Annotated in this window: 808 protein-coding genes, 9 tRNA genes, 3 rRNA genes, 4 pseudogenes and 3 riboswitches (2 of these 827 running past the window's edge); of the genes and pseudogenes, 319 read left to right on the top strand and 505 right to left on the bottom strand. The window is 70.1% G+C overall.

Translation table 11 applies throughout. The annotated features are described in order from the left end of the window. Positions 1 to 904, top strand: the 3' portion of a protein-coding gene (locus OG303_RS14895; RefSeq protein WP_405868716.1) for an ATP-binding protein. The gene continues 761 nt to the left of window position 1, outside the view; 904 of the gene's 1,665 nt are visible here — the last part of the coding sequence; the start codon falls outside the window, past its left edge; its stop codon occupies positions 902 to 904. Next, complete coding sequence (locus OG303_RS14900; protein ID WP_405868718.1) at positions 901 to 1,581, top strand: response regulator; 681 nt, start codon at positions 901 to 903, stop codon at positions 1,579 to 1,581. Before OG303_RS14895 ends, OG303_RS14900 begins: the two co-directional genes overlap by 4 nt. Positions 1,582 to 1,635: 54 nt before the next feature. Here OG303_RS14900 and OG303_RS14905 read toward each other — a convergent pair whose 3' ends face one another. Genes OG303_RS14905 through OG303_RS14915 form a run of 3 tightly spaced genes read right to left on the bottom strand, consistent with a single transcriptional unit; the run spans position 1,636 to position 4,440 of the window. After that, complete coding sequence (locus tag OG303_RS14905) at positions 1,636 to 2,697, bottom strand: ABC transporter substrate-binding protein (protein WP_405868720.1); 1,062 nt, start codon at positions 2,695 to 2,697, stop codon at positions 1,636 to 1,638. 59 nt (positions 2,698 to 2,756) lie between these two features. Beyond that, the gene (locus tag OG303_RS14910; RefSeq protein ID WP_405868722.1) at positions 2,757 to 3,635 is read right to left on the bottom strand and encodes an ABC transporter permease; all 879 of its coding nucleotides are present in this window, start codon (positions 3,633 to 3,635) and stop codon (positions 2,757 to 2,759) included. Beyond that, positions 3,625 to 4,440 carry an ABC transporter ATP-binding protein gene (locus OG303_RS14915; RefSeq protein WP_405868724.1) on the bottom strand — a complete coding sequence of 272 codons (816 nt, stop codon included), beginning with the start codon at positions 4,438 to 4,440 and terminating at the stop codon, positions 3,625 to 3,627. Before OG303_RS14915 ends, OG303_RS14910 begins: the two co-directional genes overlap by 11 nt. A gap of 161 nt (positions 4,441 to 4,601) precedes the next feature. On the opposite strand from OG303_RS14915, the gene OG303_RS14920 reads away from it, so the two are divergent. Next, complete coding sequence (locus tag OG303_RS14920; RefSeq protein ID WP_405868726.1) at positions 4,602 to 5,294, top strand: response regulator; 693 nt, start codon at positions 4,602 to 4,604, stop codon at positions 5,292 to 5,294. Positions 5,295 to 5,340: 46 nt separating this feature from the next. Here OG303_RS14920 and OG303_RS14925 read toward each other — a convergent pair whose 3' ends face one another. The 6 genes from OG303_RS14925 to OG303_RS14950 form a co-directional block, all read right to left on the bottom strand. Then, positions 5,341 to 6,933 (bottom strand): cation acetate symporter, encoded by a 1,593-nt coding sequence (locus OG303_RS14925; protein ID WP_405868728.1) that lies wholly within the window; start codon positions 6,931 to 6,933, stop codon positions 5,341 to 5,343. After that, positions 6,930 to 7,496 carry a DUF485 domain-containing protein gene (locus OG303_RS14930; protein ID WP_405868730.1) on the bottom strand — a complete coding sequence of 189 codons (567 nt, stop codon included), beginning with the start codon at positions 7,494 to 7,496 and terminating at the stop codon, positions 6,930 to 6,932. The genes OG303_RS14925 and OG303_RS14930 overlap by 4 nt, the downstream gene beginning before the upstream one ends. Before the next feature lie 67 nt (positions 7,497 to 7,563). Next, positions 7,564 to 8,247 carry a response regulator gene (locus tag OG303_RS14935; protein WP_405868732.1) on the bottom strand — a complete coding sequence of 228 codons (684 nt, stop codon included), beginning with the start codon at positions 8,245 to 8,247 and terminating at the stop codon, positions 7,564 to 7,566. Continuing rightward, the gene (locus tag OG303_RS14940; RefSeq protein WP_405868734.1) at positions 8,244 to 9,395 is read right to left on the bottom strand and encodes a sensor histidine kinase; all 1,152 of its coding nucleotides are present in this window, start codon (positions 9,393 to 9,395) and stop codon (positions 8,244 to 8,246) included. The genes OG303_RS14935 and OG303_RS14940 overlap by 4 nt, the downstream gene beginning before the upstream one ends. Continuing rightward, a complete protein-coding gene (locus tag OG303_RS14945) occupies positions 9,392 to 9,916 on the bottom strand; it encodes a DUF1453 domain-containing protein (protein ID WP_405868736.1) in 525 nt (174 codons plus the stop codon). The genes OG303_RS14940 and OG303_RS14945 overlap by 4 nt, the downstream gene beginning before the upstream one ends. 677 nt (positions 9,917 to 10,593) lie before the next feature. After that, positions 10,594 to 12,717 carry a type IIA DNA topoisomerase subunit B gene (locus OG303_RS14950; protein ID WP_405868738.1) on the bottom strand — a complete coding sequence of 708 codons (2,124 nt, stop codon included), beginning with the start codon at positions 12,715 to 12,717 and terminating at the stop codon, positions 10,594 to 10,596. Positions 12,718 to 13,159: 442 nt separating this feature from the next. Here OG303_RS14950 and OG303_RS14955 point away from each other — a divergent pair, with 442 nt between their 5' ends. After that, complete coding sequence (locus OG303_RS14955) at positions 13,160 to 13,390, top strand: hypothetical protein (protein ID WP_405868740.1); 231 nt, start codon at positions 13,160 to 13,162, stop codon at positions 13,388 to 13,390. Positions 13,391 to 13,493: 103 nt separating this feature from the next. On the opposite strand, the gene OG303_RS14960 is transcribed toward OG303_RS14955, so the two are convergent. The 7 genes from OG303_RS14960 to OG303_RS14990 all read right to left on the bottom strand — a co-directional run bounded on the left by OG303_RS14960 (position 13,494) and on the right by OG303_RS14990 (position 25,150). After that, on the bottom strand, positions 13,494 to 14,360 hold the full coding sequence (locus OG303_RS14960; protein ID WP_405868742.1) for a serine protease: 867 nt from the start codon (positions 14,358 to 14,360) through the stop codon (positions 13,494 to 13,496). Positions 14,361 to 14,497: 137 nt separating this feature from the next. Beyond that, a complete protein-coding gene (locus OG303_RS14965) occupies positions 14,498 to 16,027 on the bottom strand; it encodes an RNA polymerase sigma factor (RefSeq protein ID WP_405868744.1) in 1,530 nt (509 codons plus the stop codon). Positions 16,028 to 16,454: 427 nt separating this feature from the next. Next, positions 16,455 to 17,342 (bottom strand): FadR/GntR family transcriptional regulator, encoded by an 888-nt coding sequence (locus OG303_RS14970; RefSeq protein ID WP_405868746.1) that lies wholly within the window; start codon positions 17,340 to 17,342, stop codon positions 16,455 to 16,457. A 161-nt stretch (positions 17,343 to 17,503) separates the two neighbouring features. Beyond that, on the bottom strand, positions 17,504 to 19,525 hold the full coding sequence (locus OG303_RS14975; RefSeq protein ID WP_405868748.1) for an ATP-binding cassette domain-containing protein: 2,022 nt from the start codon (positions 19,523 to 19,525) through the stop codon (positions 17,504 to 17,506). 131 nt (positions 19,526 to 19,656) lie between these two features. Next, a complete protein-coding gene (locus tag OG303_RS14980) occupies positions 19,657 to 20,415 on the bottom strand; it encodes an NUDIX domain-containing protein (RefSeq protein ID WP_405868750.1) in 759 nt (252 codons plus the stop codon). Between the two features lie 131 nt (positions 20,416 to 20,546). Continuing rightward, positions 20,547 to 22,415: a glycogen debranching N-terminal domain-containing protein gene (locus OG303_RS14985; RefSeq protein ID WP_405868752.1), complete on the bottom strand. Its 1,869-nt coding sequence runs from the start codon at positions 22,413 to 22,415 to the stop codon at positions 20,547 to 20,549. Positions 22,416 to 23,362: 947 nt separating this feature from the next. Then, positions 23,363 to 25,150, bottom strand: a complete 1,788-nt coding sequence (locus tag OG303_RS14990) for a DUF4192 domain-containing protein (protein WP_405868753.1) — start codon at positions 25,148 to 25,150, stop codon at positions 23,363 to 23,365. A 184-nt stretch (positions 25,151 to 25,334) separates the two neighbouring features. On the opposite strand from OG303_RS14990, the gene OG303_RS14995 reads away from it, so the two are divergent. Continuing rightward, positions 25,335 to 27,500 carry a RecQ family ATP-dependent DNA helicase gene (locus OG303_RS14995; protein WP_405868755.1) on the top strand — a complete coding sequence of 722 codons (2,166 nt, stop codon included), beginning with the start codon at positions 25,335 to 25,337 and terminating at the stop codon, positions 27,498 to 27,500. 311 nt (positions 27,501 to 27,811) lie between these two features. Further along, the gene (locus tag OG303_RS15000; RefSeq protein ID WP_405868757.1) at positions 27,812 to 28,447 is read left to right on the top strand and encodes a hypothetical protein; all 636 of its coding nucleotides are present in this window, start codon (positions 27,812 to 27,814) and stop codon (positions 28,445 to 28,447) included. 339 nt (positions 28,448 to 28,786) lie between these two features. Here OG303_RS15000 and OG303_RS15005 read toward each other — a convergent pair whose 3' ends face one another. The 3 genes from OG303_RS15005 to OG303_RS15015 all read right to left on the bottom strand — a co-directional run bounded on the left by OG303_RS15005 (position 28,787) and on the right by OG303_RS15015 (position 30,900). Next, entirely contained in the window at positions 28,787 to 29,425 is a 639-nt protein-coding gene (locus OG303_RS15005) for a hypothetical protein (RefSeq protein WP_405868759.1), read from the bottom strand. Positions 29,426 to 29,493: 68 nt separating this feature from the next. After that, on the bottom strand, positions 29,494 to 30,195 hold the full coding sequence (locus OG303_RS15010; protein WP_405868761.1) for a ribonuclease HII: 702 nt from the start codon (positions 30,193 to 30,195) through the stop codon (positions 29,494 to 29,496). Positions 30,196 to 30,276: 81 nt separating this feature from the next. Next, on the bottom strand, positions 30,277 to 30,900 hold the full coding sequence (locus tag OG303_RS15015; RefSeq protein WP_405877269.1) for a TetR/AcrR family transcriptional regulator: 624 nt from the start codon (positions 30,898 to 30,900) through the stop codon (positions 30,277 to 30,279). Between the two features lie 187 nt (positions 30,901 to 31,087). On the opposite strand from OG303_RS15015, the gene OG303_RS15020 reads away from it, so the two are divergent. Next, positions 31,088 to 32,635, top strand: coding sequence for an MFS transporter (locus OG303_RS15020; protein WP_405868763.1), 1,548 nt, complete (start codon positions 31,088 to 31,090; stop codon positions 32,633 to 32,635). Between the two features lie 316 nt (positions 32,636 to 32,951). Here OG303_RS15020 and OG303_RS15025 read toward each other — a convergent pair whose 3' ends face one another. The 3 genes from OG303_RS15025 to OG303_RS15035 all read right to left on the bottom strand — a co-directional run bounded on the left by OG303_RS15025 (position 32,952) and on the right by OG303_RS15035 (position 35,272). After that, complete coding sequence (locus OG303_RS15025) at positions 32,952 to 33,857, bottom strand: ADP-ribosylglycohydrolase family protein (protein ID WP_405868765.1); 906 nt, start codon at positions 33,855 to 33,857, stop codon at positions 32,952 to 32,954. A 12-nt stretch (positions 33,858 to 33,869) separates the two neighbouring features. Further along, positions 33,870 to 34,529 (bottom strand): histidine phosphatase family protein, encoded by a 660-nt coding sequence (locus tag OG303_RS15030; RefSeq protein WP_405868767.1) that lies wholly within the window; start codon positions 34,527 to 34,529, stop codon positions 33,870 to 33,872. A 137-nt stretch (positions 34,530 to 34,666) separates the two neighbouring features. Further along, entirely contained in the window at positions 34,667 to 35,272 is a 606-nt protein-coding gene (locus OG303_RS15035; protein ID WP_405868769.1) for a YdbC family protein, read from the bottom strand. Positions 35,273 to 35,431: 159 nt separating this feature from the next. Between OG303_RS15035 and OG303_RS15040 the strand changes: the two genes are divergently transcribed. After that, positions 35,432 to 35,965, top strand: a complete 534-nt coding sequence (locus tag OG303_RS15040; RefSeq protein WP_405868771.1) for a TerD family protein — start codon at positions 35,432 to 35,434, stop codon at positions 35,963 to 35,965. A 95-nt stretch (positions 35,966 to 36,060) separates the two neighbouring features. On the opposite strand, the gene OG303_RS15045 is transcribed toward OG303_RS15040, so the two are convergent. Continuing rightward, the gene (locus OG303_RS15045; protein WP_405868773.1) at positions 36,061 to 38,964 is read right to left on the bottom strand and encodes a vitamin B12-dependent ribonucleotide reductase; all 2,904 of its coding nucleotides are present in this window, start codon (positions 38,962 to 38,964) and stop codon (positions 36,061 to 36,063) included. 163 nt (positions 38,965 to 39,127) lie between these two features. Beyond that, positions 39,128 to 39,688 carry a transcriptional regulator NrdR gene (nrdR, locus tag OG303_RS15050; protein ID WP_405868774.1) on the bottom strand — a complete coding sequence of 187 codons (561 nt, stop codon included), beginning with the start codon at positions 39,686 to 39,688 and terminating at the stop codon, positions 39,128 to 39,130. Positions 39,689 to 40,253: 565 nt separating this feature from the next. Between nrdR and lexA the strand changes: the two genes are divergently transcribed. After that, entirely contained in the window at positions 40,254 to 41,033 is a 780-nt protein-coding gene (gene lexA / locus OG303_RS15055) for a transcriptional repressor LexA (RefSeq protein WP_030947215.1), read from the top strand. 167 nt (positions 41,034 to 41,200) lie between these two features. On the opposite strand, the gene OG303_RS15060 is transcribed toward lexA, so the two are convergent. The 4 genes from OG303_RS15060 to OG303_RS15075 all read right to left on the bottom strand — a co-directional run bounded on the left by OG303_RS15060 (position 41,201) and on the right by OG303_RS15075 (position 49,430). Continuing rightward, a complete protein-coding gene (locus OG303_RS15060; RefSeq protein WP_405868777.1) occupies positions 41,201 to 43,267 on the bottom strand; it encodes an ATP-dependent DNA helicase in 2,067 nt (688 codons plus the stop codon). A gap of 283 nt (positions 43,268 to 43,550) precedes the next feature. After that, positions 43,551 to 44,360 carry a GNAT family N-acetyltransferase gene (locus tag OG303_RS15065; RefSeq protein ID WP_405868779.1) on the bottom strand — a complete coding sequence of 270 codons (810 nt, stop codon included), beginning with the start codon at positions 44,358 to 44,360 and terminating at the stop codon, positions 43,551 to 43,553. A gap of 88 nt (positions 44,361 to 44,448) precedes the next feature. After that, positions 44,449 to 46,929 carry an IucA/IucC family protein gene (locus OG303_RS15070; RefSeq protein ID WP_405868781.1) on the bottom strand — a complete coding sequence of 827 codons (2,481 nt, stop codon included), beginning with the start codon at positions 46,927 to 46,929 and terminating at the stop codon, positions 44,449 to 44,451. A 926-nt stretch (positions 46,930 to 47,855) separates the two neighbouring features. Continuing rightward, complete coding sequence (locus OG303_RS15075; RefSeq protein ID WP_405868783.1) at positions 47,856 to 49,430, bottom strand: diaminobutyrate--2-oxoglutarate transaminase family protein; 1,575 nt, start codon at positions 49,428 to 49,430, stop codon at positions 47,856 to 47,858. A gap of 342 nt (positions 49,431 to 49,772) precedes the next feature. Between OG303_RS15075 and OG303_RS15080 the strand changes: the two genes are divergently transcribed. Together OG303_RS15080 and OG303_RS15085 are read left to right on the top strand one after the other, a co-directional pair. Next, complete coding sequence (locus tag OG303_RS15080; protein WP_405868785.1) at positions 49,773 to 50,999, top strand: trypsin-like serine peptidase; 1,227 nt, start codon at positions 49,773 to 49,775, stop codon at positions 50,997 to 50,999. Positions 51,000 to 51,182: 183 nt separating this feature from the next. After that, on the top strand, positions 51,183 to 52,388 hold the full coding sequence (locus tag OG303_RS15085) for a trypsin-like serine peptidase (RefSeq protein ID WP_405868787.1): 1,206 nt from the start codon (positions 51,183 to 51,185) through the stop codon (positions 52,386 to 52,388). A gap of 104 nt (positions 52,389 to 52,492) precedes the next feature. Here the strand turns inward: OG303_RS15085 and hflX are convergent, their stop codons facing one another. From hflX to miaA, 6 genes are all read right to left on the bottom strand, one after another. After that, a complete protein-coding gene (gene hflX, locus OG303_RS15090; RefSeq protein WP_405868789.1) occupies positions 52,493 to 53,986 on the bottom strand; it encodes a GTPase HflX in 1,494 nt (497 codons plus the stop codon). Positions 53,987 to 54,109: 123 nt separating this feature from the next. Further along, the gene (locus OG303_RS15095; RefSeq protein ID WP_405868791.1) at positions 54,110 to 55,711 is read right to left on the bottom strand and encodes a M1 family metallopeptidase; all 1,602 of its coding nucleotides are present in this window, start codon (positions 55,709 to 55,711) and stop codon (positions 54,110 to 54,112) included. A 137-nt stretch (positions 55,712 to 55,848) separates the two neighbouring features. Then, positions 55,849 to 58,002: a RelA/SpoT family protein gene (locus OG303_RS15100; protein WP_405868793.1), complete on the bottom strand. Its 2,154-nt coding sequence runs from the start codon at positions 58,000 to 58,002 to the stop codon at positions 55,849 to 55,851. A gap of 298 nt (positions 58,003 to 58,300) precedes the next feature. Beyond that, entirely contained in the window at positions 58,301 to 59,194 is an 894-nt protein-coding gene (dapF, locus tag OG303_RS15105; RefSeq protein ID WP_405868795.1) for a diaminopimelate epimerase, read from the bottom strand. 75 nt (positions 59,195 to 59,269) lie between these two features. Further along, the gene (locus tag OG303_RS15110; protein WP_405877271.1) at positions 59,270 to 59,773 is read right to left on the bottom strand and encodes a hypothetical protein; all 504 of its coding nucleotides are present in this window, start codon (positions 59,771 to 59,773) and stop codon (positions 59,270 to 59,272) included. A 108-nt stretch (positions 59,774 to 59,881) separates the two neighbouring features. Then, the gene (gene miaA, locus OG303_RS15115; protein WP_405868797.1) at positions 59,882 to 60,820 is read right to left on the bottom strand and encodes a tRNA (adenosine(37)-N6)-dimethylallyltransferase MiaA; all 939 of its coding nucleotides are present in this window, start codon (positions 60,818 to 60,820) and stop codon (positions 59,882 to 59,884) included. Between the two features lie 183 nt (positions 60,821 to 61,003). Between miaA and OG303_RS15120 the strand changes: the two genes are divergently transcribed. Next, a complete protein-coding gene (locus tag OG303_RS15120; protein ID WP_405868798.1) occupies positions 61,004 to 61,276 on the top strand; it encodes a hypothetical protein in 273 nt (90 codons plus the stop codon). A 148-nt stretch (positions 61,277 to 61,424) separates the two neighbouring features. Continuing rightward, on the top strand, positions 61,425 to 61,694 hold the full coding sequence (locus OG303_RS15125) for an antitoxin (protein WP_405868800.1): 270 nt from the start codon (positions 61,425 to 61,427) through the stop codon (positions 61,692 to 61,694). A gap of 160 nt (positions 61,695 to 61,854) precedes the next feature. Here OG303_RS15125 and OG303_RS15130 read toward each other — a convergent pair whose 3' ends face one another. The 4 genes from OG303_RS15130 to OG303_RS15145 all read right to left on the bottom strand — a co-directional run bounded on the left by OG303_RS15130 (position 61,855) and on the right by OG303_RS15145 (position 66,170). Continuing rightward, positions 61,855 to 62,592 (bottom strand): class III extradiol dioxygenase subunit B-like domain-containing protein, encoded by a 738-nt coding sequence (locus OG303_RS15130; protein WP_405868802.1) that lies wholly within the window; start codon positions 62,590 to 62,592, stop codon positions 61,855 to 61,857. Positions 62,593 to 62,646: 54 nt separating this feature from the next. Beyond that, entirely contained in the window at positions 62,647 to 64,167 is a 1,521-nt protein-coding gene (gene miaB / locus OG303_RS15135; RefSeq protein WP_405868804.1) for a tRNA (N6-isopentenyl adenosine(37)-C2)-methylthiotransferase MiaB, read from the bottom strand. Positions 64,168 to 64,569: 402 nt separating this feature from the next. Further along, positions 64,570 to 65,223 (bottom strand): response regulator, encoded by a 654-nt coding sequence (locus tag OG303_RS15140; RefSeq protein WP_405868806.1) that lies wholly within the window; start codon positions 65,221 to 65,223, stop codon positions 64,570 to 64,572. Then, positions 65,223 to 66,170, bottom strand: a complete 948-nt coding sequence (locus tag OG303_RS15145; protein WP_405868808.1) for a sensor histidine kinase — start codon at positions 66,168 to 66,170, stop codon at positions 65,223 to 65,225. The genes OG303_RS15140 and OG303_RS15145 overlap by 1 nt, the downstream gene beginning before the upstream one ends. Positions 66,171 to 66,357: 187 nt before the next feature. On the opposite strand from OG303_RS15145, the gene OG303_RS15150 reads away from it, so the two are divergent. After that, positions 66,358 to 66,843, top strand: coding sequence for a cation:proton antiporter regulatory subunit (locus tag OG303_RS15150; protein WP_405868810.1), 486 nt, complete (start codon positions 66,358 to 66,360; stop codon positions 66,841 to 66,843). Positions 66,844 to 66,847: 4 nt separating this feature from the next. Beyond that, positions 66,848 to 68,071 (top strand): cation:proton antiporter, encoded by a 1,224-nt coding sequence (locus tag OG303_RS15155; RefSeq protein WP_405868812.1) that lies wholly within the window; start codon positions 66,848 to 66,850, stop codon positions 68,069 to 68,071. 30 nt (positions 68,072 to 68,101) lie between these two features. Here OG303_RS15155 and OG303_RS15160 read toward each other — a convergent pair whose 3' ends face one another. Continuing rightward, positions 68,102 to 68,506, bottom strand: coding sequence for a MazG nucleotide pyrophosphohydrolase domain-containing protein (locus OG303_RS15160; protein ID WP_405868814.1), 405 nt, complete (start codon positions 68,504 to 68,506; stop codon positions 68,102 to 68,104). A gap of 99 nt (positions 68,507 to 68,605) precedes the next feature. Here OG303_RS15160 and OG303_RS15165 point away from each other — a divergent pair, with 99 nt between their 5' ends. Beyond that, complete coding sequence (locus OG303_RS15165; RefSeq protein ID WP_405868816.1) at positions 68,606 to 69,604, top strand: TAXI family TRAP transporter solute-binding subunit; 999 nt, start codon at positions 68,606 to 68,608, stop codon at positions 69,602 to 69,604. A 47-nt stretch (positions 69,605 to 69,651) separates the two neighbouring features. On the opposite strand, the gene OG303_RS15170 is transcribed toward OG303_RS15165, so the two are convergent. Together OG303_RS15170 and OG303_RS15175 are read right to left on the bottom strand one after the other, a co-directional pair. Continuing rightward, the gene (locus OG303_RS15170) at positions 69,652 to 71,055 is read right to left on the bottom strand and encodes a sensor histidine kinase (RefSeq protein WP_405868817.1); all 1,404 of its coding nucleotides are present in this window, start codon (positions 71,053 to 71,055) and stop codon (positions 69,652 to 69,654) included. Between the two features lie 9 nt (positions 71,056 to 71,064). After that, complete coding sequence (locus tag OG303_RS15175) at positions 71,065 to 71,751, bottom strand: response regulator transcription factor (protein ID WP_405868819.1); 687 nt, start codon at positions 71,749 to 71,751, stop codon at positions 71,065 to 71,067. Between the two features lie 286 nt (positions 71,752 to 72,037). On the opposite strand from OG303_RS15175, the gene OG303_RS15180 reads away from it, so the two are divergent. The 8 genes from OG303_RS15180 to OG303_RS15215 all read left to right on the top strand — a co-directional run bounded on the left by OG303_RS15180 (position 72,038) and on the right by OG303_RS15215 (position 78,400). Beyond that, complete coding sequence (locus tag OG303_RS15180; protein WP_405868821.1) at positions 72,038 to 72,814, top strand: amino acid ABC transporter ATP-binding protein; 777 nt, start codon at positions 72,038 to 72,040, stop codon at positions 72,812 to 72,814. A 78-nt stretch (positions 72,815 to 72,892) separates the two neighbouring features. Then, the gene (locus OG303_RS15185; RefSeq protein ID WP_405868823.1) at positions 72,893 to 73,738 is read left to right on the top strand and encodes a glutamate ABC transporter substrate-binding protein; all 846 of its coding nucleotides are present in this window, start codon (positions 72,893 to 72,895) and stop codon (positions 73,736 to 73,738) included. A gap of 109 nt (positions 73,739 to 73,847) precedes the next feature. Then, positions 73,848 to 74,516, top strand: coding sequence for an amino acid ABC transporter permease (locus OG303_RS15190; protein ID WP_405868825.1), 669 nt, complete (start codon positions 73,848 to 73,850; stop codon positions 74,514 to 74,516). Continuing rightward, positions 74,513 to 75,445 carry an amino acid ABC transporter permease gene (locus tag OG303_RS15195; protein ID WP_405868827.1) on the top strand — a complete coding sequence of 311 codons (933 nt, stop codon included), beginning with the start codon at positions 74,513 to 74,515 and terminating at the stop codon, positions 75,443 to 75,445. The genes OG303_RS15190 and OG303_RS15195 overlap by 4 nt, the downstream gene beginning before the upstream one ends. A gap of 183 nt (positions 75,446 to 75,628) precedes the next feature. Continuing rightward, entirely contained in the window at positions 75,629 to 77,230 is a 1,602-nt protein-coding gene (locus tag OG303_RS15200; protein WP_405868829.1) for an FAD-dependent monooxygenase, read from the top strand. Between the two features lie 93 nt (positions 77,231 to 77,323). Further along, positions 77,324 to 77,395: a putative leader peptide gene (locus OG303_RS15205; RefSeq protein ID WP_309544753.1), complete on the top strand. Its 72-nt coding sequence runs from the start codon at positions 77,324 to 77,326 to the stop codon at positions 77,393 to 77,395. A 79-nt stretch (positions 77,396 to 77,474) separates the two neighbouring features. Then, positions 77,475 to 78,002, top strand: coding sequence for a cysteine dioxygenase (locus OG303_RS15210; protein WP_405868831.1), 528 nt, complete (start codon positions 77,475 to 77,477; stop codon positions 78,000 to 78,002). Next, positions 77,999 to 78,400, top strand: a complete 402-nt coding sequence (locus OG303_RS15215) for a rhodanese-like domain-containing protein (RefSeq protein WP_405868833.1) — start codon at positions 77,999 to 78,001, stop codon at positions 78,398 to 78,400. The genes OG303_RS15210 and OG303_RS15215 overlap by 4 nt, the downstream gene beginning before the upstream one ends. Before the next feature lie 175 nt (positions 78,401 to 78,575). Here the strand turns inward: OG303_RS15215 and recX are convergent, their stop codons facing one another. Together recX and recA are read right to left on the bottom strand one after the other, a co-directional pair. Next, positions 78,576 to 79,502, bottom strand: coding sequence for a recombination regulator RecX (gene recX / locus OG303_RS15220; RefSeq protein WP_405868835.1), 927 nt, complete (start codon positions 79,500 to 79,502; stop codon positions 78,576 to 78,578). Position 79,503: 1 nt separating this feature from the next. Beyond that, positions 79,504 to 80,628 carry a recombinase RecA gene (gene recA / locus OG303_RS15225; protein WP_405868837.1) on the bottom strand — a complete coding sequence of 375 codons (1,125 nt, stop codon included), beginning with the start codon at positions 80,626 to 80,628 and terminating at the stop codon, positions 79,504 to 79,506. A gap of 391 nt (positions 80,629 to 81,019) precedes the next feature. On the opposite strand from recA, the gene OG303_RS15230 reads away from it, so the two are divergent. Together OG303_RS15230 and OG303_RS15235 are read left to right on the top strand one after the other, a co-directional pair. Further along, positions 81,020 to 81,409: a hypothetical protein gene (locus tag OG303_RS15230; RefSeq protein ID WP_405868839.1), complete on the top strand. Its 390-nt coding sequence runs from the start codon at positions 81,020 to 81,022 to the stop codon at positions 81,407 to 81,409. Further along, on the top strand, positions 81,409 to 82,200 hold the full coding sequence (locus tag OG303_RS15235; RefSeq protein ID WP_405868841.1) for a hypothetical protein: 792 nt from the start codon (positions 81,409 to 81,411) through the stop codon (positions 82,198 to 82,200). Before OG303_RS15230 ends, OG303_RS15235 begins: the two co-directional genes overlap by 1 nt. A gap of 31 nt (positions 82,201 to 82,231) precedes the next feature. Here OG303_RS15235 and OG303_RS15240 read toward each other — a convergent pair whose 3' ends face one another. Together OG303_RS15240 and OG303_RS15245 are read right to left on the bottom strand one after the other, a co-directional pair. Continuing rightward, the gene (locus tag OG303_RS15240; RefSeq protein WP_405868843.1) at positions 82,232 to 83,503 is read right to left on the bottom strand and encodes an AI-2E family transporter; all 1,272 of its coding nucleotides are present in this window, start codon (positions 83,501 to 83,503) and stop codon (positions 82,232 to 82,234) included. A gap of 60 nt (positions 83,504 to 83,563) precedes the next feature. Next, positions 83,564 to 83,758, bottom strand: a complete 195-nt coding sequence (locus tag OG303_RS15245) for a DUF3046 domain-containing protein (RefSeq protein ID WP_405868844.1) — start codon at positions 83,756 to 83,758, stop codon at positions 83,564 to 83,566. Positions 83,759 to 83,839: 81 nt separating this feature from the next. On the opposite strand from OG303_RS15245, the gene OG303_RS15250 reads away from it, so the two are divergent. Beyond that, on the top strand, positions 83,840 to 84,784 hold the full coding sequence (locus OG303_RS15250) for a hypothetical protein (RefSeq protein WP_405868846.1): 945 nt from the start codon (positions 83,840 to 83,842) through the stop codon (positions 84,782 to 84,784). 12 nt (positions 84,785 to 84,796) lie between these two features. Here OG303_RS15250 and OG303_RS15255 read toward each other — a convergent pair whose 3' ends face one another. Genes OG303_RS15255 through OG303_RS15265 form a run of 3 tightly spaced genes read right to left on the bottom strand, consistent with a single transcriptional unit; the run spans position 84,797 to position 86,729 of the window. Then, positions 84,797 to 85,105 carry an AzlD domain-containing protein gene (locus OG303_RS15255; RefSeq protein ID WP_405868848.1) on the bottom strand — a complete coding sequence of 103 codons (309 nt, stop codon included), beginning with the start codon at positions 85,103 to 85,105 and terminating at the stop codon, positions 84,797 to 84,799. Further along, the gene (locus tag OG303_RS15260) at positions 85,102 to 85,863 is read right to left on the bottom strand and encodes an AzlC family ABC transporter permease (protein WP_405868850.1); all 762 of its coding nucleotides are present in this window, start codon (positions 85,861 to 85,863) and stop codon (positions 85,102 to 85,104) included. Before OG303_RS15260 ends, OG303_RS15255 begins: the two co-directional genes overlap by 4 nt. Next, on the bottom strand, positions 85,764 to 86,729 hold the full coding sequence (locus tag OG303_RS15265; protein ID WP_405877273.1) for an AraC family transcriptional regulator: 966 nt from the start codon (positions 86,727 to 86,729) through the stop codon (positions 85,764 to 85,766). Before OG303_RS15265 ends, OG303_RS15260 begins: the two co-directional genes overlap by 100 nt. Positions 86,730 to 87,096: 367 nt before the next feature. Between OG303_RS15265 and OG303_RS15270 the strand changes: the two genes are divergently transcribed. The 3 genes from OG303_RS15270 to OG303_RS15280 all read left to right on the top strand — a co-directional run bounded on the left by OG303_RS15270 (position 87,097) and on the right by OG303_RS15280 (position 93,941). Next, a complete protein-coding gene (locus OG303_RS15270) occupies positions 87,097 to 92,166 on the top strand; it encodes an ATP-dependent helicase (protein WP_405868852.1) in 5,070 nt (1,689 codons plus the stop codon). Between the two features lie 141 nt (positions 92,167 to 92,307). Beyond that, on the top strand, positions 92,308 to 93,144 hold the full coding sequence (locus OG303_RS15275; protein WP_405868854.1) for an Fpg/Nei family DNA glycosylase: 837 nt from the start codon (positions 92,308 to 92,310) through the stop codon (positions 93,142 to 93,144). Positions 93,145 to 93,176: 32 nt separating this feature from the next. Continuing rightward, positions 93,177 to 93,941: an SDR family NAD(P)-dependent oxidoreductase gene (locus OG303_RS15280; protein ID WP_405868856.1), complete on the top strand. Its 765-nt coding sequence runs from the start codon at positions 93,177 to 93,179 to the stop codon at positions 93,939 to 93,941. Here OG303_RS15280 and OG303_RS15285 read toward each other — a convergent pair. The 9 genes from OG303_RS15285 to OG303_RS15325 all read right to left on the bottom strand — a co-directional run bounded on the left by OG303_RS15285 (position 93,889) and on the right by OG303_RS15325 (position 108,146). Beyond that, positions 93,889 to 94,167 carry a hypothetical protein gene (locus OG303_RS15285; protein ID WP_405868858.1) on the bottom strand — a complete coding sequence of 93 codons (279 nt, stop codon included), beginning with the start codon at positions 94,165 to 94,167 and terminating at the stop codon, positions 93,889 to 93,891. The genes OG303_RS15280 and OG303_RS15285 overlap by 53 nt on opposite strands. Positions 94,168 to 94,426: 259 nt before the next feature. Continuing rightward, the gene (locus tag OG303_RS15290) at positions 94,427 to 94,801 is read right to left on the bottom strand and encodes a helix-turn-helix transcriptional regulator (protein WP_351359580.1); all 375 of its coding nucleotides are present in this window, start codon (positions 94,799 to 94,801) and stop codon (positions 94,427 to 94,429) included. Between the two features lie 109 nt (positions 94,802 to 94,910). Continuing rightward, complete coding sequence (locus OG303_RS15295; protein WP_405868860.1) at positions 94,911 to 95,456, bottom strand: CinA family protein; 546 nt, start codon at positions 95,454 to 95,456, stop codon at positions 94,911 to 94,913. Continuing rightward, a complete protein-coding gene (gene pgsA, locus OG303_RS15300) occupies positions 95,453 to 96,259 on the bottom strand; it encodes a CDP-diacylglycerol--glycerol-3-phosphate 3-phosphatidyltransferase (RefSeq protein WP_405868862.1) in 807 nt (268 codons plus the stop codon). The genes OG303_RS15295 and pgsA overlap by 4 nt, the downstream gene beginning before the upstream one ends. After that, the gene (gene rimO, locus OG303_RS15305) at positions 96,256 to 97,740 is read right to left on the bottom strand and encodes a 30S ribosomal protein S12 methylthiotransferase RimO (protein WP_405868864.1); all 1,485 of its coding nucleotides are present in this window, start codon (positions 97,738 to 97,740) and stop codon (positions 96,256 to 96,258) included. The genes pgsA and rimO overlap by 4 nt, the downstream gene beginning before the upstream one ends. A gap of 91 nt (positions 97,741 to 97,831) precedes the next feature. Then, positions 97,832 to 98,671: a helix-turn-helix domain-containing protein gene (locus OG303_RS15310; protein ID WP_405868866.1), complete on the bottom strand. Its 840-nt coding sequence runs from the start codon at positions 98,669 to 98,671 to the stop codon at positions 97,832 to 97,834. A gap of 245 nt (positions 98,672 to 98,916) precedes the next feature. After that, entirely contained in the window at positions 98,917 to 101,625 is a 2,709-nt protein-coding gene (locus OG303_RS15315; protein WP_405868868.1) for a DNA translocase FtsK, read from the bottom strand. Positions 101,626 to 101,749: 124 nt separating this feature from the next. Next, complete coding sequence (locus tag OG303_RS15320) at positions 101,750 to 102,430, bottom strand: two-component system response regulator (RefSeq protein ID WP_405868870.1); 681 nt, start codon at positions 102,428 to 102,430, stop codon at positions 101,750 to 101,752. A gap of 244 nt (positions 102,431 to 102,674) precedes the next feature. After that, the gene (locus OG303_RS15325) at positions 102,675 to 108,146 is read right to left on the bottom strand and encodes a HAMP domain-containing protein (protein ID WP_405868872.1); all 5,472 of its coding nucleotides are present in this window, start codon (positions 108,144 to 108,146) and stop codon (positions 102,675 to 102,677) included. A gap of 376 nt (positions 108,147 to 108,522) precedes the next feature. Here OG303_RS15325 and OG303_RS15330 point away from each other — a divergent pair, with 376 nt between their 5' ends. Next, complete coding sequence (locus OG303_RS15330) at positions 108,523 to 111,276, top strand: SpoIIE family protein phosphatase (protein WP_405868874.1); 2,754 nt, start codon at positions 108,523 to 108,525, stop codon at positions 111,274 to 111,276. A gap of 52 nt (positions 111,277 to 111,328) precedes the next feature. Here OG303_RS15330 and OG303_RS15335 read toward each other — a convergent pair. From OG303_RS15335 to thyX, 8 genes are all read right to left on the bottom strand, one after another. Beyond that, positions 111,329 to 111,404, bottom strand: a tRNA-Thr gene (locus tag OG303_RS15335). 96 nt (positions 111,405 to 111,500) lie between these two features. After that, positions 111,501 to 112,163, bottom strand: a complete 663-nt coding sequence (locus OG303_RS15340; RefSeq protein ID WP_405877275.1) for a DegT/DnrJ/EryC1/StrS family aminotransferase — start codon at positions 112,161 to 112,163, stop codon at positions 111,501 to 111,503. A gap of 114 nt (positions 112,164 to 112,277) precedes the next feature. Beyond that, positions 112,278 to 112,394, bottom strand: a 5S ribosomal RNA gene (gene rrf, locus OG303_RS15345). An 88-nt stretch (positions 112,395 to 112,482) separates the two neighbouring features. Then, positions 112,483 to 115,602, bottom strand: a 23S ribosomal RNA gene (locus OG303_RS15350). Positions 115,603 to 115,920: 318 nt separating this feature from the next. Next, positions 115,921 to 117,448 (bottom strand): 16S ribosomal RNA (locus tag OG303_RS15355). Together the 16S, 23S and 5S rRNA genes form the textbook arrangement of a ribosomal RNA operon. A 507-nt stretch (positions 117,449 to 117,955) precedes the next feature. After that, positions 117,956 to 119,641 carry a ribonuclease J gene (locus OG303_RS15360; RefSeq protein ID WP_405868876.1) on the bottom strand — a complete coding sequence of 562 codons (1,686 nt, stop codon included), beginning with the start codon at positions 119,639 to 119,641 and terminating at the stop codon, positions 117,956 to 117,958. 127 nt (positions 119,642 to 119,768) lie between these two features. After that, the gene (dapA, locus tag OG303_RS15365) at positions 119,769 to 120,668 is read right to left on the bottom strand and encodes a 4-hydroxy-tetrahydrodipicolinate synthase (protein WP_405868878.1); all 900 of its coding nucleotides are present in this window, start codon (positions 120,666 to 120,668) and stop codon (positions 119,769 to 119,771) included. Between the two features lie 211 nt (positions 120,669 to 120,879). Then, positions 120,880 to 121,620 carry an FAD-dependent thymidylate synthase gene (gene thyX / locus OG303_RS15370; protein WP_405868880.1) on the bottom strand — a complete coding sequence of 247 codons (741 nt, stop codon included), beginning with the start codon at positions 121,618 to 121,620 and terminating at the stop codon, positions 120,880 to 120,882. Between the two features lie 175 nt (positions 121,621 to 121,795). Here thyX and OG303_RS15375 point away from each other — a divergent pair, with 175 nt between their 5' ends. Further along, positions 121,796 to 122,032, top strand: a complete 237-nt coding sequence (locus OG303_RS15375; protein ID WP_405868882.1) for a hypothetical protein — start codon at positions 121,796 to 121,798, stop codon at positions 122,030 to 122,032. A 91-nt stretch (positions 122,033 to 122,123) separates the two neighbouring features. Beyond that, positions 122,124 to 122,678, top strand: a complete 555-nt coding sequence (locus tag OG303_RS15380; protein ID WP_405868883.1) for a hypothetical protein — start codon at positions 122,124 to 122,126, stop codon at positions 122,676 to 122,678. Between the two features lie 82 nt (positions 122,679 to 122,760). Here OG303_RS15380 and OG303_RS15385 read toward each other — a convergent pair whose 3' ends face one another. The 5 genes from OG303_RS15385 to rpsO form a co-directional block, all read right to left on the bottom strand. After that, the gene (locus OG303_RS15385) at positions 122,761 to 123,213 is read right to left on the bottom strand and encodes a hypothetical protein (RefSeq protein ID WP_405868885.1); all 453 of its coding nucleotides are present in this window, start codon (positions 123,211 to 123,213) and stop codon (positions 122,761 to 122,763) included. An 8-nt stretch (positions 123,214 to 123,221) separates the two neighbouring features. Then, on the bottom strand, positions 123,222 to 123,974 hold the full coding sequence (gene dapB / locus OG303_RS15390; protein WP_405868887.1) for a 4-hydroxy-tetrahydrodipicolinate reductase: 753 nt from the start codon (positions 123,972 to 123,974) through the stop codon (positions 123,222 to 123,224). 48 nt (positions 123,975 to 124,022) lie between these two features. Continuing rightward, on the bottom strand, positions 124,023 to 125,402 hold the full coding sequence (locus tag OG303_RS15395; protein ID WP_405868889.1) for a M16 family metallopeptidase: 1,380 nt from the start codon (positions 125,400 to 125,402) through the stop codon (positions 124,023 to 124,025). Beyond that, positions 125,399 to 127,615, bottom strand: a complete 2,217-nt coding sequence (locus OG303_RS15400; protein WP_405868891.1) for a polyribonucleotide nucleotidyltransferase — start codon at positions 127,613 to 127,615, stop codon at positions 125,399 to 125,401. Before OG303_RS15400 ends, OG303_RS15395 begins: the two co-directional genes overlap by 4 nt. Before the next feature lie 280 nt (positions 127,616 to 127,895). Next, positions 127,896 to 128,183 (bottom strand): 30S ribosomal protein S15, encoded by a 288-nt coding sequence (rpsO, locus tag OG303_RS15405; protein ID WP_037741887.1) that lies wholly within the window; start codon positions 128,181 to 128,183, stop codon positions 127,896 to 127,898. 266 nt (positions 128,184 to 128,449) lie between these two features. Here rpsO and OG303_RS15410 point away from each other — a divergent pair, with 266 nt between their 5' ends. Beyond that, positions 128,450 to 128,746, top strand: a complete 297-nt coding sequence (locus tag OG303_RS15410; RefSeq protein WP_405868893.1) for a DUF397 domain-containing protein — start codon at positions 128,450 to 128,452, stop codon at positions 128,744 to 128,746. Between the two features lie 76 nt (positions 128,747 to 128,822). On the opposite strand, the gene OG303_RS15415 is transcribed toward OG303_RS15410, so the two are convergent. Beyond that, positions 128,823 to 130,373, bottom strand: a complete 1,551-nt coding sequence (locus OG303_RS15415; RefSeq protein ID WP_405868895.1) for a PQQ-binding-like beta-propeller repeat protein — start codon at positions 130,371 to 130,373, stop codon at positions 128,823 to 128,825. Between the two features lie 416 nt (positions 130,374 to 130,789). On the opposite strand from OG303_RS15415, the pseudogene OG303_RS15420 reads away from it, so the two are divergent. Both OG303_RS15420 and OG303_RS15425 read left to right on the top strand, forming a co-directional pair. Then, positions 130,790 to 130,918, top strand: a pseudogene (locus tag OG303_RS15420) (SCO5717 family growth-regulating ATPase); the annotation flags it as partial. Positions 130,919 to 131,386: 468 nt separating this feature from the next. Then, entirely contained in the window at positions 131,387 to 134,608 is a 3,222-nt protein-coding gene (locus OG303_RS15425; protein ID WP_405877277.1) for an AAA family ATPase, read from the top strand. Positions 134,609 to 134,711: 103 nt separating this feature from the next. Here OG303_RS15425 and OG303_RS15430 read toward each other — a convergent pair whose 3' ends face one another. From OG303_RS15430 to rimP, 9 genes are all read right to left on the bottom strand, one after another. After that, the gene (locus OG303_RS15430) at positions 134,712 to 135,659 is read right to left on the bottom strand and encodes a bifunctional riboflavin kinase/FAD synthetase (protein ID WP_405868897.1); all 948 of its coding nucleotides are present in this window, start codon (positions 135,657 to 135,659) and stop codon (positions 134,712 to 134,714) included. Between the two features lie 126 nt (positions 135,660 to 135,785). After that, positions 135,786 to 139,469, bottom strand: coding sequence for a trypsin-like peptidase domain-containing protein (locus OG303_RS15435; protein ID WP_405868899.1), 3,684 nt, complete (start codon positions 139,467 to 139,469; stop codon positions 135,786 to 135,788). A 282-nt stretch (positions 139,470 to 139,751) separates the two neighbouring features. Then, a complete protein-coding gene (gene truB, locus OG303_RS15440; RefSeq protein ID WP_405868901.1) occupies positions 139,752 to 140,657 on the bottom strand; it encodes a tRNA pseudouridine(55) synthase TruB in 906 nt (301 codons plus the stop codon). Beyond that, positions 140,654 to 141,100 carry a 30S ribosome-binding factor RbfA gene (gene rbfA, locus OG303_RS15445; RefSeq protein ID WP_037741849.1) on the bottom strand — a complete coding sequence of 149 codons (447 nt, stop codon included), beginning with the start codon at positions 141,098 to 141,100 and terminating at the stop codon, positions 140,654 to 140,656. Before rbfA ends, truB begins: the two co-directional genes overlap by 4 nt. A gap of 32 nt (positions 141,101 to 141,132) precedes the next feature. Beyond that, a complete protein-coding gene (locus OG303_RS15450; RefSeq protein ID WP_405868903.1) occupies positions 141,133 to 141,426 on the bottom strand; it encodes a DUF503 domain-containing protein in 294 nt (97 codons plus the stop codon). Between the two features lie 134 nt (positions 141,427 to 141,560). Continuing rightward, the gene (gene infB, locus OG303_RS15455) at positions 141,561 to 144,707 is read right to left on the bottom strand and encodes a translation initiation factor IF-2 (protein WP_405868905.1); all 3,147 of its coding nucleotides are present in this window, start codon (positions 144,705 to 144,707) and stop codon (positions 141,561 to 141,563) included. A 147-nt stretch (positions 144,708 to 144,854) separates the two neighbouring features. Next, on the bottom strand, positions 144,855 to 145,133 hold the full coding sequence (locus tag OG303_RS15460; RefSeq protein WP_405868907.1) for a YlxR family protein: 279 nt from the start codon (positions 145,131 to 145,133) through the stop codon (positions 144,855 to 144,857). 101 nt (positions 145,134 to 145,234) lie between these two features. Then, the gene (gene nusA / locus OG303_RS15465; RefSeq protein WP_405868909.1) at positions 145,235 to 146,233 is read right to left on the bottom strand and encodes a transcription termination factor NusA; all 999 of its coding nucleotides are present in this window, start codon (positions 146,231 to 146,233) and stop codon (positions 145,235 to 145,237) included. Positions 146,234 to 146,235: 2 nt separating this feature from the next. Further along, complete coding sequence (gene rimP, locus OG303_RS15470; RefSeq protein ID WP_405868911.1) at positions 146,236 to 146,748, bottom strand: ribosome maturation factor RimP; 513 nt, start codon at positions 146,746 to 146,748, stop codon at positions 146,236 to 146,238. 221 nt (positions 146,749 to 146,969) lie between these two features. On the opposite strand from rimP, the gene OG303_RS15475 reads away from it, so the two are divergent. From OG303_RS15475 to OG303_RS15485, 3 genes are read left to right on the top strand one after another with little or no spacing between them, the layout of a single operon-like run. Further along, positions 146,970 to 147,491 carry a hypothetical protein gene (locus OG303_RS15475; RefSeq protein WP_405868913.1) on the top strand — a complete coding sequence of 174 codons (522 nt, stop codon included), beginning with the start codon at positions 146,970 to 146,972 and terminating at the stop codon, positions 147,489 to 147,491. Further along, positions 147,488 to 147,946 carry a ferritin-like domain-containing protein gene (locus tag OG303_RS15480; protein WP_405868915.1) on the top strand — a complete coding sequence of 153 codons (459 nt, stop codon included), beginning with the start codon at positions 147,488 to 147,490 and terminating at the stop codon, positions 147,944 to 147,946. Before OG303_RS15475 ends, OG303_RS15480 begins: the two co-directional genes overlap by 4 nt. 27 nt (positions 147,947 to 147,973) lie before the next feature. Continuing rightward, positions 147,974 to 148,873, top strand: a complete 900-nt coding sequence (locus tag OG303_RS15485; RefSeq protein ID WP_405868917.1) for an aminoglycoside phosphotransferase family protein — start codon at positions 147,974 to 147,976, stop codon at positions 148,871 to 148,873. Positions 148,874 to 148,974: 101 nt separating this feature from the next. Here OG303_RS15485 and OG303_RS15490 read toward each other — a convergent pair whose 3' ends face one another. The 4 genes from OG303_RS15490 to OG303_RS15505 are packed head-to-tail and all read right to left on the bottom strand — an operon-like array spanning position 148,975 to position 153,066. Next, positions 148,975 to 150,204, bottom strand: a complete 1,230-nt coding sequence (locus OG303_RS15490; protein WP_405868919.1) for an amidohydrolase family protein — start codon at positions 150,202 to 150,204, stop codon at positions 148,975 to 148,977. Beyond that, positions 150,201 to 151,655 (bottom strand): sodium:solute symporter, encoded by a 1,455-nt coding sequence (locus OG303_RS15495; RefSeq protein WP_405868921.1) that lies wholly within the window; start codon positions 151,653 to 151,655, stop codon positions 150,201 to 150,203. Before OG303_RS15495 ends, OG303_RS15490 begins: the two co-directional genes overlap by 4 nt. After that, on the bottom strand, positions 151,652 to 151,858 hold the full coding sequence (locus OG303_RS15500; RefSeq protein WP_405868923.1) for a hypothetical protein: 207 nt from the start codon (positions 151,856 to 151,858) through the stop codon (positions 151,652 to 151,654). Before OG303_RS15500 ends, OG303_RS15495 begins: the two co-directional genes overlap by 4 nt. Then, a complete protein-coding gene (locus OG303_RS15505; RefSeq protein WP_405868925.1) occupies positions 151,840 to 153,066 on the bottom strand; it encodes a M20 family metallopeptidase in 1,227 nt (408 codons plus the stop codon). Before OG303_RS15505 ends, OG303_RS15500 begins: the two co-directional genes overlap by 19 nt. A gap of 180 nt (positions 153,067 to 153,246) precedes the next feature. Between OG303_RS15505 and OG303_RS15510 the strand changes: the two genes are divergently transcribed. Then, positions 153,247 to 154,248: an Lrp/AsnC family transcriptional regulator gene (locus OG303_RS15510; protein WP_405868927.1), complete on the top strand. Its 1,002-nt coding sequence runs from the start codon at positions 153,247 to 153,249 to the stop codon at positions 154,246 to 154,248. Positions 154,249 to 154,351: 103 nt separating this feature from the next. On the opposite strand, the gene OG303_RS15515 is transcribed toward OG303_RS15510, so the two are convergent. The 4 genes from OG303_RS15515 to OG303_RS15530 are packed head-to-tail and all read right to left on the bottom strand — an operon-like array spanning position 154,352 to position 157,335. Further along, positions 154,352 to 154,570, bottom strand: coding sequence for a ferredoxin (locus OG303_RS15515; protein WP_405868929.1), 219 nt, complete (start codon positions 154,568 to 154,570; stop codon positions 154,352 to 154,354). Between the two features lies 1 nt (position 154,571). Then, a complete protein-coding gene (locus tag OG303_RS15520; RefSeq protein ID WP_405868931.1) occupies positions 154,572 to 155,789 on the bottom strand; it encodes an NADH-ubiquinone oxidoreductase-F iron-sulfur binding region domain-containing protein in 1,218 nt (405 codons plus the stop codon). Next, the gene (locus OG303_RS15525; protein ID WP_405868933.1) at positions 155,786 to 156,367 is read right to left on the bottom strand and encodes a ferric reductase-like transmembrane domain-containing protein; all 582 of its coding nucleotides are present in this window, start codon (positions 156,365 to 156,367) and stop codon (positions 155,786 to 155,788) included. The genes OG303_RS15520 and OG303_RS15525 overlap by 4 nt, the downstream gene beginning before the upstream one ends. After that, positions 156,364 to 157,335 (bottom strand): FAD:protein FMN transferase, encoded by a 972-nt coding sequence (locus OG303_RS15530; protein WP_405868935.1) that lies wholly within the window; start codon positions 157,333 to 157,335, stop codon positions 156,364 to 156,366. Before OG303_RS15530 ends, OG303_RS15525 begins: the two co-directional genes overlap by 4 nt. Before the next feature lie 24 nt (positions 157,336 to 157,359). On the opposite strand from OG303_RS15530, the gene OG303_RS15535 reads away from it, so the two are divergent. Beyond that, positions 157,360 to 157,767, top strand: coding sequence for a hypothetical protein (locus OG303_RS15535; protein ID WP_405868937.1), 408 nt, complete (start codon positions 157,360 to 157,362; stop codon positions 157,765 to 157,767). Between the two features lie 109 nt (positions 157,768 to 157,876). Here OG303_RS15535 and OG303_RS15540 read toward each other — a convergent pair whose 3' ends face one another. The 9 genes from OG303_RS15540 to OG303_RS15580 all read right to left on the bottom strand — a co-directional run bounded on the left by OG303_RS15540 (position 157,877) and on the right by OG303_RS15580 (position 170,228). Then, complete coding sequence (locus tag OG303_RS15540; protein ID WP_405868939.1) at positions 157,877 to 159,580, bottom strand: proline--tRNA ligase; 1,704 nt, start codon at positions 159,578 to 159,580, stop codon at positions 157,877 to 157,879. Between the two features lie 72 nt (positions 159,581 to 159,652). After that, a complete protein-coding gene (locus tag OG303_RS15545; RefSeq protein WP_405868941.1) occupies positions 159,653 to 160,219 on the bottom strand; it encodes a GNAT family N-acetyltransferase in 567 nt (188 codons plus the stop codon). A gap of 54 nt (positions 160,220 to 160,273) precedes the next feature. Next, a complete protein-coding gene (locus tag OG303_RS15550) occupies positions 160,274 to 161,122 on the bottom strand; it encodes a GNAT family N-acetyltransferase (protein WP_405868943.1) in 849 nt (282 codons plus the stop codon). A gap of 98 nt (positions 161,123 to 161,220) precedes the next feature. Beyond that, positions 161,221 to 162,990, bottom strand: coding sequence for an alpha-L-fucosidase (locus tag OG303_RS15555; protein ID WP_405868945.1), 1,770 nt, complete (start codon positions 162,988 to 162,990; stop codon positions 161,221 to 161,223). 171 nt (positions 162,991 to 163,161) lie between these two features. Beyond that, positions 163,162 to 164,319 carry a flavodoxin-dependent (E)-4-hydroxy-3-methylbut-2-enyl-diphosphate synthase gene (gene ispG, locus OG303_RS15560; protein WP_405868947.1) on the bottom strand — a complete coding sequence of 386 codons (1,158 nt, stop codon included), beginning with the start codon at positions 164,317 to 164,319 and terminating at the stop codon, positions 163,162 to 163,164. 200 nt (positions 164,320 to 164,519) lie between these two features. Next, positions 164,520 to 165,812: a M50 family metallopeptidase gene (locus OG303_RS15565; RefSeq protein ID WP_405877279.1), complete on the bottom strand. Its 1,293-nt coding sequence runs from the start codon at positions 165,810 to 165,812 to the stop codon at positions 164,520 to 164,522. Between the two features lie 8 nt (positions 165,813 to 165,820). Beyond that, positions 165,821 to 167,266 (bottom strand): 1-deoxy-D-xylulose-5-phosphate reductoisomerase, encoded by a 1,446-nt coding sequence (gene dxr, locus OG303_RS15570; RefSeq protein WP_405868949.1) that lies wholly within the window; start codon positions 167,264 to 167,266, stop codon positions 165,821 to 165,823. Between the two features lie 96 nt (positions 167,267 to 167,362). Further along, a complete protein-coding gene (locus OG303_RS15575) occupies positions 167,363 to 169,306 on the bottom strand; it encodes an acyl-CoA dehydrogenase family protein (RefSeq protein ID WP_405868951.1) in 1,944 nt (647 codons plus the stop codon). A gap of 112 nt (positions 169,307 to 169,418) precedes the next feature. Continuing rightward, positions 169,419 to 170,228 (bottom strand): GH12 family glycosyl hydrolase domain-containing protein, encoded by an 810-nt coding sequence (locus OG303_RS15580; RefSeq protein ID WP_405868953.1) that lies wholly within the window; start codon positions 170,226 to 170,228, stop codon positions 169,419 to 169,421. A 223-nt stretch (positions 170,229 to 170,451) separates the two neighbouring features. Between OG303_RS15580 and OG303_RS15585 the strand changes: the two genes are divergently transcribed. Then, positions 170,452 to 171,468 (top strand): LacI family DNA-binding transcriptional regulator, encoded by a 1,017-nt coding sequence (locus tag OG303_RS15585; protein WP_405868955.1) that lies wholly within the window; start codon positions 170,452 to 170,454, stop codon positions 171,466 to 171,468. 57 nt (positions 171,469 to 171,525) lie between these two features. On the opposite strand, the gene OG303_RS15590 is transcribed toward OG303_RS15585, so the two are convergent. Then, a complete protein-coding gene (locus tag OG303_RS15590) occupies positions 171,526 to 172,764 on the bottom strand; it encodes an IS110 family transposase (RefSeq protein ID WP_405868957.1) in 1,239 nt (412 codons plus the stop codon). A gap of 293 nt (positions 172,765 to 173,057) precedes the next feature. Here OG303_RS15590 and OG303_RS15595 point away from each other — a divergent pair, with 293 nt between their 5' ends. Beyond that, positions 173,058 to 175,106, top strand: coding sequence for a TIM-barrel domain-containing protein (locus OG303_RS15595; protein ID WP_405868959.1), 2,049 nt, complete (start codon positions 173,058 to 173,060; stop codon positions 175,104 to 175,106). A gap of 70 nt (positions 175,107 to 175,176) precedes the next feature. Here OG303_RS15595 and OG303_RS15600 read toward each other — a convergent pair whose 3' ends face one another. The 8 genes from OG303_RS15600 to OG303_RS15635 all read right to left on the bottom strand — a co-directional run bounded on the left by OG303_RS15600 (position 175,177) and on the right by OG303_RS15635 (position 186,804). Further along, positions 175,177 to 175,767: a chorismate mutase gene (locus tag OG303_RS15600; protein WP_405877281.1), complete on the bottom strand. Its 591-nt coding sequence runs from the start codon at positions 175,765 to 175,767 to the stop codon at positions 175,177 to 175,179. 33 nt (positions 175,768 to 175,800) lie between these two features. Then, positions 175,801 to 176,514 carry a glycoside hydrolase family 12 protein gene (locus OG303_RS15605; protein ID WP_405868961.1) on the bottom strand — a complete coding sequence of 238 codons (714 nt, stop codon included), beginning with the start codon at positions 176,512 to 176,514 and terminating at the stop codon, positions 175,801 to 175,803. Positions 176,515 to 176,552: 38 nt separating this feature from the next. Further along, complete coding sequence (locus OG303_RS15610; RefSeq protein WP_405868963.1) at positions 176,553 to 178,757, bottom strand: glycosyl hydrolase family 95 catalytic domain-containing protein; 2,205 nt, start codon at positions 178,755 to 178,757, stop codon at positions 176,553 to 176,555. Then, entirely contained in the window at positions 178,754 to 180,739 is a 1,986-nt protein-coding gene (locus tag OG303_RS15615; protein ID WP_405868965.1) for a beta-galactosidase, read from the bottom strand. The genes OG303_RS15610 and OG303_RS15615 overlap by 4 nt, the downstream gene beginning before the upstream one ends. Beyond that, the gene (locus tag OG303_RS15620) at positions 180,739 to 182,958 is read right to left on the bottom strand and encodes a 1,4-beta-glucanase (protein ID WP_405868967.1); all 2,220 of its coding nucleotides are present in this window, start codon (positions 182,956 to 182,958) and stop codon (positions 180,739 to 180,741) included. Before OG303_RS15620 ends, OG303_RS15615 begins: the two co-directional genes overlap by 1 nt. Positions 182,959 to 183,093: 135 nt before the next feature. Next, positions 183,094 to 184,038 carry a carbohydrate ABC transporter permease gene (locus tag OG303_RS15625; protein ID WP_405868969.1) on the bottom strand — a complete coding sequence of 315 codons (945 nt, stop codon included), beginning with the start codon at positions 184,036 to 184,038 and terminating at the stop codon, positions 183,094 to 183,096. Next, on the bottom strand, positions 184,035 to 185,084 hold the full coding sequence (locus OG303_RS15630) for an ABC transporter permease (protein ID WP_405868971.1): 1,050 nt from the start codon (positions 185,082 to 185,084) through the stop codon (positions 184,035 to 184,037). Before OG303_RS15630 ends, OG303_RS15625 begins: the two co-directional genes overlap by 4 nt. Before the next feature lie 37 nt (positions 185,085 to 185,121). Further along, positions 185,122 to 186,804 (bottom strand): Tat pathway signal sequence domain protein, encoded by a 1,683-nt coding sequence (locus OG303_RS15635; RefSeq protein WP_405868973.1) that lies wholly within the window; start codon positions 186,802 to 186,804, stop codon positions 185,122 to 185,124. Between the two features lie 385 nt (positions 186,805 to 187,189). On the opposite strand from OG303_RS15635, the gene OG303_RS15640 reads away from it, so the two are divergent. Further along, positions 187,190 to 190,039, top strand: a complete 2,850-nt coding sequence (locus OG303_RS15640; protein ID WP_405868975.1) for a glycoside hydrolase family 3 C-terminal domain-containing protein — start codon at positions 187,190 to 187,192, stop codon at positions 190,037 to 190,039. A 123-nt stretch (positions 190,040 to 190,162) separates the two neighbouring features. Here the strand turns inward: OG303_RS15640 and OG303_RS15645 are convergent, their stop codons facing one another. The 3 genes from OG303_RS15645 to OG303_RS15655 form a co-directional block, all read right to left on the bottom strand. Next, positions 190,163 to 191,608: an aldehyde dehydrogenase family protein gene (locus tag OG303_RS15645; RefSeq protein WP_405868977.1), complete on the bottom strand. Its 1,446-nt coding sequence runs from the start codon at positions 191,606 to 191,608 to the stop codon at positions 190,163 to 190,165. Between the two features lie 263 nt (positions 191,609 to 191,871). Beyond that, on the bottom strand, positions 191,872 to 193,491 hold the full coding sequence (locus tag OG303_RS15650; protein ID WP_405868979.1) for a PucR family transcriptional regulator: 1,620 nt from the start codon (positions 193,489 to 193,491) through the stop codon (positions 191,872 to 191,874). A gap of 282 nt (positions 193,492 to 193,773) precedes the next feature. After that, a complete protein-coding gene (locus tag OG303_RS15655) occupies positions 193,774 to 195,897 on the bottom strand; it encodes an ATP-binding protein (RefSeq protein ID WP_405868981.1) in 2,124 nt (707 codons plus the stop codon). A 178-nt stretch (positions 195,898 to 196,075) separates the two neighbouring features. Between OG303_RS15655 and OG303_RS15660 the strand changes: the two genes are divergently transcribed. The 3 genes from OG303_RS15660 (at position 196,076) to OG303_RS15670 (ending at position 199,684) form a co-directional block, all read left to right on the top strand. Next, positions 196,076 to 197,197 carry a hypothetical protein gene (locus OG303_RS15660; RefSeq protein WP_405868983.1) on the top strand — a complete coding sequence of 374 codons (1,122 nt, stop codon included), beginning with the start codon at positions 196,076 to 196,078 and terminating at the stop codon, positions 197,195 to 197,197. Positions 197,198 to 197,288: 91 nt separating this feature from the next. Beyond that, the gene (gene gabT, locus OG303_RS15665) at positions 197,289 to 198,638 is read left to right on the top strand and encodes a 4-aminobutyrate--2-oxoglutarate transaminase (protein ID WP_405868985.1); all 1,350 of its coding nucleotides are present in this window, start codon (positions 197,289 to 197,291) and stop codon (positions 198,636 to 198,638) included. A gap of 221 nt (positions 198,639 to 198,859) precedes the next feature. Further along, positions 198,860 to 199,684 carry a phosphatase PAP2 family protein gene (locus tag OG303_RS15670; RefSeq protein WP_405868987.1) on the top strand — a complete coding sequence of 275 codons (825 nt, stop codon included), beginning with the start codon at positions 198,860 to 198,862 and terminating at the stop codon, positions 199,682 to 199,684. 22 nt (positions 199,685 to 199,706) lie between these two features. Here OG303_RS15670 and OG303_RS15675 read toward each other — a convergent pair whose 3' ends face one another. The 7 genes from OG303_RS15675 to OG303_RS15705 all read right to left on the bottom strand — a co-directional run bounded on the left by OG303_RS15675 (position 199,707) and on the right by OG303_RS15705 (position 207,476). Next, positions 199,707 to 200,159 carry a hypothetical protein gene (locus OG303_RS15675; protein ID WP_405868989.1) on the bottom strand — a complete coding sequence of 151 codons (453 nt, stop codon included), beginning with the start codon at positions 200,157 to 200,159 and terminating at the stop codon, positions 199,707 to 199,709. Between the two features lie 147 nt (positions 200,160 to 200,306). Next, the gene (locus OG303_RS15680; RefSeq protein WP_405868991.1) at positions 200,307 to 201,725 is read right to left on the bottom strand and encodes an NAD(P)/FAD-dependent oxidoreductase; all 1,419 of its coding nucleotides are present in this window, start codon (positions 201,723 to 201,725) and stop codon (positions 200,307 to 200,309) included. Between the two features lie 29 nt (positions 201,726 to 201,754). Then, a complete protein-coding gene (locus OG303_RS15685; protein WP_405868993.1) occupies positions 201,755 to 202,555 on the bottom strand; it encodes an ABC transporter permease in 801 nt (266 codons plus the stop codon). After that, the gene (locus OG303_RS15690) at positions 202,556 to 203,479 is read right to left on the bottom strand and encodes an ABC transporter permease (RefSeq protein ID WP_405868995.1); all 924 of its coding nucleotides are present in this window, start codon (positions 203,477 to 203,479) and stop codon (positions 202,556 to 202,558) included. Continuing rightward, the gene (locus OG303_RS15695; protein ID WP_405868997.1) at positions 203,479 to 204,630 is read right to left on the bottom strand and encodes an ABC transporter ATP-binding protein; all 1,152 of its coding nucleotides are present in this window, start codon (positions 204,628 to 204,630) and stop codon (positions 203,479 to 203,481) included. The genes OG303_RS15690 and OG303_RS15695 overlap by 1 nt, the downstream gene beginning before the upstream one ends. A 5-nt stretch (positions 204,631 to 204,635) precedes the next feature. Next, positions 204,636 to 205,883 carry a PotD/PotF family extracellular solute-binding protein gene (locus tag OG303_RS15700; protein WP_405868999.1) on the bottom strand — a complete coding sequence of 416 codons (1,248 nt, stop codon included), beginning with the start codon at positions 205,881 to 205,883 and terminating at the stop codon, positions 204,636 to 204,638. 57 nt (positions 205,884 to 205,940) lie between these two features. Further along, positions 205,941 to 207,476: a gamma-aminobutyraldehyde dehydrogenase gene (locus OG303_RS15705; RefSeq protein ID WP_405869001.1), complete on the bottom strand. Its 1,536-nt coding sequence runs from the start codon at positions 207,474 to 207,476 to the stop codon at positions 205,941 to 205,943. 210 nt (positions 207,477 to 207,686) lie between these two features. On the opposite strand from OG303_RS15705, the gene OG303_RS15710 reads away from it, so the two are divergent. Then, on the top strand, positions 207,687 to 208,268 hold the full coding sequence (locus OG303_RS15710) for an NADAR family protein (protein WP_405869003.1): 582 nt from the start codon (positions 207,687 to 207,689) through the stop codon (positions 208,266 to 208,268). A 21-nt stretch (positions 208,269 to 208,289) separates the two neighbouring features. Here the strand turns inward: OG303_RS15710 and OG303_RS15715 are convergent, their stop codons facing one another. Then, positions 208,290 to 209,036, bottom strand: a complete 747-nt coding sequence (locus tag OG303_RS15715; RefSeq protein WP_405877283.1) for a DUF4190 domain-containing protein — start codon at positions 209,034 to 209,036, stop codon at positions 208,290 to 208,292. Between the two features lie 131 nt (positions 209,037 to 209,167). On the opposite strand from OG303_RS15715, the gene OG303_RS15720 reads away from it, so the two are divergent. Further along, the gene (locus tag OG303_RS15720) at positions 209,168 to 210,301 is read left to right on the top strand and encodes an adenosine deaminase (RefSeq protein ID WP_405877285.1); all 1,134 of its coding nucleotides are present in this window, start codon (positions 209,168 to 209,170) and stop codon (positions 210,299 to 210,301) included. Between the two features lie 20 nt (positions 210,302 to 210,321). Continuing rightward, on the top strand, positions 210,322 to 211,023 hold the full coding sequence (locus OG303_RS15725; protein WP_405869005.1) for a glycerophosphodiester phosphodiesterase: 702 nt from the start codon (positions 210,322 to 210,324) through the stop codon (positions 211,021 to 211,023). Here the strand turns inward: OG303_RS15725 and OG303_RS15730 are convergent. The 7 genes from OG303_RS15730 to OG303_RS15760 all read right to left on the bottom strand — a co-directional run bounded on the left by OG303_RS15730 (position 211,005) and on the right by OG303_RS15760 (position 218,695). Beyond that, positions 211,005 to 212,639 carry an RNA polymerase sigma factor gene (locus tag OG303_RS15730; protein ID WP_405877287.1) on the bottom strand — a complete coding sequence of 545 codons (1,635 nt, stop codon included), beginning with the start codon at positions 212,637 to 212,639 and terminating at the stop codon, positions 211,005 to 211,007. The two genes, OG303_RS15725 and OG303_RS15730, sit on opposite strands and share 19 nt — an antisense overlap. Before the next feature lie 232 nt (positions 212,640 to 212,871). Beyond that, positions 212,872 to 213,393 carry a hypothetical protein gene (locus OG303_RS15735; protein ID WP_405869007.1) on the bottom strand — a complete coding sequence of 174 codons (522 nt, stop codon included), beginning with the start codon at positions 213,391 to 213,393 and terminating at the stop codon, positions 212,872 to 212,874. A gap of 47 nt (positions 213,394 to 213,440) precedes the next feature. Continuing rightward, positions 213,441 to 213,944 carry a hypothetical protein gene (locus OG303_RS15740; RefSeq protein ID WP_405869009.1) on the bottom strand — a complete coding sequence of 168 codons (504 nt, stop codon included), beginning with the start codon at positions 213,942 to 213,944 and terminating at the stop codon, positions 213,441 to 213,443. Beyond that, positions 213,928 to 214,419, bottom strand: coding sequence for an RNA polymerase sigma factor (locus OG303_RS15745; protein WP_405869011.1), 492 nt, complete (start codon positions 214,417 to 214,419; stop codon positions 213,928 to 213,930). Before OG303_RS15745 ends, OG303_RS15740 begins: the two co-directional genes overlap by 17 nt. Before the next feature lie 141 nt (positions 214,420 to 214,560). After that, positions 214,561 to 215,181, bottom strand: a complete 621-nt coding sequence (locus OG303_RS15750; protein ID WP_405869013.1) for a class F sortase — start codon at positions 215,179 to 215,181, stop codon at positions 214,561 to 214,563. Beyond that, positions 215,178 to 215,552, bottom strand: a complete 375-nt coding sequence (locus OG303_RS15755) for a sortase-dependent protein (protein WP_405869015.1) — start codon at positions 215,550 to 215,552, stop codon at positions 215,178 to 215,180. Before OG303_RS15755 ends, OG303_RS15750 begins: the two co-directional genes overlap by 4 nt. A gap of 362 nt (positions 215,553 to 215,914) precedes the next feature. Continuing rightward, complete coding sequence (locus tag OG303_RS15760) at positions 215,915 to 218,695, bottom strand: LuxR C-terminal-related transcriptional regulator (protein ID WP_405869017.1); 2,781 nt, start codon at positions 218,693 to 218,695, stop codon at positions 215,915 to 215,917. A 269-nt stretch (positions 218,696 to 218,964) separates the two neighbouring features. Between OG303_RS15760 and OG303_RS15765 the strand changes: the two genes are divergently transcribed. The 3 genes from OG303_RS15765 (at position 218,965) to OG303_RS15775 (ending at position 222,488) form a co-directional block, all read left to right on the top strand. Continuing rightward, positions 218,965 to 219,633, top strand: coding sequence for a LuxR C-terminal-related transcriptional regulator (locus OG303_RS15765; protein WP_405869018.1), 669 nt, complete (start codon positions 218,965 to 218,967; stop codon positions 219,631 to 219,633). 153 nt (positions 219,634 to 219,786) lie between these two features. Further along, positions 219,787 to 220,470 carry a DUF4255 domain-containing protein gene (locus tag OG303_RS15770; RefSeq protein WP_405869019.1) on the top strand — a complete coding sequence of 228 codons (684 nt, stop codon included), beginning with the start codon at positions 219,787 to 219,789 and terminating at the stop codon, positions 220,468 to 220,470. Further along, a complete protein-coding gene (locus OG303_RS15775; protein WP_405869020.1) occupies positions 220,467 to 222,488 on the top strand; it encodes an AAA family ATPase in 2,022 nt (673 codons plus the stop codon). The genes OG303_RS15770 and OG303_RS15775 overlap by 4 nt, the downstream gene beginning before the upstream one ends. A gap of 27 nt (positions 222,489 to 222,515) precedes the next feature. Here OG303_RS15775 and OG303_RS15780 read toward each other — a convergent pair whose 3' ends face one another. The 3 genes from OG303_RS15780 to OG303_RS15790 all read right to left on the bottom strand — a co-directional run bounded on the left by OG303_RS15780 (position 222,516) and on the right by OG303_RS15790 (position 226,852). Next, on the bottom strand, positions 222,516 to 223,871 hold the full coding sequence (locus OG303_RS15780) for a ricin-type beta-trefoil lectin domain protein (protein ID WP_405869021.1): 1,356 nt from the start codon (positions 223,869 to 223,871) through the stop codon (positions 222,516 to 222,518). Positions 223,872 to 223,886: 15 nt separating this feature from the next. Beyond that, positions 223,887 to 225,302, bottom strand: a complete 1,416-nt coding sequence (locus OG303_RS15785) for a hydrolase (RefSeq protein WP_405869022.1) — start codon at positions 225,300 to 225,302, stop codon at positions 223,887 to 223,889. Positions 225,303 to 225,385: 83 nt separating this feature from the next. After that, on the bottom strand, positions 225,386 to 226,852 hold the full coding sequence (locus tag OG303_RS15790) for a DUF4157 domain-containing protein (RefSeq protein WP_405869023.1): 1,467 nt from the start codon (positions 226,850 to 226,852) through the stop codon (positions 225,386 to 225,388). A gap of 229 nt (positions 226,853 to 227,081) precedes the next feature. Between OG303_RS15790 and OG303_RS15795 the strand changes: the two genes are divergently transcribed. From OG303_RS15795 to OG303_RS15810, 4 genes are all read left to right on the top strand, one after another. Further along, positions 227,082 to 228,668 carry a phage tail sheath family protein gene (locus tag OG303_RS15795; RefSeq protein WP_405869024.1) on the top strand — a complete coding sequence of 529 codons (1,587 nt, stop codon included), beginning with the start codon at positions 227,082 to 227,084 and terminating at the stop codon, positions 228,666 to 228,668. 69 nt (positions 228,669 to 228,737) lie between these two features. Further along, positions 228,738 to 229,181: a phage tail protein gene (locus OG303_RS15800; RefSeq protein WP_133047373.1), complete on the top strand. Its 444-nt coding sequence runs from the start codon at positions 228,738 to 228,740 to the stop codon at positions 229,179 to 229,181. Further along, positions 229,181 to 229,687 (top strand): hypothetical protein, encoded by a 507-nt coding sequence (locus tag OG303_RS15805; protein ID WP_405869025.1) that lies wholly within the window; start codon positions 229,181 to 229,183, stop codon positions 229,685 to 229,687. Before OG303_RS15800 ends, OG303_RS15805 begins: the two co-directional genes overlap by 1 nt. After that, positions 229,684 to 229,842 carry a DUF6760 family protein gene (locus OG303_RS15810; RefSeq protein WP_405869026.1) on the top strand — a complete coding sequence of 53 codons (159 nt, stop codon included), beginning with the start codon at positions 229,684 to 229,686 and terminating at the stop codon, positions 229,840 to 229,842. The genes OG303_RS15805 and OG303_RS15810 overlap by 4 nt, the downstream gene beginning before the upstream one ends. A gap of 1,934 nt (positions 229,843 to 231,776) precedes the next feature. Here OG303_RS15810 and OG303_RS15815 read toward each other — a convergent pair. Beyond that, positions 231,777 to 232,205: a hypothetical protein gene (locus tag OG303_RS15815; RefSeq protein WP_405869027.1), complete on the bottom strand. Its 429-nt coding sequence runs from the start codon at positions 232,203 to 232,205 to the stop codon at positions 231,777 to 231,779. A 313-nt stretch (positions 232,206 to 232,518) separates the two neighbouring features. Here OG303_RS15815 and OG303_RS15820 point away from each other — a divergent pair, with 313 nt between their 5' ends. The 17 genes from OG303_RS15820 (at position 232,519) to OG303_RS15900 (ending at position 251,349) form a co-directional block, all read left to right on the top strand. Then, positions 232,519 to 233,358 carry a hypothetical protein gene (locus OG303_RS15820; RefSeq protein WP_405869028.1) on the top strand — a complete coding sequence of 280 codons (840 nt, stop codon included), beginning with the start codon at positions 232,519 to 232,521 and terminating at the stop codon, positions 233,356 to 233,358. Between the two features lie 36 nt (positions 233,359 to 233,394). Beyond that, positions 233,395 to 233,817, top strand: a complete 423-nt coding sequence (locus OG303_RS15825) for a phage tail protein (RefSeq protein WP_405869029.1) — start codon at positions 233,395 to 233,397, stop codon at positions 233,815 to 233,817. A 16-nt stretch (positions 233,818 to 233,833) separates the two neighbouring features. Next, a complete protein-coding gene (locus tag OG303_RS15830; protein ID WP_405869030.1) occupies positions 233,834 to 234,556 on the top strand; it encodes a peptidase M23 in 723 nt (240 codons plus the stop codon). Beyond that, complete coding sequence (locus OG303_RS15835) at positions 234,556 to 236,463, top strand: VgrG-related protein (RefSeq protein ID WP_405869031.1); 1,908 nt, start codon at positions 234,556 to 234,558, stop codon at positions 236,461 to 236,463. Before OG303_RS15830 ends, OG303_RS15835 begins: the two co-directional genes overlap by 1 nt. Positions 236,464 to 236,494: 31 nt before the next feature. After that, positions 236,495 to 236,938 (top strand): GPW/gp25 family protein, encoded by a 444-nt coding sequence (locus OG303_RS15840; RefSeq protein ID WP_405869032.1) that lies wholly within the window; start codon positions 236,495 to 236,497, stop codon positions 236,936 to 236,938. After that, a complete protein-coding gene (locus OG303_RS15845; protein ID WP_405869033.1) occupies positions 236,938 to 238,899 on the top strand; it encodes a putative baseplate assembly protein in 1,962 nt (653 codons plus the stop codon). The genes OG303_RS15840 and OG303_RS15845 overlap by 1 nt, the downstream gene beginning before the upstream one ends. A 31-nt stretch (positions 238,900 to 238,930) precedes the next feature. Continuing rightward, positions 238,931 to 239,497: a phage tail protein gene (locus tag OG303_RS15850; RefSeq protein ID WP_405869034.1), complete on the top strand. Its 567-nt coding sequence runs from the start codon at positions 238,931 to 238,933 to the stop codon at positions 239,495 to 239,497. Beyond that, complete coding sequence (locus tag OG303_RS15855; RefSeq protein ID WP_405869035.1) at positions 239,494 to 241,515, top strand: NADase-type glycan-binding domain-containing protein; 2,022 nt, start codon at positions 239,494 to 239,496, stop codon at positions 241,513 to 241,515. Before OG303_RS15850 ends, OG303_RS15855 begins: the two co-directional genes overlap by 4 nt. A 297-nt stretch (positions 241,516 to 241,812) precedes the next feature. Further along, complete coding sequence (locus OG303_RS15860) at positions 241,813 to 242,883, top strand: ABC transporter substrate-binding protein (protein WP_405869036.1); 1,071 nt, start codon at positions 241,813 to 241,815, stop codon at positions 242,881 to 242,883. A gap of 21 nt (positions 242,884 to 242,904) precedes the next feature. Then, positions 242,905 to 244,662 carry a sugar ABC transporter ATP-binding protein gene (locus OG303_RS15865; RefSeq protein ID WP_405877289.1) on the top strand — a complete coding sequence of 586 codons (1,758 nt, stop codon included), beginning with the start codon at positions 242,905 to 242,907 and terminating at the stop codon, positions 244,660 to 244,662. Then, positions 244,655 to 245,608 (top strand): ABC transporter permease, encoded by a 954-nt coding sequence (locus OG303_RS15870; protein ID WP_405869037.1) that lies wholly within the window; start codon positions 244,655 to 244,657, stop codon positions 245,606 to 245,608. Before OG303_RS15865 ends, OG303_RS15870 begins: the two co-directional genes overlap by 8 nt. Beyond that, complete coding sequence (locus tag OG303_RS15875) at positions 245,605 to 246,555, top strand: ABC transporter permease (RefSeq protein ID WP_405869038.1); 951 nt, start codon at positions 245,605 to 245,607, stop codon at positions 246,553 to 246,555. The genes OG303_RS15870 and OG303_RS15875 overlap by 4 nt, the downstream gene beginning before the upstream one ends. Then, a complete protein-coding gene (locus OG303_RS15880; RefSeq protein WP_405869039.1) occupies positions 246,552 to 247,799 on the top strand; it encodes a M20 family metallopeptidase in 1,248 nt (415 codons plus the stop codon). Before OG303_RS15875 ends, OG303_RS15880 begins: the two co-directional genes overlap by 4 nt. After that, entirely contained in the window at positions 247,790 to 248,506 is a 717-nt protein-coding gene (locus tag OG303_RS15885; protein WP_405869040.1) for an MBL fold metallo-hydrolase, read from the top strand. Before OG303_RS15880 ends, OG303_RS15885 begins: the two co-directional genes overlap by 10 nt. Then, on the top strand, positions 248,503 to 249,315 hold the full coding sequence (locus tag OG303_RS15890) for an IclR family transcriptional regulator (RefSeq protein WP_405869041.1): 813 nt from the start codon (positions 248,503 to 248,505) through the stop codon (positions 249,313 to 249,315). Before OG303_RS15885 ends, OG303_RS15890 begins: the two co-directional genes overlap by 4 nt. Before the next feature lie 28 nt (positions 249,316 to 249,343). Beyond that, positions 249,344 to 250,639 carry a hypothetical protein gene (locus tag OG303_RS15895; protein WP_405869042.1) on the top strand — a complete coding sequence of 432 codons (1,296 nt, stop codon included), beginning with the start codon at positions 249,344 to 249,346 and terminating at the stop codon, positions 250,637 to 250,639. Between the two features lie 44 nt (positions 250,640 to 250,683). After that, positions 250,684 to 251,349, top strand: coding sequence for a YceI family protein (locus tag OG303_RS15900; protein ID WP_405869043.1), 666 nt, complete (start codon positions 250,684 to 250,686; stop codon positions 251,347 to 251,349). Positions 251,350 to 251,483: 134 nt separating this feature from the next. Here the strand turns inward: OG303_RS15900 and OG303_RS15905 are convergent, their stop codons facing one another. From OG303_RS15905 to OG303_RS15915, 3 genes are all read right to left on the bottom strand, one after another. Beyond that, the gene (locus OG303_RS15905) at positions 251,484 to 252,674 is read right to left on the bottom strand and encodes a spermidine/putrescine ABC transporter substrate-binding protein (protein ID WP_405869044.1); all 1,191 of its coding nucleotides are present in this window, start codon (positions 252,672 to 252,674) and stop codon (positions 251,484 to 251,486) included. Between the two features lie 82 nt (positions 252,675 to 252,756). After that, positions 252,757 to 254,037, bottom strand: coding sequence for a sensor histidine kinase (locus tag OG303_RS15910; protein ID WP_405869045.1), 1,281 nt, complete (start codon positions 254,035 to 254,037; stop codon positions 252,757 to 252,759). Continuing rightward, positions 254,034 to 254,690: a response regulator transcription factor gene (locus tag OG303_RS15915; protein WP_405869046.1), complete on the bottom strand. Its 657-nt coding sequence runs from the start codon at positions 254,688 to 254,690 to the stop codon at positions 254,034 to 254,036. Before OG303_RS15915 ends, OG303_RS15910 begins: the two co-directional genes overlap by 4 nt. 119 nt (positions 254,691 to 254,809) lie before the next feature. Between OG303_RS15915 and OG303_RS15920 the strand changes: the two genes are divergently transcribed. After that, on the top strand, positions 254,810 to 255,400 hold the full coding sequence (locus OG303_RS15920; RefSeq protein ID WP_405869047.1) for a hypothetical protein: 591 nt from the start codon (positions 254,810 to 254,812) through the stop codon (positions 255,398 to 255,400). An 84-nt stretch (positions 255,401 to 255,484) separates the two neighbouring features. Here the strand turns inward: OG303_RS15920 and OG303_RS15925 are convergent, their stop codons facing one another. Next, positions 255,485 to 256,924 (bottom strand): gamma-aminobutyraldehyde dehydrogenase, encoded by a 1,440-nt coding sequence (locus OG303_RS15925; RefSeq protein ID WP_405869048.1) that lies wholly within the window; start codon positions 256,922 to 256,924, stop codon positions 255,485 to 255,487. 179 nt (positions 256,925 to 257,103) lie between these two features. Here OG303_RS15925 and OG303_RS15930 point away from each other — a divergent pair, with 179 nt between their 5' ends. From OG303_RS15930 to OG303_RS15960, 7 genes are all read left to right on the top strand, one after another. Then, the gene (locus OG303_RS15930; protein WP_405877291.1) at positions 257,104 to 257,619 is read left to right on the top strand and encodes an Lrp/AsnC family transcriptional regulator; all 516 of its coding nucleotides are present in this window, start codon (positions 257,104 to 257,106) and stop codon (positions 257,617 to 257,619) included. 19 nt (positions 257,620 to 257,638) lie between these two features. Then, positions 257,639 to 259,003, top strand: a complete 1,365-nt coding sequence (locus OG303_RS15935) for an aspartate aminotransferase family protein (protein ID WP_405869049.1) — start codon at positions 257,639 to 257,641, stop codon at positions 259,001 to 259,003. A 243-nt stretch (positions 259,004 to 259,246) separates the two neighbouring features. Next, on the top strand, positions 259,247 to 259,987 hold the full coding sequence (locus OG303_RS15940) for an ABC transporter ATP-binding protein (RefSeq protein WP_405869050.1): 741 nt from the start codon (positions 259,247 to 259,249) through the stop codon (positions 259,985 to 259,987). Continuing rightward, positions 259,969 to 261,327 (top strand): hypothetical protein, encoded by a 1,359-nt coding sequence (locus OG303_RS15945; RefSeq protein WP_405869051.1) that lies wholly within the window; start codon positions 259,969 to 259,971, stop codon positions 261,325 to 261,327. The genes OG303_RS15940 and OG303_RS15945 overlap by 19 nt, the downstream gene beginning before the upstream one ends. A 95-nt stretch (positions 261,328 to 261,422) precedes the next feature. Then, the gene (locus tag OG303_RS15950; protein WP_405869052.1) at positions 261,423 to 261,830 is read left to right on the top strand and encodes a VOC family protein; all 408 of its coding nucleotides are present in this window, start codon (positions 261,423 to 261,425) and stop codon (positions 261,828 to 261,830) included. 26 nt (positions 261,831 to 261,856) lie between these two features. Beyond that, positions 261,857 to 262,978, top strand: coding sequence for an LOG family protein (locus OG303_RS15955; RefSeq protein WP_405869053.1), 1,122 nt, complete (start codon positions 261,857 to 261,859; stop codon positions 262,976 to 262,978). A 162-nt stretch (positions 262,979 to 263,140) separates the two neighbouring features. Continuing rightward, the gene (locus tag OG303_RS15960) at positions 263,141 to 263,827 is read left to right on the top strand and encodes an LAETG motif-containing sortase-dependent surface protein (protein WP_405869054.1); all 687 of its coding nucleotides are present in this window, start codon (positions 263,141 to 263,143) and stop codon (positions 263,825 to 263,827) included. 60 nt (positions 263,828 to 263,887) lie between these two features. Here the strand turns inward: OG303_RS15960 and OG303_RS15965 are convergent, their stop codons facing one another. The 6 genes from OG303_RS15965 to OG303_RS15990 all read right to left on the bottom strand — a co-directional run bounded on the left by OG303_RS15965 (position 263,888) and on the right by OG303_RS15990 (position 270,482). After that, complete coding sequence (locus OG303_RS15965; RefSeq protein WP_405869055.1) at positions 263,888 to 264,685, bottom strand: maleylpyruvate isomerase family mycothiol-dependent enzyme; 798 nt, start codon at positions 264,683 to 264,685, stop codon at positions 263,888 to 263,890. Positions 264,686 to 264,709: 24 nt separating this feature from the next. Beyond that, positions 264,710 to 265,738, bottom strand: a complete 1,029-nt coding sequence (locus OG303_RS15970; RefSeq protein ID WP_405869056.1) for an ABC transporter ATP-binding protein — start codon at positions 265,736 to 265,738, stop codon at positions 264,710 to 264,712. Then, on the bottom strand, positions 265,738 to 267,339 hold the full coding sequence (locus OG303_RS15975; RefSeq protein ID WP_405877293.1) for an ABC transporter permease: 1,602 nt from the start codon (positions 267,337 to 267,339) through the stop codon (positions 265,738 to 265,740). Before OG303_RS15975 ends, OG303_RS15970 begins: the two co-directional genes overlap by 1 nt. A gap of 53 nt (positions 267,340 to 267,392) precedes the next feature. After that, positions 267,393 to 268,469 (bottom strand): thiamine ABC transporter substrate binding subunit, encoded by a 1,077-nt coding sequence (locus OG303_RS15980; RefSeq protein ID WP_405877295.1) that lies wholly within the window; start codon positions 268,467 to 268,469, stop codon positions 267,393 to 267,395. Between the two features lie 100 nt (positions 268,470 to 268,569). Then, positions 268,570 to 268,677: riboswitch (TPP riboswitch) on the bottom strand. A gap of 23 nt (positions 268,678 to 268,700) precedes the next feature. Further along, positions 268,701 to 269,807, bottom strand: coding sequence for a 23S rRNA (adenine(2503)-C(2))-methyltransferase RlmN (gene rlmN, locus OG303_RS15985; RefSeq protein ID WP_405869057.1), 1,107 nt, complete (start codon positions 269,805 to 269,807; stop codon positions 268,701 to 268,703). A gap of 159 nt (positions 269,808 to 269,966) precedes the next feature. Then, complete coding sequence (locus tag OG303_RS15990) at positions 269,967 to 270,482, bottom strand: GNAT family N-acetyltransferase (RefSeq protein ID WP_405869058.1); 516 nt, start codon at positions 270,480 to 270,482, stop codon at positions 269,967 to 269,969. A 316-nt stretch (positions 270,483 to 270,798) separates the two neighbouring features. Here OG303_RS15990 and OG303_RS15995 point away from each other — a divergent pair, with 316 nt between their 5' ends. The 3 genes from OG303_RS15995 to OG303_RS16005 all read left to right on the top strand — a co-directional run bounded on the left by OG303_RS15995 (position 270,799) and on the right by OG303_RS16005 (position 274,457). After that, positions 270,799 to 272,463 (top strand): DUF6119 family protein, encoded by a 1,665-nt coding sequence (locus tag OG303_RS15995; protein ID WP_405869059.1) that lies wholly within the window; start codon positions 270,799 to 270,801, stop codon positions 272,461 to 272,463. Positions 272,464 to 272,661: 198 nt separating this feature from the next. Continuing rightward, positions 272,662 to 273,897 carry a helix-turn-helix domain-containing protein gene (locus OG303_RS16000; protein WP_405869060.1) on the top strand — a complete coding sequence of 412 codons (1,236 nt, stop codon included), beginning with the start codon at positions 272,662 to 272,664 and terminating at the stop codon, positions 273,895 to 273,897. Positions 273,898 to 273,914: 17 nt separating this feature from the next. Then, positions 273,915 to 274,457, top strand: a complete 543-nt coding sequence (locus OG303_RS16005; protein ID WP_405869061.1) for a flavoprotein — start codon at positions 273,915 to 273,917, stop codon at positions 274,455 to 274,457. 216 nt (positions 274,458 to 274,673) lie between these two features. Here OG303_RS16005 and OG303_RS16010 read toward each other — a convergent pair whose 3' ends face one another. Continuing rightward, complete coding sequence (locus tag OG303_RS16010; protein WP_405869062.1) at positions 274,674 to 275,069, bottom strand: GntR family transcriptional regulator; 396 nt, start codon at positions 275,067 to 275,069, stop codon at positions 274,674 to 274,676. Positions 275,070 to 275,670: 601 nt separating this feature from the next. On the opposite strand from OG303_RS16010, the gene OG303_RS16015 reads away from it, so the two are divergent. From OG303_RS16015 to OG303_RS16040, 6 genes are read left to right on the top strand one after another with little or no spacing between them, the layout of a single operon-like run. Continuing rightward, the gene (locus OG303_RS16015; RefSeq protein ID WP_405869063.1) at positions 275,671 to 275,958 is read left to right on the top strand and encodes a hypothetical protein; all 288 of its coding nucleotides are present in this window, start codon (positions 275,671 to 275,673) and stop codon (positions 275,956 to 275,958) included. After that, positions 275,955 to 276,944: a DUF2637 domain-containing protein gene (locus tag OG303_RS16020; RefSeq protein ID WP_405869064.1), complete on the top strand. Its 990-nt coding sequence runs from the start codon at positions 275,955 to 275,957 to the stop codon at positions 276,942 to 276,944. The genes OG303_RS16015 and OG303_RS16020 overlap by 4 nt, the downstream gene beginning before the upstream one ends. Further along, a complete protein-coding gene (locus tag OG303_RS16025) occupies positions 276,941 to 277,363 on the top strand; it encodes an RRQRL motif-containing zinc-binding protein (RefSeq protein WP_405877297.1) in 423 nt (140 codons plus the stop codon). The genes OG303_RS16020 and OG303_RS16025 overlap by 4 nt, the downstream gene beginning before the upstream one ends. A 2-nt stretch (positions 277,364 to 277,365) precedes the next feature. Then, complete coding sequence (locus tag OG303_RS16030) at positions 277,366 to 277,683, top strand: hypothetical protein (RefSeq protein ID WP_405869065.1); 318 nt, start codon at positions 277,366 to 277,368, stop codon at positions 277,681 to 277,683. A 2-nt stretch (positions 277,684 to 277,685) separates the two neighbouring features. Next, on the top strand, positions 277,686 to 277,856 hold the full coding sequence (locus tag OG303_RS16035) for a pRL2-8 (protein ID WP_405869066.1): 171 nt from the start codon (positions 277,686 to 277,688) through the stop codon (positions 277,854 to 277,856). Further along, a complete protein-coding gene (locus OG303_RS16040; protein WP_405869067.1) occupies positions 277,850 to 278,179 on the top strand; it encodes a hypothetical protein in 330 nt (109 codons plus the stop codon). Before OG303_RS16035 ends, OG303_RS16040 begins: the two co-directional genes overlap by 7 nt. A 52-nt stretch (positions 278,180 to 278,231) precedes the next feature. On the opposite strand, the gene OG303_RS16045 is transcribed toward OG303_RS16040, so the two are convergent. Further along, a complete protein-coding gene (locus tag OG303_RS16045) occupies positions 278,232 to 278,390 on the bottom strand; it encodes a hypothetical protein (RefSeq protein ID WP_405869068.1) in 159 nt (52 codons plus the stop codon). Positions 278,391 to 278,485: 95 nt separating this feature from the next. Between OG303_RS16045 and OG303_RS16050 the strand changes: the two genes are divergently transcribed. From OG303_RS16050 to OG303_RS16105, 12 genes are all read left to right on the top strand, one after another. Next, positions 278,486 to 280,750 (top strand): cell division protein FtsK, encoded by a 2,265-nt coding sequence (locus OG303_RS16050; RefSeq protein WP_405869069.1) that lies wholly within the window; start codon positions 278,486 to 278,488, stop codon positions 280,748 to 280,750. Positions 280,751 to 280,945: 195 nt separating this feature from the next. After that, on the top strand, positions 280,946 to 281,173 hold the full coding sequence (locus tag OG303_RS16055; protein WP_405869070.1) for a hypothetical protein: 228 nt from the start codon (positions 280,946 to 280,948) through the stop codon (positions 281,171 to 281,173). 4 nt (positions 281,174 to 281,177) lie between these two features. Next, positions 281,178 to 281,366, top strand: coding sequence for a hypothetical protein (locus tag OG303_RS16060; RefSeq protein WP_266436046.1), 189 nt, complete (start codon positions 281,178 to 281,180; stop codon positions 281,364 to 281,366). A 10-nt stretch (positions 281,367 to 281,376) separates the two neighbouring features. Then, positions 281,377 to 281,979 carry a hypothetical protein gene (locus tag OG303_RS16065; RefSeq protein ID WP_405869071.1) on the top strand — a complete coding sequence of 201 codons (603 nt, stop codon included), beginning with the start codon at positions 281,377 to 281,379 and terminating at the stop codon, positions 281,977 to 281,979. Continuing rightward, positions 281,976 to 282,458, top strand: a complete 483-nt coding sequence (locus OG303_RS16070; protein ID WP_405869072.1) for a hypothetical protein — start codon at positions 281,976 to 281,978, stop codon at positions 282,456 to 282,458. The genes OG303_RS16065 and OG303_RS16070 overlap by 4 nt, the downstream gene beginning before the upstream one ends. A gap of 83 nt (positions 282,459 to 282,541) precedes the next feature. Beyond that, entirely contained in the window at positions 282,542 to 283,459 is a 918-nt protein-coding gene (locus OG303_RS16075; protein WP_405869073.1) for a bifunctional DNA primase/polymerase, read from the top strand. 157 nt (positions 283,460 to 283,616) lie between these two features. After that, positions 283,617 to 285,161 carry a YfjI family protein gene (locus OG303_RS16080; RefSeq protein ID WP_405869074.1) on the top strand — a complete coding sequence of 515 codons (1,545 nt, stop codon included), beginning with the start codon at positions 283,617 to 283,619 and terminating at the stop codon, positions 285,159 to 285,161. A 282-nt stretch (positions 285,162 to 285,443) separates the two neighbouring features. Further along, the gene (locus OG303_RS16085) at positions 285,444 to 285,674 is read left to right on the top strand and encodes a helix-turn-helix transcriptional regulator (protein ID WP_405869075.1); all 231 of its coding nucleotides are present in this window, start codon (positions 285,444 to 285,446) and stop codon (positions 285,672 to 285,674) included. Positions 285,675 to 285,757: 83 nt separating this feature from the next. Further along, positions 285,758 to 287,023, top strand: a complete 1,266-nt coding sequence (locus OG303_RS16090; RefSeq protein ID WP_405869076.1) for a tyrosine-type recombinase/integrase — start codon at positions 285,758 to 285,760, stop codon at positions 287,021 to 287,023. Between the two features lie 258 nt (positions 287,024 to 287,281). After that, positions 287,282 to 287,761: a DUF4145 domain-containing protein gene (locus OG303_RS16095; protein WP_405869077.1), complete on the top strand. Its 480-nt coding sequence runs from the start codon at positions 287,282 to 287,284 to the stop codon at positions 287,759 to 287,761. A 209-nt stretch (positions 287,762 to 287,970) separates the two neighbouring features. After that, positions 287,971 to 288,228 carry a hypothetical protein gene (locus tag OG303_RS16100; protein WP_405869078.1) on the top strand — a complete coding sequence of 86 codons (258 nt, stop codon included), beginning with the start codon at positions 287,971 to 287,973 and terminating at the stop codon, positions 288,226 to 288,228. A 40-nt stretch (positions 288,229 to 288,268) separates the two neighbouring features. Beyond that, positions 288,269 to 288,766 (top strand): Clp protease N-terminal domain-containing protein, encoded by a 498-nt coding sequence (locus tag OG303_RS16105; protein ID WP_405869079.1) that lies wholly within the window; start codon positions 288,269 to 288,271, stop codon positions 288,764 to 288,766. Between the two features lie 89 nt (positions 288,767 to 288,855). Here OG303_RS16105 and OG303_RS16110 read toward each other — a convergent pair whose 3' ends face one another. From OG303_RS16110 to rpsB, 6 genes are all read right to left on the bottom strand, one after another. Next, positions 288,856 to 289,305, bottom strand: coding sequence for an SRPBCC family protein (locus OG303_RS16110; RefSeq protein ID WP_405869080.1), 450 nt, complete (start codon positions 289,303 to 289,305; stop codon positions 288,856 to 288,858). 113 nt (positions 289,306 to 289,418) lie between these two features. Then, positions 289,419 to 290,555 (bottom strand): phosphatidate cytidylyltransferase, encoded by a 1,137-nt coding sequence (locus tag OG303_RS16115; RefSeq protein ID WP_405869081.1) that lies wholly within the window; start codon positions 290,553 to 290,555, stop codon positions 289,419 to 289,421. Then, on the bottom strand, positions 290,555 to 291,112 hold the full coding sequence (frr, locus tag OG303_RS16120) for a ribosome recycling factor (RefSeq protein ID WP_405869082.1): 558 nt from the start codon (positions 291,110 to 291,112) through the stop codon (positions 290,555 to 290,557). The genes OG303_RS16115 and frr overlap by 1 nt, the downstream gene beginning before the upstream one ends. Before the next feature lie 144 nt (positions 291,113 to 291,256). Further along, positions 291,257 to 292,015, bottom strand: coding sequence for a UMP kinase (pyrH, locus tag OG303_RS16125; protein WP_405869083.1), 759 nt, complete (start codon positions 292,013 to 292,015; stop codon positions 291,257 to 291,259). Between the two features lie 189 nt (positions 292,016 to 292,204). Continuing rightward, positions 292,205 to 293,041: a translation elongation factor Ts gene (gene tsf, locus OG303_RS16130; protein ID WP_405869084.1), complete on the bottom strand. Its 837-nt coding sequence runs from the start codon at positions 293,039 to 293,041 to the stop codon at positions 292,205 to 292,207. 184 nt (positions 293,042 to 293,225) lie between these two features. Continuing rightward, positions 293,226 to 294,185 (bottom strand): 30S ribosomal protein S2, encoded by a 960-nt coding sequence (rpsB, locus tag OG303_RS16135; RefSeq protein WP_405869085.1) that lies wholly within the window; start codon positions 294,183 to 294,185, stop codon positions 293,226 to 293,228. A gap of 272 nt (positions 294,186 to 294,457) precedes the next feature. Between rpsB and OG303_RS16140 the strand changes: the two genes are divergently transcribed. Further along, positions 294,458 to 295,033: a murein hydrolase activator EnvC family protein gene (locus tag OG303_RS16140; protein ID WP_405869086.1), complete on the top strand. Its 576-nt coding sequence runs from the start codon at positions 294,458 to 294,460 to the stop codon at positions 295,031 to 295,033. Between the two features lie 139 nt (positions 295,034 to 295,172). On the opposite strand, the gene OG303_RS16145 is transcribed toward OG303_RS16140, so the two are convergent. The 18 genes from OG303_RS16145 to proS form a co-directional block, all read right to left on the bottom strand. Further along, the gene (locus tag OG303_RS16145; RefSeq protein ID WP_405877299.1) at positions 295,173 to 295,730 is read right to left on the bottom strand and encodes a helix-turn-helix domain-containing protein; all 558 of its coding nucleotides are present in this window, start codon (positions 295,728 to 295,730) and stop codon (positions 295,173 to 295,175) included. A 118-nt stretch (positions 295,731 to 295,848) separates the two neighbouring features. Next, on the bottom strand, positions 295,849 to 296,691 hold the full coding sequence (gene whiG / locus OG303_RS16150; RefSeq protein ID WP_405869087.1) for an RNA polymerase sigma factor WhiG: 843 nt from the start codon (positions 296,689 to 296,691) through the stop codon (positions 295,849 to 295,851). 271 nt (positions 296,692 to 296,962) lie between these two features. Then, positions 296,963 to 298,123, bottom strand: a complete 1,161-nt coding sequence (gene dprA / locus OG303_RS16155; RefSeq protein ID WP_405869088.1) for a DNA-processing protein DprA — start codon at positions 298,121 to 298,123, stop codon at positions 296,963 to 296,965. Further along, positions 298,120 to 299,745, bottom strand: a complete 1,626-nt coding sequence (locus OG303_RS16160) for a YifB family Mg chelatase-like AAA ATPase (RefSeq protein ID WP_405869089.1) — start codon at positions 299,743 to 299,745, stop codon at positions 298,120 to 298,122. The genes dprA and OG303_RS16160 overlap by 4 nt, the downstream gene beginning before the upstream one ends. Then, positions 299,745 to 300,119: a YraN family protein gene (locus tag OG303_RS16165; RefSeq protein ID WP_405869090.1), complete on the bottom strand. Its 375-nt coding sequence runs from the start codon at positions 300,117 to 300,119 to the stop codon at positions 299,745 to 299,747. Before OG303_RS16165 ends, OG303_RS16160 begins: the two co-directional genes overlap by 1 nt. Positions 300,120 to 300,226: 107 nt before the next feature. Further along, entirely contained in the window at positions 300,227 to 300,535 is a 309-nt protein-coding gene (locus tag OG303_RS16170; protein ID WP_003965949.1) for a DUF2469 domain-containing protein, read from the bottom strand. A gap of 56 nt (positions 300,536 to 300,591) precedes the next feature. Then, the gene (locus OG303_RS16175; protein WP_405869091.1) at positions 300,592 to 301,116 is read right to left on the bottom strand and encodes an NUDIX hydrolase; all 525 of its coding nucleotides are present in this window, start codon (positions 301,114 to 301,116) and stop codon (positions 300,592 to 300,594) included. Next, positions 301,106 to 301,882, bottom strand: a complete 777-nt coding sequence (gene lepB, locus OG303_RS16180; RefSeq protein ID WP_405869092.1) for a signal peptidase I — start codon at positions 301,880 to 301,882, stop codon at positions 301,106 to 301,108. The genes OG303_RS16175 and lepB (OG303_RS16180) overlap by 11 nt, the downstream gene beginning before the upstream one ends. Positions 301,883 to 302,007: 125 nt before the next feature. Further along, a complete protein-coding gene (gene lepB, locus OG303_RS16185) occupies positions 302,008 to 302,994 on the bottom strand; it encodes a signal peptidase I (protein WP_405869093.1) in 987 nt (328 codons plus the stop codon). Continuing rightward, on the bottom strand, positions 302,879 to 303,982 hold the full coding sequence (gene lepB, locus OG303_RS16190; protein ID WP_405869094.1) for a signal peptidase I: 1,104 nt from the start codon (positions 303,980 to 303,982) through the stop codon (positions 302,879 to 302,881). The genes lepB (OG303_RS16185) and lepB (OG303_RS16190) overlap by 116 nt, the downstream gene beginning before the upstream one ends. Continuing rightward, positions 303,975 to 304,691 carry a signal peptidase I gene (lepB, locus tag OG303_RS16195; RefSeq protein WP_405869095.1) on the bottom strand — a complete coding sequence of 239 codons (717 nt, stop codon included), beginning with the start codon at positions 304,689 to 304,691 and terminating at the stop codon, positions 303,975 to 303,977. The genes lepB (OG303_RS16190) and lepB (OG303_RS16195) overlap by 8 nt, the downstream gene beginning before the upstream one ends. A 45-nt stretch (positions 304,692 to 304,736) precedes the next feature. After that, positions 304,737 to 305,087 carry a 50S ribosomal protein L19 gene (gene rplS, locus OG303_RS16200; RefSeq protein WP_010353847.1) on the bottom strand — a complete coding sequence of 117 codons (351 nt, stop codon included), beginning with the start codon at positions 305,085 to 305,087 and terminating at the stop codon, positions 304,737 to 304,739. Positions 305,088 to 305,221: 134 nt separating this feature from the next. Beyond that, a complete protein-coding gene (gene trmD / locus OG303_RS16205) occupies positions 305,222 to 306,055 on the bottom strand; it encodes a tRNA (guanosine(37)-N1)-methyltransferase TrmD (protein ID WP_405869096.1) in 834 nt (277 codons plus the stop codon). Further along, positions 306,055 to 306,609 (bottom strand): ribosome maturation factor RimM, encoded by a 555-nt coding sequence (gene rimM, locus OG303_RS16210; protein ID WP_405869097.1) that lies wholly within the window; start codon positions 306,607 to 306,609, stop codon positions 306,055 to 306,057. The genes trmD and rimM overlap by 1 nt, the downstream gene beginning before the upstream one ends. A 93-nt stretch (positions 306,610 to 306,702) precedes the next feature. Then, on the bottom strand, positions 306,703 to 306,942 hold the full coding sequence (locus OG303_RS16215) for an RNA-binding protein (RefSeq protein ID WP_003973401.1): 240 nt from the start codon (positions 306,940 to 306,942) through the stop codon (positions 306,703 to 306,705). A gap of 2 nt (positions 306,943 to 306,944) precedes the next feature. After that, positions 306,945 to 307,373 (bottom strand): 30S ribosomal protein S16, encoded by a 429-nt coding sequence (gene rpsP / locus OG303_RS16220; RefSeq protein WP_405869098.1) that lies wholly within the window; start codon positions 307,371 to 307,373, stop codon positions 306,945 to 306,947. A gap of 275 nt (positions 307,374 to 307,648) precedes the next feature. Then, positions 307,649 to 308,251 carry a hypothetical protein gene (locus OG303_RS16225; protein ID WP_405869099.1) on the bottom strand — a complete coding sequence of 201 codons (603 nt, stop codon included), beginning with the start codon at positions 308,249 to 308,251 and terminating at the stop codon, positions 307,649 to 307,651. Positions 308,252 to 308,511: 260 nt separating this feature from the next. Continuing rightward, positions 308,512 to 309,927, bottom strand: a complete 1,416-nt coding sequence (proS, locus tag OG303_RS16230; RefSeq protein WP_405869100.1) for a proline--tRNA ligase — start codon at positions 309,925 to 309,927, stop codon at positions 308,512 to 308,514. 197 nt (positions 309,928 to 310,124) lie between these two features. On the opposite strand from proS, the gene OG303_RS16235 reads away from it, so the two are divergent. Then, the gene (locus tag OG303_RS16235; RefSeq protein ID WP_405869101.1) at positions 310,125 to 310,982 is read left to right on the top strand and encodes an SAM-dependent methyltransferase; all 858 of its coding nucleotides are present in this window, start codon (positions 310,125 to 310,127) and stop codon (positions 310,980 to 310,982) included. A gap of 169 nt (positions 310,983 to 311,151) precedes the next feature. Continuing rightward, positions 311,152 to 311,757 (top strand): hypothetical protein, encoded by a 606-nt coding sequence (locus OG303_RS16240; protein ID WP_405869102.1) that lies wholly within the window; start codon positions 311,152 to 311,154, stop codon positions 311,755 to 311,757. Between the two features lie 26 nt (positions 311,758 to 311,783). Here the strand turns inward: OG303_RS16240 and ftsH are convergent, their stop codons facing one another. The 6 genes from ftsH to OG303_RS16270 all read right to left on the bottom strand — a co-directional run bounded on the left by ftsH (position 311,784) and on the right by OG303_RS16270 (position 321,468). Further along, the gene (ftsH, locus tag OG303_RS16245) at positions 311,784 to 313,721 is read right to left on the bottom strand and encodes an ATP-dependent zinc metalloprotease FtsH (RefSeq protein ID WP_405869103.1); all 1,938 of its coding nucleotides are present in this window, start codon (positions 313,719 to 313,721) and stop codon (positions 311,784 to 311,786) included. Between the two features lie 100 nt (positions 313,722 to 313,821). Next, positions 313,822 to 315,375, bottom strand: coding sequence for a signal recognition particle protein (ffh, locus tag OG303_RS16250; protein WP_405869104.1), 1,554 nt, complete (start codon positions 315,373 to 315,375; stop codon positions 313,822 to 313,824). Between the two features lie 138 nt (positions 315,376 to 315,513). Further along, the gene (locus tag OG303_RS16255; protein WP_405869105.1) at positions 315,514 to 317,961 is read right to left on the bottom strand and encodes a [protein-PII] uridylyltransferase; all 2,448 of its coding nucleotides are present in this window, start codon (positions 317,959 to 317,961) and stop codon (positions 315,514 to 315,516) included. 27 nt (positions 317,962 to 317,988) lie between these two features. Next, positions 317,989 to 318,327 carry a P-II family nitrogen regulator gene (locus tag OG303_RS16260; protein ID WP_043680493.1) on the bottom strand — a complete coding sequence of 113 codons (339 nt, stop codon included), beginning with the start codon at positions 318,325 to 318,327 and terminating at the stop codon, positions 317,989 to 317,991. Beyond that, a complete protein-coding gene (locus tag OG303_RS16265; RefSeq protein WP_405869106.1) occupies positions 318,324 to 319,655 on the bottom strand; it encodes an ammonium transporter in 1,332 nt (443 codons plus the stop codon). The genes OG303_RS16260 and OG303_RS16265 overlap by 4 nt, the downstream gene beginning before the upstream one ends. 328 nt (positions 319,656 to 319,983) lie before the next feature. Then, entirely contained in the window at positions 319,984 to 321,468 is a 1,485-nt protein-coding gene (locus tag OG303_RS16270; protein ID WP_405869107.1) for a hypothetical protein, read from the bottom strand. Between the two features lie 444 nt (positions 321,469 to 321,912). On the opposite strand from OG303_RS16270, the gene OG303_RS16275 reads away from it, so the two are divergent. Beyond that, positions 321,913 to 322,569 (top strand): bifunctional DNA primase/polymerase, encoded by a 657-nt coding sequence (locus OG303_RS16275; RefSeq protein ID WP_405869108.1) that lies wholly within the window; start codon positions 321,913 to 321,915, stop codon positions 322,567 to 322,569. A 163-nt stretch (positions 322,570 to 322,732) separates the two neighbouring features. On the opposite strand, the gene ftsY is transcribed toward OG303_RS16275, so the two are convergent. Continuing rightward, positions 322,733 to 323,935: a signal recognition particle-docking protein FtsY gene (gene ftsY / locus OG303_RS16280; protein WP_405869109.1), complete on the bottom strand. Its 1,203-nt coding sequence runs from the start codon at positions 323,933 to 323,935 to the stop codon at positions 322,733 to 322,735. A 162-nt stretch (positions 323,936 to 324,097) separates the two neighbouring features. On the opposite strand from ftsY, the gene OG303_RS16285 reads away from it, so the two are divergent. Next, entirely contained in the window at positions 324,098 to 325,069 is a 972-nt protein-coding gene (locus OG303_RS16285; protein WP_405869110.1) for an LLM class flavin-dependent oxidoreductase, read from the top strand. Between the two features lie 88 nt (positions 325,070 to 325,157). On the opposite strand, the gene OG303_RS16290 is transcribed toward OG303_RS16285, so the two are convergent. The 4 genes from OG303_RS16290 to OG303_RS16305 form a co-directional block, all read right to left on the bottom strand. Continuing rightward, positions 325,158 to 326,576, bottom strand: a complete 1,419-nt coding sequence (locus OG303_RS16290; protein WP_405869111.1) for a sugar porter family MFS transporter — start codon at positions 326,574 to 326,576, stop codon at positions 325,158 to 325,160. A gap of 208 nt (positions 326,577 to 326,784) precedes the next feature. After that, positions 326,785 to 330,390 (bottom strand): chromosome segregation protein SMC, encoded by a 3,606-nt coding sequence (gene smc, locus OG303_RS16295; protein WP_405869112.1) that lies wholly within the window; start codon positions 330,388 to 330,390, stop codon positions 326,785 to 326,787. A gap of 214 nt (positions 330,391 to 330,604) precedes the next feature. Next, positions 330,605 to 330,808 (bottom strand): hypothetical protein, encoded by a 204-nt coding sequence (locus tag OG303_RS16300; protein WP_030667279.1) that lies wholly within the window; start codon positions 330,806 to 330,808, stop codon positions 330,605 to 330,607. A 384-nt stretch (positions 330,809 to 331,192) separates the two neighbouring features. Then, positions 331,193 to 331,474: an acylphosphatase gene (locus tag OG303_RS16305; RefSeq protein WP_405869113.1), complete on the bottom strand. Its 282-nt coding sequence runs from the start codon at positions 331,472 to 331,474 to the stop codon at positions 331,193 to 331,195. Between the two features lie 168 nt (positions 331,475 to 331,642). On the opposite strand from OG303_RS16305, the gene OG303_RS16310 reads away from it, so the two are divergent. Then, a complete protein-coding gene (locus OG303_RS16310) occupies positions 331,643 to 332,749 on the top strand; it encodes a CAP domain-containing protein (RefSeq protein WP_405869114.1) in 1,107 nt (368 codons plus the stop codon). 72 nt (positions 332,750 to 332,821) lie between these two features. Continuing rightward, the gene (locus tag OG303_RS16315) at positions 332,822 to 333,223 is read left to right on the top strand and encodes a winged helix-turn-helix transcriptional regulator (protein WP_405869115.1); all 402 of its coding nucleotides are present in this window, start codon (positions 332,822 to 332,824) and stop codon (positions 333,221 to 333,223) included. On the opposite strand, the gene mutM is transcribed toward OG303_RS16315, so the two are convergent. From mutM to recG, 8 genes are all read right to left on the bottom strand, one after another. Beyond that, positions 333,196 to 334,056 carry a bifunctional DNA-formamidopyrimidine glycosylase/DNA-(apurinic or apyrimidinic site) lyase gene (gene mutM / locus OG303_RS16320; RefSeq protein WP_405869116.1) on the bottom strand — a complete coding sequence of 287 codons (861 nt, stop codon included), beginning with the start codon at positions 334,054 to 334,056 and terminating at the stop codon, positions 333,196 to 333,198. The two genes, OG303_RS16315 and mutM, sit on opposite strands and share 28 nt — an antisense overlap. An 88-nt stretch (positions 334,057 to 334,144) precedes the next feature. Beyond that, on the bottom strand, positions 334,145 to 334,978 hold the full coding sequence (gene rnc, locus OG303_RS16325; RefSeq protein WP_405869117.1) for a ribonuclease III: 834 nt from the start codon (positions 334,976 to 334,978) through the stop codon (positions 334,145 to 334,147). 7 nt (positions 334,979 to 334,985) lie between these two features. After that, complete coding sequence (gene rpmF, locus OG303_RS16330) at positions 334,986 to 335,159, bottom strand: 50S ribosomal protein L32 (RefSeq protein WP_006139588.1); 174 nt, start codon at positions 335,157 to 335,159, stop codon at positions 334,986 to 334,988. Between the two features lie 2 nt (positions 335,160 to 335,161). After that, positions 335,162 to 335,815, bottom strand: a complete 654-nt coding sequence (locus OG303_RS16335; protein ID WP_405869118.1) for a YceD family protein — start codon at positions 335,813 to 335,815, stop codon at positions 335,162 to 335,164. 132 nt (positions 335,816 to 335,947) lie between these two features. After that, on the bottom strand, positions 335,948 to 336,985 hold the full coding sequence (locus tag OG303_RS16340; protein WP_405869119.1) for a DivIVA domain-containing protein: 1,038 nt from the start codon (positions 336,983 to 336,985) through the stop codon (positions 335,948 to 335,950). 99 nt (positions 336,986 to 337,084) lie between these two features. After that, entirely contained in the window at positions 337,085 to 337,564 is a 480-nt protein-coding gene (coaD, locus tag OG303_RS16345; protein ID WP_405877301.1) for a pantetheine-phosphate adenylyltransferase, read from the bottom strand. 26 nt (positions 337,565 to 337,590) lie between these two features. Next, a complete protein-coding gene (gene rsmD, locus OG303_RS16350) occupies positions 337,591 to 338,178 on the bottom strand; it encodes a 16S rRNA (guanine(966)-N(2))-methyltransferase RsmD (RefSeq protein ID WP_405869120.1) in 588 nt (195 codons plus the stop codon). Between the two features lie 143 nt (positions 338,179 to 338,321). Further along, positions 338,322 to 340,544, bottom strand: a complete 2,223-nt coding sequence (recG, locus tag OG303_RS16355; RefSeq protein ID WP_405869121.1) for an ATP-dependent DNA helicase RecG — start codon at positions 340,542 to 340,544, stop codon at positions 338,322 to 338,324. A 167-nt stretch (positions 340,545 to 340,711) separates the two neighbouring features. Here recG and OG303_RS16360 point away from each other — a divergent pair, with 167 nt between their 5' ends. Both OG303_RS16360 and OG303_RS16365 read left to right on the top strand, forming a co-directional pair. Next, positions 340,712 to 342,583 carry an HSP90 family protein gene (locus OG303_RS16360; RefSeq protein ID WP_405869122.1) on the top strand — a complete coding sequence of 624 codons (1,872 nt, stop codon included), beginning with the start codon at positions 340,712 to 340,714 and terminating at the stop codon, positions 342,581 to 342,583. Beyond that, positions 342,583 to 345,519 carry a tetratricopeptide repeat protein gene (locus OG303_RS16365; protein WP_405869123.1) on the top strand — a complete coding sequence of 979 codons (2,937 nt, stop codon included), beginning with the start codon at positions 342,583 to 342,585 and terminating at the stop codon, positions 345,517 to 345,519. Before OG303_RS16360 ends, OG303_RS16365 begins: the two co-directional genes overlap by 1 nt. A 56-nt stretch (positions 345,520 to 345,575) precedes the next feature. Here OG303_RS16365 and OG303_RS16370 read toward each other — a convergent pair whose 3' ends face one another. Further along, entirely contained in the window at positions 345,576 to 347,315 is a 1,740-nt protein-coding gene (locus tag OG303_RS16370) for a DAK2 domain-containing protein (protein WP_405877303.1), read from the bottom strand. A gap of 255 nt (positions 347,316 to 347,570) precedes the next feature. Between OG303_RS16370 and rpmB the strand changes: the two genes are divergently transcribed. The 3 genes from rpmB (at position 347,571) to OG303_RS16385 (ending at position 352,117) form a co-directional block, all read left to right on the top strand. After that, positions 347,571 to 347,756, top strand: a complete 186-nt coding sequence (gene rpmB / locus OG303_RS16375) for a 50S ribosomal protein L28 (RefSeq protein WP_003993230.1) — start codon at positions 347,571 to 347,573, stop codon at positions 347,754 to 347,756. Positions 347,757 to 347,867: 111 nt separating this feature from the next. Further along, entirely contained in the window at positions 347,868 to 350,870 is a 3,003-nt protein-coding gene (locus tag OG303_RS16380) for a BTAD domain-containing putative transcriptional regulator (RefSeq protein ID WP_405869124.1), read from the top strand. Between the two features lie 35 nt (positions 350,871 to 350,905). Beyond that, on the top strand, positions 350,906 to 352,117 hold the full coding sequence (locus OG303_RS16385; protein ID WP_405869125.1) for an FAD-dependent monooxygenase: 1,212 nt from the start codon (positions 350,906 to 350,908) through the stop codon (positions 352,115 to 352,117). Here OG303_RS16385 and thiD read toward each other — a convergent pair. Next, positions 352,092 to 352,892: a bifunctional hydroxymethylpyrimidine kinase/phosphomethylpyrimidine kinase gene (gene thiD, locus OG303_RS16390; protein ID WP_405869126.1), complete on the bottom strand. Its 801-nt coding sequence runs from the start codon at positions 352,890 to 352,892 to the stop codon at positions 352,092 to 352,094. The genes OG303_RS16385 and thiD overlap by 26 nt on opposite strands. After that, the gene (locus tag OG303_RS16395; RefSeq protein ID WP_405869127.1) at positions 352,889 to 353,854 is read right to left on the bottom strand and encodes a thiamine-phosphate kinase; all 966 of its coding nucleotides are present in this window, start codon (positions 353,852 to 353,854) and stop codon (positions 352,889 to 352,891) included. The genes thiD and OG303_RS16395 overlap by 4 nt, the downstream gene beginning before the upstream one ends. 206 nt (positions 353,855 to 354,060) lie before the next feature. On the opposite strand from OG303_RS16395, the gene OG303_RS16400 reads away from it, so the two are divergent. Further along, positions 354,061 to 354,294 (top strand): Lrp/AsnC family transcriptional regulator, encoded by a 234-nt coding sequence (locus OG303_RS16400; RefSeq protein ID WP_003997603.1) that lies wholly within the window; start codon positions 354,061 to 354,063, stop codon positions 354,292 to 354,294. A gap of 20 nt (positions 354,295 to 354,314) precedes the next feature. Beyond that, complete coding sequence (locus OG303_RS16405; RefSeq protein ID WP_405869128.1) at positions 354,315 to 354,809, top strand: DUF3515 domain-containing protein; 495 nt, start codon at positions 354,315 to 354,317, stop codon at positions 354,807 to 354,809. 1 nt (position 354,810) lies between these two features. Here the strand turns inward: OG303_RS16405 and OG303_RS16410 are convergent, their stop codons facing one another. From OG303_RS16410 to OG303_RS16420, 3 genes are read right to left on the bottom strand one after another with little or no spacing between them, the layout of a single operon-like run. Further along, a complete protein-coding gene (locus tag OG303_RS16410; protein WP_405869129.1) occupies positions 354,811 to 355,968 on the bottom strand; it encodes a D-alanine--D-alanine ligase family protein in 1,158 nt (385 codons plus the stop codon). 59 nt (positions 355,969 to 356,027) lie between these two features. Then, positions 356,028 to 357,038: an NAD(P)H-dependent glycerol-3-phosphate dehydrogenase gene (locus OG303_RS16415; protein WP_405869130.1), complete on the bottom strand. Its 1,011-nt coding sequence runs from the start codon at positions 357,036 to 357,038 to the stop codon at positions 356,028 to 356,030. Further along, on the bottom strand, positions 357,035 to 357,817 hold the full coding sequence (locus tag OG303_RS16420; protein WP_405869131.1) for a lysophospholipid acyltransferase family protein: 783 nt from the start codon (positions 357,815 to 357,817) through the stop codon (positions 357,035 to 357,037). The genes OG303_RS16415 and OG303_RS16420 overlap by 4 nt, the downstream gene beginning before the upstream one ends. 156 nt (positions 357,818 to 357,973) lie before the next feature. On the opposite strand from OG303_RS16420, the gene cofC reads away from it, so the two are divergent. Together cofC and OG303_RS16430 are read left to right on the top strand one after the other, a co-directional pair. Continuing rightward, a complete protein-coding gene (gene cofC / locus OG303_RS16425; protein ID WP_405869132.1) occupies positions 357,974 to 358,612 on the top strand; it encodes a 2-phospho-L-lactate guanylyltransferase in 639 nt (212 codons plus the stop codon). A 133-nt stretch (positions 358,613 to 358,745) separates the two neighbouring features. Then, positions 358,746 to 358,949, top strand: a complete 204-nt coding sequence (locus tag OG303_RS16430; RefSeq protein WP_405869133.1) for a hypothetical protein — start codon at positions 358,746 to 358,748, stop codon at positions 358,947 to 358,949. Between the two features lie 84 nt (positions 358,950 to 359,033). On the opposite strand, the gene OG303_RS16435 is transcribed toward OG303_RS16430, so the two are convergent. The 4 genes from OG303_RS16435 to leuC form a co-directional block, all read right to left on the bottom strand. Beyond that, a complete protein-coding gene (locus OG303_RS16435; RefSeq protein WP_405869134.1) occupies positions 359,034 to 359,675 on the bottom strand; it encodes an HU family DNA-binding protein in 642 nt (213 codons plus the stop codon). A 137-nt stretch (positions 359,676 to 359,812) separates the two neighbouring features. Further along, positions 359,813 to 360,043, bottom strand: coding sequence for a hypothetical protein (locus OG303_RS16440; protein WP_405869135.1), 231 nt, complete (start codon positions 360,041 to 360,043; stop codon positions 359,813 to 359,815). Between the two features lie 275 nt (positions 360,044 to 360,318). Further along, on the bottom strand, positions 360,319 to 360,912 hold the full coding sequence (gene leuD, locus OG303_RS16445) for a 3-isopropylmalate dehydratase small subunit (protein ID WP_405869136.1): 594 nt from the start codon (positions 360,910 to 360,912) through the stop codon (positions 360,319 to 360,321). 5 nt (positions 360,913 to 360,917) lie between these two features. After that, the gene (leuC, locus tag OG303_RS16450; protein ID WP_405869137.1) at positions 360,918 to 362,348 is read right to left on the bottom strand and encodes a 3-isopropylmalate dehydratase large subunit; all 1,431 of its coding nucleotides are present in this window, start codon (positions 362,346 to 362,348) and stop codon (positions 360,918 to 360,920) included. Between the two features lie 189 nt (positions 362,349 to 362,537). Between leuC and ndgR the strand changes: the two genes are divergently transcribed. After that, positions 362,538 to 363,254 (top strand): IclR family transcriptional regulator NdgR, encoded by a 717-nt coding sequence (gene ndgR / locus OG303_RS16455; RefSeq protein ID WP_007384919.1) that lies wholly within the window; start codon positions 362,538 to 362,540, stop codon positions 363,252 to 363,254. 83 nt (positions 363,255 to 363,337) lie between these two features. Here ndgR and OG303_RS16460 read toward each other — a convergent pair whose 3' ends face one another. Continuing rightward, complete coding sequence (locus OG303_RS16460; protein WP_405869138.1) at positions 363,338 to 363,868, bottom strand: DUF4188 domain-containing protein; 531 nt, start codon at positions 363,866 to 363,868, stop codon at positions 363,338 to 363,340. 88 nt (positions 363,869 to 363,956) lie between these two features. Here OG303_RS16460 and OG303_RS16465 point away from each other — a divergent pair, with 88 nt between their 5' ends. After that, entirely contained in the window at positions 363,957 to 364,601 is a 645-nt protein-coding gene (locus OG303_RS16465) for a MerR family transcriptional regulator (protein WP_405869139.1), read from the top strand. 55 nt (positions 364,602 to 364,656) lie between these two features. Here OG303_RS16465 and OG303_RS16470 read toward each other — a convergent pair. The 9 genes from OG303_RS16470 to OG303_RS16510 form a co-directional block, all read right to left on the bottom strand. Next, a tRNA-Glu gene (locus tag OG303_RS16470) sits at positions 364,657 to 364,729 on the bottom strand. A gap of 28 nt (positions 364,730 to 364,757) precedes the next feature. Beyond that, positions 364,758 to 364,829: transfer RNA gene (locus OG303_RS16475), tRNA-Gln, on the bottom strand. Between the two features lie 19 nt (positions 364,830 to 364,848). Further along, a tRNA-Glu gene (locus OG303_RS16480) sits at positions 364,849 to 364,921 on the bottom strand. A gap of 62 nt (positions 364,922 to 364,983) precedes the next feature. Further along, positions 364,984 to 365,056 (bottom strand) — tRNA-Glu (locus tag OG303_RS16485). 42 nt (positions 365,057 to 365,098) lie between these two features. Next, positions 365,099 to 365,170, bottom strand: a tRNA-Gln gene (locus tag OG303_RS16490). A gap of 91 nt (positions 365,171 to 365,261) precedes the next feature. Continuing rightward, entirely contained in the window at positions 365,262 to 365,990 is a 729-nt protein-coding gene (locus tag OG303_RS16495) for an HAD family hydrolase (RefSeq protein ID WP_405869140.1), read from the bottom strand. Positions 365,991 to 366,006: 16 nt separating this feature from the next. After that, positions 366,007 to 367,491 carry a glutamate--tRNA ligase gene (gene gltX / locus OG303_RS16500; RefSeq protein WP_405869141.1) on the bottom strand — a complete coding sequence of 495 codons (1,485 nt, stop codon included), beginning with the start codon at positions 367,489 to 367,491 and terminating at the stop codon, positions 366,007 to 366,009. Beyond that, complete coding sequence (locus OG303_RS16505) at positions 367,484 to 368,269, bottom strand: fumarylacetoacetate hydrolase family protein (RefSeq protein ID WP_405869142.1); 786 nt, start codon at positions 368,267 to 368,269, stop codon at positions 367,484 to 367,486. The genes gltX and OG303_RS16505 overlap by 8 nt, the downstream gene beginning before the upstream one ends. A gap of 139 nt (positions 368,270 to 368,408) precedes the next feature. Further along, on the bottom strand, positions 368,409 to 368,597 hold the full coding sequence (locus OG303_RS16510; RefSeq protein ID WP_405869143.1) for a hypothetical protein: 189 nt from the start codon (positions 368,595 to 368,597) through the stop codon (positions 368,409 to 368,411). A gap of 601 nt (positions 368,598 to 369,198) precedes the next feature. Between OG303_RS16510 and OG303_RS16515 the strand changes: the two genes are divergently transcribed. The 8 genes from OG303_RS16515 (at position 369,199) to OG303_RS16550 (ending at position 379,903) form a co-directional block, all read left to right on the top strand. Then, positions 369,199 to 373,056, top strand: coding sequence for a nitrate- and nitrite sensing domain-containing protein (locus OG303_RS16515; protein WP_405869144.1), 3,858 nt, complete (start codon positions 369,199 to 369,201; stop codon positions 373,054 to 373,056). Positions 373,057 to 373,065: 9 nt separating this feature from the next. Continuing rightward, a complete protein-coding gene (locus OG303_RS16520) occupies positions 373,066 to 373,479 on the top strand; it encodes a roadblock/LC7 domain-containing protein (RefSeq protein WP_023546525.1) in 414 nt (137 codons plus the stop codon). 111 nt (positions 373,480 to 373,590) lie between these two features. Further along, positions 373,591 to 373,986, top strand: coding sequence for a DUF742 domain-containing protein (locus tag OG303_RS16525; RefSeq protein WP_016432454.1), 396 nt, complete (start codon positions 373,591 to 373,593; stop codon positions 373,984 to 373,986). Beyond that, positions 373,967 to 374,542, top strand: coding sequence for a GTP-binding protein (locus OG303_RS16530; protein WP_405869145.1), 576 nt, complete (start codon positions 373,967 to 373,969; stop codon positions 374,540 to 374,542). The genes OG303_RS16525 and OG303_RS16530 overlap by 20 nt, the downstream gene beginning before the upstream one ends. 386 nt (positions 374,543 to 374,928) lie before the next feature. Further along, positions 374,929 to 378,237, top strand: coding sequence for a nitrate- and nitrite sensing domain-containing protein (locus OG303_RS16535; protein ID WP_405869146.1), 3,309 nt, complete (start codon positions 374,929 to 374,931; stop codon positions 378,235 to 378,237). A 10-nt stretch (positions 378,238 to 378,247) separates the two neighbouring features. After that, complete coding sequence (locus OG303_RS16540) at positions 378,248 to 378,661, top strand: roadblock/LC7 domain-containing protein (protein ID WP_037781109.1); 414 nt, start codon at positions 378,248 to 378,250, stop codon at positions 378,659 to 378,661. A gap of 95 nt (positions 378,662 to 378,756) precedes the next feature. Beyond that, on the top strand, positions 378,757 to 379,341 hold the full coding sequence (locus tag OG303_RS16545; protein ID WP_405869147.1) for a DUF742 domain-containing protein: 585 nt from the start codon (positions 378,757 to 378,759) through the stop codon (positions 379,339 to 379,341). Next, positions 379,322 to 379,903 (top strand): ATP/GTP-binding protein, encoded by a 582-nt coding sequence (locus OG303_RS16550; RefSeq protein ID WP_026248371.1) that lies wholly within the window; start codon positions 379,322 to 379,324, stop codon positions 379,901 to 379,903. Before OG303_RS16545 ends, OG303_RS16550 begins: the two co-directional genes overlap by 20 nt. A gap of 126 nt (positions 379,904 to 380,029) precedes the next feature. On the opposite strand, the gene OG303_RS16555 is transcribed toward OG303_RS16550, so the two are convergent. From OG303_RS16555 to OG303_RS16565, 3 genes are all read right to left on the bottom strand, one after another. After that, positions 380,030 to 380,233 carry an acyl-CoA carboxylase subunit epsilon gene (locus OG303_RS16555; protein WP_405869148.1) on the bottom strand — a complete coding sequence of 68 codons (204 nt, stop codon included), beginning with the start codon at positions 380,231 to 380,233 and terminating at the stop codon, positions 380,030 to 380,032. 57 nt (positions 380,234 to 380,290) lie between these two features. Then, on the bottom strand, positions 380,291 to 381,886 hold the full coding sequence (locus OG303_RS16560) for an acyl-CoA carboxylase subunit beta (RefSeq protein WP_405869149.1): 1,596 nt from the start codon (positions 381,884 to 381,886) through the stop codon (positions 380,291 to 380,293). A gap of 154 nt (positions 381,887 to 382,040) precedes the next feature. Beyond that, positions 382,041 to 384,368, bottom strand: coding sequence for a polysaccharide lyase 8 family protein (locus tag OG303_RS16565; RefSeq protein WP_405869150.1), 2,328 nt, complete (start codon positions 384,366 to 384,368; stop codon positions 382,041 to 382,043). Positions 384,369 to 384,509: 141 nt separating this feature from the next. Here OG303_RS16565 and OG303_RS16570 point away from each other — a divergent pair, with 141 nt between their 5' ends. Then, entirely contained in the window at positions 384,510 to 385,064 is a 555-nt protein-coding gene (locus OG303_RS16570) for a YceI family protein (RefSeq protein WP_405877306.1), read from the top strand. A 57-nt stretch (positions 385,065 to 385,121) separates the two neighbouring features. On the opposite strand, the gene OG303_RS16575 is transcribed toward OG303_RS16570, so the two are convergent. The 6 genes from OG303_RS16575 to OG303_RS16600 all read right to left on the bottom strand — a co-directional run bounded on the left by OG303_RS16575 (position 385,122) and on the right by OG303_RS16600 (position 391,189). Then, positions 385,122 to 385,685 carry a YdeI family protein gene (locus OG303_RS16575; RefSeq protein ID WP_405869151.1) on the bottom strand — a complete coding sequence of 188 codons (564 nt, stop codon included), beginning with the start codon at positions 385,683 to 385,685 and terminating at the stop codon, positions 385,122 to 385,124. Positions 385,686 to 385,748: 63 nt separating this feature from the next. Continuing rightward, entirely contained in the window at positions 385,749 to 386,432 is a 684-nt protein-coding gene (locus OG303_RS16580) for a DUF899 family protein (RefSeq protein WP_405869152.1), read from the bottom strand. A gap of 44 nt (positions 386,433 to 386,476) precedes the next feature. Beyond that, positions 386,477 to 387,829, bottom strand: coding sequence for an MFS transporter (locus OG303_RS16585; protein ID WP_405869153.1), 1,353 nt, complete (start codon positions 387,827 to 387,829; stop codon positions 386,477 to 386,479). A 131-nt stretch (positions 387,830 to 387,960) separates the two neighbouring features. Next, a complete protein-coding gene (locus OG303_RS16590; protein WP_405869154.1) occupies positions 387,961 to 388,728 on the bottom strand; it encodes an ABC transporter permease in 768 nt (255 codons plus the stop codon). After that, entirely contained in the window at positions 388,725 to 390,257 is a 1,533-nt protein-coding gene (locus OG303_RS16595) for a DUF1349 domain-containing protein (RefSeq protein WP_405869155.1), read from the bottom strand. The genes OG303_RS16590 and OG303_RS16595 overlap by 4 nt, the downstream gene beginning before the upstream one ends. Further along, entirely contained in the window at positions 390,254 to 391,189 is a 936-nt protein-coding gene (locus OG303_RS16600; protein WP_405869156.1) for an ABC transporter ATP-binding protein, read from the bottom strand. Before OG303_RS16600 ends, OG303_RS16595 begins: the two co-directional genes overlap by 4 nt. A gap of 135 nt (positions 391,190 to 391,324) precedes the next feature. On the opposite strand from OG303_RS16600, the gene OG303_RS16605 reads away from it, so the two are divergent. Next, the gene (locus OG303_RS16605; protein ID WP_405869157.1) at positions 391,325 to 392,470 is read left to right on the top strand and encodes a sensor histidine kinase; all 1,146 of its coding nucleotides are present in this window, start codon (positions 391,325 to 391,327) and stop codon (positions 392,468 to 392,470) included. Beyond that, positions 392,467 to 393,135, top strand: coding sequence for a response regulator (locus OG303_RS16610; protein ID WP_405869158.1), 669 nt, complete (start codon positions 392,467 to 392,469; stop codon positions 393,133 to 393,135). The genes OG303_RS16605 and OG303_RS16610 overlap by 4 nt, the downstream gene beginning before the upstream one ends. A gap of 159 nt (positions 393,136 to 393,294) precedes the next feature. Here the strand turns inward: OG303_RS16610 and OG303_RS16615 are convergent, their stop codons facing one another. Beyond that, positions 393,295 to 394,359 (bottom strand): FUSC family protein, encoded by a 1,065-nt coding sequence (locus OG303_RS16615; protein WP_405869159.1) that lies wholly within the window; start codon positions 394,357 to 394,359, stop codon positions 393,295 to 393,297. Between the two features lie 62 nt (positions 394,360 to 394,421). Between OG303_RS16615 and OG303_RS16620 the strand changes: the two genes are divergently transcribed. Next, positions 394,422 to 394,862 (top strand): MarR family winged helix-turn-helix transcriptional regulator, encoded by a 441-nt coding sequence (locus OG303_RS16620; RefSeq protein ID WP_405869160.1) that lies wholly within the window; start codon positions 394,422 to 394,424, stop codon positions 394,860 to 394,862. A gap of 22 nt (positions 394,863 to 394,884) precedes the next feature. Here OG303_RS16620 and OG303_RS16625 read toward each other — a convergent pair whose 3' ends face one another. Together OG303_RS16625 and OG303_RS16630 are read right to left on the bottom strand one after the other, a co-directional pair. Continuing rightward, positions 394,885 to 396,240, bottom strand: a complete 1,356-nt coding sequence (locus OG303_RS16625) for a hypothetical protein (RefSeq protein ID WP_405869161.1) — start codon at positions 396,238 to 396,240, stop codon at positions 394,885 to 394,887. Positions 396,241 to 396,298: 58 nt separating this feature from the next. After that, positions 396,299 to 399,310 (bottom strand): glycoside hydrolase family 3 protein, encoded by a 3,012-nt coding sequence (locus tag OG303_RS16630; RefSeq protein ID WP_405869162.1) that lies wholly within the window; start codon positions 399,308 to 399,310, stop codon positions 396,299 to 396,301. A gap of 125 nt (positions 399,311 to 399,435) precedes the next feature. Here OG303_RS16630 and OG303_RS16635 point away from each other — a divergent pair, with 125 nt between their 5' ends. Beyond that, on the top strand, positions 399,436 to 401,301 hold the full coding sequence (locus tag OG303_RS16635; RefSeq protein ID WP_405869163.1) for a lectin: 1,866 nt from the start codon (positions 399,436 to 399,438) through the stop codon (positions 401,299 to 401,301). A gap of 35 nt (positions 401,302 to 401,336) precedes the next feature. Then, positions 401,337 to 401,834 carry a hypothetical protein gene (locus OG303_RS16640; protein WP_405869164.1) on the top strand — a complete coding sequence of 166 codons (498 nt, stop codon included), beginning with the start codon at positions 401,337 to 401,339 and terminating at the stop codon, positions 401,832 to 401,834. Positions 401,835 to 401,844: 10 nt separating this feature from the next. On the opposite strand, the gene cimA is transcribed toward OG303_RS16640, so the two are convergent. The 8 genes from cimA to ureA all read right to left on the bottom strand — a co-directional run bounded on the left by cimA (position 401,845) and on the right by ureA (position 411,082). Then, positions 401,845 to 403,449 carry a citramalate synthase gene (gene cimA / locus OG303_RS16645; protein WP_405869165.1) on the bottom strand — a complete coding sequence of 535 codons (1,605 nt, stop codon included), beginning with the start codon at positions 403,447 to 403,449 and terminating at the stop codon, positions 401,845 to 401,847. A gap of 307 nt (positions 403,450 to 403,756) precedes the next feature. Beyond that, on the bottom strand, positions 403,757 to 405,043 hold the full coding sequence (locus tag OG303_RS16650) for a TolB family protein (protein ID WP_405869166.1): 1,287 nt from the start codon (positions 405,041 to 405,043) through the stop codon (positions 403,757 to 403,759). Between the two features lie 131 nt (positions 405,044 to 405,174). After that, complete coding sequence (locus OG303_RS16655) at positions 405,175 to 406,470, bottom strand: hypothetical protein (RefSeq protein WP_405869167.1); 1,296 nt, start codon at positions 406,468 to 406,470, stop codon at positions 405,175 to 405,177. A gap of 100 nt (positions 406,471 to 406,570) precedes the next feature. Then, positions 406,571 to 406,888 (bottom strand): hypothetical protein, encoded by a 318-nt coding sequence (locus tag OG303_RS16660; RefSeq protein WP_405869168.1) that lies wholly within the window; start codon positions 406,886 to 406,888, stop codon positions 406,571 to 406,573. A 123-nt stretch (positions 406,889 to 407,011) separates the two neighbouring features. Further along, complete coding sequence (locus tag OG303_RS16665) at positions 407,012 to 407,620, bottom strand: TetR/AcrR family transcriptional regulator (protein ID WP_405869169.1); 609 nt, start codon at positions 407,618 to 407,620, stop codon at positions 407,012 to 407,014. 47 nt (positions 407,621 to 407,667) lie between these two features. After that, positions 407,668 to 408,705, bottom strand: coding sequence for an agmatine/peptidylarginine deiminase (locus OG303_RS16670; protein WP_405869170.1), 1,038 nt, complete (start codon positions 408,703 to 408,705; stop codon positions 407,668 to 407,670). Positions 408,706 to 408,728: 23 nt separating this feature from the next. Further along, a complete protein-coding gene (locus tag OG303_RS16675) occupies positions 408,729 to 410,405 on the bottom strand; it encodes an urease subunit alpha (RefSeq protein ID WP_405869171.1) in 1,677 nt (558 codons plus the stop codon). Beyond that, the gene (gene ureA, locus OG303_RS16680; protein ID WP_405869172.1) at positions 410,402 to 411,082 is read right to left on the bottom strand and encodes an urease subunit gamma; all 681 of its coding nucleotides are present in this window, start codon (positions 411,080 to 411,082) and stop codon (positions 410,402 to 410,404) included. The genes OG303_RS16675 and ureA overlap by 4 nt, the downstream gene beginning before the upstream one ends. Positions 411,083 to 411,198: 116 nt before the next feature. On the opposite strand from ureA, the gene OG303_RS16685 reads away from it, so the two are divergent. Further along, the gene (locus tag OG303_RS16685) at positions 411,199 to 412,650 is read left to right on the top strand and encodes a cytosine permease (protein WP_405869173.1); all 1,452 of its coding nucleotides are present in this window, start codon (positions 411,199 to 411,201) and stop codon (positions 412,648 to 412,650) included. 69 nt (positions 412,651 to 412,719) lie between these two features. Here OG303_RS16685 and OG303_RS16690 read toward each other — a convergent pair whose 3' ends face one another. Together OG303_RS16690 and OG303_RS16695 are read right to left on the bottom strand one after the other, a co-directional pair. After that, on the bottom strand, positions 412,720 to 413,808 hold the full coding sequence (locus OG303_RS16690; protein ID WP_405869174.1) for a branched-chain amino acid aminotransferase: 1,089 nt from the start codon (positions 413,806 to 413,808) through the stop codon (positions 412,720 to 412,722). Between the two features lie 285 nt (positions 413,809 to 414,093). Then, positions 414,094 to 415,137 (bottom strand): 3-isopropylmalate dehydrogenase, encoded by a 1,044-nt coding sequence (locus OG303_RS16695; protein ID WP_405869175.1) that lies wholly within the window; start codon positions 415,135 to 415,137, stop codon positions 414,094 to 414,096. Positions 415,138 to 415,289: 152 nt separating this feature from the next. On the opposite strand from OG303_RS16695, the gene OG303_RS16700 reads away from it, so the two are divergent. After that, the gene (locus OG303_RS16700; protein WP_405869176.1) at positions 415,290 to 416,846 is read left to right on the top strand and encodes a purple acid phosphatase family protein; all 1,557 of its coding nucleotides are present in this window, start codon (positions 415,290 to 415,292) and stop codon (positions 416,844 to 416,846) included. A 55-nt stretch (positions 416,847 to 416,901) separates the two neighbouring features. Here the strand turns inward: OG303_RS16700 and OG303_RS16705 are convergent, their stop codons facing one another. Continuing rightward, the gene (locus OG303_RS16705) at positions 416,902 to 417,033 is read right to left on the bottom strand and encodes a hypothetical protein (protein ID WP_107056436.1); all 132 of its coding nucleotides are present in this window, start codon (positions 417,031 to 417,033) and stop codon (positions 416,902 to 416,904) included. Between the two features lie 553 nt (positions 417,034 to 417,586). Between OG303_RS16705 and OG303_RS16710 the strand changes: the two genes are divergently transcribed. Together OG303_RS16710 and OG303_RS16715 are read left to right on the top strand one after the other, a co-directional pair. Then, entirely contained in the window at positions 417,587 to 418,534 is a 948-nt protein-coding gene (locus OG303_RS16710; protein ID WP_405869177.1) for an NADP-dependent oxidoreductase, read from the top strand. 90 nt (positions 418,535 to 418,624) lie between these two features. Further along, positions 418,625 to 418,831, top strand: a complete 207-nt coding sequence (locus OG303_RS16715; RefSeq protein WP_405869178.1) for a DUF5988 family protein — start codon at positions 418,625 to 418,627, stop codon at positions 418,829 to 418,831. A 57-nt stretch (positions 418,832 to 418,888) separates the two neighbouring features. Here OG303_RS16715 and OG303_RS16720 read toward each other — a convergent pair whose 3' ends face one another. The 3 genes from OG303_RS16720 to OG303_RS16730 all read right to left on the bottom strand — a co-directional run bounded on the left by OG303_RS16720 (position 418,889) and on the right by OG303_RS16730 (position 422,480). Next, positions 418,889 to 419,734 (bottom strand): alpha/beta fold hydrolase, encoded by an 846-nt coding sequence (locus OG303_RS16720; protein ID WP_405869179.1) that lies wholly within the window; start codon positions 419,732 to 419,734, stop codon positions 418,889 to 418,891. 82 nt (positions 419,735 to 419,816) lie between these two features. Beyond that, positions 419,817 to 421,448: an L-glutamate gamma-semialdehyde dehydrogenase gene (pruA, locus tag OG303_RS16725; RefSeq protein WP_405869180.1), complete on the bottom strand. Its 1,632-nt coding sequence runs from the start codon at positions 421,446 to 421,448 to the stop codon at positions 419,817 to 419,819. Positions 421,449 to 421,499: 51 nt separating this feature from the next. Further along, complete coding sequence (locus tag OG303_RS16730) at positions 421,500 to 422,480, bottom strand: proline dehydrogenase family protein (protein WP_405869181.1); 981 nt, start codon at positions 422,478 to 422,480, stop codon at positions 421,500 to 421,502. Between the two features lie 128 nt (positions 422,481 to 422,608). Here OG303_RS16730 and OG303_RS16735 point away from each other — a divergent pair, with 128 nt between their 5' ends. Beyond that, positions 422,609 to 423,811 (top strand): PucR family transcriptional regulator, encoded by a 1,203-nt coding sequence (locus OG303_RS16735; RefSeq protein ID WP_405869182.1) that lies wholly within the window; start codon positions 422,609 to 422,611, stop codon positions 423,809 to 423,811. Positions 423,812 to 423,830: 19 nt separating this feature from the next. Continuing rightward, on the top strand, positions 423,831 to 424,070 hold the full coding sequence (locus tag OG303_RS16740) for an HAD hydrolase-like protein (protein WP_405869183.1): 240 nt from the start codon (positions 423,831 to 423,833) through the stop codon (positions 424,068 to 424,070). Here OG303_RS16740 and OG303_RS16745 read toward each other — a convergent pair. Then, positions 424,060 to 425,475 carry a PLP-dependent aminotransferase family protein gene (locus tag OG303_RS16745; protein WP_405869184.1) on the bottom strand — a complete coding sequence of 472 codons (1,416 nt, stop codon included), beginning with the start codon at positions 425,473 to 425,475 and terminating at the stop codon, positions 424,060 to 424,062. The genes OG303_RS16740 and OG303_RS16745 overlap by 11 nt on opposite strands. 47 nt (positions 425,476 to 425,522) lie before the next feature. Here OG303_RS16745 and OG303_RS16750 point away from each other — a divergent pair, with 47 nt between their 5' ends. The 5 genes from OG303_RS16750 (at position 425,523) to OG303_RS16770 (ending at position 431,713) form a co-directional block, all read left to right on the top strand. Further along, positions 425,523 to 426,737 carry an MFS transporter gene (locus OG303_RS16750; RefSeq protein ID WP_405869185.1) on the top strand — a complete coding sequence of 405 codons (1,215 nt, stop codon included), beginning with the start codon at positions 425,523 to 425,525 and terminating at the stop codon, positions 426,735 to 426,737. 66 nt (positions 426,738 to 426,803) lie between these two features. Further along, the gene (locus OG303_RS16755) at positions 426,804 to 428,291 is read left to right on the top strand and encodes an ABC transporter substrate-binding protein (RefSeq protein WP_405869186.1); all 1,488 of its coding nucleotides are present in this window, start codon (positions 426,804 to 426,806) and stop codon (positions 428,289 to 428,291) included. Next, on the top strand, positions 428,288 to 430,027 hold the full coding sequence (locus tag OG303_RS16760) for an ABC transporter permease subunit (protein WP_405869187.1): 1,740 nt from the start codon (positions 428,288 to 428,290) through the stop codon (positions 430,025 to 430,027). The genes OG303_RS16755 and OG303_RS16760 overlap by 4 nt, the downstream gene beginning before the upstream one ends. Further along, positions 430,017 to 430,952: an ABC transporter ATP-binding protein gene (locus OG303_RS16765; protein ID WP_405869188.1), complete on the top strand. Its 936-nt coding sequence runs from the start codon at positions 430,017 to 430,019 to the stop codon at positions 430,950 to 430,952. The genes OG303_RS16760 and OG303_RS16765 overlap by 11 nt, the downstream gene beginning before the upstream one ends. Continuing rightward, positions 430,949 to 431,713: an ATP-binding cassette domain-containing protein gene (locus tag OG303_RS16770; protein WP_405869189.1), complete on the top strand. Its 765-nt coding sequence runs from the start codon at positions 430,949 to 430,951 to the stop codon at positions 431,711 to 431,713. The genes OG303_RS16765 and OG303_RS16770 overlap by 4 nt, the downstream gene beginning before the upstream one ends. Here the strand turns inward: OG303_RS16770 and OG303_RS16775 are convergent. Beyond that, positions 431,616 to 432,206 carry a TetR/AcrR family transcriptional regulator gene (locus tag OG303_RS16775; RefSeq protein ID WP_405869190.1) on the bottom strand — a complete coding sequence of 197 codons (591 nt, stop codon included), beginning with the start codon at positions 432,204 to 432,206 and terminating at the stop codon, positions 431,616 to 431,618. The two genes, OG303_RS16770 and OG303_RS16775, sit on opposite strands and share 98 nt — an antisense overlap. Before the next feature lie 96 nt (positions 432,207 to 432,302). Here OG303_RS16775 and OG303_RS16780 point away from each other — a divergent pair, with 96 nt between their 5' ends. Further along, positions 432,303 to 433,823, top strand: coding sequence for an MFS transporter (locus OG303_RS16780; RefSeq protein WP_405869191.1), 1,521 nt, complete (start codon positions 432,303 to 432,305; stop codon positions 433,821 to 433,823). A gap of 114 nt (positions 433,824 to 433,937) precedes the next feature. Here OG303_RS16780 and serA read toward each other — a convergent pair whose 3' ends face one another. The 6 genes and pseudogenes from serA to OG303_RS16810 all read right to left on the bottom strand — a co-directional run bounded on the left by serA (position 433,938) and on the right by OG303_RS16810 (position 444,041). Further along, the gene (gene serA, locus OG303_RS16785) at positions 433,938 to 435,527 is read right to left on the bottom strand and encodes a phosphoglycerate dehydrogenase (protein WP_405869192.1); all 1,590 of its coding nucleotides are present in this window, start codon (positions 435,525 to 435,527) and stop codon (positions 433,938 to 433,940) included. Positions 435,528 to 435,813: 286 nt separating this feature from the next. Further along, the gene (gene ilvC, locus OG303_RS16790) at positions 435,814 to 436,812 is read right to left on the bottom strand and encodes a ketol-acid reductoisomerase (RefSeq protein ID WP_405869193.1); all 999 of its coding nucleotides are present in this window, start codon (positions 436,810 to 436,812) and stop codon (positions 435,814 to 435,816) included. Positions 436,813 to 436,953: 141 nt separating this feature from the next. Next, complete coding sequence (ilvN, locus tag OG303_RS16795; RefSeq protein ID WP_037744095.1) at positions 436,954 to 437,478, bottom strand: acetolactate synthase small subunit; 525 nt, start codon at positions 437,476 to 437,478, stop codon at positions 436,954 to 436,956. Positions 437,479 to 437,498: 20 nt separating this feature from the next. Next, positions 437,499 to 439,352 carry an acetolactate synthase large subunit gene (locus tag OG303_RS16800; protein WP_405869194.1) on the bottom strand — a complete coding sequence of 618 codons (1,854 nt, stop codon included), beginning with the start codon at positions 439,350 to 439,352 and terminating at the stop codon, positions 437,499 to 437,501. 236 nt (positions 439,353 to 439,588) lie between these two features. Then, positions 439,589 to 442,647: pseudogene (locus OG303_RS16805) on the bottom strand (putative bifunctional diguanylate cyclase/phosphodiesterase). Positions 442,648 to 443,090: 443 nt separating this feature from the next. Then, positions 443,091 to 444,041 (bottom strand): 2-hydroxyacid dehydrogenase, encoded by a 951-nt coding sequence (locus OG303_RS16810; RefSeq protein WP_405869195.1) that lies wholly within the window; start codon positions 444,039 to 444,041, stop codon positions 443,091 to 443,093. 75 nt (positions 444,042 to 444,116) lie between these two features. Between OG303_RS16810 and OG303_RS16815 the strand changes: the two genes are divergently transcribed. Both OG303_RS16815 and OG303_RS16820 read left to right on the top strand, forming a co-directional pair. Continuing rightward, complete coding sequence (locus OG303_RS16815; RefSeq protein ID WP_405869196.1) at positions 444,117 to 445,115, top strand: aldo/keto reductase; 999 nt, start codon at positions 444,117 to 444,119, stop codon at positions 445,113 to 445,115. Positions 445,116 to 445,274: 159 nt separating this feature from the next. Continuing rightward, positions 445,275 to 446,432 (top strand): PQQ-dependent sugar dehydrogenase, encoded by a 1,158-nt coding sequence (locus OG303_RS16820; RefSeq protein WP_405877308.1) that lies wholly within the window; start codon positions 445,275 to 445,277, stop codon positions 446,430 to 446,432. 10 nt (positions 446,433 to 446,442) lie between these two features. Here the strand turns inward: OG303_RS16820 and OG303_RS16825 are convergent, their stop codons facing one another. The 7 genes from OG303_RS16825 to OG303_RS16855 all read right to left on the bottom strand — a co-directional run bounded on the left by OG303_RS16825 (position 446,443) and on the right by OG303_RS16855 (position 454,321). Beyond that, positions 446,443 to 446,730 carry a DUF6191 domain-containing protein gene (locus OG303_RS16825; protein WP_405869197.1) on the bottom strand — a complete coding sequence of 96 codons (288 nt, stop codon included), beginning with the start codon at positions 446,728 to 446,730 and terminating at the stop codon, positions 446,443 to 446,445. A gap of 13 nt (positions 446,731 to 446,743) precedes the next feature. Beyond that, the gene (locus OG303_RS16830) at positions 446,744 to 449,782 is read right to left on the bottom strand and encodes an AAA family ATPase (protein ID WP_405877310.1); all 3,039 of its coding nucleotides are present in this window, start codon (positions 449,780 to 449,782) and stop codon (positions 446,744 to 446,746) included. Positions 449,783 to 450,012: 230 nt separating this feature from the next. Further along, positions 450,013 to 450,198, bottom strand: a complete 186-nt coding sequence (locus OG303_RS16835; protein ID WP_405869198.1) for a hypothetical protein — start codon at positions 450,196 to 450,198, stop codon at positions 450,013 to 450,015. A gap of 198 nt (positions 450,199 to 450,396) precedes the next feature. Next, on the bottom strand, positions 450,397 to 450,975 hold the full coding sequence (locus OG303_RS16840; protein WP_405869199.1) for a hypothetical protein: 579 nt from the start codon (positions 450,973 to 450,975) through the stop codon (positions 450,397 to 450,399). A 58-nt stretch (positions 450,976 to 451,033) separates the two neighbouring features. Further along, entirely contained in the window at positions 451,034 to 451,606 is a 573-nt protein-coding gene (locus OG303_RS16845; RefSeq protein ID WP_405869200.1) for a GNAT family N-acetyltransferase, read from the bottom strand. Beyond that, positions 451,584 to 453,827 carry an MMPL family transporter gene (locus OG303_RS16850; protein ID WP_405869201.1) on the bottom strand — a complete coding sequence of 748 codons (2,244 nt, stop codon included), beginning with the start codon at positions 453,825 to 453,827 and terminating at the stop codon, positions 451,584 to 451,586. Before OG303_RS16850 ends, OG303_RS16845 begins: the two co-directional genes overlap by 23 nt. Before the next feature lie 191 nt (positions 453,828 to 454,018). After that, entirely contained in the window at positions 454,019 to 454,321 is a 303-nt protein-coding gene (locus OG303_RS16855; RefSeq protein ID WP_405869202.1) for a hypothetical protein, read from the bottom strand. Positions 454,322 to 454,507: 186 nt separating this feature from the next. Here OG303_RS16855 and OG303_RS16860 point away from each other — a divergent pair, with 186 nt between their 5' ends. Continuing rightward, complete coding sequence (locus OG303_RS16860) at positions 454,508 to 455,308, top strand: SAM-dependent methyltransferase (RefSeq protein WP_405869203.1); 801 nt, start codon at positions 454,508 to 454,510, stop codon at positions 455,306 to 455,308. Between the two features lie 79 nt (positions 455,309 to 455,387). Here the strand turns inward: OG303_RS16860 and gatB are convergent, their stop codons facing one another. The 9 genes from gatB to OG303_RS16905 form a co-directional block, all read right to left on the bottom strand. Further along, positions 455,388 to 456,902, bottom strand: coding sequence for an Asp-tRNA(Asn)/Glu-tRNA(Gln) amidotransferase subunit GatB (gene gatB, locus OG303_RS16865; RefSeq protein ID WP_405869204.1), 1,515 nt, complete (start codon positions 456,900 to 456,902; stop codon positions 455,388 to 455,390). Between the two features lie 15 nt (positions 456,903 to 456,917). Then, positions 456,918 to 457,160, bottom strand: a complete 243-nt coding sequence (locus OG303_RS16870) for a hypothetical protein (protein WP_405869205.1) — start codon at positions 457,158 to 457,160, stop codon at positions 456,918 to 456,920. Further along, positions 457,157 to 458,659 (bottom strand): Asp-tRNA(Asn)/Glu-tRNA(Gln) amidotransferase subunit GatA, encoded by a 1,503-nt coding sequence (gene gatA / locus OG303_RS16875; RefSeq protein WP_405869206.1) that lies wholly within the window; start codon positions 458,657 to 458,659, stop codon positions 457,157 to 457,159. The genes OG303_RS16870 and gatA overlap by 4 nt, the downstream gene beginning before the upstream one ends. Positions 458,660 to 458,664: 5 nt before the next feature. After that, positions 458,665 to 458,961 (bottom strand): Asp-tRNA(Asn)/Glu-tRNA(Gln) amidotransferase subunit GatC, encoded by a 297-nt coding sequence (gatC, locus tag OG303_RS16880; RefSeq protein WP_007384860.1) that lies wholly within the window; start codon positions 458,959 to 458,961, stop codon positions 458,665 to 458,667. 238 nt (positions 458,962 to 459,199) lie between these two features. Further along, a complete protein-coding gene (locus tag OG303_RS16885) occupies positions 459,200 to 461,440 on the bottom strand; it encodes a putative bifunctional diguanylate cyclase/phosphodiesterase (RefSeq protein WP_405869207.1) in 2,241 nt (746 codons plus the stop codon). 259 nt (positions 461,441 to 461,699) lie between these two features. After that, complete coding sequence (gene ligA / locus OG303_RS16890; RefSeq protein ID WP_405869208.1) at positions 461,700 to 463,892, bottom strand: NAD-dependent DNA ligase LigA; 2,193 nt, start codon at positions 463,890 to 463,892, stop codon at positions 461,700 to 461,702. A gap of 15 nt (positions 463,893 to 463,907) precedes the next feature. Then, positions 463,908 to 464,915, bottom strand: a complete 1,008-nt coding sequence (locus tag OG303_RS16895; protein ID WP_405869209.1) for a methionine synthase — start codon at positions 464,913 to 464,915, stop codon at positions 463,908 to 463,910. Positions 464,916 to 465,053: 138 nt separating this feature from the next. After that, on the bottom strand, positions 465,054 to 465,752 hold the full coding sequence (locus OG303_RS16900; RefSeq protein WP_405869210.1) for an SDR family oxidoreductase: 699 nt from the start codon (positions 465,750 to 465,752) through the stop codon (positions 465,054 to 465,056). Between the two features lie 18 nt (positions 465,753 to 465,770). Beyond that, positions 465,771 to 466,334 (bottom strand): TIGR00730 family Rossman fold protein, encoded by a 564-nt coding sequence (locus OG303_RS16905; RefSeq protein WP_405869211.1) that lies wholly within the window; start codon positions 466,332 to 466,334, stop codon positions 465,771 to 465,773. Between the two features lie 50 nt (positions 466,335 to 466,384). On the opposite strand from OG303_RS16905, the gene OG303_RS16910 reads away from it, so the two are divergent. Together OG303_RS16910 and OG303_RS16915 are read left to right on the top strand one after the other, a co-directional pair. Further along, complete coding sequence (locus tag OG303_RS16910; protein ID WP_405869212.1) at positions 466,385 to 466,708, top strand: DUF427 domain-containing protein; 324 nt, start codon at positions 466,385 to 466,387, stop codon at positions 466,706 to 466,708. 47 nt (positions 466,709 to 466,755) lie between these two features. Continuing rightward, positions 466,756 to 467,535, top strand: coding sequence for an alpha/beta fold hydrolase (locus tag OG303_RS16915; protein ID WP_405869213.1), 780 nt, complete (start codon positions 466,756 to 466,758; stop codon positions 467,533 to 467,535). A 38-nt stretch (positions 467,536 to 467,573) separates the two neighbouring features. Here the strand turns inward: OG303_RS16915 and mnmA are convergent, their stop codons facing one another. Beyond that, positions 467,574 to 468,704, bottom strand: coding sequence for a tRNA 2-thiouridine(34) synthase MnmA (gene mnmA, locus OG303_RS16920; protein ID WP_405869214.1), 1,131 nt, complete (start codon positions 468,702 to 468,704; stop codon positions 467,574 to 467,576). A 59-nt stretch (positions 468,705 to 468,763) separates the two neighbouring features. Between mnmA and OG303_RS16925 the strand changes: the two genes are divergently transcribed. Next, the gene (locus OG303_RS16925; protein WP_405869215.1) at positions 468,764 to 469,468 is read left to right on the top strand and encodes an N-acetylmuramoyl-L-alanine amidase; all 705 of its coding nucleotides are present in this window, start codon (positions 468,764 to 468,766) and stop codon (positions 469,466 to 469,468) included. Positions 469,469 to 469,666: 198 nt separating this feature from the next. Next, on the top strand, positions 469,667 to 471,259 hold the full coding sequence (locus tag OG303_RS16930) for a multicopper oxidase family protein (protein WP_405869216.1): 1,593 nt from the start codon (positions 469,667 to 469,669) through the stop codon (positions 471,257 to 471,259). Positions 471,260 to 471,318: 59 nt separating this feature from the next. Here the strand turns inward: OG303_RS16930 and OG303_RS16935 are convergent, their stop codons facing one another. The 3 genes from OG303_RS16935 to OG303_RS16945 form a co-directional block, all read right to left on the bottom strand. Further along, positions 471,319 to 472,482, bottom strand: coding sequence for a cysteine desulfurase family protein (locus OG303_RS16935; RefSeq protein ID WP_405869217.1), 1,164 nt, complete (start codon positions 472,480 to 472,482; stop codon positions 471,319 to 471,321). Positions 472,483 to 472,608: 126 nt separating this feature from the next. Further along, positions 472,609 to 472,881, bottom strand: a complete 273-nt coding sequence (locus OG303_RS16940; protein ID WP_405869218.1) for a DUF4190 domain-containing protein — start codon at positions 472,879 to 472,881, stop codon at positions 472,609 to 472,611. A gap of 40 nt (positions 472,882 to 472,921) precedes the next feature. Then, entirely contained in the window at positions 472,922 to 473,089 is a 168-nt protein-coding gene (locus OG303_RS16945) for a hypothetical protein (RefSeq protein ID WP_405869219.1), read from the bottom strand. A gap of 142 nt (positions 473,090 to 473,231) precedes the next feature. Here OG303_RS16945 and OG303_RS16950 point away from each other — a divergent pair, with 142 nt between their 5' ends. Continuing rightward, positions 473,232 to 473,858 carry a TetR family transcriptional regulator gene (locus OG303_RS16950; RefSeq protein ID WP_405869220.1) on the top strand — a complete coding sequence of 209 codons (627 nt, stop codon included), beginning with the start codon at positions 473,232 to 473,234 and terminating at the stop codon, positions 473,856 to 473,858. 101 nt (positions 473,859 to 473,959) lie between these two features. Here OG303_RS16950 and OG303_RS16955 read toward each other — a convergent pair whose 3' ends face one another. Both OG303_RS16955 and OG303_RS16960 read right to left on the bottom strand, forming a co-directional pair. After that, positions 473,960 to 474,376, bottom strand: coding sequence for a hypothetical protein (locus OG303_RS16955; RefSeq protein ID WP_405869221.1), 417 nt, complete (start codon positions 474,374 to 474,376; stop codon positions 473,960 to 473,962). 141 nt (positions 474,377 to 474,517) lie between these two features. Then, a complete protein-coding gene (locus OG303_RS16960; RefSeq protein ID WP_405869222.1) occupies positions 474,518 to 475,495 on the bottom strand; it encodes a helix-turn-helix transcriptional regulator in 978 nt (325 codons plus the stop codon). A gap of 105 nt (positions 475,496 to 475,600) precedes the next feature. Between OG303_RS16960 and OG303_RS16965 the strand changes: the two genes are divergently transcribed. Further along, positions 475,601 to 476,191 carry a TIGR03086 family metal-binding protein gene (locus OG303_RS16965; RefSeq protein ID WP_405869223.1) on the top strand — a complete coding sequence of 197 codons (591 nt, stop codon included), beginning with the start codon at positions 475,601 to 475,603 and terminating at the stop codon, positions 476,189 to 476,191. On the opposite strand, the gene OG303_RS16970 is transcribed toward OG303_RS16965, so the two are convergent. Beyond that, a complete protein-coding gene (locus tag OG303_RS16970) occupies positions 476,178 to 477,038 on the bottom strand; it encodes a thioesterase family protein (protein ID WP_405869224.1) in 861 nt (286 codons plus the stop codon). The two genes, OG303_RS16965 and OG303_RS16970, sit on opposite strands and share 14 nt — an antisense overlap. Before the next feature lie 165 nt (positions 477,039 to 477,203). On the opposite strand from OG303_RS16970, the gene OG303_RS16975 reads away from it, so the two are divergent. Next, the gene (locus OG303_RS16975; protein WP_405869225.1) at positions 477,204 to 478,427 is read left to right on the top strand and encodes an alpha/beta hydrolase; all 1,224 of its coding nucleotides are present in this window, start codon (positions 477,204 to 477,206) and stop codon (positions 478,425 to 478,427) included. On the opposite strand, the pseudogene OG303_RS16980 reads toward OG303_RS16975, so the two are convergent. The 12 genes and pseudogenes from OG303_RS16980 to OG303_RS17035 form a co-directional block, all read right to left on the bottom strand. Then, a pseudogene (locus OG303_RS16980) lies at positions 478,336 to 478,780 on the bottom strand (trimeric intracellular cation channel family protein); the annotation flags it as partial. The gene OG303_RS16975 and the pseudogene OG303_RS16980 sit on opposite strands and share 92 nt — an antisense overlap. 36 nt (positions 478,781 to 478,816) lie before the next feature. Then, on the bottom strand, positions 478,817 to 480,028 hold the full coding sequence (locus OG303_RS16985) for an RNA-guided endonuclease InsQ/TnpB family protein (protein ID WP_405869226.1): 1,212 nt from the start codon (positions 480,026 to 480,028) through the stop codon (positions 478,817 to 478,819). A 277-nt stretch (positions 480,029 to 480,305) separates the two neighbouring features. Continuing rightward, positions 480,306 to 480,485: pseudogene (locus OG303_RS16990) on the bottom strand (trimeric intracellular cation channel family protein); the annotation flags it as partial. Between the two features lie 18 nt (positions 480,486 to 480,503). Next, positions 480,504 to 481,949, bottom strand: a complete 1,446-nt coding sequence (locus OG303_RS16995) for a M1 family metallopeptidase (protein WP_405869227.1) — start codon at positions 481,947 to 481,949, stop codon at positions 480,504 to 480,506. A gap of 97 nt (positions 481,950 to 482,046) precedes the next feature. Further along, on the bottom strand, positions 482,047 to 483,330 hold the full coding sequence (locus OG303_RS17000) for an ABC transporter ATP-binding protein (RefSeq protein WP_405869228.1): 1,284 nt from the start codon (positions 483,328 to 483,330) through the stop codon (positions 482,047 to 482,049). A gap of 14 nt (positions 483,331 to 483,344) precedes the next feature. Next, entirely contained in the window at positions 483,345 to 484,427 is a 1,083-nt protein-coding gene (locus OG303_RS17005; protein ID WP_405869229.1) for an ABC transporter ATP-binding protein, read from the bottom strand. Then, positions 484,424 to 485,434 (bottom strand): ABC transporter permease, encoded by a 1,011-nt coding sequence (locus OG303_RS17010; RefSeq protein WP_405869230.1) that lies wholly within the window; start codon positions 485,432 to 485,434, stop codon positions 484,424 to 484,426. The genes OG303_RS17005 and OG303_RS17010 overlap by 4 nt, the downstream gene beginning before the upstream one ends. Positions 485,435 to 485,522: 88 nt before the next feature. After that, a complete protein-coding gene (locus OG303_RS17015) occupies positions 485,523 to 487,274 on the bottom strand; it encodes an ABC transporter substrate-binding protein (RefSeq protein ID WP_405869231.1) in 1,752 nt (583 codons plus the stop codon). 27 nt (positions 487,275 to 487,301) lie between these two features. Continuing rightward, on the bottom strand, positions 487,302 to 488,300 hold the full coding sequence (locus tag OG303_RS17020; protein ID WP_405869232.1) for an ABC transporter permease: 999 nt from the start codon (positions 488,298 to 488,300) through the stop codon (positions 487,302 to 487,304). A 414-nt stretch (positions 488,301 to 488,714) separates the two neighbouring features. Continuing rightward, on the bottom strand, positions 488,715 to 489,512 hold the full coding sequence (locus OG303_RS17025) for an enhanced serine sensitivity protein SseB C-terminal domain-containing protein (protein WP_405869233.1): 798 nt from the start codon (positions 489,510 to 489,512) through the stop codon (positions 488,715 to 488,717). Between the two features lie 180 nt (positions 489,513 to 489,692). After that, the gene (locus OG303_RS17030; protein WP_405869234.1) at positions 489,693 to 490,484 is read right to left on the bottom strand and encodes an enhanced serine sensitivity protein SseB; all 792 of its coding nucleotides are present in this window, start codon (positions 490,482 to 490,484) and stop codon (positions 489,693 to 489,695) included. Positions 490,485 to 490,624: 140 nt separating this feature from the next. Further along, complete coding sequence (locus OG303_RS17035; protein WP_405877312.1) at positions 490,625 to 491,299, bottom strand: AAA family ATPase; 675 nt, start codon at positions 491,297 to 491,299, stop codon at positions 490,625 to 490,627. 172 nt (positions 491,300 to 491,471) lie between these two features. Then, a riboswitch (glycine riboswitch) is annotated at positions 491,472 to 491,577 on the top strand. Positions 491,578 to 491,744: 167 nt separating this feature from the next. Here OG303_RS17035 and gcvT point away from each other — a divergent pair. From gcvT to OG303_RS17070, 7 genes are all read left to right on the top strand, one after another. Continuing rightward, positions 491,745 to 492,878: a glycine cleavage system aminomethyltransferase GcvT gene (gcvT, locus tag OG303_RS17040; RefSeq protein WP_405869235.1), complete on the top strand. Its 1,134-nt coding sequence runs from the start codon at positions 491,745 to 491,747 to the stop codon at positions 492,876 to 492,878. Between the two features lie 120 nt (positions 492,879 to 492,998). After that, on the top strand, positions 492,999 to 493,376 hold the full coding sequence (gene gcvH, locus OG303_RS17045) for a glycine cleavage system protein GcvH (RefSeq protein ID WP_405869236.1): 378 nt from the start codon (positions 492,999 to 493,001) through the stop codon (positions 493,374 to 493,376). Positions 493,377 to 493,390: 14 nt separating this feature from the next. After that, complete coding sequence (gene glyA, locus OG303_RS17050; RefSeq protein WP_405869237.1) at positions 493,391 to 494,671, top strand: serine hydroxymethyltransferase; 1,281 nt, start codon at positions 493,391 to 493,393, stop codon at positions 494,669 to 494,671. Between the two features lie 109 nt (positions 494,672 to 494,780). Further along, positions 494,781 to 496,148 carry an L-serine ammonia-lyase gene (locus OG303_RS17055; protein WP_405869238.1) on the top strand — a complete coding sequence of 456 codons (1,368 nt, stop codon included), beginning with the start codon at positions 494,781 to 494,783 and terminating at the stop codon, positions 496,146 to 496,148. A gap of 154 nt (positions 496,149 to 496,302) precedes the next feature. Continuing rightward, positions 496,303 to 497,337: a phosphatidylinositol-specific phospholipase C domain-containing protein gene (locus OG303_RS17060; RefSeq protein WP_405869239.1), complete on the top strand. Its 1,035-nt coding sequence runs from the start codon at positions 496,303 to 496,305 to the stop codon at positions 497,335 to 497,337. 108 nt (positions 497,338 to 497,445) lie between these two features. Continuing rightward, complete coding sequence (locus OG303_RS17065) at positions 497,446 to 498,003, top strand: GH25 family lysozyme (protein ID WP_405869240.1); 558 nt, start codon at positions 497,446 to 497,448, stop codon at positions 498,001 to 498,003. A gap of 111 nt (positions 498,004 to 498,114) precedes the next feature. Then, entirely contained in the window at positions 498,115 to 498,657 is a 543-nt protein-coding gene (locus OG303_RS17070) for an MOSC domain-containing protein (RefSeq protein WP_405869241.1), read from the top strand. A gap of 47 nt (positions 498,658 to 498,704) precedes the next feature. Here OG303_RS17070 and OG303_RS17075 read toward each other — a convergent pair whose 3' ends face one another. From OG303_RS17075 to OG303_RS17090, 4 genes are all read right to left on the bottom strand, one after another. Beyond that, positions 498,705 to 499,442, bottom strand: a complete 738-nt coding sequence (locus tag OG303_RS17075) for an NADPH-dependent F420 reductase (protein ID WP_405877314.1) — start codon at positions 499,440 to 499,442, stop codon at positions 498,705 to 498,707. 37 nt (positions 499,443 to 499,479) lie between these two features. Continuing rightward, entirely contained in the window at positions 499,480 to 500,016 is a 537-nt protein-coding gene (locus OG303_RS17080) for an FCD domain-containing protein (protein WP_405869242.1), read from the bottom strand. A 91-nt stretch (positions 500,017 to 500,107) separates the two neighbouring features. After that, the gene (locus OG303_RS17085; protein WP_405869243.1) at positions 500,108 to 500,320 is read right to left on the bottom strand and encodes an EF-hand domain-containing protein; all 213 of its coding nucleotides are present in this window, start codon (positions 500,318 to 500,320) and stop codon (positions 500,108 to 500,110) included. Between the two features lie 58 nt (positions 500,321 to 500,378). Then, positions 500,379 to 501,323 (bottom strand): MerR family transcriptional regulator, encoded by a 945-nt coding sequence (locus tag OG303_RS17090; protein ID WP_405869244.1) that lies wholly within the window; start codon positions 501,321 to 501,323, stop codon positions 500,379 to 500,381. Positions 501,324 to 501,372: 49 nt separating this feature from the next. On the opposite strand from OG303_RS17090, the gene OG303_RS17095 reads away from it, so the two are divergent. After that, the gene (locus OG303_RS17095; protein ID WP_405869245.1) at positions 501,373 to 502,065 is read left to right on the top strand and encodes a GNAT family N-acetyltransferase; all 693 of its coding nucleotides are present in this window, start codon (positions 501,373 to 501,375) and stop codon (positions 502,063 to 502,065) included. On the opposite strand, the gene OG303_RS17100 is transcribed toward OG303_RS17095, so the two are convergent. The 7 genes from OG303_RS17100 to OG303_RS17130 all read right to left on the bottom strand — a co-directional run bounded on the left by OG303_RS17100 (position 502,019) and on the right by OG303_RS17130 (position 509,283). Further along, entirely contained in the window at positions 502,019 to 502,618 is a 600-nt protein-coding gene (locus OG303_RS17100; RefSeq protein WP_405869246.1) for an ADP-ribosyltransferase, read from the bottom strand. The genes OG303_RS17095 and OG303_RS17100 overlap by 47 nt on opposite strands. Before the next feature lie 99 nt (positions 502,619 to 502,717). Then, a complete protein-coding gene (locus OG303_RS17105) occupies positions 502,718 to 503,902 on the bottom strand; it encodes a YncE family protein (protein ID WP_405869247.1) in 1,185 nt (394 codons plus the stop codon). Then, positions 503,902 to 504,687: a polysaccharide deacetylase family protein gene (locus tag OG303_RS17110; RefSeq protein ID WP_405869248.1), complete on the bottom strand. Its 786-nt coding sequence runs from the start codon at positions 504,685 to 504,687 to the stop codon at positions 503,902 to 503,904. Before OG303_RS17110 ends, OG303_RS17105 begins: the two co-directional genes overlap by 1 nt. A 187-nt stretch (positions 504,688 to 504,874) precedes the next feature. Next, positions 504,875 to 505,378: an ATP-binding protein gene (locus tag OG303_RS17115; protein WP_405869249.1), complete on the bottom strand. Its 504-nt coding sequence runs from the start codon at positions 505,376 to 505,378 to the stop codon at positions 504,875 to 504,877. A gap of 262 nt (positions 505,379 to 505,640) precedes the next feature. Then, a complete protein-coding gene (locus OG303_RS17120) occupies positions 505,641 to 506,408 on the bottom strand; it encodes an enoyl-CoA hydratase/isomerase family protein (RefSeq protein ID WP_405869250.1) in 768 nt (255 codons plus the stop codon). A gap of 220 nt (positions 506,409 to 506,628) precedes the next feature. Beyond that, positions 506,629 to 507,873, bottom strand: coding sequence for an Ig-like domain-containing protein (locus OG303_RS17125; protein ID WP_405869251.1), 1,245 nt, complete (start codon positions 507,871 to 507,873; stop codon positions 506,629 to 506,631). A gap of 162 nt (positions 507,874 to 508,035) precedes the next feature. After that, positions 508,036 to 509,283, bottom strand: coding sequence for an Ig-like domain-containing protein (locus tag OG303_RS17130; RefSeq protein WP_405869252.1), 1,248 nt, complete (start codon positions 509,281 to 509,283; stop codon positions 508,036 to 508,038). A gap of 151 nt (positions 509,284 to 509,434) precedes the next feature. Here OG303_RS17130 and glgX point away from each other — a divergent pair, with 151 nt between their 5' ends. Beyond that, complete coding sequence (glgX, locus tag OG303_RS17135; RefSeq protein ID WP_405869253.1) at positions 509,435 to 511,681, top strand: glycogen debranching protein GlgX; 2,247 nt, start codon at positions 509,435 to 509,437, stop codon at positions 511,679 to 511,681. 132 nt (positions 511,682 to 511,813) lie between these two features. Then, positions 511,814 to 513,229, top strand: coding sequence for a sulfatase (locus OG303_RS17140; protein ID WP_405869254.1), 1,416 nt, complete (start codon positions 511,814 to 511,816; stop codon positions 513,227 to 513,229). 30 nt (positions 513,230 to 513,259) lie between these two features. On the opposite strand, the gene OG303_RS17145 is transcribed toward OG303_RS17140, so the two are convergent. The 4 genes from OG303_RS17145 to OG303_RS17160 are packed head-to-tail and all read right to left on the bottom strand — an operon-like array spanning position 513,260 to position 516,884. Further along, positions 513,260 to 513,916 (bottom strand): response regulator, encoded by a 657-nt coding sequence (locus OG303_RS17145; protein WP_405869255.1) that lies wholly within the window; start codon positions 513,914 to 513,916, stop codon positions 513,260 to 513,262. Further along, positions 513,906 to 515,168: a sensor histidine kinase gene (locus OG303_RS17150; RefSeq protein WP_405869256.1), complete on the bottom strand. Its 1,263-nt coding sequence runs from the start codon at positions 515,166 to 515,168 to the stop codon at positions 513,906 to 513,908. The genes OG303_RS17145 and OG303_RS17150 overlap by 11 nt, the downstream gene beginning before the upstream one ends. 25 nt (positions 515,169 to 515,193) lie before the next feature. Further along, positions 515,194 to 515,982 carry an ABC transporter permease gene (locus OG303_RS17155; protein WP_405869257.1) on the bottom strand — a complete coding sequence of 263 codons (789 nt, stop codon included), beginning with the start codon at positions 515,980 to 515,982 and terminating at the stop codon, positions 515,194 to 515,196. Next, on the bottom strand, positions 515,979 to 516,884 hold the full coding sequence (locus tag OG303_RS17160) for an ATP-binding cassette domain-containing protein (protein WP_405869258.1): 906 nt from the start codon (positions 516,882 to 516,884) through the stop codon (positions 515,979 to 515,981). Before OG303_RS17160 ends, OG303_RS17155 begins: the two co-directional genes overlap by 4 nt. Positions 516,885 to 517,089: 205 nt before the next feature. Here OG303_RS17160 and OG303_RS17165 point away from each other — a divergent pair, with 205 nt between their 5' ends. The 7 genes from OG303_RS17165 to OG303_RS17195 all read left to right on the top strand — a co-directional run bounded on the left by OG303_RS17165 (position 517,090) and on the right by OG303_RS17195 (position 529,218). Beyond that, complete coding sequence (locus tag OG303_RS17165) at positions 517,090 to 518,901, top strand: ABC transporter ATP-binding protein (RefSeq protein ID WP_405869259.1); 1,812 nt, start codon at positions 517,090 to 517,092, stop codon at positions 518,899 to 518,901. After that, complete coding sequence (locus OG303_RS17170; protein WP_405869260.1) at positions 518,898 to 520,757, top strand: ABC transporter ATP-binding protein; 1,860 nt, start codon at positions 518,898 to 518,900, stop codon at positions 520,755 to 520,757. Before OG303_RS17165 ends, OG303_RS17170 begins: the two co-directional genes overlap by 4 nt. 25 nt (positions 520,758 to 520,782) lie before the next feature. Then, positions 520,783 to 522,600 (top strand): ABC transporter transmembrane domain-containing protein, encoded by a 1,818-nt coding sequence (locus OG303_RS17175; protein WP_405869261.1) that lies wholly within the window; start codon positions 520,783 to 520,785, stop codon positions 522,598 to 522,600. A gap of 50 nt (positions 522,601 to 522,650) precedes the next feature. Continuing rightward, positions 522,651 to 524,345, top strand: a complete 1,695-nt coding sequence (locus OG303_RS17180; protein ID WP_405877316.1) for an ABC transporter ATP-binding protein — start codon at positions 522,651 to 522,653, stop codon at positions 524,343 to 524,345. A gap of 290 nt (positions 524,346 to 524,635) precedes the next feature. Next, positions 524,636 to 526,669 carry a M4 family metallopeptidase gene (locus tag OG303_RS17185; RefSeq protein WP_405869262.1) on the top strand — a complete coding sequence of 678 codons (2,034 nt, stop codon included), beginning with the start codon at positions 524,636 to 524,638 and terminating at the stop codon, positions 526,667 to 526,669. A 293-nt stretch (positions 526,670 to 526,962) separates the two neighbouring features. Beyond that, positions 526,963 to 528,630, top strand: a complete 1,668-nt coding sequence (locus tag OG303_RS17190) for a M4 family metallopeptidase (protein WP_405869263.1) — start codon at positions 526,963 to 526,965, stop codon at positions 528,628 to 528,630. A gap of 69 nt (positions 528,631 to 528,699) precedes the next feature. Continuing rightward, the gene (locus tag OG303_RS17195) at positions 528,700 to 529,218 is read left to right on the top strand and encodes a DUF1990 domain-containing protein (protein WP_405869264.1); all 519 of its coding nucleotides are present in this window, start codon (positions 528,700 to 528,702) and stop codon (positions 529,216 to 529,218) included. A 109-nt stretch (positions 529,219 to 529,327) separates the two neighbouring features. Here OG303_RS17195 and OG303_RS17200 read toward each other — a convergent pair whose 3' ends face one another. Beyond that, the gene (locus OG303_RS17200) at positions 529,328 to 531,946 is read right to left on the bottom strand and encodes a glycosyltransferase family 1 protein (protein ID WP_405869265.1); all 2,619 of its coding nucleotides are present in this window, start codon (positions 531,944 to 531,946) and stop codon (positions 529,328 to 529,330) included. A 262-nt stretch (positions 531,947 to 532,208) separates the two neighbouring features. Here OG303_RS17200 and OG303_RS17205 point away from each other — a divergent pair, with 262 nt between their 5' ends. The 5 genes from OG303_RS17205 (at position 532,209) to glgB (ending at position 541,517) form a co-directional block, all read left to right on the top strand. Continuing rightward, positions 532,209 to 533,411 carry a S8 family peptidase gene (locus tag OG303_RS17205; RefSeq protein WP_405869266.1) on the top strand — a complete coding sequence of 401 codons (1,203 nt, stop codon included), beginning with the start codon at positions 532,209 to 532,211 and terminating at the stop codon, positions 533,409 to 533,411. Positions 533,412 to 533,627: 216 nt separating this feature from the next. After that, on the top strand, positions 533,628 to 535,760 hold the full coding sequence (locus OG303_RS17210) for an alpha-1,4-glucan--maltose-1-phosphate maltosyltransferase (protein WP_405869267.1): 2,133 nt from the start codon (positions 533,628 to 533,630) through the stop codon (positions 535,758 to 535,760). Then, the gene (gene treS, locus OG303_RS17215; protein WP_405869268.1) at positions 535,757 to 537,457 is read left to right on the top strand and encodes a maltose alpha-D-glucosyltransferase; all 1,701 of its coding nucleotides are present in this window, start codon (positions 535,757 to 535,759) and stop codon (positions 537,455 to 537,457) included. The genes OG303_RS17210 and treS overlap by 4 nt, the downstream gene beginning before the upstream one ends. Positions 537,458 to 537,552: 95 nt before the next feature. Beyond that, on the top strand, positions 537,553 to 538,941 hold the full coding sequence (locus OG303_RS17220) for a maltokinase N-terminal cap-like domain-containing protein (protein ID WP_405869269.1): 1,389 nt from the start codon (positions 537,553 to 537,555) through the stop codon (positions 538,939 to 538,941). A gap of 23 nt (positions 538,942 to 538,964) precedes the next feature. Next, positions 538,965 to 541,517 carry a 1,4-alpha-glucan branching enzyme gene (gene glgB / locus OG303_RS17225; protein ID WP_405869270.1) on the top strand — a complete coding sequence of 851 codons (2,553 nt, stop codon included), beginning with the start codon at positions 538,965 to 538,967 and terminating at the stop codon, positions 541,515 to 541,517. 118 nt (positions 541,518 to 541,635) lie between these two features. Here the strand turns inward: glgB and OG303_RS17230 are convergent, their stop codons facing one another. The 6 genes from OG303_RS17230 to OG303_RS17255 form a co-directional block, all read right to left on the bottom strand. Further along, positions 541,636 to 543,858 carry a HelD family protein gene (locus OG303_RS17230; RefSeq protein ID WP_405869271.1) on the bottom strand — a complete coding sequence of 741 codons (2,223 nt, stop codon included), beginning with the start codon at positions 543,856 to 543,858 and terminating at the stop codon, positions 541,636 to 541,638. A gap of 176 nt (positions 543,859 to 544,034) precedes the next feature. Beyond that, positions 544,035 to 544,367 (bottom strand): thioredoxin family protein, encoded by a 333-nt coding sequence (locus OG303_RS17235; RefSeq protein ID WP_405869272.1) that lies wholly within the window; start codon positions 544,365 to 544,367, stop codon positions 544,035 to 544,037. Further along, the gene (locus OG303_RS17240; protein WP_405869273.1) at positions 544,364 to 544,792 is read right to left on the bottom strand and encodes a MerR family transcriptional regulator; all 429 of its coding nucleotides are present in this window, start codon (positions 544,790 to 544,792) and stop codon (positions 544,364 to 544,366) included. Before OG303_RS17240 ends, OG303_RS17235 begins: the two co-directional genes overlap by 4 nt. A 49-nt stretch (positions 544,793 to 544,841) precedes the next feature. Next, the gene (locus tag OG303_RS17245) at positions 544,842 to 546,455 is read right to left on the bottom strand and encodes an AAA family ATPase (protein ID WP_405869274.1); all 1,614 of its coding nucleotides are present in this window, start codon (positions 546,453 to 546,455) and stop codon (positions 544,842 to 544,844) included. 72 nt (positions 546,456 to 546,527) lie between these two features. Continuing rightward, positions 546,528 to 547,316: a DUF2127 domain-containing protein gene (locus tag OG303_RS17250; protein WP_405869275.1), complete on the bottom strand. Its 789-nt coding sequence runs from the start codon at positions 547,314 to 547,316 to the stop codon at positions 546,528 to 546,530. A 218-nt stretch (positions 547,317 to 547,534) separates the two neighbouring features. After that, a complete protein-coding gene (locus OG303_RS17255) occupies positions 547,535 to 548,896 on the bottom strand; it encodes a cation:dicarboxylate symporter family transporter (RefSeq protein WP_405877318.1) in 1,362 nt (453 codons plus the stop codon). Positions 548,897 to 549,086: 190 nt separating this feature from the next. Between OG303_RS17255 and OG303_RS17260 the strand changes: the two genes are divergently transcribed. The 5 genes from OG303_RS17260 to OG303_RS17280 all read left to right on the top strand — a co-directional run bounded on the left by OG303_RS17260 (position 549,087) and on the right by OG303_RS17280 (position 554,776). Next, on the top strand, positions 549,087 to 550,736 hold the full coding sequence (locus tag OG303_RS17260; protein WP_405869276.1) for an ATP-binding protein: 1,650 nt from the start codon (positions 549,087 to 549,089) through the stop codon (positions 550,734 to 550,736). Continuing rightward, positions 550,733 to 551,425 (top strand): response regulator, encoded by a 693-nt coding sequence (locus OG303_RS17265; RefSeq protein WP_405869277.1) that lies wholly within the window; start codon positions 550,733 to 550,735, stop codon positions 551,423 to 551,425. Before OG303_RS17260 ends, OG303_RS17265 begins: the two co-directional genes overlap by 4 nt. Before the next feature lie 136 nt (positions 551,426 to 551,561). Next, positions 551,562 to 552,956, top strand: a complete 1,395-nt coding sequence (locus OG303_RS17270; protein WP_405869278.1) for an extracellular solute-binding protein — start codon at positions 551,562 to 551,564, stop codon at positions 552,954 to 552,956. A gap of 16 nt (positions 552,957 to 552,972) precedes the next feature. Continuing rightward, the gene (locus OG303_RS17275; RefSeq protein WP_405869279.1) at positions 552,973 to 553,929 is read left to right on the top strand and encodes a carbohydrate ABC transporter permease; all 957 of its coding nucleotides are present in this window, start codon (positions 552,973 to 552,975) and stop codon (positions 553,927 to 553,929) included. Positions 553,930 to 553,936: 7 nt separating this feature from the next. Beyond that, positions 553,937 to 554,776, top strand: a complete 840-nt coding sequence (locus OG303_RS17280) for a carbohydrate ABC transporter permease (RefSeq protein ID WP_405869280.1) — start codon at positions 553,937 to 553,939, stop codon at positions 554,774 to 554,776. Positions 554,777 to 554,880: 104 nt separating this feature from the next. Here the strand turns inward: OG303_RS17280 and OG303_RS17285 are convergent, their stop codons facing one another. Further along, positions 554,881 to 555,339, bottom strand: a complete 459-nt coding sequence (locus OG303_RS17285; RefSeq protein WP_405869281.1) for a PPOX class F420-dependent oxidoreductase — start codon at positions 555,337 to 555,339, stop codon at positions 554,881 to 554,883. A 177-nt stretch (positions 555,340 to 555,516) separates the two neighbouring features. Between OG303_RS17285 and OG303_RS17290 the strand changes: the two genes are divergently transcribed. Next, positions 555,517 to 556,257, top strand: coding sequence for an XRE family transcriptional regulator (locus OG303_RS17290; RefSeq protein ID WP_405869282.1), 741 nt, complete (start codon positions 555,517 to 555,519; stop codon positions 556,255 to 556,257). A 43-nt stretch (positions 556,258 to 556,300) separates the two neighbouring features. On the opposite strand, the gene OG303_RS17295 is transcribed toward OG303_RS17290, so the two are convergent. Further along, positions 556,301 to 557,326 (bottom strand): ATP-dependent 6-phosphofructokinase, encoded by a 1,026-nt coding sequence (locus OG303_RS17295; protein ID WP_405869283.1) that lies wholly within the window; start codon positions 557,324 to 557,326, stop codon positions 556,301 to 556,303. Between the two features lie 227 nt (positions 557,327 to 557,553). Between OG303_RS17295 and pta the strand changes: the two genes are divergently transcribed. From pta to pyk, 3 genes are all read left to right on the top strand, one after another. Beyond that, positions 557,554 to 559,644: a phosphate acetyltransferase gene (gene pta, locus OG303_RS17300; RefSeq protein ID WP_405869284.1), complete on the top strand. Its 2,091-nt coding sequence runs from the start codon at positions 557,554 to 557,556 to the stop codon at positions 559,642 to 559,644. After that, positions 559,641 to 560,843: an acetate kinase gene (locus tag OG303_RS17305; protein WP_405869285.1), complete on the top strand. Its 1,203-nt coding sequence runs from the start codon at positions 559,641 to 559,643 to the stop codon at positions 560,841 to 560,843. Before pta ends, OG303_RS17305 begins: the two co-directional genes overlap by 4 nt. A 130-nt stretch (positions 560,844 to 560,973) precedes the next feature. Further along, positions 560,974 to 562,404: a pyruvate kinase gene (pyk, locus tag OG303_RS17310; protein ID WP_405869286.1), complete on the top strand. Its 1,431-nt coding sequence runs from the start codon at positions 560,974 to 560,976 to the stop codon at positions 562,402 to 562,404. A gap of 98 nt (positions 562,405 to 562,502) precedes the next feature. Here the strand turns inward: pyk and OG303_RS17315 are convergent, their stop codons facing one another. The 4 genes from OG303_RS17315 to OG303_RS17330 all read right to left on the bottom strand — a co-directional run bounded on the left by OG303_RS17315 (position 562,503) and on the right by OG303_RS17330 (position 566,765). Next, complete coding sequence (locus OG303_RS17315) at positions 562,503 to 563,822, bottom strand: hypothetical protein (RefSeq protein ID WP_405869287.1); 1,320 nt, start codon at positions 563,820 to 563,822, stop codon at positions 562,503 to 562,505. Next, positions 563,812 to 564,372 carry a DUF6114 domain-containing protein gene (locus OG303_RS17320; protein ID WP_405869288.1) on the bottom strand — a complete coding sequence of 187 codons (561 nt, stop codon included), beginning with the start codon at positions 564,370 to 564,372 and terminating at the stop codon, positions 563,812 to 563,814. The genes OG303_RS17315 and OG303_RS17320 overlap by 11 nt, the downstream gene beginning before the upstream one ends. Before the next feature lie 130 nt (positions 564,373 to 564,502). Next, positions 564,503 to 565,135 (bottom strand): DUF6230 family protein, encoded by a 633-nt coding sequence (locus tag OG303_RS17325; RefSeq protein ID WP_405869289.1) that lies wholly within the window; start codon positions 565,133 to 565,135, stop codon positions 564,503 to 564,505. A 649-nt stretch (positions 565,136 to 565,784) separates the two neighbouring features. Then, entirely contained in the window at positions 565,785 to 566,765 is a 981-nt protein-coding gene (locus tag OG303_RS17330; RefSeq protein ID WP_405869290.1) for a tetratricopeptide repeat protein, read from the bottom strand. Between the two features lie 231 nt (positions 566,766 to 566,996). On the opposite strand from OG303_RS17330, the gene OG303_RS17335 reads away from it, so the two are divergent. Next, positions 566,997 to 567,626: a TetR/AcrR family transcriptional regulator gene (locus OG303_RS17335; protein ID WP_405869291.1), complete on the top strand. Its 630-nt coding sequence runs from the start codon at positions 566,997 to 566,999 to the stop codon at positions 567,624 to 567,626. A gap of 14 nt (positions 567,627 to 567,640) precedes the next feature. Here the strand turns inward: OG303_RS17335 and OG303_RS17340 are convergent, their stop codons facing one another. From OG303_RS17340 to OG303_RS17355, 4 genes are all read right to left on the bottom strand, one after another. Continuing rightward, the gene (locus tag OG303_RS17340) at positions 567,641 to 569,341 is read right to left on the bottom strand and encodes a methylmalonyl-CoA mutase (protein WP_405869292.1); all 1,701 of its coding nucleotides are present in this window, start codon (positions 569,339 to 569,341) and stop codon (positions 567,641 to 567,643) included. A gap of 107 nt (positions 569,342 to 569,448) precedes the next feature. After that, complete coding sequence (locus OG303_RS17345) at positions 569,449 to 569,787, bottom strand: DUF3817 domain-containing protein (protein WP_405869293.1); 339 nt, start codon at positions 569,785 to 569,787, stop codon at positions 569,449 to 569,451. A 43-nt stretch (positions 569,788 to 569,830) separates the two neighbouring features. Beyond that, entirely contained in the window at positions 569,831 to 570,340 is a 510-nt protein-coding gene (locus tag OG303_RS17350; RefSeq protein ID WP_405869294.1) for a MarR family winged helix-turn-helix transcriptional regulator, read from the bottom strand. Positions 570,341 to 570,350: 10 nt separating this feature from the next. Then, on the bottom strand, positions 570,351 to 571,628 hold the full coding sequence (locus OG303_RS17355) for an MFS transporter (RefSeq protein ID WP_405869295.1): 1,278 nt from the start codon (positions 571,626 to 571,628) through the stop codon (positions 570,351 to 570,353). Positions 571,629 to 571,735: 107 nt separating this feature from the next. On the opposite strand from OG303_RS17355, the gene OG303_RS17360 reads away from it, so the two are divergent. Beyond that, complete coding sequence (locus tag OG303_RS17360; protein WP_405877320.1) at positions 571,736 to 572,728, top strand: DUF5937 family protein; 993 nt, start codon at positions 571,736 to 571,738, stop codon at positions 572,726 to 572,728. Between the two features lie 106 nt (positions 572,729 to 572,834). On the opposite strand, the gene OG303_RS17365 is transcribed toward OG303_RS17360, so the two are convergent. The 5 genes from OG303_RS17365 to OG303_RS17385 form a co-directional block, all read right to left on the bottom strand. Further along, the gene (locus OG303_RS17365) at positions 572,835 to 573,485 is read right to left on the bottom strand and encodes a TetR/AcrR family transcriptional regulator (protein ID WP_405869296.1); all 651 of its coding nucleotides are present in this window, start codon (positions 573,483 to 573,485) and stop codon (positions 572,835 to 572,837) included. Further along, positions 573,482 to 574,165, bottom strand: a complete 684-nt coding sequence (locus OG303_RS17370) for a DUF4166 domain-containing protein (protein ID WP_405869297.1) — start codon at positions 574,163 to 574,165, stop codon at positions 573,482 to 573,484. Before OG303_RS17370 ends, OG303_RS17365 begins: the two co-directional genes overlap by 4 nt. Next, entirely contained in the window at positions 574,162 to 574,914 is a 753-nt protein-coding gene (locus OG303_RS17375; protein ID WP_405877322.1) for a hypothetical protein, read from the bottom strand. Before OG303_RS17375 ends, OG303_RS17370 begins: the two co-directional genes overlap by 4 nt. Positions 574,915 to 575,073: 159 nt before the next feature. Further along, positions 575,074 to 575,367 (bottom strand): MTH1187 family thiamine-binding protein, encoded by a 294-nt coding sequence (locus OG303_RS17380; protein WP_405869298.1) that lies wholly within the window; start codon positions 575,365 to 575,367, stop codon positions 575,074 to 575,076. Next, a complete protein-coding gene (locus OG303_RS17385) occupies positions 575,364 to 575,708 on the bottom strand; it encodes a DUF3817 domain-containing protein (protein ID WP_405869299.1) in 345 nt (114 codons plus the stop codon). The genes OG303_RS17380 and OG303_RS17385 overlap by 4 nt, the downstream gene beginning before the upstream one ends. Before the next feature lie 210 nt (positions 575,709 to 575,918). On the opposite strand from OG303_RS17385, the gene OG303_RS17390 reads away from it, so the two are divergent. The 4 genes from OG303_RS17390 to OG303_RS17405 all read left to right on the top strand — a co-directional run bounded on the left by OG303_RS17390 (position 575,919) and on the right by OG303_RS17405 (position 578,569). Next, positions 575,919 to 576,551, top strand: coding sequence for an AIM24 family protein (locus OG303_RS17390; RefSeq protein ID WP_405877324.1), 633 nt, complete (start codon positions 575,919 to 575,921; stop codon positions 576,549 to 576,551). 1 nt (position 576,552) lies between these two features. After that, on the top strand, positions 576,553 to 577,203 hold the full coding sequence (locus tag OG303_RS17395; protein WP_405869300.1) for an AIM24 family protein: 651 nt from the start codon (positions 576,553 to 576,555) through the stop codon (positions 577,201 to 577,203). Next, positions 577,200 to 578,000: an AIM24 family protein gene (locus OG303_RS17400; protein WP_405869301.1), complete on the top strand. Its 801-nt coding sequence runs from the start codon at positions 577,200 to 577,202 to the stop codon at positions 577,998 to 578,000. The genes OG303_RS17395 and OG303_RS17400 overlap by 4 nt, the downstream gene beginning before the upstream one ends. Positions 578,001 to 578,092: 92 nt before the next feature. Then, positions 578,093 to 578,569, top strand: a complete 477-nt coding sequence (locus OG303_RS17405; protein ID WP_405869302.1) for a MarR family winged helix-turn-helix transcriptional regulator — start codon at positions 578,093 to 578,095, stop codon at positions 578,567 to 578,569. A gap of 15 nt (positions 578,570 to 578,584) precedes the next feature. Here OG303_RS17405 and OG303_RS17410 read toward each other — a convergent pair whose 3' ends face one another. Then, positions 578,585 to 580,036, bottom strand: a complete 1,452-nt coding sequence (locus OG303_RS17410; RefSeq protein WP_405869303.1) for an ATP-binding protein — start codon at positions 580,034 to 580,036, stop codon at positions 578,585 to 578,587. Beyond that, positions 580,033 to 580,755 (bottom strand): response regulator transcription factor, encoded by a 723-nt coding sequence (locus OG303_RS17415; RefSeq protein ID WP_405869304.1) that lies wholly within the window; start codon positions 580,753 to 580,755, stop codon positions 580,033 to 580,035. Before OG303_RS17415 ends, OG303_RS17410 begins: the two co-directional genes overlap by 4 nt. A 129-nt stretch (positions 580,756 to 580,884) precedes the next feature. On the opposite strand from OG303_RS17415, the gene OG303_RS17420 reads away from it, so the two are divergent. After that, a complete protein-coding gene (locus OG303_RS17420; RefSeq protein WP_405869305.1) occupies positions 580,885 to 581,469 on the top strand; it encodes a PepSY domain-containing protein in 585 nt (194 codons plus the stop codon). 58 nt (positions 581,470 to 581,527) lie between these two features. On the opposite strand, the gene OG303_RS17425 is transcribed toward OG303_RS17420, so the two are convergent. From OG303_RS17425 to OG303_RS17435, 3 genes are all read right to left on the bottom strand, one after another. Then, positions 581,528 to 582,763 (bottom strand): MFS transporter, encoded by a 1,236-nt coding sequence (locus OG303_RS17425; RefSeq protein ID WP_405869306.1) that lies wholly within the window; start codon positions 582,761 to 582,763, stop codon positions 581,528 to 581,530. Positions 582,764 to 582,933: 170 nt separating this feature from the next. Continuing rightward, positions 582,934 to 583,890: a methylmalonyl Co-A mutase-associated GTPase MeaB gene (gene meaB / locus OG303_RS17430; RefSeq protein ID WP_405869307.1), complete on the bottom strand. Its 957-nt coding sequence runs from the start codon at positions 583,888 to 583,890 to the stop codon at positions 582,934 to 582,936. A 38-nt stretch (positions 583,891 to 583,928) separates the two neighbouring features. Then, positions 583,929 to 585,131 (bottom strand): acetyl-CoA C-acetyltransferase, encoded by a 1,203-nt coding sequence (locus OG303_RS17435; RefSeq protein WP_405869308.1) that lies wholly within the window; start codon positions 585,129 to 585,131, stop codon positions 583,929 to 583,931. Positions 585,132 to 585,279: 148 nt separating this feature from the next. Between OG303_RS17435 and mce the strand changes: the two genes are divergently transcribed. From mce to OG303_RS17450, 3 genes are all read left to right on the top strand, one after another. Further along, the gene (gene mce, locus OG303_RS17440; protein ID WP_405869309.1) at positions 585,280 to 585,720 is read left to right on the top strand and encodes a methylmalonyl-CoA epimerase; all 441 of its coding nucleotides are present in this window, start codon (positions 585,280 to 585,282) and stop codon (positions 585,718 to 585,720) included. 210 nt (positions 585,721 to 585,930) lie between these two features. Next, complete coding sequence (gene scy, locus OG303_RS17445) at positions 585,931 to 589,776, top strand: polarized growth protein Scy (protein WP_405869310.1); 3,846 nt, start codon at positions 585,931 to 585,933, stop codon at positions 589,774 to 589,776. A gap of 183 nt (positions 589,777 to 589,959) precedes the next feature. Beyond that, positions 589,960 to 590,895: a cellulose-binding protein gene (locus tag OG303_RS17450; protein ID WP_405869311.1), complete on the top strand. Its 936-nt coding sequence runs from the start codon at positions 589,960 to 589,962 to the stop codon at positions 590,893 to 590,895. A gap of 98 nt (positions 590,896 to 590,993) precedes the next feature. Here the strand turns inward: OG303_RS17450 and OG303_RS17455 are convergent, their stop codons facing one another. Continuing rightward, positions 590,994 to 591,560: a TetR/AcrR family transcriptional regulator gene (locus tag OG303_RS17455; protein ID WP_405869312.1), complete on the bottom strand. Its 567-nt coding sequence runs from the start codon at positions 591,558 to 591,560 to the stop codon at positions 590,994 to 590,996. A 100-nt stretch (positions 591,561 to 591,660) separates the two neighbouring features. On the opposite strand from OG303_RS17455, the gene OG303_RS17460 reads away from it, so the two are divergent. From OG303_RS17460 to OG303_RS17480, 5 genes are all read left to right on the top strand, one after another. After that, positions 591,661 to 593,073, top strand: a complete 1,413-nt coding sequence (locus OG303_RS17460; RefSeq protein ID WP_405869313.1) for a DHA2 family efflux MFS transporter permease subunit — start codon at positions 591,661 to 591,663, stop codon at positions 593,071 to 593,073. Positions 593,074 to 593,082: 9 nt separating this feature from the next. Next, entirely contained in the window at positions 593,083 to 594,060 is a 978-nt protein-coding gene (locus OG303_RS17465) for an ABC transporter ATP-binding protein (protein ID WP_405869314.1), read from the top strand. A gap of 2 nt (positions 594,061 to 594,062) precedes the next feature. Further along, positions 594,063 to 594,833 carry an ABC transporter permease gene (locus OG303_RS17470; RefSeq protein WP_405869315.1) on the top strand — a complete coding sequence of 257 codons (771 nt, stop codon included), beginning with the start codon at positions 594,063 to 594,065 and terminating at the stop codon, positions 594,831 to 594,833. 126 nt (positions 594,834 to 594,959) lie between these two features. Beyond that, complete coding sequence (locus OG303_RS17475; protein WP_405869316.1) at positions 594,960 to 596,207, top strand: ABC transporter ATP-binding protein; 1,248 nt, start codon at positions 594,960 to 594,962, stop codon at positions 596,205 to 596,207. After that, the gene (locus OG303_RS17480; RefSeq protein ID WP_405869317.1) at positions 596,204 to 597,079 is read left to right on the top strand and encodes an ABC transporter permease; all 876 of its coding nucleotides are present in this window, start codon (positions 596,204 to 596,206) and stop codon (positions 597,077 to 597,079) included. Before OG303_RS17475 ends, OG303_RS17480 begins: the two co-directional genes overlap by 4 nt. A gap of 8 nt (positions 597,080 to 597,087) precedes the next feature. Here the strand turns inward: OG303_RS17480 and OG303_RS17485 are convergent, their stop codons facing one another. Further along, positions 597,088 to 597,429 carry an ATP/GTP-binding protein gene (locus OG303_RS17485; protein ID WP_405869318.1) on the bottom strand — a complete coding sequence of 114 codons (342 nt, stop codon included), beginning with the start codon at positions 597,427 to 597,429 and terminating at the stop codon, positions 597,088 to 597,090. A gap of 221 nt (positions 597,430 to 597,650) precedes the next feature. On the opposite strand from OG303_RS17485, the gene OG303_RS17490 reads away from it, so the two are divergent. Further along, a complete protein-coding gene (locus OG303_RS17490; RefSeq protein WP_405869319.1) occupies positions 597,651 to 598,682 on the top strand; it encodes an LLM class flavin-dependent oxidoreductase in 1,032 nt (343 codons plus the stop codon). A gap of 125 nt (positions 598,683 to 598,807) precedes the next feature. Here OG303_RS17490 and OG303_RS17495 read toward each other — a convergent pair whose 3' ends face one another. Beyond that, positions 598,808 to 599,200, bottom strand: a complete 393-nt coding sequence (locus tag OG303_RS17495; RefSeq protein WP_123991676.1) for an SCO5389 family protein — start codon at positions 599,198 to 599,200, stop codon at positions 598,808 to 598,810. Between the two features lie 311 nt (positions 599,201 to 599,511). On the opposite strand from OG303_RS17495, the gene nucS reads away from it, so the two are divergent. Beyond that, on the top strand, positions 599,512 to 600,183 hold the full coding sequence (gene nucS / locus OG303_RS17500; RefSeq protein WP_405869320.1) for an endonuclease NucS: 672 nt from the start codon (positions 599,512 to 599,514) through the stop codon (positions 600,181 to 600,183). 67 nt (positions 600,184 to 600,250) lie between these two features. Here nucS and OG303_RS17505 read toward each other — a convergent pair whose 3' ends face one another. The 4 genes from OG303_RS17505 to OG303_RS17520 form a co-directional block, all read right to left on the bottom strand. Beyond that, positions 600,251 to 602,803 (bottom strand): ATP-binding protein, encoded by a 2,553-nt coding sequence (locus tag OG303_RS17505; protein WP_405869321.1) that lies wholly within the window; start codon positions 602,801 to 602,803, stop codon positions 600,251 to 600,253. Between the two features lie 266 nt (positions 602,804 to 603,069). Further along, the gene (locus tag OG303_RS17510; RefSeq protein WP_030928603.1) at positions 603,070 to 603,393 is read right to left on the bottom strand and encodes an STAS domain-containing protein; all 324 of its coding nucleotides are present in this window, start codon (positions 603,391 to 603,393) and stop codon (positions 603,070 to 603,072) included. Positions 603,394 to 603,562: 169 nt separating this feature from the next. After that, the gene (locus tag OG303_RS17515) at positions 603,563 to 604,411 is read right to left on the bottom strand and encodes a 3-hydroxyacyl-CoA dehydrogenase family protein (protein ID WP_405869322.1); all 849 of its coding nucleotides are present in this window, start codon (positions 604,409 to 604,411) and stop codon (positions 603,563 to 603,565) included. A gap of 137 nt (positions 604,412 to 604,548) precedes the next feature. Further along, on the bottom strand, positions 604,549 to 605,190 hold the full coding sequence (locus OG303_RS17520) for a TetR/AcrR family transcriptional regulator (RefSeq protein ID WP_405869323.1): 642 nt from the start codon (positions 605,188 to 605,190) through the stop codon (positions 604,549 to 604,551). Between the two features lie 81 nt (positions 605,191 to 605,271). On the opposite strand from OG303_RS17520, the gene OG303_RS17525 reads away from it, so the two are divergent. Genes OG303_RS17525 through OG303_RS17535 form a run of 3 tightly spaced genes read left to right on the top strand, consistent with a single transcriptional unit; the run spans position 605,272 to position 607,412 of the window. After that, on the top strand, positions 605,272 to 606,069 hold the full coding sequence (locus OG303_RS17525; RefSeq protein ID WP_405869324.1) for an ATP-binding cassette domain-containing protein: 798 nt from the start codon (positions 605,272 to 605,274) through the stop codon (positions 606,067 to 606,069). 7 nt (positions 606,070 to 606,076) lie between these two features. Beyond that, a complete protein-coding gene (locus tag OG303_RS17530) occupies positions 606,077 to 606,826 on the top strand; it encodes an ABC transporter permease (RefSeq protein ID WP_405869325.1) in 750 nt (249 codons plus the stop codon). 13 nt (positions 606,827 to 606,839) lie between these two features. Continuing rightward, on the top strand, positions 606,840 to 607,412 hold the full coding sequence (locus OG303_RS17535; protein WP_405869326.1) for a cob(I)yrinic acid a,c-diamide adenosyltransferase: 573 nt from the start codon (positions 606,840 to 606,842) through the stop codon (positions 607,410 to 607,412). 76 nt (positions 607,413 to 607,488) lie between these two features. Here the strand turns inward: OG303_RS17535 and OG303_RS17540 are convergent, their stop codons facing one another. Genes OG303_RS17540 through OG303_RS17555 form a run of 4 tightly spaced genes read right to left on the bottom strand, consistent with a single transcriptional unit; the run spans position 607,489 to position 610,322 of the window. Further along, a complete protein-coding gene (locus tag OG303_RS17540) occupies positions 607,489 to 607,695 on the bottom strand; it encodes a hypothetical protein (protein WP_405869327.1) in 207 nt (68 codons plus the stop codon). Further along, the gene (locus tag OG303_RS17545; protein ID WP_405869328.1) at positions 607,695 to 608,096 is read right to left on the bottom strand and encodes a hypothetical protein; all 402 of its coding nucleotides are present in this window, start codon (positions 608,094 to 608,096) and stop codon (positions 607,695 to 607,697) included. The genes OG303_RS17540 and OG303_RS17545 overlap by 1 nt, the downstream gene beginning before the upstream one ends. A gap of 53 nt (positions 608,097 to 608,149) precedes the next feature. Further along, positions 608,150 to 609,613 carry a sensor histidine kinase gene (locus tag OG303_RS17550; protein WP_405869329.1) on the bottom strand — a complete coding sequence of 488 codons (1,464 nt, stop codon included), beginning with the start codon at positions 609,611 to 609,613 and terminating at the stop codon, positions 608,150 to 608,152. Between the two features lie 16 nt (positions 609,614 to 609,629). Then, positions 609,630 to 610,322: a response regulator transcription factor gene (locus OG303_RS17555; RefSeq protein WP_405869330.1), complete on the bottom strand. Its 693-nt coding sequence runs from the start codon at positions 610,320 to 610,322 to the stop codon at positions 609,630 to 609,632. Between the two features lie 213 nt (positions 610,323 to 610,535). Here OG303_RS17555 and OG303_RS17560 point away from each other — a divergent pair, with 213 nt between their 5' ends. From OG303_RS17560 to OG303_RS17570, 3 genes are all read left to right on the top strand, one after another. After that, the gene (locus OG303_RS17560; protein WP_405869331.1) at positions 610,536 to 611,708 is read left to right on the top strand and encodes a sensor histidine kinase; all 1,173 of its coding nucleotides are present in this window, start codon (positions 610,536 to 610,538) and stop codon (positions 611,706 to 611,708) included. Beyond that, on the top strand, positions 611,705 to 612,355 hold the full coding sequence (locus OG303_RS17565) for a response regulator (protein WP_405869332.1): 651 nt from the start codon (positions 611,705 to 611,707) through the stop codon (positions 612,353 to 612,355). Before OG303_RS17560 ends, OG303_RS17565 begins: the two co-directional genes overlap by 4 nt. 131 nt (positions 612,356 to 612,486) lie before the next feature. Beyond that, on the top strand, positions 612,487 to 614,307 hold the full coding sequence (locus tag OG303_RS17570; protein WP_405869333.1) for a glycosyl hydrolase family 18 protein: 1,821 nt from the start codon (positions 612,487 to 612,489) through the stop codon (positions 614,305 to 614,307). 68 nt (positions 614,308 to 614,375) lie between these two features. Here the strand turns inward: OG303_RS17570 and OG303_RS17575 are convergent, their stop codons facing one another. From OG303_RS17575 to OG303_RS17700, 26 genes are all read right to left on the bottom strand, one after another. Further along, entirely contained in the window at positions 614,376 to 614,822 is a 447-nt protein-coding gene (locus tag OG303_RS17575; protein WP_405869334.1) for a DUF2550 domain-containing protein, read from the bottom strand. Positions 614,823 to 614,962: 140 nt separating this feature from the next. After that, positions 614,963 to 615,340: a F0F1 ATP synthase subunit epsilon gene (locus tag OG303_RS17580; protein ID WP_123967497.1), complete on the bottom strand. Its 378-nt coding sequence runs from the start codon at positions 615,338 to 615,340 to the stop codon at positions 614,963 to 614,965. 111 nt (positions 615,341 to 615,451) lie between these two features. Next, positions 615,452 to 616,888, bottom strand: a complete 1,437-nt coding sequence (atpD, locus tag OG303_RS17585; RefSeq protein ID WP_405869335.1) for a F0F1 ATP synthase subunit beta — start codon at positions 616,886 to 616,888, stop codon at positions 615,452 to 615,454. Continuing rightward, complete coding sequence (locus OG303_RS17590; protein ID WP_405869336.1) at positions 616,888 to 617,805, bottom strand: F0F1 ATP synthase subunit gamma; 918 nt, start codon at positions 617,803 to 617,805, stop codon at positions 616,888 to 616,890. Before OG303_RS17590 ends, atpD begins: the two co-directional genes overlap by 1 nt. A gap of 21 nt (positions 617,806 to 617,826) precedes the next feature. Continuing rightward, a complete protein-coding gene (gene atpA, locus OG303_RS17595; RefSeq protein ID WP_405869337.1) occupies positions 617,827 to 619,416 on the bottom strand; it encodes a F0F1 ATP synthase subunit alpha in 1,590 nt (529 codons plus the stop codon). A gap of 136 nt (positions 619,417 to 619,552) precedes the next feature. Further along, a complete protein-coding gene (locus OG303_RS17600; protein WP_405869338.1) occupies positions 619,553 to 620,368 on the bottom strand; it encodes a F0F1 ATP synthase subunit delta in 816 nt (271 codons plus the stop codon). Beyond that, the gene (locus OG303_RS17605; protein ID WP_405869339.1) at positions 620,365 to 620,913 is read right to left on the bottom strand and encodes a F0F1 ATP synthase subunit B; all 549 of its coding nucleotides are present in this window, start codon (positions 620,911 to 620,913) and stop codon (positions 620,365 to 620,367) included. Before OG303_RS17605 ends, OG303_RS17600 begins: the two co-directional genes overlap by 4 nt. 40 nt (positions 620,914 to 620,953) lie before the next feature. Beyond that, on the bottom strand, positions 620,954 to 621,196 hold the full coding sequence (locus OG303_RS17610) for a F0F1 ATP synthase subunit C (protein WP_405869340.1): 243 nt from the start codon (positions 621,194 to 621,196) through the stop codon (positions 620,954 to 620,956). Positions 621,197 to 621,276: 80 nt separating this feature from the next. Then, positions 621,277 to 622,047, bottom strand: coding sequence for a F0F1 ATP synthase subunit A (gene atpB / locus OG303_RS17615; protein ID WP_405877326.1), 771 nt, complete (start codon positions 622,045 to 622,047; stop codon positions 621,277 to 621,279). Between the two features lie 273 nt (positions 622,048 to 622,320). Continuing rightward, entirely contained in the window at positions 622,321 to 622,758 is a 438-nt protein-coding gene (locus OG303_RS17620; protein WP_405869341.1) for a hypothetical protein, read from the bottom strand. A gap of 303 nt (positions 622,759 to 623,061) precedes the next feature. Continuing rightward, positions 623,062 to 624,387: an MraY family glycosyltransferase gene (locus tag OG303_RS17625; RefSeq protein WP_405869342.1), complete on the bottom strand. Its 1,326-nt coding sequence runs from the start codon at positions 624,385 to 624,387 to the stop codon at positions 623,062 to 623,064. A 150-nt stretch (positions 624,388 to 624,537) separates the two neighbouring features. Beyond that, on the bottom strand, positions 624,538 to 625,776 hold the full coding sequence (gene glyA / locus OG303_RS17630; RefSeq protein WP_405869343.1) for a serine hydroxymethyltransferase: 1,239 nt from the start codon (positions 625,774 to 625,776) through the stop codon (positions 624,538 to 624,540). 119 nt (positions 625,777 to 625,895) lie between these two features. Beyond that, entirely contained in the window at positions 625,896 to 626,564 is a 669-nt protein-coding gene (locus OG303_RS17635) for a protein-tyrosine-phosphatase (RefSeq protein ID WP_405869344.1), read from the bottom strand. Beyond that, complete coding sequence (locus OG303_RS17640; protein ID WP_405869345.1) at positions 626,561 to 627,208, bottom strand: L-threonylcarbamoyladenylate synthase; 648 nt, start codon at positions 627,206 to 627,208, stop codon at positions 626,561 to 626,563. Before OG303_RS17640 ends, OG303_RS17635 begins: the two co-directional genes overlap by 4 nt. Before the next feature lie 49 nt (positions 627,209 to 627,257). Then, positions 627,258 to 628,103, bottom strand: a complete 846-nt coding sequence (prmC, locus tag OG303_RS17645; protein ID WP_405869346.1) for a peptide chain release factor N(5)-glutamine methyltransferase — start codon at positions 628,101 to 628,103, stop codon at positions 627,258 to 627,260. A gap of 41 nt (positions 628,104 to 628,144) precedes the next feature. Further along, positions 628,145 to 629,221 (bottom strand): peptide chain release factor 1, encoded by a 1,077-nt coding sequence (prfA, locus tag OG303_RS17650; protein WP_405869347.1) that lies wholly within the window; start codon positions 629,219 to 629,221, stop codon positions 628,145 to 628,147. Positions 629,222 to 629,327: 106 nt separating this feature from the next. Then, positions 629,328 to 629,552: a 50S ribosomal protein L31 gene (gene rpmE / locus OG303_RS17655; RefSeq protein WP_055625166.1), complete on the bottom strand. Its 225-nt coding sequence runs from the start codon at positions 629,550 to 629,552 to the stop codon at positions 629,328 to 629,330. Between the two features lie 195 nt (positions 629,553 to 629,747). Beyond that, the gene (locus OG303_RS17660) at positions 629,748 to 630,887 is read right to left on the bottom strand and encodes an LCP family protein (RefSeq protein WP_405869348.1); all 1,140 of its coding nucleotides are present in this window, start codon (positions 630,885 to 630,887) and stop codon (positions 629,748 to 629,750) included. A 204-nt stretch (positions 630,888 to 631,091) separates the two neighbouring features. Further along, complete coding sequence (locus tag OG303_RS17665; protein ID WP_405869349.1) at positions 631,092 to 632,939, bottom strand: trypsin-like serine protease; 1,848 nt, start codon at positions 632,937 to 632,939, stop codon at positions 631,092 to 631,094. A gap of 140 nt (positions 632,940 to 633,079) precedes the next feature. Further along, complete coding sequence (gene rho, locus OG303_RS17670; RefSeq protein WP_405869350.1) at positions 633,080 to 635,101, bottom strand: transcription termination factor Rho; 2,022 nt, start codon at positions 635,099 to 635,101, stop codon at positions 633,080 to 633,082. Positions 635,102 to 635,518: 417 nt separating this feature from the next. Beyond that, positions 635,519 to 636,448 carry a homoserine kinase gene (thrB, locus tag OG303_RS17675; protein ID WP_405869351.1) on the bottom strand — a complete coding sequence of 310 codons (930 nt, stop codon included), beginning with the start codon at positions 636,446 to 636,448 and terminating at the stop codon, positions 635,519 to 635,521. Positions 636,449 to 636,697: 249 nt separating this feature from the next. Continuing rightward, on the bottom strand, positions 636,698 to 637,756 hold the full coding sequence (gene thrC / locus OG303_RS17680) for a threonine synthase (protein WP_405869352.1): 1,059 nt from the start codon (positions 637,754 to 637,756) through the stop codon (positions 636,698 to 636,700). 6 nt (positions 637,757 to 637,762) lie between these two features. Continuing rightward, positions 637,763 to 639,055, bottom strand: a complete 1,293-nt coding sequence (locus OG303_RS17685; RefSeq protein WP_405869353.1) for a homoserine dehydrogenase — start codon at positions 639,053 to 639,055, stop codon at positions 637,763 to 637,765. 146 nt (positions 639,056 to 639,201) lie between these two features. Then, positions 639,202 to 640,593, bottom strand: a complete 1,392-nt coding sequence (lysA, locus tag OG303_RS17690) for a diaminopimelate decarboxylase (protein ID WP_405869354.1) — start codon at positions 640,591 to 640,593, stop codon at positions 639,202 to 639,204. 28 nt (positions 640,594 to 640,621) lie between these two features. After that, positions 640,622 to 641,629 (bottom strand): ArgS-related anticodon-binding protein NrtL, encoded by a 1,008-nt coding sequence (nrtL, locus tag OG303_RS17695; protein ID WP_405869355.1) that lies wholly within the window; start codon positions 641,627 to 641,629, stop codon positions 640,622 to 640,624. Between the two features lie 108 nt (positions 641,630 to 641,737). Beyond that, a complete protein-coding gene (locus OG303_RS17700; protein WP_405869356.1) occupies positions 641,738 to 642,268 on the bottom strand; it encodes a response regulator in 531 nt (176 codons plus the stop codon). Between the two features lie 347 nt (positions 642,269 to 642,615). Here OG303_RS17700 and OG303_RS17705 point away from each other — a divergent pair. Then, a tRNA-Arg gene (locus OG303_RS17705) sits at positions 642,616 to 642,687 on the top strand. Positions 642,688 to 642,912: 225 nt separating this feature from the next. After that, positions 642,913 to 644,070 (top strand): DUF4365 domain-containing protein, encoded by a 1,158-nt coding sequence (locus OG303_RS17710; protein ID WP_405869357.1) that lies wholly within the window; start codon positions 642,913 to 642,915, stop codon positions 644,068 to 644,070. 51 nt (positions 644,071 to 644,121) lie between these two features. Here OG303_RS17710 and OG303_RS17715 read toward each other — a convergent pair whose 3' ends face one another. The 14 genes from OG303_RS17715 to OG303_RS17780 all read right to left on the bottom strand — a co-directional run bounded on the left by OG303_RS17715 (position 644,122) and on the right by OG303_RS17780 (position 654,295). Further along, entirely contained in the window at positions 644,122 to 645,573 is a 1,452-nt protein-coding gene (locus tag OG303_RS17715; RefSeq protein WP_405869358.1) for a tyrosine-type recombinase/integrase, read from the bottom strand. Beyond that, a complete protein-coding gene (locus OG303_RS17720) occupies positions 645,570 to 645,764 on the bottom strand; it encodes an AlpA family transcriptional regulator (protein ID WP_120050969.1) in 195 nt (64 codons plus the stop codon). Before OG303_RS17720 ends, OG303_RS17715 begins: the two co-directional genes overlap by 4 nt. Continuing rightward, positions 645,761 to 646,918 (bottom strand): AAA family ATPase, encoded by a 1,158-nt coding sequence (locus tag OG303_RS17725; RefSeq protein WP_405869359.1) that lies wholly within the window; start codon positions 646,916 to 646,918, stop codon positions 645,761 to 645,763. The genes OG303_RS17720 and OG303_RS17725 overlap by 4 nt, the downstream gene beginning before the upstream one ends. Then, positions 646,915 to 647,844 (bottom strand): bifunctional DNA primase/polymerase, encoded by a 930-nt coding sequence (locus tag OG303_RS17730; protein WP_405869360.1) that lies wholly within the window; start codon positions 647,842 to 647,844, stop codon positions 646,915 to 646,917. Before OG303_RS17730 ends, OG303_RS17725 begins: the two co-directional genes overlap by 4 nt. 89 nt (positions 647,845 to 647,933) lie before the next feature. Then, positions 647,934 to 648,398, bottom strand: coding sequence for a hypothetical protein (locus OG303_RS17735; protein WP_405869361.1), 465 nt, complete (start codon positions 648,396 to 648,398; stop codon positions 647,934 to 647,936). A 23-nt stretch (positions 648,399 to 648,421) separates the two neighbouring features. Continuing rightward, the gene (locus OG303_RS17740) at positions 648,422 to 648,754 is read right to left on the bottom strand and encodes a MazG-like family protein (RefSeq protein WP_405869362.1); all 333 of its coding nucleotides are present in this window, start codon (positions 648,752 to 648,754) and stop codon (positions 648,422 to 648,424) included. Continuing rightward, positions 648,751 to 649,065, bottom strand: a complete 315-nt coding sequence (locus OG303_RS17745; RefSeq protein WP_405869363.1) for a hypothetical protein — start codon at positions 649,063 to 649,065, stop codon at positions 648,751 to 648,753. Before OG303_RS17745 ends, OG303_RS17740 begins: the two co-directional genes overlap by 4 nt. A 12-nt stretch (positions 649,066 to 649,077) precedes the next feature. Further along, the gene (locus OG303_RS17750; RefSeq protein WP_405869364.1) at positions 649,078 to 649,680 is read right to left on the bottom strand and encodes a hypothetical protein; all 603 of its coding nucleotides are present in this window, start codon (positions 649,678 to 649,680) and stop codon (positions 649,078 to 649,080) included. Between the two features lie 11 nt (positions 649,681 to 649,691). Beyond that, positions 649,692 to 649,880: a hypothetical protein gene (locus OG303_RS17755; RefSeq protein WP_391278978.1), complete on the bottom strand. Its 189-nt coding sequence runs from the start codon at positions 649,878 to 649,880 to the stop codon at positions 649,692 to 649,694. Between the two features lie 35 nt (positions 649,881 to 649,915). Next, positions 649,916 to 650,167, bottom strand: a complete 252-nt coding sequence (locus tag OG303_RS17760; protein ID WP_391278976.1) for a hypothetical protein — start codon at positions 650,165 to 650,167, stop codon at positions 649,916 to 649,918. A 139-nt stretch (positions 650,168 to 650,306) separates the two neighbouring features. Then, positions 650,307 to 652,562: an FtsK/SpoIIIE domain-containing protein gene (locus OG303_RS17765; RefSeq protein WP_405869365.1), complete on the bottom strand. Its 2,256-nt coding sequence runs from the start codon at positions 652,560 to 652,562 to the stop codon at positions 650,307 to 650,309. A 76-nt stretch (positions 652,563 to 652,638) separates the two neighbouring features. Then, the gene (locus tag OG303_RS17770; protein ID WP_405869366.1) at positions 652,639 to 653,025 is read right to left on the bottom strand and encodes an RRQRL motif-containing zinc-binding protein; all 387 of its coding nucleotides are present in this window, start codon (positions 653,023 to 653,025) and stop codon (positions 652,639 to 652,641) included. After that, positions 653,025 to 653,999, bottom strand: a complete 975-nt coding sequence (locus OG303_RS17775) for a DUF2637 domain-containing protein (protein WP_405869367.1) — start codon at positions 653,997 to 653,999, stop codon at positions 653,025 to 653,027. The genes OG303_RS17770 and OG303_RS17775 overlap by 1 nt, the downstream gene beginning before the upstream one ends. Beyond that, positions 653,996 to 654,295 (bottom strand): hypothetical protein, encoded by a 300-nt coding sequence (locus OG303_RS17780; protein WP_405869368.1) that lies wholly within the window; start codon positions 654,293 to 654,295, stop codon positions 653,996 to 653,998. Before OG303_RS17780 ends, OG303_RS17775 begins: the two co-directional genes overlap by 4 nt. A 377-nt stretch (positions 654,296 to 654,672) precedes the next feature. Here OG303_RS17780 and OG303_RS17785 point away from each other — a divergent pair, with 377 nt between their 5' ends. Next, positions 654,673 to 656,022, top strand: coding sequence for a hypothetical protein (locus OG303_RS17785; protein WP_405869369.1), 1,350 nt, complete (start codon positions 654,673 to 654,675; stop codon positions 656,020 to 656,022). Between the two features lie 253 nt (positions 656,023 to 656,275). Next, positions 656,276 to 657,514 (top strand): hypothetical protein, encoded by a 1,239-nt coding sequence (locus tag OG303_RS17790; RefSeq protein WP_405869370.1) that lies wholly within the window; start codon positions 656,276 to 656,278, stop codon positions 657,512 to 657,514. A 47-nt stretch (positions 657,515 to 657,561) separates the two neighbouring features. Here the strand turns inward: OG303_RS17790 and OG303_RS17795 are convergent, their stop codons facing one another. The 4 genes from OG303_RS17795 to OG303_RS17810 form a co-directional block, all read right to left on the bottom strand. Next, the gene (locus OG303_RS17795; protein WP_405869371.1) at positions 657,562 to 658,464 is read right to left on the bottom strand and encodes a phosphotransferase enzyme family protein; all 903 of its coding nucleotides are present in this window, start codon (positions 658,462 to 658,464) and stop codon (positions 657,562 to 657,564) included. Next, the gene (locus OG303_RS17800; protein WP_405869372.1) at positions 658,461 to 658,913 is read right to left on the bottom strand and encodes a GntR family transcriptional regulator; all 453 of its coding nucleotides are present in this window, start codon (positions 658,911 to 658,913) and stop codon (positions 658,461 to 658,463) included. The genes OG303_RS17795 and OG303_RS17800 overlap by 4 nt, the downstream gene beginning before the upstream one ends. An 867-nt stretch (positions 658,914 to 659,780) precedes the next feature. Further along, positions 659,781 to 661,016: a DNA methyltransferase gene (locus tag OG303_RS17805; protein ID WP_405869373.1), complete on the bottom strand. Its 1,236-nt coding sequence runs from the start codon at positions 661,014 to 661,016 to the stop codon at positions 659,781 to 659,783. 10 nt (positions 661,017 to 661,026) lie between these two features. Next, on the bottom strand, positions 661,027 to 662,037 hold the full coding sequence (locus OG303_RS17810) for a Bpu10I family restriction endonuclease (protein WP_405869374.1): 1,011 nt from the start codon (positions 662,035 to 662,037) through the stop codon (positions 661,027 to 661,029). Between the two features lie 329 nt (positions 662,038 to 662,366). Here OG303_RS17810 and OG303_RS17815 point away from each other — a divergent pair, with 329 nt between their 5' ends. The 3 genes from OG303_RS17815 (at position 662,367) to OG303_RS17825 (ending at position 665,043) form a co-directional block, all read left to right on the top strand. Next, entirely contained in the window at positions 662,367 to 662,963 is a 597-nt protein-coding gene (locus OG303_RS17815; RefSeq protein ID WP_405869375.1) for a class I SAM-dependent methyltransferase, read from the top strand. 955 nt (positions 662,964 to 663,918) lie between these two features. Further along, positions 663,919 to 664,359, top strand: a complete 441-nt coding sequence (locus OG303_RS17820; protein ID WP_405869376.1) for a hypothetical protein — start codon at positions 663,919 to 663,921, stop codon at positions 664,357 to 664,359. Positions 664,360 to 664,584: 225 nt separating this feature from the next. Next, positions 664,585 to 665,043 carry a hypothetical protein gene (locus OG303_RS17825; RefSeq protein WP_405869377.1) on the top strand — a complete coding sequence of 153 codons (459 nt, stop codon included), beginning with the start codon at positions 664,585 to 664,587 and terminating at the stop codon, positions 665,041 to 665,043. Positions 665,044 to 665,371: 328 nt separating this feature from the next. Here OG303_RS17825 and OG303_RS17830 read toward each other — a convergent pair whose 3' ends face one another. Beyond that, positions 665,372 to 666,436 (bottom strand): Ku protein, encoded by a 1,065-nt coding sequence (locus tag OG303_RS17830; RefSeq protein ID WP_405869378.1) that lies wholly within the window; start codon positions 666,434 to 666,436, stop codon positions 665,372 to 665,374. Positions 666,437 to 666,489: 53 nt separating this feature from the next. Here OG303_RS17830 and ligD point away from each other — a divergent pair, with 53 nt between their 5' ends. Together ligD and OG303_RS17840 are read left to right on the top strand one after the other, a co-directional pair. Further along, complete coding sequence (gene ligD, locus OG303_RS17835; RefSeq protein WP_405869379.1) at positions 666,490 to 667,371, top strand: non-homologous end-joining DNA ligase; 882 nt, start codon at positions 666,490 to 666,492, stop codon at positions 667,369 to 667,371. Between the two features lie 348 nt (positions 667,372 to 667,719). Continuing rightward, a complete protein-coding gene (locus OG303_RS17840; RefSeq protein WP_405869380.1) occupies positions 667,720 to 668,877 on the top strand; it encodes a vanadium-dependent haloperoxidase in 1,158 nt (385 codons plus the stop codon). Between the two features lie 28 nt (positions 668,878 to 668,905). Here the strand turns inward: OG303_RS17840 and OG303_RS17845 are convergent, their stop codons facing one another. After that, positions 668,906 to 669,709, bottom strand: a complete 804-nt coding sequence (locus tag OG303_RS17845; RefSeq protein WP_405869381.1) for a nuclease-related domain-containing protein — start codon at positions 669,707 to 669,709, stop codon at positions 668,906 to 668,908. A gap of 101 nt (positions 669,710 to 669,810) precedes the next feature. Between OG303_RS17845 and OG303_RS17850 the strand changes: the two genes are divergently transcribed. The 7 genes from OG303_RS17850 (at position 669,811) to OG303_RS17880 (ending at position 676,558) form a co-directional block, all read left to right on the top strand. Further along, complete coding sequence (locus OG303_RS17850; protein WP_405869382.1) at positions 669,811 to 670,317, top strand: dual specificity protein phosphatase family protein; 507 nt, start codon at positions 669,811 to 669,813, stop codon at positions 670,315 to 670,317. A gap of 89 nt (positions 670,318 to 670,406) precedes the next feature. Further along, positions 670,407 to 671,144 carry a hypothetical protein gene (locus OG303_RS17855; protein ID WP_405869383.1) on the top strand — a complete coding sequence of 246 codons (738 nt, stop codon included), beginning with the start codon at positions 670,407 to 670,409 and terminating at the stop codon, positions 671,142 to 671,144. After that, positions 671,144 to 672,388 (top strand): ATP-binding protein, encoded by a 1,245-nt coding sequence (locus OG303_RS17860; RefSeq protein WP_405869384.1) that lies wholly within the window; start codon positions 671,144 to 671,146, stop codon positions 672,386 to 672,388. Before OG303_RS17855 ends, OG303_RS17860 begins: the two co-directional genes overlap by 1 nt. A gap of 206 nt (positions 672,389 to 672,594) precedes the next feature. Further along, positions 672,595 to 673,092: an SH3 domain-containing protein gene (locus OG303_RS17865; protein ID WP_405869385.1), complete on the top strand. Its 498-nt coding sequence runs from the start codon at positions 672,595 to 672,597 to the stop codon at positions 673,090 to 673,092. Positions 673,093 to 673,135: 43 nt separating this feature from the next. Next, positions 673,136 to 674,506 (top strand): FtsW/RodA/SpoVE family cell cycle protein, encoded by a 1,371-nt coding sequence (locus OG303_RS17870; RefSeq protein WP_405869386.1) that lies wholly within the window; start codon positions 673,136 to 673,138, stop codon positions 674,504 to 674,506. Further along, positions 674,506 to 675,981, top strand: a complete 1,476-nt coding sequence (locus OG303_RS17875; protein ID WP_405869387.1) for a peptidoglycan D,D-transpeptidase FtsI family protein — start codon at positions 674,506 to 674,508, stop codon at positions 675,979 to 675,981. Before OG303_RS17870 ends, OG303_RS17875 begins: the two co-directional genes overlap by 1 nt. Before the next feature lie 67 nt (positions 675,982 to 676,048). Continuing rightward, positions 676,049 to 676,558: a DUF3291 domain-containing protein gene (locus OG303_RS17880; RefSeq protein WP_405869388.1), complete on the top strand. Its 510-nt coding sequence runs from the start codon at positions 676,049 to 676,051 to the stop codon at positions 676,556 to 676,558. Between the two features lie 16 nt (positions 676,559 to 676,574). Here the strand turns inward: OG303_RS17880 and OG303_RS17885 are convergent, their stop codons facing one another. Beyond that, entirely contained in the window at positions 676,575 to 677,441 is an 867-nt protein-coding gene (locus OG303_RS17885; protein WP_405869389.1) for a hypothetical protein, read from the bottom strand. A gap of 30 nt (positions 677,442 to 677,471) precedes the next feature. After that, entirely contained in the window at positions 677,472 to 678,581 is a 1,110-nt protein-coding gene (locus tag OG303_RS17890) for a ferritin-like domain-containing protein (protein WP_405869390.1), read from the bottom strand. Between the two features lie 127 nt (positions 678,582 to 678,708). On the opposite strand from OG303_RS17890, the gene OG303_RS17895 reads away from it, so the two are divergent. The 4 genes from OG303_RS17895 to OG303_RS17910 all read left to right on the top strand — a co-directional run bounded on the left by OG303_RS17895 (position 678,709) and on the right by OG303_RS17910 (position 681,895). Then, positions 678,709 to 679,647 carry a diiron oxygenase gene (locus tag OG303_RS17895; RefSeq protein ID WP_405869391.1) on the top strand — a complete coding sequence of 313 codons (939 nt, stop codon included), beginning with the start codon at positions 678,709 to 678,711 and terminating at the stop codon, positions 679,645 to 679,647. Positions 679,648 to 679,770: 123 nt separating this feature from the next. Then, entirely contained in the window at positions 679,771 to 680,418 is a 648-nt protein-coding gene (locus tag OG303_RS17900; RefSeq protein WP_405869392.1) for a TetR/AcrR family transcriptional regulator, read from the top strand. A 10-nt stretch (positions 680,419 to 680,428) separates the two neighbouring features. Continuing rightward, a complete protein-coding gene (locus OG303_RS17905) occupies positions 680,429 to 680,728 on the top strand; it encodes a hypothetical protein (protein WP_405869393.1) in 300 nt (99 codons plus the stop codon). 102 nt (positions 680,729 to 680,830) lie between these two features. Continuing rightward, the gene (locus tag OG303_RS17910; RefSeq protein WP_405869394.1) at positions 680,831 to 681,895 is read left to right on the top strand and encodes an NlpC/P60 family protein; all 1,065 of its coding nucleotides are present in this window, start codon (positions 680,831 to 680,833) and stop codon (positions 681,893 to 681,895) included. Here the strand turns inward: OG303_RS17910 and OG303_RS17915 are convergent. From OG303_RS17915 to OG303_RS17935, 5 genes are read right to left on the bottom strand one after another with little or no spacing between them, the layout of a single operon-like run. After that, positions 681,868 to 683,121 (bottom strand): styrene monooxygenase/indole monooxygenase family protein, encoded by a 1,254-nt coding sequence (locus OG303_RS17915; RefSeq protein WP_405869395.1) that lies wholly within the window; start codon positions 683,119 to 683,121, stop codon positions 681,868 to 681,870. The genes OG303_RS17910 and OG303_RS17915 overlap by 28 nt on opposite strands. Before the next feature lie 35 nt (positions 683,122 to 683,156). Then, the gene (locus OG303_RS17920) at positions 683,157 to 683,795 is read right to left on the bottom strand and encodes a GTP-binding protein (protein WP_405869396.1); all 639 of its coding nucleotides are present in this window, start codon (positions 683,793 to 683,795) and stop codon (positions 683,157 to 683,159) included. Further along, positions 683,776 to 684,186 (bottom strand): DUF742 domain-containing protein, encoded by a 411-nt coding sequence (locus OG303_RS17925; protein WP_405869397.1) that lies wholly within the window; start codon positions 684,184 to 684,186, stop codon positions 683,776 to 683,778. Before OG303_RS17925 ends, OG303_RS17920 begins: the two co-directional genes overlap by 20 nt. Further along, the gene (locus OG303_RS17930; RefSeq protein WP_405869398.1) at positions 684,183 to 684,686 is read right to left on the bottom strand and encodes a roadblock/LC7 domain-containing protein; all 504 of its coding nucleotides are present in this window, start codon (positions 684,684 to 684,686) and stop codon (positions 684,183 to 684,185) included. Before OG303_RS17930 ends, OG303_RS17925 begins: the two co-directional genes overlap by 4 nt. Beyond that, entirely contained in the window at positions 684,683 to 688,063 is a 3,381-nt protein-coding gene (locus OG303_RS17935; protein ID WP_405869399.1) for a nitrate- and nitrite sensing domain-containing protein, read from the bottom strand. Before OG303_RS17935 ends, OG303_RS17930 begins: the two co-directional genes overlap by 4 nt. 378 nt (positions 688,064 to 688,441) lie before the next feature. Between OG303_RS17935 and OG303_RS17940 the strand changes: the two genes are divergently transcribed. Further along, positions 688,442 to 689,227, top strand: a complete 786-nt coding sequence (locus tag OG303_RS17940) for a protein phosphatase 2C domain-containing protein (protein WP_405869400.1) — start codon at positions 688,442 to 688,444, stop codon at positions 689,225 to 689,227. Between the two features lie 43 nt (positions 689,228 to 689,270). Here the strand turns inward: OG303_RS17940 and OG303_RS17945 are convergent, their stop codons facing one another. Then, the gene (locus OG303_RS17945) at positions 689,271 to 689,762 is read right to left on the bottom strand and encodes a MarR family winged helix-turn-helix transcriptional regulator (RefSeq protein ID WP_405869401.1); all 492 of its coding nucleotides are present in this window, start codon (positions 689,760 to 689,762) and stop codon (positions 689,271 to 689,273) included. Between the two features lie 244 nt (positions 689,763 to 690,006). On the opposite strand from OG303_RS17945, the gene OG303_RS17950 reads away from it, so the two are divergent. Beyond that, complete coding sequence (locus tag OG303_RS17950) at positions 690,007 to 690,825, top strand: lysozyme (RefSeq protein ID WP_405869402.1); 819 nt, start codon at positions 690,007 to 690,009, stop codon at positions 690,823 to 690,825. A 102-nt stretch (positions 690,826 to 690,927) separates the two neighbouring features. On the opposite strand, the gene lon is transcribed toward OG303_RS17950, so the two are convergent. Further along, positions 690,928 to 693,342 (bottom strand): endopeptidase La, encoded by a 2,415-nt coding sequence (lon, locus tag OG303_RS17955; protein WP_405869403.1) that lies wholly within the window; start codon positions 693,340 to 693,342, stop codon positions 690,928 to 690,930. A gap of 242 nt (positions 693,343 to 693,584) precedes the next feature. Here lon and OG303_RS17960 point away from each other — a divergent pair, with 242 nt between their 5' ends. Then, positions 693,585 to 695,114 carry a sulfatase gene (locus OG303_RS17960; protein ID WP_405869404.1) on the top strand — a complete coding sequence of 510 codons (1,530 nt, stop codon included), beginning with the start codon at positions 693,585 to 693,587 and terminating at the stop codon, positions 695,112 to 695,114. On the opposite strand, the gene OG303_RS17965 is transcribed toward OG303_RS17960, so the two are convergent. After that, on the bottom strand, positions 695,111 to 695,905 hold the full coding sequence (locus tag OG303_RS17965) for a rhomboid-like protein (RefSeq protein ID WP_405869405.1): 795 nt from the start codon (positions 695,903 to 695,905) through the stop codon (positions 695,111 to 695,113). The genes OG303_RS17960 and OG303_RS17965 overlap by 4 nt on opposite strands. Before the next feature lie 204 nt (positions 695,906 to 696,109). Then, positions 696,110 to 696,769: a TetR/AcrR family transcriptional regulator gene (locus OG303_RS17970; RefSeq protein WP_405869406.1), complete on the bottom strand. Its 660-nt coding sequence runs from the start codon at positions 696,767 to 696,769 to the stop codon at positions 696,110 to 696,112. Positions 696,770 to 696,981: 212 nt separating this feature from the next. Here OG303_RS17970 and OG303_RS17975 point away from each other — a divergent pair, with 212 nt between their 5' ends. The 6 genes from OG303_RS17975 to OG303_RS18000 all read left to right on the top strand — a co-directional run bounded on the left by OG303_RS17975 (position 696,982) and on the right by OG303_RS18000 (position 706,905). Continuing rightward, a complete protein-coding gene (locus OG303_RS17975) occupies positions 696,982 to 698,301 on the top strand; it encodes an MFS transporter (protein ID WP_405869407.1) in 1,320 nt (439 codons plus the stop codon). Positions 698,302 to 698,328: 27 nt separating this feature from the next. Next, complete coding sequence (locus OG303_RS17980; RefSeq protein ID WP_405869408.1) at positions 698,329 to 700,074, top strand: glycoside hydrolase family 3 protein; 1,746 nt, start codon at positions 698,329 to 698,331, stop codon at positions 700,072 to 700,074. Between the two features lie 102 nt (positions 700,075 to 700,176). After that, positions 700,177 to 700,854 (top strand): spermidine synthase, encoded by a 678-nt coding sequence (locus OG303_RS17985; protein WP_405869409.1) that lies wholly within the window; start codon positions 700,177 to 700,179, stop codon positions 700,852 to 700,854. 132 nt (positions 700,855 to 700,986) lie between these two features. After that, positions 700,987 to 701,724, top strand: coding sequence for a response regulator transcription factor (locus OG303_RS17990; RefSeq protein WP_405869410.1), 738 nt, complete (start codon positions 700,987 to 700,989; stop codon positions 701,722 to 701,724). Further along, positions 701,721 to 702,827, top strand: coding sequence for an ATP-binding protein (locus tag OG303_RS17995; protein WP_405869411.1), 1,107 nt, complete (start codon positions 701,721 to 701,723; stop codon positions 702,825 to 702,827). The genes OG303_RS17990 and OG303_RS17995 overlap by 4 nt, the downstream gene beginning before the upstream one ends. Before the next feature lie 292 nt (positions 702,828 to 703,119). Next, positions 703,120 to 706,905, top strand: a complete 3,786-nt coding sequence (locus OG303_RS18000) for a multifunctional oxoglutarate decarboxylase/oxoglutarate dehydrogenase thiamine pyrophosphate-binding subunit/dihydrolipoyllysine-residue succinyltransferase subunit (protein ID WP_405869412.1) — start codon at positions 703,120 to 703,122, stop codon at positions 706,903 to 706,905. A 90-nt stretch (positions 706,906 to 706,995) separates the two neighbouring features. Here OG303_RS18000 and fxsT read toward each other — a convergent pair whose 3' ends face one another. From fxsT to OG303_RS18035, 7 genes are all read right to left on the bottom strand, one after another. Further along, positions 706,996 to 709,974 carry an FxSxx-COOH system tetratricopeptide repeat protein gene (gene fxsT / locus OG303_RS18005; RefSeq protein ID WP_405869413.1) on the bottom strand — a complete coding sequence of 993 codons (2,979 nt, stop codon included), beginning with the start codon at positions 709,972 to 709,974 and terminating at the stop codon, positions 706,996 to 706,998. Positions 709,975 to 710,031: 57 nt separating this feature from the next. Beyond that, on the bottom strand, positions 710,032 to 711,183 hold the full coding sequence (locus tag OG303_RS18010) for an FxsB family cyclophane-forming radical SAM/SPASM peptide maturase (RefSeq protein WP_405869414.1): 1,152 nt from the start codon (positions 711,181 to 711,183) through the stop codon (positions 710,032 to 710,034). After that, the gene (locus OG303_RS18015) at positions 711,180 to 711,368 is read right to left on the bottom strand and encodes a hypothetical protein (protein WP_405869415.1); all 189 of its coding nucleotides are present in this window, start codon (positions 711,366 to 711,368) and stop codon (positions 711,180 to 711,182) included. Before OG303_RS18015 ends, OG303_RS18010 begins: the two co-directional genes overlap by 4 nt. Then, positions 711,365 to 714,625, bottom strand: a complete 3,261-nt coding sequence (locus OG303_RS18020; RefSeq protein WP_405869416.1) for an SAV_2336 N-terminal domain-related protein — start codon at positions 714,623 to 714,625, stop codon at positions 711,365 to 711,367. The genes OG303_RS18015 and OG303_RS18020 overlap by 4 nt, the downstream gene beginning before the upstream one ends. A 6-nt stretch (positions 714,626 to 714,631) precedes the next feature. Further along, the gene (locus OG303_RS18025) at positions 714,632 to 715,669 is read right to left on the bottom strand and encodes an AAA family ATPase (protein WP_405869417.1); all 1,038 of its coding nucleotides are present in this window, start codon (positions 715,667 to 715,669) and stop codon (positions 714,632 to 714,634) included. Positions 715,670 to 715,831: 162 nt separating this feature from the next. Beyond that, positions 715,832 to 717,823, bottom strand: a complete 1,992-nt coding sequence (locus OG303_RS18030; RefSeq protein ID WP_405869418.1) for a trypsin-like peptidase domain-containing protein — start codon at positions 717,821 to 717,823, stop codon at positions 715,832 to 715,834. Beyond that, positions 717,816 to 718,196: a CU044_2847 family protein gene (locus OG303_RS18035; RefSeq protein WP_405869419.1), complete on the bottom strand. Its 381-nt coding sequence runs from the start codon at positions 718,194 to 718,196 to the stop codon at positions 717,816 to 717,818. Before OG303_RS18035 ends, OG303_RS18030 begins: the two co-directional genes overlap by 8 nt. A 144-nt stretch (positions 718,197 to 718,340) precedes the next feature. Here OG303_RS18035 and OG303_RS18040 point away from each other — a divergent pair, with 144 nt between their 5' ends. After that, positions 718,341 to 718,520: a DUF6104 family protein gene (locus OG303_RS18040; RefSeq protein ID WP_405869420.1), complete on the top strand. Its 180-nt coding sequence runs from the start codon at positions 718,341 to 718,343 to the stop codon at positions 718,518 to 718,520. 36 nt (positions 718,521 to 718,556) lie between these two features. Here the strand turns inward: OG303_RS18040 and OG303_RS18045 are convergent, their stop codons facing one another. Beyond that, positions 718,557 to 719,399: a hypothetical protein gene (locus OG303_RS18045; RefSeq protein ID WP_405869421.1), complete on the bottom strand. Its 843-nt coding sequence runs from the start codon at positions 719,397 to 719,399 to the stop codon at positions 718,557 to 718,559. Between the two features lie 146 nt (positions 719,400 to 719,545). On the opposite strand from OG303_RS18045, the gene OG303_RS18050 reads away from it, so the two are divergent. Further along, the gene (locus tag OG303_RS18050) at positions 719,546 to 720,571 is read left to right on the top strand and encodes a DUF4097 family beta strand repeat-containing protein (RefSeq protein WP_405869422.1); all 1,026 of its coding nucleotides are present in this window, start codon (positions 719,546 to 719,548) and stop codon (positions 720,569 to 720,571) included. Between the two features lies 1 nt (position 720,572). Next, positions 720,573 to 721,631 (top strand): helix-turn-helix transcriptional regulator, encoded by a 1,059-nt coding sequence (locus OG303_RS18055; protein ID WP_405869423.1) that lies wholly within the window; start codon positions 720,573 to 720,575, stop codon positions 721,629 to 721,631. Positions 721,632 to 722,174: 543 nt separating this feature from the next. Here OG303_RS18055 and OG303_RS18060 read toward each other — a convergent pair. The 4 genes from OG303_RS18060 to OG303_RS18075 form a co-directional block, all read right to left on the bottom strand. Further along, entirely contained in the window at positions 722,175 to 722,741 is a 567-nt protein-coding gene (locus tag OG303_RS18060) for a Clp protease N-terminal domain-containing protein (RefSeq protein ID WP_405869424.1), read from the bottom strand. Beyond that, complete coding sequence (locus OG303_RS18065; RefSeq protein WP_405869425.1) at positions 722,741 to 722,950, bottom strand: helix-turn-helix domain-containing protein; 210 nt, start codon at positions 722,948 to 722,950, stop codon at positions 722,741 to 722,743. The genes OG303_RS18060 and OG303_RS18065 overlap by 1 nt, the downstream gene beginning before the upstream one ends. Before the next feature lie 100 nt (positions 722,951 to 723,050). Then, positions 723,051 to 724,016, bottom strand: a complete 966-nt coding sequence (locus OG303_RS18070; RefSeq protein ID WP_405869426.1) for a zinc-binding dehydrogenase — start codon at positions 724,014 to 724,016, stop codon at positions 723,051 to 723,053. Positions 724,017 to 724,367: 351 nt separating this feature from the next. Continuing rightward, the gene (locus tag OG303_RS18075) at positions 724,368 to 725,591 is read right to left on the bottom strand and encodes an NADP-dependent malic enzyme (protein ID WP_405869427.1); all 1,224 of its coding nucleotides are present in this window, start codon (positions 725,589 to 725,591) and stop codon (positions 724,368 to 724,370) included. 573 nt (positions 725,592 to 726,164) lie between these two features. Here OG303_RS18075 and OG303_RS18080 point away from each other — a divergent pair. The 3 genes from OG303_RS18080 to OG303_RS18090 are packed head-to-tail and all read left to right on the top strand — an operon-like array spanning position 726,165 to position 728,857. Continuing rightward, positions 726,165 to 727,124 (top strand): ABC transporter substrate-binding protein, encoded by a 960-nt coding sequence (locus OG303_RS18080; protein WP_405869428.1) that lies wholly within the window; start codon positions 726,165 to 726,167, stop codon positions 727,122 to 727,124. 30 nt (positions 727,125 to 727,154) lie between these two features. Next, on the top strand, positions 727,155 to 728,099 hold the full coding sequence (locus tag OG303_RS18085; protein ID WP_405869429.1) for an amino acid ABC transporter permease: 945 nt from the start codon (positions 727,155 to 727,157) through the stop codon (positions 728,097 to 728,099). Continuing rightward, positions 728,096 to 728,857, top strand: a complete 762-nt coding sequence (locus OG303_RS18090; RefSeq protein ID WP_405869430.1) for an amino acid ABC transporter ATP-binding protein — start codon at positions 728,096 to 728,098, stop codon at positions 728,855 to 728,857. Before OG303_RS18085 ends, OG303_RS18090 begins: the two co-directional genes overlap by 4 nt. A 132-nt stretch (positions 728,858 to 728,989) precedes the next feature. On the opposite strand, the gene OG303_RS18095 is transcribed toward OG303_RS18090, so the two are convergent. Beyond that, positions 728,990 to 729,748 (bottom strand): class I SAM-dependent methyltransferase, encoded by a 759-nt coding sequence (locus OG303_RS18095; RefSeq protein ID WP_405869431.1) that lies wholly within the window; start codon positions 729,746 to 729,748, stop codon positions 728,990 to 728,992. A gap of 100 nt (positions 729,749 to 729,848) precedes the next feature. On the opposite strand from OG303_RS18095, the gene OG303_RS18100 reads away from it, so the two are divergent. After that, on the top strand, positions 729,849 to 730,478 hold the full coding sequence (locus OG303_RS18100) for a CGNR zinc finger domain-containing protein (RefSeq protein ID WP_405869432.1): 630 nt from the start codon (positions 729,849 to 729,851) through the stop codon (positions 730,476 to 730,478). Here OG303_RS18100 and sodX read toward each other — a convergent pair. Beyond that, positions 730,382 to 730,816, bottom strand: coding sequence for a nickel-type superoxide dismutase maturation protease (gene sodX, locus OG303_RS18105; RefSeq protein ID WP_405877328.1), 435 nt, complete (start codon positions 730,814 to 730,816; stop codon positions 730,382 to 730,384). The two genes, OG303_RS18100 and sodX, sit on opposite strands and share 97 nt — an antisense overlap. Before the next feature lie 145 nt (positions 730,817 to 730,961). Between sodX and sodN the strand changes: the two genes are divergently transcribed. Further along, positions 730,962 to 731,357: a superoxide dismutase, Ni gene (gene sodN, locus OG303_RS18110; RefSeq protein WP_005480378.1), complete on the top strand. Its 396-nt coding sequence runs from the start codon at positions 730,962 to 730,964 to the stop codon at positions 731,355 to 731,357. A gap of 146 nt (positions 731,358 to 731,503) precedes the next feature. Here the strand turns inward: sodN and OG303_RS18115 are convergent, their stop codons facing one another. The 5 genes from OG303_RS18115 to OG303_RS18135 form a co-directional block, all read right to left on the bottom strand. Continuing rightward, positions 731,504 to 733,135, bottom strand: coding sequence for a glycoside hydrolase family 13 protein (locus OG303_RS18115; protein WP_405869433.1), 1,632 nt, complete (start codon positions 733,133 to 733,135; stop codon positions 731,504 to 731,506). 62 nt (positions 733,136 to 733,197) lie between these two features. Beyond that, positions 733,198 to 734,109 carry a carbohydrate ABC transporter permease gene (locus tag OG303_RS18120; RefSeq protein ID WP_405869434.1) on the bottom strand — a complete coding sequence of 304 codons (912 nt, stop codon included), beginning with the start codon at positions 734,107 to 734,109 and terminating at the stop codon, positions 733,198 to 733,200. Next, a complete protein-coding gene (locus OG303_RS18125; protein WP_405869435.1) occupies positions 734,106 to 735,083 on the bottom strand; it encodes a carbohydrate ABC transporter permease in 978 nt (325 codons plus the stop codon). The genes OG303_RS18120 and OG303_RS18125 overlap by 4 nt, the downstream gene beginning before the upstream one ends. An 84-nt stretch (positions 735,084 to 735,167) precedes the next feature. Beyond that, positions 735,168 to 736,463 (bottom strand): ABC transporter substrate-binding protein, encoded by a 1,296-nt coding sequence (locus tag OG303_RS18130; protein ID WP_405869436.1) that lies wholly within the window; start codon positions 736,461 to 736,463, stop codon positions 735,168 to 735,170. Between the two features lie 219 nt (positions 736,464 to 736,682). Next, complete coding sequence (locus tag OG303_RS18135) at positions 736,683 to 737,744, bottom strand: LacI family DNA-binding transcriptional regulator (RefSeq protein WP_405869437.1); 1,062 nt, start codon at positions 737,742 to 737,744, stop codon at positions 736,683 to 736,685. A gap of 104 nt (positions 737,745 to 737,848) precedes the next feature. On the opposite strand from OG303_RS18135, the gene OG303_RS18140 reads away from it, so the two are divergent. After that, a complete protein-coding gene (locus OG303_RS18140; protein ID WP_405869438.1) occupies positions 737,849 to 739,180 on the top strand; it encodes a glycoside hydrolase family 32 protein in 1,332 nt (443 codons plus the stop codon). 217 nt (positions 739,181 to 739,397) lie between these two features. On the opposite strand, the gene ppk2 is transcribed toward OG303_RS18140, so the two are convergent. From ppk2 to OG303_RS18155, 3 genes are read right to left on the bottom strand one after another with little or no spacing between them, the layout of a single operon-like run. Further along, positions 739,398 to 740,321, bottom strand: a complete 924-nt coding sequence (ppk2, locus tag OG303_RS18145; protein WP_405877330.1) for a polyphosphate kinase 2 — start codon at positions 740,319 to 740,321, stop codon at positions 739,398 to 739,400. Between the two features lie 20 nt (positions 740,322 to 740,341). Continuing rightward, positions 740,342 to 740,575, bottom strand: a complete 234-nt coding sequence (locus OG303_RS18150; RefSeq protein WP_405869439.1) for a hypothetical protein — start codon at positions 740,573 to 740,575, stop codon at positions 740,342 to 740,344. 19 nt (positions 740,576 to 740,594) lie between these two features. Next, positions 740,595 to 741,749 carry an anion permease gene (locus OG303_RS18155; protein WP_405869440.1) on the bottom strand — a complete coding sequence of 385 codons (1,155 nt, stop codon included), beginning with the start codon at positions 741,747 to 741,749 and terminating at the stop codon, positions 740,595 to 740,597. A 102-nt stretch (positions 741,750 to 741,851) separates the two neighbouring features. Between OG303_RS18155 and OG303_RS18160 the strand changes: the two genes are divergently transcribed. The 3 genes from OG303_RS18160 to OG303_RS18170 are packed head-to-tail and all read left to right on the top strand — an operon-like array spanning position 741,852 to position 743,434. Continuing rightward, positions 741,852 to 742,253: a helix-turn-helix transcriptional regulator gene (locus OG303_RS18160; protein WP_405869441.1), complete on the top strand. Its 402-nt coding sequence runs from the start codon at positions 741,852 to 741,854 to the stop codon at positions 742,251 to 742,253. An 18-nt stretch (positions 742,254 to 742,271) separates the two neighbouring features. Then, a complete protein-coding gene (locus OG303_RS18165; protein ID WP_405869442.1) occupies positions 742,272 to 742,685 on the top strand; it encodes a VOC family protein in 414 nt (137 codons plus the stop codon). Further along, positions 742,682 to 743,434 carry a VOC family protein gene (locus tag OG303_RS18170; RefSeq protein ID WP_405869443.1) on the top strand — a complete coding sequence of 251 codons (753 nt, stop codon included), beginning with the start codon at positions 742,682 to 742,684 and terminating at the stop codon, positions 743,432 to 743,434. The genes OG303_RS18165 and OG303_RS18170 overlap by 4 nt, the downstream gene beginning before the upstream one ends. A gap of 46 nt (positions 743,435 to 743,480) precedes the next feature. Here the strand turns inward: OG303_RS18170 and OG303_RS18175 are convergent, their stop codons facing one another. From OG303_RS18175 to OG303_RS18190, 4 genes are all read right to left on the bottom strand, one after another. Beyond that, the gene (locus OG303_RS18175; protein ID WP_405869444.1) at positions 743,481 to 744,701 is read right to left on the bottom strand and encodes an RNA polymerase sigma factor; all 1,221 of its coding nucleotides are present in this window, start codon (positions 744,699 to 744,701) and stop codon (positions 743,481 to 743,483) included. A 6-nt stretch (positions 744,702 to 744,707) separates the two neighbouring features. Beyond that, entirely contained in the window at positions 744,708 to 745,121 is a 414-nt protein-coding gene (locus OG303_RS18180; protein ID WP_405869445.1) for a YciI family protein, read from the bottom strand. A gap of 108 nt (positions 745,122 to 745,229) precedes the next feature. Next, positions 745,230 to 745,424: a hypothetical protein gene (locus OG303_RS18185; protein ID WP_405869446.1), complete on the bottom strand. Its 195-nt coding sequence runs from the start codon at positions 745,422 to 745,424 to the stop codon at positions 745,230 to 745,232. An 18-nt stretch (positions 745,425 to 745,442) separates the two neighbouring features. Then, positions 745,443 to 746,027, bottom strand: coding sequence for a dihydrofolate reductase family protein (locus OG303_RS18190; RefSeq protein ID WP_405869447.1), 585 nt, complete (start codon positions 746,025 to 746,027; stop codon positions 745,443 to 745,445). Positions 746,028 to 746,168: 141 nt separating this feature from the next. Here OG303_RS18190 and OG303_RS18195 point away from each other — a divergent pair, with 141 nt between their 5' ends. Then, positions 746,169 to 746,831, top strand: a complete 663-nt coding sequence (locus tag OG303_RS18195; RefSeq protein ID WP_405869448.1) for a TetR/AcrR family transcriptional regulator — start codon at positions 746,169 to 746,171, stop codon at positions 746,829 to 746,831. On the opposite strand, the gene OG303_RS18200 is transcribed toward OG303_RS18195, so the two are convergent. From OG303_RS18200 to OG303_RS18210, 3 genes are all read right to left on the bottom strand, one after another. Continuing rightward, positions 746,761 to 747,369, bottom strand: a complete 609-nt coding sequence (locus OG303_RS18200; protein ID WP_405869449.1) for a GNAT family N-acetyltransferase — start codon at positions 747,367 to 747,369, stop codon at positions 746,761 to 746,763. The genes OG303_RS18195 and OG303_RS18200 overlap by 71 nt on opposite strands. Positions 747,370 to 747,730: 361 nt before the next feature. After that, a complete protein-coding gene (locus OG303_RS18205; protein ID WP_405869450.1) occupies positions 747,731 to 748,813 on the bottom strand; it encodes a family 2 encapsulin nanocompartment cargo protein polyprenyl transferase in 1,083 nt (360 codons plus the stop codon). Positions 748,814 to 748,926: 113 nt separating this feature from the next. Further along, positions 748,927 to 750,333 (bottom strand): family 2B encapsulin nanocompartment shell protein, encoded by a 1,407-nt coding sequence (locus OG303_RS18210; RefSeq protein WP_405869451.1) that lies wholly within the window; start codon positions 750,331 to 750,333, stop codon positions 748,927 to 748,929. Positions 750,334 to 750,628: 295 nt separating this feature from the next. Here OG303_RS18210 and OG303_RS18215 point away from each other — a divergent pair, with 295 nt between their 5' ends. Both OG303_RS18215 and OG303_RS18220 read left to right on the top strand, forming a co-directional pair. Beyond that, entirely contained in the window at positions 750,629 to 751,219 is a 591-nt protein-coding gene (locus OG303_RS18215; RefSeq protein ID WP_405869452.1) for an N-acetylmuramoyl-L-alanine amidase, read from the top strand. A gap of 136 nt (positions 751,220 to 751,355) precedes the next feature. Further along, positions 751,356 to 752,282 carry a 1-aminocyclopropane-1-carboxylate deaminase/D-cysteine desulfhydrase gene (locus OG303_RS18220; protein WP_405869453.1) on the top strand — a complete coding sequence of 309 codons (927 nt, stop codon included), beginning with the start codon at positions 751,356 to 751,358 and terminating at the stop codon, positions 752,280 to 752,282. 17 nt (positions 752,283 to 752,299) lie between these two features. Here the strand turns inward: OG303_RS18220 and OG303_RS18225 are convergent, their stop codons facing one another. Next, complete coding sequence (locus OG303_RS18225) at positions 752,300 to 753,895, bottom strand: Na+/H+ antiporter (protein WP_405869454.1); 1,596 nt, start codon at positions 753,893 to 753,895, stop codon at positions 752,300 to 752,302. A gap of 62 nt (positions 753,896 to 753,957) precedes the next feature. Between OG303_RS18225 and OG303_RS18230 the strand changes: the two genes are divergently transcribed. The 3 genes from OG303_RS18230 to OG303_RS18240 all read left to right on the top strand — a co-directional run bounded on the left by OG303_RS18230 (position 753,958) and on the right by OG303_RS18240 (position 756,026). Then, positions 753,958 to 754,218 carry a UBP-type zinc finger domain-containing protein gene (locus OG303_RS18230; RefSeq protein ID WP_405869455.1) on the top strand — a complete coding sequence of 87 codons (261 nt, stop codon included), beginning with the start codon at positions 753,958 to 753,960 and terminating at the stop codon, positions 754,216 to 754,218. A 270-nt stretch (positions 754,219 to 754,488) separates the two neighbouring features. Then, positions 754,489 to 754,902, top strand: a complete 414-nt coding sequence (locus OG303_RS18235; protein ID WP_404737121.1) for an anti-sigma regulatory factor — start codon at positions 754,489 to 754,491, stop codon at positions 754,900 to 754,902. A gap of 17 nt (positions 754,903 to 754,919) precedes the next feature. Then, positions 754,920 to 756,026: an RNA polymerase sigma factor SigF gene (locus tag OG303_RS18240; RefSeq protein WP_405869456.1), complete on the top strand. Its 1,107-nt coding sequence runs from the start codon at positions 754,920 to 754,922 to the stop codon at positions 756,024 to 756,026. A gap of 16 nt (positions 756,027 to 756,042) precedes the next feature. On the opposite strand, the gene OG303_RS18245 is transcribed toward OG303_RS18240, so the two are convergent. Further along, positions 756,043 to 756,495, bottom strand: a complete 453-nt coding sequence (locus tag OG303_RS18245) for a hypothetical protein (RefSeq protein ID WP_405869457.1) — start codon at positions 756,493 to 756,495, stop codon at positions 756,043 to 756,045. Positions 756,496 to 756,635: 140 nt separating this feature from the next. Between OG303_RS18245 and OG303_RS18250 the strand changes: the two genes are divergently transcribed. Together OG303_RS18250 and OG303_RS18255 are read left to right on the top strand one after the other, a co-directional pair. After that, entirely contained in the window at positions 756,636 to 757,604 is a 969-nt protein-coding gene (locus tag OG303_RS18250) for a diacylglycerol/lipid kinase family protein (RefSeq protein ID WP_405869458.1), read from the top strand. A gap of 321 nt (positions 757,605 to 757,925) precedes the next feature. After that, positions 757,926 to 758,183: a WhiB family transcriptional regulator gene (locus tag OG303_RS18255; RefSeq protein WP_006142322.1), complete on the top strand. Its 258-nt coding sequence runs from the start codon at positions 757,926 to 757,928 to the stop codon at positions 758,181 to 758,183. 201 nt (positions 758,184 to 758,384) lie between these two features. On the opposite strand, the gene OG303_RS18260 is transcribed toward OG303_RS18255, so the two are convergent. Beyond that, positions 758,385 to 759,851, bottom strand: coding sequence for a sensor histidine kinase (locus tag OG303_RS18260; RefSeq protein WP_405877332.1), 1,467 nt, complete (start codon positions 759,849 to 759,851; stop codon positions 758,385 to 758,387). A 399-nt stretch (positions 759,852 to 760,250) separates the two neighbouring features. Then, positions 760,251 to 760,883, bottom strand: a complete 633-nt coding sequence (locus OG303_RS18265; RefSeq protein WP_405869459.1) for a TetR/AcrR family transcriptional regulator — start codon at positions 760,881 to 760,883, stop codon at positions 760,251 to 760,253. A 97-nt stretch (positions 760,884 to 760,980) separates the two neighbouring features. Here OG303_RS18265 and OG303_RS18270 point away from each other — a divergent pair, with 97 nt between their 5' ends. Further along, entirely contained in the window at positions 760,981 to 761,733 is a 753-nt protein-coding gene (locus OG303_RS18270; protein WP_405869460.1) for an SDR family oxidoreductase, read from the top strand. Positions 761,734 to 761,831: 98 nt separating this feature from the next. Here the strand turns inward: OG303_RS18270 and OG303_RS18275 are convergent, their stop codons facing one another. After that, positions 761,832 to 762,908, bottom strand: a complete 1,077-nt coding sequence (locus OG303_RS18275) for an SIS domain-containing protein (RefSeq protein ID WP_405877334.1) — start codon at positions 762,906 to 762,908, stop codon at positions 761,832 to 761,834. Between the two features lie 498 nt (positions 762,909 to 763,406). Here OG303_RS18275 and nagB point away from each other — a divergent pair, with 498 nt between their 5' ends. Then, positions 763,407 to 764,192: a glucosamine-6-phosphate deaminase gene (gene nagB / locus OG303_RS18280; protein ID WP_405869461.1), complete on the top strand. Its 786-nt coding sequence runs from the start codon at positions 763,407 to 763,409 to the stop codon at positions 764,190 to 764,192. A gap of 69 nt (positions 764,193 to 764,261) precedes the next feature. On the opposite strand, the gene OG303_RS18285 is transcribed toward nagB, so the two are convergent. The 4 genes from OG303_RS18285 to OG303_RS18300 all read right to left on the bottom strand — a co-directional run bounded on the left by OG303_RS18285 (position 764,262) and on the right by OG303_RS18300 (position 768,976). Further along, positions 764,262 to 765,752 (bottom strand): glycoside hydrolase family 3 protein, encoded by a 1,491-nt coding sequence (locus OG303_RS18285; protein WP_405869462.1) that lies wholly within the window; start codon positions 765,750 to 765,752, stop codon positions 764,262 to 764,264. Positions 765,753 to 765,761: 9 nt separating this feature from the next. Continuing rightward, positions 765,762 to 766,604 (bottom strand): carbohydrate ABC transporter permease, encoded by an 843-nt coding sequence (locus OG303_RS18290; RefSeq protein WP_405869463.1) that lies wholly within the window; start codon positions 766,602 to 766,604, stop codon positions 765,762 to 765,764. Continuing rightward, positions 766,601 to 767,590: a carbohydrate ABC transporter permease gene (locus OG303_RS18295; RefSeq protein WP_405869464.1), complete on the bottom strand. Its 990-nt coding sequence runs from the start codon at positions 767,588 to 767,590 to the stop codon at positions 766,601 to 766,603. The genes OG303_RS18290 and OG303_RS18295 overlap by 4 nt, the downstream gene beginning before the upstream one ends. 102 nt (positions 767,591 to 767,692) lie before the next feature. Beyond that, entirely contained in the window at positions 767,693 to 768,976 is a 1,284-nt protein-coding gene (locus tag OG303_RS18300) for an extracellular solute-binding protein (RefSeq protein WP_405869465.1), read from the bottom strand. A 407-nt stretch (positions 768,977 to 769,383) separates the two neighbouring features. Here OG303_RS18300 and OG303_RS18305 point away from each other — a divergent pair, with 407 nt between their 5' ends. From OG303_RS18305 to OG303_RS18345, 9 genes are all read left to right on the top strand, one after another. After that, a complete protein-coding gene (locus OG303_RS18305) occupies positions 769,384 to 770,148 on the top strand; it encodes a GntR family transcriptional regulator (protein ID WP_405869466.1) in 765 nt (254 codons plus the stop codon). 201 nt (positions 770,149 to 770,349) lie between these two features. Further along, a complete protein-coding gene (locus OG303_RS18310; protein WP_405869467.1) occupies positions 770,350 to 772,494 on the top strand; it encodes a carbon starvation CstA family protein in 2,145 nt (714 codons plus the stop codon). Next, positions 772,460 to 772,666, top strand: a complete 207-nt coding sequence (locus tag OG303_RS18315; RefSeq protein ID WP_405869468.1) for a YbdD/YjiX family protein — start codon at positions 772,460 to 772,462, stop codon at positions 772,664 to 772,666. The genes OG303_RS18310 and OG303_RS18315 overlap by 35 nt, the downstream gene beginning before the upstream one ends. Before the next feature lie 150 nt (positions 772,667 to 772,816). Next, a complete protein-coding gene (locus OG303_RS18320) occupies positions 772,817 to 773,080 on the top strand; it encodes a DUF3311 domain-containing protein (protein ID WP_405869469.1) in 264 nt (87 codons plus the stop codon). Further along, a complete protein-coding gene (mctP, locus tag OG303_RS18325) occupies positions 773,077 to 774,705 on the top strand; it encodes a monocarboxylate uptake permease MctP (protein ID WP_405869470.1) in 1,629 nt (542 codons plus the stop codon). The genes OG303_RS18320 and mctP overlap by 4 nt, the downstream gene beginning before the upstream one ends. A gap of 335 nt (positions 774,706 to 775,040) precedes the next feature. After that, positions 775,041 to 775,211, top strand: a riboswitch (cobalamin riboswitch). A 123-nt stretch (positions 775,212 to 775,334) separates the two neighbouring features. Beyond that, positions 775,335 to 777,713, top strand: a complete 2,379-nt coding sequence (locus OG303_RS18330) for a ribonucleoside-diphosphate reductase subunit alpha (protein ID WP_405869471.1) — start codon at positions 775,335 to 775,337, stop codon at positions 777,711 to 777,713. Continuing rightward, positions 777,713 to 778,726, top strand: coding sequence for a ribonucleotide-diphosphate reductase subunit beta (locus tag OG303_RS18335; protein ID WP_405869472.1), 1,014 nt, complete (start codon positions 777,713 to 777,715; stop codon positions 778,724 to 778,726). The genes OG303_RS18330 and OG303_RS18335 overlap by 1 nt, the downstream gene beginning before the upstream one ends. A 404-nt stretch (positions 778,727 to 779,130) precedes the next feature. Further along, entirely contained in the window at positions 779,131 to 781,182 is a 2,052-nt protein-coding gene (locus OG303_RS18340) for a putative Ig domain-containing protein (protein WP_405869473.1), read from the top strand. Between the two features lie 121 nt (positions 781,183 to 781,303). Then, entirely contained in the window at positions 781,304 to 781,783 is a 480-nt protein-coding gene (locus OG303_RS18345; RefSeq protein ID WP_405869474.1) for a hypothetical protein, read from the top strand. On the opposite strand, the gene OG303_RS18350 is transcribed toward OG303_RS18345, so the two are convergent. Then, complete coding sequence (locus OG303_RS18350; protein WP_405869475.1) at positions 781,750 to 781,977, bottom strand: hypothetical protein; 228 nt, start codon at positions 781,975 to 781,977, stop codon at positions 781,750 to 781,752. The genes OG303_RS18345 and OG303_RS18350 overlap by 34 nt on opposite strands. A 93-nt stretch (positions 781,978 to 782,070) precedes the next feature. Between OG303_RS18350 and OG303_RS18355 the strand changes: the two genes are divergently transcribed. After that, positions 782,071 to 783,045: a GlxA family transcriptional regulator gene (locus tag OG303_RS18355; RefSeq protein ID WP_405869476.1), complete on the top strand. Its 975-nt coding sequence runs from the start codon at positions 782,071 to 782,073 to the stop codon at positions 783,043 to 783,045. A gap of 4 nt (positions 783,046 to 783,049) precedes the next feature. Here the strand turns inward: OG303_RS18355 and OG303_RS18360 are convergent, their stop codons facing one another. The 10 genes from OG303_RS18360 to OG303_RS18405 form a co-directional block, all read right to left on the bottom strand. Then, positions 783,050 to 784,426 carry a cytochrome P450 gene (locus OG303_RS18360; RefSeq protein ID WP_405869477.1) on the bottom strand — a complete coding sequence of 459 codons (1,377 nt, stop codon included), beginning with the start codon at positions 784,424 to 784,426 and terminating at the stop codon, positions 783,050 to 783,052. After that, complete coding sequence (gene cyc1 / locus OG303_RS18365; protein WP_405869478.1) at positions 784,423 to 785,502, bottom strand: epi-isozizaene synthase; 1,080 nt, start codon at positions 785,500 to 785,502, stop codon at positions 784,423 to 784,425. The genes OG303_RS18360 and cyc1 overlap by 4 nt, the downstream gene beginning before the upstream one ends. A gap of 299 nt (positions 785,503 to 785,801) precedes the next feature. Continuing rightward, entirely contained in the window at positions 785,802 to 786,452 is a 651-nt protein-coding gene (gene def / locus OG303_RS18370; protein ID WP_405869479.1) for a peptide deformylase, read from the bottom strand. Positions 786,453 to 786,605: 153 nt separating this feature from the next. Next, on the bottom strand, positions 786,606 to 787,586 hold the full coding sequence (locus OG303_RS18375) for a tetratricopeptide repeat protein (RefSeq protein WP_405869480.1): 981 nt from the start codon (positions 787,584 to 787,586) through the stop codon (positions 786,606 to 786,608). Between the two features lie 107 nt (positions 787,587 to 787,693). Further along, positions 787,694 to 788,935 (bottom strand): HD-GYP domain-containing protein, encoded by a 1,242-nt coding sequence (locus OG303_RS18380; RefSeq protein ID WP_405869481.1) that lies wholly within the window; start codon positions 788,933 to 788,935, stop codon positions 787,694 to 787,696. Then, positions 788,932 to 790,275 (bottom strand): HD-GYP domain-containing protein, encoded by a 1,344-nt coding sequence (locus OG303_RS18385; RefSeq protein ID WP_405869482.1) that lies wholly within the window; start codon positions 790,273 to 790,275, stop codon positions 788,932 to 788,934. Before OG303_RS18385 ends, OG303_RS18380 begins: the two co-directional genes overlap by 4 nt. A 121-nt stretch (positions 790,276 to 790,396) precedes the next feature. Beyond that, positions 790,397 to 790,699, bottom strand: a complete 303-nt coding sequence (rsrA, locus tag OG303_RS18390) for a mycothiol system anti-sigma-R factor (RefSeq protein ID WP_405869483.1) — start codon at positions 790,697 to 790,699, stop codon at positions 790,397 to 790,399. After that, on the bottom strand, positions 790,696 to 791,379 hold the full coding sequence (sigR, locus tag OG303_RS18395) for an RNA polymerase sigma factor SigR (RefSeq protein WP_405869484.1): 684 nt from the start codon (positions 791,377 to 791,379) through the stop codon (positions 790,696 to 790,698). The genes rsrA and sigR overlap by 4 nt, the downstream gene beginning before the upstream one ends. Positions 791,380 to 791,635: 256 nt before the next feature. Then, positions 791,636 to 792,265, bottom strand: a complete 630-nt coding sequence (locus tag OG303_RS18400; protein WP_405869485.1) for an alpha/beta family hydrolase — start codon at positions 792,263 to 792,265, stop codon at positions 791,636 to 791,638. 1 nt (position 792,266) lies between these two features. Further along, complete coding sequence (locus OG303_RS18405; protein WP_405869486.1) at positions 792,267 to 793,082, bottom strand: SOS response-associated peptidase; 816 nt, start codon at positions 793,080 to 793,082, stop codon at positions 792,267 to 792,269. A 105-nt stretch (positions 793,083 to 793,187) separates the two neighbouring features. Between OG303_RS18405 and OG303_RS18410 the strand changes: the two genes are divergently transcribed. The 4 genes from OG303_RS18410 to OG303_RS18425 all read left to right on the top strand — a co-directional run bounded on the left by OG303_RS18410 (position 793,188) and on the right by OG303_RS18425 (position 796,808). Further along, entirely contained in the window at positions 793,188 to 793,910 is a 723-nt protein-coding gene (locus OG303_RS18410) for a M50 family metallopeptidase (protein ID WP_405869487.1), read from the top strand. A 130-nt stretch (positions 793,911 to 794,040) separates the two neighbouring features. Beyond that, complete coding sequence (gene aroA / locus OG303_RS18415; protein ID WP_405869488.1) at positions 794,041 to 795,366, top strand: 3-phosphoshikimate 1-carboxyvinyltransferase; 1,326 nt, start codon at positions 794,041 to 794,043, stop codon at positions 795,364 to 795,366. Between the two features lie 12 nt (positions 795,367 to 795,378). Beyond that, positions 795,379 to 796,389 (top strand): ribosome small subunit-dependent GTPase A, encoded by a 1,011-nt coding sequence (gene rsgA, locus OG303_RS18420; RefSeq protein ID WP_405869489.1) that lies wholly within the window; start codon positions 795,379 to 795,381, stop codon positions 796,387 to 796,389. A 95-nt stretch (positions 796,390 to 796,484) separates the two neighbouring features. After that, complete coding sequence (locus OG303_RS18425; protein ID WP_405869490.1) at positions 796,485 to 796,808, top strand: DMT family transporter; 324 nt, start codon at positions 796,485 to 796,487, stop codon at positions 796,806 to 796,808. A 52-nt stretch (positions 796,809 to 796,860) separates the two neighbouring features. Here the strand turns inward: OG303_RS18425 and OG303_RS18430 are convergent, their stop codons facing one another. Further along, on the bottom strand, positions 796,861 to 797,466 hold the full coding sequence (locus OG303_RS18430) for a TetR/AcrR family transcriptional regulator (RefSeq protein ID WP_405869491.1): 606 nt from the start codon (positions 797,464 to 797,466) through the stop codon (positions 796,861 to 796,863). 190 nt (positions 797,467 to 797,656) lie between these two features. Between OG303_RS18430 and hisN the strand changes: the two genes are divergently transcribed. The 6 genes from hisN (at position 797,657) to OG303_RS18460 (ending at position 802,479) form a co-directional block, all read left to right on the top strand. Then, the gene (gene hisN, locus OG303_RS18435) at positions 797,657 to 798,457 is read left to right on the top strand and encodes a histidinol-phosphatase (protein WP_405869492.1); all 801 of its coding nucleotides are present in this window, start codon (positions 797,657 to 797,659) and stop codon (positions 798,455 to 798,457) included. 170 nt (positions 798,458 to 798,627) lie between these two features. Beyond that, complete coding sequence (locus OG303_RS18440) at positions 798,628 to 799,020, top strand: cyclic nucleotide-binding/CBS domain-containing protein (RefSeq protein WP_405869493.1); 393 nt, start codon at positions 798,628 to 798,630, stop codon at positions 799,018 to 799,020. Positions 799,021 to 799,153: 133 nt separating this feature from the next. Continuing rightward, positions 799,154 to 799,570 (top strand): Fur family transcriptional regulator, encoded by a 417-nt coding sequence (locus tag OG303_RS18445; protein WP_405869494.1) that lies wholly within the window; start codon positions 799,154 to 799,156, stop codon positions 799,568 to 799,570. A 142-nt stretch (positions 799,571 to 799,712) separates the two neighbouring features. Then, complete coding sequence (locus OG303_RS18450) at positions 799,713 to 800,480, top strand: ABC transporter ATP-binding protein (RefSeq protein WP_405869495.1); 768 nt, start codon at positions 799,713 to 799,715, stop codon at positions 800,478 to 800,480. After that, a complete protein-coding gene (locus OG303_RS18455; protein ID WP_405869496.1) occupies positions 800,477 to 801,337 on the top strand; it encodes an ABC transporter permease in 861 nt (286 codons plus the stop codon). The genes OG303_RS18450 and OG303_RS18455 overlap by 4 nt, the downstream gene beginning before the upstream one ends. Next, complete coding sequence (locus tag OG303_RS18460) at positions 801,334 to 802,479, top strand: ABC transporter substrate-binding protein (RefSeq protein ID WP_405869497.1); 1,146 nt, start codon at positions 801,334 to 801,336, stop codon at positions 802,477 to 802,479. The genes OG303_RS18455 and OG303_RS18460 overlap by 4 nt, the downstream gene beginning before the upstream one ends. 64 nt (positions 802,480 to 802,543) lie before the next feature. On the opposite strand, the gene OG303_RS18465 is transcribed toward OG303_RS18460, so the two are convergent. The 4 genes from OG303_RS18465 to OG303_RS18480 form a co-directional block, all read right to left on the bottom strand. Then, positions 802,544 to 802,617 (bottom strand) — tRNA-Met (locus OG303_RS18465). Between the two features lie 228 nt (positions 802,618 to 802,845). After that, complete coding sequence (locus OG303_RS18470; protein WP_405869498.1) at positions 802,846 to 804,657, bottom strand: tetratricopeptide repeat protein; 1,812 nt, start codon at positions 804,655 to 804,657, stop codon at positions 802,846 to 802,848. A 204-nt stretch (positions 804,658 to 804,861) separates the two neighbouring features. Then, positions 804,862 to 804,935, bottom strand: a tRNA-Met gene (locus tag OG303_RS18475). 55 nt (positions 804,936 to 804,990) lie between these two features. Continuing rightward, positions 804,991 to 807,921 (bottom strand): UPF0182 family protein, encoded by a 2,931-nt coding sequence (locus OG303_RS18480; protein ID WP_405877336.1) that lies wholly within the window; start codon positions 807,919 to 807,921, stop codon positions 804,991 to 804,993. A gap of 164 nt (positions 807,922 to 808,085) precedes the next feature. Between OG303_RS18480 and OG303_RS18485 the strand changes: the two genes are divergently transcribed. Continuing rightward, positions 808,086 to 808,628: a PPA1309 family protein gene (locus tag OG303_RS18485; RefSeq protein WP_405869499.1), complete on the top strand. Its 543-nt coding sequence runs from the start codon at positions 808,086 to 808,088 to the stop codon at positions 808,626 to 808,628. Between the two features lie 19 nt (positions 808,629 to 808,647). On the opposite strand, the gene OG303_RS18490 is transcribed toward OG303_RS18485, so the two are convergent. The 4 genes from OG303_RS18490 to OG303_RS18505 all read right to left on the bottom strand — a co-directional run bounded on the left by OG303_RS18490 (position 808,648) and on the right by OG303_RS18505 (position 811,807). Continuing rightward, on the bottom strand, positions 808,648 to 809,742 hold the full coding sequence (locus OG303_RS18490; protein WP_405869500.1) for a PDZ domain-containing protein: 1,095 nt from the start codon (positions 809,740 to 809,742) through the stop codon (positions 808,648 to 808,650). A gap of 56 nt (positions 809,743 to 809,798) precedes the next feature. Further along, positions 809,799 to 809,963: a hypothetical protein gene (locus OG303_RS18495; RefSeq protein WP_405869501.1), complete on the bottom strand. Its 165-nt coding sequence runs from the start codon at positions 809,961 to 809,963 to the stop codon at positions 809,799 to 809,801. Positions 809,964 to 810,083: 120 nt separating this feature from the next. Next, positions 810,084 to 810,545 carry a molybdenum cofactor biosynthesis protein MoaE gene (locus OG303_RS18500; protein WP_405869502.1) on the bottom strand — a complete coding sequence of 154 codons (462 nt, stop codon included), beginning with the start codon at positions 810,543 to 810,545 and terminating at the stop codon, positions 810,084 to 810,086. Between the two features lie 149 nt (positions 810,546 to 810,694). Beyond that, positions 810,695 to 811,807, bottom strand: coding sequence for an SDR family oxidoreductase (locus OG303_RS18505; RefSeq protein ID WP_405869503.1), 1,113 nt, complete (start codon positions 811,805 to 811,807; stop codon positions 810,695 to 810,697). A 192-nt stretch (positions 811,808 to 811,999) separates the two neighbouring features. On the opposite strand from OG303_RS18505, the gene OG303_RS18510 reads away from it, so the two are divergent. Continuing rightward, on the top strand, positions 812,000 to 813,457 hold the full coding sequence (locus OG303_RS18510) for a zinc-dependent metalloprotease (protein ID WP_405869504.1): 1,458 nt from the start codon (positions 812,000 to 812,002) through the stop codon (positions 813,455 to 813,457). Continuing rightward, positions 813,454 to 813,975 (top strand): NUDIX hydrolase, encoded by a 522-nt coding sequence (locus OG303_RS18515; RefSeq protein ID WP_405869505.1) that lies wholly within the window; start codon positions 813,454 to 813,456, stop codon positions 813,973 to 813,975. Before OG303_RS18510 ends, OG303_RS18515 begins: the two co-directional genes overlap by 4 nt. Before the next feature lie 81 nt (positions 813,976 to 814,056). On the opposite strand, the gene OG303_RS18520 is transcribed toward OG303_RS18515, so the two are convergent. The 4 genes from OG303_RS18520 to OG303_RS18535 form a co-directional block, all read right to left on the bottom strand. Continuing rightward, positions 814,057 to 814,812, bottom strand: a complete 756-nt coding sequence (locus OG303_RS18520; RefSeq protein WP_405869506.1) for an AIM24 family protein — start codon at positions 814,810 to 814,812, stop codon at positions 814,057 to 814,059. Between the two features lie 18 nt (positions 814,813 to 814,830). Continuing rightward, positions 814,831 to 815,511 carry an AIM24 family protein gene (locus tag OG303_RS18525; RefSeq protein WP_405869507.1) on the bottom strand — a complete coding sequence of 227 codons (681 nt, stop codon included), beginning with the start codon at positions 815,509 to 815,511 and terminating at the stop codon, positions 814,831 to 814,833. An 11-nt stretch (positions 815,512 to 815,522) separates the two neighbouring features. Then, positions 815,523 to 817,238, bottom strand: coding sequence for a TerD family protein (locus OG303_RS18530; protein WP_405869508.1), 1,716 nt, complete (start codon positions 817,236 to 817,238; stop codon positions 815,523 to 815,525). A gap of 117 nt (positions 817,239 to 817,355) precedes the next feature. Beyond that, the gene (locus OG303_RS18535; protein WP_405869509.1) at positions 817,356 to 817,952 is read right to left on the bottom strand and encodes a M48 family metallopeptidase; all 597 of its coding nucleotides are present in this window, start codon (positions 817,950 to 817,952) and stop codon (positions 817,356 to 817,358) included. A 273-nt stretch (positions 817,953 to 818,225) separates the two neighbouring features. On the opposite strand from OG303_RS18535, the gene OG303_RS18540 reads away from it, so the two are divergent. Beyond that, the gene (locus OG303_RS18540; RefSeq protein WP_405877338.1) at positions 818,226 to 819,440 is read left to right on the top strand and encodes a ThiF family adenylyltransferase; all 1,215 of its coding nucleotides are present in this window, start codon (positions 818,226 to 818,228) and stop codon (positions 819,438 to 819,440) included. Continuing rightward, complete coding sequence (locus tag OG303_RS18545) at positions 819,433 to 820,800, top strand: ABC1 kinase family protein (RefSeq protein WP_405869510.1); 1,368 nt, start codon at positions 819,433 to 819,435, stop codon at positions 820,798 to 820,800. The genes OG303_RS18540 and OG303_RS18545 overlap by 8 nt, the downstream gene beginning before the upstream one ends. Before the next feature lie 73 nt (positions 820,801 to 820,873). Here the strand turns inward: OG303_RS18545 and OG303_RS18550 are convergent, their stop codons facing one another. The 5 genes from OG303_RS18550 to OG303_RS18570 all read right to left on the bottom strand — a co-directional run bounded on the left by OG303_RS18550 (position 820,874) and on the right by OG303_RS18570 (position 824,764). Beyond that, complete coding sequence (locus tag OG303_RS18550) at positions 820,874 to 821,083, bottom strand: hypothetical protein (RefSeq protein WP_405869511.1); 210 nt, start codon at positions 821,081 to 821,083, stop codon at positions 820,874 to 820,876. Positions 821,084 to 821,218: 135 nt separating this feature from the next. Next, on the bottom strand, positions 821,219 to 821,542 hold the full coding sequence (locus tag OG303_RS18555; protein WP_405869512.1) for a hypothetical protein: 324 nt from the start codon (positions 821,540 to 821,542) through the stop codon (positions 821,219 to 821,221). Beyond that, entirely contained in the window at positions 821,539 to 821,907 is a 369-nt protein-coding gene (locus OG303_RS18560; protein WP_405869513.1) for a WhiB family transcriptional regulator, read from the bottom strand. The genes OG303_RS18555 and OG303_RS18560 overlap by 4 nt, the downstream gene beginning before the upstream one ends. A gap of 175 nt (positions 821,908 to 822,082) precedes the next feature. Next, positions 822,083 to 822,403, bottom strand: a complete 321-nt coding sequence (locus tag OG303_RS18565; protein WP_405869514.1) for a hypothetical protein — start codon at positions 822,401 to 822,403, stop codon at positions 822,083 to 822,085. A gap of 165 nt (positions 822,404 to 822,568) precedes the next feature. Then, entirely contained in the window at positions 822,569 to 824,764 is a 2,196-nt protein-coding gene (locus tag OG303_RS18570; protein WP_405869515.1) for an ATP-dependent DNA helicase UvrD2, read from the bottom strand. Positions 824,765 to 824,949: 185 nt separating this feature from the next. Between OG303_RS18570 and OG303_RS18575 the strand changes: the two genes are divergently transcribed. Further along, the gene (locus OG303_RS18575; protein ID WP_003992805.1) at positions 824,950 to 825,192 is read left to right on the top strand and encodes a mycoredoxin; all 243 of its coding nucleotides are present in this window, start codon (positions 824,950 to 824,952) and stop codon (positions 825,190 to 825,192) included. Between the two features lie 40 nt (positions 825,193 to 825,232). Here OG303_RS18575 and OG303_RS18580 read toward each other — a convergent pair whose 3' ends face one another. The 6 genes from OG303_RS18580 to OG303_RS18605 form a co-directional block, all read right to left on the bottom strand. Continuing rightward, positions 825,233 to 825,847, bottom strand: coding sequence for a class I SAM-dependent methyltransferase (locus OG303_RS18580; protein ID WP_405869516.1), 615 nt, complete (start codon positions 825,845 to 825,847; stop codon positions 825,233 to 825,235). 16 nt (positions 825,848 to 825,863) lie between these two features. Then, the gene (nudC, locus tag OG303_RS18585; protein WP_405869517.1) at positions 825,864 to 826,808 is read right to left on the bottom strand and encodes an NAD(+) diphosphatase; all 945 of its coding nucleotides are present in this window, start codon (positions 826,806 to 826,808) and stop codon (positions 825,864 to 825,866) included. A gap of 146 nt (positions 826,809 to 826,954) precedes the next feature. Further along, positions 826,955 to 828,367: a dipeptidase gene (locus tag OG303_RS18590; RefSeq protein ID WP_405869518.1), complete on the bottom strand. Its 1,413-nt coding sequence runs from the start codon at positions 828,365 to 828,367 to the stop codon at positions 826,955 to 826,957. Between the two features lie 10 nt (positions 828,368 to 828,377). Next, positions 828,378 to 831,902 (bottom strand): UvrD-helicase domain-containing protein, encoded by a 3,525-nt coding sequence (locus tag OG303_RS18595; protein WP_405869519.1) that lies wholly within the window; start codon positions 831,900 to 831,902, stop codon positions 828,378 to 828,380. A 100-nt stretch (positions 831,903 to 832,002) separates the two neighbouring features. After that, a complete protein-coding gene (locus OG303_RS18600; protein WP_405869520.1) occupies positions 832,003 to 835,482 on the bottom strand; it encodes an ATP-dependent helicase in 3,480 nt (1,159 codons plus the stop codon). Between the two features lie 218 nt (positions 835,483 to 835,700). Next, complete coding sequence (locus tag OG303_RS18605; RefSeq protein WP_405869521.1) at positions 835,701 to 836,147, bottom strand: MGMT family protein; 447 nt, start codon at positions 836,145 to 836,147, stop codon at positions 835,701 to 835,703. A 186-nt stretch (positions 836,148 to 836,333) separates the two neighbouring features. Between OG303_RS18605 and OG303_RS18610 the strand changes: the two genes are divergently transcribed. The 3 genes from OG303_RS18610 (at position 836,334) to OG303_RS18620 (ending at position 842,396) form a co-directional block, all read left to right on the top strand. After that, positions 836,334 to 839,081 carry a lysylphosphatidylglycerol synthase domain-containing protein gene (locus OG303_RS18610; protein ID WP_405869522.1) on the top strand — a complete coding sequence of 916 codons (2,748 nt, stop codon included), beginning with the start codon at positions 836,334 to 836,336 and terminating at the stop codon, positions 839,079 to 839,081. 77 nt (positions 839,082 to 839,158) lie between these two features. Further along, on the top strand, positions 839,159 to 840,703 hold the full coding sequence (locus OG303_RS18615) for an alpha/beta hydrolase (protein WP_405869523.1): 1,545 nt from the start codon (positions 839,159 to 839,161) through the stop codon (positions 840,701 to 840,703). Positions 840,704 to 840,839: 136 nt separating this feature from the next. Next, positions 840,840 to 842,396 (top strand): alpha/beta hydrolase, encoded by a 1,557-nt coding sequence (locus OG303_RS18620; protein WP_405869524.1) that lies wholly within the window; start codon positions 840,840 to 840,842, stop codon positions 842,394 to 842,396. 98 nt (positions 842,397 to 842,494) lie between these two features. Here OG303_RS18620 and moeZ read toward each other — a convergent pair whose 3' ends face one another. The 12 genes from moeZ to OG303_RS18680 all read right to left on the bottom strand — a co-directional run bounded on the left by moeZ (position 842,495) and on the right by OG303_RS18680 (position 858,182). Then, complete coding sequence (gene moeZ / locus OG303_RS18625; RefSeq protein ID WP_405869525.1) at positions 842,495 to 843,673, bottom strand: adenylyltransferase/sulfurtransferase MoeZ; 1,179 nt, start codon at positions 843,671 to 843,673, stop codon at positions 842,495 to 842,497. Positions 843,674 to 843,736: 63 nt separating this feature from the next. After that, the gene (locus OG303_RS18630) at positions 843,737 to 844,486 is read right to left on the bottom strand and encodes a spherulation-specific family 4 protein (RefSeq protein ID WP_405869526.1); all 750 of its coding nucleotides are present in this window, start codon (positions 844,484 to 844,486) and stop codon (positions 843,737 to 843,739) included. Next, positions 844,474 to 845,427, bottom strand: a complete 954-nt coding sequence (locus OG303_RS18635; RefSeq protein WP_405869527.1) for an NAD-dependent epimerase/dehydratase family protein — start codon at positions 845,425 to 845,427, stop codon at positions 844,474 to 844,476. Before OG303_RS18635 ends, OG303_RS18630 begins: the two co-directional genes overlap by 13 nt. A gap of 427 nt (positions 845,428 to 845,854) precedes the next feature. Further along, positions 845,855 to 847,045 (bottom strand): hypothetical protein, encoded by a 1,191-nt coding sequence (locus OG303_RS18640; RefSeq protein WP_405869528.1) that lies wholly within the window; start codon positions 847,043 to 847,045, stop codon positions 845,855 to 845,857. 788 nt (positions 847,046 to 847,833) lie between these two features. Further along, positions 847,834 to 849,564: a DUF3492 domain-containing protein gene (locus OG303_RS18645; RefSeq protein ID WP_405869529.1), complete on the bottom strand. Its 1,731-nt coding sequence runs from the start codon at positions 849,562 to 849,564 to the stop codon at positions 847,834 to 847,836. A gap of 190 nt (positions 849,565 to 849,754) precedes the next feature. After that, positions 849,755 to 851,539, bottom strand: a complete 1,785-nt coding sequence (locus OG303_RS18650) for a dipeptide ABC transporter ATP-binding protein (protein WP_405869530.1) — start codon at positions 851,537 to 851,539, stop codon at positions 849,755 to 849,757. Further along, positions 851,536 to 852,534 (bottom strand): ABC transporter permease, encoded by a 999-nt coding sequence (locus tag OG303_RS18655; RefSeq protein WP_405869531.1) that lies wholly within the window; start codon positions 852,532 to 852,534, stop codon positions 851,536 to 851,538. The genes OG303_RS18650 and OG303_RS18655 overlap by 4 nt, the downstream gene beginning before the upstream one ends. Continuing rightward, entirely contained in the window at positions 852,531 to 853,604 is a 1,074-nt protein-coding gene (locus OG303_RS18660; protein WP_405869532.1) for an ABC transporter permease, read from the bottom strand. The genes OG303_RS18655 and OG303_RS18660 overlap by 4 nt, the downstream gene beginning before the upstream one ends. Positions 853,605 to 853,608: 4 nt before the next feature. Beyond that, the gene (locus tag OG303_RS18665) at positions 853,609 to 855,336 is read right to left on the bottom strand and encodes an ABC transporter substrate-binding protein (protein WP_405869533.1); all 1,728 of its coding nucleotides are present in this window, start codon (positions 855,334 to 855,336) and stop codon (positions 853,609 to 853,611) included. Between the two features lie 172 nt (positions 855,337 to 855,508). After that, positions 855,509 to 855,601 (bottom strand): Ms4533A family Cys-rich leader peptide, encoded by a 93-nt coding sequence (locus OG303_RS18670; RefSeq protein WP_405869534.1) that lies wholly within the window; start codon positions 855,599 to 855,601, stop codon positions 855,509 to 855,511. Positions 855,602 to 855,657: 56 nt separating this feature from the next. Continuing rightward, positions 855,658 to 857,106 (bottom strand): DUF3152 domain-containing protein, encoded by a 1,449-nt coding sequence (locus OG303_RS18675; protein WP_405869535.1) that lies wholly within the window; start codon positions 857,104 to 857,106, stop codon positions 855,658 to 855,660. An 8-nt stretch (positions 857,107 to 857,114) separates the two neighbouring features. After that, entirely contained in the window at positions 857,115 to 858,182 is a 1,068-nt protein-coding gene (locus OG303_RS18680; protein ID WP_405869536.1) for an alpha/beta fold hydrolase, read from the bottom strand. 164 nt (positions 858,183 to 858,346) lie between these two features. Here OG303_RS18680 and OG303_RS18685 point away from each other — a divergent pair, with 164 nt between their 5' ends. The 4 genes from OG303_RS18685 (at position 858,347) to OG303_RS18700 (ending at position 860,235) form a co-directional block, all read left to right on the top strand. Further along, a complete protein-coding gene (locus tag OG303_RS18685; RefSeq protein WP_405869537.1) occupies positions 858,347 to 858,571 on the top strand; it encodes a hypothetical protein in 225 nt (74 codons plus the stop codon). Between the two features lie 203 nt (positions 858,572 to 858,774). Continuing rightward, positions 858,775 to 859,419 carry a TetR/AcrR family transcriptional regulator gene (locus OG303_RS18690; RefSeq protein WP_405869538.1) on the top strand — a complete coding sequence of 215 codons (645 nt, stop codon included), beginning with the start codon at positions 858,775 to 858,777 and terminating at the stop codon, positions 859,417 to 859,419. A gap of 135 nt (positions 859,420 to 859,554) precedes the next feature. After that, entirely contained in the window at positions 859,555 to 859,782 is a 228-nt protein-coding gene (locus tag OG303_RS18695; protein WP_405869539.1) for a DUF3107 domain-containing protein, read from the top strand. A gap of 183 nt (positions 859,783 to 859,965) precedes the next feature. Further along, entirely contained in the window at positions 859,966 to 860,235 is a 270-nt protein-coding gene (locus OG303_RS18700) for a hypothetical protein (RefSeq protein WP_405877340.1), read from the top strand. Between the two features lie 25 nt (positions 860,236 to 860,260). On the opposite strand, the gene OG303_RS18705 is transcribed toward OG303_RS18700, so the two are convergent. Next, positions 860,261 to 860,998, bottom strand: coding sequence for a ferritin-like domain-containing protein (locus tag OG303_RS18705; RefSeq protein ID WP_405869540.1), 738 nt, complete (start codon positions 860,996 to 860,998; stop codon positions 860,261 to 860,263). A 472-nt stretch (positions 860,999 to 861,470) separates the two neighbouring features. Here OG303_RS18705 and OG303_RS18710 point away from each other — a divergent pair, with 472 nt between their 5' ends. Both OG303_RS18710 and OG303_RS18715 read left to right on the top strand, forming a co-directional pair. Further along, positions 861,471 to 864,065, top strand: a complete 2,595-nt coding sequence (locus OG303_RS18710; RefSeq protein ID WP_405869541.1) for a DEAD/DEAH box helicase — start codon at positions 861,471 to 861,473, stop codon at positions 864,063 to 864,065. Positions 864,066 to 864,201: 136 nt separating this feature from the next. After that, positions 864,202 to 865,080 carry an alpha/beta fold hydrolase gene (locus tag OG303_RS18715; RefSeq protein ID WP_405869542.1) on the top strand — a complete coding sequence of 293 codons (879 nt, stop codon included), beginning with the start codon at positions 864,202 to 864,204 and terminating at the stop codon, positions 865,078 to 865,080. 45 nt (positions 865,081 to 865,125) lie between these two features. Here OG303_RS18715 and OG303_RS18720 read toward each other — a convergent pair whose 3' ends face one another. Then, the gene (locus tag OG303_RS18720) at positions 865,126 to 866,019 is read right to left on the bottom strand and encodes an NYN domain-containing protein (RefSeq protein ID WP_405869543.1); all 894 of its coding nucleotides are present in this window, start codon (positions 866,017 to 866,019) and stop codon (positions 865,126 to 865,128) included. 184 nt (positions 866,020 to 866,203) lie between these two features. Between OG303_RS18720 and OG303_RS18725 the strand changes: the two genes are divergently transcribed. Next, entirely contained in the window at positions 866,204 to 866,356 is a 153-nt protein-coding gene (locus tag OG303_RS18725; RefSeq protein ID WP_390665759.1) for a hypothetical protein, read from the top strand. Between the two features lie 162 nt (positions 866,357 to 866,518). Here the strand turns inward: OG303_RS18725 and OG303_RS18730 are convergent, their stop codons facing one another. The 3 genes from OG303_RS18730 to OG303_RS18740 form a co-directional block, all read right to left on the bottom strand. After that, positions 866,519 to 867,124 carry a MarC family protein gene (locus OG303_RS18730; RefSeq protein ID WP_405869544.1) on the bottom strand — a complete coding sequence of 202 codons (606 nt, stop codon included), beginning with the start codon at positions 867,122 to 867,124 and terminating at the stop codon, positions 866,519 to 866,521. A 79-nt stretch (positions 867,125 to 867,203) separates the two neighbouring features. Further along, complete coding sequence (locus OG303_RS18735; RefSeq protein ID WP_405869545.1) at positions 867,204 to 868,061, bottom strand: PHP domain-containing protein; 858 nt, start codon at positions 868,059 to 868,061, stop codon at positions 867,204 to 867,206. Between the two features lie 215 nt (positions 868,062 to 868,276). Next, complete coding sequence (locus tag OG303_RS18740; protein WP_405869546.1) at positions 868,277 to 868,918, bottom strand: DUF6758 family protein; 642 nt, start codon at positions 868,916 to 868,918, stop codon at positions 868,277 to 868,279. Positions 868,919 to 869,089: 171 nt separating this feature from the next. On the opposite strand from OG303_RS18740, the gene OG303_RS18745 reads away from it, so the two are divergent. Further along, positions 869,090 to 870,370, top strand: coding sequence for an MFS transporter (locus OG303_RS18745; RefSeq protein ID WP_405869547.1), 1,281 nt, complete (start codon positions 869,090 to 869,092; stop codon positions 870,368 to 870,370). Positions 870,371 to 870,435: 65 nt separating this feature from the next. On the opposite strand, the gene OG303_RS18750 is transcribed toward OG303_RS18745, so the two are convergent. Further along, on the bottom strand, positions 870,436 to 871,020 hold the full coding sequence (locus OG303_RS18750) for a suppressor of fused domain protein (RefSeq protein ID WP_405869548.1): 585 nt from the start codon (positions 871,018 to 871,020) through the stop codon (positions 870,436 to 870,438). 447 nt (positions 871,021 to 871,467) lie between these two features. Between OG303_RS18750 and OG303_RS18755 the strand changes: the two genes are divergently transcribed. Next, positions 871,468 to 872,586 (top strand): magnesium and cobalt transport protein CorA, encoded by a 1,119-nt coding sequence (locus OG303_RS18755; protein WP_405869549.1) that lies wholly within the window; start codon positions 871,468 to 871,470, stop codon positions 872,584 to 872,586. A gap of 23 nt (positions 872,587 to 872,609) precedes the next feature. After that, a complete protein-coding gene (locus OG303_RS18760) occupies positions 872,610 to 873,122 on the top strand; it encodes a hypothetical protein (RefSeq protein WP_405869550.1) in 513 nt (170 codons plus the stop codon). A 4-nt stretch (positions 873,123 to 873,126) separates the two neighbouring features. Here the strand turns inward: OG303_RS18760 and OG303_RS18765 are convergent, their stop codons facing one another. Then, on the bottom strand, positions 873,127 to 873,870 hold the full coding sequence (locus OG303_RS18765; RefSeq protein ID WP_405869551.1) for a hypothetical protein: 744 nt from the start codon (positions 873,868 to 873,870) through the stop codon (positions 873,127 to 873,129). A gap of 212 nt (positions 873,871 to 874,082) precedes the next feature. On the opposite strand from OG303_RS18765, the gene OG303_RS18770 reads away from it, so the two are divergent. The 3 genes from OG303_RS18770 to OG303_RS18780 are packed head-to-tail and all read left to right on the top strand — an operon-like array spanning position 874,083 to position 877,141. After that, a complete protein-coding gene (locus OG303_RS18770) occupies positions 874,083 to 875,381 on the top strand; it encodes a magnesium transporter MgtE N-terminal domain-containing protein (protein ID WP_405869552.1) in 1,299 nt (432 codons plus the stop codon). Continuing rightward, on the top strand, positions 875,371 to 875,964 hold the full coding sequence (locus OG303_RS18775) for a DUF1003 domain-containing protein (protein WP_405869553.1): 594 nt from the start codon (positions 875,371 to 875,373) through the stop codon (positions 875,962 to 875,964). The genes OG303_RS18770 and OG303_RS18775 overlap by 11 nt, the downstream gene beginning before the upstream one ends. Before the next feature lie 43 nt (positions 875,965 to 876,007). Next, a complete protein-coding gene (locus OG303_RS18780) occupies positions 876,008 to 877,141 on the top strand; it encodes an Mrp/NBP35 family ATP-binding protein (protein WP_405869554.1) in 1,134 nt (377 codons plus the stop codon). 76 nt (positions 877,142 to 877,217) lie between these two features. Here the strand turns inward: OG303_RS18780 and OG303_RS18785 are convergent, their stop codons facing one another. The 5 genes from OG303_RS18785 to sigE form a co-directional block, all read right to left on the bottom strand. Beyond that, positions 877,218 to 877,889 (bottom strand): hypothetical protein, encoded by a 672-nt coding sequence (locus OG303_RS18785; RefSeq protein ID WP_405869555.1) that lies wholly within the window; start codon positions 877,887 to 877,889, stop codon positions 877,218 to 877,220. Positions 877,890 to 878,157: 268 nt separating this feature from the next. Further along, positions 878,158 to 878,607 (bottom strand): sec-independent translocase, encoded by a 450-nt coding sequence (locus tag OG303_RS18790; protein ID WP_405869556.1) that lies wholly within the window; start codon positions 878,605 to 878,607, stop codon positions 878,158 to 878,160. Between the two features lie 231 nt (positions 878,608 to 878,838). Next, positions 878,839 to 881,004, bottom strand: coding sequence for a trypsin-like peptidase domain-containing protein (locus tag OG303_RS18795; protein WP_405869557.1), 2,166 nt, complete (start codon positions 881,002 to 881,004; stop codon positions 878,839 to 878,841). Positions 881,005 to 881,328: 324 nt separating this feature from the next. After that, a complete protein-coding gene (locus tag OG303_RS18800; protein ID WP_405869558.1) occupies positions 881,329 to 882,321 on the bottom strand; it encodes an anti-sigma factor family protein in 993 nt (330 codons plus the stop codon). A 5-nt stretch (positions 882,322 to 882,326) separates the two neighbouring features. Further along, the gene (gene sigE, locus OG303_RS18805) at positions 882,327 to 883,031 is read right to left on the bottom strand and encodes an RNA polymerase sigma factor SigE (RefSeq protein WP_405877342.1); all 705 of its coding nucleotides are present in this window, start codon (positions 883,029 to 883,031) and stop codon (positions 882,327 to 882,329) included. Between the two features lie 301 nt (positions 883,032 to 883,332). Between sigE and OG303_RS18810 the strand changes: the two genes are divergently transcribed. Beyond that, positions 883,333 to 883,965 carry an O-methyltransferase gene (locus OG303_RS18810; protein ID WP_405877344.1) on the top strand — a complete coding sequence of 211 codons (633 nt, stop codon included), beginning with the start codon at positions 883,333 to 883,335 and terminating at the stop codon, positions 883,963 to 883,965. A 107-nt stretch (positions 883,966 to 884,072) separates the two neighbouring features. Here the strand turns inward: OG303_RS18810 and OG303_RS18815 are convergent, their stop codons facing one another. Further along, the gene (locus OG303_RS18815; RefSeq protein WP_003966491.1) at positions 884,073 to 884,240 is read right to left on the bottom strand and encodes a DUF3117 domain-containing protein; all 168 of its coding nucleotides are present in this window, start codon (positions 884,238 to 884,240) and stop codon (positions 884,073 to 884,075) included. A gap of 376 nt (positions 884,241 to 884,616) precedes the next feature. Here OG303_RS18815 and OG303_RS18820 point away from each other — a divergent pair, with 376 nt between their 5' ends. Next, positions 884,617 to 885,420 carry an enoyl-CoA hydratase/isomerase family protein gene (locus OG303_RS18820; protein WP_405869559.1) on the top strand — a complete coding sequence of 268 codons (804 nt, stop codon included), beginning with the start codon at positions 884,617 to 884,619 and terminating at the stop codon, positions 885,418 to 885,420. 80 nt (positions 885,421 to 885,500) lie between these two features. Here OG303_RS18820 and OG303_RS18825 read toward each other — a convergent pair whose 3' ends face one another. Together OG303_RS18825 and OG303_RS18830 are read right to left on the bottom strand one after the other, a co-directional pair. Next, on the bottom strand, positions 885,501 to 886,082 hold the full coding sequence (locus OG303_RS18825) for a DNA-3-methyladenine glycosylase I (RefSeq protein WP_405869560.1): 582 nt from the start codon (positions 886,080 to 886,082) through the stop codon (positions 885,501 to 885,503). Beyond that, positions 886,079 to 886,435: a DivIVA domain-containing protein gene (locus OG303_RS18830; RefSeq protein WP_405877346.1), complete on the bottom strand. Its 357-nt coding sequence runs from the start codon at positions 886,433 to 886,435 to the stop codon at positions 886,079 to 886,081. Before OG303_RS18830 ends, OG303_RS18825 begins: the two co-directional genes overlap by 4 nt. 141 nt (positions 886,436 to 886,576) lie before the next feature. Between OG303_RS18830 and folP the strand changes: the two genes are divergently transcribed. Continuing rightward, on the top strand, positions 886,577 to 887,437 hold the full coding sequence (gene folP / locus OG303_RS18835; protein ID WP_405869561.1) for a dihydropteroate synthase: 861 nt from the start codon (positions 886,577 to 886,579) through the stop codon (positions 887,435 to 887,437). A 6-nt stretch (positions 887,438 to 887,443) separates the two neighbouring features. Here the strand turns inward: folP and OG303_RS18840 are convergent, their stop codons facing one another. After that, positions 887,444 to 888,202 (bottom strand): TIGR00730 family Rossman fold protein, encoded by a 759-nt coding sequence (locus OG303_RS18840; RefSeq protein ID WP_405869562.1) that lies wholly within the window; start codon positions 888,200 to 888,202, stop codon positions 887,444 to 887,446. A gap of 114 nt (positions 888,203 to 888,316) precedes the next feature. Next, the gene (gene dapE / locus OG303_RS18845) at positions 888,317 to 889,396 is read right to left on the bottom strand and encodes a succinyl-diaminopimelate desuccinylase (protein WP_405869563.1); all 1,080 of its coding nucleotides are present in this window, start codon (positions 889,394 to 889,396) and stop codon (positions 888,317 to 888,319) included. 85 nt (positions 889,397 to 889,481) lie between these two features. Between dapE and OG303_RS18850 the strand changes: the two genes are divergently transcribed. Next, positions 889,482 to 890,459 carry a heavy metal transporter gene (locus OG303_RS18850; RefSeq protein WP_405869564.1) on the top strand — a complete coding sequence of 326 codons (978 nt, stop codon included), beginning with the start codon at positions 889,482 to 889,484 and terminating at the stop codon, positions 890,457 to 890,459. A 279-nt stretch (positions 890,460 to 890,738) separates the two neighbouring features. Continuing rightward, complete coding sequence (locus tag OG303_RS18855; protein WP_405869565.1) at positions 890,739 to 891,197, top strand: ATP-binding protein; 459 nt, start codon at positions 890,739 to 890,741, stop codon at positions 891,195 to 891,197. 65 nt (positions 891,198 to 891,262) lie between these two features. On the opposite strand, the gene OG303_RS18860 is transcribed toward OG303_RS18855, so the two are convergent. Both OG303_RS18860 and fdxA read right to left on the bottom strand, forming a co-directional pair. Continuing rightward, entirely contained in the window at positions 891,263 to 892,354 is a 1,092-nt protein-coding gene (locus OG303_RS18860) for a bifunctional succinyldiaminopimelate transaminase/glutamate-prephenate aminotransferase (RefSeq protein ID WP_405869566.1), read from the bottom strand. A gap of 150 nt (positions 892,355 to 892,504) precedes the next feature. Next, the gene (gene fdxA / locus OG303_RS18865; RefSeq protein WP_210585670.1) at positions 892,505 to 892,828 is read right to left on the bottom strand and encodes a ferredoxin; all 324 of its coding nucleotides are present in this window, start codon (positions 892,826 to 892,828) and stop codon (positions 892,505 to 892,507) included. 140 nt (positions 892,829 to 892,968) lie between these two features. Between fdxA and OG303_RS18870 the strand changes: the two genes are divergently transcribed. Together OG303_RS18870 and OG303_RS18875 are read left to right on the top strand one after the other, a co-directional pair. Then, a complete protein-coding gene (locus OG303_RS18870) occupies positions 892,969 to 893,985 on the top strand; it encodes a GNAT family N-acetyltransferase (RefSeq protein ID WP_405877348.1) in 1,017 nt (338 codons plus the stop codon). A gap of 32 nt (positions 893,986 to 894,017) precedes the next feature. Beyond that, positions 894,018 to 894,869 (top strand): transglutaminase-like domain-containing protein, encoded by an 852-nt coding sequence (locus OG303_RS18875; RefSeq protein WP_405869567.1) that lies wholly within the window; start codon positions 894,018 to 894,020, stop codon positions 894,867 to 894,869. 57 nt (positions 894,870 to 894,926) lie between these two features. Here the strand turns inward: OG303_RS18875 and OG303_RS18880 are convergent, their stop codons facing one another. The 8 genes from OG303_RS18880 to OG303_RS18915 form a co-directional block, all read right to left on the bottom strand. Further along, complete coding sequence (locus OG303_RS18880; RefSeq protein WP_405869568.1) at positions 894,927 to 895,541, bottom strand: response regulator; 615 nt, start codon at positions 895,539 to 895,541, stop codon at positions 894,927 to 894,929. Then, positions 895,538 to 896,731 (bottom strand): sensor histidine kinase, encoded by a 1,194-nt coding sequence (locus OG303_RS18885; protein ID WP_405877350.1) that lies wholly within the window; start codon positions 896,729 to 896,731, stop codon positions 895,538 to 895,540. The genes OG303_RS18880 and OG303_RS18885 overlap by 4 nt, the downstream gene beginning before the upstream one ends. A 5-nt stretch (positions 896,732 to 896,736) precedes the next feature. Next, the gene (locus tag OG303_RS18890; protein WP_405869569.1) at positions 896,737 to 897,477 is read right to left on the bottom strand and encodes an ABC transporter permease; all 741 of its coding nucleotides are present in this window, start codon (positions 897,475 to 897,477) and stop codon (positions 896,737 to 896,739) included. Next, entirely contained in the window at positions 897,474 to 898,400 is a 927-nt protein-coding gene (locus OG303_RS18895; protein ID WP_405869570.1) for an ABC transporter ATP-binding protein, read from the bottom strand. The genes OG303_RS18890 and OG303_RS18895 overlap by 4 nt, the downstream gene beginning before the upstream one ends. A 162-nt stretch (positions 898,401 to 898,562) precedes the next feature. Next, the gene (locus OG303_RS18900) at positions 898,563 to 900,818 is read right to left on the bottom strand and encodes a hypothetical protein (protein WP_405869571.1); all 2,256 of its coding nucleotides are present in this window, start codon (positions 900,816 to 900,818) and stop codon (positions 898,563 to 898,565) included. A 154-nt stretch (positions 900,819 to 900,972) separates the two neighbouring features. Further along, on the bottom strand, positions 900,973 to 901,383 hold the full coding sequence (locus tag OG303_RS18905; protein ID WP_405869572.1) for a DUF6113 family protein: 411 nt from the start codon (positions 901,381 to 901,383) through the stop codon (positions 900,973 to 900,975). Further along, positions 901,380 to 902,240 carry an N-acetyl-1-D-myo-inositol-2-amino-2-deoxy-alpha-D-glucopyranoside deacetylase gene (gene mshB, locus OG303_RS18910; RefSeq protein ID WP_405869573.1) on the bottom strand — a complete coding sequence of 287 codons (861 nt, stop codon included), beginning with the start codon at positions 902,238 to 902,240 and terminating at the stop codon, positions 901,380 to 901,382. Before mshB ends, OG303_RS18905 begins: the two co-directional genes overlap by 4 nt. Before the next feature lie 48 nt (positions 902,241 to 902,288). After that, complete coding sequence (locus OG303_RS18915) at positions 902,289 to 902,483, bottom strand: hypothetical protein (RefSeq protein ID WP_402612419.1); 195 nt, start codon at positions 902,481 to 902,483, stop codon at positions 902,289 to 902,291. A gap of 176 nt (positions 902,484 to 902,659) precedes the next feature. Between OG303_RS18915 and OG303_RS18920 the strand changes: the two genes are divergently transcribed. Continuing rightward, positions 902,660 to 904,780 carry a prolyl oligopeptidase family serine peptidase gene (locus tag OG303_RS18920; RefSeq protein WP_405869574.1) on the top strand — a complete coding sequence of 707 codons (2,121 nt, stop codon included), beginning with the start codon at positions 902,660 to 902,662 and terminating at the stop codon, positions 904,778 to 904,780. 217 nt (positions 904,781 to 904,997) lie between these two features. On the opposite strand, the gene OG303_RS18925 is transcribed toward OG303_RS18920, so the two are convergent. The 5 genes from OG303_RS18925 to OG303_RS18945 are packed head-to-tail and all read right to left on the bottom strand — an operon-like array spanning position 904,998 to position 910,552. Then, positions 904,998 to 906,029: an ABC transporter ATP-binding protein gene (locus OG303_RS18925; RefSeq protein WP_405869575.1), complete on the bottom strand. Its 1,032-nt coding sequence runs from the start codon at positions 906,027 to 906,029 to the stop codon at positions 904,998 to 905,000. Beyond that, positions 906,022 to 906,996, bottom strand: coding sequence for an ABC transporter ATP-binding protein (locus tag OG303_RS18930; protein WP_405869576.1), 975 nt, complete (start codon positions 906,994 to 906,996; stop codon positions 906,022 to 906,024). Before OG303_RS18930 ends, OG303_RS18925 begins: the two co-directional genes overlap by 8 nt. Positions 906,997 to 907,005: 9 nt before the next feature. Then, positions 907,006 to 907,989 (bottom strand): ABC transporter permease, encoded by a 984-nt coding sequence (locus OG303_RS18935; RefSeq protein ID WP_405869577.1) that lies wholly within the window; start codon positions 907,987 to 907,989, stop codon positions 907,006 to 907,008. Further along, positions 907,982 to 908,905, bottom strand: coding sequence for an ABC transporter permease (locus tag OG303_RS18940; protein WP_405869578.1), 924 nt, complete (start codon positions 908,903 to 908,905; stop codon positions 907,982 to 907,984). The genes OG303_RS18935 and OG303_RS18940 overlap by 8 nt, the downstream gene beginning before the upstream one ends. A 6-nt stretch (positions 908,906 to 908,911) precedes the next feature. After that, complete coding sequence (locus tag OG303_RS18945; RefSeq protein WP_405869579.1) at positions 908,912 to 910,552, bottom strand: ABC transporter substrate-binding protein; 1,641 nt, start codon at positions 910,550 to 910,552, stop codon at positions 908,912 to 908,914. A gap of 490 nt (positions 910,553 to 911,042) precedes the next feature. On the opposite strand from OG303_RS18945, the gene OG303_RS18950 reads away from it, so the two are divergent. The 5 genes from OG303_RS18950 to OG303_RS18970 all read left to right on the top strand — a co-directional run bounded on the left by OG303_RS18950 (position 911,043) and on the right by OG303_RS18970 (position 917,110). Beyond that, positions 911,043 to 912,071, top strand: coding sequence for an ABC transporter permease (locus OG303_RS18950; protein ID WP_405869580.1), 1,029 nt, complete (start codon positions 911,043 to 911,045; stop codon positions 912,069 to 912,071). Between the two features lie 81 nt (positions 912,072 to 912,152). After that, the gene (locus OG303_RS18955) at positions 912,153 to 913,937 is read left to right on the top strand and encodes an ABC transporter substrate-binding protein (RefSeq protein WP_405869581.1); all 1,785 of its coding nucleotides are present in this window, start codon (positions 912,153 to 912,155) and stop codon (positions 913,935 to 913,937) included. Positions 913,938 to 914,018: 81 nt separating this feature from the next. After that, positions 914,019 to 914,999 carry an ABC transporter permease gene (locus OG303_RS18960; protein WP_405869582.1) on the top strand — a complete coding sequence of 327 codons (981 nt, stop codon included), beginning with the start codon at positions 914,019 to 914,021 and terminating at the stop codon, positions 914,997 to 914,999. A gap of 12 nt (positions 915,000 to 915,011) precedes the next feature. Then, the gene (locus OG303_RS18965; protein WP_405869583.1) at positions 915,012 to 916,037 is read left to right on the top strand and encodes an ABC transporter ATP-binding protein; all 1,026 of its coding nucleotides are present in this window, start codon (positions 915,012 to 915,014) and stop codon (positions 916,035 to 916,037) included. A gap of 26 nt (positions 916,038 to 916,063) precedes the next feature. Then, a complete protein-coding gene (locus OG303_RS18970) occupies positions 916,064 to 917,110 on the top strand; it encodes an ABC transporter ATP-binding protein (protein WP_405869584.1) in 1,047 nt (348 codons plus the stop codon). A 141-nt stretch (positions 917,111 to 917,251) separates the two neighbouring features. Here OG303_RS18970 and OG303_RS18975 read toward each other — a convergent pair whose 3' ends face one another. From OG303_RS18975 to OG303_RS18985, 3 genes are all read right to left on the bottom strand, one after another. Then, positions 917,252 to 917,593: a hypothetical protein gene (locus OG303_RS18975; RefSeq protein ID WP_405869585.1), complete on the bottom strand. Its 342-nt coding sequence runs from the start codon at positions 917,591 to 917,593 to the stop codon at positions 917,252 to 917,254. Positions 917,594 to 917,638: 45 nt separating this feature from the next. Further along, entirely contained in the window at positions 917,639 to 918,121 is a 483-nt protein-coding gene (locus OG303_RS18980) for a hypothetical protein (protein WP_405869586.1), read from the bottom strand. A gap of 135 nt (positions 918,122 to 918,256) precedes the next feature. Further along, positions 918,257 to 918,670, bottom strand: coding sequence for an ATP-binding protein (locus OG303_RS18985; protein WP_405869587.1), 414 nt, complete (start codon positions 918,668 to 918,670; stop codon positions 918,257 to 918,259). A 235-nt stretch (positions 918,671 to 918,905) separates the two neighbouring features. Between OG303_RS18985 and OG303_RS18990 the strand changes: the two genes are divergently transcribed. After that, on the top strand, positions 918,906 to 919,760 hold the full coding sequence (locus OG303_RS18990) for a helix-turn-helix domain-containing protein (RefSeq protein ID WP_405869588.1): 855 nt from the start codon (positions 918,906 to 918,908) through the stop codon (positions 919,758 to 919,760). 8 nt (positions 919,761 to 919,768) lie between these two features. After that, the gene (locus OG303_RS18995; RefSeq protein ID WP_405869589.1) at positions 919,769 to 919,969 is read left to right on the top strand and encodes a DUF397 domain-containing protein; all 201 of its coding nucleotides are present in this window, start codon (positions 919,769 to 919,771) and stop codon (positions 919,967 to 919,969) included. On the opposite strand, the gene OG303_RS19000 is transcribed toward OG303_RS18995, so the two are convergent. The 3 genes in view from OG303_RS19000 to OG303_RS19010 are tightly spaced (at most 21 nt apart) and all read right to left on the bottom strand, a layout consistent with a single transcriptional unit that may run on beyond the window. After that, positions 919,966 to 921,093 (bottom strand): ABC transporter ATP-binding protein, encoded by a 1,128-nt coding sequence (locus OG303_RS19000; protein WP_405869590.1) that lies wholly within the window; start codon positions 921,091 to 921,093, stop codon positions 919,966 to 919,968. The two genes, OG303_RS18995 and OG303_RS19000, sit on opposite strands and share 4 nt — an antisense overlap. An 11-nt stretch (positions 921,094 to 921,104) precedes the next feature. Continuing rightward, the gene (locus tag OG303_RS19005) at positions 921,105 to 922,166 is read right to left on the bottom strand and encodes an ABC transporter ATP-binding protein (protein ID WP_405869591.1); all 1,062 of its coding nucleotides are present in this window, start codon (positions 922,164 to 922,166) and stop codon (positions 921,105 to 921,107) included. Positions 922,167 to 922,187: 21 nt separating this feature from the next. Continuing rightward, a protein-coding gene (locus OG303_RS19010; RefSeq protein WP_405869592.1) for an ABC transporter permease crosses the window boundary here: on the bottom strand, positions 922,188 to 922,746 show its 3' portion. 422 nt of this gene lie beyond the right edge of the window; 559 of the gene's 981 nt are visible here — the last part of the coding sequence; the start codon falls outside the window, past its right edge — the gene reads right to left on this strand; the stop codon is at positions 922,188 to 922,190.

Consider the following 922,746-nt stretch of genomic DNA (forward strand, 5'->3'; position numbering starts at 1 on the left):
TCGCCTGCTGGACATCGACGAGGAGGCCGTCGGCCGGTCTCCCGACGAGGCGCTCGGTGAAGGACGTACGGCCGACATCCTGGGCGGGCGGGTGACGGGCACCGACCTGCTCACCGTCCGCGGCCAGCGCGTCCTGGTCGCCAACCGCATGCCGACCGACGACGGCGGCGCCGTGGCCACCCTGCGCGACCGCACCGAGCTGGAGCAGCTCGGCCGGGAACTCGACTCGACGCGGGGCCTGATCGACGCCCTGCGCGCCCAGGACCACGAGCACGCCAACCGCATGCACACGCTTCTGGGGCTGCTCGAACTGGAGATGTACGACGACGCCGTGGACTTCGTCGGCGAGGTGGTCGGCGACCACAGGACCACCGCGGAACAGGTCACCGAGAAGATCCAGGATCCGCTGCTCGCCGCCCTGCTGGTGGGCAAGGCGACGGTCGCGGCCGAGCGCGGCGTCGCCCTGTGGGTGTCGGACCGGACGCGGCTCCCGGACCGGCTGATCGATCCCAGGGGGCTCGTCACGATCGTCGGGAACCTGGTGGACAACGCGCTCGACGCGGTCGCGGGCACGCTCCACGCGCGCGTGGAGATCGAGTTGCGCGCCGAGGGACGTACCGCTGTCCTCAGAGTGCGCGACACAGGGCCCGGAATCCCTGTCGAGCAACGCGAGTTGGTCTTCACCGACGGATGGTCCACGAAGGAGCCGCCGGCGCACCGGAAGCGTGGCATCGGGCTCTCCCTGGTGCGCAGGCTCGCCGAGCGGCAGGGGGGCAGCGCCTCGGTCGGTGAGGCGCACGGCGGCGGCGCGGAGTTCACCGTCGTCCTGCCGGAAGCGCTGACCGAGTCGGCGCCTGCCCTCACCGCGTCCGCGGACACGCCCGTCAAGGAGGAGTCGCAATGATCGAGGTCCTGGTCGTGGACGACGACACCAGGGTCGCGCGCGTCAACGCCGCCTACGTGGAGAAGGTGCCGGGCTTCCACGTCGCCGGCGAGGCGCACAGCGCGGCCGAGGCGCTGCGTCAGCTGGAGCTTCTGCCCCGTCTGGACCTGGTCCTCATGGACCACTACCTGCCCGACGGGACGGGTCTGGCGGTCGTCCAGGAGATGCGCCGCCGCGGCCACCAGACCGATGTGATCATGGTGACGGCGGCCCGTGACGTGTCGACCGTGCAGGCCGCGATGCGGCACGGCGCGCTGCAGTACCTGGTCAAGCCGTTCGCCTTCGCGGGCCTGCGCGCCAAGCTGGAGGCGTACGCGGATCTGCGCCGCACGCTCGACGGCGGCGGCGAGGCGGAGCAGGCCGAGGTCGACCGCATCTTCGGCGTCCTGTCCGCTTCTTCGGAGCCGGGGCTGCCCAAGGGGCACTCCCCCACCACCGCGGAGCTGGTGCGTCAGTCCCTGATGAACGCCGAAGGCCCGCTGTCCGCCCAGGAGATCGCCGACCGGACCGGCGTGAGCCGCCAGACCGCCCAGCGCTACCTGAAGCTCCTGGAGCGCACGGGACGGGCCCGGCTCACCCTGAAATACGGCGACGCGGGCCGCCCTGAACACCGTTACGTGTGGGCGACCCGCGCCTGACGGGCACGGCCGGTGGGAGCGGGGGAAGGGGCCGTACCCCCTATGGATACGGACTCAGCCCGCGGCTTTCTCCACGAACTCGGTGGTGAACGTCTTGCTCAGATCCACCTTGGCGTTCTTGATGTTGGGGTTGAACGCCTTGAGCACCTTCTCGACGGTCTCGGGACCGTCCTTGGGCATGACGCCGTCGTCGGTGAACATCGGCAGTGTGCTCTCGATGGCCGCGGCGTAGAGGAGCTTGTTGCCCTGCGAGTAGTCGGCGGGCATCTTGTCGGCGATCTGCGAAGAGCTGTGGGTGGACATCCACTTGAGCGTCTTGACGAATGCATTGGCCAACTTCTGGACGGTGTCCTTGTGACTGTTGACCCAGTCCGTCTGCATGTACAGGCTCGACGACGGGTACGGGCCGCCGAGTGCCTCCTGTGATCCCTCCGGGGTCCGCATGTCGAGAAGGACCTTGCCCGCCTTCTTGTCCAGGATCGTGGCGACGGTCGGATCAGTCGTCATGCCGGCGTCGATGGAGCCCTGCTGCAGCGCCGAGATGAAGGTCGGTCCGGCGCCGACGGCGACCGGCGTGAACTCGCTGACCTTCACGCCGTTCTTGACGGCGAGGTACTTGGTGAGGAAGTCGGTCGACGAGCCCAGACCGGTGATGCCGAGCTTCTTCCCCTTGAAGTCCTTGGGCGAAGTGATGTCTCCCGCCGCCTTCTTGGAGACGATCTCCACCTCTCCGGGCGCGTGCGAGAACTGCACCACGGACTCGATCGCCTTGCCCTTGGTCTGGAGGTCGAGGGTGTGGTCGTAGAAGCCGACGGCCCCCTGGACCTGACCGGAGACGAGCGCGGTCTCGGCCTGGACGCCGGCGGGCTCGCTCAGGAGCTCCACGTCGAGGCCTTCGGCGTCGAAGTAGCCGAGCCGCTGGGTGAGCATCGCGGGCATGTAGATGACCTTGTCCAGGCCACCGACCATGATCTTGACCTTCGTGCCCTTGCCGTCACCCTTGCTGCCGGAGCCGGTGGAGGCGGTGCTCGACGCGTCGTTGGCACAGGCGGTGAGGGAGGAGAGGGCGAGCAGGCCGGCGGCGGCCAGGGTGGTGTATCTGCCGGACTTGCGCATGGCGGTTCACGTCCTTGTGAGAGGGCTGTGCGGGGAGAGGAGAGGTGGTGCGGTGGGATTCAGCTGTCGGAACCCGCCGGCTTCCACCGGAAGATGCGGCGCTCGGCGAAGGTCAGCAGCCCCTCGGCGGCGAGTGCGACGACGGCGAGGATGACCATGGCCGCGTACACACCGGCCGTGTTGAAGGTCCCCTGCGACTGCGCGATCAGCAGGCCGACGCCCTTGGTCGCGCCGATGTACTCGCCGACGATGGCGCCGATGAGGGCGAAGCCGAAGCTGACATGGAGACTGGTGAAGATCCATGAAGTAGCGGAGGGAACGACCACCTGAAGCGTCACCCTGCGGTCGCTCGCGCCGAGGATCCGGGCGTTGGCGACGAGATTGCGGTCGACCTCGCGGGCGCCCTGGAAGGCGTTGAAGAAGACCGGGAAGAAGACCAGGACGACCGCCGAGGCAACCTTGGAGGCGGGGCCGAGGCCGAACCAGATCATGAAGACCGGGGCAAGGACGATCCTGGGAATCGAGTTGAGCACCTTGATGTACGGACCGATGACATCGGCGAGGAAGGCGATCCGCCCCAGGGTGATGCCGAACACGACACCGGCGGCCACACCGATGACCCAGCCGAGCAGCGCCTCGTACAGCGTGTACCAGATCTGCTCGCCCAGGGACCCGATGGCGGTTCCGTGGTTCACCCAGGTCCAGATCTGATCCCAGATCTTCGAGGGCATCGAGAAGTTGAACGGGTCGATGACCTTGGTGCGGGCGAGCAGCTCCCACAGGCCGAGGACGGCGACCAGGAGCAGCACCCGCGCGACCGCGATGACGATCTTGCGTCTACGGGCGGCACGCGCGCGTGAGTGCGTGCGGTTCGTCTTGCTGCCGGGTTCTGTCATGGTCAGTGCGACCTGGGCCTCGGGTATGACGTCAGGCGACATCGGCGGCACCCCTCTCGCGGGTGATGCGGACCTCTTCGCCCAGGGACTCCCAGATCTCGCGGTAGATCTCGATGAACCGTGGCTCCAGGCGCACGGACTCGACCTTGCGCGGCCGCGGCAGGTCGATGTCGAAGACCTGCTTGACGGTGGCGGGACCGGCCGTCATCACGACGACCTTGTCGGCCAGCGCGATCGACTCCTCCAGGTCGTGCGTGACGAACACGACGGAGGCGCCCGTGCCCTCCCACAGCTCCAGCAGCTCGTCCGACATCAGCGCCCTGGTCTGCACGTCGAGCGCCGAGAAGGGCTCGTCCATGAGCAGGATCTCGGGGTCGTTGACGAAGGTCGCGGCGAGCGCGACGCGCTTGCGCTGGCCACCGGAGAGCTGGTGCGGGTAGCGGTCCTCGAAGGCGGCGAGGCCGACCCGGGCGAGCCATTCACGGGCCTTCTGCTTCGCCTCCGCCTTGGGCACGCCGCGGAAGCGCGGGCCCGCCATGACGTTGGACAGGACCGTGCGCCACGGGAAGGTGGCGTCCTGCTGGAAGACGAAACCGACCTTGTCGCCCACGCCCTGGACCGGATCCCCGGCGACCAGAACCTCGCCCTCGGTGGGCTCCTCCAACCCGCTGACCAGGGTCAGCGTGGTCGACTTGCCGCAGCCCGTGGGGCCGACGACCGCCACGAACTCACCGCGCCCGACCGTGAGATCCAGCTCCCTGACGGCCGTGTGCAGACCCCCCGACGGGGTCTTGAAGATCTTGCTCGCGCCCCGTAGCTGGATGGCGGGGCTGGTGTCTGCGCTCATGGCCGGGGACGGTAGATGTGGCCCGGGCCACAGCAGCAGCCTTGTGAGCGCATGCCGTTCTTTTGCTTACAGCAGCCTGTTGTGCTCGTTTTGCGCGCGCTACAACTGCGGAGCCGAAACATGGGTTTAACGCCCACCTGGCCTTGACAGAAAGAGGCCCGATGATTGACGTCCTGGTCGTGGACGACGACTTCCGCGTCGCCGAGATAAACGCCAAGTACGTGGGAAAGGTTCCCGGCTTCCGGGTCGCCGCCCGTGCGCACAGCGCTGCCCAGGCGCTGGCCAGCGTGCAGCGCGGGGCCATCGACCTGGTCCTGCTCGACCACTATCTGCCCGACCAGACGGGCCTCGAACTCGTCCACCGCATGCGAGACCAGGGCCACGGCGCCGACGTCATCATGATCACAGCGGCAAGCGATGTGACGACCGTGCAGGCCGCGATGCGCCTCGGCGCGCTGCACTATCTGGTCAAGCCGTTCACCTTCGCCGCCCTGCGCACCCGCCTCGACTCGTACGCCGCCCTGCGCCGCACCGTCGACCGGGTCGGTGGCCGCGGCATCGCCGGCCAGGACCAGGTGGACCGGATCTTCGGCGCGCTGCGCACCACGCCGGCACCCTCGTCACCGGGCCTACCCAGCGGTCACTCGGAGCCGACGAGCGACCTCATCTGCCGCGTTCTGCACCACGCCGACCACCCGCTCTCGGCCCACGAGGTGGCCGCGGAGACGGGCCTGAGCCGCTCCACGGCCCAGCGCTACCTCCGCCACCTCGAACAGGCCGGCCGCCTCCGCCTCTCCCTCAAGTACGGCGACACGGGGCGCCCGGAGCACCTGTACGCATGGGTGGCGCCGTAGCCCGAGGACTGCGCCTCATGCCGTACGACGGTGAGCAGCGCGGCGCCTACGCGGCTCCCGCCCCCGTCAGCGCCCGCACCTCGGTCTCCGCGTGCTTGGCCTCGTCCGGGACCTCGGCGGAGGTGACCGTGCCGAGCCAGCCCGCGAGGAAGCCCAACGGGATCGACACGAGGCCGGGGTTCTGGAGCGGGAAGTACTGGAAGTCGACGGCGGGGAACAGCGAATCCGGACTGCCCGAGACCACCGGCGACAGCACGACTAGGGCCAGTGCGGGGACGAGCCCGCCGTATACGGCCCATACGGCACCGCGGGTGGTGAAGCCGCGCCAGAACAGCGAGTACAGCAGCACCGGGAGGTTCGCGGACGCGGCGACCGCGAAGGCGAGACCCACCAGGAAGGCGACGTTCAGGTCACGGGCCAGGAGTCCGAGGGCGATCGCGACCACGCCGATGCCGACCGAGGCGACGCGCGCCACGGCCACCTCGCTGCGCGGCTTGGCACGGCGGCGCCGCAGGGACGCGTACAGGTCGTGGGCCACGGACGCCGAGGAGGCGAGCGTGATTCCGGCGACCACCGCGAGGATGGTGGCGAAGGCGACGGCGGCGACGATCGCGAAGAGAACCGTTCCTCCTGTGGAGTTCGCGCCGCCGCCCAGGTTGAGCGCGAGGAGCGGAACCGCCGTGTTCCCGGCCGCGTTCGACCCGCGTACCGCCTCCGGCCCCACGATCGCGGCCGCACCGAAGCCGAGAATGATCGTCATCAGGTAGAAGCCGCCGATGAGCCCGATCGACCAGAGCACCGACCGCCGTGCGGCCCGGGCGGTGGGCACCGTGTAGAAGCGGGACAGGATGTGCGGCAGCCCGGCCGTGCCCAGCACCAGGGCGAGGCCGAGACTGATGAAGTCGAAACGGGCGGTCCAGTCCCCGCCGTACTTCAGCCCCGGCGCCAGGAACGCGTCGCCGTGACCACTGCGCTCGGCCGCCGTCAGCAGCAGCCGGTCGAGGTCGCCGTGGAACCGCAGCAGGACGAGCACGGTCAACGCGACCGTACCGCTGAGCAGCAGAACCGCCTTGACGATCTGGATCCAGGTGGTGGCCCGCATCCCTCCCAACGACACATAGATCACCATGAGCGCGCCGACGCCGATGACGGTCCAGGCCCGCGCCGCCGCGCTCGTACCCCCGAGCAGCAGCGCGACCAGGCTGCCCGCACCCACCATCTGCGCCACTAGATACAGAACGGACACGGTGACCGAGGAAGTTCCCGCCGCGATCCGGACGGGCCGCTCCCGCATCCGCGCCGCGACCACGTCGGCCAGCGTGAACCGCCCGCAGTTGCGCACCAGTTCGGCGACCAGGAAGAGCACCAGCAGCCAGGCGACGAGGAAGCCGACCACATACAGCAGCCCGTCGTATCCGAACAGGGCGATGAGCCCGGTGACGCCCAGGAAGGACGCGGCCGACATGTAGTCGCCCGCGATGGCAAAACCATTCTCCATGGGCGAGAAGAGGCGCCCGCCCGCATAGAACTCCTCCGCCGAACCATGCCGGTTGCGGCTCACCCACGTCGTGATCGCCAGCGTGACGGCGACGAACGCGCTGAACAGAAACAACGCCAGCGTCTGGTGATCACCCGTCATGAGGCACCGCCTTGGGCGCCGCGCGTCAGTTCCTGGGTGTCCCAACGCAGTTCGAGCGCCGCCCGGTCCCTGCGCAGCCGCGCATGCCGGGCGTAGGCCCAGGCGAACAGGAAGGTGGTGAGGAACTGCCCGAGCCCCGCGAGCATCGCCACGTTCACCGCGCCCGCCACGGGACGCGCCATCAACCCGGGTGCGGTCGTAGCGGTCACGACGTACCCCACGTACCAGACGAAGAAGACGGCGACTCCCGGCACCACGAACCTCCGGTACCGGCTGCGCACTTCCTGGAACGCCGCACTGCGCTGCACCTCGAGGTAGACGTCTGCCGCAGCCGCAGCCTCGTCCTCGCTCGCCCTGCGCGCAGCACGGGCTTCGGGTACGGGCACGGACCCGCCGACACCGTCCAACTCGCCCCATCCGGAGGCGAGTGCGTCGTACCACGGGTCTTCGTACCGCACACCCCCGGACGCCTCTGCGAGGGACGGCTCGTGACCCTCACGGTGCTCGGCCGGACCGTCGGCGCCACCCCCGCCTTCACGGGGACGACCGTTGCTTGACTGCATGCCCAAGGATGGACAGAACGGGAAGATCCCCGACTCTTCTTCCCCGCTCTTCACCCCATCAGGTGACTCAACCCGCTGGTGGCCGTACGAGCCCCTTCGCATACGCGTAACGCACCGCCTGGGCACGGTCCTTGAGCCCTGTCTTGGCGAAGAGGTTGTTGATGTGTGTCTTCACGGTCGCGGTGGAGACATGCAGCTTGCGGGCGATCTCCTGGTTGCTGAGACCGTCGGCGATCAGCAACAGCACCTCCGTCTCCCGCGCGGTGAGCCCGTCCGGCGCCTCGGTCACGGTCGCCGGCTGCGGCTCCGGATCGGACAGCCGCTCCAGCAGCCTTCGTTGGATGCTCGGCGACAGCCCCGCGTCCCCGGACAGCACGCTCTGCACGGCCCGTACGATCTCGTCCCCGCCCGCGTCCTTGGTGAGATAGCCCCGCGCTCCCGCCCGCAACGCCGGGAACAAAGACGCGTCGTCCGCGTACGTCGTGAGCACCACGACCTGCGTCCCGGGGTGCTCCGCGCGAATACGCCGGGTCGCCTCCACACCGTCGCAGCGGGGCATGCGCAGGTCCATCAGCACCACGTCCGGGGCGAGTTCGGCGACGAGCTTCACCGCCTCGTCCCCGTCCCCCGCGGCGCCGACGACCTCGATCCCGGGCAGCAGGCCCAGCAGCATCACGATGCCCTCACGCACGACGGTCTGATCGTCCGCGACCACCACGCGCGCGGGCTGCTCCTCCGTCCCTCCCGTCATACAGGCACCTTCAGCGTCACCATGAACCCCTCCTCGTCCGGCCCGGCCTCCAGCGAACCGCCCAGCAGCTCGGCGCGCTCGCGCATGCCCAGCAGACCGTATCCGGCACCCGCCCCGGTGAGCTCACCCGGCGAGCCGCCCGAGTCCCGTACGTCCAGCGTCACTTGCTGATCGCTGTAGTCCAGCCGCACCCGCACCTTGGCCCCCGGCGCATGCTTACGGACGTTGGTCAGGGCCTCCTGGGCGACCCTGCGCACGGCCTGCGACGCCTCGGCGGGCAACCGCCTGCGCTCACCCGTAATGGTGACCTCGGCACCGGCCGTCGTACCGACGAGCTGCGAGAGGAAGTCCTCCAGCGGTGTCAGCTCGCCGCGCAGTGCGGAGAGCGCCTGCCGTGTCTCGTCGAGACCGTCGCGCGCCATGCCCCGAGCGGCCACCACCCGCTCCAGGATCTGCTCCCGGTCGGCACCCCGCTCGATCAGCAGCCGGGCTGCCTCCAGGTGCACGAGCTGCGCGGAGAGGCTGTGCGCCAGCACGTCGTGGATCTCCCGCGCGATCCGGGCCCGCTCCCCGAGCGCCGCCGACTCGGCCTCCGCGGCCCGGGCGGCCCGCTCATGGGCGAGCAGCCGCTGGGCGTTGCCCCGGGCCTCGGCGTCGAGGCGCAGTGTGTAGCCCGCGAGGGCGAGACCGATGACGGTGACCGCAGTCGTCAGCGGGTTGTCGTTGTTGAAAGCCCCGTACAGGCCGAGTGCCATCCCGGCGACAGGCACACCGACTGCAAAGGGCAGCCGCTCCAGCGAAGCGACCCCGCACCCGCACCACATGACGAGGGCAGGAACCCGGAACTCCGAGGCCTGGGCCAGGATCGCGATGCCTTGCAACAGTGCGAGCGTTCCCAGCGAGGGCCACAACCGGTGCTGCAGAGTGAAGCGGAAGAAGGCCCAGGCAAGCACTGCCGCCAGGAGCACCACCCCGGCCGCCGCGCCCCTCTTCCAGCCGTGCACATGGCTGCCGCTGAAGGCTCCCCACAGCAGCATGCCGAGGACGAGCAGCCGCACGACCCAGGCGAGCAGGCGCCGGGGCTGGGAGACTCCCTCGCGCCCGAGCGCCTCCCGCGAGGGCCAGCGCGTCCACGCGTGCCGCGTCACACACGCTCCTTCCGCGCGGGTCGAGCCATGTGGTCACGGTACGCCGTGGTCACACCCGCCACCGGGGCGAGCGACTGGGCCCGCCAGACGAGGATCCCGGAGCGGACCAGGAGGGTGGCCGCCAGGGCGATGAGCAGGGCGGAGCTGTCCTGATGCACGCCGATCGCCGAGCCGAGTGCGAAGAGACCGACGCGCAGGGCGATGCCGACAATCCAGACGGTCACGCTCGCCTTGGTGCTCTTGCTCCATACAGTGCCGTCCGGCTCCGCCCATATTCGGGTCGTCCAGGCCCAACCAGCCCCAGTGGCAAGGCCGATGAGCAGCTCGGTGCCGAGCAGGGCGATCGATTCTGTGCGGTGGTGTGCGTCGACGATTCCGGGCTCGCGCAGCGCCACGACGGCGAGAATCACAGGCAGAAGCCACCAGCGCCTGTCGGTGCTGATCTGCCGTGCACGGAACTGTCGCACGAGTACAACGGCGACCACCGCCGCAATCACCAGCGCATTGACCAGCCCGGACATCAGTGCCTCCGTGAGCGAAGAAGGGCGATGCCGGCAGCGAGTGCTGTCGACGCCTTCGACGCTACGGAAATTCACAGGTCAGCAGATCGGAGCGGGGGTGGATCGTGGGTGGATCCGCTGAGCACTACGGGCTCCACCCACGGGTGGAGCCGCCCCGCGGCTCCGGCTCCGGCCCCGGCCCCGGCCCCGGCCCCGGGCCGATCATCGCGACGTGAACCGACCGCCCTGGACCTGGATCGTCGGTCCGACCTGGGCGGGCAGCGGTCACGCGCCCTCGTTGCTGAGCCAGAGCTAGAAGCCAAAGCCAAAGCCGAGGCTGAGGCTGAGGCTGAGGCCGAGCCGGACAGATCTACTGCCCAGCCGACCAGTTGGGTCCGGCACCCAGCACCCAGCACCCAGCACCCAGCACCCAGCACCCAGCACGAGCCAACCCGTCCGCCACGTACGGCATTCAGCCCCGGCCGGTCACCTCGCCCCATGCCGGAGCACGGCCAAGGCCAAGGCCCAGGCCAAGCAGGCCGGCTAGAGGCAAGCGGGCCGGCCAAGCCCCTACGCGGCCGAATCCCCGCTCGCCCAAGGCCGCCCGCCCAGGCCAGTTCCCGTGAGGGCGAGCCGATCACCTCACCCCAGGCCCAGCCCGGACGAACCCCACGCCCGGCCCAAGCCGAGCGCAGCGTCTACGCGTCGATGCGCGACCGGTCCAGCGTCGCCGCCGAGCTGGAGATGAACTCCTTGCGCGGTGCCACGTCGTTGCCCATCAGCAGATCGAAGACCTGCTCGGCGGAGTCCAGGTCGGAGAGGTTGATCCGGCGCAGGGTGCGATGGCGCGGGTCCATCGTCGTCTCGGCCAGCTGGTCGGCGTCCATCTCACCGAGACCCTTGTAGCGCTGGATCGAGTCCTTGTACCGGACGCCCTTGCTCTGGAACTCCAGCAACTTGTCGCGCAGCTCACGGTCCGAGTACGTGTAGACGTACTTGTCCTGGCCCTTCTTCGGCTGGATGAGCTCGACGCGGTGCAGCGGCGGCACCGCCGCGAACACCCGGCCCGCCTCGACCATGGGCCGCATGTACCGGTGGAACAGCGTCAGCAGCAGGGTCCGGATGTGCGAGCCGTCCACGTCGGCGTCGGTCATCATGATGATCTTGCCGTAGCGGGCCGCGTCGATGTCGAACGTCCGGCCCGAGCCGGCTCCTATGACCTGGATGATCGCGCCGCACTCGGCGTTCTTGAGCATGTCGGTCACGGACGACTTCTGGACGTTGAGGATCTTGCCGCGGATCGGCAGCAGCGCCTGGAACTCGGAGTTCCGCGCAAGCTTGGCCGTGCCGAGCGCGGAGTCTCCCTCGACGATGAACAGCTCGCTGCGGTCCACGTCGTCACTGCGGCAGTCCGCCAGCTTCGCCGGCAGCGACGAGGACTCCAGAGCCGTCTTCCGGCGCTGCGCGTCCTTGTGCTGCCGGGCCGCGATACGCGTACGGGCGGCGGCGACCGCCTTCTCCATGACCACACGGGCCTGCGCGGCGGCATCCCGCTTCGTGGAGGTCAGGAACGCCTTGAGTTCCTTGGTGATCACCGTGTTCACGATGCGCCGGGCCGCCGAGGTACCGAGGACCTCCTTGGTCTGGCCCTCGAACTGCGGCTCGGCGAGGCGGACGGTGACGACCGCGGTCAGGCCCTCCAGAGCGTCGTCCTTGACGATGTCGTCCTCGGCGACGCGCAGCAGCTTCTTCGCGCGCAGCACCTCGTTCATCGTCTTGGCGACCGCCTGCTCGAAGCCGGCGACGTGGGTGCCTCCCTTGGGGGTGGCGATGATGTTGACGAATGACTTCAGGGTCGTGTCGTAGCCGGTCCCCCAGCGCATCGCGACGTCCACGGCAAGCTCGCGCGTGACCTCCGTGGGCGTCATCTGACCGTGGTCGTCCAGGACCGGGACAGTCTCCTTGAAGGTTCCCTGGCCGGAGAAGCGGAGGACGTCGCAGACCGGCTTGTCGCTCGCCAGGTACTCGCAGAACTCGCTGATGCCGCCGTCGAAGCGGAAGGACTCCTCGCCCTTGCTGCCGCCCTCGCCGAGGCCGAACTCGTCGCGCACGACGATGGTCAGGCCGGGCACCAGGAACGCGGTCTGGCGGGCACGCTGGTGAAGGTTCTCCAGGGAGAGCTTGGCGTCCTTGAGGAAGATCTGGCGGTCGGCCCAGTAACGCACGCGCGTGCCGGTGCGGGTCTTGGGGATCCGCTTGACCTTGCGCAAGCCACTCTCGGCCTCGAACTTGGCGTCCGGGCCGTTCGTGGCGAAGGCTCCCGGCACACCGCGCCGGAAACTGATGGCATGGGTGTTGCCGCTGCGGTCCACCTCGATGTCCAGTCGCGCGGACAGGGCGTTCACCACGGAGGCGCCCACACCGTGCAGACCGCCGGAGGCGGCGTACGAGCCGCCGCCGAACTTGCCGCCGGCGTGCAGCTTGGTCATGACGACCTCGACGCCGGACAGGCCCGTCTTGGGCTCGACGTCGACCGGGATGCCGCGGCCGTTGTCACGGACCTCGACCGAGGCGTCGTCGTGCAGGATCACCTCGATGTGGTCGCAGTAGCCCCCCAGGGCCTCGTCGACGGAGTTGTCGATGATCTCCCACAGGCAGTGCATCAGACCACGGCTGTCGGTCGACCCGATGTACATACCTGGGCGCTTGCGCACGGCCTCGAGCCCCTCGAGGACGAGCAGGTGCCGCGCGGTGTAGTTGGAACCGTCCCGGTCTGCTCCTGCCAGCAGCGCTGTGGACGGCACGGACGTCTCGGCGGTCACGCGGTTCGCTCCTCGCTGAATTTCAGGTGGGGCCCTTGTGGGTAAGGGCACGGCTTCGGTTGCCGTCAAGAGGGTACCGAGGCCTGGTAGAGCCGTTGTAACGCCACCCTCGTCTGAAGTGAAGACTAGTCCAGAGTCGCATGCCTGTTCGATCCCTCGATGGAGTGAAGTACATATCACGTTCCCTTCCAGGCATGAACCATTTAGGCTCCGGGCACGTCCTCATGAACAACCGGCAACCCAGCCGGGAGGACCCGACCTTGACAGACCGCGCGAACCCGTAAGACACATAGACACGCAATACGGCACATTCGCCGCCAACCGGCAGCAGACAGCCGGCCTCGAAAGATTTTTTCGAGGAAAGGCCCCGGGCGGGAACGTTTTAGGGCTGGTTGGATGTTGACCCTGGTACGACAGCTCGTCGAGCTAGAGAAGAGGCGACGTGACTACTGTTCTGACCCCCGCGAGCCCGCTGACGGCCGCCGATCGCTGCGACCGCTGCGGCGCACAGGCATACGTGCGCGTTGTACTGCTCAGCGGCGGCGAACTGCTCTTCTGCGCCCACCATGGCCGCAAGTTCGAGCCGGAACTCAAGAAGATCGCCGCTGAGATACAGGACGAGACGGAGCGGCTGACCACCATTCCGGCATCCGCCTCCGAAGAAGAGCGCTGACACCTCGCGTCCACGACGAGCCAGCTCCGGCACAGGCCGGTGTACGGGCGGCGCGGCCCCTGCTTCAGGGACCGCGCCGCCCGCGCTCGTACCGGAAGGCCGCTCAGGCCCCGTCAGCGGCCCTGTGGGGCCCGCTCACCCCGCTGGCCCGGCCCAGCGCCCGTAGAACCTCGGACACGCGCGTATAGACGCCGGGACTGCCCGCGCGACCGCAGCCGCTCCCCCAGGACACGAGACCGATCAGCTTCCCCTGGGCGACGAGGGGCCCGCCGCTGTCCCCCTGGCAGGCGTCGTGGCCACCTTCCGTCTCCCCGGCGCACAGCATGCTCTTGGCGAGGTACGTGCCGTCGCCACCGCCCGGATACGCCTCCTCACACTGCGCATCGGGCAGCACATGCAGGCGCGTCGCCCGCAGACTGTGCGGGTAGTCGCCGCCACCTGTGAGGTCCCCCCATCCGGAGACCGTGGCGCTCGCACCCGGCTTGTACGCAGGATCGCCGGAGGCCGCCATCTCGATGACCGAACTCTGCGGAAGGTCTTCGGCGAGGGTGAGCACGGCGAAGTCCTCGGCGTTGGTGCCGCTGTCGTAGTTCGGATTCACCTTGATGTCGCGTACGGGGATCTCCTGGCCGCGGTCCGAGAGCAGGTCCGTACGGCTCGCGATGACCTTGAGGTCGAGGACGCGCTTCGACGGCACCCCCAGGACGTCCTCACCCATGCAGTGGGCCGCCGTGAGCACGGTCGTACGACTGATGGCCACACCGCCGCAGAACTGCCCCGCCCGCGTACCCCCGAACCGGTCACGGCTGGACAGCGCCACCGTCCACGGACTCTCGGAGACGTCGATCGGAAAACTCCCTATGACAACGCTGTCGGCAGCCACAGGGGCGGTGGAAAGCAACGGTATTGCGGTCACTGCGGCCGCAAGGACCAGCGGCCGGGCCAATGCCCGGACAAAGGGACGACGCATGCAGGCTCCTCACTCTGGGTCGGTCGTGGGAGACCCAGAGTCATCCAGCCCGCCGCACCCCGCACCCGCGCGACAGCACGAGAAGGCCCGGTTCCCCACGAGGGAGAACCGGGCCTTCTTTGTCGTACGACGGCGACCTAGTCGAGGTAGTCGCGCAGCACCTGGGAACGCGACGGGTGGCGCAGCTTCGACATGGTCTTGGACTCGATCTGGCGGATGCGCTCGCGCGTGACGCCGTACACCTTGCCGATCTCGTCGAGGGTCTTCGGCTGACCGTCGGTGAGACCGAAGCGCATGGACACGACGCCCGCCTCACGCTCGGAGAGCGTGTCCAGGACGGAGTGCAGCTGCTCCTGGAGGAGCGTGAAGCTGACCGCGTCGGCCGGGACGACCGCCTCGGAGTCCTCGATGAGGTCACCGAACTCGCTGTCGCCGTCCTCGCCCAGGGGGGTGTGGAGGGAGATGGGCTCACGGCCGTACTTCTGGACCTCGATGACCTTCTCGGGGGTCATGTCGAGTTCCTTGGCCAGCTCCTCCGGGGTGGGCTCACGGCCCAGGTCCTGGAGCATCTGGCGCTGCACACGCGCGAGCTTGTTGATGACCTCGACCATGTGCACCGGGATACGGATGGTGCGGGCCTGGTCGGCCATGGCGCGGGTGATCGCCTGACGGATCCACCAGGTGGCGTACGTGGAGAACTTGTAGCCCTTGGTGTAGTCGAACTTCTCGACCGCGCGGATCAGACCGAGGTTGCCCTCCTGGATGAGATCCAGGAAGAGCATGCCACGGCCGGTGTAGCGCTTGGCCAGGGAGACCACCAGACGGAGGTTGGCCTCCAGGAGGTGGTTCTTGGCGCGGCGGCCGTCCTCGGCGATGATCTCGAGCTCGCGCTTGAGCTTCGGGGCGAGCTTGTCGGCGTTGGCCAGCTTGTCCTCGGCGAACAGACCGGCCTCGATGCGCTTGGCGAGCTCGACCTCCTGCTCGGCGTTGAGCAGCGGGACCTTGCCGATCTGCTTGAGGTAGTCCTTGACCGGGTCGGCGGTGGCACCCGCCGCGGCGACCTGCTGGGCCGGCGCGTCGTCCTCGTCCTCGTCGGAGAGCACGAAGCCCGCGCTCTCGGCGCCCTCGGGCTCGTCGGCGCCCTTGGGGGTGTCCTCGGCCGCTTCCTCTTCGACGACTTCGGCGTCGTCCTTCTTGGCACCGGTCTTCTTCGCCGCCGTCTTCTTGGCGACGGTCTTCTTCGCGGTCGCCGCCTTCTTGGCGACCGTCTTCTTCGCGGCGACCTTCGCGGCGTCGTCCTCGACGGACCCTTCGGCTGCGGGCGCCTCCGGGGTGGCGGTGGCGGTGGCCTTCTTGGCGGTCACCGTCTTCGCCGCAACCGTCTTGGTGGCGGTGCGCTTGGCCGGACTCTTCGCTGCGACGCTCTTTCGGGTGCGCTTGGGCTCTGCGGCACTGACCATCAGCGTCACACCCTCTTCCTCGAGGATCTGGTTGAGGCTGCGCAGTACGTTCTTCCACTGAGTGGCCGGAATCTGGTCAGCTTCGAAGGCCCGACGCACATCGTCGCCGGCGATCTGCCCCTCAGCCTTTCCCCGCTCAATCAGAGCCATGACAGAGACGGACTCGGCGATCTCCGGCGGGAGCGTACGGGATGTGCTGGCCGACACGAACAACCTCTCGGAACGTTGGAAAACGGCTTCCGGCCCCGTCCACGGCGGACAGGAGCCGACCGCCGACTTGGGGATTGGGCCGACGGTGCGGGCGGGGGCCGGGAAGATACACAGCGCCGTAAACGGCGTCCGTATTCCCTCCTCGGCTGTCACCTCTTAGGTCATCGCGCTGCTCCCGCGAGTGTTACGCCCAATCTGCGTGGCCCGAGTCACACCCCGTAAGCGCTCAAAATCGGTCAGACATGGACAGATAAGGCCATCCCAGGGTCAGATCGTGGCTTTCCCGAGGGCCTCGCGGCCCGTCGCACCGTCGGACCCCGCAGGATCTCCGGGATCCTGCGGGGTCCGACGGAGGCGGTTCGGCGGCAGGGCGATGTCACAGGAGGGGGAGACATCTCCCGACCGCGCCGCCCGCGGTGTGCGGTCAGTGTTCGCGCGGTGCGGGCACCACGCGCTCCACCTCGGGGTGGACGGTGAGCAGTTGACGCATGGCCGACTCGGCCGCCGTGCCGTCACCGGTGGCGAGGGCGTCGACGATCCTGCCGTGATGCCCCAGCGACGCCTCGTTCGGCCGGTCACAGCCCGTCACCGGGCCGCCGGAGACCTGGAGGGCGGACGAGACGATCCCGGAAAGGTGCTCCAGCATCCGGTTGCCCGCGACCTGGATGAGCAGGGAGTGGAACTCGGCATCGGCACGCGCGAAGGTGATGGCGTCACCCTGCCCCATGGCGTGGCCCATGATCTCGACCATGTCGGCGAGCCGCTGCTGGACGTCCTCGCGCCCGTGCCCTGCGGCAAGACGAGCGGCGAGCGGTTCGATCGTCCAGCGCAGCTCGCTCAGCTCGCGGCGCTGGTCGTCACGCTGCGGCCCGAAGGCGCGCCATTCGATGATGTCCGGGTCGAGGAGGTTCCAGTCGCTGACGGGACGCACGCGCGTGCCGACGTTCGGGCGGGCACTGACCAGGCCCTTGGCCTCCAGAACGCGGAGCGACTCACGGACGACGGTGCGGGAGACCTCGAAACGTTGGCCGATCTCCTCGGGCACCAGCGGACGGTCTGCGCCCAGGTCGCCGGAAACGATCATCTGGCCCAGCTGCTGGACGAGTTGGCCGTGCAGCCCGCGTCCGCGGCTGCCGGCGGCACGCCGGCCCACGCGGCCCAGCTCCGGGTCCGCGCTCTCCCAGGCGGGGGCTCCGACGCGGTCGACCACGGGGGTCTCGGCATAGGGGTAGCGGTCGAGTTCGCCCGGGCCGGCGAGGCCGGAGTCTGCGGAGCGGGCGGCGGTCATCATGGTGTGCGCAAGGGTACTCACGGATCCTTTGTCGGCGCCGTTCTCAACTCCCTTGAGGTCTTTGGTGAAAAGCACACGAAAGGGTGATCGCTCACCCCGTCGCAATTGACGCCTTATCGGAAAGAAATGGGCTTTCCTCTGGGAGTTGCGCGCAGGGAGGGACGAAAGCGCACGGACGGTCGTCATCGGACCCTGCTGCGCAGGGTGGTGAGCAGATACGCGCAGAGCAGAGCGGTGAGCGACAACGTCAGTGCGCCGCCCACGGGTTGGGAGACCACCCGCGCCACGGCGGTCAGATAGCGCTCTCCCCCGACGGGCCACTGCACCAGGAGCACCTCGCGCAGCCGCAGGGGAAATCCTGCCGCCGTGCGCACGGACGATCCCGCCAAGGCCTTTTGTACGAGGGGAACGACGAGGACGGGTACGGCGATCACGGCCGCGAGTCCTGCCGTGGTGGACCGGAAGACGCCGGCCGCCAGCACTCCGGCCCAGGCGCATCCGACGACCAGCCCGAGCCAACTCGCGCTCAGCGAAAGCCAGTCCGTGGGAACTTGCGCGAGTTCCCGTCCGTAGACGAGGTAGAGAACTTCGGCGTCGCAGCCGACCGTGAGGAAGGCCAGCATCAGCGCGGTGGCCGCGGCGACGAGGAGTTTCGCGGCGAGCAGCCCCAGCCGACGGGGCACGGTGCCGCGATCCGCCGCCAGCGCGGGGTGGCGGAACTCGTCGCCGAAGGCCAGCGCACCGAGCAGCCCCGCACCGAGCGCGGCAGGCGGCAGCGGCAGCTCCCGCGGCCACGCGGCCAGCAGGCGCGCCTGCGGGGTGTGCCCGATCCGGGCCAGGAGGACCGCGGCGACGGCGGACACGACGAGTACTGCGGCCCCGGTGAGAAACCCGGTGCTGATGCCTGCGGCACGGCGGAGTTCGTAGCGCAGGGGGCGGAGGGGGGTGCGGGCGGGGCGGACGGAGATGGGGGGCGGAAGGGGAGACAGGCCATCCAGGTCGTCTCCGGCCGGGCGTGCGGCCGGCATCGGGGCCCGCCCGGACGCGACGCGTGGATTGGGTTCGGTGACGGGCGACTTCAGCTCGTCGGCGTCACGGGGCCCGTCGACCTGAGCCAGGGAATGCGATTCAAGGCGCATTTCGTGGAACGCACCAGCAGGTGTCGAGGATTTCGGTTCTGCGCCTGATGGTTGGGGTGCATCGGCAGAGGCCGAACAGCGCGGTGCCGCAACGCGATGCCGGACCTCATCCCTTGCACGCGACCTGTCCTGCGACACCTGCCGCTCGTCGGCGGTTTCCGGCTCCCTGACGGGCGCCTCCATCGCTCCGGACCCCATGTCGCCGGTCTCGTCGGCGAGTTGATGTACGAGGATGCCGTGGCGGAACGCTGTCTCGCCGACGTCGGCGCAGCTACTGCCGTACACGGAAAGGCGGTTGCCGCCCTCGCGTACGACCTCGACGGAGCGCTGCGCGCTGCGGGCCTCCTTGGTGAGCAGGGCGGCGAGGCGCGCGACGTGCGGGCTGCGGACGGCGACGCGGGGGCGCAGCCGGGTGCGGGCGAAGTCGTCGGCCTCCTGGTCGGCGACGAGCCTGCCCTGCTCCAGCGTGACGACCCGGTCGGCGCTGCGCGCGGCCTCCTTGGGGTCGGCCGTGGTGACCAGGACGGTGCCACCCTGGGCTGCGTGCGCACGCAGCATGTCGTACAGCCAGCGGGTCTCGCGGGTGGAGAGCCCCTCGGCGGGCTCGTCGAGGACGAGTGTGTGCGGATCGGACAGCAGGGCGCAGGCCAGGCCGAGGCGGCGGTCCATGCCGCGCGAGAGGGTGCCGAGGCGCTCGTCGCGCAGGCTGACGAGGCCGACCACCTCGAGCACCTCGTCGGCACGGCGGACGGTGACCCCCGCGGCGGCGCACAGCATGCGGAGATGACCGCGGACCGTGCGGGCGGGGTGTCCCGGTACATCGCCCAGGAGCACGCCGACTTCACGCGACGGATGGGCGATGCGGTGCAGGGGGCGGCCCCTGAAGTAGGTGATGCCACGGCCCTGTTGGAGCTCGAGCATGAGTTTGAGCGCGGTCGTCTTGCCTGCCCCCGGCAAGCCGAGCAGCGCCGTGACGCGGCCTGCGCGTGCGTCGAAGGAGACATCGTCGACGGCAGGCGGAAGCTCGTTGCGGGGAATGCTGGTCAATCCGAAAGCCTGGATCACTCGCAGCAAGATAGCGCGCTATGTCCGTTTTTTCGGGTATCGCGCGCCCGCTGCACAGGCCGTCACCGGTCCGCTCGAAACCCTGTCGCCATCCGCTACTGGGCCCCTCGCGCCAAGTCCGGGCTCCGCCCTCACACTTCGGGGCGCAGCATCGGAGGGTTGAGCAGCGTGGCCCCGCCGGCCCGGAACAACTGCGCCGGGCGGCCGCCCTGGCGTGTGGTGGTCCCGCCCGTGGGGACGAGGAAGCCCGGCGTGCCCGTCACCTTGCGGTGGAAGTTGCGCGGGTCGAGGGCCACGCCCCACACCGCCTCGTAGACCCGGCGCAACTCGCCGACGGTGAACTCGGTGGGGCAGAACGCCGTAGCGAGGGACGAGTACTCGATCTTGGAGCGGGCGCGCTCCACGCCGTCGGACAGGATCTGGGCGTGGTCGAAGGCGAGCGGTGCCACCGGTTCGCCGTCACGGCCGTAACCGCCCTGCTGCAGCAGTTCCTCGACCGGCGCCCAGCGCGCGTTGCTGGCATCGCCGCCGGCTCGGGGTGCGGGCAGGTCGGGGGCGAGCGCCAGGTGGGCGACGCTGACGACGCGCATGCGGGGGTCCCGCTTGGGGTCGCCGTAGGTCGCGAGCTGTTCCAGGTGAGCGCCGTTGTCCTGAGCGGGAACGGGCGGTTCGTGGGCGCGCAGCCCGGTCTCCTCGGCGAGTTCGCGTGCGGCGGCCTGCGCCAGATCCTCGTCTGCCCGTACGAAGCCGCCGGGCAGCGCCCAGCGCCCCTGGAACGGTGGTTCGCCCCTGCGTACCGCCAGCGCGCACAGGGCATGGCGGCGCACGGTCAGCACGACCAGGTCCACGGTGACGGCGAAGGGCGGAAATGCTGACGGGTCGTAGGGCATGCGGCGATCATAGTCGTCTGCTTGACGATAAACACTCCCTTCGTCGGCCGCTTCGATGGCTGATCCACTTCGGTCCGGTATGGGTCTCACCCTCTGGTCCGGGCCGTTGTGCGGTGGTGCGTCATCCGAGGTCACACTCCCAATTGCAGCCCGTCGGCCGCCTCCTCCACCATGGCGAGACCGAGTCGGCTGACCCGTACGGAGAAGGGGGCGCCGGCGACCCGAAGCCCCGTCAGAACGGTCTCGCCCAGGGGGGCGCTGTGCACAGGGCGCAGCGTGACCGTCCGGGCGGGGGCGTCGGGGCGGATTCCCGCGAGTGCGACCGGCAGCAGCACGCCTGCGGCGGCCGCGGTGGCGGCGGGGCGACAGGCCGCGGGGTGCGGGAGGGGAGCGCTCCCGTCGGTGCGCTGCTCCCCCGCGTACATCTCGGGGAGCCGGTATCCGAAGGTCTCGGCCGCCGCCAGTGTCCCTTTCAGCAGCGAAGTCGCGTCCTTCTCGTAGCCGGCGGCGGCCAGGCCCGCGACGGCGATGGCCGTCTCGTGCACCCGTACGGCACCGCTGCGGTGGCCGAACGGGTTGTATCCGGCCTCCTTCGCGCCCAGTCCGCGCAGGCCCCAGCCCGAGTCCATGGCCGGACCGCCGAGCAGCCGTGCGAGCTGTTCGGTCTGCACCTTGTCGAGCAGTCCGGGAGCCAGTTCGCCCCCGCCGAGCAGACCGGTGTCGAGGAGGTGGGCGGCGGCAGCACCCAGGTGCGGCACCGGGGCACCGTCGGGGGCCCGCGCGGCCGCCGGTCGTCCCCCGCCCAGGTCGTCGATCCAGAAGTCCTCCCGGAACGCCGTCCGCAGCGCCTGGGCCCACTGCCGCAACTCGGCGCCGCCCGGCCTCCCGCACGCATCGAGCAGATCGGCGCCGAGCAGGGCCGCACGGTGGGCATGGGCCTGCGTCTCGCAGCGGACGGGACCGCCGGGGTGCGGGTCGCACAGGTAGGTGCCGTCACCGACGGTTGTCCGCAGCCAGGTCAGACAGAGCTCGGCCGCCGGCAGCAGTTCCTCTGTCTCGGCCTCGGGAAGTCCCCAGCGGCGGGCCTCCGCGAGAAGTACCGGGAAGAGGAGGGTGGCTTCGGTGCCGGTGCAACCCGGCGGCAGATGGGTTCCGGCGTCCCGTCGCGGCCCGGGGATCAGGCCGGACTGCGGTCCCGTGCCCGGGAGTTGGGTGTGGGCGAGGGTGCGCAGCGTGCCTGCGGCGAGGCGGGTACCGAGAGGCAGCGTCATCCGCGCCGCTCCGAGTGCGTCGGCCGGGGCGAGACCACAACGCCAAGGGGCTCCTGCCGCGAGATGCATGTCGGACGGGTGCGCGGGGTCGCGCAGCAGCAGAGCGTGGAGGTCCTCGACGCTTGTCCGCAGTAGCGACTGGACCCTGGGGTCGTCGCCGGACGCCTGAGCGGCGACGAACGGACTCGTGGCCGCGCGGCCCACGGCCCGGACGGGTCCCGCTCCGTCCTGCCGTACCCGCAGCTCCACGCTTCTGCTGCCGCCTGGGGGCAGCTCGAACTCCCAGCGCAGCAGCCCCGCGGAGGCCAGCGCGTCCGCGGGCGGCGGATCCGCCGTGACCAACGAGTTCCCCGTGGCGCAGGACCAGCGCAGGCCCGAGTCGTAGACGCTGGCGGGCAGTTCGGGCAGCGCGGCGCCGGACGCGATGACACCCAGCTCGGCCAGGTCCGTGCCGAGGGCGACCTCGATCGGCACGCGCAGGGGGCGCAGGGCCGCACTGTGCAACGTGATGCGCTCCGTGCCGTCCGCATGGCGAATGCGCTCGATGACGAGGTCAGGGTCGGGGCCGGAGTGCGGTGAGGCACGCAGCGTGCCCACGAAACGGGCCCGGTCGGCCGCGGTCATCCGGGCCTGCACCGCCTGCGGTTCACGCCCGGCCACGCGGACCTGACAACGGGAGAGCAGGCGTCGGCCCGCGCGATAGAACCCCTCCAGCCCTTGGCCGGTCATCTGCCCCTGTTCCGTCGAGATGGCGAGCCCTGGGAGCGCGACGCACATCATGGCGGTGTGGGTGGACGGCAGCTCGGCGGACCGACGGGGTGCCGGGAGCGGGGCCGGTGACGGAGCGGCTCGGGGCGGTGGGGCGGCTCTTGATGGCGGGAAGGCGGACGAGCGGGGAGTCGGGCTTGCGGGCGGGGACAGGGTCCGGCCCGGGCTTGGGGGTGGGGGCAGGGTCCGGCCCGGGCCTGTGGTGGACGACAGTGAGCGTGGCCGGCCCGTGGGTGGATCGGAGCGTTGGGTCGGGCTCGCCAACCGGACCGGAGGCTGGTCCGGGCGCGCCGGCCGGAGCCCGGAGTGGCCCGGCTGGGGTGGATCGAGTGCACAGCGCCCCAGGTCGGACGGTCGAGCCGTGGTCTGACCCTGGTCGGTAGGCCTGCCAGGGGATCGGTCCTGATCGGCAGGCCCCGCTGCGGACCGGGGTCGGTCCACCGGTGAAGGCGGACGCCGGTCCTCGCCGATATGTGAAGATGCGCGCGGGGCGTCGGTGGCACAGGGCGGCTCGTGTCGGCCGACACGGTCCGAGCCTGTCGGCAGATCGGCGCCTGTCCCTGGAGACAGCGCTGACCGGCCGACGCCGACACGGTCGTAGTTGGCGGCGGCGGGCGGAGTCGGCTGATGCATGGGGTGGCTTCCTCTGCGCTCGGTGCGCCTCGGGCTTGTGCGGCGCCGGGTGGGAGGATCCGGAGGGGCGTGGGCTGTGAGGCGGCCCGGCCATCCGGGCGTTCCGCCACACAGGTGAACGGAAGGGGGGTCCTCCGGGTCACGCCCGTATCGGGCCGACCCGACCGAGTGGCTCCGATCCGAATCGCACGCGGAGACTTCTTGCTGCCGCACGCGGATCGCCCCGCGACTCCCATCGGTCCGGCCGCACCGACGGGCGCTCTCCCGGCAATTGCTCACGCCTCCCCCTCTGCGCCGTCGCTTCCGGGACGCAGGCTTCCGGGGCGGCTGTCGCGGCGGCGCCCAGTGCCCTTCCCGGAGGTACGCGGGCGCGTGCGGCCCGTTCGTGCGGAGCCGGGATGGGCGTCACCTGCCGCAGGCGTGCGGGGACGAGCGGCGGCCGCACCGCTTCCCCGGCCTTCCGCCCTCGCCGAGCGCGGGCGGCCGCCGACCGTGCTGCCGGGGCGGACACGGCGTCGCGGGCGGGAAGCCCCCTCCGAGACGGGCTCCGACAGCGGCCCCGACGCCGGCTTCGCCTCCGACTCATACGCGATGGCCTCGGCCGGCACCGGCCCTGCGGCCTCCTCTTTGCCGACCAGCTGCTCCTCCTCGCTGACCGGTTGCTGATCCTTACTGACCAGCTCCTGTTCCTTGCCCTGCAACGGCTGGACGGTCACCCGCCCGCGGTCCTGCCGCTCCGCACGCAGGCAGCGGCGGATCGACTCCGGGTCCAGGCCCTCGTTGCAGGCCTGGTGCAGCAGACGGGCGAAGAGGTAACCGGGGTCCGCGCCGAGTGCCATGGCGAGGGCTTCCCTGGCCTCCAGATCGTCGCCCGTGGACCAGGCGACCCAACCGGCCAGCGTCAGTGGTGCCGCCGCGTGTTCGCCGTAGGGTCCGACGCACCGGCGGGCCAGGGCCCGCCAGAGCCGGAGTGCGGAAGCGGCCTTCTCACCCTCCATCCACTCGGCCGCGCGGTCTCGGGTCGCGCGGTCCTGCAGGCCGAGAATCAATGTCGCGGCTTCGTCGTGTCCGAGCAGTTCGTCATCGCGGAGATCCGCCACGAGCGCGCCGGACAGGGGCGGGGCGTCCGCCAGCCGGTGCATGATCCGCGCGGCCAGCTCCAGGGTCTCCTCGGCCACGCCCGCGCGGCTGGCGTCGTCGAGAATCCTGGGGACCATCGCCATGCTCGCGGCATCCAGGGCACTCTCCTGTTCCAGGGCGGCAGCGGTCTCCCAGGGCAGCAGCCTGGCCCGCAGTTCTCGCAGAGTGCCGCGCACCTGCAGGCCGGCGTAGGTGGCGGCGGCGGCCAACACGGACGTGCCGGGCAGCCCCATGGGCAGGCCTTCAGGCGGGCAGCACGCCTCGTTCCCGCAGCAGTACGACCAGAAGCGCCCGTCCGAGATGCACAGCGCCTCGATCACCGGCACGTCGAGGTGACCGCACTCGACACGCAGTTTCTGGGCCAGCGGGCGCAACCGCTCCATGACCTGCCGCCCCGACTCTCCCTTCGCGGGCTCCTGGCAGAGGTAGGCGACCATCTGCTCCGGCCGTGCTCCCCTGCGCTCGCTGCCCGTCACCAGCCCGTGAGCCAACTGCTGGGACACGGACGCCCAGTCGTCCAGGCTCGCCGGAATGCCGAGCCGGGCGCGGCCGCCGAACCGGCCGCGGCCGTCCCTGTCGTGCAGGGCGACCAGGACGATGCTGTCCTCCGGGCGGTACCCGAGCAGATACGGCAGCGCGTCCGCCAGTTCGGCCGGGGTGCGCAGCGTGACCTGGTGGTCGGCGCCGTGGCTCTCGTAGGCGGTGCAGTCGAGTCGGCCCGGGCGGCCCGAGCGCTCGTCGAACGCGTCCTGTGCGCCGTGCGTGCCCTGGGTGTCGCGTCCGTCGTGGTCGTCGGAGGCGGTCGGACCTGCGTACGTTTCCCGCCTCGCGGGTTCGCCGTGTCCGTCGTTGGATTCGTGACCGTCACGTCCGGCGGCCTTGCCGTTTTCGGGTGATCCTGTGGTTTCGCCGTGATTCGTCATGCGAAGACGATCTCGCGGATCGTAGGACTCCGTTTTGCCCTGTGGATAAGTCGGATCAGGGACACGTCAAGTCGATGCCCGACGGGATCAACTCGCCCGAACCTCAAGGCGTCCCGGCATCTCCCTCCCCCCTCCTCCACAGGCCCGGTCCGGATTGTCACTGCCGTCCTGTTTGATGGGACGCATGGAGCACACGAGCAACACGGAACTCCGGGCGGCCGCCGACGCTGTCCTCGCCCGCCTCGTCGGGGACGCCACGGGCGCGGCCCGACTGCGCGAGGACCAGTGGCGGGCGATCGAGGCGCTGGTCGCCGACGGACGCCGTGCGCTCGTCGTGCAGCGCACGGGGTGGGGCAAGTCCGCGGTCTACTTCGTGGCGACATCGCTCCTGCGGGCCCGGGGCAGCGGCCCCACTGTGATCGTCTCCCCGCTTCTCGCGCTGATGCGCAACCAGGTCGAGGCTGCGGCCCGAGCCGGCATCCACGCGCGAACCATCAACTCCTCCAACTCCGAGCAGTGGGACACGGTTCAGGACGAGATCGCCGCGGGTGAGGTCGACGTCCTGCTGGTCAGCCCGGAGCGGCTCAACAACCCGGACTTCCGGGACCAGGTACTGCCCAAGCTCGCCGCCACCACCGGACTCCTCGTGGTGGACGAGGCGCACTGCATCTCCGACTGGGGGCACGACTTCCGCCCGGACTACCGGCGACTTCGCACCATGCTCGGCGATCTGCCGCCGGGCGTGCCCGTGCTCGCGACCACCGCCACCGCCAACGCGCGCGTGACCGCCGACGTCGCGGAACAGCTCGGCACCGGAGGCACGTCGGACGCTCTGGTGCTGCGCGGACCACTGGACCGGGAGAGCCTGAGCCTGAGCGTGCTGCGGCTGCCGGACGCCGCGCACCGGATGGCCTGGCTCGCCGACCACCTGGGCGACCTCCCGGGCTCCGGCATCATCTACACGCTCACCGTGGCGGCCGCCGAGGAGGTCTCCGCCTTCCTGAGACACCGCGGGCACACTGTCGCCTCCTACACGGGCAAGACGGAGAATGCCGACCGGCAGCAGGCCGAGGACGATCTCCTCGCCAACAGGGTCAAGGCCCTGGTCGCCACCTCCGCGCTGGGCATGGGCTTCGACAAGCCGGACCTCGGGTTCGTGGTGCACCTCGGCTCACCGTCCTCCCCGATCGCCTACTACCAGCAGGTGGGCCGCGCCGGACGCGGCGTCGAGCACGCCGAGGTGCTCCTGCTCCCTGGCAAGGAGGACGAAGCGATCTGGGAGTACTTCGCGTCGCTCGCCTTCCCGCCGGAAGACCTGGTGCGCCGCACTCTCGACGTCATGGCACACGCGGACAGGCCCTTGTCTCTGCCCGCCCTGGAGCCCTTGGTGGAGCTGCGCCGCTCCCGTCTCGAGACGATGCTCAAGGTTCTCGACGTGGACGGGGCGGTCAAGCGGGTCAAGGGCGGCTGGATCGCGACCGGGCAGCCGTGGACGTACGAGGCGGAGCGGTACGACTGGGTCGCACGGCAGCGCAGGAGCGAGCAGCAGGCGATGCGCGAGTACGCGTCGACGACGGACTGCCGGATGGAGTTCCTGCAGCGCCAGCTGGACGACGAGGGCGCCAAGCCCTGCGGCCGCTGCGACAACTGCGCAGGAGCGCGGTTCACCGCGGACATGTCCGCGACGGCGCTGGACGCGGCACGCGTCGATCTCGGTCGGGCGGGCATCGAGGTGGAGCCGCGCCGCATGTGGCCGACCGGCCTTCCGGCGATCGGCGTCGAGCTCAAGGGGCGCATTCCGGCCGGTGAACAGGCCGCTTCGGGGCGGGCGTTGGGCCGTCTGTCGGACATCGGCTGGGGCAACCGGCTGCGGCCCATGTTCACGCCCCAGGCCCCGGACGGCCCCGTGCCGGACGACGTGGCGAAGGCGGTCGTGGGCGTGCTCGCCGACTGGGCCAAGGGGCCCGGTGGCTGGGCCTCGGGTGCCACGGACGCCCAACCACGCCCGGTCGGTGTGGTCACCGTCGCCTCGCGCACCCGCCCCCAGCTGATCAACTCCCTGGGTGCACGCATCGCGGAGGTCGGCAGGCTGCCGCTGCTGGGCTCCGTGGATTACGCGAGCGACGCGCCCCGCGTCTCACGCAGTAACAGCGCGCAGCGCCTGAAGGCACTCGACGGCACGCTGACCGTGCCGCCCACCCTCGCTTCCGCGCTCGCGGAGGCAGGGGGCCCGGTCCTCCTCGTGGACGACTTCACCGAGACCGGCTGGACACTGGCGGTGGCGGCCCGCATGCTCCAACGTGCCGGTGCGCAGGCGGTGTTGCCACTGGTTCTGGCCATCCAGGGCTGATCGCCACGCAACACCTCGCGCCTGCTCGACGGCGTCACTCTGGACCACCTCGGGCCCAACGGCGTACGAACGTGGGGTGAACGGTCGCCTCATGCGTCGTGGCGCAGCACACCGGGTAGGGATATAACCTGCATACCCGCAGATTCCGGTCAGTGGCCCCAATTGCACGTTGCCGCATCCAAGTTCGACAGGAAGAATTGAAGTCCGCTCCCCGCACGGTTCGCCCGTGGTCCGGTAGGGCTCTGCTGCGGTGCGCGCTCCCCCGAACATGACCCCGCCCGCAGTGTGGGCGCGTAGCCGAAGGGAGGACCGTGACCTTCGGATTCGCTCCGTCCTCGGCGGCATCCACGTCGACGTCTGCCGACCTGTCCGCCGCATCCACCAACCCTCTCACCCGCATGCTCGAACCCTCGGAGTGGGCCGCCGCAGGAATCCCCCTGCTGTGCAACCCCCGTGAGGTCGTCAGCGGACTCCATTCCCGGCACCGCCCCAGGCCGGCGACCGCGGTCGTGGCCGTACTGGACCCGGACGAACGCGTGTGTGCGAGCGCCTCGTTCACCCGTCGCCCGACTCCGGCCGACGGATGGATGTTCCGCAATTCGCTGCTCGCCCAGCTGCGCCGGGTCATCCCGCACGACCTGCGCCGCCGCACACCGGTGCGTACCGCCGTGCTGCTCTACTGCCGTGAGGGCGACGGGCATTGGACCGAGGAGGACGGCGCATGGATGTGGGGCCTGCGTGACGCGTGCACACTGCACGGACTGCGCTGCGGGGCGTACATCACTCTGACCCGGGACGGCTGGCAGGTCCTCGGCGAGGGCCGCGGCGGGCGCCGCCCCAACGCCGACTCGTCACCGGAGCCTTTCGGCCTGTCCGAGGCGCCGCCTCCGCTGCCACGCACCGGCGGTGCCGCCTCGGAGGTCCTGCGCCGCGCGGCGGCCCGCTGAGATCACCGCCGGGCCATGCCCGCCGACGCTCTTCCCTCGTACGCGCTCCTTCACGGCGCACCGGGCGAGGGAAGTTGCGTACGCCGGTCTGGGCCGCCGGCATCCCGAGCAACCCCTGCCCGGGATGGGGCACCTCGCTCCACGACCGCGAGCGGCGGACACCAGGCCCGCGCGCCGGCTCTCCCCACGACCTCGTCAGACACCACGAGGCAAGGCGAACGCACGCGCAGAACGGGCATCCCCGGTGTCATCTGCGCACGCCGCAACGCCCACCGTGCCAATTGCCGCGGCGGCGGCGCCCAAGTCGCTCCGGCATCCCTGCGGACGGACCGGAAGGACTCAGACGCCCGCGCCCAGCACCGAGTTGATCTGCTGCGGGTCTCCGCAGACGATCAGCAGGGCTCCGGCCCGGGTGAGGGCCAGCGGCAGGGCGGCGGCGACCGCGTCGGAACCACCATTGACGGCAACCACGACCACGGGGCGCGAGGCCGCGCGACCGGCGACAGAGGCGTCCATGTAGAAGACGTCGTCGCCCGCGTCGTGCTGCGCCCAGTAGGAGGCTTCACCGAAGGACAGCTCGTGGGCGGCCCACGGGTGATGTTCGCCGGTGGTGACCACCAGTACGTCACCGGGGGCACGCCCTGAGTCCAGAAGCAGGTCCACGGCTTCCTCGGCGGCGTCGAGCGCACCGTCCGGCGAAGCCGGGATCAGCTGGATCTGCGGGGTGGCCGAAGCAGTGACGGGGGCGGCAGGGGCAGCCGGGACCGAAGGTCCGGGCTTCGCTGTGGCCACGTCACGCGACGTGCGTTGCACCGGCGGCGTGGGCCGGAGCGGACCAGGACGGCCGGGCCGCGGCGGAGCCGCGGGACGGGGGCCGGGTACGGGACGGGGGGTCGGCGCGGAGCGGCCACTGGCCGGAGTAGCGCGGGGACCCTGGGCACTCTCGTGAATCTGAGGCTCCTCGGGAATGAGAGGCATGAGCTGATGTTTATCAAACGTTGGTGCGGCTCGCGTCAGCGGGTGGCACATGAGTGCGAGCGGAATCGTCAGAAGTCGAAGCCGAGCTGCCCCTCGATCTCCGGAACGTTTCCGTCCGCCCAACTGCGGACCTTCTTGAGGTGCCGCCACTGGGGCAGCGCATCAAGATACGCCCACGACAACCGGTGGTACGGGGTGGGGCCCCGCTCCGCCAGTGCGGCCTTGTGCACGGGCGACGGATACCCGGCGTTGTCCGCAAAACGGAAGTCTGCATGGTCGACACCCAGTTCGGCCATCATTTTGTCGCGCTGAACCTTGGCGATCACCGAGGCCGCGGCGACCGCCACGCACGACTGATCGCCCTTGATCACCGTACGGACCCGCCAGGGAGTGCCGAGATAGTCGTGCTTCCCGTCAAGGATCACCGCGTCCGGACGGACCGGCAGAGCCTCCAGGGCGCGCACCGCCGCCAGGCGCAGGGCGGCGGTCATGCCCAGTTCGTCGATCTCCTCCGGGGAGGCGTGACCCAGGGCGTACGAAATCACCCACTTCTCCAACTCCACGGCAAGAACGGTGCGCCGCTTGACGGTGAGCAGCTTGGAGTCGGTGAGACCCTCGGGGGGCCGGCGCAGTCCGGTGATCGCCGCACAGACGGTGACCGGGCCGGCCCACGCACCACGCCCCACCTCGTCGACGCCGGCAATGATCTTTGCTCCGGTCGTGGCGCGGAGGGAGCGCTCGACGGTGTGAGTAGGCGGTTCGTACGGCATGGCGGTCTTAGCCTACGCCCCGCCGATCACCCGGCGACACCCCGGTTCCCGGAGTCGGGTCACGACCATCACGACCGGCGCTCAGCCACCACTCGGCCGCAGCAGCGGAAGCATCAACTGGTCGACCATCTCCTCGAGATCACGATCACCCCATTCGCTGCCGCTCATCTTGGATCGGTACATCATGATGGCCGGGATGGCATCGAAGACGTAGCCGTTCGCCGCATCGTGACGGACCTCGTTCCGCTCTATTCCACGGGTGATGACCTCGCGGAGCAGCTTGACGGTGGGCTCCACGATCCCGTCGAAGATCACGGCATGGAAGCGCTCCGCCTGGATCGGATCGCATTCGTGAATCACTGCGCGAACCGCGAAACCAGGACGGGAGAACATCGCGTCGCGGGCGTCCCGGCACAGCGCGAGCAGGTCCTCACGGACACTGCCCAGATCGGGCGCCTGCTCGAAGCGCGGCAGTCCGGCCTGCAGCGCGTCCGCGACGAGATCCTCCTTGGACGGCCAGCGGCGGTAGACCGCGGCCTTGCCGGTCTGGGCGCCGGCGGCGACGCCCTCCATGGTGAGGCCGTTCCAGCCGACCGTACTGAGTTGTTCCAGCGCGGCTTCGAGGATCGCGCGTTCGAGCACGGCGCCGCGCCGACGGAGGGAGGCCGCCTGAGCGGGGGCGGCCGTCCAGCGCGAGGTAACCATCTGAGTGTCTCCAGCGAGCGTGGGGAGCAGGGGATTTCGGGGCGGGAGTGCACCACGCGGCAGCATCGGGGGATTCGCCACGCGACATCAACATTAAGTGAACGCTTGCGTTCACTATTGGGGACTCACTACCGTGGGCGCGGCAGTGAACGCGAGCGTTCACTAAGGCACTTGTGGGGGACCCATTGTGACAACCTCTCAGTTGATCAAGGACCAGAAGCCAGGTGCGGCTCGTCGGAGCGGACATCCCGGCATCGCGCTTGCAGTCATCGCGGCCTGCCAACTCATGGTGGTACTCGACGCGACGATTGTGAACATCGCGCTCCCGCACATTCAAGACGCGCTGAAGTTCAGCACCACCGACCTCACCTGGGTCGTCAGCGCCTACACACTCACCTTCGGCGGCCTGCTGCTTCTCGGCGGCCGGGCCGGGGACATCCTCGGCCGCCGCCGGGTCTTCATGACCGGCATCCTCCTGTTCACCTTCGCCTCGCTGCTCGGCGGACTCGCCCAGGAACCCTGGCAGTTGCTGGCCGCACGCGTCCTGCAGGGCATGGGTGGCGCGATCGCATCGCCCACCTCGCTGGCGCTCATCACCACGACGTTCCCCGAAGGCCCGGAGCGGAACCGGGCGTTCGGCGTCTTCGCCGCTGTCTCCGCGGGCGGTGGCGCGATCGGTCTGCTCGCGGGCGGCATGCTCACCGAGTGGCTCGACTGGCGCTGGGTGCTCTTCGTGAACGTACCGATCGGCGTACTGATCGCCGTCCTCGCACCGATGTACATCAACGAGTCCGAACGGCACTCCGGCCGCTTCGACATCGCGGGAGCCGTGACCTCGACAGCGGGCATGGCTTCCCTCGTCTACGGCTTCATCCGCGCGGCGGACGAAGGCTGGCGGGACAGCCTGGCCATCGGGTCCTTCGGCGCCGCCGTGGTCCTGCTGGTGGCCTTCGCGCTGATCGAGTCCCGGGCCAAGGAGCCCATCACCCCGTTGCGGATGTTCGCCGACCGCAACCGCTCGGGCACGTACGTGATCATGCTGAGCCTGGCCGCGGCGATGTTCGGCATGTTCTTCTACATCGTGCTCTTCGTGCAGAACGTGCTGGGGTACAGCCCGATCCAGGCCGGCCTCGCCTTCCTGCCCGTGACGGTCGTGATCGCGCTCGGCGCGGGGCTGTCGCAGCGGTTCCTGCCGGTGCTCGGGCCCAAGCCCTTCATGCTCACCGGCTCGGCTCTCGCGGTGATCGGACTGGCCTGGCAGACCCTCATCAGCTCCGACAGTTCGTACGCCGGCGGGGTGCTCGGCCCGATGCTGGTGTTCGGCTTCGGCATGGGCCTGAACTTCGTGACGCTGACGGTCACGGCGGTCTCCGGTGTCGCCCAGCACGAGGCGGGCGCGGCCTCCGGACTGCTCAACGCCACACAGCAGGTGGGAGGTTCGCTGGGCCTCTCCATCCTGACGACGGTGTTCGGGTCGGCCAGCAAGGACGAGGCGAAGAAGCAGCTGCCGAAGTTCCTCACCAACGGTTCGGCAGAGCAGAAGGCAGAGTTCGCGAAGACGCACCAGTTGCCCGGCACGTGGGGGCACGAGGTGCTCGCCCAGGGCATTTCCATGGGCTTCGTCGCGGCTGCGGCCATGGCCGTGCTCGCCCTTGGCGCAGCCTGGTTCGTGATCCGGGTCCGCAAGAGCGACCTGGAAGCACTCGCCGGCACAGCGGGGGCGCCGGTGGGCTGACCCGCCCGCGCCCGCATCGGGCCGTGGATGGCCGGACCGGGTCCAGGGGACCGACGGCGAGGACCTCGGTCCGGCCATCCGCATACGCCCGGCAGGGCGCAGCGACATCAGAACCGAGAGCACCGCCCACACCATCACGAACTGCATGACCACCCCCAGGACCTCTCGCGCGTCACCTGCACGTACCGACTCATGCGCTGCACAGCTGATGCCACGACAACGGACGGGTAGTTACGCAGAGTTCCCAAGAAGCACAGAGAGTTTCCATCGGCCCTCGTCGCACGCTCCCCGAAGCGGGAGAGGGCTCAGACCGGCATCACCCGGACGTTCGGACCCAGTCGGGCAATGCCTCCGTCAGTGCCACCCATTCGGCGGGCGGCAACCCCGCCTTCCCGGCGGCGATCACGCCACCCACGATGGCGCAGGTCGTGTCCACGTCTCCGCCGACCTGCGCGGTCGTCCAGAAGGCCTGCTCGTAGTCGCCGAGGGCCCGCGCGGCCGACCAGAGCGCGAAGGGCACGGTGTCATGGGCCGACGTACGCCGTCCGCAGCCCAGTACGGCCGCGACGGTGCCGGCGTCGCCGTAGTCGAGCATGTCCCGTACGCGCCGCAGGCCGGCGCCGACGGCGCTCTTCGGGACCAGGGCGACGACGCCGTCGAGGAGTGCCCCGGGGCTCGGCGGGCCGCCGGGAGCGGCCACCAGCGCGGCGGCGGCCGCAACCGCCATGGAGCCGACGACGGCCTCGCGGTGCTGGTGCGTGGGATAGGCAGAGATCTCCGCCTGGTGGGTCGCCTGCTCCGGATCGTCCGCGTACCAGGCGCCCAGAGGGGCGATCCGCATCGCCGCGCCGTTGCCCCAGGACCCCTGTCCGTTGAAGAGCTCTGCGGCGAGCTCCCGCCAGTCGGCGCCCTCCCGGACCAGTCGCAGCAGGCGGTTGACGGCGGGGCCGTATCCCCGGTCGAAGTCGTGATGCTCGGCGAAGGAGTGCGCCAGGGCGTCCTGGTCGATGCGCCGATGGGCGGCCAGGACGGCGACCACTGAACAGGCCATCTCCGTGTCGTCGGTCCACTGCCAGGGGCCGGGCGGCAGCTCGCGACGCTTCAGCAGCGGGTAGTTCGCCGGCACGAAGAACTGTGAGCCGAGGGCATCCCCCACCGCCAGTCCACGCAGGCTGGCCAGGGCACGGTCCAGGCGCCCGTCGGGAATGGAATCAGGGGTCATCGCTCTGCCACTCTATCCAGTGATCCCGTACGGTTCCGGATCTCGCCAGCGTTCGAACGGCCGGTCAAGCGCGTACTTGCCGTCGTCCCCGAGAACGAGCATCCGCATCTCCGCGTTCCCCGGATTCGACAGTGACTCGAATTCCGCGACCGTCCAGTGGAACCACCGCATGCAGAACAGCCGCATGGCCAGACCGTGGGTCACCAGCAACACGTTGGACGGGTGGTCGGGGGCCTCGAAGCTGCGGTACAGGCTCTCCAGGAAGTTGCCGACCCGGTCGTACACGTCGGCACCGGACTCCCCCTGGGCGAAGCGGTAGAAGAAGTGGCCGTACGCGTCCCGGTAGGCCTTCTGGAGGCGCACATCGTCGCGGTCCTGCCAGTTTCCCCAGTCCTGTTCGCGCAGCCTGGGCTCCTCGCGCACCCGGATGAGCTCGGGGTCGAGATGGAAGGCGCGCAGGGTCTCGTGCGTACGGCGGTACGGGGACACGTACACGCTGACGCGCTCGCGGCCGAATATCTCGCGCAGCCGCTTGCCGGTCTCCTCTGCTTGCTGCCAACCGCGCTCGGTCAGCGCCAGCGCGTGGTCGGGCTCGCGCTCGTAAACGGTGTCATCAACATTGCCCGTTGACTCTCCGTGCCGGACAAGGACGATGCGCCGTGGTCGTGCCATGCCAAAACCCTAGATCGGGTGACGGCTGATCGAGCACTCGTACGCGCTCTATACGGCGTAGGTCACACACTTCCTGCACCATGAGTCACCCCAGGGAGCTCAATTAACGCGTCCGGTTTTCAAACTTGGGGGAAGGATCAGACGGTCCAGGTCGGCTCCAGCTCGACGATGTCGCCCGTGAGGGCCGCGACGTCTGCCTCCGTCTGAGCCCGCAGAGCCAGTCGCTCCACGCGCTCCGTGCGGTACTTGCCGTGTTCGGCGGCCTGCCGCCACATCGACAGCACCAGGAACTCATGTCCCGGTGCTTCGCCGAACAGGCCCCGGATCATGCCGGGAGAGCCGGCCATGGCGGGGTTCCAGACCTTCTCCTGCATCAGCGTGAAGTGCTCGGCGCGCTCCTCGTGCACTCGGCAGAGGGCGACCCGCAGCAGGTCGGCGTCCGTGAAACGCGGCTCGAAGCCGGTCTTCACGTCGAAGCGGTAGTCGAAGAGCTTGACCTGGGCATCCTTGAAGGTGCCCGACTGGGCTGCCGCCAGCCGATCGTGGGATCGGGCCATGAAGGAGTCGTAGAAGGCACGGCTCTCCCAGAAAGCGAAAATGTGCGCCACTCCTGTCCGTCCCCGGCTCCAGCCACCACCTTGTCCCCGAAACCCCGGCTCCCCCAGAAGCCCCGCCCACTTTCGCTGCCCCCGCTCGAAGCCGCGGCGGTCCACCACGGTGCAGCGAATCCACTTGACCAGCACCGCGCCATCGTAAGGCCACGGAGCGTGGCGCCGGTCACTCTCCGGCGGACAGCTCTGCGGCACCCGTACGCGCGCGCGTGGCAGGATGGACAACCGGCCTTGTCCGTCCGGCAGTTCGGGGCGGCGGCAGCGTACGGGGAACGGGGAAGGGGAAGTCTGGTGAACGGCCTCAACAAGGGGATCCGCAAGGCCGAAGTCGCACTGAAGTGGGATCCGAGTCCGACGGGAGAGCCGCCCACCGATCTGGACATCGTCGCCGCCACCTACCTGGCGGGCGATCCGTACGGCGCCCCCGACTACGTGGTGCACTTCGACAGCCGCTCTCCCGACGGCACCATCTACCTCAACCGGGACAGCAAGGACGGCAAGGGCTTCGGCTGGGACGAGGTCATGACGCTGGAGCTCGACCGGCTGAACGGCCGGTACGCGCGCGTGGTGGTCGGTGTCGTCATCCAGCAGCGTTCGGCACACCGGACCTTCGTCGGCGTGCTCAACCCGGGCCTGCGCATCCGCGAGGGTTACAACGTCCTGGCCGAGGGCGATTTCGGCGACGTCCTCGGGGCGACGGCGGCCACGGTCGGGGAGTTTGTACGCGACGAGACCGGCGGCTGGAACTTCGACCCCGGTGTCCACGGCTTCGAGGACGACCCGGCGACGTTCACCAGCATCATGGGCCAGGCGCACCAGCCCTGACTGACGCCGTACGGCACGGAGGGGCACCGACGCGTGGTCGGCGCCCCTCCGCTTCAGGGACTACCTGTCAGGCGGGGACGTGCCCCGGCCCGGTGTCAGCTGCAGCCGCTGGTCGAGCCGCAGCCCTCGCAGATGTAGCAGGAGCCGGCCCGCTGCATCTTCGTACCGCAGGAGAAGCACAGCGGGGCGTCGGCCTGGATGCCCAGCTGCATCTCCACCAGCTCGGCGCTGGTGTGGGCCTGCTGCGGGGCGGGCTTGGCCGCCTCGACCTGAGCCTTCGGCGTGGCGACCGCCTTCAACTCCTGTGCGCGCGGCGCCGACTGGGCCAGGCCCTCTACGTCCATCTCGTCGTCGGAGGGCTCGTACGAGCCGGTCTCCAGGTGACGCTGGCGCTCATCGGCGGAGTGGATGCCGAGGGCGGAACGCGTCTCGAAGGGCAGGAAGTCGAGCGCCAGGCGGCGGAAGATGTAGTCGACGATCGACTGCGCCATCCGCACGTCCGGGTCGTCCGTCATGCCGGCCGGCTCGAAGCGCATGTTGGTGAACTTCGAGACGTACGTCTCCAGCGGCACGCCGTACTGGAGACCGACGGAGACCGCGATGGAGAAGGCGTCCATCATGCCCGCGAGGGTGGAGCCCTGCTTGGACATCTTCAGGAAGACCTCGCCGAGACCGTCGTCCGGGTAGGAGTTGGCGGTCATGTAGCCCTCGGCGCCGCCGACCGTGAAGGACGTCGTGATGCCGGGACGGCCCTTGGGCAGGCGCTTGCGGACCGGGCGGTACTCGATGACCTTCTCGACCGTCTCGCGGATGGTCGCCTCGGCCTTCTCCGTGACAGCGTCGGCCGCGGACTTTCCCTTCTCCTTGGTCTTCGCGGAGAGGGGCTGGCCGACCTTGCAGTTGTCGCGGTAGATCGCGAGCGCCTTGACGCCCATCTTCCACGCCTCGAAGTAGACCTCTTCGACGTCCTCGACGGTCGCCGTCTCCGGCAGGTTGACCGTCTTGGAGAGCGCGCCGGAGATCCACGGCTGGATCGCGGCCATCATGCGGACGTGGCCCATCGCGGAGATGGAGCGCTCGCCCATGGCGCAGTCGAACACCTCGTAGTGCCCGTGCTTGAGGCCCGGGGCGTCGACGACATTGCCGTGGTCGGCGATGTGGGCGACGATCGCCTCGATCTGCTCCTCCTGGTAGCCCAGGCGGCGCAGGGCCTGCGGAACCGTGCCGTTGACGATCTGCATCGAGCCGCCGCCGACCAGCTTCTTGAACTTGACCAGGGCGAGGTCGGGCTCGAGGCCGGTGGTGTCGCAGGACATCGCAAGGCCGATGGTGCCGGTCGGGGCGATGACCGACGCCTGAGCGTTACGGAAACCGTTCTTCTCGCCGAGACGCAGCACGTCCTGCCAGGCCTCCGTGGCGGCGGCCCAGATCGGCGAGTCCAGGTCGTCCATGCGGACGGCCACGGTGTTGGCGTCGGCGTGCTGCTTCATGACGCGGTTGTGGGCACTCGCGTTGCGCGCGTAGCCGTCGTACGGGCCGACAACGGCGGCGAGTTCGGCGGAGCGCTTGTAAGACCTGCCGGTCATCAGGGAGGTGATGGCACCGGCGAGCGCGCGGCCGCCGTCGGAGTCGTACGCGTGACCGGTCGCCATCAGCAGGGCGCCGAGGTTGGCGTAGCCGATGCCGAGCTGGCGGAACGCGCGCGTGTTCTCGCCGATCTTCTGGGTCGGGAAGTCCGCGAAGCAGATGGAGATGTCCATCGCGGTGATGACGAGCTCGACCACCGTGGCGAACCGCTCGGCGTCGAAGGACTGGTGGCCCTTGCCGTCGTCCTTCAGGAACTTCATCAGGTTCAGCGAGGCGAGGTTGCAGGACGTGTTGTCCAGGTGCATGTACTCGCTGCAGGGGTTCGAGCCGTTGATACGGCCGGACTCCGGGCAGGTGTGCCACTGGTTGATGGTGTCGTCGTACTGGATGCCCGGGTCGGCGCAGGCCCAGGCGGCCTCGGCCATCTTGCGGAACAGGCCCTTGGCGTCGACCTCTTCGATGACCTCGCCGGTCATCCGCGCGCGCAGGCCGAACTTGCCGCCCTGCTCGACCGCCTTCATGAACTCGTCGTTCACCCGGACCGAGTTGTTGGCGTTCTGGTACTGCACGGAGGTGATGTCATCGCCGCCGAGGTCCATGTCGAAGCCCGCGTCGCGCAGGGCGCGGATCTTCTCCTCTTCCTTCACCTTGGTCTCGATGAAGCCCTCGATGTCAGGGTGGTCGACGTCGAGGATGACCATCTTGGCGGCACGGCGGGTGGCGCCACCGGACTTGATGGTGCCCGCGGAGGCGTCGGCGCCGCGCATGAAGGAGACCGGGCCGGAGGCGTTGCCACCGGAGGACAGCAGCTCCTTGGAGGAACGGATGCGGGAGAGGTTCAGGCCGGCACCGGAGCCGCCCTTGAAGATCATGCCCTCTTCCTTGTACCAGTCGAGGATCGACTCCATGGAGTCGTCGACGGACAGGATGAAGCAGGCCGAGACCTGCTGGGGCTGCGGGGTGCCGACGTTGAACCAGACGGGACTGTTGAAGCTGAAGATCTGGTGCAGGAGGGCGTAAGCCAGCTCGTGCTCGAAGATCTCGGCGTCCGCGGGCGAGGCGAAGTACTTGTAGTCCTCGCCTGCCTTCCGGTACGTCTTCACGATGCGGTCGATCAGCTGCCTGAGGCCGGTCTCGCGCTGCGGGGTGCCGACAGCACCGCGGAAGTACTTGCTGGTGACGATGTTGACCGCGTTCACCGACCAGAAGTCGGGGAACTCGACGCCTCGCTGCTCGAAATTGACCGAGCCGTCGCGCCAGTTGGTCATGACGACGTCACGGCGCTCCCAGGCCACCTCGTCGTACGGGTGCACGCCGGGAGTGGTGTGGATGCGCTCGATACGCAGCCCCTTGGTCGCCTTGGTGCCCTTGGCGCGGGAACTCCGTGCCGGACCGCTCGCCGTCTCTGTCATGCCGCCTCCCTGTACGGGCTAAAACGCCCTGAAGTGCCGCGATGTTCCCGTGGCACGGTGTTGTGTCTGGTGCTGCGGGCAGGTCTCAACGCCCCCCGCAACAGGTCTTCGGTCGCCGCCTCGTGGTCGGGTCCGGGATCCTGGCCCGGTTCCGGCCCGCCGGTCAGTCGGCGGCGTGAGCGGGCTCGGGAACCTGAGTGGTCCCTCCGCGCCCGCGGTCGTCTTCCTGGCTCCCTGCGACAACGCCCTCGCGGTCGTCGTTGTCCGCGGCGGCGGGTCGCGTCTCCTCCCTGAGCTCCGCGATGGCCGCCTCGAAGTCGTCGAGCGAGTTGAACGCCCGGTAGACGGAGGCGAATCGCAGATACGCGACGAGGTCGAGCTCCTGCAACGGGCCGAGAATGGCCAGCCCCACGTCGTGGGTGGTCAGTTCGGCGCTTCCCGTGGCCCGCACCGCCTCCTCGACCCGCTGGCCGAGCTGGGCGAGTGCGTCCTCGGTGACAGGCCGTCCCTGGCATGCCTTGCGCACGCCGTTGATGACCTTGGTACGACTGAAAGGCTCGGTGACTCCGGATCGCTTGACCACCATGAGCGAGCACGTCTCCACAGTCGTGAAACGACGGGAGCAGTCAGGGCACTGGCGGCGCCGGCGGATCGACGTACCGTCGTCGGTCGTACGGCTGTCGACGACACGGCTGTCGGGGTGCCTGCAGAAGGGGCAGTGCATGATCTCCCAACCCTCCTCACAGCAGACTCAATAGCCTCGCTGGGCCTCATGGGCCCCTCGAAGCAGCCCCAAGCATAGGCGATCGCCAGGGGCCTGAAGACCCGGGGGACCACAACTTCTGGGCTGCTGCTGCAATCCAACCACTAGATGTGGGGATTGGCCCATACATACACGCCACGCGCGCGTGTCGCGCAGGTATTGGCATGTGCCACGCGACCGGGGCGTCGCACCGGATACGGCGGTGCACAGCCGTACCGTTGCGGCACATGCGGAGATACCGTGGGCGCCACAGGGAGAGGACGTGGGGCTCCCGCAGAGATGGTGGCTGGCTCCCGGTTGACGGAATGCCGGGTGGCAGACTGGGGCAGTAACCCACGAGGTCAGCACCTCGGCGGTGAAGCGTACAACAATGGGCTCTTTTGTCCGCCGGATATCGCGTTAGCCATACACCCAGACACATGATCAAGTCAGGCGATCCACGTTTTTTCACTCGAACGTGTGTTTGGCGCAACCTTTCGAAAGCAACTACCGTTGTCCAGCAGGGAGACCATCGAGAGGGGCCGACGTGACCACCACCGCAGACAGTGCCACCATCACTGCCCAGGACCGCTCCCAGGGCCGACTCGAGCCGGTGCATGCGATGAACGAAGCCGTGAATCCCGAGGGGCACAAGCGCTCCCTACCGGGCCGACCTCCAGGCATCCGTGCGGACAGCTCGGGGCTCACCGACCGGCAGCGCCGGGTGATCGAGGTCATCAGGGACTCCGTGCAGCGGCGCGGCTACCCGCCGTCGATGCGGGAGATCGGCCAGGCGGTCGGCCTGTCCAGCACCTCCTCGGTCGCACACCAGCTGATGGCACTGGAACGCAAGGGCTTCCTGCGCCGAGACCCGCACCGTCCGCGCGCGTACGAGGTCCGCGGCTCCGACCAGGGCGCCTCCGTGCAGCCCACCGACACCGCCGGCAAGCCCGCGGCATCCTACGTCCCGCTGGTCGGCCGCATCGCCGCCGGTGGCCCGATCCTCGCCGAGGAGTCGGTCGAGGACGTCTTCCCTCTCCCCCGCCAACTGGTCGGTGACGGCGAACTGTTCGTACTGAAGGTCGTCGGCGACTCCATGATCGAGGCCGCGATCTGCGACGGCGACTGGGTCACGGTGCGCCGCCAACCCGTCGCCGAGAACGGCGACATCGTCGCGGCGATGCTCGAAGGCGAGGCCACCGTCAAGCGCTTCAAGCGCGAGGACGGCCATGTCTGGCTCCTCCCGCACAACGCGGCGTACGAGCCGATCCCGGGCGACGACGCGACCATCCTCGGCAAGGTGGTGGCAGTGCTGCGGCGCGTTTGACGGCTGCGGCGGGCGGTTCGCAAGGAACCGCCCTCTGACCGGGCCCCGGGACCCCTGCGCCGGTTCCGGGGCCCTGTGCTGTCCGGCCCCGGCGGCCGGTGGCTTTGGATTGGGGGTTGGTCTGTCGCGGCGCCGCGACAGACCAACCCCCAATCATTCGACCTCGATCACTCGACCTCTGCTTCGGCCTCTCCTTCAGCCGCTGTTTCGGCCTCTGCTTCGGCCTCTCCTTCAGCCGCTGTTTCGGCCTCTGCTTCGGCCTCTGCTTCGGCCTTCTTTGCCGTCGCGTCGATCGCCGCCAGCGACTTCCGGACCTGGTTGCGGTCCGTCGTCGACCAGAAGTCCGGCAGCGACGCCTTCAGATAACTCCCGTACCTGGCCGTGGCCAGACGCTGGTCCAGTACGGCGACCACGCCGCGATCCCCCGATGCCCGTACGAGGCGGCCGGCACCCTGGGCCATGAGCAGCGCGGCGTGCGTGGCGGCAACTGCCATGAAGCCGTTGCCTCCCCCGTCCTCCACCGCCTTCTGGCGGGCGCTCATCAGCGGGTCGTCAGGACGCGGGAACGGAATCTTGTCCATGACGACCAGCTGGCAGCTGGGGCCGGGAACGTCGACGCCCTGCCAGAGCGACAGGGTGCCGAAGAGGCAGGTCTTCGGATCGGCGGAGAAGTTCTTGATCAGCTCGCCGAGCGTCTCCTCGCCCTGGAGGAGGATCGGGAACTCCGGGATCCGGGAGCGCAGTTCCTCGGCGGCGAGCTGCGCGGCCCGCATGGAGGAGAAGAGGCCGAGGGTGCGGCCACCCGCCGCCTGGATCAGCTCCGTCAGCTCGTCCAGCATGTCCGCACGGTCTCCGTCACGTGCGGGGCGCGACAGATGCTTGGCGACGTAGAGGATGCCCTGCCTGGGGTAGTCGAAGGGGGAGCCGACGTCGACGCCCTTCCACTGCGGGAGTTCCTCGCCCTGTGTGCCCTCCGGGGCCAGCCCGAGGGAGGCGCCGACACCGTTGAAGTCGCCGCCCAGCTTGAGCGTCGCGGAGGTCAGGACGACGGAGCGGTCCGCGAAGAGCTTCTCCCTCAGCAGGCCCGACACGGACATGGGGGCAACGCGCAGGGAAGCGCCGAAGCGGTCATGGCGCTCGTACCAGACGACGTCCCACTCAGAGCCGTTCGTGATCCGCTCCGCCACGTCGTGCACCGTCTCCACCGAGGCCAGCGCCTGCTTGCGGACCGCATCCTCGTCCTGGACGGACTTGTCGCGGGTCGCTCCGATCGCGGAGATCACCGTACGGCAGGCGTCGCGCAACGCCATGAGCGCATACCCGAGGTCCTCCGGGATCTCCTCCAGGCGGCCCGGCAGGGCCAGCTCCATCAGCCGCTCGAAGCCCTCGGCGGCGGTCTGGAGCTGGTCGGCTGCCTTCTCGTTGGCGAGCTTCGCGGCGCGGCGCACCGCGCGGTTGACCTGGCCCGGCGTGAGTTCACCCGTGGCCACTCCGGTGACCCGGGAGACCAGCTCGTGTCCTTCGTCGACGATCAGCACCTCGTGCTGCGGGAGGACCGGGGCGCCTTCAATGGCGTCGATCGCGAGCAGCGCATGGTTGGTGACGACGACTTCGGCGAGCTTGGCGCGCTCCCGGGCCATCTCGGCGAAACACTCGGCGCCGTACGCGCACTTCGTGGCACCCAGACACTCCCGCGAGGAGACCGACACCTGCGCCCAGGCGCGGTCGGAGACTCCGGGCGTGAGGTTGTCGCGGTCACCGGTCTCGGTCTCGTCCGACCACTCGCGCAGCCGCAGCAGGTCCTGGCCCAGTTTGCTGGTGGGCGCGGCTGCCTCGAACTGGTCGAAGAGGCCCTCCTCCTCGTCCTGCGGGACGCCCTCGTGGAGGCGGTGCAGGCAGAGGTAGTTCGACCTGCCCTTCAGCATCGCGAACTCCGGGCGGCGACGCAGCAAGGGGTGCAGCGCGTCGACGGTGCGGGGCAGGTCCCGCTCGACGAGCTGGCGCTGCAGAGCGAGCGTGGCCGTCGCCACGACGACACGCTCCCCGTGCGCGAGCGCGGGCACGAGGTAGCCGAGCGACTTTCCGGTGCCGGTGCCGGCCTGGATCAGCAGATGGGATCCGTCGTCGATCGCCTCCGCGACGGCTTCGGCCATGGTCACCTGGCCGGGGCGCTCCGTACCGCCGACGGCAGTGACGGCAGCATGCAGGAGTTCGGGGAGTGAGGGCTTCGTCATAGCGCGACCACCCTACGGCCCGGCACTGACAAACGGGTGATCAAGGCGGTGGCGAGGGGCGGGATCAAGACCGGGTGCTCCTCGGGTGAGGGTCGGGGCGGATCGCTTGGGCAGGTCGGCTCGACGGCGTGTGAGATCGGATCGGGCGCATGCGATATCGGCTCGGGTGGGTGTGGGGTCGGCTCGGATGCGTGTGGGATCAGCGTGGAAAACCGGCTCGGCGGAGATGGGAACCGGATCGGCGCGAGCGGTGTACCAAAAGTGACGACGTTGCGACGCAGCGTCACAGCAGATCGCGTAGGGACCGGTCTCGGACCATGAAGGCGGCTCGCTTGGCGGGCAGGTCGACCTCGGCGGAGAACCGGAAGCCGGCGCTCAGAAAGGCAGCGACGGAAGGGGTGTTGCGAAGGTCGGGTTCCGCGATGACGCGTGCGCAGGCAGGCCGCTTGTCGAGGGCGAGGTCGGCCACGGCTCTGAGCAGGGTGCTGCCGAGCTTGCGGCCACGGTCGGCGACCCCGCCGATGAGGAGGTGGATTCCGGTGTCATGAGGTCGAGCGGGGAAGTAGCGGGCCAATGGGTCGAGATCAGCCCGGTAGATCTCCCAGTAACTCATCGGCGTGCCCTCCAGCACTCCGAGGCACGGAACGCTGCGTCCGTCGCCGGAGAGCTGGGCCCGCAGGTGGCTCTCGGTGACGGTCTCGAGGCCTGCCAGCTCCCAGAACTCCGCGACGGCAGGGTCGTTCATCCAGCGGCTGATCAGCGGTAGGTCCCGCTCGACGTGCACGGGGACGAGGTGGAAGACGCCCACGGGTGTGACGACCGGCCCCCAGTCGGCGACGCGGTCGAGAAGGTCCTCGTCGCCCGCGGTGACGGAAATGGGCGAGGTCATGTCTTCACGCCGGCTTTGTGCCTCGCCGGAGTCGGTTTCCGCCGCGAAGAGCGCAAGCAGCTCGTCGGGCAGACGCAGGTCCAGCGTGTCCTCGCTGTCCGTGCCCACGCGGGTACTGCTCTCAGCCGTGAAGGGGCTCGTGTCGGCACCGGTGTCGGTGCCGAGGGCGGTGGCTGCGTGTGCGGTGGCGTCGGTGGGAGGCACTGCGACGCTCCTCTCAGAAGACGGGGTGGGGCATGTTCCTCAGAGCGAAAGGGAGTTGGTGGTGATGGGCAGTGGTCGGCAGTAGCTGTCAGGAATGGAGGGGATTGGCGATGGTGACGTAGACGGACTGGGTGTCGACCGGGCCGACGAGTTCGTCGAGGCCGTGCAGCCGGGTCAGGAGATTGGCCTTGCAGCGCAGGACGGGTGAGTCCAGCAGGTGGGCGGGTAGTGAGGTGCGCAGTCGCGCGGGACCGGAGGCGACGTCGCCGAGAAAGCGGCGGAAGGCGGCGAGCAGCAGCCGTTCGTCGGCGAGGCGCTGGGATCCGAAGGCGCCGATGAGGCCGAGCACGTTGTTGATCGCAAGGTAGTAGGCGAATCGCTCGTCTGTGACCTCGTCGGAGACGAAGGTGTCGCTGTACTCGCCGATACCGGGCAGCCGGGCGTCGAGCTCCGTGCGCCGGGACTCGCGGAAGTAGTAGCCCTGGTTGTCGCGGTAGCGGCCGCCTGCGGGCCAGCCGTCGGCGTCCAGCAGGAGCAGCGTGTTCTGCTGGTGGGCCTCCAGGGCGATCCCCGCCTCCGCGTCCAGCCACAACACGGGACGGACGACCTGCTCGAGGTAGCGCAGGAACCACTCAGCGGCAACCGCCTTGCAGGGGCGACCCGTTCGGCCCGCGATGCGCGTGACGACCGTCGCCAGTCGGGACCGCAGGATCGACGGATCCGTCTCCAGGGGGCGGCGCGGCGAGCCCGCTGGGGTCCTGCCTGCTTGGACCTGCGGCCGGGGCGACACGAGTCCGGCGACGCAGGAGACGTCGTCCGACGGGCTGAACGGGTTGTGCCGGATCATCACGTCGAGTCCGGGCACGGGGCTGCCGTCCGGCGCGTCGACCGCCAGCCAGGCCGGGTCGCGGACGATGTCGAACCCGGGGTGGGCGGCCCGCCACTGCTCGGACAGGCCGCTGCGCAGCAGGCGGTGGACCTCGACGCCTCGATGCAGTTCCTTACGGAGGTTCTCGCGACAGGAGTTGGTGATCCGCAGGCCCAGCGACAGCTTGAGCATGGCCGGGGAGTTGGACCGATAGATGGTGCGTACGGAGGAGGTGGGGTGCCATGGGGGGCCATGCGTGCCGAGGTCGCGGAGGAGTCCGGCGTCGAACAGGGCCGCGGTCTCGGAGCGTTGCCGGACCTCGCGCAGCTGCCAGGGGTGCAGAGGCAGGGCTGCGTAGCCGTCGGGCAGCGACAGATCGGCTTCGGCGAGGCGTGCCATGAGCTGCGGCGCGGGGACGAGGCGGCCGCGCTCGGTCCAGGCGGAGTCCGTGGCCAGCGCGGAAGGGGCGACAGCCAGCCAGTGAAGGGGAAAGGAACCGTGCAACTCCGGTGAGTACAGGCCGGCCTCGGCTTCGGAGAGGCCTTCGCGGCTCTTCGGAGTGGGGTGCAGCGGATGCCCGAGCACGAGTGCCTGCTCGGCCGCGAGAAAGAGCTCGGGTCCATCGCCAGGGTGTTCCCGGCGCTCACGGATGAACGTGACGGTACGACGGAGGGAGTCGGCGACGCGGGCGACCAGGTCGGGGGTGGATGTGCAGGGGGTCGCGGGGGTGGTGCGGGCGGCGTTGGCACTTTGTTCGGGGGTGGCACCGGCCAACGAGCGGACGGCTGCGCCGCTGGTGAGGTCGGGAGCGGTGCCGCTTTCGGGGGTGAGGGTGGTGCCGCGCTCGGGGGCAGGGACAGCACTGTTCGCGACGGCGGGGGTGACTGGCAGTGGGTTACAGATGGTCGGCTGCGCGTCGGGGGAGGCGGTCGTCGGAGAGCAAGGCCTCGTTGCGGAAACGGAGGTAGGTGCGGGTGGGGTGGTGGTCGTCGCCACGGGTCCCTGGGTGGGAACCGATGGGGTGCCTGCGGTGGGCGCGGGACCGGGAGCAGGAACCGATGGGCTGCCTGCGCTCGGCGCGGGAGTTGGGGCAGGAACCGTCCGGGCAGGGCTGGGGGCAGGAGGTGTCGGGATCGCGGTGGTCACGGAATCCGAGGAAGAAGCCGTTGGAATGGCGGTCGTCACGGGATCCGAGGAAGAAGCCCTCGGAAGGGCGGTCGTCACAAGCCCAGAGGAAGGAGCAGTCGAGATGCCGGTTGTCGTTGCAGAGCCGGCAGTAGCGGGCAAGTCGGCCGTGTGGTCACCCGTGTTGGACGTCTCCCGAGCGAGTAGCACGGCGACTGTGACCGCGTCGGCCGACGGGGATCCTTCGGGGGCAGTGGCGAGGACCGGGAGACCGAATCGGTGCCATCCGGTCGGGGACCAGTAGTGGACCGGGGTGAGGAGGGCCGTGCCACTGGCAGGCAAGGGGATGCTGAGCGTGCCGTCCTCGGGGGCCCGGAGGCCGGCTTCACGTACCCAGCAGCGAAGCAGGTTCTCGACGGCCGCGGCATTGGCTGCGGTGCGCGGGTCGGGGTGCTCCAGGAGGTCGGCGTGATGGGGCCGCCCGCCGGGGGCGCGGAGCGGGCTCTCGGTGACGGAGGCTTTGCGCTGCTCCGGGACCCTCTCTTGGTCCCGTGTCGTCCCGGGCTCCCAAGGCATCCGGGGCTCCGATGACGACCCTTGCTCCGGCACCCCTTGTGGCTGCCGGTCCGCTCCGCACTCCGGACCCCGGCCCGCTCCCAGGCCTTCTTCGTGCTCCGGAATCCCGCCTACCCCTGTGCCTTGCTCCGGCACCCTCTGTGGCTGCCCGTCCGCTCCGCACTCCGGACCCCGGCACACTCCCGGGCCTTCTTCGTGCTCCGGAATCCGGCCTACCCCTCTGCCTACTTCCTGCCCCGGAACCCCGCTCGCCCCTGGGCCCCGGTCCTGCTCCAGAACCCGGCTCACCCCTGAGCCTCCGTCCTGCTCCAGGACTCGGACCGCCCCTGAGCCACTGTCCTGCTCCAGGACGCGGCCCGTCCCTGAGCCACCGTCCTCCCCCGCGCCCCCAGCTGCTTCTGCGTCCACCCACTGGTCAACGTCCCAGCACTCCCCCGAGGCTCCTCCCCCACCCGAAGCCCACTGCACCCTCTGTTCCGGCTCCACCCTCTCTTCCGGCTCAAGCCCCTGATCCCGCTCCAGCACCAGCCCCGCATCCTCCTTCCGCCCTCGCTCCACGTCCCGCTCCTGCTGACAAGGCACTGATGGAGTCGTCGGCGTCGATTCGGCGTCGTGGGAGGGCGATGCGTCGCAGGAGTTTCGCTCCGGGGTGTGGGCGCGGGCGTCGGATGTGGGGGTGGGATTCAAGGTGGTCCTCGTGGGTGGTTCTGGCTCGTGCGGTGACGAACCTCGGTCGTACGGCGCTACGGGCGAAGTGGAGGTATGAGCGATGTCCTGGTTTCGAGGGGAGGCAAGTCGAGATGTTGTCGGTTGTGCGGGGCATCCACGGCGAGCATCGATACCCCGACGCGGCCGCAAGAGGGAGCGCGGGCAGGGGCGTTGATGCCGACGGAACGCACACGTGCGCGCCCGCAGCAGTTGCCGTACTAGCCCGCCCGCTCGGCGCGATCGCCCTGACGGCGGTGCCTGGGATCGGGGCCGTGCAGTCGTCGTGTGCCAGGTGGCCGGCCGGTGCGGTCGTGGTCGCGGGACGCCGTCTGCACCGCTTCGGCCAGTCGGTCGAGTACCGCGGCCGCCTGTTCGTCGCTGATCGTCAGGGGTGGGAGCAGTCGCACGACGCTTGCATGGCGGCCCCCCAGTTCGACGATCAGGCCACGTCGCAGGCACTCCCGTTGGACTGCGGCCGCGAGTTCGGGAGCGGCCGGTCGCGGGCTGACGGCGCCGGAGTCCCGTACCGCCGCCGGAGTCACCCCGCCGTTGAGAGGCCCCCGATCGACATCGACCCCGCCGAACTTCCCCTCCAAGCCCTCCGAATCCGAGCCCCCACTGACATCACGGGAACCCCCACCGCCCTGACCGCCCCCGCCGCCGAAGCCCTCGCGATCTCCCTCCGCATCCACCAACTCCATCCCGATCATCAGCCCCCGCCCCCGTACGTCCCCGATGCAGGGAAACTCCCTTGCCAGGGAACGAAGTTGGTCGAGCATGCGGGAGCCGAGGGTGGCCGCTCGCTCGGCGAGGCGGTTTTCGCGGACGTAGGTCAGGGTGGCCGTGCCCGCGGCCATGGCGAGTTGGTTGCCGCGGAACGTGCCTGCGTGGGCGCCGGGTTCCCAGACGTCGAGCTCGTCGCGGTAGACCACCACGGCGAGGGGGAGGCTGCCGCCGATGGCCTTGGAGAGCACCATCACGTCGGGGGTGACGCCGCTGTGTTCCACCGCCCAGAAGGCACCGGTCCGTCCGACCCCCGTCTGGACCTCGTCGGCGATCAACGGGATGGAGCGGGTCGCCGTGATCTGCCGCATACGCCGCATCCACGCGTCCGGCGCGGGAATCACCCCGCCCTCGCCCTGCACGGGTTCGAGGATCATCCCGGCGGGATGCGGCACCCCCGACTTGGGGTCGCCGAGGACGGACTCGGTCCAGCGAGCGGCGAGTTCAGCGCCGCGGGGGCCGCCGACACCGAAGGGGCAGCGGTAGTCCTGCGGATAGGGCAGGCGTGCGACCCGTACGTCCGAGGCGTCCCCGGAGGCTTCGAGCGCACCGGCGGTCATGCCGTGGTAGGCGCCGGTGAAGGCCAGGATTCCGGTGCGGCCGGTCGCGGCGCGGACCAGCTTGAGCGCGGCCTCCACCGCGTCGGTTCCCGCCGGCCCGCAGAACTGCACGCGCGCGTGGTCTGCGAGACCGGGCGGCAGGGTGTGGAACAACTCGGTGATGAAGGCGTCCTTGACGGGTGTCGCCAGGTCGAGGACGTGCAGCGGGGCACCCGAGTCGAGGACTTTGCGGATGGCCTCCAGTACGACGGGGTGGTTGTGGCCGAGGGCGAGCGTTCCGGCGCCGGAGAGGCAGTCGAGGTAGCGGCGGCCGTCGGCGCCCTCGATGGTCAGCCCCCGGGCCCGCACGGGCACGATCGGCAGGGCACGCGCATAGGTGCGCGCCGCCGACTCGCGCGCCGACTGGCGTCGCAGGATCCCCTCGTGCGCGGCCCGCACCGTCGCGGACACCTCACCGACAGCACGCCGTCCAAGAGTTCCCTCGGACGTACTCCCGCCGCATGCAGACTCGGCCACGACTCCCTGTCCTCCCGCCGGGGACCGCACACGGACAGCAGACCCCCCATCACTACCAACCCCCGATTGCTCACCGGGTTACGGGTTGCCTCAAGATCCTTGCCGTGACGGAACCGTTGCCGTTCCGTCGGAAGTCCCCCACAGCGAGCGCATAGTGTGTGATGCCGTTCCAAGGAGCCGTGAGCTCAAGCGAGATCACCTGCGCCGAGCGCAGGATCGCGGCCGCAGCGCCCAGTTTGTTCAGTTCGTCCAGTGCTTCTCAGGGGGAGTCAGACCATGCGATCCATAAGGCCGTCGTTCACCGTTCGCCGGGAAAGGGGCGCCCGCCGTAGAACTTCCCCCGTTCTTGCCGCCGTTGCCCTCGCATCGGCGCTGGCGCTCACCGCCACCGCCTGCAACTCGGGCGACACCAAGGCGGACGGCCAGGCCTCCGCTTCCGCGACCGACACCAGCGGCGACGGCAAGATCAAGATCCCGGACGACATCAGGAACAGGCTCAAAGAGCACGGGATCGACATCGACAAGTGGAAGAACGGCGCCTGGAAGAACTGGGACAAGGACGACTGGCTGCGCGAAGCCGACGACTTCATCAACCCGATCATCAAGGGCCTGTGGAACCCGGACCGGATGCGGGACGCCAACGACCCGGACAAGGGCGTCGACGACAACGACCTCTCCGGTGACCAGGGCGTGACCGACCCGACGCCGGCGCCGGTGGACGCGAAGGCCGTGGCGCCTACGTACCACGCCAACGCGGCGACGGCAGGCAAGGTGTTCTTCGACTCCCCCGAAGGCACGATGGTCTGCTCGGCGACGGTCGTGGAGGACCCGGCCCACCCCGGCAAGTCGAACATGGTGTGGACGGCGGGCCACTGCGTGCACGCCGGCAAGAACGGCGGCTGGTACCGCAACATCGCGTTCGTGCCGTCGTACAACAACGCGGGCAAGACGGCCGACCAGCTGCAGAACGCCACCAAGGAGGAAGTCGCTCCGTACGGCGTCTGGTGGGGCAAGTGGGCCCAGACCTCGGACCAGTGGATCGAGCAGGGCGGTGAGACGGGCGGTAACGGTGCCTCGTACGACTACGCCGTCATCCAGGTGACGCCGGAGAAGGGCGGCAACGGCAAGTCACTGGAGGAGACGGTCGGTTCGGCCCTGCCCGTCGACTTCAACGCCCCGGCCGTGCCGAAGGTCTCCGCCATCACCGCGACCGGTTACCCGGCCGCACCGCCGTACGACGGCCAGAAGCTGTACCAGTGCCAGGACAAGCCGGGACGCCTGTCGATCAACGCCTCGGACCCGACGATGTACCGCATCGGCTGCTCCATGACCGGTGGCTCGTCCGGCGGCGGCTGGGTCGCGACAGGCTCGGACGGCAAGCCGGCGCTGGTCTCCAACACCTCGATCGGACCGGTGAGTTCGGGCTGGCTGGCCGGACCGCGCCTCGGTTCCGTGGCCAAGGGTGTGTACGACTCGGTCAGCAAGAAGTTCGCGAGTCAGTGACCCGGACCTGGCCGCAGACGGGGATGGGCGCCTCACAGAAATCTTCACGGCCCCATCCCCGTTCGCCCTCAACTCCACGGGCATAGTGGGGTGTCGCTTCAGGGCGGGTTCCGCACCGAAGCACCTCAGAGCTGACAAGCCCATGACACACGACATTCATGCTTCAACGGGGGTTACCGCACCATGCGTTCCACACGTACGCCCACAGCGTCCCGGCGCGGGCGGCGCACCGCACTCGTCGCCACCTGCCTCGTCGCCGCCCTGGCGCTGACGGCCACCGCCTGCAACACGGGTGACGACAAGGCGAGCGACAAGCCCGACACCACCACGTCCCAGGCGGCCGACACCGGGGACGGCAAGGTCAAGATCCCGGCCGACATCGCCGGCAAGCTCAAGGAGCACGGCATCGATGTCGACCAGTGGGCCAAGGGCGGCTGGAAGAACTGGGACAAGGACAAGTGGCTCAGTGAGGCGAAGGACTTCGTCAACCCGGTGATCAAGGGCCTCTGGAAGCCGGAGCGGATGAAGTCCGCGAAGGAGGCCAACAAGACGGTCTCGACGAAGGACGCGGCCGCCGACCAGGGCGTCAGCGACCCGGCGCCGGCCGCCGTCGAGGCGTCCGCCGAGAAGACGCCGTACCACCAGTACGCGGCCCCGGTCGGCAAGGTCTTCTTCGACTCCCCCGAGGGCTCGATGGTCTGCTCGGGCACGGTCATCAAGGACGTGAACCACCCGGGTAAGTCGAACCTGGTATGGACGGCCGGCCACTGCGTGCACGCGGGCAAGGGCGGCGGCTGGTACCGCAACATCGCCTTCGTGCCGGCCTACAACGACCTCGGCAAGTCGGAGTCCGAACTGAGCAACGCCAGTTCCTCCCAGATCGCCCCGTACGGCCAGTGGTGGGCGAACTGGGCCTCGACCTCCAGCCAGTGGATCCAGGGCGGCTCGGAGACGGGCGGCGCGGGTGCCGCGTACGACTACGCGGTGCTGCACGTCAAGCCCGAGCAGGGCTCCAAGTCCCTTGAGGAGACGGTCGGTGCGGCGCTCGACGTCGACTTCTCCGCCCCGTCCGCGACCGAGGTCACCAAGATGGGCGCCTGGGGGTACCCGGCGGCTCCGCCGTACAACGGTCTGAAGATGTTCAAGTGCGTCGACCAGCCGGGCCGGTTCTCGCTGAGCGCGTCCCTGCCGACGATGTACCGCATCGGCTGCACCATGACCGGCGGCTCGTCCGGCGGCGGCTGGTTCCGCGTGGTGAACGGCAAGACCGAGCTCGTGTCGAACACCTCGATCGGCCCGTCCGACAACACCTGGCTCGCGGGCCCGCAGCTCGGCAAGAACGCCGAAGCGCTCTACGAGAACATGAGCAAGACGTACGGCGGTCAGTGACCCGTCACACCCGTACAAGTGCCGAAGGCCCGCTCCCTGCGACAGGGGCGGGCCTTCGGGCTGTTCTACGACGGCGGCGTGAGCAGCCGCTGTTCCATGACCGCTCAGGCGGCCGGCGCCGGGACGTACGGCGCGAGATCCGCCGCCAGTTCCTCGTGCACCCGCACCTTGAGCAGCGTGCCCTCCGGGGTGTGCTCCTCGGAGATCACCTCGCCCTCGTCGTGGGCGCGGGCGACCAGCTTGCCGTGGGTGTACGGCACGAGGGCCTCGATCTCGACGGACGGCCTGGGCAGCTCGTTGTCGATGAGCGCGAGCAGTTCCGCAATGCCCTGGCCGGTGCGGGCCGAGACGGCGATGGAACGCTTCTCGATCCGCATCAGCCGCTGGAGCGTCAGCGGGTCCGCCGCGTCCGCCTTGTTGATCACGACGATCTCGGGCACGTCGGTGGCGCCGACGTCCCTGATCACCTCGCGCACGGCGGCCAGCTGCTCCTCCGGGGCGGGGTGCGAGCCGTCCACCACGTGCAGGATCAGGTCGGACTCGCCGACCTCCTCCATGGTGGAACGGAACGCCTCGACCAGGTGGTGCGGCAGGTGCCGTACGAAGCCGACGGTGTCCGCCAGCGTGTACAGACGGCCGCTCGGGGTCTCCGCCCGGCGGACGGTCGGGTCCAGGGTCGCGAACAGGGCGTTCTCGACCAGGACGCCCGCGCCCGTGAGGCGGTTGAGCAGGGAGGACTTGCCTGCGTTGGTGTAGCCCGCGATGGCGACGGACGGCACCTTGTTGCGCTTGCGCTCCTGGCGCTTGATCTCGCGGCCGGTCTTCATGGCCGCGATCTCCCGGCGCATCTTCGCCATCTTCTCGCGGATCCGGCGCCGGTCCGTCTCGATCTTGGTCTCACCGGGACCACGGGTGGCCAGGCCGCCGCCCTTGCCGCCGCCCATCTGACGGGACAGCGACTGACCCCAGCCTCGCAGCCTCGGCAGCATGTACTGCATCTGCGCGAGCGCGACCTGTGCCTTGCCCTCTCGGGACTTGGCGTGCTGGGCGAAGATGTCGAGGATCAGGGCCGTACGGTCGATGACCTTGACCTTGACGACGTCTTCGAGGTGGATGAGCTGGCCCGGGCTGAGTTCACCGTCGCAGATGACGGTGTCCGCGCCCGTTTCGATCACGATGTCCCGCAGCTCGGTGGCCTTGCCGGAACCGATGTATGTGGCGGCGTCCGGCTTGTCGCGGCGCTGGATCACGCCGTCGAGCACCAGCGCGCCCGCGGTCTCCGCGAGGGCGGCGAGCTCCGCGAGGGAGTTCTCGGAGTCCTGTGCGGTCCCCGTGGTCCAGACGCCGACGAGCACGACCCGCTCCAGGCGGAGCTGGCGGTACTCGACCTCGGTGACGTCCTCGAGTTCGGTGGAGAGGCCCGCCACGCGGCGCAGGGCCGCGCGCTCGGAGCGGTCGAACTGGTCGCCGTCCCGCTCTCCGTCGATCTCGTGGCTCCAGGCGACGTCCTCTTCCATCAGGGCATCGGCCCGAAGACCTTCGGGGTGGGTGTGCGCAAAGCGCTCAGTGTCCTGGGAAGGGGAAGAAGAGGAGGTCATTGGGTCCTTACGTCGATGGGGATTCCGTCACTGGTCACAACGTACGAATACCCCGGGAGATTCCCGGGACCCGTGCCGCGGACCTGAAGATGGTCGCACGGCACGGCCCGTCTCGTCATCGCCTTATTTCGCGGCCTTCGCGGGCTTGGAAGCGTTCGCGGCCTTCGCGGGCTTGGCGGCCTTCGCAGCAAGTGGGGCCGACTTCCAGTCCGGGTGACCGGGCATCGGCGGGGTCTTCTCGCCGTACAGCCAGGCCTTGAAGAAGCCGCTCAGGTCGCGCCCGGAGATCCGGGAGGCGAGCCGTTCGTAGTCGGCGGTCGTGGCCGTACCGTCACGGTGCAGGCTCACCCAGTCCCGTTCCACGCGCTCGAAGACGGGACGGCCGATCTCCTGGCGCAGGGCGTAGAGCGCGAGCGCGGCGCCGTCGTAGACGTTGGGCCGGAAGATGCTGATCTTCTGGCCCGGATCGGCCGCCTTGGGCTCGGCCGGCGGGCCACCGGCGGCGCGCCAGCCGTCGGAGGCGCCGTACGCGGCCTTCATGCGCTTCTCCATGGGCTTGCCGGCCTTCTCCTCCGCGTACAGGGCCTCGTACCACGTGGCGTGCCCTTCGTTGAGCCACAGGTCGGACCACGTGTGCGGGCTGACGCTGTCACCGAACCACTGGTGGGACAGCTCGTGCACCATGATCGACTCGACGTACCACTTGGGGTAGACGCTCCCGGTGAAGAGCTCCTTCTCGAAGAGAGAGAGCGTCTGCGTCTCGAGTTCGAAGCCGGTGGAGGCGTCCGCCATGAGCAGGCCGTACGTCTCGAAGGGGTAGCGGCCGACCTTGCTCTCCATCCAGGCGATCTGGTCGGGGGTCTTGGCGAGCCAGGGCTCGAGTGCCTCGCGGTCCTCGGTGGGCACGACGTCGCGTACGGGCAGGCCGTGCGGCCCGGTGCGGTGCAGCACGCTGGAGCGACCAATGGACACCTGGGCGAGCTCGGTGGCCATGGGGTGCCGGGTTCGGTACTTCCAGGTGGTCGTCTTTCCCGTCCGGTCCACGTCGACCGGCAGACCGTTGGCCACGGCCGTGTAGCCGTTGGGCGCGGTGATCCGGATGGTGAACATCGCCTTGTCGGAGGGGTGGTCGTTGCACGGGAACACCAGGTGCGCCGCGTCGGCCTGGTTGGCCATGGCGAGCCCGTCCGCGGTGCGCACCCAGCCGCCGTCCTGGCCCTTTGCGGGCACGGGATCGCTGGTGTGCCGCACGACGATCCGCGTCCAGCTGCCCGCGGGCAGCGCCCGACGGGGCGTGACGACGAGGTCTTCACCCGCGCCGGCGAACGTGGCCGGCTCGCCGTCGACCTTGACCGACTCGACCTTGCCGTGAGCGAAGTCGAGGTTGAGGTGGTCCAGGTCCGTGGTCGTCCGCGCGTTGATCGCGGTGACCGCCTGGAGGGGCTTGCTGTTGGTGCCGGGATAGGTGAACGAGAGGTCGTACGACTCCACGTCGTATCCGGGGTTGCCGAGGTTCGGGAAGAGGCGGTCACCGACGCCCACGGGGCCAACGGGCGCGCTCGCGGCGAGAAGGCACACGGAGACGGCGGAGGCGAGCAGCGCGGTCGCCTTCAGACGTCGGGAACTGCGGGAACTCCGGGGATCACGGCGGAACCGGGCCGGGTTGCCCCGACGGGGGCCATCGGTGTCGGTTCCTGGGGTCTGGGCGCGGGGGGTGAGCAGCATGGATCACGGCTATCAGCGCGCGCGTGCCGGACGGCGACGACTCGCGTTCGACGCACCCGAACGGGTAGGTCACGTGCGGGTGTGCGGCTCTGGGGCCCTCCGTCCCGGGAGCAGTGGATCAGTCCCCGCGCGCCCGCTCAGACCCCCGGCGTCTGCGCCCGGCTCACGTCGTAGACCCCCGGCACGTTCCGCATCGCCCGCATCAGCGCGGGCAGGTGGGCCGCGTCCGGGAGTTGGAGTGTGTAGGTGTGACGGACGCGCTGCTGGGTCGGGGGTTCGACCGTGGCGGAGACGATCTCGGCGCCCTCGAGGGCCATGGCCTCCGTCAGGTCCGCCAGCAGATGGGGGCGGACGAACGATTCGGCGAGCAGCGTGACCCGGCACTCGGTGGTGTCCCCCCAGCGCACGTCGACCTCCGCGCGCCCCGCACTCTTCATGCGCTCCACGCCGGCGCACCGGACGCGGTGGACGGTGACCACACCGCCGCGTACGGCGAAGCCGGTCACCTCGTCGGGCGGTACGGGCGTGCAGCAGCCGGCGAGGCGTACGGTCGCGCCGGGCTGGTCGACGGTGATGTCGGCGGTGGTGGGCCGGGTGGTCGCCCACTCGACGGTGGGTCGGGGAGCGGCCGAGGGCTCCTCCTCGGTCTCCTGCGAACTCTCGGTCTCCTGCGGCCTCTCCTGCCGCGCCTCCTGACCGTCGTCGTGCGTCGGGTGGGCCGCGAGCCACCGTTGGATGGCGATACGGGCAGCGGGCGTGTGAGCGTGCTCCAGCCACTCCCTGGAGGGCTCGGAAGCCGGGTCCTGGCCCATGAGGAGCTGGACCGTGTCGCCGTCCCGCAGGACCGTACTCAGCGTCGCCAGGCGGCCGTTGACACGGGCGCCGATGCACGCGTGCGCGTCCTCGCCGTACTGGGCGTAGGCGGCGTCGACGCACGTCGCGCCCTCGGGCAGGCCGAGCGTGCCGCCGTCGGGACGGTAGACGGTGATCTCCCGGTCCTGGGCGAGGTCCTCGCGCAGGGTGGACCAGAAGGTGTCGGGGTCGGGGGCCGCCTCCTGCCAGTCGAGGAGGCGGGAGAGCCAGCCGGGGCGGGTGGGGTCGACGCGCTCGCCGTCGGCCGGGGACTGCTCCTCCGAAGGAGGAGCGTAGGGATTGCCCAGCGCGATGACGCCGGCCTCGGCGACCTTGTGCATCTGGTGGGTGCGGATGAGGACTTCGACGACCTGGCCGTCCGCGCGCGCGACCGCCGTGTGGAGGGACTGGTACAGGTTGAACTTGGGGACGGCGATGAAGTCCTTGAACTCCGAGACCACGGGCGTCATACAGGTGTGCAGTTCGCCGAGGACGCCGTAGCAGTCCGCGTCCTCGTTCACCAGCACCAGCAGGCGGCCGAAGTCGGAGCCGCGCAGCTGGCCGCGCTTGCGGGCGACGCGGTGGACGGAGACGAAGTGCCGTGGCCGGATGAGGACTTCGGCCGGGATGCCGGCGTCGCGCAGGACACCCCGTACCTCGTCGGCGATCTCGGCGAGCGGGTCGTCGGCGCGCGAGGCGTTGTCGACGATCAACTCCCGCGTGTGCTCGTACTCCTCGGGGTGCAGGATCGCGAAGACGAGGTCTTCCAGTTCGGTCTTGAGCGCCTGGACGCCGAGCCGTTCGGCGAGCGGGATGAGGACGTCGCGGGTGACCTTGGCGATGCGCGCCTGCTTCTCGGGGCGCATGACGCCCAGGGTGCGCATGTTGTGCAGCCGGTCGGCGAGTTTGATCGACATCACGCGGACGTCGCTGCCGGTGGCGACGAGCATCTTGCGGAAGGTCTCGGGCTCGGCGGCGGCGCCGTAGTCGACCTTCTCCAACTTCGTGACGCCGTCGACGAGATAGCGGACCTCGGCGCCGAACTCCTCACCGACCTGATCGAGCGTCACGTCCGTGTCCTCGACGGTGTCGTGGAGCAGAGAGGCCGTCAAGGTCGTGGTCTCCGCGCCGAGTTCGGCGAGGATCAGGGTCACCGCGAGCGGATGCGTGATGTACGGCTCACCGCTCTTGCGCATCTGGCCGCGGTGCGAGGACTCCGCCAGCACGTAGGCGCGGCGCAGGGCATCGATGTCACCGCTGGGGTAGTGGGCCCGGTGGGCGTCGACGACATGACTGATGGCGCTGGGCAGCCGGTCACGGGTGGCGGGACCGAGCAGGGCGGCACGGCCGAGGCGGCGCAGGTCGATCCGCGCCCGCCAGCGCGCCGCCGAGCCTGCTACCGGACCTGGGGTCGCGGGGTTCGTGGCCTCCGCACTCATGGGCACCTCCGGCTGCGTGGACCGGCGGACGGGGTGCCCCAGGGCGGACACGGCTCAGGGGATGGCAACGGTCCCCCGTCCGGGCCGGTGCTTGATGCTACCGAGCCCATCACGTGCGACTGACCGCCTCTCGCCGAGCGTGAAACGGATCACCCATTCGAGCGAAGGTCTGAACGTTTACGATTTTGCGCCACATGACGCGCGGCCGACCGTGGTTTCGAACGCCCCGTCGCCGCCTCGGTAGTTGACGCGTGCATCACCCGACACACACTCCTGTGATCCCCAGCCGCCGCGTTGGTCAATGGCCGAACGATTCCAGCCACTGGGCGTCGATCTCGCCTTCGGCGACGATCACCGCGGGACCGGTCATCTCGATCTCGCCGTCGGGGCGCTCGGTGATCACCAGCCTCCCGCCGGGCACGTCGACGGTGTACGTCGCCGGGCTCCCGGTGACGGCCGGGTCGGCACCGTCCCTGCGGGCGGTGGCCACGGCGACGGCGCACGCGCCCGTGCCGCACGAGCGGGTCTCGCCGGAGCCGCGCTCGTGCACGCGCAGGGCGACATGACCGGGGCCGCGGTCGACCACGAACTCGACGTTCACCCCGTCCGGGTACGCGGAGGCCGGGCTGAAGGGCGGCGGCGAGAACAGGTTGCCGGCGTGCGCGAGGTCGTCGACGAACGCGACCGCGTGCGGATTGCCCATGTTCACGTTCCGTGCCGGCCAGCTGCGCTCGCCGACACTCACCGTGACGTCCCCTTCGGGGAGGCGCGCCTTGCCCATGCCGACGGTGATGTCACCCGCGGCGGAGCCGCTGACGGATGCAGTCTTGGCGATGTGCACGCTCTTCACGCCCCCGCGCGTGGCCACCGCGAGGTCGCCCTCGCCGACGTACCCGGCGCGCTGGAGGTAGTGCGCGAAGACGCGCACGCCGTTGCCGCACATCTCCGCGATCGAGCCGTCGCCGTTGCGGTAGTCCATGAACCACTCGGCCTCGGCCGCCATGTCCTGCGCCTCGGGGTGCGCGGCGGACCGCACCACGTGCAGCAGGCCGTCGCCACCGATGCCCGCGCGGCGGTCGCACAGGGCGGCGACGGCGGTCGGGGGCAGGTCGATGGCGTTCTCGGGGTCCGGGACGATCACGAAGTCGTTCTCCGTGCCGTGCCCCTTGAGGAAGGCGATCCGCGTGCTCATTCCTCGATCGTACGGGGTGGGTACGACACCGGGTCGCACGCAGGGAGCACGGCTGCGCACGCGCGCGTAGTGAGGTCAGCGCAGCCGGGCCACGCGCCACACGGCCAGTACGACCACGGCCGCCACGACCACGACGTAGGCGAGCACGACCCGCCAGTCCGGACGGCGTCCGGAGCCACGCTGCGGAAGTCCGGGCCCCGTGTAACCCACCCGGCGGGCGGCCATCATGCCCCAGCCCGCCGCGCAGGAGCAGATCAGCAGCCCCAGCATGGCGATCACGGCCCCGCTGTCGCCGAAGTCGAAGGCGAGCGGGAAGGCGAACATCAGGGAGCCGACCGCGGCCAGGGCGACGATGGGGGCGAGCTGCCAGATGCGCAGCCTGCGCTGCGGGCGCAGCTCGACCTCGACCTCGGGGCCGCCGACGAACATCTCCTCGGGCTCGGGGCCGTCGGCGGTCACACCGCCCTGTGTGTCGTCGGGCCCGTCGGGGCTCAGACGGTCCTCGTCCTGCTCCGGCTCACCGTTCTCGACGGTGAGGGGCTCGGTGCCTTGTGCGGTGTCGCGAGGGCCGGCCTCCATCGCCACGCGCCCTCCCAACTAGGACTCCACTTGGTCGATCGAAGCTCGATGATGGCACGGCGCCGGAGGCCGGGACGGCGGCCGGAGCGTCCCGATGCCATGACGTGATCAGGCTGTAACCGGTCGTTCGACCAACGCCAGTGCGAGGTGCGGAAGTTCTGTGAGATCCGCCGCAGCCCCACTGAGCCAGTGCACCCGCGGGTCGCGCCTGAACCAGGAATCCTGGCGGCGCGCGAAGCGCTTGGTGGCGCGCACGGTCTCGGCCCGCGCCTCCTGATCGGTGCACTCCCCGGCGAGCGCCGCGAGCACCTGCTGGTAGCCGAGTGCGCGGGCTGCCGTACGCCCCTCGCGAAGTCCCCGCGCCTCCAGCGCACGCACCTCGTCCACGAGCCCCGCGTCCCACATCCGGTCGACCCGGCGGGCGATGCGCTCGTCGAGCTCGGGACGGGCCACGTCGACGCCGATCTGGAGGGTGTCGTAGACCGAGTCGTGGCCGGGGAGGTTGGCGGTGAAGGGCTGGCCGGTGATCTCGATCACTTCGAGGGCCCGGACGATACGGCGTCCGTTGCTGGGCAGGATCGCCTGCGCCGCCTCGGGGTCGGCGGCGGCCAGCCGGGCGTGCAGTGCCCCGGAGCCGCGCAGCGTGAGTTCCTCCTCCAGGCGGGCCCTGACCTCGGGGTCGGTGCCGGGGAACTCCAGGTTGTCGACGGCCCCGCGGACGTACAGGCCGGAGCCGCCGACCAGGATCGGCCAGCGGCCTTCGGCGAGCAGTCCGTCGATCCTGGCGCGGGCCAGCTTCTGGTACTCGGCGACGGACGCCGTGACCGTCACGTCCCAGATGTCCAGCAGGTGGTGCGGAACGCCGTCCCGCTCCTCGGGCGTCAGCTTGGCGGTTCCGATGTCCATCCCCCGGTAGAGCTGCATGGAGTCGGCGTTGACGACCTCACCGCCCAACTGCCGGGCGAGGAAAACGCCCAGATCGGACTTTCCAGCCGCGGTCGGTCCGACGACGGCGATGACTCGGGGGGCGGAGGGTGCGGTGCTCACTGCACCAGTCTCGCAAACCCCGGGGGCGCTCCTCGAACGAGTTACGTGACGGCGCATGGGCGGGGTCGTTGCCCGTTGCGAGGTTCTCGCCGTCGGTTTTCGGGAGGCGGCGACCCGGGCGACGCAAACGGACGCACCGGACGACGCGGGATTTCGCCCGCATGAGTAACGTATGGAGTGGATATGGGCGTTTTCGCACGACTTCTCCGGAGGTCGAAGCCTACGGAGGAGGCGTCAACCGCCGAGGCGCAGGCCGACACACCGACGGCCGAGCCCGCGGTCGAGGAGGCGGCAGCAGAGGCGAAGGGGTCGGCCGAGGCCGAGGAGCGGACCGAGGTCGAGCCGGTGGAGCCGGAGGCCGTCGAGGCCGCCTCCGGTGATGGCGTCGAGATCCCCAAGCAGCAGTCCGCCGAGGAGGCGGCCGACAGCGAGGCCGGCGAGGACGCCCGCACGTAATCGCCCCGCGCGCGAGCGAGCCGAAGTGGCGCGCCGGTGGCGAGAGGCCGACCGTGCTCAGCCTTCGGGTCTGCGCGCGCTCGGCCTCTCGTCACCGGCCGCTGTGCACCGGGGCGGAACCGAGCGCGGGATCAACGGAAGGTGGACCATGGGTCTCCTGGACAATTTGAAGGCCAAGCTCTCCCCGGCCAAGGACAAGGTCTCCGGCCTCGCGCAGCAGCACGGGGACAAGGTCACGCACGGTCTCGACAAGGCGGCGAAGGTCGTCGACGAGAAGACCAAGGGCAAGTACAGCGGCAAGATCCAGACCGGGACCGGCAAGGCCAAGGGCGCCATGGATCGACTCGCGCACAAGGACGACACGGGCACGGGCAGCGGCACGACCGCGCCGCCGGACTCCCCGCCGCCGGCTTCCTGAACACCACGGCACACGACGGACGGCCGCGGGGCCCGAGGGCTCCCGGCCGTCCGCCGTTTCCCCTGCACTTCCACGACCCGTGCACGTCTACGACCCGGACGGCTCTACGGCCTGGTCTCGTCCCTGGCCGCTTCCACGCCAGGTCTCGCCCCCGGCACCTCTACGACCAGGTCGCGACCACGTACCCCACGCCGTACGGGGCGTCCTCGTACAGCAGCGCGCCGGCGAGGTCCGCGCCTTCGGCCGCGCCCGCGAGGACCTGCCAGGGGGCTCGGCCCGATGCCTTCAACTCGTACGCCAGCTCTGCGTCCAGCGCCTCGACGGCCGCCACGTCCGCCGCCCCCAGCGCACGCGCGACCTCCGCGTCGAAGGGTGCCGCCCGCTCGTCGAGATAGCCGGGGGCCTTGAGCGTGCGACAGGCGCTGGCGTCGCCCATCACCAGCAGCGCCACTCGCTCGGCCCCGGCGGCGATTTCCCTTCCGACTTCAATACACCGCTCGGCCGCGAGAGGTTCCCCCACGCCAAGTCCCTCGATGGGGGCGCCGGACCACGCCGTCCGCCGAAGCAGCCACGCGGCCACCGCCAGCGAGGGCGGAAGCGTGCGCCGAGCGGCTTCCGGGGCTGAGACGTCCGCCCCGGCGTCCTCGGCCCTGCCCAGCTGCACGTCGACGTCCACGCCGAAACCGTGGAAGGTGCCCCTCGTGCCCGTCGGATGCGTGCCGCGGCCGCTCTGCTCGGCGGGGCCGACGACGACGAGCCGGTCGGGACGGGCAGCGGCGAGCACGCCGAGGGCGTCCGTGCACGCGGCGCGCAGGACGTCCAGTTCGGCAGCGGCACCCGCGGCGACCTCGGGCACGAGGAGCGGCGGGCAGGGGCAGACTGCGGCGGCGACAAGCATGATCGGCAGAGTAACCCCGCAGCCCGCCGGCAAACACCGCGCGCGGTGGACCGGTCAGTCGCAGCCGCAGCCGCTGCCCGTCGCGACCGGCAGCGGCGCGGGAACGCCGATCTTCGGCAGGCCCAGCATCACGCCCGCCGGCTTCGCCGCCTCGGCCTCGTTGCGCTTCTCCCAGGCGTCCCCCGCGCGCGTGCGGCGCACGTCGCGGACGGCGCCCTCGGCGAGGAGGTGGTGGGGGGCGGCGTACGTTATCTCGACCGTCACCACGTCGCCCGGGCGCACCTCCTGGTCGGGCTTGGTGAAGTGGACCAGTCGGTTGTCGGGGGCGCGGCCGGAGAGGCGGTGCGTGGCGCCGTCCTTGCGGCCCTCGCCCTCGGCGACCATCAGCTCCAGGGTGCGGCCGACCTGCTTCTTGTTCTCCTCCCAGGAGATCTCCTCCTGGAGGGCGACGAGACGCTCGTAGCGCGCCTGGACGACCTCCTTGGGGATCTGGTTCTCCATGGTCGCCGCCGGGGTGCCGGGACGCTTGGAGTACTGGAAGGTGAAGGCCTGCGTGAAGCGGGCCTCGCGGACGGCGTGCATGGTCTGCTCGAAGTCCTCCTCGGTCTCGCCGGGGAAGCCCACGATGATGTCGGTGGTGATCGCCGCGTGCGGGATGGCCGCGCGGACCTTCTCGATGATCCCGAGGAAGCGCTCCTGGCGGTAGGAGCGCCGCATCGCCTTCAGGACGGTGTCCGAGCCGGACTGCATGGGCATGTGCAGCTGCGGCATCACGTTCGGGGTCTCCGCCATCGCCGCGATCACGTCGTCCGTGAAGTCACGGGGGTGCGGGGAGGTGAAGCGGACGCGCTCCAGGCCCTCGATCCTGCCGCAGGCCCGCAGCAGCTTGCTGAAGGCCTCGCGGTCGCCGATGTCGGAGCCGTACGCGTTGACGTTCTGCCCGAGCAGCGTGATCTCGGAGACGCCCTCGCCGACCAGGGCCTCGATCTCGGCGAGGATGTCGCCGGTGCGGCGGTCCTTCTCCTTGCCGCGCAGGGCCGGGACGATGCAGAAGGTGCAGGTGTTGTTGCAGCCGACGGAGATCGACACCCACGCCGCGTAGGCGCTCTCGCGCCGCGTCGGCAGGGTGGACGGGAACGCCTCCAGGGACTCGGCGATCTCGACCTGGGCCTCTTCCTGCACGCGCGCGCGTTCCAGCAGGACGGGCAGCTTGCCGATGTTGTGCGTGCCGAAGACGACGTCCACCCAGGGCGCCCGCTGCACGATGGTGTCGCGGTCCTTCTGGGCCAGGCAGCCGCCCACCGCGATCTGCATGCCGGGGCGCTTGGTCTTCATGGGCGCGAGGCGGCCGAGGTTGCCGTACAGCCGGTTGTCGGCGTTCTCGCGGACCGCGCAGGTGTTGAAGACGACGACGTCGGCGTCACCGTCCGAGCCCTCGGGGGCTCGTACGTAACCGGCATCCTCGAGCAGACCGGACAATCGCTCGGAGTCGTGGACGTTCATCTGGCACCCGTAGGTGCGTACCTCGTAAGTCTTCACGCCCACTGACTGGCTCCGGTCGCTGCTGATGGTCATGCCCCAAGGGTAAGGGCGCGTCGGCAGCACCCACTCCAGAGCGGTCCTGGCGCCCCATGAAAACCCCGTAGGCGCCAGGAACCCCATGGGCACCCCATACCGCTGCCGGGCCGATGGCCCCGACACCGTCCTGACAGGGCCTCATGGCGCGGAGGACTACTGGCGGATGCTCTTCGAGCGGCAGCCGCACAGCCGCTCGTACGTCTCCGCCCCCATGCGCCGGCTGATGAACTGGTACTACCTGCGGCTGCTGATCACCGCGACTCCCGAACAGGTCGGCGTACGAGCGCCGCTGTCGGCGCTCTCCCTTGCCGAGTCGCTCTGCCCGAGCGGCAGGAACCCGCTGCCGGGTGCCGCACAGCTCGCCCGGACCCGAGATCGCCAAGGCCCAGCGGTACCGACTCAGGGCTCGATCAGCCCCGCCCGGATCGCATACCGGGTGAGTTCCAGGCGGTCGCGCATGCCGAGCTTGGCCAGCAGGTTCGCGCGGTGGCGCTCGACCGTCTTCGCGCTGATGAAGAGCAGCTCGCCGATCTCCTTCGAGGTGTGGCCCTCGGCGACCAGCTTGAGGATCTCCTCCTCGCGCTCGGTGACGGCCCGCGTGGGCAGGGCGTCGCCCCTGTGCAGCCGGTCCAGGTAGGAGCGGACGAGGGCCCGCTCCGCCCCCGGGTAGACGAACGGCTGGTCACGCATCACCGCCCGGCACGCCCCCACCAGGTCGCGGTCGGCGGCGGACTTGAGGACGTAGCCGCTGGCGCCGGCCTTGAGGGCCTCGAAGAAGTACTGCTCGTTGTCGTACATCGTCAGGACGAGGATGCGCAGGGCGGGCAGGCGGCGGGAGAGTTCGCGGGCCGCCTGGAGGCCGGTCATGCGGGGCATGGCGATGTCCAGTACGGCCAGATCGACGTCACGCGCGCGTGCCAGCTCGACCGCCTCCGCCCCGTCCCCGGCCTCGGCGACGACCGTCAGATCCGGCTCGCCGTCCAGGATGAGCCGCACTCCGTGGCGTACGAGCGCGTGGTCGTCGGCGAGCAGCACGCGCGCGGGGGACGTCATCAGCGGCCTCCCGCGGCAACCGGTATCCGCAGGCGCACGTCGGTGCCCTGCTCAGGGCCGGGTTCGAGCGCGAGGTCGGCCCCTATGAGCAGCGCGCGTTCGCGCATGCCGCGGATTCCGGCGCCCTCCGTGGCCGTGCCGAGGCCCTTGCCGTCGTCGCGGACGAGGAGTTCGACGCCGTCGGCGACCGGCCGGAGGCGGACTTCGGCGCGGTGGGCGCCGGCGTGCCGGGCGGTGTTGGTGAGCCCTTCCTGGGCCACGCGGTAGACCACCAGTTCCGACTCCTCGGTCAGCGGGGGCAGGTCGCCGGGGACGTGGTGGCGCACCGTCAGCCCGTGCGTGGTGAACTCGGCCGCGAGCGCGCGCAGGGCGCTGACCAGGCCGAGTTCCTCCAGGACACCGGGGCGCAGCCGACGCGCGATGCGGCGGATCTCGTCGAGGCCCGCCCGGGTGGCCTCCTGCGCCTGGCCCACCTCCTCGCGCAGTTCCTCGGGCGCCCGGTCGGCGACCCGCTTGAGCTGGAGGAGAACGGCGGTCAGGGTCTGGCCGACCTCGTCGTGGAGCTCGCGGGCGATGCGCTGCCGCTCGCGCTCCTGCGCCGACAGGGCACGGGCCGCTCCGGCCGCGCGTTCGCTCTCCAGCCGGTCGAGCATCGTGTTGTACGTCGTGATCAGCTCGGCCGCCTCCGCCGGACCGGCGACGACCGCGCGGGCACCCGGGCGCAGCAGGTCCGCCGTGGACATGGCCCGGCCGAGCTGTCGTAGCGGACGGAGTCCGAGGCGCAGCACGATCGCGTGGCCGGCCAACAGTGCGGCCAGGCCCACGACGACGACCAGTGCCTCGGCCGGCAGGACGGGCGTCGACACGGTGACCGGGCCCAGCAGCAGGGCGGCAGCCACGACCAGGCCCGTGGCGTTGAGGGAGAAGATCCGCCAGAACAGTGACACGGTCCTCCCTCTCCCCCTCTTCGCGGGCGCTCCCGGCATGGCTTCGGCCAGCCTCGCCGTCCGCCCCCGGCCGCGTATATCCGTCACGTCACCCATGTCGCCACCGTACGGGCGGATGACAGCATGCGAACGGGCCGGGGTTGATCACCGGCAGTCCGACCATGCCGCCTACACCAGGGGGAGAAACGTGTCTGCGCCACGACTGAGGGCGACGCCGCTGCCGGGCATCGGGGTCCGGTACGACCTGGTGACCCGCGACCAACGCCATCTGTCCGTGGTGGCGCACCGCGACGGCGCCCGCACGGTGAACGTGTACCGGGCCGACGACCCCGACTCCTGTGCCCAGTCGCTGCGGCTGACCGGCTCCGAGGCGGGCGCGCTGATTGACGCGCTGATGCCGTCCCACCACAGCGCGAGCCTGCTGTACACCTCCGATCTGGGCCTGGTCGCCGAGCGGATCGAGGTGGCCGCGGCCTCGCGCTGGAACGGACGGGTGCTGGGCGACACGCGGATGCGGACCGAGACGGGCGCGTCCGTGGTGGCGGTGCTGCGCCGGGCCGAGGCGATCCCGTCGCCGACGCCGGACTTCCGGCTGGCGGGCGGCGACATCGTGATCGTCGTCGGCACACGCGAGGGCGTCGACGCGGCCGCGGCGATACTCGGGCGGGAGTGAAACGGTGCACTCCGCGGTGTTGTTGATCGAGTTCGGTTCCATCCTTCTCGGCCTCGGCCTGCTCGGCCGGTTCGCCGGCCGCTTCAGCCTCTCCCCCATCCCGCTCTACCTGCTCGCCGGTCTGGCCTTCGGCGAGGGCGGGCTGCTGCCGCTCGGGGCGAGCGAGGAGTTTGTCGCCATCGGCGCCGAGATCGGCGTCATCCTGCTGCTGTTGATGCTGGGCCTGGAGTACACGGCAGGTGACCTGGTCACCAACCTCAAGGCGCACTATCCCTCGGGCCTGGTCGACTGCCTGTTCAACGCCGTGCCGGGCGCGGTGGCGGCGCTGCTGCTCGGCTGGGGACCGGTGGCCGCCGTGGTACTGGCCGGTGTCACCTGGATCTCGTCGTCCGGTGTCATCGCGAAGGTGCTCGGCGACCTGGGCCGGGTCGGCAACCGGGAGACCCCGGTGATCCTCAGCGTGCTGGTGCTCGAGGACCTGGCGATGGCGGTGTACCTGCCCATCGTGACCGCGCTGGTGGCCGGTGCCGGGCTGCTGGCCGGGAGCGTGACGCTGGCGATCGCGCTGGGGGCGGCGGGGCTGGTCCTGTTCGTGGCCGTCCGCTACGGGCGCGTCATCTCGCGGTTCGTCTCCAGCGACGACCCGGAGAAGCTGCTTCTCGTCGTGCTGGGGCTGACGATCCTGGTCGCGGGTGTCGCGCAGCAGCTCCAGGTATCGGCCGCCGTCGGTGCCTTCCTGGTCGGCATCGCGCTGTCCGGGGAGGTCGCGGAGGGCGCCCACACCCTGCTGAGGCCCTTGCGCGATCTGTTCGCCGCGGTCTTCTTCGTGTTCTTCGGGCTGCACACCGACCCGGCGAGCATCCCGCCCGTTCTGCTGACCGCGCTCGCGCTGGCCCTGCTCACGGCGGCGACGAAGATCGCCACCGGATACTGGGCGGCGCGGCGGGCCGGCATCTCGGTCAAGGGTCGCTGGCGGGCGGGCGGCGCGCTGGTGGCACGCGGCGAGTTCTCGATCGTCATCGCCGGGCTTGCGGTGAGCGCCGGGATCGAACCGTCCCTCGGCCCGCTGGCCACGGCGTACGTCCTCATCCTGGTCGTCCTGGGCCCGCTCACCGCGCGCTACACGGAGCCGTTGGCCCGGCGCCTGAGCGAGCGCCGGGTCGCCCGCGCCGAGTCCCGTACGGATTCGTCGCAGGCGGCGCAAGCGGGTGCGTCGGTGGGCGACTGACGAACCCGCCGGCGGGCGCGCCGCAGGGCCTCACGCGCCGTCGGGCACCCACCCCTGGCGGCGCAGCACCGCCGACACGTCCGGGGCCTCGTAGTGCTCGCCCTTGAGGACCTTGCCGTCGGCGCGGCGGGCGACCAGGCCGTCGGGGCCCAGCTTGGTCATGTTGGAGCGGTGGATCTCGGCGAGCACGGCGTCGAGGTCGATGCCGTGGACCAGGGCCGTGCCGTAGGCGACGTAGACGACATCGGCCAGTTCGTGCGCCAGTTTGTCGAGCGGGCCGGTGACCGAGACCTCGGCGACCTCCGCGGCCTCCTCCGCGAGCAGCTCCCGGCGGTGAGCGGCCAGCGGGGACGGGACCTCGGTGGGCGTACTGCGGGCGTCGAGCCCGACGGCTAGGTGGAATTGGCGAACCAGGTCGGCGGGCGATGAACTCATACGGCGACTTTATCGACCGCCACTGACAACGCCCGGTCGTGATCCCGTTGTGACCCCTGCCCTGGTCAGCATCGCGTACCGGCTGGCAGGATCCTTCGCATGTCCAAGAAGTTCCCCCGGATCGGCCGGCGTCGGGCCCTGCAGGGCGCGGCCGCCTGCTTCGTCGCCTTCGGGTTGCTGCTGTGGTGGCTGGTGCCCCTGGGCGAGGCCGCTCCGAGCGGGACGATCAAGATCAGCACGGGAACGCCGGCCGGGGTGTACCAGCAGTACGCCAAGCTCCTGAGCACCGCGCTCGACGCGGACATGCCGAACCTGAAGGTGAAGCTGCTGACCAGCGACGGCTCGCAGGAGAACGTCGGGCGCGTGGCGACCGGCGGCGCCGACTTCACCATCGCCGCGGCCGACGCCGTGGAGACGTACGAGCTCGATGACAACCCGGGTGCCCGCCAACTGCGCGGTGTCGCCCGTCTCTACGACGACTACGTGCAGCTCATCGTCCCGCGCGACTCGGACATCAAGTCCGTCGCGGACCTGAAGGGCAAGCGGGTGGCGATAGGGCCGTCTCGCTCGGGTGTGCGGCTGATCGCCAATCGGGTGCTCAAGGCGGCGGGCATCGACGCGAAGAAGGACATCAAGCCGTTCTCCGACGGCATCGACACCGGACCTGACCAGCTGAGACAGCACAAGATCGACGCGTTCTTCTGGTCGGGCGGGCTGCCGACGCAGGGGCTGGCGCAGCTCGCCGACCGCTTCACCTTCCGGTTCGTGCCGATCCAGGGCGCCCTCGTCGCCAAGCTGCACGACCAGGGCGGCGCCACCCGCTACTACCGCGCCACCAACATGCCGGAGTCGGCCTACCCCAGCATCCAGAACGGGGTCGCCGTGCCGACGTTGGCGGTGTCCAACCTGCTGATGACGCGCGAAGACGTGAACCCCCGGCTCACCGAGTGGGTGACCCGCACCGTGATCAAGAGCCGAGACGGCATCGGCACGCGCGTCCACTCCGCGCAGCTCGTCGACCTGCGTACGGCGATCTACACCGACCCGCTCACCCTGCACGACGGCGCACGGCGCTACTACCGGTCCGTCAAGCCGTAGCGCCGCTCCTCAGCCGAAGAGCCCCCCTCAAGCCGCAGGACTGTTCCTCAAGCCGTAGGACTGTGCCTGGGCACCGACACCGTCACCGTCAGCCCGTGCGGCTCGTGATGGCCGTACGAGATGGAGCCGCCGCCCGCCGCGAGCAGAGTGCGCGAGATGGACAGGCCGAGGCCGGAGCCCTTGATGTTCTGGTGGCGGCCGCTGCGCCAGAAACGGTCGCCGACGCGCGCGAGCTCCTCCTCGGTCAGGCCCGGGCCGTTGTCCGTGACCATGACGGTCGAGGCGTCGCCGTCGGCCGCGACCGTCACCTCGACGCACTCGTCCTCGGGCGTGAACTTGACCGCGTTGTCGATCACCGCGTCCAGGGCGCTGGAGAGGGTGACCGGGTCGGCCCAGGCGGTGGTCGGCGGGCAGTCGCCCACCAGCCTCACGCCCTTGGCCTCGGCGGTCGGCGTCCAGGCCGCGATGCGCTCGGCGGTCAGCGCGCCGACGTCGGTGATCCGCAGGTCGGCCTCGGTGTGCTCGGCCAGGGCCAGGTCGAGCAGGTCGTCGAGGACCTCCGCGAGGCGCTTGCCCTCGGTACGGACCGATGCGACCTCCTCGTTGTCCTCCGGCAGTTCCAGTGCGAGCAGTTCGATGCGCAGCAGCAGCGCCGAGAGGGGGTTGCGCAGCTGGTGCGAGGCGTCGGCGACGAAGGCGCGCTGCTGCTCCAGGACGTCCTCGACGTTGTCCGCCATCTCGTTGAACGCCCGGGCCAGGCGCCTGAGTTCCGGCGGTCCGCCCGCGGCCGCGACCCGGGACTTCAGGCGGCCGCTCGCGATCGCGTGGGTGGTGGCGTCGAGGACGCGGACGGGCCTGAGCACCCAGCCGGTCAGCCTGAGCGCGGCGCCGACGGCCAGCAGCATCGCGGCGATCTCGCCCACGCCGATGATCAGCCAGCCGTGCAGGATCCGCGAACGCATCGGTCCGGTCGGCGAGTCGGTGACGACGACCGCGACGACGTCTCCGTCCCGGATCACCGGCGAGGCGACGACGAGACGGTTGCGCTGCCAGGGCCACACCTGCTTCGGGTCGTGGCTGCGGCGGCTGAGCTTCGCCTCGGCGAACGCGTCGCGCACCACACCCGCGTCGGGGAGGAAGAAGCTCGCCGGCGCCTGGGCCATGGGGATGTCGGTGCGGCAGAAGACCCCGGCGCGGATGTCGTAGACGCCGTAGTAGCTGTTGAGTTCGCTGCGCAGGGTCTCGAGGCGCTCGTCCGTGGACGTACGCGTGGAGCTGCAGGCGTCGGTGACGAACTGGGCGAGGGCGGCGAAGCGCGCGGTGTCGTCGATCCGGTCGACGACCACCTTCTGCTGCTGGGCGGCGGCCACGCTCACGGCGAGCGGGATGCCCAGCGCGAGCAGCATGGCCGCCATCAGGACGATGAGCAGCGGAAGAAGACGTGTACGCACCCGTGCACGCTACGAGGCCGGGGCGACGAGCCGGTAGCCGACGCCGCGTACGGTCTCGATCAGAGCGGGCATGCGCAGCTTGGCGCGCAGGGACGCGACGTGCACCTCCAGGGTGCGTCCGGTCCCCTCCCAACTGGTGCGCCACACCTCGCTGATGATCTGCTCCCGGCGGAAGACGACCCCGGGGCGCTGCGCCAGCAGGGCGAGAAGGTCGAACTCCTTGCGCGTCAGTTGGACAACCGAACCGTCCACGCTGACCTGCCGGGTGGGCAGTTCGATGAGCACGGAACCAAGACGCAGCTCGCTCTCGCCGCCGGCCCCGGCGTCCTCGTGGACGGTGCGCCGGCTGACGGCGTGGATCCGGGCGAGCAGCTCCCCGGTGTCGTACGGCTTCACCACGTAGTCGTCGGCGCCGAGGTTGAGACCGTGGATGCGGGAGCGGACGTCCGAGCGGGCGGTGACCATGATCACCGGGGTGCTGGTGCGCTTGCGGATCTTGCCGCAGACCTCGTAGCCGTCCTGGTCGGGCAGTCCCAGGTCGAGCAGCACGACGCCGAAACCGTCACCCTCCGGAACCAGTGCCTGGAGAGCTTCCTCGCCGCTACGCGCGTGCGTGACGTCGAAACCGTGCCGCGCCAGAACCGCAGAAAGTGCGGCGGCGACATGGTTGTCGTCCTCGACGAGGAGCAGTCTCATCCGGGCCTCCTTCGGTTCATCGGCCGTACGATCAGGATGAAGAGAAAAATGTTTGCACGCGCGCGTGCACCAAGGCAGTCACGCTGATGGACGACGACGGCGTCAAGTGGGTTCCGGTTGCGCCCCTCTTCCGTTACCCGGCCGATACTCACCCGCGGACAACTGCTACGACACGTGTCCGATTGCTATCGGATCGTGATGCTCAGATTCCCCTCAGATGTAATGACGCTGGTCGTTGAGGGTTACTACTGTCCTCCGAAACCGAGGAGGACGGAGCCTGAGAGCGATGACCGAAGTATCGGTGGCCAAGGAAGATGTGGCCGCAACAGGCGAGCTGGTCGTCCTGAAGAGCGTCAACAAGCACTTCGGCGCGTTGCACGTACTCCAGGACATCGATCTGACGATCGCCCGCGGCGAAGTCGTCGTGGTCATCGGACCCTCCGGGTCCGGGAAGTCCACCCTGTGCCGCACCATCAACCGCCTGGAGACCGTCGACTCGGGCTCGATCGCGATCGACGGCAAGCCGCTGCCCCAGGAGGGCAAGGAGCTGGCCCGGCTGCGCGCCGACGTCGGAATGGTCTTCCAGTCCTTCAATCTCTTCGCGCACAAGACCGTGCTCGAGAACGTGATGCTGGGCCAGATCAAGGTCCGCAAGGCCGACCGTAAGAAGGCCGAGGAGAAGGCCCGGGCGCTGCTCGACCGGGTCGGCGTGACCACACAGGCGGACAAGTACCCCGCCCAGCTCTCGGGTGGCCAGCAGCAGCGCGTCGCCATCGCGCGGGCTCTGGCCATGGACCCGAAGGTCATGCTCTTCGACGAGCCGACCTCGGCCCTCGACCCGGAGATGATCAACGAGGTCCTGGAGGTCATGCAGCAGCTCGCCCGGGACGGCATGACCATGATCGTCGTCACCCATGAGATGGGCTTCGCACGATCGGCTGCAAACCGCGTGGTGTTCATGGCGGACGGCCGAATCGTCGAGGAGGCTGCGCCAGACCAGTTCTTCAGCAATCCGCGCAGCGACCGCGCCAAGGACTTCCTGTCGAAGATCCTTCACCACTGACGGTTCGCCCCGCAGAGCCATGGCCGGCCCTCACACCTTGCCGGCCCTCATCTCTTCACCTGCCAAAGGATGTTCATCATGAAGCTCCGCAAGGTCACCGCCGCCTCGGCTGCCGTACTCGCCCTCGCTGTGGCTGCCACGGCGTGCGGCTCCAGTGACGACAAGGACAGCGGCTCCTCCAGTAGTGGCGGCGGCGGCAAGATCAAGATCGGCATCAAGTACGACCAGCCCGGCCTGGGTCTGAAGGAGCCGAACGGTTCCTTCGCCGGCTTCGACGTCGACGTGGCGACCTACGTGGCGGGCAAGCTCGGCTACAAGCCCAGCCAGATCGAGTTCGTCGAGACCAAGAGCGCCGACCGTGAGAACGCCATCGCCCGCGGCGACGTGAAGTTCATCGCGGCCACGTACTCGATCACCGACGAGCGCAAGCAGAAGGTCGACTTCGCCGGCCCCTACCTGCTTGCACACCAGGACCTGCTGGTCAAGACGGACTCGGACATCACGAAGGCCACGGACCTCAACGGCAAGAAGCTGTGTTCCGTGACCGGCTCGACCTCGGCACAGAACGTCCACGACACGATCGCCCCGAAGGCCCAGCTGAAGGAGTACAGCGGCTACTCGGAGTGCATCGCCGCTCTGCAGAGCGGTGCCGTGGACGCGGTGACCACCGACGACTCGATCCTCGCGGGCTTCGCGGCGCAGGACAAGTACAAGGGCCAGTTCAAGCTCGCCGGGCTCAAGCTCAGCAACGAGAACTACGGCATCGGTGTGAAGAAGGGCGACACCGCGACCCTCAACAAGATCAACGACGCCCTGACGAAGATGGTCAGCGACGACTCCTGGCAGAAGGCCGTCGACGCCAACTTCGGCCCGGCCAACTACAAGAACGAGCCTGCGCCGAAGATCGGCCAGATCGTCAAGTAAGGCAAGGCTCCGGCCGAGCACCGCAGGGGTTTCTCGGACGCGCCGCCGCCCGCCGCGATCACGGCGGCGGCGCGCCACGCCCTCCACACACCCGGAAGCGCGGGAGATCGTGTTCGACTTTCTTGAAGGTTACGACGTCCTCGGGGCGTTCTGGATGACGGTGAAACTCACCGCCCTCTCCGCCGTCGGCTCCCTGATCCTGGGCACCCTGCTGGCCGCGATGAGGGTCAGCCCGGTCCCGCTGATGCGCGGGTTCGGCACTGGCTACGTCAACATCGTGCGGAACATCCCCCTGACGGTCATCATCGTCTTCACCTCGCTCGGCCTCGCCGACATCTTCGGGGTGACGATGGGCGCGCCGGACGACTTCGCGGCCCAGGGCTTCCGCCTCGCGGTGCTCGGTCTCGTCGCCTACCACGCGGCCTTCGTCTGCGAGGCACTGCGTTCCGGAATCAATACTGTGCCCGTGGGACAGGCCGAGGCGGCCCGTGCCATCGGGCTGAGCTTCAGCCAGACCCTCCGGTTCATCGTGCTGCCGCAGGCGTTCCGTTCGGTCATCAGCCCATTGGCCAACGTACTGATCGCCCTGACCAAGAACACCACCGTGGCGGCCGCCATCGGCGTGGCCGAGGCCGCCTACCTGATGAAGAAGATGATCGAGAACGAGGCCCAGACCCTGGCCATCGGCGCGGTCTTCGCCCTCGGGTTCGTGGTACTGACCCTGCCCACCGGCCTCATCTTTGGTTGGCTGGCCAAGCGACTGGCGGTGAAGCGATGACCTCGGTCCTTTACGACGCCCCCGGCCCGCGGGCCAAGCGGCGCAACGTGCTCTTCTCGGTAGTGTTCTTCGTCCTGCTCGCCCTCCTGTTGTGGTGGGTCTGGCAGACGATGGACGACAAGGGCCAGCTGCAGTGGGCCCTGTGGGAGCCGTTCACCACGTCGGAGGCGTGGACGACGTATCTGCTGCCCGGTCTCAGCGACACCCTGAAGGCCGCCGCGCTCTCCATGGTGATCGCGCTCCCGCTGGGTGCCTTCTTCGGCATCTCGCGCATGTCCGACCACCGGTGGGTGCGGGTCCCCGCCGGCATGGTGGTCGAGTTCTTCCGGTCGATCCCGGTGCTGCTGCTGATGCTGTTCGCCAACGAGGTCTACGCCCGCTCCTCGAACGTCAGCAGCGAGGAACGGCCCTTGTATGCGGTCGTCACCGGCCTGGTGCTCTACAACGCCTCGGTCCTTGCCGAGATCGTGCGGGCTGGCATCCTCGCCCTCCCCAAGGGGCAGACGGAGGCCGCGTACGCCGTCGGCCTGCGCAAGGGCCAGACGATGACCAGCATCCTGCTCCCGCAGGCGGTCACGGCCATGCTCCCCGCCATCGTCAGCCAGCTCGTGGTCATCGTGAAGGACACCGCACTGGGCGGCGTGATGATCGGCTACACCGAGCTGCTCAACGCGCGCAGCACGCTCGCGGCCAACTACGCCAACGTGATCCAGAGCTTCGTCGTGGTGGCGATCATCTACATCATCGTCAACTTCCTCCTCACCAGCTTCGCGAGCTGGCTCGAGGGCAGGCTCAGGCGCAGCAAGAAGAGCACGGGCGCGGTTCTCGGCGAGGACACCGAGGTCAACCCGGCAGCGGTGGGCGGCGGCTTCGGGACCGGCGGTGAGGGCGGCGGCCCGGGCGGCTTCACTTTCACCAAGAAGCCTTGATGATCTGATGCACAGTCAAGTGGCCTGAACAACACGGAGGCAGTGGCATGATCGCCACTGCCTCCGTCACTTGACGCAAGCACCGGCAATGGGTTGCATACGTTCTGTGATCGTGCACCCTGCTCCAACTTCCTGTTCACATACGTCCTTCAGGACGCCGCCGCGGGCAGGGGGCGCCGCGCCGTGGACCCGGTGATCATCGTCGGAGCCGGGCCCGTCGGGCTCACGCTCGCCCTGGCACTGGCCCGTCAGGAAGTGCCTTCCGTCGTGCTCGACGAGGGCCCCGGCAAGGACGAACCGCGCCCCGCGCGCACCGTGGTCCTGCGCGAGGAGACCGCGGCCCTGACAGAGCGGCTGACCGGCGTGCCGCTCGCGCGGGAGGGCGCCCACTGGGCCGGATGGCGGTCGCTGCGGCGCAAGCAGGTGATGCGCGAGGTCACGTTCGGCGACGCCGATCCCGCCCCCCTGCACATCGCCCAGCACGTACTGACCGGCGCCCTGCGCGAAGCATTGGCCGGCGAGCCGCTCGTCAAGCTCGTCGTGGACAGCCGTCTCGACACGGTCGAGCAGGAGTCCTCCGGTGTCACCGCCCACACCCGCGGCCCGAAGGGCACGTGGTGGCGCGGCAGTTACCTGGTCGGCTGCGACGGTCCGCGCTCCACCGTGCGCAAACTCCAGGACATCCGCTTCCCCGGCCGTACGGCGGTGGAGCGACACGCCGTGGCCGCGCTGCGCACGGAACTTCCCTGGACCGACGAGGCGTTGCTCCATCGGACGCCGCCGTGGCGGACGTCCGGGCCCTCGGCCGCGGAGATCACCGCCCGCCCCCTCCCGGACGGCGTGTGGCGCCTGGACTGGCTGCTGCCGCCGGGCAAGGACCTGGTCACGCCCGACCTGCTGCTCGCCCGTGTCCGCGAGACGCTCATCGGCTGGACCGGCGGCCCGACACCGTCGTACGAACTGCTCGACACCGGTGTCCACACCGTCCACCACCGGCTGGCCCGGCGCTGGCGGGTCGGCCGGGTCTTCCTCGCCGGGGACGCGGCGCACCTGCTCGGCGCGCTGGGCACACAGGGGCTCGACGAGGGGCTCAGGGACGCCGACAACCTGGCCTGGAAGCTGGCGCTCGCCTGGCACCACGGGCCGCACGAGGCGCTGCTCGACAGTTACCAGGCGGAGCGGCGCGGAATCGTCGCCGGCCGGCTGCGCGCCGCCGACCAGGTGCTGCCGCTGCTGCGCGGCGGGGCAGGGCTGCGCGCGTACGTGCCCGGCTCGGCCCGCGGCCACGACGCGCTGCTCACGGACGGTCACCTGGGGCGCGGCGCGCTCGGTGCGCCGGGGGCGTACGACAACTCGCCACTCGCACCCCGACACCTCGAAGCAGAGGTCCCCGTGGACACGGAGCCCGGCGCGCAGGTCACCGATGTGCGGGTCACCGCGGAGGACGGTTCCTTCGTACCGCTGCGGGACCGGCTCGGGCGCGGGGCGCTGCTGGTGGTGCTGGTCGCGCCGGGCACGGGTGTGTGGGACCGCAAGCACTGGGTGACCGCCGGGATCATGCCCAGGCTGGCGGCCGCGGTGGCCGCGCTCCCGCACCCCGCCGAGCTGCTGGTCGCCGAGAGCTATCCGGGCGCGGCCGCCCACACCGTGTTGCTGGTACGGCCCGACGGCCACCTCGTCGCGGCGCTGGGCGGCGTACGTCCGGCCGACCTCTACGCGGCGGCGGAAGCGACGCTGGGAGGGCCCTCGAAAGCGGAGGCCACGGTCGGCTCGGCCGCGAAGTGACCGTACTCACCGTCACCGTGGGGTCCACATAGTGACGGTGAGTTGACCGGTCTGCACTGCCATGGTCTACTCCGGATCGTGACCGACACCTGTGTGCGCCTGTGGCGGAGGGTCCACATGGACCTCGTCCGCTATGCGGGCTGCGTGTGTCGCCCGTCCTGCTGAATTCGCATCCCCTCTTTCCCGCGCGCGCCGCTCCTGTGCTGTCGCGCGCTCTTCGCGAACGTTCTTCAGGACGGTGCCCGTGTCTGTCTCTCCCTCCCTGTCTGCGGCGGTTTCCGTACCGACCCAGGCCGACCTCCTCGACTTCGTACGGCGTACGGCCGCCGACGCCGAGCTGATCGCCTCGCTCCCGCTCGACCCCGAGGGCCGCACCTGGGTGCGCCTCGAGGGACCCGGCGGCAGCGAGGCCTGGCTGATCGGCTGGCCGCCCGGCACGGGCACCGGCTGGCACGACCACGCCGAGTCCGTCGGCGCCTTCGTGACAGCGGCCGGTGAGCTCAAGGAGAACTCACTCGCCGCCCGGCTGCCCGCCGACGGCTGGAAGACCCTGGAACTCACCGACGGCGTGGACCGCGAGCGTCAGCTGCCGAGCGGCAAGGGGCGTGCCTTCGGCCGTCACCACGTCCACGAGGTGCTCAACGAGTCCACCGAGCGGCACGCCGTCTCCGTGCACGCCTACTACCCGCCCCTTCCGCAGATCCGCCGCTACAGCCGCGTGGGCCAGGTCCTGCGTCTCGAGCAGGTCGAGCGCCCGGAGGACTGGCAGTGAGCGGCACGGGCGAACTGCCGGTCGGCATCGACGAGTTGCTGGAGCGGGTGCGCGAGGGCTACGAGCGGATTGAGCCGAAGGAGGCCTACGACGCCGCCCGGACCGGCCAGGCGCTTTTGGTGGACATCCGTTACGCCGCTTTGCGCGAGCGGGACGGTCTGATCCCGGGCGCCCTCGTAGTCGAGCGCAACGAGCTGGAGTGGCGCCTCGACCCGCAAGGCAGCCACCGTGTGCCCGAGGCCACGAGTCACGAGGTGCGGGTCGTGGTGATCTGCAACGAGGGGTACGCCTCGAGCCTCGCGGCAACGTCCCTGCACCAGTTGGGGCTGGGACGGGCCACCGATCTGGTCGGCGGATTCCAGGCGTGGAAGGCGGCGGGACTGCCGGTGGCCTCGTAGACGGTTCGCGCTCGGTCGTCGTGGGCGTCGGCGCTCGGTCGTCGTCCGCTATTGCCTCGTGGCGGGCGACGACGGCGTCGGCCAGGAGTGACCGCGGCGGCGGCGATCCGATGGTCACGCTTCACCGAGCGCGGCACGCATCCGTGCGGCCGCGCATCGAGGGCCTTCTGCCGCGTCAGAACCCCTCGTCCCCGAGGAACTCCGTGTCCTCGCCCTCTTCCTCCAGCGCCTGTCTGACCACCCGCAGCGCCATGCCCTCGGGATAGCCTTTGCGGGCGAGCATGCCCGCGAGACGGCGCAGCCGCTTGTCGCGGTCGAGGCCGCGGGTGGAGCGGAGCTTGCGGGCGACGAGTTCGCGCGCGGTCTCTTCTTCCTGCTCGGAGTCGAGCTGGGAGACGGCCGCGTCGATCAGCGTGGATTCGACGCCCTTGGTGCGCAGCTCCTGGGCCAGCGCGCGCCGGGCCAGTCCTCGGCCGTGATGCCGGGACTCCACCCAGGCGTCCGCGAACGCGCTGTCGTTGATCAGCCCGACCTCCTCGAACCGTGACAGCACCTCGTCCGCGGCGTCGTCGGGAATCTCCCGCTTGCGCAGGGCGTCGGCGAGCTGCTTGCGCGTGCGCGGGGTCCCGGTGAGCAGGCGCAGGCAGATCGCCCTTGCCCGCTCGACCGGGTCCCCCGGAGGCTCCTCCTGCTCGGCCCTCGACAAGGAGGAGGAGCCCCCGTCTTCACCGGACGCCTCGCCGCGCCGTCGCTGCCGACGCCCGCGAGTGCCGCCCGCACCACGGGCCCCGCCACCGCGGGATCCACTGCCGCCACGTCGAGAGCCGCCGCCCGCCGAGCCGGAGCCGAGCCCCGAGCCGCCGTCCGACCACTCTCCGCCGCCCGGTTCGTCGCCGTACAGCCCGTCGTCGTACGACGGGTCGGTGTCGCGCGACCCGCTCCCGCCGTACGACTCCGCGCGGCCGTAGTCCCCGTCCACGCCGTGCGCCGGGTTCTGCCCGTACGCATCGGCGCCCTGCCCGGCAGGGCGCCCGCCTCCCTGCCCCCGCTCACGCGGAGCGTCCAGGTGGGCGTATTCGGCCCAGTCTGTTCGCCGTGTCATGTCAGCTCTTGGCAGCCGGGGCCTTGGTCTTGACGGCCTTGGCCGCCGGGGCGGGCACCGTCTTCGCGGCGTCGTCCGCGGTGGCGGAGACGGCGGCGTCCGCGCCCGGCTCAGCGGTCGGCTCCTGCGGCCGCACGCCCACGCCCAGCTTCTCCTTGATCTTCTTCTCGATCTCGTTGGCCAGGTCGGGGTTGTCCTTGAGGAAGTTGCGCGCGTTCTCCTTGCCCTGGCCGAGCTGGTCGCCCTCGTACGTGTACCAGGCGCCGGCCTTGCGGACGAAGCCGTTCTCCACGCCCATGTCGATCAGGCCGCCCTCGCGGCTGATGCCGTGGCCATAGAGGATGTCGAACTCTGCCTGCTTGAAGGGCGGCGCGACCTTGTTCTTGACGACCTTGACGCGGGTGCGGTTGCCGACCGCGTCCGTGCCGTCCTTCAGGGTCTCGATACGACGGATGTCGAGCCGCACCGAGGCGTAGAACTTCAGCGCCCGGCCGCCGGTCGTGGTCTCCGGAGAGCCGAACATCACGCCGATCTTCTCGCGGAGCTGGTTGATGAAGATCGCGGTGGTCTTGGACTGGTTGAGCGCACTGGTGATCTTCCGCAGCGCCTGGCTCATCAGACGGGCCTGCAGACCCACGTGGGAGTCGCCCATCTCGCCCTCGATCTCCGCGCGCGGGACGAGCGCGGCGACGGAGTCGATGACGATCAGGTCGAGGGCGCCGGAGCGGACCAGCATGTCCACGATCTCCAGGGCCTGCTCGCCGTTGTCCGGCTGGGACAGGATCAGGTTGTCGATGTCGACGCCGAGCTTCTTCGCGTACTCGGGGTCGAGAGCGTGCTCGGCGTCGATGAAGGCCACCTGGCCTCCGGCGCGCTGTGCGTTCGCCACCGCGTGCAGCGTCAGGGTCGTCTTGCCGGAGGACTCCGGTCCGTACACCTCCACCACTCGGCCGCGCGGGATGCCGCCCACGCCGAGCGCGACGTCGAGTGCGGTCGACCCTGTGGGGATGACCTCGATGGGCTCGTTCGGCCGCTCGCCCATGCGCATGACCGCGCCCTTGCCGAATTGCCGTTCAATCTGTGCGAGCGCGGCGTCGAGCGCCTTCTCGCGGTCGGTTCCTGCCATGGGTTCCACCCGGTTTGCTTGAGTCGATCGCTTCACGTCAAAGACGCTAACGCCTGCCACTGACAATGCGTCCCGACGCCCGTCCAGCCTGTGGATAACTCGGGCACTTCTCTGTCAAAACCGTGTCGAACTACCCGTAGAGAGCTTCGCCGGAACCTCCATAAGAATGGATGTTCGATTTTGGTGTCAAGCGCACCACGCGGCACCTCCGAGACTACGTCGGCGGTCCGACAGCGACCGGACTCCGGGCCTCCCGGCCGCTGTTCACGCCGACGTGCCGCCCTGGCCACGTCTCGTCCGACTCCTCCTCGTCCGGCTACTTCCCGCGGCGTACGCCAGGTGTCTTCGGCCGGAGGACGACTGGGCGCGGCGGTCTCGCGAGGCTGGAGGCATGGAGACCAAGAAGATCGTCCGAGGCGGCGGCAAGGCGGCCCGTCCCCGTGCCGTCACCGCGTCGCTGGCCGCGCTCCTCCTGCTGGCCGTGTCCATCGCCGTCCAGATCGCCGCCGGCGCGGACTATCCCGCCGTGCCGCCGGGCCTCGTCATCCCGCTCGTGGCGGCGGGGCTGCTGCTTTGGCGCGCGAACCGGTGGACGGCCGGGCTTGCCCTCGTGATCGGCGTGTTCCTCGGCGTGGGCGCGTTCGTGACCCCGAACGCCGGTGACCATCTCTCGTCGGGGGACGCGGCGCTCGTCGTCTCGACCATCGCCGAACTCGTAGCCCTCGCCGGCCTGGTCGTCGCCGGAGCGGCGGCCATGCTGCGGACGGGAGCACGGGACTGATGGCAGCGGAAACGGTGCCGAGGCGGCAGTCGGCCCCGGCGGCATGGCGGGCCGGGATGCGCCCGGCGGAGCGCCTCTGCCACGTCGTCGGCCTCCTTCTGATCCTCTCCGGCCTTGTGCACCTTGTGGTGTTCGCCGTCGACGGCGGCCCGTGGGACGGGCCCGTCTCCTGGCGCAAGCCCGTCACGTTCGGGCTGTCTTTCGGGGCGACGCTCATCGCGGTCACCTGGGTGACGTCGTATCTGCGCGTCGCTCCGCGGCTGCGCGCCCTGCTGCTCGCCGTGTTCGCCGCCGACTGCGTCGTGGAGGTCGGCGGCATCACCCTTCAGGCCTGGCGCCGGGTGCCCTCACACCTCGACATGGAGACGCCGTTCGACACCGCGGTGTCCATGACGCTGGCGGTGGGCGGAGGCGTCCTCGTGGTGCTGCTCACCGTGTTCGCCCTCGCCTCGTTCCGGCACCGGCCCGCGGGTCCCGCGGGGATGGCGCTCGCGGTGCGCTCCGGCTTCGCGATCCTGCTCGTCGCGCTCGCTTCGGGCGCCGCGATGATCGCGCGCGGTGTCGTGCTCACCCGGACCGGGCACCAGGAGGCGGCGTACCACTCGACGGCCCCGCTCAAGCCCCTGCACGGGGTCAGCCTGCACGCGGTCCTGGTCCTGCCGGTGCTGGCCTGGTTGCTGTCCCGCACGTCCTGGAACGAGCCGGCCCGGCGGCGGATCGTGGCCGCGGCGACCGGTTGCTACGTCGCCGCCGTCATCGGCGCCGGGGTGTGGGCCGTCCTCACGTACTGAGCCGTTGGCGTCCGCCGACCCCGGCCGCTTCTCAGGAGGAGGAGCCCTCCCCCGGCTCCCTCACATCGTCCTGTGCCGCTTCGGGCCGTCGTATCCACAGCTGAATCGCGCGCGTGAGCAGACCCGGTCCCGATCCCCCTCTTCGGTGTCCGTGGACACGAGGGTCGTCCGTGACCGCGTACCGCTTCACGTACGCCCCCAGGAACGCCTGCAGCGTGGCGATGGCCGGGATGGCGATCAGCGCGCCCACGGCGCCGAGCAGTGCGGTGCCGGCGATGACCGAACCGAAGGCGACGGCGGGGTGGATGTCAACGGTCTTCGCGGTCAGCTTGGGCTGCAGCACGTAGTTCTCGAACTGCTGGTAGACCACGACGAAGATCAGCACCCACAGCGCGTACCAGGGATCGACGGTGAAGGCGATCAGCATGGGCAGGGCGCCCGCGAGATACGTGCCGATGGTCGGGATGAACTGCGAGACCAGGCCCACCCAGACGGCGAGCACGGGCGCGTAGGGCACACCCAGGATCTGCAGCAGGATGTAGTGCGCGATACCGGAGATGAGCGCCATCAGGCCGCGCGAGTAGATGTAACCGCCGGTCTTGTTGACGGCGATCTCCCACGCGCGCAGCACCTCCGCCTGGCGTGCGGGCGGCAGTACGGAGCAGATCGCGCGCCGCAGCCGCGGGCCGTCCGCGGCGAAGTAGAACGAGAACAGCGTGATCGTCAGCAACTGGAAGAGGCCGCCGATGACCTGGGCGGACACGTCCAGGACGCCCGTGGCGCTGTTCTGCACGTAATTGCGCAGCCAGTCGGAGCGGAGCAGTCCCTCCTGGACGTCCACGCGTCTCAGCTCGGTGTGGAAGTGCGTGTTGATCCAGTTGATGACGGAGTCGAGGTAGTCCGGGAAGTCCTCGACGATCTTGATGATCTGGCCCGCGAGCATGGAACCGAGCAGGGTGACGAAGCCCGCCGCAACGATCATCACGGTGAGGAAGACAAGGCCGGTGGCCAGCCCCCTGCGCATGCCGCGCGAGGCCATCCAACTCACCGCGGGCTCGATGGCGAGGGCCAGGAAGAACGCGATGAGGATGTTGATCAGCAGACCGGTGAGCTGGTGGAAGGCCCACGTGCCCAGTTGGAAAACGGCGTAGAGGGCGAGCACGAGGACCACGGCGCGCGGCAGCCAGCGCGGCATGCGGGCGTTCGGCCCGGCGGCGCCCTCGGCCGGGGGCCGGTCGGGCGGCGTCGTGCCGAACGGGGATGCGTGCTGGGCCGTCGGCCCGGTCTCGTCAGTGGGTGCCACGGATCAAGTCTCGCCCACGGGTCTGACAATCATCTGCCGTCCTGCGATCTTCGTGACCGATCAGCGCTTCTCCCCCGGAACATCCATGACTGTGCAGACGATGCGCCACACGTCCTTGGCGTCCCAGCCGGCGTCCAGCGCCCCGTGCACGGTCCGGCCGCCGAGCTCCGCCATCACGTGGTCGCGCGCGAAGGTGTCGGCGTATCCCGGACCGAAGTGATCCGTCATCCGCTGCCAGAAGACCGTCAACCGCATGACTCCAGTATCCCGCCCCTTGAGAGTGGGCCTGAGCCGGGACCCCTTGCCGAGACCGCTTTCCGCCCTACGGTCTGACGCATGTCCGAAACCGGAGCTTCTCCACTCCCTGCCACGCCACCGGCGCGCTCGCCGCTCTTCCGCGCCGAACAGTTCGTCTGGCTCACCGCGCGCGTGCTGGAACAGCGCCTCTTCGCCCACCACTTCCTGAACGGGGGCGCCGACCCGGTGGAGACCGCCCTGGACGCGTACCGCAACGAGGACGGCGGGTACGGCCACGCGCTGGAGCCCGATCTGCGCGGCCCGGTCAGCCAGCCGCTGCACACCGGGCACGCCCTACGCGTCCTCGACGCCATCGGGCGCTGCGGCGGACAGCGTGTGGAACGCGTGTGCCGCTATCTGACCGCCGTCTCCACGGCGGACGGCGCGCTGCCGGCGATCCATCCCAGCCAGCGCGGCTATCCGGCGGCTCCCTTCATCCCGATCGTGGACGACCCGCCCAGCGAACTCCTCTCCACGGGGCCGGTGGTGGGTCTGCTGCACCGCAACGAGGTATGGCACGCCTGGTTGTTCAGGGCCACGGACTTCTGCTGGCAGGCAGTCGAGTCGATGGAGAAGTCCCACCCCTACGAGGTCGAGGCCGCCGTGGCCTTCCTGGACTCCGCTCCCGACCGCCCACGCGCGGAGGCGGCCGCCGACCGCCTCGGCCGCCGGGTGCGCGAACACCGGCTCGTCGCACTGGACCCGAGCGACCTCGCCGCGTACCCGGTGGCGCCCGGCTACGCGCCCGGTGAGCACCACTTCCCGCACGACTACGCGAAGACGCCGAGCTCCCTCGCTCGCGCGTGGTTCACGGACACCGAGATGACGCGCTCCCTCGACTTCCTCACGGACGCACAACAGAAGGATGGCGGCTGGCCCATCCGCTGGCGCCAGTGGGCACCGGGCACCGCCCTGGAGGCACGCCCCATGGTGACCATCGAGGCGCTGCGCACACTAAGAGCGCACGGCCGCACCATCGGCTGACCCCGGAGGTCGTCACCCGCCCATGGCCCGCACCCCGGCGGTCACCACCACGGCCGCCGCCACGACGAGCAGGAACGGGGCACGCAGGACCAGCGCAAGGGCGGCTGCGGCAAGCCCCGCGGCCCTCGCGTCGAGCACCAGGACATGCCCGTCGGCGAAGGCCTGCTGGGCCGTGAGCGCGGCGAGGAGGGCCACCGGCAACAGCGCGGCCAGACGCCTGACGAGCGGCTTCTCCAGGGCGCCCGCGGGTACGAGCAGTCCGCCGAGCTTGACGGCGTAGCAGCCGAGCGCGGTCGCGCCGATCGCGATCCAGGTGTTCAACGGTCTTCCTCTGGTACGTCGTTGTCGTGTGCGTCGGTACGTGACGTGCCCCTGCGGCGGCCCTCCAGGCAGAGGACGACGGGCGCCGCAAGCGCGGCCACCAGGACGGGCACTCCGGCAGGCAGTACGGGCAGCAGACCGAGCCCCAGGAGGACGGCGAGGCCTGCGACGGCGCGCTCGGTGGTGGTCTTGAGCATCGGTGCGAGCAGCGCCAGGAAGACGGCGGGCCCGGCCGCGTCGAGGCCCCATGCGTCGGTGTCCCCGATGGCCTTGGCGCCCAGCGCCCCGAGCAGCGTGGTGAGGTTCCACAGCACATACAGGGTGAGCCCGGTGACGAAGAACCCGATGCGCGTACTCCGCCGCGTGGGCTGCGCCAGCGCGACCGCGGTCGTCTCGTCGATGACCCACTGGGCGGCGAACGGCCGCACCGCGCGCGGGAGGGCCAGCAACTGGGACAGACGCAGCCCGTAGAAGGCGTTGCGCACGCCCAGGAAGAAGGCGCCCGCCGCTGCCGTGAGCGGGCTGCCCCCGGCCGCGAGCGCCCCCACCAGGGCGAACTGGGACGCGCCGGTGAACACCACGAGGCTGAGCGCACAGGTCTGCAGCACCGTGAGCCCGCTACCGACCGAGGTCACCCCGAAGGCGAAGCCGGAAAGTCCTACGGCGACGCCGACTCCGAGGGCGTCCCGGACGACGGCGGCATCAGGCTTTCCTCCACCGTCGGGCCGTATGTCTGCGCGAGCTGTCTGTTCTGCCACGCGTCGGACGGTAGGAGCAGCCGCCCTCGCGCGTCTTGTACGTTCTTGCGCTCACGCCGGTAAGCACCCGGCGGTACGCCGACGATCCGGGTGAAATGCCGGTTCAGGTGCGGCTGATCGGTGAACCCGACGGCAACCGCTGCATCCGCGGGCGTCGCACCGGCGTCCAGCAGCCGTCGTGCCTGCCGTACCCGGGCGTCCGTGAGCCAGGCGTGGGGAGGCATCCCGTAGGCGTCCCGGAACGCCCGCAGCAGCGCGAACGGACCGGTACCGAGATCGGCCGCGAGTTTCTCCAGGGTCGGCGGCTCGGCCATGCGCTCCTCGAGCACTGCACGCGCGCGTGCAGCGACCCGGGCCCCCGCCGTCCGCACCTCCCGCCGTGGCAGCGGCCCGCCGTTCAGCCTGAGCAGCCTGGTCACGGCGACCCGCAGCAGCGTGTCGGCGGCGAGCGCGTTGCCGTCCTCCGCGGCACGCAGCACCTGATGCACGAGCCCCACGGTGTACGGATCATCGAGCACCGGACTGACGAACCCCGGCGTCCCGCGGATGAGAGTGGTCTCGGCCGCGATCTCGGCCACCACCTCCGGCGCCGGATACACGGCCCCATACCGCCATCCCTCGGGCACACCGGCCCGCCCCGTGTGCGGGGTATCGGGATTGACGAGCGCGAGCGCCCCCGCCCCGGCGTACTGATCGGCACCACGGTGCCGAAAGACCTCGACCCCGTCCGCGATGGCGGCAATGACGAAGTTCTCGTGGGTATGCCGCACAAACTCCTTGCGGATGTACCGGGCGCGCAGCAGATCGACCCCGGGCAGCTCGGCGTACTGCCAGTGCCTCGCCAATTCCTTCCCGGAACCCGCCATGGCCCCCATTCTCCGCCAGGCCGCTGATCCAAAGCAGCCATAGCCCGCACCCCCACCCACCCGCAGCCGCCGACGCACGGGAGCGGGTCGCGGCGGTGCGGCGCAGCCCGCCGCCTACGTGGTCCCAGCCCCGTCCCACTCAGCCACGAGACAGATGCCCCACCAGCGGCGGGCTCGCCGCACCGCCGCGACCCCGACCCACCCCACCAGCATCCGGCGGGCCCGACCCACCGGCACCCGGCGCTCCCGACCCACCCACCGGCACCCGGCAGCCCCGGCGAAGCCCAGCGCAGCGGACCTGCAAGCGGACCCCGCAACAGAACCGCAGGTCAGAGCCATTGTCAGTGGCCGGGTGCAGGATGGACGCATGGTCAGCTCCGCACACCGGGCCCTCGACGGCTTCTCCCCCGCCACCCGCGGCTGGTTCACGGGCGCCTTCTCCGCGCCCACCGCGGCCCAGGCGGGCGCCTGGCAGGCCATCGGTGCGGGTTCGGACGTGCTGGTGGTCGCCCCCACCGGCTCCGGCAAGACCCTGGCCGCATTCCTCGCCGCCCTGGACCAGCTGGCCTCGGCACCCCCACCGGCCGACCCAAGGAAACGCTGCCGTGTCCTGTACGTGTCGCCGCTCAAGGCCCTCGCGGTCGACGTCGAGCGCAACCTCCGCAGCCCCCTGACCGGCATCCGCCAGGAATCCGTGCGCCTGGGCCTGCCCGAGCCCGAGGTGAAGGTGGGCATCCGCTCCGGCGACACCCCGCCCGCCGAGCGCCGCGCCCTGTCCACCCGCCCTCCGGACATCCTGATCACCACCCCGGAGTCCCTGTTCCTGATGCTGACGTCGGCCACACGCGACGCGCTGACCGGCATCGAGACGGTGATCCTCGACGAGGTGCACGCGGTGGCGGGCACCAAGCGCGGCGCGCATCTCGCGCTCTCCCTGGAGCGGCTGGACGAGATCCTCCCGAAGCCGGCCCGCCGCATCGGCCTCTCGGCGACGGTCCGCCCGGTCGACGAGGTCGCGCGGTACCTCTCGCCCAGCCGCAAGGTGGAGATCGTCCAGCCGAAGTCGGGCAAGGAGTTCGACCTCTCGGTCGTCGTCCCGGTCGAGGACCTGGGCGAGCTGGGCGGCTCCCCGGTCGCCGACGGGTCCGAAGGTACGGAGCGCCCGTCGATCTGGCCGCACGTCGAGGAGCGGATCACCGACCTCGTCCAGGCCCACCGGTCCACGATCGTGTTCGCCAACTCCCGCCGCCTCGCGGAGCGCCTGTGCAACAGGCTGAACGAGATCGCGTACGAGCGGGCCACGGGCGAACCCCTGGACGAGCACCACGCCCCGGCCGAGCTCATGGGCGGCTCCGGAGCGGCCCAGGGCGCGCCACCCGTCATCGCGCGTGCCCACCACGGCTCGGTCTCCAAGGAGCAGCGCGCCCTGGTGGAGGAGGACCTCAAGGCGGGCCGCCTGCCCGCCGTGGTCGCCACCTCCAGCCTCGAACTGGGCATCGACATGGGCGCAGTCGACCTCGTCGTCCAGGTCGAGTCCCCGCCCTCCGTCGCCTCCGGCCTGCAGCGCGTCGGCCGCGCGGGACACCAGGTGGGCGCGGTCTCCACCGGCGTGGTCTTCCCGAAGTACCGCGGCGACCTCGTCCAGGCCGCGGTGGTCACCGAGCGCATGCGCACCGGCTCCATCGAATCCCTGAAGGTCCCCGCCAACCCCCTGGACGTCCTGGCACAGCAGCTCGTGGCGATGACCGCCCTGGACACCTGGCAGGTCGACGACCTGCTCGCCACGGTCCGCCGCGCGGCTCCCTTCGCCGCCCTCCCGGAGTCGGCGTTCACGGCGGTCCTCGACATGCTGGCGGGCCGCTATCCGTCCGACGCGTTCGCCGAGCTGCGCCCGCGCGTGGTGTGGGACCGCGTCGCGGGCACGATCACTGGCCGCCCCGGCGCACAGCGCCTCGCCGTCACCTCCGGTGGCACCATCCCCGACCGCGGGCTCTTCGGCGTCTTCCTCGCCGGAGCCGACCCGAAGAAGGGCGGCGGCCGGGTCGGCGAGCTCGACGAGGAGATGGTCTACGAGTCCCGCGTGGGCGATGTCTTCACGCTCGGCACCAGCTCCTGGCGCATCGAGGACATCACACGCGACCGCGTCCTGGTCTCCCCCGCTCCGGGCGTACCGGGCCGGCTCCCCTTCTGGAAGGGCGACCAACTCGGCCGCCCGCTCGAACTGGGCCGCGCGGTGGGCCAGTTCCTGCGCGAGGTCGGCTCACTGCCCAAGGAGGACGCCCGCCTGCGCCTCCTCGCGGCGGGCCTGGACGCCTGGGCCGCGGACAACGTCCTGTCCTACCTGGACGAGCAGCGCGAGGCCTGCGGCCACATCCCGGACGACCGCACGATCGTCGTGGAGCGCTTCCGCGACGAGCTCGGCGACTGGCGGGTCGTCGTGCACTCCCCCTTCGGCGCCCAGGTGCACGCCCCGTGGGCGCTGGCGCTCGGCGCCAAGCTCTCCGAGCGGTACGGCATGGACGCCCAGGTCATGCACGCCGACGACGGCATCGTGCTGCGCCTCCCGGACGCCGACCTCATGAGCCTGGACCTGCTCGACCAGGAGCCCATGAAGGCGGGCACGGAGTACGACGCCGAGCAGGCACCCGTGGGCGCCGCCGACGTCGTCTTCGACAAGGGCGAGGTCGACCAGGTCGTCACCGAGCAGGTGGGCAGCTCCGCCCTGTTCGCGTCCCGCTTCCGCGAGTGCGCCGCCCGCGCGCTGCTGCTGCCGCGCCGCAACCCGGGCAAGCGCACCCCGTTGTGGCAGCAGCGCCAGCGCGCCTCTCAACTGCTCCAGGTGGCCAGCGAGTTCGGCTCGTTCCCGATCGTCCTGGAGGCGGTCCGCGAGTGCCTCCAGGACGTGTTCGACGTTCCCGGGCTGGTCGAGCTGATGGGCGACCTCGAGGCCCGCAAGGTGCGCCTGGTCGAGGTCACCACTCCCGAGCCCTCCCCCTTCGCCCGCTCCCTCCTCTTCGGATACGTCGCCCAGTTCCTCTACGAGGGAGACTCACCGCTCGCGGAGCGCCGAGCTGCCGCGCTCTCCCTGGACTCGCGACTGCTGGCCGAGCTGCTGGGCCAGGCGGAGCTGCGCGAGTTGCTGGACGCCGAGGTGCTGACGGAGCTGGAGCGGGAGCTCCAGTGGCTCACCGAGGACCGGCGCGTCAAGGATGCCGAAGGTGTTGCGGACCTCCTGCGCATGCTCGGTCCACTGACCGACGCCGACCTGGCCGAGCGCGGCGCCGAGCCGCAGTGGGCCCGGGAACTGGCCGGCGCCCGCCGCGCGATCAAGGTCCGCATCGCCGGCGCCGACCACTGGGCAGCGATCGAGGACGCGGGCCGCCTGCGCGACGCCCTCGGCACAGCCCTGCCGGTCGGCGTCCCGGAGGCCTTCACGGAACCGGTGAAGGACCCCCTCGGCGACCTCCTCGCCCGCTATGGACGCACCCACGGCCCCTTCACGTCGACCGCAGTGGCGGCCCGCTTCGGCCTCGGCGTGGCCGTCACGGAGGGAGCACTGCAGCGCCTCGCCGCGAACGGCCGTGTCGTACAAGGGGAGTTCCATCCGGCGGGCATCGGCCAGGAGTGGTGCGACGCGACCGTGCTGCGCCGCCTGCGCCGCCGCTCCCTGGCCGCCCTGCGGCACGAGCTGGAGCCGGTGGCCCCGGCCGCGCTCGCCCAGTTCCTCCCGCAGTGGCAGCACATCGGCAAGGGACACGGGCTGCGCGGTATCGACGGACTGGTGCGTGCCGTCGAGCAGTTGCAGGGCGCGTCCGTGCCCGCGTCGGCCCTGGAGAAGCTGGTCCTGCCGTCCCGCGTCGCGGGCTACACGCCCGCGATGCTCGACGAGCTCACCGCAGCCGGAGAGGTCGTCTGGGCCGGTGCAGGAGCCCTCCCCGGCAAGGACGGCTGGGTATCCCTGTACGTGGCGGACGCGGCTCCGCTGCTCCTGCCCCCGCCGCACCCTCTGGAGCTGACGGCGCTCCACCAGTCCGTCCTGGCCGCCCTCTCCGGGGGCTACGGCCTGTTCTTCCGCCAGATCACCGACCAGGTCCGCGCGACGACCCACCCCGACGTCACCGATCCCCAACTGGCCGACGCCGTCTGGGACCTGGCCTGGTCCGGACACCTCACGAACGACACGCTGGCCCCCATGCGCTCCCTGCTGGGCTCGGGCCGCACCGCGGGCTCCACGGCCCACCGCGCCAAACGCAGCGTCCCGCGCGGACGTTACGGCTCGCTGACCGCGGCCGCCCGCCCCGCCTCCCGCAGCGGCCCACCGACCGTCGCCGGCCGCTGGTCCCTCCTCCCCGCGCGCGAAGCGGACCCCACCGTGCGCGCACACGCCCTCGCCCGCACCCTCCTCGACCGGCACGGCGTGGTCACCCGGGGCGCCGTCTCCGCGGAAGGCGTAGAGGGCGGCTTCTCGGCGACGTACCGCATCCTGGCCGCCTTCGAGGAGAGCGGCCAGGCACGGCGCGGCTACGTGGTGGAGGGGCTCGGCGCGGCACAGTTCGCGATGGACGGCGCGGTGGACCGCCTGCGCGCGGTGTCGAACGCCCGCGACCGCGGCGAAGCCCTGCCGCAACCGTCCGCCGACGGCCCGCCGGGCGGCTTCCCTGCCGCACCTTTCGGCTCGCCCCACGCGTTCACCGCACCCGGGGACCACACCGCCGATGCCGACCCGCCCCATGGCCACACGCCGCACGACTCCGACGACCTCGGCAGCTTCGACTGGACCGACGGTTTCGAGTCGGCGGACGGCTCCACCCCGACCGGCGAGGGTGCCCGCCGCAACAGGCCCGAGATCGAGCTCACCGGCTTCGACGACGACTCGGGCTTCCCACCGCGCCCCACCTCACGCGACGAGTACATCTCACCTCGCGACTTCGCCACCCCCGGCGCAGGCGGCCGCCGCAACGGCCCAGGCTCCGCACCCGGCTCGTACGGCACCTACGACTCCCGAGGCTCCGCCTTCACCGGCCGCAGCCCCCGTTCCTCCCCCGACTCCCGAGCCGTCGTCCTGGCCGCCGCCGACCCCGCGAACGCGTACGGCGCGGCGCTCCCCTGGCCGGAACCCCCGACCGGCGCGGGCCACAAGCCGGGCCGGAAGGCGGGCTCCCTGGTGGTCCTCGTCGACGGCGAGCTGACGCTCTACATGGAGCGCGGGGGCAAGACCCTGCTGGCCTGGCCCGCCGACCCGGACGGCACAGCGACCGAGGACCCACGCCTGCAAGCGGCCGCCGAGTCCCTCGCCGCAGCCGCCCGAGCGGGCTCCCTCGGCACAGTCACGGTGGAGCGGGTCAACGGCGCCTCGGCCCTGACGTCCCCCATCGGCACCCTCCTGGAAGGAGCAGGCTTCATCGCCACCCCCCGGGGCCTGCGCCTACGCGCATGAATCCCACCACGCGCCACCCGCCATCCACCGCCCACCGCCCACCGGCACCGGCCCGCACCCACACCCACACCCACACCCACACCCAGTCTCACCCAAGGCCACTCCGCCCCGCTCCACCCGGCCCCGTGCCACCCTTGACCCATGCCCGAAGGAGACACGGTCTGGCAGACGGCGAGACGCCTGCACGACGCCCTCGCGGGCAAGGTGCTGACCCGCAGCGACCTCCGGGTGCCCAAGTACGCCACGGCCGACCTCACGGGCCGTACCGTCCTGGACGTCACCCCGCGCGGCAAGCACCTCCTGACCCGCATCGAGGGCGGCCTGACGCTCCACTCGCACCTGCGGATGGACGGCTCCTGGAAGGTGTTCGCGAACGGCCCGCGCTGGACCGGCGGCCCCTCCCACCAGATCCGCGTGATCCTGGGCACCGAGGACCGCACGGCTGTCGGCTACCGCCTCCCCGTCCTCGACCTCCTCCGCACCTCCGACGAACAGCGCGCAGTCGGCCATCTCGGCCCCGACCTCCTCGGCCCGGACTGGAACCCCGAGCAGGCCCTGGCCAACCTCCTGGCCGACCCCTCCCGCCCCCTCGGCGAAGCCCTCCTGGACCAGCGCAACCTCGCCGGCATCGGCAATGTCTACAAGAGCGAGCTCTGCTTCCTGCTCGGCGCCACCCCGTGGCTCCCCGTCGGTGCCCTGCCGGCCGACCGCGCGGCGAAGCTGCCCGCGCTCGCCAAGAAGCTCCTGGAGGCCAACCGCGACCGCCCGGTGCGCACCACGACGGGCCGCCGCGGCCAGGACCTGTTCGTGTACGGCCGCGCACCCCGCCCCTGCCTGCGCTGCCACACCTCCGTCCGCGTGGCCGACCAGGGCGACGGCTCCCGCGAACGCCCCACCTACTGGTGCCCGAACTGCCAGACGGGACCGGCCCCGAGCACCACCAGATTCCGCGGAACTCAACGCCGTACAACTAATTGACGATCCGTCAGAAACCCTCGTACCGTCCCTTCATGCCCGTCAAGGCGTACGAACTCACCGGACGCACCGCATTCGTCACCGGGGCCGCCGGCGGTATCGGCCGCGCCTCGGCCGTGCTGCTCGCCGAAGCGGGTGCCACGGTCCACTGCGCCGACCGCGACGCTCAGGGCCTGCACGAGACGGCGACCCTGATCAAGGACGGCGGCGGCACCGCCCGTACCCACCACCTCGACGTCACCGACCGGGGCCGGCTCAGACAGGCCGTCGAGTCCTGCGAGCGCCTGGACGTGATGGCCGCGGTCGCCGGGATCATGCACAGCAGCCCGGTCCTGGAGACCCGGGACGAGGACCTCGACCGGGTGCTGAACGTCAACTTCAAGGGAGTGCTCTACGCCTGTCAGGAGGCCGCCCGCCTGATGCTCGACCGGAAGAGCGGCGGCAGCATCATCACCATGGCCTCGGGCGCCGTCGACACCGGTCGTCCGGGCCTGCTCTGCTACGGCGCGGCCAAGGCGGCCGTCGTCCAGCTGACGAAGACGCTGGCGAACGAGGTCGGCCGGCACGGGATCCGCGTCAACGCGGTCGCGCCGGGCTGGATCCGCACGCCCATGACCGACCGCCACGAGGCCGAGGCACAGGCGCAGACCGAGGCGCTGATGGCCCGGATGTCGCCGCTTGGCCGGGTCGGCGAACCGGAGGACGTCGCCCACACCGTGCTGTACCTGGCCTCCGACGCGTCGTCCTTCACCACCGGCCAGATCCTGCGTCCCAACGGCGGGGTGGCGATGCCGTGGTAGCCCGGGCCGTCCGCCAGGCGGCGCGCCAGCGCCCCGCCCCGACGGCCCCCTCCGCCCGCGCCTTCGGCACACAGTGCACCGGCAACAGACTCAGCCCCCACCCCCCGGCGGCCACCGCCCCCTCGATCACTCCGGCACCGGGCTCGAACACAAGCCGCAGCACCGCCCACCACCACAGCACCCCGAGCCCGAGAACCGCCCCCCGGCGAACTATCGGCCATGCCATCGACGCCACCTCCAGCCCCGAAGCCAGACCGCGGCCGTCACCCACAGGAAGGGCGCACCGACGGCACACGGGCGCAACGCATCGCAGGCATCCACCATGACCGCCCCGAGCCGCACCGGCAAACGGACCCGGACCGCCGTCCAAAGAAAGCACTCCGACAACACGAAAACCCCGACCGCACCTCCCCAGTTCTCCCTGGAGAGGCCCCGGCCGGGGCCTTGCACGTGCACGTCGACTCAAGCAGCCACACGCGTGAACGTCACGCGGCGACCACGTCCACCGCTTCGGCGGGCGCCTTGATGGTCACCCGTTCCGGTGGCACTCCGGTCACCGACACAGAACCCAGCATCGGACGAACCGGCGCGGGTACAGACTCGGTGGCCGCGGCAGACCGGGCCAGCTCGGCGAGGGCGAGCTCGTCGCTCACTTCCCGCATGAGCTCGGACATCCGTACGTCCAGCGCGTCGCAGATGGCGGAGAGCAGCTCGGAGGAAGCCTCCTTCTGCCCCCGCTCCACCTCGGAGAGATAGCCGAGTGAGACTCGGGCGGACGAGGAGACTTCGCGCAGAGTACGGCCCTGGCGCTGGCGCTGCCGACGCAGCACGTCACCCAGCAGGCGACGGAGCAGAATCATCGGTGGCTCCCTCCTCGGACCGCGTAGCCGCATCCTTCACGCCCCACCGTACCGCCTCGCGCTGCGGCCGTGCGGGGAGCGATGTCGTGTTCACTCAGGGCTGCAAACATCAAAACCCCCCGTTCTGTTCCGTATCCTGTGCCAGCTCATTCCCGGTCTGTTCGCTCGCAAGCTCCTTCAGGAGCAGTGCGAGTACGCTCCGTACACTCTCCATACGAATTTCCGCGCGGTCGCCGTTCAACCGCAGGGCCTCTACTTTTCCGCCACCGGCGGAACCGGAATCCCCTGCGAAGGGGCCGTCCACGGCCACGAAAACCGTCCCGACGGGCTTCCCGTCCTGCGGTTCCGGCCCCGCGACACCGGTGGTCGCGAGGCCCCAGTCGGCGCCGAGCGCCTTGCGCACACCGACCGCCATCTGGGCCGCGACCTGCGGATCCACCGCTCCGCGCTGTGCCAGCAGAATGGCGTCGACACCCAGCAGCTCATGCTTCAGCTCGGTGGCGTACGCGGTCACCGAACCACGGAACGCCTTGGACGCCCCGGGGACGGCTGTGATTTCCGCCGCAACCAGTCCGCCGGTGAGCGACTCGGCAACCGCGAGGGTCTCGCCGTTCACTGTCAGTAGTCGCACCACGTCGGCGGCAGGGGAATTCATGCTTGCGTCTCCTCCGACGCGGCCCTGCGCTCGGCGATTCCCTGCCTGCGCAGCACAATGGCCTGTCTCACATAGTCGAGCCCGGTCGCCACGGTCAGGACGACCGCCGCCGCCATCACCCACCACCTCAGTGTGGCCAGCCAGCCCGTCAGCGCCAGGACGTACATCCCGACGGCCACGCCCTGGGTGAGCGTCTTGAGCTTGCCGCCTCGGCTGGCCGGGATGACGCCGTACCGGATGACCAGGAAACGCATCAGCGTGATCCCCAGTTCCCGGCCGAGGATGACGATGGTCACCCACCACGGCAGGTCGCCCAGCGAGGAGAGACAGATCAGCGCCGCCCCCATGATCGCCTTGTCGGCGATGGGGTCGGCGATCTTCCCGAAGTCGGTGACGAGGTCGTACGTACGCGCCAGGTGGCCGTCGAAGATGTCGGTGATCATGGCGACGGCGAAGGCCGCCCAGGCCCAGGCGCGCCAGGCGGGGTCGTACCCGCCGTCGGCCAGCATCAGGGCCACGAAGCCGGGCACGAGGACCAGCCGGAGCATGGTGAGCAGGTTGGCGATGTTCCAGACGCTGGCCTGGTTGACGGCCGCGGCCGCGATCTTCCCGCCCCGCGCCGGCTTCACGCCGCCCGACGTCACGTCGGACGCGTCACCGGAATCGGCACCGGACGCCCCGCCCGGCACCACACCTGACGCCGTGTCGGAGACCCCACCGGAGGCGCTGCCCGAGGCCGTGCTCGTGGGTGCGCCCTGCGCGCCGGAGGAGCCGTTCGCCGCCGATGCCGGTACTCCGGTCATCTGCCCGCCTCCTCACTACATGCGAGCTCCAGCGGCTCGGCCACCAGGTCGACACCTTCCGTACCGACCACCTTCGCCTCGACCATACGGCCGACGCTCAGACCTTCGCCGCTCGTGAGCAGCACCTGGCCGTCCGTCTCCGGCGCCTGGTGCGCCCCGCGGCCGTACGCGCCCTCCTCGTCGTCGACCGACTCGACGAGCACGTGCACCGTCTCGCCCACTCGCTCCTCCGCCCGCTGCGAGACGAGCTCCTCGGCCAGCCGGGAGACACGTGCCAGCCGCTCGGCCACGACGTCCTCGTCCAGCTTGTCGTCGTACGTCGCCGCCTCCGTGCCCTCCTCGTCGGAGTAGCCGAAGACGCCGATGGCGTCCAGCCGCGCGCTGTTGAGGAACCGCTCCAGCTCCGCCAGGTCGTCCGCGCTCTCGCCCGGGAAGCCCACGATGAAGTTGGAGCGCACGCCCGCCTGGGGGGCCTTGTTCCGGATCGTGTCGAGCAGCTCCAGGAAGCGGTCGGTGTCCCCGAAGCGGCGCATGGCGCGCAGCACGCCGGGGGCGGAGTGCTGGAAGGACAGGTCGAAGTACGGAGCGATCTTCGGCGTCGAGGTCAGGACGTCGATCAGCCCGGGGCGCATCTCGGCCGGCTGGAGGTAGCTGACCCGCACGCGCTCGAGGCCGTCGACCTCCGCAAGCTCCGGCAGGAGCGACTCCAGCAGGCGGATGTCGCCCAGGTCCTTGCCGTACGAGGTGTTGTTCTCGGAGACCAGCATGATCTCCTTGACGCCCTGCTCGGCCAGCCACCGCGTCTCGTTCAGTACGTCGCTCGGGCGGCGGGAGATGAAGGAGCCGCGGAACGACGGGATGGCGCAGAAGGAGCAGCGCCGGTCGCAGCCGGAGGCGAGCTTCACCGAGGCGACCGGGGCGCCGTCCAGCCGGCGGCGCAGGGGCGCACGGGGGCCGGAGGCCGGAGCGAGACCCTCCGGAAGATCGACGGGAGCCACCGGTGCGGCCGGACCGTGTCCGGGCAGGGCGACCTCGGCAGCGGACTCCTGGCGCTCCGCGGGGCTGATCGGCAGCAGCTTGCGCCGGTCGCGCGGGGTGTGGGAGGCGTGGATGCCGCCGTTCAGGATGGTCTGCAGGCGGTCGGAGATGTCCGCGTAGTCGTCGAAGCCGAGCACGCCGTCCGCCTCGGGGAGGGCTTCGGCGAGTTCCTTGCCGTACCGCTCGGCCATGCAGCCCACCGCCACGACGGCCTGGGTTCTGCTCTGGCCCTTGAGGTCGTTGGCCTCGAGGAGGGCGTCGACTGAGTCCTTCTTGGCGGCCTCGACGAAGCCACAGGTGTTGACGACGGCGACGTCCGCTTGCGCGGCGTCCTCCACGAGGTCCCAGCCGTCCGCCTCCAAGCGGCCTGCGAGCTCCTCCGAGTCCACCTCGTTACGGGCGCAGCCAAGGGTGACGAGTGCGACGGTACGGCGTTCAGGCATGCGCTCAAGACTACTTTGTCTCACTGACAGCCCACGTCGACGGGGCTGGCGATCTTCGCCAGCCCCGCGGGAACACGCATCAGGTCAGGTCCTAACCGACCTGGGGATCGCCCTTCGTATACGTGAGGCGCTCCACCGCACCCTGCTGGAAGTCGTCCTCGATCTTCTTGCCGTTGACGTAGAGCTGGATCGCGCCGGCGTCACCGAGGACGAGGTTGATCTTCTCGTTGTCCTGGAAGGTCTTGGAGTCGCCCTGCTTGAGGAGCCCGTCGAACAGGAGCCGGCCGTTGTGGTCCTTGGCCGAGATCCAGCTGCGTCCGTCGGCGGCACTGACCTGGACCGTCACCTTGTCCTGGGGCGCGGCCGCGATGGCGCTGTCCGAGGGGTCGGACTTCGGGTTGTCGGTCTTGCTGCTCTTGGGCGTGGGCGAGGCGGACTTGCTGGCGGTGGGCGTGGATCCCTCGGCGACCTGTGTGTTGGCGCCGCCGTCGTCGCCGCCCTTGAAGGCGGTGAACCCGACGAAGCCGACAACGGCGACGATGGCGGCGACCATGGCCGCGGTCCAGTTGGGCCCGCGCCGCTCGGGGCGGATGCGTTCCGCCTCGAAGAGGGGTGCTGCCGGGGTCGGGGCCGGACGGCCACCATGGTCGGCGTCGTACTGCGCGAGCAGCGGGGCCGGATCGAGGTGGACAGCCTTGGCCAGGGTCCGGATGTGGCCTCGGGCGTAGACGTCTCCGCCGCAGGGGGCGAAGTCGTCGGCCTCGATGGCGTGCACGATGGCGATGCGGACCCGGGTGGCGTTGGTGACGTCGTCGACGGTCAGCCCGGCCGCGATGCGCGCCTGCCGGAGGGCATGGCCGACGGAGAGGCGGGCTGCCTCGCGATCGTCTTCGAACGGACGCTCGTCTTCAGGGGAGTTGCCGATGGACACGGGGGCGCCTTTCGAGCGTTTAAGCCACCTGTGCTGGAGGTTCAGTCTATGGGGGGTACAAAAGGGTGGGGCAACCGGGCGGTGGGACTTTGTAGCCCATCGGAATGGCCGGACACGCCGATGGTGGGGTACGCGATTGTCGCTTCCCTCAACTTGACGTACGCCGAAGGGAAACGGTTGCTCAATGATCCCTTACGGGTGAGTCACGAACCGACATCGCTTGTGGCACCCGAGAGGGTTCAATCTCAAGCCTCCCCGCGGATCACCGCGAGCACGCCATCCAGCTCGTCAGCCTTCACAAGAACGTCACGAGCCTTCGACCCCTCGCTCGGCCCGACGATCCCCCTGGACTCCATGAGGTCCATCAGCCGCCCGGCCTTGGCGAAGCCGACACGCAGCTTGCGCTGGAGCATGGACGTCGACCCGAACTGCGTCGAGACCACCAGCTCGGCCGCCTGGCACAACAGGTCGAGGTCGTCGCCGATCTCCTCGTCGATCTCCTTCTTCTGCTTGGTGCCCACGGTGACGTCGTCCCGGAAGACGGGCGCCATCTGGTCCTTGCAGTGCTGGACGACGACGGCGACCTCCTCCTCGGTCACGAAGGCGCCCTGCATACGGGTGGGCTTGTTCTGCCCCATCGGCAGGTACAGCCCGTCGCCCTTGCCGATCAGCTTCTCGGCACCGGGCTGGTCGAGGATGACGCGGCTGTCGGCGAGCGAGGAGGTGGCGAAGGCGAGCCGCGAGGGCACGTTCGCCTTGATCAGACCGGTCACCACGTCGACCGACGGCCGCTGCGTGGCCAGCACCAGGTGGATGCCCGCCGCGCGCGCGAGCTGCGTGATGCGCACGATCGAGTCCTCGACGTCCCTCGGCGCGACCATCATCAGGTCGGCGAGCTCGTCGACGATCACCAGCAGATACGGATACGGCTGCAGCTCCCGCTCACTGCCCTCCGGCGACTTCACCTTGCCGTTGCGCACGGCCTCGTTGAAGTCGTCGATGTGGCGGTAGCCGTACGCCGCCAGGTCGTCGTACCTGAGATCCATCTCCCGTACGACCCACTGGAGCGCCTCGGCGGCCCGCTTGGGGTTGGTGATGATCGGCGTGATCAGGTGCGGGATGCCCTCGTAGGCGGTCAGCTCGACCCGCTTGGGGTCGACCAGGACCATACGGACGTCCTCGGGAGTCGCGCGGACCATGATCGACGTGATCAGGCAGTTGATGCACGACGACTTACCGGAACCGGTGGCTCCGGCCACCAGGACGTGCGGCATCTTCGCGAGGTTGGCCATCACATAGCCGCCCTCGACGTCCTTGCCGAGCGCGACCAGCATCGGGTGCTCGTCCTCGGCGGCCGCCGCCAGGCGCAGCACGTCGCCGAGGTTGACCATCTCGCGGTCGGTGTTGGGGATTTCGATGCCGACCGCGGACTTGCCGGGGATCGGGCTGATGATCCGCACGTCCGGGCTGGCGACGGCGTACGCGATGTTCTTCGTCAGCGCGGTGATCCGCTCGACCTTCACCGCGGGGCCGAGCTCGACCTCGTAGCGCGTGACCGTCGGCCCGCGCGTGAAGCCGGTGACGGCGGCGTCGACCTTGAACTCGGAGAAGACGTTCGTGAGGGAGGCGACCACCGCGTCGTTGGCGGCACTGCGCGACTTGCCGGGCCCCCCGCGCGTGAGGAGGTCGAGCGAGGGCAGCGAGTAGGTGACGTCTCCGGACAGCTGGAGCTGCTCGGCGCGCGGCGGCAGATCGTGGATCTCCTCCGGCGCGGCCTTGGTGAGGTCCATGACCTCCGCCTTGAGCTTCTCCTGCTTGGGGCGCGCCGCCGGGACCGACTTCGGAGCCGGTGCCGGCACCGGCGTGCTCTCCTCGCGATCCCCGACGCTCACCCCCTGGGTGAGGTCGGCGACGATCGGCGAGGGCGGCATCCCGTGCATGACGGCGCCGTCGAGCGCGGCAGCGGCGGCCGCGGCGACGTCCACGGCGTCCATCGGACGCGCCATGTCGGGCTGCGGCACCGCGGACCTCCGCGGACGGCCACGACGCCGGGAGAGGGCCTCCTGCTCCGCACCGTCGGGGTCGTACGCCTGCGGGGCCGGACCACGCTTGCGCGTGCGCGGGGGCAGCGCCTCGCGCCACTGGTCGTCGTACCGCTGGTCGTCCTCGTCGAGCTCGTCCTCCTCCGGGTCGTGGAGGATGCCGAGCTTCACGCCGAGCAGCCGCAGCCGCTGCGGGATGGCGTTGACCGGAGTGGCCGTGACGACGAGCAGACCGAAGATCGTCAGCAGCACGAGCAGCGGTACGGCGAGTACGTCGCCCATCGTGTACGTCAGCGGGGTCGCCGCACCCCAGCCGATGAGGCCGCCGGCGTCCCTTATCGCCTGCATGCCCTCGCTGCGGGCGGGTGCGCCGCAGGCGATGTGGACCTGGCCGAGCACGCCGATGACGAGCGCGGACAGGCCGATCACGATGCGGCCGTTGGCCTCGGGCTGCTCGGGATGCCGGATGAAACGCACGGCGATGACCGCGAGCAGTATCGGCACGAGCAGGTCGAGGCGGCCGAAGGAGCCGGTCACCAGGATCTCGACGAGGTCGCCGACGGGGCCGCGCAGATCGGCCCAGGTGCCGGCGGCGATGATCAGCGCGATGCCGAACAGCAGCAGCGCGATGCCGTCCTTGCGGTGTGCGGGGTCGAGGTTCTTGGCGCCGTTCCCTATGCCGCGGAACACGGCGCCGACGGCGTGCGCGACGCCCAACCAGAGGGCGCGCACGAGCTTGTAGATGCCGCCGGTCGGGTTCGGCGCCGGCTTCGGAGGCGGTGCCGCCTTCTTCGCGGCGGCTTTCTTGGCGGGCGCCTTCTTGGCCGGGGCCTTTTTCGCAGCGGCCTTCTTCGCCGGAGCCGCCGCCTTCTTCGCGGGCTGCTTCTTGGCAGCGGAGGGACGTGAGGCCATAGGTGTGAGGTTACCGGTGGAGACGGCAGCGGACACGTGTGCCCACTGCTTCACCCGTTCGTGTCGCCCGGGAACGGGCGCGGAACTGACGCGTCCTCATGCGCAACTGGGCCGTGCCTGAACGTCAGTTCTGCGAGGACACCGACGACGTGCTGCCGGCACCCGGCTCCAACGCGTCCAGCGCCCGCCGCAAACCCGTGAGTTTGCGTTCGAGATGAGCCGCGGTCGCGACGGCCGCCGCGTCCGCCGACTCGTCGTCGAGCTGCTTGGACAGCGCCTCGGCCTGCTCCTCGACCGCCGCGAGCCGCGCCGACAGCTCGGCGAGCAGACCGGCCGGCTCCTTGGCCTCGCCGACCGCGGCCTTGCCGCCGCCCTCCAACTGGAGCCGCAACAGCGCCGCCTGCTCCCGCAGCTGGCAGTTCTTCATGTACAGCTCGACGAAGACCGAGACCTTCGCGCGCAGCACCCACGGGTCGAACGGCTTGGAGATGTAGTCGACCGCACCCGCCGCGTACCCCCGGAAGGTGTGGTGCGGGCCGTGGTTGATCGCGGTGAGGAAGATGATCGGGATGTCCCGGGTCCGTTCTCGCCGCTTGATGTGCGCGGCCGTCTCGAAGCCGTCCATTCCCGGCATCTGGACGTCCAGCAGAATGACCGCGAAGTCGTCCGTGAGCAGTGCTTTGAGCGCTTCCTCCCCGGACGATGCCCGCACCAGCGTCTGATCGAGCGCAGAGAGGATGGCCTCCAGCGCCAGCAGATTCTCCGGCCGGTCATCGACCAGGAGGATCTTGGCCTTCTGCACCATGGCCCGCCCTCCTCGCCCCGGATGTGCACCGGGCGCCGCCCCTGGGGACGACTCCCTTTCGCCGCCCGTCCTTGTGCCGGTCATCGTAGCCGCACCCCGCCTGTCGCCACACCCTGTCACCGTGATGTCACTGTGCACGTAGCAGAAACGTAGCGGGAGACCAGAAGGTTCCCCGAATCCCGTACTTCTACACGGCATCGGCCACACTGAGTCAGCAACTCCGCGTGAACATCGATAGTTCCCGTCACTCCCCCCGCATCCACTGCTCCATCACCGACAGCAGATGATCGGGATCGACCGGTTTCGTCACGTAGTCGGAGGCGCCCGACTCGATCGCCTTCTCCCGGTCGCCCTTCATCGCCTTCGCGGTCAGCGCGATGATCGGCAGGCCTGCGAACTGCGGCATCCTGCGGATCGCCGTGGTCGTCGCGTAGCCGTCCATCTCCGGCATCATGATGTCCATCAGGACGACCGCGACGTCGTCGTGCTGTTCCAGGACCTCGATGCCCTCGCGGCCGTTCTCGGCGTACAGCACGGACAGCCCGTGCTGCTCGAGGACACTGGTCAGCGCGAACACGTTGCGGATGTCGTCGTCGACGATCAGCACCTTCTGGCCGCCGAACCGGATGCCGCGGCGCACCTGCGGCGCCGCGTCCTGCTCCGCGGCCGACCACTGCTCCTGATGCGCCAGGCGCTGGCCGGCGTCGAATCCGGACCTGCGGCGGCGCCTGAAGAGCGCCGCGGCACCGTTCTGCGTCTCCCGGTACGACTTCACCTCGGCCGGCGTCTCGACCGCCACCTCGGAGAGCTGGGCCAGGTCCGCGGCGGCCACCAGGTCGCCGGCCTGCAGGGCGGGCAGGGCCTGCTGGTATCCCTGCGGCGGCAGTTCGCTCGGATGCAGCGGCAAATACAGCGTGAACGTCGAGCCGCGCCCCGGCTCGCTCTGTGCGTGGATCTCACCGCCGAGCAGCTGGGCGATCTCCCGCGAGATCGACAGCCCCAGGCCGGTACCGCCGTACTTGCGACTCGTCGTGCCGTCCGCCTGCTTGAACGCCTCGAAGATCACCCGCATCTTGCTGGCGGCGATACCGATACCGGTGTCGGTCACCGAGAACGCGATCAGGTCCGCGTCCGGATCGGTCATCGAACCGGCCTCGAGCAGCTGCTCCCTGATCGCCATCGGGACGTCCCGGCCGGCGGGCCGGATGACCAGCTCGACGGCGCCCGAGTCGGTGAACTTCACCGCGTTGGACAGCAGGTTCCGCAGCACCTGCAGGAGCCGTTGTTCGTCGGTGTGCAGCGTGGCGGGCAGCTCCGGAGACACCCGTACGGACAGGTCGAGGCCCTTCTCCGCGGTCAGCGGCCGGAACGTGGCCTCCACGTAGTCGACGAGCTGGACGAGCGCGATACGCGTCGGAGAGACGTCCATCTTGCCCGCCTCGACCTTCGACAGGTCGAGGATGTCGTTGATCAGCTGGAGCAGGTCGGAACCGGCGCCGTGGATGGTCTCGGCGAACTCGACCTGCTTCGGAGTGAGGTTCGAGTCCGCGTTGTCCGCGAGCAACTTGGCAAGAATCAGCAGCGAGTTGAGCGGTGTACGCAGCTCGTGCGACATGTTGGCGAGGAACTCGCTCTTGTAGCGCATCGACACCGCGAGCTGCTCGGCACGCTCCTCCAGGACCTGCCGCGCCTCCTCGATCTCGGTGTTCTTCACCTCGATGTCCCGGTTCTGCTGGGCCAGCAGCTCGGCCTTCTCCTCCAGTTCGGCGTTGGACGCCTGGAGTGCCTTCTGCCGGTTCTCCAACTCGGCCGAACGCTCACGCAGTTGCTCGGTCAGTTCCTGCGACTGCTTCAGCAACTGCTCCGTCTTGGTGTTGACGGAGATGGTGTTGACGCTGGTCGCGATCATCTCGGCGATCTGGTTGAGGAAGTCCTTCTGGATCTGCGTGAAGGGAGTGAAGGAGGCCAGCTCGATGATGCCGAGCACCTTCCCCTCGAACAACACCGGGAGGACGATCACTTGCGCGGGCGGCGCCTCGCCGAGGCCCGAGGAGATCTTCAGGTAGCCACTGGGCGCGTTCTCCACCAGGATCGTGCGCTTCTCCTCGGCGGCCGTCCCGATCAACGCCTCGCCCGGCCGGAACGACGTCGGCATGGAGCCCATCGAGTAGCCGTACGACCCGAGCATGCGCAGTTCGTACGCGTCCTCGCTTTCGGGGCTCAGCTCCTTGCCGTCGACGGGCGTCATCGCGACGAAGAACGCGCCGTGCTGGGCGGAGACCACCGGCGTCAGCTCGCTCATGATCAGCGACGCCACGTCCTGCAGATCGCGGCGGCCCTGCATCAGAGCGGAGATGCGCGCGAGGTTGCCCTTGAGCCAGTCCTGCTCCTTGTTGGCGATCGTGGTGTCGCGCAGGTTGGCGATCATCTTGTTGATGTAGTCCTGCAGTTCCTGGATCTCGCCGGACGCGTCGACGTCGATCTTCAGGTTCAGGTCGCCGCGGGTCACCGCGGTCGCCACGCGCGCGATGGCGCGCACCTGCCGGGTGAGGTTCCCGGCCATCTCGTTCACGGACTCGGTGAGGTCGCGCCAGGTGCCGTCGACGTCACGCACGCGTGCCTGGCCGCCGAGCTGGCCCTCCGTGCCCACCTCGCGGGCCACCCGGGTGACCTCCTCGGCGAAGCTCGACAGCTGGTCGACCATCGTGTTGATCGTCGTCTTGAGCTCGAGGATCTCGCCACGGGCGTCAATGTCGATCTTCTTTGTCAGGTCACCCTTGGCGATGGCCGTGGTGACCATCGCGATGTTGCGCACCTGACCGGTCAGGTTGGACGCCATCTGGTTCACGGACTCGGTGAGGTCCTTCCACGTACCGGCCACACCGGGTACGTGCGCCTGCCCGCCGAGGATGCCGTCCGTGCCCACCTCACGGGCCACCTTGGTGACCTGGTCGGCGAACGAACTCAGCGTCTTCACCATGGTGTTGAAGGTGTCCGCGAGCTGCGCGACCTCACCGCGCGCCTCGATCGTCACCGTCCGGGTGAGGTCGCCGTTGGCGACCGCGTTCGCGACCTGGGAGATGTTCCGCACCTGCATGGTCAGGTTCTTGGCCATCAGGTTGACGTTGCCGCTGAGGTCCTTCCAGATGCCCGTGATGCCGGGAACGTGCGCCTGGCCGCCCAGGATGCCCTCGGTGCCCACCTCGCGGGCCACCCGAGTCACCTGCTCGGCGAAGCTGGACAGCTGGTCGACCATCGTGTTGACCGTCGTGACGAGTTCGAGGATCTCGCCCTTCGCGTCGACGGTGATCTTCTTGGACAGGTCGCCCTTGGCGACCGCCGTCGTGACCTCGGCGATGTTGCGCACCTGGATGGTCAGGTTGTTCGCCATGAAGTTCACGGACTGCGTGAGGTCCTTCCAGGTGCCGGAGACGCCCTGCACCTCGGCCTGACCGCCGAGCTGCCCCTCCGTGCCCACCTCACGGGCGACCCTGGTGACCTCCTCCGCGAAGGACGACAGCTGGTCGACCATCGTGTTGAGGGTGTTCTTCAACTCCAGGATCTCCCCGCGCGCGTCCACGGTGATCTTCTGGGACAGGTCACCACGGGCCACCGCGGTGGCGACCTGCGCGATGTTGCGCACCTGGGCCGTCAGGTTGCCGGCCATGCCGTTCACCGAGTCGGTCAGGTCCCGCCACACACCGGCGACGCCGGGCACCTGCGCCTGCCCGCCGAGGCGGCCCTCGGTGCCCACCTCGCGGGCCACACGGGTCACCTGGTCGGCGAACCCGGAGAGCTGGTCGACCATCGTGTTGATGGTGTTCTTCAGCTCCAGGATCTCGCCGCGCGCGTCCACGTCGATCTTCTGCGAGAGGTCACCCTGGGCGACCGCGGTGGTGACCTGTGCGATGTTGCGCACCTGGGCGGTGAGGTTGCCCGCCATGCCGTTGACGGAGTCGGTGAGCTCCTTCCACGTACCGGCCACCCCCGGTACGACCGCCTGACCGCCCAGCCGGCCCTCCGTGCCCACGTCCCGGGCCATCCGTGTCACCTGGTCGGCGAAGGACGACAGCTGGTCCACCATCGTGTTCACGGTGTTCTTCAGCTGGAGCATCTCGCCGGAGACGTCCACGGTGACCTTCTGCGACAGATCGCCGTTGGCCACGGCCGTCGTCACCTGGGCGATGTTGCGCACCTGCCCGGTGAGGTTGCGGAAGGCGGTGTTGACCGAGTCGGTCAGGTCCTTCCACGTACCCGCCGCGCCCGGCACCTGCGCCTGCCCGCCCAGCTCACCCTCGACGCCGACCTCCCGGGCCACCCGCGTGACCTCGGAGCCGAACGACGACAGCTGGTCGACCATCCCGTTGACGGTGTTCTTCAGCTCGAGCATCTCGCCGGCCACGTCGACGGTGACCTTCTGGGAGAGATCGCCGTTGGCCACAGCCGTGGTCACGGCGGCGATGTCCCTCACCTGAATGGTCAGATTCCGGAACACCGTGTTGACGGAGTCCGTCAGGTCCTTCCACGTACCCGCCGCGCCCGGCACGTTCGCCTGACCGCCCAGCTGCCCCGCGGCACCGACCTCGTTGGCCACACGCGTGACCTCGTCCGCGAAGATCCGCAGCGTCTCGGTCATCTGGTTGATCGTGTCCGCGAGCTGCGCGACCTCGCCGCGTGCGGAAACGGTCACCTTCTGCGACAGGTCACCGTTGGCGACCGCTGTCGTCACCTGCGCGATCCCGCGCACCTGGGCCGTCAGGTTGCCGGCCATGAGGTTCACCGAATCGGTGAGGTCCTTCCACACACCGGCCACACCCGGCACCTGCGCCTGCCCGCCGAGCTCGCCCTCGGTGCCCACCTCGCGCGCGACTCGCGTCACCTCGGAGGAGAAGGACGACAGCTGGTCCACCATCGTGTTGACGGTGTTCTTGAGCTCCAGCATCTCGCCGGCGACGTGAACCGTGACCTTCCGGGACAGATCACCCTTGGCCACCGCGGTCGTCACCAGGGCGATGTCCCGCACCTGGGCCGTCAGCCGGTACGCCATCGTGTTGACGGAATCCGTGAGGTCCTTCCACGAACCCGACATGCCACGCACGCGTGCCTGCCCGCCCAGCTTGCCCTCGGTGCCCACCTCGCTGGCCACACGTGTGACCTCGTCGGTGAACGTCGACAGCTGATCGACCAGATTGTTGACGGTACGGCCGACCTTGAGGAACTCCCCGCGCAGCGGATGCCCGGTCCCGTCCGGCGCCTGCGTCCGCAGCTCCATGCGCGGCGACAGATCACCCTCGGCCACCGCCGACAGCACCCGCCCGACCTCGGAGACGGGCCGTACCAGGTCGTCCACGAGCGCATTGGACGCCTCGATGGCCGCCACCCAGGAACCCTCGTAGGCGCCCGTCTCGAGCCGCTCGGTGAGCTTGCCCTCACGGCCCACCATGCGCCGCACCCGCGACAACTCGCCCGTCAAATGCAGATTGCGGTCGGCCACCTCATTGAAAACCGCCGCAATCTCAGACATCACGCCGTCACCGGACACCGTGAGCCGCTTACGGAAGTTCCCGTCCCGCATCGAGACGAGAGCCACCAGCAGTCGGTTCAGGGTCGCCGTATCCACCGCGGTGGTCCCACCGCGCGGTTTGCGCTGGTCTTTCAGGGACTGTCCGCCTTTCGCGCGCGTTTTAGTGCCCCGCGTCGCTGCGCCAGACTCCACTGTGTCCCTCCCGCAGGGGTCGACCGTTACTGCTGTGCTCGCGTACTACTGCTCGACGTTCCAGTTACTGCTGCGTGTTTCTGCCGGATATACCGGGCCGCACCACGGGCTGCTGCCCACAGGACGCGGTACACACTCAGGCTGCCCGGACCTTCACAAGAAGCTTGCCCAGTGTTTCACCCTGCCTGAACCCGGCCATAACAGTTCGGCAGCTTCGCACATCGTCCGCACACCCTCTGGGCGGAAACACTGCAGACCGGCATCCGCATGGACGGCGAAGGTAAGTAACCTTGCATGCGGCTGTCCAGCCGCGCCGGTCCGTCCGGCCTGGGCGGTGGCACGAGAACGAGCGGGCATCGGAGGGGCGGCCGCACACATGACCACCGGACTGATCCCGGGGGGACAACCCCCGGACCCCCGGCCGACGGGCGGCCTGCCGCATCAGCGGCACGAGCCGGTCGGCCAGGCAGCCCTGCCCGTCGACAACCGGACGAGGAGTTCTGTGATCACCGCGCGCGCGGCCGCCAGCTTCGAGCCCGTCGGACGATCGGTAGCGACCGCCCGCTCCTTCGTCCGCGACACCCTCCAGGGCTGGGGCTTTGCCGACATCGTCGACGATGCCGTGGTCCTCACCAGTGAGCTGGTCACCAACGCCGTGGTGCACGCCGGCACAGCCGCGGACGTCCTGTGCCTGCGCACCGACGACGGCGTACGCATCGAGGTCGGCGACCGCTACCCGGAGCGTGAGATCCCCCTCCAGGGCCACCCCGTCAACATGGGCAGCCCCGACCGCGAGGGCGGCCGCGGACTCCAGCTGTGCGCGGCCCTCGCCGGCCGCTGGGGCGTCGAGTACACGCCCACGCACAAGCAGGTCTGGTTCCAACTCGCCGTCCCCGAGCGTGCGGTCGGCACGCGCGCGGCAGGCCCGTCCCTGCCCGCCGACCTGCTCCCGCTCGCCGACGGCAGGGTGCGCGTCGCGGTCGTCCAGATCGACCGCACCGGCTCCATCACGTCGTGGAACGAGGACGCGGAGGAACTCTTCGGCTACGCGGCCGAAGGAGTGATCGGCAAGCCCCTCACCGACCTCGCCGCCTGGCCGCACACGCCCGGCACCAGCACGGGCATCGCGGAGGCGCTCCGACTCTCCCGCTGGGAGGGCAGTTACGGCATAAGGGGCGCCAACGGCCGGGTCACTCCGGTGTACGCCTCCCACCTCCGCGTCCGCGACACGGGTGGCGAGCCGTCCACGGTCTGCCTCCTGGTCCGCGACCACGAACGGGCCGTCCTGCAGACCCCGTTGCGCATGCCGGCCTCCGACTCGTCGACTTCCGCCGACGGCCAGAACACCGACCCCTTCGAGGTGTTCATCGGCTCCCCGGCCCCGGACGACCTCGACGGCCTCCTCCAGCGCACGGTGGAGCGCGCCCGCGACATGCTGGATGCCGACTCCGCCTTCCTGCTCCTCGCGACCGACGACGAAACGGAGTTGGAGGTCCGCGCCTCCACGGGCCTGCCCTCCGCCCGCCAGCGCTTCGCGCGCGTGCCCGTCGAGGCAGGCCCCGGCCGCTACGGCTCGGCCCGCATGCCGGCGGTCCACGACGACCTCTCGGCCGTACCGGGCGCCGTACCGCTGCTGAGCGGCACGGGCATGCGCTCGGTCGTCACGGTCCCCCTGAAGGTCGAGGGCCGCCTCACCGGCTCCCTCGGCGTCGCGGCCGAGAGCCCCGGCAGATACTCCAACGAGGAGGCCCTACGCCTCCAATTCGCCGCCGACCGCATCGCGTTGGCGGTCGAGTCGGCCCGCCTGGGCGAGCTGGAGCGCCTGCGCCGCGGCTCCCTGAGCTTCCTGGTGGAGGCCTCCGACCTCCTCGCGGGCACCCTGGACCGGGACCAGACCCTGGCGCTGATGGCCCAGATGACGGTCCCCACGCTGGCCACCTGGTGCGCCGTCTACACCATCGCCGACCAGGCCTCCGAGCCGTACCTGTCGTACGTCCTGCACGAGGACGAGGAACTCATCGACGGCATCAAGTCGTTGCTCTCGAAGGTCTCCCCGCCCGACCCGGTACCGACCCCCGGCGCCCGCGTCTGGTCCGCCCCCGGCGAGGTAGCCCACCAGGCGGCCCTGCGCAGCTCCATGCGCAGCCTCGGCCTGAGCGGCGGCCCGACCCACCAGATCGCCTCGGGCATCGGCCCCACGCTCGCCACAGCTTCCGCGGTGGGCGGCGAGACGGTGGTCCTCCCCTTGGTCGCCCGCAACCGCGTCATCGGCATGCTGACGCTCGGCAAGCCCACCGACGAACACTTCCGCCAGGAAATCCTGGAACTGGCCGAGGACTTGAGCCGCCGGGCCGCTCTCGCCCTCGACAACGCCCGCCTCTACTCCGAGCGCACGGCCATCAGCCAGTCCCTCCAGCGCAGCCTCCTGCCGCCCGAGCTCCCCGAGATCGACGGCGTCGAGGTCGAGGTCATCTACCGCGCGGCCGGCGAGGGCAACGAAGTCGGCGGCGACTTCTACGACCTCTTCCCGATCAGCGACGGCGCCTACGGCTTCGCCATCGGCGACGTCTGCGGTACGGGCCCGAACGCGGCGGCGGTCACGGGCCTCGCCCGGCACGCCCTGCGCCTGCTGGCCCGCGAGGGCCTCAGCGGTCCGGCGGTCCTGGAGCGTCTGAACTCGGCCATTCTCGACGAGGGCGCCCGCAGCCGCTTCCTGACCCTCCTGTACGGCGAGATGCGGCCACAGGAGGACGGCAGCGCGGAACTGAAGGTGGTCTGCGCCGGCCACCCCCTCCCGCTCCGCCTGCGTCAGGACGGCACGGTCGAACCCGCCGCCGAACCGCAGCCGCTCCTGGGCGTCATGGACGACCTGGAGCTCTACGAGCAGACGGTCACCCTCGACCCGGGCGACGTCCTGCTGTGTGTCACAGACGGCGTCACGGAACGCCGCGAGGGCACCCGCATGCTGGGCGACGACGGCCTCACCGACGTCCTCACGACCTGCACAGGCCTGACGGCCGGCGCCGTCGCTGCCCGCATCATGCGCGCGGTGGAACGCTTCGCATCCGACGCCCCGTCCGACGACATGGCGATCCTGGCGATGCGGGTCCCGGGCCTCCACAAGGACTGACAGGCCTACGAGCACGAAAAAGGCCCCGCCCAATTGGGCGGGGCCTTTCGACTGGAGCCCCCAAACGGAATCGAACCGTTGACCTTCTCCTTACCATGGAGACGCTCTACCGACTGAGCTATGGGGGCCAGTTGCCCTGGGAGGTTTCCCTCGCGGCAACGGAATAGATCATACCCCGAACATACACGTGCTCCCAACTGCCTCGCCCGGTACCGACCGCTCGCTCAGAAGGCAGGCTGGAGCAGTCCGCCCAGTGCATTGCAGGCACCCACGATCCGCTGCATGTCCCGCTTCGTCAGCGCGGCGTCCACGGGCAGCGCGAGGGTCTCGTCGGCGGCCCGCTCGGTCTCCGGCAGCGACACGCACCGGCGGAATTCCGGCAGCCGGTGCACAGGCGTCTTCACCGGCACCCGGCACTCAACTCCCCTGGCCCGCACGGCCCGAGCGAAGGCGTCCCTGTCCGGTCGCCCATTCCCGGGAACACGCACGACGTACTGCTGATAGGTGTGCCCGTCACCCCCGTCGGGCGTCCGCACACCCCTCAACTTGGCGTCGAGATAAGCGGCCCGCTCCCTCCGCTGAGCGATCTCGTCGTACGGCACCTCGGACTCGCCCTGCTCCAGCACCAAAAGCCCGTGCCGCTGCCCCACACCGTGCAGCCGCGCGATGTCGGCCGGCCGTCCGAAGCGGTGTACGACAACTACCGCCGCCGTTCGCGGAGTTACGGCCGCCTCGACAGCGGACGGGTCAAGGCCGTACGTCAACGGATCTATGTCGGCGAACACCGGCAGCGCGCCGGCGAGGGCGACGGCCCCGGCGACCTCGGCGTTCCCGAAGGCCGGCACGACAACCTCGTCACCGACTCCGACGCCGGCGGCCCTGAGCATTGCAGCAGTACCCATGCTTCGGATGGTTGTTGCGCAACGTGAACTTCAAGTGACGCAGAACAAAAAAGGGTTGGACCCCGAACCGAAGTTCTGGATCCAACCCTTTGAAGAATTGTTCGGCGGCGTCCTACTCTCCCACAGGGTCCCCCCTGCAGTACCATCGGCGCTGTAAGGCTTAGCTTCCGGGTTCGGAATGTAACCGGGCGTTTCCCTCACGCTATAACCACCGAAACACTATGAAACTGTCCAGCCACGCCACGCTCTGTGAAACGTGGGGCTGTTCGTGGTTTCAGAACCAACACAGTGGACGCGAGCAACTGAGGACAAGCCCTCGGCCTATTAGTACCAGTCACCTCCAGCGGTTACCCGCCTTCCAGATCTGGCCTATCAACCCAGTCGTCTACTGGGAGCCTTACCCCATCAAGTGGGTGGGAATACTCATCTCGAAGCAGGCTTCCCGCTTAGATGCTTTCAGCGGTTATCCCTCCCGAACGTAGCCAACCAGCCATGCCCTTGGCAGAACAACTGGCACACCAGAGGTTCGTCCGTCCCGGTCCTCTCGTACTAGGGACAGCCCTTCTCAATATTCCTGCGCGCGCAGCGGATAGGGACCGAACTGTCTCACGACGTTCTAAACCCAGCTCGCGTACCGCTTTAATGGGCGAACAGCCCAACCCTTGGGACCGACTCCAGCCCCAGGATGCGACGAGCCGACATCGAGGTGCCAAACCATCCCGTCGATATGGACTCTTGGGGAAGATCAGCCTGTTATCCCCGGGGTACCTTTTATCCGTTGAGCGACGGCGCTTCCACAAGCCACCGCCGGATCACTAGTCCCGACTTTCGTCCCTGCTCGACCCGTCGGTCTCACAGTCAAGCTCCCTTGTGCACTTACACTCAACACCTGATTGCCAACCAGGCTGAGGGAACCTTTGGGCGCCTCCGTTACTCTTTAGGAGGCAACCGCCCCAGTTAAACTACCCATCAGACACTGTCCCTGATCCGGATCACGGACCCAGGTTAGACATCCAGCACGACCAGACTGGTATTTCAACGACGACTCCCCCCGAACTGGCGTCCGGAGTTCAAAGTCTCCCAGCTATCCTACACAAGCCGAACCGAACACCAATATCAAACTGTAGTAAAGGTCCCGGGGTCTTTCCGTCCTGCTGCGCGAAACGAGCATCTTTACTCGTAGTGCAATTTCACCGGGCCTATGGTTGAGACAGTCGAGAAGTCGTTACGCCATTCGTGCAGGTCGGAACTTACCCGACAAGGAATTTCGCTACCTTAGGATGGTTATAGTTACCACCGCCGTTTACTGGCGCTTAAGTTCTCAGCTTCGCACGCCCGAAAGCGCACTAACCGGTCCCCTTAACGTTCCAGCACCGGGCAGGCGTCAGTCCGTATACATCGCCTTACGGCTTCGCACGGACCTGTGTTTTTAGTAAACAGTCGCTTCTCGCTGGTCTCTGCGGCCACCCCCAGCTCACCGAGTAAATCGGATCACCGGTGATGGCCCCCCTTCTCCCGAAGTTACGGGGGCATTTTGCCGAGTTCCTTAACCATAGTTCACCCGAACGCCTCGGTATTCTCTACCTGACCACCTGAGTCGGTTTAGGGTACGGGCCGCCATAAAACTCGCTAGAGGCTTTTCTCGACAGCATAGGATCATCCACTTCACCACAATCGGCTCGGCATCAGGTCTCAGACTATGTGTCAGGCGGATTTGCCTACCTGACGTCCTACACCCTTACCCCGGGACAACCACCGCCCGGGCTGGACTACCTTCCTGCGTCACCCCATCACTCACCTACTACCACCTTGGTCCGGCGGCTCCACCACTTTCCTTTCCCCGAAGGGTCCGGAACGGCTTCACGGCCTTAGCATCAATAGGTTCGGTGTTTGACGCTTCACAGCGGGTACCGGAATATCAACCGGTTATCCATCGACTACGCCTGTCGGCCTCGCCTTAGGTCCCGACTTACCCTGGGCAGATCAGCTTGACCCAGGAACCCTTAGTCAATCGGCGCACACGTTTCTCACGTGTGAATCGCTACTCATGCCTGCATTCTCACTCGTGAACCGTCCACCACTGCCTTCCGGCGCGGCTTCACCCGGCACACGACGCTCCCCTACCCATCCATACAGGCGTTGGCCCTATTGTATGAATGACACGACTTCGGCGGTACGCTTGAGCCCCGCTACATTGTCGGCGCGGAATCACTAGACCAGTGAGCTATTACGCACTCTTTCAAGGGTGGCTGCTTCTAAGCCAACCTCCTGGTTGTCTCTGCGACTCCACATCCTTTCCCACTTAGCGTACGCTTAGGGGCCTTAGTCGATGCTCTGGGCTGTTTCCCTCTCGACCATGGAGCTTATCCCCCACAGTCTCACTGCCGCGCTCTCACTTACCGGCATTCGGAGTTTGGCTAAGGTCAGTAACCCGGTAGGGCCCATCGCCTATCCAGTGCTCTACCTCCGGCAAGAAACACACGACGCTGCACCTAAATGCATTTCGGGGAGAACCAGCTATCACGGAGTTTGATTGGCCTTTCACCCCTAACCACAGGTCATCCCCCAGGTTTTCAACCCTGGTGGGTTCGGTCCTCCACGAAGTCTTACCTCCGCTTCAACCTGCCCATGGCTAGATCACTCCGCTTCGGGTCTTGAGCGTGCTACTAAAACGCCCTATTCGGACTCGCTTTCGCTACGGCTACCCCACCCGGGTTAACCTCGCAACACACCGCAAACTCGCAGGCTCATTCTTCAAAAGGCACGCAGTCACGAGGCAAGCACAAATGCTTGCCCGACGCTCCCACGGCTTGTAGGCACACGGTTTCAGGTACTATTTCACTCCGCTCCCGCGGTACTTTTCACCATTCCCTCACGGTACTATCCGCTATCGGTCACCAGGGAATATTTAGGCTTAGCGGGTGGTCCCGCCAGATTCACACGGGATTTCTCGGGCCCCGTGCTACTTGGGTGTCTCTCAAACGAGCCGTTGACGTTTCGACTACGGGGGTCTTACCCTCTACGCCGGACCTTTCGCATGTCCTTCGCCTACATCAACGGTTTCTGACTCGTCTCACGGCCGGCAGACCGTAAAGAGAGATCCCACAACCCCGCACACGCAACCCCTGCCGGGTCTCACACGTATACGGTTTGGCCTCATCCGGTTTCGCTCGCCACTACTCCCGGAATCACGGTTGTTTTCTCTTCCTGCGGGTACTGAGATGTTTCACTTCCCCGCGTTCCCTCCACTTGCCCTATGTGTTCAGGCAAGGGTGACAGCCCATGACGACTGCCGGGTTTCCCCATTCGGACACCCCCGGATCAAAGCCTGGTTGACGACTCCCCGGGGCCTATCGTGGCCTCCCACGTCCTTCATCGGTTCCTGGTGCCAAGGCATCCACCGTGCGCCCTTAAAAACTTGGCCACAGATGCTCGCGTCCACTGTGCAGTTCTCAAACAACGACCAGCCACCCATCACCCCACCCTGAAGGGCGAGTTCACTGGGGCCGGCATCCCGAAGGACGAGCAACGCTCGTACCCTCAGACACCCAACAGCGTGCCCGGCCCGTGTCCGCCCGGAGATCATGCGTTCCACGCTCCGAAGAGCAGTACTTGCAAGCCTCCGACCCGAGACCCAGGCCGAATAATCAACGTTCCACCCATGAGCAACCAGCATCGGACGTACGCCGATGTACTGGCCTCTGACCTCACCCCGTGGGGATCGGTAAGAAGTGCTCCTTAGAAAGGAGGTGATCCAGCCGCACCTTCCGGTACGGCTACCTTGTTACGACTTCGTCCCAATCGCCAGTCCCACCTTCGACAGCTCCCTCCCCACAAGGGGGTTGGGCCACCGGCTTCGGGTGTTACCGACTTTCGTGACGTGACGGGCGGTGTGTACAAGGCCCGGGAACGTATTCACCGCAGCAATGCTGATCTGCGATTACTAGCAACTCCGACTTCATGGGGTCGAGTTGCAGACCCCAATCCGAACTGAGACCGGCTTTTTGAGATTCGCTCCACCTCACGGTATCGCAGCTCATTGTACCGGCCATTGTAGCACGTGTGCAGCCCAAGACATAAGGGGCATGATGACTTGACGTCGTCCCCACCTTCCTCCGAGTTGACCCCGGCGGTCTCCTGTGAGTCCCCATCACCCCGAAGGGCATGCTGGCAACACAGAACAAGGGTTGCGCTCGTTGCGGGACTTAACCCAACATCTCACGACACGAGCTGACGACAGCCATGCACCACCTGTACACCGACCACAAGGGGGGCACTATCTCTAATGCTTTCCGGTGTATGTCAAGCCTTGGTAAGGTTCTTCGCGTTGCGTCGAATTAAGCCACATGCTCCGCTGCTTGTGCGGGCCCCCGTCAATTCCTTTGAGTTTTAGCCTTGCGGCCGTACTCCCCAGGCGGGGAACTTAATGCGTTAGCTGCGGCACCGACGACGTGGAATGTCGCCAACACCTAGTTCCCACCGTTTACGGCGTGGACTACCAGGGTATCTAATCCTGTTCGCTCCCCACGCTTTCGCTCCTCAGCGTCAGTAATGGCCCAGAGATCCGCCTTCGCCACCGGTGTTCCTCCTGATATCTGCGCATTTCACCGCTACACCAGGAATTCCGATCTCCCCTACCACACTCTAGCTAGCCCGTATCGAATGCAGACCCGGGGTTAAGCCCCGGGCTTTCACACCCGACGTGACAAGCCGCCTACGAGCTCTTTACGCCCAATAATTCCGGACAACGCTTGCGCCCTACGTATTACCGCGGCTGCTGGCACGTAGTTAGCCGGCGCTTCTTCTGCAGGTACCGTCACTTGCGCTTCTTCCCTGCTGAAAGAGGTTTACAACCCGAAGGCCGTCATCCCTCACGCGGCGTCGCTGCATCAGGCTTGCGCCCATTGTGCAATATTCCCCACTGCTGCCTCCCGTAGGAGTCTGGGCCGTGTCTCAGTCCCAGTGTGGCCGGTCGCCCTCTCAGGCCGGCTACCCGTCGTCGCCTTGGTGAGCCATTACCTCACCAACAAGCTGATAGGCCGCGGGCTCATCCTTCACCGCCGGAGCTTTCAACCCCTACCCATGCGAGCAGGAGTGCTATCCGGTATTAGACCCCGTTTCCAGGGCTTGTCCCAGAGTGAAGGGCAGATTGCCCACGTGTTACTCACCCGTTCGCCACTAATCCCCACCGAAGTGGTTCATCGTTCGACTTGCATGTGTTAAGCACGCCGCCAGCGTTCGTCCTGAGCCAGGATCAAACTCTCCGTGAATGTTTACCCGTAATCGGGTCGACACCACGAGAGCGGAACAACCACCGGAATAAGGCGGTCGTTCACAGCGTCCTCGCTGTGTTTTGTTTCAAAGGAACCTCGCCCCCACCGGATATCCGGCAGGAGACGGGGTATCAACATATCTGGCGTTGATTTTTGGCACGCTGTTGAGTTCTCAAGGAACGGACGCTTCCTTTGTACTCACCCTCTCGGGCTTTCCTCCGGGCGCTTCCCTTCGATCTTGCGTTTCCGACTCTATCAGACCGTTTCCCGATCCGATTTCCTCGGCGCTTTCCAGGTTCCCGCTTTCGCGTTTCTCTTTCCGGCGGCTCCGACTTTATCAGAGATTCTGAGTCGGATTTCCCGGCCCGATCGGGGACTGGTTCCGGCACACGAAGTGCCCGCGTTCCCGTTCAGGCGGAGCCGTAAACGTACTGGAGCGGGGCGCCTCGATGCAAATCGAGGCGCCCCGCTCCACGTTGACGCGTACGAGGAGTCGTACGCCGGTCAGACCTCGACCACGACAGGGAGGATCATCGGCCTGCGCCGATACCTGTCGGAGACCCACTTGCCGAGCGTGCGGCGGATGAGTTGCTGCAGCTGGTGCGGCTCCACCACCCCGTCCTGGGCCGAGCGTTCGAGTACCTCCGTGATCTTCGGGATCACGTCGCCGAAGGCAGAGTCCTCGATGCCCGAGCCGCGGGCCTGGATGTGCGGCCCACCCGTGATCTTGCCGGTGGACGAGTCCACCACCAGGAAGACGGAGATGATGCCCTCATCGCCGAGGATCTTGCGGTCCTTCAGTGCGGGCTCGCCGACGTCGCCGACCGAGAGCCCGTCGACGTAGACGTAACCCGCCTGGACCTTGCCCGAGATCTTGGCCTTGCCCTCGACGAGGTCGACGACCACGCCGTCCTCGGCGATGACGATGCGGTCGTGCGGGACGCCGGTCATGGCGCCCAGTTCGGCGTTGGCCCGCAGATGGCGCCATTCGCCGTGAACCGGCATCAGGTTCTTCGGGCGGCAGATGTTGTAGAAGTACAGGAGCTCGCCGGCCGACGCGTGGCCCGAGACGTGCACCTTGGCGTTGCCCTTGTGGACGACGTTCGCTCCCCAGCGGGTCAGGCCGTTGATCACGCGGTAGACCGCGTTCTCGTTGCCGGGGATCAGCGACGAGGCCAGGATCACCGTGTCGCCGTCGACGATGCGGATCTGGTGGTCCCGGTTGGCCATGCGGGACAGGGCCGCCATGGGCTCGCCCTGCGAACCCGTGCAGACCAGCACGACCTCGCTGTCGGGCAGGTCGTCCAGTGTCTTCACGTCGACGACCAGGCCCGGCGGGACCTTCAGGTAGCCGAGGTCCCGCGCGATGCCCATGTTGCGGACCATTGAGCGGCCGACGAAGGCGACCCGGCGGCCGTACTCGTGGGCCGCGTCCAGGATCTGCTGGATGCGGTGGACGTGGCTGGCGAAGCTCGCCACGATGATCCGCTTGCTGGCGCTGCCGAAGACCTGGCGCAGGACGTTCGAGATGTCGCGCTCGGGCGGGACGAAGCCCGGCACCTCAGCGTTCGTCGAGTCGGCGAGGAGCAGGTCGATGCCTTCCTCGCTGAGCCGTGCGAACGCGTGGAGGTCCGTGAGGCGACCGTCCAGCGGGAGCTGGTCCATCTTGAAGTCGCCCGTGTGGACCACCATTCCCGCAGGGGTGCGGATGGCGACCGCCAGGGCGTCCGGGATGGAGTGGTTGACCGCGACGAACTCGCAGTCGAAGGGGCCGACGCGTTCGCGGTTCCCCTCCGCCACCTCGAGGGTGTACGGGCGGATGCGGTGCTCCTGGAGCTTCGCCTCGATGAGGGCGAGGGTCAGCTTGGAGCCGATCAGCGGGATGTCCGGCTTCTCGCGCAGGAGGTAGGGGACGCCACCGATGTGGTCCTCGTGGCCGTGCGTGAGCACGATGCCCTCGATGTCGTCGAGGCGGTCCCTGACGGACGAGAAGTCCGGCAGGATCAGGTCGATTCCGGGCTGCTCCTCCTCCGGGAAGAGCACGCCGCAGTCGACGATCAGAAGACGGCCGCCGTACTCGAAGACCGTCATGTTTCGGCCGATTTCCCCGAGGCCGCCGAGCGGGGTGACCCGCAGGCCACCTTCGGGGAGCGGCGGGGGCGAACCGAGTTCAGGATGCGGATGACTCAAAAGACTCTCCTCACCACACGCGCCACGTACCGGTGGGCACGTGGCGCGCGTGACGTTCGTGCATGAGCAGTTGTCGTTGTGGGGTGCGGGCACCGGTGGCCCGCGTATTCAGTTGTGAAGTCTGGTGTCAGAGCTGTACCCCGCCGGCGGCAAGATCGATCTTGAGCTGGGCGATCTCCTCGGGCGAGCACTCGACCATGGGTGCGCGCAGGGGACCCGCGGGCAGGCCCTGGAGGGCGAGGGCGGCCTTCGTCGTCATGACGCCCTGGGTGCGGAACATGCCCGTGTAGACCGGGAGCAGCTTCTGGTGGATCTCGGTGGCCTTCTGGACGTCGCCGGAGACGAACGCCTCGACGAGGGCGCGCAGGTCCGGAGTGACCACGTGACCGACGACCGACACGAAGCCGACCGCGCCCACGGAGAGCAGCGGCAGGTTCAGCATGTCGTCGCCGGAGTACCAGGCGAGGCCGGAGCGGGCGATGGCCCAGCTGGCGCGGCCGAGGTCGCCCTTGGCGTCCTTGTTCGCGACGATGCGCGGGTGCTCGGCGAGCCGGACGAGTGTCTCGGTGCTGATCGGGACGCCGCTGCGGCCGGGGATGTCGTAGAGCATGACGGGCAGTTCGGCCGCGTCGGCGATGGCCGTGAAGTGCCGGTACAGGCCCTCCTGCGGGGGCTTGTTGTAGTACGGCGTCACGACCAGGAGGCCGTGGGCGCCCACCTTTTCGGCGGCCTGGGCCAGTTCGATGCTGTGGTGGGTGTCGTTCGTGCCGACGCCGGCCACGACGTGGGCGCGGTCGCCGACCGCCTCCAGTACGGCTCGTACGAGATCCGATTTCTCCGCGTTGCTGGTGGTGGGGGACTCACCGGTGGTGCCGTTGATGATCAGGCCGTCGTTGCCTGCGTCCACCAGGTGGGTGGCGAGCCGCTGTGCGCCGTCGAGGTCGAGTGCGCCGTCCGCCGTGAAGGGCGTGACCATGGCGGTGAGGACCCTCCCGAAGGGGGTCTGCGGAGTGGAGGTCGGAGCCATGGGTAACACGCTACTCGCTGCTCAATGCGTGGTCTGCCCTTGGGGTGCGGGATAAGTCCGGACAAATGCGGAGCCCGGTACTGCCTGCTCGGGGGTTCAAGCAGTACCGGGTCCGTTTGATCAGGCTAGATGAACTTCTCCAAATGTCGCAATACGGACACTTCGCCAGGCTGACCCGTACATCTGTGCTCTGTTGGGGAACAGGGATGCGCTACGGCGCCACACGGCCGTTCGCGTTGAAGGCGGCGTACGTGAGCGGCATGAGCCTGGCCCACTCGGCCTCCATCTTCTCGCCGACCATCTCGATCTCCCGCTGCGGGAAGGACGGGACCGTCGCCAGTTCGTGCTGTGTGCGCAGGCCGAGGAAGTGCATCAGCGAGCGGGCGTTGCAGGTGGCGTACATGGACGAGAAAAGGCCGACCGGGAGCACCGCGCGGGCGACCTCGCGGGCGACGCCCTGGGCGAGCATCTGCTGATAGGTGCGGTACGCCTGGCGGTACGACTCCTCCATGGCGTGACCCACGAGCTCGTGCTGCTCCGGGGTGCCCTCGACGAACACGTACTTGCCAGGGCGGCCCTGCTGGACGAGCTTGCGGTCGGTGCCGGGGACGTAGAAGGCCGGCTGCAGCTCCCGGTAGCGGCCGGACTCCTCGTTGTACGACCAGCCGACGCGGTGCCTCATGAACTCGCGGAAGACGAAGATCGGAGCGCTGATGAAGAAGGTCATCGAGTTGTGCTCGAACGGGCTGCCGTGCCGGTCCCGCATGAGGTAGTTGATCAGGCCCTTCGAACGCTCCGGGTCCTTGTTCAACTCGTCCAGGGACTGCTCTCCGACGGTCGACACTCTGGCGGCGAACAGCACGTCGGAATCGGCCGCGCTGTGTTTGACCAGTTCCACGGTGACATCGCTGCGCAGGTCGATCTTGAAATCGTCGTCGGGGGTGGAAGTCACGGTTCGGCGGGTCCTTCCCATCTCGTCTCTTGGCGACGCCACTCTACGGCCCGCCAAACGGGACGTTCACTGTCGTGACCGAAGGAAGTCGGTGAAACCGGGCACCTTTTGGGGCATTCGCTCGTCTGTGTTGATGACAGTGATTCGTTCGACCCCGTAGGGAGATGCACCCCCGATGTTCCGCCGGCGTGAGCCCGTCCCGTTCGCCTTCCTCGCCGAAGCCGACAGGTTCCGCAGCAATGTCACTCCGCCCGCCCGTGAGCGGGCGTCCATCGGTCAGATAGCCGGGCGCTGGCTGCTCGGACTCACCCTCGTCGCCGGGCTCGTGGGCTCGCTGGTCCTCGGCATGCCGGCGCTGTCCACGGACACCGCCACACCGGCTCAGCAGTCACAGGCCTCCCAGGGGCACTGACTCCATCCGGCCCCCCAAGGGTGGTGAGCAGGAACGCAGGCGGATAGCCTCACCGGGCACAGCCCACGCATGGATTGAGTGAGGACCAGCCGTGCCCCTGCCCTTCCTGACGGCCGACCGCGCTTTCGAGGCAGCCGACGATGTCGCGTTGCCGTTCGACGACCGCGACCGCTGGCGGCGTCCCTACCGTCCGGGGCCGTGGCGCGTGGGCATGGCGGCGCTCTGGCTGCTGCTCGCCTCGTTCGTGCTGTTCGCGGCGGTCATCATCGCGTTCACCGCTTCGGCGTCCGAGGCCGGCGTGGTCTTCGGCATCGCCCTGGCCGCCATCGCGTGCGCCCTGCGGCTGTTGCGCGTGGGCGCGTGGGTGAGTGCGCGCGGGCTGCGCCAGGTGGGCTTCTTCAGCACGCGTACGACCCCCTGGGAGGGGATCCTCGCCGTGCAGACGGTGCAGCAGCCGGTGCGCTGGCTCGGGCTGCCGCGCACCGTGCAGGGGCAGGCACTGGTCCTTGTGCGCAAGGACCGTGCCGGGCAGGACGCGCCGGTGCTGCTGACCACGCACAACGCCGACTTCCTCGCGCGGGAAGGGTCGTTCGACCGGGCGGCCGACACGATCGAGGCATGGGCTGCGGAGAACAGGCGCGGCTGACCCGACATACGTACGAAGGGGCCGGTCCGCGGTGAGTGCGGGCCGGCCCCTTCGGCGTACGGCTGTGGTGCGGGCGCCGGCTTCAGGCCTCGACCGTTCGGCCGTCGTGCAGGGCGATGGCGCGTTGCATGGCCTTGCGGGCACGTGGGGTGTCGCGGGCGTCGTGGTAGGCGACGGCGAGGCGGAACCAGCTGCGCCAGTCGTCGGGAGCCGCCTCCGTCTCGGCCTTGCGCTTGGCGAACACCTCGTCGGCCGAGTCGCGGTCGATACGGCCGCCGGGTGTGCGCTTCAACTCGTCGACGGGCAGGCCGCCTTCGGCGTCGAGTTCGGCGGCGAGGGCGTTGGCCCTGCGGACGAACTGGGTGTTCTTCCACAGGAACCACAGGCCGATGACCGGCAGGATCAGCACCGCCACGCCGAAGGTGACGGTCAGGAGCGTGCCGGACTGGATGAGCATGACGCCGCGGCTGCCGACCAGGACGAAGTAGAAGACCAGGACGGCGGCCGTTATGGCATAGGTGAGCTTGGCTCGCATGGCGGGTGTCAGCCCAGGTCCAGGAAGTGTTCCAGGCCGAAGGTCAGGCCGGGGGTCGTCACCACACGGCGGGCGCCGAGCAGGATGCCCGGCATGAAGCTGCTGTGGTGGAGCGAGTCGTGCCGGACGGTCAGGGTCTCGCCCTCGCCGCCGAGCAGGACCTCCTGGTGGGCGAGCAGGCCGCGCAGACGGATCGCGTGCACCGGGATCCCGTCGACACTGGCGCCGCGCGCACCGTCCAGGGCCGTCACCGTGGCGTCCGGCGCAGGGGCCGAGCCCGCCTTGGCACGGGCCTCGGCGATGAGCTGGGCCGTGCGCGTCGCCGTACCGCTCGGGGCGTCCACCTTGTTGGGGTGATGCAGCTCGACGACCTCGACGGACTCGAAGTAGGGCGCGGCGATCTGCGCGAACTTCATGGTCAGGACGGCGCCGATGGAGAAGTTCGGGGCGATGAGGACGCCGGTCTCCGGGGACTCGGCGAGCAGGCCCTTCAGCTGCGCGAGGCGGTCGTCGGTCCAGCCGGTGGTGCCGACGACCGCGTGGATGCCGTGACGCACGCAGTACTCGAGGTTCTCCATCACCGAGGCGGGCGTGGTCAGTTCGACCACGACCTGGGCGCCGGTCTCGGCGAGCGTCTCCAGCTTGTCGCCCCGACCGAGGGCGGCCACCAGCTCCATGTCCTCGGCCGCCTCGACGGCCCGTACCGCCTCGGAACCGATCCGGCCCTTGGCACCGAGGACCGCCACGCGCAGCTTGCTCATCTTCTTGCTTCCTTACCGGAGTTCCGGGGTCTGGGAGTTCCGAGTCGATTAGGCGACGGCCTCGTGCAGACGGGACGCCTGCTTGTCCTTGAGCGGGCCGATGACCGACAGCGAGGGCCGCTGTCCCAGGATCTCGCGGGCGACCGCACGCACGTCGTCCGGGGTGACCGACGCGATCCGGACCAGCAGGTCGTCGACCGACATCTGCTCGCCCCAGCACAGCTCGCTCTTGCCGATACGGTTCATCAGCGCGCCGGTGTCCTCGAGGCCCAGGACCGTGGAGCCCCGGAGCTGGCCGATGGCACGGCCGATCTCGTCGTCGGACAGGCCGTGCTCGGCGACGTGGTCGAGCTCGTCGCGGCAGATCTTCAGCACGTCGTGGACCTGCGAGGGCCGGCATCCGGCGTACACACCGAAGAGGCCGCAGTCGGCGAAGCCGGAGGTGTACGAGTACACGCTGTAGGCCAGGCCGCGCTTCTCTCGGACCTCCTGGAACAGGCGGGACGACATGCCGCCGCCGAGCGCCGTGTTCAGCACTCCGAGGGCCCAGCGGCGGTCGTCCGTGCGGGCGAGGCCCGGCATGCCGAGGACGACGTGGGCCTGTTCGGTCTTGCGGCCGAGCAGTTCGACGCGGCCCGAGGCGCGGATCGTGCGGCTGCCGTCGCGCGGGGCGATGGGGGCCGCCTCGGCGTTCTTGAAGGCGCCCGCCTTCTCGAAGGCGGCACGGACCTGTCGTACGACCTTGTTGTGGTCGATGTTGCCGGCGGCCGCCACGACCAGGTGGGTCGGGTCGTAGTGCTTCTTGTAGAAGCGGCGGATGCGGTCGGCGGTCAGGGCGTTGACCGTGTCGACCGTGCCGAGGACCGGGCGGCCGAGGGCGTTGTCGCCGAACATCGTGTGCGCGAACAGGTCGTGCACGCAGTCGCCCGGGTCGTCCTCGGTCATGGCGATCTCTTCGAGGATCGCGCCGCGCTCGACGTTGACGTCGTCTTCGAGGATGAGGGACCCCGTCAGCATGTCGCAGACGACGTCGATGGCGAGCGGCAGGTCGGCGTCGAGCACGCGCGCGTAGTAGCACGTGTACTCCTTCGCCGTGAACGCGTTCATCTCGCCGCCGACCGCGTCGAGGGCGGAGGAGATGTCCAGCGCGCTACGGCGTGAGGTGCCCTTGAAGAGCAGGTGCTCCAGGTAGTGCGTGGCGCCGTTCAGAGACGGCGTCTCGTCGCGGGAGCCGACGTGCGCCCAGATGCCGAAGGTCGCGGAGCGCACCGAGGGCAGGGTCTCGGTGACGATGCGCAGGCCGCCCGGGAGGGTGGTCTTGCGGACCGTGCCGATGCCGTTCTCGCCCTTGATGAGGGTTTGGGTACGGGCGACGGCCCGCGCCTCCGAGGAGGTGCGGGCCGTCGCCTTGAAGCCACGGGGCGTCACTTGTCGCCGTCGTCCTTCTTGTCGTCGTTCTCTTCGCCCTCGATGACCGGGATCAGGGAGAGCTTGCCGCGGGAGTCGATCTCGGCGATCTCGACCTGGACCTTCTGGCCCACACCGACGACGTCCTCGACGTTCTCCACGCGCTTGCCGCCGGCGAGCTTGCGGATCTGCGAGATGTGCAGCAGACCGTCCTTGCCCGGGAGCAGCGACACGAACGCACCGAAGGTCGTCGTCTTCACGACGGTGCCCAGGTAGCGCTCGCCGACCTCCGGCATGGTCGGGTTGGCGATGCCGTTGATCGTGGCGCGGGCGGCCTCGGCCTGCGAGCCCTGGGCGGCACCGATGTAGATGGTGCCGTCGTCCTCGATCGTGATGTCGGCGCCGGTGTCCTCCTGGATCTGGTTGATCATCTTGCCCTTCGGGCCGATGACCTCGCCGATCTTGTCCACGGGGATCTTGACGGTGATGATCCGCGGGGCGTTGGGGGACATCTCGTCCGGCGTGTCGATCGCTTCCATCATCACGTCGAGGATGTGGAGGCGGGCGTCACGGGCCTGCTTGAGAGCGGCGGCCAGGACGGAGGCCGGGATGCCGTCCAGCTTGGTGTCGAGCTGGAGGGCGGTCACGAACTCCTTGGTGCCGGCGACCTTGAAGTCCATGTCGCCGAAGGCGTCCTCCGCACCGAGGATGTCGGTGAGGGTGACGTAGTGCGTCTCGCCCTCGATCTCCTGGGAGATCAGGCCCATGGCGATACCGGCGACGGGGGCCTTCAGCGGCACACCGGCGTTCAGCAGCGACATGGTGGAGGCGCAGACCGAGCCCATGGACGTCGAGCCGTTGGAGCTCAGCGCCTCGGAGACCTGGCGGATCGCGTAGGGGAACTCCTCGCGCGTCGGCAGGACCGGGACCAGGGCGCGCTCGGCGAGGGCGCCGTGGCCGATCTCGCGGCGCTTGGGGGAGCCGACGCGGCCGGTCTCGCCGGTGGAGTACGGCGGGAAGTTGTAGTTGTGCATGTAGCGCTTGCGGGTCACCGGGGAGAGGGTGTCCAGCTGCTGCTCCATGCGGAGCATGTTGAGGGTGGTGACGCCCAGGATCTGGGTCTCGCCACGCTCGAACACCGCGGAGCCGTGCACGCGCGGGATGGCCTCGACCTCGGCGGCCAGGGTGCGGATGTCGGTGACACCGCGGCCGTCGATGCGCTTCTTCTCCTTGATGACGCGCTCACGGACCAGGGACTTGGTCAGCGAGCGGTACGCGGCGGAGATCTCCTTCTCGCGGCCCTCGAACTCCGGCAGGAGCTTCTCGGCGGCGAGCGCCTTGACGCGGTCCAGCTCGGCCTCGCGCTCCTGCTTGCCGGCGATGGTCAGCGCGGAGGCGAGCTCCGGGCGGACGGCGGCGGTGAGCGCCTCCAGGATGTCGTCCTGGTGGTCGAGGAAGATCGGGAACTCGCCGGTCGGCTTGGCGGCCTTCGACGCGAGGTCGGCCTGGGCCTTGCAGAGCACCTTGATGAAGGGCTTCGCGGCTTCCAGACCGGCGGCGACGACCTCCTCGGTCGGCGCCTCGGCGCCGCCCTTGACCAGCTGGATGGTCTTGTCGGTGGCCTCGGCCTCGACCATCATGATCGCGACGTCGCCGTCCTCCAGGGTGCGGCCCGCGACGACCATGTCGAAGACGGCGTCCTCGAGCTCGGAGTGCGTCGGGAAGGCCACCCACTGGCCGTTGATCAGCGCGACGCGGACGCCGCCGATCGGGCCGGAGAAGGGCAGACCGGCCAGCTGCGTGGACGCGGAGGCGGCGTTGATCGCCACGACGTCGTACAGGTGGTCGGGGTTGAGCGCCATGATCGTCGCGACGACCTGGATCTCGTTGCGCAGGCCCTTCTTGAAGGACGGGCGCAGCGGACGGTCGATGAGGCGACAGGTGAGGATGGCGTCCTCGGAGGGACGGCCCTCACGACGGAAGAAGCTGCCGGGGATCTTGCCGGCGGCGTACATCCGCTCCTCGACGTCCACCGTGAGGGGGAAGAAGTCGAGCTGGTCCTTGGGGTTCTTGGAGGCGGTGGTGGCCGACAGCACCATGGTGTCGTCGTCCAGGTACGCCACGGCGGAGCCGGCGGCCTGCTTGGCCAGGCGGCCCGTCTCGAAGCGGATGGTGCGGGTGCCGAAGGAACCGTTGTCGATAACGGCCTCGGCGTAGTGGGTCTCGTTCTCCACTAGCGTTTTCTCCGATACTTTTCGTCTTTTGTCCCGATCCGCCCGTGTGGCGGGGGGACGTGGCGCGGAGAAGCGCTCCATCTGGTGCGGGCCGGTCTTCGATCGAAGCACCCGGGGTTCGCATTGCCCGGGGGCCACTACCGAGGACCGGCGGCGGCGAGGTGCACTTCTCCTCGTGGTATTGCGTTGTGCTACCACACTACAAAGGGGCAGTGACACTCCGCACGTACAGCAAAGGGAGCGGCCCCCTCAGTGTGGGAACCGCTCCCTTCACGGCGTCTTACTTGGCGCCCGCCGCACCGCGGCGGATGCCCAGGCGGTCGACCAGCGCACGGAAGCGCTGGATGTCCTTCTTCGCCAGGTACTGCAGGAGGCGACGGCGCTGACCGACCAGGATCAGCAGACCACGACGGGAGTGGTGGTCGTGCTTGTGGGTCTTGAGGTGCTCGGTCAGGTCCGAGATCCGGCGCGAGAGCATGGCGACCTGGACCTCGGGGGAGCCGGTGTCGCCCTCCTTCTGGCCGAACTCGCTGATGATCTGCTTCTTCGTAGCGGCGTCGAGCGACACGCGTACTCCTCGTGGTCTTGAGTGGCCTCCGAGTGCCCCTGGTCCACTTCTCAGGGGAGCTTCCGTGACTCGGGAGGCGGGGATCCGCTGGGCGCGGCCTCCAGAGCGGTGTGCTCCGGGGGTGCGTACACAAACGGCCGTCAGCCAGGGTACCAGGCAGTCAGGGGCCTTCTCGCCAGGTCCGGAAACCGCGGAGGCGGCGCGAGGGCGGCCACTAGGGTGAGCGCACAGATCGTTTGCGTACGTCGGGAAGGGGTCGCTGCGGCATGGCGGAGACGGAAGAGGAGATCAAGGCGCGCAAGGAGCGGGAGCGGGACGAGCTCTACGCCCTCGACATCTCCGGCGTCGAGTGGCAGAGCGCGCCCGGCACCGAGGAGCACGAGGAGCGGGTGGAGATCGCCTACCTTCCCGCCGGAGCCGTGGCCATGCGGTCCTCGCTCGACCCGGACACCGTGCTGCGCTACACCGAGGCGGAATGGCGAGCCTTCGTACTGGGCGCGCGCGACGGGGAGTTCGACCTGGAGCCGGCGCCGCACAACGGGGGGCCGACGGCGGACGCGTAGGCCTTCGTACGACGGGGTGGGGTTCGGCCGGTGGACCGGCGAACCCCACCCCGTCGTCGTATGTGCACGGCCGCGGCTACTTCGCCGCGATGCTCTCGATACCCAGGACGAGATACACCCACCTGGGCCGACCCTTGGCGGGGCCGTCGACCTTCTTGACGCCGAGGAAGACCCGCCCGTCCTGGACGAGGATGTCGTTGTACTCCGTCATCGTCATCAGCTCGGCCTCCTGCGGCAGGTCGAAGTAGGTGTACGGGGTCTCCCTGCCCGTCCTCGGGTCCAGGCCGACCAGTGCCGAGGGCGTGATGTGGTCGTCGGTCTCGCGCAGGGCGAGGAGCTCGTCGCCGCTCATCCGCACCGGATACAGCAGTGAGCCGGGGCCGGAGTCGAACTTCTTCGTGGTGTTCCCGGTCGCCAGGTCGAAGCCGATGATCCAGTTGGAGTTGGCCTTCTCCCCCGACTCCTTGCTGCGCAGGAAGACCTGGCCGTCGCCGACGGTGATGGTCGGGCAGTCGTCGGCGGTGAGGTAGTCGTCGTAGGAGCACTCGCCGACGTAGGTGCCGTTCTGCAGGCGGATCACGGCGCGGATCTTGCCCTTGGCGTCGAGGGAGAGCATCTCGGAGATGCCGATCTCGCCGGCCTGGACGGCCAGGACGGGCGGCTCGGCGGACGGGATGTCGAGGTCGTGGATGCCCTTCGCGGCGGAGTAGGTCCACAGCACCCGGCCCGACTCGGGGTTCACCTTGCGCGCCTTGTAGGTGATGGCGTCCGTCGAGCCGAGGGGGGCGTCGTGGTGCCAGCACTCCTGGCGGACGAGCAGCGCGCCTCCGCCGGAGGCGCCCATGTCCTGGCAGGAGCCGGTCGATGTCGTACGCCACAGGCGGTCGCCCGTGTCCATGCCGTACGCGTCGGTGCCGCCGCCCCAGGTCACGACGACCGTGCCGTGCGTCAGGGTCACGCTCGGGGTGTCCTGGGTGGCGCCGCTCGTCGCGAGGCCTTCGGCATCCCCCGCCTTGGAGTAGGGGAAGTCGGTCTCCCAGATCTCGTGGCCGTCGTCGAGGTCGAAGAAGGCCACGTGGTTGCAGTAGGCACCGTCGCGGTCGTTGGCCCGGAAGAGGACGGCCGTACGGTTCTCGTTGGTCACATGGCGCGTGTAGCCGCAGATCGGGCCGTCGAGGGGGAGCTTCCACTTCTCGTCGCCTGGGGAGGCGTCGGTGCCGATGGTCAGGCCGATGACGGTCTTGTTGATGCCCTTGGCGAGGATCTTGTCCGTGGCCCACATGCCGGGCATCTCGTAGTGCTCGCCCGGGCTCAGGTCGTCCACGGAGAAGCGGAAGGCCATTTTGCCGGTGGTGTTCGCGGGCTGCTTCTCGACGGTCTCCCGGACGTCGAGCCGCCCCTGACCGGTGGCGGCCGGCCTGCCCGACGCCTTCGCACCGGCACCACCGCCCCACAGGAGCCAGCCGCCGGTGCCCACCGCCGCGACGAGAACGACCACGAGCGGAACCAGCAGCCACTTCCGGCGGCGCCTCTTCTGGTGGGTCTCCGCGGTCAGGGCGGACTGGGTGTACATCGAAGGGGGCGGGCCGAAGCTCACGCTGGGGTCCTTTTTCTGCGAAGTGGTCACGGAGGCGCACCTACTATGCCGGGCGTCTTGATCACCCACGCGACCGGGTGATGTCCGCCGCCGTCATGGTCCTTACGGGGTACGGCAGTTCGGGGGCTCTCCGCGACTGCTTCTCTTCACGTTCTGCGCAGCGGGTTCACGAATATCGCCCGGTTTGTTCACCAATACGTCGGCCGTGTACGGCACTTCCGGGCCGGTTGTGACGCAGTGGTCAGGCGCTCAGGGGTGGACGGGCCTGCCAGGGGGAGGCTTCTGGTGATTAGGCTGGGACAAGGCGCGTCGCCAGACCCATGGACCAGGGAGCGGCGCCCCAGGGGGAAAGCCGGTGGAATCGGACGACCTCGGAACGACACAGGACGACAAGCAATGGTCGCCCCAGCACGGTATGAGGGTGCTCGACCACACCAGGAGGAATTGTGAGCAGCGATCGGGACGGGATCCGCGGGGGCTGGGCCACACCCGGCGATGACCAGCCCGACGCGGAGTCCGCCATCGAGACGACGGGCGAGTTCACCATCGACTACGCGCCGCCCGCTTGGTACACGCAGAACGCGTCGGAGGGCGCGGGCGGTGGCGGCGGTGCGGGTGGCGGACCCGGAGCAGGTGGCGGATCCGGTGGGCCAGGTGCGGCCGGGTCCGGTCCTACGGCGTCCGGAGCGGCCGGTGCGCCGGGGGCGGCCGGTGCCGGTCCGGGCGGTCCCGCGGCCGCCCCGGGGGCGCCCTCTGCCACCGGATCTCCCTCGGACTTCTCGATTTCCTCGCTGCCCGGGCTGACTCCGCCGGCTCACTCGATTCCGAAGCCTCCCGCGTCCGGCGGCCCGGCCTCCACTCCGGCGCCGGCTCCGGGGGCTCCGTTCACGCCCCCTCCGCCTGCTCCGGCGCCCGGGGCTCCCTTCACGCCCCCTGCGGCGACGCCCGCGCCGGGGGCCCCTTTTACGCCGCCGGCTCCCGCACCGGGCGCGCCGTACACGCCGCCTACGCCGCCCGCCCCGCCGAGTGGCGCTCCGGGAGCGGTGCCCAGGCTTCCAGTGGGGAGCGGATTCGAGCCTCAGCCGACCGGGGATGCCTCGTCACCGACGGCTGTGCCGAACATTCCTGCTGGTGGGTTCCAGTCGCAGTGGGGGGCTCCGACTGCTCCGGTGACTCCCCCGGCTCCGGTTTCTGCGGATTCGGCTGATTCGGCTGATTCTTCGGGGGCTTCGGGGGCTACGGATTCCTCTGCTTCCTTTGCTCCCGCTGCTTCCTCTCCTTCGCCGGCTTCTTCTGCGTCTTCGGCTTCCTCCGCTTCCGCGGCCTCTGAGGACGAGTCCGGGAACGGTGATCTGGAGAGCGGCGCCACCATGCGGTTCTCCTCGGTGGCCCTGAAGCGGGAGATCGCCGAGCGTGCCGCTGCGGCCGAGGCCGGACCGGAGTTGGCGAACGAGGACGACGCGCAGAGCGCGGAGAACCCGGCTTCCGACGAGACCGACGGATCCATCGACGCGGTTGCCACGGACGAGGGCGCGGAGGTCGACACCGCAGCCGAGGCCGAGGGCGACGACGTCGAGGGGACGGACACCTCCGCGGACGCGGAGACCGACACCGCGGAGGAGCCGGACGAGTCGGACGAGGAGTCCGGCTCGGCCGACGTGGTCGAACTCCGGGACTTCTCCGGGTCCTTGGAGGCAAACGACGCCGACTCCGCTGCGGAAGCGGAGCCTTCGGCGGATGAGTCCGAGGAGGACGCCGGTTCGTACGAGACGGACGAGGCGGCTCCGGCCGACGCCGAGGCAGACGCGGAGGCCGAGCCCGAGGACGCCGCTCTTCAGGACGACGCGCCCTCCGCGGACGCCGAGCCCTCGGATGCGGTGATCGAGGACGCAGTGCGTGAGGACGCGGTACGTGAGGACGCCGAGCCCTCCGACGCCGTAGCCGTGGACGCCGTTTCTCAGGACAGCGAGCCCCAGGACGCCGTTCCGAGCACAGCCGACGCCCCGCAGGACGCGGCGCCCGCGTGGGCTCCCCCGCCGGCGCCGCAGGGTGGGCTGCCGCCTCTGCCGCCGTCGTACCAGCCCGCCGCGCCCGCGCCGGCGGCCCAGTGGCCCGTACAGCCGCAGCCGCAGCAGCCGGACCCGGCGGCGCCCGCGCAGCCGCAGCCCGCGGCCGCACAGGGCCAGCCGCCCGTGCCCCCGCAGCAGCCGCACTTCCAGCCGCAGGCCCCGCAGCCCGCCCCCGCGGCCTGGAACCAGCCGAACCCGGCCCCTGCCCCGGCGGCACCGCAGCCGCCCCCCGGCTTCCCCCAGCCCGGCACCCCGGCCCCCGCGGCCCCGAGCACCCAGCCGGAGTCCGCCCCCGTGGCGTCGCAGGCGGGTTACGGCTTCCCGCAGGCCCCTGCCCCTGCGCCCAACGCGCAGGCCGGCTACGGCTTCCCGCACCCCGGCGGCGCCCCGGCCCCCGCGCCGAACACACCCGGCGGCTACGGCTTCCCGCCCAATACCGCCCCCAACCCCCCGGCCCAGCCCGGCGGTTACGGCTTCCCCCAGCCCCCCGCACCGCAGGCCCAGCCGCAGCCCGGCGTACCGCCGCAGCCGCAGCCCCACGCGCAGGCACCCCAGCAGCCCGCCCCGCCTGCCCCGAACGCACCCGGCGGCTACGGCTTCCCGCACCCCGGCGCCCCCGCCCCGGGCACCCCGCACGCCCAGCCCGCCCCCAACCCCCCGGCCCAGCCCGGCGGTTACGGCTTCCCGCAGCCCGGCATGCCCCAGCAGGGACAGCCCCAGCAGCCCAACGCGCAAGCGCCGCAAGCGCCGCAGCAGCCGCAAGCCCCCCAGCAGCCCGTCGACCCCCGCGCCGGGGCCGCCTGGCCGCAGCCCATGCAGCACGACCAGCGGCAGATGACCAACCCCGGTGCCGCGCCGCTGGGTTACACCGCTGCCGTGGAGCTGTCCTCCGACCGGCTGCTCAACAACAAGAAGCAGAAGGCCAAGAGCGGGCGGCCCGCGGCCGCGCCGAGTCGGTTCAAGATCGGTGGGAAGAAGGAGGAGGCCGAGCGGAACCGCAAGCTCGAGCTGATCCGGACGCCCGTGCTGTCCTGCTACCGGATCGCGGTCATCAGCCTCAAGGGCGGCGTCGGCAAGACCACGACCACCACCGCCCTGGGCGCCACGCTCGCCACCGAGCGGCAGGACAAGATCCTCGCGATCGACGCCAACCCGGACGCCGGCACGCTCGGCCGCCGGGTGCGCCGCGAGACCGGGGCGACCATCCGTGACCTCGTCCAGGCGATCCCGTACCTCAACTCGTACATGGACATCCGGCGGTTCACGTCCCAGGCGCCGTCCGGCCTGGAGATCATCGCCAACGACGTCGACCCGGCCGTGTCCACGACCTTCAACGACGAGGACTACCGGCGGGCGATCGACGTGCTCGGCAAGCAGTACCCGGTCATCCTGACCGACTCCGGCACCGGTCTGCTCTACAGCGCCATGCGCGGTGTGCTCGACCTCGCCGACCAGCTCATCATCGTCTCGACGCCGTCGGTGGACGGTGCGAGCAGTGCCAGTACGACGCTGGACTGGCTGTCCGCGCACGGGTACGCCGATCTCGTCTCGCGGTCCCTCACCGTCATCTCGGGTGTGCGTGAGACCGGCAAGATGATCAAGGTGGAGGACATCGTCAGCCACTTCGAGACGCGGTGCCGCGGCGTCGTGGTCGTGCCCTTCGACGAGCACCTGGCCGCCGGCGCCGAGGTCGACCTCGACATGATGCGGCCGAAGGTCCGGGAGGCGTACTTCAACCTCTCGGCGATGATCGCGGAGGACTTCGTACGGCACCAGCAGATGCACGGTCTGTGGACCAGCGACGGCAACCCGCCGCCGGTCGCCGCCCCGCCGATGCCGGGCCAGCAGTACGCCCCCGGTCAGCCCATGCCGGGGCAGCCGATGCCCGGGCAGCAGGTCCCCGGTCAGCCCCCGGTTCCGGGACAGCCGGGCCCGTACCCGCAGGCACCCCAGCCGCCCCAGCCCGGCCAGCCGTACCCGCAGCCGGGTCAGCCCTACGCCCAGCCGGGCCAGCCGCCTGCCCAGCCGGGGCAGCCGTATCCGCAGGCCCAGGCCCCGGCTCAACCCGGGCAGCCCTACCCGCAGCCGGGTCAGCCGTACCCGCCGCAGCCCGGTCAGCAGGGACACCCGGGTTACGGCTACCCGCAGCAGCCGGACGGGCAGACTCCGCCCCCTCCCCCGCCGCCGCAGCAGTAGCCCGTGAACAACGAAGGGCGGCCGGTACCCGAGGTACCGGCCGCCCTTCGGCGTCGTAAGCGGCAGAGAACAGCAGCGAACGGCAGAGAGAGACGAACCGCGGCTATTCGGCCGCGGACACCAGCTCCCGGCAGCGCTTCACGTCCTCGGCCATCTGCTCCAGCAGGGCGTCCAGCGACTCGAACTTCGCCTGGCCGCGCACGAAGGCCAGGAAGTCGACGGCCACATGCAGGCCGTACAGGTCCAGGCCCACGCGGTCGATGGCGTACGCCTCCACCGTGCGCTCGGTGCCGTCGAACTGCGGGTTCGTGCCGACGGAGATCGCCGCCGGCATCACCTCGCCCTGGGCGTGCAGCCAGCCGGCGTAGACGCCGTCGGCCGGGATGGCGGTGTGCGGAAGGGTCTCGACGTTGGCCGTGGGGAAGCCGAGTTCGCGGCCGCGCTGGGCGCCGCGGACGACCACGCCCTCCACCCGGTGCGGGCGGCCCAGGATCTCGCCGGCTCCCTCGACGTCGCCCTCGGCGACCAGACGCCGGGTCAGGGTCGAGGAGAAGGGTTCGCCGCCGCCCGCATCGCCGGTCACGAACAGGTCGACGATCTCGACCTCGAAGTCGTAGACCTTGCCCTGCTCGACGAGGAACTCGACGTTCCCCGCGGCCTTGTGGCCGAAGCGGAAGTTCGGGCCCTCGACGACCGCCTTGGCGTGCAGCTTGTCGACCAGGACCTTGACGACGAAGTCGGCCGGCGACAGCTTCGAGAACTCGGTGGTGAAGGGGAGGATGAGCAGCGCGTCCACGCCCAGGTCCGCCATCAGCTCGGCACGGCGGTGGTGCGGGGCCAGCAGCGGCGGGTGGCTGCCGGGGCGGACGACCTCGCTGGGGTGCGGGTCGAAGGTGACGACCACGGAGGGGACGCCCCGCTCGCGGGCGCGGTCCACAGCATGCCGGATGATCAGCTGGTGACCGCGGTGGACTCCGTCGTAGGAGCCGATGGTGACGACGCTGCGCCCCCAGTCCTCGGGGATGTCCTCCAAGCCACGCCAGCGCTGCACTGTGACCGCTCCTCGAACCCGTGTCCGTATCTACCGACCTCTTACGCAGGTCTAAGGGTGCCATGCCGGGCGCTGACTGCCCTCATCGGCATGGGGGCTGTGACCCGACGCACGCAGGAACACAGCTCAGGCGGGCATTCGTACGCCGGACAGGTTCTCGATCATGCGGCGGGCGCTGGGGCCGACCACCGCCGCCCAGGCCTGCGGGGTGTCGGTCAGCCAGCCGGCCATGCGGGCGGCGAAGCCGGGGACGCTCCGGCCCAGGTCGACCAGACCACGGTCGAAACGGGCCGCGCCGTCAGGTGTCCGGACGAGGAGCAGGCCGGTGGCGTGTACGAGGTCGCGCACGTCGTCGCCGCCGTGCCGGACCGCGGCGTGCAGCAGGGCGTCCAGGACGGCGGGGGCGTGTTCGTGGGCCAGGAGGAGGTCGAGGAGTTCGCGGCGCAGGAGGCGGGAGGCGGGGGCGCCGGGAGCGGCGAGCACGGCGGCGAGGGCGGCCCGTACCTCCTCCGAGCCGCCGTCGAGGAGACCGGAGACCAGGGGGAAGAGCACGGCCCGGGCCGCCGGTCCCTGGTCGAGCCGCCGGTCGACGTACGCGGCCACGTCGGCGGCGGTCTCCGGGCGCTGCTCCACCGCCTCGCGCACGAGCGCGGCGACCCTGCGGGCGAGCGGAGGCGTGGTGACGTCGGCGAGTGTGCGCAGTGCCCGACCGGCGTCCGGCCTGCGCATACGGTCACGGAAGGCGTCGAGGACCGGCTCCGGGTGGGTGGCCAGCGCGGGGACCAGCGCGCTCGGCGGGAAGTGCGGGTCACCGGCCGCGAAGTGCCGTAGCGCCTGCGGGAGATGGCGGGCACGCGTGCGTGGATCCCGTACGAGGAGGGCGAGCGCGCCGCCGTGCAGGGTGGAGTCGGCGGGGCGGGAGAGCAGGGCCAGCGCCGCGTAGCGGAGCAGTTCGCGGTCGGCCTCCGTGCGGACGTGGGGGGCGGCCCGCAGTCCGTAGGCCACCGCCGCGACCCGCCGCGCGGGCCGCTCGTCGTGCGCCCACCGGTCGACGGCCCGGCAGACCGCCGACGGCTCGTCCTGGGCCAGCACCGCGAGCAACTCGTCCGCCCTGCGGTGTGCGCTCTCCACGAGCACCTCGGTCAGGTCGTCCAGGGCGAGGTGCCGATGGGTGTGCAGCAGCGCCTGCGCCGCCTTCGCGACGGTCGCGCGCGGGGTCGCGGGGAGCGGGCGGTCGTCGTCGAACCAGGCGGTGAGGAGGGGTTGTACGGCGGTGGGGTCGGCGGCGAGGAGCCGGGATACGGCGTCCAGGAAACGGGTGTCGGTGTCCGGGCTGCTGTCCGTGCCGGTGTCTTGCGGCGGGCCGTCGGCCAGGAGCAGGCGGCGGAGCAGGTCGAGGCGTTCGGACTCCGGGAGCGGCAGGGCCGTCCAGAAGGCGGGGGCGAAGGCATCCGGGACCTCGGGGGCGGGGCGGCAATCGCCGTCCGCTTCCCGGGAGTTCGGGCCGTCCTGCCTGCGTTCCGCCACGAGCCGGTCGGCGAGCTGCCGCAGGACCGCCAGGTACGGAATGGCGTCCGGTACGCGCAGCAGAGTTTCGGTGAGGAGGCGGGCGGCCCACCAGGAGTGCGGGTCCGTCTCCAGGGCGCGCGCCAACTCCTCCAGACGGACGGCGAGTTGGGACGTCCCGTGCTCGCGGGCGAGGAGCAGCAGGGCCTGTACGACGGGGCCGATGCGGTGGTGCGGGACGGCGAGGGTGCGGGCGTCGTCCGGGGTGGGGCGGCGGTGGACCAGGGCGTCCAGGGCTTCGTCGAGGTCGAGGTGCATGCCCTGGATCCAGTCGGCGAGTTCTTCGTGGGCGAAGCGGTAACCGCTGCCGACGGGGACGACGAGGCCCTCGGTGAGGACGGCGGACGCCCAGCCGGTGCCGCCGCCCAGCCTCTTCGGGACGGGCCCCCACGGGAACACCGCCTCGAACGCCTCCCGGTCCAACTCGCCCTGCCCTGGGCCGAGGCTGCGGCGGGCGGCCTCGTGGACCTGGCCGGAGACCTTCGCGGCGAGGCGGCGTACGGCGGTGCCGCGCAGGCCGTTCTCGGCGGCGAGCCGGACGGCGATGCGCAGGCACATCAGGTCGAGGTGGGCCGCGAAGACCTCGTCGCGGTCCACGCGTGCGTGGGGGGCGTCCTGGAGGGCCGCGCGGACCTCGGAGAGGAGGCGGAGGGTGAGGGGGTGGCGGGCGTCGGGGTCGGTGAGGGCGCCCTCGGGGATGCGGTAGCGGGCGCGGGCCTTGCGGGCCTCGTCCTCCCGGAGGTCGCCGAGGTGCACGCAGGGCCCGCGGCGGAGCCGCTGATCGATGCAGCCGCCCCCGCCGCCTGTACCCGTCCCGTCACCAGGGGCTCCGCCCCTTCGACCCCGCCAAGGGGCTGCACCCCCTGGACCCCCATCGGCCTGAACAGCCTCGCCCTCGAACGCCGGACAGGCTGAAAGACACTGACCGGCGTCCCGAGGCGCGAGGCCGTTCTCCAACGCCGGACAGGCTGAGATGTGCGAGCCTTCCCAGTACTCCGCCCTGCACGCCACCACCAACCGCGCCCCCGCCTCCCGCAGCCAACTCGCCGTTCCCTCCGTCCACTTCCGCAGGCGGTGTGCCAGGACCGGTGGCATCTCCTCGGGGCCGTCCAGGAGGAGCAGCAGGGGCCGGTCCGCTGCCCGTGCCACCGCGGCCAGGCGCTCCGGCGTGATGTCGCCGAGGTCCGCTGCAGGCGTCGCCTCGGACGCCCCGACGATGCGTGCGGCGCGGGTCAGTGCCCGGCGAGCCGCGTCCGCGACCGAGGTGTCGTCGTCCTTGAGGTCGGCGCCGCGCAGCCACAGCGTGGGGGCCGGTTCGGCACTGCTGTTGCGGCGGGCGGCGAGGGACGCGAGTTCCGTCGTACGGCCGCTGCCGGGTGCCCCGACGAGGCCGAGGACGGCGGCCGGGCCCCGGACGAAAGCAGCGAACTCCCGTGCCGCCACGGCCCGTTCGACCGGCTCGACCAAGTCGCCCGCCCGGCCGACGTACCCCGCCAGTGCTCCCGGCGGGCCGTCCTGGCCCACCGAAGTGGCCGTCAGCTCCAGTACGCCGGCCAGGTTGAGGTCGGCTCCGTACGCGGGCACCGTCGCCGCGTTCCGGGCGAGCAGGGCGGCGAGTGGGCCGTCGGGGACGGGGCGGAGGGGGACGGCGAAACCCACGTCGCGCTGGCCGGACTGGAGCGCGGTGCCGAGGACGCCGACCACGGTGCCCGTCGCGGCGTCCAGGACCGGTCCCCCGGCCGCCCCGCCGCCCAGCCGCAGGGCGTCCCGGCCGGCCGTGCCGATCGCCAACTCCAGTGCGTCGTCGAGGAGATGGAAACGGTCGGTCGCCGCGTACGTCACGGAGTTCGTCGCGCCGAGCACCCGGGCCTCGCGCCAGCAGCCGGCGGCGATCTGCACATAGGTGCCCGTCTCGACCCGGTCCCGCACCGTGACCGGCAGCGGGTCCACGCCGAGGCCCTCGGTGCGTACGAGGGCCAGGTCCAGGGCGGGCAGCGGGGTGACGGCGTCCGCGGTCACGAGGCAGGTGCGGTCACCGGCGGCGTGCAGGACGAGCCTGGCCAGACCGTCGACGGCCTCGTGGCTGGTGAGGACGGTGCCGTGGTGGTCGGCGACGAAGCCGGTGCCGCGGGGGCGGCCGGCGAGGTCGTGGATGCGGACCAGGGCGTCGTCATGGGCGAGTCCGGTGCGGGCACCGTCCGTCGGCGGTCGTCCGCCCCCGCTGCGCGGGCCCCGTCCCGCCATGGCCGAACCTCCCCGCCGTACACCTGTGCCCTCAGTTCGACGTTAGGCGCGGGTTGATCAGCGGGACAGATCGCGTGGCGAACGCGCCCCCTTCCGCTCCCTCGGTTCACTCCGAGCGCCTGCCCGGACGGGTGAACAGACGGGGATCGGTGGATACACCCTAGGGGTGGGGGAACCGAGGGGGACCGTGGAGCGGCGGCACAACCCCGTGATCGCCGCTCCACGGGCGGGCAGCCTCGGTGTCCCTGTCGGGCAAGGCTGCCGGGCCGGGCTGTCGGAGCCTCAGCCGAAGACGGCCAGGCTCTTCGCCTTGCCCTTCTGCTCCTCGACGAGCGCGAGGAAGCGGCCCTCGGGGTCGAAGACGGCGACGGGGCCGCCGCCCGCGTACACCTCGGGCATCTCGAGCCGGACGCCGTTGAGGAGCAGCCGGGCCCGCTTGGCGTCCACGTCCCAGCGCGGGAACGCGGCCGCGGCCGCCTCGGCGATCGGCAGTACGGTCAGCTCCTGCTGCAACTGGTCCAGCGTGCGGGCGGAGTCCAGCTTGTACGGGCCGACACGGGTGCGGCGCAGGGCGGTGAGGTGGCCGCCGACGCCCAGGTCGGCGCCCAGATCGCGGGCCAGGGCCCGGATGTAGGTGCCGGAGGAGCAGACGACGGACACCACCAGGTCGAGCACCGGGGTGCCGTCCTCGGCGACGGCGTTCCGCACGTCGTACACCGCGAAGGACGAGACGGTGACGGGCCGGGCCGGGATCTCGAACTCCTCGCCCTCCCGCGCCCGCTTGTAGGAGCGCACGCCGTCGATCTTGATGGCGCTCACCTTCGACGGCACCTGCATGATGTCGCCGGACAGCTTGGCGATCCCGGCGTCGACGGCCTCCCGGGTGACCTTCGAGGCGTCGGCCGACCCCGTGATCTCGCCCTCGGCGTCGTCGGTCAGGGTCGTCTGCCCGAGGCGGATCGTCCCCAGGTACTCCTTCTCGGTCAGCGCGAGGTGACCGAGCAGCTTGGTGGCCTTCTCGATGCCGAGGACGAGCACGCCCGTCGCCATGGGGTCGAGGGTGCCGGCGTGCCCGACGCGGCGGGTGCGGGCGATGCCGCGCATCTTGGCGACCACGTCGTGCGAAGTGAAGCCCGACGGCTTGTCGACGATGACAAGCCCGTCGGGCGTCCGGTTCTTCTCGGTCATTCGGCGGTGTCGTCCTCGTCTTCACCCGGCTTCTTGTACGGGTCGGCGTCGCCGGCGTACGCGGCACCCGCCGAGACCTCGCGCACCTTCTCGTCGGACTGGCGCGCCTTGTCGAGGAGGTCCTCGATGGTCTTGGCCGTGTCCGGCAGGGCGTCGGCCACGAACGTCAGCGTCGGCGTGAACTTCACGCCCGCCGCCGCGCCGACCGCGGAACGGAGCACGCCCTTGGCGCTCTCCAGGCCCGCGGCCGCGGCCGCCCGCTCCTCGTCGTCCCCGTACACCGTGTAGAAGACGGTCGCCTCTCGCAGATCCCCGGTGACCCGGGTGTCCGTGATGGTGACGTGCGAGCCGAGCCGCGGGTCCTTGATCCCGCGCTGCAGCTTCTGGGCCACCACCTCTCGGATGAGGTCCGCCAGCCTCTTGGCACGCGCGTTGTCGGCCACTGGTCCGTCTCCTTAAGTGCTTACTTCTTGCTTCAGTCTTCGTCGCTGTGGAGCCTGCGTCGAACCGAGAGCAGTTCGACCTCGGGCCGCCCGGCGACGAGCCGCTCACAGCGGTCCAGTACGTCGTTGAGGTGCCCCGTGTCCCCTGAGACCATCGCGAGCCCGATCTCGGCCCTGCGGTGGAGGTCCTGGTTGCCCGTCTCCGCCGCGCTCACCGCGTACTTGCGCTGGAGTTCGGCCACGATCGGACGGACGAGAGAGCGTTTCTCCTTGAGCGAGTGGACGTCGCCGAGGAGCAGATCGAAGGACAGAGTCCCCACGTACATGAGTGTGTCCGGATGTCCCGCCGGTTCGGGGTATGGGCGCCACGCTTCGACGCCGATACGGGAACCGTACACGCAACGGCCGGGGCCGATCGACGGAATAACTCCCGCCGACCGGCCCCGATCGCGTGCTGGGATCAGACGCGCGGCTTCTCGCGCATCTCGTACGTCGCGATGACGTCGTCGACCTTGATGTCGTTGAAGTTGCCGAGGTTGATACCGCCCTCGAACCCTTCGCGAATCTCGGTGACGTCGTCCTTGAAGCGACGCAGACCGGAGATGTTGAGGCTCTCCGCGATGACCTTGCCGTCGCGGACGAGGCGCGCCTTGGTGTTGCGCTTGACCTCGCCCGAGCGGACCAGGACACCGGCGATGTTGCCCAGCTTGGACGACTTGAAGACCTCGCGGATCTCCGCCGTGCCGAGCTCGACCTCCTCGTACTCCGGCTTGAGCATGCCCTTCAGGGCCGCCTCGATCTCCTCGATGGCCTGGTAGATCACCGAGTAGTACCGGACGTCGACGCCCTCGCGCTCCGCCATCTGCGCCGCGCGGCCCGCAGCGCGGACGTTGAAGCCGATGACGATCGCGTCGGAGCCGGTCGCCAGGTCGATGTCCGACTCGGTGACCGCACCCACACCGCGGTGCAGGACGCGGATCTCGACCTCTTCGCCGACGTCGAGCTGGAGCAGCGAGGACTCGAGAGCCTCCACCGAACCGGACGCGTCGCCCTTGATGATGAGGTTGAGTTCCTGCACCAGACCGGCCTTGAGGGCCTCGTCCAGGTTCTCCAGGGAGAACCGGACACCACGCCGGGCGAAGTTGGCGTTGCGCTCACGCGCCGCGCGCTTCTCGGCGATCTGACGGGCCGTACGGTCCTCGTCGACGACGAGGAAGTTGTCGCCGGCGCCCGGGACGTTGGTGAGACCGAGGACGAGGACCGGGGTCGAGGGACCCGCCTCTTCCACGTTCTCGCCCTTGTCGTCGAGCATCGCGCGGACACGGCCATACGCGTCGCCGACCACCATGGTGTCGCCCACCCGCAGGGTGCCTCGCTGCACCAGGACGGTCGCGACGGCACCGCGGCCGCGGTCGAGGTGGGACTCGATCGCAATACCCTGCGCGTCCTGCTCCGGGTTGGCCCGCAGGTCGAGCGAGGCGTCCGCGGTGAGGACCACGGCCTCCAGCAGGCTCTCGATGTTGAGGCCCTGCTTGGCGGAGATGTCGACGAACATCGTGTCGCCGCCGTACTCCTCGGCCACCAGCCCGTATTCAGTGAGCTGACCGCGCACCTTGGTCGGGTCGGCACCCTCGACGTCGATCTTGTTGACCGCGACGACGATCGGGACGTCGGCCGCCTTGGCGTGGTTGAGCGCCTCGACCGTCTGCGGCATGACGCCGTCGTTGGCCGCGACGACCAGGATCGCGATGTCGGTCGACTTCGCACCACGGGCACGCATGGCGGTGAACGCCTCGTGGCCCGGGGTGTCGATGAAGGTGATCCTGCGCTCTTCGTCGTTGACCTGGGTGGCGACCTGGTACGCACCGATGTGCTGCGTGATACCGCCGGCCTCGCCCGCGACGACGTTCGTCTTGCGGATGGTGTCAAGGAGGCGGGTCTTACCGTGGTCGACGTGACCCATGACGGTCACGACCGGCGGACGCGCGACGAGGAACTCCTCGCCACCCTCGTTCTCGCCGAACTCGATGTCGAAGGACTCGAGCAGCTCGCGGTCCTCCTCCTCCGGGCTGACGATCTCGACGACGTAGTTCATCTCGCCGGCGAGCAGCTGGAGGGTCTCGTCGGAGACGGACTGCGTGGCAGTGACCATCTCGCCGAGGTTCATCATCACGGCGACGAGCGACGCCGGGTTGGCGTTGATCTTCTCCGCGAAGTCGGTGAGGGACGCACCGCGCGACAGGCGGACGGTCTGTCCGTTGCCGCGAGGCAGCATCACGCCGCCGACGGACGGGGCCTGCATGGCCTCGTACTCCTGGCGCCTCTGCCTCTTCGACTTGCGACCTCGACGCGCGGGACCGCCGGGACGACCGAAGGCGCCCTGCGTGCCACCACGGCCACCGGGACCACCGGGACGACCGCCGAAACCGGGACGACCGCCGCCGCCACCGCCGGGACCACCGGGACGACCGGCGAAACCGCCGCCACCGCCGCCGGGACCGCCGGGACGACCGGCAAAGCCGCCACCGCCGCCGCCGGGACCGCCCGGACGACCGGCGAAACCGCCGCCGCCACCAGGACGACCACCGCCGCCGCCGCCACCGGGACGACCGCCACCACCGGGACCGCGGCCGCCGGGGCCACCGCCACCGGGACGCGGACCGGCAGCAGGACGCTGCGGCATCATGCCGGGGTTCGGACGGTTACCGCCGGGGCCACCGCCGGGACGGGGACCTCCACCCTGCGGACGGGGCATGCCGCCCGGGCTCGGACGCGAGCCACCCGGAGCCTGCGGACGAGGACCGCCCGACGCGCCCTGGGGACGGGGACCGCCCTGGCCCTGCGGACGCGGAGCGCCGCCGGGGGCACCGGAACCACCCGGGCCGCCGGGACGCGGGGCACCACCCGGACGAGGCGCCTGGGGGCGCGCCATGCCGGTGGAACCACCAGAGGTGAACGGGTTGTTGCCCGGACGGGGACCGGCCGGACGAGCACCGGGACGCGGAGCGCCGCCACCCTGACGCGGAGCGCCGGGACGGTCGCCTCGGTCACCGCGGTCGCCTCGGTCACCGCGGCCCTGACCGGGACCGCCCGGACGGGCACCGCCCGGACGCGGGGCCTGACCGGCCGGACGCGGGGCGCCAGGACGGGGACCGGACCCGGAGCCGGAGGAGGCAGCCGGAGCGGCGGGAGCCGCCGGAGGTGCCGTGAACTCGGGCGTGGTCGGAGCCGGGGACGCCGGGGCGGGCCGCGGCGCGGGCTTCGGGCCCGGGGTGGGACGGGTGCCGGAAGCGGCCGGAGCGGCGGGAGCCGCAGCGGGCTTCTCGGCGGCGGCCGGCTTCGGGGCCGGCGGGCGCGGGGCGGCCGGACGGGCGCCCTGCGCGGGAGAGGGGGCTGCCGGACGAGCCGGGGCAGCCTTGCGGGCGGAAGCGGGCTTGCCGCCACCGCCGCCCTGCTGGAGGGCGTCCGTCAACTTACGGACAACGGGCGCTTCGATGGTCGAAGACGCCGAACGGACGAATTCACCGAGTTCTTGGAGCTTGGCCATGACGACCTTGCTCTCAACCCCGAACTCCTTGGCGAGTTCGTATACCCGGACCTTAGCCACTTCGCTCCTTTTAGGTCCGGGTTGCGTCCGGACCGTCGCTACTTCATGGGCGTACTCATCGCGTGCTCATCGAGTGCTCATCGCAATCTCGACCTACTTCCAACTCGCGGGGTACCAGGGCCGCACGGGGGTTCCGCACGACGCTTCTTACGGTGTTGCCTGCTCGACGTAGAGGCGCAACGCCTTTGTGTCGAGCGCTCCCGGGGCGCGCAACGCCCTCGTGAACGCCCGGCGGCGGACCGCCAGGTCGAGACAGACCAGGGCGGGGTGCACATACGCACCCCGGCCGGGCAGCGTACCGCGATGATCGGGGACACATTCACCCTCGACCGCCACGATGCGCAGCAAGTCCTTCTTGGCCGCTCGATCCCGGCACCCCACACAGGTGCGCTCAGGGCATGCGCGGGCTCGCGTCCGGCCAGACACTCTTAAGTCTACCTCCCCGCGGCGACCTCACCCCTTTGGGGCAAGAATCGAACAGTTCCGCGCACACAACTGTCGTGATCTAAGCCATAGGCGGCTTGGATCTATTCCCCGCGCTGGTCCTCGGGCTGCTCGGTGTCCGGCCGGATGTCGATCCGCCAGCCGGTCAGGCGGGCCGCGAGGCGGGCGTTCTGCCCTTCCTTGCCGATCGCCAGCGACAGCTGGTAGTCCGGCACCGTCACGCGCGCGGAGCGGGCGGCGAGGTCGACGACGTCGACCTTGGAGACCCGCGCCGGGGACAGCGCGTTCGCCACCATCTCGGCCGGGTCGTCCGACCAGTCGACGATGTCGATCTTCTCGCCGTTCAGCTCGCCCATCACGTTGCGCACGCGCCCGCCCATGGGGCCGATGCACGCGCCCTTGGCGTTCAGGCCCGACCGGGTGGAGCGGACGGCGATCTTGGTGCGGTGACCGGCCTCGCGGGCGATCGCGGCGATCTCGACGGACCCGTCGGCGATCTCCGGCACCTCCAGGGCGAAGAGCTTCTTCACCAGGTTCGGGTGCGTGCGGGAGAGGGTCACGGACGGACCGCGGACGCCCTTCGCCACTCGTACGACGTACGACCTGATCCGCATGCCGTGCGGATAGGTCTCGCCCGGCACCTGCTCCTGCACCGGCAGGATGGCCTCGAGCTTGCCGATGTCCACGAGCACGTTCTTCGGGTCACGGCCCTGCTGGACCACGCCGGTGACGATGTCGCCCTCGCGCCCCGCGTACTCGCCGAGCGTCGCGTCGTCCTCGGCGTCGCGCAGCCGCTGCAGGATGACCTGCTTGGCGGTGGTGGCGGCGATACGGCCGAAGCCGGACGGGGTGTCGTCGAACTCGCGGGCCTCCTGGCCCTCTTCGAGGTCCTCGGGGTCCTCCTTCGCCCACACCGTCACGTGGCCGGTCTCCCGGTTGAGCTCCACGCGCGCGTGGCGGCGGCTTCCCTCGGTGCGGTGGTAGGCGATGAGGAGGGCCGACTCGATCGCCTCGACCAGCAGGGGGAAGGAGATCTCCTTCTCCCGAACCAAGCCCCGCAGGGCACTCATGTCGATGTCCACGGCTACGCCTCCTCTTCCTTCTTGTCGTTCTTCTCGTTGTCCTTGCGGCTGAACTCGACCTGCACGCGCGCCCTGTCGATGTCCGCGAAGGAGAGTCTGCGGCTGGTGGGCCTGCGGCCCTTGACTCCGGGCACTTCGAGGTCGAGGCCCTCGTCGTCGACCTTCAGGATCCTGGCGACCAGTTCGGCGCCGTCGGTCAGCTGGAACTTCACCAGCCGGTCCAGGGCACGCACGTAGTGCCGGTGCTCCTTGAGGAGGCGCTCCGCGCCCGGGGTTCCGACCTCGAGGGTGTACTCGCCCTCGCCCATCGCGTTCGTCTCGTCGAGCTTCGCCGAGAGCGCGCGGCTCACATCGGCGATCTGATCCAGGTCGGCACCGGTGTCGGAGTCGACGACGACGCGCAGCACCCGCTTGCGTCCGACGGAGTCCACTGCGATCTCTTCGAGATCCAGCCCCTGAGAGCTGACGAGCGGTTCCAGGAGCTCTCGCAGCCTCTCGCTCTGGGTGGTGCTCATCCGGGTGACTCCTCGGCCGCGTGTGCTGTTGTGGGAAGGTCGCGTGTCTGGTCAAAGGGTATCCGGTCGCAGAGTGTGTTGCCGCCCACCGTCCGTCGCACACCTCCCGCAGCCGGGGCGGTGCCGATGAGGGGCAGCGGCCGGGTGCGCGGGTACCGTGATCACCGGCGGGCCGCCCTTCCCGCCCCTGTGTTCGTACGAGCTCCCCGAGGACGCCTCCCGTGCCGTACCCCCCAGCGCCGCGCACCCCCTCGGGTCCGCGCAGAAGATCCCTGCTCGCCTCGGCCGCCGGCGCCGCCCTGCTGGTGGGCTGCTCCGACGGGTCCGGTGACTCCGAGGAGATCACCGGTGGCAGCACGTCGGTCACCCAGAAGGCACGCGCGCGTGCGGCCCGGGACAGCGCGGGGCTCGCGGAACGGTACGACGCCGTGCTCGCCGCGCATCCGGCGGTGGCGGAGCGGCTGCGGCCGCTGCGGGCCGAGGTCGTCCGGCACACGGAGGCGTTCGGTGGGGCGGTCGCGAACGGGTCCCCGCCGTCGTCGTCCGCCGCGTCCTCTACGCCTGCCGCCGCACCCACGACCGAGAAGGACGCCCTCGCCGGGCTCGCCGCCGCCGAGCGGGCACTTGCCGACCGGCGGATGGCGGCGCTCCTCGACGTGCCCGGCGAGCTGGCACGGCTGCTGGCCTCGGTGGCGGCGGCCGGAGCGGCGCACGCGTATCTGCTGACGGAGGGTGCCAAGTGAGCGAGCAGAAGCAGCTGAAGGCCCTGCAGGCGGCGCTGGCCGCCGAGCACGCGGCGGTGTACGGCTACGGAGTCGTCGGCGGGCGGATCGGCGAGAGACGGCGTACGGAGGCCCGGTCGGCCTACGTCGCGCACCGCGCCCGGCGTGACGCGCTGGTGCGCGAGGTGCGGGATCTGGGCGGCACGCCGGTGGCCGCGGCGGCGGCGTACGCGCTGCCGTTCCCGGTGCCGGACTCGGCCGCGGCCGTACGGCTGGCCGCCGTGCTGGAGGACCGGGTGGCCGGGGTGTACTCCGACGTGGTGCGGGCAACCGGGGGCGAGCGGCGGCGCACGGCCGCCGAGGCGCTGCGGGAGGCGGCGGTGCGGGCGGTGCGCTGGAACGGCGAGAGCGTAGCCTTCCCTGGGCTCGCCGAGCGGGCGGCCACCGCCTCCGCCTCGCCGGCACCCACGGCGTAACGCGTACTGGAAGGGAACGACTCGCGCATGGCTTTCGCACCGCCGCAGCGTCTGGTCAGGGCGCTCGGTGAGACGGCACCGGACGGCGACGACTGGCTGGAGAAGCTGCCCGCGGCGGCCCAGCAGGCCGTCGCGCTACGCGAGTTGACCGTGGAGCGGGTGCAGGTGCCTGGTGGCCGCAGCAGCCTGGTTGTGCTGGTCCGGCGCTCCGACGGCACCCCCGCTGTGCTCAAACTGGCCCCGCCGCGGTTTCGGCCGGAGGCCGAGCGGGCGGCGCTGGCGCGCTGGGGCGGCCTGGGTGCCGTGCAGGTGCTCGAGGAGCCGGCTGTCGAGGGCGTGCTGTTGCTGGAGCGGCTGCATCCCGATGTTTCCGTGCGGTCGCTCCCCGAGGCGAAGGCACTGCTGGAGGCTGCGGGGACGCTCCGACGGCTGTGGGTGGAGCCGCCCGGTGATCATGTCTTCGAGACAGTGACCGAGCGAACGGGGCGGCAGGCCGAGGCGATGAGGGCCAGTGCGGTGGCGGACTCCGGGGTGGCGATGCTGGTCGACGCCGCGCTCGCCGCGCGTGAGGAGCTGTTGGCTGCGCCGCCTGAGCGGCGGTTGCTGCACGGGACGTTCCGGCAGAGCAAGGTACTGGCGGGTGAGCGGTCTCCTTGGCTGGCCGTGGGGCCCGATCCGGTGGTCGGTGAGTGTGCGTTCGATCTGGCTCGGCTCGTGCGGGACCGGGTGGAGGATCTGATCGCCACACCGTCCGGCGCCGCGACGACTCGGCGGCGCGTCAAACGGCTCGCCGAGTCGCTCGACGTGGATCAGGAGCGGTTGCGGGGGTGGACGTTGTTCCGGGCCGTGGAGTCGGGGGTGCGGGCACTGCGCGTGGGGCGGCCCAAGGATGCGGAGTTGTTGTTGGAGTTTGCCGGGTGGCTCTGAGGTACGTGCGGTTCGTTGCGGGGTGCGGGTGCGTTGTGGCTGGTCGCGCCCACGCGGCGGAGCCGCACATCGATACGGCCCCGCGCCCCTTCACCGGCGTTCTACTCACCCTTCTCGCGCAGTACCGTCCGGACTCCGTCCTTCCATACCTCCGTCACATGTGAAGGCAGCGCCGTGAGGTCGTACGCGTTGCCCTCGACGAGGACCAAGTCGGCTCGGCGGCCCGGCTCGATCAAGCCCAGGTCGTCGTAGCCCAGCAGGCGCGCGGACGATGATGTGGCCGCGGCGAGCACCTCGCCCGGGCTCATGCCGCACTCCTCCATCAGCGGCAACTCGTCCAGGTTGGTGCCGTGCGGGCCGATGCCGCTGTCGGTGCCCATGGCGATGCGGACGCCCGCCTCGGCGGCCCGGCGTACGGAGTCGGCGTGCACCTCGGCCACCTCCGCGGCCTTGCGGACCATGGCGTCGGGGATCTGGACTCCGGCCTCGGCCGCGCGGATCACCGCCACGGGAGCGATCAGCGTGGGCACGAGCCAGGTGCCGCGTTCCAGCATGAGGTCGATCGCCTCGTCGTCGAGGTAGATGCCGTGTTCGATCGAGCGGACTCCGGCGCGGACGGCGTTCTTGATGCCCTCGGCGCCCTGGGCGTGGGCCATGACGTAGCGGCCCTGGGTGGTGGCCTCGGCGACCAGGACGTCCAGTTCCGCCGGGGTGAACTGGCTGTGCCGGGGATCGTCGCGCGGGGAGAGGACCCCGCCGGTGGTGCACACCTTGAGGACCTCGGCACCGGCCCGCAACAACGTGCGGGCGGTGCGGCGCATCTCGTCCGGGCCGTCGGCGATCGCGGGCGGCCGGCCCGGGTGCGGTACGGCGAGACCGGCGCAGTGGCCCGAAGGCATCCAGTTGTCGCCGTGGCCGCCGGTCTGGCTGATCAGGCCGATGGAGATCTGGACGCGCGGGCCGGTGACGAGGCCGTCGTCGACCGCCTGTTTGACGCCCAGGTCGGCGCCCGCGGCGTCGCGGACCGTGGTGATGCCTGCTTCGAGGGTGCGCCGCAGGTTCACCGCCGCCTCGAAGAACTGGTACGAGAACGGCTTCTGCAGGGCCCCGAGCAGGCCGATCCCGTTCAGGGTGAGGTGGACGTGGCAGTCGAAGAGGCCCGGGAGGAGGGTGCGGCCGGTGCAGTCGACGTGGGTGTCGCCGTCGAGATCCGTCCCCACGTCGACGATGCGGCCGTCGGCCACCACCACGTCCGCGGGGGCGGGGTCGGCCCCGGTGCCGTCGAAGACGAGGCCGCCCGTGAAGACCGTACGGAGTGCTCCTGCGCTCATGCCGTCACCGCCACCTGCTCGTCGGTCTCCGGTTCGGGGGCGGTGCCCCGGGCGAGGAGTCGTTCGGCGAGCGCCGCGAGGGCCAGGACGACGAGGTTGGCGCCGAGGCCGACCAGGCCGACGTTGACGTTCCCGGTCAGCCCCTTCTCCCAGAACGTCAGCCAGATGACGACCAGTTCGCCCGTGAACAGCCCGGCCAGGACGGGCACCTTGCCCACCGGGCGGCGGGCCAGGAAGCCCAGGGCGATGGCGGGGGCGAGCTGGACCGTGCCGCTGTAGGTGAGCAGCAGCAGGTTGGCCAGCAGGTCGGGGCGGAAGATCGCCAGGAGGAGCGAGAGGCCGCAGGCGGCCACCACCGTGCCGTGGTTGATCCAGAACTGGGTGCGCTCGCCCTTCACCCGCGCGATGTTGCGGGCCACCAGCGACGAGATGCCGATCAGGATGCCCGCCGCCGGCACCATCGCCGTCGCGATGGCCGCGATCACGACCAGCCCGGTCGCCCACTCGGGCAGCACCTGCTTGCTCAGGGTCAGCAGGATGCCGTTCGCCGAGCTGCCCGGCTTGAGCACGAGGACGGCGGCGAAGCCGACGATGATGGGCATCAGAAGGCAGAGTTCGTACAGCGGCATCCATGTGTAGTTGCGACGCAGCACCTTGGGGTCGCGGGCGGACATCACGGCGGGCCAGGCGTGCGGCAGGCACATCAGGCCGACGCCGATGGCGCTGACCAGCATGCTCGTGGTGAACCAGACGTGGTCGGCGGGACCGGCGTGGATCGTCAGCATCTCGGGGTGCAGCTTGTCGATGCGGTGGAACATCGCGGTGACGCCGCCCGTGAAGTGGGCGGGGACGGCGACGAGCAGCACGGCCAGGACGACCAGCATGACGACGTCCTTGAAGTACGACGTCATCGCGACGCCGTGCAGGCCCGCCCACAGGACGAAGGCCACGACCAGCACGCAGCCGATGATCATGCTGAGGGTGCCGGAGGCCGAGTCGCCGGTGACGAGCTGGACGATCAACCCCAGTCCGGTGATCTGGAGTTGGAGGTACGGCAGCACGAAGACGACGCCGAGGACGGCCGCGACCGTGCCGAGCAGCTTGCTGTCGTAGCGGTCCTCCAGGTAGTCGCCCTGGGTGAGGTAGCCGCGCTCCTTGCCGAGCGACCACAGGCGCCTGGCGAGGAAGAACAGGACCATGTAGCCGATGGGGACGTACGGGAGGGCGTACAGGGCGGCGACTCCGCCACTGAACGCCAGGCCCGCCATGCCGAGGAAGGTGAACGTGGTGAACACCTCGCCGGCCTGCAGGAACCACATGCTCACCGCGCCGAAGTTGCGTCCGCCGACGGCCCATTCGGCCAGGTCGGCGGCGGGCTTGCGGCGGCCGACGAAGCCGAGGACGCCGATCAGCACGATGCCGGTGAAGGTCATGACGACGATGGTGGTCACTTGTCGCCCTCCTCGGCGGTCTCGCGGGTCATCAGACGCTCCGTCAGCAGCAGCGCGGGCGTGCACATCACGCACCACACCGCGCCCCAGACGAGCATCCGGGGCAGGCCGAACCACAGCCCGTCGGTGTTGACGAACGGCAGGAAGGGCATGAGGGCCAGCGCCAGCGCGGGCACGGCGGGGATCAGGTGGTAGGGGCGCACTGCGCCTCCTTGGCAAGTCGGTCCAGCCGGCGGACGGCCAGTTCGGCGAGCAGGGCAGAGCCGTCGCAGACCACGCTGTCGTCGAAGGCGGCGAGCGGGGAGTGGTTGCTGGGCGCGGTCTCCGGATCGCCGGTGGCGTCGGCGCCGAGGAAGACGAAGGCCCCCGGCACCCGGTCCAGGACCCGGGAGAAGTCCTCCGAGCCGGTGATCGGGTCGGCGAGCTGCTCGAAGCTCTCCTCCCCGAAGGCCTCGCGGACGGTGTCGGCGAGGAAGTCGTGCTCGGCGGTGTGGTTGACCGTGACCGGATACTCGGGGACGAAGTCGACCTCGGCGGTGAGGCCGTGGGCCGCGGCGATGTCCTTGCAGAGGCGTACGGCTACTTCGGCGGCGCGTTCGGCGGCGGCCGGGGAGAAGGTGCGCACGGTCGCCTCGAAGACGGCGTCGTCCGGGATGATGTTGCGCCGGGTGCCGGCGTGGAAGGTGCCGACGGTGACGACGACCGGATCGAAGACGTCGAAGCGCCGGGTCACCATCGTCTGCAGAGCGGTGACCATCTCGCAGGCCGCCGGCACCGGGTCCAGCGCGGCGTGCGGCCGGGAGCCGTGCCCGCCGGCTCCGACGACCCGTACGTGCAGGCCCGCCGAGGCCGCCATCAGCGTGCCGGGTCGGGAGGTGAAGACGCCCGCGGGGTACGACGACGAGCTGACGTGCAGTCCGTAGGCGGCGTCCACCGGGCGGCCCGCCGCCTGCAGCACGCCCTCCTCGACCATGTGCCCGGCGCCGTCCCAGCCCTCCTCCCCCGGCTGGAACATGAACACCACGTCCCCGGCGAGGCTTTCGCGCCGGTCGGCGAGCAGCCGGGCCGCGCCGACCAGACCGGCGGTGTGCAGGTCATGGCCGCAGGCGTGCATGGCGCCCTCGATCCGGGAGGCGAATTCCTCACCGGTGCGCTCGGTGACCGGCAGGGCGTCCATGTCTCCGCGCAGCAGCACGACGGGTCCGCCGGGCTCGCCCCCGCCGCGCAGGACGGCCGTGACGGAGGACAGCGACGTACCCGTGCTGATCTCCAACGGCAGTCCGTCCAGCGCGGCCAGCACCTTCTCCTGGGTGCGCGGCAGATGCAGTCCGATCTCCGGTTCCCGGTGCAACGCCCGGCGCAGGACGGCCAGTTCGCCCTGGAGCTCACGCGCATCGTCTCGCAGACTCATCCCTCTCCCCTCGTACGTCGCTCACGCAACTCCAGGACGCTGCCCAGCCATGCGGGCGCTCGCGCGTCGGACGGCGTGCGGATCTCTCGTCCGGTCCGCCATGATGAGAGGGCGGTGCATCACCGCAGGAGAAATTCGAGGAATCCGCCGTGTGACGGATGTGAATCCGAAGGATCCGCCATGCTGTCCGAGTCCGACCTCGCCCTGGTCAACGCGCTGCAGGTCCGTCCGCGCGCCCCCTGGTCGCTGATCGGCAGGGCGCTGGGCGTCGGTCCGGTCACGGTGGCCCGGCACTGGGAGGGGCTGGTCGAGCGGCGCGAGGCGTGGCTGACCGCCTATCCGGGCTCCGCGGTCGGGGAGCGGCTGGTCTTCGCCTTCGTGCAGGTGGACTGCGCGCCCGGCGAGGCGATGCGGGTGGCCCGTACGGTGGCCGCAGATCCGCATCTGACCGCGGTCGACTATGTGGCGGGTCCCTGCGACCTGGTGCTGCACCTGGTGGCGTCGAGCCTGGAGGCGGCGTCGCGCTACGTGGTGGACCGGCTGTCGGGGCTGCCGGGAGTGGTGGGGACACGGACGCTGGTCGCGCCCCGTATGTACGCGGAGGGCAGTCGCTGGCAGGTGCGGGCGATCTCCCGCGCCCAGCGCGGCACACTCACGGCCGTGGAGCCCTCACCGGGCATGTCGCCGCGGTTCGGGGAACTGGACCGGGCCCTGCTGCTGGCCCTCGGGGAAAACGCCCGGGCCACGCACACCGAGCTGGCCGAGCGGCTCGGGGTCGGTGCCAGTACGGTTCGCCGTCATCTGAACGCGGCCCTGGCGGGCGGGCTGATCCGGTTGCGCTGCGAGATCGCCCGCTCGCTGTCGCCGGCGCCGGTGACGATGCTGCTGTGGCTGCGGGTACCGCCGGATCAACTGGAGCGGTCGGCGCGGACGTTGGGACGGTTTCCCGAGGTGCGAATGTGTGCGGCGGTGAGCGGGGCGGCGAATCTGCTGGTGGGTGTGTGGCTGCGGTCGCCGGCCGATGCGGTGGGGCTGGAGAGTGAGATGGTGGGGAAGCTGTCCCGGTTGGAGATTGTTGACCGGGCGGTCACGCTGCGGCCGGTCAAACTCGGCGGTTGCCTGCTCGACGAGCGGGGCCGCATCAGCGGGCGGGTCCCCATGGACTTCTGGGCGGACGCTTAGGGCGGCACAGCTCGGGGCTGCAGGATGTCCTCGGGCTGCGGGTGCGTTGTGGCTTGTCGCGCCCACGCGGCGGAGCCGCATATCGATACAGTCCCGCGCCCCTTCAGGGCGTTCGTCCGGCCGTCAGCTTCAGGGCCAGGACGGGGCAGTCTGCTGCTGCTCTGCGGGCTCGTTTCACCGTTCTCGCAGGAACAGGCGCCCCATCCACCATCGGGTAGCCCCACTCGTCCGGCGTGATGTGTTCGGGGAGCAACTCGGCGCACAGGCCGTGCCCTTGGCAGGCGGTCCAGTCGATGTCGATGTGCTGGGCGGTGTCGGCCATGTCAGCTCTCCTCGTGCGGGACGGGCAGCAAGGGTGTCGGGTCGGTCGCCGTGCACAACCCCCGTGCGTGGGCGTCGAGTTCGGCGGTGAAGGTGGTCAGGGCGCTGCGGACCAGGCGGATCGTGCCGTCGGGGTGGTGGCAGGCGCCGCGGCCCTCGACGAGGCCGGACCAGCGGGCGATGTCGGCACGGTCGGTGCCCTGGGGGCCGGGTGTGGCCAGGGTCCGGAAGGCGGCGGCGATCCGGGGCAGGCCGTTGAGGCAGGGGCCGCACTGGCCGGCCGACTGGAGGGCGAGGTGGCGCAGGACGCGGGCCGTCTCCGCGAGGCCGCAGCGGTCGGCGGGGAGGGCGGCCAGGACGCCGGCGCCCATCGTCGTGGCGTCCAGGGGGAGTTGGGCCGCTTCGGCCGCCGGGATCCAGGTTCCGTGGTAGCCGCCGAGCAGGACTGCGGACATGCCTTCGACGGGGACGATCCGGTGCAGTGGCATCCCGAACGGGGCCTCCACGACCCGGACTTCACGCCCCGGCTCATGCACCGTGCACAACGCGCTGCCCGGCTGGGCCGGGGTCCCGGCGGTACGGAACCAGTCCGCGCCGTAGCGGGCGACCAGTGCGAGATGGGCCAGGGTCTCCACGTTCTGGACGAGGGTCGGGGCCCGGCCCACCCCGCGTTCGCGGACCGGCGGGTCCTGGTGGGCGGGCAGCGCGGCGCCTCCGCCGACGTACTGGGCGAGAGCGGACGCCTGACCGGACAGGAACCGTTTGGGGACTCGTACGACCTGGACGGCGACGGGGTCGCCGCGCCGGGCGAGGGCCGACTCCAGGTAGGACGCGCCGTCCTCCACCGCGAGGTGGGCCCGATCCGCGCCGACCGCCCTGGCGGCCACCTGGACTCCGTCCAGGACGAGGTGGGGCGAGAGGGCGAGCAGTGTCTTGTCCTTGCGGCTCGCGGGCTCGCCCTCGGCACCGTTGGCGACGACGACCGGGGCACGCCCGGTACGGCGGCCTGCCTCGGCGACCGCGGCCAGCTTGCGGTGCACGGGGAACGCCGCTCCCCCGCGCCCGGTGAGGCCCGATGCGGCCACGGTTCTCAGGAGGGCGGCCGGGTCACCGTAGGACAGTGGGCCGTAGCGCTGTTCGTGGGTGGTGAGGTCGGCCGGGGCGCCGCCGGGGGCGAGCAGCCGCGGGGACATGTACAGGTCGGGGAAGGTCGCGGTCATGAGCGGACTCCTTCGGCCGTGCGGAGAAGGGCGGCGGGGGTGCGGCGGGCGGCGCGGGCCGAGTGCGCCACGCGGATGCCGAAGGCGGCGATCACGGCGGCCACGCAGGAGACGGTCAGCCAGGTCATCCAGTCGGTACCGGTGTCCGTGCCGATGCCGATGCCGTGCACCAGGGCGACGGGCCAGGAGACGTACGCCAGCCAGTGGACGGCACGCCAGGCGCGGTGGCCGATGCGTTCGCGCAGGAGGCTGGTGATCAGGACGGCGAGCATCAGGTCGAGGGCGACCGTGCCGAGGCCGAGCCACAGGGGCTGGTAGTCGGAGGCGAAGGGCACGAGGACATCGAGGACGGTGATGTCGACGTAGCTGTCGACCACCGCGAACGCGATGTGCAGGGCCAGGAAGGCCGTTGCGGAGAGCGACAGGGTGCGGTGGAGGGATACGGTGCCGAAACGGGGCAGGCCGGGGACCTTGCCGCGGAGCCTGACCGCGATGCCGAGCAGGACGACGACCGTGAAGAGGACGAGGCAGACGGCGCCGGTTGCCCTGTTGGCGTACCAGAGGGTTTCGGAGGTCATGCGACTGCCTCCATGTCGGCAACAGCGGTGGGCCAGCTGGGAGTTGTGACGACCGTGCCGTCCTGCGCGACCAGCCGGGCCGGCAACCCCCGTCGCGTCAGCCACCGTTCCGCGCCCGCGCCCTTCACCAGGGCAGCCGTGGTCGCCGCGTTGGCGTCGGCGCAGGTGGACGCGGCGACCGAGACGGTGCGCCAGGGGCTGCGGACCGGCAGGCCGGTGCGCGGGTCCACGATGTGGTGGAGGTCGTGGCCGCTGCGGCGCCAGTTGCGGGCACCGGTGCCGGAGGTGGCGAGGCCGCCGCTGCGCAGGCCGACGGTGGCGTACGGGCCCTGCGCGGGCGTCTCCTCGACCGGGGCGGTGACGTCCTGGACGCGGATCTGCCAGCCGCCCGCCGGCGGCTCGCCCGCCACGGCCGTGTCACCGCCCAGGCTCACCAGGACTCCGCAGCCGGACGCCTCGGCGAGCATCGCGGCGGCCTTGTCGGCGGCCCACGCCTTGGCCGTGGCGCCCAGGTCGAGGCGGACGCCGGCCGGGACGGTGACCGCGCCGGACGCGCGGTCCAGCCGCACGGTGCGCCAGCCCGGGGCCCGCCTCACGGTGAGCCGCACCGGGCGGTCGTCCTCCTGGACCAGGGTGAAGTCGCGGTCGTAGCCGATCGCTTCCATCGCCGAGCCGACCGTGGGGTCGACGGTGCCGTCGGTCGCCTCGGCCGCGTGCAGGGCGACCGCGAGGGCCTCCGCGAGCAGAGGGCTGACCCGGACCGGGCGGCCCGCCGTGCCGTCGAGGGCGGCGAGCTCCGAGTCGGCGCGGAAGCGGCTGCAGGCCGCGTCGACCTCGGCGAGGTGCCGGGCCAGGAGCAGGTTGCAGGAGTCGAGCAGAGCCGGGTCGGTGACGACCAGGCGGACGGTGGTGCCGAGGGCCCGCCACTCGGTGGCGGCCGTGGTGCGGGTCTTCACGGGCGTGCTCATCACGACGCCCCCGAGGTGGAGTCGGTGGAGCCGCTTCCGTCGGAGGAGGTGAGGCCGCCGGAGGAGGAAGACGACGAGGACGAGTCGTCCGAGGTGCTGCTGCTCGACGAGGAAGAGGCAGAGGACGAGGAGGAGGACGAGGAACTGTCGGAGGAGGACGAGTCAGAGCTGGAGTCGTTCGTGCTGCTGGAGTCGTTCGTGCTGCTGGAGTCGTTCGTGCTGCTCGTGCCGCTCGTGCTCGAACCCGTCCTGCTGCTCGCCGAGTTGGCCGCCGCGTCGGAGTCCGCCTGCATGGTGCCGATGAGGGCGAAGACCCCCGCGGTGGCCGCGAGCGTGATGGCCGCGGCGGTGGCCGCGGTGCGCCGGGCACCTCTGCGGACGGCTGCCGCGGCACCTCGTTCTCTGGTGGACATGACCGTTCCCCTCCCATAGTGACGCTCTGTCACGCACTACGGTCGGGGAACGGCCTGAGAGAAGTCTGTGAGGCGCCTTTAGGGTCCCGGAGACGTTTCTGAGGAGTTCCTTTAGGCGGCTACGGCGACTAGGCGGTGAGGCGGGCGATCGCCTCGTCCACCGTCAGCTCCTCGCGCTCGCCGGTCTTGCGGTCCTTCAGCTCGAGGACGCCCTCGGCGGAACGGCGGCCGGCGACCAGGATGTGCGGTACGCCGATGAGTTCGGCGTCCGTGAACTTGACGCCCGGGGAGACACCGGCACGGTCGTCGACGAGGACGCGGAGGCCGGCGGCGCGCAGCTTCTCGGAGACGTCGAGGGCCAGTTCGATCTGCAGGGCCTTGCCCGCGGCCACGACGTGCACATCGGCCGGCGCGACCTCCTGGGGCCACACCAGGCCGTGCTCGTCGGCGGTCTGCTCGGCGAGGGCCGCGACCGCGCGGGAGACGCCGATGCCGTAGGAGCCCATGGTGACGCGGACCGGCTTGCCGTTCTGGCCGAGGACGTCGAGCTTGAGGGCGTCGGCGTACTTGCGGCCGAGCTGGAAGATGTGGCCGATCTCGATGGCACGGTCCAGCTTGAGGCCGGTGCCGCACTTCGGGCAGGGGTCGCCCTCCTGGACGACCACGACGTCGACGTACTCCGCGACCTCGAAGTCGCGGCCGACGAGGACGTTCTTCGCGTGGATGCCGCTCTTGTTGGCGCCGGTGATCCAGGCGGTGCCCGGGGCCACGCGCGGGTCGGCGATGTACTTGACCTTCTCGCCCAGCCCCTGCGGGCCGACATAGCCGCGGACCAGGTCCGGGCGGCCCGCGAAGTCCGCCTCGGTGACCAGCTCGACGACCGCCGGGGCGAAGTGCGCCTCGACCTTGCCCAGGTCCACCTCACGGTGGCCGGGCACGCCGATGGCGACGATCTCGCCGTCGACCTTCACGAGGAGGTTCTTGAGGGTGGCGGAGGCCTCGACGCCGAGGTACGCGGCGAGCGTCTCGATGGTCGGGGTGTCCGGGGTGGGGATCTCCTCGAGCGCGGGTACGCCGGTGGCGTCCACCGGCTTCAGCTCGTAGGTGATCGCCTCGGTGTTGGCCGCGAAGTCGCAGTTCGGGCAGTCCGCGAAGGTGTCCTCGCCGGCCTCGGCCGGAGCGAGGAACTCCTCCGACTTGGAGCCGCCCATCGCGCCCGCGGTCGCGGCGCAGATGCGGTAGTCGAGGCCGAGGCGCTCGAAGACGCGCTGGTAGGCCTCCCGGTGCAGGGCGTAGGACCGGGCCAGGCCCTCGTCCTCGGTGTCGAAGGAGTACGAGTCCTTCATCAGGAACTCGCGGCCGCGCAGGATGCCGGCCCGCGGACGGGCCTCGTCACGGTACTTGTGCTGGATCTGGTAGAGGATGACCGGCAGGTCCTTGTAGGAGGACGCCTGGTCCTTCACCAGCAGGGTGAAGATCTCCTCGTGGGTCGGACCGAGGAGGTAGTCGCCGCCCTTGCGGTCCTGGAGGCGGAACAGCTCGGCGCCGTACTCGTCCCAGCGGCCGGTCGCCTCGTAGGGCTCCCTCGGCAGCAGGGCGGGGAGCAGCACCTCCTGGGCGCCGATCGCGTCCATCTCCTCACGGACGATCCGCTCCACGTTGGCGAGGACCTTCTTGCCGAGGGGAAGCCAGGACCAGATACCGGCCGCCGTGCGGCGGACGTAGCCGGCGCGGACGAGGAGCTTGTGGCTGAGGACCTCGGCGTCCGCCGGGTCGTCGCGCAGCGTCTTCGCCAACAACTGGGACATGCGCTGGACCGGTGCGTTCGCCATGGTTCTCGTACTCCTGCTGCGTGAGGGTGATGTCAGGAGGTTAGCCGGGGGGCCGGTTCCGTTGGAAATCGGTTAGCGGTGCCGGAGAGGGAGTGGGGCGCCCATCACGGCGTACGGCTTCGGGGCGCTCGGGAAGAGGACCTGGCGGGCCAGGTCCTGGTAGCCGAGGGAGTGGTAGAGGCCGCGGGCGGGGCTGTCCATGTCGATCGCCGACAGGATCGAGCGGGGCTCGTCGGCGGCGTCGGTGATGGTCGTGATCAGGGAGCGGCCGATGCCGCGGTTCTGGTGGCTCGGGTGGACGTGCAGCTCGGTGATCACGAAGGAGTCGTCGAGCCAGCCGCCGTGTCCCTGTGCGCGCAGGTAGGGCTCCACGACGGTGGACCACCAGTGCGTGCGGTCGTTCGGCATGCCGTAGACGAAGCCGACGAGGCGGCCTTCGCTGGTGGCGCCGAGTGCGCGGGCTCCCGGGTACGTCATGTGCCGCAGGACGATCTGCCGCCGTACGGCGACCTCGTCGACGCCGAGTCCGAAGGCCACGGCCTGCACGGCGAGCGCCTCGTCGACCCGGCCGGGCAGGTCGAGCGGGCCGATCACGACGTCGTCGGGTTGGCGGTGTCCGTGACCGGGAAAGCGCAGCATGCCGGGGAGACTACAGGGCTCGTACGAGGGTCAGAACAGCCCTGTGAGGTGCCTCTAGAAGAGAATGCTCATGAACGCGCCGACCTCCTGGAACCCCACCCTCTGGTACGCCCTTCGCGCCGGGGTGTTGAAGTCGTTGACGTAGAGGCTGGCGATGGGGGCGACGTCCGCCAGCGCGTACCGGAGCACTGCCGCCATGCCCGGTGCGGCGATCCCCAGCCCCCGGTACTCGGGGGCCACCCACACCCCCTGGATCTGGCAGGCCTGGGCGGTCGCGGCGCCGATCTCCGCCTTGAAGACGACCTTGCCGTGATCGTCGAGGCGGGCGAACGAGCGGCCGGAGCCCACGAGTTCGGCGACCCGGGCCTGGTACAGCAGCCCGCCGTCCCCGGCGAGCGGCGAGACACCGACCTCCTCGGTGAACATCGCCACGCACGCCGGCATGATCGTCTCCATCTCGTCCTTGCGGATACGACGGACGTAGGGATCCGGGGCGATGTCGGCGGGCATGCGGTCGGTGACCATGAGCGGCTGCTGGGCGCGGACCTCGCGCGCGGGACCCCAGCTGGGTTCGAGCAGGCGCCACAGCAGCGTGGTCGCCTCGACGGGGCCGACGATCGACGAGCAGCGGCGCCCGGCTCTGCGCGCGCGATCGGCGAAGGCGCGCACGGCGCGCGGGGTGGCGCAGATCGGGACGAGGTTGGCGCCCGCGTAGCAGAGGGAGGTCAGCATGCCCTCCTCGTAGAAGCCCCACATCTCGCCGCCCAGCCGCCACGGGTCGAGGCCCGCGACCTGGACCCGCGAGGTCACGAAGGCGTTCGTGACCGGCTCACGGCCGAGTACGGCGAGCGCGGCGTCCAGGTCGCTCGGCTCGAGCACCCGGGAGGTGGTCTGGGTCAACACGTGCGGGGCCTCACCCTGGGGTTCTGCTGATCTCCGCACTGTACCTGCCGAATTTGTGCCGCGCCGCCCCGATGGGACGGCGCGACGGAGCACGCGCGTCAGCCGTGACTCACGGGGTACCCGTGGCCGACTTCGATCTCGTCGATCCGTAGCTGACGGTAGAAGTTCGGGACGGTCTCGGCGGACCAGGTGGTGGGGACGTCGAGGCGGATGTAGCGGGTACGGAGCCCGCCGCCGAGGTCGACGAACCTGACCCCGCGGGCGCTTTCGAGCACACCGGCGCGCACCTCACGCCAGGTCGTGCCGTCGTCACTCACCGACACCGTGTAGTCCTTGATCCTCGCCGAGTCCTCCTTCCTGCCGAAGGTCTCCCTGTTGTACGTCGGCGACCACTCGCGCTGGTTGATCCCGAGGAAGGCGGCCTTGCGGACGCGGCCGAGGTCGAGGGTGTAACTGGCGGGCAGGACACCCTTGTTGTCGGTGTAGGTGGTGAAGTCGCCGTCGGTGAGGGCCGGTTCGCTCGCCCGGACCGTGCCGGTCGGGTAGACGCCCTCGCGGTCCGGCGCCGTGCGCACCTTGAACACGGTGTCGTACGGGTCCCAGGTGCCGATGCCCTTGATGGTGAGGGTGCCGTCGCGCTGGTCGAAGTGGAGCTTCCTGCCGGTGCGCAGGTCGGTGATCTTCTCGACGCGGTAGCCGTTGTCGCGGACGCGGACCTGGTCGCCGCTGGTGGGCCGGGTGGTGACATGGACGTACTGCGTCCGCGGGTCGGCGCGGCTGATGGTGACGTAGCCGTACGAGCCGTCGTTCCAGGCGCCCGGCTGCATGCCGCCGTACATGAAGCCGCCGGCGTCGACGCCGTGCAGGGACTGCCAGATGGGCGGGAGGTAGTCCTTCATCAGGCCGAGGAACTTCTCCTGCTGGGGTGGGAAGCGGCCGTTGACCATGGCGGTGAAGTCCATGAGGGACTTGATGGAGTTGCCCGCGTTGGCGATGTAGCGGTCGACGTTGAGGCCGGTGGACACCGGGCGGTCCTGGCCGTCGTACCACCAACTGCCCGTGTCCGGGACCTTGTAGCAGGACTCGGTGAGGCGGGGCATGGGGGTCCAGATCGCCGACGGCTGGTCGTACGGCGGGGTCATGCCGACCTTCTGCTCGTGGGACACCATGTCCATGATCGGGGTGTCCTCGTTGTTGTTGCTCAGGGTCATGTCCGGGCGCAGCTTGCGTATCTGTTCGTAGAGCTGGTGCTGTTCCCAGTACTCGTTGTCGTTGTCGATCCAGAAGCCCGAGAGCTTCGGATAGTTCTTCATGACCTCGAAGAAGTTGTCGTAGCTGAACTCGCCGAAGCCGGGGCGGGTGGTGAGGTCGACGTCGTGGCCCTTGTAGGCGGAGTAGGCGGCCGAGTCGAGGGTCTCGACGCCCTGCTCGTTGTGCCACTGGGGATCGTCGGTCATGTAGAGGATGACCTTGATGCCCTTGGCGTCGGCCGCCTTGATCAGCTCGCCGAGGATGTCCCGCTCGGTGGAGCAGGAGCCGGGGATCTTCGACGGCCAGGGGCGGGCGTAGCCGAGGCGGGAGTGGAAGGTTGCGAGCACGATGTAGCTCGCGCGGATCTTGCGGGCCTCGTCGACCCAGTAGTCGGGGTTCCAGCCGCCGTCCGTGACGTCCTTCTCCCAGGAGTCGCAGTCGAGGTGCTTGGGGGCGGTGAACATGCCCCAGTGCAGGAACATGCCGGCGGTGGCGTTGCGGAGCATGGTCTGGCGGGGCGGGGGCTGCTCGGCGGCGCGGGCGTGGGCCGCGGGGGCGGTCGCGAGCAGCAGCGCGAGGAGGGTGGTCCAGAGGGCGAGGAGCCTACGGCGTCTCATACGGTCACCTTGGTCATCCGACGTATGCGGTGGACGTACGTATCTCTTGGGACGGTTGGGCCGGTGCGGCCCACACGGTCTCGCCATACATCGGAGCTGTCAAGGTAACTGGAAACAATACTTACGCCCCGCCACAAGGGATGTGACGGGGCGTGGGAAAGTGCGGGTGGGTCAGCCCGCGACGGACACCGACGGCTCGCCCGAGGTCACGCCGTCCGCCTCCATCTGCTCGGCCAGCTTCATGGCCTCCTCGATGAGGGTCTCCACGATCTTGGACTCGGGGACCGTCTTGATGACCTCGCCCTTGACGAAGATCTGTCCCTTGCCGTTGCCGGAGGCGACGCCGAGGTCGGCCTCGCGGGCCTCGCCCGGGCCGTTGACGACACAGCCCATGACGGCGACGCGCAGCGGGACCTCCATGCCGGTCAGGCCCGCGGTGACCTCCTCGGCCAGCTTGTACACGTCGACCTGGGCGCGGCCGCAGGACGGGCAGGAGACGATCTCCAGGCCGCGCTGCTTGAGGTTCAGGGACTCCAGGATCTGGTTGCCGACCTTGACCTCCTCCACGGGAGGCGCGGACAGGGACACGCGGATCGTGTCGCCGATGCCCTGGGAGAGGAGGGCGCCGAAGGCGACGGCCGACTTGATCGTGCCCTGGAAGGCGGGGCCCGCCTCGGTGACACCGAGGTGCAGCGGGTAGTCGCACTGGGCGGCGAGCTGCTTGTAGGCCTCGATCATCACGACCGGGTCGTTGTGCTTGACCGAGATCTTGATGTCCCGGAAGTCGTGCTCCTCGAAGAGCGACGCCTCCCACAGCGCGCTCTCGACGAGGGCCTCGGGGGTCGCCTTGCCGTACTTCTGCAGCAGGCGCCGGTCCAGGGAGCCCGCGTTGACGCCGATGCGGATCGGGGTGCCGTGGTCCTTCGCGGCCCGCGCGATCTCCTTCACCTTGTCGTCGAACTGCTTGATGTTGCCGGGGTTGACCCGGACCGCGGCGCAGCCGGCCTCGATGGCCGCGAAGACGTACTTGGGCTGGAAGTGGATGTCGGCGATGACCGGGAGCTGGGACTTGCGCGCGATGGTGGCGAGCGCGTCCGCGTCGTCCTGTGTGGGGCAGGCCACCCGCACGATCTGGCAGCCGGAGGCCGTGAGCTCGGCGATCTGCTGGAGGGTGGCTCCGATGTCGGAGGTGCGGGTCGTGGTCATCGACTGCACGGACACGGGGGCGTCGCCGCCCACCGCCACGGTGCCGACCTGGATCTGCCTGCTCTGCCGGCGCTCGGCAACCCTGGTCGGAACGGACGGCATGCCGAGAGAAATCGCAGTCATCTGCTGTGCAACCCCAAGTCGTGGATCAAGGTCCGGTCCCGGAACGGCGGGCTCCAGGCTTCGAGATTACGTGATGTGCACGGGGCCGGGCACTCCCCCACCTCGAACCCACTCGGCGGGGGGACCCCCACGGCCGTAAACCCACTCAATGGAAGGCGGCCCGGCGCACAGCATGCCGGGCCGCCCCAAACTCCACGTGTCTAGGTGATTTTCACCGGGTTGACGACGTCCGCGACGAGGACGAGAAGGGTGAAGCAGACGAAGACTCCGGCCACCACGTAAGCCACCGGCATCAGCTTCGCCACGTCGAACGGGCCCGGGTCCGGGCGGCGCAGCACCTTTGCCACGTTGCGGCGCAGTGCCTCCCACAGCGCGCCCGCGATGTGGCCGCCGTCCAGCGGGAGCAGCGGGAGCATGTTGAAGAGGAACAGGGAGAGGTTGAAGCCGGCGACCAGCATCACGAACATCGCGAGTTGCTGGCTGGCCGGGATGTCCAGGGTGAAGATCTCGCCGCCCACGCGGGCCGCGCCGACCACGCCCATCGGGGAGTCCGCGGCCCGCTTGCCGTCGCCGAAGGCCGCGTCCCAGAGGCCGGGGATCTTGGCGGGCAGGCTCGCGATGGAGTCGACGGCGTCGCCGACGCGGTCGCCCATCCAGGTCAGGGACTGGCCGAAGTCCTGCTGGACGATGCCGGTGGCCGCGCTGAAGCCGAGGAAGCCGGCGTTGACGTACTTGCCCTCGACGATCTGGCCGCTGGAGTCCTTCTTGGCGACCTGGTTGCTGGCGATCGTGGCGTGCAGGGTGACGTCCTGGCCCTTGCGGTCCACGACGATGGGCACGTCCTTGCCGGGGTTCGCGCGGATCAGGTCGGACAGCTTGTTCCAGTCGTCCGTCTTCACGCCGTTGAAGGAGACGATCTTGTCGCCCGGCTTGAGGCCCGCCGCCGCGGCCGGGGCGGCCGGGTCGGACTTCTTGCAGGTGTCGCGGTTCTCGCTCTGCGCGATGACGCACTGGGAGACCGAGCTGACGGTGGTCGTCTGCTGGGCGATGCCGAAGCCCATCAGGACGGTGAAGAACAGGCCCACCGCCAGGATCAGGTTCATGAAGGGGCCCGCAAACATCACGATGACCCGCTTCCAGGGCTTGCGGGTGTAGAAGAGGCGGGTCTCGTCGCCGGGCCGCAGTTCCTCGAAGGCCGCCGAGCGGGCGTCCTCGATCATGCCGCGCCAGGGTGAGGTGGAGCGGGCCTCCAGCCTGCCGTCGGGGCCGGGCGGGAACATGCCGATCATGCGGATGTAGCCGCCGAACGGGATGGCCTTGATCCCGTACTCGGTGTCGCCCTTCTTCCGCGACCAGATGGTCGGGCCGAAGCCGACCATGTACTGGGGCACGCGGATGCCGAAGAGCTTGGCCGTGGACAGGTGCCCCAGCTCGTGCCACGCGATGGAGACCAGCAGTCCGAACGCGAAGACGACTATGCCGAGGATCATCATCAAGGTCGTCATGCACGCGCCTCCGCGGTCGCCGTAGTCGTCTGCCCTGTCAGTTCCCTGGTACGGGCCCGTGCCCAGGTCTCCGCTTCGAGGACGTCCGGCACGGTGAGTGAGGTTCCCGTGCGCGGGGTGCCGTGCTCCTCGACCACCCGGGTCACGGTCTCCATGATGGCGTTGAACGGCAGCGCGCCGCCGCGGAACGCCTCCACGCACTCCTCGTTGGCCGCATTGAACACCGCCGGGGCGGTGCCCGCGAGCTCACCCACGTGCCGGGCGAGGTTCACCGACGGAAACGCGTCATTGTCGAGCGGGAAGAACTCCCATGTCGACGCCTTGCTCCAGTCGAAGGCGGGCGCCGCGTCCGGGACGCGCTCGGGCCAGCCGAGGCCGATGGCGATGGGCCCGCGCATGTCGGGGGGCGTCGCCTGGGCGATCGTAGATCCGTCGGTGAACTCAATCATCGAGTGAACATACGACTGGGGATGCACGACGACCTCAATGCGGTCGAAGGGAATGTCGTACAGCAGGTGTGCCTCGATGACCTCCAGGCCCTTGTTGACCAGGGTCGCGGAGTTGATCGTGATCACCGGGCCCATGGCCCAGGTGGGGTGGGCGAGGGCGTCCTGGACGGTGACGTCCGCCAGTTCGGCCTTCGTCCGGCCGCGGAAGGGGCCGCCGGAGGCCGTGACGACGAGTTTGCGTACGTCCGCGCGCGTGCCGGCCGCGAGCGCCTGGAACAGGGCCGCGTGCTCGGAGTCGACCGGGATGATCTGCCCGGGCTTGGCGAGCGCCTTGACCAGCGGGCCGCCGACGATGAGCGACTCCTTGTTGGCGAGCGCCAGGGTGCGGCCCGCCTCCAGGGCGGCGAGGGTCGGGGCGAGACCGATGGAGCCGGTGATGCCGTTGAGCACCGTGTGGCAGTCGGAGGCCGCGAGCTGTGTGGCCGCCTCCGGTCCGGCGAGGATCTCCGGGAGCGGCTCCCCCGCGCCGTACTGCGCGGTGAGCGCCTCACGCAGTGCCGGTACGGCGTCCTCGCGGGCGACGGCGACGGTCCGCACCCGGAGCCGGCGGGCCTGCTCTGCGAGGAGGGCGATCCGGCCGCCGTTGGCCAAGAGCCCGGTGACCCGGAAGCGGTCGGGGTTGCGCAGCACGAGGTCGATGGCCTGGGTGCCGATCGACCCGGTGGAGCCGAGGATCACCACGTCCTTGGGGCCGCTGCCCGCCACGGGGTCGTAGACGAGGTGCGGGTCGGCGAGGGCGGGGGCCGCAAGCCCCGTCGTCCGCCCGGAGGGCGGGCCTTGCGGCGTCAGGTGCGTGCCCTCGGCGCGCCGGGCGTCGGCCTTCGTACTGGATGTACCCGGGTCGGCGCCCGGTGCGGCGAGAGTGCGTGCATGGCGTCGCGGGGCAGACGGGGCTTCCGGCCCGCGCCCTCGGGGGGCTGGACTGTCGGTCATCCCTCCATTGTTGCCGTAAGGACCGTGTGTGAGGACACTGCGTCCCCCTCATCCCCCGCACGGGGGGGCGAGGGGGACGCCTTTGTCATCGACCGGTCATCGGATCGGCCGGTGCAGGTTCTCCTTCTCCGAGGCGCCCGGGTCCGCCGCGGCGATCCACGGTCCCTCGCCCGACGGGTCGACAATGCCGTCCTCCAGCCACTCGTACGTGCCCGACATGATGCCCTTGACCAGCTTGCGGTCGACGTCGTCGGTGTTGGTCCACAGGCGGTCGAAGAGTTCCTCGACGCGGATGCGGGACTGGCGGCAGAAGACGTCGGCCAGTTGGTAGGCCTCGCGGCCGTGGTCGCCCTGGCTGCGCAGGAGTTCGGCCCGTACGCAGGCCGCGCTCATCGCGAACAGTTCCGCGCCGATGTCGACGACGCGGCCCAGGAAGCCCTGCTTGGTCTCCATCCTTCCCTGCCAGCGGGACATGGCGTAGAAGGTGGAGCGGGCCAGTTTGCGGGCGTTGCGCTCGATGTAGCGCAGGTGCCGGGACAGGTCGACGTCATGCTTGAACTCGCCGTAGGTGCCGGGGAGTTGGCCTTGTCCCGCGACGAGCTTCGGGAGCCACTTGGCGTAGAAGACGCCCGCGTTGGCGCCCGCCTTCGCCTTTTCCTGCAGGGATTTGTCCGGGTCGATGAGGTCGCCGGCCACGGAGAGGTGGGCGTCGACCGCCTCGCGCGCGATCAGCAGGTGCATGATCTCGGTCGAGCCCTCGAAGATGCGGTTGATGCGCAGGTCGCGCAGGACCTGTTCGGCGGGGACGGCCCGTTCGCCGCGGGCGGCCAGGGAGGCGGCCGTCTCGAAGCCGCGGCCGCCGCGGATCTGGACGAGGTCGTCGGCGATGAGCCAGGCCATCTCGGAGGCGTAGAGCTTGGCCAGCGCGCCCTCGATGCGGATGTCGTTGCGGTCCTCGTCGGCCATCTGTGAGGACAGGTCGAGTACGGCCTCCAGGGCGAAGGTCGTCGCCGCGATGAAGGAGATCTTCTGACCGACGGCCTCGTGGTGGGCGAGCGGCTTGCCCCACTGCTCGCGGGCCGCCGACCACTCGCGGGCGATCTTCAGGCACCACTTGCCGGCGGCCACGCAGGACGCGGGCAGGGAGAGGCGCCCGGTGTTGAGCGTGGTCAGCGCGATCTTGAGGCCGGCGCCCTCGGGGCCGATGCGGTTGGCGGCGGGGACCCGGACCTGGTGGAAGCGGGTGACGCCGTTCTCGATGCCGCGCAGGCCCATGAAGGCGTTGCGGTTCTCGACCGTGATGCCGTCCGAGTTGGTCTCCACGACGAACGCGGTGATGCCGCCCTTGTGGCCCTCGCTCTTCGGCACCCGCGCCATGACGACCAGCAGGTCGGCGACGACGCCGTTGGTGGTCCACAGCTTCACCCCGTCGAGGACGTAGTCGTCCCCATCGGGTACGGCACTGGTCGCGAGCCGTGCCGGGTCGGAGCCGACGTCGGGCTCGGTGAGGAGGAAGGCGCTGATGTCGGTGCGGGCGCAGCGGGGCAGGAACTGCTCCTTCTGCTCGGCCGTGCCGAACAGCTTCAGCGGCTGCGGTACCCCGATCGACTGGTGCGCCGACAGCAGCACGCCGATCGCGGGGCAGGCGGAGCCCGCCAGGGCCAGGGCCTTGTTGTAGTACACCTGGGTGAGGCCGAGACCGCCGTACTTGGTGTCGATCTTCATGCCGAGGGCGCCGAGGTCCTTGAGGCCGTTGATGACCTCGTCGGGGATCCGGGCCTCGCGCTCGATCAGCGCCCCGTCCACCTTCGTCTCGCAGAAGTCGCGGAGTTTGGCGAGGAACTCCTCTCCGCGCTGGACGTCCTCGGTGGGCGGCATGGGGTGCGGATGGATGAGGTCGAGGCGGAAGCGGCCGAGGAAGAGTTCCTTGGCGAAGCTCGGCTTGCGCCAGTCCTGTTCACGGGCCGCCTCCGCCACCTGGCGGGCCTCGCGTTCGGTGACGGTGGGGCGTCGGGAAGATGGTGCGGGTGCTGCGGACATGAGGGCCACCTCGCCGCGAATCGGGATCTTGGTCCAGTTTTGGTTACCGACGGGTGCTACCCGATCGTATGTACCCGATTCACGGAGAGGTCACCACCCTTCACGCAACCGTTCAGCCGATATCGACCGAGTAGCTCTTGGTGTCGAGGCGGCCCGTGCCCTTGAAGACCTCGGTGCCTGACTCGATGCCGGAGACGTATTTGTCGTTGCTCAGGAGCTTGCGCCGGACGAGTGCCTGGGTGAAGTCGTCCAGGTCGAGCGTCGCCCTGGTGGTGTTGGTGCGGCGGACGAAGGAGTAGACGTTCCAGCCGATGTTGCCCTGGTAGATGTCCCACTGGGTGCCGCCGAGGCTGACGCTGCCGTACTTGGTGCCGAGGGGGCCCGCGCCGCCCTGCCGGTTGAGCCAGATCATGACCTCGTCGGTGGGCTGGTCCTGCCAGTCGGCGGTGTTCTTGGCGTGCAGCCACAGGTCGTAGGAGACGTTCATGGTGCCGGGGGTGGAGGGCAGCGTGAAGTCCCAGGTGGTCCTGACGGGCTTGCGGTCGCCGACGCGGATCGGCAGCCCGGTGGACGCCTTGTCGACCTTCCAGCCCCAGTGCCAGCCGAGGACCGTGCTCGCGTACGACTTGACGTCGGAGTCGGTGCCCTTGCTGTTGTTGGCCCAGCTGTAGTTCGTGCCCCAGGAGATGGTCGAGCCCGACCGGGAGTTGTCCCAGACGCACTGGCTGCCGGTGGCCTTGTCCTGGCCCCAGAGGTTGTTGTTGACGTAGTACTTGCCGAGCGTGACCGTGTCGAAGGCCGTGCACTTCCTGCCGGCCTCGCCCGCCTGGGCGACGGTGACGCCGGCGGCGGCCGTGAGGGCGACCGCGGAGGCGAGGAGGGTCTTCGCCGGCTTGGACATACGCGGTCTGCGGTGTTGCATCGGGGGTCCTTCCGGGGGACGGTTCGGGTACGACCTCTCAGTGGCCGCCGAGTGCCGGGAAGGTTGCCGCCCGCCAGAAACGACACCTCGGAAAAGAAAGGTGTCGAAGCGCTTCGACAACCTATGGACACCCACCCCCGCTAGAGCTAGTGTCGAACCACCCTCACCCGCCCGTATTCGCAATGCGCACTGTCGAAGCGCTTCACACCGCTTGGAGAGCTGGATGGTCACCCTCGCCGAGGTCGCCCAGCACGCCGGAGTCTCGGCGAGCACGGTGAGCTATGTCCTCAGCGGCAAGCGGTCCATCTCCACGACCACCCGGCAGCGGGTCGAGCAGAGCATCCGCGAGCTCGGCTACCACCCGAACGCGGGCGCGCGCGCCCTGGCCAGCAGCAGGTCGAACATCATCGCGCTGATGGTCCCGCTGCGCACCGACATGTATGTGCCGGTGATGATGGAGATCGCCATCGCGGTGGCCACCACGGCCCGGACGCACGGCTACGACGTCCTGCTGCTGACCGGCGAGGAGGGCCCCGACGCCGTACGCCGCGTCACCGGCAGCGGCCTGGCCGACGCGATGATCCTGATGGACGTCGAACTCGACGACGAGCGGCTGCCGTTGCTGCGCGGCACCGACCAGCCGTCCGTGCTGATCGGGCTGCCCGCCGACACCAGCGGCCTGACCTGTGTCGACCTCGACTTCAAGGCGACGGGTGCCCTGTGCGTCGAGCACCTGGCGATGCTGGGCCACCGCGACATCGCTGTCATCGGCGAGGCCCCCGCGGTCTACGAGCGGCACACCGGCTTCGCCGAGCGCACCCTCGACGGACTCCGCTCCCGGGCACGGGAGTTGGGCATCGGGGTGCTGCACCGGCCGTGCGAGGGCGGTTACGACGCCATGGCCGTCACCCTTGCCCGCATCCTCGACGAGCGCCCGGGCACCACCGGCTTCGTCGTGCAGAACGAGTCGGCGGTCGAGCCGCTGCTCGCCCTGCTGCGCCAGCAGGGGCGTGCCATCCCCGAGGACGTGTCGGTGGTCGCGGTCTGCCCGGACCAGGTCGCCGTCCAGGCCTCGGTGCGGCTGACGTCCGTCGCCATCCCCGCGCAGGAGATGGGCCGGCACGCCGTGGAGCGTCTGGTCGCCAAGCTCGACGGCCGCGGCAAGGACGAAGTCGTGCTGATCGCACCCGAGTTGACGGTACGGGCGAGCACGGGACCGGCGCCCTCGACCACGTCCTGAACACCTCTCGACACCTCCTGATTCGAAAATCCCCCGTCCCGTGTCCGTAGCCGCTGGTCAGGCAGCGCCTTCTGTTTGGAGGGTCACTTGGTAGCCGAGTTGGTTGAGCTGGCTCACCAGGCGTCGGGTCTGCCTGGCCCGGCCGGTGCGTTCGAGGAAGTACTGGCCGGTGAGGTCGGCGTATTCGGTGTCGTGGGTGAACATGTGCCAGACCGCGATCAGGATCGAGTGCTCCAGGGCGACCAGGGCACGCTTCTTGCCGCGGCGGGCCACGATGCGTCGGTAACGGGCGGCGAGATAGGTGTCCTTGGTCCGCGACGCGGAGACGGCGGCCTGGCCGAGGGCTGCCTTGAGCCAGGGGTCGCCGTGCCGGGTCTTGCCGCTGCCGGTCCGGCCGCCGGACTGGTGGTTGCCGGGACAGACGCCGGCCCAGGAGGCCAGGTCGGCCGCGCTGGGGAAACGGTCGATGTCGGCGCCGATCTCGGCGAGGATCACCTGTGCCGCGCGGGCCTCGACGCCGGGGATCGTCACAAGCAGCTCGATCCGGCGGCGAAAGGGCTGCAGCATCACCTCGATGTGCTCGCTCAGGCGGGTCTCGGTGGCGGTGCAGGCATCGATCCGGTCCAGCATCGCCCGGGCCAAGAACGCGTGGTGGCTGGTGAAGTTGCCGGTCAGCGCCTCGGCCAGGGCGTCGGTCTTGCGGCGCATGCTGCCCTTGGCCAGGTCCGCCAGGACGTGTGGGTCGCGTTCACCGGCGATGAGGGCCTCGAGCATCGCGCGGCCGGAGACGCCCAGAATGTTGGAGACCGTCGAGGACAGTTTGATGCCGGTGTCCTCCAGCAGCTTCTCCAGCCGCTGGGTCTCGCGGGTGCGTTCGCGGACGATCTCGGTGCGGTAGCGGGTGACGTCCCGCAGCTGCCGGATCGGTTGCGGGGGCACGAACGAGGGTCGGACCAGGCCGTGTTCGACGAGCTTGGCGATCCACTCGGAGTCCTTGACGTCGGTCTTGCGGCCGGGCACCGACTTCATGTGGCGGGCGTTGAGCAGCCAGCATTCCATGTCGTGTTCCAGCAGGTAGAACACCGGTTTCCAGTAGACGCCGGTGGCTTCCATGCCGACCACGGTGATGCCTTCGGCGAGCAGCCAGTCCCGCATGGCCAGCAGGCCGGAGGTCACCGCGGAGAAGGTCCGCACCTCGCTGCGGCGCCGCTTGCCGGTGCTCGGCACGCGGACGCAGACCTTCACGTCGACCTTGCTGATGTCGATCCCCGCCACGCGTTCGTGGATCACGTCCATCCCGTCGGCACCCCCTCCGGTCATCGGCCGCGAGCACGCGACCGTCCGGCGGGGGTCCGGCAGGCGGAAGAGTCTGATTCACGTGCTCGGAGCAACACATCCGGGTGCCTGTCGGTGGACCCCCAGCGTCCTACTGACCCACGGGCTCGGAACGCGCCAAGGCGATACGACGTCCGCCGGACGACCACACACCGATTTTCACGCACACAGGGTGTCGCCGTCAGGCGACCGGATTACTGACCCCCTTCCGGTGCCCTCTCGGGCACCCTCATGTCCCTTCGGGAGCACCCCTCGTGAACCAGCCTGCCGAAAACCAGCCCAGTCACGGCACGGTCAGCCTCGCGCAGTCGTCACCCACCGTCGGCACCTTCCGCGAGCGCGACGGCGCGCTGGAGTGGAGCGGCCGCCAGGAGACCCTGCGCATCGAGCCGTGGGGCCCGGACGCGGTCCGGGTGCGGGCCCGGCTCGGCGGACCGATCCTGGAGGGCCTGCCGGGCGCGCTGCTCGACGAGGCGCCGGCCACCGAGAGCAGTGTCAAGATCGGTGACGGGGAAGGGCAGTTGACCGTCGGCTCCCTCACCGTCGAGGTGAGCGCCGAGGGCCTGATCCGCTTCCTGCGCACGGACGACGGCAGCGAGGTGCTGGCCGAGGAACGCGCCCACTTCTGGTGGCCGGGCTCGCGCCTCTACACCGCCGTCGGCAACGGCCACCACCGTCTGGAGCAGCGCTTCGCCGCCTACGACGACGAGAAGCTGTACGGCCTCGGCCAGCACCAGCACGGCCGGTTCGACCAGAAGGGCCTGGTCCTCGACCTGGTCCAGCGCAACGCCGAGGTCGGCATCCCGGTGCTCTCCTCCAGCCGCGGCTACACCCTCCTGTGGAACAACCCGGCGATCGGCCGCGTGGAACTGGCACACAACGGCACCCGCTGGGTGGCCGACTCGGCCCGCCAGATCGACTACTGGGTCACCGCGGGCGCCCCGGCCGACGGGCAGCGCCGCTACAGTGCGGTCACGGGCCGTACGCCGATGCTGCCCGAGTGGGCGGCGGGCTTCTGGCAGTGCAAGCTGCGCTACCGCACCCAGGACGAACTCCTCGCGGTGGCACGGGAGTACAAGCGCCGGGGCCTGCCGATCACCGCCATCGTCTGCGACTTCTTCCACTGGACGCATCTGGGCGAGTGGAAGTTCGACCTGCGCGAGTGGCCGGACCCCGCGGCGATGGTGCGCGAGCTGGAGGAGCTCGGCATCAAGCTGGTGGTGAGCGTGTGGCCGTCCGTGTCGCCGCTGAGCGAGAACCACCAACTCATGGAGCAGCGCGGCTACTTCATCGGCACCCAGTACGGCCCGATGGCGCACGCCGACTGGCCCGACAAGGGAGTCGCGTCCACGGTCCAGGTGGCCTTCTACGACGCCACGAACCCGGACGCGCGCGAGTTCGTCTGGGAGCGCGTCCGCGACAACTACCTTCTGCCGTACGGCATCACGGCCTTCTGGCTGGACGCCTGCGAGCCGGAGCTCAAGCCGGGCTTCCAGGAGAACCTGCGCTACTGGACGGGCCCCGGCCTGGAGGTCGGCAACAGCTACCCCGCCGAGAACTCCCGCACCTTCTACGAGGGTCTGCGGGCACAGGGTGAGGAGGTCATCACCCTCAACCGCTCGGCCTGGGCGGGCAGTCAGCGCTACGGTGCCGCTCTGTGGTCCGGCGACATCGGCACCGACTTCCCGACCCTGCGCCGCCAGATCGCGGCCGGCCTCAACACGGCCCTGTCCGGCATCCCTTGGTGGAACACGGACATCGGCGGCTTCCACGGCGGCGATCCGGACGACCCGGCGTACCGCGAAGTGATGGTCCGCTGGTTCCAGTTCGGCGCCCTGTCCCCGTTGATGCGCCTGCACGGCTTCCGAGACCCGGGCATGCCGCTCGGTCCGGACATGACCGGCGGCCCCAACGAGGTCTGGTCGTACGGCGAGGAGGCCGGCGCGATCCTGGAGCGGTACCTGCGCCTGCGCGAGCGTCTGAAGCCGTACGTCCTGGAGGTCATGCGGGAGGCGCACGAGGAGGGGCTGCCGCCCATGCGGCCGCTGTTCCTGGAGTTCCCCGAGGACCAGGCGGCCTGGTCGGTCGACGACGCGTATCTCTTCGGCCGGGACCTGCTCGTGGCCCCCGTGCTGACCGCGGGTGCCACGGCCCGCACGACCTATCTCCCGGCGGGCGCGACCTGGACGGACGCGTGGACCGGTGAGACGTACGAGGGCGGTACGGCCGTGACGGTCGACGCCCCGCTGGACCGCATCCCGCTGTTCCTGCGGGACGGGGCGCGGCTGCCTGTGGCGGAGTAGCCGGGCCTGGATGCGGAAGTGCGGCCGGTCCCCCCACGAGAAGGACCGGCCGCACTCTCGCGTTCGCATGTCAATTGCGGCAGACCGAGGCCAGGGAGCGGACGAGGGCACCGGTGTGCAGCAGGTCCGGGTGCTTCTCGTGGTGGATCTCGACGACGGCCAGGGCGAGTTCGGGCTGGCAGGTCGGGGCGGTGCGCGCCGGGGTGGAGTCGGCGACGGCGCGGACGAGGTCCGTGTTGATGCGGTTGATGGTCTGGCGGACGACGTTCAGGTCCGGCTTGGTGGTCGGTGCCCGGTCGGGGTGGGCGGTCCACTCGGCGTAGAGGCCGCGCTGGACGACCTTGTTCGCCTCGATCTGGTCGCGGAAGATGCGCCGGACCTCGTCGGGGTCGGCGCCGATCTGCTGGGCCTGGGCGGCGACGGAGTCGAGGACCTGCTGCTCGCGCGCCGGGTCGTCGATGGGGCTGTCGGTGCCCCACTTGGCGGCGGCCACCAGGTCGGCGGTGGCGAGGCGTTCGGCGGACAGGGCCGCCACGGGCTGCAGGGGCCAGGCCTGGTGATGCAGTGGCGGGGCCATGGGTGCCGCCACCGCGGTGCCCGGCAGGGCGAGCAGCGCGGAGGCGGCGATCAGAGTGGCGCGGAGGGGGGTGGGGATTCGCATGGTGCCCATGAAACCCACCCCACCCCCGACTCCTCAACTGCTGCTGACGTTCTCGCTGTTGACGACGAAGTCGAGGCCGCCGGACGAGGACGTGATCTCGAAGCCGAACTGCAGGTCGCCGATGGTCACGTTGCCGAACCAGCCCTTGGTGTCCTTGATCCACTTCAGGATCGGCAGGACGTTGACGGTGCCGGAGGTGGAGTTCGAGGTGCGGACGAACGAGAACACGTCGTTGGAGCCGTTGTTGCCCTTGTAGACGGTCCAGGTCGAGCCGCCGAGCGTGACGTTGCCCTGGGAGGTGCCGAGCGGGCCGACGGCTCCGGTCTTGTTGACCCAGAGCATGATCTCGTACTTGTAGTTGGTGTCCCAGATGTCGTACGACGTGTTGTACGCGCCGGAGGACGGGACGGAGACGTTGTAGCTGCTGGAGAGCGAACCGAGCGAGGTGATCGACTTGTTGATCACCTTCTTGGCGTTGGGGTAGGACTTGATGCCGCCGGTGTTGGGGTGGTTGGCGTTGACACCCCAGTTGGTGCCGGAGTTGGCCCAGATGCACTGGGCGCCGGCGCCCGAGCCCCAGATGTTGTTGTAGAGCGTGTACCCGTTCAGGCTCGTGTTGCCGTACTGGGCGCAGGAGCTCCAGACGGCGGCGGAGGCGGGGGCGGAGGCGAGGCCGACGGTGGCGCCGAGGGCCATCGCGGGGGCCAGAACGGCCATGGTGACCTTGCGCAACGTGCTCGTTGCCATGGTGTCCCTTCCATGGGTGGGGGGAATTGCGGGGGTGGTTACCACGCCCCCAGGGCGAGGACGTGGTCTTCTCCGGCGACGAGGTCGAGCGGTTGCGTGCCGGAGGAAGTCCTGAGTTCGACGCGGTGACTGCGGGTGGGGCGCAGCACCGCGGTCGCTTCGTGCGGGTTCCAGGTGAGGTCGAGCTCCGCCCCGAACCGGGTGCGAATGCCGAGAAGTTGGCCCTTCGGGTACGCCTTGGGCAGCGCGGGCAGCAGGACCAGGCGGTCCGGGGTCGACTGCACGAGCATCTCGATCAGCACGGCGGGCAGGGTGTGTGCGGCGTCGGCGTTGTAGACGTCGCGGTTCGGGTAGTGCGCGCTCATCAGCGAGGCGTGGAAGAAGTCGCCCCTGAGCACCTGGCCGAGGGCGTGCGCGACCCGTTCGCCGTCGCGCAGGCGGGCGGCGACGAGGGCGTGGTGCAGATGGCCGTGGGCGGAGTCGTTCTCGGCGCCGCGCAGTTCGAGGGCGCGGTGGGCGGCGGCCGCGAGGTCGGGGGTGTCGTACGGGTTGATCTCGTCGAGCGGCCAGACGCCGTAGAGGTGGCTGAGGTGCCGGTGGTCGTAGGTGTCGTCGAGGCCGGGCCAGGCCCACTCGGCGAGGGCGCCGTCGGCGTTGATCCGGTGCGGTGGGAGCCGGTCGGCGAGTGCGCGCCAGCGGTCGGCGTGCTCCGGGTGGTACCCGGCGGCCGTCAGCAGGGCGTGGCGGGCGGCCGAGAGGTCCATGGCCGCGTTGATCGCACCCCAACTGGCGTTCGCGGGGCGGTTCTCGGGCGAGTAGGAGGGGACGACGACGAGATGGCCGTCGGCATCGGGGCGCGGATCGGTGCGGGTGAGGAAGTCCTCGTAGAACAGGGCGACTTGGGCGAGGGCGTGGGCGGTGCGGGGGTCGCGTTCGCCGCGGGTCTCGTCGTGGTCGACGAGCGGCTTGAGCAGCCAGTCGGCGCCCGCCGTCCACAGGTGCAGGGGGTATTCGCGGCTGAAGTGGTACGTCAGCCCGGACTCGCCGTCGGTGTGGGCGGGGGCGACGACTCCGCGGGCCCCGAAGACCGCGCGGGCGTTCGCGGCCCAGTCGGGGAGCTGACGTTCGATCAGGGAAGCGTGTGCCGCCGTCACTTCGGGGAGCGCGGCGGCCGCCGCGGACGCGGTCTGGAGGTTGAGGTTGGCGTCGTTGGTGAACGCTCCCGCCCACGCGGTGTTCCAGTCGCCGGTCCACAGGCCGACCAGACGGGGCGGGAACAGGCCGCTCGCGGACAGCAGGTGGTAGCGGCCGGCGGCGAAGAGGCGCTCCAGCAGGGCGGGGCTGTCGGGGTGCGCGAGCAACTCCGAGCCGGACAGGGCGCGTTCGGCAGGGTCCGCGTCCAGGTCGAGGGTGACGCGCTCGTAGGCGGGGCGGTGGAGGGCGGTATGACGGTCCAGGAGGGTGGTGTACGGGTCCTCGTCGTCCGGCAGCAGTGCGCGCAGGACGTGGGCGTGGGACGTCGTGTCCAGGTCGCCGGTGTGCCGCAGCACCCGGGTCAGCAGCAGGACCGAGTCCGCGCCCGCGACCCGCACACCGGGGGGCGTGAGCGTCGTACTGCCCCCGGCGACGACGAGAAGCGTCACTCCGGTGTACGCCGTGTCGGTACCGGGATAGCGGACGCGCTGCGTGAGCAGGGCGCCCTCGGGGGTGAGGAGCGCGCCGTCGCCGACGGCGAGGCCCGGGGGCGCGCTCGGCAGCCGGTGGTCCAGGGCGATGTCGAGGTCGGGGGCCGTGACGTGCTGGACGATCACGTCGTCGGCGCGCGACACGAAGACGCGGCTGCTCCAGCCCTCGCACACCGCCTTCGCGACGCCGGTGGTGAAGTCGACGGAGCGGCGGTAGCGGCGCGGCTCCTCGCCGGGCGACCTGCGCAGCCGTACCTGGAAGGCGGGGTGGAAGGGCTGCACCCACTGCAGGTCGCGTCCGTCGGTGAAGCTCTCGGCCGCGTGCAGGTCGCCCGCGAGCAACCGGTCCTGAAGTGCGGGGAGTTCGGCGGCGAGTCGGGGCGGGCGGCGGGCCCCTTCGTCGCCGTTGGGGCGGACAAGGGTGTGGTGCGTGACGACGACCCGCTCGTCGTTCGGATCGCCGAACACGAGGGCGCCGTGGTGGCCGTTGCCGCTCAGGAAGCCGTCCTCCCAGCGGGTGGCGGGGAGGGGTTCCCAGGTTCCGTGGACGATGTTCATGACCGCAACACCACCACGCCGTACCGGCCGAGGGTGAGCCGACCCTCGACGGTCGTTCCCGTCAGCAGGTCGTGGTGGGTGCCCGGCACCTCCACGGTCACCGACTCGCGCCCGTGGTTGAGCACGAAGAGCAGGCCACCGCGGCGGACCGCCTCGACCCGGTCGGGCAGGCCGTCGAGGACGGGGCGGGCGCCGGCGTCGGCCGCGACCTGGGCGAGGAGAGTGCGCAACGCGTGCGGCTCGGGAAGTGTGGAGACGTACCAGGCACGGCCGTTGCGTAGAACGGCGGGCAGCCCGTCGAGTTCGCCTCCCTTGTACGCGGCTTCGACCGACGCATCCCCGGCCGCCTCGATCTCTTCCGACCACAGGGTCCCGCGGAAGCCGTCGGTCTCGGCGGTCTCCCCCGCGTCCAGCGGCCACCACTCGTGCAGGGTGCGGATGCCGAAGAGTTCGCGCAGCCGCGGGTCCATGCCGCCGGGGCGCACCCGGTCGTCCTCGTCGGCGACACCGGTGAGAAAGCCGCAGACGAGGGTGCCGCCGCCGCGGACGTACGCGAGGAGGTTGTCGATCGCCGCGTCCGTGAGGGCGTACAGCTGGGGGACGACGACCAACTTGTAGGCGGTGAGGTCGTGTTCGGGGTGGGCGAAGTCGGTGGTGAGGTGGGCCTGCCAGAGGGCGCGGTGCCAGGTGGTCAGGACCTGGGTGTAGTCGACCTGGGTGGAGAGACGGCCCTCGTGGGCGCCGGCCCACCAGGAGTGCCAGTCGTGGAGCACGGCGATGTCGTTGGCGGTGTGACTGCCCGTCACTTCTTCGCTGATCAGGGCGAGTTCCGCGCCGAGCTGCCTGACCTCCTGGTACGTACGGCCCTGCTCGCCCGCGTGGCTGACCATCCCGGAGTGGAACTTCTCCGCGCCCTGGCGGGACTGGCGCCACTGGAAGTAGCAGACGGCGTCGGCGCCGCGGGCGACGGCCTGGAGGGACCAGAGGCGGTTGAGGCCGCGCGGCTTGGGGTGGTTGACGCCACGCCAGTTGACCGGTCCCGCCGCCTGCTCCATCAGCATCCAGGGGCCGCGGGCCTGCGAGCGGGTCATGTCCTGGACGAGGGCACCGCTCTGGGCGCCGAACGGGTCGCGCGGGTCGGGATAGAGGTCGACGGAGACGACGTCCTCCTCCCCCACCCACCGCCAGGCGTCCTGCCCGACCCACAGCGGCATGAAGTTGGTGGTGACCGGAATGCGGTCCGGGGTGTGCCGGCGGACGATGTCACGCTCGGCGACGTAGCACTCCAGGAGCATGTCGGACGTGAAGCGCTTGAAGTCCAGGACCTGGGCGGGGTTCTTCATGTAGTGGGCGTGGCGGGGCGGCAGGAGCTCGTCCCAGTCGCCGTAGCCCTGGCTCCAGAAGGCCGTTCCCCAGGCGGAGTTGAGGGCGTCGAGAGTGCCGTACTTCGTCTGCAGCCAGCGGCGGAAGCGGGCGGCGGCCTCGTCGCCCCAGTCGTAGGTGCAGTACTCGTTGTTGATGTGCCACATGGTGAGGGCGGGGTGGCCGCCGTAGCGGGCGGCGAGGTCCTCGGTGATGGCGGCGGCGTAGCGTCGGTAGGCGGCGCTGGAGTGCGAGAAGTGCTGGCGGCCGCCCCACCATTCGGTGCGGCCGTCCTCGTCGGCGGGCAGGGTCTCGGGGTGGAGGTGCCCCATCCACGGCGGGGGCGAGGAGGTGGGGGTGGCGAGGACGACGCCGATGCCGTTGTCGTACATCAGGTCCATGAGCCGGTCGAGCCAGCCGAACTCCCGTGCCCCCGGCCGGGGTTCGAGCTCGGCCCAGGAGAAGACACCGAGGGTGACGGAGTTGACGCCGGCGCCCTTCATGAGGCGGACGTCCTCGAGCCAGGTCTCCTCGGGCCACTGCTCGGGGTTGTAGTCGCCGCCGAAGAGGATGCGGCCGCGGGTGGCGTCGGCGAGCGTCGGCCTGTCGGTGGCGGGCATCAGACGGGCTCCCCGTACTGCACCCCGCGCCCGTTGGTGGCGAGGTAGACGCGGCCGTGGATCCGGGGATCACCGGCGATGACCTCGCCGATGTACCCCCACTGGTGCTGGTCGTCGTTGATCCGCACCCAGCTCTTCGCGCCGTCGTCGGAGCGGTAGACGGCGGTGCTGGTCTCGGTCGAACCGACCTGGTAGATCGCCGGGTAGTCGGCGCCGTCGGCGGCCTTGCCGAAGCCGAGGGTGTACGAGGCCCAGCAGCTGTCGACCTTCGAGAAGGTGGCCCCGCCGTCGGTGGACCGGTGGAGCCCGTTCCACTTGGTGCTCAGCCACAGGTCGCCGGAGCGCCCCGGGGCCGCGACCACCTTGAACTGGCTGTCGCCGGAAGGCAGTCCGGTCGCACGCGCCGTGAAGGTACGGCCACTGTCAGTGCTGGCGAGTAGCTTTCCTGTATCGGTGTCGTACGCGTAGAAGAGCGTCGGGTCGGCCGGGTCGGCGACCGGCGTGGCGCCCTTCGGGAAGGAGGAGATCTCGGTCCAGGTGGCTCCGTTGTCCGCCGAGCGGTGGGCCGCGTACTTCGTGCCGTCCCAGTGCACGAAGGACCACAGCAGCACGCTGCCGTCGGCGTTGGTGGCGATCGGCCCCGGTGCGTCCTTGGCGATGGTGGGCTGGGCCTCGAAGGGCGCCCAGGTCTGCCCGCCGTCGTTCGAGTAGGCGCCGTTGCCGTTGTCGCCCCAGCCGGTGCGGACGACGTACGCCGGCTTCGTCCCGGCCTGCGCGAGTCCCGTCGCCGACCCGAACACGGGATTCGTCGTCATGCCGCGCGACGGGGACGCCGTGAGCCGGTCGTGGTACAGCACGCCGATGTCCCGCGAGCCGCTGAGCAGGTGCGCCTCCCCGACCGGGGGTGACACCAGCTGGACCACGGACGTCTCTTCCAGCCCGCGGATCTGCGGGGCCCAGTGCTTGAGGTCCCGGGTGCCGTAGAGGGTGGCGCCGGTGCCGTAGACGACATGCCGGGAGTCGTACGGGTCGATGCCCACGGCCTGGATCCACCAGCCGAACTTCGGCTTGTCGGCACCCCAGTTGAGGAAAGGAGTCTCGGACACGTCGAAGACAGCAGCGTCCTTGAGGGACGTCCAGGTACGGCCGCCGTCGGTGGTCCGGTAGAGGGTGTCGGTGTCCGCCCAGCGGTTGTTGGTGGAGACGACGACCGTCCCGGGCCGGCGGGCGTCGACGGCGACACCGCCGTAGCCGAAGGTGTCGGAGGAGCCGTCACTCGTGGTCCCGCCGGGCTTCACGGGCGTGACCTCGGTCCACTTGCCCCTGACCGTGGCGAGCTTGTGCACGCTGCCGTCCGACTGGCCGTTGGGTCCGGGCGCGTTGGCGTACGTCAGGTACAGCTCGCGGGTGAGGCAGTCGTACGCGGCCCGGATCGGGACCTTGGCGGAGGTGCCGGCGGGCTGCCCGGGCACGGCTTCCCACGTGCTCCCGTCGGCGGTTCTGTAGAGGTTCGGGGAGGTGCCGTCGGAGTCTCCCCAGCCGGCGTAGAGGGTGCGCCCGGCGGCGACGAGGAGGGTGACACCTTGACCGCTCGCGCTCGGGCTGCCCGGGAAGTCACCGGCAGCGGCCCAAGTGGCCCCGCGGTCGGTCGACTTGAGCAGCCCGTCGTGCCGGGTCCCCAGCCACAGGGTGTCGCTGTCGCGCGGATCGACGAGCAGCCGCTCCCCCGCACCCCGCCCGTCCTCGTTGGCGCCGAGCTTCACCATGAGGTCGGTGCGCGTCCAGGAGGCACCGCGGTCGTCGGAGCGCAGGACGGCACCGTTGCCGGCCCAGGACTGCGCGTAGGTACCGACGGCGAGATAGAGCCGGTCCGGGTGCACGGCGTCGACGGCCATCGCCTCGACACCGAGAAGGTTCCAGTCGTCCGAGTCGAAGTGGTCGATCAGCGGCGTCCAACGAGCGGCACGGTCGTCCCACCGATAGGCACCACCGATGTCGGTACGGGCGTAGGCGAGACCACGCACCGACGGGTGGAACAACACACCGGTGACGAAACCGGTGCCACCGATCACGGCGTTGCGCCAGCGGTAGGAGGGAGTGGTCTTGGCCCCTGCCTCGGCAGCGTGCGCGTGCCCCGGGAGCAACGGAACGGCGGTGAGCGCGGCAGCGGCCGCGGTACCGGCGAGAACGGCCCGGCGGCTCAGACGGGACGCGAGCATGACACATACCTCGATCTGAAAGGAGGGGGAGGAGGAGCGCGCCCATAAGGGGCGCGGGGAACTGCGCGACAAGCCACAACCAACCCGCAGCCGCCGTACGACCGACCAACCCTGCCCAGTGGGCGGGCGAACCGGTCAGCCCTTCACCGCACCGGTGAGCATGCCCTTCTTGAAGTGCCGCTGGACGAACGGCGACAGCACGGCCACCGGCAGCAGAGCCATCACCATCACGGCCATCTGGATGGCAAGCGGCGACAGTTGACCGGTGTTGATCTGGGCGGCCAGACCCACGGGCCGTTCCTGCTTCTGCACCAGCTGGATCATGACGTTCTGCAGCGGCATCATGTCCTGGTCCGTCAGATAGATCGACGCGTTGAACCAGGCACTCCAGTAACCGACCGCGTAGAACAGGGAGATCACCGCGAGCACCGCCCGCGAGAGCGGCATGACGATCTTCCAGAGGATGCGCCACTCCCCCGCACCGTCGATGCGCGCGCTGTCGATCAACTCCGGTGAGATGCCCATGAAGAACGAGCGCAGCACCAGGATGTTGAAGACGCTCACCGCACTCGGCAGGATCAGCGCCAGATAGGTGTCGGTCAGGCCGAGGGACTGCACCAGCAGATACGTCGGTATCAGGCCCGCGCCGAAGAACATCGTGGCCAGCAGCAGCATCAGGAACCAGCGGTGCCCGAGCGAGCCGACCCGTGAGAGGCCGTACGCGCACAGCACCGACACCGCCATGCTGAACAGCGTGCCGACCAGGGTCACGCCCATGCTGACCATGGCGGCGCGCTGCACCTGGCCGCCGCTGAGGAGTTCGCGGTAGGCGACGAAGGTGATGCCCTTCGGGACGACCACCAGACCGCCCGTCGCGTCGATGGTCTTCCGCGACGAGAGGCTGGTGACGATCACGATCCAGAGCGGGAAGAGGATCCCGAAGCAGGCCAGGGTCAGGACCAGGCCCTTGCTCGCGACACCGGCCTTCGAGGGCTCCTCCTCCCAGGCCTGGCGGGGTGGGGCCGCCCACGGACCGGGCCTGTCCGCGGACCGTGCGGGCTTGTCGATGACGGTGGTCACTTCTTGTACACCCCCTGCTCACCCATGAGATGGGCGACCTTGTTGGCGATCAGCACGAGGGCCAGGCCGACCACGCCCTTGACGATGCCGGCGGCCGCGGCGTAGCTGAAGTCCTGGTTGCGGATGCCGTTCCACCACACGTAGGTGTCGAGGACCTCGGCGGCCCCCGGCCCCACGGAGTCGCGTTGGAGCAGGAGTTGCTCGAAGCCGACGGTGAGGGCGTCGCCGACGCGCAGCACCAGGAGCAGGGCGATCACGGGACGCAGGGCGGGCAGCGTGATGTGCCACATGCGCCGCCAGCGTCCGGCGCCGTCCATGGCGGCTGCCTCGTACAGGTCGTTCGAGACGGACGAGAGGGCGGCGAGGAAGACGATGATGCCCCAGCCGGCGTCCTTCCAGACGCCCTCGGCCGTCACCAGGAACTTGAAGATGCCCGGGTCGGTCATCAGGTCGATGCCGTTGTAGCCGTGCTGGCGCAGGGTCTGCGCGATGATGCCGGCGCCGCCGAAGATCTGCTGGAAGACGGTGACGACCAGCACCCACGAGAAGAAGTGCGGCAGATACATGATCGCCTGGGCGACCGCCCGGACCCGGGGCCTGACCACGCTGTTGATGAGCAGCGCGAGCAGGATCGGGATCGGGAAGAACAGGACCAGTTGCAGGAAGAACAGCACGAACGTGTTCTGCACCGCGTGCCAGAAGGCCGAGTCCTGGAATATCTGCTGGAAGTTCTCGAGGCCGATCCAGGGGCTCTGCAGCATGGCGACGAAGCCGTTGTCGCTGAGGTAGGGGTCGTAGTCCTGGAAGGCGACCACGTTGCCGAGGATCGGTATGTAGTTGAAGAGCAACAGCAGCAGCACCGCCGGCAGCGTCATCAGGATCAGGGTGCGGTCGCGCCTGAACCTCAGCCGGAAGCTCAGCTTTCCCGAGCGCCCTCTGCCCGTCCTGGCTTCCCCGGATCCGGTGGCACCGGACGCCGGCGGCCCCTTCTTCGTCTGCGTGTTCTTCGCCTCGGCCCTGCTACGAGGCACCGTGCTGTGCGACACGGCCGTTCTCCTTGCCCTCAGCCCTGCCCGCCCGGGGTCACTTCGCCGAACCGTTGTCGTCGAGCAGCTTCTTGTACCAGGCCCGCAGGTCGTCGCCGCCCTTCTTCTTCCAGTCGGACACGGCCGTCTGCATGTCGCTGATCTTCTTGCGGCCGCGGACGATGTCGTCCTCCAGCTGCTCGAAGTCGTTGGCGAGGTTGGTCCAGCGGTTGGGCTCGGTGATGGTGAGTCCGTAGAAGGAGGACTTCTTGGTGAAGGCGCCCATGCGCTGCTGCCACTCGACCATCTGCTTGGTGACGTCCGGGAGATCGGGGTACGCGATGAAGGCGGCCGGGTCGCCGGTGTAGTCGTAGGCGCCGTTGACCTCGTTGGTGCCCTGCGTGGTCTTGACGGGCAGACCCTTCTTCACCGTGTAGTCGGTGCCCTCGACGCCGTACTGCGTGAGCATGTGCTCCTTGGTGCCGTAGGGCGCGGCGCAGTAGTTGGCGAGCGCGAGGAAGTCCTTGATCTGCTGCTTGGACGCCTTCTTGCTGACGAAGGTGAAGATGTTCGCGGGCTGCACCGCCCACAGCGTGGGGTCGCCGCCCTCGGGGCCGAAGATGTCGAAGGCGCCCATCTCGAAGTCGGGGTTCTGGGTGAGCTGCTGGGCGGTCTGGCCGTACCAGGCGGAGAGGTCGCCGTTGAAGACGAGGACCTGGCCGGCGGTGAAGCGGTTGGCCGCGTCGCCCTTGGCCGCCTTGGCGTCGGGGTGGACACAGCCGGCCGCGTACAGCTTGCGGGTCCACTCCAGGGCTTCGAGGTACTCGTCGGTCTCGATGCGGTTGACCAGCTTGCCGTCCTGGAGGTTCCACCACAGCGCCTTGTCGCTGCCGGGCAGCGCGCCGAAGATGTTGAAGGCGGACCACTTCAGGTCGTCGCAGGCCCACACCTTCGACTTCGCGCTGGTCGCGTCCTTCGCCCAGGACAGGAACTCGTCCGGCGTCTTCGGGAGGTCGTAGCCCTTCTTCGTGAAGATGTCCTTGCGGTAGAAGGGCGCGATGTTGGTGACGTACGAGGCCGGCATCGGGATCGCACGCAGCTGCCCGCCGAAGATGGCGCGCTGCCAGGCGTCGGTGGGGACAGCCGCGAGGTTCGGGTAGTCCTTGACCTTGTCGCCCGAGAGGTAGGGGCCGAGGTCGGCGAACTTGGCGTTGATGGCGCTGGGTATCTTGCCCGACAGGTTCCAGCCCGGGATGACCACCGCGTCCGGGATCTCGCTGGAGGCGAGGACCGCGCCGAGCTTCTCGTCGTAGGTGTTGCCGTCCTGGTTCTGCCAGGTGATCTGCACGCCGACGGCTTCGTTCATGGCCTTGTAGTAGGGGTTGCTGTTGGACGGCGGGGTGCCCCACAGGGGCGCCATGATCTTGAGCTTGCCGCCGCTGCCGAGCTTCTTCGGGACGCCCGTCTTGAGGTCGGCGTCCGCGATCGCCTTGGTGAAGCCCGCCGCCGAGCCGTTCTTGGCCGGGATGTCCGGCGTCACCACGCTCGTTGCCGCAAAGGTGGGGAGGAGCTTCTGGGCCGCCTTCCCGGACGTCGTGCCGTCCTTGTTCCCGTCCTGCCCGCCCCCGCAGGCGGCAAGCAGCGGCATCCCGCCCGCGACCGCTGCGGTGGCGACCGCGGTGGAGGCGAGGAAGCTTCTCCGGCTGGGCCCGGAGGAGGCGGAAGCGGCGTTCGGCGTCATTGCGTCAACCCTTCATGGCGCACCAGGACACCCGGCGGTGGCCGTCGGCTGCGGTGTCTTGTGTGGAACTGGCTGAGCCGAAGCGACCTCGGCCCTCGATCGTCGGATGTATGCGCGCCTTCCGGCGGCAGCTCCTCGGTGTCGAGAGATAGTCGAAGCGCTTCGATGTTGCTGCGAGGTTAAGTGACGACCACAGGGTGCACAAGGGTCGATTCCAAGATTCCTCCGAGGTGTCCCGGATTCCGTCGCACTCATATGCCGCTTGAAATGTCGGTGCAGGAGTCGCACTTGTTGCCCCGTGGTGTCTTGACACCCGACCTCTCGTCGAATGAGCATCGAAGCGCTTCGAAAGCGCTACGCCGTTCCATCGCAAGGGGACCCCCACGTGACCGCACAGACGCCGCCCACGCCGCCGTTCCGCGATCCGCAACTGCCGTTCGCGAAGCGCATCGACGACCTGTTGGAGCGGCTCACGCTCGACGAGAAGATCTCCTTCCTGCACCAGTTCGCGCCCGCCGTCGAACGCCTGGGCGTCGACGCGTTCCGCACCGGGCAGGAGGCACTGCACGGTGTGGCCTGGATGGGTCCGGCCACCGTCTTCCCGCAGGCCGTGGGCCTCGGCGCCACCTGGAACACGGACCTCGTACGCCGGGTCGGCGAGGCGGTGTCCAAGGAGACCCGCGCCATGCGCGCCCACGACGACCGGATCGGCCTCAACGTCTGGGCGCCGACGGTGAACCTCTTGCGCCACCCCCTGTGGGGCCGCAACGAGGAGGGCTACTCGGAGGACCCGAAACTCACCTCCGCGATCGCCACCGCGTACACCCGCGGCCTGCGCGGCGACCACCCGACGTACTGGCGCACGGCGCCCGTCCTCAAGCACTGGCTCGCCCACAACAACGAGACGGACCGGGCGACTTCGTCCAGTTCGGTCCGCCCGCGCGTCCTGCACGAGTACGACCTGCGCGCCTTCCGCGAGACCGTCGAGGCGGGCACGGTGGCCGGGGTGATGCCGGCGTACAACCTGGTCAACGGCCGCCCCAACCACGTCTCCCCGTACCTGCGCGAGCAGCTGCGCGCCTGGACCGACGAAGACCTCCTCGTCTGCTCGGACGCGGGCGCGCCCTCCAACCTGGTCGACTCCGAGCACTACTTCGACAGCCACGAGGAGGCGACGGCGGCCTCCCTGCTGGCCGGCGTCGACAGCTTCACCGACCACGGCACGGACGGCTCGAAGATCGTCGCTCGCATCCAAGGCGCCCTCGGACAGGGCCTGTTGACCGAGGGCGACATCGACACGGCCGTCCGCCGTCAGCTCTCCGTACGCTTCCGGCTCGGCGAGTTCGACCCGCACTACGACCCGCACGCCGGCATCAAGGACTTCGACACCCCGGCCCATCGCGCGCTCGCCCAGGAAGCGGCCGAGCAGGCGGTCGTCCTCCTCAAGAACGACGGCCTGCTTCCGCTGGCCCCCGACACCCGCCTCGCCGTGGTCGGCCTGCTCGCCGACGAGTGCAAACTCGACTGGTACAGCGGCACCCTCATCCACCGCTCCACCCCGCTGGAGGGCCTCTACGAGCGGTTCGGCGCCGAGCGCGTCGAGTTCGCGGAGGGCGTGGACCGGGTCCTGCTGAAGACGGCCGCCGGTACGTTTCTCCACGTCCCCGCGGCCGCCGACGCCCCGGACGAGGTGCGCGGCGCCGAGGGCGCCCTCGACCCCGCCCTGCTCGCGGGCCGCACGGACCTGCCCCCGCTGAGCACGGACGCGACCGGCACCGAGTTCGCGCTGATCGACTGGGGCGAGGGCGTCCTGACCCTGCGCGCCCCCGACGGCCGCTATCTGTCGGTGGCCGAGGACGGCTACGTGCGCGCCTCCGCGGACCAGCCCGGCGGCTGGGTGGTCCAGGAGACATTCACTCTGGAACCCCACGAAAACGGTCACCTCCTCAGACACGTCGGTACAGGTCGCCACGTCTCGGTCGCCGCCGACGGAGTAAAGGTTGCCGACGAAAATCCGGAAATGTTCGAGCTCATCGTGACCGAACGCGGCGAGGACGCAGTAACGCAGGTCACTGCGCGCGCCGACGTGGTGCTGGTGGTCGCGGGCAACGACCCGCACATCAACGGCCGCGAGACCGAGGACCGCACGACGCTGCGCCTGCCCGCCCACCAGGAGCGCATCCTGCGCGCCGCCCGCGCCACGAACCCGAACACGGTGCTGGCACTGGTCTGTGCGTATCCGTACGCCGTCGCGACCGCCGCGCTCCCGGCGGTGCTGTGGACCGCGCACGGCGGCCAGGCCGCGGGCACCGCCCTGGCCCGCGTGCTGTCCGGCGACGTCTCCCCCGCGGGCCGCCTCCCGCAGACCTGGTACGAGGGGGACGGCGACCTGCCCGACCTCTTCGACTACGACGTGATCGGCGGCCGCCAGACGTACCTGTACTTCGAGGGGACGCCACTGTTCCCGTTCGGACACGGCCTGTCGTACGCCTCGTTCGCGTACGGCGACCTGTCGGTGCGAGTGGACGACGCGGCGGCGCACGTCTCCTTCACGGTCACCAACGCCGGTGATGTCACCGCCGACGAGGTCGCGCAGCTCTACACGCGCGCCGTGGAGCCGACGGTGACGCGCCCGCGCCGCGAGCTGCTGGCCCACCGCCGGATCACGCTGGCGCCGGGCGCGAAGGCGGACCTGTCCTTCGAAGTCCCGTTGTCCGCCTTCGAGTTCTGGGACGTGGCCCGGAACGGGTGGCGCCTGGAACCGGGCCCGTACGACGTGCTGGCCGGCGCCTCCAGCGAGGACATCCGCCTGCGTACGACGGTGATCCTGGACGGCGCTCCCGACGCCCCGCGCCCCGTCCTCCAACACGGCCTGAACGCGGCCGACTTCGACGAGCAGAGCGGGGCCGCGATCGTCGACCGCACGAAGGTGTCGGGCGACGCGGTGACGCCGGCCGCGGGCCGGGACGCCGAACTGGTCTACCGCGACTGCGACTTCGGGGACGGCGTCACGGAGCTGACGGTCACCGTGGCGGGCGAGGGTGTCGTGGAACTGTCCCTGGACGGAGGCGCGGTGCTCGCCGCACTGACACCGGACACGGCGGACTCGGACGACCCGGTCGACCCGTACGCCTACACCACTCTCGGCGCCGGCATCGTCGCCGAGGGCGTGCGCGACGTCCACCTCAGACTGCGCGGCGCCTTGCGGCTCGCGCACGTCGGCTTCTCCGGTTGAGGGTCCGGAACAAGTCGACGCCAAGAAGGGGCCCGGCACCGGAAGGCATCGGTGCCGGGCCTCTTCGAGGAGCCTATATGAAAATGGTTCCCATTTACTAGAGGGTCGGTTCAGAGGTCCGTCTCAGAGAGCCAGCCCGGTGAGGACGAGCACCCGCTCGTACGTGTAGTCGTCCATCGCGAACTTGACGCCCTCGCGGCCGACACCGGACTGCTTGGCGCCGCCGTACGGCATCTGGTCGGCGCGGTAGGAGGGGACGTCGCCGATGACGACACCGCCGACCTCGAGGGCGCGGTGGGCGCGGAAGGCGGCCTGGAGGTCGTGGGTGAACACGCCCGCCTGGAGGCCGTACTTGGACTCGTTGGCCGCGGCGAAGGCCTCGGCCTCGCCGTCCACCCTCTGCACGGTGAGGACGGGTCCGAAGACCTCCTCGCAGGAGATGGTCGTGTCGGCCGGTACGTCCGTCAGGACGGTCGGCGCGTACGAGGCGCCGTCCCGCTTGCCGCCGGTCAGGAGCGAGGCCCCGGCGTCGACGGCTTCCTGGACCCATGTCTCCACACGCTGGGCGGCGGCCTCGCTGACCAGCGGACCGACGTCGGTCTTGTCGTCGCTCGGGTCGCCGGTGACCTGGGCCTCGACGGCGGCGACGATGCGCGGCAGCAGGCGGTCATGGACGGAGGCGTCGACGATCACCCGCTGCACGGAGATGCAGGACTGGCCGCCCTGGTAGTTGGAGAAGGTGGCGATGCGGGTGGCGGCCCAGTCGAGGTCGGCGTCGGAGGCGTAGTCGCCGAGGACGACTGCGGCGCCGTTGCCGCCCAGCTCAAGGGTGCAGTGCTTGCGCGGCACCGAGTCCATGATCGCGTAGCCGACCTTCTCGGAACCGGTGAAGGAGATGACCGGCAGGCGCTCGTCCTGGACCAGGGCGGGCATGCGGTCGTTGGCGACCGGGAGGATGCTCCAGGAGCCGGCCGGAAGGTCGGTCTCGGCGAGCAGGTCACCGATGATCAGCCCGGAGAGCGGGGTGGCCGGGGCGGGCTTCAGGATGATCGGCGCGCCGGCCGCGATCGCCGGAGCGATCTTGTGGGCGCACAGGTTGAGCGGGAAGTTGAAGGGCGCGATGCCGAGGACGACGCCCTTCGGGAAGCGGCGGGTGAGGGCGAGACGGCCCTGACCGCCGGCGTCGGTGTCGAGGCGCTGGGCCTCGCCGCCGTTGAACCGCCGGGCCTCCTCGGCGGCGAACCGGAAGACGGAGACGGCACGGCCGACCTCACCCCGGGCCCACTTGATCGGCTTGCCGTTCTCGGCGGAGATCAGCTGGGCGATCTCCTCGGTGCGCTCGACGAGCCGACGGCTGACGTGGTCGAGGGCCGCGGCGCGGACGTGGGCGGGGGTGGCGGCGAAGTCGTCAAGGACGGCGTGGGCGGCGGCGACGGCCTCTTCGACCTGGGCGTCGCTCGGCACGCTCACCTTGCCGACGAGGCGGCCGTCCCACGGGGAGGTGACGTCGAAGCTGTCCTCGCCGGTGACCTGGCGGCCGGCGAGCCAGAAGGCGTGGGTGGAGGTCATGTGGGTCCCGGCCCTTCCGCGTTAGGGGGTGTGTGCGGGGTGGATCGTGCTTCGGGTCCACGGTAGGGGGGTGGGGGCGGGGGTGCGTTTGGCCGGGGCGTAGTGGTTGGGGGCGTGGGCGCGCCGGTTTGGCGGGGTGGGGTCAGCATCTTTCAGCCCGTCCGGCGGTCGAGGACGAGGCCGTCAGGCCGATACGGGGGTCTGCGGACAGAGCCCCCGGCAACGGCCGCACCACCGCCGGGTGCCTGCTCCGACCCGGGTGCCTACTCCGACGTCGTCGCCTTCAACGCCAGCCACAGTTCCATCCGCACGTCCGGGTCATCCAAGGATCGACCGAGGATTTCCTCGACCCGCCGCATCCGGTACCGCAACGTGTGCCGATGCACCCCCAGATCCGCCGCCGCCGCGTCCCACTGCCCGTGCCGCGACAGCCACGCCCGCAGGGAGGCCACCAGATCGCCCCGCCCGGTCGCGTCGTGCTCGTACAGCGGCCGCAGCAACCCGTCCGCGAACGCCTTCACCGCGTCGTCCGCCAGCAACGGCAGCACGGACCCCGCCGCCAACTGCTCGTGCCCCACGCACACCCGCCCCCGCCGCCGGGCCACCGACAACGCCTGCTCGGCCTGCTTGTAGGCGGCCGCCGCGGCGATCGGCCCCACCGGCGCCGACAGCCCGACCACGAGCTCGTCCTCGTCACCGGTCTGCTCCCGCCCCTCCGCGGCCCCGGCCCGCGCGGCCTCCAGGCCCGCCGCGTACTCCCCGCACGCGGCGACCGCCGCACCGCCGTCCACGGCCAGCGCGATCAACCGCTCGCCCTCGGGCACGACCAGCACGGGCTCCCCCGCCCGCGCGGCCGCCGACTCCACGACCTCGGCGAGCGCGGCGAACGGATCGCCGCGATCGCCGCCCGCGCCGGCGGCGGCCCGGGCGGCAGCCGACGACGCCGACTCGGCGACGATCATCCGGAAGGGGGCGTCCAGCAGACCGCCGTACAGATGGCCCGCCACGGCACGCGCGTGGTCCGGCTCTCCCGCGAGCAGCATGCGCAGCACCGCCGCGCCGATCCGCCCTTCCGCCGCCCGCAGCGACCTCGACCGTTCGGTCGTCAGGGTCAGCAGCGCGATCGCCGAGTGGACCGCGTACCGCTCCGCGGTGCCGAGGGCCGCCGCCGTGCCGACCGCCAGCGCCGCCCGCGGCCGCCGCCCCGTGCCCAGCGAGTGCAGTTCGACGCGGTCCTCGTTGTCGGGCGGTCCGACCACCGAGGACGCGGGCGCCTGCCGCTCCCTCAGCCGCTCCACGTCCGCCGTCAGCCGCGCGGCCCGCCGCAGGGCCCACTCCGGTGCCGCGGCGACGACGGCGCCCGAGGCGTCGTAGAGCGCCGCCCAGCCGTCGACCTGCGAGGCGAGAGCGGACAGCACCCCCTCCGGACCGTGGGTCAGCGCCTGCTTCGTCAGTTCCCGCTGCGCGGCGAAGCCCGCCGTCACCGCCCGGTACTGGTCGGCCGCGATCGCCGCGGACACGGCCTTGCTGATGGCGAGGAAGGGCGTGCGGCGCGGCACTTCGAGCAGCGGCAGCCCCTCGTCCCGCGCCGCGTCGACGAGCGCCTCGGGGATCTCCTCGTAGTTGACCCCGACGGCGAAGCCCAGCCCCACCACCCCGGCCCCCACCAGCCGCTTCACATAGCGCCGCATCGACTCCGGATCCGCCGCGTCCAGCTTCAGCGCGGTGATCAGCAGCAGCTCCCCGCCCTCCATGTACGGCACGGGATCGGCGAGCTCGCTGACGTGCGCCCAGCGGACGGGCACCTCCAGGCGGTCCTCACCCGCGCGCACGGTGAGCTTGAGCGCGGAATGGTGGACGAGCGAGGCGAGCGTCGGGGGCATGAGGCCTTCAGGTCTGCGGGGATCGGGCGAACCTTGTGATCTTTTGGCCGCCACGTATGAACGACCTATGCCGATTCTGCCTCACCGTACGGTGCCCCGGTGCGGTGAAGTACGGACCTAGGGGGCTTCTGATGGATCTCCGTGGAGGAAGGAGCGGCGTTCGGTGTGTGCGATCGGCGTGCGGTGTGAAGGGTCATGTGGCGGAGCCACCTGGCCCGTCGCGCCGTGCGGTGAGCGTGCGTGCCGGGCGTCGCGACGCCGCGGAGATCCATCAGAAGCCCCCTAACCCCTCAGATCCACCAGCAGCGGCGGCGCGTGCTCTCCCGTCACGTTCGTCAGCGACAGCACCGCGTGCCCCGGCGGCACCCCGTGCGCCAGCTCGGACGCCGACCACCGTTCGCGTTCGACCTGGCGGACGGTCACGGCCCGCTGGGTCGGCGCCTTGCCGGTGATCACGCGGCGCAGCACGTGCAGGGCCTTCCCGGCCGGCGTCTCGGCGATGATCTGCCGGTCGGTGACGTCCCGTGCCTCGATCCACTCCTTGCCCCACACCTCGGCGAAGTCCTGCCCGTCCCAGGGGGTGAGCCCGGACAGCGCCATACGGCAGCCGGTGGCGCCGAGCAGCGGACCGCGCAGCGGCCTCGGTACGTCGTCCAGTGTCCGCAGGGTCAGCACGGCACCGGCGTTCGCCGACCGCAGCCGCTGGACCCCGCGCACCGCCTCCGGGGTGACGACCCCCGTCGCGTCGTCCAGCACCAGGCAGGCGAACAGCGACCGGTCGTCCCGTACCGCCACGCTCGCCGTGAACTGCGCGAGCACCAGCCGCGCCAGCATCCGCGAGGCGTCCGCGTGCCCGCGCTCAGGCAGGTCGATGCGGACCCGCACGGGGTGGTCGAGGGCCTTGAGCGAGAAGGGCTTCGACTGTCCGGAGGTGTCGAAGAACCCGGCGAAGGCCGGCCGGTCGAGCAGCGCCACCCGGTCCGCCAGTACGGCCGCCACGTCACCGGGGTGCCCCAACTGCCGCTCCCGGGCATCCAGTTCACGCAGCAACGACTCCTGCCCCGAGCCCTGCAGCGCCGTACGCAGGGTGTCCAGCGGCCCGGGCGCCCCGTCGAGCAGCTGCCGCAGCTCCGGCACGGAGGGGAAGCGCCCGTGGACCGCCCGGAAGGGACCCAGGAGCTGAGCGAGAACCGTCGTCGACTTGCGGCTGTCATTGCCCGGGTGCGGATCGGCGAGGTCCCCGACCAGCGCCTCGGCGAGCACGGCCGCGGCCTCGTCGGGGTCGCCGGTCCCGCCGTACAGGTCCAGGTCGTACACCGATTCCGGATTCCCGATCCGTACGACGACGTCGTACGCGTCGATCGGTCCGAGCCCCGCGCCCGCCGCGCCGACCACGACCACGGCGGCCCGGCCGGCGAGGGCGTGCAGGCAGAGCGACTCGGCGAGCGGCCGCACCAGGGTGCCGGTCTTGCCGGAGCCGGCCGGTCCGACGGCGAGCAGGGAGGTGCCGAGCAGATCGGGGCCGAGACCGAGTCCGGCCCCGCGGTAGGCGTACGGGTTGCGGGGGTCGTCGGCGGTCGTGCCGAGCCGCACCTGCCCGGTCACCAGGTCGTGAGGGGAGAGCCGGGCCGGCAGGTCGCGTTCCCCGGAGGGGTGCAGACAGGCGGCGGCGCCGTCCTTGAGCACGGCACCGGTGAACGCGGCGAGGGTGTGCCGGCCGCTGCGCACGCCCTGCCAGGCGCGGACGATGCGGGCGTGGTCCACGTCCCGCATCAGCCCCGAACGGGCGTCGGCGGCAAGCCGCTCGGCGGCGTCGGAGGCTCCGGCGGCGCGGAGTTGGGGCCACTCGGCGGGGTCCTGTTCGGGGGTGGGCGGCCGTTCGGCGCGGGGTGCCTCGCGGCGCCAGGCGGGCGGGCCGTAGCGGCGCCAGATCTCGCCCCAGCGGCCGAGGCGGCCCACGCCGATCATGATGACCAGGGCGATCACCACGTAGTAGGCGTAGACGACCACGACCGAGCCGAAGCTGTGCGGCTGGGCCCAGGAGTCGGGGATCATCGCGTAGAGCGGCAGCAGCCACCAGCCGCCGAGGTAGCCGTTCCACAGCAGCGACCAGATGAGCCAGCCGACGAGGAAGGCGATCAGCGCACCGCTGATCAGCTGGCGGGCGGGGATGAGTTCGGGCTCCTCCTCCGGCCGCGCCCGGTGCCCGAACCGCCATACGCCGGGCAGCGCCTCGGGCCGCGGTGCCCGCAGCCACGTCAGGAAGGCCGACCCGTCCGGCCGCGGGGGTACACCGGGCGCCGCGGTGGGCCTGGGCGGCATCGACGGGACCTGCGGTGGTCCCGCCGGACGCGGCACAGGATTCGCATGCGTACCCCGTGCGTCGTGCGTCCCGTCGCTGTCCATCGCCCTCGCTCCCTGACCAGCCGTTCCGTCCACCTTCAGCGGTCAATCTAACGCGCCGGCATGGGGAGTTCACCGCTTACGCGGCCGCGGGCGGGGAGCGGACCTGGGAGCGGACCAACAGGCTCCGGATATTGTCGTCCGTTCACGTGGGATGCGGAAAACGGAACGGGGACGCACGGTGACCGAGCAACTGGCCGCAGGCGACGAAGACTTCGTCCGCCCGACGCCCGCGGGGCGGGGCGTGGCCTGGGACGACCCCGGCACCCGGCGGGCCTGGTGGCGGCAGACGGGTCGCAGTCTGCTGCTCGTCGCCACGTGCGCCGCCTGGTGGACCTGGTACGCCGGGATCACGATCCCCGTACGGGAGCGGGTGGTCTGGCTGAACGTCGCCTTCTTCCTCTACTCCCTCTTCGGTCTGCCGCTCCAGCTCCTGGCGGAGCTGCCGAACGGGTGGCGGGTGCGCCGCGTGCTGCGCGCCCACCCCTGGCACATCGCGGAGAACCCGCCGCACGGCATCTCGGACCACCCGAAGGCGCGGGACGTGAGCGACGCCTGGTTCGAAGTCCCCGACCCCGCCGATCCGGAGAGCCGCCTGCCCCTGATCATCAGCGCACCGCTGTGGTGGACCCGGCGCATGCGTGCCGGTGCCCCGGCCGGGCGCAGGGCCCGGATCGCCCGGCTCTGGTACTGCGGCGTCCCCGGCGACGAGGTGGTCATCGCCGCCTCCCGCAGCACGGAGACGGCACCCCGCCGACTGCGCCACCGGTACCTCCGGTACGGCCTCATGCCGGAAAGCCCTGCCCGGACCGACGCGGCCGCCCCGCATCCCTCGCGCAGCGCCCTCTCCCACCCGGCGACGGGTCGTGCGATGCGCCGCCGCCTGTTCACCCTCGTGGCCGCACTCCTCCTCGTCTGGCCCACCGTGCTCTTCCTTCAGATCGCCGAGGTGGTCGCCGACGAGGACCACGACAAGATCGGGTTGTTCGGGCTGGCCCTGCTCTGCGAACTGACGCTCCTCCCCCTCCACATCTTCCTGATCGTCGCCACGCGCCGCATGAGGCGCACACTGGCCACGAACACATGGCGGCTGGTCGACTGCGAGATCCGCAGGCGCGGGAAGCAGCAGCTGATCCGCCTGGGCGACGTCACTCTCACCACCCCACCCAGCTCGTCCGCGGACTCCCGCCTCACCCAGCTGTGGATCGCGGGGCACCCCCGCCGGCACTGCGTGATCTCCGCCCCCGGCGGCGCCAGGCCGCTCCGTGTCGCAATGTCCACCACGGACAATCGAAACCCCTGACACCGCCCACATGGAGCATGCCCACACCCCTCTCCCCGTCCTAGCCTGCGAGAAAAGAAGGCACGAGTCCGCAAACCCCCAGGAGCCCCTCATGAGCGCACTTCCGCAGGAGCGCCGGATCGTCACCGCCATCCCCGGTCCGAAGTCGCAGGAACTGCAGGCCCGCCGTACCGCCGCGGTCGCGCAGGGCGTGGGCTCCGTGCTGCCGGTGTTCACGGCGCGCGCGGGCGGCGGGATCATCGAGGACGTCGACGGGAACCGGCTCATCGACTTCGGTTCCGGCATCGCCGTGACGTCCGTCGGCGCGTCCGCCGAGGCCGTCGTACGCCGGGCCTCCGCGCAGCTCGCCGACTTCACCCACACCTGTTTCATGGTCACCCCCTACGAGGGCTACGTGGAGGTCGCCGAAGCCCTCGCCGAGCTCACGCCGGGTGACCACGCCAAGAAGTCCGCCCTGTTCAACAGCGGCGCCGAAGCCGTCGAGAACGCCGTCAAGATCGCCCGTGCGTACACCAAGCGGCAGGCCGTGGTCGTGTTCGACCACGGTTACCACGGCCGGACCAACCTGACGATGGCCCTGACCTCGAAGAACATGCCGTACAAGCACGGCTTCGGTCCGTTCGCGCCCGAGGTCTACCGCGTGCCCGTGGCCTACGGCTACCGCTGGCCGACCGGTGCCGAGAACGCCGGCCCCGAGGCCGCCGCGCAGGCCATCGACCAGATCAGCAAGCAGGTCGGCCCGGACAACGTCGCCGCGATCATCATCGAGCCGGTGCTCGGCGAGGGTGGCTTCATCGAGCCGGCGAAGGGCTTCCTGCCGGCGATCAGCAAGTTCGCGAAGGACAACGGCATCGTCTTCGTCGCGGACGAGATCCAGTCCGGGTTCTGCCGCACCGGCCAGTGGTTCGCATGCGAGGACGAGGGCATCGTCCCCGACCTGATCACGACCGCCAAGGGCATCGCGGGCGGTCTGCCGCTCGCCGCCGTGACCGGCCGCGCCGAGATCATGGACGCCGCGCACGCGGGTGGCCTGGGCGGCACCTACGGCGGCAACCCGGTGGCCTGTGCCGGCGCGCTGGGCTCCATCGAGACCATGAAGGAGCTCGACCTCAACGCCCGGGCGAAGAACATCGAGGCGATCATGAAGAGCCGCCTCACCGCCATCGCCGAGAAGTTCGCCCACAACGATCGATGCAGCATCGGCGACGTCCGCGGCCGTGGCGCGATGATCGCCATCGAGCTGGTCAAGGACCGTACGACGAAGGAGCCGAACCCGGAGGCGACGGCCGCGCTCGCCAAGGCCTGTCACCAGGAGGGTCTGCTGGTCCTGACCTGTGGCACCTACGGAAACGTCCTCCGCTTCCTGCCTCCGCTGGTCATCGGCGAGGACCTCCTGAACGAGGGCCTTGACATCATCGAGCAGGCCTTCGCGCGCATCTGAGCCACAAGGAGTCCGCAGCTCACGCATAGCGCGCGCGTCACTTGCGCACCATCCGCCCCAGCCCTTGCAGCCGCTGGGATTCCGGGGCCGGGGCGGACGGCGTCAGGCCATGTGAAGAACGTGTGCGAGGTGGATGGCGGGACGCGATTCCGCCTGTCTTCCACCCATCGCCTGCCGTACGTTCTACCCAGATGAGAGATACACCCCGCCCACAGGGGACTGTGGGCGACATCAGGCCGGGGCCTCCCCAGCTTCGACCTGGTCGTGCCCTCGCGCACACACCCGGAGCTTCCGGCTCCGGATCTCCTCACCGATCGGACAGTCGCCCGCCCCAAACCCCCCGGGGTGGGCGTCGATCCGATCTGATCGGCCGCCTCGGAACTACCCCCCCTGTTCCGGGGCGGCCGACCTCCTTTCTTCTCCTTCTCGGGCTTCCCGCCCTCCTCTTCGCGCTGATCACCTGGCAGGTCGTCTCGGACGGCCTGCTTCTGCGCGTCGACGAGCGGGTCAGCCGGGCCCTCGTGCACCCGGACCGCTTCTCCGAACTCCTCGCCGACCTGGGCAACATCCAGGTCGCGGTGCCGGTACTCGCCGTCGTCCTGGCGTACGTGGCCCGGCGGGGCCGTGCGGCGGGGACGTACCGCTGGTGGCTGCCGCCTCTCGCGGCCGCTCTCCTGATGGCGCTGGTCCCGGCCCTGGTCGTCCCCCTCAAAGTGCTGATCGACCGACCGGGCACCCCCGTCGTGCCGCCGGCCACCGGCTACTACCCGTCCGGCCACACCGCGACGGCCGCCGTCGCCTACGGCTCGGCGACCCTGCTCCTGCTCCCCTGGCTGCGCTCGGCGTACGCCCGCCGCGGACTGCTCGTGGCCTGCGCCGTCGTCAACCTCGCCGTCGGGTTCGGCCTGGTCCGGCGCGGCTACCACTGGCCCCTGGACGTGGCGGCCAGCTGGTGCCTGTGCACGGTACTGATCACGTCTTTGTGGATCTTCCTGGTCCGCGCCGACCGCACGGGTGGCCGACGCGGGCACGGTGAGTCCGTCTAGACCTCTGGCCATCAGGCGCCCGTCAGGTGCCCTCCCCACTCGCCAGGCCCGCCGCCGCCTCGTGCATCGCCAGTTCGAGGAGTGCGGGGTCCGTGAGGGTGCCCGAGCCGTCCGGTGGGATCAACCAGCGCACCCCACCGGTCGAGCGCCCCGGGTACGGCACCACGATCCAGGTGCCGGCCCCCGCCGTACGGATACCGGTGCCCAGCCAGCGGGCCGCGGTGCCCGGCGGCACGAGGAAACCCATGCGCGCGTCCCCGAAGTCGACCAGCACCGGGCCGGGCCGGTCGAGGAAGCGGGTGAGGACGTCGAGCGTGGGATAGCCGAGCTCGCCCGGCAGGATGAGTACGTCCCAGGCCTTGCCGGCGGGCAGCAGCGCGATCCCCAGGGGGTTGCGTTCCCACTCCCAGCGGCAGGCCTCGGGATCCGGCGCAACGGATGCCAGCCACTCCACCGCCGGTTTCGCCCCAGCCATGAGAAGACCTCCCTGTCTCTCCTGGACGCCGGTCGCGTCACGGGAGAGAGGGAGGTCACCCGGCCTGCATTACGCGGGTTTCCCGCACCCGTCGGAGTGAACTGGGTCACACTCACCGGGGGCTGGGATGCGCCTGACGCGTCTCGTTCAGGAATCGAACCCGAGACCCAGTCTGTCCATCGTCCGCAGCCAGAGGTTGCGTCGGCCGCCGTGCGCGTCCGCGCGGGCCAGCGACCACTTGGTGAGCGCGATGCCCGTCCAGGCGAAGGGCTCGGGCGGGAACGGCAAGGGCTTCCTGCGGACCATCTCGAGCGAGGTGCGCTCCGTGGTCTCCCCCGCCAGCAGGTCCAGCATCACCTCGGCGCCGAAGCGGGTGGCGCCCACGCCGAGGCCCGTATAGCCCGCCGCGTAGGCGACGTTGCCGTGGTGGGCGGTGCCGAAGAACGCCGAGAAACGCGAGCACGTGTCGATCGCGCCGCCCCACGCGTGCGTGAAGCGGACGCCCTCCAGCTGCGGGAAACAGGTGAAGAAGTGCCCGGCGAGCTTGGCGTACGTCTCCGGCCGGTCGTCGTACTCGGCGCGCACCCGGCCGCCGTAGGGATAGATCGCGTCGTAGCCGCCCCAGAGGATGCGGTTGTCGGCGGAGAGGCGGAAGTAGTGGAACTGGTTGGCGCTGTCCCCGAGGCCCTGACGGTTCTTCCAGCCGATCGACGCCAGCTGCTCGTCGCTCAGCGGCTCCGTCATCAGCGCGTAGTCGTAGACCGGGACGGTGTACGCCCGCACGCGCTTGACCAGGTTCGGGAAGATGTTGGTGCCGAGCGCGACCCTGCGGGCGCGGACCGAGCCGTACGGAGTGCGTACGGCCATGCCGGCGCCGTACGGCTTCAGGGTCAGGGCGGGGGTGTGCTCGTGGATGCGGACGCCCAGCGCGAGGCAGGCGCGCTTGAGGCCCCAGGCGAGCTTCGCGGGGTTGAGCATGGCGACGCCCCGGCGGTCCCACAGGCCCGCCTGGAATGTCGGTGAGTCGACTTGTTCCCGTACCGCTTCGGCGTCCAGGAACTCGACGCCGTCGGCGAGGCCCTCGCGCTCCAACTCCTGGTACCAGTCGCGCAGTTCCCACGCCTGATACGTCTCCGTCGCGACGTCGATCTCGCCGGTGCGCTCGAAGTCGCAGTCGAGGGAGTGGCGGGCGACCGCCTTTTCGATCTCGTCGAGGTTGCGGGCGCCCAACTCCTGCAGCTTGTGGATCTCGTCCGGCCAGCGGGCCAGACCGTTGGGCAGGCCGTGGGTGAGGGAGGCGGCGCAGAAGCCGCCGTTGCGGCCCGAGGCGGCCCAGCCCACCTCGCGGCCTTCCAGCAGGACGACATCCCGCCCGGGGTCGCGCTCCTTGGCGATGAGCGCGGTCCACAGTCCGCTGTAGCCGCCGCCGACGACCAGCAGATCGCAGGTCTCGGCGCCGGTGAGCGCGGGCTCGGGGTGGGGCTTGCCGGGGTCTTCGAGCCAGTACGGGACCGGCTGTGCGTCAGAGAGTGACTTTGTCCAACGATTCATGGCGCTTGGGGCCATGATTTCAACTCCCTACAAGGGTTTTGCGTTTACGCCTTTTGCTTGTTTCGGCGATTTCCGATGAGCATCGAAGACAGGACCAACAGTACGGCGACCAGGAACATGGCCGTACCGATGACATTGATCTGAACGGGCGTTCCGCGCTGTGCCGAGCCCCAGACGAACATGGGGAAGGTGACGGTCGAGCCGGCGTTGAAATTGGTGATGATGAAATCGTCGAAGGAGAGCGCGAAGGACAGCAGCGCACCCGCGGCGATTCCGGGGGCCGCGATGGGCAGGGTCACTCGAAGGAAGGTCTGCACGGGACTGGCGTACAGGTCCCGGGCCGCCTCCTCCAGGCGCGGGTCCATCGACATCACGCGCGCCTTGACGGCGACGACGACGAAGCTCAGGCAGAACATGATGTGGGCGATGAGGATCGTCCAAAAGCCCAGCTGCGCACCCAGGTTGAGGAACAGGGTGAGCAGCGAGGCCGCCATGACGACCTCGGGCATCGCCATCGGCAGGAAGATCAGCGAGTTCACGGTGCCCCGCGCGCGGAACCGGTAGCGGACCAGCGCGAAGGCGATCATCGTGCCGAGAACCGTGGCGCCGACCGTCGCCCAGAAGGCGATCTGGAGGCTGATCGACAGCGAGCCGCACAGGTCGGCGACACCGCACGGGTCCTTCCACGCGTCGGTGGAGAACTGCTGCCATTCGTAGTTGAAACGCCCCTTCGGTTTGTTGAAGGAGAACACCGTGACGATGACGTTCGGCAGCAGGAGATATCCGAGTGTCACCAGTCCCGCGATGACGACGAGATGGCGCTTGAGCCAGTTGACGAAGGGCATTTAGACCAGATCCTCCGTCCCGGACTTGCGAATGTAGATGGTGACCATGAGGAGAATCGCCGCCATCAGGATGAAGGAGAGGGCCGCGGCCGTCGGATAGTCCAGAATCCGCAGGAATTGCGTCTGGATCACGTTTCCGATCATGCGGGTGTCGGTCGAGCCGAGGAGTTCGGCGTTGACGTAGTCACCGGCCGCCGGGATGAAGGTCAGCAGCGTGCCGGAGACCACGCCGGGCATCGACAGCGGGAAGGTGACCTTGCGGAAGGTGGTCCAGGGCTTGGCGTACAGATCCCCGGCCGCTTCGTGGAGCCGTCCGTCGATGCGTTCCAGCGAGGTGTAGAGCGGCAGGATCATGAACGGCAGGAAGTTGTACGTCAGTCCGCAGACCACGGCGAGTGGTGTGGCCAGGACGCGGTCGCCCGAGGTCCAGCCGAGCCAGTTCGTCACATCCAGGACGTGCAGCGTGTTGAGGATGCTCACCACCGGGCCGCTGTCCGCGAGGATCGTCTTCCAGGCGAGCGTGCGGATCAGGAAGCTGGTGAAGAACGGCGCGATCACCAAAACCATGATCAGGTTCCGCCAGCGGCCGGCCCGGAAGGCGATCAGGTACGCCAGCGGGTAGCCCAGGACCAGGCACAGGATCGTGGCAGCGGCCGCGTACAGAACCGAGCGCCCGAACTGCGGCCAGTACTCGGACAGCGCGTCCCAGTAGGTGGCGAAGTGCCAGGTGACCTTGTAGCCCTCCTCCAGGGAGCCCGTCTGCACGGACGTGGAGGCCTGGTAGATCATCGGCAGCGCGAAGAAGACGATCAGCCAGAGGAGGCCGGGGAGCAGGAGCCAGTACGGCACCAGGCGGCCCCGCTTGCGCGGGGGTTTCTTCTCGGGGACCGGCGCCAGGGGTGGCGCTTCGGTGACCGTGGCCATCAGGCGGCCTCCTCGTCGACCATCTCCACGCCGGCGTCGATGTCCTGCGCGGCGTCGAGGCCGAAGGTGTGCGCCGGGTTCCAGTGCAGGACGACCTCGGCACCGGGCACCAGCCGGGCGTCGCGGTCGATGTTCTGGGCGTAGACCTCGAACTCCGGGCAGACCGGGCTGTCGATGACGTACTGCGTGGAGACGCCGATGAAGCTGGAGTCGGCGATCTTGCCGGTGATGCGGTTGCGCTTCTCGGCGATCTCGCCCGCGTCGTCGGCGTGCGTGAGGGAGATCTTCTCCGGGCGCACGCCCACGAGGACCTTGCCGCCGGTCGTCGTCGGCGCGCTGCAGCGCGACTCGGGCAGCACCAGCTTGCCGCCGCCCGCCTTGAGGACGATGTCGTCGCCGCTCTTGGAGTCGACCTCGGCCTCGATGAGGTTGGAGGTTCCGAGGAAGTTGGCGACGAAGGTGGTGTTGGGGTTCTCGTAGAGGTCGGTGGGCGAGCCGAGCTGTTCGACGCGGCCCGCGTTCATCACGGCGACCGTGTCGGCCATGGTCATGGCCTCCTCCTGGTCGTGCGTGACGTGGATGAAGGTGATGCCGACCTCGGTCTGGATGCGCTTGAGCTCCAGCTGCATCTGGCGGCGCAGCTTGAGGTCGAGGGCGCCGAGGGGCTCGTCGAGGAGCAGCACCTTGGGCGTGTTGATCAGCGCGCGGGCCACCGCGACACGCTGCTGCTGGCCGCCGGAGAGCTGGTGCGGCTTCTTGCGCGCCTGCTCGCCGAGCTGGACGAGGTCCAGCATGTCCTCGACCTGCTTCTTCACCGACTTGATGCCGCGCCGGCGCAGGCCGAAGGCGACGTTCTCGAAGATGTCGAGGTGCGGGAAGAGGGCGTACGACTGGAAGACCGTGTTCACCGGCCGCTTGTACGGCGGCAGGTTGGTGACCTCGTCGTCGCCGAGGTGGACGGTGCCGCCGCTGGGCTCCTCCAGGCCGGCGATCATGCGCAGGGTGGTGGTCTTGCCGCAGCCGGAGGCGCCGAGCAGGGCGAAGAAGGAGCCCTGCGGGACGGTCAGGTCGAGCGGGTGTACGGCGGTGAAGGAGCCGTAGGTCTTGCTGATGCCGGAGAGGCGGACGTCGCCGCTGTGGTCTTTCGTCATCTTCGTCACGCCCCTGTGAGCTTCGCGAACTTCTGCTGGTAGGCCGTCTCTTCCTTCGAGCTCAGTGAGCGGAAGGCGTGGGACTTGGCCTGCATGGCCTGGTCGGGAAGGATCAGCGGGTTCTCCGCCGCCGACTTGTCGATCTTGGCGAGATAGGGCTTCACTCCCGCCACCGGACTCACGTAGTTGATGTACGCGGCGAGTTCGGCGGCCGGCTCCAGCTCGTAGTAGTAGTCGATGAGCCGCTCGGCGTTCGTCTTGTGGCGTGCCTTGTTGGGGATCAGCAGGTTGTCGGTGGACGTCATGTAACCGCTGGCGGGGATGACGTAACCCACGTCGGGGCTGTCCGCCTGGAGCTGCACGATGTCGCCGGCCCAGGCGATGCAGGCGGCGAAGTCGCCCTTGCTGAGGTCGGACGTGTAGTCGTTGCCCGTGAAGCGGCGGATCTGGCCCTTGTCGACGGCCTTCTGGAGGCGGGCGATCACCGCGTCGTAGTCGTCGTCGGTGAACTTCGCCGGGTCCTTGCCCATGTCGAGCATGGTCATGCCGATGCTGTCGCGCATCTCGGTCAGGAAGCCGACGCGGCCCTTGAGCTTGGGGTTGTCGAGCAGGTCGGAGACCGACTTCACCTCGACGCCGTCGAGCGCCTTCTTGTTGTAGGCGATGACGGTCGAGATGCCCTGCCACACGTACGAGTAGGCGCGGCCCGGGTCCCAGTCGGGGTCGCGGAACTGCTCCGACAGGTTGGCGAAGGCGTGCGGCAGGTTGGACGCGTCCAGCCTCTGGACGTAGCCCAGGCGGATCATGCGGGCGGCCAGCCAGTCGGTGAGCACGATGAGGTCGCGGCCGGTGTCCTGGCCCGCGGCGAGCTGCGGCTGGATCTTGCCGAAGAACTCGTCGTTGTCGTTGATGTCCTCGGTGTACTTGACCTGGATGCCGGTCCGTTTGGTGAACGCGTCCAGCGTCGGGCGGTGTTTGCCGCTGTCGTCCACGTCGATGTACTCGGGCCAGTTGGAGAAGTTGATGACCTTCTCCTTGGCCGAGTGGTCGTCGGCGGAGACGCCGCCCTGCGTCTTGCCCGCCGCGGGGATCCCGCAGCCGCTCAGCGCACCGAGGCCGCCGACGGCGAGCGCGCCGCCCGCGGAGGTGCGCAGCAGGGAACGGCGGGTCATGGCGGCCCGTCCGTTGCGGAAACTGCGTCGCACGGCGGCCGCTTCGGCGGGTGACAGGCGGTCGGGCTCGTACTGCTTCATAGCGCGTGCTGCCCTTTCGGGAGGTGGCGGCCGCCTGCGGGCGGCCGTCAGGTTCTGCTAACGGTCCCCGAAGATCGTGCGGTGCCAGTCCTTCCTGGCCACCGCCGTGTTGTCGAACATGACGTGCTTGATCTGGGTGTACTCGTCGAAGGAGTACGTGGACATGTCCTTGCCGAAGCCGGACGCCTTGTAGCCGCCGTGCGGCATCTCGCTGATGATCGGGATGTGATCGTTGATCCACACGCAGCCCGCCTTGATCTCGCGGGTGGCGCGGTTCGCCCGGTAGACGTCGCGGCTCCAGGCGGAAGCGGCGAGACCGTACGGGGTGTCGTTGGCGAGCCTGATCCCATCGTCATCCCCGTCGAACGGGAGCACCACCAGGACGGGCCCGAAGATCTCGGACTGGACGATCTCGCTGTCCTGAGCGGCGTCCGCGACCAGGGTGGGGCGGTAGTACGCGCCCTTCTCGAGGTCTCCCTTCGGAGCCTCGCCGCCGGTCACCACGCGCGCGTAGGAGCGCGCCCGGTCGACGAATCCGGCGACGCGGTCGCGCTGGACGTGCGAGATCAGCGGACCGAGGTCGGTGCCGGCGGCGAAGGGGTCGCCGAGCCGGACGGTCTCCATCAGGGCGGCCGTCCTCTCGACGAACGCCTCGTAGAGGGGACGCTGCACGTACGCGCGCGTGGCGGCCGTGCAGTCCTGGCCGGTGTTGATGAGCGCGCCCGCGACGGCGCCGTTGGCGGCGGCCTCCAGGTCGGCGTCGTCGAAGACGACGAAGGGTGCCTTGCCGCCGAGCTCCAGGTGGAGACGCTTGACGGTCGCGGTGGCGACCTCGGCGACGCGCTTGCCGACCGCCGTGGAGCCGGTGAAGGAGGTCATGACGACGTCGGGGTGGCCGACGAGGTGCTCGCCCGCCTCCTTGCCGGTGCCGGTGACGATGTTGATGACACCGTCCGGGATGCCCGCGTCGGTCGCGGCCTGGGCGAACAGCAGGGAGGTGAGCGGGGTGAGCTCGGCGGGCTTGAGCACGATGGTGTTGCCCGCGGCGATCGCCGGGAGGATCTTCCAGGCGGCCATCTGGAGGGGGTAGTTCCAGGGCGCGATCGACCCGACGACACCGATGGGTTCACGGCGTACATAGGAGGTGTGGTCCCCGGAGTACTCACCGGCGGACTGCCCCTGCAGATGCCGGGCGGCACCCGCGAAGAAGGCGGTGTTGTCGATGGTGCCCGGCACGTCGAACTCGCGCGTCAGCTTCAGCGGCTTGCCGCACTGGAGTGACTCGGCGCGGGCGAAGTCCTCGGCGCGGTCCGCGAGCACGGCGGCGAAGCGGTGCAGGGCGTCGGACCGCTCGCCGGGGGTGGTGGCGGCCCAGCCGGGGAAGGCCTCGCGTGCGGCGGCCACGGCCGCGTCCACGTCGTCGGGGCCGGCCAGCTCGTATGTGTACACCTCCGCGCCCGTCGCCGGATCGACGACCGCGTGGGTTCGGCCGGAGGTGCCCTTCGTCAGGCGGCCCGCGATGAACTGCGCGCCGTCCGCGAAGCGGTCCTGCGCCGGAAATCGTTCCGGGGTGCTATTGCCCGGGTTGTGCATGTCGCTCTCCTCCGCCGTCGCCCCGCAGCTCGTGAGGCGGGTGGCGTAGCTCCAGCTCGATTTGACTGCCGATCCTGACAGAGCGAGTGCCGTCCAACAAGTGATTCCGTTGTTGCCTTTTGGTTACGCGACGGAATCTGTCGACCAGGTGTCGAGTGAGCTTGGAAAAGGCGGGACGGAATGTCAGTGGTGGCTGCCAGACTCGCGTGCATGGAAGAGATCGCGGAGGGGACCACGGGGACGATCGGCTCCAGGGAGGCCCTGATCAGGGAGGTCCGCGCCGGGGCTCGGGTGAAGTATCTGCACTTCTGGGGTCACCGGGCGCGGGCCGACGGCCAGGTGGGTTCGAGCTGTCTGAGTCAGTGGTGGCCGTCGCCGTTCACGGTGGACGGGGTCACGTACGGGACGGCCGAGCACTGGATGATGGCCGCCAAGGCGCGGCTGTTCGACGACGCGGAGGCGGAGCGGCGGGTGCTGGCCGCGGACCATCCGTCCCTCGCCAAGAAGGCCGGGCGGCTGGTGCGCGGCTTCGACGAGGAGATATGGGAGCGCGAGCGCTTCGGGATCGTGGTCGAGGGCAGCGCCCACAAGTTCGCCGCGCACGCGGATCTGCGGGAGTTCCTGCTGGGCACGGGCGAGCGGGTGCTCGTCGAGGCGAGCCCCGTGGACCGGGTGTGGGGCATCGGCCTCGCGGCGGACGACGAGGCGGCGGGGGATCCGGAGCGGTGGCGGGGGCCGAATCTGCTGGGGTTCGCGTTGATGGAGGCGCGGGCGCGGCTGCGCCAGGGCTGAGCGGGACGGACCGCGCCGGGGTCAGCCCTGGGCCAGGAAGGGTGCCGAGACGCTGGGGGCGGAGTTGTAGTAGGGGTCGTCGTCGTCCGTGCGGTTCTTGTCGTCGTTGATGGCGATCACGATCGCGACGACCAACAGGGTGATCGTGGCGACGCCGAGGACGATCCCGATGACGCCCGTGATGAGGCCCGACTGGGCCTGGCCGCGGTTCGTGGCCTCGCCGCGGTCGGCCCGCCGCTTCCCCTTGACGGCGAAGATCACGGCGAGGACACCGAGGATGACGGAGACGATGCCGTAGATGCAGAAGAGGCAGCAGGACAGGATGCCCAGGACCATCGCCGCGACACCCATGCCGTTCTGCGGCGGCGCCTGCATCCCGGGCCAGCCGTAGCCCTGCGGGTAGCCGGGGTAGCCGTACCCGCCAGGCGCACCCTGGCCAGGCGCTCCGGGTCCGCCGGGTGCTATCGGCGGGGGCGGCACGGAGGCGTCCGCCCAGCCGTTCTGGGGCGGGACCGTGCCGGGCTGTTGGCCGTGTGCGGGCGGTCCGTAACCGGGGGCGGCGAAGCCGTCGTTGGGCATGGACGTCACGGTGGCCTGGTCGTGCACGGAAGGCGGCTGCTGGGACGCGGGCGGTTGGTCCTGCGGGTACGACGGCAGCCCGGGCGCGGCCGGCCGCGCGTCCTTCTCCAACGACGTCTTGTGCTCCGGCGGCGCCCACGGGTCGTGACCCGCCCCCGCGTCCCCGCCCGACTGTGTCCCGTCCGCCACGTCCCCATCCCCCTCGTCGATCGTCACGCCATGGTAAAGCCTCGTCCGCGCCGTAAAACCGCCAGGACCACCGCTTGCTCCGGCTCCGGCGGCCCGCCGGTCCGGGGCCGTCCTACGATGATCCCTGAGTCATCGATCAGCCGATCACCCGCGTCCCGCCCGGCCGAGCCGCCCCGGGGCGCCGTTCCGGGGAGGAACCCTTGACCGAGCACCTCGACCCGTCCGCCGCCGCACCGCGCGACCTGCACGCCTTCATCGCCGGACTGCCCAAGGCCGAACTGCACGTCCACCACGTCGGCTCCGCCTCCCCGCGCATCGTCTCGGAACTGGCCGCCCGCCACCCCGACTCCAGGGTGCCCACCGACCCCGAGGCTCTGGTCGACTACTTCACGTTCACGGACTTCGCGCACTTCATCGAGGTGTATCTGTCCGTCGTGGACCTCATCCGCACGCCGGAGGACGTACGGCTGCTGACCTACGAGGTGGCCCGGGACCTGGCCCGGCAGCAGGTGCGCTACGCCGAGCTGACCATCACCCCGTGGTCCTCGACCCGCCGCAACATCGACGAGTTCGCCTTCATGGACGCGATCGAGGACGCCCGCAAGGCCGCCGAGGCCGAGTTCGGGACCGTGCTGCGCTGGTGCTTCGACATTCCCGGCGAGGCCGGCCTCGAGGCGGCTGAGGAGACGACGCGGCTCGCGACCGACGACCGGGTGCGGCCGGAGGGGCTGGTGTCGTTCGGGCTCGGCGGGCCCGAGATCGGGGTGCCGCGGCCGCAGTTCAAGCCCTACTTCGACCGGGCCGTCGCCGCCGGTCTGCGTTCGGTGCCGCACGCCGGCGAGACCACCGGCCCGGAGACGGTGTGGGACGCGCTCACGCACCTGGGCGCCGAACGCATCGGGCACGGCACCAGTTCCTTCCGGGACCCGAAGCTCCTCGCGCACCTCGCCGAGCACCGGATCCCGCTGGAGGTCTGCCCGACCTCCAACATCGCCACGCGTGCGGTCCGCACCCTCGCCGAGCACCCGATCAAGCAGTTCGTCGAGGCCGGGGTCGTCATCAGCATCAACTCCGACGACCCGCCGATGTTCGGCACCGACCTCAACAACGAATACGCGGTCGCCGCACGCCTGTTGGAGCTCGACGAACGGGGCCTCGCCGCCCTCGCCAAGAGCGCCGTCGACGTCTCCTTCCTCGACGAGCCCGGCAAGGCCCGGATCCGGGACGAGATCGATTCCTACACCTCGGGGTGGCTCGCCCCCTGACTCCCTCCACAATGGGGGCCATGCAGAACGTGACCGCCGTGGCCCACCGCGGCGACCCCTACCGCGTCCGTGAGAACACGATCGACTCGCTGCGTTCCGCGCTCCAACAGGGCGCGGACGCCGTCGAGATCGACGTACGGCTCACCAAGGACGGCGTCCCGGTGCTGTTGCACGACGAGACGCTGAAACGGCTGTGGGAGCACGAGCGGCCCCTCGCCTCCCTGTCGGCGGACGAGGTGCGCGGCCTCACGGACGGCGGGGTGCCGACGCTGGCCGAGGCGCTGGCCGCCGGCGACGGCACCCGGCTGATGCTCGACCTGCCGGGGACGCGGGATGTCCGGGCGGCGCGCCGCGTCGTGGACGCCGTACGGGAGGCCGGGGCGGCCGACCGCGTCTACTACACCGCCGACGCCGCCGCGATGCTCGCCGTCCGCGCCGCCGACCCGTCCGCCGAGATCGCCCTGACCTGCACCAGCCTGGCGCCTCCGCGTCCCGCGCTGCTCGCCGCGGTGAAGCCGCGCTGGCTCAACTACCGCTTCTCGCTGGTGGACCGCGACCTGGCCGCCCGCGTCCACCGCGACGGGTACCTGCTGTCCGTCTGGACCCCGGACACCCGCCGTTCCATGCGCCGCCTCCTGGGCCTCGGCGTCGACTCGATCACGACCAACCGGGTCGAGGTCCTGTGCGGCCTGCGCGACGGGGGCTACACCCGCGAACGCTGAGCCACGGTCGCCGGATCGGCCGGCCTGGCGCGGGTGACGTACTGCGGGACGGGAGTGTCGTCCTTGCCGGTGTCGCGGACCAGGCCGTAGCGGATCACCCCGTCGTCGGGGCCTGTCCCGATGTCCTTCTCGATCGCTTCCCGGGTGGTCGGGAAGACGTTCAGGCCGTAGTCGGCGCCGCGTTCGTTCTGGGTGAGGGTGACGCTGCCGTCGAGGTAGAAGTACTCGTTCTGCCACATCTGTTGAGTGCCGGACGGCAGGACGTCGAACCCGGTCGCCGCGCTGCCCATGCCGGTGGCCGTGGTGTCGGTGCCGCTGGTGCGGTCGTCCATGCGGCGGCCACCGCCCGAGGCGACGTGGAAGAGCTTGCCCTTCAGGCCGGTCCAGCTCGGCATGACCAGACTGCCGGCCCGGTACTGCGGCGAGATCTGCCAGCGCACCAGGACATAGCCCTGACCGCTGAACGTCACGCTGTCCCCGCGGTGGTTCATGGTGGCGTGCGCGCCGGCGCTGCTGGTGAGGCCGGACGCGGGCCGGTGCGGGAGTGCGGCGGGCGGGGTGTCGGGGTCGGGCGCCTTGTCGACGGCGTCGACGACGCTGCCGTAGAGCTCGGTCCTCTCCTTCGTGGCCGAGGGGGACGGGGCGGGCGGGGCGGTGGGGGACGGCTGGCGGTGTGTGCTCGCCGCCGTGGGGGTGACCGCCACGCGCGGGGGCGGGGTGTGCGGGGTCGTGACGACGTACGCGCCGCCCGCGACGATGGTCGCGCTCGCCGTCACCGCGACGGCGGGCTTGGTCAGGACGCCGAGCATCTTGGCCGACCAGCCGACGGACGTGGCGGCCGCGGCCGTCTTGCCGCCCAACGCCAGCGAGAGCGTGAAGCCGACCGGAAGAGGTACGAGCGCGATCCCGACCAGGAGCCGCTCCGCCGGTACGACGGAATCGCGCGCGTCGCCGCAGTAGGCGCAGCCCCTGATGTGCCGGGCCAGCCGCTTGCGCCAGACCGAGTCGGGCCGCCCGTCCCAGCGGCCGGTCAGTTCCCGCAGTCCGGGGCACGCCCCGTCCAGGGCGCGCACGATCCCGCGCGAGGTTTCCAGGCGCTCCTTCATCCGCTGGACGCGCACGGCCGCGTGCTGCCGGCTGATCCCGACGGCCGCCGCCAGTTCGCGCCGGGTCAGCTCGCCCGCGACCTCCAGCCACCACAGCGAAAGGAGTTGCCGGTCCTCGTCGTCCAGCCAGCGCACGGCCTCCGCGACCTCGCGCCGCTGCCCCTCCAACTGGAGCCGCAGCACGGTGAGTTCGGCGAAGTCGGTGGCCTCGCGGGCGGCACTCTCGTCCAGTTGTTGGGGGGACCTGCGGCGCGCCCGGTCCCGTATCTGCCGCATGGCGATCGCCATCAGCCAGGACCGGAAGCTGTCCGGGTCGCGCAGCGAGCCGAGGTTGTCGACGGCGCGCAGCATCGTCTCCTGGACGACGTCGTCGACGTCGGCGTGGCCGTTCAGCGCGCGGCCGACGACGTTGTAGACCAGCGGCAGCCAGCCCGCGACCAGGTCGTCCAGTGCCTGCCGGTCACCTGCCTGCGCGGCCGCGATGGTGGAACGCCACTGCCGCCCGTCCATGCCGACCCCGTCCGTCCTCTCCGAGTTCACTCGCCGTCCGATCGCACCCTCTCAGCCTGACCTGTGCTGTTGGCAATGCCGAAGATCACAGTGCGTTCCCGGTGCGGGCGGTCCATGGGGGGGGCTCCCGGGTGTGAGGGGAATGGGGGACGGGAGGGGAGACGCGGTGGAGGCGGGCCGGATAACACTTTTTCGCCGACCGGGACGGTGGCAGGGCCGCCCGCAGGGGCGATCAAGTGGCGAGCGCCGGGACGGGCTTCGGGGTGAGTGTCTCGAGCTGCTTGATCTTCTTCCGTACGACGTACAGCGGGAGGATGCCGAAGATCCCGAACGACATGTCGATCACCGACCACCAGAAGGGGATCCCCCGGATCGGGCCGCAGATCAGGGCGAGCGGGATGATCCCGGCACAGGCGATCATCGCGAACTCGACGACCCAGATGTTGCGTACGGGGTCGCGGTAGGGGCCGTAGAAGGCGACCGCGATGACGAGGTGGGCGAAGGCCAGCCAGTCGGTGCCGTAGAGCAGGAAGGGGTAGTCGGCGTCGGCGGTGTCGAGTCCGCGCCGGACGCGTGCGATCCAGTCCGTGAGGGCGGGGAGGTGGTCCGGCACGGACAGGGACCTCAACAGGTCCTCGGTCCAGCGCAGTTCGTGGACCAGAGGGAAGGCCGTGGCGCCGCTGAGCACCAGACAGACGACGAAGAAGACCAGCCAGACACGGATGCCCTTCAGCAGGGCGGCTCTGTCGCTCATGGCAGCAGCGTACGCCCACTATTGAACGTGTTCAAAACCCGTTTCCCTCACCCGCGCGCGTCTGTCGCCCCCACGGTGGGGGACGCCGACGGTGCGACCGAGGGCGCGCTCGTCCTCGTCGAGGTCGAGGCCGAGGTCGAGGGCAGCGCCGACGGTGCGCGGGTGGGGAGGGAACTGCGGGACGGGTCGGTGGTCCGTGTTCCCTGGGCGGGCGTGGGGGTGGCGGGTTCGGGTGCCGTCATCGACGGCGTCCGGGTCGGCGTCGGCTCGGGCGCCGAGGGGCTGCTCGCGGGCGGCGGCGCCATGGGAACCGCCGGGGAGGCGGGGCCGTCGGAGCCGGTCAGCCGCAGGGGCAGTACTACGAGGGCGGCGACACCGCAGGTCAGGGCCGCTCCGGCGGCCGCGCGCAGGACGCGGCGGCGGGTCGCGCCGCGGCGGATCGCCTCGTAGCGGCCGGGGGGTGCGCCGAGGTACTCGGCAGGGGGCCGCAGGATGACGGTCAGCGGGTCGTCGGGGTCGTACTCCGGGCCCTCGTCAGAGTGTGTGATCAAGGCTTCTCCTCAGATGGGCGCGGAGCAGTTCGCGGGCCGCGTGGAGGTCGGCCTTGACGGTTCCTTCCTTGCGTCCGGTCAGCACGGACACCTCCCGGATCGGCATGTCAGCGTAGTAGTGCAGGAGGATCGGGACGCGCAGTCGTTCCGGGAGGGACTGCACGAGCAACCGCACCGAGGGGTCCGCCTGTTCGGGGTGCGGGGCCACCGCCGCCTCCGTGGTCGCCCGGCGCACGGCCCGGCGCTCGCGCTCCAGCTTGCGCCAGTGGTCCCGGACGAGGTTGGCCGCGGTGACGTACAGAAAACCGCGCGGTTCCGCGACGGACGTCCAGCGGGCCCAGAGCCGGGTGAACGCCTCCGAGGCGATCTCGTGGGCCGTCTCGTCGTCGTCGACCAGCCGGCGGCACCAGCCGGCGAGACGCGGGTAGAGGGCGGCGAACAGCTCGGACGCTGCCTTCTCGCGGGACCGTTTCAACGTTCTCCCGGGTCGTGGGGTACTCGTAGCAGAACTCGTGGCGGAGCTCGTGGGGGAAGAGCCCGGGCCGACGGCGTACGTTCCATCGGCCCGGGATCCGGGGCGGATCGGGTCGGATCCCGGGTGGATCGGGCCGGCCGGTCAGGGGTTCGCGGAGCTCAGTGCCGCGAAGACGATCACGTTGTCGCGGTATCCGTCACCGGTGCGCTCGCCGCCGCACGTGATGAGACGCAGCTCCGGCCGGTCGACGTTCCCGTACACCTCGTCCGACGGGAAGTCGGCCTTGGCCACCGTTTCCACCTTCGTCACGGCGAACACCGCAGCCGTGCCGTTCTCCAGGCGCGCCACGATCTTCTCGCCCCGGTGCAGGTCTCCCAGGTGCCGGAAGACTCCGTCCCCGTAGGCGCCGACCGTGACATGGCCGAGGATCACCGACGGGCCGGTCTGGCCCGGTGTCGGGGAGTGCTCGTACCAGCCCGCCCGGTCGTGCGCCTGGATCGGCGGCACCTGCACGCTGCCGTCCGCGGCCAGCCCCAGCTTCATGACCGGGGTGTCGACCCCGATCGCCGGTATCCGGAGGCCGACCGGGGTCGATCGCCCCACCGCCGACACCGACTTGGCGGGGGGCGGCGCGGAGGACGACGGTGTGCTCGCAGTGCTCGTGTGCGCGGGGCTCCCGGTCGTGGTGCCGGAGGCGCCGCAGCCCACGAGCAGCGCGGCCAGCACCGCGGTGGCGAAGGCGCGCCCGGAGAACGGGCTCATGCCCCGTTCGCCTGCCGGCGGCGTACGAGGAAGACCGCGCCGCCGCCCAGGACGACGGCCGCGGCGGCGCCCCCGCCGATCAGCGCACCCGCGCTGGAGGAGTCCGAAGACGTCGGCACCACACCGGTGTTCGGCGCACCGCTCGGCCTGACGGAGACCTGGCCCGAGGACGGCGCCCGGGTCGGGGCCGCACTCGGGACGGCGCTGGCGGGCGCGGAGGTGGGTTCGGCGCTGGGAGCGGTGCTGGGGGCACGGGTGGCGCTGGGTACGGGGCTCGGGGTCGAGCTCGTCCCGTCGGCGAACGCGGGCACCGCCCCCGCCAGCACGGCGGTGCAGGCAAGTGCCATGACACTGAAGCCGGTTCGGCGCATGAATCGCTCTCTTTCGTCGGTCCGCCCGGTGGTCGGCGGGCGGGCTGTGTCACTGATCGAGCGGAGAGACGAGGCAGCGGTGGGGCGGGTTGTAAAGAGCTGGCAAAGTCATGACACCGCCGCCCCGCACCAGGGCGGCCACGGCCTCTGCGACACGGTCGCCTCCGTCCTGCACCCCTCGCTCGTCGCACCCGGCGCGCCGGGCCTGGCCCGGCTGTACGAGGCGACCTCCACGGCGACCGTAGGCGGAGGAGGGCGTCGACGCGGGGCGTCGGCAAGCGACGACAACGGCGCTGGGGGCACGCCCACTGGGGGAGCGCGTACCGGACCCCGCGACGCCGGGCAGATCCGCCGGACAGGGCCTACTCCGCGGCCAGCGCGTCCCTCAGCTCGACCCGTCGTCGTATCCCCAACTTCTTGTATGTGCTGGTGAGATGGGTCTCCACGGTGCGTCGGGCGAGGTGCAGCAGATCGGCGATCTCCGTGTTCGTGCGGCCGCCGGCGGCCAGTTGGGCGATGCGGAGCTCGCTGCCGGTGAGGGAGCCGGAGCCGGTGCGGACGACGGCGGCACGGCGGGCACCGCCCTCGCGCAGGGCCTCCTCCGCGCGCGTCCGCAGCCGCAGGGCACCCAGCCGTTCGGCGCGTTCGGCCGCTTCCCGCAGGCAGTCCCGGGCGCGGGCGCGGTCCCCGGCGGCGGTCAGCTGACGGCCCTGTGCGATCAGCGCGGCCACCAGCTCCGGTTCGGTCGCGGCGGGCGCGTCCCGCAGCACTCGTACGGCCTCGTCGGCCAGTTCCAGACCCCGGCGGCCGCCCGTGACCGTGCCGAGCGTGCGCAGGGCGCGGCCCACCGGGCGGGGCGTACCCCACTCCCGGGCCAGGCGCAGTTCCTCCTCGGCCAGGGCGAGCGCCTCCCGGGGGCTGCCGAGGGCGAGCCGGCACTCCGCGGCGGCCGAGCGCCACGGCGTGACCACCGGGCTGACCACCTTGCGGGCCGACTGGCGGCGGCCGCACTCCAGGAAGTCGTGCAGCGCCCCCGCCGGGTCGCCCGCGGCAGCACGTTGCAGGCCCCGCGCGTACAGGAAGCGGTTCAACTCCCAGGAGTCGGGCGCCTCCCGCAGGTCGAAGCCGTCCGCGAGCCGCCGCGCCTCGGCCGTGCGGCCGGTCTCCACGAGGGCGATCAGGGTGTGGGCGTGCGCGTTGGAGGGTCCGGTGTCGGGCAGGAGGGGCGGCTCGGCCGGGAGCCGCCCGTACTCGCCCCGGGCCGCCGCGATGTCGGCGCGGGTGCTGAGCAGGGCCAGGTGCATCGGGTGCAGCAGACCGGGGCGCTGACCGGCCAGGCCGCGCTCCACGAGCTGTTCCGCCTCGTCGAGTTCGTCGGCCCACTGGGCGACCGCGGCGGCCGTGCCCACCAGGAAGGGCTCGGTCAGCGGGTCGGACGGTTCGGCGAGCAGGGCGCGCAGCCGCTGCATCGCGTCGTCGGCCGAGGTCAGCCCGGCGGTGGCCGCGTAGCGCACGAGCAGCGCCCGGGTGGCCGGGCCGAGCAGCTCCGGGGCGCGTTCGGCACGGTCGCACAGCCGGCGGTACACCTCGCGGCGGACCGTCTGGTCCTGTTCGGACAGCAGAGCGGACGCGCTCTGCAGGATGCCGGCGAGATCGCCCTCGTCGGCGAGCTGCTCGTCCACCGCGCGCAGCAGGTCCACCGCCGCGCGGGGCCTGCCGCGCCCGGCCAGCGCGGTGCCCAGGGCCATGGCCGCGCGCACCCGGTCCTGCGGTGCGCCCGGCAGCCGCAGCGCCTCGGTGAGCCGGGGGATCCCGGCCGAGGACTCGCGGCCCGCGCACTCCAGCGAGCCCAGCTCGGTCAGCAGCCGCTGCCGCCGTTGGTCGGGCAGGGGCTCTTCCAGGGCCCGGCGCAGAAACGCGACGGCGTCGTCGGTGCGGCCCTCGCGCAGGGCCAGGGACACGGCGTCCTGGAGCACGCCCGGTGCCCAGGAGTCGCCCACCGCGTCGGACAGCAGCAGCTGCCGGGCCACCGTCTCGGTGGTGGCGCCGCCGTGCAGCATGGCCTCGGCCGCCGTCCGGTGCGCGGCGCGCCGCCGGGCCACGGGCACGCCGGTGAGCACCGCGTCCCGCAGCAGGGGATGGGCGTAGCGCGGCCGTCCGCCCGGGTCCGGGCGCAGCGCTCCGAGCCCGGTCGTCGCGGTGAGCCAGCCCGCGACCCGGGCCGGGTCCGCGCCCGCCAGCTCGGCGAGCAGCGCGGCAAGGCCCTCGGCGGGAGGACCGAGGCCCACCGGTGCGGGCGCGTTCAGGTCCCACCCCTCGTCGAGGACGGCGAGCGCCCGTGCCACCTCCGAGGTGCCGGGCCCGGCGCTGTCCAGCCACCACGACACGGCCGCCTGGTACTCCCCCGGGTACAGCGCGGCGGACGTCTCCGGCACGGCGGGGTGATCGCCCTGGGCCCCGAGGTCGTGGAGGAGGGCCCGCAGCAGCAGCGGGCTGCCCGCCCCGGCCCGTACGCAGCCGTCGATCCATGCCTGCGAGGCCCCCGGGAACTCCGCGCGCACCAGCTCGGCCGCCGACCGCGCCGTGAGCGGGGCGAGGGTGTGGGTGCGCACGTGGGCGGGCGAGAGGGTGTGGGTGAAGCCCGGTGTGGGCGGATCGATGTCGTACTGGCTGCGCTCGGTGACGGCCAGCAGGATCGGCAGGGCTAATCGGTCCACGTGCCGCGCGGACTCCACCAGCCAGCGGTACGAGGGGGCGTCGGCGAGGTGGACGTCGTCCACGACGACCAGCAGGGGGGACTCGTCGGCGTACGAGTCGAGCACCCGCCGCAGCAGGGCGCCCAGCTCGCGCTCGCTCCCCGTCGAGCCACTCCGCTCGAATTCCGGTACGGGACCCAGGAGTTGGAGCACGGCGGCGAAGGGCACCGCGGCGTCGCCCGGGGAGCAGCGGGCGCGCAGCACCCGCATGCCGTGCGCGAGGGCGGCGTCGGCGGCGGCCTCCAGGACGGTGGTCCGGCCGGTGCCGGTGGCGCCGCGCAGCAGCACCAGACCGCCCGCGCCGGCCCGGGCACGCGCGGCCGCGTCCGCCAACAGGGCGCCGGCTCGCCGGTGTTCGCGCGGTTGTTCACGCTGCGCTTCGGACATCCCTGTCTCCCTGCTCGGACGTGACGTGTTCCGGAGTCGAGGACGCGTGCCGCCGTACCGGCGTGCCGTGACAAGTCCCACGGTGGCTGAAAGCGGACACCGGAGAACCGGACGGTCCGGTGCCGTCGTGGTAGCCGTACGGCCGATCTCGTGGTGCCACTCGTGGTGCTCCACGATTGCGGCCGCCCCACCCGCCCCACGAGTGTGGAGAGCGCACATCTGCCACCGGACCCGCAGAGGTGGCAGGCACGTGGACATGGGGGAAACGGTTGCTCGGCTCAGCGCGGACCACACACCCCGGTACGGCCGACGTACCGGAGCGGATACCCGTGGCGGTGCACGCCCCCGACCCGATCCTGCGCGAGGGCGCGACCGGCCAGCTGCGCCGGTACCCGGAGATCGAACTCCGGGACGAGAGCGCCTCCGGGCCCGGCACGGTCGCCCTCATCGTCGGCGACGAGCTCGACGAGGCCGCGCTGACGCAGTTGCGCCGAGTGGTGCGCAGCGAGGGGGCGCGGGCGGTGCTCGTGGTGAGCGCCCTCAAGGAGGCCGAGCTGCTCGACGTGATCGAGTGCGGGGTCGGCGCGATCGTGTGGCGGCACGAGGCCACCGCGACCCGCCTGGTACAGGCCGTGCTCGCGGCCGCGCGCGGTGACGGCGACCTGCCCGCCGACCTGCTCGGCCGGCTGATCAACCAGGTGGGAACGCTGCACCGCAGCGCCGCCGGCCGCACCGGCAGCCCCTCCTCGGGGCTGGCCCCGCGTGAGGTGGACGTACTGCGTCTGGTCGCCGAGGGACTCGACACCGGAGAGATCGCCGGCAAGCTGTCCTACTCCGAACGCACCGTCAAAAACGTCATCCACGGCCTCACCACCCGGTTGCACCTTCGCAACCGGGCACACGCCGTGGCCCATGCCCTGCGGGAAGGCTACATCTGACCGATCGGGCAGCCCACTCCGGCCCCCCGGGCAGCGTGGTCTGCCCTGCTGCCGTCCCCTGCGGGTCTGCGCGGACGGTCGGGACGGAGGGCAGGATCGGGTACGGCGGCAGGTTTCGTGCGGTGTCGAGCACCGCGGGGCGGGAGCACGACGGTGATCCACGAAGTGGACGAGGTCCTCAAGGGGCTGCTCGTCGGCGGCGCGTTGGCGGGTTCCGGCATCGACGTCGCCTTCGACGCCCCGACCCGCGACTGGGCCGCCCGCCGCAACGCGCCCACCATCAACGCCTACCTGTACGACATCCGGGAGGACGTCAACCGCCGTCAGCGCGGCCATGTCCCGGTGCACGACGAGCGTGACGTGGTCGTCAAGCGGCGCCAACCTCCGCGCTGGTTCCGGCTGTCGTACCTGCTGACCGCGTGGACGAAGCAGCCCCAGGACGAACACCGGCTGCTGTCCGCCGTGCTGGCCACGCTGATCCCGCGCGAGATGCTCGGCCCCGAGGAACTCCCGGGCGCGCTGGGCGCGTTGGGGCTGACGGTGCCGGTGTCGGTGGCCGGCATCCAGACCGAGTCGCGGTCGCTGGCGGAGATCTGGTCCGCGCTCGGCGGTGAACTCAAGCCGTCCCTCGACCTGGTGGTCACCGCCCCCTTCCCGGCCTATCCCGAATACGACGCCGGCCCGCCCGTCACCGAGGGCGCGGCGGTCCGCGTCCGCACCCTGGACGACCGACCGCCGGGGACGGAGGAGCGCGCGCACCGGCCCACGCAGGTGGCGGCGGCACGGGACGCCCGCGAGGCGGCCCGCCGCGGCCGGGGCGCGGGTCGCACGACGTGACCACGCAGACCCCGACGCACGAAGCGACCCCGTCCGCCCTCGCCGCCCCGCTCCTCGCCCGTCTCGACGGTCTGCGGGACAGTGTCGCCCGGCTGGTGGAGCACCGGTCCGCAGACGACCCCACGGCCGCGGACCCGCTGCGCGGCCTCTACCTGTCGCAGGAGGCGGTACGGCATCTGCTGCGCCCCGCGGAGCCCGTACGGGTCCCTCTCCCCTCCGCCGCCGGGCTCCCGCACGACCGGCTCGCCGACCTCTGCGCGCGTCTCGGTCTGACCGAACTCGACGCCGCCGTGCTCCTCATCGCCCTCGCCCCCGACCTGGATCGCACCTTCGAGCCGCTGTACGGCTATCTGAACGACGACGTCAGCCGTCGCCGGGCCACCGTCGCGCTCGCCCTCGACCTGATCGGCGTCCCCGTCCACTCGGCGGGTGCGCGGGCCCGGTTCCACCCCACGGCTCCGCCGGCCGGACTCGGGCTGCTCAGCGTGGAGGAGCCCGAACGCCCGTTCCTCAGCCGCTCGTTGCGGGTGCCCGACCGCCTCGTGGCGCACCTGCTCGGCGACGACACCCCCGACGCGACGCTCGCCGGGCTGCTCCACCCGCTCACCGCTCCACCGGAGCCGTACGAAGACCAGGAGCCCGGCCCCGACGGCGAGTTCACCGTCTTCGTCCGCCGGCTGGCCACCCTGCTCACCGCCGGCGCTCCGCTGACCGTCTACCTCCGTGAGCGGCGCGAGGGCGACGGGCTCGCCTGCGTCACGGCCGCCCTGCGCACGGCGGGCGTCACGGCCCTGCGCTTCTCCGGTCCCGAGGACCGCGTCCCCGAGCTGCTGCGGGAGGCCAGGCTGGGCGGCCACACGGTCGTCGTCTCCGGGCTGCCCGACCAACCGGCCGCGCTGACACGGGCGTTGGCCGCGGCCACGGACGTGCCCGTGCTGCTCGCCGGTCCCCGGCCGTACGATCCGCACTGGTGCGACCAGGACCCCCTCGTGCTGGATGTGCCCCCGCAGCGGGCGGGAGCGCTGCGCACCTGGTCGGCCGCCCTCGGCGGGGAACCCGACTTCGACCTGGCCGCCACCGTCGCCCCGTATCACCTCCCCGGCGACCGGATCACCCGCGCCGCGCACGCGGCCCGGAGCCTGGCCCACTTCGAGGGCACCCCGCTCTCCCCCGCCCATCTGCGCCTGGCCGCCCGCCAGCAGTCCGCCTCGGGCCTGGAACAGCACGCCCGCCGGATCCGCCCCGCCGTCGACTGGCACGATCTCGTCCTGCCCGACCGGCCCCTGACCCAGCTGCGCGAACTCGCCCTGCGCGCCCGCCACCGCGACCGGGTGCTCGGCGACTGGCGGCTCAGCGCGGGTGGCGGCCGCGGCCGGGGCGTGCTCGGCCTGTTCGCGGGCGAGTCCGGCACCGGCAAGACGCTCTCGGCGGAGGTGGTCGCCGCCGAACTGGGCCTCGACCTCTATGTGGTCCAACTGTCGTCCGTCGTCGACAAATACGTCGGTGAGACCGAGAAGAACCTCGAACGCATCTTCACCGAGGCCGACCGCACCGACGCCGTGCTCCTCTTCGACGAGGCCGACGCCGTGTTCGGCAAGCGGTCCGAGGTGAAGGACTCGCACGACCGGTACGCCAACATGGAGAGCGCCTATCTGCTCCAGCGGCTGGAGTCCTTCGACGGCATCGCCCTGCTCACCACCAACCTGCGGGCCAATATCGACGAGGCGTTCAGCCGGCGTCTGGACCTGGTCGTCGACTTCCCGTTCCCGGACAGCGGGCAGCGCCTGGCCCTGTGGCGGCACGGCCTGTCCCATGTGCCGTGCGTGGAGGACGTCCAACTCGGTTCCGTGGCAGCCGACTTCGAACTCGCCGGCGGCTCGATCCGCAGCGCCGTGGTGACCGCGGCGTACCTCGCCGCCGGGCGGGACGACCTCGTCACCTCGGCCGACCTGCTGGAGGGCGCCCGCCGCGAGTACCGCAAGGCGGGCCGTCTGGTCCCGGGCGAAGGCACCTGGTAGCGACCGCTCGGCCGTCACCAGGACCCCTCAGTCCTGCACCCGCCACTTCTGGTTGGGCGTACCCGAGCACGTCCACAGCTGTAGTTTTGTCCCGTTGCCGGTCCCGTTGTCCTTGGCGTCCACGCACTTGTCGGCCTGCGGGTTCACCAGGTCGCCGGCCTGGCTCAGCACGAACTGCTGTGCCGGGTTGCCGCTGCACCGGGCCAGCTGGATCGCCGCCCCGTCGTCCTTGGAGCCCCAGGCCACGTCCATGCACATGCCGAGGGAACGCACGGTGCCGTCACCGCGGAAGTCCCACTTCTGGTTGGCCGATCCGGCGCAGTCCCACAGCTGCAGCGGGGTGCCGTCCTTCGCCTTCCCGTTCTGCTCGTCGGTGACGTCGACGCAACGATTCGAGGCCTGCCCGATGATGAGCTGCCCCACGGCCGAGGCGGACTGCTTGGGCGTGGCCTTCGACCCACCGGACTGCTTGCCACCGCCCGTCGACCCCGAGCCGCCCGACCCGTTCGCCTTCTCGGTCTGCCCGCCGCCGCCCTGCGCCGGAGTGGACGACTCCGGGGCGGCGGGAGTGAGCGCCGGGGTGGGCGTCGGGGAAGGGGCCAGTGTCGCGCCCGCCTCGACGGACTTCTCGGTGGCGCCCGAGTTGACGGGAGGCTTGTAGGCGATCCACAGCATCACGAACGTGATCGCCAGAGCCATGAAGACCCCGAAGAACGTGGCGAGCCAGCGCGGCAGGAAACCACGCTGGAGGTAAGTCCCCTCCACGGCAAGGGGGTTGGCCCCGGAACGCAGCACGTTCAGCGTGTACGGGCGCTGCTCCTTCGCCCCGAACCAGATGATCCGCCGCGGCTTCAGGGCCGCCTTGACGAAGGCGGCCCGGCCCGGCTCGATCTGCACATTGCTCGGGTGGAGGTCGTACGACAGCTGGTCGCCGTTGTCGCTGCCGCTGACCGAGGCGGTCAGCCTGGTGTTGCCCAGATTGTCGATCGCGAGGCGAGGACGTCCCCGGAAGCGTCCCTTGACGGTCGGCGGGACGAGTTCCGCCCGCACCTCGGTGAACGGGGTGATCGTCAGATTCCCCTCGGGGACGGTCGTCGCCTCGGGATGCTCGGTCGGCGTGATCCGCACCGCGTACGGATTCGGCCCGGCAGCGGCGTCCGGGGTGCGCGGCGGAGCGAACGTCAGCTCCACGTCCCCCGTCGTCCCCGGATACAGCCGCAGGGACGGGGGCTCCACCGTCGTCCACGGGGCGACGGGACCGACGGGCTCGAAGCGGTACTCGTCGACCACGTCACCGGTGTTGCGCAGGCGCAGCCGCACCGTCGTACTGCCCCCCGCGTCCACCGTCGCGGAAGCGGGCTCGAGGGAAGTCCAGAGCGTCATGTCAGCCGGCACCCGTCACACCGTGAACTTGACGGCTTCGAGCCAGTGAGAGTTGTCGAGGGTGCCGCCGAAGATGTAGGCGGGGCGTGGCTTGGCACAACCCTGGGTGCCCCAGCCGGAGTCGCTGACGTGCGCCACCTGGCAGACCTGGCCGCTGCCGATGTTGATGGCGAAGCCCGACATGTACGGGTCGTCCTTCTTGGATCCGCCGATGTAGTTGTTCTCGCCGTCGGCGATGATGGCCGTCCACTGCGGTTCCCACTTGCCCCTGCCGTCGGTCGACTGGGGGTTGTGGACGAAGGCGTTGGCGGCCGAGCCACCGGTGCCGGTCACCGCGATGTTGAGCGCCTTGATCGGTGCCTCCTGGCCCGTCGTACCGGCCATGGTGCCGTCGCACACCGGCTTCTGCCAGCCGCGCCCGGTGACGAAGGCGCGGTAGCAGATGTGCCGCCCGGCCGGGTCGTCCTTGGCGAGGCGGCGCACGGCGGTGGCGGCGGTGTCCTGCGGCGGCTTCGCGGTCACGGTGGCCGTGGCACCTCCGCCGCCACCGCCCGCACCGCCGCCCGACGCCTGCCCATCGGCCGCGGGTGTGGTGGCCGCACCGGTGGGCGGCGGCGGCGGCGTCACCGACACCGAGGGGCTGGGGGCCAGTGTCGCGCCCGCCTCGACGGACTTCTCGGTGGCGCCCGAGTTGACGGGAGGCTTGTAGGCGATCCACAGCATCACGAACGTGATCGCCAGAGCCATGAAGACCCCGAAGAACGTGGCGAGCCAGCGCGGCAGGAAACCACGCTGAAGGTAAGTCCCCTCCACGGCAACGGGGTTGGCCCCGGAGCGCAGCACGTTCAGCGTGTACGGGCGCTGCTCCTTCGGCCCGAACCAGATGATGCGGCGCGGCCTGAGAGTCGTCTTCACGAACGCGGCGCGGCCGGGTTCGATCTGCACGTTGCTGGGGTGGATGTCGTACGACAACTGGTCGCCGTTGTCGCTGCCGCTGACCGAGGCGGTCAGCCTGGTGTTGCCGAGGTTGTCCACGGCGAGGCGGGGGCGTCCCCGGAAGCGTCCCTTCACCGTGTGCGGCACCAACTCCGCCCGCACCTCGGTGAACGGGGTGATCGTCAGATTCCCCTCGGGGACGGTCGTCGCCTCGGGATGCTCGGTCGGCGTGATCCGCACCGCGTACGGATTCGGCCCGGCAGCGGCATCCGGGGTGCGCGGCGGAGCGAACGTCAGCTCCACGCTCCCCGTCGTCCCCGGATACAACCGGAGCGTCTGCGGCTCGACGGTCGTCCAGGGGGCGATCGGCCCCACCGGTTCGAAGCGGTACTCGTCGACGACATCACCGGTGTTGCGCAGGCGCAGCTGCACGCGCGTACTGCCCCCCGGATCGACGGTCGCGGAGGCGGGTTCCAGAGAAGTCCACAGGCTCACGTCATCACGCTAGGGGCGGGAGCGGTGCCGGTCAGGAGGCTTTGGGGCACACCCCCGTGACCGGCGGGGCAGAGTGGTGGCGGTCAGTCCTGCAGGTCGTCGAGTCCCGGCTTCGCGCGGGGCCCGGTCGAGTAGGGCCGCAGGGTCATCTTCTGCGAGCTGTTGCCGGCCATCCCCTGGAACTGGCGGAGGCTCACCTTGATTTCGAGGTTCCCGTAGTTGGGGTCCTTGTAGGTGACGACGCGGTTCGACTTGTCGTAGGAGTCGATGAGGACGGCGTGGACCGTGTTCTCCATCGCGGCCGCCGACCGCTGGGTCAGGTCGACCACCGGGCCCACGTCGCTCTTCCCCAGCTTGAACCTGCGCCTGATACCGGCATAGCAGGGCAGGCTCTGGTTCTCGATGGCGAGGCGTACGTCGTTGAGGCTCTGGCTCGCGTCGATCTGGGCGGGGGCGGTGTCGAGGAGCTTGCTGACCTCGTCGCCGGCCGCGCCGACCTTCTTCACCAGCTGCTTGGCGCGGTCGTACGCCTTGACGTAGACCTGGTGGATCGAGTCGAACTGCGCCTTGTCGTCCTGGAAGTCCAGCTTGCCGACCGAGGCGTCCGCCCCGATGGACCGGCGGGCGAAGGCGGCGACCTGGTCGCGGGTGATGTCCGATTCGTTGGGGTTGTGCGAGCGCCAGGTGTCGAGCGTGCGCACCATGGCGCCCAGGGACTCGCCCATCATCATCACCGCGAGCTCGCGGCCGTTGACGTTGTTCCCCTGCTGGTGCTCCTGCCGAAGGCGCTCGTCGCGGACCTCCGTGGACGGGTAGGCCCGCATGGCGACGGACAGCGCCTGGACGGGCAGCCCGTGGTACTCGGCGATGGCCTCCAGGACGTAGAGCCAGCAGGACGGCCCCTGTTGCACGGCCAGTTGGGTGACCCGCTGCACGACGCCGGCCGCCGTGGGCACGGCGGGCGCCGGTGCCGGTTTCCGCTGCACCGCGGGCGCCGGTCCGCTCATCACCCGCCGGGCGTTGTCCACCGCACGGCGCTCGCCCGAGTCGTTCACGTCGGAGACCCGCACCCCGGCGCCGTTGTCCGTTCCCGGGACCGGGCCGGCCATCTGGTCCTGGTAGTGGGTCAGTTCGTGGGCCCAGTCCTCCTTGGTCATGGTGTCGCCGACGACCACGTTGGGCCCGGAGGTGTAGGCCTTCGCCTGCAGCTGCACGGCCGACTCCCGGGCCAGGGAGCCCGTGTGCACGCGCACGCCGCTGAAGTCGGCCCCGCCGAACCGGGCCTCCATCTCGCCGCGCAGCGCCGGGTCCATGGACTGCCCGGAGGAGCGCACCACGTCGTGCACGAGGGCCCGGCGCTGCACGGACGGCACATGCCCGCAGCCCGCGTCGTGCTCGTGCCGCTCCTCGGTCACGGCCCTGGCCACCGCGGCGTTGCCCGCCAGGCGCTGGAGGTCCAGCATGCGCTGCGCGGTCGTACCCGGTGCCGGGACAGGGCGAGCCCGCTGCTGGTCGCTGTCCTCGCGGCCTCTTGTCCCCTGTGCGCGCACGGCACTCCCTCGTTCCCGGATGACTGGCCCTCCAGCGTTACCGGGCTCCCTCATGCGCGAGAAGGGCCGTAAGGGCAGACCCGGGGGCAGGTCCGTGAGGCAGGACCGACCGGACTGCCCTTGCGGGCAAGGGAGTTGCCCCCGGTCCGGCACCGGGGGACGTTTCCGCGCCGCCCCGCGCGCGTGAGGCTGGGGGAGTTCCTGACTCGCACCTCGAGGAGAGCAGAGCATGCCGTCCTACCTGTCGCCCGGCGTCTACGTCGAGGAGGTGGCCAGCGGCTCGCGCCCCATCGAGGGAGTGGGCACGTCGGTCGCGGCCTTCGTGGGGCTCGCGCCGACCGGCCCGCTGAACGAGCCGACCCTGGTCACCAACTGGACTCAGTACGTGGCGTCGTTCGGTGAGTTCACCGACGGGTACTACCTCGCGCACTCGGTCTACGGCTTCTTCAACAACGGCGGTACGGCCGCGTACGTGGTCCGCGTCGGCGGCTCCGCCGAGGGTGCCGCGGCCGGTGGCGCCCCCGCCGCCGTGACCGGTTCCGCCGCCAGGGCGGCGCTGCCCGCCGCCGAGCCGGCGCAGCTCGGCACGTTCACCGTTACGGCCATCGCCTCCGGCGGCAACGGCTCGCTGAGCGTCGAGGTCGCCGACCCGGAGGGCGAGGGCCCGGCCGAGCGGTTCAGGCTGATCGTCAAGGACGGCGACAAGGCCGTCGAGAACTTCGACGTGACCGCCAAGAAGGGCGGCCGCAACTACGTCGTCACGCAGGTGAAGGAGCGCTCCAAGCTCATCACCGTGACCGAGGCCGCGCCGGCCGCGCAGCTGGCCCGCCCGGACAACCAGACGGTGGCCCTCGCGGCCCCCGCGGCCGCCCCCGCCGCGCCGGAGAAGCCCGTCGAGGCCTCGCATCCGGGACCGGCCACCTACCTCGGCGACTCCGCGGACCGCACCGGCTTCGGCGGCCTGGAGGCCGTGGACGAGATCTCCATGGTCGCGGTGCCCGACCTGATGGCGGCCTACCAGCGCGGCGCGATCGACCTGGAGGCCGTCAAGGCGGTCCAGCTCGGACTGATCGCGCACTGCGAGCTGATGGGCGACCGGGTCGCGATCGTCGACCCGCCGCCGAGCCTCAATGCCCGTCAGATCCGGGTCTGGCGCCAGGAGACGGCCGGCTACGACTCCAAGTACGCGGCCCTGTACTACCCGTGGATCAAGACGTTCGACCCGGCGAGCGGCCAGTCCCGGCTGATCCCGCCGAGCGGTCACATCGCCGGCATCTGGGCCCGCAACGACTCGGAGCGCGGTGTCCACAAGGCGCCCGCCAACGAGGTCGTACGCGGCGCGGTGGACCTGGAGATCCAGATCACCCGCGGTGAGCAGGACCTGCTCAACCCGATCGGCGTCAACTGCATCCGCTCCTTCCCCGGCCGCGGCATCCGCGTCTGGGGCGCGCGCACCCTCTCCTCCGACCCGGCCTGGCGCTACCTGAACATCCGCCGGTACTTCAACTACCTGGAGGAGTCGATCCTGATCGGCACCCAGTGGGTGGTGTTCGAGCCGAACGACCACGCCCTGTGGGCCCGGATCCGGCGCAACATCTCGGCGTTCATGGTCAACGAGTGGCGCAGCGGCGCCCTCTTCGGCCAGCGTCCCGAGGAGGCGTACTACGTCAAGTGCGACGAGGAGACCAACCCTCCGGAGTCGGTCGACGTCGGGCGGGTCGTCTGCGAGATCGGCATCGCGCCGGTCAAGCCCGCCGAGTTCGTGATCTTCCGGCTGGCCCAGTTCTCCAGCGGCAACGGGGAGTTGGAGGAGTAGATCCCGGCACCCCGGGCTCCTCCGCCTCCGTAAGCCCTTCATCGAAACCCTCACAAGGACAGCGAACAGATGAGTCTCCAGCCGGGTGACGCCCTCACCTCACACAATTTCGGCCTGCAGATCGACGGCGTGATGGTCGAGTACCTCGCCGAGGTCAGCGGACTGAGCATCGAGCAGGACGTCATCACGTACCAGCAGAACACCCCCAACGGGCAGAACGTCGTCAAGAACCTGCCGGGCGTGAAGAAGAACGGGACCTGCACGGTCGTGCGCGGTATGACCCAGTCGGCGTCGTTCACACAGTGGATCAACGAGTCGATCTCCGGGCAGATGACCACGGCCCGCAAGAACGCCTCGATCATCATGATGGACTTCCAGAACAACCCGGTGAAGCGCTACCACCTGCGCAACGCCTGGTGCAACAAGATCGACGCGAGCACGGTGAAGGCGGGCGAGGCGGCGGCCCTCACCGAGACCGTGACCATCGCGTTCGAAGAACTGGTCATCGAGTAATGCGGCGTACGGCTGCCAGGGCCGGCGCCGCCGTCACGTTCTCCGGCGCGGACGCGGCGGAGACGGGCGTGGAGTTGCCGGCACCGGAGGCGACACCGGCCCCGGCGGCTCCCGTCCCGGTGCAGCAACAGGAGTCGCTGCGCACCGAGTTCCCCTTCCAGCTGCCGCGCGGATACGTCGACGAGGCGGGCACCGTCCACCGGGACGGCGTGATGCGCCTGTCGACGGCGCGGGACGAACTCGTGCCGCTGCGTGACGTGCGGGTGCAGGAAAATCCGGCGTACCTGTCGGTGGTCCTGCTGGGCCGGGTGATCACCCGCCTGGGCACGCTGCCCATGGTCCACGACGGGATCGTGGAGAACATGTTCGCCTCCGACCTGGCCTTCCTGCAGGACTTCTACCGCCAGATCAACGCGGAGGGCCACACCCGCGCCGCCGTGCAGTGCCCGCACTGCGCGGAGCCCTTCGAGGTGGAACTCGGCGGGAGCCGCCTGGGGGAATCGTGACGTACGCGACCGACCGACTGCACGAGGAGATCGCGTACGTCGCCTATCACTTCCACTGGGGCCTGGAGGAGATCCTGGACCTGGAACACCACGACCGCCGTCGTTTCACGGGCGAGATCGCGTCCCTGGTGACGCGGGCCGGGGCGGAGGGCTGAGCAGTGGGGTTTCTGGACCGGTTGCGGAAGCGGGCCGACGGTGGCGGCGGCGAGGCGGTTGCCGCGCCGCAGGTGGACGCCGCGCCGAAGGCCGCGAGCACTGACGTACGTCCTGTGGTGGCCGCCTCCTGGCCGGGGCTGCCGCCGATTCGGCGTGCCCTGGCTCCGGGGCGCGCCGGCGTCGCGGACGCCGGGTTCGGCGGGCGCCTGCCGACGTGGCAGAACCCGTCGTTCACCGCCACGGCGTCCCACGCGGTCCTGGACGGCCGGTCGAGCGCGACGCTCGGCGACGCGGCCGCCACGGCCCCGACGTCGGCGTCGGGCCGTCCGGTGCCCGGGCTCGAACGCCCCCTGGGCACCTTGCCGTTGACCGGCCCCGAGCCGGTGGTACAGCGCGCCCCGGCGGTCCCGCTGCGCGTGCTTCCGCCGAGGCAGTTCGGTACGGCGGGGGCTTCGGAACGGGGTTCGGCCTCGGGAGGCCTGGCGCGTGCGGGTGGCGGTCCGAGGGTGAGGGTTGCTCCTGCGGTGGGGCGGCCTGTCCCGGGCTCGGGTGCGAGTGCGGGTTCGATGAGCGCGGGCAGCGGACCGGTGGTCTCCGGCCCATCGGCTTCCCCGTCGGCTGCGGGTCTTTCCTCCCCGTCGGGTTCGGCTCCTTCTTCCACATCGGCCCCTTCGGGCATGTCGGCCGGTACGGGGGGTCCGAGCGCGGGCGCGCCGTCCGTGCAGCGAGCAGTCCCGGTCGGTCCGGTGTCTTCCGCGCCGGTGTCTTCCGCAACGGCCGGGGCGATCAGCGCCGGGACGGACTCCGCAGTGGTGCCACCTGTCCCCGTTCCCGGGCTGCGGGTGACCCCCGTCCCGGCCGGTTCCTCGTCCCGGCCGAAGTCGCTGACGAGAGCGCAGAGCGGGACGACCGCAGCCCAGCGACGCACCCTGCCGGTTGCTCGGCGGGGGCCCGCGCCCAAGGGCGGTACGACGGCCGCCGCGACCACGACGGGCGACCCTGGCGGCTCGGCGACGGCTTCAACCGACGGCGATCGAGAGGGAGTTCACCCCGCGAACCCCTCACCCACAGCCGCCTCGCAACCGCCCGCCTCAGCAGCTCCGACAGTCCCGCACGACGGTCCCACGGTGCAACGCGCCCCGGTCGGGCCCACCGCCGGGTCGGCCCACAGCGCAGGCCCCGGAGTCGGACGTAGCGCCGAGGCCCCCGTCTCCACCGCCGCCGTTCCGCCCACCGGCGGCCCCAGCACCACCCATGCCCCAACCGCCGGGAACACGTCGGCTGCCGGACCCCGTTCCGGTGCCGCGACGCCCACCGAAACGCGGCCGGTGCGCGGTGGCCCGCCCAACGCCTCCCCACTGCCCGGACCCGCACGCCCTCCGGCCGGAGCGCCCCAGCCCGCGATCCAGCGCAGCCAGTCCGCCGGCTCCGGCCGGCCGCAGTCCTCGTCGACCGACGGCAGTCGTACGACGTCCCCGGCCCCGACCGCTGCCGCACTGACGCCACCGGGCCGGAGCACGCCCGACAACACCGGCTCAACACCCAGCACCTCGGCCGCCGTTCCGCCCACACCGACGCACGTACAGCGGAAGCCGGCCGACACATCCAATCCGCTTGCCCCGACCGCTGCCACGCCGACACCCCCGGGCCGGAGCACACCCGACAACACCGGCTCAACACCCAGCACCTCGGCCGCCGTTCCGCCCACGCCGACGCACGTACAGCGGAAACCGGCCGACACACCCGCTCCCGCTGCCCCGACCGCTGCCACGCCGACACCCCCGGGCCAGAGCACACCCGACAGCACCGGCTCAACCCCCGGCATCGCGGCCGCCGTTCCGCCGACCCCGACGCAGGTACAGCGAAAGCCGGCCGACACACCCGCTCCCGCTGCCCCGAACGCGCCTGCCCGTCCGACCCAGGCATCCACCACTCAGGGCACCGCGACGACCGGCCGCGCGGGGACTCCGAGCACCGCCAGTTTTTCCGTCCCGCTCCCTACGGCACCCCAGGTGCAGCGAGCGGCGCAGGCGCCCGGCAGCACACCCGTACCCGCACACCACGACACGGCGGCCAACAGCGACACCCCGCCCGTCCGCCGGACGCCTGCCGCGGCCACGCCCGTACAGCGGACGACGGCCACCGCGGCATCCGCGCCCGCACCCCGGACGACCCCCTCCGAAGCCACCCCGAGCCCCGCCCCACAGCCCTCGACCGGTTCCGCGCCCTCCCAGCCCGCAGGCACCCCCACCCGCCGGGCCACGGGTCCCGCCACCCCGCCGTCCGCCAACTCCCCTCGCCCGACGGCTAGTTCGGCCACCCCCTCCCCGGCCTCGACGCCGCCCGTCCAGCGAAGCGCCACCCGCCCCGCGCGTCCGGGCCTCGGAGCCCCGATCGCCTCTCAGCCCGTGGCCCCCAAGAGCCCGCAGAGTCCGCAGCCCCAGTCGGCCTCGCGCACCTCACCGCAAACGCCGAACTCGCCTTCCCCACAGCCCAGTTCGTCGCCCCAGCCCGTCCCGGCGCCCCCCACACCGACCCCCTTTTCACCCTCCCCGTCGATACCCGTGCCGCCCTCCGCATCGGCCCCCCTTTCGCCACCCTCACCGAACCCCGTCGGGCCCCCCGTCCAGCGCACCCCCGCCGCCCAACCCCCCGTCCCCCCACGCCACTCCCCCTTGGGCGCCCCCCTCACCACGCCTCCCGCCGACGCCACACCTCTCCTCGGCGCTCCCACGGCTCCGTCTTTCCCGACGACGCCTTTCACCGCCGTACCGCACCAGCCGCCGGTGCAGCGCGCCGCGACCACCGCGCCCCTCACCGCCGTATCGCACCAGCCCCCGGCGACACCCCCCGAGGCCGCTCCCCCGGCGACCCCGCTCACCCCGCCGGGCAGCCCCCAGGCACCACCAACTCCCCTCCCCACCCCCGCAATTCAGCGCAAGGCGGTGGCCCCCGCCCAGCCCACGCCCCTCCGCCACCGGGCGCCCCGGCCCACCACGGCCGACCGCTCCCCCCTCCCCGTGGCGCCCCTCACCCCGCCCCCGGCCCCGGGATCGGCCGGGCCCGCCGCCGCGTCCGCTCAGGCGCCCGTCGTCCAGCGCTTCGGGTTCGGCAAGAAGACGTCCAAGGCCTCGGCCAAGGCTCCGGCCGCGCCCCCGGCGGGCCACACCGTCGGTGCCCTCGCCGCCGCCGCGGCCGCCACCGTCGGCACGACGCTGACCGGGCGTACCGCCACCGCACCACCCCCCGCCTCGCACGGCGCCGGCGCCCCACCGCCGTACTCACAGAGGGCCGACGGCCCGCCCCCACCCCCCTACTCCGCGACTGCGGCCGCGGCCGCGCCCCCGCCCGAGTACCGGGAGGTCCCCGCCGGGGCGTTCGACCCGCGTGAGCTCACCGACTTCCAGCTCGACGAACTCGTCCACCGGATCATCGGCCGCGTCACCCGGCTGATCCGCACCGAACTCCGCCTGGACCGCGAACGGATCGGCAGACTCCGCGACCCCCGCCACTGACCAGGACCGACAGAACGACAGAAAGGCCCACCCTCGATGTCCCGCCAGGACCCGGGCTCCACCATCTGGTTCACCCTCAGCATCGACGGCGAGAGCCTCGGCTACTTCAACGGATGCGAGGGGCTGTCGTCGCAGGTGGAGGTCGAGCACCGCCAGGAGGGCGGCAACAACGGCTTCGTCTGGCAGCTGCCGACCCGGGTCACCTTCTCCACGATCCGGCTGACCCGCCCGCTCACCCCGGACACCACGAAGGTCGCCAAGTGGATCTCGTCCGTGCAGACGGGGATCAAGCGGCCCACCGCCCAGATCGCGGCGCTGCGCGCGGACGGCTCGGAGGTGGCGCGCTGGGGGCTCATCGACGTGCTGCCGGTCAGCTGGACCGGGCCCTCCCTCGATCCCGCCAGTCCGGCGGTGGCGACCGAGGTGCTGGAGATCGCTCACCACGGTTTCACGGACTGAAGCGGGAGCGGGAGACATGGCGAAGGGCAGCAAGGGCGCGGGCAAGAGCCTCGTACGCGCCGCGCTCGCGATCCACGAGCCGCCGAAGGGCAAGAGCAGGGCGCCCGGCGGGATCATCAAGACGTTCAACTTCGACTTCAACCCGGCGCAGCTGTCGATGAGCCGCCGCGCCCAGTGGAAGGTCACGCCCGCACAGATCGAACGGGACGGCCCGCTCCCGGAGTTCATGGGCGCGGAACCGCGCGAGATGAGTGTCGAGATCTTTCTCGACTCCTCCGACCAGCCGACCAGCAACACCGTCCTGAAGAAGGTCGAGTCGCTGCTCGGCTGCTGCGAGGTGACGAGCAAGAGCATCGCCGCCAAGCAGCCCTCCCCGCCGTGGGTGGTCTTCCAGTGGGGGTCGTTCTCGACGGCCCGGTTCACGGCGTACGTCAGCTCCGTGGAGGCCAACTACACGCTGTTCTCCACGACCGGCGTGCCCATCCGCGCCACCTGCAGGCTGCAGCTGCACGAGATCCCCAGCAAGACCAAGGGCCAGAACCCGACCTCCGGCGCGCTCACCGCGCAGCGCGTGCACCGGGTCGTGGCGGGCGACTCCCTGCAGTCGCTGGCCTGGCGGGAGTACGGCAACGCGGCCGCCTGGCGCTCCATCGCCGAGGCCAACGGCATAGACAACCCGGGGCAGTTGCCGACGGGCATCGAACTCGTGCTGCCGGCCGCCGAGGAGGTGCGTTCCTGATGGTGCAGTCCGCGTTCTCCAACGTCGTCGATGTGAAGATCAACGGCGCCAAGCTGCCCCCCGAGTTCGCCCCGGACCTCGTGGACAGTTACGTCGACCAGGGCGTCGGGGTCCCGGCCGCGTTCCGGCTCACCTTCCGTGACCCCTACCGGCTGCTCCTGGGCAAGCTGAACATCACCTTCGGCACCAAGGTCGTCTTCTCGCCCGTGACCGACGGCCAGGGCGCCGGCGATCCGCTGCTGACCGGCGAGGTCACCGGCCTCGAGGCCGACTACGACGGCACCGGCACCTTCACCGTCGTGCGGGGCTACGACCTCGGGCACCGCCTGCTGCGCCAGCGCCGGGTGGCCGCCTACCGCAACCAGAGCGCCTCCGACATCGCCCGCAAGCTGGCCGCGCAGGACGGTGTGCCCATCGGGCGGATCGCGTCCACGAAGACGGTGTACGAGTTCATCAGCCAGTCCAACGTCACCGACTGGGACTTCCTCGCGCGGCTCGCCGACGAGAACGAGATGGTCATGTCGGTCGACGCGGACGGGAAGTTCCAGTTCGTGAAGCCGAAGTCGGCCTCCGGGGCGCCCTCTCCGAACACCGACGGCGAGAAGAGTCCGTTCGTCCTCCAGGCCGGGCACGACATCCTGCGCCTGCGGGCCGCCGTCACCGCCGCCGACCAGGTGGGCAAGGTGGAGTCGCGCGGCTGGGACGTGACCACGAAGAAGAAGCTCACCGCCACCGCGCCGGCGACCGCCAACCCGGGCATCACCATCGGCACCACCCCGGGCGCGGCCTCGGGCAAGTTCAAGACGGCCAAGCTCGTCGAGACGGGCACGCCCTACGACAAGCAGAACGAGGTGAAGTTCGCTGCCGACGCCCTCGCCGACGACGTCACCGGCTCGTTCGCCGAGCTGGAGGTCGTGGCCCGCGGAAATCCCAAGCTGCGCCCGGGAGTTCCGGTCGCGCTGGCGGACGTCGGCACGCCCTTCGAGGGCAAGTACACCGTCACCTCCGTACGGCACGTCTTCGGCGACGGGAAGCACTACGAGGCCTGGGTGACGGTCAGCGGACGGCAGTGGCGTTCGCTGTACGGGCTCAGCTCAGGCGGCACGGACACCGCACCCCGGCTGCCCAGTGTGGCCAACGCGCTGGTCACCGACGTGAACGACCCGCTCAAGCAGGGGCGGGTCCGGTTGCAGTTCCCGTGGCTGGACGACACCTATGTCAGCGACTGGACGCGGACCGTGCAGCTGGGTGGCCTCGGCGGCGGCGGGGTGTTCCCGATGGACGTCAACGACGAGGTGCTGGTCGCGTTCGACCGGGGTGCTCTCGACCATCCGTTCGTGATCGGCGGGCTCTACAACGGCCGGGACAAACCGACCGTCGTCAGTGATGTGCCGCTGCACGACACCGTGCGCAGGAAGGCGAGCCGGCACACCGTCTCCGACCGGGACGGCAACCGCATGGACCTGCTCAGCCAGAAGACCGGCCTGCGCAAGCAGGGCGTCCGGCTGATCTCCGGCGACAAACAGCTGACCGTGTTCCTGGACCGGACGAAAACCGAGATCACCGTGGACAGCAAGGGCTCGGTCACGATCAAGGGCAGCCGGTCGGTGTCCGTGGAGGCGGGCACCGACCTGACGCTGAGCGCGCGGCGCAGGCTGACCATCAAGAGCGGCGGCCCGCTCAGCATCCAGGGCGGCGGCATGGTCAACGTGCGGGCCGCGGGCGAGATCGGGGTGAACGCGGTGGGCGCCCTGAACCTGAACGCCGTCGGCGTCGCGAACCTCACCGGCGGAGGCACCGTACAGATCACCTCGGCCGTCAACACGACGATCAAGGCGCCGACCACCCTGGTCGGCTCCCCGGTGTTCGGGGTCACCACCATCCCTGTGCCGATGGTGATCCCGTGAGCCGTTTCCGTGAGAGGCAGGTGGGCGGCTGATGGCCGAGCAGTTCGTCGGGTCCGGCTGGTCGTTCCCGTTGCGCATCGGGCCGACCGGCGGGATCGCCCTGGTCAGCGGGGAGCGGGAGATCGAGGAGGCGATCCGGCTGGTCCTGTCGACCGCGCCGGGCGAGCGGCCCATGCGGCCCGACTTCGGCTGCGCGATCCACGACCTGGTGTTCGCGCCGGTCAACGAGCAGACCGCGGGCCGCATCCAGCACGAGGTGCACGTCAGCCTGGACCGCTGGGAGCCGCGCATCGAGGTCGAGGACGTCGAGGTCACGGCCGGCTCCGACCAGAGCGTCCTGTTCATCGACGTCCGCTACTCGATCCGCGGCACCAACAACCCGCGCAGCCTCGTCTTCCCGTTCTACGTCATTCCGTCCCACGAGGAGCCCGACGCCGGCCCCGGCGCGGGCAACTCCCTTGAAAGCGACCGCTGATGGCCCTGCCCTCACCCAACCTCGACGACCGGCGTTTCCAGCAGTTCGTCGACGACGCCAAGCGCTACATCCAGCAGCGCGCCCCGGAGTGGACCGACCACAACGTCTCCGACCCCGGCGTCACCCTCGTCGAGACGGTCGCCCACATGGCCGACCAGATCGTCTACCGGCTCAACCGGGTGCCCGAGAAGAACCACCTGGCGTTCCTGGACCTCGTCGGGATCACGCTGTTCCCGCCCTCCGCCGCGCGCACGGACGTGACGTTCTGGCTCTCGGCGCCCCAGGAGGAGCCGATACCCGTGCCGGTGGGCACCGAGGTCGCCACCACGCGCACGGAGAGCGAGGAGGCGGTCGTCTTCGCCACCGAGCGCGAACTGGCCGTGATTCCCTGTGAGTTGGGCCATCTGCTGGTGCAGCACCGGGGCGAGCAGGTGGTCGACCGGACGCCCGACCTCACCGAGGGCGGCAAGGACGTCCTGTGCTTCGCCGAGTCTCCCGACCCCGGCGACTGCATGCTGCTCGGCCTGACCAACGCCGTACCGCACTGCGCGGTCTCCCTGGACCTGGACAGCCGGGTGGACGGCGTCGGCGTGGACCCGCGGCAGCCGCCGCTGGTGTGGGAGGCATGGACCGCGGACGGCTGGCAGCCCTGCGAGGTCGACCGGGACGGCACCGGCGGCCTCAACCGCCCCGGCGAGCTGGTGCTGCACGTCCCCGGCGGGCACGTCCTGTCCCGCAACGCCGGCCAGGAGGCCGGCTGGCTGCGCTGCCGGGTCACCGAACCCCTCCCGGGCCAGCCCTTCTACACCACCTCCCCGACGATCCGCGCCGCCGAGGCCTTCACCATCGGCGGCACGACCGCCGTCGTGCACGCCGAGACGGTGTACGACGAGGCACTCGGCGAGTCCGACGGACTGCCGGGCCAGCGGCTGCGACTGGCGCACGCGCCCGTGGTCGGCGACGACCCGCCGGTGCTGCTGCAGACCGCCGAGGACGACGGCTGGACGGACTGGCAGGTCGTCCCGCACTTCGCGGCCTCGGGACCGTACGACCGGCACATCACGGTCGACGCCACCAGCGGCGAGATCGCCTTCGGACCGGCCGTGCGCGAACCCGACGGCGGCCTGCGCCAGTACGGCAGGGTCGCCCCCAAGGGCTCGCCCGTCCGCGCCCGCCGCTACCGCACCGGCGGCGGCCGCGCGGGCAACGTGGCGCGCGGCGCCGTCCAGATCCTGCGCACCTCCATCCCGTACGTCTCTGAGGTCGTCAACCGCGAGGCCGCGCGCGGCGGGGTGGACGGCGAGACGGTCGAGGAGGCCAAGGTCAGGGCGCCCATCACGCTGCGCGCCCAGGAACGCGCGGTCACCCTGCGCGACTACGAGGAGCTGGCCCGCCGCGCCGCCCCCGAGACCGCACGCATCACCTGCCTCGAGGGCGAGGAGAGCGAGCACGGGGCCTACGCGGTACGGGTGTTGGTGGTGCCGCAGGCGGTCCCCGACCCCGGCGGCCGGCTCCGCTTCGAGCAACTGGTGCCCGGCGACGCCCTGTTGGACCGCATCACCCGCCACCTCGACGAACGCCGCCTGATCGGCACGAGGTTGGCGGTCGGTCCCCCGTTCTACCAGGGGGTCACCGTCGTGGCCACCGTGCACGCCTTCCGGGGCGTCGACACCGACCGGGTGCGCCGCCAGGCCCACGACGCCCTCTACCGGCACCTCGACCCCCTGACCGGCGGGGCGAACGGCACCGGCTGGCCGTTCGGCCGTCCCGTCCAGTCCGGGGAGGTGTTCGCGGTGCTGCAGCGCGTGCCGGGTGTGGAACTGGTCGACGAGGTGGTCCTGCACCCTGCCGACCCGCTGACCGGCAAGCGGGGCGAGGCGACGGACCGCATCGACCTGTCGGCGCCGTCGCTGGTGTTCTCGTTCGACCACCGGGTGCGGGTCATCGGGGACGGCGCGTGATGGCCGTCGACCGGCCCACGGAGGTGGGCACATGAGGGGATCCATCGACGGCCTCGGCTCCTCCGCGCCGATCGGCATGATGCTGCCGGCCGTGTTCGCCGACGACGACCTGGCCCAGCGCTTCGTCGCCGGTCTCGACGAGGTGGTCGCGCCGATCCACAGCGTGCTCGACTGCCTCGACACGTACTTCCGGCCGTCCCTCGCGCCGCTCGACTTCACCCAGTGGCTGGGCGGTTGGGTCGGCGCCGAGACCGACGGCAGCGAACCCGAGCCGCTGCTGCGGGCCGCCGTGGCCGCCGCCGCGTATCTGCACCGCATCCGCGGCACCCGGCGCGGGCTGGCCGAAGCGGTCCGGCTCACGTTCGGCGTCGCACCGGAGATCACCGAGAGCGGGGCCGCGGACTGGAGCGCCCGCCCGCTCGGCCCGGTGCCCGGCGATCCGCGCCCCCACCTCCACGTCCGTCTACGGCTGCCCGACCCGACCCCGGCGGACCACCACCGCCTGGACACCCTCGTGGCAGCCGCCCGCCCCGCCCACATGCCGTACACGGTCCAGGTGACCGCCGGCGCCCCCGCCGAAAGGACCCCGGAGAAATGACGACCACCCAGAACTGCGCCGATTGCGGCACCCGCGCGGAACCGGGCCAGTCGTTCTGCGACGCCTGCGGGGCCGTACTGAGCTGGACGGACCGGCCCGGGGGACGAAGCCCCAGCGGGGCCGACGGCCGTTCCGCCGGGAGCACAGGCGGCTCCGCGCGGGGCACGGGCGACTCCGGCCGCGCGACCGGCGAACCCGCCGGAGCCATGGGCGCCTCCGGCGGGACCACAGACGGCTTCAGCGGGGCGGGCGACAGCTCCGCGCAAGGCGCCGACGGCTACGGCCGGGCTCCCAGCGAATCCGGCACAGCCATGGGCAGTTCGAACGGGAACAGGGACGACTACGGCGCCGCTGACGACGGCACCGCGCGAGGCGCCGACGGCTACGGCAACACCACGAACGGTCCCGGCCCGAACACCGCCGGCTCCACCCCGACCACCGGCGACTTCGGCCGGACTCCCGGCGAATCCGGCACAGCCATGGGCAGTTCGAACGGGAACAGGGACGACTACGGCGCCGCTGACGACGGCACCGCGCGAGGCGCCGGCGGCTACCGCGACACCGCGCACGCTTCGGGCGGTACCACCGGCAACTCCGCCCGGAACACGGACGACTTCGGCGGTGCCACCGGCGAATCCCGCGCCGCCATGAGCGGATCCGGCGGGAACACAGGCGGCTCCCCGCAGGGCGCCGGCGGCTACGGCGGGGCTTCGGACGGTGGTCCGGGGGACCCGTCCTTCGCGACGTCCCCGGCAGGATCGGCCGCCTCGGCCGGATCCTCCGCACCCGTTCCCGCCGCCCAGGCCTCGGGCCCAGGCGCCGGCCCCGGCTGGGACGCCTTCGCGCGGGCGGACGGTGGTGCGGGGCTGGCCCGCACTCCGAGGGACCTGCTGAGCGCGGGTACGACGACCACGGAGCCCGGCGCCTCGGCCGACCAGGCCGCCGCCTCTCACCAGGACTCCCAGCCGTCCGCTTCCCGCACCCCCGGGGGCACCGGAGCCGCCGACCGGAGCGGGAGCGCCGCCTCCCCGACCGCCGCCTCGCACCCCGTCACCCCGCCCGTGGACGACACCGCCCCCACCGAACCCGTCCCCGCCTCCAACGCCTCCGCGGACGCGGACGGCATGACGGACCGTGCCCGGCGTCTCCTCGTTCCGGTCGCCGACCCGGAGCCCCGCCCCACGACGACACCCTCCGTCGCCCCGGTCCTGCCCGGCCGTCCGGCCGCCCAGCGTCCGCAGGCCGTACGGGCCCCGGGTGAGGAACTCGGCGCGGACGGCGGCACGCCGTGCCCCTGGTGCGCCACCCGCAACCGGCCCGACCGACACTTCTGCACCCGGTGCGCGATGCCCATGGCCGGCGAGGCGCAGGCACCGGCCCGACTGCCCTGGTGGCGACGGCTCGTGGGCCTCGGCAACCGCGAGACCCCGTGGGCGGGCGACCGCCCGCGCCTGCGCCGCACCTTCGACCGCATACTGACCTGGCTGGGTGCGGCGATCGTCCTGACCGTGCTGATCATGCTGGCGTTCAACATCCCCAAGGCCGTCCAGGCGACCCGGGACCACTTCTCCAAGCGCGCCTCGGTCGCCCCGGACAGCTATAGCGCCTCCCGCTCCTACCAGGGGCACCCACCGCGGTTGCTCTTCGACAAGTACAGGAACACCTGGTGGGGCCCTGGGGTGGCGGACTCGGGAAAGGGTCAGTGGGTCGAGGCCAGGTTCGACGAGCCGACCCGGCTGCTGGACCTGATCATCACGCCGGGCGTCTCCACCCAAGCCGCCCAGCTCTCCCAGTCGGCGCTCCCGCACCGCGTGAAGGCCACCATCACCCTGGCCAACGGCAAGACCACCACCCGTGAACTCGTCCTCGACCAGAGCGCGGGCGGCCAGCGCGTCTCCTTCCGTGTCGGCGAGGTCACCGCGGTCCGCTTCACGATCGAGTCGTCCTACCAGACCTCGGGGAGCAAGCAGGTGGCCATCGCCGAGATCGAGTTCTTCGGCCCGTCGCACGCGAGCTAGCCCCGAGCGGGTACCGACCCGTGTGACCACGCTTTCCGGACGGCCCTGGCCGGCGCCACCGCGCCCCAGGGCCGTCCGCGTGTTCGCCAGCGATACCCGCGAACCGTCCGCGGCAGACCCCGGAGCGGCAGCGTTGTGCAATGCGAAATTTTGTGTTGCAGACGTGGTGCCCGCCCTCGCGCACCTCCTACGTTCCCCTCTCAACAGACCGGTCCTCACCCCAACTCACTGTCATCCGGTGTCATCCGGGCCGCTTCGACGCGCCCGTGCACCTTCCGAGGGATTCGAGGAGCTTCGATGAACGCACTCTCCGTACGTGGTGCGGTGGCGGTCGCCGCCTCCCTGTGCGCGCTGGCCGGGGTCACCGCGTGCGACGTCCAGTCCGGCAGCAGCACCACGGGCGCCGCCGGTACGAGCGCCTCCCCCGCACAGGCCAAGAACCTCAAGGTCGGCTGGTCGACGATCTACCTGACCCCGTCGTGGATGCAGCAGACCCTGAAGATGCTGCAGGGCGACGTCGACAAGCTGAAGTCGGCGGGCAAGGTCTCCTCGTTCAAGACCTTCAACGCCAACGGCGACACCTCGCAGCAGATCGCCCAGATCCGCGCCATGATCCAGCAGAAGTACGACGTGATCCTCGTCGACGCGGGCTCCTCCACCGCGCTCAACCCGGCGCTGGAGCAGGCCTCCGCCGCGGGTATCACCGTCGTCGCCTTCGACTCGCTGCCGACGAGCAAGAAGGTCATCCGGGTCGGCACGGACCAGAAGGCCTGGGGCTCGATGATGGCCACGTGGCTGGCCAAGAAGCTGAACGGCAAGGGCAGCATCATCGCCATGAACGGCCCGGCGGGCGTCGCCGTCAGTGAGGACCGGTGGTCGGGGGCCGCGGCGGTCTTCAAGAAGTACCCCGGCATCAAGATCGTCAGCAATGTGCACAGCGAGTACAACCTCGCGCCGGCCGCCCAGGCCTTCGCCTCGGCGTACTCCGCCCACTCCGACATCAACGGCGTCTTCTCGCAGGGCGGCGCACTGTCGGCGGCGGCGCTGCAGACCCTGGTCAAGCAGGACAAGAAGCTCGTCCCGATCACGGGTGAGAACTACAACGGCTTCCTGAAGCTGTGGCAGGCCAAGCAGAAGGAAGGGTTCTCCTCCCTGGCCACCGCCCAGCCCAACTACCTCGCGGTGATCGCCATGGAGGCGGCCGTCGCCAAGCGGGAGGGCGTCGCCGTCCCCCAGGACATCACCGTCCCGCTGCCCGAGATCACCGACAGCAACCTGTCGCAGTACGCGAAGCCGAGTCAGCCGGACGACTCGTATCCGATCAACGCCCTTCCGCAGTCCCAGATCGACAAGCTCATCGGCAAGTGAGCGGGTGAGGAGTTGACCACCGTGCCGCCGCTGCTCAGCGTCGAGAAGGTGTCGAAGTCGTTCGCGGGCAACCGGGTGCTCACGGACGTGAGTTTCGAGGTCGAGCCCGGGGAGGTGCTGGCCCTGGTCGGCGAGAACGGGGCCGGCAAGTCCACCGTGCTCTCCCTCGTCACCGGGCTGCTGGCACCCGACTCCGGCCGTGTCGTCTTCGACGGCACTCCCGTCGCCCGGGCGTGGTCTCCCCACCGCGCCCGGGCCGCCGGGATCGGCTCCGTCCACCAGGAGCTGAGCCTCAACCCGCACCAGAGCGTCGCGGAGAACGTCTTCCTGGGGAACTGGCCCAGCCGCCGGGGCCTGGTCCGGGGCGGTGAACTCGCCGCGCGCGCCCAGCCGTTGCTGGAGCGGGTCGGCCTCGACGTCGACCCGCGCACCCCGGCCGGACGACTGCCGCTGGGCAGTCAGCAACTGGTCGAACTGGCGAAGGCCCTGGCGGGCGAGCCCCGTCTGCTCATCCTGGACGAGGCGACCTCGGCGCTGGACGAGGACCAGGTGGGCGCCGTCTTCCGGGTGGTCCGCGAACTCCGCGACCAGGACGGCTCGGTGATCCTGGTGAGCCACCGCATGGCCGAACTCCTCGCGGTCGGCGACCGGTTGACGGTCCTGAAGGACGGCGCGGTGATGGCGACCCGGAAACGGGCACGGACGGATCACGACGACATCGTGCGGCTGATGGTGGGACGGGAGCTGTCGGATCTGTTTCCGGCGAAGGCGGCTGCGGCAAAGGCGGAGGCCGTAACGCTGGCTGCGGCAACGGTGGACGCCGTAACGCCGGTCGCGGCCAAGACGGAAGGCGTGACGGCCACGACGGCGGACGCCGTGACGACGGTCGCGGCCAAGGCGGACGCCGTGACCACGGCGACGACAGCGGCCATGACGACTGCCGGGCCGACGACGGCTACGGCGAAGACACCGGCCGTAACGGTGGCCCTCGCGACAGCAGAGCCCGGCGCCGCAGGAGACTCCGCTCCCGAATCCCTCCTGCGCGTACGGAAGTTGACTGTCCCCGGCGCCTGCTCCGGCGTCGACCTCGACCTCCCGCCCGGGCGCATCATCGGCCTCGGCGGGCTGCAGGGACAAGGCCAACGCGAGGTCCTGCGGGCCCTGTTCGGCCTTGCCCGGCACACCGGAGACCTGAGCCTCGACGGACGCCCGGTCCGTCTGTCCTCCCCCCGCGACGCCATCCGCCACCGCATCGCGTACGTCCCCGAGGACCGCAAGACCGAGGGCGTCCACACCATGCGCACCGTCCGGGACAACCTCGCCCTGCCCAACCTGCGCGCCCTCTCCCCCGCGAGCCGCCTCACCACGGTCTCGCGCCGCGAGGAGACCGCGCTGGTCGACGACCTGATCGGACGCCTGCGCATCAAGGCGGCCTCCCCCGCACAGGAGGCCCGCCGTCTGTCCGGCGGCAACCAGCAGAAGGTCGCGCTCGCCAAGTGGCTGCCGACCGCGCCCCGCGTCCTGCTGCTCGCCGAACCGACCCGCGGCATCGACATCGGCACCAAGCGCGAGATCTACCACCTGCTGCGCCGCCTGGCCGACGACGGCCTCGCGGTGCTGGTCACCTCCGGAGACACCATGGAACTGGTCGGCCTGTGCGACGAGGTGGCGGTGATGTACGAGGGGACGGTCGTCGACCGCCTCGCCGGATCAGACCTGACGGAGGAACGCCTGGTCAGGTCGTCGGTCATGGGCGTCGGGAGCGTGGTCCGTGCGTGAGCGCCTCGCGGGTGCCGCCCGCGGCAACACCGACCTCCTCGCCCTGACGGCACTTCTGCTGGTGCTGCTCGTCGCCTACCAGCACTACGACTCCAGCCTGCTCACGCCCGCCTCCATCACCATCCTGTCCGCCCAGTTCCTGCCGCTGATCCTGGCCGCGGCAGGACAGACGACGGTGATGCTGCTCGGCGGGATCGACCTGTCGCTGGGTGCGGTACTCGGGCTCTCCATGGCCGTGTTCGCCACCTACGAGGCGCACAGCGCGGGCGGTGTGGCGGCCGCCGCGCTCGTCGCCCTGCTGGTGGCCGTCTCGGCGGGCGCGGTCAACGGGACGCTGGTCGCGTACGCCGGACTGCCCCCGATCGTCGTCACGCTCGCCACGTCGTTCCTGTGGAGCGGGGTGACGCTGGTCGTCCTGCCGCAGCCCGGCGGCCATGTGCCGGGCGGGCTGGTGGCCGCGTACAACAACGGCTGGAACGGGATCGCCCTGCCGGCGGTCGCCGTCGCGCTCGTCCTCGCCGTCTGGAAACTGCTGCGCACCACCCGGCACGGGCTCGCCCTCTACACCGTCGGCGGCAACGAGCACGGCGCCTACGCCAGCGGGCTGCACACCCGCGGGGTGAAGATCTCGGGGTACGCCCTCGCCGGCGTGTTCACCGGTCTCGCCGGCATCGGCCTCGCCGTCCAAACCGGCTCCGCGGACCCGACCATCGGCACCCCGTACACGCTCAACTCCATCGCCGCCTCGGTGCTCGGCGGCATCAGCTTCTTCGGCGGGGTGGGCCGGATGCGCGGCACCGTCCTGGGCGCGCTGGTCATCGGCCTGCTCACCAACCTGCTGCTGTTCACCGGGATCTCGCCCTTCTACCAGCTCATCGCGCAGGGCGTGATCCTCGTCGTGGCGCTCGCCCTGAAGACGTATCTGACGCGGGAGGCGGCCGTATGAGCAGCAGCCTTGCACCACTGACCGCACTGCGCGGCAGCCGGGCGGCCTGGGCGTTCGGCGTCCTCGCTCTCACCTGGCTCGCGGCGATCCTCTTCGCGGACGGCTTCGACAGCGTCTCCAACTTCCGCTATCTGGTGCAGACGGCGTCGTTCCTGGGCATCGTCGCGGTCGGCCAGACCCTGGTCGTCATGATGAGCGGCATCGACCTGTCGGTGTCGGGCGTGGTCGCGCTGTCCGCGGTGGTGTGCGCCAAGGTCGCCTCCGGCGCAGGCGGCGGCACGACGGCCGTGGTGGTGGCGCTGCTGCTGAGCGCGCTGGTGGGCGCCGTGAACGCGGCCGGAGTGGTGTGGCTGCGCGTTCCGCCGATGGTGATGACGCTGGCCACCGGCACGATCCTGTCCGGCGCCCTGCTCGTCTACACGGACGGCTCGCCCAGCTCGGCGCAGCTGCCCCTGCTGGACTCGCTCGCCAACGGCCGCCTGCTGGGCGTCCCTTGGGCGTTCGTGCTGTGGCTGGCCATCACGGCCGCCGCCTTCTGGCTGCTGCATCTGTCCCGCACCGGCCGGTACGCCTTCGCCCTCGGCGCCGGCGAGGACGCCGCCCGCGCCTCCGGAGTACCCCTGGTCACCACGGCGTTCACCGCGTACGTCTCCTGCGCGCTGCTCGCCGGTGTGGCGGGCCTGGTGCTGCTCGGCTTCACCGGCACCAGCTCGCTGACCATGGGCAGCCCGTACCAACTCCTGTCCATCGCCTCGGTCGTGCTCGGCGGCACCTCCATCCTCGGCGGCCGCGGCCACCTCCTCGGCACGGTGGGCGGCGCCCTGCTGCTCACCCTGCTGACCGCACTGCTGACCTCCTGGAACCTCTCGGAGGGCGTACGGCAGGTCGTCCTCGGCGTCCTGATCATCGGCCTGCTGCTGATCTACGCGAGGGAGCGCCGTACATGACGGACGTCGAGGAACTCCTCCGGGACCTCGTACGGATCCCGAGCGTCAACCCCCGCGGCCAGGAAGGCGACGGGGGCGAGACGGCGGTCGCGGAGTACGTACGGGACTGGCTCGAACGGCACGGTGTGCAGGCCGAGTTGCACGAGGTGCTGCCCGGGCGCTGCAACGTCGTGGCCGTCGTGCCGGGCCGCCGTCCCGAGGCGATCCTGCTGGAGTCGCACCTCGACACGGTCGAGACGGACGGCATGACCGTCGATCCGTACGAGGGTGTGGTCCGGGACGGGCGGCTGTACGGGCGCGGCGCCTGCGATGCCAAGGGTCCGCTCGCGGCGTTCATGCTGGCCGCGGCCGAACTTGCGGGCGGGGAACCGCCGTTGCACACGCTGGTGCTCGCCGGGGTGTGCGACGAGGAGCACGCGTACCGGGGCGTACTGCATCTGATCGACGCCCTCGCGGACCGCCGCGTCGTGGGCGCGATCGTCGGCGAGCCGACAGGGCTGGTGCCGGCGGTCGCGCACAAGGGAGTGGTCCGCTACACCGTACGGACGACGGGGCGGGCGGGACACAGCTCGCGCCCCGAAGAGGCGGTGAACGCGATCACGTCGATGGGACCGGTCATCGCCCACCTCGCCACGACCGCTCCGGATGTCCCGCCGCACCCGCTCCTCGGCCCCGCGACCCGCTCGATCACCCGGATCCGGGGCGGCACCGGTCCCAACACCATCCCCGGCACCTGCGAGGTGGACATCGACCGGCGGACGTTGCCCGGTGAGGGGTTGGAGGCGGTCTGGGAGCACGATCGTGCGGAACTGGCCGCTTTCGGCGCGGAGTTGGACCCACCGTTCACGGTGGACCCGGCGCTGGACACACGACCCGACGCGGCGATCGTCACCGCACTCGGTAGAGCTCTGGCAGCCCACGGCCTTCCCTCCACGGCTGCGGGGATGCCCTTCGGCACCGACGCCAGCAAGCTCGCCCGCGCCGGAATCCCGTCAGTGGTCTTCGGCCCGGGCTCGGTGACGGACGCGCATGCGGCAACGGAGTCGGTGGAACTGGCCGAGGTGGAACTGGCCGCGAGGGTCGTCGTGACAACGGTCCGAGAAACGCAAGGTCGGGCAGGCGCCCCGCAGGGGCGCGGGGCTGTGTCGACATGCGGCTCCGCCGCGGGGCGCGACCAGCCGCACACGACCGGCAGACGCCCACGGGCCGAAGACCCCGCGGCGGGAGGGCGGCCGTGCGCCTGACCGACCACGTCACCCTCGTCGCCAGCGGCGCCGCCGGCTTCGATCTCACCGACCCCCTGGACTGCCACGTCTATCTGGTGCAGGGCAGCCGGCACAGCGCCCTCATCGACGCCGGAGCGGGCCGGTCCGGGCCCGTGGTCACCCGGGCCGTCGACCACCTCCTCCTCACCCACGGCCACGCCGACCACGCGGGCGGCGCCGCAGCCCTGGCCGAGCACCTGCCCGGACTCCGCGTCCGTGCCGGCGCCGCGGCGGTGAAGTGGATCGCCACGGGAGACGAACAGGGCCTCAGCGTCGACAAGGGCAAGGCCGCCGGGGTCTACCCGCAGTCGTATACCTTCACCCCCTGCCCCCGCGTCGAGCCCATCGCGGACGGCGAGGAGATCGACCTCGGCGGCGGCGTCGTCCTGCGCGCCGTCGCGACGCCCGGCCACGCCGACGGCCACGTCTGCTACCACCTGCGCACCCCCGGCTACCGGGCGCTGTTCTCCGGGGACTGCGTCTTCACCGGGGGCCGTATCTCACTGCAGAATCTGCACGACTGCCGGGTGCCCGAGTACGCGGCCAGTCTGACCCTGCTGGCCGAGCTGGACGTCGACGCGCTCTTCCCCGGCCATCACGAGGTCTCACTCGCCCGCGCCGGACGGCACCTGGTGGCCGCCCGCGACACGGTCGCCCGCGGACTGCTGCCGAGGAGTACGACATGACCGCCACTCCGGGACCCCCGGCCCGCCGCAACCAGTCCTCCTCGCTGCGCCGCGCCCTCACCGTTCTCGAGTACGTCCGCGACCACGCCGGCACCGGCCGGGGCATCTCCCTGACCCGGCTCGCGGAGGAACTCGACATCAACAAGAGCACGGTGCTGCGGCTGGCCGCGCCCCTCATGGAGGCCGACCTGCTGGTCCGCGACCGGGAGACGGGGTGGTTCCGGCTCGGCCACGGCACGCTGCGGCTCGGCCAGGCCTACCTGTCCTCGCTCGATCTGAGGACCGTGGCCACGGAACCGCTGCGGCTGCTCCAGCACGCGGTGGGGGAAACCTGCCATCTGGTGGTGTACGAACAGCCGGACGTCGTCTACGTCGACAAGGTCGAGAACGAGACCAACGTCCGCATGGCCTCCCGGATCGGCAGCCGTGTCCCCGCCTACCGCACGGCCGTCGGCAAGGCCATCCTCGCCTGGCAGGGCGAGGAGGCGTTCCGGGTGGTGGTGGCCGCCGGGATGCCGCCGGTCACCGCGCACACCTGCACCGATCCGCAGCGGCTGCGCACCGAACTCGACCGCGTCCGGCGCCAGGGCTACGCCATCGACGACCGCGAGAACGAGCCGGAGGTGCGGTGCGTCGCCGCCCCCGTCTTCGACCACACCGACGCGGCGGTCGGCGCGGTCAGCGTCTCCGGTCTCACCACCCGCATGACTCCCGCCCGGGTCCGCGAGGTCGGCCCCATGGTCGTGCGCACCGGCCTGGAGATCTCCCACGTCCTCGGCTCCTCCAGGGTCCGCGACACCGGCCGCTGAACCCGAACCCCGCTCCGAAAGGCGCCCCATGGAAAGCCCGTTGCCGACCTCTCCGGCTTCCCCTGCCTCCACGGCGTCGACGTACGCCTTCGTCGAGGACCTGCGCGCCGAGGGCACCACCGAGGTGCTCGACCGCGTCCTCGGCACCTACGGCTGCGACACCCTCACCGTCGCAGCCGCCTACCACCGCGCGCGTGACGTCACCCCGCACGGCCCGGCGCGGGTCACCCTGCGCCGCGACGGCACCCACGTCGTCCCGCCCGCCGACCTGTTCGACGGCCTGCGCCTCACGCCTCCCGTGCAGCCGGGCGCCGAGGAAGAACCGCTGCGCGAGGCACGCAGGCGTACGGCCGAGCGGGGCGCGGCCCTGCACGGCTGGACCGTGTTCCTGCACAACACGACCCTGGGCCTGGCCCACCCGGACGTCACCCAGCAGAACTGCTTCGGCGACCGGGCCGCCCCGGCGGACCTGTGCCCGGCCCACCCCGACGTGCGGGCGTACGCCGTGGCCCTCGCCCGTTCGGTGGCCCGCCTCGGCGTGGACGCGGTGGTCGCCGAGTCCCTCCACTACGGCACCTTCGGCCACGGCTACCACCACGAACGCAGCTTCGTCCCCCTCGGCCCGGCGGAGGACTTCCTGCTGGGTCTGTGCTTCTGCCCGCACTGCACGGGGCGCGCCGAATCGGCCGGAGCGGACGCCGGTGCCGCGCGCGCCGCGGCGGCCCGTACGGTCGGCCGGGTGCTGGACGGCGCGGATCCGCGGCCCGGCGGGCCGGGCATCGACGACCTGCCGGAGCCCGTCGCCGCGTACGTGCGTACCCGCACGGACACCGTCACCTCGCTCGCCGCGACCGTGGCCGCCGCGGTGGCCGCCGAGGGCTCCCGGCTGGTCTTCCTCGATCTGACCGGCGCGATCAAGGGCTATGCGGACGGCCTGCCGACGGGCCCGCTCGCCGTCGACGAGGCCTGGCGAACCGGCGTCGACCCGGCCGCGATCGGCGCCGTCGTCCCCGGCTACGCCGTCCTCGCCTACGCCCGTGACCCGGAGCGGATCGCGGCCGACGTCGCCGCCCACCGGGCCGTCCTGCCGGGCGGCTGCTCGCTGCGCGCGGTGCTGCGCCCGGGGTTTCCGGACACCGAGTCCGCCGAACACCTGGCCGCGAAGACCGCCGCGGCCACCGGGCCCGGCGGTGCCGACGCCGTGGACTTCTACCACTACGGCCTGGTCCCGTTTCCGGTGCTGGACCGCATCCCCGGGGCACTGAAAGAACGTAACCCACGCTTTACAGGGGGGATTCGTGGTGACCGTGTGCGCGGGTGCTGAAGGAGGCTTGCGGCAATTTCTGTGGTGACGTAGGTAGGTGAACCATGAACCTGTTCACCCGAGCTGCGTCCCTGCGCCGCCCGGCTCCCCCCACCGCACCCGCCCCGCAACTCCCCCTGGAGCCACCGGCCTTCGCCCCCACGGTGAACCGGCCGGATCCGGCCCTGGCGTCGTTGACCGGCGAATGGCAGATCGACCCGGCCCACAGTCGCATCGGTTTCTCCGTCCGCCATGCCCTGGTGACGACGGTGCGCGGAGCCTTCACGGAGTACCAGAGCCGCCTCTACTTCGACGGCCGCGATCCGTCCCGCTCACGGGCCGAGATCGTCCTCGCCACCGGGTCCGTCGACACGGGGGTGGAACAGCGCGACGGCCATCTGGTCGGCCGTGACTTCCTGGATGCCCGGACCTATCCGCACATGCGCTTCGTCAGTTCGACGGTGCGCCTCGCGGACAACGACGTCTACCGCATGAGCGGCGACCTCACCATCAAGAACACCACGCGTCCGGTCGACCTCGAACTCACCTACATAGGACACGTCACCGACGCGTTCGGTGACGAGCGGGTCGGTTTCGACGGCACGACCACCATCAATCGTTCCGACTGGGGCCTGACCTACAACCAGCGACTGGCGGAGGGCGGCGCCATGGTGAGCGAGAAGGTACGCCTCCAGTTCGACATCGCCGCCATCCGCGTACTCCCCGCCTGACCGGAATCCGTGACCGGCATCCCTGGCCGGCATCCCGCCTCCGGTGACAACCCGGGTCCTTCGTCACCACGACGAAGGCCCCGGGCCGGAGGCCGCGGACGTACACCTCGTGAGGAGGGCGGTACCGCGACGCCTCACAACCCCACGATCTTGTTCCACCTCTTCGCGAACTCCACCCGCTCCTTCGACGTGATGTCCCGCGCGATCACCAGCCGCTTGCGCATCGCCGCGTCCGGGAAGATCAGCGGGTTCTCGGCGAGGGCCGCCGTGTCCTTGTCCTTCGAGGAGGCGAGGACGTCCTGGGCGGCCGGGACGGGGCAGACGTAGTTCACCCAGGCGGCGAGTTCGGCGGCCACGGCGGGCTCGTAGTAGTAGTCGACGAGCCGCTCGGCGTTCCTCATGTGCTGGGCGCGGTCCGGGATCATCAGCGAGTCGGCCCACAGCTCCGCGCCCTCCTCGGGCACGAGGAAGCGGATGTGCGGGTTGTCGGCCTGGAGTTGGATCACATCGCCGGAGTACGCCTGACAGGCCAGGACGTCGCCGCTGACCAGGTCCTTGGTGTAGTCGTTGCCGGTGAAGCGGCGGATCTGGCCGCCTGCGACGTACTTCTCGACCTGGTCGCAGACCTTGTCGAAGTCGGCCGCCGTCCACTTGGTGATGTCGACGCCGTTGCCCTGCATCAACAGCGCGAACGACTCGTCGAGGCCGGACAGCAGGGTCACCCGCCCCTTGAGGTCGCTCGCCCAGAGGTCCGAGACGTGCCGGATCTCCCGGCCGAGCCTGCGGCGGTCGTAGGCGATGCCGGTGATGCCGGACTGCCACGGCACCGAGTACCTGCGGCCGGGGTCGAACGCGGGCGAACGCAGTTGCGGATCAAGGTACTTGGCCACGTTGGGCTGCTTCGCCCGGTCCATCTCCTGGACCCAGCCCAGCCGCACGAACCGCGCGCACATCCAGTCGCTCATGACGATCAGATCGCGGCCGGTCTGCTGGTGGTTCATCAGGGCGGGACTGATCTTGCCGAAGAACTCGTCGTTGTCGTTGATCTCCTCGGTGTACTTGACGGAGATCCCCGTGCGCTTCTCGAAGGCCTCCAGCGTGGGCCGCCGGTTCGGGTTGTCGTCGTCGGTGTCGATGTACAACGGCCAGTTCGCCCAGGTCAGCCTCTTGTCACTGGCGGACACGTCGGCGACGGCACGGTCACCCGGGTGCACATACGCGGCGGGCACCCCGCAGCCGGCCAGGCCGCCGAGCACCGCGCCGCCGCCCAGCGCGCGCAGCAGGGACCGGCGGGAGAGCGAGGAGGTCTTCGGCGTCAGGGGCATCCCCGCAGCATGCCGCCCCTGCCTGTGGGACGACAATCGACGCAGCGTCGAGTACGTCCGCGCAGGCCGGACACCCTGTCCATCATTTCCCTACGGCGGCCCCGGGCATCCGGCGCGGATGCGCAGCCGGCACTCGGGGGACCCCGGCCGTCGATCGGAGCGCGGGCGTCGGCGTCGTGGTCGGCGCGGGCAGGTACCGAGGGAGGCCGACCTCCACCACCAGACCGCCGGCCGGGCGCGTCACGGCCAGCACGCGACCGCCGTGCGCGGCGACGACTGCAGCCACGATGGACATGCCGAGGCCCAGCCCGTCCCGTTTCCGGACCCGATCGGGACCGAGCCGGCGGAACGGCTGGAAGAGCCCGGCCGCCTGGTCCGGCGGGATCACCGGCCCGCTGTTCTCGATCCGCAGTCCGGGGCGGCCCGCCGCGTCCACTCCGGTCCACACGCTCACCCAGGCGTCCTCGCCGGCCGGAAGGTTGTGGCGCACGGCGTTCTCGGTCAGGTTCACCACCAGCCGTTCGATCAGCTGCGGATCCCCCAGCACGGGCGCGGGCTCCAAGCGGGCCATCACCCGGCACCCGGAGTCCGGGCGCCCCGAGTCCGGACTCCGGGAGTCCGGCAGCCGCTCCCCCACGATCGCCGCCAGGTCGACGAACTCCCGTCGCTCCAGGCCCCGTTGGCTGCGCGCCAGCGTCAACAGGGCGTCGATCAGCCGCTCCTGCTCCTGCCCGGCCGCCCGCACCCGCAGCAGGGCCGCCCGCAGGGACTCCTCGGACGCCCCCGGGTCGGCGAGCGTCACGTCGACGATGGTCTGCTGGAGCGTGAGCGGCGTGCGCAGTTCGTGCGAGGCGTTGGCGACGAACTGCTTCTGCGCCTCGAACGCGCCTTCCAGCCGGGCCAGCACGTCGTCGAAGGTGTCCGCCATCGCCTTCAGCTCGTCGTCGGGGCCGGGCACGGCGAGCCGTTCGTGCAGGTTGTCGGCGGAGACACGGCGTGCGGTGGCGGTCATCGTCCGCAGCGGCGACAGCACCCGCCCGGCCATCACCCAGCCCAGGACGACGGACGCCAGCGCCATCACGGCGAGCGCGATGGCGGCCTCGACGAGCAGATCGTGCAGCTGGTCCTCGCGGATGATCCGGGCCACGGCGCTGATGGTCGCCGGCGCGGCCGGCACCGCGTCGCCGCCCGGCACCCCGGGACTCTCGACCGAGGAGACGGTCCGGCTGCCCGCAACGGAGTGCACGGCGAGGAAGTAGACGAAGCCGAGCAGCAGCGCGCCCGCCACCACGAACAGGGCGCTGTAGAGGAGGGTGAGCCGCCACCGGATGCTGCGCGGGAACACCTGCGACAGCGCCCTCATCGGATGCGGTACCCGGCCCGGTCCACCGTCTCGATCAGCGGCGGCTCCCCCAGCTTGCGCCGCAGTCGGCTGACGGTGACCTTCACGGTCTGGCTGAACGGATCCGCGGCCTCGTCCCATGCCCGCTCCAGGAGTTCCTCGGTGGACACGACCGCCCCCTGCGCCCCGAGCAGCAGCTCCAGTACCGCGAACTCCTTGGGGCTGAGCGGCAATTGGCCCCCGGCCCGGCTCGCCTCCCGGCGTGCCGGGTCGAGGCGCAGCTCGCCGCGGACCAGGACCGGCGGCAGGGCGGGCTGCGCACGGCGCGCCAAGGCCCGTATCCGCGCGACGAGTTCGGTGAACGCGAACGGCTTGGACAGATAGTCGTCGGCGCCCAGTCCGAGCCCCGCGACCCGGTCGGCGACGGTCCCGGACGCGGTGAGCATCAGCACCCGCGCACGACTGCCGCCCGCGGCCAGCCGTCGGCACACCTGGTCACCGTGCACCCCGGGCAGGTCCCGGTCCAGTACGACGACGTCGTAGCCGTTGACCTCGGCGCGCTCCAGGGCGGTCGGACCGTCGAGCGCGAGGTCGACCGCCATCCCCTCCCGCCGCAGCCCGCCCGCCACGGTCTCGGCGAGCTCTTCGTGATCCTCGACCACCAGCACACGCATGGCCGTCAGTGTGGCGGGAGGCCGGTTACACCCGGATAAGAGCAGCCGTTCCGCTGCTGTAACCGGCCGGGGAGTTGCCTGGGCGTCGTAGGCAAAGCACCCCACCACAGGAGGAACCCATGCGCGCACTGGCGACCCGGCCACAGCGCCTCGCCCTCGGCATCGCCGTCCTCACGGCCGCCGCCCTCGGCACGGTCAGCGCGTCGGCCGCGCAGGCCACCGGCACATCGACGCTGCCGGCCTCGAAGCACGCCGGCACGGAGGTGTCGGTCGCGCAGGAGCAGAGCAAGGGCGGCAAGCACCCCGAGCCGCCCAAGGGCGCCGCGTTCGCGGTGGCGTACCACCCGACCGCGGGCGCCCCCGACGACGTCAACACTGCCGACGAGGACTTCGCCGCCTGCATGAAGGACGAGGGTCGGGCGGTCTTCCCGCACTTCCACGCCTCGAAGGACGACGAGGGTCACGTACGACTGGAAGTGAAGGTCACCGACGGCGACTTCGACCCGACGTCCAAGGCGTACAAGAAGTCCATGAAGGCATGCGGACCGGTCCTGGAGAAGACCGGCATCACGTTCCCGTCCGCTCCCGGTCTGCCGCCGCTGCCGGGCAAGCCGGGTGAGCCGGGCGGGGAAGGCCCCTCTCTGCACACCGAGAAGGGCAGGCCCGGCGACGACCTGCCCGGTCTGACCACCGGCGTCCAGAGCGCCTGACCACTGCGGAGGGGGCACAGGAGGGGGAAACCGTGGCCCCGGACGGATCAACTCCCGTCCGGGGCCACGGCTCTGTGGTGACGGCTACGCGTCCAAGGACGTCATCACGTGCTTGATCCGCGTGTAGTCGTCGAAGCCGTACGCCGACAGGTCCTTGCCGTAGCCGGACTTCTTGAAGCCTCCGTGCGGCATCTCCGCGACCAGCGGGATGTGGGTGTTGATCCACACGCACCCGAAGTCCAGCTTCTTGGACATCCGCATCGCACGCCCGTGGTTCTTGGTCCACACCGAGGAGGCGAGGGCGTACTCGACGCCGTTGGCCCACTCCACCGCCTGCTCCTCGTCCGTGAAGGACTGGACGGTGATGACCGGTCCGAAGACCTCCTTCTGGACGATCTCGTCGTCCTGCTTCAGCCCGGACACGACGGTGGGCGCGTAGAAGTAGCCCTTCTCGCCCACCTGGTGACCGCCAGCCTCGACCTTGGCGTGAGCGGGCAGCCGCTCGATGAATCCGCTCACCTGCTTGAGCTGGTTCGGGTTGTTCAGCGGCCCGAACAGCACGTCCTCGTCGTCCGGCTGCCCGGTCTTCGTCTCGGCCGCGGCCTTGGCGAGTGCGGCCACGAACTCGTCGTGGATGGCCTCCTGAACGAGGACGCGGGTCGCCGCCGTACAGTCCTGGCCGGCGTTGAAGAAGCCCGCCACCGAGATGTCCTCGACGGCCTTGGGGATGTCGGTGTCTTCGAAGACGACGACCGGCGCCTTGCCGCCCAGCTCCAGATGGACGCGCTTGAGGTCCTTGGACGCCGACTCGGCGACCGACATGCCGGCGCGCACGGAGCCGGTGATGGACGCCATCGCCGGGGTCGGGTGCTCCACCATCAGGCGGCCGGTGTCACGGTCGCCGGTGATGACGTTGAAGACGCCCTTGGGCAGGATCGACCCGATGATGTCGGCGATGAGCACCGTCGACGCGGGGGTCGTGTCCGAGGGCTTCAGGACGACCGTGTTGCCCGCGGCGATCGCCGGGGCGAACTTCCATACGGCCATCATCATCGGGTAGTTCCACGGCGCGACCTGCGCGCAGACGCCGACCGGCTCACGCCGGACGATGGAGGTCAGCCCCTCCATGTACTCGCCGGCCGAGCGCCCCTCCAGCATCCGGGCCGCGCCCGCGAAGAAGCGGATCTGGTCGACCATGGGCGGGATCTCCTCGGACCGCGTGAGCCCGATCGGCTTGCCCGTGTTCTCCACCTCGGCCGCGATGAGCTCCTCGGCCCGCTCCTCGAACGCGTCCGCGATCTTCAGCAGGGCCTTCTGCCGCTCGGCGGGGGTCGCGTCGCGCCAGGCCGGGAAGGCCGCGGCGGCGGCCGCCATCGCGGCGTCCACATCCGCCTGGCCGGACAGCGGCGCGGTCGCGTACGCCTCGCCCGTCGCGGGGTTGACCACCTCGGTGGTCCGTCCGTCGGCGGCGTCCCGGAACTCACCATTGACGTAGTTGCGCAGACGACGCAGCTCGGTGCTCACTGCCGGCCTCCTGTCAGATCTGATCTGTTTGCGGTGTCCCACTCACTGAGACACCCACCCTAATCCGCGCACCCACGTTTTCAACACCCCCAGTCACATCAGAACTGCGAAATCCGCAGGTCTCGGCCGCGTAAACAACGAATTTCATCGCTCCGCCCTTGCGGAAGCGTCGAGACGTCGTGCACAGTGAGGTCGTGGCCAGTCGAAGCGCAGAGCACAGGGACTCCCGCGAGTCCAGGAACGGCACTCCGAATCTGGATGCCGTCTCCCTCGCCATCATCGAACAGCTCCAGGAGGACGGCCGCCGGCCGTACGCCGCCATCGGCAAGGCGGTCGGCCTTTCCGAGGCCGCCGTGCGCCAGCGCGTGCAGAAGCTGCTCGACCAGGGCGTGATGCAGATCGTCGCCGTCACGGACCCGCTCACCGTGGGCTTCCGCCGGCAGGCGATGGTCGGCGTCAACGTCGAGGGCGACCTGGACCCGGTGGCCGAAGCGCTGACCGCCATGCCGGAGGTCGAGTACGTGGTGATGACCGCGGGCTCGTTCGACATCCTCGCCGAGATCGTCTGCGAGGACGACGACCACCTGCTGGACGTCATCAACAAACGCATACGGGCGCTGCCAGGCGTGCGCTCCACCGAGAGCTTCGTCTATCTGAAGCTCAAGAAGCAGACCTACATGTGGGGAACCCGATAACCGTGAGGACCCGATAACCGTGAGCACCAAGGACCTCAGCCAGACCGCGTACGACCACCTGTGGATGCACTTCACCCGCATGTCCTCGTACGAGAACTCCCCCGTCCCCACCATCGTCCGGGGCGAGGGCACCTACATCTACGACGACAAGGGCAAGCGCTACCTCGACGGTCTCGCGGGCCTGTTCGTGGTCCAGGCCGGCCACGGCCGCGTCGAGCTCGCCGAGGCGGCGTTCAAGCAGGCGCAGGAGCTGGCGTTCTTTCCGGTGTGGTCCTACGCCCACCCGAAGGCCGTGGAGCTGGCCGAGCGGCTCGCCGGCGAGGCTCCGGGCGACCTGAACAAGGTCTTCTTCACCACCGGCGGCGGCGAGGCGGTCGAGACCGCCTGGAAGCTCGCCAAGCAGTACTTCAAGCTCACCGGCAAGCCCACCAAGTACAAGGTGATCTCCCGCGCGGTCGCCTACCACGGCACCCCGCAGGGTGCCCTGTCCATCACCGGCCTGCCCGCCCTCAAGGCCCCCTTCGAGCCGCTGGTCCCCGGCGCGCACAAGGTCCCGAACACCAACATCTACCGCGCCCCGCTCTTCGGCGACGACCCGGAGGCCTTCGGCCGCTGGGCCGCCGACCAGATCGAGCAGCAGATCCTCTTCGAGGGCCCGGAGACGGTCGCCGCGGTCTTCCTGGAGCCGGTCCAGAACGCCGGCGGCTGCTTCCCGCCCCCGCCCGGCTACTTCCAGCGCGTGCGCGAGATCTGCGACCAGTACGACGTCCTGCTGGTGTCGGACGAGGTCATCTGCGCCTTCGGCCGCCTGGGCACGACGTTCGCCTGCGACAAGTTCGACTACGTCCCGGACATGATCACCTGCGCCAAGGGCATGACCTCGGGCTACTCCCCGATCGGCGCCTGCATCATCTCCGACCGCCTGGCCGAGCCGTTCTACAAGGGCGACAACACCTTCCTGCACGGCTACACCTTCGGCGGCCACCCGGTCTCCGCGGCGGTCGGCCTCGCCAACCTCGACCTGTTCGAGCGCGAGAACCTCAACCAGCACGTCCTGGACAACGAGGGCGCGTTCCGCTCGACCCTGGAGAAGCTGCACGACCTGCCGATCGTCGGCGACGTCCGCGGCAACGGCTTCTTCTACGGCATCGAGCTGGTGAAGGACAAGCACACCAAGGAGTCCTTCAACGACGAGGAGACCGAGCGCGTCCTGTACGGCTTCCTCTCCAAGGCGCTCTTCGACAACGGCCTGTACTGCCGGGCCGACGACCGCGGCGACCCGGTCGTCCAGCTCGCCCCGCCGCTGATCTCCAACCAGGAGACGTTCGACGAGATCGAGCAGATCCTGCGCGCGACGCTGACGGAGGCGTGGACCAAGCTCTGACCTCCACGGAGATCCCCCTTGAGGACTTTCTCGTAGATCGTTCTTGAAGATCTTCCGCTGGGATGATCAACACCGGCCCCGGTGCCGCCCGTTCGAGTGAGAAACGGGTGCCCGGGGCCGTGTGCTGTCCGGCATCCCCACCTGAACTGCCTAGCGTGCCGAGTGACCGATCGGCCCTGTCTTCGTTCCCCCGCACGGGGGATGTGGCACGGCAAAAACGGATCTGAACCGAGGTGTACGCGGATGGTGGCCCCGCCGGACAACGACGTGCTCTGGGCACGCGCCCTGCACTTCCAGCACAGTGACGGCTCGCCCGCGCTCACCGGCGTCTCGCTCGGGGTCCGCGAGGGCGAGATCCTCGCCGTCAGCGGCCCCCGGGGCAGCGGCAAGACGACCCTGCTGCGCTGCCTGTCCGGCCTGGTGCCGACCCAGCGCGGCGAGGTCTGGTTCAACAGCGCGCCGGTCCACACCATGGGCCCGATGACCCGTGAGCGCCTGCGCCGCGACCGCTTCGGCTGGATCGACCCGGCACCCGTGCTCGTACCCGAGCTGAACGCCTGGGAGAACGCCGCCCTGCCCCTGATGCTCCGCGGCACCAGCCGCCAACGCGCCAAGACGGCCGCCCTGGAGTGGCTGGAACGCCTCGACGTCGGCGACAAGGCGCGCAGACGCCCGCACGAACTGAAGCAGGCCGAGCGGCAGCGCGTCTCGATCGCCCGGGCCCTCGCCCCGGCCCCCACCGTCCTGTTCGCGGACGAACCCACGGCCCCCCTGCACCGCGCCGACCGCGCCCACGTCCTGCGCACGCTCACCACGGCGGCCCGCTCGCACGGCATCACGGTCGTCCTGGCCACCCACGACGCGGAGACCGCGGCCCTCGCCGACCGCACCGTGTCCCTGCTGGACGGCCGCCGCGTGAACACGGTCCACCTGCCTCCGGTGACCGAGAGGGAAGGCCGGGCCGCGTGCTCGCTCTCCGTCTGACCCGCGGCGCCCACCCGGCCGTACAGCTGCGCCGCGCCCTGTTGGCGGTGGCGTCGGCCGGCACGGGCTTCCTTCTGCTGTGCGCCCTCGGCTACGCCATGAGCCACGCGGACAACCCCGCCGCCTCGGTCCTCCGGCTCGCCTGGTGCCTGACCCCGCTGGCCGCCACCGTCCACTTCGCGGTGGCGGTGGCCCGCACCGACCCGGCCACGAAACCGCGGCCCGGTCTCTCGGCCATCGGCCTGGGCCCGGCCCGCCTGATGTCGATCTCGGCCGCGACGACGACCCTGTCCTGCACGCTGGGCTCGATGCTGGCTCTCCTCTTCTTCCTCCACCTCCGCGGCGACCTCACCGGCATCCCCTTCGACGGCGCCGCCTCCGCGTTCCTGGCCGCGGACCAGCCGCTGCCCGTCCCCGCGGCCCTGACGCTCCTTGCGCTGGTCCCGGCGATCGCGTCGGTGACGGTCGCGCTGGTCCTGCGGCCGCGAGACACCAGGCCGGGCACGGCACGGGCGACAGGACGCGGATACGGCCGCTTCGGGGCGTACGGCCGGTCGGTGGCACGGGAGACCTTCGGCGCGTACGGCCGCTTCGGCGCCCGCTTCCGGATCGCCGTACGGCAGCCTGCCGCGACGCCCGACGCCGTACCGCCCGCCGTGAACGGGTCCACCCCTGCAGAGCCGCCCCCGGGTTCCGTCGCACCCGACCCCGACCCCACCCAGCCCCCGGCTCCCCGCAACGCGCCCGCGGGCCTCCCCTGGGGCGTCACCGTGCTCACCGCCGGCCTGGCCGTGGAGGCCTACGCCGGCCGTGCGACAAGCGCCCCCGGCCTCGGCCTGGGCAGCCTCACCTCCGGCACCCCCGCGGTCCTCGCCGGCTGGGTCCTCACCGCCCTCGGCCTGACCCTCGTCGGCCCCGGCCTGACCCACCTCTGCGGCCGCCTCCTCCAGGCGGCCCGGCCCGGCGCCCTGCGGCTGCTGGCCGGCCGCGTCCTCATGGAGGAGGCCAACCGCATCGGACGGCCCCTGGGCGTCGTCTCCGCGGTCGCCTCCGGCGCGTTCGCGATGACCGCGCTGTACGACACCAACGCCCCCGCCTTCGGCCCTCTCAGCACCTTCGGCACGCTCCTCGTCACCGGCTGCACCGTCGCGACGCTGCTCACCTCCGCGGTGGAGGCCAAGCACGCCCGGGCGGACACCACGGCCGCGCTGCTGCGGCTCGGCGCCCCCACCACGATGCTGCGCAGTGCCGCCGCCCTCCGGGCGGGCGCGCTGCTCGCCGTGTTCGCCCCGCTGACCTTGATCGTGGCCGAGCTGGCGGCGCTGCCACTGGCCCGCTGAGAACTCGTAGGAACACGATTCCCAGGAGGCGATGAGTTCCGCACGGGCCCGCGGTCTACCCCTGCGAACGCCACGCATCCGATGGGAGACCTCACATGTACCAGCAGATGATCTTCGTGAACCTGGCCACCAACGACGTCGACGCGTCGAAGAAGTTCTTCACCGAGCTCGGCTACACGATCAATCCGCAGTTCAGCACCGACGACTGCGCCTGCGTCGTGATCAGCGACACCATCATCGCGATGTTCCTCAGCAAGAAGCGCTACGCGGACTTCACGAAGAAGGAGATCGCCGACTCGACGAGGACCAGCGAGGCGCTGCTGTGTCTGAGTGCCGAGAGCCGCGAGAAGGTCGACGAGCTGGTCGAGAAGGCGATCGCCGCGGGCGGCACGGGAAACAACGACACCCAGGACCACGGCTACATGTACGGCCGTTCCTTCGACGACCTCGACGGCCACAGCTGGGAGGTCGTGTGGATGGACCCGGCGGCCGTCCAGGGCTGAGCGGCAGGGGTGCCTAGCATGGGCCCGTGCAGACGAGCCCGGCCCATGCGGCCCACCACGACGACCGCGAGATCGAGACGCTCGAGGACTTCGACGCGACCGTCTCGGCCCGCGGCACTCTTGCCGGACATCGCGTACAGGGCGTCGATCTGACGGACCGTACGCGGGAGTTGCTCACCACCGACACCGCCCGGGCCGTCTTCCTCGGCTGCCGGATGCGTGACGACGCGGCGGCGAAGGTCCGCGCCGACGGCGCCCTCGTCTTCCCGCCCGTCCCGTACCTGCCCTTCGACCCGTACCGCGGTCACCTCTACACGCCCGACGAGCTGTTCGCCTCGCTCGACAAGGGCTACGAGCAGACACCGGACGCCCTCGCCTACGCCTGGTTCCAGCGCACCAAGGCGGACGGCGACATCTACGCCTCGATGCTGCGCGCCGTCCACGACGACTCCGTCTCCGACGCCCTCGACGAACTGCTGCGCGGGGCACGGGTGGTGGGCGTCATGGGCGGCCACGCGATGGCGCGCGGCACCCGGGCGTACGCCGGTTCCGCACGGCTCGGCCGGGAGCTGACACACGCCGGGTTCACCGTGGCGACCGGCGGCGGCCCGGGCGCGATGGAGGCGGCGAACCTGGGCGCGTACGCGGCGCCGTACGACGAGGCCGTGCTGGACGAGGCCTGCGAACTCCTGGCGAAGGTACCGTCGTTCTCGCCCTCGATCACCGAATGGGCCCGGGCCGCCTTCGAGGTGCGCACCCGCTGGCCGAAGGGCAACCACTCCCTCGGCATCCCCACCTGGTTCTACGGCCACGAACCGCCGAACCCCTTCGCGTCGCACATCGCCAAGTACTTCGCCAACGCCACCCGCGAGGACGGCCTGCTGGCCCGCTCCAACGCGGGCGTGGTCTTCCTGCCGGGCGCCGCCGGCACCGTTCAGGAGATTTTCGACAACGCGACGCCCAACTACTACGAGTCGCGCGGCGAACCGACGCCCATGGTCCTCGTCGACCGGGAGCACTGGACCGAGCGGCTGCCCACGTGGCCCCTCTTGCGGGCCCTCGCCCGGGAACGGTCGATGGAGTCCCGTATCGCCCTCGTTGACCGGATCGAGGAGGCTCCGGAGGCCTTGAAACGTCTCGCTGATTAATAAGAGAGCAAAGCCAACAACCTAGATCCGCATACGCATTGACACTCCTTATCGAACGCTTATAAACCTGTGAGTCTCCTGGGGAAAGTGAGGCTTCGCCTCCACAGACGCTCCACTTCCCCCGTAAGCCCCCCGCAGTTGCGCATCCCGTGAAGGGCAAACGTGTCCATAACCCGCCGTACCGCACGTCGTTCCGTGCAGATCCTGGGCGTTGCCGCCGCCTCCTCCGCGCTCGCGCTGAGCGCCGCGGGCAGCGCACTCGCCTGCAACATCAGTGAGTTCTCCGCCGAAGCCAAGTGCGACGGCGCCAAGGGCGTCATCAACGTCACCGACGTCGACGCCTCCGGCACCTCGGCCGTCATCACCGTGTTCCTCGAGAACAACGGCGCCGACGTGCAGCAGATCGGCAAGCCGACCGAGGTCAAGGGCTCGCGCGAAGGCGTCACCGTCACCTTCGCCGAGGACTGGAAGCCGAACGCCGAGTACCGCATCCACGTCAAGGCGGGCAACCGCGTCGACGAGGACATCAAGCCGAACCTGACGACCCCGTCCGAGGGCTGCTCCAAGGACGAGTCGACCCCGCCGGCGACCCCGTCGCCGTCTGAGTCCGCCTCGACCCCGGCCGAGGAGAGCCCGACCCCGACTCCGTCGGCCTCGGACAGCACCACCGCTCCGGCCGGCACCTCGAGCAACGCGCCGTCCCCGGCGGCCGGTGACTCGAACCTTGCCGAGACCGGTGCGAACTCCAACACCGGCCTGATCGCCGGTATCGCGGGCGCGCTCGTCGTGGTCGGCGGCGGCGCCGTCTTCTTCGGCATGCGCCGTCGCGGGGCGAACAGCGGCAACTGACGCCTCACTTCGCAGCAACACCGTGGCCCGTCCCCTCGTGAGGGGACGGGCCACGGTCGTTCATCCGAACGTCGCCCGCTCCAGCCAGAACTCCAGCAGCTCCCGCTCGCCGACGATCTCCAACTCCGGGCTGTTCAGGGGCAGTCGGCGGAAGAAGGCGAGGAGCACGGAGGTGAGCGGGCCGCGCAGGGCGACGGTCGCCCGCTCGTGGCCGCGGCGCCAGGCGACGCCGTCCTCGAGGAGTTCGACGATCCACTCGGCGTTCAACTCGGGCGCGGTGTCGGTGGCGTGGAGATGGATGGCGCGGCCGGGGCCGTGGAATTCATTCGCCGCCCGGTGCGGGACGTTGCGCTGGATGTACTCCACGATCTCCAGCCACTCGTCGAGCGCGTCGGCGGCGACGTCCGGCGCGACATCGTAGGGCAGACCGGCGGTGAGGGTGGCGTCGGCGCGGTGGACGGTGATCTCGTGGGTCATCCGACGCGCCCAGAAGCCCGAACTGGGCGTCCCGGCCCACCCCCACACCTTCGCGTCCGGCCCGGCCTCCCGGAGCGTCCCGACGACCATCTCGCCGGTCTCGCCGAGCCAGGCGTCCAGCGCGGCGGCGTCGCCGCGGGCCTCGGGACCGTCGTGCATCGGCACCCGCTCGTCCGGAACGTGCTCCTGGGCCCGCGTCCGCACCAGCAGCTCCACCCAGCGCAGGGCGCCACCCATGTGCCGTACGAGCTGTTCCAGGGACCAGTCGGGGCAGGTCGGCACGGTCGCGGACAGGTCGGTACCGGATGTCACCACGGCTCTCAACCCGGCCACCTGGTGGGCGATTTGGTCGCAGTAGCGGTCGTGCGCGAGCAGTGTCATGCCCGCACCCTATGAAGGGACCGGTCAGCCGACCACGACGATTTCCGCCACGTCGAACTCCACCCCCACCGCGTCCCCGACCTCCGGCGCCTCCCGCAGCGCCACCGCCGCCTCGAGCCGCGGCGCGTCCTCCGGCTGCAGCTGTACGGCGACATGGGTGCCCTTGAAGGTGCGCGCGGCCACGGTGCAGCGCAGTCCCTCGTCGGCGGGGACCAGGCGCACCCCGGCGGGCCGTACGAGCAGGGTGCGCGTCCCCTGCGGGGCGTCCTCGGGCACCGGCAGCTTGCCCCAGGGCGTGTCCGCGGCCTGGCCGGCCACCGTGCCCTCGACCACGTTGTCGAACCCGAGGAACCGGGCCACGAACTCGTCCGCCGGCCGCTGCCACACCTCAAGTGGCGTACCGGACTGGGCGATCCGCCCGTCCCGCATCACCACGACCCGGTCGGCGAGCGCGAAGGCCTCGCCCTGGTCGTGCGTCACGGCGAGCACCGTGGTGCCCAACCGGCCGAAGAGTTCGCGGAGTTCGACGACCAGCCGCTCCCGCAGCGAGCGGTCGAGCTGCCCGAGCGGTTCGTCGAGCATCAGCAGCCGCGGCCGGGGCGCGAGCGCGCGGGCCAGCGCGACGCGCTGCTGCTCACCGCCGGAGAGCGAGGCCACGGCGCGCCCGGCCGCCCCCGGCAGACCGACGAGGTCCAGCAACTCCCGTACCCGCCCCTGCTGTTGGAGCCGTGTGGCGCCGTGCATCCGCAGCCCGAAGGCGACGTTCCCGCCCACGTCCCGCTGCGGGAAGAGCTGATGGTCCTGGAACATCAGGCCCACCCCGCGCTTGTGCGCGGGCACACCCGCCTGGTCCCGACCGTCGAGCAACACCTGCCCGCCGGACAGGGGTTGGAGCCCGGCAACCGCCCGCAGCAGCGTCGACTTGCCACTGCCGCTCGGCCCGAGCACGCACACGATCTCGTGCTCGGCGACATCGAGGCCGACGGCGTCGAGCACGGCGCGCCCGCCGAACCGCACGGTCGCGTCCTCAAGGCTCAGCAGCCTGCTCCGCATCAGAACTCCCCGGTCCGGTCGGTACGGAGCCGCTCCAGCACCAGCAGCGCCACCGCGCACACCACCATCAGAATCGTCGAAAGGGCCATCGCCTGGCCGTAGTTGAGCTCGCCCGGCCGGCCGAGGAGCCGCGCCACGGCGACCGGCAGCGTCGGGTTGTCGGGCCGCGCGATGAACACCGTCGCCCCGAACTCCCCCAGCGACACCGCGAATGCGAAGCCGGCCGCGACCAGCAACGCCCGCCGCACCATGGGCAGATCGACCTCCCGCCACACCCGCCACGGCGACGCCCCGAGCACGGCCGCGGCCTCCCGCAACCGCGCGTCCACGGCCCGCAGCACGGGCAGCATGGTCCGTACGACGAAGGGGACGCCCACCAGCGCCTGCGCGAGCGGCACCAGGATCCACGAACTGCGCAGGTCGAGCGGCGGCTCGTCCAGCGCGATCAGGAACCCGAAGCCGACGGTCACGGCGGAGACGCCCAGCGGCAGCATCAGCAGCGCGTCGAAGCCGCGGACCAGCCGGCCCGCGTCCCGGCGGGTGAGGGCCGCGGCGGCGAGACCGCCGACCAGCACGGCGATGGCGGTGGCGACGAGGGCGTACTGCAGCGAGTTGCCGATCGCCTCGATCGGCGGGACGAGGAAGGTCCCGCCGTCCTCGCTGGTCAACGCACGGTAGTAGCCGAAGTCGGGGGCGCCGAGCGACCGTTGCACCAGCACGGCCAGCGGCAGGACGAGCAGGACGGCGATCATGGCCAGGACCCCGGCCAGCAGCGCCCACTGCCCGGCCCCGCGCGGCCGCCGGGCCGTGACGTTCGCGTCCACCAGCCGCAGGGCCGTCTCCCGCCGCCGTACCGTCCACGCGTGCACGGCGAGGATCACGCCCACCGCCACGAACTGGACGATCGTGAGCACCGCGGCCGTGGAGAGGTCGAAGATCTCGGACGTCTGCCGGTAGATCTCCACTTCGAGCGTGGAGAAGGTGGGACCGCCGAGGATCTGCACCACGCCGAAGGAGGTGAAGGTGAAGAGGAAGACCATGAGAGCGGCCGCGGCGACGGCGGGCGCGAGGGCGGGCAGCGTCACCCTCCGCCAGGCCTGGAGCGACGACGCGCCGAGCATCCGCGCCGCCTCCTCCTGACGCGGATCGAGCTGCCCCCACAGCCCGCCGACGGTCCGTACGACGACGGCGTAGTTGAAGAAGACGTGCGCGAGCAGGATGGCCCAGACGGTGGTGTCCAGCCGCACGCCCCACAGCTCGTCGAGCAGTCCCCCGCGCCCGACGAGCGCCAGGAACGCCGTACCGACGACGACCGTCGGCAGGACGAACGGGACGGTGACGACGGCCCGCAGCACCTGCTTGCCCGGGAAGTCGAGGCGCGCGAAGACGTACGCGCCCGGCAGGGCGATCAGCAGCGTGAGCGCGGTGGACGCGAGCGCCTGCCAGGTGGTGAACCACAGGACGTGCCGGATGTCGGACTGCGTGACGACGTCCACGATCCGGCCGAACCGCCAGGCCCCGTCGACCTTGAGCCCGCGCGCCACGATCGCGGCGACGGGCCAGGCGAAGAACACCGCGAAGAACGCGACGGGCACGGCCATGAGCCCGAGCCGCGCCGCGCTCCCCGCCCGGTCCTTGTGGACGGCCGCGTCGGTTACTTCAGTACGAGCGAGGTCCACGACTTGACCCACTGGTCACGGTTGGCGGCGATCTTGGTCGGGGCCATGATCTCGGGGTCCTTCGCGGCGGGCCCGTACTCGGTGAACTCCTTGGGCACCGTCGCCCCCTCGATGACCGGGTAGACGAACATGTTCAGCGGCATGTCCTCCTGGAACTCCTTGCCGACCAGGAAGTCGATGAAGGCCTTGCCACCCTTGCTGTTCTTGGCGTTGCTGAGCAGTCCGGCGTACTCGATCTGCCGGAAGCAGGTCCCGTACGACACCCCGGTCGGCGCGGTCTTCGGCTTCGGGTCGGCGTAGATGACCTCGGCGGGCGGCGAGGAGGCGTACGAGACGACGAGCGGCCGGTCGGCCTTGGCCTTCTTGCCGCCGGCGGACCCGGAGAACTCCTCGTTGTACGCCTGCTCCCAGCCGTCGACGACCTTGACCCCGTTCGCCTTGAGCTTCTTCCAGTAGCCCTGCCATCCGTCGTTGCCGTACTTGGCGGCGGTGCCGAGCAGGAAGCCGAGGCCGGGCGAGGAGGTGGAGGCGTTCTCGGTGACGAGGAGGTTCTTGTACGCGGGCTTGATCAGGTCGTCGAAGGAGGCCGGCGGGGCCAGCTTGTGCTTGCTGAAGTAGGCCTTGTCGTAGTTGACGCAGATGTCGCCGGAGTCGATCGGCGTGACCCGGTGCTTGGTCTGGTCGACCCGGTACTGGGCCTTGATGCCGGCGGCGCCCTTGGCCTCGTACGACTGGAAGAGACCGTTGTCGAGCGCCCGCGAGAGCAGGGTGTTGTCGACGCCGAAGAAGACGTCGCCCTGCGGGTTGTCCTTGGTGAGGATGGCCTTGTTGACGGCCTGCCCGGCGTCGCCGTCCTTGAGGACGTGGACCTTGTAGCCGGACTGCTTCTCGAAGTCGGCGAGGACGCTCTTCGAGACGGCCCACGAGTCGTGACTGACGAGCGTGACGGTCTTGGAGTTCCCGGAGCCCTCGCTGCCGGACGACGACCCGCACGCGGACAGCGTGATCAGGCCGAGGCCGACCGCGGCGGCCACGAACGCCTTGGTGTGCATGTTGGTGTGCACTGAATTTCCTCCTGGCTGACCAGGAAGAGACGCGGCCCTGCCCGGGACCGCCGGAGGATTCCACCGGCTCCCGGGCAGGGCGCAACAGCTCGAGTGAAGACCGAACTTCCTACCCAGAATGACCTGGGCAAGGTTCAGAGGGTCTGCGGCCCGATTGCCGCACTCTCAGCGCTGTGGCGCTCCCCTGTCGGAATATGAAGATGTACGTACGGGCTCAGATTACCGCTCGGTGGCCGCGAGCTGACCGCAGGCCCCGTCGATCTCCTGACCACGGGTGTCCCGAACCGTCACCGGCACACCGTGCGCGGCGATGGCCTCGACGAACGCCTTCTCGTCCTCGGGCCGGGACGCCGTCCACTTCGACCCGGGCGTCGGGTTCAGCGGGATGAGGTTGACGTGCACGGGCTTGCCCTTGAGCAGCCGCCCGAGCCGGTCACCGCGCCAGGCCTGGTCGTTGATGTCGCGAATGAGGGCGTACTCGATGGACAGCCGGCGTCCGCTCTTCTCGACGTACTCGAACCCGGCGTCGAGAACCTCGCGCACCTTCCACCGCGTGTTCACGGGGACGAGGGTGTCACGCAGCTCGTCGTCGGGAGCGTGCAGCGAGATGGCGAGCCGGCACTTGAAGCCCTCGTCGGCGAACCGGTGGATCGCCGGGACGAGCCCGACGGTCGACACGGTGATGCCGCGCTGCGACAGCCCGAGCCCGTCCGGGGCAGGGTCGGTGAGCGCCCGAACAGCTCCGACGACCCGCTTGTAGTTGGCGAGCGGCTCACCCATCCCCATGAAGACGATGTTGGACAGCCGCGCCGGCCCGCCGGGCACCTCCCCGTCCCGCAGAGCCCGCATCCCGTCCACGATCTGATGCACGATCTCGGCGGTCGACAGATTCCGGTCGAGCCCCGCCTGCCCGGTCGCACAGAACGGGCAGTTCATCCCGCACCCCGCCTGCGAGCTGATGCACATGGTCACCCGGTCCGGGTAGCGCATCAGCACGGACTCGACGAGCGTGCCGTCGAAGAGCCGCCACAAGGTCTTCCTCGTCGTCCCCTGGTCGGTCGACAGATGCCGTACGACGGTCATCAGCTCGGGCAGCAGCGCGTCCTGCAACTTGCCGCGCGAACCGGCCGGGATGTCGGTCCACTCCGCCGGGTCGTGCGCGTACCGCGCGAAGTAGTGCTGCGAGAGCTGCTTGGCACGAAACGGCTTCTCGCCGATCTCGGCCACCGCTTCCTTGCGCTCGGCAGGGGTGAGATCGGCAAGGTGCCGCGGCGGCTTCTTGGCTCCGCGGGGGGCAACGAAAGTGAGTTCTCCGGGCTTAGGCATAGCCGTACCAGTGTCGCAGATCAAATGGTGTGACCAGGGGCGCGAGCCGTGCGTTGTGGTCGTTGACGGTCGTCTCTGGTCGTCGTGGGCCCTCCTCGGACGGCCCAGTGACGGCCCGAAGGCTCGCACCCTGCGGCTACGTCGATGCAGGTGGCTGGCCTAGCTCAGGTCCAGCACCACAAGTTGCTCACCATTGAGAGGATAGATCGCGACCTGCCCGTGCGGATCAAGCCGGAGCGGCGCACCGGCACCCAGAGCTTCGAACCCAAGTCGGCCGTACCAGCGAGCGAGGGCCGGTTTGTCGATGTCTACCTGGGCGTACAGGACGCCGTAGTCAGCGGCGCCGTACTCATCGACGAAAGCCCTCACCAGCGCCTCACCGATCCTGTCGCCCCGCCGCTGGGGAGCAACGGCGACGGCCTTGAGTTTCGCGATAGAGCGAGCTACGCCGGCCACCACCGGCCGTGGGGCCTCCGCCGCCTGTAACCGGCGCAAGAGACTGCCAGGCGGCAAGGCGAGGAGCGCACCGACGAGCTGAGCATCCTCTTCCGCTTCGGCGACTAGCGCCCGGCGTAGACCCGCTCCAGACGTGCCATAGGTACCCGCATCAATGTGCTGTGCCGCATAGTCGAGATCGTCATAGTCGGTGTCAATCGCCGAAAGCAGATCCAACACTCGCTGTCCCTCACCACGGCGCGCCTGCCTGATCGCAACCCCTTCGACCTCGCAGACGTACGCAGATCCCGACGCTTGCGCTTCAAGAGTGCTGCCCCGTCTACGGCGCGGCTTGTTCTTCTTAACCCTCCCCATGTGCAGCCACGGTAGGGCCTTCCACAACCCGACACCAGAGCGCCCAAGCCTGACGCATTAGGGGCCTCCAGACGACTGGCCACTGAACACATTTAGTTCGATTCGCTTGTTCGAGTGTCATGTCATGACCTTAAATGTACGATCTCTGATTCTGGCCATCAGATTCGAGGGGTGGGGACCCATGGTCGATGCAACAGGTGACTCGAAAAGCAAAGCAAGGCGCTCCACTCTGTACCGACTCATCGATACGGAGTCCACTGGCGCCGGACTTCGAGAAGCGCTCGCCGATTACTACGCGAGCCATGAGGACTTCACCGTCGAATCGACTGAAATCGATGGAGTTCCCGCCATAGCGATTTGGGGAATCGTAGGCAAGAAGGACCGGACAGACTGGAGTACCGCCTTCAAATCCCTTACAGGAAAAGATGCGAAAATATCAAACCGCGCCGCAGCCGGGGCCATCATGATAGGAGTATCCGGAGGGCCATATGCCCTAACCTTCGGCATGGGGCACCTACTCATCGACCCGTCTCGAATAGATCCCGGATTTGGACTTTCGTTCTCAATTCGATCCATTGAGCCGAAGCTTATTCGACAGGTGACACGCAACATTCTTGACAGTCGAGCGAGAGTGGACCGTAGCACCGTACCTGGAGGACAGTCGATTCGAGGGTTCGGGATCGAGTCCTATGGAGAAATCGTCAGTCGACTCGCGGGTACCCTCGAAAAAGCGTCAATGACTTTCAATAGGGAAAAACCAAAGAAGGTCGGCATAGCCGCCGCCGACTCTCTAAAAATACCACTGGGCGTAAAGCCTGCGGACCTCATCGGAGACCTACACGAGATAACGAGAATCACCCAAACTTCTTCACCCGTTCCCGAGTTGGGATTTATTGACCAGATTCGATCGCTCAAATCGAGCAATAAGCAGGTCAGCAAACTCGAAACCAAACTGTCGCAAGCGCTGAGCTCCGCAGACCGAGGACCCTTGGCTTTGACCCTCCCCGCAGAGTGCGAAGAGCATGAACATGCGACGAATTCGTATCGCATCAAGATTGCCTCGGAGCGCTTCGAGGTTCTCGAAGAGCTGAACATCGCAGATGTTTTGGAACGTGTTGAATCCCTTCCTCTTGGTGAGCGGATGGACGCCCTGCGATCTGGCTACATTCAGATGTGCTCTGACGCTGATGGTCGAGACAAGGTCAGTAGACAAATCAAGGCACACAAGTGGCTAGCGTTTGAGGCAGGACTAGACGCCGGACACTACTTTTATCACCAAGGGCGCTGGTTCGAGGTGGGGGACAACTATCTCGACTTCCTTCAGAGTCGACTGGATGAGGTGTTTGCCCGCCCAGCATCAATTCGGCTACCTAAGTGGGACAGCCGCTGGGCAGAGGAAGAGGACTATAATCGGGAGGCCGCAAAAGCCATCCCCGGTGGCGCCGTCTGCCTCGACCGGAAGAAGATCCACACGAAACAACACCCCTACGGAATCGAGGCCTGCGACATAATCGGACCGAACAATGAATTGATACACGTCAAGAGAGCTTCCAGCTCCGCCCCACTAAGTCATCTATTTGCCCAAGGGTGGACATCTATTGAAGCACTTAGAGCTGACCGAGAAGCAAGAGTCAAACTTCTAGCTCGCATCAGGCAGCGGAGCAACACTCACGCTTTCGATCCAAGCGTGAAGCCGAAAAAGCTAATCTACGGCATTGCCATCAAGGATGACGCAACGGTCTCCAGGGGAAACCTGTTCACCTTTTCCCAGGTGGCACTCATGAGAGCCATTAACGCGCTGGAAAACGCTGATGTCGATGTGGAGGTCATCCCCATCGCTCAATAAGGGCAGGGCCACTCTGCCGAGTAAGGAGCGGCCCAGGGCTCGCACAGGAAGAGACCCGGACACTTCGTCCGGGTCTCTTCCTGTGCGAGCCCTCATGCTCGTACGGCCCTGTAGAGCCCGTGAGGCCGACTACCGCGCCCCACTGCCAGCTCTGTACCGTGAAACCGGCCCCTCACAAGCAGTAGGAGGCAGCACGCAATGCGTGGTCTCGGAGATCACCTCAGCATCGGCGAGCGGATCGCGTTCTACCGCAAGCGTCGCGGCTACACGCAAGAGGTCTTGGCCGGCCTGGTCGGCCGAAGCACCGACTGGTTGGCGAAGATCGAAACGGGGCGCCGGAAGCCGCCGCGTATCGACATGCTTGCCGAGCTGTCACGCATCCTGCGCGTACCCCTCGGGGACTTGCTCGGTCAGACCGTGCTCGTGGAGGACGAGAGGCAGCAGGACGACGTTCCGGCCGTGCGCGACGCGCTCATGAGCCCGCGGCGCCTGTCGCGCTTGCTCTTCGGTCCCGAGGCTGAGGTACAGCTTCCGACCCCCGCCCCCGTAGCCGTGCGTGTGGAGCAAGCATGGAACGACTACCAGGGAGGGCGACTCGGCAGCGTCATTGCGGCCCTTCCGACGCTTCTGCAGACAGCTCAAGAACTGGAAGAGCGAGCGGCGCGTCGCGGCGACGATCGTAGCGACTGCTGGGCCGTGTCGGCTCGCACACACCACCTCGCAGCGACGACGCTCGCAAAAATCGGTGAGTCAGACATCTCATGGCTTGCTGCCGAGCGCGCGATGCGGGCCGCTGACGAGTCGGACGACCCGCTCGTACTAGCATCTGCCGCGCGTTCCGGCACGCACGCGCTACTGGCCAACGGCCGGTATGACGAAGCACTGGAACTGGGCAACACGGCCGCCGCATGGCTGTCGTCGCGGGTCACCGAGAATGACCCGGCAGCGCTGAGCCTGCTGGGCATGATCCACCTTCGCGCCTCTGTGGCGGCAGCTCGTCACCAGGACCGACCCACCGCGACGGGCTTGCTGGACCGAGCCGAGGAACTCGCGGACGACCTCGGGTCGGATGAGAACTACTGGCAGACCGGCTTTGGACCCACGAACGTGCTGCTTCACCGTCTGTCCGTTGAGCTAGACCTCGACAACGTGTCGTACGTGGTGGAACACGGGCGGATCAACGTCGACCACATGCCGCAGGAGCGCAGCGTCTCGCACCGAATCGACTACGCGCGCGCCCTGTCGCTCGTCGGGCAAGGTGATGAGGCGTTCACGGAGCTGCGTACGGCTGAGCGCACGTCGCCGCAGCTCGTACGCAACAATCCCAGGGTGCGCGAGACGCTGCGGGACCTGATCAAACAGTCCCCCGTCACCGGTGGCTCGCGCTCATCCGAAGTGTTCGTGATGGCTCAGCGGTGCAGGGCGGTGCAGTGAGTTCAGGCAGTCGTGGAGTGCTCGGGGTCGTCGGGTCTGCGGCCGGAGGCGTAGAGGTACTGCGCGCCGGTCTCGTAGAGCCCGCGATGGATCGCGGATGGCAGGTGGCTGTCACGCTCACGCCGACCGCGGGTCAGTGGCTACGGCTCAGCGGCGAAGTCGAGCGGCTGGAGAAACTGACCGGCCTGCCCGTCCGCGATGAGCCACGGTTGCCCGGCGACACCCGGCCGCACCCGCCGGTTGACTGCTACGTTGTCGCCCCCGCGTCGGCCAACATGGTCGCCAAGCTCGCGACCGGCCTAATGGACAACCAGGCTCTGACGCAGGTGGGCGAGGCCATCGGCACCGTCGGTCTGCCGGTCGTCGTCTTCCCTCGGGTGAACGCGGCACACGCTCGCCATCCGGCGTGGCAGCACCACATCGACACCCTCCGGGCTGGGGGCGTGCACATCGTCTACGGGCCAGATGTGTGGCCGCTGTACGAGCCTCGGGAAGCGCCGGCAGGGCGTGCACTTCCATGGTCCGCCGTACTGGACATGGTGGATGAGGCAACCCAATGACGAATCGTCAACCCGCCTGACCTGCAAGGAAAGAGGACCCGGACAGTCTGTCCGGGTCCTCTGCCGTTCCCGGCCACATGCTCATTGGCATGTCAGGGATCAATGAGCAAAGCGGCGAGTTGGAAGGCATGACTCGTACTGAACTCGCTTTGATCAAAGCGAGTTTGAGCGAGGCGCGCGCCAAGGTCGAAGGACTGCTGAGGCGCGCGGACGGACTCACGGCGAGGGTGGAGTCTCGCTGCCAACAAGCTGCTCAAGGCGGTCAAGCCGCTCGCCAAGTAGGTGCAGGGCGTCATGAATCGTGCTGAGTTCCGCGGCGAGGGCGCTGAACGCTGGGCTGCTGCCCGGCTCGGTACCGAGGGGCACAGAAGGATCGCGAACGAATGTCCCGCGGCCCTGCTGAGTAAGAACCAGCCCCTCGTCACGGAGCTGACCGAACGCACTCTGAACAGTCATGAGCTGCACGCCAAGTTCCTTGGCGAGCTTGCGAGCGGCTGGGAGTTGATCGCCCGGCTCGTACTCGCGATCGGGGCCCGTGATCTTCTCGCGGAACTCCGCCGCGATCTCCTTGGCCGTAGGCGTCTGCTTGGGCGCTTCGGGGCTCTGGTCCATGGCATCGAGAGTAGCCGGACCTAGGTCAATCTCTGATCCTTCGGCGAACACTCTTGACAGTCAGATTGACCTAGGTCAATCTGAACTCACGCCGGAACGGGCGCCCGGAAGGGCTTCACCTCTGTGCCGGTGCACGACAACTCCACAGCGTGATCCACCGCAGATGCGACGGCCGTGACGACTCCGGCCGAGGCGAGTGGAGACCAGTCGGTCACCTCCCGTCAGGGACACGCGCCGACTCAAAAGAACGGATCTGCCCAAGGGCAACGACGCCGCGCGAAGAGACCGAGATGCGATTCCTCGGAAGAGCGGGACTGAGGCACAGATCCATATCGCGTACGACGGGCCGTCACCTCCCGCAAAAGGCGTCCAACGCGGCTCAGGTCCGCGCACCTCTTGACCTAGACCGCTCCGCTGCACCTCGTGCGGCGGCCGGCTGCCTCCTCCGCTCGTCTCGCACGAGCGGGGTTGAGGGGAGCTGCGACAGGTCGTTCAGTGCTCCACTGCCCCGCCGCACTCGCGGCTCGGGGCTCTCCGGGCGGTCGCCTCTCGCCAAGGACCGCGACCGCCCCAGCATCCCTTCGATGTCAGGAGAACTGCCATGCGTACGTACATCGGCCGCCAACAGGCCATCTCTGCCGAGGACTTCGCGGAACTGGCACTCGGCACCCCGGTTGAGCTGTGGCTCGGGGTCGAGGGCGAGACGGACGAAGAGCGCGCGGCCCGCGAGGACGCGGCGCGCGACATCCTCGCCGACAACCCCGACCTTCCCGACGACCTGATCCGCATCGCCGCGCGGGTCATCGAGGAGAACCCGGATCTGTTCGACGTCATCCCCCTGGTCCGTCCCGCCCGCCGTCGCACGGCGCGCAAGGGGGTTGCGGCATGACCACTGCCCCCGCCCCCGAGGCGCCCACATCCGGGGTGCCGCCGCTGACCCGTCCTGAGATGGGGCTCGCCGGAGTCGGCGCGCTCGCCGCGGCCGGAGTCGGCGCGCTCGGTCTGATCTCCTCGTTCGACGCCGTGTCCGCTGCCGCGCTGCGCTGGGGATTCACCTCACCGTGGATGCTGCCGGTCGGTATCGACGTGGCCATCCCGGTGTTCACCGTCGCCAACCTGCTGTTGATCCGCATGGATATGGCGCTTGCCTGGGTGCGGTTCGTGCCCTGGGCGCTCACCCTGGTCACTTGCGGTTTGAACATCGCCGCAGGACAGGGCATATGGGCGAAGGTTGCGCACGGCACGATGCCGCTGCTGTGGGTGGTGTTCTCCGAGATCGGCGCGCACATCTACGCCGTCCGCATCGGCGCCGCCACCGGCCGACGGATGGAGAAGATCCGGTTCTCCCGCTGGCTGCTCGCCTTCCCCTCCACCTTCGCGCTGTGGCGCCGCATGACGCTGTGGGAGGTCACCTCCTACACGGAGGCGCTGACGCGGGAGAAGGAACGGCAGTTGGCCCGCGCGGACCTGCGCGAGCGCTACGGCCGTCGGTGGCGCTCGAAGACCCCGCGGCGCGAGCGCGTGATGCTGCGCATGGGCGAACTCGCCCCCGATGCCGTGCCGGTCGCACCCGAACCGCAGGCCCCGGAACCGCAGCGTGAGGCGCCCAAGCCTGCGCGCACGCGAGCGGCCAAGAACAAGGCCACCGCACAGCAGCGCACCCCGGCCGAACTGCTTGCCGAGGCACGTACGGTCACGGCCGACTGGACGGACGCCGCGGTCAACGCCGAGGCATTGCGCAAGGTTCTGCGCTGCGGTTCCGCTCCGGCCCGGCTGGTCCGTGACGCCCTGCTCGCTGAGCGGGCCGACAGGCGCGCCCTGCACTCCGTAGAGGCCCCCGACGCCGCATTGACCGGCGAAGGGGTGGCCGCCTGATGGCCGCCTACGGCAAGTGCTTCGACCCATCCGGCGCCCGGTTCGGAGTCCCCACCTTTCCATGGCGGTTCGCCCCGCATGGCTACGCCACTCGTCGGCAGCTGCGGGCCCGCGGGTTACGGCCCGGCGGTCAACCGGTCGCCGCACAGGTGATGCGCCGCCACCGGGGCCGCAAGGCGGGAGTGCAGGTCGCCTACCTCTACCGCATCGACCTGGCCAAGCCCGTCCGGCCGATGACCTCCCGCAGGTGCGGTGCGCTCGCGCTGGCGATGCTCGCCCGCCGCACCTGCCCCAAGTGCCAGGTCATCTACGACTACTGCCTGCCGACCTCGCTCGGCATGTGCGTGCTGTGCGCCTACCCCGACACCACCACCCCCGCCAACACGAACGCCAACCCTGCGTCCATGAGGAGGGATTGACCATGGCCAAGCCCAACACGAACCGCCTGGACCGCGAGATCCGGCAGACGGAACGCAAGCTCGAAGCGGTCCGTAAGGAAGAGATGTGGCCGCTCACCGGCCAGGAGCGGCGGGCGGTGCTGAGGGCGCTCGCCGGAGGCTCGTACAAGGTCGTCCGAGGCAAGAGCACCGGCCGCGCGGAACGGAAGCTGGAGACGCTGTGGCAGTCGGTGCAGTCCCGACTCACCGCGGAGCTGACCGCGTTGCAGACGGAGCGGCAGCGGATCGTCAACGAGGCCGCCACCGCCAAGGCTGCAAAGAAGTCCTCGGGGTGGTGGTGACCATGCCCGGCAAGGACACGCCTCCTGGCGAGTGCCCGCAGTGCTGGCAGCACGCCCACGACCGGAGCATCCACCGCAGGCTTCGCCCCCGCGAGGACTGCCGGCCGTGCCTGGACCACATGCACAACGGCTGCCCGTACCTCGTGCCCAAGAGGAAGTCGAGTTGGTGGTGAACCTGAAACGGATCACCCGTCTCTTCCGCGGCTCGGGTGGCTCACTCGGTCGGCCGCTGCCCGCCGACTCCGCGCGGGTCATCTGCCTGTCCGGCAGCAAGTTCGGCGTGCACGGCGTGATCCCGGCGTCCTACGCCCGCTTCACGGTCAGCCGTCGCCGGGCGTGGGGGCACGACGTCCGCGCCTATCCGACCACCGGCCGTGACGGCACCCCGTTGACGGTCGTCTACACCCGCGTTGCCTATGCCGACGACCCCGGCCTTGACGTCCTGGTCACGGTCTTCGAGTTCCCCAAGGGCAGCGCGCTCCCGTTTGGCATGTAACCCAACGGGCCCGACCGCTCATCGCCTACAGCGTTCGGTCGCGCTACGTGACCTACCAGATGTCCAGGAATTCCCAGACGGCTTCCGCGATGCGGTTCTTGCGGCGGTGTTCCTTGCTGCAGTAACGCCGCTTTCGCCAGCGGCTTTCTGGTTGCTGCACCGGCTTGCCGCACCACTCGCACGGCCGCGTCTTGACCTCAGATTTCCCCATGCCACCCCCCGTAGCACTGCCGTGCGGGGTCCGTCCGCCCACCTCCTACAGCGACGGCCGGACCCCGCCCTGCCTCCCATTGGAAGGAACCTTCAGTGAAGCACCCCGACGACGACAACGAACTCTTCAACCGGCTCGAAGCTGAGATGACGGCCGACGAAATCCATGTCGTCGACAACGGCCGCGACCTCGACGCGTTCCGCGACCTCGACTCCCGCGTGGTCGACCTCGACAAGGCCCGATCCGCCCGCACCGGGTCGCCCGCCCCGACCCCCGATCCGCTGCCCGACTCCCGCCCGACCGAGTCGGCCGAGTCGGCCGACCCGGATGATGAGGAGTCTGCCGACTCGGTCGCCCGACCGGTCGACCGGCCCGACCTCCCCTTGCCGGGTATCACCACCTACAAGCGTCGGCCGATCGTGCCGACGTGGCTGACCTCGAAGCCGGGGTTCGTGGCGACCGCCCAGCGGGCGAGTGGCAACGCCTTCTACGCCACCGCCTTCCATGGCATCCGGACCCCCTGGTACGCCCTCCAGCTCACCCTCAACTCGCCGCGCGGTGCGGCCCGTTTCGTGCGGGACACCAACCGGTGGGTGTGGGACGCGGAGGGTGCTCCGCTGCGCGAGTACGAGGTGCGCAGGGAGAACACCGCCGAGTACCTGAAGCTGTCGCGGCAGCGGGACGGGCGCGTACGGCTGCGCGTGCTGGTCACCACGGTGGCGCTCGTCTTCGGCGCCGCGTTCGCGCTGACCATCTACGTGCTCGCCCCGGGATGGCTGGGGGTGCTGGCATCGGCCGCGGTGCTGGTCGCCGGGTTCTGGGGTGCCCCGCAGGACCATCCCGTGATCGGGCCCGCGGTCCTGAAGACCGAGATCCAGAAGCTCACCGGGCCGATCGTGCTGCGCGCCCTGGACAACATCGGCAACCCGAAGCTGACGGCCGCCATCAAGAAGGGCGGCGACATGAACGGGATGCGCTTCACCTCCGAGATCACCCGCGATGGCCCCGGCTACCGCGCCGACTTGGACCTTCCCTGGGGGGTGACCCCGGAGGACATCATGGAGGCCCGCAAGCCGCTGGCGTCCGGGCTGCGCCGCAAGGTCGGCTGCGTGTGGCCCTCAGCCGACCCAACCGAGCACGAAGGTCGGCTGATCCTGTGGGTGGGCGACAAGCCCATGAACGAGACCACCAAGCCCGCCTGGCCGCTGCTGAAGTCGGGCACCGTGGACCTGTTCAAGCCGGTCGTGTTCGGCAACGACCAGCGCATGGCCGACGTGGCCGTGACCCTCATGTTCGCGAGCGTGGTCGTCGGCTCCATCCCGCGCATGGGCAAGACGTTCCTGATGCGGCTGTTCCTGCTCATCGCCGCCCTTGACCCGCGCGCGGCGCTGTACGCGTTCGACTTCAAGGGCACCGGCGACTTCGGCGCCCTGGAGCCGGTCTGCCACCGCTACCGGGCCGGAGACGAGGACGAAGACATCCTCTACGTCCTCCAAGCGCTGCGGGAGCTGCGGGCGGAACTGCGCCGTAGGGCGAAGGTCATCAAGTCCCTGCCGCGCTCGCGCTGCCCGGAATCCAAAGTGACCCCGGAGCTGGCCAACGACAAGTCCCTCGGTCTGCACCCGATCGTCGCCGGATTCGACGAGTGCCAAGTCCCCTTCGAGCACGAGAAGTACGGCGCGGAAATCGAAGAGATCGCCACCGACCTGGGCAAACGCGGCCCCGCCCTGGGCATGGTGACCCTGTTCGGCACGCAGCGCCCGGACGCCAAGTCGCTGCCCACCGGCATCTCAGCCAACGCCGTGCTGCGGTTTTGCCTGAAGGTGATGGGGCAGCCCGCCAACGACATGGTGCTGGGCACGTCGATGTACAAGGCCGGATACCGGGCCACCATGTTCTCCCGCTCCGACCGCGGGATTTGCTGGATGGCCGGTGAGGGCGACGACCCCCGCATCGTCGCGAGCGCGTTCGTCGACGCGGTCGGCGCCGAGCAGGTCGTCGCCCGCGCTCGCAAGATGCGCGAGGCGTACGGCAACATCACCGGCCACGCCATCGGCCAGGAACCCGAGAGCGGTGAGGCCGCCTTCGACCTGCTCGCCGACATCCTCAAGGTCGTGCCGGCCGATGAGGACAAGGTGTGGAACGAGAAAGTGGCCGCCCGCCTAGCCACCCTGCGGCCGGAGGTCTACGGCGGCTGGAAGGCCGAGACGGTGACCACGAACCTGCGCCCGCACGGCATCACGGCACAGGACGTGTGGGGCACCACCGACAAGGGCAAGGGCACCACCCGCCGCGGCATCGCCCGCGCCGACATCACCACCGCCATCACCCAGCGTGATGGAAAGCGGTCCGGGGACTGACCGCGCACGGGTGCTAGGTCTAGCAGCCTCCGCTGCTAGACCTAGCACCCCCGCTAGCACCCCAAACCGGCTCTGATCAGCAACCTCGCACCTAGCACCCGACCTGCGAGAACGCCGGAAACCCCGCCTGGAAGGCACCCCATGACCCTCCTTCTCCTTGCTAGCGCCTGCCTACTCGCCGTCACTCTCGGTTACGTGAGTCTGTGCAGGGCGAGCCCGTACGGCGACTGCCGCAAGTGCCGCGGCTTCGGCTTCGCGATGAAGACCGACCGCAAGGGCCGCCTCAAGCGCGGCAAGCCGTGCCGCCGATGCAAGGGCCTCGGCAAGCGCATACGCGTCGGCCGCCACCTCTACAACCTCTGGCTGCACGTCTACCGCCACGGCAGCGACACCCCCGCCAAGACACCTCCTGCGAAGGGATAACCCGATGGCCGTCACCGTCTCCCTGGTCGCCCTGTTCGGCCTGGTCCTGTTCTTCCTGCTCCGCTCCAACACCCTCGGCTACGGCTCCGCGTTCGTCGCCGTGATGTTCGGCTTCTACCTCGCCTCCACCGGCGCCTCCGGCCCCGTCACGGAGCTGACCGCTGCCGTCGTCGACGCCCTCGGCAAGATCTAGGAGAGCAGTCATGAACGAACCCATCGTGGCCCGGCACTGGCTGGCCATCGCCGCCCCCAAGGCCGCACCCGCCATCGCCACCACGACCGTGCTCGCGCTGGCCCGGATCTGGAACGCCAACGGCGCCGAACACTCCGTCGGCAACGCCGCGTTGATGACCGTCCTGTCCGCTGGGGCCGCCGCCGCGGGCGTGGCCGCAGGCAACAGCACCGGAGACTCCGTGCTTGCGGGGACCGCGTTCGCCGCCTCCGGCGCGCTCGCCTTCGCCGGGGTGGCCGGATACGCCGACGGGCTGCCGCTCCCGCTGCTGTTGTGGTCGCTGGCCACCGCTGGCGCTTACGGGCTCGCCGCCCGCTACTGGCGCAAAGACCGCCGCGAGACGGTGGCGTACGAGCGGCAGACGAGCGAGCGGCGCGAGGAGTACGCCCACGTCGAACGCGTCGAAACCCTCCGCGCCACCACACAGATCGAGGTGGCCCGCACCGGCGCCGCCTACGCGGAACAGCTCGCCGCCGCGCTCGTCACCCGCGCCACGCTGCCTGGCTTCGACCCGGCCGCGCTGGAGCGCGCGGGCCTGCCCGAACTCCCCACCGCTGAGAGGAAGTCCCTATGAGCTTCGAGATCCGCGTCATCTGCGCACCGGCCGACATGGTGCGCATCTCCACAGCACTGGGCAAGGCTTTCCAGACCGGCCTCTTCCGCAGCGTCCCCGCCCGGGACGGGCAGAGCAAGCGGCTGTACGTCACCGCCGACCACCGGCCCGAGCCGGAACCGAGGCTGACGCCGGAAGAGGCATACGCGCTCGCCCCGAGCATCATCAGCGAAATCGGCTGGACCGCCCGCACTCTGGCCAACTCGCCGTGCTTGACGGAGCTGGAGCGGGACTTCTACCTGCGCAAGGCGGCCCTACTGGACCGCATCGCGCTCCTGGACGAAGCCGAGGGCATGTCCGGCGACGCGAGCGAGACTGCCGACGCGGCAGCCCTGCGCCTGCTCGACATGGACAAGGTCGGCCCCGTGGCGGCCGACGCCATCAACGACCCGCGCGGCTACGTCCGCCAGGAATACGCCCGCTGGGTCAAGGACCAGTAGCTGTGGCTGGGGCGGTCGCCTCTCGCCAAAGACCGCGACCGCCCCGGTTCTCCGTCCCTTCGAAAGAACAGGAGACATCCAGCATGACACCTGACCGCAAGGCCCCGCGCCCACGGGCAACGACCCATCTGGACGATGACCACCTGCGCACCGCGCTGTACCTGGCCACCGCCGGAGTGCCGGTGCTGCCGCTGCGGGACGGGAAGGTGCCGTTCGGTAACTGCCGTGTGTGCGCCAAGAACGCGTGCGGCGGGCGGCCGAATATGAAGCGCGCGGGCGCCTGCCGCTGCCCCGCTCCCTGCCACGCGTGGGCCGCTGCCACCACCGACCGGAAAGTCGTCATTTCCCCTCTGTGGGTGGCGGCATGGGGGCGGGCCGTCTGCGTCGGCTACCACCCCGGAGGGGCGAGGTTGACCGTGGTCGACCTCGACAACGTGGCGGCCGTCGCCTGGGCTCGCGAGACCCTGCCCGCCACCCGCACGGTGCCGACGACGCGCGGTGAGCACTGGATCTACCGGGGCGTTATGGGGTCGCACAACGCGGTCCGGGCGGGCGTCGACATCAAGTCCCTGATGTCGTACGCCCGTTGGCTCGGTCCGGGCGCCGGCCGCATGGCCGATCTGCCGGCGGCCGTCCGCGCCCTGGTGGTGAAGGAAGAGACCACCCCCGCCCGCGGGGAGGTGGTCTCTTCCCTCCCCGAGCGCGCCACGTGGGACCGGACGGTGGCCACCGGATGCCGTCACACCGAGGGCTACGTCCGCACCGGCCTGGAACGGGGCCTCACCCTCGTGCGCTCCCGCGTCGAATCCGGCGCCGGATCACAGGCGTTCGGCGTGGCCCGCTTCCTCGCCGCACAGCACACCGCCTGCCCCGGCCCGTGCGGACTGGACGTGATCGGGGAAGAGATCGTGGCCGCGGCCGTCTCGGTCGGTGTCCCCGAGACCTACGCCCGCCGAGCGGTCACCAACGGGCTCAGCGCGGCCGAGCGGAGCGCCGCATGACCTATAACCCCTTCAATCCTCTGAAACAGCCTCAGAACGCCACACGGGCCGCACCGAGGGCCACCGTAGGCGACCGAAAGGACGTCGCCGAAGGCGTCCGCATTCTCCTGGGTTCTGACCCGCGTTCCGGCGATGCCACCGAAGGGAGGGCAGCCTCATGACCGCACAGCCTGTGGACGGCACCGACCTGTGGGCCGGACTGCCCACCCTCGACGAACCGCCCGCACCCGTGTGGGAGGACCCGGTCCCCCTCGCCGGACCCCGCAAGCTCGTCCCCTTCCCCGCTGCCTCCCTTCCGGGGTGGCTGCGGGAGTTCGTGGCCGCGGTCGCCGAGGAGACACAGACCCCCGTCGACCTCGCCGGATGCATCGCCCTGTCCGTGCTCGCCACCGCGGCCGGCGGCCGGTCGGTGGTGCAGGTGCGCGGGCACTGGCGTGAGCCCACCAACCTCTACGTCGTCGTCTCGCTGCCGCCCGCCAACCGCAAATCCGCCGTGTTCGGCCTGCTCACCGACCCGCTGTACGAGGCGGAACAGCAACTGCGCACGCTGACCCAACCGGCCATCGTGGAAGCCGAGATGACCGCCCGCCTCGCCAAGGAAGCTGCCGACAAGGCCACCGCCAAAGCAGCATCCGCGGGCGCGGACGAGCGAGACGAGATGGTGACCACCGCGATCGCGCTGGCGCAGACCGCGGACAGCGTCCGTGTGCCGGCCAAACCGCAGTTGCTCGCCGACGACACCACCGCCGAGACCGTCACCTCCCGCATGGCCGAGCAGGGCGGCCGGATCTCCGTCATGTCCGCCGAGGGCGACATCTTCGACATCATCGCCGGACGCTACTCCGGCAAGCCCAACATGGGCGTCTTCCTCAAAGGCCACGCCGGAGACCGCCTCAAGGTCGACCGGCAGACCCGAGAGGAATACATCGAACACCCCGCCCTCACCATGGGGTTGTGCGTCCAACCGCAAGTCTTGGACGACATCGGGCGGCAGGAGGGGTTCAAGGGCCGCGGCTTGCTCGGCAGGTTCCTCTACTCGGTTCCCGAGTCGCTGGTCGGCAGCCGCAAGATTGAACCCGACCCCATCCCCGAGCAGGTGATGCAGACCTACCGGCGCCACATCCTCGACCTGACGCTGTTCCTCGCCGAGTGGACCGACCCCGCTCTCATCCAGCTCACCCCCGAGGCGGTCGCCACCCTCACCGCCTTTCAGGCACGGGTGGAACCGATGCTGGAAGCACGCGGCGGCATCATGGGCCAGATCGGCGATTGGGGCGGCAAGTTGGTCGGCGCCACCGCCCGGATGGCCGCCCTGCTCCACCTCGCCGAACACCTCACCAAAGGCCACACGGTGCCCGTGGCGGAAGCGACCATGAGCGCCGCGATCGCGCTGGCCGAGTACTTCATCAGCCACAGCCTCGCCGCGTTCGACTCGATGGGCGCCGACCGCATCGCGGAACGGGCCCGCACTGTGTTGGAGGCCCTGCGTAGCCACGGGTGGCGCGAGGTCAGCAAGCGGGACCTGATGGTCAAGCTCTCCCGCTCCGAGTTCCGCACCGCCAACGACCTCGATCCGGTGCTGGCCCTGTTGGAAGACCACGGATACGTGCGAGCCCAAGCCGTGCATCGGACCGGAGGACGCGGCCGGCCGCCCTCCCCCCGCTACCTGGTCCACCCCCGCCTGACCGACCCGACCGCCTGACCCCCGCCACAGAAACCACAGAATCACAGAAATACCCCCGCAAGCCACTGACCAGCACAGACAGCCGCGCCAGGGGCTCGCGGAGCGCTGCCACAGAAACGAACCGAGAAGCCACAGAAATAACCCGGCACCGGCCGCACCGGTCCGGCCGCTTATTTCTGTGGAGCTTTCCGCGATTTCTGTGGCAGCCCGCACCATGCGGCATCGTCGCAGGTCAGGACCGCAATCCAGGGTTTCTGTGTATTTCGTGGTTTCTGTGGCGGCACCCCGCCTGGAGACGCCATGGCCGCACCGCCCGCAACTGACCCCCGCACAACTCTCCGGTCCGGCCTCCCGGACCGCTACCTCACGCCGGAAGACCTCGTGACGCTGTTCGCCCTGGAGAGCGTCGAAACCGTCTACGCATGGCGCCGGAAGCGCACCGGCCCGCCTGGAATCCGCATAGGCAAGCACCTTCGCTATGACCCCGCCGCCGTCTACCGCTGGGTCCAGGAGCAAGCCGACGACGACTGACACCACCGAGCACACCCAACCCCAAAGTGGGGAGCCGCAGCGCGGCTCCCCGCTTTCGCACTCACGAAGGGGGTCGCGCCTCAATGGCAGGCCACATCCAAGACCGCTGGTACAAGATCGAGACCAACGCCGACGGCAAGCCCGTCAAAGTGAAGACGGACCGCTACGGCAGGGGCTCGCGCTATCGCGCCCGGTACATCGGACCGGACGGCACCGAGAAGTCCAAGAGCTTCCCCGACGGACAGAAGCGCCTTGCCGAAAAGTGGCTGTCCCAGATCGAAGCCGACATGGCGCGCGGGCAGTACATCGACCCACGCGCCGCCCGGATCACCTTCAAGAGCTACGCCGAGAAGTGGCTCAAGGCCCACAGCGCGGATCTGTCCAGCCAGATCGTCACCGAACAGCGGTTGCGCCTGCACGCGTTTCCCGTCGTCGGCACCCGACCACTGGACTCGTTCCGCCCCGAGCAAATCCGTGAGCTCGTAAGTGCGTTGGAGATGGATCCTGCCGTGAGCGGCGGGTACGCGCGCAACATCTACGGCGACGTTCGAGCCGTGCTGAGTGCGGCCGTGGACGACGGGCTGTTGCCCCGGAACCCGTGCTCCGCGAAGTCCGTCCGCCCGCCGGCGACCGAACGGCGGCGCGTTATGCCGTGGCTGCCTGCGCAGGTGCAAGCGGTCCGCGCAGCACTCCCGGAGCGATACCAAACCATGGTGGACGTCGGCGCGGGGTGCGGACTCCGGCAAGGCGAGATCGTCGGACTCGCTGACGACGCACTGGACTTCGAGGGAGGCATCCTGCATGTGGTCCGACAGGTGAAGCTCATCCGAGGAAAGGCCGTGTTCGCCCCGCCGAAGTGCAACAAGGAGCGGGACGTACCGCTCCCGTCGTCGGTAGCCGAGGCCATCCGCGCCCACATGGACGCCTGCAAGCCGGTTGAGATCACGCTGCCATGGCGAAAGCCGGACGGCCCGAAGATGACGGCCCGCCTCCTGTTCACGAACACCGCGAGCGGAATCGTGTGGCGCAGCAACTTCAACATCCAGGAGTGGAAGCCCGCACTCGCGGCGGCTGGCCTCATCGCAGATGCCGGGGAGGACGGCAAGTACGAGTCCGCGCGCGAGCACGGCATGCACGCGCTGAGGCACTTCTACGCGTCAGTTCTTCTGGACGCCGGAGAGAGCATCAAGGCCGTCAGCCAGTACCTCGGACACTCCGACCCTGGCCTGACCCTGCGGGTGTACGCGCACCTGATGCCGAGCAGTCAGGAGAGGACCCAGCAAGCCATAGACACCGCGCTGGCAACGGTGGTCAAAAAAGGCAAGTCACCACAGGGGCGACAGCCCTAACATTCCGTCATGGGGATAACCAGAACATGCGGATGGTGCGGCGTCCGCTGCAACATGACGATGCATCACAAGCCAGTCGACATCACAAGCGGAGGCTGGGGCGGGGGGCTCGTGCACATGGCGTTCCAGTGCGACGGCTGCGGGCGCCTCAGTCTCGCTACCGGCAAACGTCAGTCTCTCCCCCAGGAGACCCGCCTTCTGGTGGACGCCGCTCCATCCTGGTTGCCCCTCTACCGCGACAGCCGCTCATTCCCTGACGTGCCAGAGATCATCGGCGAGATGGCTGCAGAAGCCCACACCTGCCGGGGGATCGGCGCCAATCGAGCCGCTGTGTCCCTCGCTCGCGCGGTCGTCGAGGCGACCGCGAAGGCAAAAGGCATCACCACAGGATCCCTGCAGAAGAAGATCGACGCTTTGTTCGATGAGCGGTTTATTCGCGAGCACGTCCGAGACGCTGCTCATGAAGTGCGGTTCGGAGGAAACGAAGTAGCTCATGGTGATCTCGTCAGCGAGCCAATGGACGCAGCCACCGCTAGCGAGATCCTTGGCCTGATGGATGAGATCTTGGAAGAGGTGTTCCAGTCCCCCGCGCGAGTAGCCCGACGCAAGCAGCAGCGACTCGAACGCGAACAGCGTCAGAAGGAAGGCTCTGACCAGTCGGAGGAAGAGGACCAGCCGATCCTCAACGCCTCAGCAGAAATCATTGAGATCCAGTACAGCGACGAACCGCCGTTCTGATCAGCCACACGGCCCAGAGACGGCCCAGCAACCCGAAACAGGCCCTCTACCCACACCAAACGCGCAGGTAGGGGGCCTTTTCACGTCTGCTGACTGCCAGTTCTCCGGGCTTAGGCATAGCCGTACCAGTGTCGCAGATCGCCCGCACCCATCGACCCGCCTGTCAGGATTCCTTGACACCGACCGATCTGTCAGGCAATCCTGACAGCATGAACGCTGAGGAATCGCCGGCCGCCGACTTGATCGGACAGGTCACCGGCCAGGTAACCAGCAAGGACCCTGCCGTCGGGCTGCAGGCCGTCGTCGCGCTGCGGCGACTTCTGGAGGAGCTGGAGCGCCTCCACGTGGACAACGCCCGCGACCAGCGCTGGACCTGGCAGAGCATCGCGTCGGCGCTGCAGGTCAGTCGGCAGTCCGTCCATGAGAAGCACGCGACCCGCCGCAAGACGACCGGCAAGGAGAAGTGACCTGTTCGACCGATTCACCGAGCTCGCCAAGCGGGCTGTCGTGGCCGCCCAGGACGCCGCCCTGTCCATGCGGCACGATTTCATCGGCACCGAGCACCTGCTGCTCGGCCTGATCCAGACGGCGGGCCCCGCGAGCGAGGCACTCCGCGCGCATGGGGTGGAGCCGGCGCGGGCACGCGAGACAACCGTGCGGCTGCTGACGGAGGCCGGCGTGGCCGCGACCGGCGGGCAGGAGGCCAAGGACGCCCTGGCCTCGATCGGCATCGACGTCGCCGAGATCCAGCGGCGGGCCGACGACGCGTTCGGCCCCGGGGCCTTCCGCTTCCCGCGACCCCCTTTCACGCCCCGCGCCAAGAGGGCCCTGGGTCTCGCCCTGGGCGAGGCGAACGCACTGGCGCACGAGCACATCGACACCGGGCATCTCCTGCTCGGTCTGCTCGACGAAGACGAAGGGATGGCCCTTCAGGTACTGCGCGCACTGGACCAGGACACGGCCGCCCTGCGGCAGGCGGTCCTCGACCGGATGGCCATGGTGTAAGCCCGCTCCGCCCTGCAGACGTGACGGCCGACGGGGACCGCCCCATGGCCGCCGGCCGCCGACGCCACATCACCACCAGGCCGCAGAGACTAGGCGGCCGTGTGCTCCAGCTTGTCCTTGAGCAGCTGCTCGTTGCGCGGCAGTTCCTTGCGCACCTGGGGGCGGACGACGAGGGGCAGCAGGACCTTGCCGATGCCGTGGCCCTCGAAGTCGAGGTCCATCGTCAGGTGGGAGCGGCGACCGTCGTCGAGCGGGGTGATCCTGCCGTGGACGTTGCCCCGGACGGGACCGTCGATGCCACGCATGCCCCAGGCGTGCGGCGGGTCGTACTCGGTGAACTCCATGGTCATCGGCATGTCACGGCTGCCGACGTGCCGGGTGATCCGCAGCCGGGAGCCGACGCCCAACGGGCCCTCGTCGAGCTGCTCGGCGGAGACCGCGCTCAGCTGCCATTCCGGCATGTGAGAGGGATCGATGACAAACGCCCAGACGTCCTCGGGGGTGCGGTCGACGTCGATCTCTTCATGGAAGGCGGACATGACGCCCTCCTTTCAGGGAGATCCCCTTTGAGGGCTTACACCGGAATCGTCCCACTCGGTCGACGGCGACGCCATCGACCGAGTGGGACTTCCGGAGCGTTGGGCCGGAGCCGTCAGCCGGAGCCGACGAACAGCACCATCAGCAGCCACACCACGGGCGCCGTGGGCAACAGCGAGTCCAGCCGGTCCATGATTCCGCCGTGCCCGGGAAGCAGCGTGCCCATGTCCTTGATGCCCAGGTCGCGCTTGATCATCGACTCGCCGAGGTCACCCAGTGTGGCGCTGGCCGCGACCGCGAAGCCGAGGAGCAGGCCCTGCCACCAGGCCCCGTCGTCGATCAGGAACTGCATGCACAGCGCGCCCGCCACCATCGCGAACGAGACCGCGCCGAGCAGTCCCTCACGGGTCTTGCCGGGGCTGATGCGCGGGGCCAGCTTGTGCTTGCCGAAACGCCAGCCGACGGCGTACGCGCCGGTGTCGCTGACCACCGTCAGCAGCAGGAAGGTCAGGACGCGCCACGGGCCGTCGTCGGCCGTCAGCATCATCGCGACGAAGGTCGCCAGGAACGGGACGTAGAAGGCCGCGAAGACGCCCGCCGTGACGTCTTTGAGGTAGCCCTCGGGCGGCTCCGTCATGCGCCACACGAGGACGGCGAGCGCCGTCAGTGCCATGGCCACCCACGCGCCCTCGGCGCCCCGGACGTACCCGGCGACGACCATCGCGGCGCCACCGAGCGCCAGCGGGACCAGGGGCGCCTTGATGCCCTTGCGCTCCTCGAGCCGACTGGTCAGCTCCCACAGGCCCACCACGACGGCGACGGCGACCACACCGACGAAGGCGGCCTTGACGACGAACAGGGACGCGATGATCACCACGCCGAGCCCGACACCGACCCCTATGGCCGCACCCAGGTCGCGTCCCGCGCTCTTCTTCTGCGGCGGGGGCGCCGGCTGCGGGGCGTCGGGCATGGGCTCCGGATTCTGCTGCGCCGCTGGGTAGGGCGGCGACTGCGGCGGTTCGTCGCGGAACAAGGGGCCGCTCAGCCGAGCGGCCCCCCGGTCGTCATCCTGGTCACCGCCGTACGCGGGTACCTCGGGCACGATGGGCATGGGGCGAGTCTGCTGCGCCTCAGGCGCATCGTACGCGGGACCCGCCGGGGCAGCCCCCTGGACAGGTCCCTGGTCGGACGGCCCCCAGTACCCGGCCTGCGACCCGGTGTGGGGCGGCGCTCCCCAGGAAGAGTCGTTCATCAGACCTCGAGCAGCTCCGCTTCCTTGTGCTTCAGGAGCTCGTCCACCTGGGCCACGTATTTGTGGGTGGAGTCGTCGAGTTCCTTCTCGGCACGGCGGCCCTCGTCCTCGCCGACCTCGCCGTCCTTGATCAGCTTGTCGATGGCGTCCTTGGCCTTGCGGCGCACGGAGCGGATGGACACGCGCGCGTCCTCGGCCTTGCCCTTGGCGACCTTGATGTAGTCGCGGCGGCGCTCCTCGGTGAGCTCCGGGAACACCACTCGGATGATGTTGCCGTCGTTGCTCGGGTTGACGCCCAGGTCGGAGTCGCGGATGGCCTGCTCGATGTTGCGCATGGCCGTCTTGTCGAACGGGGTGACTACCGCCATGCGCGGCTCCGGCACGGAGAACGAAGCCAGCTGGTTGATCGGCGTCGGCGCGCCGTAGTAGTCGGCCACGATCTTGTTGAACATCGCCGGGTGCGCACGACCGGTACGAATCGCGGCGAAGTCCTCCTTGGCGACCACGACGGCCTTCTCCATCTTCTCCTCGGCCTCGAGGAGGGTCTCTTCGATCACCACTTGCTCCTGCGTGTCTTGAGTAAGGCCCGGCTGCGGTTCCTTGGTGGGGCGGCGGCCGGCTGCGTCGCGTCTTCTTCCTGCACGGTTCCCGACCCGCAGGACATTGTCCATCCCCCGGTCAGGGTCCGTCGGTGTTGCCCGTCAGTCCCGGCTGCCCTGCTCACCCACAAGCGTGCCGATCTTCTCACCCTTGACCGCGCGCGCGATATTGCCCTCCGCCAGGAGCTCGAAGACGAGGATCGGGAGCTTGTTGTCGCGGCACAGCGTGATGGCGGTCATGTCGGCGACCTTCAGGTCGCGGGTGATGACCTCGCCGTAGCTGAGCGAGTCGAACTTGACGGCCTCGGGGTTGCTCTTCGGGTCGGAGTCGTAGACCCCGTCCACGCCGTTCTTGCCCATCAGCAGCGCCTCGGCGTCGATCTCCAGGGCGCGCTGGGCCGCGGTGGTGTCGGTGGAGAAGTACGGCATGCCCATACCGGCACCGAAGATCACCACGCGACCCTTCTCCAGGTGCCGCACGGCCCGCAGCGGGATGTACGGCTCGGCGACCTGGCCCATGGTGATGGCGGTCTGGACCCGGCTGTCGATGCCCTCCTTCTCCAGGAAGTCCTGGAGGGCGAGGCAGTTCATGACCGTGCCCAGCATGCCCATGTAGTCCGAGCGGGCCCGGTCCATGCCGCGCTGCTGGAGCTCGGCGCCACGGAAGAAGTTGCCGCCGCCGAGGACGACCGCGACCTGCGCCCCGTCCCGCACGACGGCGGCGATCTCGCGTGCGATCTTGTGCACCACGTCGGGGTCCACACCCAGGCCCCCGCCACCGGAGAAGGCCTCACCGGACAGCTTCAGCATGAACCGGCCGCGTACTTTGCCGTCGTCACTCTTCTGGGGCTTGGTGGTCATCGGAGATCCCGCCTCTTTCACGTGGTGCACATACGAAGAAGGCCATTGCCGGTGGGGTGTTGTTCGCATCCCATGCTCGGCAATGGCCTCCTCGTCAGATCTGCTGTCGTCCGTCACGCGCCCGCGTGACGGCGTACCGGACGACTGCACTCGACCCTATCGGGCCGGTGCGCCGATCGCGGCACGGACTCAGATGCCGACCTTGATGCGCGTGAAGCGCTTCAGGGTGACACCGGCCTCGTCCAGAACCTTCTGGACCGACTTCTTGTTGTCGAGCGCGTAGGGCTGACCGAGCAGCGTGGCGTCCTTGAAGAAGCCGTTGAGGCGACCCTCGACGATCTTCGGCAGGGCGGCCTCGGGCTTGCCCTCGGCGCGGGTGGTCTCCTCGGCGACGCGGCGCTCGGACTCGACGACCTCGGCCGGCACGTCCTCCTTGGAGAGGTACTTCGGCGCGAAGGCGGCGATGTGCTGGGCGACACCCTTGGCGATCTCGGCGTTGGGCTTGTCCAGCTCGACGAGGACACCGATCTGCGGGGGCAGGTCGGGCATCGTGCGGTGCATGTACGCGCTGACGAAGCCGTCGGAGAACTGCGCGAAGCGGTCCAGGACGATCTTCTCGCCGAGGTTGGCGTTGGCCTCGTCCACGAACGCCTGGACGGTCTTGCCGGCCTCGATCTCGGAGGCGAGCAGGGCTTCGAGGTCGGCCGGGGACGTCTTGGCGACGTGCTCGGCGATCGCGGCGGCGGCGGCCTGGAACTTGTCGCCCTTGGCGACGAAGTCCGTCTCGCACTTCAGCTCGACCAGGACGCCGGAGGAGTTGTCGTCGGCGATGATCGAGACCACGGCGCCGTTCTCGGCGGAGCGGCCCTCGCGCTTGGCGACGCCCTTCTGGCCCTTGATACGGAGCGCCTCGACAGCCTTCTCGACGTTGCCCTCGGCCTCGTCCAGCGCCTTCTTGCAGTCCATCATGCCGGCGCCGGTGAGCTCACGAAGCTTCTTGACGTCGGCGGCGGTGTAGTTCGCCATGAGTCTGTGAATCTTTCTGGAAGTCTGGAAGATCGAAGATCTACGGGGTCTACGGCCCCTGTCTAGTCGGGGGCCGCTGACTCTCCGCCGACCTACGGGTGAACGGCGGGAGCGGACTTCACCCGCGCCGGAGGCGCCGGTGGATGGAGCACCGCTCCCGCCGTCAACTGAAGACGCTGATGGATCAGGCCTGCTCGGCGTCCGCGGCCGGAGCCTCGGCAGCAGCTTCCTCGGCAGCAGCTTCCTCGGCGGCCGGAGCCTCGGCGGCGGGGGCCTCAGCAGCGGGGGCCTCGGCCTCGGCGGCCGGAGCAGCCTCGGCAGCGGGCGCCTCGGCAGCGGCCTCGGCCGGCTTCTCGGCCTCGTCGGCCTTCTTCTCACCCTCGAGCAGGTCGCGCTCCCACGCGGCCAGCGGCTCGCCCGCGGCCTTGTCGCCCTTGCCCTCGGTGGCGACACGGGAACGGGAGATGAGGCCCTCGGCGACCGCGTCGGCGATCACACGGGTGAGCAGGGTGACGGAGCGGATCGCGTCGTCGTTGCCCGGGATCTTGTAGTCGACCTCGTCGGGGTCACAGTTCGTGTCGAGGATCGCGACGACCGGGATGTTGAGCTTCCGGGCCTCGCCGACAGCGATGTGCTCCTTCTTGGTGTCCACGATCCAGACGGCACTGGGCACCTTCTGCATCTCGCGGATACCACCGAGGGTCTTCTCCAGCTTGGCCTTCTCGCGCGAGAGCACGAGAAGCTCCTTCTTGGTCAGACCGGACGCGGCGACGTCCTCGAAGTCGATCTGCTCGAGCTCCTTGAGGCGCTGCAGACGCTTGTAGACGGTGGAGAAGTTGGTGAGCATGCCGCCCAGCCAGCGCTGGTTGACGTAGGGCATGCCGACGCGGGTGGCCTGCTCGGCGATGGCCTCCTGCGCCTGCTTCTTCGTGCCGACGAACATGACCGTGCCGCCGTGGGCGACGGTCTCCTTGACGAACTCGTAGGCGCGGTCGATGTACGACAGCGACTGGAGCAGGTCGATGATGTAGATGCCGTTGCGCTCCGTGAAGATGAAGCGCTTCATCTTCGGGTTCCAACGACGGGTCTGGTGACCGAAGTGGACGCCGCTCTCCAGCAGCTCCCGCATCGTGACGACGGCCATGGCCGTTCTCCTTGGTGTTCTCGGTTGTACCGCGGGCGCCGGAGGGCGCTCGCGCCTGACGCCCACATGCGCCGTGCCACGAAGGACCGAGGGGCGCTGACACAGACCTCGTGCGAGGCCTGATGTCGGGGCGTGCGAAGTCGACCCGGTGACCCGGATCGCCAAAGGAAGTGTACGGGACCCACGAGGCACCGGGTGACGCCGCTGTCCACAACCAGGGAGTAGTCCACAGATCCCGGCCATGATCGACGGGGGTGCGGGACGGTTCCGGCATGCGAGTGATGCGACGTGTACCGATGACCTGGGCGGCGGCACTGCTCGGGCCGGCGTTGGCCGCCCTGACGTCTTGGGCGTGGGCGGACGCCGCGCCACCACCGCCGGCCCCGTCCCCGTCCGTCCCGGCCGTCGGCCGCGCCTGGCCGGTCGGGACGCACCCCGCGGTCCTACGGGGCTGGGAACCTCCGGCGACGGCGTACGGCCGGGGTCACCGGGGCGTGGACCTGGCAGCACCGGCCGGTACACCGGTACGGGCGGTGGCGGCGGGCCGGGTGTCCTTCGCCGGCAGGGTGGCCGGACGGGGTGTGGTGTCGGTGGAACTGACAGGCACGGATCTGCGAACGACGTACGAACCGGTGCGGGCGTCGGTGCACAAGGGTGACGAGGTGAAGGCGGGCGAGGCGGTCGGCACGGCGGAACCGACGGGCTCGCACTGCGCGGTCACGTGCGTGCACTGGGGTTTGCTACGGGGAGACACCTACCTGGACCCACTGTCACTGCTCCCCCCGTGGCTGCTGCACAGGGGGCCGTCGAGGCTGTTGCCTGTGCTGGGAGTGCCGCTGCCGACTTGAGCGACGCCACCGTCTGCCACTAAGCCCAGCCGTGGCCTGCGGGCAGTCGTGCCGCTCGGGGCGGCTCCCGACCCGAAGAGAGGCGGCACCCCGCCGGCGCGAGGCAAGCGAAACGCGCCGACCGCAACCCCTGCCGGCCTCAGCCGCGAACCCCCCGCAGTGCCATGGCCACCGCGGCATCAGTGATCGCCGCCGGATCCTCCGCAGCCCCCAGCTCGATCCGCCGCACCGCCGCGTCCACAACGCCCTGCAACAACATCGCCGCCAGCCGAGGCTCCGCGTGCCCCAGCTCCCCCAGGGCCTCGCCGATCATCGCGACGAGCCCGCCGTGCGCGGCCCGGATCTTCTCCCTGGCCCCGGCGTCCAACTCGCTCGCCGAGATCGCCACGACCGCCCGGTGCCGCCGGTCCCCCACCAGCGCCAACTGCTGCCGCACATACGCCTCGACCTTGGCCTCGGCGCCTTCCGCCGCGGCCATCGCCGCGGAAACCTCGGCCGCCCACACCGGGAAATCGACCTCGCACAGTTCCTCGACGACTGCCGCCCGGGACCGGAAGTACTCGTACACGGACGACCGCGCGAGCCCCGTCCGCTCGGCGAGGGCCGGGAAGGTCAACGCCTCCGTCCCACCCTCGGACAGCAATGACCGAGCCGCGTCCAGAAGGGCGGCTCGCTGCATCGACCGGTGCTCGGCCACGGAGGCCGCTCGAATCCTTGGCACGTCAACCACTTTACGGACACGCCACCCCCGACGGGAGTGAGTCGCCTCGACATCGCCGCAACGCAGCCTCGCCGATCCCTGCTTCTGCCTGGGGTCAGCGCCCGAAACTCGCCAGCTTGGCCCGCAGCTGCAGCACCGACTTGGTGTGGATCTGACTCACCCGGCTCTCGGTCACGCCGAGCACGTTCCCGATCTCGGCGAGCGTGAGTCCCTCGTAGTAGTACAGCGTGACGACGGTCTTCTCCCGGTCGGGCAAGGTGTTGATCGCCCGCGCCAGAAACCGCCGCAGCTCCCGGTCCTCGGCGACTTCCACGGGGTTGTCGGCAGCGGTGTCCTCCAGCGTGTCCATCAGACTGAGCCGGTCGCCGCCCTCGCCCCCCACGTGCAGCAGCTCTTCCAGGGCCACCACGTTGGCCAGCGACAACTGGCTGAACACCGCGTGGAGTTCGTCCACCGGAATGCCCATCTCGGAGGCCACTTCCCCCTCCGACGGCGTCCGTCTGAGCCGCGCCTCCAGCGTCGCGTACGCCCGCTCCACGTTCCGTGCCTTCTGCCGCACCGACCGCGGAATCCAGTCCAGGGCCCTGAGCTCGTCGATCATCGCGCCCCGGATCCGGGTGATCGCGTACGTCTCGAACTTGATCTCCCGGTCGATGTCGAACTTCTCGATCGCGTCGATGAGCCCGAAGACCCCGGAGGAGACGAAGTCGGCCTGCTCCACGTTCGGCGGCAGACCGACGCTCACCCGTCCCGCCACGTACTTCACCAGCGGCGAGTAGTGCAGGATCAGCTGCTCCCGCAGCCGCTCGTCCCCCGTGTCCTTGTACGACCGCCACAGCTCGTCGAGCGTCGAGGGAGCGGGCGGCCGCACGCTGCCACCGTCACGGGCGGCTGGGGGGATCGCCGCCCGGTCGGACCCGGAGGTGTGCTGGGGCATTCGTCGCCTTGTGCCGTTCTGCCGTGAAGTGGGGGTGCCTGGGTGAGCTGTCGGTCTGATGTCGAGATGCCTGTCTGCGTCGGAATCCACGTGAGCGTAGCGTGACTGGAGTGTCGCGGTGCGCGAAGGACGGCGCGGAACCCGTGCGCAGATACGTTCCGCAGTGCGCCCCACCGAGTCACGGCGGTCGCTGTGCGTGACTACCGTGAGACGCCAACTGCGAGTATTTGCACAGGTGTCAGGCTTCCCCCGGACGGCCGAACACGCTCGGTCAGCATCGACTCCGACCCCCGCGGACGGAGATCATCGCCTGGCGTGTCAACTTCCAGCCGTCGCCGTGTCGTTCGACGTAACCGAGTGATCGGAGTTCGTACAGTCTCGCGATCGCGTCGTCCTGCGTGGTCTGTGCACCCCGCGCGATCTCGCGGGGCGACGCCGCGCCCCGGCCGGGCAGCGCGGCCAGCACGCGCCGGGCCCCCGGCTCCAGCAGATCGCGGGGCAGCACGGGTCCACGCCGGTCCGGGGCCAGCTCCCCCATGTCGCCGACCAGTTCGACGACTTCCGCGACGTCGGTGACCAGCACGGCGTCGCCCCGCAGGAGTTCGTGCACTCCCGCGGACAGACCACTGGTGGCCGGCCCGGGCACCCCCATCGTGTGACGCCCGAGCCGCTGAGCCGCCCGTGCCGTGACCAGCGAGCCGCTGCGGTAGGCGGCTTCGACGACGACGGTACCCCTGGTCAGGGCGGCGATCACCCGGTTGCGGACGATGAATCTGCTCGGCGTCGGATGATCACCGGGCGGCAACTCCCCGATCACCAGTCCCTGTTCGGCGATCCTGGAGATCAACTCGGTGTGTCCGCGTGGGTAGGGCCGGTCCACGCCGCAGGCCAGGACCGCGACGGTGGCACCGCCGGCGCCGAGCGCGCCCCTGTGCGCGGCGCCGTCGACCCCGTAGGCGCCGCCGGACACGACCACCCACCCGTGCTCGGCGAGCCCGGCGCCGAGCGTGGCCGCCATGTGCGCCCCGTACTCGGTGCACGCCCGTGCCCCCACGAGGGCGACGGATCTGAGCGCCCACATCCGCAGACTGGGCCGCCCCCGCACCCACAGGCCCAGTGGCCGCGCGTCCCCCAGATCATCGAGCTGCCCGGGCCACTCGCCGTCCCCGGGCGCCACGAACCGCACCCCGGAGTCCTGTGCGACAGCGAGATCCCGCTCGGGCTCGACCTGCCGTGCCCGGGCCAGCAGCCCGGCCCACCGCTTGTCGGTCACCCCGACGAGCTGCGGCCCGCCCTCGCGCAGCCGCCGCGCCACTTCCACCGCGCCGAGCTCCCGCAACCACCGCCCGCCGACCTCGTCACCCGGTTCGAGAACGCGACTCAGAAGGACACGGGCGAGCCTCTCGCCTGCCGGATCGCCGTCGACGCTCACGTCAGCGCCCCGATGGCCATGGGCACGCCCCGCGGCACACCGGTACGCAGTTGCAGCGCCAGGGCGACGTCCGTCGCGTCGGGCCGGTCGTGGCCGACGAGGTCCGCGACGGTCCAGGCGACCCGCAGGACGCGGTCGAGTCCGCGGGCGGTCAGCACGCCGCGCTCCAGACTGCGTTCGGCCTCGTCCATCGCCCCGGTCAAGGCGTGCCAGCGGCTGCGCAGTTCGCGGCCGGGGACTTCGCTGTTGGTCCGCCACGGTGTGCCGGCGAGCCGGGCCGCCGCCCGCTCTCTGGCCGCCCGCACCCGGTCGGCGACCGTCGCGGTGGACTCGCCCCGTGCGCCGCGCTGCGTCAGCTGGGCGCGGGTGACGCGGTCCACCTCGACGCGCAGGTCGACCCGGTCGAGCAGTGGCCCGGACAGTCGCGCCTGATAGCGGCGGATCGCCGAGGGCGGGCACTCGCAGAAGTCGTCCACCTGCGAGAAACGACCGCAGGGACAGGGATTCGCCGCGAGCACCATGAGGAACCGCGCCGGGAAGCGCACGACCCCCGCGCTCCGGGCGATCACGACGTGCCCCGCTTCCAGCGGCTGCCGCAGGGCATCCAGGGCGTGGCTGCTGAACTCGGGCGTCTCGTCGAGAAAGAGAACACCTCGATGCGAGAGCGACACGGCGCCCGGCCGCGCGATGGCGGGGCCGCCGCCGACGAGCGCCTGCATCGTGGCCGAATGGTGCGGGGCGCAGTACGGAGCGACGTCGATCAGGGGTTTGCCCGGCGGCAGCAGTCCTGCCACCGAGTGGACCGCGGTGACCTCGAGCGAGTCGGATCGGGTGAGCGGGGGCAGGATGGCGGGCAGTCGCTCCGCGAGCATCGTCTTCCCGGCGCCGGGCGGGCCCTCCAGGAACAGGTGATGCCCACCCGCCGCGGCGACCTCCACCGCGGTCCTCGCCGAGATCTGACCCACCACATCGGCGAGGTCATGGTCCTGGTTGTGCTGTGCCTCGCCCAGGCTGTGCATCCCCGTGGCCGCGCCGGTGCCGGGCACCCGCAGACCGGCCAGGAGCGGATCCGGACGGCCGTGCTCCTCCGGTTCCTCGTCCGGTACGGGCTCGTCCGCCAGGACGGCGATCAGCTGCCGCAGGCTGCGTACGCCCAGTACGGACACGCCGGGCACCAGCGAGGCCTCGGCGGCAGCGCACTCCGGCACGACCACCTGCTCGTAGCCGGCGTCCGCCGCGGCGAGCACCGCCGGCAGGATGCCCCGGACGGGCCGGACCCGGCCGTCCAGACCCAGCTCCCCGATCATCACGATGTCGGCGAGCACCCGCGGGTCGATCCGCTCGGCGGCGCCGAGCACGGCGCACGCGACGGCGAGATCGAAACCACTGCCGGCCTTGGGTACCGACGCCGGGCTGAGCCCGACCGTGAGTTTCTTCTGCGGCCACTCACCACCGGAGTTGACGACCGCCGCCCGTACCCGGTCCCGGCTCTCGGTCAGGCTCTTGTCCGGCAGTCCCACCAAGGTGAACGCCGCCACTCCTGGTTCCAGATCGGCCTGGACCTCGACCACCACACCCTCGACGCCTACCAGCGCCACCGAGCACGTACGCGCGAACCCCATCAGGCCACCCCCCGCGCGTGCTCGACCACGGGTGCGCCGCGGTCGGGGAGCACCACGCCGACCAGGTCGATGCGGACGCCGCCCGGCGGGGCTCCTCCGTGTTCCTGCGCCCACCGCTGCGCCAGCCCGCGCAGGCGTTCCGCCTTCGTCGGCGTGACCGCGGCCATGGGGTGCTGGAAGACGCCCGCCCTGCGGGTCTTCACCTCGCAGACCACCAGGACGTCCCCGTCCCGGGCCACGATGTCGATCTCGCCCGTCCTGCCGGCGCGCCAGTTGCGCTCCAGGACCGTCATACCGGCGTCCGCCAGCCGCCGCGCGGCCAGGTCCTCGCCGTACTTGCCCATCGCACTGCGTTGTGCGCTGCGTGTGTTCATGTCGGCACCACCTCCGGCGCCAACGATGAGGGCAGCTCAGCGAGCTATTGGATCTTGGTGGACAGCGCGAGAGTTGTGGACAACCTCGTCACCCACGCGAGCGAACATCAGCCGCCCGGCAGCTCCAGATCGCTCTTGTTCAGCTCCTCGATGTTCACATCCTTGAACGTGAGCACCCGCACCTGCTTCACGAAACGAGCCGGCCGGTACATGTCCCAGACCCAGGCGTCCGCCATCGACACCTCGAAGAACACCTCACCCTGGACCGAGTGCACCTGCATCTCGTAGTCGTTGGTCAGGTAGAAACGCCGCTCGGTCTCGATCACGTATTTGAACAGACCGACGACATCGCGGTACTCCCGGTAGAGCTTCAGCTCCATCTCGGTCTCGTACTTCTCGAGGTCCTCGGCGCTCATGGCAGCTTCCCCTTCAGCCGTGCGATCCCACCATTGTGCGCCAGTCCCGCGAGCCTCTAGACGATTTCCGTGTCAAGGGTTACGGGCCTGGCCGGGGGACCTTCGTCGAGCAGCCTGGTCAGCAGCTCGGCGAGTCTGGTCGGATACACCGTCTCATGTGCCCGGGTCAGTTCCCGACAGGTCCACCAGCGTGCTCCGGCGACGCTGCGCCGCTCCAGCTCCGTGAGGCCCGTGGCCTCGGTCGCCGTCTGCTTCGTACGGGCCAGGTAGTACCACTCGTCCTGGTCCCAGCGGCGGCCCGCGAAAGGAAAGGAGCACCTGCGCCGCCACAGCACGGGGCCGAGTTCGACGTCGGTGATGCCGGTCTCCTCGGCGAGTTCCCTGCGGGCGGCCTCTTCTCGGGTCTCCTCGCCCTCCAGCCCGCCGCCCGGCGTGAACCACCAGTCGTCGGCCGGATCGTCCGGCTCGTGGCCGTGCAGGAGAAGGATGCGGTCGTCGGGGTCGAGCAGGACAACCCGGGCCACCTTGCGCAGCCCGCCCTGGTACGACTCCTCGTATGCGCCGGACGCCTCAGCGGGCACCCACGGGCTCCGTCCGCGCCCGGGAGCGCCGCCCGCCCGTCCGCTTGGCGATCGGGCCGTACGCGCCGCCGCCGAGGACGAGGACGGCCCCGGCCACGATCAGGGTGACGATGATGCGCAGCGGGCCCGGCTGGGAGATCGCGCCGAGGGTCTCGAAGCCGGTGGGGCGCTCCAGCATGCCGTTCATGGGCCAGACGACGGCGTCCACCCGAGCCGTCACGGCGGAGCTCGCGACGGTGCCCTGGGCCGCGTCGCTGAGGTGGGCGGAGGAGTCCAGGGAGCCTTCGCGCTCGTCACCGAGCAGGAACAGGCGCCCCTTGGGGACCTTCACCGTCGGGATCTTCTTGTCCTCGACGACGCTGCCCTTGAGATAGGACTCGTCGATCTGCTTGCCGTTGACGGTCAGCTTGCCGTTCGTGCAGCAGGAGACCGTGTCGCCGCCGACCGCCACCACGCGCTTGACCACAGGCGCGTTGGTCACCCAGGTCTTGTCGTTGAAGACGACCACGTCGCCCCGGCGTATCTCGCTGCCGTCGATGCGCTGGGCCAGGACCCGGTCACCGGCGTCGATCGTCGGCGTCATCGAAGTCGTCGGCACGGTGTACGGCCGGTAGATCACCGCTCCCCAGGCGAATCCTCCGAGGAACAGCACACAGCCCAGTGCGACCGCCAGTCCGGACAGTCGCTGTCCGGTCTTGGTGCCCACCGGGCCCGTGCTTGTGCCGCCGCTGCGCGGGGCCGTACGCGTAGTGCTCTCGCCACCCATGGGTCCGCACCTTACCCGGCGGTACCTGACCCGGTCAGCCCTTGCACCGCGACCAAGGTCACAAGCTCCACAAGGGTTTCACGAGAGACCGGTAAGCCGGGTGAGCCACGGTCCGAGGGGCGGGCTCAGCGGGTCTGCGCGACCGAGATCCGCCTACGACGCCACAGGGCCACCGGCACCACACCGGTCAGGGCGAGCGCGTTCGGAGCGGCCGTCAGGGCGCCCGCCGCCGAGGACTGCTTGCTCAGACCGGGCTGGTCGAAGGTGTCCGGGATCGGGAGGGTGTCCCAGCGGGTGATCGGCCAGGCGATGACGACGGCGCGCCCGACGACCTTGTTCACCGGGACCATGCCGTTGTGCTTGTCGCTCTGGTTGTAGCGCGAGTCGCGCGAGTTCTGGCGGTGGTCGCCCATGACCCAGATGTAGCCCTTGGGGACCTTCACCGAGAACTGGCCGCCCTGGTCGTCGACGCTGCAGGGCGTGTTGCCGGCGTAGACGAACGACGTGTCGTTGAGCGCCTTGCCGTTGACCGTCAGCGGGCCGGAGCCCTTGCAGGAGACGGTGTCGCCGCCGACGCCGATGACGCGCTTGATGAGGTCCTTCTCCTCGGCGGACGGCATCAGGCCGATCCAGCTGAGGACCTTCTGCAGCGCGTTCGGAGTGGCCGCGGGCTCGCCCGCCAGCCAGTTGTCCGGGTCGTGGAAGACGACGACCTCGCCGCGCTCCGGCTTCGAGCCGAACCAGGGGGTGAGCTTGTCGACCAGGACACGGTCGCCCTGCTGGAGGGTGTTCTGCATCGAGTCCGACGGAATCGAGAACGCCTGCACCAGGAACGTCTTGATCAGCAGCGCCAGCACGAGCGCGATGCCGATCAGGATGGGCAGCTCCTTCCAGAAGGAGCGCTGCTTCTTGGACTTGGGGGGTGTCCCGCCCGCGTCCTTCTCCTCGGTGCGGTCCTGCTTTCCTGGCACCCTGCCGTCCTCGGTCGCCCCGGAGTCACTCCCGGAGGTCACGGCGCTGTCCGCGGCCGGGACGGCTGCGGACATCCCGGGCTGTCCGCGGTGCTCCTCGCCGTCGTGTCCGGACCGTGCGCCAACCGCCACATCCCCCACGCCAACTCCTTACTCTGTGCCGCTGCCTGCCCCAGATGCGACGCAGGCCCACCACTCCCATAACGAGCGGGAGTTCCGCAGGGGTCGGGAGTTGGATCGATCCGTTCAGATCGTCGGAGGCAACCCTATGCGACAGCTGGGGGGACGCGGTCGTCCCCGACACGGAGTTGGAAACGGAGGCGAAAGTTTTAGGTTCCTTCAAGGAAGTCCAGTGGCCGAAGGGCCAGGCGATGACCTTCGCCCGTCCCACCACGGAGTTCAGGGACACCGTGCCGCCGTAGTCGGTGTTCTGGTGGGCGCGGGAGTCCGCGGAATTGGCCCGGTGGTCGCCCATCACCCACAACCGCCCCTTGGGGACGGTGATGTCGAACTCCTGGGTTGACGGGGCGTTTCCGGGATAGAGGTAGTCCGTCTCGTTCAGGGGAACGCCGTTGACGGTGACCCGCCCTTGCGCGTCACAGCACTTGACGTGGTCGCCGCCGACACCGACCACCCGTTTGATGAGGTCCTTCTCGTTGGCGGAAGGCAGCAGGCCGATAAAGGTGAGTCCCTCCTTGACCTGCTTGACGACGACGGGGTCGTTCTTCTTCGTCGTGGTCTGCTCGTCGGCGAGCCAGCCCCCGGGGTCCTTGAAGACGACGACGTCACCGCGCTTGGGCTCGGAGCCGAACCAGGGGGTGAACTTGTCGACCAGGACGCGGTCGCCGATCCGGATCGTCTGCTCCATGGAGCCGGACGGGATCACGAACGCCTGGACGAGGAACGTCTTCAGGACCAGGGCTATGAGGACGGCGACGCCGACGAGGAGGGGTATCTCCTTGACGGCGCTGCGCCGTCGGCGCCGTTTGACCTTGCGCTGCAGCTGGCGCCGCTCGGCGCGGGTGCGACCGCCGCCTCCGGCCGGGGCGGAGGTGCGGCGGGAGCCGGTGGGCAACAGGTCCTCGGCCGCGCTGTCGGCGGCACCGCGGGGTTTGCCACGGTTACCCATGCGCACCGTCCGCGGCAGGCACGCGCGCGTAGGCGCCGGGGCGCTGCAGGCGGGTCCAGTGGGCGCTGGGCCAGACGATCCAGTCGGCCCGTCCGATGACCTCGGCCAGGGGGATCATGCCGCCGCCCGGCGAGCCCAGGTGGTCGCGGGAGTCGCTGGAGTCGCTGCGGTGGTCGCCGAGGACGAAGAGGGTGCCGTCGGGTACGACGACCTTGAAGGACACCGAGGACGGACTGTCACCGGGGTACAGGAACGTCGACTCGTCGACCGACCGGCCGTTCACCTCGATCCTCCCCTCCTTGTCGCAGCAGACCACGTGGTCTCCCCCCACACCCACCACGCGCTTGATGTAGTCGGCGTTCCCGAAGTACCCGGTGCCGTCGAACACGACGACATCGCCGCGCCGCGGCTCGGCACCGAAACGGTACGCCAACTTATTTACGAGAACGCGGTCCCCGATCCTCAATCCGTTTTCCATGGATCCGCTGGGAATCTGGAAGGGTTGCACCACGAAAGCGTTGAGGAGCAGCAAAAACACCAGGCAGACCAGCACGGTCAGAGAGATCAGCCCGCCCGGCAGCCAGTCGGTGATCCGCGACACCAACGCGAAACGCGACCGGTCCTCCGGTCCCTGTGCGCCCGAGAACTCCTCGGAAACGGAAGGGCTGGAGGAGCGGTCGCGCTCCGTCGGCTGAGCTTCGGTGTCCATCGAGGCCAGATGCTATCCGGCCCCGCTGTGACGTCCGAGAGGCGCTCAGTTGTCGCGCTTCTCCTTGATCTTCGCGGCCTTGCCGCGCAGCTCGCGCAGGTAGTACAGCTTGGCGCGACGCACGTCACCGCGGGTGACGAGCTCGATCTTCTCGACGATCGGGGTGTGCACCGGGAAGGTGCGCTCGACGCCGACGGAGAAGGAGACCTTGCGGACCGTGAAGGTCTCGCGGACACCGGCGCCCTGGCGACGGATCACAACGCCCTTGAACTGCTGCACACGGGAGCGGTTGCCCTCGATGACGCGGACGTGGACGTTGACGGTGTCACCCGGGCGGAAGGCCGGGACGTCGCTGCGCAGCGACGCGGAGTCGACGGTGTCGAGCAGGTGAGACATTTCGTCTGCTTTCTTCGCTGATGCCACAGGTCATCAACGGGCGATAGGTGTTCCTGAAGGATGCTGTCCGTGTCGGGGCGGGCGTCGTGTCCCCCCGTGGCAGGGGCGCGCGCCGGACGACGCACAACAGCGGCCTATTCTTCCACGCCGTCTGGCCTGCGCCAAAATCGGCCGTACGGCTCCCCCTCCGGGTCCGGGGCCCAGCCCAGGATGGAGAGCATCTCGCGGTCCTTCTTGTCGAAGGCCTTGGGGTCGCAGTGCGCGATGAGGTCGGGCCGGTTGGCCGACGTACGCTTCAGGGCCTCGTCGCGGCGCCAGCGGGCGATCTTGCCGTGGTGGCCGCTGAGCAGCACGTCCGGGATCCCGCGGCCGCGCCACTCGGGCGGCTTGGTGTAGACGGGGCCTTCCAGGAGGTTGGCCATGGCACCGGGCGCGAAGGAGTCGTCGCGGTGGGACTCGGCGTTGCCGAGGACGCCGGGCAGCAGGCGCGCCACGGCCTCCGTGACGACCAGGACGGCAGCCTCGCCGCCGGCCAGGACGTAGTCGCCGATGGAGACTTCGTAGACCGGCATGCGGGTCGCGTACTCGTCGATCACGCGGCGGTCGATGCCCTCGTAGCGCGCGGGCGTGAAGATCAGCCAGGGGCGCTCGGAGAGTTCGACGGCGAGTTCCTGGGTGAAGGGGCGGCCGCTTGGGGTGGGGACGATCAGCGCGGGTGCGTGGCAGCCCGTCTCGTAGCCGTCGGCGAGGGCGGAGTCCAGGGCGTCGCCCCAGGGATCGGTCTTCATGACCATGCCCGGGCCGCCGCCGTACGGGGTGTCGTCGACGGTGTTGTGGCGGTCGTACGTCCACGCGCGCAGGTCGTGCACATGGACGTTCAGCTGTCCACGCGCGCGTGCCTTGCCGACGAGGGAGACGTTCAGGGGCTCCAGGTACTCGGGGAAGATCGTGACGACGTCGAGGCGCATCACGACTCCTCCTCCGACGAGTCCCGCGAGGAGGCGATCTCGGCCTGGTCGTCGATGAGGCCGGGCGGCGGGTCGATGACGGCCTTCTGCTCCTCGAGGTCGATCTCCGTGACGATCTCCTCGACGAACGGGATGAGCACCTCGGTGCCGTCCGGACGCTCCACGATGAACAGGTCCTGCGAGGGCAGGTGCGAGATCTCGGTGATCCGCCCGATCTCCGCACCGTCCTTGGTGACCACGTCGAGGTCCATCAGCTGGTGGTCGTAGTACTCGTCCTCCTCCTCGGGGAGCACCTCCGGGTCCACCTCGGCAATCAGGAGTGTGTTGCGCAGCGCCTCGGCGCCGTTGCGGTCCTTCACGCCCTCGAAGCGCAGGAGGAGACGGCCGCTGTGGACGCGGCCGGTCTCGATGGTGAGCGGGCCCGTCGAAGTGGGGTCCGTCTGCAGTACGGCGCCGGGCGCGAGCCTCAGCTCCGGCTCGTCGGTGCGGACCTCGACGGTGACCTCGCCCTTGATGCCGTGGGCACGGCCGATGCGAGCGACTACCAGCTGCACTTGCTTGCTTCTCCTGATCTGAGTGCATCCACGACTACGGGCCGGGGACGGCCCAGTGGCCCTCCCCGGCCCGAGCCGGTGCTGCGTTTGGCGTCAGCGGACGTGGTCCACGTCGACGAGGTCGACGCGGACACCGCGGCCGCCGATGGCGCCCACGACGGTGCGCAGAGCGCGTGCGGTGCGGCCGTTGCGACCGATCACCTTGCCGAGGTCGTCGGGGTGGACCCGGACCTCGAGAACGCGCCCGCGACGCAGGTTGCGCGAGGCGACCTGCACATCGTCAGGGTTGTCGACGATGCCCTTCACGAGGTGCTCGAGAGCCTCCTCGAGCATGCTCAGGCCTCGGTCGGCGCAGCCGCAGAAGACTCGGCCGGAGCCTCGTCCTTCTTCTCAGCCTTCTTCTTCTGGGTGATGGCCTCACCCTTGCCCTCGTCGTCGCCACCAAGGGCCTCGAACGACGGACGCGCGGCCTTCGGGGCCGGCTGCAGCAGAGGAGCCGGGGCGGGCTCGCCCTTGTACTTCTGCCAGTCGCCGGTCAGCTTCAGGATGGCGAGGACGGGCTCGGTCGGCTGCGCGCCGACACCCAGCCAGTACTGCGCGCGCTCCGAGTCGACCTCGATGCGCGAGGGGTTCTGCACCGGGTGGTACAGACCGATCTCCTCGATCGCACGACCGTCACGACGGGTGCGGGAGTCGGCGACGACGATGCGGTAGTGAGGCGAACGGATCTTGCCCAGACGCTTCAGCTTGATCTTGACTGCCACGGGAGTGGGTTCTCCTGGTTTTGACGTGGTTGGGCACGGCGAGACTGCCGCGTGGGGTTGCGGTACCCGAGTGCCCGATGGACGCGTCAGCCGGAGGCGAGAGGGTTCCTGTGCGGCTGTCGAGTACAGCTAGCCATTGTGCCACACCCCGTGGGTCGCGTCCGCCGCGGGTGCTGGAAGGCATGCCTGCGGGGCACCCGGCGTTCCGGGTGCCCCGCAGGCCAGACATGTCGGCTACGACATCCGGGATGCGGCTGCCACGAGCAGCCGCATCCTCAGCCTGCCGCCGCCACGGCGACCTCCGGAATCCGGAACGGCTTCCCGCAGCCACCGCACACGATCGGCGCCTGGGCCAGGACCGACGGGACGACGCGCACGTTGCGGCCGCAGTCGCACACCGCCTTCACTCGCACCCCTCCCCCGGACGAGCCGTGGCGGGCGGCCGGGCCCCGGAAGCTCTTCGGGGTGTCGGCGGAGGTGGCTGCCGTGTGGGCCTTCAGGGCGCGCTGGAGCCGCTCGATGGTCGGGCGGTAACGCCGCTTGGCCTCGGGGTTGAGCGTGACCAGCGAGAAACCGCTGCTGGGGTGCGGCTCCTCGGGGTGGTCCAGGCCCAACTCCTCGGCGATCGCAAGGAATCTGCGGTTGTGGTAGCGGCCGGCACGGGACGTGTCGCGCACGCCGCGCGAAGCGGCGATGCCATGGACTGCCTCATGGAGCAGTCGCTCGAAGGAGAGCTCGTGACCGCACGCGGACGAGGACTCTCCGATCAGGGACTCGGGCGCGGCCAGATCGGGCAGCTCGGGGTGGTACCGCTGAATGTCGGCCCACGCCTGTGCCAGCTCTGCGGCGAGAACAGGTGGTGTCTGTGTCGTGCTCACGTAATGACAACGAGCGGGGGTGCCGCTGTGTTCCTATTCCGGGCCATCCCAAATAATTTGCACGTACCCGTCAGTTGCCGCTGATGCGTCCGGACGAGGACGGGTGCGCTGATCTGCGGAGAAACCTCACAGCTCGCACCAAGGTGGTACGTAGTCCGAACTACGACCCGGCGCGTAGACGACGTCCACGGTCCGGTGCGGCTGTGATCCGCAGGTGCGCAAGGGGCGTTTCGGCCGCTCTCGCGACGGAAGGCGCTACCTCAGTAAGCGCGCGCGACGACCGCGACGTTACCGGGCGCGTCCTCGTGCTCGGGAACCGCCCCGTCCTCGCCGACCAGACACCGTACGGTCACCGCGCGCTCGGCCAACCTGGCCTCGCCTTCTTCGCCTAGATCCGCCCACGGGATGCGCGCCCACCCGCCGGCGCCGACCGCCTCGACGGCCTCCTCGATCGTGGACACGTCCGTCGTACGGAACTCGCGGCGCTCGCGCGACTGCCGCAGGAGCAGCGCCTGGTCCTCGTCGAGGACCCCGGGGAGCAGACCCACGAGGGAGTCGATGGCCACCGGCTCCTTGCCACCCGGGATGCGGCGGGCCAGCATCGCCGTGCCGTTCTCCAGGTCACGGGGCCCGAGCTCGATCCGTACGGGCACGCCTTTGAGCTCCCAGTCGACGGCGCGGCGCCCGAAGGGGACGTCCGTCCGGTCGTCCACGTGGACGCGGATGCCCGCGGCCTTCAGCCGGTCGGCGATTTCGCGGACCTTGGCCAGAACCGTGTCGTCGCCCTTGATCGCGAGGACGACGGCCTGGATCTGCGCGAGCCGCGGCGGCACACGCAGACCGTCGTCGTCGCCGTGCGTCATCACCAGGGCGCCGATCATGCGCGTCGTCGAGCCCCAGGACGTCTGCCAGACGAGTTCCTGTGTGCCTCCCCTCGACAGATACCGGGTGTTGAATGCCTTGGCGAAGTTCTGGCCCAGTTCGTGGCTGGTGACCATCTGGAGGGCCTTGCCGTCGCCCATCATGCTCTCGAGCGTGAGGGTGTTGATGGCGCCCGCGAAGCGCTCCTTGACCGTCTTGCGGCCGGACAGGAAGTCCATCGCGAGGACGTTCTCGAGGAAGTCCCCGTAGACGTGCCGCTGGATGTGCGCGGCGAAGTCCCGCGCCTCCTCGTAGGTGGCGTGCGCGGTGTGGCCCTCCTGCCACAGGAATTCCGTCGTACGGAGGAAGAGGCGGGGCCTGAGCTCCCAACGCACCACGTTCGCCCACTGGTTGATGAGCAGCGGCAGGTCGCGGTAGCTCTGCACCCACTTCGAGAAGTACTCGTTGATGATCGTCTCGGAGGTGGGGCGGACGACGGCGGGCTCTTCGAGTTCCTTTCCGCCGGCATGAGTGACCACCGCGAGTTCGGGGGCGAAGCCCTCGACGTGGTCGGCCTCGCGGGTGAGGTAGGACTGCGGGATCAGCAGCGGGAAGTACGCGTTCTGCGTGCCCGTCTCCTTGATCCGGGCGTCCATCTCGGCCTGCATCCGCTCCCAGAGCCCGTACCCGTACGGTCGGATCACCATGGTGCCGCGCACCGGCCCGTTGTCGGCCAGCTCCGCCTTGTTGATCAGATCCTGGTACCAGCGGGGGAAATCGTCCGCGCGGGGCGTGAGAACGGATGCCTTTGCCATGGCGCGATGCTACGGGCCCACGTTGCCGGGATGTGAATTCTTTTCCCCCGCACAGACAACCCACAAGCCGGGCCCGACAACCCCTGGACGAGCGGTCGAGTGCGGAGTTATCTGGCATACGGGGGAAGTACGAGCGCACTTCACGGGGGCTACGGAAACGGGCACAGCGGCAACTCTCGGCGGATTGGGGCGCTTTGATGACACCTACGCTCGTGCGGCAGCACCATTCTCACGCGGGCGAGACGTCCCGCGTGGACCCGTGTGCACGCGCGCGTGACTGGTCCGAGATCCAGGAGCGGATGCTGGTCCCGCTCTACGAGGCCGTCTACGAGCGACTGGAAGTGGGCCCCGGCACCCGGCTGCTGGGCCTGGGCTGCGGCAGCGGGCTGGCTCTCCTGATGGCGGCCTCCAGAGGCGCCGCGGTCACCGGTGTCGACGCCTGTTCCCCCGAGCGGCTCGCCCTCGCGCGGGAGAGGCTGCTTCCGAAGGCGTGGGACACGCGCGCGCGTGAGGACCGACGGCTGGTCGACGGCTCACCACAGGACGCGGCCGGCGCGGAGACGCCCGCGTACACCCTGGTGACCGCTTTCGAGCCCATCGGGTGTCTCGCGGGCGACTCGGAGGGGCTCGGCGGGCTGTTGCAGGCAGCGACACCGCTCGCCGGGCGCGGGGCGCCCGTGGTGCTCGCCGGCTGGGGTCCGCCGGAACGGTGCACCACGTCATCCGTGCTGCGGGTGGCCACCAGGCTGGCGGATCCGCTGCGCAGCACGGGCAGTTGGCGCCCCGCCCTTCGCGACGACCTGGAGGAGGTGGCCCAGCGGGCGGGCCTGAAGCCCGACGGCTCGGGACGGGTCGCCTGCCCGTTCGGCTACGCCTCCATGGACAGCGCGGTACGGGGGCTGCTGTCGACGGGCCTGTTCGACGCGGCGGTCTCGGCGACGGACCAGGCACAGGTCGACAAGGAGCTGACCGAGGCCCTGCATCCGTATCTGCGCCGGGACGGGACGGTGTGGATGCCGAACGTGTTCCGGTATCTGATCGCCCGGACGCCGTGACGGGTCGGAATGTCCGGGGTGCCCCAAGGTTAAGAAGTTCCTAGAAATGCACGTGCGAATGGTGTGAAGAAAGCTCGGGAGGAAGCTTCCTGCCGCGCTGAACTGCACGCCGCCCCCATAACCTTGCAAACCGCTCGGGGGATCTACACATCTGCATACAGGAGCTGTTGTGCTGCACCACAAGACCGCGCTGCGCCTCGCCGCGCCCGTGGCCGTCCTCGCTCTCGCGCTCACCGCCTGTGGCGGCGGGGACGACAAGGCCGACTCGAAGAGCCCGGCCACCGCGCAGGCCAAGGCCTCCCCGACACAGTCGGCGGCCTCCGGCGGCGAGATGGGGACCGGCGAGGCCGCCACGGGGAAGTTCGAGGAGGACCCCGGCGTGGTGACGTACGGGATCGTGGCCCAGAAGGTCGTCCTCGGCACCGAGGCCGACGCCAGGAAGGTCGTGGCCGACGCGAAGGACGCCGAGGGCAAGGTACTGGCCACCGCCCAGGTGAAGTTCACCCACAAGAGCGGTCCGGCGCTCACCGACTCGGCCGACGTGAACGACGGCACCGAGGTCTACGCCGACGGCGTGCCGGGCGCGATCCTCGTGGGCGCGGACGAGAGCTCCGTCGCCGGCTGCGAGGACGCGTACGACGTCGAGAGCTGGAAGCAGGGCGAGAGCCATGTCTTCTGCGAGACGTACCTGGTACCCGCGGACGCGAAGAGCGTCGAGGTGCACTGGGCGGAGGAGGACGGCGAGCCGTACATCTGGAAGTTCCCCAACTCCTAGGCGCCGCAGGGGTGGCCGGACTCCGGTCACCCCTCGCCCTTGGCGAACCGCGTGACCCCCGCGACCCGGTACGCGTCCGCCTCCTCCAGGGTCTCGTTCGCCAGCAACGCCTGGGCCAGTGCGTCCAGTTGGGACCGGTGGTCGCGCAGTTTGCGGCACGCCTCCTCGTAGCACTCGTCGACGATCCGGCGCATCTCGTGCTCGATCACGTCCAGGGTCTGCGGGGCCGCCGAGAGGCCGTACGCCTGCTGGGCGTCGCTCGGCAGTGCCGACAGGCGGCCGACGCGCTCGCTCATCCCCCACCGGGCGACCATCCCGCGCGCGATGTTGGTGACCTGCTCCAGGTCGTTCTCCGCGCCGGTCGTGACGACCCCGTAGACGACGTGTTCCGCAGCCATGCCGCCGAGTGCGCCGATGATGCGGCCGCGCAGGTACTCCTCGGTGTACGCGTACTTGTCGGACTCCGGTGTCGAGAGCGTCACGCCGAGGGCCCGGCCGCGCGGGACGATGGTGATCTTGCGGACCGGGTCGGCGCCGGGCTGGAGCATGCCGAGCAGGGCGTGCCCGCTCTCGTGGAACGCGGTGCGACGGCGCTCCTCCTCGGGCATCACCAGCGGCCGTTCGGCGCCCAGTTGGACCTTCTCCAGGGCCTCCGAGAGGTCGGACTGCGACACCGTCTCCTGCTTGCGCTTGACCGCGAGGAGGGCGGCCTCGTTGGCGAGGTTGGCCAGTTCGGCGCCGGTCATGCCCGGGGTCGTACGGGCGACCTGCCCGAGGTCGACGTTCTCGGCGAGGGGGATCTCGCGGGTGTGGATCTCCAGAATCGCCTCGCGGCCGCCGCGGTCCGGGGGCGAGACCATGACCACCCGGTCGAAGCGGCCGGGGCGGGTCAGGGCCGGGTCCAGTACGTCGGCGCGGTTGGTGGCCGCGATGACGATGACGCCCTCCGAGCCGGAGAAGCCGTCCATCTCGGTCAGGATCTGGTTCAGCGTCTGCTCGCGCTCGTCGTGACCGCCCATGCCGGAGCCGCCGCCGCGGGCCCGGCCGATGGTGTCGATCTCGTCGATGAAGATGATCGACGGAGCCACTTTGCGGGCCTCCGCGAACAGCTCACGCACGCGTGAAGCACCGACGCCGACGATCATCTCGATGAACTCGGAGGCGGACGCGGAGAAGAAGGGCACGCCCGCCTCGCCGGCCACCGCGCGCGCGAGGAGGGTCTTGCCGGTGCCGGGCGGGCCCGCCAGCAGCACGCCCCTCGGCATCTTGGCGCCCATCCTCCGGTAGGCGTCGGGGTTCTTCAGGAAGTCCACGACGTCGTTGAGTTCACCCTCGACCTCGTCGATGCCCGCCACGTCCTCGAAGGTCGTGCGCGTGGCTCCCGGCTGCAGCTCGACCGGCTTGGGCGGCGCCTTGCGCCCGAGCATGCCGCCCGCGCCGCCGAGCCCCGCGCTCATCCGGCGCGCGATGAAGATCCAGAGCACGACCAGGAGCAGCATCGGCGCCAGCGAGATCAGGAGATTGGCCAGGAAGCTGCGGTGTTGGACGACCGGCTCCGCGGTGACCGTGACGTTGTGCTTGGTCAGGTCCGTCCAGATCTGGTCGTCCGCGAAGGACGGGCGCTGGGTGTTGAACTTGGTGTATTTGCCGTCGCCGCCCGGGTTGTCCTGCTCCTTCTTGAGCTGGCCCTGGATCGCGTCGCCCTTGGCGTAGATCTTGCTGACGTTCCCGGCGTCGACCTGCTTGCTGAACTCCGTGTACGAGATCGTCGGCTCGTCGCCCTCGTTGAAGAACGAGAGGATCAGGTTGGCGATCAGAAACACGACCAGCGCGGTCAGGATCAGGCTCCACCAACCGCCCCGCATCTTCCGCCCGCCCGGCGACGGCTTCGGAGGCTCCTCGGGGGTGCCCTCGGTACGCCAGGGCTGGTCGGGCGACTTGCGCGGCGGAGCAGGGTTGGTCATATCGGGACGTTACGACAGGAAAGCCGTACGGGCATGCGGATGGACGACGCCGGGGGCGCCCCTGGAGAGGGGCGCCCCCGGCGTCGTACGAAACGAACCGTCAGCCCATGAACTTCTTGAACTCGTCCGGCAGCTCGAAGTCCTGCGGTGCCTGCTGGCCCGGCACACCGAGGGCGTTGCCGCCCTGAGCGGCCGCGGCGCGGCGTGCGGCCTCCTCCTGCTCCTGCTGCTTGCGCTTCATCGGGTTGCCGGAGCGCTGCTTGCCCTTGGCCTGCTTGGGCTGCTTCTTGCTGCGGCCGGGGCCGCCGCCCATGCCCGGGACCCCCGGCATGCCGGGCATGCCGCCGCCCTGGGCCATGCGGGACATCATCTTGCGGGCCTCGAAGAACCGCTCGACCAGGTTCTTCACGGCGCTGACCTCGACGCCGGAACCCTTGGCGATACGGGCGCGGCGCGAGCCGTTGATGATCGTCGCGTCCTGGCGCTCGCCCGGAGTCATCGACTTGATGATGGCGGCCGTGCGGTCGACGTCCCGCTCGTCGATGTTGTTGATCTGGTCCTTGATCTGGCCCATGCCGGGCATCATGCCGAGCAGCTTGCTGATGCTGCCCATCTTCCTGACCTGCTCCATCTGGGCCAGGAAGTCGTCCAGGGTGAAGTCCTGGCCCTTCTTGGACGCCAGCTTGGAGGCCATCTTCTCGGCCTCTTCCTGGCTGAACGTCTTCTCCGCCTGCTCGATCAGGGTGAGCAGGTCACCCATGTCGAGGATGCGGGAGGCCATCCGGTCCGGGTGGAAGGCGTCGAAGTCCTCGAGCTTCTCGCCGCTCGACGCGAACATGATCGGCTTGCCGGTGACCTGGCGGATCGACAGGGCCGCGCCACCGCGGGCGTCACCGTCGAGCTTGGAGAGCACCACACCGTCGAAGCCGACGCCGTCGCGGAAGGACTCGGCGGTGTTGACCGCGTCCTGACCGATCATCGCGTCGACGACGAACAGGATCTCGTCCGGCGAGACGGCGTCGCGGATGTCCGCGGCCTGCTGCATCAGCTCCTGGTCGATGCCCAGGCGGCCGGCGGTGTCCACGATCACGATGTCGTGGACCTTGGCCTTCGCGAACTCGATGGAGTCCTTGGCGACCTTGACCGGGTCGCCCACTCCGTTGCCCGGCTCGGGCGCGTAGACCGCGACGGCGGCGCGCTGGGCGACGACGCTCAGCTGGTTCACGGCGTTGGGGCGCTGGAGGTCGGCGGCGACCAGGAGCGGCGAGTGGCCCTGCCCCTTCAGCCAGTGGCCGAGCTTGCCCGCGAGGGTGGTCTTACCGGCACCCTGCAGACCCGCCAGCATGATCACGGTCGGCGGCTGCTTGGCGAAGCGCAGGCGCCTGGTCTCGCCGCCGAGGATCGTGACGAGTTCCTCGTTGACGATCTTCAGGACCTGCTGGGCGGGGTTCAGCGCCTTGGAGACCTCGGCGCCGAGGGCACGCTCCTTGACGTTCTTGATGAACGTCCGTACGACGGGCAGCGCCACGTCCGCTTCGAGGAGCGCGATGCGGATCTCGCGGGCCGTGGCGTCGATGTCCGCCTCGCTCAAGCGCCCCTTGCCGCGCAAGTTCTTGAAGGTCGCTGAAAGGCGATCGGAGAGAGTATCGAACACGGCGGCGTCGGTCCTCGGAGTCGGGGGCAGTGTGAGCGTCTTCCAGGGTATCCGGCCACGCAAGGCAATCGTCCCCGCCCGCTGCATACAGTGGGCGGGGACACCCGGTTCGTCCCCCGGGACCGGGACGGCGCGGGGTCACCCCCGCAGCGTCTCCTCCAGCTTGCGCGCCAGGGAGGACGCCTCCTCGGCGGGCAGGGGCGCGCCCTCGGGGCCGGTCACGTAGAAGGCGTCCACGGCGTTGGCACCCAGCGTCGACACGTGCATGCTGCGCACCCGCACCTTCGCGTCGTCCAGCGCCCGCCCGATCCGGTGCAGCAGGCCGGGGGCGTCCTGTGCGCGCACCTCGATCACCGTGGCCAGCCGCGACGCGGCCGAGGCGACGGCCACCCGGGGCGGCGGTGCCACGACGCCGCGGCGGCGCGGATAGGCGGCGTCGCGCTCGGCGAGGCGGCCCGCGATGTCCAGGGAGCCGTCGAGGGCACGGACCAGGTCGGCGCGCAGGCGGGCGGCCTGGGGCAGTGAGCCGTACTCGGCGGCGACCCGCCAGTCCAGCAGCAGGACCGATCCCTCGACGCCGTCCGGCAGGTCCAGGGCACGCAGCTCGGCGGTGCGGACGGTCAGCCGGTGCATGGCGAGGACACCGGCCACGGCGGGCAGGACGCCCGGCCGCTCCGGGACGGCGATCAGCAGCTCCACGCCCAGCGGCTCCGGATCGCCGGAGGGCTGTTCCTCCGTGGGCGCCTCGGTCTGTGCGCGCAGGGACAGCACCGGGCTGCCCGTCGCGATCGCCTCGATCGCGAGCCGCTCCTGCTCGGCGGTGGGCGCGGCGGCCTCGGGTTCGTCGAGGACGTCCCCGGCTAGGACGGCGGCGACCCGCTTGACCAGGTCGGCGACGAGCGAGCCGCGCCAGGACGACCAGGCGGCCGGGCCGGTGGCCAGCGCGTCCGCCTCGGTCAGGGCGTGCAGCAGCTCCAGCGTGCCCTGCGAGCCGACCGCGTCGGCGACCGAGCGGACCGTGGCGGGGTCCTCCAGGTCGCGGCGGGTGGCCGTCTCGACGAGCAGCAGGTGGTGGCGTACGAGCGTGGCGAGCACGGCCACCTCGTCGCGGTCGAAGCCGATGCGGGCGGCCACGTCCTTGGCGATGATCTCCCCGGCCACCGAGTGGTCGCCGGGCCAGCCCTTGCCGATGTCGTGCAGCAGGGCCGCGACCAGGAGGAGGTCGGGGCGGTGGACACGGCGGGTGAACTCGGAGGCGCGTACGGCCGTCTCGATGAGATGCCGGTCGACGGTCCAGATGTGCACGGCGTTGCGCTGCGGGCGGCAGCGCACCCGCTCCCAGTCCGGAAGGAGCCGCGTGATCAGGCCCTCTGCCTCCAGCGCCTCCCAGACGTCGATGGTGGGGTGGCCGGAGCCGAGCAGGGTGACCAGCTGTTGGCGCGCCTCGGCGGGCCAGGGCGTGGGCAGCGGGCGCACGGTCGCCGACAGGCGGCGTACGGCGTGCAGGGAGAGCGGGAGGCCGGCCTGCGCGGCGGCCGCCGCGGCACGGAGCGGCAGCACGGGGTCGCGCTCGGGGCGCGCGGCACGGGCGAGCACCACCTCGCCGTCCTGTTCCACCACGCCTTCGGCCAGCGGAGAGCGCTCGACGACGGGCTTCCCGCCGCCGAGCATGGCGCGCAGTCGTGGCCGCACGGCGCGCGACCTGAGCACGCGCCCCACCTCGCGCCAGGTGACGTCACTTGCGTACGAGATGACCCGCGCCGCCTCGTACACCTGCCGCAGCAGCGTGTCGGCGTCCAGCAGGCCGAGCTCGGCGGCGACCTGGTCCTGCTCCTGGAGCGCGAGCCGGTCGGTCGCCCGCCCCGTCGTCAGGTGCAGCGCGTCGCGCACGTCGAGCAGCCGGCGCCGGGCGTCGTCGAGGCCCTCGCGCGGGGCGTCGGCCAGCCAGGAGGCGGCGACGGCGCGCAGGGTGGTGGCGTCCCGCAGCCCGCCGCGGGCCTCCTTCAGGTCCGGCTCCAGCAGGTACTGCAGCTCGCCCTGGCGCTCGGCGCGCTCGGCGCACAGCTCCTGGAGTTCGGGGAGACGTTTCGGCGCCTGGTTGCGCCAGTCGGCGAGGACGGCCGTCCGAAGACCGGCCGTCAGGCCCAGGTCACCGGCGATGTGGCGGGCGTCCAGGAGACCGAGCTGGACTTTCAGATCCTCCCCGGCCGTCTTGCGGGCCTCCCCCGGGGTGCGCACCGAGTGGTCGAGGGAGAGGCCGAGGTCCCAGACGGGGTACCAGATGCGGTCGGCCAGGGCGGCCACCGCGCCGGAGTCGCTGCCGTCGTGGAGGAGGAGCAGGTCCAGGTCGCTGCGTGGGGAGAGTTCACCGCGGCCGTAGCCGCCGACGGCGACCAGGGAGGCCCCGCGCAGTCCGTCGGCGCCCGCGTTGAAGAGCCCCGACAGCCAGTCGTCCGTCAGCGCGGACAGGGCCGTACGGCGCGGCGGCCCGGACTGCGCCCCCTCAGTGAGGAGACGCAGCCGGGCCGCCGCGTAGCCGCTGGGTCCCGAGTCCTCTGCTTCCTTGCGCACGTCCGTACTCGACACCCAGCGACTCCTGTCCTTCTTCTTCTGTTAGAGCGCGTCCGGGCCGCGCTCGCCGGTCCGGACCCGTACGGCCGTCTCGACCGGAAGGGACCAGACCTTGCCGTCACCGATCTTGCCGGTTCGGGCCGCCTTGACGATGACGTCGATCAGCTGCTCGGAGTCGTCGTCCTCGGCCAGTACCTCGATACGGATCTTGGGGACCAGGTCGACCGTGTACTCGGCGCCCCGGTAGACCTCGGTGTGTCCCCGCTGACGACCGTAGCCGCTCGCCTCGGTGACCGTCAGACCGTGGACCCCGAAGGCCTGGAGGGCTTCCTTGATCTCGTCGAGCCGGTGGGGCTTCACGACGGCGGTGATGAGCTTCATGCGTCCACCTTCTTCGTCTCCGGGGCGGCCAGAGCGGAGCTGCCGAGACCACCGCCGGCGCCGCTGAAGTCGTATGCGGTCTCGGCGTGCTCGGCCTGGTCGATGCCCGCGACCTCTTCGTCCTCGGTGACCCGCATACCGATGGTCTTGTCGATGAGGAAGGCGAGGACCGCGGAGGCGACCAGGGAGTAGCCGAGGACCGCGCCGACACCGGCGAACTGCTTCCACAGCTGGGTGAAGGAGTGGTCACCGTAGAAGACGCCGGTCGCGGTGGACTGGCCCTTGCCGGTGGCGAAGAAGCCGATGAGCAGGGAGCCGAGGATACCGCCGACCATGTGGACGCCGACGACGTCGAGGGAGTCGTCGATGTTGAACTTGTACTTCAGGCCGACGGCCGCGGCGCAGCCGACACCGGCGATGACGCCGACGGCGATCGCGCCCAGCGGGCTGACCGCACCACCGGACGGGGTGATCGCGACCAGACCGGCGACGGCACCGGAGGCGGCGCCCAGCGTGGTGAACGCGCCGTGGCGGATCTTCTCGTAGGCGAGCCAGGCCAGCATGGCGGCGGCGGTGGCGACCTGGGTGTTGACGAACATCAGCGCGCCGACGCCGTCGTCGTTGCCGAGCCACGAACCGGCGTTGAAGCCGAACCAGCCGAACCACAGCAGACCGGCACCGAGCATGACCAGCGGAAGGCTGTGCGGACGCATGGGGTCACGCTTGAAGCCGACGCGCTTGCCGATGACCAGGATGACGCCGAGGGCGCCGGCACCGGCGTTGATGTGGACCGCGGTACCACCGGCGAAGTCGATCACACCGAGCTTGAAGGCCCAGCCGTCGGCGCCCCACACCCAGTGGGCGACCGGGACGTAGACGACCGTCAGCCACAGGGCGACGAAGAGCGACCAGGCGGAGAACTTGACGCGGTCCGCGATGGCACCGCTTATCAGGGCCGGCGTGATGACCGCGAACATCATCTGGAAGACCATGAAGACGAAGATCGGGATGGTGTAGCCGTCCCAGAGTTCCGTCAGTCCGACGTTGCTCATGCCCAGCCAGTCGGAGTTAAAGCCGATGAAGCCGTTACTCGAACCGAAGGCGAGCGAGAAGCCGTAGAGAATCCACAGGATGGTGACGATCCCGATGCTGATGAAGCTCATCATCAGCATGTTCAGGGTGCTCTTGACGCGGACCATGCCTCCGTAGAAGAAGGCGAGTCCCGGTGTCATGAGCAGCACCAGGGCGGAACAGATGAGCATGAAGCCTGTGTTTGCGGAGGACAGCTTGGGTGCCTCCGCGGCAAGCGTGATGGCGGCTGGTGCCATCGGCGTCTCCTCGTCATTGGTACGGCCCCGTGCGGGCGAAGCCTTAAGCGGGCATGAGGGGTGGGCCGGTTATGCGCCATGAGATTGGCGCAGCGCGGTTTCGTTGGAAGCCCCTCGTTGTTTCGCCGCCGTGACGAAGGCGCCTTCTGTGTTACGCCTCGATGAACTGCCGGATGTCGGCCGAGTCGATCGTTATCGTGGCGCAACCTTCGTCGAAGGTCGAGAACCGGCCGCGGGGCGGCCTTCCGATGACCTGGCATGGGGGAGCCGAGTCGGGCAGTTCGGGAGGGCCGGCCCGCGGCCGGAGTTCAAGGGTTGTGCTGCGGTCTCAGACCGCTTCGGCGGTCTCGGGCAGCTCCACTGCGAGCTTCTCGGTGAGGTCGACGACCTCGGCCAGATCGCCGAAGTCGCGTACGGCCGTGTCGACCGTCTTTCGGATTCGAGTGTTCACGCGCTCGGAGCGGACCTTCTTGGCGATGTGCATGGCCTGCTCGGCCAGCACCGTGCTCCGCTCGGGCTCCCGCTGCAGCAGGTGCACCGTGGCCATACCGATCAGGTTCAGTGCGTACGAACGCTGGTGCTCGTCATCCCGGGCGAACAGCTCGACGGCGCGCTGCATCACGGGCTCCGCCAGGGACGCGTACGTGGGGCTGCGGCCCGCGACGTACGCGAGGTCGCGGAAGGAGTGGGAGTTCTCGCCGTGCAGTTCGGCCTCGGAGAAGAAGCGGATCCAGTCGGGGTCCGGGTCGTCCCACTCGTCCACGTCGGCGAAGGTGTCCTCGGCCATCCGGACCGCCCGCTTGCACTTGCCGGGCTGCCCCATGTTGGCGTAGGCGCGGGCCTCCATCGCATACAGCATCGACTGGGTGCGGGGGCTCGCGCAGTCCCGGCTGCCGTACTGCGCGAGGTGGATCAGCTCAAGCGCGTCGTCGGGCCGCCCGAGGTGGATCATCTGGCGGCTCATGCTGGAGAGGACATACGAGCCGAGCGGCTTGTCGGCGGCTTCCTTGGCGGCGTGCAGGGCGAGGACGAAGTACTTCTGCGCGGTGGGCTGCAGCCCCACGTCGTACGACATCCAGCCCGCGAGCTCGGCCAGCTCGGCGGCGACCTTGAACAGCTTCCTGGTGGTGGCCTCTGGCTGGGGCTCCTGGAGGAGGTCCGTCACCTCGTGCAGCTGGCCGACGACCGCCTTGCGGCGCAGGCCGCCGCCGCACTGGGCGTCCCACTGCCGGAACATCACCGTCGTGGACTCCAGGAGGTCCAGCTCGGGCTTGGAGAGCCGGCCGACGCGACGGGACGCGGCCGAGGGCTCGGGCTCCGACTGCGGGCCCTGGGGCGAGGGCACCAGCCAGCGCTGCATGGGCTCGATGAGGGACGGACCCGCGGACAGGACCAGCGAGGTCCCGAGGAAGCCGCGCCGCGCCAGCATCAGGTCGCTGCGCGAGAACTCGCTGAGCAGGGCCACCGTCTGCGGGCCCGTCCAGGGCAGGTCGACGCCGGAGACCGACGGTGACTGGCGGGCGGCGCGCAGTCCGAGGTCCTCGACGGAGACCACGCAGCCGAAGCGCTCGGAGAACAGCTCGGACAGGATCCTGGGGATCGGTTCGCGGGGATTCTCGCCGTCCAGCCAGCGGCGCACCCGCGAGGTGTCCGTGGAGATGTGATTGGCCCCCAACTGACGTGCCCTGCGGTTGACTTGGCGGGCGAGCTCGCCCTTCGACCAGCCGCTGCGCACGAACCAGGAGGCGAGCAGCTCATTGGGGCGCTTGTCCGTGCTGGTCGCGGTCGTCCCGCTTCCGCCGTTGCCGCTCACTGGAACGCCCCCATCCCTGAGACCACTTGTCGCTGAGTGCGCCAAGCCCTATCAGAATGCCGGTAAATACAGCCGCCCGTCCGGCGGTTGTCATCCTTCGAACGGAAAGCCGAGTTGCCTCCGGCATACCCACGAGTGCATGTGCCCCCAGGACCCGTGCACTCAAAGTAATCCTACGATCACCCGTCCAGCCATGGCGATCCCGGAAACGCCACCATTCGCCACCCCTTCGAATGAACTCACGGTCGCCTGCACACGATTCACTTGACATAGACCGACCGGGAGTAGGCGGAGCGTTGCACTCAGGGGCGCGCATCGCCGAGTTCACCACCCGGGGCACCTCGAGCGCCGCCTGGACCGTGCGGGGCCGGTGAGTCCGGAACACAGGGTCACGATCCGCATCCGCGTCGTAACCACCGACGCGTCGGACCCGTTGGAGGGGGCATGGGCTTCACGATCGGCGGCATCCGGGAGATCCGCTCCGGCTCGCGTCGGCGCGGCCGCTCCTCGGAGTGCACGGCCGTCGCCGAGTTCACCGGGCTCTGGGGCTGGGACGTGGTACCGGGAGCGCGGGCCGCGGCAGGCGCCTGCTCCTGCGGCCGGGCGGACTGCAGTGCACCAGGGGCGCACCCCCTGGAGTTCGCGCCCCACGTGCCGGCCGGTGCCACGCTCGACGAAGTGACCAAGACCTGGGGCGAGTTCCCCGGGGCGTCGGTCATGCTCGCGGTCGGCCGGGCGTTCGACGTCATCGAGGTGGCCGAGCCCGCCGGCCGCCGCGCCCTGGTCCGCCTGGAGCGCATGGGCCTCCCCCTCGGTCCGGTCACCGCGACCCCGGAGGGCCGCGCCCAGTTCTTCGTCGCCCCCGGCGCCGCCACCGATCTCCCCGGCCTCCTCTACCGCATGGGCTGGGACGACCCGACCTCCCTCGACCTCCGCGGGCTCGGCCCCGGCACCCACATCACGGCCCCGCCCTCCGACCGGGGCGGCCTGGGCCCGGTGCGCTGGCTGCGGCCGCCGGCCCTGGACTCGGCCACGAAACCGCCGGCGGCACGCCTGCTGCTGGGGACGCTGGCGTACGTGGCGCATCGGTCGCGGGCGTAGCCCTGCCGGGCGGCAACAGCGAAGGGTCCCATCGCATCTGCACCATGCGGCGGGACCCTTCTCGCATGTTCACAACCCTCGCACCGCCACCATCAATCGAGGAACGGCGACGGCGAGCAACCAGGTCCGCGAGAGCGGCGCCAGTTGAGGCGTAAAAGGAGTGTCACTCTCCGATGAGGGCGTCAACGAACGCCTCCGGCTCGAACGGCGCCAGGTCGTCCGCGCCCTCGCCGAGACCCACCAGCTTGACCGGCACACCCAGCTCGCGCTGCACCGCGATCACGATGCCGCCCTTCGCCGTACCGTCCAGCTTGGTGAGCACGATGCCGGTGATGTCGACGACCTCGGCGAACACGCGCGCCTGCACCAGGCCGTTCTGCCCGGTCGTGGCGTCGAGGACGAGCAGGATCTCGTCCAGCGGGGCGTGCTTCTCGACGACGCGCTTGACCTTGCCGAGCTCGTCCATGAGCCCGGTCTTGGTGTGCAGGCGCCCGGCGGTGTCGATGAGGACGACGTCGGAGCCCATCTCCTTGCCCTCCTTCACCGCGTCGAAGGCTACGGAGGCGGGGTCGCCGCCCTCCGGCCCGCGCACGGTGTGGGCACCGACCCGCTCGCCCCAGGTCTGGAGCTGGTCCGCGGCGGCGGCCCGGAAGGTGTCGGCGGCGCCGAGCACGACGCTGCGACCGTCGGCGACCAGGACGCGGGCGAGTTTGCCGGTAGTGGTGGTCTTGCCGGTGCCGTTGACGCCGACGACCATCACGATGCCGGGCTTGCTGGCCTCGGGCTCGGTCTTCACCGTGCGGTCGAAGTCGGTGCCCAGCAGCTTGAGGAGCTCCTCGCGCAGCAGGCCGCGCAGCTCCTCGGGGGTACGGGTGCCGAGGACCTTCACGCGCTCGCGCAGTCCCTCGACCAGTTCCTGGGTGGGGGCCACACCGACGTCGGCGGTGAGCAGGGTGTCCTCGATCTCCTCCCAGGTGTCCTCGTCGAGGTGCTCGCGCGACAGGAGCGTGAGCAGCCCCTTGCCGAGCGCGTTCTGGGAGCGGGAGAGGCGGGAGCGGAGGCGGACGAGACGTCCGGCCGCCGGCTCGGGGACCTCGATCTCGGGGACTTCGAGGGCAGGCGGTTCCTCGACGGCGACCGGGGTCGAGCCGTCCGGAAGATCCACCTCCTCTATCGTCCGGCGCGGTTCGTCGCGGGGCGTCTCGGCCTCGTCGCCGACGTGCGGCTCGGCCGGAGGGGCGGTGATGTCGGGTGCGGCGGGGGGCGGCGGGGGCAGCGACTTCTTGCGCCGGCTGCCGACGACGAGACCGCCGAGCACACCGAGCACGACCACGGCGATGACTACAGCAAGGATGACGGTTTCCATAACCCGTCCAGTATCAGCCATGGCCTCGGCCGAGCCCAGCTTGTGCCTTCCTCCAAGGGTGTACGGCCCGATCGTGTCGTACGGCGGGTGCGCGGCTATGGATGTCTGACGGTCCGTCAGCTACCGTCCCCCTTCGCATCCACCACGTGAAGGGGGACCCCCATGCCCGTCACGGTCGTCCGTTTCAACCTCGTCGAACCCGGCGCCACCCCGGCCTCGCTCAGCGCCCGCTACCAGGCCGCCCTCGAGATGGCCGCGTACGCCGACGACCGCGGGATCACCACCGTCCAGACCGAGGAGCACCACGGCGTCGAGAACAACTGGCTTCCGTCGCCGTTCGCCTTCGCGGGCGCGGTGTTCGGGGCGACCCGGCGCATCGCGGTCACCGTCTCGGCGGTCATCGGCCCGCTGCACGACCCGCTGCGGCTGGCCGAGGACATCGCCGTACTGGATCTGCTCAGCGGCGGCCGGCTGGTGACCGTCGCCGGGATCGGGTACCGGCCCGAGGAGTACGCCCAGTTCGACGTGGACTGGAAGCGGCGCGGAAAGCTCCAGGACGAGCTGCTGGAGACCGTGCTGAAAGCCTGGACCGGCGAGGAGTTCGAGTACCGGGGCCGCACGGTGCGGGTCACCCCGCGGCCGTTCTCCGACCCGCATCCCCTGCTCCTGGTCGGCGGCTCCTCGAAGGCCGCCGCCCGCCGCGCGGCCCGCCTCGGCCTCCCCTTCTTCCCCAGCGCCCACCTGCCGGAGCTGGAGGCGTACTACAAGGAGAAGCTCACGGAGTACGGCACCGAGGGCTGGACCATGATGCCGACCGCCGAGACCCCGCTGCTGCATCTCGCCGAGGATCCCGACCGGGTCTGGGCCGAGCACGGCGAACACTTCCTGCACGAGGCGCGGACGTACGCCTCCTGGCAGTCCGGCGACATCACGTCGGCGGTGCGGTCGGCGGCCACGAGCGTGGCGGAGCTGCGCGCCGAGGGCGTCTACCGGATCCTCACCCCGGACGAGTGCGTGGCCCAGGGCCTCGACAACCTCGTACTGCATCCGCTGGCCGGCGGGATGCCGGTGGACGAGGGATGGCGCAGTCTGCAGCTGCTGTGCGAAGACGTACTGCCCCGGCTCGGTGCGTGAGCCGGGGCAGTACGTCCTACGGGTGTCGAGGAGGCGGGCAGCGGGGACTTGGCCCGTCTCCTCGAGTTCGGAGGCCTCGTGACGAGGCTCAGCCCATCTCCTCCAGCGCCTTGCCCTTCGTCTCCTTCACGAACTTCAGGACGAACGGGACGGAGAGCGCCGCGAAGACCGTGTAGATCACGTAGGTCGTGGAGAGGTTCCACTCGGAAAGCGACGGGAAGCTCGCGGTGATGGCCCAGTTGGCGATCCACTGCGCGGAGGCGGCCACGCCCAGGGCCGCGGCGCGGATCCGGTTCGGGAACATCTCGCCGAGCATGACCCAGACGACCACACCCCAGGACAGGGCGAAGAAGAGGACGAAGACGTGCGCGGCGACCAGCGCGGTCCAGCCCTGCGCGGCCGGCAGCTTGCCGTCGACCAGGTCGTAGGAGAAGGCCCAGGCCTCCAGCGCGAGGCCGACGACCATGCCGATCGAGCCGATCAGGGCCAGCGGCTTACGGCCGACGCGGTCCACGAAGATCATGGCGATCACGGTGCCGACGATGTTGATGATCGACGTGGTGAACGAGTAGAGGAACGAGTCCGTCGGGTCGACGCCGACCGACTGCCACAGCGTCGAGGAGTAGTAGAACGCGACGTTGATGCCGACGAACTGCTGGAAGACCGAGAGGCCGATACCGACCCAGACGATCGGCTTGAAGAAGAAGCCGCCGCCGAGCAGGTCCTTGAAAGTGGACTTGTGCTCGCTGTTCATCGCGTGCTCGATCTCGGTGACCCGGGCGTCGAGGTCGATGTGCTCGCCCTCGACCTCGGCGAGGATCTCGCGGGCGCGCTCACGCTTGCCGACCGAGACGAGGAAGCGGGGGGACTCGGGGATGGCGAAGGAGAGCAGGCCGTAGAGGACGGCCGGGATCACCATGACGCCGAGCATGACCTGCCAGGCCTCCAGGCCCATCAGGTGACCGCGCTGGTCGCCGCCGGCGGCGTTCAGCAGACCCCAGTTGACCAGCTGCGAGATCGCGATGCCGATGACGATCGCGGCCTGCTGGAAGGAACCGAGACGGCCGCGGTACGCCGGCGGTGCGACCTCGGCGATGTAGGCCGGGCCGATGACCGAGGCCATGCCGATGGCGAAGCCGCCGACGATGCGCCAGAAGGAGAGGTCCCACAGCGCGAAGGGCAGCGCGGAACCGACGGCGCTGATGGTGAACAGCACGGCGGAGATCTGCATGCACCGGATGCGCCCGATGCGGTCGGCTATCCGGCCGGCGGTCGCGGCACCGATGGCACAGCCGATCAGGGCGATGGCGATGACCTGGGCCAGGGCCGCCGAGCCGATGTCGTAGCGGCCGCGGATCGCCTCGACGGCGCCGTTGATCACGGAGCTGTCGTAGCCGAAGAGGAAACCGCCCATCGCGGCCGCCGCCGCGATGAAGATGACGTGCCCGAGATGATCGGGATGAGCCTTCCCGGCTCCTGACTTGTGTGCCTGCGCGGTGCTGGTCACGTTCGAACTCCTCGGGCCACCGGCGTCGCTGCCGGAGTGGGGGTGAGCCCTGTCAGATCCGAGCGGGCGTACAGGTACACGCCGCTCACACCTGAAGGTAAAAGCAACGTTTCCGAGACTATGCCTTCATGTTTCGAAGTCAATAGCCCGTTGACTGTGAGCTTTTAGATAGAGGACCTTCGATTGTGTTCAGTTCTTGAAGTCAGGGTTAGCGAAGCCGCTGGGAGATGACCTTCGACACACCGTCGCCCTGCATGGAGACGCCGTACAGCGCGTCGGCGACCTCCATGGTCCGCTTCTGGTGCGTGATCACGATCAGCTGCGAGGCCTCCTGCAGCTCCTGCATGATGCGGATCAGCCGCTGCAGGTTGGTGTCGTCGAGGGCGGCCTCGACCTCGTCCATGACGTAGAACGGGCTCGGCCGGGCCTTGAAGATCGACACCAGCATGGCGACTGCGGTGAGGGAGCGCTCACCACCCGAGAGCAGCGACAGCCGCTTGACCTTCTTGCCCGGCGGACGTGCCTCGACATCGACGCCCGTGGTGAGCATGTTGTCGGGATCCGTCAGGATCAGGCGCCCCTCACCCCCGGGGAACAGCCGGCTGAAGACACCCTCGAACTGCCTGGCCGTGTCCCGGAAGGCCTCGGTGAAGACCTGCTCGACGCGCTCGTCGACCTCTTTCACCACCTGGAGCAGGTCGGCGCGGGTCTTCTTCAGGTCTTCCAGCTGCTCGCTGAGGAACTTGTGGCGCTCCTCCAGCGCGGCGAACTCCTCCAGCGCGAGCGGATTGACCTTGCCGAGCTGCTGGTACGCCCGCTCGGCGGCCTTGAGCCGCTTCTCCTGTTCGGCACGGTGGAAGGTCTTCGGCTGGTTGCGCGGGTGCTCCGGATCCTCCGGCAGCTCCTCGCCCTCGGCCGGGGGCGAGGGCGGCACCGGCTGGTGCGGGCCGTACTCGGCCACCAGCCCCGCCGGCTCCACGCCGAGCTCCTCCAGCGCCTTGGTCTCCAGCTGCTCGATCCGCATCCGCTTCTCGGCGCCGAGCACCTCACCGCGGTGGACGAAGTCGGTCAGCTTGTCGAGCTCGCCCTTGAGGTCGCGGCCCTCGCCCCGGGCCGCGGTCAGCTCCTGCTCGCGCCGCGCCTTGGCCGCGTCGGCCGCGGTGCGCTCCTCGTCGGCCCGCGCCAGGGAGACCTCGACGTGCGCGAGCAACTGCCGGGCGCCGGAGGCGACGGCCTCCGCCACGGACGCCTCGTGCCGCAGCCGGGCCCGGCGCTGCTCGGCACGCGCGCGTGCCTCGCGTTCCGCGCGGGCGGCCCGGTCCAGCGAATCGGCCCGCCCGGCAAGCCCCTTGACCCGCTCCTCGTGCGTACGGACCTGGAGCCGGGCCTCCATCTCGGTCTGGCGGGCGTTGGCTCCGTCGGCGGCGAGACGATCCCGTACCGACGCGTCAGGCTCTTCCTCGACCGGCATCTCCTCGGCGACGGCGAGCCGTTCGGCGAGTTCCTCGGCCTCCTCGAGGGCCCGGTCGAGCGCGTCCTGCGCCCGCGCGGCAGCGGCGACCGACCGCTCGGCCTCCCCTGCCGCTCCTCGCGCCTGCCCCGCAAGCCGCCCCAACTGCTGTGCCACGGCGGACTTCTCCCGGTCGGCGGCCCGGCGCCGCTCCCCCAACTCCTCGACGAGCCCGGCACACTCCTTGTGCCGCTCACCGGCCGCGTGCTGCGCCGCGGTCAACTCCTCGCAGCGCACGGCCAGTTCTTCCAGCTCGGCGGCGGCCTCGTCGACGGAGGCCTGCACTTCGAGCAGACTGGGCGCCCCGGCGGAACCGCCGTGCGCGAAATGCGCCCCGAGCACGTCGCCTTCGGCGGTGACGGCGGTGAGGTCCGGGCGGCTGTAGACGAGGTCCTCGGCGTCTTCGAGCGTGCCGACGAGGACGATCCCGCGCAGCAGGCGCCGTACGGCGGGCATGAGGTCGGAGGGGGCACGGACCAGGTCGGCGGCGAAAGGGTGCGGTGCGGGCCGTGGGTCGTCTGCGGGTGCGTCGTGGCCGGTCGCGCCGTTCCCCGCGCCCCTTTGGGACGGTGCCGGTTCGTCCGGCGCTCCCGCCAGCAGCAAAGCCGCCCGGCCCGCGTCCTGCTTGCGCAGCAGCCGGATGGCGTCGGCCGCGGCGGACGGTGAGGTGACCGCGAGCGCGTCCGCCGCCGCTCCGAAGGCCGCCGCCAGCGCGACCTCGTAGCCCGGAGTCACCGTCAGCAGCTCGGCCGCCGGGCCCAACAGCCCGGTGAGACGGTCCTTCGCGCCGAGCAGCGCGCCCGTGCCGTCCTTGCGGCGCAGTCCCAGCGCCAGCGCCTCGTGCCGGGCCTGGGTCGCGGCCCGCTTGCGTTCCGCCGCGGTGGTCGCCTCCCGGGCTGCCGTCAGGGCGGCCTCGGCGTCGGCCAGCTGCCGCCTCGCCGCCTCGTGCTGCTCGCCGAGTTCCGCGTCGCCGGCGTCGAGGCCGTCGACCTCGGCCTTGAGTGCCTCGTACTCCTCCTGGGCGGCGACGGCCCGCTCCTGGGCCTCGTCGCGGGAGGCAGCCAGGCGGTCGATCTCGGCCTGGGCGGAGGCGGCGCGCGAACGCGCCGCGTTGACCTGGCCGTTCAGCCGGGCGAGGCCCTCGCGGCGGTCGGCGATGGCACGGGCCACGTCCTTCAGGCGCCGTTCTTCCTGCGCGAGTTCACGCTCCAGCTCGGCGCGGTGCGCGACCGTGTCCTCCAGCGCGTGCTCGGCCGCCTCCAGGGCCGCTTCGAGCTCGGCCTCCTGCTCCCGGATGCGGGCGGCCTCGCGCTCCATGTCCTCGGGGTCGCGGCCGCGCCGCTCCTCGGGCGGCGCCGAAGTCGCGCTCTTCACGCGCGCGTCGGCCAGCGAGATCGTGCCGCGCACCCGCTCGGCCAGCTGCGAGAGCTCGTACCAGGTCTGCTGGGCGCGCTGCAGCCGCGGAGTGAGCTGCCGTACCTCGTCCTCCAGGAGCGCCTCGCGCTGCAGGGCCTTCTTCAGCTCCTGCTCGGCGCTCTCCTTGCGCTCCTTGAGTGCCGCCTCGTCCGCGATCTCGGCCTTCAGCGCCTCCCGCATCCGGACGAGGTCGTCGGCCATCAGTCTCAGGCGGGCATCCCGCAGATCCGCCTGGATCACGGCCGCCCGCCGGGCCACCGCCGCCTGCCGGCCCAATGGCTTGAGCTGTCGGCGCAGTTCGTCCGTCAGGTCCTGCACGCGCGCGAGGTTGGCCTGCATCGCGTCGAGCTTCCTGAGCGCCTTCTCCTTGCGCTTACGGTGCTTGAGGACACCCGCGGCCTCCTCGATGAAGGCGCGGCGGCCCATCGGGTCGGCGTGCAGGACGGAGTCGAGCTGGCCCTGGCCGACGATGACGTGCATCTCGCGGCCGATACCGGAGTCGGACAGGAGTTCCTGGATGTCGAGGAGACGGCAGGTGTCACCGTTGATCTGGTACTCGCTGCCGCCGTTGCGGAACATGATCCGCGTGATGGTGACCTCGGCGTACTCGATGGGCAGGGCCCCGTCGGAGTTGTCGATGGTCAGCGAAACCTCGGCACGGCCAAGTGGCGGACGCCCGGTGGTGCCGGCGAAGATGACGTCCTCCATCTTGCCGCCGCGCAGCGACTTGGCACCCTGCTCGCCCATGACCCAGCTCAGGGCGTCCACGACATTGGACTTGCCCGAGCCGTTCGGGCCGACGACACACGTGATCCCCGGCTCGAACCGGAGCGTGGTCGCCGAGGCGAACGACTTGAACCCACGGAGGGTCAGGGCCTTGAGGTGCACGCCGCCGGACTCTACCTTCCGCGGATGTCTCACTCCATGAACCCGCGGTTTCACCCATGAACGTGCAGGGCACACCAGACGTTAAAGAGGGTGAAAGAATGCGCGGGGGAAAGAAAGAAGGGACGCCGAAGCGTCCCTTGCAAACTGTGAACTCTGACAACTTAGCGGTTGATACGGGCGGCCCAACCACTGCTGTCGTGGTGCGATGCAGTGATCAGGTGAGCGCAGGCTCCGCCTGGTGTGCGTCGATGCTCTCCATGATCCTGTCGTGAGAAGCGGCAGCCGCGAGCGAGTCATTCTCCGCCTGGATCCGTACGAGCTCGGATTCCAGGTCCTGGACGCGCTGCTGGAGCCGTCGCATCTCGGCGAGGAGTCGAGGGTCGGAGCCGCCGACGTAACCGAGAAGCGCCTTTGCCATGATGGATGGTCCTCCACACTGAGTGACCGACCGAAGCGGTGTGGGTCGTGAGGGAATCGCACCCGCGGTGCTTGACACTCTTGAGTTCGTGCTGCTGTTCATCCATGCCAAACAGCTAAGGTGCGCGGGGTGCTTTCAGCGTCTCACCAAAAAGTTTGACGGTCAACACGATCACGCCCTGTATTGGCGGGCAACCCGGTGGCACGCGGCCTGAAAGCGGCGGCGCTGCGACTCCTGCGGGGCCCTCCAGGGCGTGGCGATCATTATTAGGTGGGGAGCCTGCCACGACTAGCGGTTCTTGGCAACCACCAGGCAATTTCCGCTTCCGACAGCTGCCGGTGGCATGTCCCCGCGCTGTCGCCTGGGCCTTTTTACAGAATGTGCTCAGCGGATGGCGAAGCCGTCGTACCCCCCGCGGGGTGTGTCCCAGATCTCGGTCACACCGTCGACCCGGCCGGGCGTGTCGTCACCCTGGAGCCAGCCGAGGAGCCCCTCGCACCGCTCCCGTGGCCCCTCGGCGACCACCTGGACCCGTCCGTCTCCCAAATTGAGAGCAAAACCACTCACGCCGCCGAGCTCGAGGGCCTTGGCCCGGGTGAACCAGCGAAAACCCACACCTTGGACGCGTCCCCGCACCCAGGCCACCAGTCGCACATCCTCGCTCATGGGTGCAACCTAACCGGCCAATGTCTCTCGGGACACTTCCTCCTCTGGCGCCATGCGGTACCGTCCCCACCCAATGAATCTCATATGAAACTCACTCGAATGAGTGAGTTGGGTCACCGGCAAGATCAATTGAGTCGGGTGGCCGCCAAGGACGAGGAAGGCCAACACATGGGACGCCACCGACGCTCAGCCGCCGGCCGCGCCGCCACGGGCCGCGCCACGGGGGTCACAGGAAGGGACGGCTCGTACGCGAGCGGCTACGACCCCCAGCAGTACTCGTACAGCTACGACCCGCCGCAGACGTACCCGGGTGACGACCTGCCCACCATGGGCGTCGCCCCTTATCTGCACACCGAGCAGTACGCCGAGGCCTCCGCGCGGAGTGCCGCGTACCTCTTCGCCTCGGAGGACGACTACGCCGCGGTCTTCCCGGAGCACGGGTTCTCGCCCGACGGCGGCTCCCGGCGCGGAAAGTCGCGCCGCCGCAGGAAGAAGGCCGTGACACCGGTGCGCACCGGTCTGCTCGGCGTCTCCGCCGCCGTCGCCATCGGCACGGTCGCGGTCGCCACGGGTGCGGTGCCCGGTCTCGACAACTACAAGCTCGGCGGCGGTGGCAGCGGCGACAAGGTGCAGGCCGCGAACACGCCGACCAACTCCGCGACGGAGCAGGGCGGTACGTCCGGCAGCGCCGACGGCCGCGACGAGGATTCCTCGACGAGCCGCGACGCCGACCGCTCGGCCTCGCCCTCGCCGGCCCCGTCCACCTCCTCGGCCGCGCCCACCGAGGCGCCGACGAAGAAGCCCAAGGCGCCGGCCGCCAAGAAGCCGAAGACGACGCCTTCGCAGAAGGAGAACAAGCCGCCGAAGAAGACCACCGCTCCGGTGACGGTCTCCGCGGAGGCCGCCGCCTCGGCGCAGGTGCTCAAGCTGGTCAACGAGGAGCGGGCCAAGGTCGGCTGCAGCGCGGTCGCCGCCAACAGCACGCTGTCGGACCTGGCCGAGAGCTTCAGCGACGCCATGGCCGCCGACGGCTTCTTCGACCACACCGACCCGAGCGGTGCCACGCCCTGGGACCGGGCGGCGAAGCTCGGCATCACCGACCTCGGCGGCGAGAACATAGCCCGGGGCCAGGCCGACGCGGCCGCGGTGATGGACGCCTGGATGAACAGCCCCGGCCACCGCGCCAACATACTGAACTGCGACTTCAAGACGCTGGGGGTCGGCGTGCACTTCGGGGCGGGCGGCCCTTGGTGGACGCAGGACTTCGGCTACTGAGCACTCCACGCAGCGCTAACTATTGGTTAGTGCAATCTGTTGGTTAGCGCTGCGTTCGAGTACCGTTGAGTCATGGACTCCACGCAGGACCGCCCGGAGGTGCAGGACCTCCCCTACAACGTGTTCGCCAAGGCCTGCCCCTCGCGCGGCACGCTGGAGCACGTCACGGGACGCTGGGGCACACTCACCCTCGGCGCGCTGCGGGAGGGATCCCTGCGCTTCAACGAGCTGCGCCGGCGGGTCGACGGCGTGAGCGAGAAGATGCTGTCGCAGACCCTGCACGCGCTGGAGCGCGACGGCCTGGTGCACCGCGAGGCCCAGCCGACGAACCCGCCCCGCGTGGACTACGAACTGACCCCGCTCGGCCACGAGGTCGCCGAGCGGCTCCTGGGCCTCATCCACCTGCTGGAGGGCCGCATGGACGACGTCCTCGCGGCACGCGAGCGCTACGACGAGATGCGCGGCGCCCTCTGACACTTCGGGCAGAAGTAGCTGGACCGGTTCATCCAGGAACGCCGGCGCATCGGTGTGGCGCACCTCTTGCAGGGCAGCCCCTCGCGGCCGTACGCGTCGAGCGACCGGTCGAAGTAGCCCGACTCCCCGTTGACGTTGACGTACAGGCTGTCGAAGCTGGTGCCGCCGACGGCGAGCGCCTGGTTCATCACGTCCCTTACGTGGCCCAGGAGTTCGGCGGTGCGCGGGCGGGTGAGGGTCGCGGTGGGGCGTTCGTAGTGGATGCGGGCGCGCCAAAGTGCCTCGTCCGCATAGATGTTGCCGACGCCGCTGATCAACGACTGGTCGAGCAGGGCCCGTTTGATGGTCGTGCGCTTGCGGCGCAGGGCCTGGTGGAAGGCCTCGTCGTCGAACAGCGGATCAAGGGGGTCGCGCGCGATGTGCGCGATGACGTCCGGCAGGCCCTCGGGGGTGTTGTCGTGCAACGACAGGCCGCCGAAGGTGCGTTGGTCGACGAAGCGGAGCTCCGTGGCAAGAGCGTCGGCGAACCGGACACGGATCCTGAGATGTTTCTCGTCGTGGGCCGCGTTCGGCTGGACCAGGAGCTGGCCGCTCATACCGAGGTGCGCCAGGACCGACTGATCGGTGTCCTCCAGGGGCAGCCACAGGTATTTGCCGCGGCGGCTGGGGAGGCCGATGCGATGCCCCTTGAGGCGGTGCGCGAAGTCGTCGGCGCCGGCGACATGACGGCGAACGGCACGCGGGTGCAGCACCTCGGCGTCGGCGACGACACGGTGGGCGACCCACCGCTCCAGGCCGCGCCGGACGACCTCGACCTCGGGCAACTCGGGCATCACAACCCCCGTAGCGGACTGTGTACGATCCGAGCGCCCGCCCCGGGAGGGACGGGCGCTCGGGTGCGCTGTTCTTCAGAGACCTTCGTCAGGCGGAGACGGAGGACGGGCCTTCGCCGTCCTCGGCGGCCTTCTCGGCCGCCTGCTTGGCGCGCTCGTCCGCCGCGGCCCGGATGGACCGCCACGCGGATTCCGCGGCCTGCTGCTCCGCCTCCTTTTTGCTGCGGCCGGTGCCGGTGCCGTACGAGACGCCTCCGACGCGGGCGGCAGCAGTGAAGGTCTTCTCGTGGTCGGGGCCGGTCTCCGTGACCAGGTACTCGGGCACGCCGAGGCTTTCGGTCGCGGTGAGCTCCTGGAGACTGGTCTTCCAGTCCAGGCCGGCTCCGAGGTTGGAGGACTTCTCGATCAACGGGTCGAAGAGCCGGTGGACGAGCTCGCCCGCCGCTTCCAGACCCTGGTCGAGATAGACAGCGCCGATCACCGCTTCAAGGGTGTCGGCGAGGATGGACGCCTTGTCCCGCCCGCCCGTGCCCTCTTCACCCCGGCCGAGCCGGATGAAGGAGCCCAGTTCGAGCCCGCGGCCCACCTCCGCCAGCGCACGAGAATTGACCACCGCGGCCCGCAGCTTGGCCAGTTGGCCTTCGGGCAGGTCGGGGTGGGTGCGATACAGCGTGTCCGTGACCACGAGACCGAGCACGGAGTCCCCGAGGAACTCCAGCCGCTCGTTGGTCGGCAGACCGCCGTTCTCGTACGCGTACGAACGGTGGGTCAGTGCACGCACCAGAAGGGCGGACTCGAGCTTGTACCCGAGCCGCCCTTCCAGAAGCGTGTGGGACGAGGCCGTGCTGTCCGACTTTTTCCTGGCGGTTGGGTCCGCCTTGGCGTCATCCGCCTTCTTGGCAGTGGACACGGTGCCTCTCACCAGCCGCTCAGACCTCGAGAACCTGGCGCTTGTTGTAGGTGCCGCAAGCCGGGCACGCGATGTGCTGCAGCTTGGGCTCGTGGCAGCGCTCGCACGCAACCAGGGTGGGGACCGCAGCCTTCCACTGCGACCGGCGGTGGCGCGTGTTGCTGCGCGACATCTTCCGCTTCGGAACAGCCACGGCTACTTCTCCTGCTTCTCGTCGACGTGCGCTGATCGAGGCGCGTCGTCGCTCATCTCGTCCTTCTCGCCGGGTTCGAGCGAACCGGCGAGTCCCTGCAGTGCCGCCCAACGGATGTCGACGGCGTCGTGATGGTGGTCCGGGTCGTCCGTGAGCCGCGCCCCGCACTCGGAGCACAGGCCCAGACAGTCGTCCTGGCACACCGGCTGCATCGGCAGTGCGAGCACCACCGCATCACGCAGCACGGCCTCGAGGTCGAACAAGCCGTCCTCGATGAAGAGCCTGTCCTCGTCTTCCTCGGCGTCGTCGGCCGGTTCCGCTTTCACGCGGCCACGGTCGTCGGCGTCAGGGTACGAGAACATCTCCTGGAAGTCCGCTTCGAGCTCCAGCTCGAGCGGCTCCAGACACCTTACGCACTCCCCCTCGGCCAGTGCACGGGCGGTGCCTGTGACAAGCACACCTTCCATGACCGACTCGAGCCGGAGCTCGAGCTCCACCGGAGCGCCTTCCGGCACTCCGACGACTCCCGCGATCCCGAGATCCTTGGGAGCGTCGATCTCGCGGGTCAGGCGCTGCAGCGCACCAGGCCGCCGCCCCAGCTCGTGCGTGTCGAACACGAGAGGCTTGCGGTGGTCGAGGCGGGCGTTCAGAGCCATTCCTGCTTTCGATCTTCTGAGCTCAGAGGGACACTGCCCTTCGATGTCGCCGGGCAGCGCAGATCGCGGACGTACACGCGACCGAAGAGCCAGGATACTGGACCTTTCCCTCACGGCCCAATCCGGTGTCCCTTACTGGCCGCGCCCCTGCTCGTAGGCCCTCAGCTGCTCGGCGCTGATCATGCCGGTGTCGAAGAGGCTGGTCTCGTCGAGGGCGTACCCCTGCTGAGCGTGCTGCTCCTGCTGCACCTGGTTGGGGTCGTACGCCGCCTGCTGGGCGTCGTAGCCCTGGTAGGCATACGGATCGGCCTGCTGGTAGCCGTACGCGTCCTGCTGGCCGTAGCCCTGCTGCTGGTAGCCGCCGGCGTAGGAGTCGGGCTGCTGCTGGTAGCCGTACGCCGGCTGCGGCTGGCCGTAGTCCTGCTGCTGGGCGGGCTGCTCGGCGGGGGTCTCGGTGACGGCGGCGAGGTCGGCCAGGTAGTCGGCGTCGCTGGAGTGCTGGAGGGACGTCGGGTCGTCGGCGAGGGCGCCGAGGTCGTCGGTGGCCGTGCGCCCGTGCAGGGTCTGGCGGCCGCGGCCGACGGCCTCCAGGGTCTTGGCGAGGACCGCCTCGAAGGCGCCGAGCTTGACGTCCACGTATGCGTCGGCGTTGCGGCGCAGGGTCTCGGGGTCGTGACTGCGCTCGGGGGCGTCCTCGTCCTCGTAGCCCTGCTCGTCGAGGCCGGGGCCGGTGCCGAGCAGCTTCTCGCGGCCGCGGCCGACGGAGCCGAGGGTCTTGGTGAGGACGACCTCGAAGTTGGCGAGCTTGGAGTCGACGTAGTCGTCGGCCTCGGCGCGGATCTCCTCGGCCTCCTGGCGGGCCCCGGTGACGATGCGGTCGGCCTCGGTCTGGGAACGGCGGGCGACCTCGGTGTCGGAGATCAGGGAGCCGCGCTCGGCGTGCGCCTGCCCGATGATCCGGTCGGCCTCCTGACGGGCCTGCTCGACCATCTCCTCGCGGCCACCGATCAGCTCCTGGGCCTGGGCCAGGGAGTCGGGCAGGGCCGCGCGCACCTCTTCGAGCATCGCGAGCAGATCCGCGCGGTTGACCACGCACGAGGCCGACATGGGCATGGCCCGGGCACTGGAGACCGCCGCGACGATCTCGTCGAGCTTCTTCTGCACGTCCACCGTGTGCTCGCCACTCTCTACGGATGTGTTGGAGACGGACGGGACGACTGTACGGCCATGAGGCGATCGCCGGACACCGGGTGACGGACCGTCAGACGCTCAGTCCTTCGCGAGCCGCTCGGTGAGGGCTTCGAGGACGAGTGGCGGTACCAGGTGGGAGACGTCTCCGCCCCAGGTCGCGACCTCCTTGACCAGGGAGGAGGAGAGGAAGCTGTAGGTGGGGTTGGTGGGCACGAAGAGCGTCTCGACACCCGACAGGCCGTTGTTCATCTGGGCCATCTGCAGCTCGTAGTCGAAGTCGCTGACCGCGCGCAGGCCCTTGACGATGGCGGGGATGTCGCGCTGCTTGCAGAAGTCGACGAGGAGGCCGTGGAAGGCCTCGACCTTGACGTTCCCGTACTCGGCGGTGACCTGGCGGATCAGGTCGATCCGCTCCTCGATCTCGAACAGGCCCTTCTTGGACTGGTTGATCATCACCGCGACGTAGACCTCGTCGTACAGTCTGGAGGCGCGGGAAATGATGTCTAGATGTCCGTTGGTGATCGGGTCGAACGACCCGGGACAGACGGCGCGGCGCACTTGAGATCCCTCGCTCTCCGGTCCGGTCATCGTGCGTCTTCGCACGTAGAGGCGGCGCGACCGTACCAAAACGTTCCCTCGCCGTAGCGACGGGCCCGGATCGCTTCGAAGCCGTCCGGCCACCCGAATTCACCGCCTCTGGTGCTGCGCTCCACGGTGACGAGGGCTTCCGCCGCGAGCCAGCCCTCCGTACGGAGTGTGAGCAGAATCTCGCGAAGATCGTCGTCCGAGACGGCGTACGGGGGGTCGAGGAAGACGAGGTCGTACGGCGTTGCCGGCGCCGCGGTCCGGATGATCTGTTCGGCTTTGCCCGCCCTCACCTCGGCACCGGGAAGGCCGAGGTTCTTGACGTTCTCCCGGATGACGCGGGCGGCTCGGGCGTCCGCCTCCACCAGGAGGGTGTGGCCGGCGCCGCGGGAGAGGGCCTCCAGGCCTACGGCTCCGGAGCCGGCGTACAGGTCAAGGACCCGTTCGCCGTCCAAGGGGCCGCCGAGGAGGGACTGCCAGGTGGAGAAGAGACCTTCGCGTGCGCGGTCGGAGGTGGGGCGGGTGCCGGTGCCTGGCGGGACTGCGAGGCGACGTCCGCCGGCTGCGCCGGCGATCACGCGGGTCATCTTTGGTCCTTGTTCGAGGGTGGCTACGGATCCAGTCTGGCAGCAGGTCCGTCGTGGCTGCTCGCGCTCGCACGGCGGAGCCGCATATCGACCGGCGGAGCCGCATATGACACGGCCCCGCGCCCCTTTTATGGCGCCGCACCTCAGCCCTTTTCCAGGTACTGCTCCCTTTCCTCGTCCAGGAGGGCATCCAGCGCGGTGCGCAGGCCGGGGAGGCCGGTCAGCTCCGGGTCCGCCGCCACCACTGCCGCCGCCTCCTCCCTCGCCTCCGCGATGACCTCCTCGTCCTCGATGACCGCCAGGACCCGGAGGCTGGAGCGGGAGCCCGACTGGGCCTGGCCCAGGACGTCGCCCTCGCGGCGCTGTTCGAGGTCGATGCGGGAGAGTTCGAAGCCGTCGAGGGTGGCGGCCACCGCGTTCAGCCGCTGGCGGGCCGCGCTCGCCTCCGGCATCTCGGTGACCAGGAGGCAGAGGCCGGGCGCCGAGCCTCGGCCGACGCGGCCGCGCAGCTGGTGGAGCTGGGAGACGCCGAAGCGGTCGGCGTCCGTGATCACCATCGCCGTGGCGTTCGGGACGTTGACGCCGACCTCGATGACGGTCGTGGCGACCAGGACGTCGGTCTCGCCGGCGGCGAAGCGGCGCATGACCGCATCCTTGTCGTCGGGGTGCATGCGGCCGTGCAGTACCTCGACCTTGAGGCCGTTCAACGGGCCCTTGGCGAGTTGGTCCGCCACCTCGAGGACCGCGAGCGGTGGACGCTTCTCCGCCTCGTCCTCGGGGGACTTCCTGGCCTTCTTGGGGTCGCCCGGGTCATCGATGTCGTCGCCGATCCGTGGGCAGACGACGTAGGCCTGATGCCCCTTGCCGACCTCCTCGCGCACCCGCTCCCACGCGCGGGCCAGGAAGTGCGGCTTGTCGGCGGCCGGGACGACATGGCTGGCGATCGGTGAGCGGCCGGCCGGGAGTTGGTCGAGGACCGAGGTCTCCAGGTCGCCGAAGACGGTCATGGCGACGGTGCGCGGGATGGGCGTGGCCGTCATGACCAGGAGGTGGGGTGGCTGTTTTCCCTTGCCGCGCAGGGCGTCGCGCTGCTCGACGCCGAACCGGTGCTGCTCGTCCACGACCACGAGTCCGAGGTCGTGGAACTGCACCTTGTCCTCGATCAGCGCGTGCGTGCCGATCACGATCCCGGCCTCACCCGTGACCAGGTCGAGCAGCGCCTGGCGGCGGCCGGCGGCGCCCATGGAACCGGTCAGCAGCACGACCTTGGTGGCCTGATCGGCCCCGCCCAGCATGCCGCCCTCGGCCAGCTCGCCCATCATCTCGACGATGGAACGGTGGTGCTGCTGGGCGAGCACTTCGGTGGGGGCGAGCATGGCGGCCTGACCACCCGCGTCGACGACGGCGAGCATGGCGCGGAGGGCCACCATCGTCTTTCCGGAGCCGACCTCCCCCTGCAGCAGCCGGTGCATCGGATGCTCGACGGCCAGGTCGTCGAAGATCTCCTTGGAGACCTTCTGCTGGCCCTCGGTGAGGGTGAAGGGGAGGCGGGCGTCGAAGGAGGTGAGGAGGCCGTCGGGGGCCGGTTTCCTCGGTACGGCCGGGAGTTGGGCGTCGGCGTGCCGGCGGCGGGCCAGGGCCACCTGGAGGACGAAGGCCTCGTCCCACTTGAGGCGGGAGCGGGCGTCCTCGATGTCGGCCTTGGTGTGCGGACGGTGGATCTTGAGGAGGGCCTCGGGGAGGGAGACCAGGTGGCGGCCCTCGCGGAGGGAGTCCGGGAGCGGATCGACGGCGTCCTGGGCGCTGGGCAGGACCGTCTGGAGCGCCTTGCCGATCTTCCACGACTCCAGTTTCGCGGTGGCCGGGTAGATGGGGATGAGGGCGCCGGCCCAGGTCTCGACCGTCTCTTCGCTGTCGCCCCGTAGCAACTCGTAGGCCGGGTGGGCCAGTTGGAGGCGGCGGTTGAAGACGGAGACCTTGCCCGCGAACAACGCGCGCGTGCCCGGCAGGAGGTCCTTGTGGGGCTTGTGAACTCCGTTGCCGAAGAAGACCAGTTGGAGGCGGCCGCTGCCGTCCGTGATGGTGACCTCGAGCCGCTGGCCCTTGCCCCGGGGGGCTTTGGAGGAGGCGAAGGTGTGCAGCCGGGCGTCGGCGACCATGGCGACCACCGTGACGTGCTCGTCCATGGGGAGGTCGGCGAGGTGGGTGAGCTGGCCGCGCTCCTCGTATCGGCGCGGGTAGTGGTGCAGGAGGTCGCCGACGGAGTGCAGGCCGAGGTGCTCGGCCATCACCTTCGCGGTGGCGGGGCCGAGCACTGACTTGAGTGGTTGCTTCAGTGGTTCTTCCAGTGCGGGCACGAGATCCATTGCACACCACGCCACTGACAATCCCGTATATGTCTCGGGAAAGACCTGGTCAGGCGGCTCGTTCCGGCCGTAGGATGGCGCGCTCCGGCCATCCCCCGCGGTCACCGCCCCATCAGGGACCGCCCGACCCCGCGCCGTCGCGATGTCCCCCCACCGGCGCAGCGACGATGGACTCCCAGACCTCGAAGTCATCCCAGCCGTCCCAGCCACCTCAGCCGCCTCATACGTTCCAGGTCGACCTGCGCGGCCTCGTGGACCTGCTCTCCCATCACCTCTACTCCAGCCCCAAGGTCTACCTGCGGGAGCTGCTGCAGAACGCCGTGGACGCCATCACCGCCCGGCGTGCGGAGCAGCCCGACGCGCCGGGCCGGGTGCGGCTGTACGTGGATTCTCAGGGGGGTGCTTCCCTGCGCGTCGAGGACACGGGGGTGGGGCTCACCGAGTCGGACGTGCACAGCCTGTTGGCCACCATCGGGCGCAGTTCCAAGCGTGCCGACGGGATCGCCGACGGGATCCAGGAGGTCCGCTCCGACTTCCTCGGGCAGTTCGGCATCGGCCTGCTCGCCTGCTTCGTGGTCGCCGAGCGGATCCGGGTGGTCAGCCGCAGCGCCCGTACGCCGGACGCGGCGCCCGTGGAGTGGACGGCGAGCGACGACGGTTCGTACACCGTTCGAACCCTGCCTCACGAGGCCCGGCCCGAACCGGGCACCACCGTGCACCTGGTGGCGCGGGCGGGGGCCCGCGAGTGGCTCACGCCCGAGCGGGTGCTCACGCTGGCACGGGACTTCGGGTCCCTGCTGCCGTACGACGTCCGGGTCGGCGACGAGGCGGTCACCGACCTGCCCGCGCCCTGGGACCGGTCCTACCCCTCCCCCGCCAACCGGCGGGTGGCCCTGGCGCGGCACTGTCACGAGGTGTTCGGCTTCACCCCGCTGGACTCGATCGAGCTGGACGTGCCGCTCGCCGGGATCCGCGGTGTGGCGTACGTGCTGCCATCGGCGGTCAGCCCGGCCCAGCGGGCGACGCACCGCGTGCACCTCAAGGGCATGCTGCTGACCGAGCGGGGCGAACAGCTGCTGCCCGACTGGGCGTTCTTCGTGCGGTGCGTCCTGGACACGGACAGCCTGCGGCCCACGGCCTCGCGCGAGGCGCTGTACGAGGACGAGACGCTGGCCGCCGTGCGGGAGGCGCTGGGCGAGAGGATCCGGTCCTGGCTGACGGGGCTCGCGGCCGGTGATCCGGAACGGCTGGCGGCCTTCCTGTCCGTGCACCACCTGGGCGTGAAGTCCCTGGCGCGGCACGACAAGGAGATGCTGCGCACGATGCTGCCGTGGCTGCCCTTCGAGACGACCGACGGGCGGCTGTCCCTGGAGGAGTTCGCGCAGCGGCACCCGGTGGTGCACTTCACGCGGACCGTCGAGGAGTACCGCCAGGTCGCGCCGATCGCGTCCGCGCAGGGCGTCGGGGTGATCAACGGCGGTTACACGTACGACAGCGAGCTGGTCGAGGCGCTGCCGTCGGTGCGGCCCGGAACGGTGGTCGCCGAGCTGGACGCGGACACCGTGACGGCGCATCTGGATGCCGTGGACGCGGCGGAGGAGCTGGCGCTGTCGGGGTTCCTGGCGGTCGCGCGGGCCACACTCGACCCTCTGGCATGTGACATAGCGCTGCGCGCCTTCCACCCCATCTCGGTGCCCGCCCTGCACCTCGACGACCGATCGGCCCGCCACGAACAGGCCCGCGCGGACGCCGAGGAACAGGCCGACGACCTCTGGGCGGGCATCCTGGGCTCGCTGCGCGGCAGCGCCCCCCGCGCGCGTCTGGTGCTCAACCACCTCAACCCGCTGATCCGGCGCATCAGTTCGCTCGGTGACCCGGAACTGATCGGCACCGCCACGGAGTCCCTGTACGGGCAGGCGCTCCTGATGGCACAGCGCCCGCTGCGGCCGGCGGACACGGCGCTCCTGAACCGGGCGTTCATCGGCCTGCTGGAATGGGCGACCCACGGCGACTCGGACTCCACGGCGGGCGGTCACTGATGAGCGAGATCACGGACTTCGACTCCCTGCGCCGGGCGATGGCGGAGAACTCCGAGCGGCCGGAGGGGGCCGCCCGCAACACGCGCGCGGAGCAACTGCTCGTCGAGGCCGAGAGGTTGGCCATTCCGCTCGCCGTGATCGAAGCGCTCGGACACCAGCTGAAGGTCTACAACTACAGCTCCGAGAAGGACAGGATGTTCGTCCCCTTCGCGCGCCTGCTGCGCCTGTGGGACGAGCGGCCCGAGGACTTCGACGAGTACGAGGTGCACTCGCTGCACTGGGTCTTCAAGTGGATGTCGTCCGGCATGCTCGACCAGCCGCACATACCGCTCGCCTCCATCGAGAAGTGGCTCGGCGAGATGGAGCACCGCTACCGGCTCGCCGGGCACTCCGAACGCGCCGTGCGCAGCGCCGAGTTCAGCGTGGCCGCGCACATCGGTGACGTCACGCGCGCGGAGCGGGCGTACGCCGCGTGGCTGGCCGCCGACCGGGACGACATGGCCGACTGCCACGCGTGCGAGCTGAACGGGCAGGGCTGGTGGCAGGCGGAGCGGGGACGGGACGCCGAGGCGCTGGAGCTGTGGGCGCCGGTCCTGGAGGGCGAGTTCACCTGCGCCCATGAGCCGCACTCCGTCCTCGCGTCCTCCCTGACGCCCCTGCTGCGGCTGGGCCGCACGGACGAGGCACGCGCGCACCATCTACGGGGTTTCCGGCTGGTGCGGGGCATGGAGAGCATGCGGGGCGCGTACGCGGACCACGTGGAGTTCTGCGCGCTGAGCGGCAACGAGGCGCGCGGCCTGGAGCTGCTCGCCGAACGGCCGGCGTACTTCACGGACACCGGGCATCCGCGCAGCATGCTGGACTTCCTCAGCGTGGTGACGCTGCTCATGGAGCGCCTGGGCGAGGCGGGTCTGGGCGACCGGCAGGTGCCCGGTCCGGCCGGCCGGACATGGACGGCGCGCGAACTCGCCACGCACGCGCGTGCGGAGGCCCTCGCCCTGGCCGCGCGTTTCGACGAGCGCAACGGCAACGCGTACGTCAGTGAGCGGGCACGCGCGCGTATGGCGCAGCGCCCGCTGGTCGAGCGGCTGCCGCTCGGGGTACGGGCGGCGCGCCCGGTCTCCGTGCCTGCCGTGGCCGCGCCGGTCGCCGCGACCGCGATTGCGCCGGACCTGCCCGCCCTGCTGACCGAGGCCCGCCGGCTGTCGGACACCCTGCAGCCGAACGCCATCGACGCCTGGGCCGCGGTCTCGCGCGCCGCCCGGGGCGTCGAGCTGGATGCCCGCGACCACGCGGAGATCGTCGACCACCAGGCGATGGACCGGGGCCCCGAGGGCGCCGAACTCTTCGAACGGGCCGCCGAGTTGTACGCGGAGGCGGGCGACCCCGGTGAGGCGCTGGCGGCACGCACGCGTGCGGCGTACGTACGCGCCCTGACGGGCCGGGTGGACGAGGCGCTCGCGGCGGTCATCGAGCCGTACGACCGGGTCCTGGCGCTCTACGCCGACGAGGCCACGGGTGTACGGCAGACGGCGTCCGTGCTGATGGGGCGGGCGCGGATCCTGATGCGGCGGGTGCTGGCCACCGACGAAGCGGCCGGCGAGACGGCGGACGAAACGGTTCTCTCCGATGCCGAGGACGCCGTGCGCGAGCTGCTCGCGCTGGTCGGCGGGTATGCCGGGGACGACGTGCGGATCGTTTCGCGGGGCGCCGAGGCGCAGGCCATGCTCGCGGAGCTGGCGGTGCGCGGCGGGGACCTGGAGGCGGCCGTGGACCTGTTCGGGCGGGCCACCGCCGGGTTCGTCGGCGCGGGGCTGCCGTGGTTCGCGGCGGAGTACGAGGCGCGGCGGGCCGGGCTGGCCCATCACCTGGGCGACATCTCGGGAGCGGAGCGGTCGCTGCGGGCGGCCCTGGAGCACGGCGGAGCCAACCTGGAGGCGGTCGGGCGGGCCCAGCTGCACCTCCAGCTCGCCGAGGTGCTCGGTGGCCGGGGGCTGTCCGTGGAGGCCGCCGAGCACGCCCTCGAGGCGGCGCACTGGGCCGACGAGGCGGGCGAGGCCCAGACGTACGGCGCCTGGGCCCGACAGCAGCTCGGCGGGCTCCTACTGCGCCAGGGGCGGTGGGCCGAGGCCGCGGAGGTGCTGGAGTCGGCGCTGCCCGACCTGAGCGCCGAGACGCACGGCGACGGCGCCATCGTCCAGACGCAGTGGTGGCTCGGCGACTGTCTGAGCGAGATGGGCGAGCACCGCGAGGCGGCCGAACGGCGGCTGCAGGCGGCCGAGATCGCCCGCCACTGGCCCGAGCAGCACGACCACGCCACGCTCGCCCATCTCGCCGCCGAGTCCCTGGGGGCCGCCGGACTGCCCGTCGAGGCGGACCAGGCGTACGCGCGCGCGGGCGACCTGTGGCGCTCGCTCGGCAACGTCCACGGCCTGGTCCGCTCGCTGCGCGCCCGCGCGTGGCTGGCGCTGCGGGCGGAGGACGGGACGGACGCGGCAAGGGAGTTGATGGCGGGCGCGGTCCGGGAGTGCGAGGCGGCGCTGGGCGCCGCCGGTGCCGACGAGGAGGCCCGCGAGCGGCTCGTCGCCGAACTCGGGCACACCCACCGCCAGTTCGGCGACCTGCTCGCCCGTTCCGCCGCGGAGGACGCCGACGACGACTCGATCCGGGCCGCGCTCGAAGACGCGCTCTCCCAAGTCACCGAGGCCATCGCGGTGTTCGCCGCCCTGGGGGACCACACCCTGGACAGCCGTACGGGCGCCGAACTCGCCGCGGGCTGGCTGGAGACCGACCTCGGCCGCCCCGCCCGGGCGGCGGCACGCGCGCGTGCGGTGCTCGCTGCGTACGACGCGGGCGACGAGGACGAGACGGCGCAGGGGCGCCGGGCGGAGGCGGAACAGATGCTGCAGGTGGTGGAGGAGCAGGAGGCCGACTGAGGGGCGGGGCGGCAGCGAGGCCGGCTGAGACCGGGAGCAGGAGGCCGACGGCGGCGCTACTCGACGCCGATCAGCAGCAGCGCCCCCTGCCGCCCGCCCCGGTACACCACCGTGTCGACGGCGAGGTACGCCTCACGCACGCGTGCCTCCAGGTGGTGGGCGACGGACTCCGGCGTCTCGTCGCCCAGGACGAGGGTGACGAGTTCGCCGCCGGCCTGGAGCATGCGGTCGAGGACGGTCTCGGCGGTGACGGTGACGTCGGAGCCGATCACGGCCACGTCGTCCTCGATGAGGCCGAGGACGTCGCCGGCCTGGCAGATGCCGGCCATGGTCCAGGACTGGCGCTCGGCGACGGCGACCTCGGCGTAACGGGTCGCGCCCGCCGCCGAGGTCATCGACACGACGTCCTCGTCGAAGCGGCGCTCGGGCTCGTGCACGGCGAGCGCCGCGATCCCCTGGACCGCCGACCGGGTCGGGATCAGGGCCACTCGGATGCCCTCGGCGCGGGCCTGCTCGGCCGCCGCGGCCGCGGTGTGGCGCAGGTCGGCGTCGTTGGGCAGCAGCACGACCTCGCGCGCGTGCGCCCGCCGTACGGCGTCGACGAGTTCGCCGCTCGCGGGCGGCTCCCCGGGGCGCGCGAGCACGGTGGTCGCGCCGGCCTCGGTGTACAGACCGGCCAGGCCCTCGCCGGGCACCACGGCCACCACGGCGCGCTGCACCCGCTCGCGGGGCGGCCGCCCGCCGCCGGTGGTGTGCACGTCGCCGAGGCCGAAGTGGGTGATCCGGATCCGGTACGGCCGCCCGGCCTCCACGCCCGCCTCCACGGCGGCGCCCGCGTCGTCCACGTGCACGTGCACGTTCCACAGCCCGTCGCCGCCGACCACGACCAGGGAGTCCCCGAGGGCGTCGAGGCGTGCCCGCAGCCGCGCCACGGCCGCGTCCTCGGCCTCCAGCAGGTAGATCACCTCGAAGGCGGGGCCGCCCTCCTCCAGGGCGTCGGCGCACTCTTCGGTGCCGGCGACGGACGCACCGCCGACTGCGGCCGGGACGGCGTCCGCACCACCCGCCACCACGATCTCCACGCGCGCGTGCCCCCCGGAACCGGAAACCGCGACGGCCGTCGGCGCCTCCCCCGTGAACGTCTCCACCAGCGCCGCGAGCACTGCCACCAGCCCCCGCCCGCCGGCGTCGACCACCCCGGCGCGCCCCAGCACGGCCAGTTGCTCCGGGGTGGCGGCGAGCGCGGCGCACGCTCCCTCGTAGGCCGCCCGTGCCACCGCCCCGCAGTCCCCCTCGGCTCCGGCGGCCGCTTCGGCGGCGGCGGAGGCGACCGAGAGGACCGTGCCCTCGACGGGGTGGGCGACGGCCTGGCGGGCGGAGTCGGAAGCGTGCCGCAGGGCCAGCCGCAGGCCGGAGCCGTCGGTGTGGGGCGTCTCACCGTCGGCGGCGAGCACCTGCGCCATGCCCCGCAGCAGCTGGGCGAGGATCGTCCCGGAGTTCCCCTGGGCGCCTATCAGTGCCCCGTGCGCCATCGCGCGCGTGGCGTCGGCCAGCGTCGGTCTGCCGGGCTCCACCACTTCCCCGGAGCCGACCGCGTGGGCCGCGAACACGGCCTCCACCGCGGCGACGGCGGACTCCACGGTCAGATACAGGTTGGTGCCGGTGTCCCCGTCGGCCACGGGATAGACGTTGATCGCGTCGATCTCCTCGCGCGCGCGGCCGAGCGCCTCCAGCGAGAGTCCGCACCAGGTGCGCACCGCGAGAGCATCGAAGAATGTCTGCGGCACCTGCGCCACCTGCGCCTCCTTGAGCTGCTGGACTGGACGCAGCGTAGACCCCGGGCCGCCGTCCGCCGGAAGAGGGCCGGGGCCGAGGCCCTGAGCAGCCATGGTAGTTTCGTTGTACTGGCGCAGTCGTTGTATGCTGCTCCGGTTGCCCGATCCACATCGGGCCATCCCCCTGGCACCGCCACTCAGATCTCTGATCCTGCGATCTGGATCCCGGCATGCCGGGATCCACCGTAAGTGCATCTGAAGTCTTTGGAGTGACCCGTGGCTGCCAACTGCGACGTCTGCGGCAAGGGGCCGGGCTTCGGCAACAACATCTCGCACTCGCACCGCCGTACGTCCCGTCGCTGGAACCCGAACATCCAGCGCGTCCGTACCGTGGTCGGCGGGACGCCGAAGCGCGTGAACGCTTGCACCTCGTGCATCAAGGCCGGCAAGGTCTCGCGCTGACGCACAGCTAAGCGCGCGGCCACTGCTGGTTCGCTGCACTGAGCCGGTCCACCTCGTGTGGACCGGCTTTTTGCTGTGCCCTGCCGCGGGTGTGCTGCCACAATCGTGCGAATGCGCTTCGGCATCCTGGGCCCCCTGGACATACGCACCGACGACGGCACCCCGTTGGACCCCGGCGGCCCCCGCCCCCGCGCGCTCCTCTCCCTGCTGCTCCTCGACGCCGGCCACACGGTGTCCACGCAGCGCCTGACCGACGGCCTGTACGGCGCCGAGCCGCCCGCCGGTGCCGCCAACGCCCTCCAGTCGCAGATCTCCCGCCTGCGCAGACGCCTGGCCCCGCACACGGACGTCGAGGCGGGCCCCGCCGGCTATCGCCTCGCCGTCCCGCCCGACTCCGTCGACGCCCATCGTTTCGAACGCCTCTCCAAGGAGGGGCGGGCCGCTCTCGCCGCCGGTGACCACGCGCGGGCCGCGGCCCGGCTGCGCGAGGCGCTCGCCCTGTGGCGCGGCCCGGCCCTGCCCGACCTCCCGGACGCGCACGCCGAGGCCGCCCGGCTCGAAGAGCTCAGGCTGGCCGCCGTACAGGACCGGATCGAGGCGGACCTGGGGCTCGGCGGCGGCCCCGAGCTCGTACCGGAACTGCGGGCGCTGCTCGCGGCCCACCCGCTGAGCGAGCGGCTGTACGGGCAGCTGATGCGGGCCCTGCACGCGTGCGGGCGGCCCGCCGAGGCGCTCACGGTGTACGAGGACGCCCGGCGCACGCTCGCGGACCAGCTGGGCACCGATCCGTCGCCCGAACTGTCCGCGCTGCACCTGGAGCTGCTCCAGGGCGGCGAACCCGAGCGGCAGCGCCTCCCGGTCCAGCTCACCCGCTTCGTCGGCCGCGAGAGCGAACTCGCCCGGATCGCCTCCCTCCTGGCCGACGCCCGCCTGGTCACGCTCACCGGACCGGGTGGCGCGGGCAAGACCCGGCTGGCGGTCGAGGCCGCGAACCATCACGCCGGTGTCTGCTTCGTCGAGCTCGCCCCGCTCACCGAGGGCGCCCAGATCCCGTACGCCGTCCTGACCGCCCTCGGGGTGCGTGAGGGTTTCCGCACGCCCGCGACCGACAGCACGGACCGGCTGCTGGCCGCCCTGGAGGATCGCGAGCTGCTCCTCGTGCTCGACAACTGCGAGCACCTGGTCGAGGCGGCCGCCCGGATCGCCGCGCTGCTGCTCGGCACGTGCCCCGGCGTGCGCGTCCTCGCCACCAGCCGGGAGTCTCTCGGGATCACCGGCGAGGTGCTGGTCCCCGTGCCGCCGCTGCAACCGGAACCGGCGGTGCGGCTCTTCCTCGACCGGGCCCGGGCCGTACGCCCCGGTTTCGAGTCCCACGCGCGCGTGCCCGGCATCTGCGCCGCCCTCGACGGCCTCCCCCTCGCCATCGAGCTGGCGGCGGCCCGCCTGCGCACCCTGACCCCGGACGAGCTGGCGGACCGCCTGGACGACCGGTTCCGCCTCCTGTCCCGGGGCGACCGCTCCAAGGCGCCCCGGCACCGCACCCTGCGCGCGGTCGTGGGGTGGAGCTGGGACCTGCTGGACGAGGAGGAGCGGGAACTGGCGCGGCGGCTGACCGTGTTCTCCGGGGGCGCGACGCTGGAAGCGGTCGAGGCGGTGTGCGGGCTGTCGTACCCGGAGGACGTGCTGGCCTCGCTGGTGGAGAAGTCGTTCCTGGAGGTGTCCGAGGGGCGCTACCGGATGCTGGAGACGATCCGGGCGTTCGCCGCCGAGGACCTGCCCGACCCGAGCGGTCTCAGGGACGCGCACGCCGCCTACTTCCTGCGGCTGGCCGAGCAGGCCGAGCCGTACCTCCGCGGCGGCGGGCAACTGCCCTGGCTGGCCCGGCTGACCGCCGAGCACGGCAACCTGGACGTGGCCCTGCGCCATCTCGTCCGGGCGAACCGCGAGGACGCCCTGCGGCTGATGGCGCTCCTGTCCTGGTTCTGGCGGCTGCGCGGGCTGCACGGCGAACAGCTGCCGACGGCCCGCGAGTTGCTGGCGGCCGTCGGTGATGCGCCGCCGCCGGGCCTGGAGGAGGAGTACGTCCTGTGCGCGATCAACGCGCTCTCCGGCGACGGGGACCATCCGGTCGGCCAGGAAGGGCTCACCGCGCGCGTGGACGCCGTCCTGAGCACCTGTGAGAGGCCGCTGCGGCTGTCGTACGTCCTGGTGCTGTGGTCGGTCGCGATCGGGCCCCGGACTGCCACCAACGAGCAGGCTCGCGCCCTGGCCCGCGACGACCCGTGGGCGCGTGCGCTGCTCGACGTGGGCCTCGGCTTCCAGGCGCAGTTCGCGGGCCGGGCACGGGAGTCCGAGGCGTGTTTCGCCCGGGCGCTGGAGGGGTTCCGCGCCACCGGCGACCGCTGGGGCATGGCCAACTGCCTCGATCCGCTCGGCGTGTTCGCCCACGCGCGCGGGGACTCCCATCGCGCGCTGGAGCTCTTCGACGAGGGACTGGCGTACGTGCGGGAGCTGGCCGCGCCGGAGGAGACCGCCGATCTGTTGCGCAGCCGAGGGATCGTGCTGCTGCACCAGGGGGACGCGACCGGTGCCGAGGCCCACTTCGAGCAGGCGCTGACGCTCGCGCGTGCCGCCGGTCTGCCGGACAAGGTGGCCGCCGCCCGGCGCGGCCTCGGTGACACCGCCCGCCTGACCGGGGACACCGCACGCGCACGCGTGCACTACGAAAACGCCCTGGAGGCGTGCGCCGCCAACTGGTTCAGCGTCGGCGAGACCGTACGCATCCTCATCGGGCTCGGCCGCACGGCCACCGCCGAAGGGGACACTGAACAGGCCCGCGACTGGTTCCGGCAGGCCGCCGAGCTCTCCGTCGAGGCGACCGGCGACCTCGAACTCGCCGAATCGGCCGAGGCGTTGGCATCGGTCGCCGAGTCCCCGGAGCGGGCCGCCGTACTGCTCGGTGCGGGCGCGGGCCTGCGGGGCGCGAGCATCGAGGGCGCCTCCGACGTCGTACGCACCGAGAAGGACGTACGCGCGAAGCTGTCCCCGGAGGCGTACGACAAGGCCTTCGAGCAGGGCCGGAGCCTGCGGTCAACGGCGGTCAGCGAGCGGTAGGGGAACGGTCAGCGCCTCCCTGGAGGCTGCTGCCCATGACGCAGAAGACGAACGCACACGACCTCAGCCACCTCACCGTCCTGGTCTCCGGCGCGAGCATCGCCGGCCCCGCACTCGCCCTGAACCTCGCCCGCCTCGGCGCCCGGGTCACCGTCGTCGAGAAGGCCGCCGAACTGCGCGGCGGCGGCTTCGCGGTCGACTTCCGCGGCCACGTCCACCGCTCGGTTCTCACCGCGATGGGCATCTGGGACGAGATCCACGCCCGCCAGACCCACATGGGCCGCCAGGCCGTCGTCGATGCCGACGGCACCCCGCGCGTGGACCTGCCCGCCGAAATGATGAGCGGTGACGTGGAGATCTTCCGCGGCGACCTCGCGCAGATCATGTACGAGCGGACGAAGGATTCCGTCGAGTACGTCTTCGGCGATTCGATCACGTCCCTCACGGACACCTCCCAGGGAATGGACGTCACCTTCGAGCGGGGCGCGCCCCGCCGCTTCGACCTCGTCGTCGGCGCGGACGGACTCCACTCCAACACCCGCCGGCTCGCCTTCGGCGACGAGTCCCGGTACCTGCGCTTCTTCGACCACTACGTGGCCGGCTTCGACATCCCCAACCACCTGGGCCTGGACCGCACCGGCCGCGTCTACAGCGAGCCCGGCCGCGCGGTAGCCATCGGCAACTACGACGGTGACCCGGAGCGCGCGGGCGCCCTGCTGGTCTTCCGGTCCGAGCAGCTGACGTACGACCGCCGGAACGTCACGGCGCAGAAGCAGATCCTCATGGACCGTTTCGCCGGGATGGGCTGGGAGGCCCCGACCGTTCTCAAGGCCCTGGAGCAGGCCGACGACCTGTACTTCGACGCGATCGCCCAGATCCACGTCGACCGCCTCACCAAGGGGCGCGTGGCGCTGCTCGGCGACGCCGGGTACGGGGCGACCATGGGGGGCATGGGCACCGGCGTGGCGATCGTCGGCGCCTATGTGCTCGCCGGTGAACTCGCCCTCGCCGGCGGCGACTTCGGCACCGCCTTCGCCGAGTACGAGACGCGCATCCGGGACTTCGCCAAGGGCTGCCAGAAGATCTCGGGCAACGCGGGCCCGTTCTTCGCCCCGCCGACCGAGCGCCGCATCCGCAGCCGGGATCGCATGTACCGGGTCCTCAGCTCCCGCCCCCTGGCCCGCTTCTTCAAGAAGCTGACCGAGAAGGCGGCGACCGACATCAAGCTCCGCGACTACCCTGCCTGAGCGCCCAGGCATGGTCCACGGGCCCGATCCCCCCGCCCAGTGCGAACCCGGCCGCGATCGCCCCGGTGACGTACTCCTTGGCCGCCGCCACCGCCCGTGGCACGGACTGACCCTTCGCGAGCTGCGACGCGATCGCCGAAGCGAGGGTGCAGCCCGTGCCGTGCGTGTGCCGGTTGTCGTGCCGGGGGGCGCGCAGCCAGTGTTCCTCGGAGCCGTCGGTGAGCAGGTCGACCGCTTCACCGGGCAGATGACCGCCCTTGATGAGCACCCACCGCGGCCCGTACGACAGCACGGCCGCGGCCGCCTCGGGCAGCTGCGCCTCCGACTCGACCCGTACGCCGGTGAGTTGGGCCACCTCGTCGAGGTTCGGGGTCGCGACGGTCGCCACGGGCAGCAGCTTCGTGCGCATCGAGTCCAGCGCGGAGGCCGCCAGCAACGAGTCCCCGTGCTTCGAGACCCCCACCGGGTCCACGACCGCCGGCACGTCCGTCCCACCGATCAACTCGGCGACGGCCTCGACGAGTTCGGCCGAGGCCAGCATCCCGGTCTTCACCGCCTGTACGCCGATGTCGTCGACGACGCTGCGGTACTGGGCCCGCACCGCCTCCACCGGCAGCTCCCAGGCACCCTGCACACCAAGGGAGTTCTGCGCGGTGACGGCCGTGACGACGCTCATGCCGTGCACGCCGAGCGCGAGCATCGTCTTCAAGTCGGCCTGGATTCCGGCTCCTCCGCCGGAATCGGAGCCCGCGACCGTCAGAACCCCGGGCTTCACGACTCGATGTCCCCGAAGTGGTCCCAGCCGCCCTTGCTGGTCCACGGCGCCCCGTCCACGGTCACCTGGGGCAGCGCCGAGGGGTTGAGCACCTCGCCGATGACCTTCCAGCGGGCCGGCAGCTTCACGTCCGGCGGGAAGGTCGCCACGATCGCGTGGTCCTCTCCCCCGGTGAGCACCCACTGCATGGGGTCGACGCCGACGGCCTGCCCGATGTCGTTCATCTGGGACGGGATGTCGATCGCGCCGGAACGGATGTCGATGCGGACCTTGCTGGCCTCGGCGATGTGCCCGAGGTCGGCGATCAGCCCGTCGCTGACGTCGCACATCGCGGTCGCACCGAGCGCCGCGGCCGCCGGGCCCGCGTGGTACGGCGGTTCGGGGCGCCGGTGCGCCTCCACGAACGCCCGCGGCGAGCGGAATCCGCGGGACAGCACCGCGTAACCGGCGGCGGACCAGCCCAGCCAGCCGGTGACCGCGACGACGTCGCCGGACTGGGCGCCGCCCCGCGTGATCGGCTCCTGGTTGCGCAGGTCGCCGAGCGCGGTGATCGACACCATGATCGTGTCGCCTCGTACGACATCCCCGCCGACCACGGAGGCGCCCGCCACCTGGCACTCGTCGCGCAGCCCGTCCATCAGCTCGCTCGGCCAGGTGACCGGGAGTTCGCCGGGCACGACCAGGCCGAGCAGCAGCGCGGTCGGTACGGCGCCCATGGCGGCGATGTCCGCGAGGTTCTGCGCGGCGGCCTTGCGCCCCACGTCGTATGCGGTGGACCAGTCCCGGCGGAAGTGCCGCCCCTCCAGGAGGATGTCGGTGCTGGCCACGACCCGTCGGTCGGGCGCGGCCACCACCGCGGCGTCGTCGCCGGGGCCGACCCGGACCGCCGGGGTGGTGGTGAGACGGGAGGTGAGCTCCCTGATGAGCCCGAACTCCCCGAGCTCACCAACAGTGCCCTTCATTGCCCTTGCTCCACTTCTGTCCCTTGCCGTGCCCAGTCGCGCGTCATCAGTGTCCTCGATACGGTCGAGGTGGCCGTCAACTTCCGTCATGCCCGCACCTCGGCGCGGAGGTCGCGGGCTCCGCAGGTCTCCCCGCGGCGAGCGGCGACGCGATACCGTGGCGTTCCTTTTCCCCACATGATCCTCGTGGCCGCCCTGGAGGTTCCGTGGTACAGGCGTACATCCTGATCCAGACGGAGGTCGGCAAAGCGTCGACCGTCGCCGAGACGATCAGCAAGATTCCTGGAGTCATCCAGGCCGAGGACGTGACAGGACCTTATGACGTGATCGTGCGGGCCCAGGCCGACACCGTGGACGACCTCGGCCGCATGGTGGTCGCGAAGGTCCAGCAAGTGGACGGCATCACCCGCACCCTGACCTGCCCCGTCGTCCATCTGTAGCCCCCGTCTACCCTTGGCCGGTGAACTCCTTCCGTCACCGGCACCGCACTGTCTTCGGGCTGCCCGCTCTCGCCGCCGTGCTGATCACGGCCACGGGCTGCTCCTCAGCAGACGACAGCGCCCGGGCTGTGGTTCCAGGCCCGGGCGCGAAGGTCACCAAGCTGTGCCACAACCTGGACAAGGTGCTGCCGTCCAAGGTGGACGGCCTAAACCGCCAGGATCCCGAGCCCGCCTCCGCGTTGACCGCGGGCTGGGGCGACCCGGCGATAATACTGCGCTGCGGTGTCGAGCGGCCCTCGAAGATGACCGACCCGGAGGCCGACGGGGTCGAGGTCGACGGCGTCGGCTGGCTGCTGGAGAAGCGGGACGACGGTTCGTTCCGCTTCACCACGACACTGCGCAAGGCGTACGTCGAAGTGAGCATTCCGAAGGACCGCACGGGAGACGGCATGGCCCCGCTCGTCGATCTGGCCCCTGCCGTCAAGAAGGCGATCCCCGAAGGGATCGCCGACTAGCTCAGCGAAGTCCCGTCGACCTGCGCAGCGCCGCCTGCACCAGCAGGTCCACCAGTTCCGGATAGCTGATGCCGCTCGCCTGCCACATCTGCGGGTACATCGAGATCGGTGTCATGCCGGGCATCGTGTTGATCTCGTTGATCACGAACTCGCCGTCCTCGGTGAGGAAGAAGTCCGCGCGCACCAGGCCCTCGCAGGACGCGGCCTCGAAGGCCTCCACCGCGAGCCGCTGCACCTCGGCGGTCTCGGCCGGCGTCAGCGGCGCGGGCACGATCCCCGGGGTCGAGTCGATGTACTTCGCCTCGAAGTCGTAGTACGCATGCGCGTCCGGCGGCGGGATCTCCGAGGGCACGCTCGCCCGCGGACCGTCCTCGAACTCCAGCACCCCGCACTCGATCTCGCGGCCGCGCAGCGCCGCCTCCACGATGATCTTCGGGTCGTGCCGCTGGGCCTCGGCGATCGCCTCGCCGAGCCCGGACAGGTCGTCGACCTTGGTGATGCCGATCGACGAACCCGCACGCGCGGGCTTCACGAAGAGCGGCCAGCCGTGCTCGCCGGCGAAGTCGACGATCTTCTTGCGGGCGGCCGACTCGTCCTGCTGCCACTCGCGCGGCCGGATCACCACGTACGGGCCGACCTTGAGCCCGAAGGAGGTGAACACCCGCTTCATGTACTCCTTGTCCTGGCCGACGGCCGAGGCGAGCACGCCCGCGCCCACGTACGGGACGCCGGAGAGCTCCAGGAGGCCCTGCAGAGTGCCGTCCTCGCCGTAGGGGCCGTGCAGGACGGGGAAGACGACGTCGACCTCACCGAGCGCCTTGGGCACCGATCCGGGCTCGCTGACGACGACTTCGCGGTTGCCGGGGTCGAGGGGGAGCACCACGCCGCCCTCGCCCGACTCGGCCACGTCCTCGACCTCGGGCGTACGGCGGTCGGTGATCGCCATGCGTTCGGGCTCGTCGACGGTGAGGGCCCAGCGGCCTTCCCGCGTGATGCCGATCGGCAGGACGTCGTACTTGGTCCGGTCGATGGCCCGCAGGACGGCGCCGGCGGTGACCACGGAGATCCCGTGTTCGGAGCTGCGCCCGCCGAACACGACGGCCACGCGCGGCTTGCGAGGCGGCTGCTCAGGGCTCTGGGGGAGGTTCTCGGTGCTCATATCGCGTTGAGGGTACCCGGTGGTAGGGCCGTGATACAGCGCGCCTCGACCGGGGTCGCTCAGCGTCGTTCGGGCTTCGCGCTGCGCGACATCAGCTCCTTCACCGCGACCACGGGGGACTTGCCCTCGTGCACGATCGCGACGACCGTCTCGGTGATCGGCATGTCGACGCCGTGCCTGCGGGCCAGATCCAGCACGGACTCACAGGACTTGACGCCCTCGGCGGTCTGCTTGGTGACCGCGATGGTCTCCTGCAGGGTCATGCCCTTGCCGAGGTTGGTGCCGAAGGTGTGGTTGCGCGACAGCGGCGAGGAGCAGGTCGCCACCAGGTCGCCCAGGCCCGCGAGTCCGGAGAAGGTCAGCGGGTCGGCGCCCAGCGCGACCCCGAGCCGGGTGGTCTCGGCGAGCCCGCGCGTGATGAGCGAGCCCTTGGCGTTGTCGCCGAGGCCCATGCCGTCCGCGATGCCGACGGCGAGCCCGATGACGTTCTTCACGGCACCGCCCAGCTCGCACCCGACCACGTCCGTGTTCGTGTACGGCCGGAAGTACGGCGTGTGGCAGGCCGCCTGGAGCCGCTGGGCGACCGCCTCGTCGGTGCACGCGACCACGGCGGCGGCAGGCATGCGGGCGGCGATCTCGCGCGCGAGGTTGGGTCCGGTGACCACGGCGATGCGATCGGCACCCACCTTGGCGACGTCCTCGATCACCTCGCTCATCCGCATGGCGGAGCCCAGTTCGACGCCCTTCATCAGGGAGACGAGGATCGTGTCGGGCGCGAGCAGCGGCGCCCATTCGGCGAGATTGCCGCGCAACGTCTGCGAGGGGATGGCGAGGACGACGAAGTCGGCGCCGTGCGCGGCCTCGGCGGCGTCCGTCGTCGCCCGTACGCTGTCCGGGAGTTCGACACCGGGAAGGTAGTCGGGGTTGGTACGCGTGGAGTTGACGGCTTCCGCGAGTTCGCCGCGCCGCCCCCACAGAGTGACCTCGCACCCCGCGTCGGCGAGCACCATGGCGAACGCCGTGCCCCACGAACCGGTGCCGAACACGGCTGCCTTGACGGGCTTGCTCACGTACTCTGCCCCTCTTCCTGCTCGGCCTGCTCCGGAACATGCGTCTGTGTCTGCGTCCTGCGCCGCTGCTCGATCCGCTCACGGCGCGGGTCGTACGGCGTCGTGGGCGCCTTCTCGCCGCGGATCTCCTCCAGCTGGCGGGTGATGGCGGCCATGATGACCTCGGTCGCCTCCTTCAGGAGGTCCGGGGTCAGCTCCTTCTCGTAGAAGCGCGAGAGGTCGACGGGCGGGCCGGCGAGCACGTGATGGGTCTTGCGCGGGCGGAGGTTGGGCCTCTTCGCGTACGGCGGGAGCAGTTCGTTGGCCCCCCACTGGGCGACCGGAATCACCGGGCACTTGGTCGTCAGTGCGACCCGCGCGGCACCCGTCTTGCCGATCATGGGCCACTGGTCGGGATCCCGGGTGATGGTGCCCTCCGGGTAGAACGCGACGCACTCACCGCGCTCCACGGCGTTGATCGCGGCCCGGAAGGCGCTGAGCGCGTCCGTGGTCTCGCGGTAGACGGGGATCTGTCCGGTGCCGCGCATGGCGGCGCCGACGAATCCCTTCTTGAAAAGGCCGCTCTTCGCCAGGAATCGCGGAACCCGCCCGGTGTTGTACTGATAGTGCGCGTACGCGAAGGGGTCCACGTGAGAATTATGGTTCACCGCGGTGATAAATCCGCCCTCGGCCGGAATGTGCTCCATTCCGCGCCAGTCCCGCTTGATCAGAACCACCAGTGGCGGTTTGCAGAGGACCGCTGCGAAGCGGTACCAGAAGCCGATTCTGCGGCGGGGCACGCGGACACCTTCCTCTAGGGCCTTGGGGGGCCGCACAAGTGTCGCCCCAGGCCGCCGGTCTGTCGAGAACACCGTACGCCCCGACGCCGCGACCGCCAGATGGCACAGGTGACGGCTGAGTGACAATGGCCGCGACAAGAGAGGGACGGAACACCGGTGCAGTGGACCTTGGTCATACCCCTGAAACCTCTGGCGCGGGCCAAGAGCAGGCTCTCGGACACCGCCGCCGACGGGCTGCGCCCGGGCCTCGCCCTCGCCTTCGCCCAGGACACCGTGGCGGCGGCGCTGGCCTGCCCGGCGGTCAGGGATGTGGCGGTCGTCACGGACGACGCCCTGGCCGGCCGTGAGCTGGCCGCGCTGGGCGCCCGGATCGTCGCGGACGAGCCCGGGGGCGGCCTCAACGCGGCCCTGGCGCACGGCGCGGCCGCGGTACGCACCGCACGCCCCGAAAGTCCCGTTGCGGCCCTGAACGCCGATCTTCCGGCACTACGTCCCCTGGAATTGCGCCGGGTCCTGGACGCGGCCGCGGAATTCCCCCGCGCTTTTCTCGCCGATGCGGCCGCAATCGGCACGACCTTGCTGGCCGCAACTCCCTCCCATGAATTGTTCCCCGCATTCGGCCCCGATTCCCGCGCCCGCCACCGAGCATCGGGAGCCATGGAACTGTCCCTCGACGCGGTGGATTCCGTACGCCAGGACGTGGACACCGGCAACGACCTGCGCGCGGCGCTGGCGCTCGGGGTGGGGCCGCGGACGGCGGCGATGGCGACGCGGCTGCTGATCGCGGGACTTTAGCGCCCCGAAAGGGGCGCGGGGCGGTATCGATGTGCGGCTCCGCCGTGTGGGCGCGACCGGCCACGACGCACCTGCGGCCGGCGAACGGCCCGCAGCCCGATGGCGAGTCGCCGGAAGCACTACGCTGACCGACATGCATGCGACCGCATACACGTACGACGCCGAAACCCGCAGCGGCAGCGTGCTGCTCGACGACGGCACCCCCGTCCCCTTCGACGCCGACGCGTTCGACGCGGGCGGGCTGAGGCTGCTGCGCCCCGGCCAGCGGGTGCGCATCGAGGTCGAGGGCGCCAAGGACAGCCCCCGCATCACGCTCGTGACGCTGCAGACCCTCTGAACGACGCTCGGGGCCCGGCCCCGAACACGCCGCGGGCCGGACTCCACGGGGAGTCCGGCCCGGCGCGTGAGTGCCCCTGTGCCCTTACCTCTTGCGGGCCGTGGCCTTCTTGGCGGTGGTGGTCTTGCGAGCCGTCGACTTCTTGGCGGGAGCCTTCTTGGCCGTCGCCTTCTTCGCCGGGGCCTTCTTGGCGGTCGCCTTCTTGGCCGCGGTGGTCTTGGCGGCGCCCGTGGCCTTCTTGGCCGTCGTCTTCTTCGCGGTCGCCTTCTTGGCGGTGGCCGTGGTCTTCTTGGCCGTCGTCTTCCTCGCCGTGGTCTTCTTCGCGGCGGCGGTCGCCTTCTTGGCGGTGGTCTTCTTCGCCGCGGCCTTCTTGACGGTCGCGGAAGCCCCGCCGGTCAGGCTGCCCTTGGGCGCCTTCTTGACGGCGACCTCGCCGCCGCGCGGCAGCTTCTTCGAGCCGCTCACCAGGTCCTTGAAGCCCTGGCCCGCGCGGAAGCGCGGAACGGAGGTCTTCTTGACCCGAACCCGCTCGCCCGTCTGGGGGTTGCGGGCGTAGCGGGCCGGGCGGTCGACCTTCTCGAACGAACCGAAGCCGGTGACCGAGACCCGGTCCCCCGCGACGGTCGCGCGGACGATGGCGTCCAGGACCGCGTCGACAGCCTCGGCGGCCTGCTGACGGCCACCGACCTTGTCGGCAATCGCTTCTACGAGCTGCGCCTTGTTCACGTCTTCCCCTTCGGAGACATTGCCAGAACGAAAGTGTTCAAGCTTTTTCGCACGTTAGGCAGATATATACCGCAAATCAAACACGAAACGGGCTAATCACCCGTGCGCCGCAACGAACTCGGCTGCCCCGGACGTGTTCAACGGTCCTCTTCGGGGAATCGACCCTCGTCGAGGTCCGCGGTGAACGCCTCCAGACGCCTTGCCGCGTCGGCGAGATCGTGCTTGGCCGCGGCCGTAATGACCAGCAGCTTCCGGGTCAGCGCCATCCGTACGCCCTCCGGGACTTGCAGTGCGCGCACCCTTGTGTGCGCTTCCTTCAGTTGGCCCGCGACTGCCGCATAGAGCTTGAGTTGGCCGTCGTGTTCCATGCACAGATTGTGCCATCTGGGGCGAGTTGTCGCCTGCGGGGGTCGCAACTGATGCCTCAAACGGCCTTCCGGGCCTGTCCGGAAGTCGCTCCTACAGGGCTCGGCTACCCCCACAACAACCGTCGTAACGTGGGAAGTTGGCGAAAACCGCGAGGGCCGTCGGGGCAGTTCGGGCGCAGACACAGCTGTACCCCCGATCGGGCTGATCGGGGGTACAGAGGAGGTGTTCCGGTGGCCGAATCCCGTCAGGTTCCGGCCCTTGGCGTCGACCTGGGTCAGACGTTCAGCGTCCGCGGCTTGTACGAGGGGCGCTTGGCCTCGTACGCGGAGATGTCGGCTTCGTTCTGGAGGGTGATGGAGATGTCGTCCAGCCCGTTCAGCAGCCGCCAGCGGGAGTTCTCGTCCAGCTCGAAGGAGGCGGTGATGCCCTCGGCGCGCACCTCGCGGGCCTCGAGGTCGACGGTGATCTCGGCCTGCGGGTCCCGCTCACTGAGGTCCTGCAGCGCGTCCACGATCTTCTGCTCGATGACCACCGTGAGCAGGCCGTTCTTCAGCGAGTTGCCGCGGAAGATGTCGGCGAAGCGGGAGGAGATCACGGTCTTGAAGCCATAGTTCTGCAGCGCCCACACGGCGTGCTCACGGGAGGAGCCGGTGCCGAAGTCGGGGCCGGCGACCAGGACCGTGGCGCCCTGCCGCTCCGGGCGGTTGAGGATGAAGTTCTCGTCCTTGCGCCAGGCCTCGAACAGCCCGTCCTCGAACCCGTCCCGCGTGACCTTCTTGAGCCAGTGAGCAGGGATGATCTGGTCGGTGTCGACGTTGCTGCGACGCAGCGGAACGGCCCGGCCGGTGTGCGTGGTGAATGCTTCCATGACTCTCAGACTCCAGCGGGCGTACGGGTCTCGGCGTCGGACAGGTCGGCCGGGGAGGCCAGGTGGCCCAGGACCGCCGTCGCGGCGGCGACCTGCGGCGACACCAGGTGCGTACGGCCGCCCTTGCCCTGCCTGCCCTCGAAGTTGCGGTTGGAGGTGGACGCGGAGCGCTCACCCGGGGCCAGCTGGTCCGGGTTCATGCCCAGACACATCGAGCAGCCCGCGTGCCGCCATTCGGCGCCGGCCTCCTTGAAGACGATGTCCAGGCCCTCGGAAACGGCCTGCAGACCCACCCGCGCCGAGCCCGGGACAACCAGCATCCGTACGCCGTCGGCGACTTTGCGGCCCTCGACGATCGCGGCCGCGGCACGCAGGTCCTCGATACGGCCGTTGGTGCACGAGCCTACGAAGACGGTGTCCACGTTGATGGAGCGCAGCGGCTGGCCGGCCTCCAACCCCATGTATTCCAGGGCCTTTTCGGCGGCGAGGCGCTCCGAAGCGTCTTCGTACGAAGCAGGGTCGGGGACGTCGGCCGAAAGCGGCGCGCCCTGACCGGGGTTGGTGCCCCAGGTGACGAACGGCGCCAGCGACGCGGCGTCGATGACGACCTCGGCATCGAACTCGGCGCCCTCGTCCGACTTCAGCGTCTTCCAGTACGCGACGGCGGCGTCCCAGTCCTCGCCCTCGGGGGCGTGGGCGCGACCCTTGATGTACGCGAAGGTGGTCTCGTCGGGGGCGATCATGCCCGCGCGGGCACCGGCCTCGATCGACATGTTGCAGATGGTCATCCGGGCCTCCATCGAGAGCTTCTCGATGGCGGAGCCGCGGTACTCCAGGATGTAGCCCTGGCCGCCGCCCGTGCCGATCTTGGCGATGATCGCCAGGATCAGGTCCTTGGCGGTGACGCCGTCCGGGAGTTCGCCGTCGACCGTGATGGCCATGGTCTTGGGGCGGGCCAGCGGCAGCGTCTGGGTGGCGAGCACGTGCTCGACCTGGGAGGTGCCGATGCCGAACGCCAGCGCGCCGAACGCGCCGTGCGTGGAGGTGTGGGAGTCACCGCACACCACCGTCGTACCGGGCTGGGTCAGACCCAGCTGCGGGCCGACGACGTGCACGACGCCCTGCTCGACATCGCCGAGCGAATGCAGGCGCACACCGAACTCGGCGGCGTTCTTCCGCAGCGTCTCCAGCTGGACCCGGGAGACCGGGTCCGCGATCGGCTTGTCGATGTCGAGGGTCGGGGTGTTGTGGTCCTCGGTCGCGATGGTGAGGTCTAGACGGCGCACCGGGCGACCGCTCTTGCGCAGACCGTCGAAGGCCTGCGGGCTGGTCACCTCGTGCAGGAGGTGCAGATCGATGAAGAGGAGGTCGGGCTCGCCCTCGGCGCGCCGGACGACGTGGTCGTCCCAGACCTTCTCCGCGAGTGTCCTACCCATCGCTTTCCCTCCGGCCGGCAAAGGTGCGCCGGCCCAACTAGAGATCTTGTGGAGGCGACGCCCACGGCCCCTGTTCCCGGGCAGCCGCCGCCAGGCCCGTTGATCCGCGGGCCGCTGTGCCTACAAGGGTTGCGCGTCTCACGAGAAAAGGAACTTGCGTTTCACAGAGTGAGACGCGAGTATCGTTTCATGGACAACAGTAGCGGCGTCGGCGTCCTGGACAAGGCAGCCCTTGTCCTGAGCGCCCTGGAGTCCGGTCCGGCCACCCTCGCAGGCTTGGTCGCTGCCACCGGACTCGCACGACCCACGGCCCACCGTCTGGCCGTGGCTTTGGAACACCACCGTATGGTGGCGCGCGACATGCAGGGCCGCTTCATTCTCGGCCCCCGCCTTGCCGAGTTGGCCGCGGCCGCCGGTGAGGACCGCCTCCTCGCGACGGCGGGCCCGGTGCTCACGCATCTCCGTGACATCACCGGCGAGAGCGCCCAGCTCTACCGCCGCCAGGGCGACATGCGCATCTGCGTCGCCGCCGCGGAGCGCCTGTCCGGACTGCGGGACACGGTCCCGGTCGGCTCGACGCTCACGATGAAGGCCGGCTCCTCCGCGCAGATCCTGATGGCCTGGGAGGAGCCGGAGCGTCTGCACCGGGGTCTGCAGGGCGCCCGCTTCACGGCCACCGCACTCTCGGGCGTACGCCGCCGCGGCTGGGCCCAGTCCATCGGCGAGCGGGAGCCGGGCGTCGCCTCCGTCTCCGCGCCCGTGCGCGGCCCCTCCAACCGCGTGGTGGCCGCGGTGTCGGTCTCCGGTCCCATCGAGCGCCTCACGCGCCACCCGGGCCGTATGCACGCCCAGGCGGTCATCGACGCCGCCGCCCGCCTCTCCGAGGCACTGCGCCGCACGGGCTGACCCCGGGAGCCTTCGGGTACGTCAACGGGGAGGGCCCGCCTCAACGCCGCGGCAGACCCTCCCCGCTCCCCCGAACCCCCCTGTCATCCGGCTTCCTCGGCCGCCTCCCGCTCAGCGGCCCCCGACCGGTACGCGAACCGGTCCTTGGCATAGCGCCCCCGCCGCTCCAGCGGCACCTGGCCGTGCGCCCCCGCGAGCCCGAACGCGGGCATGTCGAAGTAGATCGACTCGTACGACCCCTCGGGCACCACGTAGGTCTCGTGCCACAGCCCCACGTGCCCGCGTGCCTTCCCCGCCCGCTCCGTGCGGTTGAAGATTCCCCACGCCCTGTGGTGGAGCATCTCGGGCGAGTGCGCGTACGCGTAAAGCTTCTCCTTGGACTCCCAGTACTGGACGACGTAGTACGTCCGCGGCGAAGCGGTCAGCATCACGTGCCCCAGCAGCCCCCGGTCACGGTCCCGCGCAAGCTCCCCCAGCATGCGGAACATTGCCAACATGACCGGCAGCCACTGGTGCACCGCCCAGAAGTGATTGACCCGCATCCCGATCAGCAGAACGACCACATCGCCCTCGGCATCCGCGGTCGTACGGCCCGACACCGGCTTCGCGAACATCACGGCCCCTGCCTCCCTGGTCGGATAGCGGCACTATCCTTCTGGTCGATGCTTGGATAGTGACACTCCCCAAGGAAAGGCGCAAGACATGCGGCTGGCCGAACTCAGCGAGCGCAGTGGGGTGTCCACCGCGACGATCAAGTACTACCTGCGCGAAGGGCTGTTGGCGCCCGGCCGGCAGATCAACGCGACCACCTCCGAGTACGACGAGGAGCATCTGCGCCGGCTGCGGCTGGTGCGCGCGATGATCCAGGTCGGCCGCATTCCGGTGGCGACGGTCCGGGAGGTGCTCGGGCATGTCGACGACGACTCGCTGGGCCGTGCGATCCGGCTCGGCGCCGCCATGTGGGCACTGCCGCAGGTGCCGGAGCCGGACGAGGAGGACGAGTACGTCCAGGCCGCGCACCAGGAGGTCGCCGCGCTCCTCGACCGGCTCGGCTGGGAGAACGCCAAGCGGCTCGCGACCATCTCCCCCGCATACCGCTCACTGGTGGTGTCGGTGGCCGCGTTCCGCCGGCTCGGCTACGACTGGGGAGCCGAACTGATGGCGCCGTACGCCGAGTTGATGCACCGGACGGCCGTCCTCGACCTGGACAACATGGAGACGCACCCCTCGGAGGAGGAGCGGATCGAGTTCGCGATCCTGGGGGCGATCATCAACGAGCCGATCCTGCAGTCGCTGCACCGGCTGGCCCAGGAAGAGGAGACAACACGGCGGTACGGCTTCGAGTAGCCGGCGCCGGACACGACGAAGGCCCCCCACCGAAGTGGAGGGCCTTCACTGTGCGTACCCCCGACCGGATTCGAACCGGCGCTACCGCCTTGAGAGGGCGGCGTGCTAGGCCGCTACACAACGGGGGCGAGGATCTTGCGTTGCCGCAGATCCGAGCTGGTCTACCTGGACTCGAACCAAGAATGACGGTACCAGAAACCGTAGTGTTGCCAATTACACCATAGACCAATGTGGTTAAACCTGTGCGTACCCCCGACCGGATTCGAACCGGCGCTACCGCCTTGAGAGGGCGGCGTGCTAGGCCGCTACACAACGGGGGCCCTAGCGATCCTGCATCGAAGTCAGTGGGAGCTACCCGAGCTGTCCTCGCGGGAAGGATCTGTACCCCCGACCGGATTCGAACCGGCGCTACTGCCTTGAGAGGGCAGCGTGCTAGGCCGCTACACAACGGGGGCTTCGCGGAGTTGATCTCCGCCTTTGCAGATGAGCTCTGCGAGCTGGCCTACCTGGACTCGAACCAAGACTAACTGAACCAGAATCAGTCGTGCTGCCAATTACACCATAGGCCACTGGAACGCAAACCCCTGTGGGGATCTTGTTCTAGTTTGCTCCTCCGGTTTCCGGCCTTTCGGCCCGCTCCCCGGCGGCGCAGGAAGAACATTACCTGAAGGTGGACGGGGCTCCAAAACGGGTATCGGCGCCGAGGATCGCGGGGAGTTCGGCGAGGGAGGCGATCCGGTGGGGGCCCGTGGGGGCGTCGGCACCGGTGTGCGCGCCGCGGTCGATCCAGACCGACAGCAGTCCGGCGTCGGCTGCTCCGCGCCCGTCGATCTCCGGATGGTCGCCGACGTACGCCACTTGGTGCGGGGCGAGTTCCAGTGCCTCGCAGGCCGCGAGGAAGGCGCCGGCCTCGGGCTTGGAGACGCCGAGTTCCGCGGCGCACAGGATGGCCTCGAAGCGGTGGTGCACCCCGAGCAGGCGCAACTTGTGGTCCTGGACGTGGATGCTGGAGTTGGACAGGACGGCGTGGCGGTGGCTGGCCGCGAGGGCGTCCAGGGCGGGCAGGACGTCCGGGAAGAGCGCCCAGGCGGCCTCGTAGTGCGTCCTGTACTGCCGGAACCACGCGTCGGCCTCGTCGTCGGTCAGCTGCTCGCCCAGGAACACCCGTACGCGGTCGCGCCGCTGGCCCTCGAAGGTCACCTCTCCCGCCGAGAAGCGCGCCCACTGCTGGTCGGTGATCGCCCGCCAACGCGCGATGGCCTGCTCCACGGTGTCGTACCCGTCGAGCAGGCCTTCGGCGGCGAGATGGCCGCGCATGCCCACGCGGTCCGCGGTGGTGTAGTCGAAGAGGGTGTCGTCGACGTCCCAGACCACGGCGTGAATGCTCATGATCCGACGGTAGGTGTCAGGCCGTGAGCTTCGCCAGTGCCGCGTCGATGCGGGCGAGCGTCTTCTCCTTGCCCAGGATCTCCAGGGACTCGAAGAGGGGCAGGCCGACCGTGCGGCCGGTGACGGCGACGCGGACCGGGGCCTGGGCCTTGCCGAGCTTGAGGCCGTGGGCCTCGCCGGCGGCCAGGACGGCCTCCTTGAGGGACTCGGGGGACGTCCAGTCCGCCGACTCCAGCTTCTCGCGGGCCGTACGGAGCAGGGCGTCCGAGCCCTCCTTCATCGCCTTCTGCCAGCTCGCCTCGTCCTCGACCGGCTCCTGCAGGAACAGGAAGTCGACGTTGTCCGTGATCTCCGAGAGGACCTTCAGGCGGGTCTGGGCGTGCGGGGCGACCGCCTGCCACTTGGCCTCGTCGAAGTCCTCCGGGGACCAGGGGGCGAACGGGGCCCGCAGCCACGGGGCGCAGCGCTCCGTGAAGTCCTTCACATCGAGGAGGCGGATGTGGTCGGCGTTGATCGCCTCGCACTTCTTGAGGTCGAAGCGGGCCGGGTTGGGGTTCACGTCCGCGATGTCGAAGGCCGCCACCATCTCGTCGATGGTGAAGATGTCCTGGTCCGCGGAGAGCGACCAGCCAAGCAGCGAGAGGTAGTTGAGCAGGCCCTCGGGGAGGAAGCCGCGCTCGCGGTAGAGGTTGAGCGAGGACTGGGGGTCGCGCTTCGAGAGCTTCTTGTTGCCCTCGCCCATCACGTACGGCAGGTGGCCGAAGGCCGGGATCTGCTTCGCGATGCCCAGCTCGATCAGCGCCTTGTACAGGGCGATCTGGCGCGGGGTGGAGGAGAGCAGGTCCTCGCCGCGCAGGACGTGGGTGATCTCCATCAGGGCGTCGTCGACGGGGTTCACGAGCGTGTACAGGGGCGCCCCGTTCGCTCGTACGATCCCGTAGTCCGGGACGTTCTCCGGCGTGAACGTCAGCTCGCCGCGGACCAGGTCCGTGAAGGTGATCGTCTCGTCGGGCATGCGGAAGCGGACGATCGGGGTGCGGCCCTCGGCCTTGTACTCCTCGACCTGCTGCGCGCTCAGGTCGCGGCAGTGGCCGTCGTAGCCGGACGGCTTGCCGGCGGCGCGGGCGGCCTCGCGACGGGTGTCCAGCTCCTCCTGGGAGCAGTAGCAGTGGTACGCGTGGCCGGCGTCCAGGAGCTTGTGCGCGACGTCCTTGTAGAGGTCCATGCGCTGCGACTGGCGGTACGGCGCGTGCGGGCCGCCGACCTCGGGGCCCTCGTTCCAGTCGAAGCCCAGCCAGCGCATCGCGTCTAGCAGCTGGTTGTACGACTCCTCGGAGTCGCGGGCCGCGTCGGTGTCCTCGATGCGGAAGACCAGCGTGCCCTGGTGGTGCCGGGCGAACGCCCAGTTGAACAGGGCGGTGCGCACCAGGCCCACATGGGGGTTGCCGGTGGGGGACGGACAGAAACGGACGCGAACGGGGGAGCCGGGTGCGCTAGCCACGCTTGACAACCTTGTTGGTGAGAGTGCCGATGCCTTCGATGGTGACGGCGACCTCGTCGCCGACGGTGAGCGGCCCGACGCCTGCCGGGGTGCCCGTGAGGATCACGTCGCCGGGGAGCAGCGTCATGGCCTCGGAGATGTTGGCGATCAGATCCTCGATCGGGTGGATCATCTCGCTGGTGCGGCCGAGCTGGCGTTGTTCGCCGTTGACCGTGAGCTGGATGGTCAGATCGGACGCGGTCTCCAGGTCCAGGTCCGTCTCCACCCAGGGGCCCAGCGGGCAGGACGTGTCGAAGCCCTTGGCCCGCGCCCACTGCTTCTCGCGCTTCTGGACGTCACGTGCGGTGACGTCGTTGGCGCAGGTGTAGCCGAGGATGACGTCCTTGACGCGCTCGCGCGGGACCTCGCGGCACATGCGGCCGATGACCACGGCCAGTTCGGCCTCGTGGTGCAGTTCCTCCGAGAACGAGGGGTACTGGATGTCGTCGCCGGGGCCGATCACCGAGGTGGACGGCTTGAAGAAGGCGAACGGGGCGTCGGGCACCTCGTTGCCGAGTTCGCGCGCGTGCTCCGCGTAGTTGCGGCCGAAGGCCACGACCTTGTTGGGGAGCACCGGCGGCAGCAGCCGCACCTTGCTCAGGGGGACCTTCGTACCGGAGAGCTCGAAGTCCGCGAACGGGATGCCCTTGATGATGTCGAGGACGAGCTCGTCCGGCTTGTCGCCCTCGACCGCGCCGAAGGCGACGTTCCCGTCGATGGAGAATCTGGCGATGCGCACGGGATCCTGGCGCCCCTCACTGAGCCGGCTGGAGTCTGACGCTCCAGGCTAACGCGGGGACGGGTCTGCGCTTCGCGCATTTGTCGCGGCCGGGGCGGCCGGGGCGGCCGCCCTGAGTGATCTTCGGCCGGTGCGCGTACTACTCCGCGACGGAGGCCGTGACGGGGGCCTCGTCGAGGATGGTGCGCCGGGGGTTGGCCGTCTGGGCGGGAAGGTCGACCGAGTGCTCCAACTGCTCCAGGGTCTGCAGTGCGTCGGCGTCCTCGAGGTGGGCCAACGTCGTGCGCCGCGGGTTGGCTATGTTGTGGAACATCATCGTCGTCTTCACGGTTGTACTCGACCTCGTCGGTGCAGGCGCCGGCTCGGGTCCAAGGGCCCCTCGCGCGGGCGCGGTTGTCAAAGTGTTACGTCTTGTAAAGCGTCAGGCTAAACATGCAATTCCCCGCCGAAGACGTGAAGACCCCATGATCAGCATGTGAGTTTGCTCACGAACCTGTGGGCAAAACGGTCAATCCAGACCGACAACTCACCCCTACGAAACGGACATTGACCCCCTGAAGCCATCATTCCGCTCCTGATCATGGCGACTGGGACACCGCTTGCCCCCGAGGGACTCGCGGGCATAAGTCCGTTATGGACGAGATAACTTTCTACGTCCGGTAACCCGGCACTCACGTGCTGTCACGTAGGTCACGGCATCGTCCTCGGCCCTTGTTGGAGATCCTGCACTGTGCTGGAATTCCACGGACCGCCGCAGGATCGAGCCGGCGCACAGGGGGCGCAACGAGCGCCGCGTGACGGCGAGAAGGGGGAGCCAGCGCCGGTTACTCACGACCACTAGGGGGCGCATTCAGGGCGCTCCCTAAAACGCCGACACCGTGTCTTTCCGTTCACGCGGAGAGGCGCCTGGTCCAGAGGTTGCGACGCTAGTGCAGGGACGTTTCAAGAGGGATGGCAGTGCTTCGGCGGAGCCGGAGCCGCACGGCGGGACTGGCCCCAATGCCGGCAGTTCCTCGCCCCAGCACGCCCAGAACCCGGGCCCGGCGCCGTCGGGCGACGGCGGAGGGCCCCCCGGCGCCACTGCCCCGCCGGTCAAGCCGTCCAAGGGCCCGAGCGGTCCGGGATCGCGCGTAGCCCTGCGCAACTGGCGTATCTCCACGCGCCTGGTGTCGCTGCTCGCGCTCCCCGTGGTGGCGGCCACCTCGCTGGGCGCACTGCGCATCAGCGACAACATGGACGACATCCAGCAGCTCGACAACATGAAGCTGCTGACGGACATGACCAAGCAGGCCACCGAGCTGGCCGCCGCGCTCCAGGAGGAGCGCGACCAGTCCGCCGGCCCGCTGGCGCACGGCTCCAAGGCGAGCGACTACACGGTCAAGGGCTACCGCGACAAGACGGACCGGGCCGAGCAGAACTTCAAGGACGCCGCCGAAGAGATCGACGTCTCCGGCAAGGACCACAACCTCCAGGGCGTCCGCGAGAGCCTGGTCAGCGTCGTCAGCGACCTGGGCACGCTGGAGAAGGTCCGCGCCAGCGCCTACGAGGCCAAGGGCAACTCGACCCAGACCGTCGAGTCCTACCACCGCCTCATCACGCACCTGCTGGACCTCTCGCAGGACATGGCCGAGGCCACCAGCAACCCCGAGATGATCCAGCGCACGCGCTCCCTGGCCGCCTTCTCCTCCGCCAAGGAGTACGCGTCCGTACAGCGCGCGGTCCTCGCGGCGGCACTGCCCGCGAACAACACCGCGGTCGGCAAGCTCTCGGAGAACGACCGGCTGTACGCCCAGTCGGCGCTGCAGAGCCAGGGCTCGGAGCTGCGCAGCTTCAAGAGCATCTACGGCAACGACAGCGCGGCCGCCCTCCTCAAGCCCATCGAGGAGAACAACGCGACCATCAAGGCCACGGACACCTACGCGAGCCGTGCCCTGGCCAGCACGGACGGTCTGGACGACCTGCAGAAGCGGTCGTACCAGGACTGGGTGGACGACAGCTCGACCAAGATCGAGCAGATGAAGAAGATCGAGCACACGCTGCTCGAGGACATGGAGCAGAAGGCCCGCGCGCTGCGCGCCGAGTCCGAGCGCGAAGCGATCATCTCCGGTGCGCTGATCCTGCTCGTGCTGGGTGTCTCCCTCGTCGGCGCCTTCGTCGTCGCCCGGTCCATGATCCGCTCGCTGCGCCGCCTGCAGGAGACCGCCACCAAGGTCGCCCAGGACCGGCTGCCCGAGCTGGTCAAGCAGCTGTCCGAGTCGGACCCGCAGGACGTCGACACCTCCGTCGAGTCGGTCGGTGTGCACTCCAAGGACGAGATCGGCCAGGTGGCCGCGGCCTTCGACGACGTGCACCGCGAGGCGGTCCGCCTCGCCGCCGAGCAGGCCCTGCTGCGGGGCAACGTCAACGCGATGTTCACCAACCTCTCGCGCCGCTCCCAGGGTCTGATCCAGCGCCAGCTGTCGCTGATCTCCGAACTGGAGTCCCGCGAGGCCGACCCCGACCAGCTCTCCTCGCTGTTCAAGCTCGACCACCTCGCGACGCGTATGCGCCGTAACGGTGAGAACCTCCTCGTCCTCGCCGGTGAGGAGCCCGGCCGCCGCTGGACCCGTCCGGTCCCGCTGGTCGACGTGCTCCGCGCCGCCGCCTCCGAGGTGGAGCAGTACGAGCGCATCGAACTGGCCGCCGTGCCGACGACCGAGGTCGCCGGCCGCGTGGTCAACGACCTCGTGCACCTCCTCGCCGAGCTGCTCGAGAACGCCACCTCCTTCTCCTCGCCGCAGACCAAGGTCAAGGTCACCGGTCACGCGCTGCCCGACGGCCGCGTCCTGATCGAGATCCACGACACCGGTATCGGCCTCTCCCCCGAGGACCTCGCGGCGATCAACGAGCGGCTCGCCTCGCCGCCCACCGTGGACGTCTCGGTCTCCCGCCGCATGGGTCTGTTCGTGGTCGGCCGGCTGTCGCAGCGCCACGGCATCCGCATCCAGCTGCGCCCGTCCGACTCCGGTGGTACGACCGCGCTGGTCATGCTCCCCGTCGATGTCGCCCAGGGCGGCAAGAAGCCGCAGGGCAAGCCCGGTCAGGGCGCCGGCGGTGCCGGTGGTCCGGCCGCCGCGCAGGCCGCCGCCGGTGTGGCCGCTGCACGGCGCCAGGCCGGTGCCGGCGCTCCGGGCGGTGGCGCCCTCGGCGCAGGTGCTCCGGGTGGCGGTGCTCTCGGTGCCGGTGCGTCCGCCGGTGGCGGTCTGCTCGGTGCCGGTCAGGGGCCTCGGGCCGCGCTGCCGGGTGCCGGTGCGCCGGGCGGTGGCCGTCCGGGTGCGCCGGGCGGACCGCGTGGACCGCAGTCTCCGGCAGCCCCGCCGCAGGGCCGGCCGACTCCCGCGGGTGCGGGCGCCGGGTTCGGTCAGGCGCCGGGTGCTCCGCAGGGTCTGCAGGCCGCAGGCACGGGTCAGGACAGCTTCGGCGGCGCTCGTGGCGCCGTACCTCCGCAGTCCCCGAACGCCGGCAACGGCAGCGAGAAGGGCACCGGTCGGCGTGGCCGTCAGCCGCAGCTGCCGGGCCGTGGTGGTCCGCGGGCCGAACTGCCCGGCGGCAACCAGCAGTCCTCCCGCCCGAGCTGGAGCGACGAGAACGCGCAGCCGCCGGTGCCGCGTGCCTCGCTCGACACCCCGCGCGGCCATGACGAGACCTCCCGGATGCCGCGCATCGACGACCGTCAGGGCCCGGGCTCGACGTCGGAGATGCCGGCGATCCCGCGGACCGACGACCGCCAGGGCGCCGGCTCCACCTCCGAGTTCGGCCGCCCCGACTTCGGCGCCCCGGCGCCGGGCAACCCGCAGCACACGGGCCAGTTCGCCCGTCCCGGCACGGACTCGCCGCAGAACACCGGCCAGTTCGGCCGCCAGGACTTCGGCGCGCAGCAGCAGCCGGGCGCGAACGGTTCGCAGAACACGGGCCAGTTCGTCCGCTCCGACGTCTTCGGCGCTCCGAGCGGCCAGGGCGGGCAGAGCAACACGAACAACCCGAACAACCCCGCCAACACGGGCCAGTTCGCCAGTCCGCAGGCGTACGACGGCAGCTCCACGGGCCAGTTCGCGACTACGGGCTACGACAGCGGCTCCACCGGGCAGCACTCCCTGCCGGGCCGGCAGAACCCCGCCAACCCGGGCAACACAGGGCAGTTCGAGCGCCCGCAGCAGACCAACGGCAACAACCACGGCGACTTCGGTGCTCCGCGGCCGCCGGTCCCGCCGCGTCCGCAGCAGCGGCCCGCCCGTCAGGAGCCCGAGGCACTGCCGCCGGCGTCCGGCCCGGGCGACGGTCGCACACCGCTGTACGACACGCTGGAGACCAACTGGTTCCACGGCACGCAGCAGGGTGGTCAGCAGAGCAACGGCTCCGCCCCGGCCCCGCAGCAGTCGCAGGCACCGCAGGCTCCCGCCCCGGCCGCTCCCGCGGCTCCCCAGACCGCCGCCGCTTCCCAGCGGCCCGTCACCTCTTCGTGGCGCAGCTCGCCGAACGACGACCTCGTCCGGCAGGCAGAACGTGTCCGGCAGCCCGCGGCGGGCGGCGTCACCACCTCCGGCCTGCCGCGCCGGGTGCCCCGGGCGAACCTCGTCCCGGGGACGGCTCAGCAGCAACAGCACCAAGCAGGTCCGGCTGTCTCGCGTGCGCCTGACGACGTACGCGGCCGCCTGACCAATCTCCGTCGGGGCATCGCGCAGGGTCGCCAGGCCGGTACCGGCCAGACCGGCAGTTTCCCGAGCCCCACTCACCAGCAGGAGCATTAGTTGAGCCAGATGAGCCAGGCGGCACAGAACCTCAACTGGTTGATCACCAACTTCGTGGACAACACCCCCGGTGTGTCCCACACCGTCGTCGTGTCTGCCGACGGTCTTCTTCTGGCGATGTCGGAAGGCTTCCCGCGTGACCGCGCCGACCAGCTGGCGGCCGTCGCGTCCGGGCTCACCTCGCTGACGGCCGGGGCCTCCCGGATCTTCGAGGGCGGCACCGTGGCGCAGACGGTCGTCGAGATGGAGCGGGGTTTTCTCTTCCTCATGTCCGTCTCGGACGGCTCGTCCCTGGCCGTGCTCGCGCACCCCGAGTGCGACATCGGCCTGGTGGGCTACGAGATGGCGCTGCTGGTCGACCGGGCGGGCGCGGTGCTCACGCCGGACCTGCGCGCCGAACTGCAAGGCAGTCTGCTCCACTGATCCCCACCGGCACCACCCGTCTCACCAAATCACCGTCCGGCCGCCACAATCCCCCCACCGGCCCTGTCAGACGGCACGACTGACCGACTTGCTGTCCCGCCCGGAGGATTCATGACCCCGCCCACCGCCTCTCATGATCCGTACGCGGAGCCGTACGAGGATGAGGGCGACCAGCCGCTGGTACGTCCGTACGCGATGACCGGCGGCCGGACCCGGCCGCGCTATCAGCTCGCCATCGAGGCGCTGATCAGCACCACGGCCGACCCGGCAGCACTCATGGGACTGCTCCCGGAGCACCAGCGCATCTGCCACCTGTGCCGTGAGGTCAAGTCGGTCGCGGAGGTGTCGGCGCTCCTGGCCATGCCGCTGGGCGTGGCCCGGATCCTTGTCGCGGACCTGGCCGAGGCCGGTCTCGTCGCCATTCACCAGCCGGGCGGCGACGAGACGACCGGTGCGCCGGACGTGACACTGCTCGAAAGGGTGCTCAGTGGACTTCGCAAGCTCTGAACCGAGCCGGGCCACCACCTCCGCGAAGATCGTGGTGGCGGGTGGCTTCGGCGTGGGCAAGACCACGTTCGTCGGGGCCGTCTCGGAGATCAACCCGCTGCGCACCGAGGCCGTCATGACGTCCGCGAGCGCGGGTATCGACGACCTCACGCACACCGGGGGCAAGACGACCACGACGGTCGCCATGGACTTCGGCCGCATCACCCTGGACCAGGACCTGATCCTGTACCTGTTCGGTACGCCCGGCCAGGACCGCTTCTGGTTCATGTGGGACGACCTGGTGCGCGGCGCCATCGGCGCGATCGTGCTCGTGGACACCCGCCGTCTCGCCGACTGCTTCCCCGCGGTCGACTACTTCGAGAACTCGGGTCTGCCGTTCGTCGTCGCGCTGAACGGCTTCGAGGGGCACCAGCCGTACGCTCCCGAGGAAGTGCGCGAGGCCTTGCAGATCGGCCCGGACACCCCGATCATCACGACAGACGCCCGTCACCGCTCCGATGCCAAGAGTGCGCTGATCACACTGGTCGAGCACGCACTCATGGCACGGCTGCGCTAGCACCAAATCGGCCGTGCCATACGGCAGTTGTCGTAGATACACCGGAGCCGGCTGTGTCCTTTGACACGGTCGGCCCCGGTGTTCATAACGTTTCGGCAGAGGAATCGAGTGGTACCGCCACGCGTCGCGGTCAACCGGTCTCGCTGCGCTCACAATGGCCCCGCCTTTTGGCGGGGCTCGCTCTTTATGACCGATTTATCTGGGGCTTACATCACTCGGAATCCTGCCCTCCCGCTGTTTGGAAGTGCGCAGGCCGTCGTGCTGGAATGCCTGAACTGCCCAATAGTCAAAGACGTACTCAGTAGTACTGCGTACTCAATGTCGTACTGGGCTCTGAGACACTGCGGCACAACGTTGGTGCCGACCGCCGGAAGGTTGTTGGTCGAGTGAGGCGAAGCAAGAACGGTCCCGAGCCGTCGGCACGGGGCAACTTCACCCCGCCGCCGCGCGGAGCGGCGCCCGCCCCTGTGCCCGGTTCGGAGCCGACGGCCGTTCCCGCACCGAGCGGCGGCCGTCTCTCCCCCCGCAACTGGCGGGTGCCGACCCGGCTGAACGCGATCCTGCTCATACCCGTGGTGGTCGGCCTCGTCATGGGCGGCTTCCAGGTGAAGGGCTCGATCGACACCTGGCAGGAGGCGCAGGACGCGGAGAACACCGCCCGTCTGGTGCGGGCCTCCCTGACCTACGCCAACGCGGTCAACAACGAGCGTGACATCACCGCGGCACCGCTGCTCAAGGGCAAGGGTGAGACCGCCGCCGACAAGAAGACGGTCGCCGCGGCCCGCAAGACGACGGACGAAGCGGCCGACGGCTTCGACGAGGCCGCGCAGAACATGCCGCAGAAGGCCGGCCTGCTGCGCCGCCTCAAGCTGTTCCGCCAGGCCGAGCCCCAGCTGGCCACGCTGCGCGCGACCGCGTACTCCTCCAAGGTCTCCGGAGTGCAGACCGAAGAGGGCTACGTCGCGATCGCCCACCCCCTGATGGAGTTCGCCAACGAGCTGGGCCTGGGCACGGGCAACATCACCAGCTACGGCCGGACCGTCTACGCGATCTCGCTGACCCAGGCCGCCCTGTCGCTGGAGCGGTCGATCGGCATGCACCTGCTGATCAGCCCCGGCCCGAAGGCCGCCGACCTGGCCAAGCAGCGCGTCGCCCTCTCCTCGTACGCCTACCTCGAGGGCATCGCCATCGAGGAGTACAAGGCCGGTGGCACCGAGGCGGACGCGCAGAAGCTCGTCGACCTCGAGGCGAAGGCCACGACCAAGGGCGCGGCCATGGCCAAGCAGGCCGCCGCCCAGGCAGCGGCCAACAACCAGAAGTACGTGCCGCCGCCGTCCAAGCCGACGGACATGGTCACGGCCCTCTCGACGCTGCAGACCACCGACACCAGCGCCCGCGCCCTGCTCGCCCAGAAGGGCATCACCGCCGAGAACTGGTGGGCGGTCAACACCCTCCGGTACGACGTCTACCGCCAGATCCAGGCGGACATGGCCGACAAGGCCGTGAACGAGGCCTCGGACATCGCCGACAACGCCAAGCGCGACGCCCTCATCACCGGTGCCGCCGTCGTCGTCGCCCTGCTCCTCGCGTTCATCCTGGCCGGCGCGGTCGCCCGCCAGATGTCCCGCTCGATGCGCCAGCTGCGCAACGCCGCCTTCGGCATCGCCGAGCAGCGCCTGCCGATGCTGGTCGACCAGCTCTCGCGCACCGACCCGGGCCGCGTGGACACCCGCGTCCAGCCCATCCCGATCAACACCCGCGACGAGATCGGCGAGGTCGCCCGCGCCTTCGACCAGGTCCACCGCGAGGCGGTCCGACTGGCCGCCGAGCAGGCCCTGCTGCGGGGCAACATCAACGCGATCTTCACCAACCTCTCGCGCCGCAACCAGTCGCTGATCGAGGGCCAGCTGACCCTGATCACCGACCTGGAGAACAACGAGGCCGACCCGGACCAGCTGGAGAACCTCTTCCGCCTGGACCACCTCGCGACCCGTATGCGCCGCAACGGCGAGAACCTCCTGGTCCTCGCCGGCGAGGAGCCCGGCCGCCGCTGGGACCAGCCGGTCCCGCTGGTCGACGTACTGCGCGCCGCCTCCTCCGAGGTGGAGCAGTACGAGCGCATCGAGCTGTCCGGCGTCCCCGAGGCCGAGATCCACGGCCGCGCGGTCACCGACCTCGTGCACCTGCTGGCCGAGCTGCTGGAGAACGCGACGACGTTCTCCTCCCCGCAGACCAAGGTCCGCGTCACCGCGACCCGGCTGCCCGACGGCCGCATCATGATCGAGATCCACGACAAGGGCATCGGCCTCACCGCCGAGGACTTCGCGGACATCAACCACAAGCTGGCCAACCCGCCGACCGTGGACGCCGCGATATCCCAGCGCATGGGCCTGTTCGTGGTCGGCCGGCTGTCCGACCGGCACGGCATCCGCGTCCAGCTGCGTCCCTCGGGCGAGCAGGCCGGTACGACCTCGCTGGTCATGCTTCCCGACGCGATCACCCACGGCGGTGGCGGCGGCGAGCAGCAGCCGCGCGACGAGTTCACGGTCTCGCAGATCATCCCGGAGCAGAACTACCGGGGCGAGGACTTCAACAACGGCCTGCCGATGCGCACGGCCGCCGAGCTCGGCTTCGACGACAGCCGCTACTCCGAGGTCCCGGACGACATACGGGAGCTGGACCCCGTCGGCCGCTCGCTGATGCGCGAGGAGCGCCGTGCGGCCCTGGAGGCCCAGGCGACGGACGTCCCGGGCCAGGAGCCCGGCTCCCCGTACAGCGACGCGTTCGACCAGCAGCCGTCCTACGACAACGGCCGCGGCGGCTTCCCGGAGCAGCAGCCCGGCGGCTACGACCCGCGCCCCGCGTACGACGAGCCGCAGCAGACTCCGTACGAGGAGCAGCAGCGCCCCGCGTATGACGAGCCGGCTCCGCGCCCGTCGTACGACGAGCCGTACTACGCGCCGAACGGCGGCCTCCCGCAGAACGACACGTTCTCGTCGAACGGCGGCTACCCCGAGCCCTCCTATGCGGAGCCGGTCCGCGAGGAACCGCCTGCCGCCCCCTCCTCCGTCCCGGAGTCCTTCCCGGCCTTCGAGGAACGGCGCTACCAGGACGACTGGCCGCAGCAGGACGGCTACCAGAACGGCTACTCGTCCGAGTACGCTCCGGAAACGGAACCTGCGCAGGCCAATGACGTCGGTGAACCCGACCGCGTAGGCTTCGACCGTCCGGGACCGGCCGCTTCCGCCGCCCACGCACTGACCGACGCCGGACTGCCCCGCCGCGGATCCCTCGGGAGCGCTGCGAGCGGTTCGAACGGCGCTCGGCACGTGAGCCAGGAAGCGCCGGCCCCCAAGCCGGAGAGCAACGGCAGCACCCAAGGCAACGGAATCGGCCCCGGCGGCGACTGGCGTTCGTCGAACGACGAGCGCTGGCAGCAGGCCTCGCAGCTCCGGAAGCCCAAGGCGGGCGGGGTCACCTCCTCCGGCCTGCCGCGGCGGGTACCCAAGGCCAACCTGGTCGAGGGAGCCGCCGAGACCACCCCCCAGGGCGGCCCACAGGTCTCCCGCGCTCCCGAGGACATCCGGGGCAGGCTGAGCAACCTGCGTCGCGGCGTCCAGCGAGGACGCAACGCAGGTAGTGAAACGAACGGTCAGGGCTTCGGCTCTGACAGCACCTACAACCAGGAGCGTTAGTGTGAGCCCGATGAGCCAGGCGGCACAGAACCTGAACTGGTTGATCACCAACTTCGTGGACAACACCCCCGGTGTGTCCCACACCGTGGTGGTCTCCGCCGATGGACTCCTTCTGGCGATGTCCGAAGGTTTTCCGCGTGACCGCGCCGACCAGCTGGCGGCCGTCGCGTCGGGTCTGACCTCGCTGACCGCCGGTGCCTCGCGCATCTTCGAAGGCGGCAGCGTGAACCAGACGGTTGTGGAGATGGAGCGGGGATTCCTCTTCATCATGTCCGTATCCGACGGTTCCTCACTCGCAGTTCTCGCTCACCCCGAGGCGGACATCGGCCTCATTGGGTACGAGATGGCCCTTCTGGTGGACCGTGCCGGGTCGGTCCTGACACCGGATCTTCGTGCCGAGCTCCAGGGCAGCCTGCTCAACTGACAGACAGACGGTGCGTTTTGGCGTCCCGGGGCCGTAAGGTTTCGGGACGCGGCTCCACAGGGATCGGGTGCCCGGCACAGTCGGAGGAGGAGAAAGTGGCAACACCCCCAGGCGGTTCGAATTCGGGTAACTGGTCGTACGGCCCTGCCCAGGGCCAGGGCGACGGTTCCCAGAACCCGAACCGTTACAACTTCCCCTCCACCCCGAGCCATCGGCGTCAGCAGCCGTACGCGCCGCAGGGTCCCGGGCCCTCGCCGTACGACCAGCCGCCGGCGCCGCGTATCCAGCCCGTGCAGCCGCAGCGACGCTCCCCTGAGCCGGCGCCCGCGGGTGCGGCGAACAACCCCCTGGTGCGCCCGTACGCCATGACCGGCGGCCGGACGCGCCCGCGCTACCAGCTCGCCATCGAGGCGCTGGTGCACACCACTGCGCAGCCGCACCAGATGCAGGGCCAGCTGCCCGAGCATCAGCGGATCTGCAACCTCTGCCGTGAGATCAAGTCGGTCGCCGAGATCTCGGCGCTCCTGACGATCCCTCTCGGCGTGGCCAGGATCCTCGTCGCCGACCTGGCGGAAGCAGGACTGGTCGCCATCCATCAGCCCGGCGGCGACGAGAACGCCGGCGGCCAGCCAGACGTGACACTGCTCGAAAGGGTGCTCAGTGGACTTCGCAAGCTCTAGCGGCGGTCCTTCCCGCTCCACGACCTCGGCGAAGATCGTGGTGGCGGGTGGCTTCGGCGTGGGCAAGACCACGTTCGTCGGGGCCGTCTCGGAGATCAACCCGCTGCGTACCGAGGCCGTCATGACGTCTGCTTCGGCAGGCATCGACGACCTCACCCACACCGGAGACAAGACGACCACGACGGTCGCCATGGACTTCGGCCGCATCACCCTGGACCAGGACCTGATCCTGTACCTCTTCGGTACGCCCGGCCAGGACCGCTTCTGGTTCATGTGGGACGACCTGGTCCGCGGCGCCATCGGCGCGATCGTCCTGGTGGACACCCGCCGTCTCGCCGACTGCTTCCCCGCGGTCGACTACTTCGAGAACTCGGGTCTCCCCTTCGTGATCGCCCTCAACGGCTTCGACGGCAACCAGCCGTACAACCCGGACGAGGTCCGTGAGGCCCTGCAGATCGGCCCGGACACCCCGATCATCACGACGGACGCCCGCCACCGGGCCGACGCGAAGTCGGCGCTGATCACTCTGGTCGAGCACGCGCTGATGGCACGACTGCGCTGACCCTCCCTGCAACTGGGCCCCTCCTCGGAGGGGCCTTTTTGTTTGCGGCGACGCACACGAAGGACGGCCCATGAAGAAGGGCCCCTCTCGGCTGAGAGGGGCCCTTCTTCATGGCGTCGTGCAGGCTCAGTGCCAGCTGTGCGGGGCGCGGAAGCCGCCCTCGCGCTCCAGGCGGCGCCAGCCGGCCTTGGCGCGGCCACGGTGGGTCTGGGCGTCCGACTGGGCATCCGACGGGGCGGCCGCCGCGCGGGCCAGGAGGATGGCCGTGATGGCGGCGACTTCCTCGGGCTCGGCGTGGCCCTTCTCGACACGAATGTCAGGGGTGTTCATAGGTCTCAGTCTCCGTGAGAGAGGTTTCCGCGAGGGTGTCGCGGAGGGTCCGCTGGGTTACTGCGGGGGGTTGCCGTGCTTACGCGACGGCAGGTCGGCGTGCTTGGTCTGCAGCATCGTCAGGGAGCGGACGAGGATCTCGCGGGTCTCGGTCGGGTCGATGACGTCGTCGACCAGGCCGCGCTCGGCCGCGTAGTACGGGTGCATGAGCTCGGACTTGTACTCCTTGACCATGCGGGCCCGCATGGCCTCGGGGTCCTCGGCGTCGGCGATCTGCCGGCGGAAGATGACGTTGGCGGCACCTTCGGCGCCCATCACAGCGATCTCGTTCGTCGGCCAGGCATACGTGAGGTCGGCACCGATGGACTGGCTGTCCATGACGATGTACGCACCGCCGTACGCCTTGCGCAGGATCAGCGAGATCCGCGGCACGGTCGCGTTGCAGTAGGCGTAGAGGAGCTTCGCGCCGTGCCGGATGATGCCGCCGTGCTCCTGGTCGACACCGGGCAGGAAGCCCGGGACGTCCAGGAAGGTGACGATCGGGATGTTAAAAGCGTCACACATCTGGACAAAGCGCGCAGCTTTTTCGCTCGCCTCGATGTCCAGGACGCCCGCGAGCGTCTGCGGCTGGTTGGCGACGATGCCGACGACCTGGCCGTCCAGGCGGCCCAGCGCGCAGATGATGTTGCGGGCCCAGCGCTCGTGGACCTCGAGGTACTCGCCGTCGTCGACGATCTCTTCGATCACCTTGGCCATGTCGTACGGCCGGTTGCCGTCCGCCGGGACCAGGTCCAGCAGGACCTCGCTACGGCGGTCCGCGGCGTCCTCGGACTCCACGCGCGGGGGGTTCTCGCGGTTGTTCTGCGGGAGCAGCGACAGGAGGTAGCGGACTTCGGCGATGCAGGTCTCTTCGTCGTCGTAGGCGAAGTGGCACACCCCGGAGGTCTCGGCGTGGACGTCGGCGCCGCCCAGGCCGTTCTGGCTGATCTCCTCGCCGGTGACCGCCTTGACGACGTCCGGACCGGTGATGAACATCTGCGAGGTCTCACGCACCATGAACACGAAGTCGGTCAGGGCGGGGCTGTAGGCCGCACCGCCCGCGCACGGACCGAGCATCACGCTGATCTGCGGGATCACCCCGGACGCCTTCGTGTTGCGCTGGAAGATGCCGCCGTAACCGGCCAGCGCCGAGACGCCCTCCTGGATGCGGGCACCCGCACCGTCGTTCAGCGACACCAGCGGGGCACCGGCCGCGATGGCCATGTCCATGATCTTGTGGATCTTCGTGGCATGGGCCTCACCCAGCGCCCCGCCGAAGATCCGGAAGTCATGGGCGTACACGAAGACCGTGCGGCCCTCCACCGTGCCCCAGCCGGTGATCACACCGTCCGTGTACGGCTTCTTCGCCTCCAGCCCGAACCCGACCGCACGATGCCGACGCAGCTGCTCGACCTCACGGAAAGAGCCCTCGTCCAGCAGCAGCTCGATGCGCTCCCGGCCGGTCAGCTTGCCCTTGGCATGCTGAGCCTCCGTCGCCCTCTCACTCGGGCCGGCCAACGCCTGCACACGGATCTCGTGCAGCTCGGCCACCCGGCCACGCGCGTCCGTCGGCTCACCCGTCGACTCACCCGGCGCCTCATCCAAAACGGTCATGTAGTGACCTTACGAAGCCCACCAAGGAAAGCGAGCCGTCGACTCCGTACAGTCTCCGGCCCGTTTTCCTGGTACCACTGAACAGAACCTCGACGGCATGCAGGCGTTCCGACTGCTCAGAGGGCGTCCGGCTTGTAGAGGTCACACAAAGCCGTCAGCTGAGAGTCAGCTCACATCCGTGCGTCGCACATGCCACGCCTGGGGTAATCCGCAGGGTCGCGCGACGGCCCGTGACGAGGACCTCGACCGTGTCGTCGGCCCTCACCACCCCGCGCACCGGACGGTCCCAGATGATCTCGAACGGTTCGCCCGTTCGGGGTGGCTCGCTCACGCAGAGGGTAGCGGTGCGGCCGTGGTGGCGTACGAGGACGCTCGCGGGCGCGGAGGCGGTCAGCGGCCCCGCCGTGCCGGGCTGCCAGAAGTTGGCGGCCGTCAGGCCGAGGGAGGGGACCCGGACGGCCTGGCAGGTGCTGTCGTTGACGAGGAGCGACAGCCAGTGGCGGTCGGCGGCGCGGGACGCGACGGTTCGGCGGGAGGCGCCGGGCATGAGGACGTAGGCGTAGGTGGCGTCCGTCGGGTCCGTGCCGTGGTCGAGCCAGAGGGTCTGCCAGCGGCGGGTGGCCTGCTCCGTCGTACTGGTGGTGTTGATGTCGGACCAGGCGCCGGTGCGGTCCTCGCGCAGGGTGTGCGGGGCGTCGTCGGGGAACAGCCAGCCGCCGTGGCCCTCCAGGTGGGCCCAGCCCCGGCCGCGTACGAACTGCTGCGTCCCGCCCTCCCCCAGATTGCGGTTGTCGACGACGGTCTCGACCCTTACGCCGTCGGTGCAGGTGATGCCGGCGCCCAGGCAGATCACCGCGTCCTCGACGCAGAACCACGACTTGTGGGCCTGAAGCGTCGAGCCGAGGCCCTTCAGGTGCTGCCCGACGGCCGCGTACGCGCCGTCCGTCGTGCCGCCGACCCAGCGCACGTCCGGCTTGGGCGCGCCCCACTCGCCGCCCGCGTTGTCGGGCAGGCGTCGGGTGGAGACGGTGGTGCCGGGGAGGCGGTACCAGTCGACGGTCGGCCAGAACCAGTCCGTGTACTGGTCGGACCTGCCCTCGGGCCACCAGAAGAGCATTCCGGCTCCGGTGTGCAGGCCGCGTGGGTTCTCGCCGTTGCCGCACTCGTAGTAGGTGATGCGGTCGCTGCACATCGCGATGTTCGCCGTGAAGCCCGGGCCGCGGTGGACGGCGCGGTCCATGGCCGGGAAGAGGCGGTGGCCGGCGGGTTCCGGGGCGGCCGGGACCGCCGAGCCGGCGACCGTGTGCAGACGGGCCAGGTCGGCAACGTCGAACTGAGGGGCCGTCAGGATCGGTGCCACCGTGTCCCGTTCGATCCAGCCCTTGACGGCCGCGTACCAGCGGTCGCGTTCCGCCGCGCTCGCCCCGCCGGCCAGCAGGGCGACGGCCGCGATGATGCCCTGACCGTGGAAGTGGTCGCTGCGCATGACGTGACGGTCGTCGGCCTTGAGGTAACCCCGGCTGATGGCACGGCCGTTGACGCCGTCCATCACCAACCCGTCGTGGATCAGGGGCGCGTAGGCGTGCTCGACGCTGTCGAGGACGATCTGCCGGTTCGGGTCGGTGACCTCCCACGCGGAGCCCGCGAGCAGCGTGAACAGGCGGCCGAGGCCGTCGAGCATGACCTGTCCGTACGTCCCCGAGTACGCGACCCAGGTGTGCTGGACGAACGAGCCGTCCGCGTACAGCCCGTCCCCCTTCGTGACGTAGGGGAAGACCGGGGAGAGGGCGTCGCGGGCGAGGGCCAGCTTGGCGTCCGCGCGGCCCAGGACGCCGCGGAGGGCGACGGAGCGGCACAGGTCGACGCGGTTGGCACCGGTGGAGGTGCCGGAGTAGTCGGTGAGCATCGCATCGGGGATGAAGTGGTCCACGGCGGCGCAGGCCGCTTCACGCTGGGCGTCGGTGAGGTGGTCGTACAGGGCGGCCGTGATGTCCATCAGCAGGCGGGGGCTGCCGATCTGCCATTCCCACCAGTTGCCGTAGCGGGTGGTGGAGGGGTTGTAGACGGTGGCGGAGAGGTGGTCGAGGCCGCGCAGGACGTCCGCGAGGAGGGCCGGGTCGCCGGTCGAACCGGTGCCCTGCTGGACGTAGGCCTGGGTCATCGTCCACAGGCGGCTGTAGCTCTGGGTGATGCCGGCGGGCGGGTCGTAGAGGTAGCCGGGCCAGAGCGAGGTGGGGGTGGGGGCCATGGTGGCCCGGACCGCGCGGGCCAGTTCACCGGTCTCGGCCAGGCGGGAGGCGTAAGGCTCCGCGGTGGGGTCGTAGCCGGTGCCGAGGGCGATGTCGAGCCAGCGGCGGCGGAGGGCCTCGTAGGGGTCCGGTTCGGCGGCGCGGGCGACGGGCGCGACCGCGGCCATGAGTGCGGCGGTGAGCAGGACGGCTCGGCGGGTGGGTCTCAGGACGGCTCTGCGGTGGGGGTCCATGCCATGGGCATCTACCACCTCAGCGTCATCACGCCAACACCTTGCGGATGATGTTGAAACTTGAACGGAATAGGTCTACGGTCATCCGCGTTGAGTAGTTCAACGTTCAACATCATCGACATTCCTTCGAAGGAGCACGCCATGGTGAACCCCGACCTGACCGCACTGACCGGCGACTACACCATCGACGCGGCCCACTCCGCGATCGGCTTCACCGTTCGTCACGCCATGGTCACCAACGTCAAGGGCAAGTTCCTCGACTTCAGTGGCACGCTGCAGCTGGACGGCGCGGAGCCGTCGAAGTCCGCGGCGTCCATGGACGTCAAGATGGACAGCATCGACACCGGGTCCGCGGACCGGGACGGTCACCTCAAGAGCGCGGACTTCTTCAAGACGGACGAGTTCCCGGCGATGACCTTCCGTTCCACCTCGGCGGAGGCTCTCGGCGGCGACGACTACCGCATCACCGGTGACCTGTCGATCCTCGGCGTCACCAAGCCGGTCACCATCGACCTCGAGTTCAACGGCGCCGCGAAGGACCCCTTCGGCAACGAGCGCGTCGGCTTCGAGGGCAAGGCGGAGATCCTGCGCTCCGAGTGGGGCCTGACGTGGAACGCGGCGCTGGAGACGGGCGGTGTGCTGGTCTCCGACAAGATCAAGCTGAACTTCGACATCTCGGCGATCAAGAACGCGTGACGTCTTCTTTCCCGAGCGCGCCCGTCCTCGTACGTCGAGGGCGGGCGCTCGGCGTTCTCACGCCTCCAACTTGCCGATGACAGAGGCCAGTCGGGCCGCCCGCGTCCGCGGGGTGAGGGCCTGGAGCAGCCCGAGCATGACCTGGTACCGGTCCGTCCTGCCGAGCTTGTCGAAGGCCGCCTTGGCGCGGGGGTTGTGGTCCAGCGCCGCGGCGAGGTCGTCGGGCACCGTGGCGTTCTTCTGCGATGCGTACGCCGCCTCCCACCGGCCGTCCGCCCGGGCCGCGTCCACCTCGGCGAGGCCCGCGGGACGCATACGGCCGGCGGCGGCCAGTTCCGCCACTCTGTGCACGTTGACCACCGACCAGAGGCTGCCCCGTCGGCGCGGCGTGATCCGTTGCAGGAAGTACGCGGCGTCGAGGCTCCTGCGTTGGCCGGTGATCCAGCCGTGGCACAGGGCGAGGTCGTTGACCTCGGCGGCGGTGACGGAGAGCTGGCCCGAGCCCTTCTTGGCGATCTTCACCCAGAGGCCGGCGTGGGGCGCGGGGTGGGCCGTCAGCCAGGCGTCCAGGTCGGCTGCGGAGGTGAAGGGGCGGGGTTCCTCGTCGTCGTTCGCGGTCATGGGGACACCGTAGGGAGGAAGTAGGCCGTGAACCGTCCTACTTCCTCCCCGCCGGCGACGGACTCAGTAGTGCACGCTCGGGTACCAGTCGCCGCGGCCCCGCGGGGTCAGGTCGAGGGCGCTCCAGACAGGGGTCAGCAGGTCGATGCCCCGCTCCTTGATGTCGTCGGCCATGCGCGGGTGGGCGGAGTAGAAGTGGCGGACCGTGCCGTCGGCGTCGCGGGTGAACACCGAGACGGTGGAGTCCTGTTCACCGTCCTTGTCCTCACTGCCCGTGTCGTACTTGAACGTGCTGTCGCCGCAGCTCAGCAGCCGCAGCCGGTGCCAGCCCCGGTCGCGGGCGTACTGCCGCAGGGTGGGCGGGTCGGCCGCCGCCGCGATGACCAGGTCGGCGTTGCGGGTGATGTGGTGGGCGATGCCGTCGAGGCCGTCGATCCAGAGCGTGCACATCGGGCAGGGGTCGGTCTGTGCCTTGCCGTACATGAACTGGTAGACGATCAGGGGGCGTTCGGGGGCGGTGAACAGTTCGCTCAGCGTGACCTCGCCGACCGGGGTGTCGCCGGCGTCGAGGTCGGCGGGGCCCTCCAGGAAGACGTAGTCGTCGACCGGGGGCCCGGGCGGGAGGGTGCGGCGCAGGGCCGCGACCCTCTCGCCGTGGCGCATGAGGTCGATCTCGGCTTGGCGCAGTTCTTCACGGGCGGCGAGGTATTCCGCGGATTCGCCGGGCAGTCGGGTGTGCCGCAACATCGCGTCCTCCTGGGGTGGCCGTCCCCCGTGCAGGTCCTTCGAGTCTAGGGCCCTTCTGATGGATCTCCGTGGAAGAAGGAGCGGCGTTCGGTGCGTGCGATCGGCGTGCGGCGTGGAGGGTCATGTGGCGGAGCCACCTGGCCCTTCGCACCGTGCGGCTGGGGGTCCCCCCACGCCCTTGAGGCAGTGAGGGAGTGCGTGCCGGGCGTCGCGACGCCGCGGAGATCCGTCAGAAGGGCCCTAGGCGCCGCGCAGAGCGCCAGCAGGAGTGCACCGGTCGCGCCGGCGACGGCGACCAGCAGGGCGCCCTCGGTGCCGTGGGCCTGCGCGAGGGCGCCGGACACGGCCTGTCCGGCGGCCGCGCCCAGGGGGCCGCCGGCGCACAGGACGGTCATGGCGACCGCGGCACGTTCGGCGGGGGCGAGCCGTTCGGTCAGGGCGTACAGGCTGATCATGTAGGGCGCGACCGTGAGGCTCGCCACGGCGACGGCGGCGGGCACGGACACCAGTCGCGCGCCGACGAACAGCGTCACCATGCCGGCGCAGAGCGTCGCGGCGAAGGTGACGTAGCGCGCGCGGAGGGAGAACCGGTGGGGCAGCCAGGCGCAGGCCGCGCCGGCCAGGGCGCTGCCGACGCCGAACTCGGCGTAGACGAGCCCCGAGGCGCCGGGCTGCCCGATCGTGGCGGCGTACACGGTGACGGCCGTCTGGACCGCACCGAAGACCGCACCCATCGCGGCCATCGCCAGGAACATCACCGCCAGTGCGCGCCACGGCAGTTGCGGCTTGCGGTGCTCCGGCAAGGGCTCACGGGGCGTGTCCCGGTGGGCGTATGTCAGGGCGAAGGGAAGGGTGGCGGTGGCGGTCAGGCACATGGTCACCACGGCGGGTGCGAGCGGGCCGACCGACGCCAGCAGCCCGACGACCGCGGGACCGGCGACGAAGCTCGTCTCGTCGGCGGCCGCCTCGTACGACAGGGCCGAGGGCAGGAGTCGGTCCTCACCGCCGTCACGCAGGAGACGGGACCAGTGCACCCGCACGAGCGGTCCGACCTGGGGCTGGGTCAGTCCCACCAGAGCGGCGGCGGCGAACATGCTCGCCCGGCTGCCGTGGCTCGCGGCCAACAGGGCTGCCCAGGCGGCGAAGTTGGCGAGTGCGGCAAGGGCTCCGACGGTCCGATGGCCGTGGCGGTCGGCGAGAGCGCCGACCACCGGGCCACCGACGGCGATCGCGATGTTCTGCGTCGCACTGGCGAGGCCGGCGAAGGCATAGCTGTGGGTGGAGGCCTGAAAAAGGATGAGGGTGGAAAGGGCCGAGGACGCGTACGGCAGGCGGGCCAGGAATCCCAGGGGGAAGAAGCCCACGCCTGCGACGCGCGGCAGGGAGCGGTACGACACCGATGTCTCCGTCGGGCATGTCGAGGAGACGCGCTACCCAGCCACCAGCGCGCCGACGGGCCCGATTCTGTCCGGGACCGTAGCGCGGGCGGCCGGAGGCTGTACACCACCTGGACCGCCCGCGCACCCCGTCACACGTCCCGCGCCCTGAACAGCACTGCCCCGACCGCCAACAGCCCCACCGCGTAGGCCGCCAGGACGCCCAGCCCCGGCCACGGACCGATCGGCAGGCGGGCCAGGTTCTTCGTCGCCTGGACGGACAGGCCCGCCGGCATGGGGAACCAGCGCTGGACGCGCTGTTGCCAGGTGGGTGAGGGGAGGACGTTCGCCAGGAGCGGGACGACGTAGAGCAGGCCGAGGCCCACGGTGATCGCTCCTGCCGAGTCCCGCAGGAGCGTCGCGGCCGACAGGCCCAGCACGGCCACCAGGGTCAGCACGAGAACCGAGCCGGCCGCGGCACGCAGGGTGGGGCCGTCCGTGAGGCTCGGCGACTCGAAGCCGTTCGTCGGGAGGATCAGGCCGGCCGTCCAGAGGGAGAGCAGGGTCGCCACGACCCCTGCCCCGGCGGTCAGGAGGGACAGGGCGGTTGCCTTCGACAGCAGGACTCGCCACCTCACCGGCATCGCGGTCACCGTCGTACGGATGGTGCCGGAGCCGTACTCCGCGCCCATCGACAGGGCGCCCAGGATCAGGCAGGCCGCCTGGCCGAGCCAGACTCCGGTCAGGCTGAGCTTCACCGTGTCCTCGTGGCAGGCCTCGGGGGACGGGCAGACGCGGGACGTGAGCGAAGCGGCCGCCGCCGCTCCCACCGCCACCGTCAGGATCACGGTCGCTGCCAGCAGCCACCATGTGCTCGGCAGCGTGCGGAGCTTCGTCCACTCGGCGTGGAGGGGCCTCATGCGTCCCTCCTGCGCAGGCTCCAGGCCGCCAGCAGCAGGGCAGCCACCGCGTAGGCGGCCAGGACGCCCAGGCCGTTCCACGGGGTCAGGGGGTAACAACCGCTCTCCGGGAGGCAGTTGTTCTTGACGAACGGGTAGCGGGTCACTCCCTGCTCGATCGCGAACGCCGCCGCCGGGGTCACCCGCAGCAGCCACTGGCCGACCGGGAGGGGGAGGGCGAAGGACAGGATCTGCGGGAGGATCATCAGGACCACCACCGTGGCGATCGCCCCTGCCGTGTTGCGGAGCAGGGCTCCCAGCCCCAGCGCCAGGACCGCCACCAGGGACAGCAGCAGTGCGCTGCCGGTGATCGCGCGCAGTGCCGGGTTCTCCAGGAGGGAGAGGTCGGGGAAGGCGGGGGGCTCGAAGCCGTTGTCGCGCAGGGTGGACTGGGCGAGGGTGAAGGCCAGTGCCGTGGCCGGGAGGGTGACGGCGAAGGTCGCTCCGGCCATCACCAGGGTCTTCGCGGCCAGCACCTTCCGCCTGCCGGGCGTCGCCGTGAACGTCGTACGGATCAGGCCCCGTTTGTACTCGGCCGTCACGAACAGCGCGCCCAGCGCGACCATGAACAGGACGCCCACGGAGATTCCCTGGAAGCTCATCTGGACGGTGTCGCCGAGGGTTTCGTCCGGGGCGATGTCACCGCGGCCGGTCAGTGTGTAGACACCGGTCGCGGACACGCGCGTGGTGCCTGGCTCGGCGTCCTGGGGGGTCGGGCCGTTCGGGGTGCCCTTGCCGACATCCGTGCTCGTCCATTTCGGGGTCGGCGAAGTGCCGCTGAGAGTGAGGTCGTCGAAGGTTCCCTTCGCCACTCCCCCGTCGGCCGTCTCGCTGGTGCCGCCGAAGGAACGCCGCAGGTTCTCGTGGGTGGGGGTCGCGACGAACGCGCCGATCTGCACCGTACGCGGCAGGCCCTTCAGTCGTACGTCCTTGATCTTGTGCCACTCGTGGCCGTCGCGCGATGCGTACGTGGTGACGTGGTCGCCCGTGCGCGTCAGGCGGAGCCAACTCGGTGCGGTCGTGAGGTCGCTCGGGCCGCCCGCGGTGTCGTGGGTGAAGTTCCATTGCGTACGGACGCCGTGGTCGGGGGTGGTCAGGACCGCCGCGTACGGGGCGCCCGCCTGCAGGCTCTGTTTGAGGATGAGCCCGGCCTTCGCCCAGGGCTCCGCCGCCTTGCCGTTGCCGCTCTTCAGGGCGGTGACGCGGACCGTGACCGTGCCGTCGCCGGTCAGCGGGCGGTGGGTGAAGTGGAAGGAGTCGCGGACGACTGTGCCGTCGGGGGCGAGGGTGGGGTGTTCGAAGCCACTCGTGACCGATCCGCTCGCGCCGAGCTGGGAGATCACCACCGTCACGGCGGCGGCGACCACGAGGACCAGCGGCCAGGCGCGGACCGTGACGAACTTGGTCCACTCCGCGCGCAGAAGGTGGAGGAAGCCGGCTCGGGTCGGGTGGAGTCCGGAGCGGTACGGGGTGACGGTGGGGGCGGTCATCGGGTCACCTCGCCGTCGGGGGTGGAGGTGAACTCCGCCGCGTCGCGGGTGAGTTCCATGTACGCCTCCTCCAAGGTGGCGCGATGCGCGCCCACTTCGGCGAAGGGGACACCCGCGTCGCCGAGGAGCTCGACGATCCTGCGGGCGGGCAGTCCGGTGATCGCGAGGGTGTCGCGGTCGGTCACGGCGACGGTGGCGCCCTCGCGGGCGAGGAGTTCCATCGCCTCCGTACGGGCTTCGGTGCGGAGCCTGACGCGGTCGCCGGACGCGGCGGCGAGGAGGTCGGACACCGCCCTGTCGGCGATCAGGCGGCCGCGGCCGATGACCACCAAGTGGTCGGCGGTGTCCTCCAGTTCGCTCATCAGGTGGCTGGAGACCAGGATCGCGCGGCCTTCGGAGGCGAGGTGGCGCAGGAGGGTGCGGATCCACTGGATGCCCTCGGGGTCGAGGCCGTTGACCGGTTCGTCGAGGATGAGGACCGGGGGGTCGCCGAGGAGCGCGGCGGCTATGCCGAGGCGTTGGCGCATGCCGAGGGAGTAGCCGCCGGCCCTTCTGCGGGCCGCCGACTCCATGCCGACCTGTTCGAGGACCTCGTCCACCCGGCGCATGGGCAGGCCGTGCGAATGGGCCAGCCAGCGGAGGTGGTCGCGGCCGCGGCGGGCGGGGTGCAGGGCGGCGGCGTCCAGGAGGGCGCCGACCTCCAGCAACGGGGTGCGCAGGGCGTGGTAGCGACGGCCGCCGATGAGCGCCTCGCCCTCGTCGGGGGCGTCCAGGCCGAGGACGGTGCGCAAAGTGGTGGACTTGCCCGCCCCGTTGGGACCGACGAAGCCGGTGACCGTGCCGGGCTCGACCGTGAAGGAGAGGCCGTCGACCGCGAGGGTCCGGCCGAACCGCTTGCGCAGGTTGCGGACTTCGATGGTTGCGTCGCTCATGGTGAGGGAGGCTAGGGGCGGGGGCGCGCGGGTGTCGTCACGCCGGGGAGGTCCCTCACGTGGGGGACGCTGTCCGGGGTGGGGCTCGGCACAATGGCCCGATGGCCCGATGGGCGAGCCGAGGGGGCGGTGGCGGTGACGAAGTGGGTGCGGTCGCTGCCCGCTGTTCTCGCCGGGCTCTCCGTCTGCGAGGTACTCGTCCGCAGCAGCGGTCCGCACATCGGCCCGCGCAGCGGTCTCGCCGCCGTGCTGCTGCTCGCCGTCGCCGCGCCCCTGCCGCTCGCCCTGGTGCTGAGGTCCGAGCGGGTCGCCCGGGGTGCGGCCGCGCTCGGTCTGAGCGGCGCCTGCGTGCTGGCGCTCGTGCCGTTCCGGTCGCTCACTGTCGCCGCGGCCGTGGCACAGCTGACCTGTGTGTACGTGCTCGTCCGGGCGGGGTGGACGCGGCTCGGCGGTGTCCTCGTCGTGCCGTACGTCGTGACCGCCCTGGTCAGTGACCACCCGACCACCCAGGTCGCCGCCGTCCTCGTCGCCACGTTCGCCGCCGCCGCGGCGGCGACCGGCATCGCGCAGCAGGTGCGCTCCACCGCGCTCGCCCACAGCGCGACCGAGCGGGCGTTCGCGGACACCCTCCTCGAACATGCGGCGCGGGGTGAACGGGCCCGTATCGCAAGGGAGTTGCACGACGTCGTCGCCCATCACATCTCGATGATCGCCGTGCAGGCGGAGAACGCACGGCTGACCACGGCCGGTCTGCCCGCCGAGGGCGCGACCCGCTTCCTGGCCATCGGGGACACCGCGCGCACCGCCCTGACCGAGATGCGCCGGCTGCTGGGCGTCCTGCGGGAAGACGCCCAGGGCACGGACACCGGTGTGCGGCGCAGGCCGCAGCCGGGGCTGGGCCAGCTCCTGGAGCTGCTCGACGAGTCGCGGGACGCGGCCGGTTCGCGCACCCGGCTGATCGTCAGCGGGCCGGTGGCCGCGCTCGACCCCGGCATCGAGGTCACCGCGTACCGGATCGTCCAGGAGGCGCTGACCAACGCGCGCCGGCATGCGCCGGGAGCGGCCGTGGACGTGGAACTCCGTTACGGAGCCGAGGAGTTGGCGGTGCGCGTGCGCGACAACGGGCCCGGGCCCGCGGCATCCGGCTCTCCCGGGCACGGGCTGCTCGGCATGCGCGAGCGTACGGCGACCGTCGGCGGCACGCTCCACATCGGTCCCGCCCCCGGTGGCGGCTTCCTGGTCGAGGCGCGGCTGCCGGTCAAGTCGGAGGCGCCGGCGTGAGTGCGGGAGCGGACATCCGCATCGTCGTCGCCGACGACCACGAGGTCGTCCGCGCCGGGTACGCCGGACTCCTCGCCACCCAGCCCGACTTCACGGTGGTCGGCACCGCACACGACGGCGCCGAGGCGGTGCGCGTGTGCCGGGAGCAGCTGCCCGACATCGTCCTCATGGACGTACGCATGCCGGTCATGGACGGCATCCGGGCGACCGCCCTGCTGCAGGGGCCGGACGCGCCGCGCGTGCTGGTGCTCACCACCTTCGACCTCGACGAGCACGTGTACGACGCCCTCGCCGCCGGGGCCAGCGGGTTCCTGCTCAAGGACGTGACGGCGGAACGGCTCTTCGAGGCGGTGCGGGTGGTCGCCGCCGGTGAGGCGCTGCTCGCGCCCGCGATCACCCGGCGGCTGATCGCCGAGTTCGCCCGGATCCGCCCCAAGGCCCCCACACAGAGCACGCTCGCGGCACTCACCCCGCGCGAGACCGACGTCCTGCGGCTGCTCGCCGAGGGGCTGTCCAACCCGGAGCTCGCCGAGCGCCTGCACGTCGGCGAGGAGACCGTGAAGACACACGTCAGCCGGATCCTGTCCAAGCTGGGACTGCGCGATCGTACGCAGGCGGTCGTGATGGCGTACGAGAGCGGGCTGGTGGTACCCCGGACGGGCTGACCGCGTCAGCCCGCGCAGGCCTGCCGGACGGCGCGCTCGATGCTGTCGAACTGGGCCGCGGTCGGCACGACCCGAACCCGGCCCTCGCCGCGGGCGTTGCGCGTGCCGGGTGTGGGCATGGCCCGGCCGACCGATGGACATCGGCCGGACAACCCCCTTTCAACCCTCACTCGGCCGTACGGCGAGCCGTGCCGCCGCCGCTCGTCTCCGGGGCACCGGCAGCAGCCACCACGCCGACGCCACCGACAGCACCGCGCCGACGGCGATCCCTTCGAGTCGGGTCGGGAGCAGGTTCTGGGCGTCCTGGCCGAAGTAGCCGAGGAGGAGGGAGAGGGCGCAGGTCAGGCCCGCCGCCCAGTAGGCGTAGTTGAGGGGGCGCAGCCACAGCGCCACCGTGAGCACGGCGAACATCAGCGCCACGGAGGCGTGACCCGAGAGGCCGGCCGCCGCCACGCCGGCCGCCAGGAGCGTGCCGAGCGTCGCCCCGGCGAGGCGCTCGGCTCCCTTGCGCAGTACGTCGGTCCGGCCGCGGTTGCCACTGGCGGCGACGTACGCGGTGAGGACGACCCAGGGCCAGTGGTCGTCGAAGAGCAGGTGGCCGAGGGCGAAGGCGGTGGCGATACCGGCCGCCATCTGGAGGGCCATGCGCGTACTGGGCCGGGGGTGGAGCCGGGAGCGGCGTGGCGCCTGCTCGGGGGCCGGTTGTGCACGCCAGGGCCCGAACCGGTCCCCCACCCCCTGCACCAGCCATACGAAGCCGCAGGCCAGCGCCCCGATCAGCGCCGACCAGAACCAGGTCACCAGCCCGCTCTGCGCCTCGCGCGGCAGGGCGGGTCCGGGGACGACGAGGAGGGCGACGAGCGGGAGGGTCAGCAGGGTGCCGGCCTTCGTGGCGGCCGTGCCGTAGCGGCGGATCCAGATCGCCAGCGAGATGCCTGCCGTGAAGACGGCGGCGCCGATCGCGTAGTGGGAGGCGATCAGGCGGCCGAGGAAGACCGAGGCGCCCGCCGTCACGGGCAGCACCACGAGCGCGGTGAGCCGGCGGCGTACATCGGCGGTGCGCTGGGAGGCGGCCAGGGTGAGGGTCAGGGCGACCGCGAGGACGAGTACGTCGGTGTGGAGACCGGCGGCGTCCTCCAGCGCCAGCGCGACGGCCCAGCAGAGCAGCACCGCGGTCATGGTCAGAGCCGCTTCGTACGCGTTGCGTATCAGTTTTGCGGTCACTCACCTGATATTACGGCCATTGTCCGCGCCAAGGTAGTAAGTATTCGCGTACGATCATTGCCATGGAGCACCTTTCCGAAGCCGCCCGGATCCGTCGCGGTGTCGTCCGGCTCAACCGTCGGCTGCGGCACGAGCGCGCCGACGGAAGTCTCAGCCCCAACCAGCTGTCCGTGCTCGGCCATCTGCACCGGCACGGGCCGTCCACGCCCGGTGAGGTCGCGGCGGCCGAGCGGCAGCGCCCGCAGTCGCTGACCCGGGTCTTCGCGGAACTGGAGGCGGAGGAGCTGGTCGTGCGCGCGCCGGGCACGGCCGACCGGCGGCGGTCCGTGCTGTCACTGACCGAGGAGGGGCGCCGGGCCCTGGAGCGGGACATGGCCGAGCGCGACGCGTGGCTGGCCGGCGCGCTGGCGTCGCTGAACGCGACGGAACGGGGAGTGCTGGAGCTGGCGGGCGCACTGATGGAGCGGCTGGCGGACACACCGGACACCTCCGACGAAGCCTGAACTGCCCGTCCCCGTAGGGGAGTCAGAAGCCTCCGCCGAAGTCTCCGCCGCCCCCGAAGTCCCCTCCCCCGCCGCCGCCGAAGCCGCCGCTGAAGTCGCCGGAGTCGAAGTCCGCGCCGGAGGTGTCGCCGCCCTGGTAACCGCCGCCGAAGTCGCCGTATCCGGAGCCGTAGTCGGCCGCGTACGACGGGCCGGCCATCATGCTGCCGAGCAGTGTGCCGACCAGGAGGCCGGGGAGGAGGCCACCGCCGAAGTAGCCGCCGGCCCAGGGGCCGTAGGCCGGGCCCGCGTCCCAGTAGGGGCGTCGGCCGTATGCGGTGTCGACCTCGCGGATGACGGGGTCGCGGCCGTCGGCGAGGCGGGTGCGGTCGGCCGCGCAGACGGGGACCTCGCGCGTGGCGCCGCCCGGGGGCGTCCAGGTGGCGTCGGCGACGGAGGGGCCGTGGCGCGGGTCGAAGAAGCAGGGCGGACGGCGTTCGAGCAACGGGCCGCCCTCGCGGCGGGCGGCGAGCTGGGCCAGCGAGAAGCGGCCGTCCTCCAGGGCCTCGGTGACGGCTCGCACGTCCTCGGGTTTGCCCGCCTCGGCCATGGCCGACTTCGCCTTCTCATAGGCGTCCAGCGCGCGTTCGTAGTCCGCGCGCATGGCGTCGTCGGCGCCCGCCTCCCCCGGATGGAAGTCGAGGCGGTCCAGCTCCTCGCCGAAGGCCGTGATGTCCTCGTCGACCACGACCCGCAGCTGCTCCAGCGCGGCCCGCTGCTCCTCGGCCCTGCGGCGCCGGTTGCGGCGGACGAGGGCGAAGGTGCCCGCGCCGCCGGCCACCAGCACCGCGCCCACGGTGATCAGCGCCGTGGACGACACCCCGCTGTCGCCGGACGAGGAGTCCCAGCTCGACGGGGCCGAACCGCCGATGTTGGTGAGGGCGCTGCTGGTGAAGTCGTCCAGCTGGGTCTTGGCGTCCTTTTCGCCCTGGACGCTGGTGACGAGGTTCTGTACGGCGGTGGGCGGCAGGACGGAGGCGTCGGCGCGGGCGTCGAAGCGGTCGCCGAGGCGGATCGCGTACAGGCCCGTGATGCCGGTGGCGGTGCGGAGGTTCTCGAAGAGGTTCGTCGTCGGCTGCCCGGCGGGCAGGACCGCCACGAAGAGGGGCTTGTCGGCGTCCTTGATCTGCTTGGCCAGGGCGTCGGCCTCGGCGGACGACAGCTGGACGGAGGCCGCCGGGTCGACGTAGACGGGGCTCTTGCGGAGGGCGTCGGCGATCGTCGAGACGCTGGTGGCCGCGGAGGCGGGCGAGGGGGCCACCGCCAGTACGGTCAGCGCGGCGAGCACCAGGGCCGCGAGCAGCCCTGGAAGGCTTCGGGTCCGTACGACGGACTTCATACTTCGAAGCTACCCGAAGCCTCCCAAAACCGGGCATCCGCAGAGATGCGGATTTGTCTCAGGCAGCCCGGTAGGCCGCGCTCAGCTTCTCCACCGCCGCTCCGTACCGCCCGGTGAGCGAGAGATGGTCCGCGTCGGCGAAGGGCTTCGCCACCGCCGCCGTGAGGTGCTCGCCCACCTTCTGCTGGACGATCAGCCGCGCCTTGGTGACGAGCGCACGGCCCGCCTCCTCGGCTCCCGCCCGCTCCGCCACCGCGGCCGCGATGCCGAGCGCCTTCAGCGTGGCCGCGCCGCCCGCCGGCGCCTTCGTCAGCGTCGTCAGGCCCCAGCCGTACGGGAACTGCGGGTCGTACGCGGCGTCGCCGACGTTGACCGGCAGCTGGGCCTCCGTCTTCGGCCAGGTGACGGGGAGCTGCCCGGTGAAGGGCCGCCTGCCGTAGAGCACGTCGGCCACGCCGTCGCCCTCCGTTCCCGGCAGCCAGGAGGCGACCAGGCCATCGATGGCGCCGAGCCGGTCGCCGATCAGCTGGGGGCGCCCGGAGACGATCAGCACCGCGCACTTCATGGCCGCGCACACCTTGTCGACGGCGGCCTTGTCGGCGGCGGACAGCTCCAGGTCGTTGCCGTTGCCGACGTCCCCGACGCCCTCGGCGTACGGCGTCTCGCCGACGACGACCACGCCGACGTCGTAGCCGCTCAGCGGGGCCGACGCGTCCTTGGAGTAGGTGACGTCGCCGCCCGCGTTCCTCATCCCCTGCAGGATGGTCGTGCCCGGGGTGATGTTCCCGGACGAGCCCTGCCAGGTGACGGTCCAGCCGCCGGACTGGTTGCCGATGTCGTCGGCGTTGGACCCGGCGACATAGACCTTCTGCGACATCTTCAGCGGCAGGACACCGCCGGCGTTCTTCAGCAGGACCTGCGACTCGGCGGCCGCCTGCCGGGCGACGGCCCGGTGCGCGGCGGAACCGATCTTCGCGGCGCCGCTCGTGTCGGCGTACGGCTTCTCGAAGAGCCCCAGCCGGAACTTCTGCGTGAGGATGCGGGACACGGCGTCGTCGATCCGCTTCTCACTGACGCGACCGGCCTCCACCTCGTCGACGAGCGTCGCGCCGAAGTCCTTGTAGGTGTACGGCACCATCATCATGTCGACGCCCGCGTCGACGGCCGTACGGACGTGGGAGCCGTAGTCGCCGGGGAGTTGGTCGATGGCGTTCCAGTCGCTGATCACGAAGCCGTCGAAGCCCATACGGCCCTTGAGCACGCCGTTGATCATGTCGGCGCGGGCGTGCATCTTCACCGGGCCCTGCCCGTCGCCGAGGATGTCGAGCGAGGAGTAGGACGGCATGACCGTGCCGATGCCACGGTCGACGGCTGTCTCGTACGGCGCCAGGTGGACGGCCTCCAGCTGCTGCCGGGTGACCTTGGTGACGCCCTGGTCGATCGTGTACGTGCCGGTGGTCGAGGAGCCGTACTCGGTGCCGCCGTCGCCGACGAAGTGCTTGGCGGTGGCGAGGACCTTGTCGTCGTCCTTCAAGTCCTTGCCGTTCGCGGCTCCTTGGAGGCCCTGGATCACCGTCTCCATGGACTCGACGAGCGCCGGGTCCTCGCCGAACGACTCGTAGGAGCGGCCCCAGCGTTCGTCCCGGGTGACGCAGAGGCAGGGTGCGAAGTCCCAGGGGACGCCGGTGGCCCGGACCTCGGAGGCGGTCACCGCGCCCGCCTTCTCGGCGAGTCGGGGATCGCGGGTCGCCCCGATGCCGATGTTGTGCGGCATGATCGTGGCGCCGACCAGGTTGTTGTGGCCGTGCACCGCGTCGACGCCGTAGATCAGCGGGATCTGGAACCGGGTTGCCTGCGCCCGGAGTTGGAAGCCGTCGATCATCTTCGCCCAGGCCGCCGGGGTGTTGGGCATGGGTGTCGAGCCGCCGCCGGAGAGCAGTGAGCCGAGGTCGTAGGTGGCGATGTCGCCCCCTTCGCCGATCGCACCACGCTCGGCCTGGGTCATCTGGCCGGCCTTCTCCTGAAGGGACATGCGGCCCACGAGGTCGGCGACGCGCTTCTTCACCGGCAACCTGCTGTCCAGATACGGCAGTCCGTGCGCGTCGACGACGACCAGCGGGGTCTCGGCGGGGGGCTTGGCGCCGGTGACGGTCAGCTTGAGGGGAACGGTCTCGGCGGGTTCGGCCGCCCTGTCCTTGAGGGTGGGGACCTTGATGGTCCGTGTCGCGCCCGAGGCCGTACCGGCGGGGAAGGTGAGGGTTCCGGCGACCGGGGTGTAGTCCTTGCCGGGTTCGGCGGTGCCGCCGGTCGTCTCGTACGCGACGGTCACCGGGTCGTCGATCGGGGCGGAGCCGGTGGTGGCGACGGTGACCTTCACCGCGGCCGTGCCGCCCTCCTCGACCGGGTGGACGGTGGTGTCAGTGGTGACGGAGGCGCGCAGGCACTGGTCGGCCTTGCCGTACAACTCCACGTCGTCCATGGCGAATTGGCCCTGCACTCCGACGGGGAGGGTGACGGCGTAGCCCCACATCCCGGTGAGGCCGAGGACGTGGTCGATGCCGCCGACGGGCTGGTAGTCCGTGCGGTACGCGAAGTCGGTGAAGGGGATCTCGACCTGTTTCCAACCGGTCCAGTCGTCGGTGAAGGAGGTCGTCCACAGTTCAGAGGCCTCGCCGTTCGCGCCGCCGTCCTTGATCTCGAAGGCGACCTTCCTGCCGTTGTCCCGGCCGTCCCACCACAAGCGGATGCCCTTGTGGGCGGACCAGTCGTGGGCGGGTTCGTTCGCGGCGAAGTCGTGGGTGAAGCCGCCGTATCCGCTGATGTCGTAGGTGCCGGTGAGCACCTTCTCGCCCTCGGGGGCATCGCTGCGCGGGGTCAGCTGGAGCGCGGGTGGGTCGTCGTTGTCGCTGCCCCAGGTGAAGATGCCCTCGGCGGGCTGGGAGGCGAAGGGGACCTCGCCCTCGAAGCGGTCGACGGGGACCGGGGCCGGGTCGTCGGCCGCCTGGGACACGGTCGGCGACAGCAGCGCGGCGAACAGGGTGGTGGAGACGAGCAGGGCGGTTCTTGGCATGGACCTTCCCTCGGCTCTCTGGTTCACTCTGGCTCACACAGTTCACTCATGACTTAGATCACGTCGTGAGTTAACTAGCGGCCCGCAGACCCGTCAAGACGTCTCGTCAGGAAGGGCGACGCACCATGAGGAGATCCCCCCACGCACTCCGGCTGCTGCTGGCCGGGCTGCTCTCCACGGTCGGTGTCACGGCAGCGGTACCCCCGGCTCACGCGGCCGGCGAGCAGGTCACCGCCTGGCTCACCACCACGGACGACGCCGGCGGCCGGCACGTGGTCCGCGGCCTGCAGCAGCAGGCGCCGTTCGCCTTCCAGTCCGGCACCGGGGGCGGCGGTGAGAACATCACCGTCGACGAGAACACCCGGTACCAGAGCTTCACCGGCGGCGGCGCGTCCTTCACGGACACCGCGGCCTGGCTGATGAACAGCAGCGGGGCGCTCTCGCAGACGACCCGGGACGCGACGATGCGGAAGCTGTTCTCGCCGACGGACGGGATCGGGCTGTCGTTCCTGCGCAACCCGATGGGCGCCTCGGACCTGGCGCGGTACGGGTACACGTACGACGACGTGCCGGCGGGGCAGACGGATCCCTCCCTGTCCCGGTTCTCGATCGCGCACGACCTCGCGGACGTCGTCCCGCTGACGAAGCAGGCGCTCCAGCTGAACCCGTCCCTGACCGTCATGGCCTCGCCGTGGACCGCGCCCGCCTGGATGAAGGACAGCGGGCAGCTCAACGGGGGCTGGCTGAAGGCGGAGGACTACGGGGCGTACGCCTCGTACTTCGTGAAGTACCTGCAGGCGTACCGGGATCAGGGCGTCGACGTCTCGTACGTGACGGCACAGAACGAGCCGACGTGCTGCTCGGGCTATCCGTCGATGAGCTGGAACGCGTCCGGCCTTGCCTACTTCACCAAGAACGAGCTGCTGCCGAAGCTGCAGGCGGCGGGCCTGTCCACCAAGGTCCTGGCGCACGACTGGAACTGGGACACCTACGACTCCTACGCCGCACAGACGGTGGACGACGCGGCGGTGCGCGACCACCCCAACTTCGGCGGGATCGCCTGGCACGGCTACGGCGGTGACGTCGGCAAGCAGACGTCCGTGCACAACCAGTACCCGCAGCTGGACGCGTTCGGCACCGAGCACTCGGGCGGGACGTGGATCGCGAACCAGCAGCGCGAGGACATGCTCAACATCGTCGACTACACCCGGAACTGGGCGAAGTCGGTGACCAAGTGGTCGCTGGCCGTGGACCAGAACATGGGCCCGCACAACGGGGGTTGCGGCACCTGCACCGGCCTGATCACCGTGCACGACGGGGACGGGGCGAGCGGGACCGTCGACTACACGGTGGAGTACTACACGATGGGCCACCTGACGAAGTTCGTACGGCCGGGAGCCCAGCGCATCGCGTCCACGGCCTCCACCACCGTGCCGAACGTGGCGTGGCGCAACCCGGACGGTTCGAAGGCGCTGATCGCGTACAACGACGGGACCGCCGCGAAGACGGTGACCATCAACTGGGGTTCGCAGCACGCCACTTACTCCCTGCCGGGGAAGACGTCGGCGACGTTCACGTGGTCGGGGACGCAGACGGACGGGGGCAACCGGTCGGGGTCCTTCGTCGGCCTGGCCGGCAAGTGCCTGGACGTGGCGGGCGGTTCGAGCGCGAACGGTACGGCGGTGCAGGTCTACGACTGCAACGGCTCCTCGTCCCAGCAGTGGACCGTACAGACGGACGGCACGGTACGGGCCCTCGGCAAGTGCCTTGACGTGACGTCGGGTTCGACCGCCGACGGGGCGAAGGTGCAGTTGTACGACTGCAATGGAACCGGTGCGCAACAGTGGTCGTACAACGCCTCGACCAGTGATGTCGTGAACTCGGCCACGAACAAGTGCCTCGACGTGACGGACAACTCGTCGGCGAACGGGGCGCGGGCGCAGATCTGGTCGTGCACGGGGGCTGCCAACCAGAAGTGGCGGTTGCAGTAGGGCGGGCCGGGTCCCGCCGGTGGGGGGGGCGGGGCATGCGGCGTGCGGGGGTGGCGGCGGTTGCCGTGGTGGGTGTCGTCGGTGGGGTGTTGACGCTCACCGGGTGTGGAGCCGTCGATCTGCCGCTCGCCGGCGTGCGGGTCGCCGCGGACGCGTCGGCCTGGGCGCTGATCCGGCCGTGCGGGGACGACGACTACCGGACGCCGTCGCTCGACGGGTGGGCCGGGGCCGCCGGGAACGGGGCGAGCACCACGGGCTGGGAGGTGAAGCAGGAGAAGCTGCGCGGGGACGCCGACTTCCCGCTGTTCTCACCGCCGGCCGACTGGAAGGCCCGGCACCGGGGCGCCCAGCGGCTGCTGCCGAAGCACCACTACTCGCTGACCTTCGGCCACTACGTCACCGGCGACTCCTACAACGGGATCGCCGACTTCTCCGCGGAGAACATCGCGAAGCTGAAGCCCGGCCAGGTCTGGGCCGACGGCCGGGCGATGAGCCGCGGCGCGTTCGAGAAGCGCGCCGCGGACTCCTGCTGAATCGACGCGGCTACTGCGCGGGCTCCACCCCGGCCCGCAGCAGCCCGTACGTGTAGGCGTCCTCCAGCGCCTGCCACGACGCCGCGATGACGTTCTCCGCGACACCCACCGTGGACCACTCGCCCGCACCGTCGGACGTGGAGATCAGGACGCGGGTCGTGGACTGCGTGCCGTGGACGCCCTCCAGGATGCGCACCTTGTAGTCGACGAGGTCGAGCTTGGCGAGCTGGGGGTAGATCTTCTCGAGCGCCACGCGCAGGGTGCGGTCGAGGGCGTTGACCGGGCCGTTGCCCTCCGCGGTGGCGACGATGCGCTCGCCCTTGGCGTAGAGCTTGACCGTGGCCTCGTTGGCGTGGATGCCGTCGGGGCGGTCCTCGACGATGGCACGCCAGGACTCGACCTCGAAGTACTTCAGCGGCCTGCCCTCGACCTCGCCGCGCAGCAGCAGTTCGAAGGAGGCGTCCGCCGCCTCGTAGGTGTAGCCCCTGAGTTCGCGCTCCTTGACCCGCTCGACGACCCGGCCGACCAGCTCGCGGTCGCCGCCCAGGTCGACGCCGAGCTCCTTGCCCTTGAGCTCGATGGAGGCGCGGCCCGCCATGTCGGAGACCAGCATCCGCATGGTGTTGCCGACCAGTTCGGGGTCGATGTGCTGGTACAGGTCCGGGTCGACCTTGATCGCCGAGGCGTGCAGGCCCGCCTTGTGGGCGAAGGCCGAGACACCGACGTACGGCTGGTGGGTGGAGGGCGTGAGGTTCACGACCTCGGCGATGGCGTGCGAGATACGGGTCATCTCGCGCAGCGCGCCCTCGGGCAGGACCTTCTTGCCGTACTTGAGCTCCAGGGCGGCGACGACCGGGAAGAGGTTCGCGTTGCCGACGCGCTCGCCGTAGCCGTTCGCCGTGCACTGGACGTGGGTGGCGCCCGCGTCGACGGCGGCGAGGGTGTTGGCGACCGCGCAGCCCGTGTCGTCCTGGGTGTGGATGCCGAGCCGGGCGCCCGTGTCGGCCAGGACCGTCGAGACGACGGCCTGGACCTGAGCGGGGAGCATGCCGCCGTTGGTGTCGCAGAGGATGACGACGGAGGCGCCCGCCTCGTAGGCGGCCCGTACGACGGCCTTCGCGTACTCCGGGTTGGCCCGGTAGCCGTCGAAGAAGTGCTCGCAGTCGACGAACACCCGGCGGCCCTGCGCGCGCAGGTGGGAGACGGTGTCGCGGACCATCTCCAGGTTCTCGTCCAGCGTGGTGCGCAGGGCGAGTTCGACGTGCCGGTCGTGGGACTTCGCGACCAGGGTGATCACTTGGGCGCCCGAGTCCAGGAGCGCCTTGACCTGCGGGTCCTCGGAGGCCTTCGCGCCGGCCCGGCGGGTCGCGCCGAAGGCGACGAGCTGGGCGTGCTTGAAGTCGATCTCCTGCTGGGCGCGGGCGAAGAACTCGGTGTCCCGCGGGTTGGCGCCGGGCCAGCCGCCCTCGATGAAGCCCACGCCGAAGTCGTCCAGGTGCCGTGCGATGGCCAGCTTGTCCGCGACGGTGAGGTTGATGCCCTCGCGCTGCGCACCGTCGCGCAGGGTCGTGTCGAAGACGTGGAACGAATCGTCGAGCTCGCTGGTTTCGGTCATGGTGTCAAGGCTCCTGTGTTGGATCTCGGTCGTTACCGGAATGACCGGCTCCACCGTCCCCCAATGGTCCCTCGCGCTTTGCTCCCGGCTGAAGGTGGGCCAGAAAAGCGAAAAACCCCTCGCGGGTGCGAGAGGTCTGCGCGCGGGTCGAGGACGACGGTGTCCGCCCGTACCTGGTCGTACGTGGCGGTCACTGCGGACCGGCGCGCCTGCTGCCAATAATCATGGCGAACGAGAGCACGGGGGCAGTCTGGCACAGACCGCCCGCGCGCTCACCGTCCGTCTCAGGATGCGAGCACTGTGCTGATCACCGCAGGTGCCGGACGAAGACGTCGGCGACCCCGTTGCCGTCGCCGGGGACGAGGTTGGTGGCCGTGGAGGAGAAGGCCGCCCGGCCGCCGGCGCTCAGGGACACGGCGTCGGCGGGGCCGTCGGACTGGCTGCCGTCGGCCGCGAGGCTGACGCGTTCGACGGCGCCGGTCTTCAGGTCCTTGAGGAAGATGTCGGCGACGCCGTTGGTGTCGCCCGGCACCAGGTTGTCGGCGCTGGAGACGAAGGCGAGGCGGCGGCCGTCGGCACTGAGGCTCACGCCGTCGCTGCGGCCGTCCGACTGGGTGCCGTCGGCCGCGATGCTCACCCGCTGCGTGGTCTTCTCCTTCCGGTCGAAGAGGAACACGTCCGTCGTCTTGTTGGTGTCGTCCGGCACCAGGTTGTTCACGTTGGACGAGAAGGCGACCCAGCGGCCGCCGGCGCTCATGGACGGGCCGAAGGAGCCCTCCTTGATGACGTGGCGGGTGGGGATGCTGACCTGCTCCGTGGTGCCCTCGGCCCGGTCGCGCACGTACACGTTCGTGCCGTGGGTCCACTCGTGCGCCGGGTCCAGCTGCGCGGCGGTGGTGAAGACGACGTAGCGGCCGTCGGCGCTGAGCGAGGCCTGGAAGGCGTCGCTGTCGCCGAGGGCGCCGTCGGTCGTGTACTGGACCAGCTCGTCCTTCCCTGTCCTGCGGTCGTGCACGATCACGTCGTCCCGGCCGTTGGTGTCGCCGGGTGCGGCGTCCGAGGCCGCGGTGCTGTAGGTGACGTAGCGGCCGTTCGCGCTGACGGCGGGCTCGTGGTTGAACTCGGCGCGGGGCGGCTCGGTCGCGTGGCCGGTGCTGATCCGTTCCGTCCGGTGCGTTCTGCGGTCGACGAGGTAGATGTCGTCCAGGCCGTTGTCGTCGCCCCGGACCAGCGCGGCCTTGGTGGCGAAGACCACGTACTGGCCGTCCGGGCTGATCGCGGGATCCTCGGCCGGGCCTTCGGCGACCCGCTGGGTACGGCCCGTGCGCAGGTCGCGGACGAAGACGTCGGCGGTGTCGTTCCGGTCGCCGCGGACCAGGTTGTCGGCGGCCGAGACGAAGGCCACGTAGCGGCCGTCGGCGCTGATCGCCGGGGTGGAGGAGGCGCCGTCGGCCTCGTGTCCGCCGGTGGCGACGCTCACCCGGGAGGTCCGGGACGGGGCGGAGTCGGCGTGGGCGGCCGGGAGGGCGGTACCTCCGAGCGCGGCCACGAGGCAGGCGGCTGCCAGGACGGTGCTGCGTCTTACGAGGCGCATGGAAATCCCCCCTGGATTCCTTGCAAGTGCCTTGGATGCAAGTGCCTTGGATGCGGGTCGAGTTCAGCCGATGCCGATGCCGGTACGGCCGAGGCCGAAAGGACACCCAGGCCTCGGCCTCGGACTCGGCTTCAGCGCATACGGCGGACGAAGCCGTCGTAGTGGCCATTGGTGTCGCCCGCGACGAGCTGGCTGGAGTAACTGCCCAGGCCGATCCGCCGGGCTCCCGCGCTCACCGTGTAGATCGCCACGGACTCGTCCGTGACGGGCTCGCCGGTGGCGGACTCGCTGACCAGGCGGGTGGAGCCGGTGCGCAGGTCGCGGAGGTAGACGTTGTCCGGCCCCGACTGTCCGTCCGCCGGCCGCGGCTCGGCGAGGTAGGCCACGTAGCGGCCGTCCGGGCTGAGCACGGGCTCGCTCACGCGGTCCTCGCCGGCGGGACCGGCCTTGACGCGCCGGGTGACGTCCGTGCGCAGGTCGCGGACGTAGGCGGTGGAGTCGCTGCTGGGGGTCTCACCCGGGACCAGTTCCTCCTCGCCCCAGTACTCGAAGGCGATCGTGCGGCCGTCCGCGGAGAGCGAGGCGGGCATCGCGTACCGCTGGGCCGGGGTGCCGTCCGGCTTGACGTTGACCTGTTCCTCGGTGCCGGTGCGGCGGTCGTGCACCCAGGTGCGCCCGTTGGAGCTGCGCGGCACCAGCTGTGTGTACGCCACATAGCGGCCGTCGTCGCTCAGCCCCTGCAGCAACGAAGGGTTGTCCGGACGGTCCCGGTTGCTGATCCGCTCCACGGTGCCGGTGCGCCGGTCGAGGAGGTACACGATCCCGAAGAGGTCACCGGGGTCCTTCTCCATTCGGTCGGCCTTGGCGTTGAAGGCGATGTAGCGGGCGTTCGGCGACATGGTGGCGGCGGCCGTGAAGGCGGAACCTCCGTCGAGGGCGACGCTGATCCGCTCCGTGCGGCCGGTGCGCCGGTCGTGCAGGTAGATGTCCTGGGCCGCCTCGTTGGTGGGCGGGTTGTCCCAGTGGACCAGGTTCCTGGCGTTGGAACTGAACAGCACGTACCGCCCGTCGGCACTGATGGCCTGCGCGTTCGACTCGCCGCCGACCGCCTGGGCGCCGTCCGGACCGACGCTGACCCGCTCGACGGTCCCCTTGCGCAGGTCGCGCACGAAGACGTCCGAGTTCCCGTTGGTGTCGCCCGGCACCAGATTGGACGCGTACGCCGAGAAGACCGCGAACCGGCCGTCCGCGCTGAACTGCGGTCCGTACGCGTTCTCGTTGCCCTGCTCCCCCGTCCCCGTCAGCGTGACCCGCTCGGTCTGCGGCCTGGGCGCCGGCGCGGCGGTCGCGGGCAGCGTGGCGGCGCCCCCGAGCGTGACGGCCAGAACGGTGACCGCCAGGGCGGCGCGGTACTTGCTCCTGAGCATGGTGTTCCCCCGTGGTTGGTCGTTTTCATTGCACTGGGCTGGTCGTTGCACCGTGCACCGTGCTGGTCAGTGCAAGGTGCTGGTCATTGCGCGGTCCGCGTCATTGCACTGTCCGCAGGAAGACGTCCGACACCCCGTTGGTGTCCCCCTCCACCAGATCGGGTGATGCCGACTCGAACGCGACGACGGTGCCGTCCGCGTTGACGGAGGGGTGCCCGGCGGGCAGGTCGTTGCGGCCGCCCCCGCGGTCGACGCTGATCAACTGCCGCTTTCCGGTGGCGAGTTCGAGCAGATACACGGAACCGCCCGAGGTGTACGCGAGGCGCGTGCAGGCGCCGAGCGCGAGCAGCGCCGCCGCCCCTGCCGAGCCCGTGAGCAGCACGCGACGTAAGAGGACACGTGCGGCGGCTCTGGACATGATTCCCCCTGTGTTCCCCATGGACGCTTCTCCCCCGGCCCCGCGCCGGGGACTCTCTTCGAGGCAAGCGCACCACAGGACACAGGGTCAATCGGCCGTATTGCGTACAACCCGGGCGACAGGTCACGCGTCCGCGAGGAGCCCCTCGTCCAGGAACTCCCGTACGTGGCCGAGAACTTGCGCCCGATCCGTCCCGCGCAGCCCGATCGCCACATGGATGGAGAAGCCGTCCAGCAGCGCCCGCAGCCGGGCCGCGAAACGGTCGGGGTCGACCCGGCGGAACTCGCCCCGCGAGACCCCTTCCGCGATCAGCGCCACCAGGTCGCGGTGCCAGACTCCCTCGATGGCGGCCTGCCGGTCGCGGGCGGCCTCATCGGCGTTCTGCGAGCGGTTCCAGACCTCCAGCCAGAGGGTCCAGTGGGGGTCGCGGTGGCCGTCGGGGACGTACAGGTCGACGTACGCTTCGAGCCGTTCGCGGGCCGTGCCGACACGGCCCAGCAGCCGTCCGCGCTCGACGCCCAGCCGGCCCTCGCTCCACTCCAGGGCCTGCAGCAGCAGCTCGTCCTTGGAGTGGAAGTAGTAGAGCAGGTGGCCACTGCTCATGCCGACCTCACGGCCGAGGGCCGCCATGGTGAGCTGCTCCAGGCCACGTTCGGCGATCATGCCCATGGCGGCGGCGAGGACCTCCTCGCGCGGCGGCGCGTTCTTGCGCGCCCGTGCCGCACCGGCCATCGGGACTCCTCCGGATCTTCCAGATCTTCTCTTCTGGATCTTCTCTTCTAGATCTTCGGCTGCTGCTGGGTGATGCAGTGGATGCCACCGCCACCGGAGAAGATCGTACGGGCGTCCACCAGCGTCACCGTCCGTTCGGGGAGCAGTCGGCGGAAGATGCCGGCGGCGATCTCGTCGCGCGGGTCGTCGAAGCCGCAGAGCACGACGCCGCCGTTGCACAGGTAGTGGTTGATGTAGGAGTAGTCGGCCCAGTGGCCGTCGGCCTCCAGGGCGGTGGGCGCCGGGACCTCGACGACCTCCAGGCTGCGGCCCCGCGCGTCCGTCTGCGCCCTGAGCAGTCCGATGACCTCCTTCGTCACCTCGTGGTCGGGGTGCGCCGGATCGGGCTGGGAGTGCGCCACCACGACACCCGGGCGGGCGAAGGCGGCGACGATGTCCACGTGGCCGAGCGTGCCGAAGCCGTACGGAGGGTAGTCGCCGGTGAGGCCGCGCGGCAGCCAGATCGCCTTGCGGGTGCCGAGCTGGGCGTGGATCTCCGCCTCGACCTGTTCCTTCGTCCAGCCCGGGTTGCGCTCGGGGCCGAGCTGGACCGTCTCCGTGAGCAGGACGGTGCCCTCGCCGTCGACGTGGATCGCACCGCCCTCGTTGACCAGCTTCGAGGTGTACGTCTTCGCGCCCACGACGTCCGAGACGTACGCGGCGATCTTCGCGTCGTGCTCCCAGCGGGCCCAGCTCTGGGCGCCCCAGCCGTTGAACGTCCAGTCCACGGCGGCCAGTTCACGCCCGTTCGTGAGGAACGTGGGCCCGATGTCCCGCATCCAGGCGTCGTCGAGGTCGCGCTCGACGGTGTCGACGCCCGGCCCGAGCAACGCCCGCGCGTCCGCCGACTGCCCCGGGCCGCACACTACGGTCACCGGCTCGAACCGGAGGACCGCGCGGGCGACCGACGCCCAGGCGATACGGGACCCCGCGAGGTCGTCCGGGTTCTCGAAGGTCGGGTTCGGTCCCGGCCACGCCATCCAGGTGCGCTCGTGCGGGGTCCATTCGGCGGGCATGCGGAAACCGTCGGCTGCGGCCTTGCTCATCTGGGGGTCCTTGTCCGTGAACATCACAGGAAGTACAGGCGGTTGAGGGAGACGGACTCGGCCGGCTCCGAGCGGATCGGCTCTCCGTCGAGGGTGACCAGACCCGTGCCCTGGTCGACGTCCACCGCTCCGGTGCGGGAGTTGAGCCGTAGGTCGGCGGGGCCGATGCCGCGGGTGCCGCGGACGGCGACCCGTCGGCGGCGGGTGGGGATCGCGTCGTTGTCCTGGTCCAGCGCGGCCTGTGCGACGAAAGCCACCGAGAGGTCCGCGGGCGTGGCCCCGTACGCGCCGAACTGCGGCCCGAGAACCAGGGGTTCGCAGGTGTCCGTCGCCGCGTTCGGGTCGCCGACCACGCCGTACGCCGGGAAGCCGGACTTGAGGACGAGCTGCGGCTTGGCGCCGAAGTACTCGGGCCGCCACAGCACGATGTCCGCCAGCTTGCCGACCTCGATGGACCCCACCTCGTGCGAAAGTCCGTGCGCGATGGCCGGGTTGACGGTCAGCTTGGCGATATAGCGCAGGACGCGCTCGTTGTCGTGCTCGTCCGGGGCGCCGAACTCGGCCTTCATCTTCCCGGCCATGGCGAAGGTGCGGCGGACCGTCTCGCCGGCCCGTCCCATGCCCTGCGCATCCGACGAGGTGATGCCGATCGCGCCCAGGTCGTGCAGCACGTCCTCGGCACCCATGGTCCCGGCGCGGATGCGGTCGCGCGCCATGGCGGCGTCGCCGGGCAGGTCGGTCTTGAGGTCGTGGACGGAGACGATCATGCCGTAGTGCTCGGCGACGGCGTCCCGGCCGAAGGGCAGGGTGGGGTTGGTGGAGGAGCCGATGACGTTCGCGACTCCCGCCATCTTCAGCACATTCGGCACATGTCCGCCGCCGCAGCCCTCGATGTGGAAGGCGTGGATGGTACGGCCCTCGAGCACCCGCAGGGTGTCCTCGACCGACAGGCATTCGTTCAACCCATCGCTGTGCAGGGCGACTTGGACGTCGTACTCCTCGGCGACGCGCAGCGCGGTGTCCAACGCCCGCGTGTGGGCGCCCATGTCCTCGTGCACCTTGAAGCCGCAGGCGCCGCCCTCGGCGAGGGCTTCGACCAGCGGAGCCCGGTGCGAGGACGAACCGCGCCCCAGGAAGCCGATGTTGACCGGCCAGGCGTCGAAGGCGTTGAACGCGTGCCGCAGCGCCCACGGCGAGTTGACGCCGACGCCCCACACGGGCCCGAACTCCTGGCCGATGATCGTGGTCACGCCGGACGCCAGCGAGGCCTCCATGATCCGCGGCGACAGCAGATGGACGTGCGGGTCGACGGCGCCGGCGGTCGCGAGAAGCCCCTCGCCGGAGACGATCGACGTACCCGTGCCGACGACGACGTCGACCCCGTCGAGGGTGTCCGGGTTCCCGGCGCGCCCGATCCCGCAGATCCGGCCTTCCCGGATCCCGATCGACACCTTGCGGATCCCCTGCACGGCGTCGATCACGACGACGTTGCTGATGACGACGTCACAGGTCTCCCGGACGGCCGCCGCCTTGAGGTGCAGTCCGTCGCGGGCGGTCTTGCCGAAGCCGGCCAGGAACTCGTCGCCGTAGAGCTGGGAGTCGGACTCGACGCGGATCGTCAGCCCGGAGTCGCCGAGGCGGATGCGGTCGCCCGCGCGGGGCCCGTGGGTGGCGGCGTAGGCGTAGGGGTCGATGCTCATCGGTCCGCTCCCAGATATCCGCAGGCGGCGGCCCTGCGCAGGGCCTCTTCCTTCACCCCGGGCGCGTCCAGCGCCCCGTCGACGAGCCCAGCGAACCCGATCGCGATCCGCTCGCCCCCGATCGGCAGGAGCCCGACCTCGACGCTCTCCCCCGGCCCGAAGCGGACCGACGACCCGGCGGGCACGGCGAGCCGCATCCCGTAGGCCTCCTCCCGTACGAAGTCGAGGCGCGGGTTGGCCTCGAAGAAGTGGAAGTGGGAGGTGACGGAGACGGGGACGGTGGCGGTGTTGGTGACCGTCAGCCGCACGACGGCCTCGGGCTCGGCGTGCGCCGGGCCCGGCAGGAGCGCTCCTGGGGCCCGGTCCCCCAGTCCGCCGCCGATCGGATCGCTCACGACCGCGAGCCGCGAACCGTCGTCGAAGACGGCCTCGACATGCACCTCGGTGACGACGTCCGCGACGCCGGGCAGGACGTCGGCCGGACCGAGGACGGACCGTGCGCGCTCGATGGCCTCGGCGAGGCGGGCGCCGTCCCGGGCGGCCTCGCACACGGTGTCCGCGATGAGCGCGGTCGCCTCCGGCACGTTGAGCATGAGGCCACGGGCCCTTCTGGCCCGAGCCAGCTCGGCGGCCCCGAAGAGCAGCAGCCGGTCGCGTTCCGTGGGGGTCAGTCTCATCCCACCCTCCTTATTTAGAGCAACACTCTAAACGGTAAATCCCCGATCTGGAACGCTTGACGGACGACCAATACCAGGTTCACATTGAGCGTCACTCTAAGAAAGGGAGACCAGCCATGCCGATAGAACAGCGCGGAGTCGACACCATCCCCGACGAGGAGCGCACCAGCGGACCGCGCGACCTCGTCTCGATCCTGCTCGGCTCCAACCTCTGCTTCGGCGTGATCGTCTTCGGCTGGCTGCCGCCGTCCTTCGGGCTCGGCTGGTGGGCCTCGCTCGGCTCGATCGTGATCGGCACGGTGGTGGGCACGGCGCTGACCGCCCCGCTGGCCCTGATCTCCCTGCGCACCGCGACCAACCTCTCGACCTCCTCCGGCGCCCAGTTCGGCGTGCGCGGCCGGCTGGTCGGCTCGGTCGTCGGCCTGCTGCTGGCCCTCGGCTACACCGCGCTGACCGTGTGGATCGGCGGTGACGTGATGGTGAGCGTGCTCGGCCGGCTGTTCGGACTACCGGCCGACGGGATGTCGTACGGCGTCGTCTACGCATTGCTCGCCGCGGCGACGGTCGCGGGCGCGGTCTACGGCTACCGCGTCCTGCTGGCCATGTCCCGCGTCCTCGCGATCGGCATGACGGCCCTGCTGGTGCTCGGCGTGATCGCGTACGCCCCGCACTTCACCACGAACGCACTGCCGGAGACGGGTGGTTACCTGCTGGGCGGCTTCTGGCCGACGTGGTTCCTGGCGACGGTGGCCGCCGGCCTCTCCGGCCCCATCGCCTTCATCACGCTCCTCGGCGACTACACGCGCTACATCTCCCCGGCCCGCCACGCCTCACGCCGGGTCCTGCACGCGACCTGGCTCGGCCTGACGGCGGGCCTGCTGGTCCCCCAGCTCTTCGGCACCTTCACGGCGTACGCGGCCCGGGCGGCCCTCGACTACGCCGGACCGCTGGTCTCCGCCTCCCCCGCCTGGTACCTGATCCCCCTGCTCCTGGCGGCGTCCGCGGGCTCGGTCGGCAACGCGGGCCTGATGCTCTACTCCATGGGCCTCGACCTGGACGCGATCCTGCCGCGCGCGTCCCGGGCCGCGGCCACCTGCACGGTCGCCGTGGTCGCCACGGCCAGCGTCTTCGTCGGCCACTACTACTCGAGCGCACAGGACGCCATGACGTCCTTCGTACTGCTGCTCACCGCGATCGGCACCCCATGGGCCGTGATCACCCTGATCGGCTTCGCACGCTGCAAGGGCGTCTACGACGCCGACGCCCTCCAGGTCTTCAACCGCCGCTCCCGGGGCGGCGTCTACTGGTACCGCGCGGGCTGGAACCTCCCGGCGACGGTGTCCTGGGCGGCGGGCGCGGGCGTCGGCCTGCTGGCGGTGTCACTGCCGTCGTACGAAGGGCCGTTGCTGTCGCTGACCGGCGGGGTGGACTGCAGCTTTGTGCTGTCGGGGCTGGCGGGCGCTCTGGTGTACCTGCTGCTCACGGCCGTCGCACCGGCCTCGGAACCCGCGAGGGCCGCCACGGACACAGAGTCCGCAGCGGCCCTGACGACCACGTCCGATGCCTAGGATCAGCCCGGCGTCGCGCCGGCTGCACGGCGCCGTTGCCTGCAGCCGACCTGATCCAAACGACAGGGCCTAGCCCAGCTGATGCATCCAGCCGTGCTTGTCCTCCGCCGTGCCGCGCTGGATGTCCAGCAGGGCCTCGCGGAGCCGGAGAGTGACCTCGCCCGGCTCGCCGCCCGCCTGCTGCCACTCGGCGCTCGCGCGCTTGACCGTGCCGACGGGGGTGATGACGGCCGCGGTGCCGCAGGCGAAGACCTCGGTGAGGGTGCCGTTCTCGGCGTCCCGCTGCCACTGGTCGATGGAGATGCGGCCCTCCTCGGTCTCGTAGCCCAGGTCGCGGGCGACGGTCAGCAGGGAGTCGCGGGTGACGCCCTCGAGGATGGAGCCGGTCAGGGAGGGCGTGACGATCTTGTCGGCGTACACGAAGTACAGGTTCATGCCGCCGAGTTCCTCGACCCACTTGTGCTCGACCGCGTCGAGGTAGCAGACCTGGTCGCAGCCCTTGGCGGCGGCCTCGGCCTGGGCGAGGAGGGAGGCGGCGTAGTTGCCGCCCGTCTTGGCGTCGCCCATGCCGCCGGGGACGGCGCGGACGCGGTCCTCGGAGAGCCAGATGGAGACCGGCTTGACGCCGCCGGGGAAGTAGGCGCCGGCGGGGGACGCGATGACCAGGAAGAGGTACTCGTTGGCCGGCTTCACACCGAGGCCGACCTCGGTCGCGATCATGAACGGGCGGAGGTAGAGGGACTCCTCGCCGCCGTGCGACGGCACCCATGTCCTGTCCTGCTGGACCAGGGCGTCGCAGGCCCCGATGAACGTCTCGACCGGCAGCTCGGGCATGCCGAGGCGGTGCGCGGAGCGCTGGAAGCGGCGGGCGTTCATCTCGGGGCGGAAGGTGGCGACGGAGCCGTCGGGACCGCGGTAGGCCTTGAGGCCCTCGAAGATCTCCTGCGCGTAGTGCAGGGTCATGTTCGCCGGGTCGAGGGAGAGCGGACCGTACGGAACGAGCTGGCCGTCGTGCCAGCCGCGGCCCTCGGTCCACTTGATCGTCACCATGTGGTCGGTGAAGTGGCGGCCGAACCCGGGGTTCGCCAGGATCGCCTCGCGCTCCGCGTCGGAGAGTGGCGAGGCCGAGGGCTTGAGCTCGATCGTGGGCGTCGTCATGAGTGGTTGTCCTTCACCGGTTGTGTGTGACGGGCCGCGCTCACGCCTCGCTACTGTCAGTGGCCAGTGCTAGGACGTCCGAGCATTCCCTCATTCCGCGGCTCCGCGTTCGATTATCGCAAGCGGGAGTCCGAATGGGGGCACCGCCCACGCCCTTAAGGCTGTGGGGGAGAAACGGCGTGAAATGCGGCCCAGGGGATGATGGTGGCACCCGGCGGGGGACATGCGAAAGCCGCCGGGTGCGGAGTGACCCGGCGGCTTCGAGGTTTTCGAGTGTGCCGCGGGTCAGCCGGCTACTCGTACGGCCAGCGCGTCACCGATCTCGGACGTGCTGCGGGCCGGCTTGCCGGTGCGCTCCGCGAGGTCGGCGGAGACGGCCTCGTCGATACGGGCGGCCTCGGCCTCGTAGCCGAGGTGACGCAGGAGCAGGGCGACGGACAGGACCGTGGCGGAGGGGTCGGCCTTGCCCTGGCCCGCGATGTCGGGCGCCGAGCCGTGCACGGGCTCGAACATCGAGGGGAACTCGCCGGACGGGTTGATGTTCCCGCTCGCGGCGACGCCGATGCCGCCGGAGACGGCCGCGGCGAGGTCGGTGATGATGTCGCCGAAGAGGTTGTCGGTGACGATCACGTCGAAGCGCTCGGGCTGCGTGACCAGGTAGATGGTCGCCGCGTCCACGTGCATGTACTCGGTGGTGACGTCCGGGAACTCCGCCGCCACCTTGTTGAAGACGTTGGTCCACAGGTGCCCCGCGAAGGTCAGCACGTTGTTCTTGTGGATCAGCGCGAGCTTCTTGCGCGGGCGGGCCTGGGCACGGGCGAAGGCGTCGCGGACCACGCGCTCCACACCGAAGGCCGTGTTGACGGAGACCTCGGTGGCGACCTCGTGCTCGGTGCCCTTGCGGATCGTGCCGCCGTTGCCGGTGTACGGACCCTCGGTGCCCTCACGGACCACGACGAAGTCGATGTTCGGCTCGCCGGCCAGCGGGGTGGCGACACCCGGAAGGAGCTTCGACGGACGCAGGTTGACGTGGTGGTCGAAGGCGAAGCGGAGCTTGAGCAGGAAGCCGCGCTCAAGGACACCGGACGGGACCGACGGGTCACCGATGGCGCCGAGCAGAATGACGTCGTGCTTCTTCAGCGCGTCGAGGTCGGCCTCGGTGAGGGTCTCACCGGTGGCGTGGTAGCGCTGGGCACCGAAGTCGTACTCCTTGGTCTCCAGCTTCACATCCTGCGGAAGGACGGCGGAGAGGACCTTCAGACCTTCGGCCACGACCTCCTGGCCGATGCCGTCACCGGGAATCACTGCGAGATTGATGCTGCGAGACATGTCGGCACCCTACTCCCCGTCCCATGGGATGACACGCCATGTCCGCGATACGGACAGGCCGATGGCCGGGGGCGACGGAGGGCTCCGACTGGTCGCCCCCCGTTCACCCGTACGTATGGCGGGCGTTGGCCTTCGCTGGGAACTTCCCTTTCATGGACCTTCCCGACTTCGGCATCCCGCCGCAGCTCGCCCGCCGGATGAGCATGGCCGAGCAGCACGAGTACCTGCGTACGAAGCTGTCACGGCGCCGCACACTGGTGACGGCGGGCGCTGTGGCGGCGGGTGGGCTGCTGACCGGCTGCGGCGGCCCGGGAGCGCCGAGTACGAACCCGTCGCCCGCGACCTCGAAGGTCCACGGCTCCGTCGTCTCCCCCTTCGGCCGCCACCTCTCCTTCGGCGCCGACCCCAAGACGCAGATGCGCGTCTCCTGGCAGGTGCCGCTCGCGGTGAGGAAGCCGTACCTGCGGGTCGGCCTGAAGCCCGACGACCTGGGCCGGAAGATCGGGGCCGAGGTCCGCGACCTGCACACGCCGGGCGTGACGGGCGTGCGCTCGGCGCTGGAGCAGTACTACCTCCATGCCGCCCTGGACGGCCTGCGCCCCGGCACGACGTACTACTACGGCGTCGGCCACGAGGGCTTCGACCCGGCCTCCGCCGCCCACCGCTCGACCATCGGCTCCTTCCGTACAGCGCCGGCGGCCCCGCGGAGCTTCGTGTTCACGGCCTTCGGCGACCAGGGCGTCAGCCAGGCAGCCGCCGCCAACGACCACGTCATCCTGCGCCAGAAGCCCGCCTTCCACCTCCACGCGGGCGACATCTGCTACGCCGACACCAACGGCCAGGGCAAGAAGTCGGACGGCTACGACCCCGCGTTCTGGGACCTGTTCCTCAAGCAGAACGAGTCGGTGGCGAAGTCGGTCCCGTGGATGGTGACGACCGGCAACCACGACATGGAGGCCTGGTACTCGCCGGACGGCTACGGCGGCCAGCTGGCCCGCTGGTCCCTCCCGGACAGCGGCTTCGACGCCCGCACGGCGCCGGGGGCGTACGCGTTCACGTACGGCAACGTCGCCTTCGTGGCGCTGGACGCGAACGACGTGTCGTACGAGATCCCCGCCAACTTCGGCTACACGGACGGCAAGCAGACGAAGTGGCTGGACAGCAAGCTGGCCGAGCTACGGGCGGCGAAGTCGGTCGACTTCATCGTCGTCTTCTTCCACCACTGCGCCTACTCGACCTCCGCGCACGCCTCCGACGGCGGCGTGCGCGCCGAGTGGCTGCCGCTGTTCGCCAAGCACCAGGTGGACCTGGTGATCAATGGCCACAACCACGTCTACGAGCGGACCGACGCGATCAAGGACGGCGAGGTCGGCCGGCCCGTGCCCATCGGTGCGTCGACCGATCCGACACGGGACGGGATCGTGTACGTCACGGCGGGCGGCGGCGGCCGTGACCTGTACGGCTTCCCGGTGGGCGTGAAGGAGAGCTACGAGGGGCACGTCACGCGGCACGACTCCGTCGACACCTTCCAGTGGACGAAGTCGAAGGCCTCAAGCAAGGAGACCGTGGAGTGGTCGCGGGTGCGCTACCGGGGCTTCTCCCTCCTCGCGGTGGAGGTGGAGAGCGGCCCGAAGCCGGTCCTCAAGGTGTCGGCGCTGACGGACGACGGCAAGCGCGTCGATCACTTCGAGGTGCGGCGCGGGGCGTGAGTCCGCGCCGCACCCCGAACGGGTGCGGCTCCCGGCTTACCTGCGGTGTTGCTGCTCAGTGACCCGTCGAGCCGCCGTTGTCCCTGCGGTCGAGGGCGCGCTGGAGGGCGGCTGCGGCGTTCTTGCGGTCGGACTCGCTCGTGCGGGAGATGTGACGGACTCGGCGGCGTGCGGTCGTCTCGGCCATGGAGAATCGACTCCTTCGACATCCTGGAGTGCGGAAAGGGGTTACGAGACGCCGGATGGGGCGGGGAGCGGTGCCGCAGGGGTTGCCTGCACGGGGCCCGGCTCACGACCGCCATTCGCTTGGTCGAGCGAGACGTTCGGCTCCTACAAAAGTAAGGGAGCAACCCCGGTCTGTCTCCACAATTACTCGGACTTCCTACTATCTGAGACGGCGGGGTGAGTCACACGGCTCTGACCTGGGGTTTCATGAATTTCCCTCCCGCCGTCGTTTGATCTTTCAGCCCGTCCGTCGTTTGATCTTTCAGCCCGTCCGTCGTTTGGTCTTTCAGCCCGTCCGGCGTTTGAGGACGAGGCCGTTCAGGCCGATGGGGGTCCAGGGGGCGGAGCCCCCTGGCGGGGTCGAAGGGGCGGAGCCCCTGGGGACGGGGCGGGAAGGGGCGGCGGGGGCGAAAACACCCCGGCCGGCACCCCACGCAGGGTGCCCAACTCTCCCCACCGGAGCAAGGATGGACCCAGGCGGCCACACCCCGCCCCCGGTCCGGGAGGGAGACCCGATGACCACGGAACACCCCCGCACACTGGCAGTGACCCAGCACCGGTTCGGCGCCCCCGAGGTCCTGCACCTGGAGGAACACCCCCGCCCCACACCCGCCCCCGGCGAGATCCTGCTCCGAGTCCGCGCGGCCGGCGTCAACACCGTGGACCTCCTGGTCCGTTCGGGCACAGCCCCGCTGTACGGGAACCCACCCTTCACGCTGGGAAGGGACGTCTCCGGCACCGTGGAAGCCGTCGCGGAAGACGTCACCCGCCTCCGCCCCGGCGACGAGGTCTTCGGCAAGATCGACGCCGGCGGATACGCCACCCACGTCACGGCCCCGGCCACCCACTTCGCCCCGAAGCCCGCCCCCCTCGACCACATCCACGCGGCGGCGGCCCCCACGGCCACACTCACCGCCTGGCAGGCCCTGATCGACATCGCCCAAGTCGGCCCGGGAACCCGCGTGTTGATCCACGCGGCGGCCGGCGGCGTCGGCCACGTGGCGGTGCAGCTCGCCAAGGCGGAGGGCGCCCACGTCGTCGCCACGGCCCGCGCCGACCGGCACGACTTCCTGCGCGACCTCGGCGCCGACGAGCTCGTCGACTACACGACGACCGACTTCACCGACGCCGTGCACGACATGGACGTGGCCCTCGACCTCATCGGCGGCGACTACGGCCCGCGCACCCTGAACACCCTCCGGCCCGGTGGCCTGCTGATCTCGGCGATCCCCGGCGATCTCGGGCTGGCCCCGGAGGACGTGGAGGCCCGCGGCATGCGCTTCACGGTCGTCCAGGCGGAACCCTCCGGAGAACGCCTCGCCAAGATCGCCGCCCTGCTGGCGAGCAACCGCATCCGCATCCACGTGGAGGCGGCCCTCCCTCTCGCCGAGGCGGCCAAGGCGCACGAGCTGGGCGAGGCGGGCCACGCGAAGGGCAAGCTCGTCCTCGTGCTCCCCGACTGACTCCTGCTGAGCAGCGGATCGGATCGCCCACACGACTGATCCTCCGCACGGCACGCGACACCGAAATCCAACAACGGGAACGGTGAGGTCATGAGCGACAAAGGCAAAGCATTCCTCGAAGGCGGCCCGGACGATCTGCGCGACCGGATCGTCCAGGTCACGACATCCGGAACGGATCTGAAGATCGAGCTCCGGGGCGGCTACGAACACTTCAGGCCGACCCCGCGCCAGACGGAGACGTCCGAGGGGAAACTCCCCGTCTACGTGTGGTGGGAGCGGACGGAGCTGCCCGGCTAGTACCGCGGCCGGCAACGTTTGCGCGACGGGGCGAACGTTGCCTGTTGCGGCACTGGCTCACCGCAGCGCCGGCGCCACCGTCCGGCGGAAGCCCTTCGGGTCGTCGGTCCACACCATGTGCCCCGCGTCCGGCAGAACCACCCGTCGGACGCGCGGCAGGGCGCGCTCCAGGGAGTCCACGGCAGAACGCGGCCGGATGTCGTGGGCTCCGTCGACGATCAGCACGGGCACGTCCAGGTCCCGGCAGGCGGCGTACAGCTCGGGCGTGCCCCAGCTGCGCTCGCGTTCGGCGTTGAGGACGTTGTTGCACTCGTAGTTGATCCCGAACCAGGGATCGGCCATCCGACCGGAGTGCTCGAGTGCCCTCTCGCGTTCCTCGAACTCGGCCGACCACTGGAGCACCGCCCACTCCCGCTCCTCCTCCTCGGAGCGCTCGGCCCGGTCCGTCAACTCCCGCCAGCGGGCGAGCCGTTCAGGACGCTCACCGAGCCGGGCGAGAAGCCTGTCCACGAAGGCGTCGTGCCAGTCGGAGTCGGGCCCGATGCCCGTACCCGCCACGTACACCAGCCCGCTCACCCGCTCCGGGTGCGCCAGCGCATAGCTCAGCGCGAGCTGCGCACCCCAGGAATGGCCGAGCAGGCGCATCCGCTCCAGCCCGAAGTGCCGTCGTACGGCGTCCAGATCGGCCACGAACCGCTCGCTCGTCCACGGCCCCGCACACCGCTCCGAGCGCCCGCATCCTCGCTGGTCCCAGCGGACGACCGTGGCCAGGTCGGCCAGCTGCCCCGCCACGTCCTCGAACATGTCCCACAGCCCGGGTCCGCCGTGGCACAGCACCAGGGGCTCGCCCCGGCCGGAGGCGCTCGCCCACAGTCGTACGCCGTCGTCCGTCGTCACCGTCATGACGCCATTGTCCGCGCACGGAAAGGCCGGGCCGCCTGCTCAAGGTCCGGCCTTTCCGCATGAGTTGGCATGAGTCGGCGGCTCAGCCCATGTGCGGGTACGTGTAGTCCGTCGGCGGGACCAGCGTCTCCTTGATGGCGCGGGTCAGGGTCCAGCGCTGCAGGTTCTGCGGGGCGCCGGCCTTGTCGTTGGTGCCGGAGGCGCGGCCGCCGCCGAAGGGCTGCTGGCCGACGACGGCGCCGGTCGACTTGTCGTTGATGTAGAAGTTGCCGGCCGCGTAACGCAGCTTCTCCATCGTGTACGCGGCGGCGGCACGGTCGTTGGAGACGACCGAGCCGGTCAGCGCGTAGTCGGACACCGACTCCATCTGGGTCAGCATCTCCTCGTACTTGTCGTCCTCGTAGACGTGCACGGCGAGGAAGGGGCCGAAGTACTCGGTGCGGAAGACCTCGTTCTCGGGGTCGATGCACTCGACGACGGTCGGGCGGACGAAGTAGCCGACCGAATCGTCGTACGAACCGCCCGCGACGATCGTGCAGTTGGGGTCCGCCTTCGCGCGGTCGATGGCGGCCTTGTTCTTGGCGAAGGAGCGGTCGTCGATGACGGCGCCGATGAAGTTGGCGAGGTCGGTGACGTCGCCCATGGTCAGGTAGTCGACCTCGGCGGCGAACTCCTCCTTGAAGCCGGAGTTCCAGATGGACGCCGGGATGTAGGCGCGGGAGGTCGCGCTGCACTTCTGGCCCTGGTACTCGAAGGCACCGCGGGTGAGGGCGGTCTTCAGGACCGCGCGGTCGGCGCTCGGGTGGGCGACCAGGAAGTCCTTGCCGCCGGTCTCGCCGACCATGCGGGGGTAGGTGCGGTACTTCTCGATGTTGTTACCGACCGTCTTCCACAGGTACTGGAAGGTCTTGGTCGAACCGGTGAAGTGGATGCCGGCCAGGTCACGGTGCTCGAGGGCCACCTTGGAGACCTCGATGCCGTCACCGGTGACGAGGTTGATGACGCCCTTGGGCAGCCCCGCCTCCTCCAGCAACTGCATGAGCAGGACGGCCGCGTGGGTCTGGGTCGGGGACGGCTTCCACACCACGACGTTGCCCATCAGCGCGGGGGCGGTGGGCAGATTGCCCGCGATCGCGCTGAAGTTGAACGGCGTGATCGCGTAGACGAAGCCCTCCAGCGGGCGGTGGTCGAGGCGGTTCCAGACACCGGTGGAGTTGGCCGGGGGCTGCTCGGCCAGGATCTGGCGGGCGTAGGCGACGTTGAAGCGCCAGAAGTCGATGAGCTCGCAGGGACAGTCGATCTCGGCCTGCTGGGCGGTCTTCGACTGGCCGAGCATGGTGGACGCGGCGAGCGTCTCGCGCCACGGTCCGGACAGCAGCTCGGCCGCGCGCAGGATGATCGCGGCACGGTCGTCGAAGGACATCGCGCGCCAGGCGGGCGCGGCGGCGAGGGCCGCGTCGATCGCGTCCTGCGCGTCCTGCTGGGTGGCGTTGGCGTACGTGCCGAGGCGGGCCTTGTGGTTGTGCGGCTGCACGACGTCGAAACGCTCGCCGCCGCCCATCCGCTTCTCGCCGCCGATCGTCATCGGCAGGCCGACCGGGTTCTCGGCCAGCTCCTTCAGCTTGGCCTCCAGCCGGGCACGCTCGGGCGAGCCGGGGGCATAGCCGTGCACCGGCTCGTTGACGGGGGTGGGGACCTGGGTCACAGCGTCCATGAGATCCGTAACTCCTTGAACTTGAGCGGGTGTTCGGGCCTTGAGGGGTGGCTAGCCCTTGCTGATCATGCTGCGGAGGAAGAAGCGCAGGTTGGCGGGCTTCTCCGCCAGCCGGCGCATGAAGTAGCCGTACCAGTCCGTGCCGTAGGCCGTGTACACGCGCATGCGGTGCCCCTCGGCGGCCAGCCGCAGGTGCTCGTCGCTCCTGATCCCGTACAGCATCTGGAACTCGTACTCGTCGAGCTTGCGCCCGGCCTTGCGGGCGAGCTCCTGGGCGATGGAGATGAGCCGCGGGTCGTGGGACCCGATCATCGGATACCCCTCGCCCTCCATCAGAGTCCCGAGGATCCGGACGTACGCCTTGTCGATCTCGTGTTTCTGCTGGTACGCGACCTCGGCGGGCTCCTTGTACGCGCCCTTCACGAGCCGCACGCGGCTGCCGCTGCCGGCGAGGCGGCGGGCGTCGGCCTCGGTGCGGAAGAGGTAGGCCTGGATGACGCAGCCGGTCTGCGGGAAGTCCTTCCGCAGCTCCTCGTGGATGGCGAACATCGAGTCGAGGGTGGTGTGGTCCTCGGCGTCGAGCGTGACGGTCGTACCGATGGCGGCGGCGGCCTCGACGACGGGCCGCACATTGGCTAGCGCCAGCTCGTGGCCGCCCTGGAATGTCGGGGCGGGCCCGGAGGGCCCTTCGAACAGGGCGGTGGTGGGCGACGGGAGGGATTGCCCGAACATCGAGAGCTTCACCGACATCTCGACCTGCTCGCCCAGCTCCAGCCCCTTGAGCCGGTCGACCAGCTCCAGGTACGCGTCCCTGGCCGCGGCGGCCTGCTCGGGGGTGGTGATGTCCTCGCCGACGACGTCCATCGTCAGCTCCAGGCCCCTGCCGGTGAGGCCCTTGATGACCGGCACGATGTCGTCGACGGTCTCACCGGGGATGAAGCGGTCGACGACCTGCCTGGTCACCGGGGCCGCCGAGATCAGGCGTCGCATCCGGTCGCTGCGCGACGCGGCAAGAATCACGGGACCCAGCACGGGGCACCTCCACAAACCAGCAGACAGGACCACCGTGAAAACTAAGGATCCCTCCGATCGTCGACCATCGACAGCTGTCACGCATCCGTGCCGCAGATCTCAGACAGATGTATGAAGGGGCTTGGGAAATGCGGGAGAATGCCCGAGTGACAGCCGACTACAAAGGTGACTACCAGGAGCTGGTCGACGAGATCTCGGAGCTGCTCGGCGTCCCCGCGACCCTGGAGAGCCGGGACTTCGAGCTGATCGCCTTCGGCGCGTACGACAGCGAGGGCGACCTCGACGCGTCGGATCTGGATCCGGTGCGCACCCGCTCGATCCTGACGCGGCGCTCCACGTCCACCGTCCGCTCGTGGTTCGAGGGCTTCGGCATCACCCGGGCGACGGGCCCGGTCCGTATCCCGCCGACGCCCGAGGCAGGCGTGTACCGGGGACGCATCTGTCTTCCCGTACGCCATCGGGGCGTCGTCCTGGGCTACGTCTGGCTGCTGGACTCCGACCCGGGCCCGACCGAGCAGCAGCTGAGCGCGGCCATGGACGTGACGGTCCGCATCGGCGCACTGCTCGCGGACGAGGCCCAGCACGGCGCCGACCTCACCCGGGAACTGCGCGCGGTGCTCACCGCCGAACGCGGCTGGCCGCAGGACATGGCGGTGGCGGAGCTGCGCACCGCGCTGGGGTCGCGCGCGGACGGCCTCCACACGGTCGTCTGTGTGACGCCGTGGCCGTCCGCCGACCCGGACGACGCCCCTTCGGTCCGTACGGTGCCGGGGGCGACGGCGTTGTGCATGGTGCCGTGGGGAGCCGAGTCCCAGTCCCTCGCCCTGCTGGTGCGGCTGCGCTCGGCGGACGTCCTGACCCCGGCGACCTCGGCGGCGGGGCGGTTGCTGGAGCGGGCGCGGCTGCTGGACCGCGGCGGCACCGCGGCGTCCGGGATCGCCACCGCGCGCACGGGCCTCGCGGAACTGGCGACCTCCTGGCGAGAGGCGTCCGGGGCGGCGCGGGCCGCGCTGGCGGAGCCCCGGCTCGGCCCCGTCGCCGAGTGGGCCCGCATCGGCCCGTTCCGCCTGCTGACCTCGCTGCCGCCGGAGGTGGCCCACGACCCGGTGATCGGCTCCCTCCTCTCCCCCGCCCACCGCGAACTGGCCCGCACCGCCGAGGTCTACCTCGACTGCGCGGGCCAGGCCGGCCGCACCGCCGCCGAACTGGGCATCCACCGCCAGACCCTCTACTACCGCCTCTCCCGCGTGGAGAAGCTGACGGGCCTCGACCTGGACGACGGCGAGGACCGGCTGCTGCTGCACATGGTGTTGAAGGGGGCACGGCTGTAGCACGGGGACGGCGGACGGCATGGTCCACTCCGGGCATGCCGCTGCTGATGATCGACCCGACGGCACCGGCGCCTCGCTCAACGGCGCCTGGATGATCGGTGATTCACCGCAGGCCGACATCCGGGGCGCGATCAACGTCGACGCGCACAGTGTGTGGGTGTCGGGCGGCCGGCCATGGACCGAAGGCGCCTACCGGCCCACCCACATCGCCCCCGACACCGCGTCCGCCATCGACCACGTCGTCAAGGTCACGGGCTGACGCCACCGAGGAGGTCGGCGACCGCGGCGATCCCTTCCACGATCGCCCGCTCCGTCACATCACCGAATCCCAGGACGAGTCGGTCCGGGGACGCGGCCCCCGAGGACCGGCACGCACTCATGCCGTACAGGCCCACCCCCCGGTCGCGCGCCTCGGCCACCACTGCCCTCTCCTCGACGCCCGACGGCAGGTGCGCCACCGCGTGGAACCCCGCCGCGAGCCCCGACAGCCGTACCGCCGGGGCGTGTTGGGCGAGGGACGAGACGAGGGCGGTGCGGCGGGCCGAGTACGTCGTGCGCATGCGGCGCAGATGGCGGTCGTAGCGGCCGGACTCGATCAGGCGGGCGAGGGCGAGCTGGTCGAGGGCGGGTGAGCCGCGGTCGGCGATGCGTTTGAGGTCGGTGAGCGGCTCGGTGAGCGCCGGCGGGCACAGCAGCCAGCCCAACCGCAGCGCGGGGGCGAGGGACTTGCTGACCGTGCCGATGGAGATCACGCGATCGGCGGCCAACCCCTGCAGGGCACCCACCGGTTCGCGGTCGTAGCGGAACTCGGCGTCGTAATCGTCCTCGATGACGTACGCGTCCCGCCGCTCGGCCCACTCGATCAGCTCGTGGCGACGGGCGGGCGCCAGCACCACACCCGTCGGCCACTGGTGGGCGGGCGTGACGATCACCGCCCGGGCGCCGGTCGCGTCCAACGCCCGTACGTCGACGCCGGCTTCGTCGACCGGCACCGGTACGGCCGTCAGGCCCGACGCCTCCGCGGCCGCCGTCGCGGTGGCGGGGCCGCCGGGGTCCTCGTAGGCGACGACGCGCACTCCGCCGCGGGCGAGGGCGCGCAGGGTGAGGCTCAGGCCCTGCGCGTAGCCGGAGCAGACGACGGTCCTGGCGGGGTCGGCGGCGGCGCCGCGCACCCGCCGCAGGTATCCGGCCACCACCTCGCGCAGGGCCGAACTGCCGCGCGGATCCCCGTAGTCGAACTCCGCGGTCGGCATGGTGCGGGCCGCCTCCCTGGTCGCCCACAGCCAGTCTGCGAGCGGGAAGGAGGCCAGGTCCGGGACGCCGTGCCGGAAGTCGGCGATCAGCCGGGGGCGGGCGTGGGGCGGGGGTGCCGCGGGGGGCGGCTCCACCTGCGCGCAGGCCGCCACGCGGGTGGCCGAGCCGACGCGGGTGACGAGGTAGCCCTCGGCCTGGAGCTGGGCGTAGCAGTCCTGGACGAGACCGCGGGACAGGCCAAGGACGCGGGCGAGCTCGCGGGAGGACGGAAGGCGTTCACCGGCCTGCAGCCGGCCCGAGCGGATCGCGTCGCGCAGCTGCCCCTCCAGCTGCGCACACAGCCGCTCCCCACCGTCCCGGTCGACGGTCAGAAGAAGTTCGGGCGACAAACCGGCCCACTGCACAGCCATGGAATTGGAGCTTAACGGGGAGCCGGTCGAAACCTAGCGTCGTAGTCATGACGACTTCGCCGGACTGCCCCGCCCAAGTGATCACTCCGCCCGCGCCCCTGCTGTCGCGTCCCCTGCTGCTCCGCTTCGTGAGCCTGATCGGCGCGAGCGTCAGCTTCTTCCTGCTGCTGTCGGTGGTGCCCGCCTACGCCGCCGAGGCGGGCGGCGGGAGCGCGGCGGGCCTCGCCACCGGCTCCCTGATGCTCTCCACGGTCCTCGGCGAACTGGTCACTCCCCGGATCGTCGCGCGCCACGGATACCGGGTGACCCTGATGGCCGGCCTGTTCCTGCTCGGCGCCCCGGCCGTGGTGCTCACGGTCTCCGGGAGCATGGCGTGGATCGTGGCGGTCTGCCTGGTGCGCGGTCTGGGCTTCGCGCTGACGATCGTCGCGGGCGGCGCCCTGACCGCGTCGCTGATCCCCGCGCAGCGGCGGGGCGAGGGCCTGGCCGTGGTGGGCGTGGTGTCCGGGGTGCCGTCGCTGATCGCCCTGCCGCTGGGGCTGTGGCTGGTCGGGCAGGTGGGGTACGGGACGGTCGCCGTGATCGGCGGCGTGGCGGCGCTGGCGGCGATCGCCTCCGTGCTCGGGCTGCCGGACCGGGCGGCGCGGGCGGAGAAGCCGAAGGTGTCGGAGGATCCGAAGGAGCCGGAGGAGTCGATCGGCGTGGTCCGCGGGCTGCGCACGGGCGCCCTGCTGCGACCCGTCGTCGTGTTCGCCGCGACCGCGACGGCCGCCGGGATCCTGGTCACCTTCCTGCCGCTGGCCGTCCCTTCGGCGTCCGCCGCCGTGGTCACCGTGGCGCTGTTCGTGCAGCCCGCCGCCTCGACCGTGTCCCGCTGGCTGGCGGGCCGGTACGGCGACCGGCACAGCAGCGCCCGCCTCGTCCTCCCCGGCCTGCTCCTGTCGGCGGCGGGTGTGCTGGTCATCGCCGCGACCGGCAGCGTGGCGGCCGTCATCGCGGGCACCGCCCTGTTCGGGGCCGGCTTCGGCATCGCCCAGAACGCCACGCTGACGCTGATGTACGCGCGGGTCTCGGCCTCCTCCTACGGCACGGTCAGCGCGCTGTGGAACCTCGCGTACGACGGCGGAATGGGCGTCGGCGCCGCCGGCTTCGGTGTCCTCGCGGGCCTGACCGGCTATCCGTGGGCCTTCGCGGTGACGGCGGTCCTGATGCTGGGTGCCCTGGCACCGGCCCTGCGCGATCTCCGCCACACCGGCTACTGAAAATGATTGTCATCATGCTACGGTCGGCGCACTCGTCCTTGACCACCCCTTTACCCGGAGGGTTCCGTGCGCCTGCCCGCTCGCCGCCTGCTCCCCGCCATCGCCCTCACCGCGGCCTCGGCCCTGCTCACCGGCTGCTTCTCGGGGGCCTCCACCGAGGGGGACGGTGACGGGAGGCGCATCCGCGTCGCGATGATGCAGCCCCCGCGCTCGGGCCTCTCGCCCCTGTCCGACGATGCGTTCAAACTGTCACGCTGGTCGACCGCCGAGACCCTGGTGACGCTGGACGCGGACGGCGACGCCGAACCCGCGCTCGCCACCAAGTGGACGCAGTCCGGCCGGAGTTGGACCTTCGAAATACGCGACGGCGTCACCTTCCACGACGGCACGGAGCTCGACGCGAAGGCCGTCGTCCGCTCCCTCACCAGGGCCGCCACCGCCTCCCCCAAGCCCCGCATCCTCGACGGCGTCGACCTCACCGCCGAGGCCCACCAGGACACCGTCGTCGTCACCACCGCCGCCGAGGACCCGCTCGTCCCCCAGCGGCTCAGCTCGCCGCAGCTGTCGATCCTCGCGGCGAAGGCGTACGCCGGGAAGACGGTGAACCCGGTCGGCGCGGGTACCGGCCCCTTCGAGCTCGTGTCCGTCGACGGCACGTCCGCAGCCACCCTCGACCGCTACGACGCCTACTGGGGCGACAAGGCCAAGTCACCGGGAATCGACGTGAAGTTCGTGCCCGACGGCACCGCCCGCGCGGCGGCGCTGCGCAGCGGCGAGGCGGACATCGTCGAGGCGGTGCCCGTCTCGCAGGCCGCGCTGCTCGACCAGGACCTGATCACCGAGGTCCCGATGCCGCGCACGAACACGCTGTACCTCAACACCTCCGACGGCCCCTTCAAGAACCCCTCCCTGCGGGCCGCCGCCCGCGAGGCCGTCGACGCCGAGTCGATCGTGAAGGGCGTGTACGAGGGTCGCGCCGACGTCGCGGAGGGGCTGCTGGGGCCCGCGCTGCCGTGGGCGGCCGAGCTGCGCGCGCCGGTGTCCCGCGCCAAGGCGGGCAAGCCCTCCGGCGCGACCATCACCATCGGCACCTTCACCGACCGCGCCGAACTGCCCGAGGTAGCGGCCACCCTGCAACAGCAGCTCCAGAAGGCCGGATTCAGGGTGAAGCTGGAGGTCCGCGAGTACGCGAACATCGAATCCGACGCGCTGGCGGGCAGGTTCGACGCGTTCGTCCTGTCCCGGGCGACGGTCCTCGACTCCGGCGACCCGGCCGCGTACCTCTACAGCGACTTCGCCTCCGACGGCTCCTTCAACCTCTCCCAGCTCGCGGACCCGGACGTGGACAAGGCGCTGCAGAAGGCCGGTGGGGCAAGGGCCGGTGCGGACCGGCGCAAGGCGGTCGTCGCGGCCGAGGCCGCCGTGCTCGCCACCGACGCCGCCATGCCGATGCTCCACGAGCGCGTGATCCAGGGCGATGCGTCCTCCGTCGCGGGTGCCGCGCACGACCCGCGCGAGCGGGAGCTGGTCACGGCGGACACGTACGTCAAGTGAGCCTGCGCACAAGGGTGTTGCCGACCGCCGCCGGATCGACACGCACCCTCTGTCTCGTCTCCGTCCTGGCCGCCGTGGGTCTTCTCCCCTGGCTCTCCGGCAAGGACCCCGCGCTGACGGTCCTGCGGGCCCGCTCCGCCGAGCAGGAGCCCACGAAGGAGGCCTTGGACGCGGTACGCCGTGACCTCGGTCTGGACGTGGGTCCCCTTTCCCTGCTGGGGAGTTGGACCGGTGACCTGCTGCACGGCGACCTCGGCACCTCCTGGGTGTCGGGCGCCGACGTCCTGCCGTCCGTCGTCGCCGGGCTCCAGGTGTCGCTGGCGCTGATGGGCGCGGCGTTCGGCGTGGCGGTGCTGCTGGCGTGCGCGCTGGTGGCGCCCGTGCTGGTACGGGGGCGGGCCTCGGCCGGGGCATGGGCCGCGGTGCCGGCCGCCGTACCCGAATTCCTGCTGGCCACGGTGGCGTTGCTGGTGTGCGGGGTGTGGCTCGGGTGGCTGCCGACGTCCGGCTGGCAGGGGCCCGCGTACATGGTGCTGCCCGCACTCGCGCTCGGCATCCCGGCGGGCGGGCTGCTCGGCCGGCTGGTCGCGGACGCGCTGCCCGCCGTGCTGGACGAGCGGTGGGTGGAGCTGTGGCGGGGTGCGGGGGTGAGCCGTACGCGTGTCTCGGGCGCCGCCCTCCGGCGCGTACTGCCCCCGCTGGTACCGCAGTTCGGGATGGTCGCCGTCGGGCTGACCGGGGGCGCGGTCGCGGTGGAGACCGTGTTCGCCGTGCCCGGCATCGGGCGTACGGCACTCGGCGCGGCCAAGTCGCAGGACCTGCCGCTGCTGCAGGGGGCGGTTCTCGCGCTGCTGCTCCTCGGGCTGACCGCGGGTGCGACCGCCGCGTTCACACGACGCCGCCTGCTGGGCCCGGCACTGAGGGACGCCTCCCTCACCCTGCCCCCGTCCCGTCCGGTCCGTACCCGCCCCGCGATCCCGTTGACCCTGTTCACACTGCTCGCCGTGGCCATCGGCCGGGGCCTGCTGCGCGACCCGTACGCCGTACACACGACGGACCGGCTGGCCGCCCCCTCCTGGTCGCACCCCCTCGGCACGGACGCCCTCGGCCGGGACGTCCTGGCCAGGCTCGGGCACGGCGCCGCCCCGACCGTCGGCACAGCAGCCGCCGTATGCCTGCTGAGCCTGCTGCTCGCACTGGCGCTCGGCTTCCTGCCCGGCGTCGCCGCGGGAGCGGCCGACATCGCCAACGCGCTGCCCCCGGTGATCGTCGGCATCCTGGTCGCCGCGGCCGCCGGGCCCGGCACCGGCGGCGCGGCCCTCGCGGTCGCCCTGATCTCCTGGCCACCCCTGGCCGCGCACGCGGCCGCACTGGTGCAGGAGGTACGCGCGTCCTCCTTCCTCACCGCTCAACGGGCCATCGGTGCACCGCCGTTGTGGATCCTGACCCGGCACGTGCTCCCCTCGGTGGCCGCACCGGTCGCCCGGCACGCGCTGTTGCGCCTGCCCGGCATCGCCCTGGCCCTGGCCTCCCTCGGCTTCCTCGGCCTGGGCGCCCAGCCACCCGCCCCCGAGTGGGGCCTCCTCCTCGACGAGTCACGCGCCTACGTGGAACGGGCCCCGTGGGCAGCCCTCGCCCCAGCCCTGGCACTGGCCCTGCTGGCCGCACTCGCGATCTCGACAGCGACGCACACCCAAGGCCGAACCGCCCCCAAGGAAACCTCCGTTGAAGCCTGAAGCACTGCTCACAGTCCACGACCTACGGATCACCTTCGGCGCAGCCGAGGCCGTACGCGGCCTGTCCTTCGACGTCCGTCCGCGCGAAGTCCTGGCGATCGTCGGGGAATCGGGCGCGGGCAAATCCCTGACGGCGCGGGCACTGTTGGGCATGGTGCCCCGGGGGGCGACGACCAGCGGGAGCGTCCGGCTACGGGGCTGCGCGGACCTCGCCGCCCAGCGCGGCCGCCGTATCGCCCTCGTCCCACAGGACGCCCTGTCCGCCCTCTCCCCCGTCCACCCTGTCGGCGCCCAACTCGCCGCCGCCGTACGCTCGGTGGGCCGCGTCTCTCGCCGCGAGGCCCGCTCCCGCGCCGTCGCCGCCCTCGAACGCGTCGGCATCCCCGACGCCGTACGCAAGGCACGCGCCTATCCGCACGAGTACTCCGGCGGCATGCGGCAGCGGGCGGTCATCGCCATGGCGACGATCAACGAACCGGACGTCCTGGTCGCCGACGAACCGACGACAGCGCTCGACGAGGAACGCCGGGACCAGGTACTCGAGGTGCTCGCCGAGCAACGCACGGCCGTCGGCGCGGCGCTGGTCCTGGTCACGCACGACCTGGACGTCGTACGACAGCACGCGGACCGCGCGCTGGTCATGTACGCCGGACGCCTCACCGAACTCGGCACGGCGGAACGGGTGTTGAACCGTCCCCTGGCTCCGTACACGGCCGGCCTGCTGGCGTCGCTCCCGCAGAACGTGCCGCCCGGACGCCGCCTCCCCACCCTCCCCGGCGCACCCCCGGCCCCGGGCGCCCTGCCGCCGGGCTGCGCCTTCGCCCCGCGCTGCCCCCTCGCGACGGACCTGTGCCGGCACGAGGAACCGGAGCCGCGGCCGCTGGACGGCCGGCTGGTCGCCTGTCACCACCGGGAGGACGGGTGAGCACGCCTCTGCTCGACGTCCGCGACCTCTTGGTCCGCTACGGCACCGTGACGGCCGTGGACCAGGTCTCCTTCTCGCTCCGGCCCGGCGAGACCCTCGCCCTGAACGGCCCGAGCGGCTGCGGCAAGTCGTCCACGGCGCTGGCGGTGCTCCAGTTGCGCCGCCCGGACGCAGGCCAAGTCCGCTTCGAGGGACGGGAGTTGACGAGCCTGACCGAGCGCGAACTCCGCCCCCTCCGCCCGCGCATGCAGCCCGTCTTCCAGGACCCGTACGGCTCCCTCAGCCCCCGCCACCGCATCCGCGACGCGGTGGCGGAACCCCTGAAGGTCCAGGGCCGCTGGAGCAGGACCACCGGTCCCGTCCGCGTGGCCGAACTCCTCGACCGGGTCGGCCTCGACGCCTCGTACGGCGACCGCCGCCCGCACGAGCTCTCCGGCGGCCAGTGCCAACGCGCGGGAATCGCCCGGGCGTTGGCCTCCGACCCGCGCCTGCTGATCCTCGACGAACCGGTCTCGGCCCTGGACGCGTCCGTCCGGGCCGGCGTGGTGAACCTGCTCGCGGACCTCCAGGACGAGCTCGGCCTCGGGTACCTGTTCATCTGCCACGACCGGGCGGTGGTACGGCACTTCGCGGATCGCGTCCTGGAGATGCGGGACGGGCGGATCAGCTCTTCGCAGCCCCGGCGATCACGCGGCGCAGACCTTCGGCCAGCTGCTCCGCGTCGGTCGCCGTGTCCGGATCGAAGACCCACTGCACCATGAGCCCCTGGAGCAGGGTCTGGTAGAGGCGGCCCTCGGTGTCGACGGCCTCCTTGCCCTGCTCCTCCTCCGGGATGTCGTTGAACAGGGGCAACAGACCCGACCGGCCCTGCTCCTGCGCCTCCACGAGCATCCGGCGCACCTCCGGCATCCGGTCGCCCTGGACGATCAGCTCGAAGCTCAGCAGCCAGATCGCACGCGACTCGTCCACCGCACCGACGATGTTCGCCCACACCGCCTGGAACCGCTCCAGCGACCCGGCAGGGGTCGCCTTCGTGGCCTCACCCGCCCCGCCGGGTTCGAACCGGTCCCCCGTGGCCTCGACCAGGGCGACATACGCCTGCACCAGCAGCGCATCCTTCGACCCGTAGTGATAACCGATCGACGCCAGGTTCGTCCCCGACTCCTTGACGATGTCCCGCGCGGTCGTCCGCAGGAACCCCTTCTCCAGCAGGCAGCGCTTGGCGCCTTCGAGCAGATCCTCACGATGTCCCATGCCCACACCCTACTCACGATCCATACAACCGTCCTATACGCACGACTTATACAAGCGTTCTAGACAAGCGTTTAAGACGCCCGTACAGTCACTGCCATGACGAACTCGCCGAGCACCACCGCACCTCCGGCCGGCCAGCGCGCCGGACGCCGTGAATGGACCGCACTGGGCGTGCTGATGCTCCCGCTGCTGCTGGTCTCGATGGACGTCTCGGTCCTCTACTTCGCGATCCCGGCGATCAGCGCGGACCTGGAGCCGAGCGGCACACAGCAGCTGTGGATCTTCGACATCTACGCCTTCGTCCTCGCGGGCCTGCTGATGACGATGGGCTCGCTGGGCGACCGCATAGGCCGCCGCAAGCTCCTCCTGATCGGCGCCGCGGCCTTCGGCACCGCCTCACTGATCGCGGCCTACGCGAACAGCGCCGAGACCCTCATCGCGGCCCGCGCGGTCCTCGGCATCGGCGGCGCGACCCTGATGCCGTCGACGATGGCCCTGATCCGCACGATGTTCACCGACGCCGGCCAGCGCGCGAAGGCGATCGGCCTGTGGTCCGGCGTGATGACGGCCGGCGTCGCGCTCGGCTCGGTGATGAGCGGCGTCCTCGTCCAGTACTTCTGGTGGGGCTCGGTCTTCCTGGTCAACCTGCCCGCGATGGCACTGCTGCTGGTCCTCGGCCCGTTCCTGCTGCCGGAGTCGCGCGACCCGAACCCCGGCCGCTTCGACTGGCTGAGCGTCCCCCTGTCGATGGCCGCCGTGCTCCCCGTCATCTACGGCCTGAAGGAGATCCCGTCCGAGGGCTGGCACGCGCAGTACGTCGTCTCGATCACCGTCGGCCTGCTGTTCGCCGCCCTCTTCGTCCACCGTCAGCGCACGGCCACGAACCCGATGATCTCCCCGGCCCTGTTCCGCGGCCGCGGCTTCGCCCCCTCCGTCGCCCTCAACCTCGTCGCCACGTTCGGCATCATGGGCTCGGCGTTCTTCACCACGCAGTACCTGCAGTCGGTGCTCGACAAGAGCGCGATGGAGGCGGCCCTGTGGGCGCTGCTCCCGTCGGTGCCGATCGGCATGGCGGCTCCGCTGGCGACCACCCTGGTCCAGAAGGGCGTCAACCGCGCCTACGTCGTCACCGCGGGCTTCGCCATCGCGGCTGCCGGCTACGCGCTGCTGGCCCTCGCGGACACGGACTCACTCTGGCTGGTCCTGGCCGCGTGCGGTGTCCTCGCCTCCGGGATCGTCATGGTCATCTCCCAGATCACGGACCTCGCGATGAGCAGCGCCCCGGTGGAGCGGGCGGGCTCTGCGTCCTCCCTGATGGAGACCGGCGCGGAGTTCGGCGGCGCGCTGGGGATGGCGGTCCTCGGCTCGATCGGTACGGCGATCTACCGCCACGACATCCCGGCCTCGGCCCCCGCCGCGGCCCACGAAACCCTCGGCGGCGCACTGGCGATCGCGGGCCGGCTGCCGGGCACCACCGGCGACGCCCTGGCCACGGCGGCCCGGGAGGCGTTCACCAGCGGAATGCAGGGAGCGGCGATCGCGGGAACGGTGCTCCTGGCGGGCGCGGCCATGCTGGCGGCACGGGCGCTGCGCGGGATTCACGTCGCCGACAAGTAACTGAACATGCAAACGCCGGACGGGCATTCTCAGCCCGTCCGGCGTTTGACGACGAGGCCCCTCAAGGGCCGAAAGCGGGGGCCCGGGGGCGGCAGCCCCCAGGCGACGGCAACCTCAGACCAGGTTCACCGAGCGGGCGAACGTCGCCCCGATCTCCGCCTCGACCTCGACCAGCACACCGGGGGCCACCGTGTCGTCGACGGTCAGCACGGCCAGCGCCTCGCCACCCGCCGCCGCACGAGCGACCTGCATACCGGCGATGTTGATACCCGCCTCACCGAAGATGCGCCCCACCGTGCCGACGACACCGGGACGGTCCTCGTACCGCAGCACCACCATGTGGTCGGCGAGCGCGAGGTCGACGTCGTACTCACCGACGGCCACGATCTTCTGCAGGTGCTTGGGGCCGGCCAGCGTGCCGGAGACCGACACCTCCTCGCCGTTGCCGAGCGTGCCGCGCACGGTGACGACGTTGCGGTGGTCGGCCGACTCCGAGCTGGTCGTCAGCCGCACCTCGACGCCGCGCTCCTGCGCGAACAGCGGGGCGTTGACGTACGACACGGTCTCGTCGACGACGTCCTCGAAGACACCCTTGAGGGCGCTGAGCTCCAGCACCTTCACGTCGTGCTGAGTGATCTCGCCGTACACCTCGACGTCGAGACGGACAGCGACCTCGCCGGCCAGCGCGGTGAAGATGCGGCCGAGGCGCTCGGCGAGCGGCAGGCCCGGCTTGACGTCCTCGGCGATGACGCCGCCCTGGACGTTCACCGCGTCGGGCACGAGCTCACCGGCGAGGGCGAGGCGCACCGAGCGGGCGACGGCGATACCGGCCTTCTCCTGCGCCTCGTCGGTGGAGGCACCGAGGTGCGGCGTGGCGACGACCTGGTCGAACTCGAAGAGCGGGGAGTCCGTGCAGGGCTCCTTCGCGTACACGTCGAGACCGGCACCGGCGACCCGGCCCTCCTTGAGGGCGGAGTACAGCGCCTCCTCGTCGACGATCCCGCCGCGCGCGGCATTGACGATGCGCACGCTGGGCTTGACCTTGCGCAGCGCCTCGTCGCCGATGAGTCCGACGGTCTCGGGGGTCTTGGGCAGGTGCACGGTGATGAAGTCGGAGACCTCGAGCAGCTCGTCGAGCGACAGCACCTTGACGCCCATCTGGGCGGCGCGCGCGGGCTGGATGTAGGGGTCGTAGGCGACGACCTTCATCCCGAAGCCGGACATGCGCTGAGCGACCAGCGCACCGATCCGACCGAGACCCACGACACCGAGGGTCTTCTCGGCGAGCTCGACGCCCGTGTACTTGCTGCGCTTCCACTCGCCGTTCTTCAGCGCGGCATTGGCCTGCGGAATGTGGCGGGCGGTGGCGACGAGGAGCCCGCAGGCGAGCTCCGCGGCGGTCACGATGTTGGAGGTCGGGGCGTTGACGACCATCACGCCGGCCTTGGTGGCGGCGGAGACGTCTACGTTGTCCAGGCCGACGCCGGCTCGTGCGACGACCTTCAGCTTCTTCGCGGCGGCGATCGCCTCGGCATCGACCTTGGTCGCGGAGCGGATCAGGATCGCGTCGACGTCGGCGATGGCGGGGAGCAGTTCGGCTCGGTCCCCTCCGTTGCAGTGCCGGATCTCGAAGTCCGGGCCAAGCGCGTCCACAGTCGCGGGCGACAGCTCTTCAGCGATGAGTACGACAGGTTTCGAGCTCACGTGAGTCCTCACATGTCCAATGCGGACGGCCGTCCCGACGGCCGCTGGCGGTGGAGGGTACTGGCCGCGTGGAAGACGCACGACGCTGTGGGCCTGACGCGTATGTAGTAAGGCAGTGTAGTGGCGCGGCGATGGTCGTCTTGCGCCTCTGCGGAAGGATCACCCGGACGTGGCTGGACGGGCCGGACAACTAGGTCCGGCCCCTGCGGCCTTTGAGGAGCGGGGTCCGGGGCGAAGGCCCCGCGACGGCGCCCCGGGTCGGCGGCACCGTCGCGGAGCGCTCGGCTCACGCCTCTTCGTCGACCCAGCTCATCAGCTTGCGCAGCTGCTTGCCGGTGGTCTCCAGCAGGGACTCGGCGTCCTTCTGCTTGTACTCGTTGTACTTCTTCAGACCGCCGTGGTACTCGGCCATCCACTCACGCGCGAAGGTGCCGTCCTGGATCTCGGCGAGGACCTTCTTCATCTCGGCCTTGGTGGCGTCCGTGATGATCCGCGGGCCGGTGACGTAGTCGCCCCACTCGGCGGTCTCGGAGATCGACCAGCGCATCTTCTCCAGGCCGCCCTCGTACATGAGGTCCACGATCAGCTTCAGCTCGTGGAGGCACTCGAAGTACGCGATCTCCGGCTGGTAGCCGGCCTCGGTCAGCGTCTCGAAACCGGCCTTGACCAGCGCGGCCGTACCACCGCAGAGAACGGCCTGCTCACCGAACAGGTCGGTCTCGGTCTCCTCGGTGAAGGTCGTCTTGATGACGCCGGCGCGGGTGCCGCCGATGCCCTTGGCGTACGACAGCGCGAGCGCGAAGCCGTTGCCGGTCGCGTCCTGCTCGACGGCCGCGATACACGGAACGCCGCGGCCCTCCTCGTACTGACGGCGCACCAGGTGACCCGGGCCCTTGGGGGCGACCATGCAGACGTCCACGCCCGCCGGGGGCTTGATGAAGTCGAAGCGGATGTTCAGGCCGTGGCCGAAGAACAGCGCGTCGCCGTCCTTGAGGTTGTCCTTGATGGACTCCTCGTAGACCTGGGCCTGGATCGGGTCCGGCACCAGGATCATGATGACGTCGGCCTCGGCGGCGGCCTCGGACGGGCTCACCACGCGCAGGCCCTGCTCCTCGGCCTTGGCCTTGGACTTGGAGCCCTCGTGCAGACCGACACGGACGTCGACACCCGAGTCACGGAGCGACAGCGCGTGGGCGTGGCCCTGGCTGCCGTAACCGATGACCGCGACCTTGCGGCCCTGGATGATGGACAGGTCGGCGTCGGCGTCGTAGAACAGCTCGGCCACTTTGGGTTCTCTCCTTGGTGTGCAGGTGTTGCGTCCCACCGTATGACGGCGGGCGGAAATGAAGTTTCGGGGTCTCGGAATACGGGCGGCCGACGACCGCCGACCGCCCGTTTCCGGTCGTGGGTGAATCTTCTACGAGGGTTACGCGGACCGGTCGAGGGCGCGCAGGGACCGGTCCGTGATCGAACGGGCGCCGCGGCCGATCGCGATCGTGCCGGACTGGACGAGCTCCTTGATGCCGTACGGCTCCAGCATCTTGAGCATGGCGGACAGCTTGTCGCTGCTGCCGGTGGCCTCGATGGTGACGGCCTCCGGGGAGACGTCGACGGTCTTGGCGCGGAACAGCTGGACGATCTCGACGATCTGGGAGCGCGTCTCGTTGTCGGCGCGCACCTTCACCAGAACGAGTTCGCGCTGAACGGCCGAACCCGGCTCCAGCTCGACGATCTTGAGCACGTTGACGAGCTTGTTGAGCTGCTTCGTCACCTGCTCGAGGGGCAGGTCGTCGACGCTCACCACGATGGTGATGCGGGAGATGTCGGGGTGCTCGGTGACACCGACCGCGAGCGAGTCGATGTTGAAGCCGCGGCGGGAGAACAGGGCGGCGATCCGGGCCAGGATGCCCGGGGTGTTCTCCACCAGGACGGAGAGCGTGTGCTTGGACATTTCTCTTTCGTCTCTCTCGCTCAGTCGTCTTCGTTGTCGCCGAAGTCGGGGCGGACGTCCCGAGCGGCCATGATCGTGTCGTTCGAGGTGCCTGCGGCGACCATCGGCCACACCATCGCGTCCTCGTGGACGATGAAGTCGACGACGACCGGGCGGTCGTTGATGGAGTTCGCCTCTTCGATGACCTTGTCGAGGTCCTCGGGGGACTCGCAGCGGATCGCGTAGCAGCCCATGGCCTCGGACAGCTTCACGAAGTCGGGCACGCGCGTGCCGGCGCTGGGCTGCTTGCCGTCGGCGTCCGGGCCGGAGTGCAGCACGGTGTTGGAGTACCGCTGGTTGTAGAAGAGGGTCTGCCACTGGCGGACCATCCCGAGGGCGCCGTTGTTGATGATGGCGACCTTGATCGGGATGTTGTTCAGGGCGCAGGTGGTGAGCTCCTGATTGGTCATCTGGAAGCAGCCGTCGCCGTCGATCGCCCAGACGGTCTGGTCCGGGGCTCCGGCCTTGGCGCCCATCGCGGCCGGGACCGCGTAGCCCATCGTTCCGGCGCCGCCGGAGTTCAGCCAGGTCGCGGGCTTCTCGTACTGGACGTAGTGCGCGGCCCACATCTGGTGCTGGCCGACGCCCGCCGCGAAGATCGTGCCCTCCGGTGCGAGCTGCCCGATGCGCTCGATGACCTGCTGCGGGGACAGCGAGCCGTTGTCGGGCTGGTCGTAGCCGAGCGGGTACGTCTCGCGCCAGCGGTTGAGGTCCTTCCACCACGCGGTGTAGTCGCCCTGGTGGCCCTCGCTGTGCTCCTTCTGCACCGCCTGGACCAGGTCGGCGATGACCTCGCGGGCATCCCCGACGATCGGCACGTCGGCGGCGCGGTTCTTGCCGATCTCCGCGGGGTCGATGTCGGCGTGGACGATCTTGGCGTACGGGGCGAAGCTGTCCAGCTTGCCGGTGACGCGGTCGTCGAAGCGGGCTCCGAGGGCGACGATCAGGTCGGCCTTCTGCAGCGCGGTGACGGCGGTGACCGCACCGTGCATGCCCGGCATTCCCACGTGCAGCGGGTGGCTGTCGGGGAATGCGCCGAGCGCCATCAGGGTGGTGGTGACGGGCGCTCCGGTGAGCTCGGCGAGAACCTTGAGCTCGGCGGTGGCGTGTGCCTTGATGACACCGCCGCCGACGTAGAGGACGGGCCGCTTGGCGGAGGTGATCAGCTTGGCGGCCTCGCGGATCTGCTTGGCGTGCGGCTTGGTCACCGGGCGGTAGCCGGGCAGGTCCATGACCGGCGGCCAGGAGAAGGTCGTCTGCGCCTGCAGCGCGTCCTTCGCGATGTCGACCAGGACCGGGCCCGGGCGGCCGGTGGAGGCGATGTGGAACGCCTGCGCGATGACCCGCGGGATGTCCTCGGCCTTGGTGACCAGGAAGTTGTGCTTGGTGATCGGCATGGTGATGCCGACGATGTCCGCCTCCTGGAAGGCGTCCGTGCCGATCGCCTTGGACGCGACCTGGCCGGTGATCGCCACGAGCGGCACCGAGTCCATGTGCGCGTCCGCGATCGGGGTCACCAGGTTGGTGGCACCGGGACCGGAGGTCGCCATGCAGACGCCGACCTTGCCGGTGGCCTGCGCGTAACCCGTGGCCGCGTGGCCCGCGCCCTGCTCGTGGCGGACCAGGACGTGCCGCACCCGGGTGGAGTCCATCATCGGGTCGTACGCGGGAAGGATCGCACCGCCGGGAATGCCGAATACGGTGTCGGCCCCGACCTCCTCGAGAGAGCGGATGAGGGACTTCGCGCCCGTGACGTGCTCGGGTGCGGACTGCCGTCCTCCGGATCGGGGCCGCGGCTGCGGATGGGCCCCGGTGGCCTGCTCGGTCATCGGCATTCTCTTCTCGATGCTGAGGGTTTTTGCGAGGTTTGTGCGGTGTTCAGGCGCTGCACGACTGGTGCCTGTGCAACAAAAAACCCCTCGTGCCGTAAGGCAAGCGAGGGGAGCGCGCCGGGTGCGGTCGCTGGGAGTTCCGGGTCGGTCCGGACATCACCAGCTCAGCCGACGCGCTTTCCAAGTACGAGAATTCGGGTGCGCATGGCACAGACCCTCTCTCCGGCACGCACCACGTGTCAAGTGGGTGGGACGGGAGTCTCATTATGTGAGCGGAGGGCACGTCCGCCTCCCGGAACGACGGGTGCACCACCTGTCCACAGCGCGGCGCACCCTTCCCATGGCCCACTCACCTCCGGGGCGCCACAGTCGGTGTCGGCTCCCTCACACCGCCCGCGAACGCCGGCTCGATCGGACCGTGCGGCACCGGATAGTGACCGGAGGCGAGCGCCCTGCGCAGCCGGTACTCGTCCAGTGGCCCGGAGAACGCCATGCCCTGTCCGTGCGTGCAGCCCATCGCGCGCAGGGCGACGACCTGCTCGGGCAGGTCCACCCCTTCGGCCACGGACTGCAGCCCGAGGTCGCCGGCGATCCGCAGCAGCCCGCTGGTGATCTTGTGCAGCCGCGCCGACTCGACGACGCCCTCGACCAGACTGCGGTCGAGTTTCAGCACGTCGACGGGGAGTCTGCGCAGCGCCGTGATCGCCGCGTAGCCGCTGCCGAAGCCGTCCAGCGCGATCCGGACGCCGAGTCTGTGCAGGGCGCCCAGGCGACGCTCCAGCTCGTCCAGGGAGACCCGGGGGTCGGTGTCGGCCAGCTCGATCACCAGCGACCCGGACGGCAGCCCGTGCCGGGTCAGCAGCGCCTCGATCGAGCCGAGCGGCATCGACCGGTCCAGCAGCCGCCGGGCACTCACCCGGACCGCCACGGGCACGGCCAGCCCCGTCGCGGTGCGCTCGGCCGCCTGCTCGACGGCCTCCTCCAGCATCCAGCGGCCCAGCTCCGCGGTCCTGTCGCTGTCCTCGGCGACCCGCAGGAACTCGGCAGGGGTGAACAGCACCCCCTGCGAGGACCGCCAGCGCGCCTGGGCCTCGACCGAGGTGATCCGGCCGTCCGCCAGGCAGACGACGGGCTGGTGCAGCAGCGCGAACTCGCCGTCGTGCAGCGCGGCACGCAGGCGCGTGGCCAGCTCCGCCTTCCGTACGACGTCCTGCTGCATCTGTGGGGCGTACAGCTCGACGCGCCCCTTGCCCCCCGCCTTGGCTCGGTACATGGCGAGGTCCGCGTTGCGCAGCAACTCGCCCGCGCCGAGGCCGGGTTCGGCGAAGGCCACGCCGATGGAGGCGGCGACCCGGACATCGTTGCCGTCGATGAGATACGGCTGCGAGAGAGTGATCCTGAGGCGGTCGGCAAGCTCCAGGATGTGCCGTTCGCGCGCGGAGCGGTCCCGGGTGCCGTCCCCGACGATCAGGGCCGCGAACTCGTCGCCGCCCAGCCGGGAGGCGGTGTCGCCCTGCCGGACCGCGTCCTGGAGTCTGCGGGCGGCCTGGACGAGCAGCTCGTCCCCGGCCTGGTGCCCGATCGTGTCGTTGACGGCCTTGAAGCCGTCGAGGTCGATGAAGAGCACGGCCGTGCCGCGCAGGGCGGCGCCGCGGTCGGAGGCGCGACGGCCGGACAGGGCCTGCTGGACGCGCCGGGTGAACAGGGCGCGGTTGGGCAGGTCGGTGAGCGGGTCGTGTTCGGCGTTGTGCTGCAACTGCGCCTGCAGACGCACCCTTTCCGTCACGTCCCGGCTGTTGAAGATGAGGCCGCCGTGGTGACGGTTGACGGTCGACTCGACGTTGAGCCAGCCGCCGTCGCCGGACCGGAAGCGGCATTCGATGCGCGTAGTGGGTTCCTCGGGCGGGCTGGCGGCGAGGAAGCGGCGCACCTCGTGCACCACGCAGCCCAGGTCCTCCGGGTGGATGAGATTGGCCAGTTCCGTACCCACCAGGTCCTCGGCGGGGCGTCCGTAGACCCCGGCGGCGGCCGGGGAGACGTACCGGAGGATGCCGTTGGGCGCGGCGATCATGATGACGTCACTGGAGCCCTGCACCAGGGAGCGGAAGTGGTTCTCCTTCTGCGCCAGTTCCTGGGTGAGGGTGATGTTGTCGAGCAGCATGATGCCCTGGCGCACCACGAGGGCGAGCACGACCGTGCCGCCGGTCAGGAGCACCACGCGGTCGACGCTGCGGCCGTTGAGGACGTTGTAGAGGATCCCCAGCGTGCAGACGGCGGCGGCGAGATAGGGCGTGAGGGCGGCCAGGGAGCCGGCGATGGGCCGGGCGGCCGGATACCGACTGTGATCGCCTCCCTGGGGGGCCGCATGGTGCTGGTGCGCGCCGCCCCGCTGGCCCGGCAGGTGTTCGTGCACCACGCGCGTGTACCCGTCGGCCTCGTGCCGGTCGGCCTCCGCCTGCCGGGGCGCGACCCAGGGCGCGTACGCGAGGAGCAGGGAGCCGGCGAACCAGCCCGCGTCGAGCAACTGGCCCGAGTGGTAGCTGTTGTGGAGCAACGGTGAGGTGAACAGGGCGTCGCACATCACTGTCAGCGCCAGCGCGCCGATGGCGGTGTTGACCGCCGTGCGGTTCACCGCCGAGCGCCTGAAGTGCAGCGCGAGCACCATGCTGACCAGGGCGATGTCCAGCAGCGGGTACGCGAGCGAGAGCGCGGTGTGCGCGACGCTCGGCCCGTCGAACTTGGCCGCCTGGGCGAGCGCGAGACTCCACGACAGCGTGAGCAACGAGCCGCCGATCAACCAGGCGTCGAGCGCGAGGCAGACCCAACCGGCCTTCGTCACCGGCCGCTTGGCGAGCACCAGGAGCCCCACGATCGCGGGCGGCGCGAAGCACAGGAAGAACAGGTCGGCATAGCTGGGGGAGGGCACCTGCTCGCCCAGGACGACCTCGTACCACCCCCACACCGCGTTGCCCAGGGCGGCCATCGCCGAGGAGAGGGCGAACAGCAGCCAGGCGGGTCGAAAGCGGATACGGCGGCTGCGGGCGTACAGGAAGAGCGACACGGCGGCGGCGGCCGCGGCGGCGCTCAGCCCGAAGTCACCCATGATCAGCGCGACTTCGTCCGAACCCCAGTTGAGCGCGGAACCGACGGCGTATCCCGCGCAGACCAGGGCCAGGACGAGTTGGTGGACCAGGCCGGGCCGTCCGCCGACCGGCGGACGCGGCAGCAGCGCCCCCGGCGAAGGCTGTGCCCGCAGCGCTCCGTCGAGGGTCGTCATGGGAGGCAGGGGCGAGCTCACCGGGCGCTCCCGGTCCTAGTCGCTCCCGGGCCCGGGTGCGCCGGGTGCGCATGCCTCCGGCGGCTGTTGTGCCTGCGGTGGTGGTTGCCGTGACGGCAGCCGTGACTGCCGTGGTGACCGCGTCTGCACGCGGCCGTACGCCAGGGTCGCCGTCGGCAGCCCCGTCGCGTCGGATCGCTCGCCCATAGGCCGTGCATCGCCCGTCGCCCCCCTCACAGTCTGAAATGTCCATCCCCGGCGCCGAACGGTGCACGGCGCAGCCCCTGTTCGGGACGATACACCAGTCTCGTCACTCAGGGACATAGTTCCTCTACGCTCCGTGACGGCCAGCGGTAATGCGGGCACGGACCGCGTCCGGAAGGTAGCGGAGGGTACCGGAAACGGATTACGCGCCTGTTGCGCCGGTCGCGCGGATCACACGCGGGACGCTCCGGTCGTCGGGGTCACGCGCCGGTTGCGCCTGTCGTAAGGATCACGTTGCGCAACGGCTCCCGGTTCACGAATCGGGTCAACTGGTCCACAAGGAGTCGCTTCGCCCGGGGCAGGAACGCGGACGTGGGTCCGCCGACGTGGGGGCTGATGAGAACGCCGTGCGCGCGCCACAAGGGGTGCTCCCTGGGCAGCGGTTCGGGGTCGGTGACGTCGAGGGCGGCGGTGATGCGGCCGCTCTCCACTTCGGCGAGCAGGGCCTTGGTGTCGACCACGGGCCCGCGGGAGACGTTCACGAGGAGCGCGCCGTCCTTCATGCGCGCGAGGAAGTCGGCGCCGACCAGACCACGGGTGGTCTCGGTGAGGGGCGTGACGAGGACGACGACGTCCGCTTCGGGAAGCAGCGCGGGCAGATCGGTGAGCGGATGCACCGGGCCGCGCGCCGTGGTGCGTGCGGAGCGCGCGACGCGCGCCACCCGCGCGACCTCGAACGGAATGAGCCGGTCCTCGATCGCGGATCCGATCGATCCGTATCCCACGATGAGGACGTTGCGGTCGGCCAGCGCGGGCCGGAATCCGCCGAGCCACTCCCCGCGGCCCTGGGCGCGCACGAAGTCGGGGACGCCGCGCAGCGAGGCGAGGATCAGCGTGAGCGCGAGCTCGGCGGTGCTCGCCTCGTGCACCCCGCGCGCGTTGCACACCCGCACGCCGGGACCCAGGTGCTTCAGGCCCGGTTCCAGGCTGTCGATGCCGGCCGACAGCGTCTGTACGACCTGGACGCCGCTCAACTCGGGCAGGGGGCGTACGCCCACGCTCGCGGGCTTCATGTAGGGAACGACGTAGTAGGCGCAGTCGGCCGGGTCCGCGGGGAACTCCTCGTCGCCGTCCCAGAAACGGTAGTTGGGGCCTTCGGGAAGCCCCTCGATGGTGTCCGGCGGGATCGGAAGCCACACGTCAGCAGTCATGTCAGGAGGCTATGTCAGGGTCGCGGGAGCGCAGAGGTTAGGTTGGGGGGCCAGGAGAGGGAGGGTCACGAGCAGGTGGAGCGCAGGACGATCGGCGCGGGGGCACTCGCGGTGGGGGCCGTCGGCCTTGGGTGCATGCCGATGAGCTGGGCGTACAGCGGGTCGCGGCAGCGGGGCGACGAGTCGCTGAAGGCGGTGCACCGGGCGCTGGACGCGGGTTCGACGCTCCTGGACACGGCCGACATGTACGGCCCGTTCACCAACGAGCTGCTGGTGGGGCGGGCGTTGAAGGAGCGCCGCGAGGACGCCTTCGTGTCGACCAAGGTGGGGCTGCTGGTGGGCGAGCAGCACATCGTGGCCAACGGCCGCCCCGGCTATGTGAAGCGCGCCTGCGACGCGTCGCTGCGGCGCCTGCAGACGGACGTCATAGACCTCTACCAGCTGCACCGCGAGGACCCCGAGGTCCCCGTCGAGGAGACGTGGGGCGCGATGGCGGAGCTCGTCCAGGCCGGAAAGGTACGGGCGTTGGGGCTGTGCGCGGTCGGTGCGCGCGGCGGCCGCCGGTCCGGCGGGCGGCTGCACGACGCGACGATTCGGCAGCTCCAGCGGGTGCAGCAGGTGTTCCCGGTGAGCGCGGTGGAGGCCGAGTTGTCGGTGTGGTCGCCGGAGGCTCTGGAGTCCTTGCTGCCGTGGTGCGAGGCGCGCGGCGTCGGCTTCCTGGCCGCGATGCCGCTCGGCAACGGTTTCCTGACCGGCACCCTCACCCCCGGCGAGGGCTTCGAACCGGACGACGTCCGCGCCCGCCACCCCCGTTTCACCGCGGAGATGATGGCCTCGAACCAGCCGATCGTGGTCGGCCTGCGCCGCATCGCGGCCCGGCACGGCGACGAGGTCACGCCGGCCCAGGTGGCCCTGGCCTGGGTGCTGGCGCAGGGACGGCACGTGGTCGCGGTCCCGGGCACCAAACAGGAGCGGTGGGCGACGGAGAACGCGGCGGCGGCTGCGTTGCGGCTGGAGCCGGAGGACCTCGCCGAGGTGGCGCAGCTGCCGAGTGCGCGGGGATCCTGGGACTGAGGACAGCGGACGCGAGACCGGAAGCGGACGGGTGGCCGCGGTCCCCCGCGGATTCGGGATCTGTTGATCGGGAACCTGCGGGGCGCGAGCGGTGTAAGACAAGTAGAACCTGCCGCTGGACCGCCGCTCGAAGGGACCAAGATCGTGCTACGACGAGTTGTGCCGACCGTGTTGGCCACGACCGCGCTCCTGCTGACGGCCGGCTGTTCCTCCAGCGGCGGGGGTGGAGGGTCCCCGGGTGGCGATGGCGGTGCGACGCCGGGAAGTGCGACCGCGAACTCCTCCCCGGCGGAGCAGTCCACCGAGCAGGCCGCGCCCGCCAAGGGCTCGGTCAAGGTGCTGCGTACGGTCACCACGGGCCTGAACACCCCCTGGGGTCTCGCCCCGCTCCCGGACGACAGCGCCCTGCTCGTCGCCTCCCGGGACAAGGGGACGATCACCAAGGTCGACGCGAAGACGGGCAGGAAGACCGAGCTGGGCACGGTGTCCGGGGTCTCCCCGGCGGGCGAGGGCGGCCTGCTCGGCATCGCCCTCTCCCCGGACTACGCCTCGGACCACATGATCTACGCGTACTTCACCTCGGCCTCGGACAACCGCATTGTCCGCATGCTGTACGACGCCAAGAAGCCGGCCGGTGAACAGCTGGGCGCGCCGGACACGATATTCAAGGGCATCCCCAAGGGCTACATCCACAACGGCGGCCGGATCGCCTTCGGCCCGGACGAAATGCTGTACGCGGGCACGGGCGAGAGCGGTGACCGGGGCCTGGCCCAGGACAAGAAGTCCCTGGGCGGCAAGATCCTCCGCCTGACTCCGGAGGGCGAACCGGCTCCCGGCAACCCGTTCCCGAACTCCCCCGTCTACACCTACGGCCATCGCAATGTGCAGGGTCTGGCCTGGGACTCCAAACAGCGCCTGTTCGCCTCGGAGTTCGGCCAGGACACCTGGGACGAGCTGAACGCGATCAAGCCGGGCGACGACTACGGCTGGCCCAACGCCGAGGGCAAGTCGTCCGACTCCAAGTACCACAACCCGATAGCCCAGTGGCACACGGACGATGCCTCCCCCAGCGGCATCGCCTACGCCGAGGGCTCCATCTGGATGGCGGGTCTGAAGGGTCAGCGCCTGTGGCGCATTCCCCTGAAGGGCACGGAGGCTTCGGCCGCCCCGCAGGCCTTCCTGTCCGGCGAGTACGGACGCCTGCGCACGGTGGTGTCGGCGGGCGGCAACAAGCTGTGGCTGACGACCAGCAACACGGACGGCCGGGGATCGCCGAAGAGCGGGGACGACCGGATCCTGGAGCTGGAGGTGAAGTAGGCGGCCTCGGTCACTCCTCGGTGAGCGCCGGCTCCTCCGACTTCTCCGGCTGACCCGGCTGATCCGGCTCCTTTGCCCCCTCCGACTTCTCCAGCTGCTCCGACTCCTGCGGCTCCTGCGGCTCCTGCGGCTCCTCAGAGTCGGGCAGTCGTACGACGACCTTCCCGGACGCGAGATCTATCGGTCCGCGCCCGGGGTCGTTGTCCCCGACGTCCTCCCGGGTCAGCTCCAGCCGCTTCTGTTCGTCGCGGGTGTGCTTGCGTCCCGGGGCGAACAGCTCCTCGAAGGCGTTGAACACGGTGTCCCCTCTCTCATCCGGCGGCCAACCGGTCCCCGTCCCCCGTCGGAAACAGCCCCAGCCGATGGGCCACGGCGGCGGCCTCTCCTCTTCCTGAGACGCCGAGCTTGGCCAGAATGTTCGAGACGTGGACGCTGGCCGTCTTCGGGGAGATGAAGAGTTCCTCGGCGATCTGGCGGTTGGTGCGGCCGGCGGCGACCAGGCGCAGGACGTCGCGTTCCCGGCTGGTGAGGCCGAGGGATTCGGCGGGATCGGCGGTCCGCCGGTCCGGGACGCGGCTCAGGGCGAGGCGGGCGCGCTGGGCGAGCAGAGTGACGGAGTCGGCGAGCGGGCGGGCGCCGAGGTGGTCGGCGACGGCGTGGGCCAGGCGCAGGAGCTCGGCGGCGCGGTCGCGCTCGTCGTCACCGCCGGCCACGAGGAGGGACTCCGCCAGGCGGTGACGGACGCGGGCGAGGTCGTATGGGCGGTCCAGGCATTCGAAGGCGGTGACCACGTCCGACCAGGTGTCGGCGGTGTCCTGGCCCTCGGCTCGGGCGAGTTCGGCGCGGACCCACTGTTCGTGGGCGAGCCAGATGGGAGCGTCGGTGGTGGTCTTCTTGGCGGCCTCGCGGAGTCGTTCGAGGACGTCGACGCGGCCCTGGGCCGCGGCGGTCAGGGCGGGGGCGTCGGCCTCGGCGGTGGCGGCGGCGAGGAGCAGGGGCCAGCCGTAGCGCTGGGTGCCGGGTGGGATGCCGGAGACCAGGACGCGGGTCAGTTCGGCGCGGGCGTCGAGGAGGCGGCCTTCGCCGGCGGCCACACCGATCTCGATGCGGGAGAGGAGGAGGGTGTGCTGAGGCATGGGATCGTGCGTGCCCAAGTAGGCGCGGGCGGCGGCCAGTTGGCGGGCGGCCTCGGGCAGGTCGCCGCGGCCGAGGGCGACGTGCGCCAGGCACACGGCGCCGCCGCCCTGGGGCTTGGCGCTGAGCCCCACGCGCAGGGCGCCCGCCGCGGCGTCGGCGGCCTCGTCCCAGCGGCCCAGGGAGTACAGCGCCTCCGAGAGGTTGGCCCACACCCAGGCCTCGGAGTCCAGCTGACCGAACTTCCGGGTGTGGGTGAGGCCCTCCTCGAGGATGGGCACGGCTTCCCGGGTGCGGCCGACCGCGTCGAGCTCGGAGGGCAGATTGACGTAGGCGCGGCCGGCGACGTACGGGACGCCTTCCTCCAGCGCCCGCTTCTTGACCTCCCGCATCTCCGCGAGGCCCGGCTCGACGGAGCCCGCGTCGACCATGAGGCCGCCGAGGGTGAGGCGGGCGTTGAGTTCGATCTCGCGGGCGCCGACCATGCGCGCGTACTCGACGGCGCGCTCGGCGGCCGAGAGGGCGTCGGGACCGGGTTCGTGGAGCATCGACCAGTTGGCGACGGTGGCGAGCACCTCGGCGTGCACCTCGGAGGGCGGCAGGCCGCGCATGAGCTGCTGGGCGGTGGCGAGTTCCTGCCATCCGTCGCCGCGGGCCAGGGCCTGCACCAGCCGCGAGCGCTGGGCCCAGAACCAGGCGGCGCGGAGCGGGTCGCCCTCCTCCTCGAGCAGATGCAGCGCGCGCTTGGTGATCTTCAGAGCGCGTTCGCGTTCCCCGGACAGCCGGCCGGCGACGGCGGCCTCGGCCATGAGGTCGAGGTAGCGCAGGGGGGTGGTGGCGGGGTCGCAGCCGCAGGGCGGATAGACCTCGGTGTAGTCGATGGGGCGCAGCCGGTCCCGCACGTCCTCGGGGGCGGTGTCCCACAGCTCCATCCCCCGCTCCAGGAGCCGGAGTTGCTCGCTGTAGGCGTGGCGGCGGCGGGCCTCGACGGAGGCGTCGAGGACGGCGGGGAGAGCCTTGGCGGCGTTGTGGGAGTGGTACCAGTAGCTGGCCAGGCGCATGACGCGCTCGTCGGCGGGGACGAGCGTGGGGTCGGCCTCGAGTGCCTCGGCGTAGCGGCGGTTGAGGCGGGAGCGCTCACCGGGCAGCAGGTCGTCGCTGACGGCCTCGCGGACCAGGGAGTGGCGGAAGCGGTAGCCGTCGCCGGCGGGCGTGGCCAGCAGGATGTTGGCGTTCACGGCGGCCCGCAGGGCCTCGATGAGGTCGTCCTCGGCGAACCGGGCCACGTCGGCGAGCAGGCGGTACTCCACGGTGGAGCCGCCCTCGGCGACGATCCGGGCGACCCGCTGGGCGCTCTCCGGCAGGCTCTCGACGCGGACCAGGAGCAGGTCGCGGAGGGAGTCGGTGAGGCCGGTGCCACAGCCCTCGGTGGCGCAGACGGCGAGTTCCTCGACAAAGAAGGCGTTGCCGTCGGAGCGTTCGAAGATGTCGTCGACCTGGGTGGGGTCCGGTTCGGAGGCGAGGATGCCGGCTATCTGGCGGCCCACTTCCTCCCGGTTGAAGCGGCCCAGTTCGATACGGCGGACGGTGCGCAGCCGGTCGAGTTCGGCGAGCAGAGGGCGCAGCGGGTGGCGGCGGTGGATGTCGTCGGCGCGGTAGGTGGCGAGGACGACCAGGCGGCCGGTGCGCAGGGTGCGGAAGAGATAGGCGAGGAGGTGGCGGGTGGAGGCGTCGGCCCAGTGGAGGTCCTCCAGGGCGACGACGACGGTGCGGTCGGCGGCGACGCGTTCCAGGAGGCGGGCGGTGAGTTCGAAGAGGCGGGCCATGCCCTCCTCGTCGTGCCGCCCACCGCTGGACTCGCCCAACTCGGGCAGGAGGCGGGTGAGTTCCTCTTCCTGTCCGGCGGCCGCGGCGGTGAGCTGGTCGGGCAGTTCGCGGCGCAGCGCGCGCAGGGCGGTGGAGAAGGGAGCGAAGGGCAGTCCGTCGGCGCCGATCTCGACGCAGCCGCCGAGCGCGACGACGGCACCCTGGCGGCAGGCCGCGGTGGCGAACTCCTCCACGAGCCGGGTCTTGCCGACCCCTGCCTCCCCGCCGAGCAGCAACGCCTGCGGCTCGCCCGCGGCAGCGCGGGCGAGCGCGTCGTTCAACGTCTTCAGTTCTTCGGCACGACCCACGAACACCGGACTGACGGACCTGGTCTCCACGAGCCCGAGCATCGCACGGGGGTCCGACAGCGCGGCACCGGTTTTCGACCGGACCGTGCTTCCGGGGAGCGCGGCGGTGCTCGGCCGACCGGTGCCCGCGGAGGGGACTCCGGCCTTCGAACGCACCGCTGCCCCCACCGCGGGGAGGCGCGGTGAGGGCGTGGGCAGGGTCTGTTTCGTGCGGTCTTCGTCCTGCCGAGGGCGGCCGTCCCCCGCGCGGCCGTCCTCCCGGAGCCCCGCGCTCACGCCGCGCGGGCGGACCGAAGCCGGCTCGGGCGCCGGCTATGGGCTTCGTCCTCCGTGGCGCGCCGGGCGGCCTCGCGGCGGGCGGCGCGGCGTCCGAGGACGGCCTCGCGGACCAGGCGCTGGTGCTGGGCCTGACGGATCAGGTCGGCGGAACGGATCTGGGAGATCTCGAACTCGTACATGTGGTGTCCCTTGTGAGGTGCGGGTTTCGGGCTTCGCTTGTTGCGATGCCTCAACCTTCGTCTCCAAGGGGGGTACGCCACATCGGGAGAGTTCCGCATCTTCGGCGGTGCCGGGGGCCTTAGATGCGCGTGAGGGGCCCCAGGGCATCCGTAAGGTGCTTACGGATGCCCTAAGACCCCTCAGTGACCTGCGGTGATTCAGCTGGCGGAAGGCAGCCCGAGCAGGACGTCGGTGTACTTGAGCACGGCCAGGAGCAGGCCGATGACGCCGAGCGCGACACCGCCCCAGGCGACCGACTTGATCCAGACCGGCTGTGCCTTGCCGGGCGCGCCGAACGCGGGCCGGGCCAGCACCACGACGCCGACGACCAGCGCGAGCAGCGCGAACACGCCGCCCCACAGCGCGGTGGCCTGCCAGGCGTCGCCGTAGCCCTCCTTGAGGAGCTTGGCGACGCCGGAGGACGACGAGGTCTGTGCGTGCAGCTGGCCGATGAGCGACTGGCGGGCGGCCGCCACGGTCCCGACCCAGCTGCCGGTCAGCGAGACGATGCCGAGCGCGGCGGAGACGACGGCGCCGGCGCCCTGTCCGACACCGGAGGGTTCCTCGCCATCGCTGCCGTCGCTCTCGACAAGGTCTGCCTCGGCGGTCGCCTCCTCGGGAGTTTCCTCGGTGGTTTCCTCGTTCGCCTCGGCTTCGGTGGTGTCCACCGTCTCCTCGTCGGACTTCACTTCGGTGGCCTCGGTTCCGGCCTCGTCAACAGTTTTGGTGGTTCCCATACCTCGCACCGTACGGACGCTGTCTGAGAGGTCTCTAAATGATCGTCGAGGCCTCTTCTTACTGATCGTTGTGCTCGGCACGCGCGCGTGCTTCACGCCACTCCGGGGCGAGGATCGACCACACCTCGAGGTCGTGCCGCACCCCACCATAGGGGTGCGCCTGGCGGCGTACGCCATCGCGGGTCATTCCGAGACGCCGGGCGACGTTCAGGCTGGGCACGTTTCCCGACGCGGCGACCCACTCGACACGGTGGATGCCGCGCTGCTCGACCGCGAAGTCGATCAGCACCCGCATCGCGCGCGTGACGAGTCCGCGCCCGACGCCGGCGGGCTCCAGCCAGCAGCCGACCTCGCAGTTGCCGTGCTCGGCGTCGAAGTTCAGGAAGAGCACGCCGCCCACGAGCTTGCCCTCCAGCCACAGGCCGTGCAGGGCGGCGGTGTCGGCGGCGCGCATGTCGGCGTACCGCTGGAGCATGGCCCGCGCGGAGGCCACGTCCGTCTCCTTGGAGCCGAACGCGATGAACTGCCCGATGAACTCCCGCCCACGATCGAGGTGCGCCAGGAACTCCTCGGCGTGCCAGGGCTCCAGGGGGCGCAGTTCTGCACCGTCACCCAGAGATATCGCGTACATCGTCTTCCCACCCCTTCGCCAGTACGTCCGCCACCTCGGCGTCCGTCGCGGCGGCCAGCCTTTCATGGGCGGCGCGGCACTCGGGCGGTTCGATGCTGATGCGGGGCAGGCGCTGGTCGAGCCAGCGGGGCAGCCACCAGTTGGCGCCGCCGAGCATGTGCATGAGGGCGGGGACGAGAAGCGTACGCAGCACGAAGGCGTCGAGGGCGACGGCGGAGGCGAGTGCGATGCCGAACATGGCGATCACGCGGTCGCCGCTGAGGACGAAGGCGAGGAAGACCGAGATCATGATGACCGCGGCGGAGTTGATCACCCGGCTGGTCTCGGCGAGCCCGACGCGGACGGCACGCCGGTTGTCGCCGGTCTCCAGCCACTCCTCGTACATCCGGCTGACCAGGAAGACCTGGTAGTCCATGGAGAGTCCGAACAGGACGGACACCATGATCACGGGGAGGAAGGGCTCGATGGGACCGGCGCGGCCGAGGCCCAGCAGCTCGCTCCCCCAGCCCCACTGGAAGATCGCGACGACGACACCGAAGGCGGCGGCGACCGCGGCGACGTTCATCGCGGCGGCCTTCACCGGTATGCCGATGGACCGGAAGGCGAGCAGCAGCAGGAGACAGCCGAGCCCGATGACGACGCCGACGAACAGGGGCAGCTTGCCGACGATGACGTCGGCGAAGTCGTCGTAGCTGGCCGTGACACCGCCGACGTGCACGTCGAGCGATGTACCGGTCTCGGCGCGCGGCAGTACCTCGGTGCGCAGCCGGTCGACGAGATCGCTGGTCTTCTGCGACTGGGGCGCGGACTCCGGGACGATCGTGAAGTACGCGGTGTCGCCGCCGGTGTTGTAGGTCACCGGGGTCACCGAGGCGACGCCCTCGGTGGTGCGGATCGTGGCGTCGAGGTTGTCGAGGGCGAGCTTGTCCTCGGCGCCGTCGACGTGCGTGACCAGGGTCAGCGGACCGTTCACGCCCGGTCCGAGTCCGTCCGCCAGCAGGTCGTACGCCTGCCTCGTGGTCGACGTCTCGGGGTCGTTGCCCTGGTCGGAGGTGCCCAGGTGGAGGGAGAGCGTGGGCAGCGCCAGGACGGTCATGACGGCCAGCGCGACGACGCCCAGCAGCTTGGGGTGCCGCTCCACGAAGGCCGACCAGCGGGCGGCGAGCCCGGTCGGCAGCTCCGGTTGGGGCCCGTGCTCCTCCAGGTGGCGCCGTTCGCGCCGGCTCAGGGCACGCGGGCCGATGAAGGACAGCAGGGCGGGGAGCAGGGTGACGGAGGCCGCGACCGTCAGGACGACGGTCAGGGAGGCCGCGATCGCGACCCCGTTGAGGAAGCTCAGCCGGAGGATCAGCATCCCCAGCAGGGCGATGCAAACGGTGGCACCTGCGAAGACTACGGCGCGTCCCGTGGTCGCTACGGCGTTGGTGACCGCCTCGGTGACCGACAGCCCGCGCTTCAGTCCGCGCCGGTGTCTGGTCACGATGAACAGCGCGTAGTCGATGCCGACGCCGAGCCCGATCAGCATGCCGAGCATGGGCGCGAAGTCGGCGACGGTCATGGCGTGCCCGAGCAGCACGATCGCGGCGTACGCGGTGCCGACGCTCACCAGCGCGGTCGCGATGGGCAGCATCGAGGCGGCGAGCGAGCCGAAGGCGAGGAACAGGACGACGGCGGCGACGGCCACGCCGACGATCTCGGCGACGTGGCCGCCCGACGACTCCGTGAGCGCGACGGCACTGCCGCCGAGCTCCACCTGGAGTCCGTCGGCCCGGGCCGCCTCGGCCGTGTGGACGACCGCCTCGACCTCGGACTTCTTGATGTCCTCGGCCCGGTCCTCGAAGGTGATCGTGGCGTACGCCGTGTGCCCGTCGGCGCTGATCCGGCCCGCTCCCTGGCCGTCGTAGGGGCCGACCACGGACGCGACTCCGGGCAGGTCCGACATCTGCTCCAGGGTCTCCGTCATCGTCTGCTCGACGTCGGCGGCGCGGACGGTGCCGGACGTGGTGTGCCAGACGACGGTGTCGCTGTCGCCGCCGGAGCCCGGGAATCCGTCCTGCAGCAGCTGCATGGCCCGGCCGGACTCGGTGCCGGGAGCCTCGTAGTCGTTGGAGTAGGCCGAGCCGGTGACGGCTGCGGCCGCGGTCAGACCGCCGAATGCGAGGAGCCACAGCAGGACCGCGACGAGGCGGTGCCGAACACACCAGCGTGCAAGGGCTGCCACAAACGTGCTCCCAGAGTGGATTTGTGGATCTTTGACCGGGAACATTCGTTCATGAGGTGAACCGCCCGCAAAGAACGCATGAGCAATGCGAAGACCACTCTTGCAGGCGAAAGTGATCGTTTACCGCGTTCGTGCGTTTATTCACAGGAGTGGGAGCCAGATCACAGGACAGTAACGATAACTCTGTCACCTCAGTCGAACTGGTCCCCCAGCGCCATCACCATCGCCCCGACGATCAGCAGCCACAGCGCCCGCCGGGTACGCCCCCGGGACCCCAGCACAGCGGCGAGCGCGCAGACTCCGGCGCCGAAGGCGTAGGCGGTCGGCACGAGCGCGGGAGCGGATCCCATGGCGCGGAGCGTCGACGCGGCCAGCCCCGCGAGAGCCAGCAGCACACCGGTCCCGGCCGCCGCCCAGCGGGCCCGCCGCGCGTCCTCGGCCGGATCCACGGCGTCGTGCAGCTCGGACATCTCGGAATCACCGCGTCCACTCATGGCGGGCGAGCGTAGCGCCTCCGCCTGAGAATCCCGGTGCGAGGCGTCGCGGGCAGCTGTTAGCGTGCGCCCGTCCACCGCCCCCGGCTCCTCGCCGACGACCGAAGCGGGTGCATTGTTTGAAGGTCCGACCGAGCTCCTACGCATCTCTTTCCACTACGAAGGACTCAAGGAGCCCGTTCACCGATGTCCGACATCACACCCAGGACCTCGAACGACCTCACTGACCGTGTGACCCACCCGAGTTACCCCCGCAGCAGCCGCTACGACGCCCGCTGGACCGTTGACAACCAGATGGGCCCACACGCGCTGTGGCTGCTCGAGTGGCTGGCCCCCGCGCTCGGGCTGGAGGAGCTGCGCCCCGGCGCCCGCGTCCTCGACCTGGGCTGCGGCCGCGCGATGACGTCCGTCTTCCTCGCCAAGGAGTACGACGTCCAGGTCACCGCGGCCGATCTGTGGGTGAAGCCCGACGAGAACGCCGTACGCATCGCCGAGGCGGGCGTCGCCGACCGCGTGCTTCCCGTGTTCGCCGAGGCGCACGACCTGCCCTTCGGCGAGGGCAGTTTCGACGCGATCGTCTCCATCGACGCCTACCAGTACTTCGGCACGAACGACCTGTATCTGGCCGAACTGACGCGGCTGTTGAAGCCGGGCGGGCGGATCGGGGTCGTCGTACCGGCACTGCGTCAGGAGCCGGAGGGCACCGAACCGCCGGAGCATCTCGAGCCGTGGTGGGAGCCCGGCTTCTGGTGCTTCCACTCCCCCGACTGGTGGCGGCGCCACTGGACGCGCAGCGGGGCCGTAGAGGTCGAGGCGGCCGACTGGCAGCCGGAGGGCTGGCGGGACTGGCTGCTGTGGTGCGACGTGGTCGCCGAGGAGAGCACGGACGACTTCCACGTGCGGATGTCTCGCCGAAGCGCGGAGATGCTCCGCGTGGACGAGGGGCGTGCGCTGGGTTTCGTACGGCTCGTGGGCCGCCGCGTCTGATCGCACGCACCGGCCCGTGACACACCTGGGGGGATGCACCGACTGCGGTGCATCCCCCCAGGGTTCGGGACTACCGGCCTCAGCCTTCGCTGACGCCCAGCTTCTCCAGGATCAGTTCCTTGACGCGGGCCGCGTCGGCCTGACCCCGGGTCGCCTTCATGACCGCGCCGACCAGGGCGCCGGCCGCGGCCACCTTGCCGCCGCGGATCTTGTCGGCGATGCCCGGGTTGCCGGCGATGGCCTCGTCGACCGCCGTACCCAGCGCCGAGTCGTCGGAGACGACCTTCAGGCCGCGCTTCTCGACGACCTCGTCCGGGGTGCCCTCGCCCGCGAGGACGCCCTCGATGACCTGGCGGGCCAGCTTGTCGTTCAGGTCACCGGAGTTGACCAGCGCGGTGACCCGGGCGACCTGCTCCGGCGTGATCGACAGCTCGTCGAGCGACTTGGCGGACTCGTTGGCGCTGCGCGCCAGTTCGCCCATCCACCACTTGCGGGCGGAGGCCGCGTCGGCACCGGCGTCGATCGTGGCGACGATCAGGTCCAGCGCGCCGGCGTTGAGGATCGCCTGCATGTCGAGGGCCGTGATGTCCCACTCGGCGACCAGCCGGTTGCGGCGGGCCAGCGGCATTTCGGGCAGCCCCGCCCGGATCTCCTCGACCCACTCGCGCGAGGGGGCCACCGGCACCAGGTCCGGCTCGGGGAAGTACCGGTAGTCCTCGGCCTCTTCCTTCACGCGGCCCGAGGTCGTCGACCCGGTGTCCTCGTGGAAGTGGCGGGTCTCCTGGATGATCGTGCCGCCGCTGTTCAGCACGGCGGCGTGCCGCTGGATCTCGAAACGGGCCGCACGCTCCACGGACCGCAGCGAGTTGACGTTCTTCGTCTCGGACCGCGTGCCGAACTTCTCGCGGCCGTGCGGGCGCAGCGACAGGTTCACGTCGCAACGCATCTGGCCCATCTCCATACGGGCCTCGGAGACGCCGAGCGCCTTGATGACCTCGCGCAGCTCACGGACGTAGGCCTTCGCGACCTCGGGAGCACGCTCGCCCGCACCCTCGATCGGCTTGGTGACGATCTCGATGAGCGGGATACCGGCGCGGTTGTAGTCGAGCAGCGAGTGCGAGGCGCCATGGATACGGCCGGTCGCGCCGCCCACGTGGGTCGACTTGCCGGTGTCCTCCTCCATGTGGGCGCGCTCGATCTCCACGCGGAAGGTCTCACCGTCCTCCAGCTGTACGTCGAGATAGCCGTTGAAGGCGATCGGCTCGTCGTACTGGGAGGTCTGGAAGTTCTTCGGCATGTCCGGATAGAAGTAGTTCTTCCGGGCGAAGCGGCACCACTCGGCGATCTCGCAGTTCAGCGCGAGACCGATCCTGATCGCGGACTCGACGCCGATCGCGTTGACGACCGGGAGCGCGCCGGGCAGGCCGAGGCAGGTGGGGCAGGTCTGCGTGTTGGCGTCCTGACCGAGTTCGGTCGAACAGCCGCAGAACATCTTGGTCTTGGTGCCGAGTTCGACATGGACCTCGAGGCCCATGACGGGGTCGTACGACGCCAGCGCGTCCTCGTACGACTCCAGGTCGGTCGTGGTGGTCACGGTGAAACTTCCCTCTCAGCCCAGCAGGACGTCGTCGTCGCCCAGCCGCTTCAGCTCGCGGTACAGGATGGCGAGGCCGGTGACGATGCCGACGGCGGCGACCGTCGCGTCGATCAGCCGCAGCGTGTCGTTCTCGGCCTTGGCCTTCTTGATCCGCTTGGCGACACCGAACGCGCCGACGGCGGTGGTGGCAATGGACACGTACGTACCGGACTTGGACTTCTTGAAGTCCTTGGCCTTGGACAGTGCCTTGGTCACAGCGACGGAGCCTCCTCGAGGAGCGGGTGCCCCCACTTTTCCACGAAGGCGGCCTCGACGGCGGCGCCGACCTTGTAAAGACGGTCGTCCTTCAGGGCCGGGGCGATGATCTGCAGACCGACCGGGAGGTTGTCCTCCGGAGCGAGACCGCAGGGCAGCGACATGGCCGAGTTGCCCGCGAGGTTCGTGGGGATGGTGCAGAGGTCGGCCAGGTACATCGCCATCGGGTCGTCGGCGCGCTCGCCGATCGGGAAGGCGGTGGTGGGAGTCGTCGGCGAGACGATGACGTCCACCTGCTCGAAGGCCTTCTCGAAGTCGCGCGTGATGAGCGTGCGGACCTTCTGGGCGGAGCCGTAGTAGGCGTCGTAGTAGCCGCTCGACAGCGCGTACGTGCCGAGCATGATGCGGCGCTTGACCTCGGGACCGAAGCCCGCCTCGCGGGTGATCGAGGTGACCTCCTCGGCCGAGTGGGTGCCGTCGTCGCCGCTCCGCAGGCCGTAGCGCAGGCCGTCGAAGCGGGCGAGGTTGGACGAACACTCGGACGGGGCGATGAGGTAGTACGCCGACAGCGCGAGGTCGAAGGACGGGCAGTCCAGCTCGACGATCTCGGCGCCCAGCTCCTTGAGGAGGGCGACCGACTCGTCGAAGCGCTGGATGACACCGGCCTGGTAGCCCTCGCCGCGGAACTGCTTCACGACGCCGACGCGCATGCCCTCGACGCTGCCGTTGCGGGCGGCCTCTACGACCGGCGGGACCGGCGCGTCGATCGACGTGGAGTCCAGCGGGTCGTGCCCGGCGATGACCTCGTGCAGAAGCGCCGCGTCCAGGACCGTACGGGCGCAGGGCCCGCCCTGGTCGAGGGAGGACGAGAACGCCACCATGCCGAAGCGGGAGACGGCCCCGTACGTCGGCTTCACACCGACCGTGCCGGTGACGGAGGCCGGCTGGCGGATGGAGCCGCCGGTGTCGGTGCCGATGGCCAGGGGGGCCTGGAAGGAGGCGAGCGCGGCGGACGAACCGCCGCCCGACCCACCGGGGATCTTGGTGAGGTCCCAGGGGTTGCCGGTCGGCCCGTAGGCGCTGTTCTCGGTGGAGGACCCCATGGCGAACTCGTCCATGTTGGTCTTGCCGAGGATGACGACGTCGGCGGCCTTGAGGCGCTTGGTGACGGTCGCGTCGTACGGCGGGATCCAGCCCTCGAGGATCTTCGAACCGACGGTCGTCGGGACGCCCTCGGTGGTGAAGATGTCCTTGAGCGCGAGCGGGACGCCGGCGAGCGGGCCGAGCTTCTCGCCCCTGACCCGCTTCTCGTCGACGGCGCGGGCCTGCGCGAGGGCGCCCTCGCGGTCGACGTGCAGGAAGGCGTGCACCTTCTCGTCGACGGCCTCGATGCGCGCGAGGTGGGCCTCGGTGACCTGGACGGCCGTGAGTTCGCCGGAGGCGATCTTCTCGGCGGTCTCGGCGGCCGTGAGCTTGATGATGTTGACGTGGTCCGTCATGGCGGTTAGTCCTCCCCCAGGATCTGCGGCACCTTGAAACGCTGCTGCTCCTGGGCCGGGGCGCCGGAGAGCGCCTGCTCGGGGGTGAGCGACGGACGGACCTCGTCCGCCCGCATGACGTTCGTCAGCGGGAGCGGGTGCGAGGTCGGCGGTACGTCTTGGTCGGCGACCTCGCTGACGCGGGCGACCGCGCCGATGATGTCGTCCAGCTGTCCCGCGAAGTGTTCGAGCTCTTCGGGCTTCAGCTCCAGACGCGCCAGCCGGGCGAGGTGGGCGACCTCCTCGCGCGTGATGCCAGGCATGCAGCGTTCCTCTGGGGTGAGTGTGTTGGGTTTGGCCCAATCCTATGGGGCGGGGGCCCTTGACCGTGAAACGGTTTCCCGGACCCTACGCCCACGAGGCACCCGGTGCCCGGCCCGGTCACCGGGTGGAGGGCATGCCGCCGGTCGCCGTGGCCAGTGGCGAGGGCAGACCCGACGGGCGACGTCCACCCCTGCGTGGGCCCGCACGAGTGGGCGGGCGGGAGGTCTGCCCGGCGGTCTACTCGTCGGTCGCCGCTGCCGGGAGCGCCGCGCGAGGCCGTTGCCAGCCACGCGAGCCGCGGGCCCGCAGCCACGCCGTCGTCTCCTCGGCCGGCATCGCCGCGGCCACCAGCCATCCCTGTACGGCGTCGCAGCCCATGTCGCGCAGCCGCTCCCAGGTCTCGTCGTCCTCGACGCCCTCGGCGACGACCAACAGGCCGAGCGAATGCGCGAGATCGACCGTGCAGCGGACGATCTCCGCGTCCTCCGTGTCGACGGCGAGCCGGGCCACGAAGGAGCGGTCGATCTTCAGCTCGCTCACCGGCAGCCGCCGTAGATGCACCAGGGACGAGTAGCCGGTGCCGAAGTCGTCCAGGGACATCTTCACGCCGTGGCCGGTCAGGCCGGCCAGCGTGTCGGCGGCGCGCTGGGGGTCCTCGAGCAGGACGTGTTCCGTTATCTCCAGTTGGAGCGCTCCCGCCGGGACTCCGTGCCGGGCCAGCCGCGCGGCGACGGAGCCCGCGAAACCGGGCGTGTGGACGTCGCGGGGCGAGACGTTGACCGCGACCGGCACGAACAGGCCCTGGGACCGCCACCGGGCCACCTGCCCGAGCGCCGTCTCCAGCACGTACTCCGTGAGATGCGGCATCAGACCCGAGGACTCGGCGATCGCTATGAACTCGTCCGGCGGCACCTTCCCCCGCTCGGGATGCACCCAGCGCACCAGCGCCTCGAGCCCGGCCACCTGACCGTCGAAGCGGACCTTGGGCTGGTAGTGCAGATGTACCTCGTGCGCGTCGAGGGCGCGGCGCAGATCACCCAGCAGTCCGAGCCGGTCCGGGGTGTTCGAGTCCCGCTTGGACTCGTACACCTCGACGCCCGTACGGTCCCGCTTCGCCTGGTACATCGCCACGTCCGCCCGCCGCAGCAACCCCTCGGCGTCCAGGGCGTGGTCCGGGAAGACGGCGACTCCGGCGCTGGCCTCCAGGACGAGGGTGAGCCCGTCGAGGTCGAGCGGGGAGCTGAGCGCGGCGACGAGCCCGCGGGCCAGTCGGGTCGCGGACGTCGTGGAGTCGGCGACCGGCAGTAAAACGGCGAACTCGTCGCCACCCAGCCGCGCGGCCTCCGCTCCGCGCGGCAGTGCGAGGCGCAGCCGGTCGGCTATCTGCAGGAGCAGCCGGTCACCGGCGAGATGCCCCAACGTGTCGTTGACCGACCGGAAACGGTCCAGGTCGATCAGCATCAGGGCGGAGCGGGCGCCGATGCGTTCGGCGTCGTCCAGCGCGGTCCAGATGCGCTCCAGCAGCCACTGCCGGTTGGGCAGTCCCGTCAGCGGGTCGCGCAGCTGCTCCTCGGCCCGCGCGCGGGCTATCCACAGAGTGGAGTCGAGGGCGATCAACGGGATGGAGAACAGCGGCAGCAGCACCGGCTCGGCGGCGGCGACCACACAGATCAGCGGGGCGATGCCGAGCAACGCGACCGCGACCAGGCCCTGTCTGACCAGGGCGGTCCGGGCGACGGTGGGCAGACCGCCGCGGCGCGGTGCGTGCAGATACCAGAGCAGGGTGCGGGTGACCAGGAGGTACGCGATGGCGACCAGCACCACCTGGGGCGCTGTGTAGAGGGTCCAGGTGTCGGGGATCCAGGGCTGCTCCACGGACGGCACGCGCCCGAAGGCGCCGAGCACCAGGGCTCCGGCGCCGATGCCGAGGATGTCCACCGCGCCGTGCAGGACGCCCTGGCGCCAGCGGTTGCGGCGGGCTATGCCGACCAACACGACGACGGTGAGGCTGACCATGCCGGCGGGCACCCAGCCGTAGAGCATCAGGACGGCGAGGGTGAGGGCGGCGCCGGAGCCGGTGCCGCCCCACCAGCGGGAGCGGCCGAGCATGACCAGGTGGCCGACGATGATGCCGGTCAGCACGGCCAGCGCCCAGCCGACGGTGCCGGACGGGAAGAGCGCATGGGTCCCGGTGAACGCCCGGTAGAAGCCGGCGCCGAGGACGAAGGCGGCCGCCGCGACGACCGCCGCGGGCAGCGCGGGCCAGGACAGGTGCCGTTCGTGTTCCGCGTCCGGCAGTCCCGAAGAGTGGTCGGTCGTGAGGTGCGGGGCGCGCCCGTCCGTCGCGGTGTACTGTCCGGTGGCGCGCCCCTCCGCGCCCGGACGCTCCGAAGGCCGCCCGGCCCACCGGCTCGCCCGCCACGCGTCGGTGACCCGGCGCAGCCGTGAGTCAGGGGCGGCGCTCTCGGTCGGTTCCATTCCCGTCCCTCTCACAGCCGGCGGTGCCCACGCCACGCGGCCCGATGCCCGACAACCATCAACGGCACCGCGTTGGAAAACCCTTCCCCTTGCTCGTCAAGAGCAAGGGGATGCCCCAACCGCAGCTGGGCACGGCAGGTGCACACCTCAACAGTAGGCCGCAGAAGGCTTCCACGGGCAGCGGTCGTCGACGGTTGCCCGAATGCGCCCCGGCCACCCGTATGCATCTGGTATGCGCCGATCGGGTGGCCTTCAACCGCTACTCCTCTGTGGGAAGCGCAACTTCGGCCGCCGCGTCCGGCCCCTGTTCCAGCAGGACGTTGAAGCCCTCCTCGTTCAGAACAGGCACTTTGAGCTGCATCGCCTTGTCGTACTTCGAACCAGGATTGTCACCCACCACTACGAAAGAAGTCTTCTTCGAAACAGAACCGGTCACTTTCGCTCCGCGGCTCTGCAGCTCTTCCTTGGCGCCGTCGCGGGTGAAGTGTTCGAGAGTGCCGGTGACGACGACCGTAAGCCCTTCCAGGGGACGCGGGCCTTCGTCCTCACCGGAGCCCTCTTCCTCCATGCGGACGCCGGCCGCCTTCCACTTGCGGATGATCTCCTGGTGCCACTCCTCGGCGAACCACTCCTTGAGGGAGGCGGCGATGATCCCGCCCACGCCGTCGGTGTTCGACAGCTCCTCCTCGGTGGCCTGCTCGATACGGTCGATGGAGCGGAACTCGCGCGCCAGCGCCTCGGCGGCGACCGGGCCCACGTGACGGATCGACAGGCCGGTGAGGATGCGGGCGAGCGGGCGCTCCTTCGCCGCCGCGATGGTCTCCAGCATGGCGAGGGCGTTCTTCTTGGGATTGCCCTCCTGGTTGGCGAAGACCGTGGCGATCTTCTCCTCGCCGGTCTTCGGGTCGCGCTTGGGCAGGCCGCTGTCCTGGTCGAGGACGTACGCCCTGATGGGCAGCAGCTGCTCGATGGTGAGGTCGAAGAGGTCGCCCTCGTCCTTCAGCGGTGGGTCGGCGGGCTCCAGCGGCTTGGTCAGGGCGGCTGCGGCGACGTATCCGAAGTACTCGATGTCCAGGGCCTTGCGGCCCGCCAGATAGAACAGGCGCTCGCGCAACTGGGCCGGGCAGGCACGGGCGTTGGGGCAGCGCAGGTCGACGTCGGCCTCCTTCATCGGCCTGAGCGCCGTACCGCACTCGGGGCACTCGGTCGGCATCACGAACTCGCGCTCGCTGCCGTCGCGCAGGTCGGCGACCGGTCCGAGGATCTCCGGGATGACGTCACCGGCCTTGCGCAGCACCACGGTGTCGCCGATGAGGACGCCCTTGGCCTTCACCACGTCCTGGTTGTGCAGCGTGGCGAACTCGACCTCCGAACCGGCCACCGTGACCGGCTCGACCTGGGCGTACGGAGTGACCCGGCCCGTACGACCCACGCCCACGCGGATGTTGATGAGCTTGGTGTTGACCTCCTCCGGCGCGTACTTGTACGCGATCGCCCAGCGCGGCGCGCGGGAGGTGGAGCCGAGTCTGCCCTGCAGCGGGATCTCGTCCAGCTTGACGACGACTCCGTCGATCTCGTGCTCCACGGAGTGGCGGTTCTCGCCGTAGTACGCGATGAACTCCCGTACGCCGTCGAGGCCGTCGACCACCTTGTTGTGCCGGGAGGTGGGCAGGCCCCAGGTCTTCAGCAGGTCGTAGCCCTGGGAGAGGCGGGTCAGGCCCTCGAAGCCCTCCAGGACGCCGATGCCATGGACGACCATGTGCAGGGGGCGGGTCGCGGTGACGCGGGGGTCCTTCTGGCGCAGTGAACCCGCCGCAGCGTTGCGCGGGTTGGCGAAGGGCTTGTCGCCCGCCTCCACCAGACGGGCGTTGAGCTCCTCGAACTTCTCCATCGGGAAGTAGACCTCGCCGCGGATCTCCACGAGATCGGGGACCTTGTCGCCCTGAAGACGGTCCGGAATCTCCGTGATCGTCCGCACGTTGGGCGTGATGTCCTCGCCCGTACGGCCGTCGCCGCGCGTCGCCGCGCGCGTGAGGCGGCCGTGCTCGTAGGTGAGGTTGACGGCGAGACCGTCGACCTTGAGCTCGCACAGGAGGTGGTGGACGGACCCGCCGACGTCCTTCGCGACGCGCTCGGCCCAGGCAGCCAGCTCCTCGTCGCTGAAGGCGTTGTCCAGGGAAAGCATGCGCGAGCGGTGCTCGACGGAGGTGAACTCCGTCTCGTACGCCCCCGCGACCTTCTGGGTCGGCGAGTCGGGCGTGCGCAGCTCGGGGTGCTCCTCCTCCAACGCCTCCAGGGAGCGCAGGAGTTTGTCGAAGTCCGCGTCACTGATGACCGGAGCGTCGTTCACGTAGTACCGGAAGCGGTGCTCCTCGATCTGCTCAGCGAGCTTCGCGTGCTTCTCCCGTGCCTCGGCGGGCACCGTCGTCTCCGCTTGCTTGTCGCCGGCCACCGTAATGTCCTCCCGTTACTCTGGGTTGTCCGCGAGGGATCTCGCCGCCTGGACGCAATGGGCGAGGGCCTTGCGCGCGTAGTCCGGGGAGGCCCCCGCGAGTCCGCACGACGGCGTGACCGTGACCGCCTCCGCGAGCAGCCCCGGTTGCAGCCCCAGCCTGCGCCACAGCGTCCTGACACCCATGACGCTACCGGCAGGGTCTGACAATCGACTGTCCGTGCCCGGCACGACACCGGCGAACAGCCGGGTCCCCGCTTCCACCGCCTCGCCGATCACGTCGTCGTCACGCTCGGTGAGGAGCGAGAAGTCGAAGGAGACCGCCGCCGCGCCCGCCCGGCGCAGCAGGGCGAACGGGACGTCCGGTGCGCAGGAGTGCACCACGGCGGGGCCGCCGGTGTGAACCCCGACGACGTCGCGGAGCGTGGCCTCGACGAGCTGGCGGTCGACAGCACGGTGAGTGCGGTAGCCACTCGCGGACTTCACATGGCCGCGGAGTACGGCCACGAGGGAGGGCTCGTCGAGCTGGAGGACGAGTTGTGCGCCGGGGATGCGTCGCCCCACCTCCTCCAGATGCAGCCGCAGGCCCTCGGCCAGGGAGGCGGCGAGGTCGCGGCAGGCGCCGGTGTCGGAGAGAACCGCCTCGCCGTTCTTCAGCTCCAGCGCGGCGGCGAGCGTCCACGGCCCGACCGCCTGCACCTTCAGCGGCCCCTCGTATCCCTGCGTGAACTCCTCCAGCGCGTCCAGGTCCTCACCGAGCCAGGACCTGGCCCGCTTGGTGTCCCGCCCCGGTCGGTCACCGATCCGCCAGCCGCTGGGCTCCACGCGCGCGTACAGCTCGACGAGCAGGCCGGCGGTCCGGCCGATCATGTCCGCGCCGGGGCCGCGGGCGGGCAGTTCGGGCAGGAACGGGAAGTCCTCGAAGATGCCGGTGACGGTCTTGGCGGCCTCGCGGGCGTCGCCGCCGGGCAGGGAACCGATGCCGGTGGCTGCGCCGAAGCTGAACGGGGTGTTGGTGCTCACCCCCGAAGCCTACGTAACCCCGCGGTGGGGGCGCCGTCCCTGGGGCTGCCGCCCCCGGACCCCCGCTTCGGCCTGAACGGCCTCGTCCTCAATCGCCGGACGGGCTGAAAGACACCGCCCGGCGCCAGGACGTCGCCGTCAGCTCCCCGGCCGTACCGTCAGGTCGTTGATCTCCGCATCCCTCGGCAGGTCGATCGCCATCAGGATCGTCGTCGCGACCGACTCCGGGTCGATCCACTTCGACGCGTCGTACTCCTTGCCCTCCTGCTGGTGGACCTTCGCCTGCATGGGGCTGGCGGTGCGGCCGGGGTAGACCGAGGTGACGCGGACGCCGGCCGCGTGCTCCTCGTGGCGGAGCGAATCGGCCAGGGCCTTCAGGCCGTGCTTGGACGCCGCGTACGCGGACCAGTCGGCGTGGGCGTTGAGGCCCGCACCGGAGTTGACGAAGACCACATGGCCCCGGGCGACCCGGAGTTGGGGCAGGAAGTGGCGGGTCAGCTCGGCCGGGGCGATCAGGTTGACGTTGAGCTGGTGGCGCCAGGACCTGGGGGTCAGGTCACCCACGGGGCCCAGGTCGACCACGCCCGCGATGTGCAGCAACGAGTCCACACGGCCCGGCAGCGTCTGGTGCGAGAAGGCCCAGCTCAGCTTGTCGGGGTCGGCCAGGTCGCCGACGAGCGTCCGGGCGCCGGGGTACTCGGCCGCCAGCTCCTTCGCACGGCCGGCGTCACGCGCGTGCAGGACGACCTCGTCCCCGCGCGCGTGGAGGCGGCGGGCGACCGCCGCGCCGATGCCGGAGCCCGCTCCGGTGATCACATGTGTAGCCATGCCCGCCATGCTCGCATCACGCCCGTGTCATGCGATGCCCTGGTCCGCGGCGGGAGCCGCTGATGTCACAGCCTCCAGGTACGCCAGCGCCCCCACCGGCTCCTCCGCGAAGAACACCAGGTCGGTGAGCGGAAGGGGCAGGAACCCCTCGTCCTCCATGCGCCGGAACTGCTCCTTGAGTCCGTCGTAGAAGCCCGCGGTGTTGAGCAGGACCACCGGCTTGTCGGTGTGCCCGTGCTTCTTCAGTTCCAGGATCTCGGTGGCCTCGTCGAGCGTTCCGGTGCCGCCCACCATGATCACCACGGCGTCGGCCTTCTCCAGCAGCAGCCTCTTGCGCTCGGCGAGGTCCTTCGCGATCACCATCTCGTCGGAGCCCTTCCGCGCCTTGGCCGCCAGGAAGTCCACGGAGACCCCGCAGAGCCGGCCTCCCGCCTCCTGCACGCCGTCGGCGACCACCTTCATCAGCCCGACGTCCGAGCCGCCCCAGACGAGCGTGTGCCCGCCCTTGCCCAGCAGTTTCGCGAAGTCGCGCGCGGGGCGTGTGTAGCGGTCGTCGAGGTCGGCGGCGGAGAGGAAGACGCAGATTCGCATGAAGCCACCGTACGCCGGAAGAACCGGGCGCCTGCGAGCGCTGTTCAGGTATGGCCGAAGGACACACGATCACCATCGAGCAAGCCACCCAGCACGTGCGCGTGGTGCACGGCGACCAGGTCCTGGCGGAGAGCGAACGGGCGCTCGTCCTCAAGGAGACGGGCTGTCCGGAGCGGTACTACATCCCCGCCGAGGACGTACGACTCGACCTGCTGAGCCCTTCCGACACCCACAGCTACTGCCCGTTCAAGGGCACCGCCTCCTACTGGTCCGCGCCCGACGCGGCAGACCTGGTCTGGGCGTATCCCGATCCCAAGGCCGACGTCGCCGAGATCAAGGATCACCTCTGCTTCTACGAAGTCGAAGTGTCGTGAGCGATTAGTGTCGATTAGTTCCGTGCCATGGGGCAGTCTCCACAGGCATGGACAAGAAGACGCTTTCGCGTGACGGCACCTCCATCGCGTATCAACGGACCGGACAGGGCCCGGCGGTCATCCTCGTGAGCGGAGCGATGTCGACGGGCGCGACCATGGCCCCGCTCGCCGCGCTCCTCTCGGACCGTTTCGGCGTCATCGCCTACGACCGTCGAGGCCGCGGCGGGAGCGGCGACACGGCGCCCTACTCGGTGGCGCGCGAGGTCGAGGACCTCGCCGCGCTCGTCGACGTGGCGGGCGGCGAGGCGTCGCTGTACGGCATCTCGTCGGGCGGCGCGCTCGTCCTGGAGGCGGCGGCGAGCGGGCTGCCGGTCCGTCAGGTCGCCGTGTACGAGGTGCCGTTCGCCGTGTACGAAGGCGGCGCGAAGGAGCGCGCCGAATACACCGCGCACCTCGACGAGGCGCTCGAGAACGGCCGGCACGGGGACGCGGTCGAGCTGTTTCTCCGGCTCACCGGGCTGGCCGAGGAGATGATCCAGGGCGCCCGCCACTCCCCCATGTGGGCCGGCATGGAGGCGATCGCGCCGAGCCTCGCCCACGACAACGCCGCCATGGGCGACGGCCTGGTGCCGCGGGCACGGCTCGCCTCGATCACCATGCCGGTGCTGTCGGTCGCGGGCGGTGCCAGTCCGGACTGGCTGCGCGAGGCCGCCCGTGCCGTGGCCGAAGCGGCACCCCGGGGGACGTACCGGAGCCTGGAGGGCCAGACCCACATGGTGGATCCGCACGTCCTCGCACCGGTGCTGGCGGAGTTCTTCGCGCCATGACCCCGGCGCGGTGACTCCTGGGTGGTGACCCCGTGGGGCTACACCGCCACGCTCGTCGCGCGCGTGGTCGTCGCGATCGTCGCCGAGCCCACCACGCGCGTGCCGTCGTACAGCACGATCGCCTGGCCGGGGGCGACGCCGCGGACCGGCTCCGTGAACGACACCTCCAGGGTGCCGTCGACGAGCTCGGCGGTGACCTCGGTCTCGCCGCCGTGGGCGCGCAGCTGGGCCGTGTAGGTGCCGGGGCCGGACGGGGCGGTGCCGCACCAGCGGGGCTTGATCGCGGTCAGCCCGGTCACGTCCAGGGCGTCGGCGGGGCCGACCGTCACCGTGTTGTCCACGGGCGAGATGTCGAGCACGTAGCGCGGCTTGCCGTCGGGCGCCGGGGTGCCGATGCGCAGGCCCTTGCGCTGGCCAATGGTGAAGCCGTACGCGCCCTCGTGCGTGCCCAGCTTGGCGCCGGACTCGTCGACGATGTCGCCCTCGGCCTTGCCCAGGCGGTTCGCGAGGAAGCCCTGGGTGTCGCCGTCGGCGATGAAGCAGATGTCGTGCGAGTCGGGCTTCTTGGCGACCGCGAGGCCACGACGCTCGGCCTCCGCGCGGATCTCGTCCTTGGTGGTCACCGTGTCGCCGAGCGGGAACAGGGCGTGCGCCAGCTGCCTCTCGTCGAGGACCCCGAGGACGTACGACTGGTCCTTGGCCATGTCGGAGGCGCGGTGCAGTTCGCGTGTGCCGTCCTCGTCCACCAGCACCTTGGCGTAGTGGCCGGTGCAGACCGCGTCGAAGCCGAGGGCCAGGGCCTTGTCCAGCAGGGCGGCGAACTTGATCTTCTCGTTGCAGCGCAGGCACGGGTTCGGGGTGCGGCCGGCCTCGTACTCGGCGACGAAGTCCTCGACCACGTCCTCGCGGAAGCGGTCGGCGAGGTCCCAGACGTAGAAGGGGATGCCGATGACGTCCGCGGCGCGGCGGGCGTCGCGCGAGTCCTCGATGGTGCAACAGCCACGCGCGCCCGTGCGGAACGATTGCGGATTCGCGGACAGGGCCAGGTGGACGCCGGTCACGTCATGGCCGGCCTCGGCGGCGCGGGCGGCGGCGACGGCGGAATCCACTCCGCCGGACATGGCGGCGAGTACGCGAAGAGGGCGGGGGCGCTGCGGGATGTCAGTCATAGCCCTTCAAGAGTAAGGGGCGCGGGAACCGGAGCCCACGAGTATCCGTTGGTGATCACATGGGGGCGAGGAAGCAGGACACCGACAAGCGGCTGGGGCGGCGGGCGCTGCTCATCGGCGGGGCGGCGGCTGCCGTGGGCACGGCCGTGCTGGCGCGCGACGAGTTGTCGCATCTGTGGTGGCGGCTGCCCGGGGTGGAGAAGCCGCGGGTGGCGGGCGCGGTCGACTTCCGGGGAGCCCGGTGGGTGGCGGCCTCGTCGGCGAACTTCCGGCGGGCCGACCGGCCGGACGACTACGCGATCGACCGGGTGGTCATCCATGTCACCCAGGGCAGCTTCGCGAGCGCGGTCAAGGTCTTCCAGGACCCGGACCACCGGGCCGCGGCCCATTACATAGTCCGCAAGGACGGGCGCATCACGCAGATGATCCGTGAGCTGGACGTGGCGTTCCACGCGGGCAACCGGGAGTACAACGAACGCAGTGTCGGGATCGAGCACGAGGGATTCGTGGAGCGCGCGTCCTCGTTCACGGACGCGATGTACGCGGCCTCCGCGCGACTGACGGCGGGCGTCTGCGGGCGGTACGGCATACCCGTCGACCGGGAGCACATCATCGGGCATGTGGAAGTGCCGGGAACGGACCACACCGATCCGGGGCCGCACTGGGACTGGGACCGGTACATCCGGCTCGTACGGCGGGCTTCGGCGGCCTCGCCGGGTTCATCGGCTTCGTCAGCCCCACCGGCTTCGTCAACGAAGTTGTAAAAGATTGACCGAACTCTTGCCGGGTCCGGGGTGTCCGATGCGTCCCGTACCCCACGCGCGATCAGGGCGTCATCAACTTGGCTTTTTTTCAAGGGAGTTGTCGGGTGATCGACGCTCACGGCACCTTCACAGCGTGCGCGGCTCGCTCCTAGTTTCGCCCCAGCGCTCACACAGCCCCCGGGCCAATCATCCCGGGCCATGACTCACATCACGGATCCCGATTCCGGTATCGGCAGACACGACAAGGGCGAGCACCGCGGCGAGCACCGCGAGGACAGCCCCGCGAAGAGTGAGCACACCAAGGACGTCCGGGGCGGCCGGCGCAGGGGCAAGGGACTGCACCGGCGGACGTTCCTCGGCGGCATGGCCGGGGCCGGCCTCGGGGCGGTCGCGGCGGGCGGGGCGACGTTCTCGCTGCTGACCGACGCGGGGCGCAACAAGGCGGGCGCCGCGACCAACACCGCGACCCTGACCGTCCCGGACCTCCTGGAGGGCACCTCCTCGGACGGCACCACCACCTTCACCATCAAGGCCGAGACCGGTACCAGCGAGGTGGTCAGCGGCGTCACCAGCTCGACCGTGGGCTACAACCAGTCGTATCTCGGCCCGACCATGAAGTGGACCACCGGCTCCACGGTCCTGCTCGACATCACCAACGACATCGGCGAGGACACCACTGTCCACTTCCACGGCGCGCACGTGCCGGCCAAGATGGACGGCGGTCCCCAACTCGCCTTCTCCGACGGCGAGACCTGGTCTCCCACCTTCGAGGTGAAGGACGAGGCCAGGACCCTCTGGTACCACCCGCACGCCCTGGGCACCACGGCCAAGCAGGCCGTGCACGGCCTGGCGGGCATGATCATCGTCGAGGACGACTCCGACACGTCCTCGGCCCTGCCCAGCGACTACGGCACCGACGACATCCCGATCATCCTGCAGTGCCTGGCCAGCGACACTGGCGGGGACATCAAGTACGACCTGACCGGCTATCTCAGCAGCGGCCTGGTCTACCCGGTGCTGTGCAACGGCACGAACGTCGACGACACCACGCTCACCTTCGAGGCCACCAAGACCCGCACCCGCTTCCGGATCCTCAACGCCTCGCCGTCCGACATCATCACCGTGCAGCGCAGCGACGGCGGCACGATGACCCAGATCGCCACCGACCAGGGCTATCTCGCCGAGGCCGCCGACGTGACCAGCATCCGACTGGTCGCCGGCGCCCGCGCGGAGATGGTCATGGACCTCACCGACGACGTCACGCTCCAGGCGGTCATCACGACCGGCTGGGTGCGCGGCGGCAGCGGCACGTACGACTTCCTGGCCGTGACCGCGAGCGGCACCGACACCCCGGACGACCTGCCCAGCACGCTCACCACCATCGACCGGTACGACACCAGTGACTTCACCGCCCGGACGATCACGCTCGGCCAGAGCGGCACGACCATGCTGATCGACGGTTCGGCCGGCACGAGCATGGCCTCCATGGCGATGATCAGCACCACGCTGGGTTCGAAGGAGATCTGGACGGTCAAGAACAACACCCAGCTCGAGCACTCGTTCCATCTGCACGACGTGCCCTTCCAGTTGATCTCGATCAACGGCGAGGATCCGAGCGGCGTGGAGCTGGGCTGGTACGACACGTACGAGGTGGTCGGCGGCGGTTCCATCGAGATCGCCATGGAGTTCACGGACTTCGCCGACGACACCTACATGTACATGCTCCACTGCCATCTTCTGCAGCACGAGGACGAAGGCATGATGGCGTCCCTCATGGTGACGGAGAGCTAGTGCTCTGAAGCGCGGCGGGGTCCGGTCCGGTTGGCAGGCTCGGTGACCGGGCCCCGTCGTCAGGTCAGCCCCGCCGCGCGCGCCCTTTCCACCACCGGGCCGATCGCCTTCCCGACCGCCTCGACGTCCGCCTCCGTGGAGGTGTGGCCGAGGGAGAAGCGGAGGGTGCCGCGGGCCAGGTCGGGGTCGGTGCCGGTGGCCAGCAGGACGTGGCTGGGCTGGGCGACGCCCGCGGTGCAGGCGGAGCCGGTGGAGCACTCGATGCCCTGGGCGTCGAGGAGCAGCAGCAGGGAGTCGCCCTCGCAGCCGGGGAAGGTGAAGTGGGCGTTGGCCGGGAGGCGGTCCACCGGGTCCCCGCCCAGGATCGCGTCCGGAACCGCCGTAAGGACCGCCTCGACCAGGCTGTCGCGCAGGGTGCCGATCTCCCGCTCGAACCACTCGCGCTGCTCGGCGGCCAGTCGGCCGGCGACCGCGAAGGAGGCGACCGCGGGGACGTCGAGGGTGCCGGAGCGGACGTGGCGTTCCTGGCCGCCGCCGTGCAGGACGGGTACGGGGGTGTACTCGCGGCCCAGGACCAGTGCACCGATGCCGTACGGGCCGCCGATCTTGTGGCCGGAGACCGTCATGGCGGCGAGGCCGGAGGCGGTGAAGTCGACCGGGACCTGGCCGAAGGCCTGGACCGCGTCGGCATGCAGCGGGATGCCGAACTCCCGTGCCACGTCGGCGAGTTCGCGGACCGGCATGACCGTGCCGATCTCGTTGTTCGCCCACATCACGGTGGCCAGGGCCACGTCGTCGGGGTTGCGGGCGATGGCCTCGCGCAGCGCCTCGGGGTGGACCCGTCCGTACGGGTCGACCGGGAGGTACTCGACGGTGGCGCCCTCGTGTTCGCCGAGCCAGTGGACGGCGTCGAGGACGGCGTGGTGCTCGACGGGGCTGGCGAGGACGCGGGTGCGGGCCGGGTCGGCGTCGCGCCGGGACCAGTACAGGCCCTTGACGGCGAGATTGTCGGCCTCGGTGCCGCCGGAGGTGAGAACGACCTCGCTGGGGCGGGCGCCGAGCGCTTCGGCGAGGGTCTCGCGGGCCTCCTCGACGGTACGGCGGGCCTGTCGGCCGGAGGCGTGGAGGGAGGAGGCGTTGCCCGTGACGCTCAGCTGGGCGGTCATCGCCTCGACTGCCTCGGGGAGCATCGGGGTGGTCGCGGCGTGGTCGAGGTAAGCCATGGTGGGGCCGATTCTACGGGGCCCCCGCGGCTGGGCTCGGCCCAGTGTGCCCCTGCCGCGCCGCACCTCGGGCCGGCGGTGCCGCGGCTCGTCCCAAGCCGCTTGCCGCCACGGCGGAGGTGACTCCTAGAAGCTCCACGACACAGTGCTGTCCACCTGCATGAACGCCAGCAGGACGAGCAGGTCGGCGACGCCCAGGCCCAGTCCCAGGAAGGCACGGCCGCGGCGCGCGGTGCCCCGCCACAGAGCGGCGCCGGCCAGGGCGATCGCGATGGGGCCGAGGAAGATGTTCAGAACGAGGAGGCCCAGGAGGCCGAGGATGAAGGACGCCACGGCCATGCCGTCGGCGTCGCGGGTACCGGTGCTGCGGGTGGTGGTGGCCGGTGCGGTGAGTTGCATGACGGGTCAGCTCCAGAGTTTCGGTCGTACGGACGGGTGGTCAGCTGGTGGACGTGCTCTGCCTGCGGCCGTGGCGCTCGCGGAGCGCGAAGATGCCGAGCCAGGCGGCGATGACGAGAGCCGCGACGAGGGTGAAGGTGAACGGCGCGTGGGCCACGGTGCCCAGCACCGCGCCGAACAGCAGGAGTGCGGCGACGAGGAACAGCATGGGATGAACCCCTCCGAGACGCCCGGGGGACGCCTCTCGTTAAGTTTCGGTGAACGGTTGTAGTAACACTTGTTCACTGACTCAGAAGTCTAGCGCGTCTGAGGACTTTTCAATTCCAGAGAACAGTTGTTAACTGGATGACATGAGTCACACCCTCGGCATCCGGCAGGTCCAGAAACAGAAGACCCGACAGGCGCTTCTCGACGCGGCGTTGGGTCTGCTGGAGGAGCAGAGCCTGAGCAGTCTGGGCCTGCGCGAGGTCACACGCGCCGTCGGAGTCGCCCCGACCGCCTTCTACCGCCACTTCCGCTCGACGGCGGATCTCGGCGTGGCCCTGGTCGAGGAGGCGCTGGGCAGCCTGCACCCGATGATCCGGACGACGGTGTCCGCGGCCGACGACAGTGCGCAACGGATAGGGCGCGCCATCGAGTTGATCGCCGGCCACGTGGACGCGCACCCCGCCCACATCCGTTTCATCGCTCGCGAGCGCCATGGCGGGGTCCAGCCGGTGCGGGAGGCGATCCGGGACCAACTGGCCCGGTTCGCCGAGGAGGTGAAGGACGAGCTGGCCAAGGACCCCGAGTCCGCGGGCTGGAGCGACGACGACCTGCTCATGCTGGCCCATCTGTACGTGGACCAGATGCTGATCACCGCGTCGCTGTTCCTGGAGGCGCTGGAGGGTTCGGACGAGGAGCGCGAGCACGTCGCGCAGGTCGCGAGCCGGCAGATGCGGCTCATCAGCATCGGGCGGCATCACTGGCTGGGCTGAGCGGGCGCGACCGGGCCCGCACGCCGGGCAACACACAGGGGCGGCACCCCCGTTCACCGGGAGTGCCGCCCCTGTCGTACGGCGTCGTACGTCGTGCGAGGTCAGTTCTTCGTGGCCTGCGCGGTGGGGGCACCGCTGGGTGCGGCACCGTTCCCGCCGGCACCGCCCTGGCCGCCGCCGCAGCCGCCGCCCTGGCCGCCCTGCCCGCCGGGACCACCCTGGCCGCCGCCGGCCGCGGCACCCGCGCTGGGCGCACCACTGGGCGCACCCGAGGGGGCACCGGACGGCTTCGCGGTCGCGTTGCCGGTGGGGGCGCCGGACGGAGCGCCACTCGGGCGGCCCGAGGCGTTGCCGGTCGGCATGCCCGAGGGGTTGCCGCTCGGCGCCTGACAGGCCTGCTGCTGACCGGAGTTGCCACTGTTCGAGGACGACGACGAGTCGCCGGAGCCACAGGCCGCCAGGGCCAGAGGCGAGAGCGCCAGCAGCGCCACCGCGGGGATGAGACGCACACGCTTCATGAGAAACAACTCCAAGAAAGATGAGTGAGGCCTTGAGGCGGGCACTCAATCAACGGCGCTTAGGGCTTCCTTGGGGGTGCCCTGTCCCCGGCCTGTGGTTCAGGTAAAGCGGATCCCAAGAGAGCGCGCTGACCTGCTACTTCACCAACCGTCCTGGCCTACTCGCTGGTACAACTCCGTGACAGAAGCGGCCGCGGCGGCCAGCTCCGCGCGCACCTCGGGCGGCGAGAGGACCTCAACCCGGTCGGAGAACGCGAGCAGTTGGCGGACCTCGCGGACGAATCCGTAGGACAGTCGCGCGGTCACCCACTCGCTCTCGCCGTCGTCGTCGGGGAGTTCGGCCAGCTGCGAGGCGTTCAGGCGCAGGAACATGTCGAGGCGGTCGCGCCGGACGCGGACGGTGACGTCGAGTCCGCCGGGGCGTTCCTCCACCTGACGGCGCAACACCTCCCAGACGTCGGCGAGTTCGACGCCCGTCCGCCGCTTCACCGCCTCTTCGAGGACGGTGGCGGACTGCACCCGGTCGACGCGGAAGAGCTGCGGCTTCGCACGGCGGTCGGCGACCAGGTACCAGACACCCGCCTTCGACACGAGCCCGTACGGATCGACGGTGTACGTCCGCGCCTCCTGGTCCCCGCTGTGCCGGTACCGCAACCGCAGCCGCCGGTCCGCGAAGACGGCGTCCTGCAGGGTTTCCAGGTCGACGGCGGGCTGCGGGCCGCCCTTCCAGCGCGTGGCGTCGACCAGGATCCGGCGGCTGGTCACCTCGGCGGCCGGGCGGTACGGCGCCGGCAGTGCGGCCATCACCTTGCGCAGCGCCGAGCCGAGTGCCGCGTCCAGGCCGAGCGCGGCGTGCGCGCCCTGTGCGGCCAGGATGAACAGCGCCCGGGACTCGTCGGCGGTCAACCCCGTGACGTCCGTACGGAATCCGGCGAGCAGCTCGATGCCGCCGTGCCGCCCGCGCTCGGCGTAGACGGGGACGCCGGAGGCCGAAAGGGCCTCGATGTCGCGGTAGATGGTGCGCACGGACACCTCGAGCCGGTCGGCGAGTTCGTGCGCGGGCACGCGGCCGCGGGTCTGCAGGAGCAGCAGGATCGAGAGCAGGCGGTCGGACTTCACGGCACCAGAATCCCGCCGCGCGAAGTCCACGGCAAATGTTGACGGATACTGTCAGGTTATCCGGGGGAACCTCTGGGCGACGAAACCCGAACAGAGAGGCCCGTCATGGACCCCATCGACCCCCGCCCCGTGTACTCCCGCGCCACCGAGCAGACCGCCGCGCTGATCAAGACGGTCACGCCGGAGCAGCTGGACGGTCCGACGCCCTGTACCGAGTTCGACGTACGCGATCTGCTCGGTCACATCGTCGGCGGCTCCCTGCGCATCGCGGTGGTGGGCGAGGAGGGCGACGGCGGCAAGGTGCGCGCCTTCGTGGACGGAGTGGCCGACGACGCCTGGCCGACCACGTACGAGGAGATGCGGGAGCGGGTGCTGCGGGCCTGGGCGAGCGACGAGCGGATGACGGCGCCGGTGCGGGTGCCCTGGGGCGAGGTGCCGGGACGGGCCGCCCTGGCGGGGTACGTGATGGAACTGGTCACCCACACCTGGGACTTGTCCGACGCACTCGGCCACCCCCTCGAACTCGACCCGGAACTGGCCGAGTTCGCGCTCGCCACGGCCAGGCAGGTGCTGCCGGAGCCGGACCGCGAGGGCGAGGACTTCCCCTTCGCCTCCGCCCGGCCGGCGCCCGAAGGGGCGGACGTCTACCGGCAGTTGGCGGCCTGGCTCGGGCGGGAGCCGATCAGCCGAGCCTGACCCGGGCGAGCTGGCGGGACTGGGCGACCAGGCGGTCCGCGCTGTCCCAGACCTCGGCGTCCTCCTCCAGGAAGCCGCCGGCGAGGTTGCGGGTGGTGATCGAGACGCGCAGCGGGCCGGGGGCCGGGCGGGAGCGGACGTGGACCGTCAGCTCGACCGTGGGGACCCAGCCGGAGAGGCCGATCTCGAAGGCGGTGGGCGGGAGCGCGTCCACCGCCAGCAGGAGGGAGAGGGGGTCGGCGTCACGGCCGTCGGCGAGGCCGAACCACGCCCGCATCTCGCCCTTGCCGGACGGTGCGCCGACCGCCCAGCCGAGGGTGGCGGGGTCGAGCTTGATCATCAGGCGGTCGGTGATCGCGGAGCTGCCGGAGAGGGGCGCGGGGCCGTCCTGGGGACCGAAGCACTGGTCCATGGGCGGGAACGCGGGCGGCTTCGCGGTCGTACGGACGTCGTCGGGCAGCGCGTCCAGGTCGCCGTAGGAGGCGAGGACGCGGATGCGTTCCACCTCGCGGCCCTGCTCGTCGTACTGGAAGAGCGAGGCCTGGCCGCTCGACAGGGTCCGGCCGGTGCGGACGGTTTCGGTGCGGACGACCGCCGGGCCCGGCTGGGACGCGGTGAGGTAGTGCGCCGAGATCGTGAACGGGTCGGAGTGCGGCAGGGCGTCCGCGAGCGCGCGGCCCAGGACGGCCAGCAGGTAACCGCCGTTGACGGCGTTGATGATGGTCCAGCCGGCGGACAGGTCGATGTCGTACACGCCGGGTGCGCGCGGGGTGAGCGCGGTGTCCCGGTCGAACTCGCTGTCGCCGATGGTGGCCCGGACGGCCTGCGCGGAAGCTGCTTCTGACATGCCTGAACGGTACAACGAGAAACTACTAAGCGGTAGCTTTCAGCGTTACGGCAGCGTGACACCTGTCTGCACACTCCCCTCCTCCCGGGTGAGGTTCCGGCAATTTCTTGGTAAGTGTCCGCACTCGTCCGAAACCCAGGACCCCCTCTCCCCCTCTATGGGGACATGAGCCTCACCGGGACTCCGTTCCTCTACACCCTGATCGTGCTGGCCACGGTCGCCCTGGCCCTGCCGCTCTTCCTGTGGTCACGGATCCGCGGGCCCAGGGCCCTGCGCGGCGCGGCCCGGATGCTGATGCTGCTGTTCGCCCAGGGGACGGCGGTCGCGCTGGTCTTCGTACTCGTCAACAACTCCAACAGCCTGTACGACAACTGGGCCGACCTGCTCGGCACGGGAAATCATGTGCAGCAGGCGGCCAACCTCGGTGCGGACGGCACCGGCGGCATAGCGCTGAAGCGGTTGCCGAAGGTCAGGCAGAGCTTCACCGCGGCGAACGGGCCGGGGATGCGCGATGTGCGCGAGACGCAGCTCAAGGGCCGCGTCTCCGGCGTGAACGCCGAGGTCTACGTCTGGCTGCCGCCCCAGTACAACGAACCGCGCTACCGCCACCACAGGTTCCCGGTGGTCGAGTTGCTGCCGGGCTACCCGGGCTCGGCCAGGGCGTGGTTCGGCTCCCTGCACGCGACCCGGCAGCTGGCCCCGCTGATGCGCAACGGCCAGGTCGCGCCGTTCATCCTGGTCGCCCCGCGCACCAACCTGCTGGCCGGGGTGGACACGGGCTGCGCGAACATCCCGGGCCAGGTCAACGCCGACAGCTGGCTGAGCATAGACGTACCGAAGATGGTCATGGACAACTTCCGGGCGCAGCCTGCGCCCAAGGGCTGGGCGGTCGCCGGGTACTCGGCCGGCGCGCACTGCGCGGTGAAACTGGCCGTGGCGCACCCGGGCCGCTACATGGCGGCGGTCAGCATGTCCGGCTACAACGACCCGATCGGCGAACGCAATTCGCTCGCCGCGCAGAACCTGACGCTGAGGGCCGAGAACAATCCTTACCTTCTGCTGAAGAAGGCGCTCACCCCGCCCCGGATCGCGCTGTACGTCTCCGGCCAGCCGCACGACGGCTACGAGGCCGGCATCGCCCTCGCGCAGACCGCGAAGGCACCGACGACCGTGCACGTCGTCTTCATCCCGAAGAGCGCGGGCGGGCACACCATGGCGCTGTGGCGGCCGCAGGTGGTCCCCTCGTTCCGCTGGCTCTCGGTGGAGATGGGCCAGCACCACGTACGGACCCGGCGCTCTACTCCTCTCGTACCGTCGAGCGCCGGTTCCACGCACGCGGCGCTCGCCAGTGGAACTTCATCGCGAGCAGCCGCAGGACGAAGGCGGTGACGACCGCGAGCCCGCTGGTGAACGGGGTCAGGGCGTCGAAGCGGATGCACAGGACGACCATGGTGGCGCCGACCATCGCCGGGACCGCGTACAGGTCGCGGTCCCAGCGCAGCAGCGAGGGCACCTCGTTGGCGAGGACGTCCCTGAGCACGCCGCCGCCGACCGCGGTGGCCAGGCCGAGAGTCGCCGACTGGGCGAGGCCGAGCCCGTACTCGTACGCCTTCGTCGTCCCGGCGACGCAGAACAGGCCGAGGCCGGCCGCGTCGAAGACGTTCACGCCGGCCTGGATGCGCTCCACGTGCGGATGGAGGAAGGGGACGAGGAGCGGGCGGGAAGTAGCCCAGGTCCTTGAATCCTCCCCCTCGCTCGTAACGAGGGGGATTCCTGGCTCAGGCTGCCTCCTGGAGCAGCGCTCCAGGAGGTCTTCCGCCATCAGCACCAGCCGGGTTGAGACCAGCCCGGACGAGCATCACCCGGGCGGAGTTCTTGTCTCTCGGGGAGGAGACTCCGCACGTGGAGCAGGTGTAGGTGCGCTCACCCAGCGGCAGGCGATGCTTGGTTCTCGCATCGCAGTGCGCGCAGTCCATCGTGGTGTGCGCGGGGTGGACGAGGCGGACGTCCCGCCCGTGCTTGCGGCCCATCTTGATCAGGGCCTGTTTGGTGGCACCAATGGCGGCGTCAGCGGCCTTGCGGCCCATCGTGGTCTTGGCGAGGAACTTCGGCCGGAAGTCCTCCACCGCGAGGGCGTCGTGGTCGCGCACGACCTTCTTGGCCCACTTGCGGCCGGTGTCCTCGCGTTGCCTGGCGATCTTCTTGTGCGCCTTCGCCCGCAGCTTCTTCGCCTCGCGGTAGCCGTTCGAAGCAGCCTGGCCCTTCGCCGGTTTGCGGCGGGCCATCATCCGGTCGTACCGGGTCAGCTTCTGCTTCGCCTTCCCGCCGTGCTGGGCGTGGGGGAGGTCGTGGGCGCCGGAGGTGGTGGTCGCGGTCTCCCGCACACCCCAGTCGACACCGATCACGCGGCCGGTTTCCGGCAGGGGCTCGACGGTCACGGGGACGACGAACGAGCAGTACCAGTGCCCGAGACTGTCCTGGTACACGCGCACCGACGACGGCTCGGCGCGCAGCTTCCGCGACCACACCACCGTCAGGACGATGCCCCCAGCCAGGTGCAACCGGCCGCTCTTCAGGCGGAACCCGTGCTTTGTGTAGTTGAGGGTGGGCAGCGCCTCACGCCTGGTCTTCCACGTCGGCATCCCGGCCCGCTGCTTCTGCGGCAGGCGTTCCCTGATGTCCTTCTGCGCCTTCGCGCGGGACTTGCCGAAGTCGCGGATGATCTGCTGCTGAGGAACCGATGAGCCCGCCCGCAGCCACGGAATCGTCCTGCGGGCTTCGGTCAGCATCTTGTCGAGCTGCGCAGGACCGCACGTCTGCTTCTCCCCGGCGGCCTTGTTGTGTACGTACACGGCCTTGGACCTGGCGACACACTCGTTCCAGATCCACCGGCACCTGCCCCACTCCGCCGCCAGGGCGGTGCGTGCCGCGGACGGCACGCGAAGCCTGAACGTGTACCGGGCGTACCCGACCTCCGCGGCCGCACTCACGTGCACCAGGGCACCCCCTCCAACGGTTCCCGGCCGGGGATGCCGTGGCATCCCGGCCCCTCCGAGAGGACCGTACGTACGACGGCCGCACGCGCGTGCCCCGATCGCGCAGCCGCCACCCCAACCGGTGATCACGGGAACGCACGTTCGCGTCGTTCCGGTGCCGGACAGCCGTACGGGCGCTCCGCGCCCTGAACCGGGTGCGGCGACGCCCCCGCCACAACGCACGGATGCGGTTCCTCCCGGCATGAACGCTGGGGCATCCCCGCAAGAAGCAGGTGAAGGCGGCCGGGGCCACGGCCCCGATGATCAGGTCCCTCAGCAGCCCTCCGCCCAGCACGGTGACCTCGGCGGGCACGGCGATGCCGAAGACGTCGAAGTTCTTGCGGACGGCCAGCAGCGCACCGGAGATGGCGAACACCAAGATGCCGACGTGGTCGAGCGTGTGCCGGACGGAGGAGGGTCCGTACGGGCCTTACAGGACCGGTTTGCCCGTGGTGTAGATCCACTTCAGGAACAGGTCGTCGAGGTTCTGTCCGGAGATCTTCTCGGCGAGCCGGATGAACTGCCCGGTGTTCGCGTTGCCGTAGCGGTGGATCCTCGTCCAGGTCGGCAGCAGCTTGAAGAACGCCTTGTCGCCGATGCGTTCGCGCAGCGCCTGGAGGGTCATCGCGCCGCGCTGGTAGACCGCGGAGGCGAACATGGTGTCGCGCTGCGGGTCGCCGACGACGGTCTGCCAGAAGGCGTTGTCGGCGGGGCGGGCGTTGTAGGCGGCCAGGAACGAGTCGTGGGCGCTGCGGGTGCCCTGGTGCTCGGCCCACAGCCACTGGGCGTAGGTGGCGAAGCCCTCGTTGAGCCAGATGTCCTTCCAGTGCGCGACCGACACCGAGTCGCCGAACCACTGGTGGGCCAGCTCGTGCACGATCGTCGTCTCGTTGCGCACGGCCGAGTAGGCGGGCTTGCTCTGCACCTCCAGCGAGAACCCCGCCTCCGGCATGTCGTCGACGATCGCGCCGGTCTCCTCGAAGGGGTACGGCCCGAAGACCTGCGACCAGTAGTCGGTGGCCGCGGCGGTCACGGCGTACACGTCGACACTGTTGCTGTTGGCGAGGACGGGGTCGATGGCGACGTAGATCGGGATGCCGGAGGGGGTCCTGCCGGTCTTCACGTCGAACTTGCCGATGGTCGCGGTCGCGAGATAGGTCGCCATCGGCTTGCTCTCGCGCCAGTGGGCGTACGTCGAGTCGCCCTTGTCGTACGTCGAGACCAGCCGGCCGTTGGAGACGCCGGTCAGGCCCTTGGGCGCCTTGATCCGGATGTCGTAGGTGGCCTTGTCTGAGGGGTGGTCGCTGGACGGGAACCAGGTGGAGGCGGCGTTGGGTTCGCAGGCGACGAAGACGCCGTCGGCGGTCTTCATCCACCCGTAGTCGGAGCCGAAGACGATCGGGCCGCTGAGGGGTTCGGGGACACCGCCGTAGGTGACGGTGACCGTGAAGTCGTGACCCTTGCGCAGGAAGTCGCGCGGGGTGATGCGCAGTTCGTCGCCGTCGCGCGTGAACTGGGCGCGTCTGCCGTTCACTTCGACTCTGGTGACCTCCAGCTTCTGCAGGTCCAGATCGAAGGAGGACAGGGTCTGGGTGGCGCGGGCCGTGAGGGTCGTACGGCCGTCGAGGCGGTCGGTGTCCGGGTTGTACGCCACGTCGAGGGCGTAGTGGCGGGCGTCGAAGCCGCCGTTGCCGAGGTTCGGGAAGTAGCTGTCACCTATGCCATCGGCGCCCGGAGTGGGGGCTGAGGAGGCCGCGATGACCATGAAAGAAGCCGCCGCGGTGAAAACTAAGCTCCCGCGCGAAGCGCGTCGTTTGAGGGTGGTGGTGGGAGACGGGCGGGCGGCTCCTAAGCGTGTCGAACGGGAGAGTCTCATGTGTCGTCCCTTTCGAGCGTGTGCCGATAAGTCGGACACGGACGACGATGAACTCTCCCGTTCGGTCATGTGCATGACTTTGCCAACTTGTCATGCGTTACTTGTCGGTTGACTCCTGGCCCTCGCCCTCCGGGGTCACAGCCGCATCGGTGGTCTCCGAGGACTCGGTGGTCTCCGCGGCCTCAGCGGCATCGGTGGTCTCCGCGACATCGGCGGTACCGGTGCCGACCACCGCCGCCGCCAGCGCTGCCGACGTCTCCGCCGACTCCGCCAGCACCTCGTCCGAGATCAGCTCGGCCGCCTCCTTGGCCACGGTCAGCAGCACCGTGTCCTGCGGGGCCTGGTCCTCGAAGTTCTCCGGGTGGTGGCAGGCGACCTGCTGGCCGGGCTTCAGCTCCAGGAGCGGCGGCTCGGTCGTCTTGCAGATCTCCGTCGCCTTCCAGCACCGGGTGTGGAAGCGGCAGCCGCTGGGCGGGGAGATCGGCGAGGGCACGTCGCCCTTGAGCAGGATGCGCTCGCTCTTGACGTTCTTGCGCTTCGGGTCCGGGATCGGCACCGCCGACATGAGCGCCTTGGTGTACGGGTGCATCGGCGCCCTGTACAGCGACTCGCGGTCGGCCAGTTCGACGATCTTGCCGAGATACATCACCGCGATCCGGTCCGAGACGTGCCGGACGACCGACAGGTCGTGCGCGATGATCACGTACGTCAGGTCCAGCTCCTGCTGGAGGTCGTCGAGCAGGTTGACGACCTGGGCCTGGATCGACACGTCCAGCGCGGAGACCGGCTCGTCCGCCACGACCAGCTTGGGGTTGAGGGCGAGCGCGCGGGCGATACCGATGCGCTGGCGCTGACCGCCGGAGAACTCGTGCGGATAGCGGTTGTAGTGCTCGGGGTTGAGGCCGACCACCGACAGCAGCCGCTGGACCTCCTTCTTCACCCCGCCCTCGGGCTGGACGCCCTGCAGCCGGAACGGAGCGCCGACGATCGTGCCGATCGTGTGCCGCGGGTTCAGCGAGGAGTACGGGTCCTGGAAGATCATCTGCACGTCACGGCGCATGGGGCGCATCTGGCCCACACCGAGGTGCGTGATGTCCCTGCCGTCGAACTCGACCTTGCCGGCGGTCGGTTCGAGCAGTCGGGTGATCAGCCGGCCCATGGTCGACTTGCCGCAGCCGGACTCGCCCACGACACCGAGGGTCTCGCCCTTGCGGACCTCGAAGTCGATGCCGTCGACGGCACGCACCGCACCGGTCTGCCGCTGGAGCAGCCCCTTGCGGATCGGGAAGTGCTTCTGGAGCCCGGTCACCCTCAGCAGGGTCTCGCCGTGGGCGGCGTCCTTGGAGAGGGTGGCACCGTCGCTCTGCGCAGGGATGGTCACTGCTTTGTCCTCGCTCACAGCTTCGGCGCAATCTCTTCGGTCCAGATACGCTCCCGCTGCTCCTGGCTCATGTGGCAGGCGGCCCAGTGCCGGGTGCCGACCTCGGCCAGCTCGGGCCGGACCGTGCGGGTGACGTTGTCCTTCGGAATGTCGGCGTACGGGCAGCGCGGGTTGAAGGCGCAGCCGTCCGGGATGTTGATCAGCGAGGGCGGGGAGCCCTGGATCGGGATGAGCCGCTCGGTCTCCTCACGGTCGAGCCGGGGCATCGAGCCGAGCAGGCCCCAGGTGTAGGGGTGGCGGGGCTCGGAGAACACCGACTCGGCCGGACCGCGCTCGATGCAGCGGCCGCCGTACATGACCAGCAGGTCGTCGGCCATCTCGGCGACCACACCGAGGTCGTGCGTGATCATGATGACCGCGGAGCCGAACTCCTTCTGCAGATCCCGGATCAGGTCGAGGATCTGCGCCTGCACGGTGACGTCCAGGGCGGTGGTCGGCTCGTCCGCGATGAGCAACTCGGGGTTGTTCACCAGCGACATGGCGATCATCGCGCGCTGGCGCATACCGCCGGAGAACTCGTGCGGGTAACTGTCCACACGCTGGTTCGGCTCCGGGATGCCCACGCGGTCCAGCATCTCGATGGCCCGCTGCCGGGCCACCTTCTTGTTCACGTTGTGGTGGACCCGGTAGGCCTCGATGATCTGCTGGCCGACGCTGTAGAACGGGTGCATCGCCGACAGCGGGTCCTGGAAGATCATGGCCATCTTCCGGCCGCGCAGCCGCCGTACGTCGTCCGGGTCGGCGGTGATCAGTTCCTGGCCGTCCAGCCACACCTCGCCGGAGACCCGGGCGTTCGCCTGACGGTGCAGGCCCATCACCCCGAGCGAGGTGACGGACTTGCCCGAACCGGACTCGCCGACGATACCGAGGGTCTGACCGCGGCGGACGTCGAAGCTGACGCCGTCCACCGACTTGACCAGACCGTCATCGGTGTTGAAGTGGATGCGCAGATCGCGAACGGAGAGGAACGCGTCGTCGGCGTCGGTGGGGGCGACGGTGGCCGGTTCGCCGAGCGCCGCCTTTTCGAGCTTGCTCACGAGTACCTCACGCGGGGGTCGATGGCTGCGTACACCAGGTCGACGATGAGATTGCAGAAGACGATGAAGAACGCGGCGACCAGCGTCACGCCCATGACGATCGGCAGGTCGTTGTCCTTGATGGCCTGGATGGAGTACGCGCCGATGCCCTGCAGGGAGAAGACGGTCTCGGTGAGCACCGCGGTACCGATCAGGGTGCCGAAGTCCATGCCGAAGATGGTGACGATCGGGGTCAGCGCAGCCCGCAGACCGTGCTTCGTCACGACCGTCCGCTCCTTCAGGCCCTTGGCGCGCGCCGTCCGGATGTAGTCCTCACCCATGGTCTCCAGCATGCCCGCCCGGGTGAGCCGGGCGTAGAGGGCGGAGAAGAGGAACGCGAGGCTGATCCAGGGCAGCATCAGATGCCAGGCCCAGTCGGCCGGGTTCTGGGTGAACGGCACGTAGTCGGTGCTCTCCCAGATGGGCCACTGGTAGACGAACAGCGCGTTCATCACCTGGCCGGTGAAGAAGATCGGCAGCGAGACGCCGGCGAGCGCGATGAACATCGAGATGCGGTCCACCGGCTTGCCCTTGCGCAGTGCCGAGATGACACCGGTGGTCACACCGAAGATCACCCAGATCACCGCGGCACCGACGGCCAGCGAGAACGAGATCGGGATGCGCTGCGTGAGCTGCGGCCACACCTCGACGTGACTCTTGAAGGAGTACCCGAAGCACGGGGCGTCACAGTGGGTCGCGTCGGGGCCGAACTTGTAGTCGGCACCCACGAACAGGCCCTTGAGGTAGTCCCAGTACTGGATGTAGAGGGGCTGGTCGAAACCCAGGTTCTTCTTGATCGCGGCAATGGACTCGGGGTTGGCGTCCTTGCCGACGTACTGGGTGGCCAGCTGGGTGGCCGTCTGGCCGCCGAGGCGCGGGACCAGGAAGAAGATGGCGAAGGTGACTGCGCTGACTACCAGCAGCAGTACCAATGCGCCCAAGACGCGTCGGATGATGTACGCAGCCACAGCTGTGCGGCTCCGAGCGGCCGGGACGGGGTTGTCCGTCCCGGCCGCCCGGTGCCTTCACCTGCCTTTCAGGGAATCCGGCCTGTGCTTACTTCGACGAGCTCAGCAGCAGGTAGTCGTACATACCGAGGTACGCCTGCGTGACCGTCACGTTGGTCGCGGACGTAGGCCGGAGCAACAGGTTCTTGCGGTAGACGAGCGGGACGACCGAGGCGTTGTCGAGCACCATCTTGTCGATGTCGCCCCAGGCCTTGGTGCGGGCCGCGTCGTCGGTGTTGGCGATCGCGGTCTTCAGCGCGTTGTTGATCTTCGGGTCGTTCAGCTCCATCAGGTTGTTGCCACCCGAGGGCTTGATGGCCGCGCCGTTGATGATCTGGTCCAGGAAGCCGTAGCCGGTCGGCCAGTCGGCACCCCACGCCATGGAGAGCATGCCCAGCTTGTGCTCGTGGACGTAGCTCGGGACACCGGCGAAGTTGGAGAAGTACTTGCCGGAGGGGAACTGCTTGATGTCGACCTTGATGCCGACGCTCTTGAGCGAGTTCTGGATGGCAGTGGCCTGCGCGATCTCGGCGGGACGGTCGGAGCGGGCGGTCAGCGTGGTGGAGAAGCCGTTCGGCTTGCCGCACGCCTTGAGCTCTGCCTTGGCCTTGGCCGCGTCACCCTTGTGCCCGGCGGACGGGTAGGTGTCGAACTTGGTGTAGCCGTTGACCGACGGCGGCAGCAGCGTGGTGGCCACGTCGCCCTTCGGCGTGCCGCCGATGGCGTCGAGGATCGACTGCTTGTCGATCGCCCACTGGACCGCCTTGCGGCAGTGGATGTCGTTGAACGGCGCCACGTTCACGTTCAGCGCGATGTACGAGGTCGCACCGGCGTAGGAGTTGTCCGTCTGCTTGGCGTACTTGCCGGACAGCACCTTCGGCTGGGTCTGCGGCTGGACGCCGGTACCCGCGATGTCACCGGTGATCTTGTCGGCCAGCAGGTCGTTGTCGATCGTGACCGGGTTGACCTTGAACTTGACCGTGATCTTGTCCGGCAGCGCCTTGCGCACCGGGTCGGTCTTCTGGTCCCAGTTCGGGTTGCGGACGAGGGTGGCGCTGCGGCCCTCCTCGTACGACTGGAACTTGTAGGGGCCCGAGGACACGATGTGCTGCACGTACTTCGCACCGTCGTCCTTCGCAGCCGGCACGGGGGCCGTCTGGGAGAAGGTCGCCAGGTAGTCGAAGTCGGCGAACGGCTGGTTCAGCTTGAAAACGATCGTCTGGTCGTCCGGAGTCTCGATCGACTTCAGACCGTCGGCCGACTTGTCCTTGTAGGGACCCTTGTACTTGTCGCCACCGATCAGGTAGCTCTTGAAGTACGTGGGACCGTTGGACAGCGCCTCGGGTGCGAAGTTCGAGCGCTCGATCGCGTACTTGACGTCCTTGGACGTGATCGGCGTGCCGTCGGAGAACTTCAGGCCCGAACGCAGCTTGTACGTCCACGTCTTGGCGTCGGCACTGGGCTTGCCCAGGGACTCAGCCAGGTCGGGAACGACCTGCAGACCGGCCTTGCCCGCCGCCGGCTTGAACGTGACGAGCGTACGCGCGTAGAGGCGCGAGAAGTTCTGTACGAACCCGTAGTACGTGTTGCCCGGGTCCAGGGAGTCCGGCACGTCGGAGTCCTCCAGCGTGACCGAACCCCCCTTCTTGTTCGACACGTTGACGATGGCGTCGAGCGCCGCGTCCTTCTTGGCGCTGCCGCCACTGCTGTTGTCGTCGCTGCCGGAGCCGCCACATGCGGCAGCTCCCAGCGAGAGTGCCAGCACCGACGCCACTGCGGCGGTAACCCTTCTCGTCTTCACGTGAGGAATGCTCCCTCTATCGATGGATCACTTGCTGCGAGGGTCGAGTGCGTCACGCAGCCCGTCACCCAGCAGATTGAAGGCCAGGACGGTGATGAAGATCGCCAGTCCGGGCACGAACATGTACTGCGGATCAGCTGTGTAGAGATCCACGGCGTTGCTGAGCATGCCGCCCCAGGAGGCCTGCGGCGGAGCGATGCCGACTCCGAGGAAGCTCAGCGCAGCCTCGAAGAGAATGTTCGTCGGGATGATCAGCGTCGAGTAGACGAGGATCGGCGCGACGAGATTGGGGAGCAGTTCCCGGAACAGGACGTATGGACCACGTGCCCCGAGACTGTGGGCCGCCTCGATGAACTCCCGCTTCCTGAGACTCATCGTCTGGGCGCGCACGATGCGGCCGATGTACGGCCAGCTGAAGAAGCCGATCACGAAGATCAGCACGCAGATGCGCAGCGACAGTCCGTTGAGTCCGAAGAAGCCGTCCTGCACGGAGGCGGAGATGGCGATGGCGAACAGCAGGAGGGGGAAGGCGAGGAAGGTGTCCATCAGCTTGCTGATGACGCTGTCCACCCAGCCGCCGTAGTACCCCGCGACGACACCGAGCACGGTGCCGATCACCACCGACAGCATCGTGGCGCCGCCGGCGACGAGAAGCGAGACCCAGGAACCGTCGATGATGCGGGCGAGCATGTCGCGGCCGTACTGCGGCTCGACACCGAGCGGGTGCGCCCAGCTCATGCCGCCCCAACCGCCCTTGGGCGCCAGCAGCGCCGGGTCGATCAGGTTCTGGTGGAACTCGTCGGGGTCGAGCCCGAAGACCCACTCGATCGGCTTGGCGAGCACAGCCATCAGCACGAGGCAGATGACGACGATGCCACCCGCCACCGCCACCTTGTCCCGCTTGAACCGGGTCCAGGCGATCTGTGTGAGTGAACGCCCTTCGATCTGGCTCTTCTTGGCCCCGGCGAGCACGGCCTCGGGCTGCGCTCCGGCTTCCGCCCCCGTGGTCTCGATCGGTGCGGTCACAATGACCTGACCCCTCTCGCCGGTGGTGACCGGCCTTTGTCCGCCGCTGTGGGCGGCTTGGTTCGCTTGCCTGCTGCGCGGTGGCCGCAGATGGTTACGGCCCAACTGTCCGCTGATCCCTCGATTGGTACCGATCGGTACTCGCTCACAGGATCGATGACGTCGCATCTGAGAGGCGAGTCTTCAACGTGCTCGCGATCACGCGCCAGGTCTGATGGAGAAAGTATGCGCAACCGTGATGACGACTGAGGGATTCCGTTATCCGGACGTTCAGTTGCGGGGGTCGGACGGAGGCAATTGGGCCCATAACGGCACAATCGGCACCTTTCCGCCTTGATCTACGCGCGGAGACGGCCGCAACCCAAAATTCTCACCGTTTCCGTAACTGGCGAGGCGACGGCGCGTGGTGACAGGTCAGTAGCCGCCGTGCACCGGCGGGTAGCCGTACCCGGCCACCGGGGCCTGGACCGGGGCAGCCGCGTGGGCCTCGCGGTCGTAGAAGGGGCGGGCGCTCGCGCGCATCCACAGCGCGACCGGGTCGTACTCGTCGGACATCGCCACCGTCGACACCGGCAGTCCGTCCGGGACGGCGCCGATGGACTGCTGCATCATCGCCCGCACCGAGTCCACCGCGGGCGGGCTCGTGTCGTACACGTCCAGACCGATGGCGAGGTAAGGCGCCCCGAGCGCCGGCTGCACCCAGGCGCGGCGCAGCGAGCGGACGGCCGGGGTGTGGTGGGCATTTCGCGCGAGCTCGGCGTAGAACTGCGGGATCTCGATGCCGGGTTCGGACAGCCGGAGAGGACCGGCGGCCTGGCGCTCCAGTCCGGTGGCGATGCGGCGCAGGTCCAGCCAGGGGATGCCCACGCCGCCGCCGGGGGCGTGCGGGTTGAGCCAGAGGCCGAAGTGGTCGGGGTACAGGGTCCGGGCGACGTCCAGGCCGTCGACCACCTCGTACGACCTGTTCCAGCCGCTGGCCGAGAGTTCCTGGGCGGAGGTCACACACGGGGCATAGCCGTAGCCTTCGACCTCCATGTTTCCGTACTGGGCGTCCGGGGAGCCCGCCTGGCCGTGCCACAGCAGCATCCAGACCTGGCCGGAGCCGGGGGTCGCGAGTGCGCGGAGGAGTGCCTCGTAGGCGTCGTAGCGCCCCGGCGTCACCTGGCGCAGCATGTGCTCGACCTGCCCGGTCGTGGTGCCGCTGGCGCTCACGTGTACCGCCCCTTCTTTGAGTTGCCCCGGGTATGAACCCAGCTTAGGCGCTCCGCTGGGCTGGGCCGTTGAGAGCTCGGGACCCGTCGTGCGTCGTCAGCTGCGGGTTGTGGGGTTCGCCGCGCCCACGCGGCCGAGCCGCACATCGGTACCGCCACGCGCCCCTGTGGGGGGCGCGTCTCAGTGACCGTACTGATAAAAGGGGCGGACGTTTTCCCTCATCCAGTTCGCCACCGGATCGTCCGTCACGTCCAGGAGGACCAGGTTGACCGGCCACGGGGTCGGGGCCCTGGTCACCGCCCGCTCCAGGGCTCCCAGCGGAAGTGCCCTCAAGTCGCCCTCCAGCTGGGAGAGTTCGACCCCCACGAACAACACCGGGTCCGCCGTCTCGACGGCCGCGAGGCAGCGGCGGGCCGTGACGATCACGCCCGTCTCCGCGAACTCCGCGGACGCGGCGGCCAGGAAGTCGATCGGCTCGTCCTGCCAGTCCGGTTCGAAGAGCTTGACGCGGGCGCCGGCGGCCGGGCCGTCCAGCGGGGTGCGGCCCACCCGGCACAGTTCGGCGACGGCGGCCGGCGGGAGCGGGACGCCGACCACACCGTCCGGGTTCACGGCGAGCCCGACCTGCGGGGGCAGACCGCGGGCGAACTCGACGGCCGGGGCGATCGTGAACGACATGTGGGAGCCGACGACTTGGCGGAACTGCTCCTCGGAGCTGAAGACCGGGACGTATGCCTGGCCCTCGATCTCCAGCGTGGGCAGGTCGAGGGGGCCGCTGTGCGGGCCGCCGCCGCTCGGCAGCGGCACCCACACGAAGCTGCGGCCGAGCACCTCGATGATCCGGCCGCCCGCCGAGGGCATGCCGAGGGAGGCGGAGAGCACCTCCTCCAACTCGTTGCCGGGCCATCCGCCGTGCGGATGGGGGTGCGCCTGCATGGGAAAGTCCGCGGGGAGATCCGCTGGGAAGTCCATCTGTGTCCGACCGCCTGCTGAGAACCACTGCTGTGGCTGGAAAGGCTAGCGGGTGGGACGGACAAAGGGGTCGGCCCGCGAATCCCGGCTCGTGAATCCCGGTCCGTGAACCTCGGCCCGTGGATCTCAGCCCGCGGATCTCAGCCCGTGAAGCCGATCCTGCGCAGCACGTCCGCCGCGTCCCGGTCCAGCAGCACCGCCGAGCCGCAGCCCTCGGGCAGGTCGCCCTGCTCCACCGAGCGGATCAGACGGGCCGCCGCCGAGCGGTGGCGCAGGAACGCGTAGCGCGAGACGCCGCGGCCGCGCTCGCGCTGGCCGTCCAGGGCCGTGCCGGGCGGGACGTCGAGCAGCAGCAGGTGCAGGGTGCCGCCGCGGCGCCGCGCCTCGCGGGCCAGCCAGCCGCGCACCCAGGCCTGCGTACCGCAGTCGTGCACGACGACACCTGCGCCGCTGCGCAGGGCGCGGCGCAGTCCGGCGTAGTGGGCGAGGCGGACGAGGGGGCGGTAGACCGCGTACGGCAGGAAGCGGGGCGCGCGGGCGTCCCAACGGTCGCGGGCGTCCTGGGAGTCGATGCGGATGCCCCGCACCGCGCGCTCCATCAGCGTCGACTTGCCGCTGCCGGGCAGGCCGGTGATCACGACGAGGTCGCGCGGGCCGAAGAGCAGGGCGTGCGGGCTGTGGCCCGAGCGGTCGCGAAGGTCGCGGACCACGGGTGCCGGCCGGACGCCGCACGCCTCCTGGGCCGGGGCCGAGTGCTGCTCGGGCAGCGCGACGGCCGAGCTCGTGGCGTACGCCGTGGTCCTGTTCACCGTGATCGTCCTCCCCTGGGGCCGGGTACGGATCCCATGCCCTTCGAGTGTAAAGAGAAGGTAATGCGCGGTGTCTCGTGTTTTCGTGATCGCCTTGCCACAAGCCGGTTACAGATGCGGCCTGCCACCCGCCGACGAGGCGTGCAATGATGTGCCCGCCAACTGCATACCGGCCGTTCGAATCCGCGCGGGAGAGTCCTCAGTGAAATGTCACACATCACTGGGGCGCCGAAGGAGCAAGTCCCTCCCTTGAATCTCTCAGGCCCCGTTACCGCGCGGGCGAGGCACATCTGAAAAGCGGGCCACTGCGTCAGTGGCCCCACCCAAGGTGCAAGCCAGAGCCCACACTTGTGGTCATCCACAGCCGTGGTCATGGCGAACCTCTCAGGTTCCGATGACAGATGGGGAGGAACGACCTCGCCCGTGTCATGCCTTGGGAGACGACCGTCCGATGAGCAGCACCGCACCCCGTCACACCGCGCTCGATGCCCTGCATCGCTCGCTCGGCGCGACGATGACCGACTTCGCAGGCTGGGACATGCCCCTGCGCTACGGCTCGGAACGCGACGAGCACCTCGCCGTACGCACCCGCGCCGGCCTCTTCGACCTCTCGCACATGGGCGAGATCACCGTCACCGGCCCCGAGGCCGACCGGCTCCTGAACCACGCCCTGGTCGGCAACATCGCCTCCGTCGGCGTCGGCCGCGCCCGCTACACCATGATCTGCCGGGCCGACGGCGGCATCCTCGACGACCTGATCGTCTACCGGCTCGGCGAGACGCAGGCCGCTTCTTCCACGTACCTGGTCGTCGCCAACGCCTCCAACGCCCAGGTCGTACTGGACGCGCTCGTCGAGCGTGCCGCCGGCTTCGACGCCGAGGTGCGCGACGACCGCGACGACTACGCGCTGATCGCCGTGCAGGGCCCCGAGTCACCCGGCATCCTCAAGTCCCTCACCGACGCCGACCTCGACGGCCTGAAGTACTACGCCGGCCTGCCCGGCACCGTCGCCGGCGTCCCGGCCCTCATCGCCCGCACCGGCTACACCGGCGAGGACGGCTTCGAGCTGTTCGTCGCCCCCGGTGACGCGGAGAAGCTGTGGCAGGCGCTGACCGAGGCCGGCGCGCCGGTGGGGCTGATCCCCTGCGGGCTGTCCTGCCGGGACACCCTGCGCCTGGAGGCCGGCATGCCGCTGTACGGGCATGAGCTGTCGACCTCGCTCACGCCCTTCGACGCCGGGCTCGGGCGGGTGGTGAAGTTCGAGAAGGAGGGCGACTTCGTGGGGCGTGCCGCCCTGCGGGACGCCGCCGCCCGTGCGCAGGAGAACCCGCCGCGCGTCCTGGTCGGCCTGGTCGCCGAGGGCCGCCGGGTCCCGCGCGCCGGGTACGCGGTCGTCGCCGGCGGCGAGGTGATCGGCGAGGTCACCTCCGGTGCCCCCTCCCCCACGCTCGGCAAGCCGATCGCGATGGCGTACGTCGACGCGGAGCACGCGGCACCGGGCACGCCCGGAGTGGGCGTGGACATCCGGGGCAGCCACGAACCGTACGAGGTCGTGGCGCTGCCCTTCTACAAGCGCCAGAAGTAGACACTGGGCGCGGGCGACCGCATCCGCGGACGTGACCCCGCACACATCTTCCCTGCTCACACGCACTGTCAGCAGTCCCCCCTTCGTCAGCACTCCCTCGCGTACAGGAGAATTCAGGCCATGAGCAATCCGCAGCAGCTGCGCTACAGCAAGGAGCACGAGTGGCTGTCGGGCGCCGAGGACGGCGTCTCGACGGTCGGCATCACCGAGTTCGCGGCGAACGCGCTCGGCGATGTCGTCTACGCCCAGCTTCCCGAGGTGGGCTCCGCCGTGACCGCGGGCGAGACCTGCGGCGAACTGGAGTCGACCAAGTCGGTCAGCGACCTGTACTCCCCCGTCACCGGTGAGATCACAGAGATCAACGAGGACGTGGTGAACGACCCGTCCCTGGTGAACTCGGCCCCCTTCGAGGGCGGTTGGCTGTTCAAGGTCCGCGTCACCGAGGAGCCGGCCGACCTGCTGTCCGCCGACGAGTACACCGCCCAGAACGCCGGCTGAGGAGCCGTAGAAGCATGTCCGTACTGAACACGCCCCTGCACGAGCTCGACCCGGACATCGCCGCCGCGGTCGACGCCGAGCTGCACCGGCAGCAGTCCACGCTCGAGATGATCGCCTCGGAGAACTTCGCCCCGGTCGCGGTCATGGAGGCCCAGGGCTCGGTCCTCACCAACAAGTACGCCGAGGGCTACCCCGGCCGGCGCTACTACGGCGGCTGCGAGCACGTCGACGTCGCCGAGCAGATCGCCATCGACCGGGTCAAGGAACTGTTCGGCGCCGAGTACGCCAACGTCCAGCCCCACTCCGGCGCCTCCGCCAACCAGGCCGCCCTGTTCGCGCTGGCCCAGCCCGGCGACACCATCCTCGGCCTGGACCTGGCCCACGGCGGCCACCTGACCCACGGGATGCGGCTGAACTTCTCCGGCAAGCAGTTCGACGTGATCGCCTACCACGTGGACTCCGCGACCGGTCTGGTCGACATGGCCGAGCTGGAGAAGCTCGCCAAGGAGCACCGCCCCAAGGTGATCATCGCGGGCTGGTCGGCGTACCCCAGGCAGCTGGACTTCGCCGAGTTCCGCCGGATCGCCGACGAGGTCGGCGCGTACCTGTGGGTCGACATGGCGCACTTCGCGGGTCTGGTCGCGGCCGGGCTGCACCCGAACCCGGTGGAGCACGCGGACGTCGTCACGTCCACCACGCACAAGACGCTGGGCGGTCCCCGCGGTGGCATCATCCTCGCCAAGAAGGACTTCGCGAAGAAGCTCAACTCGTCCGTCTTCCCGGGCTTCCAGGGCGGCCCCCTGGAGCACGTGATCGCGGCGAAGGCGGTCTCCTTCAAGGTCGCGGCGGGCGAGGACTTCAAGGAGCGCCAGCGCCGTACGGTCGAGGGCGCGAAGATCCTCGCCGAGCGGCTGACGGCGCCCGACGCCCGCGAGGCCGGCATCAACGTGCTCTCCGGCGGCACCGACGTGCACCTGATCCTCGTCGACCTGCGCGAGTCCGAGCTCGACGGACAGCAGGCCGAGGACCGCCTCCACGAGGTCGGCATCACCGTCAACCGCAACGCCGTACCGAACGACCCGCGCCCGCCGATGGTCACATCGGGCCTGCGGATCGGCACCCCGGCCCTGGCGACCCGCGGCTTCACCGCCGAGGACTTCGCCGAGGTCGCGGACGTCATCGCTCAGACCCTCAAGGCGCCGTCCCCCTTCGGAGAGGCCGACGCCGAAGCCCTCAAGGCCCGCGTGCGGGCCCTGGCCGACAAGCACCCGCTGTACCCCGGTCTGGGCAAGTAGTCCCGTTTCGCGTGGATGCCGCGCACACTGGGAGGTGTGCGCGGCGCCCCGCTCCCGCTCCACCCCGGCGTGGAGCCCCTCGCACCACCCCCCGTTCTGAGGAGTCACCGTGGCCATCTCGGTCTTCGACCTGTTCTCGATCGGCATCGGCCCCTCCAGCTCCCACACGGTCGGCCCGATGCGCGCGGCACGCATGTTCGTCCGCCGGCTGCGCAACGAGGAGGTGCTGGGCTCCGTCGCGTCGGTACGGGCGGAGCTGTACGGCTCCCTCGGCGCGACCGGCCACGGCCACGGCACCCCCAAGGCGGTACTGCTCGGCCTGGAGGGCGCCTCACCGCGGACCGTGGACGTGGAGGGTGCGGACGAGCGGGTGGAGGCGATCAAGGCATCCGGCCTGATCCGGCTCCTCGACGAGCACGAGATCCCGTTCTCCTTCGCCGACGACCTGAAGCTGCACCGCCGCAAGACCCTCCCGTACCACGCGAACGGCATGACCCTGTGGGCGTACGACGCCTCGGGTACGGAGCTGCTGTCGAAGACGTACTACTCGGTGGGCGGCGGCTTCGTCGTCGACGAGGACGCGGTCGGCGAGGACCGCATCAAGCTGGACGACACCGTGCTGAAGTACCCCTTCCGCACCGGGGACGAACTGCTGCGCGTGACGAAGGAGACGGGCCTGTCGATCTCGGCGCTGATGCTGGAGAACGAACGCGCCTGGCGGACCGAGGACGAGATCCGCGAGGGGCTCCTCGACATCTGGCGGGTCATGCAGGCGTGCGTGTCGAGCGGCATGTCCCGCGAGGGCATCCTGCCGGGCGGCCTGAAGGTACGGCGCCGGGCCGCCATGTCCGCCCGTCAACTCCGGGCCGAGGGCGACCCGTTGGCGCACGCGATGGAGTGGATCACGCTCTACGCGATGGCGGTGAACGAGGAGAACGCGGCCGGCGGACGGGTCGTGACCGCCCCGACGAACGGCGCGGCGGGCATCATCCCGGCGGTCCTGCACTACTACCTCAACTTCGTGCCGGGCGCGGACGAGGACGGGGTCGTCCGCTTCATGCTGGCCGCGGGCGCGATCGGCATGCTCTTCAAGGAGAACGCGTCCATCTCCGGTGCCGAGGTCGGCTGCCAGGGCGAGGTCGGCTCGGCCTGCTCGATGGCGGCCGGCGCGCTGGCGGAGGTGCTCGGCGGATCCCCCGAACAGGTCGAGAACGCGGCCGAGATCGGCATGGAGCACAACCTCGGCCTCACCTGCGACCCGGTCGGCGGCCTGGTCCAGATCCCGTGCATCGAACGCAACGGCATGGCCGCGGTCAAGGCCGTCACGGCCGCACGGATGGCGATGCGCGGCGACGGCTCGCACAAGGTCTCCCTGGACAAGGTCATCAAGACGATGAAGGAGACCGGCGCCGACATGTCCGTGAAGTACAAGGAGACGGCGCGGGGCGGGCTCGCGGTCAACATCATCGAGTGCTGACGCGCGGTTGCCGACGCGCAGAACCCGACGCACCGAGCCTGACCCGCAGTGCTGTGTCACATGTTCCTGTGAACGTTCCCCCGAAGGCTACCGTCGGGTAATCCACCACCCCTAGTCTGCCGCCGACTCGGCGACGGACCAGGGGAGTTGACACATGCACAGGGTGAGACGGTGGGCCGCGCTGCTCGGCGCGGCGGCGCTGCTGACGGCAGGGGCGGTGGGCCACGCGCAGGCGGCGTCGGCGCAGTTCTCCCAGACGACGACCATCGGTACGCACAACGCGTACGAGAAGGACAAGTACACCTACTTCGCACAGGCGTTGGACTCGGGAGCCTCGCTGCTCGAGCTGGACGTGTACGCGGACAGCGTGAACGGCCGCTGGCGGGTCAGCCACAGCAGTCCGCTCGCCAACGACAACAACTGCGAGTACGCGGACAGCCCGGACGAGTTGTACGGCCAGGTCCGCAACCAGGACCTCGGCAGCTGCCTGGACAACATGGCGGCCTGGGAGCAACTGCATCCGGACCACGCGCCCGTCATCGTCAAGGTCGAGATGAAGGTGGGCTTCAACAACGACGCCGGCCTGGGCCCCGACGAGTTCGACACCCTGGTGTCGAAGAAGCTCGGCGGCAGCGTCTACAAGCCGTCGGACCTGCTGGGCTCCTCGTACTCCACGCTCGACGCGGCGGCGAAGGCGAACGCGTGGCCGACGCGCGATGCGCTGAAGGGCAAGTTCATCTTCGAACTGATCCCGGGGACCGTCGAGGAGTCCAACCCGTTCGACACGTACTGGACGGACGAGGAGTACGGCGACCATCTGCGCGACCTGTACGCGGCGGGGAACATCTCGGCGGCGCAGGCCTTCCCGGCGGTGCTGGGCGCGGAGGCGGGCGACCCGCGCACGAGCCGCTACGACGCCACGATCCGCCCCTGGTTCGTCTTCTTCGACGGGGACGCGGCGACGTACGTGAACAACGCGTACGACACGTCCTTCTACTCCACGAACCACTACGTCCTGATCATGACCGACGCGTACAACGTGTCTCCGGCAATCTCGTCGACGGACCCCACGGACGCGGAAGTCGCCGCGCGGCTGGCCCTGTTGGCGGCCGACCACGCCAGCGTGATCACCTCCGACTGGTCGGCGAAGTCGGCGTCGGTGCTGGGTTCTGTGGCCGACAGAAGCTGACGTTTCCACCTGGTTTCCACATCCGGAACGGATCACCCGTGCCAAGGTGGGGGGTACATCAACTCCATCAACTCCTGTCCCCCCACCGGCAGATCAGGGAGTCCCTCCATGTTGCGCGGCATCGACGTAAGCGCGTACCAGTCCTCCTCGTACGACACGGACGGCCTCTCCTTCGTCTTCATCAAGGCGACGGAGGGCCGTTCGTACGTCAACCCGAGACTCGGCGCCCAGACGAAGAGGGGCCGCGACGCCGGCCTCGTCGTCGGCTTCTACCACTTCCTGTGGCCGGGCAACCTCCAGGCCCAGGCGGAGTACTTCGTCAAGCACGCCCCCGAGAAGGCGGGCGACATCCTCGCGGTCGACTGGGAGCGCAACAGCTCCGGAACACACGCGAGCAACGCGGAGAAGGACCTGTTCATCCGCAAGGTGAAGGAACTGCGGCCGAACAACCAGGTCCTCCTCTACGCCAACAGGGATTTTTGGCTCAACATCGACACCACGTCGTACGCAGGCGACGGCCTGTGGATCGCCGACTACGTAACGGCCGGCAAGCCCCGCATCAAGGCCAAGTGGCGCTTCCACCAGTACACGAGCACACCGCACGACAAGAACGTCGCGGACTTCGCCGACAAGGCGGCACTGAAGGAGTGGGCGGACGGCGCGTGAGTCATCCGTCCTGCGTGGCGGCCGATCGGGCACGGAGCTGCTGCGCGGGCGGACTCGCCGCCGCACTCCGGAACGAGCGGCGATGCGCGGAGATGAGGGGAGCTTGTCGTCATGGGTGGGACAGTCAGTGCGGTCAGCAGTAACGGGGTGTACTCGTTCACCAAGCCGAACCGGGAGAGTGTCACGTTGCTCGCGGGGCTCGGGGTGGAGGGGGACGTGCATGCCGGGGTGACGGTGAAGCACCGGTCGCGGGTGGCACGTGACCCCTCGCAGCCGAATCTGCGGCAGGTGCACCTCATCCACGAGGAACTCTTCGACGAGGTGCGGCAGTCCGGGTTCGAGGTCGTGGCCGGGCAGCTCGGGGAGAACGTGACGACCCGTGGGATCGATCTGCTCTCCCTGCCCAAGGGGACGCTCCTGCGGCTCGGGGCCGAGGCCGTCGTCGAGGTCACCGGGCTGCGGAATCCCTGTCTGCAGATCGACCATTTCCAGGCCGGGTTGTTGAAGCAGGTCGTCGTGCGGGACGCCGACGGCGCGCTCCGGCTCAAGGCCGGGATCATGGGCGTCGTCGTCAGTGGTGGGGTGGTGCGGCCCGGGGATCCGGTGAAGGCCGAGCTGCCGGACGGTCCGCACCTGCCTCTTGAGATCGTCTGAGCAGTATGCCTCTCGCGATCGTCCGAGCCGTACCGCTCCGCGGACTCCTACCCGCGGAAGTCCGCCGGGCGTTCCCGTGATGCCTCCGCCAGGGCCTTGGTCACCCCGTCGACGCCCTCGCGCAGCCCGTACACCGGCGTGCCGGGCTGCTGGCGCCAGGAGTCGTCGAGGCCGCCGGTGTCGACGGTGTCGAAGCCGAGTTCGTCGATCAGGGCGCGTACCTTCCGCTTCGCCACCTCGTCGTCGCCCGCCACCGGGAGCGCCAGGCGGTCGGGTGCGCCGGCCGGGCGGGGGCGCTCCAGGATGTCCTGCGCGTAGGTCCCGTTGAACGCCTTGATCACGGGGTGGCCGATCCTGCGTTCCGTCCAGCGGCTCTCGGTGAGGCCCTCGTCCTCGATCGCCGCGATCCTGCCGTCGCGCTGCGGGTAGTAGTTGCCGGTGTCGATGACCGCGACGCCGTCCGCGGCCTCGTCCAGCAGGCCGGAGGGGAGGTTTTGGAGCGCCTTCACGGGGATCGTGACGACGACGATCTCCGCGCCGCGCGCCGCCTCTTCCACGGGTACGGGAGTCGCGCCGGTCTCCTCGGCCAGTGCGGTGAGCGTGTGGGGGCCGCGGGAGTTGGCGACGGAGACTTCGTGGCCGAGGGTGGTGAGCCGCCTGGTGAGGTTTCCGCCGATGTTTCCCGCGCCGATGATGCCGATCTTCATGTCTGTCTCGCCTCGCCCTTCCGGGGGTGGGTGCCGGTCGTGCCGATGCGCAGCACCAACCTCCGGACGGCCCGAAATGTTCCTTGACCCGGTGGAAGGGTGACGGCGGGCTCCCCTACCCTCCGAACGGGTCCTCCAGTTCCTTCCGGACCACGTTCACGGCGGCCTCCGCGTCCCCGTCCGCGACCGCGCGGACGAGTGCCTCGTGGACCTCGTCCGCGGTGTTCGGGTCGTGGGCGCGCAGGCCGGTCAGGGCCAGCAGGTCGACGAGGCCGGTGCGCAGAACGGGCGTGAACTGGGTGAAGAGATCGGCCAGTACGGGGTTGTGGGCGGCGGCGAGCACGGCCGCGTGGAAGGCGATGTCGGCATCGGCGGTGGCGGCGGCGCGACGGCCTTCCAGTGCGGCTTCCATCGCGGTGACGTCCTCGTGCGTACGGCGGCGCGCGGCCAGGCGGGCCGCCTGGAGGAACTCCCCGCCGGCACCACCCACGCCCTGCTCCTGCGCGACGGCCGCGCGCTCGCCCAGGGCCCGGCGGCCGACGTCCTCACCGGCGATCAGGTCGGCAAGTGCTTCGACCTGCCACTGGTACTGGAGCGGCACGACGGCCGCTGGAGCGTGCGGATCCGGCGCCGGCCACGAGGTTCGGGACATGAGGATGCGGATATGACAATCCGGACGTGACGATGCGGACATGACGAAGGGGCGCCCGTGCTCCCCGAGCCGGGCGCCCCTTCCGCTCACGTCACTTGCTCAGGTGCGCCCAGAACTCGTCGAAGCTCAGGACCTTGTCGCCGTCGAGGTCACGGGCCTTGATGATCACCTCGGCGACCGACTCGGTGACGTTCCAGTCGCCCTCCTGGGCGAGCGCGGCCTTGAACTCGGCGGCGGTGATGAAGCCGTCACCGTCAGTGTCAATCCGCTGGAACTGCTTGCGCGCTTCTTCGATGTCCGCCACCGATCCGCCCCTTTTCTCCGTACCTGCATGTCTTGCTGTCTTGCTGTCGCAGGTCAGATTAGCTGGCCGTGCGAGCCTCCAGTGCGGCGACCACCCAGGCGAACTCCTCCTCGTGGGCGGAGAGCGTGGTCCCCTTGAGGACGGCCATCAGTTCCCGGTAGCGGGCCAGGCGCACGTTGTGGGTCGCCTTCATGCGTTCCAGTACGGCGGCCCGGTCGGCCTTGCCGAGCAGGTCCTTCAGCACCTGGTCGGCCTTCGGGGACTCGGGGTCGATCCCCTTCTCACGGGCCTGACCCACCAGCTCGACCAGCCGCTTGAAGAACCACATGGACGCCCCGGAAGGGGTGTCGTGCGCCCGGTCGGCGGCGTTGAACTCGGCCGCCTGCCGCATCTGCGCCCGGAACTCCGGATCCTGCACCATCTCGGCCAGCTCCACCCAGGCGTCCACCTGCTCGGGCGTCGGGTCCTCCGGCAGATCCAGCGCGCTCGAGCGCATCCGGTCCCGGATGTCCGGGTCGGCCAGGTCGAGCCCGTGGAACATCTCGTCCACGAACTCCTGCAGGATCCGCCTGCGTTCGGCTGCCGAAAGCCTCGCCAGGTCGTTCATCAGGGTCATCTCCTCTGCGGTCGAACCGCGTCGCGCCACGGTCGACAGCACCGCACGGGTCACCCGCAGCGAGCGGATCTGCGCGTCCAGCGCCACCACGTGCGCGGCCGCCACCTCCGCGACCGTCCGCTCCCCGCCCAGCACTGTGCGCACGTCGTCCAGGCCGAGGCCCAGCTCGCGCAGGGTGCGGATCAGTTCCAGGCGGGCGGCGGACTCGGCGTCGTAGAGCCGGTAGCCGCCCGTGGAGCGGGTCACGGGGGTCAGGACGCCCTCGTCGGACCAGTAGCGGATGGTGCGCACGGTCAGGCCGGTGGACCTCGCCAGCTCGCCGATGGTGAAAAGTCCGGTGCCGTCGTACGGGGGGTCTGGGGGGTGTCCCCCCGGGTAGTGCAGCATGTCTGCGAGTCTGTGCCTTCCAGTGGGTGGAGACTCAAGGAGCGCGGTGATGGAGACTTTGCGGGACATTCTCGACGCGGTCGCCCACGGTGTCTTCCCGCCCGCCGACGGCCGTACGACGGTGGTCCCGCAGGCCTGTGACCGGGACGCGGGCGTCCTCGCCTTCACCGCGCACGCGGTGGTGTTCACGGACGAGGACCCGGAGTGGGTCCACGAGACGCTGCGCGCCGTGGACTGCGACGCGCTCGCGGCGCCCATGAACCCGCGGTTCCTGGCTGCGCTCATCGAGCGGACGGGACGTACGTCCGAGACGATCGACGCCATGCTGGTCGCCTCACCGCTGCCGGGCGAACCGCCGCTCGCGCTGAAGGAGATCGAGGACGCCGGCCATTCCCGTGTCGTCTACGCCCGCGGTCGGCGCGACGAGGTGCGCGCCTGGACGACGGACGGCGGTGTACTGGTGACCGGGCGCGGGATCGGCGGCCGGCTCGAGGTCTCGGTGGAGGTGGACGAGGACGTACGGCACCGGGGGCTGGGGCGGCTGCTGGTGACCGCCGCCCGCCATCTCGTCGAGGAGCCGCTGTGGGCGCAGGTCGCGCCGGGGAACGCCCGCAGCATGCGGACGTTCCAGGCGGCCGGCTATCGACCGGTGGGCGCGGAGGCACTGCTCCTCGCCCGCCGGGCCGGGTCCGGACTCAGTGCCAGGGCGCGTAGTACGGATTGCTCTCGCAGTCGCTCATGATCTCGGTCTTGGTCTTCTTGTCGACCGGGCAGACGCCGATGATGTACTGCCGCGCGATGCCGCCGGGGAAGGCGACCTCGACCTGGTCGGCCCACTTGTGGGTGTCGCCGATGGTCTTGTTGACGTCGACGCCGCCGGGAGCGTCGATGTAGTAGTTGTAGCCCGACTTGTACCAGGTCTTGTACAGGTCGTGGTCGTACGTCGTCGAGACGTACGGGGAGGGCTGGTTGACGAGGACGTACTGCTCGATGTCGTACTGGCCGCCGATGACGTCCTTGGGCTGGAAGCCCTGCTCGAAGACGACTCCCGGGCCGCGGTTGTCGCTGCGGTAGAGCGTGCCGCAGGTCTTGCGCCAGACCGGTTCGGGGGTGATGCGGTCGACGTCGACGCGGCGGTCGGCCGCCGCCTTGACCGGGTCGGCGAACTGGGGACAGGCAGGCGCGGCGGCCTTCGCGGGGGTGACGGTGGGGACGGTCGCGGCCGTCGTGGCGAGGACGGCCGCGAGGGACAGGACGGCGGCAGCGGCCCGCCGCCGCAGGCGAGTTGTGATCATGCGCTGCACGATTCCGGTTCCGCGGCGGCGGACTGTGGATCATCACTCGTTCGTCGGCGTGTCCCGCCCCTTCTCAACTCACGGTGTTTCAAGGGCGATTCAGCGGAAGATGCCCGTGTGGCCGAGCGAGTAGCGGCCCGGCTGCGGGTACACCGCGAGGCCGTGCGGGCCGCTGCCGACCTTGATGCGGGCCAGCTGGTTGCCGGTGCGGGTGTCGATGGCGTACACCTCGGCGTTGTAGCGCCCCGACAGCCACAGGACCTTGCCGTCCGCCGAGACGCCGCCCATGTCGGGGCTGCCGCCGCCCGGCAGATGCCACTTCTTGATGAGCTTGTTCTTCGCGAAGTCGAAGAGGGAGATGGTGCCTTCGCCGCGGTTGGAGATGTACATCACGCGTGAGTCGCGGCTGACATAGAGGCCGTGGGCGCCCTTGCCGGTCGGCAGGAGGGTGGGCCTGGTGAACTTGTCGCCGTCCAGGATCCACACACCGTCGGCCATCATGTCGGCGATGTAGAACTTCTTTCCGTCGGGCGAGATCTTGACGTCCTGCGGCATCGCGCCGTGGAACGGCAGCTTCTCCTGGCCGATCACCTTCATCTTCTCCGTGTCGACCTTGAGCAGCTCGCCGCTGAACTCGCAGGAGACGATGAAGTAGCGGCCGTCGGGCGAGAAGTCGGCGTGGTTGACGCCGTAGCAGCTGACCGGGACGGTCTTCTCGCGCTTCATGGTGTGCGCGTCGCGGAAGACGAGTTCGCGGTCGAGGGAGGCCATGACGATCGCGTACTTGCCGTTGGGCGTGAAGTAGAGGTTGTAGGGGTCGTGCACGTCGACGGTCTTGCCGGCCTTCCCCGTCTTCGGGTCGATGGGGGTCAGGGTGTTGCCCTTGTCGTTGTTGACCCACAGCGTCTTCAGGTCCCAGGAAGGGACGACGTGCTGGGGCTGCGCGCCGACCGGGATCGTCTCGATGACCTTGTACGTCTTCGGGTCGATGACCGAGACGGTGTTGGAGTTGGTGTTGGGGACGTAGACGCGGGAGGGGAAGTCCCTCACCGCCGGGGACAGTTGGTCGGGGCGGTCGGCCGCGTACACGTCGTCCGGGTCGAGGACGGGCGGCATGCCGGGCAGCCCCAGCGCGGCCGCCTTCTTCTTCACGGGGGCGACGGCGCCCTTGGTGCCGAGGGCCTCGTTCTCGTGGTGCCGGCTGCTGGTGCAGGCGGCGAGGCCGGTGAGCGCGGCCAGGGCGGTCGTCGCGATCAGGGCGCGGGTGAGCCGGGTGGGGGTCATCAGCTGAACAGCTCCGTGGTGGTCACGGCGGCCAGGCCGCGGTGGGCGAGTTCTTCCAGTACGACGGGGAGGGCGGCGACCGTGTCCGGGTAGCCGAAGTGCAGGCTCACCACGGATCCGCCCCGGATCTCGTCGAGGACCTTGCGGGTGACGGCGTCGGCGCCGGGCCGGGTGTAGTCGAGCGAGTCGACGTCGTACGAGAGGACGTGCGGGTAACCGGCGCCGCGGGCCAGGCGTACGACCAGCGGGGAGGCGAGGGGGGCGCGGGAGGGGCGGAACCAGGTGCCGATGGAGCCGGTGAGGTGGGTGAGGCGGTCGGCGCAGGCGGTGATCTCGGTGCGGGCGTCGGCCTCGGACATGGTGTTGACGGCCAGGTGGCGCTGGGTGTGGTTGCCGAGGTCGTGGCCGCCGTCGAGGATGCGGCGGGCCAGGTCCGGGTGGTCGTCGAGCCAGGTGCCGACGGCCAGGACGGTGATGCGGGCGCCGTGCTTCTCGGCCTCGGTGAGCAGGGAGCGGGCGATGGCGGGGTCGCCCTGGCCGTGGAAGGTGAGGGCCACCCGGGGGTGGGTGCGGGGGCCGTGGGTGAGCTGGGCGGGTTGGCCGGGGTAGCCGCGGGGGGCCGGGGCGGCCGATGCGGTGGGGGGATCGGTGGAGGGGCGCGGCGAGGAAGCGGTGTGCGCGACGGCGCCGTTGGGGGCGCAGCCTGCGGTGAGGGCGCCTGCAGCGAGGAGGCCGGCGCCCGTGCGTAGCGCCGTCCGGCGGTCGGTCGAGGTCACCCGCACCATTTAAAGGGCATTAGACACGAAATCGGCCGATTGACCCGATTGGGGACCCTTGTTCGAGTCGCGGACAGCCCGTCCGGCGATTGAGGACGAGGCCGTTCAGGCCGATGGGGGCCTGGGGGGCGAAGCCCCCGGGGACAGCAACCCCGCTCGCCCGCACCGAACACGGGCCCACCGCCGGAGGCAACCGCTAGCGGTCGGCCACCCTCATCTCGAACCAGGTCGTCTTGCCGCGCGGCAGGAGGTCGACTCCCCAGCGGTCGGAGAGCTTGTCGACGAGGAACAGGCCCCGGCCGCTGATGTCCGTCTCCTGCACCGGCATCAGGCAGGGCAGGCCCCGAGAGGGGTCGCGGACCTCGATGCGGATCCAGCCCCGGCGACGGCGCATACGGAGACCGAAGATGCGGGCGCCGGTGTGGCGGACCGCGTTGCCGACCAGTTCGGAGACGAGAAGGACGGCGTCCTCCGTCATCTTGGGGGTGAGGCCCCACTGACGGAGGACCACGACCTGGGTGAGACGGCGAGCGGTGGCGGCGGACTCCGGGCGGGACGGCAGCGGGACTTCCGCCTCGGTCGGATTGCCGAACAACTCGAGCGCCTTGAGCGCCCGTTCGTCCTCGACCGCAGGCGACCAGCGCGCCGCGGTCGCACGGCCGTGTCCCCGCGGCTGTTCGATGCCCTCCAGCCCCGCCATGCCCCCATCATGGCCGCCCACGGCGCCCTCCGGGGCCGTTCCGGAGGAATACGCCCCCCGGAATGCGTCGCTCCGAATGGGTCGATCGGCATATGTCAGAGGCAGTTCGGAGGCCTTGACGGCCTGTTTGACCTGCGCTGAAGGCTCTACTGGAGGCAATAGCCGGTCTCCCTCGACAAGGCAGACTTAAGGTTGCCTTAAGGCTCCCATAAACCGCCCCATCGAGGGACCCGGATCAGACATCGCGTCAATTGCAAGTGGTTCAGAGGAACTTCGCCTTGCCCGGGCCCTCCTCCACGAAGCTGCGCATCCCGCGCTCCCGGTCCTCCGTCGCGAACAGACCCGCGAACCAGTTCCGTTCGACGGCCAGACCCGTCTCGAGGTCCGTCTCCAGACCGGTGTCGACCGACTCCTTCGCGGCCCGGAGCGCGATCGCCGGGCCCTGCGCCAGCTTCGCCGCCCACTCGTGCGCGGCGGCGTAGACCTCCTCGGCCGGCACCACCCGGTCCACCAGGCCCAGCGTCAGCGCCTCGTCCGCCTTGACCATGCGGCCCGTGAAGATCAGGTCCTTCGCCTTCGACGGGCCGATCAGGCGGGACAGACGCTGGGTGCCGCCGGCGCCCGGGATCAGGCCGAGCAGGATCTCCGGCTGGCCCAGCTTCGCGTTCTCGGCGGCGATCCGGTAGTCCGCGCACAGCGCCAACTCGCAGCCGCCACCGAGCGCGTAGCCCGTGATCGCCGCCACCACCGGCTTGGGGATGCGGGCCACCGCCGTGAACGAGTCCTGCAGGGCGCGGGCGCGCAGCACCATGGCCGCGTGGTCCATGGCCTGCATCTCCTTGATGTCCGCGCCCGCCGCGAACACCTTCTCCCCGCCGTACACGATCACGGCCCGTACGTCCTGGCGACGGGTCGCCTCCTCGGCGAGTTCCTTCAGCCGGTCCTGGGTGGCGACGTCCAGCGCGTTCATCGGCGGGCGGTCCAGGCGAATGGTGCCGACGCCCTCGGCGACTTCGAGATTCACGGTCATGCAGGCAGGTTAACGGGGGCTAACGGCCACCGGCTCGGTGCTGTCGGTCACATTCGGCCGGGCGTCCGGGGGCCGCGCGGCGGTAGCCGCATATCGATTGCAGCCCGGGCGGACACAGCACGAACACCGACGACAACGGCCCCGGTGCCGTGTCTCACACCGGGGCCGTACATCACAAGCCGTGGATCACACGCCGTAGATCAAACGACGTCTACGACGTCTACGACTTCCACTTCTCCCACGACATGTTCCAGCCGTTGAGGCCGTTGTCGGGGTCGACCGTGCGGTCGTTGGAGCGCTTCACGACCACCACGTCGCCGGTGATCGAGTGGTCGAAGAACCACGCGGCCGGCAGCCCCCGGTCGTAGCCGCCGCGTACGTCCTGCAGGCCTATGCAGCCGTGGCTGGCGTTGTAGTTGCCGAAGGCGCCGCCACCCCAGTAGTTGCCGTGGATGAAGGTGCCGGAGTTGGTCAGGCGCATGGCGTCGGGGACGTCCTTGATGTCGTACTCGCCCTTGTAGCCGACCGTTTCGCCGTTCATACGGGTCACCCGGAGCCGCTCGCTGATGACCATCTGGCCGTTCCAGGTGTCGTAGCCGGGCTTGCCGGTGGTGACGGGGATGGTCTTGATGACCTTGCCGTCCTGGGTGACCTTCATCTTGTGGGTCTTGGCGTCGACGATCGAGACCTGGTTGCGGCCGATGGTGAACTTCACGGTCTTGGACTGCTCACCGTAGACACCGGAACGGCCCTCGACGCCGTCGAGGTTGAGCTTGACGGTGACCTTGGTGCCGGACTTCCAGTACTTCTCGGGGCGGAAGTCGAGGCGGTCGTTGCCGAACCAGTGGCCCTCGACGTCGACGGCCGGCTCGGTCTTGATGCTGATGGCCTTCTCGACGTCCTCGGGATGTGTGATGCCCCGGGTGAAGCGGATCGAGAACGGCATCCCGACGCCGACCGTGGAACCGTCCTCGGGAGTGAAGTCACCGATGAAGGTGTTCCTCGGGGTGAGGGTGATGAAGCTGGAGTCCTCCGCCGCCTCACGGCCCTTGGAGTCCTTCGCGACCGCGTGCACCGTGTACTTGGTGGACGCCGCCAGATGTGTGGACGGCGTCCAGCCGGTGCCGCCGCCGGTCATCTTCCCTGCGATCTCCGCGCCCTTGGAGTCCTTGACCTCGACCGCCGTCAGCTTGCCCTTGCCGACGCTGACCTTGAGCGCGCCCTTGGTGTCGACGGACTTGGCGCCGTTCTTGGGGGCGATGGTGACGACGGCCTGCGACTGCTTGCTCTGCGCAGAGCCCGACTCCTTGCCCTTGCCGTCGGAACCGGATGATCCGGAACCCGAGCCTCCCCCTCCGCACGCGGTGACGCTCAAGAGCAGCACCCCGAGTATCAGTGCCGGCAGTCTCCGGCCCCCACGCCCGCGCGCGTCAACCGACGCCCCCGATATCGGCCGCACGTTCAAGTTGCTCTCCCCTCGCCGGGCCTGGTCAGGCCCGCACCCCGGCGCGTCATGCACGCATTGGCGCATATTAACCACAAGGTTTTGGGGATCGTGTCAGGTGAAGGTCACCGTTCAGTAGCAACATCACCCAGGCGCCTGACCCAATCCCCGCCTCCCCTACGGTTACTTGACCGCGCCGCCCGCCTTCCACTCCTTCCAGCCCATATTCCACCCTCCGAGCCCGTTGTCGGGAGCGACCTTTTTGTCATTGCTGTGGACGACCTGGACGACGTCCCCGATGAGACTGCGGTCGAAGAACCAGCCGGCCGGGGTGTCGGAGCTGCCGCCCTTGACGTCCATGAGCCCCACGCACCCGTGGCTGACATTGACGTGCCCCGGGGCGTCCGGCGCCCAGTAGTTGCCGTGCAGGAAGGTGCCCGAGCCGGTCAGGCGCAGTGCGTGCGGGACGTCCGGGATGTCGTACTCGCCCTTGCCGTCCTTCTTCTTGAAGCCGACCGTGGCACCGTTCATCCGGGTCAGTTCGAGCATCTCCATCACCACCATCTTCCCGTTGTAGGTGGTGTGCTTGGGCGCCCCGGCCGTGATCGGCACGGTCGCCAGCAGCGCCCCGTCCCGCCGTACCTGCATGGTGTGTTCGGCCGCGTCGACCACGGAGACCTGGCTGCGGCCGACGGTGAAGGAGAAGGTCTTGTACTGCAGCCCGTAGACGCCGCGCGCGCCCTCGACGTCGCGGAGCCGGAGGGAGACGGTGACCTGGGTGCCGGGCTTCCAGTACTGCTCCGGACGGAAGTCGAGGCGGTCCTTGCCGAACCAGTGCGGGCGGATCTCGACCGCCGGTTTCGCCGTGACGTGAATGGCGCGCTCGACGGCGGCGCGCTTCTCGATCTCCCGGTTGAACTCCAGGGAGACGATCATTCCGGTGCCGACCGTGGCGCGGTTCTCCGGGGTGACGTACCCGATGAAGCGCTCGTCGGGAACGAACGTGGTGAACGTCGCGTGCCGTGCGGACCTCCGTCCGTGGCCGTCCAGGGCCACCGCGTCGACCGTGTACTTGGCGGCCAGCGCGAGCTTCGCCTCGTCGGGTTCCCAGCGCAGGCCGTCCTCCGAGACGCGGCCGGGCACCACGGACTCCTGTGCGTCCTGGGACTTGACCACCTTCACCTTCTCCAGGCGCCCGCTGGGCACCTGTACCCGGAGCGTCCGCCCGGGCCTGACGCCCTTGCTTCCGTCGTCCGGGGAGATCCGGATGACGTTGTCGGGTGCCGGGGGTTTGCCGAGTGTCTCGCCGATCTCGCTCCTGTCCGTGGATTCCGAAGTGCAGCCGGCGGCTCCGGCCAGCAGCCCTGCCCATGTCAGTACGGCGGCCAGCGCGGCCCCCGCGCGCCGTGCGCGCCCTTGTGCATGCCTCACGGGCTGCCCAACGACCGGGCCGGTCCTGGGGAAACGTGAGTGCGAGCCGTGCTCTGGGCAGAACAGTGGAAAGGACGACGCGAGGGGGAGCCGCGGCCGGGACGCCGTGCGCTGCTTCAAGGTCGTTCCACGAGCCGTGGGAGGCTGACAGGTGTCCAGCGCAGCCGAGCAGGAGGCGGTGGCCGAGGGGCGCGCCGTCGAGGAGGGGCGCCCGGCCCCCGCCGTCAACGGTGCGCGGCGCAGGGCGCCGGGCGTGCCCGTGCGACCGGGTGCGCCGACGCCGCTCGGGGCCAGGTTCCGGGTCGGCCCCGACGGGGTGGCGGGCACCAACTTCGCGCTGTGGGCGGGCGGGGCGGAGGCGGTGGAGCTGTGCCTGTTCGACGGGGACGGCAAGGAGACGCGCGGGCGGCTCACCGAGCTGACGCACGAGATCTGGCACGGCTTCGTCCCGGGTGTGATGCCCGGGCAGCGGTACGGCTACCGGGTGCACGGCCGCTGGGACCCGTGGGCCGGCAGCCGCTGGAACCCGGCGAAGCTGCTCCTCGACCCGTACGCGCGCGCGGTGGACGGCGACTTCAGCCTGCCGCCGGAGGTGTACGGCCATGTGCGGGACTGGCCGCAGCAGCAGGTGGCGGACACCGTGCGCGACGACCGGGACTCGGCGCCGTACGTCCCCAAGGGCGTCGTGGTCCACGATGACGACGACTGGGCCGACGACCGCCGGCCGAAGACGCCGTGGGCGGACTCGGTCATCTACGAGCTGCATGTCAGGGGATTCACCAAACTGCACCCGGGCATCCCCGAGGAACTGCGCGGCACCTATGCGGGGCTGGCGCACCCCGCCGCCATCGACCACCTCGTCGGGCTGGGCGTCACGGCCGTCGAGCTGCTCCCCGTCCACCAGTTCGCCCACGAGGACCATCTGCTGCGCCGCGGCATGAAGAACTACTGGGGCTACAACTCCATCGGCTACTTCGCCCCGCACGCCGCGTACGCCGCGTCCGGTACGACGGGCCAGCAGGTCGGCGAGTTCAAGCGCATGGTGCGCGCGCTGCACGCGGCCGGCATCGAGGTCATCCTCGACGTGGTCTACAACCACACGGCGGAGGCGAACGAGCTCGGTCCGACCTTGTCGTTGAAGGGCATCGACAACCGCGGCTACTACCGCGTGCAGTCCGACGCGCGGCGGTACGCCGACTACACGGGCTGCGGCAACACCCTGCACGTCGTCCAGCCGCATGTGCTCCGCCTCATCACCGACTCCCTGCGCTACTGGGTGACGGAGATGGGCGTGGACGGCTTCCGCTTCGACCTGGCCGCCGCGCTGGCCCGCTCCATGCACGACGTCGACATGCTGTCGCCGTTCCTCGCGGTCATCGCGCAGGACCCGGTGCTGCGGCGCGTGAAGCTGATCGCCGAACCGTGGGACGTGGGGTCCGGCGGGTATCAGGTGGGGTCCTTCCCGCCCCTGTGGACGGAGTGGAACGACCGGTACCGCAACGCCGTTCGGGACTTCTGGCGGGGCGCGCTGCCGGACGTGAGGGACCTGGGATACCGGCTGTCAGGCTCCAGCGACCTGTACGCGTGGGGCGGGCGGCGGCCGTACGCCTCGGTCAACTTCATCACCGCGCACGACGGTTTCACCCTCCGCGACCTGGTGTCCTACGAGCGCAAGCACAACGAGGCGAACGGCGAGGGCAACCGGGACGGGACCGACGACAACCGGTCGTGGAACAGCGGGGCGGAGGGCGAGACCGCCGACGAGCGTGTACGAGGGCTGCGGCGACGGCAGCTCAGGAACCTGCTGACGACCCTGCTGCTGTCGACGGGCGTACCGATGCTGGTCTCGGGCGACGAGCTGGGGCGTACGCAGCGCGGCAACAACAACGCGTACTGCCAGGACAACGAGATCAGCTGGCTGGACTGGGGGTTGCTGGAGGAGCCGGGCTGGAAGGCCCTGTTCGACCTCACGGCCCGGCTCATCGACCTGCGCCACCGGCACCCCGTCCTACGCCGCCGCGCCTTCTTCTCGGGGCGGGCGCACTCCGCCGACGGCCTGCGGGACCTGGCCTGGTTCACCGCGCGCGGCACGGAGATGACGGAACGGGACTGGTACGCGCCCGCCGCCTCGCTCGGCATGTATCTGTCCGGGCGGGACATCCCGGGCCGGGACGAGCACGGCGACCCGATCCTCGACGACAGCTTCCTCGCCGTCCTGCACGCCGGGGACCGTCCGGTGAGCTTCGTCCTGCCGGGGCCGCCGTGGGCGGAGCGGTACGAGGTGGTCGTCGACACGTCGAGGGAGACCCAGGCCGAGGAACCGGGGGTGGTGCACCGGGCGGGGGCGGCGATCACGGTGCCGGCGCGGGCGGTGCTGCTGCTGAGGGTGGTGGGTTGACGGTCGTCGGCCGAGGTCGGTCGGCTGAGGCAACGTTGCAGGCCCATGAACTCCGCGCGGGATTCCTGGTCATGAGGGTGACCGGCTGATCACACTGAAGCCACCCCCCTCTCACCTCTGCAAGGACCCCCCATGCCTGAAATATCCCGCCGCGCCTTCGGTGGTCTCGTGGGTGGCGGTGCCGTGACCGCCGTCGCCTGTGCCACCACGTCCGCCGAAGCAGCCGAATCCGCCCCTGCCGAGCGTCCGTTCGAGGCGCGTACCGCCTCCGCGTCCGGAAAGCGTCCCAATCTCCTGGTCATCCTCGGCGACGACCTCGGCTGGGCGGACCTCTCCTCCTACGGCGCCCCGCACATCAGGACGCCGAACCTGGACCGGCTGGCCCGGCAGGGCGTGCGCTTCACGGACGCCTACTCGGGGTCGGCGACCTGCTCGCCGACCCGGTTCAGCCTGTACACCGGGCGCTATCCGGGCCGTACGAAGGGCGGGCTCGCGGAGCCGATCGCGAACAGGACGCAGGGGCTGGACCCGAACCACCCGACCCTGGCCTCTCTGCTCAAGAAGGCCGGTTACTCGACGGCCCTGATCGGCAAGTGGCACTGCGGCTGGCTGCCGGACTACAGCCCCACCAAGTCGGGCTGGGACGAGTTCTTCGGCAACCACGGGGGCGTGCTGGAGTACTTCTCCAAGCTCGGGCAGCTCGGCGACTACGACCTCTACGAGGGCGACGCCGAGTACAAGGACCTGCGCTACTACACGGAGGTCCTGACCGAGCGGGCCGTCGAGTACGTGAGCCGTGACCACGACACTCCCTGGCTGCTCAACCTCAACTTCACCACCCCGCACTGGCCGTGGCTGGCGGAGGGCGACGAGGAGACCGGCGCGGAAATCGCGGCGAAGATCAGGGCCGCCAAGAGCCAGGCCGAGGTCGGCGCCGCGCTCAACCACTACGACGGCGGCTCGGTCGCCAAGTACACGGAGATGGTGCAGAGCCTGGACGCGGCCGTCGGTGAGGTGCTCACCGCGCTGCGCCGCTCCGGACAGGAGGAGCACACGCTGGTGTACTTCGCCAGCGACAACGGCGGAGAGCGCTGGTCGTACCTCTGGCCGCTCAGCGGCGAGAAGTTCGTGCTGCAGGAGGGCGGCATCCGCGTGCCGACGATCGTGCGCTGGCCGCACCGCATCGACGGCAACCAGGTCAGCCACGAGCCGAACTTCTCCCCCGACTGGACGGCGACCTTCCTGGAACTGGCGGGCGCGCGACCCGATCCGGCCTACCCGCTGGACGGCACCAGCCTGGCCGGGTACCTCCTGCGGGGCCAACAGCTCCCGGAGCGCGACCTGTTCTGGCGGGTGCGGGCCAACCGGGCTCTGCGGCGCGGCGACTGGAAGTACTACCAGGACGCCACCGGCAAGGACCACCTCTACGACCTCGGCGCCGACCTGCGCGAGCAGGCCGATCTGGCCCCCGACAAGCCCGAGTTGCTCGCGGAACTCAAGGCGTCCTGGGAGAAGACCGCCTCCGGTCTGCTCCCGTACACGGACTAGCGGCGGTGCCGGACCAACAGAGGTGCCGGACTAGCCGAGGATGCCCCGCTCGTACGCCGTGGCCACCGCCGCCGCGCGGTCCTTGACGCCCAACTTGCCGTACAGGTGGGTGAGATGGGTCTTCACGGTGGCCTCGCTGATGAACAGTTCGCGGGCGATCTCGCGGTTGGACGTGCCCTTGGCGACCAGGGCGAGGACCTGGCGCTCGCGTGCGGAGAGGGGCTCGTTGGCGGGTGCCTTCGGGGTGCGGACCGCGGAGACCAGGCGGGAGGCGACGGCGGGGGACAGCATCGTGCGACCCTCCGCCGCGGCGCGGACGGCGGTGAACAGCTCGTCGCGCGGGGCGTCCTTCAGCAGATAGCCCGTCGCGCCCGCCTCGATTGCGGGCAGGGTGTCGGAGTCGGTGTCGTACGTGGTCAGGACGAGGACCTTGGCGCGGGCGCCGCGCCGGGTCAGTTCCGCGATCGCGTCGACTCCGCCGCCGCCCGGCATACGCAGGTCCATGAGGATCACGTCGGGGTCGAGGGCGGCGGCGCGTTCGAGGGCCTCGACGCCGTTCGAGGCCTCGCCGAGGACCGTGAACCCGGGGGCCGACTCGAACATGCCGCGCAGGCCGTTCCGTACGACTGGATGGTCGTCGACGATCAGCAGGGAGATCGGCGCGTCCGCGGTCACGTCATGTGTCATGGCGGACCAACGGTACGCGAGCCGACAGGGCCGTGCCGTGCCCCGGTTCGGTCTCCACGGTCAGCGAGCCGGCGATGCGTTCGGCGCGGGCGCGCATGCCGTCGAGGCCGAAGCCGCCGGAGTGGGTGCGGGTGGGCAGGGCGAGGGGGTCGAAGCCGGTGCCGTCGTCGCGGATGTCGAGGATGACTTCGTCGCCCAGGAAGGAGAGGGTGACGCCGACACGGGTCGCCCGGGCATGGCGGGCCGCGTTGGACAGGGCCTCCTGGACGATGCGCAGGAGGGTGGCCGCGACCTCCTCGTGGAGCTGTTCCGAGGTGCCGGTGACCGTGAACTCGGCGCGTACGCCGGTCCGTTCGCCCCATTCGGCGACCGTCTTCTTCAGGGCCTCGGGCAGTCCGTCGTTCTCCAGCGCCACCGGAGCCAGGTTGTGCACGGAGCGGCGGGCCTCGCCGAGGCTGTGCCGGGCCAGGTCCATGGCGCGGCCCATGTGCTCGCGGGCCTGGTCCCGGTCGGGTGTGTTCGCGACGACCTGGAGCTGGGCGATGATGCCGGTCAGGCCCTGGGCGATGGTGTCGTGGATCTCGGCCGCGAGGCGCCTGCGCTCGTCGGCGACCCCGGCTTCCCTTGCCTGGACGAGGAGTTGGGCGTGCAGGGCGGCGTTCTCGTCGAGTGCCTGCTGCAGAGCGGTGTTGGTGCGTTCCAGTTCGGCGATGGTGGCGGCCCGGTCGCGGGAGCGCTGCTCCTCCTGCTCGGTGACGTGGGCGACCACCCACTGCAGGCCGAAGTTGACGGCCAGGAGCCCGGCGAACGCGGCCCACTGGGCACCGCCGTGCGGCAGCCCCCCGGCCTGTGCGCCGGCCACGATGACCGCGCTCGCGAACAGTCCGAGCCGCCGCCACATGCCCGGAATCAGCTCGTCGGCGTCCATGTAACCGGAGGCGGCGTAGAACGCGAAGAACGGGTTGATCCAGGTGAGGGCGAAGGCGATCCCCCAGCGGACGATGTAGTAGGCCGTCCCGGCCCGGGACGGGATCCGGCCGCGGCCGGCCCGGCGGGAGCGGGTGCCGTGCCACCACAGCTGCAGCGCGACCGCGGCGGCGACCAGGGCCCCGAGGGTGTACCAGTGGGGAGGACGGTCGATCAGGCCGGCGGAGGCGACCGCGAGGGCGACACTGACGCCCAGGAGCCCGTACGGCCCCCAGACGTGCATCTGCTCCAAGCGCCTGTCGATCTGCGTGTCCCCGGCGGTCATGTCCCCAGTCTGCACGGCCGACCGCCTACTCCCAGCGGAACCAGCGGGACGCGGCACCCGTCAGCAGCAGGATCCACACCGCCAGCACGCCCAGGTGGGTCCAGCCCGGCCAGTGCCCCGCCGCCGCCTGGTTGAGGGCCTGCGCGGCCGCCCCGAAGGGGGTGTAGCCCACGATCCGGGCGAGGAGGTGCGGCATCTGCTGCACCGGCAGCCACACGCCCGCGCAGAACATCGACGGGAAGAACACCGCGGACCCGATCGCGCCCGCCATCTTCGTCGTACGGGACAGTGCCGACACCACCGATCCGAGAGCGAGGGCGACCGTGACGGCCAGCAGCAGGGCGATGACGTATCCGAAGAGTTGCTTCGGCACGCGTACGTCGAAGCCGAGCCGTCCGACCACGAGGACCAGCAGCGCCGAGGCCAGGGAGGCCGCGCCGTACACGAGCATCTGCGCCAGGAGCAGGGTGGAGGGGCGGACCGGGGTGGTGGCCATGCGGCGCAGGATGCCGCGCTCGCGGTAGCCGGTGAGGGTCTGCGGCATCGACTGCAGGCCGCCGACGATCAGGCCGAGCAGTACGGCGACCGGAACGTAGGCGTCGATGGTGCGCAGGCCGCCGAGGTCGGCCTGGTGGTGCCGGAAGGACGGGATCGAGCCGAGGATCACCAGCAGCAGGGTCGGGAACAGCAGGATCCAGAAGATGGCGCCGGGCTCGCGGCGGAAGAGGCGGACCTCGGTCTTCAGCACGGCGGTGCTCGTACCGCTCTTCGGTGCGGCGGTGCTCGTACCGCTGTTCGCTACGGCGGTGCTCATGCCGCGGCCTCCTTCGTCAGGTCGAGGAACGCGTCGTCGAGGGTGGCGTCCACGACGCGCAGCTGGTGGGCGGTGATGCGGTGGCGGGCGAGGAGGGTGATGACGGCGTTGACCGTCTCGTCGGTGCCGGCGAGCGTGACGCGGCCGTCCTTGTGCTCGACGGACGCGAGCGCGGGGAGCGTGTTCAGGTCACGGTCGTCCAGCGGGGCGGACGGGGTGAAGCTGATGACGGTCGCTCCCGCCGAGCGCCGGATGAGTCCTGCCGGGGTGTCCAGGGCGGCCACCCGGCCCTTGTCGATCACGGCGATCCGGTCGCACAGCCGCTGGGCCTCCTCCATGAAGTGGGTGACCAGCAGGACGGTCACGCCGCCGGCCCGCACGTCCTCGATCAGCTGCCAGGTGTCCCGGCGGGCCCGCGGGTCAAGGCCGGTCGTCAGCTCGTCCAGAACGACGATCCGCGGGTTGCCGATCAGGGCGAGCGCGATGAACAGGCGCTGCTTCTGGCCACCGGACAGCTTGCCGAAACGGGCGGTCAGCCTGTCGGTCAGGCCCAGGCGCTCGGCGAGCGGACGCCAGTCCAGCGGGCTCGGGTAGAAGGCGGCGTACAGCTCGAGAGCTTCCCGGACGGTGAGCTTGGGCTGCAGTTCGCTCTGCTGCAGCTGGGCGCCGAGGACGCGGGCCACGCGTGCGTGGTCGGCGACGGGGTCGAGGCCGGTGACGCGGACGCGGCCGGCATCGGGGACGCGCAGGCCCTCGACGCACTCGACGGTGGTGGTCTTGCCGGCGCCGTTCGGGCCGAGGATCCCGAAGATCTCGCCCTCCTCCACGGCGAAGGAGACGCCGTCGACGACGGGCCGGCCTCCGTAGGACTTGCGCAGTTCGGTGACTTCGATGACGGACATGGCATCAGCGTCGCGGGCGGCGGGTGTCCGGCACATCGGCCGTCGCGCTCGAAGGGACATCAACCGATCGGTTGATGCCGTCCTACGACCCCTCCGGGTTGGTTGTACGACCCCTCGAACGCGCAGGTCGTAGGACCAGCGGCCGATTCCGTTCCGGCCAAAACTCGGTGGGCGTTGTCAGTGCCGGTCCGTAGGCTCACAGCTGATGGCCACGACACCTGCAACCACCAAGGAACCCGGAGACACCACCGACCGATCCGCCGTACGCACGCTGCTGCGCCTGTGGCCGTACGTACGGCCCGTGCGGGCGCGGCTGTTCACCGCCGCGTCCGTCGCCGTACTCGCCTCGTGCGCGGGGCTCGTCATCCCGCTCGTGCTGAAGTGGATGGTCGACGGGCCGGTCGCCGACCGGGACCCCGCGGGAGTGTGGCTCGGGGCGCTGTACCTGCTGCTCCTCGGGTTCGCCGAGGCCCTGCTGTTCGGGCTGCGGCGGTGGCTGGTGGCGCGGCCGCTGTCGAGCGTCGAGGCGGGGATGCGGGCCGATCTGTACGGGCATCTGCAGCGGCTGCCGGTCGCCTTCCACGACCGGTGGGCGTCGGGGCAGCTGCTGTCGCGCGGGACGACGGACCTGATGCTGGTGCGCATGTTCCTCGCCTTTCCGCTGACGTTCCTGCTGGTCAACGGGGTGACGATTGTCGTCGGCGTGGCGATCATGCTGTTGCAGGACTGGACGCTGGGGCTGGTGATCCTGGGTCCGGCCATCCCCGTGATGGTCACGTGCGTGATCTTCGAGAAGCGGTACGCCCATGTGGCGCGGCTCGCGCAGGACCAGGTCGGCGATCTGACGACGGTCGTCGAGGAGAGCGTGCTCGGGATCCGGATCATCAAGGGGTTCGGGCGGCACCGCAGTCAGGCGCGGGCGTTCCGGGAGCTGACGCGGACCCTGCGGGGGACGGAGCTGCGCAAGGCGGGGCTGCTCGCCACGATCTGGGGCGTCATCGTGACGCTGCCGGAGGTGGCGATCGGGGCGGCGCTGGTGCTCGGCACGGTGCAGGTGGCCGATGGTGCGCTGTCCGCCGGGACGCTGGTCGCCTTCCTGTCGACGGCCCTCGCGCTGCGGTGGCCGGTGGACTCGATCGGCTTCCTGCTGGCGATGAGCCAGGAGGCGGCGACGGCCACGGAGCGGTACTTCGAGGTGATGGACGAGGAGCCCGAGGAGGCGACAGCCGCGGGCAGTCGCGGCGCCGGCTCAACGGGCGTCAAGGACAACGGACTTCGCTTCCACGACGTCCGGTTCCGCTACCCCGACGCCCCGGCCGGCTCCCCACCCGTCCTCCACGACATCGACCTGCACATCCGCCCCGGCGAGTCCATGGCCCTGGTGGGCGCCACCGGCAGCGGCAAGACGACCCTGACCGCCCTCGTCCCCCGCCTCCACGAGGTGACGTCGGGCCGCATCACGCTGGACGGCGAGGACATCGCCGGGATGCCCCGGGAGGCGCTGCGCGCCCTCGTCGCCGTGGCCTTCGAGGAGCCCACGCTCTTCTCCGCGAGCGTCGGGGACAACGTGCTCATGGGGGCCGACGACAGCGCGGGCGCAGCCGAGTTGAACCGCGCGCTGGCCGTCGCGCAGGCGGACTTCACGCACGCGCTGCCCCAGGGCACGGACACCCAGGTCGGCGAGCAGGGCCTCAGCCTCTCGGGCGGGCAACGGCAGCGGCTGGCGCTCGCCCGAGCCGTCGTGGGAAGACCCAGGTTCCTCGTCCTCGACGACCCCTTGTCCGCCCTGGACGTGCACACCGAGGCCGCGGTCGAGGCCGCGCTGCGGGACGTGCTCACGGACACGACCGCCCTCATCGTGGCGCACCGCCCGTCCACGGTCCTGCTCGCCGACCGGGTCGCCCTGCTGTCCGGCGGCCGGATCACCGCCGTGGGCACGCATCACGAACTGCTGCGCACGAACGCCGAGTACGCCCACCTGATGTCCGGCACCGGGGAAGCGGAGGACGACCGATGACGGCCACCACCACGTCCGTCCCCGCGGCGGACGACGAACCGGACCTGCCCCGCCCGAAGGGCGCCGAGGACCCCTTCGACAAGGACGTCCTGCCCACTCCCCCGGGCGCCACCGCCACCCTGCTGCGCTCGCTGCTCGCCCCGATGAAGGCCCGTGTCGCGTTCACCAGTTTCCTGCTGCTGCTCCAGCAGGCGGCCGTCCAGGCGGGCCCGCTGCTGGTGGCGTACGCGATCGACAGCGCCGTACCGGCGTTCCGGGACCAGCGCCACGGCCCGTTGATCGCGGTGGCCGTCGGCTATCTGCTGTGCGCGCTGGTCTCCGGCGGGCTGCAGTACGCGTTCATCATCGCCTCCGCGCGCGTCAACCAGGACGTGCTGCTCGACCTGCGCGGCCGTATCTTCCGGCATGCGCAGGCGCTGAGCATCGACTTCCACGAGCGCTACACCTCGGGCCGGCTGATCTCCCGCTCGACGACGGACGTGGAGTCGCTCAGGGAACTGCTCAGCGAGGGCCTGCAGGAACTCGTCACGGTCATCCTCTCGTTCGTCTACATCTCGGCGATGCTGCTCTGGCTGGATCCGGGCCTCGGCGCCGTCGCGGTGGTGTCCTTCGTGCCGCTGTACCTCCTCGTACGGGTCTACCGGCGGCGCGCGGTACGGGTGTACCGGCTGCGATCGACCGCCATCGCCTCCGTCATCGTCAAGTTCGTCGAGACCATGAACGGCATCCGGCCGGTGCGCGCCTTCCGTCGCGAGGCCGCCAACGACGCCGACTTCCGGGTGCTGAACCGGCGGCACGAGCGGGTCAACGGCGACGCCCTCCTGGAGATGGCCCGGTATGTCGTCGGCTCCCGGCTGGTCGCCAACACGGCCGTCGCGGGGATCGTGCTGTGGGGCGCCTACCGGGTTGCGGGCGGCTCGCTCGAACTGGGCGTGCTGGCGGCAGCGGTCCTCTACCTGCGCCGCCTGTACGACCCCATCGACCGGCTCGGTATGTTCCTGAACTCGTACCAGTCGGCGGCGGCATCCCTGGAGAAGATCGCCGGGCTGCTCGCGCAGACGCCGACGGTGCCGGAGCCGTCAAGTCCCGTGGAACTGCCCGCACTCGAGAGCGAGCACCCCGGCCGCGAGGTCGTCTTCGACGGCGTCCGCTTCGGCTACCGCACCGGCGGCGAGGTCCTGCCCCGCTTCGACCTCACCGTCCCCGCCGGGCAGACGGTCGCGGTGGTCGGCTCGACCGGCGCCGGTAAGTCGACGCTGGCCAAACTCCTCGCCCGCTTCTACGACCCCTCCGACGGCCAAGTCCTGCTGGACGGCGTCGACCTGCGCGAGCTGGCCGTGCCCGAACTGCGGCGCGGGGTGGTGATGGTGACGCAGGAGGCGTTCCTGTTCTCCGGCACGGTCGCCGAGAACATCGCCATCGGCCGCCCGGAGGCGACCCGCGAGCAGATCGAGGGGGCCGCGAAGGCGATCGGCGCGCACGACTTCATCGAGGCGCTGCCCGACGGGTACGACACGGACGTACGCAAGCGGGGCGGCCGCATCTCGGCCGGGCAGCGCCAACTCGTCGCCTTCGCCCGTGCGTTGCTCGCCGACCCGGCCGTGCTGATCCTCGACGAGGCGACCAGCTCCCTCGACATCCCGGGCGAACGGGCCGTGCAGCGGGCGATGTCGACGGTGCTGCACGGACGTACGGCGGTCGTCATCGCGCACCGGCTGTCGACCGTCGAGATCGCGGACCGGGTACTGGTCATGGAGCACGGGAGGATCGTGGAGGACGGCAGCCCGGCCGAACTCGTCGCGGGCACCGGGCGGTTCGCGGATCTGCACCGGGCGTGGCGGGACAGTCTGGCGTGACGGCGGGCACAGGAGGCGGGGGCTGATGATCGACGCGTACGAGGATCCGGGCGAACCCGACCGTCGTGGCGGCGGGCGCTATCTGTGGTGGCTGGTCCGCTGTCAGCCCGGCCGGTCGCTGGCCGGCGCGGTGCTGGGCAGCGTGTGGATGGTGCTGCTGGCGGCGACGCCGTATCTGCTGTCCCGGGCGATCGACGACGGTCTGGAGCCCGACGACTATCCGGCGCTGGCGGGCTGGACGGCCGCGCTCTTCGGGGTCGGCGCGTTCAACGCCTGGCTGAGCATCATGCGGCACCGCACGATGACGCGGGTGCGGATGGACGCCAACTTCCGCACGGTGAAGGTGGTCGTGGGTCAGGCGGTCCGGCTGGGAGCCGCGCTGCCGCGCCGGGTCGGAGCCGGGGAGGTCGTCACCATCGGGGTGGGCGACGTGCAGACGATCAGCCAGTCGCTGACGGTCGTCGGCCCCGGGGTCGGCGCGGTCGTCGCGTATCTGGCGGTCGCCGGCCTGCTGCTGGCGATCTCCCCACTCATCGCCGCCGTGGTCCTGCTCGGCATCCCCCTGATCGTCGTCCTCGTAGGGCCGTTGCTGGCCCGGCTGCAGGGCACGGAGACCGAGTACCGGGAACGGCAGGGCGTGCTCACCGCGCGGATCGCGGACCTCGCGGGCGGGCTGCGGGTCCTCAACGGCCTGGGCGGCAAAGGGCTGTTCGCCGACGCCTTCCACCGTGACTCGCAGCGGCTGCGCCGGCAGGGCTACCGGGTCGGGGCGGTGACCAGCTGGGTCCAGGCGCTCGGGGTCGGGCTGCCGACCCTGTTCCTCGCGGTGGTGACCTGGCTGGCGGCGCGGCTCGCCGCCCAAGGGTCCATCAGCATCGGCGAGTTGGTCTCGGTGTACGGCTATGTGGCGGTACTGGTAGGGCCGGTGGCCTTCTGGGTCGAGTGCGGGTACCAGATCAGCCGCGGGCTGGTGGCGGCCCGGCGGGTCGTACGGTTCCTGCAACTGGAGCCACTCGCCGACACCGGCGTCCGGGACGCCCCCGCGGAACCATCGGTCCTGCACGACCCCGAATCGGGCGTACGGATACAGCCGGGCCGCCTGACCGCCCTGGCCTGCGCCCACCCGTCCGACGCGGCAACGGTCGTGGACCGCCTCGGCCGGTACACCTCGTCGAGGGCGACCTGGGGCGACATACCGCTGGACGAGATCGCCCTGCCCCAGGTCCGGGCAAGAATCCTGGTGGCCGACCACGAGGCAGACCTCTTCGCAGGAATACTGCGCGATGTGATCGCCGGTGCAGCAGCGCCCTTCAGGGGCGCGGGGCTGTGTGAACATGCGGCTCCGCCGCGGGGCGCGACCAGCCACAACAAACCCGCAGCCGCCCGACAAGAACCCGAGGCACCCTCTGAGGCGCACCTGTCCGCAACCCTGCACGCAGCCGTAGCCAACGACATCGTCCAGGGCCTGCCGGACGGCCTCGACTCACCCATCGACGCCCAGGGACGCAACCTCTCCGGCGGCCAACGCCAACGCATCCGCCTGGTCCGAGCCCTCCTCACCGATCCCGAGATCCTCCTCGCCGTCGAACCGACATCGGCCCTCGACGCCCACACCGAAGCCCTGGTCGCCCGGCGCCTGCGGGACGCGCGGGAGGGCCGTACGACCCTGGTCACGACCACCTCACCGCTGGTTCTCGACCAGGCGGACACCGTCTACTACCTGGAAGAGGGCAAGGTCGCAGCCGTCGGCGGACACCGCGAACTGCTCGACGGCGAGCCGGGATACCGCGCGCTGGTGGCCCGGGACGCGGACGAGACCGCCACCGAGGAGGCCGTACGGTGACGGCACATCACCTCCCCGTCGCCGGACCCGCCGACGTCCGCCGGGCCGTGATGCGCCTGGTGCGGGCCGACCGACGGGCCTTCGCCGCCGTACTGGCGCTGAACGCGCTCGCCGCAGCGGCCGGGTTGGCCGGCCCCTGGCTGGTCGGCCGGATCGTCGACGAGGTGCAGAACGGAGACGGCGTGAGCGCCGTCGACCGGCTGGCACTGTGGATCCTGCTCTGCTCACTGGCCCAGCTGATGCTGGCGCGCTGGGCGCGCTACGTGGGGCACCGGTTCGGGGAACGGACCCTGGCCCGCGTACGGGAGCAGTTCGTCGACCGGGCGCTCGCGCTGCCCGCGGCGGTCCTGGAGCGGGCGGGCACCGGCGATCTGACGGCGCGCGGCACGGCGGACGTGGCCATGGTCGGCACGACGCTGCGCGATGTCGGCCCGGAGCTGCTCATCAACACCGTGCAGGCGGTGTTCCTGCTCGGTGCCGTCTTCGCCCTCGACCCGCTGCTCGGCGCGTGCGGTCTGCTCGGGCTGATCGGCATCTGGTGCACGCTGCGCTGGTATCTGCGCCGGGCCCGCGACGGCTACCTCGCCGAGGGCGCCGCCACCTCCGACGTGGCCGAGATCGTCGCGGCGACGGCGTCCGGCGCCCGCACGGTCGAGGCGCTGCGGCTGGAGCGGCGGCGGATCGCGGCGAGCCGGGACGCGCTGGAGACGTCCCGGCGCACACGGCTGTACACGCTGTTCCTGCGCACCGTGTTCTTCCCGGCGGTGGAGGTCTCCTACCTCGTCCCCGTCGCGGCCGTCCTGCTGGTCGGCGGGGTGCTGCACGGGCAGGGCACGCTGAGTCTGGGCGCGGTGGTGGCGGCGGCCCTGTACCAGCAACGGCTGAGCGGACCGCTCGACGAGATCCTGATGCGGATCGAGCAACTGCAGAGCAGCGGCGCCTCGTTCGCCCGCGTGGAGGGCCTGGCCCGGGCACCGCGGGCCCGGGAGGCCGAGTCGCCCACGCCGGCCGACGACCGGATCGACGTGACCGGGGTGCGGTACGCCTACGACCGTGGCGGCGAGGTGCTGCGCGGGGTCGACCTGACCGTACGGCCGGGCGAGCGACTGGCGGTCGTGGGCCCCTCCGGCGCCGGGAAGACCACGCTCAGCCGGCTCCTCGCGGGCGTCGACGCGCCGACGGAGGGGACGGTGACGGTCGGCGGGGTGCCCGTGGTCGGCCTCGGACCCGAGCAGCTGCGCCGTCAGGTCGTGCTGGTCACCCAGGAGCACCACGTGTTCCTCGGCACCGTCCGCGAGAACCTGCTGATCGCCGAACCGTCCGCCACGGACGAGCAGTTGTGGTCCGCCCTCACGGCGGTCGGCGCGGAGGACTGGGTACGGGAGCTGCCGGACGGCCTCAACACCCGGCTCGGCGACGGCGGTTCGCGTACGGACGGCTCGCAGGCCCAGCAACTCGCCCTCGCCCGCGTCGTCCTGGCCGACCCGCACACCCTGATCCTCGACGAGGCCACGGCGTTGCTGGACCCGACGACGGCCCGGCACACCGAGCGCGCCCTGGCCGCCGTACTGGAGGGCCGCACCGTCATCGCCATCGCCCACCGTCTGCACACCGCCCACGACGCGGACCGCGTGGCCGTGATGGAGGACGGCCTCCTGACCGAACTGGGCACGCACGACGAGCTGGTGGCGGCCGAGGGGGCGTACGCGGCGCTGTGGCACACCTGGCACGGGGAGCCCTCCTGATGGTGCCGCCCGACCCGCGCCACGGGTCCGCATACCGGACATGAACATCCGGACAACGAACCATTTCCGGCCAACTTCCTGACGCGCCCCTGACAGAAAGCGCCATCCGGTGCCAGGCTTCCCACGGCCGCTTCACAGCAACCCCACAGTTATGCCGCTGTGTCGTCACACGGCCGCGTGCACCTGGTTCTGCATTGGTTCAGTTCTGCCCAGCTCTGCCCGGACGGTCGACCCACCGTCCGGATCTCCCCCTGGCCGCGCAATCCGCGGCCATGCAGAAGGAGTCAGTGTTGAGACGCAATTCCTCTCGCAGACGCACCTCCCACATCCTCGCCGTCGCCGGCGTCACCGCCCTGCTCGCCGCGGCCGTCCAGTCGGGCGCCGCGTCCGCCGTCCCGGACAAGACACCGTCGGCCGCGGGCAAGGCGAATCCGGCCCACGCGGCCGTCAAGCTCACCCCCTCCCAGCGCGCCGAGCTGATACGCGACGCCGACACCGCCCGCGCGCAGACCGCGAAGGACATAGGTCTCGCCGCCAAGGAGAAGCTCGTCGCCCGTGACGTCGTCAAGGACGCCGACGGCACCCTCCACACCCGCTACGAGCGCACCTACGACGGCCTGCCGGTCCTCGGCGGCGACCTGGTCGTCGACACCGCCAAGTCGGGCGCCACCAAGGGCGTCATCAAGGCGACGAACGCCGCCATCAAGGTCTCCGACGTCACCCCGGACATCACCAGGGCGGCCGCCGAGCAGCAGGCCGTGAAGCGCGCAAAGGCCCTCGGTTCCACCAAGGCCACCGCCGACATCGCGCCGCGCAAGGTGATCTGGGCGGCGAACGGCAAGCCGACCCTGGCGTACGAGACGGTCGTCGGCGGCCTCCAGGACGACGGCACGCCGAACCAGCTGCACGTCATCACCGACGCCGCCACCGGCAAGAAGCTCTACGAGTACCAGGGCATCGAGAACGCGACCGGCACCGGCAACACCCAGTACAGCGGCACGGTCCCGCTGACGACGACCCAGTCGGGCTCGAACTACACGCTGACCGACGGCGACCGCGGGGGCCACAAGACGTACAACCTGAACCGCGGCACGTCCGGCACCGGCACGCTGTTCTCCCAGACCAGCAACACCTGGGGCAACGGCACCACATCGAACGCGGCGACCGCGGGCGCCGACGCGCACTACGGCGCCGCGGAGACCTGGGACTTCTACAAGAACACCTTCGGCCGCTCCGGCATCAAGAACAACGGCGTCGGCGCCTACTCCCGCGTGCACTACGGCAACTCGTACGTGAACGCGTTCTGGGACGACGGCTGCTTCTGCATGACGTACGGCGACGGCTCCGGCAACGCCGACCCCCTGACCTCGCTCGACGTCGCCGGGCACGAGATGAGCCACGGCGTCACGTCGAACACGGCCGGCCTCAACTACAGCGGTGAGTCGGGCGGGTTGAACGAGGCCACCTCCGACATCTTCGGCACCGGCGTCGAGTTCTACGCCAACAACTCGTCCGACGTGGGCGACTACCTCATCGGCGAGAAGATCGACATCAACGGCGACGGCACGCCGCTGCGCTACATGGACAAGCCCAGCAAGGACGGCTCGTCCAAGGACAGCTGGTACTCCGGTATCGGCGGCATCGACGTGCACTACTCCTCGGGCCCCGCGAACCACTTCTTCTACCTGCTGAGCGAGGGCAGCGGCGCCAAGGTCATCAACGGCGTCAGCTACAACTCGCCGACGGCGGACGGGCTTCCGGTCACCGGCATCGGCCGGGACAAGGCGCTGCAGATCTGGTACCGGGCGCTGACCACGAAGTTCACGTCCACCACCAACTACGCGGCCGCCCGCACCGGAACGCTCGCGGCGGCGGGTGAGCTGTACGGCACGACGTCCACCGAGTACAAGGCGGTGCAGGACGCGTGGGCGGGCGTCGCGGTGGGTGCGCGCTCCGGTGGCGGCGGCGGTGGCGGCACGTCCTTCGAGAACACCGCGGACGTGTCGATTCCGGACAACGGGGCGGCCGTGACCTCGTCGGTCACCGTGTCCGGCCGGACCGGCAACGCCCCCTCGAACCTTCAGGTTTCGGTCGACATCGTGCACACCTGGCGCGGTGACCTGGTGATCGACCTGGTGGCCCCGGACGGCTCGACGTACCGCCTGAAGAACTTCAGCTCCTCCGACTCGGCGGACAACGTCAACGAGACCTACACGGTCAACGCCTCCTCCGAAGTCGCCAACGGCGCCTGGAAGTTGAAGGTCCAGGACCAGGCGGCGCAGGACACCGGCTACATCAACAGCTGGAAGCTCACCTTCCCGTAGACCGGCCCCGAGGGTCCCAAGTCAGGGCGCCGCCCCGGTGGTTCGACTCCCCGGGGTGGCGCCCTCTTTTTGCCGCACACATACCAGCCACTGGTTTGACCTTTACCGAGGTCAAGTCCGTTTACATTCCGGCAATGTTCACCCGGGAGTCGATTTTCGGCCAACATCACCAGGGGGTCATGACATGTACGCGCCCCCGGTGCCACTCTTCCTCACAACCGCCGCACAACTTCACAGCAAATCCGGCCGGGCGCCCCACGCCGTGCCGGACTCCCCCACCACAAGGAGCTTGTGTGACCCCCCTCTACGCGCGTCACAAGCGTTCGACCCTGGCCATAGCCACCGCTGTCGCAGCCGGCGCCCTGCTCACCACCGGTCTGACCGCCGGTTCGGCCGCCGCCCAGATCCCGGTGGACTCCGCGGCCAAGACGCCGCTCGCCGCCGCGCCCGCCGCGCTGTCGGACGCCGCCCGCACCACGCTCATCAAGAAGGCCCAGGCCGACGTCGCCGAGACGGCCCAGAACATAGGTCTCGGCGCCAAGGAGAAGCTCGTCGTCAAGGACGTCGTCAAGGACGCCGACGGCACCGTTCACACCCGCTACGAGCGCACCTACGCGGGCCTGCCGGTCCTCGGCGGCGACCTGGTCGTCCACACCGCGAAGTCCGGCAAGAGCGAGGGCGTCACCAAGGCGACGAAGGCCGCCATCAAGGTCGCCTCGCTGAAGCCGCAGATCACCGCGGCCAAGGCCGAGAAGCAGGCGGTGAGCGCCGCCAAGACGCTGGGCTCCGCCAAGACCGCGGCCGACGGCGCCCGCAAGGTCGTCTGGGCCGGCTCCGGCAAGCCCGTCCTCGCCTACGAGACGATCGTCGGCGGCCTCCAGGACGACGGCACCCCCAACCAGCTGCACGTCATCACCGACGCCGCCACCGGCAAGAAGCTCTTCGAGTACCAGGGCATCGAGAACGCGACCGGCACCGGCAAGACGCTGTACTCGGGCACGGTCAGCCTCACCACGTCCGGGTCGGGCACGTCGTACACGCTGACCGACGCCTCGCGCGGCAACCACAAGACGTACAACCTGAAGCACAGCAGCAGCTCCGGCACCGGCACGCTGTTCACCGACACGGACAACGTCTGGGGCACCGGCGCCGCCTCCAGCTCCACCGCCGACCAGACCGCGGCCGCCGACGCCGCCTACGGCGCGCAGGAGACCTGGGACTTCTACAAGTCCACCTTCGGCCGCAGCGGCATCAAGAACAACGGTGTCGGCGCCTACTCCCGTGTCCACTACGGCAGTTCGTACGTCAACGCGTTCTGGGACGACAGCTGCTTCTGCATGACGTACGGCGACGGCGAGAGCAACACGCACCCGCTGACCTCGCTGGACGTGGCCGGCCACGAGATGAGCCACGGCGTCACCGCCAACACCGCGGGCCTGGAGTACTCGGGCGAGTCCGGCGGTCTCAACGAGGCCACCTCCGACATCTTCGGCACCGGCGTCGAGTTCTACGCGGGCAACGCGTCCGACAAGGGCGACTACCTCATCGGCGAGAAGATCGACATCAACGGCGACGGCTCCCCGCTGCGCTACATGGACAAGCCCAGCAAGGACGGCGGCTCGGCGGACAACTGGTCCTCGGGCGTCGGCAACCTGGACGTCCACTACTCGTCCGGTGTCGCGAACCACTTCTTCTACCTGCTGTCCGAGGGCAGCGGCTCGAAGACGATCAACGGCGTGACCTACAACTCGCCGACGTCCAACGGCTCCACGGTCACCGGCATCGGCCGCGACAAGGCGCTGCAGATCTGGTACAAGGCGCTGACCACGTACTTCACGTCGTCGACGAACTACAAGTCGGCGCGTACGGGCACGCTGTCGGCGGCGTCCGCGCTGTACGGCTCGACCAGCACGGAGTACAAGGCGGTCGCCGCGGCCTGGTCCGCGGTCAACGTGAGCTGACCCGAGGGGGGTTGGCGGGCGGTACCCGGGACGAAGGCATTCCCGGGTGCCGCCCTACTCTTGTGTCCCATGCGCCTGGAGGACTTCACCTACGACGACGTCGGCGGGACCCGCCGCGGCGGGTTCTGCCCGCCCGGCTTCCGCCCCCTGCACGTGCGCTCGCGCATCGGCGAGGGTGAACCCTGCTTCCGCAGAGCGGCCGATGCCGTCCTGACCTGGGAGATGCACCGGGAGCTGGGTGTGGGCATCGACGCGAGCGCGGAGCGGGCCGCCCCGGACGTCGACGTCACCGTCACCCTCGCCGGGGTGATCAAGGCCCCCTGCCGCATCATCTACACGGTCGAGGAGCCCCGCCGCGCCGGCTGGGCGTACGGCACGCTGACCGGACACCCGGAGTGCGGCGAGGAACTCTTCGTCGTGGAGCGCACGGGAGACGGCACGGTGTGGCTGACGGTGTCCGCGTTCAGCCGGCCCGCGAAGTGGTACGCGCGGGCCGGCGGCCCGGCCACGCGGGGGCTGCAGAACGCTTACGCGCGGCGGTGCGGCAAGGTACTTCAGCAGTTGTGTGCGCCGGTGTCCGAGGACTGAACGGGGTTGGTGTGGCCGTACTGGGGGCTGCCGCCCCCAGGCCCCCGCTGTCGGCCTGACGGCCTCGTCCTCAAACTCCCCCAGAGGGGGTACCCCCAGACGGGCTGAATCACCGCATGAGTACTCCTGCCCCCTCCCCCATCTCCTCCGACGGCACCGCCACCAGGCCCAACTCCGCACCGGACGCCAGCAGTCGGTGGGCGGGCAGGATGCGGACCGTGTAGCCGTACGGGCCGGTGCGATCCAGGGAGAGCGGGCCCTCGTAGACCCAGCGGCCCTCCGCGTCGGGGCTGCCCGCCGGCTTCAGCGGGACCGTCGCCGCGTCCGCGATGTGGTCCTCCGGGTCGACGCGGCCCGAGACGACCTGCACCTCCACGTCGTCCGGCCCGAGTTCGCCGAGGCCCACGCGCACGCGCAGTCCGAGCGTGGTGCCGAGTTCCGCGGTGGCCGTGGCGGCAGACGTCTCCACGTGGTCGACGGTGACGTCGTGCCAGGCGGACCGCACCCGTGCCTTCCAGGCCGCGAGTTCGCGTGCGGAGTCCGGGTCCAGCGTGCGGTGCGCGTGGGCGGCCGGGGCGTAGAGGCGCTCGACGTACTCACGGACCATGCGGCCGGCCAGCACCTTCGGGCCGAGCAGGGTGAGGGTCTGGCGCACCATCTCGATCCAGCGGTCGGGCAGGCCGTGCTGACCCCGCTCGTAGAAACGGGGGGCCACCCGCTGTTCCAGCAGGTCGTACAGCGCCTCGGCCTCTATGGCGTCGCGGCGGTCGGGGTCGGTGCCGACGCCGTCCGCCGTGGGGATCGCCCAGCCGAAGTCGGGCTGGAACCACTCGTCCCACCAGCCGTCCAGGACCGAGAGGTTGAGGCAGCCGTTGAGGGCGGCCTTCATACCGGACGTGCCGCAGGCCTCCAGCGGGCGCAGGGGGTTGTTGAGCCAGATGTCGCAGCCCGGGTAGAGCTTCTGCGCCATCGCCATGCCGTAGTCGGGGAGGAACACGATGCGGTGGCGCACGCGCGGGTCGTCGGCGAACCGCACCAGCTCCTGCACCAGCCGTTTCCCACCGTCGTCCGCCGGGTGTGCCTTGCCCGCGACCACGATCTGGATGGGGCGTTCCGGGTGCAGCAGAAGGCTCATCAGACGGTCGCGGTCGCGCAGCATCAGGGTCAGGCGCTTGTACGAGGGGACGCGCCGCGCGAAGCCGATGGTGAGGACGTCCGGGTCCATGACCCCGTCGATCCACCCCAACTCGGCCGTCCCCGCGCCGCGTCCGCGCCAGGAGGCCCGCAGCCGCCGGCGCACCTCGTCCACCAGTTGCTCGCGCAGGTTCCGCCTGAGCTCCCAGATGTCCTGGTCGGCGATGTCCCCCACGGCGTCCCAGCGGTCCGAGCCGCCGACCGTCAGCGCGTCCTCGGTGCGCTGTGCGCCGATCTGCCGGGCGCCGAGCCGGAAGACCTCGGGGGCGACCCAGGTGGGCGCGTGCACCCCGTTGGTCACGGAGGTGATCGGTACCTCTTCGGGGTCGAATCCCGGCCACAGGCCGGAGAACATCTCGCGGCTGACCTGGCCGTGCAGGAGGGAGACGCCGTTGGCGCGCTGCCCCAGGCGCAGACCCATCACGGCCATGTTGAAGAGGTTCGGTTCGCCGCCGGGGTAGGTCTCCATGCCCAGCCGCAGGATGCGTTCGACGTCGATGCGCGGGAGTTCGGCGGCGGCGCCGAAGTGGTGGGCGACCAGCTCGCGGTCGAAGCGGTCGATGCCGGCGGGGACGGGGGTGTGGGTGGTGAAGACGGTTCCGGCGCGGACCGCTTCCAGCGCGGAGTCGAAGTCGAGCCCGCCGTCACAGAGTTCGGCGATGCGCTCCAGGCCGAGGAAGCCGGCGTGGCCCTCGTTGGTGTGGAAGACCTCGGGCGCGGGGTGGCCGGCGAGCCGGCAGTACGTCCGCACCGCCCGGACCCCTCCGATCCCGAGCAGCATCTCCTGCAGCAGACGGTGCTCGCTGCCGCCGCCGTAGAGCCGGTCGGTCACCCCGCGTTCGCCGAGGTCGTTGTCCTCGACGTCGGAGTCGAGCATCAGGAGGGGGACGCGGCCGACCTGGGCGAGCCACACGCGGGCGTGCAACTGCTTGCCGCCGGGCAGGGCGAGGGAGACCTGGGCGGGGGTGCCGTCGGGCTCTTCGAGGAGGGCGACGGGCAGTTCGTTGGGGTCCAGGACCGGGTAGTGCTCCTGCTGCCAGCCGTCCCGGGACAGGGACTGGCGGAAGTAACCGTGCCGGTACAGGAGGCCTACGCCGATCAGGGGAACGCCGAGGTCGCTGGCGGCCTTCAGATGGTCGCCGGCGAGGATGCCGAGGCCGCCGGAGTACTGGGGCAGGGCTGCCGTGATGCCGAACTCGGGCGAGAAGTAGGCGATGGCGGCGGGGAGTTCGCCGGACTGGGCCTGATACCAGCGGTCGCCGCTCACATAGTCGCGCAGGTCGTCCGAGACCTCCGTGAGACGGCGCAGGAAATGGCGGTCCTCGGCCAGCTCCGCGAGCCGCCCGGGCGACACGCTCCCCAGCAGCCGTACGGGATCGCATTCCGAGGCGGCCCAGTGCTCGGGGTCGACGGACTGGAAGAGGTCGCGGGTCTCCGCATGCCAGGACCAGCGCAGGTTGCGGGCCAGATCGCTGAGCGGACGGAGGGGTTCGGGGAGAACGGGTCGGACGGTGAATCGACGGATCGCCTTCACATTCCACCTCGACGCGTGTCGCTGTGCGGACGCACAACTCTGTGCGTCTCGTCGTCAACCTCGACGGTATCGGTGCGGAGGGCTCCGCAACCACGGCACGTCCAAGAGCACAACAGACTCGTACAGAGTCCGGAAAACACCGCAACCTTCACCCGTCCCCCATGGCCGACATGGCCGATTCCGCCCACGTAGGCCCTCTTGTGGGCCTTCTCCACCGCACGAGAGGCTGCCAGGTGGAGTCAACAGGGAGGGGGACTCGACCATGCCACGGACGCGAAACCGGCGTCTGCGCTGGGCAGGGGGCCTGACCGCGGTGGCCTGCGCCACCGCTCTCTCGGCCATCACCATGCCCGCGCACGCCGCAGCGGAAGGGCTGATACTCGGCGCCGGAGAACCCGGCGCCGTCAGCGGAAGTTACCTGGTGACACTCAAGGGGGGAACGAAGGCTCCGTCGGCGACCGGAAAAGACATCGCCGAGAAGTACGGGGCGAAAATAAGCCACACCTACGGCACGGTCCTCAACGGCTACGCGATCAGGGCGAACGAGAGACACGCGAAGCTGCTCGCGGCCGACTCCCAGGTCGCCTCGGTCGCCCAGGACACACGGGTGTCGCTCGACCACACGCAGAAGAACCCGCCGTCCTGGGGCCTGGACCGGATCGACCAGCCGGGCCTGCCGCTGAACAAGAGCTACACCTGGCCCGAGTCGGCGGGCCGCGGGGTGACGGCCTACGTGATCGACACCGGCATCCGCATCACGCACAAGGACTTCGGCGGCCGGGCGAGCTACGGATGGGACTTCGTCGGAAACGACAAGACCGCGTCCGACGGCAACGGCCACGGCACCCACGTCGCCGGCACCATCGTCGGCACGACGTACGGCGTCGCCAAGCAGGCCAAGGTCGTCGCCGTCCGCGTCCTCGACAACAACGGCTCCGGTACGACGGCGCAGGTCATCGCGGGCATCGACTGGGTGACCAAGCACGCGAAGAAGCCCGCGGTCGCCAACCTCAGCCTGGGCGGCTACCACAACGCCCAGCTGGACGCGGCCGTACGCAACTCGATCGCGTCGGGCGTCACCTACGCCGTCGCCGCGGGCAACGACGGCCTGCCGGCCGCGCTCTACTCGCCGGCGGACGTGAAGGAGGCCATCACGGTCGGCGCGACCGACAACAAGGACGCGCGGGCGAGCTTCTCCAACTTCGGCTCGGCCGTGGACCTGTTCGCCCCCGGAGTGTCGATCACCTCGGCCTCCTACGCGAGCAACACCGGCAAGGCGACCTTCTCCGGTACGTCGATGGCATCGCCGCATGTGGCGGGCACGGCCGCGCTGTATCTGGCCGACCATCCGAAGGCGGCACCGGCCCAGGTCTCCAAGGCACTCGTCAGGCTGGCGGTGTCCGGGAAGGTCTCCGGCCGCGGCCTCGGCTCACCGGACGAGCTTCTGCAGGTGCCGGGTTCTTAACACCGCGGTTCCGATACCGGCCCCGTTTGTTCACGAACGGGGTCGGTCTTGTGTGTAGACATACGCGTGAGTAGTTAACAAAGTGCCGGATTGCCCACCCGAATAGGGTGGGAAGGCTCCTCCGGTACACCCTCGGGTACTCCACGGACACACCACGCAGGACCCACCTCCCCACAGCCCATCCGCCCACCCACGTTGACGCGGACAGGAGCGGTCATGCCCGCCACGCACCACTCGTCAGCACCCCCGACGCCCAGCACCGAAGCACCCCCCGTGCGCCCCACCGCCGCCGCACCGCCGGCCCCGGAGCCACCCTCCGCGGGCGAGGCCGCCGGCATCGGGCGCATACCCGTCCTCGACGTCCGCCCGGTCGTCCAGCACGGCCGCAGGCCGGCCAAGGCCGTGACCGGCGAGTCGTTCGAGATCTCGGCCACCGTGTTCCGTGAGGGCCACGACGCGGTCGCCGCCGACGTCGTCCTGAAGGACCCGCAGGGCCGTCCCGGTCCATGGACCCCGATGCGGGAACTGGCCCCGGGCACCGACCGCTGGGGCGCCACCGTCACCGCCGGCGAACCCGGCCACTGGACGTACACCGTGGAGGCCTGGGGCGATCCGGTCACCACCTGGCGCCATCACGCCCAGATCAAGATCCCTGCGGGGATGGACACGGAACTGGTGCTGGAGGAGGGCGCGCGGCTGTACGAGCGTGCGGCCGCCGGGGTGCCGGGTGTGGAATGTGACACAGTACTGGCCGCCGTCGACGCCCTGCGGGACGAGACCCGACCGGCCGCCTCACGCTTGGCGGCGGCGTTGACGCCGGAGGTGGACGCGGTCCTGGCCCGGCATCCCCTGCGTGAGTTCGTCACCGCCTCGCAGACCCTGCCGCTGCTGGTGGAACGCGAACGCGCCCTGTACGGCGCCTGGTACGAGTTCTTCCCCCGCTCCGAAGGCACCCCCACCCAGCCGCACGGCACGTTCCGCACCGCCGCCCGCCGACTGCCCGCCATCGCCGCCATGGGCTTCGACGTGCTCTACCTGCCGCCCATCCACCCCATCGGCACCACCTTCCGCAAGGGCCGCAACAACACCCTCTCCGCCGGCCCCGACGACGTCGGCGTGCCCTGGGCCATCGGCTCCCCCGAAGGCGGCCACGACAGCGTCCACCCCCAACTCGGCACCATCGAGGACTTCACCTGGTTCGTCCAACAGGCCGGCGCCCTCGGCCTGGAGGTGGCCCTCGACTTCGCCCTGCAGTGCTCCCCCGACCACCCCTGGGTGCAGAAACACCCCGAGTGGTTCCACCACCGCCCCGACGGCACCATCGCCTACGCCGAGAACCCGCCGAAGAAGTACCAGGACATCTACCCGATCGCCTTCGACGCCGACCTCGACGGCCTGATCACCGAAACCCTGCGGGTCCTGCGGCTGTGGATGAGCCACGGCGTGCGCATCTTCCGCGTCGACAACCCGCACACCAAACCGGTCCTGTTCTGGCAGCGGGTGATCGCCGACATCAACGCCACCGACCCCGACGTCATCTTCCTGGCCGAGGCCTTCACCCGCCCCGCGATGATGCACACCCTCGGCCAGATCGGCTTCCAGCAGTCCTACACCTACTACACCTGGCGCACCGCCAAGCAGGAACTGACCGCATACCTGCAGGAGCTCTCGGGCGAGGCGGCCGCCTACATGCGGCCCAACTTCTTCGTCAACACCCCCGACATCCTGCACGAGTTCCTCCAGCGCGGCGGCCGCCCCGCCTTCGAACTGCGCGCCGTACTGGCCGCCACCCTCTCCCCCGCCTGGGGCATCTACTCCGGCTACGAACTGTGCGAGAACACCCCCATCAGGGACGGCAGCGAGGAATACCTCGACTCCGAGAAATACCAACTCAAGCCCCGCGACTGGGAGTCGGCCGAACGCCAAGGCCACACCATCACCCCCCTCATCACCAAACTCAACGACATCCGGCGCTCGAACCCCGCCCTGCGTCAGTTGCGCGACCTGCACTTCCATCACGCGGACCAGGACGCGGTGATCGCGTACTCGAAGCGGAGCGGCTCGAACACGGTTCTGGTGGTCGCCAACCTCGACCCTCACCACACCCAGGAGGCCACGGTCTCGTTGGACATGCCGCAACTCGGCCTGGAATGGCACGAGTCGGTGCCGGTGCGTGACGAACTCACCGGCGAGACCTATCACTGGGGCAGGGCCAATTACGTACGCCTACAGCCTGGCCAGGCACACGTGCTTACTGTCGGCCGGGGGTCCGGGGATTGGCCCCCGGATGAGCACAGCACCGTCCTGCGACCGTCCACCCCGCAGATCGGAGGGTCACCCACAACATGATCGTCAACGAACCCGTTCCCGACACCTTCGAGGACACCCCTGCCAAGGACCGGGACCCGGATTGGTTCAAGCGTGCGGTCTTCTACGAGGTCCTGGTCCGTTCCTTCCAGGACAGCAACGGCGACGGCGTGGGCGACCTCAAGGGCATCACCGCCAAGCTCGACTATCTGCAGTGGCTGGGCGTCGACTGCCTCTGGCTGCCGCCCTTCTTCAAGTCACCGCTGAGGGACGGCGGTTACGACGTCTCGGACTACACGGCCGTACTCCCGGAGTTCGGTGACCTCGCCGACTTCGTGGAGTTCGTCGACGCCGCCCACCAGCGCGGCATGCGCGTCATCATCGACTTCGTCATGAACCACACCAGCGACCAGCACCCGTGGTTCCAAGAGTCGAGGAAGGACCCCGACGGGCCCTACGGCGACTACTACGTCTGGGCCGACGACGACAAGCAGTTCCCGGACGCGCGGATCATCTTCGTCGACACCGAGGCCTCCAACTGGACCTTCGACCCGGTCCGCAAGCAGTACTACTGGCACCGCTTCTTCTCCCACCAGCCGGACCTCAACTACGAGAACCCGGCCGTCCAGGAGGAGATCACCTCCGCCCTCCGCTTCTGGCTGGACCTGGGCATCGACGGCTTCCGCCTCGACGCGGTGCCGTACCTCTACCAGCAGGAGGGCACCAACTGCGAGAACCTTCCGGCCACCCATGAGTTCCTCAAGCGGGTACGGAAGGAGATCGACGCCCACTACCCGGACACGGTGCTGCTCGCGGAGGCCAACCAGTGGCCGGAGGACGTCGTCGACTACTTCGGCGACTACCAGAGCGGCGGCGACGAATGCCACATGGCATTCCACTTCCCGGTCATGCCACGGATCTTCATGGCCGTACGACGGGAATCCCGCTACCCCGTCTCGGAAATCCTCGCCAAGACCCCGGCCATTCCCTCCAGCTGCCAATGGGGCATCTTCCTGCGCAACCACGACGAGCTGACCCTCGAAATGGTCACCGACGAGGAACGCGACTACATGTGGGCCGAATACGCGAAGGACCCGCGTATGCGCGCCAACATCGGCATCCGCCGCCGGCTCGCCCCGCTCCTGGACAACGACCGCAACCAGATCGAACTGTTCACCGCCCTGCTGCTGTCCCTGCCCGGCTCGCCGATCCTCTACTACGGCGACGAGATCGGCATGGGCGACAACATCTGGCTCGGCGACCGCGACGCCGTACGCACGCCGATGCAGTGGACACCGGATCGCAACGCAGGTTTTTCATCCTGTGACCCCGGGCGGCTCTCTCTGCCGACCATCATGGACCCCGTCTACGGCTACCAGGTCACCAACGTCGAGGCGTCGATGTCGTCGCCCTCCTCGCTGCTGCACTGGACCCGCCGGATGATCGAGATCCGCAAGCAGAACCCGGCCTTCGGGCTGGGGTCGTACACCGAACTGCCGTCGTCCAACCCGGCGGTGATCGCCTTCCTGCGCGAGTACGAGGACGACCTGGTGCTGTGCGTGAACAACTTCTCGCGTTTCGCGCAGCCGACGGAGCTGGACCTGAGCAGGTTCAGCGGGCGGCACCCCGTCGAGCTGTTCGGCGGCGTGCGCTTTCCGGCCATCGGTGAGCTGCCGTACTTGCTGACGCTCGGCGGGCACGGCTTCTACTGGTTCCGGCTGCGCAAGGACCCCGCGTAGCGCCTCGTAGAACCCGGGGTGGGGCGGTTTCCCCTGTCCCACCCGGGGCACGCATCAGTAACACCCCGACCACCCGGGGAAAGGAATGTGACGCCATGGCGGAATCTGTCACACTTTCCGGCACGACAAGTCCTGGCCTGCTGGCGTCCCTCGATCCACTTCTGCGGGAATGGCTGCCCCGGCAGCGCTGGTTCGCGGGCAAGGGACGTCCGGTCACCGGGTTCACGCTGGTCGCGGCCACCGAGCTGCTGCCGGCCGACGGCAGGCTGGCTCTGTACCACCTGCTGGTGCGCGTCCACCAGCCGATCGCGCTCGGCGCCGAGCCCCGTCCGGGCGACTGCTACCAGCTGTTGATAGGCGCGCGCGAGGCGCTGCCGCCCCGGCTGGCGCCCGCGCTGATCGGACACGTGGAAGAGGGCCCGCTCGCCGGACGCACGGTGTACGAGGCCCTGCACGACCCCCGGCCCGCCGAGGTGCTCCTGGAGGCGATGCGCACCCAGGCCCGCATCGGCGGGCTGCGCTTCGAGCGGGAGACCGCCCAGGAGATCCGGCCCGGTCTGGTGCCGCGCATGGTGACCGCCGAGCAGTCGAACTCGTCGGTCGTCTACGGAGATACGTTCATCCTGAAGCTGTTGCGCCGGATCGTGCCCGGCGTCAACCCCGACCTGGAACTTCCGCTGGCGCTCGCCCACGAGGGCTGTCCCCGGGTGCCCGCGCCGACGGCGTGGCTCACGGCGGAGCTGGCCGGGGAGTCGTATGTGCTCGCCGTCCTCCAGCCGTTCCTGCAGGGCGCGGCGGACGGCTGGGAGCTGGCGCTGCGCGAGCTGGCCAAGGGCGAGGACTTCGTCGCCGAGGCGCGGGCGCTCGGCCGCGCCACCGCCGAGGTGCACACCGCGCTGGCCCGCGCGCTGCCGACGGTGACGCTCGGCCACACCCAGCTGCAACTGCTGGCCGACGGCATGATCGAGCGCCTCGACGTGGCCGCGCAGGCGGTGCCCGCGCTGCGGCCGTACGCGCCCGCGCTGCACTCCGCGTTCTCGGCGCTGGCCGATCTGGCCGCTGAGGGCCGTACCTGGACCGCGCAGCGCATCCACGGCGACCTGCACCTCGGGCAGTGCCTGCGCTCGCCGGCCGGTCAGTGGTGGCTGATCGACTTCGAGGGCGAACCGTCCAAGCCGCTGGCCGAGCGGCGGATGCCGCAGCCGCCGCTGCGGGACATCGCGGGGATGCTCCGGTCCTTCGACTACGCGGCCCACTCGGCGGGACCGCATGCACAGGGCTGGGCCGAGGCGTGCCGGGCCGCTTACTGTTCCGGGTATGCGGAGGTCAGCGGCAGCGATCCGCGCACCGACCCGGTACTGCTGCGCGCCTACGAGACGGACAAGGCGATCTACGAAGTCGTCTACGAGGCCCGCCACCGCCCCGACTGGCTCCCCGTACCGATGGCGGCGATCGAGCGTTACGCCCTGTCCGACCTGACCTGACCTTTGCCGAGGAGGCGCCGCCCGTGACCCCCCGCCCCACGCCCAGCGGTTCGGATCCGAAGAAGAAGGCCGCGAAGGCCGCGGAGAAGGCGACCGAGCCCGAGAAGCCGGTGAAGAAGGCGGCGGCGAAGCCCACCGCCGAAAAAGCAGTCACCGCGAAGGCGACCAGCAAGAAGGCGACCACCCAGAAAGCCGGCGCGAAGAAGGCAGGCACGAAGAAGACCGGCGCGGCCAAGTCCGCCGAGACCAAGTCCATCGAGACCAAGTCCATCGGGACCGAGTCCGCCGCGAAGAAGAGCACCACCAAGAAGGCAAGCGCCAAGAAGACGAGCGCCGTCGCCAGGAAGGTCACCGCGTCGAACCCGGCTGCGTCGCCGGAGGCCGTCGTCTCGCCCGCCCTGGACGCCGGCGACCGCGAACGGCTGCTCGCCGGTGCCCACCACGACCCGCACACCGTGCTGGGCGCCCACGCGGTGCCCGGCGGGGTCGCCTTCCGGGTCTTCAGGCCGTACGCGCTGTCCGTGACCCTCGTCGCCGGCGACCTGCGGGCGGAGCTGCACGACGACGGGGACGGTTTCTACTCCGGCCTGCTGCCCCTGTCCGAGGTCCCCCCGGCGTACCGGCTCCTGGTGGCGTACGAGGGGACGGTCCAGGAGGCCGAGGACGCGTACCGCTTCCTGCCCACGCTGGGCGATCTCGACCTGCACCTGATCGGCGAGGGCCGGCACGAGGAACTGTGGACGGTGCTCGGCGCGCACCCGATGACGCACCAGGACGTGCCCGGCACCCGCTTCTCCGTGTGGGCGCCGAACGCACGCGGCGTGCACGTGGCCGGCACCTTCAACTTCTGGGACGGCACCGGCCATCCGATGCGCTCGCTCGGCTCCTCCGGTGTGTGGGAGCTGTTCGTGCCGGGGATCGGCGAGGGCGAGCTGTACAAGTTCGAGATCACCCGGCCCGACGGTTCGAAGACGCTGCGCGCCGACCCGCTGGCCCGCCGCACGGAGACGCCGCCGAACACGTCGTCCGTCATCACCGCCTCGCACCACGAGTGGCACGACGCGCAGTGGCTCGAACAGCGCGGGGACACCCCCGCCCACGAGGCACCCTTCTCCGTCTACGAGGTCCATCTCCCGTCCTGGCGGCCCGGCCTGACGTACCGTCAACTCGCCGACCAGCTCCCCGCGTACGTGAAGGACCTCGGCTTCACCCACGTCGAACTGATGCCCGTCGCGGAACATCCCTTCGGCGGCTCGTGGGGCTACCAGGTCACCGGGTTCTACGCCCCCACGGCCCGCCTCGGCACCCCCGACGACTTCAAGTACCTGGTGGACGCGCTGCACCAGGCGGGCATCGGCGTCCTGATGGACTGGGTGCCCGCGCACTTCCCGCGCGACGACTGGGCGCTGGCGGAGTTCGACGGCCGCCCCCTGTACGAGCACGAGGACCCGCTGCGCTCCGCGCACCCCGACTGGGGCACGCTGGAGTTCGACTACGGCCGCCGCGAGGTGCGCAACTTCCTTGTGGCGAACGCCGTTTACTGGTGCAGGGAGTTCCACATCGACGGCCTGCGCGTGGACGCGGTCGCCTCGATGCTCTACCTCGACTACTCGCGCGAGCCGGGCCAGTGGGTGCCGAACGAGCACGGTGGCCGGGAGAACCTGGACGCGGTGGCGTTCCTGCAGGAGATGAACGCGACGGTGTACCGGCAGGTGCCGGGTGTGGTGACGATCGCGGAGGAGTCGACGGCCTGGGACGGCGTCACACGGGCCACGCACCACCGGGGCCCGGGCGGCTTCGGCGGGCTCGGCTTCGGTCTGAAATGGAACATGGGCTGGATGCACGACTCGCTGGACTACATGAGCCACGAGCCGGTGCACCGCAAGTACCACCACAACGAGATGACGTTCTCGATGGTGTACGCGTACAGCGAGAACTACGTCCTGCCCATCTCGCACGACGAGGTGGTGCACGGCAAGCGCTCCCTGGTCTCCAAGATGCCGGGCGACTGGTGGCAGCAGCGCGCCAACCTGCGCGCCTACCTGGGCTTCATGTGGGCCCACCCCGGCAAACAACTCCTCTTCATGGGCCAGGAGTTCGCGCAGGGCGCGGAGTGGTCGGAGGCCCACGGCCCGGACTGGTGGCTCCTCGATCCGGCCTACGGAGCCGAGCCCGATCACCGCGGGGTCAGGGACCTGGTCCGCGACCTCAACACCGTCTACCGCCACACCCCCGCCCTGTGGCAGCGGGACATCGACCCTGCCGGGTTCCAGTGGATCGTCGGCGACGCGGCCGAGGACAACGTCTTCGCGTTCGTGAGGCTGGACGCCGACGGCGTCCCGCTCCTGTCGGTCTCCAACCTCTCGCCCGTCGCCCGCCACGACTACCGGCTCGGCGTTCCCGACGACGTGCCGGCCTGGCACGAGACCCTGAACACCGACATCGCGAAGTACGGCGGCGGTGACGTCACGAACCCGGACGTCATCAAGCCGGAACCCCAGGGCTGGCACGGCCGCCCGGCGAGCATCCGCCTGACGCTGCCACCACTGTCGACGGTGTGGCTGCGCCCGGCGTAACCCCTCTTCGAACGCCGGTCGGGCATTTCAGCCCGTCCGGCGTTTGAGGACGAGGCCGTTCAGGCCGAAGCGGGGGTCTGGGGGCGGAGCCCCCAGGACGGGGGGCGGGCGCCGGCCATCATTCGAGCGCAGCGGCCAGCGTCTTCGGCAGCGCCCGACTGTGCACCACCCCCAACCGCTGCGTGGCCCGAGTCAGCGCGACATACAGATCGCTCGTCCCGTACAGCCCCGGCTCCACCACCAGCACCGAGTCGAACTCCAGCCCCTTCGACTGACGCGGATCGAGCAGCACGACGGTCTGCGTCAGATCGGGCTCACCCCCCGCCGTCACCCCGTCCAGCACAGCGGCCAGCCGCCGGTGCAGATGACGCGGAGCGATCACCGCGAGCCGCCCCTCCTCGGGCGTCAGCTCCTCGACGGCCTTGGCCACCGCCCCCGGCAGATCGTCACTCGCCCGCACCCACGGCCGCACGCCGGTCGACCGCACGGAACTCGGCGGTTCGAAGTCCGGCCGCTCGGCCCGCACCACCGCGGCCGCCACGTCCATGATCTCCGCCGGGGTCCGGTAGTTGACGCCGAGCCGGGTGTGCTCCCAGCGGTCCTCGACGTACGGCTGCAGGATCCCCGCCCACGAACCGACTCCCCCGGCCTCCGCGGTCTGCGCCGGATCGCCGACCAGGGTCATCGAGCGGGTCGGGCTGCGCCGCATGAGCAGCCGCCACGCCATCGGCGACAGCTCCTGCGCCTCGTCGACGATGATGTGCCCGAACGCCCAGGTCCGGTCGGCCGCCGCGCGCTGGGCGGCACTGCGGTGGTCGTCCTCCTCGTGCCGCTCGGCGAACCGCTCGGCGTCGATGATGTCGTGCGCGGACAGGACCTCCGCGTCCTCCTCGTCGATGTCCTCGAACTCGTAGGTGCGCGAGGCGTACGACACGTCCAGCACCCCCTGCGCATAGGCGACCTGGGTCTCCCGCTCGCGCTCCGCCCGCGCCCGCCTCAACCGGTCGTCCTCGCCGAGCAGTTCGGCCGCCTCGTCCAGCAGCGGTACGTCCGCCACGGTCCACGCCCGCGTCACCGGGCGGCGGATGGCGGCCGCGTCCTCGTCGGGGACGTAACCCACCGGGTCGGCGAGGAAGTCGGCGACCAGGCGCTGCGGGGTCAGGCGCGGCCACAACTGGTCGATGGCGGCCCAGACTTCGGGGTTCTCGGCAAGATCGTCGCGGATCTGCGTGATGTCGCTCGGGTCCAGCAGGTTCGTACCGTCGAACGGGTCCGTGCCGATGCGTTCGGCGACCATGTCGGTGAGCGTGTTGAGGATGTGGCCCTCGAAGTGCTCGCGGGCCACATTGTGCGGTAGCTCCGCCTCGCGGGTACGGTCGCGGGCCATCTTCACCAGGCCGTCGTCGAGCATCAGGATCTCGCGGTCGTGCTCGATCGCGATCACCGGGTCGGGCAGCGCCTGCCAGTCGCGGACGACCTCGACGAGCACGTCCGCCATGTCGGCGCGGCCCTTGACCGCGGCCGCCGCACGGGTGTCGCTCGCCGTCGCCCGCACCCCGGGGAACAGCTCCCCGACCGTCGCGAGCAGCACACCCGTCTCGCCGAGCGAGGGCAGCACCTCGCCGATGTAGCCGAGGAAGGCGGGGTTGGGGCCGACGATGAGGACGGCCCGCTTGGCGAGCAACTCCCGGTGTTCGTAGAGGAGGTATGCCGCCCGGTGCAGGGCGACGGCCGTCTTGCCCGTGCCCGGACCGCCCTCGACCACCATCACCCCGCGGTAGGGCGCCCGGATGATCTCGTCCTGCTCGGCCTGGATGGTCTGCACGATGTCGCTCATGCGGCCGGTGCGCGCGGAGTCGAGCGCGGCCAGCAACACGGCGTCGCCGGTGGGGTCCTCGTGGCCGGTCCTCTCCTGGTCCCCGAGGTCGAGGATCTCGTCGTGCAGGTCGGTGACCCGACGGCCCTCGGTGGTGAGGTGCCGGCGGCGGCGCAGGCCCATCGGGGTGTGACCGGTGGCCAGGTAGAAGGGGCGGGCGACCTCGGCACGCCAGTCGATCAGGATCGGCGTGCGCTCGACGTCGTCCGTACGCAGCCCGATGCGGCCGATGTGGTGGCTCGTGCCGGAGGTGAGGTCGATCCGGCCGAAGCAGAGCGAGCCGTCGACGGCGTTGAGCGCGGTGAGCAGCCCGGAGCGCTCGGCGACGAGGATGTCGCGTTCCAGCCGGGCCTGCATGGGTGTGTTGCCCTGCGCGAGCGCGTCCGTGACGCCGGCCTCGGTGTCCCCACGCAGGGCGTCCACGCGCGCGTACAGCCCGTCGATGAATTCCTGTTCGTGCTGCAATTCAGCGTCTTCACTGTGTGGAAAGCCGGTGTTTGACAATTCCGCTCCCGCCCGGATATGATGCCTTCAGTGAATCTCTTCGCGACTCAGCCCTATTGAAGTCGCGAACCACTCAATATACCCAAAGAAATCCCCCGAGCACAATTGCTCGGGGGATTTCTTCATATCCGGCGAGGTCAGAGCACGTCGGCGATTTCCTCCAGAAGCCGCCGCTTGGGCCGGGCCCCCACCATCGCCCTGATCGGCTCACCGCCACGGAACACCATGAAGGTCGGCATCGACAGGACCTTGTACGCGTTCGTCGTCTCCGGGTTGGTGTCCACGTCCAGCTGGACCACCCTGAACCGCTCGCCCTCCTCGTCGGCGAGGGCGCTGAGCACCGGGCCCATCTGCCGGCAGGGCGGGCACCAGTCGGCGGTGAATTCCACGAGTACCGGAAGGTCGCTGCCGAGCACTTCCGTCTCGAAGTCCGCATCCGTCACCTCGGCCACTCCCGTCGCCTTGATCACTTGAAGATCCCTCCCAGTTCGCACACCGGTTCCGGACCGCCCGGAACATCCGCCTCGGCGGCCAGCCCGTCCCGCGCCCGCTCCGCCTTCGCCAGCTGCGCCCCGACCGTCGCCCGCACCGTCCGCAGCTCGCCGATCAGCGCGTCGAGCTCGTCCAGCTTGCGGCGGTAGACCGCGAGCGAGGCCGGGCAGGAGTCGCCCTCCGGGTGCCCGGCGCGCAGACACTCCACGAACGGCCGCGTCTCCTCCAGGTCGAACCCGAAGTCCTGCAGTGTCCGGATCTGCCGGAGCAGCTCGAGATCGCCCTCGTCGTAGGTGCGGTAGCCGTTCCCGGAGCGTCGCGCGGGCAGCAGCCCGCGCGACTCGTAGTACCTGAGCGTCCGCGTCGTGGTCCCGGCCCGTGCGGCCAGCTCGCCGATTCGCATGCCTACGAACGTAATCCTTGACGCCAACGTCAGGGCAAGGGCGGATTCGTCAGCGGGGCGACGGGCCGGGGCGCGGGCCCAGCAGCCACTCCCCCGAGGGCGGTCCTCCGTGCATCTCCGCGTCGTCGTCCTCGTCCTCCTGAGAGAACCACTCCTCGTCCTCGCTCCCGTCCCGCACGCCCAGCAGCCGGCGCGTGAGCCGGTCGCGGTCGGAGAGGAGTTCGTCGAGGGCCTCGCGGACGTCGGCCGGTTCGGTGCGCGGCGCCTCGCGTTCCGCACCGATCAGGACCGACCGTCGTACGAGCTCCTTGGTGAAGGAGGCCGTCGTGCCCTCCGTCCGGGCCACCACCTCCTCGGCGATGTCCTGGTCGAGGCCGAGTCCCGCACCGTAGAGCGCGAGCAGGGCGGCGCGGCCCTCCGCGTCCGGGAGGGGGATCTCCACGGCGAGGTCGACGCGACCCGGGCGCTGGACGAGGGCCGGTTCCAGGAGGTCGGCCCGGTTGGTGGTGAGGAGGAACGCGACGTCGGCGTCGTCGCCGAGGCCGTCCATCTCGTTGAGGACCTGGAAAAGCAGGGGCTGTTCGCCGTTGCCGTAGTCGCGGGCCTCGGCGATCAGGTCGCAGTCCTCCAGCACGACCAGCGCGGGCTGGAGCATGCGGGCCAGGGCGCAGGCCGGGCCGATGGCGTCGATGCTCTCGCCGGACAGGATCACGACCGTGAACTGCGGGAGGTGGGAGAGGAGATAGCGGATCGTGTGGGTCTTGCCGGTGCCGGGAGGACCGTAGAGAAGGAGTCCCCGGCGCAGGTGCTGGCCCGCGGCGCGCAGCTGTTCGCGGCGGCGCGCGACCCCCACGACCTGCCGTTCCACCCGCTCCAGGAGCCCCTCCGGCAGCACGATGTCCTCGCGGGTCAGGCCGGGGCGGCGGTGGAAGCGGAACGGGCCGAGGCCGTGTCCGAACTCCGAGCCCTCGAAGGAGAGCACCTGACCGCGGAAGATGTTGTGCTCGCGCACGAGGGCGTCGAGCTCGGCGAGCAGGCGGTCCGCGAACTCCTTCCGGTCGGCGAGGACTTCGACCTCGACCTTGTTGCGTCCGTACTCGTCCTGCGGGCCGCGCAGCAGTACGGCGAAGCGTTCGTCGCCCTCCGCGCCGAGGTAGAACCCGCAGGAGACGCAGGCCAGTTCGTCGTCGGGCGAGATCGGCAGATGGGCGTAGTCGACCGCGCCGACCACGAAACGGTCGTAGCGGTCGGCGGCCTCGATGATGTCGCCGAGGGTGAGCTCGCCGTGGTGCTGGGCGCCGCGCATGCCGATCAGCTCGTGGGAACGGCCGTCCGCGGCGAACCAGCGCTCCAGGGCGAGATGGACGTTGGGCAGGTCGAACGGCGCGTACGCGGTCTTGACCACCGGGCGGTCCGTCGGCGCCGAACCCAGGTGCTCGCGCAGCCGCTTGGCGAGGTCGCGGCTGCCGTCGGCGTCACCGCGCCCGGGGCGGGCGACGGCCGTCAGGAACTCGTAGAACAGCTCGTTGACCCGCTCGAGCGACAGGGGCGAGGGGTCGCGCGCGGCGCCGTACTTCGCCTCGTACTGCTCGTTGCTGAGGATCTCCACCCCGTCGGGGTCCCCCATGTCCGCCTCCGTGCGTTCGACCGTCTGCGAGGCCATCCAGCCTGGTCCCCAACCGACCGACGGGTCAAAGGATTTGGGGCAAGTGGCGCCAAACGGTCTACGGCACGCCTACAGAACGGCGGATCCGTGGGCCTCGACGGGGACTCCGGCCGACTCCTCGACCTCCAGCAGCGACGCGCTCTCCCGCTCCTCCTCGAAGGCCCTGCGGCCGCCGCGCAGCCCGAACAGGCGCTTGGCGAGGGCGATGTAGAGGACGGCGAGGATGTTGAGGACCAGCGTGCCGATCTTCAACCAGCTGACGTGCTCAGTGAGTTCGTAGATCTCCAGGGGGAGGAACGCGGCGGTGGCGACCACCGTCAGGTACTCCGCCCAGCGCTTGGCGTACCAGAGGCCGACCGCCTCGACGAGCTCGATGAGCGCGTACGCGAGGAGCAGGCCGGCCACCAGCAGCAGCGTGGAGTGCTCGTAGCCGAAGGTCTTCTGGATGGTGCCGACGACCGGTGAGTGGTCGAGGTCGTAGTGGAAGTGGTTGAAGACCGGCCGGAAGACGTCGAGATACTCGTCGAAGAGCTTGCGGACCGAGTCCTGGCTGTTGCTGAACTTCCACACGGCCGCCGCGACCAGCACGATGAACACGCCGCGCACGGCCCGCTCGACCGCCAGGAAGCGCAGGATGAACAGGTCGCGCAGGACCTTGCCGCGCGGCACGAGGGGCGCCCGGTCCGCCGGCCCCGATCCGTGCGGCTCGCCGAGCACGAAGTCGCCGCAGCGCAGACAGCGCCAGACCTCTCCGAGAGCGGTCTCGGCCTGCAGCCGTGACCGCAGGCGGAGTTCGTCCGGCGCGTAGGTGATGTGCCCCTTGCGCGCACACGTCCGCCGGTCCCAGTCGATCTTCATCCCCCGTGCCTCCAACGAACGTGCCGCATGTAGCCGCGTGTACCGGACCGGCGCCGCACGCTAGTGGACGACGGTAAGAGATCGGTGAGGATCGGTGAGCCCTGACACGACGAAACCGAGCGGCCGGGTCCACGGGGGAGGGACTCGACCGCTCGGCGTTCTCGACCGGGCGACCGATCGACGGGGGAGTTGTTCGATCGCCCGGAAGTCTCCAGGGCTCAGGCCTTGGCGAGCTCCTTCTCGCCGCCCTGCTCGGGCACGTCCGCCGGGACGTCGTGCTCGGCCTCGTCCAGCAGCGTCTTCTCGTCGAAGGGCAGCTCGCCGGCGAGGACGCGGTTCACGCGGTCCTTGTCGACCTCGCCGGTCCAGGTGCCGATGAGCAGGGTGGCGACGGCGTTGCCGGCGAAGTTGGTGACGGCGCGGGCCTCGCTCATGAAGCGGTCGATGCCGATGATCAGGCCGACGCCGTCGACCAGGGCCGGCTTGTGCGACTGCAGACCGCTGGCAAGGACCGCGATACCGGAGCCGGAGACACCGGCGGCACCCTTCGAGGCGACCATCATGAACAGCAGCAGGCCGATCTGCTGGCCGATGCCCATCGGCTGGTCCATCGCGTCGGCGATGAACAGCGAGGCCATGGTCAGGTAGATCATCGTGCCGTCGAGGTTGAAGGAGTAGCCGGTCGGCACGGTGATACCGACGACCGGGCGGCCGACCCCCAGGTGCTCCATCTTCGCGATGAGCCGCGGCAGCGCGGACTCGGACGACGAGGTGGAGACGATCAGCAGGAACTCCCGGCCGAGGTACTTCAGCAGGTAGAAGAGGTTCACCTTGGCCACGAGCTTCGTCAGGGTGCCGAGCACGATGACGATGAACAGGAAACAGGTGATGTAGAAGCCGGCCATGATCGCGCCCAGCGCCTTGAGCGCATCCATGCCGGTCTCGCCGATCACGGCGGCCATCGCACCGAAGGCACCGACGGGCGCCGCCCACATGATCATGCCGAGGACGCGGAAGACCAGCTTCTGGATGTGCTCGACCCCGCGCAGGATCGGCTCACCGGAGCGTCCCATGGCCTGCAGCGCGAACCCGACGAGCAGCGCCACCAGGAGGGTCTGCAGCACCACGCCCTCGGTGAAGGCGGAGACGAACGTGCCGGGAATGATCCCGAGCAGGAAGTCGACGGGCCCTTCGGCGGCGGCCTTCGCCTGCTCGTGCCCGACGCCCTTCACGGCCTCGGTCAGATGCATCCCGCTGCCCGGGTGGATGATGTTGCCGACGACCAGGCCGATGGCCAGCGCCACGAAGGACATGGCGATGAAGTAGCCAAGGGCGAGCCCGCCGACCTTGCCGACCTTGGCGGCCTTCCGTACGGAACCGACACCGAGCACGATCGTGCAGAAGATGATCGGCGAGATCATCATCTTGATCAGGTTCACGAAGCCCGCGCCGATCGGCTTGAGCTCCACGGCGAAGTCCGGCGCGGCGAACCCGACGGCGATGCCGAGAGCCACCGCGATGATCACAGCGAGGTAGAGATAGTGCGTGCGGTCCCGCTTGGCGGGTGCGGCAGGTGCCATTGTGCTGGCCACGGCTGCCCTCCTTGACGACGTCGTCGGCATCATCCGGCGTGCGGCTCACGACCGGCGGAATCCGGACTGCGGCTCACGTCCGGGTTATGGGGAATGCCGTGACTATCCCTCGCCCTGTGAGGGCGGTCACCCTTCCGTTCATTTAGTTCACACTTAACGTGAGAGGCACACTGACGACATGCACATCCCCGTCCCGCGAGTCCGCAGCCTGGCCGGCCAGCTCTTCGCCATGCAGGCCGTGCTGATAGCGGTGGTCGTGGCCGGATACGCACTGTTCACGTACGTCAGCGACCAGCGGCAGGCCGAGGACGCCGCGCGGCGCCAGGCCACGGCGGTGGCCCGCTCCGTCGCGGACTCCCCCTCCGTGCGGGAGGCGATCGGCACGGCGGATCCGACGGCCCGGCTGGAGTCGTACACGCTGCAGGTCCAGAAGCACACCGGGGTCGACTTCATCACGATCATGAACCCCGAGGGCATCCGCTGGACCCACCCGGACAAGAAGCAGATCGGCAAGCCTTTCCTCGGACATATCGGCCCCGCCCAGCACGGCCGCACCTTCACCGAGACGTACACCGGCACGCTCGGCGAGTCCTGGCGCGCCGTCACGCCGGTGTGGGACGGCAAGCGGGTCATCGGCCTGGTGAGCGCCGGCATCAAGGTGGAGGCGATCAGCCAGCGGGTGCAGGACCAGGTGACGGCCCTGCTCGGCGTCGCGGCCGGCGCGCTAGGCCTCGGCGCCATCGGCACGTACGTCGTCAACGCCCGCCTGCGCCGCCACACCCACGGCATGAACGCGGCCGAGCTCAGTCACATGCACGACTACCACGAGGCCGCCCTGCACGCCGTACGCGAAGGGCTGCTGATGCTGGACGGGCAGTACCGTGTGGCGCTGATCAACGACGGGGGCCGGGAGTTGCTGGGTATTCCGTCCGAGGAGGACGTGGTGGGCAGTTCGGTCGCGGACCTCGGACTGCCCGCGCCGCTGACGGGTGCGCTGCTGGCTTCGGAGCCGCGAGTGGACGAGGTGCATCTGGCGGCGGCCCGGGTGCTGGTGGTGAACACGTCGCCGGTGTCGGGGGGTGAGCGCCGGGGAACGGTGGTCACCTTGCGGGACGTGACGGAACTCCAGTCCCTGATGGGCGAGTTGGACTCCGAGCGCGGCTTCACGCAGGCCCTGCGCTCGCAGGCCCACGAGGCGGCGAACCGGCTGCACACCGTGGTGTCCCTGATCGAGCTCGGCCGGGCCGAGGAGGCCGTGGACTTCGCGACGGCCGAGTTGGAACTGGCGCAGGCGCTGACCGACCAGGTGGTGGCGGCGGTGAGCGAACCGGTGCTGGCGGCCCTGCTGCTCGGCAAGACGGCCCAGGCCAACGAGCGGGGTGTGGAGCTGGTGGTGTCGGAGGACAGTCGCCTCGACGACGGTCTGCTCCCGCCGAGCCTGCCGGCCCGCGACCTGGTGACGATCCTCGGCAACCTGATCGACAACGCGGTGGACGCGGCCCAGGGCAGCATCGGCGCCCGGGTGACGGTGACGGCGTACGCGGAAGGGACCGAGCTGGTGATGCGGGTCGCGGACACCGGCGCGGGGGTGGATCCCGCCCATGCCGAGCTGGTGTTCCAGCGGGGATTCTCGACGAAGCCGGCCGGTCCCGGCGGGCGCGGTCTGGGCCTTGCGCTGGTACGGCAGGCGGTCACCCGGCAGGAGGGGACGTTGACGGTGGCGGAGGGTCAGCAGGGCGGCGCGGTGTTCGAGGCGCGGCTGCCCCTGGGTACGGCGGTGGGTCCGGCCGACGTGGCCGGGCGTGCCGTGGTGAGAGGTGACGCATGACGACCGAGCAGCCCATCCGCGTCCTGGTCGTGGAGGACGACCCGGTGGCCGCCGACGCGCACGTCATGTACGTCGGCCGGGTGCCGGGCTTCGTGGCCGTGGGCAAGGCGCACACGGGCGCGGAGGCACGGCGCCTGCTGGACCGTACGCCCGTGGACCTGCTGTTGCTCGACCTGCATCTGCCCGACGTGCACGGTCTGCAGTTCGCGCGGTCGCTGCGGGCGGCCGGGCATCAGGCGGACGTGATCGCGGTGACGTCGGCGCGTGACCTGACCGTGGTGCGGGAGGGGGTCTCGCTGGGAGTGGTGCAGTACGTCCTGAAGCCGTTCACCTTCGCGACCCTGCGGGACCGGCTGGTGCGGTACGCGGAGTTCCACGCGTCGGTGGGTGAGGCGAGCGGGCAGGACGAGGTGGACCGGGCGTTGGCGACGCTGCGGGCGCCGGGGCCCGCGGCGCTTCCCAAAGGGCTGAGCGCGCCGACGCTGGAGCGGGTGACGGTGGCGCTGCGGGACTCCACGGAGGGGCTGACGGCCGCGGGACTGGCGGAGGCGGTGGGCATTTCAAGGATCACCGCCCGCCGCTATCTGGAGCACCTGGTCGACGCGGGCCGGGCGGCGCGGAGCCCCCAGTACGGGACGGTGGGGCGACCGGAGTTGCAGTACCGCTGGGTTCGGCGCGAGCGGGGCTAGCGGGATCGAGGGCATCGGGTCGCCGGACACTCTTTGGCGTCAGGTCTCCGCACACTCATTGACCTGACTAGACCACTCCTCCTACCTTCACCGGGCAACCATCTCGGCCAACAACGACGTAGGCCCGTAGGAGGTCGTGCCCGTGCGCCCCACCGCCGCCCGCCCCCACTCAACCACCATGCTCACCGCACTCGTTGCCCTCTCCCTCGCCGCAACCGCCCTCACGGCGTGCGGCAGTGGCTCCGGCAGCGACCCGGACACCGTCAAGGTCTCCTACAAGCAGTCCACCGACAACTCCGTCAAGGTGATGGACGAGTTCCTCGCGAGCATCAAGAAGCAGTTCGAGAAGAAGTACCCCGGCAAGAAGGTCGAACTCGTCCCGATCAAGGCCCCGGACTCGGAGTACTACACCAAGCTCCAGCAGATGCTGCGTTCCCCCAAGACCGCCCCCGACCTGGTCTACGAGGACACGTTCCTCATCAACTCGGACATCACCAGCGGGTACTTGAAGCCGCTCGACCCCTACCTCGCCAAGTGGCCGGACTGGAAGCAGTTCATCGGCACGGCGAAGTCCGCGGCCAAGGCCGAGGACGGCAAGACGTACGGCGTCCCGGACGGCACCGACACCCGGGGCCTCTGGTTCGACAAGGGCATCTTCAAGAAGGCCGGGCTCCCGGCCGACTGGCAGCCGAAGACCTGGGACGAAGTCCTCAGCGCGGCCCGCACCATCAAGAAGAAGGTCCCGGGAGTCACCCCGATCAACGTCTACACCGGCAAACCCGCGGGTGAGGCCGCCGCCATGCAGGGCTTCGAGATGCTCCTGTACGGCACCGGCGACGGCACCACGGATCCCCTCTACGACGCGTCGTCGAAGAAGTGGATCGCCGGCAGCCAGGGCTTCAAGGACTCCCTGGCCTTCGTCGACACGGTCTACAAGGAGAAGCTCGGCACCGACGTCGCCACCGCCCTCGACCCCAACATCCAGACCATCGTCCGCGGCGAGATGCTCCCCAAGGGCAAGCTGGGCATCGACCTCGACGGCTCCTGGCTGCCGCAGGACTGGCTGAAGGGCAGCGGGCACGAATGGCCGCAGTGGTCGAGTGAGTTGGGCCTCGCGTACATGCCGACCCAGCACGGCCAGGCGCCCGGCAAGGTGAGCATGTCCGGCGGCTGGACCTGGGCGATCCCCGCCAAGGCGGGCAACCCCGACCTCGCCTTCGACTTCGTCAAGACGATGCAGACGAAGGCGAACGCCCAGAAGTGGTACATCGCCAACTCCGGCATCGCGGTCCGCAAGGACGTGGCGGACGACCCCTCGTACGCCGCCGCCCAGCCCGGCATCAAGTTCTTCACCGACCTGGTCGCGAGCACCCACTACCGGCCCGCCTACCCGGCGTATCCGAAGGTCTCCACCGCGATCCAGGAGGCGATGGAGGGCGTGACGACGGGCGACACGTCCGTCGACAAGGCGGCGAGCGGCTACGACGACGCACTCAAGGAAGCCACGAACAACCAGGTGGTCCGGAAGTGAAAGGCGGCGACCACCGATGACCGCCGCCACCCCGCACGCGGGGGCGGGCCCGGAGACCGTCAAGGCACCTCCGGGCCCGCCCGCCCCCGGGCCCTCGCACCCACCGCGAACTCCTCTGTCCCGCAAGCTGATCCGGGTCCTGCCCGTCTCCCCCGCAGTGGTCCTTCTGCTCCTCTTCCTCGCGGGCCCGATCGCCTACTGCGCGTACATCGCCTTCACCGACCTCCAGCTCACCGGCCAGGCCCACTCCTCCTTCGTCGGCCTCGCCAACTTCCGCAAGGCCTTCGGCGACGAGGAGTTCCTCAACGCCGTATGGCTGACCCTGGTGTTCACGGTCGTCTCGTCCCTCCTCGGCCAGAACACCCTGGGGCTGGCCCTGGCGGCCCTGATGCAGCGCGCGTCGAAACCGGTGCGCACGCTCACCGGCGGCGTCGTCATCACCGCCTGGGTCCTGCCGGAGGTCGTCGCCGGTTTCCTCCTCTACGCCTTCTTCCGCCGCGAAGGCACCCTGAACGCCGTCCTGGACCGGCTCCATCTCCCGTCCCAGAACTGGCTGTTCACGCTTCCGATCCTGGCGGTGTCCTTCGCGAACGTGTGGCGCGGCACGGCCTTCTCGATGCTGGTCTACTCGGCGGCGCTGAACGAGATCCCGAAGGAGATCACGGAGGCCGCCGAGGTCGACGGCGCGGGCGGCTGGCGCCGTATGTGGCACATCACCCTGCCGATGATCCGCCGCTCCATCGGCACGAACCTGATGCTCAACACCCTCCAGACCCTGTCCGTCTTCGGTCTGATCTGGGTGATGACGAGGGGCGGCCCGGGCGACAAGAGCCAGACCCTGCCCCTCTACATGTACGAACAGGCCTTCCAGAACAGCATGATCGGCTACGCCACCGCGGTCGCCCTGCTGCTGCTCCTGGTCGGCTCGCTCTTCTCCCTCGTCTATCTGCGCCTGCTGCGGACGGAGGTCTGACGGACCCATGGCCCTGACACTCGCCTCCCGCCGCAGAAGCCGCCGACTGGCCGCCGACGTGGGCCTGTTGGCGGTGGCCGTCACCTTCGCGCTGCCGCTGGCGTGGGTGCTCCTGTCGTCGGTGGACCCCCACGCGGACCTACGGGTGAAGGCCCCCGACGGCGTCACCTGGTCCAACTTCGACGCGATCCTGACCTCGGACATCACCTTCACGCCGCTGCTGAACAGCCTGATCCTGTGCGGGGGCGGGACGCTGCTGACGGTGGTGTGCGCGGCCCTGGCGGCGTACCCGCTGTCCCGCTTCCGCTCCCGCCTGAACCGCCCGTTCCTGCTCACCGTCCTCTTCGCGACGAGCCTGCCGATCACGGCGATCATGGTGCCGGTGTACGCGCTGTTCGTTCAGGTGGACCTGATCGACACCATGCAGGGCACGATCCTCTTCTTCGCCGCGTCCCAACTCCCCTTCGCCATCTGGCTGATGAAGAACTTCATGGACGGCGTACCGAAGGAACTGGAGGAGGCGGCCTGGACGGACGGGGCGTCGTCGATGCAGTCACTGGTACGGATCGTGCTGCCGCTGATGGGTCCGGGGGTGGCGGTGGTGACGGTGTTCTCGTTCGTGATGATGTGGGGGAACTTCTTCGTCCCGTTCATGCTGCTCCTGACGCCCGACCAGATGCCGGCCTCCGTCAGCATCAACGAGTTCTTCGGGAACCGGGGCATGGTGGCGTACGGGCAGCTGGCGGCGTTCTCGATCGTCTACTCGACGCCGGTGATCCTGCTGTACGTGCTGATCGCCCGGCGGCTGGGCGGGGGGTTCGCCCTGGGCGGGGCGGTCAAGGGGTGAGGCCACCGGCCGGGGTGAAGCCGCGGGCCGGGTGAAGCCACCAGCCGCGGTGAGGCCATCGGCCGGGGTGCAATCCCCACCCGCGGTGAGACCCCGGCCGGAGGTCACGCCTCCGGCAGCACGCCCGCCCGGAACGGCTCCACGCCCACGACCCTGCGCACCCGCACCGGCTCGATCAGCAGCATCACCCGCCGCTCCCCCGCCAGCAGCCACGGATACCGCTCCTGCCCGATGTACTTCCGCGTCAGCCGGTCCATCGCCCGCTCCGCCTCCTCCCCCTCCACGAACCGCACGACCCGCCCCCGGATCTCCGCCCGGTCGTACGGGTTCTCGGGGTCGTGGTGCGACAGGGAAACGTTCGGATTGCGCCGCAGATTCTGCTCCTTCACGCGGCCGATCGACGTGTTGACCATGACGTACTCGCCTTCGAGATCCGCCCACATGGGCGAGACCTGCGGCGCTCCGTCCGGACCCACCGTCGCGAGATGCCAGAAGTTCGGCGCCAGCAGCCGCTCGCGAATATGCCCCTCTACCTTGCCATTCGCCTCTTGCACGAAGATCACGCTCCTCTTCTGCCGCCCGCCCGGGCGGCCCGGCGCCATCCTCGCGACCCCCGCCCGCCCGCCGACAGACGATCTTCAGCCAGCCCTTCGGCATGCTGAAACCGTACGTTCCTACAATCCGTGTTCCTGGCCGAACAGACCGTAGTCATCGCACCCGGGCGCCCCTAGCTTGTGCCCGTGCACCAGCCTTCTCCCCACCCAAACCGCCCGAATCACCCCAACCGTCCCTCCCCCGCCGCCCCGCCCTTCAACGCGACCGCAGCCCGCCGTCTGCGCGCCGCGCTCAACATGGGCCCCGAACACGTCGCCTACGGTCTGCGCGCCTCCTACGGACTCCCCTACGTCACTCCGGACCTCGTCGTCGCCTGGGAACGCGGTCTTGCCAGCCCCAGCAACCCCGAACTCAGCGCCCTCGCAGGCGTGTTGTGGTGCTCCCCCGGTGAACTCATCGGGAAGCCGCGCACCTTGCGGGAGCACCGCATCGCCCGCGGTCTCGCCCCGGAGGACATCGCGCGCATGGTCGGCCTGGAGTTCCTGGCGTACATGCACATGGAGGAGCACAACAGCTGGCGCGGCAACGACCGCCAGTCCGCCACCCTCGCCGAGCTGCTCGACCTCTCGCTCCCGGACTTCGTCACCGTCACGGGACGCGAGGCGAAGCTCGCCGATCTGCTCCGCAGTGCCGCGACCACCCGCTGGCAGGCGTACGTCCGCCCGGTGGGCAAGGTGGTACCCCTGGACCGGCGCCTCCTGGAGGACAGCCTCCAGGCGCTGCACCAGGACTACCAGGGGCAGATGGTCGCCTCGCTCAACTGGGGCGCCACAAACGCGGCGAGCGACTCGAGCGAAGCCGGCCGGGACTTCCTGAACCGGATCGTCGACCACTTCTGGGCCGCGGTCCAGGACAACACCGACTAGGAGGCCGACCCCGCGTTCAAGGGAGTGCGGGGGACGCCACCGGCTAGAACACCGACTCCGCCTCGTCCATGCGGTCCTTCGGCACCGTCTTCAGCTCGGTGACCGCCTCCGCGAGCGGCACCATCACGATGTCCGTCCCGCGCAGTGCCGTCATCCGCCCGAACTCACCCCGGTGCGCGGCCTCCACCGCGTGCCAGCCGAAGCGCGTGGCGAGGACGCGGTCGTACGCCGTGGGGACGCCACCGCGCTGCACATGGCCGAGAATGACCGGCTTGGCCTCCTTGCCGAGCCGTCGCTCCAGCTCGTACGCCAGGGCCGTACCGATGCCCTGGAAGCGCTCGTGGCCGAACTTGTCGATCTCGCCGTGGCCGTAGTCCATGGAGCCGTCGGCCGGGTGGGCGCCCTCCGCCACACACACGACCGCGAACTTCTTGCCGCGGGCGAAGCGCTCCTCGACCATCTTCACCAGGTCGGCCGGGTCGAAGGGCCGCTCCGGCAGGCAGATGCCGTGCGCGCCCGCCGCCATCCCGGACTCCAGCGCGATCCAGCCCGCGTGGCGGCCCATGACCTCCACCACCATCACGCGCTGGTGGGACTCGGCCGTCGTCTTCAGGCGGTCCATCGCCTCCGTGGCGACCCCGACCGCGGTGTCGAAACCGAAGGTGCGGTCCGTGGAGGAGATGTCGTTGTCGATCGTCTTCGGGACGCCGACCACCGGCAGACCGGCGTCGGACAGCATGCGGGCCGCCGTCAGCGTGCCCTCGCCGCCGATCGGGATCAGCGCGTCGATGCCGAACTCCTCGACCATGTCCTCGGCCCGCTCGCAGGCCTCGCGCAGCCGGTCGCGCTCCAGGCGGGAGGAGCCGAGGATGGTGCCGCCGCGGGCCAGGATGCCGCTGACCGCGTTCAGGTCGAGGCTGCGGTAGTGGCCGTCCAGCAGGCCGGCGAAACCGTCCTCGAAGCCGATGACCTCGTCGCCGTAGTGGTCGACCGCTCGGTGCACGACCGACCGGATGACAGCGTTCAGGCCGGGGCAGTCGCCGCCTGCGGTGAGAACTCCGATGCGCATCGTGCTGTGTCTCCAGGTCGCTGTTGGTACCGGTGAGCCAGTCCGATTGTTTCACGTCCCACAGCGGGGGTGCCGCTTGCCTTCCGACGGGCAGGATGCCCATCCGGGGCCCCTCCACCGACGGGCGCCTAAACCACGCTCAGAGGTATTGTCAAGAGGGTTCTGCTCACCTCGGTGGGCGATTTTTCTGGCCCCGAAGCTGGCCCCGAAACGGAGAGGGAGCACGCGTGACGCGCAGCGTGTACGTGACCGGTATCGACCGCGGCGACGGCCGCCAGGTCGTCGAGCTGGGAGTCATGGAGCTCCTGACCCGGCGGGTCGACCGGGTCGGGGTGTTCCGGCCGCTCGTTCACCACAACCCCGACCGCCTGTTCGAGCTGCTGCGCGCCCGCTACCGGCTGTCCCAGGACCCGGCCACGGTCTACGGCATGGACTACCACGAGGCGTCCGCCCTCCAGGCGGAACGGGGGACGGACGAGCTGGTGTCGACCCTCGTCGACCGCTTTCACCTCGTCGCGCGCGACTACGAGGTCGTCCTCGTCCTGGGCACGGACTTCGCCGACACCCAGCTCCCCGACGAGCTCTCCCTCAACGCCCGCCTCGCCAACGAGTTCGGGGCGTCCGTGATCCCGGTCGTGGGCGGCCGCAAGCAGCCCGCCGAGTCCGTGCTCGCCGAGACCCGCAACGCCTACCGGGCCTACGACGGGCTGGGCTGCGACGTCCTCGCCATGGTGACCAACCGGGTCGCCCGGGAGGACCGGGACGAGATCGCGGGGAAGCTCGACTCCCGGCTCCCGGTGCCGTGCTACGTCGTCCCCGACGAGCCCGCGCTCTCCGCCCCCACGGTCGCCCAGATCGGCCAGGCCCTCGGCGCCAGGGTCCTGCTCGGCGACGACTCGGGACTGTCGCGCGACGCCCTCGACTTCGTCTTCGGCGGCGCGATGCTGCCGAACTTCCTGGGCGCCCTGACCCCGGGCTGCCTGGTCGTGACCCCGGGCGACCGCGCCGACCTGGTCGTCGGCTCGCTGGCCGCGCACAGCGCCGGCACCCCTCCGATAGCCGGCGTGCTACTCACCCTGAACGAGGTGCCGAGCGACGAGATCCTCACCCTCGCCGCCCGCCTCGCCCCGGGAACCCCGGTGCTCTCGGTACCCGGCAACAGCTTCTTTACCGCCGCCGAACTCTTCTCCCTGGAGGGGAAGTTGAACGCGGCCACACCGCGGAAGGCCGAGACCGCGCTCGGGCTCTTCGAGCGGTACGTCGACACCGGCGACCTCCTCGACCGGGTCTCCACGCCCAGCAGCGACCGCGTCACGCCGATGATGTTCGAGCACAAACTGCTCGAACAGGCGCGCTCCGACAAGCGCCGGGTCGTCCTCCCGGAGGGCACCGAGGAGCGCGTCCTGCACGCCGCCGAGGTGCTGCTGCGCCGCAGGGTCTGCGACCTCACCCTCCTCGGGCCGGTCGACCAGATCCGCAAGAAGGCCGCCGACCTGGGCATCGACCTCGGCAAGTGCCAGTTGATCGACCCCGCCACCAGCGAACTGCGCGACTCCTTCGCCGAGAAGTACGCCAAGCTCCGCGCCCACAAGGGCGTCTCCGTCGAGCTGGCGTACGACGTCGTCTCGGACGTGAACTACTTCGGCACGCTGATGGTCCAGGAGGGGCTCGCGGACGGCATGGTCTCGGGCTCCGTGCACTCGACGGCCGCGACCATCCGCCCCGCCTTCGAGATCATCAAGACCAAGCCGGACGCCGACATCGTCTCGTCCGTCTTCTTCATGTGCCTCGCCGACAAGGTCCTCGTCTACGGCGACTGCGCCGTGAACCCCGACCCGAACGCCGAGCAGCTCGCCGACATCGCCATCCAGGCGGCCGCCACCGCCGAGCAGTTCGGCGTGGAGGCACGGATCGCGATGCTGTCGTACTCGACGGGTACGTCCGGCTCGGGCGCCGACGTCGACAAGGTGCGGGAGGCGACCGAGCTGGTGCGCGCGCGGCGCCCCGACCTGAAGACCGAGGGGCCGATCCAGTACGACGCCGCCGTGGAGCCGACGGTCGCGGCCACCAAGCTGCCGGGCTCCGAAGTCGCCGGTCAGGCAAGCGTGTTGATCTTCCCGGACCTGAACACCGGCAACAACACCTACAAGGCCGTGCAGCGTTCGGCCGGCGCCATCGCGGTCGGACCTGTGCTGCAGGGCCTGCGCAAGCCGGTCAACGACCTGTCCCGGGGCGCCCTGGTCCAGGACATCGTGAACACCGTCGCCATCACGGCCATCCAGGCCCAGAACTCGAACGAGAAGGCAACCGCCCAGTGAGCCCGTCCCGCGTCCTCGTCCTCAACTCCGGCTCCTCGTCGGTGAAGTACCAGCTGCTCGACATGCGGGACAGCAGCCGGCTGGCCGTGGGCCTCGTCGAGCGGATCGGCGAGGAGACCTCACGGCTGAAGCACACGCCGCTCACGACCGGCGATTCCCGCGAGTGGAGGGGGCCGATCGCCGACCACGAGGCCGCCCTGAAGGCCGTGGCGGAAGAGCTGGCCAAGGACGGGCTCGGGCTGGACTCGCCCGAACTCGCCGCGATCGGGCACCGGGTCGTGCACGGCGGGAAGACCTTCACCGAGCCGACCGTCATCGACGAGGCCGTGCTCGCCGAGATCGAGCGGCTGATACCGGTGGCCCCGCTGCACAACCCAGCGAACCTCACCGGCATCCGTACGGCACAGACCCTGCGGCCCGACCTGCCCCAGGTCGCCGTCTTCGACACCGCCTTCCACACCACGATGCCTGAGTCGGCGGCCCGCTACGCGATCGACGTGAAGACCGCCGACGAGCACCGGATCAGGCGGTACGGGTTCCACGGGACCTCGCACGCGTACGTGTCCCGGGCGACGGCAAAGCTGCTCGGCAGGGCGCCCGCGGAGGTCAACACCATCGTGCTGCACCTCGGCAACGGGGCGTCCGCCTCCGCCGTGCGGGGCGGGAAGTGCGTGGACACCTCCATGGGGCTGACGCCTTTGGAGGGGCTCGTGATGGGTACGCGATCCGGAGACATGGACCCGGCCGTCATCTTCCATTTGATGCGCGTTGGCGGAATGTCCACGGACGAGATCGACACTCTTCTCAACAAGAAGAGCGGACTCGTCGGACTGTGCGGTGACAACGACATGCGGGAGATCCGCCGCCGCATCGACGAAGGCGACGAAGAGGCCGGACTCGCCTTCGACATCTACATTCACCGTCTGAAGAAGTACATCGGCGCCTATTACGCCGTACTCGGCCGGGTGGACGCGATCGCCTTCACCGCCGGGGTCGGCGAGAACGCGGCGCCGGTGCGGGAGGCCGCCGTGGCGGGCCTGGAGCAGCTGGGCCTGGCGGTGGACGGGGAACTGAACGCCGTACGCAGTGACGAGCCGCGGCTGATCTCGCCCGCACACGCGCGCGTGGCCGTCGCCGTGGTGCCGACCGACGAGGAACTGGAGATCGCCACACAGACCTATGCACTGGTCGGGCAGTAACAATATGCGGCTCCGCCGCGTGGCCGGCTGATGAATACACCGCAGTAACACGCCTGAGCGCGGACCCGCCCATTTGTATCTTCCGCCAGACGGAATATTCCGCGGCGAAACAAACCGATAGGATCGCCCCATGCGCCGTTCGAAAATCGTCTGTACTCTCGGCCCCGCGGTCGACTCCCACGAAATGCTGGTCTCGATGATCGAGGCCGGAATGAACGTGGCCAGGTTCAACTTCAGCCACGGCACCCACGCCGAGCACCAGGGGCGGTACGACCGCGTCCGTGCCGCGTCCAAGGAGACCGGCCGGGCCATCGGTGTCCTCGCCGACCTCCAGGGCCCGAAGATCCGTCTGGAGACCTTCGCCGAGGGCCCGGTCGAGCTCGAGCGCGGTGACGAGTTCGTCATCACCGTCGAGGACGTCCCGGGCGACAAGTCCATCTGCGGCACGACCTACAAGGGTCTGCCCGGTGACGTCGACCGCGGCGACCAGATCCTGATCAACGACGGCAACGTCGAGCTGAAGGTCCTGGACGTCGAGGGCCCGCGGGTGAAGACGATCGTCATCGAGGGCGGTGTCGTCTCCGACCACAAGGGCATCAACCTGCCCGGCACGGCCGTCAACGTCCCCGCGCTGTCCGAGAAGGACGTGGAGGACCTCCGCTTCGCCCTCCGCATGGGCTGCGACATGGTCGCGCTGTCCTTCGTGCGGGACGCCAAGGACGTCGACGACGTCCACAAGGTGATGGACGAGGAGGGTCGCCGGGTCCCCGTCATCGCCAAGGTGGAGAAGCCGCAGGCGGTGGACAACATGGAGGGCGTCGTGATGGCGTTCGACGCCGTCATGGTGGCCCGTGGCGACCTGGCCGTCGAGTACCCGCTCGAGAAGGTCCCCATGGTGCAGAAGCGGCTCATCGAGCTGTGCCGCCGCAACGCCAAGCCGGTGATCGTGGCGACCCAGATGATGGAGTCGATGATCACCAACTCCCGCCCCACGCGCGCCGAGGCGTCCGACGTCGCCAACGCGATCCTGGACGGCGCCGACGCGGTCATGCTGTCCGCCGAGTCGAGCGTGGGCGCGTACCCGGTCGAGACCGTGAAGACGATGTCGAAGATCGTCGCCGCGGCCGAGCAGGAGCTCCTCAGCAAGGGCCTGCAGCCGCTCGTGCCGGGCAAGAAGCCGCGTACGCAGGGTGGTTCGGTCGCGCGTGCCGCGTGCGAGATCGCGGACTTCCTGGGCGGCCGGGGCCTGGTGGCCTTCACCCAGTCCGGCGACACCGCCCGCCGGCTCTCGCGCTATCGCGCGCAGCAGCCGATCATCGCCTTCACCACCGACGAGAACACCCGCAACCAGCTGACGCTCAGCTGGGGCGTGGAGTCGCACGTCGTGCCGTTCGTGAACACCACGGACGAGATGGTCGACATGGTCGACCAGGAGATCGCCAAGATCAACCGCTTCAGCCCGGGCGAGATCGTCATCATCACCGCCGGCTCGCCCCCCGGCGTCCCCGGCACCACCAACATGCTCCGCGTCCACCACATCGCCGGCGGCCAGGGCAACTAGCAACCCCGTAAAGGGTCTTGTACGGCGCTGAGGGCGCCCCCTGCGACAGGGGGCGCCCTCAGTTGTGTGCGGCTCCCGAACGGGCCTGTGGGCGGCGCTCAGCCGGTTCCTTCGGTCGTGTACACATGCATGCCGGGTACGTGCAGCGTGCCGCCGAACTGACCGGCCTGGACGACCTTCACGTTGGTGAAGTAGATCAGCGGGATGTTCAGCGGCGGCGGGCTGTCCGGGCTGAACGTGATCGGGATCAGACCGAACAGGTTCCCGGAGATGGACTCCGTGTACATCGTCGTGTCGCCGTCACGGATCGTGGACGTCGTGCCCGAGCCTGCCTGCACGTGGTACGTCTTGTCCTGCTGGGTGTCCTTGACCGTCTGGTGCAGGTCGCCGATGTCGGTGCCGCCGGAGATGACGTACTTCAGCACCTTCTTGGTGGTGCCGTTGGCCGTCTTCACCTCGACGACGCCCTGGTAGTCGGCGCCCTTCAGCAGCAGCGAGCTGGCGTTGAGGTACCAGGGGTCGTCCGCCACCGGCACCTTGTTGTCGACGCCGCTCTCGTCGTCCGTGGCGGTCGGGCAGTTCTCCGCGTCCGTGGAGGAACTCGCGGACGGGCTCGCGGAGGAGGTGGCCGACTCGGCCGCCTTCTCTGCCGCCTTGGTGGCCGCCTCGGCCGCCTTGGTCGCCGTGTCGGTCGTGTCCTTCACGGTGCCGTTGACCGTGTCGGTGACCTTCTTGGTCGTGTCCTTGACGGTGTCCGACACGCTTGAGTCCGAGGACGACGCGTCCTTGCTCGCGCTCGCCGAGGCGGACGCGGACGGCGTCGGGCTCGCGCTCGACGTGGAGCTGCCGCCGGTGAAGATGCCACCGATCGCGTCGCCGATGTCGTCCAGCAGACCGCCGCTGCTCGCGGACGCCGAGGGACTCGCCGTCGCGGTGTCGCCGCTACCGGAGTCCGAACTCGACGCGCTGGCCGACGGAGTGGGCGTCGCCTTGTCGTCGGAACCTGAATCCGACGAACCCGACGACGTCTTGCCGGAGTCCGAGGACTCCTTCGACGAGTCCGTGGACGAGGGCGAGGGTGTCGCCTTGTCCGCCGACTCGCTGGAACTCGCCGAGGCGGACGGCGACGGCGAGGCCGACGCGTCGTCGCCCAGCGCTGCCACGCAGTCCTTGTACTCGTCCGCGGTCAGGCTCTTCGCCGTCGGCGTCGAGGAACCGCCGCTGTCCGCGAGGGCGAGCGAGGACGTGAACCCCATGCCCATGAGGACCGCCGTCGGCATGGCCACCGTGGCTATCGCCTTGCCTGCCGGCATGTGGAACCGGGTGAACAGCGGCTTCTTGGGTGCCGCATGCCGCGGCCCGGTTCTCACACGGGACTCGTCCACATCAGTCCCGTGGGTCACCTCGTCAGCCGGCACTGTGCCTCCCGTTCGCCCCGTTCGCCGGGCTCGTTCCTGACAGATCGTTCGGCTCGCCCACCACGGGCTTGAGGATGGTGGTGTCCGGGTCCAGGGCTCCCGGGGCGTTTCCCGCTCCCGTGGTGTCCTCCCGTGCCGGCTCCTCGGCGGGCGGCTCTCCCGGGGCCCACGCCACGGCCAACGCGCCGCCGACGAGGGCCAGCAGGAAGCCGATCAGGAAGCCGCCGAGGTTGGACACGGGGATGGACACGAGCCCCAGCAGAATCGCCGCGATACCGGCGAAGGTCCGCACGTGCTTCTGGAACCAGAGGCTGAAGCCCAGAACGACGAGAAGCACCCCGATGATCAGGGACCCGGCGCCCGCGGTCGTGGCCATCGCCAGCGTCAGATGGCCCACCTGCAGGTGGGCGTACGGGAAGTAGGCGATCGGGAGTCCGGCGAGCATGACGAACAGGCCGGCCCAGAACGGCCGCGTGCCCCGCCATGCGCGGAACTGCACCCTCCGGCGACTGAACTGGCCGGCGGGTACGGCAGGAGTCTCGGCGCTCATGGAAAACAGCTCCCTGCTGCGGCTTGCTGTGGTGATGGTGCTGTGGTGGTGAGTTGTGCTGTGTGTGAAGAAAGTGGTGGAAGGTTGACGGGCGGGGGCGCCATCGGCTCCCCCGCCCGTCACCGAGTGCCTAGAAGCACTCGTGAGTACCCGTCGAGACGGACATCTTCAGCCCGCTGAGCTTGAAGGTTCCGGCGGTGGTGGCCCACGCCGTCTGCTTCACGCCGGTCAGCGTGGCCGACTCGGCCTGCTGCGCGAATCCGTACGGGTTCGCGGCGTCTCCGCTGTGGATGCCGGGACCCTTGCTGGCGCTCCCTGCGGCCACACCGATGTCGATGTTCTTGAACGTCGCGTCGGCGCTCAGGTCATCGAGGTCGATGTACAGGTTGTCGGCCTCGACCGGCTTGCTGCCGCCACCGGCCTTCAGGACCAGGCTGACAGTGCCGATCACCGGGATGTCCGGGGTGACCACCGACTGGCACAGGCCCTTGATGGTCGCGGACTTGAACGCCGAGACCGCGACCGGGTGTGCCGTCTTCTTGCCGTCGAGGGTGTACCCCGAGTCAATGGCTCCGTACTGCGAGAAGCCCGTACCTTCCAGCGAGTCGGTCGACACCTTGAACTGCTGGCCGGACACGCTGAACGACGCGGCGAGAGCGCCCTGCGCGAGGGCGACACCTATCGCGGCCGTCGCGGCGACGCTGGGCACCATGACCACAGCGAACCGCTTCCATCTGGTCCCGCCACGCACCTGGGACTCCATATTTCCTCCTTCTCGGACGTACATCTCCTGACCCTGACTGCCCCCAGTTGGCGGCTCAGCCGGGCAGGGATGGGAGAAGTGCTACGTCCTCGGGAAGGAGAGCGCCTGCACTCGGAGGCGCAAAAAATCGCGCACCGATCACCGGCGATCACCCCCGAGCGACAACCACTGGTCGCGCCTGACACGCATCACGCACAACCTTGCTGGACAGGCTTCACCGAGTGGGCGAAGACCCCCCTGTCCAAGAGCTGGCACCCATGACGCCGGCTCTACTCGGTGGGGACCCAGGAACCCCCGCGACCCAACCGGCTGTCGGGGTACGGGAATGGACCGAGCGTCGCCGATCGTGGTGCATTCTCGCCGCCCGCACAAGGGGCTTCGTTACTGGGTAGTAACGGCCGGATAACCGAACAACGACCCACAGGTCTCGGGCGGCGACGGAGGGTGCAGTCAGAGCCAGAGACAAAACCGTTGATCATTGGACAGAAACCGACAGATCAACGACCGAAACTTACTTGCAGTAACAGCGGCCGCGATTACCAAGATTTGGTAAAGCGCGGCCGCACTGACGTTCCATCGGCAAATCTTTCACTTGGGCATCACATGCCCCGGCGTTTAGCGACAGGTCAGAACCGGCCCGTCGCCCCGCTCAGAACAGTGCGCGTGCGAGCGCCCGACGCGCCGCCGCCACCCGCGGATCATCCGCCCCAACGACCTCAAAGAGCTCCAGCAGTCGCAGACGTACCGTGTCCCGGTCGTCACCCGCCGTGCGCCGGACCGTCTCGATGAGCCGCCCGAAGGCGTCCTCGACATGACCGCCGACCAGATCCAGGTCCGCCGCCGCGATCTGGGCCTGCGCGTCGGCCGGCTTCTCCGCCGCGTCCCTGCGCACCTGCTGCTGGTCCAGTCCCTGCACCCGCTGGAGCAACTCGGCCTGGGAAAGGCCCAGTTTGGCCTCCGGATTGCCCGGGTCCTCGCTCAGCACGTTCTTGTACGCCTGCACCGCGCCGCCGAAGTCCCCCGAGTCCAGGGCCCTTACGGCCGCCTCGAGCAGCGCGTCGTACGGCCCGGCCGGCGCCTCCTCGGGCTCCGTCTGGGCGCCGCCCGGCTCGGCTTCGGGGTCGACCGCCAGACCGGTCAGACCGAAGCGCTGCTCGGCGACCTGCACCAGCTGGTCCAGGGTCTGCCGGATCTGGGCCTCGCCCGCGGCCCCCTGGAAGAGCGGCAGCGCCTGCCCGGCGACGACGGCGAACACCGCCGGGATCCCCTGGATCCCGAACTGCTGCATCAGCATCTGGTTGGCGTCGACGTCGACCTTTGCGAGCAGGAAGCGCCCGGCGTACTCGACGGCGAGCCGCTCGAGGACGGGGCTCAGCTGCTTGCAGGGCTCGCACCACTCGGCCCAGAAGTCGATGACGACGGGCACCTCGGTGGACCGCTGCAGGACATCGCGCTCGAAGCCGGCCTCGTCGACGTCGATCACGAGATCCGCCGGGGAGACGGCACCTGGCACGCCGCCCTGCCGGGCGGCTTCGGCGCGCGCCTGCTCCGCCTTCGTCTTGGCCTCCTGGGCCGCCTTCACCGCGGCGAGGTCGACGACTCCGCTCATGGACATGTTCCGTGGCTGCATGCGTCTATCCTCCCCCGTCCGCGCGTCTGCGTGAAAAGCGTTCTGAAAGCCGGTCGTGCAGCGTGGTGTTCGGCGCCGGGTCCCCACCCCACGCCAGTGGTCGTCGCTCGCGCACGTCCCGCGCGAGCTTTCGCTACGAGTCGTAGCGTAATGGCACGGGGTGCCTCCCGGACACCACCCCCCGGTGATCTCCCTCACGGCCTCACAGGAACCGCCGGTTATGGTCGTGGGATGCAGAGCCGCACTCCCGTCCCGCGCGCCACAGGACGCCCCCGCAGCGCCGCCGCGGACACCGCGATCCTCGCCGCCACGCGGGAGGCGCTGGTCGAGCTGGGCTGGTCGAAGCTCACCCTGGGAGACGTGGCGACCCGGGCCGGGGTTGCAAAGACAACCCTCTATCGCCGCTGGACCGGTAAGAACGAGCTGGTGGTCGACGCGGTGGCGGAGCTCTTCGACGAGCTCGCGCTCCCCGACCGCGGCACCCTGGCCGCCGACATCGAGGGCGTGGTCCTGCAGTTCGCCGCGATCCTGGCCCGCCCGGAGGCCAAGAGCGGCCTGATGGCGGTGGTCGCGGAGTCCACCCGCGACCACGCGCTGCGGGAGCGGATCCGCGAGTCGATCGTGGACCGCCAGAAGCGGCTGGTCCTGGAGGGCCGGACCCGCGCCCAGGCGCGCGGCGAGCTGCCCCAGGAGACGGATCCCGGGGAGGCGGCCCGCACGGTCGACCTGATCTTCGACGTGGTGGCCGGGGCGGTGGTTCACCGCACGCTGGTGAGCGCGGAACCGGCGGACGAGGAGTGGGTGCGCAGTTTCACCCAGGTCCTGCTCCTCGGCCTCACAGGGGCCTCTCGGTCCGCCTAGTGCCGCGGCAGGCACTAGAAACCGGCGGGCTCCGTGTACACCCCCCACTCGTCCCGCAGCACCCCGCAGATCTCACCGAGGGTCGCCTCGGCCCGTACGGCGTCGAGCATCGGCTCGATCATGTTGGACCCGTCCCGGGCGGCACCCACCATCGCATCCAGCGCGGCGCGCACGGCGGTCTCGTCCCGGGCGGTCCTGCGGGTGCCGAGCGCCCGTACCTGCTCGCGCTCGACCTCGTGGCTGACCCGCAGGATCTCCAGGTCCCCGGTGACGGACCCGTGGTGGACGTTCACGCCCACGACCCTCTTGTCGCCCTTCTCCAGGGCCCGTTGGTACTGGAAGGCCGACTCGGCGATCTCGCCCGTGAACCAGCCGTCCTCGATGCCGCGCAGGATCCCGGAGGTGATCGGACCGATGGGGTGCCGGCCGTCGGGATGCGCCCGCAGCCCCCGCTCCCTGATCTGCTCGAAGATCTTCTCCGCGTCCGCCTCGATCCGGTCCGTCAGCTGCTCGACGAACCACGAACCGCCCAGCGGATCGGCCACGTTGGCGACCCCGGTCTCCTCCATGAGCACCTGCTGGGTGCGCAGCGCGATCTCCGCCGCCTGCTCGCTCGGCAGCGCGAGGGTCTCGTCCAGGGCGTTGGTGTGCAGCGAGTTGGTCCCGCCGAGCACCGCCGCGAGCGCCTCCACGGCCGTACGCACGACGTTGTTGTACGGCTGCTGGGCCGTCAGTGAGACACCGGCGGTCTGCGTGTGGAAGCGCAGCCACTGCGCCTTCTCGGACCTGGCGCCGTAGACGTCCCGCATCCACCGCGCCCAAATGCGCCGGGCCGCGCGGAACTTGGCGATCTCCTCGAAGAAGTCGACGTGCGCGTCGAAGAAGAAGGACAGCCCGGGCGCGAACACGTCCACGTCCAGTCCGCGGCTGAGCCCCAGCTCCACGTACCCGAACCCGTCGGCCAGCGTGTACGCCAGCTCCTGCGCGGCCGTCGAGCCGGCCTCGCGGATGTGGTACCCGGACACGGACAACGGCTTGTAGGCGGGGATCCCGGCGGCGCAGTACTCCATCAGGTCGCCGATGAGGCGCAGATGCGGCTCGGGCTGGAAGAGCCACTCCTTCTGGGCGATGTACTCCTTGAAGATGTCCGTCTGCAGCGTGCCGTTGAGCACGGAGGGATCCACGCCCTGCCGCTCGGCCGCGACGAGATACATACAGAAGACGGGAACGGCCGGCCCGCTGATCGTCATGGACGTGGTCACGTCGCCCAGCGGGATGTCCTGGAACAGGACCTCCATGTCCGCCGCGGAGTCGATGGCCACCCCGCAGTGCCCGACCTCGCCCAGCGCGCGCGGATCGTCGGAGTCGCGCCCCATGAGGGTCGGCATGTCGAAGGCCACGGACAGGCCCCCGCCGCCGTTGGCGAGGATCTTCTTGTAGCGCTCGTTGGTCTGCTCGGCGTTCCCGAACCCGGCGAACTGCCGGATGGTCCACGTCCGCCCTCGGTAGCCGGTCGCATACAGCCCGCGCGTGAAGGGGTACTCCCCCGGCCACCCGATCCGCTCGAAGCCCTCGTACGCATCTCCCGGCCGGGGCCCGTACGCGGGCTCCACGGGATCCCCGGAGAGCGTGCCGAAGTCCGCCTCACGCTTACGCGAAGCGTCGTACCGGGCCTGCCAGCGACGGCGGCCCTCCTCGATGGCATCAGCGTCCATGCCTTCAAATTTACTTGGACGTCCTAGTAAATGTCGAGGTAGTAGGACGTCCAACTAAATGGTTGAGAGGAAACCGCCGCACGCACCCGGGCGTACGGCGGTGTCGCTCAGGCCTTGGCGACCGCGGGAGACTCGTCGCCGACCTTGGCCTCCAGCTCGTGGCTGATCTTCCGCTCGACGAAGAAGGCGGCCGTCGGGACCGTCCCCGCGAGCAGCACCCACAGCTGCTTGCCGACCGGCCACTTCGCCTTGGAGCCCAGGTCGAAGGCAAAGATCAGGTAGACCACGTAGAGCCAGCCGTGCGCGATGGCGACGACGCGGGTGAAGTCCGCGGCACCGTCGACGTCCAGGCCGTACTTGGCGATCATGCTCAGGCACAGCAGGACCAGCAGGACACCGGTGACGTAGGCCATGACGCGGTAGCGGGTCAGCACGCTCTTCTTCATGGCGTCGAGCGTAACCGCACGTTCCGGGAGATCTTGGGCCGGGTCAGTCCTCGTCGAAGTCGCTCGCGGCCACCCGCAGCGGCCGCAGCATCGCGAAGATCTCCGCGCACTCCTCGGCGTCGTACGCACCGAGGCCGAAGTCCATCGCCATCAGGTCGCGGGTGGCGGCCTCGACGACCTCGCGGCCCTTGTCGGTGATGGACGCGAGCGTGCCGCGCCCGTCGTTGGGGTTGGGGCGCTTGTCCACCAGGCCCGACTTCACCAGCCGGTCGACGGTGTTGGTCACCGACGTCGGGTGCACCATGAGCCGCTCGCCGATCTTGGACATCGTGAGCTCGCCCTCCTTGGAGAAGGTGAGCAGCACCAGCGCCTCGTACCGCGCGAACGTCAGTCCGTACGGCTTGACCACGGCGTCGACCTCGCCGAGCAGGATCTGGTGCGCGCGCATGATCGACGTGATGGCCGCCATGGACGGCACGTTTCCCCAGCGCCGCTTCCAGAGTTCGTCGGCGCGGGCGATGGGATCGAAGGGAAGACTGAGCGGCTTCGGCACGGCACTGACACTACCGGCCGGTCACATGGTGGTCAGCCCCGTCTCGCCTTTCGGTCCGCCGGGCTTGAAGGGCGAGCAGCAGACAGCACACCGCGCCCAGCGCTCCGGCCCCCGCGACCGTGGCCGGCACCCCCGCGAACTCCGCCACGACTCCCGCCAGCGCCATCCCCACCCCCTGGATCGTCATCAGCCCGGCGGTGAGCAGGGTCATGGCCCGTCCGCGCAGCCCCTCGGGCACGGCCCGCACGAACCACTGGTCCAGGCCCAGGGTGTACGCCGACCCCGCGCCCGAGAGCAGAAGCAGCAGGAGCGAAGGGACCAGGCCCGGGTGGAGGACGTAGCCCAGGTACGGGAGGAGGCTGAAGGTGACCAGGGGGAGGGCGATGCGTTCGCGGGTGGCGGGGCGCAGGCGGGAGCCCGCGTACAGCTCGCCGGCGATCGTGCCCACCGGCAGCGCGCACATCAGCAGGCCGAGGCCGACGGAGCCGACGGCCAACCGGTCGGCGTACGGGGCCGCCAGGGCCTCCGGTGCCACGGAGAACATGGGCGGCACCCAGAAGAGGAGGAGCAGTGCGCGTACGCGGCGGTCGGCGAGGACCTGGCGGGCGCCCTTGAGGGAGTCCTTCACCAGGGCGTTGCCCGCCGACGCACGAGCGGGCCTGGGCCGGGTGCCGAAGCGCAGCAGGACGGCGGAGGCGCAGAAGGTGGCCACGGTGATCAGGAGGGCATGGCGCGGGGTCAGGGCGATCAGGAGCAGTCCGCCCAGGCCGTAGCCGACGAGCAGGGCGCTCTGCGAGACGATCCGCAGCAGGGAGCGGCCCAGCACGAACAGTTCGCCGTCGCCGAGGATGTCGGCGAGCGTGGCCATCCGCGTCCCCTGGAACACCGGCGCGACGACGGCGACACCGCAGCGCAGGGCGAGCAGGACGGCGATGTGCGTACCCGGCAGCACCATCAGCGCCACGCAGCCGGCCTGTGCCATGTCACATACCACCAGCACCCGTCGGGCCGGGAAACGGTCCGCGACGCCCGCCAGCACCGTCCCCCCGACGACGTACGGCAGGAAGCCCAGCGCGAAGGCGAGCGCGCTCATCAGGGGCGAGCCGGTGAGGTCGTAGACGAGGACGGACAGCGCGATCTCGCTGACGATCACGCCGAGCAGGGAGAGCGCGTGGGCGGCGAAGACGGCACGGAACTCACGGACGGCGAACACGCGGCCGTAGCCGGTGGGGACGGCGGGAGAAGGCGGCACAGGAAGGGTCGTCGTGCCCTCGGACTCGTCTGGCATGGGCAGCAGCGTGCTCGGCCCGGGCGAGGCATCCTAGAGATTCGGCACGGGCCGAATGTCCCTGTTCCCGCTCGCTGTTCCCGCTCGATCCTTCGGAGGTGGTGGTCATACCGTCGCGTCTGCACTTCGGGGAGGACGACTTCCTCCGGTGCCGCTTCGCCGTGTCGCCGCTGTGGGAGACGCAAGAGGTCGTGCGCATGCTCAAGCGGCCCGAGCGGCAGGGCTACCACGCGCACTGGCTGCGCCGGATGGGCCGGGTCGCGGCCGGGCTCGACCTCACGGACCTGTGGCTGCTGATGCCGCAGCCCGGCCACTGTCCCGACTGGCTCTGCCCGCCCCCGATCGGACCGGCCGCCACCTTCGAGGAGGAGATCGCGGCCGTACGGGCGAGCGATCCGCAGGCGGCTCGCGCGGACACGGCGAAGTCGCTGGCCGACACCCCGGGCGCGCTCGACTCCCCGCGGGCCCGCGAGTGGCTGCGGAACCCCGCCCGCATGATCCAGCATCTCTCCGACGTGATGGAGGAGGCCTGGCACACCCTCGTCGCCCCGGACTGGCCTCGTCTGCGCGCCCTGTTGGAGGCGGACGTCGCCTTCCACTCGCGGCGGCTCGCCGAGGTGGGCCTCGGTGGACTGCTGCCCGAGATCAGCCGGCGCTTCGGCTGGCGCACGGGCACGCTGACCGTCGAGTTCAGGGGCGAGCACGAACGGCGACTCGGCGGGCAGGGCCTGGTCCTGATGCCCAGCGTCTTCATCTGGCCGGACGTCGTCAGCACCTTCGAACCGCCCTGGCAGCCGACCCTCGCCTACCCGGCCCGCGGCATCGGCGGCCTGTGGGCCGAGCCCGCCGCCCGCGCCGACCGCGCCGACGACGTCCTCGTACGACTCCTCGGCCGCGGCCGTGCGGCAGTACTCACCGCCCTGGACGAACCCGCCACCACCAGTGCACTGGCCCACCGCCTGAGCCTCGCCCCGTCGTCCGTCTCCGCCCACCTGACCCTGCTGAGGGACGCCGGCCTGCTCACGGCCCGGCGATACGGCCATCAGGTGCTGTACGAACGGACACCGCTGGGGATGGCGCTGGTGTCCGGGGACGGCTGACCCGCTTTCAGCCCGTCCGGCGTTTGAGAACGAGGCCGTTCAGGCCGAGGGGGGTCCAGGGGGCGGAGCCCCCTGGCGGGGCGAGAAAAGCCCGGCGACCGCCAGGTCAACGCCGCCCAGCCCGACGCAGTCGAAGCCGCACAGCCCGCTGAGCCACCGGCCCGAGCTCCTCCAACGCCGCGACCAGCACCCCCAGTTGCTCCAGCGCGTCCAACGCCGCCGAAGCCCCCGCCGCATCCACCCCCTCGTACAACTCGATCCCCACGAACGCGGCCGCCACCGCCCGGGCCAGCCCCGCGGGATCCGCGAACTCCCCCAGCGGTGTGTCCGCGAGCACCCTCGTCAGTACCGTCTCGATCTCCGCGATCCACAGATCGAGCCCCGCCGCGGTCGCCGGCCCCAGCGTCGCGTGGGTCTGCGCACCGGCCAACAGCTGCCCGAGCAGGGCGACATGCCCCCCGGCGCGCTCCGCCTCGTGTATCTCCCGCCCCACGGCGAGCAGTTCGGACAGCGACGTCACCGCGGCGAACCGCTCGCGGTACCGCCCCACGGCCTGCTCCGCCCCGTACCGACAGGAGGCGGCGAGCAGTTCGTCCACCGACCCGAAGTGGTAGAAGACCAGCGCCTGGTTGACCCCGGCGGCCGTCGCGATCGTGCGGGCGGACACCTTCGCGATCCCCTGCTCGGTGAGCGTCCTGAGCGCCCCCTCGAGGAGTTTGGCCTTGGTCTCCTGGGACTTCGCCGTCTCGGGACTCACGCGCGCAACTCCTCGCGCACGGGCCGCAGTCCGGGCCGCACGCCGCAGGTACGGATGTCCGTGTACGTCGCCGCGAAGGACCCCTCGTAGCCGAAGAGCGGCCCGAAGTACTTGTTCACCACCCGGACCCGGATGCGGAAACGCCCGGTGTGGTCGTCGAAGGACTCCCGCACCTCGGCTCTCGCCCCGATCAGTTCCGGCACCCGCACGTCCACCACCCCTTCCCGGAACCGGTGTTCGCCGGACCGGATCAGCAGCGACCCGTCGGCCTCGGCACGGAAGTACAGGTCGCTGGCGAGGTGCTGGTGGGTTCCGAGGTAGTCCAGGATGCGGTCGCCCTTGGGGCTCAGCACCATCTGGGCGTCGAAACGCCGGGAACGTCCGGGCAGGTCGAAGGTGCGCACGAAGGTCACCGTCTCACGCCCGAAGCCGTCGGCGTACGGAACGTTCTCGATGGTGAAGGGAACACGGCGGCCCTGCTGCGGCACCAGGATGTTGCGGGTGGTGCCGAGCGCGAGGAAGGGCTTCACGAAGAGCCCGCCGTGCCAGATCCGGTCCATCACGCCCCGCCCGACGCACGCCTCCCCGCTCGCCAGCCCGACCGAGAAGCGGCGCTGCAGCTGGGGGTGGAGGCGGTCGAAGTCCGCGCCCATGACCGTACGGAAGATCGACGTCGTCATCGCTGGTTCTCCAGGGTGCGCAGCAGTCGGGGGGCACGCACGCGCGTGGGCGGTGTGCGCAGGCAGCGGCGGGCGGCCGGGGTGGTGGACCGCGGCGGCGCGAAGAGGGCCAGCGAGAGGGCGACCGTCGCCAGCAAGGGGGTGGCGTAGAAGAAGAGGGGAGCGAACGGGCCCGTCAGTCGCAGCAGACTGCCGTAGCCGAAGCCCGTGCAGGCGAGGACGATCGCCAGGGCGCGCACCAGCAGCTCGGCCAGCCAGTTGGCCCGCGCCCGCTCCGGAGTGATGCCGTGCTCCAGCCACAGCCGGAGGCGGTCGAAGGACCAGGCCGTCGCCCAGCCCATGAGCGGGCGGAACAGCAACCGGTCGGCCAGGGCGCCGAACCCGCCCCAGCGGGGCCGGTAGTCGTAGCCGGTGAGGAAGCGGACGCCGTCCCCGTCGGGGATGTAGCGCCAGTAGCCGCTGCCCTCGGCCAGCAGCGAGAGCGGATGCGGGGAGGCGAACCGGAGCGCGGACGTACGGGTCCCGTCCGGGCGTTCCCGCTCACCCGCGGAGACTCCGGTGCCGGCGACCGTGAGGAAGGGCAGCACGCGCGTGGCGTACCGGAAGTGCTGCGGTTCGCCCTCCGCGCGCGGGAGGTTGTCGATCTCGGTGAAGCGGAGGTCCCAGCGCTGGTGCTGGGAGGGGTCCTGCGTCCGCGACCACAGTGCGTCGAGGTCGGTGCGGATCCGCGCCTCGATGTAGAGCCCCAAGTGCCCCATGTGAATCCCCCAGGTCAGCAGGTTGTTTGAGCGACTGCTCAAACAGCTCGACCATGAAAGTACACCGTTTTGAGCGACCGCTCAAACATGGGGCACGAGAAAACCCCGGCCCGCGCGGGCCGGGGTTTTCGGGTACGAGCCGCTGGCGCCCTACTCGGCGAGGTACCGCTCCACCGTCTCCACCTTGGAGGTGAGACCGTCGCTCACTCCGGGCCGGATGTCGGCCTTGAGGACCAGCGAGACGCGCGGCGCCCGCTCCTCGACGGCGGCAACGGCGCGCTTGACGACGTCCATGACCTCGTCCCACTCGCCCTCGACGGAGGTGAACATCGCGTCGGTGCGGTTGGGCAGGCCCGACTCGCGGACGACGCGGACGGCGTCGGCCACGTACTCCCCCACCTCGTCGCCGACCCCAAGCGGCGTCACGGAGAACGCGACGATCATGCGGTCACGGCTCCTTCCTTGCGGGCGCGGGCGGCGATGACCTCATCCTCGGCGGCGCGCTTGAGCTTGCGCTCGGCGAAGAAGCCGCCGGTCGGCAGGACGGAGAGGACGAAGTAGAGGGCGGCGGTCCCCAGGGGCCACTTCGTGCGGTTCCAGGCGTCGGCCCAGAAGACCACGTACAGGATGAACAGGACGCCGTGGACCATGCCCATCACCGGCACCGCGTTGAAGTCCGTGGTCCGCTTCAGCACGGAGCAGACCAGCAGGAGGAGGAAGGACACGGCCTCGGGGGCCGAGACGAGTCGGAGCCGGCGCAGAGCGGTGGCGGTCTTGATGTCCACGGGTCACCTTCGGTGGTCGGTGGGAGAGACGGTGGGAGAGGCGTCGAGTTTGTGAACGCAAGCACAAACGTTCAACCATTGTGACAAACCGTCGGGCGTGGGTTCGGCCGGGGGTGGGTGACCGCACCCCTAGGGGTGCGGTCAGGGGCTTTCTCCACCTACGGGCTCTGTTCGGCCGACCGACCCGGCCGCTACCTTCGCAGCGTGGCGATGTTTCGACTTCAAGGCAGCAAGGTGCTCGCCGTCGACATGACCGGGGACGCCGTGAAGGCGAAGAACGGCTCCATGGTCGCGTACGACGGGCAGATGGCCTTCAAGAAGATGAGCGGCGGCGGTGAGGGCATCCGGGGCATGGTGACCCGGCGGCTCACCGGCGAGCAGATGACCGTGATGGAGGTGAAGGGGCACGGGACGTGCTGGTTCGCGGACCGCGCCTCCGAGATAAATCTCGTGGGTCTCCAGGGGGACAAGCTGTATGTGGAGTCGAGCAATCTGCTCGCGACCGACGCCGGTCTCAGGACCGGCACGACGTTCACGGGGCTGCGCGGCGCCTCGCAGGGCAACGGGCTGTTCACGACGACCGTCGAGGGCCACGGCCAGGCGGCGATCATGTCGGACGGTCCGGCGGTGGCGCTGCGGGTGAGCGCCCAGTACCCGCTGACGGTCGACCCGGGCGCCTACATCGCGCACCAGGGGAATCTGCGGCAGTCCTTCCAGTCCGGTGTGACGTTCCGCACGCTCCTCGGGGAGGGCGGCGGCGAGGCCTTCCAGATCCGCTTCGAGGGGGACGGCCTGGTGTACGTCCAGCCGAGCGAGCGGAACACGATCGCGGGGGACGTGTGACATGACCTTCCGCGAGATCAACTCCAAGATGGTCGAGGCGACCCTGTCGCCCGGCCAGCGGCTGTTCAGCCAGCGCGGCGCGATGCTCGCCTACAAGGGCGAGGTGTCCTTCACGCCCAACATGCAGGGCGGCCAGGGCGGGATCATGTCGATGATCGGCCGCCGGGTCGCCAACGAGGCCACACCGCTGATGAGCGTCGAGGGCAGCGGCACGGTCTTCTTCGGGCACGGCGGCCACCATGTCCAGGTCATCAACCTCGCCGGCGACACCCTCTACGTGGAGGCGGACCGCCTGCTCGCCTTCGAGGGCACGCTCCAGCAGGGCACGATGTTCATGGGCTCGCAGGGCGGGGTCATGGGCATGGTGCGCGGCCAGGTCACCGGCCAGGGCCTGTTCACCACCACCCTCAAGGGGCAGGGCTCGGTGGCCGTGATGGCCCACGGCGGCGTCTTCGAGATCCCGATCACCCCGCAGCGCCCGGTCCACGTCGACCCGCAGGCGTACGTCGCCCACCACGGCGACGTCCGCAACAAGCTGTCCACGGCACTGGGCTGGCGCGACATGGTGGGGCGCGGCTCCGGCGAGGCCTTCCAACTGGAGCTCAGCGGAAACGGCGTGGTGTACGTCCAGGCCTCGGAGGAGAAGCTGTGAGCGCGTACGGGACTCCGGGCGGCCCGACGGTCTTCGACCCGACGACGCTGCCCGTCGACGACAACGTCAACAAGTACACCTTCTGCGTGGAGCTCAAGGGGAGCCAGTGGTTCCTGCAGAAGGGGAAGATGATCGCCTACTACGGCTCGATGGAGTTCAACGGCATCGGGCACGGCCGGCTCGACCGCCTTGTCCGTACGTCCTTTCATTCGCCACTGCACGCGAGCGACTGGGTCGTGGCGGAGGGCTCGGGCAAGATGCTGCTCGCCGACCGGGCCTTCGACGTGAACTCGTACGACCTCGAAGAGGGCAACCTGACCATTCGCTCGGGCAACTTGCTCGCTTTTCAGCCAACTCTCGCACTCAAGCAGTCGATCGTGCCGGGTTTTCTGACTCTGATCGGAACCGGAAAGTTCGTAGCTGCATCTAACGGTCCGGTGGTGTTCATGGAGCCCCCGATCCGGGTGGACCCGCAGGCGCTCGTCGGCTGGGCCGACTGCCCCTCGCCGTGCCACCACTACGACCACGGCTACATGACGGGCCTGATGGGCGGCCTACGTGCGATGACGGGCCTCGGCGGGGCCTCCGGGGAGGAGCACCAGTTCGAGTTCGTAGGGGCCGGCACGGTCCTGCTCCAGTCCTCGGAGGCGCTCATGGCCGAGCAGGCCACGGGGGCCGTTCCGCAGCAGGCGGGGGTACCCGGTGGCGGCGGGGGGCACACAGGCCCCGCACAGCAAGCCGGCGCACCGCGCCTTCCCGGACAGCTGGGGGACCTCCAGCGTCGCTTCGGGCTGTGAGCGGTAGTCTGCGGAGTGTGACGTCGAACGTGTGCGCGCCGTCACGCCACCCTCATTAGTTCGCCTTTCAACATTTTAGGTAGACTTCATTCATGGAGACCGAGACGGCCACGCCCTGGCTGACCGATGCGGAGCAGTGCGCCTGGCGCACCCACCTGGAGGTCAACAGGCTGTTGACGTACCAGCTCGAGAGGGACCTGCAGCCGTTCGGCCTGACTATGAACGACTACGAGATCCTGGTGAACCTCTCCGAGTCGGAGGATGTACGGATGCGAATGAGCGATCTCGCGTCCGCCACCCTCCAGTCCAAGAGCCGCCTCTCCCACCAGATCACGCGGATGGAGAACGCGAACCTGGTCCGCCGCGAGAACTGCGAGTCCGACCGCCGCGGCCTCTACGCGGTCCTGACCGAGCACGGCATGGAGACGATGCAGAAGGTCTCGCCGCATCATGTGGCGTCGGTGCGCAGGCACTTCATCGATCTGCTGTCCCCCGAGGCCATGGCGGAGGTCGACAAGGCCCTGAAGCCCGTGGCGCAGCACCTCCGCGGGCTGCGGGGCCGCCCCTAACCCGCCCCTGGCGCACTAACGGGCAAGCGGAAGGCGGAGTTCGAACAGGGCTCCGCCTTCCGGCGCGTCCCGGACGGTGAGCGTTCCGCCGTGCCGTACGGCGACGTCGCGGGCGATGGCGAGCCCGAGCCCGGCCCCGCCGTCGTCGCGGCTGCGGGCGTCGTCGAGCCGTACGAACCGCTCGAAGACCCGCTCACGGTCGCTCTCGGGTACGCCGCTCCCGTCGTCGGTGACGGTCAGTACGGCGTGGGATCCGTCCGGTCCCGTGGACTGCCGTACGGACACCGCGACCGCCGACCGCGCGTGCCGCTGGGCGTTGTCGAGGAGATTGGCGAGCACGCGCCCCAACTGCCCCCGCGATCCCGCCACTTCGACGGCCTCGGCGTCCACGGTCACGCCCCTGCGCCGTTCCGCCTCCTCCCGCGCCAGCGCACCGAGGTCGAAGCGGGCGTCGGCCGGCCGCTCCCCCGCGTCGAGACGGGCGAGCAGCAGCAGGTCGGCGGCCAGGCGCTGCAGTCGTACGGTGTCCTCGACGGCGCCCTCCAGGTCCAGCAACTCGGCGTGTTCGGCGCCCACTTCGAGCTGGGTGCGCAGGGACGCGATCGGGCTGCGCAGCTCGTGGGAGGCGTCGGCGACGAACCGGCGCTGGCGCTCCACCGAGGTCTCCAGGGCGGACAGCGTCTCGTTGGTGGTCCGGGCGAGGCGGGCGATCTCGTCGTGGGTGTCCGGGACCGGCACGCGGCGTGCGAGGTCCTCGGAGGCGGTGATCGCGGCCATCTCGGTGCGGATGCCCTCGACGGGGCGCAGGGCCCGCCGGGTGACCAGCCAGGTCACGCCCGCGACGACGCCGAGCAGCAGCGGGAACCCGATCAGCATGACGGTCTGCGCGGTGCGCACGGCGCCCTGTTCCGCGGAGAGCGGGGCGCCGGCGTACACGGTGAGCTCGCCCTTGCCGTCGACCTCGACCTTCACCGCGGCGAAGCGGTAGTCGGCGCTCTCCCCGTCGATCGCCGCCGAGCCGTTGGTGAAGGTGGTGTCCTTGTCGATCTCGCCGGGTTCGAGAGTGGACCCGGAGTCGTCCGCGTCGTCGTCGGACTCCCCGTTCTCCTCCGCGCCCTCCTGCGCACTCGCGGGAGCGCTCGGCTGCGACCGCGGCTTCACCTCACCGGTGCCGGTGCCGCTGATCCGCTGCAGGTCCTGGCTGGCCGCGACCAACGTGCCGTGCTCGTCGACGATCTGGACCGGCTCCTCGTCCTCGTCCAGGGAGAGCTCGTCGTACGGCTTCCCCACGGCCAGGTCGGTGGCGACCGACCGCGCGGTGCGCTCCGCCTGCGAGCCCGCCTGGCCGACCAGGTTGGACCGCAGCGACAGCAGGACGGCGACGCCGGCGGCGATCAGCGCCACGGCGACCACGAGGGTGGCGGCGAGGGTCGCCCGGGACCGGACGGAGCCGAACAGGCGCCTCATCTCTCCGCCTCCAGCCGGTAGCCGGCGCCGCGGACCGTGCGGATGAGCCCGGCGCGCAGCTTGCGCCTGAGCGTGCTGACGTAGACCTCGACGATGTTCGGGTCGCCCTCGTACGCGAAGTCCCAGACGTGCTCCAGGATCTCGGCCTTGGACACCACCGCGCCGGCCCGCACCACGAGCTGCTCCAGGACGGCGAACTCCTTGGCCGTCAGGGTCACTTCGTCCTCGTCCAGGAAGACGCGGCGGGCGGCGGTGTCGACCTTGAGGCCGCCGTGGACGTGCACGGGCGAGGCACCGGCGCCCTGCATGCGCCGCCTCAGCAGCGCTTTGACGCGGGCGACGAGGACGACGTACGAGAACGGTTTCGTCAGGTAGTCGTCCGCGCCCGTGTCCAGGCCCTCCGCCTCGTCGTACTCGCCGTCCTTGGCGGTGAGCATGAGGATCGGCACGTCGTGGCCGGCGGCGCGCAGGGCGGCGCAGACGCGGTAGCCGTTGAGGCCGGGCAGCATGATGTCGAGGATCACGAGGTCGTAGGCGCTCTCGACGGCGCGGTGCAGGCCCTCCCGGCCGTCGTGGACGACGTCCACGGCGTATCCCTCGGCGGTCAGGCCCTTGGCCAGGGACAGGGCGAGACGCTTTTCGTCCTCCACGATCAACAATCGAGAGGGGTGGCGCGCAGCGCCTCGAGTAGGGCGGTGGTGGGTGACGGGCGGGCGCATGCGTACAGGGTGGCAAAACGAAGCTGAAGATCCCTTCAGGCGGCTTCAGGTTGCCCTCAGCGTCGGTCCGCCACATTGGTTCCCGTCGAACGAAACAACGTGAAGCACATCGACTCGGGAGGAACCCTCATGAAGCGCAACATCGTCATCGCCACCGTCGCCGCCGCGGCGCTGATCGGCGGCGGCACCGTCGCCGCCTACGCGGCGGGGGGCGACGACGCGCCGTCGACGCAGCGTGAGGCGAGCGTCCGGGTCGCGGACGACCGGAGCGAGGACACCGTCGAGATCCGACCGGAGGCCGGCAGCGGCGCCGGGGTGACCGCCGACGACGCCATCGCGGCCGCCCTGAAGCACACGCCGGGCACGGCCGTCGCCGCCGACCGTGACGACGACGGCTCGGGCGCCTGGGAGGTGGACGTCGTCAAGGGCGGCGGCACCGAGTACACGGTCCAGGTCTCCCCGACCACCGGCAAGGTCCTCGGGGCCCACCGCGACACCGACGACGACAACGACGGCCGCGAGGACCTCGCCGCCCTGAAGGGCACGAGCGTGGACGCCCGCGAGGCCGTACAGGCCGTCGCCTCGAAGGGCACGGTCACCGACGTCGACCTGGACGACGACGGGCCCGCCGCGTGGAGCGTCGAGACCGCCAAGGGCGAGTGGCACGTCGACGCCCGCACGGGCAAGGTCACCCAGGACCGCGACGACGACTGACGACGGACAACTGCCGGTTGGTGACGGGTGATCGGCGATGGGCGACCGGCGCCCGCCGTCAGACGAGGGGTACGGGGCTTCCCGTGCCCCTCTCCCGTCGTGTGCCCGTCGCCACGGCCGCCGCCGTCAGCAGGACGACCGCGCCGGTCGCCGCGAAGCACCACCCGGTCGGCAGCCGCCCGGCCAGCGCTCCCGCGGCGGCCGCACCGCCCGTACTCCCCGCGTTGACGGCCGTGTTGACCCAGGCCCCGGCCTGGACCCGGGCCTCGGGTGCGGCTGCCTCGTCGGCGATGAGATACGCGGTGGTGAGGGCCGGGGACACGAAGAACCCGGCCACGGCGACGACCACGGCCAGCGTGGCGAGGCCCGGGACCAGACCGGCGCCGAGCAGGGCCAGTCCCAGTCCGGCGATGAGCAGGGGCAACCGCACCACCGCGGAACTCCCCCAGGTGACGGCCCCGTTGAGCAGCCCGCCGACGGCGCTTCCGGTGGACAGGGCGGCCAGGATCCAGGCCACGCTGTCGGCGCCGTACCCATGCCCCTCGGTGAAGGCGACGACCAGCAGGTCGACGACGCCCAACGCGAGCCCGACCGCGGCCGTCGCGGCCACGGGCCGTCCGAGCCCGCGCAGCACCCGCCGGCCGCCCGCGGCCCGCCGCGCCTTCCGGTCCCCCGGCCGTACCGCCCGCACCGCCGGCGACGACACGAACCCGGCCGTCCCCACCACGATCAGCGCCGTCCCGAAGACGATGCCGGCCGCCGGCGGGGCGAACCTCATGAGGACGCCGACCAGCAACGGCCCCGAGACGAACAGCAGTTCCTCGGCGACGCCGTCGAGGCTGTAGGCGCGCTGCAACAGCGCCCGGTCCGGGGCGAGTCGGCCCCATACGGCGCGCATGGTCGGGCCCAGCGGAGGAGTGCAGGCGCCCGCCGCGGCCGTCACGGCACCCAGGACGAGCGGCGAGACGGCGCCCGGACGCCGGACGAGCAGCGTCAGCAGCCCGAGCAGTGCCGCGTAGGCCGCGACCATGGGGACGAGCGTGCGGCGCGGGCCGTAGCGGTCGATGAGGGCCGCCCGGGCGGGCGACAGGAAGACGCTGGTGCCGCCGAACAGCGCCATGACGGTGCCCGCCACCGCATAGGACCCGGAGGCCCGGTTCACGGCGAGCATCACGGACAGGGGGACGATTCCGTACGACAGCCTGCCGAGCAGGGCGGCGGCGAACGTGCGGCGGGCGTGCGGGATGCGGAGCACGACGGCATAGGTCGGCCGTGCAACAGACGTGGAAGACACGGGAGTTCCTCGACTCGAGGCGGGAAAGGGGACGCCTGATCGCCGCGCGGGGCGTGCGGTCGATCACCGCTCGCCGTGCGCGGGCTCGGGCGTGCCCTATGCCAAGAGGAGGTACATGTCGGTCAACGTAGCAACAGGGGCGGCTCGTTGCCCACGGAAATAAATCCGCGTCAGCCCTGTGTCAGTCCCGCCACCAGCTCGTCCGCGGCGCGGTACGGGTCCAGGTCCCCGGCCACGATCCGTTCCGCCAGCGCGCTCAGACGGCGGTCGCCGTGCAGGTCGCCGATGCGTTCGCGCAGGGCCGTGACCGCGATCGTCTCGACCTCGCGGGAGGCGCGGGACAGGCGGCGCTCGGCGAGGACGCCGTGCTCCTCCATCCACGCCCGGTGCTTCTCCAGGGCCTCGACGACCTCGTCGATCCCCTCGGCGCGCGCGGCGACCGTCTTGACGATCGGCGGGCGCCAGTCGCCGGGACCGCGGGACTCGCCCAGGCCCAGCATGTGGTTCAGCTCGCGCGCGGTGGCGTCGGCGCCGTCCCGGTCGGCCTTGTTGACGACGTACACGTCGCCGATCTCCAGGATCCCGGCCTTCGCCGCCTGGATGCCGTCGCCCATGCCCGGGGCGAGCAGGACGACGCTCGTGTCCGCCTGGGAGGCGATCTCGACCTCCGACTGCCCGACACCGACCGTCTCGACCAGGATCACTTCGCAGCCCGCCGCGTCCAGCACCCGGATCGCCTGCGGGGCGGACCAGGCGAGGCCGCCCAGGTGGCCCCGGGTCGCCATCGAGCGGATGTAGACGCCGGGGTCGGAGGAGTGCTCCGACATCCGGACGCGGTCACCCAGAAGGGCGCCGCCGGAGAACGGGGACGACGGGTCGACGGCCAGGACGCCGACCCGTCTGCCCTGCTTGCGGTACGCCGTCACCAGCGCGGAGGTCGACGTGGACTTGCCGACGCCCGGGGAACCGGTCAGACCGACCACGTACGCGTTCCCCGTCAGCGGCGCCAGCGCCTCCATGACCTCCCTGAGCTGCGGGGACGCCCCCTCGACCAGCGAGATCAGCCGGGCCACGGCCCGCGGCCGGCCTTCCCTGGCCTGGGCCACCAGGGTGGAGACGTCCTGCATCACAGCTCCCGTTCGGAGAATCGCGTACGACAGAGGCTTCAGGCCTTGGGTACCCGCACGATCAGTGCGTCACCCTGACCGCCTCCGCCGCACAGCGCAGCCGCGCCCACGCCGCCGCCCCGGCGCTTCAGCTCCAGCGCCAGGTGCAGGACGAGACGGGCGCCGGACATGCCGATCGGGTGGCCCAGGGCGATGGCGCCACCGTTGACATTCACCTTTTCCGTGGAAACACCGAGGTCCTTCATTGACTGGACCGCGACGGCCGCGAACGCCTCGTTGATCTCGATCAGGTCGAGGTCGGAGGCGTCCAGGCCCTCCTTCTTCAGGGCGTGCGCGATGGCGTTGGACGGCTGGGACTGGAGGCTGTTGTCCGGTCCGGCCACGTTCCCGTGCGCACCGATCTCCGCGATCCACTCGAGGCCGAGCTCCTGCGCCTTGGCCTTGCTCATCACGACCACGGCCGCCGCACCGTCCGAGATCTGCGAGGCGGAACCGGCGGTGATCGTGCCGTCCCGGGTGAACGCCGGGCGCAGCTTGCCCAGGGACTCCGCCGTCGTGTCGCCGCGGATGCCCTCGTCCTTGCTGAAGACGACCGGCTCGCCCTTGCGCTGCGGGATCTCCACCGGGGTGATCTCTGCCTCGAAGATGCCGTTCTTCTGGGCGGCGGCGGCGCGCTGGTGAGACAGCGCCGCGATCTCGTCCTGCTCGGGACGGGCGATCCCGAGGCGCGTGTTGTGCTTCTCCGTCGACTCGCCCATGGCGATGTTCTCGAAGGCGTCGGTCAGACCGTCGTGCGCCATGGCGTCGAGCATCTCGATCGCCCCGTACTTGAAGCCCTCACGGGACTTCGGCAGCAGGTGGGGCGCGTTGGTCATCGACTCCTGGCCGCCCGCGACGATCACGTCGAACTCGCCGGCGCGGATCAGCTGGTCGGCGAGCGCGATGGCGTCGAGGCCCGACAGACACACCTTGTTGATGGTGAGCGCCGGGACGTTCATCGGGATGCCGGCCTTGACCGCGGCCTGGCGTGCCGGGATCTGTCCCGCGCCGGCCTGCAGTACCTGACCCATGATCACGTACTGCACCTGGTCGCCACCGATCCCCGCACGGTCGAGGGCGGCCTTGATCGCGAAGCCGCCGAGGTCGGCTCCGGAGAAGGACTTCAGCGAGCCCAGCAACCGTCCCATGGGCGTCCGGGCGCCCGCGACGATCACCGAGGTACTGCTGTTCGTTCCAGACATGAGGTGCGATCCCCTTCCAGCTGCACAGCTGAAGAAGTGAACGAGGGTTTACTTCGAATGTACTGAGCGGTAGAGCACTCCGTCATCGGGCCGTCGGTGTGATCGCGCGCACGTTGCGTAACCACACAGGGAGCGCTGCACTAACACCATGCTGACGCGAATCGACCACATCGGGATCGCCTGTTTCGACCTCGACAAGACTGTCGAGTTCTACCGGGCCACGTACGGCTTCGAGGTGTTCCACTCCGAGGTCAACGAGGAGCAGGGCGTCCGCGAGGCCATGCTCAAGATCAACGAAACCTCCGACGGCGGGGCCTCCTACCTGCAGCTTCTGGAGCCGACGCGACCGGATTCGACCGTCGCCAAGTGGCTCGACAAGAACGGCGAGGGTGTCCACCACATCGCTTTCGGTACGGCGGATGTCGACACGGACGCCGCGGACATCAAGGACAAGGGCGTACGCGTTCTGTACGAAGAGCCGCGACGCGGTTCCATGGGGTCACGGATCACGTTCCTGCACCCCAAGGATTGTCATGGCGTTCTGACAGAACTGGTCACTTCGGCGCCTGTTGAGTCACCTGAGCACTGACCCCCGTACATATGGGCCGGTAGGGTTGGGGGCGGTCGCCACTTCTGTGGGGGGTGACCGCATGCCGGGGTCCGGGTTTCGGGGGGCGAGCGCGGGGCAGCAGCCCCTGGTCCGCCGTTGATCTGACACCATTCCCCGGGGGCCCCGTTCGGCGGATGGACGGAGCTCGTTTGGCCAGACTTGCGACCAGGGGACGGATGGGACCGCGCAGTGCGGGGCTACGAACGCCAGGAGCGAGAGCCGGCGGCTGACGTCGACCACCTCTCTCGGTTCGAGGCCGAGATGGAGCGGCTGAAGACCGAGCGGGAAAAGGCGATTCAGCACGCCGAGGACCTCGGCTACCAGGTCGAGGTGCTGCGCGCCAAGCTTCACGAGGCGCGCCGCACCCTCATGTCCCGGCCCTCCTTCGACGGCGGTGACATCGGCTATCAGGCCGAGCAGTTGCTACGGAACGCGCAGATCCAGGCCGACCAGCTGCGGCTGGACGCCGAGCGCGAGCTGAGCCAGACGCGCGCGCAGACCCAGCGCATCCTCCAGGAGCACGCGGAGCAGGCCGCCCGGCTGCAGGCCGAGCTGCACCAGGAGGCGGTCACCCGCCGCCAGCAGCTGGACCAGGAGCTGGCGGAGCGCCGTCAGACCGTCGAGTCGCACGTCAACGAGAACGTGGCCTGGGCGGAACAGCTGCGCGGCCGTACCGAGCAGCAGGCGCGCCGGCTCCTCGACGAGTCCCGTGCCGAGGCCGACCAGGCCCTGGCCGCCGCGCGTGCGGAGGCCGAGCGGGTCGCCACCGAGGCCAGGCAGCGGCTGGAGGCGGACGCCGAGTCGGCCCGCGCGGAGGCCGAGCAGCTCCTGCTCCGGGCCCGTACGGACGCCGAGCGGCTGCTGAACGCCGCGTCCTCGCAGGCCCAGGAGGCCACCGACCACGCGGAGCAGCTGCGCACCTCCACCGTCTCGGAGTCGGACTCCGCCCGCCGCCAGGCCCAGGAGCTGAGCCGGGGCGCCGAGCAGCGCATGACCGCGGCCGAGGAGGCGCTGCGCAAGGCGCAGGCCGAGGCCGACAAGCTCGTCACCGAGGCCACCGCGGCGGCCGAGAAGGCCCTCGCCAGCGCCGAGTCGACGAACGAGCAGCGCACGCGTACGGCGAAGGAGCAGGTCGCCCGGCTGGTCACAGAGGCCACCGAGAAGGCCGAGGCCACCAGGGAGAGCGCCGAGCAGGTCGTCGCGGACGCCCGCGCCGAGGCCGAGAAGATCGTCACCGAGGCCGCCGAGAAGGCCCGGACGATCACCGCCGAGGAGAGCGCGACCCAGCTGTCCAAAGCGGCCAAGACCGCCGAGGACGTCCTCAACCGGGCGCAGGAGGACGCGCAGAACACCACCAAGGCGGCCGCCGAGGAGGCCGAGCGGATCCGCCACGAGGCGGAGACCGAGGCCGACCGGCTGCGCGCCGAGGCGCACGACATCGCCACACAGCTCAAGGGCTCGGCGAAGGACGACACCAAGGAGTACCGCGCCAAGACGGTCGAGCTGCAGGAGGAGGCGCGCCGGCTGCGCGGCGAGGCCGAGCAGCTGCGCGCCGACGCGGTGGCCGAGGGCGAGAAGATCCGCGCGGAGGCCCGCAAGGAGGCCGTCCAGCAGATCGAGGAGGCGGCCAAGACCGCCGAGGAGCTGCTGGCGAAGGCCAGGCAGGACGCCGACGAGCTGCGCCAGAAGGCCACGACGGACAGCGAGAAGGTCCGTACGGAGGCCATCGAGCGGGCGACCACCCTGCGCCGGCAGGCCGAGGAGACCCTCGACCGCACCCGCAAGGAGGCCGAGCGGCACCGCGCCGAGGTCGTCGAGCAGTCCGAGGGCATCAAGGCCGACGCCGAGCGGGCCGCCCTCGAACTGCACGAGGAGACCGAGCGGGCCATAGCGGCCCGCCGTGCGGAGGCCGCCGAGGAGCTGACGCGGCTGCACACGGAGGCCGAGGACCGTCTCGCCGCCGCCGAGCAGGCGCTGACCGACGCCCGCCAGGAGGCGTCACGCATCCGCCGCGAGGCCGCCGAGGAGGCCGAGCGGCTGCGCACCGAGGCCGCCGAGCGGATCCGCACCCTGCAGGCGCAGGCCGAGGCGGAGGCCGAGCGGCTGCGCAACGAGGCCGCGTCGGACGCGTCCGCCTCGCGTGCCGAGGGCGAGGCCATCGCCGTACGACTGCGGTCCGATGCGGCCGCGGAGGCCGAGCGGCTGAAGTCGGAGGCGCAGGACACCGCCGACCGGGTACGGGCGGAGGCGCTGGCCGCCGCCGAGCGGCTGGGCTCGGAGGCGTCCGAGACGCTGGCCGCCGCGCAGGACGAGGCCAACCGGCGCCGCCGCGAGGCCGAGGAACTCCTCGGTTCGGCACGCCAGGAGGCCGACCAGGAGCGCGAGCGGGCCCGCGAGCAGAGCGAGGAACTGCTGGCGGTGGCGCGCGGCCGCGTCGAGGAGGCGCAGGCCGAGGCGCTCAGGCTGGTCGAGGAGGCCGACCGGCGCGCGAACGAGATGGTGTCGGCCGCCGAACAGCACGCCCAGCAGGTGCGGGACTCCGTCACCGGGCTGCACGAGCAGGCCCAGGAGGAGATCACCGGGCTGCGCAGTGCCGCCGAGCACGCGTCGGACCGTACCCGGCGCGAGGCGCAGGAGGAGGCGGACCGGGTCCGCGCCGACGCCTACTCCGAGCGGGAGCGGGCCACCGAGGACGCCAACCGGATCCGGCGCGAGGCGAACGAGGAGACGGACGCCGCCAAGGCGCTTGCCGAGCGCACGGTTTCGGAGGCGATCGCGGAGTCGGAGCGGCTGCGTTCGGACGCTGCCGAGTACTCCCAGCGGGTCCGTACGGAGGCGTCGGACTCGATCGCCGAGGCCGACCAGGCCGCGGCACGCACCCGGGCGGACGCCCGCGACGACGCCAACCGCATCCGGTCGGACGCGGCCACACAGGCGGACACCCTCATCACCGAGGTCACCGCCGAGGCGGAGCGGCTGCAGTCGGAGACGGCCACCGAGGCCGAGCGGGTGCGCTCCGAGGCGATCGCCAAGGCCGAGAAGCTCATCGCGGACGCCACCGGGGACGCGGAGCGGCTGCGCGCCGAGGCCGCCGAGACGGTCGGCTCCGCCCAGCAGCACGCCGAGCGGGTGCGCGGCGAGTCCGGGCGCGTCAAGGCCGAGGCGGCGGCGCAGGCCGAGCGGCTGGTCAACTCCGCGCGGGAGGAGGCCGAGCGCACGCTCGACGAGGCCCGCAAGGACGCCGGCAAGCGGCGCCAGGACGTGGCCGAGCAGGTCGACACGCTCATCACGGAGACCACGGCCGAGGCCGACAAACTGCTCTCCGAGGCGCAGCAGCAGGCCCACAAGACCACCGCCGATGCCGAGGCGCAGGCCGACAGCATGGTGGGCGCGGCCCGCAAGGAGGCCGACCGCGTGGTCTCGCAGGCGACGGTCGAGGGCAACACCCGAGTGGAGAAGGCCCGTACGGACGCGGACGAACTGCTCGTCGGCGCCCGCCGGGACGCCACCTCGATCCGTGAGCGCGCCGAGGAGCTGCGCGACCGCATCACGGGCGAGATCGAGGCGCTGCACGAGCGGGCCCGACGGGAGTCGGCCGAGACGATGAAGTCGGCGGGCGACCGCTGCGACGCGCTCATCACGGCCGCCGAGGAGCAGCTGGGCAAGGCGCAGGCGAAGGCCAAGGAGCTGGTCTCGGAGGCCAACTCCGAAGCGGGCAAGGTCCGTATCGCCGCGGTGAAGAAGGCCGAGGGGCTCCTGAAGGAGGCCGAGCAGAAGAAGTCGGCGCTCGTGAGGGAGGCCGAGGAGCTCAAGGCCGAGGCGATCCGCGAGGCCAAGCGCACGGTCGAGGAAGGAAAGCGCGAGCTGGAGATCCTGGTGCGCCGGCGCGAGGACATCAACGCCGAGATCTCCCGTGTCCAGGACGTCCTGGAGGCGTTGGAGTCTTTTGAGGCCCCGACAGCGGGCAAGGACGGCGGCGTCAAGGCGGGCGCCGTGGTCGGCGCCCCTCGTTCGGGTAAGCCGTCGGACAGCTAACCGACAGGTCCAAATCCGGTGTCATCTGGGGCCTTTGACCAAGTTTTTGGCAAGTGGTCCGAGGGTTAGCCACTCAAAAGGGGTGTCATTCTCCAGATCAAACACGTATCCGCTCGATGACACACCGCTTCGGCCCCTAGGATTCCCCCTATCACCTCACCGGTCTCATTTGACAGGAACCCCATGAGCGACACTTCCCCCTACGGCTTCGAGCTAGTGCGGCGTGGGTACGACCGCGCTCAGGTGGACGAACGGATCTCCAAGCTCGTCTCCGACCGTGACAGCGCTCTCGCCCGCATCACCGCTCTGGAAAAGCGCATCGAGGAGCTCCACCTCGAGACGCAGAACGCCCAGGCTCAGGTAACCGACGCGGAGCCGTCGTACGCCGGCCTCGGCGCGCGTGTCGAGAAGATCCTCCGCCTCGCCGAGGAGGAGGCCAAGGATCTGCGCGAGGAGGCCCGTCGCGCGGCCGAACAGCACCGCGAGCTCGCGGAGTCGGCGGCCCAGCAGGTCCGCAACGACGCAGAATCGTTCGCTGCGGAGCGCAAGTCCAAGGCCGAGGACGAGGGCGTCCGGATCGTCGAGAAGGCCAAGAGTGACGCCTCTCAGCTGCGTTCCGAGGCGCAGAAGGACGCGCAGTCGAAGCGCGAGGAGGCCGACGCCCTCTTCGAGGAGACCCGCGCCAAGGCCGCGCAGGCCGCCGCCGACTTCGAGACGAACCTCGCCAAGCGCCGCGAGCAGTCCGAGCGCGACCTGGCGTCCCGGCAGGCCAAGGCCGAGAAGCGCCTCGCGGAGATCGAGCACCGCGCGGAGCAGCTCCGCCTGGAGGCCGAGAAGCTGCGCACCGACGCCGAGCGCCGCGCCCGCCAGACGGTGGAGACGGCTCAGCGCCAGGCCGAGGACATCGTGGCCGACGCCAACGCCAAGGCCGACCGGATCCGTTCGGAATCCGAGCGCGAGCTGGCCGCCCTCACCAACCGCCGCGACAGCATCAACGCCCAGCTCACGAACGTCCGCGAGATGCTCGCGACGCTCACGGGTGCCGCGGTGGCCGCGGCCGGTTCACCGGCCGAGGACGAGCCGATCTCCCGTGGGGTTCCGGCGCAGCAGACCCGGTAGTCAGCAGCAGCCGGTAGTCAGCAGCAGCATCAGAGGCCCGCACCATCTCCCCCGAAGGTGCGGGCCTTTGGCGTACGCGGATCAGTTCGGTGTACGGATCACTTCCCGCGTACGAGGGGCAGGAAGACCTCGTCGACGATCTCCACCAGCGTCGCCTCCGTCATCGGCTCGCTGCGCATCACGATCTCGTTGCGCACCAGGTCCGTGGGCAGGGTCATGATCCGCGGTGAGATGTCGGCCGTGGGGATCTCGCCCCGGTCGACGGCCCGTTCGAGCAGCGTCGTCATCACGTCACGCATGATGTCGAAGACCTCGACCCGCTGTTCGCCGATCTCCGCCAGCACCCCGTGCACGACGTCCTGACCGATGTCGCGCTGCCGCTCGGCCATCATCCGCAGGACGGCCAGGACGTCCTCGCGCAGCGATCCGGTGTCCGGGACCCGGTCGGCCACGGATCCGCCCTGGCGGTGGCGCAGGGCCGCGATCACCATCTCCGCCCGGTTGCCCCAGCGGCGGTAGAGGACCTGCTTGCCGGTGCGCGCACGGGCCGCGACGCCCTCCATCGTCAACTTCGGGTAGCCGACGGCCTGGAGCTCCGCCCAGGCCGCGTCCAGGAGTTCGGCCTCCAGGGCGGCACCGCGCCGCCGCGTGGTCTCCGCGGGCACTGACCCACCTCCTTAAGAGACCTTGCGTCTCTAATCACGGGCAGTCTATCGTCGCCGTAAGAGACGCATCGTCTCTTAGGTACTCGAGGGGGGGACCCGTATGCCCGAAAAGCCGTCCAAAGAACGCCTCGACCCCGCCGTCCTCAAACTCGCCGCCATCCTCGTCCTCGGCGCCCTCGCGCCGCTTCTGGACAGCACGATCGTGTCGATCGCGATCCACACCCTCGGCCATGACCTGCACGCCTCCACGGCGACCGTGCAATGGGTGAGCACCGGCTATCTGCTGGCCCTGGCGATGGTGGTGCCGGTCAGCGGCTGGGCCGCCGAGCGGTTCGGCGCCCGGCGCGTCTGGCTCGGCGCACTGGTGCTGTTCCTCGCCGGATCACTGCTGTGCGGCCTGTCCTGGAACATCGAGTCCCTGGTCGCCTTCCGGGTGCTGCAGGGCCTGGGCGGCGGTCTCCTGCTGCCGGTGCTGCAGACGCTGGTCATCCGGGCCGCGGGCGGGCAGCGGCTCGGGCGGCTGATGGCCGTCGTGTCCCTGCCCGCCCTCGTGGGACCGATCCTCGGTCCCGTGCTCGGCGGCCTGATCATCTCCCACCTCAGCTGGCGCTGGATCTTCTACGTCAACCTGCCGGTCTGCCTGCTCGCCATCGCGCTCGCGTGGCGGGGCGTTCCCAAGGACGCGGGCCGGGCCACCGCCCGTCTCGACCTGACCGGCCTCCTCCTGGTGTCCCCCGGGCTCGCCGCGCTGATCTACGGCCTCTCCGAGGTCGGCAACCAGGGCGGCTTCGGGCACGCGCGCGTGCTGGTGCCGATGGCCGGCGGAGCCCTCCTGGTCGTCGCCTTCGCCCTGCGCGCCCTGCGCACCGCCCAACCCCTCGTGGACCTGCGGCTGTTCCGGGTGCGGGCGTTCGCCGTGTCCTCGGCGCTGACCTTCACCAGCGGGCTGACGCTCTTCGGCGGCATGTTCCTGCTGCCGCTGTACTACCAGCAGGTGCGGCACGAGAGCGTGATCGCCGCCGGCCTGCTGCTCGTACCGCAGGGCATCGGCGCGCTGCTGGCCCGGACGACCGGCGGCCTCACCGACCGCCTCGGCCCCCGCCCGATCGCGGTGACGGGCCTGCTGCTGACCGCCCTCGGCACGCTCCCCTTCGCCGCGCACACCCATGACGACCTGTTCCTCTCCCTCGCGCTCGTCGTGCGCGGCTTCGGCATGAGCGCGGCCAATCTGGCCCTGATGGTCGGCGCCTTCCAGGGCCTCGCCCCCGAGCGCGTCCCGCACGCCAGCGCCACCACCCGGATCGTGCAGCAGCTCGGCGGCTCCTTCGGCACGGCCGTCCTCGCCGTCCTGCTCCAACGCGGTGGCGGCACCTCCACCGCCTTCGCCGACACCTTCCTGTGGACGACCCTCCTCACGTTCCTCGCGGTCGGTGTCGCACTCCTGCTCCCCGCATTACAGAAGGAGGTGAGCCCGGTGCCCGCTCAAGTGGCAGCCCCCGAACCCCGGTCTTAGCGTGGCCGCATGATCGAGCTCGAGGGCCTGACCAAGCGCTACGGCGAGAAGCTGGCGGTCAACAACCTCACCTTCACCGTCAGACCCGGCTTGGTGACCGGGTTCCTCGGGCCGAACGGCGCCGGCAAGTCGACGACGATGCGGATGATGCTCGGGCTCGACCGGCCCACCGCCGGGGACGTCCGTGTCGACGGCAAGCACTACGACCACCTCAAGGACCCCCTGACGTACATCGGCGCCCTGCTGGACGCCAAGGCCATGCACGGCGGCCGCAGCGCCTTCAACCATCTGCTGTGCCTCGCCCAGAGCAACGGCATCCCGAAGCGGCGGGTGGCCGAGGTCCTCGACACGGTGGGCCTCACGGCGGTCGCGAAGAAGAAGGCGAAGGGGTTCTCGCTCGGCATGGGCCAGCGGCTCGGCATCGCGGGCGCCCTGCTCGGCGACCCGCGGATCCTGATGTTCGACGAGCCGGTCAACGGCCTCGACCCCGAGGGCATCCACTGGATCCGCAACCTGATGAAGTCGCTGGCGGCGCAGGGCCGTACGGTCTTCGTCTCCTCCCACCTGATGAGCGAGATGGCGCTGACCGCCGAACACCTCGTCGTCATCGGGCAGGGGCGGCTGCTCGCCGACACCTCCATGGCCGACTTCATCGAGCAGAACTCGCGGTCGTACATCCGGATCCGCTCGCCGCAGCGCGAGCGGCTGCTCGACGTGCTGCACGAGGCCGGGGTCACCGTCGTCGAGTCCGGCAGCGGGGCGATGGAGGTGGACGGCGGCAAGGCCGAGCAGATCGGCGAACTGGCCGCGCTGCACCAGATCGTGCTGCACGAGCTGAGCCCCCAGCAGGCCTCCCTGGAGGAGGCGTTCATGCAGCTGACCGCGGAGTCGGTGGAGTACCACGCGCACGCCGACACGTCCTATGACGCGCCCACCGACACGCCTCCCGTGCGGCAGCAGTGGGGCGACGACTGGCAGAGGAGCTGAGCATGGCGGCGGTCCAGGTCGTGCGGTCCGAGTGGACCAAGATCCGGTCGGTGGCGTCCACGGTGTGGACGCTCTCCCTCGCCGTGGTCGTCACCATCGCGCTCGGCATGCTGATCTCGGCGTTGTCGAGCCACGAGTTCGACAACATGAGCGCGAAGGACAGGATCTCCTTCGACCCGACGTTCATCAGCTTCGCCGGCATGAGCCTCGGCCAGCTCGCGATGATCGTGTTCGGGGTGCTCGTCGTCTCGAACGAGTACAGCACCGGAATGATCCGCACCTCGCTGGCCGCCGTGCCGCAGCGCGGCATCTTCCTGTTCAGCAAGATCGCCGTCGCGACCGGCCTCGCCCTCGTCGTCGGCATGGCCACCAGCTTCGTCGCGTTCTTCCTCGGGCAGGCGATGCTCGGCGCGCACAAGGCCTCGATCGGCGACCCGCACGTGCTGCGCGCCGTGATCGGCGGCGGCATCTACATGACCCTCATCGCGGTGTTCTCCATGGGCGTCGCCACGATGCTGCGCTCGCCGATGCTGTCGCTGGGCATCCTGATGCCCTTCTTCTTCCTGATCTCCAACATCCTGGGCAACGTCGACGCGACGAAGAAGATCGGCCGGTTTCTGCCCGACCAGGCCGGCAGCAAGATCATGCAGGTGGTCACACCGATCGACGACGACACTCCGTACGGCCCCTGGGGCGGCCTCGGGATCATGGTGCTGTGGGCGCTCGCGGCCCTCGCCGGCGGTTATGTGCTGCTCAAGAAGAGGGACGCGTAGCCTGCTGGGGAAGCGGAGGCCACAGCTTTACTTTCTTTTGAGCGGAACCGTCAGCCGCTCGATATCCTCCTAACCCTTACGGGGGCGTGTGCCCCGCTGTCCTGAACCTTTCGATGGGTGCGGAGCATGATCGAGGCTGTCGGCCTGACCAAGCGCTACGGCGACAAGACCGCCGTGTACAACCTTTCCTTCCAGGTGCGGCCCGGCGCCGTCACCGGCTTCCTCGGGCCCAACGGCTCCGGCAAGTCGACGACGATGCGCATGATCCTCGGCCTGGACAACCCCACCGCGGGGCAGGTGACCATCGGCGGCTACCCGTACCCCAAGCTGCCCAACGCTCCCCGCCAGGTCGGCGCACTGCTCGACGCCAAGGCCGTGCACGGCGGCCGCTCGGCCCGCAGCCACCTGCTGTGCCTGGCCCAGCTGTCCGGCATTCCGGCGCGCCGTGTCGACGAGGTGCTGGGCGTGGTCGGGCTCCAGGAAGTGGCCAGGAAGCGCTCCAAGGGCTTCTCCCTCGGCATGGGGCAGCGCCTCGGCATCGCCGCCGCGCTCCTCGGCGACCCGCAGGTGCTGCTGTTCGACGAGCCGGTCAACGGCCTCGACCCCGAGGGCATCCTCTGGGTGCGCAACCTCATGAAGGCGCTCGCCGCGGAGGGCCGTACGGTCTTCGTCTCCTCCCACCTGATGAGCGAGATGGCGCTGACCGCCGACCATCTCATCGTCATCGGGCGCGGACAGCTGTTGGCCGACATGAGCATCAAGGACTTCATCTCGGCGAACTCCGCCGACTTCGCGCGCGTGCGCACGCCGGACGCCGAGCCGCAGCTGCGCGAGAAGCTCACCTCCGCGCTCACCGAGGCGGGCGGGCACGTGCTGCCCGAGCAGGACGGCGCCCTGCGGATCACGGGGCTGCCGCTCCCCCGCATCAGCGACATCGCGCACGACGCCGACGTACGCCTGTGGGAGCTGTCGCCGCACCAGGCCTCGCTGGAGGAGGCGTACATGCGGATGACGCAGGGGGCCGTCGACTACCGCTCGACGACCGACGAGAAGGTGGGGCTCATGCAGCCGCTGCCGCCCGGCGTGCAGCCGCCGATGCCGGTGCCCGGGCAGGGCCAGCCCGACTGGTACGCCCCGCCGCCGCCCCAGCAGGGCGGGCAGCCGTTCGCGATGCCGCAGGGGCAGCCGGGTCCGTACGGCGGCGCGGGACAGGCCCCGGCGAGTCCCTACGGCGCTCCGGGCGCGGGTCAGCCCAACCCGTACGCCCAGTCGGTGCCCGCGGCGCCCCAGGCGCCCGCGCAGCCGTCCGCGCAGCCCCAGCCGACCGCCTCCGCCGCCCCCGCCGACCTGACCAAGCCCGAGGACGCCCGATGAGCACGCCCCAGCCCCCGATGCCGCAGGCCGCCGCACCCAACTGGCAGGCGGCGGCGCCCGGTTCGCCGCACGCCGGCTACACCTCGCCGATCCCCGTCGTGCGCACCCACCTCGGGCACGCGATCTCCTCGGAGTGGACGAAGATCAGGTCGGTGCGCTCCACGATGTGGACGCTCGGCGTGTTCGTGCTGCTCGTCGTCGGCATCGGGCTGCTGACCGGCGTGGTGATCGCCTCCAACGAGGGAGAGGCGGGCCTGGCGAACGAGAACCCGCTGTCCTTCGGTGTCTTCGGGCTGCTCCTCGGCAGCATGTGCATCATCACGCTCGGCGTGCTGACCACCGCCTCGGAGTACGGCACCGGCATGATCCGGACCACGATGACCGCGTGCCCGTCCCGCGGGCGGGTGCTGGCGGCGAAGGCGATCGTGTTCTTCGCGGTGGCGTTCACCGTCACGTTCGTGTCGGTGCTCCTCGTCGCCCTCGCGGATGTGGCCATGCTGGACGGCGCCCGGCAACCGACCGGCAGCGAGTGGCTGAAGGGCACCGTCGGCATCTCGCTCTACCTCGCGCTGCTCGGGCTGCTCTCGCTCGTCATCGGCTCGATCATCCGGCACTCTGCGGGCGCCATCACCATCATGATCGGCCTTGTGCTGGCCCCGCTGGTGATCGCGCTGTTCATGTTCTCGCAGGCGCTGGAGGGCGTGCGCCAGGCGCTGTTCGAGTACTCGATCCCGAACCAGCTCAGCGTCTTCTACTCCAACTCCCTCAGCGACTCGGGCCCGACCGGCTGGGACCCGCTGTGGATCGCCCTGGGCGTGACGGCCGCCGCGTTCGCGGGCGCCCTGGCACTGCTGCAGAAGCGCGACGTCTAGCGCGGGCTTCAGAACTTCGGCGCGTTACGGGACCGCTGCACCCGCGTGGTGCGGCGGTCCTTCGCGTTCCAGCACGCCTTGTGCCAGTGGCGGCGCTCGTCGACGCCCGAGTGCTCCGGCCAGGCCACGACATGCGGGACGCCGGAGGGGATCATCTGGTCGCAGCCGGGACAGCGGTACGTCTTGCCCTGCGCGCTCGCGCCCGCGACGTGCCGCACGCTCCACTCCTCGCCCTGCCAGCTCTCGGTGGACTGCCAGCCGCCGTAGCGGCCGGGCGAGTCCTCCTCGGCGCTGCGGCCGGACGAACCCGACGAGCCGACTCCCTTGGGTCGGTTGCGACGCGGGGACACAGGACACCTCACGGGGCTATACAGGAAGCACGGATCGTGTCCAGCCTACGGGGCGCGGACGGGGGTAGGCGTAGAGGACCAACCGGCGCAAGTCCCCCGCCGTTGTCACCCATTCTGCAGACAATCCGCAAATCTCTTCGCCAGGCCGTGTCCTCGGCACGTGTCAGACGGTTATGCGGGTGGGGGAGCTCCGCGTCGGGGCCAAGGAAGCAGGAAAAGCAATGCACGTAGGAAGTTTCGTGTTGGCGGCCCAGTTCCCTGGGCAGGGCCAGGGGGAGGCGCTGCACCGCGCGGTCCGCTCGGCCGAGGTCGCCGAGGAAGCCGGCCTCGACTCGGTCTGGCTGGCCGAGCACCACTTCGTTCCGTACGGGACATGCCCGTCGGCGATCACGCTGGCGGCGTTACTGCTCGGCCGGACCAGCCGCATCCGGGTGGGCACAGCGGTCACCGTACTGCCCACCGCCCACCCGGTGGCGGTCGGCGAGCAGGCCGCGCTGCTGCACATCACCTCCGGCGGGCGCTTCTCGCTGGGCGTGGGGCGCGGCGGGCCCTGGGTCGACCTGGAGGTGTTCGGCTCGGGCATCGAGGCGTACGAGAAGGGGTTCCCGGAATCACTCGATCTGCTGGTGCGCTGGCTGCGCGAGCCGTCGGTCGCCGCCACCGCAGGCGGGCGCTTCGACTTCCGTGAAGTCCCCGTCGTACCAAGGCCGTCGGAGTCTCTGTCGGACGCGCCCGGTCCCGAGGTCGTCGTCGCGTGCACCTCGCCGTCGAGTGTGCGGCAGGCCGCCGCGCGCGGGCTGCCGATGCTGCTCGGGATGCATGTCGGGGACGAGGAGAAGGCCGAGATGGTCGCCCTGTGGCGGCAGCTGGCGCGCGCCGCCGGACATCCGGCGGACGCCGTCCTCGGTGCGGCCCATGTCTCGGCCGGCGTCTGCCAGATCGCGGACCGGCGTACGGACGCGGTGGAGGCGCTGACGAAGGCGATGCCGGGCTGGCTGAAGCAGGGACTCGAAGCGCATGTCACGGTGGACGGCCGGATCCGGCAGATGCGCGACCCGCTGGCGTACACCGAACTGCTCTGCGGGCTGCACCCGGTGGGCACCCCGCGCCTGTGCGCCGACCGGCTCGCGGCCACCAGCGAGCGGACCGGCATCTCCCGCTTCGCCCTGCTCGTCGAGGGCTCGGGAGACCTGGCGGCCACCGAGGAGAACGTACGGCGGCTGGGTGCCGAGGTGCTCCCGCACCTCGGTTGAACGGGCCGGCCCGGTATGGGGACACCTCCCGGGCTCGAGCGGAACCGAGAGCTCGGGGGAGAGCTTGCCGCCCCAGTACTGAATGCACCTCCCGCGTACGGAGCGGCAAGCAAGCGGCTGGCTCCTCAGCAGTCCCGGAACTCCGGGGACTGGTTGAGCAGCTGACTGCGGACCGAGGTGAAGCGGGCCAGCGTCTCGTCGACCGAGACGTCCAACGGGAACACCGCCACCCGGTGGCAGTTCTGGAAGGCCAGCCGCACACCGAAGTGCCTTTGCAGCGCGCCGCGTATCGCGTCACTCGCGAGCGCACGCAGCAGCTGACCGCGTGCCTGCTCGTCCGGCGGGGGCGTCTGGTTGTCGGCGAAGTTGCCGCCGTCGACCTTCAGCTGGGCCACCAGGGAGCTGATCATCTCCCATGCGTAGGGCAGGGAGGTCCGGACGCAGTCGACGAATTCAGCTTCGTCGACCTCGCCTCGCTCGGCCTTTTCGAGTAGGGCCGGTGAGACGTCGAGCGACATGGGTTCTCCTCTCGCACCCCTGTGATCGACAGGGGTTGCCGGACAGATAAGGGAGTTCGCGATACCGAACACGCTCAGTACCCGTCTCGCGACCTCCCGTTTACTACGGTAAGCAACGGACGGTGACGGCACCAGGAAAATGCGTACATGGAGAGGTCCCATTGGGCCCACAATCAGCCACAAATGAACATGGGTTGTCTCGGGTCTTCCCGGACAACAGGGACGGCCCGGAGGACCTCGTTCGAGGGTGGTGGTGGGAGACAGGAGGGCGAATCGCGTGCACCCCGCCCCGTCGAGTAGCGTTGCCGACCATGCGTCTCGTCATTGCCCGATGCTCCGTCGACTACGCGGGCCGGCTCACCGCCCATCTCCCTTCGGCGCCCCGCCTGATCCTGGTGAAGGCGGACGGCAGCGTCTCGATCCACGCTGACGACCGCGCCTACAAGCCCCTGAACTGGATGTCCCCGCCCTGCACGCTGAAGGAGGGTGCGGACACCGAAGAGGGCGTCTGGACCGTCATCAACAAGGCGGGCGAGAAGTTGATCATCACGATGGAGGAGATCCTCCACGATTCCTCGCACGAACTCGGCGTGGATCCCGGCCTGATCAAGGACGGCGTGGAAGCACACCTTCAGGAGCTCCTCGCCGACCGCATCGAGACCCTCGGCGAGGGCTACACGCTCATCCGCCGCGAGTACATGACGGCCATCGGCCCGGTCGACATCCTGTGCCGGGACGCCGAGGGACGGACCGTCGCGGTCGAGATCAAGCGGCGCGGCGAGATCGACGGCGTGGAGCAGCTCACCCGCTACCTCGATCTGCTGAACCGCGATCCCCATCTCGCCCCGGTCCGCGGCGTCTTCGCGGCCCAGGAGATCAAGCCGCAGGCGCGGGTCCTCGCGACGGACCGGGGCATCGGGTGCGCGGTGCTGGACTACGACGCGCTGCGGGGCATCGAGGACGACAAGCTGCGGTTGTTCTGAGTCCCTCTGCTACGACGAAGAGGGCCGGGTCCGTCGAGACGGACCCGGCCCTCTTGCTGTCGGTGCCTCAGATGACCGAGTCCGCGCTGCTGCTCGTCGGCGCGCTCGCCGAACTGTTCGTCTCCGCCGGGGCGCTGGAGGTCGCCGGGGCACTGGAGGACGGGCCGCTGGCCGAGTCGGAGGTGGACGGTGTGGTCGTCGGCGGATCGGTCGGAGCGGTCGGCGTGGCCGACGGCGTCGGGGAGGTCGGCGGCGTCGACGTCGGAGGCTTCGTGGTCGGAGGCTTCGTGGTCGGAGGCTTCGTGGTCGGGCTCGAAGACGGCGGCTTCGTCGTCGGCGACTTGGTCGGCGAGCTCGACGAGCTGCCTCCCGAACCCTTCGTCCCGCTCGGGTTGTCGGACGGCGGCGTCGGGTCGTCGGAGGTGCCGTACGTGCCGTCGGGGCCCGGATCGGTCGGCCGGCTGGTCGCCGTACCGGTGTCGCCCTTGCCGTCGTCGCTCTTCGGCTTGTCGGCACCCAGGCTGCCGTCGTCGGCGCCCTGGCTGGCGGACGGGTTGACGCCGACCTTGTCGGACGGGGTGTTCGCGTCGTTGTTGGACGTCGCGCCGAGCGTCACGACCGTGCCGAGCACGGCCGCGAGCAGCGCACCCGCGCCGGCCGCGACCAGGTTGCGCCGGGCGAGGCCGCGCAGGCCGCCCCGGTGCGGCTTGGGCGACGGGCCGCCGGACGTGGACCGGTGGACGAGCAGCGTTGAGGTGTCACCGGAGGGCGGCAGCATCGGCGGGACGCCCGGCAACGCGGCCGGAATGCCGCGGGGCGGCGACTGCGACTCCTCGTAGCGCGCGTCCGGGACCTCCTCGCCCGCCGTCGAGCCGAGGCCCGGCGTCGTGCCGGAGCGGTCGGCCACCAGGGCGAGGGCGCGGCGTCCGGCGACGGTGCCGCGCTTGTCGGCGGACGCGCCGTGCAGGCCGACGGAGGCCTCCAACTCGGTGCGGGCCCGGTCGAGTTGCCCCTCGCAGAGTGCGAGGATGCCCAACTCGTGGTGGAAGTAGGCCTGTTCGGACACCTCGCCGGCCAGCCGGGAGGCCTCGGCACCGGACCGCAGCGCCCGCTCCCAGGCGCTCCAGTGCAGGCCTGCGGCGAACGCCGGCGCCGCCGTGCGGGCCAGCTGCACGGTGACGCTCTCCTCGCCCTCGGCGGGCGCCGTCGTGCCCGGCACCAGGATGCCGAGGGCGGCGAGCAGGGCGTCGGCCTCGGCGCACACGCGCTCCGGGGTGACCGAGGGGTGCCCGGCCCACCAGGCGTAGTGCTGGGCGGCGGTCACGGCCCGCACGTCGACGTCGTCGCCGTATCCGGCGGCCTCGAGCTGTGTGAGGACCCCGGCGGCGAGCCGGTAGCGGGAGCCGACCGGGGAGACCAGTCCGCAGCCCGCCAGCTCGCCCAGGGCGGCGTCCGCGTGGGTGTCGCCGACCAGCGCGGGCAGATGGGCCTGGTGCGGCACCTCGCCGCCGAGCGCGACGGCGAACCGCAAGGTGGCGCGCGCCGAGGCGCTCAGGCGGGAGGCCAGCAGCGGCGCGGGCGCGGCGGCTTCACCGAGGGACGGCAGGGGTACGTCGTCGCCGTCCTCGGCGCCGAAAGGCGCGTCGAAGGGCGCGTCCACGGGCAGCGCGTCCCGGAAGGCGAACTCGTCGGCTGCGTCGGCCGTGTCGGCACCAAGGCGCGTCTGGTCACGCTGGCGCAGCAGGGCGCCGGCCTGGACGAAGCGCAGCGGCAGGCCCTCGGACTCGAACCAGAGGTCTCCGGCCCAGTTGGCCTCCTCCTCGGTGAGCACGCGGCCGACGGCGCGCTCGATGAGGTCGACGCCGCCCGCGCGGTCGAGGCCGCCGAGGAAGACCTCTTCGAGGGCGGAGTCGGCGGAGGGCGCGGGCACGTCGGGCGTCGCACCGATCACGAAGGCGCACTCGGGCGTCGCGTCCAGCAGCTCGTCGAGCCCCGCGCCGCCGAACTCGACGTCGTCGAGGACGACGACCGCGCCGATCTCACGGACCAGCGCGAGCAGTTCGTCCTGTTCCGGACGGTGCAGGGGCGCGTTGTAGACGGCGTAGAAGAGGTCGTACAGCAGGTCGCTCGCCGTGCGGTGGAAGCCGCTGAGGCGGACGACGCCGTCGGGGGCGAGGTCCGCGCAGTCCTCGGCGACGAGGTCGAGGAGGCTGGTGCGGCCGGAGCCGGCCGGGCCGGTGAGGCGTACGGAGCGGCCGCGGGCGAGGAGACGGACCAGGCGCTCGCGGTCCTCCTGGCGTTCCAGGAGCGGCAGCGACGGCTGGGCCGGTCCCGGCGGCACGGGCGGCTTGGCCGCGCGGTCCACCTCGGCACGCTCGGCAGTCGTGAACTTCTCGGGCCGGCCCGGGCGCTCACCCGGCGGGCAGGCCTCTATCTCGCTGCCGTCGACGGGGTTGACGGTGAGCAGGTAGTCGCCCGTGACGAGCTGCACCGTGCGTGCGAGCGCGGGCGTGCTCTGTCCGAAGTCCGGTGTGAGGGGGTCCCTGGGCGGGCGCTGACGCGACGAAGGGCCGTCGCCGTCATGGCCGTACTCCTCGGGTCCCCGGTTGTTCGGGTCCATAGGTTTCAAGCCCCCCAAAAGCGTCGTGTGTGCCTCGAGCCCCTCCCGGCCTTGCTGCACACCGCGCTGTCGCTTCTGGTCCGGGCCCGCTCGCAGGGATGTTGGCAGCGGGCGACCGAACCCTAAACCTTCGCTCAGTATCTACGACAGCCCGGGGTACCGCGCCGTGCGAGACGTCACAGTCTCGTGAGGATTGCACACGACGTGTCCTGGGCGGATGTGCGCCCAGTGCTCCCCCGCATCCCGGTTCACACCCGTTCGAGGGGTCACACGCGGGGCAGTGACTCCACCCCGATGCCGCCCTCGATCGCCAGGATCCGGTGCAGCCGGGTGGCCACCAGCAGGCGCTGCATCTGCGGCGGAACGTCGCGCAGCACCAGGCGCCGGCCACAGCGGCCGGCCCGCCGGTGGACACCCATGATCACCCCGAGTCCGGTGGCGTCCCAGGAGTCCAGTTCGGACAGATCGAGCACCAGGTCGCCGACTCCGTCGTCGACGGCCGAGTGCAGGACCGTACGGGCGTCCGCCGCGCTGCGGACGTCGAGGCGGCCCCCGACGACCAGCTCGGCGTGGTCGCCCCTGATGTACATATGCGCTCCCCGTGAGTGCGGTGGCGTACTCCGTGACGGTGGCTGTGCAACGTCTGACTGCTTCAGCGGCGACGAGGTTGCCGTCTGTAAGCGAACCGATACCGAATTCACCCCAGCGGGTGACACCCCCGGGGTCTGTGCGGTTTCAGTGGCTGTACGTACTGATGTTTCAGTACGTGTAGAAGCCCTGCCCGCTCTTGCGTCCGATGTCACCGGCGTCAACCATCCGGCGCATCAGCTCCGGCGGTGCGAACTTCTCGTCCTGCGACTCGGTGTAGATGTTGCCGGTGGCGTGCAGCAGGATGTCGACGCCGGTCAGGTCCGCCGTGGCCAGCGGGCCCATCGCGTGACCGAAGCCCAGCTTGCAGGCGAGGTCGATGTCCTCGGCGCTCGCCACGCCCGACTCGTACAGCTTGGTCGCCTCGACGACGAGTGCCGAGATGAGACGGGTCGTCACGAAACCGGCGACGTCGCGGTTGACGACGATGCAGGTCTTGCCGACGGACTCGGCGAACTCCCGCGCGGTGGCGAGGGTTTCGTCGCTGGTCTTGTAGCCGCGCACGAGTTCGACGAGCTGCATCATCGGCACCGGCGAGAAGAAGTGGACGCCGACGACCCGCTCGGGGCGCTCGGTGGCCGCCGCGATCTTGGTGATCGGGATCGCGGAGGTGTTGGAGGCGAGCACGGCGTCCTCGCGCACGATCTTGTCGAGGGTGCGGAAGATCTCGTGCTTGACCTCGAGCTTCTCGAAGACGGCCTCGACGACGATGTCCGCGTCGGCGGCGGCGTCGAGGTCGGTGGTCGCGGTGATGCGGCCGAGGGCGGCGTCGGCGTCGTGCGCCTCCAGCCTGCCCTTGCTGACGAACTTGTCGTACGAGGCCTTGATGCCGTCGGTGCCACGCTTCAGTGCTTCGTCGGTGACGTCCCGGAGGACGACCTCCCACCCCGCCTGCGCGGAGACCTGGGCAATGCCGGAACCCATCAAGCCGGCGCCGATGACGGCTAGCTTCCGTGCCACTGTTACGACTCCCCTTTGAAACGCCTTACACCTTGTTTAGGTTGCCTCTTCGGCGGACCTTAGCGCTCGTGAGGTGCCGTGTGACCGGTAAGTAATGCGCGTCACGTCTCATCTGACGGACATCACACCGGCTCGGGTCATTCCGTGCCACGGACGGCGTAGTTGAGCACCTTCTCGCCCAACAGCTCCTCCATGTCGTCGAGAAGGACCAGCACCTCTCGTGACACTTCGCCCGGATTGCGCTCCTTGAGCATCTCGCGGCCGACGACCGCCATCACGGTGCTGTGCACCCAGCCGAGCTGACCGGCGATCAGGTGCGGCATCGGGTCCTCGTCGGCCGCGCCGGTCTCCTCGCGCAGGGCCTCTTCGAGATTGGCCTGAACCTCCTGCCCGATCGCCCACAGCCGGGAGCGCAGCGCGGGCGCGTCGTCGATGACGCGCATGAACTTGGCGTAGCCGGCGAACAGTCCGACCCGCGGCGAGACCGCCTCGACCTCCTCGCGCAGCTCCCGCAGGACGGCGGCCGCGGCCGACTCCCCCTTGTTGCGGCCGCGCACCCAGCGGGCCATCCGGTCGACGAGACCGGCGGAGCGGTCGAGGAAGAGGTCCTCCTTGGCGGGGAAGTAGTTGTAGACGGTGTTGACGGAGACGTCGGCGGCGTCGGCGATCTCCGCGACCGTGACCGCGTCGAAGCCGCGCTCGATGAACAGGCCCGTGGCGACATCCGAGATGTACTGCCGGGTCTGCCGCTTCTTCCGCTCCCTGAGCCCCTCTGCCATGTCCGAATCCTAGCTTTCGCTGGGCCCACTGAAAACTTGGAGTCATTGCAAAATTTCAAGGACTCTGTTTTTCTGGTCGGCATGCCAGCAGTCCCAGCAGTCATCAGCGCGGCCCGACTGGCCCGCACCTTCCAGACCAAACGCGGCCCCGTGGAGGCCGTCCGCGGTATCGACCTCACCGTCCGCGAGGGCGAGATCCTCGGCTTCCTCGGGCCCAACGGCGCCGGCAAGACCACCACCCTCCGCATGCTCACGACGCTGCTCACCCCCACCGGCGGCGCGGCCACCGTCGCCGGCCACGACCTCGCCGCCGACCCGGCGGGCGTACGGAGGGCCTGCGGCTACGTCGCCCAGTCGGGCGGGGTCGACGGGCAGATCAGCGTGCGGGAGGAACTCGTCACCCAGGGCCGCCTGTACCGCCTGACCAGGACTCAAGCGATCGAGCGTGCCCGGGAGTTGGCGCACGACCTCGATCTCACCGACCTCCTCGACCGCAGGACGTCCGCGCTCTCCGGCGGTCAGCGCCGCCGCCTCGACATAGCGATGGCGCTCACCCACCGCCCGAAGGTCCTCTTCCTCGACGAGCCGACGACCGGCCTGGACCCCGGCAGCCGTGCGGACCTGTGGGACCTGATCCGCCTCCTGCGCGACGCCCACGGCACCACCGTCTTCCTGACCACCCATTACCTGGACGAGGCCGACGCCCTCTCCGACCGTCTGGTGATCGTCGACAAGGGAGTGGTCGTGGCGGAGGGCACGCCGAGCGCGCTCAAGCTCGAGCACGGCAGCTCGATCGACGCGAGCCTCCAGGACACGTTCCTCGCGATCACCGGCCGCGGGCCTGCCGCTCCGGCCGACGCCGCCCCCGTAGCCGTATAGGAATCCGATGCTTCTTCACGACACGGCCCTCATCTACGGCCGCTATCTCCGGCAGTCGCTCCGCTCGCGCTTCGCGCTGCTCTTCGGCGTGCTGATGCCGCTGCTCTATCTCCTCTTCTTCGGCCCGCTGCTGACGCATTTGCCGCTCGGCGGGCAGGGCAGTTCGTGGCAGTTGCTTGTGCCCGGGCTGCTGCTCCAACTCGGCCTGTTCGGGGCGGCGTTCGCGGGGTTCTCGATCATCATCGAGAAGGGTCAGGGCGTGGTCGAGCGGATGCGCGTGACCCCCGTCAGCCGCCTCGCGCTGCTGCTGGGCCGGGTGCTGCGCGACGCCACGGTCTTCGTCTTCCAGGCGGTGCTGCTGGTGCTGGCTGCCGTCGCGATGGGCCTGCGCGCACCCCTCGGCGGGGTGCTGATCGGCTTCGCGTTCGTCGCGCTGCTGACGGTCTCGCTCGGCTCGCTGTCGTACGCGGTGGCGATGAAGGTCGACACCCCGCAGGCGTTCGGCCCGCTGATCAACGCGATGACGATGCCGTCCATGCTCCTGTCCGGCCTGATGCTGCCGATGACCCTCGCGCCCACCTGGCTGGACGTGCTCTCGCACTTCATGCCGTTCCGCTATCTGGTGGACGCCGTGCGGGACGCGTACGTCGGCTCGTATACGACCGGTCACATGCTGTACGGCGCCTTGGTGGCCCTCGGCTTCGCGGCGCTGTCCGTGACAGTGGGCACACGTGTGTTCCGGACGGCCGGAGCGTAATTACGCTGGCCACATGGTCAATCTGACGCGCATCTACACGAAGACCGGCGACAAGGGCACCACCAATCTCGGCGACATGAGCCGGGTCGCCAAGACCGATCTGCGGATCTCCGCGTACGCCGACGCCAACGAGGCGAACGCGGTGATCGGCACGGCGATCGCGCTGGGCGACCTCGACGAGGAGATCGTCAAGGTCCTCACCCGCGTCCAGAACGACCTCTTCGATGTGGGGGCCGATCTTTCGACGCCGGTCGTGGAGAACCCCGAGTTCCCGCCGCTGCGGGTCGAGCAGTTCTACGTCGACAAGCTGGAGGCGGACTGCGACCACTTCAACGAGCAGCTGGAGAAGCTGCGGTCCTTCATCCTCCCGGGCGGTACGCCGGGTGCGGCCCTGCTGCACCAGGCCTGCACGGTCGTGCGGCGGGCCGAGCGCTCGACGTGGGCCGCGATGGAGGCCCACGGAGAGGTGATGAACCCGCTGACCGCGACCTACCTCAACCGGCTGTCGGACCTGCTGTTCATCCTGGCGCGGGCCGCCAACAAGGCCACCGGGGACGTGCTGTGGGTGCCGGGCGGGGAACGCTGAGAAAGCCGGGCAGGGAGTAGCGGGAGTGCCGGGCGGGGAGCGCTGAGTCCTGACGCTCCCCGCCCTCCCCCTCTTCTCAGTGGTCCGTGTCGTCCTGGGCCGCGTCCTTGTCCGCCCGGGCCAGCGCGGACTCGGCGTCGGACACCTTCTTCTGCATCTCCGGGAAGCCGGAGGGGATCGCGGACGAGGAGGGCGGGGTGGCCGCGGAACCGTGTTCGCGGGCGCAGCCCGCGGTGAGCCCCGCGAGGAGGGCGATGGCGACGGCCGCGACCTTCAGGCGCATCAGCTCGCGCCCTCGTCGTTGTCCTTGCACCACGTCGTGACGTCGGCCAGGTCCGTCTTCCGCTGCTTCAGCGTGGTGACCAGGGACTTGCGGAAGGTCAGCCGGTCCTGGAGAAACGTGGCGATCTCGTCGTGACCCGCCGCCTTCGCGTTGTCCACCCGCTGCTGCAGCCGCGCGATCGAACCGCGCTTGCCGGCCCCGGCGTTCAGCCGCTTCAGGGCGCGGTCGATGCGGTGGTCGATCTTCGGCGCACGCTTGCACAGCGCCTTCGCCCCGTCACCGGTCGGCGTCGCTGCCGGAGCAGGTGTGCTCTCGGCGGCCGCCACACCGGTGCCGGTCGCCAGGAGTGCCGCCGCGGCCAGCCCCACGAGGAGGGTGCGCCGTCGTCGTCGTACGTACATCTCAGCCTCCGTTCCGCGGACGGCCGCCTTCGGCCGTCCGCATGGCGTGGAGGCTAGGAAGCGTCTTTGGGGAAACTCTGTGACCGGTTTGCCCCGGCTGTGCCGATCAGCCAGTCCCGGCGGGCGGGTGGGGTACCGCCGGTGGACGGCAGCCGTACCTCGAAGCGGGAACCGACGCCGTGCGGCCCGTCCGTCACCGTGACGCTCCCCCGGTGCAGCGCCGTCTGCTGGGCCACCAGCGTCAGGCCGAGTCCGGAGCCCGAGCTGCCGGGTCCGCGTGCGAAGCGTTCGAAGATCCGGCTGCGGGTCTGCTCGGGCACGCCCGGTCCCTGGTCGTCGACCGTGATCACTATCTGCTCGCCCTCCTGCCGCACCCCGACCGTCACGGTCGCCCGGCCGGCCGCGTCCCGCCCGTGGGCCAGCGCGTTGCCCAGCAGGTTGTCGAGGAGCAGGCGGAGGCCCGGTTCCCAGCCGTGGACCGTCGGTCCGGGTGCCGCCTCCAGCGTGATGCGGGCGTCCGGGGCACGGCGCCGGGCCTCGGCCACCGCCGCGTCCGCCGTCTCCGTCACGTCCACGGTCCGGAAGGCCTCCGCCTCGACGAGGTCCCCGCGGCCCAGTTCGCGCAGCATCACCAGCAGGTTCAGCAGCCGGGCGTGTTCGCCGCGCAGATCGGCCAGGACCTCGGTGCGGTCCGGCTCGGGCAGGTCCGGGTGGTCGGCGAGGATGTCGAGGTTGGTGCCCATGCTCATCAGCGGGGTGCGCAGTTCGTGGGAGGCGGCCGCGGAGAAGGAACGGGCCGTGTCCAGCGCCTCGGCGGTACGGGCGGCCTGTTCGTCGTAGCGGGCGAGGACCGTGCGCAGGGTGGCCGCGAGTTCGTCGACCTCGGTCACCCCGGTCGGCTCGTCGGGCGGCCGGACGGTGCTGGTGCGCGGGTCGAGTCCGGCGGTACGGCGGCCCAGGCGGCGCAGCGGGCCGGTCGCACCGGTGGCGATGCCCCAGGCCAGCAGGCCGGACAGGGGCGCGGCGAGCAGGCTCGTCACCGCCACCCGGCGCCGTACGAGCCGGAGTTGGGTCTGGTCGGCGGCGTTGGGTGAGAAGACCCACAGGGTGCCCGGGCCGCGGGCGGTGGTGATCGGCACGGACAGCGCGCGCCAGCTGGTGCCGCCGTCCCGGACGGTGACCGGTGCGCTCGCCTGCGCCGGCAGCGGGACCGAGGCGTCCGGCTGCGGCCCGCCGCTGAAGGTGGCGTCCCGTCCGATGACGCGTACGCCGACGTCGAGGGCCGCGCTGTAGAGAAGCCGTTCCCTGTTGTCGGCCGCCTTGGGCCGGCCGTTGGCGCTGGCCCGCAACAGGGCGCGGGCGTCCGGGGCGACGGCGGCGGCGCGGGTCCGCAGATGGCCGTCCTCGGCGCTGTGCAGATCGCGGTTGACCAGCTGGAGCAGCAGCCATCCGGAGGCGAGCACGAGCAGCGGCACGGTGACGCCGACGGCGAGCCCGATGCGGGTGGACAGTCTCACTGCTCTTCTCCAGGGCTCATGGCTCTTCCCGCAGTACGAAGCCCACCCCGCGCACGGTGTGGACCAGCCTGGACCGCCCGTCCGCCTCCAGCTTGCGCCGCAGATAACTGACGAAGGTGTCGACGGCGTCCGTGCGCACGTCGAAGTCGTAGCCCCACACCCGTTCCAGGAGCTGGTCGCGGGTGAGGACGAGCCCGGCGTTGCGGGCGAGCGTCTCGAGGAGTTCGAACTCGCGCCGGGTCAGCTCCAGGGGCCTGCCGTCCCGCTCGGCGGTCCGGGCCGCCGGGTCGATCACCAGGCCCGCGACCCGCAGCGCCTCCCCCGCGGGCGGGCGACGGCGCAGCAACGCGCGCAGCCGCAGCACCAGTTCCTGCAGGGCGAACGGCTTGACCAGGTAGTCGTCGCCGCCCGCCTGGAGCCCGGCGATCCGGTCGGCGGTCTCGTCGAGCGCCGAGAGCATGAGGACGGGGACGTCCCGGCCGTCGCCGCGGAGCCGTTCGCACACCTCGATGCCGCTCATGCCGGGCATCGACACGTCGAGGACGAGGACGTCCGGTGGCGCCTGCTCGATCGCCGCGAGCGCCTCACGGCCGCCGTCCGCCGTCCGCACCCGGAAGCCGCTGAGCCGCAGTCCGCGCTCCAGCGAACGGCGGATGGCCGGGTCGTCGTCCACGACCAGCACCGCTCCGGCACTGCCCGTCTCGCTCATGCGCCCCTCCCCTCACCGCCTGGTCAGGGTACGGCCCTCCTCCAGGCGGGCGGGAGCGGCGGTCGGCGGGTCAGAGCCGACGGTAGATCTCCCGGCGTGTACTCACCCTTGTGTACACAGGTGCCTGTCGGCGCGGCTCTGCATCCTTCGGCGTACGCGCGGACCATCCTCCGGAAGCACGCCGAGCGCCCGGGCCGCGTGTTGGATGAAGTCATGGCCCTGCGACTCCCCCGCCCGCACCGCTTCGACGTGTACGTCGCCGTCGGCGGGCTGCTCGGCGGCCTGCTCCTGGTGGGCCTCGGCCTCGGCACCCGGACGTCCGACGATCCGATCACGCTCTTCGACGGCCCCTGGCCGGTCCTGGTGCCGCTCGTCGTGATGGCCGGCTGCGAGCTGCTGCGCCGGACCGCCCCGCGCATCGCCCTGCTGACCGGCACGGTCGCGATCACCGCGGACCTCACGACCCAGGGCAACATCGCCACGATCCTGATGTTCACCGACCTCGTGTACGCCGCCGTCCTGTACGGCCCGCCCGCCTCGGCCCGCCGCATCCCCTGGATCACCGGACTGCTCACGGTCGCCGGGACGCTGGTGCCGTTCGCGGTGTGGCGGGAGCCGGAGGCCCTGCTGATCGGCGTGGTCACCGGCATCGCGGCGTTCGGGCCCGCGGCCACCGGCTGGATCGTCCGCGACCACCGTGACGCGGCCGTCGCCGCCGGTCTGCGCGCCGAACAGACCGCGCTGCTCGCCGAGATGGACCGCACCCAGGCGGTCTCCGCCGAACGGGCGCGGATGGCAAGGGAGTTGCACGACATGGTCGCCAACCACCTGTCGGCGATCGCCATCCACTCCACGGCCGCGCTGTCGATCGACAAGCCGGGCACCTCGAAGGAGGCCCTGTCCGTCATCCGGGAGAACAGCGTGGCGGGACTGGCCGAGATGCGCCGCCTGATCGGCCTGCTCCGGGATGCCGACGGCGACTCCGAACCCGCCCCCGCACCCACGCTGGACAGCCTCGCCGCCCTCGTCGCCACAGCCTGCGCCAACGGCCTCGACGTCACCCTCGACACCGACCACGGCCGGGTCTCGGCCCCCGTCGAACTGGCCGCCTACCGCATCGTCCAGGAGTCCCTGACCAACGCCCTCAAGCACGCCTGCCCCGGCCGCGTCACCGTCGCCCTCGCCCAGCGGGACGGCGTGCTCGACGTGCGGGTGGCCAGTCCGTACGGTCACCGGGACGGCCCGCGCGCGCCCGGCTCCGGCGCCGGACTGGTCGGGATGCGGGAGCGGGTCGCGCTGCTGGGCGGCACGTTCGAGGCCGGTCCCGACGGCGCCTGCTGGGCCGTACGCGCCACCCTCCCCGTGACCGAAGGAGATCCCGCATGAGCCGGCCCGTCCGGGTACTCGTCGCCGAGGACCAGTCCGCCGTACGCGCCGGGCTCGTCCTCATCCTGGGCAGCGCGCCCGACATCGAGGTGGTCGCTGAGGCCGCGGACGGGGAGCAGGCGGTGGCGCTGGCACGGGAGTTGAGGCCCGATCTCGTCCTGATGGACATTCAGATGCCGCGTCTGGACGGGGTGTCGGCGACCCGGCAGGTCGTCGCCGAGCGCCTCGCCGACGTCCTCGTCCTCACCACCTTCGACCTCGACGAGTACGTCTTCGGGGCGCTGCGCGCGGGCGCCGCCGGTTTCCTGCTCAAGAACACCGAGGCGAAGGACCTGTTGGACGCGGTACGGACGGTCGCGCGCGGGGAGGGCCTGATCGCTCCGGCCGTCACCCGCCGCCTGATCGCCGAGTTCGCCGCCAAGCCCGTACGGGAGCCGACCGCCGACCCGGCCGTCCTCGACACCCTCACCCGACGCGAACGCGAGGTGCTGTCCTGCCTCGGCGAGGGCCTGTCCAACGCCGGCATCGCCACCCGGCTCGACATGGCGGAGGCGACGGTGAAGACGCACGTCAGCCGTCTCCTCGGGAAGCTGGAGCTACGCAGCCGGGTCCAAGCAGCCGTACTGGCACAGGAGTTGGGGATCTAGAACGATCCCGCACACCCACCTTCCGAGTGGTCCAGACCTATTGACCGCTGGTCCAGACCTTTCTATTCTCGCGGCACCGTGGGCGCGAAGGCTCAGTCGCGCCCCACCCCCTTCACAGAGGGAGGCGCAGCATGCGCTTCAGACACAGAGCCGCGGCAGGGTTCGCGACCCTGTTGCTCCCGCTGGCCGGTCTGGTCGGCCTCGCGAGCCCCGCCCAGGCCGCGACCACCGCCTCGGCGACCTACGCCAAGACCCAGGACTGGGGCACCGGCTTCGAAGGCAAGTGGACGGTGAAGAACACCGGCACCACGGCCATCAGTTCCTGGACGGTCGAGTGGGACTTCCCCTCCGGTACGTCCGTCACCTCGGCCTGGGACGCGGACGTCACGTCCTCCGGCACCCACTGGACCGCCAAGAACAAGTCCTACAACGGCTCGATCGCCCCGGGCGCCTCCGTCTCCTTCGGCTTCAACGGCGCCGGTTCCGGCTCACCCTCCAACTGCAGGCTGAACGGCGACAGTTGCGACGGCACGACGGTCCCGGGCGACGCGGCACCGTCCGCGCCGGGCACCCCGACCGCCTCCTCCGTCACCGACACCTCGGCGAAGCTCTCCTGGTCGGCGGCCACCGACGACAAGGGCGTCAAGAACTACGACGTCCTGCGTGACGGCAAGGTCGTCTCGACGGTCACCACCACGAGCTACACGGACACCGGCCTGACCGCCGGCACCGACTACTCGTACACCGTGCAGGCCCGTGACACCGCCGACCAGACCGGCCCGGTCAGTGGCGCGGTCGCCGTGCACACCACGGGCGGCACCACCGACCCGCCCCCGACCGGCGACAAGGTCAAGCTCGGCTACTTCACCGAGTGGGGCATCTACGGCCGCAACTACAACGTCAAGAACCTGGTGACGTCCGGCTCCGCCGCGAAGATCACACACATCAACTACGCGTTCGGGAACGTCACGAACGGCCAGTGCGCGATCGGCGACTCCTACGCCGACTACGACAAGGCGTTCACCGCCGACCAGTCGGTGAGCGGCGTCGCGGACACCTGGGACCAGCCCCTGCGCGGCAACTTCAACCAGCTGCGCGAGCTGAAGGCCAAGTACCCGAACATCAAGGTGCTGTGGTCCTTCGGCGGCTGGACCTGGTCCGGCGGCTTCGCGCAGGCGGCGGCCAACCCGGCAGCCTTCGCGCAGTCCTGCTACAACCTGGTCGAGGACCCGCGCTGGGCCGATGTCTTCGACGGCATCGACATCGACTGGGAGTACCCGAACGCCTGCGGCCTGAGCTGCGACACCAGCGGCGCCGCGGCCTACAAGAACCTGATGTCCGCACTGCGCGCCAAGTTCGGCTCGAACAACCTGGTCACCGCGGCCACCACCGCCGACGGCACCTCCGGCGGCAAGATCGACGCCGCGGACTACGCGGGCGCGGCCCAGTACGTCGACTGGTACAACGTGATGACGTACGACTTCTTCGGCGCCTTCGACGCGGACGGCCCGACCGCCCCGCACTCCCCGCTCACCTCCTACAGCGGCATCCCGACGCCCGGCTTCACCACGGCCGACGCGATCGCCAAATTCAAGGCGAAGGGCGTACCCGCGAGCAAACTGCTGATCGGCATCGGCTTCTACGGCCGCGGCTGGACCGGCGTCACCCAGGACGCCCCCGGCGGCACCGCCACAGGGCCGGCCGCAGGAACGTACGAACAGGGCATCGAGGACTACAAGGTCCTCAAGACGTCCTGCCCGGCGACCGGAACGATCGCGGGGACGGCGTATGCGCACTGCGGCAGCAACTGGTGGTCGTACGACACCCCGTCGACGATCGCCGGGAAGATGAGCTGGGCCAAGTCCCAGGGCCTCGGCGGCGCGTTCTTCTGGGAGTTCAGCGGGGACACCAGCAACGGCGAGCTGGTGAGCGCCATCAGCAACAACCTGTAGGAACTCGGGCGACGTTGACGCTCCCCCGGACTTCGTCCGGGGGACCCCCACCCAACGAGTGAATGTGGCTACGCCACATTCACTCGTTGTCCGGGCGGGGCCGCCTCAAGCCACGCGAGGAAACCGGTCAGCGCGTCGTCGCTCATGGCGAGTTCGAGACGCGTGCCCCGGTGCACACAGGTCAGGATGACGGCGTCGGAGAGCAGCGCCAGCTCCTCCTCGCCCTCGGGCAGACGGCGGCCGGCGACCTCGATCGCGGCACGCTCCAGGATGCGGCGCGGGCGGTAGGCGTAGGAGAAGACGCGGTACCACTCGATACGGTCGCCGTTGTAGCGGGCGACTCCGTAGCTCCAGCCTTTTCCGCTGGTGTCGGGTTTCTCGGGGACGTCCCAGCGCAGGGAACAGTCGAAGGTGCCGCCCGAGCGCTGGATCAGTCTGCGGCGCAGGCCGAAGACGAACAGCCCCAGCACCACAAGAGCGACTACGACTCCGCACACAGTCAGAGCGAGGACCATCGACACCGACCTCCTCGTCTCCTAGGTACCGAAAATAGGTAACGGAACGGAAAAAACACCTATATCTGCCTCAGCCGCGGTCGGCTCCGGATTGCTCCGGTGCCGACCGCGGCTGAGTGACGTCATTCCAAATGTCGGCGTCAGCGCGTCGCTGTCGCCGCACGCAGTCGTACGTCCGCGCGGCGCTCGGCGGAGGCGTCGCCCTCCGCCTTCGCGCGCTCGAGCTCGCGCTCCGCGCGCTGGACATCGATCTCGTCCGACAGCTCGGCGATCTCGGCCAGCAGCGACAGCTTGTTGTCCGCGAACGAGATGAAACCGCCGTGCACCGCGGCGACGACCGTTCCACCATCACTCGTACGGATGGTCACCGGGCCCGACTCCAGCACACCGAGCAGCGGCTGGTGACCGGGCATGACGCCGATGTCGCCGGACGTGGTGCGCGCGACGACCAGGGTGGCCTCGCCGGACCAGACCTCTCGGTCGGCCGCGACCAACGCGACGTGCAGCTCAGCAGCCAAGGTGGCTCCTCGGGTCACCACCCGGCGGTTCGGCCGGGTGTTGGTTACAAGTCTAGTGGGCGTGAAAGAGGGGGCGGGACGCACCCGCCCCCTCAGTCGAACTCAGGGAGTTCAGGAGACGCCCAGCTCCTTGGCGTTGGCCTTGAGGTCCTCGATGCCACCGCACAGGAAGAACGCCTGCTCCGGGAAGTGGTCGTAGTCACCGTCGATGATCGCGTTGAACGCGGTGATCGACTCCTCCAGCGGCACGTCCGACCCGTCGACGCCGGTGAACTGCTTGGCGACGTGGGTGTTCTGGGACAGGAAGCGCTCCACGCGACGGGCACGGTGGACGGTGAGCTTGTCCTCCTCGCCCAGCTCGTCGATACCGAGGATCGCGATGATGTCCTGGAGGTCCTTGTACTTCTGCAGCACCGTCTTGACGCGCATGGCGGTGTTGTAGTGGTCCGCCGCGATGTAGCGCGGGTCCAGGATGCGGGACGTGGAGTCCAGCGGGTCCACGGCCGGGTAGATGCCCTTCTCGGAGATCGGACGGGAGAGAACCGTCGTCGCGTCGAGGTGGGCGAACGTGGTGGCCGGGGCCGGGTCGGTCAGGTCGTCCGCGGGGACGTAGATCGCCTGCATCGAGGTGATCGAGTGACCACGGGTCGAGGTGATGCGCTCCTGGAGGAGACCCATCTCGTCGGCCAGGTTCGGCTGGTAGCCCACCGCGGAGGGCATGCGGCCGAGCAGGGTCGACACCTCGGAACCGGCCTGCGTGAAGCGGAAGATGTTGTCGATGAAGAACAGCACGTCCTGCTTCTGCACATCGCGGAAGTACTCCGCCATGGTCAGACCGGCCAGGGCCACGCGCAGACGGGTGCCCGGGGGCTCGTCCATCTGACCGAAGACCAGGGCGGTCTTGTCGATGACGCCCGACTCCGCCATCTCCTCGATGAGGTCGTTGCCCTCACGGGTGCGCTCACCGACACCGGCGAACACGGAGACACCGTCGTGGTTGTTGGCGACGCGGTAGATCATCTCCTGGATGAGCACCGTCTTGCCGACGCCGGCACCACCGAACAGACCGATCTTTCCACCCTTGACGTACGGGGTGAGAAGGTCGATGACCTTGACGCCGGTCTCGAACATCTCGGTCTTCGACTCGAGCTCGTCGAAGTTCGGAGCCTTGCGGTGGATGCCCCAGCGCTCGCCGTCGTAGGTCTCGTCGACGTTCAGCACCTCACCGAGGGTGTTGAACACCTTGCCCTTGGTGAAGTCACCGACGGGCACCGTGATGGAGGCACCGGTGTTGGTGACCGGGGCCTGGCGGACCAGACCGTCGGTGGGCTGCATCGAGATCGTGCGGACCAGGCCGTCACCCAGGTGCTGGGCGACCTCCAGGGTCAGCGTCTTCTTCTCGCCGTCCTTGGCCGGGTCGGCCACCTCGACGTGAAGGGCGTTGTAGATCTCCGGCATGGCGTCGACGGGGAATTCCACGTCGACGACCGGGCCGATGACCCGGGCGACGCGGCCCGTGGCAACGGCCGTCTCAACTGTCGTCGTCATTACCTGTCACTCCCCGCGGTCGCGTCGGCCAGGGCTGCGGAGCCACCGACGATCTCGCTGATTTCCTGGGTGATTTCGGCCTGGCGGGCCGCGTTGGCAAGCCGCGAGAGCGTCTCGATGAGCTCTCCCGCGTTGTCGGTCGCCGACTTCATCGCGCGCCGCGTGGCAGCGTGCTTGGAGGCAGCCGACTGGAGCAGCGCGTTGTAGATACGGCTCTCCACGTAGCGCGGCAGAAGGGCGTCGAGGACGTCCTCCGCCGAGGGCTCGAAGTCGTACAGCGGAAGGATCTCGCCCTTGGGGGCAGCCTCCTTCGCGACCTCTTCGAGGCTGAGCGGCAGCAGGCGGTTGTCGACCGCCGTCTGCGTCATCATCGAGACGAACTCGGTGTAGACGATGTGGAGTTCATCCACGCCGCCCTCGGCCGTGTCCTTCTCGATGGCCTCGATCAGCGGACCCGCGACCTTCTTCGCGTCCGCGTACGTGGGCTCGTCGGTGAAGCCCGACCACGACTCCACGACCTTGCGCTCGCGGAAGTTGTAGTGGGCCAGACCGCGGCGGCCGACGATGTACGTGTCGACCTCCTTGCCCTCGGCCTCGAGACGCGCGGTCAGCTGCTCCGCCGCCTTGATGGCGTTGGAGTTGAACGCGCCCGCGAGACCACGGTCGCTCGACAGGAGCAGCACCGCGGACCGCACGACCGTGTCGGCCTGCGTGGTCAGCGGGTGCTTCGTGTTCGAGCCGGTACCGACCGCCGTGACCGCGCGGGTGAGCTCGGTCGCGTACGGCGTGGAGGCCGTCACCTTGCGCTGCGCCTTGACGACGCGCGAGGCGGCGATCATCTCCATCGCCTTGGTGATCTTCTTGGTCGCGGTGACGGATCGGATGCGACGCTTGTAGACCCGGAGCTGGGCTCCCATGAGTCAGGTCCCTTCCTTACGTCACTTGGCCGCGGCCGGAGCGTCCTCGCCGAGAAGCTTGCCGTCCGAGGTCTCGAACTGCTTCTTGAACTCGGCGATCGCGTCGGCAATGGCGATGAGGGTGTCGTCCGACATCTTGCCGCCCTCCTTGATGGAGGTCATGAGGCCCTGCTCCTTGCGGTGCAGGTACTCGAGGAGCTCCTTCTCGAAGCGGCGGACGTCGACGACCGGAACGTCGTCCATCTTGCCGGTGGTACCGGCCCACACGGAGACGACCTGGTCCTCGGTCGGCATCGGCTGGTACTGAGCCTGCTTGAGCAGCTCGACCAGGCGCTGACCGCGCTCCAGCTGCGACTTCGACGCGGCGTCCAGGTCGGAACCGAAGGCGGCGAACGCCTCCAGCTCGCGGTACTGGGCGAGGTCGAGGCGCAGACGGCCGGAGACCTGCTTCATCGCCTTGTGCTGCGCGGAACCACCGACTCGGGAGACGGAGATACCGACGTTCAGCGCGGGGCGCTGACCGGCGTTGAACAGGTCCGACTCCAGGAAGCACTGGCCGTCGGTGATGGAGATGACGTTGGTCGGGATGAACGCCGAGACGTCGTTGGCCTTGGTCTCGACGATCGGCAGACCGGTCATCGAGCCCTTGCCCAGGTCGTCGGAGAGCTTCGCGCAGCGCTCCAGCAGACGGGAGTGCAGGTAGAAGACGTCACCGGGGTAGGCCTCGCGCCCCGGCGGACGGCGAAGGAGCAGCGACACGGCGCGGTAGGCGTCGGCCTGCTTCGAGAGGTCGTCGAAGATGATGAGGACGTGCTTGCCCTCGTACATCCACTGCTGACCGATGGCCGAACCGGTGTACGGCGCCAGGTACTTGAAGCCGGCCGGGTCGGACGCCGGGGCGGCGACGATGGTCGTGTACTCCAGCGCGCCGGCCTCTTCGAGGGCGCCACGCACGGAGGCGATGGTCGAGCCCTTCTGACCGATGGCGACGTAGACGCAGCGGACCTGCTTGTTCACGTCGCCGGAGCGCCAGTTGTCGCGCTGGTTGATGATCGTGTCGACGGCCAGGGCGGTCTTGCCGGTCTGACGGTCACCGATGATCAACTGACGCTGGCCACGGCCGATCGGGGTCATCGCGTCGACGGCCTTGTAGCCGGTCTCCATCGGCTCGTGCACCGACTTACGGGCCATGACGCCGGGAGCCTGCAGCTCCAGGGCACGGCGGCCGGACGTCTCGATCTCGCCGAGGCCGTCGATCGGGTTGCCGAGCGGGTCGACGACGCGGCCGAGGTAGCCCTCGCCCACGGCGACCGACAGGACCTCGCCGGTACGGGTGACCGGCTGGCCCTCTTCGATGCCACTGAACTCACCGAGGACGACGGCGCCGATCTCGCGCTCTTCCAGGTTGAGCGCGAGGCCGAGGGTGCCGTCCTCGAACTTCAGCAGTTCGTTGGCCATGGCCGAGGGCAGGCCCTCGACCTTCGCGATGCCGTCGCCGGCAAGGGTGACCGTACCGACCTCCTCGCGCGAGGCCGCGTCCGGCTTGTACGACTGGACGAAGTTCTCCAGCGCGTCCCGGATCTCCTCCGGCCGGATCGTGAGCTCCGCCATCTGGGTTCCCTGCTCTCCTTGTTGGGCCCGAAGTTTCAACTTGGGGGTCTGGGGGCGACCCCCAGGAATCCTCTGCACGGCCCAACCGGGCCGTAAGTACGTACTGCTGTCCTGCTGTACTGCTATGAAGTTGCTGCTAGCCCGCCAGTCGGCGGCCGGCGTCCTCGATGCGGTCCGCGATCGAGCCGTTGATGACCTCGTCGCCGACCTGCACCCGGATCCCGCCGAGGACCTCGGGGTCCACGTCGATGTTGAGGTGCATCTTGTGGCCGTAGAGCTTCGCGAGGGCGGCGCCCAGGCGCTGCTTCTGCGGGTCGCTCAGCGGCACCGCCGAGGTGACGACGGCGACCAGGCGGTCCCGGCGCTCGGCGGCGAGCTTGGACAGGGACTCCAGTCCCGACTCCAGGCTACGTCCACGCGGCGCGGTCACAAGGCGCGTCACAAGACGCTCGGTCGATGCGGCGGCACGGCCGCCGAGCAGCCGGTGCAGCAGCTCGATCCTGGCGGCGGTGGTGGCCTTGCGGTCGGTCAGCGCGGCGCGCAGCTCGGTGTTCGAGGAGACGATCCGGCCGAACCGGAACAGCTCGTCCTCGACGTCGTCGAGCGAGCCCGCCTGCTGGGCGGCGGTGAGCTCGGCGGTGTTCGCCAGCTCCTCCAGCCCGTCCACCAGGTCGCGGGACTGCGACCAGCGGGAACGCACCATGCCGGACACCAGGTCGGCGGTCGCCCCGCCGACCTGGGAGCCGAGCAGGCGCTGGGCCAGCTCGGCCTTGGCCTCACCGGCCTGCGCCGGGTCGGTCAGGACCCGACGCAGCGACACCTCGCGGTCGAGCAGCGCGGTGACGGCGGCCAGCTCTTCGGCGAGCGAACCCGCGTCCACGGACGTCGAGTCCGTCAGCGAGTCAAGACGCTCACGTGCGGCTGCCAGGGCCTCGCGGCTCGCTCCGTTCATCGCGCGGCCTCGGCCTTCTCCTCGAGGTCCTCGAGGAAGCGGTCGATGACGCGGCTCTGCCGGGCGTGGTCCTCGAGGGACTCGCCGACGAGCTTGCCGGCCAGCTCCGTGGCGAGGTGCCCGACGTCCTGCCGCAGCGCGGACGAGGCGGCCTTGCGGTCGGCCTCGATCTGCGCGTGACCGGCGGCGACGATCTCCTCGCGCTGCCGCTGGCCTTCGGCGCGCATCTCGGCGATGAGCGTGGCACCCTGCTCCTGCGCCTCCTGGCGCAGACGCGCGGCTTCGTGCCGGGCCTCGGCGAGCTGGGCCTTGTACTGCTCGAGAACGCTCTGCGCCTCGACCTGAGCGGCCTCGGCCTTCTCGATGCCACCTTCGATCGCCTCGCGGCGCTCCTCCAGAACCTTGTTGATGTTCGGGAGCAGCTTCTTCCAGAAGAAGAAGAACACGATGGCGAAGGCGATGGCGCCGACGAGCAGCTCGGGACCGGCCGGGATGAGCGGGTTCTGCTCTTCCTCGGCGGCCAGCTGTACCCAATTGGCGATCACATCAGTGCCTTTCGTCGAATACGTGTCGGGTAAGGGTTGATCACGTACCGAACACGAACGGCATAACGATGCCGATGAGGGCGAGCGCCTCACAGAAGGCGAAGCCGAGGATCTGGTTGGCACGGATCAGACCGGCAGCCTCGGGCTGACGGGCCAGGGCCTGGGTGCCGTTACCGAAGATGATGCCGACGCCGACGCCGGGGCCGATGGCTGCGAGACCGTAGCCGATGGAGCCGATGGAGCCGTGGACGGTGTCAGCAGCAAGTGTCTGGAGAGCGGACATGCCGGTTCTTCCTTCTCTTTCATGGACCGGTGGGGGTTGGCCACCGGACGTCTCGGGGTTGCGGGCGGGTGTTGCTCGGCTCAGTGGTGCTCGGCGAGAGCGCCCTGAAGGTAGGAGCAGGCCAGCAGCACGAACACGTACGCCTGAACGACCTGCACGAAAAGCTCGAAGAGGATCATGACCATGGTCATGACGAAGGAGACACCGGCCGCCGGGACCATCCAGCTGTTCATCAGGTACCAGGAGGCGACGGTGAACATCACCAGCATCAGGTGGCCGGCGAACATGTTGGCGAAGAGTCGCACCGCGTGCGTGAACGGGCGGACCAGCAGGTTCGAGAAGAACTCGATGACCATGACGAGCGGCAGCACGCCACCGAGCGACTTGTCGTAGCCCGTCACGTTCTTGAAGAAACCGACGAAGCCGTGACGCTTGAAGGTCAGCGAGACCCACGTGATGTAGACGACCGCTGCCAGCACCACCGGGAAGGCGAAGACCGAGGACACCGGGAACTGGGCCAGCGGGATCACGGACCAGATGTTCATGATCCAGATGAAGAAGAAGAGCGAGACCATGAACGGGACGTACTTCTCGCCCTCGCGCTTGCCGAGCGTCTCGTAGACGATGCCGCGGCGCACGAAGTCGTAACCGGCCTCGCCGACCATCTGCAGCTTGCCCGGGATCACCTTGGCCTTGCCGAAGGCTGCCCAGAAGAAAACGATGACGACAGCGGTGGCGATGAACGCGAGGAGCATCACCTTGTTGAACTCGAACCCCCCGACCGTCGCGATCGGCTTGAAGAGGAACGAGTGCAGGCCCGGAGCCGGAAAACCACACCCGTTGTCGGACATGATCCGACAGCTCCAGTCAAAGGCGAGCTGGGTCTGGTCAGCACTCACCACGGGCTCCTTCGGCGTGACGCATGGGTACGGCAACCTCGTTGTGTCGGCGCGGCGCGCAGCCGCGAGTCGGCACCGGACTGGTGTTACGGATGTGAGGGCGGCTGGGGGGCATCAAGCCTCGCGATTGAGCAGGCGTCAGCTCAGATGCCCGCGCCCGCGATGCCGCAGTTGGCACCGGACGATAGCAGGAGATCTCACAGGCCTTTATCCCGCCCCTACCCCTCACGACGACGATCCGGTCTTCTCGGACTTGCCGTTCTTCTCGGAGTCGGGATCGATGTAGAAGAGCTTGGCTTTCATGTGCGCACGAGCCTGCGCAGCCATCCACACGACAGTCGCGACGACGAGCGAGACGGCGAACGTCTTCGCGTTGAAGAGGTCGGTGTCCTTGAAGACGGCCACGAAGATCAGGAGCAGCAGCAGCTGGGCGACGTAGAGCATCAGCCCCATGGCCTGGAACAACTGCGGGAGCGTTTTTGCCACCCACTGCAGGACGTACAGGCCGATTCCCATGAACAGGATCGCCAGCACCGTGCCGACCGCCGCACCGAGCGCGCCCTTGCCACCCGCGACCGCAGCGCTGACGGCGACGGCAATCGCGCCGACAGCCGCTGTGGGCACAGCGGTCTGCAGAAGGTTCCGGGCGTCATTGGACGGCATGGCGGCAGCTCCGCTTTCGCAGGGGGCGGTGGGGTGTCGTCATGGACGAGCGTAGTCCCGGATCGAGAGGCGAACTCACGGCCAATGGACCGTCGTAGTACGGCCTTTCAGCTCTCTCCGGGGTTCTCGTGAACCGTATCACAAACTATTTGATGCGGTCTTTACCTAGGAGGTGTGCTCGCTGTCACACATGAGAGTGATGGTGCGCGTCTGTGCAGAAACACGGCCGACTTGTCTGGTATTGGGGGTCTTCGTTCCCCCACGACTTGGCAATGCTCTAGTCAGATTCTTACCTTGCCGAGGTCAGCGCGACGTTCCGGCTTTCCGCCGGTCCAGGAAGCGCGAACGGCCACCGAGGGCGGTCGCTCCGTTGACTCCCGACACACCTGCGGCGACCGGAGCGCGCTGCTCCTCCTCTTCGGCCGGCGTCGTCTGCGCCGGCGTCGACGCGGCCTCGGCGACGGCCCTGCGCCGGCGGTAGCGCGGCGGCACGAAGTGCTCGGCCCAGCGCGGGGCACGCGGCGTGAAGCGCGGCAGCAGGAGCAGCAGCAGGCCGATCGCGCTGAGGATCACGATGCCCAGGACGATCCACATGGACGCCGAGTTGACCGAGTAGGCGAGCGCACCGAACGCGATCAGCGCCGACCAGAAGTACATGATGAGGACGGCCCTGCTGTGCGAGTGGCCGATCTCCAGCAGACGGTGGTGCAGGTGTCCCCGGTCGGCGGCGAAGGGCGACTGCCCGCGCCAGGTGCGGCGCACGATCGCGAGGACCAGGTCGGCGGCGGGGATCGCGATGATCGTCAGCGGCAGCAGCAGCGGGATGTAGACCGGCACCATCTGGTGCACCGCCTGGCGCTCGGACCCGCCGAACAGGCTGTCCGGGTCGACCTGCCCCGTGATGGAGATCGCGCCCGCGGCCAGCACCAGCCCGATCAGCATCGAGCCCGAGTCGCCCATGAAGATGCGCGCGGGATGCATGTTGTGCGGCAGGAAGCCCAGACACATGCCCATCAGGATGACCGCGAACAGCGTGGCGGGGGCGGCAGCCTCGATGCCGTACGAGTACCAGATGCGGTAGGCGTACATGAAGAACGCGGCGGCCGCGATGCACACCACGCCGGAGGCGAGGCCGTCCAGGCCGTCCACGAAGTTCACCGCGTTGATCGTGATCACGACCAGCGCCACCGTCAGCAGCGTGCCCTGCCACTGGGTCAGCGCGACCGTGCCGACCTTGGGGATGGGCAGCCAGAGGATCGTCAGACCCTGCATGACCATGACGCCGGCGGCGATCATCTGGCCGCCCAGCTTGATCAGGGCGTCGATCTCGAACTTGTCGTCCAGGACACCGATCAGCCAGATCAGGGCGGCACCGGAGAGCAGCGCCCGCGGCTCGTTCGACTTGGTGAAGACCTCGCTGAGGTTGGTCAGATGGTCCGCGACCAGCAGGCCCGCGCACAGACCGAAGAACATGGCGATCCCGCCGAGGCGCGGAGTGGGTTCCCGGTGCACGTCACGGGCCCTGATCTCCGGCATGGCTCCGGCCACGATCGCGAACTTCCGTACCGGCCCTGTCAGCAGATACGTCACCGCGGCCGTGATGCAGAGCGTCAGCAGGTATTCACGCACAGGCTTCCCCACAGGTCTCGCTGGCCATCTCAGCCCCACACCCTAGCGAGGGACGCATATGAGTGGGGACTTCCGGGTAGCGACGATGGTTGCACGCGTGCCTGTGCAGGCAGGCTGCACCCAGGTGCACGCTGGTGCGTGTACCCCCGCTCAGCCGGTGTACGGCTGAAATCTACCGGTCAGCTCGCGCACCTCGTCACGCGCCTTCTGGCTTTCGGTCTCGCCCCGCAGCACCTCTGCGAACAGGGCGGCGATCCGCTGCATCTCCTCCTCTCCCATGCCTTGGGTGGTCACCGCGGCGGTGCCGAGCCGCAGGCCACGTGCGTCGCCGTGCGGCAGCGCACAGCAGTCGAGCACCATTCCGGCCGCGGCGAGCCGCCCGCGCGCGGTGCGTCCGTCGACGCCGAGGGGTGCCGGGTCGGCGGTGATCAGGTGGGTGTCCGTGCCGCCGGTGGTGACGACGAGGCCTTCCGCCGCCAGCCCGGCCGCGAGCACCCGCGCGTTGGCGACCACCTGATGGGCGTACACGGTGAAGGCCGGTGTTGCCGCCTCGCCGAACGCGACGGCCTTGGCGGCGATGGTGTGCATCTGCGCGCCGCCCTGGGTGAACGGGAAGACGGCCCGGTCGACCCGCTCCGCGAGCTCGGCGCCGCACAGGATCATCCCGCCGCGGGGCCCGCGCAGCACCTTGTGCGTGGTCGCGCAGACGACATCGGCGTACGGCACCGGGCTGGGCGCCGCTCCCCCGGCGACGAGCCCGATGGGATGGGCGGCGTCGGCGATCAAATACGCCCCGACCTCGTCGGCGACCTCGCGGAAGAGGGCGTAGTCGATGTGCCGCGGATAGGCGATGGAGCCGCACACGATCGCCTTGGGGCGGTGCGTACGGGCCAGCGTCCGCACCTGCTCGTAGTCGATGAGCCCGGTCTCGGCGTCGACGCCGTACCCGACGAAGTCGAACCAGCGGCCGGAGAAGTTGGCGGGCGAGCCGTGCGTGAGGTGGCCGCCGTAGGGGAGGCCGAGGGCGAGGACGGTGTCGCCTGGCCTGAGCAGGGCGGCGTACGCGGCCAGGACGGCCGACGACCCCGAGTGGGACTGCACGTTGGCGTGCTCGGAGGCGAACAGGGCCTTCGCACGGTCCACGGCGATGCGCTCGGCGACGTCGACGATCTCGCAGCCGCCGTGGTGCCGGGCGCCCGGATATCCCTCGGCGTACTTGTTGGCCAGGGCTGAGCCGAGCGCGGACAGCACGGCGGGCGAGGAGAAGTTCTCGGCGGCGATGAGCTGCAGCGTCGTCGACTGCCGGTCGAGCTCGGCGAGCAGGATCCCGGCCAGCTCCGGGTCCTGCCGGCGCAGGACATCGGCCTCGAGGGTACGGGTGACCGGCATGATGGGCTCCGGGGGCGTCGACGGTGACGTACGTCCAATGTAGGCCCGGGGCGGGTGGGGTGCTCGGTTGTTACGCCGTTGCAGGTACACCGGTGAACGCTGTGCCGACGCGTCCCGCTTCAAGCGCGTGCCGGCACTCCCGTCAGCGCCGTGACCACCGGATCCAGCGCCTGGTGTATCTCGTCCCCGATGGAACGGAAGAACGTCAGCGGGGCGCCGTACGGGTCGTACACCTCGTCGGCCTCGGCAGTCGGGGCCAGGAGCCACCCGCGTAGAGCCGCGGCCGCGCGGACCAGGGCGCGGGCGCGGGCGACCACGCCGTCCTCCAGTGGGGGGAGGGTCGCCGGGTCTATGGCCCGGACCAGGCGGGTGAACTCCTTCAGGGTGAAGGTGCGCAGGCCCGCCGAGTGGCCCATCGAGATCACCTGCTGGCGGTGGTCGCGGGTCGCCGTCAGGACGAGGTCGGCCATGATGACGTGCTCGTCGAGCAGTTCCCGGCCCTTGAAGCCGGTGGCGTCCGCGCCGAAGTCGGCGAGGACCGTCTCCGCGTTGGCCTCCATGGATGCGCCCTCGTGGCCCCAGGTGCCCGCGCTCTCCACGATCAGCCCGCCCCACAGCGGATCGCCGAGCCGGTCCGCCAGGGCATGGCGGGTCAGCCGCTCGGTGATCGGCGAGCGGCACACGTTGCCGGTGCTGACGTGGAGGATGCGGAAGTTGGTCATGGGGAGCCCGAATGTCCCCGTGTCTTCCCCGTTGCCTATGCCACGCCCCGCGTCAGGGGCCGTCAATTCGCCACCTCGAGGTCGGGTACGACCTTCCGGAGCTCGTCCGCCGTCAGCGCGCCCTCGCGCAGCAGCACCGGTACGCGGCCGGTGACGTCGACGATGGAGGACGGGGCGATGCCGGGGGTCGGGCCGCCGTCGAGGTAGACGGAGACGGAGTCGCCGAGCATCTCCTGCGCGGCGTCACAGTCCTCCGGAGCGGGGTGGCCCGTCAGGTTCGCCGACGACACGGCCATGGGGCCGACCTCGGTCAGCAGCTCGATGGCCACCGGGTGCAGCGGCATGCGCACGGCGACGGTGCCACGGGTGTCACCCAGGTCCCACTGCAGGGACGGCTGGTGCTTGGCGACGAGCGTGAGCGCGCCCGGCCAGAAGGCGTCGACCAGTTCCCAGGCCAGCTCGGAGAAGTCGGTGACGAGACCGTGGAGGGTGTTCGGGGAGCCGATCAGCACGGGGGTGGGCATGTTGCGGCCCCGGCCCTTGGCCTCCAGCAGCTCGACGACCGCCTCCGAGGAGAACGCGTCCGCGCCGATGCCGTACAGCGTGTCGGTCGGGAGGACCACGAGCTCGCCACGGCGGACGGCGGACGCGGCTTCGCGCAGACCGGTCGTGCGGTCGGTCGCGTCGTTGGTGTCGTATCGCCGTGCCATATCTAGCGGGCCTCCTCGTACACGTACTGCGGGATTGAAGTCGGCCGGCTCACGGCAGCGCCTTGCGGGCGGTCGCGAACCGGGGTCGGTTGTTGAGGTCGGGGTGGTCGGCCGCGTCGGCCCAGCCCCGCTCCTCGGTGAAGATCCACGGCACCTGGCCGCCCTGGGTGTCGGCGTGCTCGATGACGACGACGCCGCCGGGGCGCAGGAGCCGGTGTGCGGTCCGTTCCAGACCGCGGATGAGATCGAGGCCGTCCTCCCCTGAGAACAGGGCGAGTTCGGGATCGTAGTCCCGCGCCTCGGGGGCGACGTACTCCCACTCCGTGAGCGGGATGTACGGCGGGTTGGAGATGACGAGGTCGACATGGCCGTCGAGGTCGCGGAAGGCGTCGAGAGCGTTGCCCTGACGCAGGTCGACCCTGGATCCCTCGACGTTCTTGCGGGTCCACCGGAGGGCTTCCTCGGACAGCTCCACGGCGTGCACGCGCGAGCGCGGGACCTCCTGCGCGAGCGCGAGCGCGATGGCGCCGGAGCCGGTGCACAGGTCGACGATGCGGGGCTCGACGACGTCCATGGCGCGTACGGCGTCTATGGCCCAGCCGACCACGGACTCCGTCTCGGGCCGGGGCACGAACACGCCCGGCCCCACCTGGAGTTCGAGATACCGGAAGTAGGCCCGCCCGGTGATGTGCTGCAGCGGCTCGCGCTGTTCACGCCGGGCGATGACCTCCCAGTAGCGGGCGTCGAAGTCCGAGTCCTTCACGGAGTGCAGCTCGCCCCGCTTCACGCCGTGCACGGACGCGGCGAGCTCCTCCGCGTCGTTGCGCGGCGAGGGCACGCCGGCGTCGGCCAGCCGCTGGGTGGCCTGTGCCACCTCTGCGAGCAGCAGGTTCACGCAAGTCCTCCGTGTCGTACTCGGTCGTGCGTACGTGCGCCTTACGCGGCCGCCAGCTTCGCCGCCGAGTCCGCGTCGACGCAGGCCTGGATCATCGCGTCGAGGTCGCCGTCCAGGACCTGGTCCAGGTTGTACGCCTTGAAGCCGACGCGGTGGTCCGAGATGCGGTTCTCCGGGAAGTTGTACGTACGGATCTTCTCGGAGCGGTCGACGGTGCGGACTTGGCTGCGGCGGGCGTCGGCGGCATTCTTCTCCGCCTCCTCCTGCGCCGCTGCGAGCAGCCTGGAGCGCAGGATACGCAGTGCCTGCTCCTTGTTCTGCAGCTGGCTCTTCTCGTTCTGGCAGGAGGCGACGACTCCGGTGGGAATGTGCGTGATGCGCACGGCGGAGTCGGTGGTGTTGACGGACTGGCCGCCGGGGCCGGAGGACCGGTAGACGTCGATGCGGAGGTCGTTGGGGTTGATCTCCACGTCGACCTCCTCGGCCTCGGGGGTCACCAGGACACCCGCGGCGGAGGTGTGGATCCGGCCCTGGGACTCGGTCGCGGGCACGCGCTGCACGCGGTGCACCCCGCCCTCGTACTTCAGCCGGGCCCAGACGCCCTGCCCGGGCTCGGTCGCGCCCTGGCCGCCCTTGGTCTTCACGGCGACCTGGACGTCCTTGTAGCCGCCCAGCTCGGACTCGGTGGCGTCGATGATCTCGGTCTTCCAGCCGATGCGCTCGGCGTACCGGAGATACATGCGCAGGAGGTCCCCGGCGAAGAGGGCGGACTCGTCGCCGCCGGCCCCCGCCTTGATCTCCAGGATGACGTCCTTGTCGTCGCTCGGGTCGCGCGGGACGAGCAGCAGGCGCAGCTTCTCGGTGAGCTCCTCGCGCTGCTTCTCCAGATCCTTGACCTCGGCGGCGAAGTCCGGGTCGTCGGCGGCGAATTCCTTCGCCGTCTCGATGTCGTCGCCGGTCTGCTTCCAGGAGCGGTACGTGGCGACGATCGGGGTGAGCTCGGCGTAACGCTTGTTCAGCTTGCGCGCGTTGGCCTGGTCGGCGTGGACCGACGGGTCGGCGAGCTTCGTCTCCAGGTCGGCGTGCTCACCGACGAGTTCCTCGACGGCCTCGAACATCTTGGGCTCCTGTACTGCTGGGAAAAGGGGAAGGCGGGCGACCAAAAACGCCGGTCCCGGCGCGCCTGTTTCAGGGCGCGGCCGTGGACCGGCGAATTGGAGCTCGCTACTTCTTGGAGCCGGCAGCAGCCTTGCCGAAGCGGGCCTCGAAGCGGGCCACACGGCCACCGGTGTCGAGGATCTTCTGCTTGCCCGTGTAGAACGGGTGGCACTCGGAGCAGACCTCGGCGCGGACGGTGCCGCTGGAGATCGTGCTGCGGGTGGTGAACGACGCGCCACAGGTGCAGCTGACCTGCGTCTCGACGTACTCGGGGTGGATGTCGCGCTTCAAGGTGTCTCCTAGTTTCGGGAGGGCGCCGGGTCGCAGCCGCAGGATGCTGCCGCGTGAACCGGGGCCGACGTACCAGTCTGCCAGGACTGGGGCCATCCCCCAAAACGGGGGGTGACTGTCGTTTGTTCCCCGCGGGCCGGGGGGGCTGGTCGCGCCCACTCGGCGGAGCCGCGGATCGATACGGCACCGCGTCCCTCAGCCGGCGCTGACCACGCCCTTGGCCTCGCCGCTCGCGGTGCCCTGGGTGGCCGACTTGGGGATCGCCCGGTCGTTCTTCAGGGCCGTCCAGACCTGCTGGGACTTCGCCTTCTCGACGATGACACGGTTCGGGTTCGCGGGGTCGTACTGGACCGGCATCGTGACCATGTTCATCTTCGACGAGCTGATGCCCTTGAGGCCGTTCGCGAAGGACATCAGACGATTGACCGAGCCCAGGTCGGAGTCGGTCGTCACCGTCTTGGTGGCGGTGTTGGCGAGGTTGTAGAGCTTCTTCGGGCTGGTGAAGACGCCGATGTCCTTGACCTGGTTGACCAGCGCCTTGATGAAGGCCTGCTGGAGCTGGATACGGCCGAGGTCGGAGCCGTCGCCGACGCCGTGCCGGGTGCGGACCAGGCCGAGGGCCTGCTCGCCGTCGAGCTTGTGCGTGCCGGCCTTGAGGTTCAGGTGGCTCTCGGAGTCCTTGATGTCCTTGGTCGTGGTGACCGGGACACCGCCGAGCTCGTCGATGAGCTTCTCGAAGCCGCTGAAGTCGACCTCGAGGTAGTGGTCCATGCGGATGTCCGTGAGGGACTCGACGGTCTTCACCGCGCAGGCGGCGCCGCCCGTGGAGTACGCGGAGTTGAACATCACGCCGGTCGCGGCGTCATGGGTGTCGCCCTTGGTGTCGGTGCACTCGGGGCGGTCGATGATGGTGTCCCGCGGGATGGAGACCACGCTGGCCTTCTTGTGGCCCTTGTAGACGTGGATGATCATCGCGGTGTCGGAGCGAGCGCTGCCGTCGTCCGCGCCGCCGCCGAGCTTCTTGTTCTTGCCGGACCGGGAGTCCGAGCCGAGGACGAGGATGTTCTCGGAGCCGTTGTCGACCTTCGTGGGCCGGGCCGTGCCCAGGGCCGAGTCGATGTCGACGCTCTTGATGTTGCCGTTGAGCTTGAAGTACACGTATCCGGCTCCGGTGCCGCCCAGCACGACAATGCCCGCGGCGACCCAGGCCGTGACGACCAGGCCCTTGTGGCGCTTGTCACGCGGCTTGCGGCGACGGCCCTTGGCGCTGTTGCGCGAGCCGTTGGTGCCGGGCGTTCCCGGTATGCCGGGTCCCGGCGTGCTCTCGGCGGACATGTGCTCCTCAATCTCGTTCCGGTCGGTTACCCCCTGCTTTGAGGGACAGGCCTGTCGATACGGGTCGTACCGCACCATCGTCGCTCCGTCGGGTCAGACGGAGAAACTCGAGAAAGGGTTGCACAACGCAAAGTGCCCAACCCGTGGAAGGTTGGGCACAGAGCGTCACGACAGTTTACGGCTGTAACTCGCTCACCTGCGGTTTCAGCCGAAGAGGTCGTACTGCTGGAAACCGGTACCGACCGAGATCCTTGTGGCAAAGATCTCGCTGGTGGCCTTACCGGTGCCCTTGTACAGATAGAGCGTGCCGCCGGGTGTGCGAGCCAGGAAGTCGGCCTTGCCGTCCCCGCTGATGTCGCCGACCGCGTCGAAGGCGTTGTAGCCGGTCCAGGCGCTGCGCACCTTGATACGGGTCGAGAAGGCGCCCGTGCCGGACTTGCCGGTGCCCTTGTACAGGTACAGGTCTCCGGTGCTGCTCTTGCGGGCGAGCAGGTCGGCCTTGCCGTCGCCGGTGAAGTCGCCGTGCGCGCGCAGGGAGTTGTACTGGTTCCAGCCCGTGCCGACCTTCACGCGGGCCGCGAACGTGCCGTTGCCCTTGCCGGGATAGATCCACAGGGTGCCGGCGGAGTCGACCGAGAGCAGGTCGGGGAGGTAGTCGCCGGTGACGTCGCCCGGGGTGACGATGCGGGTGCGGGTCTTCCAGTCGCTGAAGATCTTCGTCTTCGACCAGGAGCTGCTGGAGGGCACGTAGTGCAGCCAGTAGACGTCGCCGGTGCTGCTCTGGCGGAGCACCAGGTCCTGGTAGCCGTCCCGGTCGAGGTCGGTCTGCAGGGCGACGTTCACGCCGTCGTACGACCCCACCGACACACGCGCGGCGAACGAGGTGCCCTTGGAGTCCTTCTCGTACGCCTCCTTGGTGGAGGAGTTGCGCACCCAGAGATCGGCCTTGCCGTCGGTGTAACTGAGGTTGGTGTCGTCCACGTTCGCGTAGGCGGCGCCGATGTAGGTGCTGACCTTCGAGAAGACGCTGTAGTAGCCCTTCGCCACGCAGTCGGCCACGCCCCACGAAACGACGCCGACGATCCGGTTGTTCACGATCAGCGGCCCGCCGGAGTCCCCGTTGCACGCCGCCTTCGTACCGGTGTCGCTGCCGCTCTGCGTGCCGGCGCAGATCATGTGGCCCTTGACGTAGTCGCTGCCGTACACGCCGGTGCAGGTGCTGTCTGCGTGGATGGTCAGCGTGGCCGACTTCAGCGTCTCGGAGATGTCCTGGCTGGTGGAGCTGGTACGCCCCCAGCCGTAGAGCTTGGCGCTGGTGCCGCCCGCGTACGAGGTGGTGTCGCCGGACGTCGTCATGCGGATCGGCGTCGCCTTGACGGGAGCGGCGAGGGTGAGGACGGCGATGTCGTTGTTGATGGTCGTCGGGCTGTACGACGGGTGGTTCCACTGCCGCAGCGGCAGCGAGACGGTGCCGCCGTGCAGATCGGTGCTGCCGGAGCTGTCGGTGGTCGGCAGCTGCGAGGTGCCGGTCAGGACGGCGCCGTACGCCTTCCAGTTGTAGCTCTTGCCGTCCTCGTCCTTCACGCAGTGCGCGGCGGTGAGGATCTTCGTCGGCGAGACGACCGTGCCACCGCAGAAGAAGCCGAGGTCGTCGCTCTCGTCGGTGGTGCCCCGGTCGTCGTAGTACCAGAGCTGGGCCATCCAGGGCGCCGAGGTGATGGCGGTGTCGGTGCCGCCGACGACGTACGGGCTCACGGTGGAGCCGGTGGTGCCGGAGGAGTCGGTGGTGCTCGCGCTGAGGGACGACTTCTGCGTCGCCTCCCCCGCGGTGCCGTCGGTGGCCAGAGCCCCGGCGATGCGCTTCGTCAGCGCGGCGGTCGACACGGTGCTGGTGGCCGGCTTGACGGTCGGCGTCGGCACGGAGGTCGCGGCACCGGCGGACGAGGTCAACAACGCGGCGGCAACGGCGGCGGCGACACCGGCGGCGGCCACGGGCAGGCCGATGCGTATCCGACGTCTGCGACGACCACTGCCGGACAAGAACGTACGCAAGGAGGTCCCCCCAGGGAGATAGGAATGGGGCGCGATGAAACACCCGTTCCTATCAGCGCCAAAAGGTCGTCCCCCGTCACTTCTGTGACGGGGGACGACCTTCACGCCCTGGGGGCGCGGAGCTGTGCTTTCAACGGCGACTAGTCACCATTGCCGGGCATGGGCGTCGTCTTCTGGATCTGCAGCAGGAACTCGGCATTCGACTTCGTCTGCTTCATCTTGTCGAGCAGCAGCTCGATCGCCTGCTGCTGGTCGAGCGCGTGCAGCACGCGACGCAGCTTCCAGGTGATGGCGAGCTCGTCGCTGGCGAGCAGGATCTCTTCCTTACGGGTACCGGACGCGTCGACGTCCACCGCCGGGAAGATGCGCTTGTCCGCGAGCTTCCGGTCGAGCTTGAGCTCGGCGTTGCCCGTGCCCTTGAACTCCTCGAAGATCACCTCGTCCATGCGGGACCCGGTGTCCACCAGCGCGGTGGCGAGGATGGTGAGCGAGCCACCGTCCTCGATGTTGCGCGCCGCACCGAAGAAGCGCTTCGGCGGGTACAGCGCGGTCGAGTCGACACCACCGGACAGGATGCGACCGGAAGCCGGCGCGGCCAGGTTGTACGCACGGCCCAGACGCGTGATCGAGTCGAGCAGGACGACGACGTCGTGGCCCAGCTCCACCAACCGCTTGGCGCGCTCGATGGCGAGCTCGGCGACCGTGGTGTGGTCCTCGGCCGGGCGGTCGAAGGTCGAGGAGATGACCTCGCCCTTGACCGACCGCTGCATGTCGGTGACCTCTTCCGGACGCTCGTCGACCAGGACGACCATCAGGTGGCACTCGGGGTTGTTGACGGTGATCGCGTTGGCGATCGCCTGCAGGATCATGGTCTTGCCGGTCTTCGGCGGGGCCACGATCAGACCGCGCTGGCCCTTACCGATCGGCGCGACGAGGTCGATGATGCGAGTGGTCAGCACGCCCGGGTCGGTCTCCAGGCGGAGCCGGTCCTGCGGGTAAAGCGGCGTCAGCTTGTTGAACTCCGGGCGCCCGCGCCCGGATTCGGCCGCCATGCCGTTCGCCGAGTCGAGGCGGACGAGGGCGTTGAACTTCTCGCGACGCTCGCCGTCCTTGGGCTGACGCACGGCACCGGTGACGTGGTCACCCTTGCGCAGACCGTTCTTACGGACCTGGGCGAGGGACACGTACACGTCGTTGGGACCCGGCAGGTAGCCCGACGTACGGATGAAGGCGTAGTTGTCGAGGATGTCCAGGATGCCCGCGACGGGGATCAGGACGTCGTCCTCGTTGAGCTGCGGCTCGGCGCCGCCGCCCATCTCGTCACGGCCACGACGGCCACGACGGTCCCGGTAACGACCCCGGCGACCGCGGCGGCCACCCTCGAAGTCGTCGTCGTCCTGCGGGCCGTTGTCACGCTGCTGGCGGTCCTGACGTTCCTGGCGGGCGCCGCCCTGCTGACGGTCCTGCCGGTCCTGGCGCTGCTGGCCACCGCCCTGGCCGCCCTGCTGCTCGTCGCCCTTGTTGCCACGGCGGTCGCGGTCACGGCTTCCGCGGTCGCGGTCGCGGCGGTCGCGACGGCCCTGGCGGCCGTCGCCGTCACCGGCGTCGTTCTTGGCCTCGCCCTGCGCCTGCGGGGCGGACGTCTCGGCCTTCGGCTCGCTCTTCGCCTCGGCGGCGACCGTCTCGGGGCTGCCCGCCTCGGCGGTGGCGCGGCGACGACGGCGCTCAGCGGGGGCGTCGTCGCTGGCCGGCTGGCCGGGGATCTCGATCTGCTGCTGGGCCACGGCCTTCTCGGCCGGAGCGGCCGCCTTCTTCTCGGCCTTCTCGGCGGCGGGAGCTGCTTCCTCGCCCGTACGAGCCTTGGAGGTGGCACGGCGCTTGGGCTTGGTCTCGGCAGCTGCCTCGGCCTTCGCCGGGGCGGCACCGCCCCCGGCCTGCGCCTCCTTGATGACCTCGATCAGCTGGCTCTTGCGCATGCGCGCCGTGCCCCTGATGCCGAGGCCGGATGCGACCTGCTGCAGCTCGGCCAGCACCATGCCCTCGAGGCCGGTACCGCGGCGCCGCCGGGAGCCTGCACCGGTGGCAGGCGCGGAGGCGTCCGTGGCGGGCGCGGCAGCGGTCTCCTCGACACGTGCGCCCATCAGATCGGTGGTGTCGCTCACGAAGGGTCCTTCCCTGGAGCGGACGTCGGCCTGTCTGGCTCGGCGACCGGTTGTGCTTCCGGCTTTCGGTCCTTGCTGTGTGGACCGTGCCGGGGCGGTGGTCCGCCAAAAGTGGCGGAGGCAATATCTGGGATGGCGCTTCCCAAAGCCGTGGCCGTGGCACCGAATGACGGTGTCACGTGGCTTGGTCGCACCGATTCCGGAGCGTGCCCGGCAAGTCGCTCAGCGCCCGCGTACGAGGTACTGCCCGCGTACGTCGTACGGAACACAGTGCGGCTTGGGAGGCTCCCGGAAGAATGTCTGTCCCGGACGGGGACACGAAGCACCTCGCCATGGTGGGGTCGGGTGCAGACTTGAGATTAACACTACCGGATCCAACAAACATTCCCCCTCTCGAAATCCGGCAACCGCCGGCTTCTAAATGTCACTGGCGGTCGCGAGCGGCAGCACGCTCGCTCCCTGGGCGTCGAGTTCAAGCCGATTCGCGGCCCACCCCTCGCCCGCCAGATGGGCGACCTTGTCGGCGCTGTCGGCATCGACCAGCGCCAGCACGGTGGGTCCCGCACCCGAGATGACTGCCGGGACTCCGTCGGCCCGCAGCCGCTCCACCAGTGCCGCGCTCTCCGGCATGGCGGGCGCGCGATATTCCTGGTGAAGACGGTCCTCGGTGGCGGGCAGCAGCAGCTCGGGGCGTCTGGTGAGCGCCTCGACGAGCAGCGCGGCCCGGCCCGCGTTGGTGGCGGCGTCGACGTGCGGCACGGTGCGCGGGAGCAGTCCGCGCGCGGTCTCGGTGAGGACCGGCTTTCCGGGCACGAAAACCACCGGAACGATGGAATCGGCGGCATCCATCCTGATCGCACGCGCGGCACCCGCCTCCATCCAGGAGAGGGTGAAACCGCCGAGCAGACAGGCCGCCACATTGTCGGGGTGACCCTCGATCTCGGTAGCGAGCTCGAGCAGCGCCGTGTCGTCGAGCTTCGACTCCCCGCCTATGGTCACGGCGCGCGCGGCGACGATACCGGCGCAGATGGCGGCCGAGGAGGAGCCCAGACCGCGGCCGTGCGGAATGCGGTTGGCGCACACGATCTCGAGGCCGCGCGGCTGCCCGCCGAGCAGGTCGAAGGCGGTGCGCAGGGAACGTACGAGGAGGTGGTTCTCGTCACGCGGCAGCGTCTCGCTGCCCTCACCGGCGATGTCGATGTGCAGCCCGGAATCGGCCACCCGGACGACGACATCGTCGTAGAGCCCCAGCGACAGGCCGAAGGCGTCGAAGCCCGGGCCGAGGTTGGCGCTGGTGGCGGGGACGCGCACCCTTACGGCGGCGGCGCGGAAGGCGGGACCGGCCATCTCTCGATGACTCTCCTTGAGCTGCGTGATGGTCGAAGACATTCGATACGACATCGGATACGTACGTGGAGACCCCCAAGGCCGCAACGACGGCGCGGCACCGTCCACATGCTCCATGTGCGGAGGCATATGCGGCGGGCGGGTTCAGTACAGCCTATCGAAGGAAGCTTCTGTGGCGACATAGGGCGCACAGGAGGCGCACGATGCGTGCCGTAAGCCCCCTGTGCACCCCTTGGAGGGAGTTCCCGATCAGGCCAGACCGAGGCGCTCGGCCGCCGTCACCGCGTCGACCGGGACGGTGACCGGCTGCGGGGCGCCGGCGACGGCCCAGTCGGGGTCCTTGAGGCCGTTGCCGGTGACGGTGCACACGATGCGCTGCCCCGGGTCGACCTTGCCCTGCTCGGCCGCCTTCAGCAGACCGGCGACGGACGCGGCGGACGCCGGCTCGACGAAAACGCCCTCCTGCGCGGCCAACAGCCGGTAGGCGCGCAGGATTTCACGGTCCGTCACCTCATCGATGAGGCCGCCGGACTCGTCCCGCGCGGCCAGGGCGTACTGCCAGGAGGCGGGGTTGCCGATGCGGATCGCGGTGGCGATGGTCGACGGGTCCTTGACGATCTCGCCGCGCACGATCGGGGCGCTGCCGGATGCCTGGAAACCCCACATTCGCGGGGTGTGCGTGGCGGTGCCGTCGGCGGCGTACTCCTTGTAGCCCTTCCAGTACGCGGTGATGTTGCCCGCGTTGCCGACCGGGAGGACGTGGATGTCGGGGGCGTCGCCCAGCATGTCGACGATCTCGAAGGCGGCCGTCTTCTGGCCCTCGATGCGCACGGGATTGACCGAATTCACCAGCGCCACAGGGTAGTTGTCGCTGAGCGCGCGGGCGAGGGTGAGGCAGTCGTCGAAGTTGCCGTCGACCTGGAGGATCTTGGCGCCGTGCACGAGCGCCTGCCCCATCTTGCCGAGCGCGATCTTGCCCTGCGGGACGAGAACGGCCGAAACCATGCCGGCCCGCACGGCGTACGCGGCGGCGGAGGCGGACGTGTTGCCGGTGGAGGCGCAGATCACAGCCTTCGCGCCCTCCTCCTTGGCCCTGGTGATGGCCATGGTCATGCCGCGGTCCTTGAAGGACCCCGTGGGGTTCGCGCCCTCCACCTTGAGGTGGACCTCGCAGCCCGTGCGCTCGGAGAGCACCTGCGCGGGCACGAGGGGCGTGCCGCCCTCGCGGAGCGTCACGACCGGCGTGGTGTCGGATACCGGCAGCCTGTCCCGGTACTCCTCGATGATTCCGCGCCACTGGTGGGTCATTGCTGGTTACTCTCCTTCAACCCGCATGATGCTGGCGACACCCCGCACGGTGTCGAGCTTGCGCAGCGCCTCGACGGTCCCGCTCAGGGACGCGTCGGACGCGCGGTGGGTGACGACGACGAGAGAGGCCTCGCCGTCCTTGCCCTGCTGCCGAACCGTATCGATCGAGACACCGTGCTCTGCGAACACGGTCGCGACCTGGGCGAGAACACCCGGTTTGTCGGCCACGTCGAGGCTGATGTGATACCGGGTGACGACTTCACCCATCCCCGACACGGGCAGCGCGGCATACGCCGACTCGCCGGGCCCCGTTGCCCCGCTGAGTCGGTTGCGGCAGACGGCGACGAGGTCGCCGAGCACGGCGGAGGCGGTGGGCGCACCACCCGCACCGGGTCCGTAGAACATGAGCTGCCCGGACGCGTCGGACTCCACGAACACGGCGTTGTACGCGCCGCGCACGGAGGCGAGCGGGTGGCTCAGCGGAATCATGGCGGGGTGCACGCGCGCGGTGACCGATCCGCCGTCCTGCGCCCGCTCGCAGATGGCGAGCAGCTTGATGGTGCAGCCCATGTTCTTCGCCGAGGCGAAGTCGGCGGCGGTGACCTCGGTCATGCCCTCGCGGTAGACGTCGTCGAGACGCACCCGCGAGTGGAAGGCGATGCCGGCGAGGATGGCGGCCTTGGCGGCGGCGTCGAAGCCCTCGACGTCGGCGGTGGGGTCGGCCTCGGCGTATCCGAGCGCCGTGGCCTCGTCGAGGGCCTCCTGGTACCCCGCCCCCGTGCTGTCCATCTTGTCGAGGATGAAGTTGGTGGTGCCGTTGACGATGCCGAGCACCCGGTTGACCTTGTCGCCGGCGAGGGACTCGCGCAGCGGCCGGATCAGCGGGATCGCGCCGGCGACGGCGGCCTCGTAGTAGAGGTCCTTGTCGTGCTGCTCGGCGGCGGCGTGGAGAGCGGCGCCGTCCTGGGCGAGCAGCGCCTTGTTCGCGGAGACGACGGACGCGCCGTGCTCGAAGGCGGTGGTGATGAGGGAGCGGGCGGGCTCGATGCCGCCGATGACCTCGACCACGACGTCGATGTCGCCGCGTTTGACGAGGGCGGTCGCGTCGGTGGTGACGAGGCTCGGGTCGATGCCCTCACGGACCCGGTCGGGCCGCCGCACGGCCACGCCCGTCAGCTCGACGGGCGCCCCGATCCTGGCGGCGAGGTCGTCGGCGTGCGTCGTCATGATGCGCGCCACCTCTGAGCCGACAACCCCACAGCCCAGCAGCGCCACCTTCAGCGGACGCGTACGCATCATCCGACCTCGTTTCCTCATACCGTCTACGGTTGGACCAGTCTCACTCACCGGACGGGAGTTTCTATCCCATGTCCGGATCGTGAGACATCTATTTCATTTGTACGGGGGTGGAAGACAGGAGATCTTCCACCCCTCCGTTTTGTGCGTCAGCCGACGTCGAGACGCAGCAGGTCGTCCTCCGTCTCGCGGCGGACGATGACGCGGGCCTCGCCCTCCTTCACGGCGACGACGGGTGGCCGGAGCACGTGGTTGTAGTTGCTGGCCATGGACCGGCAGTACGCACCCGTGGCCGGCACGGCGATGAGGTCACCGGGCGCCAGGTCGGACGGCAGGAACGCGTCCTTGACGACAATGTCCCCACTCTCGCAGTGCTTGCCGACGACGCGCGCGAGCATCGGCTCGGCGTCCGAGGTCCTGGACACGAGGGCGACGCTGTACTCGGCGTCGTACAGCGCGGTCCGGATGTTGTCCGACATGCCGCCGTCGACGGAGACGTACGTCCGCAGCCCGTCGAGAGGCTTGATGGTGCCGACCTCGTAGAGCGTGAAGGCGGTCGGCCCGACGATGGCACGACCGGGCTCGACGGAGATGCGCGGGGTGCGCAGCTTGGCGCCCTCGCATTCACGGGTCACGATCTCGGTGAGGGCCTTGGCGATCTCGTGGGGTTCGCGAGGGTCGTCATCGCTGGTGTAGGCGATACCGAGGCCACCGCCGAGGTCGATTTCCGGCAGCTCCACGCCGTGCTCGTCGCGAATGTCCTTCAGCAGCCCGACAACCCGATGGGCGGCGACCTCGAAGCCGGACATGTCGAAGATCTGCGACCCGATGTGGGAGTGAATGCCGATCAGCTCGAGCCCGTCGAGCTGAAGCGCGCGCCGCACGGCCTCGGCGGCCTGCCCGCCGGCCAGCGGGATCCCGAACTTCTGGTCCTCGTGCGCGGTGGCGATGAACTCGTGGGTGTGCGCCTCGACTCCGACGGTGATACGGATCTGCACGCGCTGCCGCTTGCCCAGCGACTGCGCGATGTGCGCGACCCGGACGATCTCCTGGAAGGAGTCGAGGACGATACGCCCGACTCCGGCGCGGACGGCCCTGTCGATCTCGTCTGCCGACTTGTTGTTGCCGTGGAAGGCGATGCGTTCGGCGGGCATGCCGGCGGAGAGGGCGGTGGCGAGTTCGCCGCCGGAGCAGACGTCGAGGTTGAGCCCTTCCTCGTGCAGCCACCGCACGACGGCACGGGAGAGGAAGGCCTTGCCGGCGTAGAAGACGTCGGCATCGGCCCCGAAGGCGCTGCGCCAGGCACGCGCCCGGGCCCGGAAGTCGGCCTCGTCGAGCACGTAGGCGGGGGTGCCGTACTGCTCGGCGAGGGTCTTCACGTCGATGCCGGCGACGGTGACCACTCCGTCCTCGTCACGGGTGACGGTCTCGGCCCACACCTTGGGGTCGAGGACGTTGAGGTCGGTGGGCGGGGCGGAGTAGTGGCCCTCGGGGAGGACGTCGGCGTGACGGGGCCCGGCGGGGTGTGCGGAACGGCTCATGTCAGATCTCTTCTTGGCTCTTCGTGGCTCAGAGGTGGTCGGGTGCGTCGATGCCGAGCAGGGACAGGCCGCCGGCCAGCACCGTCCCGGCGGCTTCGGCGAGCGCGAGCCGGGCACGGTGGGCGGCCGAGGGTTTCTCGTCGCCACGCGGAAGCACGGTGGGCACTACGGCGAGGACGGCATCGGCGACGGTGACGAGATGCCGGGCCAGGCTGTCGGGCGTGCGGTGTGCTGCCGCACGGGCGAGGACGCGGGGGTGGTCGGCGAGGGCGGCGAGAAGGACGGCGGTGTCCTCTCGTACGTCTGCCTGTGCCTCTTCCGGTTCTTGTACGTCTCCGGGCTCGGAGGTGAAGCCCAGGTCGGCGGCGTTACGGCTGAGGGCCCGGGTGCGGGCGCAGGCGTAACGGACGCGGAAGAGAGGGTTGCTCTCACGCTGGACCAGGTGATCGGCGGTGATACGGGGCCGGTCGTGGGCGGCGGGATGCAGCAGCGCCCAACGGGCGGCGTCGGGGCCGAGGAGGGCGGGGTCGTCGGGGGCGGGGACGGGCCGGAGGTTCGCGGGCTCGCGGTGGTCGACCTCGACGCGACCGCCCTGGGAACCGACGATGCGGGTGAGCGCATCGGCGATGACTTCGGCTCGGATCTCGTACGGGATGCGCAGTTCGACGACGTGCCCGGCGAGGGTGTCGCTGTGTCCGTACGCCATGCCCTCACGGAGGATCTCGCTGGTGAGGGCGGCCGCCGATGCCGCTGCGCCCTGCAGGCTGATGTTGATGAACCCGGGCCCGGTGACGACGACGTCGGCGACACCGGCTGTCCGGGCGAGGTGCTGCTGCAGGATCTCGGCGACGCGCAGGGGCGGCTGCCCGGCGGGCCGGGCGAGCTGGAGGGCGATGTTGGTGGCGTAGTCGCCACAGCCACCCGGACCGGGTGGCGCGACAACGGCCCGTTGCGGTACGGCCACGCTCAGCTCCCCCTCGTCGACAGCACGACGCACCGCGCGCAGCACGGTGCGGGAGAGCTCGACGGGGGTCACGGGACAAGCGTATGGGAGGAGGGGGGTGGGTAGGCGAGCCGGTTTGGGCGAGGGTCCGGGATGTGGACGGGCCGTGGACCGGGTGAACCGGTGAGCACTGGGCCCGCGTCAGCCGCCGGCGCGCCCGGCCCGCTCCGCCTCACCGACCCCGAGCACACTCCCGACCCCGTGCTCACCACCCTCTTCTCCCCTACCCCTGCCACGCCCGCTCCGCTCGATCAACTGCTGTACGAGGCGCACGAGTTCGGCAGGCTCGAAGGGCTTGGCGAGGAAGGCGTCGACACCGACGTCCAGGCCGGTGTCGACCTCGTACGAGGTGCAGGCACTGACGATGGCGAGGGGCAGGTCACGGGTCCGCGGATCGGCCCGAAGCCGGGCGGCGGTACGAAGGCCGTCGAGGTGGGGCATGACGACATCGAGGGTGACGACATCGGGCCGCACCTGATGAACGACATCCAGACACTCGGCACCGTCAGCCGCGGTCACCACCTCGAAACCCTCCAGCTCGAGATTGACCCTGATCAGCTGCCGGATGACCTTGTTGTCGTCCACAACAAGCACCCGACCCGACGCGCCTGGCACAACTCGAGAGTAGGTCCGGACCGGCCACCGCGTCCGGGTTTTCCCTACTTCTGGCACTTGCGGGGGACGGGGGGTGCTTGTGGGTGCGGGTGCCGGATCGGGCGGGGGGCGGGGGGATGCGCGGGATGTGGCAACGCCGGGGGCGACGTCAGGGGGCTGCCGTGTGGGCGGCAGGAGGCGGGGCCGGGTACGACGTCAGGCGGCGACTGCGGGGCAGCGTCGGAGGCAACGCCAGGGGGTGGCATTGAGGCAACGGGGTGCGGTGGCGAGGGGGTGGCAGCGAGGCCAACGCCGGGGGCGGTGGCGAGGGGTGATGCCCCGAGCGACGTCGGAAAACCCGTTCATGAACACCCCGGATCAGCTGGTAGGGTTCTACCCGTCGCCGCACACAACGCAGCAGACACGCCCCCGTAGCTCAGGGGATAGAGCAACGGCCTCCGGAGCCGTGTGCGCAGGTTCGAATCCTGCCGGGGGCACTCGCCAGTCAGCCAGCAAAAATCATGCTCTGACCTGTGCGGATGCCGACATGAGAGAGCGGGAGTCAGTCTCACTGACTCCCGCTCTTTCTCGTTGTCTCTCACCGTTCACGCACCATCTGCGATACACGCGCTACACCCTCAGTGTCCGCAGTCGCCCACGACCAACCACACGGCCTTCCTGAACCGTCGGCGCTACCAGGCACCTTCTGCCATCATCCAACAATGGCCGCAAATCAGGACCCATCGCCTCGCTCGGCCAGAAAACGCATGCTACCCACGAAGCAGACCGAGCGAGCTGCCGTCAACGCGACGAGGGCATTCTTGGAGAATCATGAGTGCGTCGTCCAAGAGGTGGATACCGGAAACGACTACGGGAAAGATCTCCTCGTAGACCTCACCGAGAATCTTGAGATAACTGGCGAGTCCATAGCCATCCAAGTAAAGGGGGGCGCAAGTTTCTTCCGATCAGGCAATTGGGGAATTCCTGCCAAGTCTGCGGATTTGCGCTTGTGGCTCGATTCATCCATACCCATTTTCGGGTTAGTGCACGATCCCACTGCGAATGAGATTCACTGGATGAACCTCAGCGCCTATGTGCGCGAGGACATGGTGGCTTACCGCGATTTTAGACCGACGGGAAAAAGCGGGCAGGGTGCAGCGAACGAACTAACAGGCCACTTCGTAGTTTTCCCGAAGGGACAAATACTCACCCATGAGACGTGGCCGCACTTCCGAGAATCGGCACGAACTTACTTGGTGAGATCTGGAGGGCACACTCTCCTCAACCTCCTAGACGTCGACCCGGGGAAACAAGAAGCAGCCGTGGCAGACTGCTTCGCACTGGGACGCGGTGACGTGCGTGCACTCTTGATGGTAAGGCAATTGATCGAGCGACTTCCCGGTCAAGCTCTGTGCCTAGCCGTGAGAGTACTCTCCCACTGCATCAGCCATCCCGATATTTTCTGGCACGAAGGCAACTGGATCCCGCAAAGCACTCGAAAATCAATCGCCTCGACTTTCTCGTGGACGCCTCGGGAAATCTTCCACACGATCAGGGAAGTGGATACACAGGACGAGCTACAAAAATGGCAAAGAGGGTCCAGCGGACAATGCCTTTTCCTGATCCTACTTGCAGACAAAGAGCTTACTGCGAAAATACCAGAGGCAGTACAGATAGCCTGTTCAGCAGACGAGACGCAAGTTGCCGTCATAATGCTTTATCTACACCAATACGTCATGGCAACTGAATCCAAGCCGAAAGAAAAGCTGCTGGAAGCGATCGAAGAGATCGTGGATACCAACCCGAAACTCGAAGGCGAACTCCTGACTTGGGAGCTCCACGGGATCATCGCAGAGCACGGATGGGCAGACATCTTCTAGGATCAGCAGTGATTTGAGGAAAGCAAGAAGCTTTCCTCAAATCACTGGGTACTAGTCCCCGTCCTCTCTCAGCGCCAAATCAATTCGGGCATTAGCCATTTCCTCGTGGCCATCGATGCAGCCGTGGTATCGGCGGTGGATCACCTCGGGCGAGTTGCCGACCCGCCGGGCCACCTCCGCGATCGGCACCCCGGCGTTCAGCCACCGCGTGATGCAGGCGTGCCGTAGGTCGTACGGACGTCCGGCCAGCGGTGAGGCGACGCGCTCAGGCGGGAGCGCGTACTCCCGTGCTTCCTCCCACACTCGCCAGTAGGTAGATGAGCCGACCACTCCCCCGCGCTCGTTGCCGAACACTCGCCCTTCCTTGGCCGTGCCGAACGTCTTCCGGTGCGTCTCAAGGATGGCGATCAGGACGGGCGGGATAGGCACCGGGCGATCCTTGGTGGCTTCCCTTGCCTTCAAGCCCCGGCGGTCGTGCCGCTCGCCCGAGTCGGTCCACTGCTTCCCAGAGACGGGGCGCGTCTCGCGCAGCGTCAACGTGCCCCATCCGGTCTCCGGGAGGTGGCAGTCCGACCACCTGAGCCCAACCGCTTCGGCGGGGCGAAGGCCGGCGTAGTACAGGACCGCGTAGAAGGCCACCAGGCGGCGCCCTCGGCAGCGATCCCACGATCCGACGTAGGAGACAGCCGTAAGCAACTGCCGGGCCTGTATGGCGTTCACGAGCACGCGGCGGTCCACCACGTCGTTGGAACCGACGTGCTTACGACGGGCCCGCTGAAGCGGGTTCTCCGGAAGATCTCCGGCGACCACGGCGTATTCGAGGGCTGTGTTGAGAGTGCGGCGACGTCGCCTGTACGTGTCACCCGCCGCTGGGGTGCCGTCCAGCTTGTAGCTCAGGCGGTACAGCACGCCCTCGAACACCTCGGGGTTGGTCAAGTCCCCCAGCGGTCGGCCTGTCGTTGTGATCCAGTCGTACGCGGCCTTGAGTTCGGCCGGCGGCTTCTCCCCTGCGTTCGCGGGGACGACCGACCACCGGAAGGCCAGCCGCAGGTCTTCGTCGTCGGGAGCGCCATCCCCGTGCCCGACCATGGCGAGCGTCACGGCTGCGAGGCTGTCCGCCATGCCCTCACGGGTCTTGGCCGCGCTCGTGCGCCAGCGTCCAGCCACGTACTTCCGGCAGAACTCGAACCAGCGCAACCGCGGCTTGTCCACCGCTTCAACGGCTTCAGCCGCCGCTCGGACTTCGGACTCAGGCTGTCCGCTTTCGATCTCGAAAGCCTCGCCCCGGCGCATGGCCTGCCACAGCTCGTTGCGCCGGTTTTCGGCAAGCGTCGAGGTGGCGAAGGTTGCACTGCTCACCTTCCCTCCCACGACCCATCGGAGTTGGTAGGGCCGCGCCTTCCGGTTGAGCTTCGAGACCTTCCACAGCCGGACGTCGAGGGAGTACCCGGGCCTGGCCGATCCGTGGGGGCGAAGGGTCTGAGCGTCGTTCTCGTTGCTCACGCAGCGTCCTCCCGCTCCGCGAGCCACCGCTCGTACTCGGATCGACGAATGCGAACGTCCCCGTTCGGCAGCTTGATCGAACGGGGCGCCTTTCCGAGTTGGCGCCACCGGTAGAAGGTGGACGGGGCGACCTTGAGATCAGTAATGACCTCTTTGACGGTCATCTTTTCGTCCCGTGTACGCGCACTCATTCCGCCATCCCTTCGGCTTCGGCAGAACCGGACAGGCCGGACAGCCCCGATTTCGACTGTCCGGGGCGTTCGGGCTGGTCAGGTGGGGTAGCCGGACAGTCGGACAGCTCGGACACCTCCGGTACGCCCTGTGTCCGGGTCTCGGTGTCCGGGTAGTAGCGGCCGCTGCCGTCCCTGGTGAGCTGTCCGTCGGCGGCCATGCGGGAGCAGGTGCGGCGGATGGTGTCGATGTCGACCTGCGGCAGGTCTCCGGCGATGTCCTTCGGCTTCGCCCCGGGATTGGCACGGACGTGCCGCAGGATCGCGGCGCGGGTGTCGCCCACGGTGTGATCGGAGACCGGGCCGTCCAACAGGTGCCAGGCTCCGGAGGCGGCTTGGAACTGAAGCGCATACTCGGCTTCGTCCACGTCCCGGCCGGTGACGTGCAGAATGCCGTCTGCCTGCCCGCGGGCCCGCTTGAGTACGAGCGTGGCGTCCGCAGCGCCCGCGATGCCGTTGGTCCCGGAGACCTCTGTGAGGAAGTCGTCGGAGCCTGCCTTACGGACGTGGTGGACGAGGACGACGGCGATGCCGTAGTGGTCTGCGAGCCGCTTGGCGTAGCCGACGGAGACGTAATCCGCGTCGTACGCGGACACCCCTTGCGGGGCTTGGCCGCGCATCTTGGCGAACACGTCGATGACCACCATGCGGGCATCGGGGTTGCGGTCCAGCCACTGTGCGATGGCCTCGGTGCCGCCCTGGGGGAAGGGCGGGCATTCGGTGACCAGGGTCAGGCCGGCCGGGGCCTGTTGTCCGCCCAAGAGTTTGCCCATGCGGGTCTGGAGGCGGCGCGGGGTGTCTTCGAGGGCGAGGTAGAGCACCGGGCCGCCCTGGACGGGCACGGAGTCGAACGCCTGACCTCCGGCCGCGACCGCGAGCCCGAGCCCGAGGGAGAGCCAGGACTTGCCGACCTTGGGCGGTCCGGCGAGCAGGCTGACCCCTTCGGCGAGGATGCCGGGCACAGCCCATTTCGGCTCGGGGAAGTGCGCGGCCATGAGCTGATCGGCCGTCCATGCGGTCCGTGGGCGCTCCCGCTTCGGCGCCGCCGCTGCCGGGGGTTGCGGGTCGCTGGGCACGGAGTACAGGTGCAGCGGGGGAATCGGGTTGGTGCTCATGCCGCGACCCTTCGGGGGCGGTTGGCTCCGGCTCGCAGGCCGGAGGCGATAGTGCGCCGCGCCTCGCGCTCGCCCTGTCCGACTTGCAGCGCGGCGGAGAGGAGCCAGCCGGTCACGTCGGCCTCGCTCAGCTCGCCCCCGGCGACGAGCTGCCCGAGGGCGACCGAGGCGAGGTAGAGCGCGGTGTTGTGCTGGTGCTCGCCAGAGCCGGAGACGCGCGCCAACTCGCCGTTCACCGCGGCGCTCAGGAACGCGGTGCGCCGATCGCGGGTCGCGAGCGCGACCGTGATGGGTCGCTGCGGGGGCAGTGGCGCGGGGCGCAGCAACTTCGTGAGCCACGTGGGCAGCGGTGCGACGGCAGCGCCATGGACGGTCGCGTACGGCTGACCGTTGACGGTGCTGCCCGCGGCCACTACGTAGCCGCCTGCCGCGCGGGTGTCGACCTTCCAGCCGAGCTTGCCTGCTGTGTTGCGCAGCGGCTCGCCCTCGGGGGTGGCGAAGTACAGGTGCGTGCCGCCGCTGGGTGTCTTCACGACGTGCGTGTCCGGGGTGAGTTCGCGGATGCCGTCGTGCGGCTCGTACGTCACGAGGTGGCTGTCCCAGTGGTGCCGCTGGCACAGGGCGAAGAACACCCCCATGCCGTCGCGGATGTCCGGGTGGGTCCATTCGGCCGGCGGTGTGTCGTCCGGGCCTTTGGGGGTGTCGAGGTCGACGACGACCAGGCCGGAAGGTCCGGTGGCGATGCCGATGTTGTAGGGGGCGTGCGTCCAGCAGCGGGTGATGCGTTCCGGGTCAGTGGTGGCGCGCTGTTCCCAGGCTGTGATGGCGGGGCGCTTGTCGCCGGGCCGGAGGGGGAAGACGTGCCAGCCGCGCGACGCAGCGTCAAGCGCAGAGGTGAGCTGGGCAGTGCCGTCCGGGTGCGGCATGCTGGGGTTCTCCTGTTCTGTCTTCGGATGGGCAGGGAGAACCGCGGCGGCGGGCGACCTTGCTGGGGAGTCCCGCCGCCGCGGCGTTGCTAGTGGTTCTTGGCCCAAGCTGCGTATTGCTGCCGGGTGTAGTGGCGCGGGTCGCAGATGACGGCTGTGTCGTCCAGGTCCATCAGGCGTTGTGCGGCTCGGGTGGCGAGGTCGGCCGCGTCGCTGGTGTCTCGGTCGGCTTCATCGCTGAGCGCGATCCGGTCCAAGAGGGCGGCTTTGCGAAGCCAGTACTCGCGGTGCAATCCGTCGTGGTACGGCATGTCGGCCGCGGTGCGGGCCGTCCATCCGATCTCGCTGACGATGCTCGGGGCGAGCGCGTACGCCTGCTCCGGCGTGGGCCACGGCTTCGGCTCGGGGCAGTGATCGGCACTGACGTACAGGCGGGTGCGCTGACCGTCGCGGGTGGGGTGCTGGCGCACGGGCCCGGCGGTGAACGCCTCGGACAGGGCCTGACTGACGCGGTCGCTGTCGGTCGGGTCGCAGATGATGCGGATCTCGAACATGGCTTCCTCTGTCTCCCTCGGGGTCAGTGCGTGCGCTGCGGGTTGGGGTTGTTGAGCCGTCGGGCGGCGGCGTCCAACTTGGCGGTCAGGGCGGCGGGCGGGGCGTCGCTGAATGCGTGCAGGGCGACGGCGGCGGCGATGATGACGTCGCACAGTTCGTCGGCTACGTCCGCCGCAGTGTGGGTGGTGCCCTTGCGCGGGTTCTGGCCGGTCATGCCGATGTAGGCGGCGGACGCCTCGCCGGTCTCCTCAACGACCTTGATCAGGCGCATCGCCCTCTCGTGCTCGCCCTCGCCGTTGGCGGCATCCAAGGCGGTGACGATGCGGCCGACGACGGGCCACAGGATCGCGCTCATGCGGACTTCCTCTCGGTGGTAGGCAGTTGCAGGGTCATGGGCTCGGGTGCGGCTCGCTTGGGCAGCTGCCGCACGGTGGTCTGTTTGCTGGTGGTGGGTGCGTCGTCGTGGAAGCGCTGTGTGCCCAGATCGCGGGTCCCTGCCCGGTAGCGGGGAGCCTCGGGGTGGGCGTGGTTCCACTGCTCCGCGCATACCTTGTGGACCGGCTCTTGGGTGTGTGAGCGCATCGGCGTGGGCTTGCCGCACAGAGCGCAGGTCAGGTCTTCGAACCGGTCGAAGTGCGCCGCGTCACGCCAGATCAGGAGTCGCACAGCGGGCCCCTGTCACGTGTCCCGGTGGTGCGCGGGCAGCTCGGGCAGTCCCGCACGCTCCAGGGCGGCGGGGTCGAAGCCGGGCAGCGCAGCGCGGGTGACGAGGGCGGCGGCGAGCTGTTCGGCGTAGGCGGCGCCGCTGCGGGCGACCTCAACTTGTGTGGTGCCGCGGATGGTCTCGACGCGTTCGACGTGGGCGCGTTCCTCGCGCCGGTCGCTCACGTGCCGCTCGTACGCCACGCGCTCACGGCGGTCGGTGCGCCAGTACCGGGCGGCGAGCCCGTAGGCGATGGCTGTGGCGAGCACGCACAGCAACAGGGGCAGGGAGAGTCCGTCGGCGTATCCGGCGACTCCGGCGAGGGCGAGCCCACCGGAGGCGGCGAACGCGGTCCCGGCGATGACGCTGTCTCCGGCGCGGCCGACGCTCGCGCACGCGCCGGCCGCCGCGGCGGCGAGGGAGAGCGCGGTCATCAGCACGGCGTTGCCGACGGAGTGTTCGGCGCCGTTGGCGTTCCAGATGCGGGCCAGGATCAGCACGGTGGAGGTGGCGAGGGCGGGCGCCGCCTTGGGCGCGATGATGGCGAGCCAGTGTCGGGCGATGATCTGTTCGTTCATGGCCGGACTCCTCACAGTTGCGGGATGGCGTTGATGACGGCGGCGGCGAGCTGGTTGATGGGTCCGGCGGCGCCTGTGGAGGCGAGGAAGAAGCCGAACCCGGCGGCGATGAACGCGGAGCCGTAGCCAAGGGACTTGGAGCGCAGTAGGAAGAACAGGACGAGTCCGAAGAGCAGGACCAGGGAGACGGTCACGGCCATGGGTGGTGCCTCCTTCGGGTGGTGGGGCGTGGTGGTCAGTGGGTGCCTTCGCGGTAGATCCGCTGAGCGCGGTTGAAGAGCCAGCGCCCGGCGCGTATGCGCTTGCCGGTGGCCTTGCAGCGGCGGCAGCTCTTGCCGCGCTTGGGCCGTCCTTTGCGGTCGGTGGTCGTGGCGAAGCCGAAGCCGTGGCACTTGCGGCAGGTGCCGAACGGGCTGCCTGCACAGACAGCGGCGTAACCGAGCGTGATGGCGAGCAGGCAGGCGGTAGCAAGGGCGATGAGGGGCATCGGGGGCCCTTTCTCGGGGTTTTCGGGGTTTGGGCAGGTGGGGTGCTATCCGCTAGTTCGCTGATCAGGTGCTACATGGGGTGCTAGCGGGGGTGCTACCGGTAGCAGGTCACCCCGCTACCGGTAGCAGTCGGCCCGGCTAGGCGGCGCCCCGATTTTCGTCACGTTCCGCAATCACCTTGGTGAGGTCGTCCCGGACGATGCCGCGGCGCGTGGTGCGCTCGCCGTCGTCGGTCATCCCCGCCACACCGCGGGTTGTGATGCCGTGCGGCTTGAGCGCACTGGTGACGTTCTCGCCCTTCCAGCCGCCGTAGACCTCCGGCCGCAGCTCTGCCAGCCGGGCGGCGATGCGCTCGTTCCACACCCGTTCCTCGGTCGGCGGGACGACCGCGGCGACGTCGGCGAGCAGGTCGTACGACGGGCCAGTCGTGCTCTCGGCTTCCTCTCCGAGCGCGTGCCCGGACAGCGTGCCCTCCGCCTTGCGCAGCGCGAGCGCGCGCTGAGCGATGGCGTGCGTGGCGTTGTCGTCCAGGTAGGCGGTGCGCACCACGACCGGCAGCGCCGTCGCGCCGGCGAGGTAGCCGTTACCGGCGTCGATCTCCGGGCGGAACGAGGTCGCCCGTACGCCGTTCTTGTACGCGGACGTGCCAAGGATCATGTCGTTCTCGACCTGTCCGGCGACCTTGAGGGCGAAGCGGATGGACACGTTGCCGCTGATCCCGGTCGGGAGCGAGTCTTTGTCGGGGCGCTGCGTGGCCAGGATCAGGATGACCCCCAGCGCGCGGCCCAGCTTGATGATGAACTCGGCATCGTCACCAGCCTGTTTGCCGTACTTGGGGTGGGCGAACAGGTTCTGGCACTCATCGAACACACCGACCAGCGGCCACAGCTTCAGCGAGCGCTTGTCGGCAATCTGCCGGGTGATGCGCTTGTCCGGGCACAGGTCCCGCGGCAGCTTCTTGATCGCAGCCGCACGGCGCATGACCTCCGCACGCAGCAACTTCAGGGAGTCAGCCGCGTACTTGATCGAGTCGTCGTCGATGCCGGAGACGAACCGATGCGAGACGCATTCGAGGGAGTCCAGGTCACCGGTGCCCTTGTTCTCGTGCAGCCACAGTTCTACCGACGGGTCCAGGGCGGCGCCGCAGGCCAGCACGCGCACCGAGGCGGTCTTGCCCTGGCCGGGCAGCGAGCCGATCAGGATGTTGTGCTGGATCATCGGCACCGACTGAGCCCGCCCGCGCGGGTCGATGCCGAACGGGTTGCGCTTGAAAATGTCGTGCCGACGGGCGTTGGCCAGCTGCCACTTGACGATGCCGGTCTTGGACAGGTCCCTGTCCCCCACCCACAGGATCAGGCGCCCCTCGTGCTCGTTGGGGTCGGCGTCCGGCCACACGCACCCGAGCGGGCGGCGCAGACCAGAGGCGAGTCGGGCACGCCGGTCGGCCACATCGGCGACCGTCACACCCAAGGGCAGGTCGATGTCCGCGCGCCAGCCCGGACCCTCGCGGGTGATCGGGGAAACGAACCGGATGCCGTCCAGGCCCTTGGCGACCGCAGTTGCGATCTGGCCGATGCCGATGGACGCCATGGCCTTGACCACGATGTCGCTGGTCAGCTTCTGCACCTCGGTCTTGATGACCGCACGCGTGGCCAGGGGCGCATCGGCCGGCGCTCCGGCGAGCCCGAACCCAAGCACGGCCACCGTGGCGGCGACGACCTGCGTCATCGGCGCCGCGCCGAACACGAGGAACAGGCCCAGCCCGAGGGTGAACAGTCCGCCGAGGACGGTCAGGAGCATCCGCAGCCGGACCCGACGATCCCGCTGGCGCGAAAGCTTCAGGTACAGCTCCGAGTTCTCGCGCCGCGCCTCAGCCTGCCGCAGCGGCTCGCCCTCCGCATCAACGGCCCAACGTCCAATCCTGCCCAGGGTGTTGAGGGCACCGCGCGGGGAGCGCCAGATGAGCTTGGGCACGTACAGGAACGGCACGCGGACCGCGTGGAAGGCGATGGTGTGCCCCACGTGCCCGGCCAGCCAGCGCATCGCCTCGGCGAACTCCGCGCGAGACTTCATCCACACCGGGATGACGTCCAGCCGCTTGGAGTCGCGGATGCGGTCGATCAGACCGGGGCCCGTCCGAGTCGACGCGGGGCGGTCGACCAGAGCCGGGCCGGAGTCGTCCGACTCCCCCGTCTCCGAGTCGGCCGACTCGGTCGGCTGCGGGTCACCCGACCGGTCGGGCCCGGAGTGGGCGGACGCGTCGGTCGTGCCGTTGGGCGACTCGGTGCGGGCGGATCGTGCCTTGTCCAGGTCGACTACGTCGCCCTTGGAGTCGGTGGCCATCTCGGCTTCCAGCCGGTCGAAGAGTTCGTTGTCGTCGTCGGGGTGTTTCACTGAGACTTCCTTCTCTCGGGAGGGATGGCGGGGCCCGGCCGCTGCTTTGGTCGGTTGAGACCGGGCCCCGTGCGGGTTATGCGGCGCGCTGTTCCTCGGGGTGGGCGCAGAGGATGCACATCCCGAGCGAGGTCGGGAGGCAGTAGTCGTAGGTGATCCGGCACTTGGGGCAGGTGCGGCGGGCGAGCATCGCCAGGGCGAGCGCCCCGCACCTGCGGGAGGTCATCGGCCGGACCGGCTTGGCCAGGTCGATGCGGTACAGGTAGGCCACCTGCACCCCGGCCTTGCGGCCCCGGTGGCGGCGCATCACCTGCGCGGCGATGGGCTGTCCGCCCGGCCGCAGACCGCGGGCCCGGAGCTGTCGACGGGTGGCGTAGCCGTCCGGAGCGAAGCGCCACGGGAACGTGGGAACCCCGAACCTCGTGCCGCTGGGGTCGTAGCACTTGCCGTATGCCCCGGACATCAGGCAGCCGCCTCGGTGCCGTCGCTGTCGTCGTCCACGGGGTGCAGGGAGCGTCCGTCGGCCCGCTCGCGGAGCAACAGGTCCCGCAGCACTCGGGAGTTGGCGGCTGAACAATGCAGCTTGGTGCGGATCGCCTCAGCGTTGATCGCGTCGTCTGACCAGTCCGCCGTGGCCTCCCGCGCCTCGGCCAGCAGTTCGGCCGGGGTTCGCGGCGCCTTCGCTGCCTTGCCCTTGGCTTTGCCGGAGGCGGCTCGCTTGCGCGGCGGCTTGGGCGCCTCCTGCTTCGGCGGCACGGGCGGAACGTCCTCGCTGGCCGGGGCCAGCTCCCCGAGCTTCAACAGCACCCGCTCCGGGCGGGGCGTCTTCGAACGCCACCGCCGACCGTGCCGTTCTCGAAGCTCCGCGCGGGCCAACTGCCGCTCCCGCTCCCGCTTCAGCCCGTCGGAGTAGGAAGTGATCTCCCACAGCGTCATGCGGCGCCACAGGGCGAACGTCGACAGCGGGGCGAGCAGCCAGCGGGAGAAACGAACCTTCTCCATGCGCCGGCCGGTGGCGGCGCCGATCCGTACGGCGTAGACGTGCGCGCCGATCTCGGAGAACACCACCCACAGCAGCGGCATCGTGCCGTGCGCCACCTTCGCCCACAGCGTGTGCCCGGCGGCGACGTTCAGCCCGCACGTGATCAGGGTGAGCGCCCAGGGCACGAACCGCACCCAGGCGAGCGCCATGTCCATCCGGATCAACAGCAGGTTGGCCACGGTGAACACCGGAATGGCCACGTCGATGCCGACCGGCAGCATCCACGGCTCACCAAAACCCCAACGGGTCGCGGCGGCCGACACCGCGTCGAATGAGGCGATCAGCCCCAGGGCACCGACACCCGCCGCGGCGAGCGCGCCAAGTCCGGCAAGGCCCATCTCCGGCTTCGTCAGCGGCGGAACCGCCGGGCGCCCCGTCTCGGTTGCGGTCGTCATGCCGCCGCTCCCTTCCGGGAGGACCGGCGACGGCTCACCAAGCGCGCCAGCGGGACGACGTTGAACAGCTCCGGGGCGTGTGCCTCGATCACCTCAGCGGCGATTCGCGCCACGTCGTCCGGCAGGTTGCGGTACTCGGGGTCGGCGAGAATGTCACGCGCCGCGTCCAGACGGGCCGTGCGCTCTTCCTCGGTCTCGCCCTCCACCCCGAGCCACAGCTCAACCGGGGTGCCAAGGGCAAGTTCCACGAAGTCCTCAGCGGATACGGCCTGTTGGTGGCCGACGTACATGCGCATGGTGCTCTCCTGAGTCGATGGGTCAGGGAGAACCGCGGCGCGGGCGACCTTGCTGGGGAGTCCCGCCGCCACGGCAACTCCACGCCTTAAAGCGTGGTGTGTATTACCTACCACTCACGTTGGCAGATCGATTCCGGGCCGTCAAGCGCTCTGCCTTTGAACCCGGACTGCCGGTCTGCCTCGCGGCGATGACTCAACCTTCGTCAACAAGGGGGGAGTTCGGGAGCGTGCACTTGGGGGTGCACTCGTGCACCCCCAAGTGCAAACCCTCTGCACCCCATGGGCTGACCTGCGTAGAGTGACGTTGCGTCAAGCTGGTACTACTGCCGCTCTCTGGGGGTGCGATGGCAGACCGGAACGCCAGGCTGGCCGCGCTCATGCAGGAAGCCGACTTCTCACACAAGTCACTTGCTCGCGCTGTGGTCGCCGCCGCCGCTCGGGCAGGTGAGGACATCACCTGTGACCACACGTACGTGACCAGATGGCTCAAGGGCTCCATCCCGCGCGGCAGCATTCCGCAGTTCATCGCCGACGCCATCGGGCGCAAGTTGGGGCGTCACGTCACGATCGATGACACCGGGATGGGCGAAGCGGCAGTCTCGGCGATCAAACCAGAGTTGGGGCTCGACTTCGCGGACAAGCCGGAGAGCACAGCCAAGACCGTGACCGACCTTTGGCGCGCCGACCTGGCCGACGCTGAGACGCTGGTTCGGGCACTGCCCGACTCAGCGGCTTGGAACACTGCATCTCTGCGCTGGATCGTGGCCCCACCAGACGGAGAGCTGACGCGAGCGGGTAGCCGGGCGGTCGGCGCCGTAGACGTGGACATGGTGCGCTCGACAACCGACGCATTCAGCATCCTCGACGGGAAGTTTGGCGGTGGCCATGCCCGAAGGGCGCTGATTCAATACCTGCACACGGATGTCCGGCCGATGTTGGAAGGCACATATTCCGATGCCGTAGGCAGACAGCTCCACTCTGCTGTTGCCGAAGCGCTCTTGCTCGCTGGATTCATGTCGTACGACAGCGGATTGCACGGCATAGCGCAGCGCTACTTTATCCAGGGTCTACGCATGTCACAGACGGCTGGTGACAGGCTTCTTGGCAGCAGCATTCTCTCTGCGATGAGCCATCAGGCGACGTTCCTGGGGCGATACCGGGATGCCGCGACTCTCGCCCGCGCCGCATACGCAGGCCCGGCCGGCAGCCTGGGGCCAACGATGGCGGCACACCACATCGCGATGGAAGCGCGAGCTCTCGCCCGCCTCGGAGATGGGCGCGGCTGTGACCTCGCTCTTGCAGAGGCAGAGCGGAAGCTCAGCCAGAGGACAATCGACAGCGATCCGCCATACATCGCCTACTTCGATGAGGTGGAACTCTCAGCCGAGATGGGCCATTGTTTCCGTGATCTGGGGCGCTCGATCGAAGCAACGGAGCGCGGTGCAGGATCCATTTTCGGCGATGGCCTCAACAACCGAAGTGACTTCTTTGCGACCATGGTGCAGGCCGAGTCCTACATCATTCACGGCGAGATCGGCCGTGGTTTTGAGTTCGCGCTGAGTGCGCTGCAACTTGGCGAGGGGTTGAAGTCGGCGCGCTGCGTTCAGTACGTGCGTGAGTTCCAAGGGCGCGTCTCGGACGGGATGAGGCAGGCCACGGAGTTTCGTGCATTTGAGGAACAGGCCCGCGGCTTCCGCCTCTGGCAGCGCGTCGGGGCTCGCTCCTAGCCACGCAGGCACGACCTCAACTCGACATCGGTGGCAACCGGGCGCAGACTTGAAGTAGGTGTTGTCGTATCCGGTTAGGGATCTGACACCAGAAGGCCAGCACACACGTGCCTGCGAGATCAGACGCCTCGCGAGGCTACATATTGCCGTTGCGGCCGCAGAGTTTCATCCGAAGAGATGGGGCCGCAGCAACGGTTTAAGGCGGCGGAGTACGCCGGGATGAGTGAAATACCGAAATGCACGGAGCGTAATCATGGTGCACGGCAAGGCTGATAGCCGCGCAGATTGGGGCCAAGTAAGAGGGCTATATGAACAGATGTCAACAATCCTAGGCAAACCAAACGGCCAGGCCGCTGTCTCGGAAATTCCGGGCCCACCGGAATTGCCAGATATTATTTCAGGACCGCTGGCACTTCGATTCGGGCGTGTCTTCTCTGCCTACGCAGGCATCGAAGAGATTTTTGGGAATGATCTGCTTGAGGTAATGTCAGAAGTGGACAATCTCGATGGATCCGACCGGGATCGGTTCCGGCAACTTTATGCTGATCTACGCTTCGAGCAACTCCCACCCTATAAGGCGAGCAAGACAAAGCGACGTCGACCTCGACCGTTCGAAGCCGCAATAGAAACATGCCGACGCATTCGCGACATTAACACTCTTCGACGAGTAATCTCAAACGGGAAGGTTCCTACCGCAGGAATCCTGGGAGGGTCAGCAAACTACGGCAGGTTCTACAACGTCAAAGGGCATCCCAGACTGGAGGCTACACCCAGTGATCTAGATATTCTCCTAGTGGTGCCGAACGCCAAAGAGATACCGGAACTGTGTGCCACACTAGGCAGTTTTTGGGAGCTCGACAGCGGAGAGCTTGAGAAACTTGTGGCCCGATCACGCATCCATCAAACACTCGTTGAAACGGACCCTCAAAGCGGCACTTTGCTGAGTCAAAAGATCCCCATATGGAAGAGTTCGCCCGATGCATTTATGGAGCAGAGAGGGCTAGAATCTAATTATGACATCAGTTTGCACATAGCCAGCCTCGATGTGTTCGAGAAGATAATCCTCCACTCGATGTCGAAAATACCCGATGATAGACGCACAATGATACTCGACTATCGAGCTGACAGGCCACTGCGGAAAATGGCCAGTCGCGGGTTCAATGGCATCGACGTATTGCTTACCCAGCAATACACTAAAGTCGATTCCGGATTCCTCTCGGAGGTGCAAGTATTCGACTCCTACGGCCAAAGATTTAAGCCGGGAATGCATCAGGGATTGGTTATGCCAGAGTTTGATATTCGATGGGACGATCAACCGTTGTCGCTCCGAGCGCCGATTGCCCATTTCAAATGGAAGGTGCTTGAGAAGCTACGTCAAGAGCGAGGCCAGCGCCCATGGGAAGTCCAACTACTCAGTTTGAGTCATGCTCGCTTTAGCATCTTCGCGCCGCATGTCAAGCAGCAAGTAGACAACCTTTCGATCGAATCCTGAATTTCCCATTCAAAGATGCGCCCGCTGGAGCTGGATGGACGACGCAGCTAGAAGGGCGCCCAGCCACGACGCGAACCGCCTGAACGCAGGGTTTCTACGCGCTTCTCGACTTCTTCGGCCGCTCGCGGATTCGTGTCGGCGTTCTGCGAGAGCCACGCGACCATGAGCAGCTCGCGGACGCTGCGAAGTACAGCGTATCCCGACCACTCCCGGACTTCGAAGCCGTAACCCTGGACGAAGTCGGAGTATTCAGCCTCTGTGTGCCAGCCGAAACTGTCGTAGTACATCGCCGTCTGTATCAGGTCCCACTCCCGCGGACCCGTGACGAAGCCGTCCAGGTCGATGACCTTCGGGTGGCCAGCCACGTCACGGAGGACGTTGCCGACGTTGAAGTCTCCGTGTACAGGTCCCGCCGGGAGAGCGAACTGTAGACGGTCGTACTCAGCCGCCAACTCCTCAGCCAGAGATCGGAGATAGGCGCGGGTTCCGGCAGGGATAACGGCACGCCTCAAGCGATCTCCCACCCTGTCAAAGGGGCGAAGGGGAGGCAGAGAAAAGGGCGGCGGTTCCAATTGGTGAAGCCGCCGCAGAAGTTCGCCCATCTCGCGCGTACTGGCGTACGTGTCACCGTCGGCCAGTCTCTCCCAGAACGTCACGGGGTGACCGTCGATGACGACCGGCTGTTTGGCCGCCGTAACGAGTCGAGCCGCCGGATATTTCTCGGCAGCGAGCCATTCCGCTACGGCGACCTCCCTACGCACAGAGCTAAGTCGATCGGGACTACGGCCTACCCGGGAGACGATACGGCCGTCGTCTACACGAAACACCGCGTGATCCCCGAACCTCAGCATCGCGATTCCGTCCGGGTTCAAGTCAGCAATCTCGCATGCCTTGCGCAGGATCGTCGCCGCCGCATCCGCGTCGAATTCGGTTCGCTCGGTCGTCGTCATGCCGTCCTAGTCCTCCGTTCGGCCGGCAGGGACCGGACTTCCCGCCCCTTACCAGAGCCCTTACCGATGAGTCCCTGTCCCTCCATCTGGGCGATGGCGGAACGGACGGCGGTCCGTGACGCGCCGAACCGCTCGCATAGCTCCTTCTCGGTGGGGAAGCGGTCGCCGACCTTGACCCCCTCAGCCTCCAAGAGGTCGGTGACCTTCTCGACCAACGGACGACGGTCCCCGGTCCCTACCACGTACCAGCCGGCACCCTGTACGGATTCGATCAGTCCTTCACCCTTGAGCACTCCTAGGGCGCGCTCGATGGTGCTGCGACTGACACCGTGGTCGCCCATGAGCCGCGCTTGAGACGGCAGAGCTTCTGTGATCTCGCCCCCCTTGATCTTCTGGCGCAGAGAATCAGAGACCTCCAAGTACGTACCTCGCGGACTCGCCTGCGGCACGTAGCCTCCCCTTCCAGTTAGGTGGCGGCTTCCTCGACCGGCTACCAGCGTCCCACGCGCCCGGTTGCCCGATACCTAGTGTCCCACCTGTCCGGGTGTCCGGTTATGTCTCTCACCTGCGCAAACAGCCCGGACAGCTCAAACTGCCAGTGTCCGGGGTGTCCGGTCACAAACGGCTGTAACACCCCAGGACCGGGGGTGTTACAGCCTGTCGGCGAAGCCGACCCCTCGATGGGCGCAGGAGCCGGAGGCGACTTCGGACTTCGCACTATCTGCGATACAGGAGGGCACCACATACCTCCCGATATCAAGGAAACTGCTGGTCAGATGGCATTCGCAAGCCGAAGATTGATTGTGCTCCGGAGCCGTGTGCGCAGGTTCGAATCCTGCCGGGGGCACTTCGAGTGAAGTGCCTAAAGACCCCGCCATCAGCGAGTTCGCTGAGTGCGGGGTCTTCGCGTGTGTGCAGCCGTATGCCGCTCTGAGCGGCTCAATGTCGGGGTCCGTGGACTGTTCGTGGACACGATCTTGAGGCATCTGTTCTGGTCAGACCGAGGAATGGCGACGGCCTGGGCCGGATCCAGGGCCGCAAGCTGTTGTCCGCGCATTCGGCCAACTCGGTCGCGTCCACGCCGGAGTTGAACAAGGTCGACAGCGCCGAGTGCCATAGGTCGTATGGACGGGCGGTAAGCGGCGAGGCGACCACTCCCCCGCGCTCGTTGGTGAACAGCCGCCCGTTTTTCGCAGGGCCCAAGGTGTAAGCCGCGCGCGACCAGGGCGTTGAGAATCCGCCGACGTCATCATGTCGCGCACCGGCGTATTCGCCTTGAAATGTTGATGTCGGCGAGTCAGGTCCGCACAGAGCAGCTACATGGAACGCAACAACGTGAGTTCCGGGGAAGGGACAACTCCAGGAACCCCGCTCAAGGCCAGTCGAACATCCTCTGCGACGTCACCCTCTGCGGAATGCATCGCTTCGCCGAGAAATGCATGCGCGACGCTCTTGGCGAACGAGATCAAATCACTCTGGCTGCACACGGGTGCCGCTCGGACTGAGTCAAAGGACAGGATGTCCTCGTAGATGACAACGCCGAATCGATTAGTGAACTTGCGTTCTTGCCAGCGGAGGAAACTTAGTCCTGGGATGAACTCGGCAAGCGTGGCGACAATTTCCGAGTTGGAGAATGCCACTCCCCTGACCTTGGATTCACGGCCCACAACGATGACTACCTTGCCGCCCTCACTGACTACGCGCGCCATCTCGGTGAGCGAAAGGGCCATGTCAATGCAGTACTGGACGACGGTAAGGAACCTGTTCTGCCGGTTCTTCCTGTTGGAGCCGATTTCCGTGCGGGCCGCCGGGAGCACGTTCCAGCCGATTCTCTCCACAGCCGGACGGTAATTTTGATGATAGTTGAATACGTTGACATATGGTGGCGATGTGACCACCAGCCCGGCGCACCCGTCCTGCAGGGGCACTTTGCGGGCGTCAGCAGCAATTACTTGAGCCTCCGTGGAGGAAGGGGGAAAGTCGACGACCAGTTCGCGCACTTGCCTCCAAGCCCTGGCGATTTTGTTGGGCTCGGTTTCTTTCTTGTCGCCCATGCCGAGCAGCAACGTGGTGGCAAAAATGCGAGCGAGATCGGGATCTACGGCATTTCTGTGGCCATCAAGGAGATGATCGATCGGGCTGGTCGCAGAATCGTTGCCGAAGAGTGTCTCCCCCTGCCACAACGTCAGCTTCTCGATATGAGAGGCTGCCTGATTCAGCAGCTCATTTCGAGATTGCCGAGGGAGAGAGGCGAGCCGGAGAATTCCCGCCAGCTCCAAGGCTGCGGGGTTGATTTCACATCCAGCAGAGGGCAGTCCGCGTCGGATACTTTCAAGGACGGTTGTTCCGCTTCCGAGAAACGGATCGAACACCATCCCCGAGCCGGGATAGTAGACATCGATGAGCTTACTCACCAGTCCCGGTGTGAATTGCCCACGCCAGGGCAGCGCGCTCACACGTTCTCTCACCCGTACGTCCAGCTCGTCCTGCTGAATGAAGGATCGATCGGTTTCGCGCGCTCGCACCGCGGCGATAATGTCTTCGGCGTTCATAGCCCTTTTTCTAGAAGTATCCCTTCGCGACCACGTCTTCTTCACTCGGATCGCATGCTTCAAAGAGCGACCGGAGATGATCAACGAAGCGCTTCAGGACATCATACCTGATTGGATTGGCGTCAAGGTAATCGACATATTCATTCCTCAGCAGCCTTCGCTTCGCTGCTGATGCGTACTCCTTTCGCTTGTTTGAGCCGAGCCTCTTTCCGCGGATGATCAAGACCTCGTCGATATCCGTTCCGGCTGTGCTGATGGGCGTCATATCCAGGTATTCACAGATCAGATAATAGCGTGCGGCCGGCACTGCGACCTTGAGATCGTGAGAAGTGGCACTCGCTTCCTGAAACATGGTCTTGTCCAGGTTCGTTTTACATTCCGCTGCAACATAGGCGAGCCAAACAGCTGCGCTGGACGTTGCCGAAGGCGGAAAATTAGGCTCGAAGGATGCCTTCAAATACGCGCGCCGACTGACGGTGAAATCTTGGTCCTTCCGGCGGACCTTCATGGCAATGTCACTTGCGGAAGCGGTGAGGGAGCTTGAAAAATAGGCGGCCGCGAATGCTGGCGCCGGTCCGGCATGGAGATCCTGTTCCTTCAGTTGTGGAATCACGCGCGGATCAATGAGCCAAGGCAGGAACTCTTCAATGATCGAGTTATCGATTTTCAGTTGCCCTCGCTGACGGAACAGGAAATCAGATTCACTGTCCCAGATCAAATCGACCTCTATGCTTCTCTTGTAGGTGTTGAGCAAGTCCACGTAGGCCTTGACCAGCTCATCTCCCGTCGCGTCCACCTGCTTCATCTGAGATACCCACGACCGATACTTGTGCAACGCCTCGTTGGCTGATTCCAGATCCCCCTCCGGAAGCTTCGTATTCTTGAGCAATTCATCAAGCTTGGATCGGTGTGGAGTTGGCCTTTCACGTGCATCAGAAGGCTCACTCACGGGAGCCATCTCTCCCTCCACGGGGAAGGCTTCCTGTGTTAGGGCAGAGTCATTGAAGCTTCCGTTGCTCATGTGCGGAGCATATCCGCCTCCGATTCAGCTGATGTGGTTGTCGACTGGTTGACACCCGCCAGGAACAGGCGATTCCAGTTGGTGCGGCGCCGACGATGTCGTGCCGACCCGCGGGTTCCGGGTCGTCGAGCGTGATGCCCGGGAGCTGACGTGCCGGGTGTCTGCGGGCGGGCCGTCAACGCGGCCACCTCGTCGAGCCCCGAGACCGCGGCAGCCTGATCACCATCGCCGGGCTACCGATGGAGACATCTGCCATGTCCGCTCTTGACCGCCAGACCGCCTACTGGGACGCCGCCGCGGCCACGAAACGGTTCACGCACCCGTTGCACATGCCATGGCTGGACGGCGTCAGCCGACGTGCCGCGGTTCTCGACTACGGCTGCGGATACGGCCGGACCATGGCTGCCCTCGCGCAGCAGGGCTTCGAAAACCTCTCCGGCGTCGACACCTCGCCCGGCATGGTCGCCCGAGCCCGCAGTCTGCACCCCGCGATGCGCTTCACCGTGCTGGACGCCCCGCCGACACTGGCATGCGCGGACGCGAGTGTCGACGTGGTCATGCTCTTCGCAGTGCTGACCTGCATTCCCGGCAGCCAGGCGCAGCGGCGGCTGATCGGCGAGTTGGACCGTGTGCTCAAGCCCGGCGGGCTGCTTTACCTCAGCGACATGCTGCTGCAGGACGACGAGCGTAATCGCGACCGTTATGCCAGGTTCGCCGAACGCTACGGCACCTACGGTGTGTTCGAGACAGACGACGGCGCGGTGTGCCGGCACCACGAGAGCGACTGGTTCATGTCCCTGCTCGCCGGATGCGCTGCTGTCGACACCCGGCGGATCGCCATCACCACCATGAACGGGCATGAATCGGCAGGCATTCAGATCCTGGCTCGCAAGGCGTCCTCAGCTCACCGGTTTCCTGCCCGCTGACACGGCAGCCGGAAGACGCATCCACAGGTGTTGATGCGATGAAGGGGCGGGGCCTCCGCCCCCGCGGGGCCGGGTACTTACCCGCTGTTCACGTTCGTCATGGCGAAGGAGGTCCCTGATGAGCGCCGGGAGGCCCTGTTGCGCGCTTGTGGGAGGCGCTGACAACGGAGTTCGGCAGCGGGCGCGTTACTCCCCCGGCGGTGATGGCCCAGCTGCGTTGTCAGTGGTGGTCCGCATACTGGGCTCGACGGGTGGGGACGGGGTCGAGGGGGGCTTGTGCGGACCATGTACAGCGGAGAACTGTCGGTCAGTTATAAGCAGTTCTACGTGGAAAGCCGGGCCGATGGGCGCGGCACAGCTCATCCGTGGGATCCCCGTGCCGGGCAGAGGAACGGTCTGTGTGGTGGTGCTGTCCCCGGCCATCTCTTTCTCACCACCGGTCTGCACACCGGGCACGTCGGCCTGACCGTCGAAGTGCACGATGCCGTACCCCCGCTCGACGACGAGTGGGAGGAGGTGGTGGAGGTCTCGTTCCGGCCCGGCTCACCCTCGACAGTCGTGTTGCCGTGGGGGGATGGGCCCTTGTGCGACGTGGATCTGACCGTGACGGACTACCGGGTGCGTTACTGCGGACGCGGCATGGACCACACGCCGGACGACGAAATCGCCGTCCTCGAAGGCGGGGAGCCGTTCGATCACTATCTGCTGCAGTTCTGGCCGGCCCCGCCCGGCGAAGACCGGATCGTCCGGCAGACGTCCCGGAGCGCGGCCTATTGGCACGAAGTGGCCGGTCGCCAACCGCCGCCTCCCTCGGCGGAGGCGTGGGCCCAGGCTGAGAGGCGTCGGCGGGAGGACGAGGAGCGACTCGAAGCGGCTCGCGCAGGAACGGGCGGAAACACAGTCCTGGGGCGGGCAGTTGCCCAGTCCACGTCTGCGTGGGGTCGGTGGCCATGTGATGGGGCTCGTAGAGCTGGATCGCGAGCTCATCGACAGGGTTGAGGCGGCGGGGGCTGCGGGGCAGTGGATTGTTGCCCGCTGGGCTGCGCGCCGGGCCCTCGCGGAAGCCGGCCTGAGTGACGTCGACTGGATTGTGCCGGCGCTTGAGGCGTTGGACCGCGGGGACGAACTGCCTGCACCGTTCGACGACGAACGGCGCGCCTGGGACCGCTTCTTCGCCGATCGGCGCATCCCCCACACGTTCGTCGATACGACCGATGGCAGACCGGACGAGTTTCTGCAACAGGCCATGGCCATACCCGCGTTGTTCGCCGCGGCAGGAACCGACCCGCTGCGCGACGCACTCGACGCGCTCTTCGCCGCGGCGGCCACCTACGGCAGCGCCTGTCCACGTCTGTTCGCGGAGGCGCGACGGCAGTTCCCCATGCTCCAGCGTTAGGGGCAGTTTCGGCCGACGCCGCCATGCGGGCGGTCAGGCCGTGGTATCGATCGGTCCGCCGAAGCGCTCCTCGCGGGCTACCGTGAACGTTTCTGCTGGTCAACCCGCTGATGGTCTGACCGCTGAACGCAGTGAATCTTCCGGCGGTCCAGCTACCGATAGGGCCGAGTCCTGGTTGTCCCTGGTGATCATCACGAGATCCTCAGAAGGAGAACCGCCTTGCTCTTGCAGTACGCCGCCCGTCTCACCACCGCTCTCGCCACCGTGGGAGCCCTCCTCTTAACCGCCTCCACGGAAGCCCAGGCCGGCGCCATCGGCTCGACCCCCGTGAAGACCTTCGAGTACAGCGTGGGCGGCATGACGATGAAGGTTCCTACCGGGTGCTTTTTCACCCACATCATCCGAGGGGCCGGCCGGAAGATCACGTACCAGAACGCCGGCGTCGACTGCGCCTTCGTCGGGGCGCTCAGCAGCGGGTTCTGCAACTGGCGCATCGACTTCACCTACGGCGACACGAACAACAGGACCTATCGCACCTCGCGAGGCCGAACGCACAACGAGTGCAAGATCGACCCCATGCGGAACAACTCTCCGCAGAGGCTGCCTCGTTATGGCAAAGCATGCGCCCATCTCTACGTCAGTGGTGTGCGGCGTGTGAGTCAGTGTCACAACGTCACGGAGTGAGCGTCCTCATGGCCGAGCAGCGACATGAACCAGGATCGGATCAGACGAATCGCAACAGGGAGACTCGGCGGCGGCGAGTCGCGAACGGTGCGTTTCTTGCGGGCCTTGTGGCGGGCCTCGTCTTCTTCGGGTTCTTCCCAGGGTTGCCTCATGTCATCGACTGGGGCGCCGTCGCCGTGTCCCTCGCCGTTGGTGGGCTGGCCCGTTGGGCCTGCCAGTCGTGGATGACCCGGACGAACGAGAAGAAGCTCCAACGTAGGTGACGGGACGGCATGCCATGGACATAGACCCGGCATGCCGCGGCGCACGGGCAGAGCCGACTCGCGCTTCAGGCCGTGCGCTTCCGTGACGTCGTCTTCTTCGCCGGCGTCTTCTTTGCAGTGGTCTTCTTCGCCGTCGTCTTCTTCGCCCCCTGTGTCGACTTCGCCGTCGTCTTCTTCGCCGATGCTGATGCCGAAGTCGATGTCGACGCCGTCTTCTTCGCCGTTGTCTTCTTGGCCGTGGACGTCGACTTCTTGCCGGTCGTCTGTTTCGGTGTCGCCCGGGACGACTTGCGGGCCGGGAGGCGTCTGACCTCTGCCTTCTCGTCCGAGGGCTCCGGCTCCTCGCCCCGCGACTGCTTGGCGGCCTGCACGCTCTTCTCCAGTGCCGCCATGAGGTCCAGGACCTTGCCGCCCATTGCCGGTTCCGGGGTCGCCGGGGGTGTCTCGCCGGCCGCCTTCGCCGCGACGACCTCCTCCAGTGCTTCGCGGTACTCGTCGTGCAGTTCGTCGAGCTCGATCTCGCCCAGGGTGTCCATCAGCGCGTCCGCCAGGTCGAGTTCCTTGTCGTTGATGTTGACGTTCGTGTCGGGGGCGACGCCCTCGGGGGCGCGGACCTCGTCCGGCCACAGCAGGCCGTGCATGGCGATGGCGTCCTCCACCACCCGCAGCATGCCCAGGCGCTCCCGCCCCCGCAGCGCGTACTTCGCGATCGCCACCTTGTTGCTGCGTTTCAGGGCCTCACGCAGGAGGGTGTACGGCTTTGCGGCCGGGGCGCCGCCCGCCGCGAGGTAGTACGACGCGTCCATCTGGAGCGGGTCGATCCGGTCCGCCGGGACGAAGGCCACGATCTCGATCGTCTTCGCGGTGGGCAGCGGCAGCTGGGCGAGGTCCTCGTCCGTGATCGGGATGATCGTGCCGTCCGCGTCCTCGTACCCCTTGCCGATCTCCGCCCCGCTCACCTCCTTCTCCTCCAGTTCGCAGACCTTGCGGTAGCGGATGCGGCCGCCGTCCTCCAGGTGGATCTGGCGGAAGGAGATGGAGTGGCTCTCGGTGGCGTTCACCAGCTTGATCGGGATGCTGACCAGACCGAACGAGATGGCACCGTTCCATATGGATCGCACGTTCAGCACCCTTTCAATCGGTTTACGACGTTCCAGACAAGTTTGCGTGGGATTCTTATCGTATGACGCCGATCACAGAGGTGGAGGGGAGACGGCTCGCGCTCAGCAACCTGGAGAAGGTGCTGTATCCGGGGAACGGGTTCACCAAGGGTGAGGTGCTGCACTACTACGCGACCACCGCAGACGTCCTGCTTCCCCACCTGCGGGATCGGCCCGTCTCCTTTCTGCGGTATCCCGACGGGCCGGACGGACAGGTCTTCTTCACCAAGAACGTGCCTCCCGGTACGCCCGACTGGGTCACCACCGCCGAGGTGCCGCGAGTGGAGGGGCCGGCGCGGATGGTGTTCGTACAGGATCTGGCGAGTCTGATGTGGGCGGCCAATCTCGTCACCGAGTTCCACACGCCGCAGTGGGTCATCGGGGATCCGGGGGTCGCCGATCGGATCGTCTTCGATCTCGACCCCGGTGCGCCCGCCACCGTCGTCGACTGCTGCGAGGTCGCGGTGTGGCTGCGGGAGCGGCTCGCGGCGGACGGGTTCGACGCGTACGTCAAGACCTCCGGGTCCAAGGGGCTGCATCTGCTCGCCGCCGTACGGCCGACTCCGTCCGACCAGGTCAGCGAGTACGCGAAGGGGTTGGCCGTGGAGGCCGAGAAGGCCATGCCGCGGCTCGTCCTGCACCGGATGACGCGGAGTCTGCGGCCCGGGAAGGTGTTCGTCGACTGGAGCCAGAACGCCGCCCGGAAGACCACCGCCACGCCCTACACGCTGCGGGCACGGGCCGAGCCCACCGTCTCCGCCCCGGTGACCTGGAGCGAGGTCGAGGCGTGCGGGGCGCCGGCCCAACTGGCCTTCCGGGCAACGGACATCGCGCCCCGGGTGCAGGACTACGGCGACCTGCTCGCCCCGCTGCTCGATCCGGACGGCGCGGGATCGCTGCCCTGAGCCAGTCAGACGACGGACAGAAAGAAAGACGGACAGCCCACGCGCTGTCCCGCGTTCAGCCCTCTGGCCAATCCACGGAATTTCCCGGTCCGCCCCCGTTGCGGGTGCACCCTGGCTCCAACAAAAACCAGCCAAGGGGGGCACCCCATGACGAACGTTCTGTCAAAGGATCAGCCTGGATCATTAGCACCAGCCCACTCCCGCACCGTCCGCCGTACCGTCGTCGTCGGCTTGACGGTCCTCGCCCTCGGCGCCGTGCCCTGGGCATCCACATCGGCTTCGTCCACAGCAGCCTCATCCACATCAGCCATCCCGAACCGGGCTCCGAAGCCCGCCCCGAGTGCCGCGGTGATCAACGACTGGAGCGAGACCGCCGTCGCCGTCGTCCAGACCGACGCCAAGCGTCCGGGGCCCGAGCAGTTCCTCTGGTACGGCTTCGTCGACGCCGCCGTCTACAACGCGGTCGTCGGCATCGAGGGGCGGTACGCCGAGTACAAGTGGCACGAGCGCGGGCCGCGGTCCGCCTCCTCCGAAGCCGCCGCCGCTGCCGCCGCGCACCGGGTGCTGCTGACGTACTTCCCGGCCTCACAGTCGCGGCTCGACGCCGCCTACACCGCCTCCCTCGCCAAGATCCCGGACGGGAAGGCCGAGGACGACGGCGTCCGCTTCGGTGAGCGCGCCGCCTCGCGGATCATCCACCTCCGCGAGAACGACGGACGAGGCGCCCCGGTGACGTACGACAAACCGCCCGCGCCCGGCGTCTGGCGGTCCACCCTGCCCGCCAACGCGCCCATGGTCGACCCCTGGCTCGCGAAGGTGCGGCCGATGCTGCTCGGCTCGTCCGACCAGTTCCGGCCGGGACCGCCGCCCGCGCTGACCTCGAAGGCCTACACCAAGGACTTCGCCGAGGTGAAGGCCATGGGCGCGAAGACCGGATCGGCGCGGAACGCGGCGCAGACCGAGACCGGGCGGTTCTTCAGTGACGTGCTGCCGGTGCAGTTCCAGGCCGCCTATCGCGGGTACGTCCAGCGGCACGGGCTCGACATTGTCGAGGCCGCGCGACTCTTCGCCGCCACCGGTACGGCCACGGCCGACGCGGCGATCACCGCGTGGGACAGCAAGCTGAACTACGGCCAGTGGCGGCCGATCACCGCGATCCAGCTGGCCGACACCGACGGCAATCCCGCCACCGCGCCGGACCCGTCCTGGCTGCCGCTGCTCGACACTCCCCCCTATCCGGACTACATCAGCGGCCACTGCATCAACGACGGCGCCGTGATGCGTCTCCTGTCCCGTCTGACCGGCGGTGACATCGACTTCCGTATCTCGTCCGCGGTCACGGGCACCACTCGTACGTACACCAGTGAGAAGGACTACAACCGGGACGTGATCAACGCCCGGGTCTGGGGTGGGGTGCACCTCCGCACCAGTGACGTCGTCGCCAACAAGGTCGGCGGCCGCATCGGCGAATGGGCGCTCGACCACTACTTCAAGCCCCTTCGTTAGGAGGTCGCACAGAAGGTTGCACAGGGGGTCACACCTTCGTCCACGTCTGCCGGTCCCGTGCCATCGCGTGCAGCGCCTCCACGTCCGCCGGCTTGAGGACGCCGCCGAGGCGGGCCAGGCCGTCGAGGTCCGTGTCCTTCAGGACGCGGACCTCGCGGAGCGGGGCCGGGATCGAGACGTCCGAGGGTTCCGCGAGGGCCAGGACCGGGTGCACCTCGGCCGTGAGCGCGTACGACGCCCGGTCGGCGTCGGCGCGGACGCGGCGCAGGAGGGGGTGGGGTTCGCGGCGGCCGAGCGTGACCATGGGGTCGGCGACCGTCACCCGCTGCTTGCGGGCGTACAGCGTGTGGACGGCGAACAGGCCGCCCGGACCGATCACCAGGTGGTGGACGCGGTCGCCGCCGGGCAGCGGGATCGAGTGCAGGGTGTGCCAGCCCGCGCCGTCGAGGCGGTCCAGGGCCTCGCCGACCGTCTGTTCCGCCGCCAGCGCCCTGCGCCGGGGGTCCGGACGCAGCCGGTGGGACGGGCCGGGATCCCGGTCCAGGGCGACCAGCAGCGCCTCGCCGGGCCGGTTGGGCGCCAGGTCGTCGTCCGGGTGGAGGGAGAGCCGGGCCAGCTCGGCCGGGGTCGGCACCGGCGGCGGGCCGACCGTCACCGGACCGGTCAGGAAGGGGCCCAGGACCTGGAGCACTCCCTCCCGCTCGTCCTCGCTGAGCAGGTTGACCCGGGCGGCCTCACGGTCGTACCAGGCGATGTTCCGCCCGTCCGTGAGGCAGACGTAGAGCCGCTCCTGGCCGTGCCGCCAGGACGGTATGACACGCAGTCCGGTCATGGACCATCACCCCTTGACCATGGGAACAGGCGGGGTGCTCCCCGGGCAAGAACCCGGTTACCTTTGAGAGGAGTTGGGAGGGGCACTTGGGGAGGCCTTTGTTGCGTACCCGCAGGAAGCAACCCGACGTACCGGCTCCGGACAGTCCATGGAGCGAGATAGTGCCCGGACTGTGGATGGGCGGGCACGAGTTCAGGGGTCAGACCGGGCAACTGGAGTTCGCTGTCGTGCGGGACGAGTTCGATCTCGTACAGACCCTGCTGAGACTGCCGGGGCACGGGCCCGACCCCGGCGTGGAGCACCATGTGTGGGCGATACCGGACGGGCCGCTGGACGGCACACAGCTCGCGGGCGTGATGCGCCTGGCACAGGCCGCGAGCGAGGCACTGGACGAGGGCCGCAAGGTCCTCGTCCGCTGTTACCACGGGTACAACCGCTCGGGGCTGGTGATCGCGCACGCCCTGGTCCGCCGGGGGCACCCCGCCGAGCAGGCGATCCGGCTGATCCGTTCCCGCCGCTCGCCGTGGGCGCTGCACAACGATCTCTTCGTCGACTATCTGCGGGCGGGGCTGCCGACGGCCCGGCTGCTGGAGGAGCTGACCGAGTGAGGCAGAGCAAGGTCGGGTAGCGAGGTAATCGTTTCGCCGGACGAATAGGGTGTACCGGGTCACCGGTCGTTATGAGCCACAGGAGTCCAGTGCGCCGCACCCGCGCCGCCCGCACAGCGCTCGCCGCTGCCGCTCTCGCCCTGCTGGCGGCGGGATGCGGTGACGCGGGCGGGCTGCAGGGTGCGGGGTCGACGCCGACCGCGACCAGTCCGGCCAAGCTCTGGCCGAGCCTGACTCCCGCCTCCAGCCCCGCCTGGAACTACGACAACGGCGAGGCCGAGGCCATGAAGGGCGTCACGGCTCCGGGCGACGACATCCGCAAGGTGGATCCGGTGGACGTCATCAAGGCCGAGATCTCCCAGCATCCGGACGACTACGACGGCTCGAAAGCGCCGTATCGCGAGACGGCCCGCCGGATGGCCTACTGCGGCAAGAAGCCGGCGAACGCGAAGTGCCCCCTGCTCAAGGCGTACTACCGCGACCTCACCGGCGACGGGCACCCCGACCTGACCCTGGGTTTCCGGCTGCTGCCCGGCAACCAGACGGCCGTGCGCGTCTACACCGTCGAGGGGGGCCGGGTGATCCAGGTCATGTCCAACAACGACGCCGTGAGCGGCGTCGAGCTGGCCGGGCACTCCGTGATCATCCACGCGCCGTCCGACCTCTCGGACTACGAGTACCGCTTCCAGTGGACCTGGGACCCGGACCAGCACCTCATGCTGCTGACCCACGACGAGATGCTGCACATCGGCAAGGGCGAGCGCCTGTCGAGCCCGTCCGCCTCGCCGTCCGCGTCCCCGTCCGCCTCTCCCTCGGCGAGCCCGTGATGAGGCTCGCGCTCCCCCAGTGGGCCGGCACGCTCGCCGTGAAGGCCGCCGTCTTCATCACGGTGATGTGCTGTGCGCTCGCCGCGCTGCTCGGCGTGCTCGTCCACGTCTCGGTGACGAACCAGACCGTCGGTCAGGCCCGCGACCTCGCGTTGTCCCGGCTGGCGGACGCGACGAAGGCGTACGAGGCAGGGGACACGCTGGTGCCGGGCACGGGCGTCGATCCGCCGGGGCTGCCGGACGCACTGCGCGAGCTGGCGGTGGACGGGGACCGCGGCACGATGGTCTCCGACCGGCACGGGCGTCCCACGATGTGGGCGGCGGGTCCCGCGGACCGGAACCGGGCGCTCGCCGTCGAGGTCGACTACTCGCAGCAGTCCCGCACCATCGCCGGCCTGGACCGGGCGATCCTGTGGTCGTCGGGCCTGGCGATCGGGGCGACGCTGCTGGTGGGCGCGATCGCGGTGACCCGGGTGACCCGGCGGCTGCAGACCACGGCGCAGGTGGCCCGGCGGATCAGCGGGGGCGACCTGGACGCGCGCGTCGGCGATCCCCGTACGAAGGATCCGGCGCACCCCCATGACGAGGTGGCCGCGGTCGCCGCCGCGCTGGACTCCATGGCGGCCTCGCTGCAGGGCAAGCTGCTGAGCGAGCAGCGGTTCACGGCGGACGTGGCGCACGAGCTGCGCACCCCGCTGACCGGACTGCACGCGGCGGCCGAGCTGCTGCCGCCGGGGCGGCCGACGGAGCTGGTGCGGGACCGGGTCGCCGCGTTGCGCACGCTCACGGAGGATCTGCTGGAGATCTCCCGCCTGGACACCGGGCGGGAGCGGGTGGAGCTCGACGCGGAGGAACTGGGCGCGCTGGCCGAGCGGGTGGTGCGGGCGTCCGGCACCGACACGTCGGTCGTCGTCCTGCGGGACGCCCGGGTGGAGACCGACCGGCGGCGGCTGGAGCGGGTGCTGGGCAATCTCGTCGCCAATGGGCACAAGCACGGTCGGGGGCCGGTGTCGCTGACGGTGGAGGGGCCGGTCGTGACCGTGCGGGATCACGGGGACGGGTACCCGGACTATCTCGTGGAGCACGGGCCGCAGCGGTTCCGTACCGAGGGGGGTGCCAAGGGGCACGGGCTCGGGTTGACCATCGCGGTCGGGCAGGCGGAGGTGCTCGGCGCCCGGCTGGAGTTCGCGAACGCGGTGGATGGCGGGGCTGTGGCGCGGCTGACTCTTCGTCAAGGGGACTGAGAAGAGCTCGGGACCGCCGGCCGTTCGTCGGCCGCGGTTTTGTGAGGGCCTGTGGGGTCTCTTGCACAGTTCTCCGCAGTTCTCCGCAGTTCTCCGCGCCCCTGAAAGACCGGGCGCTCCTATGGACCAGCTTGACGGGCGGTGCCCTGGGGCTGCTCCTAATGTGGCGAATAGTCAGCTTCACCCCCGTTCGTGGAGGTACCCCCATGTCCCTGCGCAACGTCCTCACTCGCCTGGCGATAGCCGGCGCCGCCGGTGCACTCGTCACCTCCATGGCCGTCACCCCCGCCCTCGCGGACGACGACTGGAACGCCGGCAGCGGCGACCCCGGCTCCAGCAACCAGGACGACCCCGGCCAGGACGGCGACTGGAACCAAGGCGGTGACGGAAACCAGGGCGGTGACGGAAACCAAGGTGGCGACGGAAACCAGGGCGGCGACTGGAGCCAGGGCGGCAACCAGAACAACCAGCGGCTCTACCAAGGCGTCGTCACCGCGAGCGAGTTGCTGCTGCGCAGTGCGCCGAACCGCGGCAGCCAGGTGATCCGGGTCGCCCACCGGGGCCAGCGGGTCTCGATCTTCTGCAGGACCCCGGGCCAGAGCGTCCAGGGCAACCGCACCTGGTACCTCCTCACGGACGGCACCTGGGCGTGGGGCTCGGCGCGCTACATCGACACCATCGGGACTACGCCGCGCTGGTGCTGACAGTCTGAGATCACATGACCCCCTATTTGGGTAAGTTCCGGACATGACCAAGGCCGGAACCACCGTGGTACAGGCGGACACCCCCGCTCGCGCGGTACGTCTGCCCCGGCGCCGTGGCATCGAACTCGCCCTCATCGTCGTCGCCGTACTGCTCTGCGTGTACGGCTACTGCAATGTCGGCCTCGCCAGGAACGGCACGATCCCGCCCGGTGCCGCGGGTTACGGCGCCGGGCTCGGAGTGCTCGCGCTCCTCGCCCACTGCGCGGTGCGGCTGCGGGCCCCGTACGCCGACCCGCTCCTGCTGCCCATCGGCGTCCTGCTCAACGGCCTCGGTCTGGTCCTGATCTACCGGCTCGACCTGGAGACCCCCCACGACCACGCGGCTCCCACCCAACTCGTGTGGTCCACCCTGGGCGTGACCCTGTTCACCGTGGTCGTCCTGATGCTCCGCGACCACCGCGTCCTCCAGCGCTACGCCTACGTCTGCGTCGTCGCCGCGCTCGTCCTGCTTCTGCTCCCGATCCTCTTCCCCGCCGTGAACGGCGCCCGCATCTGGATCCGGATCGCCGGATTCTCCATCCAGCCGGGCGAGTTCGCGAAGGTACTGCTGGCGGTCTTCTTCGCCGCGTATCTGGCGGCCAACCGCAGCGCGCTCGCCTACACCGGCCGTCAGGTCTGGCGGTTCAGGAGAATCCAGCTGCCCACCGGCCGGGTGCTGGGCCCGATCCTCGCCATCTGGCTGCTGAGCGTCGGCGTCCTGGTCCTGGAGCGCGACCTCGGCACCTCGCTGCTGTTCTTCGGCCTGTTCGTCGTCCTGCTGTATGTCGCGACCGGCCGCACCGGCTGGATCGCCGTCGGTCTGCTGCTGGCCGCCCTGGGCGCCGTGGCCGTCGGCTGGCTGGAGCCGCATGTGCACGGCCGCGTCCAGGACTGGCTGCACCCCTTCGCGTCGATCGACGCCGGCCAGGGCCCCAACCAACTCGCCCAGTCCCTGTTCGCCTTCGCGGCGGGCGGCGTCCTCGGCACGGGCCTCGGTCTCGGCCACGCGATCCTCATCGGCTTCGCGACGAAGTCCGACTTCATCCTCGCGACGGCCGGGGAGGAACTGGGCCTGGCGGGCCTGTCCGCGATCTTCCTCCTCTACGGCCTGCTCGTGGAGCGCGGCTACCGGGCCGGCCTCGCCCTGCGCGAACCCTTCGGGCGCCTCCTCGCCGTCGGGCTGGCCTCGATCGTTGCGCTCCAGGTGTTCGTGATCGCGGGCGGGGTGACCGGCCTGATCCCGCTGACGGGCATGGCGATGCCGTTCCTCGCGCAGGGCGGCTCGTCGGTGGTCACCAACTGGGCGATCGTGGCGCTGCTGATCCGGGTGAGCCACTCGGCACGCAGTCAGTACGACGGGGAGGCGGCACCCTGATGACGCAACACATCCGGCACGCCGCCTTCTTCTGCGCCGTCCTGCTGGCCGCGCTCCTCGTCAACGCCGTCCGCATCCAGCTCTTCACGGCCCAGTCCTACGACGACAACCGCGCCAACCGCCGCTCCACGATCGCCCGTTACGGCCAGCCGCGCGGCGACATCGTGGTCGGCGGCGAGAGCGTCACCGGCTCCCGGGACTCCGGCGAGCAGCTCCGCTACGAACGGACGTACACCGACGGCCCGTTGTACGCCCCGGTCACCGGCTTCGCCTCGCAGGTGTACGGCACGACGCTGCTGGAGCACACCGGGGACGCGGTCCTGTCCGGCACCGACCCGATGCTCTCGCCGTTCCCCCTGGTGAACAACCTCACGCGGGCCCAGAACCGGGGCGGCGACGTCGTGACGACCCTCAACAGGGCGGCGCAGCAGGCGGCTTACGAGGGGCTCGACGGGCGCAAGGGCGCGGTGGCGGCGATCGAGCCGTCGACGGGGCGGGTGCTGGCGCTGGTGTCGAGTCCGTCGTACGACCCCGCCGTGCTGTCGGGGAACGCCGCGGCGACGGCGCGGTCCTGGTCCCGGCTGAACGACGACCCGGACAAGCCGATGCTCAACCGGGCGGTGCGGCAGACGTATCCGCCGGGTTCGACGTTCAAGGTGGTCACCGCGGCGGCCGCGCTGGACGCGGGTGTCGTCACGGACCTCGACCGGGCGACCGACTCGCCCGATCCGTACCGGCTGCCGGGGACGACGACCACGCTGATGAACGAGGGCGACGGATGCGAGGACGCCTCGCTGCGGGACGCCTTCGAGTGGTCCTGCAACACCGTGTTCGCGAAGCTGGGCGTGGACGTCGGCGTGGCGGACATGGCGGCGACGGCGAAGAACTTCGGCTTCAACGACGCGAAGGTGCGCATCCCCTTCTCCGTGGCGCCGAGCACCTTCGACAACTCGGTCGACAGGGCCCAGCTGGCGCTGTCGTCGATCGGGCAGTACAACACGCGGGCCACGCCCCTGCAGATGGCGATGGTCGCGGCGGCCGTGGCGAACGGCGGGCAGGTGCGGTCGCCGTACCTGGTGGAGCGGACGACCACCAGCAACGGCGCCACCGTGGGTACGGCTGGCTCGCGTCCCGCGCGCGAGGCGATGAGCCCGGAGACCGCCGACCGTATGAAGGAGCTGATGGAGGACGTCGTGACCGAGGGCACCGGCACGAACGCCGCGATCCCCGGCGCCGTCGTCGGCGGCAAGACCGGCACCGCCCAGCACGGCGTCGGCAACGCCGGGACACCGTATGCCTGGTTCGTGTCGTGGGCGCAGGGCGACCACGACCTGGATCCGAAGGTCGCGGTGGCCGTGGTGGTGGAGGACGGTTCGGCGGAGCGGGGGGACATCACCGGGGGCGGGCTGGCGGCGCCGATCGCCCGGTCGGTGATGGAAGCGGTGCTGAACTCCCCTTCACACAGCGGCAGTTGACCCGAATCGGCTCACGTACTGAGACGGGGGCTGGGCTCGGCGGAGCTCCCGACCTATCGTTCGGTCCATGACGACATCCGAAGCCGCGTACCAACTCGCCCAGGCCAATATCGGCCGCCTCAAAGCCCCCCTGGACTCACCGCAGTTGAAGGACTTCGTCGACAGCCTCGACCCCGTGAACGCCGACGCCGACGCGGCGGAGGGCTTCGTCTGGCGGCTCGAAAGCGACTCCGGCAACGCCACGGACGTGGCCGTCTTCGGCGACGAGTGGCTGATCATCAACATGTCGGTGTGGCAGGACGCCGACGCCCTGACCGCGTTCATGTACGAGGGCCGCCACCGCGAGATGCTGGCCCGCCGGCGGGAGTGGTTCGAGCGGGTGCGGGACATGATGGTCGTCATGTGGTGGGTGCCGGCGGGGCACCGGCCCACGGTGGCGGAGGCGGAGCAGCGGCTGCTGCACCTGCGGGCCAACGGGCCGACGCCGTACGCCTTCACGCTGCGGACGTCGTTCCCGGCACAGGGAGCCGAGCCGGTGCCGTTGGCGGTTCCGGACGATCTGGGGTGCTCGGTCTAGCGGCGGCGACCGGTCGTCATTCGATCGCCTTCCGGGTCTCCGAGCGGATCTGGAGGGTGGTCTTCGCGGATGCCTCGAGGTCGACGTCGGACGGGGACTGGGTGATCGTCTCCTCGGTCACCTCGGCGACCACCGCCGCGGTGTTGCCGTCCGCCCAGGCGCAGACCGGGTACGTCAGCTTCGTGCCGAGCTGCTCCTGGGTGACCACCTCGCAGGTGACCGTGATGCCCGAGCCGCCCGGCTGGAAGTCCTTCGGCTGCACGGCCACCGTCATGCCCTCGGTCTCGCCGACGCCCTTGAGCATGCCCTTGCGGCCCTGGTCGGTGTGCTGGAACCGGCCGTACATGCCGGAGATCACCAGCTGGCCCTTGGTGGTGTCGCCGCCCAGGCTGTACTGGCCGACCTTGGAGTCGGTGACCTTGGCGTCCCAGGCGCCGTCCATCTCCTTCTCGATCTTCTGACCCTCGGTGTCGGAGAGGTCGTCCGTGAGTTCGTAGCGCCCGTCCAGCAGTGTCTTGGGCAGGGTCAGGGCGAACTCGGCCTTTGGGAAGCCGCTTTCGACCTTCGCTCCGATCACCGCGAGCCCCACCACGATCGCCACGATCACTCCGACGACCCCGCCCACGATGCCGAGGATCAGCCCGACCCGCCGCTTCTTCGGCGGCGGGCCCCAGCCGTAGGGCTGCTGCGGGTAGGGGGCCCCGTACGGCGGCGCGGGCTGCTGGCCGTACGGCGGGACGGGCGCTTGGCCGTACGGCTGCGCGGGCGGCTGCTGCCCGTACGGACCGGCGGCGTAAGGGCCTTGGGGCGGCGGCTGCTGACCGTAGGGATTCTGCGACCCGTACGGTCCTTGGGGCGGCGGAGGCGGCTCAGGCGTGGACACGTCAGCACGCTACTGCATGCGGGTGACCTGTCACCCCTCGGTCATGCCCGCCTCGATCGCCTCCGTCACCTCCGACACCCGTTCCTGCTCCTCCGCCGCGAACCGTTCCGCATCCAGCTTCTCCGCGATCTCCTCGTCCTGGGCCATCAGCAGGTCCAGGTTCGAGTTGCCCATCTCGAACACGCCCATGTCGACGTACGCCTGCTGCAGCCGCTTGCCCCACAGCCCGATGTCCTTGACGCAGGGCACAATCCGCGAGAACAGCAACTGGCGGAACAGGGCCAGGAATTCGGACTGCTCGCTGTACTCCTCCGCCTCCGCCGTCGGGATGCCGAAGTTCTCCAGGACCTCGACCCCGCGCAGGCGGTCGCGCATCAGGTAGCAGCCCTCGATGACGAACTCCTCGCGCTCGCGCAGTTCCGCGTCGCTGAGCTGCTGGTAGTAGTCGCGCAGCGCCATGCGCCCGAAGGCCACGTGCCGGGCCTCGTCCTGCATGACGTAGGCGAGGATCTGCTTCGGGAGGGGCTTGTCCGTCGTGTCGCGGATCATGCCGAAGGCGGCGAGGGCCAGGCCCTCGATCAGGACCTGCATGCCGAGGTAGGGCATGTCCCAGCGGCTGTCGCGCAGCGTGTCGCCCAGCAGGGACTGGAGGTTGTCGTTGATCGGGTACAGCATCCCGACCTTCTCGTGCAGGAAGCGGCCGTAGATCTCCGCGTGCCGTGCCTCGTCCATCGTCTGGGTCGCCGAGTAGAACTTGGCGTCCATATCGGGGACCGATTCGACGATCCTCGCCGCGCAGATCATCGCGCCCTGCTCGCCGTGCAGGAACTGGCTGAACTGCCAGGAGGCGTAGTGCTTGCGCAGTTCGCCCTTGTCCTTGTCGGTCATCTTGGCCCAGTGCTTGGTGCCGTACAGGGACATCGACTCGTCGGGGGTGCCAAGCGGGTCGTACGGGTCGACCTCCAGCTCCCAGTCGATCCGCCGCTGACCGTCCCACTGCTTGTCCTTGCCCTTCTGGTACAGGGCGAGCAGGCGGTCGCGGCCGTCGTCGTACTCCCAGCCGAAGCGTGCCGCGCCGGTCGCCGGCACCTGCCAGTGGGGGTCGCCCGGGTCCTTGGCGTACAGGTCGTAAGTCGGCATGTCTCGCAGGCTCACACGTGGTAGACGCGGGGTCAACAAGTCGCGCGCGAGGGATTGACGAGCTTGCTGACAGGCAGTCTCATAAGCGGTGGAGGATGTGACCCCGGGTAACAGAGGTGGGAGAACCATGACGACCCTGACGGAAGCCGACGCGCTGGACGGGCTGCGCGACGCGCTCGGGCTGCTCAAGGACCGCGAGCAGGTGGCCGAACGGCTCCTCGCCTCCTCCGCCAAGCACTCCTTCGACCCGGACAGGGAACTGGACTGGGACGCGCCCTTCGAGGAGGGCAAGTGGTTCTGGCCGCCGGAGCTGGTCTCGCTGTACGAGACGCCGATGTGGAAGCGGATGAGCGAGGAACAGCGGATCCTGCTCTCCCAGCACGAGGCCGCGGCGCTCGCCTCGCTCGGCATCTGGTTCGAGCTCATCCTCATGCAGCTGCTGGTCAGGCACATCTACGACAAGGCGGCCACGAGCGCGCACGTGCGGTACGCCCTCACCGAGATCGAGGACGAGTGCCGGCACTCGAAGATGTTCGCGCGGCTGATCTCGCGCGGGGACGCGCCGTGGTACCCGGTGGCCCCCGTGCACCAGCACCTGGGGCGGCTGTTCAAGACGATCTCAACCACGCCGGGATCCTTCACGGCCACCCTGCTGGGCGAGGAGGTCCTCGACTGGATGCAGCGGCTGACCTTCCCGGACGAGCGGGTGCAGCCCCTGATCCGCGGCGTCACGCGCATCCACGTGGTCGAGGAGGCCCGGCACGTCCGGTACGCCCGCGAGGAGCTGCGACGGCAGATGGTGACGGCGCCGAAGTGGTCGCAGGAGTTCACCCGGGTCACCTCCGGTGAGTTCGCGCGGGTGTTCTCGGTGGCCTTCGTGAACCCCGAGGTCTACACGAACGTAGGGCTCGACAAGCGGGAGGCCATGGCGCAGGTGAAGGCGAGCGGGCATCGGCGGGAGGTCATGCAGACCGGGGCGAAGCGGCTGACCGATTTCCTGGATGACATCGGGGTACTCAGGGGGGTCGGTCGGCGGCTGTGGAGGTCGTCCGGCTTGCTGGCCTAGCCGACTGCAGCACCCCAGGGTCGCGGGGCTGCATCGATGTGCGGCTGCTCGCGCGGGCGCGAGCAGCCGCCACCCACGCGCGGACAAAAACGACCTCGCGGCTACGACGACTACGCTGCACCCATGACCCCCGCCGCCCCCGCTTACCGCCGCCTCAGCGTGGAGGAGCGACGAAGTCAGCTCCTCGAAGCCGCGCTGAACCTCTTCGCACACCGCGTTCCCGAGGACGTCTCCCTCGACGACGTGGCGGAGGCGGCCGGGGTGTCGCGACCGCTGGTGTACCGGTACTTCCCCGGCGGCAAGCAGCAGTTGTACGAGGCCGCCCTGCGATCCGCCGCGGACGAACTCCAGCAGTGCTTCGACGAGGCCCACGAGGGTCCCCTCCTCCCCCGCCTGGCCCGCGCCCTCGACCGCTATCTCGCCTTCGTCGACCAGCACGACGCCGGCTTCAGCGCGCTGCTCCAGGGCGGCAGCGTGGTCGAGACGTCCCGGACGACCGCCATCGTCGACGGCGTACGCCGAGCCGCCGCCGAGCGCATCCTCAGCCATCTCGAGGTGACGAACCCCGGGCTGCTGCTGCGGATGACCGTACGGATGTGGATCACGGCGGTGGAGGCGGCCTCCCTGATCTGGCTCGACGAGGAGAAGCAGCCGCCGCTCGACGAACTCCGGGACTGGCTGGTCGACCAGTTCGTGGCCGTCCTCTCGGTGACCGCGAGCCGGGACCCTCAGACCGCCGCGCTGGTGCAGGCGCTGGCTGAGGAAGCCTGAGACTGGTGCCGTGAAGAGCGAAGACACCCCCTTCGAGGGCGGGCCGATGGACGGCCGCGTGCTGCCGGTCATGGTGGGTCCCACCGGGCACCCGCCCAAGACGTACCGCATCCCCGTGCCGGACGCCGCCGGCGGCCCGCCCACCGTGCTGGTCTACCGGCGCGTGCCGCGCGGCCACAGCAAGCGGCTCGGGCTGCCGCGCGGGTGGAAGTACGAGTACGACCCCACGGGCAGGGAGGACAAGCCGAAGTGGCCGTGGTCCAGGCCAGACGCCACGCCGGGCGGCAAGCCGGACGACACCGACGGGTGACGAGGTTGCGCCGAACCGCGCACACCCGGCGCGCGTTCACGCCAGAGACGTCAAAGCTCACTGTGCGGAGCAGAGGGGCTGCCCCGCACCGGAGGTGATGACGTGTCAGGAAGGCTTCTGCGTCTGGTGTGTACGGCGGCAGTGGCGGCGGGCACCGTCCTCGCACCGCTGCCCGCCGCGGCCGTACCCGCACCCGAGCCGGGCGGGCGCACCGTCTCCCAGCAGCTGACGGACCTTCATCGGCTGTACCGGGAGGCCGAAAAGGCCACCGAGACCTACAACGCCACCGCGGAGAAGCTGAAGAAGCAGCGCGCCGAGGTGACCCGCCTGGACCGTGCGCTGGCCCGGGCCCGCCTCTCGCTGCACGACAGCCGGGGTGCGGCGGGCCGTCTGGCCAGGCAGCAGTACCAGGGCAGCACCGACATCTCCCCGTACGTGCGCCTGCTGCTCGCCCGCGACCCTCAGCAGGCGCTCGACCAGGGCCATGTGATCGGCCAGTTGGCGCGGGAGCGGGCCGAGACGGTCGGGCGGCTGACCGGCACCGAGAAGAAGGCCGACGAGCTCGCCCGCAAGGCCCGCAAGGCGCTGGACGACCAACTCTCCCTCGCCCAACGGCAGAAGAAGGACCGGGACGACGTACGCGGGCGCCTGAAGGACGTCGAGCAACTCCTCGTCTCGCTCACCCCCGAACAGCTGGCCACGCTCGCCCAGTTGGAGAAGAACGGGATCGCCAAGGCGCAGCAGCAGTTCATGGCGTCCGGCGCGCTGAGCGACGACCGCGAGCCGTCACGGGAGGGCGGCCGGGCACTGCGGTACGCCGTACAGCAGCTGGGCAAGCCGTACCAGTGGGGTGCGCAGGGGCCGAAGACGTACGACTGCTCGGGGCTGACCTCACAGGCCTGGGACCATGCGGGGTCGCCGATCCCGCGGACGAGCCAGGAGCAGTGGGCGCAGCTGCGGAAAGTCCCCCTCCAGCAGCTGCGCCCCGGTGACCTGGTGGTCTACTTCCCCGAGGCCACGCACATCGCGATGTACGTGGGCCGGGGCATGGTGATCCAGGCGCCGCGCACCGGCGAGGACGTCAAGGTCTCGCCGATCGCGACGTATCCGGTTCTGGGAGCGGTCCGTCCGGACGGTGGTCAGGCTCCGGCGACCGAAGCGAGGTAGGCCCCCGTCTTCTCCGGCTCATAGAAGAAGTTCTCGAAGTCGGCCGGATCGTTGAACCCGTTGGCGAACCGGTCGGCCACCGGCGGCAACTGCCCGGCCGCACCGATCAGGTTGAGGATGTGCTCCGGCGGCGGCGCCAGCATCGCGTTCGTCCACTTGGTGACGTGCTGCGCGGTGTCCCAGTAGCGCTCGAAGGTCCCACGCATCCAGTCCTCGTCGAACTCCTTCTCGCCGTGATCGAGGATCGAGGCGAGATACGAAGCCGCGCACTTGGACGCCGAGTTGGAGCCCTGGCCGGTGATCGGGTCGTTCGCGACGACCACGTCAGCGACGCCGAGGACCAGGCCGCCGCCGGGCAGACGGCCGACGGGGTTGCGGACGGTGGGGGCGTAACGGCCCGCCAACACCCCTCCCGCGTCGGTCAGTTCGACCTTCGTGGCCCGCGCGTACTCCCACGGCGTGAACTTCTCCATGAGTTCCAGGGTCAGGGAGAGGTGCTCCGCCGGGTCCTTGACGCCGTTGAAGACGTCGAGCGGGCCGCCGGGTATGCCCTCCCAGAAGAGGATGTCCGCGCGGCCCGAGGTGGTGAGCGTCGGCATGACGAACAGCTCGCCCACGCCCGGGACCAGGTTGCAGCGGACCGCGTCGAACTCCGGGTGCTCGGGGCGCGGGCCGAGCCCGTGGACGTACGAGACTGCGAGGGCGCGCTGCGGCTCGGTGTACGGCGAACGGGACGCGTCCCGGCCGAACATGGACACCAGCTCGCCCTTGCCCGCCGACACCAGCACCAGGTCGTACGTACGGGAGAAGTAGTCGAGGTCGGAGACCGCCGCGCCGTGGATGACCAACTGGCCGCCGCGCTGGGCGAACGTCTCCATCCAGCCGGCCATCTTCACGCGCTGGTCGACCGACTGGGCGTACCCGTCGAGCCGGCCCACCCAGTCGATCACGCGCTGGGTCGGGCCGGGGTCGTGCGAGCCGGGGGCCGCCACCGAGACGCCGAGTCCCTCGATCTTCGGGGCCTGGGACTCCCAGAAGTTCAGCTGGAGATCGCGCTCGTACTGCAGCGCCGTGTGGAACATGCACTGCGTCGACATGACCCGGCCGGAGCGGATCTCGTCCGCCGTCCGGTTCGACATCAGGGTGACCTCGTACCCGTGCGACTGGAGTCCGAGAGCGAGCTGGAGTCCGGACTGGCCGGCTCCGACGACGAGTATCTTCCGCATGCGGGTGGTGTCTCCTACGGACGACGACTGGGGGACTACTCGGGGGTTTCCTCGAGTGCGTGGGCCACGAGCGACAGGAGGGTCTCGATCACCGAGATCCGACGGCGCGCATCCATGATCATTACAGGTATGTGCACGGGGATCGTCAATGCCTCCCGCACGTCCTCCGGTTCGAACCGCTCACTGCCGTCGAAGTGGTTGACCGCGACGATGTACGGCAGTCCGCAGCTCTCGAAGTAGTCGAGCGCCGGGAAGCAGTCCTTGAGGCGGCGGGTGTCGGCCATGACGACGGCGCCGATCGCGCCGCGCACCAGGTCGTCCCACATGAACCAGAACCGCTGCTGGCCCGGCGTGCCGAACAGGTAGAGCACCAGGTCGTCGTCGAGTGTGAGGCGGCCGAAGTCCATGGCCACGGTGGTGGTCAGCTTGCCGGGCGTGGCGGTGAGGTCGTCGTGCTCCTCGCTCGCCTCGGTCATCAGCGCCTCGGTCTGCAGGGGCGTGATCTCCGAGACGGCGGTGACCAGGGTGGTCTTGCCGACGCCGAAACCGCCCGCCACGACTATCTTCGTGGCGATGGGGGCGCGCGTGCGGTCCGTCTGCCAGGGCTGTACGGGCCCCTCTTCGGCGAGGAGCGGGGAGACACCGCGAGCGGCGTCAGAGACGACGGAGTCCACTCAGCACCCTTTCCAGCAGAGCGCGGTCCGGACGGCCCGAGCCGTGACCGGTACCTGTTCCGTACACGCGTATCTTGCCCTGGTCCGCGAGGTCGCTGAGCAGCACGCGGACCACGCCGAGCGGCATCTTCAGCAGCGCGGCGATCTCGGCCACCGTGCGCATGCGGCGGCACAGTTCGACGATGGCCAGCATCTCGGGCATGACCCGGGGGCCGACGGTGTTGTGCGTCAGCTCCTTGCGCTCCTCGGGGGCCTCCAGCGCGGCCACGAACGTCTCCACGAGGAGGACGTGGCCGAAGCGCGTACGGCCACCGGTGAGCGAGTAGGGGCGGACGCGGGCGGGCTTGCGGTCGCCGCCGCGCATGGGGAGCTTCTTCGGCGCACCGCTCATCGGGGGCTCCCGGCGGAGTCCTGCTCCAGGGATTTGCGGAGCTCGCTGCGGAGTTCGGGGGTCAGGACGTGGCCGGCACGGCCGACGAACAGGGCCATGTGGTAGGCCACCACGCTCATGTCGCAGTCCGCGGAGCCGTGCACGCCGAGGAGCGAGCCGTCGCTGATCGACATCACGAAGAGGCTGCCTTCTTCCATCGCGACCATCGTGTGTTTCACGGTGCCGGAGTCCATCAGCTTGGCCGCGCCGATGGTGAGGCTGCCGATGCCGGAGACGATGGTGGCCAGGTCGGCGGAGGAGCCTCGGGGGCCGGTGGGCCTGGCTCCGCGGGTCTGGCGGGCCTCGTCGTTGCGGCCGGGGTCGGAGGAGAGCAGGAGCAGGCCGTCCGAGGAGACCACCGCTACTGACTGGATGCCCGGCACCTCCTCGACCAGGTTCGTCAGCAGCCAGTGCAGGTTACGGGCTTCACTGCTCAGTCCGAAGGTACTGGGCGCGGTCAACTGCTTGCCTCCTCGACAGTGCCCCCCGTGGCTTCTTCGGATACGGCGTGTACGGCGTGTTCGGTGGTCGGCACCTGGTTCTGCGCCGTCTGTTCGGCGATCTCCGCCTCTACGTCGCGGTAGCCGGCCTGGGCGCCTTGGCGGAACCCGCCGAGTCTCCTGCGGAGTGCCTCCGCGTCTATGGAGCCGCTGCGCGGGCGGGGTGGGGCGGTGGGGGTGGTGATCTTGGGGGTGCGCTTGGGGAGGCCCTTGGCGGTGAGGGGTTCCTCGTCGGACGCACGGGAGTGCTCGGCCTCCGCCTCGGCTTCGCCTCCGGCAGGGAGTGTGCTCCCACCCGCACCACCCGTGACAGCTTCGTCGTCGGGTGCGGGTGGCCCCGGTGGGGCGAACTCGCCGTCACCGGCTGCGCGTTGGGGGTGAAGCGGGCGCGGCTCGGGGGCGGGCTGGAGGTGGGCCGCATCGGGTGCGGGCTGCGGGTGGCTCTGGGCAGTCTCGGGTGCGGGCTGCGGGTGAGCCTGAGCTGCCTCGGGCGCGGGCTGCGGGTGAGCCTCGGCTGCCTCGGGCGCGGGGTGCCCAGGGTTCTCCGGCGTCTCGGCACTCGGCTGACCGTGGCTCTGAGCCGTATCGGCTGCCGACTGGGAAGGGCTCGCTGCCTCATCGGCCGTCGGCTCGCCAAGAGCCTCCGCCGAATTGGTCGCCGGCCGGCCAAAGGCCTGCCCCGCGTCCGCCGCTGCCTGCCCAAGTCCCTCCGCCGGATCGGCCGGCGATCGGCCAAGAGCAAGCGCCGCATCCGGCGCCGGCCGGCCATCGGCCTCGACCGCTTCGGCTGCCGACTGGCCGAGGCTCTCTGCTGTCCCGGCCGCCGACCCGCCGCGAACCTCCACCAGATCGGCTGCCGGATCGCCATGACCCTCGATCACCCCGGCTTCCGACTGACCAAGGTCCCCCGTCACCTCGGCCCCCGCTCCGCCGTGAACCTCCACCCCGGGCACCGGAAGCAGCAGTTCCATCGTCGTCTCGACCGGCGGGACTTCGGGCGACGGGTGGGGTTCGGCGGGGGCCGCCGGGGGCTTCTGGCTCGGCTCCGGGACGGTGGCGGGGGCTTCCGGGGACGGGCGGTTCTGCAGTGCCTTTTCCGCCAGGGCCACCAGCGGGTCGGTGGACTTCGAGCGGCCGTACAAGACGTTGGAGTTGGCCTCCGCGTCCGCGCCCGGGAGGGAGAAGGTCTGGGTGGTGCCGGGGGCGGGGGTGGAGGAGGACGGGACCGCGGACGGCTGGGCCGATGCCAGGAGGGGCTTCGGCAGGACCACGACCGCGGTGACGCCGCCCTGCTTCTGTTCGCGCAGCTGGACGCGGACGCCGTGGCGGTGGGCGAGGCGTGCGACGACGTAGAGGCCGAGGCCCAGGCCCTCCTCGCCCTCGTGGTCGTAGGGGGAGTCCGGGTCGAACTCGGCGAGGCGGGTGTTGAGGCGGGACATGCGCTCGTCGGTCATGCCGATGCCCTCGTCCTGGACGGAGAGCATGACCTCGCCGTTCTCCAGGAGCCAGCCGGAGACCTCGACGGGCACGTCGGGCGGGGAGAACGCGGTGGCGTTCTCCATCAGTTCGGCCAGGAGGTGCGACAGGTCGTCCGCGGCGAAGCCCGCGACATGCGCGTGCGGCGGCAGCACGGCTATGCGGACGCGCTCGTACCGCTCGATCTCGCTGACCGCGGCGCGGACGACGTCGACGAGCGGGACGGGGTGCGCGCTCTGCTGGACGTGTTCGGTGCCGGCGAGGACGAGGAGGTTCTCGCTGTGCCGGCGCATCACCGTGGCGAAGTGGTCGAGCTTGAAGAGGGTGGCGAGGCGGTCCGGGTCGTGCTCGCGCTCCTCCAGGCCCTCGATGACGGCAAGTTGGCGTTCGACCAGGCCCAGGGTGCGCAGGGCGAGGTTCACGAACGTGCCGCCGATGCTCTCGCGCAGCCGCTCCAACTGGGCTGCGGAGTCGGCGAGTTCGGTGCGCAACTCCTCGCGGGCGTCGGCCATCTTCTGGCGCTGGCCGACCAGGTGCTTGCGGTCGGCCTCCAGGGTGGCGATGCGCTCGTGCAGGGCGGCAGCCTGTGCGTGCAGGGCGTTGACGGAGCGGACGACCTGCGCGAACTCGTCGTCGCGGCCGGTGAAGGTGATCGCTTCCTCGGCCGCGGGGTCCGCCGAATCGGCGAGGCGGGCCGAGCCGCGGCGCAGGACGGAGAGCGGGCGCGTGAGGGTGCGGGCCATCGCCGTGGCGACACCGACGGCGAGCAGCATGAGGGCGCCGAGGACGGCGATGCGCATCTCCAGCGCGCTGACGTCGTCGTCGCGCAGCTGGGCGAGGTCCTTGGTGCGACGGTCGAAGAGGGCGGACTCCGCGCCGCGCATGGCGTCGATGCGGGCGGAGAGCGCGGCGTCGACCTTCGTGGCGCTGGTGCCGAGTTCGGACGTGCTCAGCGTCGGCTGGTCGGTGAGGACGGCGAGGTACTTGTCGGCGGAGTTGACCTCGGGACCGGTGACCGTGGAGTCGTACGAGGTCCGGGCGGCCTTGGTGGCGGTCTCGTGGAAGTCGGCGAGGGCCGCGTCGGAGCGCAGCCGGGCCTGCTGGGCGGCGGCGCTCAGCGCGTTGCGCTGCCTCGTGTCGGCGGCCGAGGAGGTGGTGACCGTGGTCGCCAGGCCGGTGGTGGGGTTGATGACGCTCTGGGTGGACGTCGGCACGTTGAGGGCCGCGAGGAGGAGCCCGCGGGCGGCGGCCGACTGCTGCACGGCGGAGTCCAGCTCGGCGAGGGCGTATGCGCCCGATCCGGCCCGCGGCGGCATCTGCTCGGCCAACTGCTCGGCGAGCCGGTGCAGTTCGGTGATGGCGGCGGAGTAGGCGTCGTGCGCCTCGATGGCGGTGCTCTTCCCGGTGAGGGCGGAGCGGCGCAGGGCGGCGATGCCGTCGAGGTCACCGCGCAGGGAAGGAGGCGTGTCGGTGTTCTCCCGCAGGTCCTCGACCTGCCGGTCGACGCGGGCGCTCGACTGCTCGGCGGGCGCCTTGGACTTGGGCCGGCCTGCGGCGATGTACGAGGTCACCTCGTCCCGCTCGTCGGCGAGCGAGTGGGCCAGGCCCAGGGCGTCCTGGGTCTGCTCGGCGAGCGTCACCAGGTCCTGGGAGTCCTTGAGTTGGCCGGAGGCGGCGAGGACGGAGGGCGCTCCGGCCCCGGCGATGGCGGCGGCCACGACGGCCACGGCGACGACGAGCCGGTTGCGTACATGGGTGGGCCGGCCCTTGCCGGTGGTGGTGCCGGTGCTGCCGGGCGTGCCCTCCACGCCCGCTGCGGGATCCGTCTGCTTGCCTGTGCGACGAGGCCGCGTCTTCTGCACCGGTGCTCGCATTCCTGACTCGTGATACTCATGGGCCCGGGTGACGCTCCGTCAACTGAAGCCGACCGTGCGTACCCCCGGTACGGTCCCCGACCCTCCCAGTGCCGGTGAGCAGTGGCCGAGCATCACCTGACCCGCCACCCGAAGGAGTGAACATCGGAGGGGAGTTGGCGAGCAAGTTCCTCGGACGTATGCGATGACCTTGCGCGGCGGGCCGGTTGGACGTCCGCGCCGGGCGGTGGCACTATTCGCCGACACGGGTTCCCGGAACAACGGATTCCACCCCAAACCAGGCGTCTGACCTGCGCGAGTGCGCCAATTCGGCGACCAATGCCAGCCTTTGGCGACCCTTGTGAAGACGTCGTGCAGACTGGCCGAATGCGTACGGAACTTGTCTCGGAGCCCGGCGATCCCGCCCGCCCCAACGAGGACTTCGCCTCGGTGGCCCTGCCCGCTTCCGGCCAGGGCGGCGCCCTCGTCGTCCTGGACGGAGTGACGCCCCCGCGCGGCGAGACGGGCTGTCTGCATTCGGTCCCCTGGTACGTCGCGCGCCTGGGCGGCGCCCTGACCGAACTGACCGTTTCGCTCCCGGATGTTCCGCTGCCGCAGGCCCTCTCCCGCGCCATCGCCCGCACCGCGTCGGCGCACGCCGCCACCTGTGACCTTTCTCACCCACGCACACCGCAGGCAACGGTGGTGGTGGCGCGGTGGTCGCCGCAGACGGTCGAGTACCTGGTCCTGTCGGACTCGGCACTCCTGGTCGAGTCGTCGGAGGGCTCGGTCGCGTCCCTCCTGGACGACCGGCTGTCCCGGCTGCCCCGTTCCTCCCTGGCGACCGACGCCCTGGTCGACTCCACCGTCCGCAACAAGGAGGGCGGCTTCTTCACCGCGGCGGCGGATCCGTCGGTGGCGGAGCGGGCGGTGACGGGCGTGCTGCCTCGCGGAGACGTCCGCGCGCTGGCGGCGCTGACCGACGGGGCCACGCGGTGGGTGGAGAAGTTCCGCGAGGGGGACTGGGCGGACTGCTTCCGGCTCGTACGGAAGGAGGGGGCGGGGGCGCTGGTGGGGCGGGTGCGCAGGCTGGAAGCCGCGGACACGGAACGGGTGTTCCTGCGGCGGAGCAAGACACACGACGACGCGACGGTGGTCCACGTGGAGCTGTGACGCCCCCGGCCCACGGCCCGGGCGCCCCGGCGCTCCCTTGCCCCTACTTCTCCATCACGCGGTTCAACTGCCCGAGCAGCCGGGCCAGTTCGGACACCTCCCGGCGGTCCCAGTGGGTCAGCTGGCTCACGTACCGGGCCCGGCGGGCCTCGCGTACCTTTGTCACCCGCTTGCGGCCCTCGTCCGTGAGGTGGACCAGCCAGGCCCGGCCGTCCGCCGGGTCGGGTTCGCGGGCGACCAGGCCGAGGTCCTCCAGGGCGCGGAGCTGCCGGGACATGGTCGCCTTGCCCACGCCGATGTACGCGGCGAGCTCGGTCGCGCGCTGGCGGCCGAGTTCGTCGAGGCGGATCAGCAGGCCGTACGCCGCCGGCTCCAGGTCGGGGTGGACCTCGCGGGCCATCTCGCCCTGGTTGGCGCGGGCGCGCCGGAACAGGACCGTCAGTTCGCGCTCCAGCGACAGGTACTCCTGGTCGGCACCGCTCGCCGACAACTCCGCCGGGAGCCGGCGCTCGTCCCCGTTTCCACCTTCGTGCACGTCAGCCCCTGCCTCGGTTTCCCGATCCTGAAAGTTTCCGCCGAACCCCGTCGTTACCGCAGCTCCACCAGTATTTCGCAGGGCTAGACCAACGGCAGCCTCCGGCCCCTCTTCCCACCCGCTCTTCTACGTGCGTAGCTTCATTACGAGACCGACGGCTGGCATGCACACGCCAGTCCCATGTGGCCCCGCACTGGCCCCCACGCAGCATCTCCGAGCATCACCGAGCCTTCGGAGGCACGCCATGCCCGTGCACAGACCCGGATCGGTACGCCCCCGGCGCCTCTTCCTCGCCGGGCTCCTGCTCGCCGCCCTCCCTCTCGCCCTCGCCGTCCCCGCCTCCGCCGCGGACACACCCGCCCGCGGCTCCGCCCGCATGGGCATGGGCGTCCTCGCCCACGACGGCCAGAACGGCACGCCCTGGGCCACTGCGGCCGTCCAGACGGAGGGCGTCGACGTCTCCGGCCATCAGGGCAACGTCGCCTGGTCGACCCTGTGGAGCAGCGGGGTCAAGTGGGCCTACACGAAGGCGACCGAGGGGACGTACTACACGAACCCCTACTTCGCCCAGCAGTACAACGGCTCGTACAACGTCGGCATGATCCGCGGTGCGTACCACTTCGCCACCCCGGACACCACGAGCGGTGCCACGCAGGCCAACTATTTCGTCGACCACGGCGGCGGCTGGTCCAAGGACGGCAAGACCCTCCCCGGCGTCCTCGACATCGAGTGGAATCCGTACGGCGACGCCTGCTACGGCAAGTCGGCGAGCGCGATGGTCGGCTGGATCGCCGACTTCCTGAACACGTACAAGGCGCGCACGGGCCGGGATGCCGTGATCTACACGGCGACCAGCTGGTGGACCGACTGCACCGGGAACTACGGCGGCTTCGCGTCCGCCAACCCGCTGTGGATCGCGCGGTACGCGTCGGACCCCGGCACGCTGCCCGCCGGCTGGAGCTACTACACGATGTGGCAGTACACCTCGTCGGGGCCGACCGTCGGGGACCACGACAAGTTCAACGGGGCCCTGGACCGGGTGGTCGCCCTCGCCAACGGCTGACCCTCCCCCGTACGCACAAGACGAAGGCCCGGGCCTCCCTCACGGGACCCGGGCCTTGCCTGTCCGATGGCGTCCGTCACGCCGCCACCGGAACCTTCGGCGTCACGCCGCCACCGGAACCTCCCGCGTCGCGGCGCTCGTGGCGGGCGCGAGGGCCAGTTCCAGGACCTGGCGGACGTCCGTCACGGCGTGGACGTCGAGCTTGTCCAGCACCTCCGCGGGGACGTCGTCCAGGTCGGGTTCGTTGCGCTTGGGGATGACGACCGTGGTGACGCCCGCCCGGTGCGCGGCGAGCAGCTTCTGCTTCACGCCGCCGATGGGCAGGACCCGGCCGGTCAGCGAGACCTCGCCGGTCATCGCCACGTCCGTGCGGACCAGGCGGCCGGACAGGAGCGACGCCAGGGCCGTCGTCATCGTGACGCCCGCGCTCGGGCCGTCCTTCGGGACCGCGCCCGCCGGGAAGTGGATGTGGACGCCGCGGTCCTTGAGGTCCGCGACCGGCAGCTCCAGTTCCGCGCCGTGGCTGCGCAGGAAGCTCAGCGCGATCTGTGCCGACTCCTTCATCACGTCGCCGAGCTGGCCCGTGAGGGTCAGACCCGCCGCGCCCGTCTCCGGGTCGGCGAGGGACGCCTCCACGAAGAGGACGTCTCCGCCCGCTCCGGTGACCGCGAGGCCCGTCGCCACACCCGGGACCGCCGTACGGCGCTCGGCCGGGTCGGTGGCGGACTCGGGCACGTGGTGCGGCCGGCCGATCAGGGCGCGCAGATCGCCGTCCGTGATGGTGAACGGCAGGTCCCGGTCGCCCAGTTCGTGCTGGGCCGCGACCTTGCGGAGCAGCCGGGCGATGGACCGCTCCAGGGTGCGCACGCCCGCCTCGCGGGTGTACTCGCCGGCGAGCTTGCGCAGCGCGCTCTCATCCAGGGCCACCTCGTCCTTGTCCAGACCCGCCCGCTCCAGCTGGCGCGGAAGCAGGTGGTCGCGGGCGATGACGACCTTCTCGTCCTCGGTGTAGCCGTCGAGGCGAACCAGCTCCATACGGTCGAGCAGGGCCTCCGGGATGGCCTCCAGGACGTTCGCCGTGGCGAGGAACACCACGTCGCTCAGGTCGAGTTCGACCTCCAGGTAGTGGTCGCGGAAGGTGTGGTTCTGCGCCGGGTCCAGGACCTCCAGGAGGGCGGCCGCGGGGTCGCCGCGGAAGTCGGAGCCCACCTTGTCGATCTCGTCCAGCAGGACCACCGGGTTCATCGACCCGGCCTCCTTGATGGCGCGGACGACACGGCCGGGCAGCGCGCCGACGTACGTACGCCGGTGGCCGCGGATCTCCGCCTCGTCCCGCACGCCACCGAGGGCGACGCGGACGAACTTGCGGCCCATGGCGTGCGCGACGGACTCGCCGAGCGAGGTCTTGCCGACGCCGGGCGGGCCGACCAGGGCCAGCACGGCGCCTCCGCGCCGGCCGCCGATCACGCCGAGACCGCGGTCACTGCGGCGCTTGCGCACCGCCAGGTACTCGGTGATCCGCTCCTTCACGTCCTCCAGTCCGGAGTGCTCGGCGTCGAGGACGGCCTTCGCGCCCTGGATGTCGTAGACGTCCTCGGTCCGTTCGTTCCACGGCAATTCGAGGACGGTGTCCAGCCAGGTGCGGATCCAGGAGCCCTCGGGGGACTGGTCGCTGGACCGCTCCAGCTTGTCGACCTCCTTGAGGGCGGCCTCCCGTACGTTCTCCGGCAGGTCGGCGGCCTCCACGCGGGCGCGGTAGTCGTCGGACTCCTCGCCGTCCTGCTCGCCGTTCAGGTCGCGCAGTTCCTTGCGTACGGCTTCCAGCTGGCGGCGGAGCAGGAACTCGCGCTGCTGCTTGTCGACGCCCTCCTGGACGTCCTTGGCGATGGTCTCGGCGACGTCCTGCTCGGCGAGGTGGTCGCGCAGCTGCTGGGTGGCGAGCTTGAGACGGGCGACCGGGTCGGCGGTCTCGAGCAGCTCGATCTTCTGGTCGGTGGTGAGGAAGGGCGAGTATCCGGAGTTGTCCGCGAGCGTGGAGACGTCGTCGATGGCCTGCACGCGGTCCACGACCTGCCAGGCGGCGCGCTTGCGCAGCCAGGCGGTGGCGAGGGCCTTGTACTCCTTGACCAGTTCGGTGACGTGACCGGGCTGCGGCTCGGGCACGCTCTCGTCGATCCTCGTCCCCTCGACCCACAGCGCCGCGCCCGGCCCTGTGGTGCCGGCGCCGATACGCACCCGGCCGCGGCCGCGGATCAGGGCGCCCGGGTCGCCGTCGGCCAGCCGGCCGACCTGCTCGACGGTGCCGAGCACTCCCGTGCCCGGGTACGTCCCGTCGATGCGTGGCACCAGCAGGACCCTGGGCTTGCCCGGCTCGGACCGGGCGGCGGCCTGGGCGGCCTCCACAGCGGCGCGTACGTCGGGGTCGTTCAGGTCCAGCGGCACCACCATGCCGGGCAGCACGACCTCGTCGTCGAGTGGCAGCACGGGCAAAGTGAGCGGTGTGGACGTCGAAGCCATGATCTACCCTCCGGCAGTCAAGTTGAGTTACATCGACTCAATGCACGGGGCTCCGCGAATGTTCCCGGGGTGACGTTCGCTGTCAGCGATCGGGGTGTTGCTGCCTGCGTCGGCCGGGCCACCGCTCCCGGACTCCCGCTCCGGCCTGGTCGCCCTGATCCTCAAACGCCGGACGGGCCGAGATGCATCCCCGTTCACAGGAAGGGCCTGCAAACTGCAAGCTCGTTCACAGGGGGAAGCGCATGAGCGAGGAACAGCGGCGGGGGCCCGCCCGGCGTGCCGTGATCGCGGGGGCGGCCGTGGTGGCGGCAGGGGCAGCCGTACCCCTCGTCGTGCGGGCGGTGGGCGGCGACGGCTCCGGCACCGCCGGGCCCACCGGGAGCACCCCCGCCGCCAACGCGGCCCGCCGTACCGCCGCCCCGGCCACGAGCCGGGCCCCGTCCCCGACCCCCAGTCGCCGCCCCCGATCCGACCACCGCCCCAACATCCTGCTCGTCCTCACCGACGACCAGCCGAAGGAGACGGACTGGGCACTCCCCCGGACCCTCGACTGGCTCGGCGGAAACGGCGTCACCTTCGGGCGCGCACACGCCAACACCCCGCTGTGCGCGCCCTCCCGCGCCTCGATCATGTCGGGGCGGTACGCCCACAACCACGGCGTCCTCGACACCCAGCACCCCTACCACCTGGACCAACGCACCACCGTGCAGCGGCAGTTGCACGAGGCCGGCTACCGCACGGGCCTGTTCGGCAAGTACCTCAACTTCTGGCACACCGGCGACAACCCGCCGCACTTCGACGAGTGGCTGCTCCAGGAACCGGTGGCGTACTACAACGGCCACTACAACGACAACGGGACCGTCCGGAACCTCCCCGGCTACAACACCGCCGTCATCAAGGACCGCGCCCTCGCCTTCATCGAGGCCTCCCGCGTCGACGAGCGGCCCTGGTTCGCGTACGTCGCCACGCGCAGCGCGCACGAACTGAACATCCCTGAGCGGCGGTACGCCCACGCGCGCGTGCCCTACTGGGAGGGGCGGTCCTCCGTCTTCGAGCGCGACAAGGCCGACAAGCCGCCGTTCCTGCGCAGGGCGCACCACTCCTTCGCCCAGGGAAAGGCCCTGCGCGAACGCCAGTTGCGCACCCTGCTCTCGGTGGACGACGCGATGCGCGACTTCCGCACGAAGCTGCGCTCGCTCGGCCAGTTGGAGAACACCCTGGTGCTGTTCACCAGCGACCACGGCCTGTGCTGGGGCGACCACGGCTGGCTGCGCAAGTCGGTACCGTACCGGCCGAGCCTGGAGGTGCCCTTCCAGCTGTCGTGGCCGGCCGGCGGCTTCGGATCGGGCAGCGGCGACGACCGGCTCACCGGCCACGTCGACATCGCGCCCACGTTCCTGGACGCGGCCGGCATCACCCCGGACACCCCGCACGACGGCCACTCCCTGCTCGACCGGCGCAACGACCGCACCCACCTGCTCGCCGAGTGGTGGTGGAACCAGCAGGACAAACAGCCGATCCACACCTGGGCGTCGTACATCGGCAAGGCGGAGCAGTACACCGAGTACTACCGGACACGCCTCGACAAGAGGGGCCGTCCGCAGGGCAGTGGGGAGGTGCTGTTCCGGGAGTACTACGACCTCGCCAAAGACCCCTGTCAGCTCGCCAACCGGCTGCACGGGGCGAGCGAGGAACAGGAGCGCGGGCTCGGCGTTCCAGGCCTGGCCCGCGGACTGGCCGCGGCCCGCACGGCGGGTTCCAAGGGCTCCTAGGCCGCCCGTCCCGCCCGGTACCAGCGCCTGATCAGCGGCCACGTCGCCATGCCTATCGACAGCGAGATCAGATGGCCCCAGTTGGTCATCGGGTCCGTGAACTCGATCAGGTCCTGGACCAGCATCCCGCCGAACAGGACCAGCACCGGCCAGCGCAGCCACGGCGTGAGCAGCCCGGCCAGGGCGCCGACGCTGGCGGCCACCCCGAAGCTGATGCCGTAGTCGAGGCGGTGCAGGGAGCTGTCGGGGAGGTGGCCCACCAGGACCGCGAGACCCACCGGGCCCTCGGTCGCGAGGGTGGCCAGGACATGCCCGAGCAGGAAGACGACGGCCGTGCGCGCCCCGCCTATCCGCCGCTCCAGGGCGGTCAGGACGACCAGGAAGACGACCACGTACGGCGAGGTGATCCCGCCCGCGATCCACAGCGCGCTGGCCAGCAGCACCAGCACGGGCGTCTGCACGAGGTGCGCCACGTCGGTGCTGGAGGCCTGGTGCAGCGTGTGGACGAGGGAGGGGGCGGCGTACGCGGTGATCAGTGAGGTGAGGGCCAGAACGGCCGCGTAGCCGAAGGTGAACGGCGTTCCGGTGGGGGTGGGCAGGAGGCGCCAGGGGCGGACGGTACGGACCGCGGGGACGGGCGCCGGCACCGTGGTCGCGCCGGTCGCCGTGGCTCTCGCCGAGCCGCGCTGACGCGGCATGCCGTCCAGGAGTTCGCAGGCGTCCGGAAGGCGCGCGGCGTCGGGACGGGACGCGGCCAAGGGTTCCGCTTCGGCCGTCGCGGTCGGTTCCACGGTGAGGCACTCCTTCCGTTCACCCCACCCTTTCGCAATCCCACGGGTCGCTGTCTATGACAGAGGCCACGAAAGCGGCGATTCACAGCAACCTTTAAGGCTTTTTCCACGTCCGCCCGGCATTTGCGCGCCCACCGCTTTTCCGCGCTCCACGCTTTTCCCGCGCCGGGGACAGCCGGGGACAGTTCGGGGACAGCCGCGGACCTACGCGTCCGAGGGCAGTCCCGCCCCCGTCACCGTGAGCGACCGAAGCACCCGATCCAGGTACGCCCGCATCCGCCCGACCATGTCGAACCCCTTGGGGTCGAGCACCCATTGCAGCTGCAGTCCGTCCATCACGGCCGCGAGTTCCTGCGACACCGCCACGAGGTCGGTGCCGGGCTTCAGTTCGCCGGCGTCGACGGCCCGCCGCAGCGTGGCCGAGGTGTGCTCCACGAGTTTGGCGTACCGCTCGGTGAAGTAGGCGTGCGCGGGGTGGTCGGGGTCGCCCGCCTCCGCGGCGAGGACGTTGAACATGCGGGTGCGGCCGAGCCGTTGGCTGTTGTACTCGGCGAGCCGGGCGATGGTCGCGAAGCACTCGGTGGCCGAGACGAAGTCGCGGGAGAAGAACTTCTCCCCGTCGGCCCGGTCGATGCGCGCGAGAACCTGCACCAGCAAATCCTCCTTGCTGCGGAAGTGGTGCAGCAGCCCGCCCTGGGTGATCCCGACATCCTTGGCGATCCGGGCCAGGGAGGAGGCGTGGAAGCCCCACTGCGCGAAGTGCTCGACGGCGGCGTCGAGGATCCGCAGCCGCCGCTCGTCACCCACGGCGTACGTCCCGCGGCCTGGGCCTTTGCGCGGAGGGCGGCTCTCCTTGTCGACCATGACCGTCACGATAGCCCGGCTGCGGGCACGCCGGTCCTGGCGTACGGCACGCGCGCGTGACCGTCGGTTACACGAGTAATCACCGCCTTCTTTTCAAGCCATGTGCACGGTGATTCAGGCCACGCGACCAAAACCTACTACCCACTCGGTTTTGCTGCTTCCCTGATCGGGCCGGCGCGGCAACGAAGCCGCCCCCGTCCCCAGGAGTCGCCATGGCCCTGAGCCACGACGCGCCGCTCGACGAGACGCCCTCCCCAGCGCTCGAATCCGCTCGCGCGGGTGAACCCCCGTCGTCCACCGGGCATCCCCTGCCGTCTGCGCCCGCCAGCCTCGTCCTCGCGCTCGTCCTCGCGCAGTTCGGCGCCTATCTCGCCGTGCTCACCCCGGTGATGGTGACCCTCGCCCTGCGGGTCGCCCAGATCGTGCCGGAGGCGGACCGCGGTGCCGCGCTCGGCCAGGTGCTCTCGGTCGGCGCCCTGCTGGCGATGATCGGCAACCCGGTCTTCGGCGCCCTCTCCGACCGCACCACCAGCCGCTTCGGCCGCCGTCGACCCTGGCTGATCGGCGGCATGGTGACCGGTTTCGCCGGTCTGCTGGTCGTGGCCCTCGGCACCGGAGTCCCGGCGCTCATGGCCGGCTGGGCGCTGGCCCAACTCGGCATCAACGCCGCCCTGGCCGCGCTCACGTCCACCGTCCCGGACCTGATCCCGCCGCATCAGCAGGCCCGCGTCTCCGGCCTGGTCGGCAGCACGATCTCCCTGTCGATGATCGGCGGTTCGGCGCTGGCCCAGCTGTTCTCCGGCTCCATGGCCCTCGCCTTCCTCGTCCCCGGCGTCATCGGGATCGGCGCGGTCGGCTACCTGGCCGCCGTGATGAAGGACCGCCCGGCCCGCGCCGGCGCCTTCGCGCCGTACTCCGTCAAGGAGTTCCTGCGCAGCTTCTGGGTCAGCCCGCGCAGGCACCCGGACTTCGCGTGGAACTTCGCCGGCCGCTTCCTGGTCTTCACGGGCGCCTCCTGCGTGACCAGCTACCAGGTCTACTTCCTGATGGACCGTCTCGGGTACGACAGCGCCCAGGTGACCGGCAAGGTCTTCACCGGCACCCTGGCCATGGTCGCCGCGACCGTCCTGGGCTCCCTGCTCGGCGGTCTGCTCTCCGACAGGTCCGGCCGCCGCAAGCCGTACGTCCTGGGCGCCTCGCTCGTGATGGCCGTCAGCCTCGCGATGATCGCCTCGGCCCAGACCTTCGGCACGTACGTCGCCGCGCTGGTCGTCTTCGGTCTCGGCGAAGGCCTGTATCTGTCGGTCGACATGGCGCTCGCCGCGGCCGTCCTGCCCAATCCCGAGGAGTCCGCCAAGGACATGGGCGTCCTCAACATCGGCAACGCCCTCCCCCAGTCCCTCGTCCCCATCGTCGCCCCGGCGCTCCTCGCGATCGGCGGCGGCGGCAACTACGGCGCGCTGTTCCTGTTCGGGGCGATCGCCGCCGTACTGGGCGCGCTCGCCGTCCAGTTCGTCCGCTCGGTCAAGTAGATCCCGTCGTAGGCAAGGAAGTTCAGGATGACCACCCCCGCGTACCGCGATCCGGACCGCCCCGTCGACGAACGGGTGGACGACCTGCTGGCCCGCATGACCCTTCAGGAGAAGGCGGGCCAGCTGTTCCACACGATGCTCGCCATGGGCCCGGGCGGCACGCTCGCCGAGAAGGGCGGCTTCCTCCGGTACGACACCACCGAGCTGGTCGCCGGGCGCCACCTCACGCACTTCAACCTGATCGGCCAGGGCGGCGCCCGCGAGACCGCCCAGTGGGTCAACCGGGTCCAGGAACTCGCGGCGGACACCCGGCTCGGCATCCCGGTCACCCTCTCCACCGACCCCCGCCACGCGTTCACCGACAACCCGGGCGCCTCCTTCCTCGCCGGGGACTTCTCGGCCTGGCCCGAACCGCTGGGGCTGGCCGCGATCGGCGACGCGGAGCTGGTGGAGCGGTTCGCGGACACCGTGCGCCGCGAGTACCTGGCGGTCGGCTTCCGGGTCGCGCTGCACCCGCAGATCGACCTGGCCACCGAGCCGCGCTGGTCACGCCAGTCCGGCACCTTCGGCTCCCGCGCCGAGGTCGCGGCCGAGCTCGTACGGGCGTACGTACGCGGCCTGCAGGGTCCGAGGCTCGGCCCGGAGTCGGTCGCCGCCATGGTCAAGCACTTCCCCGGCGGCGGCGCGCAGAAGGACGGCGAGGACCCGCACTTCCCGTACGGGAAGGAGCAGGTGTACCCGGGCGGGATGCGCGAGTACCACCTCGCACCGTTCGTGGCCGCCGTCGAGGCCGGCTGCTCGCAGATGATGCCGTACTACGGCCAACCCGTGGGCACCGACTGGGAGGAGGTCGGCTTCGGCTTCAACAAGGGCGTACTGACCGGGCTGTTGCGCGAGCGCCTCGGCTTCGACGGCATCATCTGCACCGACTGGGGCCTGCTGACCGACGGCGAGATCATGGGCGAGCCGGCCGAGGCGCGCGCCTGGGGCGTCGAGCACCTCACCGTCGCCGAGCGCGCGGCCAGGGCGCTGGACGCCGGCAGCGACCAGTTCGGCGGCGAGCAGTGCCCCGAGGTGATCGTGGAACTGGTCCGCTCCGGGCGGATCTCCGAGGAACGGATCGACCGCTCCGTACGGCGGCTGCTGCGCGAGAAGTTCGTGCTGGGGCTGTTCGAGAACCCGTACGCCGACCCCGACAAGGCCGAAGAGACGGTCGGCGCCGCCGAGTTCACGGCACTCGGCGAGGCCGCCCAGCGGCGCGCGCTGACGGTGCTGAGCAACCGTGACCTGCTGCCGCTGCGGGGCCGCCCCGACCTGTACGTCCAGGGCGTGAACGAGCAGACGGCGGCGGCGTACGGCAACGTGGTCGCCGACCCGGCCGAGGCGGATCTGGCGGTACTGCGGCTGAGGACCCCCTACGAGCAACGGCCCGGCGCCTTCGAGTCGTTCTTCCACGCGGGCTCGCTCGCGTTCCCGGAGGACGAGCTGAAGGAGATCCTGCGGCTGCTGGACACGGTGCCGAGCCTGGTGTGCGTGAACCTCGAACGGCCCGCCGTACTACCGGAGATCGCCGAACGCGCGGCGGCCCTCGTGGCGGACTTCGGAGCGTCGGACGCGGCCGTGCTGGACGTGGCCTTCGGGCGGGCGAAGGCCGAGGGCAGGCTGCCGTTCGAGCTGCCGCGCTCGATGGCGGCGGTGCAGGCGGCCCGGCCCGACGTGCCCGACGACACCCAGGACCCGGTGTTCACGCACGGACACGGCCTGGACGTCTGACAACTCCCGGGGCCCGGCCTGTGGGGGGAGCGGGCCCCGGGTTCCCCTCCGGTCACCTTTAATACGCATGGCCGTAAAGCAGAGTTCGTGCAGGATGGGGCCATGACCGCCAGCTACGACATCCCTGTGGTCCTGGACCGTCGCGAGGGCCCGTACGGCGAGGTCGTGCTGCGCCGGCACGGCGAGTTACTGCAGATCATCGCCAACGGCTGCTTCCTGATGGACACCTCGGACGGCCGCTCGGAGCGGCTGCTCGTGGACGCCGCACGCGAGGCCCTGGGCCCCCGCGCGGAGCCGAACGTGCTGATCGGAGGCCTGGGCGTGGGGTTCTCGCTCGCGCATGCGGCGGCCGACCCCCGCTGGGGCGCGATCACGGTCGTGGAACGCGAGCGGGCCATCATCGACTGGCATCTGGACGGTGCCCTCGCCGCCCTGTCGGCATATGCCATCACCGATCCGCGCACGGAGATCGTGGAGAGGGATCTGATCGCTTACGTCAATGAGACATCCGACACGTTCGACGCCCTCTGCCTGGACATCGACAACGGCCCCGACTGGACCGTCACCGAGGGCAACGACGATCTCTACTCGCCGAGCGGACTGACAAGCTGCGCAAGGGTGTTGAAGCCGGGCGGGGTACTGGCCGTTTGGTCCGCGCAGCCCTCTCCGGAATTTGAAGGAACCCTATGGAATGCCGGGTTCCAACAGGTGCGTACCGAAGAGATCCCGGTTGCCCGGGGCGTTCCCGACGTCGTGCACATCGCTGTCAGACCTGGATAGCCGAGGCGCGGTAACTCCCCGTACTCTGCTTCCCTGGCGCAGATCATTCAAGCGTCAATCGCAAGCATGCGCAGGCATGTGACAGTAAACGGATCACCCCACGGATTCCGGAAAGCAACTCAGGGGCGGGCGATGGAGCAGACCCACACATCCCACAACGGCACGACGGCGACCCCGGGCGCACAGCGACGGGTCCTGGTGGTCGAGGACGACCCGACCATCGTCGACGCCATCGCGGCCCGCCTGCGCGCCGAGGGATTCCTCGTGCAGACGGCGGGTGACGGCCCGGCCGCCGTCGACACCGCAGAGGCCTGGCAGCCCGACCTGCTGATCCTCGACATCATGCTGCCCGGCTTCGACGGTCTGGAGGTCTGCCGCCGCGTGCAGGCCGCCCGTCCGGTGCCGGTGCTGATGCTCACCGCGCGCGACGACGAGACCGACATGCTGGTCGGGCTCGGAGTCGGCGCCGACGACTACATGACCAAGCCCTTCTCCATGCGGGAGCTGGCCGCCCGCGTGCACGTGCTGCTGCGCCGGGTGGAGCGGGCCGCACTGGCCGCGGCGACGCCCAGAAGCGGCATCCTGCGGCTCGGCGAGCTGGAGATCGACCACGCCCAGCGGCGGGTGCGCGTGCACTCGGAGGACGTGCATCTCACGCCCACCGAGTTCGACCTGCTGGTCTGCCTGGCCAACACCCCGCGCGCGGTGCTCTCCCGTGAGCAGCTGCTCGCCGAGGTGTGGGACTGGGCGGACGCCTCCGGCACCCGGACCGTCGACAGCCACATCAAGGCCCTGCGCCGGAAGATCGGCGCCGAGCGGATCCGCACGGTGCACGGCGTGGGTTACGCGCTGGAGACTCCGACGCCATGAGCGGCGGGCCGGCCGCACGGAGAAGCCCCGGGGAGCCCTGGGGCGGCGTAAGCCCGTTCTCGATCAAGACCAAGCTGGGCGCACTCGTCGTCATCGCGGTCCTCATCACCACCGGGCTGATGATGATCGCGATGCGCACGGCGACGGAGCTGCGCTTCATCACGGTCTTCTCGATGGTCGCCACACTGCTGATTACGCAGTTCGTGGCTCATTCGCTCACCGCGCCGCTGGACGACATGAACGCGGTCGCCCGCGCCATCTCGCACGGCGACTACACCCGCCGGGTGCGCGAGAACCGCCGTGACGAACTGGGCGACCTGGCGCAGACGATCAACCGCATGGCCGACGACCTGGAGGCGCAGGAACGTCAGCGCAAGGAGCTCGTGGCCAACGTCTCGCACGAGCTGCGCACCCCCATCGCGGGCCTGCGCGCGGTGCTGGAGAACATCGTGGACGGCGTCTCGCCCGCCGACCCCGAGACCATGCGCACGGCCCTGAAGCAGACGGAGCGGCTCGGCCGGCTGGTGGAGACGCTGCTGGACCTGTCGCGGCTGGACAACGGCGTCGTACCGCTGCGCCAGCGGCGTTTCGAGGTGTGGCCGTATCTGTCGGGCGTGCTGAAGGAGGCCAACATGGCCGTGCCCGCGCGCGCGGGCATCGCCTCGGGCTCCGGCAGCCACACCCGTACGGACGTCCATCTGCACCTCGACGTGTCCCCGCCGGAGCTGACCGCGCACGCGGACCCCGAGCGCATCCACCAGGTCGTGGCGAATCTCATCGACAACGCCGTCAAGCACAGCCCGCCGCACGGCCGCGTGATCGTGAAGGCACGACGCGGACCGCAGCCGGAGTCGCTGGCGCTGGAGGTGCTGGACGAGGGTCCCGGCATCCCCCCTTCGGAGTGGCACCGGGTCTTCGAGCGGTTCAACCGGGGCGGCGCGGGCACCTCCAACGGGCCGGGCAGCGACGGCGGTACGGGCCTGGGCCTGGCGATCGCCCGCTGGGCGGTGGATCTGCACGGAGGCGGGATCGGCGTGGCCGAATCCGAGCGGGGCTGCCGGATTCTCGTCACCCTTCCGGGAGAGACATCCGTTCAAAGTTGACGTAAAGTCCGAACCGGAGCCTCAAGATCCACGGGCGTCCGCGCTGACGGACACGTGTGATCAGGCACACGCCCGCACGCTGCGCGTACAGGGCCTGCATCGGCGTTTCCGGCCACCCCCCGATCCGTAGCGGAACCACGCTTGTTTCCCGCCATTTCCAGGCCCGAAACACGCTTTCCGGTGTGACTTACACGACGATGGACCGGCCCGGCCTGACCTTCGCGGTCTTGGGGGCGTAGCCTTAATTCCCGCTGTCCATCACCTTGTGAAGCGGAAGAGGGCGGTTGCCGCCGTGTCGCCACAGTCCCCCAGTAACTCGAGCATCTCGACCGACGCAGACCAAGCGGGCAAGAACCCCGCTGCGGCGTTCGGCCCCAACGAGTGGCTCGTCGACGAGATCTATCAGCAGTACCTCCAGGACCCGAATTCGGTAGACCGAGCCTGGTGGGACTTCTTCGCCGACTACAGGCCGGGCGCGGCTGTCGCCTCGGCTCCGTCGGGTACTGCGGCCGCGGGGGCCGCACAGGCCACCACCCCGGCACCCGCGGCGCCCGCCCCGGCTGCGCAGGCTCCGGCGGTTCCCGCGCCGGCCCCGAAGCCCGTGGCCGCCGCTCCGGCGCCCGCTCCCGCGAATGCGGCCCCGGCTCCGGCCAAGCCCGCCGCTGCCGCCAAGCCGGCCGCCAAGGCCGCGCCCGCGACCGAGGCCCCCGGCGGCCCGGAGCTGGTGACCCTGCGCGGTCCCGCCGCCGCCGTCGCGAAGAACATGAACGCCTCGCTGGAGCTGCCCACGGCCACGTCCGTGCGCGCGGTCCCGGTGAAGCTGCTCTTCGACAACCGCATCGTCATCAACAACCATCTGAAGCGCGCCCGGGGCGGGAAGATCTCCTTCACCCACCTCATCGGCTACGCGATGGTGCAGGCCATCAAGGCCATGCCGTCGATGAACTGGCACTACGCGGAGAAGGACGGGAAGCCCACCCTCGTCAAGCCGCAGCACGTCAACTTCGGCCTGGCCATCGACCTGGTGAAGCCCAACGGCGACCGCCAGCTCGTCGTCGCCGGCATCAAGAAGGCCGAGACGCTGAACTTCTTCGAGTTCTGGCAGGCCTACGAGGACATCGTCCGCCGCGCCCGTGACGGCAAGCTGACGATGGACGACTTCACCGGTGTCACGGTCTCCCTGACCAACCCCGGCGGCCTCGGCACCGTCCACTCCGTGCCGCGTCTGATGCCCGGCCAGTCGGTCATCATGGGCGTCGGCTCCATGGACTACCCGGCCGAGTTCCAGGGCACCAGCCAGGACACCCTCAACAAGCTCGGCATCTCGAAGGTCATGACGCTCACGTCGACCTACGACCACCGGGTCATCCAGGGCGCCGCCTCCGGCGAGTTCCTGCGGATCGTCGCGAACCTCCTCCTCGGCGAGAACGGCTTCTTCGACGAGATCTTCGAGGCCCTGCGCATCCCCTACGAGCCGGTCCGCTGGCTCAAGGACATCGACGCCTCGCACGACGACGACGTCACCAAGCCCGCGCGGGTCTTCGAGCTGATCCACTCCTACCGGGTCCGCGGCCACGTCATGGCCGACACCGACCCGCTGGAGTACCGCCAGCGCAAGCACCCCGACCTGGACATCACCGAGCACGGCCTCACCCTGTGGGACCTGGAGCGCGAGTTCGCCGTCGGCGGCTTCTCCGGCAAGTCCCTGATGAAGCTGCGCGACATCCTCGGCGTGCTGCGCGACTCGTACTGCCGCACCACCGGCATCGAGTTCATGCACATCCAGGACCCGAAGCAGCGCAAGTGGATCCAGGACCGCATCGAGCGCCCGCACTCCAAGCCGGAGCGCGAGGAGCAGCTGCGCATCCTGCGCCGGCTGAACGCGGCGGAGGCCTTCGAGACCTTCCTGCAGACGAAGTACGTCGGCCAGAAGCGCTTCTCCCTCGAGGGCGGCGAGTCGGTCATCCCGCTGCTCGACGCGGTCATCGACAGCGCTGCCGAGTCCCGCCTGGACGAGGTCGTCATCGGCATGGCCCACCGCGGCCGCCTGAACGTCCTCGCCAACATCGTCGGCAAGTCGTACGCGCAGATCTTCCGTGAGTTCGAGGGCAACCTCGACCCGAAGTCGATGCACGGCTCCGGCGACGTGAAGTACCACCTGGGCGCCCAGGGCACCTTCACCGGCCTGGACGGCGAGCAGATCAAGGTCTCGCTGGCCGCCAACCCGTCCCACCTGGAGACGGTCGACCCGGTCATCGAGGGCATCGTCCGCGCCAAGCAGGACATCATCAACAAGGGCGGCACGGACTTCACGGTCCTGCCGGTCGCCCTGCACGGTGACGCGGCCTTCGCGGGCCAGGGCGTGGTGGCCGAGACCCTCAACATGTCGCAGCTGCGCGGCTACCGCACCGGCGGCACGGTCCACATCGTCATCAACAACCAGGTCGGCTTCACGGCGGCTCCCGAGTCGTCGCGTTCCTCGATGTACGCCACGGACGTGGCCCGCATGATCGAGGCCCCGATCTTCCACGTGAACGGCGACGACCCCGAGGCCGTGGTCCGCGTTGCCCGTCTGGCCTTCGAGTTCCGCCAGGCGTTCAACAAGGACGTGGTGATCGACCTCATCTGCTACCGCCGCCGCGGTCACAACGAGTCGGACAACCCGGCCTTCACCCAGCCGCTGATGTACGACCTGATCGACAAGAAGCGCTCGGTGCGCAAGCTCTACACCGAGTCCCTCATCGGTCGCGGCGACATCACCCTGGAAGAAGCGGAGCAGGCGCTCCAGGACTACCAGGGCCAGCTGGAGAAGGTCTTCACCGAGGTCCGCGAGGCCACGTCCCAGCCGGGCGTCGCCCCGGTCTCGGACCCGCAGGCCGAGTTCCCGGTCCCGGTGACCACCGCGATCTCCACGGAGGTCGTGAAGCGGATCGCCGAGTCCCAGGTCAACATCCCCGACCACTTCCACCCCCACCCGCGCCTGCTGCCGCAGCTGCAGCGCCGGGCGACGATGGTCGAGGACGGCACGATCGACTGGGGCATGGGCGAGACCCTCGCCATCGGCTCCCTGCTCCTGGAGGGCACCCCGGTGCGCCTCTCCGGCCAGGACTCCCGCCGCGGCACCTTCGGCCAGCGCCACGCGGTCCTCATCGACCGCGAGACGGGCGAGGACTTCACCCCGCTCCAGTACCTCGCCGAGGACCAGGCCCGGTACAACGTCTACGACTCCCTGCTCTCCGAGTACGCGGTCATGGGCTTCGAGTACGGCTACTCGCTGGCCCGTCCCGAGTCCCTCGTGATGTGGGAGGCGCAGTTCGGCGACTTCGTCAACGGCGCTCAGACGATCGTCGACGAGTACATCTCGGCGGCGGAGCAGAAGTGGGGCCAGACGTCCGGCGTCACCCTGCTCCTCCCCCACGGCTACGAGGGCCAGGGCCCGGACCACTCCTCGGCCCGCGTCGAGCGCTTCCTCCAGCTCTGCGCCCAGAACAACATGACGGTCGCGATGCCGACCCTCCCGTCGAACTACTTCCACCTCCTGCGGTGGCAGGTGCACAACCCGCACCACAAGCCGCTGGTGGTCTTCACCCCGAAGTCGATGCTGCGCCTCAAGGCCGCCGCGTCGAAGGCGGAGGAGTTCACGACGGGTCAGTTCCGCCCGGTCATCGGCGACTCCACGGTCGACCCGGCCGCGGTCCGCAAGGTCGTCTTCGTGTCGGGCAAGCTGTACTACGACCTGGAGGCCGGGCGCACCAAGCGCGGTGCCACCGACGTGGCGTTCGTCCGCGTCGAGCGGCTGTACCCGCTGCCGGGTGCCGAAATCCAGGCGGAGATCGCCAAGTACCCGAACGTCGAGAAGTACCTGTGGGCCCAGGAGGAGCCGGCGAACCAGGGCCCCTGGCCGTTCATCGCCCTCAACCTGATCGACCACCTGGACCTCGCGGTCGGCGCGGACATCCCGCACGGCGAGCGCCTGCGCCGCATCTCCCGCCCGCACGGCTCTTCGCCGGCGGTGGGGTCTGCCAAGCGGCATCAGGCTGAGCAGGAGCAACTGGTGCGTGAGGTGTTCGAGGCGTGAGCCTCTGAACAGGGCTGACTGAAGGGCCCGGTTCCGAGTTCTGGTGAACTCGGGGCCGGGCCCTTCGGCTCTCTCACGGCATCCGGGGTCTCACAACATCTGCGGCTCGAAATCCCAGTAGGGGCGCCGCCCTTCGAGCATGTACCGCACCTGCCGGTGCTCCTCGAAGAAGTTCTCGGTCAGCATGTGAACCGCCTCCCGACGCACGGACTCCGCCTCCTCGTGCTGCCCGGCCGCCTCGAGGTCCTGCGCGAGCCCCGCCGCAAGGTTGAGCGTGAGGACGTGGGCGTCCCCGACCGCGGTGCGGGCCCGTGCCAGGGCGTCCCGGCCCAGCGCCACCGCACGCTCCAGCCGACCGGTCCGGGCAAGGGCCGTCGCCGTGTTCATCGCACTGCCGATGGACCAGAGATGAGCGGTGCTCAGGGCCCGCTCCATCCCGGCCCTGGCGCGCTCCGCCCGGGGCAGTGCTCCGTCGGAATCACCCTGGTCGCCCTGGATGAGGGCACAGTTGTCCAGTGCCCCCGCCACATAGGGGTGACTGTCGCCGAGGAGTCGTACGTAGCCCGCGTGGGCGGATTCGGCCAGTTCGCGGGCTTCGTCGAACTCGCCGATGTCGCGCAGCAGCATGGCGTAGTCCGTGCTCAGCATCAGGGTCTCGGGGTGGCCGGAACCATGTCTGCGCAGCATGCGTTCACGTGCCTCGCGCATCAGGGGGCGGGCCCGCAGATTCGCCCCCTCGCGGCGCAGGCACAGCGCGAGGTTGTGCTGGGCCAGCAGCGCCTGGGCGTGGTTGCGGCCCAGCACCTCCACATGCAGCCGGAAGTTGAGCTCCTGCAGGTCCAGCGCCTCGCCGTACCGGCCGAGCAGCCGCAGCGTCCAGGCGGTGTTCAGCGCGGCGTCGAGCGTCGCCGGGTCCCGGCCGCCGCTGAGCGCGATATAGGCCTCCAGGACCTCCCGGTGGAGGGCGAGGGACTCCTCGTACCGGCCCAGCAGCCGGAGCGCGATCGCGAGGTTGCCGCGGATGTCCAGGGTGCGCGGGACCTCGTGGTCGCCGAGGTCCGTCGCCGCCTGCTCCACGGCGTCCTCGTACAGCAACCGGGCCTCGTCGTACCGCCCCAGCGCCATCAGGGTGCCGCCGAGCCCGTTCTTGGCCCGCAACACCTGGATGGGGCTGCGCTCGGGGTCGGCGGTGGTCCGGTCCAGGGCCTCCCGTCCGATGCGTTCCGCCTCCGCGTAGTTGCCGAGACGGCGCTCCATGTTGGCCAGCTGGTGGACGGCACGCAGCACGGACGGGTCGGTCTCCGCGGAGGTCGTGGTCCAGGCCGCGACGGCGGACTTGCTGAGCTGCCGGCCCTCCCTGTACTCGCCCCGGACCCGCAGGTACTCGATGCAGTTGAGCACCAGTGCCCGCACGTCCAGGTCCGTGGAGTTCAGTGCGCCCGTCGGTTCCAGGTGCGGGATCACCTCGGCGTATCGCGACCAGTGGACCCGCTGGCCGGGCCGGCGGGGATCGGCCGCGACGAGCACACGGCGGGCGGTCTCGGCCGCCTGCCGCGCCTCCTCGGGGCCCAGATGTCCCCGTACGAAGCGGTGAAAGAGCCGGTGCATGCGCAGCGTGCCGACGGTCTGGATGTCCATCGGCCCCTGCTCGTACTCCAGCCGCGTCGAGGTCGCCTCGGACAGCACGCGCAGCGCGGTGTTCCAGCTGCTCGGCTCGGTGACCAGGGAGACCAGGTGCTCGGGCAGGTCGCCGGCGCGGACCGACTGGACCAGGCCCAGCGGGATCACGTCGGGCGAGAAGAAGGCGAAGAGGGAGAGCAGCTCGTAGGCGTTGGGATGCTTCTCGCGCAGGGTGTTGACGGTCTGTCCCCAGGCCACCTGGAACTGCTTGCGGTACTCCTCGGAGGGGACGACGGGCACGGCGTGCGGATTGCCGTCCCGGATACGGGTGATGTACGCGTCGATGTCGGCGGTCTGGTTCAGCTCCACCCAGGCCGCGGTCTGGTCCATGAGCAGCGGATGGTCCTCGACCGCGGCGGCGAGGCGGTCCGCACTGTCGGCGGTGAGCCGGCCGCTGCGCCGACAGGCGAAGTCGACCGACTCCGCACGGTCGAACGGCGGGAGTTCGATCTCCTCGCCGACCCACCGGCGCCACTCCTTGCGCGGCGTCGTGACCACGAGGTGGCCCGCCGGCCCGTCGGGCAGCAGTGCTTCGAGGTCCTTGGGGTCCTCGGCCCCGTCCAGGACGACCAGCCAGCGGGTGCGGTCGCCCAGCGCCCGCTTGGCCGCCTCTATACGGCTGCGCAGCGCGTCGCCGGTGTCCACCTCGACGCCCAGCTTGTCGGCGAGTCGCGCGAAGTCCTCGCGGGCCCGGGGCCGCACCGCCGCGCGGACCCACCAGACGAGGTCGTACTCGCCCTTGTAGCGGTGGATGTACTCCGTCGCCGTCTGCGTCTTGCCGATCCCGCCGGGCCCGCGCAGGGCGATGCGCGTCCCCTCGCCGCCCTCGGTGAACGCGCGGTGCATGCGTTCCAGGACGCGCTCCCGGCCGGTGAAGTCGCGGTTGTGGCGCGGGGCGTTGTCGATGCCGGGCCGCTCCTCGGGAAAGCGTGGACCGTGCTGCCGGTCGAGGCTGACCGGACCGCCCGACGGCGGGGTCACGTCCAGCAGGTCGAGGAGTACGGCGGCGGCCCGGTCGGCGTCGAGGCCGCGCAGCGGCACCACCCGCCCGAGCCGTTCGGCGGCCGGCGGCAGGGTCGCGGCCGTGACGGACACGGCGGCGATGCGGTGCCCCTCCCTGGGCATGACCTCGGCCAGGACGTCGGCCCAGGCCTGCCGCCGGGCGTCGTCGAAGCGTACGAACCAGTCGTCGATGAGGAGCAGGAGCTTGCCGGGCCCGGCCAGCAGACTGGTCAGCCGCTCGGGTTCGGGCCGAGTGTGCAGGGGGTCCCAGCGGGCCGACTCCGGCACCACCCCGGCGTATGCCAGCCGGTACTCGATCCACGTCGCCCAGGACCAGGACTGTCCCGCGTAGACGACCGTGACACGCTCAGGGGACGGGGATGGCATGCCGGAGGTCTCCTTCCGACGTAGATGAGAGCTACGTCGTGGTCCGTCAACTCCACGTTAAACCAGACTCCTTGACGATACGGACAGCTGCTCGCCGATCCGGTCCGCGGCATGCCGGATGATGCGTTCCAGGTCGGGACAGTGCACGCTCGGGTGACGGAAGTGGCCCGTGGGAGGGGCGTAGCGGTGGGCGTAGTTGCCGCCGCCGCAGACCCGGACGACCGGGCAGTCGCGGCAGACCTCGCCCAGTGCGTCGAGGCCGGCCCGTAGGACGGCGATCCGCGGGTGGCGCAGCGCCTCGTCGAAGGAGTTGCGGAAGACGTCGAGGCCGGTGGCGGGCGCTCCTGGGAAGGCCGTCTTCAGCGAGTCGATCCGCTCGATCGTGCCGTCCGTCTCGACGACGACCGCGGTGATCGGCGACAGGCCCACCGCGTCGGTCCGCGAGGAGCCGCCCAGCAGCAGCGCCACGATCTCGGTGAAGAGCCGGACCCTCGGCCGGTCCGGTGCGCCGTCGTTCCACCACAGGTCGAAGGCGGTGGCCAGCCAGTCCCCGTACGGCGTCGGTGCGGGACGGTGGCGGCCGGGCGGGCGCGCGCCCCAGTGCTGGTGCGGGAGGAGGAAGTCGAGCGAGGGGGGTGCCTGTGCGCGCAGCGAGCGGTAGACCTCGGCCGGGTCGGTGGCCGGGTCGACGGTGCAGAGGATGCCCGCGTAGGCGTCCGGCCGATGCCGGGCGAGCAGTCGGGCGGCGCGGCGGACCGCGGGCCAGGACGGGCGGCCCGCGTGGTCGATGCGACGCGCGTTGAGTGCGGCGGTGCCGCCGTCGAGGCTGAGCCCGACCTGGATGCCGGCGTCGGCGAGACGGTCGAGGACGGGGCGGGTGAGGAGAGTGCCGTTGGTCTGGACGGTGACCGTCACACCGGTGCCGTCCGGGACGGCCTCGCGCACCGCGTCGGCGTACGCGACGACGGGCTCCGGTCCGGTCAGCAGCGGCTCGCCCCCGTGCAGATCGATCCGCACGGCCCGCATCCGGTGCGCCTCGACGTGTTCGGCGATGCGGTGGGCGGTCTGGCGCATGGTGCGCTCGTCGGCGTGGTGCGGACGGTCGCGCCAGCTGCGGTCCGGGCCGCGGTAGATGTAGCAGTACGTGCAGGCGAGATTGCAGCGGCTGTGCACCTTCAGGACGAACTGACGGAAGCCGTCGCCCGTCACGGCCCGGCTCCGGCCAAGCGCGGTGCCGGGTCGGGCGAGTCGCCGTAGTAGGCGGCGGGGGGTTCGTCCGCCGCGTCGCGCTCGCGCAGTTCGGCCAGGACGGAGGCGAGGGCGGGGTGCGGGGCGTCCGCCGGGCGGTCGAAGACAGGCAGGGGTATGTCCCCTGCGTCGTCAGGAGCCGTCATGCGTCGCTCCCGCCGTTCGGCTCCAGGGCGTTCAGGGCGGCCCGGGCCCGCGCCGCCGCCTCCCCGTCAACCAGCCCGGCCTCCGCGTACAGCCTCAGCGCGGTGAGGTACTCCTCGGCGGCGCGGGCGGGCGCCGAGGCCCGGCTCAGCGCCGACCCGCGTTCGACGCGAACCCCGGCCTCCGCGGCGGCCAGTTCCAGGTCCCGGTACAGTTCGGCGGCCCGCAGCAGGTGGTCGGCCACGGCCTCCAGGTCGGAGCGCCGGCCAGCGTGCTCGGCTAGGCGCTCGGTGGCGAGTGCGCGCAGCCGCCAGGCCCGCGCCGCGAGCAGGGCGTCGTCGGTCTCCCGCGCGGCCGTACCCAGTATCCAGTCGGCTTCGTGGAGGTCGGACAGGCCGCCCTGGGAGAGGTTCCGGTGCAGCAGCGCCTCGCTCAGTTCCACTCGGTACCGCGGCAGTTCGGGGTCGCTCTCGGAGGTCTCGTCGACAGCCATGCGCAGCACCCGCACGGCGTCGTTCCACTCCTGGGCCCCGCCCAGTGCCAGGCCCAGGCGGTGCAGCAGCCCCGGACGGGCCGGGTCGTCGAGGGGCAGCGCGCCCGCGGCCTGCCACCAGGACCAGACGGCTGCCTCGAGATCCTCCGCCGCCTGCGTGAGTGCGCGCGTCGCCAGATAGGCCTCGCCGAGCCGGTCGAAGCACACCGACCGCAGTTCGCCGTCGTCCCCCGCGTACTCCAGCGCCTGATTGAGTACGTTGACGACTCTGCGGCGGGTACGGGGATCGCGTTCCGCGTGCCGGGTCAGGTCGAGGGCCGCGGCCGTGTCCAGGCAGATCCGGCACAGCTCGTGCGGCGCGGCGCCCTCGGCCGCGAGCAGCGGCAGCACTTCCCGGAAGCCGACCTCCGCCAACTCGGCTGCCTGGAAGGCGAGTTCGTATCGCGCCGGGACTGTCTCCCCCGGGCCGGCCTCCCGTGCGGCCTCGTGCCGGGCCAGCGCGAGCAACGCGCGGGCCTCGAAGAGACGGGCGCTGGGCCGCTCGTTGCGCAGCCGGTGCTGTGTGGCCAGGCCCGCCGCCTGTTCGAACTGCCGGGCGGCCCACTCCTGCGGCGTTCCCTCCTCCGGCCCGAGCGCGTCGTGGCCGACGCGTGCGACCAGCGAGGCCGCGCACAGCGCCGCGGTGGCTCTGAGCTCGATGCCCTGCGTCACCAGGGAGGGCTCCGCGCCGAGCGGGATCTCCTCCAGTCGCTGCCGCGCCTCCCGGTAGGCCAGCAGAGCCAGCCGCCGCGACGTCGCGTGCGGTTCGCCGAGGTCGTCGGCGAACCGCGCGGGCAGTGTCGCGGCGGCCCGGCCCGCCGTCTCGAGGTCGGCCGCGATGTGCAGCAGGATCTGCGCCTCCATGATCAGTTCGGCTGGATTGCTCTTGCGGGGCCGGGGCAGGACCTCGTAGGCCTCCCGGAGGCTGTCGGCCGTCCCTGCCGCCTGCCAGCGGGCCAACAGCGCGTCGGCGAGCCGGCTGCGGAGCCTGCGCCGGTCGTCCTGCCAGCGCTCCACCTCGAGTGCCCGGCGCAGCAGGCCGATGCCCTCGTCGAGGTCGCGGGTGGTGCCCTGCCCGGCGTACCGGTCGAGCAACTCGTGCGCCCGCGAGGTCAGTTCCCCCGGGCCGGTGCCGGGCGAGGCCGCGGGGGCCTTCCCATAACGGGCGAGGACCTGCGAGGACACCCGGGCGAAGGCGCGCAGCAGGCGGTCGCCGGTACCGTCCTCGACGACGGGACGCGCGGCGGCGGCGCCGGAGAGGTAGGCGGCGGCCAGCGCGGGAAAGTTCCGTGCCGACCGGCCGTACTGCCGCTCGACGTAGTGCGAGCTGTGCTTGAGCACCAGCCGGGCCTCGCCGCCGGGAAGGTGGCGCAGGAGTTCCTCGCGCACCTCGTCCATGAACTCGTATCCTCCGTCGGCCACGGCGTCGCTGCGCCTCATCAGCCCGCCGAGCAGGACCTCCGCCATCGCATCGGGTCCGCTCGCGGGCAGCATGGCCCGCTGCACGAGCTGCATCACGGGCAGTACGAGGGGCACGGTGGCCAGGTACTCGGCGAGGTGCCGCGCGTCCTGCGAGGCGGTCCGCCGGAAGGCCCTGACCCGGTCGCGCGCGCTGATGTCATCAGCGGCGCGCGCACGTGCCGTGGCCGCCGGATGGTCGGCGCGCACCCAGGCCGCGGAGGTGACCAGGCGCTGGGCGGTGGCGTCGCAGACGAGGCGGACCCAGTTGCCCAGGGAGGCGGGTCGCAGCGCCAGGACGGGGACCGGCAGGGCACCCACGGGGCGCGGTCCGGCGCGTTCGGAGCGGAACTCGAGGCCGCCGGCCGGGCCTTCGCGGCGACGCAGCTCTCCGGAGAACGCGGGCAGATGGGTGCCACGCCACATGCGCTGCGGCAGGGGCTGGAGGACGGCGAGCGGGGCGCAGGAGGCCCAGTCGTGCAGGAGCTGCTGCATCCGGCCGCCGCGCCAGAGCGGTCCGGCGCAGTCGCTGAGCACCAGGGTCAGCCGGCGTCCGCTCGGGTCGCGCAGCAGGCCTGGGCCGTCGGCGGGTGCCGCGGGGTCGGGCGAGGAGGTGACCCGCACCTCGTCCCGCTCGCCCTCGTGGACGTAGTAGAGCCGGATCTCCCGGAAGGCTCCGGCGCGTTCACAGACCTGGTGCAGTTCGGCGAGGGTGTCCTGCCACACCACCGTGGACGAGGAGACGTCCATGACGAGTTGCAGCCGTGCCTCGCGACGCTGCTCGCGGGACGGCAACGGGACGACGACACCGGTGTCGGCCGCCCGCTGCGCGGTGGCCTCCTCGTCCAGCCCCGAGAACACGGGACTGCCGGGCGTCCGGAAGCGGTTGAGCGGCCGTAACGCGCGTTGCAGGGCGAGCGGTTCAGGCAGTACGGAGGCTGCCGGAACCCGCGCGGCGACCACCGCGCCGACGCCCTCCGCGCCCTCTCCGGTCGCCGTGCCGGAGGGCGAGGGGGATCGGCGGTCCGTGGCCCGGGTCCGGGCGGGCACGGCCAGGGACGCCTCGGACGGCATGGAGGCGCGGTGCGTGAGGAAGGGTGGGCTGTCGCCGCGAGAGTCCGTGGAATCCCCCGAGGACGGTTCGGTGGTCGCCAGGCCGGGGACGTGACGGGCGAGCCAGAGCGCGTCCGCGAGTTCCTCGGCGTCCGGAGCCAGCCCGGCCTCGCGCAGCCGGCGGGCGAGCGACTCCAGCGACTCGGCGACGGTCATGGCCGGTTACCGCTGTCCCGTGTCCGGCGAGCCCATCAGCAGCCGGGCGAGCTCCGCGCGTCGCGGGCTGCCCGGCGGAGCCACGCGCTGGGTGAGGAAGATGGCGTTGAGGAGCTGGTCAGTCGGGCGGTGCGCGCCGGTCCCGCCCGTGGTGAACAGCTCGACGAGGTCCCGGTGGTCCTGGTCTGCGCCGTCCCCGAAGTGAGCCTGGACCAGGGCGGCAAGCCGGTCGCCGCGCGGCGGGTCGAGGTGCAGGTGGATGCAGCGGCGCAGCAGCGGCGCGGGAAACTCGCGCTCGCCGTTGCTCGTCATCACGATCACCGGGAAGGCGTGACAGCGGATCCGGCCGCCGGTGACGGGCACCCGCAGCCCGTCGTCCGTGAGGACCTGCACGGCGCCCTGGCCGGGGCGGTCGGCGATGCGTTCCAGCTCGGGGATGCCGAACTCGCCCTCCTCCACGATGTTCAGCAGGTCGTTCGGCAGGTCGATGTCGCTCTTGTCCAGTTCGTCGATGAGCAGGACGCGCGGGCGTTTCATCGCCAGCAGGGCCGTACCCAGCGGGCCGAGCCGGATGTAGCGGCCGATCGAGGGGTCGTGCCGCGCCTCGGCGGACTCCGCCGTCTCCTCGGCCCGGGTCCGGTCCAGCTGGGCATCCTGGAGGCGGCCGATCGCGTCGTAGGTGTACAGGCCCGACCTGAGCTCGGTGCGGCTGACGATGGGCCACTGCAGCACACGGCCGAGCCCCAGTTCGTGGGCGAGGGCGTGGGCCAGGGTGCTCTTTCCGGAGCCGGGCTCACCCGTGACCAGCAGAGGTCGCCTCAAGTAGAGGGCCGCGTTGACGAGTTCGATGGCCTGCGAGTCCTGAACAGGCAGCGGAGGACGATGACCGAGTCGCCGCGCGGACGCGCTGTCGATGGGCGGCACCGTGTACACGTCGTCCAGGGGGGCGCCGTCGAACCGGCGCCAGGGCGGGGGCGGTGGCAGTAACTCGATGCGCGCCGGCGCGGGTTCGCCCTGGCCGCGATAGACGGGCCACTCGCTCATGGTTCGCTCCTCGTCGACGGTCGATGGCACGGCACGGCACGGCACGGCCGACGAGGGCGAGCGGCGCCCACAACGGGCCCCTGAAAACGTACCCATCCAAGATGGGCGCACGGTTGATTTTCGGCCAGCCGCTGTCCGGTGTCGCCGGATGTCCACCGGGATTCATGGGGCGTCGAACACCCCCTCCTCCGCGGGCAGCGGGCGACGCGGATCGTCGTAGAGCACGGCGACCATGTCGGCCCAGTGACGCCCGTTCCCTCTGCTGATGTCTTCTCTGATACGGCGGATGCGGTCCGGCAGTTCAGCCGGACCCCGCACCTCCTTCAGGAACCCGACGGTGGACCGGTGCAACTCGTCGCAGTCGGTTCCGCACTCCTGCCCCGGGTGTCCGCCGTGGTGCCACAGCGCGACGCCGTGTCCGGCGTCCAGCGCCAGGCGCATCGTCGCGTGACCGGCTCCCGTCCCGGCCCGCAGGCACTGCACGGGGATCTCCCCGGGGGTCATGTCCGCGAACTGGCGGGCCTGATGCGGACTGCCGTTGAAAACGGTGTACTTCGCGGTCAGCCGCCCGGAGGCCAGCATCCCGTGCCAGCGCGCATCCCAGGATTCGGCCGGAACTCCCCGGCGCTCGATGTCACGAATCACCACAGGACGGCGCACGCCCAGCAGTTGCTGGCGCGCCCTGTCCCACAGCCGCGCCGAGTCGTAGATCTGCCACTCGTGCACGGGAAGGTCGAAGTGCCTCAGGTCCAGGGCGACTTCCAGCGGCGCCGGCAGCTCAGGGCGGTCGACCGACTCGAACGCCTCGGCGAGCGGCTCGGCGATCACGGACCGCAGACGGCGCAGTTCGACACCGGGCCCGGTGGTCTGCCCGTAGCGGGGTACGTCGCTCTCCTCGCCCCCGTCGTCGACGCGCAGTGTCCAGTAGACGCGGGAGGCGTCGTCGTCGAGGGGCTCCAGCTCCAGCAGCACCACACCGCGCCCGCCGGGTCCGGGATACGGCTCCACGGACCGCTGTTCCCCGAGGAGCAGCCCGGGAGGCAGTGCGGCGTCCAGCACGTTGGTGTGCAGCGACGGCAGCACCCGCACGAGCCGGTCGTCGATCCATTCGCCCAGCCGTTCCACAGCGGCCCGGTCCTTGGGCTCGCCGGCCTGCACGAACAGCTGGACCAGCCGGAGGTAGCGCAGGAAGACGTACGCCCGCTGCGGATGGTCCGCCTCGTAGAGCTGCCCATGGCCGTCCCGCCAGGAGACGGGGAGATGAGGGCGGCCGGCCGGGTCGTCGCCGCGCGCCGTGCGGACCAGCTGGGTGATCGTGTGGGGGGCGTCGGGCGGCTCGATCGCGGCCAGCAGGGCGAGCGCCTGCCGACGATCCACGGGGCTCCAGCCCTCGCCCTCGCGCTCGGCGGGTGTTCCCGGCAGCTCCATCTGCCGGCCGACCCAGTTGTGGAGCACTCTTCGCCGAGCCTGGTGCCACTCGTCGTGCGCGGCGGTGACCCGGTGGTAAAGAGCGCCGAAGCGCCGCATTGCCGATACCGCTATGGACAGCCCGCCGTCCCGGTCGCCGCGGCGGCTCTTGATGACGGCGACGACGGCTCCGGTGGCCGGATCCAGCACCGGGCCACCGGAGACTCCCGGGGGGAACTCGTTGCTGGGGCCAAGACGCAGCCCGTACGGCCCGTCCTGGGCGCTCACCGTCGCCTCCCCGTTCCAGGCCGACGCCGCTCCGCCCTCGGTGGGCCGGTAGCCGTACACCAACCGGTGTTCGCCCAGCGGGTGGTCGGACCGGTCGCTGAGCCAGACGCACTCGTGCTGCACCGAGGTGTCGAGCAGCCGCACCAGTGCCATGTCCTGCTCGACGGGCACGTTCGTCCGCTCTTCCGCCTGCCCGCCCACGCCGCCGTCGTGAAGGCACGCCTCCAGCCGGGCGCCCACCGGACGGCCGTCGTGCAGCCCGGGGCCACGTACCCGGAACTCCTCCTCGCCTCTCTCGCCGATACGGCCGAGCAGCACATGCGCGCAGGTAAGCACCCAACCCGGCGCGACCAGGAAGCCGCTCCCCCACATTTCGTCGTCGCCGGGGCGCGCCGAGTGGAAGTGGACCGTGGCGTTCTCGATGAGGGTCTTGAGGCGAGGGTCCTGCAGCTCAGGCATCCGCGGCGGATTCGGCGGCGGCCCGCGCGCGGCGCTCGTCGAGCTTCCACACGAGGCTGACCTCCAAGGACGCCTTCGCTTCGCCGTCGGCGAGCACGGCGATCGCTTTGCCGGGCTTCGCGACGATCTCGACACCGAAGGTGATGCTCGCCTCGTCCGGCTGCGCCGACCGCGCCGCCTCCAGTACCGACTGCCCGACGCCCTGGATCAGCTCGCCCAACTGCTCCAGCTTGGCCGCCGCGGTCCGCCCTACGCCGATGTCGAGATCGTCGGCCCCATACCCATCGGGTTTTGTCGCCCGTTGTGTCGGCGTCACCCGGGCCAGCACCGTCTGGCCCCCAGGCAGCGTGATCTCGCGCAGCGTCTCGTCCATGGCTCCCCCGCCCTGTGCACGGCTCTGCTCGCCCATACCTCAACTCGCCTTCGGCAATGGGCTCTTGAACTGCGACGAGGCTATCTGCCCGCATGGTTCCGGAGGGAGACCGCTAACCGGCCAAGTGGCGCATATTCTGAAGGCATGTACTTCACCGACCGAGGCATCGAAGAACTGGCGAAGCGGCGCGGCGAGGAAGAGGTCACCTTCGAGTGGCTCGCCGAGCAGTTGCGGATGTTCGTCGATCTGAACCCGGACTTCGAGGTGCCGGTGGAGCGGCTGGCGACATGGCTGGCGCGGTTGGACGACGAGGACGACGAGTAACCCGATCAGGATTCAGACGAATAGCCCGATCAGGATTCAATCGCGCGGCCGCGCCAGGTCGTACGCCAGCCCCAGCGCACCGTGCACCAGCAGCAGCGCCCCCGCCACGATCCATCCTCCGCTGCGCCGCCGTACGCCCCACGCCGTGAGTGGGAGGCCCGCTGCTGCCTGGGCCAGGGACAGGGCGCGTGCCCTGGGGGTACCTGACCAGGGCATCCAGGGGCCCAGCCGGCTGCTGTCGACCGCGTCGAGTTCCGCGCGGACCGCCTCGCGCCAACCCGACCATTCGATCTGGTGGGCATCCGGTCGGCCTCGGGCGATCTCGCGGAGGCGGTCTGCGGTTTCGCCGGGGGCGAGGCCAGTAGGCAAGGACACCCCCGCGCGCGTGAGGACCGCGAGCAGGCTGCACAGCCTGGCTCGGGCGTCCGACCCGAAGTCCGGCTTCGTCAGTTCTTCGAGGGACTGCATGTCCAGTACGGGGTCCAGGCCCAGGCGCGCGGCGAACGTGCGCATCGCCTCGTCCTCGCCGGCCGGGGTGCCGTTCGCGAGCCAGACGTAGCCGACGGGGCGGCGGAAGCCGGACGCGAGTGTGTAGCCGGCGCGGTCGGCGTCCCACCACAGTGCGAGTACGGGCCAGGGGGCGCCGACCGCGAGGGCGGTGGCCCAGCCGGTCAGGACGCGGTCGACGGGTTCGTCACCGTGCAGCCACGGGGTGCCCTCGGGGACGAGCACGCTCCAGTCCTCGCCGGCGCCGGTGAGCAACAGGCGCTCGCGCAGCAGGTGGGCGGCGGGGGCGACGGACTCGGGTTCCGCCCGGCAGAGCAGCAGGGCGCCGGCGGCGAGACCTGCGGGACCGGGGCGTGGGACTTCCGTCGACATGGTCACAAACTAGGGCGATTCCTGCCTTCGGTCATTTTCGAGGCGTCGCACGTCATCAGATCGGGTGTCTTGACTTTCCGTAGCCGCGATATATCGTGAATTGCAGGAGACGCGATATGGCGCGTTGCGACGGGGAGGTCTGCACCATGTCCGAGTGGTCCGTCACGGAACCCAGGAAGCTCACGTTCGACGAGCCCGTGCGGGAACTCCACGTCCGCATCGTCAACGGAACGGTGAACGTGGTGGGGACCGACGAAGGTTCCGCCCGCATGGAGGTCACCCAGATCGAGGGACCACCCCTGGCAGTGACCCAGCAGGGCGGCACGCTCACGGTGGCGTACGACGACCTGCCCTGGAAGGGCTTCCTCAAGTGGCTCGACCGCAAGGGGTGGCGGCGCAGCGCCGTCGTCTCCCTCGCCGTCCCGGCCGACACCCGCGTCGAGGTGGGTGTCGTCGGCGCCGCGGCCGTGGTCTCCGGGCTCGACGGACGCGCGGAGCTCAAGGGGGTCACCGGCGACACCACGCTGGTGGGGCTCACCGGCCCGGTCCGCGCGGACACCGTCTCGGGGAACGTGGAGGCGCAGGCCCTCAGCGGAGACCTGCGGTTCAACTCCGTCTCCGGGGATCTGACCGTGGTCGAGGCGGGTTCGTCCGTCAAGGCGGACTCGGTGAGCGGCTCAATGATCGTCGACATCGATCCGGCCGGCCGGCCGACCGCGATCAGCCTGACGAGCGTCTCGGGCGAGATCGCCATCCGGCTGCCCCACCCGGCGGACGCGGACGTGGAGGCGAACACCGCGAGCGGCACGGTCTCCAACGCGTTCGAGGACCTGCGGGTCAGCGGCCAGTGGGGCGCCAAGAGGATCACCGGCCGGCTCGGCGCGGGCAGCGGCAGCCTCAAGGCGACGACCGTCTCGGGCTCGATCGCCCTGCTGCGCAGGCCCCCGGCCGAGGACGAGCCCTGGGACGTGGAGCCCGAGGCCACCGGTCCGGAGGACATACGCCGCGAGGACATCCGCGCGGCGGCCGAGCAGACAGCGGCGGGGGCCGACCCGGCAAGCACCCCGGCGGCCGAACCGCACAGCGACTCGGGGGACAATTCCGTTTCCGGCCCGGGTGACGGTGCGACCGACACCCCGGCCGACGGCACGACCGACAAGAAGGTGCTCTGACATGCCCCCCGTCTTCGCCCACGGCCGCCTCCGCCTCTACCTGCTGAAGCTGCTGGACGAGGCCCCGCGCCACGGCTACGAGGTGATCCGCCTCCTCGAGGAGCGGTTCCAGGGGCTGTACGCACCGTCGGCGGGCACCGTCTACCCCCGCCTGGCCAAGCTGGAGGCCGAGGGTCTGGTCACCCACACCACCGAGGGCGGCCGCAAGGTGTACGCCATCACGGACGCCGGCCGCGCCGAACTGGCCGACCGCAGTGGCGAGTTGGCCGACCTGGAGCTGGAGATCCGCGAGTCGGTCGCCGAGCTCGCCGCCGAGATCCGGGCCGATGTACGCGGCGCGGCGGGCGATCTGCGGCGCGAGATGCGGGCCGCGGCCACCGAGGCGCGCCGCGGCGGCGGCACCAAGGGCCGCGGTGAACAGGACGCCCCCTTGGGGGACTTCGCGGACCACGCCGACAAGGAGGCGTGGCGCGCCGCCAAGGAGGAGATGCGGCGCGTCAAGCAGGAGTGGAAGGAGCAGGCCCGGCGCGCCAAGGACGAGAGCCGCAGGGCCCGCGACGAGGCTCAGCGCGCCCGGCGCCAGGCCAAGGAGGCACAGGAGCGGGCCCGGGCCCAGGCACAGGAGGAACTGCAGCGCATCGGCCGACGCGTGCAGGAGCAGGTGCAGGACCACTTCGCGCGGGGCGACTGGCCGACGGGGGTGCGGGAGGGCCTGACCGAACTGGCCAAGGAGTTCGGGGACTTCGGGAAGGACTTCGGCAAGGAGTTCGGGAAGGACTTCGGCTTCGGCCGGGGCGGCACCGGCACTTCGGCGCCGCAGCCCGAGTACACGCACACCCCGGAGGACTTCCCCGGCGAGTACGAACCGGCCTGGGCACACGAGGAGTCCAGTGGCGACGCGGTCCGCGACCTGGACCGCCTGCTCGACCGCTTCCGGGACGACATCCGCGACGCGTCCCGCGACCACGGCGTCACGGACGAACAGCTCCGCGACGCCCGCCGCCACCTGTCGTCGGCGGCAGCACACATCGGCGCGATACTGCGCAGGCCGAGGATCTGAGCAGCGGCATCGGAGGGCGGGTTCCTCTGACGGTGCGCCCGGCGAGAACGTCAGCCGCACCGCCAGAGGTGGCGGCGCCCCTTGCCGCCCGGCGAGAGGGAGGCGTAACCGACGTTCGCGTCAACGCAGTTGAGGCGGTAGGGCAACTGGCCGGCATCCAGCTCGACCACCACCTGGCCGGAACCGGCATCGTCGCCCGCGCCCGCATCGCACCCCCACCGGCACCGGCACCGGCACCGGCACCGGCATCAGGGCATCGGCGGCGGCTCCCGGCAGACGGCCGACCCCCGCGCTCGCCCCCTCCGCCGCCCACCGCCCGCCCGCCCACCCGGCACGAAGTCAGGCATGCGGTCGGCAAGTTGGATGACGATGACGTTCTCCCCACCCCTGACGCGACCGCCGCCCCGGCGCTCCGCCGCCCCGGCGCTCCGGCGCTCCGCCGCCCTGGCACCCCGGCGCCCTAGCGTCCCGCCGCCCCGGCGTCCCTCCGCCCCGGCGCTCTGGCGCCCTGGCGCCCCGCGCCCCATCCCCCAGCGCCCGCGCTCAGCCGGCCTTGGCCTCTCCCCCGCCGTACAGCACCCGCGTCAGCGACTCGTGCGTCACCCCGTGGTCGGTGAGGATCTCGGCGGGTACGCCGGGGCGGAGGGTCAGGGCCAGGAGGAGGTGTTCGTCACCGACGTGGCGGCCGCTGCGGGCGATCGCAGTCCGCAGCGCCGTGACCAGGACGTCTTTGGCGCCCCGGCTGAAGGGGCGGCGCCCCGACCACCAGCCCTTTTCCTTGTGGTCGCCGGACATCGCACCGACGCCGTGCACCTCCTCGACCCGGGCGATGATCTCCGACACGTCGATACCCAGCCCGGCAAGGGCGTCGGCCTCGGCCTGGGACAGCCCCGCGCGCCGCCGCGCCTCGGCAACGGCTCCCCGCACCGACTCCTTGCGTTCGCCGACCAGTCCGAGCGAGGCCAGCGCGAACGAACCGCGACTGCCGTCACGGTCGAGCAGCGCCAGCAGCAGGTGCTCGGCCTCGACGGACTGCGCCCCCGACCGTTCTGCGTGCCCGACCGCACTCTGCACCACAGCGCGGGCATCCTTCGTGAACCGCTCGAACATCAATGCCTCCCGTACTTCTTGTGCACGGCCTGCCTGCTCACACCGAGTTCCGCGGCGATGTCCTGCCACGACCAGCCCTGATTGCGCGCATTGCGCACCTGTACCGCCTCCAGCTGCTCCAGCAGCCTGCGCAGCGCGGCGACGGAGCGCAGTCCGACCCGTGGATCGCGGTCGCCCGCGCGCTCGGCGAGATCCGTTGCTTCGGTCATGATGTCAACTTACGTTGACACCACGAGCCATGTCAACCATGGTTGACAAACGTCGACGGCCGACCCGGTTCCGGGTCGGCCGTCGACGAAAAGGGGGCTGTCAGCTGTTGGTGAGCACGATCTTTCCGAACTGCCCCCCGGACTCCATCCGTTCGAAGCCCTCGCGGGCCCGGTCCATCGGCAGCGCCTCGTCGATGACAGGACGCACACCGGTGGCGGCGCAGAAGGACAGCAGGTCCTCGAGTTCGTCCTTGGTGCCCATCGTGGAGCCGACGACCTTGAGTTCGAGGAAGAAGATGCGGGTCAGTTCGGCGTGCGAGGGCCGGTCACCGCTCGTCGCGCCCGAGATGACGAGCGTGCCGCCGGGCTTCAGCGACTTCACCGAGTGCGACCAGGTGGCGGCGCCGACGGTCTCGATGACGGCGTCGACGCGCTGCGGCAGCCGTGCACCGGACTCCACCGCCTCGACGGCACCGAGTTCCAGGGCCCGCTTCCGCTTGGCCTCGTCGCGGCTGGTGGCGAAGACCCGCAGCCCCGCAGCCTTCCCGAGCACGATCGCGGCCGTGGCGACACCGCCGCCGGCACCCTGCACGAGGATCGAGTCGCCCGGACGTACGCCCGCGTTGGTGAAGAGCATGCGATACGCCGTCAGCCAGGCCGTGGGCAGACAGGCGGCCTCCTCGAAGGAGAGCTCCTTGGGCTTGGGCAGGACGTTCCAGGTCGGCACGGCGACCTGCTCGGCGAAGGTGCCCTGGTAGTGCTCGGTGAGGATGGAGCGGGGCTCCTTGGGGCCGACGCCGTGACCGCTCTGTCCGATCACGGAGTGCAGGACGACCTCGTTGCCGTCCTCGTCGACACCGGCGGCGTCGCAGCCGAGGATCATCGGCAGTTTGTCCTCGGGCAGGCCCACGCCCCGCAGGGACCAGAGGTCGTGGTGGTTGAGGGAGGCGGCCTTGACGTTGACGACACTCCAGCCGTTACGTGCCTCGGGAGCCGGACGGTCCCCCAGCTCGAGGCCGTTCAGCGGCTGGTCGCGGTCGATTCGGGCGGCGTAGACGGCGAACATGACCTTGACGATAGGTGGCGACCCGGACCGACGGAACCGTAAGGCCCTGTGACACACGCCCTCTTGTCAGGGACCACGCGCGGATGCCGGTCGGCACCATCCAGACCCGCCACGCCCTCCAGACCCGCCAGACCCTCCAGCCCGTCCGGCGTTCGAGGACGAGGCCGTTCAGGCCGATACGGGGGTCTGGGGGCAGAGCCCCCAGCACCGGCACCCCCACCGGCCCGCAGCCGCCGACGGCGAGCCGCACCCACAGGCGACGTCCACCCCTCGGATCACCCGCACGGGTGGGCGGGTGGGTAAAAAATGGCCCCGCCCAAACGGACGAGGCCATTCAGCCGACGCGCAGCGTCAACGCCGGGCAACACCCTCGGCCCGAGCCGCAGCCGCAACAGCCGCAGTCACCGCAGGAGCGACCCGCTCGTCGAACGGCGACGGAATCACGTAGTCCGCGGCGAGGTCGTCCCCGACGACCCCCGCCAGCGCCTCGGCCGCCGCGATCTTCATTCCCTCGGTGATCCGAGAGGCCCGCACCTGCAGCGCGCCCGCGAAGATGCCCGGGAACGCCAGCACGTTGTTGATCTGGTTCGGGAAGTCCGACCGACCGGTCGCCACGACTGCCGCGTACTTGTGCGCGACATCGGGGTGCACCTCGGGGGTCGGGTTGGCCATGGCGAACACGAACGCGCCCTCGGCCATCGAGGCGACGGCCGCCTCCGGGACCGTACCGCCGGAGACGCCGATGAAGACGTCGGCGCCCTCGAGCGCCACCTCCAGCGACCCGGCGATCCCCGCCTTGTTCGTGAACCCGGCGAGCTCGCGCTTGACCGGCGTCAGGTCCTCCCGGTCCGCCGACACGATGCCCTTGCGGTCCGCGACCGCGACGTCGCCGATGCCGGCCTCGACCAGCATCTTCGCGATGGCGACACCCGCCGCACCGGCGCCGGAGATGACGGCCCGCAGATCGCCGAGCCCCTTCCCGGTCAGCCGTGCGGCGTTGCGCAGGGCCGCCAGGGTGACGACCGCCGTGCCGTGCTGGTCGTCGTGGAAGACCGGGATGTCCAGCCTCTCCTGCAGCTTCCGCTCGATCTCGAAGCACCGCGGTGCCGAGATGTCCTCCAGGTTGACCCCGCCGAAGGACGGCGCGAGCCGCACCACGGTCTCGACGATCTCGTCCACGCCGGTGCAGGCGAGCGCGATCGGCACCGCGTCGACGCCGCCGAACTGCTTGAACAGAATCGCCTTGCCCTCCATCACCGGAAGGGAGGCCTCGGGGCCGATGTCGCCGAGTCCGAGCACGGCCGTACCGTCCGTCACGACGGCGACGACCGACGACTTCCACGTGTAGTCGTGGACGAGATCGGGCTGCTCGGCGATGGCGCTGCACACCTTCGCGACGCCGGGCGTGTACGCCAGGGACAGGTCGTCCTTGTCACGGACCGGCACGGTGGCCTGCACGGCCATCTTGCCGCCACGGTGCAGCGCGAACGCCGGATCGAAGGAATCGAGGGGCTCGGCCCCGCCGTCCTGATCCGTACTGCTGTCGCTGCGAGGATTGACGATCTCCGCTGCCACTTTGTTTTACCCCTTAAGTCTTCATTGATTGAGGGTGGCCACTCCTGGTGAGGGGTGGGCGGGACCGCGTATGCCCGAAATTTGTTGATGCGTACGGGTCATACGCGACGGGCGCGCCGCACACGCGCCCCGAGCCCCGGATGAGGGGTGTAGAGAACCTTCTTACCGGACACACCGGGCCGAGGACGAGTCCAATCGGTGCAAGCTCACACCGCACGGCCGGAAGGCCACGTCTCGGCGACAAAGAACATCACGAAATATGGGGACACGTCCTCGACGAGGCCTTGACCAGCGGTCGAAGCAGTGATCAACGCCTCGGAGTGCGGGTCCGCATCCCGAGATGCGCCGAAGATCTTGCGGCCGGAACGCCGGATTCCCGTAGATGATCCGGTCATGTTGTACCGAACTGGTGCGATTCGGGGGTGACCCGTTATCTGATTTTGACATGGCTGGTCGTCTGAACGGCTGAGTCCAAATGGCAAGATGCGGTAAACACACGAGGTCGCGACACCCGAAGGTGTGTGTTCTCGTCGACCCATCGGCAACTCCACCCATCCGCCGGAGGAACCCAAAATGACCGCAAGCTCCACCCGTCGTACGACCGCCGCACACTCCCGTCTGGCAGCGGTCGGTGCGATCGCGGTCGCAGGCGCCCTGATTCTCACCGGTTGCGGTGACCAGACGAAGGACAAGTCCTCGGGCAGCAGCAGCGCGGCGGCGAGCTCGGCGCCGCTGGCGGACAAGCTGCCGCAGTCGATCCGCGACACCGGCGTCATCAAGGTCGGTTCTGACATCGCGTACGCGCCGGTCGAGTTCAAGGACAGCTCAGGCAAGACGGTCGGCATCGACCCCGACCTGGCGGCCGCCATGGGCAAGCAGCTGGGGGTGAAGTTCGACTTCCAGAACGGCACCTTCGACACCCTGATCACCGGTCTGCGCTCCAAGCGGTACGACATCGCCATGTCCGCGATGACCGACACCAAGGACCGCCAGGAGGGCATCGACTCGGACACCGGCAAGAAGGTCGGCGAGGGTGTCGACTTCGTGGACTACTTCACGGCCGGTGTCTCGATCTACACCCAGAAGGGCAAGAACACCGACATCAAGACGTGGTCCGACCTGTGCGGCAAGAAGATCGTGCTGCAACGGGGCACGGTCTCCGAGGACCTCGCCAAGGCCGAGGCCAAGAAGTGCACCGGTGGCAAGACGATCTCCATCGAGGCCTTCGACAACGACCAGCAGGCCCAGACCCGCCTGCGCGGCGGCGGCGCCGACGCCGGCTCCTCCGACTTCCCGGTGGCCGCGTACGCCGTGAAGACCTCGGGCGGCGGCAAGGACTTCCAGATCGTCGGCGAGCAGGTCGAGGCCGCGCCGTACGGCATCGCGGTCGCCAAGGACAGCACGCAGCTCAGGGACGCCCTGCAGGCAGCCCTCAACGCGGTCATCGAGAACGGCGAGTACGAGAAGATCCTCACGAAGTGGGGCGTCACGGACGGCGCCGTCAAGGAAGCCGCCGTCAACGGCGGCAAGTGACCGCGGCCGCGGCACTGAAAGGCAACACCCGTGACTGTTGACATCGACAAGACGGACGGGCCGGCGGACACCCCGCCGGCCGGCCCGGAGGCCATCAAGGCCATCCCGGTCCGTCACTACGGACGGTACGTCTCCGCCGTCATCGCGATCGCGCTGCTCGTCGCGATCATCTACGCGTTCTCCCAGGGAAAGATCAACTGGGGCGCGATTCCTGACTACTTCTTCGACGACCGCGTCCTCACCGGCGTGGGCAAGACGCTCCTGCTGACCGTCCTGTCCATGGTGATCGGCATCGCGGGCGGCATCCTGCTCGCGGTGATGCGCCTGTCGAAGAACCCCGTCACGTCGTCCATCGCCTGGTTCTACATCTGGTTCTTCCGCGGCACGCCCGTCCTGGTGCAGCTGGTGGTCTGGTTCAACCTGGGCCTGGTGTTCACGTACATCAACCTCGGTCCGATCTACAAGGACTACTGGTCGAGCTTCATGACGCCGCTCCTGACGGCGCTGCTCGGTCTCGGCCTCAACGAGGCCGCGTACATGGCGGAGATCTGCCGTGCCGGTCTGCTCTCGGTCGACGAGGGCCAGACCGAGGCGTCGCACGCACTGGGCATGAGCCATGCCAAGACGCTGCGCCGGATCGTCATCCCGCAGGCGATGCGCGTGATCGTGCCGCCGACGGGCAACGAGGTCATCAACATGCTCAAGACGACCTCGCTGGTGTCGGTCGTCCAGTACTCCGAGCTCTTCCGCGTCGCACAGGACATCGGCCAGACCTCCGGTGCCCCGGCGGAGATGCTGTTCCTCGCCGCCGCCTGGTACCTGCTGCTGACCTCGGTGTTCAGCGTCGGCCAGTACTACCTGGAGCGGTACTACGCCCGCGGCTCCAGCCGGAGCCTGCCGCCGACGCCGCTGCAGAAGATCAGGGCGAACCTGCTGTCCCTGTCGAACCGTCCGTCGGCAGGAGGTGCCGCATGACCGCCATGGTGAAGTCCGAGGGCGTCCACAAGTCCTTCGGTCCCCTCGAGGTCCTCAAGGGCATCGACCTGGAGGTGAAGACCGGCGAGGTGTTCTGCCTCATCGGCCCCTCCGGCTCCGGCAAGTCCACCTTCCTGCGGTGCATCAACCACCTCGAGAAGATCAACGCCGGTCGGCTGTCCGTCGACGGCGAGCTGGTCGGCTATCGCCAGAAGGGCGACAAGCTGTACGAGCTCAAGGACAGCGAGGTCGCGGTCAAGCGCCGGGACATCGGCATGGTCTTCCAGCGCTTCAACCTGTTCCCGCACATGACCGCGCTGGACAACGTCATGGAGGCGCCGGTCCAGGTCAAGGGCAAGAACAGGGCCGAGGCCAGGGAGCGCGCGAAGCAGCTCCTCGACCGCGTCGGCCTCGCCGACAAGGCCGCCAGCTACCCCATGCAGCTCTCCGGCGGCCAGCAGCAGCGCGTCGCCATCGCCCGGGCCCTCGCCATGGACCCGAAGCTGATGCTCTTCGACGAGCCGACCTCGGCTCTCGACCCCGAGCTGGTCGGCGACGTCCTCGACGTCATGCGCGACCTCGCCGAATCCGGCATGACGATGATCGTCGTCACCCACGAGATGGGCTTCGCCCGCGAGGTCGGCGACAGCCTGGTCTTCATGGACGGCGGCGTGGTGGTCGAGGCCGGCGACCCGCGCGACGTGCTGACCAACCCGCAGCACGAGCGGACGCAGGCCTTCCTGTCGAAGGTGCTGTAGCGGTACGACGGCGAAGGGGCGGTACGGAAGCTGCACAGCTTCCGTACCGCCCCTTCCCGTCTGCCCCTTTCCGTCTGCCCTTTCCCGTTCAGGCCGACAGCGGGGGCCCGGGGGCGGCAGTCCCCGGAACGGTCACTTCAACGCCAGCAACAACGTGTCCGAGGGCGAGCACCACACCGCCCGAGCCTCCCCGAACCCCTTCTCCCGCAGCACCCGTGCGTGCCACGAGGCCGAAGGCATGTCCCCGTCCGCATGGTCGCCGTAGATCTCGAAGCGGCGAGCCGTCGGCCCGGCCAGCACCGGATCCTTGGCGGCGAGCTGCCACCACTCGGCCCAGTCGAGGGCGCCGTCGCGGGTGGCCTGATCCATGCGGGCATGGCGCTGGACGCGCTCGGCCGCGTTGATCCGGGGCGTGGTCTCGTCGATCATGTGGTCGGCGTTCATGAAGACGCCGCCGTGGCGGACGACTTCCGCGACCTGACCGTAGAGGACCGCGAGGGGCTCGCTGTGCAGCCAGTGGAGGGCCGTGGCGGTGAGGACCGCGTCGTAGGTCTCGTACGGCAGCCGTGCGGGCCAGTCGGGGTTCTTGAGGTCGGCCTCGACGAAGGAGACCCGGTCGTCGCCCTCGAAGGTGCCGCGGGCGATGGCGAGCAGGGCGGGGTCGAGGTCGACGCCGGTGCTGACGGCCTTCGGGAAGCGGCGCAGCACACGGGCCGTGATGCTGCCGGTGCCGCAGGCGAGGTCGAGGATGCGCGGTTCGGGCCCGGCGAGGGCCTCGACCATGTCGAGCATGATCCGGAACCGCTCCTCGCGGTCCGGCATGTACCACTCCTGCTGCCGGTCCCAGCTCTCCTGCCAGGCCTGCCAGTCGGTTCCGGTGTCGGTGGTCATGGGAGCCCCCTCTTCGGACGTACACGTAATACCCTGGAAGCACGATCAGCCGTTACCCGACCGCACCCACGACCATAGAGCGCCTCCGTAAGGACTACAAGTGGAACTGGCCTATTACTCGGACTACGCCGTGCGCCTCGTCAACAGCGAGGAGCCGGCCCGGGGCAAGGACTCCCTGACCTCGGTCGAGGCCGTCCGCGAGCTGTTCGGTGCCAACCAGTCGGCCGCCCGGCGCGCCACCGACGCCGACGTGACGCGGTTCCGCTCGGTCCGGGCGCGGCTGAGGGCCGTGTTCGAGGCGGCGGACAAGGGTGACGAGACGCTCGGGGTGGACCTGCTCAACTCCCTGCTGCTGGAGTTCCCGGTGAGCCCGCAGATCTCGGGCCACGACTTCCGGGACGACGACGGGCGCCCGCTGTGGCACATGCACCTCGCGGACCACCCGTCCAACGCGACCGCCGGCTTCGCGGCCATCGCGGCGATGGGCCTGGCCTTCCATCTGACGGAGTACGGCGTCGACCGTCTGGGCCTGTGCGAGGCGCCGCCGTGCCGCAACGCCTACCTGGACACCTCGACCAACCGCTCCCGGCGCTACTGCTCCGACCGCTGCGCAACCCGCGCCAACGTGGCCGCCTACCGCGCCCGCAAGCGCCTGGAGGCCGACCGGTCCGCGAAGACGGGCCTGGCGGCCGACAGCACCCAGCGCGCGACGGCGAACGGCGAGCGCTGATCCGGCTTGAGCGGCCGATAGCGGAAGCGGACCTTGCCCAGGATCAGCTCGTCCGGCACGACACCGTAGTCGTTGCTGTCGCTGCCCGCGAACGCGTTGTCCGCGAGGACCCACCAGCCGCCGTCGCGCCGGTCCGTGGCGCGCTTGACGATGAGCAGGTCCTGCTGGAAGGGATGGCGCAGGACGACGACGTCACCGGGCCTGATCCGCCCCCGGTACAGCACCAGGAGCCAGTCGCCCTGATACAGCGTGGGCACCATCGACGGGCCGGTCACCTCGACCCACCCCAAGGGCTGGACCGCCCGCCCGCCCTCGGTCTCCTGCGACAGCTCCGGCATCCCCGGCACCTCCCCGGTCCGTTCCTCCACCAGTCTCAGTCTGACCCTGGACTTTTGTCCTAAGCCCATGGGGGCACCCGCGAAATAGCCTCTCCCAGGGAGTAATGTCGCACCTGAGAAGACGATCACGAGGAAGGAACGCTCCATGCTTTCCCGCCTGTTTGCCCCCAAGGTCAAGGTCAGCGCACACTGCGACCTGCCCTGCGGTGTGTACGACCCGGCCCAGGCCCGCATCGAGGCGGAGTCGGTGAAGGCCGTGCAGGACAAGATGGCCGCCAACGACGACCCGCACTTCCAGGCTCGGGCCACCGTCATCAAGGAGCAGCGCGCCGAGCTCGCGAAGCACCACGTCTCGGTGCTCTGGAGCGACTACTTCAAGCCCCCGCACTTCGAGAAGTACCCGGAGCTGCACCAGCTGGTCAACGACGCCCTGAAGGCCCTCTCGGCCGCCAAGGCGTCCACCGACCCGGCGACGGGCCAGAAGGCTCTGGACTACATCGCCCAGATCGACAAGATCTTCTGGGAGACCAAGAAGGCCTGACGAACGTCCGGTTCGTCAGGACCGGCGATCGGTGCACCATCGCGGGTCCACGGGCACTCCGAAGGGGCCCGACCGGGAAACCGGTCGGGCCCCTTCGCCTTGTCGCCCGGTCGGCGGGGAGGAAGACCGGGCAGGCCCTGGTGACTTCAGGCGGTGCGCAGCCAGACCGTGGTGTCCGGGGGCAGCAGTCCGTCGTCGTCCAGGGACGCCGAGGCGAGAAGGAGTTCGCGGGCCTCGGGGGGGGCCATCGGCCGGTGGGAGAGGTTGACGGCGCACAGCAGGCCGTGGCCGCGTTCGAAGAGGAGTGTGCCGTCGGGGCTGTCGAGCCAGCGCATGTCGTCGCGGTGCAGGCCCGGGGTGGTACGGCGCAGGCGCAGGGCGTCGCGGTAGAGGTGGAGCATGGAGGCGGGGTCGGCCTCGTTGGCTTCGGCGGTGTACGACTTCCAGTTCTCGGGCTGGGGAAGCCAGGGGGTGGAGCCGGGCGGGCCGTAGCCGAAGGGTGGGGTGTCGCCGCTCCAGGGCAGCGGGACCCGGCAGCCGTCGCGACCCCGGACCGTGTGGCCGGAACGTTCCCAGGTCGGGTCCTGGAGGACGTCGTCGGGGAGGTCCTCGACTTCGGGGAGGCCGAGTTCCTCGCCCTGGTAGATGTAGGCGCTGCCGGGCAGGGCCAGCATGAGCAGGGCCGCGGCGCGGGCGCGGCGGGTGCCCAGAGCCGGGTCGGAGGGCTCGGTGCGGGCCTGCAGCGGGGCGGTCAGGCCGGTGTGGGCGCGGCCGTAGCGGGTGACGTGGCGGGTCTCGTCATGGTTGGACAGGACCCAGGTGGCGGGGGCGCCGACGCCCGCGAGGTCGCTGATGCTGCGGTCGATGACCCTGCGCAACTCCTCTGCCCGCAAAGGGCATTTGAGGAAGTCGAAGTTGAAGGCCGTGTGGAGTTCGTCCGGGCGGAGGTAGCCGGCCAGGCGGCCGGGGCGGACGTGGGCCTCGGCGACGAAGACGCGGGGCTCGGGGTAGCTGTCGGCGAGGGCACGCCAGCCGCGGAAGATGTCGTGGACGCCGTCGCGGTCCCAGTGCGGGTGGTCCGGCCGGTCCTCGTGGGCGATGACGGAGAACTCCGGCAGCCCGAGGTCGGGGAGCGCGGGGTCCTTGGCCATGCCGTGGGCGACGTCGATGCGGAAGCCGTCGACGCCGAGGTCGAACCAGAAGCGCAGGATCGACTCGAACTCGGCGCGGACCTCGGGGTTCTCCCAGTTCAGGTCGGGCTGTTCGGGGGCGAACAGGTGCAGGTACCACTGGCCGTCGTCGGTGCGGGTCCAGGTGGGGCCGCCGAAGGCCGCGTGCCAGTCGTTGGGCGGTTCGCAGCCGTCCTCGCCCTTGCCGTCGCGGAAGACGTATCTGTCCCGCTCCGGGGATCCGGGGCCGGCGGCGAGTGCCTTCCGGAACCAGGCGTGCCGGTCGGAGGTGTGGTTGGGAACGATGTCCAGGATGACGCGCAGGCCGAGTCCGTGGGCCTCGGCGATGACCTGCCGGGCCTCGTCGAGGGTGCCGTACGCGGGGTGGATGTCCCGGTAGTCGGAGACGTCGTAGCCGCCGTCGGCCAGGGGCGACGGGTACCAGGGGTTGATCCAGATCGCGTCGACGCCGAGGTCGGCCAGGTAGGGCAGGCGGGAGCGGAGGCCGGCGAGATCGCCGGTGCCGTCGCCGTCGGCGTCGGCGAAGCTGCGTATGTAGACCTGGTAGATCACGGCGGAACGCCACCAGGGGTCGGGGGATGTGCTCACGTTGTGCCGGGTTCCTGACTGTTCGTCGTGCAGGTGGGGGGTGGGCGGCCTCGCGGCTCGTGTCAGCCCTTGACGGCGCCGTTGGTGAGGCCGCGGACGAAGTACCGCTGGAGGAACAGGAAGACCGCGAGCGGGACGAGCATGGAGAACAGGCCGGCGGCCGTGACGAGTTCCCAGCCGGTGCCCTGCTGGTTCAGCAGGTTGCTGACCGCGATGGTGACCGGCTGCTTGTCGCCGGGGCCCACGAAGACCAGGGCGACCAGGAGGTCGTTCCACACCCAGAGGAACTGGAAGATCGCGAAGGAGGCCAGGGCCGGGGCCGACATCGGCAGGATCAGCCGGTAGAAGGTCTGGAAGTGGCTCGCGCCGTCGATCTTGGCGGACTCGATGACGTCCCTGGGCAGGGTCGCCATGTAGTTGCGCAGCAGGTAGACGGCGAGCGACATGCCGAAGCCGATGTGCGCGAGCCAGGCCGCCGGGAAGGTGCCGTTGAGGTGCACGGAGGCGTACAGCTTGATGATCGGGACGAACGCGACGTAGTTCGGCACGACCAGCAGGCTCACGATGACGATGAAGAGGGTGTCGCGTCCCTTGAACGTCATGAAGGTGAAGGCGTAGGCGGCGAAGGCGGCGATGAGCAGCGGCAGGAACACGGCCGGGAGGGTGATGGCCATGCTGTTGAGGAAGGCCGTGCCCAGGTCGGCCTGTTCGATGGCCTTGGAGTAGTTGCCGGTGGTCAGGTGGGTGAAGCCGCCGGGGTGGGCCAGCAGGGTCCACCAGCCGCTGGAGTTGGCGTCGTCGACGCTGCGGAAGGAGGTGACGACCACGCCGAGGGTGGGCACGGTCCACAGGGCGCACACCAGCAGCACGCTCAGCTTGGTGGGCAGCCTGCGCCGGCGGTTCCTGCCGGGGGGCGTCTTGACGGGGGCCGGTCGCGCCGGTGCGGAGACCCTCTGCGTTGTCTGCGTGGTCATGCCGACTCCTCCGCCCTGAACTGGCGAATCTGGTAGATCATGATCGGCACGATGGCGATGAGCAGCATGACGACGATCGCCGACGCGTAGCCGTAGTTGTAGTTCGTGTAGAGCTGGTTGAAGAACTCCAGGCCCACGACGTTGGTGTTGAAGGACCCGTTGGTCATCACGTACACCACGTCGAAGACCTTCATCACGGTGATGAGGACCGTGACGAAGACGGTGATGATCGTTCCCCTGATCTGCGGAATGACGATCCGCCAGAAGATCCGGCCCTCGGCCGCGCCGTCCAGGCGGGCCGCCTCCAGGGTCTCGGCGGGGACGCCCTTGATCGCGGCGGACAGCAGCACCATGGAGAAGCCCGCCTGTCCCCACAGCAGCATGAGCATGAGCAGCATGCTGTTGGCGTGCGCGGTGCTCTGCTGGAGCCAGGGGACGGGGTCGTGGCCGAAGGCGGTGACGACCCCGTTCAGCAGGCCGGTCTGCTCGGTGCCCGCGGGCTGGGTGGCGTACATGAAGCGCCAGACCGTCGCGGAGCCGACGGCGCTGATGGCCATGGGCAGGAAGATGATGGTCTTGGCCGCCTTCTCCGCGGAGGAGGACAGGCGGTCGGCCAGTACGGCGACGAGCAGTCCCACCGCGATGCAGGTGGCGGGGACCAGGGCTATCCACAGCAGTGAGTTGAGCAGGGTCTGCCGGAAGGCCGGCGTGCCGAGGAGGCTGGTGAAGTTGTCCAGTCCGACGAAGCGTGAGCCGTCGCTGCTCTTGAGGCTGTCGACGACGGTGACGACCGTGGGGTAGACGAGGTAGACGCCGATCGCCGCGACGGCCGGCGCGATGTAGAGGTAGGGCTTGATCCGCTCTTCCCAGCGCCCCGTGAGGGTTTCGGCGAGTCTGTTGAGCACCCAGTAGACGGCCAGGGCGGCGGCGATGCCCGCCAGCACCGTAAGCGCCGTCGAGAGTACTTGGGCCACGACGGTTCCTTCCTCGAGCACGTGGGGATTCGGGTCGAGCGGGCGGGCCGCCGGGAGTGCGTCCCGGCGGCCCTCCGTCGGTGGTCAGGAAGCGGGCCAGCTGGCGTCGATGTTCTTCAGGGCGGTGTCCAGGGACTCCTCGCCCGAGATCCAGGCCGTCATGTCCTTCCAGAAGGTGCCGGTGCCGACCGCGGTGGGCATCGCGTCGGAGCCGTCGAAGACGAAGCCGGTGGAGTCGTAGGCGACCTTGGCGACCGCCTGGGTCGTCTTGAGCGGGTAGGCGGAGAGCGGGAAGTCCTTGTGCGGGGAGATGAAGGACGAACCGTTGCCGGCGGCGGTGGTGCCGAGGTCGGTGGCCGCGAGCAGCTTCATGACCTTGCGGGCCGCGGGGCTGTCCCGGTAGATGGAGGCGGTGTCGCCGCCGCCCTCGACGGGATTCTCACCGTTCGCGGTGGCCGGCGGAAGACCGAAGACGCCGACCTCGGAGTCCAGGTTCTTCTGGACCGCCTTGGGGAAGAAGCCGGTGATGAAACTGCCCTGCTGGTACATGTAGCAGCCGGGCTTGGTCTTGAACATCGCGTTGCCCGCGGTGCCGAAGGCGTTGCTGGCGATGGACTTGCGCTCGCCGAGCACGTTGCCGTCGGTGAAGGCGATCTTCTGGAACTCGGCGGCGGCTTTGCGGACCAGCGGCGAGTCGAACTTGACCTTGTGCGCGACCCATTCGTTGTACTTGTCGACGCCGCCGTACTTCAGGACCAGGTTCTCCAGCCAGTCCGTGGCGGGCCAGCCGGTCGCCGTGCCGGACTCGATGCCCAGACACCAGGGCGTCTTCCCGTCGGACTTCATCTTCGCCGTCAGGGTGTTGAGTTCGGCGAGGGACTTGGGCGCGGTGTACCCGGCCGACGCGAACGCCTTCTTCGGATAGAAGACCAGGCCCTTGACGTTCATGCTGATCATCAGGCCGTAGGTCTTGCCGTTGGACTTGGCGACGTCCAGCGTGCCCGCGGTCATGCTCTTGCTCAGCGTGGGCAGGTCGAGGACGTCGTCCAGCGGGGTGATCTTGCCCTTGGCCGCGAGGTCCTTGATGATGCCCGGCTGCGGCAGCAGCGCTATGTCCGGCGCGTCGCCCGCCTGCACCTTCTGGACGAGCAGCTGGTTGATGTTGTCGACCCGGCGCCACTGGACGGTGAGGCCCTGGGCCTTGGCCTCGGGGGCGAGCTTGGCCTTGAGACCGTCGATGATCGGCTGGTCCATGCTCGTCCAGACCGTGATGGTCTTCTTGTCGCTCGCGGCGCTGCCGGAGCCGGACGAGCAACCGGTGGCGAGCAGGGCGAGCGCACTGAGCGCACTGACACCCACAACCAGCTTCCGTGTGGACATGCGTTCCTCCTTGGCCGGTGCGCAGGTGGCGGGAGGTTCTGCCGTCACGCACCAGTGGTGGCCTCGTCTGCCGGGGCGGGTCTTGCACGAGGCCACCGCGGCGGGTTACTAATTCGGGTTAGTGGGCGAAAGCTAGCCGCCTGCCGTTTCTTGCGTCAAGGACTTGTTACGAGGGAGTTATCCGTGGATGACCACGTGTGCCCGCGGGGCCGGCCCGGCTCAGAGACCGGCGGGTCCACCGGCCGGCGGCGCCGTGGAAGCGCGCAGCACGAGCGGGCAGTGCACCAGGGTGCGCCCGGTCTGCAGGGCGGGCCCGCCCACGGCCAGCTCCTCGGCGGCCAGCCGGCCCATCACGTCGTACGGCAGCCGTACGGTGCTCAGCGCCGGGTGGATCTCGGCGGCGAGCTCGAACTGGTCGTCGTACCCCATGACCGACATGTCCTCGGGCACCCGGACCCCCGCCTCCAGGAGGGCCAGGAGCGCGCCGAAGGCCATCCGGTCGTTGCCGCACATGATCGCGGTCGGCCGGGGGCCGCCGCGCCGCAGCAGCTGCCGCGCCAGCTCGTAACCGGAGTCGGCGTGGTAGTTCCCGGACAGCACGGTGTGCTCCCGGGGGTCGAGCCCGGCGCCACGCAGTGCCTCGCGGAAACCGCGCAGCCTGGCCTTGGTGGCCCAGACGCTGGCCGTACCGGTGAGGTAGGCGATGTTCCGGTGCCCGAGGTCGAGCAGCGCCTGGGTGGCCTCCCGTCCGCCGCGCACCTCGTCGGGCAGGATCGACGGGATGGGGTCGCCCGGGACGAAACAGTTCAGCAGAACCGCGGGGACCCGGGTGGCGTCGTCCGGGAGCGTCACCGCTCTGGTGCCGGCCACGGCGAAGATCAGGGCGTCGGCCTGGCGGTCGAGGAGTTCGCCGACCAGCTGTGCGGCCTGACGGTTCGAGCCGCCGGTGTTGACCAGGAGCAACAGGTTGCCGTGGCGTATCGACGCCTCGTGCGCCCCCTTGATCGCGGCGGCCGCGAACACGCCGAAGTCGACGTCGTGACTGACGAAGCCGATGGTCGCGCTGCGTCCCTGGCGAAGCCCCTGCGCGGCACGGTTGGGGCGGTAGTCGAGTTCGGCGGCCGCTCGCAGAACGCGCTGCCGGGTCTCGTCGCTGATCGTCTGCCCGGCGGTCTGGTTGAGGACGAAGGAGACAGTCGCCGGCGAGACGCCGGCCAGCCGCGCGACATCGGTACGGCGGGTCCGTCTGTCCTTCGGTCGGTGATCTTCATGGGTTGACACGCGGCAAGAGTACGAGATGCCCCCGCCCCCGAGAATCGGTCGGCGCACCGGGCGGCCTCATGTGTTTCATCACGCATTCCACCTTTACGAGAGGTATCTGTGCTATGCCCGCATGGCTCCACTACGCACCCGCGAAGGGCTGGATGAACGACCCCAACGGCCTGGTCCACTGGCAGGGGCGGCACCACCTCTTCCACCAGCACAACCCGGACGGCAACGCGTTCACCAACCAGCACTGGGGCCATGCCAGTTCCCCGGATCTGCTCACCTGGACCGAGCACGAGACGGCGCTCTTCCCCGGCCCGCCCGAAACCGCGCCCTACGACGCGACGGCCTGCTTCTCCGGCTGCGCCGTAGCCCACGACGGCGGCGTCTCGATCCTCTACACGGGTGTCCTCGGCGACGCCCAGCTCCCCTGCCTCGCGCGCGCTGTCGACGACGGGCTGTCGGGCTTCGTCAAGGACCCGGCCAACCCCCTTCTCCCCGCTCCGCCCGCCGCCGACATCACCGAATTCCGTGATCACAGCGTGTGGCACGAGGACGGTGCGGACGGGAGCGGCAGGTGGCGGCAACTGGTCGCGGGTGCGCGCCGGGAGCACGGGGGCTCGGTGTTCGCACTGTCGTCGCCGGACCTGCGGACATGGGACTACGACGGCGTCTTCGTGGACCGGGCCGCCGCGAAGGTACCGGGCGCGGTGTGGGAGTGCCCGGACTACTTCGCCGTGGACGGTACGGGGGCGCTGCTGGTCTCGGTCATCCACGGGGACGACGAGAACGACGAGGAGGGGCACGGGGTCTGGTGGATGACCGGCACCCTGTCGGACGACGGTTTCGAGGTGCGCGAGAGGGGCCTCGCGGACGTCGGCGACCGCTTCTACGCGCCTCAGTCGTACGGGGCCCCGGACGGCCGCCGGATCCAGTTCGGCTGGATCCGTACGCACGAGGACCCGGCCGGCCTCGGCGGTCCGGCGGTGGGCTTCATGTCCCTGCCGCGCGAGCTCTCGATACGGCAGGGTCGCGTGCACTGCGAGCCGGCGGCCGAACTGACGCGGCTGCGGCGCGCCTCAACGCCCCTGCCGACGGGCGGCCCGACCCGCCTCGACGAAGCGAGAACCGCAGGTGAGCTGGTACTCGACGCGGCGGCGGCGGACGGCGTCCGGTGCGTCGCCCTCCGTTCCCCGGACGGAGCCGAGACGACCGTGGACCTGGCGGCGTTCGCCGGAGCCGACGGACCGCTGCGCCTGTTCTGGGACGCGGGCATCATCGAGGTCTACCGCGGCGGCATCGCGGGGACCTGGTCGGACCTGCACGTCGCCGAGGTCGCCGAACTGCGGCTGGACGGCGGCCCGGATGCGGCGGGCGGCCGGGCCCGGCTCTGGGAACTCGCCCGGCCTGACCGCCATGCCGGCCCGGCCGTCTCACCCGACGCCGGATGACGGCACGGCCGGCGGCACGGGGCAGCGGCGGGACGGACGACCACGATCTCCCGTCCGCGAACTCCGCGTCGGCCCCAGCTCACGGCCCGGACACCGACTGACCGCGCGTTTCCGCATCCAGGACCGAGCAGTCCGCACACCGTCCGCCTCCGAAGGGGCCGACCGGGAAACCGGCCGGACCCTTCGGCGTGACTGGTGCCGGACCCCTTCGGCGTATCTAGCGGCCGTCGTGGGAGTCCTGGCCGTCATGCCCGTCGTGGTCGTCCTCCCCCGCCTCCAGCAGCCCCGCCGCCGCGCCCACGATCCGGGGATCCGGGCTGCCGACGACCTCCTCGTCCTTGTCGGAGTAGTCGAAGCGGGCCAGGACGCTGCGCATGGCCTCGACGCGGGCCCGCTTCTTGTCGTTGCTCTTCACCACCGTCCAGGGCGCGTGGTCGGTGTCCGTCTCGCGGAACATGGCGACCTTCGCGGCGGTGTAGTCGTCCCAGCGGTCGAGGGAGGCCAGGTCCATGGGGCTGAGCTTCCACTGTCGTACGGGGTCGACCTGGCGGATGGTGAAGCGGGTGCGCTGCTCGCCCTGCGACACGGAGAACCAGAACTTGATCAGGTCGACGCCGTCGTCCGCGAGCATCCGCTCGAACAGCGGGGCCTGGCGCATGAAGCGGCGGTACTCGTCGTCCGAGCAGAAGCCCATGGCCCGTTCTACGCCCGCCCGGTTGTACCAGGAGCGGTCGAAGAGGACGATCTCACCCGCCGTCGGCAGGTGTTCGACGTACCGCTGGAAGTACCACTGACCGCGCTCGCGCTCGGTCGGCTTCTCCAGCGCCACCACCCGTGCGCCGCGCGGGTTGAGGTGCTCGGTGAACCGTTTGATGGTGCCTCCCTTGCCGGCCGCGTCGCGTCCCTCGAAGACGATGACGAGTCGGCGCCCGGTCTCCTTGATCCAGCTCTGCAGCTTCAGCAGTTCGATCTGCTGGAGCCGCTTGTGCCAGTCGTACTCCTTGCGCTCCATCCGGTGCCCGTAGGGGTAGTTCTCCCGCCAGGTGTCGATCGGGCTTCCGTCCGGGCGGATGAGCACGGGGTCGTCGGGGTCGGTGTAGTCGACCTTCAGGTCGGCCGATTCGGACAGCAGGGGCGGCATGGTCATCCTTGCTCCCGGTCTCAGTGGAACTGCGGCACGATGAGATAGATCCCGTACGCCACCACGGCCGCGCACGCGAGGAAGCACAGGCCGGCCTGCGCGACGCCGAAGGACGAGGCCCCGCCGCCATCCTCCCGCGCCCCTTCGAAACGGGCGAGGCCGAGGACGCCGAGGGCGAAGACGACGACCACGGCGACGGTGACGCCGATGCTCACCGCGGTGACCTGGCCGAGTGCGTTCCAGTCGAGTGTCATGCTGCGAACTCCCCGTGTTTCAGGCGGCCGTGCCGACCGGAGTCGGCGGCGCGGTACGGACGGCGATCTCGTGGTGGTCGTTGACGTTGTTGGCGTGCACCGGGTTGCGCCGCGAGAGGAGGACGATGCCCGCGGCGACGGCGGCACCGATCAGGGCGACGACGACCGTGCCGAAGTTGCCGCCGTGCTTGACGGCGCTCGCGGAGACGCCGCCGACCAGCGCGGCCGAGGGCAGGGTGATCAGCCAGCCGACCACCATCTTGCCCGCGACGCCCCAGCGGACCTCCGCGAGGCGCCGGCCCAGGCCCGCGCCGAGGATGGAGCCCGAGGCGACCTGCGTGGTGGACAGGGCGAAGCCGAGGTGGGCGGAGGTGAGGATGACGGTCGTGGACGCCGTCTCCGCGGCGAAGCCCTGCGGGGACTGGATCTCGGTCAGGCCCTTGCCCATGGTGCGGATGATCCGCCAGCCGCCCAGGTAGGTGCCGAGACCGATGGCGAGACCGGCCGAGGCGATGACCCACACCGGCGGGCCGGCGTCGTGGCCGAGGGCGCCGGCGGAGATCAGGGTCAGCGTGATGACGCCCATGGTCTTCTGCGCGTCGTTGGTGCCGTGGGCGAGCGAGACCAGCGAGGCCGAGGCGATCTGGCCGAGCCGGAAGCCCTTGGTCACCGACTGCTTGCGGCCGCGGGCGGTGAGCTTGTAGGCGAGGTAGGTGGCGATCAGGGCGGCGATCCCGGCGACCAGCGGCGAGGCCAGGGCCGGGATCAGGATCTTCTCGACAACCTTGTCGAAGTGCACGCCGTGGGCTCCGGCGCCGACCCACACAGCGCCGATCAGCCCGCCGAACAGGGCGTGCGAGGAGCTGGACGGCAGCCCGACCAGCCAGGTCAGCAGGTTCCACAGGATCGCCCCGACGAGCCCCGCGAAGATCATCCCCGGACTGACGAGGGTGTCGTCCACGATGCCGCCGGAGATCGTCTTGGCGACCTCGGTGGACAGGAACGCGCCGACGATGTTGAGGACGCCGCTGATGAGCACCGCGGTCTTCGGCTTGAGCGCGCCGGTGGCGATGGACGTGGCCATCGCGTTCGCGGTGTCGTGGAATCCGTTGGTGAAGTCGAAAGCGAGGGCCGTGACGATGACGACCGCCACGAGGAACGTGATGTGGTCCATTCCCACATGGGAACAAGCGCTTTCGTACAGCAGGCGAACGCGAGGCAAAGCGCCGTCCAGGACCAGGCACCCGGCCGGTGAGGATCGTGCGATGCTGACGTGGTGAACCGTGAGGATCTGGTACGGCTGCGACAGGCACGCGACCGCATGGACCGCGAGTACGCCGAGCCCCTCGACATCCCCGCCCTCGCCCGCACCGCGCTGATGTCGCCGGGGCACTTCCAGCGCAGCTTCCGGGAGGCCTACGGCGAGACCCCGTACGGCTATCTCATGACCCGCCGGGTCGAACGCGCCAAGGCCCTCCTGCGCCGCGGCGACCTGACCGTGACGGAGGTCTGCATGGCGGTGGGCTGCACCTCCCTCGGCTCCTTCAGCGCCCGCTTCACCGAGTTGGTCGGCGAGACACCGAGCTCCTACCGGGCTCGCTCGCACGAGGAGAGCGCGGAGATCCCGCCCTGCGTGGCGCGGGCGTACACGCGCCCGACGCGGGCGTATCGCCGCTGACGACCGTAGGTTGGTCCCATGGACCTGAAACTGAACAACTGTTTCATCGCCGTCGACGACCACGACAAGGCGATCGCCTTCTACTGCGACGTCCTGGGCCTGGAGATCCGCAACGACGTCAAGTACGAGGGGATGCGGTGGGTGACCGTCGGGTCGCCGCTGCAGCCGGACGTGTCGATCGTCCTGGAGCCGCCCGCGGCGAACCCCGACCTCTCCCCCGCCGACCGGGAGGCGATGGAGCGGCTGCTGGCCAAGGGCGTGCTGCGTGGGGTCAACTTCACCACCGAGAACTGCGACGCCCTCTTCACCCGCGTCCAGGAATCGGGCGCCGAGGTGATCCAGGAGCCCACGGACATGCCGTACGGGGTCCGGGACTGCGCGTTCCGGGATCCGGCGGGGAACATGCTGCGGTTCATGGAACGAGCCGCGTGAGCCCAAGCCCACGGACCCTGTGGACCTACGCCTTCATCGACCGCCCGGCCGACCTCTTCGGGCAGGCGGGTGAGTTCTGGACGGCCGTCACCGGCACTCGACTGTCCGAACTCCGAGGTGAGCAGAAGGAGTTCGCAACCCTGCTCCACGACGGGGCCGACGCCTGCCTCAAGGTGCAGGGGGTCGCATCCGGCCCCGGGGGCGCGCATCTCGACTTCCCCGTCGACGACGTGGAGCGGTTCGCGAAGTCGGCGGTGCGGCTCGGGGCGGAGGTGATCGCCGATCAAGGGACCCTGGTCGTACTGCGGTCCCCCGCCGGGCAGTTGTTCTGCACCCAGCCGTGGGACGGTGCCTCCGTCCGGCCGCCCGTCGTGCGCGGCAGCCGCCTGGACCAGGTGTGCGTCGACGTCGCGCCGTCCGCGTACGACGCCGAAGTCGCGTTCTGGAGCGGCCTGTTGACCGACTGGCAGTCACTGCCCGGCTCGCTCCCCGAGTTCCACGTACTCAGGCCGCCGACGGGCCTCCCGATCCGTATCCTCCTCCAGCGGCTCGGCGAGGAACGCCCGGCCACCGCCCATCTGGACCTGGCCTGCGCCGACATCGAGGCGACCCGCGCCGCCCACGAACGGCTCGGCGCGAAGACGGTTGCCACCGGCCGCCACTGGACGGTGATGCACGACCCGACCGGCGGCACGTACTGCCTGACGGGCCGCGATCCGGAGACGGGCGGGCTGCCCGACAGCACGTGACGCACCGGCCGTTACGGCGACTTCTCGGCCGGGCCGGGGACCCTGGTCACAGCCGCAGCCGTGCCGCCCGCCCCCGCAGATAGCGCTGTTCGGGCAGGCTCAGAGTCCCCGCGGCCGCGGACTCGTAGGCGGAACAGGCCAGTTCGTACGCGCCCGCGCGCTCCAGCAGGTGGCCGCGGACCGCGTCGACGCGGTGGCCCAACTCCGGTTCCATCTGGTCCAGTTCGGCGAGCCCGGCCGCCGGACCATCCACCATGGCGACGGCCACGGCGCGGTTGAGGCGTTCGACGGGTCCCGGAACCAGACGGACCAGCACCTCGTAGAGACCGAGGATCTCCTGCCAGTCGGTCGCGGCCGCGGACGGTGCCTCGTCGTGCACGGCGGCGATGGCCGCGCGCACCCCGTAGGGGCCCGCGCCGCCGCGGGACAGCGCCCGGACCACCAGCGCGACGCCCTCCTCGATCGCGGCCTTGTCCCAGCGGGCGCGGTCCTGTTCGTCGAGGGGCACGAGCTCGCCGTGCGGGCCGGTGCGCGCCTCCCGGCGGGCGTCGGTGAGCAGCATCAGGGCCAGCAGACCGGCCACCTCCCCGTCGTCGGGCAGCAGACGGTGGACGGTACGAGTCAGCCGGATCGCCTCACCGGCCAGTTCACGGCGCTGCAGGACCGCTCCGGACGTCGCCGTGTAGCCCTCGTTGAAGATCAGGTAGAGCGTGTGCAGAACGGCGGGCAGCCGGTCCTCCCAGTGGTCCGGCCGCCCGAAGCGCACGCCCCGCACCTTCTGCTTGGCGCGGCTGATGCGCTGCGCCATCGTCGCCTCGGGGACCAGGTACGCGCGGGCGATCTCCGCCGTGGTCAGGCCGCCGACCGCGCGCAGGGTGAGCGCGATCTGGGCGGGCGGGGTGAGGTCCGGATGGCAGCACAGGAAGAGCAGCGTGAGGGCGTCGTCCTCGCGGGGCGCCCGGTCGGCTCCCGGCGGCGGGGCGGTGAACGCGTCGCGCGGAGTGAGCGCCGCCGCCCGCTCCTCCCGCGCCCGCCGCGCCGAGTCCGACCGCAGCGCATCCGTCAGCCGCCGCGAGGCCACCTTGATCAGCCACCCGCGCGGGTTGTCCGGCACGCCCGCCGACGGCCACTGCCCGGCCGCCGCCAACAGCGCCTCCTGTACGGCGTCCTCGGCGGCGTCGAAGTGTCCGTACCGGCGCACCAGCGCGCCGAGGACCTGCGGCGCGTGCAGGCGCAGCAGGTCCTCGACCTCGGTGGTCGGGCGCATCAGGGCTCAGACGTCCCCGGAGCCGTCGTCGATGGGCCGGATCACCACCGGGTAGGCGGGCGCCCCGGCGGGCTGGGGGCATTGGAGGACGCGCTCGGCGATCTCCGTGACGCGCTCCAGGCTCGCGCAGTCCAGGACCCAGTAACCGGCCAGCAGTTCCTTGGTCTCGCTGTACGGGCCGTCGGTGATCACGCTCTTGCCGTCGTCGCCCAGGCCGACCAGCCGGGTCTTCGCCGGCGCGGCCAGGCCCTGTCCGTCGATCATCTCGCCGGTCTCGGCGAGGTCGTTGTTGAGGGCGCCCATGAAGGCGTACATGGCCTGGACCTGCTCCTGGGTCCAGGCCGGAGAGTTCGGCTGGGCCTTGCCCTGCATGGCCTCGTAGTCCGCCTGCGTGCCCTGCACCATCACCAGGTACTTCATGATTCCGCTCCTTCGGCTCTCACCGCCCGTGGTGGGCGGCTCTCACGGGGGACGTCGGAGCCGGGCCGGGATTCTCGACACCGGATTCAGGAAATTCTCGACGCGGGTTCAGGATTCTTGCGGGGCCGCCTCTCCGGGCTCCTCCTCGGCTTCGGCGCCCTGGGCGGCCGATGCCTCGCACTCGGGGTTGCGGCAGGGGCCGGGCACCCACCGCGGGACCCACGCACCCAGGGTCTTGTGGCGCTTGATGATCGTTTCCACGGGCTGTCCGCAGGCCGGACAGACGGATTCTGAGCTGTCCATGCCCTCAGCGTAGGCCGGTCAGCGCCCGCGCGCGTATGTGCGGACGAGGACGCCGTTGCCGAACATGCGCACCGACTCGAGCGTGAAGTCGGTGACGGAGAAGCCGGCGCCGAACATCGGCATGCCCGAGCCGTAGACCTGCGGGTAGGTCTTGACCACCAACTCGTCGATCTCGCCGAGCAGTTCACCGGCGAGCTGCGAGCCGCCGCACAGGTAGATGCCGAGCTCGCCGTCCTCGGCCTTGAGCTCACGGACCTTGCCGACCAGGTCCTGAGCGATGATCTCGACGTGCGGGTCGGGGGACTCCTTCAGGGTGCGCGAGGCGACGTACTCGCGCAGGTGGGCGTAGGGGCTGGTGATGCCCTCCCGCAGCGCGACGTCGTAGCTGGCCCGGCCCTGGATGATCGTGTCGAACCTCTTGTTCGGCAGGTCGTCGATGCCGAGGGGGCGGCGGCCGTGGGTCGGCAGGGTCTCGGGGTACTCCCCCGTGAGGAATCCGAAGAACTCCTCGTCGACGAAGGCGAGCATGGACGAGGCGTCGCCGCCCGGGTCCCCGATGAACCCGTCGATGGAGCAGGCGACGAAGTAGGTGAGCTTTCGCAAGCTGTTCTCTTTCCGTAGGCTGCGGATTCGTGTGAACCACTTCGTTTGTAGTGCTTCAGTTGTAGTGCTTCACTTGTAGTGGTTGCAAGCGGGTTTCCGGGCGTTTCCCGGAGTGGAGTCAAGTGGGAGAGAGGGTTCCGAATGGCGGGCAATCCGCAGCGCAGGGCGGCTCTTGTCGACGCCGGGGTCGAAGTGCTCGCGCGCGAGGGGGCGCGCGGGCTGACGTTCCGCGCGGTGGACGCCGGGGCCGGGGTGCCCGTGGGCACCGCGTCCAACTACTTCACCGGCCGCGACGACCTGCTCCGCCAGATCGATGCCCGGCTGCACCAACGGCTCGCGCCCGACCCCGAGTTGCTCGCCGAGCTGATGCGGGCGCCGAAGGACCGCGCCCTGGTCACGGCCCTGATGCACGACCTGATGGCCCGGGTGACCGGCGACCGCACGGGCTATCTGGCCCTCCTGGAGATGCGCCTCGAAGCCACCCGCCGCCCCGAACTGCGCGCCTCTTACACGGAGTCGGTGCGCGCCGACCTGGAGCAGGGCATGGAGTTCCACCGGGCGGCGGGACTGCCCGGCGGGGACGAGACCGTCGCCGTGCTCTACCTCGCCATGCTCGGGCTGATCCTGGAGCACCTGACGCTGCCGGGCGTGCTGGACGGCGTACTGCCCGGTGTGAGGGTTCCCGAGGGTCTGGTCGAGCGGATCGTGGCGACCGTCGTACCGAAAGGCCCGGTCAGTTCCGCGGGTCGCGCCACATCGGCCACATCTGCGGGCCGTCCGGGAGGTCGAGGGGACGGCCGGTGAACTCGAAGCCGAGGCGCTCGTACAGTGCGCTGCTGCGGACGCTGCTGGCTTCCAGGTAGGCGGGCAGACCCTCGCGGTCGCAGCGGTCGAGGACGTGCCGCAGGAGCGCGCCGCCGATCCCCTCGCCCTGGCGCTTCGGTGTCACGCCGATCATCCACAGGTACTCGTGGGCACGGCCGGCGGGATGGATCTCCGCCGTCAGCCGGCCGATCAGCTCGACGCGCTCGTTCGCCGGATCGACGACGGCGCGCAGTCGGGCGGGCCCGTCGTCCTCGTCGTCGTGCTCCTCGTCGTCGTGCTCCTCGGCGGGCACGGGCAGCCACAACGCGCACGCGCTGCCGTCCTCGGTGACGTCGATCCGGCCCTCGGCGAGCACGATCTCGGTGAAGGCGGCCATCAGCCGGTGGTGGGTCGCACGGCGGTACTCGTCCCCGGGAAAGACCCAGCCGCTGACCGGATCGTCCTGGAAGGCCTCGTCCAGCAGCCGTACGACCAGTTCCCGGTCGCCCTCGTCCGCCGTCCGGATCGCCACGCCCATCTGCCGCCCCCTCGTCTCAACCATCCTTGCCCGTACGGGCGTTGAGCCTATCCGGAACAGAACGCAGAGGCGGGCCCCGCACACCGTGGGGATGTGCGGGACCCGCCGGTCCGGAGCCTCGGCGGCCGCGCGGGGTCAGGAGCCGCACGGCCACCCCGGTGGACTCCGGGGTCTGGGTCTGTGATCTGGGGTCTCTGGTCTGGGATCTCTGGTCTGGATCTGGGTGAGGGACTGAGGCAGGTCAGGGGGGCCGGGAGGGTTTCCGTCAGGGGGTCCGGGAGGGTTTCCGTCAGGGGGTCCGGGAGGGTTTCCGTCAGGGGGTCCGGGAGGGTTTCCGTCAGGGGGTCCGGGAGGGCTTCGGTCAGTTGCTGCGCCGCGTCACGAACTCCAGCAGGGCGAGCAGGCCACCCGCCTCCGCGGGGTCGGCGACCGCCCGGGACAGCTCGTGCATCGCACGGGCCATCCGGTCGGCTGCCTGGACCTGTGCCCAGTCCCGCCCGCCGGCCCGCTCGACAGCGAGAGCCGTGCGTGCGATCCCGTCCTCGTCCCCCTGCTCGTACGGCGCTTCGTACAGCTCTGCCAACTCCGAAGCGGCCGGGGTGCCCGAGGTGAGCGCGGCGACCACCGGCAGGGACTTCTTGCGGGCCGCCAGGTCCGCACCGACCGGTTTTCCGGTGCGGCGCGGGTCGCCCCATATCCCGATGACGTCGTCGATGAGCTGGAAGGCGAGCCCTGCCTCGCGGCCGAACGCGTCCAGCGCCTCGACGTCCTCGCAGGACGCACCCGCGTACAACGCGCCCATGGCGCACGCGCATCCGAGCAGCGCGCCCGTCTTGGCCTCGGCCATGGTCAGCACCTCGTCGAGGGTGACCTCGCCGGGGCCGCGCTTCTCCATGGCCATGTCCGCCTGCTGGCCGGCGCACAGCTCGACGACACAGGCCGCGAGCCGGGCCGCGGCCGGCCCGGACGCCGGGTGCGGGTCCTCGGCGAGCAGCCCGAGGGCCAGCGCCTGCAGGGCGTCCCCGGCGAGGATCGCGTCGGCGTCACCGAACACGGTCCACGCCGTGGGCCGGTGCCTGCGGGTGGTGTCCCGGTCCATCACGTCGTCGTGCAGCAGCGTGAAGTTGTGCACCAGCTCCACCGCCGCGGCCGCCCGTACGGCCGCCTCGCGCGCCCGGGGCCCGCCGAGCGCGGCGGCCGCGGTGAGGACGAGGGCGGGGCGGATCGCCTTGCCCGCGTTGCCCGCCGCCGGAGTGCCGTCCGCGTGCTCCCAGCCGAAGTGGTAGAGCGCGATCCGGCGCATGGAGCCGGGCAACGAGTCGAGGGCGGCGCGCAGTTCGGGGTCGACGGACGCCCTGGTGCGCTCCAGGATCGCCGTCGCCTCGTGCCTGTCGAGCGGCTGTGCCGTGGTGTGCTGCTTCGCCTCCGTCATGAACTCGGCCATGGGATCTCCCTCGGTCAGTCCGCGGACGGTGGCGCTTCCGCTCCGGCTGGGCGCATACGACCGGGGTGTACCCGCCCCGGTGGGCGGGGACACGGCTCCCAGGTGGAGAAACGTCACCTCCACCGGCCGATCTCGACGTTCTCCAGGACACCGAGCGCGTCCGGCACGAGGACCGCGGCCGAGTAGTACGCCGTCACGAGGTAACTGATGATCGCCTGTTCGTTGATGCCCATGAAGCGCACGGACAGGCTCGGCTCGATCTCGTCCGGGATGCCGGCCTGCTGCAGTCCGATGACGCCCTGCTCGGCCTCGCCGGTACGCATCGCGATGATCGAGGTCGTACGGGCCTCGGAGACCGGGATCTTGTTGCACGGGTAGATCGGCACACCGCGCCAGGTCGGGATGCGGTTGCCCGCCACCTCGATCGTCTCGGGGACGAGTCCGCGCTTGTTGAGCTCGCGGCCGATCGCGGAGATCGCGCGCGGGTGGGCGAGCAGCAGCTTGGTGCCGCGCCGCCGGCTGAGCAGCTCGTCCAGGTCGTCCGGGCTGGGCACGCCGTCGTGCGGCTGGAGCCGCTGGTCGTACTCGCAGTTGTTCAGCAGTCCGAACTCGCGGTTGTTGACCAGCTCGTGCTCCTGGCGCTCCTTCAACGCCTCGACCGTCAGCCGCAGTTGCTGCTCGGTCTGGTTCATCGGCTGGTTGTAGAGGTCGGCCACGCGCGAGTGGATGCGCAACACGGTCTGGGCGATGCTCAGTTCGTACTCGCGGGGCCTGGCCTCGTAGTCCACGAAGGTGTGCGGGATGTCCGGCTCGCCGCTGTGGCCGGCCGCGAGGTCGACTTCCTTCTCGCCGTACTTGTTGGTGCGCTGCTCCGGGATCGCGCGCAGTTGCTGGAGGTGCTCCCGCAGGGAGTCGGAGCGCTCCGCGACCTGGTCGACGTCCTGGCGGGAGAGGATCAGCACGGTGCACGCGGTGTCCGCGCGGGCCGTGTACTCCCAGATGGCGTCCGGGTCGAGCAGTGCCGCGTCGCCGAAGTAGGCGCCGTCGGCGAGCACGCCGAGGACCGCGTCGTCGCCGTAGGGGCCCGTGCCGATCTTCTCGACCCTGCCGTGCGCCAGCAGGTACACCTCGTCGGTCTGGCTGCCGAACGAGGCGATCACGGATCCCGGCGCGAACTCCTGCTGCCGGCACCGCTGGGCGAGCTCCGCGAGCACCTCCTCGTCCTCGAAGTCGCGCAGTGCGGGCAGTTCACCCAGCTCCGCGGGGATGACCTCGACCCGGTCGCCGGTCTTCACGAACGTGATGCGGCCGTCCCCCACGGCGTAGGTCAGTCGCCGGTTGACCCGGTACGTACCGCCCTGGACGTTCACCCACGGCAGCATGCGCAGCAGCCAGCGTGAGCTGATCTCCTGCATCTGGGGCGCGGACTTGGTCGTGGTGGCCAGGTTCCGTGCGGCAGCCGTGCCCAGACTCTGCTGCGGCTTGCCCTGCTCCGAACGGACCTCTTCGCCTACCGACATATGAGAATTGCCCTCCCGGTCATACAGCCGGCGCCGATCTGCGCCGCTGCGTCGATCTCCACGCCCAGCCTCCCATCACGGAGCGTGTCGGTGCTATTACACGAAAGAGCGGGAATGGATCACCGCCGACTGGGCACAAATGGGGATCCTGTCCAACGGCCGTGGTGAGCGCGGGTTGTCCGGATCGGCTCGCACACCGTGCGAACGAGGAGTCGCGGACGTCCGGTTTCGGTACATGCAGCGGTACGAGGCGACCGCGACCGGTGGTCGTCCGCGCACCACGAAGGAGGCGGTCATGGCCTCACCCATGTCCGCGAGCAGCTTTCTGAACGGCCTCGGAGCGGAGGGCCTCACGGTCGTCGAGGTCGGGGACTGGAAGCATCACAACCGCAACCACAAGGGCCCCTGGGGCCCGGTCCACGGCGTGATGATCCACCACACGGTGACGAGCGGCAGCGAACACACCGTGGACCTCTGCCGGGACGGCTACACCGGCCTGCCCGGCCCTCTCTGCCACGGCGTCATCACCAAGGACGGCACGGTCCACCTGGTCGGCTACGGCCGTGCCAACCACGCAGGCCTCGGCGACGACGACGTGCTGCGCGCGGTGATCGCCGAGAAGGCGCTCCCGCCGGACAACGAGGCGAACACCGACGGCAACCGCCACTTCTACGGCTTCGAGTGCGAGAACCTCGGCGACGGCGAGGACCCCTGGCCCGCGGCCCAGCTGGAAGCGATCGAGAAGGCCGCGGCAGCCGTGTGCCGGCACCACGGGTGGACGGAGCGGTCGGTGATCGGCCACCTGGAGTGGCAGCCGGGGAAGGTGGATCCGCGGGGGTTCACGATGGCCTGGCTGCGGGAGCGCGTCCGCGCGCGGCTGAAGTGACGGCACCCTGCGTTGGTGCGGGCCCGGCTGGGGGCTGCCGCCCCCCTCCCCCCATGCCCCCGCTTCGGCCCATAAGAAGCCTCGTCCTCAAACGCCGGACGGGCTGAGTCATGCCGACCGGCGCGACAATGGGGCCGTGAGCAGCCCCGATGACCTCGACCTCGCAGCACTGCGCCCTCAGCTGCCCTCCCCCCTGCAGGAGATCGAGGACGACCGCTTCACCCGCCACGGCCTCCGCCTCCTCCTCAAGCGCGACGACCTGATCCACCCGGAGCTGATCGGCAACAAGTGGCGCAAACTCGCGCCGAATCTCATCGCGGCGGCCGGCCGCACCGTCGTCACCTTCGGCGGGGCCTACTCCAACCACCTGCGCGCCACGGCCGCCGCGGGCCGCCTCCTCGGGCTGTCCACGGTCGGCGTGGTCCGCGGCCAGGAGCTGGCCGACCGCCCCCTCAATCCCTCCCTGGCCCGGTGCGCTGCCGACGGCATGCGACTGCACTTCGTCGACAGGTCGACGTACCGCAACAAGAGAGAACCGGCCACCCTCGGGCGCGTGCTGCGCACGACCGGCGCCGAGGACGCGTACGTCGTCCCGGAGGGCGGCAGCAACGCGGAAGCCGTGCGCGGCTGCCGGGCCCTGGGCGAGGAACTGCGCGGCCACGCCGACGTCGTCGCCCTCGCCTGCGGCACCGGCGGCACACTCGCCGGGCTGGCCGCGGGGCTGGCCCCGGAGCAGCACGCGCTCGGCGTACCCGTCCTCAAGGGTGGCTTCCTGGCCGCCGACACAGCGGGTCTCCAGGAGGAGGCCTTCGGTGGCCGGCGCGGCGACTGGACGCTCGACGAACGCTTCCACTTCGGCGGCTACGCGCGCGTACCCCCCGAACTCGACGCCTTCGCAGAGGACTTCGAGGACCGTCACGGCGTCCCCGTCGAGCGTCTCTATGTCGCCAAGTTGCTGTACGGACTTGTCGTTCTGGCACGGGAGGGCGCGTTCCCGCGCGGGTCGACGGTGGCTGCCGTGGTCACCGGACGGCCCTTCCCGCAGGTGTTCACGGCCCCGTAGGCCTTCACGGCACAGGGCTACGCCGTCTCCCGGTAGGCCGCCGCCTCCTCCAGGTCCAGCCTGCGCAGCAGTGTCCGCAGCATCTCGTCGTCGATGTAGCGGCCGTCCCGCAGCCTCACGAACATCGCGCGCTCGGCGCCGATCATCTCCCGGGACAGCCGGCGGTAGGTGTCGTCGACGGATTCGCCGGTGACCGGATTGACCTGGCCGAGGCGTTCCCAGACGGCGTTGCGGCGGCGCTCCAGGACCTGTCGGAGACGGTCGGCGAGGGGTGGTGGGAGCTCGTTGCGCTCGTCGGTGAGGAGTTCGTCCAGGCGCTGCTCGGCGACCCGTGAGGCCTGCGCCTGGGCGTTCGCCTCCGCGAGGGTCTCGGCCTGCACGTCCCGGGCGGGGAACTTCACCAGGCGGATCAGGGGGGCCAGGGTGAGGCCCTGCACCACCAGCGTCCCGATGACCGTCGTGAAGGTCAGGAACAGGATCAGGTTGCGCTGCGGGAAGGGGCCGCCGCCGTGCACGGTGAGCGGGATCGAGAAGGCGATGGCCAGCGAGACGACGCCCCGCATGGCGGCCCAGGACGTGACCATCGACCCTCTCCAGGTCGGGTTGTCCTCGCGTTCCCTGATCCGCGCGGACAGCATCCGCGGGACGAACGTCCCCGGGTACACCCACAGGAACCGGGCGACGACGACCACCAGGAAGAGGGCCACCGCGTACCAGGCGGCGTCGGCACCCTGGTACTCGCCAAGGCCCTTGAGGACCACGGGCAGTTGCAGACCGATGAGCGCGAAGACCGCCGACTCGAGGACGAACGCGACCACCTTCCACACCGCCTCCTCCTGGAGCCGGGTGGCGAAATCGACCTCCCACGCGCGGTGTCCGAGGTAGAGGGCGACGACCACGACCGCGAGGACACCGGAGGCGTGCACCTGTTCGGCGACGGCGTAGGCGACGAACGGGATCAGCAGGGACATGGTGTTCTGCAGCAGCGCCTCCTTCACGTGCGTGCGCAGCCAGTGGATCGGCAGCATCAGCACCAGCCCGACCACGACGCCGCCGACCGCCGCCAGCAGGAACTCGCCGATTCCGCCGATCCAGGAGGCGCCCTCGCCGACCGCGGCCGCGACGGCCACCCGGTACGCGGTGATCGCGGTCGCGTCGTTCAGCAGGGACTCGCCCTGCAGGATCGTGGTGATCCGGGAGGGCAGCCCCACCCGGCGGGCGACCGCCGCCGCCGCGACCGCGTCCGTCGGCGCCACCACCGCGCCCAGCACCAGCGCCGCGGGCAACGGCAGTCCCGGCACGATGAGATAGGCGACCCAGCCGACGGCGAAGGTCGCGAAGAGCACGTATCCCACCGACAGCAGCGCCACCGGCCGCATCGAGGCCCGCAGGTCGAGATACGAGCTCTCCACGGCCTCCTTGTGCAGCAGCGGGGGCAGGACCAGCGGCAGCACGATGTCCGGGTCGAGGGTGTAGTCCGGTACCCCGGGGACGTACGAGACGGCGAGCCCCACCGCGACGAGCAGCAGCGGGGCCGGCACCGGGGTGCGCCGGGCGGCCGCGGCGATCGCGGCGCTGCCCGCCACCAGCAACAGCAGTGGCATCACGTCCATCGTCCTCGCCCGCCCTCGTTTTTCCGCGCGGCCGTCCGCACAGCCGTCGTAATCTGGCAATCATGAAACAGTGCACGCACGCCGAAGCGCTGCCAGACCCGGAACCCGGTCCGCTCAGCGAGACGTGCCTCGAGTGTCTGCGGGACGGCACCCACCCGGTTCAACTGCGCCTGTGCCTCGCCTGCGGCCACATCGGCTGCTGCGACTCCTCGCCGGGACGGCACGCGACGGAGCACCACAAGGATTCCGGCCACCCGGTCATGCGCACGTTCGAGCCGGGTGAGAACTGGCGTTGGTGCTTTCTCGACCACGTTCTCGTGTGACCCTGGACAACCGGGGAACGACCCACGATCCGGACGGTTCGACCGTCTGACGTCTGGGTACGTCAACCCGGCGCGCGTTCTTCCCAATTGGAGCCGCAGACCCCTAGACACGGAGCGTGTCCACAGTTTTACTGTGAGTGACGGCAAGGGGTCGGGGTCCCGGGGACAGAAAACTTCAGAGCGCGATAGCGTCACCGCTGAACCACACATCGCGTTAGCCCGGGGGGCGACCCTCGGCCCCGAAAAGCTTGTACCACCTTGGAGGTGAGGGTGTCCCAGATCGCAGGCGAGCCCGCGACCCAGGACTTCGTGGAAGTCCGGCTGCCGGCTGCGGGTGCCTACCTGTCGGTGCTGCGTACGGCGACTGCCGGCCTCGCAGCCCGTTTGGACTTCACCCTCGACGAGATCGAGGACCTTCGCATCGCGGTGGACGAGGCCTGCGCGATCCTGCTCCAGCAGGCCGTGCCCGGCTCGGTGCTCAGCTGTGTCTTCCGGCTCGTCGACGACTCGCTCGAGGTCACCGTCTCGGCCCCGACCACGGACGGCCACGCCCCGGCGCGGGACACCTTCGCCTGGACAGTTCTGTCCGCACTGGCGGGCAAGGTCTCCTCCGCGGTGGACAAGGACAAAACCGTTTCGATCAGCCTCTACAAACAGCGCGGCGCCGGCCCCGGGCCGGCGTGAGGACAGGGGACGGGCCGGTGCGTGACGAAGAGCGCGGCACACGAGAGCTGCCGGCCGAGGGCACAGGCGGGTCCCGACGCACAGGGGACGCCGTCAGCGGCACCGACGGTATCGACGGCATCCCCGAGCAGGCCCGGCCGCACCCGGAGGACGACTCCGCGGAGCTCGGCCTCGTGGACGACGGGCAGCATGATCGGGAAGGTGCCGTGCAGAGCACGCCTCTGGACGGACGGAACGGGGTCACCCCGGTCCGAGCAGAGGCGAGGGCTCGGAGAAGGGCGACGGGCGGGACGATGAGCGAGCACGAGCGAAACGCCGAGGGCAACGGGCAGGGCGCGCAGAGCGTGCAGCAGGCCACGCATCACGACCCGCATGACCGCAGCGGGGCACGCGCGATGTTCATCGAGCTGCGCCTGCTGAAGGACGGCAGCCCGGAGTACGCGGATCTGCGCAACAAGCTGGTCCGCATGCACCTGCCGCTCGTCGAGCATCTCGCGCGCCGCTTCCGCAACCGCGGCGAGCCGCTGGACGACCTCACCCAGGTCGCCACCATCGGCCTGATCAAGTCGGTCGACCGCTTCGACCCGGAGCGCGGCGTCGAGTTCTCGACGTACGCGACACCCACGGTCGTCGGCGAGATCAAGCGGCACTTCCGCGACAAGGGCTGGGCGGTGCGGGTGCCGCGGCGCCTGCAGGAGCTGCGCCTCGCGCTCACCACGGCGACCGCGGAGCTCTCGCAGCAGCACGGCCGCTCCCCCACGGTCCACGAGCTCGCCGAGAAGCTGGCGATCTCGGAGGAGGAGGTCCTGGAGGGCCTGGAGTCCGCCAACGCGTACTCCACGCTGTCCCTGGACGTCCCCGACACGGACGACGAGTCCCCGGCCGTGGCGGACACGCTGGGCGCCGAGGACGAGGCCCTGGAGGGCGTCGAGTACCGCGAGTCGCTCAAGCCGCTCCTGGAGGACCTTCCGCCCCGGGAGAAGCGGATCCTGCTGCTGCGCTTCTTCGGCAACATGACCCAGTCGCAGATCGCCCAGGAGGTCGGCATCTCGCAGATGCACGTGTCGCGTCTGCTGGCGCGCACGCTGGCACAGCTGCGCGAGAAGCTGCTGGTGGAGGAGTAACCCCTAGGAGCAACCCCTAGGACCGCTTGCCGTCCTGCGCGCGACCCGGGCCCCGGATCCCGAGGGCCTGGGTCGTCGCCGGATTGATCAGCAGGACCAGCGCGGCGACGGCGACGACCGCGAGCGCGATACCCGCCGGGATGGCCACGCTGTCGGCCTGCAGCAGGTTGTAGGCCACCGGCAGCGCCATGATCTGGGTGATGACGGCCGGGCCCCGGCTCCAGCTCTTGCGCCCGAGCAGACCGCGGGCCGCCAGCAGCGGCAGCAGGGCGAGGACGACGAGCGTGATGCCGCCGGTGACGGCGGACCGGCGGTCGTCCGGGTCGCCCGTGAGTCCCTCGACGAGCATCCACACGCCCCCGACGAGCAGCGCGAGCCCCTCGAGTGCGGCGAGCGCTGCGGCATACGTCAGGCGCCGCGGGCGGGGGCCGGTGTCTTCCTCGGTGGCGTGGGTCTGCTCACTGGTCACCTCTGAAGGGTAGCCCTGGGGACGCAGGCCCCCGTGGCGAGGTTGAGCCGGACCCCCGTGGTGAGGCTCACGCCCTCGCCTCTTACCCGATCCCTACCTCGGCCTGTGCCCAGTACCCCCCAGTAGGTACGCTGCAACTCATGCGTGCACTTCTCGTGGTCAATCCGGCGGCAACCACCACAAGCGCACGTACGCGCGATGTCCTGATCCATGCGCTCGCGAGCGAGATGAAGCTCGAGGCGATCACCACCGAGTACCGCGGCCACGCGCGCGACCTCGGCCGGCAGGCCGCGGACAGCGAGGACATCGACCTGATCGTGGCCCTCGGCGGCGACGGCACGGTCAACGAGGTGGTCAACGGCCTGCTGCACAATGGCCCGGACCCCGAGCGCCTGCCCCGCCTGGCCGTGGTCCCCGGCGGCTCCACCAACGTGTTCGCCCGCGCCCTGGGTCTGCCCAACGACGCCGTGGAGGCGACCGGCGCACTGCTGGACGCCCTGCGCGAGAACAGCGAACGTACGGTCGGCATGGGCCTCGCCGCGGGCACGCCGGGCACCGAGGACGAGGCGGTGCCGGCCCGCTGGTTCACCTTCTGCGCGGGGCTGGGCTTCGACGCGGGCGTGGTGGGGCGGGTCGAGCAGCAGCGCGAACTGGGCAAGAAATCCACGCATGCCCTTTACCTGCGCCAGGTCGCACGCCAGTTCCTGCAGGAACCCAATAGGCGACACGGCACCATCACTCTGGAACGACCCGGCCAGGAACCGCTGACCGATCTGGTGCTGTCCATAATCTGCAACACCTCGCCGTGGACGTATCTGGGCAATCGTCCGGTGTACGCAGCGCCTAAGGCCTCGTTCGATGCCGGGCTCGACGTAGTCGGTCTCAGCCGTATGTCGGCGGTCACGGCTGCCCGATATTCCACGCAATTGCTCACTTCGTCCCCCGAGCGCGGGGTCCACGGCAAGCATGCGGTGACCCTGCACGACCTGGACCAGTTCACCTTGCATTCGAAGGCGCCTCTACCCCTCCAGATGGACGGCGACCACCTGGGGCTGCGTACGAGCGTGACGTTCACAGGCGTACGCCGTGCACTGCGTGTGATTGTGTGAGCAGAAAGGGCTGAAGTCCTTTCACTCGAACGTTTAGGCCAGGATCCACCCCATGGAAGTACGGCTGTGACCTAGTCGACACCGAGGAATCAAAAAAAACTTTCCGGAAGGGGTTGTATCCGCCGCTGAGGTTTGCGAGTCTCTACGTGGCGATCGAGACGGCCCGCAAGACCGGCCTCAGCAGATCACCGGAACCCCTCTTCACAATCACAGGACCTCGTCAGGGAAGCCTGACGCTCGGCCCTTCACTTGTTGAGGGATTCGTGAAAGCGTTCACATTCACAAGCAACCCGCATGTAATACCAAGGAGAGGTAGCAGCCATGGACTGGCGTCACAACGCCGTTTGCCGCGAGGAAGACCCCGAGCTCTTCTTCCCCATCGGCAACACCGGTCCTGCGCTGCTGCAGATCGAGGAAGCCAAGGCCGTCTGCCGTCGCTGCCCCGTTATGGATCAGTGTCTGCAGTGGGCGCTCGAGTCCGGTCAGGACTCCGGCGTCTGGGGTGGTCTCAGCGAGGACGAGCGTCGCGCCATGAAGCGCCGTGCCGCCCGCAACCGGGCCCGTCAGGCCTCCGCCTGACACACCCGCCCCACAACAGCCTGAGCTTGGCGGCGCGTACAGCGAGTACGCATCTCCCGCCCCCGAGCCGCAGCGCGCAGTACCCCCGATGCGCAGCACAAGCTGGCAACGAGCATTTCAGCCCCGGACCTTGAGGTCCGGGGCTTCTTGCTGTGTCGGGCCCGCCACCTCGCGGGCCCGGCAACTCACGCGCCCGGCGGCCTACTTGTGCGCCTGCACCGGAACGTCCAGGATCACCCGGGTCCCCCGCTCCGGCGCCGGGACCATGTCGAACGTACCGCCCAACTCGCCTTCCACCAGGGTCCGTACGATCTGGAGGCCGAGGTTGCCCGCGGTGTGCGGGTCGAATCCGTCGGGCAGGCCCACGCCGTCGTCCTGGACCGTGACCAGGAGGCGGGCCTCCTTCGTCGTGCCGCCGCGGACCGCGGAGACCTCGACCGTGCCGGTTTCGCCCTCGCGGAAGCCGTGTTCGAGGGCGTTCTGGAGGATTTCCGTCAGGACCATGGACAGCGGGGTGGCCACCTCGGCGTCCAGGATGCCGAAGCGGCCGCTGCGCCGGCCGGTGACCTTGCCCGGCGAGATCTCGGCGACCATCGCCAGGACGCGGTCGGCGATCTCGTCGAACTCGACCCGCTCGTCCAGGTTCTGGGAGAGCGTCTCGTGCACGATCGCGATCGATCCGACGCGGCGGACCGCCTCTTCGAGTGCCTCCCGGCCGCGGTCGGACTCGATGCGCCGGGCCTGGAGGCGCAGGAGGGCGGCGACCGTCTGGAGGTTGTTCTTCACCCGGTGGTGGATCTCCCGGATGGTCGCGTCCTTGGTGATCAACTCGCGCTCGCGGCGGCGCAGTTCGGTGACGTCGCGGAGCAGGACGAGCGAACCGATGCGCGTGCCCTTGGGCTTGAGCGGGATCGCGCGGAACTGGATCACCCCGTCCCTGGCCTCGATCTCGAACTCGCGCGGCGCCCACCCGCTGGCCACCTTGGCGAGCGCCTCGTCCACCGGCCCGCGGGTCGGGGCGAGTTCGGCGGTGGTCTTGCCGAGGTGCTGGCCGACAAGGTCGGAGGCGAGGCCCATGCGGTGGTAGGCGGAGAGCCCGTTCGGGGAGGCGTACTGGACGATGCCGTCCGCGTCGAGACGGATCAGGCCGTCACCGACGCGCGGCGCGGCGTCCATGTCCATCTGCTGGTTCGCGAAGGGGAAGGAGCCGGCCGCGATCATCTGTGCGAGGTCCGAGGCGCTCTGCAGATACGTCAGTTCGAGGCGACTCGGGGTGCGCACGGTCAGCAGGTTGGTGTTGCGCGCGATCACGCCGAGGACCCGCCCCTCCCGGCGTACGGGGATCGACTCGACCCGGACCGGGACCTCCTCGCGCCATTCCGGGTCGCCCTCGCGCACGATCCGGCCCTCGTCCAGCGCCGCGTCCAGCATGGGGCGGCGGCCGCGGGGGACGAGGTGGCCGACCATGTCGTCCTGGTACGAGGTGGGGCCGGTGTTGGGCCGCATCTGGGCGACGGAGACATAGCGGGTGCCGTCGCGGGTGGGGACCCACAGGACCAGGTCGGCGAAGGAGAGGTCGGACAGCAGCTGCCACTCCGAGACCAGCAGATGGAGCCACTCGAGGTCGGAGTCGTCGAGGGCGGTGTGCTGGCGGACCAGTTCGTTCATGGAGGGCACATGTGTGAGCGTACCTGGGGGTATGTGCAGGGCCTAAAAGTGACCGGTGGTCCGTACAGGTCCTGAAAACACCCGCGGGCCGCGGCGCCTGGGAGGGACCCTCAGCCCTCCCGGCACCGCAGCCCGGAGCAATATCGGCCGCGGGGTGTGCGGTCCCGGATGGCCGAAGGATGAGGATCCGGGGCAGTCAGGGCAGAGAGCTCCGGTTCCTCCGTCCGTCCTCCTGTGCGGGGAAGACGGAAGCTCGCGTGTACACGCTCTGTACGCATTGTGGACTAGACCACTACGTGTGTCCATGCGTTGGAGCCTGTTTGTTGTTGTCAGTTCTGCGGCCACACTGCCACTACTCGGACGCCCTAGCATCCACCACGCAGCCTAACCCGTGTGGGTTCATGTGCGGGGCCAGATGGCCATGGCAATTTCCGCGAGAGCCTCCAGCTCCTCCCGGCTCGCCCCGTCCCGCGCCTGCTGGGACATGCCCTGGATGATCGCTCCCGTGTGCCGGGCGAGCGCGGCGGCATCGGTCCCGGCCGGCAGCTCCCCCGCCTCGACGTCTGCTCGTATACGACTCTCGAACGCGGCGATGTTGGCATTGCGCCGCTCGCGCAGGGAGGCCTCGACCTCGGGGCTCGTGCAGTTCGTGGCCGCGTGGATGACGAGACAGCCGTGCGGGTGGCCGGGGGCCGTGTACTCGGTGGCGGCCTCCCGCAGCATCCGCCGCACCGCCGCCCGGGCGGTGGGCTCCTCGGCGAGGGCCCGGTCGCCGAAGGAGCCGTACCGCGTGCCGTACACGGTCACGACCTCCTCGAACAGCGCCCGCTTGTCGCCGAAGGCCGCGTACAGACTCGGGGCCCCGATGCCCATGACTCGGGTGAGGTCGGAGACGGAGGTCGCCTCGTAACCGTGCTCCCAGAAGGCCATCACCGCCTTCTCCAGCGCGGTCTCGCGGTCGAAGGAACGGGGTCGGCCGCGCGGCTTGGACATGGTGCCGGCCGTTGTCTTGGTCTCCTCGCTGCCCACCATGGGGTGAATTGTATAGCGGGTGCTAGAGAAATGTCGGCGGGCTGCTGTACGGTCTTTTCTGTAGCGACCGCTAGGGAATTACAAAGGGGGCGCCGACATGGGCGTACTTACGGGCAGGACGGCACTGGTCACTGGAGCGAGCAGGGGAATCGGGCGGGGGATCGCCGAGCGGCTGGGGCGCGACGGGGCGCGGGTCGCGGTGCACTACGGCAGCAACGAGACGTCGGCGAAGGAGACGGTGGCCGCGATCGAGGCGGCGGGCGGTTCGGCGTTCGCGATCGGGGTCGAGCTGGGGCGGCCGGGGGACGCGGCGGCCCTGTGGGAGGAGTTCGACCGGCATGCGGAGGGGCTGGACGTCCTGGTGAACAACGCCGGGATCGGGAGCACGCGGCCGATCGAGGAGATAGGGGAAGAGGAGTACGACAGGGTCTTCGCGGTGAACGTGAAGGCGCCGTTCTTCATCGTCAAGCAGGGCATGGCGCGGCTGCGGGACGGCGGCCGGGTCATCAACATCTCGTCGGGACTGGCCCGGACCGCCGCGATGCCGAACAACATGGCGTACGCGATGACCAAGGGCGCGCTGGACGTCTTCTCCCGTGACCTGTCCAAGGTGCTGGGTCCCCGGGGCATCACGGTGAACTCGGTCGCGCCGGGAATCATCGACACGGACAACACGGCCGAGTTGCTGCACGGCAGCCCGGACGGCTGGGCGCAGGCGGCGGGGTACTCCGCGCTGGGGCGGGTGGGCGAGACGGCCGACGTCGCGGACGTGGTGGCGTTCCTGGCCTCGGACGCCGGCCGGTGGGTGACGGGGAGCTGGGTGGACGCGACAGGGGGTTCGCTGACGTAGGGGGTTCCGCCAGGTCGTAGGGGGCCGCCGGGGCACAGGGGATCTCGCCGGGTCGCAGGGGATCCTGCCGGGTCGCAGGGGGATCCCGTCGGGTCGGCTCAGTGGGTCTCGGTCACCTTGGCCAGGGCGCGGGGCGCGTCCGGGTCCTGGCCGCGGGCGATCGTGACCTCGTAGGCGAGGAGTTGGAGGGGGATGATCTCCAGGATCGGCTGGACCTCCTCGGCCACACCCTCGGTGGGCAGGACGAAGCCGGCGGAGGCCTGCTCCACCTGACTGCCGGGACCGACGACGAACAGATCGGCGCCGCGGCCGCGCAGCCGGTCGAGGACGGGTTGGAGGGCCTCGCCGCCCTTGCCGTCGGTGACGACCGCGATAACCGGGGAGACGTTGTCGACCATGGCGAGAGGGCCGTGCAGGAGGTCGGCGCCGGAGTAGGAGAGGGCGGGGATGTAGCTGGTCTCCATGAGCTTGAGGGCGGCCTCCTTGGCCGTGGGGTAGCCGTAGCCGCGGGAGGTGATGACCATGCGTTCGGCGAAGCGGTAGCGGGCGGCGAGGGCGCGGATCTCGTCCTGCCGGGCGAGCAGTTGCTCGGCGAGGTCGGGCAGCACCTTCGCGGGACCGCCGTCGCCGCCGCGCAGGCCTTCGACGAAGAGATAGAGCGCGAGGAGGGAGGCCGTGTAGGTCTTGGTCGCGGGGAGGGCCTTCTCCGGGCCGGCCATGATGTCGACGTGGTACTCGGAGACGCCGGCCAGCGGTGAGCCGGGGTTGTTGGTCACAGCGAGGGTGATCGCACCTGCCTCGCGGGCGGCGCGGGTCGAGGCGACCAGGTCCGGGGAGCCGCCGGACTGGCTGACGGTGACGACGAGGACGTCGGTGAGGTCGGGGCGGGCGCCGTACGCGGTCGTGGTGGACATCGAGGTGAGGCCGCAGGGCAGGCCGAGGCGGATCTCCAGGAGGTACTTGGCGTAGAGGGCCGCGTTGTCGGAGGTGCCGCGGGCGGTCAGCAGGACGAAGCGGGGGTTGCGGGCGGCGATCTCCTGCGCCACCTGCCGAATGCCGGGGGCGCCCTGCTCGAGGATGCGCCGCAGCACGGCGGGCTGCTCGGCCATCTCACGGGCCATGATCCGGCCCGGGACGTCGCTCTGAGCTTCCTGCGCCGGGCCCGGGTCCGGCATCGGGTCCCCCGTCGGATCCAGGTCCGCCGTCGAGTCCACGTCCGGCGTCGAGTCCACGTCCGGCGTCGGGTCCGCGTCCCGTGTCGAGGCCGGGTCCCGTGTCGGGTCCAGGTCCCGTGTCGGGTCCGGGTCCGGTGTCGAGGCCGGGTCCGCCGTCGAGTCCGCATCCGGGGTCGAGTCCGCGTCCCGTGTCGAGTCCGCGTCCCCTGTCGGGCCCAGGTCCCTTGTCGGGCCCAGGTCCCTTGTCGGGTCCGGGTCCGGTGTCATGGCGGTCATGGTGGGTTCCTCCCGGGTCTGGGTGCTCGCCGTGCGGGGTGCCGGGCGTCGGCGGCACCGCATCCATTCCACTCCCCCGCGACGAATGACGCCTGTCCCCCGCATGGATGGGCGATGGCGTTCCTACCCCTGGGGCGCAGGAGGCGATTCTGTTAGATTGGTCTAAACCACATAGCCCTCCCGGGTCCTCCTCGAGTCTCCTCTTCAGAACGGCAGGCCAGCGTGGAAGTTGTCATCGTTCCGGACGCCAAGTCGGGCGGCGAGCTCATCGCCGAGGCCATGGCGCAGCTGCTGAGGCGCAAGTCCGAGGCGTTGCTCGGCGTGGCCACCGGCTCGACCCCGCTGCCCATCTACCAGGCGCTCGCGGCCAAGGTGCGCTCGGGTGCCGTGGACGCCTCGCGGGCGCGGATCGCGCAGCTCGACGAGTACGTGGGACTGCCGGCCGAGCATCCGGAGTCGTACCGTTCGGTGCTCAGGCGTGAGGTGCTGGAGCCGCTCGGGATCGGGATGGACGCGTTCATGGGGCCCGACGGGACGGCCGAGGACGTGCAGGGTGCGTGCGAGGCGTACGACCGGGCGCTGGCCGAAGCCGGCGGGGTGGATCTGCAGTTGCTCGGGATCGGGACCGACGGGCACATCGGGTTCAACGAGCCGTGCTCGTCGCTCGCCTCGCGCACCCGGATCAAGACGCTGACGGAGCAGACCCGCATCGACAACGCGCGCTTCTTCGACGGCGACATCGAGCAGGTGCCGCATCACGTGATCACGCAGGGCATCGGGACGATCCTGGAGGCCCGGCACCTGGTGCTCCTGGCGACGGGAGAGGGCAAGGCGGACGCGGTCGCCGCGACCGTGGAGGGGCCGGTCGCCGCGGTGTGCCCGGCCTCCGCGCTGCAACTCCACCCGCATGCCACGGTGGTTGTCGACGAGGGTGCCGCGTCCAAGTTGAAGCTGGCCGACTACTTCCGGCACACCTATGTCAACAAGCCTGACTGGCAGGGGATCTGACCGGCGGGAAGTACGAAAACGCCGGCCGCCCCGGGATGGGGCGGCCGGCATTTTCGTGTCCGGGTGGAACTACACCCCCGCGATGACCTCCGCCGCCGCTCGGCCGCAGACGCGGGCCGCGCCGTGGGTGGCGATGTGGAGGGCGCCCCGGGGGACGGCCTGGTGCAGGCCCATCTCGACGACGACGGTGTCGGGGCGGGCCGCCAGCAGGATGTCGAGGGCCGCTGCCATCCAGGGATGGCGGTGTTCGTCGCGGACGACGGCCACGATGCGGCGCGGGCCGGCCGCGTCCAGGGCTGCCCGTCCCGCCTTCTCGCCGGCGAAGCTGCCGGTCTCCGTGCCGGGGAGGAGGCGGAAGAGTTCCGCCGCGACGCCCCAGGGGGTCTCGTCGCCGACCGCGAAGTTGGCGACGGGGGTGAGGGCGGCGACGTAGGGCGGTTCGGTGAGCGGGGTGAAGTGCTCGGCGGCGGTCACCTTCAAGGCGCGGCGGGCCGCGCGCAGGCCCACCTGGGGGTCGGCGGTGTGTTCCGCGTCGGCCGGCCCCGCCGCGGCGGCGGTCCAGCGGGCCAGGGCCCGTACCCGTTCCGCCGCGTCCGCGAGGCGTTCCTCGGGGAGTTCGCCGGTGCGTACCGCCGAGACGAGGGCGTCGCGCAGGCGTCGTACTGTCTCGTCGTCGGCGAGGCCGCCGCCCACGCAGATCGCGTCGGCACCGGCGGCCACGGCGAGGACGCTCCCCCGCTCGATGCCGTACGTGGCCGCGATGGCCTGCATCTCCATGCCGTCGGTGACGATGAGGCCGTCGTAGCCGAGTTCGCCGCGCAGGAGATCGGTGAGGATCGTGCGTGCGAGGGTCGCCGGGCGGTCCGGGTCCAGGGCGGGGACCAGGATGTGCGCGGTCATGATCGCCCGGGTGCCGGCGGCGATGGCCGCGCGGAACGGGGCCAGTTCGCGCGCCTGGAGGACCGAGGCGTCCACGTCGATGCGGGGCAGGGCGTGGTGGGAGTCGACCGCCGTGTCGCCGTGGCCCGGGAAGTGCTTGGTGCAGGCGGCGACGCCGGCGGACTGGAGGCCGGTCACATAGGCGGCGGTATGCCGGGCGACCAGGTCGGTGTCGGCGCCGAAGGAACGTACGCCGATGACCGGGTTGGAGGGGTTGGAGTTCACGTCGGCCGACGGGGCCCAGTTGAGGTTGACGCCGCAGGCCGCGAGGCGGCGGCCCAGTTCGGCGGCCACCTCCTCGGTCAGCGAGACGTCGTCCACCGTGCCCAGCGCGTAGTTGCCGGGGAAGCTGGAGCCGGTCCGCACCTCCAGGCGGGTCACGTCCCCGCCCTCCTCGTCGATGGCGACGAGGACGTCGTCGCGTTCGGCGCGCAACTGGGCGGTCAGGGCGGCCAGTTGCTCGGGCGAGGCGATGTTGCGGCCGAACAGGCCGACCGAGGCGAGGCCCTCACCGAGGCGCCGCAGCACCCAGTCGGGGGCGGTCGTGCCGGTGAAACCGGGTTGGAGGATGGTCAGCGCATCACGCGTGAGGGTGTCTGTGCCGCTGGCGAAAGTCGTCATCGGTGGGCGTTATCCCTTCACTGCGCCCGCGGTCAGGCCCGCGGCCATCTTGCGTTGGACGAGGAGGAACAGCACGACGATCGGCACGGCCATCATCGTGGCTCCGGCCATCATCGGGGCGTATTCGGTGCCGTGCTTGGTGGTGAAGTTGCCGAGCCAGACGGTCGCGGTCTGGTTCTTCTGGCTGAGCAGCATGAGGGCGTAGAGATATTCGTTCCACGCCTGGATGAAGCCGTAGACCGAGGTGGCGACCATGCCCGGGGCGAGGAGCGGGAAGACCACCCGGACGAAGGCGCCCGTGCGGCTGCAGCCGTCGACCATCGCCGCCTCCTCCAGCTCCTTCGGGATGTTGACGATGAAGCCGCGCAGCGTCCACACCGTGAAGGGGAGGATGAAGGTCAGGTACGTGATGATCAGGCCCGAGAGCTTGTCGTACTGCTCCAGGTCGTTCAGGAGCAGGAAGATCGGGATGATCATGGCGACCAGCGGGACCATCTGCACGGCGAGGATGCCGACGATCACGATCTTGCGGCCGCGGAAGGCGAACCGGGAGATGGCGAGCGCGGCCAGCATGCCGACGACGATGCCGATCGCCACGACGGACAGGGAGACGACCAGGCTGCGCCAGACCGGGCCCCAGAAGTCCGCGATGTCCAGGGCGCGTTGGAAGTTGGACAGCGTGATGCCGGTCGGCAGCAGGCTCGGGTCGGGGTCGATGGTGTCCTTGGCCGGCTTGAATGCCGTGTTGAGCATCCAGTAGACGGGGAAGCCTGCCGTGAGGAAGACGAGGAGGCCGAGGAGGTTCCAGCCGGCCTTCGACTTCCGCGGCCCCGCGGTCGCAAGCGCGCTCATTCGACCTCTCCGATCTTCAGCATCTGGCGCATGTACACGGCGACCACGCCGAGCAGCAACAGCACGGTGATCAGGGCGATCGCCGAGCCCTGCGCATAGTCGTTGACCACGAAGGCGCGGTCGTAGGAGTAGGTGGTCAGGAGCTGGAAGTCGGCCTCCGGGTGGCCGTTGCGCATCACGAAGACCTGCGGGAAGACGCCCATGTCCCAGATGACCGACAGCGTCGTGAGCATCACGATGATCGGCTTGAGGATGGGCAGGGTGACGTACCGGAAGACCTTCCAGGAGCCCGCGCCGTCCAGCCGGGCCGCCTCCTCCAGCTCCGCCGGGACCTGGGTGAGTCCGGCACTGAGCGTGATGACGACGAAGGGGACGGCTCCCCAGACCACGAGCAGCATGATCACGGTCAGGCCCTGCGGCCCGCTCGCGAACCAGTTGTGGCCGATCAGGTCCACCCCGGGCAGCTTGCTGAGCAGCGCGTTGAGGATGCCGTAGTCGGCGTCGAACAGCCACTTGAAGACCGTGGTGGCGACGATGATGGGCATGCCCCAACTGGCCACCAGGACGATGTTGACCAGTGTCTTCACCCAGCCGGAGACCCGCTGGAGGAGCAGCGCGATCAGCATGCCGAGGACCATCGTGAAGACGACCGCACCAGCCGCGAACAGGATCGTCCGTACGACGACCGCCCAGAACTCGCCGTCGCCCAGCACTCCGGTGAAGTTGCTGAACCCGACCCACTCGGCCGGCTGGAAGCCCCACAGCTGGGACTGCCCGAACTTCTGGAAGGAGAGGGTGACCAGACGGACCAGCGGATAGCCGAGGACGAGCGCCAGGATCAGCAGACAGGGGGCGAGCAGCAGCCACGGTGTGGCCGCCCCGCCCGAAGTCCGGCCTCTGGGTGGCTTCTTCACCACGGCCGGCGGTGGTGGCGCCTGCCGCGGCGGCGGCACCTTGGCAGGGGTGGTCGTATCTGCGGCACTCATCGCGCGCTCCTCAGCGGTCCCTACAGGTCGTACGAAAGCGAAGCCCGCACGGGTCGTACGGGAAGCAGGGCCCTGCCGGTGCGACAGAGCCCTGCTCTCAGGTCACTTGGTGTTGATGACCTTGTCGATCGCGGTGTCCGCATCCTTCGCGGCGGCCTCGACCGACTTCTTGCCGGTGCCGATGTCCTGCAGCATGGTCTGCAGAATCTGGGCCTTCTCGACCTGGCCCCAGCCGGGCGCCATCGGGACGAACCAGTTGGACTCGGCCGCGGTGGCCGGGACCGCCGTCGCGGGGTCGTTCTTCAGGGTCGCGAGGTCCGTCTTGTTGTTGGGCAGGTTGCCCTTGGCGATCAGGCCCTTCTGGCCGGAGGGACCGGTGAAGGCGTTGATCCACTCGGCGGCGACGGCCTGCGCCTTCGACTTGACCGGGATGGCGAGGTCCGAACCGCCCAGGAAGACGGGCATGTTCTTGCCGGACGGACCCGGCATCACGAAGTTCTCGAGGTTGTTCTTGAGCTTGCCGGTCTTGTCGTTCTTCGGGTCGGCCGAGGTCGCGCCCTCCCAGGCCGCGCCGAAGATCATGCCGGACTTGCCCTGGCCGTAGACGATGTAACGGTCCGACTCGTCCTTGGTCTTGTCGCCGTGCATGTACTTGTCGACGACGTTCTTGAACGCGGTGAGGCCCTTGACGGATTCCGGCGAGGAGAGGGTGCCCTTCCACTGGCCGCCCGACTCCTTGGCGATGGAGCCGCCGGCGTCGTAGACGAAGGACATGGCGGCGTACCAGTCGCGGGTGGGCTGGTACCAGGCGGAGAACTTGTCGCCCTCCTTCTTCTGGACCTTGTCCAGGGCGGAGGTGAGCTCGGCGTACGTCTTGGGCGTGGACTTGACGCCGACCGAAGCGAACACGTCCTTGCGCCAGTTGGCGACGCGGGTGCCGGCGTAGTAGGGGACGCCGTAGGTCTTGCCGTCGTACGTCACCGAGGCCTTGAGGCCGTCGAGCCAGGCGGAGGAGTTGGTGAACTTCGAGGCGTCGACGGGGGCGAAGGCACCCTTGACCATGTAGCTGAGCATCTCGGTGTTGCCCATCTCGACCACATCGGGGGCCTTGTCGGTGGCCAGGACCGCGTCGAGCTTGGTGTTCTTGTCCGGCCAGCCGTAGTACTCGTGGTTGATCTTGATGCCGGGGTGCTTCTTCTTGACCGCGGCGTCGGCCGCCTTCACCAGGCCCGGCCAGTTGTTCTGCGCGTCGACGGTGAGCCAGACGGTCAGTTCCTTGGCGTCCGCGCCGCTGTTGGAAGAGCTGTTGTCGTCGCCTCCCCCACACGCCGCGATCGAGACCATCATGCCCGCGATACCGATCGCGGCTATCAGCTTGCGCTTCACGCCACCCTCCTCAAGGGATGCCACAAACCCCCCTGCCTCCCCGCGGTGACCGGCGTCGCAGCACGTACCGCCCATGGGGCCGGGACTGGACCAATGGTGTAGACCAGTAGGGGGAGCTTGGACCAGACCATCAGGCCTGTCAAGAGTGGCCGAAAAGCCTCCGACCAGCCGTTATGCGACCTACATATGCAGGAACCTTTAAGTAAGAACCCGTCGAAAACACCGGCTCGTCCGACATGCCTCCGGCAGACCACTTGGCGTTGTGGACTAGACCAGCAGAGATTGCGACGGTATACAGAGGGGATCACGGAGCGTGCGGGGCCAAGCCCGCCCGGAGCCGTGCCACGATGTGAGCCGTGGCCGACGGGAGTCGGTCGCTTCGGCACCCGGAGCCGGGAAGGCAGAGCATGAGCACCGACGTCAGCAGTGCGGAGAACGAGGGTGGGGCCACCGTCCGTACCGCGCGCGTGCCCAAGTACTACCGCCTGAAGAAGCACCTGCTCGACATGACGGAGACGCAGTCGCCCGGCACGCCGGTACCGCCCGAGCGCACCCTGGCCGCCGAGTTCGACACCTCCCGCACCACGGTGCGCCAGGCCCTCCAGGAACTGGTCGTCGAGGGCCGTCTGGAGCGGATCCAGGGCAAGGGCACGTTCGTCGCCAAGCCGAAGGTCTCGCAGGCGCTCCAACTCACCTCGTACACCGAGGACATGCGCGCCCAGGGCCTCGAACCCACCTCGCAGCTCCTGGACATCGGCTACATCACCGCCGACGACCGTCTCGCCGAGCTCCTCGACATAACGGCCGGCGGCCGGGTGCTCCGTATCGAGCGCCTGCGCATGGCCAACGCCGAGCCGATGGCCATCGAGACCACCCACCTCAGCGCCAAGCGCTTCCCGGCACTGCGCCGCTCCCTGGTCAAGTACACGTCCCTCTACACCGCCCTCGCCGAGGTGTACGACGTCCACCTCGCCGAGGCCGAGGAGACCATCGAGACCTCACTGGCCACCCCGCGCGAGGCGGGCCTGCTCGGCACCGACGTGGGCCTGCCGATGCTGATGCTCTCCCGCCACTCGCTGGACCGGGAGGGACAGCCGGTGGAGTGGGTACGGTCGGTGTACCGGGGCGACCGCTACAAGTTCGTGGCCCGCCTGAAGCGGCCTGTCGACTGAGCGCCCTGAACCGAGCGCCCCGAAGGGGCGCGGGGCTGCATCCACAGCGGCTCCGCCGCGGGGCGCGACCAGCCACAACGGCCCCGCAGTCGATCGACGGCATCACGGCGCAACCAGCGGAGCGCCCTGCACGCGGTGTAGCGCAACTGCTGTTCCTGCTCTACGTTCCTCCCGTCGCCGCATGGACGGGAGGACATCCCAGTGCGTACCGCGAACGTCCGCTCCATCGTCATCTGGACCGTCGTCGCGCTGGTCGGCGCGGCGGGCTGGTCCGTACTCGCGCTCGCCCGGGGCGAGAACGTCTCGGCCGCCTGGATGGTGGCGGCCGCCCTCGGCACGTACGCGATCGGCTACCGCTTCTATGCGAAGTTCATCGCGTACAAGGTCCTGAAAGTCGACAAGAACCGGGCCACGCCCGCCGAACGCCTCGACAACGGCATCGACTTCCACCCCACCGACCGCCGCGTCCTGCTGGGCCACCACTTCGCGGCGATCGCCGGCGCCGGACCCCTCGTCGGCCCGGTCCTGGCCGCGCAGATGGGCTATCTGCCCGGCACGATCTGGATCATCGCCGGTGTCGTCTTCGCGGGCGCGGTCCAGGACATGGTGGTGCTGTTCTTCTCCACGCGGCGGGACGGGCGGTCGCTGGGGCAGATGGCCCGCGAGGAGATCGGCCCCTTCGGCGGGGCGGCCGCGCTGATCGCCGCGTTCGCCATCATGATCATCCTGCTCGGGGTGCTGGCCCTGGTCATCGTCAACGCCCTGGCCGCCTCGCCCTGGGGCACCTTCTCCATCGCGATGACCATCCCGATCGCCCTGCTGATGGGCTTCTATCTGCGGGTGCTGCGCCCGGGCCGGGTCGCCGAGGTCTCGCTGATCGGCGTGGCCCTGCTGCTGCTCGCCCTCGTCGCGGGCCGCTGGGTCGCCGAGTCGTCGTGGGCCGCCGCGTTCACCCTCGCGCCCTCGACGCTGGTCGTCTGCCTGGTGGCGTACGGCTTCATCGCCTCGATCCTGCCGGTGTGGATGCTCCTCGCACCCCGCGACTACCTGTCCACCTTCATGAAGATCGGCACCATCGGGCTGCTCGCGCTGGGCGTGGTCATCACGCTGCCGACACTGAAGATGGACGCCGTGACGGACTTCGCCTCGCGCGGCGACGGCCCGGTCTTCGCGGGCTCCCTCTTCCCCTTCGTCTTCATCACCATCGCCTGCGGGGCGCTGTCCGGTTTCCACGCGCTGATATCCAGCGGTACGACGCCGAAGATGATCCAGAAGGAGACGCAGGTCCGGATGATCGGCTACGGCTCCATGCTGATGGAGTCGTCCGTCGCGATCATGGCGCTGGTCGCGGCGAGCATCATCGACCCGGGGCTGTACTTCGCGATGAACGCACCGGCCGGCGCGATCGGCACCACGGTGCAGAACGCCTCGCAGGTGGTGAGCAGTTGGGGCTACAGCATCTCCCCCGCCGAGCTCGCCCAGGCCGCGAAGAACGTCGAGGAGGCGAGCCTGCTGTCCCGCACCGGCGGCGCCCCCACCCTCGCCGTGGGCGTCTCGGAGATCTTCTCCAAGGTCACCGGCGGCGGCCTCCGGGCCTTCTGGTACCACTTCGCGATCATGTTCGAGGCGCTGTTCATCCTGACCGCGCTGGACGCCGGTACGCGGGTGGGCCGGTTCATGCTGCAGGACATGCTGGGCAATGTCATCAGGCCCTTCAAGAACGTGAGTTGGAAGCCGGGCCTGGTCATCACGAGCGGGATCGTGTGCGCGCTGTGGGGGTACTTCCTCTGGGTCGGCGTCCATGAACCCCTCGGCGGGATCAACCAGCTCTTCCCGATCTTCGGCATCTCCAACCAGCTGCTCGCCGCGGTCGCCCTGGCCGTCTGCACGACCCTGCTGGTGAAGTCCGGGCGGCTCAAGTGGGCCTGGATCACGGGGGTTCCGCTCGCCTGGGACGCGACGGTCACCCTGACCGCCAGCTACCAGAAGGTGTTCTCCAGCGACCCCAAGGTCGGCTTCTTCAAGCAGCGGTCCGTGTTCCAGGACGCCATCGACGCCGGGAAGGTGCTGCCGCCCGCCAAGAACATGGACGACATGCACACCGTGGTCACCAACTCCACGGTGGACGGCGTCCTTGCGGCGGTCCTCGCGGTCCTGATCGTCGTGGTGATCGCGGACGCTTTGCGGGTCTGCGTCCGGCACGTGCGCCGCCCCGCGCTGTCCGCGCTGAGCGAGTCGCCGTACGTCGAGTCGAGGATCACCGCCCCGGCGGGGCTCATCCCGACCCGGCAGGAGAAGGAGGAGGAGCGCCGTGCGGTCGTCGGTATTGCTGCGCCGGGCGATTAGGGGTGTGCGCTGGTACGTGCGGGAGTTGACGGACGAGTCGGCGTACGACCGGTACGTGGCGCACGTACGCAAGGACCATCCGGACGCCGCGGTGCCGTCCCGGCGCGAGTTCGAGCGGATGCGGACCGACCGTCAGGAGGAGGACCCACGACAGGGCTTCCGCTGCTGCTGACACGGTGTCGTTGACACCGATGTCGGGCCTTCACGGAATCGACATACCGATATCCGGACGAGGTCTTCCGCTTGCGCGACACCGTGACCTAGATTGCCTGCGCATTACACACGTGATCACAGGTGATCAGTGAGGGGACGGAGCCGCGATATGTCAGATGTGTCCGAAGCGAGACCACCGGTGGTGACACCGGTCAGGGTGGTCATCGCACTCTGTCTTCTCGCGCCCTTCGTGGCGATGCTCTGGGTGGGTTCGTACGCCAAGGTGGACCCGGCGTTCATCGGCATCCCGTTCTTCTACTGGTACCAGATGCTGTGGGTGCTGATCTCCACGGCACTGACGGTGATCGCGTACCAGCTGTGGCAGCGTGACCAGCGCGCCCGCGCCGCGCAGAAGGGCGGTGCGTCGCAGTGAAGGACGGCGTGAACGGCGTCGCACTCGGCGTCTTCATCTTCTTCTTCCTGGCCGTCACGGTCATGGGCTTCCTGGCGGCACGCTGGCGCAAGGCCGAGAACGAGCAGAGCCTCGACGAATGGGGCCTGGGCGGACGGTCGTTCGGCACCTGGGTCACCTGGTTCCTGCTCGGCGGCGACCTGTACACGGCGTACACCTTCGTCGCCGTTCCCGCGGCGATCTACGCGGCGGGCGCGGCCGGCTTCTTCGCGGTGCCGTACACGATCCTCGTGTATCCGCTGATCTTCACGTTCCTGCCGCGGCTGTGGTCGGTCTCGCACAAGCACGGGTACGTGACAACGTCGGACTTCGTGCGCGGCCGCTTCGGCTCGAAGGGTCTGTCGCTGGCGGTCGCCGTCACCGGCATCCTGGCCACGATGCCGTACATCGCGCTCCAACTGGTCGGCATCCAGGCCGTCCTTGACGTGATGGGCGTGGGCGGCGGCGAGAACACCAACTGGTTCGTGAAGGACCTGCCGCTGCTGATCGCGTTCGGCGTGCTGGCGGCCTACACCTACTCCTCGGGCCTGCGGGCTCCCGCGCTGATCGCGTTCGTGAAGGACGGGCTGATCTACCTCGTCATCGCGGTGGCGATCATCTACATCCCGATCAAGCTGGGCGGGTTCGACGACATCTTCGCCAAAGCGGGCGCGGCGTTCGCACAGACCAACCCGGCGACGGGCGCGCCACGCGGCGCGCTGGCCCCCGGCGAGCCGGGCCAATGGACGTACGCCACGCTGGCGTTGGGCTCCGCGCTCGCGCTCTTCATGTACCCGCACTCGATCACGGCGACGCTGTCGTCCCGCAGCCGTGACGTGATCCGCCGCAACACCACGATCCTGCCGCTGTACTCGCTGATGCTGGGCCTGCTCGCCCTGCTGGGCTTCATGGCGATCGCGGCCGGAGTCAAGGTCACCAACGGGCAGTTGGCGATCCCGCAGCTCTTCGAGGACATGTTCCCGGACTGGTTCGCGGGCGTGGCCTTCGCGGCGATCGGCATCGGCGCGCTCGTGCCCGCGGCCATCATGTCCATCGCGGCCGCGAACCTCTTCACCCGCAACATCTACAAGGACTTCATCAAGCCGGACGCGACGCCGGCGCAGGAGACCAAGGTCTCCAAGCTGGTCTCGCTGCTGGTGAAGGTGGGCGCGCTCGCCTTCGTCCTCACCATGGACAAGACGGTCGCGATCAACTTCCAACTGCTGGGCGGCATCTGGATCCTGCAGACCTTCCCGGCCCTGGTCGGCGGCCTGTTCACCCGCTGGTTCCACCGCTGGGCGCTGCTCGCGGGCTGGGCGGTCGGCATGGTCTACGGCACCCTCGCCGCGTACGGCGTCGCCTCGCCGACGCAGAAGCACTTCGGCGGCTCGTCGAAGGAGATCCCGGGCATCGGTGAGATCGGCTACATCGGCCTCACCGCTTTCGTACTGAACGTGGTGGTGACGGTGGTCCTGACCTTCGCCCTGAAGGCACTGAAGGCCCCGGAGGGCGTCGACGAGACAAACCCGGAGGACTACACGGCGGACGCGGGCGACCCGGGAGTCCAGGCGGAACTGCCGCCGGCTACGGCAGGGGCGTCGCACTAGCACCCCAAAGGTGGGTGGGGGCTGCGTCGACATGCGGCTCCGCCGCGTGGGCGCGACCAGCCACCACCCACACACAACCCGCAGCGGGCCGCCGGAAAGCAAGACCACCGGCGGCCCGCTCTTCGTGCACACACCCGCGTGAACACGGTGATCCCGGCGATGAACTGCACGACGTGACCCCGCACGGGAAGGCACCCACCGCATCTACGAGCACCTGGGCTTCGTCCGTGCCCCCAGCGGGACCGGCAGCCGCTCGCGGACCACGACGACCTCACGCTGCTCACCTATGAGTTGACGTTCTGACACTCTCCGAAGTCGCCACGACACAACATATGGGGGTGCTGTTCCCACCCGGCACAAGATGTATGCTCATGCTCGCTGTCGTCGCAGGGGAATCCGGTGCGAATCCGGAACTGTCCCGCAACGGTGTACTTGTGCATGTCTGCCCCTGGGGCAGCCGTGTACGAGCGTCAGTCCGAGGACCTGCCGACAGCGTGCCCGGCCCTCCGGTCCGGGTGCCCTGACGTCCGGGCCTCGTGGAATGGGCCGGTGGACGCGACGCCGTGCGCGCTCGCGTGCTGCCTCCTGCCCTCCGCCTGGCCCACTGCCGAGCGAGGGAGAGCCCCACCGTGACCATCGCGCCAGCCGAACCGGCTTCAGCGACCGAGGCGACCGAGGCCGGGACCGACGGTCCCGGAACCGCGCTGCTGCGGACCCTGACCGAGCTGACCGCCGACCTCCGCGACGCCGACCCCGGCCGGGTCGCCGCCGCGGCACTGCGCGGCCGGTCCGCCCGCGCGGACGAGACGGAGTTGCGCGAACTGGCCACGGAGGCGGCCGCCGGCCTCATCTCGGAGGACCCCGTGTACTCGCGGCTGGCCGCGCGTCTGCTGACGATCAGCATCGCCGCGGAGGCCGCCTCGCAGGGCGTCACGTCCTTCACCGAGTCGGTCGCGGTCGGGCACCGGGAAGGGCTCATCGCCGACCGCACGGCGGAGTTCGTCCGCGTCCACGCCGAACGCCTCGACGCGCTCGTCGACCCCCAGGCGGACGACCGCTTCGGCTACTTCGGCCTGCGCACCCTGCACAGCCGCTATCTGCTCCGGCACCCCATCACCCGTCGCGTGATCGAGACGCCTCAGCACTTCATGCTGCGGGTGGCGAGCGGTCTGGCGGAGGACGACACGATCCGCTCCGTCGACGAAGTCGCCGCGCTCTACCGGCTCATGAGCCACCTCGACTACCTCCCCTCCTCCCCCACCCTCTTCAACTCCGGCACCCGGCACCCCCAGATGTCGTCCTGCTACCTCCTCGACTCCCCGCTGGACGAGCTGGACTCCCTCTACGACCGCTACCACCAGGTCGCCCGCCTCTCGAAGCACGCCGGCGGCATCGGGCTGTCGTACTCCCGTATCCGCAGCCGCGGTTCGCTGATCCGCGGTACCAACGGGCACTCCAACGGCATCGTCCCGTTCCTGAAGACCCTCGACGCCTCGGTCGCCGCCGTGAACCAGGGCGGCCGGCGCAAGGGCGCGGCCGCGGTCTACCTGGAGACCTGGCACTCCGACATCGAGGAGTTCCTGGAGCTGCGCGACAACACCGGTGAGGACGCCCGCCGTACGCACAACCTGAACCTCGCGCACTGGATCCCGGACGAGTTCATGCGCCGGGTCAACGCGGACCAGCCGTGGTCGCTGTTCTCCCCGGCGGACGTGCCGGAGCTGGTCGACCTGTGGGGCGAGGAGTTCGACGCGGCGTACCGCAGGGCGGAGGCCGAGGGACTGGCCCGCAAGACCATCCCGGCCCGCGACCTCTACGGCCGCATGATGCGCACCCTCGCGCAGACCGGCAACGGCTGGATGACCTTCAAGGACGCCGCCAACCGCACCGCCAACCAGACCGCCGAGCCCGGCCACGTCGTCCACTCCTCCAACCTCTGCACCGAGATCCTGGAGGTCACGAACGACGGCGAGACGGCGGTCTGCAACCTGGGTTCGGTGAACCTGGGTGCCTTTGTCGACACGGCGACCGGTGACATCGACTGGGAGCGGCTGGACGAGACGGTCCGCACGGCCGTCACCTTCCTCGACCGCGTGGTCGACATCAACTTCTACCCGACCGAGCAGGCAGGCCGCTCCAACGCCCGCTGGCGCCCCGTCGGCCTCGGTGCGATGGGCCTGCAGGACGTCTTCTTCAAGCTCCGCCTGCCTTTCGACTCCCCCGAGGCCAAGGCCCTCTCCACTCGCATCGCCGAGCGCATCATGCTCGCCGCGTACGAGGCCTCCGCCGAACTCGCCGAACGCAACGGACCGTTGCCGGCCTGGGAGAAGACCCGTACGGCGCAGGGCGTCCTCCACCCCGACCACTACGACGTGGAGCTGACCTGGCCGGAGCGCTGGGCGGCCCTGCGGGACCGGGTCGCGGCGGTCGGCATGCGCAACTCCCTCCTCCTCGCGATCGCCCCCACCGCCACCATCGCGTCCATCGCGGGCGTCTACGAGTGCATCGAGCCGCAGGTCTCCAACCTCTTCAAGCGCGAGACGCTGTCCGGCGAGTTCCTCCAGGTCAACTCGTACCTGGTGAACGACCTCAAGGAACTGGGCGTCTGGGACGCCCGCACCCGTGAGGCGCTGCGCGAGGCGAGCGGCTCGGTACAGGACTTCACCTGGATCCCGGCCGACGTACGGGCCCTGTACCGCACGGCGTGGGAGATCCCGCAGCGCGGCCTGATCGACATGGCCGCGGCCCGCACGCCGTACCTGGACCAGTCCCAGTCCCTGAACCTGTTCCTGGAGACGCCGACCATCGGCAAGCTCTCCTCGATGTACGCGTACGCCTGGAAGTCCGGACTGAAGACGACGTACTACCTGCGCTCGCGCCCGGCGACCCGCATCGCCCGCGCCGCGCAGGCGCAGCCCGAAAAGACCATCCCCGTACAGCAGTCGACCTCCGACGAGGCGATTGCCTGCTCCCTTGAGAACCCCGAGTCCTGCGAGGCCTGCCAGTAATGAGCTCCACCGAAAAGAACCTGCTCGACCCGGGCTTCGAACTGACTCTCCGCCCCATGCGCTACCCGGACTTCTACGAGCGCTACCGGGACGCCATCAAGAACACCTGGACCGTCGAGGAGGTCGACCTCCACTCGGACGTGGCCGACCTCGCGAAGATGACGCCCGCCGAACAGCACCTGATCGGCCGTCTGGTCGCCTTCTTCGCCACGGGCGACTCGATCGTGGCGAACAACCTGGTGCTGACCCTGTACAAGCACATCAACTCCCCGGAAGCGCGCCTGTACTTGTCGCGCCAGCTGTTCGAGGAGGCAGTCCACGTCCAGTTCTACCTGACCCTCCTGGACACCTACCTCCCCGACCCGGAGGACAGGGCGGCGGCCTTCGACGCCGTCGAGAACATCCCGTCCATCCGCGAGAAGGCCGAGTTCTGCTTCAAGTGGATCAACGAGGTCGAGAAGCTGGACCGCCTGGAGTCCAAGGCGGACCGCCGCCGCTTCCTCCTCAACCTGATCTGCTTCGCCGCATGCATCGAGGGCCTGTTCTTCTACGGCGCCTTCGCGTACGTGTACTGGTTCCGGAGCCGGGGGCTGCTGCATGGTCTGGCCACCGGGACGAACTGGGTTTTCCGGGACGAGACTTGCCACATGAACGCCGCGTTCGCGGTGGTCGACACCGTCCGCAAGGAAGAGCCCGACCTCTTCGACGACAAGCTGGACCAGCAGATCACCGACATGATCCGCGAAGCCGTCGAGGCCGAGCTGCAGTTCGGCCGCGACCTGTGCGGAGACGGGCTCCCCGGCATGAACACGGAGTCGATGCGCCAGTACTTGGAGTGCGTCGCCGACGAGCGTCTCGTACGTCTCGGCCTGGCTCCGATCTACGGATCCGAAAACCCCTTCTCCTTCATGGAGTTGCAGGGCGTCCAGGAACTGACCAACTTCTTCGAACGCCGCCCGTCGGCCTACCAGGTCGCGGTGGAGGGCACGGTCGACCTCGACGAGGACTTCTGACGGTACGTCACAGGTGGTGCCGGGCTGCACAGCCCGACCCGGCACCACCTCAAGGCTCGCCCCGCGGACCGTATACGAGGCCAAGTCCGCGCGCCGGCAACAGCGGTGGCCGGAGCTGACCGTTCTGGAGTGGCCCCACCGCGCCTCGTCCATGGACCGTCCATAGGCCCTCCATCGACCGTCCATGGTGTTCCTATGGAGCGGCAAAGTTCTGTCGGCGCATCTGTTCCGCTCTCGTCGCCCCCGGCTACTTTCTGGCCGTCCTGTCATGTCGCGCACAACGCGGCACAGGACGCTCAAAGTGTCATGCCCATGACGGCATCGCGAACTGCCGCCGCTACGCGCGTCACAGGCCTGCCACCAGCGCCGAGGAACCCCACTCCAACGACGGAGGCAGCACCCCTATGCGTGAGAACCCCAGACGGAGCCTGCGAAGACTCCTGACCGTCGCCCTGCCCGCTCTCGCCCTCAGCCTCGCCGGACTCGTCGCCGCCCCGGCGCACGCAGCGCCCGCGGCCACGCACACCTCCCGCGTCACCCAGAACTCCAAGGCCCTCACCTCCCCGGACCGCCAGACGTTCCACTCGACCGGCAAGGCCGGCCAGAAGGTGCCGACCACGCACCTGTGCGCCACCGCGGCCCCCGGTCACGCGTCCTGCTTCGCCCAGCGCCGCACCGACATCAGGCAGCGACTGGCCTCCGCGGTCGCCGCCGCCGCACCCTCCGGCCTCAGCCCGGCCAACCTGCACAGCGCCTACAACCTGCCCTCAACGGGTGGATCCGGCCTGACGGTTGCCGTCGTCGACGCCTACAACGACCCCAACGCCGAGTCGGACCTGGCCACTTACCGCTCGCAGTACGGCCTGTCCTCCTGCACCAAGGCCAACGGCTGCTTCAAGCAGGTCAGTCAGACCGGTTCGACCACCTCGCTGCCGACCAACGACACCGGTTGGGCCGGTGAAGAGGCGCTCGACATCGACATGGTCAGCGCCGTCTGCCCCAACTGCAACATCGTCCTCGTCGAGGCCAACTCCGCCACCGACTCCGACCTCGGCACCGCCGAGAACGAGGCCGTGGCGCTCGGCGCCAAGTTCGTGTCCAACAGCTGGGGCGGCGACGAGTCGTCCTCACAGACCAGCGAGGACACCTCGTACTTCAAGCACCCCGGTGTCGCCATCACCGTCTCGGCGGGCGACGAGGGCTACGGCGCCGAGTACCCGGCAACCTCCCAGTACGTGACGGCAGTCGGCGGCACCGCGCTCTCCACGTCCTCCACCTCCCGCGGCTGGACCGAGTCCGTGTGGAAGACCAGCAGCACCGAGGGGACGGGGTCCGGCTGCTCCGCGTACGACACCAAGCCGAGCTGGCAGACCGACACCGGGTGCACCAAGCGCATGGAGTCCGACGTCTCGGCGGTCGCCGACCCGGCCACCGGCGTGGCCGTGTACGACACCTACGGCGGTTCCGGCTGGGCGGTCTACGGCGGCACCAGCGCCTCGTCGCCGATCATCGCGGGCGTGTACGCGCTGGCCGGCACCCCGGGTTCCAGTGACTACCCGGCGAAGTACCCCTACAGCCACACGAGCAACCTGTACGACGTCACCAGCGGCAACAACGGCTCCTGCTCGACCTCGTACTTCTGCACCGCGACCACCGGCTACGACGGCCCGACCGGCTGGGGCACCCCCAACGGCACCACCGCCTTCACCTCCGGCACCAGCACCGGCAACACGGTGACCGTCACCAACCCGGGCAGCCAGTCCACCGCGACCGGCAGCTCGGCCGGCCTGCAGATCTCCGCCTCCGACAGCGCGGGCGCGACCCTCACCTACAGCGCGAGCGGTCTGCCGACCGGGCTGTCGATCAGCAGCTCGACCGGCCTGATCTCCGGTACGGCGTCCACCGCGGGCACGTACCAGGTCACCGTCACCGCCAGCGACAGCACGGGCGCCTCCGGCTCGACCTCCTTCACCTGGACGGTCAGCACCTCCGGCGGCGGCACCTGCACCTCGTCCCAGCTGCTCGGCAACCCGGGCTTCGAGTCGGGCAACACCACCTGGACCGCGTCCAGCGGTGTCATCACCAACGACAGCGGTGAGTCGGCGCACGCCGGTTCGTACTACGCCTGGCTGGACGGCTACGGCTCCACCCACACCGACACGCTCTCCCAGTCGGTGACCGTGCCGACCGGCTGCAAGGCGACCTTCACCTTCTACCTGCACGTCGACACCGCGGAGACGTCCACCAGCACCGCCTACGACAAGCTGACGGTCACCGCGGGCTCGACCACGCTGGCCACCTACTCCAACCTCAACAAGGCCTCCGGGTACGCCCAGAAGTCCTTCGACCTGTCCTCGTACGCCGGCTCCACCGTCACCCTGAAGTTCAGCGGTGTCGAGGACTCCTCGCTCCAGACCAGCTTCGTCGTCGACGACACCGCCGTGACGACCAGCTGACCCCGCTCGACCCCGTATGACCCCGGGCCCCGGTCGCCGCCTTCGCGGCCGGGGCTCCGGCATGGATCCGGCGTGGATCCGGATCTGTGGGTGACACGTCAGAAGGGAGAGGAGGCCCCCCATGCGTCGAACGATCCGCCACACGACCCTCGCCCTCGCGGCACTCACCCTCGTCCTGGCCGGCTGCGGCGGCGAGCAGGCCGACAGCGGCAAGGACGGCGACACCGTGTCGCCCTCCCCCACCCCCACGAAGAACCCGACGACCACCCCGCCGACGAGCCCCACGGGCTGTGCGACGGCGTCGACCATCGGTGCCGCCGACAGCGGCCGTACCGTGTGCCTGGCAGTGGGCGACACCGTCCGCATCAGCCTGGACGGAACCTCCAAGCGCCCGTGGAAGCCGGTCACCTCGAGCGGCTCCGTCCTGGAGGCGGCCAACAGCGGGGTCGTCCTGCTGCCCGGCGACGCGAGCGCCGCCTACAAGGCCGTATCGACGGGCAAGACCCGGCTGGAGTCCACGCGGCCGCTGTGCGCCACGCAGTCCGGCCGGGTCTCGTGTCTGGGGATTCAGGAGTGGTGGGTCACCGTGGTGGTGAAGTAGCGCTGCCTGCGCCGCGCGGGGCGCTCGGCCGGGCCGAGGCCCTCGGCCTCCCGGCGGGCTCGCTCGGCCTCGCGGATCTGACGGTCGATACGACGGTCGTGCGCGATGCCGATCACCGACGGGAGGACCAGCAGGACGAGGATGGCGAGAACGGTCAGCATGGCGATCAGTCCTTCGATGTGTGCCGTATCCATAGACACCACTGTCGCGCCGTTAGCTCCTTACAAACAGTGGCAGGACTGCCGCAGACCCTCGAAATACTGCCAATGTCGAGGCACACTGGAGACATGCTGCAGAACGTTGCCGCCGTCATCCTCGACGGTGTGAATCCCTTCGAACTGGGCGTCGTCTGCGAGGTCTTCGGAACCGACCGCAGTGACGACGGACTGCCCGTGTACGACTTCGCGGTCGCGTCCGCCGAGGGCCCGAGCCTGACCTCGCGCGCGGGCTTCTCCGTGCAGGTCGAGCACGGTCTGGAGCGCCTGGAGTCGGCCGACCTGATCGCCGTGCCGGCGGGGGCCTGCTACGAGAGCCGGGAGTTCCCGCCCGAGCTGCTGGACGCCCTGCGGCGCGGTGTGGACCGCGGGGCGCGGGTGCTCAGCGTCTGCTCCGGTGTCTTCGTGGTCGCTGCGGCCGGGCTGCTCGACGGCCGGCGCTGCGCCGTGCACTGGTATCACGCGGAGGAGCTGGCGCAGGCGTACCCGCGCCTGACCGTCGAGCCCGACGTCCTGTACGTCGACGAGGACCCGGTGATCACCTCCGCGGGCACCGCCGCCGGCATCGACGCCTGTCTGCACATCGTGCGCAAGGAGCAGGGCCCGGAGGTCGCCAACAAGATCGCCCGGCGCATGGTGGTGCCGCCGCACCGGGACGGTGGGCAGGCCCAGTACATCGAGCGCCCGCTGCCCCGCTCGCACGGCGACACGGTGGCGGAGGTGCTGGTGTGGATGGAGCGGCACCTCGACGAGGAGGTCACTGTCGAGCAGCTCGCCGAGCGCGCCCACATGTCGCCGCGCACCTTCGCCCGCCGCTTCCAGCAGGAGACGGGAACGACTCCCTACCGCTGGATCCTGCGCCAACGCGTGCTGCTGGCCCAGCAGTTGCTGGAAGGCTCGGACGTGACGGTGGACGCGATCGCGGGCCGAACGGGGTTCGGCACCGCGGCCGCGCTGCGTCATCACTTCCTCCGGGTGGTGGGGACCACCCCGAACTCCTACCGGCGGACCTTCCGGGGACCGGAGGCCGGACCGGACGCCGCCTGACCCGTCACCTCGGCACGGGCTTCAGCAGCAGTTTGTGCGGCCGGAGCGTGATGCCGACCCGGGTGCCGTCGTTGGACCCGGCCACCTGCTCGAAGCGGTACTTGGTCGCCACCGCCGCCGTGATCAGGCTCAGCTGGGCCATCGAGAAGTGGTCGCTGGGGCACTTGCGATTGCCCGTGCTGAAGGGGCTCATGGCGTGTTTCGGCACGTCCTTGGAGCGTTCGGGAAGCCAGCGGTCGGGGTCGAACTCGAGGTTGTCCTTGTACGACTTCGCATCGCGCTGGATCGCGTACGGGCTGTACACGATGTCGGCTCCGGCCGGAATGCGATAGCCACCGAGTTCCGTGTCGGTCACCGCCCGTCGCGTCAATATCCATACGGCGGGCCGAAGCCGCATGGCCTCGATGACGACATTGTTGGTGTGCGTGAGCCGCCGGACATCCTCGAATGCGACGGGCCGGCCGCCGGTCACGGATTCGACTTCGTCGCGGACCTTGTCCGCGTGTTCCGGGTGTTCCGCGAGGACCTGCAGCAGCCACATGATCGTGGACGCGACGGTTTCGCTGCCCGGGGTGACTATCGCGACGACCTGGTCGTGGATCTCCTGTTCCCCGATGGGGTCGCCATTCTCGTCCTTCGCCTCCAGCAATGCCGTCAGCAAATCGTCCGGCTTTTGACCAGATGCCCGGCGCTCGGCGACGATCTCGTCGACGAGGAGATGCAAATCGGCCAGGGCCCGGTTGAATTTGCGATTGGGCGGCAGCGGCAGCTTGTACAGCGGTCCGAGCGGGACCACCATCCGCCGGTACATACCGCGGAAGACGGTGGCGAGCGCGACGCACAACCGCTCGGCACGCTCGTCCATGTAGTCGCCGCGCAGCAGGCAGCGGGCCGCGATGCGCACGGCGACGCGGAAGGACTCGGAGGTGCAGTCGATCGTCTCGCCGGGCTTCCAGCGCTCGGTGAGCGCGTGCGCCTCCTCCTCCATGACCGGCCCGTAGGCGGGGATCGCGTCGAGCCGGAACGCGGGCTGGATGGTGCGCCGTTGCCGCCGGTGGCGGGGCCCGTTGGCGGTCGCCACGCCCTCCTTGCCGAGCAGCCCCTCCAGGGACTCCCACAGCGGGCCGTCGATCTTGAAGTCGGGGTTCAGCGCCAGGGCGCCGGTGAGCGCCGGAGTGGTGGGCGCGTACACCGTCTTCGGGCCGAGCTTCAGCCGTACGACGTCGCCGTACTCGCGCAGTCCGGACATGAAGGCGAGCGGGTCGCGCACCAGCTTCAGGCCGTGGCCGAGAACCGGGACGGCGCCGCCGGCGAGAGGTGGCTCACGCAGCTCCGATTCCGCATATATCTGCGGTTCGGGCTTCACAGACTCGACGGTCATTTCTCACCTGCCGCTTCGTTGTTGACGTACGGGGGCGTGGACCGGTCGTCCCAGCTGTCGACCATGTAACGGCCGGACTCGTGGTGGAACCAGTAGACGGTGCTGAACCAGTTCCGCATATTGCAGACGCAGGCCCTTACGGCGGCACTCAGTTCTTTTCCCCGCACGGTGCCGTCGGCGAGTTCGTCGGCGAAATGTAACGCGCTTCGTTCGGCGACGATGAATTCGGAGATGCATTTCTCGACGCGCCGCCTGATTTCTGCGACGGATTCCTCGAGAGTCAGCCCCTGGTGTTTGATGAGGCTGATTCCGAGATTGTGCACCTCGTCGCCCGCGATTTCCTTCGGGAGCGAGCAGAGGTCGTTGTACCAGGCGGCGAATTCCTGGCTCAGCAGCGCCGCCCGCCGATATGCCGGGTGTTTCCGCACGCTGTCCGGGAGTTCACATCCGGCGCTCGGCTCCAGCAGATCGGTCCAGATCCAGTGCGCAAAGGTGAGGCGGCGCAGTTCGAGGTACTCCTCGACCGTGGGGATGATCCCCTCGGTGCGGTTCCTGAACTCCCGGTCGTACGCCTCGATCACCGCGTGGAAGTGCCGCGCGAAGCGCGCGTTCCACGTCTCGGGCAGGAACGAGTACAGGCGCACCATGCTGTCGGCAAGTCCCGCGACCAGGGGGTCGCCGTGGTGCAGGTGGTCCTCGGGGGTGTCGAGGGCCGCGTGCAGGCTGATCCGCAGAGTGCGCCAGGCACCGGGCCGCCGGTGGACGATGTCGCGGTCGTGGCGGTCGTCCCAGACGAAGAACCACGCACTGTAGTCCGCTATCGCCTGGAGGACCTCGTCCGGGGCGCCGAGGTAGTACCCCGCCATGAGGTCGGTGTAGCAAAGTCGGTCGGCATATTCCTCCACCTTGTCCGCCGACATGAGCCGTTTCTCGAGCAGCCAGGCGCGTGTCTTCTCCTGCAATCGAGGCCAATACGCATGCAGTTGTCGGGGAAATGCGACCTCGATCACCGGGAGTGAGAGTGATGGTGGGACCGCGACCGCGGTCGATGTGGTGCTGTATGGGAAACCAGGCACGAACAAACCCCTCTCAGCCGCCAGTTACGCACGCCCCTCCCGCTGTGCCGGGCGTGCGCCGTTGCGTATCCCCGCACATCCCATTCAGCACTACAACTGACCGTTCTGGGAACGGATTTGCTCCATTCACTACCCCATGGTGCCGAGAATCTCCCCTTGTGTGACTGATTATGGATCACTACAGGCACACATACGATCGAATGTGCGACGGACTGACGAACGGCGCCTGGTCAGGACGGGAAACCTGAACAGACGCCGTGCGTATGGGAGTTGTGCTCGGTCGTGAGGACCGTGAGGCCTCAGTCGTTGGCGACCACGGCGTAGCGGGGCTCGTTCTCGGCCATCTGCCTCAGCGCGTCCTTGCGCTCTCGCTTGGAGAGGCGGTCGATGTAGAGGTAGCCGTACAGATGGTCGGTCTCGTGCTGCAAACACCGGGCGAAGTAGCCGGTGCCGCGGACCTTGATCGGGTTGCCCTTCTCGTCCTGCCCGGTCACCTCGGCGTAGTCCGGCCGGGCGAGCGGCGCGTACGCGGTCGGCACCGACAGGCACCCTTCGTTGCTGTCGTCCAGCCGGCGCTTCTCGGCGGGCAGGTCGACGAGCCTGGGGTTGCAGACGACACCGACGTGCCGCACACCCTCGTCGTCCCCGCAGTCGTAGACGAAGACCTTCAGGTCGACGCCGATCTGGTTGGCGGCCAGGCCCACACCCTCGGCGGTGCGCTGGCTGGCGAACATGTCCGCGACCAGCTGCTGCAGCTCGTCGCCGAAGTCGGTGACGTCCCTGCACTCCTTGTGGAGCACCGGGTTCCCGACGACCGTGATCGGCCGCGAGGTGCCCCGCTCACGCCAGGCGTTCTCGCGCTCCTCGGCCTCCTCGACGTCGATGACGAAACCCTCGTCGTCCACGGGGAGCACGCCCACGTGCTGCTGATCGGTGTCCTGCTGCGCCATGACCGACGTATGCCTTCCTAAACCTAAACAAGGGGTGAAGCTGCTGATACAGGGTACGGGTAGCGCCCCCTGCAGGGGTGCGGGACTGTATCCATGGGCGTCTTCGCCGCGTGGGCGCGACCAGCCACGACGGACCCGCGGTCGGCAACGCTCCTAACAAACCTCTTCGAGATCCCGCCAATCCCGAGAGTCCGGGCTGTCCGCAACCCACCCGTCCAGCAACCCCCGCACCAAGGAGGCCGGGGCGGCGACGCCGCACTCCCGCTCCGGCACCCACAGCTGACCGTCGGTCCGATGCCCCAGCGGCCCGGGATGCCCCGGCTCACTGTGGTCGTGCGGATCCAGATGCTCCCCGTCGCCCTCGTCGGACGGCATCCGCGACTCGGAACACATCCGGCACAGCAGCCGCACCGAGGACGACCAGTCCTCCGCGGCGAAGCCGGCATCCGCGGCCAGCTGCTCCAGCGCGTCCCGGTCCGCCTCGCTGGCCGCCTCGAGCAGCACCACCCAGGTCGGCACGGGCGACGGCGCCCACAGCTCGATCTCATCGAAGACCGGGTAGGAATGGCCCGCCGTCGTGGTCCGCTCCCCGTGCGGCACCCCGTCGTGCAGGACGACCTCGCCCCAGCGCCGCCCGGAGGACGGCAGCGGGATCGACAGCACCTCGATACGGGCGGGGTCCAGCCGCCGCCCCCACACGACCTCGGCCTCCCCCTCGGGGGACAGCCGCACGGCCGCGCTGCCGAGGTCCATGCCCACGGGCTCCCCGGACGCGGTGGCCACGCCCGGCACCCTCAGTCCGTACGCCTGCCAGGCCCGCCGTGCGAGCGGCCAGTCCTGCAGGGCGGTGGCCGCGATGCCGACGTTCCACCAGTCGGGCGCCCCGGTCTCCCGGTCGAGCAGCGCGACGGCCCGCAGACCCGCCGCCCGGGCCTGCTCCCAGTCGTGCCGGAACTTGTGCAGAAGGGCGAGATTGAACCAGGACTCGGACAGCCAGGGCTCCAGATCGGCGGCACGTGTCAGCAGCGCGCCCGCGTCCTCGTACCGGCCGTCGCCGATCAGGGTGAACGCGCGGTCGGTGGCCTGCCGCCAGGAGGCGGAGGGCCGGTGCCGTCCCTTGCCGAAGATCCTCACGATTCCCGCCTGCCAGTTCCGTGGGTGGGCTGGCTAGTGCTGCCCCCGGACACCCTCTCATTCGCATCCAACCACGTACGGCTGGAAGGGCGCTCATTACCCATGGGTTACCCAGCCGCGGGCAGGGTCAGACAGTCCCGTGCGAGGACCCGGGCCAGCGATTCCACGACGTCGGGCGCGTAGTCCTCGCCCGTGGCGAGCCGCAGCTCCTCCAGTGCCGTCAGGGGGCCGCCGGGCCCCGCGTCGCGGGCCTTCTCCTCATACGCGTTGACAGCCCGCACGATCCGGGCGGCGACCGGCTGCTCGCGATAGGGATCGGCCTGCCGCTCCACGACCACGGCGACCGACGGGTCGACCCCGGTCTGGCGTACGACGGCCCCGCCGAGCAGGGCGATCCGGCGCTGCTCGGCCGCGGGCAGCACGGCGGTGGCGCCCGCCGGCACCGGATCGAGAAGGCTCAGCTGTCCGATGTCGTGCATCAGGGCCGCGTACTCCAGCACGGTCAGCTCGGGCCGGGTCAGCCCCAGCTCCCGCCCGACGGCGCGGCAGAGGGTCGCCACGCGCCGGGCATGCCCGGCGGGCGTGTACCCGGCGATCTCGGTGGCGCGGGCCAGCGAGGTGATGGTCTGCCGGTACGTGGTGCGCACGGCGGCGTACCGGCGGAAGGACAGCTGGGTCAGCAGCAGCGGCAGCGAGAACACGGGCAGCGCCCACAGCCCGACGACGGCGACCGCGAGCGCCATCACCGCGCCCGTGGCGCACACCGCCGACCCGATGCCGAGGAGGGCGTGCAGTTCGTCCCGCAGCAGCGGGCCGAAGGGCCACCGGGTCCGGGCGTGCGCGAGCGCGGCGGCGAGCACGGCGTCGCACAGCGCGGTGAGGGCGAGCAGCGCCACCAGCAGCAGTGCGTATGCGGGACCGCGCCACTCGACGAACACCCCCCGGTTGTACAGGGGTTGGAAGCAGACGGCGGCGAATCCGACGGTGAGCACGCGCCGCGCGAGATGGTCGAGCACGGGCCCCCGGCCGCGCGCGACGTGCGGCACGCTGCCGAGGAGGGCGGCGGCGAGGACGACGGCGACGACCTGGGTGACGCCGTGGTGCGTGGCCTGCCCTGCGTCCTCCCCGAGCAGGGCGTACGACAGCGCTCCGGCGGCCCCGAGCGGCGCGGCCTCCCGGACCCGGGCGCCGGTCCAGCGGGTGAGCTCGCCGACGGTGACGAGCAGGCCGAAGGCGAGCGCGGTGGAGGGCTCCTCCAGGCCGGTCCAGAGGGTGACGGCGAGGGAGCCGGCGGCGAGCAGGGCGGCGCAGGTGTGGATGAGGACCGTCAGCGGTGGACGGGCGCTCATCGGTGGGCTCTCGGCCGCGGGGAGAGGGGCGCGGCCGGTGCCGGGACGCGCGGCTGCTCCTGCGCGGTGACCGCCGGATGCCAGCCGTGCCTGCCGAGTGCCCGCACCAGTGCCGTGACCATCAGCGGGTCGAACTGCGATCCCGCGCACCGCTCCAGCTCCTCCAGAGCGGCTGGAACGGGCCGGGCCCGCCGGTAGGACCGCGTGGACGTCATCGCGTCGAAGGCGTCCGCCACGGCCACCACCCGTGCCGACTCCGGGATTTGGGCCCCCATCAGCCCGTACGGATAGCCGCTCCCGTCCAGCCGCTCGTGATGGTGCAGTACGGCGGCCCGGGCCTCGCCGAGAAAACCGATTCCGCGCACCATCTCGTGGCCGTACTCGGGATGCAGCTCGATCACCCGCCGTTCCTCGGGGGTGAGCGGCCCGTCCTTGCGCAACAGCCGTGTGGGGACGCCGAGTTTGCCCACGTCGTGCAGGATCCCGGCGAACCGCAGCACCTCCACGCGCGCGTCGTCCAGGCCGAGTTCACGCGCGATCATCATCGAGGCCTGCCCGACCCGTTCACTGTGGCCGCGCGTGTACTCGTCCTTGATGTCGACGGCCTGCACGAGTGCCCGGATCGTCGCCTGGTGGGCGGCGCGCTCGCGGTGGTACTGCGCGAAGACCCACCAGGACACGCACATCGGCAGCAGCACGAGCAGCGCGGCGAAGGGTCCGTACGGGCTGCGCCACAGGACGGCCATCATCAGTCCGGCGAGCCCGTGCACCGCCACCGGCGCGAGGGATCGTACGAACAGTCCCCGCCAGGCCGGCGGCACCTGCACCCTCCCCCGCCGCCCGCAGGGCGCGGACCCTGCTCCCGTGGTCAGCGCGCGGATCCCGCCGTCCAGGGCGGTCAGCACCAGGCAGAACGCCAGGACGGCGGCCCCGGCGGGCGCGAGCGCGTACGGGAAGTCGGACGCCACGACCGCGTCCCGCCCGCCCAGCGCCCAGTGCACCCAGCTCGCGGCCCACACGCCGAGGACCAGCTGGGCGGCCCGCCAGATCCGGCGCAGCCGGTGCGGCCGCTGGTCGACCCGGGAGAGCAGCGCCCCCGGCAGCACGACCAGGGCGGCGGCGGGCGGCGGCAGCAGGAAGGCCCCGGCGAGCAGCACGGGGTAGAACGTTCCGGCAAAGCGCCAGCGGGCGGCGGCCTGCTCGCAGGATGCGTACAGCACGGCGAGCAACCCCACCGCCCACCAGGGCGTCTGTGTCAGGGGGAGCGGAAGCAGGCAGAACAGGGCGCCGAGGACCGTACAGGCGACGTATGCGCGTGCCCGTGCCGGAACCGCCTCCATCACGCCCTCCCCGGCCGAACCTGCTTCAGGCCGAGGAGCCTAGAGCGGGCCGGGGGGAGTCCGCGGGCTTATGAACCGCGGATTAGCACGTTCGAGTGACGGCAGCCCCGTCCCGGGGAGTTCAGGACTCCTGCGGGGTCGCGGTGATGTCGTGCTCGGGGACGGTCTGCCCGGAGCGGATCAGGTCGAGCCGCCCCAGGACCTTGGCGCGCAGGTCGCTGGGCACGTCGTCATGTCCGCAGCACCGCTTGACGAGCTTCTTCACGGCCTGCTCGAGCCCGTACTTCTCCAGGCACGGCGAGCACTCCGTGAAGTGCTGCTTGAACTTGTCGCGGTCGACGTCCGGCATCTCGCTGTCGAGGAACTCGTAGAGATGGTCGAGGACCTCACTGCAGTCCGTCTCGTGCGGCTCTCCGCAGCTCATGAGCCCGAGCCTTTCGCTTCGTTCGACTCTCCGGCGCCGGCCGGGACCAGTCCGCGCTCACGGGCGTAGTCCTCGAGCATTCCGCGCAGTTGACGGCGGCCCCGGTGCAGCCGGGACATCACCGTACCGATGGGTGTCCCCATGATGTCCGCGATCTCCTTGTACGCAAAGCCTTCTACGTCAGCGAGGTAGACCGCGATGCGGAACTCCTCGGGGATCGCCTGGAGCGCTGCCTTCACGTCCGAGTCCGGCAGGTGGTCGAGCGCCTGCGACTCCGCGGAGCGCAGACCGGTCGACATGTGCGACTCGGCACGGGCGAGCTGCCAGTCCTCGATCTCCTCGGCCGCGGAGCGCTGGGGTTCGCGCTGCTTCTTGCGGTACGAGTTGATGAACGTGTTCGTGAGGATCCGGTACAGCCACGCCTTGAGGTTGGTGCCTTCACGGAACTGGTGGAAGGACGCGTACGCCTTGGCATACGTCTCCTGCACCAGGTCCTCCGCGTCGGCCGGGTTGCGCGTCATGCGCAGCGCTGCCGAGTACATCTGGTCGAGGAATTCGAGCGCGTCCCGCTCGAAGCGCGCAGTGCGCTCCGCGGTCGACTCCGCGCTGACGCCCTGGCCCTCGGGCAGCTCCGCCTGGCCGTTGTCGGTCCCTGCGTCGATCCCAGTGACCGGACCCACCTCCTCAAGATGCTGGGCAGCACCGAAACCGGTCCCACCAGAATCGGAGGATAGACGACGACCCGTCCCCGCCGCCCCTCGAATAGGGGTGGTCTTGGCCGCAGACAGCACCGTCCAGTCCAGGTCAGTGCGGCTGCTGCGGCTCGGGCATGCGGTCGAACCCATGCGGCGGACTTCCTCTCCCACGACGTCGGTGCTGGTCGTTCAGCACTTCTGTCCGCCTCAACAGTGACCGCCCGCCCAGCATTCCCAACCTTTACCCGAGTGACGCGATCCACTGGACGACACCGTCCGTGATGATCTCCAGGGCCCGGTCCTGGGTGATCTCCGCACGTTTGGGCACGGCGAACCCGTGATCGCCGTGCGGCACCTCGACCAACTCGTACGACCCGTCCGGGAACTCCCCGGGCTTGCCGAAGGGGTCGTTCCCGCCCTGTACGACGAGGGTGGGCACCCCGGATCCGAGCAGTTCCCCGGCGCGGGACTTCTCCGGCTTGCCCGGCGGGTGCAGCGGAAAGCTGAGGGCCAGGACGGCGTGTGCGCCCAGCTCGGTGGCCGTACGGCAGGCGACGCGGGCACCGGCGCTGCGGCCGCCCGAGACCACGGGCAGCCCGGGGTCGGACACGGCGGGCCAGATCCCCCGCCACCCCACGTCCAGGGTCTTCGGCGGGGACGCCACCCTCTTGCCGGCCACCCGCCAGGGCTGCTCGACGAGGGCGACGGTCACGCCCTGCCCCGGGAGGACCGCGGCCAGCGCCTGCAGGTCCCGTGCCTCGGTGCCGCCGCCGGCGCCGTGGCTCACCGCGAGCACGAGCCGTGCCTTCTTCGCCGGGTGCCAGGTGATGCGGGCGTCTCCGGCATCCGTACCAATGATCTCGGTCGTCACGTCAGAAGAGTGTGCCCTCTTCGGGCCCCTCCAGCTCCTTCAGCAGCTCCGGGCCGTTGTTGCGGACGTTGCTGACCGCGGTGGACACGGGGTAGGCGCGCATCAGTCCGGCGGGCGGCGGCTCCAGCAGCGACCGCAGGTCGTCGAGGTCGGTGCGCGACGGGTCGAGCCAGGAGTCCCAGCGGTCCGGGGTGAGCATCAGCGGCATGCGGGGGTGAATCTCCGCCAGCGCGTGCGGCCCCTCGGCCGGTGCCACCGCGAGCGGGGTCGTCTCGGCCTCCGTGGTGATGACGGAGCAGGTCACCCACCAGGACAGCGGGTGGTCGTCGGGCAGGGTCTTGTCCCGCCAGAACTCGTAGAGCCCGGCCATCGCGAAGACCGACCCGTCGGCGGGCAGCACGAAGTACGGCTGCTTGCGCGGCCGCTTCTTCTTCCCCTCGACCTCCAGGTCCCGCTCGCCCGTGCCGGTGACCCACTCGTAGTAGCCGTCGGCGGGGATGATGCAACGGCGGGAGGAGAAGGCCCGCTTGTACGACGGCTTCTCGTGGACGGTCTCGGCACGGGCGTTGATCATCCGCGCCCCGCCCTCGGGAGTCTTCGACCAGGACGGAACCAGGCCCCACTTGAGCTTCCGGAGCTGGCGAACCGGCCGCGGGTCCTGCACGTCCTTAAGAGGACGGTCCAGGACGGCGTAGACCTCCTTGGTCGGGGCCACGTTGTAGTCGGGCGCCAGGGTCTCCTCGGGTTCCCACTTCTCGACCTCAAAGATTCCTGCGAGATCCTCGGGCCTACGACTGGCTGCATACCGTCCGCACATACGTGCCACACTGCCAGGCCCACCCGCCACCCGACCACCACCCCTCAATGATTGCGCTACGCGCAAGCCCCTACTGACTGCGACCCGAGGGAGCCCCCGCCACACATGGACACCACCGCAACCGCCTCGCTCGCCTCCCTCTGGGACGAGGTCTCCGGCAGCCAGCCCGACCCCGATCTGTGGGTGGTGATCGCGACTCTGGTCGCCGCGCTCGCCGTGGTCGTCCCGCACACCTTCTGGCGCGTCTTCCGCAACGCCATCACCATCGCCCACGAGGGCGGCCACGGCCTCGTCGCCCTGCTCACCGGCCGCCAACTCACCGGCATACGGCTGCACTCCGACACCAGCGGCCTGACCGTCAGCCGCGGCAAGCCGCACGGCCTCGGCATGATCCTCACCGCGGCCGCCGGCTACACCGCTCCCCCACTGCTCGGCCTCGGCGGCGCCGCACTCCTCGCCGCAGGACACATCACGCTGCTGCTGTGGCTGGCGACGGCCCTGCTGGTGGCGATGCTGGTGATGATCCGCAACGCGTACGGGGCCCTGACGGTCGTCCTCACCGGCGGCACGTTCCTCGTGGTGTCCTGGCTGGCCGGCCCCCAGGTCCAGGCGGCGTTCGCGTACGCGGTGGTGTGGTTCCTGCTGGTCGGCGGCGTACGCCCGGCCTTCGAACTCCAGGCCAAGCGCAGCCGCGGCGGCGCGGGCGACTCGGACGCGGACCAGCTGTCCCGCCTGACGCACGTACCGGCGGGGCTGTGGCTGTTCCTGTTCCACGCGGTGAGCCTGTGCTCTCTGATAGGCGGCGGCAGGTGGTTGCTCGAGGTGTGAGGCAGCCCGAAGGGGCGCATCACAGGGGCGCGGGGTGTCGATGTGCGACTCCGCCGCGGGGCGCGACCAGCCACTACGGCGCCGCACCTGTACGACGGCCCGTACAACCCCCTGCTTATAGAGTGGACCCATGGCCCCGAACCCCGCGCAGACCGCCCTCTGGCCCGCCCCGCACGCGAGCGGAGCCGTCGACGCGACGGTCCACGTGCCCGGGTCCAAGTCGGTCACCAACCGCGCCCTCGTGCTCGCCGCCCTCGCCTCCGAACCCGGCTGGCTGCGCCGCCCGCTGCGCTCCCGGGACACGCTGCTGATGGCGGGCGCGCTGCGCGCGATGGGCGTCGGCATCGAGGAGGGCGTGGGCCCCGACGGCACGGGCGAGACCTGGCGTGTGCTCCCCACCGGCCTGCACGGCCCGGCCACGGTCGACGTCGGCAACGCCGGCACGGTGATGCGCTTCCTGCCGCCGGTCGCCGCGCTCGCCGACGGCCCCATCCGCTTCGACGGCGACCCGAGGTCGTACGAGCGTCCCCTGAACGGCGTCATCGACGCACTGCGGGTACTCGGCGCCCGGATCGACGACGACAGCCGCGGGGCGCTGCCGCTGACGGTGCACGGGGGCGGGGCACTGGACGGCGGTCCGGTGGAGATCGACGCGTCCTCGTCGTCGCAGTTCGTGTCGGCCCTGCTCCTGTCCGGCCCGCGCTTCAACCAGGGCGTCGAGGTCCGCCACACCGGCTCCTCCCTGCCCTCCCTGCCGCACATCCGCATGACCGTCGACATGCTGCGCGCGGTCGGCGCCCAGGTGGACACTCCGGAGTCCGGCGGCGAGGCCAACGTCTGGCGGGTGACGCCGGGTGCCCTGCTCGGCCGGGACCTGACCATCGAGCCGGACCTGTCCAACGCGCAGCCGTTCCTGGCGGCGGCCCTGGTGACGGGCGGCAAGGTCGTCGTCCCCGACTGGCCGGCCCGCACCACGCAGCCCGGCGACAAGCTGCGGGAGATCTTCACCGAAATGGGCGGTTCCTACGAACTGACCGAGTACGGGCTTGAGTTCACCGGTTCGGGTGCCATCCACGGTATCGACGTGGACCTGGGCGAGGTCGGCGAGCTGACCCCGGGCATCGCGGCGGTCGCGGCCCTCGCGGACTCCCCCTCAACCCTGCGGGGCGTGGCCCACCTGCGCCTGCACGAGACGGACCGGCTGGCCGCGCTCACCAAGGAGATCAACGAACTCGGCGGTGATGTGACCGAGACCGCCGACGGCCTGCACATCCGCCCGCGCCGCCTGCACGGCGGGATCTTCCACACGTACGAGGACCACCGCATGGCGACGGCCGGCGCGATCATCGGCCTCGCGGTCCAGGGCGTGCAGATCGAGAACGTGGCGACGACGGCGAAGACCCTGCCGGACTTCCCCGAGTTGTGGACCGGGATGCTCGGGAGCGATGGGGCGTAGGGGACTCACGCCATGCGCCGCTACGGCAAGCACACCGACGAGGACGACATCCGAAGCCGCCCGAACCGCAAGGGCAACCGGCCTCGTACGAACATCCGGCCCAAGCACGAGGAGGCGGTGGACGGCCTGGTCGTCACCGTCGACCGGGGCCGCCTCACCTGTCTCGTCGAGGACCGCGTGGTCACGGCGATGAAGGCCCGCGAACTCGGCCGCAAGGCCGCGGTGGTCGGCGACCGAGTGGCCATCGTGGGCGACCTGTCCGGGGGCAAGGACACCCTCGCCCGTATCGTCCGCATCGAGCCGCGCACCTCGGTCCTGCGGCGCACCGCGGACGACGACGATCCGTACGAGCGCGTGGTCGTCGCCAACGCCGACCAGCTGGCCATCGTCACCGCCCTCGCCGATCCCGAGCCGCGCCCGCGCCTGATCGACCGCTGTCTGGTCGCGGCGTACGACGGCGGTCTCGACCCGCTGCTCGTCCTCACCAAGTCCGACCTCGCCTCTCCCGACGAACTCCTCGAGCTGTACGGGGCGTTGGGCGTCCCCTACGTCGTGACCAGCCGTGAGGAACTGGAGAGCGGCGCGGCGGTGGACCGCGTCCGCAAGCAGCTGGACGGCAAGATGACGGCGTTCGTCGGGCACTCGGGCGTGGGCAAGACAACCCTGGTCAACGCGCTGGTCACGCAGGAGCGGCGACGCAGTACCGGCATCGTCAACGCCGTCACGGGCCGCGGCCGGCACACCACCACCTCGGCGCGCGCGATCCCGCTGCCGGACAGTGCGGGCTGGGTCGTCGACACCCCCGGCGTGCGCTCCTTCGGTCTGCACCACGTGGACCCGTCCCGGGTCATCAAGGCCTTCCCGGACCTGGAGCCCGGCACCGAGGGCTGCCCGCGCGCATGCAGTCACGACGAGCCGGACTGCGCGCTGGACCAGTGGGTGGCCGACGGACATGCCGACCCGGCCCGCCTGTACTCCCTGCGCCGGCTGCTGTCGACCCGTGAGCGGACGGAGGGCGACTGAGCGGAAGCAAGGCGACTGACCTCAGCGTTGTTTGTGAGTGCGCGAGTCCGGTAAGTGCATAATCGCACCGAGCCGGACATACGGGAGGACCACACATGGCGTGGCTGCTGGTAGTAGTGGCCGGGTTGCTCGAAACGGGTTTCGCCGTGTGCCTCAAGCTCTCCCACGGCTTCACCCGCCTGTGGCCCACGGTCGCGTTCTGCATCTTCGCCCTGGGCAGCTTCGGCCTCCTCACCCTTGCCCTGCGAAAGCTGGACGTCGGCCCCGCCTACGCCGTGTGGACCGGCATCGGCGCGGCGGGCACCGCGATCTACGGCATGATCTTCCTCGGCGACCTGGTGTCGACGCTGAAGCTCATCTCGATCAGCTTCGTGATCGTCGGCGTGATCGGCCTCCAGCTCTCCGGATCGGCCCACTAGAGCCTGCGCCGGGCGACCAGCACGCCGTCGCCCGGCTCAAGTGACCGCCGCCCTACGCCACTTGCCGGGGCAGAGCGGTCCGCACCAGGTCCGCCACCCCGCCCTCCCCCGGCGGCGCCGCGACGCAGGACAGGGCGATGCGCACCACGAGCTCGCAGGAGCGCGCCAGTTCGGCGGTGTCCGGCTTGAACGCGCCGGGTCCCGACAGCACGGCCACGGCCCGGTCACGGACCATCGCCACGAAGTCGCCGGGCGACGGCAGCGGTCCGTCCGCCCGCCGCTGCGCCGGCACCGCCGAGGAGGACGGCACCGCGGACAGCGTCGGCGAGGGCAACCGCTCGCTCCAGCAACCGGTCAGCATGGCCCGTACGAGCGCGTTGTCGCGGGCCGTGGAGGCGGTCCACTCGGCGGTCGCGGTCAGCCGTTCACGGGCGTCGCTGTGCGTGGTGAGCGCACGTTCGACCCCGGCGAGGTACGCGTCCGCCTCCCTTCTCACCAGTGCCCGGGCAAGACCTTCCTTGCTGCCGAACTCGTTGTAGAGGGTCTGCCGGGACACTCCGGCCACCGCGGCCACGTCCACCATGCGCACGGCGGACCATGGTCGGCGCGCCAGCGCCGTGTACGCGGCGTCCAGTAGGGATTCCCGCGCTGCAGGCATCATCGCCTCCCTGGGGCGAGCGGCTCTGCGCCCAGATTTGACGCGCGCGGGGGCACTGTCAAGGGTTCGCGAGCGCACGCGCGGGCGCCCTTCGGCGGCAGTGAGCCATCGGGGGGCCGCCCGATGTGCCGCCAAACCGTGAGGAAGGCCCGGTGGCCCCATCGCGACCTCGCCGGATAGCGTGCGTTCCATGCCGGACTACCTCGACGACCTCCGCTTCGCCCACGTCCTCGCGGACGCCGCCGACGCGGCCACCATGGCCCGCTTCAAGGCACTCGACCTCAAGGTCGAGACGAAACCGGACATGACCCCGGTGAGCGAAGCGGACAAGGCGGCGGAAGAACTCATCCGCGGCCAGCTCCAGCGCGCCCGCCCCCGCGACGCAATCCTCGGCGAGGAGTACGGCATCGAGGGCACCGGACCCCGCCGCTGGGTGATCGACCCGATCGACGGCACCAAGAACTACGTACGCGGTGTGCCGGTGTGGGCCACGCTGATCTCCCTGATGGAGGCGGCGGAGGGCGGCTACCGGCCCGTCGTCGGCGTCGTCTCGGCCCCCGCGCTCGGCCGCCGCTGGTGGGCCGCGCAGGGCGGCGGCGCCTTCACCGGCCGCAGCCTCACCTCGGCCTCCCGCCTGCGCGTCTCCCAGGTCTCGAAGCTGTCGGACGCCTCCTTCGCGTACTCCTCCCTGACCGGCTGGGAGGACCAGGGCCGGCTGGGCGGCTTCCTGGACCTGACCCGCGAGGTGTGGCGCACGCGCGCGTACGGCGACTTCTGGCCCTACATGATGGTCGCCGAGGGCTCGGTCGACATCTGCGCCGAACCGGAACTCTCCCTCTGGGACATGGCCGCCAACGCGATCATCGTCACCGAGGCGGGCGGCACCTTCACCGGCCTCGACGGCCGCCCCGGCCCGCACAGCGGCAACGCGGCCGCGTCGAACGGCCTGCTGCACGACGAGTTCCTGGGGTATCTCAACGAGCGGTACTGAGAAACACGGGGTGAACGCGCACGCCCCGAAGTAGCCGCACGCGCCCTCTTGTTGACCCGTGCTTTACCTGCGACTCTGAGAGTCCCCCCACTTGTGAACTTGTGAATTCCTGAACTAACGGACCGGGATCCGTCAGTCACCAGGGGTTCCCTAGGAGGTGGCTCCCTTCCATGCTCGTCCGCGACGCCATGAGCACGGTGGTCCTCACCATCGGCCCCGCCCACACGCTCCGCCAGGCCGCAGCCCTGATGTCCGCCCGCCGTGTAGGCGCGGCCGTGGTCCTCGATCCGGACGCCGGCGGCATCGGCATCCTCACCGAACGCGACATCCTCAACTCCATCGGCCTCGGCCAGGACCCGGACACGGAACGCACCTACGACCACACCACCAGCGACGTCGTCTTCGCCGCCCCGTCCTGGACGCTGGACGAAGCGGCCCGAGCCATGGCCCACGGCGGCTTCCGCCACCTCATCGTCCTCGACCGGGGCGAGCCCGCCGGCATCGTCTCGGTCCGGGACATCATCCGCTGCTGGGCACCGGTACGGCAGCACGTGCCCGCCTGATCGCACAGGTGGGCCGGGCCCCGAGGGCCCGGCCCACCCCTCACCCGCCCGCCTTAGACTCAATCCAAAACCAGCAGGTATCCAAAATCACACCTGTTCGGAAAATGGTCCCCCGGCTGTTAGGCTGGGCTTCATGAGCGACCTTCTGGAACGACTGCGCGGACGCGGATGGCGTATGACCGCGCAGCGTCGCGTCGTGGCCGAGGTTCTCGACGGTGAGCACGTACACATGACGGCCGACGAGGTCCACTCCAGGGCCGTCACCAAGCTGCCCGAGATCTCCCGGGCGACCGTCTACAACACGCTGGGCGAGCTGGTCTCCCTCGGCGAGGTGCTCGAGGTCTCCACCGACAAGCGCGCCAAGCGGTACGACCCGAACGCGCACCGTCCGCACCACCACCTGGTCTGCGCCCAGTGCGGCGCGATCCGCGACGTCCACCCGAGCGGCAACCCGCTCGCCGACCTCCCCGACACGGAGCGCTTCGGCTTCACGGTGTCGGACGTCGAGGTCACCTACCGCGGCATCTGCCCGAACTGCGCGGCGGCCTAGCGCCCTTCGGCCTTCACCGAGGCCCCGGCACCCCTTGGGGATGCCGGGGCTTTGTGCTGCCTACAGGCTTCCTGAATCTGACGGTCCGTCATATCGTCGTGCGGCACCCCCCGCTCCGTACCGAACTCCGCAAGGAGCAACCGTGGGAGATCCGCACCCAAAACTCCACGCCTCCGATCTGACCCGTACCTTCGGCCGCCCGCCCCGCACCGTCGACGCCCTCGGTCCCCTCGATCTCACCGTCGCCTCCGGCGAGTTCGTCTGCCTGGTCGGCCCGTCGGGCTGCGGCAAGTCGACGCTCCTGCGCATCGCCGCGGGCCTGCTCCGCCCGAGCACCGGCACCCTGGAGATCCGCACGTCGAGCGCCCGCCCCGCCGCCATGATCTTCCAGGACTACGGCATCTACGACTGGAAGTCGGTGCGCGCCAACGTCCGCTTCGGCCTGGACGTCCAGCGCGTCCCGCGCCGCGAGGCGAACGCGCGCGCCGACGCGTGGCTGGCCCGTATGGGCCTCGCCGACTTCGCCGACGCCTACCCGGCGACCCTCTCGGGCGGCATGCGCCAGCGCGTCGCGATCGCCCGCGCACTGGCCGTGGAACCCGAACTCCTCCTGATGGACGAGCCGTTCGCCGCGCTCGACGCCCAACTCCGCACGATCCTCCAGGACGAGCTCCTGGACCTGACCCAGTCCACGCGCACCACCACGCTCTTCATCACCCACAGCCTGGAGGAGGCGATCGTCCTCGGCGACCGCGTCCTGGTGATGTCCGCCCGCCCGGGCCGGATCATCGCCGAACACGTGCCGCCGTTCCCGCGCCCACGCACCGGCGACGTCCGCACCACCGCCGAGTTCACGGCCCTCAAGAGCGAGCTGTGGGACCTGCTGCGGAAGGAGGCTGCACCCGCATGACGACGATCGCCCCGAGCAAGGAATCGACCCTGGTACGCCGCCCGGGCCCGGAAGAACTCCACCCCGTGAGCGCCCACCGCCGCCGTCGCGCCCTGGAACTGTCCCTGGCGGCGGCCGTCCCCCTCCTCCTGGTCCTGCTCTGGCAACTGGCCGCCACCCAGGCCTGGATCGACGACCGCGTCTACCCGGCCCCGTCCACGATCCTCGCCGACGGCTGGGACCGCGCCGCGGCAGGCGACCTGTGGCCGGACGTGTGGGCGACGCTCAAGCGCGTCCTGGCCGGCTACGTGCTCGGCACGGCGGCGGGCTATGTCCTGGGCCTCCTGATGGGCTCACTGCCCCTGGTCCGAGCGGCCTTCGAACCCCTCCTGGACGCCCTCTACGTCGTTCCGAAACTGGCCCTGCTCCCGATCTTCCTGAACATGTTCGGCCTGGGCGAGGGCCCGCAGGTGGCCCTGGTGGCGACCACGGTCTTCTTCTTCGTCTGGATCTCCACGATGTCGGCGGTGGTCGCCATCCCGTCCGGCCACCGCGACGCGGGCCGGGTCTTCGGCGCCTCGCCCTGGCAGATGTTCCGGCACGTGCTCCTGCCCGCCTCCCTCCCCTCCGTCCTGGTGGGCGCGCGGATCGCGGCGGGCGTGGCAGTCCTGGTGATCGTCGCCTCGGAACAGATCGCCGCGGCGAACGGCCTGGGGCATCTGATCTTCGACTCACGCGCGCTGTTCCAGAACGACGTGATGTTCGTCGGCATCGTCTGCGTGGCCGTTCTCGGGGTGCTGTTCTCTGAACTGGTGCGCCTGATGGGCCGGTTGCTCACCCCGTGGGCGCCGAAGGACAGGGGAAGGGGACAGTCATGAGAAGGCGCACCTACGGCGCCGCGGTCGTCGCCGTCGCCGCGCTGCTCACGTCGGCGGCCTGCTCGTCCTCGCCGTACTCGGACGACGCCGGGGCGAAGGCGGGAGCGGGAGACCGCACGATCCGCCCGGTCGAAGGCTGCGGCAAGTCGTCCTGGACGGACCCGGCCGACCTCTCGCCGACCCGCACACCGGCCCGCTGCGAGCCGCTCGCCCCTTCCGCGGACCCCCTCCCCAAGACGCGGAAGGTGACGATCGCGACGGGAACACTGAGCGCCGAGTACGTCGCACCGCTCGAAGTCGCCCTGGACAAGGGCGAGTTCAAGGCGGAGGGCCTGGACGTCACGCTCAAGGTGCTGCCCACCCCGGACGCGCTCCCCCTGCTGGCCAAGGGCGACATAGACGCGCTCTGGGCGGCCCCGGAGGCGGCCGTCATGAACGGCATCAAGGGCGGCTTCGACATCAAATGGGTCGCGGGCAACTTCTCGCCCGACCCCAAGTCGAAGAGCGGTCTGTGGGCGCGGCTGAAGAAGGACGAGACGGCGACGCAGGTCCCGATGGCCGGCCGCACGCTCGGCACGATGATCGGCAAGGGCTCGGTGATCGCGTACCCCATGCAGAAGGCCCTCGCCCGGCACGGCGGCGGCCTGGACAAGATCCAGTACCGCCAGCTGGGCTCGGCGGACGTTCTCACGGCCCTGCAGAACGGCGGCGTCGACTCGGCCTGGCTGCTCGACCCGATCTGGCGCAAGGTCGACGGCAAGGCGGGATACGCCTTCCTCGGCGGCCAACCGCTGGGCGAGCCACTGGGCGGACTGCTCTACGGCCGCACGCTGCTGCACGACGACGTGGATGCGGGGGTGGCCCTGCTGAGGGCGTACATCCGGACGGTGAACACGTACTTCGCGTCGGACTACAAGACGGATGCGACCTTCGTCACCTATCTGTCGAAACTCCTGAAGATCGACAAGTCGATTCTCCGGGCCACCCCGTCCCTCCGCATGGACTGGGAGATCCGCAAGGGCACCACGACCCGCCTCCAGTCCGCCTACCGCGCCCAGGGCGCCACCCAGGGAGTCGCACTCCCGGAGTCCAAGACGGTGGACCGAGCCCTCTACGAGGAGGCGGTGGGCCACACCCCATAGATCTCCGGCCCCGAACGCACCGAGGGCCGGAATCCATTTCTGGATTCCGGCCCTCGGCCTTCAGTAGCGGGGACAGGATTTGAACCTGCGACCTCTGGGTTATGAGCCCAGCGAGCTACCGAGCTGCTCCACCCCGCGGCGATGAACGCAACGTTACGTCAGCGACGAGGACAAAGGCAAATCGCTTACGACCAGCATCTCTGCGGCTTCTTCACCACGGCCGATCTTTCAGCCCGTCCGGCGTTTGAGGACGAGGCCGTTCAGGACGAAGGGGGGTCTGGGGGCACAGCCCCCGGGCGGGTGCGGCCCCCAGGCGGGTGCAGCCGAGCACAGGGCAACCCACAACCGCCGCAGCTCAGCGCAGCGTCACGCCGAAAGCTCCTGCCGCAACGCGTCCCGCAACCGAGCCGCCCGCTCAGAAACCTCCGCCGGCCCCAGAGAGACCGCCCGGTCCGCCCACCGCTGCCCCTCCGCCAGCTCGCCCCGACGCGCGTAGACCAGGGCCAGCCGCAACGCCGCCCGCCCGTGCCCCGCGTCGGCGGCCCGCGTCCACCACACCGCCGCCTCGGGCTCGCTCCCCTCGCGAGCCAGCAGCAGCCCGAGGTTGAAGGCGCCGTTGCGGGACCCGGCTTCCGCGGCCACCCGGTACCACCGGGCCGCCTCCACGACGTCCCCCCGCGCCGCGGCCATCATCCCGACGCGCACCTGCGCCCGCCGGTGCCCCTGGGAGGCCGCCCGCTCGTACCACTCCTCGCACTCGGTCTTCTCGTGCACCGCCTCGCCCAGCTCGTGCGCGGGCTCCGGCGGCCGCCGAGCGTCGAGCACGGTCGCCAGCCGGTAGGCGGCCTCCGCGCTCCCGCCCCCGGCCGCACAGCGCAGATGCCGCTCCGCCGCCCGCTCGTCACCGTCCCGCAGCCGCGCCATCCCGACCTGCAGCGCCGCCTCCGTGTGCCCGGCGGCCGCGGCACGCTCGTACCAGCGCAGCGCTACGGCGTCCTCACTCCGTCCGGCGTGCAGGATCCCCAGGTTGAACGCGGCGTCCACGCTTCCCGCCTCGGCGGCCTTGGAGAACCACGGCTCGGCACCCGTGGCGTCGCCGCCCTGCAGCAGCAGGATCGCCAGCGCGTTCGCCGCCTCGCGGTGCCCGGCGTACGCGGCCCGCCGGTACCACTGCTCGGCCTGCCCGGTCCGCCCCTGCTCGGCGCAGAGCAGCCCGAGGTTGTACGCGCCGTTGTCGTCGCCGGCGTCCATCGCCGCCCGGTACCAGCGCTCCGCGGTCTGCGTCTCGCCTCGCTCGGCGTGCAGCGCGCCCAGCGCGTTGGCCGCGTTGCCGTCCCCGTCCTGGGCGGCCCTGAGCCACCACACGGCGGCGCTCTCGGTGTCCCCGGCGTCGCGCAGCAGGAAGCCGAGCGCGCAGGCGGCCCGCGCCTCACCGTCCTTGGCGGACGTCAGATACCAGCGCCCGGCCTCCCGGAGCTCACCGCGCTTCTCCAGGATCGCGCCGAGGTGCAGCGCGGCCCGCCGGTGCCCGCGCGCGGCCGCCTGCCGGTAGAACTGCTCGGCCTGCTCCAGCAGCGCGACACCGTTGTCAGTCCCGCTCTCGCCCTCGCTCACGGCCTTGCGATCAAGCGCACGCGCCAGCCGGTACGCCGCCTCCCGGTGCCCCCGCTCGGCCGCGGCCCGCATCCAGTCCTCGGCCCCGGCGCCCCCGCGGTGCTCCAGCAGGTCGGCGAGCGCATAGGCGCCCAGGGCGTGCCCCTGCTCGGCGGACTGCCGCAGCCAGTACTCGGCGGCGGGCTCGTCCCCGCGCTCACGGTGGTGGCGCCCCAGCGCATGGGCGGCCGCCGCGGACCCGGCAACGGCGGCGATGCGCCACCAGCCGGCGGCCTCGTCGGCGTATCCGCGCTGATGGAGAAGGACCCCGAGGTTGTTGGCGGCGGCGCGGTCTCCCGCGGCGGTGGCAGCACGCAGATGGGCCTCGGCTCCGTCGAGATCACCGCGGCGCAGCAGCATGGCCCCGAGGACACTCATCGCCTCGACGTCGCCGGCTTCCGCGGCGAGCCGCTGACGAACTTCCTCGACGGCCTCCTCAGCCACCTCCCCGGCTTCGTCCGGTTCGGGAGGCTGCACAAATCGCCCTGTCTCGAACAGAGTTGCCTTGTCCCCCATAACGTCCATCGTCGCACCACCTGCAACCTGGGTACACCTGGTATACCGCAGCCAGTGAGGTCACTTCAGCGTTTTGTCGACATGCCCACAGAGAGACAAGTCAAACACAGTTCTCCCAACTCCCCACGGCGGCACGGCCATCCCCCGGGTCGGCACATGCGTTCGCACATCACGAAGGCCCGGATCCTGATGGATCCGGGCCTTCGAATTGAGTAGCGGGGACAGGATTTGAACCTGCGACCTCTGGGTTATGAGCCCAGCGAGCTACCGAGCTGCTCCACCCCGCGTCGTTGTTCGGCAACCGTACCACGACGCGGGCGGCCTTGATCAGCAGCAGTCCTGCTAGCCGCTGGGGCTGCTGCTCGGACTGGGACTGCTACTGCTCTTGTCGCTGCTGCCACCACTCGTCTTGTCGGCCTTGGACTGCGCCGCCTCGGCCCTCTTGAGCGCGTCCTCGAGGTCCTTCTGCGCCTCGCCGTACGCCTGCCAGTCGTTCTTCTTGAGGGCTTCCTGGCCGGCGTCGAAGGCCTTCTGGGCGTCGTTCAGCGCCTCTTGGACCGTCGGGTTGCTGGACGTCGGTGGCTTGGTCGTCCCCTCGTCCGGCGGTGGTGTGGTCGAACTCTCCGCTCCGAAGACCTTGTTGAGGGCCTCGCCGAGGGTGTTCTCGAAGGCGGTCTTGTCGCCGTAGCTGACCAACACCTTCCGCAGCAGCGGGTACTTGAGTCCACCACCGCGTACGTAGACCGGCTCCACGTACAGCAGTCCCCCGTCGAGTGGGACGGTCAGCAGGTTGCCGTACTCGATGTCGGAGTCGCCGCCCTTCAGCAGCTTGATCGACTCGGCGATGTCCTGTTCGGAGTTGAACTGGCTCTGGACCTGTTTGGGCCCGTCGACCGTCGTACTCGTCGGCAGTTTCAGGATTCTGATCTTGCCGTAGTCAGTGGTGCCCGCCTCGGCGTCGACCGTCATGAACGCACTGAGGTTGTCCCGGCCGTTGGGCGTGAAGGTCGTCGTCAGTGAGAACGCCTGCGCCGACTGGTCGGGCATCTTCATGCTCAGGTAGTACGGCGGCACCGCGTTGCCCGACTTGTTGGTCGGGTCGTCCGGCACCTGCCACACCTCGCTGCCGCTGAGGAAGGTCGTCGGGTTGGTGACGTGGTAGCGGGTCAGCAGCTCGCGCTGGACCTTGAACAGGTCCTGCGGGTACCGCAGATGGTCCATCAGCGACTGGGAGATGGCGGTCTTCGGCTTCACCGTGCCGGGGAAGGCCTTCATCCAGGTCTTCAGGACCGGGTCCTGGGTGTCCCACTGGTAGAGCTTGACCTGACCGGTGTACGCGTCGACGGTCGCCTTCACCGAGTTGCGGATGTAGTTGACCTGGTTCTGCTGGGCCACCACCGCGCGCGAGTTGTTGGTCGCGGTCAGCGAGTCGGCCGTCGTGTCACCGAGGGTCGTACGGGAGGCGTACGGGTATCCGTTGGTCGTCGTGTAGGCGTCGACGATCCACTGGATACGGTGGTTGACCACGGCCGGGTACGCGTCGCCGTCGATGGTCAGCCAGGGCGCCACCGCCTCGACGCGCTCCTTGGGAGTGCGGTTGTACAGGATGCGCGAACCCTCGCCGATCGCACCGGAGTAGAGGATCTGCGGCTCGTTGAACGCCACCGCGTAGGCGGCCCGGTTGACCGGGTTGGCGAGGTTGACGCCGCTCTTGCCCGTGTAGCTGGTGGTCTTCTCACCGCTGTCGTCGGAGTAGTCGATCTCCTTCTGGGGACCGCCGACGATCGAGTAGGTGGTGGTCTTCTCGCCGTAGTAGATCTGCTGCTCGTACGTCCCCAGGTCGCCCCGGGAGGGCAGGTCGGACTCGGTGAAGACGGGCTGGCCGTTGGCGTCGGCCGCGGTCCCCTTGGCGGCGACCACGCCGTAGCCGTGGGTGTAGCGGAAGTGGTCGTTGATCCAGTTGTTCTTCGGAATGCCGTTGAGGTTCAGCTCACGCAGACCGATGACCGTGTCTTGATCCCCGCCGTTCTTGCCGTCCTTGCTGTACCGGTCGACGTCCAGGTTGGTCGGGAACGCGTAGTAGTTCCTGATCTGCTGGAGCTGCTGGAACGTGGGCGAGACGATGTTCGGGTCCAGGATGCGGATGCTCGCCGTGGAGTCGACGTCGTCGCGCAGCTTGCTCTTGTCCTTGGTGGTGCTCGTCCCCGAGTAGTCACTGACCTTGGTGTCGTCGATGCCGTAGGCCTCGCGCGTCGCCTTGAGGTTCTTCTGGACGTACGGCGCTTCCTTGGCCTGCTCGTTGGGCTGGACCTGGAACTTCTGGACGATCGCCGGGTACAGCCCGCCGATCAGGATCGCCGAGAGCACCATCAGGCCGAAGCCGATCACGGGCAGCTGCCAGGTGCGCCGCCACAGGGTGGCGAAGAACAGCAGTGCGCAGATGACGGCGATGCAGAACAGGATCGTCTTCGCCGGCAGGTAGGCGTTCGCGTCGACGTACCTGAGACCGGTCCAGTCGTCCGTCGCCTTGAAGTCGCTGGACTTCACCGCGAGGCCGTACCGGTCGAGCCAGTACGCGACCGCCTTCAGGGCGACGAAGAGGCCGAGCAGCACCGACAGATGACCCGTCGCGGCGCCGGTGGCACGCGCGCCCGGGGAGGTGATCCTGAGCCCGCCGTACAGGTAGTGGGTGAGCGCGGCGGCGATCAGGGACAGGATCGCGGCGGCGAAGCCGAAGCCCAGCAGGAAGCGGTACCAGGGCAGGTCGAACGCGTAGAACGAGACGTCGAGGTGGAACTGGGGGTCCTTCTGGTGGAAGGGCACGCCGTTGACCCACATCAGCCAGGTGCGCCACTGGCTGGACGCCGAGGCACCGGCGATCAGGCCCACCAGGGCGGTGATCCCGAGCAGCAGCCAGGTCTTGTACGGCGCGATGCCCATCCGGTAGCGGTCGAGGCTCTGCTGCTCCATCGACATGGCGCTCAGCGGTGGCCGCAGCCGGTGCGCCAGCCAGATGTTGAAGCCGACCGCGAGGGCCATCAGCAGGCCGAAGACGAAGAACAGTCCGATCTTGGTCCACAGGGTGGTGGTGAAGACGGACGAGTAGTTCACCGAGCGGTACCAGAGCCAGTCCGTCCAGAAGCCCGCGAACATGGTGAACGCCATGCCGAGCACGGCAAGGACGCCCAGTGTCATGAGCAGGGTCCGGACACGCCGCGACGGGCGGCCCACTCTGATCCGCGGCCCCGTCGGGCCTCCGCCGCGGTCCGGCATCTGGAAAGCCAAGGTGCGCACCTCGAAGTTCGCTGTCGGTTCGTCAGGTCCGCGTGTTCGTGGACCTTCCGTGGCCCCCCGTGATCGTGGGCCCACACCTATGCAACTTACTCACCGTTTACTCGGTTCCCGATTCCGGCCATGAACGAGGCAGGATTGTGACCATGTCCAACACTCCCATGGCAGCGAGCCCGCTCACCCGGGCCGTACTCGAGATCGACGAGTACGCCTCCGGCCTCGGCTGGGACCAGCCCGCCCGCCTCTTCGCCCTCGTAGACACCGCTCGGCTGCGGTCGCAGGAACCGGCCCTCGCGGCCCAGCTCGGCCTGCAGGACGAGCCCGAGACCAGCGGTCTCACCCCGATCGAGCAGGAGGAGATCCCGGCGGGCAAGCCGCTGGACGAGTTCCTCGCCACGATCGCCTGGCCCGACGCGGTGGCCGGCTGCGCGCTGACGGTGGAGCGGATGATGCTGCCGCCGTCCGCCGAGGCCCAGGTTCCCGAGGGGCTGAGCGAGGCCAAGCTGGCGAAGTGGGTTGCGGACCATCCGGACCGTCAGGAGGTCCGGATGACCGTGGCGGTGCTGCGCGACGGCGCCCGTGACTCGGCCGTGCGCCTGCGCGAGAAGGACGCCCCGACGGAGGTCCTCACGGGTGCCGGCCTGGTGCCGGGCCTGGCGGAGGCGCTGTCGGCGACCTTCGAGGAGTAGGCCTGCGCAGCCCTTCGGGCTACTTGGCCGTGCACTTCGGCAGGTCGGACGTCTTGCCGGTGCGGATGTCCTTCAGCGCGCCGAGGGCGTCGTCGATGGTGTTCACCTTGACCAGGGTGAGCCCACTGGGGGTGTCCTTGGCGGCGGCCGCGCAGTTCTCGGCCGGCGTCAGGAAGTACTGGGCGCCCTTGCCGCGCGCGCCCACCGTCTTCATCTCGATGCCACCGATCGGGCCGACCTTGCCCTTGTCGTCGATCGTCCCGGTGCCGGCCACGAACTTGCCGCCCGTCAGGTCGCCCGGCGTGAGCTTGTCGTAGATGCCGAGCGAGAACATCAGACCGGCGCTCGGCCCGCCGACGTCGGCGAGCTTGATGTCGATGGTGAACGGGAACGTGTGATCCGTCCCCGCGGAGATCCCGACGATGGCGCGCTTCGCGCCGCTGTCGTCGGAGGTGGTGGTCGTGATCGTGATGTTCTGGGTCTTGGTCGCCGTCGTGTTCTTCTTCTCGGCGGCGGCCTGTTCCTTGGCGGGGATGATCGTGAAGACGACGTCCTGGCCGGGCTTGTGCTTGGTCACGAGCTTGGCGACATCGGTCGGCTGCTTCACGGTCGTGCCGTCGACGGCCTTGATCACGTCACCGGCGTGCAGCTTGCCCTCGGCCGGGGAGTCCTTGACCACAGTGGAGACGATCACCCAGGTCTTCACCGGGACATCGAGCTCCTTGAGGGCGGCGACCTTGGCGCTCTCCTGGGACTGGCTGAACTCCTCGGCGTTCTCCTGGGTCGACTGCTCCTCGGTCTTGCCGTCCGGGTAGAGCGTGTTGTGCGGCACGATCTTGCTGTCGTGGGCGAGCCATCCGTAGACGGCCTCGACGAGGTTCATCTTGTAGTCGGCGCTGGTGACCCGCACGGTGGTCATGTTCAGGTGCCCACTGGCCGCGTACGTCTTGCGTCCGGAGATCTGCAGCACCGGCTCGCCGTCGTGGTCCCCGAGCGTGTTCACCGTCGGTCCCGGGGACATCTCCGAGTACGGCACGGGGATGAACACTCCCGCGCACAGAAGCGCGATCAGCATCAGGGTGGAGGCGAGCATCGTCGCGGTGCGGCGTGGCATGCCACGACATTACGGGACGCTGCTGTCAGCGCACCGTCAGCCCCGCCTCTGTCATGTCACGCACCGGAATGGGGCTTCTCCATGGCCTCACGGAAGCGGGCGTACCCGGTGAGCTCGGGCCCGTCGCCGCGCGCCTTGTGGGTCCGGTTGGCCCAACTGCCCCACAGACCGGCACCGATCGCCGCGCAGAGCGGAATCAACAACCACAGGAGCGCACCCATGCCGACCTCCCAACCCCAGTGAGCAACCGCGAGAACTGACTGATCAGCACATTAACCAGCCGCACTGACAACGCTCACGGCAGGTGTGCGGTTACGCAACCCGAGGGGCGCGCAGGGGTATCAGCAGGCCCCCACCCACTCCTCAGTGCCGTCGGAGAAGGTCTGGTGCTTCCAGATGGGCACTTCGTGCTTCAGATCGTCGATCAGCTTCCGGCAGGCCTCGAAAGCCTCGCCCCGATGCGGACACGACACGGCGACGACGACCGCGAGATCCCCGACGTCCAGGTCACCGATCCGGTGAACGGCGGCCAGAGCGCGCACCGGGTACTGGGCGACGACCTTCTCGGCGATCCGCCGCATCTCGGCCTCGGCACTGGGGTGGCACGAATAGCCGAGCCGGTCGACATCGGTGCCCCCGTCGTGGTTCCGCACGGTCCCCACGAACAGCGCGGTCCCCCCGGCGGCGTCGTCCCCCACGGCCTTGAAGACCTCGTCCAAGGAGAGCGCGGTCTCACGGATCGCGATCAGCTTGACGGGATCCTGTGCGGCCAGCTCGCCGGGGTGGTCGTTGGTGGGTGCCATGCCCCCATCGTGCCGCACGCCACTGACGACGCGGAATAGATGTTTCACCCGGCACGCGCGCGTGCGGCTTTGGAGTCTCCTACAGGGCTCGTACGGGGCTCGTGAGGGGCACGCCCTCAGATCCCACGGGGCTCGTGAAGGGCACGCCCTCAGATCCGGCGCCGTGCCTTCCGTGCGCGTCGCACCACGGCCGCCGCACCCAGCAGAGCCACCGTCGCTCCCGCGGCACCGGCCGCGGTCGCGTCCTTGCGGCCCAGCCGCCGGCCGGCGACCGTGTGCCTCCCGGAGACCTCCTCCAGAAGCTCCGCGAGCACTTCCTCGTTGGTCCACTGCGGCCGCCATCCCGCGTCGTGCAGCCGGCTTCCGCTCACCACCCACGGGTACATCGTGTACGCCAGGTCCCCGGCCGGAGACGGCGTCAGCCCGATCCGGTGCAGCCGGGCCGCCGCGCCCAGAGCGACCGCCGAAGGCAGCTCCATCCGCCGGATCCCGCTGAGCTCCTCGACCTCCTCCTGCTCCAGCCAGCCGTCGCAGCCGACGGCGAGCTCGCCCTCGACCTTCTCCAGGACGGCGTACTCCAGAGCGCTGCACAGGTCCTCGACGTGGCAGAACTGCCAGGCGGGCCGCGAACCGGCGACGACGAGCAGCCGGGGCGACTCGAAGTACCTGGTCAGCGCGGTGTCCGTGCCTCCCACGAGCACTGCGGGGCGCACGACGCTGACGTTGAGTCCCGGGTGCGCCCGCGGTGCGCGCCGCGCGAGCCGCTCGATCTCCAGCAGATCGCCCACGCCGGTGGCCTCGGCCGTGGCCCGCAGCTCGGCGTCCTCGGACAGCGGCAGCTCGTTGTCCGGCAGCGCCCCGTACACCATGGCGGACGTACACAGCACGACCCGGTGGATCCCGGCCGCGGCGGCGGCGGTCAGTACGGTCTGCGTCCCCCGTACGTTGTAGGCCGTACGGGCGGCGGGGTCGGTCTCCAGATCAAGATCGAGCGCCAGGTGCACCACCACGTCCGCGCCCCGCAGCTTCTCCGCGATGGCCGGATCCCGCACGTCCAGAATGTGCCACTGTGCCGCCGCGCACTCGCCGCGCCGCTCGTCGATGGCGATGACCTGCTTGATCTCGTCCGAGGTGACGAGCCGCTCGGTGAGCAGGGCGCCGATGCCGGACGCGGCGCCGGTGACCGCGACGACGGGCCCGCGTGCCACGGGAGGGGTTGACTCGTTTCGCGCTGCGCGAACCTGCGGATCTGGGGAACTCACCGGGCGTCTCCAGCGGTTGTCTTCAGTAAGAACGCGAGTGACGCGTCCGTACCAGGTGGCATCCATCCTGCCGCAGGCCAAGAGTCGGCGAAGCACCGAGGCCCGAACCGCTCATGGTGTCTACGCTGGGTGGTGTTATCGGGCAGTCGTGCCGTCGGAGACAACCGGCGGCCTTAACAGCCGAGGAATCCCGTGAGTGACACCCCATTCGGATTCGGCCTTCCGCCGGAGGAGCCGGACGACGGCGACGAGGGCAAGAAGAAGGACCAGGAGAGCGGTGGTGGTCAGGGACCGGACAACCCGTTCGGTTTCGGCGGGCTGCCCGGGGCCGGAGGCTTCGGTGGCCCCGGTGCGGACAATCCGCTCGCCGCCATGTTCGGTTCGCTGAACCCCACCGACCTGGGCGCCGCGTTCCAGCAGCTGGGCCAGATGCTCTCGTACGAGGGCGGTCCGGTGAACTGGGACATGGCCAAGCAGATCGCCCGCCAGACCGTCTCCCAGGGCACCCCTGACGGCACCAAGGACGCGAGCATCGGCCCCTCGGAGCGGACCGCGGTCGAGGAGGCCGTCCGTCTGGCCGATCTGTGGCTGGACGACGCGACGTCGCTGCCCTCCGGCGCCGGCTCCGCGGTGGCGTGGTCGCGCGCGGAGTGGGTCGAGGCGACCCTGCCCGCGTGGAAGGAACTCGTCGACCCGGTGGCCGAGCGCGTCGGCGCGGCGATGGGCGATGTCCTGCCGGAGGAGATGCAGGCCATGGCGGGCCCGCTGATCGGCATGATGCGCTCCATGGGCGGCGCGATGTTCGGCACCCAGATCGGGCAGGCCGTCGGCGTGCTCGCGGGCGAGGTCGTCGGTTCCACCGACATCGGCCTGCCGCTCGGCCCGGCCGGCAAGGCCGCGCTGCTGCCGGTGAACATCGAGGCGTTCGGCAAGGACCTGGGCGTGCCGAAGGAGGAGGTGCGGCTGTATCTCGCCCTGCGCGAGGCCGCCCACCAGCGCCTCTTCGCGCACGTGCCATGGCTGCGCTCGCACCTGTACGGCGCGGTCGACGGGTACGCGCGCGGGATCAAGGTCGACACGGCCAAGCTGGAGGACGTGGTCGGCCAGTTCGACCCGCAGAACCCGGAACAGCTGCAGGACGCCCTCCAGCAGGGCATGTTCCAGCCGGAGGACACCCCGGAGCAGAAGGCGGCCCTGGCCCGTCTGGAGACGGCTCTTGCGCTCGTCGAGGGCTGGGTGGACGCGGTGGTGCACGCGGCCGCGAAGCCCCGCCTGTCGTCCGCGGACGCGCTGCGCGAGACCCTGCGCCGCCGTCGTGCGACGGGCGGCCCGGCGGAGCAGACGTTCGCCACGCTGATCGGTCTGGAGCTGCGCCCGCGCCGCCTGCGCGACGCGTCGCGCCTGTGGGCGTCCCTCACGGACGCGCGCGGGGTCGACGGCCGGGACGCCCTGTGGTCCCACCCGGACATGCTCCCGACGGCCTCCGACCTGGACGACCCGGACGGCTTCGTGCACCGCGAGCAGCTGGACTTCTCCGAGCTCGACAAGATGCTCGGCGAGGCGGCGAGCGGCTCCGCCGGGAAGCCGGACCTGAAGAAGGACACCGGGAGCGAACCCAAGAGCGACGACAAGGGCGACGACACCGAGTGAGCCTGTACGACGACGCGGTCCTCGTCCTGAAGGGGTTCGAGGACCAGGGAGAGCTGCGCCAGGCGTATCTGGACCACTTGGCCGCCCACCCGGACGGCATGTGGAAGGCCTGCCATGCGGGCCACATCACGGCCAGCGCCCTGGTGATCGATCCGGAGCACGGCCGGGTCCTGCTGACCCTGCACAAGAAGCTGCGGATGTGGCTGCAGATGGGCGGCCACTGCGAGCCGGAGGACGCCACCCTGGAGGCCGCCGCACTGCGCGAGGCCACGGAGGAGTCGGGCATCTCCGGGCTGACGCTGCTGCCGGGCGGCCCCGTGCGGCTGGACCGGCACGCCATCCCGGCGCCCTGCCACTGGCACTTCGACGTCCAGTACGCGGTCGTGGCACCGCCCGGAGCGGTCCAGGAGATCAGCGACGAGTCTCTCGACCTGCGCTGGTTCGCCCACGACGAGGTGGCGGACGTGGCCGACGAGTCGGTCGTACGACTGCTGGAGGCGACGCGCGCCAGGCTGTGAGCCCCGGCAACGTGAAAGGGGCGCCCGCATCGGCGGGCGCCCCTTACGTTGGCTTTCCGGACGCTCAGCTCCGGACGACGCTCAGCTCCAGACGTTGCCCTGGTTCTGCGCCCGCGCCCCGTGCTGCCCCATGCCGTATTGCGCGGCCATGCCCTGCCCGATCTGGGCGTTCTGCGGCGGCAGCAGCTCACTCGGCTGGACTAGTGCGTAGCCGCTGCCCATGAAGCTGAGCTCCCAGCCCTCACCGGTGTTGCCGCGACGCCGCCACACCCCCGAGGAGTGCGTCTGGGCCTGCATCTGGACGCGCAGCCCGGTCGACCAGGCGACGATCGCGTCGGCGTCGCAGTTGACGTATTTGTCGGGCGTCACCTGCATCATCAGGGGCGCGCCCGAGGTCATCAGGGCGACCTTGCCGCGGCCGGTGATGTTGAGCTGGTACTTCCCCGAGCCGGAGATGCCGTACTGGCTGTCCACGGCGATGACGTCGTGGTGCAGCGAGGAGTCCATGGCCAGTACGTAGGTGCTGTCGACCGTCAGCCCGTCCTGTTCGACCTCCACCACATGGATGTGCTGGGCGAGGTTGGCGAGGTAGACCGTGCCCTGCCCGTGGCAGCGCATCAGGTTGAGGCCCTCGCCGGTGGCCGCACGCGCGTACGCCTGCTGGGTGCTCTGGTACTCGGCGTCGAACTCGACGAGCCCCTGGTAGGCGACCATGGTGCCCTTGCGGGCCAGGATGTCGTCGTGGCCCTCCAGGGTGACGCGCAGCATCTGCTTGTTCTGCAGGCTGTAGCGCTCCCGGGACTGCGAGTCGTTGAAGGCGAAAAGCGGACTCTGCATGACGTTTCTGGCTCCCCCTCAGCCCCGGACCCGAAGGCGGTCGGTGCTGTCCTCGCTGGGCTGGACGACGACGATGCCCTGACCGGAGAAGGCCATCTGGTAGGCCTCGCCGCTGCCGCGGCCGATCAGGGACTGCGCCTTGAAGCTGCGCTTGCCCTTCACCTTGAGGTTCGGGGACCAGGCGACGAGCGCGTCCGGGTCGACGTACGTCTCGTCCTCGCCGCCACCGCAGTCGACGACGATCGGCTTGCCCCGGGAGGTCAGCGCGACCCAGCCCTGCCCGGAGATCTTGGTGTTCCACAGCCCCTGGCCGGCGAACTTCGCGAGCCCCTTGACCCGCTCGACGCCCCAGGTGAGGGACGCGTCGAAGGCGAGCAGGTTGGTGGCGTTGACGGAGATCCCGTCGCCGTTGAGGTTCATCACGACGACGTTGGCGCCGTAGTCGGCGAGGTAGAGCAGTCCGTCGCCCGAGGCCTTCATCAGGGGTGCGCCCTCGCCGGTGATCCAGTCGCGGGCGATCTGGCGCACGGCCGGCGGGTTGGGCTCGTACTGGATGAAGCCTTCGTAGGCGACCATCGACCCCACGCGCGCGAGGAGGTCGTTTCCGGTCTGCATGGCGACCTTCAGCATGTGGTTGCCGTGGTTCTCCATGCGGGCGGTGACGGGTGCGGGAGCGTAGCCCGCGAGTGGCTGGTTCATGACGGGCTCCCTCAGACCTCGTACGGCTGGACGACGATGAAGTTGCCGGGGGCGCCCCGGAACTGCAGGTTGACGCTCTCCCCGGTGTCGCCCGGGTAGGCGTTGCGGCGCATCCGGACCTGGCTGGAGACGATCACCTGGGAGGCCGCCGACCAGGCGACGACCGCGTTGCAGTCGGCGAAGGTGGTCGGCGTGACCGGCAGGACCACGGGCGTGCCGTGCGTCTTGACGACGATCGTGCCGGTCCCCTGGAACTGCATCGTGAACAGCGCGCCCCCGGGGATGCCGTGTCCCTCGACGCGGCGGACCTCGTACTGGAGGCTTTCGTCGAAGGCGAGGACGTTCTCCGCGGAGACGCAGATCGCGTCGCCCTGGAGCTCGACGGGGTGCAGGTGGGTGGAGTTCTCGGCGAGGAACACCTGGCCCTGGCCGGTGCAGCGCATCAGCTGCATCTCCTGGCCGGTCGCGTTTCCGACGATCCGGCCGGCGAACCCGGCGCCCTTGTAGCTGAAGTCGACCTTGCCCTGGTAGAGCACCATGCTGCCCTGGCGGGCGAGCACGGGCTGGCCACCGATGCCGAGGTCGACGCGGACGAGCTTCTTGTTCTGCTGCGTCCAGCGCTGCCCGGTGGGCGTCTCCTTGAACTGCTGGAGCGCGGCGGTGACGCCCGCACCACCCTGGGGGGCGCCTTGCGGAACGCCGTAGGACTGCTGGCCCGGGACCTGGCCCATGGGGGGCTGCTGACCGTAGCCGGGAGGCGGGGTCGGCTGCCCGTAGCCGGGCGGTGGGGCGGGAGCGTGGGGGGCCTGGGGCGCGTGCGGTGCCTGGGGCTGGCCGTAGCCGGGCGGCAGCGGCGCGGTCTGCCCGGGGGGCTGGCCGTACGGCTGCTGCTGGGGCGGTTGCCCGTACGGTGCGGGCGCCGGTCCTGGGGGCGGCACCGGGGCGCCGCCGGGCGGGGTCATGGGCGCGATGATGGTGGGCGCGGCGTGCACGTTCGGCGCGGGCGCAGGCGCGGGTGCCGGGGGCAAAGTCGCTCCCGGGGGCGGCGCGAAGCCCTGCGCGGCGGGCTGCGGAGCCGGGGCCGGCGCGGGGCCCGGGGCGCCGAACGCGGGCGGTGCGGAGGCCTGGGCCGGTGGACCGAACCCGGGGGCGGCACCGGTCTGCGGCTGCTGCGGAGCGGGCGCCGCGGGCGCCTCCTCCTCCATGACCTCGCCGCCGAAGTTCTTCAGCAGCGCGTCGAGGCCGCCGTCGAAGCCCTGTCCGACGGCCGCGAACCGCCACACGTCCTTCAGGTAGAAGTCGCCCAGCATGACGGCGCGTTCGGTGGAGAACTCGGAGCCGCTGAAGGCGTACCGGGCCACCTCCTCGCCGCCCGCGACGATGCGGATGTATCCGGGGGCGATCTGCGACATCTGCCCGGCGCCGTCGAGCGTCGCCGTGAACGACAGCTTCTGGATCTGCGCCGGGATCCGGTCGAGCGTGACCCGGAAGGACTCCGTGTCACCCGCCTGGGTACCCAGGAGCTGAATGGACTCCTCGGGGGACTTCGGCTGGTTGAAGAAGACGAAGTAGCGGTCGTCCGAAAGCCGTTCGTCGGTGTCGAGACCGAAGCAGCTGATGTCGAAGGTCAACCCGGGGCCGCTGATCTGCACGCCTACGTACAGATCGGTGCCCGCGGTGAGGTCACTGATCCTGGCCTTGTGGCCGCGTTGGAATTCCCTGGCCATGCGTAACGACCGTCCCCCATCCCGAATGCGAGTGCGTCGCGCCAGGCTAACGGCAAACTCGGACACCGGATGAAGTCGGTACACACCCGGTACACAAGCGCCGCCCCCGGGCGGCCATCACTCCCCGCGAGCACCCGGCAGATGCGGCAACCGTTCGGCGGCGACCACGCCTTCGAGATATCCGCGGGCCCGTTCGGTGCGCGGATAGGCCTCCAGGAGCCGCCAGAAGCGGGGTCCGTGCCCGGGCACGAGCAGATGCGCGAGTTCGTGTACGAGGACGTAGTCGACGACGTATTCGGGCATGCCCTGCAGCCGGTGCGACAGCCGGATACTGCCCTCGGCCGGGGTGCACGAGCCCCAGCGTGTGTTCTGGTTGGTGACCCAGCGCACCGAGGTGGGCCGGGCGCGGCCGTCGAAACACTGGGCCGACAACCGCTCGGCACGCTCGGCCAGTTCGTCGTCACCGAGGACCCGTTTGCTTTCCTGGGCGGCCAGCTTGTCGAGCATGACGGTCACCCAGCGCTGCTCCTCCGCCTCGGACATCCGGGCAGGGATTAGTACGACGGTGCGATCGCCCTCGCGGTACGCGGAGACCGTCCTGCGTCGACGGGAGCTCCTGCGGACCTCGATCGCGCTCGTCCCCGAGCCGTTCGGCGGCTGGCTCGTCGTGCTGCGCTGTGGCATTCCGGCGCTGTGCAGTGGGTCGGCGGGCACGCCCCGACGTTACCCGCTGCACACGGGTGAAGTCCCGACTCCGGGACGGTTCCGTGCCGATCGCCCACCGTGCGTCTGATTTGTACGACGAATACCCACACCCTGTGGACAACTTTCGGCACCCGACGGTGAGTCCGGGCATGCTGGATCTCGCCGGGGAAGCCACCCACCGACCGTCGACCGACCATCGACCGGTCACCGACCGACTTCCACCGGCGGACGGGGACGTTCTACGAAGGCTTACGGGGGCCTGTCATGGATGAGTTGGTTCCGATCGCTCCGGCGGTGAAGCCCGCGCTCAGGCGCGGCTGGCGCGATCTCAACACCGTGCAGTTCGGGATGGCGCCGGCGCACGCGCTGACGCTGGGTCCGATGGACACGGCGACGGGCAGCTTCCTCGACCTGCTCAACGGCACCCGCGGGCTGCCCCTCCTGCGCGAGGAAGGGCGCCGCATGGACCTGCCGGACGGTCATGTCGACATGTTGGTGCAGCGACTGGCGCGGGCCGGCCTCCTGGACGACGCGAAGGGCGGCGGGCCGGACGCCGACACACTGCGCGGCAAGAAGGAGGTCCTCGCCCGGCTGCGCCCGGACCTCGCCTCGCTGTCCCTGATCGCCACCGCACCGGACGAGGCGATCAGGCGCCTGGCCGCACGCCGCTCACTGCGCGTGCAGGTGCGGGGTGCGGGCCGGGTGGGCTCGGTGCTGGCCTCGCTGCTGGCGGGCGCGGGGATCGGGGAGGTCGACGTGCGGGACGTCGGCCGGGTCGAGGCGGGGGACGTGGCGCCGGGCGGACTGCCCGCCGAGTCCGTCGGCGACCGCAGGGACGAGGCCGCCCGGCAGGCCGTACGCCGGTCCGCCCCGGACCGTGCACCACGCCGCGGCCGCGCGGCTGCGCCCACTGACGGCGAGCCCGGCTTCTCGCTGGTGATCCTGGCCCCGCGGGACGACGTCGACGTCCACGCACCCGCGCCGACCACCGCGGAACCGCTCATCGCCTCGGGGACGCCGCATCTGTACGCCGGCGTCGTGGAAGCGACCGGCGTCGTCGGTCCCCTCGTCCTGCCCGGTGAGACGAGCTGCGCGGGCTGTCTGCACGAGGGGCGCACCGACCGGGATCCGGCCTGGCCCCGACTGGTCGCGCAGTGGCGCTCCGGCGCGCCACGCCAGGCGCGGCCCTGCGACCTGACGCTGGCCACGACGGTCGCCGGGCTGGCGGCCGCGCATGCGCTCTCGTTCCTGGACGGCCGGGTCCCGACCAGCGCCAGCGCGCGCTGGGAGGTTTCGCTACCCGGTCTGACCTGGCATGCGAGGCCCGTCTGGGCGCATCCGGCATGCTCGTGCGGGGCCGCGGAGAAAGGTAAGGGAGAACACACCTCTAAGGACGAGGATTCGCACGAGACAATGAAGGGGCACTGGTCGCCGAAGGAGTCGTGCCGTAAGGCAGACCCGGCGCGGCCGGCAGGGACTTGGAGGGCGCATGTCTGATCTTCCCCGCAAGGCGGTCACCCGGACTGCCAAGCTCGCCGCGCTCCCGCTCGGCTTCGCCGGGCGGGCGACCTGGGGACTCGGCAAGCGGATCGTCGGCGAGTCCGCGGAGATCGTCGGCCGCGAGCTGCAACAGCGCACGGCGGAGCAGCTGTTCAAGGTGCTCGGTGAGCTCAAGGGCGGCGCGATGAAGTTCGGCCAGGCCCTGTCCGTCTTCGAGTCGGCGCTGCCCGAGGAGGTCGCCGGCCCCTACCGTGCGGCGCTGACGAAGCTGCAGGAGGCGGCGCCGCCGATGCCGACCCGCACCGTGCACCGGGTGCTCGGCGAGCGGCTCGGGGAGGACTGGCACGACCTGTTTCTCGAATTCGAGGACAAGCCCTCCGCGGCGGCCTCGATCGGGCAGGTCCACCGCGGGGTGTGGCACGACGGCCGTGAGGTGGCGGTCAAGGTGCAGTACCCGGGAGCGGGCGAGGCCCTCTTGTCCGACCTGAACCAATTGAGCCGTTTCGCCCGCTTGTTGGGCCCGCTCATCCCCGGCATGGACATCAAGCCTCTGATCGCGGAGCTCAAGGACCGCGTCTCGGAGGAACTGGACTACGGCCTGGAGGCCCAGGCCCAGCAGACCCACGCCGAGGAGTTCGCGGACGACCCGGACGTCCTGGTACCCGGCGTGGTCCACCAGTGCGACCAGGTGCTGATCACCGAGTGGGTCGACGGCGTTCCGCTGTCGGAGATCATCGCGGACGGCACCCGGGAACAGCGCGACCGGGCCGGACAGCTCCTGGCCCGCTTCCTCTTCTCCGGCCCGGCCCGCACCGGCCTGCTGCACGCCGACCCGCACCCGGGCAACTTCCGCCTGCTGCCCGGCGGCCCGGACGGCGAAGGCGAATGGCGCCTGGGCGTCCTGGACTTCGGTACGGTCGACCGCCTCCCGGGCGGCCTGCCGACCCCCATCGGCGACTCCCTGCGCATGACCATCGACGGCGATGCGGAGGCCGTCTACGACCTCCTCTGCGCGGAGGGCTTCGTCAAGGACTCCATCGAGCTGGACCCCAGCGCGGTCCTCGACTACCTCCTGCCGATCATCGAACCTGCCCGGGCCGACGACTTCACCTTCACGCGCGGCTGGATGCGCAGTCAGGCGGCACGTATCGCCGACCCTCGCTCCCCCGCCCACCAACTCGGCAAGCAGCTGAACCTGCCACCGGCCTACCTCCTGATACACCGTGTGACGTTGAGCACCATCGGCGTGCTGTGCCAGCTGGGGGCGACGGTGCGACTGCGCGAGGAGCTGGAGGAATGGCTTCCGGGATTCGTCCTGGAGGAGGCCATGGAGGAGGAGTCGGCCGTGGAGGCGTGATCCGGGCTGCCGTGTTGCGGGTCCGAGGGTGGGCGGGGGGAGGGGGCGGGGGGGAGGCCCCAGAGAAGTCGCCTCACCACCAGCCCGAGTCCAACCGCCCTTCGATCGCCCGGAGATTCTCCCGGGAGCAGGCCTCGCAGAAGTAGCGGCCGGCGCCGTCTTCCACGGAGTAGGTCCAGGTGAGCTGCGGGCCTTCGGCCCGGGCGCGGCAGCGGGCGCACACCAGGGGCTGGGGCTCCGCGGGGGAGCCTGTGTCGTCGCTGCCTCCGGGAAGACTCGTCACCCGGTGACGATAACTCCGCGGTCCGCGGATCGCGGGCACAACGCACTGCGGGGGCCGGTCCGTTCGGACGGACCGGCCCCCGCGGGGAGCTCACGCCTCCCGAGGTCGGGAGGCCATCGCTTCAGGTGTTGTCGACTACTGCATGACCGCCATGGCGAGCGCGCGGCGGGCGCGCATCGAGGCGCGCTCGGCCCGGCGCTGCATCCGGCGGGCGGTCGCCAGGCGCACGGCCCGGCGTTCCCGCTCGGCTTCATGCAGCCGGTCGTGCATATGCGCACGAGCCAGGGCTTCTGGGATGAGTTGCATCTCGCGGGTCCTGTTCTGGCGTGAACCGGTCACGCCGGTGGTGGTGAGATCTTCGATCGCGGAGCCGGCGGGCTCGTTGGTGGACGGCTTCATCGGGGCCTGCTTCTTGGGGTCGTTCGTGCGGGGGCGGTCGATCGTTCCTGTGATGTTCATGCCGTGACCGGGTTCTTGCGCGGGCGACCACGCGGCCGCTTCCGGGCAACGACGACACCCTGGACGAACAGCTCGCCACCCCAGACGCCCCAGGGCTCACGCCGCTCCTTGGCGCCGGCGAGGCAGGCCTCGATCAGCGGGCAGGTGCGGCAGAGGGACTTGGCGTACTCGACGTCGGCCGGCGACTCGGCGAAGAAGAACTCCGGGTCGTAGGAACGGCAGGGGACGGGTACGCCGAGGTTCTCGATGGCGTCGTCGAGCGCGGTGAGCGCAGTGAGCGGGATCAAGGTGGAGTCCTCCGTGAGGCCGGGCGGGGGGATCGTTTCGGAAGGCGGTACTGACGGGGCGTGCGCTTCGAGTTGCACGGTTCGTCTTCCTCGTCTGTCGTTCCGGCCCTGTTGGACCGGGTGGCGGCTGGTACCGGGTTCTTTGTTTGTCCCGAGGCTCCTTCGCCTGTCTGTCCCGGTGTTGGGGCAAACAGAAGGGCCGCGGATCCCGGATGGGGTTCCGCGGCCCTGAAGGCGCCGGCCTGATCGTCGATCAGGCTGGATCACTCCAGGGTTCTGGCCCACGGAAGGCCCACATCAGGTGGTGCTGCGTCGTCTGCTTCCGGCTTCCGGCACCGGCCGCCGTAAAGGCATAGGCCGTCGCCTGTGCCACTACTGCTTCCAGTGCCTTGATCGGTCGCTCATTGCGCTCACGGATGGGAAGACCCGCGAGAGACACGGGGGACGCCGGACGCACGGCAGGAATGCCGGACAGACCGGTGCCCGGGTTGGAGGCGCCGAGCATGCACGTGGAGACGACCGAGCGATCGGTCAGTTTGGCGGTGCTGATGGAGCTGCTGCTGATGCTGATCACTTCAATCGCCTCCTCTCGGCGTCTCGGGGGACTGGGGTGAGCCAGTCCGACGGGTATGCAAGTAGAACACGGAATCGGGGCCTCCGAGAAGGCCTCCGTCCCCGTGGACAAGAACCTATGGGGATTCCTGGGGCATGCGCAAACTATTTTTTCGACGAGTTTGAATCAGTCACTTTCTTCGTCCGCTCCGAGCTCACGACCTGCGCAGAGGGCCAGGACGTCGGCCCCGTAGCGGTTGAGCTTGCGCACGCCGACGCCCGGAATCCGTGCCAGTTCGCCGTCGTCGTCGGGGACGGCCTCGGCGATCGCCATCAGTGTCTTGTCGGTGAAGACGCAGAAGGCGGGCTGTCCGCTGCGCTGCGCCTGGTCCGCACGCCACTCGCGCAACCGCTCGTAGAGACCCTCGTCCATGTCGGAGGGGCAGTCCTCGCAGCGCATCAGCTTCATCTCGCCGGCGTCGGTGAGCGTGCGCCCGCACACCCGGCAACGGGCGGGGGTGCGCTGCACACGCCGCGGTACGGCGTCCGGTCTTCTCGTGAAGCCGCGCTCCACTCCCCCGGCGCCACTCGCCACGGTGCGGCCGGCGGTGGCGGTGGAGCCCGGGCGCAGCCCGTCCAGGAACCGGCTGGGGCGGCGGTTGGGGCGGCCGCCTGGCGAGCGGGACAGCGACCAGGAGACGTAGAGGCGCTCCCGGGCTCTGGTGACACCTACATAGAGGAGGCGGCGCTCCTCTTCTATCTGTTCGTCGGTCTTTGCGTAGGTGATCGGCATCATGCCCTCGGCGACCCCGACCAGGAAGACGACATCCCATTCGAGTCCCTTGGCCGAGTGCAGGGAGGCCAGGGTGACGCCCTGCACGGTCGGGGCGTGCTGTGCGTTCGCCCGCTCGTCCAGCTCCGCGACGAGGTCGCCGAGGGTGGCTCCGGGTTTGGCGGCGGCGAAGTCGTGCGCGAGGTTCACGAGAGCGGCGAGGGATTCCCAGCGCTCTCTGACCGCGCCGGAGCCGGCCGGGGGCTGGGGCGTCCAGCCCTCGCCCGACAGCACGGCACGTACTTGGGAGGGCAGGTCCACGGCGTCGTCGAGGAGGGAGTCGTTGCCTCCGAAGCGGGCCGCGCCGCGCAGGGCGACGCCTGCCTTGCGCACTTCGGGGCGGTCGAAGAACCGCTCGGCGCCGCGCAGTTGGTAGGGGACTCCGGCGTCTGCGAGGGCCTGCTCGTACGTTTCGGACTGGGAGTTCGTCCGGAACAGGATGGCGATCTCGCTGGCCGGGACGCCCGCGTCCATGAGCTCGCTGATGCGGCGGGCGGCGCCTTCGGCCTCGGCGGGCTCGTCCGTGTATTCGGTGTAAGCGGGTTCGGGGCCCGGCTCGCGCTGGGAGATCAGCTCCAGACGGTGGTCGGCGGCGCGGCCGCGGGCCTGGGCGAGGAGGCCGTTGGCGAGATGGACGACCTGGGGGGTGGAGCGGTAGTCGCGGACCAGCTTGACGACGGTGGCTCCGGGGTGGCGGGTGCGGAAGTCGAGCAGGTGGTCGGGGGTTGCTCCGGTGAACGAGTAGATCGTCTGGCTGGCGTCGCCGACGACGCACAGGTTGTCCCGCTCGCCGAGCCACAGGTCCAGGAGGCGCTGCTGGAGGGGGCTGACGTCCTGGTACTCGTCAACCACGAAGTGCTGGTACTGGGAGCGGACCTGCTCGGCGATGTCGTGCCGGTCCTGGAGGACGGCGACAGTCAGCAGCAGGACGTCTTCGAAGTCGATGACGGAGCGGTCCCGCTTGAGGTCCTCGTAGACGGAGTAGAGCTGGGCGATCTCTGCCGGGTCGCGGGGGGTGTCGCGGCCGGCCTTGGCGGCGGCGGGCGCGTAGTCGGCGGGGACGGTCTGGGTGACCTTGGACCACTCGATCTCGGCGGTGACGTCCCGCAGCTCGCCGCGGTCGAGGCGGATGCGGCAGGCGGCGGCCGCGTCGGCGACGAGCTGGATCTTGCGGTCGACGAGCCGGGGCATGGAGCCACCGACTGCTTTCGGCCAGAAGTACTGCAGCTGACGCAGGGCGGCCGAGTGGAAGGTGCGGGCCTGGACGCCGGCGGCGCCGAGGTGGCGCAGCCGGCCGCGCATCTCGCCGGCGGCGCGGTTGGTGAACGTGACGGCCAGGACGCTGGAGGGCTGCAGTATTCCGGCGCGCACTCCGTAGGCGATGCGGTGGGTGATCGCCCGGGTCTTGCCCGTGCCGGCGCCGGCCAGCACGCACACCGGTCCGCGCAGGGTGGTGGCCACCTCGCGCTGCTCGGGGTCGAGCCCTTCGAGCACCGCGTCGGCCGAGTCCGGTACCTGCGGGAAGAGGGTGGAGTGCGTTGCTGCTGTCACACGGCCATGCTGCCAGGTCGGCGGAGGCGGGTGAGTCCGTTGTCCACAGGCAGGCACCTGCAGTCGTACTAATGCGGCAGGCGTCACGTCCGGTGGTGTACCGCGTAGGGGAATGGTGGCCCTTTCAAGTACGTTCCATGACTGCGAGCACCCTTCCCCCGGAGCAGCTGAGGAGCGCGAGAGACATGCTGGGCACTGTGACGATGTACAGCACCACGTGGTGCGGCTACTGCCGCCGGCTGAAGAGCCAGATGGACCGCGAGGGCATCGCGTACACCGAGATCAACATCGAGCAGGACCCGGAGTCCGCGGCGTTCGTGGAGAAGGCGAATGGCGGGAATCAGACGGTTCCCACCGTGCTCTTCCCGGACGGTTCGACGCTCACGAACCCGTCGCTGGCGCAGGTGAAGCAGAAGATCGGCGCGTAATTGCTCGGCTGCGGCGCGGAAGGCGGTCTCTGAGGCGTACTCAGGGGCCGTCTTCTTTTGGTTTGTCCCACACGACGATGTAGCGCCACAGCAGTCGGCGGCGGAAGCGGCATCCGGGCAGCAGGCGGCGCGCGGCGCGCCGGGCCTCGCCCCAGGACATGGTCGAGTCCTCGACGGGCATGCCGGAAGGGCCTCGTTTGCCGCCTCGCAGCCGTGCGTTGAGCAGGCTGGCCGGCACGCCGCAGCCGCTGATCACCCAGTCCAGGGCCGTCCGGTTGTACGCCATGCCGACGATCACCAGACGGCCGCCGGGCGCGAGCAGTCGTACCAGGCTGTCGATCGCGTTCTCGAACGGCGCGTGATGGACCACGGCGACGGCGCTGACGAAGTCGTACTTGCCCTCGGCGAGGGTCGTGTCGTCGAGGTAGTCCCCTTCCAGGAATGTGACGTTCCTGGTCGTCGTCTCCGCGCGCGCGTGTCGGATCATCCGGGGCGACCGGTCCACGCCCGTCACGGATCCGGCCTTCTCCGCCAGCTTGCGCGCCAGCAGTCCGTCTCCGCACCCGATGTCGAGAGCCGTCCCGCAGCCGTCCGGCACGGCTGCGAGTACCGCCGGATGGTAGTGGACGTTGTGGTTCCAATAGGGGTCGCTCATCGGGCGCCTGGCTCCCTCAGACGAAGTTCCTCGTCGGCAGCGGCTTGCCGTACCACATCTCGATCAGGCGGGCCGCGATGGAGATGCCGTACGGAGGCAGTACTTCGCCGGACTCGAAGGCGGCACCCAGTTCGTCCCGGGAGAACCAGCGGGCTTCGTGGATCTCGTCGCCGTCGACGTTGATGTCGGTCGAGGTCGCGTGGGCCATGAAGCCGAGCATGAGGCTGGACGGGAAGGGCCAGGGCTGGCTGGCGACGTACTCGACCGCGCCGACGGTGATGCCCGCCTCCTCGAAGACCTCGCGGCGCACCGACTGTTCGATGGACTCGCCGGGCTCGACGAAGCCGGCGAGCGTCGAGAAGCGGCCCTCGGGCCAGTGGACCTGGCGGCCGAGCAGGATGCGGTCCTGTTCGTCGGTGACGGCCATGATGACGGCGGGGTCGGTGCGCGGGTAGTGCTCGGCGCCGCAGGCGGAGCAGCGGCGGATGTGGCCGGCGGCGGCGATGACCGTGCGCTCGCCGCAGCGGGAGCAGAACCGGTGGGTGCGCTGCCAGTTCTCCAGGCCGACCGCGTGGACCATCAGGCCCGCGTCGCGGGGCGACAGCAGGAGGCCTGCCTCGCGCAGGCCCGCGGGGCGCGCGGATTGGTCGATACGGCCGGGCAGCGCGTCCTTCTGGAGGGCGAAGTAACTGACGCCGTCGTCGTCGGTGCCCAGGAAGTAGCGGTGTGCCTCGGTCAGGGGGGCTTCGAAGGAGGGGGTCATGACGAGTTCGGTGCGGCCGTCGGCCGTCTCGTCGACGAGGACCTGGCCGCCGGAGACCACGAAGCAGCGGGTCGTGGGGTGGCTCCAGGCCGCTGCGAGCCAGGCTTCGTCGAGACGGTGGTGGGCGGCGCGGTCGATGCCGCTGGGGGCGGTGAGTGAGACGGGGCGGTCGGCGGTGTGGTCGGTCCAGGTGGTCACAGGTGCTTCCAACTCCCCCGGTGGAACGGATTGTTTCGGCGGGCGGTTCGGCGGGACGTAGGGCAGGGGGCGACCGGTTCCGGTGGGACTGGGCGGTGGCGGGCGGTTGTTCCAGTGTGCTCCGCGTGCGCTGTCGCTCCGGGCGCTCAGGGCGCATGGCGCCATGTCTCGGCGAGATCGCCCCACAGGTGTGCGCTGGTCTCGACGCCCTTGAGGAGGAGGTCGAGTTCGACCTTCTCGTTCGGGGCGTGCCAGCCGTCGGACGGGACGGAGATGCCCAGGAAGAGCACGGGCGCACCGAGGACTTCCTGGAGGTCGGCGGCGGGCCCGGAGCCGCCCTCGCGCGTGAAGCGGACGGGTTTTTCGAAGGCACGGCCCATGGCGCGGGCGACGGACTGCAGGGCGGGGTGGTCCAGCGGTGTCAGGCACGGGCGGGTGGCCGCACCGAACGTGATCTCGTGCCGGATCCCGGCGGGTACCTGCGCGGCGGCCCACGCGCGGACGGCCTTCTCGATGTACTCGGGGTCCTGACCGGCGACCAGGCGGAAGGAGAGCTTCACCATGGCCGAGGACGGGATGATCGTCTTGCTGCCGGGGCCCTGGTAGCCGCCGCCGATGCCGTTCACCTCGGCCGTGGGGCGGGCCCAGATGCGCTCCAGGGTGGTGTGTCCGGTCTCGCCGTGGGTGGCGTGGGATCGGGCGGTGCGCAGCCACTGTCCCTCGTCGAAGGGCAGCTCGGCGAAGAGTTCGCGCTCGCGGTCGGTGAGTTCGACGATGCCGTCGTAGAAGCCGGGGATCGCCACGCGTGCGTGCTCGTCGTGCAGGGCGGCGACCAGGCGGGCGGCGGCGGTGGCCGGGTTGGGGACGGCGCCTCCGAAGGAGCCGGAGTGGATGTCCTGGTCGGGACCGTTCAGCCGGATCTCGCACTCGGCGAGGCCACGCATCCCGGTGCACACCGTGGGGGTGTCCTCGGACCACATGCCGGTGTCCGAGACGATCACGGCGTCGGTGGTGAGCCTGTCCGCGTGCTCCTCGACGAGGGCCCGGAAGTGCGGGGAGCCGGATTCCTCCTCGCCCTCGATCAGCAGCTTGAGGTGGACGGCGGGAGCGGTGCGGCCGGTGGTGGCGAGGTGGGCGCGGACGCCGAGTGTGTGGAAGAACACCTGGCCCTTGTCGTCAGCCGCCCCGCGCGCGTAGAGACGGTTTTCGCGGACGACGGGCTCGAAGGGGTCGCTGTCCCAGCCGTCCTCGCGCGCTGCGGGCTGCACGTCGTGATGGCCGTAGACCAGGACCGTGGGCGCCTCGGGGTCGGTGGAGGGCCACTCGGCGAAGACGGCCGGGGCGCCCGGTGTCTCCCAGACCTCGGCGGTCGGGAAGCCGGTCTCCTTGAGTTTGGCGGCGAGCCAGTCGGCGCTGCGGCGTACGTCGGGCCCGTGGTCGGGCTGGGCCGACACGGACGGGATGCGCAGCCACTCCGCGAGGTCGTGGAGGAAGGCGGCGCGGTGCTGCTCGATGTACGAACGGACGGCGCTGACGGCATTGTCAACGGGCTGGCTCATGGTCACGAGCCTATCGGCCCGCACCGACATCCTCGTTGGGCGGTTCCTCACAGTTTGCTGGCGCAGCGGGCTCCTCCAGCAGCAGCCGCTCCAGTGCGGCCCGGTCGGGCAGGTCTTCCGGTCGTACAACCTCACCAGTGCGTACGTACAGGAACGCGGCGTTGACGGACTCGAGCGGTACGCCCTGCTGCTCGGCCCAGGCAAGCCGGTACAGGGCGAGCTGGAGCGGGTCGGCGGTCCGGGTGCGGTTGGTCTTCCAGTCGACGATCTCGTACGTCGTCCCCTGGCCACCGCTCTCCTTGTAGACGGCGTCGATACGGCCCCGGACCACACGGCCGGCGATGGCGAGCTGGAAGGGGGCCTCGACGCGGTGGGGCGTGCGGTGGGCGTAGTCGGTGCGTTCGAAGGCGTCCTTGAGGGCTTCCAGGTCGCGTTCGTCGGCGATCTCGGCCTCGGTGCCGGGCAGTTCGTCCGGCTCCAGCACGGGCAGGGTCAGCTCCTCGAAGCGGGCCTCTACCCAGGCGTGGAAGCGGGTGCCGCGGCGGGCGGCGGGTTGCGGGGGGCGTGGCATGGGGCGCGCGAGTTCCTGTGCGAATCCGTCCGGGTCGGCGGCCAGACGCAGCACCTGGGACGCGGTGAGCGACGCGGGGAGGGGGACGTCGGTGACGGCCTCCCGCGCGCGCAGGAGTTCGCCGGTGAGGGCGTCGAGGTCACGGTCCCAGGAGGCGAGGGTGCGGGCTTCCTCCGGGGTGAGGCGGGCGGGTTCGCGACGCGTACGGTCCGCATGGGTGCGGGCGCTCTCGAGGTACCCGGTGTCCTTGTGGGGCGACGCCTGGTGCGGGACGGTCGGGCGGTCCGCGGACCAGGCGTCCCAGTCGGCGGGGTCCTCGTCCTCCTCCTCGAAGGGGGTCTCGTCCGCGAAGGGGTCATCGTCCTCGTACGGCGTTCCTTCGTCGTCCGGCGGTGGGGGCCAGTCCGGGTCGTCGTGGCTGTCCGGGTCGTGGGTGGCCGCGGGGTGGCCGTCCTCGTGGGAGGCGAGGTCCTCCAGGTGGGCGAGGACGGTTTCGGCGGCCGCCCGGCGTCGGGCGAGGGACGCGTCGTCCAGGGGCAGCGGCCAGACCTGGTCGACGTCCGCCCGGTGCAGGGCGGGGTTCTCCTCGTCCTCGGCGGGCTCTTCCGCCCACGCTTCGATCTCGCCGTGGCCGGCCTCGCAGTGCTCGTACAGGTCCTGCAGGAAGCCGGACGGACCGCGGGGCTTCTTCTGGGTGGGGCCCCACCAGTGGCCGGATCCGAGGAGCAGGGAGCGGGGGCGGGTGAAGGTGACGTAGCCGAGGCGGAGTTCCTCGGTGTGCTGGTGCTCCTTCATTGCCTCCTGGAAGGCCTTCAGGCTCCGGGAGTCCCATGCGTCCACGTCGGGCAGGGTGTCGGCGTCGCCGCGCAGTTCGTGCGGCAGCACCTTGCCCTGGGCGGTCCACTTCTCGCGGCCCTGGGTGCTGGGGAAGGTGCCGGTGACCAGCCCGGGGACGGCCACGACGTCCCACTCCAGGCCCTTGGACTTGTGGGCGGTGAGGACCTTCACGGTGTTCTCGCCGCCCGGGAGGGCGTTGTCGAGGCCCTTCTCGTACTGGGCGGCGGTGCGCAGGAAGGCCAGGAAGGCGAGCAGGGTGGCCTCGCCGTCGCCGGCGGCGAACGAGGCGGCGATGTCCAGGAAGTTGGAGAGGGTCTCGCGGCGGCGGGCGGCCAGGGCGTGCGGTGACGCCGACAGCTCCACCTCCAGGCCGGTGACGGCGAGGACGCGGTGCAGGACGTCCATGAGCGGGTCGGCCAACGAGCGGCGCAGGTCGCGCAGTTCGGCGGCCAGGCGGGCGAACCGCACGCGTGCGTCCGGGGAGAAGGGCAGCCCGTCGTCCTCCTGCTCGGCTTCGAGCGGCATCTCCAGGAAGGTGTCGAGGGCGTCCGCGAGCGATGTCACCTCGGAGGGGTCGACCCCCTCGACGGCCTCGGCGAGCCGGCGGTCCCGGTCTTCGTCGTCTTCCACGCGCGCGTGGAAGACGAGGTGCCGGGCGCGCCGTCCCAGGAGGGCGAGGTCGCGGGGGCCGATGCGCCAGCGCGGGCCGGTCAGCAGGCGGACCAGGGAGGCGTTGGCGCCGGGGTCCTGGAGGACCTCGCAGACGGCGACCAGGTCGGCGATCTCGGGCAGGTGCAGCAGCCCGGACAGGCCGACCACCTCGACGGGGACGTCCCGGGCGACGAGTGCGCCCTGGATCTCGGCGAAGTCGGTCGCCGTGCGGCACAGGACGGCGATCTCACCGGGCGCCTTCCCGGTGTTCACGAGGTGGGCGACCGAGTCGGCGAGCCACTCGATCTCCTCGGCGTGGGTGGGCAGCAGCGCGCAGCGCACCGTGCCGTCGCGTTCGGCGCCGGGTGCCGGGCGAAGGGCCTCCACGCCCGCGTGCATGGCGCGCAGGGGTTCCGCGAGACCGTTGGCGAGGTCCAGGAGGCGGCCGCCGCTGCGGCGGTTCTCGCTGAGCGCCTGACGGGTCGCCGGGCGGCCGTCGGGGTGCGCGAAGTGCTCCGGGAAGTCGTCCAGGTTGGCGACGGACGCACCGCGCCAGCCGTAGATCGCCTGGCAGGGGTCGCCGACGGCGGTGACCGGATGACCGGTACCGGCCCCGAACAGGCCTGCCAGGAGGATGCGTTGGGCCACCGACGTGTCCTGGTACTCGTCGAGGAGGACGACGCGGAACTCGTCGCGCAGGATGCGGCCCACCTCGGGGATCCCGGCGAGCTGCGCGGACAGGGCGATCTGGTCGCCGAAGTCGAGCAGGTCGCGCTCGCGCTTGGCGGTCCGGTAGCGGACCACCAGGTCGGCGAGTTCGCGGCGGGCCGCGGCAGCCTCGGGGACCTTGCGCAGATCGGCGTTGGTGAGTTTGGCGCCCTCCAGGGTGCGCAGCAGCCCGGCGTCGTACGCGCGCAGGTCCTCGGGGCGTACGAGGTGCTCGGCGAGTTCGCCGTCGAGGGTGAGGAGGTCGCTGACGAGGTCCGCGAAGGAGCGGGTGAGCGCCGGGTAGGGGCCCGGGGCCTCGCGCAGCACGCGCGCGGCGAGCTGGTAACGGGTGGCGTCGGCGAGCAGCCGGGCGGTCGGCTCGAGCCCGATGCGCAGGCCGTGGTCGGTCAGGAGGCGGCCCGCGAAGGCGTGGTACGTCGAGATCACGGGCTCGCCCGGCGGGTTGTCCGGGTCGATGACGTCCGGGTCGGTGACGCCCGCCCTGATGAGCGCCTTGCGGACGCGCTCGGCGAGCTCGCCTGCGGCCTTGTTGGTGAAGGTGAGACCGAGGACCTGCTCGGGAGCGACCTGGCCGGTGCCGACCAGCCACACCACGCGTGCCGCCATCACCGTGGTCTTGCCCGACCCGGCTCCGGCCACGATTACCTGCGGGGCGGGCGGCGCGATGATGCAGGCCGTCTGCTCCGGGGTGAACGGAATCCCGAGGAGCTCCTTGAGCTGATCGGGATCAGAGATACGGGGCGGCACGTCAGAGAGGCTAGCGGCGGCCACTGACAGTGGAGGCCAGATCGGCCTCGGGGCGGGGAGAAGCGCAGGTCAGCACGTGTGGTGTTGTGGATCACCCAGGTCACTCGACCACGTGTCGTCCTTCGGGCCGCGCGCTGCAGGACGCCTGGAACGCGCAGTGCGTGCAGTGCTGGCCGGCGCTCGGTGTGAACCGTTCGTCGAGGACCTTTCCGGCGGCGTTGGCCAGCAGCTCGCCGACCCACTCCCCCTCCAGCGGTTCCTGGGCCTGCACCTTGGGCAGGGTCTCTCCGCCGTCGCGCTGGGCGGCGCCCTGGCGCAGCTGGACCAGTTCGGCGCCGCCTGGCTCGGGGCGCACTCCGTCGAAGGCCTCGTCCACGGCGCCTTCACGGACGGCGAGCTGGTAGACGGCGAGCTGCGGGTGGCGTTCCATCTCGCGTGCCGTCGGCGCCTGTTTGCCGGTCTTGAAGTCGACGACGTAGGCGCGGCCCTCGCCGTCGGCCTCGACGCGGTCCATGGAGCCGCGGATGCGGACCTCGTAGTCGCCCGCTTCGAGGGTGACGTCGAAGCCGTGCTCGCTGGCCACGGGTGTGCGGCCCGTGCGGGCGCCACCGGTGTCGACATGCCACTTCAGGAAGCGTTCGAGCGCCACGCGCGCGTTCTCCTTCTCCTGCGCCGACTTCCAGGGCGCGTCGAAGGCGAGCGCGTTCCACACGGAGTCGAGGCGCTCCATGAGGACGGCGAGGTCGGCGGGGGTGTGTCCGGAGGCGACCTCGTCGGCGAGGACGTGCACCACGTTGCCGAAGCCCTGGGCGACGGTCGCGGGCGCGTCGGCCTTCACCTCGCGGCCCAGGAACCACTGCAGGGCGCAGGTGTTGGCGAGTTGGTCGAGGGCGCTGCCCGAGAGCACGACGGGCTGGTCGCGGTTGCGCAGCGGCACCTTGGACTCGGTCGGCTCGAACATGCCCCACCAGCGGTAGGGATGGGCCGACGGGACGAGCGGGCGGCCGTCCTCGTCGGCGAGCGCGGCGAGGCGGGCCAGGCGGTGGGCGGCGGCCTCCCGGAGGGGGTCGGAGACGCGCGGGTCGACCGTCGTGGCGCGCAGTTCGGCGACGAGCGCTGCGACGGACAGCGGGCGGCGCGGGCGGCTCGTGACGTCCCTGGGCTCGACGCCGAGTTCGGTGAGGAAGCGGGAGGGCTGGTCGCCGTCGTCCGCGGGTGCCTTCACGGCGGTCACGACGAGGCGTTCACGCGCGCGCGTGGCGGCCACGTAGAACAGGCGACGCTCCTCGGCGAGCAGCGCCCCAGGGGTGAGCGGTTCGGCGAGTCCGTCGCGGCCGATGCGGTCGGCCTCCAGGAGCGAGCCGCGGCGGCGCAGGTCGGGCCACAGTCCCTCCTGGACGCCCGCGACGACGACGAGCTGCCACTCCAGCCCCTTGGATCGGTGTGCGGTCATCAGGCGTACGGCGTCGGGGCGTACGGCACGCCGCGTGAGGGTGTCGGCCGCGATGTCCTCGGCGTCGATCTCCGCCAGGAAGTTGAGGGCACCCCGGCCGCCGGTGCGCTCCTCCGCGCGCGCGGCGGTCGCGAACAGCGCGCACACCGCGTCCAGGTCGCGGTCGGCGTTGCGTCCGGCGGCGCCGCCGCGCCGCGCGGACCGCTCCAGGCGGCCGGGCCACGGGGTGCCCTCCCAGAGATCCCACAGCGCCTCCTCGGCCGTACCGCCACCCGCGAGGCGCTCACGGGCCTTGCGCAGCAGTGCGCCGAGCCGCTGGGCGCCACGCGCGTACGTGGGGTCGTGCGCGACCAGGCGTTCCGGCTCGGCCAGCGCCTGCGCGAGCAGCTCGTCGGAAGGCGACGGCAGGGCGTTCCCCCCGGCCCGCTCCTCGTCGCGCAGGGCACGCCCGAGGCGGCGCAGGTCGGCGGCGTCCATGCCGGCGAGGGGCGAGGCGAGCAGGGTCAGGGCGGTTTCGGTGTCGAGCCAGCAGGGGGCAGGTGCGTCACCGGAGTCGCCCTCGCCGGCCTCCGGCCTGGCGCCCTCACCACCCTCAGACCCAGTGTCCTCACCACCCCCAGACCCGGCGCCCCCGCCGCCCTCAGACCCCGCGTCCTCGCGCTCGCTGTCCTCCGGCGCCGCATCCGTTCCCTGGCCGTCATCTCGTACGTCCCCGTCGGCCGTCCCCGAGTCCGCCTCTGCCGCAGCCACCGCCCGCAGCGCTGTCAGCAGTGGTGCCACCGCCGGTTCGTGGCGCAGGGGCAGGTCGTCGCCGTCGATGTCCAGGGGGACGCCGGCGGCGGTGAGGGCGCGGCGGACCGTCGGGATGGTGCGGGAGCCGGCGCGCACCAGGACGGCCATCTCACGCCAGGGGACGCCGTCCTCCAGGTGTGCCCGGCGGAGGATGTCGGCGATGTTGTCCAGCTCCGTACGGGGCGTCGGGTACGTGTGGACCTCGACGCGGCCTCCCTCGCGGACGGGCGCGAGCTCGCGGTGCGCGCGTACCTTCTCCGCCGGGAGCCGGGTGAGCGGCATGCGCTGGGTGAGCAGCCGGGTCGCGCCGAGCAGGACGGCTCCGGAGCGGCGGGAGGTGCGCAGGACCTCGACGGGCGCCTGGCGGCCGTCCGCGCGCGGGAAGGCGCCCGGGAACTCGAGGATGCCGTTGACGTCCGCTCCGCGGAACGCGTAGATCGACTGGTCGGGGTCGCCGAAGGCGACGAGGGTGCGGCCGCCCCCGGCGAGGGCGTGCAGCAGCCGTACCTGGGCGGCGTCCGTGTCCTGGTACTCGTCCACGAAGACGGCGTCGTACTGGGCGGCGAGCCGCTCGGCGGTATCGGGGTGGCGGGCGAGGAGGACCGCGCGGTGGACCAGTTCCGCGTAGTCGAGCACACCCTGCATGTCGAGAACGTCCAGGTACTCGGCGAGAAAGGCGGCAGCGGCGCGCCAGTCCGGGCGGCCGATGCGGCGGGCGAAGGCGTCCAGGGCGCCGGGCCCCAGGCCCAGTTCGCGGCTGCGGGCGAGGACGGCGCGGACCTCGTCGGCGAAGCCACGGGTGGTGAGGCAGGCCCGCAGGTCGTCGGGCCAGCGCACGTGCGCGAGGCCGAGCCGCTCCAGGCCGATCTGGCCCGCGAGCAGTTCGCGGACCGTGACGTCCTGCTCGGGGCCGGACAGCAGGCGCAGCGGCTCCACGAACAGGTCGCTGTCCTGGTGGGCGCGGACCAGGGCGTAGCAGAACGAGTGGAAGGTGGTCGCCTGGGGCGCGCGTGCCGCCCCTATGCGCAGGGCCATGCGGTCGCGCAGCTCGACGGCCGCCTTGCGGCTGAACGTCAGCACCAGGATGCGCTCGGGGTCCCCACCCCGTGCGATCCGCGCCGCCACGGACTCGACGAGCGTGGTGGTCTTGCCGGTACCCGGACCTGCGAGGACGAGCAAAGGGCCGCCCTTGTGGTCAACCACGGAGCGCTGTGACGCGTCAAGACGAGGGGGGGCCGGTAGGGCCGGCGGGGTACGCACCAGTCGGTAAGCGCCACGGTCCCCCTGCCGCACCCTGGGGTGCGAAAGGCGCCTGGTGGAGGAAGAGGAGCTCACGTGGTTCGCCGGTCCTGGTGGTTGTGCTGGTCGTCGGACCACCGCGCGTGGAGGACGGTGATCGGGGGGTGAGGGGGACGCGTGCAGCCGACGCTACGCCGACAAAGGTTGCGGAAGCAGGGCTTCCTCTTCTTCCCTCATGGCACTCGCGCCCCTCACGTCCCTCGCCCCACGAACGTACGGCATGCCACGTACGTGCCCCGGTTCCCCCGTACGGATCACGGGTCACACGCAGGGTCGTCGGATGGCGGAAGCTGTCTGGTGTGACCCTCCGCGCGTTCGCCGCCGTCCCACCGCGCCCGTCTCATGTCGAGGCGCGGCAGGTGGCCCTCGGCGGCCCTGCTCGCCTCCTTCAGCGGTGTGCCCTCGGTGCGGTAGTGGTCGAGCGCCCGCAGTTCGTGTCCCGGGAGCAGGACGCCGTCCGCGCGCACGACCCGCCACCACGCAACGGCTCCTCCGTAGAGGGCCATCACACGGCCGACCTGGCGTGGGCCGCCCTCCTCGAGCCACTCGGCGACGTCTCCGTACGTCATGACACGTCCGGGCGGGATCAGTTCGGCGACCTCAAGGACCCGCTCCGCGTACTCCGGCAGCGCGTCCGTGTGCTCCGGACCGGCATCCGCGTGCTCCGGGTGGGCGTCCTGCGGAAGGCTCTCCTCGCTCATCCGGCCCATCCTGCCCCACGCCACCGACACTGTGACGGGCCGGCGACTGTCCGTATCCCTCGCTCCTGGGCGGCGCTTCCGGCAGACTGTGCGCCCCCGCATGTGCACCCTGACACCTCCGCGTGTCGGTGGGGCATGCCACCATCGTGCGGGCGGTGACTGGTGATACGAGATCAAGAAGAGACGATGAAACAGCAGGGTGCGCACCCAGAGGACGCGGAGAGCACCTCTGACGCTTCGTCGCGCCCGGACACCGGATCCGACTCCACCGCCGACAGCAAGGACAGCGCGTCGAAGGACGTGGACCGGGGCGAGGACGACTTCCTCGACGAGGCGCACATCGACGAGGTCGAGGGCGACGAACCCCTGCTCCCCGCGCGCGTGCACCGTCCGTCCGACCTGATGCGCCTCCTGGTGGGCGTGCTGGCCGTCGTCGTGCTGCTCGCGATCGCCGCGTTCGCGCACGGCACCACCTCGGGGCTTGAACAGGACATCAACAAGGGCACCGGGCAGGCGCCCGATCTGCTCATCAAGATCGCCGGCCTGGCCTCCAGCATCGCGATCCTCCTGGTGCCGGTCGCGTTCGCGATCGAGCGGCTGATCAAGCGCGACGGGCTGCGCATCGCCGACGGCGTGCTCGCGGCGGTCCTCGCGCACGGGGTGACGCTCGCCACGGACCTGTGGGTCGCCAAGGCCGCCCCCGACTCCATCCAGGAGGCGCTCACCCAGCCCTCCCCCGGTGACATCCACGCCCTGACCGACCCGGTGCACGGTTACCTCGCGCCGGTCATCGCGTACATGACGGCGGTCGGCATGTCGCGCCGGCCGCGCTGGCGCGCGGTGTTGTGGATCGTGCTGCTCCTCGATGCCTTCTCGATGCTCGTCACGGGCTACACGACACCGTTCTCGATCATCCTGACGGTGCTGATCGGCTGGACAGTGGCCTACGGGACGCTGTACGCGGTCGGCTCGCCCAACGTGCGCCCCACGGGACGGACTCTGATGGCGGGCCTGCGGCACGTCGGCTTCCGCCCGGTGACCGCGGCCCGCGAGGAACTGCCGGAGACACCGGAGACCGGCGACCGCGGCCGGCGCTACTTCGTCACGCTGGAGGACGGCCCGCCGCTGGACGTGACGGTCGTCGACCGGGAGCAGCAGGCGCAGGGCTTCTTCTACCGCGCGTGGCGCAACCTGACGCTGCGCGGCTTCGCCACCCGCAGCAGCCTCCAGTCGCTGCGCCAGGCGCTGGAGCAGGAGGCGCTGCTCGCGTACGCGGCCATCGCGGCCGGCGCCAACGCGCCCAAGCTGATCGCGACCTCGGAGCTCGGACCCGACGCCGTGATGCTCATCTACGAGCACACGGGCGGGCGCACGCTCGACACCCTGGCGGACGACGAGATCACCGACGAACTGCTGCACGACACCTGGCACCAGGTACGGGCGCTGCAGTCCCGGCGCATCGCGCACCGCAGGCTGGTGGGCGACGCGATTCTGGTGGATCGTTCCGGCAAGGTGATCCTGACCGATCTGCGCGTCGGCGAGATCGCGGCCGGTGACCTGCTGCTGCGCATGGACATCTCGCAGCTCCTGGTGACGCTCGGGCTGCGGGTGGGCGCCGAGCGCGCGGTGGCGTCGGCGGTGGGCGTGCTCGGCCCGGACGACGTGGCCGACTGCCTGCCGATGCTCCAGCCCATCGCGCTGAGCCGCACGTCCCGCGCGACCCTGCGCAAGCTGGCCCGCGAGCGTGCCCAGCGCGAGCGCGAGGCGGTCCTGGAGGCCTCCCGGCAGGCCAAGCAGGCCCGTCTGGAAGAGGCCTCGGACGACACCGGGCCCGTCGTACTCGAAAAGCGCGACAAGAAGGCCGTACGCGCGGAGCTTCGGGCCGAGAAGCGGGCCCTCGACGAGGCCCTGGACGAGGCGCGCGAGGAGGATCTGCTCACGCAGATCCGTCACCAGGTGCTGTTGATCAGGCCGCAGGCGCCGGTCGAACCGGCCCGCCTCGAGCGGGTGCGGCCGCGCACGCTGATGAGTTTCATCGCCGGCGCCATCGGCGCGTACTTCCTGCTGACGCAGCTCACCCACATCGAACTCGGTCCCCTGATCGCGAACGCCCAGTGGGGCTGGGTCCTCGCGGCCGTACTGTTCTCGGCGGCCAGCTACTTCGCGGCGGCAATGGCGCTGCTCGGGTTCGTGCCCGAGCGGGTGCCGTTCCTGCGGGCCGTGGCGGCACAGGTCGCCGGGTCGTTCGTCAAGATCGTCGCTCCGGCCGCGGTGGGCGGTGTCGCCCTCAACACGCGCTTCCTGCAGCGCTCGGGGGTGCGTCCGGGGCTCGCGGTGGCGAGCGTCGGGGCCTCGCAGCTGTTCGGGCTCGGCTGCCACATCCTGATGCTGCTGTCGTTCGGCTATCTGACCGGCACCGAGAAGACGCCGTCGCTGTCGCCGTCCCGGACGGTCATCGCGGGTCTGCTGACGGTGGCGGTGCTCGTCCTCGTGGTCACCTCGGTGCCGTTCCTGCGGAAATTCGTCGTCACGCGCGTGAGGTCGCTTTTCGCCGGTGTCGTGCCGCGCATGCTGGACGTGCTGCAGCGGCCGCAGAAGCTCGTCACCGGCATCGGCGGCATGCTGCTGCTGACCGCCTGCTTCGTGATGTGCCTGGACGCCTCGATCCGCGCCTTCGGCCACGAGGGCACCTCGCTCAGCATCGCCAGCGTCGCCGTCGTCTTCCTCGCCGGCAACGCGCTCGGGTCCGCGGCGCCGACCCCGGGCGGCGTCGGCGCGGTGGAGGCGACCCTGACGGTCGGTCTGATCGCCGTCGGCCTCCCCAAGGAGGTGGCGGCCCCGGCCGTCCTGCTGTTCCGGCTGCTGACACTGTGGCTGCCGGTGCTGCCGGGCTGGCTGGCGTTCAACCAACTGTCGCGCAAGGGTGCGCTGTAGTACGAAGTCCGTATTCGGCGTACCTCTTACGGCTCGTGCCCCGAGCGCACCCGCGCGCGCGACCGCACGATGGGAGCATGCCGAACGCTCCTCGCCTGCGCGCCGCCGCCGTGACCGCCACCGTCGTGCTGCTGTCCGCCCTGCTGGCGGGTTGCAGCGACGACTCCAAGGACGAGGATCTGTCGGCCCAGAAGCTGGACTGGAAGGACTGCCCGGCCCCGTCCGCCGCGGAGGGCGGCGGTGACGCCCCGTCCCCTCTGCCGAACGGCGGCCAGTGGCAGTGCGCCACCCTGAAGGCGCCTCTCGACTGGGCCGAGCCCAAGGGCGACACGATCGGCATCGCGCTGATCCGGGCGAAGGCCAGCGGCGACGCGAGCACACGCATCGGCTCGCTCGTCTTCAACTTCGGCGGGCCCGGCGGCTCGGGCGTCACCACGCTGCCCTCCTTCGGCGAGGACTACGCGAAACTGCGCACCCGCTACGACCTGGTCAGCTTCGACCCGCGCGGAGTCGGCCGCAGCGCCCCCGTGAAGTGTGAGAGCGACCAACAGCTCGACGCTTACTTCCAGCAGGACGGGACCCCCGACGACGCCGGCGAGAGCGCGGAGCTCCTGGACAACACCAAGGAGTTCAACGCGGCCTGCGAGAAGAACTCCAAAAAAGCGGTGCCGCACGTCCGCACCACCGACGCGGCCCGTGACATGGACCTGATGCGGCAGGTCCTCGGCGACGACAAGCTGTACTACTTCGGCATCTCGTACGGCACCGAACTCGGCGGCGTCTACGCCCACTTGTTCCCGAAGAAGGTGGGCCGCGCCGTCTTCGACGCGGTCGTCGACCCGACGCAGGACTCCGAACAGGGCTCGCTCGGGCAGGCCGAGGGCTTCCAGCTCGCGCTGGACAACTTCGCCGAGGACTGCACTTCGAAGACCACGGACTGCCCCGTCGGGGACACCGCGCAGGACGTGAAGGACCGCATCGCCAAGCTGCTGAAGGACCTCGACAGCAAGCCGATCCCCGGCGTCTTCCCCCGCCAGCTGACGCAGACCGCCGCGACGAACGGCATCGCGCAGGCGCTGTACTCGAAGGACTTCTGGCCGTACCTCACCGAGGGCCTGGAGCAGGCGTACGACGGCGACGGCAAGGTCCTCATGGCGCTGTCCGACTCCATGAACGGGCGCAGCGAGAACGGCGAGTACAGCAACATCACGGCCGCCAACATCGCCATCAACTGCGCCGACGACAAGCCCCGCTACAGCCCCGCCTACGTGCAGCAGAAACTGCCCGAGTTCCGGGCCGCCTCGCCCCTGTTCGGCGACTTCCTGGCCTGGGGCATGATCAGCTGCACCGACTGGGCCGTGGCGGGCGCCGCCGACCATCCCGACGTGAGCGCGCCGGGCGCCGCACCGATCCTCGTCGTGGGCAACACCGGCGACCCGGCCACGCCGTACGCGGGCGCGAAGAAGATGGTGGACGCGCTGGGCAAGGGCGTCGGCGTCGAGCTGACGTACAAGGGGCAGGGGCACGGCGCGTACGACAGCAAGAACAAGTGCGTGCAGACCGCGGTGAACGGCTATCTGCTGGACGGAAAGGTGCCGGCGGCGGGCACCGTCTGCTCCTGACGCCGGGCCAGATTCCGGATAAACATGCAGGTCAGAACGTTATCCACAGGCTCCGACAGGTGCGGCTTGATCCGCCTACTATGGCCTGACCGCCTTCCGCTGCTCGATGCGGACGGCCTGTGAGGGGGGAACGCACATGGCGCGATTCGTACGGTGGACGGCGCTGGGGGCCGCCGCGGCACTGCTGGTGGGCGGTTGCAGCAGCGGTTCGTCGTCCGACGACGGCAAGGGCGGTGCGGAGACGAGCGCGGCCGCCTCGCCGTCGTCCGGCTCCTCCGGCACGACCGCCGCGCTGCCCTCCTCACTGACCGGACAGAAGCTCGCCTGGGGCCGTTGCAAGGCCACCGCCTCCTCCTCCGCGCCCGGCAGCGACTGGCAGTGCGCGACGCTCAAGGTGCCGTTGGACTGGTCGAAGCCCGACGGCGGCACGATCGGCCTCGCGCTGATCCGCGCGAAGTCCCGCGGCGGCAAGCGCATCGGTTCGCTCCTGTTCAACTTCGGTGGCCCCGGCGGCTCGGGCGTCTCCACGATGCCCTCGTACGCGGCCACGGTGTCCGTGCTGCGCGAGCAGTACGACCTGGTGAGCTGGGACCCGCGCGGGGTCGGCGCCAGCGAGGGCGTGCGCTGCCGCAGCGACAAGGGCATCCAGGCCGCCGAGGACGTGGACGCCACCCCGGACACCCCGGCCGAGGAGAAGGCGTACTTCCGGGACGCCGTCGACTTCGGCAAGGGCTGCGAGAAGGCCGCCGGAAAGCTGATGGCGCACGTCTCGACGACGGACACCGCCCGCGACATGGACCTGATGCGCCAGGTGCTGGGCGACACGAAGATGCACTACTTCGGCATCTCGTACGGCACCGAACTCGGCGGCGTCTACGCCCACTTGTTCCCTAAGAAGGTGGGGCGGCTGATCCTGGACGCGGTCGTCGACCCGAGCGCCGACACCATGGGCCACGCGGAGAACCAGGCCAGGGGCTTCCAGCGCGCCCTGGACGACTACCTCAAGTCGACCGGCCAGGACCCGAAGCAGGGCTCTCGGAAGATCGCCAACCTGGTGAAGCGGCTCGACGCCAATCCGCTGCCCACCTCGTCCGGGCGGAAGCTGACGCAGACGCTCGCGCTCACCGGCATCGTCCTGCCTCTGTACAGCAAGGCCGGCTGGCCGACGCTGACCAGCGCCCTGGACTCGGCCGAACAGGGCGACGGCTCGGAGCTGCTGGCGCTCGCCGACGGCTACAACGACCGTGATTCATCGGGCCACTACGGCACGACGACCCACTCGCAACGCGTCATATCGTGCCTGGACGACAAGCAGCGGCCGACCGCCGAGGAGACGAAGAAGCTGCTGCCGACGTTCGAGAAGATCTCGCCCGTGTTCGGCGAGTTCCTCGGCTGGGACACGGCCGGCTGGTGCCACGACTGGCCGGTGGCCGGGCAGTACGACACCCCCGAGGTGAGCGCGCCCGGTGCGGCACCGGTCCTGGTGGTCGGCAACACCGGCGACCCGGCGACGCCGTACGAGGGCGCCCGGAAGATGGCCGACGAGCTGGGCAAGGGCGTGGGTGTGGAGCTCACCTGGAAGGGCGAGGGGCACGGTGCGTACGGAAGCGGGAGCGACTGTGTCGACTCCACGGTGAACGCGTATCTGCTGAAGGGGACGGTGCCGAAGGACGGCAAGGTCTGCGCCTCGTAGTCGGGGCGGCTGCCCGGGGACCTACCCGGGCAGGTGCTCCGGCAGCGGAAAGGGGCCCGGCACGCATGGTGCCGAGCCCCTTCCGGAAAGGCGTGCGTCTAGTAGACCGGCTTGTCCGGCTCGATCTGGTTGACCCAGCCGATGACTCCGCCGCCGACGTGTACGGCGTCGGAGAAGCCCGCGGACTTCAGGACCGCGAGGACTTCCGCACTGCGGACACCCGTCTTGCAGTGCAGGACGATCTTCTTGTCCTGCGGCAGGCTCTCCAGGGCGGTGCCCATGAGGAACTCGTTCTTCGGGATCAGCTTGGCGCCGGGGATCGAGACGATCTCGTACTCGTTGACCTCGCGGACGTCGATGATCTCGATGTTCTCGCCGTCGTCGATCCACTCCTTGAGCTGCTTGGGAGTGATCGTCGAGCCGGCGGCCGCCTCCTGGGCCTCCTCGGAGACGACGCCGCAGAAGGCCTCGTAGTCGATGAGCTCGGTGACGGTCGGGTTCGGGCCGCAGACCGCGCAGTTCGGGTCCTTGCGGACCTTGACCTGGCGGTACTGCATCTCCAGGGCGTCGTAGATCATCAGGCGGCCGACGAGCGGCTCACCGATGCCCGCGAGGAGCTTGATGGCCTCGTTGACCTGGATGGAGCCGATGGACGCGCACAGCACGCCCAGGACGCCGCCCTCGGCGCAGGAGGGGACCATGCCCGGCGGCGGGGGCTCCGGGTACAGGCAGCGGTAGCAGGGGCCGTGCTCGGACCAGAACACCGAGGCCTGGCCGTCGAAGCGGTAGATCGAGCCCCAGACGTACGGCTTGTTCAGCAGCACGGCCGCGTCGTTGACCAGGTAGCGGGTCGCGAAGTTGTCCGTGCCGTCGACGATCAGGTCGTACTGGCTGAAGATGTCCATCACGTTCTCGGCTTCGAGCCGCTCTTCGTGAAGGATCACGTTCACGTACGGGTTGATGCCGAGCACGGAGTCGCGCGCGGACTCCGCCTTGGAGCGGCCGATGTCCGCCTGGCTGTGGATGATCTGGCGCTGCAGGTTCGACTCGTCGACCTCGTCGAACTCCACGATGCCGAGCGTGCCCACGCCCGCCGCGGCCAGGTACATCAGCGCCGGCGAGCCCAGGCCGCCGGCGCCCACACAGAGCACCTTGGCGTTCTTCAGCCGCTTCTGCCCGTCCATCCCTACGTCGGGGATGATCAGGTGGCGGGAGTACCTGCGGACCTCGTCTACGGTGAGCTCAGAGGCTGGCTCGACCAGGGGTGGCAGCGACACGGGGACTCCGTTGGTCGGTCAATCACTACAGTTGTTCTCCCCGTAACACTGCCATGGCCTTCTTCATTCCGAGACACCCGTTCCGATCCGCGAGACGAGTTCGTCCCAGTAGCCGGGCATGGTCTCCCAGGGATCGCTGCGGCCGCCCCGGTCGGTGTGGTCGGTGAAGTAGATGGTCGAGGCGCCCTGCCAGCGCGCGATGCGCAGTGCCTCCTCCAGGTGGGGGCGGGGTACCCCGTGGACGAAGTGGCAGAAGCGCTCGGGCGGGTGGTCGGCGGTCCACTCGGCCACCTGCGACCAGCGGTAGTCGCTCCAGGAGCCGGAGAAGGTGACCAGTTGGTCGGCGGTCTCGGCGTAGCCGGCGTACGGATGGGTGCCGTGGCCGAGGACGATGTGGGCGTCGTCGCGGATCGTGCGGAGCGTGGTGACGGTGCGGCGGACCCCGGGGAGCGAGACACGTTCGGTCGGGCAGCGGTCCAGGAGGAAGCCGTCGACCTGGTACCAGTCGATGTGGCGCTGTGCGTCGGAGATCACATCGCTGTGGCTCCGGGCCCCGTACGCGGTGTCGAGGTGGCCGAGGACCCGTACGCCGGCGTTGCGCAGGCGGCCCGCGGCCTCCAGGCAGTGCGGGTCGGGGCGGGAGCCGGGGCCGTCGGCCACGTTGAGGACGACCCAGTGCAAGGGGGTTCCGGGGCGGGTGAGTTCGCCCCACTCGGTGGGGGCGACGAGGGGGTGTGCGTAACCGGGGATGCCGAAGCCGGTGCGCACGTCGGTGCTCGCGGTGCCCGCTTTGGTGCTGGTCAGATACGGCATGCCGCCTCCATCCAGATGTCGGCGAGGGACTCTTCGAGGTTGATGCGGGGCCGCCAGCCGAGCCGGTCGCGTGCGGTGCGCACGTCGGCCTGCTGCCAGCTGCCGCAGCCGTCCGGGTACGCAACCGGGCCCGCGTGGTCCGGTTCGGGGCGCGGGTGGCCGATGGTCGACCTCAGCGGGCCGGGCGGGCCGTCGAGTTCGTGGAGGGCACCGCCGTATCCGGCCACGCGGGCGAGCATGGCGGCGGCGTCGCGCAGGCGGACTGCGCGGCCCGAGCCGATGTTGATGACGCCCTGCGCGGCGGAGAGCGAGGCGGCGTGCACGGCGCGGGCCACGTCGCGTACGTCGATGAAGTCGCGCTGGGCGCCGAGGCCGCCGAGTTTGAGTTCGCCGTCGCCGGACTGCATGGCGCGCCGCATGGCCTCGGCGAGGCGGCCGAGCGGTGAGCCGGCGGGCGTGCCGGGTCCTGCCGGTGAGAAGACCCGGAGGACGACGGCGTCCAGGCCCGAGCCCAGGACCAGTTCGGTGGCGGCGAGCTTGCTCACGCCGTACGGGCCGCCGGGACGGGGGACGGCGTCCTCGGCCGTGGAGGAGCCGGGCTGGCTGGGTCCGTACTCGGCGCCGCAGCCGATCTGCACCAGTCGGGCGCCGCAGCCGCTGCGCCGCAGGGCCTCGCAGACGGTGGCGACGGCGACGGTGTTGTGGCGGGTCAGATCGCGGGCGCCGCCGCGGGTGGCGCCGGCGCAGTTGATGACGACACCGGGGTGGACCGCGTCGAGGAAGCGGGTGAGGGCACCGGGGCTGCCGGACGCGAGGTCGAAGCGGACGTCGGCGTCGTCGCCGCGGCCGAGGGCGGTGAGCTGGACGGCCGGGTCGGCGAGCAGACGGTCGGCGACGAAGCGGCCCAGGTAGCCGTTGGCTCCGATCAGCAGGACTCTCATCGGGCGGCTCCCGGTGCCGAGGCGTCGGGTCGGGAGGTGATCATCTGGGTTCTCCTTCGGAGGGGGAGGTGCAATTGCCTCGGGCGACGGGGCCGGGCGCCTGTGGCGGGGTGAGGGGCGAGGTTCGCCGGGGGCCGTGCGGCCGGGCGGCGGCCGGGCGGCGCTGTGTCGTCACGGCGGGCCGTGCGCGGGGCGTGGCCCGTGCGGGCCCGGGAGTTGGGGCGGGCTTCGGTCCGGGCGGGGTGCGGGGCGAGGTTTGCCGGGCTGCTTGAGACCGGGGCGTCGGCCGGGCGACGGTGTGTGGCTGCGGGGAGCCGTGCGCGGGACGTCGCCCGTCCGGGCCCGCGGCCTGGGCCGGGCTTCCGCCCAGGCGGACGAGTGCGGGCCCGGCGGTGTGTCCGTCGAGGCGCCGAAGGCCGTTGGCGCGTCAGCATGGCTGGTCCGCGGGGGCGTGGGCCGAGGCTCGGCTGAGTGTGCGGGTCGCGTGGATCAGGAGGGTCAGCGCGGCCGTTGAACAGGCGAGGGCCGGGATGCTGCCGGGGCCCCAGGCGTCGATGACGGTTTCCACGGGGGTGGCGAGGAAGCCGCACCCGGGGAGGCGCCCCGCGAAGACCGTGGCCAGGGCGGTCGCCTCGGCCGTGGCGGTGGCCGTCAGGACGAGTGCCGGGGAGCGGGTGAAACCGTGCGTGGTGAGGAGGCGGGCGAGGAGCAGCAGGGCGCCCAGGGTGACGGTCTGGGCGTAGGCCGCGGGCTCGCCCAGGACCGCGCCGCACAGGGCGAGCAGGGCCGTCAGGGCGCACAGGAACAGGGCGAACGTGCCGAGCAGCAGCGGCCGTACGGAGGCGGCGAACTCCTCCAGGCCTCGGCTGGCGCTCAGTCTGCGGCGGGCGCGTACGGCGAAGAGGTGGGCGCTCCAGGCAGCGGGGGCGCAAGCCAGGGTGAGGGCCAGGACGGGGGCCGTGGCCAGGGGCCAAGGGCCGTCGGCGGCGCCGGTGGGCAGGCCGTCGGGGCCTCCGGCGACGGCCGCGCGCAGGAGTCCGTCGCCGAGGAGGGCGTAGGCGACGAGCCAGTACGTCCACACCCGGCTGCCGGACGTGTGCGGGGCGGATGCCGGGGGTGTGCGGTCCGTTGCGCCGAGGGGGCCACGGGCGAGCGCCGCGCGCAGGGCGAGGACCACGGCGAGGACGCCGACGGCGACTGCGATCGCGCGGGTCTGCCCGTGGGTGAGGTGGAGGGCGGCCACGGTCGCGGCGCACAGTGCTCCGGGCAGGAGGGTGAGCAGGGCCCAGCCGGCGCGTGCCCGCGGGGCGTTGAGGGCTGCGGCGCGAGCGGGCGCGTCGTCGTCGCGGGGTACGCGCGCGTACATCTCCTCCGCCAGGGAGAAGACGTCCCGGTGGCGGAAGCGCGCGGCGGTCCGATCGGTGACGCCGTGGGCTTCCAGGGCCGCAGCGATCTCCAAGGGGTCCACCGCCCGTTCGCACAGCTCGCGATGACGGTGCATCAGCGCCTTCACGGGGTCGGCGGCGGTGCGACGGGGGGTGGGTTGCCGCCGTGCGGCAGGGGCTTCGGCGTCGGCACGCGCGTGTGCCGGGGTTTCGGCATCACTACCCGCCTGCACGGGAACTTCGGCATCACCACAAGCGCGTACCGGGAGTTCGGCACCGCCGCCTGTCTGCACCGGACCTTCGGCATCACCACGCGCGCGTGCCGACGCTTCGACACCGCCACACGCGCGTACCGGGACTTCGCCACCGCCGCCTGTCTGCACCGGAGCTTCGGCATCACCACGCGCGCGTGCCGACGTTTCGGCACCGCCACACGCGCGTACCGGGACTTCGCCACCGCCGCCTGTCTGCACCGGAGCTTCGGCATCACCACGCGCGCGTGCCGACGCTTCGACACCGCCACACGCGCGTACCGGGACTTCGCCACCGCCATCCGCCTGCACCGGACCTTCGGCAAAACCACGAGCGCGGTCCTCATCAGCACCGCATCCCGCGCGTACTGGGCCTACAGCACCGCCACCCGCCCGCGCCGGAACTTCCCCACCGCAACACGCGGGTACCGGAAGTTCAGCGTCCCCACCCGCCTGCACCAGAGCTGCCAGAGCTTCGCCAGCGCCACCCGCACGTACCGAAACGTCAGCACCACATCCCGCACAGACCGGAACTTCGGCACCGCACCCCGCACGTACCGGAACCTCAACACCGCCACCCGCCCGCACCGAAACCTCAGCACCACCACCCGCGCCCACCGACACGTCATCGCTGCCGCACCGACAAGGCGCCGCCTCGCCCCCGGCGCTCTCCGTGCCGGGCGTCTCCCCCGTGAGCCATCCCCGCGAGCGTTCGTCCCAGGCTCCGGGGCTGTCCGGCATGCCGGGGCGGTCCAGGGCTCCCAAGTCGCTCATCGTGTCCCCTCCGTGGCCGGCATCGGAGTGGTGGGGCGCATCGGGTTCGTCGCACGGACCGGTGCGCCCGCCGCCCAGCCGGGTCCGCCGCGGGCCACCACGCGCGCGCCCGGGTCGGTCCAGCGGCCGGGGACGTGGGCCTCGGCGGGGACGGCGAAGGGCAGGGGTTCTCCGGTGTCGTCGAGGACGACCCGGCGCACCGGGGTGTGCGAGACGATCTCCAGGTAAATGCCGTGAAATGCCGTGGTGTTCTGCTCGACGGTGAACAGTTCGAGCGCACGCGCGCGTGCCGCGGCGCCCAGCCGCTCGCAGCGCTCGGGGTCCCGCAGCAGCGCGAGACACGCCTCGGCGAGCGCCCGCGGGTTGCGCGGCGGTACGACGAGCCCCGTGCCGCCGATGACCTCGACGACCGCGCCGACGTCCGTGGACACCGTCGCCCGGCCGCAGAACATGGCCTCGACCAGGCTGATCGGGAAGCCCTCGACGACGCTTGACAGCACGGTCAGCGCACCGGCGGCGTACGCGTCGGCGAGGCTCGGCAGCTCCGGGCCGCCGACCTCCTCGAAGGAGACGGGGTTGTCGCCGACGGAGTGCGGCCCCTCGGCCTCGTCGGGGAAGAGCTGCGCGGCGAGGGCCCTGCAGTGCCCGAGGTAGGCCTCGCCCTCGGCGCCGACCGGCGCGCCGACGATCCGCAGCCGCGTCTTCGGCTCCTCCTTGCGGATCTCCGCGAAGGCGTGCAGTAGCGAGACCAGGTCCTTGGTGGGTTCGACGCGGCCGACCCAGACCACCGTGTCGGGGTCCGCGCACTCCGGGGACTCCCCCACCTCGGCGAAGTGGGAGGCGTCCATGCCCGGGTAGACCGTACGGACCTTCGCGCGGTCGGCGCCGCAGCGCTCCTGCCAGCGGCGGGCGTGCGCGTTGCCCGGTGTGACGACCGCGGCCCGGTCGTAGATCTCGGCGGCGAGCCTGCCGTGGAAGGCGGCGAGCAGGGACCGCACGGCGGGCGGAGCGTCCGTGGCGGCCAGGTAGTGCGTGCGCAGCCGCACGCCGTACTCGGTCAGCAGCAGGGGTACGCCGTGGAAGTGGCCGGCGAGCAGTCCGGGCAGGGCCGCGGGGCCGCCGGACGTCGCGTGGCACAGGTCGACCGAGCCGAGCCCGTCCTCCTCGTACCAGTCGAGCGAGAGGGGGCGCAGGGCGCGCTCCAGGTGCGCGGCGACCGCGAGCAGGTCCGGTACGCGCGCCTCACGTGCCGCCCGCAGGGCGCCCGGCGCACGACAGGCGCGCTCCAGGGCGCGTACGGCGGCCTCGGAGCGGAGCGCTCCCACCAGCCCGCCTTCGTCGCGGGCGAGTTCGGCGAGCCCGTACAGCGCGCTGCCGAAACGGTCCGCCTCAGCGGCCGAAGCCTGCCCGGAAGTGCCGGAAGGATCCCCGGCGTTGCCCGCGCACAGCGCGGCCGCCAACTCCCCGTAGCACTCGTGGAACCGGCGGCGCGCCCGCCGCCCGTAGCCGACCCCGTCGTCCTCGGCCGTCCACAGCGGTGCCGTCCGCACACGGTTGACCTGCGACGGCAGCGGGACCCAGCCCTCGTCCTCCTGGCGCTCGCTGCGGCTGAGCGCGTAGACGTCGAACTCGTGCTGCCCGAGCCCGCGCACGAGCCGGTCGCACCAGAGCCTGGCGTCACCGCTCACATACGGATAGCCACCCTCCGTAAGCAGTCCGATGCGCACGAGTGCACCCCCGATCTCCCGTATGGGGAGCCACCGTTGACCCGGCGGCTCGCAGCGGGAAGAACGTATGCGGACAAGGCGGTGGTGCGACGGACGGTTGTCCGTCGCACCACCAAAAGGGGTGAACGCTCGTAACTTTCCCGTGCGGGTCGCGTTCCATCGCGCTAAGAGATCAAGCAGTTACGTTCCGTCAGGCGGCGGCCAGCTCTCGACGGGCGGCCCTGCGACGGGCCGCGACCTGGGGGTCGAGTGCCGGTACGGCGGCCAGGAGCTGCTTGGTGTACGGGTCCTGGGGGCTGTCGTACACCTCGTCGGCGGGGCCCGACTCGACGATCCGGCCGCGTCGCATGACCGCGACCCGGTCGCTGACCTGTCGTACGACGGCGAGGTCGTGGGCGACGAAGACGAGCGCGAGCCCGAGTTCGCGCTGCAACTCGCCGAGCAGGGCGACCACCTGGGCCTGTGTGGTCACGTCCAGAGCGGAGACGGGCTCGTCGCAGACGATGACGCGCGGGTCGGCGGCGAGCGCCCGCGCGATGCCGACGCGCTGGCGCTGGCCGCCGCTGAACTCGTGCGGGTAGCGGTCGTAGTGCGCCCCTTCGAGCCCCACGCGCTCCAGCAGTTCCGTGACACGCCCCCGGATGCGCCCCTCGTCCCGCTCGCCCCGCGCGCGGAGCGGATCGGCTATCGATTCGCCCACGCTGCGGCGGGGGTTGAGGGAGGAGACGGGGTCCTGGAAGACCATCTGGACGGCCGGATTCACGCCCACGCGCGCGTGCCCCTCGTAGCGGACCTCCCCGGCCGTCGGCTCCAGCAGGCCGACCAGCATCCGGCCCAGCGTCGTCTTGCCGCTGCCGCTCTCGCCGACGACGCCGAGGGTCTCGCCCCGGTGGATCGTCAGCGACACGTCGTCCACGGCCGCGAACGCCCGCTTGCCGCGCCCGAATTCACGCCGCAGGCCCTTCGCCTCCAGGACGACGTCCCCGGCAGTGCCCGAGGAGACACCCGGGGTGTCCCCCGCCCCGGCGCCGACGGAGACGGTCTCGCCGCCCTCGACCACAACTCCTGCGAAGTCGGCCCCGCCGCCCTCCGTCACAGCTCCTGCCGAGTCGGTCCCGCCGCCCCTAGCCGCAGCACCTGACACGTCAGTCCGGCCATCCCCCGTCACAGCTTCCCGGAGGTCCTCCGGTATCGCCCGCCGCGTGTCCACGCGCGGGACCGCCGCCAGCAGGTCGCGTGTGTACGCCTCCGCCGGCGCGCCCAGCACGTCCGCCACCGGCCCGTGTTCGACCACGCGCCCGTGCCGCATGACGAGGACGTCGTCGACGCTCTCGGCGGCGACGCCCACGTCGTGCGTGACGAGCAGCAGCCCCATGCCGGTCTCCTCGCGCAGCGTGTGCAGCAGGTCGAGGATCTGGGCCTGGACGGTGACGTCGAGGGCCGTCGTCGGCTCGTCGGCGATCAGCAGCTCGGGCTCGCAGGCCAGCGCCATGGCGATGAGCGCCCGCTGACGCATGCCGCCGCTGAACTCGTGCGGCCGCGAGCGGGACCGGCGTTGTGCGTCCGGAATTCCCACCCGGTCCAATACCTCCACCGCACGCGCGCGTGCCGCTCGCCGAGACACGCGCGTGTGCACGCGGTACACCTCGGCGATCTGGTCGCCGATCGCGTAGTACGGATCGAGGGACGACAGCGGGTCCTGGAAGACCATCGCCGCCTTCCCGCCGCGCAGCCGCCGCAGTTCGTCGTCGGACGCCTCCTGTACGTCGGTGCCGGCGACCCCGATCGAGCCGCCGACCCGCGCGCCGGTGCCGCGGTGCAGCCCCAGCAGGGCCGAGGCGACCGTGGACTTGCCGGAGCCCGACTCGCCGACCAGGGCCAGAGCGGCACCCTGCTCCAGTTGGAAGGAAAGGCCGTCGACGGCCCGCAGGTCGCCGAACTCGACGGTCAGATCCGTGACTTGGACGAGACTCACGTCAGTACCACCCGTCGGTCGGCCACCGCGTACAGCACGTCCGCGACGGCGTTGGCGAGGACCACGAAGAAGCCGATCACCAGGACCATGCCGACGACGACCGGGAGGTCGACCACGTTGACGGCATGGACGAGTTCCTGGCCGATGCCGGGCAGTCCGAAGAGGGTCTCGGTGAGGACGGCGCCGCCGATCGCCGAGCCGACGTTGTTGGCGTTCAGCGCGATGACGGGCGCCAGCGCGCCGCGCAGCGCGTGCCGTCCCACGATCGTCCGCTCGGCGACGCCGTACGCCCGGAAGGTGCGGATGTGGTCCTCGGCCAGCGTCTCCAGCATCGCCGCCCTGGTCAGCCGGGCGAAGGCCGCGGCCTCGATGAGGGCGAGCGAGAGCCAGGGCAGGAGCAGGTTCCAGGCCCACTGTTCGGGGTCGTCGGTGAAGTTCACGTACTGCGGGAAGGGCAGCAGTTGCAGTTCGCCGCAGACGACGATCATCAGGACCAGGCCGATGACGAAGACCGGGGTGGCCCAGCCGGCCAAGGTGAGGGCGGTCAGCACCCGCTCGGTGAACCGGCCCCGCCGCCACGCGGAGAGCACACCGGTGCCGACGCCGAGCACCAGCCACAGCACCATCGCGCCGAGCACGAGCGACAGACTCACCGGGAGCTTGGTCAGGATGATGTTCATGACCTGCTGGTCGCTCTGGTAGGAGAGCCCGAGGCAGGGGGCCGAGCAGTGCTCCACCGAGGTGCCGGTGGAGTAGTCCTGACCGGCGATCAGGCCCACCAGGAAGTGCCAGTAGCGCACGTACAGCGGGTCGTCGAGCTTCAGTTGCTGGGCCACCTGGTGCACCTGCTCCGGGGAGCAGCGGGGACCGCAGGTGATCTGGGCGACGTTGCCCGGGGTGGCGTAGAAGACGACGTAGACGATCACCGAGATGGCCAGCAGGGTCACCACGGTGCCGACGGCGCGTCGCAGGAGGAAGCCTCCGAAGCCGCTCATGCGGCGCCCCCCTTGTCGGCCTTGGCCTCAAGCCTGGTGTTCGCCTCGGGCTTGGTGCCGGCCTCGGGCTTGTTGTTGGCCTTGGCCTCGCGCTTGCGGCCCGTGCCGATGCTCAGGCGTGAGGCGGCGCGCGGGTCCAGAGCGGTGCGCACGCCGTCGCCGAGGACGGTCAGCGCGAGCACGGTGACGAACAGCGCGCCCGCCGGGAGCAGCAGGTACTGCGGGGCCGCCTGGTACCAGACGTCGGCGGCGGTCAGCATCTGCCCCCAGGACGGCGTCGGCGGCTTCACGCCGACGCCGAGGAACGACAGGGCGGCCTCGACGCTGATGTTGACCGGCATGAGGATCGCGGCGTACGTGATGACCGGCGCGGCGAGCCCCGGCAGCAGCTCTCTGCGGGCGATGCGCCAGGTGCCCCAGCCGCTGAGCCGGGCGGCGGAGACGTAGTCGAGCCCCTTCAGCGTGAGCGTCTGGGCCCGCACGATCTTCGCGATGTTGCCCCAGGCGATGAACCCGATGACCAACGTGACCAGTACAGGTCGCGGAAAGCTCGACGGGACGATCGCGAGCAGCGCCAACGACATGATCATCAACGGCATGGCGACGAAGATGTCGGTGATCCTGCTCAACAGTTGATCAACCCATCCACGGCCGAGCGCCGAGGCGATGCCCATCACCACACCCACGAAGACCTGGATGACCGTCGCGGCCAGCGCGACCCCCAGCGAGACCCGCGCCCCGTACACGAGCCGCGCGAACAGATCACGTCCGGTCTGCGGTTCGACGCCCAGCCAGTGGTCCCCGCCGATCCCTCCGAAGGAGCCGATCGGCACGCCTCCGCGCGCGGAGTCGACGAGTGACGGGTGGTACGTGGTCGGGTCCTGGCCCTCGATGAGGGTGAGGAGGGGCGCGGCGAGCGCGACCAGGACCAGCAGCGCGACGAGGGCCGCCGCGACGAGGGCGGCGCGCTGCGTACGCAGCCGCCGCCAGAACTGACGAGCCCCCGAGGCGCCGGGAACGGGCTCCACGCCCGTCCCGGCGGCCTCGGCGGCGACAAGTGCCTCGCTCACGGCGCTACTTGACCGCGACCTGCGAGATGTCCAGCACGCCGGTCCAGTCGCTGATCACGACGTTCTTGATGTCGCCGCCGACCAGGCGCTTGTAGACGGGGTGGAACAGCGGCACGGTCAGGGCCTGCTCGCCGATCTTCTTGTCCAGTGCGCCCCACCTCTTGGCGGCCGCGTCAAGATCGGTCAACTTGTTGATCGCGTCAATCTCGGCATTGACCGACTTGTCGTTCAGCAGGCCGTTGTTGAAGTTCGAGCCGTCCTTGACGATCTGCCGGCCGTCGAAGATCGGGGCGAGGAAGGGACCGCCGGAGGGCCAGTCGGCACCCCAGTGGGCGAGGAAGAAGCCGGGCTCGGTCTTCACGCTGTGGATCTTGTCCCGGTAGTCGTTGTCCTCCAGGCCCTGCAGCTTGACCGTGATGCCGGCCTTCTTGAGCGCGTCCTGGACGGCGGTCGCGATCTCCGGGCTGGTCTCGAAGTCCTTGGCGTTGGAGTGGGTCAGCGTGACGGTGAGCCCGTTCTTGTAACCGGCCTGCGCCAGCAGCTCCTTGGCCTTGGCGGCGTTGCCCGTCTTGCCGGCCGGGAAGAGGTCGTACGGCGTGTACCCGAACGACTTCTGGTCCGGCAGGAAGGTGGTGGCAGCCTCGGCGAGCGCGGAACCGCCGGCCGCGTTGACCACGGACGACCGGTCGATGGCGTACGAGATCGCCTGCCGCACCTTGACGTTGTTGAACGGCTTGACCGTCGGGTTGAACGCTATGTAGTTCGTGTAACCGAAGTGGCCCGTGCCGACGCGGGCGGCCAGTTCCTTGTCCCCGCTCACCTTGGCGAGCTCGGCCGGACCGAGGTTGGTGTCCGTCGTGACGGCGGTCGCGTCCGCTCCCTGAGACGCGGACAGCCGCTGGTTGATCACGGACGAGTCCAGCCCCGACTTCACGTCGACCTTGTCCGGGTAGGCCTTGCGCTCGGCGTCCGTCGCCGTCGACCAGTACTTGTTGCGCTCGAGCACCAGGTGCTCACCGTCGTTCTCGTTCTTGACGACCTTGTACGGGCCGGACGAGATCGGGTGCTCCTCGTACTTCGTGCCCGTGTCCTTGGCCTTCGGGACGGGCGTGAACTGCGTCTGCGTGGCCAGGTACGGGAACTCGCCCTCGGGCTTGTTCAGATGGAAGACGATGGTCCGGCTGTCCGGCGTCCCGATCGCCGACAGACCCTTCTTGCCCTTGTCCTTGTACGGCCCCTGGTAGTCGGCCGCGCCGACCAGCCAGTCCCGCAAGTAGGGGGCGCCGCCGGACAGTTCGGGCGCGAAGGAGCGCTCGATGCCGTACTTGATGTCGGCGGACGTGATCGCGGTGCCGTCCTCGTACTTGAGGCCCTTCTTCAGGGTGTACGTCCACACGGTCGCGTCCTTGTTGGGACGCCCGGTGTCGGTGGCGAGGTCGGGGACGACCTTGGCGCCGGCCGCGCCGTCCTCGCGGTTGCGGGTGGTGAGCGTACGGAAGACCAGGGACGGGACGTTGCCACCGCCGGAGGTGTACAGGCGCGCGGGGTCGAAGTCCGTCTGGGCCTCGGAGTTCAGGACCGTGAGCGTGCCGCCCTTGTGGGGCGTGGAGTCGCCGCCGGCGCCGCCCTTGGCATCGTTGTCTTTCGGCCCGCAGGCGGCGGCACCCGCTGCCAGCACCAGGCCTACGGATGCCGCGGCCACGCGGCGCGCTGTGACGGACGGTTGGCGCATCGGAATGACGACCTCTCGGGGTGGTTCGAGCCCGTTTGCCCGAATCGTGAGACAGATGGACGAGGAGTGAGACGAAAGTGAACAGACCTCTGCCCGGGCGTCAGGTCGTCGAAAACCGTGACCGAGTCACGGAAGAGAAAAAGATCGCGACGCGAACGCCTGGGGGCGAGCGTCAGCGACAGTGAATATCGGCCACGCAGAGCGGGGTCACGCCGATCAGCGCCAGCTCTATGGCGGCGCATGCGGAGGCGTGGGGGGTCGACATGCCCAGAAATATGTATGAACTTTCTGCGCATGTCAATGTGACGTATGTGGCGCTTGTCAACTCCCGGGATACGGCCAGGGATTGGGCAGACAGTGGATCCCGTCATGGTCGAGGAACTTGGTCTGCTGCTGCATGACCGGCGCGAGCTGGCCGTTCTTGCTGCAGGTGACATGGCTGTAGCCGAGCCGGTGACCGACCTCGTGGTTGATCAACATTTGCCGGTAGGCGTGAATTTGATCACCGTATGTCTTCGATCCCTGTGCCCATCTGTATGCGTTGATCATCACTCGCTCGGTGGAGGCCGAGTCGCAGGAGACGTTGTCCTCGGTGGTGTCGAGGCCGGACTTGGCGCACCACTTGGCGGTGGTCCCGGGGCTGGCGAGCGTGATCACGAAGTCAGGCTTGCCGGTGTAGATGCGCTCGAAGGTGCGGGCGCCGTTGTGGGCCCAGCTGCGCTTGTCGTTGAGTGTCTGCTGCACGGCCCGGGCGAAGAGTTCGCCGTCGAGCCCGAGCCCCTGCTCCACGTCCACGCGGTAGGTGTACTTCTGTCCCGTGCCCGGCGCCTTGTCGACCCCGGGGACCGCGTCGAACTTCCCCGACCCTTTGAGCGTGGCACTGAGCGGGTACTTCTTGCCCATCGCCTGCGCGTACGTCAGCGTCGCCACGCTCGGCGACGAGGACGGCGCCGGCTGCGAGGCCGAGTCCCTGGCGTCGCGCGCCTGGTCGGTGGCCGACTGCGTCCCTATGGCGTCGTCGTCCCGCCCGTTGGCGACCTGCCCGGCGACGATGACGGCCAGCACGGTAGTGACGGCGGCGGCCGCGATACCGGTGAACGTCCGCCCCTTGGTGCCCCTGACCTGCGCGGGCACGCCGGTCGGCGGCGCGTCGTCGTCGGTCTCGGAGGGGACGCCGACACCGGTGCCGGGGTCCCAGTCGGTGACGGAGTCGTAGGGGTCCGAGGCGTGCGCGGAGACGCCGCTACGGGGCGCGAAGACGTCGTCGTCCTCGTCGAAGGCGTCGAGGTAGTCCTGCCGCGGCACTCCGGGCGGAGCCTGCCGCTGCCGCGGAAGGGAAACGCCGGCCCCGGCGCCCGCCGCACCGTCCTGCCCTCTCAACTTCCCCCAGCCACCGCCGGCTTCACGCTGCTCGGGGTGACCACCGCGGACTCGCGGCGTGCCGTGGGCGGGGGTGCCGTCGGGGAAACGGGGGGTGCCGTGCGCGGGGGTGCCGTCGGGCAGCCGCGGCACTCCACGCGCGGGCGTGCCGTCAGGGAATCGCGGCACCCCGCGCGCGGGGGTGCCGTCCGCCGGCCTCGGCGCCCCGTACGGCGGAGCCGCCTGCTGGCCGGACGACGGCCCGGGCACCCGGCGACCGCCCGAACCACCTTGCTGCGCCCCCGGAACCGAGCCGGGCCCGGCGGTCGGCCGACCGCCCCGCCCCGCGCCCATGTCCCCTGCGTCACCCTCCGCGGCCGCGGCGCCCCCGCGGCGGCTGTGGCGTCCCACGTCTCCCCTCAGCTCCCCGCACTCTCGGCAGCGGTCTCGCCGTCGCCGACGACCGCACCACCTCCGTCGAGGGAAGCCTTGCCCTCGACCGCCGGCTTCCCGGACGGGAAACCGCCGGCCAACTCGCCCGTTTCACCGAGAAGTTCGCAGAACGCCCGGGACACCGTCTCCGGGTACTCCATCATCGCCACGTGCCCCGCCTCCGGCAGGGCGAGCAGGCGGGAGTCGCGGAAGGTGCGGGCCGCCTTCTGGGCCATGCGGAAGCCGACGAGCTGGTCCCGGCCGCCGTAGACGAGCAGGGTCGGGGCGAGCACGCGCTCGGCCTGGCGCCACAGCCCGTGCTGGCCGCCCAGCGTGTACGCGTCGACGAGCCCGCGCGCGGAGCGTGTCAACGCGTCCCAGACGTACGGCAGTTGCAGCCGCCGCTCCATCTCCTCCACGGCGTTGCGGAAACCTTCCGGCGAGACCCGCGCGGGGTCGCCGTAGCAGAGCGCCATCACCCCGCGGACCCGCTCCTCCGCAGACCACTCCTTGGTCAGCCGGGTGAAGAGTCCGGCGACTCCGGGCAGCGCCAGCATCGCCGTCGGCACCGCGCTGCGCTGGACGCGGATCTCCGGCAGCGCCGGCGACACCAGCGTGAGCGTCCGTACGAGGTCGGGCCGCAGCGCCGCGACCCTGGTGGTGACGGCGCCGCCGAGCGAGTTGCCGAAGAGGTGCACGGGCCCGCGTCCGACCGCGTCGAGAAAACGGATCACCGCGCGCGCGTGCCCGGTGACCGAGTAGTCGCCGTCGTCCGGCGGCGGGGAATCGCCGAAGCCCGGCAGGTCGACGGCCTCACCGTCCACGACCCCGTCGAGCAGCTGCATCAGATCCGACCAGTTCTGCGAGGAGCCGCCGAGCCCGTGGACGTACAGCGCGGGTGGCAGTCCCTCACGCGCGGGCGGTCTCGACCGCACCGTCAACGTGATCCCCGGTAGTCCGACCGACCTGAGCCGCTCACCTTCCGCGACTCTGACGGGCGACACCTTCGGGAGCGCATTGGTCGCCGGCACGGACGGCAGCTCGGTCGAAGACATGCGGCAATGTTACGAGACGATCACGCAGTGGCTCATGTGTTCGCCGTCACAGATCGCACGGACATCCCATAGCGTCCGGATCCCGTGTCTCCTAGGCTCGTAGAGAGGGCACCCGCTGTGACCCCTGCTTCTTTCAGGGACATTCGTAGGAAGGGAGCCCAGCCATGGCCGTAGACCCCACCGATCCCGAGACATTCGAGGACGAGGACACGCAGGAGGCGCGGGAGATCGACGTCGAGGCCCCGGAGAACGAGGCCGCGGACCGGTTCACGGACCGGGCGGCCGACCGCGACGACCCCCTCGAGGACGTGGACCCGGCCCGGGCGAACGAGGCCGATCTTGTCGAACAGCGTCGCGTCGTCTCCATCGACGAGGACGACTACCGCTGACGAGGGACAGGAGCACCGGAGGGTGCCGCTGAGCTGGACCGAGGCGAGCGGCTGCCCGCTTCGGGGCGATTTGAAACTCTCTGCACGGCTTTCGTCGCCGTCCGGTCCGTGAAATTCTGCGCTCGCACCGCGCACAGCAGGGTTACCGAAAAGTACGATGGCGGCGCGGCGCACACCGCATGTGGACGAAATTGGGAGGCGGCGTGACAGCCATCGAGCAGACAGAGGCGGCACGCCCGCGGGGCACGCGCCTGCCGCGCCGTGCCCGACGGAACCAATTGCTGGGCGCCGCGCAGGAAGTCTTCGTGGCACAGGGCTACCACGCGGCCGCGATGGACGACATCGCCGAGCGCGCGGGCGTCAGCAAGCCGGTGCTCTACCAGCACTTCCCGGGCAAGCTCGACCTGTACCTCGCGCTGCTGGACCAGCACTGCGAGTCGCTCATCCAGTCGGTACGCACCGCGCTGGCGTCGACGACCGACAACAAGCAGCGCGTACGGGCGACCATGGACGCCTACTTCGCGTACGTCGAGGACGACGGCGGAGCCTTCCGCCTGGTCTTCGAGTCGGACCTGACGAACGAGCCGGCGGTGCGCGAGCGCGTCGACAAGGTCACGACCGAGTGCGCGGAGGCGATCTGCGAGGTCATCGCCGAGGACACCGGCCTCTCGCGCGCGGAGTCGATGCTGCTGGCCTCCGGGCTCGGCGGTCTCGCCCAGGTCGTGGCCCGTTCCTGGCTGCACAGCGACCGCAGCGTGCCGCGCGACCAGGCGGTGCAGTTGCTGACCTCGCTGGCGTGGCGCGGTATCGCGGGCTTCCCGCTGCACGGCACCGACCAGCACCACTGACGGCCGTTTGTTCCCGTCGGCTGTTCGCTCCTGGCGTGCCCCGGCGGAGCGTGCACGTCCCCTCACCGGGCTAATGTGTGCTGGGTACGGCGCGTAAAGGTCGCGCACTTCACTGACCGTCGGAGGGACATAGCCGTGGAGGTCAAGATCGGCGTGCAGCACGCGCCCCGCGAGATCGTTCTGGAGAGCGGTCAGAGTGCCGAGGAGGTCGAGCGGGTCGTGGCCGAGGCACTGGCCGGGAAGTCGCAGCTGCTGACCCTCGAGGACGAACACGGCCGCAAGGTCCTCGTCCCGGCCGAGCGCCTCGCCTACGTCGAGCTCGGCGAGCCGGCGCCGCGCAAGGTGGGCTTCGGAGCGCTGTAGGCACGCAGCACGAGAGGGGCCCGACGACCGATGGTCGCCGGGCCCCTCCGGTTTTCTTCAAGATTTTTTTTCTCCACATATGGAGCACAACTCGCGCACAGAGGAGGATTGCATTCCGCAGGTCACGGGTATGACGGGCTACGACCGTGACGCACAGTGTGGCCGTGTGGGAGGGACCCCATGATGTTGTTCGAAGCGCTCGGCTCCGCACTGCTCGGTCTCGTGCTCGCCTGGGGCGCGAACCACCGGCTTTCGCACCGTCTGCCCGCCCGTTCCATGGTGCTGGCAACGGGCATCGCCGGAGCCCTGTTCGGCGCCTTCATCACACACAGCGCGCTGGGCCCCGGCAACTTCCTGCTGATCCTGCTCGGCGCGGCGATCGTGTCGACCGCCTCGCTGTCCCTGCTGGTGCGTCCGGCGGGCAGACTCCGCCGGCGGTCGGCGCCGGCGTGACCCCGACCGGGACGACGGATGAGAGCTAGGCGGCAAGCCCCAGAGCCGCCATGCGCTTGGTGTGCGCCTCGGTGATCCGCGAGAACATCCGGCCAACCTCGGCGAGGTCGAAGCCGTCCGCGACGCCGCCGACGAGCATCGTCGACAGCGCGTCCCGGTCCGCGACCACCCGCTGGGACTGCGACAGCGCCTCGCCCATCAAACGCCGCGCCCACAGGGCGAGTCGGCCGCCCACGCGCGGGTCTGCGTCGATCGCGGCACGCACCTTCTCCACGGCGAAGCCGGCGTGCCCGGTGTCGTCCAGAACGGCCAGCACGAGTTCCCGCGAGTTCGTGTCGAGCCGGGCCGCGACCTCGCGGTAGAAGTCGCTGGCGATCGAGTCGCCGACGTAGGCCTTGACGAGCCCCTCCAGCCAGTCCGAGGGCGCCGTCTGCTTGTGGAAGCCGTCCAGCGCGGCGACGAACGGCTCCATCGCGCGGGTGGGCTCCTCGCCGATCTCCGTGAGGCGGTCACGCAGCCTCTCGAAGTGGTGGAACTCCGCCGACGCCATCTTCGCCAGCTCCGCCTTGTCCGCCAGCGTCGGCGCCAGCTTGGCGTCCTCCGCGAGCCGCTCGAACGCCGCGAGTTCGCCGTACGCGAGTGCACCGAGAAGGTCGACGACCGCGGCCCGGTACTGGGGTTCCGCGGAGGCCTGGGCCCAGGCCTGGGCGGCCACTCCGGTGTGCTCGGCGGGTGCGTCAGAGGTGTTGTCAGGCGTCGTCATGAAGCGCACAATAGTCCGCTCGCCGAGCCTCGGAAGTCCCTGGTCAATCAGTGTGACGACGGCTACGTGACCAAATCGGCCATCGCATGTGCGAGATTCCGGGGTATGGTGGTAATGCGCCTGCCGACTACTCGACGGGCCGCACGTATGAGGATGCCCGGTCGGTGGCCCGATCGGCTCCGACCCGACAGCCCTCCATATCCGTACGGCAGATTGCGTACGGCGTCCGGAGGGACACCCCTCAGCGGTACGAGCGCTAGAGCGTCGGCAGTGGTCCCGTGCCCTACGGCAAGCCCGTAAGGCAGCCGACGTCCCCCGGCACGGTCCGTCAAAGACCCCCGCGCTCGCCTCGCACCGCGCACACAGAAGAGGCAGCACCCTGACTACCACGTTCAGAGATCTCGGAATCCTTCCGGAGACCGCCGAGGCCCTCGAGGCCGTCGGCATCATCACCCCCTTCCCCATCCAGGAGATGACCCTCCCCGTCGCCCTTTCCGGCACGGACGTCATCGGCCAGGCCAAGACCGGCACCGGCAAGACGCTGGGCTTCGGTCTCCCGCTCCTCGAGCGCGTCACCGTCCCCGCCGACGTGGAGGCGGGCCGCGCTGAGCCCGAGGACCTCACCGACACCCCGCAGGCGCTCGTCGTCGTCCCCACGCGCGAGCTGTGCACGCAGGTCACCAACGACCTGCTGACCGCGGGCAAGGTACGCAACGTTCGCGTTCTCGCCATCTACGGCGGCCGGGCCTACGAGCCCCAGGTCGAGGCCCTCAGGCAGGGCGTCGACGTGATCGTCGGCACCCCGGGCCGACTGCTGGACCTCGCGGGCCAGAAGAAGCTCAACCTCAAGCACGTCAAGGCCCTCGTCCTCGACGAGGCCGACGAGATGCTCGACCTGGGCTTCCTGCCCGACGTCGAGAAGATCATCAACCTGCTGCCGGCCCGCCGCCAGACGATGCTGTTCTCGGCGACCATGCCGGGCGCGGTCATCGGTCTCGCGCGCCGCTACATGTCGCAGCCCACGCACATTCGTGCCACAGCGCCGGACGACGAGGGCAAGACGGTCGCGAACACCTCGCAGCACGTGTACCGCGCGCACAACATGGACAAGCCCGAGCTGGTCGCGCGCATACTGCAGGCCGACGGCCGAGGACTGGCCATGGTCTTCTGCCGTACGAAGCGCACCGCGGCCGACCTCGCCGACCAGCTCAAGCAGCGCGGCTTCGCGGCCGGCGCGGTCCACGGCGACCTCGGCCAGGGCGCCCGCGAGCAGGCTCTGCGAGCCTTCCGCAACGGCAAGGTGGATGTCCTCGTCTGCACCGACGTCGCCGCCCGTGGCATCGACGTCGAGGGCGTGACGCACGTCATCAACTACCAGTCTCCCGAAGAGGAGAAGACGTACCTGCACCGCATCGGCCGCACCGGCCGCGCGGGTGCCAAGGGCATCGCGATCACCCTCGTCGACTGGGACGACATCCCGCGCTGGCAGCTGATCAACAAGGCGCTGGAGCTCAAGTTCAACGACCCGCCGGAGACGTACTCCACGTCCCCGCACCTCTTCGAGGAACTGAGCATCCCCGCGGGCACCAAGGGTGTCCTGCCGCGTGCCGACCGCACGCGTGCCGGGCTCGACGCGGAAGAGGTCGAGGACCTGGGCGAGACCGGCGGCCGCGGTGCACGCGGTCGTGGTGGCCGCAACGAGCGGGGCGGCCGGGGCGAGTCCCGGTCCACCGAGCCAGAGCGCGAGCGCCCGGCCCGTACGCCGCGTCGCCGCCGCCGTACCCGCGGTGGGACGGAGCTGGACGGGACGGCCACGCCGGAGGCAGCGACGCAGGTCTCGTCGCCCGAGGAGACCACCGGTCCCCGCACCCCGCGTCGCCGCCGCCGCACCCGCACCGGTGCGTCGGAGCCGGTGACGGCCACGACCACGGCCCCCGAGGCCGCGGAAGCCGCCGTCACGACGGCGGAGGGCCCCTCCCTGGACGCCCCCGAGGCCCCCGCGAAGACGCGCCGCCGCCGCACTCGCAAGTCCGCGGAAGGCACGACGGCCACGGAGACGGTGGCCGCTGAGGCACCGGCGATCGCGGAAGCCCCCGTGGCCGTGGTGACCCCGGTGGTTGCGGAGCCCGAGGCTCCCGCCGCCGCCCCGCGTCGCCGTACCCGCAAGGCAACTCCCGCCGCGGAGACCGCAGTCGACACCGCCGAGGGGACCACCGAGTCCGCCCCGGAGGCGGCGGAAGCCACTCCGCGCCGTCGCACCCGCAAGGCAACTGCCGCCGCCGAGACCGCAGTCGACACCGCCGAGGCCACCGAAGCCGAGGCTCCGGCCGCCACGCCGCGTCGCCGTACGCGCAAGGCAACTGCCGCCGCCGAGGCCGCAGTTGACACGGCCGAGGCCGTGGAGGCCAAGCCGCGCCGGACGCGCAAGACGGCTGCCGCCGAGATCCCGGCGCAGGCCGCCGACGAGCCCGAGGCCAAGCCGCGTACCCGGACCCGGAAGGCGACGGCTGCGGCGGAGGCCGCGGTCGACACCGCCGAGGCCGTGGAGGCCAAGCCGCGCCGCACCCGCAAGACGGCCGTCGCCTCGGAAACCACCGAGGCCGCGCCCCGTCGGCGTACGCGCAAGGTCGCCGAGTCCGCCGACGCCGTAGCGGCGCCGGAGGCCACCGAGGCGAAGCCGCGCCGTACGCGCAAGGCGACGGCTGCCGCCGAGGCCGCCGTCGACACGGCGGAGGGCACGGAGGCCAAGCCGCGCCGCACCCGCAAGACGGCCGTCGCCTCGGAAACCACCGAGGAGACCAAGCCCCGGCGGACGCGGAAGGCAGCGACCGCCGCGGTCGACACGGCCGAGGCCACCGAGGCCAAGCCGCGCCGCACCCGCAAGGCCGCCGCCGTCGCCATCGCCGAGATCCCGGCGCAGGCGTCCGACGAGCCCGAGGCCAAGCCCCGCACGCGCGCCCGCAAGGCCACGGCACCCGCCGAGGCCACCGCCGACGCGACCGAGGCGAAGCCCAGGACGCGTCGCCCGCGGAAGGCCACGGCCGCAGCGGAGCCCGCGGAGAACTGATCGCTCACTCACCGACGGCCCGGCCCACCTCGCGTGGGCCGGGCCGTCGGCGTTCCGGCGCCTGCGTGCGGGCCCGGTCGCCCCTGATGCACCAGCCCGTCCCGCCCCCGACACCTCCGCCAGATAGCCTCACCTCATGAGCAGGCCTCCGAGCTTCACCCCGCCCCCCGGCGCCCGCGCGCACTCGCTGCGCACCGCGCGCGGAGACTTCGCCGTCGTCGACGCGCCCGTGGCGGACGGCGTCGCCGCCAGGGGAACCGTGCTGTTCGTGCCCGGGTTCACCGGCAGCAAGGAGGACTTCAACCCACTGCACGTGCCGCTCGCGGCGCGCGGTTATCGGACCGTCGCGGTGGACGGGCGGGGGCAGTACGAGTCCGACGGGCCGGAGCACGACGAAGCGGCCTACGCCCAGGCCGAGCTGGCCCAGGACGTGCTCTCCCAGGCCGCCGCCCTCGGCACCCCCGTGCATCTCGTCGGCCACTCCCTCGGCGGGCAGATCTCGCGAGCCGCGGTCCTGCTGGACCACGCCCCCTTCCGGTCCCTCACCCTCATGGCCTCCGGCCCCGCCCAGATCTCCGGCTCCCAGCAGCAGCGCGTCAAGCTGCTCAGGGACGCGCTCGCCGTGATGAGCATGGCCGAGGTGTGGGAGGCGATGCAGGCCATGGAGCCGCCCGAGGAGACCGACACCGGCGAACTCGACTCCGGGCTCGACGACCGGGCGGACCTGCGCCGCCGCTGGCTGGGCAACAAGCCCGCCCAACTCATCGCCACGGGACGCCAGTTGTGCGTCGAACCGGACCGCGTGGCCGAACTGGCCGCCGTACCACTGCCGTTCCACGTCCTGTCGGGTTCCCGCGACGACACCTGGCCGGTGACCCTGCTCGACGACATGGCACTGCGCCTGCGCGCGCACCGCACCGTCGTCCAGGGCGCGGAACACTCCCCCAACACGGACAAGCCTCTCGAAACGGCCTGCGCCTTCGCGGACTTCTGGGACGGGGCAGAGGCCCGCTAGCAACGCGCCCTCACCTACTACGGGCCCAGTGCGGCCCGGTACTGCCTAGAACTGCGTCTGGAGGTGCTCCCAGAACCCGTCGCGCAGTGCGCGCCGCAGGTCCGCCTGGCCGCGCAGGGAGTACTGCAGCAGGCCCTCCGCCTCCACCAGCAGGTCCTGGTCCACCGAGCCGGGCAGGTAGGGGTGGCCGGGCAGCAGTTCCACCAGGGAGTCGCGGCCCCGCGCGGCCAGCCACTTCGCCGCGATCTGCGCGCCGACGAAGCGGACGTCCTCGCGGCCGGGCCGGGCGACAGTGGCCTCGAAGGCGGCCGCGGTGCGCCGGGAGACGTACGGCTTGAAGAAGTCCAGGTCCAAGGTGCGCTGGCTGTCGACCTCCCAGAGCAGGGGCTCCGCCTGGTTGCGTCCCTCGGGGGCCTCGATGCCCCACAGGTGGACGCGCGCCCCGTATCCCTGCGCCGCCTCGACCGCCGACACCAGGTCCTCGTCGCCGCCCAGCAGAGCCGCGTCGCTGATGGCCCGGTGTCTGGCCAGTGACTCCAGGTCCGACCTGATCAGCGAATCGACGCCCTTCTGCTGGTTGTTGGCGTTGAGGTTGCCCAACCGGACCTTCACATCGGGGAGTTCGGCGATCGACTGCTGCTCGGCGGTGTGGATGCGACGTCTCGCGCCGTCGTACCAGTAGACCCGCAGCAGCCGGCTGTCCGCGAAGATCGTGCGGGCCCGGTCGATGAGCGCCTCGATCAGCCCCTCGGCGTCGAGGTCGAACGCCCGGCGGTCCTCCGTGCCGGCGACGAGGCGCCCCGCGGCCGCGTACAGATATCCCGCGTCGACGAAGATCGCATGGGTCGAGGGCGTCTTCGCCACCTCGGCGAGCATGCGCTGCAGCAGCTCGTTCGTGCGGTCGATGCGGGCGTTGAGGGCCGCGAGGTCGTCGTTCATCGCCTCCATTGTCCCGGCGGTCACGCTGCGAACACAACCGGTCCCGGTCAGTCTCCTGCCGACGCCCTGCCGATCCCTTACCGCTGAGTAGTTAGCCGTTCGAAAAATTTCCTTAGCGTAGGGAATGTTTGTAACACGCATCCCGTTGACTACTACAGAACACAGCGAGACGAAGGGAGAAGCAGTGCGCTTCGAAATCATGCGACTCGACGAGGTCAACGGCACGACCGTGGACAGCACTGTCGTGGACGCCGCCTCCGTCAACAGGATCGTTCAGCAGGCCGCCGCCATAGGACAGCGGCTCTGGATCCGACCGGCCGAGAGCTCGGCCGCGTAACAGACGTGACGACGCAGACGTAGTGACACAGACGTAACAACGCAGACGTAGCAACGTAGACGTAACGACGCAGACGCGGACCACCGCAGCAGTAACTTCAGAGCCCCCGTACGGCACCGATGCCGTACGGGGGCTCTGCGCATGTCGGGTGCGCCGCGGGGCTCAGGCGCCCTTGATCACCTGCGTGATGCCGTTGATGATCTGCTGCACGGCGATCGCGGAGAGCATCATGCCCGCGAGCCGCGTCACCAGGACGACGCCGCCGTCCTTGATGAGCCGGATGATCAGCAGCGAGTACCGCATCACCAGCCACAGCACGACATGGATGGCGAGGATCGCCGTCCACACCGACACCTGCATGGCGACACTGTCGGCCTTCTGCACGGCGAGGATGACGGACACGATCGCACCGGGGCCGGCCAGCAGCGGCATGCCCAGCGGTACGAGCGCCACGTTGACGTCCTTGGTCTGCTTCGGCTCGTCGGTCTTGCCGGTCAGCAGGTCGAGGGCGATGAGCAGGAGAAGCAGTCCGCCCGCGATCATCAGGGCGGGCACGGAGACGTGCAGGTAGTCGAGGATCTGGTGCCCGAGGAGCCCGAAGACGGTGATCACGCCGCCGGCGACGCAGACGGCCTGGAAGGCCATCCGCTTCTGCACCTTGCCGGGGCGTCCGGCGGTCAGGGCGAGGAAGATCGGGGTGATCCCGGGGGGATCCATGATGACAAAGAGGGTGAGGAAGAGGGAGCCGAAGACGGCGACGTCGAACATGGGTGAGCCACTGGCCTTGCAGGAGAGAGGGAAGACAGGAGAGAGAAGAGAACGGATGCGAGCGGGACGGAGCCGACGCTCAGGCCCCGCCGGTCCCCGGCACGGGAAACGCGCCCGTCGCCCGCCGTGTGATCTCCCCGTACACCTCGGGATCCGTGACGTACTCGCCGAGCACGCACGTCTTGCGGCTGCCGTGGTAGTCGCTGGACCCGGTGGTCAGCAGCCCCAGCTCCTTGGCCAGTCCGCGCAGCCGCGCCCGTGTTTCCAGGTCGTGGTCCATGTGGTCGACCTCGATGCCGTCGAGTCCTGCGGCGGCCATCTCGGCGATCGCGGACTCCGGCACCGTACGGCCGCGCTTGCTGGCGCCCGGGTGCGCGAAGACGGTGACCCCGCCCGCGGCCTTGACCAGCCGGATCGCCTCGAAGGGATCCGTCTCGTGCTTCTCGACGAAGGCCCGGCCCCCGTCGGACAGCCAGTCCGCGGTGAACGCGTCACTCACGGTCGGTACGACGCCGAGCTCGACGAGCGCGGTCGCGACATGCGGACGCCCCACGGAACCGCCACCGGCGACCCGCTCGACCTGCTCCCAGGTGATCGGCACGCCCAGCCCGTTCAGCCTGGCGACCATGTCCTTGGCCCGCGGCACCCGGTCGTCCCGCACCAGCTCGCGCTCGGCGAGCAGCGCCGGCTCCTCGGGGTCGAAGAGGTAGGCCAGCATGTGCATGGAGACGCCGTCGATACGGCAGGACAGCTCGGCCCCGGTGACGAGCGTGAGCCCCTCCGGCAGCGCGGCGATCGCCTCGGCGTATCCGCGGGTGGTGTCGTGATCGGTCAGCGCGACGACGTCCAGCCCGGCCACGGCGGCATTCCGCACCAGCTCGGCCGGGGTGTCCGTACCGTCGGAAGCGGTGGAGTGGGCGTGCAGATCGATACGCACTACGCGGACTCCAGGGCGGTGACGGAACGGAAGGGGACGCTCAAGGATAACCGGACTTTCAAGGGCTCCTGTCACACCCGAACCTTGCGGGCGCCCCCTACCAGCAACGCCCCCAAGGGGCGCGGGACTGTATCGATATGCGGCTCCGCCACGTGGGCGCGACCAGCCACGAACAACCCGCAGCCGCCGACCGGACAGAAGCCCCCGGGTAGGCGCTACGGCTCAAGCACCCGCGGCGAAAGCGCCCCGCAGGGCACCAGGTCCAGCTCCGCCCCCGCATCCCGCAAGTCCGTCAGCACCAGCTCGTCGTACATCAACAGCCCCGACTGCTCGGGCCACACGACCGCCCACAGCCACAGCCCCCGCGCCTCGCCCGCGAAGACGGCACGGTCGTCGGGGCTGCCGGCGACGTGCCACAGCGGGGTGGGCCGGCCGCCGGCGAGCACCTTGGCCTGGGGTGGCTTCTCGACGTTCATGTACGGTCCCGGGTCCGGACCGTCGATGCCCGCGTACCGCGCACCGAGGCCGACGCCGAGTTCCTCGGAGACGAGGATCAGCTCCCCGATGCCGCCGAGCGGACCGGGTCCCGAGCAGGCCACCGCGGTGGCCCGGCCGCCATGGCGGTCGTCGCCCGCGCAGGCCACGCCCGTGAACAGCCAGCCGACCGGCAGGGGCCACGGCATCCACACCGGTACCTGGGTGCGGTGCACCACGACGCTGAGGGCCTCGACGCTGGGCGGGATCACGGGCTGCAGCGGATGCACGGTGCCGTGCACATCGCACTGCCAGGAATCGGCGAAGAGTCCGGGAGCCCTGACCCGGCCACCACACTTCGGGCAACTGGGTTCGCCCCTCATAGGGCCCCACGGTCCTACCCTCGCTCCCCCACGTCAAGGACGATCACCCGTCCGGACGGAACCCTTCACCGGTACCGCGACCGGAGAAAAATAGATGCACCTTGCATTAATTAGCTGCCCTAACTTACTATGTGCATACACCAACTAATTCTGACCGAGAGTGGAGGAAGCATGGACGACCCATTCGACGCAGGAGCGGGCAGCATCCTGCGGCAGCCGAAGGCCGTGTGGGCGACGGCCGGCGCGTCCGTCGTCGCCTTCATGGGCATCGGACTCGTCGACCCGATCCTGCCGTCCATCGCCAAGGGCCTGGACGCCGCGGCCAGTCAGGTCTCCCTGCTCTTCACCTCGTACTTCCTGATCACCGCGGTCGCGATGCTGGTCACCGGCTTCGTCTCCAGCCGCATCGGCGGCCGTAGGACGCTGCTGCTCGGTCTCGCCTTCGTCATCGTCTTCGCGGGTCTCGCGGGCACCTCGAACTCGGTGGGCGAGCTGGTCGGCTTCCGGGCCGGCTGGGGTCTGGGCAACGCGCTCTTCGTCTCGACGGCCCTCGCGGTCATCGTCGGCGCGGCGAATCCAACAGGGGCCGCGCGTAGCGCGTCGGACAAGGGTGGCGGTGGGCGACGGGCGGGCGGAAGCGCCGCCGCGATCCTGCTCTACGAGTCCGCCCTCGGCCTCGGCATGGCGTGCGGCCCGCTGCTGGGTGCGCTGCTCGGCAACCAGAGCTGGCGCTACCCCTTCTTCGGCACCGCGTTCCTGATGGCGGTCGGCTTCCTGTGCATCACGGCGTTCCTGAAGGAGCAGCCGAAGCCCGCCCGCAAGACCTCACTCCTCGACCCCATCAAGGCGCTCGGGCACGGCGGTCTCGCCTCCGCGGCGGCCTCGGCGTTCTTCTACAACTACACGTTCTTCACCGTGCTGGCCTTCACGCCGTTCGTGCTGAACATGACCCCGTACAAGTCGGGTGCCGTGTTCTTCGCGTGGGGCGTACTGCTCGCCGTCTTCTCGGTGCTCGTGGCCCCGCGCATGCAGGAGCGCTTCGGCTCGCTGAAGGTGCTCGGCGGCTCGCTGGTGCTGCTCGCGGTCGACGTCCTCGTCCTCGGCTACGGCAGCCACACCACGGCCGTCGTCTGCACGATCCTCTCCGGTGCCTTCATCGGCGTGAACAACACCGTGTACACGGAGCTGGCCCTCGGCGTCTCGGACGCACCTCGCCCCGTGGCGAGCGCGGGCTACAACTTCGTGCGCTGGTTCGCGGCCGCTGCCGCGCCGTACTTCGCGCCGAAGATCGAGGAGTGGAGCAACATCCGCATCCCGTTCGTGGTCGCGGCGGTCACCGCGGTGCTGGGCGCGGTGGTCGTGTTCGTACGGCGGCACGCGCTCGCGCACGAGGCCGAGGAGCTGGAGCCGAGGCACGCGACCGAGGACGGCGTCACGGTCTTTGCCAACTGACGGATCGACTGACGGATCAACTGGCCGATTCCGGCGGCGCGTTGGTGAGCTTGCTCACTCGGCGTTCAGTCCAGCGGGACGGATCTGCGGGAGGGGTCCCGCAGATCCGTCCCGCTGGTCAGCCAGCGCTCCTGGAGAGCCTGGGCGCCGTGCACACGCTTCCAGGCCGCCTCGTTCGCCGTCATGGGGAGCAGGGGCAGGAACCGTACGGGGTCGAGGGGCTCGTCGAGGCCGAGGTCCTCGACCAGGCCTCCCGGCTCGGCGACCAGGACGGAGCTGAACGGGGCGCCGGGCCACAGGGGTTCGCCCACGTCGAGCGAGGCGCCCGGGGCCACGACCACACCCTCGACCTGCGGGGACGCGGCGAGTACGGCGAGCGGGCGGAGGACTTTGTCCGTCTCGGCGAGGCCGCCGCGCACGGAGAGGACAAGTTCGGCGCGCGGGCCCGCGACCGGGTCGGCCAGCATCGCGGTGGGATCGCTCATCGGCTGGGCGGACATGCCGAGGGTGGCGTAGCGGACGATGTCGCCCTCCTGGAAACGCAGCACCTCAATGCGGTCCGTACCCAGGAACGTGACCGCCGCGCGCGCGTCCGGTTCGCCCAGCGCGGAGCGCAACCGGGCCTCGACCAGAGGGAGAACATCAACCATGCGGTGAGCATAGAACTCGTCAGTACCGGGCAAAGCGGCGCCTTGACTATTTGGGCGGCTGGTACTCTGGCCCGGTCGTTCGGGGCAGCACGCTGAAGCGTCGCGATCAAGTCCCGACGCCGTTGAGACTCCCTTACGAGGGACCGGCCGGAGGAGGTGGGGCTGTCATGGATCGAAGTCACCCGTGCAGTACCACTCGCTCTTCCTGCCGCTGATCCGGCTCTGGCTGACTGCCGCCTTTCACGCTCACGTCTTCCCGCGGAAGAGCACTTCGTTTCGTTTTGCCTGATCTGTCTGATCTGAATCAGTAGCGAAGCTCGCCACCGCGACGGTGCGGTGCTCCCCGCTTTGTGGACGTGCCAAACACTCGCAGTCAGGACGTCCCCATTCCGGGTAGTTCCACCCGTCGTCGGCGCCCTTTCGTTGCCTGCCACGAAGGAGCCAGCCATGTCGATGATCCGTGACCTCCGCGCCGCGGTCCGGCCGTCCCGCATCTCCCTGCGCAAGGACACCGGCGCGTACGACACGACCCGCGACCCCTCGACGCCGTCGGCCGTCGTCGACTGCGCCGTGTACCGCGACGGCGCCCGCGTCGACACCGGCAAGCCCCTGACCCCGCACGAGGCGATGCGCCGGGTGCGCCGTGACGGCGGCTTCGTCTGGATCGGCCTGCACGAGCCGACGGAGGCCGAATTCGCCGGTATCGCCCGCGAGTTCGGGCTGCACCCGCTGGCCGTCGAGGACGCCGTCCAGGCCCACCAGCGGCCCAAGCTGGAGCGGTACGACGACTCCCTCTTCACCGTCTTCAAGACCATCCACTACGTCGAGCACGACCAACTCACCGCCAACAGCGAGGTCGTGGAGACCGGCGAGGTCATGTGCTTCACCGGACGGGACTTCTTCATCACCGTCCGGCACGGCGGCCAGGGCTCGCTGCGCGCGCTGCGGCACCGGCTGCAGGACGACCCCGAGTTGCTCGCCAAGGGCCCCTCGGCGGTGCTGCACTCGATCGCCGACCACGTCGTCGACGGCTACGTCGCGGTCGCCGACGCCGTCCAGGACGACATCGACGAGGTCGAGACCGAGGTGTTCTCGCCGGGGCGCCGGGGCGGCGTCTCGCGCGGTGTGGACTCGGCGCGGATCTACCAGCTCAAGCGCGAGGTACTGGAGTTCAAGCGGGCCGTCTCGCCGCTGCTGCGCCCCATGCAGCTGCTGAGCGAGCGGCCGATGCGGCTGATCGACCCGGACATCCAGAAGTACTTCCGGGACGTCGCCGACCACCTCGCCCGCGTCCAGGAGCAGGTCATCGGCTTCGACGAGCTGCTCAACTCGATCCTCCAGGCCAACCTCGCCCAGGCGTCCGTCGCGCAGAACGAGGACATGCGGAAGATCACCGCGTGGGCCGCGATCATCGCCGTACCGACGATGGTGACCGGTGTGTACGGCATGAACTTCCAGCACATGCCGGAGCTCCACTGGCGGTACGGCTACCCGATGGTGCTCACCTTCACCGTGGGCGTCTGTCTGGCCATCCACCGCACCCTGAAGCGCAACGGCTGGCTGTGAGCGCGCCTCGATAGGCTGGGCGCATGACAAGCGAGCTGCTCGACCAGGCCCTCGTCGAGGAGGCCACCAAGAAGTCCGGCCTCATCTGGGTCAACGGTCCCGGCGTCCCGGCCCGTGCGCTGTGGCACGTGTGGCACGAGGGTGCCGCCTGCGTGATCGGCGACGGACCGGGCGAGCAGCCGCTGCCGGGGCTGGTCGACGGGGCCGGCGCCGAGGTGACGGTCCGCAGCAAGGACAAGGGCGGCCGGCTGGTGTCCTGGCCGGCGAAGGTCGTGGAGCTGACGCCAGGTTCCGAGGAGTGGGAGGCGACGGTCGCCGAGCTCAAGGGCAAGCGCCTCAACGCCCACGACGGCGAGGCCATGCCCGGCCGTTGGGCCCGCGAGTGCCGGGTGCTCCGGCTGGAGCCGGCCGGGACCTCGGCACCCCTGCCCGACGGCAGCCTGGCCGAGGCACCCCTGCCCTCACCGGCCACGACACGTCAGCCGATCCCGGCGGGCCTGCCGCGCCTGCTCCTGAAGAAGCGCAAGCGCGGATAGCGGGTCACGAGGACGGCAGCTGCTTGCCGTAGTCGACCGTCTCGTTCTTCTTCGGCTCGGTCAGTGTGAAGTCCTTGCCCCAGGACGAGAAGGTCAGCGTGCCGGCGCCGCCCGCGCGCTCCAGGCGGAGCGGGTACGGCCTGCCCTCCAGGGAGACGTCCAGCTTGCCGCCCGAGCCCTCGTCGCCGGTGATGCGGATGGTGCGGGTGCCCGCCTGCTCGTGGTGGCCGTCCGTCGCGAGCGCGCCGTGCAGGGTCAGCAGACCGTCGAGCAGGACGTCCATGTCCGTGAAACCGCTGAACTTCTTGTACGAGGGGTCGCCCTGCGGCACCTTCACGTACTTGCCGTCGAGCTTGCCCCCGGCGGCCGCGTCCTTTTCTCCGTCCGCGTGGTTCCAGAACTCCGCGTCGGCCTTCAGATACAGCTGCCCGCCGATCCGCAGCAGCCCGAAGGCCACCCCCTTGGACGTGACCGAGCCGCTGCCGCCGCCGGACTTCAGGCGCATGTCGAGTGTGTAGGTGCGCCCATTGGTGACCACGGTTCCGGACAGGCGTACCGCCTCGGCGGACTCGGCGGCCGCCCTGGTCTTCGACTGGATCTTGTCGGGCGTCAGCTTGCCGACCCCGTTCGTGCCCGCGTCGGGATCCTCACTGCATCCCGAGAGCAGCCCCGTCCCCGTCACCACCAGTGCGCACATCGCGCTCACCAGCGCGGTCCGACGGGTTCGGCCCTGGGCCATCGCAGTCACAGGTGGGGCTGCCTTTCAGTCGAGGGACGCGAGCGCGTACGGCAGCGTACCGGGGCCGCAGGGGCCCGGCGGAGGCAGACCGTCCGGACCCCCCACCAGGGCGGACCCGATCGGCACGGGCTAGCCTGAAGCCCATCCGAGCGGGCAAATCGGATAAGCGGCACAGCAGCTGCACGCACCACGGAACACCCGTACGAAAAGGAGGCGCAGCCATGGCAGCGGGCGCCCCCAGGATCTTCGTCTCGCACCTCGCCGGCGTCCCCGTCTTCGACCCGAGCGGCGACCAGGTGGGCCGGGTACGCGATCTCGTCGTCATGCTGCGCGTCGGGCGACGGCCTCCCCGCGTGCTCGGACTGGTCGTCGAACTCTCCAACCGGCGCCACATCTTCCTGCCCATGACCCGGGTGACCGGCATCGAGTCCGGCCAGGTCATCACCACCGGCGTGGTCAACGTCCGCCGCTTCGAGCAGCGGCCCACCGAGCGCCTCGTCTTCGGCGAGCTCCTCGACCGGCGCGTCACGCTCGTCGAGACCGGCGAAGAGGTCACCGTCCTGGACGTGTCGGTGCAGCAGCTGCCGGCCCGTCGGGACTGGGAGATCGGCCGTGTCTTCGTCCGCAAGGGCAAGAAGGGCGGCGCCTTCCGACGGGCCAAGGGCGAGACGCTGACCGTCGAGTGGTCCGCCGTCACCGGCTTCTCCCTGGAGGAGCACGGACAGGGCGCCGAGAGCCTCCTGGCCACCTTCGAGCAGCTGCGCCCCGCCGACCTCGCCAACGTCCTGCACCATCTCTCCGCCAAGCGCCGCGCGGAGGTCGCCGCCGCCCTCGACGACGACCGCCTGGCCGACGTGCTCGAAGAGCTCCCCGAGGACGACCAGATCGAGATCCTCGGCAAGCTGAAGGAGGAGCGCGCCGCCGACGTCCTGGAGGCCATGGACCCGGACGACGCGGCCGACCTGCTCTCCGAGCTCCCCGAGGAGGACAAGGAACGGCTGCTGAGCCTGATGCAGCCCTCCGACGCGGCCGACATGCGGCGCCTGATGGCGTACGAGGAGCACACGGCCGGCGGTCTGATGACGACCGAGCCGATCGTGCTGCGGCCCGACGCGACCGTCGCCGACGCCCTCGCGCGCGTGCGCAACCGCGACCTGTCGCCCGCCCTCGCCGCCCAGGTCTACGTCTGCCGTCCGCCCGACGAGACGCCGACCGGCAAGTACCTCGGGACCGTCCACTTCCAGCGCCTGCTGCGCGACCCGCCGTACACGCTGGTCAGCTCGATCATCGACGACGACCTCCAGCCCCTGGACCCCGACGCCGCGCTGCCCCTGGTGGCCGGGTTCTTCGCGACGTACGACATGGTCGCGGCGCCCGTCGTCGACGAGGCAGGGTCGCTGCTGGGCGCGGTGACCGTGGACGACGTACTGGACCACATGCTGCCCGAGGACTGGCGGGAGACCGAGTTCCACCTGGACGAGGACGAGGGTGCCGAGGGGGCGGCCGCCCATGGCTCCTGAGCGCGAGATCAGCCGCGAGCGCACCCCGGCGGGGGCGACGGCGTCCACACGCGCGCGTGTCCGCCTGGACCAGCCGCGGCCGCCGCGCCGGCGCCTGATCCCCGAATGGGATCCGGAGGCCTTCGGACGGCTCTCGGAGCGCATCGCGCGCTTCCTGGGCACCGGGCGGTTCATCGTCTGGATGACGGTCGTCATCATCGCGTGGGTCCTGTGGAACATCTTCGCGCCGCACGACCTGCGCTTCGACAACTACCCCTTCATCTTCCTGACTCTGATGCTGTCCCTGCAGGCCTCCTACGCCGCCCCGCTGATCCTGCTCGCGCAGAACCGGCAGGACGACCGGGACCGGGTCAACCTCGAACAGGACCGCAAGGCGTCCGAGCGCTCCATCGCCGACACCGAGTACCTGACCCGCGAGATCGCCGCCCTGCGCATCGGCCTCGGCGAGGTCGCCACCCGTGACTGGATCCGCTCCGAGCTGCAGGACGTGGTCAAGGAGCTGGAAGAACGCGGCAACGGCCACCACGAACATGCCGTATTCCCGGCAGAACGGTCGCGGGGACGTGACGTAGAAGACCGCTGACCGGCATCCCGTGGCCCCCTCGCGGCGCCGTACCATCGTCCTTATGGCTAGCGAAGACGCGGTGCGCGAGGCACTGGCGACGGTGAACGACCCCGAGATCAACCGGCCCATCACCGAGCTCGGGATGGTGAAGTCGGTGGCGATCGGCGCGGACGGGGCGGTCGCGGTCACCGTATACCTGACGGTCTCCGGCTGCCCGATGCGCGAGACGATCACGCAGCGCGTGACGGACGCGGTCTCCGCGGTCGACGGCGTCACCCGCGTCGACGTCACGCTCGACGTCATGAGCGACGAGCAGCGCAAGGAGCTGGCGACCGCGCTGCGCGGCGGCACGGCCGAGCGCGAGGTCCCCTTCGCCAAGCCGGGCTCGCTCACGCGCGTGTACGCGGTCGCGTCCGGCAAGGGCGGCGTCGGGAAGTCCTCGGTGACGGTGAACCTGGCGGCGGCGATGGCGGCCGACGGCCTGAAGGTCGGTGTCGTCGACGCCGACATCTACGGCCACTCCGTGCCCCGCATGCTCGGCGCCGACGGGCGTCCCACCCAGGTCGAGAACATGATCATGCCGCCGTCGGCGAACGGCGTGAAGGTCATCTCCATCGGCATGTTCACCCCGGGCAACGCCCCGGTCGTGTGGCGCGGCCCGATGCTCCACCGCGCCCTCCAGCAGTTCCTGGCGGACGTGTACTGGGGCGACCTGGACGTCCTGCTGATGGACCTCCCGCCGGGCACGGGCGACATCGCCATCTCGGTGGCCCAGCTGGTCCCGAACGCCGAGATCCTGGTCGTGACGACGCCTCAGCAGGCGGCCGCGGAGGTCGCCGAGCGCGCGGGCTCCATCGCGGTCCAGACCCACCAGAAGATCGTCGGCGTCGTCGAGAACATGGCCGGCCTACCCTGCCCGCACTGCGGCGAGATGGTCGACGTCTTCGGCACGGGCGGCGGCCAGTCGGTGGCGGACGGCCTGACCCGCACGACGGGTGCCACGGTCCCCGTCCTCGGCTCCATCCCGATCGACGTCCGCCTCCGCGAGGGCGGCGACGACGGCAAGCCGGTCGTCCTGAGCGACCCGGACTCCCCGGCGGGTGCGGCCCTGCGCGGGATCGCGGGGAAGCTCGGCGGGCGGCAGCGGGGTCTTTCGGGACTGTCGCTGGGGATCACCCCGAAGAACAAGTTCTAGGTCTCGTACGACAACGGGGGCGCCGTCCTGGTGACGGCGCCCCCGTTGTCGTACCCCTTGCCGGGCGTGGGTGTCGCTAGGCGTACGTGCTGATGTCCTTGATCATGGCGAAGCCCAAGCCGTAAGCGCTCATGCCTCTCCCGTACGCCCCCACGTGCACCCCTTGCTGCGTGGAGCCCGCGAGGACCCAGCCGAACTCGGACTCGCGGTAGTGGAACGACGTCGGGACGCCGTCCACCGGCAGGGAGAGCGTCGACCAGTCCGGACCGGCCAGGTCGTCCGCGAGGGCCCACGCCGTCTCGGTCTGCTGCTCCAGCCAGTCGTCGCGCAGGGAGTGGTCCATCTGCCCGGGCCAGGTGAAGGACAGCAGCCCCACACCCGCGAGCCAGGCCGCCGAGGACACCGAGGTGGCCTCCAGGAGCCCCGTGCCGTCCGCACTGCGCCGTACGGGGTTGGCGGCGACCGTGGCCACGACCGCGAACTTCTCCTTGGGGTCGCCGGCGACCCCGACCGCGTACTCGTTCTTCACGGAGGGCTCGTCACCGTGCCCGATCGAACCGTGCTCGACGGCTCCGTCTGCCGCCGTCCCGACCTGCATCAGCCAGCGCTGCCCCGTGAAGGCCTCGTCGAGGCCGTACCACGGGAAGGGCGCCAGCAGGTAGCCGTCGACCGTGCGCCGGGCGGAGGGGAGTTGTTGTCCACCCTCCGCGGCCGGCGCCTGCGCGACTGCCTGACTCGTCGTCTCCATGTGCCCGGACGCCTCCTCGTTCTCGTCGGACCGGAGCGGCCCGCCCCCCTTCGGGCGGCGTTGCTCGTTCGCATACGGCCCGCACAACAACTCGGCAGCATAGCCACCCCACAACTGGCAGCAGGGAAACCGCCCGGCGCGTGGGTCGCAGGCAGGGCTGGTTCAGGCCGTGCGGAGGCGCCATGGCGTATGAAACGCGTCACGTGCGGCGCAGCTGAACAGCCGGGGCGTACGGCTCGGATGGCCTACAGCTCGGGTGACGTACGGCTCAGGTGGCGTCCGCGTCGAAGGGCGGCCGGTCGTCTTCCTCGGGCTTCTTCGTCATGTCGACGCGGCCGCCGCTGGAACCGGCCGAACCCGAGGACGAGGAGGACGATGACGACGGCGAGTCGGTGTCGCGGCTGTGGACCGCGTCCGTCACCTCGGCCATCTCCTTCTTCAGGTCGAAGCCGTTGCGGATCTCCTTGAGCCCCAGTTCGTCGTTGTCCAGCTGCTTGCGGATGAACGTCTTGGGGTTGAGGTCCTCGAACTCGAAGTCCTTGAACTCCGGGCCGAGCTCCGACCGGATGTCCTCCTTGGCGCTCTCCGAGAACTCACGGATCTTGCGAACGGTCCGCATGACGTCCTGGATGACCTTCGGGAGTTTTTCCGGACCGAAGACGAGCACAGCAAGGACAACGAGCGTCACCAGCTCGAGCGGTCCTATGTCATTGAACACCTGAAGCTCCTTGCGATGTCCTCGGTCCGCGGCCCTCGGTGGTCGGTGCGGGTCTTCCGTGGTCCGGGCCGGATCCACGGTACCCGGCGATCCCGTACGACCGGTACTGTCCCGGGGGCTCCGAGTGCGTCCTCGTGGGCGGTTTGGGGGTTGTTTGCCTTGTGGGGCCCCAGGTGAGGCGGCGACGGGAGCCTCTTGGTGTGATGTTCCTGTGAGTCTCTCTCACGTTTCTCAGCTGCCGTCCGAGGAGCCGAGCACCAGCGAGATCTTCTTCTCCTCGCCGTCGCGCCGCACGGTCAGCTCCAGGCGGTCGCCGGGGCGGTGGGCGCGGGTCTTGACGATGAGTTCCTCGCCGGAGTGCACGCGCTGGCCGTCCACCGCGGTGATGACGTCGCCCGCCTTGATGCCGGCCTTGTCGCCCGGGCCGCCCGCGTTGACGGCGGGGCCGCCGCCGTCGGCCTTCGCACCGACGCGGGCGCCGTCGCCCGTGTAGTCCATGTCGAGGGTGACGCCGATGACCGGGTGGGTCGCCTTGCCGGTGTTGATCAGTTCCTCGGCGACGCGCTTGGCCTGGTTGACGGGGATGGCGAAGCCGAGCCCGATGGAACCGGCCTGTCCGCCGCCGGAGTCCGAGCCGCCGTCGTCGGCGGAACGGATCGCGGAGTTGATGCCGATGACGCGGGCCCTGGAGTCGAGCAGGGGTCCGCCGGAGTTGCCGGGATTGATCGGCGCGTCGGTCTGCAGGGCATCCACGTACGACACGTCGCTCCCGTCGGCGCTGTCGCCGCCGGCCGTGATGGGCCGCTCCTTGGCGCTGATGATGCCGGAGGTGACGGTGCCCTCCAGGTCGTAGGGGGCACCGATGGCGACGACGGGGTCGCCGACCTGGACGTTGTCGGAGTTGCCCAGAGGCATGGGCTTGAGCCCGCGGACATTGCTGACCTTGACGACGGCGAGGTCGTATCCGCTGTCCCGCCCGACGACGGTGGCCTTGGCCGTGTCCCCGCTGTTGAAGGTCACGGATATCTCGCCCGCGGACCCGGTGGACCCGGCGGCCGGTTCGACGACGTGGTTGTTGGTGAGGATGTGTCCCTGGTCGTCGAGCACGAAGCCCGTCCCGGTGCCGGACTCGTCGGTGCCGGTCACATGCAGAGTCACCACGCTGGGCAGGGCCCGGGCGGCAATCCCGGCCACACTGTCCGGAGCCCGCCCCGCGGGCTCCTTCCCGGCCTGCGGCAGCTCTACGGCCCCCACGCCGCCGTTGCGCTCGAGATAGGCCCCGATGGCCCCACCGACGCCCCCGGCCACCAGCGCAAGCACCACGGCTCCCCCGACAAGCGCCCGCTTCACCCGCCGACGCCGCCCGTCCTTGCCCTCGACGGCCGCTCCGTTCTGGTGGAGGGGGGCGGGGGCCCAGGGGTCGTAGTTCTGCCAGGCGGTGGAGGTGGGCGCGGGGGCATGAGCAGCCGACGTCGGCAGCTGGGCCGGAACGCCGTGGAGCTGCGCCGGGACGGGTGCGCCGTGGGGCGAGGGGATGGTGGGGGCCGGTGCGCCGGCGAGGGGCGCGGGGGTGGGCATGCCGTGGGGCGAGTGCGGTGCCGGAGTCGGTTCGGCGTTGGGCGGTTGCGGCGTCAGTGCGGCGGGGGCTGGTGGGGGCGTCGCTGCGGCGTGGGCCGGTGACGGTGTGGGCACGCCGTGGGTTGATGGGGGCGCCGGTGCGGCGTGGGCCGGTGACGGTGTGGGCACGCCGTGGGTTGATGGGGGCGCCGGTGCGGCGTGGGCCGGTGACGGTGTGGGCACGGCGGGGGCTGGTGGGGGCATCGCTGCGGCGTGGGCCGGTGACGGTGGCACGCCGTGGGCCGGTGACGGCGTCGGCAACCCGTGAGCCGGTGGCGGTGTGGGCACGCCATGAGCTGGAGACGGCGCCGTCACGCCATGAGCTGGAGACGGTGTCGGTATCGCCGTGCCCTGCGCGGGTGTCGCCGCCGGGTGCTGCACCGGCGGGGCGGGGGCCCAGGGGCCGGGCCCGCCGTACGGCGGGGTGCTGTAGGGGTCGGGGTCGTGCAGGGGCCTGGGGCGCTCGGCGGTGGGCGCCGCCGCCGGAGCCGAGTCCAGGTGCGTGACGGGCGTCGCCGCGGGGCGGTCCAGCACGAAGTCGCCCTCGGTACCGGGCTCGTCCGACGGCTCCGTCAGGGACGACCTCTCCGGGGCGACGGCCAGGCCGCCGCCGGCCTCCGCACCGGACACGTCCTGGGGACGCCTCAGCTCGAAGTCTCCTTCGGAGGGAACCGTGCCCTCGCCGCGCAGGCCTGCCGGCCGGTCCAGCTCGAAGTCGCCCTCGATGTCATCGTCGCGCGCCGCAGCCGCCACGCCGTCGTCCGGCGTCGTCGCTGCCACCACTCCCGGTGCCGAATCCGCAACGCCCGCCGATTCCACCGCCGCATCCGCAGAGACCGGCTCACTCGGCGCTCCCTGCACTCCCTGCACTCCCGGCGCAGGAGAAGCCCCCTCCGTCTCCCCCGCAGGGTCCTGCGGGCGTGGTCGGCTCCACCACTTGGGCTTCGTGGGCTTCCCCTCGTTCATGCTCTCCCCACAGCCGGCCACCGCCCGGCACGGCTAGTCGGCGGTGGCCTCAGTTGTCGACTCCGCGCGCGGCTCCCTGCCGTGGGCGCGGTCCCACCTGGATTCAACCAGGTTCGTGGGCCGTCGCGCAGAGGCCGGTCAGCGGGAGGTGTGGGGGGAGGAAGGAGCGGAGGTCGAGTCGGGGACGGGTGCGGCCAGAAGGCCGGGGGACGAGGCCTCGGGGGCCGTGGACCAGGAGGTCAGGGTGAGCGGAGGGGTCGCGGTGAGTGGGCGTATCAGCGGGGACATCACGGCGGCGCCAGCCATGACGGGAGCGGTCAGCGTGTGCATGGTCTGCTGCTGGGCCTGCACCGCGGTGGCAGGACCCGATACGCCCGGCAGCAGCGGTGCGGACACCTCGGTCGGGGCCACCGGGGCCTCGCCGAGCGACTGCTGGCCCTGCGCGAGCAGCGGGCCGACGCCACGGCGCCGCTGGGTCTCGGGGGCCGAGGCGGCGCCCGTCCCCTGCGTACGCATCGGGGTCACATTGCTGCCCGCCCCGGTGCCGCCGCGCGCGTCCGCGGTGTCGGTCGGGGTGCCGGTCGTGACGCCGCCCAGCGCGATCGCGGCGAGCGACACCGCGCCGGCGGCGACGAACGCGAACCGCATCCCTCGCGAGGCCGACCGCTCGTGCTCGTGACGGCTGACGTCGTGGATACGGAAGCCGCGGTCCGCGGGCGGCGGGAGCAACGGGGCGTGCGAGGGAGAGGAGGGGACGTAGCCGAACTCGAAGCGCTCACCCCTCTTCAGGCCGAAGACCCCGGTGACGCCCGGCCTTCCGGAGAGTCCGCCCGGGAGTCCTCCCCCGCCGAACGGCGAGCCACCGCCGTCCGGGTCACCTCCGCCGGGAAGTCCCTGGAGACGGGCCAGGAAGCTCTCGGAGGGCGGCGGCGGGGCCGCCTCGGCGAACACGTTCTTCAACTGTCGCTGCGCATCCGCCTCCGCCTTGCACTTGGCGCAGGTGGCCAGGTGGGCGAGGACTCGGTCGCGCGACTCATGACCGAGCTCTCCGTCCACCAGGGCGGAGAGTCGGTCTCCCAGGTGCTGCTCGGCCAGGCGCCTCTCGGCGGGGCTGGGTCGTGATCCACTCACTCCACTCACGCGGTCGCGCCCCCTCCCCCCAGTGCGGGCACACGGGGCACGAAGGAGTGGCGCTCGGCCGCACGGGCCTCCGGCGAACGGTGCGCGAGGGCCTTGCGCAGCTGCGAACGGCCGCGGTGGATCCGGGAGCGGACCGTGCCGAGCTTGACGCCCAGGGTCGCGGCGATCTCCTCGTACGACAGTCCTTCGATGTCGCACAGGACGACCGCCGCGCGGAACTCGGGCGCGAGGGTGTCGAGGGCCTGCTGGACGTCCGCGTCGAAGTGCGCGTCGTTGAAGACCTGCTGGGGGGACGGCTCACGGCTGGGCAGCCGCTCCGCCGCGTCCTCGCCCAGCGCGTCGAAACGGATGCGCTGCTTGCGGCGGACCATGTCCAGGAAGAGGTTGGTGGTGATGCGGTGCAGCCAGCCCTCGAAGGTGCCCGGTGTGTAGGTCGACAAGGACCGGAAGACGCGGACGAAGACCTCCTGGGTGAGGTCCTCGGCGTCGTGCTGGTTGCCCGTCAGTCGGTAGGCGAGCCGGTAGACGCGGCCACTGTGTGTGCTGACGATCTCCTCCCAGGTGGGCGGAGTCCACGCCTGCCCGTCCGCGTCGGTGGAGAAAGTCGCGGTCTGGGCATGGTCAGCGGCGTGGCTGTGGTCAGCAGCGGTGTCGTTCACGGATTTCGGCCTGCCTGCCGAACCGAGAAAGCGCCGCAGCACTCCTCCCCGATCCACAGGCGCAGCCGCACCTCCCCTGTCGGCTCTGGTGGTGTCCAGTGGAGCCCCTACCATAGCCACCTCGCCCGTTAGCTCCGGATAAGCGGTTTTACGAGAAATTGATCTGGGCTGATACCGCTCGGACCCCTGCATCTGCAGTTGCTCGGGCGCCTGCCCCTCATCGTGATCCAACTGTGTCCCCCGTCCTCGTCTCCCACCCCTCTAAACGCCCGGTCCCATCTGCGGGTTCCCGGGCCCAACGGATACAGTCACGCCGAGGCAACCACGGGGACAGGAGAGGGTCATTACCGGCAACCGGCAGACGAGCTGGGCGTTCGCCGACGCCTACGTCGCCGAGGACGAGGTGCTGCGCTGGGCCCGTGACCGGGCCCGTGAGGCGGGCCTGCGCTCGGTGTCGCCCGGCACGGGCTCCGCGCTGCGGTTGCTGGCGGCTTCGGTGGACGCGAAGGCGGTGGCGGAGATCGGCACCGGCACCGGCGTCTCCGGTATTCATCTTCTGCACGGCATGCGCCCGGACGGGGTGCTGACGACGGTGGACCCCGAGCCCGAGCACCAGCAGTTCGCCCGCCAGGCCTTCCGCGCCTCCGGCTTCGCCAGCAACCGCGCCCGCTTCATCCCGGGCCGCGCCCTGGACGTGCTGCCCCGCCTCGCGGACGCCGGCTACGACCTCGTCTTCTGCGACGGCGACCGCCTGGAGTTCCTCGAGTACCTCGCTGAATCGTTGCGCCTGCTGCGTCCCGGCGGCCTCGTCGTGTTCGAGGGTGTCTTCGCCAACGGCCGCACGGTGGACTCGGGCCCGCAGCCCACCGAGGTCCTGCGGCTGCGGGAGCTGCTGCGCGCGGTGCGCGAGACCCAGGAACTGGTGCCGTCACTGCTGCCGGTGGGTGACGGGCTGCTGTGCGCCGTCAAGCGCTGACGGCCTGAACCAGCGGCGCCTGCAAGGCCGTACGCACCCCGCACACACAGCAACCCCGGCACCTCTTGGATGCCGGGGTTGCTGAAAGGGTATGGTCGCGTTCCGCGTCAGCCGACGACCTTCTTGAGGGCGTCGCCGAGCGCGTCGGCCTCGTCAGGGGTCAGCTCGACGACGAGCCGACCGCCGCCTTCGAGCGGAACGCGCATGACGATGCCCCGCCCCTCCTTTGTCACCTCGAGCGGGCCATCGCCCGTCCGCGGCTTCATGGCCGCCATGCTCGTTCCCCTTCCTGAAACCAGCTCATCGTCAAAGCCGACGGCCCCTGGGAGGGCACGCGCGCCTAGCGTGGGTCACGCGACACCGGCATCGAACACATTGCTTCCAGGCCATTATCCCGCATCTCAGCACCCGATGACCAACATCAGTCGGCATCGCTTGGGCAACGCGCGCGAGCAAAACCACTCAATTCGGCGATGTGACTGCGATACTGCGCCGCCGCACGGACTTCCGCCGACCGGAAACCGTCCCGATTTCTTTGACGCAGGTCACACGTCCGCTCCGGTCTCTCGGCGGTGATCTCCGCCATGCTGTCCTACGGACAGGGGCGTACCGGCCGGTACGCCTGAACCGCGACAGCGGAGGGGACACACCATGGCCGACACCGTGCTCTACGAGGTGGGCGACGGACTCGCGAAGATCACGCTGAACCGCCCCGAGGCGATGAACGCGCTGAACATCGCGACGAAGGTCGCTCTGCGGGAGGCGGTTCGCTCCGCGGCCGAGGACGATTCCGTACGGGCGGTGCTGCTGACCGCCGCCGGGGACCGGGCGTTCTGCGTGGGGCAGGACCTCAAGGAGCACATCGGGTTGCTGATGCAGGACCGGGACGCGGGGTCCGGTCGGACCATGACCACGGTGAAGGAGCACTACAACCCGATCGTGCGGGCACTGGCCGGGATGCCCAAGCCCGTGGTGGCAGGGGTGAACGGGGTCGCTGCCGGGGCCGGCTTCGGACTCGCTCTCGCCGCGGACTTCCGTGTCGTGGCCGACACGGCTGCCTTCAACACGTCGTTCGCGGGAGTGGCGCTGACCGCCGACTCCGGCATCTCGTGGACCCTGCCCCGCGTGATCGGGGCCGGGCGGGCATCCGATCTGCTGCTCTTCCCCCGCAGCATCAAGGCCCAGGAGGCGTACGAGCTGGGGATCGCGAACCGTCTCGTGCCTGCGGGTGAGCTGCACGCCGAGGCCGAGAAAGTGGCCCGGACGCTGGCCGAGGGGCCGACGGTGGCCTATGCGGCGATCAAGGAGGCCGTGGTGTACGGCTTCTCGCACTCGCTCGTCGAGACGTTGGAGAAGGAGGACGAGCTGCAGGCTCGGGCGGGGTCGTCGGAGGACCATGTGATTGCGGTGCAGGCGTTCGTGAACAAGGAGAAGCCGAAGTATCTGGGGCGGTGAGCGCCGTTGCGGAGTGCGGGTGTGATGCGGCCGGTCGCGCCCACGCGGCGGAGCCGCATATCGATGCGGCCCCGCGTCCCTTACGGGGCGCTCCTGGCCACGCAGGTTTCCAGGTGATCGTCCACCAGCCCGCACGCCTGCATCAGCGCGTACGCCGTCGTCGGCCCCACGAACCGCAGGCCCCGCTTCTTCAAGGCCTTCGACAGGGCCGTCGACTCGGGGGTGACCGCGGGGACGTCCGACAGCGTCTTCGGGGCCGGCCCCGGGGCAGGCGCGTGGGACCAGATGAACTCGTCCAGCTCACCCGGTGCCCACTCCATGAGCACGCGTGCGTTGGCGAGCGTCGCGTCGATCTTGGCGCGATTGCGGATGATGCCCGCGTCGGCGAGGAGGCGCTCGCGGTCCTCGTCGGTGAAGGTCGCGACCGAGGCGATCTTGAAGTCGGCGAAGGCGGCGCGGAAACCGGGGCGGCGGCGCAGGATCGTGATCCAGGACAGGCCGGACTGGAAGGCCTCGAGGCTGAGGCGCTCGAAGAGGGCGTCGTCACCGTGGACCGGGCGGCCCCACTCCTCGTCGTGGTACGCCACGTAGTCCTCGGTGGACAGGGCCCAGGGGCAGCGCAGCGCGCCGTCCGGGCCGGCGAGCGCGGTGCCGTCGCTCACTGCTGGTCCTCCCGGCCGTGCATCGGCTTGTCCATGGAGACGTGGTGGGCGGCGGCCTGGGCGCCCGCCAGTGCGGACTCCAGGTCGGCGATACGGGCGTCGCGCTCGGCGAGTTCGGCGCCGATGCGGTTGAGGGCGTCGTCCACGTCCGACATCCGGTAGCCGCGGGGGGCGAGCGGGAAGCGGAGGCTGTCGACGTCCGCCCGGCCCACCGGGCGGTCCGGCGGCAGCGGGTCCTGCAGGCGCTCGGGGGCGACCTCGGGCAACGGACCCTGACCCTCTCCGCCGCCCACCACGGCCAGTGTCACCGCGGCGACCACGACGGCGAGAGCGACGACCAGGAACAAGAACATAACCATCGCTGTGGTCCCCACGCTCGATGTTCGGAAGCTGAATGTGTCAGGGTCCGATCGTGCCATGCGACTCTGACAGTTAGGGTCGCAGGCGGCCGAAAGGCCAGGACACCCAGGACGTACTAGGAGAGGTCACAGGGGATGCTCAGGTTGGGCAGGCGCGAATTCGACGCGCACGAACCGGTGATCATGGCGATCGTGAACCGGACCCCCGACTCCTTCTACGACCAAGGGGCGACCTTCCGCGACGAGCCCGCCCTCGCGCGCGTGGAGCAGGCGGTGTCCGAGGGCGCCGCCATCATCGACATCGGCGGGGTCAAGGCGGGGCCGGGCGAAGAGGTGACCGCCGAAGAGGAGGCGCGGCGGACGGTCGGGTTCGTCGCGGAGCTACGGCGGCGCTTCCCGGATGTCGTGATCAGCGTGGACACCTGGCGCGCCGAGGTCGGCGAGGCCGCGTGCGAGGCCGGTGCGGATCTGCTGAACGACGCCTGGGGCGGTGTGGACCCCGCTCTCGCGGAGGTCGCGGCACGCTACGGGGCCGGGCTGGTGTGCACGCACGCGGGGGGCGCCGAGCCGCGGACCCGTCCGCACCGGGTGACGTACGACGACGTCGTGGCCGACATCCTGCGGGTGACCCTCGGGCTGGCCGAACGGGCCGTCGCGCTGGGGGTGCCCCGGGAGTCGGTGCTGATCGATCCCGGGCACGACTTCGGGAAGAACACGCGGCACAGCCTGGAAGCGACGCGGCGGCTCGGGGAGATGGTCGAGACGGGGTGGCCCGTCCTCGTCTCGCTGTCCAACAAGGACTTCGTGGGCGAGACCCTCGACAAGCCGGTGAAGGAGCGGGTGGTGGGGACGCTGGCGACCACGGCGGTCTCGGCGTGGCTCGGCGCGCAGGTCTACCGCGTGCACGAGGTCGCCGAGACCCGTCAGGTGCTGGACATGGTGGCGTCGATCGCGGGACACCGGCCCCCGGCGGTCGCCCGTCGGGGGCTCGCCTAGCCCGTGCTACCGGGCCGCTTCCTTCGAGACCAGCGCGACCGCCTCGTCCACGTCGTCCGTGACGTGGAACAGGAGCAGGTCCTTCTCCGAGGCCTTGCCCTGGGCGATCAGGGTGTTCCTGAGCCAGTCGACCAGGCCGCCCCAGTACTCGCTGCCGAACAGCACGATCGGGAAGCGGGTCACCTTCTGGGTCTGGACCAGGGTCAGCGCCTCGAAGAGTTCGTCCAGGGTGCCCAGGCCGCCCGGCAGGACCACGAAGCCCTGCGCGTACTTCACGAACATCATCTTGCGGACGAAGAAGTAGCGGAAGTTCAGGCCGATGTCGACGTAGGGGTTCAACCCCTGCTCGAAGGGCAGCTCGATGCCCAGGCCGACCGAGATCCCCTTCGCCTCGACGGCACCCTTGTTGGCCGCCTCCATGGCGCCGGGTCCGCCGCCGGTGATGACCGCCCAGCCGGCCTCGACCAGGGCGCTGCCCAGCCGCACGCCCGCCTCGTACTCCGGTGAGCCGGCCTTGGTGCGCGCCGAGCCGAACACGCTGATCGCGGGCGGGAGTTCGGCGAGGGTGCCGAAGCCCTCGATGAACTCCGACTGGATGCGCAGCACCCGCCAGGGGTCCGTGTGGACCCAGTCCGAGGGGCCGCCCGCGTCCAGCAGACGCTGGTCCGTCGTGCTCGACGTGACCTGGTTCCGCCTTCGGAGGACCGGTCCCAGGCGCTGCTCCTCCGGTGGCTGCTTCTTGCCCTCGGGGTTCCCGGTAGCCATGTGCGCTCCCTCCACTTGCGGGGTGTTTCCACCTCAGCGTAGATCCACGCGGGTTACGGACGGGGGACGCGAGCATGTCGGCCGTGGAGCGGCCTGGGCACGGCGGTCACTCCGTCATGCGGTCAGCCATGCCCGCAGGCGCTCCTCGCCCGCCAGGATCTTCGCCGTTTCGACCCGTTCGTCCCGCTTGTGCGCCAAGTGCGGGTTCCCCGGGCCGTAGTTGACCGCCGGGATGCCGAGGGACGAGAAGCGGCTCACGTCCGTCCAGCCGTACTTCGGCTGCGGGGTGCCGCCCACCGCCTCGATGAAGGCCGCCGCGGCCGGCCGGGTCAGGCCCGGCAGGGCCGCGCCGCTGTGGTCGTCCACCACGAACTCCTCCACCCCGCAGTCGGCGAAGACCTCCCTGACGTGGGCGATCGCCTCCTCCTCGGTGCGGTCGGGGGCGTAGCGGAAGTTGACGGTCACGACGCATTCGTCGGGGATGACATTGCCTGCCACGCCACCCGAGATGCCCACCGCGTTCAGGCCCTCGCGGTACTCCAGGCCGTCGATCACCGGGTAACGGGGCTCGTACGAGGCCAGGCGGGCCAGGATCGGAGCGGCCGCGTGGATGGCGTTCGAGCCCATCCAGCTGCGCGCCGAGTGGGCCCGCTCGCCCTTCGTCTTCAGCAGGACGCGCAGGGTGCCCTGGCAGCCACCCTCGACCTCACCGTCGGAGGGCTCCAGCAGGACCGCGAAGTCGCCCTCCAGCCACTCGGGGTGTACCTCGGCCACGTGCCTGAGACCGTTGAGCTCGGCCGCCACCTCTTCGTTGTCGTAGAAGACGAAGGTCAGATCCCGGTTGGGGGCCGGCACCGTCGCCGCGATGCGCAGCTGCACCGCTACGCCCGACTTCATGTCGCACGTGCCGCAGCCCCACAGGACGCCGTCCTCGTCCAGCCGGGACGGGACGTTGTCGGCGATCGGCACCGTGTCGATGTGGCCGGCCAGGATCACGCGCTGCGGCCGGCCCAGGTTCGTCCGCGCGACGACGTTGTTGCCGTACCGCTCGACCGTCAGGTGCGGCAGGGCGCGCAGGGCGGTCTCGATCGCGTCGGCGAGGGGCTTCTCGGTATCGCTCTCGGACGGGAAGTCGACGAGCTGCGCGGTGAGCTCGGCAGCGTCCAGGGTGAGGTCCAGTGGGGTGTCGGCCATGCAGCCGACCCTAACCCGCCGTTCCCACGGCCCACTGTCCACACCCTGCACCTGCGCCACAGAGCCCTCCGCTACCTTGTACGGCGTGCCAGAGCCGTCACCCACCCTCAAACACCGTGGCCGCCTCTTCCGCATCGGGGCGGCCTTCGTTGTCCTGCTCGCCGTCGCGGGTTACCTCGCGGTGCAGTACGTCACCGGAGGCAGAGGCGAGCCGAGCTGCAAGGTGGTCTCGGGGGAAGCTGGCGGGGCGGCGTACGAGTTCACACCGGAGCAGGCGGTGAACGCGGCGACGATCGCCGCCGTGGGCACCGGACGCGGCATGCCCGAGCGGGCGGTGACCATCGCGCTCGCGACCGCGCTGCAGGAGTCGGGGCTGCGCAACATCCAGCACGGCGACCGGGATTCGCTCGGCCTGTTCCAGCAGCGGCCCTCGCAGGGCTGGGGCACCAGGAAGCAGATCCTGGACCCGACGTACGCGGCGGACATCTTCTACCGGCACCTGACCAAGGTGCACGACTACATGAAGCTCCCTCTCACCGTCGCCGCGCAGCGCGTGCAGCGCAGCGGCTTTCCGCAGGCGTACGCCAAGCACGAGCCGGACGCCACCCTGCTCTCCGCCGCCCTCACCGGGAACTCGCCCGCCACGCTGACCTGCGACGGCCGCCCGGCGACGACCCAGGCCGCGGGACCGGACGCCGTACGGGCCGCGCTCGTACGGGACTTCGGGCGCGACGTACTGCAGCCGGCCGGCGCGGAGGTGGGCGCCGCGTCGACGCCGGCGCCTTCCGCAACCCCGAGCACGCAGGCCACCACGCGGACCGTCACCCTCCCCGTGGACGCCGACAAGAGCCCCGCCAAGGGCCGCACCGTCCGGCAGCGCGGCTGGCAGCTCGCGCACTGGGCCGTGGCCAACTCCTCCGCGCTGCACATCCAGCGCGTCTCCTACGGCGGGCGGGAGTGGACCGCCGGGAACACAGACAGCCAGTGGCGCGCGGCCGCCGCGGCGGGGGCCGACGGGGCACAGAAGGCCGCGAGCGCGGTGCGCATCGTCACTGGGCAGTAGTGCGGGCGTTCACTCGCACGGGTTACACACGGCCGGTGCGGGCCACGGTGTGCGCAGGTTTTCGCGCCATCACCCCAGCATCCGTCAAAGCCCTTGAGAACAAAGGGCTGTAAGGATTCCGCACACTTTCGGACCGGGCACTCTTTGCCCGTTTTTATCCGCAGCCGATAATGCGACGCATTGCCAACTCTTTACTTTGGGGCGCCGCAACCTTCGGGGGCTTCGAGCGGTAGTTACAGCGTCCGAGCCCGGACGATCAACCTCCATCGAAGGAGCATCATGTCCCTCCCCCTGACCCGTCGGATCGCCCGTGCCGCGCTGCTCGTCGCAGCGGGAGCGGCCGCCGGGGTCGGTGCGGCCGGCTCCGCGAGTGCGGCCCCCGAACTGCCCGCCACCCCGAACGTCGGCGGCCTGACCGCTCTGGACGGGGCGACCGTGGGCAACACCGTCGACGGTGCGGCGCAGAACGTCACCGGGCTCGCGGGCGACGCCGGCGCAGGCGCGGTCAAGAAGGCCGTGCCGAACGCGGGCAAGACCGGCGGCAAGGTCGCGAAGAAGGCCGCGCCTGCGGCGCAGAAGGCCGCCGGGGGCGCGGCGGGCTCCCTCGGGGCCATCGTCGGCGCCACCACCAGGACGGCCACCAAGGGCGGCGGCCTGCCGACCGACTCCCTGACCAAGGGCGGCGCCCTGCCGGGGACCGGCAGCCTGCCGGTGAAGGGCCTCCCGATCGGCGGCTGACCGACCTGTACGACGGAGGGGGCCCGGGACACTGTCCCGGGCCCCCTCCGTCACGTGTACGGCGGTTACAGACGCTCCACGGCCGCCCGCACCCGCTCGTCCGTCGCCGTCAGCGCCACCCGCACGAACCGCTCGCCCGCCGTGCCGTAGAAGTCGCCCGGCGCGACCAGGATGCCGAGCTCGGCGAGGTGGGCCACCGTGTCCCAGCAGGACTCGTCCCGCGTCGCCCACAGGTAGAGGCTGGCCTCGCTGTGCTCGATGCGGAAGCCGTGCCCCTCCAGCGCCGCACGCAGGGCCGTACGGCGGGCCGCGTACCGCTCCCGCTGCTCGCGGACGTGGCTGTCGTCGCCCAGAGCCGCCACCACGGCCGCCTGCGTGGGCGCCGACGTCATCATGCCGCCGTGCTTGCGGATCTCCAGGAGGGGGCCGAGGACGGCCGGATCGCCGGCCAGGAAGGCCGCGCGGTAGCCCGCCAGGTTCGAGCGCTTCGACAGCGAGTGGACCGAGACGATGCCCTCGTACGAGCCGCCGTTCACGTCCGGGTGCAGAACCGAGACCGGGTCCGCCTCCCAGCCCAGCTCGAGGTAGCACTCGTCGGAGAAGAGCAGGACGCCGTGCTCGCGCGCCCAGGCGACGATCCGGGTCAGCTCGGCCTTCGACAGGACCTTGCCGGTCGGGTTGGACGGCGAGTTCAGCCAGAGGAGCTTCAGGCCCGTCGGGTCGAGCGTGGTGGGGTCGTCGTAGACCTCGTAGTCCGCGCGGGCCAGGCGGGCGCCGACCTCGTACGTCGGGTACGCGAGACGCGGGTAGGCCACCCTGTCGCCCGGGCCGAGACCCAGCTGGGTCGGGAGCCAGGCGACCAGTTCCTTGGAGCCGACGATCGGCAGGACGTGCTTGTGGGTGACCTCGCGGGCGCCCAGGCGGCGCTCCAGCCAGCCGGTGATCGCGTCGCGCAGGGCCGGGGTGCCCCAGACGGTCGGGTAGCCCGGGGAGTCCGCCGCGTCGATCAGGGCCTTCTGGACCAACTCGGGGACCGGGTCGACCGGGGTGCCGACGGAGAGGTCGACGATGCCGTCCGGGTGCGCGGCGGCCGCTTTCTTGTACGGCTCCAGCTTGTCCCAGGGAAAGGTGGGCAGGCGGTCGGAGACTGCGGACACGGGATCTGGCTCACTTTCTGGTACGGCACGAGGCCCTCGTACGTTCGGCGACCGGCCTCGGACGGCAAACGCCTCGGCCCCGTACGGCGATCATGGTGATCCGGCCGTACGGGACCGAGGCGGCGCGGGTTTGTGCGGGCCGCTTGCGGATTACTCGGCGGCCTGCGGCGGCAGCGCGGCGATGAAGGGGTGGTCCCGCTCGATCAGGCCCAGCTTGCTGGCGCCGCCGGGGGAGCCGAGCTCGTCGAAGAACTCGACGTTCGCCTTGTAGTAGTCCTTCCACTCCTCGGGAGTGTCGTCTTCGTAGAAGATCGCCTCGACCGGGCAGACCGGCTCACAGGCACCACAGTCGACGCATTCGTCCGGGTGGATGTACAAGGACCGCTGGCCCTCGTAGATGCAGTCGACCGGGCACTCTTCGATGCACGCCTTGTCCTTCAAGTCGACACAAGGCTGCGCGATGACGTAGGTCACGCTGTCGTTCCTCCTCGATAGGGCGCCGGCGGGCCTCCTCAGGCGCCGCCGCCTGGCGCGCGGGAGCGCGGCGTCGTCGATGCCCGCCTCTAGTATCTCCGTTCTTGGGCATGATCCGAACAGGAGGGGTGAACGGACCTGTGGAAATCTCGGCCGGCGGACGTCTCGAGGTTCGCATCACCGCTGCTGACGTGGGGAAACGAGTCTCCGTACGGCGCTTGATCGAACCTGGAGTCCCGGAAGAGAAGTTCACCGACACGGTGGGTGTTCTCACATCATGGGACGACGGTGTGCTGCTGATCACACGGAAGGGTGGCGAGAGCGTCCGGATTCCGGAATCCGTGCTGGTGGCGGGCAAGGTCGTGCCCTCGGCGCCGGCCCGGCGCAGGGGGCCCGCGGCCTCGTACGAGGAGCTCGCGCACGTCTCCTCGCGCGCGTGGCGGCCGGTGGAGAGCGAGCGGCTGGGCGAGTGGGAGCTGCGGGCCGCGGGCGGGTTCACGCGGCGCGCCAATTCGGTCCTGCCGCTGGGCGACCCGGGCATGCCGCTCGACGAGGCGCTGAGCGTCGTACGGCGGTGGTACGGCGACCGTGGGCTGCCCGCGTACGTCCAGACCGCGACCGGCGCCGAGGGCACGCAGGAGCTGCTGTGCGCGGAGCTGGAGCGGCGCGGGTGGGTGCGCGAGGTGACCGCCGAGCTGTGGATCGGGGCGCTCGCGCCGGTCGCCGACCAGGCGGAGGGCGCGGGCGTCGTGCTGTCCCGGGAGGCCGACGAGGCGTGGCTCGCGCGGTACCAGCGCAAGGGCGTGAGCGAGGTGGCACTGAAGGTGCTCGGGAGCGGGCCGTCGGTGTGGTTCGCGACGGTTCCGGGCTCCTCCGAGGGCGCGGCGCCTGCCGCGATCGGGCGGTGTGTCGTGGACGGGCGGTGGGCCTCCTTCGCCGCGGTCGAGGTGGATCCGGCGCTGCGGCGGCAGGGGCTGGCCACCACCGTGATGACCGCACTGGCCCGGCGGGCGCTGGACGAGGGCGCCTCGGCCGCGTGGCTCCAGGTCGAGGAGGAGAACACCGGGGCGCGGGCGCTGTACGCCGCAATGGGCTTCGCCGCGCATCACGCGTACCACCACTACCGGGAACCTGCGGCTCCCGGAAACGGCCAGTAGTACCGATCGCCGTGAGAGGGCACGAGCCTGCTATGCGTCCCCCATACCCCCCACCGCCCGAGCGGTCCGCCGAACTGCGGCGGCGGTTCGCCCAGGAGGCGCGGTCCGAGCGGCCCGATCTGTCCACGCTGTGCCTGCTGGTGGGCGCGGAGGCGGACGGGGCGCTGGACGAGGCGGGCATGGACGCCGCGCAGATGGAACTGGACCGGCTGGCGGGGCAGCTGCCGTTCCGTCCCGGCGGTCCGCTGTCCTGGGCGACCGCGCTGCACCATCTGCTGGGTGTGCGGGACGGCTTCCGCGGCTCCCCCGCCGACTACCAGCGCCTGGAGTCGTCCCTGCTGCACGAGGTGCTGCGGCGGCGGCGCGGGCTGCCGATCCTGCTGTCGGTGGTGTGGATGGAGGTCGCGCGGCGGGCGGGGGCGCCGGTGTACGGGGTCGCACTGCCCGGACACTTCGTCGTCGGGTTCGGTCCGCAGGAGCAGCAGGTGCTCGTCGATCCGTTCGACGGGGGGCGGGTGCTCGGCGGGGGCGACGCGGAGTTGCTGGTGGCCGGGGCCACGGGGGCGCCGTTGGATCCGTCGATGTTGACTCCGGCGGATCCGTTGGAGGTGGTGTCGCGGATCCTCAACAACGTGCGGGCGTGGGCCGCGGCGCGGCCCGAGCGGTCGGATGTGTCCCTGTGGGCGGTGGATCTGGCGTTGCTGCTGCCTTCGCATGCTGCGCGGTTGCGGTACGAGCGGGCTCAGTTGCTGGTGCAGCGGGGTGACTTCGTCGATGGGGCGGTGGAGTTGGAGGAGTACGCGGAGATTTTGGCGGCGGTGGACGAGGCGGGGGCGGAGAGGGTGCGGGGGCAGGCCCGGGCGGCCCGGGCGTTGCTCAACTGAGTTCGCCCCATCGCCATGGGGATGTCCGGCGCCCCTGAAAGCCAAAAGACAAACGCCTTACAGCCAGCCCTTTTCTCGTGCGATCCGTACCGCTTCCGCTCTGTTCCGTACTGCCAGTTTCTGGATTGCCGTCGACAGATAGTTGCGGACCGTCCCCTGTGACAAATGCAGGGCTGTTGCCAGTTCCGCGTTCGTGGAGCCGTCCGCCGCTGCTCGGAGAACCTCTCGCTCACGGTCCGTCAACGGGTTGGCGCCTTCCGCCAGGGCCGCTGCCGCCAGGGTGGGGTCGATGACGCGCTCGCCCGCCAGTACCTTGCGTACCGCTTCTGCCAGTTGGGCCGCGGGGGCGTCCTTGACCAGGAAGGCGTCGGCGCCCGCCTCCATGGCGCTGCGGAGGTAGCCGGGGCGGCCGAAGGTGGTGAGGACGACCAGTTTCACGGCCGGGAGCTCCTTGTGGACCCGGGCCGCCGCCTCGATGCCCGTGCACCCCGGCATCTCGATGTCGAGCAGCGCCACGTCCACGTCGTGCTCGCGTACGGCCGCCAACACCTCGTCGCCGCGCGCCACTTGGGCGACGACCTCGATGTCGTCCTCGAGGCCGAGGAGGGCGGCCAGCGCCTCGCGGACCATCGACTGGTCCTCGGCGAGCAGCACCTTGATCGTAGGGCTCATGCCCCGGATCCTACGGCCGGTCCGGAGCCCGCGGGCGCGCGGGCGACCAGCCGGAACCCGTGCTTCGTACGGCCCGCCTCCAGGGTGCCGCCCGCCTTCTCCAGGCGTTCGGTCAGGCCCGTCAGACCGTTGCCCGGGCCCTTGCCCGAGCCGCCGGAGCCGTTGTCCTCCACGGAGAGTTCGAGGATCTGGCCGTCCAGGGTCTGCCGCCTGAGCACCTCCACCGTGCACCGCCGGGCGCCGCTGTGCCGTACGACGTTGGTGACCGCCTCGCGCAGTGCCCAGGCCAGGGCCGACTCGCTCTCCTCCGGGATGCCGGTGAGGTCCGGTTCGGCGGGCACGTCGGCGGTGATGTCGGCCGCCGTCAAAGCGACCTGCGTGCCCGCGAGTTCGGCCGACAGGCGCGGGCGGCGATAGCCGGTGACCGCCTCACGGACGTCCACGAGGGCCTGGCGGCTGACCTGTTCGATGTCGGCGACCTGCTGGGCCGCCTTGTCGGGGTGGCCGGGGAGCATACGGCCCGCGAGTTCGCTCTTCAGCGTGATCAGCGAGAGGGAGTGGCCGAGCAGGTCGTGCAGATCGCGGGCCAGGCGCAACCGCTCCTCGTTGGCGGCCAGTTGGGCGACGGTGGCGCGGGCCTTGCGCAACTCCACGGTCGTACGGACCAGTTGCCGTACACCTGTCATCGAGAAGCCGATGAGCAGCACCAGCAGGAAGAGGCCCCAGGCGGCCTCCTGCCCGACGCGCAGGCCCACCAGGATCAGTACGAGGGTGTTCAGCACGATCGTCCAGTACGCGATCCGCAGCGGGAAGGTCACGCCGCAGACCACGGAGACGTACACGAACAGGCCGAGCCAGTTGTCGCCGAGGGTGAGCGACAGGACGACGGTGAGGATCGCGAGGACGGCGACCAGGGCGCCCACGGTCGTGCCGGTGTACGGCCGGCCCATGTTGCGGAAGACCACCGCCAGGTAGGTCCCGACGAAGGCGACGAGGCCCACCCAGCCGGCCGCGGTGGCGGCGGTCGTGTGGTGGCCGGAGACCAGGTCGTTCACCGGCGAGCTGAGGAAGACGAGCCAGGGCACGATCCACACCAGCTTGCGCAGGGCCTCCGCGCGGTTGCGGGGCGGCTGTCCGATGCGGATCAGGCGCTCCACGCGGGCCTCTTCGGGCGCGGGGTCTTCCGTCATGGCGCTCACGCCTTCAGCGTGTCCTTCCGGTACAGCCAGGCCGCGCCGCCGGAGAACAGCAGGAAGAAGGCGACGAGGATGGCGATGTCCTGGGCATGCGGGGCCTGGCTCTCCTCGATGGCCCGCCCGAGGGCAGCGTACGCGTGCGTGGGCAGCCAGTTGGCGATGTCCTGGAGCCAGGTCGGGAAGCTGGAGGACGGGAACCACAGGCCGCCGAGGATGGACAGACCGAAGTAGATGATCATCGTGATCGGGCGGACCGCGTCCCCGGAGGCGAGGTAGCCGATGGCGACGCCGAGCGCGGCGAAGACCAGGCTGCCGGCCCAGATCGCGCCGGTGAGGGCGAGCCACTGCCAGGCGTCCAGGCGTACGTCCTTCACCGCGGCGGCGACCAGGAAGACGACCACGATGGACGGCAGGCTGATGACGGCGGCGCTGGCGGTCTTGGCGAGGACGTATCCGCGCCCGGGCAGCGTGGTCAGCCGCAGCTGGCGTACCCAGCCGCCCTCCCGCTCCTTGGCGATGCGCTCGCTGTTGCCCATCAGCACGGCGGTCAGGGCGCCGAACGAGGCCATGGAGACCATGACGTACGCCGCGACGGTCAGACCGGTGCCGTCGACCTTGCCGTTGGTGCCGCTCTGGTTCGAGGCGAGCAGGAAGATCACCGAGGGGTAGATCACCGAGAAGAACAGGAACTTGCGGTTGCGCAGGGCGCGGAGCAGTTCGAGCTTGATGAGACTGTTCACGACTGCTTGGCCTCCTCGGCCTCGGTGATGGCGACGAAGGCCTGCTCGAGCCCGAGCCCGGCGACTTCGAGGTTGCGGGGGTAGACGCCGAGGCCGTAGAGGGCGTGGACGGTCGCGTCGGCGTCGGTGGACTGGATGCGGATCGTCTGGCCGGAAATGTCGATGGAGGTCAGGAAGGGGAGCGCCCGCAGCGGGGCTTCGTCGATCTCGCCCTCCAGGTCGAAGGCGACCCTCCGCGCCCCCGCCTTCGCCTTGATCTCGGAGGCGGTGCCGTCGGCGAGGAGCCGCCCGCGGTGCAGCACCAGCACCCGGTCGGCGATGGCGTCGGCCTCTTCGAGGTAGTGCGTGGCGAACAGGACCGTCCGCCCCTGGTCGGCCTGCTCGCGCATGGTGGCCCAGAAGGCGTGGCGGGCGGAGACGTCCATGCCGGTGGTGGGCTCGTCGAGGACGATCAGGTCGCTGTCGCCGGCCGTGGCGAGGGCGAAGCGCACGCGCTGGGCCTGGCCGCCGGAGAGCTTGTTGACCTTGCGGTCGGCGATCTGCGCGATGCCGGCGCGGGCGAGGACGTCACTGGCCTGATACGGCTTGGGGTGCAGGTCGCAGGCGAGCTTCACCAGCTCGGCGACCGTGACCTCGTCCATCAGCCCGCCGCTCTGCAGCATGGCGCCCACCCGCCCGGCGACGATGGCCTCGCGCGGGCTGGTGCCGAAGACGCGGACCGTGCCGCCGTCGGGCTGGCGGAGGCCGAGCAGCAGGTCGAGGGTGGTCGACTTGCCCGCGCCGTTGGGCCCCAGCAGGGCCACGGTCTCCCCCGGGTGCAGGGCAAGCGTCAGCCCGTCGACGGCCGGGACGTTCCCGAAGCTCTTGCTCACCTGGTCGAACCCGACCACCGGCGTGGTGGTCGCTGTCGCTGTCGTCGTCATGTGCCCCATCGTGGCCGTGCGGGCCGGGGTCACGGCAGTGTCGGCGGTCCTGACTGCCGGATGACAGATGTCATGCCGGGGCCGGTGACATACGACGAGAGGGCACCCGGCGCGTGCCGGGTGCCCTCTCGTCGTATGTCCGCCAGTTGGGGTTCGTCTCGATCAGTTGGGGTTCGTCTCGATGACGCCGACCCTGTTGGTCGTGCTCAGCAGGGCGGGGCGCAGGGCGACATAGACGTCCTGGGGGGTGACGGCCGTCTTCTTGCCGGTGCCCCGGGTGATCAGGACGCCGTCGAACTGGCCGCCGTAGAGCTGCTTGAGCGCGGCGAGGTCCGGCTTGTCGACGAGCTTGCCGTTGACGGCCTCGACCCGGAGGAACTTCCACAGGGAGTTCTGCGGGCTCATCGGCAGCGAGACCCCCGTGTCCGTCTTGACCGTGACGAGCCCCGACATCGCGGGCTTCGCGAAGGCCTTCATCTCGCGGTCGACCTCGGCGTTGGAGACCGTCGGCTGCTGCGTCGTCGTCGCGACCGTCACCGGTGAGGTCGAGCCGGTCTCCACCTGGCTGCGGTACGCCTCCTTGACCGCCTCGGTCGACTTGGCGACGTCGATGCCCTTGCCCGCCTTGCCGTAGACGGCGACGGCCTTGCCGGACTTGAACTCGATCGTGCCCTCGGTCATCGAGCCGGAGCCGCCGGCCGTGGACTTCAGGGCGGCGGCCAGCTTCTCCTCGTCGACGGGCATGACCGGGTCGATGACGCGGTGGTTGCCGAAGAGGGAGCCGATGACGGAGACCGGGTTGTAGTCGCTCTGCGCGGCCGCGGCGACCGTGGCCTGCTCGTCGAACTGCAGCCCCGCCTGGTCCGGCTTGAGCGTGACGGTCTCGCCGCCCACCGACAGCTTCAGCGGCTTGTTCACGCTGTCGCCGAAGTTCTCGTCGAGCTTCTTGACGGCGTCGTCGCGGGTGCCGCCGCCGATGTCGACGCCGAGCACGTAGGTGCCCTTGGGCACGTCGGAGTGGTTCATCAGCAGCCCGGCGCCGTACGCGAGACCGCCGATGACGAACACTCCGGTGCCGACCAGGACCAGCTTGTTGCGCCCCTTCTTCTTTTTCTTGGGCGCGGAGGAGGACGGCACGCCCGGCGTGACCGGCTCGGGCAGCTTCGGGGGCGTGTGCGGCAGCGGGCCGTCGGTGTGGGAGCCGGGCCCGAACGGCGAGTTCGCGCCCGGCGGCACGACCGGGATGCCGCTGGTGACGGTGTGCCCGGAGACGTTGTCCGGCGCCGGGTAGCCGCCCGTGCCCGGCTCGGGGGCCGGCTTCTGCGGGGTGAGGATCGCGGTGTCGTCGCTGAGGCCGCCGCCGGGACCGAGGCCCGCGCCGTGCGGGGCACCCATGCCGCCGGGACCACCCATGCCGTTGGGGCCACCCATGCCGGCCGGGCCGCCCATGCCGCCGGGTCCGGCAGGTCCGCCGCCGAGGGGCGGCACCAGGGGGCCGTCGCCGGTGACCGGTCCGCCGGTCGGGCCCGCGGGGCCCTGGGCGCCGCCGGGGCCGCCGTGCCCGTTGAAGCCGCTCGCGCCGCCGGGGCCGCCGTAGCCGCCCTGGCCGCCCGGTCCGTTCGGTCCGCCCTGGCCGTTCGGTCCGTTCTGGGGGCCGCGCTCGCCGTCCGAGAAGTACGGCAGGTCGTCACGGCGCGGCTCGCCGCCGCCGGGACGCGCACCGTTTCCGAGCGGTCCCGCGGCCAGCGCCTCGGTGACGTCGAAGGAACCTGTGCCGCCGCCGTGCCCGGGGGCCACGGGCCCGCCGGTCGCTCCTCCGGGGAGCCCGGCGCCGTTCGTCCCGCCGGGCCGGGAGCCGCCCGGCACGCTCATGGAGCCGACCACGCCACCGGGGCGGCCGGTGCCCGGACGCGCGGCGCCGGGAGGGGCACCCGCCCCTGTGGCCCCGGGCCCGGGTGCGGGCGCGCCCGCGGCCGAACCGCCCGGCATACCGGCCCCGTTGGTGGCGCCGCCGCCCTGACCGCCCTTGGCCGGTCCCGACTTGCGGGGCGCGAACCACTCGCTCGTCTTGTCGTCGGCGGGCTGAGCGGGCTCGGCCGGAGGCTCGAAGGTGCTCATGGCCTGGGTGGCCGCCGGCGCAGGCGCCTCGGTCTCCGTGGTCTCGTCGGAGCCCTCGGCGTCCGCGACGGGCGTACGCACGACGACCGGCGGAATGGGCCGCGACCCGGGGATGTTGATCCGGATCCGGGTCGTCAGCGTGGTCTCGGTCTTGCGTTCCTCCGGCTGCGCGGCCGAACGGCCCGCATCCGTACCGGCGTCGGAAGCCATGGGCGTCCCGTACGGCGGCGTGCCCGACGGGTAAGCGGCTCCGCCGCGCCCGTTGGGCCCGGAGGACGGAGTGTCAGTTTCACGACTCAAGGCAGGTTCTCCCGGTTGGCTCCGCCGCCCGACACAACCTCACGGGCGGCTCGGCGGCGCGCACCACCATACTGGCCACTTCTGGCGCGTATCCCATGACCGCTGGGGAAACCCACACGGGACTCCCACGCATGGTTAATGGCGAAGTAGTACGTCACTTGCCAAGTCGGACGTCACGGCCACCTGGTTGCCGCCCCTGTCCAAGGGTGGCGCAGATCACAGCAACAGCCATGCCTCCGAGGAGGAAGAGATAGGAGCCGCCTCCTGCGCCGAAGAGGAAGTCTCCCTCGGGTCTGCTCGCGGTGAGCAGGATGACGGAGATCATCCAGCCGGCGGCGGGCGCGATGGCGCCACCGCGGCTGCGGGTGGCCCGGCCGCCGCCGAGGCAGAGCCCCGCCTCGCCCGCGAGCGCGAGCAGCAGCCCGCCCGGGAACCAGCCGGCCTGCACCAGCGCACCGGCCGCGCCCACGACCACGCCGAGCACGAAGAGCCCCACGTAGAGAAGGCTCCGCCCCGTAGTGGGCCGCTGCAGCGGCTGGGCGAGCAGGGAACCGCGCTCCGTCATGACGCCTCCCCGACGCCGGCGAAGAGATCGGTCTCGCGTGCACCGCCGGCCGGCTCCCCGCGCACCAACTCGTAGTACTCGGTGGTGAACAGGGGTTGCGGCAGTTCGTTGGAGAGCACGAAGTACGGCTCCACGACCTCGATCTGCGTGGCGTGCGCCCGCATCGCGGCGGCCTTGGCCGCGGCGTACCCGGTGCCGTCGATCTCGGTGGTGATCAGCTCGTCGGCCACCACACCCGGGACGTCGCCCACGACGGCGGGCTTGGCGTAGGGCAGAGCGGGCAGATCCGCCTCGAGCCGGGCGAAGGCGTCCTCGGCGACCGACCTCGGCACGCGGTTCCAGTAGACCTTGGGGATCGGCCGGCCCGCCTCGGCGGCCAGTTCGGCGGCGCGCATGGCCACGCGGTGGGCCTGGATGTGGTCGGGGTGGCCGTACCCACCGTCGTCGTCGTAGGTGACGAGGACCTGGGGGCGTACCTCGAGGATCACCTCGAGGAGGTGCCGGGCCGCCTCGTCGACGTCCGCCTGCCAGAAGCAGTCCGGGTCGTCGTTGTCGGGCAGGCCCATCATCCCGGAGTCGCAGTAGCGGCCCGGGCCGCCGAGCAGACGGAAGTCCTCGACGCCGAGCTCGCGCATGGCGGCCGTGAGCTCACCCAGCCGGTGCTCGCCCAGGGCGGCGCCGGTGAGGTGCCGAAGCTCCGGCGGAATGACCTCGCCGCGCTCGCCGAGCGTGCAGGTGACCAGGGTCACGCGGGCGCCCGCGGCCGCGTACGCCGCCATGGTCGCGCCGTTGTTGATCGACTCGTCGTCCGGGTGCGCGTGCACCAGCAGCAGACGCCGGGAGGGCAGTTCCGTCATGGAGCCCACCCTACGAGGCGGCACTGACAGCGCGGCGCAGCCCCGGGGTCAGAACTTGATGCTGCCGATCATCCCCGCGATGTTCGTCGTCAGCTCGCTGATCGTCGGAGCGACGGTCGATGAGGCGAGATAGAACCCGAGCAGCATGCAGACGATCGCATGCCCCGCCTTCAGTCCTGACTTCTTGACCAGAAGGAAGACAATGATCGCCAGCAGCACCACCGCCGAAATCGAGAGTGCCACGGCGGCTCACCTCCAAAGGTCCCAAGAGCGCGGGGGTCGGACTTAGGGGCCAGACAAATCCATGCGACAACCAGCAGGTTCATACCCACTGTGCGCTAGTGATCATAACTATTCGTCCGCGCGCATCGATCGGCGCACGGCCGCACAAGGGGGCGCATGGCCAATATGGTCGGGGCATGACGACGAGGTCCGACTCCTTCCCCCGCCGGCACGCCCGCACCCAGCGGTTCACGCTGGGCGCGCCGCGCGCTTTCACCGTGGCGCCCGACGGCGCCCGTGTCGTGTTCCTACGCTCCACCTCCGGTACGGAACGGGCGAATTCCCTGTGGGTTCTCGATGTACAGGACGGCAAGGAGCGCGTGGCGGCCGACCCGCGCGCCCTGCTGGGCGGCACCTCGGAGGACCTCCCACCCGAGGAACGTGCGCGCCGCGAGCGCAGCCGTGAGGGCGGTGCGGGCATCGTCGGCTACGCCACCGACGCGGCCGCGGAGTTGGCGTCCTTCGCCTTGTCAGGGCGGCTTTTCGCGGCCGAACTGCGGGCGGGCACGGCACGTGAACTCACCGTCCCCGGACCGGTGATCGACCCGCGCCCCTCCCCCGACGGCCGGCACGTCGCCTATGTCGCGCAGGGCGGCCTGCGGGTCGTGGGCGCCGAGGGCAAGGACGAACGGGCGCTCGCCGAGCCGGAGTCGGCCAACGTCACCTATGGACTGGCCGAGTTCATCGCGGCCGAGGAGATGCAGCGTTCGCGCGGCTTCTGGTGGTCGCCGGACTCGGACCGGCTGCTGGTCGCGCGCGTGGACGACACTCCGGTACGGCGCTGGTGGATCTCCGACCCGGCACAGCCGGAACGTGATCCACAGCACGTCGCCTACCCGGCGGCGGGCACCGACAACGCGGATGTGCGGCTGTTCCTGATCGGCCTGGACGGGGTGCGCACGGAGGTCCTCTGGGATCGGGCGCGCTACCCGTATCTGGCCCATGTGCACTGGTCAGAAGCGGGTGCCCCGCTGCTGCTCGTACAGGCGCGCGACCAGCGCAGCCAGTTGTTCCTGGCCGTGTCCCCGGAGACGGGCGCGACCCGGTTGGTACACGCGGACGAAGATCAAGTTTGGCTTGATCTTTTCCCCGGAGTGCCCTGCTGGAGCCCGTCCGGGCAGCTCGTCCGCATCGCCGACGAGGGCGGTGCGCGGGTCCTCGCGGTCGGTGAACGCCCGCTGACGGGACCGCAGTTGCACGTCCGCGCGGTACTGGACGTCTCGGCGGACGACGTGCTGCTCTGCGCGTCGGCGGGTGAGGAGGCCGACGCCCCCGAGACCGGCGAGGTGCACGTCTACCGCGTCAACGAACTCGGCCTGGAGCGCGTCTCGCAGGAGCCGGGCGTGCACTCGGCGGTGCGCGCCGGGGGCGTGACCGTGCTGGTGTCCGCCACGCTGGACCGGCCGGGCGCCCGCGTACAGGTACTTCGCGAAGGCAAGCGCGCGGCGACCATCGCCTCGTACGCGGAAGATCCCGGTATGTCCCCGCGCGTGATCCTCACCGAGGGGAGCGCACGGCGCATCCCGTGCGCCGTCCTGCTCCCCCGCGATCACGATGGCGAGACCCCGCTACCCGTCCTCATGGACCCCTACGGCGGTCCGCACGGCCAGCGGGTGGTCGCCGCCCACAATCCACACCTGACCTCGCAGTGGTTCGCCGACCAGGGATTCGCGGTCGTGGTCGCCGACGGCCGCGGCACCCCGGGCCGCTCCCCGGCCTGGGAGAAGGCGGTCCGCGACGACCTCGCGGCGGTCGTCCTCGAGGACCAGGTGGACGCGCTCCAGGCGCTCGCCGCCGACTTCCCGCTCGACCTGGACCGGGTCGCGATCCGCGGCTGGTCCTTCGGCGGCTATCTGGCGGCGCTCGCGGCGCTGCGCCGCCCGGACGTCTTCCACGCGGCCGTGGTGGGCGCCCCGGTCACCGATCTGCGCCTGTACGACACCCACTACCAGGAGCGCTACCTCGGCCACCCGGGCGAGCGGCCGGAGGTCTACCGGCGCAACTCGCTGATCGACGACGCGGGCCTGGTCGATCCGGCCGAGCAACACCGCCCGATGATGATCATCCATGGTTTCGCCGACGACAACGTGGTGGTCGCCCACTCCCTGCGCCTGTCCTCGGCCCTGCTGGCCGCAGGCCGCCCGCACGAGGTGCTGCCCCTGTCCGGCGTCACGCACATGACCCCGCAGGAGTCGGTCGCCGAGAACCTGCTGCGGCTCCAACTCGACTTCCTCCGCCGCGCTCTCAAGCTGGCCTGAGCGCGACACTCCACAGAGCACCGCAACCAACAATTGAGGAACCACGACGAAGCACCGGCCAGGTCCGCGAGAGCGGCGCCGGTTTAGGCGCAAAAAAGGGGCAACGGGCCGGGGTTACATGGCGAACCCCGGCCCGTTTACGGCACCCGCACGGCCGTACGCTCTAGAGACTGGCCCGTCCGTATATCGGAACCGGGTCGGCGAAGTTGCCTGCGTGTTACTCCTCGGTCGGTACGACCACCTTCTCCTCCGCGAAGTGGCAGGCCGAGTCATGGGCGGCAGGCCCGCTCGTGAGCCGGAACTCGGCCGGCACCGCCAGCAGCGGCACCTCCAGCGCGCACCGCTCCTGCGCCTTCCAGCACCGGGTGCGGAAGCGGCACCCCGAGGGAATGTTCGTCGGTGACGGCACGTCACCCGCGAGGATGATCCGCTCCCGGTGCTCGCGCGCCTCCGGGTCGGGCACGGGAACCGCGGACAGCAGCGCCTGGGTGTAGGGGTGCGTCGGATGGTCGTAGATCTCCGCGTCCCGGCCCGTCTCCACGATCCGCCCGAGGTACATCACCCCGACCCGGTCCGAGATGTGCCGGACGATCGACAGGTCGTGCGCGATGAAGACGTACGACAGCTCGAACTCGCTCTGCAGCCGGTCGAGGAGGTTGATCACCTGGGCCTGCACGGAGACGTCGAGCGCGGAGACCGGCTCGTCGGCGACGATGATCTCGGGGCGCAGCGCCAACCCCCGTGCGATGCCGATGCGTTGGCGCTGTCCGCCGGAGAACTGGTGCGGATAGCGGTTGATGTACTCGGGGTTGAGGCCGACCACGTCCAGCAGCTCCTGGACCTTCTTGCGCCGGTCGCCCTTGGGGGCCACCTCGGGATGGATCTCGTACGGCTCCCCGATGATGTCGCCCACGGTCATACGGGGGTTGAGCGAGGTGTACGGGTCCTGGAAGACCATCTGGATGTTGCGCCGCACGGATCGCAGGGCCTTGCCGGAGAGCGTGGCGATGTCCTCGCCCTTGTAGCGGATCTGCCCCGCCGTCGGCTTCTCCAGGTGGACCAGCATCTTGGCGACCGTCGACTTGCCGCAGCCGGACTCGCCGACGATGCCGAGGGTTTCGCCGCGGCCGAGTTCGAAGTCCACGCCGTCGACGGCCTTCACCGCGCCGACCTGCTTCTTGAAGAGAATCCCCCGCGTGAGCGGGTAGTGCTTGACGAGTCCGCTGACCTGCAGAATCGGCTCAGCCATTCAGGCACTCCCTCCAGAAGTGGCAGGCGCTGCGCCGGTCCTCGTCCACCTCGTGCAGGGGCGGCTCGTCGGTCCGGCACACGTCCTGGGCCATCGGGCAGCGGGGGTTGAAGGCGCAGCCCGGCGGGATGTTCATGAGGTTGGGCGGCAGGCCCTTGATGGCGTAGAGCTCCAGGCCCTTCTGGTCGAGCCGCGGGATCGACTCCAACAGGCCCTTGGTGTACGGGTGCGCGGGCAGCTTGTAGATGTCGTGCACCGGCGCCGACTCGACGATCCGGCCCGCGTACATGACGGCGATCCGGTCGGCGACGTCGGCGACCACGCCCAGGTCGTGGGTGATGAGGATGAGCCCCATGTTGTACTCGCGCTGCAACTCGGCGAGCAGGTCCATGACTTGGGCCTGGACGGTGACGTCGAGAGCGGTGGTGGGCTCGTCGGCGATGATCAACGCCGGTTCCAGGGCGAGGGCCATCGCGATCATGATGCGCTGGCGCATGCCGCCGGAGAACTGGTGCGGGTAGTCCTTGACCCGCTCCCTGGCCGCCGGGATGCGCACCCGGTCCATCAGCTCGACGGCCTTCGTCCGCGCGTCCTTCCTCGACATGCCCCGGTGCACGACGAACATCTCGCCGAGCTGGTCGCCCACGGAGAGCACGGGGTTGAGGGAGGACAGCGCGTCCTGGAAGATCATCGCCATCTCGGCGCCGCGGACCCTGCGGCGCTCTTCTTCCTTCAGCTTCAGCAGATCCTTGCCCTGGAAGAGGATCTCGCCGCCCGTGATCCTCCCGGGGGGAATGTCGAGGATGCCCATGACCGCCTGCGCGGTGACGGACTTGCCCGACCCGGACTCACCGAGCACGGCGAGGGTCTCGCCCGCGTCCACGCCGTAGGTGACGCCGTTGACGGCCTTGGCGACCCCGTCCCGGGTCCGGAACTCCACATGCAGGTCACGCACTTCGAGCAGCATGACGGCGGCTCACCTCAGCTTCGGGTCGAGGGCGTCGCGCACCGCGTCGCCGAGCATGATGAACGCCAGCACGGTGATCGCCAGCGCTCCGGCCGGCCACAGGAGCATGTGGGGGGCGTTGCGGATGTAGGCGGAGGCGGCGGAGATGTCGATGCCCCAGCTGACCGTCGGCGGCTTGAGGCCGACGCCGAGGTACGACAGGGTCGCCTCCAGCGCGATGTACGTGCCGAGCGCGATGGTCGCCACGACGATCACCGGCGCGACGGCGTTGGGCGCGATGTGCCGCAGCAGGATGCGGGAGTCGGAGGCGCCCAGGGCGCGGGCCGCCTGGACGTAGTCGTTCTGCTTGGCGGTGATGACCGCACCGCGTGCGATGCGGTAGATCTGCGTCCACCCGAGCAGCACCATGAACCCGACGACCGGCCAGATCGTGTTGCTGGTCACCACGGAGAGAAGGACGAGACCGCCGAGCACGACCGGGATCGCGAAGAAGATGTCGGTGATCCGGGACATCAACGAGTCCCAGCCCCCGCTGAAGTACCCGGCGAGCCCGCCCAGGATCGAACCGAGGACCGCGACACCGAACGTGGCCAGGACGCCGACGCTGATGGAGATGCGGGTCCCGTACACCGTGCGCGTGTAGACGTCGCAGCCCTGGCCGTCGAAGCCGAACGGGTGGCCCGGCTGTGAGCCCTCCTGGGCCTTGGCGAGGTCGCACTTGAGGGGGTTGCCGGAGGCGATCAGCGACGGCCAGAGGGAGATGACGACCAGGAAGACGATCACCAGCGCCGAGATGATGAAGACGGGGTTGCGGCGCAGGTCCCGCCAGGCGTCGGACCACAGGCTCCTGGGCTTCTCCTGCGGGCCCGTCCCCTCCGGACCCCCCGGTGTCTTCTCCAGCGTCGTCGCCTCGGTCGCCGCCAGGTCCATCGTGCCGCCCATGCCGGTCCCCGCGATGGCGCCCTCGGGTTCGTACGGCGGCTGCTCAGGCATAGCGGATCCTCGGGTCGAGTACGGCGTACAGGAGGTCGACGAGCAGGTTGGCCACCAGGAAGACGAGGACGAGTACGGTCACGAAGCCGACGACGGTCTGGGTGTTCTGCCGGACGATGCCCTGGTAGAGCTGGTAGCCGACGCCGTGGATGTTGAAGATGCGCTCGGTGACGATCGCTCCGCCCATCAGCGCGCCGATGTCCGTGCCGATGAAAGTGACCACGGGGATCAGGGAGTTGCGCAGCAGGTGCCGGATGATCACCCGGTGCCGGGGCAGCCCCTTGGCGACGGCCGTGCGGACATAGTCGGAGCGGCGGTTCTCCGCGATGGAGGTGCGGGTCAGCCGGGTCACGTAGGCGAGCGAGACGGACGCGAGGACCAGGCCCGGCACGATCAGCTCGCCGAAGGTGGCGTCGGTGGAGACCGACGGTTTGATCCAGCCCCACTCGACGCCGAGGAGCAGCTGCAGCAGCAGGCCGGTGACGAAGGTGGGGACGGAGATGACGACGAGGGTGAGGAGGAGGGCGGAGGTGTCGACGGCGCTCCCGCGCCGGAGCCCCGTGATGACGCCCAGCGTGACGCCGATGACGATCTCGATGAGGATCGCCACGATGGTGAGCCTGATGGTGATCGGGAACGCCGTCGCCATCAGCTCGGTGACCTTCTGGCCGTTGAAGGCGGTGCCGAAGTCGCCGGTGAAGATGTTCCCCATGTAGGTCAGGTATTGCTGCCAGACCGGCTTGTCGAGGCCGAACTCCTTCTTGAGCTGGGCGGCCGTGGCCGCGTCGCACTGCCGCTCGCCGCACAGGCCCGCGATGGGGTCGCCCATCACGTTCACCATCAGGAAGATCAGCAGCGTGGCTCCGATGAACACCGGGATCATCTGGAGCAGACGCCGGACCACGTACCTGCCCACGGGGGCTCAGCCGACCTTGATCTCGTTGTAGACGGGGACGCTGAACGGGTTGAGCGCGACGTTCGAGAGGCGGTCGGACCAGCCGGCGCTGCCGTTCTGGTACCAGAGCGGGATGGCCGCCATGTTGTCGCGGACGACCTTCTCGGCGTTCTGGAAGATGCCGATCGCCTTGGTGGTGTCGGTCTCGGTGTTGGCCTGGTTCACGAGCTTGTCGAAGTCTTTGTTGGACCAATGACCGTCGTTGGACGAGGCGTTGGTGTAGTAGAGCGGCTGGAGGAAGTTCTGGATGAGGGGGTAGTCCATCTGCCAGCCCGCCCGGAACGGCCCCGACATCTTCTTCTGCGTGATCTGCGTACGGAAGTCGGCGAAGGTGCCGACCGGGTTGCCGACACACGCCTTGTCGTTGTCGAGCGCGTTGTTGATGGAGTTGCACACGGCGTCGACCCACTCCTTGTGCGACCCCGTGTCGGCGTTGTACGTGATCTTGACCTGACCGCCGGGGATCCCACCGCCCTCCTGGACCAGCTTCTTGGCCTCGGCGGGGTTGTACTCGCAGCCGTCCCCGCACAGCCCGTCCTGGAAGCCGCCCTCCGTGCCGAGCACCGGGGAGGTCCAGTCGGTGGCCGGGGTGCGGGTCTTCTGGAAGATCGTGTTCGTGATCTGCTCACGGTTGATCGCCATGGACAGACCCTTGCGGACCTTCTCCGAGCCGCTCTTGTTCCAGTCCTTGTCGTAGAAGGGGAAGGCGAGCGTCTGGATGATGCCGGCGGGGGTGTTCAGATAGCGGCCACCGAGGTCGCTCTTGACGTTCTTGAGCTGGGCGGCCGGGACGTCGTCGACCAGGTCGAGGTTGCCGGCCATCAGGTCGGTGTAGGCGGTGTTGTTGTCGGTGTAGACCTTGAGGTCCACGCCACCGTTCTGCGCCTTGTCCGTGCCGGGGTACGCGTCCCACTTCCTGAGCGACATCTGCGAGCCCTTGGTGTACGAGTCCACCGTGTACGGGCCGTTGCCGACCGGCTTCTCGACCCACGCGGCGTGGTCGTCGTAGAAGGCCTGGGGCAGGGGCGCGAACGCCGGGTAGCCGAGGGTGTCCGGGAAGGTCGAGAACTTCTGGGTGAGCTTGACGGTGAAGGTCCGGTCGCCGGTGACCTTGAGCCCGGAGAGCGTGTCGGCGGTCTGCTTGCCGGTTTCCGGGTGGACCTTGTCGTAGCCCTCGATGTACCCGAAGAAGTAGGCGTTCTTCTGGTTGTTCTTGAGGCTGGCGCCGTAGTTCCAGGCGTCCACGAAGGACTTGGCGGTGACGGCCTCGCCGTTGCTGAACTTCCAGCCGTCCTTGATGGTGATCGTGAAGTTCTGCGAGTCCGTGGTGTCGATCTTCTCGGCGAGCATGTCCTCGGCGGCGCCGGTCTTCGGGTCGTACCTCTTCAGTCCCCGGAAGATCATGTCGAGGACCTTGCCGCCCTGCACCTCGTTGGTGTTGGCCGGCTCCAGCGGGTTCTGCGGGTCCCCCCAGGAGGAGCTGAGCACCGCGCCGCTGTCACCACTGCCGCCGCTGTCGCTGTCGCTGCTGTCGCCCCCGCAGGCCGTCGCGGCGAGTGCGACCGCCGCCGCGCATGCGGCCCATTTGGCGTGCGTGGCTCCACGCATGGAGTGCCTCCTCAGAAATGCCAGTCCATTACCGGCAAATATCGACTCAAAAGGTGCACACCGCACACGCGTGGAGGCCATTGGGGGATCCCGGACCTGACACACCATCCGGATGGCCGCCCACCGACCCCTCGTCACACCCTCGGAGGGCCGTCGGCGACAATGGATCTCCGGCGCGGAGCGCAATGGATCATCGCCATCCGATGCCGAACCGTTGGATTGCTACGGCGAGATGTACGGATTCCGATACTGAGGAGTCCGCATATCGAACTCGTTGCCCGTTTCGCGCAGTTGGCCCGAATTCGGACACGGATCGATTACGACGTGCTACACGCGTAGCTACAGATTGGTCAAGGCGAGGCAAAGAAAGTAAATAGAAGCCCAAGTCGAGTGAGATTTTATTGACCTTGAACGAATTGCGTTGAAAAAGTCCGGCGTAGCCCGTAGGGAGCGCCCTGCGGAGTCCTTGACCCACAGGGCACGGAGCATCATGACCCCCCCAACCCCTTCCCCGGCCGCCCCGCTCGAGGTGACCGACGAAGACAGCGCGACACCGACGAAGCCCTCCGGCTCACAAGGCTCCGAGAGTCGCTCGCCGGGACGGCTGGCCTGGAACCGTTTCAAGCGCGACCGGGCGGGCGTCATATCCGCCTACGTGGTGATCTTCTTCTTCGTTGTGGCCATCGGCGCGCCGCTCATCGCCAAGCTGTACGGCAAGGACCCGTACACCCTCTACGGCATGAACACCCCGGGCCTGCTCAACCAGTTCAACTACCCGGTGAAGGCCAACGGCGGCATCAGCTCCGACTTCTGGTTCGGCATCGAGCCGCAGCTCGGCCGGGACGTCTTCACCTTCCTGCTCTACGGCATCCGCAACTCGCTGCTGATCGCGACCACCGCCACCCTGCTGACGACTCTGCTCGGTGTCGTCATCGGCATCAGCGCCGGCTACGTGGGCGGCAAGACGGACTACCTGGTCGGCCGTGTGATCGACATCCTGCTGGCCTTCCCGCAGACCCTCTTCTACATCGCGTTCTGGCCCGTGGCGCTGGCGATCTTCGTCGCCTCGGACGAGAACACCCCGGTCTGGCTCACCGTCGTCAGCCTCATCCTCGTGCTGACCGTCTTCGGCTGGGCCTCCATCGCGCGACTGCTGCGCGGCGAGGTACTCGCCCTGCGCGAGCGGGAGTTCGTGGAGGCGGCCAAGGTCACCGGCGCCTCGCCGTCCCGCATCATCTTCAAGGAACTGCTGCCCAACCTTTGGACGCCGATCCTCATCCAGTCGACGCTGCTGCTCCCGGCGTACGTCACAGCGGAGGCCGGCCTCGCCTTCCTCGGCGTCGGTCTGCAGAACCCCACCCCTGACTGGGGCGTGATGATCCAGAACGGCTCCAACTACTACCAGGACGACATCACCTTCATGCTCTTCCCGGGCCTGACCATGGTGATCTTCGTCGTTGCCTTCAACCTGCTCGGCGACTCGGTCCGCGACGCGCTGGACCCGAAGACCAAGCGCTGAACTCCCCCACTCCGCTCGGGCGACGGGGCCCGGTCGGAGCGCACGAAGCATCTTCTCCATCCACAAGAAATCGGGTCAGTCATGTCTCTCTCCCGCAGAAATTTCGTCATAGCCACCTCTGTCGCGGCCGCGGGCTCGACGCTGCTGTCCGCGTGCAGCAGCGGCAACTCCGGCGGCAGCGGGAGCACTCCGAGTGACGGCGCCACCGCGTACACCGGCGCCAAGGTCACGGTCGGCACCAAGGAGGACTCGACCGGCCCGGCTCCGGAGATCGCCGGTGCGAAGAAGGGCGGCACGATCTACGGCCTCGCGCCCGACGACTTCTCCCACCTGGACCCGCAGCGCATCTACTACGCGTACAACTCGACGGTCGCGCTGCTCCTGCACCGCTGCCTGACCAGCTACAAGATCGACTCCTCCGGCAAGCAGAAGCTGGTCGGCGACCTGGCCACCGACACCGGCACCGCCTCCGCCGACAACAAGACCTGGACCTTCACGCTGAAGGAGGGGCTGAAGTGGGAGGACGGCAGCGAGCTGACCGTCGAGGACGTGCGCCACGGCATCGAGCGCTCCTGGGCCTCGTTCATCACCGAGGGCGCCAACTACGTCCAGTCCGCGCTGACCGGCAAGGCCGGCAAGTGGCGTGACGCGTACGAGGGTCCGTACAAGGGCAAGCACCTCTCGCAGATCGTGACGGACAAGGCCAAGCGCACCATCACCTTCAACCTGGCCGAGTCCAAGCCGGACTTCAACTTCACGCTGGCGATGCACTCCTACGCCGCGGTGTCCCCGAAGCTGGACACCAAGGAGAAGTACGACAAGAAGCCGGCCGCCTGCGGTCCGTACAAGATCAAGGCCCACACGACCGACAAGTCGATGGTCCTGACCCGCAACAAGTACTGGGACCCGAAGACCGACTCGATCCGCAACGCCTACCCGGACGGCTTCGAGTTCGACTTCGGCATCGAGACCCTGGACTCCACCGACCGCCTCATCGCGGACCAGGGCAAGGACCAGTACGCGGTGTCGATCTACAAGGGCGTCCCGGCCGAGCGCATCCAGAAGGTGCTCACCGACCCCGCGCTCAAGAAGCGCAGCTTCAACGGCCTGCTGACCGGTGTCTACTACTACGCGATCAACACCAAGCGCGTCACCGACCTCAAGGTCCGCCAGGCCCTCAACCACGCCTGGCCGCTGCAGCAGATCCGGCAGATCTACGGCGGCCCGTCCGCCGGTGACTTCGCGACCTCGATCATGAGCCCGGACCTCATCGGGTACAAGAAGTACGACGCGTACGGCAAGCTCACCAAGCCGCAGGGCGACCCGGCCAAGGCCAAGGCGCTCCTGAAGGAAGCCGGCAAGCTGGGCATGAAGGTCGTCTACGCGTACCCGCAGGACCCGACCTACGACAAGACCAAGGTCGTCATCGAGAACGCGCTGAAGGCGGCCGGCTTCACGCCGATCATCAAGCCGGTCGACTCCACGTCGTACTACGACCAGATCCAGCAGATCGACAACAGCTACGACGTGATGTGGTTCGGCTGGTCCCCGGACTGGCCGACGGCCTACACCGTGATCCAGCCGCTGTTCGACGGCGGGGCCATCGGCAACGGCATGAACAACATCTCGCAGACCGACATCAGCTGGATCAACGACGGCATCAAGAAGAACGCGGTCGTCCCCGACCAGGCCAAGGCGGGCGCGGCCTGGGCGGCGCTGGACGAGCGGATCATGAAGGAGGTCGCGCCGATCATCCCCGAGACGTTCTCGCGGCGCTACTACGTCTACGGTTCCAAGGTCGGCGGCGCCCAGTTCGACCCGAACTTCTCCGCGACCCTGCTGTACAAGACCTTCGTGAAGGCCTGACGTTCAACCCCTGGCGGGGCGGCCCCGGTGCCGCCCCGCCGCCTCACCCCCAACGGCATCCGTCAGGAAAACCCAACTGCCATGTTCCGCTTCCTTGTCCGCCGGACCCTCGGTGCGGCTGTGATCCTGCTGATCATCAGCGCCCTGGTGTTCGTCCTGTTCTACGCCGCCCCGCGCGACCCCGCCCGTATCGCCTGCGGCAAGGTCTGCACCCCGGAGACCCTGGCACTGGTGAAGAAGAACCTGGGGATCAACCACCCGCTCCCCGTGCAGTACTGGGACTGGCTCAAGGGCCTGTTCGTGGGGCGGGACTACGCCTCGTTCGGGCGCTGCGACGCGCCGTGCCTGGGCTACTCGTTCCAGAACCGCGAGCCCGTGCTGTCCACCATCCTGGACCGCTTCCCGGCCACGATCTCGCTGGCCCTCGGCAGCTCCGTGGTCTTCCTGATCTTCGGCGTCGGCAGCGGCATGCTGGCCGCCGTCAAGCAGGGCAAGACGCTGGACAAGATCGCCAGTTCGGCCTCGCTGATCGCGTCCTCGATGCAGATCTACGTCGTCGGCGTCTTCGCCACCTATCTACTGGTCGACCAGCTGCACTGGCTGGACCGCGCGAACTACACGCCGTTCACGGACAATCCGGCCCAGTGGGCACAGGGCCTCCTGGTGCCGTGGCTGGTGCTCTCACTGATCTTCACCGCCAACTACACGCGTATGACGCGCTCCCAGATGGTCGAGTCGCTCAGCGAGGACTACGTCCGCACGGCCCGCGCCAAGGGTCTCTCCCGCCGGACGGTGTTCTTCCGATTCGCCTGGCGCGGCGCCATGGGCCCGATCGTCACCATCTTCGGCCTCGACCTCGGCACCCTGCTCGGCGGCGCCATCATCACCGAGCAGACCTTCAGCATCCAGGGAATCGGACGGCTCTCCGTGAAGGCGGTCTCGACCAACGACCTGCCGATGCTGCTCGGAGTCGTCCTGGTCGCCGCGGCCGCGATCGTCGTCTTCAACATCATCGTCGATGCCGTGTACGCCCTCATCGACCCGCGCGTGCGCCTCGCGTAAGGAGAGCGAACCATGAGCACCCCCTTCCTCTCCATCCGGGACCTGCGCGTCCACTTCGGCACCGAGGACGGCATCGTCAAGGCCGTCGACGGTCTCTCCTTCGACCTGGAGAAGGGCAAGACCCTCGGCATCGTGGGCGAGTCCGGCTCCGGCAAGTCCGTGACCAACCTGGCGGTCCTGGGCCTGCACGACCCGCGCAACACCACGATCGACGGCGAGATCCTGCTCGACGGCAAGGAGCTGATCACCGCCTCCGAGCGCGAGCTGGAGCAGCTGCGCGGCAACAAGATGTCCATGATCTTCCAGGACGCGCTGGCCTCGCTGTCGCCGTACCACACCATCGGCGCGCAGATCGGCGAGACGTACCGCAAGCACACCGGCGCCTCCAAGAAGGAGGCCCGGACGCGGGCGATCGAGATGCTGCGCCGGGTGGGCATCCCGCAGCCGGACATGCGGGTGGACGACTACCCGCACCAGTTCTCCGGCGGTATGCGCCAGCGCGCGATGATCGCCATGGCACTGGTCTGCGACCCCGAGCTGCTGGTCGCCGACGAGCCGACGACGGCGCTGGACGTCACCGTGCAGGCCCAGATCATGGACCTCCTCAAGGACCTCCAGCAGGAGTTCGGCACCGCGATCATCTTCATCACGCACGACCTCGGTGTCATCGCCGACATCGCGGACGACGTGCTGGTGATGTACGGCGGCCGGTGTGTGGAGAAGGGCACCAAGAAGGAGGTGCTCAACACCCCGGAGCACCCCTACACGCTCGGTCTGCTGGGGTCGATGCCGAGCCTGGACGGGCCGGTCGACGTGCCGTTGTCCCCGATCCCGGGCTCGCCGCCCTCGCTGCTCAACCCGCCCTCGGGCTGCCGCTTCCACCCCCGGTGCGCCTTCACGGAGCAGGTCTCCGGCGGGCTCTGCTCGAGCGCGCAGCCGGCGCTGGAGGTCAGGGACGGCCGCGGTTCGGCGTGCCACCTGAAGCCGGAGCAGAAGCACGACCTGTTCGCCGACTACGCCACGGCGCGTACCAACTGACGTAAAAGAGACGGGACTTCACCACCATGAGCAGCACCACCCCCCTCCTGGACGTCAGCGGCCTGGTCAAACACTTCCCGGTCAAGGGCGGCTTCCCGATCCGGCGCACGGTCGGTGCCGTCCAGGCCGTGGACGGCCTCGACTTCCAGGTCGCCGAGGGCGAGGCCCTGGGCCTGGTCGGCGAGTCGGGCTGCGGCAAGTCGACCACCGGGCGCCTGATCACGCGACTCCTGGAGCCGACGGCCGGCAAGATCTCGTACCGCGGACAGGACATCACCCACGCGGGCCGCAAGCAGCTGGCGCCGGTCAGGTCCGAGATCCAGATGATCTTCCAGGACCCGTACGCATCGCTGAACCCGCGCCAGACGGTCGGCAAGATCATCTCCGGCCCGATGGAGATCAACGGGATCGAGCCGGAGGGTGGCCACGAGAAGCGCGTACGGGAGCTGTTGGAGACCGTCGGTCTCAACCCCGAGCACTACAACCGCTTCCCGCACGAGTTCTCCGGCGGCCAGCGTCAGCGCATCGGCGTGGCAAGGGCGTTGGCCCTGGAGCCGAAGCTGATCGTCGCCGACGAACCGGTGTCTGCTCTGGACGTCTCGATCCAGGCGCAGGTCGTGAACCTGCTCCAGCAGCTGCAGCGGGACCTCGGCATCGCGTTCGTCTTCATCGCCCACGACCTCGCGGTGGTCCGGCACTTCTCGCAGCGCGTGGCGGTCATGTACCTCGGTAAGATCGTGGAGATCGCCGACCGCGACGACCTGTACGAGAACCCGCGCCACCCCTACACGCGGGCTCTGCTGTCCGCCGTGCCCGAGGCCACCGCGGACGACACCCCGGCACGTGAGCGCATCCGTCTGACCGGCGACGTGCCCTCCCCGCTGAACCCGCCGTCGGGTTGCCGCTTCCGCACCCGTTGCTGGAAGGCGACGGACAAGTGCGCGAGCGAGGCCCCGCCGCTGGTCCAGGTCGAGGGCAACAAGCCCGGCCACCTGACGGCCTGCCACTACCCGGAGACGGCGGACACGGTTCCCGCTCCCCGTCTCTCCAAGGACCCCGAGGCGGCGGCCTGACACACCCCTTTACCGTCAGCCGCAACCTCTGTGGAACGGACCTTCTCGGCCCATTGACCCGAGCCCATGAATGTCCGATCCAGGGGAACGAAGGCCCGCGCCTACCCAGGCGCGGGCCTTTGCCTTCTCTCCGGGACCTGCTCAGGTAAGTCGCCGTCCCAACTTTGCCGACCGCCGGTTGTGTCCCTTCGTGTCCCACCACTCGTCGAGATGGGCATGGACGAGGTGCACGAGCTGCTGCAGTCGGTCGGGAGGGGGTACGGCCGAAGTGAGCACATCCGTCCAGGACTTGTCGTCCCAGGGGAGGGTGACGACCCAACGTTCATCCGGTTGGTCCTTGCGGCCCACAGTCAGCCAGTACGTCAGGGTCGCGCTGCGGTCCGGATGGTGCTCGACCGTCATTCTGGTGACGTCGAACCGGAGTCCGTCAGCGGTGACGTACGAGCGGCTCAGAGCCTGCTCTGCCGGTGTCTGTTCCTCCACAGGGGTCAACCACCTTTCACCTCGGCCCACACCCCGACACCAATTTCAGCAGCGAGCAGCGTCGGCGACCGCCGGCTGGTCGACCTTGTAGGCCGTCAGGAGGTCGTTGCGTCCGCCCGGGGTACCGATGATGGTGCGGAACTTCTCCACTCGCGGGCACTGATTGGCGTAGGTGGAGTAACCACCGCGGCCATTGGGGTCCCCGGTCCCGATGGCAGCGCTGATCTTCCGGTCCATCGTGCTGTTCCAGCCGTGCCCCGCCTTGATGTGCTTCCAGCCCCACGTGCTGGTGCCACAGCGCAGGGTGATGAAGGTGGGAGGCCCGACGGGCACCTCGCGGTAGTACTTCTTCAGGACGTAGGTGCGGCTGTGGCTCCTGCACTTGGCGTCAAAGCTGGTGGCCTGTGCTGTGACGGTCTGCCCGGATGCGGGTGACGCGGCGTACGCGGAACCGGCTGCCGGGATCAGCAGAGCCGGTATGACGACGGCAGCGGACAGCGCTGCTTTGACGGCAGTGTGGTGAAGCATGTGTTCCCCTCTGGTCTCCCCGTGGTCAGCGGGGAGTTGATGTACAAAGCGCCTCATCGGAGGCACCGCTTCACCGTTCCATCGCTGACCGAGTGCCGTCAACTGCATATACTCCAGGCCCTGCAGTCGCAGGCCTCACACCGCCGCAAGTTCGCACCACACGTACTTGCCCCGGTTGCCGTGCCTGGACAGGGGCTGCCAGCCCCACATGTCGGCGCACGCCCGGACCAGCGCCAGCCCCCTCCCCTCCTCCGCCTCGACGAGCTTCTCCAACGACCGCGGTGGCTGCGGCGGTTCGGGATCCGCGTCCCACGCCCCGATCCGCAGCACCCCCGCCGACCAGCGCACACGCAGGGCAGCCGGCCCCTTGGTGTGGCGTACGGCATTGGAGACCAGCTCGGTTGCGAGCAGCTCGGCGGTGTCCACGAGCCCGATCAGGCCGTGCACGGTGAGGATCAGGCGGAGGGTGCGGCGGCACACGGTGACCGCGCGGGGATCGTTCGGGATGTACAGGGAGTACTCCCAGGGTTCCGATTCGCTTTCGGGCATGCGTCAACTCCGGTTCAGTGGTGGGGGTTTCGGAGGGCCGCGGAATTTGCGGGCGGTGGCATTGCCGCAGCCGTCGTGGCAGGACGGAGCGGTGCGCTTCCGGTGCCCCGGCATTTCGCAGCGTGTGCGTCGCGTCACTAACGGTAGACCTCGATTTACAGGTCAAGCAAGCTCGTCGCGTAATCTGACCCTGAACGAGTCGCGCTTACAGGCGCGTTGAGCCGAGGAGCGGTGCATGGCCGGGTTGAGGCGCGATCCAACGGCGCGTCAGGTGCGTCTGGGGATCGAATTGCGCAGGCTTCGTGACGTGGCAGGCCTCACGGGCCGAGAGGCGGCGGCACTGCTCGGGGTCAGTTCCGCGCAGATCAACCAGATCGAGTCCGCCCTCACCGGCGTCAGCGAGAAGCGTCTGCGTCGACTGGCCGCCAACTATGCCTGTTCCGATGGGGAGTTGATCGACGCACTAGCAGCGGTGGCGACAGACCGGGCGCGTGGCTGGTGGGAGGAGTACCGCGGCCTTCTGCCCACCTCGTTCCTGGACATCGCCGAGTTGGAGCACCACGCCATCTACCGCGACGATGTGGAATTCCTGTTCATCCCGGGCCTGCTTCAGACCGAGGACTACGCCCGAGCCGCCTTCTCCTCCAGAGTCCCCGAACTCCCCCGCGAGGACCTCGAACTGCGCGTCCGGCACCGAATGCAGCGCAGAGCGATCTTCGAACGCCCCACCCCCACCCCGTACAAGGCAATCATCCACGAGGCGGCGCTGCGCATCCGAGTCGGCGACCGCACCACCTCGCGGGCTCAACTCGCTCGCGTCCTGGAACTCTCCGAGGCGGATCACATCGTCGTGCGGGTCATCCCCTTCGACCTGGACGGCTTCGGCGGGACCTGGAGCACCATGATGCTGGCCGGCGGCACCGTCCCCAGGCTGGACACCGCCGTTCGCGACGCGCCTCACGGCACGGCCTTCATCGACTCCGAGGCTCAACTCAGCGTCTTTCGAACAGTCTTCCGTAGGGTAGAAGCGGTATCGCACAACCCCGCAAGGTCGCGCGATTTCATCCACGCCCTGGCCAAGGAACTGTGAGGCACACCGTGACCACCCCCGACAACTGGCGCAAGTCGTCCTACTCCGGCGGCGGCGACGGCAACAACTGCGTGGAAATCGCCGACAACCGCACCCGAGTAGCGATACGCGATTCCAAGGACCCCGCCTACGGCACCCTCACCTTCCCCACCGAAGCCTTCACCCCCTTCATCGACGCCCTGAAGACCCCTCACGCCGGGAAGCGCTAGCTCCCGTCGCCCGCGCCCTCCTCCAACGCCGCCAACGCCGGATCCAGCACAATGTCCTCGTCCCGTGCCTCGATCGTCGGCTCCTCCGGGAAGTGGCAGGCCGTCAGGTGGCCGGTGTGGTTGCCGGAGATCTGGATCAGCGGCGGCTCCTCGGCCGCGCACTTGTCCTGCGCCTTCCAGCAGCGGGTGCGGAAGCGGCAGCCGGAGGGTGGGGAGATGGGGGACGGGACGTCTCCGGCCAGGCGGATGCGCTCGCGCCCGCCCGTGTCCTGCTCGTCGGAGAGGTTCACCTCCGGGACGGCGGACAGCAGGGCGTGGGTGTAGGGGTGGCGAGGGCGGGTGTAGATGGACGCGCGGTCGCCGACCTCGATGATCTTGCCGAGGTACATGACCGCGACACGGTGCGAGAAGTGCCGTACGACGGCCAGGTCGTGGGCGATGAAGAGGAAGGCGATGCCCAGTTCCTTCTGGACCTCCTGGAGCAGGTTGACCACCTGCGCCTGGATCGAGACGTCCAGGGCCGAGACGGGCTCGTCGGCGACGATCAGCTTGGGTTCCAGGGCCAACGCCCTTGCCACACCGATCCGTTGACGCTGGCCGCCGGAGAACTCGTGCGGGAAGCGGTTGTAGTGCTCAGGGTTGAGGCCGACGATCTCCAGGAGTTCGCGGACGCGCCCCTCCCTTCCGCCCTCCGGCTCGATCCCGTTGATCTCCATCGGGCCGGAGATGATCTTGCCGACCGTCTGGCGCGGGTTCAGTGACGAATACGGGTCCTGGAAGATCATCTGGATCTCGGACCTGACCGGCGCCAGTTCCCTGCGGGTGGCGTGGGTGATGTCCCGGCCGCGGTACGAGATCTTCCCGGCCGTCGGCGCGAGGAGCTTGGTGATCAGCCGGCCGGTGGTCGACTTGCCGCAGCCCGACTCCCCCACCAGGCCGAAGCTCTCGCCGACGTGCACGGTCAGGTCGATGCCGTCCACGGCCTGCACGGCGCCGACCGTGCGCCGGATCGGGAAGCCACCCTTGACCGGGAAGTGCTTGGTGAGCCCCGCGACTTCGAGCAGCGGCTCCCCCGGGCCGGCGCCCGCGTCCCTCGGAGCGGGGAGGACGAGGTCCTCTGTCATGACGTCTCCTCCTAGCCCAGACCGGGCTTGATCTCTTCCACGAAGATGGTGTGTTTCTGCTCCGCCGTGAGGTGGCACGCGGAGGCGCGGTCGGGGGCCAGCAGCGGGCGTTCGGTGACGCAACGGGTGCCGTCGACCCGGTCCTGGAAGGTGCAGCGGGGGTGGAAACGGCAGCCGGACGGCGGCGTGAGGAGGGAGGGCGGGGCGCCGGGGATCGGGTTGAGAGGGGCGGACAGGTCCGAGTCCAGGCGCGGCATGGAGTTCAACAGGCCCCAGGTGTACGGGTGTTGCGGCGAACGCAGGACCTCGCTCGTCGTGCCCCGCTCCACCGCGCCGCCCGCGTACATCACCATGATGTCGTCGGCCATGTCGGCGATGACCCCGAGGTCGTGCGTGATGAAGATGATCGCCGAGCCGAACTCCTGCTGCAGGTCCTTGAGCAGATCGAGGATCTGGGCCTGGACGGTCACGTCCAGAGCCGTCGTCGGCTCGTCGGCGATCAGCAGGTCGGGGTCGCAGACCAGCGCCATGGCGATCATCGCGCGCTGGCGCATACCGCCGGAGAACTGGTGCGGGTAATCCTTCGCCCGCTCCTTGGGATTGGGGATGCCGACCTTGCCGAGCATCTCCACCGCCCGCGCCCAGGCCGCCCTCTTCGAGGCCCCGGTGTGCTTCATGAACGGCTCGGCGATCTGCCGGCCCACCGTGTAGTACGGCGACAGCGAGGCCAGCGCGTCCTGGAAGATCATGGCGACCTTGTTGCCGCGCAACTTCTCCAGCTCCGACTCCCGAGCCGTGGTCAACTCCCGCCCCTCCAGCAGGATTTCGCCCTCGACCGTGGTGAACATCGGGTTGTGCAGCCCGAGGATCGTCAGGTTGGTGACGGACTTGCCGGAGCCCGACTCGCCCACGATGCCCAGCGTGCGGCCGCGCTCCAGGTCGAAGGAGAGCCCGTCGACGGCCTTCACGATGCCGTCCTCGGTCCTGAAGCTGACGTGCAGGTCCCGCACGGAGAGGAAGGCGCCCGCGTCGGCCGGTACGGGCGCCCCGGCTTCCTTGGTCACAGTGGTCACGACAGTCTCCTCATACCCGGCCTAGGACAGCCGCACGCGCGGGTCGATGACGGCGTAGCAGGCGTCGACGACGATGTTGAAAAGCAGGATCATGGTGGCCGAGAACAGCATCACGCCCAGCAGCAGCGGCAGATCGCTGAACGACACGGCGTCCACGGCGAGATGGCCGAGCCCCGGCAGCCCGAAGGTGTACTCGGTGATGATGGCGCCGCCGAGCAAGGACCCGAGGTCGATGCCGAAGATGGTGACGATCGGGATGAGCGAACCGCGCCAGGCGTAGCGGAAGAAGACGTATCTGCGGGACATGCCCTTGGCGCGGGCGGTGCGTACGTGCTCCTCCTGGAGCTGCTCGATCATCGACGAGCGCGCCATACGGGTGTACTGCGAGGCGAAGATCGTGGACAGCACCACCCAGGGAATGATCAGCCCGCTGAACCAGGTGACCGGATCCGCGGTGAAGTCGTTGTAGGCGGGCTTGCTGAAGATGTGCGTCTGGTAGACCAGCGCGGCCAGCGCCAGGGGGCCCAGGAAGTAGATCTGCATCGAACTGAGCACCATCGACCCCGCGGTGACCGTCTTG

The sequence above is a fragment of the Streptomyces sp. NBC_00005 genome (assembly GCF_045160215.1).
GTDB lineage: Bacteria > Actinomycetota > Actinomycetes > Streptomycetales > Streptomycetaceae > Streptomyces.

Coding starts and splice junctions, on each gene's coding strand:
- OG303_RS14900 (WP_405868718.1), top strand. CDS start 901: ATGATCGAGGTCCTGGTCGTGGACGACGACACCAGGGTCGCGCGCGTC.
- OG303_RS14905 (WP_405868720.1), bottom strand. CDS start 2,697: ATGCGCAAGTCCGGCAGATACACCACCCTGGCCGCCGCCGGCCTGCTC.
- OG303_RS14910 (WP_405868722.1), bottom strand. CDS start 3,635: ATGTCGCCTGACGTCATACCCGAGGCCCAGGTCGCACTGACCATGACA.
- OG303_RS14915 (WP_405868724.1), bottom strand. CDS start 4,440: ATGAGCGCAGACACCAGCCCCGCCATCCAGCTACGGGGCGCGAGCAAG.
- OG303_RS14920 (WP_405868726.1), top strand. CDS start 4,602: ATGATTGACGTCCTGGTCGTGGACGACGACTTCCGCGTCGCCGAGATA.
- OG303_RS14925 (WP_405868728.1), bottom strand. CDS start 6,933: ATGACGGGTGATCACCAGACGCTGGCGTTGTTTCTGTTCAGCGCGTTC.
- OG303_RS14930 (WP_405868730.1), bottom strand. CDS start 7,496: ATGCAGTCAAGCAACGGTCGTCCCCGTGAAGGCGGGGGTGGCGCCGAC.
- OG303_RS14935 (WP_405868732.1), bottom strand. CDS start 8,247: ATGACGGGAGGGACGGAGGAGCAGCCCGCGCGCGTGGTGGTCGCGGAC.
- OG303_RS14945 (WP_405868736.1), bottom strand. CDS start 9,916: ATGTCCGGGCTGGTCAATGCGCTGGTGATTGCGGCGGTGGTCGCCGTT.
- OG303_RS14960 (WP_405868742.1), bottom strand. CDS start 14,360: ATGCGTCGTCCCTTTGTCCGGGCATTGGCCCGGCCGCTGGTCCTTGCG.
- OG303_RS14980 (WP_405868750.1), bottom strand. CDS start 20,415: ATGCCCTACGACCCGTCAGCATTTCCGCCCTTCGCCGTCACCGTGGAC.
- OG303_RS14985 (WP_405868752.1), bottom strand. CDS start 22,415: ATGACCGGCCAAGGGCTGGAGGGGTTCTATCGCGCGGGCCGACGCCTG.
- OG303_RS14990 (WP_405868753.1), bottom strand. CDS start 25,150: ATGACGAATCACGGCGAAACCACAGGATCACCCGAAAACGGCAAGGCC.
- OG303_RS14995 (WP_405868755.1), top strand. CDS start 25,335: ATGGAGCACACGAGCAACACGGAACTCCGGGCGGCCGCCGACGCTGTC.
- OG303_RS15005 (WP_405868759.1), bottom strand. CDS start 29,425: ATGCCTCTCATTCCCGAGGAGCCTCAGATTCACGAGAGTGCCCAGGGT.
- OG303_RS15010 (WP_405868761.1), bottom strand. CDS start 30,195: ATGCCGTACGAACCGCCTACTCACACCGTCGAGCGCTCCCTCCGCGCC.
- OG303_RS15015 (WP_405877269.1), bottom strand. CDS start 30,900: ATGGTTACCTCGCGCTGGACGGCCGCCCCCGCTCAGGCGGCCTCCCTC.
- OG303_RS15025 (WP_405868765.1), bottom strand. CDS start 33,857: ATGACCCCTGATTCCATTCCCGACGGGCGCCTGGACCGTGCCCTGGCC.
- OG303_RS15030 (WP_405868767.1), bottom strand. CDS start 34,529: ATGGCACGACCACGGCGCATCGTCCTTGTCCGGCACGGAGAGTCAACG.
- OG303_RS15045 (WP_405868773.1), bottom strand. CDS start 38,964: ATGACAGAGACGGCGAGCGGTCCGGCACGGAGTTCCCGCGCCAAGGGC.
- nrdR (WP_405868774.1), bottom strand. CDS start 39,688: ATGCACTGCCCCTTCTGCAGGCACCCCGACAGCCGTGTCGTCGACAGC.
- OG303_RS15060 (WP_405868777.1), bottom strand. CDS start 43,267: ATGACGAAGCCCTCACTCCCCGAACTCCTGCATGCTGCCGTCACTGCC.
- OG303_RS15070 (WP_405868781.1), bottom strand. CDS start 46,929: ATGCCTTGGGAGCCCGGGACGACACGGGACCAAGAGAGGGTCCCGGAG.
- OG303_RS15080 (WP_405868785.1), top strand. CDS start 49,773: ATGCGATCCATAAGGCCGTCGTTCACCGTTCGCCGGGAAAGGGGCGCC.
- OG303_RS15085 (WP_405868787.1), top strand. CDS start 51,183: ATGCGTTCCACACGTACGCCCACAGCGTCCCGGCGCGGGCGGCGCACC.
- hflX (WP_405868789.1), bottom strand. CDS start 53,986: ATGACCTCCTCTTCTTCCCCTTCCCAGGACACTGAGCGCTTTGCGCAC.
- OG303_RS15095 (WP_405868791.1), bottom strand. CDS start 55,711: ATGCTGCTCACCCCCCGCGCCCAGACCCCAGGAACCGACACCGATGGC.
- OG303_RS15100 (WP_405868793.1), bottom strand. CDS start 58,002: ATGAGTGCGGAGGCCACGAACCCCGCGACCCCAGGTCCGGTAGCAGGC.
- dapF (WP_405868795.1), bottom strand. CDS start 59,194: ATGAGCACGCGGATCGCCTTCCTCAAGGGGCACGGCACGGAGAACGAC.
- OG303_RS15110 (WP_405877271.1), bottom strand. CDS start 59,773: ATGGAGGCCGGCCCTCGCGACACCGCACAAGGCACCGAGCCCCTCACC.
- OG303_RS15120 (WP_405868798.1), top strand. CDS start 61,004: ATGGGCGTTTTCGCACGACTTCTCCGGAGGTCGAAGCCTACGGAGGAG.
- OG303_RS15125 (WP_405868800.1), top strand. CDS start 61,425: ATGGGTCTCCTGGACAATTTGAAGGCCAAGCTCTCCCCGGCCAAGGAC.
- OG303_RS15130 (WP_405868802.1), bottom strand. CDS start 62,592: ATGCTTGTCGCCGCCGCAGTCTGCCCCTGCCCGCCGCTCCTCGTGCCC.
- miaB (WP_405868804.1), bottom strand. CDS start 64,167: ATGACCATCAGCAGCGACCGGAGCCAGTCAGTGGGCGTGAAGACTTAC.
- OG303_RS15140 (WP_405868806.1), bottom strand. CDS start 65,223: ATGACGTCCCCCGCGCGCGTGCTGCTCGCCGACGACCACGCGCTCGTA.
- OG303_RS15160 (WP_405868814.1), bottom strand. CDS start 68,506: ATGAGTTCATCGCCCGCCGACCTGGTTCGCCAATTCCACCTAGCCGTC.
- OG303_RS15165 (WP_405868816.1), top strand. CDS start 68,606: ATGTCCAAGAAGTTCCCCCGGATCGGCCGGCGTCGGGCCCTGCAGGGC.
- OG303_RS15175 (WP_405868819.1), bottom strand. CDS start 71,751: ATGAGACTGCTCCTCGTCGAGGACGACAACCATGTCGCCGCCGCACTT.
- OG303_RS15180 (WP_405868821.1), top strand. CDS start 72,038: ATGACCGAAGTATCGGTGGCCAAGGAAGATGTGGCCGCAACAGGCGAG.
- OG303_RS15185 (WP_405868823.1), top strand. CDS start 72,893: ATGAAGCTCCGCAAGGTCACCGCCGCCTCGGCTGCCGTACTCGCCCTC.
- OG303_RS15195 (WP_405868827.1), top strand. CDS start 74,513: ATGACCTCGGTCCTTTACGACGCCCCCGGCCCGCGGGCCAAGCGGCGC.
- recX (WP_405868835.1), bottom strand. CDS start 79,502: ATGACACGGCGAACAGACTGGGCCGAATACGCCCACCTGGACGCTCCG.
- recA (WP_405868837.1), bottom strand. CDS start 80,628: ATGGCAGGAACCGACCGCGAGAAGGCGCTCGACGCCGCGCTCGCACAG.
- OG303_RS15230 (WP_405868839.1), top strand. CDS start 81,020: ATGGAGACCAAGAAGATCGTCCGAGGCGGCGGCAAGGCGGCCCGTCCC.
- OG303_RS15235 (WP_405868841.1), top strand. CDS start 81,409: ATGGCAGCGGAAACGGTGCCGAGGCGGCAGTCGGCCCCGGCGGCATGG.
- OG303_RS15245 (WP_405868844.1), bottom strand. CDS start 83,758: ATGCGGTTGACGGTCTTCTGGCAGCGGATGACGGATCACTTCGGTCCG.
- OG303_RS15250 (WP_405868846.1), top strand. CDS start 83,840: ATGTCCGAAACCGGAGCTTCTCCACTCCCTGCCACGCCACCGGCGCGC.
- OG303_RS15265 (WP_405877273.1), bottom strand. CDS start 86,729: ATGGCGGGTTCCGGGAAGGAATTGGCGAGGCACTGGCAGTACGCCGAG.
- OG303_RS15270 (WP_405868852.1), top strand. CDS start 87,097: ATGGTCAGCTCCGCACACCGGGCCCTCGACGGCTTCTCCCCCGCCACC.
- OG303_RS15275 (WP_405868854.1), top strand. CDS start 92,308: ATGCCCGAAGGAGACACGGTCTGGCAGACGGCGAGACGCCTGCACGAC.
- OG303_RS15280 (WP_405868856.1), top strand. CDS start 93,177: ATGCCCGTCAAGGCGTACGAACTCACCGGACGCACCGCATTCGTCACC.
- OG303_RS15285 (WP_405868858.1), bottom strand. CDS start 94,167: ATGGCATGGCCGATAGTTCGCCGGGGGGCGGTTCTCGGGCTCGGGGTG.
- OG303_RS15290 (WP_351359580.1), bottom strand. CDS start 94,801: ATGATTCTGCTCCGTCGCCTGCTGGGTGACGTGCTGCGTCGGCAGCGC.
- OG303_RS15295 (WP_405868860.1), bottom strand. CDS start 95,456: ATGAATTCCCCTGCCGCCGACGTGGTGCGACTACTGACAGTGAACGGC.
- pgsA (WP_405868862.1), bottom strand. CDS start 96,259: ATGACCGGAGTACCGGCATCGGCGGCGAACGGCTCCTCCGGCGCGCAG.
- rimO (WP_405868864.1), bottom strand. CDS start 97,740: ATGCCTGAACGCCGTACCGTCGCACTCGTCACCCTTGGCTGCGCCCGT.
- OG303_RS15315 (WP_405868868.1), bottom strand. CDS start 101,625: ATGGCCTCACGTCCCTCCGCTGCCAAGAAGCAGCCCGCGAAGAAGGCG.
- OG303_RS15320 (WP_405868870.1), bottom strand. CDS start 102,430: ATGGTGCAGAAGGCCAAGATCCTCCTGGTCGATGACCGGCCGGAGAAT.
- OG303_RS15330 (WP_405868874.1), top strand. CDS start 108,523: ATGACCACCGGACTGATCCCGGGGGGACAACCCCCGGACCCCCGGCCG.
- OG303_RS15340 (WP_405877275.1), bottom strand. CDS start 112,163: ATGCTCAGGGCCGCCGGCGTCGGAGTCGGTGACGAGGTTGTCGTGCCG.
- dapA (WP_405868878.1), bottom strand. CDS start 120,668: ATGGCTCCGACCTCCACTCCGCAGACCCCCTTCGGGAGGGTCCTCACC.
- OG303_RS15375 (WP_405868882.1), top strand. CDS start 121,796: ATGTTCCGCCGGCGTGAGCCCGTCCCGTTCGCCTTCCTCGCCGAAGCC.
- OG303_RS15385 (WP_405868885.1), bottom strand. CDS start 123,213: ATGCGAGCCAAGCTCACCTATGCCATAACGGCCGCCGTCCTGGTCTTC.
- dapB (WP_405868887.1), bottom strand. CDS start 123,974: ATGAGCAAGCTGCGCGTGGCGGTCCTCGGTGCCAAGGGCCGGATCGGT.
- OG303_RS15410 (WP_405868893.1), top strand. CDS start 128,450: ATGGCGGAGACGGAAGAGGAGATCAAGGCGCGCAAGGAGCGGGAGCGG.
- OG303_RS15435 (WP_405868899.1), bottom strand. CDS start 139,469: ATGGCGGGACGGGGCCCGCGCAGCGGGGGCGGACGACCGCCGACGGAC.
- truB (WP_405868901.1), bottom strand. CDS start 140,657: ATGACCGAGAAGAACCGGACGCCCGACGGGCTTGTCATCGTCGACAAG.
- OG303_RS15450 (WP_405868903.1), bottom strand. CDS start 141,426: ATGTACGTGGGGACTCTGTCCTTCGATCTGCTCCTCGGCGACGTCCAC.
- rimP (WP_405868911.1), bottom strand. CDS start 146,748: ATGAGCACCACCCAGAGCGAGAGGCTGCGAGAGCTCCTGGAACCGCTC.
- OG303_RS15485 (WP_405868917.1), top strand. CDS start 147,974: ATGGCTTTCGCACCGCCGCAGCGTCTGGTCAGGGCGCTCGGTGAGACG.
- OG303_RS15490 (WP_405868919.1), bottom strand. CDS start 150,204: ATGAGCGCAGGAGCACTCCGTACGGTCTTCACGGGCGGCCTCGTCTTC.
- OG303_RS15505 (WP_405868925.1), bottom strand. CDS start 153,066: ATGAGTCTGCGAGACGATGCGCGTGAGCTCCAGGGCGAACTGGCCGTC.
- OG303_RS15510 (WP_405868927.1), top strand. CDS start 153,247: ATGCTGTCCGAGTCCGACCTCGCCCTGGTCAACGCGCTGCAGGTCCGT.
- OG303_RS15515 (WP_405868929.1), bottom strand. CDS start 154,570: ATGGCCGACACCGCCCAGCACATCGACATCGACTGGACCGCCTGCCAA.
- OG303_RS15520 (WP_405868931.1), bottom strand. CDS start 155,789: ATGACCGCGACCTTCCCCGACCTGTACATGTCCCCGCGGCTGCTCGCC.
- OG303_RS15525 (WP_405868933.1), bottom strand. CDS start 156,367: ATGACCTCCGAAACCCTCTGGTACGCCAACAGGGCAACCGGCGCCGTC.
- OG303_RS15530 (WP_405868935.1), bottom strand. CDS start 157,335: ATGAGCACGCCCGTGAAGACCCGCACCACGGCCGCCACCGAGTGGCGG.
- OG303_RS15540 (WP_405868939.1), bottom strand. CDS start 159,580: ATGGCGAACGCACCGGTCCAGCGCATGTCCCAGTTGTTGGCGAAGACG.
- OG303_RS15545 (WP_405868941.1), bottom strand. CDS start 160,219: ATGCTGCGCTTTCCCGGTCACGGACACCGCCAACCCGACGACGTCGTG.
- OG303_RS15555 (WP_405868945.1), bottom strand. CDS start 162,990: ATGAGACGCCGTAGGCTCCTCGCCCTCTGGACCACCCTCCTCGCGCTG.
- ispG (WP_405868947.1), bottom strand. CDS start 164,319: ATGACTGCGATTTCTCTCGGCATGCCGTCCGTTCCGACCAGGGTTGCC.
- OG303_RS15565 (WP_405877279.1), bottom strand. CDS start 165,812: ATGATGATCCTCGGCATAGTCGTCTTCGCGTTCGGACTGCTGGTCTCC.
- dxr (WP_405868949.1), bottom strand. CDS start 167,266: ATGACCGACAGTCCAGCCCCCCGAGGGCGCGGGCCGGAAGCCCCGTCT.
- OG303_RS15575 (WP_405868951.1), bottom strand. CDS start 169,306: ATGTCCGCAGCACCCGCACCATCTTCCCGACGCCCCACCGTCACCGAA.
- OG303_RS15580 (WP_405868953.1), bottom strand. CDS start 170,228: ATGCAACACCGCAGACCGCGTATGTCCAAGCCGGCGAAGACCCTCCTC.
- OG303_RS15585 (WP_405868955.1), top strand. CDS start 170,452: ATGGTCACCCTCGCCGAGGTCGCCCAGCACGCCGGAGTCTCGGCGAGC.
- OG303_RS15590 (WP_405868957.1), bottom strand. CDS start 172,764: ATGGACGTGATCCACGAACGCGTGGCGGGGATCGACATCAGCAAGGTC.
- OG303_RS15600 (WP_405877281.1), bottom strand. CDS start 175,767: ATGCGAATCCCCACCCCCCTCCGCGCCACTCTGATCGCCGCCTCCGCG.
- OG303_RS15605 (WP_405868961.1), bottom strand. CDS start 176,514: ATGGCAACGAGCACGTTGCGCAAGGTCACCATGGCCGTTCTGGCCCCC.
- OG303_RS15610 (WP_405868963.1), bottom strand. CDS start 178,757: ATGAACATCGTCCACGGAACCTGGGAACCCCTCCCCGCCACCCGCTGG.
- OG303_RS15615 (WP_405868965.1), bottom strand. CDS start 180,739: ATGCCCGCCACCGACAGGCCGACGCTCGCCGACGCCACCCGCGGCCGC.
- OG303_RS15620 (WP_405868967.1), bottom strand. CDS start 182,958: ATGCTCGCGTCCCGTCTGAGCCGCCGGGCCGTTCTCGCCGGTACCGCG.
- OG303_RS15635 (WP_405868973.1), bottom strand. CDS start 186,804: ATGACGCCGAACGCCGCTTCCGCCTCCTCCGGGCCCAGCCGGAGAAGC.
- OG303_RS15645 (WP_405868977.1), bottom strand. CDS start 191,608: ATGACCTCCACCCACGCCTTCTGGCTCGCCGGCCGCCAGGTCACCGGC.
- OG303_RS15650 (WP_405868979.1), bottom strand. CDS start 193,491: ATGCCCCCGACGCTCGCCTCGCTCGTCCACCATTCCGCGCTCAAGCTC.
- OG303_RS15655 (WP_405868981.1), bottom strand. CDS start 195,897: ATGGACAGCGACGGGACGCACGACGCACGGGGTACGCATGCGAATCCT.
- gabT (WP_405868985.1), top strand. CDS start 197,289: ATGAGCGCACTTCCGCAGGAGCGCCGGATCGTCACCGCCATCCCCGGT.
- OG303_RS15675 (WP_405868989.1), bottom strand. CDS start 200,159: ATGGCTGGGGCGAAACCGGCGGTGGAGTGGCTGGCATCCGTTGCGCCG.
- OG303_RS15680 (WP_405868991.1), bottom strand. CDS start 201,725: ATGGCCCCAAGCGCCATGAATCGTTGGACAAAGTCACTCTCTGACGCA.
- OG303_RS15685 (WP_405868993.1), bottom strand. CDS start 202,555: ATGCCCTTCGTCAACTGGCTCAAGCGCCATCTCGTCGTCATCGCGGGA.
- OG303_RS15690 (WP_405868995.1), bottom strand. CDS start 203,479: ATGGCCACGGTCACCGAAGCGCCACCCCTGGCGCCGGTCCCCGAGAAG.
- OG303_RS15695 (WP_405868997.1), bottom strand. CDS start 204,630: ATGACGAAAGACCACAGCGGCGACGTCCGCCTCTCCGGCATCAGCAAG.
- OG303_RS15700 (WP_405868999.1), bottom strand. CDS start 205,883: ATGAAGCAGTACGAGCCCGACCGCCTGTCACCCGCCGAAGCGGCCGCC.
- OG303_RS15705 (WP_405869001.1), bottom strand. CDS start 207,476: ATGCACAACCCGGGCAATAGCACCCCGGAACGATTTCCGGCGCAGGAC.
- OG303_RS15710 (WP_405869003.1), top strand. CDS start 207,687: ATGGAAGAGATCGCGGAGGGGACCACGGGGACGATCGGCTCCAGGGAG.
- OG303_RS15725 (WP_405869005.1), top strand. CDS start 210,322: ATGCAGAACGTGACCGCCGTGGCCCACCGCGGCGACCCCTACCGCGTC.
- OG303_RS15730 (WP_405877287.1), bottom strand. CDS start 212,639: ATGGACGGGCGGCAGTGGCGTTCCACCATCGCGGCCGCGCAGGCAGGT.
- OG303_RS15735 (WP_405869007.1), bottom strand. CDS start 213,393: ATGAGCGACAGAGCCGCCCTGCTGAAGGGCATCCGTGTCTGGCTGGTC.
- OG303_RS15750 (WP_405869013.1), bottom strand. CDS start 215,181: ATGAGCCCGTTCTCCGGGCGCGCCTTCGCCACCGCGGTGCTGGCCGCG.
- OG303_RS15755 (WP_405869015.1), bottom strand. CDS start 215,552: ATGCGCCGAACCGGCTTCAGTGTCATGGCACTTGCCTGCACCGCCGTG.
- OG303_RS15760 (WP_405869017.1), bottom strand. CDS start 218,695: ATGTCCGAAGCGCAGCGTGAACAACCGCGCGAACACCGGCGAGCCGGC.
- OG303_RS15780 (WP_405869021.1), bottom strand. CDS start 223,871: ATGACGCTCTGGACTTCCCTCGAGCCCGCTTCCGCGACGGTGGACGCG.
- OG303_RS15795 (WP_405869024.1), top strand. CDS start 227,082: ATGCCGTCCTACCTGTCGCCCGGCGTCTACGTCGAGGAGGTGGCCAGC.
- OG303_RS15800 (WP_133047373.1), top strand. CDS start 228,738: ATGAGTCTCCAGCCGGGTGACGCCCTCACCTCACACAATTTCGGCCTG.
- OG303_RS15805 (WP_405869025.1), top strand. CDS start 229,181: ATGCGGCGTACGGCTGCCAGGGCCGGCGCCGCCGTCACGTTCTCCGGC.
- OG303_RS15825 (WP_405869029.1), top strand. CDS start 233,395: ATGTCCCGCCAGGACCCGGGCTCCACCATCTGGTTCACCCTCAGCATC.
- OG303_RS15830 (WP_405869030.1), top strand. CDS start 233,834: ATGGCGAAGGGCAGCAAGGGCGCGGGCAAGAGCCTCGTACGCGCCGCG.
- OG303_RS15835 (WP_405869031.1), top strand. CDS start 234,556: ATGGTGCAGTCCGCGTTCTCCAACGTCGTCGATGTGAAGATCAACGGC.
- OG303_RS15840 (WP_405869032.1), top strand. CDS start 236,495: ATGGCCGAGCAGTTCGTCGGGTCCGGCTGGTCGTTCCCGTTGCGCATC.
- OG303_RS15845 (WP_405869033.1), top strand. CDS start 236,938: ATGGCCCTGCCCTCACCCAACCTCGACGACCGGCGTTTCCAGCAGTTC.
- OG303_RS15850 (WP_405869034.1), top strand. CDS start 238,931: ATGAGGGGATCCATCGACGGCCTCGGCTCCTCCGCGCCGATCGGCATG.
- OG303_RS15855 (WP_405869035.1), top strand. CDS start 239,494: ATGACGACCACCCAGAACTGCGCCGATTGCGGCACCCGCGCGGAACCG.
- OG303_RS15860 (WP_405869036.1), top strand. CDS start 241,813: ATGAACGCACTCTCCGTACGTGGTGCGGTGGCGGTCGCCGCCTCCCTG.
- OG303_RS15875 (WP_405869038.1), top strand. CDS start 245,605: ATGAGCAGCAGCCTTGCACCACTGACCGCACTGCGCGGCAGCCGGGCG.
- OG303_RS15880 (WP_405869039.1), top strand. CDS start 246,552: ATGACGGACGTCGAGGAACTCCTCCGGGACCTCGTACGGATCCCGAGC.
- OG303_RS15890 (WP_405869041.1), top strand. CDS start 248,503: ATGACCGCCACTCCGGGACCCCCGGCCCGCCGCAACCAGTCCTCCTCG.
- OG303_RS15895 (WP_405869042.1), top strand. CDS start 249,344: ATGGAAAGCCCGTTGCCGACCTCTCCGGCTTCCCCTGCCTCCACGGCG.
- OG303_RS15900 (WP_405869043.1), top strand. CDS start 250,684: ATGAACCTGTTCACCCGAGCTGCGTCCCTGCGCCGCCCGGCTCCCCCC.
- OG303_RS15905 (WP_405869044.1), bottom strand. CDS start 252,674: ATGCCCCTGACGCCGAAGACCTCCTCGCTCTCCCGCCGGTCCCTGCTG.
- OG303_RS15910 (WP_405869045.1), bottom strand. CDS start 254,037: ATGAGGGCGCTGTCGCAGGTGTTCCCGCGCAGCATCCGGTGGCGGCTC.
- OG303_RS15915 (WP_405869046.1), bottom strand. CDS start 254,690: ATGCGTGTGCTGGTGGTCGAGGATCACGAAGAGCTCGCCGAGACCGTG.
- OG303_RS15920 (WP_405869047.1), top strand. CDS start 254,810: ATGCGCGCACTGGCGACCCGGCCACAGCGCCTCGCCCTCGGCATCGCC.
- OG303_RS15940 (WP_405869050.1), top strand. CDS start 259,247: ATGGTGGCCCCGCCGGACAACGACGTGCTCTGGGCACGCGCCCTGCAC.
- OG303_RS15950 (WP_405869052.1), top strand. CDS start 261,423: ATGTACCAGCAGATGATCTTCGTGAACCTGGCCACCAACGACGTCGAC.
- OG303_RS15965 (WP_405869055.1), bottom strand. CDS start 264,685: ATGACACTGCTCGCGCACGACCGCTACTGCGACCAAATCGCCCACCAG.
- OG303_RS15970 (WP_405869056.1), bottom strand. CDS start 265,738: ATGCGGAGCAGGCTGCTGAGCCTTGAGGACGCGACCGTGCGGTTCGGC.
- OG303_RS15975 (WP_405877293.1), bottom strand. CDS start 267,339: ATGGCCGTGCCCGTCGCGTTCTTCGCGGTGTTCTTCGCCTGGCCCGTC.
- OG303_RS15980 (WP_405877295.1), bottom strand. CDS start 268,469: ATGCACACCAAGGCGTTCGTGGCCGCCGCGGTCGGCCTCGGCCTGATC.
- rlmN (WP_405869057.1), bottom strand. CDS start 269,807: ATGCCTAAGCCCGGAGAACTCACTTTCGTTGCCCCCCGCGGAGCCAAG.
- OG303_RS15995 (WP_405869059.1), top strand. CDS start 270,799: ATGGTCGATGCAACAGGTGACTCGAAAAGCAAAGCAAGGCGCTCCACT.
- OG303_RS16000 (WP_405869060.1), top strand. CDS start 272,662: ATGCGTGGTCTCGGAGATCACCTCAGCATCGGCGAGCGGATCGCGTTC.
- OG303_RS16010 (WP_405869062.1), bottom strand. CDS start 275,069: ATGGACCAGAGCCCCGAAGCGCCCAAGCAGACGCCTACGGCCAAGGAG.
- OG303_RS16015 (WP_405869063.1), top strand. CDS start 275,671: ATGCGTACGTACATCGGCCGCCAACAGGCCATCTCTGCCGAGGACTTC.
- OG303_RS16020 (WP_405869064.1), top strand. CDS start 275,955: ATGACCACTGCCCCCGCCCCCGAGGCGCCCACATCCGGGGTGCCGCCG.
- OG303_RS16030 (WP_405869065.1), top strand. CDS start 277,366: ATGGCCAAGCCCAACACGAACCGCCTGGACCGCGAGATCCGGCAGACG.
- OG303_RS16035 (WP_405869066.1), top strand. CDS start 277,686: ATGCCCGGCAAGGACACGCCTCCTGGCGAGTGCCCGCAGTGCTGGCAG.
- OG303_RS16045 (WP_405869068.1), bottom strand. CDS start 278,390: ATGGGGAAATCTGAGGTCAAGACGCGGCCGTGCGAGTGGTGCGGCAAG.
- OG303_RS16060 (WP_266436046.1), top strand. CDS start 281,178: ATGGCCGTCACCGTCTCCCTGGTCGCCCTGTTCGGCCTGGTCCTGTTC.
- OG303_RS16065 (WP_405869071.1), top strand. CDS start 281,377: ATGAACGAACCCATCGTGGCCCGGCACTGGCTGGCCATCGCCGCCCCC.
- OG303_RS16070 (WP_405869072.1), top strand. CDS start 281,976: ATGAGCTTCGAGATCCGCGTCATCTGCGCACCGGCCGACATGGTGCGC.
- OG303_RS16075 (WP_405869073.1), top strand. CDS start 282,542: ATGACACCTGACCGCAAGGCCCCGCGCCCACGGGCAACGACCCATCTG.
- OG303_RS16080 (WP_405869074.1), top strand. CDS start 283,617: ATGACCGCACAGCCTGTGGACGGCACCGACCTGTGGGCCGGACTGCCC.
- OG303_RS16085 (WP_405869075.1), top strand. CDS start 285,444: ATGGCCGCACCGCCCGCAACTGACCCCCGCACAACTCTCCGGTCCGGC.
- OG303_RS16090 (WP_405869076.1), top strand. CDS start 285,758: ATGGCAGGCCACATCCAAGACCGCTGGTACAAGATCGAGACCAACGCC.
- OG303_RS16100 (WP_405869078.1), top strand. CDS start 287,971: ATGAACGCTGAGGAATCGCCGGCCGCCGACTTGATCGGACAGGTCACC.
- OG303_RS16110 (WP_405869080.1), bottom strand. CDS start 289,305: ATGTCCGCCTTCCATGAAGAGATCGACGTCGACCGCACCCCCGAGGAC.
- OG303_RS16115 (WP_405869081.1), bottom strand. CDS start 290,555: ATGAACGACTCTTCCTGGGGAGCGCCGCCCCACACCGGGTCGCAGGCC.
- pyrH (WP_405869083.1), bottom strand. CDS start 292,015: ATGACCACCAAGCCCCAGAAGAGTGACGACGGCAAAGTACGCGGCCGG.
- tsf (WP_405869084.1), bottom strand. CDS start 293,041: ATGGCGAACTACACCGCCGCCGACGTCAAGAAGCTTCGTGAGCTCACC.
- rpsB (WP_405869085.1), bottom strand. CDS start 294,185: ATGGCCGTCGTCACGATGCGGGAGCTGCTGGAGAGCGGCGTCCACTTC.
- OG303_RS16140 (WP_405869086.1), top strand. CDS start 294,458: ATGCGAGTGATGCGACGTGTACCGATGACCTGGGCGGCGGCACTGCTC.
- whiG (WP_405869087.1), bottom strand. CDS start 296,691: ATGCCCCAGCACACCTCCGGGTCCGACCGGGCGGCGATCCCCCCAGCC.
- OG303_RS16160 (WP_405869089.1), bottom strand. CDS start 299,745: ATGGGGTTCGCGCGTACGTGCTCGGTGGCGCTGGTAGGCGTCGAGGGT.
- OG303_RS16165 (WP_405869090.1), bottom strand. CDS start 300,119: ATGAACACACGCAGCGCACAACGCAGTGCGATGGGCAAGTACGGCGAG.
- OG303_RS16170 (WP_003965949.1), bottom strand. CDS start 300,535: ATGAGCGCCGAGGACCTCGAGAAGTACGAGACCGAGATGGAGCTGAAG.
- lepB (WP_405869092.1), bottom strand. CDS start 301,882: ATGGGTGGCGAGAGCACTACGCGTACGGCCCCGCGCAGCGGCGGCACA.
- lepB (WP_405869094.1), bottom strand. CDS start 303,982: ATGGGTAACCGTGGCAAACCCCGCGGTGCCGCCGACAGCGCGGCCGAG.
- lepB (WP_405869095.1), bottom strand. CDS start 304,691: ATGGACACCGAAGCTCAGCCGACGGAGCGCGACCGCTCCTCCAGCCCT.
- rplS (WP_010353847.1), bottom strand. CDS start 305,087: ATGTCTCACCTGCTCGACACCGTCGACTCCGCGTCGCTGCGCAGCGAC.
- trmD (WP_405869096.1), bottom strand. CDS start 306,055: ATGCGCCTCGACGTCGTCACGATCTTCCCCGAGTACCTGGAGCCCCTG.
- OG303_RS16215 (WP_003973401.1), bottom strand. CDS start 306,942: ATGCTCGAGGAGGCTCTCGAGCACCTCGTGAAGGGCATCGTCGACAAC.
- proS (WP_405869100.1), bottom strand. CDS start 309,927: ATGGCAAAGGCATCCGTTCTCACGCCCCGCGCGGACGATTTCCCCCGC.
- OG303_RS16235 (WP_405869101.1), top strand. CDS start 310,125: ATGACACCTACGCTCGTGCGGCAGCACCATTCTCACGCGGGCGAGACG.
- ftsH (WP_405869103.1), bottom strand. CDS start 313,721: ATGACCAACCCTGCTCCGCCGCGCAAGTCGCCCGACCAGCCCTGGCGT.
- OG303_RS16260 (WP_043680493.1), bottom strand. CDS start 318,327: ATGAAGCTCATCACCGCCGTCGTGAAGCCCCACCGGCTCGACGAGATC.
- OG303_RS16265 (WP_405869106.1), bottom strand. CDS start 319,655: ATGGCACCAGCCGCCATCACGCTTGCCGCGGAGGCACCCAAGCTGTCC.
- OG303_RS16275 (WP_405869108.1), top strand. CDS start 321,913: ATGGGCTTCACGATCGGCGGCATCCGGGAGATCCGCTCCGGCTCGCGT.
- ftsY (WP_405869109.1), bottom strand. CDS start 323,935: ATGGAAACCGTCATCCTTGCTGTAGTCATCGCCGTGGTCGTGCTCGGT.
- OG303_RS16285 (WP_405869110.1), top strand. CDS start 324,098: ATGCCCGTCACGGTCGTCCGTTTCAACCTCGTCGAACCCGGCGCCACC.
- OG303_RS16300 (WP_030667279.1), bottom strand. CDS start 330,808: ATGGCAAAGGCGCTTCTCGGTTACGTCGGCGGCTCCGACCCTCGACTC.
- OG303_RS16305 (WP_405869113.1), bottom strand. CDS start 331,474: ATGAGCGAGGATGTGCGACTGGTGGCCTGGGTGCGGGGACGCGTCCAA.
- OG303_RS16310 (WP_405869114.1), top strand. CDS start 331,643: ATGGGACGCCACCGACGCTCAGCCGCCGGCCGCGCCGCCACGGGCCGC.
- OG303_RS16315 (WP_405869115.1), top strand. CDS start 332,822: ATGGACTCCACGCAGGACCGCCCGGAGGTGCAGGACCTCCCCTACAAC.
- mutM (WP_405869116.1), bottom strand. CDS start 334,056: ATGCCCGAGTTGCCCGAGGTCGAGGTCGTCCGGCGCGGCCTGGAGCGG.
- OG303_RS16335 (WP_405869118.1), bottom strand. CDS start 335,815: ATGGCTCTGAACGCCCGCCTCGACCACCGCAAGCCTCTCGTGTTCGAC.
- rsmD (WP_405869120.1), bottom strand. CDS start 338,178: ATGACCCGCGTGATCGCCGGCGCAGCCGGCGGACGTCGCCTCGCAGTC.
- recG (WP_405869121.1), bottom strand. CDS start 340,544: ATGGATCTCGTGCCCGCACTGGAAGAACCACTGAAGCAACCACTCAAG.
- OG303_RS16360 (WP_405869122.1), top strand. CDS start 340,712: ATGGACTCCCAGACCTCGAAGTCATCCCAGCCGTCCCAGCCACCTCAG.
- OG303_RS16365 (WP_405869123.1), top strand. CDS start 342,583: ATGAGCGAGATCACGGACTTCGACTCCCTGCGCCGGGCGATGGCGGAG.
- OG303_RS16380 (WP_405869124.1), top strand. CDS start 347,868: ATGCGCTTCGGCATCCTGGGCCCCCTGGACATACGCACCGACGACGGC.
- OG303_RS16385 (WP_405869125.1), top strand. CDS start 350,906: ATGACGCAGAAGACGAACGCACACGACCTCAGCCACCTCACCGTCCTG.
- OG303_RS16395 (WP_405869127.1), bottom strand. CDS start 353,854: ATGAAGGGCACTGTTGGTGAGCTCGGGGAGTTCGGGCTCATCAGGGAG.
- OG303_RS16410 (WP_405869129.1), bottom strand. CDS start 355,968: ATGAGCACCGAGAACCTCCCCCAGAGCCCTGAGCAGCCGCCTCGCAAG.
- OG303_RS16430 (WP_405869133.1), top strand. CDS start 358,746: ATGCATGCGACCGCATACACGTACGACGCCGAAACCCGCAGCGGCAGC.
- OG303_RS16440 (WP_405869135.1), bottom strand. CDS start 360,043: ATGGAACACGACGGCCAACTCAAGCTCTATGCGGCAGTCGCGGGCCAA.
- leuD (WP_405869136.1), bottom strand. CDS start 360,912: ATGGAAGCATTCACCACGCACACCGGCCGGGCCGTTCCGCTGCGTCGC.
- leuC (WP_405869137.1), bottom strand. CDS start 362,348: ATGGGTAGGACACTCGCGGAGAAGGTCTGGGACGACCACGTCGTCCGG.
- ndgR (WP_007384919.1), top strand. CDS start 362,538: ATGGACAACAGTAGCGGCGTCGGCGTCCTGGACAAGGCAGCCCTTGTC.
- OG303_RS16460 (WP_405869138.1), bottom strand. CDS start 363,868: ATGTTCGCGAAGCCGGTGTCGGGCCGTACGACCGCGGATGCCGAGGGC.
- OG303_RS16465 (WP_405869139.1), top strand. CDS start 363,957: ATGCGGCTGGCCGAACTCAGCGAGCGCAGTGGGGTGTCCACCGCGACG.
- OG303_RS16495 (WP_405869140.1), bottom strand. CDS start 365,990: ATGAGCATTCACGCCGTGGTCTGGGACGTCGACGACACCCTCTTCGAC.
- OG303_RS16520 (WP_023546525.1), top strand. CDS start 373,066: ATGAGCCAGGCGGCACAGAACCTCAACTGGTTGATCACCAACTTCGTG.
- OG303_RS16525 (WP_016432454.1), top strand. CDS start 373,591: ATGACCCCGCCCACCGCCTCTCATGATCCGTACGCGGAGCCGTACGAG.
- OG303_RS16540 (WP_037781109.1), top strand. CDS start 378,248: ATGAGCCAGGCGGCACAGAACCTGAACTGGTTGATCACCAACTTCGTG.
- OG303_RS16555 (WP_405869148.1), bottom strand. CDS start 380,233: ATGAACACCCCTGACATTCGTGTCGAGAAGGGCCACGCCGAGCCCGAG.
- OG303_RS16560 (WP_405869149.1), bottom strand. CDS start 381,886: ATGACCGTTTTGGATGAGGCGCCGGGTGAGTCGACGGGTGAGCCGACG.
- OG303_RS16565 (WP_405869150.1), bottom strand. CDS start 384,368: ATGGACCCCCACCGCAGAGCCGTCCTGAGACCCACCCGCCGAGCCGTC.
- OG303_RS16570 (WP_405877306.1), top strand. CDS start 384,510: ATGGTGAACCCCGACCTGACCGCACTGACCGGCGACTACACCATCGAC.
- OG303_RS16575 (WP_405869151.1), bottom strand. CDS start 385,685: ATGACCGCGAACGACGACGAGGAACCCCGCCCCTTCACCTCCGCAGCC.
- OG303_RS16580 (WP_405869152.1), bottom strand. CDS start 386,432: ATGTTGCGGCACACCCGACTGCCCGGCGAATCCGCGGAATACCTCGCC.
- OG303_RS16590 (WP_405869154.1), bottom strand. CDS start 388,728: ATGAGGCCCCTCCACGCCGAGTGGACGAAGCTCCGCACGCTGCCGAGC.
- OG303_RS16595 (WP_405869155.1), bottom strand. CDS start 390,257: ATGACCGCCCCCACCGTCACCCCGTACCGCTCCGGACTCCACCCGACC.
- OG303_RS16600 (WP_405869156.1), bottom strand. CDS start 391,189: ATGAGCGACGCAACCATCGAAGTCCGCAACCTGCGCAAGCGGTTCGGC.
- OG303_RS16620 (WP_405869160.1), top strand. CDS start 394,422: ATGGAGCACCTTTCCGAAGCCGCCCGGATCCGTCGCGGTGTCGTCCGG.
- OG303_RS16625 (WP_405869161.1), bottom strand. CDS start 396,240: ATGAAGTCCGTCGTACGGACCCGAAGCCTTCCAGGGCTGCTCGCGGCC.
- OG303_RS16630 (WP_405869162.1), bottom strand. CDS start 399,310: ATGCCAAGAACCGCCCTGCTCGTCTCCACCACCCTGTTCGCCGCGCTG.
- OG303_RS16635 (WP_405869163.1), top strand. CDS start 399,436: ATGAGGAGATCCCCCCACGCACTCCGGCTGCTGCTGGCCGGGCTGCTC.
- OG303_RS16640 (WP_405869164.1), top strand. CDS start 401,337: ATGCGGCGTGCGGGGGTGGCGGCGGTTGCCGTGGTGGGTGTCGTCGGT.
- cimA (WP_405869165.1), bottom strand. CDS start 403,449: ATGACCGAAACCAGCGAGCTCGACGATTCGTTCCACGTCTTCGACACG.
- OG303_RS16650 (WP_405869166.1), bottom strand. CDS start 405,043: ATGCGCCTCGTAAGACGCAGCACCGTCCTGGCAGCCGCCTGCCTCGTG.
- OG303_RS16655 (WP_405869167.1), bottom strand. CDS start 406,470: ATGCTCAGGAGCAAGTACCGCGCCGCCCTGGCGGTCACCGTTCTGGCC.
- OG303_RS16660 (WP_405869168.1), bottom strand. CDS start 406,888: ATGTCCAGAGCCGCCGCACGTGTCCTCTTACGTCGCGTGCTGCTCACG.
- OG303_RS16665 (WP_405869169.1), bottom strand. CDS start 407,620: ATGGCCGGTGCGGCACGGGCGCGCAAGAACGCGCCGCCGCGCGAGGAG.
- OG303_RS16670 (WP_405869170.1), bottom strand. CDS start 408,705: ATGAGCAAGGCCGCAGCCGACGGTTTCCGCATGCCCGCCGAATGGACC.
- OG303_RS16675 (WP_405869171.1), bottom strand. CDS start 410,405: ATGAGCATCGACCCCTACGCCTACGCCGCCACCCACGGGCCCCGCGCG.
- ureA (WP_405869172.1), bottom strand. CDS start 411,082: ATGAGACTGACCCCCACGGAACGCGACCGGCTGCTGCTCTTCGGGGCC.
- OG303_RS16685 (WP_405869173.1), top strand. CDS start 411,199: ATGCCGATAGAACAGCGCGGAGTCGACACCATCCCCGACGAGGAGCGC.
- OG303_RS16690 (WP_405869174.1), bottom strand. CDS start 413,808: ATGACGACGCCCACGATCGAGCTCAAGCCCTCGGCCTCGCCACTCTCC.
- OG303_RS16695 (WP_405869175.1), bottom strand. CDS start 415,137: ATGTCTCGCAGCATCAATCTCGCAGTGATTCCCGGTGACGGCATCGGC.
- OG303_RS16700 (WP_405869176.1), top strand. CDS start 415,290: ATGGACCTTCCCGACTTCGGCATCCCGCCGCAGCTCGCCCGCCGGATG.
- OG303_RS16705 (WP_107056436.1), bottom strand. CDS start 417,033: ATGGCCGAGACGACCGCACGCCGCCGAGTCCGTCACATCTCCCGCACG.
- OG303_RS16710 (WP_405869177.1), top strand. CDS start 417,587: ATGACCACGGAACACCCCCGCACACTGGCAGTGACCCAGCACCGGTTC.
- OG303_RS16715 (WP_405869178.1), top strand. CDS start 418,625: ATGAGCGACAAAGGCAAAGCATTCCTCGAAGGCGGCCCGGACGATCTG.
- OG303_RS16720 (WP_405869179.1), bottom strand. CDS start 419,734: ATGACGGTGACGACGGACGACGGCGTACGACTGTGGGCGAGCGCCTCC.
- pruA (WP_405869180.1), bottom strand. CDS start 421,448: ATGGACGCTGTGACCCAGGTCCCCACCCCCGTCAACGAGCCGGTGCAC.
- OG303_RS16735 (WP_405869182.1), top strand. CDS start 422,609: ATGCGGGAGAATGCCCGAGTGACAGCCGACTACAAAGGTGACTACCAG.
- OG303_RS16740 (WP_405869183.1), top strand. CDS start 423,831: ATGGTCCACTCCGGGCATGCCGCTGCTGATGATCGACCCGACGGCACC.
- OG303_RS16745 (WP_405869184.1), bottom strand. CDS start 425,475: ATGGCTGTGCAGTGGGCCGGTTTGTCGCCCGAACTTCTTCTGACCGTC.
- OG303_RS16750 (WP_405869185.1), top strand. CDS start 425,523: ATGACGACTTCGCCGGACTGCCCCGCCCAAGTGATCACTCCGCCCGCG.
- OG303_RS16775 (WP_405869190.1), bottom strand. CDS start 432,206: ATGGGACATCGTGAGGATCTGCTCGAAGGCGCCAAGCGCTGCCTGCTG.
- OG303_RS16780 (WP_405869191.1), top strand. CDS start 432,303: ATGACGAACTCGCCGAGCACCACCGCACCTCCGGCCGGCCAGCGCGCC.
- ilvN (WP_037744095.1), bottom strand. CDS start 437,478: ATGTCCAAGCACACGCTCTCCGTCCTGGTGGAGAACACCCCGGGCATC.
- OG303_RS16800 (WP_405869194.1), bottom strand. CDS start 439,352: ATGCCGATGACCGAGCAGGCCACCGGGGCCCATCCGCAGCCGCGGCCC.
- OG303_RS16810 (WP_405869195.1), bottom strand. CDS start 444,041: ATGACTGCTGACGTGTGGCTTCCGATCCCGCCGGACACCATCGAGGGG.
- OG303_RS16830 (WP_405877310.1), bottom strand. CDS start 449,782: ATGCTCGGGCTCGTGGAGACCAGGTCCGTCAGTCCGGTGTTCGTGGGT.
- OG303_RS16835 (WP_405869198.1), bottom strand. CDS start 450,198: ATGTACGAGTTCGAGATCTCCCAGATCCGTTCCGCCGACCTGATCCGT.
- OG303_RS16840 (WP_405869199.1), bottom strand. CDS start 450,975: ATGGGAACCACCAAAACTGTTGACGAGGCCGGAACCGAGGCCACCGAA.
- OG303_RS16845 (WP_405869200.1), bottom strand. CDS start 451,606: ATGTACGCGATATCTCTGGGTGACGGTGCAGAACTGCGCCCCCTGGAG.
- OG303_RS16855 (WP_405869202.1), bottom strand. CDS start 454,321: ATGAGTGGACGCGGTGATTCCGAGATGTCCGAGCTGCACGACGCCGTG.
- OG303_RS16860 (WP_405869203.1), top strand. CDS start 454,508: ATGTCCGACATCACACCCAGGACCTCGAACGACCTCACTGACCGTGTG.
- gatA (WP_405869206.1), bottom strand. CDS start 458,659: ATGACGGACCACGTCAACATCATCAAGCTCACGGCCGCCGAGACCGCC.
- gatC (WP_007384860.1), bottom strand. CDS start 458,961: ATGCCTGGCATCACGCGCGAGGAGGTCGCCCACCTCGCCCGGCTGGCG.
- OG303_RS16885 (WP_405869207.1), bottom strand. CDS start 461,440: ATGGAACCGACCGAGAGCGCCGCCCCTGACTCACGGCTGCGCCGGGTC.
- OG303_RS16900 (WP_405869210.1), bottom strand. CDS start 465,752: ATGGCGGGCATGGCTACACATGTGATCACCGGAGCGGGCTCCGGCATC.
- OG303_RS16905 (WP_405869211.1), bottom strand. CDS start 466,334: ATGCGAATCTGCGTCTTCCTCTCCGCCGCCGACCTCGACGACCGCTAC.
- OG303_RS16910 (WP_405869212.1), top strand. CDS start 466,385: ATGGCCGAAGGACACACGATCACCATCGAGCAAGCCACCCAGCACGTG.
- OG303_RS16915 (WP_405869213.1), top strand. CDS start 466,756: ATGGACAAGAAGACGCTTTCGCGTGACGGCACCTCCATCGCGTATCAA.
- mnmA (WP_405869214.1), bottom strand. CDS start 468,704: ATGACTGACATCCCGCAGCGCCCCCGCCCTCTTCGCGTACTCGCCGCC.
- OG303_RS16925 (WP_405869215.1), top strand. CDS start 468,764: ATGGGGGCGAGGAAGCAGGACACCGACAAGCGGCTGGGGCGGCGGGCG.
- OG303_RS16930 (WP_405869216.1), top strand. CDS start 469,667: ATGACTCACATCACGGATCCCGATTCCGGTATCGGCAGACACGACAAG.
- OG303_RS16935 (WP_405869217.1), bottom strand. CDS start 472,482: ATGGCTTACCTCGACCACGCCGCGACCACCCCGATGCTCCCCGAGGCA.
- OG303_RS16940 (WP_405869218.1), bottom strand. CDS start 472,881: ATGCAACTCACCGCACCGGCCACCACCACCCGCAGCACCGGTACCCGC.
- OG303_RS16945 (WP_405869219.1), bottom strand. CDS start 473,089: ATGCTGTTCCTCGTCGCCGCACTCCTGCTGTTCGGCGCGGTGCTGGGC.
- OG303_RS16950 (WP_405869220.1), top strand. CDS start 473,232: ATGAGTCACACCCTCGGCATCCGGCAGGTCCAGAAACAGAAGACCCGA.
- OG303_RS16955 (WP_405869221.1), bottom strand. CDS start 474,376: ATGAAGCGTGTGCGTCTCATCCCCGCGGTGGCGCTGCTGGCGCTCTCG.
- OG303_RS16965 (WP_405869223.1), top strand. CDS start 475,601: ATGGACCCCATCGACCCCCGCCCCGTGTACTCCCGCGCCACCGAGCAG.
- OG303_RS16970 (WP_405869224.1), bottom strand. CDS start 477,038: ATGTCAGAAGCAGCTTCCGCGCAGGCCGTCCGGGCCACCATCGGCGAC.
- OG303_RS16975 (WP_405869225.1), top strand. CDS start 477,204: ATGAGCCTCACCGGGACTCCGTTCCTCTACACCCTGATCGTGCTGGCC.
- OG303_RS16995 (WP_405869227.1), bottom strand. CDS start 481,949: ATGAGACTCTCCCGTTCGACACGCTTAGGAGCCGCCCGCCCGTCTCCC.
- OG303_RS17030 (WP_405869234.1), bottom strand. CDS start 490,484: ATGGACTTCCCAGCGGATCTCCCCGCGGACTTTCCCATGCAGGCGCAC.
- gcvT (WP_405869235.1), top strand. CDS start 491,745: ATGAGCAGCACCGCACCCCGTCACACCGCGCTCGATGCCCTGCATCGC.
- gcvH (WP_405869236.1), top strand. CDS start 492,999: ATGAGCAATCCGCAGCAGCTGCGCTACAGCAAGGAGCACGAGTGGCTG.
- glyA (WP_405869237.1), top strand. CDS start 493,391: ATGTCCGTACTGAACACGCCCCTGCACGAGCTCGACCCGGACATCGCC.
- OG303_RS17060 (WP_405869239.1), top strand. CDS start 496,303: ATGCACAGGGTGAGACGGTGGGCCGCGCTGCTCGGCGCGGCGGCGCTG.
- OG303_RS17065 (WP_405869240.1), top strand. CDS start 497,446: ATGTTGCGCGGCATCGACGTAAGCGCGTACCAGTCCTCCTCGTACGAC.
- OG303_RS17070 (WP_405869241.1), top strand. CDS start 498,115: ATGGGTGGGACAGTCAGTGCGGTCAGCAGTAACGGGGTGTACTCGTTC.
- OG303_RS17080 (WP_405869242.1), bottom strand. CDS start 500,016: ATGTCCCGAACCTCGTGGCCGGCGCCGGATCCGCACGCTCCAGCGGCC.
- OG303_RS17090 (WP_405869244.1), bottom strand. CDS start 501,323: ATGCTGCACTACCCGGGGGGACACCCCCCAGACCCCCCGTACGACGGC.
- OG303_RS17095 (WP_405869245.1), top strand. CDS start 501,373: ATGGAGACTTTGCGGGACATTCTCGACGCGGTCGCCCACGGTGTCTTC.
- OG303_RS17100 (WP_405869246.1), bottom strand. CDS start 502,618: ATGATCACAACTCGCCTGCGGCGGCGGGCCGCTGCCGCCGTCCTGTCC.
- OG303_RS17105 (WP_405869247.1), bottom strand. CDS start 503,902: ATGACCCCCACCCGGCTCACCCGCGCCCTGATCGCGACGACCGCCCTG.
- OG303_RS17110 (WP_405869248.1), bottom strand. CDS start 504,687: ATGGTGCGGGTGACCTCGACCGACCGCCGGACGGCGCTACGCACGGGC.
- OG303_RS17115 (WP_405869249.1), bottom strand. CDS start 505,378: ATGGCGGGGCTGGAGGGCATCGAACAGCCGCGGGGACACGGCCGTGCG.
- OG303_RS17120 (WP_405869250.1), bottom strand. CDS start 506,408: ATGACCGTGAATCTCGAAGTCGCCGAGGGCGTCGGCACCATTCGCCTG.
- OG303_RS17140 (WP_405869254.1), top strand. CDS start 511,814: ATGCCTGAAATATCCCGCCGCGCCTTCGGTGGTCTCGTGGGTGGCGGT.
- OG303_RS17145 (WP_405869255.1), bottom strand. CDS start 513,916: ATGACACATGACGTGACCGCGGACGCGCCGATCTCCCTGCTGATCGTC.
- OG303_RS17150 (WP_405869256.1), bottom strand. CDS start 515,168: ATGACCGCCGGGGACACGCAGATCGACAGGCGCTTGGAGCAGATGCAC.
- OG303_RS17155 (WP_405869257.1), bottom strand. CDS start 515,982: ATGAGCACCGCCGTAGCGAACAGCGGTACGAGCACCGCCGCACCGAAG.
- OG303_RS17160 (WP_405869258.1), bottom strand. CDS start 516,884: ATGTCCGTCATCGAAGTCACCGAACTGCGCAAGTCCTACGGAGGCCGG.
- OG303_RS17165 (WP_405869259.1), top strand. CDS start 517,090: ATGGCCACGACACCTGCAACCACCAAGGAACCCGGAGACACCACCGAC.
- OG303_RS17170 (WP_405869260.1), top strand. CDS start 518,898: ATGACGGCCACCACCACGTCCGTCCCCGCGGCGGACGACGAACCGGAC.
- OG303_RS17175 (WP_405869261.1), top strand. CDS start 520,783: ATGATCGACGCGTACGAGGATCCGGGCGAACCCGACCGTCGTGGCGGC.
- OG303_RS17180 (WP_405877316.1), top strand. CDS start 522,651: ATGCGCCTGGTGCGGGCCGACCGACGGGCCTTCGCCGCCGTACTGGCG.
- OG303_RS17195 (WP_405869264.1), top strand. CDS start 528,700: ATGCGCCTGGAGGACTTCACCTACGACGACGTCGGCGGGACCCGCCGC.
- OG303_RS17205 (WP_405869266.1), top strand. CDS start 532,209: ATGCCACGGACGCGAAACCGGCGTCTGCGCTGGGCAGGGGGCCTGACC.
- OG303_RS17210 (WP_405869267.1), top strand. CDS start 533,628: ATGCCCGCCACGCACCACTCGTCAGCACCCCCGACGCCCAGCACCGAA.
- treS (WP_405869268.1), top strand. CDS start 535,757: ATGATCGTCAACGAACCCGTTCCCGACACCTTCGAGGACACCCCTGCC.
- OG303_RS17220 (WP_405869269.1), top strand. CDS start 537,553: ATGGCGGAATCTGTCACACTTTCCGGCACGACAAGTCCTGGCCTGCTG.
- OG303_RS17240 (WP_405869273.1), bottom strand. CDS start 544,792: ATGCGAATCGGCGAGCTGGCCGCACGGGCCGGGACCACGACGCGGACG.
- OG303_RS17245 (WP_405869274.1), bottom strand. CDS start 546,455: ATGGCCTCGCAGACGGTCGAACGCACGGAGGCGGACATGGGGGACCCC.
- OG303_RS17250 (WP_405869275.1), bottom strand. CDS start 547,316: ATGAAGATCGACTGGGACCGGCGGACGTGTGCGCGCAAGGGGCACATC.
- OG303_RS17255 (WP_405877318.1), bottom strand. CDS start 548,896: ATGGCACCTGCCGCACCCGCCAAGCGGGACCGCACGCACTATCTCTAC.
- OG303_RS17260 (WP_405869276.1), top strand. CDS start 549,087: ATGCACATCCCCGTCCCGCGAGTCCGCAGCCTGGCCGGCCAGCTCTTC.
- OG303_RS17265 (WP_405869277.1), top strand. CDS start 550,733: ATGACGACCGAGCAGCCCATCCGCGTCCTGGTCGTGGAGGACGACCCG.
- OG303_RS17275 (WP_405869279.1), top strand. CDS start 552,973: ATGACCGCCGCCACCCCGCACGCGGGGGCGGGCCCGGAGACCGTCAAG.
- OG303_RS17280 (WP_405869280.1), top strand. CDS start 553,937: ATGGCCCTGACACTCGCCTCCCGCCGCAGAAGCCGCCGACTGGCCGCC.
- OG303_RS17295 (WP_405869283.1), bottom strand. CDS start 557,326: ATGCGCATCGGAGTTCTCACCGCAGGCGGCGACTGCCCCGGCCTGAAC.
- pyk (WP_405869286.1), top strand. CDS start 560,974: ATGCGCCGTTCGAAAATCGTCTGTACTCTCGGCCCCGCGGTCGACTCC.
- OG303_RS17320 (WP_405869288.1), bottom strand. CDS start 564,372: ATGAGCGCCGAGACTCCTGCCGTACCCGCCGGCCAGTTCAGTCGCCGG.
- OG303_RS17325 (WP_405869289.1), bottom strand. CDS start 565,135: ATGGAGTCCCAGGTGCGTGGCGGGACCAGATGGAAGCGGTTCGCTGTG.
- OG303_RS17330 (WP_405869290.1), bottom strand. CDS start 566,765: ATGCAGCCACGGAACATGTCCATGAGCGGAGTCGTCGACCTCGCCGCG.
- OG303_RS17335 (WP_405869291.1), top strand. CDS start 566,997: ATGCAGAGCCGCACTCCCGTCCCGCGCGCCACAGGACGCCCCCGCAGC.
- OG303_RS17340 (WP_405869292.1), bottom strand. CDS start 569,341: ATGGACGCTGATGCCATCGAGGAGGGCCGCCGTCGCTGGCAGGCCCGG.
- OG303_RS17345 (WP_405869293.1), bottom strand. CDS start 569,787: ATGAAGAAGAGCGTGCTGACCCGCTACCGCGTCATGGCCTACGTCACC.
- OG303_RS17355 (WP_405869295.1), bottom strand. CDS start 571,628: ATGCCAGACGAGTCCGAGGGCACGACGACCCTTCCTGTGCCGCCTTCT.
- OG303_RS17370 (WP_405869297.1), bottom strand. CDS start 574,165: ATGACGACGTCGATCTTCCGTACGGTCATGGGCGCGGACTTCGACCGC.
- OG303_RS17380 (WP_405869298.1), bottom strand. CDS start 575,367: ATGATCGTCGCGTTCTCCGTGACGCCGCTTGGGGTCGGCGACGAGGTG.
- OG303_RS17390 (WP_405877324.1), top strand. CDS start 575,919: ATGTTTCGACTTCAAGGCAGCAAGGTGCTCGCCGTCGACATGACCGGG.
- OG303_RS17395 (WP_405869300.1), top strand. CDS start 576,553: ATGACCTTCCGCGAGATCAACTCCAAGATGGTCGAGGCGACCCTGTCG.
- OG303_RS17405 (WP_405869302.1), top strand. CDS start 578,093: ATGGAGACCGAGACGGCCACGCCCTGGCTGACCGATGCGGAGCAGTGC.
- OG303_RS17410 (WP_405869303.1), bottom strand. CDS start 580,036: ATGAGGCGCCTGTTCGGCTCCGTCCGGTCCCGGGCGACCCTCGCCGCC.
- OG303_RS17415 (WP_405869304.1), bottom strand. CDS start 580,755: ATGCGCCCGCCCGTCACCCACCACCGCCCTACTCGAGGCGCTGCGCGC.
- OG303_RS17420 (WP_405869305.1), top strand. CDS start 580,885: ATGAAGCGCAACATCGTCATCGCCACCGTCGCCGCCGCGGCGCTGATC.
- meaB (WP_405869307.1), bottom strand. CDS start 583,890: ATGCAGGACGTCTCCACCCTGGTGGCCCAGGCCAGGGAAGGCCGGCCG.
- OG303_RS17435 (WP_405869308.1), bottom strand. CDS start 585,131: ATGTCTGGAACGAACAGCAGTACCTCGGTGATCGTCGCGGGCGCCCGG.
- mce (WP_405869309.1), top strand. CDS start 585,280: ATGCTGACGCGAATCGACCACATCGGGATCGCCTGTTTCGACCTCGAC.
- OG303_RS17450 (WP_405869311.1), top strand. CDS start 589,960: ATGAGCGACACTTCCCCCTACGGCTTCGAGCTAGTGCGGCGTGGGTAC.
- OG303_RS17460 (WP_405869313.1), top strand. CDS start 591,661: ATGCCCGAAAAGCCGTCCAAAGAACGCCTCGACCCCGCCGTCCTCAAA.
- OG303_RS17465 (WP_405869314.1), top strand. CDS start 593,083: ATGATCGAGCTCGAGGGCCTGACCAAGCGCTACGGCGAGAAGCTGGCG.
- OG303_RS17470 (WP_405869315.1), top strand. CDS start 594,063: ATGGCGGCGGTCCAGGTCGTGCGGTCCGAGTGGACCAAGATCCGGTCG.
- OG303_RS17475 (WP_405869316.1), top strand. CDS start 594,960: ATGATCGAGGCTGTCGGCCTGACCAAGCGCTACGGCGACAAGACCGCC.
- OG303_RS17480 (WP_405869317.1), top strand. CDS start 596,204: ATGAGCACGCCCCAGCCCCCGATGCCGCAGGCCGCCGCACCCAACTGG.
- OG303_RS17490 (WP_405869319.1), top strand. CDS start 597,651: ATGCACGTAGGAAGTTTCGTGTTGGCGGCCCAGTTCCCTGGGCAGGGC.
- OG303_RS17495 (WP_123991676.1), bottom strand. CDS start 599,200: ATGTCGCTCGACGTCTCACCGGCCCTACTCGAAAAGGCCGAGCGAGGC.
- nucS (WP_405869320.1), top strand. CDS start 599,512: ATGCGTCTCGTCATTGCCCGATGCTCCGTCGACTACGCGGGCCGGCTC.
- OG303_RS17505 (WP_405869321.1), bottom strand. CDS start 602,803: ATGGACCCGAACAACCGGGGACCCGAGGAGTACGGCCATGACGGCGAC.
- OG303_RS17510 (WP_030928603.1), bottom strand. CDS start 603,393: ATGTACATCAGGGGCGACCACGCCGAGCTGGTCGTCGGGGGCCGCCTC.
- OG303_RS17520 (WP_405869323.1), bottom strand. CDS start 605,190: ATGGCAGAGGGGCTCAGGGAGCGGAAGAAGCGGCAGACCCGGCAGTAC.
- OG303_RS17525 (WP_405869324.1), top strand. CDS start 605,272: ATGCCAGCAGTCCCAGCAGTCATCAGCGCGGCCCGACTGGCCCGCACC.
- OG303_RS17530 (WP_405869325.1), top strand. CDS start 606,077: ATGCTTCTTCACGACACGGCCCTCATCTACGGCCGCTATCTCCGGCAG.
- OG303_RS17535 (WP_405869326.1), top strand. CDS start 606,840: ATGGTCAATCTGACGCGCATCTACACGAAGACCGGCGACAAGGGCACC.
- OG303_RS17540 (WP_405869327.1), bottom strand. CDS start 607,695: ATGCGCCTGAAGGTCGCGGCCGTCGCCATCGCCCTCCTCGCGGGGCTC.
- OG303_RS17545 (WP_405869328.1), bottom strand. CDS start 608,096: ATGTACGTACGACGACGACGGCGCACCCTCCTCGTGGGGCTGGCCGCG.
- OG303_RS17555 (WP_405869330.1), bottom strand. CDS start 610,322: ATGAGCGAGACGGGCAGTGCCGGAGCGGTGCTGGTCGTGGACGACGAC.
- OG303_RS17560 (WP_405869331.1), top strand. CDS start 610,536: ATGGCCCTGCGACTCCCCCGCCCGCACCGCTTCGACGTGTACGTCGCC.
- OG303_RS17565 (WP_405869332.1), top strand. CDS start 611,705: ATGAGCCGGCCCGTCCGGGTACTCGTCGCCGAGGACCAGTCCGCCGTA.
- OG303_RS17570 (WP_405869333.1), top strand. CDS start 612,487: ATGCGCTTCAGACACAGAGCCGCGGCAGGGTTCGCGACCCTGTTGCTC.
- OG303_RS17575 (WP_405869334.1), bottom strand. CDS start 614,822: ATGGTCCTCGCTCTGACTGTGTGCGGAGTCGTAGTCGCTCTTGTGGTG.
- atpD (WP_405869335.1), bottom strand. CDS start 616,888: ATGACGACGACAGTTGAGACGGCCGTTGCCACGGGCCGCGTCGCCCGG.
- OG303_RS17590 (WP_405869336.1), bottom strand. CDS start 617,805: ATGGGAGCCCAGCTCCGGGTCTACAAGCGTCGCATCCGATCCGTCACC.
- atpA (WP_405869337.1), bottom strand. CDS start 619,416: ATGGCGGAGCTCACGATCCGGCCGGAGGAGATCCGGGACGCGCTGGAG.
- OG303_RS17600 (WP_405869338.1), bottom strand. CDS start 620,368: ATGAACGGAGCGAGCCGCGAGGCCCTGGCAGCCGCACGTGAGCGTCTT.
- OG303_RS17610 (WP_405869340.1), bottom strand. CDS start 621,196: ATGTCCGCTCTCCAGACACTTGCTGCTGACACCGTCCACGGCTCCATC.
- atpB (WP_405877326.1), bottom strand. CDS start 622,047: ATGTCCGACAACGGGTGTGGTTTTCCGGCTCCGGGCCTGCACTCGTTC.
- OG303_RS17620 (WP_405869341.1), bottom strand. CDS start 622,758: ATGCCGTCCAATGACGCCCGGAACCTTCTGCAGACCGCTGTGCCCACA.
- glyA (WP_405869343.1), bottom strand. CDS start 625,776: ATGCCGGTCACCCGTACCCTCGAGGCCGATGTCCTGCGCCGGCAGGAC.
- OG303_RS17640 (WP_405869345.1), bottom strand. CDS start 627,208: ATGGCACGGCGATACGACACCAACGACGCGACCGACCGCACGACCGGT.
- prfA (WP_405869347.1), bottom strand. CDS start 629,221: ATGTTCGAGGCCGTCGAGGAACTCGTCGGTGAGCACGCCGACCTGGAG.
- OG303_RS17660 (WP_405869348.1), bottom strand. CDS start 630,887: ATGTCCGCCGAGAGCACGCCGGGACCCGGCATACCGGGAACGCCCGGC.
- thrB (WP_405869351.1), bottom strand. CDS start 636,448: ATGGCCGGTCCCGCCTTCCGCGCCGCCGCCGTAAGGGTGCGCGTCCCC.
- thrC (WP_405869352.1), bottom strand. CDS start 637,756: ATGACCCACCAGTGGCGCGGAATCATCGAGGAGTACCGGGACAGGCTG.
- OG303_RS17685 (WP_405869353.1), bottom strand. CDS start 639,055: ATGATGCGTACGCGTCCGCTGAAGGTGGCGCTGCTGGGCTGTGGGGTT.
- lysA (WP_405869354.1), bottom strand. CDS start 640,593: ATGAGCCGTTCCGCACACCCCGCCGGGCCCCGTCACGCCGACGTCCTC.
- OG303_RS17710 (WP_405869357.1), top strand. CDS start 642,913: ATGGCCGCAAATCAGGACCCATCGCCTCGCTCGGCCAGAAAACGCATG.
- OG303_RS17720 (WP_120050969.1), bottom strand. CDS start 645,764: ATGAGTGCGCGTACACGGGACGAAAAGATGACCGTCAAAGAGGTCATT.
- OG303_RS17725 (WP_405869359.1), bottom strand. CDS start 646,918: ATGAGCACCAACCCGATTCCCCCGCTGCACCTGTACTCCGTGCCCAGC.
- OG303_RS17730 (WP_405869360.1), bottom strand. CDS start 647,844: ATGCCGCACCCGGACGGCACTGCCCAGCTCACCTCTGCGCTTGACGCT.
- OG303_RS17735 (WP_405869361.1), bottom strand. CDS start 648,398: ATGTTCGAGATCCGCATCATCTGCGACCCGACCGACAGCGACCGCGTC.
- OG303_RS17740 (WP_405869362.1), bottom strand. CDS start 648,754: ATGAGCGCGATCCTGTGGCCCGTCGTCGGCCGCATCGTCACCGCCTTG.
- OG303_RS17750 (WP_405869364.1), bottom strand. CDS start 649,680: ATGAACGAACAGATCATCGCCCGACACTGGCTCGCCATCATCGCGCCC.
- OG303_RS17755 (WP_391278978.1), bottom strand. CDS start 649,880: ATGGCCGTGACCGTCTCCCTGGTCCTGCTCTTCGGACTCGTCCTGTTC.
- OG303_RS17760 (WP_391278976.1), bottom strand. CDS start 650,167: ATGCCCCTCATCGCCCTTGCTACCGCCTGCCTGCTCGCCATCACGCTC.
- OG303_RS17770 (WP_405869366.1), bottom strand. CDS start 653,025: ATGTCCGGGGCATACGGCAAGTGCTACGACCCCAGCGGCACGAGGTTC.
- OG303_RS17775 (WP_405869367.1), bottom strand. CDS start 653,999: ATGACGACCGCAACCGAGACGGGGCGCCCGGCGGTTCCGCCGCTGACG.
- OG303_RS17780 (WP_405869368.1), bottom strand. CDS start 654,295: ATGCGCATGTACGTCGGCCACCAACAGGCCGTATCCGCTGAGGACTTC.
- OG303_RS17785 (WP_405869369.1), top strand. CDS start 654,673: ATGCAGGAAGCCGACTTCTCACACAAGTCACTTGCTCGCGCTGTGGTC.
- OG303_RS17790 (WP_405869370.1), top strand. CDS start 656,276: ATGGTGCACGGCAAGGCTGATAGCCGCGCAGATTGGGGCCAAGTAAGA.
- OG303_RS17795 (WP_405869371.1), bottom strand. CDS start 658,464: ATGACGACGACCGAGCGAACCGAATTCGACGCGGATGCGGCGGCGACG.
- OG303_RS17805 (WP_405869373.1), bottom strand. CDS start 661,016: ATGAACGCCGAAGACATTATCGCCGCGGTGCGAGCGCGCGAAACCGAT.
- OG303_RS17810 (WP_405869374.1), bottom strand. CDS start 662,037: ATGAGCAACGGAAGCTTCAATGACTCTGCCCTAACACAGGAAGCCTTC.
- OG303_RS17815 (WP_405869375.1), top strand. CDS start 662,367: ATGCCATGGCTGGACGGCGTCAGCCGACGTGCCGCGGTTCTCGACTAC.
- OG303_RS17820 (WP_405869376.1), top strand. CDS start 663,919: ATGGGGCTCGTAGAGCTGGATCGCGAGCTCATCGACAGGGTTGAGGCG.
- ligD (WP_405869379.1), top strand. CDS start 666,490: ATGACGCCGATCACAGAGGTGGAGGGGAGACGGCTCGCGCTCAGCAAC.
- OG303_RS17845 (WP_405869381.1), bottom strand. CDS start 669,709: ATGACCGGACTGCGTGTCATACCGTCCTGGCGGCACGGCCAGGAGCGG.
- OG303_RS17860 (WP_405869384.1), top strand. CDS start 671,144: ATGAGGCTCGCGCTCCCCCAGTGGGCCGGCACGCTCGCCGTGAAGGCC.
- OG303_RS17865 (WP_405869385.1), top strand. CDS start 672,595: ATGTCCCTGCGCAACGTCCTCACTCGCCTGGCGATAGCCGGCGCCGCC.
- OG303_RS17870 (WP_405869386.1), top strand. CDS start 673,136: ATGACCAAGGCCGGAACCACCGTGGTACAGGCGGACACCCCCGCTCGC.
- OG303_RS17875 (WP_405869387.1), top strand. CDS start 674,506: ATGACGCAACACATCCGGCACGCCGCCTTCTTCTGCGCCGTCCTGCTG.
- OG303_RS17880 (WP_405869388.1), top strand. CDS start 676,049: ATGACGACATCCGAAGCCGCGTACCAACTCGCCCAGGCCAATATCGGC.
- OG303_RS17890 (WP_405869390.1), bottom strand. CDS start 678,581: ATGCCGACTTACGACCTGTACGCCAAGGACCCGGGCGACCCCCACTGG.
- OG303_RS17895 (WP_405869391.1), top strand. CDS start 678,709: ATGACGACCCTGACGGAAGCCGACGCGCTGGACGGGCTGCGCGACGCG.
- OG303_RS17900 (WP_405869392.1), top strand. CDS start 679,771: ATGACCCCCGCCGCCCCCGCTTACCGCCGCCTCAGCGTGGAGGAGCGA.
- OG303_RS17915 (WP_405869395.1), bottom strand. CDS start 683,121: ATGCGGAAGATACTCGTCGTCGGAGCCGGCCAGTCCGGACTCCAGCTC.
- OG303_RS17925 (WP_405869397.1), bottom strand. CDS start 684,186: ATGAGCGGTGCGCCGAAGAAGCTCCCCATGCGCGGCGGCGACCGCAAG.
- OG303_RS17940 (WP_405869400.1), top strand. CDS start 688,442: ATGCGTACGGAACTTGTCTCGGAGCCCGGCGATCCCGCCCGCCCCAAC.
- OG303_RS17950 (WP_405869402.1), top strand. CDS start 690,007: ATGCCCGTGCACAGACCCGGATCGGTACGCCCCCGGCGCCTCTTCCTC.
- lon (WP_405869403.1), bottom strand. CDS start 693,342: ATGGCTTCGACGTCCACACCGCTCACTTTGCCCGTGCTGCCACTCGAC.
- OG303_RS17960 (WP_405869404.1), top strand. CDS start 693,585: ATGAGCGAGGAACAGCGGCGGGGGCCCGCCCGGCGTGCCGTGATCGCG.
- OG303_RS17970 (WP_405869406.1), bottom strand. CDS start 696,769: ATGGTCGACAAGGAGAGCCGCCCTCCGCGCAAAGGCCCAGGCCGCGGG.
- OG303_RS17975 (WP_405869407.1), top strand. CDS start 696,982: ATGGCCCTGAGCCACGACGCGCCGCTCGACGAGACGCCCTCCCCAGCG.
- OG303_RS17980 (WP_405869408.1), top strand. CDS start 698,329: ATGACCACCCCCGCGTACCGCGATCCGGACCGCCCCGTCGACGAACGG.
- OG303_RS17985 (WP_405869409.1), top strand. CDS start 700,177: ATGACCGCCAGCTACGACATCCCTGTGGTCCTGGACCGTCGCGAGGGC.
- OG303_RS17990 (WP_405869410.1), top strand. CDS start 700,987: ATGGAGCAGACCCACACATCCCACAACGGCACGACGGCGACCCCGGGC.
- OG303_RS17995 (WP_405869411.1), top strand. CDS start 701,721: ATGAGCGGCGGGCCGGCCGCACGGAGAAGCCCCGGGGAGCCCTGGGGC.
- fxsT (WP_405869413.1), bottom strand. CDS start 709,974: ATGCCATCCCCGTCCCCTGAGCGTGTCACGGTCGTCTACGCGGGACAG.
- OG303_RS18015 (WP_405869415.1), bottom strand. CDS start 711,368: ATGACGGCTCCTGACGACGCAGGGGACATACCCCTGCCTGTCTTCGAC.
- OG303_RS18020 (WP_405869416.1), bottom strand. CDS start 714,625: ATGACCGTCGCCGAGTCGCTGGAGTCGCTCGCCCGCCGGCTGCGCGAG.
- OG303_RS18025 (WP_405869417.1), bottom strand. CDS start 715,669: ATGAGCGAGTGGCCCGTCTATCGCGGCCAGGGCGAACCCGCGCCGGCG.
- OG303_RS18030 (WP_405869418.1), bottom strand. CDS start 717,823: ATGCCTGAGCTGCAGGACCCTCGCCTCAAGACCCTCATCGAGAACGCC.
- OG303_RS18035 (WP_405869419.1), bottom strand. CDS start 718,196: ATGGACGAGACGCTGCGCGAGATCACGCTGCCTGGGGGCCAGACGGTG.
- OG303_RS18040 (WP_405869420.1), top strand. CDS start 718,341: ATGTACTTCACCGACCGAGGCATCGAAGAACTGGCGAAGCGGCGCGGC.
- OG303_RS18045 (WP_405869421.1), bottom strand. CDS start 719,399: ATGTCGACGGAAGTCCCACGCCCCGGTCCCGCAGGTCTCGCCGCCGGC.
- OG303_RS18050 (WP_405869422.1), top strand. CDS start 719,546: ATGTCCGAGTGGTCCGTCACGGAACCCAGGAAGCTCACGTTCGACGAG.
- OG303_RS18055 (WP_405869423.1), top strand. CDS start 720,573: ATGCCCCCCGTCTTCGCCCACGGCCGCCTCCGCCTCTACCTGCTGAAG.
- OG303_RS18060 (WP_405869424.1), bottom strand. CDS start 722,741: ATGTTCGAGCGGTTCACGAAGGATGCCCGCGCTGTGGTGCAGAGTGCG.
- OG303_RS18065 (WP_405869425.1), bottom strand. CDS start 722,950: ATGACCGAAGCAACGGATCTCGCCGAGCGCGCGGGCGACCGCGATCCA.
- OG303_RS18070 (WP_405869426.1), bottom strand. CDS start 724,016: ATGTTCGCCGTCTACGCCGCCCGAATCGACCGCGACCAGCCGCTGAAC.
- OG303_RS18080 (WP_405869428.1), top strand. CDS start 726,165: ATGACCGCAAGCTCCACCCGTCGTACGACCGCCGCACACTCCCGTCTG.
- OG303_RS18090 (WP_405869430.1), top strand. CDS start 728,096: ATGACCGCCATGGTGAAGTCCGAGGGCGTCCACAAGTCCTTCGGTCCC.
- OG303_RS18095 (WP_405869431.1), bottom strand. CDS start 729,748: ATGACCACCGACACCGGAACCGACTGGCAGGCCTGGCAGGAGAGCTGG.
- sodX (WP_405877328.1), bottom strand. CDS start 730,816: ATGCCGGAGCTGTCGCAGGAGACCGAGGGCGGGCGGGCGGTCCAGCCC.
- sodN (WP_005480378.1), top strand. CDS start 730,962: ATGCTTTCCCGCCTGTTTGCCCCCAAGGTCAAGGTCAGCGCACACTGC.
- OG303_RS18120 (WP_405869434.1), bottom strand. CDS start 734,109: ATGACCACGCAGACAACGCAGAGGGTCTCCGCACCGGCGCGACCGGCC.
- OG303_RS18130 (WP_405869436.1), bottom strand. CDS start 736,463: ATGTCCACACGGAAGCTGGTTGTGGGTGTCAGTGCGCTCAGTGCGCTC.
- OG303_RS18140 (WP_405869438.1), top strand. CDS start 737,849: ATGCCCGCATGGCTCCACTACGCACCCGCGAAGGGCTGGATGAACGAC.
- ppk2 (WP_405877330.1), bottom strand. CDS start 740,321: ATGCCGCCCCTGCTGTCCGAATCGGCCGACCTGAAGGTCGACTACACC.
- OG303_RS18150 (WP_405869439.1), bottom strand. CDS start 740,575: ATGACACTCGACTGGAACGCACTCGGCCAGGTCACCGCGGTGAGCATC.
- OG303_RS18155 (WP_405869440.1), bottom strand. CDS start 741,749: ATGGACCACATCACGTTCCTCGTGGCGGTCGTCATCGTCACGGCCCTC.
- OG303_RS18165 (WP_405869442.1), top strand. CDS start 742,272: ATGGACCTGAAACTGAACAACTGTTTCATCGCCGTCGACGACCACGAC.
- OG303_RS18175 (WP_405869444.1), bottom strand. CDS start 744,701: ATGCGCCCGACCACCGAGGTCGAGGACCTGCTGCGCCTGCACGCGCCG.
- OG303_RS18180 (WP_405869445.1), bottom strand. CDS start 745,121: ATGAAGTACCTGGTGATGGTGCAGGGCACGCAGGCGGACTACGAGGCC.
- OG303_RS18185 (WP_405869446.1), bottom strand. CDS start 745,424: ATGGACAGCTCAGAATCCGTCTGTCCGGCCTGCGGACAGCCCGTGGAA.
- OG303_RS18195 (WP_405869448.1), top strand. CDS start 746,169: ATGGCGGGCAATCCGCAGCGCAGGGCGGCTCTTGTCGACGCCGGGGTC.
- OG303_RS18200 (WP_405869449.1), bottom strand. CDS start 747,369: ATGGGCGTGGCGATCCGGACGGCGGACGAGGGCGACCGGGAACTGGTC.
- OG303_RS18205 (WP_405869450.1), bottom strand. CDS start 748,813: ATGGCCGAGTTCATGACGGAGGCGAAGCAGCACACCACGGCACAGCCG.
- OG303_RS18210 (WP_405869451.1), bottom strand. CDS start 750,333: ATGTCGGTAGGCGAAGAGGTCCGTTCGGAGCAGGGCAAGCCGCAGCAG.
- OG303_RS18215 (WP_405869452.1), top strand. CDS start 750,629: ATGGCCTCACCCATGTCCGCGAGCAGCTTTCTGAACGGCCTCGGAGCG.
- OG303_RS18225 (WP_405869454.1), bottom strand. CDS start 753,895: ATGGACGTGATGCCACTGCTGTTGCTGGTGGCGGGCAGCGCCGCGATC.
- OG303_RS18230 (WP_405869455.1), top strand. CDS start 753,958: ATGAAACAGTGCACGCACGCCGAAGCGCTGCCAGACCCGGAACCCGGT.
- OG303_RS18250 (WP_405869458.1), top strand. CDS start 756,636: ATGCGTGCACTTCTCGTGGTCAATCCGGCGGCAACCACCACAAGCGCA.
- OG303_RS18255 (WP_006142322.1), top strand. CDS start 757,926: ATGGACTGGCGTCACAACGCCGTTTGCCGCGAGGAAGACCCCGAGCTC.
- OG303_RS18260 (WP_405877332.1), bottom strand. CDS start 759,851: ATGAACGAACTGGTCCGCCAGCACACCGCCCTCGACGACTCCGACCTC.
- OG303_RS18265 (WP_405869459.1), bottom strand. CDS start 760,883: ATGGTGGGCAGCGAGGAGACCAAGACAACGGCCGGCACCATGTCCAAG.
- OG303_RS18270 (WP_405869460.1), top strand. CDS start 760,981: ATGGGCGTACTTACGGGCAGGACGGCACTGGTCACTGGAGCGAGCAGG.
- OG303_RS18275 (WP_405877334.1), bottom strand. CDS start 762,908: ATGCCGGACCCGGGCCCGGCGCAGGAAGCTCAGAGCGACGTCCCGGGC.
- OG303_RS18285 (WP_405869462.1), bottom strand. CDS start 765,752: ATGACGACTTTCGCCAGCGGCACAGACACCCTCACGCGTGATGCGCTG.
- OG303_RS18290 (WP_405869463.1), bottom strand. CDS start 766,604: ATGAGCGCGCTTGCGACCGCGGGGCCGCGGAAGTCGAAGGCCGGCTGG.
- OG303_RS18295 (WP_405869464.1), bottom strand. CDS start 767,590: ATGAGTGCCGCAGATACGACCACCCCTGCCAAGGTGCCGCCGCCGCGG.
- OG303_RS18305 (WP_405869466.1), top strand. CDS start 769,384: ATGAGCACCGACGTCAGCAGTGCGGAGAACGAGGGTGGGGCCACCGTC.
- OG303_RS18320 (WP_405869469.1), top strand. CDS start 772,817: ATGTCAGATGTGTCCGAAGCGAGACCACCGGTGGTGACACCGGTCAGG.
- OG303_RS18335 (WP_405869472.1), top strand. CDS start 777,713: ATGAGCTCCACCGAAAAGAACCTGCTCGACCCGGGCTTCGAACTGACT.
- OG303_RS18340 (WP_405869473.1), top strand. CDS start 779,131: ATGCGTGAGAACCCCAGACGGAGCCTGCGAAGACTCCTGACCGTCGCC.
- OG303_RS18345 (WP_405869474.1), top strand. CDS start 781,304: ATGCGTCGAACGATCCGCCACACGACCCTCGCCCTCGCGGCACTCACC.
- OG303_RS18350 (WP_405869475.1), bottom strand. CDS start 781,977: ATGGATACGGCACACATCGAAGGACTGATCGCCATGCTGACCGTTCTC.
- OG303_RS18355 (WP_405869476.1), top strand. CDS start 782,071: ATGCTGCAGAACGTTGCCGCCGTCATCCTCGACGGTGTGAATCCCTTC.
- OG303_RS18360 (WP_405869477.1), bottom strand. CDS start 784,426: ATGACCGTCGAGTCTGTGAAGCCCGAACCGCAGATATATGCGGAATCG.
- def (WP_405869479.1), bottom strand. CDS start 786,452: ATGGCGCAGCAGGACACCGATCAGCAGCACGTGGGCGTGCTCCCCGTG.
- OG303_RS18380 (WP_405869481.1), bottom strand. CDS start 788,935: ATGAGCGCCCGTCCACCGCTGACGGTCCTCATCCACACCTGCGCCGCC.
- OG303_RS18385 (WP_405869482.1), bottom strand. CDS start 790,275: ATGGAGGCGGTTCCGGCACGGGCACGCGCATACGTCGCCTGTACGGTC.
- rsrA (WP_405869483.1), bottom strand. CDS start 790,699: ATGAGCTGCGGAGAGCCGCACGAGACGGACTGCAGTGAGGTCCTCGAC.
- OG303_RS18405 (WP_405869486.1), bottom strand. CDS start 793,082: ATGTGCGGACGGTATGCAGCCAGTCGTAGGCCCGAGGATCTCGCAGGA.
- OG303_RS18410 (WP_405869487.1), top strand. CDS start 793,188: ATGGACACCACCGCAACCGCCTCGCTCGCCTCCCTCTGGGACGAGGTC.
- aroA (WP_405869488.1), top strand. CDS start 794,041: ATGGCCCCGAACCCCGCGCAGACCGCCCTCTGGCCCGCCCCGCACGCG.
- rsgA (WP_405869489.1), top strand. CDS start 795,379: ATGCGCCGCTACGGCAAGCACACCGACGAGGACGACATCCGAAGCCGC.
- OG303_RS18425 (WP_405869490.1), top strand. CDS start 796,485: ATGGCGTGGCTGCTGGTAGTAGTGGCCGGGTTGCTCGAAACGGGTTTC.
- OG303_RS18430 (WP_405869491.1), bottom strand. CDS start 797,466: ATGCCTGCAGCGCGGGAATCCCTACTGGACGCCGCGTACACGGCGCTG.
- hisN (WP_405869492.1), top strand. CDS start 797,657: ATGCCGGACTACCTCGACGACCTCCGCTTCGCCCACGTCCTCGCGGAC.
- OG303_RS18440 (WP_405869493.1), top strand. CDS start 798,628: ATGCTCGTCCGCGACGCCATGAGCACGGTGGTCCTCACCATCGGCCCC.
- OG303_RS18445 (WP_405869494.1), top strand. CDS start 799,154: ATGAGCGACCTTCTGGAACGACTGCGCGGACGCGGATGGCGTATGACC.
- OG303_RS18455 (WP_405869496.1), top strand. CDS start 800,477: ATGACGACGATCGCCCCGAGCAAGGAATCGACCCTGGTACGCCGCCCG.
- OG303_RS18460 (WP_405869497.1), top strand. CDS start 801,334: ATGAGAAGGCGCACCTACGGCGCCGCGGTCGTCGCCGTCGCCGCGCTG.
- OG303_RS18470 (WP_405869498.1), bottom strand. CDS start 804,657: ATGGACGTTATGGGGGACAAGGCAACTCTGTTCGAGACAGGGCGATTT.
- OG303_RS18480 (WP_405877336.1), bottom strand. CDS start 807,921: ATGCCGGACCGCGGCGGAGGCCCGACGGGGCCGCGGATCAGAGTGGGC.
- OG303_RS18485 (WP_405869499.1), top strand. CDS start 808,086: ATGTCCAACACTCCCATGGCAGCGAGCCCGCTCACCCGGGCCGTACTC.
- OG303_RS18490 (WP_405869500.1), bottom strand. CDS start 809,742: ATGCCACGCCGCACCGCGACGATGCTCGCCTCCACCCTGATGCTGATC.
- OG303_RS18495 (WP_405869501.1), bottom strand. CDS start 809,963: ATGGGTGCGCTCCTGTGGTTGTTGATTCCGCTCTGCGCGGCGATCGGT.
- OG303_RS18500 (WP_405869502.1), bottom strand. CDS start 810,545: ATGGCACCCACCAACGACCACCCCGGCGAGCTGGCCGCACAGGATCCC.
- OG303_RS18520 (WP_405869506.1), bottom strand. CDS start 814,812: ATGCAGAGTCCGCTTTTCGCCTTCAACGACTCGCAGTCCCGGGAGCGC.
- OG303_RS18525 (WP_405869507.1), bottom strand. CDS start 815,511: ATGAACCAGCCACTCGCGGGCTACGCTCCCGCACCCGTCACCGCCCGC.
- OG303_RS18530 (WP_405869508.1), bottom strand. CDS start 817,238: ATGGCCAGGGAATTCCAACGCGGCCACAAGGCCAGGATCAGTGACCTC.
- OG303_RS18545 (WP_405869510.1), top strand. CDS start 819,433: ATGTCTGATCTTCCCCGCAAGGCGGTCACCCGGACTGCCAAGCTCGCC.
- OG303_RS18555 (WP_405869512.1), bottom strand. CDS start 821,542: ATGAACATCACAGGAACGATCGACCGCCCCCGCACGAACGACCCCAAG.
- OG303_RS18575 (WP_003992805.1), top strand. CDS start 824,950: ATGCTGGGCACTGTGACGATGTACAGCACCACGTGGTGCGGCTACTGC.
- OG303_RS18580 (WP_405869516.1), bottom strand. CDS start 825,847: ATGAGCGACCCCTATTGGAACCACAACGTCCACTACCATCCGGCGGTA.
- OG303_RS18590 (WP_405869518.1), bottom strand. CDS start 828,367: ATGAGCCAGCCCGTTGACAATGCCGTCAGCGCCGTCCGTTCGTACATC.
- OG303_RS18605 (WP_405869521.1), bottom strand. CDS start 836,147: ATGAGCGAGGAGAGCCTTCCGCAGGACGCCCACCCGGAGCACGCGGAT.
- OG303_RS18610 (WP_405869522.1), top strand. CDS start 836,334: ATGAAACAGCAGGGTGCGCACCCAGAGGACGCGGAGAGCACCTCTGAC.
- OG303_RS18615 (WP_405869523.1), top strand. CDS start 839,159: ATGCCGAACGCTCCTCGCCTGCGCGCCGCCGCCGTGACCGCCACCGTC.
- OG303_RS18620 (WP_405869524.1), top strand. CDS start 840,840: ATGGCGCGATTCGTACGGTGGACGGCGCTGGGGGCCGCCGCGGCACTG.
- OG303_RS18630 (WP_405869526.1), bottom strand. CDS start 844,486: ATGCCGTATCTGACCAGCACCAAAGCGGGCACCGCGAGCACCGACGTG.
- OG303_RS18635 (WP_405869527.1), bottom strand. CDS start 845,427: ATGAGAGTCCTGCTGATCGGAGCCAACGGCTACCTGGGCCGCTTCGTC.
- OG303_RS18655 (WP_405869531.1), bottom strand. CDS start 852,534: ATGAGCGGCTTCGGAGGCTTCCTCCTGCGACGCGCCGTCGGCACCGTG.
- OG303_RS18665 (WP_405869533.1), bottom strand. CDS start 855,336: ATGCGCCAACCGTCCGTCACAGCGCGCCGCGTGGCCGCGGCATCCGTA.
- OG303_RS18670 (WP_405869534.1), bottom strand. CDS start 855,601: ATGTCGACCCCCCACGCCTCCGCATGCGCCGCCATAGAGCTGGCGCTG.
- OG303_RS18680 (WP_405869536.1), bottom strand. CDS start 858,182: ATGTCTTCGACCGAGCTGCCGTCCGTGCCGGCGACCAATGCGCTCCCG.
- OG303_RS18685 (WP_405869537.1), top strand. CDS start 858,347: ATGGCCGTAGACCCCACCGATCCCGAGACATTCGAGGACGAGGACACG.
- OG303_RS18700 (WP_405877340.1), top strand. CDS start 859,966: ATGTTGTTCGAAGCGCTCGGCTCCGCACTGCTCGGTCTCGTGCTCGCC.
- OG303_RS18705 (WP_405869540.1), bottom strand. CDS start 860,998: ATGACGACGCCTGACAACACCTCTGACGCACCCGCCGAGCACACCGGA.
- OG303_RS18710 (WP_405869541.1), top strand. CDS start 861,471: ATGACCCTCCCCGTCGCCCTTTCCGGCACGGACGTCATCGGCCAGGCC.
- OG303_RS18715 (WP_405869542.1), top strand. CDS start 864,202: ATGAGCAGGCCTCCGAGCTTCACCCCGCCCCCCGGCGCCCGCGCGCAC.
- OG303_RS18720 (WP_405869543.1), bottom strand. CDS start 866,019: ATGAACGACGACCTCGCGGCCCTCAACGCCCGCATCGACCGCACGAAC.
- OG303_RS18730 (WP_405869544.1), bottom strand. CDS start 867,124: ATGTTCGACGTCGCCGTCTTCGGCTCCCTCTTCCTCACCCTCTTTGTC.
- OG303_RS18740 (WP_405869546.1), bottom strand. CDS start 868,918: ATGAGGGGCGAACCCAGTTGCCCGAAGTGTGGTGGCCGGGTCAGGGCT.
- OG303_RS18745 (WP_405869547.1), top strand. CDS start 869,090: ATGGACGACCCATTCGACGCAGGAGCGGGCAGCATCCTGCGGCAGCCG.
- OG303_RS18750 (WP_405869548.1), bottom strand. CDS start 871,020: ATGGTTGATGTTCTCCCTCTGGTCGAGGCCCGGTTGCGCTCCGCGCTG.
- OG303_RS18755 (WP_405869549.1), top strand. CDS start 871,468: ATGTCGATGATCCGTGACCTCCGCGCCGCGGTCCGGCCGTCCCGCATC.
- OG303_RS18760 (WP_405869550.1), top strand. CDS start 872,610: ATGACAAGCGAGCTGCTCGACCAGGCCCTCGTCGAGGAGGCCACCAAG.
- OG303_RS18770 (WP_405869552.1), top strand. CDS start 874,083: ATGGCAGCGGGCGCCCCCAGGATCTTCGTCTCGCACCTCGCCGGCGTC.
- OG303_RS18775 (WP_405869553.1), top strand. CDS start 875,371: ATGGCTCCTGAGCGCGAGATCAGCCGCGAGCGCACCCCGGCGGGGGCG.
- OG303_RS18780 (WP_405869554.1), top strand. CDS start 876,008: ATGGCTAGCGAAGACGCGGTGCGCGAGGCACTGGCGACGGTGAACGAC.
- OG303_RS18785 (WP_405869555.1), bottom strand. CDS start 877,889: ATGGAGACGACGAGTCAGGCAGTCGCGCAGGCGCCGGCCGCGGAGGGT.
- OG303_RS18815 (WP_003966491.1), bottom strand. CDS start 884,240: ATGGCGGCCATGAAGCCGCGGACGGGCGATGGCCCGCTCGAGGTGACA.
- OG303_RS18820 (WP_405869559.1), top strand. CDS start 884,617: ATGGCCGACACCGTGCTCTACGAGGTGGGCGACGGACTCGCGAAGATC.
- OG303_RS18830 (WP_405877346.1), bottom strand. CDS start 886,435: ATGTTCTTGTTCCTGGTCGTCGCTCTCGCCGTCGTGGTCGCCGCGGTG.
- folP (WP_405869561.1), top strand. CDS start 886,577: ATGCTCAGGTTGGGCAGGCGCGAATTCGACGCGCACGAACCGGTGATC.
- OG303_RS18840 (WP_405869562.1), bottom strand. CDS start 888,202: ATGGCTACCGGGAACCCCGAGGGCAAGAAGCAGCCACCGGAGGAGCAG.
- dapE (WP_405869563.1), bottom strand. CDS start 889,396: ATGGCCGACACCCCACTGGACCTCACCCTGGACGCTGCCGAGCTCACC.
- OG303_RS18855 (WP_405869565.1), top strand. CDS start 890,739: ATGTCCCTCCCCCTGACCCGTCGGATCGCCCGTGCCGCGCTGCTCGTC.
- OG303_RS18875 (WP_405869567.1), top strand. CDS start 894,018: ATGCGTCCCCCATACCCCCCACCGCCCGAGCGGTCCGCCGAACTGCGG.
- OG303_RS18880 (WP_405869568.1), bottom strand. CDS start 895,541: ATGAGCCCTACGATCAAGGTGCTGCTCGCCGAGGACCAGTCGATGGTC.
- OG303_RS18885 (WP_405877350.1), bottom strand. CDS start 896,731: ATGACGGAAGACCCCGCGCCCGAAGAGGCCCGCGTGGAGCGCCTGATC.
- OG303_RS18895 (WP_405869570.1), bottom strand. CDS start 898,400: ATGACGACGACAGCGACAGCGACCACCACGCCGGTGGTCGGGTTCGAC.
- OG303_RS18905 (WP_405869572.1), bottom strand. CDS start 901,383: ATGACGGAGCGCGGTTCCCTGCTCGCCCAGCCGCTGCAGCGGCCCACT.
- mshB (WP_405869573.1), bottom strand. CDS start 902,240: ATGACGGAACTGCCCTCCCGGCGTCTGCTGCTGGTGCACGCGCACCCG.
- OG303_RS18920 (WP_405869574.1), top strand. CDS start 902,660: ATGACGACGAGGTCCGACTCCTTCCCCCGCCGGCACGCCCGCACCCAG.
- OG303_RS18925 (WP_405869575.1), bottom strand. CDS start 906,029: ATGGCTGAGCCGATTCTGCAGGTCAGCGGACTCGTCAAGCACTACCCG.
- OG303_RS18930 (WP_405869576.1), bottom strand. CDS start 906,996: ATGCTGCTCGAAGTGCGTGACCTGCATGTGGAGTTCCGGACCCGGGAC.
- OG303_RS18935 (WP_405869577.1), bottom strand. CDS start 907,989: ATGCCTGAGCAGCCGCCGTACGAACCCGAGGGCGCCATCGCGGGGACC.
- OG303_RS18945 (WP_405869579.1), bottom strand. CDS start 910,552: ATGCGTGGAGCCACGCACGCCAAATGGGCCGCATGCGCGGCGGCGGTC.
- OG303_RS18950 (WP_405869580.1), top strand. CDS start 911,043: ATGACCCCCCCAACCCCTTCCCCGGCCGCCCCGCTCGAGGTGACCGAC.
- OG303_RS18955 (WP_405869581.1), top strand. CDS start 912,153: ATGTCTCTCTCCCGCAGAAATTTCGTCATAGCCACCTCTGTCGCGGCC.
- OG303_RS18960 (WP_405869582.1), top strand. CDS start 914,019: ATGTTCCGCTTCCTTGTCCGCCGGACCCTCGGTGCGGCTGTGATCCTG.
- OG303_RS18965 (WP_405869583.1), top strand. CDS start 915,012: ATGAGCACCCCCTTCCTCTCCATCCGGGACCTGCGCGTCCACTTCGGC.
- OG303_RS18970 (WP_405869584.1), top strand. CDS start 916,064: ATGAGCAGCACCACCCCCCTCCTGGACGTCAGCGGCCTGGTCAAACAC.
- OG303_RS18980 (WP_405869586.1), bottom strand. CDS start 918,121: ATGCTTCACCACACTGCCGTCAAAGCAGCGCTGTCCGCTGCCGTCGTC.
- OG303_RS18985 (WP_405869587.1), bottom strand. CDS start 918,670: ATGCCCGAAAGCGAATCGGAACCCTGGGAGTACTCCCTGTACATCCCG.
- OG303_RS18990 (WP_405869588.1), top strand. CDS start 918,906: ATGGCCGGGTTGAGGCGCGATCCAACGGCGCGTCAGGTGCGTCTGGGG.
- OG303_RS19000 (WP_405869590.1), bottom strand. CDS start 921,093: ATGACAGAGGACCTCGTCCTCCCCGCTCCGAGGGACGCGGGCGCCGGC.